Annotated in this window: 788 protein-coding genes, 11 tRNA genes, 1 other RNA gene, 16 pseudogenes and 3 riboswitches (2 of these 819 running past the window's edge); of the genes and pseudogenes, 464 read left to right on the plus strand and 352 right to left on the minus strand. The window is 67.1% G+C overall.

The window, feature by feature from the left end:
• Positions 1–103, minus strand: the beginning of a protein-coding gene (locus QE395_RS03210) for an alpha/beta hydrolase (protein ID WP_306987546.1). Its footprint begins 953 nt before the window's first position; only the first 103 of its 1,056 coding nucleotides appear in the window; it begins with the start codon at positions 101–103; its stop codon lies off the left edge, out of view.
• Positions 104–121: 18 nt separating this feature from the next.
• Entirely contained in the window at positions 122–421 is a 300-nt protein-coding gene (locus QE395_RS03215; RefSeq protein ID WP_306987547.1) for an SDR family oxidoreductase, read from the minus strand.
• 686 nt (positions 422–1,107) lie between these two features.
• Between QE395_RS03215 and QE395_RS03220 the strand changes: the two genes are divergently transcribed.
• From QE395_RS03220 to QE395_RS03240, 5 genes are all read left to right on the plus strand, one after another.
• The gene (locus QE395_RS03220) at positions 1,108–1,851 is read left to right on the plus strand and encodes a response regulator (RefSeq protein ID WP_095362925.1); all 744 of its coding nucleotides are present in this window, start codon (positions 1,108–1,110) and stop codon (positions 1,849–1,851) included.
• A complete protein-coding gene (locus QE395_RS03225) occupies positions 1,848–3,212 on the plus strand; it encodes a HAMP domain-containing sensor histidine kinase (protein WP_306987549.1) in 1,365 nt (454 codons plus the stop codon). Before QE395_RS03220 ends, QE395_RS03225 begins: the two co-directional genes overlap by 4 nt.
• 37 nt (positions 3,213–3,249) lie before the next feature.
• Positions 3,250–4,233: a glycoside hydrolase family 43 protein gene (locus tag QE395_RS03230; protein WP_249833089.1), complete on the plus strand. Its 984-nt coding sequence runs from the start codon at positions 3,250–3,252 to the stop codon at positions 4,231–4,233.
• An 80-nt stretch (positions 4,234–4,313) separates the two neighbouring features.
• A complete protein-coding gene (locus QE395_RS03235; protein ID WP_141236195.1) occupies positions 4,314–4,565 on the plus strand; it encodes a DUF2845 domain-containing protein in 252 nt (83 codons plus the stop codon).
• Between the two features lie 348 nt (positions 4,566–4,913).
• On the plus strand, positions 4,914–5,894 hold the full coding sequence (locus QE395_RS03240) for an AraC family transcriptional regulator (protein ID WP_306987550.1): 981 nt from the start codon (positions 4,914–4,916) through the stop codon (positions 5,892–5,894).
• A 16-nt stretch (positions 5,895–5,910) separates the two neighbouring features.
• Here the strand turns inward: QE395_RS03240 and QE395_RS03245 are convergent, their stop codons facing one another.
• From QE395_RS03245 to QE395_RS03255, 3 genes are all read right to left on the minus strand, one after another.
• On the minus strand, positions 5,911–8,706 hold the full coding sequence (locus QE395_RS03245; RefSeq protein WP_249833087.1) for a PAS domain-containing protein: 2,796 nt from the start codon (positions 8,704–8,706) through the stop codon (positions 5,911–5,913).
• A 107-nt stretch (positions 8,707–8,813) separates the two neighbouring features.
• Positions 8,814–9,764 carry a cation diffusion facilitator family transporter gene (locus QE395_RS03250; RefSeq protein ID WP_249833086.1) on the minus strand — a complete coding sequence of 317 codons (951 nt, stop codon included), beginning with the start codon at positions 9,762–9,764 and terminating at the stop codon, positions 8,814–8,816.
• 28 nt (positions 9,765–9,792) lie between these two features.
• The gene (locus QE395_RS03255) at positions 9,793–10,083 is read right to left on the minus strand and encodes a hypothetical protein (RefSeq protein WP_217538555.1); all 291 of its coding nucleotides are present in this window, start codon (positions 10,081–10,083) and stop codon (positions 9,793–9,795) included.
• A gap of 122 nt (positions 10,084–10,205) precedes the next feature.
• Here QE395_RS03255 and frmR point away from each other — a divergent pair, with 122 nt between their 5' ends.
• The 3 genes from frmR to fghA are packed head-to-tail and all read left to right on the plus strand — an operon-like array spanning position 10,206 to position 12,494.
• Complete coding sequence (gene frmR / locus QE395_RS03260; RefSeq protein ID WP_068853984.1) at positions 10,206–10,481, plus strand: formaldehyde-responsive transcriptional repressor FrmR; 276 nt, start codon at positions 10,206–10,208, stop codon at positions 10,479–10,481.
• A gap of 55 nt (positions 10,482–10,536) precedes the next feature.
• Positions 10,537–11,646, plus strand: coding sequence for an S-(hydroxymethyl)glutathione dehydrogenase/class III alcohol dehydrogenase (locus QE395_RS03265; RefSeq protein WP_306987552.1), 1,110 nt, complete (start codon positions 10,537–10,539; stop codon positions 11,644–11,646).
• A gap of 17 nt (positions 11,647–11,663) precedes the next feature.
• Positions 11,664–12,494 (plus strand): S-formylglutathione hydrolase, encoded by an 831-nt coding sequence (gene fghA / locus QE395_RS03270; protein WP_306987553.1) that lies wholly within the window; start codon positions 11,664–11,666, stop codon positions 12,492–12,494.
• Between the two features lie 3 nt (positions 12,495–12,497).
• Here fghA and QE395_RS03275 read toward each other — a convergent pair whose 3' ends face one another.
• The 8 genes from QE395_RS03275 to QE395_RS03310 all read right to left on the minus strand — a co-directional run bounded on the left by QE395_RS03275 (position 12,498) and on the right by QE395_RS03310 (position 20,077).
• Complete coding sequence (locus QE395_RS03275; RefSeq protein ID WP_068853981.1) at positions 12,498–13,358, minus strand: PA4780 family RIO1-like protein kinase; 861 nt, start codon at positions 13,356–13,358, stop codon at positions 12,498–12,500.
• 129 nt (positions 13,359–13,487) lie between these two features.
• Positions 13,488–14,168, minus strand: a complete 681-nt coding sequence (locus tag QE395_RS03280) for a M23 family metallopeptidase (RefSeq protein ID WP_306987554.1) — start codon at positions 14,166–14,168, stop codon at positions 13,488–13,490.
• A 6-nt stretch (positions 14,169–14,174) separates the two neighbouring features.
• A complete protein-coding gene (locus QE395_RS03285; RefSeq protein ID WP_306987555.1) occupies positions 14,175–15,140 on the minus strand; it encodes a L,D-transpeptidase family protein in 966 nt (321 codons plus the stop codon).
• A 121-nt stretch (positions 15,141–15,261) separates the two neighbouring features.
• Positions 15,262–15,597: a hypothetical protein gene (locus tag QE395_RS03290; RefSeq protein WP_093533574.1), complete on the minus strand. Its 336-nt coding sequence runs from the start codon at positions 15,595–15,597 to the stop codon at positions 15,262–15,264.
• A gap of 80 nt (positions 15,598–15,677) precedes the next feature.
• The gene (locus QE395_RS03295) at positions 15,678–16,622 is read right to left on the minus strand and encodes a DegV family protein (protein ID WP_306987557.1); all 945 of its coding nucleotides are present in this window, start codon (positions 16,620–16,622) and stop codon (positions 15,678–15,680) included.
• A gap of 83 nt (positions 16,623–16,705) precedes the next feature.
• Positions 16,706–17,341 carry a DsbA family protein gene (locus QE395_RS03300; RefSeq protein ID WP_306987559.1) on the minus strand — a complete coding sequence of 212 codons (636 nt, stop codon included), beginning with the start codon at positions 17,339–17,341 and terminating at the stop codon, positions 16,706–16,708.
• 58 nt (positions 17,342–17,399) lie between these two features.
• Positions 17,400–18,671, minus strand: a complete 1,272-nt coding sequence (locus QE395_RS03305; RefSeq protein WP_306987561.1) for an amidohydrolase family protein — start codon at positions 18,669–18,671, stop codon at positions 17,400–17,402.
• Positions 18,668–20,077, minus strand: a complete 1,410-nt coding sequence (locus QE395_RS03310; RefSeq protein WP_306987562.1) for an amidohydrolase — start codon at positions 20,075–20,077, stop codon at positions 18,668–18,670. The genes QE395_RS03305 and QE395_RS03310 overlap by 4 nt, the downstream gene beginning before the upstream one ends.
• 102 nt (positions 20,078–20,179) lie before the next feature.
• Between QE395_RS03310 and QE395_RS03315 the strand changes: the two are divergent.
• Positions 20,180–20,266 (plus strand): annotated as a pseudogene (locus tag QE395_RS03315) (AMP nucleosidase); the annotation flags it as partial.
• Positions 20,267–20,319: 53 nt separating this feature from the next.
• Positions 20,320–20,859 (plus strand): DUF924 family protein, encoded by a 540-nt coding sequence (locus QE395_RS03320; protein WP_095362913.1) that lies wholly within the window; start codon positions 20,320–20,322, stop codon positions 20,857–20,859.
• Between the two features lie 56 nt (positions 20,860–20,915).
• On the opposite strand, the gene grxD is transcribed toward QE395_RS03320, so the two are convergent.
• Positions 20,916–21,842 (minus strand): Grx4 family monothiol glutaredoxin, encoded by a 927-nt coding sequence (gene grxD, locus QE395_RS03325; protein WP_306987563.1) that lies wholly within the window; start codon positions 21,840–21,842, stop codon positions 20,916–20,918.
• Between the two features lie 57 nt (positions 21,843–21,899).
• On the opposite strand from grxD, the gene QE395_RS03330 reads away from it, so the two are divergent.
• Positions 21,900–22,751 (plus strand): polysaccharide deacetylase family protein, encoded by an 852-nt coding sequence (locus QE395_RS03330; RefSeq protein WP_306987565.1) that lies wholly within the window; start codon positions 21,900–21,902, stop codon positions 22,749–22,751.
• Here the strand turns inward: QE395_RS03330 and QE395_RS03335 are convergent.
• From QE395_RS03335 to QE395_RS03350, 4 genes are read right to left on the minus strand one after another with little or no spacing between them, the layout of a single operon-like run.
• Positions 22,654–23,013 carry a hypothetical protein gene (locus QE395_RS03335; protein ID WP_095362910.1) on the minus strand — a complete coding sequence of 120 codons (360 nt, stop codon included), beginning with the start codon at positions 23,011–23,013 and terminating at the stop codon, positions 22,654–22,656. The two genes, QE395_RS03330 and QE395_RS03335, sit on opposite strands and share 98 nt — an antisense overlap.
• Entirely contained in the window at positions 23,010–23,651 is a 642-nt protein-coding gene (locus tag QE395_RS03340; RefSeq protein WP_306987566.1) for a methyltransferase domain-containing protein, read from the minus strand. Before QE395_RS03340 ends, QE395_RS03335 begins: the two co-directional genes overlap by 4 nt.
• A gap of 56 nt (positions 23,652–23,707) precedes the next feature.
• Positions 23,708–24,331: an SGNH/GDSL hydrolase family protein gene (locus tag QE395_RS03345; RefSeq protein WP_306987568.1), complete on the minus strand. Its 624-nt coding sequence runs from the start codon at positions 24,329–24,331 to the stop codon at positions 23,708–23,710.
• A gap of 1 nt (position 24,332) precedes the next feature.
• Positions 24,333–25,607, minus strand: coding sequence for a pyridoxal phosphate-dependent aminotransferase (locus QE395_RS03350; RefSeq protein WP_068853968.1), 1,275 nt, complete (start codon positions 25,605–25,607; stop codon positions 24,333–24,335).
• 125 nt (positions 25,608–25,732) lie between these two features.
• On the opposite strand from QE395_RS03350, the gene rsgA reads away from it, so the two are divergent.
• The gene (rsgA, locus tag QE395_RS03355; protein ID WP_093533584.1) at positions 25,733–26,824 is read left to right on the plus strand and encodes a ribosome small subunit-dependent GTPase A; all 1,092 of its coding nucleotides are present in this window, start codon (positions 25,733–25,735) and stop codon (positions 26,822–26,824) included.
• A 20-nt stretch (positions 26,825–26,844) separates the two neighbouring features.
• On the opposite strand, the gene QE395_RS03360 is transcribed toward rsgA, so the two are convergent.
• Positions 26,845–27,327, minus strand: a complete 483-nt coding sequence (locus QE395_RS03360; RefSeq protein ID WP_306987571.1) for an RES domain-containing protein — start codon at positions 27,325–27,327, stop codon at positions 26,845–26,847.
• On the minus strand, positions 27,324–27,788 hold the full coding sequence (locus QE395_RS03365) for an antitoxin Xre/MbcA/ParS toxin-binding domain-containing protein (protein ID WP_176472588.1): 465 nt from the start codon (positions 27,786–27,788) through the stop codon (positions 27,324–27,326). Before QE395_RS03365 ends, QE395_RS03360 begins: the two co-directional genes overlap by 4 nt.
• 235 nt (positions 27,789–28,023) lie before the next feature.
• Between QE395_RS03365 and QE395_RS03370 the strand changes: the two genes are divergently transcribed.
• Together QE395_RS03370 and QE395_RS03375 are read left to right on the plus strand one after the other, a co-directional pair.
• Positions 28,024–29,265, plus strand: a complete 1,242-nt coding sequence (locus QE395_RS03370; protein WP_068853965.1) for a flavohemoglobin expression-modulating QEGLA motif protein — start codon at positions 28,024–28,026, stop codon at positions 29,263–29,265.
• A gap of 143 nt (positions 29,266–29,408) precedes the next feature.
• Entirely contained in the window at positions 29,409–31,703 is a 2,295-nt protein-coding gene (locus tag QE395_RS03375) for a TonB-dependent receptor (protein ID WP_306987574.1), read from the plus strand.
• A gap of 116 nt (positions 31,704–31,819) precedes the next feature.
• On the opposite strand, the gene phbB is transcribed toward QE395_RS03375, so the two are convergent.
• From phbB to QE395_RS03390, 3 genes are read right to left on the minus strand one after another with little or no spacing between them, the layout of a single operon-like run.
• Entirely contained in the window at positions 31,820–32,560 is a 741-nt protein-coding gene (gene phbB, locus QE395_RS03380; protein ID WP_068853963.1) for an acetoacetyl-CoA reductase, read from the minus strand.
• Between the two features lie 16 nt (positions 32,561–32,576).
• On the minus strand, positions 32,577–33,902 hold the full coding sequence (locus QE395_RS03385; RefSeq protein ID WP_068854779.1) for a CitMHS family transporter: 1,326 nt from the start codon (positions 33,900–33,902) through the stop codon (positions 32,577–32,579).
• A 27-nt stretch (positions 33,903–33,929) separates the two neighbouring features.
• Entirely contained in the window at positions 33,930–35,111 is a 1,182-nt protein-coding gene (locus QE395_RS03390; protein ID WP_306987575.1) for a porin, read from the minus strand.
• A gap of 215 nt (positions 35,112–35,326) precedes the next feature.
• Here QE395_RS03390 and QE395_RS03395 point away from each other — a divergent pair, with 215 nt between their 5' ends.
• The 6 genes from QE395_RS03395 (at position 35,327) to QE395_RS03420 (ending at position 41,527) form a co-directional block, all read left to right on the plus strand.
• Positions 35,327–36,016 carry a response regulator transcription factor gene (locus QE395_RS03395; RefSeq protein WP_068853962.1) on the plus strand — a complete coding sequence of 230 codons (690 nt, stop codon included), beginning with the start codon at positions 35,327–35,329 and terminating at the stop codon, positions 36,014–36,016.
• Positions 36,003–37,388: a sensor histidine kinase gene (locus QE395_RS03400; RefSeq protein WP_306987576.1), complete on the plus strand. Its 1,386-nt coding sequence runs from the start codon at positions 36,003–36,005 to the stop codon at positions 37,386–37,388. Before QE395_RS03395 ends, QE395_RS03400 begins: the two co-directional genes overlap by 14 nt.
• Positions 37,385–38,425, plus strand: a complete 1,041-nt coding sequence (locus tag QE395_RS03405) for an ABC transporter substrate-binding protein (protein ID WP_306987577.1) — start codon at positions 37,385–37,387, stop codon at positions 38,423–38,425. The genes QE395_RS03400 and QE395_RS03405 overlap by 4 nt, the downstream gene beginning before the upstream one ends.
• A 137-nt stretch (positions 38,426–38,562) precedes the next feature.
• Positions 38,563–39,216, plus strand: a complete 654-nt coding sequence (locus QE395_RS03410) for a response regulator transcription factor (RefSeq protein WP_093533592.1) — start codon at positions 38,563–38,565, stop codon at positions 39,214–39,216.
• Between the two features lie 741 nt (positions 39,217–39,957).
• On the plus strand, positions 39,958–40,755 hold the full coding sequence (locus QE395_RS03415; protein WP_141236194.1) for a hypothetical protein: 798 nt from the start codon (positions 39,958–39,960) through the stop codon (positions 40,753–40,755).
• 436 nt (positions 40,756–41,191) lie between these two features.
• A complete protein-coding gene (locus QE395_RS03420; protein ID WP_141236193.1) occupies positions 41,192–41,527 on the plus strand; it encodes a type I toxin-antitoxin system SymE family toxin in 336 nt (111 codons plus the stop codon).
• 301 nt (positions 41,528–41,828) lie between these two features.
• Here the strand turns inward: QE395_RS03420 and QE395_RS03425 are convergent, their stop codons facing one another.
• Entirely contained in the window at positions 41,829–44,477 is a 2,649-nt protein-coding gene (locus QE395_RS03425; RefSeq protein ID WP_306987578.1) for a PAS-domain containing protein, read from the minus strand.
• A gap of 56 nt (positions 44,478–44,533) precedes the next feature.
• A complete protein-coding gene (locus QE395_RS03430; protein ID WP_068853954.1) occupies positions 44,534–45,700 on the minus strand; it encodes a porin in 1,167 nt (388 codons plus the stop codon).
• 260 nt (positions 45,701–45,960) lie between these two features.
• Between QE395_RS03430 and QE395_RS03435 the strand changes: the two genes are divergently transcribed.
• A complete protein-coding gene (locus QE395_RS03435; protein WP_095363097.1) occupies positions 45,961–47,310 on the plus strand; it encodes a dicarboxylate/amino acid:cation symporter in 1,350 nt (449 codons plus the stop codon).
• Positions 47,311–47,563: 253 nt separating this feature from the next.
• On the plus strand, positions 47,564–49,852 hold the full coding sequence (locus tag QE395_RS03440; RefSeq protein WP_068853953.1) for an NADP-dependent malic enzyme: 2,289 nt from the start codon (positions 47,564–47,566) through the stop codon (positions 49,850–49,852).
• Positions 49,853–50,191: 339 nt separating this feature from the next.
• On the opposite strand, the gene QE395_RS03445 is transcribed toward QE395_RS03440, so the two are convergent.
• On the minus strand, positions 50,192–53,542 hold the full coding sequence (locus QE395_RS03445; protein ID WP_306987579.1) for a GH92 family glycosyl hydrolase: 3,351 nt from the start codon (positions 53,540–53,542) through the stop codon (positions 50,192–50,194).
• Between the two features lie 325 nt (positions 53,543–53,867).
• Here QE395_RS03445 and QE395_RS03450 point away from each other — a divergent pair, with 325 nt between their 5' ends.
• The 3 genes and pseudogenes from QE395_RS03450 (at position 53,868) to QE395_RS03460 (ending at position 56,498) form a co-directional block, all read left to right on the plus strand.
• Positions 53,868–54,065: a zinc-finger domain-containing protein gene (locus QE395_RS03450; protein WP_068853951.1), complete on the plus strand. Its 198-nt coding sequence runs from the start codon at positions 53,868–53,870 to the stop codon at positions 54,063–54,065.
• Between the two features lie 16 nt (positions 54,066–54,081).
• Complete coding sequence (locus tag QE395_RS03455) at positions 54,082–55,194, plus strand: glycosyltransferase (protein WP_095362897.1); 1,113 nt, start codon at positions 54,082–54,084, stop codon at positions 55,192–55,194.
• Positions 55,187–56,498, plus strand: a pseudogene (locus QE395_RS03460) (O-antigen ligase family protein). The gene QE395_RS03455 and the pseudogene QE395_RS03460 overlap by 8 nt, the downstream one beginning before the upstream one ends.
• Positions 56,499–56,508: 10 nt before the next feature.
• Here the strand turns inward: QE395_RS03460 and QE395_RS03465 are convergent.
• Positions 56,509–57,429, minus strand: a complete 921-nt coding sequence (locus QE395_RS03465; protein ID WP_306987580.1) for an LpxL/LpxP family Kdo(2)-lipid IV(A) lauroyl/palmitoleoyl acyltransferase — start codon at positions 57,427–57,429, stop codon at positions 56,509–56,511.
• A gap of 97 nt (positions 57,430–57,526) precedes the next feature.
• On the opposite strand from QE395_RS03465, the gene waaA reads away from it, so the two are divergent.
• The gene (waaA, locus tag QE395_RS03470; RefSeq protein ID WP_210131014.1) at positions 57,527–58,828 is read left to right on the plus strand and encodes a lipid IV(A) 3-deoxy-D-manno-octulosonic acid transferase; all 1,302 of its coding nucleotides are present in this window, start codon (positions 57,527–57,529) and stop codon (positions 58,826–58,828) included.
• Positions 58,829–58,877: 49 nt separating this feature from the next.
• On the opposite strand, the gene QE395_RS03475 is transcribed toward waaA, so the two are convergent.
• The 3 genes from QE395_RS03475 to QE395_RS03485 form a co-directional block, all read right to left on the minus strand.
• On the minus strand, positions 58,878–60,245 hold the full coding sequence (locus tag QE395_RS03475) for a TolC family outer membrane protein (RefSeq protein ID WP_068853947.1): 1,368 nt from the start codon (positions 60,243–60,245) through the stop codon (positions 58,878–58,880).
• Between the two features lie 16 nt (positions 60,246–60,261).
• Positions 60,262–60,912, minus strand: coding sequence for a protein-L-isoaspartate O-methyltransferase (locus tag QE395_RS03480; protein WP_093533828.1), 651 nt, complete (start codon positions 60,910–60,912; stop codon positions 60,262–60,264).
• Positions 60,913–61,049: 137 nt separating this feature from the next.
• The gene (locus QE395_RS03485) at positions 61,050–61,721 is read right to left on the minus strand and encodes a TetR/AcrR family transcriptional regulator (RefSeq protein WP_068853945.1); all 672 of its coding nucleotides are present in this window, start codon (positions 61,719–61,721) and stop codon (positions 61,050–61,052) included.
• A 123-nt stretch (positions 61,722–61,844) separates the two neighbouring features.
• Between QE395_RS03485 and QE395_RS03490 the strand changes: the two genes are divergently transcribed.
• Both QE395_RS03490 and QE395_RS03495 read left to right on the plus strand, forming a co-directional pair.
• A complete protein-coding gene (locus QE395_RS03490) occupies positions 61,845–62,975 on the plus strand; it encodes an efflux RND transporter periplasmic adaptor subunit (protein ID WP_095362895.1) in 1,131 nt (376 codons plus the stop codon).
• 4 nt (positions 62,976–62,979) lie between these two features.
• Positions 62,980–66,138, plus strand: coding sequence for an efflux RND transporter permease subunit (locus QE395_RS03495; protein WP_306987581.1), 3,159 nt, complete (start codon positions 62,980–62,982; stop codon positions 66,136–66,138).
• Positions 66,139–66,303: 165 nt separating this feature from the next.
• Here the strand turns inward: QE395_RS03495 and leuB are convergent, their stop codons facing one another.
• The 9 genes and pseudogenes from leuB to ilvC form a co-directional block, all read right to left on the minus strand.
• On the minus strand, positions 66,304–67,365 hold the full coding sequence (gene leuB, locus QE395_RS03500) for a 3-isopropylmalate dehydrogenase (RefSeq protein WP_306987582.1): 1,062 nt from the start codon (positions 67,363–67,365) through the stop codon (positions 66,304–66,306).
• On the minus strand, positions 67,355–67,933 hold the full coding sequence (gene leuD, locus QE395_RS03505; RefSeq protein WP_306987583.1) for a 3-isopropylmalate dehydratase small subunit: 579 nt from the start codon (positions 67,931–67,933) through the stop codon (positions 67,355–67,357). Before leuD ends, leuB begins: the two co-directional genes overlap by 11 nt.
• Positions 67,933–69,354, minus strand: coding sequence for a 3-isopropylmalate dehydratase large subunit (gene leuC, locus QE395_RS03510; protein ID WP_249833069.1), 1,422 nt, complete (start codon positions 69,352–69,354; stop codon positions 67,933–67,935). Before leuC ends, leuD begins: the two co-directional genes overlap by 1 nt.
• Before the next feature lie 48 nt (positions 69,355–69,402).
• Positions 69,403–70,185, minus strand: coding sequence for a class I SAM-dependent methyltransferase (locus QE395_RS03515; RefSeq protein ID WP_306987584.1), 783 nt, complete (start codon positions 70,183–70,185; stop codon positions 69,403–69,405).
• Positions 70,186–70,196: 11 nt separating this feature from the next.
• Complete coding sequence (locus QE395_RS03520; RefSeq protein WP_306987585.1) at positions 70,197–71,750, minus strand: 2-isopropylmalate synthase; 1,554 nt, start codon at positions 71,748–71,750, stop codon at positions 70,197–70,199.
• Positions 71,747–72,845 (minus strand): annotated as a pseudogene (locus QE395_RS03525) (threonine dehydratase). Before QE395_RS03525 ends, QE395_RS03520 begins: the two are co-directional and overlap by 4 nt.
• Positions 72,846–72,950: 105 nt before the next feature.
• Positions 72,951–73,211, minus strand: coding sequence for an ACT domain-containing protein (locus tag QE395_RS03530; protein ID WP_068853936.1), 261 nt, complete (start codon positions 73,209–73,211; stop codon positions 72,951–72,953).
• On the minus strand, positions 73,195–74,931 hold the full coding sequence (gene ilvG, locus QE395_RS03535) for an acetolactate synthase 2 catalytic subunit (RefSeq protein ID WP_068853935.1): 1,737 nt from the start codon (positions 74,929–74,931) through the stop codon (positions 73,195–73,197). Before ilvG ends, QE395_RS03530 begins: the two co-directional genes overlap by 17 nt.
• A gap of 38 nt (positions 74,932–74,969) precedes the next feature.
• Entirely contained in the window at positions 74,970–75,944 is a 975-nt protein-coding gene (gene ilvC / locus QE395_RS03540; RefSeq protein ID WP_210131007.1) for a ketol-acid reductoisomerase, read from the minus strand.
• Positions 75,945–76,438: 494 nt separating this feature from the next.
• Here ilvC and ggt point away from each other — a divergent pair, with 494 nt between their 5' ends.
• Positions 76,439–78,157 (plus strand): gamma-glutamyltransferase, encoded by a 1,719-nt coding sequence (gene ggt, locus QE395_RS03545; protein WP_249833065.1) that lies wholly within the window; start codon positions 76,439–76,441, stop codon positions 78,155–78,157.
• Positions 78,158–78,664: 507 nt separating this feature from the next.
• Here ggt and QE395_RS03550 read toward each other — a convergent pair.
• Positions 78,665–80,236: a BCCT family transporter gene (locus QE395_RS03550; RefSeq protein WP_210131005.1), complete on the minus strand. Its 1,572-nt coding sequence runs from the start codon at positions 80,234–80,236 to the stop codon at positions 78,665–78,667.
• Between the two features lie 68 nt (positions 80,237–80,304).
• A riboswitch (TPP riboswitch) is annotated at positions 80,305–80,406 on the plus strand.
• A 113-nt stretch (positions 80,407–80,519) separates the two neighbouring features.
• Here QE395_RS03550 and thiC point away from each other — a divergent pair.
• The 5 genes from thiC (at position 80,520) to QE395_RS03575 (ending at position 89,561) form a co-directional block, all read left to right on the plus strand.
• Positions 80,520–82,313: a phosphomethylpyrimidine synthase ThiC gene (gene thiC, locus QE395_RS03555; protein ID WP_306987586.1), complete on the plus strand. Its 1,794-nt coding sequence runs from the start codon at positions 80,520–80,522 to the stop codon at positions 82,311–82,313.
• Between the two features lie 35 nt (positions 82,314–82,348).
• Positions 82,349–83,026, plus strand: coding sequence for an ion channel (locus tag QE395_RS03560; RefSeq protein WP_068853930.1), 678 nt, complete (start codon positions 82,349–82,351; stop codon positions 83,024–83,026).
• A gap of 293 nt (positions 83,027–83,319) precedes the next feature.
• Complete coding sequence (locus tag QE395_RS03565) at positions 83,320–85,626, plus strand: winged helix-turn-helix domain-containing protein (protein WP_306987587.1); 2,307 nt, start codon at positions 83,320–83,322, stop codon at positions 85,624–85,626.
• A gap of 123 nt (positions 85,627–85,749) precedes the next feature.
• Positions 85,750–86,631, plus strand: coding sequence for a helix-turn-helix transcriptional regulator (locus QE395_RS03570; RefSeq protein ID WP_068853928.1), 882 nt, complete (start codon positions 85,750–85,752; stop codon positions 86,629–86,631).
• Between the two features lie 68 nt (positions 86,632–86,699).
• The gene (locus QE395_RS03575) at positions 86,700–89,561 is read left to right on the plus strand and encodes a TonB-dependent receptor (RefSeq protein ID WP_306987588.1); all 2,862 of its coding nucleotides are present in this window, start codon (positions 86,700–86,702) and stop codon (positions 89,559–89,561) included.
• Between the two features lie 150 nt (positions 89,562–89,711).
• Here QE395_RS03575 and QE395_RS03580 read toward each other — a convergent pair whose 3' ends face one another.
• Both QE395_RS03580 and ppa read right to left on the minus strand, forming a co-directional pair.
• On the minus strand, positions 89,712–90,833 hold the full coding sequence (locus tag QE395_RS03580; RefSeq protein WP_306987589.1) for an HDOD domain-containing protein: 1,122 nt from the start codon (positions 90,831–90,833) through the stop codon (positions 89,712–89,714).
• Positions 90,834–90,985: 152 nt separating this feature from the next.
• Positions 90,986–91,522 (minus strand): inorganic diphosphatase, encoded by a 537-nt coding sequence (gene ppa / locus QE395_RS03585; protein WP_068853925.1) that lies wholly within the window; start codon positions 91,520–91,522, stop codon positions 90,986–90,988.
• Positions 91,523–91,707: 185 nt separating this feature from the next.
• Between ppa and QE395_RS03590 the strand changes: the two genes are divergently transcribed.
• The 6 genes from QE395_RS03590 to QE395_RS03615 all read left to right on the plus strand — a co-directional run bounded on the left by QE395_RS03590 (position 91,708) and on the right by QE395_RS03615 (position 98,822).
• Positions 91,708–92,223, plus strand: coding sequence for a hypothetical protein (locus QE395_RS03590; protein ID WP_306987590.1), 516 nt, complete (start codon positions 91,708–91,710; stop codon positions 92,221–92,223).
• Between the two features lie 9 nt (positions 92,224–92,232).
• Positions 92,233–93,456 (plus strand): helix-turn-helix domain-containing protein, encoded by a 1,224-nt coding sequence (locus QE395_RS03595; RefSeq protein WP_306987591.1) that lies wholly within the window; start codon positions 92,233–92,235, stop codon positions 93,454–93,456.
• A gap of 44 nt (positions 93,457–93,500) precedes the next feature.
• A complete protein-coding gene (locus QE395_RS03600) occupies positions 93,501–94,169 on the plus strand; it encodes a glutamine cyclotransferase (protein ID WP_306987592.1) in 669 nt (222 codons plus the stop codon).
• Positions 94,170–94,223: 54 nt separating this feature from the next.
• Complete coding sequence (locus QE395_RS03605; RefSeq protein ID WP_095363568.1) at positions 94,224–94,724, plus strand: RNA polymerase sigma factor; 501 nt, start codon at positions 94,224–94,226, stop codon at positions 94,722–94,724.
• Between the two features lie 76 nt (positions 94,725–94,800).
• Complete coding sequence (locus QE395_RS03610) at positions 94,801–95,763, plus strand: FecR domain-containing protein (protein ID WP_095363569.1); 963 nt, start codon at positions 94,801–94,803, stop codon at positions 95,761–95,763.
• Between the two features lie 134 nt (positions 95,764–95,897).
• Complete coding sequence (locus QE395_RS03615) at positions 95,898–98,822, plus strand: TonB-dependent receptor (RefSeq protein ID WP_306987593.1); 2,925 nt, start codon at positions 95,898–95,900, stop codon at positions 98,820–98,822.
• Positions 98,823–98,862: 40 nt separating this feature from the next.
• Here the strand turns inward: QE395_RS03615 and QE395_RS03620 are convergent, their stop codons facing one another.
• The gene (locus tag QE395_RS03620; protein ID WP_068854771.1) at positions 98,863–99,108 is read right to left on the minus strand and encodes a DUF2789 domain-containing protein; all 246 of its coding nucleotides are present in this window, start codon (positions 99,106–99,108) and stop codon (positions 98,863–98,865) included.
• 182 nt (positions 99,109–99,290) lie between these two features.
• On the opposite strand from QE395_RS03620, the gene QE395_RS03625 reads away from it, so the two are divergent.
• Both QE395_RS03625 and QE395_RS03630 read left to right on the plus strand, forming a co-directional pair.
• A complete protein-coding gene (locus tag QE395_RS03625; RefSeq protein WP_093533625.1) occupies positions 99,291–99,878 on the plus strand; it encodes a biliverdin-producing heme oxygenase in 588 nt (195 codons plus the stop codon).
• A gap of 28 nt (positions 99,879–99,906) precedes the next feature.
• Positions 99,907–100,269, plus strand: coding sequence for a YbaN family protein (locus QE395_RS03630; protein WP_068853917.1), 363 nt, complete (start codon positions 99,907–99,909; stop codon positions 100,267–100,269).
• Between the two features lie 164 nt (positions 100,270–100,433).
• On the opposite strand, the gene QE395_RS03635 is transcribed toward QE395_RS03630, so the two are convergent.
• A complete protein-coding gene (locus QE395_RS03635) occupies positions 100,434–102,461 on the minus strand; it encodes a sodium-translocating pyrophosphatase (protein ID WP_095363571.1) in 2,028 nt (675 codons plus the stop codon).
• 351 nt (positions 102,462–102,812) lie between these two features.
• Between QE395_RS03635 and QE395_RS03640 the strand changes: the two genes are divergently transcribed.
• Positions 102,813–103,316 carry a hypothetical protein gene (locus tag QE395_RS03640; RefSeq protein WP_095363572.1) on the plus strand — a complete coding sequence of 168 codons (504 nt, stop codon included), beginning with the start codon at positions 102,813–102,815 and terminating at the stop codon, positions 103,314–103,316.
• 62 nt (positions 103,317–103,378) lie between these two features.
• On the opposite strand, the gene QE395_RS03645 is transcribed toward QE395_RS03640, so the two are convergent.
• Positions 103,379–104,635, minus strand: coding sequence for a 6-phosphofructokinase (locus QE395_RS03645; protein WP_249833055.1), 1,257 nt, complete (start codon positions 104,633–104,635; stop codon positions 103,379–103,381).
• Positions 104,636–104,774: 139 nt separating this feature from the next.
• Here QE395_RS03645 and QE395_RS03650 point away from each other — a divergent pair, with 139 nt between their 5' ends.
• From QE395_RS03650 to QE395_RS03660, 3 genes are all read left to right on the plus strand, one after another.
• Positions 104,775–105,338 carry an adenylate kinase gene (locus QE395_RS03650; protein ID WP_068853913.1) on the plus strand — a complete coding sequence of 188 codons (564 nt, stop codon included), beginning with the start codon at positions 104,775–104,777 and terminating at the stop codon, positions 105,336–105,338.
• Between the two features lie 369 nt (positions 105,339–105,707).
• Positions 105,708–107,072: a UDP-N-acetylmuramate:L-alanyl-gamma-D-glutamyl-meso-diaminopimelate ligase gene (mpl, locus tag QE395_RS03655; protein ID WP_093533630.1), complete on the plus strand. Its 1,365-nt coding sequence runs from the start codon at positions 105,708–105,710 to the stop codon at positions 107,070–107,072.
• 10 nt (positions 107,073–107,082) lie between these two features.
• Positions 107,083–107,694: an LON peptidase substrate-binding domain-containing protein gene (locus QE395_RS03660; protein WP_068853912.1), complete on the plus strand. Its 612-nt coding sequence runs from the start codon at positions 107,083–107,085 to the stop codon at positions 107,692–107,694.
• 53 nt (positions 107,695–107,747) lie between these two features.
• Here QE395_RS03660 and QE395_RS03665 read toward each other — a convergent pair whose 3' ends face one another.
• Positions 107,748–109,736 (minus strand): bifunctional DedA family/phosphatase PAP2 family protein, encoded by a 1,989-nt coding sequence (locus QE395_RS03665; RefSeq protein WP_093533631.1) that lies wholly within the window; start codon positions 109,734–109,736, stop codon positions 107,748–107,750.
• Between the two features lie 56 nt (positions 109,737–109,792).
• On the opposite strand from QE395_RS03665, the gene QE395_RS03670 reads away from it, so the two are divergent.
• Entirely contained in the window at positions 109,793–110,455 is a 663-nt protein-coding gene (locus tag QE395_RS03670; RefSeq protein ID WP_249833054.1) for a phosphotransferase, read from the plus strand.
• Between the two features lie 98 nt (positions 110,456–110,553).
• Here QE395_RS03670 and QE395_RS03675 read toward each other — a convergent pair whose 3' ends face one another.
• Positions 110,554–111,246: a hypothetical protein gene (locus QE395_RS03675; RefSeq protein ID WP_249833053.1), complete on the minus strand. Its 693-nt coding sequence runs from the start codon at positions 111,244–111,246 to the stop codon at positions 110,554–110,556.
• A gap of 86 nt (positions 111,247–111,332) precedes the next feature.
• Here QE395_RS03675 and QE395_RS03680 point away from each other — a divergent pair, with 86 nt between their 5' ends.
• On the plus strand, positions 111,333–112,175 hold the full coding sequence (locus QE395_RS03680) for an NAD(P)-dependent oxidoreductase (RefSeq protein WP_306987594.1): 843 nt from the start codon (positions 111,333–111,335) through the stop codon (positions 112,173–112,175).
• A 193-nt stretch (positions 112,176–112,368) separates the two neighbouring features.
• Here the strand turns inward: QE395_RS03680 and QE395_RS03685 are convergent, their stop codons facing one another.
• The 3 genes from QE395_RS03685 to QE395_RS03695 form a co-directional block, all read right to left on the minus strand.
• Positions 112,369–112,746: a hypothetical protein gene (locus tag QE395_RS03685; protein ID WP_306987595.1), complete on the minus strand. Its 378-nt coding sequence runs from the start codon at positions 112,744–112,746 to the stop codon at positions 112,369–112,371.
• Between the two features lie 490 nt (positions 112,747–113,236).
• The gene (locus QE395_RS03690) at positions 113,237–113,521 is read right to left on the minus strand and encodes a hypothetical protein (protein WP_306987596.1); all 285 of its coding nucleotides are present in this window, start codon (positions 113,519–113,521) and stop codon (positions 113,237–113,239) included.
• 328 nt (positions 113,522–113,849) lie between these two features.
• Positions 113,850–114,722 (minus strand): ion transporter, encoded by an 873-nt coding sequence (locus QE395_RS03695; RefSeq protein ID WP_306987597.1) that lies wholly within the window; start codon positions 114,720–114,722, stop codon positions 113,850–113,852.
• A gap of 74 nt (positions 114,723–114,796) precedes the next feature.
• On the opposite strand from QE395_RS03695, the gene QE395_RS03700 reads away from it, so the two are divergent.
• Complete coding sequence (locus QE395_RS03700) at positions 114,797–116,026, plus strand: acetylornithine transaminase (RefSeq protein ID WP_306987598.1); 1,230 nt, start codon at positions 114,797–114,799, stop codon at positions 116,024–116,026.
• A gap of 76 nt (positions 116,027–116,102) precedes the next feature.
• Here QE395_RS03700 and QE395_RS03705 read toward each other — a convergent pair whose 3' ends face one another.
• Positions 116,103–116,717, minus strand: coding sequence for an HAD-IA family hydrolase (locus QE395_RS03705; RefSeq protein ID WP_306987599.1), 615 nt, complete (start codon positions 116,715–116,717; stop codon positions 116,103–116,105).
• A gap of 143 nt (positions 116,718–116,860) precedes the next feature.
• Between QE395_RS03705 and azu the strand changes: the two genes are divergently transcribed.
• Positions 116,861–117,289, plus strand: a complete 429-nt coding sequence (azu, locus tag QE395_RS03710; RefSeq protein WP_184127218.1) for an azurin — start codon at positions 116,861–116,863, stop codon at positions 117,287–117,289.
• 25 nt (positions 117,290–117,314) lie between these two features.
• On the opposite strand, the gene hemL is transcribed toward azu, so the two are convergent.
• Both hemL and thiE read right to left on the minus strand, forming a co-directional pair.
• Positions 117,315–118,604 carry a glutamate-1-semialdehyde 2,1-aminomutase gene (gene hemL / locus QE395_RS03715; protein WP_306987600.1) on the minus strand — a complete coding sequence of 430 codons (1,290 nt, stop codon included), beginning with the start codon at positions 118,602–118,604 and terminating at the stop codon, positions 117,315–117,317.
• Complete coding sequence (gene thiE / locus QE395_RS03720; protein WP_306987601.1) at positions 118,601–119,248, minus strand: thiamine phosphate synthase; 648 nt, start codon at positions 119,246–119,248, stop codon at positions 118,601–118,603. Before thiE ends, hemL begins: the two co-directional genes overlap by 4 nt.
• A gap of 72 nt (positions 119,249–119,320) precedes the next feature.
• Between thiE and QE395_RS03725 the strand changes: the two genes are divergently transcribed.
• Positions 119,321–119,512: a rubredoxin gene (locus tag QE395_RS03725; protein ID WP_068853901.1), complete on the plus strand. Its 192-nt coding sequence runs from the start codon at positions 119,321–119,323 to the stop codon at positions 119,510–119,512.
• Positions 119,513–119,572: 60 nt separating this feature from the next.
• Here the strand turns inward: QE395_RS03725 and QE395_RS03730 are convergent, their stop codons facing one another.
• The 8 genes from QE395_RS03730 to QE395_RS03765 all read right to left on the minus strand — a co-directional run bounded on the left by QE395_RS03730 (position 119,573) and on the right by QE395_RS03765 (position 123,603).
• The gene (locus QE395_RS03730) at positions 119,573–120,418 is read right to left on the minus strand and encodes a SirB1 family protein (protein WP_068853900.1); all 846 of its coding nucleotides are present in this window, start codon (positions 120,416–120,418) and stop codon (positions 119,573–119,575) included.
• Positions 120,419–120,505: 87 nt separating this feature from the next.
• Positions 120,506–120,961 carry a DUF192 domain-containing protein gene (locus QE395_RS03735; protein ID WP_249833047.1) on the minus strand — a complete coding sequence of 152 codons (456 nt, stop codon included), beginning with the start codon at positions 120,959–120,961 and terminating at the stop codon, positions 120,506–120,508.
• Between the two features lie 47 nt (positions 120,962–121,008).
• Entirely contained in the window at positions 121,009–121,656 is a 648-nt protein-coding gene (rpiA, locus tag QE395_RS03740) for a ribose-5-phosphate isomerase RpiA (protein WP_093533643.1), read from the minus strand.
• Between the two features lie 25 nt (positions 121,657–121,681).
• Positions 121,682–122,158, minus strand: a complete 477-nt coding sequence (locus QE395_RS03745; RefSeq protein ID WP_306987602.1) for an EVE domain-containing protein — start codon at positions 122,156–122,158, stop codon at positions 121,682–121,684.
• Positions 122,159–122,166: 8 nt separating this feature from the next.
• A complete protein-coding gene (locus QE395_RS03750; protein ID WP_095363585.1) occupies positions 122,167–122,742 on the minus strand; it encodes a 5-formyltetrahydrofolate cyclo-ligase in 576 nt (191 codons plus the stop codon).
• A 70-nt stretch (positions 122,743–122,812) separates the two neighbouring features.
• Positions 122,813–122,997, minus strand: a non-coding RNA gene (gene ssrS, locus QE395_RS03755) — 6S RNA.
• 91 nt (positions 122,998–123,088) lie between these two features.
• Positions 123,089–123,385, minus strand: a complete 297-nt coding sequence (locus tag QE395_RS03760) for a cell division protein ZapA (RefSeq protein WP_068853895.1) — start codon at positions 123,383–123,385, stop codon at positions 123,089–123,091.
• Positions 123,382–123,603, minus strand: coding sequence for a TIGR02449 family protein (locus QE395_RS03765; RefSeq protein ID WP_068853894.1), 222 nt, complete (start codon positions 123,601–123,603; stop codon positions 123,382–123,384). The genes QE395_RS03760 and QE395_RS03765 overlap by 4 nt, the downstream gene beginning before the upstream one ends.
• Before the next feature lie 129 nt (positions 123,604–123,732).
• Between QE395_RS03765 and QE395_RS03770 the strand changes: the two genes are divergently transcribed.
• Both QE395_RS03770 and QE395_RS03775 read left to right on the plus strand, forming a co-directional pair.
• Positions 123,733–124,281, plus strand: a complete 549-nt coding sequence (locus tag QE395_RS03770; protein ID WP_068853893.1) for a UPF0149 family protein — start codon at positions 123,733–123,735, stop codon at positions 124,279–124,281.
• A gap of 7 nt (positions 124,282–124,288) precedes the next feature.
• On the plus strand, positions 124,289–125,617 hold the full coding sequence (locus QE395_RS03775; protein WP_306990406.1) for an aminopeptidase P N-terminal domain-containing protein: 1,329 nt from the start codon (positions 124,289–124,291) through the stop codon (positions 125,615–125,617).
• A gap of 661 nt (positions 125,618–126,278) precedes the next feature.
• Here QE395_RS03775 and pepQ read toward each other — a convergent pair.
• The 7 genes from pepQ to rph form a co-directional block, all read right to left on the minus strand.
• Positions 126,279–127,604 carry a Xaa-Pro dipeptidase gene (gene pepQ, locus QE395_RS03780; RefSeq protein ID WP_249833045.1) on the minus strand — a complete coding sequence of 442 codons (1,326 nt, stop codon included), beginning with the start codon at positions 127,602–127,604 and terminating at the stop codon, positions 126,279–126,281.
• Positions 127,605–127,686: 82 nt separating this feature from the next.
• A complete protein-coding gene (locus tag QE395_RS03785; protein WP_249833044.1) occupies positions 127,687–128,034 on the minus strand; it encodes a PilZ domain-containing protein in 348 nt (115 codons plus the stop codon).
• Positions 128,031–130,487: a DUF1631 domain-containing protein gene (locus tag QE395_RS03790; protein ID WP_306987603.1), complete on the minus strand. Its 2,457-nt coding sequence runs from the start codon at positions 130,485–130,487 to the stop codon at positions 128,031–128,033. The genes QE395_RS03785 and QE395_RS03790 overlap by 4 nt, the downstream gene beginning before the upstream one ends.
• An 82-nt stretch (positions 130,488–130,569) precedes the next feature.
• Positions 130,570–131,781, minus strand: a complete 1,212-nt coding sequence (gene hemW, locus QE395_RS03795; protein ID WP_306990408.1) for a radical SAM family heme chaperone HemW — start codon at positions 131,779–131,781, stop codon at positions 130,570–130,572.
• A gap of 58 nt (positions 131,782–131,839) precedes the next feature.
• The gene (gene rdgB, locus QE395_RS03800; protein WP_068853889.1) at positions 131,840–132,433 is read right to left on the minus strand and encodes an RdgB/HAM1 family non-canonical purine NTP pyrophosphatase; all 594 of its coding nucleotides are present in this window, start codon (positions 132,431–132,433) and stop codon (positions 131,840–131,842) included.
• A complete protein-coding gene (locus QE395_RS03805; RefSeq protein ID WP_068853888.1) occupies positions 132,430–132,819 on the minus strand; it encodes a VOC family protein in 390 nt (129 codons plus the stop codon). Before QE395_RS03805 ends, rdgB begins: the two co-directional genes overlap by 4 nt.
• Positions 132,816–133,544: a ribonuclease PH gene (gene rph / locus QE395_RS03810; protein WP_068853887.1), complete on the minus strand. Its 729-nt coding sequence runs from the start codon at positions 133,542–133,544 to the stop codon at positions 132,816–132,818. Before rph ends, QE395_RS03805 begins: the two co-directional genes overlap by 4 nt.
• A 120-nt stretch (positions 133,545–133,664) precedes the next feature.
• Here rph and QE395_RS03815 point away from each other — a divergent pair, with 120 nt between their 5' ends.
• The 14 genes and pseudogenes from QE395_RS03815 to QE395_RS03880 all read left to right on the plus strand — a co-directional run bounded on the left by QE395_RS03815 (position 133,665) and on the right by QE395_RS03880 (position 150,861).
• The gene (locus QE395_RS03815; RefSeq protein WP_306987604.1) at positions 133,665–134,525 is read left to right on the plus strand and encodes a YicC/YloC family endoribonuclease; all 861 of its coding nucleotides are present in this window, start codon (positions 133,665–133,667) and stop codon (positions 134,523–134,525) included.
• Positions 134,522–135,187, plus strand: a complete 666-nt coding sequence (gmk, locus tag QE395_RS03820; protein ID WP_093533650.1) for a guanylate kinase — start codon at positions 134,522–134,524, stop codon at positions 135,185–135,187. The genes QE395_RS03815 and gmk overlap by 4 nt, the downstream gene beginning before the upstream one ends.
• A 111-nt stretch (positions 135,188–135,298) precedes the next feature.
• The gene (gene rpoZ, locus QE395_RS03825) at positions 135,299–135,598 is read left to right on the plus strand and encodes a DNA-directed RNA polymerase subunit omega (protein ID WP_068853884.1); all 300 of its coding nucleotides are present in this window, start codon (positions 135,299–135,301) and stop codon (positions 135,596–135,598) included.
• Between the two features lie 154 nt (positions 135,599–135,752).
• A pseudogene (locus QE395_RS03830) lies at positions 135,753–137,913 on the plus strand (bifunctional (p)ppGpp synthetase/guanosine-3',5'-bis(diphosphate) 3'-pyrophosphohydrolase).
• A gap of 56 nt (positions 137,914–137,969) precedes the next feature.
• Positions 137,970–138,356: a RidA family protein gene (locus QE395_RS03835; RefSeq protein ID WP_068853882.1), complete on the plus strand. Its 387-nt coding sequence runs from the start codon at positions 137,970–137,972 to the stop codon at positions 138,354–138,356.
• A gap of 7 nt (positions 138,357–138,363) precedes the next feature.
• Positions 138,364–140,475: an ATP-dependent DNA helicase RecG gene (recG, locus tag QE395_RS03840; RefSeq protein ID WP_249833040.1), complete on the plus strand. Its 2,112-nt coding sequence runs from the start codon at positions 138,364–138,366 to the stop codon at positions 140,473–140,475.
• A gap of 193 nt (positions 140,476–140,668) precedes the next feature.
• A complete protein-coding gene (locus QE395_RS03845) occupies positions 140,669–141,607 on the plus strand; it encodes a nucleoside hydrolase (RefSeq protein ID WP_306987605.1) in 939 nt (312 codons plus the stop codon).
• 113 nt (positions 141,608–141,720) lie between these two features.
• On the plus strand, positions 141,721–141,987 hold the full coding sequence (locus tag QE395_RS03850) for a type B 50S ribosomal protein L31 (RefSeq protein WP_093533653.1): 267 nt from the start codon (positions 141,721–141,723) through the stop codon (positions 141,985–141,987).
• 324 nt (positions 141,988–142,311) lie between these two features.
• Positions 142,312–143,589 (plus strand): citrate synthase, encoded by a 1,278-nt coding sequence (locus tag QE395_RS03855; protein WP_068853878.1) that lies wholly within the window; start codon positions 142,312–142,314, stop codon positions 143,587–143,589.
• A 606-nt stretch (positions 143,590–144,195) separates the two neighbouring features.
• Positions 144,196–144,708 carry a CS1 type fimbrial major subunit gene (locus QE395_RS03860; protein ID WP_068853877.1) on the plus strand — a complete coding sequence of 171 codons (513 nt, stop codon included), beginning with the start codon at positions 144,196–144,198 and terminating at the stop codon, positions 144,706–144,708.
• A 51-nt stretch (positions 144,709–144,759) separates the two neighbouring features.
• Positions 144,760–147,360, plus strand: coding sequence for a CS1-pili formation C-terminal domain-containing protein (locus QE395_RS03865; RefSeq protein WP_306987606.1), 2,601 nt, complete (start codon positions 144,760–144,762; stop codon positions 147,358–147,360).
• The gene (locus QE395_RS03870; RefSeq protein ID WP_306987607.1) at positions 147,345–148,478 is read left to right on the plus strand and encodes a CfaE/CblD family pilus tip adhesin; all 1,134 of its coding nucleotides are present in this window, start codon (positions 147,345–147,347) and stop codon (positions 148,476–148,478) included. The genes QE395_RS03865 and QE395_RS03870 overlap by 16 nt, the downstream gene beginning before the upstream one ends.
• Positions 148,479–148,495: 17 nt before the next feature.
• Entirely contained in the window at positions 148,496–149,194 is a 699-nt protein-coding gene (locus tag QE395_RS03875; RefSeq protein WP_306987608.1) for a pilus assembly protein, read from the plus strand.
• 11 nt (positions 149,195–149,205) lie between these two features.
• Positions 149,206–150,861, plus strand: a complete 1,656-nt coding sequence (locus tag QE395_RS03880) for a YadA-like family protein (RefSeq protein ID WP_306987609.1) — start codon at positions 149,206–149,208, stop codon at positions 150,859–150,861.
• 18 nt (positions 150,862–150,879) lie between these two features.
• On the opposite strand, the gene QE395_RS03885 is transcribed toward QE395_RS03880, so the two are convergent.
• Both QE395_RS03885 and QE395_RS03890 read right to left on the minus strand, forming a co-directional pair.
• Positions 150,880–151,527 carry a hypothetical protein gene (locus QE395_RS03885; protein ID WP_068853874.1) on the minus strand — a complete coding sequence of 216 codons (648 nt, stop codon included), beginning with the start codon at positions 151,525–151,527 and terminating at the stop codon, positions 150,880–150,882.
• Positions 151,528–151,619: 92 nt separating this feature from the next.
• Entirely contained in the window at positions 151,620–154,040 is a 2,421-nt protein-coding gene (locus QE395_RS03890) for a penicillin-binding protein 1A (protein WP_095363596.1), read from the minus strand.
• Positions 154,041–154,264: 224 nt separating this feature from the next.
• Here QE395_RS03890 and QE395_RS03895 point away from each other — a divergent pair, with 224 nt between their 5' ends.
• The 15 genes from QE395_RS03895 (at position 154,265) to tkt (ending at position 170,745) form a co-directional block, all read left to right on the plus strand.
• Complete coding sequence (locus QE395_RS03895; RefSeq protein ID WP_038686523.1) at positions 154,265–155,323, plus strand: pilus assembly protein PilM; 1,059 nt, start codon at positions 154,265–154,267, stop codon at positions 155,321–155,323.
• On the plus strand, positions 155,323–156,162 hold the full coding sequence (locus QE395_RS03900; protein WP_068853872.1) for a PilN domain-containing protein: 840 nt from the start codon (positions 155,323–155,325) through the stop codon (positions 156,160–156,162). The genes QE395_RS03895 and QE395_RS03900 overlap by 1 nt, the downstream gene beginning before the upstream one ends.
• Positions 156,159–156,833: a type 4a pilus biogenesis protein PilO gene (locus QE395_RS03905; protein ID WP_068853871.1), complete on the plus strand. Its 675-nt coding sequence runs from the start codon at positions 156,159–156,161 to the stop codon at positions 156,831–156,833. The genes QE395_RS03900 and QE395_RS03905 overlap by 4 nt, the downstream gene beginning before the upstream one ends.
• A 35-nt stretch (positions 156,834–156,868) precedes the next feature.
• Positions 156,869–157,366: a pilus assembly protein PilP gene (locus QE395_RS03910; RefSeq protein ID WP_237334367.1), complete on the plus strand. Its 498-nt coding sequence runs from the start codon at positions 156,869–156,871 to the stop codon at positions 157,364–157,366.
• A 20-nt stretch (positions 157,367–157,386) separates the two neighbouring features.
• Positions 157,387–159,369 (plus strand): type IV pilus secretin PilQ family protein, encoded by a 1,983-nt coding sequence (locus tag QE395_RS03915; RefSeq protein WP_068853869.1) that lies wholly within the window; start codon positions 157,387–157,389, stop codon positions 159,367–159,369.
• A 127-nt stretch (positions 159,370–159,496) separates the two neighbouring features.
• Positions 159,497–159,766 carry a YkgJ family cysteine cluster protein gene (locus tag QE395_RS03920; protein WP_068853868.1) on the plus strand — a complete coding sequence of 90 codons (270 nt, stop codon included), beginning with the start codon at positions 159,497–159,499 and terminating at the stop codon, positions 159,764–159,766.
• A 110-nt stretch (positions 159,767–159,876) separates the two neighbouring features.
• Positions 159,877–160,890 (plus strand): MoxR family ATPase, encoded by a 1,014-nt coding sequence (locus QE395_RS03925; RefSeq protein WP_210131425.1) that lies wholly within the window; start codon positions 159,877–159,879, stop codon positions 160,888–160,890.
• Positions 160,891–160,897: 7 nt separating this feature from the next.
• Positions 160,898–161,824 (plus strand): DUF58 domain-containing protein, encoded by a 927-nt coding sequence (locus tag QE395_RS03930; RefSeq protein ID WP_306987610.1) that lies wholly within the window; start codon positions 160,898–160,900, stop codon positions 161,822–161,824.
• A complete protein-coding gene (locus tag QE395_RS03935; RefSeq protein WP_249833034.1) occupies positions 161,821–162,282 on the plus strand; it encodes a DUF4381 family protein in 462 nt (153 codons plus the stop codon). The genes QE395_RS03930 and QE395_RS03935 overlap by 4 nt, the downstream gene beginning before the upstream one ends.
• A complete protein-coding gene (locus QE395_RS03940) occupies positions 162,279–163,283 on the plus strand; it encodes a VWA domain-containing protein (protein ID WP_306987611.1) in 1,005 nt (334 codons plus the stop codon). The genes QE395_RS03935 and QE395_RS03940 overlap by 4 nt, the downstream gene beginning before the upstream one ends.
• Positions 163,280–165,001: a tetratricopeptide repeat protein gene (locus QE395_RS03945; protein ID WP_306987612.1), complete on the plus strand. Its 1,722-nt coding sequence runs from the start codon at positions 163,280–163,282 to the stop codon at positions 164,999–165,001. The genes QE395_RS03940 and QE395_RS03945 overlap by 4 nt, the downstream gene beginning before the upstream one ends.
• On the plus strand, positions 164,998–166,683 hold the full coding sequence (locus QE395_RS03950; protein WP_306987613.1) for a BatD family protein: 1,686 nt from the start codon (positions 164,998–165,000) through the stop codon (positions 166,681–166,683). Before QE395_RS03945 ends, QE395_RS03950 begins: the two co-directional genes overlap by 4 nt.
• 67 nt (positions 166,684–166,750) lie before the next feature.
• A complete protein-coding gene (locus tag QE395_RS03955; RefSeq protein ID WP_095363603.1) occupies positions 166,751–168,076 on the plus strand; it encodes a dicarboxylate/amino acid:cation symporter in 1,326 nt (441 codons plus the stop codon).
• Positions 168,077–168,159: 83 nt separating this feature from the next.
• Positions 168,160–168,579, plus strand: a complete 420-nt coding sequence (locus tag QE395_RS03960; RefSeq protein WP_306987614.1) for a hypothetical protein — start codon at positions 168,160–168,162, stop codon at positions 168,577–168,579.
• 156 nt (positions 168,580–168,735) lie between these two features.
• On the plus strand, positions 168,736–170,745 hold the full coding sequence (gene tkt, locus QE395_RS03965) for a transketolase (protein WP_306987615.1): 2,010 nt from the start codon (positions 168,736–168,738) through the stop codon (positions 170,743–170,745).
• A gap of 72 nt (positions 170,746–170,817) precedes the next feature.
• Here tkt and QE395_RS03970 read toward each other — a convergent pair whose 3' ends face one another.
• Positions 170,818–172,767, minus strand: a complete 1,950-nt coding sequence (locus QE395_RS03970; protein WP_306987616.1) for an acetyl-CoA hydrolase/transferase C-terminal domain-containing protein — start codon at positions 172,765–172,767, stop codon at positions 170,818–170,820.
• A 124-nt stretch (positions 172,768–172,891) separates the two neighbouring features.
• Between QE395_RS03970 and QE395_RS03975 the strand changes: the two genes are divergently transcribed.
• From QE395_RS03975 to QE395_RS03985, 3 genes are read left to right on the plus strand one after another with little or no spacing between them, the layout of a single operon-like run.
• Entirely contained in the window at positions 172,892–173,257 is a 366-nt protein-coding gene (locus QE395_RS03975; protein WP_095363665.1) for a BlaI/MecI/CopY family transcriptional regulator, read from the plus strand.
• On the plus strand, positions 173,250–174,488 hold the full coding sequence (locus tag QE395_RS03980) for a TonB family protein (RefSeq protein ID WP_306987617.1): 1,239 nt from the start codon (positions 173,250–173,252) through the stop codon (positions 174,486–174,488). Before QE395_RS03975 ends, QE395_RS03980 begins: the two co-directional genes overlap by 8 nt.
• Positions 174,489–174,496: 8 nt before the next feature.
• Positions 174,497–175,051 (plus strand): hypothetical protein, encoded by a 555-nt coding sequence (locus QE395_RS03985; RefSeq protein ID WP_306990411.1) that lies wholly within the window; start codon positions 174,497–174,499, stop codon positions 175,049–175,051.
• A 20-nt stretch (positions 175,052–175,071) separates the two neighbouring features.
• On the opposite strand, the gene QE395_RS03990 is transcribed toward QE395_RS03985, so the two are convergent.
• The 4 genes from QE395_RS03990 to QE395_RS04005 form a co-directional block, all read right to left on the minus strand.
• A complete protein-coding gene (locus tag QE395_RS03990) occupies positions 175,072–175,872 on the minus strand; it encodes an MBL fold metallo-hydrolase (protein WP_306987618.1) in 801 nt (266 codons plus the stop codon).
• A gap of 9 nt (positions 175,873–175,881) precedes the next feature.
• On the minus strand, positions 175,882–176,697 hold the full coding sequence (locus QE395_RS03995) for a S1/P1 nuclease (protein ID WP_249833026.1): 816 nt from the start codon (positions 176,695–176,697) through the stop codon (positions 175,882–175,884).
• A gap of 61 nt (positions 176,698–176,758) precedes the next feature.
• The gene (locus QE395_RS04000; RefSeq protein ID WP_306987619.1) at positions 176,759–178,549 is read right to left on the minus strand and encodes an ankyrin repeat domain-containing protein; all 1,791 of its coding nucleotides are present in this window, start codon (positions 178,547–178,549) and stop codon (positions 176,759–176,761) included.
• Between the two features lie 325 nt (positions 178,550–178,874).
• Entirely contained in the window at positions 178,875–179,501 is a 627-nt protein-coding gene (locus QE395_RS04005) for an OmpW family outer membrane protein (RefSeq protein WP_249833024.1), read from the minus strand.
• 200 nt (positions 179,502–179,701) lie between these two features.
• Here QE395_RS04005 and gap point away from each other — a divergent pair, with 200 nt between their 5' ends.
• From gap to QE395_RS04045, 8 genes are all read left to right on the plus strand, one after another.
• Entirely contained in the window at positions 179,702–180,706 is a 1,005-nt protein-coding gene (gene gap, locus QE395_RS04010) for a type I glyceraldehyde-3-phosphate dehydrogenase (protein ID WP_068854751.1), read from the plus strand.
• 394 nt (positions 180,707–181,100) lie between these two features.
• A complete protein-coding gene (locus QE395_RS04015; RefSeq protein WP_306987620.1) occupies positions 181,101–183,758 on the plus strand; it encodes a DUF2339 domain-containing protein in 2,658 nt (885 codons plus the stop codon).
• Positions 183,755–185,116, plus strand: a complete 1,362-nt coding sequence (locus QE395_RS04020; RefSeq protein WP_306987621.1) for a DUF3999 domain-containing protein — start codon at positions 183,755–183,757, stop codon at positions 185,114–185,116. Before QE395_RS04015 ends, QE395_RS04020 begins: the two co-directional genes overlap by 4 nt.
• 92 nt (positions 185,117–185,208) lie before the next feature.
• Positions 185,209–186,384, plus strand: a complete 1,176-nt coding sequence (locus tag QE395_RS04025; protein ID WP_306987622.1) for a phosphoglycerate kinase — start codon at positions 185,209–185,211, stop codon at positions 186,382–186,384.
• Positions 186,384–187,070, plus strand: coding sequence for an HAD hydrolase-like protein (locus QE395_RS04030; protein ID WP_306987623.1), 687 nt, complete (start codon positions 186,384–186,386; stop codon positions 187,068–187,070). The genes QE395_RS04025 and QE395_RS04030 overlap by 1 nt, the downstream gene beginning before the upstream one ends.
• Before the next feature lie 180 nt (positions 187,071–187,250).
• Positions 187,251–188,717: a pyruvate kinase gene (gene pyk, locus QE395_RS04035; RefSeq protein ID WP_068853848.1), complete on the plus strand. Its 1,467-nt coding sequence runs from the start codon at positions 187,251–187,253 to the stop codon at positions 188,715–188,717.
• A gap of 140 nt (positions 188,718–188,857) precedes the next feature.
• On the plus strand, positions 188,858–189,862 hold the full coding sequence (locus QE395_RS04040; protein WP_093533681.1) for a class I fructose-bisphosphate aldolase: 1,005 nt from the start codon (positions 188,858–188,860) through the stop codon (positions 189,860–189,862).
• 87 nt (positions 189,863–189,949) lie between these two features.
• Positions 189,950–191,368, plus strand: a complete 1,419-nt coding sequence (locus QE395_RS04045; protein ID WP_306987624.1) for a M1 family metallopeptidase — start codon at positions 189,950–189,952, stop codon at positions 191,366–191,368.
• Here the strand turns inward: QE395_RS04045 and QE395_RS04050 are convergent.
• Positions 191,262–191,858, minus strand: a complete 597-nt coding sequence (locus QE395_RS04050) for an O-acetyl-ADP-ribose deacetylase (RefSeq protein ID WP_210130956.1) — start codon at positions 191,856–191,858, stop codon at positions 191,262–191,264. The two genes, QE395_RS04045 and QE395_RS04050, sit on opposite strands and share 107 nt — an antisense overlap.
• Positions 191,859–192,088: 230 nt before the next feature.
• On the minus strand, positions 192,089–193,048 hold the full coding sequence (gene cysK / locus QE395_RS04055) for a cysteine synthase A (RefSeq protein WP_217538647.1): 960 nt from the start codon (positions 193,046–193,048) through the stop codon (positions 192,089–192,091).
• 170 nt (positions 193,049–193,218) lie between these two features.
• Here cysK and QE395_RS04060 point away from each other — a divergent pair, with 170 nt between their 5' ends.
• The 10 genes from QE395_RS04060 (at position 193,219) to QE395_RS04105 (ending at position 207,621) form a co-directional block, all read left to right on the plus strand.
• Positions 193,219–194,202, plus strand: a complete 984-nt coding sequence (locus tag QE395_RS04060) for a LysR family transcriptional regulator (RefSeq protein ID WP_068853844.1) — start codon at positions 193,219–193,221, stop codon at positions 194,200–194,202.
• A gap of 324 nt (positions 194,203–194,526) precedes the next feature.
• The gene (locus tag QE395_RS04065; RefSeq protein ID WP_343239322.1) at positions 194,527–194,931 is read left to right on the plus strand and encodes a DUF2946 domain-containing protein; all 405 of its coding nucleotides are present in this window, start codon (positions 194,527–194,529) and stop codon (positions 194,929–194,931) included.
• Positions 194,932–195,005: 74 nt separating this feature from the next.
• Entirely contained in the window at positions 195,006–197,066 is a 2,061-nt protein-coding gene (locus QE395_RS04070; RefSeq protein WP_306987626.1) for a TonB-dependent copper receptor, read from the plus strand.
• Positions 197,067–197,477: 411 nt separating this feature from the next.
• Positions 197,478–198,545, plus strand: coding sequence for an efflux RND transporter periplasmic adaptor subunit (locus tag QE395_RS04075; protein WP_217538650.1), 1,068 nt, complete (start codon positions 197,478–197,480; stop codon positions 198,543–198,545).
• Complete coding sequence (locus QE395_RS04080; RefSeq protein WP_249833019.1) at positions 198,542–201,667, plus strand: efflux RND transporter permease subunit; 3,126 nt, start codon at positions 198,542–198,544, stop codon at positions 201,665–201,667. Before QE395_RS04075 ends, QE395_RS04080 begins: the two co-directional genes overlap by 4 nt.
• Positions 201,660–202,193 (plus strand): GNAT family protein, encoded by a 534-nt coding sequence (locus tag QE395_RS04085; RefSeq protein WP_095363617.1) that lies wholly within the window; start codon positions 201,660–201,662, stop codon positions 202,191–202,193. The genes QE395_RS04080 and QE395_RS04085 overlap by 8 nt, the downstream gene beginning before the upstream one ends.
• A gap of 96 nt (positions 202,194–202,289) precedes the next feature.
• Positions 202,290–203,807 carry an alanine/glycine:cation symporter family protein gene (locus tag QE395_RS04090; RefSeq protein ID WP_068853840.1) on the plus strand — a complete coding sequence of 506 codons (1,518 nt, stop codon included), beginning with the start codon at positions 202,290–202,292 and terminating at the stop codon, positions 203,805–203,807.
• A 52-nt stretch (positions 203,808–203,859) separates the two neighbouring features.
• Entirely contained in the window at positions 203,860–204,633 is a 774-nt protein-coding gene (locus QE395_RS04095; RefSeq protein WP_306990413.1) for a TrmH family RNA methyltransferase, read from the plus strand.
• Between the two features lie 556 nt (positions 204,634–205,189).
• Positions 205,190–206,182, plus strand: coding sequence for a hypothetical protein (locus QE395_RS04100; protein ID WP_249833018.1), 993 nt, complete (start codon positions 205,190–205,192; stop codon positions 206,180–206,182).
• Positions 206,182–207,621: an alanine/glycine:cation symporter family protein gene (locus QE395_RS04105; protein ID WP_249833017.1), complete on the plus strand. Its 1,440-nt coding sequence runs from the start codon at positions 206,182–206,184 to the stop codon at positions 207,619–207,621. Before QE395_RS04100 ends, QE395_RS04105 begins: the two co-directional genes overlap by 1 nt.
• A gap of 48 nt (positions 207,622–207,669) precedes the next feature.
• On the opposite strand, the gene QE395_RS04110 is transcribed toward QE395_RS04105, so the two are convergent.
• The 4 genes from QE395_RS04110 to QE395_RS04125 all read right to left on the minus strand — a co-directional run bounded on the left by QE395_RS04110 (position 207,670) and on the right by QE395_RS04125 (position 210,768).
• Positions 207,670–209,091: a M28 family peptidase gene (locus QE395_RS04110; protein WP_068853836.1), complete on the minus strand. Its 1,422-nt coding sequence runs from the start codon at positions 209,089–209,091 to the stop codon at positions 207,670–207,672.
• Between the two features lie 143 nt (positions 209,092–209,234).
• Positions 209,235–209,639, minus strand: a complete 405-nt coding sequence (gene mscL / locus QE395_RS04115; protein ID WP_249833015.1) for a large-conductance mechanosensitive channel protein MscL — start codon at positions 209,637–209,639, stop codon at positions 209,235–209,237.
• 58 nt (positions 209,640–209,697) lie between these two features.
• Positions 209,698–210,405: a fumarylacetoacetate hydrolase family protein gene (locus QE395_RS04120; protein WP_068853834.1), complete on the minus strand. Its 708-nt coding sequence runs from the start codon at positions 210,403–210,405 to the stop codon at positions 209,698–209,700.
• 87 nt (positions 210,406–210,492) lie between these two features.
• Positions 210,493–210,768 (minus strand): hypothetical protein, encoded by a 276-nt coding sequence (locus tag QE395_RS04125; RefSeq protein WP_093533692.1) that lies wholly within the window; start codon positions 210,766–210,768, stop codon positions 210,493–210,495.
• A 177-nt stretch (positions 210,769–210,945) separates the two neighbouring features.
• On the opposite strand from QE395_RS04125, the gene QE395_RS04130 reads away from it, so the two are divergent.
• Positions 210,946–211,302, plus strand: a complete 357-nt coding sequence (locus tag QE395_RS04130) for a Rieske 2Fe-2S domain-containing protein (RefSeq protein WP_306987627.1) — start codon at positions 210,946–210,948, stop codon at positions 211,300–211,302.
• On the opposite strand, the gene QE395_RS04135 is transcribed toward QE395_RS04130, so the two are convergent.
• The 4 genes from QE395_RS04135 to thiS all read right to left on the minus strand — a co-directional run bounded on the left by QE395_RS04135 (position 211,286) and on the right by thiS (position 214,978).
• Positions 211,286–213,133: an SLC13 family permease gene (locus QE395_RS04135; protein WP_184126688.1), complete on the minus strand. Its 1,848-nt coding sequence runs from the start codon at positions 213,131–213,133 to the stop codon at positions 211,286–211,288. The two genes, QE395_RS04130 and QE395_RS04135, sit on opposite strands and share 17 nt — an antisense overlap.
• A 27-nt stretch (positions 213,134–213,160) precedes the next feature.
• A complete protein-coding gene (trmB, locus tag QE395_RS04140; protein WP_306987628.1) occupies positions 213,161–213,895 on the minus strand; it encodes a tRNA (guanosine(46)-N7)-methyltransferase TrmB in 735 nt (244 codons plus the stop codon).
• Positions 213,895–214,689 (minus strand): thiazole synthase, encoded by a 795-nt coding sequence (locus QE395_RS04145; RefSeq protein WP_068853829.1) that lies wholly within the window; start codon positions 214,687–214,689, stop codon positions 213,895–213,897. Before QE395_RS04145 ends, trmB begins: the two co-directional genes overlap by 1 nt.
• A gap of 79 nt (positions 214,690–214,768) precedes the next feature.
• Entirely contained in the window at positions 214,769–214,978 is a 210-nt protein-coding gene (gene thiS / locus QE395_RS04150; RefSeq protein ID WP_068853828.1) for a sulfur carrier protein ThiS, read from the minus strand.
• A gap of 203 nt (positions 214,979–215,181) precedes the next feature.
• Here thiS and QE395_RS04155 point away from each other — a divergent pair, with 203 nt between their 5' ends.
• The 3 genes from QE395_RS04155 (at position 215,182) to QE395_RS04165 (ending at position 218,300) form a co-directional block, all read left to right on the plus strand.
• The gene (locus tag QE395_RS04155) at positions 215,182–217,011 is read left to right on the plus strand and encodes an autotransporter domain-containing protein (protein WP_306987629.1); all 1,830 of its coding nucleotides are present in this window, start codon (positions 215,182–215,184) and stop codon (positions 217,009–217,011) included.
• A gap of 142 nt (positions 217,012–217,153) precedes the next feature.
• A tRNA-Gly gene (locus QE395_RS04160) sits at positions 217,154–217,227 on the plus strand.
• A 359-nt stretch (positions 217,228–217,586) separates the two neighbouring features.
• Positions 217,587–218,300, plus strand: coding sequence for a hypothetical protein (locus QE395_RS04165; protein ID WP_306987630.1), 714 nt, complete (start codon positions 217,587–217,589; stop codon positions 218,298–218,300).
• 94 nt (positions 218,301–218,394) lie between these two features.
• On the opposite strand, the gene QE395_RS04170 is transcribed toward QE395_RS04165, so the two are convergent.
• The 4 genes from QE395_RS04170 to QE395_RS04185 form a co-directional block, all read right to left on the minus strand.
• Positions 218,395–218,940, minus strand: coding sequence for a tyrosine-type recombinase/integrase (locus QE395_RS04170; protein ID WP_306987631.1), 546 nt, complete (start codon positions 218,938–218,940; stop codon positions 218,395–218,397).
• A gap of 806 nt (positions 218,941–219,746) precedes the next feature.
• Positions 219,747–220,232 (minus strand): Pycsar system effector family protein, encoded by a 486-nt coding sequence (locus QE395_RS04175; protein ID WP_306987632.1) that lies wholly within the window; start codon positions 220,230–220,232, stop codon positions 219,747–219,749.
• A 23-nt stretch (positions 220,233–220,255) separates the two neighbouring features.
• Positions 220,256–221,173, minus strand: a complete 918-nt coding sequence (locus QE395_RS04180) for a hypothetical protein (protein ID WP_306987633.1) — start codon at positions 221,171–221,173, stop codon at positions 220,256–220,258.
• A gap of 573 nt (positions 221,174–221,746) precedes the next feature.
• A complete protein-coding gene (locus tag QE395_RS04185) occupies positions 221,747–222,214 on the minus strand; it encodes a hypothetical protein (RefSeq protein ID WP_306987634.1) in 468 nt (155 codons plus the stop codon).
• Between the two features lie 464 nt (positions 222,215–222,678).
• On the opposite strand from QE395_RS04185, the gene QE395_RS04190 reads away from it, so the two are divergent.
• Both QE395_RS04190 and QE395_RS04195 read left to right on the plus strand, forming a co-directional pair.
• Positions 222,679–222,888, plus strand: a complete 210-nt coding sequence (locus QE395_RS04190) for a hypothetical protein (protein WP_306987635.1) — start codon at positions 222,679–222,681, stop codon at positions 222,886–222,888.
• A gap of 173 nt (positions 222,889–223,061) precedes the next feature.
• The gene (locus tag QE395_RS04195; RefSeq protein WP_184126692.1) at positions 223,062–223,421 is read left to right on the plus strand and encodes a nuclear transport factor 2 family protein; all 360 of its coding nucleotides are present in this window, start codon (positions 223,062–223,064) and stop codon (positions 223,419–223,421) included.
• A gap of 2 nt (positions 223,422–223,423) precedes the next feature.
• On the opposite strand, the gene QE395_RS04200 is transcribed toward QE395_RS04195, so the two are convergent.
• Positions 223,424–224,296: an NAD(P)H-hydrate dehydratase gene (locus QE395_RS04200; protein WP_306987636.1), complete on the minus strand. Its 873-nt coding sequence runs from the start codon at positions 224,294–224,296 to the stop codon at positions 223,424–223,426.
• Position 224,297: 1 nt separating this feature from the next.
• Positions 224,298–225,077 (minus strand): histidine phosphatase family protein, encoded by a 780-nt coding sequence (locus QE395_RS04205; protein ID WP_306987637.1) that lies wholly within the window; start codon positions 225,075–225,077, stop codon positions 224,298–224,300.
• Between the two features lie 218 nt (positions 225,078–225,295).
• Between QE395_RS04205 and rimK the strand changes: the two genes are divergently transcribed.
• The 4 genes from rimK (at position 225,296) to QE395_RS04225 (ending at position 228,916) form a co-directional block, all read left to right on the plus strand.
• Entirely contained in the window at positions 225,296–226,201 is a 906-nt protein-coding gene (gene rimK, locus QE395_RS04210) for a 30S ribosomal protein S6--L-glutamate ligase (RefSeq protein ID WP_095363629.1), read from the plus strand.
• A 232-nt stretch (positions 226,202–226,433) separates the two neighbouring features.
• Entirely contained in the window at positions 226,434–226,904 is a 471-nt protein-coding gene (locus tag QE395_RS04215; protein WP_095363630.1) for a hypothetical protein, read from the plus strand.
• Positions 226,905–226,911: 7 nt separating this feature from the next.
• A complete protein-coding gene (locus QE395_RS04220) occupies positions 226,912–227,589 on the plus strand; it encodes a response regulator transcription factor (protein WP_017356179.1) in 678 nt (225 codons plus the stop codon).
• Positions 227,552–228,916, plus strand: a complete 1,365-nt coding sequence (locus QE395_RS04225; RefSeq protein WP_093533703.1) for a HAMP domain-containing sensor histidine kinase — start codon at positions 227,552–227,554, stop codon at positions 228,914–228,916. The genes QE395_RS04220 and QE395_RS04225 overlap by 38 nt, the downstream gene beginning before the upstream one ends.
• Positions 228,917–228,935: 19 nt before the next feature.
• Here the strand turns inward: QE395_RS04225 and coaE are convergent, their stop codons facing one another.
• Genes coaE through QE395_RS04240 form a run of 3 tightly spaced genes read right to left on the minus strand, consistent with a single transcriptional unit; the run spans position 228,936 to position 231,678 of the window.
• Positions 228,936–229,544, minus strand: a complete 609-nt coding sequence (gene coaE / locus QE395_RS04230; RefSeq protein ID WP_306987638.1) for a dephospho-CoA kinase — start codon at positions 229,542–229,544, stop codon at positions 228,936–228,938.
• A gap of 7 nt (positions 229,545–229,551) precedes the next feature.
• Entirely contained in the window at positions 229,552–230,415 is an 864-nt protein-coding gene (locus QE395_RS04235; RefSeq protein WP_068853817.1) for an A24 family peptidase, read from the minus strand.
• Positions 230,416–230,421: 6 nt separating this feature from the next.
• On the minus strand, positions 230,422–231,678 hold the full coding sequence (locus tag QE395_RS04240; protein WP_306987639.1) for a type II secretion system F family protein: 1,257 nt from the start codon (positions 231,676–231,678) through the stop codon (positions 230,422–230,424).
• Between the two features lie 356 nt (positions 231,679–232,034).
• On the opposite strand from QE395_RS04240, the gene QE395_RS04245 reads away from it, so the two are divergent.
• The 7 genes from QE395_RS04245 to QE395_RS04275 all read left to right on the plus strand — a co-directional run bounded on the left by QE395_RS04245 (position 232,035) and on the right by QE395_RS04275 (position 244,763).
• Positions 232,035–232,445, plus strand: a complete 411-nt coding sequence (locus QE395_RS04245) for a pilin (protein WP_306987640.1) — start codon at positions 232,035–232,037, stop codon at positions 232,443–232,445.
• Positions 232,446–232,562: 117 nt separating this feature from the next.
• Positions 232,563–232,973, plus strand: coding sequence for a pilin (locus tag QE395_RS04250; protein WP_306987641.1), 411 nt, complete (start codon positions 232,563–232,565; stop codon positions 232,971–232,973).
• A 57-nt stretch (positions 232,974–233,030) separates the two neighbouring features.
• On the plus strand, positions 233,031–234,764 hold the full coding sequence (gene pilB, locus QE395_RS04255; RefSeq protein ID WP_306987642.1) for a type IV-A pilus assembly ATPase PilB: 1,734 nt from the start codon (positions 233,031–233,033) through the stop codon (positions 234,762–234,764).
• Between the two features lie 197 nt (positions 234,765–234,961).
• Positions 234,962–238,021 (plus strand): spermine synthase, encoded by a 3,060-nt coding sequence (locus tag QE395_RS04260; RefSeq protein WP_306987643.1) that lies wholly within the window; start codon positions 234,962–234,964, stop codon positions 238,019–238,021.
• Positions 238,022–238,454: 433 nt separating this feature from the next.
• Complete coding sequence (locus tag QE395_RS04265) at positions 238,455–238,898, plus strand: hypothetical protein (protein ID WP_306987644.1); 444 nt, start codon at positions 238,455–238,457, stop codon at positions 238,896–238,898.
• 398 nt (positions 238,899–239,296) lie between these two features.
• Positions 239,297–244,057, plus strand: coding sequence for an RHS repeat-associated core domain-containing protein (locus QE395_RS04270; protein WP_306987645.1), 4,761 nt, complete (start codon positions 239,297–239,299; stop codon positions 244,055–244,057).
• Between the two features lie 7 nt (positions 244,058–244,064).
• A complete protein-coding gene (locus QE395_RS04275) occupies positions 244,065–244,763 on the plus strand; it encodes a hypothetical protein (RefSeq protein WP_306987646.1) in 699 nt (232 codons plus the stop codon).
• A gap of 93 nt (positions 244,764–244,856) precedes the next feature.
• Here QE395_RS04275 and QE395_RS04280 read toward each other — a convergent pair whose 3' ends face one another.
• The 3 genes from QE395_RS04280 to QE395_RS04290 all read right to left on the minus strand — a co-directional run bounded on the left by QE395_RS04280 (position 244,857) and on the right by QE395_RS04290 (position 248,959).
• A complete protein-coding gene (locus tag QE395_RS04280; protein ID WP_306987647.1) occupies positions 244,857–245,405 on the minus strand; it encodes a SymE family type I addiction module toxin in 549 nt (182 codons plus the stop codon).
• A 490-nt stretch (positions 245,406–245,895) separates the two neighbouring features.
• Positions 245,896–247,281, minus strand: a complete 1,386-nt coding sequence (locus QE395_RS04285; RefSeq protein ID WP_068853796.1) for a sigma-54 dependent transcriptional regulator — start codon at positions 247,279–247,281, stop codon at positions 245,896–245,898.
• A gap of 64 nt (positions 247,282–247,345) precedes the next feature.
• A complete protein-coding gene (locus QE395_RS04290; RefSeq protein WP_184126716.1) occupies positions 247,346–248,959 on the minus strand; it encodes a HAMP domain-containing sensor histidine kinase in 1,614 nt (537 codons plus the stop codon).
• Positions 248,960–249,202: 243 nt separating this feature from the next.
• Between QE395_RS04290 and sucC the strand changes: the two genes are divergently transcribed.
• The 4 genes from sucC (at position 249,203) to QE395_RS04310 (ending at position 253,553) form a co-directional block, all read left to right on the plus strand.
• The gene (gene sucC / locus QE395_RS04295) at positions 249,203–250,372 is read left to right on the plus strand and encodes an ADP-forming succinate--CoA ligase subunit beta (RefSeq protein ID WP_068853794.1); all 1,170 of its coding nucleotides are present in this window, start codon (positions 249,203–249,205) and stop codon (positions 250,370–250,372) included.
• 21 nt (positions 250,373–250,393) lie between these two features.
• A complete protein-coding gene (sucD, locus tag QE395_RS04300; protein ID WP_093533719.1) occupies positions 250,394–251,269 on the plus strand; it encodes a succinate--CoA ligase subunit alpha in 876 nt (291 codons plus the stop codon).
• A gap of 137 nt (positions 251,270–251,406) precedes the next feature.
• Positions 251,407–253,041, plus strand: a complete 1,635-nt coding sequence (locus QE395_RS04305) for an NAD+ synthase (protein ID WP_306987648.1) — start codon at positions 251,407–251,409, stop codon at positions 253,039–253,041.
• A 65-nt stretch (positions 253,042–253,106) separates the two neighbouring features.
• A complete protein-coding gene (locus QE395_RS04310) occupies positions 253,107–253,553 on the plus strand; it encodes a hypothetical protein (RefSeq protein WP_306987649.1) in 447 nt (148 codons plus the stop codon).
• Between the two features lie 69 nt (positions 253,554–253,622).
• Here QE395_RS04310 and QE395_RS04315 read toward each other — a convergent pair whose 3' ends face one another.
• Positions 253,623–254,507, minus strand: a complete 885-nt coding sequence (locus QE395_RS04315; protein ID WP_095363644.1) for an outer membrane protein assembly factor BamD — start codon at positions 254,505–254,507, stop codon at positions 253,623–253,625.
• 116 nt (positions 254,508–254,623) lie between these two features.
• On the opposite strand from QE395_RS04315, the gene rluD reads away from it, so the two are divergent.
• From rluD to QE395_RS04330, 3 genes are read left to right on the plus strand one after another with little or no spacing between them, the layout of a single operon-like run.
• On the plus strand, positions 254,624–255,619 hold the full coding sequence (rluD, locus tag QE395_RS04320) for a 23S rRNA pseudouridine(1911/1915/1917) synthase RluD (RefSeq protein WP_068853790.1): 996 nt from the start codon (positions 254,624–254,626) through the stop codon (positions 255,617–255,619).
• A complete protein-coding gene (gene pgeF / locus QE395_RS04325) occupies positions 255,619–256,428 on the plus strand; it encodes a peptidoglycan editing factor PgeF (RefSeq protein ID WP_095363645.1) in 810 nt (269 codons plus the stop codon). Before rluD ends, pgeF begins: the two co-directional genes overlap by 1 nt.
• Positions 256,425–256,832, plus strand: a complete 408-nt coding sequence (locus tag QE395_RS04330) for a thiol-disulfide oxidoreductase DCC family protein (protein WP_306987650.1) — start codon at positions 256,425–256,427, stop codon at positions 256,830–256,832. The genes pgeF and QE395_RS04330 overlap by 4 nt, the downstream gene beginning before the upstream one ends.
• Positions 256,833–256,851: 19 nt before the next feature.
• Here QE395_RS04330 and QE395_RS04335 read toward each other — a convergent pair whose 3' ends face one another.
• The 5 genes from QE395_RS04335 to QE395_RS04355 form a co-directional block, all read right to left on the minus strand.
• Positions 256,852–258,120: an OmpA family protein gene (locus QE395_RS04335; protein WP_306987651.1), complete on the minus strand. Its 1,269-nt coding sequence runs from the start codon at positions 258,118–258,120 to the stop codon at positions 256,852–256,854.
• A gap of 297 nt (positions 258,121–258,417) precedes the next feature.
• Complete coding sequence (otsA, locus tag QE395_RS04340; RefSeq protein WP_095363647.1) at positions 258,418–259,785, minus strand: alpha,alpha-trehalose-phosphate synthase (UDP-forming); 1,368 nt, start codon at positions 259,783–259,785, stop codon at positions 258,418–258,420.
• Positions 259,782–261,563, minus strand: coding sequence for a glycoside hydrolase family 15 protein (locus QE395_RS04345; RefSeq protein ID WP_095363648.1), 1,782 nt, complete (start codon positions 261,561–261,563; stop codon positions 259,782–259,784). Before QE395_RS04345 ends, otsA begins: the two co-directional genes overlap by 4 nt.
• 22 nt (positions 261,564–261,585) lie before the next feature.
• Entirely contained in the window at positions 261,586–262,362 is a 777-nt protein-coding gene (gene otsB / locus QE395_RS04350; protein ID WP_095363649.1) for a trehalose-phosphatase, read from the minus strand.
• Positions 262,363–262,462: 100 nt separating this feature from the next.
• The gene (locus tag QE395_RS04355; RefSeq protein ID WP_095363650.1) at positions 262,463–264,910 is read right to left on the minus strand and encodes a TonB-dependent receptor; all 2,448 of its coding nucleotides are present in this window, start codon (positions 264,908–264,910) and stop codon (positions 262,463–262,465) included.
• Positions 264,911–265,174: 264 nt separating this feature from the next.
• On the opposite strand from QE395_RS04355, the gene QE395_RS04360 reads away from it, so the two are divergent.
• The 4 genes from QE395_RS04360 to QE395_RS04375 all read left to right on the plus strand — a co-directional run bounded on the left by QE395_RS04360 (position 265,175) and on the right by QE395_RS04375 (position 269,735).
• The gene (locus tag QE395_RS04360) at positions 265,175–265,654 is read left to right on the plus strand and encodes a DUF3574 domain-containing protein (protein WP_095363651.1); all 480 of its coding nucleotides are present in this window, start codon (positions 265,175–265,177) and stop codon (positions 265,652–265,654) included.
• Positions 265,655–265,709: 55 nt separating this feature from the next.
• Positions 265,710–266,165 (plus strand): hypothetical protein, encoded by a 456-nt coding sequence (locus QE395_RS04365; protein WP_141236240.1) that lies wholly within the window; start codon positions 265,710–265,712, stop codon positions 266,163–266,165.
• A 94-nt stretch (positions 266,166–266,259) separates the two neighbouring features.
• Entirely contained in the window at positions 266,260–267,981 is a 1,722-nt protein-coding gene (locus QE395_RS04370; RefSeq protein ID WP_210130913.1) for a thiamine pyrophosphate-dependent enzyme, read from the plus strand.
• A gap of 149 nt (positions 267,982–268,130) precedes the next feature.
• On the plus strand, positions 268,131–269,735 hold the full coding sequence (locus tag QE395_RS04375) for a hypothetical protein (RefSeq protein WP_249832982.1): 1,605 nt from the start codon (positions 268,131–268,133) through the stop codon (positions 269,733–269,735).
• A 93-nt stretch (positions 269,736–269,828) separates the two neighbouring features.
• On the opposite strand, the gene QE395_RS04380 is transcribed toward QE395_RS04375, so the two are convergent.
• On the minus strand, positions 269,829–270,539 hold the full coding sequence (locus QE395_RS04380) for a glutathione S-transferase (RefSeq protein ID WP_068853779.1): 711 nt from the start codon (positions 270,537–270,539) through the stop codon (positions 269,829–269,831).
• A 184-nt stretch (positions 270,540–270,723) separates the two neighbouring features.
• Between QE395_RS04380 and clpB the strand changes: the two genes are divergently transcribed.
• A complete protein-coding gene (gene clpB, locus QE395_RS04385) occupies positions 270,724–273,309 on the plus strand; it encodes an ATP-dependent chaperone ClpB (RefSeq protein WP_210130911.1) in 2,586 nt (861 codons plus the stop codon).
• Positions 273,310–273,366: 57 nt separating this feature from the next.
• Here the strand turns inward: clpB and QE395_RS04390 are convergent, their stop codons facing one another.
• Together QE395_RS04390 and QE395_RS04395 are read right to left on the minus strand one after the other, a co-directional pair.
• Entirely contained in the window at positions 273,367–273,981 is a 615-nt protein-coding gene (locus QE395_RS04390; protein WP_095363654.1) for a hypothetical protein, read from the minus strand.
• A 136-nt stretch (positions 273,982–274,117) separates the two neighbouring features.
• The gene (locus tag QE395_RS04395) at positions 274,118–276,604 is read right to left on the minus strand and encodes a M13 family metallopeptidase (protein ID WP_306987652.1); all 2,487 of its coding nucleotides are present in this window, start codon (positions 276,602–276,604) and stop codon (positions 274,118–274,120) included.
• Positions 276,605–276,815: 211 nt separating this feature from the next.
• Between QE395_RS04395 and QE395_RS04400 the strand changes: the two genes are divergently transcribed.
• Positions 276,816–278,117 (plus strand): aminotransferase class I/II-fold pyridoxal phosphate-dependent enzyme, encoded by a 1,302-nt coding sequence (locus tag QE395_RS04400; RefSeq protein WP_249832979.1) that lies wholly within the window; start codon positions 276,816–276,818, stop codon positions 278,115–278,117.
• Positions 278,118–278,163: 46 nt separating this feature from the next.
• Here QE395_RS04400 and QE395_RS04405 read toward each other — a convergent pair whose 3' ends face one another.
• Entirely contained in the window at positions 278,164–280,050 is a 1,887-nt protein-coding gene (locus QE395_RS04405) for a M28 family peptidase (protein ID WP_095363657.1), read from the minus strand.
• A gap of 279 nt (positions 280,051–280,329) precedes the next feature.
• Here QE395_RS04405 and QE395_RS04410 point away from each other — a divergent pair, with 279 nt between their 5' ends.
• Positions 280,330–281,214, plus strand: coding sequence for a GyrI-like domain-containing protein (locus QE395_RS04410; RefSeq protein WP_095363658.1), 885 nt, complete (start codon positions 280,330–280,332; stop codon positions 281,212–281,214).
• Here QE395_RS04410 and ybaL read toward each other — a convergent pair.
• Both ybaL and QE395_RS04420 read right to left on the minus strand, forming a co-directional pair.
• Positions 281,211–282,911: a YbaL family putative K(+) efflux transporter gene (ybaL, locus tag QE395_RS04415; RefSeq protein WP_068853771.1), complete on the minus strand. Its 1,701-nt coding sequence runs from the start codon at positions 282,909–282,911 to the stop codon at positions 281,211–281,213. The genes QE395_RS04410 and ybaL overlap by 4 nt on opposite strands.
• Before the next feature lie 96 nt (positions 282,912–283,007).
• Positions 283,008–285,401 (minus strand): TonB-dependent receptor, encoded by a 2,394-nt coding sequence (locus QE395_RS04420; protein ID WP_068853770.1) that lies wholly within the window; start codon positions 285,399–285,401, stop codon positions 283,008–283,010.
• Positions 285,402–285,733: 332 nt separating this feature from the next.
• Here QE395_RS04420 and QE395_RS04425 point away from each other — a divergent pair, with 332 nt between their 5' ends.
• Complete coding sequence (locus QE395_RS04425; protein WP_306987653.1) at positions 285,734–287,587, plus strand: ABC-F family ATP-binding cassette domain-containing protein; 1,854 nt, start codon at positions 285,734–285,736, stop codon at positions 287,585–287,587.
• Between the two features lie 102 nt (positions 287,588–287,689).
• Here the strand turns inward: QE395_RS04425 and QE395_RS04430 are convergent, their stop codons facing one another.
• A complete protein-coding gene (locus QE395_RS04430; protein ID WP_306987654.1) occupies positions 287,690–288,553 on the minus strand; it encodes a LysR family transcriptional regulator in 864 nt (287 codons plus the stop codon).
• A gap of 198 nt (positions 288,554–288,751) precedes the next feature.
• Between QE395_RS04430 and blaL2 the strand changes: the two genes are divergently transcribed.
• Positions 288,752–289,660 carry a L2 family extended-spectrum class A beta-lactamase gene (gene blaL2 / locus QE395_RS04435; protein ID WP_306987655.1) on the plus strand — a complete coding sequence of 303 codons (909 nt, stop codon included), beginning with the start codon at positions 288,752–288,754 and terminating at the stop codon, positions 289,658–289,660.
• Positions 289,661–289,671: 11 nt separating this feature from the next.
• Here blaL2 and QE395_RS04440 read toward each other — a convergent pair whose 3' ends face one another.
• The 3 genes from QE395_RS04440 to QE395_RS04450 are packed head-to-tail and all read right to left on the minus strand — an operon-like array spanning position 289,672 to position 293,250.
• Positions 289,672–289,902, minus strand: a complete 231-nt coding sequence (locus QE395_RS04440; RefSeq protein WP_306987656.1) for a trehalose-6-phosphate synthase — start codon at positions 289,900–289,902, stop codon at positions 289,672–289,674.
• The gene (ggpS, locus tag QE395_RS04445) at positions 289,886–291,982 is read right to left on the minus strand and encodes a glucosylglycerol-phosphate synthase (protein WP_306987657.1); all 2,097 of its coding nucleotides are present in this window, start codon (positions 291,980–291,982) and stop codon (positions 289,886–289,888) included. The genes QE395_RS04440 and ggpS overlap by 17 nt, the downstream gene beginning before the upstream one ends.
• The gene (locus QE395_RS04450) at positions 291,979–293,250 is read right to left on the minus strand and encodes an MFS transporter (RefSeq protein WP_068853766.1); all 1,272 of its coding nucleotides are present in this window, start codon (positions 293,248–293,250) and stop codon (positions 291,979–291,981) included. Before QE395_RS04450 ends, ggpS begins: the two co-directional genes overlap by 4 nt.
• A gap of 123 nt (positions 293,251–293,373) precedes the next feature.
• Here QE395_RS04450 and QE395_RS04455 point away from each other — a divergent pair, with 123 nt between their 5' ends.
• Positions 293,374–294,015 carry a hypothetical protein gene (locus QE395_RS04455; RefSeq protein ID WP_306987658.1) on the plus strand — a complete coding sequence of 214 codons (642 nt, stop codon included), beginning with the start codon at positions 293,374–293,376 and terminating at the stop codon, positions 294,013–294,015.
• Between the two features lie 42 nt (positions 294,016–294,057).
• Here QE395_RS04455 and QE395_RS04460 read toward each other — a convergent pair.
• A pseudogene (locus QE395_RS04460) lies at positions 294,058–294,675 on the minus strand (DUF3011 domain-containing protein); the annotation flags it as partial.
• A gap of 473 nt (positions 294,676–295,148) precedes the next feature.
• Between QE395_RS04460 and aspS the strand changes: the two are divergent.
• From aspS to QE395_RS04555, 19 genes and pseudogenes are all read left to right on the plus strand, one after another.
• Positions 295,149–296,900, plus strand: coding sequence for an aspartate--tRNA ligase (aspS, locus tag QE395_RS04465; protein ID WP_093533745.1), 1,752 nt, complete (start codon positions 295,149–295,151; stop codon positions 296,898–296,900).
• An 87-nt stretch (positions 296,901–296,987) separates the two neighbouring features.
• Positions 296,988–297,317 (plus strand): DNA primase, encoded by a 330-nt coding sequence (locus QE395_RS04470; protein ID WP_210130900.1) that lies wholly within the window; start codon positions 296,988–296,990, stop codon positions 297,315–297,317.
• 14 nt (positions 297,318–297,331) lie between these two features.
• Entirely contained in the window at positions 297,332–297,853 is a 522-nt protein-coding gene (locus tag QE395_RS04475) for a GNAT family N-acetyltransferase (protein WP_306987660.1), read from the plus strand.
• 95 nt (positions 297,854–297,948) lie between these two features.
• Positions 297,949–298,581, plus strand: coding sequence for an alpha/beta fold hydrolase (locus QE395_RS04480; RefSeq protein WP_210130898.1), 633 nt, complete (start codon positions 297,949–297,951; stop codon positions 298,579–298,581).
• A gap of 76 nt (positions 298,582–298,657) precedes the next feature.
• Entirely contained in the window at positions 298,658–299,389 is a 732-nt protein-coding gene (locus tag QE395_RS04485) for a YebC/PmpR family DNA-binding transcriptional regulator (RefSeq protein ID WP_068853759.1), read from the plus strand.
• Between the two features lie 77 nt (positions 299,390–299,466).
• Positions 299,467–299,988: a crossover junction endodeoxyribonuclease RuvC gene (ruvC, locus tag QE395_RS04490; RefSeq protein WP_068853758.1), complete on the plus strand. Its 522-nt coding sequence runs from the start codon at positions 299,467–299,469 to the stop codon at positions 299,986–299,988.
• A gap of 10 nt (positions 299,989–299,998) precedes the next feature.
• Positions 299,999–300,590 (plus strand): annotated as a pseudogene (ruvA, locus tag QE395_RS04495) (Holliday junction branch migration protein RuvA).
• A gap of 46 nt (positions 300,591–300,636) precedes the next feature.
• Positions 300,637–302,556, plus strand: coding sequence for a potassium transporter Kup (locus QE395_RS04500; protein WP_068853756.1), 1,920 nt, complete (start codon positions 300,637–300,639; stop codon positions 302,554–302,556).
• A gap of 45 nt (positions 302,557–302,601) precedes the next feature.
• Positions 302,602–303,642: a Holliday junction branch migration DNA helicase RuvB gene (gene ruvB, locus QE395_RS04505; RefSeq protein ID WP_306987663.1), complete on the plus strand. Its 1,041-nt coding sequence runs from the start codon at positions 302,602–302,604 to the stop codon at positions 303,640–303,642.
• Positions 303,632–304,063 carry a tol-pal system-associated acyl-CoA thioesterase gene (gene ybgC, locus QE395_RS04510; protein WP_306987666.1) on the plus strand — a complete coding sequence of 144 codons (432 nt, stop codon included), beginning with the start codon at positions 303,632–303,634 and terminating at the stop codon, positions 304,061–304,063. The genes ruvB and ybgC overlap by 11 nt, the downstream gene beginning before the upstream one ends.
• 10 nt (positions 304,064–304,073) lie before the next feature.
• A complete protein-coding gene (gene tolQ, locus QE395_RS04515) occupies positions 304,074–304,853 on the plus strand; it encodes a protein TolQ (RefSeq protein WP_068853753.1) in 780 nt (259 codons plus the stop codon).
• A 23-nt stretch (positions 304,854–304,876) separates the two neighbouring features.
• Positions 304,877–305,305, plus strand: a complete 429-nt coding sequence (gene tolR, locus QE395_RS04520) for a protein TolR (RefSeq protein ID WP_068853752.1) — start codon at positions 304,877–304,879, stop codon at positions 305,303–305,305.
• Positions 305,295–306,356 (plus strand): cell envelope integrity protein TolA, encoded by a 1,062-nt coding sequence (tolA, locus tag QE395_RS04525; RefSeq protein ID WP_095364363.1) that lies wholly within the window; start codon positions 305,295–305,297, stop codon positions 306,354–306,356. The genes tolR and tolA overlap by 11 nt, the downstream gene beginning before the upstream one ends.
• 154 nt (positions 306,357–306,510) lie before the next feature.
• Positions 306,511–307,833, plus strand: a complete 1,323-nt coding sequence (gene tolB / locus QE395_RS04530) for a Tol-Pal system beta propeller repeat protein TolB (RefSeq protein ID WP_068853750.1) — start codon at positions 306,511–306,513, stop codon at positions 307,831–307,833.
• A 65-nt stretch (positions 307,834–307,898) separates the two neighbouring features.
• On the plus strand, positions 307,899–308,414 hold the full coding sequence (gene pal, locus QE395_RS04535) for a peptidoglycan-associated lipoprotein Pal (RefSeq protein ID WP_068853749.1): 516 nt from the start codon (positions 307,899–307,901) through the stop codon (positions 308,412–308,414).
• Between the two features lie 3 nt (positions 308,415–308,417).
• Positions 308,418–309,236, plus strand: a complete 819-nt coding sequence (ybgF, locus tag QE395_RS04540) for a tol-pal system protein YbgF (RefSeq protein ID WP_095364362.1) — start codon at positions 308,418–308,420, stop codon at positions 309,234–309,236.
• A 116-nt stretch (positions 309,237–309,352) separates the two neighbouring features.
• Positions 309,353–310,051: a 7-carboxy-7-deazaguanine synthase QueE gene (gene queE, locus QE395_RS04545; protein WP_095364361.1), complete on the plus strand. Its 699-nt coding sequence runs from the start codon at positions 309,353–309,355 to the stop codon at positions 310,049–310,051.
• A gap of 75 nt (positions 310,052–310,126) precedes the next feature.
• Positions 310,127–310,792, plus strand: coding sequence for a 7-cyano-7-deazaguanine synthase QueC (gene queC / locus QE395_RS04550; protein WP_095364360.1), 666 nt, complete (start codon positions 310,127–310,129; stop codon positions 310,790–310,792).
• Between the two features lie 71 nt (positions 310,793–310,863).
• Positions 310,864–310,939: transfer RNA gene (locus tag QE395_RS04555), tRNA-Lys, on the plus strand.
• Positions 310,940–311,154: 215 nt separating this feature from the next.
• Here the strand turns inward: QE395_RS04555 and QE395_RS04560 are convergent.
• Together QE395_RS04560 and QE395_RS04565 are read right to left on the minus strand one after the other, a co-directional pair.
• Positions 311,155–311,727 (minus strand): hypothetical protein, encoded by a 573-nt coding sequence (locus QE395_RS04560; RefSeq protein WP_141236287.1) that lies wholly within the window; start codon positions 311,725–311,727, stop codon positions 311,155–311,157.
• A gap of 260 nt (positions 311,728–311,987) precedes the next feature.
• Entirely contained in the window at positions 311,988–313,079 is a 1,092-nt protein-coding gene (locus QE395_RS04565; RefSeq protein WP_176472694.1) for an acyltransferase, read from the minus strand.
• 512 nt (positions 313,080–313,591) lie between these two features.
• On the opposite strand from QE395_RS04565, the gene QE395_RS04570 reads away from it, so the two are divergent.
• Complete coding sequence (locus tag QE395_RS04570; protein WP_249832967.1) at positions 313,592–314,482, plus strand: NAD(P)-dependent oxidoreductase; 891 nt, start codon at positions 313,592–313,594, stop codon at positions 314,480–314,482.
• A gap of 73 nt (positions 314,483–314,555) precedes the next feature.
• Positions 314,556–315,236, plus strand: a complete 681-nt coding sequence (locus QE395_RS04575) for an MliC family protein (protein WP_249832966.1) — start codon at positions 314,556–314,558, stop codon at positions 315,234–315,236.
• 41 nt (positions 315,237–315,277) lie between these two features.
• On the opposite strand, the gene QE395_RS04580 is transcribed toward QE395_RS04575, so the two are convergent.
• Positions 315,278–315,940, minus strand: a complete 663-nt coding sequence (locus QE395_RS04580; protein WP_249832965.1) for a DUF3011 domain-containing protein — start codon at positions 315,938–315,940, stop codon at positions 315,278–315,280.
• Between the two features lie 106 nt (positions 315,941–316,046).
• Positions 316,047–316,448 carry a response regulator gene (locus QE395_RS04585; RefSeq protein ID WP_068853740.1) on the minus strand — a complete coding sequence of 134 codons (402 nt, stop codon included), beginning with the start codon at positions 316,446–316,448 and terminating at the stop codon, positions 316,047–316,049.
• Positions 316,449–316,610: 162 nt separating this feature from the next.
• On the opposite strand from QE395_RS04585, the gene QE395_RS04590 reads away from it, so the two are divergent.
• Positions 316,611–316,922 (plus strand): zf-TFIIB domain-containing protein, encoded by a 312-nt coding sequence (locus tag QE395_RS04590; RefSeq protein WP_093533758.1) that lies wholly within the window; start codon positions 316,611–316,613, stop codon positions 316,920–316,922.
• Positions 316,923–316,952: 30 nt separating this feature from the next.
• Here the strand turns inward: QE395_RS04590 and QE395_RS04595 are convergent, their stop codons facing one another.
• The 6 genes from QE395_RS04595 to QE395_RS04620 all read right to left on the minus strand — a co-directional run bounded on the left by QE395_RS04595 (position 316,953) and on the right by QE395_RS04620 (position 323,243).
• Complete coding sequence (locus QE395_RS04595) at positions 316,953–317,465, minus strand: GNAT family N-acetyltransferase (protein ID WP_306987677.1); 513 nt, start codon at positions 317,463–317,465, stop codon at positions 316,953–316,955.
• The gene (locus QE395_RS04600; protein ID WP_249832964.1) at positions 317,465–318,448 is read right to left on the minus strand and encodes a copper resistance protein B; all 984 of its coding nucleotides are present in this window, start codon (positions 318,446–318,448) and stop codon (positions 317,465–317,467) included. Before QE395_RS04600 ends, QE395_RS04595 begins: the two co-directional genes overlap by 1 nt.
• The gene (locus tag QE395_RS04605; RefSeq protein ID WP_095364352.1) at positions 318,445–320,220 is read right to left on the minus strand and encodes a copper resistance system multicopper oxidase; all 1,776 of its coding nucleotides are present in this window, start codon (positions 320,218–320,220) and stop codon (positions 318,445–318,447) included. Before QE395_RS04605 ends, QE395_RS04600 begins: the two co-directional genes overlap by 4 nt.
• A gap of 102 nt (positions 320,221–320,322) precedes the next feature.
• Positions 320,323–320,706 (minus strand): CopL family metal-binding regulatory protein, encoded by a 384-nt coding sequence (locus QE395_RS04610; protein WP_095364351.1) that lies wholly within the window; start codon positions 320,704–320,706, stop codon positions 320,323–320,325.
• 92 nt (positions 320,707–320,798) lie between these two features.
• Positions 320,799–322,601 (minus strand): DNA helicase RecQ, encoded by a 1,803-nt coding sequence (recQ, locus tag QE395_RS04615; RefSeq protein WP_095364350.1) that lies wholly within the window; start codon positions 322,599–322,601, stop codon positions 320,799–320,801.
• Positions 322,602–322,679: 78 nt separating this feature from the next.
• On the minus strand, positions 322,680–323,243 hold the full coding sequence (locus QE395_RS04620; protein ID WP_068853733.1) for a Dps family protein: 564 nt from the start codon (positions 323,241–323,243) through the stop codon (positions 322,680–322,682).
• An 89-nt stretch (positions 323,244–323,332) separates the two neighbouring features.
• On the opposite strand from QE395_RS04620, the gene hrpA reads away from it, so the two are divergent.
• On the plus strand, positions 323,333–327,433 hold the full coding sequence (gene hrpA, locus QE395_RS04625) for an ATP-dependent RNA helicase HrpA (protein WP_095364349.1): 4,101 nt from the start codon (positions 323,333–323,335) through the stop codon (positions 327,431–327,433).
• 40 nt (positions 327,434–327,473) lie between these two features.
• On the opposite strand, the gene QE395_RS04630 is transcribed toward hrpA, so the two are convergent.
• The gene (locus QE395_RS04630; protein WP_068853731.1) at positions 327,474–328,010 is read right to left on the minus strand and encodes a hypothetical protein; all 537 of its coding nucleotides are present in this window, start codon (positions 328,008–328,010) and stop codon (positions 327,474–327,476) included.
• Between the two features lie 96 nt (positions 328,011–328,106).
• On the opposite strand from QE395_RS04630, the gene QE395_RS04635 reads away from it, so the two are divergent.
• The 8 genes from QE395_RS04635 to tsaB all read left to right on the plus strand — a co-directional run bounded on the left by QE395_RS04635 (position 328,107) and on the right by tsaB (position 339,689).
• A complete protein-coding gene (locus QE395_RS04635; RefSeq protein WP_306987683.1) occupies positions 328,107–330,260 on the plus strand; it encodes a bifunctional (p)ppGpp synthetase/guanosine-3',5'-bis(diphosphate) 3'-pyrophosphohydrolase in 2,154 nt (717 codons plus the stop codon).
• Between the two features lie 29 nt (positions 330,261–330,289).
• A complete protein-coding gene (locus QE395_RS04640; protein ID WP_306987685.1) occupies positions 330,290–331,852 on the plus strand; it encodes a hypothetical protein in 1,563 nt (520 codons plus the stop codon).
• 52 nt (positions 331,853–331,904) lie between these two features.
• Positions 331,905–332,789 (plus strand): NAD-dependent epimerase/dehydratase family protein, encoded by an 885-nt coding sequence (locus QE395_RS04645; protein ID WP_306987687.1) that lies wholly within the window; start codon positions 331,905–331,907, stop codon positions 332,787–332,789.
• Complete coding sequence (locus QE395_RS04650; protein WP_306987689.1) at positions 332,789–333,823, plus strand: glycosyltransferase family 2 protein; 1,035 nt, start codon at positions 332,789–332,791, stop codon at positions 333,821–333,823. Before QE395_RS04645 ends, QE395_RS04650 begins: the two co-directional genes overlap by 1 nt.
• Positions 333,824–333,912: 89 nt before the next feature.
• Positions 333,913–336,351 (plus strand): penicillin-binding protein 1B, encoded by a 2,439-nt coding sequence (gene mrcB, locus QE395_RS04655; protein WP_306987691.1) that lies wholly within the window; start codon positions 333,913–333,915, stop codon positions 336,349–336,351.
• A gap of 23 nt (positions 336,352–336,374) precedes the next feature.
• Positions 336,375–336,905 (plus strand): hypothetical protein, encoded by a 531-nt coding sequence (locus tag QE395_RS04660; RefSeq protein WP_184126766.1) that lies wholly within the window; start codon positions 336,375–336,377, stop codon positions 336,903–336,905.
• 37 nt (positions 336,906–336,942) lie between these two features.
• A complete protein-coding gene (locus tag QE395_RS04665) occupies positions 336,943–338,979 on the plus strand; it encodes an ATP-dependent DNA helicase (RefSeq protein WP_095364373.1) in 2,037 nt (678 codons plus the stop codon).
• A gap of 5 nt (positions 338,980–338,984) precedes the next feature.
• Positions 338,985–339,689 carry a tRNA (adenosine(37)-N6)-threonylcarbamoyltransferase complex dimerization subunit type 1 TsaB gene (gene tsaB / locus QE395_RS04670; protein WP_210130877.1) on the plus strand — a complete coding sequence of 235 codons (705 nt, stop codon included), beginning with the start codon at positions 338,985–338,987 and terminating at the stop codon, positions 339,687–339,689.
• Positions 339,690–339,714: 25 nt separating this feature from the next.
• Here tsaB and QE395_RS04675 read toward each other — a convergent pair whose 3' ends face one another.
• On the minus strand, positions 339,715–340,602 hold the full coding sequence (locus QE395_RS04675) for an energy transducer TonB (RefSeq protein ID WP_095364343.1): 888 nt from the start codon (positions 340,600–340,602) through the stop codon (positions 339,715–339,717).
• Positions 340,599–341,549 (minus strand): glutathione synthase, encoded by a 951-nt coding sequence (gene gshB / locus QE395_RS04680; protein WP_068853722.1) that lies wholly within the window; start codon positions 341,547–341,549, stop codon positions 340,599–340,601. The genes QE395_RS04675 and gshB overlap by 4 nt, the downstream gene beginning before the upstream one ends.
• Positions 341,550–341,797: 248 nt before the next feature.
• Here gshB and pilG point away from each other — a divergent pair, with 248 nt between their 5' ends.
• The 7 genes from pilG (at position 341,798) to QE395_RS04715 (ending at position 353,584) form a co-directional block, all read left to right on the plus strand.
• Complete coding sequence (pilG, locus tag QE395_RS04685) at positions 341,798–342,199, plus strand: twitching motility response regulator PilG (RefSeq protein WP_068853721.1); 402 nt, start codon at positions 341,798–341,800, stop codon at positions 342,197–342,199.
• Between the two features lie 18 nt (positions 342,200–342,217).
• A complete protein-coding gene (locus QE395_RS04690) occupies positions 342,218–342,583 on the plus strand; it encodes a response regulator (RefSeq protein WP_068853720.1) in 366 nt (121 codons plus the stop codon).
• A complete protein-coding gene (locus QE395_RS04695; RefSeq protein WP_068853719.1) occupies positions 342,583–343,113 on the plus strand; it encodes a chemotaxis protein CheW in 531 nt (176 codons plus the stop codon). Before QE395_RS04690 ends, QE395_RS04695 begins: the two co-directional genes overlap by 1 nt.
• A gap of 43 nt (positions 343,114–343,156) precedes the next feature.
• Entirely contained in the window at positions 343,157–345,193 is a 2,037-nt protein-coding gene (locus tag QE395_RS04700) for a methyl-accepting chemotaxis protein (RefSeq protein WP_068853718.1), read from the plus strand.
• 94 nt (positions 345,194–345,287) lie between these two features.
• Positions 345,288–351,770: an Hpt domain-containing protein gene (locus QE395_RS04705; RefSeq protein ID WP_306987696.1), complete on the plus strand. Its 6,483-nt coding sequence runs from the start codon at positions 345,288–345,290 to the stop codon at positions 351,768–351,770.
• Positions 351,736–353,079, plus strand: coding sequence for a chemotaxis protein CheB (locus tag QE395_RS04710; RefSeq protein ID WP_306987698.1), 1,344 nt, complete (start codon positions 351,736–351,738; stop codon positions 353,077–353,079). Before QE395_RS04705 ends, QE395_RS04710 begins: the two co-directional genes overlap by 35 nt.
• A gap of 34 nt (positions 353,080–353,113) precedes the next feature.
• Positions 353,114–353,584 carry a chemotaxis protein CheW gene (locus QE395_RS04715; protein WP_068853715.1) on the plus strand — a complete coding sequence of 157 codons (471 nt, stop codon included), beginning with the start codon at positions 353,114–353,116 and terminating at the stop codon, positions 353,582–353,584.
• Between the two features lie 57 nt (positions 353,585–353,641).
• Here the strand turns inward: QE395_RS04715 and QE395_RS04720 are convergent, their stop codons facing one another.
• Together QE395_RS04720 and bioA are read right to left on the minus strand one after the other, a co-directional pair.
• Positions 353,642–354,376, minus strand: coding sequence for a 16S rRNA (uracil(1498)-N(3))-methyltransferase (locus tag QE395_RS04720; RefSeq protein WP_306987701.1), 735 nt, complete (start codon positions 354,374–354,376; stop codon positions 353,642–353,644).
• Positions 354,367–355,758, minus strand: coding sequence for an adenosylmethionine--8-amino-7-oxononanoate transaminase (gene bioA / locus QE395_RS04725; protein WP_306987703.1), 1,392 nt, complete (start codon positions 355,756–355,758; stop codon positions 354,367–354,369). Before bioA ends, QE395_RS04720 begins: the two co-directional genes overlap by 10 nt.
• A 62-nt stretch (positions 355,759–355,820) precedes the next feature.
• On the opposite strand from bioA, the gene nudE reads away from it, so the two are divergent.
• The 7 genes from nudE to QE395_RS04760 all read left to right on the plus strand — a co-directional run bounded on the left by nudE (position 355,821) and on the right by QE395_RS04760 (position 361,354).
• Entirely contained in the window at positions 355,821–356,369 is a 549-nt protein-coding gene (gene nudE, locus QE395_RS04730; protein ID WP_068853712.1) for an ADP compounds hydrolase NudE, read from the plus strand.
• Positions 356,366–357,169 (plus strand): 3'(2'),5'-bisphosphate nucleotidase CysQ, encoded by an 804-nt coding sequence (gene cysQ, locus QE395_RS04735; RefSeq protein WP_095364337.1) that lies wholly within the window; start codon positions 356,366–356,368, stop codon positions 357,167–357,169. Before nudE ends, cysQ begins: the two co-directional genes overlap by 4 nt.
• Positions 357,170–357,180: 11 nt before the next feature.
• Positions 357,181–357,993, plus strand: a complete 813-nt coding sequence (gene mazG / locus QE395_RS04740) for a nucleoside triphosphate pyrophosphohydrolase (protein WP_306987706.1) — start codon at positions 357,181–357,183, stop codon at positions 357,991–357,993.
• Positions 357,990–358,313 carry a YnfA family protein gene (locus QE395_RS04745; RefSeq protein ID WP_068853710.1) on the plus strand — a complete coding sequence of 108 codons (324 nt, stop codon included), beginning with the start codon at positions 357,990–357,992 and terminating at the stop codon, positions 358,311–358,313. The genes mazG and QE395_RS04745 overlap by 4 nt, the downstream gene beginning before the upstream one ends.
• A gap of 91 nt (positions 358,314–358,404) precedes the next feature.
• A complete protein-coding gene (gene gcvT, locus QE395_RS04750; RefSeq protein WP_068853709.1) occupies positions 358,405–359,517 on the plus strand; it encodes a glycine cleavage system aminomethyltransferase GcvT in 1,113 nt (370 codons plus the stop codon).
• Between the two features lie 61 nt (positions 359,518–359,578).
• A complete protein-coding gene (gcvH, locus tag QE395_RS04755) occupies positions 359,579–359,974 on the plus strand; it encodes a glycine cleavage system protein GcvH (protein ID WP_068853708.1) in 396 nt (131 codons plus the stop codon).
• An 840-nt stretch (positions 359,975–360,814) separates the two neighbouring features.
• On the plus strand, positions 360,815–361,354 hold the full coding sequence (locus tag QE395_RS04760) for a histone (protein ID WP_068853707.1): 540 nt from the start codon (positions 360,815–360,817) through the stop codon (positions 361,352–361,354).
• Positions 361,355–361,589: 235 nt separating this feature from the next.
• On the opposite strand, the gene QE395_RS04765 is transcribed toward QE395_RS04760, so the two are convergent.
• Together QE395_RS04765 and QE395_RS04770 are read right to left on the minus strand one after the other, a co-directional pair.
• A complete protein-coding gene (locus QE395_RS04765; protein WP_095364335.1) occupies positions 361,590–362,981 on the minus strand; it encodes a serine hydrolase domain-containing protein in 1,392 nt (463 codons plus the stop codon).
• A gap of 142 nt (positions 362,982–363,123) precedes the next feature.
• Complete coding sequence (locus QE395_RS04770) at positions 363,124–364,716, minus strand: choline dehydrogenase (protein ID WP_306987713.1); 1,593 nt, start codon at positions 364,714–364,716, stop codon at positions 363,124–363,126.
• Positions 364,717–364,860: 144 nt separating this feature from the next.
• Between QE395_RS04770 and QE395_RS04775 the strand changes: the two genes are divergently transcribed.
• On the plus strand, positions 364,861–366,198 hold the full coding sequence (locus QE395_RS04775; protein ID WP_249832957.1) for an MFS transporter: 1,338 nt from the start codon (positions 364,861–364,863) through the stop codon (positions 366,196–366,198).
• A 29-nt stretch (positions 366,199–366,227) separates the two neighbouring features.
• Entirely contained in the window at positions 366,228–366,584 is a 357-nt protein-coding gene (locus tag QE395_RS04780; RefSeq protein WP_210130873.1) for a DUF1304 domain-containing protein, read from the plus strand.
• A gap of 530 nt (positions 366,585–367,114) precedes the next feature.
• Here QE395_RS04780 and QE395_RS04785 read toward each other — a convergent pair.
• The 3 genes from QE395_RS04785 to QE395_RS04795 all read right to left on the minus strand — a co-directional run bounded on the left by QE395_RS04785 (position 367,115) and on the right by QE395_RS04795 (position 371,074).
• A complete protein-coding gene (locus tag QE395_RS04785) occupies positions 367,115–367,588 on the minus strand; it encodes a hotdog fold domain-containing protein (RefSeq protein WP_306987715.1) in 474 nt (157 codons plus the stop codon).
• An 88-nt stretch (positions 367,589–367,676) separates the two neighbouring features.
• On the minus strand, positions 367,677–370,157 hold the full coding sequence (locus QE395_RS04790; protein ID WP_095364331.1) for an acyl-CoA dehydrogenase: 2,481 nt from the start codon (positions 370,155–370,157) through the stop codon (positions 367,677–367,679).
• Positions 370,154–371,074 carry an alpha/beta hydrolase gene (locus tag QE395_RS04795; RefSeq protein ID WP_249832954.1) on the minus strand — a complete coding sequence of 307 codons (921 nt, stop codon included), beginning with the start codon at positions 371,072–371,074 and terminating at the stop codon, positions 370,154–370,156. Before QE395_RS04795 ends, QE395_RS04790 begins: the two co-directional genes overlap by 4 nt.
• Positions 371,075–371,250: 176 nt before the next feature.
• Between QE395_RS04795 and QE395_RS04800 the strand changes: the two genes are divergently transcribed.
• Positions 371,251–371,853 (plus strand): TetR/AcrR family transcriptional regulator, encoded by a 603-nt coding sequence (locus QE395_RS04800; RefSeq protein ID WP_068853700.1) that lies wholly within the window; start codon positions 371,251–371,253, stop codon positions 371,851–371,853.
• A gap of 116 nt (positions 371,854–371,969) precedes the next feature.
• Here QE395_RS04800 and QE395_RS04805 read toward each other — a convergent pair whose 3' ends face one another.
• The 3 genes from QE395_RS04805 to QE395_RS04815 all read right to left on the minus strand — a co-directional run bounded on the left by QE395_RS04805 (position 371,970) and on the right by QE395_RS04815 (position 376,966).
• Complete coding sequence (locus QE395_RS04805; protein WP_249832953.1) at positions 371,970–374,726, minus strand: TonB-dependent receptor; 2,757 nt, start codon at positions 374,724–374,726, stop codon at positions 371,970–371,972.
• A gap of 369 nt (positions 374,727–375,095) precedes the next feature.
• The gene (locus tag QE395_RS04810; RefSeq protein ID WP_179197306.1) at positions 375,096–375,920 is read right to left on the minus strand and encodes a hypothetical protein; all 825 of its coding nucleotides are present in this window, start codon (positions 375,918–375,920) and stop codon (positions 375,096–375,098) included.
• Positions 375,921–376,072: 152 nt separating this feature from the next.
• Positions 376,073–376,966: an Hsp33 family molecular chaperone HslO gene (locus tag QE395_RS04815; protein WP_093532826.1), complete on the minus strand. Its 894-nt coding sequence runs from the start codon at positions 376,964–376,966 to the stop codon at positions 376,073–376,075.
• Positions 376,967–377,049: 83 nt separating this feature from the next.
• Between QE395_RS04815 and mtgA the strand changes: the two genes are divergently transcribed.
• Genes mtgA through QE395_RS04830 form a run of 3 tightly spaced genes read left to right on the plus strand, consistent with a single transcriptional unit; the run spans position 377,050 to position 379,213 of the window.
• Positions 377,050–377,799 carry a monofunctional biosynthetic peptidoglycan transglycosylase gene (gene mtgA, locus QE395_RS04820; protein WP_068853696.1) on the plus strand — a complete coding sequence of 250 codons (750 nt, stop codon included), beginning with the start codon at positions 377,050–377,052 and terminating at the stop codon, positions 377,797–377,799.
• A 3-nt stretch (positions 377,800–377,802) separates the two neighbouring features.
• Positions 377,803–378,822 (plus strand): glycosyltransferase family 2 protein, encoded by a 1,020-nt coding sequence (locus QE395_RS04825; protein ID WP_249832952.1) that lies wholly within the window; start codon positions 377,803–377,805, stop codon positions 378,820–378,822.
• Positions 378,782–379,213 (plus strand): CBS domain-containing protein, encoded by a 432-nt coding sequence (locus QE395_RS04830; protein WP_184126788.1) that lies wholly within the window; start codon positions 378,782–378,784, stop codon positions 379,211–379,213. The genes QE395_RS04825 and QE395_RS04830 overlap by 41 nt, the downstream gene beginning before the upstream one ends.
• Before the next feature lie 125 nt (positions 379,214–379,338).
• Here the strand turns inward: QE395_RS04830 and QE395_RS04835 are convergent, their stop codons facing one another.
• Positions 379,339–381,231: an AsmA family protein gene (locus tag QE395_RS04835; RefSeq protein WP_249834383.1), complete on the minus strand. Its 1,893-nt coding sequence runs from the start codon at positions 381,229–381,231 to the stop codon at positions 379,339–379,341.
• A gap of 658 nt (positions 381,232–381,889) precedes the next feature.
• Between QE395_RS04835 and QE395_RS04840 the strand changes: the two genes are divergently transcribed.
• Entirely contained in the window at positions 381,890–382,804 is a 915-nt protein-coding gene (locus QE395_RS04840; RefSeq protein WP_306987722.1) for an IS110 family transposase, read from the plus strand.
• A 207-nt stretch (positions 382,805–383,011) separates the two neighbouring features.
• On the opposite strand, the gene QE395_RS04845 is transcribed toward QE395_RS04840, so the two are convergent.
• The 3 genes from QE395_RS04845 to QE395_RS04855 form a co-directional block, all read right to left on the minus strand.
• Positions 383,012–383,650, minus strand: a complete 639-nt coding sequence (locus tag QE395_RS04845) for a hemolysin III family protein (RefSeq protein WP_179197307.1) — start codon at positions 383,648–383,650, stop codon at positions 383,012–383,014.
• 57 nt (positions 383,651–383,707) lie between these two features.
• Positions 383,708–385,312 carry a peptide chain release factor 3 gene (locus tag QE395_RS04850; RefSeq protein WP_210130867.1) on the minus strand — a complete coding sequence of 535 codons (1,605 nt, stop codon included), beginning with the start codon at positions 385,310–385,312 and terminating at the stop codon, positions 383,708–383,710.
• A 75-nt stretch (positions 385,313–385,387) separates the two neighbouring features.
• The gene (locus QE395_RS04855) at positions 385,388–386,278 is read right to left on the minus strand and encodes a M23 family metallopeptidase (protein WP_249832950.1); all 891 of its coding nucleotides are present in this window, start codon (positions 386,276–386,278) and stop codon (positions 385,388–385,390) included.
• Positions 386,279–386,424: 146 nt separating this feature from the next.
• Positions 386,425–386,544: riboswitch (SAM riboswitch) on the plus strand.
• 78 nt (positions 386,545–386,622) lie between these two features.
• Between QE395_RS04855 and QE395_RS04860 the strand changes: the two genes are divergently transcribed.
• The 3 genes from QE395_RS04860 to QE395_RS04870 are packed head-to-tail and all read left to right on the plus strand — an operon-like array spanning position 386,623 to position 389,980.
• A complete protein-coding gene (locus QE395_RS04860; RefSeq protein ID WP_095364376.1) occupies positions 386,623–387,651 on the plus strand; it encodes a homoserine O-succinyltransferase in 1,029 nt (342 codons plus the stop codon).
• Positions 387,648–388,892: an O-succinylhomoserine (thiol)-lyase gene (locus tag QE395_RS04865; protein WP_306987726.1), complete on the plus strand. Its 1,245-nt coding sequence runs from the start codon at positions 387,648–387,650 to the stop codon at positions 388,890–388,892. Before QE395_RS04860 ends, QE395_RS04865 begins: the two co-directional genes overlap by 4 nt.
• On the plus strand, positions 388,889–389,980 hold the full coding sequence (locus QE395_RS04870; RefSeq protein ID WP_249832948.1) for a homoserine dehydrogenase: 1,092 nt from the start codon (positions 388,889–388,891) through the stop codon (positions 389,978–389,980). The genes QE395_RS04865 and QE395_RS04870 overlap by 4 nt, the downstream gene beginning before the upstream one ends.
• Here QE395_RS04870 and QE395_RS04875 read toward each other — a convergent pair.
• Both QE395_RS04875 and QE395_RS04880 read right to left on the minus strand, forming a co-directional pair.
• Entirely contained in the window at positions 389,943–390,938 is a 996-nt protein-coding gene (locus QE395_RS04875) for an alpha/beta hydrolase (RefSeq protein ID WP_249832947.1), read from the minus strand. The genes QE395_RS04870 and QE395_RS04875 overlap by 38 nt on opposite strands.
• 50 nt (positions 390,939–390,988) lie before the next feature.
• Complete coding sequence (locus tag QE395_RS04880) at positions 390,989–392,371, minus strand: L-serine ammonia-lyase (protein ID WP_068853685.1); 1,383 nt, start codon at positions 392,369–392,371, stop codon at positions 390,989–390,991.
• Between the two features lie 86 nt (positions 392,372–392,457).
• Between QE395_RS04880 and QE395_RS04885 the strand changes: the two genes are divergently transcribed.
• Entirely contained in the window at positions 392,458–392,685 is a 228-nt protein-coding gene (locus QE395_RS04885; protein ID WP_210131416.1) for a glutaredoxin family protein, read from the plus strand.
• Between the two features lie 33 nt (positions 392,686–392,718).
• Here QE395_RS04885 and QE395_RS04890 read toward each other — a convergent pair whose 3' ends face one another.
• Genes QE395_RS04890 through QE395_RS04900 form a run of 3 tightly spaced genes read right to left on the minus strand, consistent with a single transcriptional unit; the run spans position 392,719 to position 394,549 of the window.
• Entirely contained in the window at positions 392,719–393,291 is a 573-nt protein-coding gene (locus QE395_RS04890; protein WP_249832946.1) for a YceI family protein, read from the minus strand.
• Between the two features lie 2 nt (positions 393,292–393,293).
• On the minus strand, positions 393,294–393,866 hold the full coding sequence (locus QE395_RS04895; protein ID WP_095364380.1) for a cytochrome b: 573 nt from the start codon (positions 393,864–393,866) through the stop codon (positions 393,294–393,296).
• A complete protein-coding gene (locus QE395_RS04900; protein WP_249832945.1) occupies positions 393,863–394,549 on the minus strand; it encodes a YceI family protein in 687 nt (228 codons plus the stop codon). Before QE395_RS04900 ends, QE395_RS04895 begins: the two co-directional genes overlap by 4 nt.
• 154 nt (positions 394,550–394,703) lie before the next feature.
• Between QE395_RS04900 and QE395_RS04905 the strand changes: the two genes are divergently transcribed.
• The 4 genes from QE395_RS04905 to QE395_RS04920 all read left to right on the plus strand — a co-directional run bounded on the left by QE395_RS04905 (position 394,704) and on the right by QE395_RS04920 (position 408,735).
• Positions 394,704–398,282 (plus strand): hybrid sensor histidine kinase/response regulator, encoded by a 3,579-nt coding sequence (locus QE395_RS04905; protein WP_249832944.1) that lies wholly within the window; start codon positions 394,704–394,706, stop codon positions 398,280–398,282.
• Positions 398,283–398,461: 179 nt separating this feature from the next.
• Positions 398,462–401,929 carry an ATP-binding protein gene (locus QE395_RS04910; RefSeq protein WP_249832943.1) on the plus strand — a complete coding sequence of 1,156 codons (3,468 nt, stop codon included), beginning with the start codon at positions 398,462–398,464 and terminating at the stop codon, positions 401,927–401,929.
• The gene (locus QE395_RS04915) at positions 401,926–405,084 is read left to right on the plus strand and encodes a two-component regulator propeller domain-containing protein (RefSeq protein WP_306987731.1); all 3,159 of its coding nucleotides are present in this window, start codon (positions 401,926–401,928) and stop codon (positions 405,082–405,084) included. Before QE395_RS04910 ends, QE395_RS04915 begins: the two co-directional genes overlap by 4 nt.
• 153 nt (positions 405,085–405,237) lie before the next feature.
• The gene (locus QE395_RS04920) at positions 405,238–408,735 is read left to right on the plus strand and encodes a two-component regulator propeller domain-containing protein (protein WP_249834382.1); all 3,498 of its coding nucleotides are present in this window, start codon (positions 405,238–405,240) and stop codon (positions 408,733–408,735) included.
• Positions 408,736–408,802: 67 nt separating this feature from the next.
• Here QE395_RS04920 and mdtD read toward each other — a convergent pair whose 3' ends face one another.
• The 5 genes from mdtD to QE395_RS04945 all read right to left on the minus strand — a co-directional run bounded on the left by mdtD (position 408,803) and on the right by QE395_RS04945 (position 413,367).
• Complete coding sequence (mdtD, locus tag QE395_RS04925) at positions 408,803–410,206, minus strand: multidrug transporter subunit MdtD (RefSeq protein WP_093532867.1); 1,404 nt, start codon at positions 410,204–410,206, stop codon at positions 408,803–408,805.
• A gap of 60 nt (positions 410,207–410,266) precedes the next feature.
• The gene (gene hemE, locus QE395_RS04930; RefSeq protein WP_068853677.1) at positions 410,267–411,340 is read right to left on the minus strand and encodes a uroporphyrinogen decarboxylase; all 1,074 of its coding nucleotides are present in this window, start codon (positions 411,338–411,340) and stop codon (positions 410,267–410,269) included.
• 51 nt (positions 411,341–411,391) lie between these two features.
• A complete protein-coding gene (locus QE395_RS04935) occupies positions 411,392–411,643 on the minus strand; it encodes a WGR domain-containing protein (protein ID WP_093532844.1) in 252 nt (83 codons plus the stop codon).
• A 75-nt stretch (positions 411,644–411,718) separates the two neighbouring features.
• Positions 411,719–412,828 carry a 3-dehydroquinate synthase gene (gene aroB, locus QE395_RS04940; RefSeq protein WP_249832941.1) on the minus strand — a complete coding sequence of 370 codons (1,110 nt, stop codon included), beginning with the start codon at positions 412,826–412,828 and terminating at the stop codon, positions 411,719–411,721.
• Positions 412,825–413,367 (minus strand): shikimate kinase, encoded by a 543-nt coding sequence (locus QE395_RS04945; RefSeq protein ID WP_093532846.1) that lies wholly within the window; start codon positions 413,365–413,367, stop codon positions 412,825–412,827. The genes aroB and QE395_RS04945 overlap by 4 nt, the downstream gene beginning before the upstream one ends.
• A 95-nt stretch (positions 413,368–413,462) precedes the next feature.
• Here QE395_RS04945 and QE395_RS04950 point away from each other — a divergent pair, with 95 nt between their 5' ends.
• Positions 413,463–413,666 (plus strand): dodecin family protein, encoded by a 204-nt coding sequence (locus tag QE395_RS04950; protein ID WP_068853673.1) that lies wholly within the window; start codon positions 413,463–413,465, stop codon positions 413,664–413,666.
• Here the strand turns inward: QE395_RS04950 and QE395_RS04955 are convergent.
• Complete coding sequence (locus QE395_RS04955) at positions 413,659–414,480, minus strand: kinase (protein ID WP_210130857.1); 822 nt, start codon at positions 414,478–414,480, stop codon at positions 413,659–413,661. The genes QE395_RS04950 and QE395_RS04955 overlap by 8 nt on opposite strands.
• Before the next feature lie 42 nt (positions 414,481–414,522).
• Between QE395_RS04955 and pdxH the strand changes: the two genes are divergently transcribed.
• On the plus strand, positions 414,523–415,122 hold the full coding sequence (pdxH, locus tag QE395_RS04960) for a pyridoxamine 5'-phosphate oxidase (RefSeq protein WP_095364389.1): 600 nt from the start codon (positions 414,523–414,525) through the stop codon (positions 415,120–415,122).
• A 7-nt stretch (positions 415,123–415,129) separates the two neighbouring features.
• Here pdxH and QE395_RS04965 read toward each other — a convergent pair whose 3' ends face one another.
• The gene (locus tag QE395_RS04965) at positions 415,130–417,670 is read right to left on the minus strand and encodes a hypothetical protein (RefSeq protein WP_249832940.1); all 2,541 of its coding nucleotides are present in this window, start codon (positions 417,668–417,670) and stop codon (positions 415,130–415,132) included.
• 462 nt (positions 417,671–418,132) lie between these two features.
• On the minus strand, positions 418,133–419,737 hold the full coding sequence (gene prpR, locus QE395_RS04970; protein ID WP_306987736.1) for a propionate catabolism operon regulatory protein PrpR: 1,605 nt from the start codon (positions 419,735–419,737) through the stop codon (positions 418,133–418,135).
• A 148-nt stretch (positions 419,738–419,885) separates the two neighbouring features.
• Here prpR and prpB point away from each other — a divergent pair, with 148 nt between their 5' ends.
• From prpB to pbpC, 8 genes are all read left to right on the plus strand, one after another.
• Positions 419,886–420,785 carry a methylisocitrate lyase gene (gene prpB / locus QE395_RS04975; protein WP_306990420.1) on the plus strand — a complete coding sequence of 300 codons (900 nt, stop codon included), beginning with the start codon at positions 419,886–419,888 and terminating at the stop codon, positions 420,783–420,785.
• 28 nt (positions 420,786–420,813) lie between these two features.
• Positions 420,814–421,971: a 2-methylcitrate synthase gene (gene prpC, locus QE395_RS04980; protein ID WP_068853668.1), complete on the plus strand. Its 1,158-nt coding sequence runs from the start codon at positions 420,814–420,816 to the stop codon at positions 421,969–421,971.
• Positions 421,972–422,047: 76 nt separating this feature from the next.
• Positions 422,048–424,663, plus strand: a complete 2,616-nt coding sequence (acnD, locus tag QE395_RS04985; protein ID WP_306987738.1) for a Fe/S-dependent 2-methylisocitrate dehydratase AcnD — start codon at positions 422,048–422,050, stop codon at positions 424,661–424,663.
• A 104-nt stretch (positions 424,664–424,767) separates the two neighbouring features.
• The gene (locus tag QE395_RS04990; RefSeq protein WP_095364393.1) at positions 424,768–425,016 is read left to right on the plus strand and encodes a type II toxin-antitoxin system ParD family antitoxin; all 249 of its coding nucleotides are present in this window, start codon (positions 424,768–424,770) and stop codon (positions 425,014–425,016) included.
• Entirely contained in the window at positions 425,013–425,336 is a 324-nt protein-coding gene (locus tag QE395_RS04995) for a type II toxin-antitoxin system RelE/ParE family toxin (protein WP_095364394.1), read from the plus strand. Before QE395_RS04990 ends, QE395_RS04995 begins: the two co-directional genes overlap by 4 nt.
• Positions 425,333–426,523, plus strand: a complete 1,191-nt coding sequence (gene prpF / locus QE395_RS05000) for a 2-methylaconitate cis-trans isomerase PrpF (protein WP_249832936.1) — start codon at positions 425,333–425,335, stop codon at positions 426,521–426,523. The genes QE395_RS04995 and prpF overlap by 4 nt, the downstream gene beginning before the upstream one ends.
• 94 nt (positions 426,524–426,617) lie before the next feature.
• Positions 426,618–431,543, plus strand: coding sequence for an alpha-2-macroglobulin (locus QE395_RS05005; RefSeq protein ID WP_306987742.1), 4,926 nt, complete (start codon positions 426,618–426,620; stop codon positions 431,541–431,543).
• A 112-nt stretch (positions 431,544–431,655) separates the two neighbouring features.
• A complete protein-coding gene (pbpC, locus tag QE395_RS05010; protein WP_249834381.1) occupies positions 431,656–433,971 on the plus strand; it encodes a penicillin-binding protein 1C in 2,316 nt (771 codons plus the stop codon).
• Between the two features lie 3 nt (positions 433,972–433,974).
• Here the strand turns inward: pbpC and QE395_RS05015 are convergent, their stop codons facing one another.
• The 3 genes from QE395_RS05015 to QE395_RS05025 all read right to left on the minus strand — a co-directional run bounded on the left by QE395_RS05015 (position 433,975) and on the right by QE395_RS05025 (position 436,015).
• Positions 433,975–434,766, minus strand: a complete 792-nt coding sequence (locus QE395_RS05015) for a hypothetical protein (protein ID WP_249832934.1) — start codon at positions 434,764–434,766, stop codon at positions 433,975–433,977.
• A 130-nt stretch (positions 434,767–434,896) separates the two neighbouring features.
• Positions 434,897–435,499 (minus strand): ferritin-like domain-containing protein, encoded by a 603-nt coding sequence (locus tag QE395_RS05020; protein WP_095364399.1) that lies wholly within the window; start codon positions 435,497–435,499, stop codon positions 434,897–434,899.
• 33 nt (positions 435,500–435,532) lie between these two features.
• A complete protein-coding gene (locus QE395_RS05025; RefSeq protein WP_249832933.1) occupies positions 435,533–436,015 on the minus strand; it encodes a peroxiredoxin in 483 nt (160 codons plus the stop codon).
• Positions 436,016–436,237: 222 nt separating this feature from the next.
• Here QE395_RS05025 and QE395_RS05030 point away from each other — a divergent pair, with 222 nt between their 5' ends.
• On the plus strand, positions 436,238–437,137 hold the full coding sequence (locus QE395_RS05030) for a DnaJ C-terminal domain-containing protein (protein ID WP_095364400.1): 900 nt from the start codon (positions 436,238–436,240) through the stop codon (positions 437,135–437,137).
• 35 nt (positions 437,138–437,172) lie between these two features.
• On the opposite strand, the gene pilH is transcribed toward QE395_RS05030, so the two are convergent.
• Both pilH and QE395_RS05040 read right to left on the minus strand, forming a co-directional pair.
• A complete protein-coding gene (pilH, locus tag QE395_RS05035; protein WP_095364401.1) occupies positions 437,173–437,556 on the minus strand; it encodes a twitching motility response regulator PilH in 384 nt (127 codons plus the stop codon).
• A gap of 89 nt (positions 437,557–437,645) precedes the next feature.
• Positions 437,646–438,641: a YhdH/YhfP family quinone oxidoreductase gene (locus QE395_RS05040; protein ID WP_249832932.1), complete on the minus strand. Its 996-nt coding sequence runs from the start codon at positions 438,639–438,641 to the stop codon at positions 437,646–437,648.
• Positions 438,642–438,811: 170 nt separating this feature from the next.
• Here QE395_RS05040 and hflK point away from each other — a divergent pair, with 170 nt between their 5' ends.
• The 3 genes from hflK (at position 438,812) to QE395_RS05055 (ending at position 442,325) form a co-directional block, all read left to right on the plus strand.
• Positions 438,812–439,954, plus strand: coding sequence for an FtsH protease activity modulator HflK (hflK, locus tag QE395_RS05045; protein WP_093532861.1), 1,143 nt, complete (start codon positions 438,812–438,814; stop codon positions 439,952–439,954).
• Positions 439,951–440,814, plus strand: a complete 864-nt coding sequence (locus tag QE395_RS05050; protein ID WP_093532862.1) for a protease modulator HflC — start codon at positions 439,951–439,953, stop codon at positions 440,812–440,814. The genes hflK and QE395_RS05050 overlap by 4 nt, the downstream gene beginning before the upstream one ends.
• Before the next feature lie 218 nt (positions 440,815–441,032).
• Positions 441,033–442,325 carry an adenylosuccinate synthase gene (locus QE395_RS05055; protein WP_306987747.1) on the plus strand — a complete coding sequence of 431 codons (1,293 nt, stop codon included), beginning with the start codon at positions 441,033–441,035 and terminating at the stop codon, positions 442,323–442,325.
• A gap of 155 nt (positions 442,326–442,480) precedes the next feature.
• Here the strand turns inward: QE395_RS05055 and QE395_RS05060 are convergent, their stop codons facing one another.
• The 4 genes and pseudogenes from QE395_RS05060 to QE395_RS05075 form a co-directional block, all read right to left on the minus strand.
• Positions 442,481–442,846: a hypothetical protein gene (locus QE395_RS05060; RefSeq protein ID WP_306987749.1), complete on the minus strand. Its 366-nt coding sequence runs from the start codon at positions 442,844–442,846 to the stop codon at positions 442,481–442,483.
• A gap of 39 nt (positions 442,847–442,885) precedes the next feature.
• Positions 442,886–443,425, minus strand: a complete 540-nt coding sequence (locus QE395_RS05065; RefSeq protein WP_306987751.1) for a hypothetical protein — start codon at positions 443,423–443,425, stop codon at positions 442,886–442,888.
• Positions 443,426–443,692: 267 nt separating this feature from the next.
• A pseudogene (locus QE395_RS05070) lies at positions 443,693–443,845 on the minus strand (HupB); the annotation flags it as partial.
• 96 nt (positions 443,846–443,941) lie between these two features.
• Positions 443,942–446,026, minus strand: a complete 2,085-nt coding sequence (locus tag QE395_RS05075; RefSeq protein ID WP_306987753.1) for a catalase — start codon at positions 446,024–446,026, stop codon at positions 443,942–443,944.
• Between the two features lie 158 nt (positions 446,027–446,184).
• On the opposite strand from QE395_RS05075, the gene QE395_RS05080 reads away from it, so the two are divergent.
• Both QE395_RS05080 and QE395_RS05085 read left to right on the plus strand, forming a co-directional pair.
• Positions 446,185–446,895 (plus strand): AraC family transcriptional regulator, encoded by a 711-nt coding sequence (locus QE395_RS05080; protein ID WP_068853648.1) that lies wholly within the window; start codon positions 446,185–446,187, stop codon positions 446,893–446,895.
• Positions 446,896–446,974: 79 nt separating this feature from the next.
• A complete protein-coding gene (locus tag QE395_RS05085) occupies positions 446,975–448,375 on the plus strand; it encodes an amino acid permease (RefSeq protein ID WP_179197340.1) in 1,401 nt (466 codons plus the stop codon).
• Positions 448,376–448,544: 169 nt separating this feature from the next.
• Here the strand turns inward: QE395_RS05085 and QE395_RS05090 are convergent, their stop codons facing one another.
• From QE395_RS05090 to gcvP, 3 genes are all read right to left on the minus strand, one after another.
• Positions 448,545–448,835, minus strand: coding sequence for a hypothetical protein (locus QE395_RS05090; RefSeq protein ID WP_141236289.1), 291 nt, complete (start codon positions 448,833–448,835; stop codon positions 448,545–448,547).
• 104 nt (positions 448,836–448,939) lie between these two features.
• Positions 448,940–449,197, minus strand: a complete 258-nt coding sequence (locus tag QE395_RS05095) for a hypothetical protein (protein WP_095364408.1) — start codon at positions 449,195–449,197, stop codon at positions 448,940–448,942.
• 166 nt (positions 449,198–449,363) lie between these two features.
• On the minus strand, positions 449,364–452,243 hold the full coding sequence (gene gcvP, locus QE395_RS05100) for an aminomethyl-transferring glycine dehydrogenase (RefSeq protein ID WP_306987758.1): 2,880 nt from the start codon (positions 452,241–452,243) through the stop codon (positions 449,364–449,366).
• Between the two features lie 84 nt (positions 452,244–452,327).
• Positions 452,328–452,429: riboswitch (glycine riboswitch) on the minus strand.
• 294 nt (positions 452,430–452,723) lie between these two features.
• On the opposite strand from gcvP, the gene QE395_RS05105 reads away from it, so the two are divergent.
• On the plus strand, positions 452,724–453,947 hold the full coding sequence (locus QE395_RS05105; RefSeq protein WP_095364410.1) for a multidrug effflux MFS transporter: 1,224 nt from the start codon (positions 452,724–452,726) through the stop codon (positions 453,945–453,947).
• A gap of 50 nt (positions 453,948–453,997) precedes the next feature.
• A complete protein-coding gene (locus QE395_RS05110; RefSeq protein WP_095364411.1) occupies positions 453,998–454,384 on the plus strand; it encodes a hypothetical protein in 387 nt (128 codons plus the stop codon).
• A 47-nt stretch (positions 454,385–454,431) separates the two neighbouring features.
• Here QE395_RS05110 and QE395_RS05115 read toward each other — a convergent pair whose 3' ends face one another.
• The 4 genes from QE395_RS05115 to QE395_RS05130 all read right to left on the minus strand — a co-directional run bounded on the left by QE395_RS05115 (position 454,432) and on the right by QE395_RS05130 (position 460,695).
• Positions 454,432–456,405 (minus strand): M2 family metallopeptidase, encoded by a 1,974-nt coding sequence (locus QE395_RS05115; RefSeq protein WP_306987762.1) that lies wholly within the window; start codon positions 456,403–456,405, stop codon positions 454,432–454,434.
• Positions 456,406–456,481: 76 nt separating this feature from the next.
• Positions 456,482–458,134: a phosphoethanolamine--lipid A transferase gene (locus tag QE395_RS05120; protein WP_176472698.1), complete on the minus strand. Its 1,653-nt coding sequence runs from the start codon at positions 458,132–458,134 to the stop codon at positions 456,482–456,484.
• On the minus strand, positions 458,131–458,874 hold the full coding sequence (locus QE395_RS05125; RefSeq protein ID WP_095364413.1) for a phosphatase PAP2 family protein: 744 nt from the start codon (positions 458,872–458,874) through the stop codon (positions 458,131–458,133). The genes QE395_RS05120 and QE395_RS05125 overlap by 4 nt, the downstream gene beginning before the upstream one ends.
• Before the next feature lie 108 nt (positions 458,875–458,982).
• Positions 458,983–460,695 carry a glycosyltransferase family 39 protein gene (locus QE395_RS05130; RefSeq protein WP_255220529.1) on the minus strand — a complete coding sequence of 571 codons (1,713 nt, stop codon included), beginning with the start codon at positions 460,693–460,695 and terminating at the stop codon, positions 458,983–458,985.
• A 136-nt stretch (positions 460,696–460,831) separates the two neighbouring features.
• Between QE395_RS05130 and QE395_RS05135 the strand changes: the two genes are divergently transcribed.
• The 3 genes from QE395_RS05135 (at position 460,832) to QE395_RS05145 (ending at position 464,173) form a co-directional block, all read left to right on the plus strand.
• Complete coding sequence (locus tag QE395_RS05135) at positions 460,832–461,533, plus strand: response regulator transcription factor (protein ID WP_095364415.1); 702 nt, start codon at positions 460,832–460,834, stop codon at positions 461,531–461,533.
• The gene (locus QE395_RS05140) at positions 461,520–462,809 is read left to right on the plus strand and encodes a HAMP domain-containing sensor histidine kinase (RefSeq protein ID WP_306987764.1); all 1,290 of its coding nucleotides are present in this window, start codon (positions 461,520–461,522) and stop codon (positions 462,807–462,809) included. The genes QE395_RS05135 and QE395_RS05140 overlap by 14 nt, the downstream gene beginning before the upstream one ends.
• 113 nt (positions 462,810–462,922) lie before the next feature.
• A complete protein-coding gene (locus QE395_RS05145) occupies positions 462,923–464,173 on the plus strand; it encodes a DUF819 family protein (protein WP_306990424.1) in 1,251 nt (416 codons plus the stop codon).
• Between the two features lie 305 nt (positions 464,174–464,478).
• Here the strand turns inward: QE395_RS05145 and QE395_RS05150 are convergent, their stop codons facing one another.
• Positions 464,479–464,703 (minus strand): CstA-like transporter-associated (seleno)protein, encoded by a 225-nt coding sequence (locus tag QE395_RS05150; RefSeq protein WP_068853636.1) that lies wholly within the window; start codon positions 464,701–464,703, stop codon positions 464,479–464,481.
• Entirely contained in the window at positions 464,703–466,784 is a 2,082-nt protein-coding gene (locus tag QE395_RS05155) for a carbon starvation CstA family protein (protein ID WP_095364418.1), read from the minus strand. The genes QE395_RS05150 and QE395_RS05155 overlap by 1 nt, the downstream gene beginning before the upstream one ends.
• Before the next feature lie 203 nt (positions 466,785–466,987).
• Between QE395_RS05155 and QE395_RS05160 the strand changes: the two genes are divergently transcribed.
• The gene (locus QE395_RS05160) at positions 466,988–467,839 is read left to right on the plus strand and encodes a pirin family protein (RefSeq protein WP_095364419.1); all 852 of its coding nucleotides are present in this window, start codon (positions 466,988–466,990) and stop codon (positions 467,837–467,839) included.
• A gap of 71 nt (positions 467,840–467,910) precedes the next feature.
• Here QE395_RS05160 and QE395_RS05165 read toward each other — a convergent pair whose 3' ends face one another.
• The 4 genes from QE395_RS05165 to QE395_RS05180 all read right to left on the minus strand — a co-directional run bounded on the left by QE395_RS05165 (position 467,911) and on the right by QE395_RS05180 (position 472,877).
• Positions 467,911–468,372: a hypothetical protein gene (locus tag QE395_RS05165; protein WP_306987769.1), complete on the minus strand. Its 462-nt coding sequence runs from the start codon at positions 468,370–468,372 to the stop codon at positions 467,911–467,913.
• Positions 468,373–468,568: 196 nt separating this feature from the next.
• On the minus strand, positions 468,569–469,309 hold the full coding sequence (aqpZ, locus tag QE395_RS05170) for an aquaporin Z (protein WP_306987770.1): 741 nt from the start codon (positions 469,307–469,309) through the stop codon (positions 468,569–468,571).
• Between the two features lie 64 nt (positions 469,310–469,373).
• The gene (locus QE395_RS05175; protein WP_306987771.1) at positions 469,374–470,234 is read right to left on the minus strand and encodes a pirin family protein; all 861 of its coding nucleotides are present in this window, start codon (positions 470,232–470,234) and stop codon (positions 469,374–469,376) included.
• A gap of 579 nt (positions 470,235–470,813) precedes the next feature.
• Positions 470,814–472,877: a 3-hydroxyacyl-CoA dehydrogenase NAD-binding domain-containing protein gene (locus tag QE395_RS05180; RefSeq protein WP_095363551.1), complete on the minus strand. Its 2,064-nt coding sequence runs from the start codon at positions 472,875–472,877 to the stop codon at positions 470,814–470,816.
• Positions 472,878–473,113: 236 nt separating this feature from the next.
• Between QE395_RS05180 and rpoE the strand changes: the two genes are divergently transcribed.
• The 9 genes from rpoE (at position 473,114) to recO (ending at position 481,667) form a co-directional block, all read left to right on the plus strand.
• Positions 473,114–473,734, plus strand: coding sequence for an RNA polymerase sigma factor RpoE (gene rpoE / locus QE395_RS05185; protein ID WP_068853630.1), 621 nt, complete (start codon positions 473,114–473,116; stop codon positions 473,732–473,734).
• A gap of 8 nt (positions 473,735–473,742) precedes the next feature.
• Entirely contained in the window at positions 473,743–474,564 is an 822-nt protein-coding gene (locus QE395_RS05190) for a sigma-E factor negative regulatory protein (RefSeq protein ID WP_306987779.1), read from the plus strand.
• Between the two features lie 92 nt (positions 474,565–474,656).
• The gene (locus QE395_RS05195; RefSeq protein ID WP_306987781.1) at positions 474,657–476,180 is read left to right on the plus strand and encodes a DegQ family serine endoprotease; all 1,524 of its coding nucleotides are present in this window, start codon (positions 474,657–474,659) and stop codon (positions 476,178–476,180) included.
• A 146-nt stretch (positions 476,181–476,326) separates the two neighbouring features.
• Entirely contained in the window at positions 476,327–478,117 is a 1,791-nt protein-coding gene (gene lepA / locus QE395_RS05200; RefSeq protein ID WP_068853627.1) for a translation elongation factor 4, read from the plus strand.
• 24 nt (positions 478,118–478,141) lie between these two features.
• Positions 478,142–478,936: a signal peptidase I gene (lepB, locus tag QE395_RS05205; protein WP_095363548.1), complete on the plus strand. Its 795-nt coding sequence runs from the start codon at positions 478,142–478,144 to the stop codon at positions 478,934–478,936.
• Positions 478,937–478,964: 28 nt separating this feature from the next.
• Entirely contained in the window at positions 478,965–479,348 is a 384-nt protein-coding gene (locus QE395_RS05210) for a DUF4845 domain-containing protein (protein ID WP_068853625.1), read from the plus strand.
• The gene (gene rnc, locus QE395_RS05215; RefSeq protein ID WP_068853624.1) at positions 479,338–480,018 is read left to right on the plus strand and encodes a ribonuclease III; all 681 of its coding nucleotides are present in this window, start codon (positions 479,338–479,340) and stop codon (positions 480,016–480,018) included. The genes QE395_RS05210 and rnc overlap by 11 nt, the downstream gene beginning before the upstream one ends.
• Positions 480,015–480,911, plus strand: coding sequence for a GTPase Era (gene era, locus QE395_RS05220; protein ID WP_306987784.1), 897 nt, complete (start codon positions 480,015–480,017; stop codon positions 480,909–480,911). The genes rnc and era overlap by 4 nt, the downstream gene beginning before the upstream one ends.
• 33 nt (positions 480,912–480,944) lie before the next feature.
• On the plus strand, positions 480,945–481,667 hold the full coding sequence (gene recO, locus QE395_RS05225; RefSeq protein ID WP_095363547.1) for a DNA repair protein RecO: 723 nt from the start codon (positions 480,945–480,947) through the stop codon (positions 481,665–481,667).
• 3 nt (positions 481,668–481,670) lie between these two features.
• Here the strand turns inward: recO and QE395_RS05230 are convergent, their stop codons facing one another.
• Positions 481,671–482,399 carry a response regulator gene (locus QE395_RS05230; protein ID WP_095363546.1) on the minus strand — a complete coding sequence of 243 codons (729 nt, stop codon included), beginning with the start codon at positions 482,397–482,399 and terminating at the stop codon, positions 481,671–481,673.
• Positions 482,400–482,536: 137 nt separating this feature from the next.
• Here QE395_RS05230 and rlmD point away from each other — a divergent pair, with 137 nt between their 5' ends.
• The 8 genes from rlmD (at position 482,537) to QE395_RS05270 (ending at position 488,697) form a co-directional block, all read left to right on the plus strand.
• Positions 482,537–483,871, plus strand: a complete 1,335-nt coding sequence (rlmD, locus tag QE395_RS05235) for a 23S rRNA (uracil(1939)-C(5))-methyltransferase RlmD (protein ID WP_306987787.1) — start codon at positions 482,537–482,539, stop codon at positions 483,869–483,871.
• A gap of 1 nt (position 483,872) precedes the next feature.
• Entirely contained in the window at positions 483,873–484,361 is a 489-nt protein-coding gene (locus QE395_RS05240) for a CYTH domain-containing protein (protein ID WP_306987789.1), read from the plus strand.
• Positions 484,362–484,452: 91 nt separating this feature from the next.
• A complete protein-coding gene (gene nagZ, locus QE395_RS05245) occupies positions 484,453–485,460 on the plus strand; it encodes a beta-N-acetylhexosaminidase (RefSeq protein WP_184126427.1) in 1,008 nt (335 codons plus the stop codon).
• Complete coding sequence (locus QE395_RS05250; RefSeq protein ID WP_068853617.1) at positions 485,460–486,014, plus strand: hypoxanthine-guanine phosphoribosyltransferase; 555 nt, start codon at positions 485,460–485,462, stop codon at positions 486,012–486,014. Before nagZ ends, QE395_RS05250 begins: the two co-directional genes overlap by 1 nt.
• 9 nt (positions 486,015–486,023) lie before the next feature.
• Positions 486,024–486,770, plus strand: a complete 747-nt coding sequence (locus QE395_RS05255; protein ID WP_306987791.1) for an S-methyl-5'-thioinosine phosphorylase — start codon at positions 486,024–486,026, stop codon at positions 486,768–486,770.
• Between the two features lie 88 nt (positions 486,771–486,858).
• Positions 486,859–487,065, plus strand: a complete 207-nt coding sequence (locus tag QE395_RS05260; protein WP_068853615.1) for a cold-shock protein — start codon at positions 486,859–486,861, stop codon at positions 487,063–487,065.
• 66 nt (positions 487,066–487,131) lie between these two features.
• Positions 487,132–488,352, plus strand: a complete 1,221-nt coding sequence (locus tag QE395_RS05265; protein ID WP_306987795.1) for an NAD(P)/FAD-dependent oxidoreductase — start codon at positions 487,132–487,134, stop codon at positions 488,350–488,352.
• Positions 488,353–488,430: 78 nt separating this feature from the next.
• Entirely contained in the window at positions 488,431–488,697 is a 267-nt protein-coding gene (locus tag QE395_RS05270) for a hypothetical protein (protein ID WP_068853613.1), read from the plus strand.
• A gap of 25 nt (positions 488,698–488,722) precedes the next feature.
• Here the strand turns inward: QE395_RS05270 and pdeM are convergent, their stop codons facing one another.
• Genes pdeM through QE395_RS05290 form a run of 4 tightly spaced genes read right to left on the minus strand, consistent with a single transcriptional unit; the run spans position 488,723 to position 494,427 of the window.
• Entirely contained in the window at positions 488,723–489,367 is a 645-nt protein-coding gene (gene pdeM, locus QE395_RS05275; protein ID WP_306987797.1) for a ligase-associated DNA damage response endonuclease PdeM, read from the minus strand.
• Complete coding sequence (locus QE395_RS05280; protein ID WP_306990429.1) at positions 489,357–491,804, minus strand: ligase-associated DNA damage response DEXH box helicase; 2,448 nt, start codon at positions 491,802–491,804, stop codon at positions 489,357–489,359. Before QE395_RS05280 ends, pdeM begins: the two co-directional genes overlap by 11 nt.
• A 14-nt stretch (positions 491,805–491,818) precedes the next feature.
• The gene (locus QE395_RS05285) at positions 491,819–493,423 is read right to left on the minus strand and encodes an ATP-dependent DNA ligase (RefSeq protein ID WP_306987799.1); all 1,605 of its coding nucleotides are present in this window, start codon (positions 493,421–493,423) and stop codon (positions 491,819–491,821) included.
• Entirely contained in the window at positions 493,420–494,427 is a 1,008-nt protein-coding gene (locus QE395_RS05290) for a ligase-associated DNA damage response exonuclease (RefSeq protein WP_306987801.1), read from the minus strand. The genes QE395_RS05285 and QE395_RS05290 overlap by 4 nt, the downstream gene beginning before the upstream one ends.
• A 105-nt stretch (positions 494,428–494,532) precedes the next feature.
• Between QE395_RS05290 and QE395_RS05295 the strand changes: the two genes are divergently transcribed.
• A complete protein-coding gene (locus QE395_RS05295) occupies positions 494,533–496,164 on the plus strand; it encodes an acyl-CoA dehydrogenase family protein (RefSeq protein ID WP_306987804.1) in 1,632 nt (543 codons plus the stop codon).
• Between the two features lie 71 nt (positions 496,165–496,235).
• On the opposite strand, the gene QE395_RS05300 is transcribed toward QE395_RS05295, so the two are convergent.
• From QE395_RS05300 to QE395_RS05310, 3 genes are all read right to left on the minus strand, one after another.
• Positions 496,236–496,640 (minus strand): hypothetical protein, encoded by a 405-nt coding sequence (locus QE395_RS05300; protein WP_306987806.1) that lies wholly within the window; start codon positions 496,638–496,640, stop codon positions 496,236–496,238.
• A 114-nt stretch (positions 496,641–496,754) separates the two neighbouring features.
• On the minus strand, positions 496,755–497,096 hold the full coding sequence (locus QE395_RS05305; RefSeq protein WP_068853606.1) for a hypothetical protein: 342 nt from the start codon (positions 497,094–497,096) through the stop codon (positions 496,755–496,757).
• Between the two features lie 124 nt (positions 497,097–497,220).
• Positions 497,221–498,396, minus strand: coding sequence for an acetyl-CoA C-acyltransferase (locus tag QE395_RS05310; protein WP_095363535.1), 1,176 nt, complete (start codon positions 498,394–498,396; stop codon positions 497,221–497,223).
• A gap of 179 nt (positions 498,397–498,575) precedes the next feature.
• Here QE395_RS05310 and QE395_RS05315 point away from each other — a divergent pair, with 179 nt between their 5' ends.
• A complete protein-coding gene (locus tag QE395_RS05315) occupies positions 498,576–501,419 on the plus strand; it encodes an autotransporter serine protease (protein ID WP_306987808.1) in 2,844 nt (947 codons plus the stop codon).
• Between the two features lie 67 nt (positions 501,420–501,486).
• Here the strand turns inward: QE395_RS05315 and QE395_RS05320 are convergent, their stop codons facing one another.
• The gene (locus tag QE395_RS05320) at positions 501,487–502,584 is read right to left on the minus strand and encodes a Glu/Leu/Phe/Val dehydrogenase dimerization domain-containing protein (RefSeq protein ID WP_093533518.1); all 1,098 of its coding nucleotides are present in this window, start codon (positions 502,582–502,584) and stop codon (positions 501,487–501,489) included.
• A gap of 328 nt (positions 502,585–502,912) precedes the next feature.
• On the opposite strand from QE395_RS05320, the gene QE395_RS05325 reads away from it, so the two are divergent.
• Positions 502,913–503,971, plus strand: a complete 1,059-nt coding sequence (locus tag QE395_RS05325; RefSeq protein WP_306987811.1) for an HDOD domain-containing protein — start codon at positions 502,913–502,915, stop codon at positions 503,969–503,971.
• 23 nt (positions 503,972–503,994) lie between these two features.
• On the opposite strand, the gene QE395_RS05330 is transcribed toward QE395_RS05325, so the two are convergent.
• Together QE395_RS05330 and QE395_RS05335 are read right to left on the minus strand one after the other, a co-directional pair.
• Positions 503,995–505,617, minus strand: a complete 1,623-nt coding sequence (locus tag QE395_RS05330; protein WP_306987813.1) for a phospholipase D family protein — start codon at positions 505,615–505,617, stop codon at positions 503,995–503,997.
• Positions 505,584–506,294 (minus strand): rRNA pseudouridine synthase, encoded by a 711-nt coding sequence (locus QE395_RS05335; RefSeq protein WP_306987815.1) that lies wholly within the window; start codon positions 506,292–506,294, stop codon positions 505,584–505,586. Before QE395_RS05335 ends, QE395_RS05330 begins: the two co-directional genes overlap by 34 nt.
• A gap of 107 nt (positions 506,295–506,401) precedes the next feature.
• Here QE395_RS05335 and QE395_RS05340 point away from each other — a divergent pair, with 107 nt between their 5' ends.
• A complete protein-coding gene (locus tag QE395_RS05340) occupies positions 506,402–507,121 on the plus strand; it encodes an AzlC family ABC transporter permease (RefSeq protein WP_306987817.1) in 720 nt (239 codons plus the stop codon).
• Positions 507,118–507,429, plus strand: coding sequence for an AzlD domain-containing protein (locus QE395_RS05345; protein WP_068853601.1), 312 nt, complete (start codon positions 507,118–507,120; stop codon positions 507,427–507,429). The genes QE395_RS05340 and QE395_RS05345 overlap by 4 nt, the downstream gene beginning before the upstream one ends.
• A gap of 3 nt (positions 507,430–507,432) precedes the next feature.
• On the opposite strand, the gene QE395_RS05350 is transcribed toward QE395_RS05345, so the two are convergent.
• Positions 507,433–507,930, minus strand: coding sequence for a M48 family metallopeptidase (locus tag QE395_RS05350; RefSeq protein WP_093533469.1), 498 nt, complete (start codon positions 507,928–507,930; stop codon positions 507,433–507,435).
• Positions 507,931–507,977: 47 nt separating this feature from the next.
• Between QE395_RS05350 and QE395_RS05355 the strand changes: the two genes are divergently transcribed.
• Together QE395_RS05355 and QE395_RS05360 are read left to right on the plus strand one after the other, a co-directional pair.
• Positions 507,978–508,538, plus strand: a complete 561-nt coding sequence (locus tag QE395_RS05355) for a DUF2058 domain-containing protein (RefSeq protein ID WP_306987820.1) — start codon at positions 507,978–507,980, stop codon at positions 508,536–508,538.
• 109 nt (positions 508,539–508,647) lie between these two features.
• Positions 508,648–508,914, plus strand: a complete 267-nt coding sequence (locus QE395_RS05360) for a DksA/TraR family C4-type zinc finger protein (RefSeq protein ID WP_306987822.1) — start codon at positions 508,648–508,650, stop codon at positions 508,912–508,914.
• Between the two features lie 7 nt (positions 508,915–508,921).
• Here the strand turns inward: QE395_RS05360 and QE395_RS05365 are convergent, their stop codons facing one another.
• Positions 508,922–509,503, minus strand: coding sequence for a mechanosensitive ion channel family protein (locus tag QE395_RS05365; protein WP_068853597.1), 582 nt, complete (start codon positions 509,501–509,503; stop codon positions 508,922–508,924).
• A gap of 43 nt (positions 509,504–509,546) precedes the next feature.
• Positions 509,547–509,735 carry a hypothetical protein gene (locus QE395_RS05370; protein ID WP_157771752.1) on the minus strand — a complete coding sequence of 63 codons (189 nt, stop codon included), beginning with the start codon at positions 509,733–509,735 and terminating at the stop codon, positions 509,547–509,549.
• Between the two features lie 101 nt (positions 509,736–509,836).
• Here QE395_RS05370 and QE395_RS05375 point away from each other — a divergent pair.
• From QE395_RS05375 to QE395_RS05385, 3 genes and pseudogenes are all read left to right on the plus strand, one after another.
• Positions 509,837–510,419: pseudogene (locus QE395_RS05375) on the plus strand (sigma-70 family RNA polymerase sigma factor).
• Positions 510,416–510,916 (plus strand): hypothetical protein, encoded by a 501-nt coding sequence (locus QE395_RS05380; RefSeq protein WP_306987825.1) that lies wholly within the window; start codon positions 510,416–510,418, stop codon positions 510,914–510,916. The pseudogene QE395_RS05375 and the gene QE395_RS05380 overlap by 4 nt, the downstream one beginning before the upstream one ends.
• 11 nt (positions 510,917–510,927) lie before the next feature.
• The gene (locus QE395_RS05385) at positions 510,928–511,812 is read left to right on the plus strand and encodes a DUF4097 family beta strand repeat-containing protein (RefSeq protein ID WP_306987827.1); all 885 of its coding nucleotides are present in this window, start codon (positions 510,928–510,930) and stop codon (positions 511,810–511,812) included.
• Between the two features lie 46 nt (positions 511,813–511,858).
• Here QE395_RS05385 and QE395_RS05390 read toward each other — a convergent pair whose 3' ends face one another.
• The 3 genes from QE395_RS05390 to QE395_RS05400 form a co-directional block, all read right to left on the minus strand.
• Positions 511,859–512,038: a hypothetical protein gene (locus QE395_RS05390; protein ID WP_068853593.1), complete on the minus strand. Its 180-nt coding sequence runs from the start codon at positions 512,036–512,038 to the stop codon at positions 511,859–511,861.
• 11 nt (positions 512,039–512,049) lie between these two features.
• Positions 512,050–512,376, minus strand: coding sequence for a YkgJ family cysteine cluster protein (locus QE395_RS05395; RefSeq protein WP_068853592.1), 327 nt, complete (start codon positions 512,374–512,376; stop codon positions 512,050–512,052).
• A 255-nt stretch (positions 512,377–512,631) separates the two neighbouring features.
• Entirely contained in the window at positions 512,632–513,987 is a 1,356-nt protein-coding gene (locus tag QE395_RS05400) for an Hsp70 family protein (RefSeq protein ID WP_306987830.1), read from the minus strand.
• Between the two features lie 117 nt (positions 513,988–514,104).
• Between QE395_RS05400 and QE395_RS05405 the strand changes: the two genes are divergently transcribed.
• Positions 514,105–514,440: a zinc ribbon domain-containing protein YjdM gene (locus QE395_RS05405; RefSeq protein WP_068853590.1), complete on the plus strand. Its 336-nt coding sequence runs from the start codon at positions 514,105–514,107 to the stop codon at positions 514,438–514,440.
• Between the two features lie 45 nt (positions 514,441–514,485).
• On the opposite strand, the gene QE395_RS05410 is transcribed toward QE395_RS05405, so the two are convergent.
• Positions 514,486–515,622: a tetratricopeptide repeat protein gene (locus tag QE395_RS05410; RefSeq protein WP_249832898.1), complete on the minus strand. Its 1,137-nt coding sequence runs from the start codon at positions 515,620–515,622 to the stop codon at positions 514,486–514,488.
• Between the two features lie 139 nt (positions 515,623–515,761).
• Between QE395_RS05410 and QE395_RS05415 the strand changes: the two genes are divergently transcribed.
• The 5 genes from QE395_RS05415 (at position 515,762) to QE395_RS05435 (ending at position 520,138) form a co-directional block, all read left to right on the plus strand.
• Positions 515,762–516,364: a hypothetical protein gene (locus tag QE395_RS05415; protein WP_068853588.1), complete on the plus strand. Its 603-nt coding sequence runs from the start codon at positions 515,762–515,764 to the stop codon at positions 516,362–516,364.
• 45 nt (positions 516,365–516,409) lie between these two features.
• Positions 516,410–516,601, plus strand: a complete 192-nt coding sequence (locus QE395_RS05420; protein ID WP_095363528.1) for an oxidoreductase-like domain-containing protein — start codon at positions 516,410–516,412, stop codon at positions 516,599–516,601.
• 12 nt (positions 516,602–516,613) lie between these two features.
• Complete coding sequence (locus QE395_RS05425; protein WP_217537735.1) at positions 516,614–517,240, plus strand: DUF998 domain-containing protein; 627 nt, start codon at positions 516,614–516,616, stop codon at positions 517,238–517,240.
• 40 nt (positions 517,241–517,280) lie between these two features.
• Positions 517,281–518,633 (plus strand): AcvB/VirJ family lysyl-phosphatidylglycerol hydrolase, encoded by a 1,353-nt coding sequence (locus tag QE395_RS05430; protein WP_306987835.1) that lies wholly within the window; start codon positions 517,281–517,283, stop codon positions 518,631–518,633.
• Positions 518,634–518,800: 167 nt separating this feature from the next.
• On the plus strand, positions 518,801–520,138 hold the full coding sequence (locus QE395_RS05435) for a hypothetical protein (RefSeq protein WP_306987837.1): 1,338 nt from the start codon (positions 518,801–518,803) through the stop codon (positions 520,136–520,138).
• Positions 520,139–520,146: 8 nt separating this feature from the next.
• On the opposite strand, the gene mprF is transcribed toward QE395_RS05435, so the two are convergent.
• On the minus strand, positions 520,147–522,705 hold the full coding sequence (mprF, locus tag QE395_RS05440; RefSeq protein ID WP_306987839.1) for a bifunctional lysylphosphatidylglycerol flippase/synthetase MprF: 2,559 nt from the start codon (positions 522,703–522,705) through the stop codon (positions 520,147–520,149).
• A gap of 195 nt (positions 522,706–522,900) precedes the next feature.
• Between mprF and QE395_RS05445 the strand changes: the two genes are divergently transcribed.
• Positions 522,901–523,248 carry a RidA family protein gene (locus tag QE395_RS05445; RefSeq protein WP_068853582.1) on the plus strand — a complete coding sequence of 116 codons (348 nt, stop codon included), beginning with the start codon at positions 522,901–522,903 and terminating at the stop codon, positions 523,246–523,248.
• Here the strand turns inward: QE395_RS05445 and rnfB are convergent.
• The 5 genes from rnfB to QE395_RS05470 all read right to left on the minus strand — a co-directional run bounded on the left by rnfB (position 523,229) and on the right by QE395_RS05470 (position 527,447).
• A complete protein-coding gene (rnfB, locus tag QE395_RS05450; protein ID WP_306987841.1) occupies positions 523,229–523,657 on the minus strand; it encodes an Rnf electron transport complex subunit RnfB in 429 nt (142 codons plus the stop codon). The genes QE395_RS05445 and rnfB overlap by 20 nt on opposite strands.
• 25 nt (positions 523,658–523,682) lie before the next feature.
• Positions 523,683–524,273 (minus strand): HAD family hydrolase, encoded by a 591-nt coding sequence (locus QE395_RS05455; protein WP_306987843.1) that lies wholly within the window; start codon positions 524,271–524,273, stop codon positions 523,683–523,685.
• Between the two features lie 20 nt (positions 524,274–524,293).
• On the minus strand, positions 524,294–526,372 hold the full coding sequence (gene metG, locus QE395_RS05460; RefSeq protein ID WP_068853579.1) for a methionine--tRNA ligase: 2,079 nt from the start codon (positions 526,370–526,372) through the stop codon (positions 524,294–524,296).
• A gap of 123 nt (positions 526,373–526,495) precedes the next feature.
• Complete coding sequence (locus QE395_RS05465) at positions 526,496–526,945, minus strand: DUF2147 domain-containing protein (protein WP_068853578.1); 450 nt, start codon at positions 526,943–526,945, stop codon at positions 526,496–526,498.
• Between the two features lie 109 nt (positions 526,946–527,054).
• A complete protein-coding gene (locus tag QE395_RS05470; protein ID WP_306987847.1) occupies positions 527,055–527,447 on the minus strand; it encodes a VOC family protein in 393 nt (130 codons plus the stop codon).
• A 187-nt stretch (positions 527,448–527,634) separates the two neighbouring features.
• On the opposite strand from QE395_RS05470, the gene QE395_RS05475 reads away from it, so the two are divergent.
• The 9 genes and pseudogenes from QE395_RS05475 to QE395_RS05515 all read left to right on the plus strand — a co-directional run bounded on the left by QE395_RS05475 (position 527,635) and on the right by QE395_RS05515 (position 532,718).
• On the plus strand, positions 527,635–528,510 hold the full coding sequence (locus QE395_RS05475) for a helix-turn-helix domain-containing protein (protein WP_306987848.1): 876 nt from the start codon (positions 527,635–527,637) through the stop codon (positions 528,508–528,510).
• Positions 528,511–528,658: 148 nt separating this feature from the next.
• Positions 528,659–529,018, plus strand: a pseudogene (locus QE395_RS05480) (FHIPEP family type III secretion protein); the annotation flags it as partial.
• Between the two features lie 35 nt (positions 529,019–529,053).
• Complete coding sequence (locus QE395_RS05485; RefSeq protein ID WP_306987850.1) at positions 529,054–529,668, plus strand: PrgH/EprH family type III secretion apparatus protein; 615 nt, start codon at positions 529,054–529,056, stop codon at positions 529,666–529,668.
• Between the two features lie 22 nt (positions 529,669–529,690).
• Positions 529,691–530,017, plus strand: a complete 327-nt coding sequence (locus tag QE395_RS05490) for an EscF/YscF/HrpA family type III secretion system needle major subunit (RefSeq protein WP_083214191.1) — start codon at positions 529,691–529,693, stop codon at positions 530,015–530,017.
• A gap of 70 nt (positions 530,018–530,087) precedes the next feature.
• Positions 530,088–530,375, plus strand: a complete 288-nt coding sequence (sctI, locus tag QE395_RS05495) for a type III secretion system inner rod subunit SctI (protein WP_068853563.1) — start codon at positions 530,088–530,090, stop codon at positions 530,373–530,375.
• Positions 530,372–531,217: a type III secretion inner membrane ring lipoprotein SctJ gene (sctJ, locus tag QE395_RS05500; protein ID WP_093533433.1), complete on the plus strand. Its 846-nt coding sequence runs from the start codon at positions 530,372–530,374 to the stop codon at positions 531,215–531,217. Before sctI ends, sctJ begins: the two co-directional genes overlap by 4 nt.
• Before the next feature lie 4 nt (positions 531,218–531,221).
• Positions 531,222–531,761, plus strand: coding sequence for a hypothetical protein (locus QE395_RS05505; protein ID WP_093533432.1), 540 nt, complete (start codon positions 531,222–531,224; stop codon positions 531,759–531,761).
• The gene (locus QE395_RS05510; protein ID WP_306987857.1) at positions 531,745–532,431 is read left to right on the plus strand and encodes a hypothetical protein; all 687 of its coding nucleotides are present in this window, start codon (positions 531,745–531,747) and stop codon (positions 532,429–532,431) included. The genes QE395_RS05505 and QE395_RS05510 overlap by 17 nt, the downstream gene beginning before the upstream one ends.
• Positions 532,431–532,718, plus strand: a complete 288-nt coding sequence (locus QE395_RS05515) for a hypothetical protein (RefSeq protein ID WP_068853559.1) — start codon at positions 532,431–532,433, stop codon at positions 532,716–532,718. Before QE395_RS05510 ends, QE395_RS05515 begins: the two co-directional genes overlap by 1 nt.
• Positions 532,719–532,756: 38 nt before the next feature.
• Here QE395_RS05515 and QE395_RS05520 read toward each other — a convergent pair whose 3' ends face one another.
• The 8 genes and pseudogenes from QE395_RS05520 to trxA all read right to left on the minus strand — a co-directional run bounded on the left by QE395_RS05520 (position 532,757) and on the right by trxA (position 541,750).
• Positions 532,757–534,673: a DUF885 family protein gene (locus tag QE395_RS05520; RefSeq protein ID WP_306987860.1), complete on the minus strand. Its 1,917-nt coding sequence runs from the start codon at positions 534,671–534,673 to the stop codon at positions 532,757–532,759.
• A 142-nt stretch (positions 534,674–534,815) separates the two neighbouring features.
• Positions 534,816–535,494: pseudogene (locus tag QE395_RS05525) on the minus strand (DUF502 domain-containing protein).
• Between the two features lie 129 nt (positions 535,495–535,623).
• Positions 535,624–536,079 (minus strand): DUF4442 domain-containing protein, encoded by a 456-nt coding sequence (locus tag QE395_RS05530; protein ID WP_093533427.1) that lies wholly within the window; start codon positions 536,077–536,079, stop codon positions 535,624–535,626.
• Between the two features lie 284 nt (positions 536,080–536,363).
• On the minus strand, positions 536,364–537,215 hold the full coding sequence (locus QE395_RS05535) for a hypothetical protein (RefSeq protein WP_306987862.1): 852 nt from the start codon (positions 537,213–537,215) through the stop codon (positions 536,364–536,366).
• Positions 537,216–537,451: 236 nt separating this feature from the next.
• Complete coding sequence (locus QE395_RS05540) at positions 537,452–539,092, minus strand: CHASE2 domain-containing protein (protein WP_306987865.1); 1,641 nt, start codon at positions 539,090–539,092, stop codon at positions 537,452–537,454.
• Positions 539,089–540,405: a FecR domain-containing protein gene (locus QE395_RS05545; protein WP_306990431.1), complete on the minus strand. Its 1,317-nt coding sequence runs from the start codon at positions 540,403–540,405 to the stop codon at positions 539,089–539,091. Before QE395_RS05545 ends, QE395_RS05540 begins: the two co-directional genes overlap by 4 nt.
• A 157-nt stretch (positions 540,406–540,562) precedes the next feature.
• Positions 540,563–540,754 (minus strand): annotated as a pseudogene (locus QE395_RS05550) (LysM domain-containing protein); the annotation flags it as partial.
• Between the two features lie 138 nt (positions 540,755–540,892).
• Positions 540,893–541,750: a thioredoxin gene (trxA, locus tag QE395_RS05555; protein WP_093533424.1), complete on the minus strand. Its 858-nt coding sequence runs from the start codon at positions 541,748–541,750 to the stop codon at positions 540,893–540,895.
• A 120-nt stretch (positions 541,751–541,870) separates the two neighbouring features.
• On the opposite strand from trxA, the gene QE395_RS05560 reads away from it, so the two are divergent.
• The 8 genes from QE395_RS05560 to QE395_RS05595 all read left to right on the plus strand — a co-directional run bounded on the left by QE395_RS05560 (position 541,871) and on the right by QE395_RS05595 (position 548,941).
• Entirely contained in the window at positions 541,871–542,482 is a 612-nt protein-coding gene (locus tag QE395_RS05560; protein WP_210130789.1) for a DUF998 domain-containing protein, read from the plus strand.
• A 190-nt stretch (positions 542,483–542,672) separates the two neighbouring features.
• Positions 542,673–545,312 (plus strand): leucine--tRNA ligase, encoded by a 2,640-nt coding sequence (gene leuS / locus QE395_RS05565; protein WP_306987867.1) that lies wholly within the window; start codon positions 542,673–542,675, stop codon positions 545,310–545,312.
• A gap of 96 nt (positions 545,313–545,408) precedes the next feature.
• Positions 545,409–546,041, plus strand: coding sequence for an LPS assembly lipoprotein LptE (gene lptE, locus QE395_RS05570; protein ID WP_093533421.1), 633 nt, complete (start codon positions 545,409–545,411; stop codon positions 546,039–546,041).
• 28 nt (positions 546,042–546,069) lie between these two features.
• Positions 546,070–547,107 carry a DNA polymerase III subunit delta gene (gene holA, locus QE395_RS05575; RefSeq protein WP_093533420.1) on the plus strand — a complete coding sequence of 346 codons (1,038 nt, stop codon included), beginning with the start codon at positions 546,070–546,072 and terminating at the stop codon, positions 547,105–547,107.
• A 5-nt stretch (positions 547,108–547,112) separates the two neighbouring features.
• Positions 547,113–547,778, plus strand: coding sequence for a nicotinate-nucleotide adenylyltransferase (nadD, locus tag QE395_RS05580; protein WP_249832877.1), 666 nt, complete (start codon positions 547,113–547,115; stop codon positions 547,776–547,778).
• 97 nt (positions 547,779–547,875) lie between these two features.
• Positions 547,876–548,271 carry a ribosome silencing factor gene (rsfS, locus tag QE395_RS05585; RefSeq protein WP_068854726.1) on the plus strand — a complete coding sequence of 132 codons (396 nt, stop codon included), beginning with the start codon at positions 547,876–547,878 and terminating at the stop codon, positions 548,269–548,271.
• Between the two features lie 65 nt (positions 548,272–548,336).
• The gene (rlmH, locus tag QE395_RS05590) at positions 548,337–548,807 is read left to right on the plus strand and encodes a 23S rRNA (pseudouridine(1915)-N(3))-methyltransferase RlmH (protein WP_068853546.1); all 471 of its coding nucleotides are present in this window, start codon (positions 548,337–548,339) and stop codon (positions 548,805–548,807) included.
• A gap of 57 nt (positions 548,808–548,864) precedes the next feature.
• A tRNA-Asn gene (locus QE395_RS05595) sits at positions 548,865–548,941 on the plus strand.
• Positions 548,942–549,044: 103 nt separating this feature from the next.
• On the opposite strand, the gene QE395_RS05600 is transcribed toward QE395_RS05595, so the two are convergent.
• The 3 genes from QE395_RS05600 to QE395_RS05610 all read right to left on the minus strand — a co-directional run bounded on the left by QE395_RS05600 (position 549,045) and on the right by QE395_RS05610 (position 553,620).
• Positions 549,045–551,873, minus strand: coding sequence for a TonB-dependent receptor (locus QE395_RS05600; protein WP_306987871.1), 2,829 nt, complete (start codon positions 551,871–551,873; stop codon positions 549,045–549,047).
• A 183-nt stretch (positions 551,874–552,056) separates the two neighbouring features.
• Positions 552,057–552,713, minus strand: a complete 657-nt coding sequence (locus QE395_RS05605; protein ID WP_093533418.1) for an energy transducer TonB — start codon at positions 552,711–552,713, stop codon at positions 552,057–552,059.
• Between the two features lie 172 nt (positions 552,714–552,885).
• Positions 552,886–553,620, minus strand: coding sequence for an SIMPL domain-containing protein (locus QE395_RS05610; RefSeq protein ID WP_210130786.1), 735 nt, complete (start codon positions 553,618–553,620; stop codon positions 552,886–552,888).
• A gap of 130 nt (positions 553,621–553,750) precedes the next feature.
• Here QE395_RS05610 and QE395_RS05615 point away from each other — a divergent pair, with 130 nt between their 5' ends.
• The 4 genes from QE395_RS05615 to tldD all read left to right on the plus strand — a co-directional run bounded on the left by QE395_RS05615 (position 553,751) and on the right by tldD (position 561,213).
• A complete protein-coding gene (locus QE395_RS05615) occupies positions 553,751–554,332 on the plus strand; it encodes a Maf-like protein (protein WP_306987874.1) in 582 nt (193 codons plus the stop codon).
• A complete protein-coding gene (gene rng / locus QE395_RS05620; protein ID WP_068853541.1) occupies positions 554,325–555,812 on the plus strand; it encodes a ribonuclease G in 1,488 nt (495 codons plus the stop codon). Before QE395_RS05615 ends, rng begins: the two co-directional genes overlap by 8 nt.
• A gap of 45 nt (positions 555,813–555,857) precedes the next feature.
• Positions 555,858–559,697 carry a YhdP family protein gene (locus QE395_RS05625; protein ID WP_306987876.1) on the plus strand — a complete coding sequence of 1,280 codons (3,840 nt, stop codon included), beginning with the start codon at positions 555,858–555,860 and terminating at the stop codon, positions 559,695–559,697.
• 70 nt (positions 559,698–559,767) lie between these two features.
• Positions 559,768–561,213: a metalloprotease TldD gene (gene tldD / locus QE395_RS05630; RefSeq protein ID WP_184126485.1), complete on the plus strand. Its 1,446-nt coding sequence runs from the start codon at positions 559,768–559,770 to the stop codon at positions 561,211–561,213.
• Between the two features lie 31 nt (positions 561,214–561,244).
• Here the strand turns inward: tldD and yjgA are convergent, their stop codons facing one another.
• Positions 561,245–561,838, minus strand: a complete 594-nt coding sequence (yjgA, locus tag QE395_RS05635; protein WP_306987878.1) for a ribosome biogenesis factor YjgA — start codon at positions 561,836–561,838, stop codon at positions 561,245–561,247.
• A 68-nt stretch (positions 561,839–561,906) separates the two neighbouring features.
• Here yjgA and pmbA point away from each other — a divergent pair, with 68 nt between their 5' ends.
• Together pmbA and QE395_RS05645 are read left to right on the plus strand one after the other, a co-directional pair.
• Positions 561,907–563,274 (plus strand): metalloprotease PmbA, encoded by a 1,368-nt coding sequence (gene pmbA, locus QE395_RS05640; protein ID WP_306987880.1) that lies wholly within the window; start codon positions 561,907–561,909, stop codon positions 563,272–563,274.
• A gap of 75 nt (positions 563,275–563,349) precedes the next feature.
• Entirely contained in the window at positions 563,350–563,733 is a 384-nt protein-coding gene (locus QE395_RS05645) for a DUF4870 domain-containing protein (protein ID WP_217537137.1), read from the plus strand.
• A 308-nt stretch (positions 563,734–564,041) separates the two neighbouring features.
• Here the strand turns inward: QE395_RS05645 and QE395_RS05650 are convergent, their stop codons facing one another.
• From QE395_RS05650 to QE395_RS05670, 5 genes are all read right to left on the minus strand, one after another.
• Positions 564,042–564,920 (minus strand): farnesyl diphosphate synthase, encoded by an 879-nt coding sequence (locus tag QE395_RS05650; protein WP_306987883.1) that lies wholly within the window; start codon positions 564,918–564,920, stop codon positions 564,042–564,044.
• A complete protein-coding gene (locus QE395_RS05655) occupies positions 564,910–565,170 on the minus strand; it encodes an exodeoxyribonuclease VII small subunit (RefSeq protein ID WP_068853531.1) in 261 nt (86 codons plus the stop codon). The genes QE395_RS05650 and QE395_RS05655 overlap by 11 nt, the downstream gene beginning before the upstream one ends.
• A 36-nt stretch (positions 565,171–565,206) precedes the next feature.
• The gene (tilS, locus tag QE395_RS05660) at positions 565,207–566,493 is read right to left on the minus strand and encodes a tRNA lysidine(34) synthetase TilS (RefSeq protein WP_306987885.1); all 1,287 of its coding nucleotides are present in this window, start codon (positions 566,491–566,493) and stop codon (positions 565,207–565,209) included.
• A 66-nt stretch (positions 566,494–566,559) separates the two neighbouring features.
• Entirely contained in the window at positions 566,560–567,078 is a 519-nt protein-coding gene (locus tag QE395_RS05665; protein ID WP_306987887.1) for a WG repeat-containing protein, read from the minus strand.
• The gene (locus QE395_RS05670; protein ID WP_306987889.1) at positions 567,078–568,790 is read right to left on the minus strand and encodes an alkaline phosphatase; all 1,713 of its coding nucleotides are present in this window, start codon (positions 568,788–568,790) and stop codon (positions 567,078–567,080) included. Before QE395_RS05670 ends, QE395_RS05665 begins: the two co-directional genes overlap by 1 nt.
• A 150-nt stretch (positions 568,791–568,940) precedes the next feature.
• Here QE395_RS05670 and QE395_RS05675 point away from each other — a divergent pair, with 150 nt between their 5' ends.
• From QE395_RS05675 to QE395_RS05705, 7 genes are all read left to right on the plus strand, one after another.
• On the plus strand, positions 568,941–570,269 hold the full coding sequence (locus QE395_RS05675) for a dicarboxylate/amino acid:cation symporter (RefSeq protein WP_184126492.1): 1,329 nt from the start codon (positions 568,941–568,943) through the stop codon (positions 570,267–570,269).
• Between the two features lie 357 nt (positions 570,270–570,626).
• Positions 570,627–571,112 (plus strand): hypothetical protein, encoded by a 486-nt coding sequence (locus QE395_RS05680; protein ID WP_306990433.1) that lies wholly within the window; start codon positions 570,627–570,629, stop codon positions 571,110–571,112.
• On the plus strand, positions 571,109–571,747 hold the full coding sequence (locus tag QE395_RS05685; RefSeq protein ID WP_083214189.1) for a hypothetical protein: 639 nt from the start codon (positions 571,109–571,111) through the stop codon (positions 571,745–571,747). The genes QE395_RS05680 and QE395_RS05685 overlap by 4 nt, the downstream gene beginning before the upstream one ends.
• Before the next feature lie 42 nt (positions 571,748–571,789).
• The gene (locus tag QE395_RS05690; protein ID WP_306987892.1) at positions 571,790–573,337 is read left to right on the plus strand and encodes an adhesin; all 1,548 of its coding nucleotides are present in this window, start codon (positions 571,790–571,792) and stop codon (positions 573,335–573,337) included.
• Between the two features lie 137 nt (positions 573,338–573,474).
• Entirely contained in the window at positions 573,475–574,176 is a 702-nt protein-coding gene (locus tag QE395_RS05695) for a C39 family peptidase (RefSeq protein WP_093533407.1), read from the plus strand.
• An 8-nt stretch (positions 574,177–574,184) separates the two neighbouring features.
• Positions 574,185–574,967: a hypothetical protein gene (locus QE395_RS05700; protein WP_306987894.1), complete on the plus strand. Its 783-nt coding sequence runs from the start codon at positions 574,185–574,187 to the stop codon at positions 574,965–574,967.
• Positions 574,968–575,012: 45 nt separating this feature from the next.
• Entirely contained in the window at positions 575,013–576,323 is a 1,311-nt protein-coding gene (locus QE395_RS05705) for a transporter (protein WP_068853510.1), read from the plus strand.
• A 352-nt stretch (positions 576,324–576,675) separates the two neighbouring features.
• On the opposite strand, the pseudogene QE395_RS05710 reads toward QE395_RS05705, so the two are convergent.
• The 3 genes and pseudogenes from QE395_RS05710 to QE395_RS05720 form a co-directional block, all read right to left on the minus strand.
• Positions 576,676–578,014, minus strand: a pseudogene (locus tag QE395_RS05710) (sigma-54 dependent transcriptional regulator).
• A gap of 243 nt (positions 578,015–578,257) precedes the next feature.
• The gene (locus QE395_RS05715) at positions 578,258–579,037 is read right to left on the minus strand and encodes a C40 family peptidase (protein ID WP_306987897.1); all 780 of its coding nucleotides are present in this window, start codon (positions 579,035–579,037) and stop codon (positions 578,258–578,260) included.
• Positions 579,038–579,168: 131 nt separating this feature from the next.
• On the minus strand, positions 579,169–579,702 hold the full coding sequence (locus QE395_RS05720) for a C40 family peptidase (protein WP_093533403.1): 534 nt from the start codon (positions 579,700–579,702) through the stop codon (positions 579,169–579,171).
• Between the two features lie 116 nt (positions 579,703–579,818).
• On the opposite strand from QE395_RS05720, the gene QE395_RS05725 reads away from it, so the two are divergent.
• From QE395_RS05725 to QE395_RS05755, 7 genes are all read left to right on the plus strand, one after another.
• Entirely contained in the window at positions 579,819–580,298 is a 480-nt protein-coding gene (locus tag QE395_RS05725; protein ID WP_306987899.1) for a peptidylprolyl isomerase, read from the plus strand.
• A gap of 123 nt (positions 580,299–580,421) precedes the next feature.
• Positions 580,422–581,639 carry a DUF418 domain-containing protein gene (locus QE395_RS05730; protein WP_306987901.1) on the plus strand — a complete coding sequence of 406 codons (1,218 nt, stop codon included), beginning with the start codon at positions 580,422–580,424 and terminating at the stop codon, positions 581,637–581,639.
• A gap of 59 nt (positions 581,640–581,698) precedes the next feature.
• The gene (gorA, locus tag QE395_RS05735; RefSeq protein ID WP_306987903.1) at positions 581,699–583,054 is read left to right on the plus strand and encodes a glutathione-disulfide reductase; all 1,356 of its coding nucleotides are present in this window, start codon (positions 581,699–581,701) and stop codon (positions 583,052–583,054) included.
• Positions 583,055–583,127: 73 nt separating this feature from the next.
• Positions 583,128–584,039, plus strand: a complete 912-nt coding sequence (locus QE395_RS05740) for a DMT family transporter (protein ID WP_237334262.1) — start codon at positions 583,128–583,130, stop codon at positions 584,037–584,039.
• On the plus strand, positions 584,036–584,410 hold the full coding sequence (locus tag QE395_RS05745) for an MGMT family protein (RefSeq protein WP_249832870.1): 375 nt from the start codon (positions 584,036–584,038) through the stop codon (positions 584,408–584,410). The genes QE395_RS05740 and QE395_RS05745 overlap by 4 nt, the downstream gene beginning before the upstream one ends.
• A 36-nt stretch (positions 584,411–584,446) precedes the next feature.
• The gene (locus tag QE395_RS05750) at positions 584,447–585,118 is read left to right on the plus strand and encodes a rhomboid family intramembrane serine protease (RefSeq protein WP_068853500.1); all 672 of its coding nucleotides are present in this window, start codon (positions 584,447–584,449) and stop codon (positions 585,116–585,118) included.
• Positions 585,119–585,157: 39 nt separating this feature from the next.
• Complete coding sequence (locus QE395_RS05755) at positions 585,158–585,676, plus strand: DUF4166 domain-containing protein (protein WP_306987906.1); 519 nt, start codon at positions 585,158–585,160, stop codon at positions 585,674–585,676.
• Positions 585,677–585,796: 120 nt separating this feature from the next.
• Here the strand turns inward: QE395_RS05755 and QE395_RS05760 are convergent, their stop codons facing one another.
• Entirely contained in the window at positions 585,797–587,806 is a 2,010-nt protein-coding gene (locus QE395_RS05760; protein WP_306987908.1) for a M13 family metallopeptidase, read from the minus strand.
• Positions 587,807–587,974: 168 nt separating this feature from the next.
• Positions 587,975–590,089 carry a M13-type metalloendopeptidase gene (locus tag QE395_RS05765; RefSeq protein WP_208856151.1) on the minus strand — a complete coding sequence of 705 codons (2,115 nt, stop codon included), beginning with the start codon at positions 590,087–590,089 and terminating at the stop codon, positions 587,975–587,977.
• Between the two features lie 121 nt (positions 590,090–590,210).
• On the opposite strand from QE395_RS05765, the gene QE395_RS05770 reads away from it, so the two are divergent.
• Positions 590,211–591,806: an NAD(P)/FAD-dependent oxidoreductase gene (locus tag QE395_RS05770; RefSeq protein ID WP_306987910.1), complete on the plus strand. Its 1,596-nt coding sequence runs from the start codon at positions 590,211–590,213 to the stop codon at positions 591,804–591,806.
• A 73-nt stretch (positions 591,807–591,879) separates the two neighbouring features.
• Here QE395_RS05770 and QE395_RS05775 read toward each other — a convergent pair whose 3' ends face one another.
• Both QE395_RS05775 and QE395_RS05780 read right to left on the minus strand, forming a co-directional pair.
• On the minus strand, positions 591,880–593,910 hold the full coding sequence (locus tag QE395_RS05775) for a prolyl oligopeptidase family serine peptidase (protein WP_095363473.1): 2,031 nt from the start codon (positions 593,908–593,910) through the stop codon (positions 591,880–591,882).
• A 94-nt stretch (positions 593,911–594,004) separates the two neighbouring features.
• The gene (locus tag QE395_RS05780) at positions 594,005–596,980 is read right to left on the minus strand and encodes a TonB-dependent receptor (protein WP_306987912.1); all 2,976 of its coding nucleotides are present in this window, start codon (positions 596,978–596,980) and stop codon (positions 594,005–594,007) included.
• 512 nt (positions 596,981–597,492) lie between these two features.
• Between QE395_RS05780 and apbC the strand changes: the two genes are divergently transcribed.
• Together apbC and dcd are read left to right on the plus strand one after the other, a co-directional pair.
• A complete protein-coding gene (gene apbC / locus QE395_RS05785; protein ID WP_306990436.1) occupies positions 597,493–598,311 on the plus strand; it encodes an iron-sulfur cluster carrier protein ApbC in 819 nt (272 codons plus the stop codon).
• A 38-nt stretch (positions 598,312–598,349) separates the two neighbouring features.
• Positions 598,350–598,922: a dCTP deaminase gene (gene dcd / locus QE395_RS05790; protein WP_068853484.1), complete on the plus strand. Its 573-nt coding sequence runs from the start codon at positions 598,350–598,352 to the stop codon at positions 598,920–598,922.
• Positions 598,923–598,973: 51 nt separating this feature from the next.
• On the opposite strand, the gene QE395_RS05795 is transcribed toward dcd, so the two are convergent.
• From QE395_RS05795 to QE395_RS05805, 3 genes are read right to left on the minus strand one after another with little or no spacing between them, the layout of a single operon-like run.
• A complete protein-coding gene (locus QE395_RS05795) occupies positions 598,974–599,141 on the minus strand; it encodes a DUF5668 domain-containing protein (RefSeq protein WP_093533394.1) in 168 nt (55 codons plus the stop codon).
• A gap of 16 nt (positions 599,142–599,157) precedes the next feature.
• Complete coding sequence (locus tag QE395_RS05800; RefSeq protein WP_068853482.1) at positions 599,158–599,580, minus strand: HIT family protein; 423 nt, start codon at positions 599,578–599,580, stop codon at positions 599,158–599,160.
• Positions 599,577–600,248 carry a dienelactone hydrolase family protein gene (locus tag QE395_RS05805; RefSeq protein ID WP_306987915.1) on the minus strand — a complete coding sequence of 224 codons (672 nt, stop codon included), beginning with the start codon at positions 600,246–600,248 and terminating at the stop codon, positions 599,577–599,579. The genes QE395_RS05800 and QE395_RS05805 overlap by 4 nt, the downstream gene beginning before the upstream one ends.
• Positions 600,249–600,458: 210 nt before the next feature.
• On the opposite strand from QE395_RS05805, the gene rimO reads away from it, so the two are divergent.
• Together rimO and QE395_RS05815 are read left to right on the plus strand one after the other, a co-directional pair.
• Entirely contained in the window at positions 600,459–601,826 is a 1,368-nt protein-coding gene (gene rimO / locus QE395_RS05810; RefSeq protein WP_068853478.1) for a 30S ribosomal protein S12 methylthiotransferase RimO, read from the plus strand.
• Complete coding sequence (locus QE395_RS05815) at positions 601,823–602,650, plus strand: DUF3025 domain-containing protein (RefSeq protein WP_306987917.1); 828 nt, start codon at positions 601,823–601,825, stop codon at positions 602,648–602,650. Before rimO ends, QE395_RS05815 begins: the two co-directional genes overlap by 4 nt.
• Positions 602,651–602,845: 195 nt before the next feature.
• On the opposite strand, the gene greB is transcribed toward QE395_RS05815, so the two are convergent.
• Together greB and QE395_RS05825 are read right to left on the minus strand one after the other, a co-directional pair.
• Positions 602,846–603,352 carry a transcription elongation factor GreB gene (gene greB, locus QE395_RS05820; protein ID WP_068853474.1) on the minus strand — a complete coding sequence of 169 codons (507 nt, stop codon included), beginning with the start codon at positions 603,350–603,352 and terminating at the stop codon, positions 602,846–602,848.
• 3 nt (positions 603,353–603,355) lie between these two features.
• Entirely contained in the window at positions 603,356–604,861 is a 1,506-nt protein-coding gene (locus QE395_RS05825; protein ID WP_093533391.1) for a helicase HerA-like domain-containing protein, read from the minus strand.
• Positions 604,862–604,996: 135 nt separating this feature from the next.
• Between QE395_RS05825 and QE395_RS05830 the strand changes: the two genes are divergently transcribed.
• Together QE395_RS05830 and QE395_RS05835 are read left to right on the plus strand one after the other, a co-directional pair.
• Positions 604,997–606,607 carry a transglycosylase SLT domain-containing protein gene (locus QE395_RS05830; RefSeq protein WP_093533390.1) on the plus strand — a complete coding sequence of 537 codons (1,611 nt, stop codon included), beginning with the start codon at positions 604,997–604,999 and terminating at the stop codon, positions 606,605–606,607.
• A gap of 16 nt (positions 606,608–606,623) precedes the next feature.
• Positions 606,624–606,986 (plus strand): ribonuclease E inhibitor RraB, encoded by a 363-nt coding sequence (locus tag QE395_RS05835; protein ID WP_068853467.1) that lies wholly within the window; start codon positions 606,624–606,626, stop codon positions 606,984–606,986.
• 74 nt (positions 606,987–607,060) lie between these two features.
• Here QE395_RS05835 and asd read toward each other — a convergent pair whose 3' ends face one another.
• The gene (gene asd / locus QE395_RS05840) at positions 607,061–607,903 is read right to left on the minus strand and encodes an archaetidylserine decarboxylase (RefSeq protein WP_306987921.1); all 843 of its coding nucleotides are present in this window, start codon (positions 607,901–607,903) and stop codon (positions 607,061–607,063) included.
• Complete coding sequence (locus QE395_RS05845) at positions 607,900–608,550, minus strand: SCO family protein (protein ID WP_068853463.1); 651 nt, start codon at positions 608,548–608,550, stop codon at positions 607,900–607,902. Before QE395_RS05845 ends, asd begins: the two co-directional genes overlap by 4 nt.
• A 129-nt stretch (positions 608,551–608,679) precedes the next feature.
• On the opposite strand from QE395_RS05845, the gene prmB reads away from it, so the two are divergent.
• The 7 genes from prmB to QE395_RS05880 all read left to right on the plus strand — a co-directional run bounded on the left by prmB (position 608,680) and on the right by QE395_RS05880 (position 616,315).
• A complete protein-coding gene (prmB, locus tag QE395_RS05850; protein WP_306987923.1) occupies positions 608,680–609,609 on the plus strand; it encodes a 50S ribosomal protein L3 N(5)-glutamine methyltransferase in 930 nt (309 codons plus the stop codon).
• Positions 609,606–610,709: a chorismate synthase gene (aroC, locus tag QE395_RS05855; protein ID WP_068853459.1), complete on the plus strand. Its 1,104-nt coding sequence runs from the start codon at positions 609,606–609,608 to the stop codon at positions 610,707–610,709. Before prmB ends, aroC begins: the two co-directional genes overlap by 4 nt.
• On the plus strand, positions 610,702–611,727 hold the full coding sequence (locus QE395_RS05860) for a D-glycerate dehydrogenase (RefSeq protein ID WP_093533387.1): 1,026 nt from the start codon (positions 610,702–610,704) through the stop codon (positions 611,725–611,727). Before aroC ends, QE395_RS05860 begins: the two co-directional genes overlap by 8 nt.
• A 112-nt stretch (positions 611,728–611,839) precedes the next feature.
• Positions 611,840–612,865: an aspartate-semialdehyde dehydrogenase gene (locus QE395_RS05865; protein WP_282246609.1), complete on the plus strand. Its 1,026-nt coding sequence runs from the start codon at positions 611,840–611,842 to the stop codon at positions 612,863–612,865.
• Between the two features lie 78 nt (positions 612,866–612,943).
• On the plus strand, positions 612,944–614,845 hold the full coding sequence (locus QE395_RS05870; protein WP_306987928.1) for a FimV/HubP family polar landmark protein: 1,902 nt from the start codon (positions 612,944–612,946) through the stop codon (positions 614,843–614,845).
• Positions 614,846–614,888: 43 nt separating this feature from the next.
• Entirely contained in the window at positions 614,889–615,662 is a 774-nt protein-coding gene (gene truA, locus QE395_RS05875; protein WP_306987930.1) for a tRNA pseudouridine(38-40) synthase TruA, read from the plus strand.
• Positions 615,659–616,315, plus strand: a complete 657-nt coding sequence (locus QE395_RS05880; RefSeq protein ID WP_068853448.1) for a phosphoribosylanthranilate isomerase — start codon at positions 615,659–615,661, stop codon at positions 616,313–616,315. The genes truA and QE395_RS05880 overlap by 4 nt, the downstream gene beginning before the upstream one ends.
• Here QE395_RS05880 and QE395_RS05885 read toward each other — a convergent pair.
• The gene (locus tag QE395_RS05885) at positions 616,312–617,202 is read right to left on the minus strand and encodes a LysR family transcriptional regulator (protein ID WP_306987933.1); all 891 of its coding nucleotides are present in this window, start codon (positions 617,200–617,202) and stop codon (positions 616,312–616,314) included. The genes QE395_RS05880 and QE395_RS05885 overlap by 4 nt on opposite strands.
• A 95-nt stretch (positions 617,203–617,297) precedes the next feature.
• Here QE395_RS05885 and trpB point away from each other — a divergent pair, with 95 nt between their 5' ends.
• The 5 genes from trpB (at position 617,298) to glmM (ending at position 622,385) form a co-directional block, all read left to right on the plus strand.
• A complete protein-coding gene (gene trpB / locus QE395_RS05890; protein WP_306987935.1) occupies positions 617,298–618,524 on the plus strand; it encodes a tryptophan synthase subunit beta in 1,227 nt (408 codons plus the stop codon).
• Positions 618,521–619,201, plus strand: coding sequence for a hypothetical protein (locus QE395_RS05895; RefSeq protein ID WP_306987937.1), 681 nt, complete (start codon positions 618,521–618,523; stop codon positions 619,199–619,201). The genes trpB and QE395_RS05895 overlap by 4 nt, the downstream gene beginning before the upstream one ends.
• Before the next feature lies 1 nt (position 619,202).
• On the plus strand, positions 619,203–620,012 hold the full coding sequence (gene trpA / locus QE395_RS05900) for a tryptophan synthase subunit alpha (protein WP_306987938.1): 810 nt from the start codon (positions 619,203–619,205) through the stop codon (positions 620,010–620,012).
• Positions 620,013–620,151: 139 nt separating this feature from the next.
• Entirely contained in the window at positions 620,152–621,030 is an 879-nt protein-coding gene (gene accD, locus QE395_RS05905; protein ID WP_068853426.1) for an acetyl-CoA carboxylase, carboxyltransferase subunit beta, read from the plus strand.
• Positions 621,030–622,385: a phosphoglucosamine mutase gene (gene glmM, locus QE395_RS05910; RefSeq protein WP_306987940.1), complete on the plus strand. Its 1,356-nt coding sequence runs from the start codon at positions 621,030–621,032 to the stop codon at positions 622,383–622,385. The genes accD and glmM overlap by 1 nt, the downstream gene beginning before the upstream one ends.
• 32 nt (positions 622,386–622,417) lie before the next feature.
• Here glmM and QE395_RS05915 read toward each other — a convergent pair whose 3' ends face one another.
• The 3 genes from QE395_RS05915 to QE395_RS05925 are packed head-to-tail and all read right to left on the minus strand — an operon-like array spanning position 622,418 to position 626,308.
• Complete coding sequence (locus QE395_RS05915; RefSeq protein WP_306987942.1) at positions 622,418–623,272, minus strand: polysaccharide deacetylase family protein; 855 nt, start codon at positions 623,270–623,272, stop codon at positions 622,418–622,420.
• Positions 623,259–624,410, minus strand: a complete 1,152-nt coding sequence (locus QE395_RS05920; protein ID WP_306987944.1) for a glycosyltransferase family 4 protein — start codon at positions 624,408–624,410, stop codon at positions 623,259–623,261. The genes QE395_RS05915 and QE395_RS05920 overlap by 14 nt, the downstream gene beginning before the upstream one ends.
• 32 nt (positions 624,411–624,442) lie before the next feature.
• Positions 624,443–626,308: a sulfatase-like hydrolase/transferase gene (locus tag QE395_RS05925; RefSeq protein ID WP_306987946.1), complete on the minus strand. Its 1,866-nt coding sequence runs from the start codon at positions 626,306–626,308 to the stop codon at positions 624,443–624,445.
• Positions 626,309–626,508: 200 nt separating this feature from the next.
• On the opposite strand from QE395_RS05925, the gene QE395_RS05930 reads away from it, so the two are divergent.
• The 33 genes and pseudogenes from QE395_RS05930 to QE395_RS06090 all read left to right on the plus strand — a co-directional run bounded on the left by QE395_RS05930 (position 626,509) and on the right by QE395_RS06090 (position 660,973).
• The gene (locus QE395_RS05930) at positions 626,509–627,444 is read left to right on the plus strand and encodes a 2-oxoglutarate and iron-dependent oxygenase domain-containing protein (protein ID WP_068853418.1); all 936 of its coding nucleotides are present in this window, start codon (positions 626,509–626,511) and stop codon (positions 627,442–627,444) included.
• Between the two features lie 287 nt (positions 627,445–627,731).
• A complete protein-coding gene (tpiA, locus tag QE395_RS05935) occupies positions 627,732–628,487 on the plus strand; it encodes a triose-phosphate isomerase (RefSeq protein ID WP_306987948.1) in 756 nt (251 codons plus the stop codon).
• A 22-nt stretch (positions 628,488–628,509) separates the two neighbouring features.
• Positions 628,510–628,953 carry a preprotein translocase subunit SecG gene (gene secG, locus QE395_RS05940; protein ID WP_093532795.1) on the plus strand — a complete coding sequence of 148 codons (444 nt, stop codon included), beginning with the start codon at positions 628,510–628,512 and terminating at the stop codon, positions 628,951–628,953.
• 61 nt (positions 628,954–629,014) lie between these two features.
• Positions 629,015–629,099 (plus strand) — tRNA-Leu (locus tag QE395_RS05945).
• A gap of 112 nt (positions 629,100–629,211) precedes the next feature.
• Positions 629,212–629,568 (plus strand): NADH-quinone oxidoreductase subunit A, encoded by a 357-nt coding sequence (locus tag QE395_RS05950; RefSeq protein ID WP_026069699.1) that lies wholly within the window; start codon positions 629,212–629,214, stop codon positions 629,566–629,568.
• Positions 629,559–630,113, plus strand: coding sequence for an NADH-quinone oxidoreductase subunit B (locus tag QE395_RS05955; RefSeq protein ID WP_017354657.1), 555 nt, complete (start codon positions 629,559–629,561; stop codon positions 630,111–630,113). The genes QE395_RS05950 and QE395_RS05955 overlap by 10 nt, the downstream gene beginning before the upstream one ends.
• 32 nt (positions 630,114–630,145) lie before the next feature.
• The gene (locus QE395_RS05960) at positions 630,146–630,895 is read left to right on the plus strand and encodes an NADH-quinone oxidoreductase subunit C (protein ID WP_068853414.1); all 750 of its coding nucleotides are present in this window, start codon (positions 630,146–630,148) and stop codon (positions 630,893–630,895) included.
• The gene (locus QE395_RS05965) at positions 630,892–632,199 is read left to right on the plus strand and encodes an NADH-quinone oxidoreductase subunit D (RefSeq protein ID WP_068853412.1); all 1,308 of its coding nucleotides are present in this window, start codon (positions 630,892–630,894) and stop codon (positions 632,197–632,199) included. Before QE395_RS05960 ends, QE395_RS05965 begins: the two co-directional genes overlap by 4 nt.
• A 94-nt stretch (positions 632,200–632,293) precedes the next feature.
• On the plus strand, positions 632,294–632,821 hold the full coding sequence (gene nuoE / locus QE395_RS05970) for an NADH-quinone oxidoreductase subunit NuoE (RefSeq protein WP_070207226.1): 528 nt from the start codon (positions 632,294–632,296) through the stop codon (positions 632,819–632,821).
• A 3-nt stretch (positions 632,822–632,824) separates the two neighbouring features.
• On the plus strand, positions 632,825–634,165 hold the full coding sequence (gene nuoF / locus QE395_RS05975) for an NADH-quinone oxidoreductase subunit NuoF (RefSeq protein ID WP_093532774.1): 1,341 nt from the start codon (positions 632,825–632,827) through the stop codon (positions 634,163–634,165).
• Positions 634,162–636,405 carry an NADH-quinone oxidoreductase subunit NuoG gene (gene nuoG / locus QE395_RS05980; protein ID WP_306987958.1) on the plus strand — a complete coding sequence of 748 codons (2,244 nt, stop codon included), beginning with the start codon at positions 634,162–634,164 and terminating at the stop codon, positions 636,403–636,405. Before nuoF ends, nuoG begins: the two co-directional genes overlap by 4 nt.
• Positions 636,402–637,493 carry an NADH-quinone oxidoreductase subunit NuoH gene (nuoH, locus tag QE395_RS05985; RefSeq protein ID WP_306987961.1) on the plus strand — a complete coding sequence of 364 codons (1,092 nt, stop codon included), beginning with the start codon at positions 636,402–636,404 and terminating at the stop codon, positions 637,491–637,493. Before nuoG ends, nuoH begins: the two co-directional genes overlap by 4 nt.
• A 3-nt stretch (positions 637,494–637,496) precedes the next feature.
• Positions 637,497–637,985 (plus strand): NADH-quinone oxidoreductase subunit NuoI, encoded by a 489-nt coding sequence (nuoI, locus tag QE395_RS05990; RefSeq protein ID WP_068853404.1) that lies wholly within the window; start codon positions 637,497–637,499, stop codon positions 637,983–637,985.
• Between the two features lie 6 nt (positions 637,986–637,991).
• Positions 637,992–638,651: an NADH-quinone oxidoreductase subunit J gene (locus QE395_RS05995; RefSeq protein ID WP_176472628.1), complete on the plus strand. Its 660-nt coding sequence runs from the start codon at positions 637,992–637,994 to the stop codon at positions 638,649–638,651.
• Positions 638,648–638,953 carry an NADH-quinone oxidoreductase subunit NuoK gene (gene nuoK / locus QE395_RS06000; RefSeq protein WP_068853402.1) on the plus strand — a complete coding sequence of 102 codons (306 nt, stop codon included), beginning with the start codon at positions 638,648–638,650 and terminating at the stop codon, positions 638,951–638,953. The genes QE395_RS05995 and nuoK overlap by 4 nt, the downstream gene beginning before the upstream one ends.
• Positions 638,954–638,960: 7 nt before the next feature.
• Positions 638,961–641,177 carry an NADH-quinone oxidoreductase subunit L gene (nuoL, locus tag QE395_RS06005; protein ID WP_306987964.1) on the plus strand — a complete coding sequence of 739 codons (2,217 nt, stop codon included), beginning with the start codon at positions 638,961–638,963 and terminating at the stop codon, positions 641,175–641,177.
• A gap of 23 nt (positions 641,178–641,200) precedes the next feature.
• The gene (locus QE395_RS06010; RefSeq protein WP_068853397.1) at positions 641,201–642,709 is read left to right on the plus strand and encodes an NADH-quinone oxidoreductase subunit M; all 1,509 of its coding nucleotides are present in this window, start codon (positions 641,201–641,203) and stop codon (positions 642,707–642,709) included.
• Between the two features lie 15 nt (positions 642,710–642,724).
• A complete protein-coding gene (nuoN, locus tag QE395_RS06015) occupies positions 642,725–644,185 on the plus strand; it encodes an NADH-quinone oxidoreductase subunit NuoN (RefSeq protein ID WP_068854715.1) in 1,461 nt (486 codons plus the stop codon).
• 108 nt (positions 644,186–644,293) lie between these two features.
• Positions 644,294–644,370, plus strand: a tRNA-Met gene (locus QE395_RS06020).
• A gap of 213 nt (positions 644,371–644,583) precedes the next feature.
• Positions 644,584–645,381: an RHS repeat-associated core domain-containing protein gene (locus QE395_RS06025; protein WP_306987966.1), complete on the plus strand. Its 798-nt coding sequence runs from the start codon at positions 644,584–644,586 to the stop codon at positions 645,379–645,381.
• A complete protein-coding gene (locus QE395_RS06030; protein WP_306987969.1) occupies positions 645,378–646,244 on the plus strand; it encodes an RHS repeat-associated core domain-containing protein in 867 nt (288 codons plus the stop codon). Before QE395_RS06025 ends, QE395_RS06030 begins: the two co-directional genes overlap by 4 nt.
• A gap of 11 nt (positions 646,245–646,255) precedes the next feature.
• A complete protein-coding gene (locus QE395_RS06035; protein WP_306987971.1) occupies positions 646,256–647,131 on the plus strand; it encodes an RHS repeat-associated core domain-containing protein in 876 nt (291 codons plus the stop codon).
• Positions 647,132–647,242: 111 nt separating this feature from the next.
• A complete protein-coding gene (locus QE395_RS06040) occupies positions 647,243–648,127 on the plus strand; it encodes an RHS repeat-associated core domain-containing protein (RefSeq protein ID WP_306987972.1) in 885 nt (294 codons plus the stop codon).
• Positions 648,128–648,210: 83 nt separating this feature from the next.
• Positions 648,211–648,287, plus strand: a tRNA-Met gene (locus QE395_RS06045).
• A 431-nt stretch (positions 648,288–648,718) separates the two neighbouring features.
• Positions 648,719–649,309 (plus strand): ribosome maturation factor RimP, encoded by a 591-nt coding sequence (rimP, locus tag QE395_RS06050; RefSeq protein WP_176472586.1) that lies wholly within the window; start codon positions 648,719–648,721, stop codon positions 649,307–649,309.
• 7 nt (positions 649,310–649,316) lie between these two features.
• Positions 649,317–650,828 carry a transcription termination factor NusA gene (gene nusA / locus QE395_RS06055; RefSeq protein ID WP_068853387.1) on the plus strand — a complete coding sequence of 504 codons (1,512 nt, stop codon included), beginning with the start codon at positions 649,317–649,319 and terminating at the stop codon, positions 650,826–650,828.
• Positions 650,829–650,923: 95 nt separating this feature from the next.
• Positions 650,924–653,560 (plus strand): translation initiation factor IF-2, encoded by a 2,637-nt coding sequence (gene infB / locus QE395_RS06060; RefSeq protein WP_095362864.1) that lies wholly within the window; start codon positions 650,924–650,926, stop codon positions 653,558–653,560.
• Positions 653,561–653,621: 61 nt separating this feature from the next.
• The gene (gene rbfA / locus QE395_RS06065) at positions 653,622–654,029 is read left to right on the plus strand and encodes a 30S ribosome-binding factor RbfA (protein ID WP_068853383.1); all 408 of its coding nucleotides are present in this window, start codon (positions 653,622–653,624) and stop codon (positions 654,027–654,029) included.
• A 75-nt stretch (positions 654,030–654,104) separates the two neighbouring features.
• Positions 654,105–655,014, plus strand: a pseudogene (gene truB / locus QE395_RS06070) (tRNA pseudouridine(55) synthase TruB).
• Between the two features lie 162 nt (positions 655,015–655,176).
• Positions 655,177–655,437, plus strand: a complete 261-nt coding sequence (rpsO, locus tag QE395_RS06075; RefSeq protein ID WP_068853379.1) for a 30S ribosomal protein S15 — start codon at positions 655,177–655,179, stop codon at positions 655,435–655,437.
• A 150-nt stretch (positions 655,438–655,587) separates the two neighbouring features.
• On the plus strand, positions 655,588–657,696 hold the full coding sequence (pnp, locus tag QE395_RS06080) for a polyribonucleotide nucleotidyltransferase (RefSeq protein ID WP_068853377.1): 2,109 nt from the start codon (positions 655,588–655,590) through the stop codon (positions 657,694–657,696).
• Between the two features lie 210 nt (positions 657,697–657,906).
• Positions 657,907–659,079 carry a glycoside hydrolase family 18 protein gene (locus tag QE395_RS06085; RefSeq protein WP_306987975.1) on the plus strand — a complete coding sequence of 391 codons (1,173 nt, stop codon included), beginning with the start codon at positions 657,907–657,909 and terminating at the stop codon, positions 659,077–659,079.
• 262 nt (positions 659,080–659,341) lie between these two features.
• Entirely contained in the window at positions 659,342–660,973 is a 1,632-nt protein-coding gene (locus QE395_RS06090; protein ID WP_306987977.1) for a winged helix-turn-helix transcriptional regulator, read from the plus strand.
• On the opposite strand, the gene QE395_RS06095 is transcribed toward QE395_RS06090, so the two are convergent.
• The 4 genes from QE395_RS06095 to QE395_RS06110 all read right to left on the minus strand — a co-directional run bounded on the left by QE395_RS06095 (position 660,942) and on the right by QE395_RS06110 (position 664,293).
• A complete protein-coding gene (locus QE395_RS06095; protein ID WP_306987980.1) occupies positions 660,942–662,018 on the minus strand; it encodes a serine hydrolase in 1,077 nt (358 codons plus the stop codon). The two genes, QE395_RS06090 and QE395_RS06095, sit on opposite strands and share 32 nt — an antisense overlap.
• Before the next feature lie 133 nt (positions 662,019–662,151).
• Positions 662,152–663,720, minus strand: coding sequence for a PepSY-associated TM helix domain-containing protein (locus QE395_RS06100; RefSeq protein ID WP_306987982.1), 1,569 nt, complete (start codon positions 663,718–663,720; stop codon positions 662,152–662,154).
• Between the two features lie 10 nt (positions 663,721–663,730).
• Positions 663,731–663,994: a hypothetical protein gene (locus QE395_RS06105; protein WP_068853362.1), complete on the minus strand. Its 264-nt coding sequence runs from the start codon at positions 663,992–663,994 to the stop codon at positions 663,731–663,733.
• Positions 663,994–664,293: a hypothetical protein gene (locus QE395_RS06110; protein WP_068853359.1), complete on the minus strand. Its 300-nt coding sequence runs from the start codon at positions 664,291–664,293 to the stop codon at positions 663,994–663,996. Before QE395_RS06110 ends, QE395_RS06105 begins: the two co-directional genes overlap by 1 nt.
• A 421-nt stretch (positions 664,294–664,714) precedes the next feature.
• On the opposite strand from QE395_RS06110, the gene thrS reads away from it, so the two are divergent.
• The 10 genes from thrS (at position 664,715) to QE395_RS06160 (ending at position 673,000) form a co-directional block, all read left to right on the plus strand.
• Positions 664,715–666,619 carry a threonine--tRNA ligase gene (gene thrS / locus QE395_RS06115; protein WP_306987984.1) on the plus strand — a complete coding sequence of 635 codons (1,905 nt, stop codon included), beginning with the start codon at positions 664,715–664,717 and terminating at the stop codon, positions 666,617–666,619.
• Positions 666,620–666,666: 47 nt separating this feature from the next.
• Entirely contained in the window at positions 666,667–667,206 is a 540-nt protein-coding gene (infC, locus tag QE395_RS06120; RefSeq protein ID WP_026070650.1) for a translation initiation factor IF-3, read from the plus strand.
• A gap of 548 nt (positions 667,207–667,754) precedes the next feature.
• Complete coding sequence (gene rpmI / locus QE395_RS06125; protein WP_017355265.1) at positions 667,755–667,952, plus strand: 50S ribosomal protein L35; 198 nt, start codon at positions 667,755–667,757, stop codon at positions 667,950–667,952.
• Positions 667,953–667,962: 10 nt separating this feature from the next.
• Positions 667,963–668,322: a 50S ribosomal protein L20 gene (gene rplT / locus QE395_RS06130; protein ID WP_003484828.1), complete on the plus strand. Its 360-nt coding sequence runs from the start codon at positions 667,963–667,965 to the stop codon at positions 668,320–668,322.
• Between the two features lie 192 nt (positions 668,323–668,514).
• On the plus strand, positions 668,515–669,510 hold the full coding sequence (locus tag QE395_RS06135; RefSeq protein WP_068853355.1) for a phenylalanine--tRNA ligase subunit alpha: 996 nt from the start codon (positions 668,515–668,517) through the stop codon (positions 669,508–669,510).
• A gap of 58 nt (positions 669,511–669,568) precedes the next feature.
• Positions 669,569–671,947 (plus strand): phenylalanine--tRNA ligase subunit beta, encoded by a 2,379-nt coding sequence (pheT, locus tag QE395_RS06140; RefSeq protein ID WP_306987989.1) that lies wholly within the window; start codon positions 669,569–669,571, stop codon positions 671,945–671,947.
• Positions 671,948–671,973: 26 nt separating this feature from the next.
• Complete coding sequence (locus QE395_RS06145) at positions 671,974–672,273, plus strand: integration host factor subunit alpha (protein WP_005410432.1); 300 nt, start codon at positions 671,974–671,976, stop codon at positions 672,271–672,273.
• A complete protein-coding gene (locus QE395_RS06150) occupies positions 672,254–672,610 on the plus strand; it encodes a MerR family transcriptional regulator (protein ID WP_068853353.1) in 357 nt (118 codons plus the stop codon). Before QE395_RS06145 ends, QE395_RS06150 begins: the two co-directional genes overlap by 20 nt.
• 67 nt (positions 672,611–672,677) lie before the next feature.
• Positions 672,678–672,754: transfer RNA gene (locus QE395_RS06155), tRNA-Pro, on the plus strand.
• A gap of 87 nt (positions 672,755–672,841) precedes the next feature.
• Positions 672,842–673,000 carry a hypothetical protein gene (locus tag QE395_RS06160; protein WP_306987993.1) on the plus strand — a complete coding sequence of 53 codons (159 nt, stop codon included), beginning with the start codon at positions 672,842–672,844 and terminating at the stop codon, positions 672,998–673,000.
• Between the two features lie 1,365 nt (positions 673,001–674,365).
• On the opposite strand, the gene QE395_RS06165 is transcribed toward QE395_RS06160, so the two are convergent.
• Positions 674,366–674,839 (minus strand): hypothetical protein, encoded by a 474-nt coding sequence (locus QE395_RS06165; protein WP_306987995.1) that lies wholly within the window; start codon positions 674,837–674,839, stop codon positions 674,366–674,368.
• Positions 674,840–675,021: 182 nt separating this feature from the next.
• Here QE395_RS06165 and QE395_RS06170 point away from each other — a divergent pair, with 182 nt between their 5' ends.
• The 4 genes from QE395_RS06170 to QE395_RS06185 all read left to right on the plus strand — a co-directional run bounded on the left by QE395_RS06170 (position 675,022) and on the right by QE395_RS06185 (position 677,749).
• Positions 675,022–675,618 carry a GNAT family N-acetyltransferase gene (locus tag QE395_RS06170; protein WP_306987997.1) on the plus strand — a complete coding sequence of 199 codons (597 nt, stop codon included), beginning with the start codon at positions 675,022–675,024 and terminating at the stop codon, positions 675,616–675,618.
• Positions 675,619–675,744: 126 nt separating this feature from the next.
• Positions 675,745–676,749, plus strand: a complete 1,005-nt coding sequence (locus tag QE395_RS06175) for an HWE histidine kinase domain-containing protein (RefSeq protein WP_306990439.1) — start codon at positions 675,745–675,747, stop codon at positions 676,747–676,749.
• Complete coding sequence (locus tag QE395_RS06180) at positions 676,746–677,141, plus strand: response regulator (protein ID WP_306987999.1); 396 nt, start codon at positions 676,746–676,748, stop codon at positions 677,139–677,141. Before QE395_RS06175 ends, QE395_RS06180 begins: the two co-directional genes overlap by 4 nt.
• A gap of 434 nt (positions 677,142–677,575) precedes the next feature.
• Entirely contained in the window at positions 677,576–677,749 is a 174-nt protein-coding gene (locus QE395_RS06185) for a DUF1328 domain-containing protein (protein WP_068853344.1), read from the plus strand.
• 65 nt (positions 677,750–677,814) lie between these two features.
• Here QE395_RS06185 and QE395_RS06190 read toward each other — a convergent pair whose 3' ends face one another.
• From QE395_RS06190 to QE395_RS06210, 5 genes are all read right to left on the minus strand, one after another.
• Positions 677,815–678,585: a transporter gene (locus tag QE395_RS06190; RefSeq protein ID WP_306988002.1), complete on the minus strand. Its 771-nt coding sequence runs from the start codon at positions 678,583–678,585 to the stop codon at positions 677,815–677,817.
• Between the two features lie 74 nt (positions 678,586–678,659).
• Positions 678,660–679,142 carry a hypothetical protein gene (locus tag QE395_RS06195; RefSeq protein WP_306988004.1) on the minus strand — a complete coding sequence of 161 codons (483 nt, stop codon included), beginning with the start codon at positions 679,140–679,142 and terminating at the stop codon, positions 678,660–678,662.
• Between the two features lie 97 nt (positions 679,143–679,239).
• Entirely contained in the window at positions 679,240–679,662 is a 423-nt protein-coding gene (locus QE395_RS06200) for a hypothetical protein (protein WP_141236189.1), read from the minus strand.
• Positions 679,659–679,886 carry a hypothetical protein gene (locus QE395_RS06205; RefSeq protein ID WP_306988007.1) on the minus strand — a complete coding sequence of 76 codons (228 nt, stop codon included), beginning with the start codon at positions 679,884–679,886 and terminating at the stop codon, positions 679,659–679,661. The genes QE395_RS06200 and QE395_RS06205 overlap by 4 nt, the downstream gene beginning before the upstream one ends.
• 2 nt (positions 679,887–679,888) lie before the next feature.
• Positions 679,889–680,665, minus strand: a complete 777-nt coding sequence (locus QE395_RS06210) for a MipA/OmpV family protein (protein ID WP_306988009.1) — start codon at positions 680,663–680,665, stop codon at positions 679,889–679,891.
• Positions 680,666–680,782: 117 nt separating this feature from the next.
• On the opposite strand from QE395_RS06210, the gene QE395_RS06215 reads away from it, so the two are divergent.
• The 4 genes from QE395_RS06215 to QE395_RS06230 all read left to right on the plus strand — a co-directional run bounded on the left by QE395_RS06215 (position 680,783) and on the right by QE395_RS06230 (position 683,793).
• Positions 680,783–681,457, plus strand: a complete 675-nt coding sequence (locus tag QE395_RS06215) for a response regulator transcription factor (RefSeq protein ID WP_306988011.1) — start codon at positions 680,783–680,785, stop codon at positions 681,455–681,457.
• Positions 681,454–682,788 carry a HAMP domain-containing sensor histidine kinase gene (locus tag QE395_RS06220; protein ID WP_306988013.1) on the plus strand — a complete coding sequence of 445 codons (1,335 nt, stop codon included), beginning with the start codon at positions 681,454–681,456 and terminating at the stop codon, positions 682,786–682,788. The genes QE395_RS06215 and QE395_RS06220 overlap by 4 nt, the downstream gene beginning before the upstream one ends.
• A 111-nt stretch (positions 682,789–682,899) precedes the next feature.
• Positions 682,900–683,103, plus strand: a complete 204-nt coding sequence (locus tag QE395_RS06225) for a hypothetical protein (protein WP_068853328.1) — start codon at positions 682,900–682,902, stop codon at positions 683,101–683,103.
• A 144-nt stretch (positions 683,104–683,247) separates the two neighbouring features.
• Complete coding sequence (locus tag QE395_RS06230; protein ID WP_306988015.1) at positions 683,248–683,793, plus strand: DUF3011 domain-containing protein; 546 nt, start codon at positions 683,248–683,250, stop codon at positions 683,791–683,793.
• Positions 683,794–683,822: 29 nt separating this feature from the next.
• On the opposite strand, the gene dxs is transcribed toward QE395_RS06230, so the two are convergent.
• From dxs to QE395_RS06270, 8 genes are all read right to left on the minus strand, one after another.
• Positions 683,823–685,721, minus strand: coding sequence for a 1-deoxy-D-xylulose-5-phosphate synthase (gene dxs, locus QE395_RS06235; RefSeq protein ID WP_068853324.1), 1,899 nt, complete (start codon positions 685,719–685,721; stop codon positions 683,823–683,825).
• Between the two features lie 115 nt (positions 685,722–685,836).
• A complete protein-coding gene (locus tag QE395_RS06240; protein ID WP_068853322.1) occupies positions 685,837–686,496 on the minus strand; it encodes an HNH endonuclease in 660 nt (219 codons plus the stop codon).
• Between the two features lie 211 nt (positions 686,497–686,707).
• Positions 686,708–688,498 (minus strand): acyl-CoA dehydrogenase C-terminal domain-containing protein, encoded by a 1,791-nt coding sequence (locus QE395_RS06245; RefSeq protein ID WP_306988018.1) that lies wholly within the window; start codon positions 688,496–688,498, stop codon positions 686,708–686,710.
• Positions 688,499–688,546: 48 nt separating this feature from the next.
• Positions 688,547–689,032 (minus strand): LEA type 2 family protein, encoded by a 486-nt coding sequence (locus QE395_RS06250; RefSeq protein ID WP_306988020.1) that lies wholly within the window; start codon positions 689,030–689,032, stop codon positions 688,547–688,549.
• Between the two features lie 154 nt (positions 689,033–689,186).
• A complete protein-coding gene (locus QE395_RS06255; protein ID WP_068853316.1) occupies positions 689,187–689,726 on the minus strand; it encodes a lipocalin family protein in 540 nt (179 codons plus the stop codon).
• 77 nt (positions 689,727–689,803) lie between these two features.
• Entirely contained in the window at positions 689,804–690,271 is a 468-nt protein-coding gene (locus tag QE395_RS06260) for a hypothetical protein (RefSeq protein ID WP_143584577.1), read from the minus strand.
• Positions 690,272–690,381: 110 nt separating this feature from the next.
• Positions 690,382–690,457: transfer RNA gene (locus QE395_RS06265), tRNA-Phe, on the minus strand.
• Positions 690,458–690,619: 162 nt separating this feature from the next.
• Positions 690,620–691,795, minus strand: a complete 1,176-nt coding sequence (locus tag QE395_RS06270; protein ID WP_306988023.1) for a YbfB/YjiJ family MFS transporter — start codon at positions 691,793–691,795, stop codon at positions 690,620–690,622.
• A gap of 74 nt (positions 691,796–691,869) precedes the next feature.
• On the opposite strand from QE395_RS06270, the gene QE395_RS06275 reads away from it, so the two are divergent.
• A complete protein-coding gene (locus QE395_RS06275; protein ID WP_306988025.1) occupies positions 691,870–692,688 on the plus strand; it encodes a helix-turn-helix transcriptional regulator in 819 nt (272 codons plus the stop codon).
• 78 nt (positions 692,689–692,766) lie between these two features.
• Here the strand turns inward: QE395_RS06275 and QE395_RS06280 are convergent, their stop codons facing one another.
• Genes QE395_RS06280 through QE395_RS06290 form a run of 3 tightly spaced genes read right to left on the minus strand, consistent with a single transcriptional unit; the run spans position 692,767 to position 694,332 of the window.
• Positions 692,767–693,285 carry a DsbA family protein gene (locus tag QE395_RS06280; protein WP_306988027.1) on the minus strand — a complete coding sequence of 173 codons (519 nt, stop codon included), beginning with the start codon at positions 693,283–693,285 and terminating at the stop codon, positions 692,767–692,769.
• A complete protein-coding gene (locus QE395_RS06285) occupies positions 693,282–693,779 on the minus strand; it encodes a peroxiredoxin (protein WP_068853306.1) in 498 nt (165 codons plus the stop codon). The genes QE395_RS06280 and QE395_RS06285 overlap by 4 nt, the downstream gene beginning before the upstream one ends.
• Before the next feature lie 34 nt (positions 693,780–693,813).
• The gene (locus tag QE395_RS06290) at positions 693,814–694,332 is read right to left on the minus strand and encodes a DNA starvation/stationary phase protection protein (protein WP_068853304.1); all 519 of its coding nucleotides are present in this window, start codon (positions 694,330–694,332) and stop codon (positions 693,814–693,816) included.
• 242 nt (positions 694,333–694,574) lie between these two features.
• Between QE395_RS06290 and QE395_RS06295 the strand changes: the two genes are divergently transcribed.
• From QE395_RS06295 to QE395_RS06315, 5 genes are all read left to right on the plus strand, one after another.
• A complete protein-coding gene (locus QE395_RS06295; protein ID WP_306988031.1) occupies positions 694,575–696,032 on the plus strand; it encodes a PAS domain-containing sensor histidine kinase in 1,458 nt (485 codons plus the stop codon).
• Positions 696,032–696,661: a response regulator gene (locus tag QE395_RS06300; protein ID WP_306988033.1), complete on the plus strand. Its 630-nt coding sequence runs from the start codon at positions 696,032–696,034 to the stop codon at positions 696,659–696,661. The genes QE395_RS06295 and QE395_RS06300 overlap by 1 nt, the downstream gene beginning before the upstream one ends.
• A gap of 61 nt (positions 696,662–696,722) precedes the next feature.
• Positions 696,723–697,088 (plus strand): response regulator, encoded by a 366-nt coding sequence (locus tag QE395_RS06305; RefSeq protein ID WP_093536337.1) that lies wholly within the window; start codon positions 696,723–696,725, stop codon positions 697,086–697,088.
• Positions 697,089–697,157: 69 nt separating this feature from the next.
• Positions 697,158–697,319, plus strand: coding sequence for a hypothetical protein (locus tag QE395_RS06310; protein WP_167693303.1), 162 nt, complete (start codon positions 697,158–697,160; stop codon positions 697,317–697,319).
• Positions 697,320–697,358: 39 nt separating this feature from the next.
• Complete coding sequence (locus tag QE395_RS06315) at positions 697,359–698,495, plus strand: alpha/beta fold hydrolase (RefSeq protein ID WP_306988036.1); 1,137 nt, start codon at positions 697,359–697,361, stop codon at positions 698,493–698,495.
• Between the two features lie 107 nt (positions 698,496–698,602).
• On the opposite strand, the gene QE395_RS06320 is transcribed toward QE395_RS06315, so the two are convergent.
• Positions 698,603–698,678, minus strand: a tRNA-Ala gene (locus QE395_RS06320).
• A gap of 475 nt (positions 698,679–699,153) precedes the next feature.
• Between QE395_RS06320 and QE395_RS06325 the strand changes: the two are divergent.
• From QE395_RS06325 to QE395_RS06335, 3 genes and pseudogenes are all read left to right on the plus strand, one after another.
• Positions 699,154–700,023, plus strand: a pseudogene (locus QE395_RS06325) (Cache 3/Cache 2 fusion domain-containing protein); the annotation flags it as partial.
• Between the two features lie 114 nt (positions 700,024–700,137).
• Positions 700,138–701,647 (plus strand): annotated as a pseudogene (locus tag QE395_RS06330) (methyl-accepting chemotaxis protein); the annotation flags it as partial.
• A gap of 288 nt (positions 701,648–701,935) precedes the next feature.
• Positions 701,936–704,263 carry a TonB-dependent receptor gene (locus QE395_RS06335; protein ID WP_306988038.1) on the plus strand — a complete coding sequence of 776 codons (2,328 nt, stop codon included), beginning with the start codon at positions 701,936–701,938 and terminating at the stop codon, positions 704,261–704,263.
• A gap of 66 nt (positions 704,264–704,329) precedes the next feature.
• On the opposite strand, the gene rnd is transcribed toward QE395_RS06335, so the two are convergent.
• Positions 704,330–705,412 carry a ribonuclease D gene (gene rnd / locus QE395_RS06340; RefSeq protein WP_093536345.1) on the minus strand — a complete coding sequence of 361 codons (1,083 nt, stop codon included), beginning with the start codon at positions 705,410–705,412 and terminating at the stop codon, positions 704,330–704,332.
• A gap of 226 nt (positions 705,413–705,638) precedes the next feature.
• On the opposite strand from rnd, the gene QE395_RS06345 reads away from it, so the two are divergent.
• Together QE395_RS06345 and QE395_RS06350 are read left to right on the plus strand one after the other, a co-directional pair.
• Positions 705,639–707,363, plus strand: coding sequence for a formylglycine-generating enzyme family protein (locus QE395_RS06345; RefSeq protein ID WP_306990441.1), 1,725 nt, complete (start codon positions 705,639–705,641; stop codon positions 707,361–707,363).
• Between the two features lie 71 nt (positions 707,364–707,434).
• A complete protein-coding gene (locus QE395_RS06350) occupies positions 707,435–708,346 on the plus strand; it encodes a M48 family metallopeptidase (protein ID WP_068853288.1) in 912 nt (303 codons plus the stop codon).
• A 57-nt stretch (positions 708,347–708,403) separates the two neighbouring features.
• Here the strand turns inward: QE395_RS06350 and xseA are convergent, their stop codons facing one another.
• A complete protein-coding gene (gene xseA / locus QE395_RS06355) occupies positions 708,404–709,744 on the minus strand; it encodes an exodeoxyribonuclease VII large subunit (RefSeq protein WP_306988042.1) in 1,341 nt (446 codons plus the stop codon).
• A gap of 67 nt (positions 709,745–709,811) precedes the next feature.
• Positions 709,812–710,900, minus strand: a complete 1,089-nt coding sequence (gene queG / locus QE395_RS06360) for a tRNA epoxyqueuosine(34) reductase QueG (protein ID WP_306988045.1) — start codon at positions 710,898–710,900, stop codon at positions 709,812–709,814.
• A gap of 22 nt (positions 710,901–710,922) precedes the next feature.
• On the opposite strand from queG, the gene QE395_RS06365 reads away from it, so the two are divergent.
• From QE395_RS06365 to QE395_RS06390, 6 genes are all read left to right on the plus strand, one after another.
• The gene (locus QE395_RS06365) at positions 710,923–712,401 is read left to right on the plus strand and encodes an NAD(P)H-hydrate dehydratase (protein ID WP_306988047.1); all 1,479 of its coding nucleotides are present in this window, start codon (positions 710,923–710,925) and stop codon (positions 712,399–712,401) included.
• Positions 712,402–712,406: 5 nt separating this feature from the next.
• Positions 712,407–712,889: a tRNA (adenosine(37)-N6)-threonylcarbamoyltransferase complex ATPase subunit type 1 TsaE gene (tsaE, locus tag QE395_RS06370; RefSeq protein WP_306988049.1), complete on the plus strand. Its 483-nt coding sequence runs from the start codon at positions 712,407–712,409 to the stop codon at positions 712,887–712,889.
• A gap of 88 nt (positions 712,890–712,977) precedes the next feature.
• Positions 712,978–714,600 carry an N-acetylmuramoyl-L-alanine amidase gene (locus tag QE395_RS06375; protein WP_306990443.1) on the plus strand — a complete coding sequence of 541 codons (1,623 nt, stop codon included), beginning with the start codon at positions 712,978–712,980 and terminating at the stop codon, positions 714,598–714,600.
• Positions 714,601–715,050: 450 nt separating this feature from the next.
• Positions 715,051–716,907 carry a DNA mismatch repair endonuclease MutL gene (gene mutL, locus QE395_RS06380; protein ID WP_306988052.1) on the plus strand — a complete coding sequence of 619 codons (1,857 nt, stop codon included), beginning with the start codon at positions 715,051–715,053 and terminating at the stop codon, positions 716,905–716,907.
• An 11-nt stretch (positions 716,908–716,918) separates the two neighbouring features.
• On the plus strand, positions 716,919–717,854 hold the full coding sequence (locus QE395_RS06385) for a DUF1684 domain-containing protein (RefSeq protein ID WP_306988054.1): 936 nt from the start codon (positions 716,919–716,921) through the stop codon (positions 717,852–717,854).
• Positions 717,855–717,856: 2 nt separating this feature from the next.
• Complete coding sequence (locus QE395_RS06390) at positions 717,857–718,801, plus strand: TraB/GumN family protein (RefSeq protein WP_306988056.1); 945 nt, start codon at positions 717,857–717,859, stop codon at positions 718,799–718,801.
• 81 nt (positions 718,802–718,882) lie between these two features.
• Here QE395_RS06390 and phaR read toward each other — a convergent pair whose 3' ends face one another.
• From phaR to gluQRS, 3 genes are all read right to left on the minus strand, one after another.
• A complete protein-coding gene (gene phaR / locus QE395_RS06395; RefSeq protein WP_306988058.1) occupies positions 718,883–719,407 on the minus strand; it encodes a polyhydroxyalkanoate synthesis repressor PhaR in 525 nt (174 codons plus the stop codon).
• A 346-nt stretch (positions 719,408–719,753) separates the two neighbouring features.
• Entirely contained in the window at positions 719,754–720,494 is a 741-nt protein-coding gene (locus QE395_RS06400) for a beta-ketoacyl-ACP reductase (RefSeq protein WP_068853270.1), read from the minus strand.
• Positions 720,495–720,563: 69 nt separating this feature from the next.
• On the minus strand, positions 720,564–721,448 hold the full coding sequence (gluQRS, locus tag QE395_RS06405) for a tRNA glutamyl-Q(34) synthetase GluQRS (protein ID WP_306988060.1): 885 nt from the start codon (positions 721,446–721,448) through the stop codon (positions 720,564–720,566).
• Positions 721,449–721,540: 92 nt separating this feature from the next.
• Here gluQRS and htpX point away from each other — a divergent pair, with 92 nt between their 5' ends.
• Positions 721,541–722,413, plus strand: a complete 873-nt coding sequence (gene htpX, locus QE395_RS06410; protein WP_068853266.1) for a protease HtpX — start codon at positions 721,541–721,543, stop codon at positions 722,411–722,413.
• A 585-nt stretch (positions 722,414–722,998) separates the two neighbouring features.
• On the opposite strand, the gene QE395_RS06415 is transcribed toward htpX, so the two are convergent.
• The gene (locus tag QE395_RS06415; RefSeq protein ID WP_068853263.1) at positions 722,999–723,826 is read right to left on the minus strand and encodes an inositol monophosphatase family protein; all 828 of its coding nucleotides are present in this window, start codon (positions 723,824–723,826) and stop codon (positions 722,999–723,001) included.
• A 121-nt stretch (positions 723,827–723,947) separates the two neighbouring features.
• On the opposite strand from QE395_RS06415, the gene QE395_RS06420 reads away from it, so the two are divergent.
• Genes QE395_RS06420 through QE395_RS06430 form a run of 3 tightly spaced genes read left to right on the plus strand, consistent with a single transcriptional unit; the run spans position 723,948 to position 727,857 of the window.
• On the plus strand, positions 723,948–724,718 hold the full coding sequence (locus QE395_RS06420; protein WP_068854708.1) for an RNA methyltransferase: 771 nt from the start codon (positions 723,948–723,950) through the stop codon (positions 724,716–724,718).
• A gap of 56 nt (positions 724,719–724,774) precedes the next feature.
• A complete protein-coding gene (locus QE395_RS06425) occupies positions 724,775–725,734 on the plus strand; it encodes a phosphate/phosphite/phosphonate ABC transporter substrate-binding protein (protein ID WP_093532447.1) in 960 nt (319 codons plus the stop codon).
• Positions 725,731–727,857: an EAL domain-containing protein gene (locus tag QE395_RS06430; RefSeq protein ID WP_306988063.1), complete on the plus strand. Its 2,127-nt coding sequence runs from the start codon at positions 725,731–725,733 to the stop codon at positions 727,855–727,857. Before QE395_RS06425 ends, QE395_RS06430 begins: the two co-directional genes overlap by 4 nt.
• Before the next feature lie 273 nt (positions 727,858–728,130).
• On the opposite strand, the gene epmB is transcribed toward QE395_RS06430, so the two are convergent.
• Positions 728,131–729,135, minus strand: a complete 1,005-nt coding sequence (gene epmB, locus QE395_RS06435) for an EF-P beta-lysylation protein EpmB (protein WP_306988065.1) — start codon at positions 729,133–729,135, stop codon at positions 728,131–728,133.
• A gap of 93 nt (positions 729,136–729,228) precedes the next feature.
• On the opposite strand from epmB, the gene efp reads away from it, so the two are divergent.
• From efp to QE395_RS06460, 5 genes are all read left to right on the plus strand, one after another.
• Positions 729,229–729,798, plus strand: coding sequence for an elongation factor P (efp, locus tag QE395_RS06440; protein WP_306988067.1), 570 nt, complete (start codon positions 729,229–729,231; stop codon positions 729,796–729,798).
• Between the two features lie 174 nt (positions 729,799–729,972).
• Complete coding sequence (locus QE395_RS06445; RefSeq protein WP_068853249.1) at positions 729,973–731,316, plus strand: TRZ/ATZ family hydrolase; 1,344 nt, start codon at positions 729,973–729,975, stop codon at positions 731,314–731,316.
• A gap of 33 nt (positions 731,317–731,349) precedes the next feature.
• Positions 731,350–732,081 (plus strand): bifunctional 2-polyprenyl-6-hydroxyphenol methylase/3-demethylubiquinol 3-O-methyltransferase UbiG, encoded by a 732-nt coding sequence (gene ubiG / locus QE395_RS06450; protein ID WP_068853241.1) that lies wholly within the window; start codon positions 731,350–731,352, stop codon positions 732,079–732,081.
• Entirely contained in the window at positions 732,065–732,766 is a 702-nt protein-coding gene (locus QE395_RS06455; protein WP_306990445.1) for a phosphoglycolate phosphatase, read from the plus strand. The genes ubiG and QE395_RS06455 overlap by 17 nt, the downstream gene beginning before the upstream one ends.
• A gap of 54 nt (positions 732,767–732,820) precedes the next feature.
• Positions 732,821–733,528, plus strand: coding sequence for a squalene/phytoene synthase family protein (locus QE395_RS06460; RefSeq protein WP_306988070.1), 708 nt, complete (start codon positions 732,821–732,823; stop codon positions 733,526–733,528).
• A 172-nt stretch (positions 733,529–733,700) separates the two neighbouring features.
• Here QE395_RS06460 and QE395_RS06465 read toward each other — a convergent pair whose 3' ends face one another.
• The 3 genes from QE395_RS06465 to yidD are packed head-to-tail and all read right to left on the minus strand — an operon-like array spanning position 733,701 to position 736,148.
• The gene (locus QE395_RS06465) at positions 733,701–734,546 is read right to left on the minus strand and encodes a M23 family metallopeptidase (RefSeq protein WP_306988072.1); all 846 of its coding nucleotides are present in this window, start codon (positions 734,544–734,546) and stop codon (positions 733,701–733,703) included.
• Complete coding sequence (locus tag QE395_RS06470) at positions 734,546–735,892, minus strand: dihydroorotase (protein WP_093532455.1); 1,347 nt, start codon at positions 735,890–735,892, stop codon at positions 734,546–734,548. The genes QE395_RS06465 and QE395_RS06470 overlap by 1 nt, the downstream gene beginning before the upstream one ends.
• Before the next feature lies 1 nt (position 735,893).
• Positions 735,894–736,148: a membrane protein insertion efficiency factor YidD gene (gene yidD, locus QE395_RS06475; protein WP_184126588.1), complete on the minus strand. Its 255-nt coding sequence runs from the start codon at positions 736,146–736,148 to the stop codon at positions 735,894–735,896.
• Positions 736,149–736,419: 271 nt separating this feature from the next.
• Here yidD and dksA point away from each other — a divergent pair, with 271 nt between their 5' ends.
• Positions 736,420–737,655: an RNA polymerase-binding protein DksA gene (dksA, locus tag QE395_RS06480; RefSeq protein ID WP_306988075.1), complete on the plus strand. Its 1,236-nt coding sequence runs from the start codon at positions 736,420–736,422 to the stop codon at positions 737,653–737,655.
• A gap of 63 nt (positions 737,656–737,718) precedes the next feature.
• Here the strand turns inward: dksA and QE395_RS06485 are convergent, their stop codons facing one another.
• The 3 genes from QE395_RS06485 to cysS form a co-directional block, all read right to left on the minus strand.
• Positions 737,719–738,972, minus strand: a complete 1,254-nt coding sequence (locus QE395_RS06485; RefSeq protein ID WP_306988077.1) for an MFS transporter — start codon at positions 738,970–738,972, stop codon at positions 737,719–737,721.
• Positions 738,969–739,412, minus strand: a complete 444-nt coding sequence (locus QE395_RS06490) for a SufE family protein (protein WP_093532579.1) — start codon at positions 739,410–739,412, stop codon at positions 738,969–738,971. Before QE395_RS06490 ends, QE395_RS06485 begins: the two co-directional genes overlap by 4 nt.
• Before the next feature lie 73 nt (positions 739,413–739,485).
• Positions 739,486–740,856 carry a cysteine--tRNA ligase gene (gene cysS / locus QE395_RS06495; protein ID WP_306988079.1) on the minus strand — a complete coding sequence of 457 codons (1,371 nt, stop codon included), beginning with the start codon at positions 740,854–740,856 and terminating at the stop codon, positions 739,486–739,488.
• A 208-nt stretch (positions 740,857–741,064) separates the two neighbouring features.
• Here cysS and QE395_RS06500 point away from each other — a divergent pair, with 208 nt between their 5' ends.
• From QE395_RS06500 to QE395_RS06550, 11 genes are all read left to right on the plus strand, one after another.
• Positions 741,065–741,625: a hypothetical protein gene (locus QE395_RS06500; RefSeq protein ID WP_184126593.1), complete on the plus strand. Its 561-nt coding sequence runs from the start codon at positions 741,065–741,067 to the stop codon at positions 741,623–741,625.
• A gap of 278 nt (positions 741,626–741,903) precedes the next feature.
• Positions 741,904–742,914, plus strand: coding sequence for an N-acetylornithine carbamoyltransferase (locus tag QE395_RS06505; RefSeq protein ID WP_306988081.1), 1,011 nt, complete (start codon positions 741,904–741,906; stop codon positions 742,912–742,914).
• A gap of 53 nt (positions 742,915–742,967) precedes the next feature.
• A complete protein-coding gene (locus QE395_RS06510) occupies positions 742,968–744,161 on the plus strand; it encodes an argininosuccinate synthase (protein ID WP_093532460.1) in 1,194 nt (397 codons plus the stop codon).
• Between the two features lie 9 nt (positions 744,162–744,170).
• Entirely contained in the window at positions 744,171–745,259 is a 1,089-nt protein-coding gene (locus tag QE395_RS06515; protein ID WP_306988083.1) for an acetylornithine deacetylase, read from the plus strand.
• A 73-nt stretch (positions 745,260–745,332) separates the two neighbouring features.
• Positions 745,333–746,661, plus strand: a complete 1,329-nt coding sequence (locus QE395_RS06520; RefSeq protein WP_306988085.1) for an acetylglutamate kinase — start codon at positions 745,333–745,335, stop codon at positions 746,659–746,661.
• A 5-nt stretch (positions 746,662–746,666) separates the two neighbouring features.
• Positions 746,667–747,266, plus strand: a complete 600-nt coding sequence (locus tag QE395_RS06525) for a GNAT family protein (protein ID WP_306988087.1) — start codon at positions 746,667–746,669, stop codon at positions 747,264–747,266.
• Positions 747,263–748,222: an N-acetyl-gamma-glutamyl-phosphate reductase gene (gene argC / locus QE395_RS06530; protein ID WP_306988090.1), complete on the plus strand. Its 960-nt coding sequence runs from the start codon at positions 747,263–747,265 to the stop codon at positions 748,220–748,222. Before QE395_RS06525 ends, argC begins: the two co-directional genes overlap by 4 nt.
• A gap of 12 nt (positions 748,223–748,234) precedes the next feature.
• Positions 748,235–749,530, plus strand: coding sequence for an argininosuccinate lyase (argH, locus tag QE395_RS06535; protein ID WP_306988092.1), 1,296 nt, complete (start codon positions 748,235–748,237; stop codon positions 749,528–749,530).
• A 59-nt stretch (positions 749,531–749,589) separates the two neighbouring features.
• Positions 749,590–749,850, plus strand: coding sequence for a YciI family protein (locus QE395_RS06540; protein ID WP_068853199.1), 261 nt, complete (start codon positions 749,590–749,592; stop codon positions 749,848–749,850).
• A gap of 13 nt (positions 749,851–749,863) precedes the next feature.
• Positions 749,864–751,015: a glutamate 5-kinase gene (proB, locus tag QE395_RS06545; protein ID WP_306988095.1), complete on the plus strand. Its 1,152-nt coding sequence runs from the start codon at positions 749,864–749,866 to the stop codon at positions 751,013–751,015.
• 63 nt (positions 751,016–751,078) lie between these two features.
• Complete coding sequence (locus tag QE395_RS06550) at positions 751,079–752,326, plus strand: glutamate-5-semialdehyde dehydrogenase (protein WP_306988097.1); 1,248 nt, start codon at positions 751,079–751,081, stop codon at positions 752,324–752,326.
• Positions 752,327–752,363: 37 nt separating this feature from the next.
• Here the strand turns inward: QE395_RS06550 and QE395_RS06555 are convergent, their stop codons facing one another.
• The 11 genes from QE395_RS06555 to QE395_RS06605 all read right to left on the minus strand — a co-directional run bounded on the left by QE395_RS06555 (position 752,364) and on the right by QE395_RS06605 (position 764,531).
• Entirely contained in the window at positions 752,364–753,647 is a 1,284-nt protein-coding gene (locus QE395_RS06555) for an OmpA family protein (protein WP_306988099.1), read from the minus strand.
• 121 nt (positions 753,648–753,768) lie between these two features.
• Positions 753,769–754,248: a poly-beta-1,6-N-acetyl-D-glucosamine biosynthesis protein PgaD gene (gene pgaD, locus QE395_RS06560; protein ID WP_306988101.1), complete on the minus strand. Its 480-nt coding sequence runs from the start codon at positions 754,246–754,248 to the stop codon at positions 753,769–753,771.
• Positions 754,245–755,492: a poly-beta-1,6-N-acetyl-D-glucosamine synthase gene (pgaC, locus tag QE395_RS06565; protein ID WP_093532469.1), complete on the minus strand. Its 1,248-nt coding sequence runs from the start codon at positions 755,490–755,492 to the stop codon at positions 754,245–754,247. The genes pgaD and pgaC overlap by 4 nt, the downstream gene beginning before the upstream one ends.
• A gap of 7 nt (positions 755,493–755,499) precedes the next feature.
• On the minus strand, positions 755,500–757,389 hold the full coding sequence (gene pgaB / locus QE395_RS06570; RefSeq protein WP_306988104.1) for a poly-beta-1,6-N-acetyl-D-glucosamine N-deacetylase PgaB: 1,890 nt from the start codon (positions 757,387–757,389) through the stop codon (positions 755,500–755,502).
• A 10-nt stretch (positions 757,390–757,399) separates the two neighbouring features.
• Entirely contained in the window at positions 757,400–759,436 is a 2,037-nt protein-coding gene (gene pgaA, locus QE395_RS06575) for a poly-beta-1,6 N-acetyl-D-glucosamine export porin PgaA (RefSeq protein ID WP_306988106.1), read from the minus strand.
• A gap of 381 nt (positions 759,437–759,817) precedes the next feature.
• Positions 759,818–761,029 (minus strand): MFS transporter, encoded by a 1,212-nt coding sequence (locus QE395_RS06580; protein ID WP_306988108.1) that lies wholly within the window; start codon positions 761,027–761,029, stop codon positions 759,818–759,820.
• Between the two features lie 194 nt (positions 761,030–761,223).
• Positions 761,224–761,300, minus strand: a tRNA-Pro gene (locus QE395_RS06585).
• A gap of 139 nt (positions 761,301–761,439) precedes the next feature.
• Positions 761,440–761,516: transfer RNA gene (locus QE395_RS06590), tRNA-Pro, on the minus strand.
• 81 nt (positions 761,517–761,597) lie between these two features.
• Positions 761,598–761,711: a cytochrome bd-I oxidase subunit CydX gene (cydX, locus tag QE395_RS06595; protein ID WP_306988109.1), complete on the minus strand. Its 114-nt coding sequence runs from the start codon at positions 761,709–761,711 to the stop codon at positions 761,598–761,600.
• Between the two features lie 60 nt (positions 761,712–761,771).
• Entirely contained in the window at positions 761,772–762,926 is a 1,155-nt protein-coding gene (gene cydB, locus QE395_RS06600) for a cytochrome d ubiquinol oxidase subunit II (protein ID WP_068853172.1), read from the minus strand.
• A gap of 15 nt (positions 762,927–762,941) precedes the next feature.
• Positions 762,942–764,531, minus strand: a complete 1,590-nt coding sequence (locus QE395_RS06605; RefSeq protein ID WP_095362804.1) for a cytochrome ubiquinol oxidase subunit I — start codon at positions 764,529–764,531, stop codon at positions 762,942–762,944.
• 226 nt (positions 764,532–764,757) lie between these two features.
• Between QE395_RS06605 and cydD the strand changes: the two genes are divergently transcribed.
• The 3 genes from cydD to QE395_RS06620 all read left to right on the plus strand — a co-directional run bounded on the left by cydD (position 764,758) and on the right by QE395_RS06620 (position 769,100).
• Positions 764,758–766,485, plus strand: coding sequence for a thiol reductant ABC exporter subunit CydD (cydD, locus tag QE395_RS06610; RefSeq protein WP_306988112.1), 1,728 nt, complete (start codon positions 764,758–764,760; stop codon positions 766,483–766,485).
• Positions 766,482–768,152: a thiol reductant ABC exporter subunit CydC gene (gene cydC, locus QE395_RS06615; RefSeq protein ID WP_306988115.1), complete on the plus strand. Its 1,671-nt coding sequence runs from the start codon at positions 766,482–766,484 to the stop codon at positions 768,150–768,152. Before cydD ends, cydC begins: the two co-directional genes overlap by 4 nt.
• Positions 768,153–768,824: 672 nt before the next feature.
• Entirely contained in the window at positions 768,825–769,100 is a 276-nt protein-coding gene (locus QE395_RS06620; protein WP_306988117.1) for a hypothetical protein, read from the plus strand.
• A 414-nt stretch (positions 769,101–769,514) separates the two neighbouring features.
• On the opposite strand, the gene QE395_RS06625 is transcribed toward QE395_RS06620, so the two are convergent.
• Positions 769,515–769,793, minus strand: coding sequence for a hypothetical protein (locus QE395_RS06625; RefSeq protein ID WP_068853161.1), 279 nt, complete (start codon positions 769,791–769,793; stop codon positions 769,515–769,517).
• A gap of 262 nt (positions 769,794–770,055) precedes the next feature.
• A complete protein-coding gene (locus tag QE395_RS06630; RefSeq protein WP_095362800.1) occupies positions 770,056–770,694 on the minus strand; it encodes a DUF6766 family protein in 639 nt (212 codons plus the stop codon).
• A gap of 183 nt (positions 770,695–770,877) precedes the next feature.
• On the opposite strand from QE395_RS06630, the gene QE395_RS06635 reads away from it, so the two are divergent.
• From QE395_RS06635 to QE395_RS06645, 3 genes are all read left to right on the plus strand, one after another.
• Positions 770,878–771,666 (plus strand): OBAP family protein, encoded by a 789-nt coding sequence (locus QE395_RS06635; protein ID WP_306988120.1) that lies wholly within the window; start codon positions 770,878–770,880, stop codon positions 771,664–771,666.
• Between the two features lie 199 nt (positions 771,667–771,865).
• Complete coding sequence (locus QE395_RS06640) at positions 771,866–773,038, plus strand: BamA/TamA family outer membrane protein (RefSeq protein ID WP_306988122.1); 1,173 nt, start codon at positions 771,866–771,868, stop codon at positions 773,036–773,038.
• Between the two features lie 243 nt (positions 773,039–773,281).
• Positions 773,282–774,832: an arylsulfatase gene (locus QE395_RS06645; RefSeq protein ID WP_306988125.1), complete on the plus strand. Its 1,551-nt coding sequence runs from the start codon at positions 773,282–773,284 to the stop codon at positions 774,830–774,832.
• Positions 774,833–774,890: 58 nt separating this feature from the next.
• Here QE395_RS06645 and QE395_RS06650 read toward each other — a convergent pair whose 3' ends face one another.
• The 12 genes from QE395_RS06650 to ccmA form a co-directional block, all read right to left on the minus strand.
• Complete coding sequence (locus QE395_RS06650) at positions 774,891–775,286, minus strand: DUF1294 domain-containing protein (protein WP_306988127.1); 396 nt, start codon at positions 775,284–775,286, stop codon at positions 774,891–774,893.
• A gap of 3 nt (positions 775,287–775,289) precedes the next feature.
• Positions 775,290–776,402 carry a homoserine O-acetyltransferase gene (locus tag QE395_RS06655; protein WP_306988129.1) on the minus strand — a complete coding sequence of 371 codons (1,113 nt, stop codon included), beginning with the start codon at positions 776,400–776,402 and terminating at the stop codon, positions 775,290–775,292.
• 65 nt (positions 776,403–776,467) lie between these two features.
• The gene (locus QE395_RS06660) at positions 776,468–776,833 is read right to left on the minus strand and encodes a cytochrome c-type biogenesis protein cycH (RefSeq protein WP_306988131.1); all 366 of its coding nucleotides are present in this window, start codon (positions 776,831–776,833) and stop codon (positions 776,468–776,470) included.
• Positions 776,834–776,864: 31 nt separating this feature from the next.
• Positions 776,865–777,458: a hypothetical protein gene (locus tag QE395_RS06665; RefSeq protein WP_306988132.1), complete on the minus strand. Its 594-nt coding sequence runs from the start codon at positions 777,456–777,458 to the stop codon at positions 776,865–776,867.
• Positions 777,455–777,946, minus strand: coding sequence for a cytochrome c-type biogenesis protein (locus tag QE395_RS06670; protein WP_306988134.1), 492 nt, complete (start codon positions 777,944–777,946; stop codon positions 777,455–777,457). The genes QE395_RS06665 and QE395_RS06670 overlap by 4 nt, the downstream gene beginning before the upstream one ends.
• Positions 777,903–778,514 (minus strand): DsbE family thiol:disulfide interchange protein, encoded by a 612-nt coding sequence (locus tag QE395_RS06675; protein ID WP_095362793.1) that lies wholly within the window; start codon positions 778,512–778,514, stop codon positions 777,903–777,905. Before QE395_RS06675 ends, QE395_RS06670 begins: the two co-directional genes overlap by 44 nt.
• A gap of 4 nt (positions 778,515–778,518) precedes the next feature.
• Positions 778,519–780,438 carry a heme lyase CcmF/NrfE family subunit gene (locus tag QE395_RS06680; protein ID WP_306988137.1) on the minus strand — a complete coding sequence of 640 codons (1,920 nt, stop codon included), beginning with the start codon at positions 780,436–780,438 and terminating at the stop codon, positions 778,519–778,521.
• Positions 780,439–780,900: a cytochrome c maturation protein CcmE gene (ccmE, locus tag QE395_RS06685; protein ID WP_093532488.1), complete on the minus strand. Its 462-nt coding sequence runs from the start codon at positions 780,898–780,900 to the stop codon at positions 780,439–780,441. It abuts the gene before it with no gap.
• Complete coding sequence (gene ccmD / locus QE395_RS06690; protein ID WP_093532489.1) at positions 780,897–781,082, minus strand: heme exporter protein CcmD; 186 nt, start codon at positions 781,080–781,082, stop codon at positions 780,897–780,899. The genes ccmE and ccmD overlap by 4 nt, the downstream gene beginning before the upstream one ends.
• Positions 781,079–781,846: a heme ABC transporter permease CcmC gene (ccmC, locus tag QE395_RS06695; RefSeq protein WP_184126619.1), complete on the minus strand. Its 768-nt coding sequence runs from the start codon at positions 781,844–781,846 to the stop codon at positions 781,079–781,081. Before ccmC ends, ccmD begins: the two co-directional genes overlap by 4 nt.
• 54 nt (positions 781,847–781,900) lie before the next feature.
• Entirely contained in the window at positions 781,901–782,596 is a 696-nt protein-coding gene (ccmB, locus tag QE395_RS06700; RefSeq protein ID WP_217536241.1) for a heme exporter protein CcmB, read from the minus strand.
• The gene (gene ccmA, locus QE395_RS06705) at positions 782,593–783,279 is read right to left on the minus strand and encodes a heme ABC exporter ATP-binding protein CcmA (RefSeq protein WP_306988141.1); all 687 of its coding nucleotides are present in this window, start codon (positions 783,277–783,279) and stop codon (positions 782,593–782,595) included. The genes ccmB and ccmA overlap by 4 nt, the downstream gene beginning before the upstream one ends.
• A 302-nt stretch (positions 783,280–783,581) precedes the next feature.
• Here ccmA and QE395_RS06710 point away from each other — a divergent pair, with 302 nt between their 5' ends.
• From QE395_RS06710 to QE395_RS06720, 3 genes are all read left to right on the plus strand, one after another.
• A complete protein-coding gene (locus tag QE395_RS06710; RefSeq protein WP_095362789.1) occupies positions 783,582–784,730 on the plus strand; it encodes a pyridoxal phosphate-dependent aminotransferase in 1,149 nt (382 codons plus the stop codon).
• Positions 784,730–785,542, plus strand: coding sequence for an amidohydrolase (locus tag QE395_RS06715; RefSeq protein WP_210130643.1), 813 nt, complete (start codon positions 784,730–784,732; stop codon positions 785,540–785,542). Before QE395_RS06710 ends, QE395_RS06715 begins: the two co-directional genes overlap by 1 nt.
• A 141-nt stretch (positions 785,543–785,683) precedes the next feature.
• Positions 785,684–786,118: a hypothetical protein gene (locus QE395_RS06720; protein WP_095362787.1), complete on the plus strand. Its 435-nt coding sequence runs from the start codon at positions 785,684–785,686 to the stop codon at positions 786,116–786,118.
• An 88-nt stretch (positions 786,119–786,206) separates the two neighbouring features.
• On the opposite strand, the gene QE395_RS06725 is transcribed toward QE395_RS06720, so the two are convergent.
• From QE395_RS06725 to QE395_RS06735, 3 genes are read right to left on the minus strand one after another with little or no spacing between them, the layout of a single operon-like run.
• Entirely contained in the window at positions 786,207–787,979 is a 1,773-nt protein-coding gene (locus QE395_RS06725; protein ID WP_068853105.1) for a pseudouridine synthase, read from the minus strand.
• Positions 787,972–788,934 (minus strand): SMC-Scp complex subunit ScpB, encoded by a 963-nt coding sequence (gene scpB, locus QE395_RS06730; protein WP_306988145.1) that lies wholly within the window; start codon positions 788,932–788,934, stop codon positions 787,972–787,974. Before scpB ends, QE395_RS06725 begins: the two co-directional genes overlap by 8 nt.
• A gap of 15 nt (positions 788,935–788,949) precedes the next feature.
• Positions 788,950–789,855, minus strand: a complete 906-nt coding sequence (locus QE395_RS06735) for a ScpA family protein (protein ID WP_068853099.1) — start codon at positions 789,853–789,855, stop codon at positions 788,950–788,952.
• A 302-nt stretch (positions 789,856–790,157) separates the two neighbouring features.
• Here QE395_RS06735 and QE395_RS06740 point away from each other — a divergent pair, with 302 nt between their 5' ends.
• The 10 genes from QE395_RS06740 (at position 790,158) to QE395_RS06785 (ending at position 803,912) form a co-directional block, all read left to right on the plus strand.
• Positions 790,158–790,457, plus strand: a complete 300-nt coding sequence (locus tag QE395_RS06740) for a YciI family protein (RefSeq protein WP_068854705.1) — start codon at positions 790,158–790,160, stop codon at positions 790,455–790,457.
• A complete protein-coding gene (locus tag QE395_RS06745; protein WP_068853096.1) occupies positions 790,454–790,723 on the plus strand; it encodes a BolA family protein in 270 nt (89 codons plus the stop codon). The genes QE395_RS06740 and QE395_RS06745 overlap by 4 nt, the downstream gene beginning before the upstream one ends.
• A 148-nt stretch (positions 790,724–790,871) precedes the next feature.
• Positions 790,872–791,915: a LacI family DNA-binding transcriptional regulator gene (locus QE395_RS06750; protein ID WP_306988149.1), complete on the plus strand. Its 1,044-nt coding sequence runs from the start codon at positions 790,872–790,874 to the stop codon at positions 791,913–791,915.
• Between the two features lie 114 nt (positions 791,916–792,029).
• The gene (locus QE395_RS06755; protein WP_306988151.1) at positions 792,030–795,089 is read left to right on the plus strand and encodes a TonB-dependent receptor; all 3,060 of its coding nucleotides are present in this window, start codon (positions 792,030–792,032) and stop codon (positions 795,087–795,089) included.
• A gap of 154 nt (positions 795,090–795,243) precedes the next feature.
• Positions 795,244–796,857, plus strand: coding sequence for a glucoamylase family protein (locus tag QE395_RS06760; RefSeq protein WP_068853087.1), 1,614 nt, complete (start codon positions 795,244–795,246; stop codon positions 796,855–796,857).
• Positions 796,858–796,902: 45 nt separating this feature from the next.
• On the plus strand, positions 796,903–798,180 hold the full coding sequence (locus tag QE395_RS06765) for a sugar ABC transporter substrate-binding protein (protein ID WP_249834370.1): 1,278 nt from the start codon (positions 796,903–796,905) through the stop codon (positions 798,178–798,180).
• Positions 798,177–799,058: a sugar ABC transporter permease gene (locus QE395_RS06770; RefSeq protein WP_068853081.1), complete on the plus strand. Its 882-nt coding sequence runs from the start codon at positions 798,177–798,179 to the stop codon at positions 799,056–799,058. The genes QE395_RS06765 and QE395_RS06770 overlap by 4 nt, the downstream gene beginning before the upstream one ends.
• Positions 799,055–799,891 carry a carbohydrate ABC transporter permease gene (locus QE395_RS06775; protein WP_068853078.1) on the plus strand — a complete coding sequence of 279 codons (837 nt, stop codon included), beginning with the start codon at positions 799,055–799,057 and terminating at the stop codon, positions 799,889–799,891. The genes QE395_RS06770 and QE395_RS06775 overlap by 4 nt, the downstream gene beginning before the upstream one ends.
• A gap of 47 nt (positions 799,892–799,938) precedes the next feature.
• The gene (locus QE395_RS06780; RefSeq protein ID WP_306988157.1) at positions 799,939–803,073 is read left to right on the plus strand and encodes a discoidin domain-containing protein; all 3,135 of its coding nucleotides are present in this window, start codon (positions 799,939–799,941) and stop codon (positions 803,071–803,073) included.
• 23 nt (positions 803,074–803,096) lie between these two features.
• On the plus strand, positions 803,097–803,912 hold the full coding sequence (locus QE395_RS06785; RefSeq protein ID WP_306990447.1) for an endonuclease/exonuclease/phosphatase family protein: 816 nt from the start codon (positions 803,097–803,099) through the stop codon (positions 803,910–803,912).
• Positions 803,913–804,013: 101 nt separating this feature from the next.
• On the opposite strand, the gene rne is transcribed toward QE395_RS06785, so the two are convergent.
• Complete coding sequence (gene rne, locus QE395_RS06790; RefSeq protein ID WP_306988159.1) at positions 804,014–807,415, minus strand: ribonuclease E; 3,402 nt, start codon at positions 807,413–807,415, stop codon at positions 804,014–804,016.
• 404 nt (positions 807,416–807,819) lie between these two features.
• Between rne and QE395_RS06795 the strand changes: the two genes are divergently transcribed.
• A complete protein-coding gene (locus QE395_RS06795) occupies positions 807,820–808,797 on the plus strand; it encodes an RluA family pseudouridine synthase (protein WP_184126631.1) in 978 nt (325 codons plus the stop codon).
• Positions 808,798–809,316: 519 nt separating this feature from the next.
• On the opposite strand, the gene zupT is transcribed toward QE395_RS06795, so the two are convergent.
• The 3 genes from zupT to QE395_RS06810 are packed head-to-tail and all read right to left on the minus strand — an operon-like array spanning position 809,317 to position 810,909.
• Positions 809,317–810,126: a zinc transporter ZupT gene (gene zupT, locus QE395_RS06800; RefSeq protein ID WP_093532504.1), complete on the minus strand. Its 810-nt coding sequence runs from the start codon at positions 810,124–810,126 to the stop codon at positions 809,317–809,319.
• A 19-nt stretch (positions 810,127–810,145) separates the two neighbouring features.
• Complete coding sequence (locus QE395_RS06805) at positions 810,146–810,562, minus strand: energy transducer TonB (RefSeq protein WP_093532505.1); 417 nt, start codon at positions 810,560–810,562, stop codon at positions 810,146–810,148.
• Between the two features lie 5 nt (positions 810,563–810,567).
• Positions 810,568–810,909, minus strand: coding sequence for a 4a-hydroxytetrahydrobiopterin dehydratase (locus QE395_RS06810; protein WP_068854702.1), 342 nt, complete (start codon positions 810,907–810,909; stop codon positions 810,568–810,570).
• 91 nt (positions 810,910–811,000) lie between these two features.
• Here QE395_RS06810 and QE395_RS06815 point away from each other — a divergent pair, with 91 nt between their 5' ends.
• Entirely contained in the window at positions 811,001–811,600 is a 600-nt protein-coding gene (locus tag QE395_RS06815; RefSeq protein ID WP_068853063.1) for an NfuA family Fe-S biogenesis protein, read from the plus strand.
• Positions 811,601–811,609: 9 nt separating this feature from the next.
• A pseudogene (locus tag QE395_RS06820) lies at positions 811,610–813,380 on the plus strand (hypothetical protein).
• A 31-nt stretch (positions 813,381–813,411) separates the two neighbouring features.
• Here QE395_RS06820 and QE395_RS06825 read toward each other — a convergent pair.
• Complete coding sequence (locus QE395_RS06825; RefSeq protein WP_093532507.1) at positions 813,412–813,849, minus strand: barstar family protein; 438 nt, start codon at positions 813,847–813,849, stop codon at positions 813,412–813,414.
• Positions 813,846–814,325 carry a ribonuclease domain-containing protein gene (locus QE395_RS06830; RefSeq protein WP_095362779.1) on the minus strand — a complete coding sequence of 160 codons (480 nt, stop codon included), beginning with the start codon at positions 814,323–814,325 and terminating at the stop codon, positions 813,846–813,848. Before QE395_RS06830 ends, QE395_RS06825 begins: the two co-directional genes overlap by 4 nt.
• Before the next feature lie 151 nt (positions 814,326–814,476).
• Between QE395_RS06830 and QE395_RS06835 the strand changes: the two genes are divergently transcribed.
• The gene (locus tag QE395_RS06835) at positions 814,477–815,088 is read left to right on the plus strand and encodes a superoxide dismutase (RefSeq protein WP_068854701.1); all 612 of its coding nucleotides are present in this window, start codon (positions 814,477–814,479) and stop codon (positions 815,086–815,088) included.
• Between the two features lie 56 nt (positions 815,089–815,144).
• Here QE395_RS06835 and QE395_RS06840 read toward each other — a convergent pair whose 3' ends face one another.
• Positions 815,145–815,933 (minus strand): endonuclease/exonuclease/phosphatase family protein, encoded by a 789-nt coding sequence (locus tag QE395_RS06840; RefSeq protein WP_306988166.1) that lies wholly within the window; start codon positions 815,931–815,933, stop codon positions 815,145–815,147.
• A 221-nt stretch (positions 815,934–816,154) separates the two neighbouring features.
• On the opposite strand from QE395_RS06840, the gene QE395_RS06845 reads away from it, so the two are divergent.
• Positions 816,155–817,717: an oligopeptide:H+ symporter gene (locus tag QE395_RS06845; RefSeq protein ID WP_210130619.1), complete on the plus strand. Its 1,563-nt coding sequence runs from the start codon at positions 816,155–816,157 to the stop codon at positions 817,715–817,717.
• A gap of 8 nt (positions 817,718–817,725) precedes the next feature.
• Positions 817,726–818,349, plus strand: a complete 624-nt coding sequence (locus tag QE395_RS06850; RefSeq protein ID WP_095362777.1) for a rhomboid family intramembrane serine protease — start codon at positions 817,726–817,728, stop codon at positions 818,347–818,349.
• Between the two features lie 51 nt (positions 818,350–818,400).
• On the opposite strand, the gene QE395_RS06855 is transcribed toward QE395_RS06850, so the two are convergent.
• Positions 818,401–818,577, minus strand: a complete 177-nt coding sequence (locus QE395_RS06855) for a hypothetical protein (protein ID WP_167693302.1) — start codon at positions 818,575–818,577, stop codon at positions 818,401–818,403.
• 212 nt (positions 818,578–818,789) lie between these two features.
• On the opposite strand from QE395_RS06855, the gene QE395_RS06860 reads away from it, so the two are divergent.
• From QE395_RS06860 to cfa, 3 genes are read left to right on the plus strand one after another with little or no spacing between them, the layout of a single operon-like run.
• Positions 818,790–819,092 (plus strand): GNAT family N-acetyltransferase, encoded by a 303-nt coding sequence (locus QE395_RS06860; RefSeq protein WP_306988169.1) that lies wholly within the window; start codon positions 818,790–818,792, stop codon positions 819,090–819,092.
• 59 nt (positions 819,093–819,151) lie between these two features.
• On the plus strand, positions 819,152–820,012 hold the full coding sequence (locus tag QE395_RS06865; RefSeq protein ID WP_306988171.1) for a DUF3298 and DUF4163 domain-containing protein: 861 nt from the start codon (positions 819,152–819,154) through the stop codon (positions 820,010–820,012).
• 13 nt (positions 820,013–820,025) lie between these two features.
• Complete coding sequence (gene cfa / locus QE395_RS06870; protein WP_306988173.1) at positions 820,026–821,144, plus strand: cyclopropane fatty acyl phospholipid synthase; 1,119 nt, start codon at positions 820,026–820,028, stop codon at positions 821,142–821,144.
• Positions 821,145–821,284: 140 nt separating this feature from the next.
• On the opposite strand, the gene QE395_RS06875 is transcribed toward cfa, so the two are convergent.
• Complete coding sequence (locus tag QE395_RS06875; protein WP_306988175.1) at positions 821,285–823,450, minus strand: M3 family metallopeptidase; 2,166 nt, start codon at positions 823,448–823,450, stop codon at positions 821,285–821,287.
• A gap of 124 nt (positions 823,451–823,574) precedes the next feature.
• Here QE395_RS06875 and QE395_RS06880 point away from each other — a divergent pair, with 124 nt between their 5' ends.
• On the plus strand, positions 823,575–824,057 hold the full coding sequence (locus tag QE395_RS06880) for a glutathione peroxidase (protein WP_306988177.1): 483 nt from the start codon (positions 823,575–823,577) through the stop codon (positions 824,055–824,057).
• Between the two features lie 4 nt (positions 824,058–824,061).
• On the opposite strand, the gene QE395_RS06885 is transcribed toward QE395_RS06880, so the two are convergent.
• Positions 824,062–824,841, minus strand: a complete 780-nt coding sequence (locus tag QE395_RS06885; RefSeq protein ID WP_306988180.1) for a ferredoxin--NADP reductase — start codon at positions 824,839–824,841, stop codon at positions 824,062–824,064.
• A 71-nt stretch (positions 824,842–824,912) separates the two neighbouring features.
• Entirely contained in the window at positions 824,913–826,784 is a 1,872-nt protein-coding gene (locus QE395_RS06890) for an ABC transporter ATP-binding protein (protein WP_068853025.1), read from the minus strand.
• A gap of 189 nt (positions 826,785–826,973) precedes the next feature.
• Here QE395_RS06890 and QE395_RS06895 point away from each other — a divergent pair, with 189 nt between their 5' ends.
• Entirely contained in the window at positions 826,974–828,491 is a 1,518-nt protein-coding gene (locus QE395_RS06895; protein ID WP_068853024.1) for a fumarate hydratase, read from the plus strand.
• An 89-nt stretch (positions 828,492–828,580) separates the two neighbouring features.
• Positions 828,581–829,216: a glutathione S-transferase family protein gene (locus QE395_RS06900; protein WP_068853023.1), complete on the plus strand. Its 636-nt coding sequence runs from the start codon at positions 828,581–828,583 to the stop codon at positions 829,214–829,216.
• Between the two features lie 40 nt (positions 829,217–829,256).
• Here the strand turns inward: QE395_RS06900 and QE395_RS06905 are convergent, their stop codons facing one another.
• Complete coding sequence (locus tag QE395_RS06905) at positions 829,257–830,414, minus strand: phospholipase A (protein WP_093532517.1); 1,158 nt, start codon at positions 830,412–830,414, stop codon at positions 829,257–829,259.
• 140 nt (positions 830,415–830,554) lie between these two features.
• Positions 830,555–831,040, minus strand: coding sequence for a DUF456 domain-containing protein (locus tag QE395_RS06910; protein ID WP_095362769.1), 486 nt, complete (start codon positions 831,038–831,040; stop codon positions 830,555–830,557).
• A gap of 230 nt (positions 831,041–831,270) precedes the next feature.
• Here QE395_RS06910 and QE395_RS06915 point away from each other — a divergent pair, with 230 nt between their 5' ends.
• On the plus strand, positions 831,271–831,474 hold the full coding sequence (locus QE395_RS06915) for a cold-shock protein (protein ID WP_095362768.1): 204 nt from the start codon (positions 831,271–831,273) through the stop codon (positions 831,472–831,474).
• Between the two features lie 85 nt (positions 831,475–831,559).
• Here QE395_RS06915 and QE395_RS06920 read toward each other — a convergent pair whose 3' ends face one another.
• Both QE395_RS06920 and QE395_RS06925 read right to left on the minus strand, forming a co-directional pair.
• Complete coding sequence (locus tag QE395_RS06920; RefSeq protein WP_068853017.1) at positions 831,560–832,054, minus strand: glycine zipper 2TM domain-containing protein; 495 nt, start codon at positions 832,052–832,054, stop codon at positions 831,560–831,562.
• Between the two features lie 121 nt (positions 832,055–832,175).
• Positions 832,176–832,613 carry a cytochrome c gene (locus QE395_RS06925; RefSeq protein ID WP_210130604.1) on the minus strand — a complete coding sequence of 146 codons (438 nt, stop codon included), beginning with the start codon at positions 832,611–832,613 and terminating at the stop codon, positions 832,176–832,178.
• A 94-nt stretch (positions 832,614–832,707) separates the two neighbouring features.
• Between QE395_RS06925 and QE395_RS06930 the strand changes: the two genes are divergently transcribed.
• Complete coding sequence (locus QE395_RS06930; RefSeq protein WP_249832773.1) at positions 832,708–833,499, plus strand: tRNA threonylcarbamoyladenosine dehydratase; 792 nt, start codon at positions 832,708–832,710, stop codon at positions 833,497–833,499.
• 59 nt (positions 833,500–833,558) lie between these two features.
• On the opposite strand, the gene QE395_RS06935 is transcribed toward QE395_RS06930, so the two are convergent.
• Complete coding sequence (locus tag QE395_RS06935) at positions 833,559–834,323, minus strand: TatD family hydrolase (protein WP_095362766.1); 765 nt, start codon at positions 834,321–834,323, stop codon at positions 833,559–833,561.
• Complete coding sequence (locus QE395_RS06940) at positions 834,320–834,541, minus strand: DUF6116 family protein (RefSeq protein WP_068853007.1); 222 nt, start codon at positions 834,539–834,541, stop codon at positions 834,320–834,322. Before QE395_RS06940 ends, QE395_RS06935 begins: the two co-directional genes overlap by 4 nt.
• Before the next feature lie 161 nt (positions 834,542–834,702).
• Between QE395_RS06940 and QE395_RS06945 the strand changes: the two genes are divergently transcribed.
• The 7 genes from QE395_RS06945 to QE395_RS06975 all read left to right on the plus strand — a co-directional run bounded on the left by QE395_RS06945 (position 834,703) and on the right by QE395_RS06975 (position 843,176).
• Entirely contained in the window at positions 834,703–835,527 is an 825-nt protein-coding gene (locus tag QE395_RS06945; protein WP_095362765.1) for a glycine zipper 2TM domain-containing protein, read from the plus strand.
• 94 nt (positions 835,528–835,621) lie between these two features.
• Complete coding sequence (locus QE395_RS06950) at positions 835,622–836,155, plus strand: GNAT family N-acetyltransferase (RefSeq protein ID WP_095362764.1); 534 nt, start codon at positions 835,622–835,624, stop codon at positions 836,153–836,155.
• A 96-nt stretch (positions 836,156–836,251) separates the two neighbouring features.
• Positions 836,252–838,531 carry a thiamine pyrophosphate-dependent enzyme gene (locus tag QE395_RS06955; RefSeq protein WP_095362763.1) on the plus strand — a complete coding sequence of 760 codons (2,280 nt, stop codon included), beginning with the start codon at positions 836,252–836,254 and terminating at the stop codon, positions 838,529–838,531.
• Between the two features lie 3 nt (positions 838,532–838,534).
• Positions 838,535–840,478 (plus strand): asparagine synthase (glutamine-hydrolyzing), encoded by a 1,944-nt coding sequence (gene asnB / locus QE395_RS06960; protein WP_306988186.1) that lies wholly within the window; start codon positions 838,535–838,537, stop codon positions 840,476–840,478.
• A 147-nt stretch (positions 840,479–840,625) separates the two neighbouring features.
• On the plus strand, positions 840,626–841,186 hold the full coding sequence (locus QE395_RS06965; protein WP_093532523.1) for an NAD(P)H-dependent oxidoreductase: 561 nt from the start codon (positions 840,626–840,628) through the stop codon (positions 841,184–841,186).
• A gap of 242 nt (positions 841,187–841,428) precedes the next feature.
• On the plus strand, positions 841,429–842,853 hold the full coding sequence (locus tag QE395_RS06970; protein ID WP_068852994.1) for a replicative DNA helicase: 1,425 nt from the start codon (positions 841,429–841,431) through the stop codon (positions 842,851–842,853).
• Between the two features lie 104 nt (positions 842,854–842,957).
• The gene (locus QE395_RS06975) at positions 842,958–843,176 is read left to right on the plus strand and encodes a hypothetical protein (protein ID WP_249832772.1); all 219 of its coding nucleotides are present in this window, start codon (positions 842,958–842,960) and stop codon (positions 843,174–843,176) included.
• Positions 843,177–843,373: 197 nt separating this feature from the next.
• Here the strand turns inward: QE395_RS06975 and lpdA are convergent, their stop codons facing one another.
• The 7 genes from lpdA to QE395_RS07010 all read right to left on the minus strand — a co-directional run bounded on the left by lpdA (position 843,374) and on the right by QE395_RS07010 (position 854,054).
• Positions 843,374–844,810, minus strand: coding sequence for a dihydrolipoyl dehydrogenase (gene lpdA, locus QE395_RS06980; RefSeq protein ID WP_068852991.1), 1,437 nt, complete (start codon positions 844,808–844,810; stop codon positions 843,374–843,376).
• Positions 844,811–844,870: 60 nt separating this feature from the next.
• Complete coding sequence (gene sucB, locus QE395_RS06985; RefSeq protein ID WP_068852987.1) at positions 844,871–846,076, minus strand: dihydrolipoyllysine-residue succinyltransferase; 1,206 nt, start codon at positions 846,074–846,076, stop codon at positions 844,871–844,873.
• Between the two features lie 42 nt (positions 846,077–846,118).
• On the minus strand, positions 846,119–848,950 hold the full coding sequence (locus QE395_RS06990) for a 2-oxoglutarate dehydrogenase E1 component (RefSeq protein ID WP_068852984.1): 2,832 nt from the start codon (positions 848,948–848,950) through the stop codon (positions 846,119–846,121).
• 184 nt (positions 848,951–849,134) lie between these two features.
• On the minus strand, positions 849,135–849,659 hold the full coding sequence (locus QE395_RS06995; protein ID WP_249832770.1) for a hypothetical protein: 525 nt from the start codon (positions 849,657–849,659) through the stop codon (positions 849,135–849,137).
• 1 nt (position 849,660) lies between these two features.
• On the minus strand, positions 849,661–851,094 hold the full coding sequence (locus tag QE395_RS07000) for a cupin domain-containing protein (protein ID WP_249832769.1): 1,434 nt from the start codon (positions 851,092–851,094) through the stop codon (positions 849,661–849,663).
• A gap of 222 nt (positions 851,095–851,316) precedes the next feature.
• Positions 851,317–852,684 (minus strand): adenylosuccinate lyase, encoded by a 1,368-nt coding sequence (purB, locus tag QE395_RS07005; protein WP_249832768.1) that lies wholly within the window; start codon positions 852,682–852,684, stop codon positions 851,317–851,319.
• Between the two features lie 35 nt (positions 852,685–852,719).
• Positions 852,720–854,054: a hemolysin family protein gene (locus QE395_RS07010; protein WP_245356557.1), complete on the minus strand. Its 1,335-nt coding sequence runs from the start codon at positions 854,052–854,054 to the stop codon at positions 852,720–852,722.
• 182 nt (positions 854,055–854,236) lie between these two features.
• On the opposite strand from QE395_RS07010, the gene QE395_RS07015 reads away from it, so the two are divergent.
• A complete protein-coding gene (locus tag QE395_RS07015) occupies positions 854,237–855,649 on the plus strand; it encodes a class II fumarate hydratase (protein ID WP_306988193.1) in 1,413 nt (470 codons plus the stop codon).
• 524 nt (positions 855,650–856,173) lie between these two features.
• Here the strand turns inward: QE395_RS07015 and QE395_RS07020 are convergent.
• The 7 genes from QE395_RS07020 to QE395_RS07050 all read right to left on the minus strand — a co-directional run bounded on the left by QE395_RS07020 (position 856,174) and on the right by QE395_RS07050 (position 861,011).
• On the minus strand, positions 856,174–856,599 hold the full coding sequence (locus tag QE395_RS07020; RefSeq protein ID WP_093532526.1) for a hypothetical protein: 426 nt from the start codon (positions 856,597–856,599) through the stop codon (positions 856,174–856,176).
• 92 nt (positions 856,600–856,691) lie between these two features.
• On the minus strand, positions 856,692–857,279 hold the full coding sequence (locus QE395_RS07025; RefSeq protein WP_249832766.1) for a DUF2884 family protein: 588 nt from the start codon (positions 857,277–857,279) through the stop codon (positions 856,692–856,694).
• 12 nt (positions 857,280–857,291) lie between these two features.
• Positions 857,292–858,179, minus strand: coding sequence for a DUF4097 family beta strand repeat-containing protein (locus tag QE395_RS07030; RefSeq protein ID WP_249832765.1), 888 nt, complete (start codon positions 858,177–858,179; stop codon positions 857,292–857,294).
• Positions 858,180–858,203: 24 nt separating this feature from the next.
• Positions 858,204–859,235: a hypothetical protein gene (locus tag QE395_RS07035; protein ID WP_249832764.1), complete on the minus strand. Its 1,032-nt coding sequence runs from the start codon at positions 859,233–859,235 to the stop codon at positions 858,204–858,206.
• A complete protein-coding gene (locus QE395_RS07040) occupies positions 859,232–860,107 on the minus strand; it encodes an ABC transporter ATP-binding protein (protein ID WP_093532528.1) in 876 nt (291 codons plus the stop codon). Before QE395_RS07040 ends, QE395_RS07035 begins: the two co-directional genes overlap by 4 nt.
• Positions 860,104–860,466 (minus strand): GntR family transcriptional regulator, encoded by a 363-nt coding sequence (locus QE395_RS07045; protein ID WP_068852958.1) that lies wholly within the window; start codon positions 860,464–860,466, stop codon positions 860,104–860,106. The genes QE395_RS07040 and QE395_RS07045 overlap by 4 nt, the downstream gene beginning before the upstream one ends.
• A 2-nt stretch (positions 860,467–860,468) precedes the next feature.
• Positions 860,469–861,011: a hypothetical protein gene (locus QE395_RS07050; protein WP_249832763.1), complete on the minus strand. Its 543-nt coding sequence runs from the start codon at positions 861,009–861,011 to the stop codon at positions 860,469–860,471.
• Positions 861,012–861,097: 86 nt separating this feature from the next.
• Here QE395_RS07050 and QE395_RS07055 point away from each other — a divergent pair, with 86 nt between their 5' ends.
• The 5 genes from QE395_RS07055 (at position 861,098) to QE395_RS07075 (ending at position 865,011) form a co-directional block, all read left to right on the plus strand.
• A complete protein-coding gene (locus tag QE395_RS07055) occupies positions 861,098–861,619 on the plus strand; it encodes a glutathione peroxidase (RefSeq protein ID WP_095362877.1) in 522 nt (173 codons plus the stop codon).
• An 84-nt stretch (positions 861,620–861,703) separates the two neighbouring features.
• Positions 861,704–862,684: an FKBP-type peptidyl-prolyl cis-trans isomerase gene (locus tag QE395_RS07060; protein WP_095362750.1), complete on the plus strand. Its 981-nt coding sequence runs from the start codon at positions 861,704–861,706 to the stop codon at positions 862,682–862,684.
• Positions 862,685–862,708: 24 nt separating this feature from the next.
• The gene (locus QE395_RS07065; RefSeq protein WP_249832762.1) at positions 862,709–864,058 is read left to right on the plus strand and encodes a UDP-glucose/GDP-mannose dehydrogenase family protein; all 1,350 of its coding nucleotides are present in this window, start codon (positions 862,709–862,711) and stop codon (positions 864,056–864,058) included.
• The gene (locus QE395_RS07070; RefSeq protein ID WP_068852947.1) at positions 864,051–864,290 is read left to right on the plus strand and encodes a SlyX family protein; all 240 of its coding nucleotides are present in this window, start codon (positions 864,051–864,053) and stop codon (positions 864,288–864,290) included. The genes QE395_RS07065 and QE395_RS07070 overlap by 8 nt, the downstream gene beginning before the upstream one ends.
• 13 nt (positions 864,291–864,303) lie before the next feature.
• A complete protein-coding gene (locus QE395_RS07075) occupies positions 864,304–865,011 on the plus strand; it encodes a DUF2058 family protein (protein WP_210130588.1) in 708 nt (235 codons plus the stop codon).
• Between the two features lie 14 nt (positions 865,012–865,025).
• Here QE395_RS07075 and QE395_RS07080 read toward each other — a convergent pair whose 3' ends face one another.
• The 4 genes from QE395_RS07080 to QE395_RS07095 are packed head-to-tail and all read right to left on the minus strand — an operon-like array spanning position 865,026 to position 870,924.
• Entirely contained in the window at positions 865,026–866,213 is a 1,188-nt protein-coding gene (locus tag QE395_RS07080) for an MFS transporter (RefSeq protein ID WP_095362747.1), read from the minus strand.
• Entirely contained in the window at positions 866,210–868,897 is a 2,688-nt protein-coding gene (gene metH, locus QE395_RS07085; RefSeq protein WP_095362746.1) for a methionine synthase, read from the minus strand. The genes QE395_RS07080 and metH overlap by 4 nt, the downstream gene beginning before the upstream one ends.
• Positions 868,894–869,982: a homocysteine S-methyltransferase family protein gene (locus QE395_RS07090; protein WP_095362745.1), complete on the minus strand. Its 1,089-nt coding sequence runs from the start codon at positions 869,980–869,982 to the stop codon at positions 868,894–868,896. The genes metH and QE395_RS07090 overlap by 4 nt, the downstream gene beginning before the upstream one ends.
• Positions 869,983–869,994: 12 nt before the next feature.
• A complete protein-coding gene (locus tag QE395_RS07095; RefSeq protein ID WP_068852932.1) occupies positions 869,995–870,924 on the minus strand; it encodes a metalloregulator ArsR/SmtB family transcription factor in 930 nt (309 codons plus the stop codon).
• 146 nt (positions 870,925–871,070) lie between these two features.
• Between QE395_RS07095 and QE395_RS07100 the strand changes: the two genes are divergently transcribed.
• A complete protein-coding gene (locus tag QE395_RS07100) occupies positions 871,071–872,219 on the plus strand; it encodes an acyl-CoA dehydrogenase family protein (protein ID WP_095362744.1) in 1,149 nt (382 codons plus the stop codon).
• Positions 872,220–872,811: 592 nt separating this feature from the next.
• On the opposite strand, the gene QE395_RS07105 is transcribed toward QE395_RS07100, so the two are convergent.
• The 4 genes from QE395_RS07105 to QE395_RS07120 form a co-directional block, all read right to left on the minus strand.
• Positions 872,812–873,723, minus strand: a complete 912-nt coding sequence (locus QE395_RS07105; protein ID WP_095362743.1) for a hypothetical protein — start codon at positions 873,721–873,723, stop codon at positions 872,812–872,814.
• A 313-nt stretch (positions 873,724–874,036) separates the two neighbouring features.
• The gene (locus QE395_RS07110) at positions 874,037–877,207 is read right to left on the minus strand and encodes a multidrug efflux RND transporter permease subunit (RefSeq protein ID WP_068852926.1); all 3,171 of its coding nucleotides are present in this window, start codon (positions 877,205–877,207) and stop codon (positions 874,037–874,039) included.
• Positions 877,208–877,221: 14 nt separating this feature from the next.
• A complete protein-coding gene (locus tag QE395_RS07115) occupies positions 877,222–878,514 on the minus strand; it encodes an efflux RND transporter periplasmic adaptor subunit (RefSeq protein WP_249832757.1) in 1,293 nt (430 codons plus the stop codon).
• Complete coding sequence (locus QE395_RS07120) at positions 878,514–879,173, minus strand: TetR/AcrR family transcriptional regulator (RefSeq protein WP_068852919.1); 660 nt, start codon at positions 879,171–879,173, stop codon at positions 878,514–878,516. The genes QE395_RS07115 and QE395_RS07120 overlap by 1 nt, the downstream gene beginning before the upstream one ends.
• A gap of 171 nt (positions 879,174–879,344) precedes the next feature.
• Between QE395_RS07120 and QE395_RS07125 the strand changes: the two genes are divergently transcribed.
• From QE395_RS07125 to QE395_RS07135, 3 genes are all read left to right on the plus strand, one after another.
• Complete coding sequence (locus QE395_RS07125; protein ID WP_095362741.1) at positions 879,345–884,321, plus strand: NAD-glutamate dehydrogenase domain-containing protein; 4,977 nt, start codon at positions 879,345–879,347, stop codon at positions 884,319–884,321.
• A gap of 317 nt (positions 884,322–884,638) precedes the next feature.
• A complete protein-coding gene (locus tag QE395_RS07130) occupies positions 884,639–885,412 on the plus strand; it encodes an NAD kinase (protein ID WP_068852913.1) in 774 nt (257 codons plus the stop codon).
• Between the two features lie 16 nt (positions 885,413–885,428).
• Entirely contained in the window at positions 885,429–886,373 is a 945-nt protein-coding gene (locus QE395_RS07135) for a 5'-nucleotidase (protein ID WP_068852910.1), read from the plus strand.
• A 79-nt stretch (positions 886,374–886,452) separates the two neighbouring features.
• Here QE395_RS07135 and QE395_RS07140 read toward each other — a convergent pair whose 3' ends face one another.
• From QE395_RS07140 to asnS, 11 genes are all read right to left on the minus strand, one after another.
• Positions 886,453–886,992: a DUF2939 domain-containing protein gene (locus QE395_RS07140; protein WP_095362740.1), complete on the minus strand. Its 540-nt coding sequence runs from the start codon at positions 886,990–886,992 to the stop codon at positions 886,453–886,455.
• Positions 886,993–887,035: 43 nt separating this feature from the next.
• Positions 887,036–887,722, minus strand: coding sequence for a DUF2461 domain-containing protein (locus QE395_RS07145; RefSeq protein WP_095362739.1), 687 nt, complete (start codon positions 887,720–887,722; stop codon positions 887,036–887,038).
• Complete coding sequence (gene sbcB / locus QE395_RS07150; protein WP_095362738.1) at positions 887,719–889,158, minus strand: exodeoxyribonuclease I; 1,440 nt, start codon at positions 889,156–889,158, stop codon at positions 887,719–887,721. The genes QE395_RS07145 and sbcB overlap by 4 nt, the downstream gene beginning before the upstream one ends.
• A complete protein-coding gene (locus tag QE395_RS07155) occupies positions 889,158–890,525 on the minus strand; it encodes an NAD(P)/FAD-dependent oxidoreductase (protein WP_095362737.1) in 1,368 nt (455 codons plus the stop codon). The genes sbcB and QE395_RS07155 overlap by 1 nt, the downstream gene beginning before the upstream one ends.
• Before the next feature lie 32 nt (positions 890,526–890,557).
• The gene (kynU, locus tag QE395_RS07160; protein WP_093532543.1) at positions 890,558–891,835 is read right to left on the minus strand and encodes a kynureninase; all 1,278 of its coding nucleotides are present in this window, start codon (positions 891,833–891,835) and stop codon (positions 890,558–890,560) included.
• Between the two features lie 120 nt (positions 891,836–891,955).
• On the minus strand, positions 891,956–892,468 hold the full coding sequence (locus tag QE395_RS07165; RefSeq protein WP_093532544.1) for a 3-hydroxyanthranilate 3,4-dioxygenase: 513 nt from the start codon (positions 892,466–892,468) through the stop codon (positions 891,956–891,958).
• 24 nt (positions 892,469–892,492) lie between these two features.
• Positions 892,493–893,155, minus strand: a complete 663-nt coding sequence (can, locus tag QE395_RS07170; protein WP_068852892.1) for a carbonate dehydratase — start codon at positions 893,153–893,155, stop codon at positions 892,493–892,495.
• Positions 893,155–893,784, minus strand: a complete 630-nt coding sequence (locus QE395_RS07175) for an FMN-binding negative transcriptional regulator (RefSeq protein ID WP_249832751.1) — start codon at positions 893,782–893,784, stop codon at positions 893,155–893,157. Before QE395_RS07175 ends, can begins: the two co-directional genes overlap by 1 nt.
• 7 nt (positions 893,785–893,791) lie before the next feature.
• Positions 893,792–894,106, minus strand: coding sequence for a hypothetical protein (locus tag QE395_RS07180; RefSeq protein ID WP_068852887.1), 315 nt, complete (start codon positions 894,104–894,106; stop codon positions 893,792–893,794).
• Positions 894,103–894,408, minus strand: a complete 306-nt coding sequence (locus QE395_RS07185) for a hypothetical protein (RefSeq protein WP_093532547.1) — start codon at positions 894,406–894,408, stop codon at positions 894,103–894,105. The genes QE395_RS07180 and QE395_RS07185 overlap by 4 nt, the downstream gene beginning before the upstream one ends.
• A gap of 22 nt (positions 894,409–894,430) precedes the next feature.
• Positions 894,431–895,825, minus strand: a complete 1,395-nt coding sequence (gene asnS, locus QE395_RS07190; protein ID WP_093532548.1) for an asparagine--tRNA ligase — start codon at positions 895,823–895,825, stop codon at positions 894,431–894,433.
• Positions 895,826–895,954: 129 nt separating this feature from the next.
• On the opposite strand from asnS, the gene QE395_RS07195 reads away from it, so the two are divergent.
• The 6 genes from QE395_RS07195 (at position 895,955) to zipA (ending at position 902,211) form a co-directional block, all read left to right on the plus strand.
• Positions 895,955–896,293, plus strand: coding sequence for an iron-sulfur cluster assembly accessory protein (locus tag QE395_RS07195; protein WP_093532549.1), 339 nt, complete (start codon positions 895,955–895,957; stop codon positions 896,291–896,293).
• Positions 896,294–896,458: 165 nt separating this feature from the next.
• Entirely contained in the window at positions 896,459–896,896 is a 438-nt protein-coding gene (gene rpsF, locus QE395_RS07200) for a 30S ribosomal protein S6 (protein ID WP_093532550.1), read from the plus strand.
• 11 nt (positions 896,897–896,907) lie between these two features.
• Positions 896,908–897,138 carry a 30S ribosomal protein S18 gene (rpsR, locus tag QE395_RS07205; RefSeq protein WP_002804494.1) on the plus strand — a complete coding sequence of 77 codons (231 nt, stop codon included), beginning with the start codon at positions 896,908–896,910 and terminating at the stop codon, positions 897,136–897,138.
• 151 nt (positions 897,139–897,289) lie between these two features.
• Entirely contained in the window at positions 897,290–897,739 is a 450-nt protein-coding gene (rplI, locus tag QE395_RS07210; RefSeq protein ID WP_068852873.1) for a 50S ribosomal protein L9, read from the plus strand.
• 190 nt (positions 897,740–897,929) lie between these two features.
• On the plus strand, positions 897,930–901,433 hold the full coding sequence (gene smc, locus QE395_RS07215) for a chromosome segregation protein SMC (protein ID WP_306988211.1): 3,504 nt from the start codon (positions 897,930–897,932) through the stop codon (positions 901,431–901,433).
• A gap of 43 nt (positions 901,434–901,476) precedes the next feature.
• Positions 901,477–902,211, plus strand: coding sequence for a cell division protein ZipA (gene zipA, locus QE395_RS07220; protein ID WP_306988212.1), 735 nt, complete (start codon positions 901,477–901,479; stop codon positions 902,209–902,211).
• A gap of 3 nt (positions 902,212–902,214) precedes the next feature.
• On the opposite strand, the gene QE395_RS07225 is transcribed toward zipA, so the two are convergent.
• Positions 902,215–903,336: a pyridoxal phosphate-dependent aminotransferase gene (locus QE395_RS07225; RefSeq protein WP_306988214.1), complete on the minus strand. Its 1,122-nt coding sequence runs from the start codon at positions 903,334–903,336 to the stop codon at positions 902,215–902,217.
• Between the two features lie 163 nt (positions 903,337–903,499).
• Here QE395_RS07225 and ligA point away from each other — a divergent pair, with 163 nt between their 5' ends.
• The 8 genes from ligA to QE395_RS07265 all read left to right on the plus strand — a co-directional run bounded on the left by ligA (position 903,500) and on the right by QE395_RS07265 (position 915,791).
• Entirely contained in the window at positions 903,500–905,998 is a 2,499-nt protein-coding gene (gene ligA / locus QE395_RS07230) for an NAD-dependent DNA ligase LigA (RefSeq protein WP_306988216.1), read from the plus strand.
• 18 nt (positions 905,999–906,016) lie between these two features.
• Positions 906,017–906,502 carry a GNAT family N-acetyltransferase gene (locus QE395_RS07235; protein ID WP_068852860.1) on the plus strand — a complete coding sequence of 162 codons (486 nt, stop codon included), beginning with the start codon at positions 906,017–906,019 and terminating at the stop codon, positions 906,500–906,502.
• Positions 906,499–907,443, plus strand: coding sequence for an EF-P lysine aminoacylase EpmA (gene epmA / locus QE395_RS07240; protein WP_306988219.1), 945 nt, complete (start codon positions 906,499–906,501; stop codon positions 907,441–907,443). The genes QE395_RS07235 and epmA overlap by 4 nt, the downstream gene beginning before the upstream one ends.
• 156 nt (positions 907,444–907,599) lie before the next feature.
• A complete protein-coding gene (locus tag QE395_RS07245; RefSeq protein ID WP_306990449.1) occupies positions 907,600–908,298 on the plus strand; it encodes a DUF3011 domain-containing protein in 699 nt (232 codons plus the stop codon).
• 20 nt (positions 908,299–908,318) lie between these two features.
• Positions 908,319–909,380, plus strand: coding sequence for an S-methyl-5-thioribose-1-phosphate isomerase (gene mtnA / locus QE395_RS07250; RefSeq protein ID WP_306988221.1), 1,062 nt, complete (start codon positions 908,319–908,321; stop codon positions 909,378–909,380).
• A 289-nt stretch (positions 909,381–909,669) separates the two neighbouring features.
• Positions 909,670–912,384 (plus strand): DNA gyrase subunit A, encoded by a 2,715-nt coding sequence (gene gyrA, locus QE395_RS07255; RefSeq protein WP_249832745.1) that lies wholly within the window; start codon positions 909,670–909,672, stop codon positions 912,382–912,384.
• Positions 912,385–912,627: 243 nt separating this feature from the next.
• A complete protein-coding gene (locus QE395_RS07260) occupies positions 912,628–915,177 on the plus strand; it encodes a membrane-bound PQQ-dependent dehydrogenase, glucose/quinate/shikimate family (protein ID WP_306988224.1) in 2,550 nt (849 codons plus the stop codon).
• Between the two features lie 164 nt (positions 915,178–915,341).
• Positions 915,342–915,791, plus strand: a complete 450-nt coding sequence (locus QE395_RS07265) for a transposase (RefSeq protein ID WP_306988225.1) — start codon at positions 915,342–915,344, stop codon at positions 915,789–915,791.
• A gap of 205 nt (positions 915,792–915,996) precedes the next feature.
• Here QE395_RS07265 and QE395_RS07270 read toward each other — a convergent pair whose 3' ends face one another.
• Positions 915,997–916,386 (minus strand): DUF3037 domain-containing protein, encoded by a 390-nt coding sequence (locus QE395_RS07270; protein ID WP_095362726.1) that lies wholly within the window; start codon positions 916,384–916,386, stop codon positions 915,997–915,999.
• Positions 916,364–917,140, minus strand: coding sequence for a HipA family kinase (locus tag QE395_RS07275; protein ID WP_306988227.1), 777 nt, complete (start codon positions 917,138–917,140; stop codon positions 916,364–916,366). The genes QE395_RS07270 and QE395_RS07275 overlap by 23 nt, the downstream gene beginning before the upstream one ends.
• Positions 917,141–917,216: 76 nt before the next feature.
• On the opposite strand from QE395_RS07275, the gene QE395_RS07280 reads away from it, so the two are divergent.
• Together QE395_RS07280 and QE395_RS07285 are read left to right on the plus strand one after the other, a co-directional pair.
• Positions 917,217–917,534, plus strand: a complete 318-nt coding sequence (locus tag QE395_RS07280) for a DUF5076 domain-containing protein (protein WP_083214175.1) — start codon at positions 917,217–917,219, stop codon at positions 917,532–917,534.
• Between the two features lie 399 nt (positions 917,535–917,933).
• Positions 917,934–919,276, plus strand: partial view of a prolyl oligopeptidase family serine peptidase gene (locus QE395_RS07285; protein ID WP_249832741.1) — the 5' portion only. It continues 1,114 nt past the right edge of the window; the window shows 1,343 of its 2,457 coding nt (coding positions 1–1,343); it begins with the start codon at positions 917,934–917,936; its stop codon lies off the right edge, out of view.

The raw sequence follows: 919,276 nt of genomic DNA on the forward strand, positions 1-919,276 counted from the left end.
CGATGGCGGATGCAGAGGCCGCCAGGGCCATCGCCATGCCCAGCAGGGAGGCGCCGAACGACCGCGGCGAATGGGACAGCGGGAAAGAAGAAGGGGTGTGCATGGTGCTCTCCGTTGACGTTCAGATGGCCCAGCCGCCATCGATGGTCAGGCTGGAACCGGTCATGTAGGCCGCTTCATGGCTGGCAAGCCAGGCGGTGAGTCCTGCGACTTCATCGGGCTCGCCGACCCGGCCAAGCGGGTTGCGCTGCACCAGCTGGTCGACGAAATCGGCGGTGATGTCGGTGGCGATCGGTCCGGGCTGGATGTTGTTGATCGTGATCCGGCGCGGCGCCAGGTCCAGCGCCAGTTCGCGCACCAGCGTGGCCACGGCGGACTTGGTCATCGCATAGACGCTGCTGCCGACCGCACCGCTGCGCACGGCGGGTGTTGCTGCCGATGGTGATCAGGCGCCCGCCATCGTTCATGGCAGCGGCGGCGGCCTGCACGGCGAGGAACACGCCACGCACGTTCACGGCCAGCATCCGGTCCAGCAGGTCTGTGGGAAAGTCGGCCAGCGGGCTGCCCTGGTAGATGCCGGCATTGACCACCGCCACCTGCAGCGGGCCAAAGGTGTCCACTGCTTGTTTGACCGCTGACGCGATGGCCTGCGCATCGGCGCTGTCAGCCTGCAGGGCGATGGCCTGGCCGCCGTCGGCCTGGATCGAGGCGACCACCGCGGCGGCTTTCTCAGGCTGGGAGACGAAGGTCAGCGCCACGGGATGACCCTCACGGGCCAGCCGCCTGGCAATGGCGGCACCAATGCCACGGGAGCCGCCGAAGACCAGCGCGGTGTTGGAACGGGGGGAGACGGTGGCATTCATGCAGATGTCCTCGGGATAGGCGGCCAGCGGAGGAGCCGCCGGCGTTGGAGGCCATTCAACGCCTGCCCCGTATCCGGCAGGTGTCGGCGAACCCGGAGATTTGTCGCCTTTCCGCACCACGGCGGCGGTTGATACACAGTCATACAAATGGATGCCCCCGCCGGCCCGCAGCACCCCGCCGGCGGCGATACCATGCGTCCACGGGCCCGCAGCGGGCCGCCGATGGCCATCACGCGGAGCAGGCATGAGCACCCACACCGACCACATCCTGGTTGTCGATGACGACGCCGATATCCGCCAGCTGGTCGGCGACTACCTGCGCCGCAACGGCCTGCGCGTGAGCCAGGCGGCCGACGGGCGCGAGATGCGCGCCACGCTGGAGACCAGTGACGTGGACCTGATCGTGCTGGACGTGATGATGCCGGGCGAGGACGGGCTGTCGCTGTGCCGCAACCTGCGTGCCGGCAAGCACCGCGCCGTACCCGTGGTGATGCTGACTGCGCGCGATGATGAAACCGACCGCATCATCGGCCTGGAAATGGGCGCCGACGATTACGTGGTCAAGCCGTTCTCCTCGCGCGAACTGCTGGCGCGCATCAATGCGGTGATCCGGCGCACGCGCATGCTGCCGCCGAACCTGCAGGTGAGCGAGGCCGCACGGTTGATCCGCTTTGGCAGCTGGAGGCTGGATACCAGTGCGCGGCACCTGCTGGACGAGGCCGGCACGGTCTATCCGCTCAGTGGCGGCGAGTTCCGCCTGCTGCGCGTGTTCATCGACCATCCGCAGCGCGTGCTCAGCCGCGACCAGCTGCTCAACCTGACCCAGGGCCGCGACGCCGAACTGTTCGACCGCTCCATCGACCTGCTGGTCAGCCGCCTGCGCCAGCGCCTGGGCGATGGTGCGCGCGAACAGACCTTCATCAAGACCGTGCGCAGCGAAGGCTACGTGTTCAGTCAGCCGGTCGTGCTGCTCGACGAGGACGCATGAACGCCCCCGCGCATCGCCGTAGGTTCTCCTGGTTGCCGCGCACGCTGGGTACCCGTCTGTTGCTGATCCTGGCCGCTGGCATGCTGCTCGCGCACGGCCTGTCGTTCGCGCTGCTGTTCCACGAGCGCGCCACCGCTACCCGCGCGATGATGTTGAGCAACATGGAAGACGACGTGCCGCTCAGCGTGGCGCTGCTCGAGCATCTTTCACCGGCCGAACGCACGGCGTGGCTGCCGCAGCTGGAACGGCGCACCTACCGCTATCTGCTGCGCCCCGCACAGCCGGGCAGCGCGCTGGCCAGCGAGCGCGCGCGCCAGGTGGCCGGGCTGATCGATGATTCGCTGGCGCATCGCTACGCATTGCGGCCGCGCGCGGTCTCGGCCTCGCCGGAGCGCTACGAGGTGGAGCTGACCCTGGCCGATGGCCAGCCGTTGACCATCGAAGTCACCCCGTCGCTGCTGCCGATCGCGCGCTGGCTGCCGTGGGTGCTCGCCGCGCAGGTGCTGGTGTTGCTGGGCTGCGTGTGGCTGGCGGTGCGCCTGGCCACACGCCCGCTGGTACGGCTGGCCGAAGCCGCCGACCGCCTGGACGTGGCCGGGCAGGGCGATGCGATCAGCGAACAGGGACCGCAGGAAGTGGAGGCCGCGGCACGCGCGCTGAACGCGCTGCAATCGCGCGTGGCCGCCCACGTCAGCGAACGCATGCAGATACTGGCGGCGATCTCGCACGACCTGCAGACGCCGATCACCCGGCTGCGCCTGCGCATCGAATCGCTGGACGAGACGCCTGCGCAGGAGCGCCTGCTGGGCGACGTGACCCAGCTCAGCCAGCTGGTGCGCGAGGGCATCGATTACGCGCGCAGCGCAACTGTCAGCATGGGCACTCCCGTGCAGCTCGACCTGCCCGCGTTCCTCGACAGCGTGGTGGGCGACTACGAGGAGGTGGGCAAACCGGTGCGGCGCGTGGCCGGTGCGCAGGCCACGCTGCCGACCCATCCGCAGGTCCTGCGGCGGGTGGTGCAGAACCTGATCGACAACGCGCTGGCGTACGCCGGCAGCGCCGACGTGGGCCTGACCGTAGGCGCGCACGGCGAGGTGAGCATTGATGTGATGGACCGTGGGCCGGGCATTCCCGAGGCGTCGCTTGCGGCGGTGCTGCAGCCCTTCCATCGGCTGGAGCCTTCGCGCGGCCGCGCCAGTGGCGGCACCGGGCTGGGCCTGGCCATCGCCGACCAGCTGGCCCGCGCGCTGGGGGGGCGGTTGATCCTGGCCAATCGGGCGGGTGGCGGGCTGCGGGCAACCTTGGAGCTGCGCCGGGAAAATGCTGCACTGCGCACAAAGCCGGCGCTTGAATCGATCTAAACTGGCCCCTCGATGATCTGGCATGGGAGGGCAGGGCATGGGGTTCCGCAGCACGATGATGGTGGCCGCAGCACTGGCGGCAGCAGTTTCGTTTGGCGCGGTGGCCGCGCCGATGTCCGGCAACCCGATCCTGCCGGGCTGGTATGCCGATCCTGAGGCGGCGGTGTTCGGCAAGACCTATTGGATCTTCCCGACCAGCTCGCGACCGTATGCCGAGCAGACCGCGTTCGACGCGTTTTCCTCACCCGACCTGGTGCAGTGGACCCGGCATCCGGGTGTGCTGAAGATCGAGGCGGTGTCCTGGGCAAAAGAAGCACTGTGGGCCCCGTCGGTGGTGGAGAAGGACGGAAAGTACTATTTCTTCTTCTCCGCCAACGACATCAAGAACGACAGCGAAGTGGGCGGCATCGGCGTGGCCGTGGCCGACCGGCCGGAGGGCCCGTACCGCGACCTGCTGGGCAAGCCGCTGATCGGTTCGTTCCACAACGGAGCGCAGCCCATCGACCAGTTCGTGTTCAAGGACGACGACGGCACCTGGTACATGCTCTACGGTGGCTGGAAGCACGCCAACATCGTGCGGTTGAAGGACGATTTCACCGGCATCGTGCCGCTGTCCGACGGCACGCTGTACAAGGAGATCACCCCCGCGCCGGAATATGTCGAGGGCTCGCTGATGTTCAAGCGCGGCGGCCGCTATTACTACATGTGGTCAGAGGGCGGCTGGGGTGAGCCGGACTATTCGGTGGCCTACGCCATTGCCGACGCGCCCACCGGGCCGTTCAAGCGGATCGGCCGGATCCTGCAGCAGGACCCGGCTGTCGCCACCAGCGCTGGCCACCATTCGCTCATCCATGCGCCTGACGATGACAGCTGGTACATCGTCTACCACCGCCGCCCGCTGGGCCGGACCGGCCGCAATGAACGGGCCACCGCCATCGATCGCATGGAGTTCGATGCGCAGGGGCATATCCTGCCCGTGAAGATGACCCACGAAGGCGTGCCGGCGCATCCTTTGCCCTGACGCGGTTTATGGCAAAGTTGCGCCATGGCTTACCCGCCATGGCTACAAGGAGAGCAGGGATGATGAACAGGAGCGTATGGGTGCTGGCGCTGTGCCTGATGGCCGGCGCGGCGATGGCTGACAGTGTCCGGTTCGGCAACAATCTGGTGAATTCGGGCGACAACGCAGGCCGGGTCGTCCAGGTGGCCGGCAAGCCGGACCGGGTCATCCAGGAAGAAAGTGACCAGGGCGGAAACCTGGGCGAGCGCTGGGAGTATTACCAGTCGCGCAAGACCGTCCAGATTGTTTTCCGGGACGGCCGGGTCACTGCCATCCGGGAAATCTTCAACTGACCACGCCGGCGGCGGACCATTTGTCCGCCAATGCGTTGCGCACCCCCGTGATGTGCCATGCTTCCTCCTTCCAACAGGGAGCATGCCGTCATGGCCAAGGGTCTGGACAAGCAGAAAGAGCAGAAGAAGAAACCTGCCAAGACTGCGAAGGAAAAGAAGGCGGAAAAAAACGAGAAGAAGAACACGCGCGGTTTCGCACCGACCTGATCCCTTCCGTTCGCTTCACCGCTTTCACAACGTAGGGGCTCTACCCCCGGCAGTACAAATACCGGTCGTGCAACCGTGCAAGTTCGGTTTCGCGGCCGGCGTTGCCGACGCATCCTGTCCCACCGGAACCGGGTAACTCCGATGCCGTTGCTGAGCTTCACCGACTTCGAGGCCTACGCAGACGCGCTCGCCGGCGTGGACGGCCTGATGCGCGTGACCGGACCGGTGGGCCGTGCATGGACGCTGGACATCCTGGACGCCGGTGACGTCACCGCGATGCTCGGCGTGGACGGCGCCCCGGCGCTGTACAACGGGCTGAGCCAGCCCGGTCGATACGTGGTCCACATCTCGCTGCCCGGCAGCGATGCGTTCATGCAGGGGAGCGCGACGGCCGATGACCAGTTCGTCTGGTTCGCACCGGGTGTGGAGGTGCACGGCTTTACCCGCAGGCAATCACAGTTCCTCGCGCTGGACATGGACGCCGCTGCGGTGGTGCAGCGTGCGCGCGAAGTGGCCGGACTGTTCGACGACCATATCGATCGTACCTACGCGGTGAATGTCGGCCGTGCCGAGATGGCACCGATCATCACCCTGGTCACCCGCGCACTGGCGATCCACCGGCAGAGCCCCAGCGTGTTCGATGAGCCCAGTGTGCGCCGCTCGTTCAGTGGCCAGGTGATCCACGCACTGCTGCGCTGCATGGTGCTGGCCAATCCCGAAGCCGTGCGGCGCACGCGCGGTCGGCCGACCTTGCCGCGCAACGAGATCATCCGCCTCAGCCTGGACCACATCCACAAGAGCATCCGGGGGGAAGCGGTGATCGGTGACCTGGTGCTGAGCGCGGGCACCTCGCAGCGTTCGTTGAGCCGCGCGTTCGATGAAGTGTTCGGCATGGGGCCGCACCAGTACTTCATGCTGGAACGGCTGCACGTGATCCGCAAGGCGCTGCGCGAGGCAACCCCGGGCGACACCGTCACCTCGGTGTGCGCACGCTACGGGGTGTGGGACCAAGGGCGCTTTGCCGGCATGTACCACCGCACGTTCGGCCTGCATCCGTCGATGGAGCTGGCGGCGGCGCTGGAGTCATGGCGGGCCAATACAACCGCCAGGGACAAACGCTGAGGCGCCGCGCCGCGGCCTAGCGTGTCTCAGCCAGTACCGCGCGCACGCGCGACGCCAGGGTATCCACGTTGAACGGCTTGCCGATCAGCTGTACGCCCGGGGCGATCACCCCATCGCGCTCCAGCGCGTTGCGGCTGTAGCCAGTGGTGAACAGCACCTTGAGATCCGGTCGGCGACGCAGGGCCTCGTCGGCCAGCTCGCGTCCGTTGACCTCCGGCATCACCACATCGGTGAAAAGCAGCGCGATGTCCGCATGCTGGTCAAGCAACACCAGCGCCGCGGCCGCGCCATCGGCGGCCAGCACGTCATAGCCCAGTGCAGTGAGCGCTTCCACCGAGAACTGCCGCACGGTCGGCTCGTCTTCCACTACCAGGATCAGCTCGCGGCTGCCTGCGGGCATCCGAAGCCCGGCCGGTGCCGCAGGCGCCACCGGCGCCACCTCGGCCACCAGTCGGGGCAGGTAGAGTTTCACCGTGGTTCCCCGGCCGATTTCCGAGCACAGCTTCACGTGGCCGGCCGACTGTTTGACGAACCCATAGACCTGCGACAGCCCCAGCCCGGTGCCCTGACCGACCTGCTTGGTGGTGAAGAACGGATCGAAGGCCTTGGCCACCACCTCGGGTGACATGCCGCAGCCGTTATCGGCCACGGTGATGAGGATGTACTCGCCACGGGGCACCCCGGGGTGCTGCTCGGCGTTGCCGGCGTCGATCGTGCAGTTGGACGTCTCCACTGCCAGCCGCCCGCCACCGGGCATGGCGTCGCGCGCGTTGACCGCCAGGTTGAGGATGACGTTCTCCAGCTGGTTGGCGTCGGCGAAGGCCAGCCACAGGTCGGCGGCCAGCAGGGTTTCCAGCCGGATCGTGCCCCCGAGCGAGTGCACGAACAGGTCGGACATGCCCGACACCAGCCGGTTGGCATCCACCGGCACCGGCTGCAGCGGCTGCTGGCGGGAAAACGCGAGCAGGCGCTGGGTAAGCTGGGCGGCGCGGTTGGCGCCATCGATGGCCATGTCGATGTAACGGCTGACCAGCGGGTCGCTCTCGCCCAGGCGCAGCGACAGCAGGTCCAGCGGTCCGATCACGGACGCGAGCATGTTGTTGAAATCGTGCGCGATACCGCCGGTGAGCTGGCCTACCGCTTCCATCTTCTGGCTCTGCCGGAGCGCATCCTCGACCCGGGTGCGCTCGGCGACTTCCTCTGCCACCCGGATCTCAAGGTGCTCATTAAGTTCCTTCAGGCGGGCCTCGGCGGCTTTGCGCGCGGTGACCTCGATCGCCACGCCGACCACGCGCACGCAGCGGTCGCCCTCGAAGTGGCCACGGCCCTTCGCCGCGACCCAGCGCACCACGCCGTCCTCCTTGCCGATGGTGCGGTATTCCACATCGTAAAGCGCGCGTTGCGCAGGATCGGCGGCGGCCGCGAAGGCGGCGCTGGTGGCCTCGCGGTCGAGCGGATGCAGGCCGTTATAGAAATCGTCCAGGCGCACCGCAACATCGGGTGAGATGCCGAACATCGCCTTGGTGCGCGGCGGCCAGATCAGCACGTCGTGCACCAGGTCCACGTCCCAGAAGCCCATGTCACCGGCCTCGGTGGCGAAACGCAGCCGTTCCTCGCTTTCGGCCAGGGCGGCTTCGGCTGCCTTGCGCCCGGACAGGTCGAGCATCGCGCCGATCATGCGCACCGGCTCGCCCGCCGTGCCGCGCAGTACCGCGCCGCGGTCCAGCACGTCCGCGTAGCTGCCATCGTCGCGGCGGAAGCGGTACTCGCCGTACCAGATCGTGCCGCCGCCGTCGATCACGGTGTGGATGTCGGCATCAATGCGCGGGCGGTCGTCGGGATGGATGTGGTCGAGCCACCACTGCGCGTCGGTTTCCATCCGGTCGTGGCCGAACAGGTCGGCCAGCGCCTCGTTCCAGACAACCTGGCCATCGGCCATGCGCCAATCCCAGATCGCATCGTTGGTGGCGCGTGCCGCCAACCGGTAGCGCTCTTCGATCTCCCGGTGACGTGCTTCGGCGGCCTTGCGCTCGGTGATGTCCAGCGAGGTGCCGATCAGCCCCACCACGTTGCCGTCGGCATCGCGCAGGGGGGCCTTGGTCGAGAGCCAGTAGGCGCGACGGCCGTCGGGGAAGCTGATGTCCTCCTCCAGCTGCTGGGACTGGCCGGTGGCCATGATGCGTTCATCGGTGGCCATCACGGCAGCCGCCTGCACCGGGTCGTTGAGCAGTTCCGCATCGGTGCGCCCGACGTACTGCTCCGGCGGCAGCCCGATCAGCTCGGTCGTGCCGTGGTTGCCCATCAACAGCCGGCCTTGGCGGTCCTTGGCGTAGACCACGCCGGGGGCCGCGTCCAGGAAGGAGCGCAGCAACGTCTGCGCCTGGTCGCGCTCGGTCTCGATCAGGCGGCGTTCGTCGATATCGATCAGCACGCCCTGGAACCCGGTGGCGCGCCCCTGCGCATCCAGGTCGACCCGGCCGATGGCCTCGATCCATCGGTACTCGCCGTCGGCATTGCGCGCGCGGTACTGGTGCGCATAACGCCCGCCGCGCATGAGCGCATCGCTGATGGCCGCTGCCAGCTCCGCATGATCGTCAGGGTGTACCGCGGACAGCACCTGCTCCAGGCGCAGCTCGCGATGCGATGAGCCCGGCTCCAGCCCGAATGCGTGGGTCAGCGCGTCGTCCACGGTCAGCCGGTCGTGGGCGACGTCCCAGAACCAGGTGCCGACGATGGCGCCGGCGGCCAATGCCATCTTCACCCGCTCGCTGTCGCGCCCGCTGTGCTTGTCTGTGGGGTCGGTAACGTTCAAGGAAGTCTCGCGGGCGAAGGATGCAGACGCAGGCCGGGTAGATTATCCGATCGTGTGTGGAGGGCATGAAGGTGGCCGACGGCCGCAGGGGCGACCCGCTGAAGCCTTCATTCCGGATCGCCCAGCGCCGCGCGCCGCGCACGGAACACTTCCGGGGTCTGCGGCTTCACGAACAGTGCGACCAGTTCGGGGTACTCGTGCTTGACCGCCTGTTCGATGCGGGTGATGCACGCTTCGATCTGCGGGGTGGTGCGGTCGTCCTCGAATTCGGCACTCAGCATGGCCACGACCTGGTCCGGCCCCATCTGCATGGTGGTCACGCCGTTGGCCTTGCGCAGGTCGGCATCGGTGTTGGCCACCGCCATGATCCGTCGGGCCACGCTGGGGTGCGCCGGCTCACCGACCAGCAGGCCCTTGGTCTCGCGCGCCAGCAGGAAGGCGGTGAGTGCCAGTACGCCGGCGATGCACAGCGAGGCAACGCCGTCGAGGACAGGCATGTCCAGCCACTGCGCGGCGGCCAGGCCGATCGCCGCGAAGGCAAGGCCGAGCAGGGCGGCGCTGTCTTCGAGCAGCACGGTGAACGTGGACGGATCCTTGCTGCGCCGGAAGGCTTCGAAATAGCCCATCGCGCCCTTGGTGGCGCGGAATTCGCGCAGCGCCACCCACCACGAGCCACCTTCGAACAGGAACGAGATACCCAGCACCACGTAGCTCACCGTGTGGTTGGTGGCCGGTTCCGGGTTGCGGATGTGCTGGATCCCTTCGTACGCCGATACGCCCGCGCCGGCGGCGAACACCAGCAGCGCCACGATGAAGCTCCAGAAGTACAGCTCACGGCCATAGCCGAACGGGTGCACGGTGTCGGGCTTCTTGTCGGCGCGGTGCAGGCCGTACAGCAGCAGGAGTTCATTGGTGGTGTCGACCAGCGAGTGCACGCCCTCGCTGAGCATCGCCGAACTGCCGGAAAGCCCGGCGGCGACGAACTTGGCGATGGCGATGCACAGGTTGCCGACCAGCGCGGCGTAGACAACAAGACGGGAGCCGGACGGCTTGGCCATGGCGTGCCTTCCGAGTGCAGTGCGCTGCTTAGAAGCGGATGGTGACCATCGGCGCGCTGCGGCGCGTGGCGCTGTCGCGCAGCACCGGTGCCGGGGCGGTACTGGCATCGAGGCGTGCGTGGCTGATGGCCTGGTGCGAGCCGCACTGTTCGCAGCGGAACAGCGCGCCACCGGGCAGGTGGATCAGCTGGCTGGACCCGCATGAGGAGGTCGTACCGCAATTGCAGTCCACGGTCAGCGAGAGGATCCGCTCGACACTGCCGGACGCGGCGTAGTTGGCTTCGAAGGAGCGGACAACGAAGGAGGGGGCGTCGGGCATCGTCGGTCCGGCTGGGGGTGGGGTTGGAACGAGCATCCATGGACGGCCGTGATGGCCTCGTGCAGCACCCGGATTCGATCTGTGTATACTATCCCCCAGTATAGTTCTCTGGTCGCGTTTCCGTGCCGCATTCCCCGGAAGAAAAGAAGAAGGTCCTGGCCCGGGTGCGGCGCATCCGCGGCCAGTGCGATGCGCTGGACCGCGCGCTGGAAGCCGGCGCCGAGTGCGGGCCGGTGCTCCAGCAGATCGCCGCCATCCGTGGCGCCGTCAACGGGCTGATGTCCGAAGTGATGGAAGCCCACCTGCGCGAAGAATTCGGCCAGCCGGCGCAGTCCGATGCGCAGCGTGCCGAGCGCGTGCGCGACATGAGCGCGCTGATCCGTTCCTACCTGAAGTAGGCGCGCGTCCTGCCGCGCGCTGTCCCGTCCTGTCATCTGTCCTGGAGCCCTCCCCATGAAATCCCGTGCTGCCGTTGCCTTCGCCGCTGGCGAACCGCTCAAGATCGTCGAAATCGACGTCGCCCCGCCGCAGAAGGGCGAAGTGCTGGTGCGCATCACCCACACCGGGGTCTGCCACACCGATGCCTTCACCCTGTCCGGCGATGATCCGGAAGGCCTGTTCCCGGCCGTGCTCGGCCATGAAGGTGCCGGCATCGTGGTGGAAGTGGGCGAGGGCGTGACCAGCGTCAAGCCGGGCGACCACGTCATTCCGCTGTACACCGCAGAGTGCGGCGAATGCCTGTTCTGCAAGAGCGGTAAGACCAACCTGTGCGTGGCCGTGCGCGCCACCCAGGGCAAGGGCGTGATGCCCGATGGCACCACCCGCTTCTCCTACAACGGCCAGCCGATCTACCACTACATGGGCTGCTCGACCTTCAGCGAGTACACCGTGGTGGCCGAAGTCTCGCTGGCGAAGATCAATCCGGAGGCCAAACCCGAACACGTGTGCCTGCTGGGCTGTGGCGTCACCACCGGCATCGGCGCGGTGCACAACACCGCCAAGGTGCAGGAAGGCGATTCGGTGGCCGTGTTCGGGCTGGGCGGCATCGGCCTGGCAGTGATCCAGGGCGCACGCCAGGCCAAGGCCGGCCGCATCTTCGCCATCGATACCAACCCGTCCAAGTTCGAGCTGGCCAAGCAGTTCGGCGCCACCGACTGCATCAACCCCAAGGACTTCGACAAGCCGATCCAGCAGGTCATCGTCGAAATGACCACCTGGGGCGTGGACCACACCTTCGAATGCATCGGCAACGTCAACGTGATGCGCGCGGCGCTGGAATGCGCGCACCGTGGCTGGGGCCAGTCGGTGATCATCGGTGTGGCCGGCTCGGGCCAGGAAATTTCCACCCGCCCGTTCCAGCTGGTCACCGGCCGCTCGTGGAAGGGCACTGCCTTCGGTGGCGTCAAGGGCCGCAGCCAGCTGCCGGGCATGGTTGAAGATGCGATGAAGGGAGATATCGAACTGGCGCCGTTCGTCACCCACACCATGGGCCTGGAAGCGATCAACGAAGCCTTCGACCTGATGCATGAAGGCAAGTCGATCCGTTCGGTCGTCCACTACTGATCACGGCGGGAATGCCCATGGAACGCATCGAACACCGCGCCGCCTTCGGCGGTTGGCAGGACGTGTACCAGCACCGCTCGGCGGTGCTCAACTGCGAAATGAAGGTGGCCGTGTACCTGCCGCCGCAGGCGGCCACGCAGAAGCTGCCGGTGCTGTATTGGCTGAGCGGGCTGACCTGTACCGAGCAGAACTTCATCACCAAGGCCGGCGCGCAGCGGTACGCGGCGGAACATGGCGTGATCCTGGTCGCTCCCGATACCAGCCCGCGCGGCGATGATGTGGCCGATGCCGAGGGCTACGACCTGGGCAAGGGCGCGGGGTTCTACCTCAATGCCACCGAGCAGCCCTGGGCGGCGCACTACCGCATGCACGACTACATCGTCGACGAGCTGCCGGCGCTGATCGAGGCGCACCTGCCGGCCAGTGGCGCGCGCAGCATCAGCGGGCATTCGATGGGCGGCCACGGCGCGCTGGTGATCGCGCTGCGCAATCCGGGGCGCTACCGCAGCGTCTCGGCGTTCTCGCCGATCGTGGCCCCGACCCGGGTGCCGTGGGGGCAGAAGGCCTTCGGCGCGTACCTGGGCGAGGATCGCAGCGGCTGGGCGCAGTGGGATGCCAGCGAACTGGTGGCCACGGCCACCGAAAAGCTGCCGCTGCTGGTCGACCAGGGCGCAGGCGATGAGTTCCTGGACAGCCAGCTGCAGCCGCAGTGGCTGCAGGCTGCGTGCACCGCGGCAGGGCATCCGCTGCAACTGCGGATGCAGCCGGGGTATGACCACAGTTATTACTTCATCGGTACGTTCATCGGCGAGCACATCGCGTATCACGCCAAGGCGTTGTACGCCTGACGCTTACGCGTCTTCTTCTTCCGCCGCTTCGCGGCCCTGCTGGCGGATCAGCGCTTCTTCGCGCGCATCGTTGATGGCGTGGCGCACGCTGTCCAGGTCGATGGTGGATTCGTCGTGGACGAATTCACCAGTCAGGGGGCTGTCCGGCAGCAGGTCACCGGCCTCGAACAACGCCCACATCTCTTCGCCGTACCAGGTGTCCAGCAGCTCGGGGGCCGAACGCCCCAGGTAGGCGGTGAGGTTGTTGACGTCGCGCAGCAGCATGCTGCGCGCGGCGTTGTTGCCACCGGCGCTCACCACCTGCGGGAAGTCGATCACCACCGGGCCATCGGGGCCTACCAGCACGTTGTACGGCGACAGATCGCCGTGGATCAGGCCGCAGCACAGCATCAGGACCACCTGGCGCACCAGGATCCGGTGGAACTCACGGGCCTGGTCCGGCTCCAGTTCGACCTCGCCCAAGCGCGCGGCGGAGAAGCCTTCGGCATCGGTCACCAGCTCCATCACCAGCACGCCGTGGAAGTACCCATGCGGCTCGGGCACGCGCACGCCGGCATCGCGCAGCTGGTACAGCGCATCGACCTCGGTGTTCTTCCAGGCGGTTTCCTGCTGCTTGCGGCCGTACTTGCTGGCCTTGCCCACCGCGCGCGCCTCGCGGCTGCCCCGCACCTTGCGGCCTTCCTGGTACTGCACGCGCTGCTGGAAGCTGCGCTGGGCCATGTCCTTGTATACCTTGGCGCAGCGCACGTCGTCGCCGCTGCGTACGACGTACACGGCCGCTTCCTTGCCGCTCTTGAGCGGGCGCAGTACTTCGTCGATCACGCCGTCTTCGATCAGCGCCTGCAGGCTTTCGGGGGTCTTCACGTAATCTCGGTCAGGAGGGCGGCGCCAATGCGCCAACCGGCAAGGGAGGGCCGGCGATTCTCGCACCTTCGCGGCGGCCGGGCCAATTGCGCACCCCATCCCGGTTCAGCCAGGCCGGCCGGGCAGGGCTCAGGGCAGGGCCTGCTCACCGCGCAGCACCGGGTAGGGATTGAGCGACTCCCCCTTCCACCATTGCTTCTCCGGCCCCAGCCGGTGGATCTCGAAGTGCAGGTGGGGGGCGTCCGGGCTGGCGTTGCCGGTATGCCCGACATAGCCGATCACGTCGCCGCGCTTGACCGCCTGCTTCTCGGCCAGCCCGTCGGCGTAGCGCTGCAGGTGCGCGTAGTAGTAGCAGTAGGTGCCGCCCGGCTCGAACTGGTACACGGTCAGCCCGCCGCGTTCGCTGTCGAACAGCTTCTCGATGGTGCCGTCGGCCACCGCCAGCACCGGCGTGCCCTCGGCGGCCAGGATATCGATGGCATCGTGCACCCGGCCCTGGCTGCGCGCATCGGTAAAGGTGTCCTGCAGCTGCGCGGCCGCGATCCCCTGCACCGGCAACAGCAGCCCCGACGGGGCTGCGGCAGCGCCTGGCCCTGCCTGGCTGCCTTCGGCAGGTGCTGCAGGTGCAAGCGGATCCGCCCCGGGTGCGCCAGGCCCTGCCTGGCGGCTTTCAGCCACGGGCGCCGCTGCCACCGGCGCGGCCACCACCTGCGCCGCAGCCGCCCCCTCCGGCACATCATTCCCGGACGCCAGCAACCACCACCCGGCCACGCCAATCACCACACCCAGTGCCAGCAATCGCGTCAGCATCGTCGTTTACTCCTGCATCACCACGGGCACCGAGGCGTCCACCGCATCGGCCACCTGCAGCGCGTCCCAGTTGGTCATCCGCACGCAGCCGTGCGATTCGGTCTTGCCCACGTGGCCCGGTTCGGGGGTGCCATGCAGGCCGTAATGCGGTTTGGAAATATCGATCCAGACCGGCCCCACCGGATTGTTCGGGCCCGGCGGCAGGGTGGCCTTGCGGTCGCCGGCCTTGGCATCCCAGAACAGCTTGGGGTTGTAGTGGAACGGCGGATCGCGGGAGATGCCCAGGATCTTCCATTCGCCGATCGGCAGCGGGTCGTGCTGGCTGCCCGACGACACCGGGAACTGCGCGTACACCTTGCCCTGCGCGTCATACAGGCGCAGCGTCGAATCGGACTTGTCGATCACCAGCTTGGCCGCCTTCGGCAGCGCAGCCGGAGCGATGTTCGGCACCTGGATCGTGCTGCCGGCCTTGCCCAGGTCCACCCCCGGGTTGAGCGCCTGCAGCAGCTTGGGATCGGCATGGAAGCGCTCGCCGAGTGCCTCGCCTACCGAGGTGAAGCCCATTGCCTTGAGCTTGGCCTGCTCGGCAGGCTTCTTCGGAATCGGCTGGAAGGGGCCCGCCACGTCTTCGGCGGTGAGGGTGTAGCTGGCCAGGGGCGGCGTGCTGTCCGGCTGCAGCGCCTGCCAGGTGGCGTCGTCGAGCTCGCCGGTCACCTTCAGCCCGCGCGCCGCCTGGAAGCCGGCCACCGCGCGCTTCTGGTTGGAGCCCACCACGCCGTCGATCTGGCCCGGCGAAAAGTGCGCCCGGTCCAGCAGCACCTGCGCATGCAGGTCCGAGCGCGGGCCGGTGGCCACGCCGCCGTCTTCAGCGATGGGCGCGGGCAGGGTGGCCGGTGTCTGTGCCAGTGCCGGGGTTGCGGCGGCCAGGGCAAGGGCAAGCAGGGAAGCGGAAGCAGGCAGGCGCAGCGGCATCGAATACTCCAGGGCAGGTTCAACCCCACCATGCCGGAGCGCGCTGCACAGGCCCTGTGAAATGCCTGACGGGCAGCTGACCGGCAACGCGATGTGGTGGCGTCGCCGGTCGGGTCGGTTTTTACCGGACGTCGCGCAGTTCCCAGTGGTGGCCGGCGAGCAGGCGCAGCCGCTCCTTCAGCACATCGCTGTTGATGGTGGTGCTGACCACCAGGTTGATGCGCAGGTCCTTCTGCTCACCCGTCACGGTCGCATTCGGGTCGGTTGCACCCCACTGCGGCTCGACGGCATCGGGATCCGGCTGCTTGGCGCGCCAGCGGTCGAACAGGCCCGTGGTGCGCAGCGCGGCCTGCAGCTCCTCGGCGAAGCCGCCGGCGCTCTGCGAACGGAAAGAGAGATCGGCATCGTTGCCGTGTGCCTTGGAAGGGTCCGGCAGGCTGATGAAATACTGCGACATGGTGGTCTCCGTTGAATGCGCCAAGGCTGGCAGATGCGCGGTGGAATCGGTGTGCAGAAACCGGCCGCTCGTCCGCTGGCTCAGGCGCTGAAGGTGTGCGGTTCGTCGGCAAAACCAATCGTGACCGCGCCCTTGCCCACGTTGACCATGCCGGTCAGGCTCATCACCGATTCGTACACGTCCACCCCGTGCGCCCTGCAGGTCTCGCGCAGGCTGGCATAGCCCGGCAGCGCCTGCAGGTCGGCCAGTTCGCCGCCATAGCTCACGCACACCGTGGGCGTCATCAGGCCGCCCTTGACCCGCTGGCCGACGAAGTCGAACAGCTTCTGCACCGCGTTGTCGAAGCCCTTGATCTTGGCCACCGGGCCGGTGGTGCCGCGGTAGCCGTGCAGCACCGGTTTGATGTCCAGCGCGCTGCCCAGCGCCGCGCTGATCAGGCCCACGCTGCGGTCGCCCTTGTGGCGGGCGCGGGCGCGCATGTAATACAGGTCGCGGGTGACCATGTACCCGTGCACGTTCAAGGCCAGCTGCTCCAGCCGCTCGCGGATCTGCTGCACGCCGGCGCCGCTGTCGCGCAGGCGCACCGCTTCCACTGCAGTCACGCCCTGCGCGGCGAACAGGTTCTGGGTGTCCAGCACGCGCAGCGCGAACGGCGAGTTGTGGCCCGCTGCCTGGCGCACCGGCTTGTAGTCGTTGAGGATGGCGAAGCTGGCCTGCATCGCGTTGTCGTGGATCGGGCTGCGGGTCTTGGTGATCGTCATGCAGAACACATGGTCGTAATCGATCACCAGCTTGCCCAGGAACAGATCACGGATCTGCACCACGCTGAAGGGAATGGTTTCGGCCTCGGCGCCATGCTCGGCCACGTGGGCGTGCAGGAAACTCAGGGTGGCCTGTTCGTCGCGGTGGTCGGCCAGCACGGCCTCGCCAATCCGGACGGTGATGGGCAGCAGCACGATGTTGTGCTGCTGGATGAAGTCCTGCGGTAGATCACAGGCAGAGTCGACCACGATTCCGATGCGCATCCTGTTTGCCCCCTCCAGGCAGGGTGTCCGTTCGAAAGTGTGAAAGCTATCTCAAATCGCGTCCGGCTGCCTGACCACGCCGGTCAGCTTGGCCGGCTGCGCTCCACCGCCACCGGCAGCGTGTCGATCCGCTGCCATTCCGGCTGCTGCAGCAGACCGGGGTCGGCCAGCACCGCCGCCATCAGCGCGTGGCTTTCGTTGCCCCAGAACAGCTCGCCATCGATGGACAGGGTGGGGACCCCGAACACGCCCGCCGCGATAGCCGCCTCGGTGTTCTGGCGCAGCTGTTCCTTGACCGACGGCGCCGAGACGGCGGCCACGACGTCGCCCACGTCCAGCATTGCCGCCGGCAGGGCCAGGGCCTGTGGCGTATCGGCCGAGCGGCCGTCGCGCCAGATCCAGTTGAACAGGATGTCCACCGACGCCGGCGTGGCGTCCGCCGCCAGGCACAGGCGCAGGGCCGCCAGCGGGTTGAACGGGTGGCCGGGCGGGAAGCGCAGCGGCACGCCCTGCTGCTGCGCCTGCCACAGCACCTGGCGGTAGGTGAAGCGCCGCTTGGCCGGGATTTCGGCCGGGCCCAGGTTGCCCAGGTGGTGCAGCACCGCGCCCAGCGCGATCGGCACCGGGGTGATGCGCTCGAACTGCGGCAGCGTTTTCAGCTGCTGCCAGTGCAGGTAGGCGAACGGTGAGACGAAATCGAAGTACCAGCGCAGGGTCATGACGTTCCTTGGCGGTGCAGCCAGGCAGGGCCTGGCTCTACGGGTGGGTGAGCGGACCTTATCGCGAATACGCCCTGGGTTCGCGGGTGGCCGGGGCGGCGTAGCGGTCGCGCAGTTCGGTCTGGCGCGAGCGCATCTGCATGGCACGGCCCCCCAGCCAGACCTGCTCGGCGTAGTGGCCCACGTCCAGCGGGTCGCCTTCCCACAGCACCAGGTCGGCCAGCTTGCCCGGCTCGATGCTGCCCAGCGTGTCACCCACGCCCAGCACCTGCGCCGGTACCCGGGTCAGCCCGGCCAGGCCATCCTGCCAGGGCAGGCCGTTGGCCACGGCATTACCGGCCAGCTGCCGCATCTTGCGCGCGTTGTGCGAGGCATCGTCGCGCTGGGCGAAGCTGACCTGCACCCCGGCGGCGTGCAGCCGCGCGGCATTTTCCAGGGTCGCACCGAGCTGGTCGAAGCTGGTGGGCAGGTTGCCCAGCGCATCGACGAACACCGGCACCTTCGCCTGGGCCAACAGCGGCGCCACCCGCCACGCCTCGGCACCGCCGGCAATGGCGATGCTCACCTTCTCGCGCGCCGCCCAGCGCAGCAGCTGGCGGATGTCCGCCGCGCGGTCCACCTCCACCACCAGCCGCCCCTGGCCGGCCAGGTAGCGGGCCAGCGTGGCGCGGCCGGCGGGGGTGAGCAGGGCATGCGGCGAATCGACCGCTACCCGGTTGCGCGCTTCGCTCACCATCTGCTCCAGCAGCATCCACTGCGCCGCCCGCGAGCTGCCGGTGAGTTCGGCACCGGACGCGCCGAGCCGGATGAACAGCGCGCGCGGGCCGATCGGATCGGCACTGCCGTCCAGCCGCATCACCCCGCCCTGGCCGGCGATGAAGCTGCCACTGGTGTTGGCCCCCAGCGCGGTGAAGCCGATGCCGTCCAGCCGTGCCACCGGGATCAGTACCGAGGCCGGGTTGTAGGCCAGCGTCACGTCGAACTCGGGGCGCAGCGGCTGGTCTTCCAGCTTGAGGCCGCTGTCCACCGTGGTGGACTCACCGGACACTTCGTCGATGCCGATGTCGGTGATGCCGCCAAACAACGCCGGGGTGAGCGGGCGACCGTTGGCCTCCACCACGGTGGCGCCGGCCGGCGCGACCAGTCCGGTGCCCACGGCGCGGATCACGCCGCCCTGGACCAGCACATCGCCGTGCTCCAGGCTGCCGCGCGCGCTGGCGGTGTGTACGGTGGCATTGCGGATCAGCAGATCCTGCGCCCAGCTCGCCGGCGCGGCGCCAAGCAATGCCAGCACCAGCAGGCTGCGCTGCAGTACGCGGGTGCCGGTCATGGGCGTGCCTCCTGGCCGAGCATGAAGTCCGACAGTGGCTGCCGGCGCACGTCCTGGCGGTCGTAGACCTGGTGGCCGTCGATGTAGACCTTCTCGGCCAGCGCGTAGGAACTGAAGGGGCTGCCGTTCCACACCACCACATCGCCCATCTTGCCCACCTCCAGGCTGCCGGTCTGCTTCTCCACGCCCAGCGAGCGGGCGGCGTTGAAGGTCAGCCAACCGATGGCGCGCTCGGGCGCGATCTGCATGCCGGCGCGGCGCGCGTTGGCGATCACCTTGGCCGCCTCCTGGTTGAGCCGCTGGATGCCTTCGGGCGAATCCGAATGCACGATCGCGCAGCTGTTGGCCGGGCGGTCCACCAGCGCGATGTTTTCCTGGATGCCGTCGAAGGCTTCCATCTTGAAGCCCCACCAGTCGGCCCAGAGCGCACCGCAGACGCCTTCGGCCGCCAGCCGGTCGGCCAGCTTGTAGGCCTCCACGCCGTGGTGGAACGCGGCGATCTTGAAGCCGAACTCCTTGGACAGGTCCAGCATGGTGGCCATTTCATCGGCGCGGTAGCAGTGGATGTGCACGCGGATGTCGCCGTCGATGGCGCCGGCCAGCGTGTCCAGCTTCAGGTCGCGCTTGCCACCGGTATCGCCGGCGCTGTCGCCCTTGTCGCTGCCGCCGAACCAGCGCTTCTTCTTGACCTTCTTCGGGGCGTTCTTGGCCAGGTATTCGCTGGCGTCGATGAAGGCAGCGCGGTAGCCGGCCACGTTGCCCATGCGCGTACCCGGCGCAACACCTTTGCCGCCGCCATACACCCGCTTGGGGTTTTCGCCGCAGGCCATCTTCAGGCCCCACGGCGCGCCGGGGAACTTCATGGCCTGGTAGGTGGTGGCCGGGACGTTCTTCAAGGTCACCCCGCGCCCGCCGACCAGGTTGGCCGAGCCGGGCAGTACCTGCATCGAGGTCACCCCGCCGGCCAGCGCGGCGGCAAAGCCCGGGTCCTGCGGCCATACCGAATGCTCGGCCCACACGTTGGCGGTCACCGGTGCAGTCATTTCATTGCCATCCGCATGCGCGCCGACCCCGGGGCTGGGATACACGCCCAGGTGCGAATGCACGTCGATGATGCCGGGGGTGACCCACTTGCCGGTGCCATCGACCTGCACCGCGTTGGCCGGTGCCTCCAGCGCGCTGCCCAGCGCGGCGATGCGGCCATCGCGCAGCAGCAGGTCGGCCTGCTCCAGGCGCGCGCCGGTGCCGGTAAGCACGGTGGCGTTGCGGATCAGCACCGGGGCCGAGGTGATCGGCGCATAGGTGCTGGGGTAAGGGTCCTGGGTGAAGCGCGATGCTGCCGGCGCCGAAGGCGCAGCCAAGGTGAACAGCGCCAGGCCCAGCCCGGCGGTCAATCGTGTACGCATGTCATCCCCGATGCGGCGTGAAAGATCCCCCGCGACGCTAGCCGCTGGCCGGCGCGTTGCCAAGTGGCCAAGTGCATGCCCGGTCCGCAGCCCTCTTGCCAAGAAAACCATATCCAGATCGGTATCGAGGCGCTTAAGCTTATATGGCGCAACGGCAAGTCGGTCCGCCACCTGCGCGTTGACGAATGATGGTAATGGCATGGGTGGGCGCCGGGATGGCGCGCCGCCCGCAGGGGTAGTGAATGGACGTGGCGGCACAAGTAGTGGAATTCTGGCGCAACGCGGGACCGCAGCAGTGGTTCGCGCGCGATGACGCGTTCGATGCGCGTTTTCGCGAGGCATTCCTCGACGAACACTTCGCTGCCGCACGCCGTGCGCGCGAGCATTGGCTGGAAACGGCCGATGGCGCGCTGGCGCTGATGATCCTGCTCGACCAGTTTCCGCGCAACTGCTTCCGCGACACCGCCCATTCCTACGCCACCGACGGCCTGGCCCGCCACTACGCCATGCGCGCGGTGGAAGAAGGCCTGGACCTGCAGCTGGTGCCCAAGCTGCGCGCCTTCATCTACCTGCCGTTCGAGCATTCCGAAGACCCGCAGGACCAGGAACGTTCGGTCGCCATGTTCGACGTGCTGGGCGACAAGGAATACCTGCAGTATGCCGAACTGCACCGCGACATCATCCGCCGCTTCGGGCGCTTCCCGCACCGCAATGCGGTGCTGGGGCGGATGCCAACGCCGGAAGAACTGGACTACCTCGCCGAAGGCGGGTTCGCCGGCTGACAAAAAAAACGCCGGCAATGCCGGCGTTTTTTCATCCATCGCGGTTGAACCTGCGATCAGTACTTCGGCACGCTGTTGTCCACCGCATCCGACCAGGCATCGATGCCGCCGGTGATGTTGTAGACCTTGCTGAAGCCCTGGGCACGGAACTGCTCGGCCGCCTGCGCGCTGCGGCCACCGTGGTGGCACAGGAACGCCAGCGGGGTGTCCTTGGGCAACGCTTCCAGCTCGGCACGGTTGTTGCCGTCGAACGTCTTGAAGTCGCCGCCAATCGACGCAATCGCACGCTCATCGGCCGGGCGCACATCCACTACGGTCAGCGTACCGGCGCGGCGCTGGTCGTCAGCGTCACGAACGGCGAGTTCCTGCACGGCCTTCGGTGCGTTCGGGTTGTCGATGGCCAGGCCCTTGCCACGGATGTCATCCACCCAGTCGATGGTGATGCCCTCGGCGCGGCGCGCGCTGGCCAGGTCGAACTGCACGCGCAGGCCGTTGGATTCGGCGGCAATGGCGTTGTCGTCGTGCGGGGCCAGCTGGAAGTTCGGCTGGAAGCTGGCATCGATGCCCAGCTGCAGCGAGGCACCCGGTGCATCAGCCAGCGCACCGCGCAGCATTTCCACTGCGGCCGGGGTCACGGTGATGCGCGGCGGGGTACGGTCCGGCGCGGCCAGGCCCAGCACGCTGCTCAGCTCACCGCTGCTGGCCATCTGCAGGATGATGTCGCTGCCGCCGACCAGTTCGCTGTCGATGTACAGCTGCGGGATGGTCGGCCAGTCGCCGTAGGCCTTGATGCCTTCGCGGATTTCCGGGTCGGCCAGCACGTTGACGTGGGCAAACTCCACGCCCAGGTCCTGCAGCGCGCCCACGGCCTTGGCCGAGAACCCGCACTGCGGCATGGTCGGCTGGCCCTTCATGAACAGCACGACGCGGTTGGCGGTAAGAATGGATTCGATGCGCGAGCGCAGGGCGGGATCAAGGGACATGGTGGTCGGGTCCGGAGTTTCGAACCGTACATTCTACGCGGCATGGCATCATGGGGCATGACCGTACCGGAAACGTTGCATCGCATTCCCCGCCGCCCGTGGCGCTGGCTGCCCTGGCTGCTGCTGTCCCAGCTGGCGGTGGTGCTGGCCTGGTGGGCCTGGGGCTGGGCCATCGGGCTGCCGTTGATGGTGGCCTCGCACGCCCTGTTCCTGGTGCCGGTGTTCCTGCCCAACAGCCGCTTCTACGCCCCGGTGCTGAGCCACCTGCCGGCCCCGGCCGAACAGGTCTGGCTGACCATCGACGACGGCCCCTCGGAAGAAACCCCGGCGGTGCTTGACCTGCTGGACCGCTACCAGGCCAAGGCCACCTTCTTCATGGTCGGCGAGCGCGCCGCCGCCCGGCCGGAACGGGTGCGCCAGGTGCTGGCCCGGGGCCACGACCTGGGCAACCACAGCCACAGCCATCCGCAGACCCGCTTCTGGCGGCTCGGCCCGGCCGCCATGGCCGACGAGATCGCCCGCTGCCAGCAGGCGCTGACCGACATCGCCGGCACCCCGCCGCGCTGGTACCGCTCGGTGGTGGGCATGACCAACCCGTTCGTGGCCCCCGCGCTGAAACGCTGGGGCCTGACCCGGGTGGGCTGGAGCGCGCGCGGTTTCGACGGCGTGGACTGCCAGCCGCAGGCCGTGGTCGACCGCATCCTCGCCCAGCTGCGTCCGGGCGCGATCGTGCTGCTCCACGAAGGCGCCGCCCACGGCCATAACCTCGCGATCATCGAAGCGGTGTTGCAGGCCATCCAGGCCCGTGGCCTCAGTGCGGCGTTGCCTCTGCGTCCGCTGTCGGGTGCGCATCCACCCATTGCTGGTGGATCCAGCTCCCCAGCGACGCCTGCGCCCACAACAAGGTGATCGACAGGCCCAGCGCCAGCACCCCGGTGACCCGGCGGCGCTGGTGCTGCAGCGCGCTGCCGACACCCAGCAGCAGGCCCACCACCGTGACGCCCAGCGCCACGAACAGCATCGCCAGCACCGCCACCGGCACCTCGTGCATGCCCGCATAGCGGGGCAGGTGGGCCACATGCGCGGTTACCGCGAACAGCACCAGCGCCACCAGGCTCACCACCAGCGCGGCGATGCCCAGCGCGGAATGGCGGGGGCGCGACGTGTTCATGCCGGCTGACCGCGTTCGGCGGTGACCAGCCAGTTGTTGAACGGCGTATTGCCGTACAGCGGCGTCATCTCCAACTGCAGCCCGGCGGCCTCCAACGGTGTGCGCACACTGGCCGCATCGGGGTAGTGCCGGGGCCGCGTGCCCATCCAGCCGACCAGATGCGCCAGCATGTCGGTGATCCGCGTCGTGCGGTCGCGCCCGCTGTTGTCGGCCAGCGTGGTGCGGATCACCAGCCGCCCGCCGGGGGCGACCCGTGCCGCCGCTTCACGCAGCAGCACCGGCTGTGCGTCGGCCGGCAGGTACTGCAGCACGTCCAGCAGCGCCACGCTGCCGTGGTGGTCGGGTAGGGACGCGCTGGCATCCACGCAGTCGAAGCGCGCATCGTGCAGTGCCGCGCGCGCACCTGCCCGCTGTGCACGGGCAATCTTGTCCGCATCGATATCCACGCCATGGTAGGGCTGCGTGCGCTGGTTCTGTCGCAGTACATGGGCCAGCAGGCCCAGCCCGCAGCCGATGTCCAGCAGCGGCAGCGAACAGGGCGCGAGCGCGCCGAGCACGCCCGGGTACAGCGGGTCGCTGCCGAGCTTGCCCCGGCTGTAGTAGTAATCGCGGCGGTTGCCGAAGCGCTGCGCCGGCATGAAGGCATCGGCGATGCGGTGGGCCTGTTCCCTGGCCAGTGGTAACGCGTCCGTGCTCAGCGTGCTGCCTCATCATCCAGGTGGGCGCGAACGACCGGGAAGGCCCGGCGCGTCCACTCGGTATACATCGCCGCCGACGGGTGCAGGCCATCGTCGACCAGCATGTCAGGTTGCGCACCGCGTTCGCGGCTGATCGCGGTGATGTCCACGAACGCCACCGCGTGCTCGGCACAGATCGCCTGCGCCGCGGCATTGTAGGCATCCAGCTCGCGTGCGATCTGCACCGGATCGCGGTTGTTGTCGCGCGCATACGGGGTCACGCCCCAGTCCGGAATGGACAGCACGAACACCCGCCGGCGCTGCTTCCCGGCAAAGCCGAGCGCGCGCTGCAGCAGGGCGGTGAAGCGCGGGCGGTACTCCTCCACGCTGCGGCCGCGGTACTGGTCGTTGACCCCGATCAGCAGGCTCACCAGGCCGTACGGGCCCTCGGGCGCTGCGGCATCGATGCCCGCATCCAGCTCGTCGGTGGTCCAGCCGGTGGTGGCGATGATCTGCGGCTCGGCCACCACGTGGCCGGCTTCCTGCAACGCCGTCGCCAGCTGTACCGGCCAGCGTCCGGCCGGGGCCACGCCTTCACCGATGGTGTAGGAATCGCCCAGGGCCAGGTAGGACAGCGCCACCTCAGGCCACCGCGCTGCGCGGCTTGAGCGGCACCACCTTGGTGTTGGCCTCGGCGCGTCGCGCCAGCGCCCGGTCGATGCGTGCGAACACATCGCGCATCACCTCGGCCTCCGGCAGCAGCGTCACCCGGAAATGGTGGCGGTAGGGCACGTTGAAGCTCGAACCCGGCACCACCAGCACGCCTTCCTCGTTCATCAGTTCCAGCGCGAAATCGTGGTCGTCGAAGCTGCGTGCGGCCGCGCCCACCACCGCCGGGAACGCGTACAGCGCGCCGGCCGGGGCCACCAGCGACAGGTGCTCGCTGGCGTTGCAGGCCTCGATCACCGCACGGCGGGTTTCATACAGGCGGCCACCGGGGGCGCACAGCGCCGACACCGTGTCCGGGCCGTTCACCGCCGCATCGATGGCGTACTGGCCCGGCACGTTGGCGCACAGGCGCAGCGCGCTGAGCAGGTCCATCGCAGCGCGGAACTCGCCCAGCCGTTCGGCTGCACCAGACAGCATCGCCCAGCCCACGCGCCAGCCGCAGGCGCGGTGCACCTTGCTCAGGCCGCTGAAGGTGATGCAGGGGTGCTCGCCGGCCAGCGGGGCCACCGGCTGGAACCGCGCGTCGTCATACAGGATCTGGTCGTAGATCTCATCGACCATCAGCAGCAGGTTGTGCTTCGCGGCGATGGCCACGATGCGCTCCAGCAGCTCGCGCGAATAACTGGCGCCGCTGGGGTTGTTCGGATTGATCAGCACGATGGCGCGGGTGCGCGAGGACACCAGCGTCTCGATTTCCACCGGGTCCGGCTGGAAGCCGTTCTCCGGCGCGCAGCGGTAGTACACCGGGCGGCCGTCGTTGAGGATGGTGGCCGCCGACCACAGCGGGTAATCGGGCGAGGGCACCAGCACTTCGTCGCCCGGGTTGAGCAGGGCGCGCAGCGACAGGTCGATCAGCTCGCTCACCCCATTGCCGATGAACACCCGGTCCGGGTGCGCATCGGGTGCACCACGGCGGGCGTATGCGGCGGCAATCGCCTCGCGCGCTTCGGGCAGGCCCTGCTGGTGGGTGTACGGATCGGTGCGGCCCATGTCGTCGGCAATGGCACGCTGCAGGTGTTCCGGCGCGCGGAACCCGAAGTTGCCGGGGTTACCGATGTTCAGCTTGATCAGCTTGCGGCCCTGCGCCTCCAGCTCACGCGCTCGCCGCGCCAGTTCGCCCCGGATCTCGTAGCGGACTTCGGACAGGCGCTCGCGGGTGGCAAGCGGCTTCAGCGGGGGCGTGGACATGACTGGGCCGTGGTTCGGGCATGGAAATCGCATACTAGCGGAAATGCTGCGTTGCAGGGCAAGGGCTCCGGGGCAAATTCCCAGTATTGGCGGGCAGTTGCCGCCGATGCCTCTAGAATGGGCGCATGAGCGAACCGATCGACTACCGCGCCCTGCAGACCATGGGCTGGCCCTGGGCAGGCGCCCCCGAACTGCCTGCCTGGCAGGCCCTGTTCGAGCAGTTCCCCCAGGCCCGCCCGGGCCGGGTGGTGGAACAGCACCGTACCGGCTATGTGGTGGCCGATGCCCCGGGCGCGGCGATCAAGACAGAATCGCCCGCCGAATGGCAACGCCCGCGGTTCCCCAGCCACGAACGCGCGGCCGTGGGGGACTGGGTGCTGCTGGACGGCATCCTGATCGTGGCCCTGCTGCCCCGTCGCACCGCGATCAAGCGTGGCGCGGCCGGCGAGCACTACCACCAGCAGGTGATCGCGGCCAACATCGATACCGTGTTCATCGTCTGCGGGCTGGATGCGGACTTCAACCCGCGCCGGATCGAGCGCTACCTGATGCTGGTGGGCGGTGGCGGCGCGCAGCCGGTGGTGGTGCTGACCAAGGCCGACCAGACCGAATACAGCGAAGATGCACTGGCCGTGCTGGAAGAACTGGCCGCGCAGGACATCCCGCTGCTGGCCATCAACGGCCGCGACCCGGCCAGCGCCAGCGCACTGCTGCCGTGGCTCGGCGCCGGGCAGACCGTGGTGCTCGTCGGTTCGTCCGGTGCCGGCAAATCGACCCTGACCAACACGCTGCTCGGCTACGAGCTGATGAAGACCGCCGAAGTGCGGGGCAACGATTCCAAGGGTCGCCACACCACCACGCACCGCGCGCTGATTCCGATGCCGTCGGGCGCCTGCCTGATCGACACCCCCGGCATGCGTGAGCTCAAGCCCACCGGCGAAGAGGCGCTGGGCGAAGTAGGGTTCGCCGACGTGGAAGCGCTGGCCGCACAGTGCCGCTTCCGCGACTGCGCCCACCAGCGTGAGCCGGGGTGTGCGGTGCGCGCGGCGATCGACTCCGGTGAGCTGGATGAAGAGCGGCTGCTCAACTACTTCAAGCTGAAGGACGAAGTGGCGGCCGCGGCCGCCAAGCTGGCGGTGCGCCAGGCCCAGCAGGCACTGGAGCGCAAGCATGTGAGCAAGGGGGCGCAGTGGCGCCCGCCGGGCAAAAAGCGCTGAGGCGCATCTCCGCGCCTCGATTACCGGCCTCTGCTCCGGAACAGCAGGTTGTACTGAAGTCGGCGCGTGGCCCGCGCGGTCATGCGCTGGGCATCGGGATGCTGGGCATTGATGAGAACAATGGTCTCTTCCGGAGCAATCACCGACGGTAGTTCGATGATCGCGTGAGCGCCCTCGCTGTACCACGCAGATCCCGTGTTCACCGAGATCATGCCGTGTGGAATGGCGTCCCAACCTACCGGCAGCGTGGCAGCGGAAGTAACACGTCGCGCCGCCCAGACATCATCCGGTACGTCGATCTCGATGACGTACTTGTTCAGCGGCAGGCCGTTGTCATCGATGTGCGCGGCGGTCTCCAGGACCGCCATGGCGAGACTGGGGGCCGCATACACCACCTTCTCGCCAGGCCGGTTCCAGCGGCCCGGCGAAAAGGCGGCGCCGGTGCCGCTGATGTCGTCGGGCGCCCACGCAGGCCCTGTCGAGCCAATGCGGGCCAGCTTCATTGATAGGCGCCGCTCTGGATGGCCCCCAGCACCCGCATCACCGACGCACGGCCGGTGGGCGTATCCATCACGTCGGCCGGCGCCAGGCCACCCAGCGCAGGTTGCGGCCGCTGGATCCACTCGCCCACCCATTTTTCGACGTCGAAGCCACGCGCCTGTTCGTTGTCGCGTTCGGCCGCGAGCATGTCTTCCACGCGGTTGATCAATTCCATCAACCCCACGACAGACTGCCCGGTGGTGCCGGCGAACAGGGACTTGTCCCGCATCTTCTTGGTAAAGGTGGCTTTGGGAATGCGCACGAAGGTCTGGAATTCGGTACTGCTGTCGAATATCTCATCGATCAGGCCCTTCACCACCTGGTAGGGCACGCCTTCGCGTTCGATCTGCACGCGCTCGGCCAGTGGTGCGGTGCGCAGCAGGGCCCGGAACGAATCCAGCTTCACCGGCAGTTTGAATTTCACGGTTGTCGCATCGCGCACAACCTGCGCAGAACGGGGTTCTTTCAGGGGTCCGATGGCGTACGACTCAACCTTGGCCGACGCGGGGGCACGCTTGCTGGCGGCGGACATCGTCATCTCCTCTGGCTACCAATAGTCCAACTATAGGCCAAGAGTGCTCCATCCGCACCCAGCCGCCCATCCCCCTTTTGACCCTGCTAATGTCCGCTTCATGAGCATCGCTCCTCACCGCCCGCCGATGACCGTGGACCGGGACGTGGCCCACCACACCGAGCTGGACGCCCGGCTGGTGGAGGCCGTGGGGGGGCTGCGGCTGCTTGGCCTGACCAGCTGGCCGGCCGCCCTGCAGGCCCCATTCCTGGCCAGCGTGGCGCGTGGCCAGCCGGTGCTGCCGGTGCTGGACTACCCGAAGCTCGATTTCGCCCGCACCCGACGCGAACTGGCCGCGATCAGCGCCCAGTGCGATGTGGACCACCCCATCGGCCTGTACATCCGCCGCTCCGCCCACAGCTGGGACCTTGCCGCCGGCCTGCTCGAATCGCTTGGCACCGCTGCCGTGGACCGTTACTCGGTGGAGCTGTTCGGCTCGCCCGAACAGCCGCTGCCGGGCAACGGCCCCAGCACCCGCGAAGCGGCCCGCCACTTCATCCAGATCGCGCAGGAACTGGACCACGAGCTGCTTGCCCCGGAAGAACAGGTGCCGGTCTCGGCCACCGCATTGCAGCTGCAGCTGCAGAGCGACCTGGATGCGTTCTTTGAATCGCGCATCATCAGCGTGCAGCTGGATCCGGAGCTGATCTCCAAGGCCGCTGCCGGCCCCACCCGCATCCGCCTGCGTACCAGTGCGCGCTTCAGTGCCTACGACCGCGCGCAGCTGTTCCACCATGAAGCGCTGGTGCACTCGCTCACCGCGCTCAACGGCCGCGAACAGCCGCACCTGCCCAGCCTGGCCTTGTCCTCGCCCCGGGTAACCGCCACCCAGGAAGGCTTGGCCACGTTCGCCGAACAGATCACCGGCAGCATCGACATCGAGCGGCTCAAGCGCATCAGCCTGCGCACCGAAGCGATCGCGATGGCACGCGAAGGCGCGGATTTCATCCAGGTGTTCCGCTACTTCTGCGATGCCGGGCAGAACAACGAGGAAAGCTTCGCCTCAGCCCAGCGCGTGTTCCGCGGCGTGCCCGCCACCGGCGGCGCAGCCTTCACCAAGGACACCGTGTACCTGCGTGGGCTGGTGTCGGTGCATACCTTCTTCCGTCATATGCTGGCCGAAGACCGTCTGCAGAACTGCCGCTGGTTGTTTGCCGGCAAGATGTCACTGACCGACGCGGTGGATTTCGCGCCGCTGTTTGAAGAAGGCATCCTGCGCCCACCGCGCTGGTTGCCGCATTGGGTCAGCCGCGCCAACGGGCTGGCCGGCATGCTGGCGTTCTCGCTGTTCGCCAACCGCATTCGCATGGATCAGCTCGCGGCCGAGTAACCGCCGTTGCACCAACGCATTCCATGCACCCGGTCGCACTTTGCGACGCGCCTCGCCAGCCCGTAAGAATCCTTTCATGTTGCGTCCGCAAGATGGCCGCGCACCTGCACCACGCAGGCACCTCCATCATGTAACGGACCCTCATGCTCAACCGACCTCTGACGATCGCCGTGGCGATCGCGCTGTGCGCTGCCAATGCGCACGCCGCCGACGTGGACAGTTCCCTCGACGCCAGCGGCGCGTCCAGCGCCCGCACCCTGGACGCCGTATCGGTGATCGGCCAGGGCGAAACCCGCCAGGTGCAGCGCATCACGGCCGTGGACAAGCAGGTGCTGCCGCCCGGCACCAGCGCGCAGAAGATCCTCGACCGCCTGCCCGGCGTGTCGGTACAGTCCAACGACGCGTTCGGCGCCAACGAGGAATCGCAGACCATCAGCCTGCGCGGCTTCGACAAGAGCCGCCTGGGCTATACGCTCGATGGCATTCCGCTGGGCGACAACAGCTATGGCAACTACAACGGGTTGAGCATCGCGCGTGCGCTGATCGCAGAGAACCTGGCCGGCGCCGAACTGTCGCAGGGCGTCGGCTCGCTCGGTGTGGCCTCCACCAGCAACCTCGGTGGCACCATCCAGTACTTCTCACAAGATCCGTCCACGGAGTTCGGCGGGCGTGCCAGCGTCACCGTCGGCGACGACAACCAGCGGCGTGGCTTCCTGCGCGTGGATACTGGCGACCTCAACGGCTTCTCGGCGTATGTTTCCGGTGTGCACCAGGACGCGGACATGTGGGCCGAACCGAACCAGAACCAGACCACCCGGCAGTTCAACGCCAAGGCGGTGTGGAACGTGGGCGACCACCGCTTCGGCGCATTCGCCGCCACCTCGCGCGTGAGCCAGGCCAACTACGCCTATCTGTCCAAAAGCATGCTCGAGCGTGGCCTGGGCTGGGACTGGAACATCTACGCCCCGGATTGGGATCGCGCCCTGGCCGCGGCCTACTGCGCGCCGGCCACCTACAACGCGCAGCGCTGTGCCTTCAGCGGTGGTGTCAACAGCATCGACGACGCGTACTACCAGAGCCGCGCGCTGCGCGATGACAACCTGTATTCGCTGGATGCCGATCTGGCACTGGGCGACAGCGCACGCCTGAAGCTGCTGGCCTACCACCACGAGAACCGCGGCCAGGGCCACTGGTGGGCACCGGGGCAGGCGTCCAATCCAGGTACGCCGCAGGCGCTGCCGATCTCCATCCGCAGCACCAACTACACCATCAATCGGCAGGGCATCACCGCTGCGCTGAGCTGGCAACTGGGCCTGCACGAGCTGGAAGCCGGCCTGTGGTACGAGCGCAATGACCACAACGTGGAGCGCAACTTCTACTACATCACCGGGCCGTTCCTCGATGATGGGTACCTCAATTACCCGAACCGCCGCCTGTTCGACCAGGACTATGACATCCGCACCCGCCAGTTCTATGTGCAGGACCGCATGCGCTTCCTGGACGATCGCCTGACCGTGGATGTGGGCATCAAGAGTCCCAATACCCGCATGACCGCCGTGTCCAAGCCGGGTACCGAGGCCAGCTATGCCTCCGGTACGCTGACCGCCAAGGAATCGGTGCTGCCGCAGGCCGGTATCGGCTTCAAGCTCAGCCCCAGCAACGAGGTTTTTGCCTCGTACTCGGAAAACATCGCTGCGTTCGTCGGCGGTGGCAGTGGTGGCCCGCTGCAGGTGTCGCCGGAATCGTTCGCGGCCAGCGTGGACGATCTGGAGCCGGAGAAGTCGCGTTCGTTCGAAGCGGGCTTCCGTACCTTCGGCGAGAAGTACCAGGCCTCGATCGCGGCCTACCACGTGATGTTCGACAACCGCCTGCTGTCGCTCAATCCCTGCACCAGCATTGAAGTGGGCACGCGGCCGGAGTGCATCACCCGTTTCATCAACGTCGGCTCGGTGAAGAGCCAGGGCGCGGAGCTGACCTTCATCCTCAAGCCGGTGGATGGGCTGCAGTGGTACAACGCAGTGTCGTGGAACAAGAGCACCTACGAGGATGATTACACCTCGGGCGGCGCGGTGGTGCCGGTGGCCGGCAAGATCACCGTGGATACGCCGCAGCGGATGGCTTCCAGCGAGATCAGCTGGAACCGGGATGGCTTCTTTGCCAGCCTGCGTGCCAAGTACACCGGCAAGCGGTATTACACCTACACGAACGACCAGTCGGTGCCGGGCGTGACCACGTTCGATGCGGGCATGGGGTATTCGTTCGGGCCGGGCCTGGGCCTGCGCGACGTCAAGGTCTCGCTCAACGCAACCAACCTGACCAACAAGCGGTACGCCGGGCAGCTGAGCTCATTCGCCCCGACCGACCCGACCGGTACGCGCTACGCGATCCATGCGAGCGCGCCGCGGCAGTTGTTCATGACCGTAAGCGCGGAATTCTGACGGTGGGACGCCGCCCGACCAACGGTCGGGCGCTACCGTCCAGGGCGACATCGATCCGGGATGCAGGGTAGGTGCCGACCGTTGGTCGGCACATTGCCCGTCATCCCGGCACTGCATCAGAACATATGCAACCCGCCGTTCACGGCGTAATCGGCGCCGGTGACATACGCCGCATCATCCGACGCCAGCCACGCACACAAGCTCGCCACCTCTTCGGGCTTGCCCAGCCGGCGGATCGGCACCGACCCGGCCAAGCGGTCCAGCACATCCGGCGGAAAGCTGCTGATCGACTGGCTGGCAATGTAGCCCGGCGAAATGGTGTTGACCGTCACCCCGCGCGTGGCCACTTCATTGGCCAGCGCCCGGCTGAAACCGTGCATCGCCGCCTTGGCGGTGGCGAAGTTCACCTGGCCGATCTGGCCCTTGTGTGCGCTGACCGAGCCGATGTTGATGATCCGGCCCCAGCCGCGGCCGGCCATGCCGTCGATCACCTGCTTGGTGATGTTGAACAGCGCATGCAGGTTCGAGCCCATCACCGCGTTCCAGTCGTCCTGGGTCATCTGCCGGAACAGCACATCGCGGCTGCCGCCGGCGTTGTTGACCAGTACGTCGATCTCGCCCACTTCGGCCTTGACCTTGGTGAAGGCCGCCACCGTGGATTGCCAGTCCGCCGCATTGCCTTCAGAGGCGATGAAATCAAAGCCAAGCTCACGCTGTTCGCGCAGCCAGCCGGCCTTGCGCGGCGAATTGGGTGCACAGCCGGCCACCACCGTGTGCCCGGTGCGAGCCAGCTTCTGGCAGATGGCGGTGCCCACGCTGCCCATGCCGCTGGTGACGTATGCGATACGAAGGGTCATCTCGGAATCTCCCGGGTCAAGCGGCAAGGGGATACAGCGCGAACAGCAGGCTGCCGGCCATCAGCACCAGCGACACCATCACCGCCCACTTCAGGGTGAACTTCTGGTGGTCGGCAAATTCCACCTTGGCCAGGCCCACCAGCAGGTAGGTCGACGGCACCAGCGGGCTGAGCAGGTGCACCGGCTGGCCGGCCAGCGAGGCGCGTGCCATTTCGACCGGGGTGATGCCGTAGTTGCCGGCCGCCTCGGACAGGATCGGCAGCACGCCGAAGTAGAAAGCGTCGTTGGACATGAAGAACGTGAACGGCATCGAGGCCAGCGCGGTGATCACCGCCAGGTAAGGGCCCCAGGCATCGGGAATGATGGCCAGGAAGCTGTGCGACATCGCCTCCACCATGCCGGTGTTGTTGAGGATGCCGGTGAAGATGCCCGCCGCGAAGATCAGCGACACCACCGACAGCACGTTGCCGGCATGGTTCACCACGCGGCGGCGCTGCTCGGCCAGGTTCGGGTAGTTGATGACCAGCGCGATCGCAAAGCCGACCATGAACAGCACCGGCATCGGCAGCACGCCCATCACCAGCGCCGTCATCAGCGCCAGGGTCAGGCCCAGGTTCACCCACAGCAGCTTCGGCCGCTTGGTGTCTTCGGCATCTTCCACGGTAGGCAGCGCGCCGTCATCGGAAACGCTGGCATCCATCCAGCTGCCCCCCTTGGGCAGCGTCACCACGCCCAACCGGCGGCGCTCCTTCAGGCCCAGGTACCAGGCCAGCAGCAGCACGGAGATGCAGGCCAGCACCATCGCCGGGATCAGCGGAATGAACACATCGGCCGGGTCCACGTGCAGCGCCGTGGCTGCACGCGCGGTCGGCCCGCCCCACGGGGTGAGGTTCATCACGCCACCCGCCAGGATGGTTACGCAGGTCATGTTCAACGCGCTCATGCCCAGCCGCTGGTACAGCGGCAGCATCGCCGACACCGTGATCATGTACGTGGTCGAGCCATCGCCATCCAGCGAGATCAGCATCGCCAATGCGGCCGTGCCCAGCACGATCTTCATCGGGTCGCCCTTGACCAGGCGCAGGATGATCCGCACCAGCGGGTCGAACAGGCCGGCATCGATCATCACCCCGAAGTACAGGATGGCGAACATCAACATCACGCCGGTGGGCGCGATCTTCTTGATGCCATCCAGCATCATCTGGTCGATATCCGCACCGAAGCCGCCCATCAGCGCGAACACGATGGGAATGGTGATCAGGGCGACCAGGGGCGACAGTCGTTTGCTCATGATCAAGTACATGAACGTAATGACCATGCCAAAACCGAGGATGCTCAGCATCATCTGCGGGTTTCCTTGCAAGGGGGGTTAGAAATCGAACTGCAGGCGGCCGGTGACCGCGCGGGTGTGGTCCACGGTGGCCGCGGCGAGGTAATCGCGGTTGCGGCTGTCGATCAGGTTCAGCATGAAGCGCAGGTTCGGGCGCAGGTACCAGTTGCCGCCCAGGGTCCAGGCGTCGGTGCGCGCATCGATCAGGTCCGGCTGGCCGAAGAGGTGCTGCTCGCCACGCATCTGGTCGTACCGCAGCGCCAGCTCGAACGCACCGGCCTTGTGGCGGATGTCCTTGATGCGCGCGAAGCGCCCGGTCCTGCGGTCGTAGCCGCGCGATTCGCCGGTGACGAACCAGCTCAGCATCCCGTAGCCCGCCAGTACCATGCCGCGCTGGCTGCCGTCATCGAAGGTGGCGCCGCTGAACTCGCCCTGCCACGACAGCGGGCCGCGCACTTGTGCGTATTCCAGCGACCACTTGTTGACGTCCGTATCGCGCCCGGAAGAGAAGTCGATCAGGGTCAGCCGGCTGTTGTCGGACAGGTGCCCAGCCGGGCGCGGGCGGATGCGCAGCGCCGGCACGCCGTTGGCGCCCGGGGTGTCGTAGCGCTCATGCGCCAGCGACAGCCCCAGGTGCAGCACGTCGCCGGCAGTGGCGCCCGGTGCCCAGGTGGCGCGGCCGCCGGCTGCACGGCCCTTCACCTGCCACGCATCGATGCTCTCCAGGCTGTAGGCACTGGCCGCCCAGGTCATGTCGTTTCTGGCGGCCTGCCACGACGCGCCCAGCCGGTACAGCGGCGCCAGCGTGGTGCCCGCGTTGCCGCGCTCCAGGAAGCTGCCGTAGTTGGAGCCGGTGCGGTCATCCAGTGAGAAGAACTGCTTGAACTGGCCCACGCTGAGCTTGCCGCCGCTGAAATCACGGCTGACGTAGACATCCTTGGCTTCCACCTGGTCGCCGGAGAAGTCCGCTTCCAGCTTGTAGTCCACCACGAAGAACCTTCCGGACATGTCCAGCCAGGCACGGCGGATCTCGGTGTCGTCCTTGTTCGGGGTGCCGCGCGCATCGTTGTTGAAATCGGCGAAATCCAGGTGCAGGCGGCCGCCGAAGGTGGCGGTGACCGGTCGGTCCGCATCGACCTCATCGGCGGCCCAGAGCGGGGCGATGGGCAACAACAGGGCGCAGGCGGCCAGCCCGCGGCAACGCAGGACATTGAAGTGCATGAACCCTCCCAGGTACATGGCGGTGGGCGGGCAGGGCGTGTGGGCCATGCCAGCCCGCAGGTTGTCGGGACGCGTCCGCACGGGGGTGCCTGGCGATGGCGCAGCCTAGTGCGGGGAAGCTGTCATCCACCTGTCGGCGCCTGCTGCAGCGCAGCGCAACCCACGGCACACCCCGCTCGCGCTAGGATTCCCGCACCCCCGCCTGTTTCCGCCCGATGCGCATCCTGCTGGTAGAAGACAACCCGGACCTGGCCGACGCCATCGTCCGCCGCATGCGCCGCAGTGGCCACGCGGTGGATTGGCAGAACGACGGCCTGGCCGCCGCCAGCGTGCTGCGCTACCAGAGCTTCGACCTGGTGGTGCTGGATATCGGCCTGCCCAAGCTCGATGGCCTGCGCGTGCTGGCGGGCATGCGCGAGCGTGGCGATGCCACCCCGGTGCTGATGCTTACCGCGCGCGATGGCATCGAAGACCGCGTGCAGGCGCTGGACGTGGGCGCGGACGATTACCTCGGCAAGCCGTTCGACTTCCGCGAATTCGAAGCGCGCTGCCGCGTGCTGCTGCGGCGCACGCGCGGGCAGGCCAGCGAAGTGGTGCAGATTGGCGGCTTCCAGTTCGACAACGCCTCGCACCGGGTCAGCCTGGATGGCCAGCCGATTGAGTTGCCCAACCGCGAGTACCGCCTGCTGGAAATCCTGATGGGCCGGCTGGGCCACGTGGTCGGCAAGGACGAGATCGGCAACGGGCTGTTCGGCTTCGACGACGAAGCTGGCCCGAATGCCATCGAACTGTATGTGGGCCGCCTGCGGAAGAAGCTGGCCGATGCGCCGCTGCGCATCGTCACCGTGCGCGGCAGTGGTTACCTGCTCGAAGCCATCGACGGCACGCCCGATGCCGAAGGCTGAAACCCGCGCGCCCAGCTCGCTGCGGCGCACGCTCACCCTGTACCTGGGCGTGCTGCTGGCGGTGTTCGCCGTAGCGTTGCTGTTTGCCGCCCGCGATTACGGCCAGCGTGCCGCCAACCGCTCCTACGATCACCTGCTGGTGTCGTCAGCCCTGTCCATCATCGACTCGGTGGCGCTGGTGGATGCACAGTGGCAGGTGGATCTGCCGTATGCCTCGCTGGACCTCTTGTCGATGGCGCCGGATGACCGCGTGTTCTACCGCGTGTTCGACGGCCAGAACCGCACCGTGACCGGCTACGCCGATCTCCCTCTGCCGCCACGCACGCCTTCCGACGAACCGCAGTTGTTTGATGCCCAGTACAGTGGCGAAACCGTGCGCTTCGTGGTGGTGTCGCGGCGCGTTTCCTCGCCTTCGGCGCAGGCCGAAGTGCGGGTGCAGGTCGGCCAGACCCGCCGCGCGCGCGAAGCGGTAGCGCAGGACATCGTCAACCGCGCGTTGCTCGCCATTGGCGTGCTCTCATTGCTGTCGCTGGCGCTGGTTGCCTTCGGCGTGCACCGCGCCTTCCGCCCGCTGGTGAAGGTGGAGCGCGAACTGTCGCGGCGTGAGCCGTCCGACCTGAGCCCGCTGGATGCGCGCGTGCCGCGCGAGATGGACCAGATGGTGGCCGCGCTGAACCGCTTCATGGCGCGCCTGTCCAGCAGCAATGAAACCCTGCGCGCCTTCATGGCCGAGGCCGCCCACCAGATGCGCACCCCGCTGGCCGCCCTGCGTGCGCAGGCACAGCTGGCGCTGGACGACGACGACCCCGAAGACATGCGCCGCAGCCTGGCCGCCATCGACCGCAACGCTACCCACATGAGCCGCCTGCTCAACCAGCTGCTCAGCGATGCGAGCGTGATCCACCGCTCCAACCTGCAGCGCTTTGCCCCGGTGGACATGGTGGAAACCGTGCACCAGGCACTGCACGAAGCGCTGCCGCAGGCCTTGCCTGCACCACGCGTGCAGCTCGCCGTGGGCATGGCGTCTTCGCGCGTGCAGGGCGATGCGCTGCTGCTGCGCGAAGCAATCAAGAACCTCATCGACAACGCCCTCAAGTACGGCGGCGACGGCCCGTTGCAGGTCGCGCTCACCGAAGAGGGTACCTACTGCGTGGTCACCATCGCCGACCACGGCCCGGGCATTCCGCCGGGCGATGCCGAGCGCGTGTTCGAGCGCTTCGCGCGTGGCGAAGATGCCGCACCGGGCGGGGCAGGGCTGGGCCTGGCCATCGTCAAGCGCGTGGTGGACAGCCACGGCGGCCAGATCGACCTGAGCAACCGGCCCACCGGCGGGCTGGTGGCCACCATCCGTCTGCCGAGGCTGCACGCATGATGCGCACCGTGTTCCTGTTGTTGCTGCTGGCGGCAGGGCCGGCGTTCGCCGCACCTGGCGATGTGCAGCGCTTTGCGGCCAAGGGCACCGCCACGGCCGAGCTGCGCATCCACGGCTCCACCGACATCGAAGTGTTCGCCACCGTCATCACCGATTACCAGCGCCTGCACCCCGGCACCGAGATCGTCTACGAAGACGTCATCACCCAGGACATGTACGCCCAGTACCTGCGCCAGCGCCACAGCCCCACCGGCCCGGACATGCTGATCAGCAGCGGCATGGACCTGCAGGCCAAGCTGGTCAACGACGGCCACGCCTTGCCACACCGCTCGCCGCAGACCGACGCACTTCCCGCGTGGGCGCAATGGCGGCATGAAGCATTCGGCATCAGCTACGAACCGGTGGCGATGGTGTACAACACCCGCACCCTGCCAGCGGCCCGCGTCCCGAAAACGCGCCGCCAGTTGCTAGAACTGCTGCGCGCCCCGGATGCGCCGTTGGCCGGCAAGGTAGGCACCTATGACGTGGAACGCAGCAGCGTGGGCTACCTGCTGGCCACCCAGGACGGCCAGCGCGGCAGCATGGCCGGCGCGCTGCTCGGCGCACTGGGCGACAACCAGGTACAGCTCGAAGAGCGCACCGGCGTACTGCTGGACCGCGTAAGCAGCGGCCAGCTCTCGCTGGTCTACAACGTACTCGGCTCCTACGCCCAGGCCCGCATCGACGCCGGCGCTCCGCTGGGCATCGTCGAGCCCGAGGACTACACCCTCGTCGTCCTGCGCACCGCCGTCATCCCGCGCACGGCCCAGAACGCAGCAGAAGCCCGTCGCTTCCTCGACTACCTGCTATCCCCCCGCGGCCAGCAGGTGCTCTCCCGCGAAGCGCGCCTGATGTCGATCGTCCCCACCCAACGCGGCCGCGCCCCCGGCCGCAGCTACCGCCCGATCCTGCTGGGCCCGGGTCTGCTGGTCTACCTGGATGCCCTCAAGCGCCGCCAGTTCCTTGATGCCTGGAAGGGCAGCACCCAGCCGCGCTGAATCGACCCACGACGGGTGCACGGGTTGCGCTGCTTTCCGCGCGGACACGCATGGCGTGCCCCTACCGCTGGGTGGCAACCCCACCCATGCGTGTCCGCTCTTCGCGGGATCCAAAAATCCCCCCTACAATCCCCCCAATGAGCGAAACCACCATCCTCGTCGCCGACGACCACCCGCTGCTCCGCGCCGCCGTCGTCCACTCCCTGCGCCAGGCTCTTCCGGCCGTCCAGGTCATCGAGGTTGCAAGCGCCCAAGCCCTTGAGGCCGCCCTCAACCAGCACCCGGAAATCGAACTGGTCCTCTTGGACCTGACGATGCCCGGCGCCAGAGGCTTCTCCTCACTCCTGCACGTACGCGGCTCCCACCCGGACATCCCGGTGGTCATCGTCTCCTCCAACGACCACCCACGTGTCATCCGCCGCGCCCAGCAGTTCGGCGCCGCCGGCTTCATCCCCAAATCCGCCCCGGCCGAAACCATCGGCCAGGCCGTAGCAGCAGTACTCGACGGCGGCCTCTGGTTCCCGGCGATGGCAGCAGAGCGCAGCGAATCCGACGCATTGCTCGCAGCCCGCCTGGCCCAGCTGACCCCCCAGCAATTCCGCGTGCTCCTGTGCCTCGCCGATGGCCTGCTCAACAAGCAGATCGCCTACGAACTGGGGCTCGCTGAGAACACCGTAAAAGTCCACGTAACCGCCATCCTGAAAAAGCTCGAATGTGTCAGCCGCACCCAGGCAGCGGTACTGGTAAAGGCCCTCGAACCAGAAGGCGACGCAGGCGCAGACCTCACCTAGGACCGGGACGTGTGGCAACGCGGTGCAAACCGTGCGTTGGCCCCACCCGGTAGGGTCGCATCCCAATCGACCGCCGACGTTGTTCGGCAGCGCGATTTCGGCATGACCCGAACCGAAGGCGGCCTTTCTCTGGGAGCCTAACGCGCATCAACGGCACCAGCGCCGCTCCCGGTTCCAGCCGAGCCGATTGACGCGTCAGGCTAGTTCTACGTGCAACGTAGGGAGCGCCCGATGGTGAAGAGAGAGTTCTGTACGCAGAATGCCTGTGCGGATCGGTCGCCTCTCGTCTCGAAACCACCCAACTCAAACGCAAAAAACCCGCCAGCGGCGGGTTCCTGAAAAAAGACTGGCCCCGCGAGCGGGGCCAGTACGTACCTAGTGTCATCACCAGTAATGGTGGCTGGGAGAGGACGTGTTCCTAGGGCTGCAAGCGAAGGCTAGCAGAGCTTCCCGTTGAACAAAAGTGAACTGCAACATCGAATGGCGCCAGATGGAGCGGAACTTGGGACTTCAGGCGGGTCATAGGATTGATCTGCTCGTCGAGCGTCATGAAAATCCTCTGGATATTGTCGGGAACAATGCGGACCGAATCCTTTCCTGTAATCACGGAGCCTGGTAGCTGCTACATAAAGGGGGTTGGCCACGTCACGCCCTTGTATGCAACATTGTGATCGAAAGCTGAAGGCGGTACTCGCCTCGATTCATTAAAACGTGCGGCTCTTTCGTTCTAAGGCGCACGTCATGATCCCATCTCAGCCTTCTCAGTCGACGAACACCAGTGCTGCCGGAGCGCTGCGCTTGGCAGCAGCGTCGACAACTGCTGCCGACAGTGCGGGTTCGCACACTGCGGCGGGCATTGTCGCAGGGAGGATAGTCTCGGTAGAGAATGCTCCGCATTCGGCGACATCACTTGTTGCTGCCCCAGCGCAACAGGCGAAAGCGTTGCCCGACTCGCTGCCCTCCTCTGCTGCGCCTGGGTGTGGCGTAGGCGATCAAGCTCTCGCTGAGGGCTTCCAGCCAAAGCGAACGCTCTTCGATGTAATGAAACCGCTGATTGAGGACAACGAGAAGATCATTCTTGGACGAACGGTCAATGACTTTGCATTGGTGGGCGAGTCCATGCGCACCAACGTTTGCCAGGTGAGTCGCCGCGTAAATTCCTTTGAATTTACGCCTCTGCATCTCGTAATCATGAGGACGGTGGAGGATGTTGGATTCTGCTCGGACCGGGTAAAGGAACTGATTGAACTAGGCGCCGATGTGAATCTGATGTCAACCTACGACTGGAGTTCAATTGGTGGTCATAAGCGAATTCCACCTCTGAAATTGGCCGAAAAGCTGCTCGCTAAGCTCGAACGTGATGAGGACGCCGAGTCATGGGTGATCGACGACATGAAAGACGTGATCGAGCACTTGAAGAGGGCTGGTGCCACAACTGAGGGTGCCGCGCTAAGAACGTGTGACTCTGATGACGAAGGTAAATCCGACTGGGACTCTGAAGTGGATGAAGTTCCCGGACGGGATGGCTCGGACTGGTAGTTCCGATGCGCTTGGGTGGCCGTTGGTACGACCCGGACGACCATCCCTGCATCATTCGCCATCGGCTTACGGCTGATTCGTAAGTAGATTGCCGGAATGGTTGGCATCTTTCACCGGGGAGTTCGCTTGAAGGGGCATCGAGAGCAGCAACGTATCTGCATGCATATGGGGCTAATTGCGACGCGTAGTAGTGTGCGCCTATTGATACTCAAATATCATTCAAAACAAGCGATTTAACTTTGCGCGCTGCATGGTGCATGGTGTTGCCTCGGAGCTTGAAATCTCCTCGAGTACAACGATTGTGGACGTCCTATGTCGGGAGGGTGGCGAAATACAACACCCTCGCGGGAATACGTCATGCCGTGTGTACTCGAGCGGTTTCAACCTCCCGACTCCCTCGCCATTCCGGCGAGGGAGACTTCCTTGGAGGTGGCAAATGCGTCGTTCAAGTTCGAATCTGCATTCCAACGAACAGCCCCAAACCCGCATCGGCATGCATGTGCCGGAGAGTCTGCGTGTCGGGTCATTCTCACATCCTGGTGGTCATGCGCTCCCTGACGGTGGTCGCATTCCCTGCCTGGTACTGCGCGGCATGTGGATGGAGCGGTTTGAGCTACCGGTAGGCAGTCGCGTCATGGTTGAAGTGGAGCACAAGCGCATCACGCTGACGTTGGATGAGACGCCGATCCCGGTGCCGTATCGGTATCTGGACCATGCCCCGAAGAAGAGCCGACGGGTGGCCGATACGACAACCGAAAAGGCGTCGGAGTAACGGGATTGGTCCCGTATCGCGGGGTGCCCGGTAGGGGCGCATCCCGATCGACCGCCGACGCCGTTCGAACGTTCGGTAACGGCATGACCGTCGGCGAAGAAGCGCATTCCGTTCGGAGGTCATGCGTTCGTCGCACGTAGCAGCGTTACGTGCAGTCGACCGGGGTCCGACCCTACCGAAGCAGCCGGCGGATTCCGGTAGGGTCGCATCCCGATCGACCGCCGACCTCGTTCGAACGTTCGGTAATGGCATGACCATCAACGAAGAGCAGCATTTCGCGCCGGTTGAGTTGCACACCGGTTTACGCCCGGTGTCGCACCAGCAGCTGCGTCATCAGCGCCCGCAAGGCCGGCGGGCGAACCGGCTTGGACAGGAAGCCCCAGCCGTTCTCCGCCGCCTGCGCCTTCAACGCATCATCGCGTTCAGCAGTAACCAGAATCACCGGTGGCCGTGCCCGCCACAGCTCGCACAGCTGCTCGTACAGGTCCGGCCCATGCCACTGGCCCATGCGTACGTCCAGCAGCACCAACTGCGGCACGTTCAATGCAGAGGCAATCTCCAGCGCGGCATGCGGGCCATCGGCCAGCTCCACCCGGCAGCCCCAGCGTTCCAGCAGGGCGCGGGTAGCCGCACACACACGCGGGTCATCATCAATGCTCCACACCCGGCACTGCCGCAGTGGGCTGTCATCACCCGAATCCGCAGACACCGACGGGGCAGGGGCGGGCGCCGGTATCGCATCGGCGCTGCCCAGCGGCACGGTCACGGCGAACACGCTACCGCTGCCCAGTGTCGAGCGTAAGCTGATGCGGTGCCCCAGCAGCCGCCCGATGCGCTCCACAATCGCCAGGCCCAGCCCGGCCCCGCGCTCCTGATCCACGCCATCATCCAGCCGCCGGAATTCCTCGAAGATCTCGCCCTGCAGACTCTCCGGAATACCCGGGCCCTGGTCGTGCACTTCAATGCGCAACTGGTCGCCCACCCGACGGCAGCCAATCAGCACCCGACCACGTGGGGTATAGCGCAGTGCATTGGAGAGGAAATTCTGCAGGATGCGACGCAGCAGCGCCTCATCACTTACTACCACCGCGCGGGTATCCACCCAGTCCAGCTGCAGCCCACGCGCTTTGGCGGCAATGCCAAACTCACGCGCCAGTGTTTCCAGCAGCGGCGACAGCGCAAACGCACGCACATGGGTCTGCAGCGTGCCAGATTCCAGCCGCGAGATATCCAGCAGGCTGTTGAGGATGGCATCCTGCGCGGCCAGCGCCGCATCCACATGCTCGCTCAGCTCGCGGGCGTCGCCACTCAACTTGCCGCGCAGCACCGAGACGAACATGCGCGCTGCATTGAGCGGCTGCAGCAGGTCATGCACGGCCGAGGCCACGAAGCGGGTCTTGTAGCGGTTGGCGCGCTCGGCCTCACGCCGCGCCTCGTCCAGGTCGCGGGTACGCTCGGCCACCCGGTGTTCCAGCGCATCGGCCAGCGAGCGCAGCTCACGCGCGGTGTTCTTGTAGGCGGTGATATCGGCGTAGCTGGTGACGAAGCCGCCATCGGGCAGCGGGTTGCCACGAATCTCCAGCACCGTGCCGTCGTCCTTCTCGCTCTCGCGCATGTGCGGCCGGCCGCTGCGCAGGTGGTTCAGGCGACGCTCGATGGCCTCATCAATCGGTCCCGGGCCGAGCAGGCCACGGCGGGCGTTGTAGCGGAACGCCTCGGCAATGGGCACACCCACCCGGATCAGGTCCGGCGGGAACCGGAACAGTTCCAGGTAACGCGCATTCCACGCCACCAGCCGCTGCTCGCTGTCGATCACCACCACGCCCTGCGGCAGGTGCGCCAAGCTGCGGCTGAGCCCGCTGTCGGCCTGCTGGGCGGCCTGCAGCACGCCATCCTGCGCGGTGCGCAGCTCCTGTGCGTGCTGCTGCAGCACCGCCTCCAGTTCCAGCCGGCTGCGCTGCCGGTGCGAGGCCAGGCGCCGGCGCTGCTGGACGAACAGCGCGAGGAAACACAGCGCCAGCCAGATGCCGCCGGCCGCCAGTGCGGTACTGCGGCCCACGGCGGCGCTGGCGCCGGCATCGTGCAGCAGGTGCAGCTTCCACTGAGGGTCATCCAGCACATAGGTCTGCCACAGCATGGGGCGCGGCAGCGAGGGCTGCTCCAGCCGCACCATGCGCCCGCCATCGGCCAACACATCCAGCGTGCGCGCCTGCAGCGGTTGCAGTGAACGGTCGGCGTACTGGCGGGTGGCCAGCATCTCCTTGCGCTCGGCCGGGGAGAGCGGGCGCAGCAGGCGGTAGCGCCATGCATCGCCGTTGGCCAGGAACACCACGTCATGCGCATCGCTGGCCATCACGATGTCGGTGCTCTGCAGCCATTCCTGCTCCAGCGCCCGCAGCTCGATCTTGATGGCGATGACGCCCAGCACATCGCCCTCGTGGTCGAGGATCGCCTGCGACAGGAAGTAACCCGGCACCGCCGTCGTCATGCCGATACCGTAGAAGCGCCCGGTGCCCTTGGCCATGGCCTGCTGGAAGTAGGGCCGGTAGCTGTAGTCCTCACCCACATTCGTGGTGGGCTGGTCCCAGTTGCTGGCAGCCACCGCTACGCCATGGCGGTCGATCAGGGTCAGGGTGGAGGCGCGCGTGACGTTGTTGGCCTGCTGCAGTTTCAGGTTGAGCCGGTGACGCTCGGCGTCATCCAGCGGGCTGCTCACCGCCTGCAGCAGTTCCGGGTCCAGTGCCAGCAGCTGGGGCAGGGTGCGGAAGCGATCGATGCGCTGCTGAAGGGTCTGCGCGTACAGGTCCAACTGGCGGCGCACCTGGGTGCTTTCGGCCGCGAGGGCGCGCTGCTGGGCATAGCGGCCAGCAACCAGGCCAGCCAGGAGCGTACCGCCCACCATGACCAGCAGGGTCAACAGCAACGGGCGGTAGCGGGAGACGCGGTACATGGCGTCAGTTTACGGCGTGCCGGCGGGTGCGCGTTGCACGCACCCGCCGTTGAACATCAGAAGTGAACCTGCGCCCGAAGCTCGAAGATCTCCGGCTTGGTCCGCACGCCACGGCGGCTGGCATCGGCCCACACGTAGTTCGCCTGGAACTTGAAGTGGCTGGTCAGGTACCAGTTGGCACCCACGGTCCAGTCGTGCTGGCGGCCACCGAACACGTCGGCGTCGTCCAGATCGATGCGGCTGTAACGGGCCAACAGTTCCACCGCGCCGTAATCGTGCGCCGGCTTCACGTTGGCCACGGCGCCCGCGCTGTACGGACGCGATTCGCCGGTGACGATCCAGCTGCCCATCACGTACTGGCCATCACCGGTGTAATCCGGCTTGCCATCACGGGTGACGGTGGTGCGCAGCGCTTCGGCCTGCACCGAGAACGGGCCATGGATGTAGATGCCCTCCAGGCCGGTGCGGCGGATCTGGTCGGCGGTGACCAGCGAGCCCGAATCCACGAGGCGGATGTCGGTCAGGCCGGCTTCCGGGCGCGCGCGCAGGCGGGCGCTGGCATTGAAGTGCACATCGCGGCCGTCGCGGTAGCCGCGCGGGTTTTCCTGCGAATAGGCCAGGCCCAGGTGGATCACATCGCCCGGTGCCTTCACCGGGGTCCACACGCCGCGCACGGCCTGGGTGGTGCCGGGGTTGTCGCCCTGCAGGTCCTTGCCGCCATAGGCGCCCACCTGCATCAGGTACTGCGGGCGCTCCAGCACCCACTCGGCACCGGTGCGGCGGCCGGCGTAGAAGGCCTGCACGGGCAGGGCGGTTTCCACGAAGCTGCCGGCGCGCGAGGAGGTGTTGGAATCCAGGCCCACCGGGGTCTTCATGTAGCCGAAGCGGAAGCGGCCGATGTCCTTGCCGAACACGGCCTTGCTCTCGAAGCGGAAGAACACGTCCAGCCAGGTGTCGGCCTGGAAGTCGTAGTACACCATCGCGTCGTACACGCCCTTCTTCTTCAGGGTCGCGCCGAACTCCTTGCGGCGTACCGCATCGTCATCTTCGAACGCGTCGGCGCCGGAGAAATCGTTGAGGTCATAGGCGATGTTGGCAGTGGCGGCCAGTTCGGTGCCGTCGCTGAAGGACACCTTGGTCGGCCAGTTGTCCCAGTCCGCGGCGGACGCGGCGAGGGGGGCGGACAGGGCGGTGAGGGCGATAAACAGGGGGGTCAGGCGCATGGATATGGTCTGGCTTCTAAAAAGTGGGGCAGAACAACAACGGCCGCGAGCGGGAAAACTGTTGGGCCACAAGGCCCGGAACGACACGGCCACCCGCCGCCGTGGGGGCGCGGTGCCCGTGCAGTGTAGGCACTGGGCTTGGCTGAACAGGGGGGCTAGTACCAATAGGTTATCTGCGTGGCGATGCAGCGGGCGTAAAAAGACCACGCCCGATGCCGCCGCCTGCGGCCGGCATCCCCGTGACACTGCCGGAGTTTCCCATGCACGTTCCCACCGCTGCCCCGCTTGCAGCCAAGCCATTGCCGTTCTACCGCCAGCTGTATTTCCAGGTGGTGGTGGCGATCGTGCTGGGCGCCATCCTTGGCCATTACGAGCCGGCGTTCGCCGAATCGCTCAAGCCGCTGGGCGATGGCTTCATCAAGCTTGTGAAGATGATCATCGCGCCGGTGATCTTCCTGACCATCGTCACCGGCATCGCCGGCATGACCCACCTGCGCACCGTGGGCCGGGTGTTCGCCAAGTCGATGGCCTACTTCCTGTTCTTCTCCACCCTGGCGCTGATCGTGGGCATGGTGGTGGCGCACGTGGTGCAGCCCGGCGCCGGCATGAACATCAACCCGGCCGACCTGGACCAGACGGCGGTGCACAGCTACGTGGAAAAATCCCACGAGCTGACCCTCACCGGCTTCGTCATGGACATCATCCCGTCCACGCTGGTGAGCGCGTTCGTGGATGGCAACATCCTGCAGGTGCTGTTCGTGGCGGTGCTGTTCGGCATTTCGCTGGCCCTGGTGGGTGAGCGCGGCCGCCCGGTGCTGACCTTCCTGGAGGCGCTGACCGCCCCGGTGTTCCGCCTGGTGCACATCCTGATGAAGGCCGCGCCGATCGGTGCGTTTGGTGCCATCGCCTTCACCATCGGCAAGTACGGGGTCGGCTCGCTGATCAACCTGGCCTGGCTGGTGGGCTCGTTCTACCTCACCGCGTTCCTGTTCGTGGCAGTCATCCTGGGCGTGGTCTGCCGCCTGTGCGGGTTCTCGGTGTTCAAGCTGGCCCGCTACCTGAAGGCCGAACTGCTGCTGGTGCTGGGCACCTCGTCCTCGGAATCGGCGCTGCCGTCGCTGATGGAAAAGATGGAAAAGGCTGGCTGCAGCAAGTCGGTGGTGGGCCTGGTGGTCCCCACGGGCTACTCGTTCAACCTGGACGGCACCAACATCTACATGACCCTGGCCGCGCTGTTCATCGCCCAGGCCACCAACACCGAGCTGACCCTGGGCCACCAGATCGCGCTGCTGCTGGTGGCGATGCTCAGCTCCAAGGGCGCCGCCGGCGTGACCGGGGCGGGCTTCATCACCCTGGCGGCCACCCTGGCGGTGGTGCCGGAAGTGCCGGTGGCCGGCATGGCGCTGATCCTGGGCGTGGACCGCTTCATGAGCGAATGCCGCTCGCTGACCAACTTCATCGGCAATGCGGTGGCCACGGTGGTGGTGTCGCGCTGGGAAGGCGCGCTGGACCGCAACCGCCTGGCGCTGGCCCTGGATGGCCGCGAGGCCGAGCTGCCGCCGCTGGCCACCGACGACCTGCCGTCGCCGCTGACCGCCCCGGCGCGCTGAACACGCCCCTCCCCCTGATGTGTGTGCAGCAGGTCCGTGCCGTCCCCCCTTGGGCGGCACGGCCTGCTTTTTCATAGGGGTTTCCGGTGATGTAAGTTGTCATCGGAGCCCATCAGGCTGGCGTGGCATACGCCGGCGCACGGCCTGCCTGATGTGCGGTCGCAGCATGATCGCGACAGCGTAGCGACAGGTCCAACACCGCCAACGGGGGTATGATCCCCTGTTCCTCTCGCCCATTCATCTGCAGAAAGCGATGTCCAACGAAGATTTCAAACAGGCCGCCCTCGACTATCACCGCATGTCGCCGCCGGGCAAGATCAAGGTCACGGCGACCAAGCCGATGCTGACCCAGCGCGACCTGTCGTTGGCCTATTCGCCGGGCGTGGCCCACGCCTGCGAAGCCATCCTGGCCGACCCGCAGCAGGCCAGCGAGCTCACCGCCCGTGGCAACCTGGTGGCCGTGATCTCCAACGGCACCGCCGTGCTGGGCCTGGGCAACATCGGCCCGCTGGCCGGCAAGCCGGTGATGGAAGGCAAGGGCGTGCTGTTCCAGAAGTTTGCCGGTATCGATGTGTTCGACATCGAAATCAATGAAAACGATCCGGACAAGCTGGTCGACATCATCGCCTCGCTGGAGCCGACCTTCGGCGGCATCAACCTGGAAGACATCAAGGCGCCGGAGTGCTTCATCGTGGAGCGCAAGCTGCGCGAGCGGATGAACATCCCGGTGTTCCATGACGACCAGCACGGCACGGCGATCATCGTCGGCGCCGCGGTGCTCAATGCCATGGTCGTCACCGGCAAGAAGATCGAGGAAGTGAAGCTGGCCACCACCGGCATGGGCGCCGCCGGTGTGTCGTGCGTGAACATGCTGGTCTCGCTGGGCCTGAAGCCGGAAAACATCCTGGCGTTCGACCGCGAAGGTGTGATCCACACCGGCCGTGCCGACCTGGACCCGGAAAAGAAGCGCTATGCCCGTGATACGGACAAGCGCACGCTGGCCGAGATCGTCGATGGCGCCGATATCTTCCTGGGCCTGTCGGCGCCGGGCATCCTCACCGCGGACATGGTCAAGACCATGGCCAAGGACCCGGTGATCTTCGCGCTGGCCAACCCCACCCCGGAAATCATGCCGGAAGTGGCGCGCGCAGTGCGCCCGGATGCGCTGATCGGCACCGGCCGTTCGGACTACCCGAACCAGATCAACAACGTGCTCTGCTTCCCGTACCTGTTCCGCGGTGCGCTGGACGTGGGCGCCACGGCGATCAACGAAGAAATGAAGATCGCCTGCGTGCACGCGATCGCTGCGATGGCGCGCCGCGAAGCCAGCGATCTGGGTTCGGCCTATGGCGATGACACCCCGAGCTTCGGCCGCGACTACCTGATTCCGCGCCCGTTCGACCGCCGCCTGCTGGTGGAGCTGTCGGCCGCCGTGGCGCAGGCCGCGATGGATTCGGGCGTGGCCACCCGCCCGGTGGCCGATATGGGTGCCTACCGCGAGAAGCTGGCCCAGTTCGTCTACCGCACCAGCCTGATGATGAAGCCGGTGTACGACCGCGCGCGCGCCGATAAGCAGCGCGTGGTGTACGCCGAAGGCGAAGAAGAAGTGGTGCTGCGCGCGGTGCAGAACGTGGTCGACGAAGGCCTGGCCTTCCCGATCCTGATCGGCCGCCCGGACGTGATCGAATCGCGCATCGAGCGCATGGGCCTGCGCATGAAGGCCGGCGTTGATTTCGACGTCACCAATATCAACGACGACCCGCGCTTCAACGATTACTGGCAGTACTACCACAACCTCACCGGCCGTCGCGGCGTGACGGTGGCGGCGGCCAAGAACCTGATGCGCTCGCGTCCGACCTTGATCGCGGCGGTGATGGTGGCACGCGGCGAAGCCGATGCGCTGCTCACCGGCGTGGTGGGCCGCTTCCACAAGAAACTGGGCTACGTGCGTAGCGTCCTGCCGCTGGAATCGAAGGTCACCTCGACCTCGGCCATGACCGGTGTGATCAACCAGCAGGGCGTGTTCTTCTTCGTGGACACGCACGTGCAGGAAGACCCCACGGCCGAGCAGATCTGCGAAGCCACGCTGCAGGCGGCCTACCGCATGAAGCTGTTCGGGATCGAGCCGAAGGTGGCGCTGCTGTCGCACTCCAACTTCGGCAGCCACGATTCCAAGGACGCGCTGAAGATGCGCACCGTGCGCGAGCTGCTGCTCAAGCGCAACCCGCGTCTGAACGTGGACGGTGAAATGCAGGGCGATACCGCGTGGGATGAAGCGCTGCGCCAGAAGCTGCTGCCCGACAGCACGCTGAAGGGCCGCGCCAACCTGTTCGTGCTGCCCAACCTGGAAGCGGCCAACATCGCCTACAACCTGGTGCGCGTGTTCACCGACGGCGTGGCCATCGGCCCGATCCTGATGGGCGTGGCCAAGCCGGCACACATCCTGACCACCAGCGCCACCTCGCGCCGCGTGCTCAACATGACCGCCATTGCCGCGGTGGATGCGCAAATCCGCAAGCAGCTCGAGGCAGAAAAGGCCTGAGGGTTGGATACCTGGTAGCTACCGACTGTTAGTCGGTAGGCAAAAGAAAGGGATCGGTGCAGCGCACCGATCCCTTTTTCGTTTCAGGGGTCGGCAACATCGCCGCAGTCCCGCCGTCACCCGCCTGCAACCTGCCAAGGGCCAAATACCCCCACGCGGCCCGGCCGTGGCGGTGGTCCGCTGGACCCCGCCACCCTGGGCCCGACCACTTCCCCCCTCTGGAACGGCGCCATGCGCACTCGTCCTGCAAAGCGGTACTTCAAGCAGTTGTTCGCGTTGTATGCGGGTCTTGTAAGCGGCAGGTAGACCGAAAAGGGGGCGAATCGCGCCCCCTTTTCGTCACGGCGCGGCAGGCGCCAGCAGCTCCACTTCCGCCAGCTGCATCCGCCCCGGCCCTTCAATCCGCAACCGGTACTCGGCATAACGGCCCGGCTTGGCGATCCGGAACGGACGGGTCTGCTGCTGCCACTCGAACGTTTCACCGCTGCGCTGGTCCAGCGTGACCCAGCTGCCACCGGCCTTGCGCGCTTCCAGCATCCACTTGCCGCCACGGATCGGCGCATTGCCGCTGGTCAGGGTGTACATCGACGGCGTGCCGTCAGACACCCCGGTGAACACCACGCTGCCCTTGCCGCCGAACGGCACCACGGTGCCGGCATCATCATCGGTCAGCGCCGCCAGCACCTTCCCATCGTCCAGCTGCGCACGCGCGCCGCTGCCCAGCAGGTCATGCAGAATCGCCGGGCGTTCACCGCGCGCGGTCAACGAGCGCGGCGCATCGTCCGGCCCGGTGCCCCACCTGGACGGCGCCGGACCCATCTCGAAGTCCAGCGTGGCGCCCTTGGCGATCACCTCATGCGGCACCCAGGTCTTGGTCCACGGCTGGCCGTTGATCTTCAGCGACTGCACGTAGATGTTGCGGTCCGAGTTTTCCGGGGCATTCACGCTCAGCACCGCGCCGCCCTGCAGTTCCACCTTGGCATGCCTGAAGGCCGGCGAGCCGATCGCATATTCCGGCGAACCCATGCGCAGCGGGTACAGACCCAGCGAGGCCAGCACATACCACGCCGAGGTTTCGCCGTTGTCCTCATCGCCCGGGTAGCCCTGGCCGATCTCGCTGCCCACGTACAGCCGCGACAGGATCTCGCGGACGTGCTGCTGGGTCTTCCACGGCTGCCCGGCGTACAGGTACATCCACGGAATGTGGTGCGAGGGCTGGTTGCTGTGCGCGTACATGCCCATGCGCACATCGCGCGCTTCGGTCATTTCATGGATGGTGCCGCCGTAGGAACCGGAGAATTTCGGGTCGGCGGTTTCCGGGGTGCTGAAGAACGTATCCAGCTTCTCGGCCAGCTTTTCGCGGCCACCGTACAGGCCAGCCAGGCCTTCGCCATCGTGCGCGGCGGTGAAGGCGAACGTCCAGCCGTTGGATTCGGTGTAATCGTGGCCCCACACGCGCGCGTCGTAGTCCTTCGCAGCCACGCGCCAGCTGCCATCCTCCTTGCGGCCCTGGAAGAAGCCGGCGGCTGGGTCGAACACGGTGGCGTAGGTGCCGGCGCGGGCGCGGAAATACGCCGCTTCGGTGCTGTAGCGCTCGCGTGCGGCCGGGCTGCCGGCGGTTTTCGCCAGCGCGGTGGCCATGTTGGCGATGCCGAAATCGTTGAGCGCGCCTTCCATCGTCCACGACATGCCTTCGTGCACGTCGGCGCTGGCGTAGCCACGGAACGTGGATTTATCCATACCCTTGCGCCCGACGTGGCGGTCCGGCGGCACCACGGTGGCGTTCTTCAAGGCGGCCTGATAGGCCTCATCCGGATCGAAGCCCTTGATGCCCTTGAGGTAGGCATCGGCGAAGGCCACGTCCGAACTGGTGCCCACCATCAGGTCGGCATAGCCCGGCGAGGACCAGCGCGCCACCCAGCCACCGGCGCGGTACTGCTCCAGGAAGCCCTGCACCAGCTGCCCGGCATCGTCCGGGGTGAACAGCGCATAGGCCGGCCAGGTGGTGCGGAAGGTGTCCCAGAAGCCGTTGTTGACGTACACCTTGCCATCGCGGATCGGTGCGAAGCTGCGCACTGCGCTGCCATCGGTGTTGTCGTCGGCGGCGCTGGCCTGGCTGGCGTACCGCCAGTCCGGGGCGGCGGCGGTACCGGCATTCTCAAACCCGGAATTCGGGTACAGGTACAGGCGGTACAGGCTGGAATACAGCGTGGTCTTCTGGTCGTCGCTGGCCTGGCCGATGTCGAAGCGGGCCAGGCGCTGGTCCCAGGCGTCCTGTGCGCGGGCGGCGACGGTAGCGAGCGTGTCTTCAGCAGCCAGTTCCAGCGCCAGGTTGTGGCGGGCCTGCTCGACCGAGATCAGCGAGGTGGCGATGCGCATGGTCACCCGACGGTCGCTGCCCGGGTCGAACTTGATGTAGCCGGTGGGCCGGCCGCTGGCGATGGTGCCGCTGCTGCGCCACGGCCGGTCGAAGCTGGCCACCACGTACATGCGGGTAGCGCCGTTGGACAGGCCGCTGCGCGTATCGGTGTAGCCCGACAGCGTCTGCGTGGCCGCATCCAGGGTCAGCCCGCCACGCGCGTCGACATTGTCGAACAGCAGGTTGGCATCGCCGTCCTTGGGGAAATCAAACTGGAACAGCGCGGCGTGGTCGGTCGGCGCGATGGCGGCGGCAATGCCGTTGTCGAAGCGCACCGCATACCGGTAAGGGCGCGCGCTTTCGTTGTCGCGCGAGAACGACAACGCACGCTTGGCGCGGTCCGCTTCCGGCACGCCACGGGTGGCCGACGGCATCACCTGGAAGGTCTGGCGGTCGCCCATCCACGGGCTGGGCTGGTGGCTCAGGGCCAGTGCCTGCAGCTGCGGGCGGTTGGCCGCGTTGTTCTGCTCGTTCCAGCGATACAGCCAGTTCAGCGCGCCGGCATCGGTCACCGGGGTCCAGAAGTTGAACCCGTGCGGCACCGCCGTGGCGGGGAAGTTGTTGCCGCGCGAGAAGGTGCCGTTGGCCTGGGTGCCGCGGGTGGTGAGCACCCAGTCGGACGGGCGGGCCGGGGCGGTGCGCGGCTGGCTGTCCAGGCGTACATCGTCGATCCAGCCGGACACCGGCGCGTTGGCGGCGCTGCCCAGACCCAGTTCGATGGCGACCACGCGACGGCCACGCAGTGCTTCCACATCGCCCAGGCGCACCGACTTGTGCGCCCACTGCTGCGGGTAGAGGGTCTTGGAATCCCCCTGGGCCTTGGCACCGAGCGCAATGCCGTGCAGGTCGCGCGCGGCGGTGGCCGAGACCCGGCTGCCATCGTCCAGCACCAGGTCCAGCGAAACGTAGGTGGAGGCCACCGTGTCCTCGCCCACGATCTCCGGCAGCACCAGCCAGGACAGCGTGGTGTCGGCGTCGATGGTTACATCGGTGGTGAACAGCGTAGTGGTGGCGGTACCGCCGGCACTGGCGTAGTGCAGGGCACGCAGGCCGCTGTAGCCCACCCCGGGCTTGGCCGCATACGGCGCCTCCGGGCCCTTGCCGATTTTCACCTGCACGCCGCCCTTGCTGGCCTGCGGGGCGGGTTCGCCGGGCTCGAAGGAGGTCTGCAGGCCCTGCGCGAAGACGGGCAGGGCAACCGGCGCGCAGGCCAGGGCGAGGGCCAGCGGAAGCAGGGCGCGGCGGGCAGGGCGGGGGTGCGGCAGGGTCATGCAGGGATCTCCCGGGTGGGACAGGCGGCAGGCGGAGCCCGCATCGGCGACCTCGGCAGACAGCATCACGCCGGCCGCCTGGAAAGGCAGTCGAAGCGATGCAGGTCCGGCGGGGGACGGGCCATGCGATCGGGTGTTTGATCGGAACGCACCCGATCCTGCAACACCCGGAGCGGGCTTGGCAAGTGAAATTAGTTCGATCTAAACCCGGAAAAATCGCATATCGGCGTTTTGCCGGCGGCGTCCCGCACGGAACCGGCCGCGCCGCGCGTGTCGCCCCGGGTGCTAGAATCGAGCCCCTCGCAATTCCTTTCCGTGCCCCGCCATGAGCCATACCGCCACCGCGCCCGCCAATGCCGAAAAGCGTTACACCGTGCACCGCAGCGACCTGCCGCTGAGCTGCCCGACGCCGGAGATGGCGCTGTGGAACTCGCACCCGCGCGTGTACCTGCCGATCGAAGACGAGCCGAACTGCGAAGCCGCGTGCCCGTACTGCGGTTCGGTCTTCGTGCTGGCCGACTGAGCAGGCGGAACCGAACGTGCGCCGACTGACCGTGGTGCAGCTGCTGCCGGCGCTGCACTCCGGCGGGGTTGAGCGCTCGACGCTGGAAATTGCCGCCGCGCTGGTCGCGGCCGGGCACCGCGCCATCGTGGTCTCCGCCGGTGGCCGGCTGGTCGAGCCGCTGCTGGCCAGCGGCGCCGAACACCTCACCCTGGATATCGGCCGCAAATCGCTGTGGACGCTGCGCCACGTGCGCACGCTGCGCAACCTGCTGGCCGAAACCGGCGCGGACATCGTGCACGCGCGCTCGCGGCTGCCGGCCTGGCTGGGCTACTACGCCGTGCGCAACCTGCCGGCGGCCACCCGCCCGCACTGGGTGACCACCGTGCATGGCTTGAATTCGCCCAGCCGCTACAGCGCGGTGATGACCAGCGGCGAACGGGTCATCTGCGTGTCCAACTGCGTGCGCGAATTCGTGCTCCAGCATTACCCGAGCGTACCCCCGGAGCGGCTGCAGGTGATTCCGCGTGGCGTGGATACCGCGCAATTCCCGCGCGTGGGCCGCCAGGACCGGCGCCCGCGCCTGGCGGTGGCCGCGCAGCATCCAACGCTGGCTGGCGATGCGCCGCTGCTGTTGTTGCCGGGCCGTGGCACCCGCCTCAAGGGGCATCACCATGCGCTGGGGCTGCTGGCCGGGCTGCATGCGGCCGGGGTGCGGGCGCTGCTGTGGATGCCGGGCACCCGCGAGCCGGGGCGTGAGCGTTACGTGGCCGAGCTGGAGGCGCAGGCGCGCAGCCTGGGCATCGCCGATGCGGTGCTGATGACCGCGCCGACCTCGCGCATCGCCGAGGCCTACGCCGCCAGCGATCTGGTGCTGCAGCTGTCCGACAAGCCCGAGGCCTTTGGCCGCACCGTGGCCGAAGCGTTGTCGGTGGGCCGACCTGTACTGGGCTGGAACCAGGGCGGGGTGGGCGAGCTGCTGCAACACCTGCAGCCATCCGGCGCGGTACCCTTGGGCGACGCCGGGGCATTGCAGGCGCGCGCGCTGCAGTTGCTGGCGCAGCCGCCGTCGCTGCCCTCGCGTATTCCGTTCACCCTGCAGGCGATGCAACGTGACACGCTCCAGCTCTATACCTCCCTCGCTGGCTGAGCCGGTCAAGGCGCCCGGTTCGCCGGGCTTCCGCGCGGGCCGCTGGGCGCCGTGGTGGGTCATTGCATTCGTGGCACTGCTGCCGCTGCCCGGGGTTGCCGAAACCGTACTGGGCCTCGGCGCGATCTATGCCGCCGCGCGCATGGTCCAGCTGCGTCTGCAGGGCAAGCAACGCATGCTCAGCAGCCCGGCCTGGGCGCTGACCAGCATCCTGTTCCTGGGCTACTGGCTGCCGCAGGCGTTCTCCGCCTTCGATGCGATCGATCCGGGCGCGGCGTGGCGCAAGACCGCTGCCGGCCTGCGCTATCTGCCCTTCATGTGGCTGGTGGCGATCGCGGTGGCCACGCCGGAGCGACGCGCACTGACCCTCAAAGGCATTGCGCTGATTACCGGGGTCTGGACGCTGGACGGACTGGCGCAGGCCGTACTCGGGACCAGCCCGCTGTTCTGGTCGATGGACCAGTTGAAGTGGGCGATCAGTGGGCATGGCTTGTGTCCACCGGCGGAGATGGCTGCAGCCGATCGCCTGAGCGGCGTGCTGGGGCCGTGCAATCTCAAATTCGGCCAGGTGCTGGCGAGCCTGTCACCGTTCCTGCTGTTTGCTGCCGCCGCGCGCTTCGGCCGTTGGGGCTGGATGCTGGTGGCGGCTGCCGTGGGCGTGGTGCTGGTGCTGGCCGGTTCGCGCGCGGCGTGGCTGACCTATGCGCTGGTGCTGGTGTTTTCCGGCTGGGCGCCTGCTCGGCGCGCGCGGCCTGCTCGCGTGCCTGGCGGTGGGGCTGGTGGCGGCGGTGGCACTGGCCGCCGGCTCGCACCAGGTGCGCGATCGGTTGGAGCGTACCGCGATGGCGTGGGAAGGCGAGAGCGATGGCGTGAACCAGGCGTTGTCCGGGCGCGCGCAGATCTGGGCCGCGGCGGGCTGCATGATCGAGCAGCATCCGATCAACGGCGTAGGCGCACGGGGTTTCCGCGATGCCTACCCCGACTGCAATCCGCGCCCTGAAGAACAGGAAGTGTGGGGCGCCGGCCCGGCGTTGCATGCGCACCAGATCCTGCTGGAGATCCTGGCCGAAACCGGAGTGCTCGGGTTGCTGCTGTGGTTGGCGGCTGCGGCGCAGGCGTGGCGCGCGTGGCGCTTCGCACCGCTGCCGGCACGCGAGCGCGCCCGCCCGGCGATGCTCGCCCTGGCCGTCACCGTGTTCCCGTTCAACACCCACCTGGCGTTCTATTCCACCTTCTGGGGCGGCCTCACGCTACTGCTCGCCGCCCTCTACGCAGGCAGCCTGCTGGCCAGCGACGACCCGTGATCCGTACGCGTTATTTGTAGAAATCGCTGCGGCCGCCCGGCTGGCGCTTGAAGCGGCGGTGGATCCACAGGTACTGGTCAGGGGCCTCGCGCACCATCGCTTCGATGGCCTGGTTGACCCGTGCGGTATCGGCTTCCACATCTTCGCTGGGGAAGTTCTCCAGCGGCGCGCCGATCTTCAGGAAGTATTTCCCGCCTTCGCGGCGGTGGAAGTACGGAATCACCGCGCAACCGGTCATCCGCGCCAGCTGGTGGGTGGCGGTGATGGTCGAGGCGGTGTGCCCGAAGAACGGCACGAACACGGTGTCCTTGCCGCGCATGTCCTGGTCCGGCGCGTACCAGAGGAAGCCGCCCTTCTTCAGGTGACGCACGGTGGCGCGGATGTCCTCGTTGGCATACATCGCCTTGGCATAGCGCAGCCGGCCGAACTTCACCGCCCACTCGTACACCGGGTTGCGGTGCTTACGGTACATGCCCGACAGGTCGACGTGGTCGCACAGCAACCGCCCGCACATCTCCAGGGTCATGAAATGGCCCGATACCAGCAGCACGCCACGGCCTTCGGCCTGCATGCGGTGCAGGTGCTCCAGGCCTTCCACCTGCACCTTCGGGCGGATGCTGTCGATGCTGCCCCACCAGGCCCGGGCGAATTCGAAAATGCCCACGCCCAACGCGTCGAAGCTGTCACGCAGCAGGCGCTGGCGCCAGGCGTCGTCCTTTTCGGGGAAGCACAGCTTGAGATTCACCTCGGCCGCGCGCCGGCGGCTGCTGGCCACATGGTAGGCCACCGTGCCCACGCCCCGGCCGAGTGCGCGCTGCAGGCCCCAAGGCAGCCGGGCGACCACGAAGGCAGCCAGGATGAAGGCGAAGGTCGGCCAGTGGCGGGGATTGCGCAGGGACGGCCGGGTAGCGGTGGAAGCGTTATCTGACATGCCCCGATTCTAAGTCATGCGTCCCCGCAGGTGCGTCAGCGGGGGATCGGCCCGCTCCCGCATGTTTTTCCCGGTGCCGCTCCCGTATCCTCTGCGCATGCGTAAAAGTCCCGTCGAATGGATCCTGCGCGGCCTGTATTCGGTCGTGCTGTACCTGTTGCTGCCCATCACCGTGTACCACCTGGTCTGGCGCGGATTCCGGGTGCGCGAGTACTTCCAGCGCTGGGACGAGCGCTACGCTTCCTATCCCGATTCCACCGCGCAGCCGCGGGTCTGGCTGCATGCGGTCTCGGTGGGCGAGGTGAACGCGGCGGCGCCGCTGGTCAATGCGCTGCGCCAGCTGCGCCCGGACATCCGCTGGGTGATCACCACCATCACCCCGACCGGGTCGGAACGGGTGCGCTCGCTGTGGGGCGACGCGGTGGACCACGTGTACCTGCCCTACGACGTGCCGGGCAGCGTGGGCCGTTTCCTGGGCCACTTCAAACCCAGCCTGGCGCTGATCCTGGAAACCGAGCTGTGGCCGAACCTGCTGTTCGGCTGCCGCGACCGGGGCATTCCGGTGTACATCCTCAATGCCCGGCTGTCGGCGCGCTCGCTGCGCGGTTACCGCCTGCTGCGCCCGCTGATCGGGCGCACGCTGCGCACTGTCACCTGCGTGGCCGCGCAGTCGGCCGACGACGCCGAGCGCTTCATCGAACTGGGCGCGCTGCCAGAACAGGTCAAGCCGCTGGGCAACCTGAAGTTCGACATCGCCACGCCGAACGTGCGCGAGTTCAGCGCCGACTTCCATGCCGCCGTGCCCGGCACGCGCCCGGTATGGATCGCGGCCAGCACGCACGAAGGCGAGGAGCAGGCCACCATCGACCTGCACCGCCGCCTGCGCAGGGAAATCCCGAACCTGCTGCTGTTGTGGGCACCGCGCCATCCCGAGCGTTTTCCCCGCGTGGAAGCGCTGGCGCGCGAGCAGGGCTGGAAAGTCAGCACGCGCCGCCAGCAGCACTGGCCACAGGCCGACAGCGACGTGTTCGTGATCGATACGCTGGGCGAACTGATGGCGTTCTATGGCTGCGCGCAGGTGGCGTTCGTCGGTGGCAGCCTGCAGCCGATCGGCGGGCACAACCTGCTGGAGCCGGCGGCCATGGGCACCGCCACGGTGACCGGCCCGCACCTGCACAACTTCGCCGAGATCTCCCGGCGCATGCGCGAAGCGGGCGCAGTGTTGATTGCCGACGACGTGGCCGGCGTGGGCGATGCACTGCTGACGCTGCTGCGCGATCCCGAGGCGCGCGAGGACATGGCCAGCGCTGGCTGTGCGCTGGTCAGCAACGGACGTGGGGCGCTCAAGCGCACGGTGGAGCTGATTGCTCCGCAGCTTCCGCCGCCGGTGGACCCATGAAAAAAAGCCACCCTTGCAGGTGGCTTTTTCGTTTCCGGTTACGCCTGGGTTACTGGCCGTTGACCGTGGTGCTGGGGGTCGCGGCCTGCTGGGTCAGCAGACGGTTGATGTCCTGCAGGTCGGCGATGTCCAGCGTGCCGACGGCCTGGCCCAGCTGCAGGCGGTTCTGCAGGAAGGTGTAGCGGGCATTGGCGTACTCGAGCTGGGCCGAGAACAGGATGCGCTGGTTCTGGATCACGTCCAGCACGGTGCGGGTACCCACTTCCAGGCCGACCTGCGACGCGTCGTAGGCGCTCTGTGCCGAGACCACCGCCAGGCGGCGCGCTTCCACTTCGCTGATGCCGGCCACCAGGGTCTGGTAGGCGTTGCGGGTGTTGCGGTCCAGGGCGCGCTTCTGCTGCTCGTAGCCATCCTGGGCAATGTCACGCTGGGCCAGCGCCTGGCGCACGCCGGACTGGGTGGCGCCGCCGGAGAAGATCGGCACGCTCAGGGTCAGGCCGACGCTGTTGCTGCGCGCATCCGGGCTGAAGTTCGACCCGCTGCCGACCACGTCGCCCCAGCTGGCCTGGCGACCGACGCTGGCGCCGAGCGAGAGGGTGGGGAGGTGGCCCGCACGCGCCGCCGACACGCTGGCTTCCGCCGCGCTCACCTGCAGTTCCTGCGCCTTCAGCGCCGGGTTCTGGGCGACGGCCTCGTTGACCAGCTGGTCAACGGTGGCGTACTTGGCCGGCAGTTCCGGGCGGAAGTCGGCCGGCAGTGCACGCAGGTCGGTAACCGGCTGGCCGGTCAGTTCGGTCAGCGCCTGGTAGGCGTCGGCCAGGGTGTTCTGCGCGATGATCGTGTTGGCACGGGCCTGGTCGTACTGGGCGCGGGCTTCATGCACGTCGGTGATCGGGGCCAGGCCCACTTCCAGCCGCTTGTCGGCGAAGTCGAACTGCTTCTTGGCGGCCGCTTCGTTGGTCTGCGCCGCCGACAGCGATTCAATGCCCACCAGCACGTTGAAGTACGCCGCCGAGGTGCGCACGATCAGGTCGTCGTTGGCCGAATCCAGGTTGAAGTCGGCTGCCTTGCTGAGCTCGCGCTGCGCACGCAGGTTGGCGAACTGGCTGAAGTTGACCAGCGTCTGCGAACCACTGATACCGTAATTGCGGTTCTTGGTGGTGTACGAGGTCGAACTTACATCGTGGTTCGGGTTGGTGCGGTTGCGGGTGAGCGAGGCTTCGCCATTGATCTGCGGCAGCAGCGCGGCACGGGCCTGCACGGCGCCTTCCTTGTCGAACAGACGGGTCGATTCAGCCGCAGACAGCTGCGGATCGCCGTTGCGCGCCATTTCGTAGACCTGCAGCAGGTCGGCGGCAGAGGCGGTCATGGGCAGCAGGGCGGCGGCCAGCGCAATAGCGAGGGATCGGCGGATCATTGCGGCTTCCTTGGACTCAGAGGTGGAACTGGGGTGCCGGCGCGGCACCGCGCAGGTAATCGATATCGGTTTCAAACAGCGAATCGCTGATGCTGCCATCGGTCTTGACCAGCACCGCTTCCATTGCCGGCGAATGGCCACGGATCACGAACAGGCGGCCACCGGTACGCAGCCACTGGGTGAAGCGGGCGGGGATGGTCTCCACCGCGCCGGTGACGCAGATGGCATCGAAGCGGCGCTCGGTATCCCAGGTCAACGCGTCGGCGGTTTCAATGCGGACATTGGTGCCCAGGCCGGTTGCATCCAGGCGCGCACGCGCGGCCACGGCCAGTTCCGGGTCGATTTCCAGGCTCAGCACTTCGCGCGCCAAGGCGCCCATGCAGGCGCTGAGGTAGCCGCTGCCGGTGCCGATTTCCAGCACTTCGTCGCCCGGCTGCAGGTTCAGCGCCTGCAGGGTGCGGCCTTCGATGACCGGCTTCATCATCTTCTGGCCGTTACCAAGCGGCAGCTCGACATCGGTATAGGCGAGGGTACGGTTCGCATCGGCGACGAACGCCTCGCGCGGCAAACGTGCCAGTACGTCGAGCACACGGATGTCCAGCACGTCCCAGGGACGGATCTGCTGTTCAACCATCAGTTCGCGGGCGTGGGCGTAATCGATCGTCATGAGGTTCTTAATCCAGCGCAGTGGGCCGGCCATTTTACCGGTGCCGGGAGCCGGCGGCGCGCTGAGAGCATCGCTGCCGTCGCGCCGGGGTCGCAGTGCCGGAAGTCACCGCGACCTCCGGTCCATTCATGTTGTCATCACCGCCCGGGGCGGGTGGCGTAAGCCCTCAGGAAGAAGGTCACGCTGGCCTCGACATGGGCGTCGGCGTCGCACTCGGCCGGGGCCGTTCGCAGCCCGCACATCATATGCGTATGCAGCTCACCTTTGATGAGGGTGAAGAACTGCAGGGCGGCGGTCTGGAAGTCGGTGATCTCCAGTTCGCCACGCTCGGTGCGGGCCCGCAGGAATTCGGCCAGGGCATCGCTGGTGCGCTGCGGGCCGGCCACCCAGAACATCTCGCGGATACGGTCGTCGGTATCGGGGGCCATCATCACCCGCTGCACGGCCACGGCCGCCGGCGAGGTGATCATGGTGAAGAAGGCCCGGCCGATGCCCAGCAGCTGCTCGCGCAGCGCGCCATCGGCGTCGGTGACGAACAGCGCGTCCGGCAGCATCTCGACGCAGGTTGACTTCACAGCTTCGGTGAAAAGCGTCTCTTTGTCGCCGAAATGGCTGTAAACGGTCAGCTTGGACACGCCGGCCTGGGCCGCGATGCTGTCCATGCTGACGCCGCCATACCCTTGGTCCACGAACAATGCCTTGGCCGCATCAAGGATGGCCGCGCGCTTGCCCAGATCCTTGGGGCGGCCGGGCCCGGCTGCCTTGGCGGCAGGCTTGGACGGCACGGCGGAAGTGGTCGGATCGGTCATGCAAACAATACTAGACCAATCGGTTCGATATTTATACTATACCGACTGGTTCACTATTAGCCGTCATGGAATAGAGTGTCGCTTCCAGACGGTTTCCCCCGGTAATTCAAGGTCCAGGACCTCATGAACAACTTGCGATGGATGGGCGGTAGCCTGCTGGCGTTGATGCTGGCGGCGTGTGGCAAACAGGATGCCGAGCCGGCCGCACCGATCCCGGTGCTGGTGGTGCAGCCGGGCACGGTGAGCGGCCAGGAAGTGGCGGCCTACCCGGGCGAGGTGCATGCGCTGCAGGAAAGCCCGCTGTCGTTCCGGGTTGGGGGCAACCTGGTCAAGCGGCACGTCGATGCCGGCCAGCGCGTGCGCAAGGGCGACCTGCTGGCCGAACTGGATGCCGCCGATTTCGCCTCGCAGGCAAGCGCCTCGCAGGCGCAGCTGGCCGCGGCCGAAGCCGACCTGGTGCGCGCCCGCGATGACCAGAAGCGCTACGCCACGCTGGCCGAGCAGCAGCTGGTCAGCCAGTCCACCCTGGATGCACAGACCGCCGCGTTCAAGGCCGCGCAGGGGCAGGCCAATGCCGCCCGCGCCAACCTGGCGGTGGCACGCAACCAGACCGGCTACGCGCAGCTGCGTGCGCCGGCCGATGGCGTGATCGCCAGCCGCCAGGCCGAAGCCGGGCAGGTGGTCGGCGCCGGGCAGACGGTGTTCACCCTGGCCGCGGATGGCGGCCGCGAGGTACTGATCGCCCTGCCGGAAAGCAACATCCGCGATTACCAGGTTGGCCAGGACGTGCAGGTGGAACTGTGGAACAAGCCGGGCCAGATGCTGCCGGGCACGATCCGCGAGATCGCCCCGGCTGCCGATGCACAGGCGCGTACCTACGCCACCCGGGTCAGCCTGGCGCCGGAGGCGGCCGCAGAAGTGGAACTGGGCCAGAGCGCGCGCGTGTTCGCCGCCGCCGGCCGCACCGGCACATTGCAGCTGCCGCTGGGCGCGGTGCTGCGCGGCGCCGATGGCAAGGCCAGCGTGTGGGTGGTGAACCCGTCCAATGGCGCGATCAAGGCCACGCCGGTGACCGTGGGTGCCTATGGGCCCGACGCGGTGCCGGTGCTGTCCGGCGTTGCCGCGCAGGATTGGGTGGTGGCCGCCGGCGGGCACCTGCTGCGCGAAGGCCAGGCGGTCACCCCGGTGGACCGGCAGAACCGCCCGGTGCTGAAGCCGGCCGCCGTGCCCGCTGCCACGGCCAAGGGGCACTGAGCCCGTGCGCCGGTTCAATCTTTCCGAATGGGCGCTGGGCAACCGCGCGCTGGTGCTGTTTGCCATGCTCGCCTTCGCCATCATCGGCGCCTGGTCGTACAAACACCTGGGCCAGTCCGAGGATCCGCCGTTCACCTTCAAGGTGATGGTGGTGCGCACGATGTGGCCGGGCGCCACCGCCGAGCAGGTCTCGCGGCAGGTGACCGAGCCGATCGAAAAGGCGCTGCTCAATACCGGGCAGTACGAATTCATCCGCTCGTACTCGCGACCGGGCGAATCGCAGGTGATCTTCGCGGCCAAGGACAGCCTGCGTTCCAAGGCGATCCCGGAACTGTGGTACCAGGTGCGCAAGCGCGTGGGCGACATCAGGCCGACCCTGCCGCGCGAAATCGTCGGCCCGTTCTTCAACGATGAGTTCGGCGATACCTTCGGCAACATCTACGCACTGACCGGGCAGGGCTTCGACTACGCGGTGATGCGCGACTATGCCGACCGCATCCAGCTGGAACTGCAGCGGGTGCCGGACGTGGGCAAGATCGAGCTGGAGGGCCTGCAGGACGAGAAGGTCTGGATCGAACTGTCCAATACCAAGCTGGCCACGCTTGGCGTGTCGCTGCAGCAGGTGCAGCAGGCGCTGGCCGACCAGAATGCGATTGCCGCCACCAGCTTCTTTGAAACCCCTACCGACCGCGTGCAGCTGCGCGTCACCGGGCAGTTCCAGAGCGTGGACGATATCCGCCGCTTCCCGATCCAGGCAGGCGACCGCACCGTGCACCTGGGCGACATCGCCGAGGTCAAGCGCGGCTTTGCCGACCCGGCCTCGCCGAAGATGCGCTTCATGGGCGAAGACGCCATCGGCATCGCGGTGGCGATGAAGGATGGCGGCGACATCCTCAAGCTGGGCACCACCCTGGATGCCGAGTTCGAGCGCCTGCAGAAGACGCTGCCCGCCGGCATGCAGCTGCGCAAGGTCTCCGACCAGCCGCATGCAGTGGAAGAATCGGTGGGCGAGTTCGTGCAGGTGCTCACCGAAGCGGTGGTCATCGTGCTCCTGGTCAGCTTCTTCTCGCTGGGCCTGCGCACCGGCCTGGTGGTGGGCGTGACCATTCCGCTGGTGCTGGCGATGACGTTCTTCGTCATGCACTACTTCGACATCGGCCTGCACAAGATCTCGCTGGGCGCGCTGGTGCTGGCGCTGGGCCTGCTGGTGGACGATGCGATCATCGCGGTGGAGATGATGGCCACCAAGATGGAGCAGGGCTACGACCGCCTGCGCGCGGCCAGCTTTGCCTGGGAAAGCACTGCGTTCCCGATGTTGACCGGTACGCTGATCACCGCCGCCGGCTTCCTGCCGATTGCGACTGCTGCGTCCAGCACCGGTGAATACACCCGTTCGCTGTTCCAGGTGGTGACCATCGCGCTGGTGGTGTCGTGGATCGCCGCGGTGCTGTTCATTCCGTACCTGGGCGACAAGATGCTGCCGGACCTGTTCAATCCGCAGCCGCCCAAGCCGGGCAGCGTCGCCGCGCGCTGGCAGGCCCGCCGCGCGGCATGGGGCGACCGCTACCCCGCGTTGGCACGCTGGATCGTGCCCAAGCAGCACGCACACGACCACGACCCGTACCAGCGTCCGTTCTACACGCGCTTCCGGCGCTTCCTGGATACCTGCCTGCGCCATCGCTGGTGGGTGATCGGGGCCACCGCGGCGCTGTTCGTGTTCTCGCTGCTGATCTTCCGCTTCGTGCCGCAGCAGTTCTTCCCGGACTCGACCCGGCCGGAACTGATGGTGGACATCGAGCTGGCGGAAGGCGCCTCGCTGGAGGCGACCAAGGCGCAGGCGGCAAAGCTGGAAAAGCTGCTGCACGGCCGTGAGGGCATCAGCAACTACGTGGCCTATGTGGGGACCGGTTCGCCGCGTTTCTACCTGCCGCTGGACCAGCAGTTGCCCGCCACCAACTTCTCGCAGTTCGTGGTGCTGACCGAGAACGCCGACGCGCGCGAGGCCACCCGCGACTGGCTGATCAAGGAGGTCATCCCGCAGTTCACCGACGTGCAGATGCGCGTGACCCGCCTGGAGAACGGACCGCCGGTCGGCTACCCGGTGCAGATGCGCATCTCCGGCGAGCACATCGACCAGGTGCAGGCGATCGCGCGGCAGGTGCAGGCCAAGGTGCGCGAGAACCCGCACGTGATCAACGTCAACCTGGACTGGAGCGAGCCGAGCAAGGTGGTGCGGCTGGTGATCGACCAGGATCGTGCGCGCGCGCTGGGCGTGAGCAGCGCGCAGGTGAGCCAGTTGCTGGGCACCTCGCTGTCGGGCATGAGCGTGAGCACGTACCGCGAAGGCAACCGCCTGATCGAGATGCTGCTGCGCGGGCCGGAGAACGAGCGGGTTCGGCTGGACATGCTGGGCAGCCTGGCCATTCCGACCGCCAGTGGCACCTCGGTGACGCTGTCGCAGGTGGCGCGGCTGGAGTATGCGTTCGAAGACGGCATCATCTGGCACCGCAACCGGTTGCCGACGGTGACCGTGCGCGCCGACGTCGGCGACGCCACGCAGCCGCTGGACGTGGTGCAGCAGATCCTGCCGACGCTGGATGGCATCCGTGCCGAGCTGCCGTCGGGGTACCTGCTGGAGACCGGCGGCACGGTGGAAGATTCGGCGCGCGGACAGGATTCGATCAAGGCCGGCATGCCGCTGTTCCTGATCGTGGTGGCGACGTTGCTGATGCTGCAGCTGCGCAGTTTCTCGCGCGCCGCGATGGTGCTGGTGACCGCACCGCTGGGCATCATCGGGGCGACGTTGTTCCTGCTGCTGTTCCGCGCCCCGTTCGGCTTCGTCGCCCTGCTCGGCACGATCGCGCTGGCGGGCATGATCATGCGCAACTCGGTGATCCTGATCGACCAGATCCAGCAGGACATCGATGCCGGGCATGACCGCTGGCACGCGATCATCGACGCCACCGTGCGCCGCTTCCGCCCGATCGTGCTGACCGCGCTTGCCGCGGTGTTGGCGATGATCCCGCTGTCGCGCAGTGCGTTCTACGGCTCGATGGCGATCTCGATAATGGGCGGGTTGATTGTCGGCACCGTGCTGACGCTGGTGTTCCTGCCGGCGCTGTATGCGGCGTGGTTCCGGGTGAAGCCGGACGAGGCCCGGTAGGGCGTCCTCCGGCGCTGCCATGCCCCCGGGGCATGGCAGCCTTGTGTATCCCGAAGGGGATGCACAAGGGGTAGAGCGGACTGTCAGTCCGCTGCCGTTCGCGCGGTGTGTAGGTCTGCGCCGAAAGCAGCGGACTAACAGTCCGCTCTACCTCTGGGCCGCCGCTTATCCCAGACGCGCCAACACCGCGTCGGTGGCCTGCGTGGTGCTCACGGCCTGGCCCTTCGCGGCCAGGTCGGCGGTGAATACCCCATCGTCCAGCGCGGCATGTACGGCCGCTTCCACGGCGGCTGCTTCGGCTTCCAATCCCAGCGAATGGCGCAGCAGCATCGCGGCGCTGAAGATCGTGGCGTAGGGGTTGGCGATGCCCTTTCCGGCGATGTCCGGTGCCGAACCGTGGATCGGCTCGTAGATGCCCACCGCCCCCGGCTCGCCCAGCGACGCCGACGGCAGCAGCCCCAGCGAACCCGCCAGCATCGAAGCCTCATCGGTGAGGATGTCGCCGAACATGTTCTCGGTCACGATCACGTCGTACTCGCGCGGCTTGGCCAGCAGGTGCATGGCCATCGAATCCACCAGCTGGTGCTCCAGCGCGATCTCCGGGAATTCCGCTCGGCCGATCCGCGCCGCCACGTCACGCCACAGGCGCGAAGTTTCCAGCACGTTGGCCTTGTCCACCGAGGTGACCTTGCCACGGCGCTGCCGTGCCAACCGGAACGCACTGCGGATCACCCGCTCGATCTCGCCCACGCTGTAGCTGCACAGGTCACTGGCGGTGTCGGCCGTGCGCGTCTTCTCGCCGAAGTAGATGCCGCCGGTGAGCTCGCGCACCACCACGAAGTCCACGCCCTCCAGCAGCTCCGCTTTGATCGGGGAGGCGCCCAGCGCGGCCGGGTGGGTGCGCACCGGGCGCAGGTTGGCATACAGCCCCAGCGCCTTGCGGATGGCCAGCAGGCCCTGTTCCGGGCGCACTTTCGCGTTCGGGTCGGACCACTTCGGGCCGCCCACCGCGCCCAGCAGGATCGCGTCGGCCTGGCGGCAGGCCTCCAGCGTGGCCGCCGGCAGTGGCTCGCCGTGGCGGTCGATGGCGATGCCGCCGATATCGTGTTCGCTGAAATGGAAGGTGTGGGCAAAGCGTTCGGCCACCGCGCCCAGCACCGCAACCGCGGCCGCGGCGACTTCCGGACCGATGCCATCACCGGGCAATACGACAATCTCAGCGTGCATGTTCACTCTCGTAACGTTCAATGTCAGGGGTACGACCCAACAGATACCCCAGCTGGTCCACGCCTTCCAGCAGACAGGTCTGCGAGAAGCCGTCCAGCGGGAAGGAATACACCCGGCCATCGGGCGTGCGCAGCTCGCGCGCGGCGATGTCCACGGTCAACGCGTCGTCCGGGCGCTGCATCAGCGTCTGCACGTCGGCCTCGTCGAGCACGATCGGCAGCAGGCCGTTCTTCAGCGCATTGCCGCGGAAGATATCGGCGATTTCGCTGCTGACGATCGCGTGCAGGCCCAGGTCGGCCAATGCCCACGGCGCGTGCTCGCGCGAGGAGCCACAGCCGAAGTTGCGCCCGGCCAGCAGGATGCTGCGCCCGGCATTGTGCGGCTGGTTGAAGGCGAAACCCGGGTTCGGGCTGCCGTCGGCCTGCCAGCGCCAGTCGTTGAACGCGTGCTTGCCCAGCCCGGCACGTTCGGTGGTGGACAGGAACCGCGCCGGAATGATCTGGTCGGTGTCGATGTTGGTCTCGCGCAGCACCACGCTGGTCGAGGTCAGGGTGCGGAAGCCGCTCATCAGGCCACCTCCTGGCTGGCGTACAGTTCGCGCGGGTCGGCCACGTGGCCGTTCACCGCTGCCCAGGCGGCCGTCATCGGCGAGGCCAGCAGCGTGCGCGAGCCCGGGCCCTGGCGGCCTTCGAAGTTGCGGTTGCTGGTGCTCACTGCCAGCTGCCCCGGAGCGACCAGGTCGCCGTTCATGGCAATACACATCGAACAACCCGGCTCGCGCCATTCAGCACCGGCGGCGCGCACGATGGCATCGATGCCTTCGGCTTCGGCCTGGCGCTTGACGATCTCCGAACCCGGCACCACCAGCATGCGCACGCCATTGGCAACGCGCCGGCCCTGCAGCACCTGCGCCACTTCGCGCATGTCGCTCAGCCGGCCGTTGGTGCACGAGCCGACGAACACCACGTCCACCGGCGTACCGGCCAGGGTCTGCCCGGCGTGGAAGTGCATGTAATCCAGGCCCTTCTGGTCGGCCGCGTCGTTGGCGGCCGGGATCGGAGCGTCCACGGCGATCGCCGTACCCGGATGCGTTCCCCAGGTCAGGGTCGGGCGAATGTCGGCCGCGTCGATGTGGACTTCCACGTCGAAGCGCGCGCCGGCATCGCTGCGCAGCTGCTTCCACTGCGCCACGGCGATGTCGAACTCCGCGCCCTTGGGGCCGCGCGGCGTATTGGCTACCCAGTCGAAGGTGACCTGGTCCGGCGCGACCATGCCGGCGCGCGCGCCGGCTTCGATCGACATGTTGCACAGGGTCATGCGCTGCTCCATGTCCATCGCGGTGATCGCGCTGCCCCGGAACTCCAGCACATGGCCGGTGCCGCCGTTGACCCCGATCACGCCGATGATGTGCAGCACCACGTCCTTGGCGCCCACGCCCGGCGCCAGTGCGCCATCGACGGTGATCGCCATGGTCCTGGCCTTGCGCTGCAGCAGGCACTGGGTCGCCAGCACGTGGCCCACTTCGCTGGTGCCGATGCCGAACGCCAGCGCACCGAACGCGCCGTGGGTGGAGGTATGGCTGTCACCGCACACGATGGTCATGCCCGGCTGGGTGAAACCCTGCTCGGGTGCGATCACGTGCACGATGCCGCGGTTGGCCGACTGCAGGTCGAACAGCTCGATGCCGTGCTCGGCGCAGTTGCGCGCCAGCATCGCCACCTGGGCTTCCGAAGCGGCACTGGCGTACGGCAGCTTGCCGTCGGCACCGGCCGGCAGGGTCGGGGTGGAGTGATCCATGGTGGCCTTGGTCCGGTCCGGGCGGCGCGGCGACAGGCCGCGCTCGCGCAGTTCGGTGAAGGCCTGCGGCGAGGTCACTTCGTGGATCAGGTGCAGGTCGATGTACAGCACGGCGGGCGCGCTGTCCGATTCGGGCACGACCACGTGGGCGTCCCACAGTTTGTCGTACAGGGTGCGGGGAGCTGGGGTCATGGAATGGCCTTGCTGTGGTTCATGTGACGATAGGGCGGTTCGGGTCGGTCAGGAAGTGCGCAGCCGCGCCTCGAAGCGCAGCCGCACGTAATCGGCGGTCCATTGGCCGTGCGCGTCGCGCTGGGTCGGTGCCAGCAGCGCCACGGTGTCATCCAGCACGCGCTGGCGCTGGGCGGCATCCAACCCCACCAGGAACGGCGAGGCGAAGGTGCGCAGCCAGCCCTGCATGCCGGTGGGCAGCACGGTCGGGCGCGCCAGGCATTCGATATGGCGCACCTGGAAACCGTGCGCGCGCAGGCGCTCGGCGTACGCGTCCGCGCTGGGGAAGTACCACGGGAACGCCGGCACCGCATGGCCGTTGCTGCACAACGCGGCCTGCAGTGCGCTGGTGATGGTGGCCACGTTGCCCTGGCCGCCCATCTCGGCGACGAAGCGGCCACCGGGCCGCAGCGCACGGCGCACGCCGTCGATCACCTTGTCCGGTTCCCGCATCCAGTGCAGCGCCGCGTTGCTGAACACCGCATCGAAGCAGCGCTCGAAGGTCATCGCATGCGCGTCCATCAGCCGTGCATCGATCCCACGCGCACGCGCGCCACCGATCAGCTCCGGCGAACTGTCCACGCCGGTCACGTGCGCGCCGCTCAGTGCCAGATCGAAGCTCAGCACGCCATCGCCGCAGCCCAGGTCAAGGATCCGCTCGCCGCGCTGCGGGTCGAGCAGGCGCGCCACCGCACCGCCGAGCAGCGGCACGAAGCCGGCGTCGATGGCGTAGTCGTGCGCGTTCCAGTGCTGGGAAGCATCGGCGGTGTAAGGGCTGTCGAAGGCACTCATGCGTGGGTTCCTCAGGCGGCGGCAGTGGCCGCGGGGTGTTCGGCGGTGGCCTGGCGCTGGCGCAGCAGGCGGTTGGCCACGTCCAGCCAGGCCAGCGCCGAGGCTTCGATGATGTCGCGGCTGGTGCCGGTGCCTTCGTACTCCACGCCGTCGTGGCGCACGCTCAGGTTGGCTTCGCCGCGCGCGTCGGCGCCGATGCCCACGCTGTGCACGTGGTAACTGTCCAGCATCAGCTGCACGCCGGTGGCGGCCGACAGCGCGCCGAACAGCGCGTCCACCGGGCCATCGCCCTGCGCGGTTTCGGCCACGCGGTTGCCGTCCGGGTCGGACAGTTCGACCAGCGCGTTGGCGCGGCTGCCCACGTCGCTGATCGTCATCGAGGCCAGCCGGTAGCCGTTCTGGGTGGAGCTGCCCTGCATGAGTACCTGCAGGTCGGCGTCGGTGACCACGCGCTGCTGCTCGCACAGGGTCTTGAACTGCTCGAACACCAGCTTCAGCTCTTCTTCCTCCAGCCAGAAGCCCAGTGCACGCAGGCGCGCTTCAACCGCCGCGCGGCCACTGTGGCGGCCCAGCACCATCTGCGAATTCTCCCAGCCCACGTCTTCCGGGCGCATGATTTCGTAGGTGCCGCGGTGGCGCAGCATGCCGTGCTGGTGGATGCCCGATTCGTGCGCGAAGGCATTGGCGCCCACGATCGCCTTGTTGCGCTGGACCGGCATGCCGACCAGGCGCTGCAGCAGCTGCGAGGTGGACACGATGCGCGGGGTGTTGATGCGGGTGTCTTCCTCGTAGAAGGCGTTGCGTACCTTCAGCACCATGGCCAGCTCTTCCAGCGAGCAGTTGCCGGCGCGCTCGCCGATGCCGTTGATGGTGCACTCCACCTGGCGGGCGCCGCCTTCGATGGCCGCCAGCGAATTGGCCACGGCCAGGCCCAGGTCGTTGTGGCAGTGCGTGCTGAAGATGATGCGGTCGCTGTCGGGCACCCCGGCGATGACCCGCTGGAACATGCCGCGGATCTCTTCCGGGGTGGTGAAGCCCACGGTGTCGGGCAGGTTGATGGTGGTGGCGCCGGCAGCGACGGCCACGCGGGCCACTTCGATCAGGAAGTCTTCTTCGGTTCGGGTGGCATCCTCGGCCGAGAATTCCACATCGTCGATGTAGCTGCGCGCCAGGCTCACGTGCTTGTGCACCGATTCCAGTACCTGCTCGCGGCTCATGCGCAGCTTGTGCTCGCGGTGCAGCGGGCTGGTGGACAGGAACACATGCAGGCGCGCATTGGCGGCTGCGTCCAGGGCCCTGGCCGAGGTTTCGATGTCGGCGGCCAGGCAGCGCGACAGCACCGCCAGGGTCGGCCGGCGCACTTCGCGGCCGATCATCGCCATCGCGTCGCGGTCGGACTGCGAGCTGGCCGGGAAGCCGGTTTCGATGACGTCCACACCCAGCTCGTCGAGCGCGCGTGCCATCACCAGCTTCTGCTGCGGGCTCATGCTGCAGCCGGGCGATTGCTCGCCGTCACGCAGGGTGGTGTCGAAAATTCGAATTCGGGGGGAGTTGGGCGTATTCACCAGGAGGTCTCCTCGACGGCAAGGTCGGATGGCAAGGTAGGGGAAGGAAGGACGATGGAATTCGGGGGTGGCGCGAGCACGGTCGGTAGCGGTGGCCGTGTCCGCTCGCTGGCGCGGCGCCGCGGTTTGCGCGGCGGGCGCGGGCGGATGTCGGACAGCAGCTGGGCCAGCACCATGGCGTCGATGTTGCCGCCGGAGACCACCGCGCACTTGCGCTTGCCGGCCACGCGGCGGCCGGCGGCCAGCGCCAGCGCGCCGGCGCCTTCGGCGATGATGTGTTCTTCCAGCGCCAGCCGGACCAGGGTTTCGCGCAGCTCGGCTTCGCGCACGATCACCACGTCGTCCAGCAGCGCACTGCACAGGCGGCGGGTCAGGGTGCCGGGGATCTTCACTTTCACGCCGTCGGCCAGGGTGGCTACCGGTGCGATCTCGCGCGTGTCGCCGCGGATTGCGCGGGCCATCGAATCCACGCCCTCGACCTGCGCGCCGACGATCCGCACGCCCTGCGATTTCAGCGCCAGCGCGACGCCGGAGGCCAGCCCGCCACCGCCGATCGGCACGATCACCACGTCCGGCGCATGCGCGGCCAGTTCGATGCCCAGCGTGCCCTGGCCGGCGATCACGTCCGGATCGTCGAAGGCGGACAGGAAGCGGTAGCCGTGCTGGTCGGCCAGGGGCGCGCGCGAAGGCGTACGCCTCGTCGTAACTGCTGCCGTGCTGGCGCACGGTGGCGCCCCAGTGGGCAACGCCGGCGATCTTGGTCGCCGGGGCACCGTGCGGCATCACCGTGATGGCCGGGATATCCAGCCGGTAGGCCGCCCACGCCACGCCCTGGGCATGGTTGCCGGCCGAGGCGCAGATGACCGGGCGGTCATCACCGCGTTCGCGCCCGGCCAGCAGCGCGTTCAATGCGCCGCGCACCTTGTACGAGCCGGTGCGCTGCAGGTTTTCCAGTTTCAGCCAGGTGCCGAACCGCTCCGCATAATGCAGCGGCGTGGGCGGCAGGAACCGGCGCAGCCGCGCCTGCGCGGCCAGCACGTCGGCGACGCTTACGTCGCCTACCTCCGATTCCTGCGGGGCACGGCTAGGCGGCATGGCGGCTCCGCAGATCGCACGCGGGATGACGGACGCGGTCGTGCGTGGGCGACGGGCCTTGAAGAAGACCCCTCCGTACCGGCACCGGAACCACGGCGCGGGCGTTCATACGGTTACCCCAGTACCCGGCTCCAGCGCGCTGATCCGCACCGAAACACAGTCATAGATCTTTTCGATCTGGCGGCACAACGTCTCCGGCGGGCGGGTGCTGTCCACCACCAACTGCAGGTGCCAGCGACCATCGTCGGCCGCATTGGGCGCACCCACGATCGCGCGCGGCGCAAAGCCACGGCGTTCGGCCATGCCGATAACGCGCAGCAGCGCGCCTTCGGCGGGAACCAGCACCAGGTCAAGCCGGTATTGCATGGGGGAACTCCTGGGGCTGATGGGCGGGGTTGCTTTCCAGCATCGTGCTGTTGGCGTTGTTGGGCGGCACCAGCGGCCATACGTTGGCGCGCGCATCGATGGCCACATGCAGCAGCGCCGGGCCGGGTTCGGCCAGCAGCGCGGCCAGGCCGCCTTCGACGTCGTCGCGGTTCTCGATGCGGGTGGCCGGAATGCCGAACACCTTGGCCAGCGCGGCGAAGTCCGGGTTGTCGGACAGGTCGATCTCGCTGTAGCGCTCGGCGAAGAACAGCTCCTGCCACTGGCGGACCATGCCCAGCGAGCTGTTGTCCAGCAGCACGATCTTCACCGGCAGGCGGCAGCGGGCGATGGTCGCCAGCTCCTGCACGTTCATCATGAAGCTGCCGTCGCCGGAGACCAGCACCACGGTGCGGTCGGGGCAGGCGAACTGCGCGCCCATCGCCGCCGGCAGGCCGAAGCCCATGGTCCCCAGCGCACCGCTGGTCAGGTGGTTGCGCGGGTGGTTGAACCGACAATGCTGCGCCACCCACATCTGGTGCTGGCCGACATCGCAGGCAATGATCGCGTCGGCCGGCGCCACTTCGCTCAGGCGCTTCAGCAGCGCCGGTGCATAGATGTGCGCGCCCGGTGCGTCGTAGCGTGCGGCGAAGCGCTCGCGGTGCCCGGCGCAGCGCTTGCGCCACGACTCCTGCGATGCGGCGGCGCGCGGCAGGGCCGCAGTCAGTGCGCGCAGCGCGGTGCCGACGTTGCCCGGCACCGCCACATCGGCGGTACGCAGCTTGGAAATCTCATACGCGTCGGCATCGATATGGATGACGCGGGCGAACGGGGCGAACTCGTTCAACTTGCCGGTCGCGCGGTCGTCGAAGCGGGCGCCGACCACCACCAGCAGGTCGCTCTCCTGCACGGCCATGTTGGCCGCGCGGGTGCCGTGCATGCCCAGCATGCCCAGGTAATGCGGGTGCTGCGCCGGCAGCCCACCCAGACCGCGCAGGGTCAGCACGGTGGGAATGGCGGTGGCATCGACGAAGGCACGGAAGTCCTCCACCGCATCGCCCAGCGCGACACCGCCGCCGGCGTAGATCACCGGCTTTTCGGCGGCCTGGATCGCGGCGATGGCATCGGCCAGCGCGGCGTCGGCCGGGGCCACCGGCGGGTTGACCGTTTCCGGCACGTGCGCCGGCAGGTGGCTGGCGTCGGCGATCTGCACATCCTTGGGCAGGTCGATCAGCACCGGGCCGGGGCGGCCTTCGCGCGCAATGCGGAACGCCTCACGGACGATCCGCGGCAGGTCGTCGACCGAACGCACCAGCCAGCTGTGTTTGACGATCGGCAGGGTCAGCCCGAACACGTCCAGTTCCTGGAACGCGTCGGTACCCAGCAGCGGGGTGGCGACCTGGCCGGTGATGCAGACCATCGGCACCGAATCCAGCATCGCATCGGCGATGCCGGTGACCAGGTTGGAAGCGCCCGGACCGGAGGTGGCCACGCAGACGCCAACGCGGCCGCTGGCGCGGGCATAGCCGTTTGCCGCCAGCGCCGCGCCCTGTTCGTGGCGCACCAGGATGTGCTTCAGCCCTGAATCCACCAGGGCGTCGTAGAAGGGCATGATGGTGCCGCCCGGATAGCCGAACAGCGTATCGACGCCCTCGGCTTCCAGGGCCTGCGTCAACCAGCGTGCGCCGTTGCGGGGCGCGGTGCTGTGTGCGGAGGTGTTCATGCGGTGACCTTTGCGAAAGCGGTGGGGGAGCCGCGCGGTTACGCGGCTTGACTTTGCAACCAGACCATCTTGGCGCGCAGTTCCTTGCCTACCTTCTCGATCGGGTGTTCCAGGTCGGCCTGCTTGAACTTGTTGTAGTTCGGCAGGCCCGCTTCGTATTCGGCCACCCAGTTCTTGGTGAAGGTGCCGTCCTGGATGTCGGCCAGCACCGCCTTCATGCGCTCCTTGGTGCCGGCGTCGATCACCCGCGGGCCGCTCACGTAATCGCCGTACTGCGCGGTTTCGGAGATGAATTCCAGCATGCGGGTGATGCCGCCTTCGTAGAACAGGTCCACGATCAGCTTCAGTTCGTGCAGCACTTCGTAATAGGCGATTTCCGGCTGGTAGCCGGCTTCCACCAGCGTTTCGAACCCGGCCTGGACCAGTGCCGAGGCGCCGCCACACAACACGGCCTGTTCGCCGAACAGGTCGGTTTCGGTTTCTTCCTTGAAGGTGGTCTGGATCAGGTTGGCGCGTGCGCCGCCCAGGCCCGCGGCATAGGCCAGGGCGTACTCGGCGGCCTTGCCGCTGCGGTCCTGGTAGACCGCCCAGATGCACGGCACGCCGCGGCCGATTTCGTATTCGCGGCGGACCAGCGCGCCCGGGCCCTTGGGCGCAACCAGCACCACGTCCAGGTCTTCGCGCGGGGCGATCATGTTGAAGTGCACGTTCAGGCCGTGGGCGAACAGCAGCACCGCGCCCTGTTTCATGCTCGGGGCCAGCACGTCTTCGTAGAGTTTCTTCTGCACCATGTCCGGGGTCAGCACGGCGACCAGGTCCGCATCCTTGACCGCCTCGGCCGGTGCCTTGACGGTGAAACCGTCGGCCTGTGCCTTGACCTCGGTCGGGCCGCCCGGACGCAGGCCGATGACCACGTCGAAACCGGATTCACGCAGGTTCAATGCGTGGGCGCGGCCCTGGCTGCCGTAGCCGACAACAGCGATCTTGATCTGGGGCAGGTCGTTGGTGCTCATGGGGGAGGTCCTTTGGAGGAAGAAATCGGAGGGTTCTGAAACGAAAAAACCCGCACCAGGGTGGGTGCGGGTTTTGATGGATACCTGGCAGTTCTACTTACACGCCGGTCCGTCCCGCACCTGTTGGCTGGGTAATAAGTACGAGGACAAGAAGCGAACGGATGGAGGCCGCGCCGGGACCGGCGTGCTCGATGGATTCGCGAATGGGCGTGTGGCGCTGCAACATGTGATCGAGAAAACCACAGCGGTTTTGCCGCTGTCAACCGTGTTTGGACAATTTCCAACGGTTTCGGCTGTATCCAGCGCAAAGCCCCGCCGCATAAGGATGGTTGCGCGTGAAAGCGTTCCGGTGAACGTCAATTCAAGTTTTGAAGCCCGGTTTCTGCGCGGATCAGGCTGTCGTGGATGGCCCCGTGCATGACCATTGTCGGATGTGCGCAGCACGCCTCAACCGCCACCATCGAACGCTTTCCACCCCTCCAGGAAACTCCTCCGTGACCCGACCCCTTGTCCGTGCCGCCCTGGCTGCCGCGCTGCTGTGCGCCCTGCCGATGCTGTCTTCTGCCGCCGACCGGGTCACCGGGCACGGCTTTGCCACCCGCTCGGAAGTGATCGCCCCGCACGCGATGGCGGCCACCTCGCAGCCGCTGGCCACGCAGATCGCGCTGGATGTGATGAAGGGCGGTGGCTCGGCGGTGGATGCGGCGATCGCCGCCAATGCCGCGCTGGGGCTGATGGAGCCCACCGGAAACGGGGTGGGCGGGGACCTGTTCGCGATCGTGTGGGATCCGAAAACGCAGAAGCTGTACGGCTACAACGGCTCGGGCCGTTCGCCGAAGTCGCTGACCCTGGCCGAGTTCCAGCGCCGGGGGCTGAAGGACATCCCGGCCACGGGCCCACTGCCGGTGTCGGTGCCGGGCGCGGTGGATGGCTGGTTCGCGCTGCATGACCGCTTCGGCCGCAAGCCGATGGCCGACAACCTGGCGCCGGCGATCCGCTACGCACGCAAGGGCCACCCAGTGGCGGAGGTGATCGCCTACTACTGGGACCGGTCGGTGCCGAAGCTGTCGCAGTATCCGGGCTTCAAGGAGCAGTTCACGATCAATGGGCACGCGCCGCGCAAGGGTGAGGTGTGGAAGAACCCGAACCTGGCCAACACGCTGGAGCAGATCGCGCAGGGCGGCCGCGATGCGTTCTACAAGGGCGACATCGCGCGCACGATTGGCACCTACTTCAAGGCCAATGGCGGTTACCTGAGCTACGACGACATGGCCAGCCACCACGGCGAGTGGGTGGAGCCGGTGAGCAGCAACTACCGGGGGTATGACGTGTGGGAGCTGCCGCCGAACAGCCAGGGTATCGCGGCGCTGCAGATCCTGAACGTGCTGGAGGGGTACGACTTCTCGAAGATTCCGTTCGGCTCGCCGGAGCATGTGCACCTGTTCGTGGAAGCCAAAAAGCTGGCCTTCGCGGACCGTGCGCGCTTCTACACCGATCCGGCGTTCCAGCCGGCGCCGGTGGCCAAGCTGGTGTCGAAGGAATATGCGGCCGAGCGGCGCAAGCTGATTTCAATGGACAAGGCGCTTCGCGAGGTGCAGCCAGGCACGCCGAAGCAGCTGGAAGAGGGCGACACGATCTACATGACGGTGGCCGATGCGGACGGGATGATGGTGTCGCTGATCCAGTCCAACTACCGCGGGATGGGCAGCGGCATGGCGCCGCCGGGGCTGGGTTTCATCCTGCAGGATCGCGGCGAGATGTTCGTGCTGCGCAAGGACCACCCCAATGGCTATGCGCCGGGCAAGCGTCCGTTCCAGACCATCATTCCGGGCTTCGTGACCAAGGACGGCAAGCCGTGGATGAGTTTTGGCGTGATGGGCGGTGCGATGCAGCCGCAGGGGCACGCGCAGATCGTGATGAACCTGGTGGACTTCGGCATGAACCTGCAGGAAGCCGGTGATGCGCCGCGCATCCAGCATGAAGGCTCGACCGAACCGACCGGGCAGGCCACGGCGATGAGCGACGGTGGCGAGGTGAACCTGGAAACCGGCTATCCGTATGAAACGGTGCGCGCGTTGATGCGCAAGGGGCACCGCGTGACGTTCGCTGACGGTCCGTACGGTGGGTACCAGGCGATCATGCGCGACCCGGAAACCGGGGTGTATTACGGTGCTTCGGAAAGTCGCAAGGATGGGCAGGCAGCCGGATACTGAGCAGTCCGGTGGAGCCACGCGGTGCGTGGCTGCTTCATGCATCTTTGCGAACAGCCGGTGGCCATCGGTTGGTCTGAGCTGGGCCGGCGGGTGCGGGGGTACGGGGGGCGCCGTGAACCCATCCCTGGGGGCTCTTGCGAAACATCCATGTTTCGCAAAGCCCCCGTACCCCCGCCCCCGCCGACCCTCGACGGTGTGTTGGTGGCCATGGAAGATCAACGGCAGTGCCGATCATTTCCATGCGTTACCGGACGGTGGTGTGTTCCGTGGGTTCGTTCGGGAACCGAACCTACCAGCGCACCGCGTAGGGACACGCCATGCGTGTCTGATTTTCGTATCCGCAGGCGACCGTCTGTCGGGGGCGGCCGGCGGGTAGCCACCGGAGGGACTGTCAAAAACATGGATGTTTTTGCCAAGCCCCCATGGATGGGTTTACGGCGTGTCCCGGAGCGTGGCTACCCGACGGTCGCCCCCTGCCAGTAAGAACTGAAACGCTGCTCTTACGCGCTAAGTATCCGCCCGCGACGCCTCATCACGCGTCTCTTCCTGCGCGGCGATCTCTCGCTCGATCCAGGCATCCATCATCCGCCGCGCGCGTAATGCGCGGCGGCGCTGCAGGGCGTATTCCATGTCGAGGACGCGGTACAGCGACCACATGACGGCCAGCATCAGCAGTGCAAAGGGCAGGGCGGCGATGGTGATCATGCCCTGCAGCGCGTCCAGGCCGCCGGCCAGCAACAGCACGGCGGCGATCAGGGCAATCGCCACGCCCCAGGTGATCTTCCGCGACAGTGGCGGGTCGCCGGCTTCGTCGGTGGACATGCTGGCCAGTACCAGCACCGCTGAGTCTGCCGAGGTGACGAAGAAGATCATCAGCAGCACCAGTGCGATCACCGAGAGCACGGTGGGCAGCGGCAGGCTGTCGAACATGGTGAACAGCACGGTTTCGTAGCCGGTGCCCAGTGCCTGCACCAGGTCTACATGGCCGAAGATCTGCGACCACAGCGCGGTGCCGCCGAACACCGAGAACCACAGGAAGCCGAGCACGCTGGGTGCGATCACTACGCCGAGCACGAATTCGCGGATGCTGCGCCCGCGCGAGACGCGGGCGATGAACGAGCCCACGAACGGTGCCCAGGCAATCCACCACGCCCAGTAGAAGATCGTCCAGTCGGCCACCCAGGTGCTGCCCGAGAATGGCGACATGCGCAGGCTCATGGTCACCAGCTGGTTGAGGTAGGCGCCAATGGTGGTGGTGAAGGTATCGAAGATGAAGGCAGTGGGGCCCAGCACCAGGACCAGCGCCAGCAGTAACGCGGCCAGGCCGAGGTTGAAGTTGGAGAGCCACTTGATGCCACGGTGCACGCCGCTGGCGGTAGAGGCCATGTACAGCACGAAGGCGACGGCGATGATGGTCAGCTGCAGCGGCGCGCCGGCGTGCAGGCCGAACACGCGCTCCAGCCCGGCGGCGATCTGGATGGTGCCAAAGCCCAGCGTGGTGGCCACGCCGATCGCGGTGGCCACCACCGCCGCAACGTTGACCACGGTGCCGATCCACCCCCGGTGGTGCGCGCCGATCAGCGGCTGCAGCAGGTCGCTGATCAATCCACGGCCGTTGCGGTTGAACTGGAACCAGGCCATCGCCAGCCCGATCAATGCGTAGATCGCCCACGGGTGCAGGCCCCAGTGGAAGAACGCATAGCGCATCGAGGCGCGTGCCGCTTCCATGCTCTGCGGGGGCAGGCCTTCGGGTGGGGTGACGAAGTGTGAGACCGGTTCGGCCGCGCCCCAGAACACCAGGCCGATGCCCATGCCGGCGGCGAACAGCATCGACATCCAGCTGGCGTTGGAGAAATCCGGTTCGGCATCTTCACCGCCGATCCGCAGCGAACCCAGCCGCCCGAAAGCGAGATAGAGCAGGAACGAGAGCGTGATGAACACCACCAGCAGGTACAGCCAGCCGGCACTGCGGACGATGTGCACCAGCCCGCCGCGCACGATCTCGTTGAACGGGTCGGGTGCCACCCCAGCGGCCAGCACCAGCAGTACCACCAGGGCGATGGAGAGTCGAAATACCATGCGCGGCAGTCTAGCCAAGGCGGCATGACATGGCTGTTCACACTTCCGGTGCAGGTGTGGTCTAATCCGCCCCGAAGCGGGGGTACCGCGGCCATGTGGCCTCGGTTGAGACAGTCCCTTCGAACCTGATCCGGTTGATACCGGCGTAGGGAAGCTTCGCAACAGCCGATGCACCGCGCCGCCCAGCCCCCGCCTGGGATCCGCGCGCCGCGCGCCGGCCGTGCGCCGCCGCTTCGTCCCTCGCTGTGCGAACCCTCGCACCGACAACCCAGGACGATGCCCGATGAACGCACACCCTTCCGCCCTGCAGCAACAGGCCCAGCAGCTGTCCGAGTCGGTCACCCGACCCATTCCCGGCTCACGCAAGATCCACGTGCCCGGCTCGCGCTGCGACCTGCAGGTGCCGATGCGCGAGATTGCGCTGAGTGGCGACAACGCCCCGCTGACGGTGTACGACACCTCCGGCCCGTACACCGACCCCGAGGCCCGCATCGACCTGTCCACCGGCTTGCCCGCCTTGCGTGCCGGCTGGGTCGCCGAGCGTGGCGACACCGAACTGCTGGACCGGCCCAGCTCGGCGTTCGGGCGTTCGCGCGAAACCGATGCGCGGCTGGACGCGGTGCGCTTCCCGTCGCGGCTGCAACCGCGACGTGCCGTGGCCGGCGCCAACGTCACCCAGATGCACTATGCCCGTCGCGGCATCATCACTCCGGAAATGGAGTTCGTGGCGATCCGCGAGAACCAGCGCCTCGAGGCCATCCGTGACGAGGCGCTGCTGATGCAGCACCCCGGCCAGTCGTTTGGTGCCTCCATCCCCGCCTCTATCACGCCGGAGTTCGTGCGCGAGGAAATCGCGCGCGGGCGGGCGGTGCTGCCCAACAACATCAACCACCCCGAGAGCGAGCCGATGATCATCGGCCGCAACTTCCTGACCAAGATCAACGCCAACATCGGTAACAGCGCGGTGTCGTCGGGCATCGCCGAGGAGGTGGAGAAACTGGTGTGGGCGATCCGCTGGGGCGGTGACACCGTGATGGACCTGTCCACCGGCAAGCACATCCATGAAACCCGCGAATGGATCCTGCGCAACTCGCCGGTGGCGATCGGCACCGTGCCGATCTACCAGGCGCTGGAAAAGGTCGATGGCCGCGCCGAAGACCTGAGCTGGGAGATCTTCCGCGATACGCTCATCGAGCAGGCCGAGCAGGGCGTGGACTACTTCACCATCCATGCCGGCGTGCTGCTGCGCCACGTGCCGCTCACGGCGCGGCGGGTTACCGGCATCGTCTCGCGCGGCGGCTCGATCATGGCCAAGTGGTGCCTGGCCCATCAGCGCGAGAACTTCCTGTACACGCATTTCGAGGACATCTGCGAGATCATGAAGGCCTACGACGTGACCTTCTCGCTGGGTGATGGCCTGCGCCCCGGCTGCATCGCCGACGCCAACGATGCCGCGCAGTTCGGCGAACTGGAAGCGTTGGGCGAGCTGAGCAGGATTGCCTGGAAGCACGATGTGCAGACCATGATCGAAGGCCCCGGCCATGTGCCGATGCAGCTGATCAAGGAGAACATGGACAAGCAGCTGCGTGAGTGCGGCGAGGCGCCGTTCTACACGCTGGGGCCGCTCACCACCGACATCGCGCCCGGCTACGACCACATCACCAGCGCAATCGGCGCGGCGATGATCGGCTGGTACGGCACCGCCATGCTCTGTTACGTCACCCCCAAGGAGCACCTGGGCCTGCCCAACCGCCAGGACGTGCGCGACGGCATCATGGCTTACCGCATCGCGGCACACGCCGCCGACCTGGCCAAGGGCCACCCGGGTGCGCAGGTGCGCGACAACGCGCTGAGCAGGGCGCGCTTCGAGTTCCGCTGGGAAGACCAGTTCCACCTGGGCCTGGATCCGGAGAAGGCGCGCGAGTTCCATGACGAAACGTTGCCCAAGGACGCCCACAAGGAGGCCCATTTCTGCTCGATGTGCGGCCCGCACTTCTGTTCGATGAAGATCACCCAGGACGTGCGCGACTACGCGGCCGGGACGGCCGTCATGCCGCCCGGGCACGACAGCCGTTAAGCTTCGGCCATCGACACAGGGGCAGGGACACCACGATGGCCATAGCGCGCACCACCCGATGGCTGGCCATCGCCCGTCGGCACCCTTCGGCCTGGTTGCTGGGGGTGCAGCTGCTGGGCGTATTGCTGTACCCGGCCATGGACGAGTCCGGGGCCGGGCGCGCGCTGTTCGGCGCGTTCGGCATCGCAGTGCTTGGCCTGGCGTTGTGGGTGGTGCGGCGCAGCCCGCTGGGCATGTGGGTGGCGTTGCTGCTGGCCATTCCCTCGGTGGTGTTCTCCCTGTCCGGGGCGCTGCTGGGGCGGCCGGCGCTGGTCACCACCGCGCAGCTGCTGGAATGCCTGCTGTATTTCTATACGGCAGGCAGCCTGATCGCCTACATGCTGCAGGACCACAAGGTGACCCGCGACGAGCTGTTCGCCGCGGGCGCGACCTTCACGCTGCTGGCCTGGGCGTTCGCCTTTGCGTTCGCCGTCTGCCAGCAGTGGTTTCCGGGCAGCTTCGTGGCCACCAGCGAGAGCGAACTGCGCACCTGGATGGAGCTGCTTTATCTCAGCTTCAGTTTGTTGTCCGGCGTGGGCCTGAGCGACGTGGTGCCGGTGCATCCCCAAGCACGCGCGCTGGTGATGCTGGAACAGTTCGCAGGCGTGATGTACGTAGCGTTGGTGGTGTCGCGACTGGTCGGATTGACCATGATCCGCAATGCCCGAAACTGAATAGTCGATAAAAAATTACTGAATCAACGTTAAAAACTTGCTGAATCGCAGATAAAAAATTCGCGCCAAGCGGCGCGAATGTTGAAGCAATTTATGTGGATTCGTCGGCGAGAGAGGCCTGATGTCCTCTGCGCGCACAGGCGCAGTTAACCGGCATAGGCTAGTATTCGCGCGCTTCAGTGTCTTTGCCCTTTGCACTGATGACGTGTGCGGAATCTGGCGGTTCGTTCGATCTGTGGTTGATTCGATGAATGCTGCGTTCCTGTTGTTCAGTTGTATTACGTAGCGCCGGAATGATCAGCCTGGATAGTGAGACCCCCGCTGCCGACCGCCTGAGGATCGGCGATTGCACCATCACGCTGTCGTCGCGTGAGGTGGTGGTGGAGGGCGCGCGTCGTCCGCGCCGGCTCACGCCCAAGGCGCTGGGTGTGCTGAAGGTGCTCATGCGAGTGCCCGGTGCGGTGGTGACCCGCGAGGAACTGTTCGCCGAGGTCTGGCCGGATACGCTGCCCACCAACGATGTGCTGACCCAGGCCATCACCCAGCTGCGCAAGGCGTTCTCGCGCGACGACGACGCCGGCACCGCCTATATCGAAACCATCGCCAAGACGGGTTACCGGCTGCTGCAACCTGTGTCGGTCGTGGTCGAACCCGGCCCGGACGTCGATGCCGCGCCCAATGAAGACGAACGCGATGCGCTGGCGGCCGTGTTCGCTGCGGCAACCCCTGCGCCGCGCCCACGCAGCCGCTGGCGGCGCAACCGGCGCTATGTGTTCCTGGCCATCGGCCTGGGCATGTTCATCGCCCTGCTGGTGATGGCCGCACTGCTGCTGCAGCGACCGCCGCGCGGGCCTGAAGGCAGTGGCGTGCTGGAAGACGGCAGCCGCGTGGTCGGCAGCCCGCAGCGCCCGTATCGTTTGATTACCGCCACGGCCGGCTTCGAGACCTACCCGACTGTATCGCCGGATGGATCGCAGGTGGCTTACGAGGCCGACGATGCGACTGGCGACGGCAGTGCGATCAAGGTGCAGACCTCCGGCAACGCGCCCGCGCGGCTGCTGACCGATACGCCTGCGGGCCATTCCGACCGTTTCCCGAACTGGTCGCCGAACGGCCGCGATATCGCATTTGCGCGGTTCGGGCCGGCGGGCAGCTGCGAAGTGCTGATCGCCAGTGCGACCGGTGGTGCGATCCGCCACGTCACGCGCTGCGACGGCACCGAGCTGCTCAGCTTCGACTGGACGCCCAACGGGCGTGGCCTGGTATTCGGCTCGCTGTCCGGCCGCCATGCCCATCGCGGCATCCGCGTGCTGGACATCGCCAGCGGTGCCTGGACCCCGGTGGACTACCAGGTTGCGGACGACAGCTTCGACTACGCCCCGCGTTTCTCGCCGGACGGCCGCTGGATCGTGTTCGTGCGCAACCCGCAGATCGGCGACCTCTGGCGCCTCCCGGCCAGCGGCGGCGTGCCCGAACAGCTGACCAACGATTCGGCCGAAATCCGTGGCTGGGCATGGCGGGGCGACAGCCGGCACATCGTGTTCGGGCGCCGCGTGGACAGCGAGGCACGCCTGTACGAACTGGATACTGAAACGCGCACGCTGCGCGATGTGGGCCTGGACGACGCGCAGTCGCCGGCGTTGTCGCGCACCAACAACATGCTGGCCTTCGTGCACCGCAAGGCGCAGTTCGGCCTGTTCCGCGTGCCGGTGAAGGACGGCCGACCCGGCACGCCCGAACGCCTGTTCCCTTCCAACGGTCGCGATGGCCAGCCGATGCTGGCGCCCGATGGCCGGCAGCTGGTGTTTACCTCCGATCGTTCCGGCAACTACGGCTTGTGGTGGGCGGACCTGTCGCGCCCCGAATCGCTGCGGCCGGTGGAAGGCCTGCGTCCTGAAACCCGGCAATCCGCCGACTGGTCGCCTGACAGCACCCATCTGCTGGTATCGGGCCGTGATGCCCAGGCGCGGCCGGTGATCTACGAGGTTTCACCGCGCGACGAACAGATCGTGGCGCTGCCGGTGCCGGTGGCGCAGCCCCTGCAGGCCTTGTACGCCGGCGACAACGACCACGTGCTGGTCGTGGAGCGCGACGACGACGAGCGCATGCGCCTGTCGCTGTTTGACCGGCGTGCCACGCCGTGGAAACTGCTGGGCCACGTTGATGGGGTGTCCCAGGCGCGGCTGGATGCGGCCAACCAGCGCGTGCTGTTCACCCGGTTGGCGGCGGGCGGCCTGTGGTCGGCCGATCTGCGCCTGGATCCGGCCAGCATCCAGCAGGTCAGCGAGGATCGGCCTTCGCGCTGGCGCTACCGCACCTGGGCGGTGGCCCGCGATGGCAGCCTGGATTACCTGTCCAGCCGGGCGGATTGTTCCACCGTGTTCGCACGGATCAACAGCCCGTCGCAGGGGGCGGAGTACTGCCTGGACGCCGATCGACTGAGCGCCGGCAACGGCTTCAGCGCGCAGCCCGATGGCAGCGCGCTGTACCTGGCCCTGGCGGTCGCCGACGGCGCCGACATCGGGGTGATGACGCTGCCCGACCCCCCCCGCCCGGTGTTCTCGTCGGTGCCCAACCTGTTGTTCTGGAAAGGAAAGTAGTCTTCGTACTTCTTTCGTGGGGGCGTCGTGGCGAATTCGGATCAATCTCGTCGAAACGTCCTGACGCAGACCGCCTGACTTGGCAAAACGGTTGCCCCGTAACGGCAAACCCCGGTGTACGTCATGCGTCAGCTTTCCCTCGCCGATCGCGGCCAATCGCTCTCCCTGGACAAGATCGTCGACGACGGTCCGCTGCCCACCTGCCTGGGCGTGGCCCGGCTGGGCAGCCTGCAGACGGCTGGCACCACCTTCACCGTGTGGATGCAGCTGCGCGGCAGCGCGTGGGTCGAATCCAAGGAAGGCCGCTTCCGCCTGCGCCAGCGCGAGTGGATTGCGTTCGAGAAGGAATCCAAGCCGATGATCCAGGCCGGCCGCGATGGCCTGTGCATCGGCCTAAGCCTGGCCCCGGAAGCCCTGCGCGCGCTGGGCGAGCTGGCCGACTGCAGCTTGTACGCCGGCCGCGGCAGCATGAGCCGCAGTGAAGTGCGGGTGGCGCTGCGCCTGTGGCGCGATGCGCTGGCCAGTGGCCAGCCCGCGCAGGCCCTGCGCCCGGTGCTGCTGCACCTGGCCTCGATGCAGCGTGGCATGGCCACCGGCGTGCAGCGCTGTCCGGGCCGCTCGCGCATCCGCAAGCGCCAGGTGTTCGGCCGCATGCAGCGCGCGCGCCTGTACCTGGAAGGCAACAGCCACCGGGTGGTGCGCATCGGCGAACTGGCCGAGCTGACCAACTTCTCCAGCTGGTACCTGTCCAAGACGTTCCAGAGCCTTTACGAAGAGAGCCCGCAGTCGCTGTCGGCGCGCCTGCGCCTGGAGCGCGCCGCAGACCTGCTGCGCGACACCGACATGATGATCGGCGAAGTGGCCGCCGCCAGCGGCTTCGACAACTGCTGCAGCTTCGCGCGTGCGTTCCGCGCCCGTTATGGCCAGTCGGCATCGGGCTTCCGGCAGACCGGTGGATCGCTTTCGCCAAAGTCGGCAAAGAGTCCGGTGGCATCGCGCAAATAATTAACGGTAACGCAATCGTAACTTTCCGAGGCGGTTTAACACGCTACTAACGTACCTTGGAGAGATTGATGAATTTTCGTACTCCCGCAGTGCGGCTGGGCCTTCTGCCGGCCGGCATTGCGCTGGCGCTCGTGCCGAGCTTCGCTTCGGCACAGGAAGCAGCCTCCGGCACCACTGACCTGGATCGCATCTCGGTCACCGGCTCGCGTATTCGCGGTGCCAACATGGAGACCCAGCAGCCGATCCTGACGATGACCCGCGAATCCCTGGAAAAGCAGGGCTTCTCGAGCGTCGCCGACGTGCTGAACAACCTGACCTCGGCCGGTTCGCCGGCCATCTCGCGTTCGGATTCGCTGTCCTCGGGCGAAGACGTGGGCGGTGCCTATGTCGACATCCGCAACCTGGGCGCCCAGCGCACCCTGGTGCTGATGAACGGCAAGCGCCTCGGCGCCACCACCTCGGGCCTGCAGGACCTGAGCCAGATTCCGATGTCGGCCGTTGAGCGCATTGAAGTCCTGAAGGACGGCGCCTCCTCGATCTACGGTTCGGACGCCATTGCCGGCGTGGTCAACGTGATCACCCGCAAGAACGTCGACGGTGGTGAAGTCAAGGTCTACTTCGGTCAGTACGACAAGGGCGACGGCGACAACCAGCAGTACTCGATGACCCTCGGTGCGACCGGCGAGCGTGGCAGCCTGACCCTGTCGGCCGAATACGCCAAGCAGGATCCGGTGTGGGCCAAGGACCGCTGGTACAGCCGCGATGGCGGCAAGGGCCCGAACTCCACCACCGCTGACTGGAGCGCCGTCAGCCAGAATGGCAGCTGGTGCAACCCGACGCAGGTGGACTGCACCGATACCGACACGGCGGTGTGGAAGACCCTGAACCCGGGTGGCAACCCGAACAACCCGAACGACTACCACCAGATCACCGGTGCCGAGTACGCCAACTCCAACGAGCAGATGAGCCTGCTGACCGGCGTTGAGCGCAAGTCGCTGTACATCAACGGCACCTACGACTTCACCGACACCATCAGCCTGAACACCGATGTGCTCTACAACGAGCGCAACACGTTCCAGCAGATCGCCGGTTACCCGTACCAGTCGACCTCGTTCGAAACCCCGCTGTCGGCCGACAGCGCCTTCAACCCGACCGCCGTCAATGGCGTCGGCGGCCAGGACGTCGACTTCCGTCGCCGCCTGTGGGAAGTGCCGCGTACCACCGACAGCCAGCTGAAGACCCTGCGCTTCGCGCCGACCATCAGCGGCTACTTCGAGCTGGCCGGCAAGTCCTTCGATTGGGACGTCGGCGCGCTGTGGAACCGCAATGAGTCGATCAAGACCCAGCGCGGCGACATGAGCCTGATCGGTTCCCAGCAGGCGCTGGGTGCGTCCTTCATCAACGCGCAGGGCGTGGCACAGTGCGGTACCGCTGCCAACCCGATCGCGCTGGGTGACTGCCGTCCGTGGAACCCGCTGCTGCCGTACGGCGTTGCAGGCCAGGGTTCGCTGGCTGACCAGGACCTGCAGGACTTCCTGTTCCCGACCTACACCACCCGTGGTGTGACCAAGACCACCAGCTTCACCGCCAACCTGTCGGGTTCCATCGTGGCCCTGCCGGCCGGCGACCTCGGCTTCGCCGTGGGCGTGGAGCACCGCAAGGAAGAAGGCAGCTACGTGCCGGACGCCTTCGCACAGTCGGGCATGTCCACCGGCCTGGGCCAGAAGCCGACCCAGGGTGAGTACGATCTGAACGAGGTCTACCTCGAACTGAACGTGCCGATCCTGGCCGACATGGCGTTCGCCAAGGAACTGACCCTGAACGTTGCCAGCCGTTATTCGGACTACAGCAACTTCGGTGGCACCACCAACAGCAAGTTCGGTCTGACCTGGCGTCCGATGGACGAGCTGCTGGTCCGCGGCACCTACGCCGAGGGCTTCCGCGCTCCGACCATCGCCGATCTGTACGGCGGCCTGAGCTCCAGCTTCGAGCGTTACATCGATCCGTGCGGCACCACCGCACCGGGCAGCGTTGCCGGCAACGGCCCGTGCTCGGCGGCTGGCGTTCCGGCCAACTACGTGCAGCTGGGCCAGGCCGGTGAAGTGTGCGGCACCCTGCCGTGCCAGTCCGGTGACCAGTTCATCTCCGGTGCCAACCCGAACCTGTCGCCGGAAACCTCCAAGAGCAAGACCGTCGGTCTGGTCTGGAGCCCGCGTTGGGTGCAGGGCCTGGACGTCTCGCTGGATTGGTACCGTTACGAGATCAAGGACATGATCATCGCTGACAGCGTTGATCGCATCCTGCGTGACTGCTACGTGCTGGGCGATTCGTCGCGTTGCGACGGCATCGTGCGTGCGGCTGACGGCCACATCAGCGCGCTGACCTACGGCACCGCCAACCTCGGCTCCATGGAAACCGAAGGTTACGACCTGGGCGTCAAGTACCGTCTGCCGGAACTGGGCATTGGTCAGTTCAACATCGACTGGCAGACCAGCTACCTGGCCAAGTACGACGAGTCGGCACAGAACGCTGCGGGTGACAACATCATGATCGGCCGCGTGGCACAGGATGCCCTGTTCCGCGTGCGTTCGAACCTGGCCGTCAACTGGGCGCTTGGCGACTTCGGTGTGAACTACACCGCTCGCTACTACTCGGGCATGAACGAAGACTGCATCGCCATCGGCTGCACCGACCCGGATCGCATCGCCAATGGCGAAGCGGCTCCGCTGCGCAAGACCGGTTCCAACACCTTCCACGACCTGCAGGTCAGCTGGAAGGCACCGTGGGATGCCACCATCGCCCTGGGCGCGAACAACGTGTTCGACCACAAGGGTCCGCTGATGTACTCGGCACCGAACTCGAGCTTCGCCTACTACGGCGGTTTCGATATCGGCCGCTTCCTGTACATGAAGTACACCCAGAAGTTCTGATCCATCGAACCACTGGTGCAATAAAAGGAGGGCGGCCCGCAAGGGCCGCCCTCTTTCTTTGCCCGCAGGGCAAAGAAAAAAGCCGACCTTCAAAAGGTCGGCTTTGGGTAGCGCCGGCCGTTGGCCGGCCGTTGATCTACGCTTGAAGCATCAAGCGCCGGCCGTAGCCAACCCCATCAACCCATTGGCATGGTCCCGCCACTGCGGCAGCTTGGCCAGCACGCCCGCGCGCTGCAGGTAGTCCTCGTCCACCGGGTCGCCGTTGACCAGCGCCAGCGCCACGTGCACCGCACCGGTCACCCAGAAGCTGCGCGTGTTGGAACGCTGCGGCTGCAGGTGGAAGGCCACCGCCTCGATGATCGGCATCGGCAGGCCCCACAGCCCCAGCAGGTAGGCACCGGCTTCGCTGTGGCCCGGGCGCGGGTCGGCGTCGTCGGCCGGCTCACTGCGCTCGTTGCGCACGCCGGGCAGCAGCAGGCCGATATCGGCCAGCAGTGCGGCGGTCGCGCCCAGTTCGGCGCTGGAATCGGGCAGCAGCTTGGCGGCCAGCCGCGAAGCGAGCAGCGCACGCTGCTGCAGCGCGTTGCGTTCACCGCTGGACAGCGGCGAAGCCGAGAACACCTCGCTGGCCAGCACCAGGTCGCGCAGGGTCGACAGGCCCAGCCGGGTCACGGCGGTGCGCAGGTCGGAAATGGTGCGGCCGCTGTTGAAGAAAGCGGAGTTGGACAGCTGCAGCACCTTGGCCGCGATCGCCGGATCGGCCGACACCAGCTTGGAGACATCGGCCGTGTCGGTGTCGTCGTCATGCTCCAGCGCCTGGGTCAGGCTCAGGTACAGGTGCGGCGGCGAGGGCAGCTTCTCGATGCGGCCGATGGCGCTGCGCAGGCGCGCGCTGTCGAGCAGTTCGCGCAGCTCTTCCAGGCTGGTGAGCGCTTCAAGCAGCACTTCCGGTGCCAGCGGCAGCGGCAGGAAACGGTGGGCAACGCCGATCAGGCGTGCCGGCGGCGGGCGGTTGCCCTGGGCCGCGTCAACCAGCGCGATGCGGATCGTCTCCGGGCGCAGCGTCCGGATCTGGCCCAGCAGCGTGGTCGCGTTGAGATCGGGCAGGGAGGGGCAGGCGATCACCGCATCCACCGGCGTGGACGCCACCATGTTCATGGCCGTCTGGCCATCGGGTGCCCGCAACGGCTGCCACTCTTCCCCAAGATCGGCAATGAAATCCATCAGCTCAGCCGACAGGCTGGCTTCGTCCCCAACTAGCAGAATACGCACGACACAATCCCCTGGGTGACCACGGTGAACCCCACCGTGGACGGTGTAGAAGTCGCAATGTACCCAATCCGGCGCAAACAGTGATGCGCCGCATTGTAAAAACGTGATGCCCATCGCTCCGGCGACCAGCGCCGGAGCAGGGTCATTCAGCCTCAGCTGTTGCTGGACAGGTAGCGCTGGTGCGCTTCAACCAGGATCTGCTTGGCTTCGGCGGCGCCGCCCCAGCCATCCAGCTTGACCCACTTGCCCTTCTCCAGGTCCTTGTAGTGCTCGAAGAAGTGGCCGATGCGCTCCAGCCAGTGCTTGGAGACCTGCTCGATGTCTTCCACGTGCGCGTAGCCGCTGAACACCTTGGAGATCGGCACGGCCAGGATCTTTTCGTCGCCGCCGGCTTCGTCGCTCATCTTCAGCACGCCCACCGGACGGCAGCGCACCACCGAACCCGGAACCAGCGGCAGCGGCAGCACGACCAGCACGTCGGCCGGATCGCCGTCGCCGCACAGGGTGCTCGGCACGTAGCCGTAGTTGCAGGGGTAGCGCATCGGGGTGGAGAGGATGCGGTCGACGAAGATCGCGCCGGTTTCCTTGTCCACTTCGTACTTGACCGGCTCCGAGTCCTTCGGGATCTCGATGATGACGTTGATTTCTTCCGGCGGGTTCTTGCCGGGCGAGACGAGTTCCAGACCCATGGTGTGCTCCGAGAGGGGGGATGGCGCGATAAGACCTCCCATTTTATGCCTTTGCCGGCCAACGTGCAGGGTGGGGACTATCCGACCCGCCGCAGTGGCGATCGCCGACCGCCACCAGCGCACCCGGCTTATCCCGCCCGGGCGTGGGCAGGCGCACGGTGGAGGTCCCTTCACGGAGCACGCCCATGACCCTTCCACTGCCTTCCCGCCACCCCTGCAACGCCCTGGCCGCGTTGATCCTGCTGGCGCTGGCCGTTGCCGGCCCGGCCGCCGCCAGCCCGCCGCCCGCTGCGCCCCTGCACGTCGATCTGGTCGATTACCCTACGCCGCAGGCGAACTGGTCCGCCTTCCGCGACCTGCGCCATCGTCTTGAAGCCGGCTTCGACGATGTCTGCCCCGATACCTTCTGCGAAGGCGAGTACACCGATTACCAGCCGCTGAAACTGCGCTGCTCGGTCGAACGGGCCACGGGCAGGGTCAATGTCTGCGGCTGGGCCTTCGCTGCAAGCGAGCTGCGGGTGGACCCGGCGACCGGCGCCCTGCAGCGGCAGCAGCCCACCTGGCTGTGCCACTTCCCGACCGGCGGCGGCACCACCGTGGCGGCATTGCTGGCGGCACTGGACGGACCCCAGCCGCTGTTCCAGCGGCTGCCCGGTACGGGAAAAACCGTGTTCGAGGCACTGGGAGACTGCCTGCGCTAGCCTGCGCGCATGGACTCCCTGCTCGCCGCCGCCGCACGTGCCCTTGCCGCTGGCGACGTACTGACCGCACTGGGCCACGTGGCCCTGCGCGGCGACCCGCCGGCACTGGCGCTGCGCGGCGTGGCCATGGCTCAGCTGGGCGAGCTGCAGCGGGCCCGGGAGCTCCTGCGGCTGGCCCACCGCGGCTTTGGCGCCGATGAGGTGCTGGCCCGGGCGCGCTGTGTGGTGGCGGAGGCGGAAGTGGGGCTGGCGCTGCGGGATCTTGCCGATACCCCCGCGCCGCTGCTGGCCGCCGCCCATGCGTTGGAGGAGCGCGGCGATCCGCACAATGCGCTGCAGGCCTGGTTGATCCTGGCCCGCCGCTGGCTGTTGCTCGGGCGTCGGCAGGAGGCCGAATCGGCCTTGGCGAAGGTGCAGGGCAGGGCGCTGACGCCCGCCCTGGCCGCCATGGCCGGGCTGGCCGAAGCGGCCTTGGCGGCGCGCGCGTTGCGGGTGTCGCAGGCGACGGCGGCGCTGGAGGCGGCTGCGGCCGCCGCGCAGGCGTCGGGCATCGGCGCCCTGCACGCAGAGGTCGTGCAGGCCCGCCGCCATCTGGCCCAGCCGGCGGCACGCCGGGTGGCCCGGGAGGCCGCTGACCGCCTGCTGGATCTCCAGGCCGTGCAGGACCTGCTGGCCTCAACGGCCTGTGTGGTGGATGGCTGCCGGCGCGGCGTGTGGCTGGGAGGGCGCTGGCGGTCACTGGCGCGCCGGCCGCTGCTGTTTGCGCTGCTGCGTGCCGTCGGCCAGGCGTGGCCGGGGGATGTAGACCGCGACGTGTTGATTGCCGAGGTGTTCCGCACTCGTAATGGCGACGACAGCCACCGCGCGCGGCTCCGGGTGGAAATGGGGCGCGTCCGCGCTGCGGTGAAGGGACTGCTGTCGGTGGAAGCGACCGCCAACGGCTACCGGCTGGCAGCCGCGCCCGGCATCGCGGTGGTGGTGCTGGCGCCGCCGATCGAAGGCGAGCAGGGCGCCGTTGCCGCATTGCTGGCCGATGGGGCGGCCTGGTCCAGTTCGGCACTGGCCTTGGCGCTGGGCGCCAGCCAGCGCACGGTGCAGCGCGCGTTGGCGGCACTGGAAAGCACCGGCCAGGCACGCGCGACCGGGGGCGGGCGCACGCAGCGCTGGTGGGCCATGCCGCTGTCCGGATTCACGACGATCTTGTTACTCCCGGCAGCGCTGCCGGGCGACTAGGGTGGCTGCCAGGCACCCCTTCCGATGTGCCAGGAGATGCTGCAATGAACACTGGAACGCTGAACCCCGCCGCTGCCCCGCGCGTGCACGACGCCGAGGTGGCCCGCGAATATGGTCCCTTTGACGGCGCCGACTGCATCCACGGTGTCAGCTTCGATGGCCGCCATGTCTGGGCCGCCACCGGCCCGGCGCTGCTGGCCTTCGATCCGGACAGCGGCGCCCCGGTACGCACGCTGGCCGTGCCCTGCGATGCGGGCACCGCGTTCGACGGTACCCACCTCTACCAGATCGCCGAAGCGCGCATCGACAGGATCGACCCGCAGACCGGCAACGTGCTGGCCTCGATTCCCGCGCCTGGCGGCGGCACCGATTCGGGCATGGCCTGGGCCGAAGGCAGCCTGTGGGTGGGGCAATACCGCGAACGCCGCATCCACCAGGTGGATCCGGCCACGGGCGAGGTGCTGCGCACGATTGAATCGGACCGCTTCGTCACCGGCGTGACCTGGGTCGATGGCCAGCTCTGGCATGGCACCGACGACGGCGAACGCAGCGACATCCGACGCGTGGATGCCCAGAGCGGGCAGGTGCTGGAGCAGCTGCGCATGCCCGAGGGCATGCATGTCAGCGGTCTGGAGGCCGATGGCGCGGGCCTGTTCTACGCCGGCGGCGGGCGCAGCGGCAAGGTGCGGGCGGTGCGCCGGCCGCGCGCTTAACGTGACGCATTCTCATTTGAGGGGTAAGATGCCGCCGCACCGGGCCACCTCTGCATGTCCTCCAACGCATCCACCCTGACCGACCTGTTGATCCGCGAACGCCCGGCGCTGCTGCGTCGGGTGCAGCGGATACTGGGCAGCGACGGCAGCGCCGAAGACGTGATCCAGGCCATCTGGTTCAAGGCGCGCGGGGTGGATGCCGGGGTGACCATCGACAACCCGCGGGCCTATCTGTACCGTCTGGCCACCAACCTGGCCACCGACCAGGGCCGGGAACGCAGCCGCCAGACGCGGCTGTTGGCCGACCACTACCTGTGGGGGCCGGATGAAGTGCTGTCCACGGAAGAACAGGCCATGGCCCAGGACGAGCTGCAGCGCGTGCTCGCCGCCGCCGACCACCTTCCCGAACCGACCCGCACGATCTTCCGCCTCAACCGGTTGCAGGGGCTGACCCAGGCGGAAATTGCCCGGCGCCGTGGCGTGTCGGTCACGACCGTGGAAAACCATGTGCGCGCTGCGTTGCAGCGGCTGGCATGGGCGCGCAGCGGGCGGTGAGGCGCGGGGGCTTGGGGAAGTGCCGTTCCCACACGTCTTGATGGTATCGGCGCTGCCCTCCGCATCCTTGCCAGCCATGAGCCCGCACGACCTGCCTACCGACCCGACCGCGCCCACCTCGCCCGACCTGCTTGCCGAACAGGCACAGGCGTGGATCACGTGGCTGGCCTCCGGCGCCGTGGACGCGCCACGCATGCAGGCCTTCGAACACTGGCTCAGCCTGCCCGGGCACCGCCGCGCGTTCGAATACGAGCGCCAGCTGTGGCAGGCCGTGGCGCAGCCGCCGGCGGGGGCGAAGCGTCCGCATGTCCGCCGTCGTCGCGTTCCCCGCCTGGTGCTGGCCGCTGCCGCCGCGCTGGCGCTGGTGTGGGTGTCACCCGAAGCCTGGTTGCGCCTGCGTGCCGATTACCGCAGCAGCCACGACGTGGTCACGCTCGCCCTGCCCGATGGCAGCCGCGCGGTGCTCGATGCCGATTCGGCGATTGCCGTGGACTATGACGACCAGCGCCGCAGCATCCGCCTGCTGCGCGGGCGCGCCTGGTTCGAAGTTGCGCCCGGGCGCGCCCAGCCGTTCCAGGTGACCGCACAGGCCGGTGTGGTGGAGGACATCGCCACGGCGTTCGCGGTGGCCAGCACCCCGCAGGGAGTGGAAGCGGAAGTCTCGCAGGGCCAGGTCCGCGTCGCGGCCTCGCCCAACGGCGGCTGGACCTACCTGCTGGCTGGCCAGCGCGCCGGCTTTGCGCCTGGCGGCCGGGTGGTGCGCCATGACGACCTGGCCCCCGACCGCATTGCCGCATGGCGCGACGGCGAGCTGCTGCTCGATGCCAGCGGCGTGGCCGATGCGGTCGCGCAGATTGCGCGCTATCGCCAAGGCCCCACGTTCGTGCGCGGCGACCTGTCGTCGTTGCCCGCCGTCAACGCCGCACTGCGCGTGGACCAGCCCGAGCAGGCGCTGGATGCGCTGGCGATGTCGGCCGGGCTGCGCATCACCCGCCTGCCGATGGGCGTGGCGATCGTGAGCGCCACCCCCGCGCGCTGAATGCGCCTTGGGGAAGGGATCGCCCCGCACGTCTTACCCCCGAACGTACCCGCCGCCGCCACGTACGTCGCAGCGCCCGCACCCCGTGCGGGGAAGCCGTGCTTTCGCGGCATCGCCTCTCAACAGGTTTCAACATGCTTCCCATTTCCCGACCGGCGCCGATGCTGCGCCCGTCCCGCCTGTGCACCGCGTTGTTGGCCGCCGGCCTGGCCTCGGCCACCGCGTTGCCGGCACTGGCCCAGTCCGGCGACACCGCCCCACTGGCCGCCACCCGCCCGTTCGATATCCCCGCCCAACCGCTGGCCGATGCGCTGCGCAGTTACATGCGCCAGTCCGGTGTGCAGGTGGCCTACCCGGCCGCACTCGCCAACGGTGCCAGCTCCACCGCGGTATACGGCGCGCTGGATGCGCAGGCCGCACTGGCGCAGCTGCTGCAGGGCAGTGGCCTGGCACCGCGCGCGCTGGGGCCGGGCGCGGTCACCCTGGAACGCGCGCCGCGCGGCCAGGGCGAGGATGGCGTGATCCACACCGCGCCCCTGCGCGTGGCCGGTGACCAGGCCAGCGCCGAAGGCACCGCCGAGCGTGCGCTCGAGCAGTACCGCAGCAGCGGTTCGAGCGTGTATGTGCCACGGACCACCCTCGAGCGCTTCCGTGGCACCTCCACCGCCGACATCGTCAAGGGCGTGGTCGGCGTGACCGCCGGTGATCCGCGCACGGCCAACGCGTTGGACCTCAACATCCGTGGCATCCAGGGCCAGAGCCGCATCCCGGTGATCATCGACGGCGGGCAGTCCACCATGGACACCTACCGCGGCTATGCCGGCCAGTCGCAGCGCACCTACCTCGACCCGGATCTGATTTCCAGCCTCACCGTGACCAAGGGCCCCAGCCTGGGCGCCAATGCGTCGGGCGGCATCGGCGGCGTGGTGGAAATGGAAACGCTGAACATCGGCGACGTGCTGCGCGACGGCCAGGACGCCGGCCTGCGCGTGCGCAGCGGCATCTCCAACGGCAGCGCGCGTGACCTTCCCGCCTACAACGGCACCCCCGGTACCGACCGCAGCAGCCTCGGCGGGCAGTTCTTCAACATCGCCGGCGGCAAGCACTGGGAAAGCTTTGACCTGGTGGCGGCTTACGCCTGGCGCGATACCGGCAACTACTATTCGGGCAAGCATGGCTACGACGATTTCCCGCAGACCCGGCGCACCCTGGCACCGTTGAACCCGCCCAACACCGAAGTGTTCAACACCTCCTCCAAGTCCAACTCGGTGCTGCTCAAGGGCACCTGGCGGATCGATGACGTGCAGACGCTGGAGGCCGGCTACCGCCACTACAGCGGCCGCCAGGGTGAAATCATGGCCTCGCAGATCATCCGCGTGGACCGCGACCGCGTGCCGCAGTGGGAGCCGGGCAGCGTGGACCTGGATGCCTACAACCTGCGCTACCGCTTCAACCCGGGCAACGACATCGTCGACCTGAAGGCCAACCTCTGGTACACCCAGGCCGACAGCCTGATGTACAACGGCCTGACCGGCATCACCCCGTGGTACTTCGACCGCCGCACCGAATGGTATGACGGCCCGACCTTCAACACCGACCCCGGTTACAAGGATGCCTACCGCAACGACATGAGCCAGACGCGGTTCGGCCTGGACGTGTCCAACACCATGGTGATGACTACCGACAGCGCCGGTTTGTTCACCTTCGACTACGGGCTGTCCTTCAGCGATGAAGACGTGGGTCCCGGCGACAGCGCGCCGATCATGCACGATGACCTGGTCAACAACCGCTTCCTGCGCAATGCCACGCGCAGGGAATACAGCGCGGTGGCCTCGATGAAGTGGCAGCCGGGCGAGCGCTGGGACATCCTGGTGGGTGGCCGCTTCAACCGCGTCAGCATCCACGACCGCAACCGCCTGGCCACCCCGGAAACCGAGGAAGTGATCGGCCAGTACCGCTATACCCAGCTGCTCAACGGCAACCCGGCGCTGCCGGCGTGGCGCGCGCAGCGGATCGCCATGCTCAACTGGTACCCGGATGCGAACGGCCAGTTCACCGAGGCCTCGCTGCTGGCTTCGCCGTACAAGAAGGGCACGGTGGCCGACATCACCGGCTGGAATTTCCACGATGTCACCGCCACCGAAGACCTGGTCGTGCCCACCAGCTGGACCTGGTCGCAGCCGATCCGCCGTACCGACAACGCGTTCATGCCCACCGCCAGCGTCACCTGGCACGCCGATGAAGACACCCTGGTCTACCTCAAGTACGCCGAAGGCGTGAAGCTGCCCAGCCTGTTCGAAAGCACTCTGGGCCTGTTCACCGCGGCCAAGCCGGTGGGCGGCGAACTCAAGCCCGAGCGCGCGGGCACCTGGGAAGTGGGCGCCAGCACCGTGCGTCATGATCTGTTTGCCGAAGGCGACCAGGCCGCGTTCAAGCTGGCCTATTTCAACACCCGCATCGACGACCTGATCACGCGCGACTACCGCACGTTGTCGGCCGGCTATATCCGCAACATCGACCGCTTCAAGGTCTCCGGGCTGGAGTTCCAGTCCAGCTATGACGCCGGCAAGGTGTTCGCCGATCTGTCGGCGCATTACTACTTCGAAGCCAAGACCTGCGCCCCGGACATCGCCGCCGAGCGCCGCGCATACGGCGTGCAGCGAAAGAACGAAGAACTGGCCAAAACGCCGGACTGCGTCGACGGTGGGTTCGAGGGGTCCTACAGCAACACCCAGAATCCGCCGCGCTACACGGTCAACCTGACGCTGGGCTCACGGCTGCTGGACCAGCGGCTGAGCTTTGGCACCCGCGTGATCCACAACAGCGGTCCGATCAGCAAACTGGACAAGGAATGGAACGTGGGCCTGTCGGCGATCCAACAGCTGTACCAGCCGGCGACCATCGTGGACGTGTTCGCCAGCTGGCAGGCCAGCGAGCAGCTGGCGGTCGACTTCAACGTGGACAACCTGACCGACCGCTACTACCTCGACCCGCTCGCACTGGGCGTAATGCCGGCCCCGGGCCGGATCATGCGCCTGGCGGTCACCTGGCGGTATTGAGAAAACCCGCGAGCCGGGCTCTGCCCGGCTCGCGCGTACGCTAACGGGCGGTCGCATCCGCGTGCAGCGCCTCGTTCAACTCATCCACCACGATCGCCCAATCCGCATCTTCCTTCAGCTCTTCGCGCAGGAACTGACGCTGCGCATCGCTCCAGTAAGTGGCTTCGGCCAAGGTCACGTCGCCGGGCAGCTGGTGCGCCCGGATGAACGCCGCAATGGCCTCCGGGCTGGAGTCCAACCCCAACTGCTCGAACAGGTTGGTCATGCGCGATTCGGTGGTGTCCATCATGGCAATCCTTGTGGGCGGAAGAATGCTCCATTATCAACACCCCAAGGTGAGGATGGCATCGCCGGAATGGGGGGGGAGGGCAGCACCGGCAATCCGGGTTGGGGTAGTCTGCGCGACAGGCGTCTTATCCCTGTGCCGGACCTTGCCCGGCGCTGCCACCTTCTTTCTGCCAGAACGCCATGAACGCCACCGATACCCTTGAAGCGACCCGCAGCCAGCGCCTGAAGGCCGCCACCCGAGACAGCCACGGCGCGCTGGACAAGCGCATCATGGCCGGCGAGATCTTCGCCGACCGTGGGCGGTTCGCGCGCTTCCTGCGGGTCCAGTACCGCTTCCACCGCGATATCGATGGCCTGTACGCCAACGCCGCGCTGGATGCGCTGCTGCCCGACCTGGCCGAACGCCGGCGGCTGCCGCAGGTCACCCGTGACCTGCGCGATCTGGAACAGACCCTGCCGGCACCGGTGCCGCTGCGGCTGGACCCGGACCTGCCACTGGCTGCCGCACTGGGCTGGTTGTACGTGGCTGAAGGCTCCAACCTGGGCGGCACCATCCTGTACAAGATGGCCGCGCAGCTGGGCCTGGATGCCGACTTCGGCGCACGCCACCTGGCCGCGCATCCCGATGGTGCCGCACGCCACTGGCGCGAGTTCACCGCCGCGCTGGACAGCGTCGTACTCACCGAAGTCGAAGAGCAGCAGATGATAGATGCGGCCGATGCCGCGTTCCGCAGCGTGCACGATCACGTGGAGCTGGAATTCGCATGAGCAGGGGCGTGCGCGCCGTGTCGCGCTGATGCGCTGGCTCTGGTTCTGCCTGGGCTGGGTGATGGTGGCGCTGGGGGTGATCGGCGCGCTGTTGCCGGTGATGCCCACCACCATCTTCCTGATCCTGGCGGTGGGTTGCTTCGCGCGCAGCTCACCGCGCTTCGAGCGCAAACTGCTGGAGCATCCGCGCTACGGCCCGTCGCTGCGCGCCTGGCGCGAGCAGGGCGCGGTGAGTCGCAAGGGCAAGGCATTTGCCGCCGGCGGCATGGCATTCGGGTTTGCGATGTTCTGCTGGGGCGCGAGGCCGTCGTGGCCGTTGCTGCTTGGCGTCGGGCTGTTCTTCGCCGCAAGCGCGGCCTACGTGTTGTCGCGGCCGACGCCGTTGCCGTGATGGTGCGGGTCAGGCGACACCCCATGAGCGACCATGGATCGTAGTGACACGCCATGCGTGTCAAAGCCATGATCCTGTGCACGTAATCCGCCATGCGCGTAGCACGGAACGTCGAACGAAACCGATACCGCGACACCCTGTAAGGTGTCGCGGCACCATGACCGTTACAACAACGGCACCAGCAGCAGCGCCACGATGTTGATGATCTTGATCAACGGGTTGATCGCCGGGCCGGCGGTGTCCTTGTACGGATCGCCGACGGTATCGCCGGTCACTGCCGCCTTGTGCGCCTCGCTGCCCTTGCCGCCGAAGTGGCCGTCTTCGATGTACTTCTTGGCGTTGTCCCAGGCACCGCCGCCGGTGGTCATCGAGATCGCCACGAACAGGCCGGTCACGATGGTGCCGATCAACAGCCCGCCCAGCGCACGCGGCCCCAGCAGCAGGCCCACCACCACCGGCACCGCGACCGGCAACAGCGAAGGCACGATCATTTCGCGGATCGCCGAGCGGGTCAGCATGTCCACTGCGCGGTCGTACTGCGGCTTGCCGGTGCCTTCCATGATCCCGGGAATCTCGCGGAACTGCCGGCGCACTTCTTCCACCACCGCACCGGCGGCGCGGCCCACTGCTTCCATCGCCATCGCGCCGAACAGGTAGGGGATCAACCCGCCGATCAGCAGGCCGATGATCACCGTGTGGTCGGACAGGTCGAAGGCGAACACTTCACCCGGATGCGCGGCCTGCAGGTTGTGGGTGTAATCGGCGAACAGCACCAGCGCGGCCAATGCCGCCGAACCGATCGCATAGCCCTTGGTCACCGCCTTGGTGGTGTTTCCCACCGCATCGAGCGGATCGGTGATGTTGCGGATCTCCGGGGGCAGCTCGGCCATTTCGGCGATGCCGCCAGCGTTGTCGGTGATCGGCCCGTAGGCATCCAGCGCCACGATCATGCCGGCCATCGACAGCATTGCGGTGGCCGCGATGGCGATGCCGTACAGGCCGCCGTGCAGATGCGCCAGCCAGATCGCCAGGCATACCGCGATCACCGGCAGCGCGGTGGACTTCATCGACACGCCCAGGCCAGCGATGATGTTGGTGCCGTGCCCGGTGGTGGAGGCCTGTGCCACATGCTGCACCGGCTTGTACTGGGTGCCGGTGTAGTACTCGGTGATCCACACGATCAGCCCGGTCAGCACCAGCCCGATCAGCGCGCAGATGTACAGGTTCGTTGCCCCGTGGGCGTTGTCCGGCATCAGCTGCAGGGTGATCGGGTAGAAGGCGATGGCGGCCAGCACGCCCGACACGATCACGCCCTTGTACAGCGCGCCCATGATCGAGCCGCCCGGCTTCACCTTCACGAACATCGCGCCGATGATCGACGCGATGATCGACACCCCGCCCAGTACCAGCGGATACAGGATCGCGTTGCGGCCGGCTTCGGCGATCATCAGGCTGCCCAGCAGCATGGTGGCGATCACCGTCACCGCGTAGGTTTCGAACAGGTCGGCGGCCATGCCGGCGCAGTCGCCGACGTTGTCGCCCACGTTGTCGGCAATCACCGCCGGGTTGCGCGGGTCATCCTCGGGAATGCCGGCTTCGACCTTGCCGACCAGGTCCGCGCCCACGTCGGCACCCTTGGTGAAGATGCCGCCGCCCAGCCGGGCGAAGATCGAAATCAGCGAGGAGCCGAATGCCAATCCAACCAGCGCGTGCAGCGCTGCGGCAGTGTCCAGCCCCATCCGCAGCAGCAGCGCGTAATACCCGGCCACGCCGAGCAGGCCCAGCCCGACCACCAGCATGCCGGTGATCGCACCGCCACGGAATGCCACATCCATGGCGGCACTGAGGCCATTGCGTGCCGCTTCGGCGGTGCGTACGTTGGCCCGCACCGACACGTTCATGCCGATGTAACCGGCCGCACCGGACAGCACCGCACCGATCGCGAACCCGATCGCGGTGTACCAGCTGAGGAAGATGCCGACCAGCACGAACAGCACCGCGCCGGCGATGCCGATGGTCAGGTATTGGCGGTTGAGGTAGGCGCGCGCGCCTTCCTGGATGGCGGCGGCGATTTCCTGCATCCGGGCATTGCCCGCCGGTTGCCGGAGGATCCAGCGTGCCGACACGATGCCGTAGAGAATCGCGAGAATGGCGCAGAACAGCGCCAGAGAAAGCCCATAACGTTCCAGCATGTCCCCTCCCGGGTGATGGATGGCATCCAGTTGACGGACGAACCTCACCACGCGGGGCACAACGGGCTGCAACGATGGACCAACCCGTTCAGACCGTACCCGGTCATCAAGCGTGTGGCTTTGTTCAGCAATCCCTGGTGCCCCCGAGTATGCAGTGAAATCATCGCCCCTGCCCAGCGATTGCGCCGAACAGCCCAACGAAGCCCTGATCCAAGGCGCACGAGGCTGTAGCGCCGACCGTTGGTCGGCTCCGCGGTTGGCGCAATCCCATCAGCCCCGCGTGCGCCCCCCTTGCCACACCGTTCATCCCTCCCAAGCCACCCTCACTCCACCCCAACGGAGGCTTCCCGCATGTCCCCCCGCCACCTCATCCTGCTGGCCCTGCTTCCTGCCCTGGCGGCTACTGCCGCCGAAACCCCCGAACGCCAGCGCCCGGTCGGCGCAGCACAGGCAGTGAACGTCACCCACACCCTGCGCCAGATCCCCGAAGCCTGTGCCCGCCTGGAAGGCACCTTCACCGGCGACGCAGCGCAGCCCTACCGGTTCGTGGTCGCCCGCACCAGCGAGCAGTGCCAGCCACGCGCAAAGTTCGTCGACTTCGACAAAGCGCAGCCCAGCGAAGCCAAAGGCTGGAAGCTCAACGACGTGATCCGCGTGCCCAGCGCGGCCTGTCCCACCCAGCAGGCAGTAGTGAGGGTCTGGCGCCTGCCGATGGAACAGAAGCTGCAGCTCGATGGCCAGGGCCAGTCGCGCATCTACCTGGAAGACGCCAAGAAGCAGGCCGCTGCCGGCCAGATCGCGGAGATTCCGATGTTCGCGGCGAAGATGACCGTGGAAGGCAAGGCCTGCCCGTAATGCGCGCAACAAAAAGCCCGTAGAGCCGCGCACTGCGTGGCTCCACAGTGTCCGCAGGCCCGTTACGCCTCAAATGCCGGCAGCTTCTTCTTCACCGCCACATTCTTGAGGGTCACGTACTTCGGCAGTCCATCGGTGCCGTAGGGCAGCGGTGCCTCGCCCTTGATCAGCGGCGACAGGTACGCGCGGGCCTTGTCGGTTATCCCGAAGCCATCGCGGCGGATGAAGCCGGCCGGCATCTTCTTCTCGTGGTTGGCCACCTTGTGCAGCGGCGCCGGCTCGATCTTCCAGCGGTAGGGGGCGTCGCTGCTGCGCACGATCACCGGCATCACCGCGTTCTGGCCCTTCAGCGCGTACTGCACCGCCGCCTTGCCCACCGCCTGCGCCTGTTCCCAGTCGGTCTTCGAGGCAATGTGCCGGGCCGAGCGCTGCAGGTAGTCGGGCAGGGTCCAGTGCACCTTGTAGCCCAGCGTGTCCTTGACCCGCGCGGCCAACTGCGAAGCAACCCCGCCCAACTGGGTGTGCCCGAACGAATCCTTGCCGCCGCCGGCATCTGCCACGAACCGGCCATCGGCGGTCTGGATGCCTTCGGAGGCCACCACCACGCAGTGGCCCACGCGTTCCACCACCTGCTTCACCTTGGCCAGGAACGCGGCTTCGTCGTAGGCGCGCTCGGGCAGCAGGATGATATGCGGGGCTTCGTCCGGTCCGTTTCCGGCCAGCCCGGCCGCAGCCGCCAGCCAGCCCGCATGCCGGCCCATGGCCTCGTACACGAACACCTTGGTGGAGGTTTCGGCCATGGCCGCCACGTCCAGCGCCGCCTCGCGCACCGACACAGCGGTGTACTTGGCCGCCGAACCGAAGCCCGGGCAGGTGTCGGTCACCGCCAGGTCGTTGTCGATGGTCTTGGGCACGCCGATGCAGGTGAGGTCGTAATCGAAGGCCTTGGCCAGCTGCGAGACCTTCCAGGCGGTATCGGCCGAATCGTTGCCGCCGTTGTAGAGGAACCAGCGCACGTCGTGGGCGCGCAGCACCGCCAGCAGGCGCTCGTAGCGGGCCCGGTCGGCCTCCAGCGATTTGAGCTTGTAGCGGCAGGAGCCGAAGGCGCCGCCGGGGGTATGGGCCAGCGCCGCAATCGCCGCGGCCGACTCCTTCGAGGTGTCGATCAGCTCCTCGCGCAGCGCGCCCAGGATGCCGTTGCGCGCGGCCAAGACCTTGATTCCCTTGGCCCTGGCGGTGCTGATCACCGCCGAGGCGGTGGCATTGATGACGGCGGTAACGCCGCCTGACTGGGCGTACAGCAGGGTACCTTTGGACATGGTGGGACCTTTGTCGGGGGGAAGGACATTGCAGGGACATTACCGGTATGAGGTAAAGTGCGCGTATTGCGGTGCAGCGTGATTGTGGGCAATCCCGGGCGCGCGCCCTTCCGTTTTTTACCAAGTTGGAGTCAGGTTGATGCGATTGGTTCTGTTGGGACCGCCCGGTTCGGGCAAGGGGACGCAGGCGACGCGCCTGAAGGAACACCTGAACATTGCGCACATTTCCACCGGTGACCTGCTGCGCGCCGAAGTGGCTGCCGGCACCGAGCTGGGCAAGCAGGCCAAGGCCGTGATGGACGCCGGCAACCTGGTGTCCGATGACATCCTGCTGGGCATGCTGGAATCGCGCCTGGGCCAGGCAGACGTGGCCAATGGCTTCATCCTGGACGGTTACCCGCGCAACGTGGCCCAGGCCAACGCGCTGGACGCCGTGCTGGCCAAGATCGGCCAGCCGCTGGATGCGGTGGTGCAGCTGGATGTGCCGAGCGAACTGCTGGTCGAGCGCATTGCCGGCCGCGCCCAGGAACAGGGCCGCGCCGATGACAATCCCGAATCGGTGCGCAAGCGCCTGCAGGTCTACACCGACCAGACCGCGCCGGTGGTGGATTTCTATGCGGGCCGCGGCACCCTGGCGCGCGTTGATGGCGTTGGCGAGCTTGCCGACGTGGAAGCGCGCATCCAGGCAGCGCTCAAGCGCTGACAACCTACACGCGCACGCCCGGTCCTATCGGAACCGGGCGTGCGGTGTAGAGCGCCAGCGATCGGGCCTGCTCAGGGCCCCACACCATGAGCCCCCCCTGGGGACGGCCTCTTGGGGAGTAGGACCATCGGGGGTAGTGCGGCTGGCGCGCTGAATTGTGTACGTGTTCACAGTACACCGCTATCGGGAATTCCCTGACAGCACGCGTAAAGCCGCGCGCTGTCGTCCCACAGTCTGCTCTGCAAACAGCGGGCCCCATTGTCTGCTTCCATACCCTGGCCGCTGCGCGGCCGCCCCCTGACTCAGGGGGCTACCCCCCAGATGCTTTGCGTCTCCCCTTCAGAGTGGGCTTTGGGCGACAATCGGGTGATGAGCACGATCCACATTCTTGGAATTGCCGGCACCTTCATGGGCGGCGTGGCCGCCCTGGCGCGGGAACTGGGCCATACGGTCCGTGGCAGCGACCAGGCGATCTATCCGCCGATGTCCACCCAGCTGGAACAGCTGGGCATCGCCCTGGACCCGGGCTATCGCGCCGACAGCGTGGCCCGCGATTGCGATGAAGTCGTGGTCGGCAACGCGTTGTCGCGTGGCAACCCGGCCGTGGAAGCGGTGCTGGATGCCGGGCAGCGCTACATCTCCGGCGCGCAGTGGCTGTCCGAACAGGTGCTGCCGGGCCGCGACACGCTGGCCGTGGCCGGTACCCATGGCAAGACCACCACCACCACCATCCTGACCTGGCTGCTGCAGGCCGCCGGCCGTGAGCCGGGCTTCCTGATCGGCGGCGTGGCCGAGGATTTCGGTGTGTCCGCACGGGTGGGGCAGGGCCGCGAGTTCGTGGTGGAGGCCGATGAGTACGACACCGCATTCTTCGACAAGCGCAGCAAGTTCGTGCACTACCGCCCGCTGGTGGCCATCCTCAACAACCTCGAATACGACCACGCCGACATCTTCCCGGACGTGGCCGCGATCCAGCGCCAGTTCCACCACCTGGTGCGCACCGTGCCCGCGCGCGGACGGCTGATCGTCAACGGCGAAGACACCTACCTGGCCGAAGTGCTGGCGATGGGCTGCTGGACGCCGGTGGAACGCTTCGGTTTCGATCCCGGGTTGGAATGGCATGCCGAACTGGTCAATGCCGACGGCAGCGCCTTCATCGTGCACCACCGTGGCGTGGCGCTGGGCGAAGTGCGCTGGTCGCTGCTGGGCCGCCACAACGTGCTCAACGGCCTGGCCGCGTTGGCGGCCGCGCACGCGGTAGGCGTTGCGCCGGCCAGCGTGATCCCGGCATTGGCGCAGTTCCGCAGCGTCAAGCGGCGCATGGAAGTGATCGGCGTGGCCGACGACATCACGGTCTACGACGATTTCGCCCATCATCCCACCGCCATCCGCACCACGCTGGAAGGCCTGCGCGCCAAGATCGGCCAGCGCCGCATCGTGGTCGCAATGGAGCCGCGCAGCAACTCGATGCGGCTGGGCGCACACGCCGATGCGCTGGCACCTTCGCTGGCGCTGGCCGACGCGGTGGTGTTCCTGCACCGGCCGGAACTGGCCTGGGATGCGGCCAGCGTGATCGCCGCCGTGCGCGGCGACGCGCACGCCGTGCCCGATACCGACGCACTGCTGGCACGACTCGGTGACACCGTGCAGCCGGGCGACCACGTGGTGTTCATGTCCAATGGCGGCTTCGACGGCGCGCCGCGCCGCTTCCTGGCCCAGCTGCAGGCGCGGTGATCGGTTGGCCATGACCGATTCCGTTGCCACGCTGCCGCTGTTCCCGCTGCACGCGGTCCTGCTGCCCGGCGCCACGCTGGGCCTGCGCGTGTTCGAGCGCCGCTACCTGGACATGCTGCGCGAGTGCAGCCGCAACAACACCCACTTCGGGGTCTGCCTGATCCTGGACGGTGATGAAGTCGGGGCCCCGGCCACCCCGGCCGCGCACGGGGTGGAAGCGCGCATCGACGATTTCGACATGGGCGACGACGGCGTGCTGGTGCTGCGCCTGCGCGGCCATCGCCGGTTCCATGTACGCCAGGTGCGGGTGCGCGACAACGGCCTGATCATGGCCGAGGTGGAATGGAGCACGCCCGACCACGACGACGAACTGCGCCCGGAACATGCGCTGCTGTCCACCGTGCTGGGCCACATCATCGAACAGGCCGGCACCGCGTTCGCGCCCGCGCATCCGGCGCTGCTGGACCAGGCCGCCTGGGTCGGCTGGCGGCTGGCCGAACTGCTGCCGCTGGAGGAATCGCAGCGCTTGCAGCTGCTGCAGCACGACGACCCGCACGAGCGTCTTGACGCACTGCTGCGCTGGATGCCGGCCAACTCAACGCCGATCGACGAGAACTGGTAACCCGAACCGGGTGACCCCGGCCGGTAGATCACGACCGTTGGTCGTGATCGCCCTCAATACGTCCGCACCCGCAACACCGGCATGCCGGTTTCAGGATGCGTTCCGACCTCCTGCGGCAACCCTTCCAGCGCCTCGCGCACCGCCTTCAGCGACGGATCGATGCCGCGCATCGGCCGCCACATCCCGATCAGGTGGAAGTGCTGGTAGTGCAGCGTCTGCGCGCTGCCCAGCCAAAGCGGCTGGTCGCCCGGCTGCAGCTGGGTAGCGGCCGGCCACAGGCGCAGCGCGAAGATCTCGTTGGGCGCATTGCCCGGGCGCAGCAGCAGCAGCGATTCGACCTGCGTATCCAGCGTGGCCGGCAGCACCGGCACTTCGTCCGGGGTGGCCGATTTGTCCAGCATCAGCAGCGCCTGTTCCCAACCGGCCTGCGGCTGCACGCGCCAGCCCTGGCTTTCCAGGCGCTCGCGCAGCGGCGCCAGCGGCCCGGCCACCTGCACGTCCAGCGGCCAGCGCTGGTCATCATCGAATTCATTGCGGCGCGAAGGCTGGGCGCGCCACTGGCTGCCCCACCAGTCCTGCGCGGCCACATTGGCCGGCGCCGGCTGGGCCGGCTCGAAACGCTCCAGCTTCGCCTCGGTATTGCGCGGCGCATACCACAGCGCGGCCACCGCGAAAGTGCCGTAGAACAGCCACGACACCGGCTTGACCCAGAACGAGCGGTTGAAGCGGCGGCGGTAGGCAATGCCCAGCACCAGCAGCCAGAAGATGCCGAACAGCATCCCGCCGACCACGTCGCTCAGCCAGTGCGCGCCCAGGTACAGCCGCGAGAAGCCGATCAGGCTGACGATGATGCCCGACAGCAGGTACGGCCACACACGGGTGCGGCCGGGCAGCTCGCGCGCGATCAGTACCGCAAAGAAACCGAAGGTGATGGTGGCCATGGTCACCGACACCGACGGGAAGCCGAAGCCGCTGCTCGCCCCCGGCGGACGCACCACGGTCACCGTGGCGCCCAGCAGCTTGGTCAGCGCCAGCCCGAAGGCCAGTGCGGCCAGCCAGTGCGCGGCCGCCATCCAGCGCCGGCGCCAGATCAGGTAGCCCATCGTGACTGCCGTGGCAGGAAGCAGCACCGGCCAGGCACCCAGCGAGGCCAGCGCCGCCATCGGGTAATCAGCCAGCGGATTGCGCAGCGCCAGCATCGCCTGGTGCACGGCCAGGTCCAGGCTGAGCGGTTCGCCGTGGGCCACCACCGCCATCAGCAAGGCGAACCAGCACCAGCCCAGCAACAGCAGCATCAATGCCAGCATTGCCAGCGGGACCGATTCACGGCGCTGCGGATCGAACACCGACACCGAGTAGCGACCCAGGGTGGGGTGGCGCTGCGACCAGCGCAGCAGGCCGGCCAGCCAGCTGTCCATGCGCGCGGCCGACCAGCGGTAGCCGTACAGCACGATCGCCCAGACCACGCCCATCACCACGCCGACCAATGCCAGCACCATCACCAGCCGCCCGGCCACGGCGGCCACTGCGTCGTAGGCCTCGCCCAGCACCCAGCCCGGTGCCAGGAACAGCACCGCCCAGGACAGGCTGGCGATGCCGCTGGCCTGCACATAACGCATGGCCGGCATGTTCATCATGCCGGCGATGGCCGGCACGAACGGACGGATCGCGCCTACGTAGCGCGCCACCAGGATGCTCTTGAAGGCATTGCGGCGGAACATCGTCTCGCCACGGTCGAGCAGCTGCGGATAGCGGCTGAAGGGCCAGAAGCCGCGCAGCCGGTCACCCCAGCGCCGGCCGATCCAATAGCTGATGCCATCGCCGGCGAACGCGCCCAGCGCCGCGCACGCCACGGCGTACGGTCCGGAGATCTGGCCCAGGCCGATGAACACGCCCACGGCGAACAGCAGCGGCAGCGCGGGCACGATGGCGCCAAGCACGATGACGGCATCGCAGAAGGCGATGAGGAAGATGACCGCACCGGCAAGCACGGGGTGAGCTGAGATCCACGCAAGCGTGGCATCGATCCATGACGAGTCCATCGGGGGATTATAGAGGGGCCAAAGTGACTGACTCCCGGCCAGCTAGAATGGCCGGCATGAATCGCCCGCTCCCGCCTGCCGCACACGCCCTCAAGGCCGACAGTTTTGGCCGCATCCTGCTGATGGAGGAGGGCGGCACGCGCTTCGTCCGCCGCGACCTGCTCGCCACCCCGTGGTGGCTGCGGCTGCCGGCGTGGTGGCTGGCCCGGCGTGAAGCCCGCGCGCTGGCGCATCTGGATGGCATGCCCGACACCCCGGCGCTGCTGGCCTGGAACGGCCGCTGGCTGGACCGCAGCTTCATGGCCGGTGACGCGATGTACCAGCGCCCACCGCGTGGCGACGTAGCCTACTTCCGCGCCGCGCGCCGGTTGCTGCAGAAGGTGCACCGCCACGGCATCGCCCACAACGACCTGGCCAAGGAAGCGAACTGGCTGGTGCGCGAAGACGGCAGCCCGGCACTGATCGACTTCCAGCTCGCCGTGATCGGCAACCCGCGCTCGCGCTGGATGCGCCTGCTGGCCCGCGAAGACCTGCGCCACCTGCTCAAGCACAAGCGCATGTACTGCCGCGAGTCACTGACCCCGGTGGAAAAGCGCGTGCTCAAGCGCCACTCGTGGGTACGCGATCTGTGGTTCCGCACCGGCAAGCCGGTGTACCGGTTCGTGACCCGGAAGATTCTGCACTGGGAAGACAACGAAGGGCAGGGGCCGAAGCCATGACCTGGCGCGGCAGGTACCGAAGACGGTCCACGTAGCACTCGCGCGGCTGTGGGGGGAATTCTTCGATTCCCTCTACGGACTGTGATGCACCGACATGCTCACGGTGCCACCGGCACCAGCTGCTGCGAGATGAAATTGCGCTTGGCGTCGAAGTCATAGCCCATCTGCACGCTTCCCAGGTCGGGGCAGGCATGGCAATCGCGCAGTGGCGTGCGGTACAGCAGGCGAACGCCGCCGCCGTCCAGCGGGCCGGTGCCCGCAGCCTGCGCCGGGGCGAACGGTGTCGCCTGCGGATCGGTGGCCAGCAGCGCCTGTACGGCCGGGTCGGCACGCAGCGTGTCGTCCAGCTGCACGTTGTCCACGTCAATGCGCTTGCCGCTGGCATCGATCAGCCGGGTGCCTTCGTTGGTGTTGGCGCGGAACGGGTAGTTGACGGTCGCCACGCCGATGCCATCCTGGTCATGCCAGGCGACCACATGGGCCAGCTCGCCGGCGCTGCTCAGCTGCTCGGCGGCGGTGACGGCATCGTCACTTGCACCACCGGCCAGCATCGCCTTCATCAAGCACTCGCGGGTGGCCGCGGCTTCGCCTTGGCGGCAGGCATTGAGGTCGCCACTCCAGACCACCGCGTTGCTCCAGCGCAGGGTGCCGTTGGCGGGTGATTGGGCGGTGGGGATGCTGGCGGTGCCAGCAGGTGCTGCATCGGGCGCGGAGGCGCCGGGCTCGCGTTGGCAGGCGGTGGCGACCAGGACCACGCCGAGGGCAATGAACAAACAGCGGGAACGGCGCATGGTGAATACCTCGCAGCAGTAACCGGGGCAGTAACTATCGTCAAGGGGCGGTTAATTGCGCGTGGGCGCGGCATACTTGGCCGATCATGAGACCGCAGGAGTTGATCGACGTGGCCAGTCTGCAAGGGAAAACCCTATTCATCACCGGCGCCTCGCGCGGTATCGGCCTGGCAATTGCGTTGCGCGCTGCGCGCGATGGCGCCAACGTGGCGATCGCCGCCAAGTCTGCGGTCCCCAATCCGAAACTCCCGGGCACCATTCATAGCGCCGCCGAAGCGGTCACCGCTGCGGGCGGGCAGGGCCTGGCACTGAAGTCCGACATCCGCGAACAAGACCAGGTGCGCGCGGCGGTGGCCGCCACCGTGGATACCTTTGGTGGCATCGACATCCTGGTCAACAACGCCAGCGCGATCTGGCTGCGCGGCACGCTGGATACGCCGATGAAGCGGTTCGACCTGATGCAGCAGGTCAATTCGCGCGGCAGTTTCCTGTGCGCGCAGGCCTGCCTGCCGCACCTGCTGCAGGCGCCCAACCCGCACATCCTCACCCTGGCGCCGCCGCCGAGCCTGGACCCAAAGTGGTGGGCCCCGCATACCGGTTACACGCTGGCCAAGATGGGCATGAGCTTCGTCACCCTGGGCCTGGCGGCAGAGTTCGGGCCGCAGGGCGTGGCCGTCAACGCGCTGTGGCCGCGCACGGTGATCGCCACTGACGCAATCAACATGATTCCCGGCGTGGACGTGGGCGGCTGCCGCACACCGGAGATCCTGGCCGACGCCGCGCACGCGGTCCTGACCCGCGAGGCGGCAGGTTTCAGCGGCCAGTTCCTGCTGGATGACGAGGTACTGGCCGAAGCCGGTATCACGGACTTGACCGGCTATGCCGTAGATCCGACGCGCCCGCTGATGCCCGATCTGTTCCTGGACTGATCGCGCGTCACGGCGTGCTCCGCTTTGGCTGTCGCCGTCGTCCTGCGCACGTAAAATGCGTGGTGTCACCCCGCGCCCCATGACGGAGGGGCGTCACTTGGATGAGCACGTCTTCACGCGCCCGGGAAAATCCGCGTCGGCTGAGGCATGATTCTGCTGCGTGGCAACCGCGCGCAGCGCGGCGCGATGCCGATCACAAACTGTTGACGAACGCCGTATCCAATTCCCTGCGATGTTCAGCCACATTCTCGAGAACACGAAGATTGTTCTCGGCAGCGATCAGCCCGTTCATCGCCCGCTCTTTGGCCACAGTCGCCACGTGCAGCATCTCATCGCGCGATTCACCAGGTGGGACGGCTTCAAGCACATCACGCTCCCATTGATTTGTGCGGTCGAGCGCGGCCCGCGCGTCCATCACCATGGTCCGCGCCTCAATCACGGCCGAATTGTTCACCGCGATCGGCGCAGCCGCAGAGGGAGCCAAGGCGACCGAGCTCGATTCGACACGCGAACTGGCCAGGGTGCTCGACGAGTACAGGGGCGGCTGGGTGGAAAGATGGGCAGCTTGCATGACTTCGGCGGGTACGTGTCAACGGGCACATAGTGTCCGCTGGAGAGTGGCGACAGCCTTCCAGATTCCGATCATTTTGAATCAAGTCGTGTCGCGCGCCGGCGCAAGGCATGTGGAGATTTTGCTTTCGCACATTCTTTCGGCACACCTCGGTATTTGTAGTGCCACGCCATGCGTGGCAACCGCACGCAGCGCGGCAAAGCGTCCGCAGGCGCAGGATTCAAGTTGCCAACGCGCGTCCGCCGCCTACACATGACGCAGTCGCCTGCCCGACGTCATGACCCCAATACGAAGAGAAGTCACGCAGGGCGAGGCTTTACAGCAGCCAATGCGCGCCTGGGCGATGCTTGCTTGACGCGTCAGCGCGCTCAGCTAAGCAAGACGTGTTTAGATGCGCACGCGCGGTGGTGGAACGACCTGTGTTGAAAACAGATAGCGCGTCAAGAACGCCGAAATCAGTTCACCGCAACAGCCGACATCGCATCGCGTATCAGTCCCGCCTTCTGCTATGGACAATGCCATGAACAAAACTGATGCCGTCAACCGATTTCAGGAAGTCCGGGGAGGCAATGCCCTTCTGGGCCAGATAGTTTCCGAAATGTTTCACCGAAATCTCCTCCTCCCGCGTCAGCCGCCTGTCAGCGCGCGTATCGCAGAACCGTGGGCCGTCGTCCTGGATGAAGACGAAATGTTCGCACCACGAGCGAGGGGTGGATGCCGGCTTGGCTGATGGTGTCGAGAGGTAGTCGAGAAAGGTGGACGACACGTTCTTCAAGTTGATCTGAACGTTCGACCGTCGCGTGTGCGCGTCTCCCAACGTCGCCTGCAATGGTATGGCAAGGGTGCGTGGGCGGGACGCTGGATGGGCAGGGGGATTCTGCGTCGGGAACATAAGGGCGCGCGCGTGAGGATTGACACCGGATTCTCCTCACCCGTACGAGGGAGACCTTCCATATTTCAATCATCCCTCGGCACGTCACCTCGATCCTTCCTCGCGTGTACCCATCAGTAGCGCCGGTCGCTGCCCGGCGATCGCGCGCAGCGAGGAGGACGCCCGTCAGACAAGGTTGTACGGCAACGACAAGGCCACGCAGGGCGTGGCTCTACGTGTTCATCGGCTCCGGCAACCGCTCACCACACTGCCGGCAATGCTTCGCATCCGGCTCATGCCCTTCCAGTCCGCATGCCGGGCACCCGCGCGCATCGCGCTTGGACGCCCGTTCGGCATCGCGCATGGTATTGGCCAGCTCCGCGGTGTAGATGCCGGTGGGCACGGCGATGATGCTGTAGCCGATCAGGATCAGCACCGAGGTCACGAAGCGGCCCAGTACCGTCTGCGGCACGATGTCGCCAAAGCCCACCGTGGCCATCGTCACCACCGCCCAGTACATCGCACTGGGAATGCTGGCGAAGCCATGGTTCGGCCCCTCGATCACGTACATCAGGGTGCCGGCGATGATCGTGATGGTGATCACCGTGAACAGGAACAACAGGATCTTGCGCCGGCTGCGCCACAGCGACTCCATCAGCACGCCGCTTTCTTCGATGTAGCGGGTCAGCTTGAGGATGCGGAACACGCGCAGGATGCGCAGCGCACGCACCACCAGCAGGCTCTGCGCACCGGGAATGAACAGCGACAGGTAGGTAGGCAGGATCGAGGCCAGGTCGATGATGCCCCAGATGCTGAAGGCGTAGCGCAGCGGCCGCTTCACCACCACCAGCCGCAGCAGGTATTCGGCGGTGAACAGGATCGTGAACCCCCACTCGACCACGTACAGCCAGCTGGCGTGCTCGATGTGGAAACGCTGCACGCTGTCGAACATCACCACCAGCACGCTGGCGATGATGGCGTAGACCAGCAGCAGGTCGAAATTGCGCGACGGCCGGGTGTCGTGGCGGTAGATGATGTCGAACCAGGTCCGGCGCCAGCCGGAGTCGGTGGCGGGGTTCAGCTGGGGGGCGCGCAGGGGGTGCATGGGCCGCATTGTGCCCCAGCCGGTGGAGGGGGAGAATGGACCCCCTTCCCGGACCCCTCGGACCCCTGACCGCCATGACCGCTGCTGCCCCCGATCCGCTCCTGTCCCTGTCGCATTACTACCTGCCGGTGTACAAGCCGCGCCAGGTGGTGCTCGAACGCGGCCAGGGCGCCCGCGTCTGGGACAACCAGGGCCGTGAGTTCATCGACCTGGCCGCCGGCATTGCCGTGTGCGGCCTGGGCCACAACGATCCGGACCTGAAGGCCGCGCTGATCGAGCAGGCCGGCAAGCTGTGGCACACCAGCAACGTGTTCTACAGCGAACCGCCGCTGCGCCTGGCCGAGGAGCTGGTCACCGCCTCGCGCTTCGCCGAGCGCGTGTTCCTGTGCAATTCCGGCGCCGAAGCCAACGAAGTGGCGATCAAACTGGTGCGCAAGTGGGCCTCCTCGCAGGGCCGTCCGGCGCACCAGCGCGTCATCGTGACCTTCCGCGGCAGCTTCCATGGCCGCACCCTGGCCGCGGTGACCGCTACCGCACAGCCGAAGTACCAGGAAGGCTACGAGCCGCTGCCCGGTGGCTTCCGCTATGTGGACTTCAACGATGAAGTGCAGCTGGAAACGGCGATGGCCGCCGGCGACGTCGCTGCGGTGATGCTGGAGCCGATCCAGGGCGAAGGCGGGGTGATGCCGGCCAAGCCGGGCTTCATGAAGCGCATCCGCGAGCTGTGCGACCAGCACAACGCGCTGATGGTGCTTGATGAGATCCAGGTCGGCATGGGCCGCACCGGTACCCTGTTCGCGCACTGGCAGGACGAGATCAAGCCGGACATCGTGACCCTGGCCAAGGCGCTGGGTGGCGGTTTCCCGATCGGCGCGATGCTGGCGGGGCCGAAGGTGGCCGAGACCATGCAATTCGGTGCGCACGGCACCACTTTCGGCGGCAACCCGCTGGCGGCGGCGGTGGCGCGCGTGGCGCTGCGTAAATTGTCGTCGCCGGAGATCGCACGCAACGTGAGCCGTCAGTCGCAGGCGCTGCGCGATGGGCTGGGGAAGATCAATGACGAGTTCAAGGTGTTCAGCCAGGTGCGCGGCCGCGGCCTGATGCTGGGCGCGGTGCTGGACAAGGATTTCGCCGGGCAGGCCGGGGCGATCCTGGACCATGCTGCCGAGCATGGGTTGCTGACGCTGCAGGCGGGGCCGGATGTGCTGCGGTTCGTGCCGGCGTTGAACATCAGCGATGAAGAGATTGCCGAAGGTCTGAAGCGGTTGCGGGCTGCGGTGCAGTCGTTCGTCGCGTCGCGTTGAGGAGGGGCCGCTGACTGATGGTAGCCGACTAAGAGCAGCCGACTAACAGTCGGCTCTACACGTCGGCTGCCCTGCATCAGGCGTTGATGCCGAACCGGTGCATCAGCTTGCCGAAACTACGGCTGTCGTTCGCGGTATCGGCTTGCAGCCCGGCCAGGCGGGCGCCGCGGACGTTGACGAACAGATCGTCGACGAACAGGGTGCGGGTGGGACGTGCGTCGAGCCGTTCCACCGCTTTCAGGAACACCGCCGGGTCGGGTTTGCGCCCGCCCAGTTCGCCACTGCACAGGATGCGCCCTTCCAGCATCGGCGCCAGCGTAGGCAGGATGCGTGGAATGGTGTGCGCCATCAGTGCGCCGTTGTTGGTGAGGATGGCGATCGGCATCGCCTGCGCGATGCGCTGCACGCGCTCGACCACGCCGGTCTGCGGCGGCGAGGCGGCAATGCGCGCGTCCTGCCATTGGGCGAGGCTGATGGTCACGCCGAGTGCATCGCCCAGTTGCTGCAGGTAGCGCGCGCTGTCCAGCCCCAGATCGAACTGCTGTTCCAGTCCGCTGTCGAACAGTGCCGCGTGCACCTGTGCGGGCGTGCATCCGCAGGACTCGGCCAGGTGGCGCACGCGCAGGTGCCGCGCGTAGTTGACCAGCACGCCATCGAAATCCAGCAGCAGGCAGTCCAGGGCAACCGGCATGTTCCACTCATGTAAGAAGGGACAGCCGACGTTACCGCACTGTCGGGGTCCGCTGCGACATCCCGTCGCACCACGCCCTTGGTGGAGCTGCCTAGAATTGCAGTGACTGAAGGATGGAGAACGCCGTGAAACTGTTTGTCCCCATGATCCTGGCAGGGTTGGCGTTGGCGCCCGTCGCGCAGGCGCGCGTGTGTGCGGTCAGCATCGACAGCACCGACCAGATGAGCTTCAGCAGCAAGGAGATCAAGGTGGCCGGCGATTGCAGCCAGGTGAAGCTGACCCTGCGCCACACCGGCAAGCTGGCGGCTACGGCGATGGGGCACAACTGGGTGCTGACCAAGGCGGCGGACTACCAGCCCGTGGCGATGGCCGGCATGCGGATGACGCTGGCCGACAGCTACCTGCCGAAGCAGGATCCGCGTGTGCTGGCACATACGGCGGTGATCGGCGGCGGGCAGAGCACCAGCGTGACCTTCCCTACCGCAGCATTGCGCAAGGGCGGCGACTACACGTTCTTCTGCTCGTTCCCCGGGCATTTTGCGATGATGAAAGGCAGGTTTGTGTTCGGCTGATGCCGAACACAAACCTCCGGGCTGCTCAGCCCTTGGCGACCTTGAACGCCTCGCGCGCGGCGTCAATCGTTGCGTCGATGATGCTGTCATCGTGCGCGCTGGACAGGAAGCCGGCCTCATACGCCGACGGGGCCAGGAACACCCCGCGCTCGAGCATCGCGTGGAAGAAGCGGTTGAACGCGGCGGTATCGCAGGCCGTGGCCTGGGCGTAGGTTTCCACCTTCTGGTCGGTGAAGAACAGCCCGAACATCGCGCCCACCTGGTTGGTGGTGACCGCGACGCCCGCTTCCGCCGCCGCAGCTTCCAGCCCGGCGCACAGGCGCGCGCTGGCCGCCGACAGGCGGTCGTGGAAGCCCGGTTCCTGCACCAGTTCCAGCATCGCCAGGCCCGCGGCCATGGCCACCGGATTGCCGCTCAGCGTGCCGGCCTGGTAGATCGGGCCGGCCGGGGCGATCTGCGACATCAGCTCGCGGCGGCCGCCGTAGGCACCCACCGGCATGCCGCCGCCGATGATCTTGCCGAAGGTGGTCAGGTCCGGGGTGATGCCGTAATGCGCCTGCGCGCCGCCCAGCGCCACGCGGAAGCCGGTCATCACTTCATCGAAGATCAGCACCGTGCCGTACTGCGTGCACAGCGCGCGCAGGTGCTGCAGGTAGCCGTCGCGCGGCGGAATGCAGTTGGCGTTGCCTACGACCGGTTCGATGATCAGGCCGGCGATGTCCGCGCCCTGCTCGGCGAACAGCGCGGTGGCCGCCTCGAAATCGTTGTAGGGCAGGGTCAGGGTGAGTTCGCTCAGGCCGGCCGGCACGCCCGGCGAGGTCGGCACGCCCAGGGTCAGCATGCCGCTGCCGGCCTTGACCAGGAACGAGTCGCCGTGGCCGTGGTAGCAGCCTTCGAACTTCACGATGCGGCTGCGGCCAGTAGCGCCGCGCGCCAGCCGGATCGCCGACAGGGTGGCTTCGGTACCCGAATTGACCATGCGCACCATCTCGCACGACGGCACCAGCCGGGTCAGCGTTTCAGCCATGGTCACTTCGGCCGCGCACGGCGCGCCGAACGACAGGCCGTTGTTGATCGCGTGCTTGACCGCCTGGCGCACCGCGCTGTGGTTGTGGCCGACGATCATCGGGCCCCACGAGCCCACGTAGTCGATGTAACGGTTGCCGTCGACGTCGTACAGGTACGGGCCGTCGGCGCGCTCGACGAAGAACGGCTCGCCGCCCACCGACTTGAACGCGCGCACCGGCGAATTGACGCCGCCCGGAAGCAGTTCCTGGGCGCGGGTGAACAGGGCGTGGGACTGGTCGTGCTTCATGCGGAAGGGTCCTGGAAACAAGCAAGGTAAGCGTGCAGGGTGGCCACCGGGTCGTTGGCGGCGAAGACGCTGCTGACCACGGCCACCAGATCGGCGCCGGCGGCGATGATCGGGGCCACATTGTCCGGCGTCAGCCCCCCGATCGCCACCCGCGGCACCCCGAGTGCCGCGCTTTGCCGCAGCAGGTCCGGGTGCGCGCGGCTGCTGGTGACCTTGGTGGTGGTCGGGAAGAAGGCGCCAAAGGCCACGTAGCTGGCCCCGGCGGCCAGCGCCCGCTCGGCGTTGGCCAGCTGGTCGTAGCAGGAGGCGCCGATGATGGCGGCTGGGCCGAGCAGGGCGCGCGCGGCGCCGATGTCGCCATCGGTGCCGCCCAGGTGCACGCCGGCCGCGCCGACCTCCAGGGCCAGGGCCGGGTCATCGTTGATGATCAGCGGCACGCCGCGCGCGGCGCACAGGTCCTGCAGGGCCTGTGCCTGCTCGCGGCGCAGCGCGTCGCTGGCGGTCTTGTTGCGGTACTGCAGCCAGGTGGGGCCGGCCGCCAGCAGCGGCGCCACGCGGGCCAGCAGGCGGGCGGTATCGGCGTCGTCGGGGGTGATCAGGTACACGCCGCGCGCGGGCGCGGCCGGGGAAGCAGGGAGCGTCATCGATGGCTACCGGTAGAACGGCGGGAGTGGGACAATGGCCTATGACCGTACTGCCCAACGCCTGATTATCCGATGACCGACGCCACCGCCACCACCTTCCGCACCTGGATGTGCGTTGTCTGCGGCTTCATCTACAGGGAAGTCGATGGCCTGCCCGAAGAGGGCATCGCCCCGGGCACCGCGTGGGAAGACGTGCCCGACACCTGGACCTGCCCCGATTGCGGCGTGACCAAGGACGATTTCGAGATGGTCGAGATCGATTGACCGGTAGCGTTAGCGGGTAGAGCCGACTGACAGTCGGCTCTACCGCCGGGCGTCCCAGGTTCAATGCAGCCGCGGTACCCGGCCACCCATCTCCACCAGTTTCTCGCGAACCCACTGCGCATCATTGGCCTGGCCGTTGCGCTGCAGGTACAGCGCCAGGTCCTGGCGCGCGCCGGCCTGGTAATCCAGCTGCAGGTAGGCCAGGCCGCGGTCACGCAGGGCATCGTCCTGTTCCGGGGCGAGCTTCAGCAGGCGGTCGGCACTGCGCGCGGCGCGGTCCCACTCGCTGCGCTCCACATATACGCCGTGCAGGTTGCGCAGCATCCGCATCAGGATCGCCCGCGCCGGGGCCGCATCCAGGATCTGCGCCAGCACGCTGTCATCGGGCACTTCGCCGCCCAGGTGCGAGCGCGCGCGTTCGCGCAGCTCCTCCACGTCCAGCGGCCGCCCGCCGTTGAACGGGTCCATGACCAGCATGCCGTCGTCCACCGGCAGCCGCACGAGGAAATGGCCGGGGAAGGACACGCCGTCCAGCGGAATGCCCAACCGCCGCGCCACTTCCATCTGCACCATGGCCAGGGAAATCGGGTTGCCCAGCCGGCGTTCGAATACCTGGTTGAGGTAGCTGTTACGGGGGTCGTAATACTCGCCATGGTCGCCGCCATAGCCGAGTTCATCGAACAGGTGGCGATTGACCGCCGCGATCTTGAGCGGCCAATGCTCGATTGTGTCCACCTCGGTGCGCAGGTGGTCGGCGTGGCTCTGCACCAGCGCGTCATAGACCTGCGGGTCCAGGTCGGGGTATTCGTCGCGGGCGATCAGCAGCGCCGTGGGCAACAGCGGCAGCGCCTCGTCGTCCAGTTCGGCCAGGGAGTCCCACGCCGGCAATGTCATTGGCGCCTGCATGGACACAGACTGGCGACAAACCCGGCCCGATTCAAGCGGGATCGCGTGAAAACTCCGGGACTGGCGGGGCGTGCCCGCCAGCCCGGTTCAGGGCTTGTCGGCGATACCCGGGCCGAAGGTCAGCACCGCGCCATCCTGCAGGCCCAGCTTCTCGGCCTGGCCGGCGTTGAGTTCCAGCACGTAGCGGGCCGGGCCGCTGCTGGGATAGGGCGGGCAGCGGTCGCCGGCCGAACACGGCGGCACATCGCGCTGCTGGCTCACCAGGCGGCGCTGATCATCGAAATACAGGATGTCCAGCGCGATCTTGGTGTTCTTCATCCAGTACGCCTGCAGCTCCTGGCGGTCGTGCACGAACAGCATGCCGTGGTCGGCGGGCATCTCGTCGCGGAACATCAGGCCGCGCGTGCGGCTTTCATCGTTGGTGGCCAGTTCCACCTGGTAGCGGGCCCCGCCCAGTTCCACCCAATGGCTGGCACCGGCGCTGGCACAGCCGGACAACGTGAGCAGCATCAGCAGCGGCAGCAGCAGGCGCATGAAGGGCATGGGCGATCCTCGCAGAAGAGCCGGCACGGGCGTGCCGACGGTGGATATCAGAACACCATCGGCGGTTCACCGCCAACAATCACCACATCGGCCGGGCGGCGCGCGAACAGGCCCACGGCGACCACGCCGGGCAGCTGGTTGAGCTCGCGCTCCAGCGCCACCGGGTCGGTGATCTGCAGGTGGTGGATGTCCAGGATCTGGTTGCCATTGTCGGTCACCACGCCTTCGCGCCAGGCCGGCTGGCCGCCGGTCATGTCCATGATGCGGCGGGCGATCAGGCTGCGCGCCATCGGGATCACCTCCACCGGCAGCGGGAATCTGCCCAGCACCGGCACCTGCTTGCTCGGGTCGATGATGCACACGAAGCGCTCGCTGGCCTCGGCGATGATCTTCTCGCGGGTCAGCGCGGCGCCACCGCCCTTGATCAGGCACTTGTTGCCGTCGCACTCGTCGGCGCCGTCCACGTACAGCGACAGGCCGCCGGTGTGGTTGAGTTCCAGCACCTCGATGCCGTGCTGCTTCAGGCGCGCGGTGCTCTGCTCGGAGCTGGATACGGTGCCCTTGATGCGGTGCTGGATGCGGGCCAGGCCGTCGATGAAGTAGGCAACGGTGGAGCCGGTGCCGACCCCGACGATCATGCCGTCTTCGACGTATTCGAGGGCTTTTTCTGCGGCGAGGCGTTTGGCTTCGGACATGGCGGGAAACTCGTGAAGGAAAAGGTCAGTGTTTTTCGAGCGACAGCAGCAGCTTCCACTGCGCGGCGGTCACCGGCAGGATCGACAGGCGGTTGCCGCGCGCGATCAGGGGGAACCCTTCGCCCAGCGCGTCGGCATGCAGCTTGATCTCGTCCAGCGAAATGGTGTTGCGCAGCTTGCGCTCGAAGGCCACGTCCACCAGCAGCCAGCGTGGCGTTTCGCGGGTGGCCTTGGGATCGTAATAGTCCGATTTCGGATCGAACTGGGTGTCGTCCGGATACGCCTCGGTGGCGACCGTGGCGATTCCCACGATGCCGGGCACCTTGGTGTTGGAGTGGTAGAACAGGATGCCGTCGCCGACCTTCATGCCATCGCGCATGAAGTTGCGCGCTTGGTAGTTGCGCACGCCGTTCCAGGGTTCCTTGCCCACGCGCTTGAGGTCATCGATGGAAAAGGCGTCCGGTTCGGACTTCATCAGCCAGTAGCGCTTGCGTGCGGTCATGCGTCGTTCTATCGGGGAAGGTACGTGGTGGTGTCGGTACAGATCGCATCCACGCCGACGTCCCACGGCTGCACGGGCAGGTCATCGACCTGCTGCACCGAAAAACCGACGCCGGCCAGCCACGGCGGGGCCGGGCGCTGGTTGCGGAATGCGAAGCTGCGATCATACCAGCCGCCTCCCATGCCCAGCCGCCGGCATTGCGCGTCGAAGCCCACCAGCGGGGCTACCACCAGCGTCATCTGGTCCGGCGCGAGGGTGTCGCCTACGGCGATGTCGGGTTCTGGAATGCCGAAGCGGTTGCTGGTCAGCGGCTGGCCCGGGCGCCACGGCGCGAAGCGCAGCGTGTCGCCGGCCAGCACGGGCAGGCAGTAGGTGGCGGTGTCGGGCAGACGCATCTGCCAGCGGTGCAGCGCGATTTCGCCATCCAGTGCCCAGTACCCGGCCACGAAGCCGTGGGTGGGCGCGAAGGGCAATGCAAGCAGGGCATCGGCTAGCAGTTCGGCGGCGGCCAGGCGCTGCGCGGCGGGAATGTCTCGGCGGCGTTGGCGCAGCTGCTGGCGCAGTGCGGAGCGCGGGTCGGTCATGCCTGGGTCCGTTGAGGCCGGATAAAACAAGAGCGACGTTCCAGTGGAACGTCGCTCTTGCAGGAATACTGCATTCTCCGCGGTGACGATGCGTGCGAAACGACCTTGAACCCGGGGTTCAAGTGGGTACGCTGGGCCTCCATTGGGCTTCCCGCTACAAGGCGGACCTGCACTCCCGGCGACGTCGCGCACCCGTGGTCGTAATTAAGGGACAAGGCGAATGTTTGCACACGCCGTCGTTCACAGCAGAGAACGCATGGCCATTATAGCCAACCGGACCGGATCGGATACCCCGTTCGTCGGTCCAATTACGTGCCAATTCAGAACAATGAAAAACGCGTGCAGTTCAGCCCGCGTCGAGGGCCCGGTCCAACCGCCTGTTCAGATCCGCCAGCGTCTGCTGCAGGGCCACGCCTTGGCGCGCATGGTCGTCGCGCAGCTGCTGCAGTTCATGCGCCAGGTTCAGCGCGGCCAGCACCGCGACGCGGTCCACGGCGGCCATGCGGTTGCTGCCGCGGATCTCGCGCATCTTGGCGTCCAGCAGCCGCGCGGCGGCGGTGAGGCTTTCGCGCTCTTCGGCGCCCACGCCCACGGTGTATTCGCGGTCCAGGATGCGGACACTGACCGGTTCGGTCTGGCTCATGTGTGCTGCTCCAGGCTTTTGAGCCGGGTGATCATCGCTTCCACCCGCGAGCGCGCCTGCTCGTTCTTGGCCAGCAGCTGCGAGCGCTCGTTGACCAGCTGTTCCTGCTGGTGGCGCAGGCTGCGGTTTTCCTCGGCCAGGCGCTGGTTGCGGTCCAGCAACGCCTCCACCCGGGCGGCAAAGGCCTGCAATTGGGCGATGGCATCGGCGGGTTCCATGTCCGGCACGATAGGCAAGCGGGGTGGAGCCGGTCAAGCTAATAATGACAAGGGGCGGATTGATACACTGTGACGCTGCCAACCCAGGGTTGCCGGCGGCGCCGCCGACCCATCAGATCGAGCCCCAAGATGACCGAACTTCCGAGTGTCAACGACGTAAACCAGGCCAGCCAGGCGGCCGGCCTGGGCGCTACTGCCGCGGAGCTCCACGGAGGCCTGTGCGGCTGGCTGGCGGCCGGCGGCGCGCCGGTGCCCGAGTGGCCGGCCCGTGTGCTGGCCGACGACAACCTGCCCACCCCGACCGCAGGCGATGCGCTGGACCGGCTGCTGGGTGCCAGCGTGGCGCAGCTGGAGGACCGGGATTTCGCCTTCGAGCTGCTGCTCAGCGACAGCGATGACACCGCCGCGCAGGCCGATGCGCTGTTCACCTGGGCGCGTGCGTTCCTGGGCGGCTTCGGCCTGGGTGCGGGCCAGCAGCGTCCCACCCTGTCCGAAGAAGGCGAAGAGGCGCTCAACGACCTGGCCAAGCTGGCCCAGGCCTCGAGCGAGGATTTTGAAAGCGGCAACGATGACGACGAGGACGCGCTCGCCGAAATCGAAGAGTTCATCCGCGTGGCGGTGCTGATCCTGCACGGTGACTGCGTGATGGCCGTGCGCCACCGGCAGCGCCTGAACTGAGATGGATATCCGCGAGTTGACCGGCATCACCGCGGCCGAATACGCGGGGCGCCGCCAGGCGCTGATGGAAATGGCGGGCGATGACGCCATCCTGGTGCTGCCGGCCGCGTCGGAGCGGGTGCGCAGCTTGGATACGCACTATCCGTTCCGGCAGGATTCGGACTTCTGGTACCTGAGCGGCTTCCCGGAGCCGGATGCGGTGCTGGTGCTGATTCCTGGCCGCCGCCACGGCGAAGTCATCCTGTTCTGCCGCGAGCGCGACGCCGACCGCGAAGCGTGGGATGGCGCACGCGCCGGACAGGAAGGCGCGGTGGCGCAGTACGGCATGGACGATGCGTACCCGATCGACGATCTGGACGACATCCTGCCGGGCCTGCTGGAAGGGCGCTCGCGCGTGTATTACCACTTCGGGCGCGACGCCGAGTTCGACCTGAAGCTGATCGGCTGGGTCAACCGGGTGCGTTCGCAGGTGCGGCATGGCGCGCAGCCGCCGCATGAATTCCTGGAACTGGGCCACCTGCTGCACGAGCAGCGGTTGTTCAAGTCGAGCGCGGAGATCGCCTTGATGCAGCGCGCGGCCGACATCACGGTGCAGGCGCACCGGGTGGCGATGCGCGCGGCGCGGCCGGGCATCCACGAGTACGAGCTGCAGGCGGACCTGGAGCGCGAGTTCCGAGCCAACGATGCGTGGTCGGCCTACGGCAGCATCGTGGGTACCGGCGCCAACGGTTGCATCCTGCATTACCGCGCCAACAACGCGCGCAGCCGCGATGGTGAGCTGGTGCTGATCGATGCGGGTGCCGAGTACCGCGGCTACGCCAGCGACATCACGCGCACGTTCCCCGTAAATGGTCGCTTCACGGCCGAACAGCGCGCGCTGCACGATCTGGTCGGTGCGGCGCAGGCGGCAGCACTCGCGCAGGCCAAGCCGGGCGTGCCCTACGAGGCGGGCCACCTGGCGGCGGTACAGACGCTCACAGAAGGCCTGCTGCGGCTGGGCCTGCTCACCGGCACGCTGGAAGGAAACATCGCCGACGGCCATTACCAGCGTTTCTATCGCCACAAGACCGGGCACTGGCTGGGCCTGGACGTGCACGACGTGGGCGACTACCGCCTGGCCGGCGATTCGCGGCTGCTGGAGCCGGGCATGGTGTTCACCATCGAGCCGGGCCTGTACATCAGCGCCGACGACCGCAGCGTGGAAGCGCGCTGGCGCGGCATCGGCATCCGTACCGAGGATGACGTGGTGATCACCGACAGCGGGCATCACGTGCTGACGGCTGGTCTGGCGCGAAGTGCTGATGAGATCGAGCAGGAAATGAACGCTGCTGGCTGATTCGAGTCCAAGGCAAGAGCAGCGTTTCGGTTGCTACGTGCTGGGGAGGCCGACGGGCAGCCCCTTACGGGACACGCCGTAAACCGCCCTCCGGGCCCCGGCCCAGCCGCCAGCGGCTGTGCGTTCAGTCGCACGCGAGGCAGTGCCTCGCAAGCAGTGCGCCTTCACCCATGTGGGCTTGGCAAAAACATCCATGTTTTTGACAGTCCCTACAGGGGCTGCCCGCCGGCCTCCCCCAACAGATGGCAGCGTGCGGATGGCAAGAGCAGGCACGCATGGCGTGCCCCTACGCGGCGGGTGCGCGAATGGGGTTGAGGCCGGTTATGCGGCGGGTACGCGAATGGAGCTGGGGGCGGTAGCGTCGGTTCCCAAACGACGGCACGGAACACCACCTCGTCCGTTGACGCATGAAAACGATCGGCACTGCCGTTGATCTTCCCGTGGCCCCCCAACACACCGTCGAGGGTCGGCGGGGGCGGGTTTGCGGGACTGTAGAAAACATGGATGTTTTCTACAAGCCCCCATGGATGGGTTCACGGCGTGTCCCGCAAACCCGCACCCGCCGGCCCAGCTCAGGCCACGCGATGCGCACCGGCTGTTCGCCAAAATGCATGAAGCAGCCGGGCAACAGCCCGGCTGCATGGGCAAGCGTCGATCAACGTTACGCCTTGGCAAACTCCGGCCGGGTCAGGTTGTCCGCATCGCCGTCGGTGCACAGCACTTCATCTTCAACGCGGATGCCACCGTATGGCCGGAAGAAATCCACGCGATCCCAGTCGATGCTGTCGCCCTGGCCGCGCTGCTTCACTTCGTCCAGCAGCATGTCGATGAAGTACACGCCCGGTTCGATGGTGACCACCATGCCCGGTTCCAATGCGCGGGTCAGGCGCAGGTACGGGTGCCCTTCCGGGCGCTCGACGCGGCCGCCGCGGTCGCTTGCGGCGAAGCCGGCCACGTCGTGGACCTGCAGGCCGATCAGGTGGCCCAGGCCGTGCGGGAAGAAGGCCGCGCTGACGCCGGTGGCCAGCGCCGCTTCCGGCGAGACCTTCAGCACCCCGAAGTCCTTCAGGATGCCCATCAGCGACAGATGCGCATCGATGTGCAGCTGCTTGTAATCCACGCCCGCACGCACGCCGGCACCCATTTTCTGCTGGGCCGCATCGACCGCATCGATCAGCGCCTGGAACTCGTCGTGGCCGGCGGCCGCATACGTGCGCGTGATATCGCTGGCGTAGCCGTACGCGCTGGCGCCGGCGTCGATCAGGAAGCTGCGCAGCGGCTGCGGCGCGCTGCGGCCCAGGTCGGTGTAATGCAACACCGCAGCGTGTTCGTTCAGCCCGATGATGTTGCCGTAGGGCAGCTCGTTCGCATCCTGGCCGACCGCGCGGCAGTAAGCCATGTGAATCTCGAACTCGCTGGCACCGGCGCGGAACGCCGCCTCGGCCGCGCGGTGGCCGCGCACGCCCAGCTGCTGGGCCTGGCGCATCAGCGCGATTTCATACGCCGTCTTGTACGCCCGGTGCCAGTCCAGGTAGTGGAGCACCGGCTCGGGGTTGTTCGGGGTGAACGCGCCCAGCGCGCTCTGCGGCTCGCCCAGGATCGCGCAGCGCGCCGCATCGCGTGGCAGCAGCGCCAGCGCCTCGTCCGGCGTGCGGATGATCTCGATGTCGAAGTGTTCCACCCACCAGCCGTTGGGCGCATCGGGCACCACGTGCCAGTAATCGAACGGCTGGTGGAAGATCACCTTCGGGCGCTGGCCCGGGGTGTACACCACCCAGCTGTTGGGCACCTTGGTCAGCGGCAGCCAGGCCTTGAAGTTCGGGTTCACCGCGTACGGGTAATCGCGGTCATCGAAGGCCTGGTAGTGCAGCGTGCCGCTGGGAATCACCAGGTGGTCGAAGCCGCCGCGCGCCAGCGCCTCGTCGGCGCGTTGGCACAGCACGCGGACATGATGGGAATACAGGGCGGCGAGGTCGGGCTGGTTCATCGCGGAAGCTCACAGGGCAGTGCGGAATGCAGCCCCTGATTCTGCCGCAATCAGCCCGTGCGCGCTGTGCCGGAACCGGCACTCACACCGCCGAAGATTCCTCGGCGATCCAGGCGCGCAGCTGGTCGCGGTGCTCGCGGCTCAGCGTGAGGAAGCGGAAGCCCGCCCAGGATTGGCCCGGCGCATTGCTCTGTTCGATCCAAAGCAGGTGCGCCCCCACGTCCACCTGCACCGGTTGGCCGCTCGGCCCCTGGATGGCGAAGCGGAACTGGTAGTTGCCGTCCGGCGTCAATGGCACCGAACAGATCATCAGCATGCCGGTTTCGGACACATTGCCCAGCCGGCCGATCACCGCCTCGGCCATCGTGTCGGTCACCGGCACCTGCTCGGCCACCTGTCGGCGGGGCGCGCGGCGGGTGTCGTCGTTCATTCGTCAGTCTCTGCAGTGGCCGGGGTGCCCGCCAGCGAGCGCAGGGTGCGCAGCGTGGCCTGCCAGGCGCGGTCGATCAGGCGGCTCTTGCCCTCGCTGACCAGGCGCGCCTGCCCGTGCACCATCAGCCGGGCCAGGCTGTCCAGCGAATGCTCGGCCACCTTCTGCCCGCGCGGATTGACGAACAGCGCGTTGTCGGTGATCAGGCTGTACCAGGACAGCCGCTGGCGGCGCATGTCGCCCTGCTGGTTGGTGGTGAATTCGAACCAGGTGCCAAACGGCAGCGTGCGCAGCTGGCGGTAACAGTCTTCCTCGGCGGGGCTGCGCGCCAGCGGCGCCTCGCGCCGGGCTTCGGTGCCTTCGGCCTGCTCCCCCAACCGGGTGCGCGCACGGATGCGCGCGGTCAGTTCGGTGCGTGAGCTGCTGTCGTCTTCACCGCCCGGGGTGGACAGCCGGCGCGCGATCGCCGCCGCTTCGTCCTGGTGATAGCCGACCTGCAGCAGTGCCGCTTCGACCTGCTCGCCGAGCTGGGTATCACTCCCGGCGCTGCCGGGTGGTTGGCAGGTGACCTCGGCGATGCGTGCGGTTTCCTGCTCGCGCGCCTGCCATTGCTCGGAGCCTTCGCCGCTGCGCAGCAGGGTCAGGGTCAACACGTCCGACCAGGCCTGCTTCAGCAGCGATTGCACGAACCGCGGCGGCGCGGTCTGCGCGCACAGCTGTTCGATGCTGGCGCCGGCCTGCTGCTTGGCCGATTCCAGCCGTTCCTTGCCGCGCGCCGCTTCCACGTGGCGGCGCTCGGCCAGCTCGGCCTTGTGCGCCAGGGCCCGGAAGTGCTGCTGGATCTCGTCGTTGGCCGCTTCGAAGACCGCCGCATCACCCTCGTAGTCGGTGACCACCTTGTCGACGGCGCGGTCCAGCTTCTGCACCAGCTGCGGGTCGACATCCTCCTCGCCCAGCCAGTTGGCGCCGGCTTCGGCCACCGCGTTGAGCAGCTCGCGGGCCGGGTGCTGGTCGCGCACGAAGAAGGCCGGGTCGGACAGTGCCGCGCGCGCCACCGGTACCTGCAGGCGGGTGAGCAGGTCCACGGCGGCCGCGTCGGGGCGGACCTCGCGGTGGATCTGCCCGTACAGCATGTCCAGCAGGTCGAAGGTGTCGGTGTCCTTGACCGTCAGCGCGGCCAGCGGGCCGTGGTCGGCGCGCATCTGGGCGAGCAGGGCGTTGTGCAGGTCGGCCATGGTGCGGCGCACGCCGGCCGACTGCGCCTGCAGCTTGGCCAATGTAGCGTGCAGGTTGCCGCTGGAGATCGCGACCGGTTCCGGACGCTCACCTGCCCCCGAGACTTCCGCATGGGGCGACGCCCCGGTCGCGGCTTGTGCTCCCTCCACGCCACCGGTGTCAGGGCCGGCGGCGGTACCGGGCTGGCCCGGCGTCACTGGAGTGCCGTGGCCGAGACCCGCCGGGCCCTGGGTATGCCGGGCGGCGTCCAGCAGGTGGTGCAGGGCCGACAACGCCGGGGCGTTCATGTCGACCGGGGCGGCATCCGCTGGCGCTTCAGCGGCAGCGGCCGGCGCCGATGGCGCCATCTGGCCGATCACCTCGCTGGTCATCGCCGCCCAGCTGCCGCTGCTGGCAGAACCGCTCCAGCCGGTGAGCGGGCGTCCGCCCGCCCCGCCGGGTTCGCGCGGGGGCGCCGCGCCGGTCCCGCGCTCGGGGCCGGTGACGATCCGCCGCGTGGTGGCCGAGCGCGCCAGGTACGGGGTGTAGACCAGCCCTGGCAGCACGCCCTCATGGGTCAGCAGCACGTTGGCGCGTTCCAGCAGCTCGCCCAGGCGTTCCAGCAGCTGGCGGTCGAACACGCGGAACAGCGCCAGCTGGGTTTCCAGGCCCAGCGCGAATTCCTCGCCCAGCTCACGGGTGATCCGGCACAGCACGTAGGGCCCGAACGGCAGGTCCTCGGCGTCGAACGCCGGGCCGGCGGCGAGCACGCCGAAACGCTGCCCGAGCAGCTGCAGCGCACTGGCCGAGCGCTGCGCCTCGCGCCGGGTGATGTCGGCCAGCACGATGTCGCGGTCGATATCGGTGTCGGTGACCAGGGTCAGCGTGGTGGCCGCCACCGGCGCGGTGGGGGCCGGCACGTGCCGTACCCGCGGTTCGCGCAGGTTGGCCAGTGACGTGGCCAGCGCGTCCAGGAAGCGCGGCGCGAACTGCGCGTTTACCTCGTGCAGGCGCCGGGCCTGGGCGTAGATGTCGGCCTGGATCTGGCTGTTGCGGGCGCGTTCGGCGTCGCGGAACAGCTCGCGCTCCAGCTCCACGATGGTCAGCTTGAGCGGGGTGCTCAGGGTCTGCACGGCCAGCGCGTGCAGCGCCGCCAGCAGGCGGCGCACGCGCGGCGGCGCATTGACGCCGGCGAACCGGGTCGGATCGGATGACGATGAAGGTGCGGACGCAGACATCCGTTGTAGGTTCCGGCTCCCCTGAGAGCACAGAATCTAACGTTTTCCCGGGGTCCCCGCCAGAAGGGATCTCCCGACATCCTCAGCCCAGGAACAACTCCACCACGTCGTTGGTGAAGCGCCGGCCCAGCTCGGTCGGCTGCACATGGTCGCCCTGCACCGTCATCCAGCCATTGGCAAGGGCGGTCTGCAGCGGCGCGGCGATGCTTGCCCGGTCCAGCCCGGTGCGCGACTCGAAGTCCTTGAACCGGAAGCCCTCGTGCAGCCGCAGCAGGTTGAGCATGTACTCGAACGGCAAGCGGTCGGCGCCGATCACCTCGTCGCCGCCGATCGACGCGGCCGTGCCGGCAGTGTCCATGAACGTCTGCGGGTGCTTGTGCTTCCAGCGGCGCAGCACGTGCTGCTCGGCGCCGGAGCTGATCTTGCCGTGGGCGCCGGCACCGATGCCCAGGTAATCGCCGAAGCGCCAGTAGTTCAGGTTGTGCTGGCTCTGCCGCCCGGGGCGCGCGTAGGCGCTTACTTCGTACTGGGCATAGCCGGCCTCGGCCAGCAGGCGTTGGCAGTGTTCCTGCATGTCCCAGGCCGAATCATCGTCGGGAATGCCCTGCGGCGGCCGTGCGAAGAACACGGTGTTCGTCTCCAGGGTGAGCTGGTAGTGCGACAGGTGGGTGGGCTGCAGCGCGAACGCACGTTCCAGGTCGTGCTCGGCCTGGGCCAGGGTCTGCTGCGGCAGCGCGTACATCAGGTCGATGTTGAAGTTGTCGTAGCCGGCATCCTGGGCCAGCTTCACCGCGCGCTCGGCTTCACCGCTGTCATGGATGCGGCCCAGCCGCTGCAGCGCCTCATCGTTGAAGGTCTGGATGCCGAAGCTGATCCGGTTCACCCCGGCCGCGCGGTAGCGGTCGAAGCGCCCGTGCTCGGCCGTGCCCGGGTTGGTTTCCAGGGTCACCTCCAGGTTCGGGGCGAAGCGCAGCCGTGCCGAGGCTGCCTGCAGGAAGCGGTCGATCGCCTCCGGCGGGAACAGGCTGGGCGTGCCGCCGCCGAAGAACACGCTGTTCACCACCCGGCCCCAGACCAGCGGCAGGTCCTGGTCGAGGTCGCGGATCAGCGCGTCGATGTAGGACTCGAGCGGCAGTTCGCCCTTGGCCTGGTGCGAGTTGAAATCGCAATACGGGCACTTGCGCACGCACCACGGCAGGTGCACGTACAGCGACAGCGGCGGCGGCACCAGCGACACCGCGTGGTCGTGGTCGCAGCGTTCGCCCGGAAGGTGGTGGCAATCGGTGTCGGACATCGTGCTCATCGGTAGCGCCGGCCGTTGGCCGGCCCTCGGGAAATCATCAACAATCGATTCAGATCAACGCCGACAGCTTCTGCTTCAACACCTGAAGCGCCTTGCCGCGGTGGCTCATCGCGTTCTTTACATCCGGTGCCATTTCCGCAGCGGTCTGGCCCAGCACCGTGTCCAGGAACAGCGGGTTGTAGCCGAAGCCGTGGCTGCCGCGCAGTTCGTCCAGGATCTCGCCTTCCCAGCTGCCTTCGCAGATCAGCGGCTGCGGGTCGTTGGCGTGGCGCAGCAGCACGATCACCGCGTAGAAGCGCGCGGTGCGGCGCTCGGCCGGTACATCGCGCATGGCGTCCAGCAGCTTGGCGTTGTTGGCCGCGTCATCGGTCGGGCTGCCGGCATAACGCGCGCTGTACAGACCGGGCGCGCCGTCCAGCGCATCCACGATCAGGCCCGAATCGTCGGCCAGCGCCGGCAGGCCGGTGCTGGCGCAGGCATGGCGGGCCTTGATCAATGCGTTCTCGACGAAGGTCAGGCCGGTTTCCGGCACATCGCTCACGCCCAGCGCGCCCTGCGCCACGATTTCCAGCGGCAGGCCGGCCAGCATGGCCTGCAGTTCCTTCAGCTTGCCGGCGTTGCCGCTGGCCAGTACCAGTTTCATTGCTTGGGCTCCAGCAGGTCCCACGTGTTGCCGTACAGGTCGCGGAACACCGCAACCGTGGCGTAGGGCTCCTCGCGCGGGGCTTCGAGGAATTCCACGCCGCGCGCGGTCATCGCGGCATGGTCGCGGTAAAAATCGTCGGTGTTGAGGAAGAAACCGACCCGGCCACCGGTCTGGTTGCCGACGCGGCTCTGCTGCTCTTCATTGCTGGCGCGTGCCAGCAGCAGCGCCGCCGCGCTGCCGTCGGTAGGACCGACCACCACCCAACGCTTGCTGCCCTGGTCGATGTCATCGATCAGATGGAAGCCGAGCTTGCCCGTGTACCAGGCGATCGCCTCGTCGTAATCGGCCACCACCAGGGTGACCAGGGCGAGGCGCCGGCTCACGGCTGCGCCAGTGCGGCCTGCTGGGCCGCGAACAGGTCGGTGATGCCCTTTTCGGCCAGCGCCAGCAGCGCGTCCAGCTCATCGCGGCGGAACGCGTGGCCTTCGGCGGTGCCCTGCAGCTCGATGAAGCCGCCGCCATCGTTCATCACCACGTTCATGTCGGTGTCGCAGTCGCTGTCTTCGGCGTAGTCCAGGTCCAGCACCGGGGTGCCGCGGTAGATGCCGACCGACACCGCAGCCACGGCGCCGAAGATCGGGTTGCGCTTGATGTCGCCGCGCTTGATCAGGAAGTTCACCGCATCCACCAGCGCCACGTAGGCACCGGTGATGGCGGCGGTGCGGGTGCCGCCATCGGCCTGCAGCACGTCGCAGTCCAGGGTGATGGTGCGTTCGCCCAGTGCGCTCCGATCAATGCAGGCGCGCAGGGTGCGGCCGATCAGGCGCTGGATTTCCAGGGTGCGGCCGCCTTGCTTGCCGCGCGCCGCTTCGCGGTCGTTGCGGGTGTGGGTGGAGCGCGGCAGCATGCCGTATTCGGCCGTGACCCAGCCTTCGCCCTTGCCGCGCAGGAACCCCGGCACGCGGTTTTCCACGCTGGCGGTGCACAGCACGCGGGTTTCACCGAAGCTGACCAGCACCGAGCCTTCGGCATGGCGGGTGAAGGCGCGTTCGATGCGCACTTCGCGCAACTGCTCGGCCTGGCGGCCGCTGGGACGGGGATCGGACATGGATGGCTTCCGGTAAGACGAGGGATGCGGGACCGCGCCCGGACCGGGGACCGGCAGGCGAGGAGGCTCCAAAGGAACCGCTAGGGTACCATTTGCACTTTGAGAGCACCGGAAACCCGCATGATTCGAAGCATGACCGCCTATGCCGGCGGCGAGCGCGCCACACCCTGGGGCACGCTGGCCTGTGAGCTGCGCTCGGTCAACCACCGGTTCCTCGAGGTGGGCGTGCGCCTGCCCGAGGAGCTGCGTGCGCTTGAGCCGCAACTGCGGGAGCGTGTCGCCAACCGCTGCAGCCGCGGCAAGATCGACCTGGTCATGCGCCTGCGCGCGCCGGAGGTCACCGGGGCATTGGTGGTCAACGACGCGCTGCTGGCCCAGCTCGGCGAGCTGGCCAGCCGGCTGGCGCCGGGCTTCCCCAGCCTGCAGGTGAGCTTCACCGAGCTGCTGCAGGTGCCAGGCGTGATGCAGGGCGAGGCCGTCGATGCCGCCGCGCTGCAGGCCGAGGCCCTGGCCCTGCTGGAAGAAAGCCTGGACGGTTTCGTCGCCGCGCGTGAGCGCGAGGGCGATAAGCTGGCCACGGCGATCCAGGAGCGCGTCGATGGCGTAGAGCGCATCGCCGCCGAGGTCACCACCCTGATTCCGCTGATCCGCGATGGCCAGCGCGCCAAGCTGTCGGCCCGGCTGGCCGACCTGCCGCACCCGGTCGATCCCGGCCGCGCCGAGCAGGAACTGGTGCTGTGGCTGCAGAAGCTCGACGTGGACGAGGAGCTGGACCGCCTGCGCAGCCACATCGTGGAGATCCGCCGCGTGCTCAAGCAGCGCGAGCCGGTCGGCCGCCGCCTGGACTTCCTGCTGCAGGAGTTCAACCGCGAAGCCAACACGCTGGGCTCCAAGTCGGTGGACAGCCGCACCTCCAATGCCGCCGTCGAGCTGAAGGTGCTGATCGACCAGATCCGCGAACAGGTGCAGAACATCGAATGAGCAGCCAGCCCCTCCAGAGCCCGGAACCGGCCCGCGGCACGCTGTACATCGTGGCCGCCCCGTCCGGGGCCGGTAAAAGCAGCATCGTCAACGCCACCCTGGCGCGCGACCCGCAGATCGCCCTGTCGATCTCGTTCACCTCCCGTGCGATGCGCCCGGGCGAAGTGAACGGCGAGCACTATCACTTTGTCAGTGCGCCCGAATTCGAGCGGATGATCGCCGCCGGCGACTTCTTCGAACACGCCTGGGTGCATGGGGACTGGAAGGGCACCGCCCGCCAGTCGGTCGAGCCGCAGTTGTCGGCCGGCCAGGACGTGCTGCTGGAGATCGACTGGCAGGGCGCCCAGCAGGTCCGCCAGCTGGTCCCCGGCACGGTCACGGTGTTCATCCTGCCGCCGTCGAAACAGGCCCTGCAGGACCGCATGCGCAAGCGTGGGCAGGACAGCGAGGCGGTGATCGCCCAGCGCCTGGCCGCCGCCCGCGAGGAAATGCTGCATTTCAACGACTTCGACTACGTCATCGTCAACGAAGTGTTCGAGACCGCCGTGGACGAGCTGTGCGCCATCTTCACCGCCAGCCGCCTGCGCCGGGAGTCCCAGAAGGTCCGCCACGCGGGCCTGATCCAGGCCCTGCTGACCCAGGACGCAACGGCAACTGACTGATTCACAAGGGGCGGGTAGCCGGTCGGCTTGATTTTGTCCAGCCCTGGCCGGTACAATCCGTCCCCTTTCCCTCATTCGATGAGCAGCCCCTGCCGGCTGCCGGGAGCCCGCATGGCCCGCATCACCGTAGAAGATTGCCTGGAAGTCGTCGATAACCGTTTCGAGCTGGTCATGATGGCGTCCAAGCGCGCCCGTCAGCTGGCCAACGGTGTCCAGGCCACCCTGGACAACAGCGAAACCGAAGACAAGCCGACCGTGCTGGCGCTGCGCGAAATTGCCGCCCGCAAGATCGACAACGCCCTGATCGACGAAGTCGAGAAGGCCGAGCGCGAGCGTGCCGAGCGTGAAGCACTGGAATGGGCCGCTGCCGAAGTCGTCGCCGACGAAGACATGTCCAAGAACGACGACTGATCCCATCCGATCATCCGTTGTTGCAACAGACAGCCCGCCATGTGCGGGCTGTCTGCTTTTGAGCGGCAGGTCACCCCGTTGGTGGTGACGCATTTGACGATTGCCCGTACGCAATAGTTTGCCGTTATCCCGTCGCTGGAATAGTCTTCCAGCCATGAACCCAGGCCCCTCTGCCAAGGTCGCCACGTCTCCCGGCGCGGCCGTACCCGACTATGTCCTCCAGCTTGAACGCGCAGCCCATTACCTGCCGCCCGAGCAGTTGCCGCTGCTGCGTCGCGCCTGGGAGGTAGGGGCCTCCGCGCATGCCGGGCAGACCCGCAAATCGGGGCGAGCCGTACATCACCCATCCGGTGGCGGTGGCGCAGGTACTGGCCGAGCTGGGCCTGGACGTGGAAGCGCTGATCGCCGCGATCCTGCACGACACCATCGAAGACACCCCGCTGACCCGCGAAGAACTGGCCGCCGAATTCGGCGAAGCCGTGGCCGAGCTGGTCGATGGGGTGACCAAGCTGGACAAGCTGAAGTTCCGCGACCGCCAGGAAGCGGCCGCCGAAAGCTTCCGCAAGATGCTGCTGGCGATGTCGCGCGACCTGCGCGTGATCATGATCAAGCTGGCGGACCGCCTGCACAACATGCGCACGCTGGGCGCGCAGAGCACCGAGGCGCGTGGCCGCATCGCGCGCGAGACCCTGGAGATCTACGCCCCGATCGCGCAGCGGCTGGGCATGAGCCTGGTCAAGAGCGAGCTGCAGAACCTGGGCTTCAAGGCGCTGTACCCGTGGCGCCACGCGATCCTGGAAAAGCACATCCGCAGCCAGCCGGTGGTGCGCCGCGAGGCAATGGCGCAGGTGGAAGTGCAGCTGTCGCAGCGGCTGGCCAAGGAAGGGCTGGAACACCGCCTGGTCAGCCGGATCAAGACCCCGTGGAGCATCTACAACAAGATGCGCGACGAGAACAAATCCTTCGACCAGGTCATGGACGTGTTCGGCTTCCGCCTGGTCGTGCGCAGCGTGCCCAACTGTTACCACGCGCTGGGCTCGGTGCATGCCACCTTCAAGCCGCTGGATGGGCGCTTCCGCGATTTCATCGCCATTCCCAAGGCCAACGGCTACCAGTCGCTGCACACGGTGCTGTTCGGCCCGTACGGCTCGCCGATCGAAGTGCAGATCCGCACCGAGGAAATGGACCTGATCGCCGAGCGCGGCGTGGCCGCGCACTGGACCTACAAGTTCGGTGGGGACACTCCCAACAGCGCGCAGAGCCGTGCGCACGCCTGGATCGTGGAACTGATCGATTCGCAGCGCGCCGCCGGTTCGTCGCTCGAATTCCTCGACAACGTCAAGGTCGACCTGTTCCCGGACGAGGTCTACCTGTTCACGCCCAAGGGCAAGATCCTGGCCCTGCCGCGCAACTCCACCGCGCTGGACTTTGCCTATGCGGTGCACACCGACGTGGGCAACATGGCGGTGGCCTCGCGCGTGGACAAGAAACTGGTGCCGCTGCGCACCAAGCTGGTCAGTGGGCAGACCGTGGAAGTCATTACTGCGCGCTCGGCCACGCCCAAGCCGCAGTGGCTCGAATTCGTGGTCAGCTCCAAGGCGCGCACCGCGATCCGCCACCAGCTCAAGCAGCTCGAACACGAAGATGCCGTGCAGCTGGGCCACCGCATGCTGGACCGCGCGCTGGAGGCGATGGACAGCTCGCTCGAACGGCTGCCCAAGGGGCGCCTGGATGCGTTCCTTGCCGAACACCGCTACCCGCGCCTGGAGGCCCTGCTGGCCGAAGTGGCGCTGGGCAACTGGATGCCCAACCAGGCCGCGCAGGCACTGATGGCCTACGCCGAACTGCGCGGCGGCGCGCATTCCAAGCACTCGCAGGAAAAGATCCTGATCAACGGCAGCGAACGCGGCGTGGTCAGCTTCGCCAACTGCTGCCAGCCGATTCCCGGCGACGAGATCATGGGCTACCACACCGCCGGCAAGGGCATCGTGGTGCACCGCCTGGACTGCCCGAACCTGGCCGAGCTGCGCAAGTCGCCCGAGCGCTGGGTGCCGATCGGCTGGGACACCACCGTCTCCGGCGATTACGACACTGCGCTGGTGGTGGAAGTGGAGAACGGCACCGGCGTGCTGGCCCAGCTGGCCGCGGCGATCGCGCAGAGCCATTCCAACATCGAGCGTGTGGACTACCTGGACCGCGACTTCAACGCCGCCGTGCTGGCCTTCAACATCCAGGTCCGCGACCGCAACCACCTGGCCGAAGTCATGCGCCGGCTGCGGCGCTTGTCGGTCGTCCAGTCGGTGCGCAGGCAATAGGCAATGATCGAAACCGATACAATGGACCACCATTGTTCGACATAACGAGGCACCCCATGTCCCGCCAGATCATCAACACCGAAAACGCACCGGCCGCCATCGGTCCGTATTCGCAGGCCGTGCGTGCCGGCAACACCGTGTACTTCTCCGGCCAGATTCCGCTGGACCCGGCCACCGGCGACATCGTCGGTGCCGGTGATGTCGAAGCGCAGGCCCGCCGCGCCTTCGACAACCTCAAGGCCGTGGCCGAAGCCGCTGGCGGCTCGCTGGACAAGGTGGTCCGCCTGGGCCTGTACCTGACCGACCTGGCCGAATTCGCCAAGGTCAACGCGGTCATGCAGGACTACTTCCAGGCGCCGTTCCCGGCCCGCTCCACCATCGAAGTGTCCGGCCTGCCCAAGGGCGCCAACTTCGAGGTTGATGCGGTGATGGTCATCGACTGACCGCCACGTGGCACGCAGACCGGCGGTCACCCCGGCGCTGGCGCCGTCCGGCGAAGCTTCGCTGGCGGTGCTTGCCGGCGTGGGTCCGGCCGTGGCCGCCAAGCTGGCGGCGCGCGGCCTGGCCTCGCTGCAGGACCTGTGGCTGCACCTGCCGCTGCGGTATGAAGACCGCACCGCACTGACCCGCATCCAGGACCTGCGCAACGGCGTGCCGGCGCAGGTGGAAGTCCGCGTGGTCGCGGTGGACCGCGGCATGCGCTTCCGCCCGACCCTGAAAGTAGCAGTGGAAGACGAAGGGCAGGGCACCCTGGTGCTGCGCTTCTTCCACTTCCGCCAGCAGCAGGTGGCCCAGTTCTCGGTGGGCACCCGCCTGCGCTGCTTCGGCACGCCCAAGCCGGGCCAGCTGGGGCTGGAAATCGTCCACCCGAGCTACCAGGTGCTCGGCCGTACCGATGACCCGGCGCTGGGCGACAGCCTGGACCCGGTCTATCCCACTGTGGAAGGCATCGGCCCGGCCACGCTGCGCCGCCTGATCGGCCAGGCGCTGGACCGCCTGCCCGAAGAATCCAGCCTGGAACTGCTGCCGCCGGGCTGGCTCGATGGCCTGGCGCTGCCCTCGCTGCGCAGTGCCTTGCTGACCGTGCACCGCCCGCCACCCGACGCCAACCTGGCCGCGCTCGCCGCGGGCACGCATCCCGCACAGCGCAGGCTGGCGCTGGAAGAGCTGCTGGCCCACCACCTGAGCCTGCGCCGCCAACGCATTGCCCTGCAGGCGCACCATGCGCCCCCGCTGGCCGGTCCGGGAAAGCTGGCCAAGGCCCTGCTCAAGCAGCTGCCCTTTGCCCTGACCGCCGCGCAGAAACGCGTGTTCACCCAGATCCGCGAGGACCTGGCCCAGCCGCGCCCGATGCTGCGGCTGGTGCAGGGCGATGTCGGCTCGGGCAAGACCGTGGTGGCCGCGCTGGCGGCGATGCTGGCGGTGGAGCAGGGCAAGCAGGTCGCGCTGGCTGCCCCCACCGAACTGCTGGCCGAACAGCACCTCACCAACCTGCGCGGCTGGCTGGAACCGCTGGGCGTGCAGGTCGCCTGGCTGGCCGGCAAGGTCATCGGCAAGGCGCGCGCGAAGGTGCTCGAACAGGTCGCCAACGGGCAGGCCCAGGTGGTGGTGGGCACCCATGCGCTGATGCAGGAATCGGTGGTCTTCCATGACCTGGCGCTGGCCATCGTCGACGAGCAGCACCGGTTCGGCGTGCACCAGCGGCTTGCGCTGCGCGACAAGGGACCGGGCGGGCACAGCGTGCCGCACCAGCTGGTGATGACCGCCACGCCGATTCCGCGCACGCTGGCAATGTCCGAATACGCCGACCTGGACGTGTCGGCGATCGACGAACTACCGCCCGGGCGCACCCCGGTGCAGACCGTGGCATTGAACAATGATCGCCGCCCCGAACTGATCGAGCGCATCGCGCTGGCCTGCCGCGAAGGCCGCCAGGTGTACTGGGTGTGCACCCTGATCGAAGAAAACGACGAGCTGGATGCCACCCCCGCGCAGGCCACGTTCGAATCGCTGCAGGCGTTGCTGCCGGGCGTGCGGGTGGGGCTGGTGCATGGCCGGCTGAAGGCCAGCGAGAAGCTGGCCACCATGGTCGCGTTCAAGGCCGGGCAGATCGACCTGCTGGTGGCCACCACGGTGATCGAAGTCGGCGTGGACGTGCCCAATGCCTCGTTGATGGTGATCGAGAACGCCGAACGCCTTGGCCTGGCCCAGTTGCACCAGCTGCGCGGACGGGTCGGGCGTGGTTCGGCGGTGTCGCGCTGCGTGCTGCTGTACCAGGCGCGGCTGTCGGCGATGGCACGCGAGCGCCTGGAAACCATGCGGCAGACCAACGATGGCTTCGTGATCGCCGAAAAGGACCTGGAACTGCGCGGTCCGGGTGAGCTGCTGGGTACCCGCCAGACCGGCCTGGCCGGCTTCCGCATGGCCGACCTGGCCCGCGACGCGGATCTGCTGCCGGGCGTGCACGCGCTGGCCGAGCGGTTGATGGTGGAGGCGCCGACGGTGGCCGATAGGGTGGTCGAGCGGTGGATTGGCAACGCGGTGAGATACGCGTCGGCATAGTCGGCATGGTCTGGGCCGGCCAACGGCCGGCGCTACCGATCGAATGATCCCGACGGTCGATTGATCCAGATCCCAATGGGCCCGTAACAATTCGTAGCGCCGGCCGTTGGCCGGCCCAAGTGGCCCCGACCCGCGCCTTGTATTTGTCATCCCGGGGTGCGAAAGTCCCTTGCCGCTTACCAAGACGGCACGCATGACCAAGAAGATTCCGCTGTTGATCGACACCGATCCGGGTGTCGATGACGCCCTGGCCCTGTTGATGGCCTTTGCCGACGAACGCCATGACGTGGTCGGCCTCACCATTGCCGCCGGCAATGTCGGCCTGGACCACACGGTCCGCAATGCGCTGAAACTGTGTGAAGTGGCCGGGCGTGAAGACGTGCCGGTGTTCGCCGGTACCCCCGAACCGCTGGTGCACCCGTCGGTGGATGCGGCCCACGTTCATGGCGCCGACGGCTTCGGCGACGTCAACCTGCCGGCCGCCCAGCGCCCGGCCGAAGCCGAACACGCCGCGCTGGCCATCCTGCGCCTGTCCCATGAGTACGCCGGCGAGCTGTTCCTGGTCGCCCTCGGCCCGCTGACCAACCTGGCCCTGGCGCTCAAGCTCGACCCGACCCTGCCGCAGCGCGTGAAGCGTTTCCTGGTCATGGGCGGGGCGGTCACCTGCCACGGCAACATCACCCCGGCGGCCGAGTTCAACATCGCCTTCGATCCCGAAGCGGCGCACGTGGTGTTCACCGGCTTCCCGCACATCGAAGTGGCCGACTGGGAAGCCACCGTCGCCCACGGCCTGCTGCACAAGGATGTCGAGCAGTGGCTGGCCTTCGACAGCGACAAGGCACGCTTCTACGAGCTGATTTCGCGCCAGACCCGCCTGTGGTCCGAAGACAGCCGCGGCGAGCGCTGGTTCGCCGCCGACGCCCTGGCCATGGCCTGGGCGCTGCAGCCGGAAGGCGCGCTGCGGGTCGAATCGCGCCCGCTGAACATCGAACTGGCCGGGACCCACAGCCGGGGTGCTACCATTGTCGACTGGAACCGCCAGACGGGGCAGCCGGACAACACCCAGCTGCTGATGGCCTACGACCAGGGGCGCTTTGAAGCCCAGGTCCGGAGTGCGCTCGGCGTCGCCTGACGCCGCAGTGGCGGTATCTTCACGCGGAACATGGCCATGGGTTGCCCTAGGGGGCGGCCCCGGCTATAATGCCGCTCTTGCGTTTCCCTGACCTTATTTACGGTGTGTGCCCCATGAAGGACGATATCCATCCGAACTACCGTGACGTCGTGTTTCAGGACGTTACCTCCGATTTCAAGATCCTGACCCGTTCCACCATGGCGACGAAAGAAACCGTGAAGTGGGAAGACGGCAACGAGTACCCGCTCGTCAAGATCGAAATCTCCTCTGCTTCGCACCCGTTCTACACGGGCAAGCACAAGGTGATCGACACCAGCGGCCGTATCGACAAGTTCCAGAAGCGTTTCGGCAAGCCGGCTGCGGCTGCTGCTGCCGAATAAGCGTTTCGAAGCTGCTGCACGCAAACAACGGTCGCCTCGGCGGCCGTTGTTTTTTTATGCCTGCGGCAAAGCCTGCTGGCGGATGAACGACGGTTCATAAATTCCCCCGCCGCGCGGAACGCAGTGTCCATTCCAGCCCGCCTGGCGCTTGCCGGTGCTTGTGCGGCAAGGGCGAGCGGGGTGTGCGTCTACGACTTCCGTCCTAGGGCGTGGCAAATGTTGCTGTGCGATAATGACGTGATCCACAGCACAGGCTGTGGACTTACTTTCACGTGCCTGCCCCACGCGCTTGGGTGGGCGCCTTCCCCTTGAGGAGCGCACACAGTGTCCGATCTTGATCAGGTCACGCTGAATGCCGGCGACAAGTCGGTTGTTCTGCCTGTCATCAAACCCACGCTCGGCAACGATTGCGTCGATATTTCGAAGCTGACCAAGGAAACCGGTCTCTTCACCTACGACTCCGGCTTCACCGCCACCGCCAGCTGCAAGTCCGCCATCACCTACATCGACGGTGACAAGGGCGTGCTGCTGTATCGCGGCTACCCCATCGAGCAGCTGTCGGAAAAGTCCAGCTACGTCGAAGTGGCTTACCTGCTGATCAACGGCGAGCGTCCGAGCGCCGAGCAGCTGAAGGCCTTCACCGATGAGCTGGCTGCCGAAGCCAACGTCGATGCCTCGATCAATGCCCTGATCGCCAGCTTCGACAAGGATGCCCACCCGATGGCCATCCTGACCGCTGCCATCGCGCAGCTGTCGGCGAAGTACCACGCCTCGCTGGACCTGTCCGACGCCGAACAGCGCCGCCAGTCCGCCGTGCGCCTGATCGCCAAGGTGCCGACCCTGTCGGCGCTGATCTACCGCCACGGCAAGGGCCTGCCGGCCAACACGCCGGACACCTCGCTGGATTACGTCAGCCGCTTCCTGAAGCAGACCTTCGAGTCGGCCGATGGCCAGTACGAGCTGAACCCGGACGTGGTCAAGGCGCTGGACCTGCTCTTCATCCTGCATGCCGACCACGAGCAGAACGCCTCCACCTCGACGGTGCGCCTGGTCGGTTCGACCGGTGCCAACCCGTATGCGTCGGTCGCCGCTGGCGTCACCGCGCTGTGGGGTCCGGCCCACGGCGGTGCCAACGAAGCCGTGCTGAAGATGCTGGAAGAAATCGGTTCGGCGGACAACGTCGAATCGGCCGTGCTCAAGGCCAAGGACAAGACCTCGGGCTTCCGGCTGATGGGCTTTGGCCACCGCGTGTACAAGAACTTCGACCCGCGCGCGAAGGTCATCGGCGAGATGACTGGCAAGGTGCTCAAGCAGCTGGGCGTGCAGGATCCGCTGCTCGACGTTGCCGTGAAGCTGGAACAGGCGGCGCTGCAGGACGACTACTTCGTCGCCCGCAAGCTGTACCCGAACGTCGATTTCTACAGCGGCATCATCTACAAGGCGCTGCAGATCCCGACCGAAATGTTCACCGTCATGTTCGCCCTGGGCCGCACCTCCGGCTGGGTCGCGCACTGGCTCGAACAGCAGGTCGACCCGGAAATGAAGATCGGCCGCCCGCGCCAGGTCTACACCGGCAGCGACGTGCGTGACTACCAGGGCTGATCAGCTCCCGTAGTGCGTGAAAAGACGCCTCCGCAAGGGGGCGTTTTTTTTTGGGTTCAACAGCGTTCAAGCAGGAGCTTTCAAGCAACAGCCGTCGTGTGCAGGATGCTGCGCGCAGGGCCGGCGGTGGTGGGGGTACGGGGGGCGCCGTGAATCCATCCCTGGAGGCTCTTGCGAAACATCCATGTTTCGCAAAGCCCCCGTACCCCCACCACCGCCGACCCTCTGACAGTCGGCCGGTGACCACGGGAAAAGCAAAAATCACGTCGCCGGCCCTGCACGCAGCATCGTGCAAACGACGGCTTTGGCTTTAGCTCTGACTTTAGCTTTGCGCCTTTCGCTTTCAGCTTCCGGCAACACCACGCCGTGCCGCGGCGAGCATAAAGCAGCAACGCGCAACATGCGCACGCGCGCGGGTCGGAATGCTTGCGTTGCTTCCGGTTCGCGCGCGCTGTCGCAGAACGCGCGCGTGCGTGGCGGGTTTCAGAATGGTTGCGTGGGGAGACGTCGCGCACAGAACTAACGTGATCGTGTCGCCGACACTGCACAGCGCAGCGTGGGTGATCGCCTCGAACGAGGCGTTTTTCAATCATGGGAGAGAACCACATGTACCGCACCCTGAAGCAGGCCGCGTTGGGCCTGGCGATCTTTACCGCCGCACTGTCCGCCCACGCCGTTGAAGCGCACATCACCGTCTGGGCGAACGTCGACCCGACCCTGTCGCTGCTCCGGGCCGATGGCAGCGCGCTTCCCGCTGACGTCGAGATGCCGTACCGCGCCGGGCAGGGACTGAGCAGCTGGAGCGAACGCGTGCGCGTGTTCTCCAACGACACCAGCCTGGATGTCGATGTGCGCCTGGCCGAACCGGCCGTGCTGATGCCCAAGGTGACCGCCGCCGGCGCAGTCGACATCCCGCTCTCGGTTACCCTCAACGGCCGCGAGCTTGGCCTGGCCCCGATCGCGTTCACCGCCGACCAGCTGTTCCAGGGCGCCATTCCCGGTGCCTCCATCGAAATGCCGCTGACCGTGGCCCAGGCCGCGCCCGGCCCCATCACCGCCGCCGGCCTCTACGACGGCCCGGTCAGCCTGGTCCTGGTGCAGAAGGCCAGCAGCCTCTAAGCCATTGCGCGGACGCCGGCCCTGCGGGGCCGGCGTTCCTGCGCCCCTGCCATGCGCATTCCTGCTCCCGCCCTTGTCCGGCTGGCGGTGGCGCTCGTCCTGGTGCTGGCCTGCGTGGCCGTCCAGGCGGGCCCGGTGCCGGCCGGTTTCGAAGATCTTGTCAGTGGCCAGCGCGAGCGCGTGGAAGTGCGCGCGTTCGGCCGTTCCGCCGGCCTCTGGCCGGCCTGGGTGACGCTGGAGCACGTCCAGCTGGAACAGCCCGCGCAGGTGTTGGCCGCGCTGGGCATGACCACCTCCGCGCAGCAGGCGCTGCTGCCGGCGCTGTCCCTGCCGCTGCCGCGCAACAGCCACCTGGCCTGCGTCCATGGCCAGCCACAGCCGGGCTGCGGCTGGCGCCCCCCGTCCGAGGATCCGACCCACATGCATGCCATCTTTGACGAAGGCAACGGCGCGCTGCTGCTGTTTCCCGCATTGCGCTGGCTGCCCCGCGCATCGCCCGGTGCCGACGGGCTGCATGCGCCCAGCGAGCACGCCGAAAATGCATTGCTGCACCAGCAGACGCTCGCGCTCAGTGGCAGTGGCAGTCAGTACGCCCTCAACGCGCATGGCAGCGCCACGCTGGGCGTCCTGCGCGCCGGCCATGTCGGCGGCAACTGGAACTACGCGCGCCACGCCTGGCCCGGCCAGCGCGCCCGTACGCACTTCCAGTTCGACGATCTGTACTACCGGCATGACCTGGCCAGGCGCCACTACCTGCAGGTCGGGCGCATGGACCGGCGCAACCTTGCCAGCACCCAGGGCGGACAGTTCGGCTTCGGCATGTTGCCGCTCGACCGCTTCGACGGCGTCCGCGCCGGTACCACCCAGGCCTACGTCGATGCCGGCGCCGATATCGGCGCCGCGCCCCTGACCGTGCTGCTGTCGCGGCAGGCGCGCGTGGATGCCTACGACGGCGAGCGACTGCTGCAGACGTTCTACCTGCCCGCTGGCGTCACCGACCTCGATACCCGCCGGTTTCCACCGGGCAGCTATGACGTGACCCTGCGCATCCACGAAGACGGGCGCCTGCTGCGGACCGAGACACTGCCGTTTGCCCGCACCCAGGACTGGGGCGAACCGGGCGTGCAATGGTTTGTGCAGGGCGGGCGAAGCCGCGCGCGCGATGTCCGCTTGGACGCCGGCAACAGCGTCCTGCAGGCCGGCCTGCGCATGCCACTTGCCCGCCAGCTTGGCCTGAGCCTGGGCGTGGCACGCGTTGCCGAGGCCAGCCACGCCGAGCTGCGTACCGGAGTCCGCCATCGCCTGGGCAGGCACGACCTGCACGCCGAAGTCGGCGCCCTGGTCGGCAGCGACGGCAGGCGTGGCAGCCAGCAACAGCTCAGTGTGCGCAACACCGTTTCCTGGAACCTGTACCGGCAGCGCCTGCGCGGCAGCCGTTGTCGCGTGGACTGCGCTGATTCCCTCACCGCATCGCTGACCGTTCCGTTGTCCGGCGGCAGTCTTTACCTGGGACACAGCCGCAGGCGCACGCTGGTACCCGGCCGCTGGCCCGGTGGCAGCGCCCGCAGCCTGCAGGCCGCCTACGGTCTTACCCGGCAGTGGCGCAGCGTCAGCATCGGCACCCGTCTGGGCGCATGGCGTCAGACCGGGAGTATCTCCGACCAGGGCCTGCAGCTCTCGGTCACGCTCTCGCGGTTGCAGCACGCCGCAGGCGCCAGCCAGCTGCGCCGCATCGGCGTCGAAGCACGGCGCACGCAGTCCGGTGATGCCGGTCAGCGCCTGCTGCTCGCGCAGTCCTGGCGCCGCGAACTGGACGCGACCGCGCGCGAGGTGGCCACCGAGGTCAGCGTGCAGGACGCCGCCGACGTCGATGCGCTGCTGGCGCTGCGCACCGCCACGCCGCTTGGCCAGACCAGTGCCGTGCTGTCGCACCACCGGCAGGCGCATGCCAGTGAGACCGGGTACAGCCTCAGCCATGGATCGGCGCTGGCGCTGTCGCCGCGCGGCCTGTTCTGGGGCGGCGCGCCCGGTGCCGACGCGGGCGTCGCCGTCAGCGTCGATGATGCCGCTGCCAGCGGGTTCGACGGCGCGGCCGCCGAGGTGAAAGCCGGGGCCAGCCGCCGCCAGGTGCTGCGCTCCGGTCAACGCCGCCTGCTGCCGCTGAGCGGCTATCAGCGCCATCAGGTGGAGGTCCAGGATGCGCACGGGCACGCACACGATGCCAGCGTGCGGGTGACCCATCCCGGCCCTGCCCAGCAGCCCTTCCTGTTGCCAGGCAGGCTGATCGCATTGCCGGTGGGCGTGGAAGTCACCTTCACCTATATCGGCAGCGCCGTGGACAAGGCCGGTGCCGCGCTGGCCGGTGCGCGTATCCTCAATGCGGCGGTTCCCCGGCTCGGGGCCGACGGCGGGTTCATCGCCGAATTCCCGCAGCGCGAAGCGGTCCTGTACCTGCTGCAGGCAGGTCGCCTGCTGCACTGCCCGCTGCAGGTGCGCGAGCAGCGCAGCGTGGTGCTGTTGGTAGGGCAGGTGGCGTGCACGCCTTTGGCACGCGACGCGCTGCCCGCCCGCATCGCCCTCCAGCCGCGTGTGCAGCAGTTGCTGGAGGATGCAGCGCCGATCGCGCAGGAGGGCCAATGGAGCGGACCCTGATGCGCGTCGTCATGCTCGTACCGGCCTTGTGGGTCGCCCAACCCGCGGCGGCGCAGCGCCCCCCGGTCACCACGCCGGCCGCAGGCACCACCGTGACCACGCTGACCCACGCGTTCGACCGTGCCGCGCCGCAGCCCCTGCCGTTATGGGCGCCACGCACCGTGCTGGGGTTCGACGAGGTGATGCACGGCCATGGCCGCCTGCATGTCACCTGCACCGATGACCCCGCGCGCGGGCGCTGCCCGCGCAGCGACACCGGCGAAGGACCGACCGGGCGCCAGTCGATCCTGCTGGAATTCCACGAACCGCGCAGCGGCCAGCGCCGCGACATCGGGGTCAGCGGATGGATGGAACGGGTCGAGTGGGAGCGCAGTTGCAGTGATGACTACTGGGACAAATCCGAGTACCCGTTGTGGACATCGGCAACCCGGGAGTGTCACATCGCTCCGGCCGGCACCGCCGCGACGTTGCAGGTGGCGGCAACGGACATCGGCGCGCTGGTGGCCGGGCGCTGGCGGGCCGAGCTGCACCTGGACGTGCGCGGTGGCGTGGGCGGCGCGGTACTCGGCCGGCACGTATTCGTGCTGGAGGTCACGGTGACCGATACCGAGCGGGCGGCCATCCACCTGCCCGAGCACGGCGGCTCGGCCGCGCCGATGGACCTGCAGTTGCAGTTGCGGGCCGTACCGCCGCCGGCCAGCGTCGGCGGCGAGGCCGTGCTGGACATGTGCCTGTACGACGGGCTGGGTTCCCACAGCGGCCAGCTGGTGCTGGTGGCGCGCGATCGCGGCCCAGACGTGCCGGGGCGGCCACGCGATGCATTTTCGGTGTGGCACCACGCGGGCGGCCGCGCGCCGCACGAGCGCATCGATTACCGCCTGCAACTGCTGTATGCGGGCACCACGATCGACCTGCACCGGGAGGCGCACACGGTGCTGACCGGCATCCACAGCGCCCCACTGCGGCCGGTACTGCTGCCCGGCATGGACCAGCCCGTGCACTGCGTGCCGACCCCGCTCAGCTTCATCACGCCCCGGGTGCCAGCGGCCGAAAAGCGCGACGGACGCTACCAGGGCGATCTCACGATTGAAATGCGCCTGCCCACCCGACGCCCCTGACGCCGACCGAGACTTCCATGCGCCTGCATCGCCTTTCCCTGCTGCTGTTGCTGCTTCCCGCCCTGCCGGTGTCGGCCAGCCTGGACGTGCACCCCATGCGTGTCCATGTCGACGCGGGCAGCACCACCAGCATCCGCGTGCAGGCGCAGTCGCCCCGCACCCAGTACGTCAGGGCCACGGTCAAGCGCGTGGTTGCCCCCGCCACCGAAGACGAAAGCGAAGTGGATGAGCCGACCGGCGACGCCGCGGCGATCGCCGTGACGCCGGGCATGTTCGCGCTCGCCGGCGGCGGCAGCCGGCTGGTGCGGGTGATCGCCCTGGCCCCGGTCAAGGAAGAAACCGCGTTCCGGGTGTACTTCGAAGGGGTGCGCGGAGATGACCCGGAGGCGCACCCCGATGCCCTGGAGACGCCCGCTGCCACCCTCGGCGTCAGCCTGGTATGGGGCGTGCTGGTCAACGTCCTGCCTGCCGATGGACGGGTGGCGATGCAGGTTGCCGGGGGCCGCCTGCATAACCACGGCACGCTCCGGCTGGGCATCCGCCGGGTCGAGCACTGCGTTGCGGCCGCCTGCATCACCCACGACATCGAACGCAGCGTCTACCCGGGCGCCACGCTGGCGTTGCCCTTCGAGCCGGTGCCCGGCGCGCGGCTGCGCGTGGATTACCGGCTCAGCCGCGACGGCTACCGCGAACACCAGCAGATCCTGCTGCCTTGAGAGGAAACACCATGCATGTTCTCTACCGATCCTTGTTGTTGATGGTGCCTGGCACCGCGTTTGCGACCGCGTTTCCGCCGCCGGGCGAGGCGGATCCGGCACCTCGCGAAGACAGCACGTCCGAGGCGACGCACAGCGTGGCCTTCGCCAGCGGGCTCGGCGTCGGCGTGGGCGTGGGCGTGGCCGGCGTGTTCGGCCGCGACCAGGTCCGCGACCGCCTGGTGTACTGCGAAGCGCCCGCGGTGCCGCCGGCGGAGGTTCCGATCGCACCGCCGGGGTGGGCCGATGCGCTGTGGCAGGTCAATCACAACCATGAGCGGATCGCGCGCAACCGGCTGGACATCGACCTGCTGCGCGACGGCGTGCAAGGCGTCAGCGCCGACCTCAGCGATGTGGTGCGTTTCGACAAGGACGCCATCGTGCACCTGCGCGGCTCGCGCCTGGTGGCGCTGGGCGCCGGTGAGGTCAGCGCCAGCAGCGCACACGCGGTCAACGGCGCGCAGCTGTTTGCCGCCGAAGCGCGGGTGGCTGCACTGGAATATGTACAACGCTATTTCAAGGTCGGATCGGACGAACTGAGCCTGCCCGCGCATGCCGGGTTCCTGGCCACCGCGATGGGCGCCGATGCCCGCGCCGTTGCCAGCGGCTCCACCGCGTACGGCAGCTACGCCACGGCATTGGGCAACAACTCGGTGGCGCTGGGCCGTGCAGCGATCGTCCTGGAAGGGGCCGCAGATGGTTTCGCGCTCGGCACGCGTTCGCGCGTGTTGGCCGAGAACGGCATGGCGCTCGGCGGCTCCACCCAGGTGTGGGCCGACGCCCATGACAGCGTGGCGTTGGGCTTTGGCTCGATCGTGCAGCGCCCCTGGGAGGTCTCGGTGGGCGGGCAGGGCCTGCGCCGACGCATCACCAACGTCCTGCCGGGCATCGCCGCCGATGACGTGGTGTCTCTGCGGCAGCTGTCGGACATGGCCAGCGTGCTCGGCACCAGCATCAACGCCGAAGGCGGCGTGCGCGGCATGCGTTTCGCGGTGCAGGGCAAGTGGCACGGCACCGTGGCCGGGGCGCTGGATGCGCTGGATTACGCGGTAAGCGCGGCACACCGGGCGCTGGACGACATGGGCGAGCAGGTCGGCGCGCTCGCGGCGCAGGACGGAGCCCGTCCGCCCTCCAGCGTGGCCGACGCCGCCGAGTCGATCACGGCGTCGGCGGACACGACCCACGCCGCAGGCCCGCAGGCCGCTGCCACCGGGACCGCCGTCGCGGCCGACGCGCGTGCGGTCGAGCCGGCCGCTGCGACACCGCCGCCGGCAGCGCAACTGTCGCCGGTCGACACCCGCGCCGTGGACGACGCGGTGCAGCGCGCCAACGCGTACACCGACCAGGCCCTGGCCGGCATCGACCGCCGCTTCGACCGCCTCGACCAGCGCATGAACCGCATGGCGGCGATGAGCAGTGCGCAGGCCGCCATGGCCATGAACACTGCGGGCCTGCCCACCTGGAACCGGCTGGGCGCGGGCGTCGGCCATGCCGACGGCGAATCGGCCCTGGCGGTGGGTTACCAGCGCGTACTGGACCGTCGCGCCACCACCAGCGTCAGTCTCAGTGGCGCCTTCAGCCAGGGCGGCGAAAGCAGCGTGGCGATGGGCGTGGGCATCGGCTGGTAGACCCTGCGCGGCGCGTGCTCAGGGGCCGTCCAGATAGCCCCTGATCTCGTCCTCGGCCAGCAGGCTGCGCAGCTGCGCGGCCGAGGCCCGCCGCATCGGCTTCTCGTCGATGCTCGACAGCGGCGGCTGGCGCAGCGCGTCGTAGGGCAGCACCGCCACGTCGAAGGTCAGCCCTTCGGCGGAGAACACCCACACCGGCACGTCCATCGTGCGTTCGCGGTCCAGGCGCAGGCGGCGCATTCGCGACTCGGCCGGGATGCGGTGTTCTTCCAGGAACCGCTGCACGGCATCGGCGTCGTCGCTGTGCAGCTGCAGCTGCACTGGGCTGTTGGCGTCGGCGGTGCCGTCCAGCACCGGTCCGCACAGGCGTGGTGCGAAGCCGTGCAGGAATTCCAGCGCACGCAGGCCGGCTTCGCGGCGTTGTCGCAGCTGCGTGCCATGCCCGGGGCCGGCGAACAGGCGCTGGTACTCGCGCAGGGCGTCTTCGATCTCGGTATTGCGCGGCAGCGAGGCATCATCGTGGATGCCCAGCCGCCCGGCGGCTTTCAGCTTGGCCTGGTGGTAATCGCGGATTCCGCCTTCGGCCATCAACCGCGCCGCCTCGTGGGCAAGCCGGTGGCGGCGTTCGCGGGTCTGGCTCTCGGCATGCTGACGGGCCCGATGCATGAGCGGCTCCCCCTGTTACGACCTGCCACCGAATGTACACCGATCATGTGACATCGATGTGGTGCCGGCCATCGGCCGGCACCCTTGTCCCATCAAAAAATATCGAACGCCGCGTCGTCGGCCTGCGGGGTCTGGGTATTGAAGTCGTACTCGGCCAGCTTCTCCATGTCCTCGACCTTGACCCACTCGGTAGCGCCGTTGAGCGTCGCCTGGACCATCCCGGTCGGCGGCTCGTTCTGCGCGATCGGCGTGTCCTTCAGCGCCACCCGCATGTAGTCGATCCAGATCGGCAGCGCGGCGCGGCCGCCGTACTCGCGGTAGCCCAGCGAACGGAAATCGTCGCGGCCCACCCATACGGTGGTGGCGTACGGGCCGCCGAAGCCGGAGAACCACGCATCGCGATGGTCATTGGTGGAGCCGGTCTTGCCGCCCACGTCCTCGCGACCGAGCACCTTGGCGGCCGTGCCGGTGCCGCGCTGGACCACGTCGCGCATCATCGAGACCAGCTGGTAGGCGGTGCGCGCATCGATCGCTCGCGGCGCGGTGCGCGCATTCGGGTCTACCGGCGCGGCCGGCTCCGCCGCCTGCTGCGGCTTGGCCGGGCCGGCCGGCGCAGGTGCGGCAGCGGCACCGAAGTTGAAACCGTCCACTACCTGGCTCACCGGCGCCCCGCCACTGGTGCCCACGCATTCGCGGCAGGCCCGGGCCGGGTTTTCCTTGAACACCAGGTTGCCGTCGCGGTCGCTGACCTGGTCGATCAGCCAGGTGTCCACGCGCGAGCCGCCGTTGGCGAACACGGCATAGCCGCGCGCCACCGACAGCGGGGTCAGCGAAGCGGTACCCAGCGACATCGACAGGTTCGGCGGCAGCTCGGCTTCGGCAAAGCCGAATTCGCTGATGTACTTGCGCGCGTACTCCACGCCCATGCCATCAAGCAGGCGCACCGACACCAGGTTGCGCGACTGCACCAGCGCTTCGCGCAGGCGCATCGGGCCACGGAAGCCGCCGCCGTCGTTCTGCGGCTGCCAGGTCTTGCCGCGGCGGTCGCGGAACACCACCGGCGCATCGAGCACGATCGAGGCCGGGTTGAAGCCCTTGTCGAAGGCGGCGGCGTAGATGAACGGCTTGAAGCTCGAACCCGGCTGGCGACGCGCCTGGGTGGCGCGGTTGAACTTGTTGCCGGAGAAGCTGAAACCGCCCACCAGGGCCTTCAGCGCACCGGTTTGAGCATCCAGCGATACCAGCGCGGACTGGCCGCGCGGGATCTGGTCCAGCAACCACTCGCCTTCCTTCTCGCCGGCGCGCACGCGGACGATGTCACCGCGCTGGACCAGCTTGGCCGGGCTCTTGCCGGTCCACTTGGCGGCCGAGGCGGGCAGCACCACCTCGGTGCGGTTGGCCAGCACCACCGTGGCGCTGCCATCGGCGCCGGTGCCGGCCACGATGGCCGGCAACAGCCCGGACTGGCCATTGATACCGCGCAGGTGCGCGGCCAGTGCGGCCGCATCATCGCCCGCGCCCAGCGCCACCTGCTGCTCCACCCCGTGCCAGCCGTGGCGGTGGTCGTAGGCCAGCAGGCCGTCGCGCACGGCCAGGTTGGCGGCGGTCTGCATCTCGGCATTGATGGTGGTGGTGACGTGGTAGCCCTTGTTGAGCACGTCGCCGCCGAAGCGGGCGATCATCTCCTGGCGGACCAGTTCGGCCACGTAGGGGGCCTCGACCTGCAGCGGGGGCTCATGCGCGCTGGCGTGCATCGGCACGGCCTTGGCTGCGTCGGCCTCGGCCTGGCTGATGAAGCCCAGGTTGGCCATGCGCTGCAGCACGTAATAGTCGCGGCGTTCGCGGGCGCGCTCGGGGTTGCTGATCGGGTTGCCGCTGGAGGGGAACTTGGGGATGCCGGCCAGCGAGGCCATCTCGTCCAGGCTCAGCTCGCCCAGCTTCTTGCCGTAGTAGAACTCGGCCGCCGCGGCCACGCCGTAGGCGCGGTTGCCGAAGAAGCTCTTGTTGAGATACAGCTCGAAGATCTCGTCCTTGCTCAGTTCCTGCTCGATCTTGCGCGCCAGCAGGATCTCGGCCAGCTTGCGGGTGTAGCTGTACTCGGAGCTGAGGAAGAACTGGCGGGCCACCTGCTGGGTGATGGTCGACCCACCCGGGACCCGCTTGTCGTTGGTGGTGGCCAGCAGCCAGACCGCGCGGCCGATGCCCTTGTAGTCCACGCCCCCGTGTTCATAGAAGCGGGCGTCCTCGGTGGCCAGGAAGGCCTGCTTCAGGCGCTCGGGGACCTCCTTCATGGTGATCGGGGTGCGCCGGGACTCGCCGAACACCGCCATGAGCTTGCCGTCGGCCGCATAGACGTACATGGGCTCCTGCATCTCGATGTCGCGCAGGGTCTGGACGTCGGGAAGACGGGAGGAAATGGCGTAGTACAGGCCCCCGGCGACCGCGGCGCCGATCAGTGCCAGGACCAGGAAGGCGACCAGCAACCAGCGCAGCCAGCGGCGAAGGCGAGTCATCAGTGTCAGATTCCGATTGCGAATTTCGTGGCCGCAGAGTATAGATTACGCAAGGGAACGGCTGGGGTTGTTCCCGGGGAGAGCATTCGGTCACCGTCAGGGGACGGGCGAAACGTGTCGTAAGTACACGTTTTGCACGTTGATGGTTGCGAATTGCAAAAAAAACGTTATTAATGCGCGGGCGCAAGTTTTGCGTCCAAGTGCCCGTCGGCAGGGGAGAAACCGTGGGGCTTATCCCAAAAAGCCAGTCGCCGCTTATTGGCGTCGACATCAGCTCGACTGCAGTAAAGCTCTTGCAGCTTTCCCGCAGTGGCAATCGTTTCCGCGTGGAACATTACGCTGTGGAACCACTACCGCCGAATGCGGTGGTGGAAAAGAACATCGTGGAAGTGGAGGCCGTGGGTGAGGCCATCCGCCGCGCGGTGAACCGTTCAGGCACCAAGGCCCGGCATGCCGCCGCCGCCGTGGCCGGCTCTGCGGTCATCACCAAGCTCATCCCGATGCCCGCTGACCTGGACGAGAACGACATGGAAGCCCAGGTCGAGCTCGAAGCGGTCAACTACATCCCGTATCCGATCGAGGAAGTGAACCTCGATTTCGAGGTGCTGGGGGCGATTCCCAACAACCCGGAAATGGTCCAGGTGCTGTTGGCGGCGTCGCGGTCGGAGAACGTGGAGCTGCGCCAATCGGCGCTGGAGCTCGGTGGCCTGACTGCCCGGGTGATGGACGTGGAGGCCTTCGCGGTCGAAAACGCCTTCGCGCTGGTGGCCAGTGAACTGCCGATCGCCAGCGATGGCGTGGTCGCGCTGGTCGACATCGGTGCCACCATGACCACCCTGAACGTGCTTCGTGGCGGGCGCAGCCTGTACAGCCGCGAACAGGTGTTCGGTGGCAAGCAGCTGACCGACGAGGTCATGCGCCGCTATGGCCTGACCTACGAGGAAGCCGGCCTGGCCAAGCGCCAGGGTGGGTTGCCGGAAAGCTACGAGATGGAAGTGCTCGAGCCGTTCAAGGAAGCCACGGTCCAGCAGATCAGCCGCCTGCTGCAGTTCTTCTATGCTGGCAGTGAGTTCAACCGGGTCGACCACATCGTGCTGGCCGGCGGTTGCGCGGCGCTGGCCGGTCTGCCGGAGATGGTGGAGGAACAGCTGGGCGTGGCCACCGTGGTGGCCAATCCGCTGGCGCAGATGACGCTGGGTCCGAAGGTGCAGGCGCATGCCCTGGCCCAGGACGCCCCGGCGCTGATGATTGCCACCGGTCTGGCGCTGAGGAGCTTCGACTGATGGCAAGAATCAATCTATTGCCCTGGCGCGCCGAGCGGCGCAAGCAACGCCAGCGCGAGTTCATGACCATGCTCGGCTTTGCGGCTATCGCAGGCGTGGTGCTGTCGGCGCTGATCTGGTTCTACTACGACCGCCAGCTCAGTGGCCAGGAGGACCGCAACGCGTTCCTCACGGCCGAGATCGCACGGGTCAAGGAGCAGAACAAGGAAATCGACCGCCTGGATCGCCAGAAGGACCGCCTGCTGGCGCGCAAGAAGGTGATCGAACAGCTGCAGGCCAAGCGCTCGCAGATGGTGCACCTGTTCGACGCGCTGGTCCGGACCATCCCTGACGGGCTGGTGCTGACCGCGCTGAAGCAGGAAGGCGACATCCTGACGCTGGAAGGGCGCACCCAGTCCAACGCCCGGGTCAGCGCCTACATGCGCAACCTGGAAAGCTCGGGCTGGATGACCAAGCCGGAACTGTCGGTGATCGAAGCCAGGAAGCCGGAAGAAGAGAAGGACAAGCCGATCGGCCCTGTCTCGGACATTTCCGCGCTGCCGTACGTGTTCGTGGTCAAGGTGACGCTGCCCGCGCAGAGCGAAGCGGTCGACGGCATCGCGCCGGATGGCACCGTGGAGGCACCGGGCACCGATCCGAATGCCGCGCCCGCCGCTGCCCCCGCCGTGGCCCCGCTTGCGCCGGCGCCGGCAGGAACTGGCGCACCGGCACCTGCGCCGGGCACTGCTCCGGCACCGGCCGCTGACCCGGCTGCGCCGGCGCCTTCGGGCAGCCGTATCGTTCCCGCCCCGGCAACGCAACCGGCGGCGTCCAGCACGCCGCAGAAGGGGGCCGCATGAGCCAGAAGAAAGTCAACCTGAAGGATCTGGACTTCAACAACATCGGCAGCTGGCCGCAGCAGGCGAAGATCGTCTTCTGCGCCCTGTTGACCGTGCTGATCGTCGTGCTTTCGTGGTTCCTGCTGATCAGTGGCAAGAGCGACGAACTGGCATCGCTGGAGCAGACCGAAGTCTCGCTGCGCGCCGATTTCGAGAAAGAGCAGGGCCGCGCGGTCAACTTGGAGCCGCTCAAGCAGCAGCTGGCCCAGATGGAGCAGGTGCTGCAGCAGATGCTGCGCCAGCTGCCCAGCAAGACCGAAATGCCGGACCTGATCATCGACATCTCGCAGACCGCGCTGTCCAGCGGCCTGGTCAACGAGCTGTTCCAGCCCGGTGAGGAAGTGCCCAAGGAGTTCTACGCCGAAAAGCCGATCGCCCTGCGCATGGTGGGCAGCTACCACCAGTTCGGTGCGTTCGTCAGCGGCGTGGCTTCGCTGCCGCGCGTGGTCATCCTGACCATGCACGACATCAACCTCAAGCCCAAGGACCCCAAGACCGGCATCACCGCGCGCAGCGGCGCGCTGGAACTGTCGGGCACGGTCAAGACCTACCGTTACCTGGACGACGTGGAAATGGAAGCGCAGGAGAAAGCGGCCGCACAGGCAGCAGGCCCGAACGGAGGCAAGCCATGAACCTGGCCAGCACCGCACGGGTATGTGGCCTGCTGATGCTGGTCCTGTTGGCGGGCTGCGCACGCAGCATCTCCAGCACGCCCGGTGACGCGCCCAACCTGGAAAAGTGGGTCGCCGACGTGCGCGCCCGCCCGGCACCGCCGCTCGAACCGCTGCCTGTCATGCAGCAGTTCGAGACCTTCGAGTACTCCGCGCAGGGGATGCGTGATCCGTTCACCGACGCCTGGGCCAACCCCCAGGCCGGCGGCTCGGGCCTGCGCCCGGATCCGAACCGCCGCAAGGAGCCGCTGGAAGCCTTCCCGCTGGACTCCCTGGACATGGTCGGTTCGATCGGCAAGGGCAGCGCACTGGTCGCGCTGGTGATGGCGCCGGACAAGGTCACCTATCGGGTGCGTCCGGCCGTCTACATGGGGCAGAGCGACGGCCGCGTGACCGGGGTCTTCGAAGACCGGATCGAACTGATTGAACTGGTGCCGGATGGCGCGGGCGGCTGGCTGGAACGGCCTGCATCGCTTGCGCTTGAAGATCAATGAATGATTATGGGGATAGCACGATGACCTTTTCCAACGCCATGCTGCAGCGTCCCGACCGGCGCCCGAAGCTGATCCACCTGTGCGCGCTGGGAGTCGCGCTCATGGTGGCCAATGGCACCCTGATGGCGGCCACGCCGGCCGCTGCAGCCACGACCCAGGGGGTCGGCCCCGCGCCGGCCGCCGCACCGGCCTCGCTGGCGGTGTCCAAGATCGATTTCAAGCGCGGTGAAGACGGCAGCGGCCGGCTGATCCTGCAGTTCGATGGAAAGGGCGCCAACCCGGACCTGCGCAGCCAGGGCAACAGCGTCGTGATCGACGTGGGCAACGCGACCCTGCCGGCGAACCTGCAGAAGTCGATCAATGTGGTCGACTTCGCCACGCCGGTGCAGCGCATCGATCCCAAGCCGTATGGCGGTGGCACCCAGCTGGTGCTGGACACCAACACGGCCTTCGAGTCGCTGGCCTACCAGACCGGCAACGAGTACGTGGTCGAGATCAGCGCCCGCAAGAGCGCCCCGGCCACCGGTGCGATCAACGCCACCACGGTGACCCAGGCGGCCACCGCGGTCGCGCAGCGTGGCTACAGCGGCAAGCCGGTGACCTTCAACTTCCAGGACGTGCCGGTGCGCACCGTGCTGCAGTTGATCGCCGAGGAGTCGAACCTGAACATCGTGGCCTCCGACACCGTCGAAGGCAACGTCACCCTGCGCCTGGTCAACGTGCCGTGGGACCAGGCACTGGACATCGTGCTGCGGGCCAAGGGCCTGGACAAGCGTCGTGACGGTGGCGTGGTGTGGGTGGCCCCGCAGCCGGAGCTGGCCAAGTTCGAGCAGGAGAAGGAAGACGCCCGCATTGCGATCGAGAACCGCCAGGACCTGATCACCGATTACGTCCAGATCAACTACCACAACGCCGCGCAGATCTTCAAAGCGCTGACCGAGGCCAAGGGTATCGGCGGCAGCGGTGGTGGTGGTGGCAGCGGTGGCGGTTCCGGCGGCAGCTCGCAGGAAGACAGCGGGTTCCTGTCCTCGCGTGGCCGCCTGGTGGCCGACGAGCGCACCAACACGCTGATGATCAGCGACATCCCGAAGAAGGTCGCGCGCATGCGCGAGCTGATCAACGTGATCGACCGCCCGGTCGACCAGGTGCTGATCGAGAGCCGCATCGTGATCGCCACCGATACCTTCGCGCGTGAACTGGGTGCCAAGTTCGGCATCACCGGCAGCCGCGACAACGTGTACTTCAGTGGCAACACCAGCACCAACCACGAAAACGTCACCAGCGACGGCGAGAACGCGACCGAGTACCAGGAAGCGCTCAACGAGTGGGCTGCCGGCGGCGGTACCGGTCCGATCCCGGTGCGTCCGCCCCGCACCATCAACACCGGTGGCCTGAACTGGAACCTGCCGGTGGCCGCGGCCAGCAACCCGGGTTCGCTGGCACTGTCGATCCTCAACGCTGGCTACCTGCTGGACGTGGAGCTGTCGGCCATGCAGCAGGAATCGCGCGGTGAAGTGATCTCGAACCCGCGCGTGGTCACCACCAACCAGCGCGAAGCGGTGATCAAGCAGGGTAAGGAAATCGGTTATGTCACCATCACCGGCGGCACTGCCGGCCAGGCGGCCACGCCCAACGTGCAGTTCAAGGAAGTGCTGCTCGAACTGAAGGTCACCCCGACCATCACCAACGACAACCGCGTGTTCCTGAACATGGCGGTCAAGAAGGATGAAGTCGAAAGCTACATCGTGCTGGAAGGCTACGGCCAGGTTCCCTCGATCAACCGCCGCGAAGTCAACACCGCCGTGCTGGTCGATGATGGCCAGACCGTGGTGATCGGCGGCGTGTACGAGTTCACCGACCGCAACAGCGTCAACAAGGTGCCGTTCCTGGGCGACGTGCCCTTCCTGGGCAACCTGTTCAAGAAGCGCAGCCGTAACAAGGACAAGGCCGAACTGCTGGTCTTCGTCACCCCGAAGGTGCTGCGCGTGGCCAAGACCAACTGAGCCGCTGATCCAGCACACGGTTGGTAAGCAAGGATCCGGTGCCCGCGAGGGCGCCGGATCTTTTTTTGGCTGTTCGTCCATAGGGAGTGGTTCAGGGCAGGGCAAGGCCGCCGCGCTATCCTGCCCCATGGCCCAGGCACACTGCTCCGGTTGCACCGCGCAATGCTGCCGGCTTACTGCCGTGCTGGCGCCGTCGGAGTGCGTCCCCTCGAACCTGACCACCGAGATTGCCGATGGCGTGCTGGCCATGGCCAAAAGCGCGGACGGCTGGTGCGTGGCGCTCGACCGGGAATCCATGTCCTGCGGCATCTATGCCGAACGGCCCATGGTCTGCAGGCGCTTTGAAATGGCCGGCCCCTATTGCAGCGCCATCTTCGACGGTGCAGGACGGGCGTAGCCGCGTTCAGGCAATCTTGATCCCGCTGCGCGGCCAGCCCTGCCATCATGTGCGCGGAACCTTACGCCTGTTGCGTGGGTCAGATGGACGCCATGAACCTGCCACCCCCCATGCCCGCAATCGACCCCACGCCCTTCGTTGACACCCCCGAACACGACCGCCTGCATGCCGGCTTCCGTGCATTGCGCGACTCGCTCGCGGCCGAGATCGTCGGCCAGGACGCGCTGGTCGAGCGCCTGCTGACCGCACTGCTGGCCGATGGCCACCTGCTGGTGGAAGGCGCCCCCGGGCTGGCCAAGACCACCGCCATCCGCGCACTGGCTGCGCGCCTGGAGGCCGACTTCTCGCGGGTGCAGTTCACCCCGGACTTGCTGCCCGCCGACCTGACCGGCACCGAGATCTGGCGGACGCAGGAAGGCCGCTTCGAATTCGTGCCCGGCCCGATCTTCCACCCCATCCTGCTGGCCGACGAGATCAACCGGGCCCCGGCCAAGGTGCAGTCGGCGCTGCTGGAGGCCATGGGCGAGCGCCAGGTCACCGTGGGCCGGCATACCTATGCGCTGCCGGCGTTGTTCCTGGTGATGGCCACCCAGAACCCGATCGAGCAGGAGGGCACCTTCCCGTTGCCCGAAGCCCAGCTGGACCGGTTCCTGATGCATGTGCGGATCGGCTATCCCGATTCCAACGCCGAAGCCGAGATCCTGCGCCTGGCCCGTGAGCGCGCGCGTGATGCGCTCGGCACCGCGCCGGCGGCCCCGGCGCGCATGCCGCTGGACGACGTGTTCGCCGCCCGTCGCGCGGTGCTGTCGCTGCACATGGCACCCGCCTTGGAGCGTTACCTGATTGAACTGGTGCTGGCCACCCGCGACCCGGGTCGCTATGACCCGGCACTGGCAAAGCGCATCGCCTGGGGCGCCAGCCCGCGCGGTTCGATCGCGCTGGAGCGCTGCGCGCGCGCTCGCGCCTGGCTGGCCGGCCGCGACTTCGTGACCCCCGAGGACGTGCGCAGCGTTGCTCCTGACGTGCTGCGCCACCGCGTGCTGCCCAGCTATGAAGCCACCGCCGAAGGCTGGGATGGCGAGCGGCTGGTGGCCGAGCTGCTGGCCCGCATTCCGGTGCCTTGAGATTCGCATGACCGCCCTGGATGACACTGCTGCCGATGCGCTGGCGGGCAACGGCGTGCAGCCGACCCTGGCCGAACTGGTCGCATTGCGTCGCAGCGCGCACCGGCTGGCACCGGCGCGACGCGGGCGGCTGGCGCATGCCGGCCAGGCGCCCTCGCCGATGCGCGGGCGCGGCATGGAGTACGCAGAATCACGCGAATACGTCGCCGGCGATGACGCGCGGCACATCGACTGGCGGGTGACCGCGCGCACCGGTCGCGCGCATACCAAGCTGTTCCAGGCCGAACGCGAGCGCCAGACATTGCTGGTGGTCGATACCGACCCGGTGCTCTACTTCGGCACCCGGGTGCGCTTCAAGTCGGTACAGGCTGCGCGGGTCGGCGCCGTGGCGGCGTGGTTGGCACAGCGCCAGGGCGACCGCCTGTCGGCACTGCGTGGCAGCCGCAGCGAAGCACCGATCCCACCGGCCGGCGGTACCCGCGGCGTGCTCCGCGTACTCGATGCACTGACCCGCTGGTACGCCGCGCCCCCGCCCGACGACGCCGGCCTCGACCACGCACTGCAGCAGGCCGCGCGCGTGCTGCGCCCCGGCGCGCGCGTGGTGGTGCTGGCCGATCCGGCCCGCGCGGCGGCCATCGACGTTCCGCGCTGGACCGCGCTGGCCATGCACCATGAAGTGCAGCTGATGCTGCTGGCCGATCCGCTGGAGCTGGCGCCGCCGGATGGCGTGCTGCCGTTCCTGTCGCAGGGCCGGCAGGTGGTGCTGGACCTGCACGATCGTGCCGTGCGCGACCACTGGCATGCCCGCTTCGTCGAACCGCTGGAAGCGCTGCAGCGCAGCCTCGGCGCCCGCCGCATCCAGGTGCACGTGGTCAGTACTGACGATGCCAGCGACTGCTGGCTGGGCCCGCTGCCGTCGGCGGTGGTTGCATGAGCGCGGCCACCTCGCTGCCGCTGCGCGACGTGCACCTGCCGCCCATCCCGTCCTGGTGGCCGCTGCCGTTGGGCTGGTGGCTGGTGCTGGCGGCGCTGGCGCTGGTCGTGCTGTTGGCCTGGGCGTGGCGCGCGCATCGACGGCGCCAGCGGCGGCGCTGGCTGCGGCTCTTCGACACGACGGTCGATGCTGCGCAGCACGGCACTGCCCAGGTAGCCGCAATGGCCGAACTGCTGCGCCGCGCCGCGCGCCGCCGCCAACCGGGCGCGGAACTGCTGCAGGGCCAGGCCTGGCTGGAATTCCTCGATGCCCCCGGCAGCCGCGCCTTCTCCGACGGCGATGGACGCCTGCTGCTGGACGGGGGCTACCGTCGCAGCCTCGACGCTGCCGACGTGCAGCGCGTGCGCGACCTCGCGCGCGCACGCTTCCTTGAGCTGATCAGCAGGCGCGGCCGATGATCCCGGGCCTGTCTTCCGTGCTGCCTTGGCTGGATGCGCTGGCCTGGCCGTGGGCGTTGTTGGCGCTGCCACTGCCGTGGCTGATGCGCTGGTGGCCACGCCGCAACGCAGCGGCGCCCGCGCTGCGCGTGCCATATGCCGCCGGTGCGCTGGCCGAACTCGGCCAGGCCAGTGGCGTGGCCGGCTGGCGGATCGGGCGCCTGCTGCTGTGGCTGGCCTGGGCCTGCCTGTGCGTGGCCATGGCCCGGCCACAGCAACTCGGCGAACCGGTCACCCCGCCGCAGCAGGGCCGGCAGATGATGCTCGCCGTAGACGTCTCCGGCAGCATGAGCGAACCGGACATGATGCTGGGTAACCAGGTCGTGCAGCGTCTGTCCGCGGCCAAAGCAGTGCTGGCCGATTTCCTCGACCGCCGTGCCGGCGACCGGGTCGGGCTGCTGATCTTCGGCGAGCGTGCCTACACACTGACCCCGATCACCGCCGACCTCACCACCGTGCGCAACCAGCTCACGGACAGCGAAGTCGGCCTGGCCGGCCGCGACACCGCCATCGGCGATGCCATCGCACTGGCGGTCAAGCGCCTGCGCGAACAGCCCGAAGGCCAACGCGTGCTGATCCTGCTGACCGACGGCGTCAGCAACGCCGGCGTGCTGCAGCCGTTGCGCGCGGCCGAACTGGCCCAGGCCGAAGGCGTGCGCGTGTATCCGGTGGCCTTCGGCGGCGACGGTGGCATGAGCCTGTTCGGCGTGCAGATCGCCGCCGGCGACGACCCGGTGGACGAGGCTACGCTGCGCCGCATTGCCGAGCTCACCGGCGGCCGTGCGTTCCGCGCGCGCAACACCGACGAACTGGCCGGCATCTATGCCGAGCTGGACCGGCTGGAGCCGATCACCGCCGCAGGCGCGGCGGTACGCCCCTATATCGAACGCTATGCGTGGCCGCTTGCACTGGCCATGCTGCTGGGTGGGCTGGGCTGGCTGCTGCCGAGGCGCTGGGCATGAATACCCTCTTGAACCACGTGCATCTGGCGCGCCCGGAACTGCTCTGGGCGCTGGCCGCACTGCCGCTGATCGCGCTGCTCTGGACCTGGCGCCGCCGGCGCAGCAGCGTCTGGCGGCAGAACGTGGATGCGCACCTGCTGCCGCACCTGCTGGTGGCCGGCGGGCGCCGCGCCTGGAGCGGGCTGGCGCTGCTGTTGCTGGGCTGGACACTGGCCGTGGTGGCCCTGGCCGGACCGGGTTGGCGACAACTGCCGCAGCCGCTGTGGCAGGCACCGGCGCCGCTGGTGGTGGCGCTGGACCTTTCATCGCGCACCACCGCCACCGACCTGCCGCCGTCGCGCCTGCTGCAGGCGCGGGCCAAGCTGGCCACGCTGCTGCGCGAGCGCAGCGGCGGGGAAGTGGCGTTGCTGGCCTACGCCGACGATGCCTTCACCGTTGCCCCGTTGACCGGCGACGCCGCCAACGTGGCGCTGTACCTGGATGCGCTGGCCCCGGACGTGATGCCACGCGACGGCCAACGCGCCGACCGTGCGATTGAAGCGGCGGTGCTGTTGCTGCAGCAGTCCGGCGCCAAGGGCGGCGATATCCTGCTGCTGACCGACCGTGCCGATGACGCCGCACGTGCTGCCGCCGCTGCCGCCAAGGCGCAGAACATCCACGTCTCGGTACTCGGACTCGGCACTGCGGCCGGTGCGGCCTACCGCAGCGGCGATGGCCAGATCGCGCGCGCGCAGCTGGAGCCGGACACGCTGCGCGCGGTGGCCGATGCCGGCGGTGGTCGCTACGCGCCGGTGGCTGACGACGAAGGTGATCTGAAGGCGCTGGGCGTGCTGACCCCGCGCGCCAGCGCAGGCGAGCAGCAACGCCGCGAAGGCGAAGGCCTGGCCTGGCGCGACGAAGGCTTCTGGCTGCTGCCGCCGTTGATGCTGCTTTCGCTGTGGGCCTTCCGTCGCCGTGGCGTGGCGGCCGTGGCCTTGGTCTGCGTGATGCTGCCGCTGGCCATGCCCGCGCCCGCGCAGGCCGCCGAACGCAACTGGTGGCAGCGCGCCGACCAGCGCGACCAGCAGCGCGTGGCCGAGGGGGTGGACGCTTACCGGCGCGGCGATTTCCAGGCAGCACAGCAGCAGTTCGAGGGCGTGAACGACGCCGAGGCCCGCTACAACCTCGGCAACGCGCTGGCCCGGCAGGGGCAGTACGACGCGGCGATTGCCGCCTACGACCAGGCGCTGGCACAACGCCCGGGCATGCCCGATGCGGTGGCCAACCGTGCCGCCGTGGACGCCGCCCGCAAGCGCAAGCCGCCACCGGGTGCCGGGCAGCAACCGCAGCAGCAACAGCAGAAGCAGAATCAGTCGCAGCAGTCCCAGCAGCAACAACAGCAACAGAAACAGGACCCCGCCCCGAAAGGCGAGCAGGGCCAGCCCCAGCCGGGGCAGGGCACGCCGCCGCAGGACCCGCAGGCGGGCAAGCCCGATCCGGCCGAACAGGCACGGGCCGATGCGGCCCAGCGCGAGCGCATGCGCCAGGCGTTGGAAAAGCAACAGGCCGACGCTGGCAAGACCCCGGCGCAGCGCCGCGAGGCGAACGAGACGCCGCAGCAGCGCGAGCAGCGCCAGGCGGTCGAAGCGTGGATGCGGCGGGTGCCCGATGAACCGGGCAACCTGCTGCGGCAGAAATTCCAACTGGAAAGCGAACGCAGGAAACGGGACGGACAATGAGCGCAGCATCCCCCACGCAACGTTGGTGGCGCGCCTGCGCTTGGCTGCTGCTGGGCGTGAGCAGCCTGGCCCAGGCCCAGCCCCGCGCGTGGCTGGATCGCGATGCGATCAGCGACACCGACACGGTCACGCTCAATATCGAGACCGATGCCGGCGCACCGGATTACGCGCCGTTGCAGGCCGATTTCGAGCTCAGCGGCCAGACCAGCAGCCGCCAGGTGCAGTGGAGCCAGGGCGCGATGCAGTCGCGCTCGTTGTACGGCGTAGCGCTCAGCCCCCGGCGCAGTGGCGTGCTGACCATTCCCGCGCTCCAGGTGGGCGCGGCGCGGACCGCGCCATTGCAGTTGACCGTGGCTGCCAGTGCCGCCGCCACGCCCGCCGTGCCCGGCAACGCCACTGCCTTTGTCGAAATGGAGGTCGATGACGCCAGCCCCTACGTGCAGCAGAGCGTGGGCGTGGTGGTGCGCCTGTACTACGCTTCGCAACTGCTGTCGGGCGAACTGGGCGTGGATGCGCCCGAAGGCGCCTCGATGCAGCGCGTCGGCGAGGATCGCAGCCTGGTCCGCGAGATCAACGGGCGGCGCTACAACCTGGTCGAGCGCCGCTACCTGCTCATTCCCGAGCGCAGCGGGCCGCTGGTGCTGCCCGGCGCGCGTTTCAACGGCCGCAGCGCTGGCGGCTTCTTCGATGACCTGTTCGGCGGCGATGGCCGGCTGCGCGCCAACGCGCCCGACCGCACCCTGCAGGTGCAGGCACAACCCGACGCCGCACCGCAGCCGTGGTTGCCACTGCACGACCTGCGCCTGCGCTACACCGCCGCGCCCACCCGCGCCCGCGCCGGCGAGGCGGTCACGGTGGTGGTGGAGGCGGTGGCCGACGGCGCCACCCGCGCGCAGTTCCCCGAGCTGCCGCCGCTGGATGCCGGCCCAGGCGCGCAGGTGTTCGCCGAGCCGCCGCAGTACGACGAAACCTTCAACGGCAGCACCCCGCGCCTGACCCTGACCCGCCGTTATTCGGTGGTGCCACGCCAGCCTGGCACCCTGGTGATTCCCGGCCCGCGCATGGCCTGGTGGGATGTGCGTGGCCGCCAGGCGCGCACCGCCACGCTGCCCGACCTCAGCCTGGCCGTGGCCGCCGGCGCCCCGGGGACGGCGCCGCCGCCGACCGCGCTGGATACCACCTCGGCCTTGCCCGGTACCCCCGCCACGCCGTCCGACGCCGTCACCGTGGCGGCCGCGGCCAGCCGCCCCTGGGGCTGGATCGCGGCAGCGGCCGGCTTTGCGGCGCTGTGGCTGCTGACCCTGGCGTGGGCGTGGCGGCGCCGGCGCGTGGCAGCGCCCGGCGCATCCCACGCGGCGGTGGGGCCGGCTGCCTCCGCACAGGTCCCGTCGCGCGGCGAGCTGCGCCGCGCCCTGGACCACGAAGGGCTGGACGAGATCGTCGCACTGCTGGGCAGAATGGGCGGCGTACACGGCCTGGATGCCGTGCTGGCGCGGCTGGCCGACCCGGCCCAACGGCAGGCCCTGAGCGACATGCAGGCCGCGCGCTGGAGCCGCGACGGCGGCGATGCAACCCAGGCGCGACAGGCGCTGCGCCGCGCCTTCCATGACGGACCGCACTGGCAGCCGCCGCAGGCCGCAGAAAATACTGGGCTGGCGCCGCTCTATCCTTCGGGACGCTGAGCGGCCCCCGGGCCGGGTTGGCCGGCTTTGCTAAGCTCTTTCTCTAATTTTCAAGGAACACCGCTCCATGACTGAGGCCGCAACGACCCGGCAGAAGCTGCCATTGCATTGGAAAATGGGCATTGGCTTCGGGCTTGGCCTGCTGCTGGGGCTGATCGTGCACGCCGTCGGGCCGGGCATTCCCTGGCTGCCCGATGCCGCCCGCGCGGTGATGACCTACCTGACCACGCCGCTGTCGGGCCTGTTCCTCAACCTGATCTTCATGCTGATCGTGCCGCTGATCTTCTCGGCGCTGGTGATGGGCGTGTCGGAGATGGGCGACATCCGCTCGCTCGGCCGGATCGGCTGGAAGACCCTGGCCTACACCGTGCTGCTGTCGGGCATCGCGGTTGGCCTGGGCCTGGTGCTGGTGAACGTGCTCAAGCCGGGCGTGGGCGTGGACCCGGCCATGGCCCAGCAGCTGCTGCACGAGAACGTCGAGCGCAGCCGCGAGATCGTGGCCAACATCGGCGAGCAGCCCAAGGGCATGGACATGCTGCTGTCGATCGTGCCCAGCAACGTGCTGGCCGCCGCCTCCAGCAACGGCGCGATCCTGTCGCTGATGTTCTTCGCGCTGATGTTCGGCATCGGCATGGTGCTGTCGCCGGATGAGAAGACCGCGCCGCTGCGCAAGGTCATCGAAGGCGTGTTCGAAGTCTCGATGACCCTGATCAACCTGGTCATCCGCCTGGCGCCATACGCGGTGGCCTGCTTCATGTTCAACCTGGCCGCGATCTTCGGCTTCGACCTGCTGATCCGCCTGGGCGCCTACGTGGGCGTGGTGGTGCTGGCGCTGGCACTGCACATGGTGGTGACCTACGGTGCGGCGGTGTGGCTGTCGGGGCGTTCGCCGCTGGCGTTCTTCCGCGATACCCAGGAGGCCACGGTGATGGCGTTCTCCACCGCCTCCAGCAATGCCACCCTGCCGACCGCGCTGCGCGTGGCCGACCAGATGGGGCTGCCGCAGAAGGTATCGCGCTTCGTGCTGACCGTGGGCGCCACCGCCAACCAGAACGGCACCGCGCTGTTCGAGGGCGTGACGGTGATCTTCCTGGCGCAGTTCTTCGGCGTGGACCTGAGCATCACCCAGCAGCTGATGGTGATGGTGGTCTGCATCCTGGGTGGCATCGGCACCGCCGGCGTGCCGTCCGGCTCGCTGCCGGTGGTGGCGATGATCTGCGCCATGGTCGGCGTCGACCCGATGGGCATCGGCCTGATCCTGGGCGTGAACCACTTCCTGGACATGTGCCGCACCGCGCTCAACGTCACCGGCGATCTGGCCCTGACCACCCTGGTAGCCAAGGGCGAAAGTGATGAAAGTCACATTCCCGGGCCTGTCGCGCCGCGCGATTGAATGCGAGGTTGATGCCATGGATACTGGCCCGGCGCATGGAAGGCGCCGGGTCGGCGTCGTGCGGGGAAAGGAGAATCACATTCATGAAGAAGTATCTGATGGTGGCCGTGCTCGGCCTGCTGGCGTTCGATGCCAGCGCGAAGTCGGAATGCCCGAACTACAAGCAGGAAGGCAGTTATTTCGCGGGCCGCAAGTTCACCAACTGGGATGTTGTTCCGGTGTCTGCGGACGTGGCGTACAAGCGCATCAAGGTGGAAGGCGTGAGCTCGGGCTTGACCCTGAAGTCGGAAGACAAGGAAGCAGGGCTGCTGATGTTCGAGCAGAACGCCAGCGGCTCCAACGGCCAGGTCACCCTACCGTGGAACGTGGTGATCACCCCGCAGGGAGCGACGTCCTCCAAGGTCATGGTCACCAAGCTGACCCCGGGTGGCTACGCTACCGGTGAGAAGTTCCAGCGTGAATCGACCTGTGCGGTGATCAATTCGGCCACCGGCGAGGCCTGATCCACGACGTCCAGGCTGAAACGCCCCGCCCAGCGGGGCGTTTTCGTTGGTGTACCGCAGCCGTCTTCACACACACGGGCAGCCTGACCCGCCCGGTGGACTGTGGGACAATGAGTGGCCCGCAGCCAGCGGGAGCCTCCCGACCCCGACAGAACCATGACGCAGCCCACCCGCCGCCAGTTGGCCAACGCCATCCGCTTCCTTGCCGCTGATGCGGTCGAAACCGCCAAGTCCGGGCATCCCGGCATGCCGATGGGCATGGCAGATATCGCGGAAGTCCTCTGGAACGACTATCTCCGTCACAACCCGAACAATCCGAAGTGGTTCAACCGCGACCGCTTCGTGCTGTCCAACGGCCACGGCTCGATGCTGCAGTACGCGTTGCTGCACCTGAGCGGCTACGACCTGCCGATCGAACAGCTCAAGCAGTTCCGCCAGCTCGGCAGCAAGACCGCCGGCCACCCCGAACACCATGAAACCCCCGGGGTGGAAACCACCACCGGTCCGCTCGGCCAGGGCCTGGCCAACGCGGTCGGTTTCGCGCTGGCCGAAAAGCTGCTGGCCCAGCGCTACAACCGCCCCGAGCACGAGATCGTCGACCACCGCACCTGGGTGTTCCTGGGCGACGGCTGCCTGATGGAAGGCATTTCCCACGAAGCGGCCTCGCTGGCCGGTACCTGGGGCCTGGGCAAGCTGGTCTGCTTCTGGGACGACAACCACATCTCCATCGACGGCAACACCGCCGGCTGGTTCACCGACAACACCCCCGAGCGTTTCGAAGCCTATGGCTGGAACGTGGTGCGCGGCGTCGATGGCCACGACCCGGAAAACATCAAGGCCGCAATCGACAGCGCGCTGTCGCAGTCCGACAAGCCGACCCTGATCTGCTGCCGCACCACCATTGGTTTCGGTTCGCCGGGCAAGGCCGGCAAGGAATCCAGCCACGGCGCACCGCTGGGCAAGGATGAGCTGGAAGCCACCCGCAAGCAGCTGGGCTGGAACTACGGCCCGTTCGAGATCCCTGAAGAGATCTACGCCGGCTGGCGTGCCGGTGGTACCGGCACCGTGCGCCAGGCCGAGTGGGACCAGCAGTTCGACAAGTACGCCGCGCAGTTCCCGGCCGAAGCCGAAGAACTGACCCGCCGTTCGCAGGGCGAGCTGCCGGCCGATTTCGTCGCCAAGGCCGATGCCTACATCGCCCAGGTCCAGGCCGAAGGCCAGACCATCGCCTCGCGCAAGGCCTCGCAGCTGGCCATTGAAGCCTTCGCGCCGCTGCTGCCGGAGCTGGTGGGTGGTTCGGCTGATCTGGCGCACTCCAACCTGACCCTGTGGAAGGCCAGCAAGTCGGTCGCCACTGACGACCCAAATGCCAACTACGTGTACTACGGCGTGCGCGAGTTCGGCATGACCGCCATTGCAAATGGCCTGGCCCTGCATGGCGGCTTCATTCCGTTCGATGCCACCTTCCTGGTGTTCAGCGACTACGCCCGCAACGGCGTGCGCATGAGCGCGCTGATCCCGGCCCATGCCATCCACGTGTACACCCACGACTCGATTGGTCTCGGCGAAGACGGCCCGACCCACCAGCCGGTGGAGCACCTGGCCTCGCTGCGCTACATCCCGAACAACGATGTGTGGCGCCCGTGCGATGCGGTCGAATCGGCGGTCAGCTGGAAGGCGGCAATCACCCGCCAGGACGGCCCGAGCTGCCTGGTGTTCAGCCGCCAGAACCTGCCGCACCAGCCGCGCAGCACCGACCAGGTGGCACAGATCGCCCGGGGCGGTTACGTGCTGGCCGATGCCGAAGGCGGCGTACCCGACGTGATCCTGATCGGTACCGGTTCGGAAGTGGGCCTGGCCGTGGCCGCCAAGGCCGAGCTCGACGCCGCCGGGATCAAGACCCGCGTGGTCTCGATGCCGTCCACCGATGTGTTCGAGCGCCAGGATGCGGCCTACCGTGAATCGGTGCTGCCCAACGCGGTGCGCAACCGCGTGGCGGTCGAAGCCGGCGTCACCGGTTTCTGGCGCCAGTACGTGGGCCTGGACGGTGCGGTGATCGGTATCGACACCTTCGGCGCATCGGCCCCGGCTGAAGCGCTGTACAAGCACTTCGGCATCACCACCGATGCGGTGGTGGCTGCTGCGAAGGCGCAGCTGGCCGGGTAAGGGCAAGCAACCGACGTAGTCCAGACGGCGCTTCCCGGAACGGAAGCGCCGTTTTCATTTGTCCGCGTTGCGTTACGCGGTGCGCGCCAAGCCCAACCGCACCAGACGCGCTTCAACTTGCTCGCCGAACGTCTTCGGCGCATCCAATCCCATCCGCTGCAGGTACACCACGTCGCCATCGCCGGCTGGCTGGGTAAACGCGGCCAGCACCGTGCGCAGCTTCGTGCCCCGCGTCTGCGTGTTCTGCTTCAGCCAGCCCAGCGCCTTCACCAGGTGCTGCTCCACTTCGGTGAAATCGCTGCCCAGCGGGTAATCGGGCAGGGCGCCGGACTGCCGGAACGGCGCCAGCGATGCACTCACCGCGGCGGCCGTATTGCGTCGTGCCCAATGCTCCGGCGCGACAAAATCATTCGCCAGCTTCTTCGAGGCCTTCGCCGTCTGCAGCAGGTTGGCCTGGAAATCCGCATCGGTGATCGCCGCCATGCCGGTCACACAGTCCTCGTCGGTGAGGTTGCGCAGGTCGGCGATGCCATATTCGTTGATGTAGATATCGCGCAGGTGGCGCGGAATCGTGGTGTGCCCGTAGTTCCAGCGCACGTTCGACTGCAGCGTGCCCTTGTCCTCGCGGATCGCGCGGAACATCAGGGCGCTGCGTGCTTCGGGCAGCGCGTGCGCCATCGCCACGAAGTTGTACTGGCCGCCCACGCCGGAGACCACGCGCCCGTCTTCCAGCGCATCGGACACCGCCGCACCCAGCGCGGTGGCCATCATGCAGGAGTTGAAGAAACGCGCATGTCTGCGCTGCAGCCGTTCCAGCGCTTCGTTGCCGCCATACAGCTGGTTGATCTCGCTGATCCGGCGCATGCCGATCGCGCGGGATTCCGCTTCCGGCAGGTCGCGCAGCCACTGGTAGAACTCCGGCGAGCCCAGGTAGAACGCGCCATGCAGGTATTCGCCTTCGGCGTCCAGCGTGGCGTGGTCGATGGTCAGCGTGCTGCCGCTTTCAATCCGCTCCATCAGCGCCAGGTCATCGTGCACCTTGCGTCGAATCACGCCAGTCTGCACCAGCCGGCGGAAGCCTTCGTTGAGCATCTCACTGCAGCCGTACAGACCCACCTCGAACGGCTCCAGGCCGCCGCATTCGAGCACCGTCGGGTGGCTGGCCAACGTCGGGTCCAGCGCGTGCAGGATCTGCCGGTAGCGGGCGTTGTCGGTGTGGCGCAGCACCAGCGCGTGGCTGATCGCATCGGCCAGCGTGCCGATGCCGATCTGCAGCGTGCCACCATCGCGGACCAGTGCGCTGGCATACAGCCCGATGGCGTAGTCCGCATCGCTGACCGGCTGGCGCGGCAGACCGAACAGCGCCGGATACGGCGCCGGCGGCGTGATCACCAGGTCGAAGAAGGACACATCCACCGTGGCCGAGCCGCCCAGGTAGGGCAGCTGCGGATCGATCTCGGCAATCAGCAGCGGGCGCGGCAGGCCGCGCGCCAGCATGGCGTCGATCGTGTCCTGGGTGATGTCGTTGTTGCAGGACAGCGACAGGCGCCGGTCGTCGGGCCGCATCGCCACTTTCTGCACGATCGCGTGCGGCGCGCGCTGCGCCACCGCATCGGCGGCATGGGTGTAGTTGAGGCTGGTGTAACCGCGCTGGGCCTGCGATGAACCGAGCAGCGCGCCGGACTGCATGTAGAACTCCTCCACCTGCACATGGTCGGGCAGGCGGTCGCGCACCATCGCATCGGCGTAGGCCAGGCGCGGGAAATCCTCGCCGAAATGACGCGCCGCGAACGGTGCCATGAAGCGCGCCTCCAGCCCGCCGCCGGCCTTGGGCGGGTTCAACGACAGCGCCGTATAGATCTGCAGCGGGCGCGATGGGTCGTTCTCGATCCGCGCATACAGCGCGTTGAGCAGCCGGTGCGGCTTGCCCAGTGCCAGCGGTGCGCCGATGCGCAGCGGCCCGTCAACACGCTGCAACAGCCAATCGGTGGCAGCGTCCAGGTCGGTGAGATGCTCGGTCATTCGGCGTTCCTGCAAAGTCTTGAAAAGCATTACAGCACTTCCGGCTTGAACGGACCGCGACGCAGGGGCTTGACATGGCCAAGGATTACGCGCGTAATCGATCCGTCGATTACGGATGTAAATGATGAGCCAGATCAGCGAAGCCGAAGCCGTTGTCATGGAAGTGCTCTGGAACCGGCACCCGCAGGGGGCCGACGAGGTGGTGGCGGCGCTGGCCGACCGCGACTGGGCAGAGCCCACCATCAAGACCCTGCTCAACCGCCTGCTTACCAAGGGCGCGATCAGCGCCAGCCGTGATGGCCGCCGCTATCTGTACTCGCCGGTGCTGCTGCGCCAGGCCTGGGTGGCCGAACAGAGCAGCGGCCTGCTGGACAAGCTGTTCGCCGGCCGGGTCGCGCCGTTGGTGGCCCATTTCAGCGAACGCGGCGAGTTGAGCGCGCAGGACATCGCCGAACTGAAGAAGCTGATCCAGGAGCTGGACCATGACTGAGCTGCTGCAGGGAGTGCTGCTGGCAAGCATGTGGGTGTCGATCGCCGTGGTGCTGCTGGCCGCGCTGCGCCCGCTGCTGCGCCGGCTGGGCGGCGCACCGCTGGTGTACCGGAGCTGGTGGCTGCTGCCGCTGGTGCTGCTGGCACCGCTGTTGCCACTGCCCGGCGTGCCACTCGTCGAGGCCACGCCGGTGCACGCGCTGGGGGCTGCGCTGCGTGCGCCGGAGCTGCCCGCCGACGCGGTGCTGTGGCCGGCTATGCTGGTCGCGCTGTGGGCGGCCGGCGCACTGCTGGCCGGCATCCGCCAGTGGCGTGGCCAGCGCCGTTTCGAGCGTGGCATGGGCGCGCTTCACCCGCGAAGCGATGGCAGCTGGCAGGCCAGCGCCGATCCCGGCCTGCCGGCCCTGGTGGGCCTGTGGTCACCGCGCGTGGTGGTCGGCCCGGATTTCGACCTGCGCTTCAGCGCGGCCGAACGCGCGCTGATCCTGCAGCATGAATGCCAGCATCGCCGGCACGGCGATCACTGGGCCAATGCCGCGCTGGCGCTGCTGCGCTGCCTGTTCTGGTTCCATCCGTTGTTGCCGTGGGCCTCGCGCCGCTTCCTGCGCGACCAGGAGCTGGCCTGCGACGCACGCACGGTCGACCCGTATCCGGCCTCGCGCCGGCTGTACGCCAACGCGCTGCTGAAGGCGCAGTTGGTCCACCCGGTTGCGCCCATGGCCTGCCACTGGCGTAGCCAACCGATGTTGAAGGAGCGAATTGCCATGATGAAGGAACACAAGCGCAGCGCGTTGCCGTGGGTGACCGGCCAGGTACTGGTGGTGGGGCTGTGCATGGGGCTGGGCGCGGTCGCCTGGGCCAGCCAGGCCGGCAGCGGCGGCAGCCCGGCGATCAGTGCCGAACCGTTCCAGTTCGCGCAGGAAGATGCGGCCAAGGCAGGGCTGGAGCGCCCGGTGACGATCGACAGGATGCCGCCGCCGAGCTATCCCGCCAGCGCGTTCGAAAACAACCAGAGCGGCGAAGTGGTGCTGCGGGTGGAGGTGGACGCACAGGGCAGGGTCAGCGATGTGCGCGTGCTCAGTGCCACCAACCCGGGCGTGTTCGACGCCGCGTCGATCGCTGCAGCCCGGCAGTGGACGTACCGTCCGGCGATGAAGGACGGCAAAGCGGTGGCGGCCGCGGTCCGCATTCCAGTGAACTTCGCCATGACTGAAACGGTGACCGGCCAGTGAGGTGGCAGCTGCCTGCGGCGGTTGCGCTCGTGGTGGGGGTGGCTGGCTGCGCCGGCCACGACCGCCTCACCACGGTGGATTCACGGGCCGAAACGGTCGGCCACCAGCGGCTGCGGGCTGACGCGACGGGAGGGCCGGGGCAGGTGGAGGCTTACACGCTCAAACCCAGCGAGGGCTACCGGATGCCGCAACTGTATGCGGCGCCGGACCCGGTGCTGGGGGACCGCGATCCGCGCCGGGAGTTGCCGCCCACCACGGTCTGCCTGCAGGTGGTGGTGAGCGCCGACGGCGCGGTGGAACGCAGCGTGCCGGTGAGTGATCGCAGTGAGTGCATTGCCGGCGCTGCAACCGAAAACCGGGTGCTGGTGGAAGCGGCACAGGAAGCGGTCGCGATGTGGCGCTACTCGCCTGCGGCGGTCTGCCACTTCGCGGCAGGCCGCCGCGCGCCGGCCGACCGCAGCGACTGTCGCGATGCCGAGCGGGTGGAGCCGGTGGCGGTGAGCCTGTTCTACGCTTTCACGTTCGAGATCGTGCACGGCCAGCACACGGTGAAGACGCGGTAAAACCACGCGCTGCGCGGTTTTTACGCCCCGCCCTGGATGTTCGCCTTTACCGACGGGTGCATCAACTTCGGCTCGGCAAGCGTGGCGTCGCGCGCTTGCCGGGTCGCTACGAACGCCGCCTCGCTCACCCCGTCATGCAGGTGGATGTTATGTGCGCGCTGCTCGCCGATGGTGGTTTCATTGGCGACCTCGCGCCCGCCCGGGCCGTAGTCGTGGCAGATGAACACCCGGGTGGCATCGGGCAGGGCAAGCAGGCGTTGGATCGAGCGGTACAGCACGGCGGCGTCGCCCCCGGGAAAATCACAGCGTGCCGTCCCGCCATCGGGCATGAACAGCGAATCGCCGGTGAACAGGGCATCACCGATCCGGTAGGCCACGCTGTCGCTGGTATGTCCGGGAACGGCAATGACCTCCGCTGCGATGCCACCCACGGCAAAGCGCTCGCCATCGGCGAACAGATGGTCGAACTGTGAGCCGTCGGTGGGCACGTCCAACCCGTAGCGCGGTGCGAAGGTGCGCTGCACCTCGACAATGCCGTCGCCCATCGCCAGCGTCGCCTGCGGCCACTGCTGCTTCAGCCAGCGCCCAGCGCTGACATGGTCGGCATGCGCATGCGTTTCCAGCAGCCAGCGCACCTCCAGCGCGTGTTCGCGCACATGCGCCAGCAGCGGCTGCAGCGCACCGGACCCGACCGCGTCGGTGTCCGGGTCGTAGTCCAGCACCGGGTCGATCACCGCCGCCTGCCGGGTGGCCGGGTCGTGCACCACGTAACTGAAGGTGTTGCTGTCCGGGTGGAAGAAACTGGCGACGTGCGGTGACATGGTGAAACCTCAGCGTTTACCCAACGTGTCGTTGAGCAGCACCGCCAGGCGTTCCCCGGCCAGGCGCAGTTCGGCTTCGGCGACCGGCAGGTACGTGGCGGTGTACTCGGGCGCCAGCGTACGCTTGGCCGGGTAAACGCCAGGTGCAATGGCGATGCGGCAGCTGGCCTCGGCCCACTGCACCGCATCGGTGCCGATCGCCGAGCGCTTGCCCACCTTGGGCGCCTTCAGCGCGGCCAAGCGCTGGGTATAGGCGTCATCGTCCAGCTTGAGCGTGTTCAGCATGCCGCTGTCCCAGAGCGAATGCAGGTTGGTGCCGCGCCCGTTGAACTGCACCTGGAAGTCATTGCCGCCCTTGTCATGGCCGTAACCGGCATGCATGGGCTGGTGGATGTCGCCGACGAAATGCACGACGAACTTGAGTGCCTGCGCGCGTTCGGCATCGGGGCGGCTGCGATCGCCCAGGATGGCGGTCTGGGTCTTCAACGCTTCCACCACGCAGTTGCCATTGCGGCAGTTGCGCTCGACCTCGTAGTGGCAATCATCCTCGCCAATGTTCACGTAATGCCAGCCGGCCGAACGCTTGCCAAGGCCGGGATCTTTGGCGCGCAGTTCATCGGCCCACGGCGCAATGGAGGCCAGGGTGGCGCCCGGCTCGGTGGCCAGCAGCCGTGCCACTTCGGCGCGGGTCTGCGGAGACAGCTTGGCCTCGGCCACGCGGGCCACCAGGCGGTGGCCCTGCGCGCCCCAGGCAAGGGCGTCGGTGGAAACCAGGACAAGCGCTGCTACCAGCGCAGAGGAGCACAACAGGGATGAAATCTTCATCCGCCCATTCTACCGGCGCCACCTGCACCGGACATGTTCTGGATCTGGCTGTCCGCGCCTCCTACAACGCGCGTGCGGGCGGGAAGGCAAGTGACGGAGCCAGTACCCTCCGCGAATGCCGCGCCGTGCGCCCGGTCGACGGCGATGGATCATTGGCAGCGTCAGCGACCTGCGCCGGACCGACCGGCAGGGCCGCGGTGATCTGCGGCAACGGCTGGGACTGCCGTTGCGGTTGCAGCCAGCCGCGCAGGAGCCGCAGCAGCGGCGCAAACTTTTCCCTTTCGTAGGGTGAGAAGACAGCGACCGCGGCGGACAGATGGTCGGTCGCAGCGGCCACCCACGCCGGATCGGGCCCCGCCGACAGCAGTGCTGCGACCGTTTCCAGGTGCGCCTCACGCATGGCCAGCGCCAACGGGCTGCGCTCGGGGCTGGGCCCTTCGTGCAGCCGTACGGAACCTGCCGGCGCATGCCGCAGCAACAGCCACACCATCGCAGCGTGACCGCGGGCTGCAGCCAGTTGCAGTAGATCGTTGTTTGCCGGGTCCAGCCTCAGTCCACTCTCCAGCAGGTACGTGGCCAGATCGACGCGATCCCAATGCACCGCCGTGGCCAATACCGAATGGAAGTCCACCGCCTGCACCGCCGTGCCCATGTCGGCGGCGAGCGTGACCTGCGCCTTCCAGTGCGCATGCAGGCGGAGGAACATGTCGGTCTGCCCATTGACGACCAGCCACTTGAAATCGGTTGTCTTCACGCTGGCGCCGGCCTCGATCAGCAGTTCCGCGCAGCGCTCATGGGAATGCCTGAGTGCCAGGCCCAACGCGGTGTCGCCGTAGTGCGGGGAGATCCGATCCAGGTCGATCTTGCCGGCAGCGGCGTCCAGCAGCGCCTTCAGTCGTTCCGGCTTGTTGGCCATGACAGCCAGATGCACCGCGCCATAGGCGCCTGCGTTCGGGTTGCCGTCGTGGGTGTTGCCCATCACCAGCTTCTTGATGACCGCAACACTGGACGGTTTGAACAGGTAGTCGCGGGCCGATGTCCGCGTGTCTACATGGCAGCGCATTTCCAGCGCCGTATACGGGGCTGGCCGGGGAGTGGCGGCGATCTCCATCCGCTGTTCCGCATTTCGTTTGAGTCCGCTGCTGAAGGCTTCCACATGACTGGAACACCACACCCCGAGCGTGTTGACCAAGGTACTCAATGCGGTGTCGCCGCTCGTACGATGGCCAGGAAGTTCAAAGCTGGGCAGGGCGTAGGCGGTCACCGCCCGCCCCGGGCCAGCGCCCGTGTTGGCCGGCGCAAGCGCGGTGTCGTGCGGGCGCACGAGGCCGCTGGGAGGTGCGGCCATGGCGCGCGCCAGCGTATTGCGCAGGCCCGAGAAGGCACTTGCCGTAGTGCCGCGTGCACGGGCATCCGGCGTGGCGGCAACGGCAGCAGGCGGTATCGCAACAGCGGCTGCTTCCGGCAGCTCCGACCGGACCTGATCGGTCTGGCCGGCCAGGGCCTGCTCTATCCTCTCGATCTGGCTGCGGCACTGGGCGCGCGCCAGTGCGTCGTGCAGCGTCGCGTGCTCCTGCTTCAACAGGGTCAGCGCGCAGCGCATGCCGTCTATTTCGGACCCGGACAGTTGCTCCAGCTCCCCGATCTGCGTGGCGTCGGTGACCTGTTCGATCTGGATGCTGCGATTGGGGAGCGGCACGCCCCGCGTCCGCGTCGGCGCTGGGGGATTGCAGACATCACGGATCTGGCGCATGGCAGGGGACATCTGTCTGCCGAGCTGGGCCAGGCCGACGGCCAGGCCGGACAGGGTGGGACGCGCACGCACGGCGGTGTGGGTGGAGATTCGATCCATAGTGATTCCAGGAAGACCAAGCGAAATGGAGGAAACGCCGATGGGAGGCGGCGTCGCATGGTCCCGGCACGGATGTAGATCAGCGATGAATCGTTGCAGCTTCCGTCAACGCGCAGGGATGCTGCACGTGACGGAACAGGCGTGGGTCTCGGATCGGGACCCGTGCGGGTGGGCGACGCCGATGCCGTGATTGATGCTGTTTATCGAAATGATCGTTCTCATTGAAGCGACGATGAACGATGGCGGCGCGAGGCGCTAAGAAAATCCCCGGCCAAGGCCGGGGAAATGCGTTGCTGCGAGGTTGGGAGCGGCGCTGACCGGTGGGTCAGAACTTGAACACGTAAGACACGCCGTAGGCCAGCGGGTCGATCTTGACGGTGCCCAGCTTGGTGCCATCCAGCTTGACGTCGCTGTCGATGTCGATCCAGCGCACGTCGACGCGCAGGGCGCCCTTGTCGGCGATGGCGAAGTCGACGCCGGCGTGCGCGGCCAGGCCCCACGAGTCTTCCAGCTTGAGGCTGCTGCCGGCCAGGGCGCCGCCGGTTTCTTCGCTGAAGAAGGTGGTGTAGTTCAGGCCGGCGCCGAGGAACGGGGACACCTTGCCCTTGCCGTTGAAGTGGTACTGCAGGGACACCACCGGCGGCAGGTGCTTGGTGCTGCCAACGCGGCCCAGGCCGTCGATGTTGATGTCGTGCTTGAACGGCAGGGCGGCCAGAAGCTCGATGCCCAGGTTGTCGGCGATGAAGTACTCGCCGGTGATGGTGGGCTTGATGTCACTGTCTACGTCGACCTTGAGGCCGCCGGCCAGGGTGCCGTTGTTGGACTTGGGGGCCACCTGGTGCACGCCGGCGGCCAGGGTCCAGTCGCCCTTGGACTGGGCCATGGCGGGGCTGGCGGCCAGGGCGAGGGCGGCGGCGAGGCTGGCGGGCAGGAGGAGGGAGGGGGTGCGCATGGTGCGTTCTCGTGGCGGGGTGGAATGGGGCCAGTTTTCCCGTCCGGGCCTTGGCGCGCCTTGATCCGGATCAATCCACGATTTTTACGGGTGTAACCGCTTCCCATCACGATGCCGGGGGCCGGGGTGGGTCGGGCTTTGATAGAATGGCGGCCCTTTCCATCGGCGCCGCTCTGTCGCGGCTGCAGGAGCTTGTGAACATGGCAATCAAGGTTGGCATCAACGGTTTCGGTCGCATCGGGCGCAACGTGCTGCGTTCGGCGGTGCTGAATTTCGGTAATGACATCGAAATCGTGGCCATCAACGATCTGCTGGAGCCGGATTACCTGGCGTACATGCTGAAGTACGACTCGGTGCATGGCCGCTTCAAGGCAGACGTGGAAGTGTCGGGCAGCGACCTGCTGGTCAATGGCAAGAAGATCCGCCTGACCCAGGAACGCGATCCCGCCAACCTGAAGTGGGACGAGGTCGGCGTGGACGTGGTGATCGAGTCCACCGGCCTGTTCCTGACCAAGGAAACGGCGCAGAAGCACATCGATGCGGGCGCGAAGAAGGTGATCCTGTCGGCACCGTCGAAGGACGATACGCCGATGTTCGTGTTCGGTGTGAACGACAAGACCTATGCGGGCGAGGCAATCATCTCCAACGCATCGTGCACCACCAACTGCCTGGCGCCGCTGGCCAAGGTGATCAACGACAAGTGGGGCATCAAGCGTGGCCTGATGACGACGGTGCACGCGGCGACGGCCACCCAGAAGACCGTGGACGGCCCGTCGAACAAGGACTGGCGTGGTGGCCGCGGCATCCTGGAAAACATCATTCCGTCGTCGACGGGTGCGGCCAAGGCCGTGGGCGTGGTCATTCCGGAACTGAACAAGAAGCTCACCGGCATGAGCTTCCGCGTGCCGACGTCGGACGTGTCGGTGGTCGACCTGACGGTGGAGCTGGAGAAGGAAGCCACGTACGCCGAGATCTGCGCGGAAGTGAAGGCGCAGAGCGAAGGCGCGCTGAAGGGCATCCTGGGCTACACCGAAGACAAGGTCGTGGCGACCGATTTCCGCGGTGAAACCCACACGTCGGTGTTCGATGCCGACGCCGGCATCGCCCTGGACAGCACGTTCGTGAAGCTGGTGTCCTGGTACGACAACGAGTGGGGCTATTCGAACAAGTGCCTGGAAATGGCCAAGGTCGTCGCCGCGAAGTAATCGCTGCGTACGGATCTGAAAGAACGGCGGACTTCGGTTCGCCGTTTTTTTTTGGTCGGTACTCGTTGATGGCGCGTGTCGCCGGCCTTCGTCCGGCTGCTGATGATTCTGGGCGAACAGCCTTCGTTTGCCAGATCCTTGGAGGGGGCCGCCGGGTGCGGGGGTACGGGACACGCCGTGAACCCATCCATGGGGGCTTGGCAAAAACATCCATGTTTTTGACAGTCCCGTACCCCCGCACCCGGCGACCCCTGGCCGGTGGGTCGGTGGCCACGGGAAAGCGGTAGGTACCCCTCTGAGCGGTCTTCCCCCCGATTCAGTTAGCATGATCCCGCTGCCGCTGGCGCCATGCTTGTCTTGATGGGCCGCGGCGTTCCCTTGAGGATGACGCGGAATGGAAGCTTTGATTGTCCTGGCGGTACTGGTGCTGTTGGCCGTGCCGGTGTTGCTGATCGTGGCGTTGGTGATGATTTCCGGGCTGCGCCGAAGGGTGGCTGCCTTGGAGCAGGCACGTAGCGACAGTGCCCATCCGGCGGCCCAGCCGGCGGTGAGTGCTGTATGGGAAGAGCGCCCGTATGCGCCGGCCCCCGTTCCCGCGCCCGCGCCTGCGCCAGAGGTGCCACTGGCCGTCGCTGAGCCGGTGCCCGAGCCGTTCGCGGCGGCTGCGCGGGTTGCGCCGCCGCCGCTGCCCTCCGCTGCTGTCTCCGAACCCGAACCCTTCGTGCCGCCGCCGCCGCGTGGGCCGGACCTGGGCGAGCGGATCGTGGGGACGATCAAGCGCTGGTTCACCGAGGGCAACGTGCCGGTCAAGATCGGCATGCTGGTGCTGCTGGCGGGTGTGGCGGCGCTGCTGAAGTATGCGAGCGACCAGGGTTGGCTCAATGCGCCGATCGAGCTGCGGCTGGCGGCGATTGCGGCCGGGGCGCTGGCGGGGCTGGTGTTCGGCTGGGTGCAGCGCGAGCGTCGGCGGATGTTTGCGCTGGCGTTGCAGGGCGGTGCGATTGGCATCCTGCTGCTGACGATCTTCGCGGCGTTCAAGCGCTATGACCTGATCGATCCGGGTATCGCGTTCGCGCTGAGCATCGTGCTGATTGCGGGCATGGGGGTGCTGGCGGTGGTGCAGAACTCTCGCACGCTGGCAGTACTGGGTATCCTGGCCGGGTTCATGGCGCCCATCTGGCTGTCCACCGGCAGCGGCAATCATGTGGCGCTGTTCTCGTATTACGCGGTGCTCAATGCGGCCATCCTCGCCATTGCGTGGTGGCGGCCGTGGCGCGCGCTCAACCTGCTGGGTTTTGCCTTTACGTTTGGCATCGGTACCACGTGGGGGGTGCTGCAGTACAACGCGGACAAGTTCGGCAGTACCGAGCCGTTCCTGCTGCTGTTCTTTGCGTTCTACCTGGTCATTCCCATCCTGTACGCGCGCCGCCAGCCGGCGGAGAAGCGCGATCTGGTGGATGGCAGCCTGGTGTTTGGCACGCCGCTGATCGCGTTCTCGCTGCAGGCGGGCATGCTGCATGACGACCGGCTGCTGCTGGCGCTGTGCGCGCTGGGGGTGGCGGCGTTGTACGCGGGCCTCGCGTGGGCGCTGATCCGGCGGCCGCGCTATGCGGCGCTGGGGCAGTCGCATGCGGTGCTGGCGGTGGGCTTTGCCACGCTGGCGGTGCCGTTGGCGTTGTCTGCACGTGCCACGGCCAGTGTGTTCGCGCTGGAAGGCGCGGCGCTGGTGTGGCTGGGCCTGCGCCAGCAGCGCCTGCTGCCGCAGATCGCCGGCGCGCTGCTGCAGCTGGGTGCTGCGTTCGGCTTCGTGGTGGGGGCCGATTACTGGTTCAACGACGCCACGGCCATCGCCAACCCGACCTTCATGAGCGGGTTGCTGCTGGCGCTGGCCGGGTTTGCGTCGGCCTTCAGCTATCGCCGTGCCGGCCGCGACGCGCCGGCCATCGTGTACTACCTGTGGGGCCTGCTGTGGTGGCTGGGTGGCGCCAGCCATGAGATCACCCGGTTCGTTGCGTTCGACAGCCGCCCGGATGCGTTGCTGGCCGTGGTGGCCGTCACCGCATGGATCGCGGCGGAGGTGCACCGGCGCATGCCGGCGCGCGCGCTGGTGTTGACCACGCTGGCGATGCTGCTGTGCGCGTTCCCGCTGGCGCTGTGGCAGGTGGACATCCACCGCCAGCCCTTCGCCGGATATGGCGCGCTGGCTTGGACGGTGTTCGCGGTGCTTGGGGTGCGCAGCCTGTGGTGCCTGCGCGGCGGCCAGGACCGTGCGGCGGTGGCGGCGCAGTTCATCTGGTGGCTGCTGTGGCCGACGGTGCTGTCGCTGGCTGCATCGTGGCTGGCCGACCGCTTCGAGCTGGCCCAGGGCTGGGCGCTGGCGGCGACGCTGCTGCCGTGGCTGGCAGTGGTGTTCATCGCGCTGCAGCGCTGGCGCTGGTTGACGGTGCCGTTGGGCGAGCGCTTCAACGTGGCGCGCCCTGCGTTGCAGTGCACGCTGTTTGCGGTGCTGGGGCTGGCGTGGATCGGCTTCCTGTTTGCCCCGGGCGCGGCGTGGCCGCTGCCGTGGGTGCCCGTGTTCAACCCGCTGGAGCTGGCGCAGCTGGCCGTGCTGGCGTTGCTGGCGCGGTGGCTGTGGCGCGGCGATGCGCCCGCAGCGCTGCAGGCGCGCCGCGTGCCGCTGCTGGCGCTGGCCGGCTTCGTTGCGCTGACCAGCATCACCCTGCACGCCGTGCACCATTGGGGCGGGGTGTCGTGGGACGGGCGGCTGTGGTCGTCCACGCTGGCACAGACCAGTTTGACGGTGGTGTGGAGTGTGCTCGGCGTGATCAGCTGGGTGTGGGGTTCGCGCCGCGGGCAGCGCGCCCTGTGGCTGGTGGGTGCGGTGCTGATGGGCGTGGTGCTGGCCAAGCTGGTGCTGATCGACCGGCAGCACCTGGGCAACCTGCTTGGTATTTCTTCCTTCATCGCCTACGGCCTGCTGTGCACGGTCGTGGGTTATCTGGCGCCGGCGCCGCCGCGGGCGCCGGACCCCATCGTGGAGCCGCAGCCGTGACCCTTCTTCATCGTGTGATCGCCATCGTGTCGCTCGCCGTGGCCACGCCCGCGCTGGCGGCCGATGCGCGCCAGGACTTCCGCGAGCAGTGGCCGCTGCAGTTGTCCGCCGCGCAGGCCGGTGCCTACCGGCTGATGCTGGGCGAGGCGCAGTACCGCAGCGCGGTGTCGCCCCAGTTGGCCGATGTGCAGGTGTTCAATGCGCAGGGCCAGGCCCTGCCGTCGGCGCTGTTCTCGGCCGACCAACCGCTGGCGCAGGCGGCCGAATGGCAGGCGCTGCCCTGGTTCCCGCTGCCGGCGCAGGGCGGTAGCGGCGGCGACGATCTGCAACTGCTGACCGAACGCAACACCGATGGCAGCGTGCGCCGCGTGGAAGCCCGGCTCGGCCGCAGCGTGGGCAACGCATCGCCGGGTGGCTGGCTGGTCGACGCCAGCGCGCTGCGCACCGGCGTGCAGGCCCTGCGCCTGGATTGGGAGGCGCCGCAGGCGCTGCAGGTGCGCGTGCGCGTGGACGCCAGCGACGACCTGCGCGACTGGCAGCGCGTGGCCGATGACGTGCCGCTGGTGGATCTGCAGCACGAGGGCCGACGGCTGCAGCAGCGCCGTATCGAGATCGGCCGCGAAGCGAAGTATTTCCGCATCGTGCCCACCGGCGGCGATGCGCTGCCGGCGCTGTCGGTGGTGCAGGCCGAACGCGTGGCCACGGCGCAGGCCATCGCGTGGCAGTGGCGCGCGCTGGGCGGTGCCACAGGCAAACCGAGGGAGTTCGAATACACCCTCGATGGCCGCTTCCCGATCGCGCAGGTGGACATCGCCACGCCGGACAACAGCGTGGTGCAGTGGACCCTGCTCAGCCGCGACGATGGCAACCAGCCCTGGCAGGTCCGCGCAGGGCCGTGGGTGGCCTACCAGCTGCAGGACGCCGACGCGCGCCGCCAGTCGCAGACCCAGTCGCTGGCCGTGCCCACGCGGGACCGCTTCTGGAAGCTCACCGCCGCGCAGGGCACGGCGGCGATGCCGGCGCCCACCTTGAAGCTGGGCTACCAGCCTGAGGCGCTGGTGTTCCTGAGCCAGGGCGAGCCGCCCTACAGCGTGGCCGCCGGCAGCGTGCGCGCGGCGCGTACCGATGCCCCGGTGGGCACGGTCATCGCACGCCTGCGCGAGCAGCAGGGCGCGCAGTGGCAACCGGCGCTGGCCACGGTGCAGGGCGCCGCGCAGCCGCTCGGCGGCGACGCGGCCGTGCAGCCGGTACGCGACTGGAAGCGCTGGCTGCTGTGGGGCCTGCTGGTGCTGGGCGTGCTCATCGTCGGCGGGTTCGCGGCCAGCCTGCTGCGACAGGCTGGCCGCGCCAGGGAGTGATGACCAACGGTCGTCACCTACCGGGATCGTTACAATGGGCGTCTGCGCCGTGCGCGGCGCCCTTTCCTTTTCCGCCAAAGAGTTGCTGCCCCATGTCCATCGTTCGCATGACCGACCTCGACCTTTCCGGCAAGCGCGTGCTGATCCGCCAGGACCTGAACGTGCCGATCGAAAACGGCCGCATCACCTCCGAGCAGCGCATCACCGCATCGTTGCCGACGTTGAAGCTGGCACTGGAAAAGGGCGCGGCGGTGATGGTGACCTCGCACCTGGGCCGCCCGCAGGAAGGCGTCTGGAGCGAAGCCGAATCGCTGGCCCCGGTGGCGCTGCGCCTGTCGCAGCTGCTGGGCGTGAACGTGCCGCTGGTGCGCGATTGGGTCGACGGCGTGGACGTGGCCCCGGGTTCGATCGTGCTGCTGGAAAACTGCCGCATGAACGTGGGCGAGGGCAAGGATGACGAAGCGCTGTCGCGCAAGTACGCCGCGCTGTGCGATGTGTTCGTGATGGACGCCTTCGGCACCGCGCACCGCGCCCAGGCCTCGACCCACGGCGTGATCCGCTTCGCCCCGGTCGCCGCCGGTGGCCCGCTGCTGATGGCCGAGCTGGACGCACTGGCCAAGGCACTGCTGGCTCCGGCCCAGCCGCTGCTGGCGATCGTGGCCGGCAGCAAGGTCAGCACCAAGCTGGAGCTGCTGGCCAACCTGGTCGGCAAGGTCGACCAGCTGATCGTGGGGGGCGGCATCGCCAACACCTTCATCGCCGCCGCCGGCTATCCGGTGGGCAAGTCGCTGTACGAGCCGGACCTGCTGGACACCGCGAAGAAGATCGTGGCCGATGCCAAGGCGCGTGGCGCCGATATTCCGCTGCCGACCGACGTGGTGGTGGCCAAGCAGTTCCTCCCGGATGCCGAAGCCACCGTCAAGGCGGTGGCTGACGTGGCCGAAGACGACCTGATCCTGGATATCGGCCCGCAGACCGCCCAGCACTACGCCGGGTTGATCGCCAAGGCCGGCACCGTGGTCTGGAACGGCCCGGTCGGCGTGTTCGAATTCGAATCCTTCAGCCACGGCACCCAGGCGCTGGCCCAGGCCATCGCCACCTCGCCGGCGTTCTCCATCGCCGGTGGCGGCGACACCCTGGCTGCGGTCGACAAGTACGACATCGCCGACCAGGTCAGCTACATCTCCACCGGCGGTGGCGCCTTCCTCGAGTTCCTCGAAGGCAAGACCCTGCCGGCAGTGGCCGCGCTCGAAGCCCGGGGCAACTGATGGCAATGGCATCGGGGGTGGCGCCGACTGGGCGCCACTTCGATGAACGCCGGGACACGCTGTTCTTTGACCTCGACGGCACCCTGAGCGACTCTGCGGTGGGCATCACCCAATGCGTGGCGCATGCGCTCACGGAAATGGGGCACCCGGTGCCGCCGCAGGAGGAGCTGCGGCGCTGGATCGGCCCGTCCCTGCGCACCAGCTTCGCGCCGCTGTTCGAGGATCCGGCCCAGGTGGAGCAGGCGGTGACGTATTACCGGGAACGCTTCGACGTGGTCGGCTGGCGCGAGCACGAGGTCTACCCGCGCATCGGCCAGGTCGTCCAGGCGCTGCACGCACGCGGCCACCGGCTGGCGATCGTCACCGCCAAGAACGAGCCGCATGCGCGGCGCATCGTCGAGCACCTGCCGTTTGGCGCGTGCTTCGAGGATGTCATCGGCGCCACCCCGGACGGCAGCCGCAGCGAAAAGCCCCAGCTGGTGGCCGAAGCGCTGCGGCGGCTGATGCTGCCGGCGTCGGAGTGCTGGATGATCGGTGACCGGCGCATGGATATCGAAGGCGCGCGCCACCACGGCATGCGCAACATCGGCGTGCTGTGGGGCTTTGGCGGTGCCGAAGAACTGCAGGCCGCCGGCGCGCTACACCTGGCGGCGACGCCGGATGCGCTGCTGTCGCTGATCGATTGAGCCACGCGGCGGCGCTCCGTACGCCGCCGCATGTCGTGACCCGGTCTGGTCCTGTCCTGAGCGGTCCGGATGGACTGTCTGCAGGACATCGGCGAAACCCAGACGTGACAATGCTGTAAACGTATTCATGGGACGTGAAGGGTGTGCTAATTTCAATCCTTTCCCGGGAGCCCTTTAACCATGATTGAGCGTCAGCGCCGTACGAAGATCCTTGCCACCCTCGGACCGGCAACCGACCCGCCGGGCGTGCTGGAGGATCTGTTCCGCGCCGGCGTGAACGTGGTCCGCCTCAACTTCAGCCACGGTGACCCGTCCGGCCAGGCCAAGCGCGCCGCCGACGTGCGCGCCGCCGCGCAGCGCGTGGGCGTGGAAGTGGGCATCCTGGCCGACCTGCCGGGCCCGAAGATCCGCATCGAGCGTTTCACCGAAGGCAAGATCCACCTCAAGGCGGGCGACCGCTTCGACCTGGTCGCCTCGGCCAATGCGCCGGCCGGCGACACCACCCAGGTCGGCGTGAGCTACCTGGGCCTACCGCAGGACGTGGTGGCCGGTGACGTGCTGCTGCTCGACGACGGCCTGATGCAGCTGCAGGTGGTTGAAGTGCAGGGCGAGCGCATCGTCAACACCGTGCTCAACGATGGCGTGCTGTCCGACCGCAAGGGCCTGAACAAGCAGGGCGGTGGCCTTTCGCTGGGCGCGCTGACCGAACGCGACAAGGAGCTGATCGGCATCGTGGCCAAGATCGGCGTGGATTTCATCGCCGTGTCCTTCTGCCGCAACGCGCAGGACATGAACGATGCCCGCGCCATCGCCGAATCGCACGGCTGCTACGCCGCGCTGGTCTCCAAGATCGAGCGCACCGAAGCCATCGAGAACCTCGAAGAAATCGTCGACGCCAGCGATGTGGTGATGGTGGCGCGCGGTGACCTGGGCGTGGAAATCGGCGATGCCGAACTGCCGGGCCTGCAGAAGAAGATCATCAAGGCCTCGCTGGCCCAGAACAAGGTGGTGATCACCGCCACCCAGATGCTGCAGTCGATGGTCGAAAGCCCGATCCCGACCCGCGCCGAAGTGCTGGACGTGGCCAACTCGGTCATCGACGGTACCGATGCGGTGATGCTGTCGGCCGAAACCGCCGCCGGCGCCTACCCGGTGAAAGCCGTGGAAGCCATGGCGCGCATCTGCCTGGGTGCCGAACGCCAGTTCCAGACCGAAACCGATTTCGGCGCCTCGCCGCGCAACCTGGAACGTGCCGACCAGGCCATCGCCATGGCTACCATGTTCCTGTCCCAGCACGTGGGCGTGCGCGCGATCGTGGCGATGACCGAATCCGGTGGCACCGCCCGTTACCTGTCGCGCTTCCGCGCCTCGGCCCCGGTGTTCGCGGTGACCCGCCACGACGGTGCCCGCCGCCAGATGGCGCTGATGCGCGATGTGTTCCCGATCAACTTCGACAGCCGCGGCTTCACCCCGCGCGAAGCCGCACGCGGCAGCATCCGCCTGCTGGTGGAAGCCAACCAGCTGCAGGCCGGCGACCGCGTGGTGTTCACCAGCGGCGAGCACATGGAAACCCATGGCGCCACCAACACCCTGCGCCTGCTGGAAGTAGGTGAAGACGGCCGCGCCAGCGGCTTGGGCGACCTGTAAGGAACGCCGGACGCTGGGTCGCACGCCGACCCAGCGGTCCACCCGTTCACATTGAAAGCGCTTCCATCCCCCATGAACGGCCAGTTCACGGGAGGGGACCGCTATAATCGTGTTTTTCCCGCACCCGCCACAGGAAATACATGAGCATCGAACAGCTGGCCGAAACCGCCCAGGCCATGGTCGCCCCGGGCAAGGGCATCATCGCCATCGACGAATCCACCGGTACCATCGCCAAGCGCTTCGCCAGCGTGGGCATCGAGAACACCGAAGAGAACCGTCGTGCCTACCGCGAGCTGCTGCTGACCACGCCGAAGCTCAACGAGCATATTTCCGGCGCGATCCTGTACGACGAAACCATCCGCCAGTCCACCAAGGACGGCGTGCCGTTCGCCAAGTACATGGCCGACAACGGCATGATCCCGGGCATCAAGGTCGACAAGGGCGCCCACCCGCTGGCCGGCTGCCCGGGCGAGCTGGTCACCGAAGGCCTCGACGGCCTGCGTGAGCGCCTGCAGGAGTACTACAAGCTGGGTGCGCGTTTCGCCAAGTGGCGTGCGGTGATCAACATCGGCGAAAGCATTCCGTCGGGTACCTGCATCGAGTCCAACGCCCATGCGCTGGCCCGTTACGCCGCGCTGTGCCAGGAATGCGGCCTGGTGCCGATGGTCGAGCCGGAAGTGATCATGGACGGCGACCACGACATCGAAACCTGCTACGAAGTCACCGAAGCCACCCTGCGTTCGCTGTTCGACGCGCTGTACCAGCAGAACGTGCTGCTGGAAGGCACCATCCTGAAGGCCTCGATGGTCATCTCCGGCAAGGGCTGCGAAGAGCAGGCCGACGTCGAGGAAGTGGCTGAATCGACCGTCATGTGCCTCAAGAGCACCGTGCCGGCGATCCTGCCGGGCGTGGTGTTCCTGTCCGGCGGCCAGGGTGACGAGCAGTCCACCGCGCACCTCAACGCCATGAACCAGATGGGCAACCTGCCGTGGCCGCTGAGCTTCTCCTACGGCCGCGCCATGCAGCAGGCCGCGCTGAAGCTGTGGGCCAAGGACACCAAGGCCAACGTCGCCAAGGCACAGCAGACCGTGTACGACCGCGCCAAGGAAAACGGCCAGGCTGCACTGGGCAAGTGGAACGGCTGATCCCGCCGACCGCATGAAATGGAAAAAACGCCGGCGCCATGCCGGCGTTTTTTTATCGGCACCCCAACGGCTCTACAAGGAGTTTTCATGCGAGCAGGATGGACCTGGCTGTTGCTGTTGTTCCCCACCACCGCGGTCCATGCCGCGGCGCGGGACTTTGATGTACTGCACTACGACCTCGCCCTTGTGCCGGACATCGCGCGCAGGCAGGTGACCGGGCAGCAGACCGTGCAGCTGCGCTCGGAACGCCCCGGGCTGTCCGAAATCCAGCTCGACAGCGGCGAGCTCAAGATCAACTCGGTCGGCATGAGCGGGCGGCCGCTGCGCTTCGAACAGCAGCAGGCAACCGTCACCATCTTTTTTGACGCACCGCTCAAACGCGACGAACAGGCGGTGCTGCAGATCACCTACACCGGCACGCCGGCGTACGGCCTCGAATTCGCCCCCGGGCGCAGCGAGGTCTACACCATCTTCTCCACCAGCCAGTGGATGCCCTCGGTGGATGCACCCGATGAGCGCGCCACGCTGTCGCTGTCGGTGACGTTGCCCAACGATCTGCTTGCCACCGGCAGCGGTCGCACGCTGCCCGCACGTACGCTCGCCGACGGCCGCATCGAACACCGCTGGCGGCTGGATACGCCGATGCCCGGCTACGTGTATGGGTTTGCCGCAGGCCGCTACCAGCAGGCGCGCGCACGACAGGGCGACACCGCGCTGCGCTTCCTGTCCGCCGAACGCTCGCCCGGGCAGCTGCAGGCGATCTTCGCGCGCACCGGTGACATGCTCGATTTCTTTGCCGCGCGTGCAGGCCTGCCTTATCGCGGCGACTACGAACAGGCGCTGGTGGCCGACACCATCGGCCAGGAAATGGCCGGGCTGTCGCTGATGTCGGAGGCGTACGGGCAGGAAGTGCTGGACGACCCGGACCACGTCGCCCTGATCGCCCACGAAGCCGCCCACCAGTGGTGGGGCAACCGGGTGACGTGCATCGGCTGGGAGCACTTCTGGCTCAACGAAGGTTTCGCCAATTTCATGACCGCCGCCTACCTGCAGCAGGCGCAGGGCGAAGCGGCGTACCAGGCGCAGGTGCAGCGCTGGCGCACGCGGGTGGAGGCGCTGCGTGCCAAGGGCGCCGACCACGCGCTGGTGTATGGGAGCTGGAAGGCGCCTACCGGTGATGACCGCGCCGTGGTGTACCAGAAGGGGGCTTACGTACTGCACCTGCTGCGCCAGGCGTTGGGTGAAGAAGCGTTCTGGCGTGGCATCCGCGAGTACACGCGCGCACATGATGGAAAGAGCGTGGAGACCGCGGATTTCCAGCAGGCGATGGAGCACGCAGCGGGGCGTTCGCTGCAGCCGTTCTTCAACGAATGGGTGTATGCGCCAACGCCCGTCCGGCCTACGGTGCTGCGGCTGGAAGCTCCATTCCAGCAGCCATCGGCGGCAGCGGCCCCGCCACCTCCACCGGTTGCCCCAGCGCCGCCAGCGCCTGCTGGTACACCTTGAAGGTCGCGGCGTTATAGGCCACCAGGATGATTCGCTGCGGTTCGCGGTGCGAACGCTGCCACGTCAATGTCTCGGTGGCCGCGATATGCGCGGCCTGGTGCAGCGGGTAGCCGAACACGCCGCAACTGATCGCCGGGAACGCGATCGACGTCAGGCCCAGTTTCTCGGCCAGCTGCAGCGATTTCCAGTAGCAGTTGGCCAACAGCGCCGGCTCATCGCGCAGGCCGTCCTGCCACACCGGGCCCACCGTGTGCAGCACGTGCTTCGCCGGCAGGTTGTAGCCGGCCGTGGCGCGCACTTCACCGGTCGGACAGCGCATGCCCGGGCGGATCTCCGGCAACGCCGCACACTCGGCCAGCAGCTGCGGGCCGGCCGCGCGATGGATCGCCCCATCCACGCCACCCCCGCCAAGCAGGGACTCGTTGGCCGCATTGACGATCGCATCCACCGCCAGGGTCGTGATGTCGCCCTGCCACACTTCGATCTTCATGCGTGCCGCTCCTTCTATACCGGGTCCATACAACGGGATGACTGCCGCCTCACACGCTAGCGGCCAAGGCATCTAGGCTGCGTCATCGTCGTCTCAGGCAGTGCGACCCGGCAGGCACCGCCCAACACCCCTACCTTGCGGCGGGCTGGCTTCACGGCAGATGAAGGTCGCGTTGGAAACGAAAACGCCCACCGCAGCGGTGGGCGTCACGTTCAGCCAAGGCAGTCGGTTCAGGGGGTGCCGGCCAGCCACTCGTCGTCGGAGCCTTCGTTGATGTCGGCAAACAGCGGCGTGGAGAAGTAGCGCTCGCCGGTATCGGGCAGCATCGCCAGCAGCACGCTGCCGGGCGCCGCCTTGGCCGCCACATCCAGCGCGCTGGCCACTGTGGCACCGGCCGAGATGCCGACGAAGATGCCTTCCTCGGCCGCCAGCCGGCGCGACGTTTCAATGGCGCGGGCGTCGTCGATGCTCAGCAGTTCGTCGTAGACCTCGCGGTTGAGCACGTCCGGCACGAAATCCGGGGTCCAGCCCTGGATCTTGTGCGGCTTCCACTCTGCGCCGCCCAGCAGCGCCGCGCCTTCCGGTTCGGTGGCGATGATGCGCGTTTCCGGGCGGGCCACCTTCAGCACCTCGCCCACCCCCGTGAGGGTGCCGCCCGTGCCCCAGCCGGTCACGAAGTAATCCAGCCGCGTGCCGGCGAAGTCGCGCAGGATCTCGGCCGCCGTGGTGTTGCGGTGGTAGGCCGGGTTGGCCGGGTTGGTGAACTGGCTGGCCAGGAACCAGCCGTGTTCCTCGGCCAGCTCGCGGGCGCGCTTGACCATGCCCGAGCCGCGTTCGGCGGCCGGGGTCAGGATCACCTTGGCGCCATAGGCGCGCATCAGCTTGCGGCGCTCGATCGAGAAGGTCTCCACCATCGTGGCCACGAACTTGTAGCCGCGCGCGGCGGCCACCATGGCCAGCGCCACGCCGGTGTTGCCGGAGGTGGCCTCCACGATGGTGTCGCCGGGCTTGAGCACCCCGCGGGCTTCGGCGTCCAGGATGATCGCAAGCGCCAGGCGGTCTTTCACCGACCCGCCGGGATTGAACGATTCCACCTTCGCGTACAGGGTGACGTGGTCGGGGGCAATGCGGTTCAGGCGCACCACCGGGGTATTGCCGATGGTGTCCAGGATCGAGTTGTACAGGGCCATGGGAAAGCTCCACGGATAGAGGGATGACGGGTTCCGCCAGACCGTAGCGCCGGCATATGAGCGCGCGAAATGACCTGATTACCTTCATAAACAACATTTGGTTATAAGCTGGTGACGGCAACTGCCTTACAGTCGGCTTGACCCCCTTCCTTCCTGCTGCGCGCACGCCCATGACGCTGACCCAACTCCGTTACCTGGTCGCCATCGCCGACGCCGAGCTCAACATCACGCTGGCGGCCTCCCGGGTGCATGCCACCCAGCCCGGGCTGTCCAAGCAGCTCAAGCAGCTGGAAGATGAACTGGGCTTCCTGCTGTTCGTGCGCAAGGGCCGCAGCCTGGAAGCGGTGACCCCCGCCGGCGTGGAAGTGATCGGCCGCGCCCGCGCGGTGCTGTCCGAAGCCAACAACATCCGCACCTACGCGGCCAACCAGCGCCGCGAGAGCCAGGGCCAGCTGATCCTGACCACCACCCACACCCAGGCACGGTTCGTGCTGCCGCCGGCGGTGGCGCGCATCAAGCAGGCCTACCCGCAGGTCAGCGTGCACCTGCAGCAGGCCGCCGAAAGCGACGCGCTGGATCTACTCAGCCAGGGCGATGCGGATATCGCCATCATCAGCACCGCCGGTGCCGAACCCACCGCCGGCATCGCCATTCCGCTGTACCGCTGGCGCCGGCTGGTGCTGGTACCGCGCGGCCATCCGCTCGACCGCCCCGGTGCCGCCCCGGACCTGCAGGCGCTGTCGACCCAGCCGCTGATCAGCTACGAATCCTCCACCCGCGGCAGCTCCTCGCTGCAGCGCGCCTTCGCTGCCTCCGGGCTGACCCCGGACATCGCGCTGACCGCGCTGGATGCGGACCTGATCAAGACCTACGTGCGCACCGGCCTGGGCGTGGGCCTGCTGGCCGAAATGGCGGTCAATGCCGGCGATGAAGACCTGCGCTCGTGGCCGGCGCCGGCGCCGATCGACGAATGCATCGCCTGGGCGGTGCTGCCGCGCGACCGCGTGCTGCGCGACTACGCGCTGGAACTGGTGCACGTGCTGGCTCCGCAGATCGACACCCGCGACCTGCGCCGGGTCATCGACGGCAACCAGGAGGCCGATTGGCCGTTGCCGCCGACGTGGGAATCGTTGACGCAGACCATTACGGTCTAGGGGCTTCGGTTTCGGTTGGGTTGAACGCCGGTGGGAAGGTGGCCGCCGCCGTTGTGTCGGCTACGGGTGCTTGGGCCGCGCTGCGCGCGGTGTCCGGCCAACGGCCGGGGCTACGAATTCATACGGGCCCAAAAGGATCGGGATCAATCAACCAACGGCGCCGCATACCCTCGGTAGCGCCGGCCGTTGGCCGGCCCTCTGCGACGGTTGGTCGCACGGAAGGCCGGGGCCCACGCGGACCGAGGGCGCTACCATGGCGGCGTGAACCGCCGTCGCCGCCCGTTTGCCGCCCTGTTGCAGCTCGCCTTTCTGGCGACGCTGCTGATGGCGTTGGCGCCACTGGTCAGCCGCTGGCAGCAGGCGCAGGGCCCGTCGGTGATGCTGATGCCCGGTGGCATGGCGCACGTGATGCCGCCGCATGAAATGAACCTGCAGGCGATGCCGGCGCATGACATGGCGATGCACCACATGTCCATGCACGACATGTCAGGGCATGCCGCCGCAGTGGCCGACACTGACCCCGCTGCCCCCATCGACCCGCATGCCGGCCATGGCGAGGCCTGCGAATACTGCATGATGGCCTCGCGCCTGATGCCGTGGCTGGCAGTGCTGATCGTCCTGCTGCCGGCGCTGCCAGTCATCGCGCCACCGGTGCTGCGCACCGTCGCCGCGCCGCGCAGCCTGCGCTGGCCTGCCCACGCCGCGCGTGGCCCCCCGCTTCACGCCTGAAACCGCCCTTTCATTTTCCTGCTGCGCGACGCCGTGATGGCGCCGCGCGCCTGTGCGTTTTCCGGAGTTCCAGCATGAAGCTTTCCTCCCGCAGCGCGGGCGCGATGACGCGCCTGTCTGTTTCCCTGTCGCTTGCCCTGGCTGCGCTGCCGCTGCAGGCCGCCGAGCGCGACGACGCGCGCACGCTCGACACCCTGGTGGTCACCGCCAGTGCGCCCTCGTCGCCGCTGCACTGGGTCACCGACCCGCGACTGCCGCGCCAGCCGGTGCCGGCCAGCGACGGTGCCGATTACCTCAAGACCGTGCCCGGCTTCGCCGCCATCCGCAACGGCGGCACCAATGGCGACCCGGTGCTGCGCGGCATGTTCGGCTCGCGCCTGAACATCGTCAGCAACGAAGGCAACCTGATCGGTGCCTGCCCCTCGCGCATGGACAACCCGCTGTCCTACATCGCCCCGGAAACCTTCGACCGGCTGACCATCATCAAGGGCCCGCAGAGCGTGCGCTGGGGCGCCGGCGCTTCAGCGGGCACAGTGCGGTTCGAACGCGATACCCCGCGTTTCGACGACCCGGGCATCGACCTGGACGCCAGCGCACTGGTCGGCTCGCGCAACCGCAACGACCAGGTGCTGGACCTCACCGCCGGTGCCTCGCAGGGCTACGTGCGCGTCAATGGCAACCGCTCCGAAGCCGATGACTACAAGGACGGCAATGGCGAGGTGGTGCCGTCCAGGTGGCGCAAGTGGAACAGCGATGTCGCCGTCGGCTGGACCCCGGATGCCGACACCGTGCTGGAGCTCTCCGCCGGCACCGGCGATGCCATCGCGCGCTACGCCGGGCGTGGCATGGATGGCGCCGCGTTCAAGCGCACCAGCTACGCCGCCCGCTTCGAGCGCGACAACCTGCCCGGCGCGTGGGACAAACTGCAGGCCAACGTCTACTACAACGACGCCGACCACGTCATGGACAACTACACCCTGCGCGAGCCGAACCCGGCCAGCAGCATGCCGATGCCCATGGCCTCGAATGTCGATCGCCGCACCACCGGCGGGCGCATCGCCTCCGAATGGCGCTGGCAGGACATCGCCATCGTCGCCGGCGTGGACGCGCTCGACAGCCGCCACCGCAGCCGCAACGGCATGGGCCGCAACACCTACCGGCTCACGCCATGGTCGACCGACGCACGCCAGAAGAACCAGGGCGTGTTCACCGAGATCACCCTGGGCGAAGGCACCGCGCAACGTTGGGTCAGCGGGCTGCGCATCGATCGCGCCGAGGTCACCGACGAGCGCGCCACCACCGGCATGATGGCGATGCCGAACCCAACCGCTGGCCAGCGCCGCCGCGAAGACCTGGGCAGTGGTTTCCTGCGTTTCGAGCGGGACATCAGCAGCGCGCTGACCACCTACGCCGGTATCGGCCACAGCGAACGCATGCCCGATTACTGGGAGCTGTTCTCGCCTGACATGGGGCCGGCCGGCAGCATCAACGCTTTCAGCGCGGTGCAGCCGGAGAAAACCACCCAGCTCGACATCGGCCTGCAGTACCGGGATGAGCGGGTCAACGCATGGGTCTCGGCGTATGCCGGGCGCCTCCAGGACTACATCCTGTTCACCTACCGCGACGGCGGCATGATGGGCAGCACCACCCAGGCCACCAACATCAATGCGCGTATTGCCGGTGCCGAAGCGGGCGCCGAGGTCGCGCTCGGGCAGGGCTGGAAACTCGGCGGCACGCTGGCCTACGCATGGGGCGAAAACCGCACCGATGGCGGCGCACTGCCGCAGATGCCGCCGCTGGAAGCACGCCTGAGCGCAGGCTGGGAAGGCGCGCGCTGGAGTGCGGGTGCACTCGCCCGCGCAGTGACCCGCCAGCACCGCGTGGCGCCGGGGCAGGGCAACGTGGTCGCGCGTGACCTGGGCCCAAGTGCAGGCTTCGCCACGCTCGCGCTCAACGCCGGCTACCGCATCAGCGACGCCCTGCAGCTCAGCGCAGGCGTGGACAACCTGTTCGACCGCGCCTACAGCGAGCACCTCAACCTCGCCGGCAGCGCCGATTTCGGCTTCCCCGCCGATCCGGTGCGCATCAACGAACCCGGCCGCACGGTCTGGATGAAGGTGAACTACCGGTACTGAGGCAACGATCAAGCGCGTTGGTCGGCGCTTCCGCACGATGGTGTGCACTTCAACGGCCGCATGCATGAAACCGTCGGGAGGTGGGCGGGTACCCCCATCCGGGACTGTCAAAAACATGGATGTTTTTGCCAAGCCCCCATGGATGGGTTCACGGCGTGTCCCGGATGGGGGTACCCGCCCGCCTCGGCGCGGATGAATTGAAACGCCGGCTCTTCGCGATCAACCAAGCTCCGGGCGCGACGCAATCCGACATGCGCTGACACACGCCGTTACATGCCCCGAAGGCCCCAGCACGAAAGGGGTTGCGCGTGTCACCGGGTGATGTGAAGGTGACGGTAAACGCTTGGCACATATGCCTGACGCGGGCGGTGGCTACACTTGCCGGTCGTGGAACATCAAGGGCTGTACTTCATGTCGGGACGCATCACCGCACGCATCATTGCCGGCCTCGGCCTGGCCATCCTGGCCGGGTGTGGCAGCAAGGACCAAGCCGCCCGCCGGCAGGCCGAAGTCGTGCCGGTGACTACCCAGGTCGTGCAGACCTCCGCCTGGAGCGACACCCTGCAGGCACTGGGCACCGCCAAGGCCCGCGAGTCGGTGACCATCACCGCCAAAGTCAGCGAAATCATCGACACCGTGCACTTCGACAGCGGCCAGCAGGTCTCCGCCGGCACCCCCCTGGTGACCCTGCGCGGCCAGGCCCAGGAAGCCGCCCTGCTGCAGGCCCAGGCCACCTTTGCCGAAGCCGACCAGCTGTACAAGCGCCAGCGTGAACTGGCGGCCCAGCAGCTCGTCGCCAGTGCCACCCTCGACACCCAGCGCGCCATCCGCGATGCCGCCGAAGCCCGCGTGCGCGAAATGCAGTCCGACATCGGCGACCGCCGCGTGCGTGCACCGTTTGCCGGCGTGCTCGGCATCCGCCAGGTCAGCGAAGGGTCGCTCGTCACCCCCACCACCGTCATCGCCACCCTCGACGACATCGAACGCATGCACGTCGATTTCCAGGTGCCCGAAGCCGAACTGGCCTCGCTGGCCAAGGGCGACAAGGTCAGCGCCACCAGCGTGGCCTACCCGGGCCGCACCTTCGAAGGCGACGTGGCCACCATCGATACCCGCGTCGATCCCGGTACCCGCGCCGTCACCGTGCGCGCCGACTTCATCAACGCCGACCACGCCCTGCGCCCGGGCATGCTGCTCGACGTGCGCATGTTCCGTCCCGAACGCCAGGCGTTGGTCATTCCCGAAATCGCCGTGGTCCAGGTCGGCCGCGATTCGTTCGTCTTCCGCGTCAAACCCGACCACGTGGTCGAGCGCGTCGACGTGGTCAGCGGCGCGCGCCGCTCCGGCGTCGTTGAAATCCGTGAAGGGCTCAAGGCAGGCGACCGCATCGTCGTCGACGGCACCGGCAAGCTGCGTCCCGGCCTGAAGGTCAACGACACCGCCGCGCCGGCCGCAGCGCCCGTGGGCAGCGCCGGATGAAACTCTCCAACATCTCCATCCAGCGGCCGGTGTTTGCCGTGGTGATGAGCCTGCTGCTGGTCGTGCTGGGCATCATGTCGTTCACCCGCCTGACCCTGCGCGAGCTGCCCGCGATCGACCCGCCGATCGTTTCGGTCTCCGTCGATTACACCGGTGCCTCGGCGGCCGTCATCGAAAGCCGCATCACCCAGGTGCTGGAAGACGCCCTGGCCGGCATCGAAGGCATCGACACCATCAACGCGCGCAGCTCCAACGGCCGCGCCCAGGTCAGCATCGAATTCACCTCCAACCGTGATATCGAAGCGGCCGCCAACGACGTGCGCGACGCCGTCAGCCGCGTCGCCGACCGCATGCCCGAAGAGGCGCGCCCGCCGGAAATCGCCAAAGTCGAGAGCGACGCCGACCCGATCATCTGGTTCAACATGACCTCTTCCAGCATGAACACGCTGGAGCTGAGCGACTACGCCGACCGCTACGTGGTCGACCGCTTCTCCAGCCTCGATGGCGTGGCCCAGGTCCGCATCGGCGGCCGCCAGCGCTATGCCATGCGCATCTGGCTCGACCGCGACCAGCTCGCCGCGCGCGGCCTGACCGTGGGGGACGTGGAAACCGCGCTGCGCAACGAAAACGTCGAACTGCCCGCCGGCCGCATCGAATCGGCCGACCGCGATTTCACCCTGCGCGTGGAGCGCAACTACGTAAAGCCCGAAGACTTCGCCACCATCCCGCTCGGCAAGGGCGCTGATGGCTACGTGGTGCGCATGGGCGACGTCGCAAAGATCGAACTGGCCTCGTCCGAACGCCGCGCCTACTACCGCAGCAACGGCGAGCCCGGCATCGGCCTGGGCATCGTCAAGACCTCCACCGCCAACTCGCTGGACGTGGCCCGCACCGCCCGCGCCGAAGCCGAGCGCGTCGGCCAGACCCTGCCCGAAGGCACCCACATCTTCGTGGCCTTCGACAACACCACCTTCATCGAAGCCGCCGTCGACCGCGTGTACGCCACGCTGGTGGAAGCCATGCTGCTGGTGCTGGCGGTGATCTGGCTGTTCCTCGGCAGTTTCCGCGCCGCGTTGATTCCTGCAGTGACCGTGCCGGTGTGCCTGGTGGCCGCCTTCATCGCCCTGTATGCGTTCGGCTTCTCGATCAACCTGCTGACCCTGCTCGCACTGGTGCTGTGTATCGGCCTGGTGGTGGACGATGCCATCGTCGTGGTCGAAAACGTGCAGCGCCGCATCGACCTGGGCGAGCCACCGCTGGTGGCGTCCAAGCGTGGTACCGCGCAGGTGGCGTTCGCGGTCATCGCCACCACCGCCGTGCTGGTTGCCGTGTTCCTGCCGGTCGGTTTCCTTGAAGGCAACACCGGCCGCCTGTTCCGCGAACTGGCCGTGGCCCTGGCCGCCGCCGTGGCGCTGTCGGCGTTCGTGTCGCTGACGCTCACCCCGATGATGGCCTCCAAGCTGCTCAAGCCGCACACCGGCCAGCCGCCCAAGGGCCTGCACGGTTTCATCAACCGCAACCTCGACCGCGTCTCGGCATCCTACGGACGCGTGCTGGATGCCCACGTCGGCAAGATCTGGATCTACGGCGTGGTGATGCTGCTGTCGCTCGCCGCCAGCGCGCTGCTGTTGAAGGTGCTGCCGTCCGAACTCGCCCCGGCCGAAGACCGCGGTTCGTTCCAGATCATGATCGACGGCCCGGAAGGCGCCGGCTACGACTACACCGTGGGCCAGGTGCAGGAAGTGGAAAAGGTCGTGGCCGGGTACGTCGGCGCGGACAAGCCCATCGTGCGCGCCAACCCGCGCGTGCCCGGCGGCTTCGGGGCCAGCGAGGAAATGCACACCGGCCGCATCAGCGTGTTCCTGCAGCCGTGGCGCGAACGTTCCACCGCCACCCCCGACGTGGCCGCCGAACTGCAGAAGGACCTCGACGGCATCCGCGGCGTGCGCGTGCGCACCCAGGTCGGCGGCGGCCTGGTCCGCAGCCAGGGCCAGCCGTTCCAGATCGTGCTTGGCGGCCCCGAATACGCTGAAATCGCGCAGTGGCGCGACCGCATGCTCGAACGCATGGCCGACAACCCCGGCCTGGTCGGCCCGGATTCGGATTACAAGGAAACCCGCCCGCAGATGCGCGTGAACATCGACCGCCAGCGCGCGGCCGACCTGGGCGTCTCGGTCACCGCCATTGGGTCGGCGCTGGAAACCATGATGGGCTCGCGCCGCGTCACCACCTTCGTCGACAACGGCGAAGAGTACGACGTGCTGGTCCAGGCCGGCCGCGAAGGCCGCGCCTCGCCCGACGACCTGGCCGCCATCCGCGTGCGCGCCACCAATGGCGAACTGGTGCCGCTGTCCAACCTGGTCACGCTCAGCGAAGTGGCCGAAGCGGGCAACCTCAACCGTTTCAACCGCCTGCGCGCGATCACCATCACCGCCGGCCTGGCCCCGGGCTACCCGCTCGGCGAGGCCATCGCCTGGGCCCAGCAGACCGCACGCGAAGAACTGCCGCAGCACGCGCAGATCGACTGGAAGGGCGAATCGCGCGAATACCAGAATGCCGGCAGCGCGGTGCTGCTCACCTTCGCCATGGCGCTGCTGGTGGTGTACCTGGTGCTGGCCGCGCAGTTCGAAAGCTTCATCCACCCGCTGGTGATCATGCTCACCGTGCCGCTGGGCGTGCTCGGCGCGCTGCTGGGCCTGTACGTGAGCGGCGGCACCATCAACCTGTTCAGCCAGATCGGCATCGTGATGCTGGTCGGCCTGGCGGCGAAGAACGGCATCCTGATCGTCGAATTCGCCAACCAGCTGCGCGACGAAGGGCGTGACGTGCACCGCGCCATCGTCGAATCGGCCATGGTGCGCCTGCGTCCGATCCTGATGACCTCCATCGCCACCGTGGTCGGTGCCATCCCGCTGGTCGTCGCCGGTGGCCCGGGTTCGGCCAGCCGCGGAACGATCGGCATCGTGGTGATCTTCGGCGTCACCGTCTCCACCTTCCTCTCGCTGTTCGTGGTCCCGGCGTTCTATTCGCTGCTGGCCCCGTACACGCGCTCGCCGGAAGCCGTGGCCCGCGAGCTGGAAAAGCAGGAAGCCGACACCCCGTCGGTCGGTGGCCATGCCTGACCGGCCGCTGCGGCTGGAAGGCCCCGGATTCGTGCTGCGCCCCTGGCGCAGCGACGATCTGGAGGCGCTGCTGCGGCATGCCAACGACGAGGCGGTCTCGCGCGGGCTGCGCGACCGCTTCCCGTTCCCGTACACCCGGGAAGACGGCGAGGCCTTCCTCGGCGGCCGGATCCTGGCCCCGGAGACGCTCAACCTGGCCATCGAGATCGACGGCGCCGCCTGCGGCAGCATCGGCGCCCAACCGGGCGTGGCCGAACGTGGGCACACCGCTGAGCTGGGCTACTGGCTGGGTCGCGCATACTGGGGGCAGGGCTGGATGACCCGCGTTGTAGGCCTGTTCGCCCCCTGGGTGATGGACGAGCTGCGCCTGTTCAGGCTGCAGGCCGAAGTGCTGGATTTCAACGAAGGATCGGCCCGCGTGCTGCTCGGCAACGGGTTCCAGGAAGAAGGAACGGCCCGCTGCGCCGTGTTCAAGCGCGGCCGGCTGCACGACCTGCGGCGGTTTGCCAGGGTCCGCACCCCGTAAATCGGCCCTATCGGGCTGGCGCTCGATGATGGAGAATCGACCGGTCCCTTCCAGCCGACGGGACGTCCTTCATTTTCCGCCGACTGGAGAGAGCGCGTGGAAGCAGTAGTCGAATTCATCAATGGCATCATCTGGAGCAAGGCACTGATCTTCCTGTGCCTGGCGGCCGGCCTGTTCTTCAGCGTGCGCACCCGCTTCATGCAGCTGCGTGGCTTCTTCGAAATGTGCCGGCTCACCGTGCAGGGCGAAAAGTCCGACGCCGGCGTGTCCTCGTTCCAGGCCCTGGCCATGTCCATGGCCGGCCGCATGGGCATCGGCAACATCGCCGGCGTGGCTACCGCCATCGCCTTCGGCGGCCCCGGTGCGATCTTCTGGATGTGGGTGATGGGCTTCCTCGGGGCGTCCACCTCGTATGTCGAGTGCACCCTGGCGCAGATCTACAAGACCAAGGATGCCGACGGCCGCTACCGGGGTGGCCCGGCGTACTACATCGAAAAGGCCATGGGCCTGAAGTGGTACGCGATGGCCTTCGCCATGGCCACGATCGTTGCTGCCGGTTTCCTGATGCCGGGCGTGCAGGCCAATGCGATCGCCGACAGCATCATCAACTCCTGCCGTGGCGGCGCCCTGTGCGGACCGCTGGATGGCCAGTTCATGGGCATGGAATCGGTGCAGGCGTTCAAGCTCGGCATCGGCATCGTGGTCGCCCTGCTGCTGGGCGTGGTGATCTTCGGCGGCGTCAAGCGCATCGCCAACTTCGCCGAAGTGGTGGTGCCGTTCATGGCCGCCGGCTTCATCCTGATGGCCATCGTCATCATGATCCTCAACTATGAGCGCGTGCCGGACATGTTCCGTACCGTGTTCAGCAGCGCCTTCGGCGCCCACGCCGCGTTCGGCGCGATGATGGGCCTGGCGGTGGAGTGGGGCGTCAAGCGCGGCATCTACGCCAACGAAGCGGGCCAAGGTACCGGCCCGCACGCGGCCGCGGCCTCGGAGGTCTCGCACCCGGCCAAGCAGGGCTACGTGCAGGCCTTCGCCATCTACTTCGACACCATGATGGTGTGCACCGCCACCGCCTTCCTGATCCTGGCGGCCGGCACCTACAACGTGTACTCGCCCACGCCGGGCGCCGAGCCGGTGTTCGCCGGCCTGGCCGGTGTGGCCGAAGGCGCGGGCTACGCACAGGCTGCGGTGGAAACCGTGCTGCCGGGCTGGGGCTCGGGCTTCGTGGCCATCGCGATCTTCTTCTTCGCCTTCACCACCATCATGGCCTATTACTACATGGCCGAAACCAACCTCAGCTACCTCAACCACAACCGCAAGCGCCCGCTCACCGTGCTGGCGCTGCGCCTGGGCATCATCGGCATGGTGGTGTTCGGCGCCTTCCACAACGCCAAGATGGCGTGGGCGCTGGGCGACATCGGCGTGGGCCTGATGGCGTGGTTGAACATCGTCGCGATCCTGATCGTGCAGAAGCCGGCCCTGATCGCCCTGCGCGATTACGAGCGCCAGAAGAAGCTCGGCCTGGATCCGACCTTCGACCCCGATGCCCTGGGCATCAAGAACGCCGATTTCTGGCGTCACCGCAAGCTGGAGCAGTCCCGTAGTGAATGATCCCTGGAAAAACGCCCGTCGCCCGTCCTCGCGACCGCCGCGGGCCACCCCGCTGCCGCCGCGCGAAGGCGGCACCCCGCCACCGCCGGGGCGCGGCAACGACGAGCTGCGCCTGTACGGCTGGAATGCCGTGCAGGCGCTGTTCGAGCGCCGCCCGCAGGCGCTGCGCAAGCTGTACCTGGCCGAGGCGCTGATCCCGCGGCTGCAGCCGCTGCTGAAGTGGTGCGTGGCCAACCGCGTCGGCTATCGCGTGGTGGAAGAGGGTGACCTCAACAAGCTCGCCGCCACCACCCACCACGAAGGCGTGGTGGCGGACGTGCTGCGCGCCCCGATGCTGGAACTGGGCGAGTGGCTGGCCGGCCTGCCGGCCGACAAGCCGGCGCTGGCGCTGTGGCTGGATGGCGTGGGCAACCCGCACAACTTCGGCGCCATCCTGCGTTCGGCGGCGCACTTCGGCGTGTCCGGGCTGCTGCTGCCGCCCGATTCCACGCTGGCATTGTCCGGTGCGGCGGCGCGTGTTGCTGAAGGCGGCGCCGAAGCGGTGCCGCTGGTGCGCCTGCCGGCAGTGCCGCAGGCAATGGAAGCACTGCGTACCGGCGGCTTCGGCCTCGCCGCCACGCTGGTGGAAGGCGGCGCGGACCTGTTCAAGGCCACCTTGCCGGCGCGGCTGGTGTATGTGATGGGCGCCGAAGGCGAGGGCATGGACCGTGCGTTGGCACAGACCTGCGACCTGCAGGTATCCATTCCCGGCAGTGGTGCGGTGGAAAGCCTCAACGTGGCATCGGCCACCGCCGTGTTGCTGTCGCACTGGTATGCACAGCGGTAACTTCGGGTAACGCTTGCGCGCTGCCCTGCGTGATGTGATCGACTTCTCCAAAGGAGTCGTGCCTACGGTGGATTCGGATTTTTCGCATGGTGCGCTGCGTTCTTGCTGCGTCACAGTGCAACGCGGCGCCGTACTGTGTAGGTGAGGAGAGACACCCACCCAGTGCGGCGCCGTTGTCCGGATCACGGTCTGTTCCGTGGCGCTCACCGCGTGGGGTGTGACGAATCCCGGTAGCCCGGCCGCTTGGCCGGGCTTTTTTTATGCGTTTTCGCGGTGCGCGGGGGCGGAGTGCGACATTCCGGGCCCGCGCAAGGGGTCTTGCGACGTGTACGCGCAGTGACGCTTCGGGCCGCGCGTGATGGAAATCCGGAAGCGCGTTTCCTGCTGGGCATCCGCTGAAAAACGCCGTTGGCGTGATAGGCATTTTCGTGCGTGCGCCCGCGCACAGAACGCAAGATTCGCGTGATTTACCGATTTTTCCGAGATGACTTCCTGTGCAGATTGCCGGTGCGGCGGATTGGCCTGCCGCATCACTCTGTCACCAAGGAGGCATTCCATGACATTCGATGCGCTGCGTTCCCTGCGCCCGATTTCCTTCGCCCTGATCGCCGGCCTGCTGCCCGCTGCCGCCCAGGCTGCCGAGCACTCGCTGGACGGCGTCAATTTCATGGGGCCGCTGATCACCCCCAATCCGGCCGGCATGCCCAAAGGCAATCTCTTCATCGAGCCGTACCTGGTCCGCATCGACAGCGACCGCTACTTCGATGGCGACGGCCGCCGGCATGACAGCGACGGCCGCAGCGCCGCCTGGCTGACCGTGGTGCCGATCGCCTACGGCCTGGGTCAGCGCGTGACCGCGCAGGTCAACCTCAGCGCCTCGCGCGCCGAGACCGGCAGCGAGCGCAGCCGCGGCTTCCGCGCCGGCGATACCACCGCCATGGTGCAGTACCTGCTGCAGGCGCCGAACGAAGACGGCACCCGCCCGGCCATTTCGGTATCGCTGAGCCAGCGCTACGCCACCGGCAGCTATGACCGCATCGATGGCAACCCGCTCAATGCCCAAGGCGACGGCGTGCAGCGCACCACCTTCGGGCTGGGCATGCAGCAGGTGGTGTGGCTGCCCAACGGTCGCCCGCTGCGCTGGCGTGGCCAGCTCAGCGCCAGCCCGGCACCGGCGCGCGTGGCGATCAACGACCACAGCGTGTACGGCACCCCGGATGGCTTCCGCGGCAACATCGCGCCGGGTTCGCTGATCGGCCTTTCCGCGGCCGGTGAGTACAGCTTCGACTCGAAGTGGGTGGGCGTATTCGAGTTCGCCATCAGCCGCCAGAGCGACCGTCACCTGAGCGGCTACGCGCCCGCTGCCGACGGCACCATGCTGCGCATCGATGAACGTCGCCCCGGCAGCCGCAACGTCACCCTCGCACCGGCGGTGCAGTATCACTTCAGTCCCAGCGTCGGGCTGATTGCCGGTGTGGAGTTCACGGTCGCGGGCCGCAATACCGGCAGCTACATCAACCCGCAGGTCGCCTTGGGCATGTTCTTCTGATGGGCCTCGATGAGATCGTCGCCCGCCTGCTGGGCATCGTCTGGAGTCCGGCGCTGGTCGGGCTGTGCCTGCTGGTGGGCCTGTACTTCAGCGTGCGCACCCGCTTCATCCAGCTGCGCGGGCTGCCGGAGATGCTCAAGCTGATGTTCCAGGGGCGCAGTTCGGCGGCGGGTGTGTCCTCGTTCCAGGCATTGAGCCTGTCGCTGTCCAGCCGCGTTGGCGTGGGCAACATCGCCGGCGTGGCGATGGCCATTGCCTACGGCGGGCCGGGTGCGATTTTCTGGATGTGGATCGTCGCCTTCCTCGGTGCCTCCAGCGCCTTCGTCGAATCCACCCTGGCGCAGATCTACAAGCAGCGCGACAGCAACGGCATGTACCGGGGTGGCCCGGCGTACTACATCGAAAAGGGCCTGGGCAAGCGCTGGTACGCGGTGCTGTTCGCGCTCAGCACGGTGATCGGCTGCGGGCTGCTGCTGCCCGGTACGCAGTCCAACGCGATGGTCAGCGCGCTGGACGAGGCATGGGGCGCGCCGGGCTGGGTTACCGCGGCCGGCATCGGCACGGTGGTCGCGATGGTGATCTTCGGCGGCGTGCGGCGCATCGCACAGGTGGCCCAGGTCATCGTGCCGTTCATGGCGCTGGGCTATCTGGTGGTGGCGGCCGTGGTGATGGCCCTGAACCTGGATGCGGTGCCGGAGATGTTCAGCATCATCCTGCGCAGTGCATTCGGCCAGGACGCCGCGTTCGGCGCCATGATCGGCACGGCCATCCAGTGGGGCGTGCGCCGTGGCGTGATGTCCAACGAAGCCGGCATGGGCAGCGGTGCGCATCCCGCTGCCGCAGCGGAAGTCTCGCACCCGGTGAAGCAGGGGCTGGTACAGGCCTGTTCGGTGTACATCGACACCATGGTGGTGTGCAGCGCCACCGCCTTCCTGATCCTGTCGGCCGGCACCTACAACGTGCATGACCCGGCCGCACCGGCGCAGTGGATCGTGGCCAACGTACCGGGGCTGGAAGCGGGGCCGCGGTTCGTGCAGCAGGCGGTGGAATCGGCGTTGCCGGGCTTCGGGCGTTCGTTCATCGCCCTGGCGATCCTGCCGTTCGCCTTCACCACCATCCTGGCGCTGTACTACACGGCCGAAACCAACGTGGTGTACCTGCTGCGCAACCGCACCTCGCCGTGGGTGATGGCGTTGTTCCGGCTGGGCTTCCTGGGCGCCATGCTGTATTCGGCGTTGAACAGCGCCACGGTCGCGTGGTCGCTGGGCGATATCGGCGTGGGCCTGATGACCTGGCTCAACATCATCGCGCTGCTGCTGCTGCAGAAACCGGCCTTGGCCGCACTGCGCGATTACGAAGCCTCACGCGGTGCCGGAAGGGACCCGGTGTACCGCCCCGACAACATCACGCTACCGGCCAGCACGGTGTGGTTGCGGTAACCCGAAACGGAAACCGGCGGCAGACACCGCCGGTTTCCACAGCATCGCTTATTCGTTCGGCGGGGTGGTCGCCTTGGCTTCACTGCCGAAATTGCCATCGGCTTCGGCCGCCAGGTAGGCGAACACCGTGTACGCCGCCACGTTCTGCGCCAGCGCCGCCGGTTCGATCTTGTCGAGCGTGTCGTCGGCGGTGTGGTGCAGGTTGAAGTAGTCGGTTCCGTCCTGCGCCAGCCACGCCCATGCGCCGCCCTTGGCGGCAAGCGGGCCGATATCGGGGCCCGGGCCACCCTTGTCCGGGGCGTATTCGATGCCCAGCGGCTTGAGCACGTCGGCAATCTGGGCGGTCGCCTCGCGCGAGCCTTCCGGGTTCGGCGAACCGGTGTTGAACGCATAGATGCGGCCGGCACCGAAGTCGCTCTCGGCGGCCAGCTGGTGCAGCACGATGTCTTTGGCATGCGCTTCGGCGTAGGCCTTGCCGCCGTACAGACCCTGTTCCTCGTTGGCGAAAGCGACCACGCGGATGCTGCGCTTGGGCGCCTGCTTGAGCTGGCCGATCAGGTGGCCGGCGGCCATGGTCAGCGCTACGCCGGCGCCATCGTCGATCGCGCCGGTGCCCAGGTCCCAGGAATCGAGGTGGCCACCAATGACCACCACTTCCTTGGGCAGGCTGCGCCCGGTGATCTCACCGATCACGTTGTACGAGGTGGCGGTGCCATCCCAGCCGCAATCCAGGCTGAGCTTGAGCTTCGTCGGTCCCAGCGCGACCAGCCGCGCCAGCTGGTTGGCATCGGGCACCGACAGCGCCGCCGACGGCACCGGGGTCAGGCCGTCGTCGAAGCGGGTGATGCCGGTATGCGGCACGCGGTGCGAATCGGTACCGGCCGAACGCATCACAAAGCCCACCGCACCCTTGCGGATCGCCTCGGACGGGCCTTTGCTGCGCACCGCGCCGCCCTTGCCGTAGTCGCGGCCATCGCGGTAGGCGGTCATCTGGTAATCCACGAAGGCGATCTTGCCCTTGAGCGAGCCTTCCGGCGCGGCCTGCAGCGCGGCCAGGTCAGCGAAGCGCACCACCTCGGCCTCGACCGTACCGCCCGGGCTGCCGCCCAGCGCGGTGATGCTCAGCGGCTGTGCATGCTTGCCCACCACCTGCGCGTGTTCACTGCGGCGTTCCCACTTGGGGAAGGTCACCGGCTCTTTCCACACCTTGTCAAAGCCCAGTGCCTTGAACTTGGCTTCGGCCCAGGCCACCGCGCGGGCGTCGGCCTCGCTGCCGGCAATGCGCGGGCCGATCTCGGTCGTCAGCGATTCGACCACCTTCCAGCCGGTGTCGTCCTTCAGGGCCTGCTCGCGCAGTTCAGCAGCGGTAGCCAGCGATTTCGGCGGCAGGGTGGTGGTGCCCGTCGCCGCGAACGCCGGGGCGGCCAGCAGGGCGAGGGAAGATGCGATGGCAAGGACGCGGCGACGCATGGGACGGACTCCGGGGGAACAGGGCGGAAGCCCCCGAGCTTAGCAGCCTGCCCGCGCCGCACATGGGCGGGAGGTCATGGTTGGGCGGATGCTGTTTTCCACCGGCGGGCAGGGCGACGACCAACGGTCGTCGCCTACGCCCTTTACTGCTTCAAATTGTCCCGGATCTCCCGCAGCAGCAGGATCTCTTCTTTCGGCGCAGCCGGTGCCGCTTCCTTCTTGCGCGCCAGGCGATTGATCACCTTGACCACCATGAAGATCGCGAACGCTACGATCAGGAACTGCACCAGCGTATTGAGGAAATCGCCGTAGCCGATCACCACGGCAGGAATCTCCGTGCCATCGGCGGCCACGCGTGCCGGCGCCAGGGTCCACGCCAGCTCCGAGAAATCCACCCGGCCGATCAGCCAGCCCAGCGGCGGCATGATGATCTTGTCCACCAGCGCGGTGACGATCTTGCCGAACGCAGCACCGATGACCACACCGACCGCCAGGTCGATGACGTTGCCACGCATGGCGAATTCCTTGAACTCAGTCAGCATTCCCATCGGGTTCTCCTGTAGCGGGGATAGCAAAGGTCGCCGCAGCGTAACGCGGCGCGTGTCGTCATCCGGCGATGACGCCGTGCCGTTCGGCCACGTTTTCCAGGCGGGCGCTGAAACGATCGCCCGGCTTCAGTGCGGCCACGCCGGCCGGCGTACCCATGAACACCAGGTCGCCCGCGCGCAGTGCCCACAGCTTGGACAGCTCGTGCAGGATCTCCGGCACGTTCCAGATCATCTGGTCCAGCAGTGACTGCTGGCGCACTTCGCCGTTGATTTCCAGCGACAGGTTGAGCGCGGCAAGATCGCCCACTTCACCGGCCGGCACCAGTTCGCTGACCGGCGCGGAATGATCGAAACCCTTGGCCGAATCCCACGGGTGGCCCTTGGCCTTGGCCGCCGCCTGCAGGTCGCGGCGGGTCAGGTCCAGGCCTACGCCGTAGCCGAACACCAGCGCCTCGGCCTGGTCGAGCGGCAGCTCGCCGGCAGGCGCGTCACGGCCGATCGCCACCACCAGCTCCACTTCGTGGTGCAGATCCTGGGTGGAAGGCGGGTAGGGGATCACATCGTCATGGCCAACCACGATCGCATCGGCCGGCTTGCTGAAGAACATCGGCCGGCCGCGGTCATCGGCGGCGGGCACGGCAGCGCCCATTTCCTTGGCGTGGTCGGCGAAATTGCGGCCGACACAGTAGATGCGGCGCACTGGAAACGTACCGCCACCGGCGACCGGAATGCGGGGTTGTTCAGGGGCCGGGATTACATCAGACATGCGCGCGTCCTGTGGGAAGGGGTCGCACGAGTGTATTCCGCCACATCGGAAAACGTGTAGTGCCGACTGTTAGTCGGCAAACCGGGCTCAACGCGACAGCGGCAACGCCTGCTTGCGCACCACGCGGTACTCGCCTTCCACCACCTGCGGATCGGCCGCACGCGCGGCCTGCTTCCGCGAAGCCAGCAGCTTCCATGCCACGCCGGCGATGATCATCGCCGCGCCCACGAACACACCCACGAACACCAGGGCGGCCAGGATCGCCAGACCCAACAGGCCCACCGCAACGCGCACCAACGGATGGCGCGGCTTGCGCGGCGCAAACAGGGAGCGGAACTGGTTGAACTGGAAGCGGTTGTACATGGCGGTTCTTTGGCTGAAGTCAGCGAGATGTCAGTATCCCGGCAGTCTTTTGTCATTGAGTGAAAAACTCGTTAAACGAAGCCTACGTTTATTTGAAATCAATGACTTGTGTTCATCGCAGAGCCAGCCAGATGAGGGCGTGAGACAATCGCGTACCGTGCCCTGGATCCTGTTTCCATGTCTGTTTCCGATGCCTCCGCCACTGCCCTGATCGCCCTGGAACGTATTGCCGACGGGGGATTTGCCGAGGTGGAGGGGTGCATCGACGGCGACCACGAGTCGCTGGTGCTGTATCGCGAGGGCGACGATGTGCGCGGCTGGCTCAACATCTGCCCCCACGCCGGGCGCCGGCTGGATTGGGCGCCGGGCCAGTTCCTCAAGAGCAAGGCCGGCGACCTGGTCTGCGCCGCGCACGGTGCATCGTTCTCGCTGGTGGATGGCAGCTGCGTGGCCGGCCCCTGCAAGGGCGACCGGTTGCGCGCCGTGCCGCTGCACGTGCGCGATGGCCAGGTGTTCCTCAGAACATCAGGTTGATCATCGCCACCACCACGATGGTGTAGATCAACGACAACGGCGCGCCCACCCGCCACAACTCGCGCGGGGTGTAGTTGGCCGGTCCGGTGATCATCGAAATCACCGGGTTTGAAGCGGTCATCAGATTGTTGGACGCCGACAGCGCCACGATCAGCGCGAACGCGGTCGGGCTGCCACCGGCCGCCAGCGCCAGGTTCACCGCAATGGGCACCATCACGATGGTCGCGCCTACATGGCTGATCACCAGCGAAAACACCGTGGTCAGAAGCGCCAACGCGATTTCCAGCACCCACACCGGAATGCCGGTAGGCAGGCGGTCGATGGTGTGCCCGGCCACCCAGGCCGCCGCGCCGCTGCTGTCCATCGCCCAGCCGAGCGGAATCAGCCCGGCCATCATGAACACCGTTTTCCAGTTGATCGAGGCATACGCCTCGTCCATGCGCAGCACGCCGGTGAGCAGCATGCCGGCCACGCCGGTCATCAGGGTCAATGCCACCGGCAGCTTCGACGTCAGCGCGATCAGGATCGTGATGGCGAAGATCGACATGGCGATCTTGAACTTGTGCGGGCGCTGTTCGCCCTTCGGGTAATCGGTCACCACCACGAAGTCACGGCTCTTGGCGGCCTGGGCCAGGTCGGTCCAGATGCTGTGGAACACCAGCATGTCGCCGGCGCGCAGCGGCACGTTGCGCACGTCCTCGCGGATCACCTGCTTGTCGCGGTTGATCGCCAGCAGGCTGATGCCGCGCTGCTTGCGCAGGCGCAGGTCCGAGGCGCTCTTGCCGATCACCTCGGAGGTAGGCGGAATCACCGCCTCGGAAATACCCGCGCGGCTGGGGTTGAAAAGGTCGCCCAGGTGCTTCAGGCGCGAAGACATGCGCAGAAACTGGTTCTGGGCGAAATCGCCTACCTGCTGGCGGCTGCCCATGACGCCCAGCACGCTGCCCACCCAGATCCGCATTTCCGCCGGCGGTGCCAGCCGGGTGTCGTTGCCGGTCTTGAGCGCCAGCATCAACGGCGCATCGTGCAGGTTCTCGGCCTCGCCCAGGGTCATGCCCACCAGCGGGCTTTCGGCGCTGACCACCAGCTCGAACACATCGCCCTCGATCCCGTAGGTCTTGGCGAAGTAGCTTTCCGTGCGGGCCGGGGTGACGCCATCGTTGGCCAGGGTTTCTTCTTCCACCAGCTTGCGGTCGCCGAAGTAGCGGAAGTACAGCAGCGACGCGGCCAGCAGCGCCAGGCCGATCGGCAGCGGCGCGAACATGCGCAGCGGTTCGATCGTGGCAAGGCCCGAAGGAAGATTGTTGTTGGCCGAGGCCAGCAGATCGTTGAGCAGGATCAGCGGTGAATTGCCGACCATGGTCAGCGCGCCGCCCATCACGATCGCCGCGGCAATCGGCAGCAGCAGGCGCTGCAGGGTCAGCCCGGTGCGCGCCACCAGCCGCGAGGCCACCGGCAGGTACAGTGCCATCACCGATGGGTTCTGCATGAACGACGAATTCAACCCGGCAATGGCCGTGGTCATCATCAGCAAGCGGGTTTCAACGCCATGTCCGCGCCGCAGCAGCCACGCCGCCAGCCTGTTCAGCGCCCCGGTGCGGTCCAGGCCGGCACCGAGGATGGTGGTGGCGATGATGCTCATCACCGCGTTACCCGAGAAACCGCCGAAGATTTCCTCCGGCGCGATCAGGCCAGTCACGCCCAGCACCACCAGCACCACCAGCGCCACCACGTCGGCGCGGATGCGCTCGAACAGGAACATCGCCATCGTGAAGCCGACCAGCCCCAGGACGAGCTTCATGTCGGTGGTCAGCGTCAGCGTGGTGTCCATGGGGTAACGCGGTTCCTTGGATAGGGATCAGGTACGGTCGTACAACAGGTCCCACACCCCGTGACCCAGCTTCTGGCCGCGGGTTTCGAAGTGCGTCTGCGGCCGCCACTCCGGCCGCTCCACCTGCCCGCGCGGACCGGCGCGGTTGACCAGCCCCGGGGTGGCGTCCAGCACCTCCCACATCTGCTCGGCATAGTCTTCCCAGTCGGTGGCGCAGTGCAGCCGCCCACCCACGCGCAGCTTGCGCACCAGCAGCTCGGCGAACGCCGGCTGGATCAGGCGGCGCTTGTTGTGGCGCTTCTTGTGCCACGGGTCCGGGAAATAGATGCGCACTTCATCCAGCGCGCCATCGGCGATTTCCTTTTCCAGCACCTCCACTGCATCGTGGTGGTACAGGCGCACGTGGTCGGCGTTGTCGTCGGCCAGTGCGTTGAGCAGGCGGCCCACGCCGGGGGCGTGCACCTCCAGCCCGATGTAATCGCGGCTCGGATCCTGCTGCGCGGCAAAGCGCAGCGCGGCGCCGTTGCCGAACCCGATCTCAAGCACCTTGCGCGCATCGCGGCCGAAGGTGGCATCCAGGTCGCGCGGCTCGCCGGCGAAGTCCAGGCCAAAGCGCGGCCAGCGGTCGTCGAACGCGCGCTGCTGGGCGGGGGTGAAGCGGCCCTGGCGCAGCACGAAGCTGCGCACCTCGCGGCGGCCTTCGGTGACGGTGAAGGGTTTGGGCGGCGCCTTGGCGCCCGCGCTGTCGAAGGGATTGGTCATCAGCCGATCAACCCGTCCACCGGCGAAGACGCGCTCGCGTAGCGCTTGCGCGGAATGCGCCCGGCCAGGAACGCCTCGCGCCCGGCTTCAACCGCCTTGCGCATCGCGCTGGCCATCAGCACCGGGTTTCGTGCGCCGGCGATGGCGGTGTTCATCAGCACGCCGTCGCAGCCGAGCTCCATCGCAATGGCCGCATCCGACGCAGTGCCCACGCCGGCATCCACGATGATCGGCACCTTGGCGCTTTCGATGATTTCCAGCAGGTTGTACCTGTTCTGGATGCCCAGCCCCGAGCCGATCGGTGCGGCCAGCGGCATCACCGCCACGCAGCCGATCTCTTCCAGCCGCTTGGCCAGGATCGGGTCATCGGAGGTGTAGACCATCACCTCGAAGCCGTCCTTGACCAGCGTTTCGGCGGCCTTGAGGGTCTGCACCACGTCCGGGTACAGCGTCTTCTGGTCGCCCAGCACTTCCAGCTTGGTCAGGTTGTGGCCATCGAGCAGTTCGCGCGCCAGCCGGCAGGTACGCACCGCGTCTTCGGCGGTGTAGCAGCCGGCGGTGTTGGGCAGGATGGTGTAGCGGTCCGGCGGCAGCACGTCCAGCAGGTTCGGTTCGCCCGGGTTCTGCCCGATGTTCGTGCGGCGGATCGCCACGGTGACAATCTGGGCCCCGGCCGCCTCGGTGGCGATGCGGGTTTCGTCCAGGTCCTTGAACTTGCCGGTCCCGGTCAGCAGCCGGGAAGCGTAGGTCTTGCCGGCGATCACCAGCGAATCGGGGGAAGAATGAGCAGTCATAAGCGAATTATCACACAGCCCACTGCCGCACAGACCCGGTAGCGCCGGCCGTTGGCCGGCCCACGCGGACCGTGGATCGTCACCCGCCGCCCAACGCGTGCACGATCTCGACCACGTCGCCGTCCTCGAGCACGTGGGTCGCGTGCAGGCTGCGGGTAACGATTTCGGCATTCACCTCCACCGCTACCCGGCGCTCGGTGAGGTGTTCGGCCTGAAGCAGGTCCAGCACGGTGGCACTTTGCGGAAGCTGGCGGGGTTCGCCGTTGAGCGTGATGTTGACGAAGTTCATGGCGCGATTGTCCCCCAAAGTCGTCACTTCTGCGTACCCTTGCGCCCCCACCGATGCCCGTCCCGGCGCTTGGTGTCTGACGTCTGCGTGCCCCTGGCCCCGGCCATGCCGCAGCGCAGCGTGATGTCGCCGGGGTGCAGTGGAACCATGGCACCGTGCGCCGCCGTACGTCGGCCGTCATCACCCAAAAAGGAGTTTTTTCCATGCTGCTCAGCAAGCGTCCCCTGCGTTCCCTGATGGCCGTGGCCATCGCCCTGGCCGCCGTGCCGGCGATGGCGCAGTCGCCCTATTCGAAGACCATCTTCATCGGCGACAGCCTGACCGACCAGGGCTACTTCCGCCCGCTGCTGCCGGCCTCCGTGCAGCCGGTCACCGGCCAGTTCACCACCAACCCGGGTTGGGTATGGGCGCAGTACGTGGCCGACTACTACGGCACCAACGCCACTGCGCACGGCAACGGCCAGAATGGCGACAACTACGCCATCGGCGGCGCCCGCGTCGGCGTGGACAGCACCCAGACCCTGGCCCCGGGCACCCCGGCCATTCCGGTCTACTCGCTCAAGACCCAGACCGCGCAGTACCTGGCCGCGAACGGCGGCAAGGCCGACGCCAACGCCCTGTACACCGTGTGGGGCGGCGCCAACGACCTGTTCGCCATCCAGGCCGGCGCACCGCTGCAGGCCACCCTCGGCGCGGCCGTGACCGACCAGGTCGGCATCGTGGGTACCCTCAAGGGCGCCGGCGCGCAGTACATCGTCGTGCCGACCCTGCCCGACATCGGCCTGACCCCGGCCGCACGCGCCGGCGGCGCGGTGGGCATGGCGCAGGGCACCGCGCTGGCCAAGGCCTACAACGATGCGCTGTTCGGTGGCCTGAAGGCTGCCGGCCTGCAGGTCATCCCGGTGGATACCTTCCACATCCTGCAGGAAATCGTCGCCAGCCCGGCCACCTACGGCTTCATCAACGTCACCAGCCCGGCCTGCACCACCGCCTCGTCGCTGACCTGCAACCCGACCGCCTACGCCAACCCGAACGCGGCCAACAACTACGTGTTCGCCGACGGCGTGCACCCCACCACCGCCACCCACCAGATGCTGGGTGAGTACACCCTGTCGATCCTGGAAGCCCCGCGCAACCAGCAGATCCTGACCCACTCGGCGCAGACCGTGGGCCGTGCGCGCGCCGACCAGGTCAGCGGGCACCTCGACGGCCGTCCGGCCGATGGCCTGAGCTGGTGGGGTGGCCTGCGCGGCGACATGCAGCGCTACGACCACGCTGACCTGTACGACGGCCTGGCCCCGGCCGGTCTGTTTGGTATCGACTGGGCCCACGACGGCATGGTCGTCGGCGGCTTCGCCGGCTATGGCCGCATGGATGCCGACTTCGGCAACAGCAAGGGTGATTTCACCCAGTCCGACACTACCCTGGGCCTGTTCGCGGGTTGGTACGGCGAGAAGACCTGGGTCACCGGCCAGATCAGCTACAGCTGGCTGGACTATGACGTGACCCGCCGCGTGCAGCTGGGCCCGGCCGAGCGCACCCACACCGGTTCGCCGGAAGGCAGCAACCTCACCGCCGCGCTGAACGCCGGTTACGAATTCGGCACCGAAGGTGGCTTCCGCCACGGCCCGGTGGCTGCGGTGATCTGGCAGCAGGTCAAGCTGGATGGCTACGTGGAATCCAACCCGAGCGCCACCGCGCTGGGCTACGGCAACCAGGACACCGACTCCACCGTGGGCCGCGTGGGCTGGCAGGCCCGCTTCGACGGCGGCAGCGTCAAGCCGTACGTGCAGGTCACCTACGACCACGAGTTCGAAGACGGCAAGCAGGCCAGCGCCTGGCTGCAGACCATGCCGGACGTGGGCATGTACAAGGTGCCGGGCCTGGAGTTCGACAAGAACTACGCCACCGCCGTGCTGGGTGCGCGCATGAGCATGTTCGGCCTGAACAGCAATGTCGGCATGAGCACCACTGCGGCACAGAAGCGGGCACGCGACATCAGCCTGTTCGCCACGGTCAGCGGCAGCTTCTAAGCCGGAAGCCGGCGGTGCACGGTCAATTCGCCGTGCACCCACCCGGTAGGGCACGACCGTTGGTCGTGCCGAAAGCAACGGGCGGCCGCAAACCGCCCGTTGCCTTTTAACCCCCCGGGCAACTAAACTTCCCCTGCACCAAGCGGGTGTAGCTCAATGGTAGAGCTGTAGCTTCCCAAGCTACTGACGAGGGTTCGATTCCCTTCACCCGCTCCATGTCTCCCAAGCGTTTGGGTGTCTTCGCCCGCTCCGCAATCTAAAACCTGCTCCGCAATTCATCGCGTTGAAGTCAAGTTCGAGCCGCCCTGCCATCACGCAGCTCGGCGTAGTCGTCACCCTCCATTGGCCTCGACGTACCTGCGCCTTACGAACGTCTTGGTCGGTAGCGGCCGTTTCCGTTTGGCCTCTCCGCGTGTTGCGAGGACCAAACGGCGGTTCGGCTTAGGCCTCCTGACGTTTACCGCTAAGCCGCAACCAGAGGTTACCTCGAGCGTCGCGCGGCGGCTTCGGGAGTGGCTCGCGTCCGCTGTCGGGTTTAGCATGGCGACTATCGGATATCCGCAGGGGAGGCGGTAATGACTGAAGCTGATATTTTCTTGCCCGCATCGATGCGTCAAACAGCCTTTTTGGAATTGGTAGGAGATGCGGTCAGCTTTTATAGGTCAGCTCGCGATTCAGAGTCGGCTGAGCAGTCGCTGCGCTGTGCGCGTCAGTCGATCTTGCTATCTACCCTCACAATAGAATGCGCTGCGAACAATCTTTTGTGGGCCAGTAAAGTCACTGCAGCTTTGCGGGAGGACCTGGAAAGGCTCTCGCCTCTTTCGAAAATTGACGTTTGTCTTCAGTTTCTGGGTAAGCGGCTGGACAGGAGTCGCGTCGAGGTGAAATGGGTGAAGGAGCTGATCTCTGCCCGCAACGACTATGTCCATCCGAAAGTGATCACCATGGAAGCGGAGATCGGAATGCCTAAAGATGGCGGCGCAGAGTGGCTAATGCCCCTTAAGATGGCCTCCCACTTTCGCAAGGAGCTGAACATCCCGAGGCAATCCCAATTTTGGGGCGCTGAAGCCTCGAAGCGGGTGCTCTATTGCATCACGCAGTTTTATTCCTACTTGATCGACGATGTTATCGAAATGGATCCCCGCGATCTTCAAAGTACTTTCTCCTCGTTTTTGCACTTCGACAACAAGCCTGTCGTCGCTGTAACCGGAGCTGCGGGAGCCGTGTTGGACGTCCCCGACGAGGGCTTGGACTACGCCATCTACCGTCGGATGATGGGCCGCTTCTAATGGCCAGAAGGGTTCTCTCACAACAAATTTGTGTCTCGACTCGACGGTTCTGCTATCGCGTTGGAGTTGCCTTCGAACCCCTCTTTTTCATCACTTAGATTTCCGTCGTCGTGACCGACGAATGCCCAAGTTGTGCCTGCGCTTGGCAAATGTCCTGCGCAGAATCGGTCTCATCCGTGCCGGCTTTGGCCCGCAAATCGCGGAACTGGAAGTCAGCACTGGCCACGCCCGCCGCCTTCCTGGCCTTGTCAAAGCGGTAGCGCAGCGCGGCGCGCCCAAGCGCGAGCCCGCTCTTGTCTACGATCAGGCGCGTGCTGTAGGGCTTCCCCCGGCCATTGGGCAACTTCGCCTGCATCCGCGCAGCGATACGCTCCAACAGCGCCGCCAACTCCCCGGTCACTTCCATCGTCACCTCTTTCTCAGTCTTGGATTGCCGAATCACCAGCCCGCGCGCTGTGATACTTCGAACGTCCATAGGCCACACGTCGCCGACTCGCTGGCCGGTCATATAGGAAAAAAGGTTCCTTGGAGTACTGCCGGCCACGATCTGCGACCTGCTGTTGAGGACGGACATCACCACCCACCCGGTGACGGGTGAGGAAAGCGAGGAGCAGGGCTGGAAGTTGATGGCGATGATCAAGGCGGTGAGGGATGCGGTCTACGACGGGACCCAAAACGCAACCCCCACCCACTCACCCGTCCAGATCTGACAAGTTCGTGGAAAGCGCGGTGAGCAATGTGAGCACTCTACCTACACTTCCAGCCAGGTTGCCGAGCGATAGTGAACTATCCCGGTGTCGTTATAGGGCCCATGCCAAGCCGCTCCTCCGTCCATCTGAGTTCTTAATCCAACGGGCAAGCTCTCGACGACGGCTCTGGACGCTCGCACGGGATAGTCGTGGTCCAAGCCTGCGAAACTGTTGAGCTTGGCAGCGTAGTTTGCCGCTGTTCCAACCCAGATCAAATCCGAGTCGCCACGTACGCCTGCTTTGCAAACCATCACTTCCCCCGTATCGATGCCAACTGTGAATTTCAAAGGCTCATGAGCAGTCCGGTAAATTCGTTCGAAAGTGGGGTTGACAATAGTGGCCATAGCCCGCGTCAAGCGGAATGCCGTATTGACAGCGTGCTCTTCCTTGCTCGCGCCCAAGTAAACACCCAGAACTCTATCGCCGTCATAGGCCTCAATTACTCCGCCCTCAATTGTTATTAATCGTGATGCGCAGTGCAAAAATGCCTTGTAGTACTCTGCAGCGCGAGTTGCGGAGAGCCGCGATACAAGACCGGTGGAGTCGCTAAGATCCGCGTATAGGAGGCAAGCTGACAACGTCTTGCCGCTATTTGCATGCGGTAGCGCTTGCAGCTCCGGAACCACGCGCCCTTGTGCCACGTTCCATGGTGATGATGCTATGTCATTGACCCTCGTTTGAAGGTCGCTTCTTAACGTCATGTTGCCCTCGAAAAAGTAGCGACTCCCCCGACCCAGACCGATAATGCGACCGTACCCCAGACGATCGAGATTCTCGCGAACTTGTGTTTGCTGCGGGCGATCAGCGCGTTAATGTGGATTTGGCTAAGTAGGTCATCCTTGATTTGATCAGTATTGGCGGCCTTTCCACGGTCCCTGTACTGATCGAACTCAAGTGCAGCGATTTCACCAAAGAAAATCAGCGATGACCTCTTGGCGGAGTCCCGAGGGAAGAATACGGCCATTGCAAACCCAAAGGCGGGTAGCATGGCTGCCCCTGCAATCAAGAATAGGATCTTCGATTGGGGCGGGGAGCTCGCCGAGTCTAGTAGAGTTGCGGCTATGGCGGCGAGCGCCATGTATGCGCCGATCAGGCCCCCAGCCTTTACGTCCGCTGCGCCTATCCAGTGCAGCTGCCGTTCCAACACCCATCTCAAATGCGCGAGCTTGATTTCCTCTTCCATGAGAACTCCAGTTTAAAGCTGAGCTATTGCTTGCGCGGCGCGGGTAGGGCTTCTCGCTTCACAGCACCGAGCAGCAACTCAGCGCCTGATGCGAGAAATGTACCGCTTCGAACCTTCCCTTGTATGTACTTTGGGAATGAAGACGGCAAATAGTTCTCGTAAAGCCAAACTCGGAAAACGCCGAGTGCATCGACCGGATAGATCCAGGCTTCCACGGGATTGACAGCTGCCTGCGGAAACCATTCAGGGAAGAAGTGCGGGTGCTTCTGCCTCGGGCCAAAGTTGCCGTCCCCTCCGGTAGCTACCCAATGCTTCGACCACGCAATGCCAACGCTGAGGTCCGGAACGGTGTGCTCATCGATCGGGCACGACGCTTGAATCATGTGAACCACGACGTCCGCGATCTCGCGAAAGACCGAGAAGAATCCGATCGGCACTTGATCATTGAGCAAAATACGCTCGTGGTAGTTTTTCCAGGGCGCTGGAATAGCATTCGAAGGATCGTAGCCGCAGCGATTGTAGATGAACGTTCGAATCGACGAACGGGCGAGCAACCGGTAGTTGCGGATTGCATCCCCGCTGTCGCTTTGCTCCGCCTCAAACGCGTAGTACTCCAGGATCGCCATGCACACGGAATCAGGGTAAGCGTGGGTCTCGACCCCCTTTGATCGGGTCCGGAGATAGAGCGAATCACCCATGTATCCTTGATTGGCGAGAAGCGCCGAGATCTTCCTGCCGCGGGGTTTATGCCGTTCTTCTTGCCAGTTGTTCGCCATTCGAATCAGCACGGAGTTGTCGATTCCGCACATCACTGCCAAGCCTCGAGCGGTCAGATAGGGCGTGCCATCACTGAGCACACCCATTTGAATGCCGTCAATCTCGACTTCTTTAACAGGCAGCAATTCCATCTGCTGGGGGCGCTGTTCAACTGGTAGGTTCACAGGCTTAACTCCTTGAAATTGTTGGGGTCGAGGTGCTGCTCCAAGCGCATTCGGCAAGTTGACGCGACCCGCGAGCCTTGATCATCGCCGTCACGCTGCCTGCGCGTCAAATTCGTGTGAAAATGTGTAATCTCAGCAGCTGGGACAGGGAGTCGTACTATGTTGACTTGCTCCCACCTGACTTCCGCTACATTCCGTAGGCGCTGCCCACAGGACGGCCCGAATGCCCTGTTGCTCGACAACACCGAGGTGCTGAGGCTACCCAGCTGGTGTACGACGGCACTTGGTGGGTCAGCCTGAACAACCAGCGAGATTGGAAGGCACGATTAAAGAAGGACTGCTCCGGCTATAAGAAGGGATTGAAGGGTGCCGAGCTATGGGCCGAACGACATGAAGACTGCCTGCGCGCCGAAATTGACCGGCTGCGGGTAGCGCGTTCCGCTCCTAAGGGGTTACCCCAAACTGACCCTGCGGCCCAGCTAACGCTCTGATTTTTGAGGACCGAAGGTGACCGTGGATGATCGGCTTATTCGTTGTTTTTGTTGAACTTCCGCGACCTTGACATGTTAGGGGTCAATAACCAAGTGGAGGGCCGACTGGGAAGCCCTGTGCCTGGGCGAAGAGTAGCCCAGGCCCCTCGAGCCGGTAGTCCACACCGCCGTAGGCGTAGTGCCGGTCTCCGGCCCAGCCCATCTTGACCAGTTCCTCCATCGCGTGCCGAACATCTGACCTCGGCGTGCCCGGGGGCAATCGTGCAACGATCATATCGGGGGTGACCCACTCGTCATCGTAGTAGCGGAGCGCCCGGATGCAATCAATCTGGAGCGAGGACGGCTCGAGGGGTGGTGGTGCGAGGACGGGCCTTTTGGGCTTCGGGACCGGCGGAGCTTCGACCCGCTTCGGCTTGGCAGAAGTCAGCGCCGCCCAGCCCTTGTTCAGCAGAACGCCTATGGTCACGCCGGCCAAGAACGCCCACAAGAACTCCCAAGGGTGCTGTGCAATCAGTGGCCAGTTCCTCTGGAGGGTATCCAAGTCAGGCATTGCCGTATCCATACGTGGTCGCGAGGCGATTCTGGCACATCCCCCAAACGGCAATTGTTTTGCGCTCCGCAATCGAAATAAGGCCAGTGAATCTGTCGGCAATGTCAGCCCTACGTTGGTGCGATTGCGGAGCGAAATGTGGAGCTAAGGTGTTGAATCGAGTGAAAAACTATGGAGCTTCCCAGCTACTGACGAGGGTTCGATTCCCTTCACCCGCTCCATCGGTTGCTTCGCAACCCGATGAAGCGTGGCGGCAGGCCACCAGATCCCCGCGCCTGTCGGCGCGGCCCCTTGACTCAAGGGGCCTATCACTTCGATCTGTTTTCCTGACGCGTTGTTTTGGCATCGCTATCTTCAGTTGTTCCGGCTGCGACCCTTCGGTCGGCGGCATCTTCTGTCGGATTTACCTCTCGATCGCCTGGTGGTAGTCGGCCACCATGTGGGCCATGGTCTGGAGAGGCGTGATGACTGTAAAAACACGTTTTGGCGCCTTCATTCGGGGCTATTGCTCTGTGATCGAGCTGCAGCCCACGTCGTCGCGCAAAGCGGCCAGAGACGCGATCATCGATACGCAGGCAGGCAATCTGTATGACGTCTGGTCGCAGGTGGGCGACCTGCTCAGGGAGGCGCAATGTGAGTCCTCACGGCAGAAGAAGAGAGACGGGGCACCGTAGGGTCGGATCCCGATCGAACGCCGACCCTGTCGACCAGCACGACAGCCGCATGACCTCTACCGCAGCCGCTGCTCTCGCCCTGACACTGCGATATCAATCTTCTTGCACTGCATTAACCCGGTTGCGGTGACCATCCACCCGTCGGCGTCCTGCGCCATCGGTGGAGCATTCCCATGCCTGGTACCAACAAGTCCATCCTGCTGCAGGCCAACGAGGCCATCGTTGCGGGCGACCATGAAGGATTCCTTTCCCATTGCACGGACGACATCCGCTGGACGACGGTGGGCGAGGGCACGCTGGAAGGCAAAGAGGCGGTTCGGCAATGGATGAAGGGCGCCTACGCCACTCCACCGCAGTTCAAGGTTGATCGCCTCATTGCCGAGGACGACACGGTGGTAGCGCTCGGCACCATCATGGCCAACGGCGAAGATGGCCAGCCAACGGAGTTCACCTACAGCGACGTGTGGCGCTTTCGGGACCGGAAGATGGCCGAACTGCGCGCGTTTGTCGTTCCGACAGGGAAGTCGCGGTAGCCCTAACTGTCTGCGCAGTTGAAGCGTTGCAGGATTCCCGGAACCTGCAGGGAAATCTCCCGGGCGAGGAAGCCCAATGGGCCGACCGACCCGGCAAGCAGGCGACCGGCCTCGCCATGCGTCCACACGCCCCACAACGCAGCCTCCATCGGCGTTGCACCACGGGCGGCGAAGCCCGTGATCAGCCCGGCAAGTGCATCACCGGAACCGGAGGTGCCGAGGCCGGGACCACCGCCCTCGTGAATCCACGCCTCTCCATCAGGCCCGACGATCAACGTGCGCGGTCCCTTGAGCACCACCACGCTGGAGGTGTCACTCGCCATCTTGATGGCATGCTCCAGCGGGCTGCGCTCCACGTCTTCTTTGCGCCCGCCACACATGAACGCCATCTCGCCTGCGTGAGGGGTCAGGATGAACGGCGCGCCCGCACCGGCACACACGCCGCCGTTGAGCGCACCCGCGTCAAGAACCACAGTCGCCTTCATCTGATGCAGCCGCGCCGTAAACCGGGTCAGGAACGGGGTGGCTCGCATGCCCGGCCCGACGAGGACGGCGTCGCACTGCTCCAGGGCGGCCCGTAGGGCAGGACTCCCGGGCGCGATCTCGCCGGTGGCGTCCTCGGGCAGTCCGATCACCAGCGCTTCGGGAACCGCCACCCCCAGGGCCATGGCACAGGAACGCACCGTCGCGATCTGCAGCTTGCCCGCCCCCGCGCGCAGCGCCGCCTCCGCAGCCAGCAGCGCCGCGCCGGGAACCTGCACGGAACCGCCCACGACGCACAGTCGCCCGCGGTCCTCTTTGCTGGTACCCGGCGCCGGCAGGGGCATCGCCTGCAGCGCGGCCGGGGTCAGGTCACGAACCACAGGCCGGTCCATCTCAGCGCGCTCCGGCCGGCGTATCCGGCGCGCCGGTGCGGCCCTGCTGCGCCAGCTCGGCAGGAACGAAGTTGGTGGTCACCAGTTCCAGCGCATCACCGGCGTCAGATGCCCGGTATTCGGTCACCCCGCAGTTGGGCACATCGCCCTCGCGGTCGATATCGAGAATCGCGCGCTCATCCAGTCCTTCCAGCAGGTACCGCATGCAGTTCACGATCACCTGATGGCCCACGACCATGACGTTGGCACCCACATGGCTGCGCTGCAGGTCGCCAATCACGCCACGCAGGCGCAGGATGACGTCGCACCAGCTCTCGCCACCGGGCGGCCGGAAATAGAACTTCCCGACCAGCTTGCGCTGCTCGGCCAACTCGGGGAACGTCGCGCGGATGCCGCTGGAGGTGTATCGGTCCAGCACCCCGAATTCTTTTTCGCGCAGTCTCTCATCCACGATCAACGCGCTGCTGGGATGCCCAAGCACTGCCGCAACGGCCTCAGCGGTCTGGCGTGCCCGAACATAGGGCGACACCAGCACGACGTTCGGGCGATCTGCTTCGGGCATCTTCGCAACCCAGTCCGCCAACGCGGCCGACTGACGTTCCCCCAGCGCAGAGAGGGGCACATCGGCATCGCGGTGCTCCAGTTCGATCAGCGTGATGCCTTCGGCTTCGGCGTGGTCACGCGCCACGTTGCCTGCACTCTGCCCGTGGCGAACCACCCAGATCCGGTCCGGCCATCGGGCCGTGACGCCCTCCATCGCGCTTTTCTGGTCCACCTGCATCTCCCGGCTGCCTGCGCGATCGCATCGCGTCGTTCCAACACACGCTAGAGGGCCACTTGTTAGCCATGCGCGTAGCATCGTGAAGACCGGCTACACGTGCCCGACACGTGCTCCGACCTGCCGCCTCTGCGGCAGTGCCTCGGCGTCGCGATGCCGTCATCTGCACGCGCCCGCTGCACGCTATGCTTCGCGCTTTCCCCCACCCTGCACATGCCGCGATGAAACTGGCCATCCTTTCCCGCAACAGCAAGCTTTACTCGACGCGGCGGCTGGTGGACGCGGCGCGTTCGCGCGGGCATACCGTGCGGGTGCTCGACCCGTTGCGCTGTTACATGCGCATTGCCGCAGACGGTTTCACCATGCATTACAAGGGCCGGCCCATCACCGGGGTGGATGCGGTGATTCCGCGCATCGGTGCCTCGGTGACCCGCTACGGCACCGCCGTGCTGCGCCAGTTCGAAATGATGGGGGCGGTCACCCCCAACCCGTCCGATGCCATCCTGCGTGCCCGCGACAAGCTGCGCGCGCACCAGATCCTGGCGTCCAAGGGCATCGACATGCCGGTCACGGTGTTTGGCGACAATCCCGATGACACCGTGGACCTGCTCTCGATGCTGGGCCCGCCGCCGCACGTGGTGAAGCTCAATGAAGGCACCCAGGGCCGCGGAGTGATCCTGACCGAAAAGGCCAGCGCCTCGCGCGGCATCGTCGAGGCCCTGCGCGGGCTGTACGCCAATTTCCTGATGCAGGAGTTCATCGGCGAGGCCCAGGGCGCCGACCTGCGCTGCCTGGTGGTGGGCGACCACGTGGTCGCTGCCATGCAGCGCCAGGCTCCCGAAGGCGACTTCCGCTCCAACCTGCATGCCGGGGGCAGCGCCCGCGTGGCCAAGGCCACCCGGGCCGAGCAGCAGGTGGCGGTGCGCTCGGCCCGGGCGTTGGGGCTGGGGGTGGCCGGGGTAGACCTGATCCGCTCCAGCCGGGGCCCGCTGGTGCTGGAGGTCAACTCCACTCCCGGCCTGGAAGGGATCGAGGGGATCAGCCAGGACGACTTGGCCGGGCGCATCATCGAACACGTAGCTGGGCAGGTGGCTGCTGCGAAAAAGCCAGCAAAATCAAAGGCATGAATTTTTATTGAAGCCGCCTGGCCGGTTTTAACACCGGTTTAATCGCCCCCGGCGTAGGCTTCAACGAACCGCAGCTCTGCCCTCCTCAGCAGATAACGGTAATCGGGAATGACTTCAGGCCCAGGCGGGATCCGTCTGGGCCTTTTTCTTCCCCTGCCATCGCTCACTTGCTGAGGTGAAGGCGAGGGGGCTACATTCGGCTTTCCGTTCAGTTGACTAAGGATTGGTTGAAATGAAGCGAGTGATTCTGGCCGCCGGGACCGCGGCCCTCCTGCTGGCGCTGGGTACCGCGCAGGCAGCCCCCAACGAAGAGGTTTTTGCGCGAAACAAGCCGCTGGCCGAGCAGATCCAGCGGATCGAAGTAGAAATGGGGGATGGCAAAACCTATTCCGAACTGCGCCTGGAAGACCGCAGCCGTGTCCGCGAAGCCTTGAGCCGTATGCATGGCGTGCTCGATCAGTACCCGGATCAGGCCACCCTTCCCGAACCCTCCAAGATCGCCCTGTTCAACGACCAACAAATTGTGAACACGATTTTGACGAAGGCGCGCGAAGATAGCCGCCAGGTCTGCGTGCGCGAAAAGACCACCGGGTCCCACCGCGCCACTACCCAGTGCATGACGGTTGCCCAGCGTCAGCGCGCCAAGGACGACGCGCAGAAGAACCTGACCAACGCACAGCGCACGGGTCAATCCATTTTCTAGAGGTCACATGCGAATTCTTGTAATTGAAGACAACAGCGACATCGCCGCCAACTTGGGCGACTACCTCGAAGACCGCGGCCACACCGTGGACTTCGCCGCCGACGGCGTGACCGGCCTGCACCTGGCGGTCGTGCACGAGTTCGACGCGATCGTGCTGGATCTCAATCTGCCGGGCATGGATGGGATCGAGGTCTGCCGCAAGCTTCGCAATGAAGCGCGCAAGCAGACCCCGGTGCTCATGCTGACCGCACGGGATTCGCTGGACAACAAGCTGGCCGGGTTCGACTCCGGTGCTGACGACTACCTGATCAAGCCGTTTGCGCTGCAGGAAGTGGAAGTGCGTCTGAACGCCCTGTCGCGCCGCGGCAAGGGCGTGCAGACCCGGGTGCTGGAAACCGGCGACCTGGAATACAACCTCGATACCCTCGAGGTTCGCCGCCAGGGCAAGCTGCTGCAGCTCAACCCCACCGCGCTGAAAATCCTGCAGGCGTTGATGGAAGCGGCCCCGGCCGTGGTGACCCGCCAGGAGCTGGAAACCCGCGTGTGGGGCGAAGAGCTGCCCGATTCGGATTCGCTGCGCGTGCACATCCACGGCCTGCGCGCCGTGGTGGACAAGCCGTTCGAGGTGCCGTTGATCCAGACCCGCCATGGCATCGGATACCGCATCGCCGCCCCGGAAGCCTGATCCGGTGACAGGCAGGGGGGAGCGCCGCCGGGGCCCGTACCGGCGCCGGCTGCGCAGCCGCATCATTGTCTCATTCGTGCTGTTGGGCTTCTGCCTGACAGCACTGTTTGCCTTCGCCACCAACCTGGCCCGCGCGCGCGTGGAGAACCAGCTGGTCGAAGATGTGATGAACCGCAACATCAACGAGTATGCGCGCCGCTACTTCGCTGATCCTTCGCGCAACCCCGACCTTCCCGTGCAGCAGATGCGCGCGCGCATCGTGGGGCCGGACAAGTTCGAAGCGCTGCGCCAGGAAGAGCCGGACTGGTACGAATTCCGCGATGGCATCCACGGCCTGAGCGGCGTGGACGAGCGGGGCAACCCCTTCTCCTACAAGCTGGCGGTACGCAAGACCCCCGACGCCTGGTTCTTCCTTGCCTACGACATGACCGAAAGCCTGCGCGGCGCAGAGCAATTGAACCGCGCGCTGTTCTTCTCGGTGCTGGTGTTCAGTGCGTTGTCGCTGGTGCTGGGCTGGTGGTCCGCCTCGAAGGTGATGAAGCCGGTATCCGACCTGGCCGCGCGCCTGCGCGCCTACCGGGGCGGTACCAGTGACCCCACGCCGTTGGCGCCACGTTTCCCCGACGACGAAGTGGGGCAGCTGGCGCAGGCACTGGATGACTATTCGGCCCGGCTCACCGAAGTGGTGCAGCGCGACCGCGAATTCAACGCCGACGTCAGCCACGAGCTGCGCACCCCGCTGGCCGTAATCCGGGGTGCCACCGAGCTGCTGCTGACCCGGCCGGACCTGGACCCCAAGGTGCTGCAGCGCCTGCAGCGCATCCAGCGTGCCGAACAGCAATGCACCGACCTGATTGGCGCGCTGCTGCTGCTATCGCGCAACGAGCGCGGGCAGGGCAGCAGCAACGTGGCGCGGGTGGCCGAACAGCTGCTCGATTCGCACCGCGCCCAGCTCGGCGGCAAGCCGCTGGAGCTGGTGCTGGAAGGCGACCGCGAACTGGTCATCGATGCCCCGGAATCGGCGCTGTCGGTGGCACTGGGCAACCTGATCGGCAACGCCGTGAAGTACTCGCAGGAAGGCTCGGTGCGGGTGCTGGTCACCGGCAACCGGGTTGAAGTGATCGACAGCGGCCCGGGCCTCAGCGCCGAAGACGCGGCCAAGCTGTTCCAGCGCGGCTATAGAGGCACCCACGCCGGCCACTCGCAGGGCGGCGGTATCGGCTTGTCGATCGTGAGCCGCCTGTGCGATCTGTATGGCTGGCAGGTCAATGTGCGGCCAGGCGAAACCCGGGGCGTGGTGGCCACGCTGACGTTCGCTCCGGCGTAGCGACACTCATGGCGTGTATCTACGCGGCAAATCGCCTGTACACGGCGTCCAAACGCTCCACTTCCGCCTGCAGATGGTCCGGGTGCCCATCATTGACCACCACGTCATCCGCCAGCGCCAGCCGCTCCTCCCGGCTGGCCTGCGCGGCAATCATCCGGTCGGCCAGATCGGCCGTGGTGCCATCGCGCTGCATCAGCCGCGCATGCTGTACCGCCACCGGCGCATCCACCACCAGAATCCGGTCCAGCCACGGGTACTGCTGGCGGCCGCCGGCTTCGGCCAGCAGCGGGATGGCCGCAATCGCATAGGGGCTCCCAGCCTGCTCACAGGTCTGCCGCAGCAGTTCCCGAATGGCAGGGTGGGTAATGGCTTCCAGCGCCTGCCGCTCCTGTGCGGAGCTGAAGATCCGCTCGCGCAACGCAGCGCGGTCAAGCTGGCCATCGGCCAGCAGGATTCCGGAACCAAAGTGCGCCACGATCCGGGCCAAGCCGTCGCTTCCAGCCGCCACCACGGCACGGGCGGCCACGTCGGCATCTGCGATAGTGATGCCCAGCGCCTCGAAGCGCCGGGTTACCTCGGTCTTGCCGGCGGCCACGCCGCCAGTCAATCCAATCACGAACTGGCTCATCGCTGCCTCAGCGCAGGCCGGACACCCGCAAATACGCGTTGATCAACGGCTCGCCCCACATGAACACGATCCAGCCCGCCAGGGCCAGGTAGGGCCCGAACGGAATCGGCGTGGCCCGGTCGCGGCCGCGCGAGTACAGCCAGATCGAACCGATGATCGCCCCAAGCACCGACGAGAGCAGGATGATCGGCAGGATGCCCTTCAACCCACACCAGGCGCCCAGCGCGGCCAGCAGCTTGAAATCGCCGTGACCAATGCCTTCCTTGCCGGTGATCTGCTTGAACAGCCACCACACCGACCACAACAGCAGGTAGCCGGCTATCGCGCCCAGCAGGGCAGGCTTGGCCGGCATGTACAGGTTGTCGATGCTGCCTATCAGCCCCAGCCACATCAGCGGCAGGGTGAGCTGGTCCGGCAACAACTGGGTGCGCAGGTCAATGCCGGACAAGGCCACCAGGAAGCAGCTCAGCACGATGGCGCCGAAGCCCTGCCAGCCAAAGCCGAACTGCCAGACGCTCGCTACCACCAGCAAGCCTGTCAACAGCTCGACCAGCGGGTACTGGATGGAGATCGGCGCGTGGCAGTGGCGGCACTTGCCGCCCAGGACCAACCAGCTGAACAGCGGGATGTTCTCGTACCAGGACAGCTTGTGCTTGCAGTGCGGGCAGTGCGACGGCTCGACCACGATCCCGGGCGGGGGTGGCTCGTAGATGTCCGGAAGCTCGAGCACCTCGCGGGCGTCGCGCTTCCACTGCCACTCCAGCCGCTTGGGCAGGCGCAGGATCACCACATTGAGGAAGCTGCCAATCAGCAACCCCAGTGCGGCCGCGGCCGGATAGCCGAGGCCGGGATGCTGGTCGAGAAATGCCATGTGCCGTTAGACCACCGAAGCCAGTTTGAAGATGGGCAGGTACATGCCGATGACCATGCCGCCGACAATGGTACCAATGAATACCATGATCATCGGCTCCAGCAGGCTGCTCAGGGCGTCCACGGCATTGTTCACTTCCTGCTCGTAGTACTCGGCCACCTTGAACAGCATGGCATCCAGCGCGCCGGCCTCTTCGCCGATGGCGGTCATCTGGATGACCATGTGCGGGAACAGGTTGATCTGCTTCATCGCCATATTGACGGGATAGCCGACCGAGACGTCATCCCGCATCCGCAGAACACCTTCCTCGTACACCTTGTTACCAGTAGCGCCGGCCACGATACCCAGGGCTTCAACCAACGGTACGCCGGCCCGGAAGGTCACCGCCGTCGTGCGGGCGAACCGGGCAATGGAGCTGTTGTGCATGATCTGGCCGATCACCGGCACCTTCAGGATCGTACGGTCCATGGCGTGTTGCATGGAGGGAGAACGCTTGTAGGCAAAAATGAAGCCACCGATAGCGCCACCTGCAACAAGCAGCATGAGCCACCACCAAGCCACCATGAACCGGGACAGATTGACGATCATCTGGGTGAAGGCGGGCAGTTCCGCGCCGAAGCTCTTGAACACGTCTTCGAACTGCGGAACCACCCAGACGAGCAGAATGCCGCTGACCAGGATGGCTACCGCCATCACCATTGCAGGGTAGAACAGGGCCTTCTTGATCTTGCCCTTAAGGGTCTCGATGTTTTCCTTATAGGTAGCTACCGTATCCAGCACCGTTTCCAAGACACCCGCGCCTTCACCAGCCTTGACCAGATTGCGGTAAAGCTCGTCGAACTGGACTGGGTGCTTGCTGACCGCCTCGTACAAGGACGAGCCGCCCTCGATGTCGGCGCGGACGCTGTCCACCATCTTTTTCATGCGCGGGTTCTTGTGCCCGCTGCCAATGATTTCCAGCGCCGAGACGATAGGCACACCCGACTTCATCATGGTCGCCATCTGGCGGCTGAAGAAGGCAATGTCCTTGGCGCTGATAGTCTTGCCGGCCGCTCCGAAAAGCGGTTTGGGCTTGGGCTTGACCACGTTGGGCGTAATGCCCTGGCGGCGCAGCTCGGCCCTGAGCAGGTTGGCGCTCTTGGAGGGCTGCTCGCCCTTCATCTTTATGCCCCGCTTGTCGGTCCCCTCCCAGACAAACGGCTGCAACTCCATGGTGCTACGCGCCACGGGCTCTTTCTTGACGGCACTACGGCTCACAGACATACAGGCTCCCCAGCCGCGCCATCCCCAGGCGGGCTTCTGCGCCGAATGGTAGCTGGTTCCGGGCCGTCATGGCATCCCTCCCGGGCGGCAATCCGTGACCGGAGTCTGAGACCGGCACCGTCAGAAGGTGACGCAACGCGTCACAATGCCGTTTGGGTCGCAAAATACCGTGAGGGGGGTTCCAATCCTGAAGATTGCTGCCATCATTGCGCCGGGGAATGCTGGGGAGCATTGCTGAGAAGTTGGCACGCAACCTGCTTTCAACCACCCGCACGGGCGATCGCCTTGCTCAGCCGGCCCGCCGGCCAGGCCCGACCCAGTGTTCACTTTTCAAACCACCTCTAGGGGATGTACTCATGAAGAAGCAGCAGGGCTTTACCCTCATCGAACTGATGATCGTCGTCGCGATCATCGCGATCCTGGCCGCCATCGCTATCCCGGCTTACCAGGACTACGTGGTCCGCTCGCAGGCTGCCTCGGCTCTGGCCGAAATCACTCCGGGCAAGGTTGGCTTCGAGCAGGCGATTAACGAAGGCAAGACCCCGTCGCTGACCGCCACCGATGCCGGCTTCATCGGCATCACCGACAAGACCTCGTACTGCGAAGTCTCCAGCGACAAGGCCACCACCATCGTCTGCAAGGCCAAGGGCGGCAACGCAACCAAGTTCAACGACAAGACCATCACCTGGACCCGCGACGCTGCGGCTGGTACCTGGGCTTGCACCTCGACCTTGGATGCCAAGTACAAGCCGGGCAAGTGCGGCTAATAGCCCGCTGACCGCTTGATTGGAAAGGCCCCTGTGAAAGCAGGGGCCTTTTTTTTGTGGCTTGAACGGGTTGGCACGAAACCTGCTCGCTTTCCGGCCAAAGAGGGGAGCATCGAAATGCAGAAGATCAAAGGCTTTACGCTCATCGAGCTGATGATCGTGGTGGCCATCATCGCTGTGCTGGCAGCCATTGCCATTCCGGCATACCAGAACTACGTGGCCAAGACCCAGGTCACCGCCGCCCTGGCCGAGATCGCGCCAGGCAAGGTGGGCGTGGAATCGGCGCTGGCCACCGGCAACGCCCCGCTGGTCACTGCCACCTATGTAGGTCTTGTCAATCCCAGTAGCCACTGCTCGACCATACTGGCATCGCTGGCGGCGGACGGCACGGCGGAGATCAGCTGCGTGGTGGTAGGCAACCCACAGGTGCTAGGAACCAGCCTGACCTTGAACCGCGACCCCGATGGGCAATGGCACTGTGCTGCGCCGGCGATTGACGAGCGACACCGACCGCGCAACTGCAATTGAACGCCCGCTGTCTGGGTTAAGCTGTAGTCCCCCGGAGCAATCAGCCGTGACGCCCCTATGAATGCAGTAGTGTCCGCAAACCTCGTCGGCATCACCGGCATCGCCCGTCGCCTGGTTCAGGATGGTGCGCTGGAAGAGGCCGCCGCACGCGATGCGATGGCCAAGGCCGCTGCCGCCAAGCAGCCGCTGCCGCAATACTTCGCCGAGAAGAAACTGGTCACCGCAGCGCAGCTGGCCGCTGCGAACGCGCTGGAATTCGGCATGCCGCTGCTGGACGTTTCGGTGTTCGACGGTGCCCAGAGCGCGATCAGCGTCGTCAGCGAGGAGCTTCTTCGCAAGCACCACGTCCTGCCGCTGTTCAAGCGAGGTGGCAGGCTGTTCGTGGGTACCAGTGACCCCACCCACTCCCTGGATGAGATCAAGTTCCACACCAACCTGGTGGTCGAGCCGATCTTGGTTGACGAAGACCAGATTCGTCGGACGCTGGAACAATGGCAGTCCAAGCATGACGCACTGGGCGGGTCCTTGGGCGGAGGCGACGACGACGGCATGGGTGACCTGGACGTATCTGCCGGAGACGACGAGGGTGGCGGCAACGCCGAGTCCGGTCACGATGCAAAGGGCGACGACACCCCGGTGGTGAAGTTCGTCAACAAGGTGCTCGTCGATGCCATCCGCAAGGGCGCATCCGACATCCACTTCGAGCCCTACGAAGATGATTACCGCGTGCGGTTCCGCATCGACGGGCTGCTCAAGAACGTAGCCAAGGCGCCGGTCAAGCTGAACCAGCGCATCGCTGCACGACTGAAGGTCATGTCGCAGCTGGATATCGCCGAAAAGCGCGTCCCGCAGGATGGGCGCATCAAGCTCAACCTGTCCAAATCCAAGCAGATCGACTTCCGTGTCAGCACCCTGCCGACCCTGTTCGGCGAGAAGGTCGTGCTGCGTATCCTGGATGGTAGCGCGGCAAAACTGGGTATCGACAAGCTCGGCTACGAGCCTGAGCAACAGAAGCTGTTCCTGGATGCCATCCACAAGCCTTATGGCATGGTGCTGGTCACCGGCCCGACCGGCTCGGGCAAAACGGTGTCGCTGTATACCGCGCTGGGCATCCTCAACGACGAAACCCGCAATATCTCCACTGCCGAGGATCCGGTCGAAATCCGACTGCCTGGCGTGAACCAGGTGCAGCAGAACGTGAAGCGCGGCATGACCTTCGCCGCCGCGCTCCGCTCGTTCCTGCGACAGGATCCGGATATCATCATGGTGGGCGAAATCCGCGATCTGGAAACGGCTGAAATTGCCGTCAAGGCAGCGCAGACAGGCCACATGGTGCTTTCCACTCTGCACACCAACGACGGCCCGCAGACCATCGCACGCCTGATGAACATGGGCATCGCGCCATTCAACATCACCAGTTCGGTCACGCTGGTGATTGCCCAGCGCCTGGCACGTCGATTGTGCAGCAACTGCAAGCGGCCGGTAGATCTGCCGCCGAATGCACTGCTGGCCGAAGGCTTCACCCAGGCACAGCTGGATGCCGGCATCACTTTGTATGAGCCGGTCGGTTGTGATGAGTGCACCGAGGGCTATAAGGGGCGCACGGGCATCTACCAAGTCATGCCGATGAGTGAGGAGATTTCGGTCATCGTGCTGGCCGGTGGCAACGCCATCCAGATTGCCGAGGCCGCGCAGCGGGCCGGCATCAACGATCTGCGGCAGTCCGCGCTGGTCAAGGCCGCCGCCGGCACTACCAGCCTCGCCGAGATCAATCGCGTCACCAAGGACTAAGGTCCCAGTCGCACGCCGCAGTAGCCGGGTGCGTCGCGGTCGGCGATCAGCTGGTACCATCCAGAAGCAACATCGCCCGGCGGGGAGCCGGGTTCAACACTTCAATTGCCACCCGGTACCGCCAATGCGGCGCCGTGCTTGGCTACAGACATGATGACAGGCCATTTGGCCTGGCAAGACGCAACGGGGATACACGCATGGCGTTGGTGAAGAGCAGGGCAGGTACGTGGCTGTTGTGGATATTCGTGCTGTCCGGATTCTCGGGCCTTATCTACCAGTCGATCTGGACGCAGTATCTGGGGCTCTTCCTCGGGCATTCTTCCTACGCGCAGTCGCTGGTCCTGATCCTGTTCATGGGCGGGATGGCGATCGGCGCATGGCTGGTGAGCCGCTGGAGCAGTCGGGTCCGGCGACCATTGCTTGCTTACGCCATCATCGAGGTGGTCATCGGTCTGCTCGGGCTCAGCTTCGACGGGATTTATCAAGGCCTTACGGGGTGGGCGTACGATCAGTTGCTGCCCATGCTGCCAGCCAGCCAGCTTCAGCACGCTCGCTGGGTACTGGCTGCCGCAATGGTATTGCCGCAGTGTATTTTGCTGGGCGCCACCTTCCCCCTGATGAGCGCAGGCTACATCCGTTTACGGGAGCACGCGGAAGGTCGCGTCCTCGCCGGCCTCTATTTCTCTAATAGCCTCGGTGCGGCTATTGGTGCGCTTGCGTCCACCTATGTGATGTTGCCTGCCATCGGGATGCCGGGCACCGTCTTCTCTGCCGGCCTGATCAACATTCTGGTTGCGGTGATGGTGTACCCACTCAGTAAGCGGGACGTTTCTTTGCCGGCATCTGGCCGCGCGGCGTCCGAGCCTCAAGGCGAATTCACTGAATCCATTGCTCCATCGTCGGGGAGGGCAACTTCGCCGCCCCTGCTGATCCTGGCCGTGGCCGGCCTCACCGGTGCCGCCTCGTTCGTGTACGAGATCACTTGGATCCGAATGTTGTCGCTGGCCTTGGGTACGACCATCCACTCCTTCGAACTGATGCTGGCGGCGTTCATTCTCGGAATCGCCATGGGTGGCCTGTGGCTGAAGAATCGAGCCGATAGCCTGTTGTCCCCGCTGGTGACCGCGGGCTGGATTCAAGTGTGGATGGGTATTGCGGCCTTGGGCTCGATGTTCGTCTACGCCAGCGCCTTCGAATGGGTCGGCTGGCTAATGAAGGTCATCACGCATACTGCCGAAGGCTATGGCCTGTTCAATCTGGCCAGCGCTGGCATTGCATTGCTCGTCATGTTCCCGGCAGCATTCTTTGCAGGCATGACGCTTCCGCTGCTTACCTTGGCATTGCTACGGCAAGGTCATGGCGAAAAGTCAATCGGCCAGGCATACGCATACAACACGATTGGCGCAATTGTCGGCGTCCTGGCGGCTGTTCACGTGTTGATGCCGTTGCTGGGGTTGAAGTTCGCGCTGCTCAGTGCTGCCATGGTGGATATTGCGCTTGGCTTGGTGTTGCTTGCGAAATTTGCACGGTCGGAGACCGCTTCGCGCGCGCCGGTAGTGTTTCCTGCTGCCGCCATTTCTGCGCTTGCCGTGGTTGCGTCAGCTTGGCTGGTGACCTTTGATCCGCTGGTCCTCAACTCGTCGGTGTATCGTCATGGTACGACCGTGCTGGGCGGCGGTACCCGGACAATGTTCGTCAAGGACGGTAAGACGGCAACTGTGGCCGCCTTTGAAACGGGTGAGAAGGGTCAAGAAGTTCGCATGATCTCGACCAACGGCAAGGTTGATGCCGGCATGGCGGCATCCTTGGGTCAGGCGGCCACCGCCGACGAGTCCACAATGCTGCTTCTTGCGGCAGTTCCTCTGTCCATGCGAGATCACTATGACCGTATTGGTGTGATCGGATTTGGATCGGGGCTGACTACGCACACCTTGATGGGGCACGCCAAGGTTGGAAGCGTCGATACTGTTGAGATCGAACCTGCGATGGTCGAAGGGGCGCGTGCGTTTGGCTCTCGCGTATCCCGTGCGTACACTGACCCCCGTTCCAACGTAATCATCGATGACGCAAAGGCTTACTTCGCGTCAGTCCCCCAAAAGTATGACTTGATCATTTCAGAGCCGTCCAACCCCTGGGTGGGTGGAACCGCATCGCTGTTTGGTACCGAGTTCTACCAGTACATTCCCAAGCAGCTGAATGAGGATGGGCTGTTTGTCCAGTGGCTGCAGCTTTACGAGATATCCCCTGATCTGGTCAACTCCGTCCTGTCGGCAATGCTTGCCAATTTCAAGGATGTGAAAGCCTATATCGCCAATGAGAACGATCTCATTCTGGTTGCCTCTCCGCATGGTGAGGTCCCCGAACTTGGCGGTTCCATTTTCGAGCAACCGCTACTCGCTGCTGAGCTCTCTCGCATTGGTGTAACTGACCTTGCCGCCTTGCAGAGCACGCAGGTCATGAATCGAACGGGTCTGCAGGGATATCTGACGCTTTATCCGTACAGGCTCAACTCGGACATGTATCCGATCCTTAAGCTGCAGGCACCACAAGCGCGCTTCGAACGGGCCCAGGTTACCGATTTTGCCGCCCTTGGAGCCGCGCCTTGGCCTGTAAGTCGCTGGCTTGGCGGGGCTTCACCGCGATCTGGACCCCTGCCAGAGGGGATCGCTCGATTGGGGTTGGTATCGTCACGCCAGACCGAGGCAGCTCACGAGGTCTTTGCGACGTTGGTTGAAGGTAGTAAGGCGCCAACAAAGAGCATGTCCGATCTTGATGACCTGCAGGTTGATGCCCTTCGTGGTTTTGCATCGACCTGTGACCTTGACAGCCGACCGCAACGCAGTGCCACCCTGATTTTCTCTTTGGCGGCGGAGACCACTGCCCATCTTGATCCAGCGCGGCTCGAGCGCTTGTGGGGCAAGCCTGAATGGCTGCGTTGTTCCGTTGAAGACGAGACGGTAAGGGCGGCGCTGGATTTCGTGGCCGCCGTATCGGAAGGGCGCAATGTCGATGTCATTCGAACGGGGCTCTCGCTGTTCGACGGTCCCCATGGCAAGAATCTCGTGCGAGATCCTGTCTCCGGCCCCTACATCATGGGTTCAATGCAGTACGCGGCGCTGGCAGAAGGTGATTCGACTACCGCAAAGCAGTTGTTGCAGCGCTACTGGCTGAACCTCGATAGCAAGGCGCAGGCAAATTCTTCGCTGAGGCTACTCGCTTGGTTGGCAATGCGACCGGCGGAAACGCGGGTGCAATAACCTCTTGATGGCGCCCCGCGATGCGGGGCGCCTTTTTTTGACAATGCGTCTGGTTGCCATGGTCTGAGCACTAGCGCACAGTTGCATCGCAACGGGATGCCTCTGCTCGCCGCAGCGATCGCAAATTCCAAGACCATCAAATGCCGCCAGTCGGGCCAAGGTCGCCTCCCGCAATTGAAACTGATCGGGTCGCAGTGTCCTGGTAAAGATTGGGAATGGAAGGGCAACGGTCCGCCGGGAAGCTCGAAGGGGAACTGGGTCAATCCAAATACGGGCGGTAAGCTCCACCCAGACTTTGGGCATCCACCGCCCAAAGGGCCTCACTGGGGCTACACAGACGGGAACGGTGAAAAGTGGGACTACTTCCCTGATGGAAGGCGTTGGCAGCCAGGTGACATAAAATGGAAGTGACATGTAGACGGGGTGGAAATTGATGATTTTCTCAGATGAGTGGTATCGGTCCGAATGGAGGCGGCTCGGATTTCACTATCAACTGGATGAGGTCTCGAGGCGGTGGAACATCAATGGTTCCGCCAAAGGGTTGCACTCGTTTGTAGCCGCTATACGTGAGTATGCCGCTGATTCTGAGAATGACTGGTTCTCCTGCCACCGCAACCTGGGGCCACATGAGTACTTGGAAATTGGCACTTGGAGTTCAGCGATCATCGACGATCACTGGATTGCCGGTCCCTTGTCCGAACTGCTCGGTCTCGCGACCTTCATTGAGAAGTGGATTGGCGCATCGAAGGTTGGTGATTGTGTTTCTGTCCGGCCATTTTTTAGCCCGGATTCTCGTTATGACGTCTGGCTGAGGTTGGCGCCAGATGACTTCGATCCTTCATCTTTGGATACATCATTAGCGACGCCATCCAGCTGATTGTGAAAGGTTCCGTGTCGTCCCCCAATCTTCCATGGAGGCGGTCGATGGGAACGAGCAACGGCATGGGGCGCGGGTCCACCGCACTGGTCGGTGCTTTTGTTCCAGCCACAGCCATTGCGAGTACGCGGCGTGGGCCTTCTGATCATCGGTGTAATGACGGCGAGGGGGCGTGACATAGGGAACTTCCAAGTGCGAGTAAACTGTCGTTTCTTGGCGCCCGCTTGAGCTGGGCAGGTTCAAACCTACGCAATTCAGTACCAACGGGTCAGGGTGATTGCCTTCCGCAGTGACGAGGCAGTCTGAGACTCTCCGCACAATTTTCAACCGGTGCATTGGCGACAATGCTTCTCAGACCATCCTCAGGCCTTGAAGGCTGGCGGACAATTGTTACCCACATGGAGGTGGTTGTGCTCATAAGATTGGTTCTGCCTACCACACAAGCAGACCACGATAGGCGTGATTCGGGTGGCCTGCGCAAAACACTCCGCGACAGACTGCGGCTAATCCTTGTGGTGTTTCTCGCGATAGCATCAGTGACGGGTGCCGGCGTCGTGCGAGCGCAGGAAAAGGACCCTCGATTCTGCTATCAGGGATCCTGCTATCCCACCCTACACCAGGCTGAAGCGGAGCTTCGGGCGAACGCGGGTCCGTATGGGAGCCTATGGATAAAGGGCAAGACCCAGCACTATATGGATTCGGTCTCAGGTCCCGTACTCAGGATCGAGTACAAGGTCAACGACCACGAGCCTAGCGTGATGTATCCGCCGGGTTACATCGTTGGCAGCATGCAGGCCAGCGATGGAATATGCAGCCCGGCAGCAGATCCGCATGAACCTCAAAAGTGTGCTGATGAAGCGGAGGGTGTAGCGGGGGCGATGGCAAGGTACCGCTCGTTATGGCCAAGTTGTACGTTCGTAGAGCAAGGGTATGACGGCCATCATGCGGACCCTTATGCGACGGTGCGCAACTTTTATGGCTATGGGATGATCGGATTCAAGAGCACTTTGGGTGCTGCGGAGCGCAACTTCCGTTACACCATTCAGTGCCCAGGATGGGATGCCCCCGACTCTCGGATGCACCATATCGTAAAGATGCAGTCTTTCGACTGTCCCTTAGGCTTTAAGCCGAAGTATGCAGACAACCCGGCCTACCACTCTTGGGGGAGCGGCTTGCAGTGGCCCATGCTTTGCGAGCCAACGATGCCGCCCCAGGAAATCATGCAGTGGAAAACTACGCAGACTTGCTCCGCAGCGACCACAAAGAATCCCTGTTTCCCGGCAACCGGTGATAAGGCGAGGTCAGAGATCGACTTCAATTTTGCAGGCCGCGACTTCACGCGTCACTATCACTCGCTGAATCAGCTTCAGGTTTATCCCGAGCTTGGGGCTGGTTGGTCACACAATTACGCCGACTTCATGATGTCTACGAGGCGGGTTCGTATAGATGAAACGGGCTACCTTCAGTCCTATTCGTATGCCGGCCGAGGGAATCAGGCGTATGGTGAGCTGGTTCAAGTCGGCGCGACGGGTGGAGCAGAGCTTATAAAGGCCGATGGAAGCGTCCGCTCATACCTCCCGGATGGGCGGCTCGGAGCGGTCACCACAGGGGATCCGGAGACCAGCGTCACCATTGCATACGATCAGATGTCTCGGATCCAAGGCATCAAAGACGGTACGGGGCGCGAGCTTACGTTTGAGTACGAAGGTGGACACCTGTCTTCCATCGCGCTCCCGGATGGCTCAACCGCAGAGTACACCTACGACGGCCACGGAAATCTGACGAAGGTCACTCGGCCTGACGGATCAACCAGGACATACGTTTACGGCGAAGCCGGGTACGCGCCTTTGTCGTTCCCACATCTCATGACCGGCATCATCGAGGGGGGCACGCGCTACGCGACTTTCTTATATGGGCCAGATGGCAAGGTAGTAGGTAGTTATCTGGTCGCAGGGGGGCAGCCGGTTGATGCCGGGACGATCACTTACAACGCAGACCGGACCGTAACTACGACCAACGAGCTGGGTGAGGTGAGCAGCCTTGAGATCGGTGGAAGTGAGTTCCGCGCAATTACAAGGACGGTGGATTCAAGGGGCGCGAGCTCACAGATCGTAGACGGCTTCGGGCGGCGCAGCTCGCAGTTGGATGCAGCCGGGAATCGCACAAATTGGTCATACGTAGATTCCAGTGGCGAGGTGTCACAGGTCGTCATCCGTACTGAAGAAGCCATCGGCCGCACCACCCGCTCCACCCGTGATGCAAACAACCGCGTCGTGGAGGAGCGCGTGAGTCAGAAGGTCACCGGCGGCGAACAGCTCATCTCCCTGCATCGCCAGGCATACGACACCCAGGGCCACGTACTGTTTTCTTGCCAATACGACGCCAACCTACCAACCGACTATGTCTGCGGCTCCTCGGTCACGGCGCCCATCAACGTGCGTCAGTCGCAGAACACCTATTGCACCGAAGCAGACGCAGCTGCCAACCCCGTACTCTGCCCATTGCCCGGCTTGCAGCTCACGGCTGTCAACCCAGCCGGCGCCATCACCCGCTTCGATTACCATGCCGCCAATGACTCCGGCTGCGATGCCAACGGTGAGTGCCGCTTCCGCAAGGGCGACCTGCGCGCGGAGATTGATCCGCTCGGCCGCCGCACCGAGTACCTGGAGTACGACGCCTTCGGTCGCGCCGTGCAGGTCCGTGGCATTGACGGTGTGGTGGTGGAGCAGCTGTTCGACCACAACGCCCGAGTCCTTGCCGAAACGATCAAGGGCGACGTGCCAGCCAATGATCGAATCCGGCTCTACGAGTACAACTCCACCGGCAAGCTGACCCGCGTTACCCAGCCCGACGGTGTCTGGACCCGGATGCATTACGACACCGCCGACCGCCTCACCAGCGTGGAAGACGCGGCAGGCAACCGCATCAACTACGTGCTGGATGGAGCGGGCAACCGGGTGCGCGAGGAAGTACGCGACAGCAGTGGCGTGCTGCGGCGTGTGCTGGACCGCCTGTTCGACACCGCCAGCCGTATGACCCGGGTAACCGGGGCATCCGGCCATGCTGCCCAGCTGCGTTACGACGCCGTGGGCAATCTGCTGGAGACAGAAAATCCAGTCGGTACGATATCCAGGAGCACGTACGATGGCGTGGGGCGGCCGACCAGGCAGATCGATGACCTGGGCGGCATCAACGCCGAGATGCGTTATGAGTACGCGGCGAACGGTCAGGTTGAGCGGGTGGTCGATCCCAAGGGCTTGGCGACCACCTACGCCTACGATGGCTTCGGCCAGCTTGTCACCCAGACCAGCCCCGATACCGGCATCACCCAGTTCACCTACGACCGCCTCGGCAATACGCTGACTCGTACAGATGCCCGTGGAGTCACGGCGCAATACGAGTATGACGCCATAGGCCGCACCACGGCCGTGCGCTTCGCCGACCCCGCTGCCGATATCCAGTATGTCTACGACCAGCCATCAAGCCAATGCCCGGCCGGTGAGCGTGCGGGCATAGGCCGCCTTTCCAGCATGATCGATCCCAGCGGCCGTACCGACTACTGCTACAGCCCGGTCGGGGATCTGGTACGTCGCGTACAGGTGGTTGAAGGGCAGGCGTTGGTGCTGCACTATGCCTACGCACCGTCGGGGCGTCTTCAGTCGATGACGTATCCAGACGGCAGTCTCGTGGACTACGGCTACGACACCCTCGGCCACGTCAACAGCGTGGGGGTCACCCCGGCAGGCGGCACCCGTGAGGTGCTGCTGCAGGGCGTGCAGATGCTGCCCTTCGGGCCGGAGCAATCCTGGACATTCGGCAACGGCCGCCGCCTGGATCGCAGCTATGACGAGGACTACCGACCGCTGACCATCAGCGACGACCGCGACGGGTTGAACGTGGCCTTCGGATTCGATGGCGCCGGCAACATCGCGTCGTTGACTGACGGCGGACCGCAGGGGCAGGGCGCGACTCTGGACTACGACGCGATGGGGCGACTGACGGCATTCAAGGACGCGCAGTCGGGCGTTGCCATCGAGGAGTACAGCTACGATGCGACTGGTAATCGCCTGTCGTTCGGAAACTCAGCAGGAACGCAGACATACGCATACCCGGCGGATAGCCATCGATTGGCATCAGTGGATGGCGTCCCCCGCGCGTATGATGCGGTGGGGAATACGCTAGCCATAGGCGGTGAGTGGCAGTACGTGTATGACCTCGCCGGCCGGCTCGGCTCCGCATCCCGTGCCGGCTCTGCTCAAGTCCTCTATCGTCACAATGGCGCGGGGCAGCGGATTCTGCAGCGTTCTGGCGCTGTGAAGAAGCTGCATCTGCATGGTGAGGGTGGGGAGTGGCTTGGCTCATACGACGCCAGTGGCCTGCCCGACCAGCAGATAGTCTGGCTGAACTCAAAGCCAGTGGGCTTGATCCAGTCGGGAACGGTCCTGTACATCGAAGCCGACCACCTGGGTTCGCCACGGGCGGTGATCGATCCTGAGCGTAACGCGGCGGTTTGGCGATGGAGCCTGCTGGGTGAAGCATTTGGCCAGGGACCGGTGTCGGAAGATCCCGACCAGGACGGGGTTTCCCAGTCGCTTGATCTTCGTTTTCCGGGGCAGCGGCATGACGGTGCGAGTGGTCTCAGCTACAACTACTATCGGGACTATGATCCAGCGGCAGGTCGATACGCGCAGAGCGATCCCCTTGGTCATCTGGTCGGGCCGGCGACGTACGGATACGGTTCGGCGAACCCGTTGCTGCGCTCAGATATCTATGGGCTGGCTGATAGAGAGCTGGGTGACCACGTAAGCGGCCAGACTATTGATTGCGGGAGGGGTTGCACAATCAGGGTGGACTTCCGCCTAGACATCAAAACAGGCCAGCGCGTCCGTCATCTGCACTGGAAATGCAAGAGCGGCGAACAGGGGGTTTGCGGTGAGAATGGAGATGAATCCCATGATGGCAGATGGGAAGATGCTCCACGCCATATCAAGGAATGTGCGATAAGAAACGGATTTGCCGGTGCTCCTTCCTCCGCTCCGGAGCGCCAGTCGGGGCCTCAGTTCAACGGGTTAGATCAAACGCCGGGGTCTAAGTCGGCGACAGTCGGCGGCACCATGATCGTTATTGGCGCTTTTATACTTTGGCTGATAGGAGGATAGTGTCGGTATGTTGAGCCATCTTTCTCAATTGGTTGCCGTTGAGCTTCACGACGCCGTTGTTGGTGATGTCGTGCTCTCAATCGAGGATCGATCCGTCGAGGTTTCAGTAAAGCTTCCGGATTCCGGCGAGAGCCAAGGCGAATTGCATCGCTCGTGCCTGTTCAAGGAGGTCGGAAACTGCTTAGTGAGGCTCGACTTCAGCGCCCTGGCAGAGGAAAGCTGGGCGGGCAATGTCCAGAATTGCCGTCTCGATGTCGATGCCGGAGTGGCGAGATTCTACTTAGCCGGCGGGCTAATCGAATGTTCTTCTCGCTCATTAGCGCTAGGCGACAAAGGGGCGTTGGCGAGCCTCAACGTAGGCGAGGGTTGTGCCGCCCTCCCTGATTCTCTAACTGGACTAGGTGAGCTCGACTTCGATGAGTCGCAGCTTCTGAAGATGACCATGTCGCCAGGCAGTTGCTCGTGCCACGTTATTGTCATGGTCAGGGGCCGCTCGAAAGCCGCCCCGAGGGTGCAGGCAAGGATTACTTTTCATGATGTCAGTTCCTGTCTTGCTACGGTCGCTATGAGTAGCCTGTCTAGCCAAGACGAGTGCGGCAATATTCAATCATGTCAGGTTGATTCAAACCGGGGGATCGTACGACTGTACTTGAGAGATGGATTTATAGAGGTGGTAGCCAAGTCAGTAGCGCTGACTCACCGCTGAGTAGCGGCATAGTCCAATCATCCTTCGGCATCATCGTGCGCAATTACTGGCAAGGATAGCCACGCAGGGCGTGGGTCTACGGCTGGGCGCCGGTTAGCGGATTGAGCCGTGCTTAAGTTGTAGGTCCAGCCACAAGCCCTGCGAAGTTCGACAGAACGGCCCAAGACGTTGGGCCAGATCGATGTCCACGTCCTGGTCGCCGGCGAGAAAGCACTCAGCGAAGTCCTGCGATACGCCGATGGCGTGGGCGAAGTCCAGGGTGGAAGCGCCCATCGGGGCGAGGATGAGTTCGCGCACCAGCCAGCCGGGGTGCTCGACGATGATTCGGCTGTCCGGGGTGGTGCGGCCCAGCTTGGCGACGTGTTTCTCGAAGGCCGTGGAGGTGCTTCGCCGCGCTTCTTCGGGGTACTCGATCAGGCTCACGATCAGTTGGCCCTGGGTTGCTTCGATGCTCACGCTTGCGCCGACTTTGAAGCCGGCGCTCTCAAGCCAACGGCCGTGTATCGATAGGCATGGGACTGTGCCGCCGTTGAAGGTGTCCATCCAGGCGTAGGTGTGTGCGCGCACGGTGTAGTGGCGCGGTCGGTCGGCCGTGGGCAGCAGCAGTTCGGGGAAGAGGGGGGTATTGCGTGGCGAGCGCATGGGGAGCCTCCGAGGGGAAAATCTCCCTTGCCATTGCGGCAAGGGAGCCGGGAGGTTCGAAACCGCATGCGTGCGAGCGGCGTGGCGTATTTCCCCCGTTGAGGGGTCTTGTATTAGCCACCCTCCCGGCATGGGACGTCCATAATTTTGCACACATCAGGAGTTTCGAAGCTCCGTCCCCACCATGCGCCGTGGTGGGGTCGGTAGCCAATCGATTCTGTCTGTTGGTTTTGCCGGGTTTGATAGGCGATGCCAACAGGTTGTCGCTAGCGACCCGGGTGGGGGCGGTAGTGCGACGGCGGTGCGGTTTTGTTGGGGCGTTGGCGACAGGGAGTCTGGCGTTACGTGGGACACGCATGGCGTGTTGCTACGCGGGTTCGTGTCTGTCGCGACACGCCGTGCGTGTCCAGCGGGATGTCTGGTGGACCTGTCCCTTGAGCGGTTGGGTTGGTCGGTGCGTCTCAGCCACGCAGGGCGTGGCTCTACGGGTTCAATCCATTCCCAGCTTTTTCAGCTTGTACCGCAACGCGCGGAACGTGATGCCCAACTGCGCGGCAGTCCGGGTCTTGTTCCAGCGGTTCTCTTCCAGTGCCTTCTGAATCGCGGTGCGTTCCATCTGCTCGATATAAGAAGGCAGGGCACCGCTCCCCGCCGGCAGATCCACCACCGCTTCTTCATGCGCTGCCACGGGAGCTCCACCATGCCGCGGCACACCCTGCTGCGGCAACCGAAGATCGCTCGCCCCGATGGTGTCACCCTCGGCCAGCGCCAATGCACGCTCCAGAATGTTTTCCAGCTCGCGCACGTTGCCCGGGAAGTGATACGTGCCCATCGCTTCCAGCGCCGACGGCGCCAGCAGCGGAGTGGGCCGCCCATGCGTACGGGCCAACCGGGCCAGGATCGAAGCCGCAAGCTGCGGCAGATCACTACGGCGCTCGCGCAGCGGCGGCACGCGTAGTTCGATCACATTGATGCGGTAATACAGGTCGTGGCGGAACCGCCCATCTTCCACCAGGTCGCCAAGGTCCTTGTGGGTGGCAGAAAGAATGCGCACATCCACCGGCACTTCGGTGGCCGCGCCCACCGGGCGGATCGACTTTTCCTGGATCGCGCGCAGCAGCTTCACCTGCATCTGCAGCGGCAGTTCGGCCACTTCATCCAGGAACAGAGTGCCGCCATGGGCGGCCTGGAACAGGCCCGGCTTGTCGGCATGGGCGCCGCTGAAGCTGCCCTTCTTGTGCCCGAAGAATTCGCTTTCCATCAGTTCCGATGGAATGGCGCCGCAGTTCACCGGTACGAACGGGCCGGCCGCACGTGCGCTCTGGCCGTGGATGGTGCGGGCCACCAGTTCCTTGCCCACGCCCGATTCGCCCAGGATGTACACCGGCGCCTGGCTGCGGGCGACCTTGGTGATGGTGGCGCGCAGGCCATCCATCGCCGCCGATTCGCCCAGCAGGCGTGCGGTGGTGTCGCTGGTCAGCGGCGGCGGGGCGGGGCGTTCGGTGTTGTTGAGTTCCAGCGCATGCTTGACCAGCCCGCGCAGCACCGAGATGTCCACCGGCTTGCTGACGAAATCGAACGCGCCGGCCTTCAACGCTTCCACCGCCAGGTCCATGCTGCCGAACGCGGTGATCATCGCCACCGGGGTGCGCGGGTAGTGCTGGGCGATTTCAGTGACCAGCTCGATGCCGTTGCCGTCGGGCAGGCGCATGTCGGTGATGCACAGGTCGTAGGGGTTGCTGGCCAGCAGCTCGCGCGCTTCGGCGAGGTTGGCCGCGGTGCTGATACGCAGGCCCATGCGGCCCAGGGTCAGTACCAGCAGTTCGCGGATGTCGCGTTCGTCGTCGACGACGAGGGCGCTGCGGTTTTCGTTCATATGGGGGAAAGATAGCCGAGTGCGGTTGAAAACGACAAACTATTGACGCCTGCAGGGTAGCGCGTCATTGCGGCCGCATGGTGTGCGGCCCGGGGAGTACCAACCGGAAGCAGGCACCGCCGGCGGGCACCGAGACATACTCCAGGCTGGCCTGGTTGCCCTTGCACAGCTCACGGGCGATATACAGGCCCAGTCCGGTGCCGTGCTCGGAGGTGGTGTAGAACGGGCGGAACAGCTGGCTGGCCACCGATTCGGGAATGCCGGGGCCCCGGTCCATCACGTCGATCACCGCATTGCGGTCCTGGCGCGCCACACGCAGGCGTACGCGGGCCGGGTCCTGGCCGGTGCGGCCGTACTTCAAGGCGTTGTGCACCAGCACGGTGAGGATCTGGTGCAGGTGGCGCGGGTCGACCAGCCCATGCACGGAAGACTCGCTGATGATCGGCTCGATGCTGTCGGTTTCCAGCGTGAGGCTCTGCTTGTACTCCAGCACGAAGCGGCGCACGAAGGCGGCCAGGTCCAGGTTTTCCGGGTTGGCCCGCTCGCGCCGGGCCAGCCCCAGCACGCTTTCCACGATGCCGTTGGTGCGCTGGCACTGCTGGTGGATGATCTGCAGCAGGCGGCGGTCGGTATCGCCAATGGCAGTGGATTCCTCCAGCAGCTGGGCGGCGTAGTTGATGGCTGCCAGCGGGTTGCGGATCTCATGGGCCAGGCTGGCGGAGAACCGGCCCATGGCCGAGAGCGTGAGCGATTCGGCGCGGCGCGAGACCACGGTGGAATCGTCCAGGAACACCAGGGTCAGGTCGCTGCCGGCCAGCAGGCGGGCAAAGCGCGGCTGCACTTCAGGCTGGTCGGGCGACAGCTGCAGTGGGGTCTCTTCGTTGGTCCAGCCATTTCGCCAGCGCTGCAGGCGGCGGCTCAGGTCGGGCGCGGCGCTGCCCAGTTCCAGCAGGCCGCTGCCGCTGTTGCCGTCGTTGTCGCCGATCAGGGTGGCGGCGGCCTCATTGGCCAGGGTGATGCGGTTGGCACCATCGACCACCAGCACGCCGGTGCGCATGCGGCGGATGATCAGTTCGTTGATCTCGAACAGGTTGGCGACTTCGGCGCCGCGCTGGTTGGCCAACTGCTGGTTGCGGCGGGCGCGGTTGCCCACCTGGTAGCTGACGAAGGCCAGGGCCAGGAAGCTGGTGATGAACATGGCCAGTTCGGCCAGGGTGCGGTTGGGCTCGCCGTTCTCGAGCAGGTTCCAGACGTATTCGCCGGCGGTGGCGGCGCTGGCGGTGAGGGCCAGGCTCAGGCCCAGCGACAGCGGCAGCAGGGTGGCCGCAGCGGCGATGTTGAACAGCAGGGCCATGGAAAGGCCGGCGCTGGCACCGGGCAGCGCGTGGGCCAGCAGCACGGTGGCGACGATGTCGATGAGCACGCTGCCCACCACGATCGGGCGCAGCCAGCGGTCGTTGCGGCCGGCCACCAGGATCAGCAGCGACAGCGCCAGGTAGCTGCCGCTGACCACGGCGGCTAGCTGCGGGTGGGTGGATTCGCCCACCATCGCGCTCAATGGGCTGAACAGCAGGGCGGCGATGACCGCTGCGATCAGGACCCGGTAGAGGGCGAAAAAGTACAGCTCCCGCTTCGGCATGGACTCGATGCGGTCGATCAATGAAGCACTGGGTGACACGCCGGAACTCCCCTTCTGGCTGGGCCCAGTATAGGCATAGGTTTGGGCCCCGAGCCGCGCATTTTGACCATTCCCGACCCACCCCCGGGGGGGCGGCCCGGGCGCAACTGCCTGAATGAAGGTGGAAATCTCCCCCTCTTCACGCCCGGGGCCCGGTTTCTTTGCGCCGCGCCGCCGGGTCGTCCACAATAGTGGGCCCGCCGCGGTCCGTGCGTGCGGTCGTTCCTATTCCCACGGTGACGCATGAATTTCCACGAATACCAGTCAAAACAGCTGCTTGCCGAGTACGGCATTCCCGTCCCGGCCGGCAAGGTCGCGGCAACCCCCGATGAAGCCGTCGCAGCTGCCAACTCCCTGGGCCAGGGCCCCTGGATGGTGAAGGCGCAGATCCATGCGGGCGGTCGCGGCAAGGCTGGCGGCGTCAAGTTCTGCAAGACCACCGATGACGTCAAGGCCGCTGCGGCCAAGATGCTCGGCACCAAGATGGCCACCTACCAGACCGCTGGCGTTGAACTGCCGGTCAACCTGGTGCTGGTGACCACCGCCGGTGAGATCGTCAAGGAGCTGTACCTGTCGGTGCTGGTTGACCGTGGCACCAAGACCATCACCTACATCGCTTCTTCGGAAGGCGGCGTGGAGATCGAGCAGGTGGCTGCTGAAACCCCGGAGCTGATCCACTCGCTCAACGTTGATTTCGTTGAAGGCGTGCAGGGTTACCACGGCCGCGATTTCGGCTTCAAGCTCGGCCTGACCGCCAAGCAGGCCGGCCAGTTCGCCAGCATCATGGTGAACCTGTACAAGCTGTTCAACGAAAAGGACCTGGCGCTGGTTGAAATCAACCCGCTGGCCATCCTGGACGACGGCAACCTGTACGCGCTGGATGGCAAGTTCGACAGCGACGACAACGCCGCGTTCCGTCAGAAGGCCCTGGTCGCCATGCGCGACAAGACCCAGGAAGACGAAACCGAAGTGACCGCTTCGGAGCTGGACATCAACTACGTCACCATGGACGGCAACATCGGCTGCATGGTCAACGGCGCCGGCCTGGCCATGGCCACCATGGACGTCATCAAGCTCAACGGCGGCGAGCCGGCGAACTTCCTGGACGTGGGCGGCGGTGCGAACAAGCAGCGCGTCATTGAAGCGTTCAAGCTGATCCTGTCTTCGGACAAGGTCGAAGGCATCTTCGTCAACATCTTCGGCGGCATCGTCCGCTGCGACATGATTGCCGAAGGCATCATCGCCGCTGTGAAGGAAGTGGGCGTCAAGGTTCCGGTCGTGGTGCGCCTGGAAGGCACCAACGTGGAAGAAGGCAAGCAGCTGCTGCGTGACAGCGGCATGGCCATCATCCCGGCCGACAACATCAACGACGGTGCCAAGAAGGTCGTTGAAGCTGTCAAGAACGCCGCCTGATCCGACACCGAAGGAATAACAATGTCTGTTTTGATCAATAAGAACACCAAGGTGATCGTGCAGGGCTTCACCGGCCAGCAGGGTACCTTCCACGCCACTCAGATGATCGAGTACGGCACCCAGGTTGTTGGCGGCGTGACCCCGGGCAAGGGCGGCACGACCCACATCGACCTGCCGGTCTTCAACACCGTTGCCGACGCCGTGCAGGCCACTGGCGCCAACGCTTCGGTCATCTACGTGCCGCCGCCGTACGCGGCTGACGCGATCCTGGAAGCTGCGGCTGCCGGCATCAAGGTCATCGTGTGCATCACCGAAGGCATTCCGGTGCTGGACATGCTGCGCGTGAAGAACGTGCTGACCCGTTCGCATCCGGACACCGTGCTGATCGGGCCGAACTGCCCCGGCGTGATCACCCCGGGCGAGTGCAAGATCGGCATCATGCCGGGCCACATCCACAAGCCGGGCAAGATCGGCATCGTGTCGCGTTCGGGCACCCTGACCTATGAAGCGGTCAAGCAGACCACGGAAGTGGGCCTGGGCCAGTCGACCTGCATCGGTATCGGTGGCGACCCGATCAACGGCCTGAACTTCGTTGACTGCCTCAAGCTGTTCAACGAAGACCCGCAGACCGAAGGCATCATCATGGTCGGCGAAATCGGCGGCGACGCCGAGGAAGCTGGTGCGGAGTACATCAAGAACCACGTGAAGAAGCCGGTCGTCGGCTTCATCGCGGGCGCTTCGGCTCCGGCCGGCAAGCGCATGGGCCACGCCGGTGCGATCGCATCGGGCGGCAAGGGCACCGCTGAAGGCAAGTTCGCCGCCATGGAAGCTGCCGGTGTGGTCACCGTCCGCTCGCCGGGCGACCTGGGCGCCGCCATCGCCAAGCTGGTGAAATAAGCGCGCCAGCCAAGGATGCGTAGTGCCGACTGTTAGTCGGCAAAAGAAAAGCCGCCCCAAGGGGCGGCTTTTCTGCTTTTGCAGTCCGCCGAACCACCAGCGCTACAATGGGGCATCGCAACCACAGGCTTCACCCCATGACGTCGATCCGCATCGCGATGGCCCAGTTCGATTTTCCGGTGGGCGCGGTCGCGCAGAACACCGACAACATCATCGCGATGATCGCCGAGGCGCGCGATGAGTTCGGCGCCGAGCTGGTGGTGTTCCCGGAGCTGGCCATCAGCGGCTACCCGCCCGAAGACCTGCTGCTGCGCCCGCGCTTCCTGTACGACTGCCAGCAGGCACTTGCCCGCATCGCCGAAAGCACCCAGGGCATCACCGCCGTGGTCGGCTGGCCCGAGGCCACCGGCGCAGTGGTCTACAACGCGGCCAGCGTGCTGCGCGACGGCGAGGTGCTGCACACCTACCGCAAGCGCGAACTGCCCAACTACGCGGTGTTCGACGAACGCCGTTACTTCGATATCGACCCCGATGGCGGCAGCTGCGTGTTCGAGCTGAAGGGCGTACCCGTGGGCGTGCTGGTCTGCGAAGACCTGTGGTTCCCCGAACCGCTGGCCGATACCGTGCGCAGCGGTGCCGAGCTGGTGGTGATCCCCAATGCATCCCCATACGAACGCGGCAAGCACGCCCAGCGCGACGCGCTGCTGGCCGAGCGCACCCGCGAAACCGGCGCGGCCCTGCTGTACGTCAACATGGTCGGCGGGCAGGACGCGCTGACCTTCGATGGCGCATCGGTCGTGGCCGATGGCGATGGCACCGTGCACCCGGCCGCAGCAGCCTTCACCGACCAGTGGCTGGTGGTGGACTACGACGCCGAAAGCCGCCGCTTCCTGCCGCGCGAGTGGATGGACGACGGCGACGAAAGCATGGATGCGCTGGCCTGGCGCGCGGTGACCCGCGGCATCCGCGACTACTGCGGCAAGAACGGGTTCAAGAAGGTGTGGCTGGGGCTGTCCGGCGGCATCGATTCGGCGCTGGTGCTGGCGATGGCGGTGGACGCGCTCGGCGCGGACAACGTCACCGCGGTACGGCTGCCCTCGCGCTATACCGCCGACATGTCCAACGACCTGGCCGCAGAGCAGTGCCGCGCGCTGGGCGTGAAGCTGGAAGCGGTGTCGATCGAGCCGGTGTTCGAAGGCCTGATGATCGCGCTCGGCCCGATGTTCGAGGGCCAGCCGGCGGATGTGACCGAGGAGAACCTGCAGTCGCGCGCGCGTGGCGTGATCCTGATGGCGCTGTCGAACAAGTTCGGCGGCCTGCTGCTCACCACCGGCAACAAAAGCGAATACGCGGTCGGCTACGCCACCATCTACGGCGACATGTGCGGCGGCTATGCGCCGCTGAAGGACCTGTACAAGACCGAGGTATTCGGCCTGTCCAAGTGGCGCAACACCGTGGGCGGCGCGCCGGTGATCCCGCCGGCGGTGATCGCCCGGCCGCCGTCGGCCGAACTTCGTGCCAACCAGACCGACCAGGATTCGCTGCCGGCCTACGACGTGCTGGACGGCATCCTGTACCGCTACGTGGACCAGGAGCAGTCGCGCGAGGAGATCGTCGCGGCCGGTTACGCCGCCGACGTGGTGGACCGCGTGCTGCGGCTGGTGCGCACCAGCGAGTGGAAGCGCCACCAGGCCGCCCCGGGCCCGAAGGTGTCGCGCCGCGCGTTCGGCCGCGAACGCCGCTACCCGATCAGCAACGGCTACAAGGGCTGAGCGAAACCCGGAAGCGCGGGCAGGGCGGGCGGGTGATGCTGGGCGATTCCCCCAGGAGCTGCCCCATGATCTGTTTACCCCCCTGCACGCGTCCGGCCGATGTCCCACGTAACGTGGTGACGACGGCATTCGCCGCACGGCCGGAGCCGTGCCAGGTCCGTAACCATCCGCCGCTGCAGGCACCGGCCGTCGTGCGGCCCGTGGACTACGACATGGGTGCCTGCCTCAGGCAGGCACCGGCCGGTACTACGCACATCACCTCGCTCTTCAACCGGCGCCAGGAAAGCCTGCCCGTTGAACAGCGCGGGCGATTCCAAGTGATGCCCACGCAGCTTCCTTCGCTGCAGGCGGGCCCGCGTTCGATACTGAAGCCCTCGCTCCCTGCGCGCGACTACCACGGCGCATCCTCCGCGCCGTCAATACCCCGGGTGACGCTCAGTGCCTGGTCCACGGAGAAGGATTGCCATGGCCGGATAACCCCGGTGCCGACCCGCGGCGTAGCTGGGCTCTAACCGCCCAACCCCGAAAACAAAAAAGGGTCCCGCAAGGGACCCTTTTTCTGTTTCAGCGCCGCGCTGGTATCAGCGGCGATTCATCGTTGCGTTGCGCTGGCCGGTGCTGGCGGACTTCTCGCCGGCGAACGGGTTCAGCTTGCGCACCATCCACGGATACTTCGGCCAGTTGCCCTGCAGCCACGGGTGCTCGGGCTGGTTCAGCTCCAGCACGCGGCGGGCGTCGTCGGCCAGGGTCTTGTTGCCCAGGTGGGTGTAGGCCTCGCCCAGGGCGGCCACGGCGTCGTACTGGAACGCGCTCTGCGGGTAGGTATCCAGCAGGTAGTTGGCGCGACCAGCGGCGGAGACGTAGGCCTCGCGGCGCAGGTAGTAAAGCGCGTTGTCCAGCTCATGCTGGGCGAACACGTCGCGCAGCTCCAGCATGCGGCTGCGTGCATCGGCAGCGTAGCGGCTGTTGGGGTAACGCTCGACCACGATGTTGAAGTCGGCGTAGGCCTGGCGCGGGGTGGACAGGTCGCGGCGGCTCGGGTCCAGCGACCACACGCGGCGCAGGAACACCGTGTTGCGGTTGCTGTTGGCCAGGCCACGCAGGTAGTACATGTAGGCGATGTTGCGGTGGGTGGGGTAGGTGCGGATGAAGCGGTCGATGCTCGACACCGCGTCATCGTGCTTGCCGGCCTTGTACTGGGCGTAGGCGGTTTCGATCATCGCCTGCTCGGTGTACGGGCCGTACGGGTACTGGGCGATCAGGCGGCGGAAGGTGGCTTCGGCGCCACTCCAGTTGCCCTTCTGCATCAGGCCGTGGCTCTTGTCGTAGATCGTTTCGACAGGCTGGCCTTCTTCCGGGTTGTCACCCTTGGCGCCACGGTGGCAGCCGGTGGAAACGAGGGCCAGGACCAGCATCAGGGCCGCGGTGCGGACGGGCGCGGACAGCAGGGAAGAGCGTCGGATCATGGGGTCAGGGCGGGACGCGGCTGGAATACGAAGGGTCGATGATAGCCTAGTGGCCTGTCCTGCGACTGAAACTGGTCGCCGGGACCCCCAATTTGTCTTCCTGCGGTGTGCTCCCCATGTCCGATAACGCTTCTGAAACCGAATCCACCCGTCAGGCCGTCGTGCCCGATACCGCCGCCGGGCGGCGCTTTGACGCCGTGCTGGCCGACCTGTTCCCCGAATTCTCCCGCTCCAAGCTGAGCGAGTGGATCAAGTCCGGGGACGTGCTGCTGGACGGCGAACCCGTGCGCGGGCGCGACCCGGTCCGCGGCGGCGAGGTGGCCAGCCTGCATGTCGTGCTCGACACCCAGACCCACGCCGAGCCCGAGGACATCCCGCTGGACATCCTGTACGAGGATGAACACGTTTATGTGATCAACAAGCCGGTCGGCCTGGTGGTCCACCCCGGTGCGGGCAACCCCACCGGCACCCTGGTCAACGCGCTGCTGTTCCGCGACCCGGGCCTGTCGGTGCTGCCGCGCGCGGGCATCGTGCACCGCCTGGACAAGGACACCAGCGGGGTGATGGTGGTGGCCCGCACCATCCAGGCGCAGACCGCGCTGGTGGAGCAGCTGGCCGCGCGCAACGTGCACCGCCAGTACCTGGCGGTGGTGGTGGGCGCGCTGGTCTCCGGCGGTACCGCCGATGCGCCGATCGACCGCCACCCGCGCGACCGCATCCGCATGGCGGTGCGCGAGGACGGCAAGGACGCGGTGACCCATTACCGCCTGCGTGAGCGCTTCCGCGCCCACACCGCGCTGGAGTGCCGCCTGGAAACCGGGCGTACCCACCAGATCCGCGTGCACATGGCGCACCTCAAGCACGCCATCGTGGGCGATTCGCTGTACGGCGGCGCGCTGAAGCTGCCCAAGGGCGCCACCGACGAGCTGGTCGCGCAGCTGCGCGGCTTCAAGCGCCAGGCGCTGCATGCTGAAACGCTGGAGTTCGCCCACCCGATCACCGGTGAGCCGATCCGCAACAGCGCGCCGCTGCCGGCCGACATGGTGGCGCTGCTGGACGCGCTGCGTGAAGACACCAAGCGTTTCACCGAGCTGGAACGCGGTCGCCGCTGATGGCTGCGCCCGTGGCCCCTGATTCGCCGCACGCCGCGCTGCTGCCGGTGCTGGCCGCCGACTGGGCGGCCGCGCCCGGGGTGCATGCGCTGACCACCCTGCGCCACGGCGCAGGCGGCTCGAAGGCGCCATTCGACCAGTTCAACATGGGCAACCGCACCGCCGCCGACGGCGACGACCCGGACCAGGTGGCGCGCAACCGCGCGCTGCTGCAGGCCGGGCTGGGCCTGCCCTCGGCACCCCACTGGCTGCGCCAGGTGCATGGCACGGGGGTGCTGCGGTTTGATGCGCCACCCGTGGAGGGCGGCATTGACGCCGAACCCACCGCCGATGCGGCGGTGACCTCGGTGCCGGGGGTGGTGCTGGCGATCCTGACCGCCGACTGCCTGCCGGTGGTGCTGGCCGCGCGCGATGGCCGCGAGATCGGGGCCGCCCATGCCGGTTGGCGTGGCTTGGCCGACGGCATGCTGGAAGCCACGGTGGCGGCGATGCGTACGCCGCCGGGCGGGTTGCAGGCGTGGCTGGGGCCGGCGGCCGGGCCGGCCGAGTACGAGATCGGGGCGGACGTGTTCGCGGCGTTCGTGGACCTGGATGCGGGGGCGGCGGAGGCCTTCGTGGCCACCCGCCCGGGGCATTGGAAGGTGGATCTGTACGCGCTGGCGCGGCGGCGGCTGGTGGCGGCCGGGGTGGACCCGGGCGAAATCAGTGGTGGGCAGCTGAGCACGATTGCCGAGCCGGGGCGGTTCTATTCGCATCGGCGGGATCGACGGACGGGGCGGATGGCGACGTTGGCGTGGATGGTGCCGTGAGCCCCGATGCCGGGGCGGTGATCGTGTTTGATGGCGTTTGCGCGCTTTGCAGCCGCTGGGTGCGGTTCCTGCTGCGGTTTGATCAGCGGGGGCGCTACCGTTTCGCGGCGATGCAGGGGGCGCATGGGCGCGCGTTGTTGCAGCAGCACGGGCTGGATCCGGATGATCCGTTGTCGTTCCTGCTGGTGGAGCACGGGCGGGCATGGAGCGATACCGATGCCATCGTGCGGGTGCTGGCCGGGTTGGGCGGGGCGTGGAAGGTCGCACACGTGCTGAGGATGGTGCCGCGTGGGTGGCGCGATCGTGCGTATCGCGCGCTGGCACGCAACCGGTACCGGTGGTTCGGCCGGCATGAGCAGTGTTTCCTGCCCACACCAGCGCAGGCGGCGCGCTTTCTCGATTGAAGGCGCGCGGACGCGCACGTCACCGAAGAACGCTGTATTCAATCCGACGATTGCGATCCCGCCCGCTCTCCAACCGGTTGTCGGCCACCGGATGTTCTTCGCCATACCCGCGCGGCTCCAACACACTGGCCGGTACCCCCAGCGCCTGCAGTTCCGCCACCACCACATCCGCGCGTTGCTGGCTCAGCTGCAGGTTGGTTTCGGCAGCCCCCAGGCTGTCGGTATGCCCGCCCACTTCGAGGCGCACACCGGGCCCGGCGGCCAGGATCGCCTGCGCACTGGCCCGCAGCATGTCGCGCCCATCGGCCCGCAGCACCGGCGACTTGTGCTCGAACCCGACCTTGCCCTGGTTCAACGCCGCCACCAGCGCGTGCGGTTCGGGCTGGGCCGGCAGCTGCGCCAGCGCGATCCGGCCCGCGTCCCACAGCCCGCTCACCTGCAGGTGGCCAAACGCGCGGCGCAGGGTATTGGACACCGCGATCCGGTCACCTTCCGGCAGCCGGGTCATGTCCACGTGCAGTGCATCGCCGGTAAACGACAGCGAAAGCCCGGGATGGCGCAGCACCGGGGCCAATGTCACCAGCCGGTCCAGCCAGCGCGGGGCCTGTGCCTGTGGGTCGCGCAGGATGTCGCCGGTGACCCCGCCCTGGCCGTACTGGGCCACCAGCGCGCTCCATACCCGGCGGCGGTCGGCCTCGCCTGGCAGGCGGCCGCGTACGTCGATCACGCCGCCGCTGTTCACCAGCGACAGCCGGGGCGGGTGCTGCTGTTCGGCATAGGTCGGCGCTGCACCGGTACTCACCCGGGTCTTCTGGTGGATCCAGCCGGTCAGGCACAGCAGCACGCCGGCTACCATCACCCACAGCAGCCCTCGCGCAGCGGTGCCCCGTACCAGGCGCAGGGTAGGGCTTCGCGGCACCGCCTGCTTCACGGGATGGGGCGCCTGCGCGCTGCGGGCTTCCTGCTCCAGGACATCCAGCAGGCCCGGCAGCAGGTCGGAGGCCACCACCGCGAACATGCCGGTGGGGAAGGCGGCCCGCCGCGCCAGCACGGCCAGCTCTTCGCGGCCGATCACGCATTCCAGCTGGCTGGCCAGCAACCGCGAGGGCCGTTCATCACCGGGAAAACGGCTGCCCAGGCCCACGGCATCGAAACGACGGCGCAGGCCATGGATGCCGCCCGGCAGGCCGCGGATGTAATCGACCAGCACGTCCACCAGATTGCGCGCGCGGTGGCCAAGGCCCATGTGCAGGGCGGTGTCTTCGATGAAGCGATCCAGCAGTGACATCAATCCGATTCCCGGTTCCAGCCCCTGCGGCATGCACGGGCGTTGCGGGAGTCAATGTCGGAACGGCCTGTCAACGAAAAATGAAAGTTGCGCGGGTCGCAGGTTGCGAATCGGTCGTAGTTTCCGACGATTTAGGAGGCCTATCTAAATGGCACGCTTCGCTTATCGGGATTTCCACGGCGGGGGGTGCAGAAAGCGACACACTCCTAAAACGAGCGCATCACAGCGGATGATGCGCATGGCGGGTGCGAGTTCAGGCCAGAAGCGACAGATTTCTGGCCCGACAGCATGTCGTAATCAGCCGTTTTCCAGTGCCTCCAGATAGCTCTGGCGCCAGTGGTTGATGTCATGGGTGCGCAGGTGATCCATCATCGCCTGCCAGCGCTCCACGCGTTTGCGCAGCGGCATGGTGGCGGCGGTGGCGATGGCATCGGCCACGCCATCCAGGTCGTGCGGATTCACCAGCAACGCCTGCTTCATTTCGTCGGCCGCGCCGGCCAGCAGCGACAGCACCAGCACACCGGGGTTTTCCGGGTCCTGCGAGGCCACGTACTCCTTGGCCACCAGGTTCATGCCATCGCGCAGCGGAGTGACCAGGCCGACGGCGGCGGCGCGGTAGAAGCCGGTGAGGGTGGCATGCGCGAAGTTCTGGTTCACGTAGCGCAGCGGGGTCCAGTCCGGTTCGGCAAAGCCGCCGTTGATGTGGCCGGCGATCTGTTCCAGCTGGCTGCGCAGCTGCCGGTACTCGGTGACATCGCCGCGCGACACCGGGGCGATCTGCAGGTAGGTGAGGCTGCCACGCTGGTCAGGGTGGCGTTGCAGGTAGCGCTCGAAACCCTGGAAGCGTTCGGGCAGGCCCTTGGAGTAGTCCAGCCGGTCCACGCCGATCGCCAGCTGGCGGTCGCGCAGGCTGTTGCGCAGGTCGCGCACGGCCGGCTTGTTGGCACCGGCCTTGGCCTGGCGTTCGATGTGCGCGGTATCGATGCCGATCGGGAACGCGGCGGCGCGGAAACGGCGCCCGCCGGGGGCTTCCAGCAGGCCATCGGGCAGCACCTTGCCGCCGGCGAACAGGCGCACGTAGGACTGGAAGCGATCGGCGTCGCGCTGGGTCTGGAAGCCGACCAGGTCGTACGCGTACAGGCTGGAGAACAGCCGCAGGTGGTCGGGCATGGCCTGCAGCAGGTCGGCCGAGGGCATCGGCACGTGCAGGAAGAAGCCGATGCGGCAGCCGATGCCGCGTTCGCGCAGCAGCGAGGCCAGCGGGATCAGGTGGTAATCATGGATCCACACGATGTCGTCTTCGCGCAGCAGCGGCGCCAGCTTTTCGGCGAACAGCGCGTTGACCCGGCGGTAGGTTTCGCGGGTGGCGCGGTCATAGTCCACCAGGTCCAGCCGGAAGTGCAGCAGCGGCCACAGGGTGCGGTTGGCGAAGCCGTTGTAGTAGCCGTCGACGTCGCGCTTGTTCAGGTCCATGGTGACGTAGCGGATGTCACCCTCGGTCTGCTCGTGCAGCTCCCCGCTGTCATCGCGCACGGATTTGCCGCTCCAGCCGAACCACAGCCCACCGCGTTCCTTCAGCGCGGCCAGCAGTCCCACCGCAAGCCCACCCGGGGCGGCCACGCCGGGCGCGGCCACGCGGTTGGACACCACGACAAGGCGGCTCATGAGGCCTCCTGCCAGCTGCGCGACAGCCGCATGGCGGCGGTGACCAGACCCACGTGCGAATAGGTCTGCGGGAAGTTGCCCCAGGCCTCGCCATTGTCGAAGGCCAGGTCTTCGGAGAGCAGGCCCAGGTGGTTGCGGCGCTCGAGCAGCATTTCGAACATCTCGCGCGCTTCGTCCAGGCGGCCGATGGCGGCCAATGCGTCGATGTACCAGAACGTACAGATGGTGAAGCTGGTTTCCGGCTCGCCGAAATCATCCGGCGCCACGTAGCGGTACAGCGCGTTGCCGTGCTTGAGGTCACGGCCGATGGCCTCGACGGTGGCGACGAAACGCGCATCATCGGCGGCGATGAAGCCGATGTCGGCCAGCAGCAGCAGCGAGGCATCCAGGCGGTGGCCGCCATAGGTGTCGGTGAAGTGGCCCAGCTCGTCGCTCCAGGACTCGCGCAGGATGCGCGCGTGGATGGTGTTGGCGCGGTCGCGCCAGTACTCGGCACGGTGGTCCAGCTTCAGGCGCACGGCGATCTTGCACAGGCGGTCGCAGGCGGCCCAGCACATCGCGCTGGTGTAGGTATGCACTTCGGTGCGGCCGCGGAATTCCCACAGGCCGGCGTCGGGCACGTCGTGCAGGGCGAAGGCCTGTTCGCCCAGCGGTTCCAGCCGCGCGAAGGTGTGGGCGTCGCCGGGGTCCTGCAGGCGGCGGTCGAAGAACAGCTGGGTGGACGCCAGCACCACGCTGCCGTACACATCGTGCTGGCGCTGCACCCAGGCCAGGTTGCCGCGCCGCACCGGGCCCATGCCACGGTAGCCATCGAGGGAGGCCACTTCGCTTTCTTCCAGCTTGGCCTCGAAGCCGATGCCGTACAGCGGCTGCAGGCTGCCATCGCCGGTGGCGAGATTGAAGATGTAGCCCAGGAACTGTTCCATGGTGCGGGTGGCACCGAGGCGGTTGAGCGCGCGCACCACGAAGGCGGCATCGCGCAGCCAGCAGTAGCGGTAATCCCAGTTGCGGATGCTGCCCGGCGCCTCGGGAATGGAGGTGGTCATGGCGGCGATGATGGCACCACTGTCTTCGTACTGGCACAGCTTGAGGGTGATCGCACTGCGGATCACCGCGTCCTGCCATTCAAGCGGAATGGACAGGTAGCGCACCCATTCGCGCCAGTAATCGCGCGTGCGCTGGAAGGATTCCTGCACATAGCCGCTGAGCGAACGGTTCAGCGATTCGTCCACGCCCAGCACCAGGTGCACCGGGTGGCTGAGCACGAACGGCAGCTCATCGCGCACGAAGCGCAGCGGTACGTCGGTGGTCAGGCGCAGCACGTGGTCGGGCAGCACCCAGCGGATGTGGTTGCTGCCCCAGGTGGCCTCGGGCACGCGCGCGCCCCAGTCCGCCAGCGGCCGGGCGCGCACGATGATGCGCGGGTTGCCGCCCAGCGGGCGCACCTGGCGGATCAGGCTGACCGGCCGGTAGAAACGATCGTTCTGGCGCCAGCGCGGGGCGAAGTCGATGATTTCCAGCGAGCCGCCGTGCTTGTCGTGCAGTACGGTGCGCAGGATGGCGGTGTTGGTCAGGTAGCTCTGTTCGCTGCTGACCATGTCTTCCAGTTCGATGGCGAAATCGCCACCGACCTGCTGGTTGGGCTGCAGCAGTGCGCAGAAGGTGGGGTCGCCGTCGAAGGTGGGCAGGCAGCTCCACACGACGCGGGCGTGGCGGTCGATCAACGCGCCGAAGCTGCCGTTGCCGACCACGCCAAGGTCCAGGTTGGAATCATTCATGGGGTGGGGGTCTCTGGGTGCATCAGTCAGCGTTCTTCTGGAGCCAGTCGTGTACGTCGCGCACACGCGGCAGGGCGAAGACAGCGGCACTGGGCTCGCGTTCGCCCACCAGCACGCTCCAGCCATGCAGGGTGTTGGCGGCATCGAAGCCGTATTCGTCGGTCAGGTCGTCGCCCAGGAACACGGGAATGCGGCCGCGGAAGGGCAGTTGCTGCATGAGCTGGCGAATCGCGCGGCCCTTGTCGCTGCCTTCGGGAATGAATTCCACCACGTGGTCGCCAGGCTGCAGCCGGTACCCGGTGTGGCCGCCAATGTGGCGTTCGGCGAACGCACGCACCTCGTTGGCGGCATGCGGCGCGCCACGCCAATGCAGGGCCAGGCTGCGGCCCTTGTCTTCGACCAGCACACCGGGATGGCCATGCGCGAACCGCATGGCCTGCTGGTGCACGGCGTGCAGCCATTCGCTGGTGTCGCTGTCAGTGGCGCTGCCGGAGCGGCCGTCAACGGCGTGGGTGTCACCGCCCATACCACGCACCTGGTGGCCGTGCAGGCCAGCGGCGGGCAGGTGCAGTGGCGCGAACAGGCGGTCCAGCTGGGCCAGCGGTCGCCCGCTGATCAGGGCAACCGCACCGGCGAGCCGGTCGCTGATGCGGCCGATGGCCTCGCGCACCTCGGGCAGCAGGGTGACGGCCTCGGGGTCGTCGGCAAATTCAATGAGCGTGCCATCCACGTCCAGGAACAGCGCGCACGCATTGTCCAGCAGTGGTGGCGGCGGACGGAGGGGGTAGTCGTTGGCCATGCTGCCAACATGCCACCGGAAGCGTGATCGTCCAGTAGACGATCACGCTTCCATTCAAACGCGCCCGGTAGCGCCAGGCCCTGCCTGGCGGTACCAATGATCAGAACGTGTAACGAACGCGCCCGTAATAATAGGCACCATTGCTGCCAATCGGCGACAGCACGTCATACGGCAGGTTGCCGAAGTAATAGATGTCCTCGTTGGACAGATCCGAATAATTGTCGGTCAGGTTCTGCCCACCCAGCGCCACGCTCCACTGCGGCGTGATCCGGTACTCCACCTCGGCATCCAGCTGCCACTCGGCGCCATAGGTCTGCCGCGGCACATACCCATCGCCGAAGTTGAACACCCGGGTCACGCTGCCGTAACGACTCAGGCGGCTGCTCAGCGTCCAGCGATCATTTGCCCAGGTCGCCGCCAGCTGCGCCCGCGTGCGCGGCGTGGCATCGGTCAGGGTGTTGGTCTCTTCCAGGCCGAACAGCACGTAGTCCGGGTCCAGCGCCAACAGGCTCGCCGGCGTGGCCAGCACGTTCTTCAACGTGGTCTTGTTGTAGGCGTAGGTGCCGGTCAGCACCAGTTGCCCATCGCCCAGCCCTTGCCGCCAGTTGGTCACCAGCTCGGCGCCGCGCGTGCGGGTATCAGCGGCGTTGACGAAGAAATTGGCGCTCTGCAGTCCGGCCACGCCGAACTGCTGCTGCACATAATCGGTGAGCGCATCGCCGGTGATGCTCTCCGACAGCGCGATGCGGTCATCGATATCGATCTGGTAGAAGTCCAGCGACAGGTCGAAGTGGTCGCCGATGCGGCTGGTGAAGCCCAGGCTGGTGTTGACCGACTTTTCCGGCTTCAGGTCGGTAGCGCCCAGGCCGCGCGCGATCGGGTTGTTCACCGACAGCGTGCGGCCCTGCACGAGCTGGCCGGCGGCGTTGTAACCGGTGGAGGTGGATTCATAGCCGATCTGCGCCAGCGACGGCGCGCGGAAGTTGTTGGAGATCGCGCCACGCAGTGCGAACGCCGGGGTGAACTCATAGCGCAGGCCCAGCTTGCCGGTGAGCTCGCCGCCGTAATCGTCGCTGTGCTCGTAGCGTGCGGCCAGGTCGCTGGAGAAGTGTTCGCCGAATTGGCTGGACAGGCTGGCATACGCACTGGTCACGTCGCGGCGGAGCGAGGTGGCGTCCTGCGGGGTCAGCCCACCACCGGCCTGCGAGCCAGTCGGGCGGTCGGTGTAGGGGCCGGCGGCGTAGCTGGCGGGGTCACCGGGGCGGGTCTGGAAGTGGTCGCGGCGCGCTTCCAGGCCCAGGCCGAGGCTGTGGGTGTTTTCGCCCTGGGTGAACACCCGGCCGAGGTCGAAATTGCCCACGGTCAGTTCATTGCGGTAATCGCCAGTCTTGAACCGGGTCGGGCTGCCCGGGCCCAGCGAGGCATTGAGCGAGTTGCGCAGGCGGTAGGTGAAGTCGTTGAAGCCGTAATCCAGGCTGGCGTCGTAGTTCCACTCGCCCCACTGGCCCTTGGCTCCGGCCACGGCCTGCACGTCGCGGTTCTCGCCTTCGGAAATTGGGCGGTAACCGTTGGGGTACAGCTCGGTCCAGTTGGCGTCGCTGTCGGGGTAACGGAAGTAGTTGGCGCCTTCGCTGTCGCGCTGGTTGAAGGTGCTGAAGAAGTAGAACTTCGAGGTTTCACCGAATGGCAGTTCGGTGTTGATCCAGGCGTTGAGGTCCTTGGTCTTGCCATCGCCGAGCACGTAGTTGCGCTGGCCCTGCAGGGCCAGGTTCGCATCGGTCTGGTCCCACGGCGGAATCTGGTCGAAGCCGGCGCGGTTGGTGCCTTCGCGGTTCTTCAGCTCCAGGCCCACGCGCAGGAAGCCGCCGTCTTCGCCCAGCGCGGTGCCGACCTTGGCACTGGCGAAGCTGGTCTGGCCATCGGTGAGCGTGCGGTCGATCGGCTTGAGGTCGGTGTGGTTGGCACCGAAGCTGGCTTCGATGGCGCCGCCTTCCGGGGCGTCATCCAGGATCACGTTGATCACGCCGGCCACCGCATCCGAGCCGTAGAGCGCACCGGCGCCGTCGCGCAGCACTTCGATGCGCTTGATGGCGCTGACCGGGATGGAGTTGAAGTCCACCGGGGTGGTGCCCTTGCCGATCTTGCTGTCGGTGTTCACCAGCGCGCTGGTGTGGCGGCGCTTGCCGTTCACCAGCACCAGCACCTGGTCGGGCGACAGCCCGCGCAGCTGGGCGGCGCGCACGTGGTCGGCACCGCCGGAGTTGGACTGGCGCGGGAAGTTGAACGAAGGCAGCAGCGCCTGCAGCGCGCTGCCCAGCTCGCCATTGACCACGCCGGCGCGGCGGATGTCCTCGGCGGTGAGCACATCCACCGGCGAGGTCGATTCGAGCACGGTGCGGTCGATGGCGCGGGTGCCGGTGACGATCACCGTGTCCAGCGTGGTGGCGGAGGCGGGCGCGTCCTGCGCATGGAGGTCCTGGGCCAGCAGGGGAGAGGACAGGACCAGGGCAATGGCGAGGCCAAGGCGCGACGCGGACGGACGGGACATGCGGGCTCCAGCAGCAAAACGAGGGGGAGGGTGGTGCCGGGCGCTGCCCGGCTGGTCTCAGACGAAACTATTGTTCCATCCGGATGAAGCGATATATTATCTTGGCGTGAACCCTACCTGTGATGCAAGTCCCAGTACCGACGGTTATCAGCTCATAACCGGACGTGATCTGCGCAGATCACGGAATCCGTCACCCTGTCCACCGCGTAGCGACACGCCATGCGTGTCCACGGAACCCCCGCAGCACCCGGAGCCCCCTGCACCATGAAGCTTTCCCCCCTCCTGCTGGCCGCCTTCCTCGCCCTCGGCGGCTGCGCCACCACCACAACCTCCTCCCCGCGCGCCCCCGAATCGGCCACCGCCACCCTCCAGGGCGATGCCGCCCGTCCGGATGCGGCGACCAACTGGGTGCGCAGCGAGCTGTACTTCGGCGTGGGCGAGGAAAGCGGTGCCTCTGATCGCGAGCAGACCGATGCGATCAGCGAGGCGCAGTGGCGCGACTTCCTGGACAAGCAGGTCACCCCGCGCTTCCCGGATGGCCTGACCGTGTTCGATGCCTACGGCCAGTGGCTGTTCCGCGGCGCCAAGGAGCCCAATCGCCTGCGCACCAAGGTGCTGGTGGTGCTGCACGAAAACACCCCGCAGCGGCGCGCGGATATCGAGGCGATCCGCCTGGCATGGAAGCAGGCGACGAAGCACCAGTCGGTGCTGTGGTCACAGCAGGCGGTGGAAGTGTCGTTTTGATCGCAGCAGTTGAAGTCGTTTTGCGACGCCTGGAGCGATGTTTTTCTGGAAGCACATGCAATGGGCATGGCGAAAAATGGGGAACCATCGATTCCAGGGAGTTGCCGTGCATTCCGTAGGTTCCAGTTCCTCGCAGGCGTCGGTCGCGCGGCAAGCGGTCGCGTCGCAGACCAACGACAAGCAGCAGGCAACGATCGGCACGCAGACGCTGTCCGTCGCTGAAATCAGCAACCGCCCGGCGGAAGCCGCAGCCGCTGCTCCGACGTGTCCTGCCCCCCAGGACCCTGTCGGTGTGGCACTGGAACGGTCTTCTCCGCGGGCTTTCCGCACTTTCATGGAACTGATGGTGTCTGAGGGGTACATGCCAAGGGAGATCCAGGCGGAGGTTTACATGCAATCCGGCACCCCTCAGCAGGTAGGCATGCTGCTTGCCCAGATTCGACGCAATTCCGACGCGTTGGACGCCTTCCCCCGGCTGCTCGCCCAGGCAAAGGCAGCCGAACGGGAATAACACCAACGTATGACCCGGGTACGCGCTGATTCGCACGCCGGTGTCACCTTCGCAGGTCTAGGCTGGTATTTCCCCCGAACGTGGAAGTGCCACCATGAGCAAGCGCGTTGCCGAAATCGTCGTCGATACCCTGCAGGCCGCCGGTGTGCGGCACTGTTACGGCATCGTCGGCGACACCCTCAACCACGTCACCGACGCGATCCATCGCAGTGACATCGACTGGGTGCACGTGCGCCATGAAGAAGCCGCGGCGTTCGCGGCAGGGGCCGATTCGCTGATCAGCGGGCGCCTGGCGGCCTGCGCTGGCTCGTGTGGCCCCGGTGGGCTGCATTTCATCAACGGCATCTTCGAGGCCAACCGCAACCGCACGCCGCTGGTGCTGATCGCCAGCCAGGTGGTCACCACCGAGCTGGGCATGGAGTTCCCGCAGGAAGTCGACTTCAAGGCGGTGTACGCCAGCTGCAGCGTGTTCTGCGAGCAGGTGTACACCCCGGCGCAGGCGCGGCGGATGGCGACCTTGGCCTGCCAGGCGGCGATCAGCCGGCGCGGCGTGGCGGTGCTGATCCTGCCGGCCGACATTGCTGAAGCCGAGGTCAAGGACGATCAGCCGTTTTCCGTACACTACACCCAGCCAGTGCTGCGCCCCAACGACGACGAACTGCAGCGCATCGCGGCGCTGATCGGCGCGGGCAAGCGCATCGGCATTTATGCCGGTGCCGGCTGCGAGCACGCGCACGATCAACTTGTCGCGCTGGCCGCGCACCTCAAGGCGCCGATCGCGCACACTTCGCGGGCCAAGGATTTCGTGGAGCATGACAACCCGTACAACATGGGCATGACCGGTATTTTCGGCATTGAGTCGGGCTACCACACGCTGATGGCGTGCGACACGCTGCTGCTGCTCGGTGCGGATTTCGCCTGGGGCCAGTACTATCCGGACAAGGCGACGTTGATCCAGGTCGACCGCGATGGCAGCCACCTGGGCCGGCGCCACCCGGTGCAGCTGGGCGTGGTGGGCGACATCGGCCCGACCCTGGAGGCGCTGCTGCCGCTGCTGCCGGAACGCGAGGACCGCAGCTTTCTGGACGAGTGCATCGGCCACCGCGAGAAGGCGCTGGAGACCCGCGCGAAGGAGGAGCACCCGGGCGAGGGCGAGCTGATCCATCCGCAGCATCTCACCGCGCTGCTCGACCGGCATGGCGATGACGATGCGCTGTTTACCGCCGACTGCGGTTCGCCGATGGTGTGGATCCTGCGCCATATCCGCACCAATGGTCGCCGCCGCACGCTGACCAGCCTGCTGCACGGCACGATGGCCAATGCCCTGCCGCAGGCGCTGGGCCTGCAGAAGGCGTTCCCGGGCCGGCAGGTGATCGCGATGTGCGGCGATGGCGGCATCGCGATGCTTCTCGGCGAGCTGCTCACCGCCGTGCAGGAGAACCTGCCGATCAAGGTGGTGGTCTACAACAACAGCTCGCTGAACTTCGTGGAGCTGGAGCAGAAGGTGCAGGGCCTGCTGGACAACTACACCGATCTGAAAAACCCCGACTTCGGCCGCCTGGCCGAGGTGATCGGCTTCTACGGTCGCACCGTGACCCGCAGCGAAGACCTGGAGCAGGCGGTGCAGGACGTGCTGGCCCACCCCGGCCCGGCGCTGCTGGACGTGCATACCAGCCCCACCGAGCTGGTGATGCCGCCGCAGGTGGAGGCCAAGCAGGTGGCCGGCACCGCCCTGTATGCGGCCAAGGCGCTGCTGCACGGGCGGGTGGGGGACGTGCGGGACCTGTTGGCGAACAATTTCCTCAACAAGCCGTAGGGCGTCACGACCAACGGTCGTGACCTGCCGCGCCGGTAGGTACCGACCGTTGGTCGGTACGGGGCGTGCCCCGGTGTTCCACGCATGCGTCTGTCGCCGGGCGCAATGAACGCCTACCATCGGGTACCCCCCACCCCGTGCCCCCTCGCATGCCTGCATCCGCTCCTGTCTCCGGTCGCCCCCGCTGGTTCGTCGCCGGCGATCTCAACGGCTTTTTCGGCCTGGTGGTCGACAACCTGTCGATCCTGGGCTTCATCGCGATGGCGCTGGTCGGCATCTTCCAGTTCCCCGCCGACGTGGTGTTCGGGCGAATGTTCCCCGGCACCGCCTTGGGCGTGCTGGTCGGCAACGTGCTCTACACCTGGATGGCACGGCGGCTGGCCGCGCGCACCGGGCGCGATGACGTCACCGCGATGCCGCTCGGCCTGGATGCGCCGACCAGCATCGGCATGGCGCTGCTGGTGCTGGGCCCGGCGTTCCTGGCCTTCAAGGCGCAGGGGCTGGCTCCGCACGATGCGGCCATTGCCACCTGGCAGCTGGGCATGGCCTCGCTGGTGATCATGGGCGTGCTCAAGACCGTGCTGTCCTTCTTCGGCGAGGCGGTAACCCGCGCGCTGCCACGCGCTTCGCTGCTGGGCTCCATCGCCGGCATCGCGATCGTGCTGATGGGCTTCCTGCCGCTGCTGGAAACCCTGCGCTCGCCGGTGGTCGGCTTCGTCACGCTGGGCCTGCTGCTGTACGTGCTGGTGGCCAAGCGCAAGCTGCCGATCCGCGCGCCGGGCGTGCTGGTGGCGTTCGTGTTCGGCACGGTGCTGTATTACGGGCTCGGCCTGGCCGGGCTGGGTGCACCGGGCTTCAAGGTGCCCGAGTGGACCCCGCTGCAGATGGTGCTGCCGTGGCCGACGCTGGGCTTCATCGATGGCCTGCCCACGGCGATCACCTACCTGCCGCTGCTGCTGCCGTTCGGCCTGCTGATGGTGGTGGGCGGCATCAACGTCTCCGAAAGCGCACGCGCGGCCGGGGATGACTACCGCACCCGCGACATCCTGCTGGTGGAGGCGGTGGCCACGCTGGTGGCCGGCCTGTGCGGTGGCGTGGCGCAGACTACGCCGTACATCGGCCAGCCGGCGTACAAGCACATGGGCGCGCGCAGCGGCTACACGCTGCTGACCGGGCTGTTCGTGGGCATCGGCGGCATGCTGGGGGTGATTTCCGGGCTGGTGCAGTGGCTGCCGCTGGCGGTGCTGGCGCCGATCATCGTGTACGTGGCCATCGACATCACCACCCAGGCGTTCCAGGCAACGCCGCGCGAGCATGCCGGTGCGATGGTGCTGGGGTTCCTTCCTTCGGTGGCCTACCTGCTGGCGATCAAGGCGCCGGGCTGGATCCCGCCCGAACAGCTGGCGGCGATGACCACCACGCTCGATGGGCATGGGCTGCCGGAGCTGGCGGTGATCTTCACCTTGGGCAATGGCTTCATCATCACCTCGATGCTGTGGATTGCCGCGGTGGTGGCGATGATCGACGGCAGGCTGCTGCGCTCTTCCGGGATCCTGCTGGTGGCTGCGGCGCTTACCCTGTTCGGGCTGATCCACTCGGTCGATCCGCGCGGTGGGATCTACCTGCCGTGGACACTGGAAGGCTTGCCGGAGCAGATCATGTGGCAGTTCGCGGGCGCGTATGTGGCGCTGGCGGTGCTGTTGGCCCTATTGTCGGTTATTCCGGTGCCCGCACGGGAAAAGGACGCGGCGTAGACCGCCTGGGCCGACCAACGGTCGGCGCTACCGGGACAGGCCACTGTCCGAGGCGCTCGGTAGCGCCGACCGTTGGTCGGCCCAAGGGATGCGTCACGCGTCCGCGTCCAATTCGGGGTAGTGGCGAAAGATCCCGTTGGTGTTGAACGCCAACCGGCGTTCCGAGGCCAGGTATGCGGCGATGTTCGGTCGCCGTTCCACCCGGTCCTTCAGTGCATGCAGCAGCGGCAGCGACGGCCGCAGTGCCTGCATGCGGCGCGGGAACATGTAGTCCAGCCCGCTCAGCAGCTGGAACAGCGACAGGTCCACGTACGAGTGCTCGCGCAGCGGGTGCAGGCCGCCATTGGCCTCCAGCACGCTTTCAAACCAGCCCAGAAACTTCGGCAACCGCTCGTCCCGCATCGACGCGGCGCGCGCCTTGGCTTCCTTCTTCTGGTCTTCGTAGTACTTCGAGGCCGCAATGGGATGGTGGGTGTCGTGGACCTCCGCGACCAGGTCGGCGATGGTCAGCTGCAGCTGCAATGCCTGCACCCGGCGTGAGGCGGCTTCGGGTACCAGCCCCAGCTCCGGCCCCAGATGATCGAGGATCGTGCCCACCTGCGCGATCACCTGTCGGCCGCTGACCAAGAACGGCGGCGCGAACGGGCGCAACCCCTCGGCCTTGCCGTCCAGGAACGGCTGCATCACCTCGTCGCCGTGCACCCGCGCCATGTCCGTATAGGAGGCGCCAGCATCTTCCAGCGCCAGCCGGATGAACTCGCCCCGGCCCTGGATGCCGGTCCAGTAGTACAGCTCGTAATGCATGCGCACGCTCCGCGACAGGAGCGCCCAGCGTCCCGCCTGGACTGCCAAGCAGGCGTGATGGGGATGTCGCTGCCACGTCGTCCGGGGCCTGAATGCGTTCTCATCCCCCTTGAAACACGCCTGCATAACCGCATCTGTCAGATAGTGCTGGCTCGGCCAGCGGCAACATATCGAGGACACCCCCATGCGGATGGACAAGCTCACCTCGCGTTTCCAGCAGGCGCTGGCGGACGCACAGTCGCTGGCCGTGGGCCGCGACCACAACATCATCGAACCGGTACACGTGCTCACCGCGCTGCTCGACCAGCAGGGTGGCAGCACGCGCCCGCTGCTGGCCCAGGCCGGGGTCAACGTGCCGGTGCTGCGCGAGCGGTTGACCGAGGCGCTGGACGCCCTGCCGAAGGTCTCCGGGCAGGAAGGCAACCTGTCGATCGGCAATGACCTGAACCGGCTGCTCAACAAGACCGACAAACTGGCCCAGGAGCATGGCGATGCGTTCATCGCCAGCGAGTGGTTCGTGCTGGCCGCGCTCGACGATGGCGGCACGCTGGGCATGGCGCTGCGCGCTGCCGGTGCCGACAAAAACAAGATCGACGCGGCCATCGACAAGATTCGTGGCGGCGAAAGCGTGCAGTCGGAAAATGCCGAAGAACAGCGCCAGGCGCTGGAGAAGTACACCATCGACCTGACCGCGCGTGCCGAGAGCGGCAAGCTGGACCCGGTGATCGGGCGCGACGAGGAAATCCGCCGCACCATCCAGGTCCTGCAGCGCCGCACCAAGAACAACCCGGTGCTGATCGGCGAACCGGGCGTGGGCAAGACCGCCATCGTGGAAGGGCTGGCCCAGCGCATCATCAACGACGAAGTGCCCGAGGGCCTGCGCGGCAAGCGCGTGCTGTCGCTGGACATGGGCGCGCTGATCGCCGGTGCCAAATTCCGCGGCGAATTCGAAGAGCGCCTGAAGGCGGTGCTCAACGACCTGGCCAAGAGCGAAGGCCAGATCATCCTGTTCATCGACGAACTGCACACCATGGTCGGCGCGGGCAAGGCCGATGGCGCGATGGACGCGGGCAACATGCTCAAGCCCGCGCTGGCGCGCGGCGAGCTGCACTGCGTGGGCGCCACCACCCTGGATGAGTACCGCAAGTACATCGAGAAGGATGCCGCGCTGGAGCGCCGCTTCCAGAAGGTGTTCGTGGGCGAGCCCAGCGTGGAAGACACCATCGCGATCCTGCGCGGGCTGAAGGAAAAGTACGCGGTGCACCACGGGGTGGAGATCACCGACCCGGCGATCGTGGCTGCGGCCACGCTGTCGCACCGCTACATCGCCGACCGCCAGCTGCCGGACAAGGCCATCGACCTGATGGACGAGGCGGCCTCGCGCATCCGCATGGAGATCGACTCCAAGCCGGAAGAACTGGACCGCCTGGAACGGCGCCTGATCCAGCTCAAAATCCAGCGCGAGATGCTGAAGAAGGAGAAGGACGACGCCTCGCGCCAGCGTCTGGCCGACCTGGAAACCGAGATCGATGCGCTGGAGCGCGAGTTCTCCGACCTGGACGAGATCTGGAAGTCGGAGAAGGCCGCGCTGCAGGGCACCACGAAGATCAAGGAGCAGATCGAGCAGGTCAAGCTGGAACTGGAAGCGGCGCAGCGGCGCCAAGACTTCGGCCGCATGAGCGAACTGCAGTACGGCCAGCTGCCGCAGCTGGAAAAGCAGCTGCACGCGGCGCAGGAAGCGGAAAACACCGAGTTCAAGCTGGTCCAGGACCGGGTCACCGCCGAGGAGATCGCCGAGGTGGTCTCGCGCTGGACCGGCATTCCGGTCAACCGCATGCTGGAAGGCGAGCGCGACAAGCTGCTGCGCATGGAAGATGTGCTGCATGAGCGGGTAGTGGGCCAGGAAGAGGCGATCAAGGTCGTCTCCGATGCGGTGCGCCGTTCGCGTGCCGGCCTGTCCGACCCGAACCGGCCGAGCGGTTCGTTCCTGTTCCTGGGCCCGACCGGCGTGGGCAAGACCGAGCTGTGCAAGTCGCTGGCCGAGTTCCTGTTCGACAGCAGCGACGCCATGATCCGCATCGACATGAGCGAGTTCATGGAAAAGCACAGCGTGGCGCGCCTGATCGGTGCGCCCCCGGGTTATGTGGGCTACGAAGAAGGCGGTTACCTCACCGAGGCCGTGCGTCGCCGCCCGTACTCGTTGATCCTGCTCGACGAAGTAGAGAAGGCGCACACCGATGTGTTCAACATCCTGCTGCAGGTGCTGGACGATGGCCGCCTCACCGATGGCCAGGGTCGCACCGTGGACTTCCGCAATACCGTCATCGTCATGACGTCCAACCTGGGCTCGCACCAGATCCAGGACATGTCCAGCGATGACAGCCCGGAGGCCTACACGCAGATGAAGGCGGCGGTGATGGGCGTGGTGCAGGCGCACTTCCGCCCGGAGTTCATCAACCGTCTGGACGACATCGTGGTGTTCCACCCGCTGGACAAGGTGCAGATCAAGCAGATCGCCCGCATCCAGATGCAGGGCCTGGAGAAGCGTTTGGCCGAACGTGGCCTGCGCATCGAGGTCAGCGATGCGGCGTTCGAGCTGCTGGGCAACGTCGGCTTCGATCCGATCTACGGTGCCCGCCCGCTCAAGCGCGCGATCCAGGCGCAGCTGGAGAACCCGCTGGCGCAGAAGATCCTGTCCGGCGAGTTCGTTGGCGGCGATGTGATCCAGGTGGATGCGGCCGAAGGCCGCCTGGCGTTTGCCAAGGGCTGAGCGGTCCCGCGACGATGAAGCAAGGCCCCGGTCAAGCCGGGGCCTTCTTTTTGCGCGTCAGCGTGGAACGAACTTGACGGGGCCGCGGTAGTCCGGCCAGGCAGTGGAGGTGTTGTCGCGCAGGGTGACTGCTTTGCGCTTTGGTATCGTGCCGTCGACGGCGTCAGCGCTGGGCGCGGATACGCCGGCAAACAGGGTGGGAATGAACACCGCCGGGTTGAGGGCATCTTCATCCATGATTACCGGTGCCACCTGCAGGGTGGTGGTCTTGCCGGCTTCGACGGTGAAGGAGGCCACGTTGCGGTTCACGAAGGTCGCCCGGTCCAGCAGCCGCTGTTCGCTGTAGCTGCGGCGGGGTTCCCGGCTCACGGCGGTGATCCGGTAGGTGCCCACCGGCAGCTGCAACGCGTGCCGGTACCCGTAGCGGGTGGTAAAGCCGTAGTCGAAGTCGAGGTACCGGGTATCGACGACGGTGAGCACCAGTTCGTTGCCCTTGATGCCCCAGTCCACGCCGCCGGTGCGGATCAGTTCCTGCAGCTCCTTGCTGAGCGGTACTTCCGATTGCAGCTTGTCCACTTCCATGACCAGCGTGCCGGTGGCCGACTGGGCCAGGCACGCGAAGCTGCCCGACAGCAGCGCAGCCGCCAGCAGTGTGCGTAAGGCAAAGCGCATGTTCCGTCCCTTGGTGACAATCGCAGGGACCCCGCCCCTGCTGCGACGTCGCCGGAAGCTTCCCGGGCGACCGTCGCGGAGTATGCACGGTCAGCTGGCGGTTTGAAATGTGAGTTGCGGTCCCCGCTTCAGACGATCAGAGGTACACCACCCGTTCCGCATCGGTGCGGGTCATCGGTGTTCCCGGCGTGCAGTTGAAGGCCTGGGCATAGGCCGGCAGATTGGCCGGGCCCACGTTGGCGCGCGGGGCGCCGAAGGCGTGGACGTCGGTTTCCGCGTCCTGCCGCAACCGCTGGGCGGCGTGCAGGCGGCGGTGGGTAACGGCCCCGCCCACGAAGAAGTCCCGCACGATGCCCAGCCTGTCGGGCACCGGATCGGTCTGGTTGTCCGTGACATGCAGCAGCGCGTCCAGGGCAATGGACAGTCCGCCCAGATCGGCCATGTTCTCGCTGGCTGTCAGCTGTCCGTTGATCGCCACGCCGTCGACCTGCTGCTGGTCGAACTGTGCCGCCAGGCGCGCTGACAGCGCGGCGTAGCGCTGGTGGTCGGCGTCGCTCCACCACCCCTGCAGGCCGCCGTCGATGCCGAACTGGCTGGATTCGGCGGAGAATGCATGCGACAGCTCATGCCCGATCACCACCCCGATCGCACCGTAGTTGAACGCGGGACCGGCGCCGATGTCGAAGTAGGGCGGCTGCAGCAGCGCCGCCGAGAGGGCGATGTAGGGTTCTTCCTCCAGCATGTCGTAGTAACCGTCGACGGTCTGCGCGGTCATCCGCCAGGTTGAAGGGTCCACCGGCGCGCCCAGTCGCGCCAGTTCCCTGCGCTGTACGAAAGCGGTTGCCCGGCGCAGGTTGCGCAGGTAGCCGCAGGATTCGGTGTGCAGTCCGGACCAGTCGGGCCAGCGCTCGGGGTGGCCGATGCGGGTACGAAGCCGGTCCGCCTTGCGCAGGGCCGTGGCGCGGGTATCGGGGTCCATCCAGGGCACGACCTGCAGGCGGCGTTTCAATGCAGCGGTGATCTGCTCGACCAGCGCATTGACGGCCTCGCGCGTTTCAGCGGGAAATGCCACCGGCACATACAGCTCGCTGATCGCTTCGCCCGCCACCCGCTCGATCGCGGCCAGCACCTGCTTCCAGCGCGGTGGCATCGCATCCTGGCCCTGCAGCGTGCGCGCGTGGAAGGCGTGGTGGGCACGCACGAAGTCATCGCCCAGGAACGGGCTGGCCGAATCCAGCGTATGGAAGCGCAGGTAGGCGCGCCAGGTGGCCGGATCCTCCGTCGTCAGGGCCGCAGCGACCTCCTGGTGGAATCCCGGCGTGGGCAGCGAGAACCGGTCAGGAGGGGCCACGCCCAGCGACTGGAACAGCGCGCTCCAGCGGAACCCGGGCGTCAGCGCGTCGGCCTCTGCCAGGCTGACCGGATGGTAGTAATGGGTGAGGTTGGCGTTCAACTCCTCCCATGGCGTGGACGCATTGGCGAACCGGCGTTCCAGCGCCAATACCGCATCGGCCTGGCGTTCGGCGTCGGCCGGTGCGTCGCCGGCCAGGCGCAGCACATGGGCAACATGCGCGCGGTAGCCCAGCGCGGCTTCGACGTGGTCGTCCGTGAGGTAGTAGCTGCGGTCCGGCATCCCGAGGCCGCCCTGGAAGGCGTAGGCGATCTGCGTATCGCGCGCGTCCATGTCGCGGTCCACCCCAAAGCCGAACACCGGGTTGATTCCGGCGGCGGTGAGGGCGTGCAGATGGGCCTCGATCTGGGCGGGTGACTGAAGCCCGTCGATCGCGGCGAGTTCATCGCGCAAGGGGGAGATGCCTTCGGCATTGATCCGGTGCTGGTTCATGCCGGTCGTCCAGAGATCGGCGACGATTCTTTCGGCAGGCGTAGGCAGCTCAAGCCGTGCCGCCTGCTCGGCCAACCGCCGCTGCAGGGCCAGGGAACGGTCCTGCAACATGGTCGGTACGTCCCAGCGCGACTGGTCGTCCGGCCGGGTTGCGGTGGCGTGCCAACGCGCATTGACATGGTCGTACAGCGAGTCGCACGGCGAGTGGGCAGGATCGAGGTCGGCGGGGGTGAACCGCATCGGCGCGGGCAGGCCATCGGCAGTCTCCGGCGTCTGAACCTGCGAGTCGGCGGCAGGGAGACCTGCGAAGCGTGTATTGCACTCGTCCCGGGCTGCGCGGTGGCCAGCCTGGTAGCCCAACCACCCGCCGACGAGCGCACCGCCCAGCGCGGTCACGGCGGCACCGGCGAGGAGTTGCGGACACTGGCGGGGTCGGGACAGGCAGCCTGCAGCGGCCGCTGAAGCAATCCCGTTCAATGGTTCCTGCGCCGGCACGGCCAGGTACGCCTCGCCCCGCGTCGCGCCCGCACCAGGCAGCAGCGCCGGCCGTACCGGCGGGGTCGAATCCGCGCGCGCCGCACCCGACGCGGACGCCGGTACGATCAGGCTGGAGAGCGCGGCGAGGGTGAGTACGCCGGCGTTGCCCACGCGCAGCAGCGGTGGATGGGCGGAACCAAACCGCTGGTGCCGGGCGTGATCCTGCGCGGGCTGTTGGCCGCGTAGCGACCGATCGAATTCGCCCACGCTGCGGCGGTGTTGTTGTACGGCATCGGCACGCATGGCGTGACCTCCACTATCAGTCGTGCGGGTGCCTGCCCTCGCAGGCGGAGCGCGATCATGACCACGGGCGCGCAGAACGCACATAGGATTGGTACGAAACGCACCCTGCACATCACCACAGGGACGGTGCTCATGAGCAACCGGCATGACAGGGCGCGGTGGGGCTCGGCTATGGTGCGTTTTCGCACGCACCGTGCGCGGAGACCTCACGATGTCGGAACCGGACACCTCGCTGCCGCCGTGGAAAGCGGAAACCATCGCCGTGCATGGCGGGTATCGCCCGGACCCGACCACGCGCGCGGTGGCGGTGCCGATCTACCAGACCGTGGCCTACGCATTCGACGATACCCAGCACGCGGCGGACCTGTTCGACCTCAAGGTGCCAGGCAACATCTACACGCGCATCATGAACCCGACCACCGACGTGCTGGAGCAGCGCCTGGCGGCGCTGGAAGGCGGCATCGGCGCACTGGCGCTGGCGTCGGGGCAGGCGGCCATCACCTACGCGATCCAGACCATCGCCGAGGCGGGGGACAACATCGTGGCGTCCAGCGCGTTGTATGGCGGCACCTACAACCTGTTCGCGCACACCCTGCCGCAGTTCGGCATCCAGACCCGGTTCGCCGATTACCGCGATCCGGATGGGTTCGCCGGCCTCATCGATGACCGCACCAAGGCGGTGTTCGTCGAATCCATCGGCAACCCGCGCGGCAACATCACCGACATCCAGGCGGTGGCCGACATCGCGCACGCGCACGGGGTGCCGCTGATCGTCGACAACACGGTGGCCACCCCGTACCTGCAGCGCTCGTTCGATTTCGGCGCGGACATCGTGGTGCACTCGCTGACCAAGTACCTGGGCGGGCACGGCACCAGCGTCGGCGGGGCTATCGTGGATTCGGGCCGGTTCCCGTGGGCCGAACACAAGCAGCGCTTCCGCCGCCTCAACGAGCCGGACGTGAGCTACCACGGCGTGGTCTATACCGAGGCGCTGGGTCCTGCGGCCTACATCGGGCGTGCCCGGGTGGTGCCGCTGCGCAATACCGGCGCGGCACTGTCGCCGTTCAATGCCTTCCTGATCCTGCAGGGCATCGAAACGCTGGCGCTGCGGCTGGACCGGATCAATGCCAACGCGCTGGCCATTGCCGGTTTCCTGCGCGACCACGCCAAGGTGGCGTGGGTGAACTACGCAGCGCTGCCCGACCACCCCGAACATGCGCTGGTGCAGCGCTACCTGCGCGGGCATGGCTCGGGCGTGCTGACCTTCGGCCTGCCGGGCGGCCGCGCGGCGGGTGCGCGCTTCCTGGATGCCCTGCAGCTGTTTACCCGGTTGGTGAACCTGGGCGATGCCAAGTCGCTGGCCACCCATCCGGCGTCGACTACGCACCGCCAGCTGGATGCGGCGGAACTGGAACGCGCCGGGGTGAGCGAAGACACCGTGCGGCTGTCGATCGGCATCGAACACGTGGACGACCTGCTGGCCGATCTGGAGCAGGCGCTGGCCAAGGCGTGAGGCGGGACCACCCCGGCCGGTGCGGGCCGGCCGGGGTGGGTTTTTATCAGGGCGCCGGCGCGTGCAGCCACGCGTCAAGGGCGTTCTCGATCACGGCGAGCGCGGCCATGGCGCGACGCGGGTCGACCTGGTCGAGCTGGTCATGGCGGTTGTGGATGTTGGCCATCGCGCGTGACAGCGGCAACGCCTTGTAGGTGTGCATGGCGTGTTCCATGGCGTCCATCCGCGTTTCCATCGCCTGCGTCTCATCCGGTCCCAGGGTGCCATTGAGGTAGTGCTCGAACCGGCTCCAGTCCACCTCCGCATTGGCCAGCCACAACCGCGTACGCGCCTGCTGCATGTCGCGTTCAAGCGTGATGTCGGCCGCATCGGCCAGGTTCATTCCCAGCGCCGGCACGCCGTCGCGCTGGAAGGGAATATGGTCGGACTGCATTACCCAGCCCGCGCTGTCATGCACGGTCAGCCCGACCTCGCCGGCAGCGGCTTCGAGCAGCCCACGCAGCTGCGCTTCGGCGGCGGTGACCGGAGCCGGAGGTGGCTGCAGCGCACGCGAATCGCCGTCCATGTAGAGGTGGTGGCGGTCCGAGCCGGACAACGTCATGCCGTCGCCGCGCCCGGTCATGTCGAGGTTGAGCGCCACATCGGGGCAGCTGGCCTGCGCCAGGCAGTGTTCGACGAAGGCTTTGGCGCCGAGCATGCCGTGCTCTTCCAGATCCGACACCAGCAGCTGGACGCGAACGCCGTCGGGCAGCGTTGCCGCGCCCAGCTTCCGCGCCAGCGCCAGCAGCGTGGCCAATCCTGTGCCGTTGTCGCTGGCACCGCTGGAGCCTTCGCGCGCGCCGGTCATGTCGCCATGGGCGAGCACCATCAACGTGCGTCGTGGGGTGCCGGCACCGGAAAATTCCAGCATCAGATTGCAGCCGTTATAGGTCTGGTCGAAGCCGAAGGAGTCGCGGGTGCTACCGGAGAACGGCAGCTGGTGGAGGGTGTGTCCGTCGCGCCGGAGCAGCGCACGAAGCGTGTCGAAACGCGCGATGTTGGCGGCCACCTCGCGCTGTGCACCGGTCATGCCCGGCTGCTGTGCATCCAGTGTGGCCTGTGCGATCTGCTCCAGATCCAGCTGGAAACACGCCTGCGCCGGGCTCACCACGCTGCCCAGCAGGTCCGCCGCCCAATCCACCCACGACAGCATGGGCGCCAGTGCGGCCGCGTCGGCACCGGCGGGCCAGCCGCCGTGCGTGTGCGTTTCAGCATGGCGGGCCACGCCCAGCGTCACCATGATCTGCCGACGGGTGGCTTCAGGGAGTTCCTGCAGCAGCGACCGGATGGCCGGGGCGGTGCAGGCCGCCGCATCGGTGCCGCAGTCGCGGACGATCTGCAGCAGCTGCATGCGCTGCTCGTCCGGCAGCAGCGCATACAGCGACTGCGGCAGGGACGCGGACGACTCGCGCGACGCTTCCGAGCCGGCCGCCGGCGCACTGAAACGCCCAAATGCGTACCCGAGTGCGCCGCCTCCGAGCGTGCTGGCCGTCAGCGCGCCGAAGGTCAGCAGGCTGGCGGCCAGCGTCTGCGGACAGTGCCGGGGGGACGCGATGCAGCCGAGGGTGGCGCCATTGGCGATATGTTCGAGTGCGACCACGGGCGCCGTCGGTGCATCGCCGAGCATCGGCACGGCCTGGTGGTCGATGCCCCCCTGCGCCCTGGCGCCCGGCAATGGCATCGGGTCGCCCGCCGGCGCCCTCACGCCGCGCGGCGGCATGCGACCGATGGCCATCGCCGAGGATAGGGCCAGTGCGGCAACCAGCCATTGCTGGCCGTTTCGTACCGTCAGCGGGCCCGTCCGGCCTGGCAGCGCCTGCACGCCGCGAGGCTGCGCGATCCTGTTGTTGAACTCGCCCTGGGCGCGGCGGACCAACGAAATATCGAGCGGCATAACAACCTCCTCGTTGAGGGAGCGCCGTGGCCGCTGCGGTGCAGGTGGCGGGGCGCCGGTGCGATGCACAGTGCACGCGCGCGCCGGACTTGCCCATGGGAGTAGTTGCGTTTGTCAGAACCGCACCGGCTTCCGCAACGCGGTGCTCAGTACAGACCGGATCGCCATCACACTGGATGGCGGCGAACCGCTACGATCCGCCCTCAGGTGCGCAAGATCCGACACGCGCTGCGGCGCGCGGCGGGTCACGCTGCAGTCCTGTCCCGCAAGGAGCCCGCCATGAGCCGCCTCGTCCAGGTCCATCAACGCCACGGTATCGACCGCGTCATCGCCCACCTGCAGGCCTGCCTGCGCGCGGGCGATCCTCTGCCCGAACTGGAGGGACTGGCGGCGATAGCGCACCAGTCGCCCTATCACTTCCATCGGCTGTACCGCGCGCTGACCGGCGAAACCCCTGGGCGCACCGTGCTGCGCCTGCGCTTGGCGCAGGCCCTGCACCTGCTGGGCAAGCCTGGCAGCCGGGTGACCGACGTGGCCCTGCAGTCGGGCTACGAGAGCCCACAGGCGCTGGCACGCATCTGCAGGCAGATGCTGGGTGCGACGCCCAGCGCGCTGCGCGATGATCCACAGCTGCGCGGGCAGTGCCAGCAGCGCCTGGTGCTGCCGGCCGCGGACAATGCGCCGGCCGAGCCTGCCCTGCAGGTACGGGTGCTCACCCTGGAACCGTTCGACGTGGTGGCGCTGCGCACCCGCGGTGCGTTCGACGATCTGGACCAGGCATTCGGCCGTGTGTTCGCCTGGGCAGCGGGCGCAGGGCTGGCCGACCAGCTTCAGCAATTGATCGGAATCGCCCTCAACGATCATCGCGACGTGCCGGCGCGGGCCTGCGAATTCGACTGCGCGATGGGCTTCGGTACGAATGTGGCGGCACCGCCGCCGATGCGGGTGCTGCGGCTGGGCGGCGGCGACCATGCGGTGCTGCGCCACGTGGGCAGCTACGCCGGTCTTGAAGCCGCCACCGACGCGCTGCTGAGGCAGTGGCTGCCCGACAGCGGGCGCGTGCTGCGCGACGCGCCGTTGTACTACCACTATCTGGACGACCCTGAGGACGTCCCCGAGGCGATCCTGCGCGCCGATATCTGCGTGCCGCTGGCGGCCCGTTAAACCACCGGAATGGTGTGCTTGCCGATGTTGCGGTAAGGCGGGGTGGCCATGACCATTTCGGCCAGCGAGTACGCCAGTTCGCGTTCGGCCATCACCGTGCCGTCGGCGCCGTGTTCGAGCAGGTGCTTGACCTCGGCGTCGCTGTGCGCGCGCGCCAGCAGGGTCAGGCCCGGGTTGAGCGCGCGCAGCTTGGCCAGGGTTTCGCCCGCCTCCAGCGGCTGCGGAATGGCCAGCACCGCGATCTTGGCGCGTTCGGGGTGGGCTTCGGCCAGCACGCGGTCGGAGGCGGCACTGCCACGGATCGCCGGCAGCCCGGCGGCGTGTGCTTCGGCCACATGCTCCTTGTTGTCATCGATCACCAGCACCGGCACGCCGCGGTCACGCAGCACCTGCGCCAGCGCGCTGCCGACCCGGCCGTAGCCGATCACGATGGCGTGGTCGTGCAGGTCCAGCGAGGGGCCAGGCGGCAATTCGGTTTCCACGGCGGCGGCGGGGGTCTCCTGGTGCTTCACCAGCCAGCGGTCGAGCAGGCCGAACACCAGCGGGTTGAGCATGATCGAGATCAGCGCGCCGGCCAGCACCAGTGCCTGGCCGGTGGGCGGCAGGATCTTCAGGCTCACGCCCAGGCCGGCGATGATGAAGGCGAACTCGCCGATCTGCGCCAGGCTGGCCGAAATGGTCAGCGCGGTGCCGTTGGGGTGGCCGAACGCACGCACGATGAAAAACGCGGCAGCGGACTTGCCGAACATGATGATGGCGGCGGTGGCCAGCACCTGCCACGGGTGTTCGACCAGGATGGCCGGGTTGAACAGCATGCCCACCGAGACGAAGAACAGCACCGCGAAGGCATCGCGCAGCGGCAGTGAATCGTTGGCGGCCTTGTGGCTGAGCTCGGATTCGTTGAGCAGCATGCCGGCGAAGAACGCGCCCAGCGCGAACGACACGCCGAACAGCATGGCCGAGCCGAACGCCACGCCCAGTGCGATGGCCAGCACCGCAAGGGTGAACAGTTCGCGCGAGCCGGTACCGGCGATGCGCTCCAGGATCCACGGAATGACCCGCCGGCCGACCACCAGCATCACCGCCACGAACAGGCCCAGCTGCACGAAGGTCCAGCCGATGCTGGCCAGCACGCTGCCGACGGTGTGGGTTTCATTGGCGGCATCCGGGCCGAACACGCCGGCCAGCACCGGCATCATCACCAGGGCCAGCACGCAGGCCAGGTCTTCGACGATCAGCCAGCCGACCGCGATCTTGCCGCGCTGGGTTTCCAGCAGGCGGCGTTCTTCCATTGCGCGCAGCAGCACCACGGTACTGGCGGTGGCCAACGCGAAGCCGAACACCACGCCGTGGATCACCGGCCAGCCCATCAGCCAGGCAAGGCCCCAGCCCAGCAGGGTGGCGACCAGGATCTGGCCGACCGCGCCGGGAATGGCGATCGCCTTGACCGCCATCAGGTCTTTCAATGAGAAGTGCAGGCCGACACCGAACATCAGCAGCATCACGCCGATTTCGGCCAGCTGGTTGGCCAGCGCCTGGTCGGCGACGAAGCCGGGAGTGAACGGTCCTACGCAGATGCCCGCAACCAGGTAACCGACCAGCGGAGACAAACGCAGCTTGTTGGCCAGCGCACCCAAAATGAAGGCGAGCCCAAGGCCAACGGCGACGATGTTGATCAGGTCGGTGTCATGGTGCATCGGGGCTCGCAACTTGGGGGATGCCCCGATTTTCACCGATGCGGCCCGATCCGGCAAACCGCGCTGCGGTCTGCCGGATCCAATGTCACCCGCCGCTTACCACTTGTAGGTCACGCGGCCGTACACATAGGCGCCATTGAAGCCGTACGGCGAGTAGTTGCTGTACGGGAGCATGCCCCAGGTGGAGTTCTGCAGGTCCACGGTGCGGTCGGGGTACTCGTCCAGCAGGTTGTCCGCACCCAGGGTCAGGGTCCAGTTCTCGCTGGGCTTGTAGGCCACCGAGGCATCGAGCACCCACGAGGCATCGTAGGTCTGGTCGCGGGTCGGGGTGGCCGAATTGCGCACGGTGAACGAGCCGTAGCGGGTGGCGGCCAGGTTCAGGTCCCAGTGGTCCGAACGCCAGGTGCCGCTCAGGATGGTCTTGTCACGCGGGTAGCTGTCTTCGATGCGGCCCACTTCATCGCGGCCGATCAGCGACTGGGTCAGGCCCAGCGAGCCGAACACGGCCGGGGAAGCGATGAACTTCTTCACCTCGGTGTCGTTGTAGCTGTAGGCCGCGGTCAGTTCCAGCGAGCTGGCACTGAACGGGATGGTGTAGCTGGACACGGCGTCCACGCCGCGGGTGCGGGTATCCACGCCGTTGGTGAAGTAGGAGAAAGCGGTGACCTGCGGCAGGCCCAGGTCGGCCAGCAGCGCATTGGTGGCAGCGTTGGTGGTGATGTTGGTGGACAGGATGATGCGGTCGTCGATGTCGATCTGGTACGCATCCACGGTCAGGTAGAGGCGGTCGATCGGCTGCAGCACCAGGCCCACGCTGTAGGAGGTGGAGCTTTCGGCCTTCAGCGGGCTGGCGCCCAGCGCCTGCGCGGCAGTGCTGGTGGTGGGGAAGGTGCCGCGTTCGACGAACACGCCGTTGACGATGGTGCTGGTTACCGCCTGGTAGCTCTGCTGGGCCAGCGAGGGCGCGCGGAAGCCGGACGAGGCGGTGGCACGCAGCGCGACCTTGTCGGTGAAGGCGTAGCGGGCCGACAGCTTGCCGGAGAACTTGTCGCCGAAGTCCGAGTAATCCTCATAGCGGCCGGTGACGCCGGCCGAGAACTTGTCGGTCAGGTCCGCTTCCAGGCCGGCGTAGACGGCGTAGTTGTCGCGGTCGGCATCGACGGCATTGAGCGGGGTGAAACCGCCGAAGCCCTGCGCACCGGTGCCGAAGTAGGAATTGGGCTCGCCCGCGCTCTGTTCCCACTTCTCACGGCGGTACTCACCGCCGAAGGACAGCGTGACCGGGTAGGCCAGGCCCCAGTCCAGCTGCTTGGTGATGTCCACGTTGCCGATGTCCTGGGTGTATTCCAGCGCGCCGGCGTAGAACGAACGCGGGCTGTCCACGCCCAACGCGTAGTTGATGCTGTTGCGGGTGTGGAAGTCGATCTTGTTGGTGCCGTGGTTGTAGCTCACGTCCCAGGTCCAGCCGCTTTCGGTGTCGCCCTTCACGCCGGCCACCAGCGAACGGTCCTTCGAGTACTGGTTGATTTCCGGCACGAAGCCGTCCGGGTAGGTCTGCGCCAGCAGCGCGCCCTGGCCGCTGTTGGTGCGCGAGCGGTAGAACGCGAACGAGGTGATGTCGCGGTTGCTGGCCAGTGCGGTGGCGTAGGCCGAGACGTGGTCGCTGAACTGGAAGCTGGCATTGGCCGAGGCGGCGGTGGCATCCACCTGCGGGTCGCCGACCACGAAGGTGGTCTGGCCCACGCTGGGGAAGTTGCCGGTGTTGGGCGTGGTGCCCTGGTAGGGTCCGGCGCGGTTGCTTTCGTCCTGCTGGGTGATCTGGCCGGCCACGTGCACGCTGCCGCGGCCGTCGGCGAAGCCGATGCCGGTGTCGCCGGAGAGCTGGTACTTGTTGCCGTCGCCGGCTGAGTACTGGCCGGCATCCAGGGCCAGGCTGCCGCCCGCGCTGGAGCCCTTGAGCACGATGTTGATCACGCCGGCGATGGCGTCCGAGCCGTACTGCGCCGAGGCGCCGTCGCGCAGCACTTCGACGCGCTCGATGGAGGCGATCGGAATGGCGTTGATGTCCACCGCCGACGAGCCGCGGCCGATGCTGCCGTTGACGTTGATCTGGGCCGAGGTGTGGCGGCGCTTGCCGTTGACCAGCACCAGTACCTGGTCCGGGGACAGGCCGCGCAGCTGCGCCGGGCGGATGCCACTGGTGCCATCGGTCAGCGCCGGGCGCGGGAAGTTCAGCGAGGGCAGGGCGCGCGCCAGCGCGGTGGCCAGTTCGGTGGTGCCGGTGGACTGCAGCGCCTCGGGGGTGATGATGTCGATCGGCGACTGCGACTCGGCCACGGTGCGGTCGGCGACGCGGGTACCGGTCACGATGACCGTGTCCAGGGTGTTGGCGGTGGCGCGGGCAGGGGCGTCCTGGGCGGCGACACTGAAGGCGGAGGCCCCGAGGGCGACGGCGACAGCGGCGGCAAGCGTACGGGTCTTGCGGTTCATCACGATGTGGCTCCGGTTGGGACGAGGCGGCACCGGGCGACATCACGACTGCGGGAAAGCGGGTCAGCGAGGGCGGGTGTTGCGGTGCGCAATTAACGGATTAACGGTATTTTTATTGGCTGTCAAATTGAAAAAACGTTGCAAAAGCAACGGTTTAGCAAGATTCGGTCAATCAGGCGGGGAGGGTCCCGGGGAAAGCGCTGGCAGGTTCGTGGGAGAGAGACGAGGCCTGCCGCGCATCCCGGGGCGCGTCAAGTATTCGTTAACGCTAGAATTGCGTCGCAGGAAAGGTGCTCACCAGCATATTCCATTCCGTTATATGGACCCCCCAGATGATTTCCCTTCGTAACTTCGCCTTGCGCCGCGGCGAGCGGCTGCTGTTGTCCAATGTCGACCTGACCCTGCATGCGGGCTACCGCGTGGGCGTGGTCGGCCGCAACGGAGCCGGCAAGTCCAGCCTGTTCGCGGCCGTGCAGGGCGAGCTGGAGGCCGACAAGGGCGATGTGGACCTGCCCGGCAAGATCCGCATCGCCAGCGTGGCCCAGGAAACCCCGGCGCTGCAGGACCCGGCGCTGCAGTTCGTGCTGGAAGGCGACACCGAAGTGGCGGCCGTGCTGCGCGAGGAAGCCGAGGCGACCGCGCGCGAGGACTGGGAGGCGGTGGCCAATGCGCACCAGAAGATGGCCGAGATCGGTGCGTACGATGCCGAATCCCGTGCGGGCAAGCTGCTGCATGGCCTGGGCTTCCCGTCCGACACCCATTCACGGCCGGTGGCGACGTTCTCCGGCGGCTGGCGCGCGCGACTGAACCTGGCGCGCGCGCTGATGATGCCCAGCGACCTGCTGCTGCTCGACGAACCGACCAACCACCTCGACCTGGACGCGGTGTTCTGGCTGGAACAATGGCTGCTCAAGTACCCGGGCACGCTGCTGCTGATCTCGCATGACCGCGAGTTCCTCGACAACGTGGCCACCCATACCCTGCACCTGCATGGCGGCGGCGCCAAGCTGTACCCGGGCGGCTACACCGACTTCGAGCGCCAGCGCGCCGAACAGCTGCGCCAGCAGCAGATCGCGCACGAGAAGGAACAGGCCGAACGCGCCCACCTGCAGAGCTTCATCGACCGGTTCAAGGCGCTGGCCAGCAAGGCAACGCAGGCACAGAGCCGCATGAAGCGCCTGGCCAAACTGACCGGCACCGAAGCGGTGCGTGCCGAGCGCGAGTTCCGCATCGAGTTCGCGCCGCCGGCCAAGCTGCCGTTCTCGCTGATCCGCCTCAACGATGTGGAGGCCGGTTACAGCCCGGGCGCGGTGATCCTGCACAACGTGGGCTTCGGCCTGGAGGCGGGGCAGCGCATCGGCCTGCTGGGTCCCAACGGCGCCGGCAAGACCACGCTGGTGCGGACCCTGGTCGGTGAGCTGGACCCGGTGGCCGGCGATCGCTCGGCGCACCCGGACCTGCGCATCGGCTACTTCGCGCAGCACACGGTCGAGTCGCTGCATGAAGGCCAGTCGCCGATGGACCACTTCCGGGACATCTCCCCGGATGGCAGCAACCAGTCCTTCCGCGATTTCCTCGGCAAGTGGAACTTCGCCGGCGACCGTGCGTTCGAGCCGGTGGATGGTTTCTCCGGTGGTGAGCGCGCGCGCCTGGCGCTGGCGATGATTGCCTGGCAGCAGCCGAACGTGCTGCTGCTCGACGAACCGACCAACCACCTTGACCTGGAAATGCGCGAAGCACTGGCCGAAGCGCTGGCGACCTTCGAAGGGGCGATCGTGATGGTCTCGCACGACCGCCACCTGATCGGCCTGGTCTGCGACACCTTCTGGCGCGTGGCCGACGGTGTGGTGGAGCCGTTCGACGGCGACCTGGACGAGTACGCGGCGTGGCTGCGTTCGCGCCCGGCCGCGCAGGGCACCAAACAGAAGATGGCCGCTGCCGCGCCGGAGCCGGTGCCTCCGACCCCGCCGTTGCCGCCGAAGAAGACCGTCAACCCGGTCAAGCTGGCCAGCGCCGAAGCCAAGGTCAACGAGCTGGAAGCCCGCTTGGCCGAGCTGGACCGCCAGCTGGCCGACCCGGTCAACTACGCCGACGCCACCCGCATGGCGGTGCTCGGCCGCGACCGCGAAACCACCGCGCAGCAGCTGGAAAAAGCCGAAGCCGCGTGGATGGAATTGATGGCCTGAAGGCCCGTGCCGACCATTGGTCGGCACAAACCTGCCCGCGTAGCGACACGCCATGCGTGTCCACGGAATGCCCGAACGAAATCCGGACACGCATGGCGTGTCCTACGCCTGCGCTTCCAACCAGGTCCTGAAACGCTTCCCCGCCTCGCTCTCCGCCCGCGAACGCAACCGCGTCAGCCAGTAACTCCCCAGCTTCAGCGTCTGCGCGAACGGCTGCACCAACCGTCCCTGCGCGAGGTCCTGTTCGAACATTCTCAATGGCAGCAGCGCCACGCCGGCCCCGGCGGCGGCCGCACTGGCCAGCGTCAACGACGAATCAAACACCGGCCCGCGTGCTTCCAACTCGGACACGCCAGCAGCCTGCAGCCACTGCGGCCACTCATCGCTGCGGTAGGAGCGCAGCAGTGCCACGCTGGCCAGGTCGCGCGGTTGCCGCAGCGTCCGCGCCAGTGCCGGCGCGCACACAGGTGCAAAAGGCGCCGCCAGCACCGGGGTGCACACCTGGCCCTGCCAGTCGCCATCGCCGAAGCGGATCGCCAGGTCCAGCCCTTCGCCGGCCAGGTCGATGCGGTTGTTGTGGGTCTGCAGGCGCAGCTCGATATCCGGGTGCCGCGCGTTGAAATCGGCCAGCCGCGGCAGCAGCCAACCGGTGGCGAACGTGCCCACTACGCCGACCCCGAGCACTTCGCGGAAATGCCCGCCGACGAAACGGTCCAGGCTGACCGCAATACGGTCGAAGGCCTCGTTGAGCACCGGGTAGAGGCGAGCCCCTTCGTCGGTCAGCGCCACCCCTCGCGGCAGCCGGTGGAACAACACCGCTCCCAGCCGCTCCTCCAACCCCCGGATCTGATGGCTCAACGCGGCTTGGCTCACGCACAGCTCCAGCGCGGCCCGGGTGAAGTTCTGATGGCGCGCGGCGGCCTCGAAGGCACGCAACGCGTTGAGCGGGAGCTGGGGACGAAGCATGGGCGAGTCGTGAGGAATCTTGATGGGTAATGGTAACGCCGGCACGGTCCGCGCCACCACGGGCGGCCCGCCATGCGGGATCACCCTTCCGTTGCCGCAATGCCATGAATCCTGCTCATGCCTCCCGTTGGGAATACTCGCTGGTGGCATGTGGCCCGAAATGCTTCCATGGCCACTTCCCAGCCCCGGAGATACCCAATGCTCGCCCGCCGCCAGTTCCTCCAGATGACCGGTGCCGCCGCAGCTTCCGCCTTGGCCGCTACCGTGTTGGCCAAGACCCCGCCGACCGCGCTGGCCGGTGACAAGCCGCAGGCAGCCGATTTCGCCGCCCTGGAAAAAGCCAGTGGCGGGCGTCTGGGCGTGACCCTGCTCGACACGGCCAGCGGCCGCCGCATCGGCCATCGCCAGGACGAGCGCTTCCCGATGTGCAGCACCTTCAAGTTCGCGCTATCGGCGGCGGTGCTGCATCTGGCCGACCAGGGCACGCTGTCGCTGGACCGGCGGCTGCCGGTGCGCCAGCAGGACATGCTCTCGCACGCACCGGTGACCAAGCGCCACGTGGGCAAGGACCTGACGGTGCGCGACCTGTGCCGCGCGACCATGGTCACCAGCGACAACCCGGCGGCGAACCTGCTGTTGGGGGTGGTCGGTGGACCGGCCGGGGTGACTGCGTTCCTGCGCGCCAATGGCGATGCGGTGACCCGCAACGATCGCCTGGAGCCAGACATGAACCGGTTCGCGCCCGATGATCCGCGCGATACCACCAGCCCCGCCGCGATGGCCGCCAGCCTGCAGCGGTTCGTGCTGGGGGAGGTGCTCACGCCAGCCTCGCGGCTGCAGCTGGCCGACTGGCTGATCGACAACGAAACCGGTGACACGCGGCTGCGTGCCGGGCTGTCGCCGGCGTGGCGGGTGGGCGACAAGACCGGCAGCAATGGCGAGGACACCACCAACGACATCGCCATCCTGTGGCCACTGGCCGGCGGCGCCCCGTGGGTGCTGACCAGCTACCTGCAGGGTGCCACGGTGGATGATGCCGGGCGCAACGACACGCTGCGCCAGGTTGCGGTGATCGCCGAGAAAATGATCAGCGCGCACGCGCGCTGATCACTGCGGCGTCAGGCGGTGCCGGTTTCCTTGACCGCACCAAGGAACTCGCGCCCCCAGCGGTCCACGTCGTAATACTCCACGCTGCCGAACAACTGGCGCATGCGCCCGCCTGCCTCCTCTTCCGGCATCGACAGCGCCTGCAGCAGCCCGGCGGTCAGATCGGCCGGGTCGTGCGGGTTGGTCAGTACCGCGCCCTTCAACTCGGCCGCCGCGCCAGCGAATTCACTCAGCACCAGCACGCCATTGCTGCCTTCGATACCATGGGGTGGCCACGAATTCCTTGGCCACCAGGTTCAGGCCATCGCGCAGCGGGGTGATCCACATCACCTGCGCGGCCGCGTAATGCGCCACCACTTCTTCAAACGGCAATGCCTGTGCGAAGAAGCGCACGGGGGTCCAGTCCAGCCGCGAGAAGCGCCCGTTGATACGGCCCACCGCTTGTTCGATCTGGTTCTGCAGCGTGCGGTACACGGTCATCTCGCGCGCGGCCGGCACGCACACCATCAGCAGGGTGACCTTGCCCTGGCGGTCCGGATGCTGCTCCAGCAAGCGTTCGAACGCTTCCAGCTTGGCCAGCGTACCCTTGGTGTAATCCAGCCGCTCCACCGACAGCACCAGCTTGCGCGCACCGATCTCACGGCGCAGCTTGAAGATGTCGTTGCGCACGCTGGGCCGGGCCAGCACATCGTGGATGCGGCGCAGATCCGTGCCGACCGGGTGCGCACCCAGTGCCACCTCACGGTCTCCGACCCGGATGCGCGTGGTCATGGTATCCAGCCCCACCGCGCAGCCGTAGGTCAGGAAGCGTGGCGCGCAGCTTTCCCAGGACAACCGCTCCGCCGGCATCGCACCGCGCACGACATCCACGAAGTTCTCCACCTGGCGCGGGATGTGGAAGCCGATGTAATCGCAGCTGAGCAGGCTGCCGATGATCTCGCGGCGCCACGGCACCACGTTGAACACATCAGCCGACGGGAAGTAGGTGTGGTGGAAGAAGGCGATCTTCAGGTCCGGGCGCAGCTCGCGCAGGGTGGCCGGCACCATCCACAGGTTGTAGTCATGGATCCACACGGTGGCGCCATGTGCGGCTTCGGCGGCGGTGGCTTCGGCGAAGCGCCGGTTGACCTTCAGGAACACCTGCCAGTCATCCTCGCGAAAGCGCGCGCGTTCCCAGAACACATGCAGCATCGGCCAGAACGCTTCCTTGGAGAAGCGCTTGTAGAAGATGTCCACTTCCTGCCGGGTCAGTGGCACGCGCGCGGCCGTAAGCGTCGGGTAGCGTTCGGCGTCCACCGCCATATGGGTCTGGAACGGGCCGCGCTTGGGGTCGTCGATGCCCCAGGCCACCCATGAACCGGTCTGGCCGCCCTGGAAGAAGCTCAGCAGCGAGGGAATGATGCCGTTGGGCGAGCGCGGTGGGCGCTGCACCAGCACGCCGTCTTCCATCACTTCGTCGAAGGGCATGCGGTGGTAGAGCATCACCAGGTCGGCGCCTTCGGCGCGCGTGGCCGCTGGCGGTTTCAGCCACGCATCATCGGCCGGCAGCAGGGCGAAGTGCTCGATCGCCTCCAGGATGCCGCCGCAGCCCGGTGCCTGCGCATGGTAGGTGTGCGCCAGACCGGTGGTCGCGGCGGTGAGCGCCGGTTCGGAATCGCCCACGCATACGCCGCGGAAGCCGGCGGTGTACATCGAGAGGTCGTTGAGGGTATCGCCAGCCACCAGGATGCGGTCACGCGGCAGGTCCAGCAGGCGCGCGAGCGCAGCCAGGGTGCGGCCCTTGTCGGTGTCCGGCGGCAGGATGTCCAGGTAGCGGTCGGCCGAATACAGCACATCGCAGCCCAGTGCCTGCGCGGCCGCCTGGATCTGCGCGCGCAGCGGCGCCAGCGTGTCCCGGTCGCAGAAGTAGGAGCAGCGCCGTTCCTGCGGAACATCCTGGCGCTGCAGCGCGGTGAATGGCCGCATCGCGGCGGCCACCACCTGTTCGCCGGGCCAGTGCGCGTCGATCATCGACTGCAGGGGCTGCAGCGGCTGCAGGGTGTGGCCATCGACCACGGTTGCGCCGACATCGCAGACAACATAATCGGGGCGCGGAATGGCGGGATCGGAGAGCAGCGGCATCACCGCTTCCAGGCCGCGGCCGGTGATGAAGATCAGGCGGATACCGGGGTGCTGGTCGACCAGCCGGTACAGACGGTGGCGCGCGGCGGCATCGCCGGCGAGAAAGGTGCCATCCAGGTCGGTGGCGAGAATCAGTTGCTGGGCCGGGGGAGCCGCCGGCGTGCGGGATGAGGTGGACGGGGTGGGTGTCAAAACAGTCAATGCACTTCCTTATCGGTGTCGTTGGGTGAGGGAGAAGGGGTGTCCGGCGGCGGAGCGACGTCCGTTTCCGGCATCAATTCCAATGCCGCCGGCGTGGTGCGCAGCATCAGCCGGAACACCACCGGGTGCGTGCGCAGCCGGTCGAAGCTGAGCAGGCGCGCGGTGGTGAACAAGGCCAGCACGCCGAGTACCACGGCGAAATACAGGGGCAGGGCGGCCGGGCCGAACTGCTGCATGGCCGCCCCGGCCAGCGCCGGGCCGAGCGCCGCGCCCACGCCGTGCACCAGCAGCAGGCTGGAGCAGCCCGACAGCAGGTCCTGGCGTGGCAGGTAATCGAGCATGTGCGCCACCGCGAAGGGATACAGCGCGAACGCCAGGCCGCCATAGAAGAAGAACAGCCCGAACAACAGCCAGGTCTGCTGTTGGATCATCGGCATCGCGGCCACCAGGGCGATGCCTGCGGCGGCCAGGCACAGCGCCACCAGCCCGACGCGCCGGTCATGGCCGTCGCTGATGTGCCCCAGCGGCCACTGCAGCAGCGCGCCGCCGGCAATGGCGGTGAGCATGAAGCGGGCCACGCCGTCATTGTCGAGGCCCACCTCGCCGGCATACACCGGGAGCAGGCCCCAGAACGCGCCCATCGCCAGGCCCGACAGCCCGGCGGCGACCGTGGCCACCGGCGCCATCGCATACAGGCGCGACAGCGTCAGGCGCGGCACCGACGGCACCTCCGGTGGGGTGAGCCGGGTGGCGGTGATCGGCAGCACTGCGGCGCAGACCAGCATCGCGATCAGCATGAACATCGACATGGCCGGCGCATTGCTGACCATCAGCAGGATCTGGCCCAGCGCCAGCGCGGAAAGATTCACCACCATGTATAGCGAGAACGCACGGCTGCGCTGGCGCGGGTCGGGTTCGGCGTTGAGCCAGCTTTCGATCACCGTGTACAGGCCCACCAGCGCGATGCCGGTGATGATGCGCAGCAGCCCCCACAGCCAGGCGTTGAGCCACAGCGGATGCAGCAGCACCGCGATGGCGGCGAGGGCGGCAAAGAAGGCGAACGCACGGATATGCCCGATACGGCCGATCAGCGACGGGGCGAAGAAGGTGCCCATGAAGAAGCCGGCGAAATAACCGGACATCACCAGGCCCAACGTACCGGCACCAAAGCCGGCTTCACCGCCGCTTACCGCCAGCAAGGTGCCCAGAAGCCCGCTGCCGGTCAACAGCAGCGCTACTCCCGTCAGCAGGGCGGTCAGCCGCAACACGCGTGCGACCTTCGTGGGGAAGGCGAACCGGTCACGACAACGACCCTAACACAGGCATGATTAATCCTTTGTCGCGGATGGCGCGGATTTGCGCATTGCGCCCACGCGGGCTACGGTGTCCACATGACTGTGTACAAGTTCCTGCCGCTCGCGGCTGCGTCGTTGCTCGCCGCGTGTGGTGGCCAGCGTGACAGCGTGGCCCACGATGTTGCGATGGCCCCGGCCGACGCGTTTCTCGCTGCTGTGGCCGCGCATTGCGGCAAGGCGTTTGAAGGCCATATCGCCGTCAACGAGCCGAAGGGCACCGGGCCTGACCCGTTCGACGGCAAGCGCCTGGTGATGCATGTGCGCGGCTGCGATGACGCCTCGCATACGCTGCGCATTCCCTTCCATGTGGGTGACGATCATTCGCGCACCTGGGTGCTGGGTCGTACCGATACCGGCCTGCGCCTCAAGCACGATCACCGCCATGCAGATGGCAGTCCGGACGCGGTCACGATGTACGGTGGCGACAGTGCGCCGCCCGGCACCGCGCAGCGCCAGTCGTTCCCGGTGGATGCCGATTCGGTGGCGATGTTCCGCAAGGCCGGCATGGAGGCGTCGGTGACCAATACATGGGCGATGGAAATCGAGCCGGACAAGACGTTCGTGTACGAGCTCACCCGTCCGGGTGGCCGCCGGTTCCAGGTGGTGTTCGACCTCGCGCACCCCGTCGCGTTGCCGCCCGCGCCCTGGGGCGCGGACACCGAACCGACCAACAAGTAACCGCGCCGGTAGGGCCCGACCGTTGGTCGGGCCGCGTTCCCGTCAACGTGCGCCGAACCTCGCCCGGCAGCCGTTGCTGACCCACACCATGCTCGGCCGGTAGCCCCAGCTGCGGTTCTCGACACAGCTGCTGCCAGAGAGCTGCTCCAGCAGCACCGGCCGGCCCTGGCGTGAATCCCACGCGCAGGTCTGCTGGCGGTTGCCGTTGCTGCTGCAGGTCACGCTGTAGTTGCTGCCGCCTCCGCCGCCGCCCCAGTTGCCGCGCGATTCGGCGAATTCGCCGCGGCAGCCGCGGGTGACCCAGATCGTGTTGCCGCGCATGCCCCAGGTCTGGTTCTGCACGCAGGCCGAGCCGGAGATCTGCCGGACCAGCGCGGCATTGCGCCACGGGGTAGGGCAGCTGCGCTCACGGTTGTCGTTGCTTTCGCAGCGGATGGTGGTGCCGGGGCCGCCGGTACCCGGCCCCCAGCCGCCCCCACGGCCTTCGACGAATTCGGCCCGGCAGCCGCCGCTGACCCAGACCTGGCCATTGCGGGAGCCCCAGTTGTTGCCTTCCACGCAGCGGGTGCCGGATATCTGCCGGGACAGGCGCGCGCTGCGCCAGCCGGTGGTGCAGACCCGCTGGCGGTTGTCGTTGCTTTCGCAGCGGACCACCCCATTGTTGCCGCCGCCGCCGGGGTTCCAGCCGCCGCCGGAGCCGCCCAGCGAGGTGGCGATGTCCTGCTTGATCCGGGAAAAGCCCCAGGACGAGCGGTTCACCTGGTCCAGGTAGAAGCGCATCTGGTCGTCGGGGATGCGTCGCCCCCCGGACTGTTCGGCGTATTCCTGGGCAATGACCCGCTGCTGGTCCTGGACCGACAGGGTGCGGAGGTTCTCCGGGGCGTAGGCCCGGGCATTGACCTGGGCCTGGGCCTGCAGCGACGGGGCGCCGCAGGCCAGCAGGGCGGTGAAACAAGCGACAGCGAGGCGGTTCATGGCAAATCCCCTTGCGCATGGTGGTGCGCGGACTATAGGTACGGGCCGTATTAAGCCCGCGTGACCGTCCGGATTTGCCCGATCGGGTCGCCGGCCGCAGAATAACGGGCTGACCGGTGCCGCCTGGCGCCGGCAATCTCCTGCGGAGCTTTACCCCCATGCGTACCCACTTCTGTGGCCTGGTCGACGAGACCCTGATTGGCCAGACTGTCACCCTCGCCGGCTGGACCGACGTTGCCCGCAACCTGGGCGGCGTGTGCTTCATCGATCTTCGCGATCATGAGGGCATCGTGCAGGTGACGGTGGAGCCTGAGAACGCGGACGTGTTCAAGGTCGCCGCCAGCCTCGGCTACGAGGACGTGCTGCAGGTGGAAGGCGTGGTGCGCAGGCGCCATGCGGTGAACGACAAGATCCGTACCGGCCAGGTCGAGATCGTCGCCACCCGCATCACCGTGCTCAACAAGGCCGAGCCGCTGCCGTTCCACGCCCACGAGAACCCGGGCGAAGAAACCCGCCTGAAGTACCGTTACCTGGACCTGCGCCGCCCGGAAATGCAGCGCATGCAGCGCACCCGCATCAAGCTGGTGCAGGCGCTGCGCCGCCACCTCGATGGCGACGGCTTCCAGGACATCGAAACCCCGATCCTGACCAAGGCCACCCCGGAAGGCGCACGCGACTTCCTGGTGCCGGCGCGCATGCACCCGGGCGAGTTCTACGCCCTGCCGCAGTCGCCGCAGCTGTTCAAGCAGATCCTGATGGTGGCCGGCTTCGACCGCTACTATCAGATCGCGCGCTGCTTCCGCGACGAAGCCCTGCGCGCCGACCGCCAGCTGGAGTTCACCCAGTTGGACATGGAATTCGCCTTCGTGCGCGAGCGCGACGTGCAGGACTACGTCGAAGGCATGATCCGCGCGATCTTCAAGGAAGTGGTTGACGTGGAGCTGGCTGCCAGCTTCCCGCGCATGACCTGGGCCGAGGCGATGCGTCGCTATGGCTCGGACAAGCCGGACCTCCGCATCGCGCTGGAGCTGGTGGACGTGGCCGAGCTGGTCAAGGCCAGCGAATTCCCGGTGTTCACCGCCGCCGCCAATGATGCCGATGGCCGCGTCGCCGCGCTGCGCATCCCGGGCGGTGCCAGCCTGTCGCGCAAGCAGATCGATGAGTACGCCGCGCACGCCGCCAAGTACGGCGCCAAAGGCCTGGCCTACATCAAGATCGCCGAGAACGGCGAAGTCAGCTCGCCCATCGCCAAGTTCTTCAGCGAAGAGGCCTTCGCCGCGCTGGTCGCCCACGTCGGCGCCGGTAACGGCGACATCGTCTTCTTCGGCGCCGGCGGCTACAACAAGGTGTCCGACTTCATGGGCGCGCTGCGCCTGAAGGCCGGCAAGGACTTCAACCTGGTCGCCGACGGCTGGGCGCCGCTGTGGGTCACCGACTTCCCGATGTTCGAGTACGACGACGAAGCCCAGCGCTACGTCGCCCTGCATCACCCCTTCACCGCCCCGGCGGTGGATGACATCGCCGACCTGCGCGCCAATGCGAAGACGGCCGTGTCGCGCGGCTACGACATGGTGCTCAACGGCAACGAGATCGGCGGCGGTTCGATCCGTATCCACCGCTCGGACATGCAGAGCACGGTGTTCGAGCTGCTGGGCATCGGTGCGGAAGAGGCTGAGGCGAAGTTCGGCTTCCTGCTTGATGCGCTGCGTTTCGGCGCGCCGCCGCACGGTGGCATCGCCTTCGGCATCGACCGCATCGCCGCGCTGATGGCCGGCACCGAATCGATCCGCGACGTGATCCCGTTCCCGAAGACCACCGGCGCGCAGTGCCTGATGACCGGCGCCCCGTCGCCGATCCCGGACGAGCAGCTGGCCGAAGTGCACATCCAGGTCCGCCCGCGGAAAAACTGATTCCGCGATCGTCCGATCGCACCCTCCCGGTAGCGCCGGCCGTTGGCCGGCCCCCCTCACCGTCACATCGCTCAGGAGATCCAGGTAATGACCGAGTTCGCGTTCGTATTGGAATGGGAAAAGCTGGGCAATGAAGGCACCGATGCCAACCTGGTGACCGAACGCGCCCGCGTGTTCGGCGGCTGGCTCGTGCGCGTGGGCACCAACCCGGCCGCGATGGCGCTGACCTTCGTCGCCGATGGTGAAGGCCGCTGGGACGGTGAGGACTTCGGCGTCGAGGATTACGAGGACGACGAAGAAGACGAAGACGAAGAGTACGAAGAGGGCGAGGAAGAGGACGAAGAGGAAGACGAGTACGAGGACGAGGAAGACGAGGACGGCGAAGAGGAAGACGTCGCCAAGGGAACGCAGGCCTGAGGCCTGCCCTGTCCATGTACACCATCCGCCGCGCCGGCCCCGAGGACGCACCGACCCTGTCGGTGCTGGCCACCCGTACCTTCGTGGAAACCTTCGGCCACCTGTACCCGGCCCAGGACCTGCAGGACTTCCTGGACGAGGCCTACGCCGAAGACCGCCAGCGCGTGATCCTGTCCCACCCCGATTACGCGGTGTGGCTGCTCGAGCTGGATGGCGTGGCGGTCGGCCATGCCGCCGCCGGCCCCTGTGGCCTGCCGCATCCGGACGTGCAACCGGGTGACGGCGAGCTCAAGCGGCTGTACCTGATCAAGGAACAGCAGAGCTGCGGTTGGGGCAGCCGCCTGCTGGAAACCGCGCTGACCTGGCTGGAGCGCAACGGCCCGCGCACCCTGTGGCTGGGGGTGTGGTCGGAGAACTTCGGCGCCCAGCGTTTCTACGCCCGCTATGGGTTCAGCAAGATGGGCACCTATGAATTCCCGGTCGGCCAGGTGCGCGACCTGGAATTCATCCTGCGCCGCCCGCCGCAGGCGGCCTGAATGGCGGCGGGTTTCACTCGCCGTTCCTTCGTCCATTTGTCTAATGGCACCGTTTGCTACCTCTGGAACGGTTTCGCACCGGCTACGCTGAGCACATGACTCCCCCCGTTTTACTGCTGCACGGCATCTGGAATGCCCGCGCCTGGGTTGGCCCGTTGGCCTGGCGCCTGCGCGCGCGCGGCTTCAGCGTGGATACCTTCGGCTACGCCAGCGTGTTCGGTGGCCCCGACGTGGCTGTGCCGCAGCTGTTGAAGCGGCTGCAGGACAGCGGCCCGGTAGCGCTGGTCGGGCACAGCCTGGGGGGACTGGTGGCGCTGGAGGCCCTGCGCCGCCAGCCGGACCTGCCGGTGTCGCGGGTGGTCTGCCTGGGCTCGCCGCTGCGCGGCAGCGGCACTGCCCGTTCGCTGGCCGAGCATGGCTGGTCGCTGGCACTGGGCCGCAGCAGCGAACTGCTGCTCGATGGCCTGCCGGCCTGGGAGGGCAGGGCGCAGGTCGGCTTGATCGCCGGTTCCGTGCCGCATGGGCTGGGCAGCCTGCTGGGTGCCTGTGGCGACGCCTCCGACGGCACTGTTGCGCTGGACGAGACCCGCCTACCGGGCCTGGCCGACCACTGCGTGGTGGCCGCCAGCCACAGCGGGCTGGTGTTTTCCCTGGACGCCGCCCGCCAGACCGCCGCGTTCCTGCGCGATGGCTGCTTCCGCCCGGACCGGGCCGCGCACGCCGCCTGAGCCCCGGCTAACACGGTGAGGGCGGCCGATCAGGTAGAATCCGCGCCCTGTTCCTGACGCAAGCACGGAAACACCCATGGGTAGAGGCCCTTCCATCGAAAACCGCAAAAACGCGTCTGACGCGAAGCGCGGCAAGATTTTCACCAAGATCATCCGTGAGATCGGCGTAGCCGCGCGCGGCGGTGGAGGCGACCCCAACAACAACCCGCGCCTGCGGGTGGCCATGGACAAGGGCCTGGCCTCGAACATGTCCAAGGACGTGATCGAACGGGCCATCAAGAAGGCCACCGGCGAGCTGGAAGGCGTTGAATACGAAGAGATCCGCTACGAGGGCTATGCCCCCGGTGGCGTCGCTGTGATCGTGGACTGCCTGACCGATAACCGCGTGCGCACCGTGGCCGATGTCCGCCACGCGTTCAGCAAGTGCGGCGGCAACATGGGCACCGAAGGCTCGGTGTCCTTCATGTTCAAGCGCATGGGCGTGCTGCACTTCGCCGGCGGCGCCAACGAGGACGCGGTGACCGAGGCGGCCATCGAGGCCGGCGCCGATGACATCGTGGTGTACCCGGAAGACGGCGCCATCGACGTGCTGACCGCGGCAGACATGTACCACGCGGTCAAGGATGCGCTGGAGGCCGGTGGGCTGAAGCCGGACCACGCCGAGCTGACCTTCCGCGCCGACAACGACATCAAGGTCGAGGGCGACACCGCCCTGCAGGTCAAGAAGCTGCTGGACATGCTGGAAGACTTGGACGATGTGCAGGACGTGTTCTCCAACGCCGACCTCGGCGCGGACGCCTACGCCTGACGTCCATGCCCCCGTCTCGCCAAGTGCGACGTCGGGGGCGGACAATGCGGACCATGATGACTCCCGACGTTCCACGCATGATCCGCATCCTCGGCATCGACCCCGGTTCGCAACGCACCGGGGTGGGCATCATTGATGTGGACCCCACCGGCAAGGTGCTGCACGTGCACCACCTGCCGCTGGTGCTGCTGGGCGCCGACGACTTCCCCAACCGCATGAAGCTGCTGGTGCTGGGGCTCAACGCGCTGGTGGAGGAATACCGCCCGCACGAAGTGGCCATCGAGAAGGTGTTCATGGCGCGCAACCCGGATTCGGCCCTGAAGCTGGGCCAGGCGCGCGGCGCGGCGATCTCGGCGGTGGTCATGCGCGACCTGCCGGTGCACGAATATGCGGCCAGCGAGATCAAGCTGGCGGTGGTGGGCCGGGGCGGGGCGGAGAAGCAACAGGTCCAACACATGGTCGGGCTTATGCTCAACCTGAAAACCAGGCTGCAGGCCGACGCCGCCGATGCGTTGGCCGTGGCCATCACCCACGCCCACGTAAGGGCAACCGCGCAGCGCCTGGGCGTCAACACCCGCCAGGCCTGGGGACGGAAATGAGGACATCTGCATGATTGGTCGTCTGCGTGGGATCGTGGCGTACAAGGCGCCGCCGTGGCTGCTGATCGACGTCAACGGCGTCGGCTACGAGCTGGAGGCGCCGATGAGCACCTTCTACGACCTGCCCGAACTGGGCCGCGAGGTCACCCTGTTCACCCACTACGCGCAGAAGGAAGACAGCGTCTCGCTGTATGGCTTCCTGCGCGAGGGCGAGCGCCGGTTGTTCCGCGATGTGCAGAAGGTCAGCGGCATTGGCGCCAAGATCGCGCTGGCGGTGCTGTCCGGGGTGAGCGTGGATGAGTTCGCGAAGATGGTGCAGGCCGGTGACATCACCGCGCTGACCCGCATTCCGGGCATCGGCAAGAAGACCGCCGAGCGCATGGTGCTGGAGCTGCGCGACCGCGCGGCCAATTTTGGCGGCGGCGGCGCGCCCATTGCGCGGCGCAGCGCCGGCCACCGACCCGGTCTCCGAAGCCACCGTGGCCCTGCAGCAGCTGGGCTACAAGCCGACCGAGGCCGCGCGCATGGCGCGCGATGCCAACGCCGAGGGCGATGATGTCGCCACCGTGATCCGCAAGGCCCTGCAGGCCGCGCTGCGCTGAGCGCGCCGGCCTTTTTCCCTACCGACTGACGCCCTCCCGGAGTCCCATGTCCACCTCTTCCACCCAGCACGACAGCGGCCAGCACGGGCACGGCCATGCGCCGGCCGCCAGCGGCCTGGCCCTGATCGTCGGCGCCATCGGCGTGGTGTTCGGCGACATTGGTACCAGCCCGCTGTATACCCTGAAGGAAGCGTTCTCGCCGCATTACGGCCTCAACAGCGACCACGACACCGTGCTGGGCGTGCTCTCGCTCGCGTTCTGGGCGCTGAACATCGTGGTGACGCTGAAGTACGTCACCATCATCATGCGCGCCGACAACGACGGCGAGGGCGGCATCATGGCGTTGATGGCGCTGACCCAGCGCACCCTGCGCCACGGGTCGCGCTCGGCCTACGTGGTGGGCATCCTGGGCATCTTCGGCGCCTCGCTGTTCTTCGGCGACGGGGTGATCACCCCCGCCATTTCCGTGCTGGGCGCGGTGGAGGGCCTGGAAGTGGCCGCCCCCGGCCTGCATGCCTTCATCGTACCGATCACCGTGGTGGTGCTGTTGGCGGTGTTTGCCGTGCAGCGCTTCGGCACCGAGAAGATCGGCAAGCTGTTCGGGCCGATCACCTCGATCTGGTTCATTTCGCTCGCCGCGATCGGCATCTGGAACATCGTGGATTCGCCCGAAGTGCTCAAGGCCTTCAACCCGATGTGGGCGCTGCGCTTCTTCATGGAGCACGGCTGGCACGGCATCTTCATCCTTGGTGCGGTGGTGCTGGCGGTGACCGGTGGCGAGGCGCTGTATGCGGACATGGGCCACTTCGGGGCCAAGCCGATCCGCCACGCCTGGTACTTCTTCGTGCTGCCGTGCCTGGTGCTGAACTACCTGGGGCAGGGCGCGCTGGTGCTCAACAACCCCGAAGCGGTGAAGAACCCGTTCTTCGAGGCGGTGCCGGAGTGGGCGCTGTACCCGATGATCATCCTGGCCACCATGGCCGCGGTGATCGCCTCGCAGTCGGTCATCACCGGCGCGTTCTCGGTCTCGCGCCAGGCCATGCAGCTGGGCTACATCCCGCGCATGCGCATCACCCATACCTCGCACGACACCATCGGCCAGATCTACATCCCCGGCATCAACTGGGGCATCGCGGTGATGGTCATCGGGCTGGTGCTGGCCTTCCGCAGTTCCTCCAACCTGGCGGTGGCCTACGGCATCTCGGTGTCGGCGACCATGCTCATCGATACCCTGCTGCTGGCGCTGGTGGCCCGCGCGCTGTGGCCGACCTCGCGTTACTGGATCATCCCGCTGTGCGTGGTGTTCTTCATCATCGACCTGGGCTTTGTGATCGCCAACGGTGCCAAGCTGCTGCAGGGCGCCTGGTTCCCGGTGGTGCTGGGCATCGTGCTGTTCACCATGATGCGCACCTGGCGGCGTGGCCGCGAGCTGCTGCGCGATGAGATCCGCAAGGACGGCATCCGGCTGGATACCTTCCTGCCCGGGCTGATGCTGGCCCCGCCGGTACGGGTGCCGGGCACGGCGGTGTTCCTCACCGCCGACCCCTCGGTGGCCCCGCACGCGCTGATGCACAATCTCAAGCACAACAAGGTGCTGCACGAGCGCAACGTGTTCCTGCACGTGGAAACCCTGCCCATTCCGTATGCGATGGAAGGCAAGCGCCTGAAGATCGAATCGGTGGGCGATGAGTTCTACCGCGTGTTCGTGCGCTTCGGGTTCATGGAAACCCCGGACGTGCCGCTGGCGCTGATGCGCTCATGCGACCACGGCGGGATCTACTTCGACCCGATGGACACCACCTTCTTCGCCAGCCGCGAGACCATCGTGGCCACCGCCAACCGCGGCATGCCGATCTGGCGCGACAAGCTGTTCGCGCTGATGCACCGGAACGCGGCGCCGGCGACCGGGTTCTTCCGGATTCCGGGTAATCGCCTGGTCGAGCTCGGTGCCCAGGTGGAAATCTAAGGGGACGCCCGTTGGTCGTCACCCGTTTTGCCGCATAATCGCGGGATGACCGACGACCGCATCATCGGCGCCGGTGCCACCCGCGAGGATGACACCACCGACGCCAGCATCCGCCCCAAGCGCATGGCCGATTACCTTGGCCAGGCGCCCGTGCGCGAGCAGCTGTCGATCTACATCGAAGCGGCCAAGGCCCGCGGCGATGCGCTGGACCATGTGCTGATCTTCGGGCCGCCGGGCCTGGGCAAGACCACCTTGAGCCACGTCATCGCCAACGAGCTGGGCGTGGCGCTGCGGGTGACCTCCGGGCCGGTGATCGAAAAAGCCGGCGACCTGGCCGCGCTGCTCACCAACCTGCAGCCGCACGACGTGCTGTTCATCGATGAAATCCACCGCCTGTCGCCGGTGGTGGAAGAAGTGCTGTACCCGGCGATGGAAGATTTCCAGATCGACATCATGATCGGCGAGGGCCCTGCGGCCCGCTCGATCAAGATCGACCTGCCGCCGTTCACCCTGATCGGCGCCACCACCCGGGCCGGCCTGCTGACCGCGCCGCTGCGCGACCGCTTCGGCATCGTGCACCGGCTGGAGTTCTACACCCCCGAAGAGCTGACCAGGATCGTCCGGCGCTCGGCGGCCATCCTCGGCATCGACTGCACCGCCGATGGCGCGGCGGAAATCGCGCGGCGTTCGCGCGGCACCCCGCGTATCGCCAACCGGCTGCTGCGCCGGGTGCGCGACTACGCCCAGGTCAAGGCCGCCGGCCATATCGACCAGGAAGTGGCGCAGGCCGCCATGCAGATGCTGAAGGTGGACCCGGAAGGCTTCGACGACCTCGACCGGCGCATGCTGCGCACGCTGATCGATTACTTCGACGGCGGCCCGGTAGGCGTGGAATCAATGGCCGCGGCCCTGTCCGAAGAGCGCGGCACCCTGGAAGATGTGGTCGAACCCTACCTGATCCAGCAGGGCTTCCTGGTGCGCACCGCGCGCGGCCGCATGGCTACCCAGAAGGCCTACCGCCACCTGGGCCTGAAGCCGAAGAATCCCACGGCAGACCTGTTCGCGGAGGTGCCGGATGTCGGTTGACCTGCGGTTCAGTTGGCCGACACGCATATATTGGGAAGATACCGACGCTGGCGGGGTGGTCTACCACGCCCGCTACGTGGCCTTCATGGAACGGGCGCGTACCGAATGGATGCGGGCCTTGGGCTACGGCCAGGAACGCACCCGCACCGAGCATGGCCTGGTGTTCGCGGTCCGGTCGATGACCATGGAGTTCCTCAAGCCGGCGCGGCTGGACGACGCGCTGGCGGTGACCGCCACGCTGGTGCAGTGCAAGCGCGCCAGCATGGTGTTCGACCAGGCGGTGTGTCGCGGCGATGAAACGCTGCTGACCGCGCAGGTGAAAATCGCGGCACTGGACGCTGCCACATTCAAGCCGCGCGGCATGGACGATGTTCTCCACGCCACGCTGAAACCCCACGTAATTCAAATAGCCGCATATTGAGGAACAACGGATGATCGGAATGCTCCTGGCCCTGCAGGCCACGGTGGTCGAAGCGCTGCCGCAGGAAGTCACCAGCGCCGCGTCGCAGACCGTCGCCCAAGCCGCGCACGGCGGTGGCATCAATTACCTGGACCTGATGATCAAGGCCAGCCTGCCGGTGAAGATCATCGTGCTGCTGCTGCTGGCCGGTTCGTTCATCAGCTGGGTGATCATCTTCCGCAAGGCGCGCGTGTTCAACGCCGCCAACCGCGAAGCCGATGAGTTCGAAAGCCGCTTCTGGTCCGGTGCCGACCTGGGCAAGCTGTACAGCGCTGCCACCGACCGCAACCGCAAGGTGGGCGGCCTGGAGGCGATCTTCGAGGCCGGTTTCCGCGAATTCACCCGCCTGCGCGACAAGCGCCGGCTCGATGGCCGCGCCCAGCTCGAAGGCGCCCAGCGCGCCATGCGCACCACCTTCACCCGTGAAGTGGACCAGATGGAGCGCAGCCTGGAGCTGCTGGCCAACATCGGTTCCACCGCCCCCTACGTGGGCCTGGTCGGCACCGTGTTCGGCATCATGGTGACCATGCACGACATGATCAACAGCGGTGAGCAGGCCGGTATCGCGTCGGTTGCGCCGGGTATTTCCGAAGCCCTGTTCGCCACTGCCATCGGCCTGTTCGTGGCCATCCCGGCGGTGTGGGCCTACAACCGCTTCACCACCCGCGTCGAGCGCCTGTCGGTCCGCTTCGAGACCTTCGCCGAAGAGTTCAGCTCGATCCTGCAGCGCCAGTCCGCGGGCGACGAGTAAGCGCCCAGCACAAGGATCACGCCATGACCGCTGCCATCGGCCGCCGCAAGCGCCGCAAGCTCAAATCCGAAATCAACGTCGTGCCGTACATCGACGTCATGCTGGTGCTGTTGATCATCTTCATGGTCACCGCGCCGCTGCTCACCCTGAGCTTTGAAGTGGACCTGCCCAGTTCGCAGGCCAAGGCGCTGGAGAGCAAGCAGGACCCGGTGATCGTCTCGGTGCGCCTGGACGGCCAGCTCAGCCTGAAGCTGCCGGAAGCCAAGGAGCCGGCGCCGATGGACGCCGGCCAGCTGCAGGCACAGCTCGGCGCGCTCGCCGCACAGGACAAGAACCTGCGCGTGATCGTGGCCGCCGACAAGGCCGTGGCCTATGAAAAGGTGGTCGCGGCGATGGACGTGATCAAGCGCGCCAACGTGGAAAAGGTGGGCCTGGCGACCGATGCACGCTGAAGCCCTGCCACCGCAGCGCCAGCCGGAAGGCGAGTGGGGCCTGCCGATCGCCCTGGCGATCCTGGTCCACGTGCTGCTCGCGCTGGTGTTCATCGCCGCCTGGCTGTGGTCACCCCAGCGCAGCACCGAAGCGGCCGCCGGCGACCCGGCCATTGAAGCCAGCCTGCAGCTGTCGGCCTCGGAAGCCGCTGCGGCACGCCAGGCGCTGCGCGCCTCGGAAAAACTGCCTGACCTGCCCGAGCCGGTGGCCGAGCCGATCCCGGTGGAAGAAGACACCGTGCCGCCGCCGCAGCCGCTGCCCGAGCCGCGCCCGCAGGACGCGCCCACCCCGCAGCAGCAAAACGCCCAGGAACGCATCGCCCAGCCCGACACGGTCGACCAGGCCGCGGTCAACGCGATGTCGATCTCGGCCGAGAAGGCCAAGCAGGAGCAGGAAGCCAAGCGCCGCCAGGAGCAGATCGACCTCACCGAGCGCAAGCGCGTGGAAGAGGCCGAGCAGAAACTGCGCCTGGCCAAGCAGCAGGAAGAGGCCGCGCAGAAGAAGAAGCTGGCCGAGCAGGAGCAGAAGGCCAACGACGTCAAGGCAGAAGCCGAGCGCCAGAAGAAGATCGCCGAGATCCGCAGCCGCCGCGAGGCCGCCGAGAAGGAAGCGAAGCTCGCCGAGCAGAAGCTGCGCCAGCTGGCTGCCGCGCGTGCCGCCGCAGGGCAGTCCACCGCCGGTTCCAGCGGCGCCGCCCAGCCGGCCGCCGGCGGCGGCGGTACCAGCGACGACCTGCGTGCCAAATACGCGGCAGCGATCCAGCAGAAGGTGCTGGCGGCGTGGACCCGCCCGGACAACGTGCCGTTCGGCCAGCGCTGCAAGATCGTGATCGTGCAGCTGCCCGGCGGCAACGTGAACTCGGCCAAGGTCAGCCCGGATTGCCCGTTCGACGAGGCCGGCCGCCGTTCGATCGAAGCCGCCGTGCTCAACGCCCAGCCGCTGCCGTACCGCGGCTTCGAAGAGGTGTTCTCGCGCCAGCTCAACTTCACCTTTACCGCCCAGGACAACTGATCCCGGGCGGGCAAGCGGTGCCCGGTTTCGTTAATGACACGTGATTTTTCGTGGCATGACCACTCGGATTTCACACCCGGTTGGTTCATGATTGCGAAACCGTTCACCGCACTGCTGTTATCCCTCGTTCTGGTTTTCCCCCTATAGAGCGCCCATGAAGAAGATGCCTCGCTGGTTTGCCGTGTTCGCGGCTTTGTTGTTCCTGCCACTTGCCGCCGCTGCGCAGCAGAGGGGCCTGGACATCGACATCATCGGCGGCAACGCCTCCGCGCTGCCCATCACCGTGGTGCCCATGCCCTACCAGGGCTCGGCCGCCGCCCCGCAGACCGACGTGGCGCAGGTGGTTCGCGCCGACCTGGAGCGTTCGGGCCAGTTCCGCACCCTCCCCGAAGCGCAGATCGTCGAAAAGCCCACCCGTGGCGGCGAGATCCAGTTCGCCACCTGGCGCGCGCTGAAGCAGAACTACATCGTGGTCGGCCGGGTCATGGACGCCGGTGCCGGCGCCTACCGCGTCGAATACGAGCTGTATGACGTGCCCAAGGGCGAGCGCCTGCTGGGCCTGGCGATGACCGCCCGCGGCAATGCCATGCGCGACGTCGCCCACCAGATGGCCGACGCCATCTACGAAAAGATCACCGGTGTGCGCGGCGCCTTCTGGACCCGCATCGCCTATGTCACCGCCAGCGGCAAGGGCGATGCCATGCGCTACGCGCTGATGGTGGCCGATTCGGACGGCTTCAACCCGCAGACCATCGTGCGCTCGGCCGAACCGCTGCTGTCGCCCTCGTGGAGCCCGGATGGCAACCGCCTGGCGTACGTCAGCTTCGAGCGCGGCAATTCGGCGATCTACATCCAGAACATCGCCACCGGCGCCCGTGAGCTGGTCACCAGCTTCCGCGGCATCAACAGCGCCCCGTCGTTCTCCCCGGACGGCCGCCGCCTGGCCCTGTCGCTGTCGCGCAGCGGCAACCCGGAAATCTACGTGATGGACCTGGGCAGCAAGCAGCTCACCCAGCTCACCAACCACTTCGCCATCGACACCGAGCCGACCTGGAGCGCAGACGGTTCCAGCGTCTACTTCACCTCCGACCGTGGCGGCCGCCCGCAGATCTACCAGGTCTCCTCCAGTGGTGGCAGCGCCTCGCGCGTGACCTTCCAGGGCAACTACAACGCCACCCCGAGCATGTCCTATGACGGCAAGAAGCTGGTCGTGGCGCAGGGCAGCGGCAATACCTACAAGATCGCGATGATGGACAGCAGCCTGGGCTCGCCGCGCTGGAGCACGCTGTCGCCGGGTTCGCTTGACGAGTCCCCCACGTTTGCGCCCAACGCAAGCATGGTGCTGTATGCCGCCCGCGAGGGTGGTCGTGGAGTGTTGTATGCCGTGTCGGCTGATGCGCGCGTGCGCCAGCGGCTGGTACTGGCCGACGGTGATGTCCGCGAACCTTCTTGGTCGCCATACCGTACAAAGCGCTAACAGAGTGTTAAGATCCGCACGTATTCATCCCTACATCCGGCTTTAGGAGCCTCAAAGGTAACTACATGAACAAGACCACCCGCGTTTTGCTTGTCTCCCTGCTGTCCGTGGCCGCTCTGGCCGGTTGCTCCAAGAAGGTCAAGGAACAGCCTGCTGCTCCGGTCGACACCGGCAGCACCTCGCAGCCGACCGGCCCGTCGACCTCCGGCCTGTACGGCCCGGGCGACCTGGACACCGACGCCTGCCTGCGCCAGCGCGTTGTGTTCTTCGACCTGGACCAGGATGCAATCAAGCCGGAATTCCAGGCCCAGATGGCTTGCCACGCCAAGTACCTGCGTGACCGTCCGTCGGCCCGCATGACCCTGCAGGGTCACACCGACGAGCGCGGTTCGCGCGCCTACAACCAGGCCCTGGGTGAGCGTCGTGCCAACGCCGTGTCCTCGGCGCTGCAGGCCAACGGTGGTTCGGCCAGCCAGATCACCGTCGTGTCCTACGGTGAAGAGCGTCCGACCTGCACCGAGTCGAACGAAGGTTGCTGGTCGCAGAACCGTCGCGTCGAAATCGTCTACACCGCGCAGTAATCCATGCGCATCGGCATCAAAACCCTGATGCTGGTCGTTGCGGCAGCCCTCGTGGCTGCCGCACCGGCGCAGGCCCAGCGGCAGAGCCTGGCCGACCGCGTTGGCGCGCTCGAGCAGCAGGCCTACAACAACAGCTCCAACCAGGACCTGTTGAACCAGGTCAACCAGCTTCGGCAGCAGATCCAGCAGCTGCAGAGCACGGTTGAGCAGCTCCAGAACGAAAACGCCCAGCTCAAGCAGACCTCGCAGGACCAGTACCTGGACCTGGACGGGCGTCTGAACCGTATTGAAGGTGGCTCGGCCCCGATCCTTCCGGCCGCTCCGGCCGCGAATGCACCGGCCGTTGCCCCCAAGCCCGCCGCACCGGCAGTGGCCGCCACCGAGCGGCCGCCCTCCGTGCACGGCGACGCGGGCAGCCTTGCCGCCAGTGGCGATGAGCGTACCGCGTACAACGTAGCCTTTGATTCGCTCAAGGCCGGCAAGTACGACGACTCGGCCCAGCTGTTCCTGAGCTTCCTCGAGCTCTATCCCAATGGCGTCTACACCCCCAACGCGCTGTACTGGCTGGGTGAAAGCTACTACGCCACCCGCAATTTCCCGCTCGCCGAGTCGCAGTTCCGCGACCTCATCGCGCGTTACCCGACCCACGACAAGGCCTCTGGTGGCCTGTTGAAGATCGGCCTTTCCCAGTACGGCGAAGGCAGGATCGATGAAGCCCAGGCCACCCTGGAGCAGGTCGTCAACACCTATCCCGGCTCGGACGCCGCGCGCACCGCGCAGGACCGTCTGCAGGCCATCCGCCTCGGCCAGCAGATCCGCTGAGGCCCCGACCGGCCAAGGCCGGTATAATCAAAGGTTGGCCCGACTGTTTCGGGCACCGTAGAGCCAGGCCCTGCCTGGCTGCTCTCGTTTCCGTAACCGCACACCAGACGCCCACGATGACCACCCCCCTGTCCGCCGCCGCCGCGCTCCCCAGCGAGATCGTGCAGTCGCCCCTGCCACGGCTGAAGATCACCGAGATCTTCACCTCCCTGCAGGGCGAAGCCGATACCGCCGGCTGGCCGACCGTGTTCGTGCGCCTGACCGGCTGCCCGCTGCGCTGCACCTACTGCGACACCGCCTACGCCTTCCACGGCGGCACCTGGTGGGACATCGACGAGATCGTGCGCGAAGTGCTGGCCCAGGGCGTCCACCACGTGTGCGTGACCGGTGGCGAGCCGCTGGCGCAGAAGCGCTGCCTGGTGCTGCTTGAAAAGCTCTGCGAGGCCGGCCTGGACGTCTCTCTGGAAACCTCCGGCGCGCTGGATGTGGGCGGCGTGGACCCGCGGGTGTCGCGCGTGGTCGACCTCAAGACCCCCGGTTCGGGCGAAATGGCACGCAACCGCTTGGAGAACCTGCCGCTGCTGACCCGCCGCGACCAGATCAAGTTCGTGCTGTGCAGCCGCGAGGACTACGACTGGGCGCGGGGCATGGTCCGCGAGCACCGCTTGAACGAGCGCTCGATGGTGCTGTTCTCGCCCAGCAAGGGCCAGGTCAGCCCGCGCGAGCTGGCCGACTGGATCGTGGAAGATCGCCTGCCGGTCCGCTTCCAGATGCAGCTGCACAAGATTCTGTGGGACGACGAACCGGGCCGCTGAGCCCGTTCGTTGCCCCTTGATATACCGGCGCGGGACAGCGTGCTGGCTTTCCCGCAACCCACCGGAAACACCCTCATGAAGAATGCAGTTGTCCTCCTGTCCGGCGGCATGGATTCCGCCGCCGTCGTCGCCATGGCCCGCGAGCAGGGCTTTGCCGTGCATGCGCTGAGCGTGCGCTACGGCCAGCGCCACACCTCCGAACTGGACGCCGCCGCGGCCGTGGCCAAGGCGCTGGGCGCGGTCGCGCACAAGACCGTCAACGTGGACCTGCGCAGCATCGGCGGCTCAGCGCTGACCGACGACATCGACGTGCCCGAAGCGGGCGGCGAGGGCATTCCGGTCACCTACGTGCCGGCACGCAACACCATCATGCTCTCGGTCGCGCTGGGCTGGGCTGAAGTGCTGGGCGCCAACGACATCTTCTGCGGCGTCAACGCCGTGGATTACTCCGGCTACCCGGACTGCCGCCCCGAGTTCATCAGCGCCTTCCAGACCTTGGCCAACCTGGCCACCAAGGCCGGCGTGGAAGGGGCGGGCATCCAGGTACACGCGCCGCTGCAGTTCCTGAGCAAGGCAGACATCGTGCGTGAAGGCGTGCGCCTGGGCGTGGATTTCGGTCTTACGGTGTCCTGCTACAACGCCGACGACAGCGGCGCCGCCTGCGGCCACTGCGACGCCTGCCGCCTGCGCGCACAGGGCTTCGCCGACGCCGGCGTGGCCGACCCGACCCGCTACGCCTGATCGCCGGGCTACGCCTGCGCCGCAAGATGGGTTAGAATGCGCACCCCCGGCGCGAAGTCGGGGCATGCAATGGGCCGTTAGCTCAGTCGGTAGAGCAGAAGACTTTTAATCTTTTGGTCGATGGTTCGAATCCATCACGGCCCACCAATTGCATCAACGACTTAGGCGCCCGATGGGCGCCTTTTTTGTGACTGTAGTCCTGAGGAGGCGGCGTGATGTTCTCATTTGGTCAACTCCAGATCAGACACCTCTCGACAGTGCAGGTTGGCGAGGACTAGAGGCGGGACATGGGACACAGTCCCGCCCTGCATCAACCGGCTTGAGATGGATATTCAGCCGGCTGTGGTTTCGCCAGTCCGTCTCTACAGGAACACGTAGCCAATGAGAAAGTCCAAGGAACCGGTCGGGACATTTTCACAATTCGGATAGAACGTGTCGAAGTGGCGCAGCTTCCTGTCAAATACGTACTTGCATCGATAGATGGGCTTCGTATCAGGAAGCGGGACATCGCTGATGTACCCGATCATGCCGAAGGTGGTGAGGAACTGCCCTTCGCAGTTCGGATCCGGTGACGTGAAGTACGCCTCGGTGTACCCCCAGAGCGCGCAGGCGTAGAGGGGTTTTGAGTTGGAGAAGGGCGCGCCTGAAATGAAACCCAGAGAGCCTTCGGCTCGCCAGCCAAACTGGTCCCAGTTGTCCGGGAAAAAGTGAAGCGTCGCATGTCGCTCCGCCCTGCCGTTGTAAAGCCTGGTGATCTCCCTCAGGCTTGCCCCGTCAGGCAGGGAAAGGGTGCCTGCCATAATTCCCGCAGCGGGCACGTGTAGACCCTGGTTGTTGGGAGCCTGGAGATCATCTCCTTGACTGGCCGATGCGGTCGTAGATGTGATGCCGACACCGGCGAGCAGAGTTGCGAGGGCCAAAAAGGACCTTGTCATGAATCATCCTGTTGGTTTGCGGGATCCGTTCCCGCGCCAGAATCGTAGGTAGTCGATTTCGTGCTCCGAATGACCGGGTTCGCAGATTCGTCTCGGACGCCATCAAATAAGTCGCCGATGTACAAAAACGGAAGCCGGCGCACGGTGCGGAAGTGAGCTTAAACACTGTTTGGGGTGAAGCACCAGAAGCGAAATAATGCTGGTCGCGACATCTTGCGCAAGGTCATCGAACATTCTCCGGAAGCGATGCGGTCCAGGCATCAGCGGAATGTTCCAGCAGCCTTCCATCGATAGCGAAGATCGAGAAGTGGTCGCTCAATTCGTTTGTGGATCAGGTTGCCGGAGAGGCACGCAACGAAGACGGTGAAGAGCAGGAAAAAACCATGATTGAGCCAATGCGCCGAAGGTAGGAAGTGGCCCCACATTCGACCGATGGCGGATATAACGAAGATGTGGGACAGGTACAGGGAATAGGAGGCATCTCCCAGCTCGATGAGCAGTCGGTTCGGGCGGTGGCCAGACGTCTCGAGCAATGCCGATCCAGCGATCAGCAATGCACTTCCCAGGCCTAGATGGATCACGCGCCGCAATGGGGCGTTGAACTCGGAATCCGATGGGGGTAACAGCGCAGCCGCCAACAACAACACGCCGAGACCGGTAATGAACAATAGAGATCCGAATCGAGGCGGAATGCGGCGCCAGTGCAGCCCCGTCAGTACACCTGCCAGGAACTCAAACGTCAGAGGGCTGAAGACGACCGATGCCGTTGGCGCTCCTTCATCAAATCCCTGCCAATAGCCGAATCCGACGAGACTTCCCCATGCCATGGCGAAGAGGCTGAGTCGTTGCCGGGTTCCATAGGCGAGCGCCAGCGCAAGCGAGAAGACCAGGTAGAAGTAGGCTTCATGAACAAGCGTCCACCCCACCGCCAGCACCGGCAGCTGTTGGTGTGGGATCAAGAGATACGAAGCAGCGATGCTCTGGTCGGCGTAGGAGCTGTTCACCATGGCGGGGGCGACCGACATCAGCAACACCACCAGTGTGGTGAACATCCAGTACAGGGGGACTACGCGCCACGCCCGCTGCGTCAGGAAGTCGCGCGCCGCGCTTGGTCCGGACCCTTTGCCCCGGGAGATGCTGGCCATCACGAATCCGGAGAGCACGAAGAAGAGATCGACGCCCGCGTCGGCGTTTCGGCCCAGCCAGTCGAGCAGCGCATGACCTTCCAGGTAGCGGAGTTCCACGAAGCGAAGATGAAAGATGAGTACTGCCACCGCGGCGATGGCACGCAACGCCTGCAGCGATTCGAAGCGCTCGCCCGCAAGGGTGACAGTTTGGCTCTTTGACTTCACGTGCGTGCCTGAGCCGGTAATGAGACGCAGGCGGCGGGGCGGGCCGGTTCTGACCGGAAGCAGTTCAAAAGCATGTTCCCTGGTATCGCGTCAGCACATCGCTAGGACGCGATTTTCCGCAGTCGATTCGGACGCTGGGAACAGACCCTGACGCTTCCGACGTGGCCACGCGCTCGAAGAGCGACGGAGAGCACGATATCGAACGTCAGTGGACGCATCTGGGAGTTATCCAGTTTTATTTGCTGCGTGAATGCCGCCCTTGATTCGAATGTCGCTTCCCTGAATGGCGAGGCTTGAGCGGCCGGGTAAGTAGCAGCGCGCAGTACGACAACGCCGGCCGGATTTTCTACACTGGTGTGAACTTCCGGTTCTGACGCTGGGGCAGGTGTGATGATGGGGTCTGCCGCCGAAGGCGCTTGGGCTGGTTGCGGCATGAATCCAGCCACGCAGGGCGTGGCTCTACTACACTTGTTGCATCCCGGTAGCTCCCGGGCGCTGACATGTGCTCTCCAGTGAAGATTCTCCTGACAGGAAGTTCAGGCCGGGTAGGTCGCGCCATCTTTGGCGCCCTGGCCGCCCGCCACGAGGTGGTGGGCATTGACCGGAGCCCCTTTGCGACCACGCGTCACGTGGCCGATTTCACCGATACCCGGATGCTGGCCAAAGCCCTGCAAGGCGTGGATGCGGTCATCCATGCCGCTGCGTTGCACGCGCCGCATGTGGGCCTTTTCAGCGACAGCGAATTCCAGCGCATCAACGTGGAAGGCACCCGCACGCTGGCGATGCTGGCGCGCGAGGCGGGCGTGCGGCGGCTGGTGTTCACCAGCACCACCGCGCTGTACGGGCACGCCATCGTGCCGGGGCGTTGCACCTGGGTGGATGAGCAGACCACGCCCCAGCCCCGCACCGTTTACCACCGCTCCAAGCTGGCCGCCGAACAGTGGCTGGAAGAGGCCGCTGGCCCCGACCTTGATGTGCGCGTGATCCGGATGTCGCGCTGCTTCCCGGAGCCGCCGGAACGCATGATGCTGTACCGGTTGCATCGCGGCATCGATGTGCGAGACGTGGCGGACGCCCATGTGGCTGCGCTGACCAACGACGGCCCGGCGTTCCAGCGTTACCTGGTCAGTGGCTGGACGCCGTTCCAGCGGGAGGATTGCGAGGCGCTGGTGACGCACCCGCGTGACGTTCTGGCCCAGCGGTGCCCGCAATGGCTGGCCGAGTACGACCGTCGCGGCTGGTCACTGCCGGTGGTGGATCGCATCCACGACGCGCACGCCGCCAGTGTCGGCTTGCAATGGCGCAGCTGGCGCGGGCCTGAAACGATCCTGGAGCAGTTGGCGGTGGGCAGTATCGAAGTCCTGCCCGATACCGCCCGCGTCGATGACTGCACCATTGAATAGCGTACTTACACGCCGCCTGAGCGCGGCATGGCGCAGACTAGGTAGATTGAGCAGCAGGCGCTGTGGAGGTGCCATGAACCGTTTTGTCCTGATCGGCCTGGGCGCACTGGCGCTGGCGGCCTGCAAACCCACGCCGACCGATACGACGGCTGCCCCCACCGCGCCTGCTACGAGCGAGGCCGCGGCCGAATCGCCGAAGCCGGCACCAGTGCCAGCCGCGCTGCCGGCGGCGGGCTCCGAGGGCCCGTCGTTCGATTGCGCCAAGGCCGGCTCGGATGCGGAGAAGACCGTATGCGGTGACGCACGGTTGTCCGCATTGGATCGGGAGCTGGCCGGGCTGTACAAGGCGGCGCAGACCGGTCCGGGCGAGCTTGACGTGGCCGCTGAACAGCGCGGCTGGATCAAGGGCCGCGATGCCTGCTGGCAGGCGGTGGACGCCAACCGCTGCCTGCTTGAGTCGTACCAGACCCGCATCGTCGAGCTCCGGCTGGCCGCGGCCACTGGGCCGGGACCGGCCGCGACGCAGTATCAATGCGATGACGCCAGCAAGCCGCTCTCGGTGGTGTTCTACAACGAGCTTGACCCGCAGGTTGCCGTCATTCGGTTGGGCCGTGACCAGGCCATCGCGTTTGCGGCACCGTCAGCCAGTGGCAGCCGTTACACCCGCGAGGGCGTGGAGTTCTGGGAACACCAGGGCGAGGCCACGCTGGAGTTCTACGGCACGCGCCTGAGTTGCAAGGCGGCGGGCAGGTAAAGTGAAGTGGGTGCCGGCACAGGCCGGCACCAACACACCGCTCAGCGTACGCGGCGGTAGCGCACTTCGTTCTGACGATCGCCCACTTCGGTGGTGACGAAGCCATCGCGGCTCTGGTTGATGTCGAACACGCTGCTGCCCACGTTGAGCTGGCCGCCATTGACCCAGCCCGACAGGTTCTGTCCGCTGGCCTGTGCCGACATCCGGCCATCGGCTTCGATGCGCATGCGGATGTCGGTGTTGTACATCGGGTTGTAGCCCTCGAACTCGCCCACCATCCACTGCGGCACGTACGAGGTATGACGCGCGCCCTGGTAGTTGTCGTCGTTGTAGCGCTCGTCCTGCTTGTTCGCGTTGTGCACCAGCGCGCCCAGGATTGCCGCACCGACCAGCACGCCGGCCGCCACCTTCGCATCATGGTTGTCGTCGTCGCGGTCATGGTGGCGATCATCGCCGCGCACCCGGAACGAGGCGCGGCAGCCGTCGTCTACCCACACATTGCGGCGGTCATAATCCCAGCTGCGCCCCTGGCGGCAATCTGCGCCGGACAACTTGCGGTCCAGCGTGACATAGCCGGCGTAGGGCAAAGGACAGGACTGGTAGCGGTTATCGCGGCTTTCGCAGGTGACAAAGTCATCCGCGCGCACGTCGGTCAGCGTGGCCAGCAGCAGCAGGGGCGTGCCAAGCAGCAATCGGGTCTGCATGATCAGGATTCCGGCAAGGGAGGTTCACTTGCCGAACGATGCGCAGGGCTTGATGAAATCCTGATGAAAGCAGGGCGCGGCCAGCGCGCCCTGTCGGCTTCCGGGCTCAGGCCGCCCGATCCACATCCTGGTCGCCGAAGCAGGCGCGGATCGCATCCAGCAGCTCGCTCATCGAATAAGGCTTGGGCAGGAAATGAATGCCCGGCGCCAGTTGCGGGGTGACCCGGTCCGGCTGCAGGCCGGAGGTGACCAGTACCGGCAGGCTGGGCTGGTGCTGGCGGATGCGGTGGGCAGCTTCAATGCCGCTCAGCCCGCCGAGGCAGACGTCGGTGAATACGAGGTCGAAGCGCTCGCCGGCCTGCAGCAGGCCCAAGGCGGCTTCGGCCGAGCTGACGGCGGCCACGTCGCAGGCCTGGCTTTCCAGCGCCATGCGGCTCAGTTCACGGGTGTCTTCGGTGTCTTCGATCAACAGCACGCGCGGTGCAACATGGCGCTTGGACAACAGCATGACGCGGGTTCCCCTGCAGGGTTTGGGTGGAAAGGCGCGGCAGTATGGGCAGCAGAAGGTGAGGGGATCGTGCAAAAACCTTCAGCCGAACGTTGTTCTGTTGTGCGCGGGTCAGGTAGGCCACGGTACAGTCGAGATCTGACCCCGAATGGAGCCAAATCGATGCAATGCCCCGTATGTACGACCCAAGCGCTGGTGATGTCCGAGCGCCAGGGCATCGAAATCGATTACTGCCCGCAATGCCGGGGCGTGTGGCTGGACCGTGGTGAGCTGGACAAGATCATCGAGCGCTCGGCCGGTGCCGCCGCGCCCGCCCCGGTGCGTGCCGCCGCGCCGCCTCCGCCGCCGCAGCAGGTCCACCCGCAGGTGCAGCACCGCGACACGCGCCACCTTGGCCAGCAGCACTATGGCGATGGCCAGGGCTACCGCAAGAAGAAGAAGGAAAGCTTCCTGTCCGACCTGTTCGATTTCTGATCGCCCACGCGGTCCGCGCGCCGGTCCTGCTCAGGGCCGGCGCAGGATGAATTCCAGGTCGCGGCTGTCGCCTACCGGGAATTCGTAGCTGCCTACCTGCACACAGCCGTAGCGCGCGTAGAAGCGCTGCGCGCCGAAGTTCTCCGACCACACGCCCACCCACAGCGTGCGGCGCCGGGGCTGGTCCAGCCAGTCCAGCAACGCGTCCATCAGCCGTGCGCCGTGGCCGCCGCCTTGGTGGCTGGCGTGCACGTACAGCCGCTTCAGTTCGATATCACCTTCCGTCGCCAGTGCATGGGCCAGGCTGTTCGGCCCGGCCGCGAGGTAGCCGATGGCCTGCTCGCCATCGAACAGCAGCAATGCGGCGCTGAGCGGATCTTCCAGCTCACGACGCTGGGGTGCAGGTGAGTAGTGCGCGTCGAGGAAGTCGCGCAGGTCCTGCGGCGGATACGAGTCGCCGAAGGTCTCTGTGTAGGTGGCCATGGCCAATGCAGAGAGCAGCTCTGCATCGGCAGGCGTTGCACGGCGGATCTGCAGTGCCATCAGAACCAGACCCGCACCCCGGCCACCCAGCGGGTGTCACGGGTGTGCTCGCCGGCGGCCTGGTGGTAATCGGCCGTGTCACCGAACAGGCGCTCGTGGCTGACACCGATGTACGGGGCGAAGCGGCGGCTGAACTCGTAGCGCAGGCGCAACCCGGCCTCGGCCTTGTTCAGGCCCGCACCCATGCCGTGCTCGGGCTCGTCCCTGGCGGCGAGCGTGGCCTCCACCAGTGGCTGCAGGATCAGCCGGTTGGTGAGCAGCAGCTCGTACTCGACCTCCACCGTGGCAGCCAGCTGTCCGCCTTCGCCGACATACGCCGTCGCCGAGGTTTCGAACTTGTACGGGGCCAGGCCCTGGATGCCGAACGCGGCCCAGGTGCGCGAGTCCGCCGGCCGGAAGTCCTGCTTCACGCCCACCAGCACGTCCCACCACGGTGACACGCTGCGCCCGTACAGCACTTCGAGATCGGACGACTCCGTGCGCCCGCCGCTGCGTTCGCCTTCGCTGCGTACCCATAGGCGGTTGATGTTGCCGCCGACCCAGCCGCCGGCTTCCCAGGCCTGGCCGGTGCCGTGCTGGCCATCCCAGTGTTCCAGCCGATTGATCAGCAGCAGGCTGTGCACATTCGGTGCGTGCTCCATCGCATCATGGTTGATGGGTGGGAAGGCGGCCGCTCGGTCGGCGTCGGTGACTTCGGGAATGGGTTCGCGCGGAGCAACCGGCGCGGTGCCATGGCCCATCGCGGCGTGATCCATCGTCGAGTGATCCATCTGCGGGTGGTCGACGCCGCCGTGATCCATGGTCGATTGGTCCATCGCTGAATGATCCATATTCGAGTGGTCCATCTTCGAGTGGTCCATCTTCGAATGGTCGGCCGCGGCCGGTGCAGCCGCGGGTGCTGCATCGGTGTGTGCGTGCGCATGCGACTGCGCCCACGCCGGCCCGGCGATGGCGCTTAGAAGGGCAACGGTGAGCATCTTCATTCTTCGATCCTCACTTCGCGCATCATCCCAGCTTCCATGTGGTACAGCAGGTGGCAGTGGTAGGCCCAGCGGCCCAGCGCGTCGGCGCGCACGCGGTAGCTGCGGCGGGTGCCGGGCGGCATGTCGATGGTGTGCTTGCGCACCTGGAATTCGCCGTCGGCGTTTTCCAGGTCGCTCCACACCCCGTGCAGGTGGATGGGGTGCTGCATCATGGTGTCGTTGACCAGCACGATGCGCATGCGCTCGCCGTAGTTCAGGCGCAGCGGTTCGGCGCTGGCAAACGGAATGCCATCGAACGACCAGCTGAATTTTTCCATGTGGCCGGTGAGGTGAAGTTCGACCTCGCGCGACGGCTCGCGCCCATCGGGATCCTCGAACAGACTACGCATCGCGCCATAGGTGAGCACCTGGCGGCCGTTGTCGCGCAGGCCGATGCCCGGGTCGTCGAGCTTGGGCTCGGTGGCCGCGCCCTGCATGTCGACCAGCGGGTTGCCGTTCTCGCTCGGCGCGTGGCGCGGTGCCTTACCGGCGCTGCCATGGCCGGCGTGGCCCATATTGGCGCCGCAGCCGCCTTCCATGCCTTTCATGTCGTGGCCCATGCCACCCATGTCATGCCCCATGTCGCTCATGGTCAGCAGCGGGCGTGGGTCGCGCGCTGGGATCGGTGCCTGCAGCCCGTGGCGCACGGCCAGGGTGCCGGCGGCGTAGCCGGTACGGCCCATGTCCTGGCAGAAGATGGTGAACGCATCCTGCCCAGTGGGCTCGACGATCACATCGAAGGTTTCCGCCGGTGCGATGCGGAATTCATCGATGCTCACCGGGTGGATGTACTGCCCGTCGGCGGCGACCACGGTCATCTTCAGGCCGGGAATGCGCACGTCGAAGTAGGTCATCGAACCGCCGTTGATGAAGCGCAGCAGCACCTTTTCGCCGCTGCGGAACAGCCCGGTCCAGTTGCCGGCCGGGGCGGTGCCGTTGAGCAGGTAGGTGTAGGTGTGGGCATTGATGTCGGAGATGTCGGTGGGGGTCATCCGCATCCTTCCCCACATGCCGCGGTCGGCGGTGGCCGCGCTCCAGCCATCGCGGCGCACGTCGCGCAGGAAATCGGGCAGCGTGCGCTTATAGTAGTTGTCGTGCTCGGCGAGCTTCTTCATGCGCCGGAACAGCGCGCCGGGGTCCATGTCGGTCCAGTCCGACAGCAGGATCACGTGCTCGCGGTCGAACCGGTAAGGGGCCGGCTGCAGCGGGTCGATGATAAGCGCGCCGTACAGGCCGGCCTGTTCCTGGAACATGGAATGGCTGTGGTACCAGTAAGTGCCGGACTGCTTGAGGGTGAACCGGTACTGGTAGGCCTCGCCCGGGGCGATGCCGTTGAAGCTCAGGCCGGGCACGCCGTCCATGTTGGCCGGCAGCAGGATGCCGTGCCAGTGGATGGAGGTGGGGTGCCCCTGCAGGGCGTTGGCCACGCGCACGTTGACGGTGTCGCCTTCGCGCCAGCGCAGGATCGGTGCGGGCAGGCTGCCGTTGACGGTGATCGCCGGGCGGGTGCGGCCGGTGAAGTTGGCCAGTGATTCGCCGATGCTCAGCTGGAACTGCTGGCCGCTGAGCACCTGCGGGGCGGTAGCCACGCGGGGGGCGGCGTTGGCCAGGGCGCGCGCGGGCACGGCGCCTGCCAGGCCGGCAACCACGCCGCCGGCAGCCAGGCCCTGCACGAACAGGCGTCGCGACGGTACGGGCGGGGCGCCCGCGCCGGGGGAAGAGGGGTGTGACATTGCAACTCCGAATCGGATCCGAGGGGCACGCGCAGGTGCCAGCAGGACGCGCGTGCGTCAGCACGGCATCGCGTTACGCAGGCGTTCGTGGCGAACGCGCGCTCAGGCGATGGGAGGGCGGGTGATACGGTCCAGCGGCGGGCTGGGCAGGGACGGGTGGGCAACCTGCAGCAGCACCGGCGACGGCGGCGGGGGTACCGGAATCCAGGCGACCTGCACGGTCAGGCTGGGCTGCTGGGCGCAGTTGCGCAGGCAGTCCTTGATCCGGCAGTGCTCGCTGTCGTCCGGTGCCTGGGCCGGCGGTTCGGCCGGGGCACCGTGCAGGGCGGCATGCTCCTGGCCATGGCAGGGCGGCGCGGGTGCGTCTTCGGCAGCGGCGGGCGTGGCCATCGCCAGCACCATGGGGCCGGCCATGGCCGCGTTCAGCCCGTTGAGCAACAGGCTGAGCATCAATACCACTCGCAGGAGCAGGCCACCGGCGGACATGGGCGCCACCTTACCGCCAAAGCGCGCACCACGCACCTGTGCCTGAACGGCAGGTTCAACGTTGGACGTGGGTCTGGCTGGGCGCGCGCGCATCAGCCTTCTTCGCGGACAATCTCGACCAGCCGCTCGCCGTAGCGGGACAGCTTGGTGCCACCGATGCCGCCCACGCGGCCCAGCGCATCGATGCTGGTGGGGCGCTGTTCGGCGATGTTGCGCAGGGTGCTGTCGTGGAAGATCACGAAGGCCGGCACGTTCTGCTCGCGCGCCAGCTCGGCACGCAGGCCGCGCAGGGCGTTGAACAGGGCCAGGTCCTGCGGCAGCACCGACAGGCCGGTGCGCTGGCCGCCGCGCTCGCGTTCGCGGGTCCTGGGGCTTTCGCGGCGCATCATCACCTTGCGCTCGCCCTTGAGCACCTGGCGGCTGCCGTCGGTCAGGCGCAGGCCGCCGTAGGCGTCGCTGTCCACTTCCAGCAGGCCGGCGGCCACCAGCTGGCGGAACACGCTGCGCCAGGTGCGGGCATCAAGATCCTTGCCGATGCCGTAGGTGCTCAGTTCGGTATGGCCGAACTGGCGGATCTTGTCGTTCTCGCCGCCGCGCAGGATGTCGATCAGGTGGCCCACGCCAAAGCGCTGGCCACTGCGGTACACGCAGCTCAGCGCCTTCTGCGCGGCCACGCTGGCATCCCAGGCATCGGGTGGTTGCAGGCAGTTGTCGCAGTTGCCGCACGGCTGCGGATAGGTTTCGCCGAACCCGGCCAGCAGCACCTGGCGGCGGCACTGCATGGATTCGCAGTAGCCCAGCAGGTGGTCGAGCTTGGAGCGTTCCAGCGCCTTGCGCTCTTCGCCCGCCTCGGACTGCTCGATCATCTGCTTGAGCAGTACCACGTCGCCCAGGCCATAGCAGAGCCAGGCTTCGGCCGGTTCGCCATCGCGGCCGGCGCGGCCGGTTTCCTGGTAGTAGCCTTCCATCGACTTGGGCAGGTCGGTATGCGCCACGAAGCGCACGTCGGGCTTGTCGATGCCCATGCCGAAGGCGATGGTGGCGCACATCACGATGCCGTCTTCGCGCAGGAAGCGGCGCTGGTTGGCCGCGCGCACCTCGGCCGGCAGGCCGGCGTGGTAGGGCAGGGCATTCATGCCCTCCTTGCACAGGAACTCGGCGGTTTCCTCGACCTTGCGCCGCGACATGCAGTAGACGATGCCCGCTTCATCGCGGTGGCCGCGCAGGAAATCCAGCAGCTGGCGCTTGGCGTTGTCCTTCTGTACCACGGTGTAGCGGATGTTGGGCCGGTCGAAGGAGCTGACGAAGTGCTGGGCATTGGTCAGGTCCAGCCGCTCGGCGATCTCGCGCTGGGTCGGCGGGTCGGCGGTGGCGGTCAGCGCGATGCGCGGCACGTCCGGCCAGCGCTCGTGCAGAACGGTGAGCTGGCGGTATTCAGGCCGGAAATCGTGGCCCCACTGCGAGACGCAATGGGCTTCGTCGATGGCGAACAGGGCAATGCGGCTGCGCGCCAGCAGGGACAGGAAACGGCCGGTGAGCAGCCGCTCGGGCGCGACGTACAGCAGTTCCAGCTCGCCGGCGGCCAGCTCGCGCTCTACCCGGGCGGCGGTTTCGCCATCCAGGGTCGAATTCAGGTATTCGGCGCGCACGCCCAGCTGGCGCAAGGCTTCCACCTGGTCCTGCATCAGCGCGATCAGCGGCGAGATGACGATGCCGGTGCCCTCGCGCAGCAGGGAAGGCACCTGGTAGCACAGCGACTTGCCGCCGCCGGTGGGCATCAGCACAAGCGCGTCATTACCGGCCGCGACATGCTCGACGATCGCCTGCTGCGGACCGCGGAAATCGTCGTAACCAAAGATGCGGTGCAGCAGTTCGTGCGCGGGGCGGGAAGACATCGCCCTAGTTTACCGGTTCCGGGGAGCGTTCCCCGTCCGGAATTCCCCCGATGGAGCATCGGGGGAACGGGGCCGGCGTTACTGCAGGAGCGAGCGGAGCATCCAGGCGTACTTCTCGTGGGTCTGCAGGCGCTGGGTCATCAGGTCTTCGGTCGGGGCGTCGTCGGCGTCGTCGGCCACGTCCAGCACCTTGCGGGCGGTCCGGCACACGGCCTCGTTGGCGGCGACCAACTGGCGTACCATCTCACGCCAGTCCGCGCTGTCGGTCAGGCCCGGTTCCTCGGCGATCGAGGTCAGGGCGGCGAACTCGCGGTAGGAGCCCGGCGCGTTGAAGCCCAGGGCGCGGATGCGTTCAGCCACGTCGTCCAGGGCCGCCCACTGTTCGGTGTACTGGGTCTCGAACATCAGGTGCAGCGAGTTGAACATCGAGCCCGTCACGTTCCAATGGAAGTTGTGGGTCTTCAGGTAGAGCGTGAACGCGTCTGCCTGGAAGGCCGACAGGCCCTCGGCAATCTTCTTGCGATCCGCTTCCTTGATCCCGATATCAATGTTCGGGGCCGAGGGCGCCGCTGCTGCCAGCTTCAGTTTGGCGCCCTGGGGCTTGGCGGCCTTGGGTTTGGCCGGGGTCTTGGTCTTCGCCATGGGGGAAATCCTCGTGTTGGATGGGATGGCCTTCACAATAAGTCAGACTAACCTTCAGTTGTACTCATAAGTTCTAAACGATCCGATTGATGACCGCTATCAAACAACCCGATGCTTCGTCCCTGTCTTCGCAGCAGGCCGCCATTGACGGGGCCATGAGCCGTGATCGCGGTCGTCTGCTCGGCATGCTCTCGCGCTGGCGGGCCAAACCGGCCGATGCCGGCGTGGCGGCGGCATTCCAGCAGGCCCTGCACGCGTCGGTGCAGCGGCGCCAGGCGCGGGCGCTCAACCAGCCGTCGATCAGTCTGGACGACAGCCTGCCGATCGCGCGTGAAGCCGAGCGCATCACGGCGCTGATCCGCGAACACCAGGTCGTGGTCATCGCGGGTGAAACCGGGTCGGGCAAGACCACCCAGCTGCCCAAGCTGTGCCTGGCCGCCGGGCGCGGCGTGGCCGGCATGATCGGCTGCACCCAGCCGCGACGGATTGCCGCACGTGCGGTGGCCACCCGCGTGGCGCAGGAGCTGCACTCCGAGCTGGGCACTACGGTCGGCTACCAGGTGCGCTTCACCGACCGGGTCGGCGACGATACCCGCATCAAGTTCATGACCGACGGCATCCTGCTGGCCGAAATCAGCAGCGACCGCTGGCTGTCGCAGTACGACACGATCATCGTCGACGAGGCGCACGAACGCAGCCTCAACATCGATTTCCTGCTCGGCTACCTCAAGCAGCTGCTGCGCAAGCGCCCGGACCTCAAGCTGATCGTCACCTCGGCGACGATCGATACCTCGCGCTTCGCCCAGCACTTCGACGATGCGCCGGTGATCAGCGTGGAAGGCCGCACGTTCCCGGTGGAAGTACGCTACCGCCCGCTGGAAGGCGAGGGCGGTGGCGATGAGGACGGCGGCCGCGATGGCGAACGCACCGTCAACGATGCGGTGGTGGCGGCGGTGGATGAGATCACCCGGCTCGACCCGCGCGGTGACATCCTGCTGTTCTTCCCCGGTGAACGCGAAATCCGCGACGCGCACCAGGCGCTGGAACGGCGTAAATACCGCGAAACCGAAGTGCTGCCGCTGTACGCGCGGCTGTCGGTGAAGGACCAGGACGCGGTGTTCAACCCGGGCAGCAAACGCCGCATCGTGCTGGCCACCAACGTGGCCGAAACCTCGCTCACGGTGCCGCGCATCCGCTACGTGATCGATCCGGGCCTGGCCCGGGTCAAGCGCTACAGCCCGCGCCAGAAGCTGGACCGGCTGCATATCGAGGCGGTTTCGCAGGCCAGCGCCAACCAGCGCAAGGGCCGTTGCGGTCGCGTCTCCGCAGGCATCTGCTATCGGCTTTACTCGGAAGCGGATTTCCAGTCGCGCGCCGAGTTCACCGATCCGGAAATCCGCCGCTCCAGCCTGTCCGGGGTGATCCTGCGCATGCTGCAGCTGGGCCTGGGCCGGATCGAGGATTTCCCGTTCCTGGAAGCCCCCGACGAGCGCGCCATTGCCGATGGCTGGCAGCAGCTCGGCGAGTTGGGCGCGATCGACAACGACCGCCGGCTCACCCCGATCGGCCGCCAGATGGCGCGCCTGCCGGTGGATGTGAAGCTGGCCCGCATGCTGGTCGCCGCGCAGGCGCAGGGCTGCCTGCGCCCGATGCTGGTCATTGCCTCGTTCCTGGGCATCCAGGATCCGCGCGAACGCCCACCCGAAGCGCGTGCCGCGGCTGACAACGCACACGCGCTGTTTGCCGATGGGCGCTCTGAATTCGTCGGCGTGCTGCGCCTGTGGGAAGGCTATCGCCAGGCCCACGAAGATCTTACCCAATCCAAGCTGCGCGGTTGGTGCGATCGCCATTTCCTCGGCTTCCTGCGCATGCGCGAATGGCGCGAGCTGCACCGCCAGCTGCGCGTGCTTTGCGAAGAGCTGGGCTGGAGCGAGGAGCCGGTGGACAATGCGATGGCGCCGTTGCTGGCCGGTTCGTCGGCCCCTGCGCCCGTTCGCGATGATGCCGGGAGGGCCAAGGCCACCCGTGGCCAGCAGCATCGTGCCGCCCGTCTGGCCCGCGAGGGCAAGGTCGAACCGCCAGCTGCCACGGTTGTGCCCGCCGCCCCCGCAGCGGCCGTAGAGGCCCGCAATGCCTTCAGCGAGCGCGTGCGTGCCGCGGCCTACCAGACCCTGCACCGTGCACTGATCGCCGGCCTGCCGACCCAGATCGGCCATCGCAGCGACAAGGGCGATTTTCTGGCCCCGCGCCAGCGCCGCTTCCTGCCCTTCCCCGGCTCGGTGATGGCCAAGCGGCCGCCGCCATGGCTGCTGGCCGCCACCCTGCTGGATACGCAGAAGGTATGGGGCCTGACCAATGCGGCGATCGAACCGGACTGGGTGATCGCCGAACTGCCGCACCTGCTGCTGCGCAAGCACTTTGATCCGCACTGGTCGCGTGCGCAGGGCCAAGTTCTGGCCTCGGAGCAGATCAGCCTGTTCGGGCTGGTGCTGGCACCGAAGAAGCCGGTGCACTACGGCCGCATCGCCCCGGGCGAGGCGCACGACATCTTCGTGCGCCAGGCGCTGGTCACCGGCGAGATCAACACCCGCGCCAGTGTCATCGCCGACAACCTCAAGGTGCTGGAGCAGGCGCGCGAAGAAGAAGCCAAGCTGCGCCGCGCCGGCATCGTGGCCGATGAAGGCTGGCAGGCGCGCTGGTACCTGGACCGGATTCCGGCCGAGATCCATTCGGCCACCGGTCTGGATACCTGGTGGAAGGCGCTGGCCCCGGAGAAGAAGCGCGCGCTGGCGTGGACGCTGGCCGACCTGCTGCCGGGCGAGGGCAGCGATGCCGAGCGCTACCCGACCTACCTGCCGCTGGGCGATGCGCGGCTGGCGCTGCACTACCGCTTCGAACCGGGAAGCGACGAAGACGGCGTCAGCCTGGATGTGCCGTTGCACCTGCTCAACGCGTTGGATCCGGCACGTCTGTCGTGGCTGGCGCCGGGATTCGTGGCCGACAAGGCCTCCGCGCTGATCCGCAGCCTGCCCAAGGCCATGCGCCGCAACTACGTGCCGGCGCCGGACTTCGGGCGCGCCTTCGCCGAGGCGTTCCCCGCGCCGAGCGCCGACGACCTGCGTGGCGAACTGGCCCGGTTCCTGTCGCGCGCGACAGGCGCGCAGGTGGCGGCCATCGATTTCGATGAAAGCGCGCTCGACCCGCACCTGCGCATGAACCTGCGCCTGCACGATGCGCAGGGCAGGTTGCTGGCCGCCTCGCGCGACCTGGAGGCGCTGCGCGCCCGCTTCGGCGCGCAGGCCGGCGATGCATTCGCCGCACGCGCTGGCCGTGCGTTGGCAGCCGAAGGACTGCGTGATTTCCCGGTGGCGCCGATTCCGCTGCAGGTACCCGGTGAAGCCGGCGTGCCGGCGTATCCGGCGCTGGTGGATGCCGGTGAATCCGCCTCACTGCGCATTTTCGCCGACCGCAACGAAGCATTGGAGCAGCATCCGCGTGGCGTACGCCGGCTGATGGATATCGCGCTGGCCGACAAGGCCAAGCAGGCCCGCAAGCAGCTGCCGGTGCCGCCCAAGACCGGCCTGCTGTATGCCTCGATCGAATCGCAGGAACGCCTGCGCGGTGACCTGGTGGATGCGGCGCTGAATGCCGTGCTGGCCGACGGCCTGGGCGAGATCCGCGACCCGGCGGCCTTTGCCAAGCGGCGCGATGCCGCCGGCCGCGACCTGTTCGGCGAGGCGATGGCGCGGCTGAAGCTGGCGGAAAACATCCTGGCGCACGTGGCCGAACTCAAGCCGCTGCTGGAAGCACCGCTGATGGGCTGGGCGCGCGGCAACCTGGATGACCTGGAACAGCAGCTGGCGGCGCTGGTCCATCCCGGGTTCCTGCGTGAGACGCCTGCTGAAGCACTGGCGCAGTATCCGCGCTACCTGCGCGCGATGATCCTGCGCAGCGAACGGGCCAAGCGCGATCCGCCGCGTGACCAGGCGCGGATGCTGGAACTGCGGCCGTTCCTGGATGCCCTGGAAGAGGCGCAGGCGCGCGGCCTGCGCGACCGCACGCAGTGGCAGGCGCTGCGCTGGGACCTGGAAGAATTGCGGGTGTCGCTGTTCGCGCAGGAACTGGGGGCCAAGACCGGCATTTCGGCCAAGAAACTGGCCCAGCGGGTGGCGGCGCTGCGCCAGGCGTGAACGGGCATGTCCCGCGCGGCAACCGCGCGGGACATGCGGGTCACTTGATTCGCTGGACCTTGGCGCGGGTGTTGGTGCCCTTGACCTGCAGGTACCAGGCGCCCATCACGCCCGGCGCAATCGACACTTCAGGATCGGTGCGGCGCACACCCGAGAGCGTGGTGTCGTCGGTCTGCTCCCATTCCTGGTTGTTGGCCAGCACGTAACGGCGCCCCTTGCCGAAGCCACGGAACTCGCCCTGCAGCGTGCTCACGATCGGCTCCTTGCTGCCGAAGTCGAAGAAGCCGCGGTTCTTCACGATCACTTCCTGGCGGCCTTCCTCGCGTGCTTCTTCGCGCACCTGTTCGCGCACCTGCTCACGCACGTCAGCGCTGACCGCGGCCACCTTGCCCTGCAGCCAGCCGTTGAGGGCGGCCAGTTCGGCGGGGCTCAACTTGTCCAGGCCAGCTGCCTTGAATTCGGCCGGGGACATCTGCTGCTGCAGGTCGCCTTCGACCACGCGCTGGGCGAGGGCGGGCCCGGCCATGGCCAGCAGGACGGCCGCAGCGGCCAACACTCTAAGACGGGAAAAACGCATGGCAGCTCTCCAGGAATGCACGATGGAACCGGTTCTGATTGTCCGGCAACGATACCAGCGCTAGTGTAGGGCTCTCTATCTTGTCTGCATGATGCTGTGAACCGCGCTTCTGTCCCCGGCCTGGATGGCTTGTTGAACCGACCCTCGGCGGCTTCGCTGTCCCCCGCAGTGCGCGAGGCGCTGCTGAAGCGCTGGCAGGCCAACGATGCCGACCACGCCCAGTCTGCCCCCTGGCCGGTGCTGGCCGATACCCTGGATGCGCTGGCCCTGCTGTCGGCCGACGACAGCGCCCTGCTGGCGGCCCTGTTGTTCGACCTGCCGTGGCTGCGTGCCGGGCTGGACGCACTTCCGCTGGGCAGCCACAAAACGGCCGTGTTCGGCCTGCTCGAGGGCCTGGACGCGGCCGACCAGGTCTGGGCGCTGCACGCCGGGCGCGATGCCGGGCGCAACAGCGAAGGCCTGCGCCGCCTGCTGCTGTCGATCATCCAGGACCTGCGGGTGGTGCCGATCCTGCTGGCCCGGCAGCTTGCGCGGATGCGCGCGGCCGATCGCCTGCCCGAGGAAGAGCGCCGCGCGCTGGCCCAACTGACCCGCGATATCCATGCGCCGCTGGCCAATCGGCTCGGCATCTGGCAGCTGAAGTGGGAACTGGAAGATCTGGCGTTCCGGCACCTGGAGCCGGAGACTTACCGCCGCATTGCACGTGAAGTGGACGAAACACGGCTGGCGCGCGAACGCTATGTCGAGTCGGTCAAGAAGGTGCTGTCGCGCGAGCTGCTGGCGCAGGGCATCGAGGCCGAGGTCAGCGGGCGCCCGAAGCACATCTACAGCATCTGGCGGAAGATGCAGAAAAAGCGGCTCGCCTACGAGCAGCTCTACGACATCCGCGCGGTGCGGGTGATGGTCAAGGACGTGGCGGCCTGCTACGCCGCGCTGGGCGTGGTGCACTCGCTGTGGGCACCGGTGCCGAGCGAGTTCGATGACTACATCGCCCGGCCCAAGGCCAATGACTATCGCTCCCTGCACACCGCCGTGGTGGGGCCGGAAGGGCGCACCATCGAAGTACAGATCCGCAGCCACGACATGCACGCCCAGGCCGAGCTCGGCGTGGCCGCACACTGGCGCTACAAGGAAGGCAGCAAGGGCGCGGAAAAGGCGTTCGACCGCAAGATCACCTGGATGCGCCAGCTGCTGGAGCAGTCGCAGGAAGGTCATGGCGGGGAGCTGGCGGGTGCGCTGGACGCCGAGCTGACCGAGGACCGGGTCTATGCGCTGAGTCCGAAGGACGAGGTGATGGACCTGCCGCAGGGCGCCACGCCGCTGGATTTCGCGTACCACGTGCACACCATGGTCGGCCACCGCTGCCGTGGTGCGAAGGTCAATGGGCGCATCGTGCCGCTCACCTACCGCCTGCGCAGTGGAGACCGGGTCGAAATCCTCACCGGCAAGGAAGCCGACCCGCGCCGGGACTGGCTGCTGGCCTCCAACGGTTACCTCGCAAGCAACCGCTCGCGCGAGAAGGTGCGCGGCTGGTTCCACAAGCTGGACCGGGCGCGCAACGTGCAGGCCGGGCGCGACCTGCTCGACCGCGAACTGAAGCGGCTCGGGCTGGCGCAGGCGGACCTGGCCGTGGCGGCGAAGAAGTTCCATGCCGACAGCGTCGATGACCTGTACATCCAGGTGGCGCTGGGCGACACCGGCCCGCACCAGGTCAGCCGGGCACTGCTCGAAGCCGAACGTGCCGCCACGCAGCCGGCGGTGCCCGCGTTGCCACGGCCCACCGCGCGCCGCGACAGCCTGGGCAAGTCCAAGTTCACCGTACAGGGCGTGGGCAACCTCCTGGTGCAGCTGGCGCGCTGCTGCCAGCCGGTGGCCGGCGAGCCCATCGTCGGTTACCTGACCCGTACCCGCGGGGTCACCGTGCACCGCACCGACTGTGCCGCATTGGCGCGGCTGTCCGCCGCCAGCCCGCAGCGCATCCTGCCGGTCGAATGGGGCCAGGCAGGCGGAGGCTACGAGGTTGACGTGGTGGTCGACGCGGTGGATCGCCGCTGGCTGCTCAAGGACATCACCAACCTGATCGCGCAGGAGGATGCGTACGTGCTGGACATCCACAGCGACAACGTCCGCAACAGCGGCCGTGCGCACCTGCGCCTGCGCCTGAAAGTGAGCGATTACGGCCAGCTTTCGACACTGTTGGGGAAGCTGGATGCCTTGCCCGGCGTCAGCGACGCGCGGCGTCTGGGCTGACCTCACGTGACTCACGCTACGCTCACGGAATGAGCCGCCATCCCGACCATGAGGACGCCGCGCATGCCGCCCTGCGCCGCGTGCGCCGCGAAGGCCGCTGGTGGTGGGTGCAGGCCTGGCAGTCGCGGCGCATCTGGCGCTGGGCGCTGCTGGTGGCGGTGGTGGTGTTCGTACTGCTGGTCGCGTTCGGGCGCCCCTTGGCCAACTGGTTCTGGAATGAGCCGCAGGTGGAGCAGCTGCTGGACAGGGGCGACCGTGCGCTGGCCGCGGGCCGCCTGAGCGCAGCCGATGGCAGCGGCGCGCGTGAGTGGTACCAGGCGGCGCTGGCGCTGGACAGCGATCGTCCGCAGGCCCGCGCCGGCCTGGCGCGTACGGGCCAGGCCGCGCTGGCGCAGGCCGCTGCCGCCCTCGATGCCGGCGATGCGGCAACCGCGCAACGCGCGCTGGCCCTGGCCCGCGAACTGCAGGTGCCGCAGCGCGATGCCGATGCCGTGGCGCGCCGGCTGCGCGACCACCAGCAGGAGGGGGCCGGTATCGGCGCGCTGTTGGGCCGGGCAGAAGCGGCGTTGCAGGCGCAACGCCTGGATGGCACCGATGACAGCGCCCTGCCGCTGTTCCAGATGGTACTGGCGCGCGCGCCCAACCACCTGCGCGCACTGGAAGGGCGCGAGGATGCGCTTTCAGACCTGCTGCAGCAGGCACGCGACGCGGCGGCGCGGGGAGATGTGGCCGCAGCGGCGGAACAGGTGCGCAGAGCGCGCGGCTTCGACCCCGGTCATGTCGATCTTCCGGCCAGCGAAGCGGCGCTGAACGCTGCGCTTGAAGCCCGCTTGAACGAAGCACAGCGGTTGCTGCGCAGGCAGCGCTGGCAGGCGGCAGGCGAGGCGTTCCAGAGTGTGCTGGCGACGCGGCCGGACGATACCGCAGCGCAGCAGGGACAGCAGCGGGCGATCGAGGCGCTGCTGGCCTCGGCCGCCCGCTTGGCGGCGGACTTCCGCTTTGATCTGGCGGGGCAGGCGCTGGCGTCGGCAGAGGCATTGGGAGCCAATGGACGCCAACTGGACACCGCCCGCCAGGCCATCACCCAAGCCCGCCAGGCCGAACGCGCCCTGACCTCGCCCCCTGCGCCGAATGCCCGAGGCAAACGGGAGGTGGTTGCGTTGCTGCGGCGCTTTGATGAAGCCCAGGCCCGCGGCGATTTCCTCTCGCCTCCTGGGCGAAGCGCTTACGATGCATTGCGCGAAGCGCAGGCCATGGCACCGCGGGACCCGCGCGTGCGCGCTGCCACGCAACGCCTGATCCCCGATACGGGCGCCTGTTTCGAGGACCATCTGCGCGGCAACCGGGTACAGGCCGCCAGCGCCTGCCTGGAAGCGTGGCAGACCCTGTCGCCCGGCGATGCGGCGCTGACCCCGGCACGCCAGCGGCTGGCACAGCGCTGGCTGGCGATCGGCAGTGAACGGCTGGGCCAGGGAGATGTCGAATTCGCGACGCTGGCGCTGCAGATGGCGTCACGCTGGGGCGCAGGCTCCAGCGCCGCCGAGTTCCAGTCACTGCAGGCGCGGCTACGGGACATCGGCGCCCAGCGCTGAGAGCCGCCAACGGGCTCGGCTATAGTATTGGTCCTTCATTCCTGGGGCCGGCATGACCGTCCTTGTCTCCGGGGCGACCAGTCAGATCGGCCGCTTCCTGATTGCCCGCCTTGCACTGACCGGCGTACCGGTGGTGGCCATCAGCCGACGGCCGCAACCGCCGCAGGCGGGCGTGCAATGGCGGACCGGTGACCTGAAGACCGTGCTGGCCGCAGACCTGAACGAGCGCTGGCGTGCCATCGTCAGTTTCAGTCCGATGGACGCCTGGGCGGACTGGCTGGCAGCGCAGGCGGTGGCGCCCGCACCGCGGATCATCGCCACCAGTTCAATGAGCGTGGTGACCAAGCAGGGCTCGGCGCAGAGCGACGAACAGCAGGTGGTGGCCCGACTTCAGTACGGCGAGGACGAACTGGCCCGGCAGGCGGCACGGCTGGGCATGGCGTACACCCTGTTCCGGCCGACCTTGATCTACGGCGCGGGAGTGGACCGCAGCCTGTCGCCGATCGTCGCGCGCGCGCGCCGTCTGCGCCTGTTCCCAATCCCCATGGCCAACGGCATGCGCCAACCCGTGCATGCCGACGATATCGCCCAGGCCGTGCTGGCTGCGCTGGAGAGCGACGCGGTGGACGGCAAGGTGCTGGAGATCGGCGGTGGCGAGCGGCTGGACTACATGCAGATGTTCCGCCGGGTGCATGCCAGCCTGGGCGGCGGCGCGCTGCCCCTGTACCTTCCATTGTCGGCGTTGCGCCTGCTTGCCGCCTTGCTGCCGCGGGCGCGCGGTCCGGTATCCCGGCTGCAGCAGGACCTGATCGCCGACAACCGTGCGCTGGTGTCATTGCTGGGGGTCCACCCAAGGGCGTTCCAGCCGGACGCCAGTACGTGGACGCCGATGACGCCGGAGCAGGCCCGGGCCCGGCTCGGCGGTGGCGCACGCTGATGTCGATCGTGCCCCCCCGCATCGGTGTGGCGTTGTGCACCTACAACGGCGCGCGTTACCTGCAGGCGCAGCTGGACAGCGTGCTGGCCCAGAGCATGCCGGTGGATGAAGTGGTGATTGGCGATGATGGCTCTTCCGATGCAACGCTGAGCATCGTGGCGTCATTCGCCACGCGCGCGCGGTCCATGGGAATCGGAGTCACCGTTGTCCAGCATCAGCGCAACCTCGGCTACGTACTGAATTTTTCCGACGCCATGCAGCGCTGTCGGGCAGACATCATCTTCCTCTGCGACCAGGACGACGTATGGCACCCCGACCGGGTGGAGGCGGCGGTGCGCCGGTTCCACGCAGACCCGGCGCTGCTGCTCCTGCACAGTGACGCCCGGCTGGTGGATGGCCATGGCGACGCGCTGGGCGGCACCCTGCTGGAGGTGCTCCGCGTCCATCCGGCCGAGATCGACCTGGAGCGCTCCGGCCAAGCCTTGGATGCGATTCTGCTGCGCAACTTCGTCACCGGTGCCACCTGTGCGCTGCGCCGTTCGCTGCTGGCGCAAGGGCTGCCCATCGCCGCGCGCTGGAGCCACGATGAGTGGTTGGCGGTGATTGCTTCACTGCAGGGTGGCCTGGACCTGCTGCCGCGTCCGACCATCGATTATCGCCAGCACGGCAGCAATCAGATCGGGGCGTCCCGGCGTTCGTTCCTGCAACGGCTGCGCGGGCTGGATCTGCTGGATGCGGTGGCACGGCGGCGCACGGCCGAACGCCTGCAGGCCCTGCAGGCTGTGTTGGACCAGCGCGATGTGAACATCGCGCCGCCGCGCGTGCAGGGCCTGGCGGCGATCGCCTGGCGTATGGCATGGTCGCGCGTGCAGCTTTACCGCAGGCCGGATGTCGGCTGGGCCTGGATCGGTCACGACGCGCCCCGTCTGCTGGCCCGCCTGGCAAACGTCTGCCTGGCCGGCGGCGGCTGGCAGGGCGTAGCAGCCGCCTGCACGGGAGCATGGGCGGGATGGCGGCTGCGCGGCCTGGCCTGATTTGAACTGGGGTGAAACGAGGACGCGGCGGTCAGCTGCGGCTGCGGTGCCTGCGTTAGACTCGACAGATTCAACTCTGCCCGATTCCCGTGCCCCCACGCTACGATTCCGACGACAACGACGCGTTCGAGGACGACACCGACAGCCGCTGGCCGCTGTGGCGCCGTCGCCTGATCACCTGGGGCATGGCCGCCGTGGCGCTGGCGCTGGGTTTCCTCATTCCCTATACGGTGTACCTGAACACCCAGGTCACCCAGCGCTTCGGCGAACTGCGCTGGCAGATTCCCACCCGCGTCTACGCACGGCCGCTGGCATTGGCGCCGGGCGTGGCCATGGATGCGCAGACGCTCAAGACCGAGCTGGCGGCATCGGCCTACCGTGATGACGGCACCGGCAAGGCGCCGGCCACCTTCAGCCAGGACGGCGGCCGCTTCGTGGTGTCCAGCCGCGGTTACAACGACGTCGACGGCAAGGTCGCGCCGCGTAGGATCGAGCTGAGTCTGTCCGGTGGCCAGGTCGCCTCGCTGCGCGACGCAGACAGCCGCAAGGCGCTCAAGGCCGCGCGGCTGGACCCGGCGCGTATCGCCACCCTGTACGGCCAGAAGCAGGAAGAGCGCCGCCTGGTCCGGCTCGAAGACACCCCCGAGCTGCTGGTCACCGGCCTGCAGGCGGTGGAGGACAAGGATTTCAACCGTCACCATGGCATCGACCTGAGCGGCATCGCGCGCGCGGTCTGGGTGACCGTGCGCTCCGGCGGCCAGAGCCGCCAGGGCGCTTCCACGCTGACCCAGCAGCTGGCCCGCAGCGGCCTGCTCGGGATCGGCAAGGAACAGACCGTCACCCGCAAGTTCAACGAGGTGCTGTACGCGCTGATCATAGAGGCGCGCTACGACAAGCGCACCATCCTGGAGGCCTACCTCAACCAGGTGTACCTGGGCCAGCGCGGCAGCCAGGCGATCCACGGCATGTCCTCCGGCGCCGAATTCTGGTTCGGTCGTGACCTGTCCTCGCTCAACACCGAACACATCGCGCTGCTGATCGGGCTGGTCAAGGGGCCGTCCTACTACGACCCGCGCCGCAACCCCGAGCGCGCGCTGGACCGGCGCAACTTCGTGCTCGGCAAGCTGCACGAGAACGGCCTGATCGACGACACCGAGCTGCAGCGTGCGCTGAAAGCGCCGCTGGGCGTGCCGAAGAACCCCGGCCTGATCGCCGCCAACCGGTTCCCGGCCTATGTCGACCTGGTGCGCCGCCAGCTGGGCCATGACTACCCCGAAGCCGTGCTGCAGGGCGCTGGCCTGAGCGTGATGACCGGCATGGCGCCCTCGGCCCAGGCCTATGCCGAAGGTGCGGTGACCAAAACGCTGAAGTCGCTGGAAAACAAGCGCCGCCCCGAACTGCAGGCCGGCCTGGTGCTGACCGACGTGCACAACGGCGACGTGCTGGCCGTGGTCGGCAGTCGCGATGTGTCCGAGCCGGGCTTCAACCGCGCCATCGAAGCGCAGCGGCAGGTCGGCTCACTGCTCAAGCCGTTCGTGTACCTGCTGGCGCTGGCCCAGCCGGACAAGTATTCGCTGGCCACCTTCGTCGATGATTCGCCGGTGACCGTGCAGCTCAGCCGCGGCAAGCGCTGGACCCCGGGCAATGCAGACAACCGCAGCCACGGTACCGTGCGCCTGGTCGACGCGCTGGCCAATTCCTACAACCAGGCCACCGTGCGGGTGGGCATGCAGGTGGGGCCGGAGCGGGTCACCCAGCTGATCCACGTGCTGGCCGGGTTGAAGGCCGAGAGCAATCCGTCGGTGATCCTGGGCGCGACCGACCAGAGCCCCTATGCGATGGCGCAGCTTTACCAGTTCCTGGCGTCCGGTGGCGAGATCCAGCCGCTGCACGCCGTGCGCGGCGTGCTCGATCCGCAGGGCAAGCTGCTCAAGCGCTATGACAAGACCCCGGCGCCGGCCCAGGAAGGCGACTCCATCGCCGCCAACCTGATCAGCATCGGCCTGCAGCAGGTGGTGTCCAGCGGCACCGCCGCGCGCCTCAACGCCGATGGCCTGTCGCGCCTGCAGGCGGCCGGCAAGACCGGTACCTCCAACGATGGTCGTGACAGCTGGTATGCCGGCTACACCGGCGACCACCTGGCGGTGGTCTGGATGGGCAACGACCAGAACGAGCAGACCGGCCTGTTCGGCGCCACCGGCGCCATGCGGGTCTGGTCGGGCATCTTCAGCCGCCTGCCGAGCGCGCCGTTGAAGGTCAGCAACAAGGGGCTGGACTGGCAGCCGGTGGAAGCCGGCGGCACCGCCGCCACCGACGAGTCCTGCCCGGGCGCGCGCCGCTTCCCGTTCGTGGTCGGCTACGCGCCGGCCTACACTGCCTGCGTGGCCCCCACCGCATTGCCGGAAGGCGAAGGCGGCGAGGGTGGCGAAGGCGGTGGCTGGCGCAGCTGGTTCGGCCTGGACAAGAAGCCCGAACCGGCCGCCGAGCCGGCGCAGGCCGCTCCCGCGGCCACTCCCCCCGCTCGATGAAGCGCAACGCAAGGCAGCTCCGCATGACGACTTCCCGCACCGTGATCCGTACCGCTTCCGTGCTCGCGCTCGGCCTGGCGTTGGCCGCCTGCGTGTCCACCGCGCCGCCGGTGAAGCCGCCGGTCGACACCACCACGCCGGCACAGCGCATGGCGGCCGTGGATGCCAGCGCCGGCAAGGACGACAAGGAGCTGGATGTGCAGCCGCTGCGCGATGCCGGCATCGAGGACCTGCGCGTGGTGGCCAAGGCCAAGCGCCAGGCCAACGACCTGGCCGGTGCGGCAGAAGCGCTGGACCAGGCGCTGCTGATCAACGAAGGTGATCCGTCGATCGTGCAGGAACGCGCGGAGATCGCGCTGCTGCAGGGCGACTGGGCCCGCGCCGAAACGCTGGCCCGCAAGGCGGTGGAGCTTGGCTCAAAGACCGGCCCGTTGTGCCGCCGCCACTGGGCGACCATCGAACAGGCGCGCCTGGCGCGCGGCGAGAAGGAAAACGCGGCATCGGCGCACGCCCAGCTGGAAGGCTGCACGGTGCCGGGCATCAAGCGCTATTGAAACGGTGCCGGCCAGCGGCCGGCACTACAATGACGGCATGTCCCGCCTTGCCCACGCCAGCAGTGAAGCCCTCAACGAGGGCGGCACGCTCGCCAGCCAACTTGATGCCTTCGTCGCCCGTCCGGCGCAGCTGCGCCTGACCACGGCCATCGCCGAAGCCTTCGACCAGCGCGAGGTGCTGCTGGCCGAGGCCGGCACCGGCACCGGCAAGACCTTCGCCTACCTGGTGCCGGCGCTGCTGTCGGGCCTGAAGACCATCATTTCCACCGGTACCCGCGCGCTGCAGGACCAGCTGTATCACCGCGACCTGCCGCGCGTGCGTGCCGCGCTCGGGGTGGGGCACAGCAGCGCGCTGCTCAAGGGGCGGTCCAATTACCTGTGCCGGTACCGGCTGCAGCAGGCGCGCGGTGAGCCGCGCTTCACCTCGCCGCAGGAAGTGGCGCAGTTCCAGCGCATCCTGGCCTGGTCGGGGCGGACGAAATTCGGCGACATGGCCGAACTGGAAGCGCTACCTGACGATTCGCCGCTGTACCCGATGGTCACCTCCACGGTGGACAACTGCCTGGGTACGGAGTGCCCGTTCTGGGATGACTGCTTCGTAGTGCAGGCGCGCCAGCGTGCACAGGCGGCCGACGTGGTGGTGGTCAACCACCACCTGCTGCTGGCCGACCTGGCGCTCAAACAGGAGGGCTTCGGCGAAATCCTGCCGGGCGCGCAGGCGTTCGTGATCGACGAAGCGCATCAGTTGCCGGAGCTGGCCGCCAATTTCTTCGGCGAAGGATTCGGCATGCGGCCGTGGCAGGAGCTGGCGCGCGACTGCCTGGCCGAGAGCCGCAGCGTGGCCGGTGCGCAGGCCGCGCTGCACGCGCATGCCGACGCGCTGGAGCAGACCCTGCGCGAGCTGCGCACGGCGATGGACGGCCTGCCCGCGCGCGGTACCCAGTGGCGCGCCCTGGCGGTGCCGCAGGTGCGCGATGGCTTCGATGCCGCGATGAGTGCGCTGGTCGGGCTGCGCGATGTACTGGATGGCGTGCGCGCGTCGTCGCCCGGCCTGGATGCCTGCCACGCGCGGGCGATGGAGGCGGTGTCGCGGTTGTCCCGTTGGTTGGGCGATGACGCGCCGCTGCTGGACTTCGATACCGAGCCGGAGCAGGTTCCAGCACCGGCCGAGGTGCTCTGGTATGAGCTCACCCCGCGTGGCTTCCGCTGCCAGCGCACGCCGATGGATGTGTCCGGGCCGCTGCGCGAGCACCGCCAGCGTTCGATGGCGGCGTGGATATTCACCTCGGCCACGCTGACGGTGGACGGCAGGTTCGAGCACATCGCCCAGCGGCTGGGCCTGGACGACCCGATCACGTTGCTGCAGCCCAGTCCGTTCGACTGGGCCCGGCAGGCGCTGTGCTATCTGCCGACCGACCTGCCGGATCCGGCCGCGCGTGGCTTTGGTACCGCGCTGATCCGCGCGCTGACCCCGGTGCTGGAGGCATCGGGCGGGCGCGCATTCCTGTTGTTTGCCTCGCATCGCGCATTGCGCGAAGCCGCCGAAGCGCTGCGCGACGCGCCGTGGCCGTTGTTCGTGCAGGGTGAGGCGCCGCGCGCCACGCTGCTGCAGCGCTTCCGCGAATCGGGCAACGGCGTGCTGCTGGGCTCGGCCAGCTTCCGCGAGGGCGTGGACGTGGTGGGCGATGCGTTGAGCGTGGTGGTGATCGACAAGCTGCCGTTCGCCGCCCCTGATGACCCGGTGTTCGAGGCACGGCTGGATGCAATCCGACGCGATGGCGGCAATCCGTTCCGCGACGAGCAGCTGCCGCAGGCGGTGATCGCGCTCAAGCAGGGCGTGGGGCGGCTGATCCGCAGCGAGACCGACCGGGGCGTGCTGGTGCTGTGCGACCCGCGCCTGGTCAGCCGCAGCTACGGCCGCACCTTCCTGGATTCGCTGCCGCCGTTCCGGCGCACCCGTTCGCTGGGCGATGTGCAGACCTTCTTTGCGCCACAATGGCCTGCCACTGCTGCCGACACCGGGACTGCCAGTCCCGCCGCGGTTGCCGATGCCTTTCCTACTTCCCTGTTCTGATCCCCATGAAACTGCTCGCCTTTGAAACCGCCACCGAAGCCTGCTCCGTTGCCCTGTACGTGGATGGGCAGGTGCGTGAGCGCTTCGAGATCGCCCCGCGCCGCCATGCCGAACTGAGCCTGCCCTGGGCCGAGGAACTGCTGGCCGAGGCCGGGCTGGCGCGCTCGCAGCTGGATGCGATTGCCCTGGGGCGGGGGCCCGGCGCGTTCACCGGCGTGCGGCTGGCGATTGCCATCGCACAAGGCATCGCGCTGGCGCTGGATCGCCCGTTGATCCCGGTCTCCACCCTGCAGGTGCTGGCGCTGCGCGCGCCGGCTGAAGCCACCCACGTGCTGAGCAGCATCGATGCGCGCATGGGCGAGGTCTATGCGGCGCGCCACGTGTGCGTGGATGGCCAGTGGCAGCTGCAGGGCGAGGAAGTGGTGTGTGCGCCGGAGGCCGTGGAACTGCCCGATGGCAGCCGCTGGTTCGGCGTCGGCACCGGCTTCGGCGCGGCCGAGGGCGTGCTGGCCACGCGGCTTGCCGATCAGCTGGACGGTGTCGACGCGCAGGCATTGCCGCGTGCCTCCGACCTGCTGGCGCTGGCGGTACCGATGTTCGAGCGCGGCGAGGCGATGGCCCCGGAGCTGGTTGAACCGGCTTACCTGCGCAACAACGTCGCCTTGACCCTGGTCGAACAGCAGGCCGCGCGGGCGGCAAAGCAGCGCTGATCAATCAGAGCGCCCGGAGCCGGCGTTACCGGTCGTCGCGCAGCTCGCCGCCGGGCAGGAACACCCAGGTCCGGGTGACCTGCAGGATATCCACGCCGTCATCGGTCTTGGGCAGCGGCGGGAACGGCTGGGCCAGGCGGATTACCCGCAGCGCGGTTTCATCCAGCAGCGGCGTGCCGCTGCTGCGCAGGATCCGGCTGCTTTCCACGCTGCCATCGCGGCGCACGCCCACGGTGATCACCACCTGGCCGCCCAGCCGGCGCTGGCGCGCCTCATCGGGGTAGTTGAGGTTGCCCACGCGTTCGGCGCGGTCCACCCACGCGCGCAGGTAATTGGCGTAGGCGTATTCGCGGGTGCTGGCCGACACGAACTTGCGGTTCGGGCGCTTGGCGTACTGCGCCGAACGCAGGTGCACCTCGGCGGCCAGTCGGGCCATTTCGGCATCGCGCTGTTCGCGCGCGGTCATCGCCGCGTCCGGCTGCGGATTCTCCGGCAGTGGCTGTGGCTGCGCCTCGGCGATCGGGTCGGGGCTGTTGCGGCTGGCCACCACCCGCGCCTGCGGCGGTGGCGGGCGCGCGGCATCCTGGCGCTGCTGCGGCACCGGCGACAGCCCCGCCTGCGGCTGCGGCACGATCCCGGTCTGGTTGTCACGCGGGCGCTGCGCCTTGTCGTGGTCGCCGCCGCCCTGCTGGTTGGCCTGGGCCAGGAAGTCGGCCTGCCTGGGGGTCAGCGGGGTCTGGGTCTGGCTGAAGATCACGTCCAGGGTCGGCACCAGCGCGGCGTTGTCGCTGACCGCGAAGCCCACCCCCAGGATCAGCAGCGCATGCACCAGCGCCGACAGCGCCAGGGTCGCGCCCAGGCGCTGCGATTCGCGGGCCTGCAGGGGCACCATCGGGGCGACCGCCGTACTCATTGCGCCAGGCTGGCCTCGATCGCGTCGAACAGGGTGCCGGCGATGTTCAGCCCGAACTGCGCATCCAGTTCGCGCACACAGGTGGGGCTGGTGACGTTGACCTCGGTGAGGTAATCACCGATCACGTCCAACCCCACGAAGCGCATGCCACGGCGCTTCATTTCCGGCCCAACCTGGGCGGCGATCCAGCGGTCGCGCTCGCTCAGCGGGCGGCCTTCGCCGCGACCACCGGCGGCCAGGTTGCCGCGGAACTCGTCGCCCTGCGGAATCCGCGCCAGGCAATAGTCCACCGGCTCTCCGTCGACCAGCAGGATGCGCTTGTCGCCGGCGGTGATGTCGGGGATGAATTTCTGCGCCAGGGTCAGCCTGCGCTCGCCATCGGTCAGCGTTTCCAGGATCACGTTGAGGTTGGGATCACCGGTGCCGCTGCGGAAGATCGAGCGCCCGCCCATGCCGTCCAGCGGCTTGAGCACGGCCTGGCCATGTTCCAGCACGAACGCCTTCAGGTCGGCGTGGCGGCGGCTGACCAGGGTCGGTGGGCAGCACTGCGGGAAGAGCAGGGCGGCCAGCTTCTCGTTGTAGTCGCGCAGGCCCTGCGGGTCGTTCACCACCATCGCGCCCGCTTGCTGGGCCACGCCCAGCACCTGGGTGTCGTAGATGAATTCGGCATCCACCGGCGGATCCTTGCGCATCAGCACCACCTGGCCGGGGCCGAAGGTGGTCTGGCTGAATTCGCCCAGCGTGAACCAGTCATGCTTGTCGTCGCGCACCTGCAGCGGCGCGGTACGGGCCATCGCCACCCCGTCGCGCAGCGCCAGCCCGCCGGGGCTGACGTAGTGCAGGGCATGGCCACGGCGCTGGGCTTCCAGCAGCATGGCGAAGGTGGTGTCCTTGGCGATCTTGATATGGGCGATGGCATCCATCACCACGATGACGTTCAACGGCATGGTCGCAACCTGGCGGGCAGGCGCTGATGGTAGCGGCAATGCGCCCGTATTGCCTGCCCGGAGCGGCGGAACGCAGCGTCCGGCGGTCTTCACGCTTTGCGCAGTTCCGGGCCGGGCCGGTTCGCGGGGGGCGCTCCCGGCTTGGCTTGGGAAGCACACCCTTGATGACGGCCGCGTGGTGGGATATAGATACGCTTTCGCAGCGGCGCCGGACCAAAGCAGAAGCGTCGCGCGCTCGGGGAAAGGTAATGACTGAAAACATGGCTGCGGGTGGGGAACTCGCAGGGCTCAGGGTAATGGTCATCGATGATTCGAAGACCATCCGCAGAACGGCCGAAACGCTGCTCAAGCGTGAAGGCTGCGAAGTAGTGACCGCGACCGATGGTTTCGAGGCGTTGGCGAAGATCGCCGACACACAGCCGCAGATCATCTTCGTGGACATCATGATGCCCCGTCTCGACGGGTATCAGACCTGCGCGCTGATCAAGAACAACCAGCTGTTCAAGGCCACGCCAGTGATCATGCTGTCGTCCAAGGACGGTCTGTTCGACAAGGCGCGCGGTCGCATCGTGGGCTCGGAGCAGTACCTGACCAAGCCTTTCACGCGTGAAGAACTGCTGGGTGCCATCCGCACATACGTAAACGCCTGACCAGGGGGGAAAGGCACAATGGCTCGAATCGTTCTGATCGAGGACTCACCGACCGACCGGGCGGTGTTCATCCAATGGTTGACCAAGGCCGGGCACGAAGTGCTCGAGGCCGGCAACGCCGAGGACGGGATCAAGCTCGTCCAGGAACACCAGCCGCAGCTCGTGCTGATGGACGTGGTGCTGCCGGGCATGAGCGGCTTCCAGGCGACCCGCGCGCTGAACCGCGATGAGAAGACCAAGGCCATCCCGGTGATCATCGTGAGTACCAAGGCGATGGAAACCGACAAGGCCTGGGGGCTGCGCCAGGGCGCGGCTGCCTATGTGGTCAAGCCACCGCGCGAAGAAGACCTGATCGCGCAGATCAATGAACTGCTGGTGTCCTGATGCGTTCTCCCTTCGACATCCTTGAAGCCTACGAACGGCGCAGCCTGGCCCATGCGGTGCAGCTGCCCGAGCGGCAGTTCGCCCAGGACCTGTGGCGCGGCGTCGGCTACCGGGTCGGCAAGCGCCACCTGGTCTCGGACTTCCGCGAGGTGGTCGAAATCGTGCCGATGCCGCCGATCACCCCGGTGCCTGGCGCGCAGCCGTGGCTGCTGGGCGTGGGCAACCTGCGTGGCAACCTGTTCCCGGTGGTCGACCTGAAGTACTTCATGGAAGGCGAGCGCACCGTGCAGCAGGAAGGCCAGCGGGTGCTGATCATGCGGCAGGCCGGCGGCGACGTTGCCCTGACCATCGATGAACTGTTCGGCCAGCGCAGCTTCCAGCTGGACCAGGACATCGAGAGCGGCGACCTGGCCAGCGGCCGTTACGCCCATTTCATCGACCGCGCGTTCCATGGCGACGGCCACGACTGGGGCGTGTTCTCGCTCTCGCTGTTGTCGCGTACCCCCGAATTCAGGCAGGCCGCGGCGTGAACGCTGCTGCCTGCCTCACTGCATTGAAGATCGAGGTTGAACGATGAGTACTTCTTCGGAAACCGCCAAGGCCGGCAAGCTGGGCACGGTAGGAACCAATTTCTGGCTGGGCCTGCTGGCCCTGTCGATGATCGTGTTCGGCGTCAACACCGGCGTGGCCACCTGGCAGGGCAGTCGCCTGGCCGGTGCCAGTACCGGCGCGGCCGATCTCCAGGTGCTGTCCCAGCAGCTGGCCAACCAGGGCCGTGAAGCGGTCTCGGGCAACGCCCAGGCGTTCACCGCCTTCAAGGACACCAAGGCCCGCATCGAAAGTACCGTGAGCAGCCTGCAGGGCCGCTACGGCAGCGAAGCCAACGTGTCCGGTCCGCTCAACCAGCTGACCCAGACCTGGGAGCCGCTCGGCAAGAGCGCCGCCCAGCTGGTGGCCAGCGAACCGGCGGTGCTGGCCCTGGCCGGCAACGCCAACAACTTCGTCAACGGCGTGCCTGCCCTGCAGGCCCAGCTGAACGAAGTGGTGCGCGCCATGTCGGCCAGCGGCGCCCCGGCGTCGCAGGTCTACAACGCCCTGCAGCAGGTCGTGGTGGTGGGCTCGATGGCCCGCCGGGTGACCGAAATGCGCGCCGGTGGCGGCAACGCCGCCGCCGCGGGCGACGCGCTGGCCCGCGACTCGGTGGTGTTCACCCAGGTGCTGGACGCGCTGCGCAACGGCAACGAAGAACTGGGCATCGCCCCGGTCCGCAATGCCGCCGCGCTGGCCGCGCTGGAGCAGTCGCAGAAGCAGTGGGACACCATGAAGCAGGACGCCGACGCGATCCTGGCCAGCTCGCGCCAGCTGTTCTCGGCGCAGTCCTCGGCCGCGGCGCTGACCGGCGGTTCGACCAAGATGCTCGATGACAGCAAGAAGCTGTTCGAGGCGTTCTCCTCGTTCGGTTCGGTGCGTGATACCCGCCTGTTCCCGAACTTCTGGCTGGGCGTGATCTCCGGCGCACTGTCGCTGATCGCCATCATCGGCTTCGTCAGCAGCACCGTGCGCAGCCGTTCGCGCGAACAGGAACTGCGTTACCAGACCCAGGTGGAATTCAACAGCCGCAACCAGCAGGCCATCATGCGGCTGCTGGACGAAATCAGCTCGCTGGGTGAGGGCGACCTGACCGTAAAGGCCTCGGTGACCGAGGACATGACCGGCGCCATCGCAGACGCAATCAACTACGCCGTGGACGAACTGCGCCACCTGGTGACCACCATCAACGACACGTCGGCCAAGGTCGCCGTGTCCACCCAGGAAACCCAGGCCACGGCCATGCAGCTGGCCGAAGCGGCGGGCCACCAGGCCAACCAGATCACCTCGGCATCGGACCGCATTGGCGAAATCGCGTCGAGTATTGAACAGGTGTCGCGCAACTCCGCCGAGTCGGCCGACGTGGCACAGCGCTCGGTGGTCATCGCCGCCGAAGGCGCCGGCGTGGTGCGTGAAACGATCCAGGGCATGGACCAGATCCGCGACCAGATCCAGGAAACCTCCAAGCGCATCAAGCGCCTGGGCGAGTCCTCGCAGGAAATCGGCTCGATCGTGGAACTGATCAACGACATTTCCGAGCAGACCAACATCCTGGCGTTGAACGCCGCGGTGCAGGCGGCCTCGGCCGGTGAAGCCGGCCGTGGTTTCGCCGTGGTGGCCGACGAAGTGCAGCGCCTGGCAGAACGCACCTCCGGTGCGACCCGCCGAATCGAGAACCTGGTCCAGGCCATTCAGGCCGATACCAACGAAGCGGTCAGCTCGATGGAGCAGACCACCGCCGAAGTGGTGTCCGGTGCACGCCTGGCCGAGGATGCCGGTACTGCACTGACCGAAATCGAACGCGTGTCCAACGCGCTCAACAACCTCATCAAGAACATCTCGATCGCCGCCCAGCAGCAGTCGTCGGCCGCGTCGGACATCACCCGCACCATGGGCGTGATCCGTCAGATTACCGGCCAGACCTCGCAGGGCGCGGGACAGACCGCCGAGTCGATCGGTCATTTGGCACAGCTGGCGGCCGACCTGCGCCGCTCGGTTGCCGACTTCAAGCTGCCGGCGTGAGCCGCGGGCAGGGCGGAGAGGGAAGGAATCAGCAGATGATGCATCGCGATAAAGCACAGCACGACATGCGCGCCCACCTGCCGGGAGACCTGGCATGAGCACGCTGCGCGATGCCATGAGCCACGCCGCCCTGGGCTGGGTGAAGCCGGAGCTGGACGAGACCCTGCGCCAGGTGCGCAACGAGCTCGAGTACTACGCCGAAGACCCTGCCGATGGCAGCCGCATGCGTTTCTGCGCCGGCTACCTGCACCAGGTGCAGGGCACCCTGCGCATGGTCGAGCTGTATGCCCCGGCGATGGTGGCCGAGGAGATGGAACAGCTGGCCAATGCCATCGGCGCCGGGGAAGTCCCCGACCGCGACGAAGCCTGCGCCACCCTGATGCGCGGCAGCGTGCTGCTGCCCGATTACCTGGAGCGCCTGCAGAACGGTCACCGCGACATCCCGATCGTGCTGCTGCCGCTGCTGAATGACATCCGCCTGGCGCGCGCCGCGCCGGTGATCAATGAAAGCGTGCTGTTCGCGTTCGCACCGGACAGTGCCAGCGCCACCGAGGCCGAACTGGACCACGCACGTGGCAGCCTGAGCGGACGCAACCGCGAGCTGCTCGACACCGTGGGCAATGCGGTCAAGGAAGAGCTGCTGCGCATCAAGGACGCACTGGACCTGCACCTGCGTACCGGCGGCGAGCCGGCCCAGCTGCAGACCCAGGTCAACGAACTGGGTGCGGTCGCCGACACCCTGGGCATGATGGGCCTGGGCGTGGCCCGCGGCGTGGTCGTGCAGCAGCGCGATGCGCTGCGTGGCGTGGTCGACGGGCAGCAGCAGATCGATGAGACCCTGCTGCTGGATATCGCCGGTGCGCTGCTGTACGTGGATGCCTCGCTGGACGACCAGGTCGCCCACCTCGGCGCCGGCGGCAGTGGTGAAGACGATCCGAGCGCGGCCGAAGGCCGACGTACCGTTGAAGTGCTTGCCCATGAGGCGATCGCCAACTTCTCGGCCGCGCGCGAGCATTTCGTCGCGTTCATCGAAACCAACTGGAACCACGAGCAGCTGCACGAAGTGCCTCGCCTGCTGGGCGAGGTCGCCGGCGCGCTGCGCATGCTCGACCTGTCCACGCCGGCCGATTACCTGCAGGGCGTGCGCCAGTACATCGCGGTCGAGCTGATCGGCCGCCAGCGCGTACCCAGCGGCCGCCAGCTGGACACCCTGGCCGACGCCATGGCCAGCCTGGAGTATTACCTCGAAGCCCTGCGCGAACGCCGCCAGGGTCGCGACGACATTCTCGACATTACCCGCACCAGCCTGGAAACGCTGCGTTACTGGCCACTGCCGGACGAAAATGCCGCCCCGGTCGATGCCAGCGCCGAAGCGCTGCCGGTTGCCCCGGAACACGTGGAGCTGACCGGATGGGATGCCCCCGTGCTGGCCCCGGTGGAAACGGCGGTCACGCCGGCCGCCCCGGCACCGGGCGACGTTCCTTCGCCGCCGCTGCCGGACTTCACCTTCGAGCCGCTGCCTGAAGTCGCTGCCGCCGCGCCCGTCGCGCCGGCCAGCAAGCCGGCGCCGACGCTGGTGTTCGAAGCGTCGACCGCCCCGGTCGCTGCGGACGCGCCGCAGTGGACGCTGCACAGCGAACCGGCGCGTACCGATGACGCTCCCACCTTCGCCCACTTCGATCCGGTGCTGGCGGAAGAGGCCAGCGTCGGCACGTCGTGGCAGGCCGCACCGGCAACCGACATCGCACCGATCGCCCTGGATGGCGTGGACGCGACGCCGTCCGACACCGCAGCACCGATCGCCACCGGGTTCGACCCGGTCGCCGCCGAACACGATGCACTGGAACTGAGCGACGAGCCGATCGAATTCACCTTCGACGAGCCGCTGCACAATGCCGGCGACGTGCTCTCGCTGCAGATCGACGATGCGCCGGCCACCGACTCCAGCGAGCTGGATGTACAGGCGCTGCCGGCGTTCCTGCAGGAGCAGGCCGAGCCGGTTGAAGACGAACCGGTTGAAGCGGTCGCTGTACCGGCCGAAGACCTGATCGATGCCCGCCAGGACGAGGCTCGCGAAGACGAAGCTGCCATCGAAGCAACGGGCGTGGGCTCCGTCGCTGGCGTGCAGGAAGCCGTGATCAGCAAGATCGAGCTGGACGACGAATCCGCGCGCTTCCTTGCCGAGCTGGATGCCGCCGCCGCGCAGTTCTCCACCGCGCCGGCTGTCGAGGCGCCTGCCGTGGTCGACGCGCCGGTTGCCGCTGACGAGCCGGGCACCATCGACGCCGGCTTCGAGGACGATGGCGAGAACATCGACCAGGATATCCGCGACGTCTTCATCGAAGAGTTCGACGAGGAACTGGTCAACCTGGGCAACCTGCTGCCGGTGTGGCGCATGGCCCCGGACAACATGGACCGCCTGCGTCCGATCCGCCGCGTGTTCCACACCCTGAAGGGCAGTGGCCGCCTGGTTGGCGCGCGCACCCTGGGCGAGTTCAGCTGGAAGATCGAAGGCATGCTCAACCGCGTGCTGGACGGCAGCCGCCCGGCATCGCCGGCGGTGGTGGCAATGGTCACCCAAGCCTATGAAGTGCTGCCGCAGCTCAACGCTGCGCTGCGCGATGGCAGCCGCGTGAGCGCGGACCTCCAGGCCATGCAGGGTATCGCCGACCGCGTTGCCGCGGGCGAGGAAACCTTCCATGTGCCGCTGCAGCGGCCGACTCCGGCCGCCGCGCCGGTGGAGCCGACCGACGTGGTCGTGGCCGACGTCGCGCAGGAAGCCGCCGAAATCGAGGCCGTCGAGGCGGTCGAGGAAACCGGCGGAACCCCGGCCAACATCGACGAGGTGCTGCGCGAAATCCTGGAGGCCGAAGTCGAGGCCCACCACGCCACGCTGCAGGCCTGGCTGGAAGAAGCACAGGCGGCGCCGCAACCGGTCACCGATACCCTGTTGCGCGCGGTGCACACCATGAATGGTGCGTTCGCGATGACCGACGTGCCGGAAATCACCGCTGTCACCGGTAACGCCGAGAGCTTCATCAAGCGCTCCTTGGCGGCCGATGCGGTGCCGGGCACCGAAGGCGTCGAGGCACTGGCCGCTGCCGCCGTTGCGATCCGTACCACGATGGTCGCGCTGCAGGCCGAAGCCCCGCGCATTCCGTCGCAGGCTGCGCTGGCCGAACGCCTGCAGGCGCTGGCCGAAACGCTTCCCGAAGCACGTTGGCCGGCACTGGTTGCCGACGATGGCATGGACCTGGACGGTGATGACGCCGACGAACTGGATGCCGTCGCCGATGCATCCCAGGCCGCGCACGATGTCACCGCGCATGAGCTGGCCGCGTTCTCCGCACAGTTCGATGAGCGCAATGGCTACGCCGTTGCCGACGACAGCACCGACACCGGGCTGCAGCAGGCCATCGTCGAGGCCGACGCGCTGTCGCTGGTCGACGCCGGCGAAACGGCGGACGATGCCCTGGTGGTCGATGAGCTGACGGGCAGCGACGATCTTTCGGCCTACTTCAACGCCGAGCTGGTGACCCCGTTCGACGCGCCGTCCAGCGCGCCGGTCGATACCACGCCGGAAACCGTGGACGCCCCCATCGTCGAGCACGGCCTGGAAACCGTGGAGCTGACGGGTGCGGACGATCTGTCGCGCTTCTACGAGCACACCCTGCCGGACACGGTGGAGGTTGCGGACGCAGCTGCCGCGGAACCGTCGCAGCCGCTCGACATCGTCGCCGAAGAGATCGTGGCCGAAGAGATCCAGGCCGAAGAGATCCAGGCCATCGAACTGGAGGCCGTGGAAGTCGAGGCGCTGCACGACGCGATCGAATCGGAGGCCGACGCACCGGTCACCGCCGATGACAGCGCCGGGTACAGCCTGGATGCCATCGAAGAAAACGAAGACGCTGCGGTGCTGGAAGACGTCATCCCGTCGACCCCCGCGTTCGGCGAATCGGTTGAACTGCAGCAGGCGCTGGACGATGGCCTGACCATCGTCGACGGTCCCGATGCGGAAGCGACTGTCGAAGACGCACCGGTGCTGGGCCTGGATGCCCGCCACGAAGCACTGGACGAGCGCGATGCGTTCGCCGAGGCCGAAGCAGGCCTGTCCGATGCCGAAGCATCGTCGCCGTCGGCACCGCTGTTCGAACTGGAAGACGCCCCGCTGTCCGCCGCCGTTGCGGCGGACGAAGCGGCCGCCGAAGAAGAGGAACTCGACGACTCCGGTTCGCTGGACTTCAGCGTGCTGGACCGCGAGCTGGTCGACATCTTCGTCGAGGAAGGCAAGGACCTGCTCGACCATTGCGATGGCCTGATCAGTGAACTGCGCGCCGCGCCCCAGGACCGCGAAGCGATCGCCGGGCTGCAGCGTGATCTGCACACCCTCAAGGGTGGCGCACGCATGGCCGGCATCAACGCCATCGGCGACCTGGGCCACGGCATCGAATCGCTGCTGGAGGCGGTCGCCGCCAACCGTACCGATATCGACCGAAGCGACGTCCACCTGCTGGAGCGTGGCTTCGACCGCCTGCACCAGATGCTGACCCGCACCGGTCGCCACCGCGACGTGGCCATGCCGGACGACCTGATCGCCGCGTTCGAAGCGCGCACGCTCGGCCGCGTCGAAGCAGAAGACGCGCCCGCCGCGCCTGCTGCCGCGGTCGAGGTCCCGGCGGTGGTCGATACGGCGGTTGCGTCGGCACCGTTGTCCGCACCGGTGCCGCTGGAAGCGTCCACTGACGAAGACACCCTGGCGCGTCCCCAGCAGGAGCAGGTGCGCGTGCGCGCCGACCTGCTGGACCGCCTGGTCAACCACGCCGGTGAAGTGGCGATCTACCGTTCGCGCCTGGAACAGCAGCTGGGTGCCTTCCGCGGTGCCATGGGCGAACTGGACCGCACCAATGCGCGCCTGCGCGACCAGCTGCGTCGCCTGGACCTGGAAACCGAAGCCCAGATCGTGGCCCGTTACCAGCGCGAGCAGGAACAGGTCGACCACAAGTTCGACCCGCTGGAACTGGACCGCTTCTCCACGCTGCAGCAGCTCAGCCGTGCGCTGAACGAATCCGCAGCCGACCTTGGCGGCCTGCAGGGCGTGCTGGACGATCTGTCGCGCCAGTACGACGTCCTGCTGCAGCAGCAGTCGCGGGTCAGCTCGGAACTGCAGGATGGCCTGATGCGCGCGCGCATGGTGCCGTTCGACGGCCTGGTGCCGCGCCTGCGCCGCGTGGTCCGCCAGGCCGGCCAGGACACCGGCAAGCAGGTCCACGTCACCCTGGACGGTACCCACGGCGAACTGGACCGCAACGTGCTCGACCGCATGGTCGCGCCGCTGGAACACATGCTGCGCAACTCCGTGGCCCATGGCCTGGAGACCCCGGAGCAGCGTCGCGCCGCCGGCAAGCCGGAGGAGGGCGAGATCGCCATCCGCCTGCGCCGCGAAGGCTCGGAAATCGTGCTGGAAGTGGCCGATGACGGCGCTGGGCTGAACCGCGAGGCGATCCGTCGCCGCGCCGAACAGCGCGGCCTGGTCGAGGCCGACGCCGTGCTCGGCGATGCCGAGCTGGACGCGATGATCTTCTCGCCCGGGTTCAGTACCGCCGACCAGGTCAGCCAGCTGGCAGGCCGCGGCGTGGGCATGGACGTGGTGCACAACGAAGTGCGCCAGCTCGGCGGCTCGGTGGACATCCACTCGGTGCCGGGCAAGGGCGTCACCTTCACCCTGCGCCTGCCGCAGACCCTGGCGGTCACCCAGGCGGTGTTCGTGCAGATCGGCGAGACCACCTTCGCGGTGCCGGTCGCCTCGGTCAGCGGTATCGGCCGGATCTCGCGCGAGCGCTTCGAATCGGCCAACGGTGGTTACCACTACGGCGGCGAAGAATTCGCGCTGCACGACCTGGGTACGCTGGTCGGCCAGGGCCAGGCCCGTGCCGAAGGGCAGGACCAGGTGCCGCTGCTGCTGGTGCGCGCCGGTGAACTACGTGCGGCGGTGGCGATCGACCAGGTGCTGGGCAACCGCGAAATCGTGGTCAAGCCGGTCGGCCTGCAGATCGCCTCGGTACCGGGCATCTACGGTGCCACCATCACCGGCGATGGCCGCGTGGTGGTGATCCTGGACGTCGCCCCGCTGGTGCGCCGTTACCAGGCCAACCCGCTCAAGCCGATCGCACCGGCCGCGCAGGCAACCGACCGCCAGGCCCCGTTGGTGATGGTGGTCGACGACTCGCTGACCATGCGCAAGGTCACCGGCCGCATCCTGGAGCGCCACAACTTCGAAGTGGCCGTCGCCCGCGACGGTATCGAAGCGCTGGAGCGCCTGGAAGAGCGGGTACCCGACCTGATGCTGCTGGACATTGAAATGCCGCGCATGGATGGCTATGAACTGGCCACCGCCATGCGCGCCGATCCACGCTACAAGGGCGTGCCGATCGTGATGATCACCTCGCGCAGCGGCGACAAGCACCGTCAACGCGCCTTTGAAATCGGTGTCCAGCGTTACCTGGGCAAGCCGTACCAGGAGCTGGACCTGATGCGAAACGTGTATGACCTGCTGGGGATCGCCCGTGCCCGTGAATGACCTGAACCCGCTGCCGTCGGTGGCATTGCTGGCACGGGTCGGCCCGGCGCGTGAGCGCCTGCGCGAAGCGCTGGCCCAAGCCGGTGCGACCGTGGTGCTGGAAGAGGATCCCAACAGCGTGGATCTGGAAACCCTGGGCGGCGCAGACGCCGGCGCGGTGCTGATCGCGCTGGAACCGGCCATCGAGGATGCGCTTGAACGCCTCGACCCGGTGCTGGCCTCGCCGTCGCTGACGGTCATCTTCGACGAAGCCGAACTGGCTGCGCGCCGGGAAGGCTGGGAAGCCCAGCGCTGGGCGCGCCACCTGGTGGCCAAGCTGCACGGGCACCAGGACGTGCTGCCGCCGGGCGCCGAGCAGGAAGGCCTGCTGCAGCCCGAGCCCGGCCTGCCGCAGACACCAGCCGAACTGCATGCCGACGCGCCGCTGGAATTCCATGTGCGCGAAGCCTTCGACGCCGCCGGCGACGTGCCGCCTGACGGCCTGTACCAGGCGCCGGAAGGCTACAGCGAGCCGATCTCGCTGGAGGAAGCACTGGCCGCCATGCAGGCGCCGGTCGCCGCACCGTCGGCCAGCGTGCCGCCGCCGGTCCCGGCCTCGGCCCCGCCTGTCCCGCGCGCGCCGCTGGGCGACCACAGCAGCTGGTCGCTGGTGGATGAAGACAGCGCGGTACCCGTTGCCGCGCCAGCTGCGCCGGTCAGCGCGCCAATCGAACCCAATGCGTTCGACATCGACCGCCTGTCGCTGGTCGAGCTGGAAGCTGACGCCGACCCCAGCGGCGCCGCACCCGGCGCCGTGCTGGTGCTGGCCGGCATCGGTGGCCCCGACGCGCTGCGCCGCCTGCTGGCCGCGCTGCCGGCCGGGCTGGCGGTGCCGATCCTGGTCTACATGCGCCTGGACGGGGGCCGTTACGGCAACCTGGTCAAGCAGATGGCCCGTGTGTCGGCGTTGCCGGTGGTGCTGGCCGAATCCGACCAGCCGGTGCTGGCCGGCAATGCCTACATCCTGCCCGATGACGTGGGCGTGGCCGCGCACAACCGCGGCCTGCATTTCACCGCTGACGCCAAGGGCATCCAGGTGGCCGCGTTGCCGCCGGCGCACAGCGCCGTGGTGATGCTCAGCGGCAGTGACGTGGCGCTGCTGGACGACGTGCTGTCGCTGGCCGTGGCCGGCGGCTGGGTCGCGGGCCAGACCGGTGAAGGCTGTTACGACCCGATCGCCGCCAACGCGGTGGTTGCCGCCGGCATGGCCGCCGGTGATCCGCCGCAGCTGGCCGCCGCCATCGCCGAACGCTGGGGCGTGAGCGAGTAATCGCCACGCCGTATCACTTTCAGGAAGCAGACGCATGAGCTACGCCAGCAACGACGAAATCCGTGGGGTACTGATCCAGGCCGGGAGCGAGCGCGTGCTGCTGCCCAATGCGACGGTGGCCGAAATGATGTCCAAGGTGCCGGTCACCCCGGTGGACAACGCGCCCGCGTGGCTGATCGGCGAAATCCGCTGGCAGGGCTGGGACGTGCCGCTGATGTCGTTCGCGCGCCTGTCCGGCCAGGGCGAGGACGCGGTGGTGAGCAACAACAAGGTAGTGGTGCTCAAAGCGCTGGGTGGCAACCCCAATCGCCCGTACCTTGCGCTGCTGACCCATACCTTCCCGCAGCTGATCGCGGTGCCGCGCGACGGCCTGCTGGCCGACGCCTCCGAAGAAACCCTGCCGAAAGGCGTGCACATGCGCGTGCTGCTGGGCGAACAGAGCGCGTTGCTGCCCGATCTTGACGCGCTGGAAGCGGCCCTGGATGAGGCGCTTCCGGTGAATTGACCCGGGATTCGACACCCGGAAATGCGGTAGCTCACGACCGTTGGTCGTGACGACGCGTCAGCCCAGATCTCCCAACCGCGCCTGCAAGGCCGCGATCGCGGCCAGCCCGGCGGTTTCGGTGCGCAGGATCCGCGGCCCCAGCTGCAATCCCTGGAACCCGGCTGCCGCCAGCGCCTGCCGATCGCGCGGCGACCAGCCGCCCTCCGGCCCGATCGCAATCACCACCCCACCGGGCGCGGCCTCCAGCGTCGACAAGCGGTGCTCGCCCAGCGGGTCCAGCGTCAGCTTGAGCGCTTCGGCAGGCATTCCCTTGGCCGCCTCCTGCACGCCCAGCGGCGCGGCTACCTCCGGCACCCGGGCGCGCCCGGACTGCCCACAGGCCGACACCACCACGCTGCGCCAGTGCGCCAGGCGCTTTTCCGCCCGCGCCGCGTCCAGCTTGACTTCGGTGCGCTCGGCATTGACCGGCACGATCGCCTGCACCCCCAGTTCGGTGGCCTTCTGCAGGATCAGGTCCATCTTCTCGCCGCGCGCGATGCCCTGCAGCAGGGTGATCGACAGCGTGGATTCGTTGTCCAGCGCCTGCGCGGCCTCGATCCGCACGCGGGCGTCGCGCTTGCCCGATTCCACCAGCGTGGCGCTGTAGTCGTGGCCATCGCCATTGAACAGCACGCAGCCTTCGCCCTCGCGCAGACGCATCACACGGACAAGATGATTGGCCACCTCTTCGGGCAGCGACAGGGTCTGGCCCACGGCCAGCGGAGCATCCACATAAGAACGGGTCACGCGCATGCAACAGCTTCCTCGATCGCAGCCAAGGTGGTCTGGGCCAGCAGGTCCAGGTGTTCGTCCTCCACGCAGTAGGGAGGCATCCAGTACAGCACGTTGCCCAGCGGGCGCAGCACCACGCCGCGCCGCAACGCGGCGTTGTAGGCATGCAGTCCCACCCGCGCGGCGGCGGGGAAGGGCGTGCGCTTGTCGCCGTTGCGGGTCAGCTCGAACGCGACCACCATGCCGGCCTGGCGCACATCGGCCACATGGGCGTGGTCGGTGAAGGGCGCGGCCAGGGTGCGCATGACCTCGGCGGTGCTGCGGTTGCGCGCGATCACATCCTCGCTGGCGAAGATGTCCAGCGTGGCCAGCGCGGCCGCGCAGGCCAGCGGGTTGCCCGTGTAGCTGTGCGAATGCAGGAAGGCACGCTCGCGGCTGTCGTCCAGGAACGCGTCGTACAGTGCCTGGGTAGCCAGCACCGCCGCCAGCGGCAGGAAGCCGCCGGTCAGGCCCTTGGACAGGCACAGCAGGTCGGGCATCACCCCGGCCTGTTCGCAGGCGAACAGGGTGCCGGTGCGGCCAAAGCCGGTGGCGATCTCATCGGCGATCAGGAACGCGCCATTGGCATCGCACAGTTCGCGCGCCCGCTTCAGATAGACCGGGTCGTGCATGCGCATGCCGCCAGCACACTGCAGGCGCGGCTCCAGGATCACCGCGCAGATCTCGCCCGGGTGCTGGTCGAACAGGTCGGCGAGGCGATCAGCCGCCTCATGGGCGCGCTCAGCAGCGCTCTGCCCGGGTTCGGCCAGGTAGGCGTCCGGCGAGGGCGCGAACAGTGCCTCGGTCAGCAGCGGCGCGTACACGCGGCGGTACAACGGAATATCCCCGACCGACAGCGCGCCCAGGGTTTCACCGTGGTAGCCGTTCTCCAGCGCTACGAAGCGGGTCCGGTGCTCCTCACCGCGGTTGCGGAAGTAATGGAACGCCATCTTCAACGCGACCTCGACCCCGGCCGAGCCGTTGTCGGCGTAGAACACCTTGGACAACGGCGCGCGCCCGGCCTGGCGCGGTGCGATCGCCAGCAACCGTTCGGCCAGTTCCACCGCCGGTTCGTGGCTGAAGCCGGCGAGCATCACCTGCTCCAGCTGGGTGGCCTGGCGGGCGAGGGCCGCGCCGATGCGCGGCTCGGCATGGCCGAACAGGTTGGTCCACCAGCTGCTCACCGCATCCAGGTAGCGGTGGCCGTCGTGATCGACCAGCCACGGGCCTTCACCGCGCGCAATCGGCACCAGCGGCAAGGTGTCCGGGTGCTCACGCATCTGCGTGCACGGGTGCCACAGCACGGCCAGGTCGCGTTGCCGCCACCGGTCGGCCAACGTAAGGGGGGCTGGGTCTGCTAGCATTTCGAGCTCATGGCCACGTTTTCACCTGCCTGCATTCTATCGATCTCAAAGAGCCAGTTCGCATGACCCGTCCGCTGCCCACCATCCACCAGATCACGGACGAGGAAAGCGGCCCGTTCCAGCGGCAGCACCTGGACCTGGAGTTCTCCAACGGCGAACGCCGCCGCTTCGAGCGCCTGGTCAGCCGTGGCCACGGTGCGGTGGTGGTGGTGCCGATGCTGGATGACCAGACCGTGCTGCTGGTGCGTGAATACGCGGCCGGCGTGCACCGCTACGAACTGGGGCTGGTGAAGGGCCGCATCGATGCCGGCGAAACCCCCGAACAGGCCGCCGACCGCGAGCTGAAGGAAGAAGCCGGTTACGGCGCGCGCCGCCTGGACGTGCTGCGCGCCATGACCCTGGCCCCGACCTACATGAGCCACCTGTCGCACCTGGTGGTGGCCCGCGACCTCTACCCCGAGCGCTTGGTTGGCGATGAGCCCGAAGAGCTGGAAGTGGTGCCGTGGAAAATCGCCGAGCTCGACCGGCTGATGCTGCGCGAGGACTTTTCCGAAGGGCGTTCGCTGGCGGCGTTGTTCATTGCCCGCCAGTGGCTGGAACGCGGGGAATGATCAAACTCACCACCGATCTGCGCGAAACGGTGATTGCCATTGCCCAGGACGCCGCCGCCGCCATCATGGCGGTGTATGCCACGCCGTTCGACGTGGAGATAAAGTCCGACCGCAGCCCGGTCACCGCCGCCGACCTGGCTGCCAACCAAGTGATCCTGCGCGGGCTGGGCCAGCTGACCCCGGACCTGCCGATCCTGTCCGAGGAATCGGCGCAGGTGCCGTGGGAGGTGCGCCGGCATTGGGGCGCCTACTGGCTGGTGGACCCGCTCGATGGCACCCGTGAGTTCGTGAAGCGCAACGACGAATTCAGCGTCAACATCGCCCTGATCTACCAGGGCGCGCCGGCGTTCGGCGTGGTGCTGGCGCCGGTCAGCGGGGTGGCCTGGCACGCCATGCGCGGCGAGCTGGCCTATCGCCGTGACGGCATGCATGACTCGGTGCTGCGCACCCGCACCCCGGCGATGCCGCCGCTGCAGGTGGCCGCCAGCCGCTCGCACCGCAGCCCGGAAACCCAGGCACTGCTGGATCGCATGGGGGAGATCGAGGTCGTCGCACAGGGCTCGTCGCTGAAATTCTGCCGGCTGGCGGAAGGTACGCTCGATGTGTACCCGCGGCTGGGCCCGACCGCCGAGTGGGATACCGCCGCCGGCCAGTGCGTGCTGCATGCCGCAGGCGGCGCGGTGCTGTCGGCCGCCACCGGCAAACCATTCCGCTACAACCGCCGCGAAACGCTGTTGAACGGCGATTTCATCGCGCTGGGCGACACCCGCCTGCCGTGGCGTACCTGGATTCCCGCCTGACCGGAGCACCGATGTCCGCACCCGCCGAACTGGAACGCCTGCTGGGCATCATGGCGCGCCTGCGCGATCCGCTGCGGGGTTGCCCGTGGGACCTGCAGCAGGATTTCGCCAGCATTGCCCCGTACACCATCGAAGAAGCCTACGAGGTCGCCGACGCGATCGACCGTGGCGACCTGGACGACCTCTGCGACGAACTGGGCGACCTGCTGCTGCAGGTGGTGTTCCATGCGCAGATGGCCAGCGAGCAGGGCGCGTTCGGCTTTGCCGATGTCGCCCGCGCGATCAGCGACAAGATGCAGCGCCGCCACCCGCACGTGTTCGCGCAGGTGCAGGTCGATGGGGCTGAAGACGTCAACAGCAACTGGGAATCGATCAAGCGCGCCGAGCGCGCCGCCAAGGGCGACGCCGACACGTCCGCGCTGGCCGGCATCTCGCGCGGGCTGCCCGAGTGGCAGCGGGCGGTGAAGCTGCAGGCGCGTGCGGCGCGGGTGGGCTTCGACTGGCCGGGCCCGGCGCCGGTGCTGGACAAGGTGCGTGAGGAACTGGACGAGGTAGCGGCGGAATTCGCGCGCGGTCCGGTACAGGACAACCAGGCGCGGCTGGAAGAAGAGCTGGGCGACCTGCTGTTCGTCTGCGCCAACCTGGCGCGGCACGCCAAGGTCGACGTCGGTGCCGCGCTGCGCCACGCCAACCACAAGTTCGAACGGCGCTTCCGCGCCATGGAAGCGCAGGCGGCGGCTGCGGGCGCATCGATGGCCGGGTTGGACCTGGAGGCGCAGGAGCGCCTGTGGGAACAGGCCAAGGCCGCCGAAGCCAAGCCGTGAAAACCTTGCTGCTGTTCGTGCTGACCGCCGTGGCCGAGATTGTCGGCTGCTACCTGCCGTGGTTGTGGCTGCGCCGCGATGGCAGCGCCTGGCTGCTGCTGCCGGCCGCCGCCAGCCTGGCCCTGTTCGCCTGGCTGCTGACCCTGCACCCGGCCGCCAGCGGGCGCGTCTACGCTGCGTACGGCGGGGTATACATCGGCACCGCGCTGGCGTGGCTGTGGGTGGTGGATGGCATCCGCCCCGGCCGCTGGGACCTGCTGGGCGTGGCGCTGTGCCTGGCCGGCATGGCGGTGATCATGTTCGCACCGCGCGCGGGCTAGGCGGGGCTGACCGTGGCGCACCGCCGCAGGCGTTGACGGAGCGGTTCTGGGATAATGACGACCTGCATTTTTCATCCCCCGGATTGTGGTCATGACCCAGAAGACGCTACTCAACGATACCCACCGCGCGCTCGGCGCCAAGATGGTCGATTTCGGCGGTTGGGACATGCCCATCCACTATGGTTCGCAGCTGGACGAGCACCACCTGGTCCGCGCCGATGCGGGCATGTTCGATGTGAGCCACATGACCGTGGTCGACCTGCGCGGCGCGCAGGTGCGCCCGTTCCTGCGCCGCCTGCTGGCCAACTCGGTGGACAAACTGAAGGTACCGGGCAAGGCACTGTACTCGTGCATGCTCAATGCGCAGGGCGGGGTGATCGACGACCTGATCGTCTATTACCTGGCCGACGACTTCTTCCGCATGGTGGTCAACGCCTCCACCCGTGAGAAGGACCTGGCCTGGATCCGCGAGCAGGCCGCCGCCTTCGATGTGCAGGTGACCGAGCGCGAAGACCTGGCGATCATCGCCGTGCAGGGGCCGACCGCACGCGAGCGCGTCACCGGCCTGGTGGCCGAGGCCGACCGCGCCGCGCTGCAGAAGCTGGGCCGCTTCGCCGCCGTGGACGTCACCGCTGCCAGCGGCGCACCGTTGTTCGTTGCCCGCACCGGTTACACCGGTGAGGATGGCTTCGAAATCCTGGTGGCCCAGGACCAGGTCATCGCCTTCTGGAATGCACTGGCGGCCGCCGGCGTGCGCCCGGCCGGCCTCGGCGCGCGTGACACGCTGCGCCTGGAAGCGGGCATGAACCTGTATGGCCAGGACATGGACGAAGCGATCAGCCCGCTGGAAGCGGCACTGGCCTGGACGGTGGCGCTGGACGAAGGCCGCGACTTCATCGGCCGCGACGTGCTGGAGGCGCAGAAGGCCGCCGGCGACGCGCGCCAGATGATCGGCCTGGTGATGGACGAGAAGGGCGTGCTGCGCCATGGCCAGGCGGTGACCACCGCCGGCGGCACCGGCGAGATCCTGTCGGGTACGTTCTCGCCGACGCTGGGCAAGGGCATCGCCTTCGCCCGCGTGCCGGGTGGCGAGCTCGGCCAGGTGCACGTGGACATCCGCGGCCGGCAGGTGCCGGTGCGCGTGGTGAAGTTCCCGTTCGTGCGCGAAGGCCAGGCACAGCCCGGCGTGCTGGGCGAAAGCTGAGCACCGGTTGTTTTACACTACCCCCGTTTTTTGACCCCCTGAAATTCTTCGGAGCAGTCCCATGAGCGAGATCCCCGGCGACCTCAAATTCCTCAAGTCCCACGAATGGGCGCGCGTTGAAGGCAACGGCCGCGTCACCATCGGCATTTCCGACCACGCCCAAGGCCTGCTTGGCGACCTGGTCTACGTCGAGCTGCCCGAAGTTGGCGCCGAAGCAAAATCGGGCGAGGCGATCGCGGTGGTCGAGTCGGTCAAGGCGGCTTCCGACGTGTACAGCCCGGTCTCCGGCACGGTGGTCGAGGTCAATTCGGCGCTGGCCGACAAGCCGGAAACCATCAACGAAGACGCCTACGGCGACGGCTGGCTCTGCGTGATCGAGCTGTCCAACAAGGAGGAGGTCAACGACCTGCTGGACCCGGACGACTACGCCGAACTGCTCGAGGAAGAGGACAACTGATCCTCGCCTGCCTGGAAAGACGGCCGCCCTGTGCGGCCGTTTTTTTTTTGCCTGCGCGCGCCATCGTCCGGTTGCCGACGTCCATTGCGTTATCCGTGCGTGACGGATGGCGACGCCGTCGATGGTCGCATCGACGTGCATCGACCCCCATCGCGCGGGTCATGGATGCGCGCAACCGGCACGAACCTGACGTCCACCACCGCCCAAAAGTTTGCGCAGTTCTGCAAAACCGGACGCAAAAAGCGTTCGCGGATGTGAAAAGTTTTTGCCCCTGTTTTGTTCCCGTGCGGGAAGCCGTTGCGATGCCGTCAGCGCAATCGCCGGTTGCGGGCTGCAGCGCGGGTGCATCTGCAGTGCAGTTTGCGAAAGTGCTTCTTTTAAGTGTTTTTCTTTCTACGCATCGCCGCTCGGATGGATGCGTGCACGCAAACAACGACCGTCGAAGGGGTGTCGCCGAGCGCTTGCGGAGGGTCCAGGCGAGGTGCGCCGGAGGGCATCCATGTGAAATTTTTTCGCGGGGGTTGTTGACAGTGAAAAAAAGCGTGATTAGGTTTCGCCCAGCAGACCTTGCCTGCCAAACGAGTGAGCCGAATCGACATCCAGTCGCGAAGCACAACCAGAACATCCGCCGCGCGTCCCAAGACGGTGGAGTCGGCTTCGCTACCTCCGGTGAAATGCAAGGGCACCCCGCATTCGATACCTGCCTGGCATCCTGTGGCAGGTATCTCCGTATCCGTCACGACGCGCTCGACGCGACGGCGGTCCCCGCACGGCAGTAACGGCGGGTTTGCTTTACCTGGGCGTTTCAACTCCATAGATCACTGACGAGGAGCCAATCCCATGGCAACCAAGAAAGCTGCGAAGAAAAAGCCGGCCGCCAAGAAGGCCGTGAAGAAGGTCGCCAAGAAGGCGGCTGCCAAGAAGGCCGTGAAGAAGGTAGCCAAGAAGGCGGCTGCCAAGAAGACGGTAAAGAAGGCAGCCAAGAAGGCGACTGCCCGCAAGGCAGTGAAGAAGACGGCAAAGAAGGCGGTCCGCAAGGTCGCCAAGAAGGCCGCCGCCAAGAAGACCGCAAAGAAGGCAGTGAAGAAGACCGCCAAGAAGGCCGTCCGCAAGGTAGCCAAGAAAGCGGCTGCCAAGAAGACCGCCAAGAAGGCCGTCCGCAAGGTAGCCAAGAAGGCGGCTGCCAAGAAGACTGCCAAGAAGGCCGTCCGCAAGGTCGCCAAGAAAGCCACCGCCAAGAAGGCCACCGCGCGCAAGCCGGCCGCCAAGAAGGCGTCGGCCAAGAAGGCAGTGAAGAAGGTCGCCAAGCGCAAGCCGGCGGTCCGCAAGAAGAAGGCTGCACCGGTCGCCCTGCCGGCAACCCCGGCACCGCTGATCTGATCCATTCCCGATAGCCGTACCTGAAACCCCTTCCCGGCGCCCAGCGGGAGGGGTTTTTTTTTGCTGCGCAAAAAAAATCCCCCTCCCGCGAGGGATCAACGAACGTTGATCCCGACGGTAGCGCCGACTGTCAGTCGGCCCAGGCGGTATCGGGAGCCGGCCAGCGGCCGGCACTACAAAAAAAAGGGCGACCCGTAGGCCGCCCTGTACCGGATGCGATACACCTCGCTGACGCTTACCGCGGCGACGCCACCGCCCGGTCCGACGACACGCCCTTGCGCTTGGCCGGCGTGCTGTCTTCGGTCATCAGGTTGTCGCTGCCGAAGTCGGTGTCCACGTCCAGCCAGCGCTGCGCAGGAAGCCCCATGGCCGCGTCGAGCACGGTCGGCAGCAGGCCGCTGGGCAGGCTGCTTTCGCCGTTCCACATGATGGCGATGCCCAGGTCGCGTTCGGGCACCAGCGCCACCAGGCCGCGATACCCCTGCACGGCACCGGCATGGAAGATCACTTCATGCCCGGCGTAATCGAAGTTGCGCCAGCCCAGCGCGTAGCCGGCCGAGTGCAGGCGCTCGCGACGCCAGCCCGAGCGCATCTCGCCCGGGGTGTTGATCAGGGTCGAGTGCAGCGTGGCCAACAGCGGCGCCGGCAGCACGTCGGGGCGGTGCCCGGTGTGGGCCAGCAGCCACTGCGCCATGTCGCTGGCACTGGCATTGACGCCTGCAGCGGGAGCGAGGCGGTAGTAGGTCGGCTTCGGGCTCAGCGACACCCAGCCGTTGCGGCTGCGCACGTGCGGGCGCGCCCAGCGCGAGCTGGCCTGGATGCCCGCCAGGCCCAGGCTGGCATCGTCCATGCCCAGCGGCTTGAACAGGCGGCGTTCCACCGATTGCTCGTAGAAGCTGCCCGAGGCGGCGTACACCACATCGCCGATCAGGCTGAAGGCCACGTTCTGGTACGCATAGCAGTCGCCCGGCTGGCACTTGAGCGAAGTCGAGGCCAGCTTGTGGGTGAGCGTGTAGTACTCGGCGTTGGCTTCCACGTCGCGGTCGTAGGCGTTGTAAGGCAGGCCGACACGGTGGCTGAGCAGATCGGCCACGGTGAGGCGCTCGGTCGCCTCGGGGGTGCTGAGCTGGAAGCCGGGCACGTAGTCGGTGACCTTGCTGTCCCAGCGCAGCGTGCCGTCGTTGACCAGCAGGCCGGCCATGGTGCCGGCGAACGCCTTGGACAGCGATGCAAGCCGGAACACGGTGTGCGCATCGACCATCTGCGGGTTGTTGACGTCGGTGACGCCATAGCCGCGCGCGCTGAGCACGCGGCCGCCCTGCACGATGGCCACGGCCATGCCCGGTACGCGCTCGCCATAGGTGAGCTGCTGGGCCATCGACTCAATGTTGGCCACGTTGAACCCGGCGGCCGGCGGCAGCACCTTCGGATTGGTCGTGGTGGCCCGGTACGCCGCAGGCTGGGTGTGCGGAATGGCGGAGGCGGCGCTGTTCTCGATGTTGACGGGGAACGCGGCCGGTGTCGCACTGGGTGTCTGTGCGGTGGACGACATGGCGATGGGCATGAGCATGCCCAGCAACCCGGTTGCCGCCGAACGGATCGGTCGGCGCCTGCTGTTCTCTTTCATCGTTTGGGGCCCGTGCGCAACTGCTGGCACCGATTCTAGCGCTGCTTTTCGTGATTGCACAAACGAAGCGAAGATGAATGCGTATCGCATTGAAAAGGCCCGGTTTTTGCATCGAATGGGAGGGTCGTCGTCCACCCCCTGTTCAGGTGGCGGGGACCTGGGCTCCCAGCCAGCGCGCGGCGCGTTCGGCGATCATCATCGTGGGCGCGTTGGTGTTGCCGCTGACCAGGCTGGGCATGACCGACGCGTCCACCACGCGCAGGCCCTGCACGCCTCGCACGCGCAGCTGCGGATCGACCACGGCGTCGGCATGCTGGCCTATCGCGCAGGTACCCACCGGGTGATAGATGGTCTCGGCCTTGGCGCGGATGAAGGCTTCCAGGGCAGCATCGTCCAGGTCGTCGCGGGTCGGGAAGATCGGCGCACCGCGCCAGCGGTCAAACGCCGGCTGGGCCAGGATCTGCTGCGACATGCGCACGCAGGCCTTCATCATGGCCAGGTCGTGCCCCTCCGGATCACCCAGGTAGTTGGCCTCGATCCGCGGCGCGGAGGCGGGGTCGGCATCGCGCAGCAGGATCCGACCCCGGCTGCGCGGGTGCAGCGCGCAGGCATGCAGGGTGTAACCGTCGCCGGGCAGGCGGTGGCGCCCATGGTCGTCCAGCATGGCCGGCACGAAGTGGAACTGCACGTCTGCACCGTCGCCCTGCGCCAGCGGCGAGCGGGCGAAGCCGCCGGCCTCGGCTATGTTGCTGGTGCCGGCGCCACGGCGTCCGCGCAGGAAGTAGTCGAAGGCGATGCGCGCCTGGTTGCTGCGGTCGTAGCTGACGCCTGGCTGGGTGTGCACCAGCGTGCAGATATCCAGGTGGTCCTGCAGGTTGCCGCCCACCCCGGGAAGGTCGACCCGGGTACTGATGCCGTGCGCGCGCAGCTGCCGGTGCGGGCCGATGCCGGAGAGCATCAGCAGGTGCGGGGAGTGGATCGCGCCGGCGCTGAGGATGACCTCGGCGGCGGCGTGCGCATGACGGTGCGCACCCCGGTGGCGGAAGTACACGCCGTTGGCGGTGTCGCCCTGGAAGCTCAGGGCCCGGGCACGGGCACCAGTGAGCACGGTGAGGTTGCGCCGGCCGCGCGCGGGGCGCAGGTAGGCGGTGGCGCTGGAGCAGCGCACGCCGTCGCGCTGGGTAACCTGGTACAGGCCCACGCCGAGCTGGTGCGCGCCGTTGAAGTCGTCGTTGCGTGCGTGCCCGGCCTGCACGGCGGCGTCCAGGAAGGCGTCGGAGAGCGGGTTGTGGTGGCGCAGGTCGGACACCGACAGCAGCCCGGCATCGCCGTGCCAGGGACCCGCGCCGCGGCTGTTGGCCTCGCCGTGCAGGAACCAGGGCAGCACGTGCGACCAGTCCCAGCCGGTGGCGCCGGCGGCGGCCCAGCCGTCGTAGTCGGCCGCCACGCCACGCACGTAGCACATGGCGTTGATGGCGCTGGAGCCACCCAGCACCTTGCCGCGCGGCCACCACAGCCGCCGGCCATCGAGTGCCGGCTCCGGTTCGGTGTAGAGGTTCCAGTTGATGCGGCGGTTGTTGACCAGCCGCGCCAATCCGGCCGGCATGTGGATGAACGGGTTGCGGTCGCGCGGGCCGGCTTCAAGCAGCAGCACGCGGCAGTGCGGGTCGGCGCTGAGCCGGTTGGCCAGCACGCAGCCGGCCGAGCCGGCGCCGACGATGATGTAGTCGTACATGTCCGTTCCCCAACGGTGATGGCACGAGCATAAGCCAGTCGCCCCCTAGCGATGTTGCGGTGCATCGTTTACCGTGCGCGCTTTGCTGCCCGGAATCGCCACGATGCTGCCGCTGCCACGCCGCCTGTGCGGGACCTGCGCGCCATGAATGCCCCGGACCCGAGCGCGCCCGCGCAGCCCGGCCTGCGCGCAGCGCTGCGCCAGTCGCCGCCGCTGTTCTGGGCCTGCGTGTATTTCTTCTGCCTGCTCAGCGGCTATTACGTGCTGCGCCCGGTGCGCGAGGCGATGGCGGCGTCGGCCGACCTGCAGACGGTGTTCCCGCCGGCGCTGATCGCGTGGTTCGATGGCCATGGCATCGCGCTGCAGGACTTCGTGCTGCAGGTACTGTTCACCTGCGTGTTCGTGATCATGGTGGTGCTGCAGCCACTGTACGGGGCGCTGGTCAGCCGCTACCCGCGCCGGGTGTTCCTGCCGGCGGTGTACGGGTTCTTCATCGTGACGCTGCTGGGCTTCTATGTGCTGTTCGACAGCGGGGTGCCGGGGCGGGGCATGCTGTTCTTCTTCTGGACGACGGTGTTCAATCTGTTCGCGGTGGCGGTGTTCTGGAGCTTCATGGCCGATGTGTTCTCGAACGTGCAGGCGCGGGCGTTCTACGGCTACATCGGGGCGGCCGGTACGATCGGCGCGTTCCTGGGCCCGACGCTGACCTCGACGCTGGTGCAGCGGGTGGGCATCGCCAACCTGATGCTGGTCTCGGCCGGCTTCCTCAGCGTGTGCCTGTTCTGCATCTGGCGGCTGCGGTTGTGGGCGGTTGCACGCGAGCAGGAGCTGCAGCTGGCCTCGGGCGAGGCGCCGATGGGCGGCGGGGTGCTGGACGGCTTGAAGCTGATCGCGCGCGAGCCGCTGCTGCGCTGGCTGGCAGTGATGGTGGTGTTCGGGGTGGGCATCGGCACGCTGCTGTACAACGAGCAGGCCTCGATCGTGCGCCGGCTGTACACGGACCCGGCGGTGAGCACGGCGTTCTATTCGCGGGTGGACCTGGCGATCAACGCGCTGACGCTGATCCTGCAGCTGGGGCTGACGCGCTGGCTGCTGTCGCGCTTCGGCATCGCGCCGGCGCTGCTGATCCCGGGGTTTGCGATCATCATCGGCTTCTCGGTGCTGGCCGCCTCGCCGCTGCCGATGCTGGTGGCGGTGGTGCAGGTGATGACGCGGGCCAGCGAGTTTTCGCTGGCCAAGCCGGCCCGCGAGACGATCTTCACCCGGGTGGACCGGCAGTGGCGCTACAAGGCGGGCGCGGCCATCGACACGGTGGTGTACCGCGGTGGCGACCTGACCTTCGCATGGGTGCACAAGGGGCTGTCGCTGTTCGGCTCGCATGCGGTGTTCGCCGGCGGGCTGGTGGTGGCGGGCATCATGACGGCGGCGGCGTTCGGGCTGCTGCGCGAAGAAAAGAAGCTGCCGGTCGAGCGGCCGGAGTAAGCTGTTTCCAATTCGTTCGAGGTTTGCGCATGTACTGGACCGCACTGATCCTGACCCTGGTGGTCGCGCTGTTGCACGTGTACTTCCTGGTCCTGGAAATGTTCCTGTGGACGCGCCCGCTGGGCCTGAAGACGTTCCGCAACACGCCGGAGAAGGCGGAGCTCACCCGCGTCTTGGCGGCCAACCAGGGCCTCTACAACGGCTTCCTGGCCGCAGGCCTGTTCTGGGGCCTGTTCGACCACCTGCCGATGCTGGTGAACTTCATGCTGGGCTGCGTGATTGTTGCCGGGTGCTATGGCGCTTACAGCGTCAACAAGCGGATCTTTTTCATCCAGGCCCTGCCTGCGATCCTGGCGGTGATTGCCTGGCAGTTCGTGCCGGCCTGACTCGCCCCTGCGGTAGGTACCGACCGTTGGTCGGTGCGATGTTCGCGTAGAGCCAACAGCCGAGGCCTGCGAACGTGCTCGCGCTGGGCCGGCGGGTGTGGGTTTGCGGGACACGCCGCAAGTACGTCCATGTAGGCTCGTTCGCGCCATCCATGGCGCTCTACGGTCCCGCAAACCCACCCCCGCCGACCCTCGACAGTGGATTGGTGGCCAAGGAATATCAACGGCAACGGCGTTCTCCGCTCATTTTTCATGCGTTACCGGGGGGGCATCGTGGGCGGTCGTTTGGGAACCGACCTGCGCAGGAGGGCACCGCCTCGTAGGGACACGCCGTGCGTGTCTGGTTTTTCCATCCGCACACGACCCACCATCGGGGGCGGCCGGCGGGTTGCCCCCGGAGGGACGCTAGAAAACATGGATGTTTTCTAGCAGCCTACAAGGACGTACTTGCGGCGTGTCCCGGAGCGGGGCTGCCCGACGGCCGCCCCTGCTCGTAAGAACTGAAACGCTGCTCTTCGCGAGATACAGAATCAACCGCGCTTGACCGGCGACACCCACATATCGATCCGCGCTTCGAACACCATCGTTCCGGCGGTATCACGCACCTGCACGTTCACCGGCAGCGCATAGCCCGCTTCGGCACTGACAATCGCCTGCGCAGGCGTGGCGACTGCATGCTGGGTGCCGGTTGCCTTGGCGAGATACTTCACCTCCATGCCCTTGGGGATCCAGCGCATGCCTTTGGGCAGCGAGGCATCCACCATCAGCCCGGCGGTGAGCTCGGCCAGGTTGCACAGCGCGATGGCGTGGACGGTGCCGATGTGGTTGGTGACGCGGCGCCGATGCGCGATGTGGCCTTCGCAGCGGCCCGATTCGAGCATGGTGATGCGCGGGGCGATGCTGGCGAAATAGGGCGCCTTGAAGCAGACCGCGCGCGAGAACAGCCATTGGCCGGCGGGCCAGCGCTGCATGCGGCGGTAGAGGGTCAAGAGGGGGGCGGACATCAGCAGGTCTCCCGGAAAGCGGCTGCGAGGAAGGCAATGAAAAACGGCGGACCGAAGTCCGCCGTTTTGGGGTGTATCGAGGCTGGCGTTATGCCGCTTCCTGCGACTGCGCGTCCTTGCGTTCGCGGTCGTAGTAGCTGGCCGAACGCAGTTCGTGCGGCTCGAAGTCGTCCACCGTAATGGTGTCCATGGTCAGCGTGCGCAGCTCTTCCAGCAGCGTGCGCTCGTCCTGGGTGATCACCCCTTCGGACACCGCTTCGTCGAGCTGTGCGTTGAAGTCCAGTGCTTCGATGCCCTTGGTCTTGAGCGCCTTGATGAACTTGCGCTCCACCGGCTCGGCCATGATCGCCTTGGACAGGTAGCTGTTGATGCGGCCACCCGGGTTGTTCTCGCACGGGGTCAGGAACACGCCACTGGCCAGACGGTCGCGCGCTTCGTTGGGCGCCATCAGCAGCGCGGCCACGCGGTGGCCCAGGCGGTCGCCCGGGGCTTCGGCGCGGCGGCCGAACGGGAAGATCAGCAGCCACATCAGCCAGCCGATCGGGCGGATCGGGAAGTTGCGCAGCGCCGCCGAGAGCGATTCCTCGATCTTGTGCACGCTGTCATGGAACGCCCAGGCCAGCAGCGGCTGGTCAGCCACCGGCGCGCCTTCGTCGTGGTAGCGCTTGAGCATGGCGCTGGTCATGTACACGTGGCTCAGCACGTCGCCCAGGCGGCCCGACAGCGATTCCTTGAACTTCAGCTTGCCGCCGAGGGTCATCATCGAGATGTCGGCCATCAGCGCCAGGTTGGCCGAGTAGCGGTCAAGCTTGCGGAAGTAGCGGCGGGTGTAGGCATCGCCCGGGGCGGCGCCGAAACGCGCGCCGGTCAGGCCCAGCCAGAACGAACGCACCGCGTTGGAGATGCCGAAGCGGATGTGCCCGAACAGGCTGCGGTCGAAGGACTGCAGGCCGGCCTTGGTGTCCGGATCCTGCGCCGCCTTCATTTCCTGCAGCACCCACGGGTGGCAGAGGATCGCACCCTGGCCGAAGATCAGCAGGCTGCGGGTCATGATGTTGGCGCCTTCCACCGTGATCGCGATCGGCGCGGCCTGCCAGCTGCGGCCGGCGAAATTGCGCGGCCCCAGGATGATGCCCTTGCCGCCGATCACGTCCATCACGTCCGAGATCACTTCACGGCTCATGGTGGTGCAGTGGTACTTGGCGATGGCCGACGGCACCGACGGCACGTCGCCGCGATCGACCGCCGCAGCGGTGGCCTGGCACAGCGCGCTGATCGCATAGGCCTTGCCGCCGATGCGGGCCAGCGCCTCTTCCACGCCTTCGAAGCGGCCGACCGACAGGCCGAACTGCTTGCGGATGCGCGCATAGGCACCGGTGACCACTGCACCGGCCTTGGCACCGCCACTGGCGGTGGAGGGCAGGGTGATCGAGCGGCCCACGGCCAGGCACTCGTTGAGCATGTTCCAGCCCTTGCCGGCCTTCTCGGCACCGCCGATCAGCTGGGTGAGCGGAATGAAGACGTCCTTGCCGCGGATCGGACCGTTCTGGAAGGTCGAGTTCAACGGGAAGTGGCGGCGGCCGATCTCGACGCCGGCGGTGTCGCGCGGCAGCAGGCCCAGGGTGATGCCGATGTCGCGGGTCGGGCCGATCAGGCCGTCCGGGTCGTACATGCGGAACGCCATGCCGATCAGCGTCGCGACCGGGGCCAGGGTGATGTAGCGCTTGTCGAAGGTGAGCTTGACGCCGAGCACCTGCTCGCCGTTCCACTCGCCCTTGCAGACAATGCCATAATCGGGAATCGAGGTCGCGTCCGAACCGGCGAACGGACCGGTCAGGCCGAAGCACGGCACTTCACGGCCGTCGGCCAGGCGCGGCAGGTACTGGTCCTTCTGTTCCTGGGTGCCGTAATGCACCAGCAGTTCGCCCGGGCCCAGCGAATTGGGCACGCCGACGGTGGAGCTGACCACGCTCGACACCGACGCCAGCTTCTGGATCACCTTGTGGTGGGCCAGCGCGCTGAAGCCCAGGCCGCCGTATTCCTTCGGGATGATCATGCCGAAGAACTTGTTCTTCTTGATGAACGCCCACAGCTCCGGCGGCAGGTCGGCGTAGACGTGGGTGATCTCCCAGTCGTTGACCATCGCGCACAGTTCTTCCACCGGGCCGTCCAGGAAGGCCTGTTCTTCGGCGGTGAGCTGCGGCTTGGGGTAGTTGAGCAGCTTGTTCCAGTCCGGGTCGCCGGTGAACAGCTCACCTTCGAAACCGACCGAACCGGTTTCCAGCGCGATGCGCTCGGTCTGCGACAGCGGCGGCAGCACCTTGCGGAACACCTTCATCATCGGCGCGGTCAGCAGCGGCTTGCGGATGAACGGCAGCAGCAGCGGCACGGCGATGACGGCGACGATCGCCGCAGCCACGATCGTGGCGGTCTGGTTGACATAGGGGACGAACCAGCAGGCCGCCAGCAGCACCAGGCTGACGAGCGTCCAGGTGATCAGCCGCATCCGGTGGTAGGCGACGATGGCGCCTGCCAGCAGGATGGCAAGGAAGGGAACGACAATGCTCATGAGCGTGCTCCGGTGACGTGCTCGGTTGTGGCGGACTGTGCCACGGCGGAGGCCGAGGGCAACACGTCCAGATAGTCCAACACAGTAGCGGTAAAGGCGTTGTTGTCGTCGCCGGCGACCATATGCGTGGCCTCCGGCAGCTGCACGTGGCGCGCGTGCGGCACCAACGCCAGGAATTCGGCCACCGTTTGCGGGGTGACCAACGTGCTGCGCCCGCCGCTGACCAGCAGCACCGGGCATTTCACCTGGCGCGCTGCCTCTGCAAGCGCGTCCTGGTGCTGTTCGCTGTCGCGCGCCAGTTCGGCGACCAGCCGCGGGTCCCAATGCCAGCGCCAGCGGCCGTGGCCATCTTCGCGCAGCAGGGCGCGCAGCGACTCCTCCGACTTGCGCGGGCGGTGCGGCAGATAGGCCGAGATCACATCGGCGGCCTGTTCCAGTGAAGCGAATCCTTCCGGATGCGCGGTCATGAACATCAGGATCTTTTCGACCCCGGCGGTGTCCCAGCGCGGGGTGATGTCCACCAGAACCATCGCCGAGAACAGGCCCGGCCAGCGCGCTTCGGCGAGCAGGCCGAACAGACCGCCCATCGACGCGGCCACCAGGATCGGCGGCTGCGGCTGTTCGCCGGCCAGCACGATCAGGTCATCGGCAAACTGTTCGCCGTGATAGGCGAGGGTGGCAGGGTTCCAGTTCGAGTCGCCATGGCCGCGTGCATCGTAGGCGAGCGTCTGGTAGCCGGCGGCGGCCAGCGACTGCGCGGTGGCAGTCCAGGCGTGCCGGGTCTGGCCGAAACCATGGGCGAACAGCACGGTGCCGCGGCGCCCTGGGGCCGAGCGGGTTGCCGCCAGCACGGTGTCGTGCGCGGCGGTGAGGCGCTCGTCGGTGGAGGCGGATGGGCGGGAGGCGGGAGTTACCATACTTGCTAGTATGGACCTGGCTTCTGGCATGTCAATACTCTCTAGTATGGTTGGCATCCCAAGCAGCCACGCAGGGCGTGCCTCTACGCGGTGCGGCCCGACAGCGCAGGGGGTTTCCGGCCGCGGTTTCGGGCAATTCCACACAAACCGACCCCGGCGTATGGTTAAATCAGCGCATGAATGAACCTGAAGCTTCCGCCGGCGAGCCCCGAGCCGGCCGCAACAGCCGCCTGAGCGCGGAAGACTGGGCGCAGGCCGCCTTGGATCTCATCGCTGAACAGGGTGTCGGCGCGGTCGCGGTGGAGCCGCTGGCCAGGCGCCTGGGAGTGACCAAGGGCAGCTTCTACTGGCATTTCCCTTCGCGCGATGCGCTGCTGCAGGCTGCATTGGAGCGCTGGGAGCTGTTCGAACAGGAGCAGGTGTTCGGCAGCCTGGAAGACGTGCCGGATCCGCGTGCGCGCCTGCGCCAGCTGTTCCAGGTGGTGGCGCACGAGGTGCAGCCGCACATCATCTACAGCGAACTGCTCAAGGCACTGGACCACCCGATGGTGCGCCCGGTGATCGACCGCGTGTCGCACCGTCGCCTGGAGTATCTGGTGGCTTCGTTCCGCCAGGCCGGGTTGAGCCGTACCGATGCGCAGCATCGTGCGCGTCTGGCGTACGCGGCGTACGTGGGCTTCCTGCAGTTGTCGCTGCAGCTGCAGCAGCCCAAGCCCGCGCGCGAGGATTTCGAAGCGTATGTGGAGCATGTGATCGAGACGCTGATCCCGATCGGTTGAGCGCACTGCGCAGGTAAGGAAAAGGCCGCGAAATGCGGCCTTTTTTCATGGATGGCACAAAAAACAACGGCCCCTTTCGGGGCCGTTGCTGCATCAGGTACCGATCAGTGGATCGATCAGAACTTCTGCTTGTACTGCATGTAGTAGTAGCGGCCCGGCAGGTCGTACTGCGGGTCGAACATGTTGTACGACACCGAGTAGGACACCGGCGGCTGCTTGTCCCACACGTTGTTCAGACCCAGCATGACGGTGCCGTTCCACGGGGTGTTGTAGCGGAACTGGACGTCGTGGTAGGTGGTCGCACCGATGTGGTTCTTCTGGCCGTCCGGATCCGAGCAGTAACCGCGGGTAGCGGCGCCCAGCAGGCAGTCTTCGGTCATGCCGGACTTGTAGCGCAGGCCGTAGTTGACGCCGAAGTCGCTGAAGGACCAGTCGACGTACAGGTTGGAACGGATGCGCCAGTACGGATCCTGGTTCAGGTAGTCACCCTGGCGGCCGTCGACTGCGGAGTCGGCGGTGGCCTTGGTTTCCCACTTGCTCAGGTAGGTGCTGTCCCAGCTGACCGTGAACTGGCCGAACGAGGTTTCCGGCAGACGGTACGCCACGCCCAGGTCCCAGCCTTCCACGTTGTACGAGGACAGGTTGAGCAGCGGCATGTCGACGTTGACGATCGCGTAGTTCTCGTCGGCTGCGCCGTAGTTCGGGTCACGCGTGATCAGCGGGCAGTACTGGGCCTGCTCCTGCGGCGTACCGCCGTAGCAGCGGCTCATGATGTCGTCGATCGACGGACGGGTGATCGAGTCTTCGATTTCGATCTGCCACCAGTCCAGCGTGACGTTCAGGCCGGTCACGAAGCTCGGGCTCCACACCAGGCCCAGCGTCTTGCTGGTCGAGGTTTCCGGCTTCAGGTTCGGGTTGGACTGCCAGGTGAACGGTTCGACAGTCTGCAGCGGACCCGGCTCGCCGTCGGTGTTCGGCTGGACCAGGCCAGCCGGCACGCCCTGGGCCTGGCACTGGGCCAGCACGCCACCGGTCGGGTTGTTGGCCGCGGCGCAGGGATCAGCGTAGGTTTCGAACGAATCGGTGTCGCCGCGGTACAGATCGTTGATGCTCGGCGCGCGGAAGCCTTCCGAGTAGTTACCGCGGATCATCAGGTCGTCGATCGGCTTCCAGCGGAACCCGAACTTGTTGTTGGTGGTGTTGCCGAAGTTGCTGTACTTCGAGTAGCGGGTCGCCACGCTGAAGTCGAGCAGCTGGGCACCCGGCAGGTCAGCCAGCACCGGGATCGACAGTTCGAGGTAGAACTCGTCCAGGTCGTAGCCACCCTTGGTCGGGCTGGCGCCGTTACCGGTGCTCAGGCCGGCCGCGATGAAGGCATCCGGATCGAACTGGCCGGTTTCCTTGCGGTACTCGTAACCGGCTGCGAAGGCCAGGTCACCGGCCGGCAGCGGAACGATCGTGCCGGAGATGTTGGCGTAGTAGCCCTTGGAGACCTGCGAGGCCGAGTCATGCGCGGTGAACGAGGTGTAGTCCAGCGCAGCCTGCGAGATCGAGCCTTCCGGACCCAGCGGGTTGATCGGCGAGCAGCCCGGGATGATCGCGCCACCGGCACCGAAGCAGACGGCCTGGCCGGTCACCGGGTCGATACCCGACGGGCCGTAGGCCGCGTCCAGGTTCTGCACGTTGAACAGGCCGTAGGTCAGGTCGTTCTGGTCGGTCTTGTCGTAACGGTAGCCGACGTCCCAGTCGAAGGTACGGTCAGCCACTTCGAAGAAGCCTTCGAAGCCACCGTAGAAGTGCCAGTTCTTGACGTTCTGGTTGAACGAACGGCCGCCGGTTTCATTGAAACGACGGTTCACGCCGGTCAGGTCGACGCCGTACGGGTTGTACATGCTGTCGGCGCTGAGGGTCATGCCGGTCACCGGCATGGCGGCCAGCAGCTGCTCGGACTTACGCTCGTTGTACATCGCTTCCGTACGGAAGGTGATGTTGTCGGTCACGTTGTACGAGCCCGAGGCGAACAGCGAGGTGCGCTCGTTCGGGGTCAGCAGGTAGTTGTCCGGGGCGGTGTTGTAGCCGTGCACGTTGGACACGAACGGGGTCTGCACGCCGTTGATGTCGACGTAGCGACGGCCGTTGAACAGGTACGAACCCGGGATGCCGGTGCCGCTCTGGCCGCTGAAGAACGGGGGGCCACCGGCGGAGATCTTGCGATCACCGGCCATGACTTCGCGTTCGTTGACGTAGGAGGCGCCGATCATCACCGACGCGCGGTCGGTGGTGGTGCCCAGCACGAAGTCGGCGGCTTCACGCTCGCCGTCGCCCGCGCTGTACTGGCCCTTGTAGAAGTTCGCTTCTGCGCCGTCGAAGTCCTTCTTGGTGACGATGTTCACCACGCCGGCGATGGCGTCGGAACCGTAGATCGTCGAGGCGCCGTCCTTCAGCACGTCGATGCGCTCGACCATGGCCACCGGAATGGTGTTCAGGTCGACGCTGCCGTCCAGGCCGGTGGTCCAGCGGCGGCCGTTGACCAGCACCAGGGTACGCTGGCTGCCGAGGTTGCGCAGGCTGATGCCCGACGAACCGTCGCCACCGTTGTTGAAGGTGCGGTTCAGTGCGGCGCCGTTGGCGGCGACGCGCTGCAGGACGTCGGCGATCGAGGTGACGCCCTGCTTGTCGATGTCCGCGCGGCTCAGGCTCAGCACCGGCTGCGAGGTCTCGATGTCGGTGCTCTTGATGCGCGAACCGGTGACCGAGATGCGGTCCAGGTTGGTCGTATTGGCGGCTTCCTGCGCCTGCGCGGTGGCGGTGCCGGCCGCGACGACCAGTGCAACGACCACTGCATCACGCAGCTTGTTGGACTTAAAGTTCATTGCTCTCTCTCTCCAAGGGAATCTTGGGTATTCACTGGGGTGTTTGCCTCAGGCGGTGCCAATAGAGAGCACCAAAGACCACAAGGCTGACTCGATAGTAACTGCCGCTTCGAAAGAATTAAAGTAGCGTTAATGAAGTCTGTGATCTGTGTGAAATTCGGCAAAGTCCTTGTGGATCAAGGCGCTTAAGAGGGTTGCAAGCGTCAAATGGCTCATTTGTTAACAAATTGTTAGCAAAATAGTTGCAGTTGTTTTGTCACGCTCTGTATCAGGTTGGCGTGTTCAGTGACCTCAACCGGGGCGCTGGAACGACAAAGGCGCGCCAATGGCGCGCCTTTTCTGGTCTTCCCGGGTCATCGAAACCTGGACTCAGAGGTCCTGCTCGTACCGCACGTAGGGCACGGTGCCCTCATCGGTGCTCTCGTTGCGTGGGGCGAACGGGTTCTTGCCGCGGGTGATCACGTTCTCGGCACCCACGGTGAGCTGGCCGCTCCACGGGGTACGCCAGGTCAGGCCTACGCCCAGGCCTTCCCACTTGCCGGGCTGGCCGGGCACGTCGACCACGCGGCCGATGATGTTGCCGCTGAAGTTGCCGTAACCGGCACCCAGGGTGAGGCTCTTGCTGTCCCAGCGGTCCACCAGGGCCGGGGACACGTCGGACAACGGCACCAGGCGCGCCTTGGCGTAGGTGCCGCCAATGGAGACGAAGCCTTCGCGGCCGATGTTCTTCTGGCCGAACACGGTCAGGTCGTTCTGCTCGGCGCGCAGCGCCGGCGATTTGTTCGGGCCGGCCAGCCAGGCGGGCAGGGTGTCCTTGCCGGTGCCGGCGGTGATGCCGACGCGACCGCCGGGGCGGTTGAACGCGGCGGTGCCGGTGACGCGGCGGCTCAGCGCGTTGTCGTCCTCGTCACCCAGGCTGGCCAGCATGCAGTGGCTGGCCAGCCCGCTGATGCTGGTGCCGCGGCTGCTGTTGCAGAGCAGGCCAAGCGAATCGCCCGAGGACAGCCCGAAAGCGGCATCCAGCGAACTGCGCCCGAAGTGCCAGCGGGCGCCGGCAGCCTGTTCCCCGGTGGGTTCCAGGTAAAGCAGGGCTTCGACCTTGCCGCTGCCCTTGTTCCAGACCGGAATCACCGTGCTGTCCTGGCGGGCCTTGGACTGCGCATAGGCGCCCGGGATCGCGGCGAGGGCGATCATCAGGGCCAGCGGTAGACGCAAAAGGGCGCGCATGGGAATTCTCAGACAGCGGTGATGAGCACAAGTTCCCGCCGAAGCGGGACACTGATCCTAGGGCGTTTATGAATTCTTAACAAGTCTTGGTTCTCCCCAGAACAAAACTCGCGCGGCGATTACTGAAGCCGTTCAGGTGCCGGTGAGGAAACAACGGCGTCGCGGAACAGTATGTCGAATTCCGTCAACGGAAAGTGATACTCCCGTCCGCAGAATTCGCAACGGATGTCCACGGATCCCGTGGGTTCGGCGGCCGCCCGGGCCTCAACTTCGCCCAGCGACTGCAGCATGCCCTCCACCCGTTCGCGCGAGCAGGAGCAGGCAAAGCGCAGCGGGCGCTCACCCAGCAGCTCGGGTGCCTGTTCATGGAACAACCGGTGCAGCAGCTCATTGCCGGCCACGTCCAGCAGTTCCTGCTTGCCCAGCGTCTCGAACAACGCACTGGCCCGGGACCAGCCGTCGGTATCGCCCTCGTCGCCGGGTAGCTTCTGCAGCAGCAGGCCGGCGGCCCGGTCGCCATCGGCGGCCAGCAGCAGGCGCGTGGGAAGCTGTTCGGACTGGCGGAAGTAGTCTTCGAAGGCCTCGTCCAGTCCGGATGCGCCCAGGCCGACCAGGCTCTGGTAGCGCTGTGGCTCGCGCGGGTCCAGCCCGGGGTTTTCAATGGTGATGGCCAGCAGCGCGTCCTCGCCCAGCGCGGTCAGGTCGCGCGGGGCATCGCCTTCGCCGGACAGCTGGACGATGCCGCGCAGGGTGCCGGCGGCGGTGCATTCGGCAAACAGCGTGCGCATGGCGGTGTTGCTGCGCAGCTGGATCGACAGCCGGCCGTCCACCTTGGTGTGGCCGGTGAACAGCGCCGAGGCCACGGTGGCTTCACCCAGCAGCTCGGCCGCGGCCGGCGGGTAGGTGCCGTGGGAGAGGATCTGCTGCCAGCTGGCGTCAAGGTGCACGTGCACGCCGCGCACGCCGGCATCGGGAAGCAGGAAACGGATGAGGGAATCGGTCTGGGCGGTCATCGGGTCGGTGGCTGCGCTTAAGTAATGAGGGCGTGTTGCCGGATAATGCGCCGACAACCGTGCAAGCAGAGGATGCACCACTAATGGGGGCAGAGCGCAGCAACCACAAGGCCGAACCGGGCCTGGAACCGACCCGCCGGCGCCGCTGGCGCTGGAAACACCTGCTGTGGCTTCCGGTGCTGTTCGTGGCCGGCAGCGTGCTGCAGGTGGCCGTGCTGCGCTTCATCGACCCGCCGCTGTCGACGGTGATGCTGTGGCGCTATGGCGAGGCGCTGGGCCAGGGCGACTGGAGCTACCGGCTGCATTACCAGTGGCGCGACCTCGACCAGATGGCCCCGAGCCTGCCCATCTCGCTGGTAGCGGCCGAAGACCAGCGCTTTCCCGAACACAATGGCTTCGACCTGCAGGCCATTGAAAAGGCGCGCGACCACAATGCCCGCGGCGGGCGCCTGCGCGGCGCCAGCACCATCAGCCAGCAGGTCGCCAAGAACCTGTTCCTCTGGCAGGGCCGCAGCTGGATCCGCAAGGGGCTGGAGGTCTGGTACACGCTGCTGATCGAAACGCTGTGGCCGAAGTGGCGGATCCTGGAGATGTACGCCAACATCGCCGAGTTCGGTGATGGCATCTACGGTGCGCAGGCGGCATCCAGGCAGTTCTGGAACAAGGATGCGGCGCGGCTGTCGCCGGCCGAAAGCGCAAAACTGGCGGCCGTGTTGCCGGCTCCGCGCCGGTACAACGCCGCGCGCCCCGGCCCCTACGTGCAGCGACGCGCCGCCTGGATCCAGCGACAGGCGCGGCAGCTCGGCGGCGGCGCCTACCTGAAGGATGAGTGAGCCATGACGATTGAACGCCTCACCCTGGTCATCGCGGCCCACAACGAAGCGCTGGCGCTGCCCCTGTTGCAGCCACGGCTGCGCGCGGTCCTGGATGGACTGGAGGGCGTCGAGGGCCGGATCGTGTACGTCGACGATGGCAGCACCGATGCAACCTGGCAGGTCATGCAGGAACTGGCGTCAGCCGACAGCTGCGTGGGCGTGCTGCGCCTGTCGCGCAACTTCGGCAAGGAGGCGGCACTGACGGCCGGACTGGACTTCGTGGACACCGGCGCGGTGATGATCCTCGATGCCGATGGACAGGACCCGCCCGAGCTTATTCCGGAGTTCGTGGCGCTGTGGCGGCAGGGCTATGACAACGTGTACGGCACCCGCCAGGTGCGCGACGGCGAAAGCTGGCTCAAGCGCAGTACGGCGTCGGCGTTCTACCGGGTGATCGGGCGGCTGTCGAGGATCCCGATTCCGGCCGATACCGGCGATTTCCGCCTGCTCTCACCGCGCGCGCTGCAGGCGCTGGGCCAGCTGCGTGAACGCCACCGGTTCATGAAAGGGTTGTTCGGCTGGGTCGGCTTCCGGCGCGTTGCGTTGCCGTATCACCGGCATGCGCGGATGGTGGGCGACAGCAAGTTCGGGTTGTGGAAGCTGTGGAACTTCGCACTCGAAGGCATCACCAGTTTTTCCACGGTACCGCTGCGGGCGGCGACCTACCTGGGAATGGCCACGGCAGGCGTGGCATTCCTGTTTGGCGGATGGGTGGTGCTGAAGGCGGCGCTGTACGGCGACCGGGTAGCCGGCTACCCCACGATGATGGCGGTGATCCTGTTCCTCGGCGGGGTGCAGCTGATCGCGCTGGGCCTGATCGGGGAGTACCTGGGCCGGCTGTACGAGGAGTCCAAGCAGCGGCCGTTGTACGTGGTTGACACCTGGCATGCACCGTTCGTGGCAGACTCGGGCGTGCATCACATCGGTGGAGAGCAGCGAGATGACCACGGTACGACAGCTGTTGGAAGGCAAGTCCCCTGAGGTGTTCGCGGTAGGTCCGGAATCGGCGGTGATCGACGCGATCCGGTTGATGGCCGACAAGGGCATCGGCGCGGTTTTGGTGATGGACGGCCGCAGCCTGGTCGGCATCCTGTCCGAACGCGATTACGCACGCAAGATCGTGCTGCATGACCGCTCCTCGAGGTCGACGAAGGTCAGCGACATCATGACCGCCAAGGTGGTGACGGTGGCGCCGTCCGAGCAGGTGGAGCACTGCCTGCAACTGGTCACCGACTACCGCATCCGCCACTTGCCGGTGGTGGACAGCGGCAGCGTGATCGGCGTGATCTCCATCGGAGACCTGGTGAAATCGGTGATCGACGAACAGGCCCAGAAGCTGGACCAGCTGCAGCAGTACATCGTCGCAGGCTGAGCTGCCTGCAGGTATTTTCAAGCGAAGAGCAGCGTTTCAGTTCTTCCGTGCTGGGGCGGCCGACGGGCAGCCCCGATGTTTGGTCGTGCGCGGAAACGAGGAGCAGCCACGCAGGGCGTGGCTATTTACTTCGCGTACCGGCCGCCACAATTCGAATCTTCACCGGGCCCGGTTTCAATCGTGGCCAGCAGCGCGGCAGGCGGGGCAATGCTGCCCAGCGTGAGCGCGATGGCACCACGCAGCCCGAGCGCCTTGAAGTCCGGCCGGAACGACGGATCCTTGAACGTGCCGCCGATGCGCAGGGGCGAACGCAGTGCCAGGATGCTGATGTCCTTCGGACGGGGGCGCAGCAGCAGGTCGAGCTTTTCCTGCTTCAGGTCCACCGTGCCTTCTCCAAGGATCAGCGTATCGGTGGTATCAAACGCCAGCTGCTGCGAGGTCATCAGGCCCTGCTTCACGCCGAAATCGCCCCACGCGCAGCGCAGCGGAATCTGCTTGTCGCCGGTGAACAGGAACTTCAGCGATTCGGCTACATCCAGGCCGGCCAGTTCCATGATCAGGTTGCCGACATGGCCGCGACCGATGCCCACCGCAACGGCGCCATCGGAGCTTCCCAGCATGGATGCGATCGAGTTGCCGTTGCCGGTAAGGTTGATCTCACCACTGATGCCACCGGAGGCCTGCTCGGCCAGCTTCGCGTCGGGGAACAGCCCGCCCAGCTGCACCTTGCGGATGCTGGCCTTGAGCTGGGTGGCAATGGTCGGCTTGCGTGCATCCATGCGGATGGTGCTGCGGATGTCGCCGCCGGCGACGCCGAAGTTGAGCGGCTCCAGGCGCAGCAGGCCGTCGTCCAGCTTCAGGTGTGCATCCATGTCGTCCAGCGGCAGCGCGGGGGAGTTGATGCGCTGCGCCTTCCAGTGCACATCGGCATCCATCGCGCGGAGCTTGCTGAGGTCGTAGGGCGTATCCGGGAGCACGCGTGCCTTCACTGCGAGTGCTGCAGCCTTGGCCTTCTGTTCGGCATTGGCCGATTCGCCGGCCCCGGTCTTGGGCGGGGCGCCGACGAAGCCGGCAAGGTCATCGAAGTCCAGGCGCTTGGAAACAAGTTCCGCCTTGAGGAAGGGGCGGTCGCCACTGACGTCGATCTGCGCGGTACCGCCCAGGTCGCTGTCGCCGGCGACACCGGTGAAGTTCTCGTACCGCCAGACATCGTTGTTGCGCTTGAGGCGGCCTTTCAGGCGATACGGCGGGGTGGAGGGGATGGCCAGGCCGATCAGTGGATACAGGTCTTCCATGTCCTGGCCGCTCAGCGCGAAATCAAGATCGAAGGTGCGCAGGGCGAACGGGTTGGTCAGGGTGCCGCTGGCAATGGCATGGGTACTGCCGGCACGGCCATCCAGATGGATGCGGAACGGATGCTCGCTGTTGGTCAGTTCCAACGGCGATTCGGTGTTGCCCGCCAAGGTGAACGGATTGCCCTGCCAGCGGCCCTTGCCGCTGACCAGCAGCGGCGGTGCGCTGTCGGCATTGCGTGGTTTGCCGCTGGTGATGGCGACCAGGATGTCGGTCTTTCCAGCGGCATCAAGGAACTTCAAGCGGCCATCGTCGACCAGCAGGCGTTGCAGCACGGGCGGCTCGCCATCGCTGGGGCCAAGAAAATCCCAGTTGCCGGGCTGGTCCTTGCCGGGGGCGGTTTCCAGCAGCAGGTCGGGGCGGGTGAGGCGGATTTCCGGAATGCGGATATCGCCACGCAGCAGGGGCCAGGCGCGCAGGTCGATCTCGGCGCGGTCGGCGCTGGCCATCCGTGGGGTCTTGGACCATTCGGCATTGGCGAATGTCAGGCCATCGGCGCGCACGGTAAGGGTGCGCCCGAGATCGACATCCAGATTGCCGCCAATATGGAATTCGCGGCCGGTCTTGGCCTGCATGGCGCGCTCAACGGGGCCTTTGAACCAGTTCCAGTCCCACAGCGCGATCACCAGCAGGATCAGCGCGAACAGGAAAACCAGCACCGCCAGCCAGCGCTGCCTGCGCTTGCCCGGTCGGCGAAAACGCCAGCGTGAGCGGGAGGATGGCGCAACGGGCGTAGGAGCGGGAACGGTATTCACCCGCCCATCCTTGCCCGTTCATCGTGCAGGCAACGCGAAGCATTGGTAAGGATCGCGTCAGTGTGGCGCAAAAGCCGAAGCCAAGGCTGGAGCGCTTGCTATTCATTGATACGTGCTGGGCGGGCGGGGGTAGCCCATGCCGGGACACGCCGTAAACCCATCCATGGGGGCTCGTTCGCGCCATCCATGGCGCTCTACGGTCCCGGCATGGGCTACCCCCGCCCGCCCCCAAGCAGTTTCTCAGCGGTGGGAAGAGCAAGGGCCTGCTCTTGATCTCCGTTGCCTGCCGACCAGACGTCGAAGGGGCGGTGTGGGTGGGTTGACGGGACCGTAGAGCGCCATGGATGGCGCGAACGAGCCTTATCTGTTCGGAATCTGGCAGCGTAGGCGTCGAGAGCCGGCGTGGGCCGCCGTAAGAGCCTGGATCTCGACGATCGCCATGTAGCTTGGCGCCCACGCCGGAATCTCCCTTGATCCGCCCGAACAGTTGCTGGAGCTGACACTCGCAGTGATAAGACTGGGCAAGCGGGGGAGCTCTCGACCCTTCCAGACTATACGGAGTTGGGCGATGAACGGGATCGGGATTGATGTGAGCAAGCGTCAGCTTGATGTTGGTACGACGGACGGGGAAATTCTGCAGGTCAGAAACACCGCCGCTGGCTTTGCTGAATTGGAGGCCTGGCTGAAAGAACACCCGGCGGACCAGATCGTGCTGGAGGCTACCGGTGGCTATGAGCAGCGCGTGCTGGATTTATTGCACAACGCCGGTCGTCCGGTGGTCCGCGCCAATGCCCTGCGGGCCCGCAGGCTTGCCCAAGGTATGGGCCACGTGGCCAAGACCGACCGCCTGGATGCCTACGCATTGGCGAAGATGGCCGTGCTGATGAAACTGCCCGCCTACCAGCCGCTGGAGCCTTGGCAGCAAAGAATGCGGGAATTCGTTCGGGCTCGCCGGCAGGCGATGCAGGCGCTGACCGTCGCGCGACAGCAGCAGGAAATGGTCGGTGATCGTGAATTGCGCCGGCTACTGCAGGCCAACATTACACGCTTGCAGACGCTGGTCGCACGCTTGGGAAAGCAGATCGGCGAACAGGTTGAACAGCAGCCTCAACTGGCCGTAATGAAGTCGATGAAGGGCGTCGGTCCTGCGTTACAGGCGGTACTGGCCAGCCATCTGCCCGAGCTGGGCAGAATCAGCGGCAAGGCCATCGCCAGCCTGGTCGGCGTGGCACCGATGTCCCACGACAGCGGCACGATGCGCGGAAAACGAAGTATCCACGGTGGTAGAGCCGAGATCCGCCAAGTGCTCTACATGGCCGCCATGTCGGCCATGCGGCATGAGCCTCGGCTGCGGGATTTCTACCGGTCGCTGCGGGCCCGCGGCAAGGAAGGCAAGGTGGCCATCGTGGCGGTGATGCGGAAGATGCTGGTAATCCTCAACGCCCGCGTGCGTGACGCTGAAAGCGGACCGATCCCCGCCTGAAGCTAGCCAACAGGGGGACATCCACAGGCTGCCGGCCAGCGGCCGGCACCACCATGCCCGTCTGCCGGAGGGGCCGCCGGCCCCTTCAGCAACACAGTTGCTACAAGGACGTACTTGCGGCGTGTCCCGGCGACCCACCCACACCGCCCCTAAACAGCAAGCAAACGGCAACCTGCTGTTGCTGTTGCTGTTGCGGTTGCCGTTGCTTCAAAGAATCTGTGCAGTAACCGCAACGAAGTGACAGACACTTCCGCCGATCACGAACAGGTGCCAGATCGCGTGGGAGTAGGGGATGGATTCGCGGTGGTAGAAATAGGTGCCCAGCGTGTAGGACAGGCCACCGGCGAACAGCCAGCCCAGGGTCCAGCCGTCGATGGAAGACCACATCGGCTTGATTGCCACCAGCACCATCCAGCCCATGGCAATGTAGATGATGGTGGAGAGCAGCTTGAAGCGGCCGGTGAAGAACAGCTTGAAGATCACCCCCGCCAGTGCCAGCGCCCAGATCGCGGTGAACATGCCCCAGCCCCACGGGCCGCGAAGGCCGATCAGGGTGAATGGAGTATAGGTGCCGGCGATCAGCAGGTAGATCGCGCAGTGGTCGAATACTTTCAGTCGGCCCTTGGCGATCGGGTGCTGGATGGCGTGGTAGAGCGTCGAGGCTGTGTAGAGCAGCAGCAGTGCCACGCCGAACACGATGGCGCTGGCCAGCTGCCAGGCGTCGCCGTAGATCGCGGCCAGGGTGATCAATACCGCGCTGCCGGCGAGCGCGGCGACCGCGCCCAGCCCGTGGGTCAGGGCGCTGGCGATTTCTTCACGTACGGAAGCAACAGAGGTCATGGCGATGATCGTCGCGCGGGGAGGGGGAGCCCGCTCCCCCCTATCATCGCCGGTTTCGCCAGGTCAGGCGACCGACACGCTGTGCGCGGCTTCGCGGGTTGCCGCGAAGCGCACGTCCGGCGCGCGTTCCTGCGCCAGCTGCAGGTTGACCCGGGTCGGCGCCAGGTAGACCAGCTGGCCCGCCGCGTCGATGCTGAGGTTGCCCGCATTCTTCTCGCGGAACTCTTCCAGCTTCTTCGCATCGTTGCAGGTCACCCAGCGCGCCGTGGTCACGCTAACAGGCTCGAAGGTCGCTTCCACGCCGTACTCGTCCTTCAGCCGGTAGGCGGCCACGTCGAACTGCAGCACGCCAACCGCGCCCAGGATCAGGTCGTTGCTCATCAGAGGGCGGAAGAACTGGGTGGCGCCTTCTTCGGACAGCTGCGCGAGGCCCTTCTGCAGCTGCTTGAGCTTGAGCGGATCGCGCAGGCGCGCGCGGCGGAACAGTTCCGGCGCGAAGTTCGGGATGCCGGTGAAGCTCACAGCTTCGCCTTCGGTGAACGTGTCGCCGATGGAGATGGTGCCGTGGTTGTGGATGCCGATGACATCGCCCGGCCATGCTTCAGCGGCGATTTCGCGGTCGCTGGCCATGAAGGTCAGCGCGTTGGCCAGCTTCATTTCCTTGCCCGTGCGCACGTGGAAGGTCTTCATCCCCGCCACGAAGCGCCCCGAACAGACCCGCATGAACGCCACGCGGTCACGGTGCTGCGGGTCCATGTTGGCCTGGATCTTGAACACGAAGCCGGTCAGCTTGTTTTCCTGTGGGGCGATCACCCGACCGGTGGTGGCGCGTGCCTGCGGCGACGGCGCGTGCTCGACGAAGAAGTCCAGCAGCGGCTGCACGCCGAAGTTGTTCACGCCCGAACCGAAGAACACCGGCGTCTGCCTGCCGGCCAGGTAGGCGTCAAGATCGAACGCGTGGCTGGCGCCCTGCACCAGTTCCAGCTCGTCGCGCAGCTCGGCCAGCATGCCCGCGCCGATCTTTTCGGCCAGGCCCGGTGAATCGATCGACGGGAAAATGGTCGAATCCTGCCGGGTGAAGTTGCGGCCCTGTTCGTACAGGTGCACTTCGCCGCTGATCAGGTGGACCACGCCCTTCAGGCGCTGGCCCATGCCGATCGGCCAGGTCACCGGCGCGCACTGGATGCCCAGCACGCTTTCCACCTCGTCCAGCAGGTCGATCGGCTCCTTGCCCTCGCGGTCGAGCTTGTTGATGAAGGTCATGATCGGGGTGTCGCGCAGGCGGCACACCTCCATCAGCTTGATCGTGCGCTCTTCCACGCCCTTGGCCACGTCGATCACCATCAGCGCCGAGTCCACCGCGGTAAGCACGCGATAGGTATCCTCGCCGAAGTCGGCGTGGCCGGGGGTGTCGAGCAGGTTGACGATCTTGCCTTCGTACGGGAACTGCATCACCGATGAGGTGACCGAGATGCCGCGCTCCTTTTCCAGCGCCATCCAGTCCGAGGTGGCATGGCGCGCGGCCTTGCGGCCCTTGACCGAGCCGGCCATCTGGATCGCACCGCCGAACAGCAGCAGCTTCTCGGTCAGCGTGGTCTTGCCGGCGTCAGGGTGGGAGATGATGGCGAAGGTGCGGCGGCGCGCAGCTTCGGTAGCGACTTCGGACATGGCGTGACGCGCCCGCCCGGGGCGCTTCTCATGGAGATAAGCCCGCCAGTATACCGGGCCGCCCAGCCCGGCGGGTCAGTGGCTGGCCGCGTCGCCGCCGTCAGCCGCTTCACGCGCGAAGTGCAGCTCGCCCTGGGGGGCCACGATGCGTACCGGAATCGAGCGCAGCTGCATGCCGGCATTGGCCTGGACCACGAAATGCAGGTGTGGGGCGGTGCTGTAGCCGGTGTTGCCGGACACACCGATGCGCTGGCCGGCCTCGACCCGCTGGCCGCTGCGCACCAGTACCCCGTTTTCGCGCAGGTGGGCGTACACGGCCATGCTGCCGTCTTCATGCAGGACCCGGATGAAGTTGGCGCGGTCGCGGTCGCGCGCGGGATCCCGCCCGTTGCCGCTGAAATTGCCCTGCACCTGCATCACCTTGCCCGCGCGGGCAGCAAGTACCGGGGTGCCTTCGGGCAGCGCGAAGTCCACCGCATCGCGGTTTTCAGCATCGTTGTGGCTGAAACGCCCCTGCGGCGCCTGGCTGACCTGGAACCGGCGCGCATCGAAGGGCAGCTGGTAGGCCACGTCCTGCGGCCGCGCAGCCGGGTCGCCGGGAACCGCGTCCAGCAGCAGGTTCAGGCGTTCGGTATCCGGTGGCAGCTGCAGTCGCGCCACCACCACGCTCGCCGAGCCGGGGAGCACGGTTTGAAGGGGCAGCCCGGGCAGCAGCGCGGCACCCGCGTCCTGGCGCAGGGCGATCTGCACCGGGCCGGTGAGGTGGTTGTCGACCCGCGCCTGCCAGTACGCGGCGCCCCCTTCGAGCTTCACCGAGGCCAGCGTGCCGCTCCGCGCGCCCTGCGGCGCCTGGTCGGCCGGGCGCACCAATCCCCAGCCGCCGCGCCAGTCCGCTCCACCGTTGGATTCAGCGGCCGGTGCCATCAACGGGCACGCCAGCAGTGTGAGCAGCAGGATCCGGCGCATCAGCGAGCTTCCAGTAAGGGTGCGCGGACTCTACGCAACCGCGTTCGTTCAGGAAAGAGGGGCGGCTGCGGGCTGATGAGAAAAAACTATATCGCTTCATCCAGATGGAAGGATTGACATGCCCGGAATGTGCTGGCATCGTGGCTCCACCATCGAGACCGGCAGAGGGACAGGCCCTTTGAAGCCGGGGCAGCCCGCAGGCGCGAAAGCGACCTGCGTAGGTGCCAAATCCTGCGGGGACCGTGGTGTCTTCCGAAAGATGGTTCGAACCGTGCACCGTGCGTGCGCTTCGAACGCGAGCTCCGCGAAAGCTCGATGGCCGTTTTCCTCTTCGGGATATCGCCATGAGTTTCGCCACCGCCGCCATTGCTTCGGACTCCTTCGCCCCCTTGAGCGTTCCGGTTGATGCCGGGCGCAGCGCCGTTCGCGGCGAGATCGCCGCGATCCTGTCGATGCGCCACGGGGGGGCACGCCCGGTGCGGCTGCGCTACGAACTGGTGGGCCGTGAACAGGCGCCCGTGGTGGTGCTGGCCGGTGGCATTTCCGCACACCGGCATGTGGCCGCCAATGCCGAGTTCCCCGAGAAGGGCTGGGCAGAGGGCCTGGTGGCACCCGGTCGCGCGCTGGATCCGGCCTCGCGCCGCATCCTGGCCTTCGATTTCATCGGTGCCGACGGCGCACTGGACCTGCCGATCGACACCGCCGACCAGGCCGATGCGCTCGCCCTGCTGCTCGATCACCTCGGCATTACCCAGCTGCAGTGCTTCGTGGGCTACTCCTACGGTGCGCTGGTGGGCCAGCAGTTCGCAGTGCGCCACCCGCAGCGGTTGGCCAAGCTGGTCGCGGTCAGCGGCGCGCATCGCCCGCATCCCTACGCCGCCGCCTGGCGCGCGCTGCAGCGCCGCGCGGTTGCGCTGGGCCAGTTGCAGTGCGGCGAAAGCCACGGCCTGGCGCTGGCCCGGCAGTTCGCCATGCTCAGCTACCGCACCCCGGAAGAATTTGGCGAGCGCTTCGATGCACCGCCGGAAGTGGTCAACGGGCGTGTCCGCGTGGCGGCCGAAGATTACCTGGATGCCGCCGGCGCGCAGTACGTCGCGCGCACCCCGGTGGAGGCCTACCTGCGCCTGTCCGAATCGATCGACCTGCACCGCATCGATCCCGCCGCGATCAGCGTACCCACCGTCGTGGTGGCCGTAGAAGGCGACCGCCTGGTGCCGCTGGCCGACCTGGTCGGCCTGGTTGAAGGGCTGGGCCCGCGCGGCAGCCTGCGCGTGCTGCGCTCGCCCTATGGCCATGACGCCTTCCTCAAAGAAACCGATCGCATCGACGCGATCCTCGCCACCGCATTCCGTACCCCGGGAGAAAACGCATGAGCCAGTCCGCCGGTTCCGAGCCGACCTGTAGCCGAGTCACCGCCGCCGTGCGCGCCGGTATCGATCGCGATACCGCGCACGGGGCGGTGACCCCGCCGATCGTGCTGTCGTCGAACTTCAGCTTCGATGGCTTCGGCAACAAGCGCCAGTACGACTACACCCGCAGCGGCAACCCCACCCGTGACCTGCTCGGTGAGGCGCTGGCCGAACTCGAAGGCGGTGCTGGCGGGGTGATCACTTCCACCGGCATGGGCGCGATCAACCTGGTGCTCAATGCGCTGCTGGAACCGGGCGATATCCTGGTGGTGCCACACGACGCATACGGCGGCAGCTGGCGCCTGTTCAACGCGCTGGCGAAAAAGGGCCACTTCCAGCTGGTCACAGCCGACCTGACCGACCCGCGTTCGCTGGCCGACGCGCTGGCGCAGTCGCCCACGCTGGTGTTGATCGAGACTCCGTCCAACCCGCTGCTGCGCATCACCGACCTGCGCTTCGTCATCGATGCCGCGCACCGCGCCGGTGCGAAGGTGGTGGTCGACAACACCTTCCTGTCGCCGGCGCTGCAGCAGCCGATCGCCTTCGGTGCCGATGTGGTGCTGCATTCGACCACCAAGTACATCAACGGCCACAGCGATGTGGTCGGTGGCGCCGTGGTCGCGCGCGATCCGGCGCTGCACGAGCAGCTGGTGTGGTGGGCCAACGCGCTGGGCCTGACCGGTTCGCCGTTCGATGCCTTCCTGACCCTGCGCGGCCTGCGGACGCTTGGTGCGCGGCTGCGCGTGCACCAGGAAAACACCGCCGACATCGTGAAGCTGCTGGCCGCCAGCGATGCGGTGGCCAACGTCTACTACCCCGGCCTGGAATCTCATCCCGGCCACGCGATTGCCGCGCGCCAGCAGAGCGGGTTCGGCGCGATGCTGTCTTTCGAACTGGCCTCGTGCCCCGGCGATGACCCGCACGCGGCGGTGCGTGCGTTCGTGGATGGCCTGCGCTGCTTCACCCTGGCCGAATCGCTGGGTGGGGTGGAGAGCCTGGTCGCGCACCCGGCCACCATGACCCACGCGGCGATGACCGCAGAGGCCCGCGCCCATGCGGGGATCAGTGAAGGCCTGCTGCGCCTGTCGGTGGGTATCGAAGCGGCTGAAGACCTGGTCGCGGACCTGCAGGCCGGCCTGGAGCGGGCCCAGGCGGTGATCGACCGCCAGGCGCAGCTGGCCCAGCGCAGGCTGGTGGACGCATGAGTGCGGTACTGCCTTTCGCGCGACCGGCGCCACGTCGCTTGGCGTTGCTGGGCACGGGCACCGTTGGAACCGCGTTCGTGCAGCGCTACCAGGCGCTCGAGGCACGAGGCGTCGAGTTGCCCCAGTTCTCGTGGCTGGCCAACTCGCGCACGGCACGCGCCTGCGAACAGCAGCCGGCACAGGCCCTGGAGCGCGCCAACGATGCCGCGCGCACGGCGCCAGCGCTGCAACCCTGGGCCGAAGCCGAAGGTCTGCAACGCGGTGACGTGGTGGTGGACGCCACCGCCAGCGATGATGTGGCCAACTGGCATGAGCAGTGGCTGGCGCGCGGCGTGCACGTGGTGACCGCCAACAAGCTGGGGCAGGGCGCACAGCTGGCGCGTGCACAGGCCATCGCCGGCAGCGGGCTGGACGGTGGTGCGCGTTACGGCGACAGCGCCACGGTTGGCGCAGGGCTGCCGCTGTTGAGCAGCCTGCGCGGGCTGGTGGCCGGCGGCGACCGCATCCACCGGGTGGAAGGCGTGCTGTCGGGGTCGTTGGCGTGGCTGTTCCATCACTACGACGGTCAGCGCCCCTTCTCGGCGTGGGTGCGCGAGGCGGCGGGCGCGGGGTACACCGAGCCGGACCCGCGCGTGGACCTGTCCGGTGAGGACGTGCGCCGCAAACTCCTGATCCTTGCCCGCGCCAGCGGCATCGCGCTGCGCGCCGAACAGGTGGCCGTGAACTCGCTGGTGCCCGATGCACTGGCGGTGCTGCCGACCACCCAGGCGATCGAACAGCTGGCCCTGCTGGACGCGCCGCTGCAGCGGCACTGGGAGCAGGCACGCGCGCAGGGCGGTTGCCTGCGCTTCATCGGCGGCTTCGACCATGACGGCGCCACGGTCGGGCTGCGGATCGTGCCGCTGGACCATCCGCTGGCCGGCGGTGCGCAGACCGACAACCGCGTGGCGATCCACAGCGACCGCTACAACGCGCAGCCGTTGTTGATCCAGGGGCCGGGTGCGGGGGCCGGGATCACCGCCGCCGCCTTGTTGGACGACGTGTTGTCGATCACTCGCCCTTCAACGCCTTCAACAACGCCGCGTTGAACCGCGACGGGTCCTGCACCTGCGGCGAATGTCCCAGGTCGTCGAAGCTCACCAGCGTCGCGCCGGGGATCGCGGCGGCGGCAGCCTTGCCCAGGGCAGGGTAGTCGCCCAGCGCAGCTTTCAATGCAGGCGGGGCCAGGTCACGCCCGATCGCGGTGCGGTCCTTCTGGCCGATGAAGAGCGTGGTCGGCACGCGGATGTTGGCCAGCTCATGCACGACCGGCTGGTTGAACACCATGTCCGAGGTCAGCGCCTGGCTCCAGGCCACGGCCTGCTTGCCGGGGCCGGCATACATTCCGGCCTGCATGCGTGCCCAGTGTTCGAACTCCGGCGTCCACTGGCCGCTGTAGTAGACGTCAAGCTGGTACTTCTTGATGCTGTCGAAACTGGTGTTCAGTTCGTTGGCATACCACGCATCCACACTGCGCCAGGGCACGCCCTTGGCCTTCCAGTCTTCCAGCCCGATCGGATTGACCAGTGCCAGCTGGCGCAGCTGCTGCGGATACATCAGCGCGAACCGCGCGGCCAGCATGCCGCCCATCGAATGGCCGACCAGGTCGACTTTGGTGGTGTCCAGTTTGAGATGCGCCAACAGCGCCTGCGTGTTTGCTGCCAGCTGGCCGAAGGAGTACTGGTAGCGCAGTGGCTTGCTCGATTTGCAGAAGCCGATCTGGTCCGGCGCAATTACCCGGTAGCCGGCGCTGCTCAACGCGGTGATGGCATCACGCCAGGTGCCCGCGCAGAAATTCTTGCCGTGCAACAGCACCACCGTGCCGACCTGGCGGCCGGCAGGCGCCACGTCCAGGTAGGCCATTTCCAGCGGCTGGCGCTGCGAATCGAAGCTGAAGGTCTTGATCGGCCAACCGTAGTCGAAGGCCTGCAGGCGCGCGTCGTAGGTGTCGGCGGCGAACGAGGTCAGGGGCAGGCAGGCAAGCAGGGCGGCGGCCAGGATGCGCATGGCGGTCTCCAGTGGGGGAACCCCGAGGATAACCGCCCACGCGTCTCCGATCAGCACTCGATGACGTTGACCGCGAGCCCGCCGCGGCTGGTTTCCTTGTATTTGTCCTGCATGTCGCGGCCGGTATCGCGCATGGTCTTGATCACCTTGTCCAGCGACACCTTGTGCTTGCCGTCGCCGCGCATGGCCATGCGCGAGGCGTTGATCGCCTTCACCGCGCCCATCGCATTGCGCTCGATGCAGGGAATCTGCACCAGCCCGCCGATCGGGTCGCAGGTCAGGCCCAGGTTGTGTTCCATGCCGATTTCGGCGGCGTTCTCGATCTGGCTGGGATTGCCACCCAGCGCGGCGACCAGGCCGCCGGCGGCCATCGAGCAGGCCACGCCCACTTCGCCCTGGCAGCCGACTTCGGCACCGGAAATCGAGGCGTTTTCCTTGTACAGGATGCCGATCGCGGCCGAGGTGAGCAGGAAATCGAACACGCGCTGTTCGTTGGCACCGGGGCAGAAGCGGTCGAAGTAATGCAGCACCGCCGGCAGCACGCCGGCCGCACCATTGGTCGGCGCGGTGACGACGCGGCCACCAGCCGCGTTCTCTTCGTTGACCGCCAGCGCGTACAGGTTGACCCAGTCCAGCGTGGTGAGCGGGTCGCGCATGGCCGCTTCCGGCTTGGATGAAAGCTCGCGGTACAGCGCCGGGGCGCGGCGCGACACATGCAGGCCACCGGGCAGGGTGCCTTCCTGGCGGATGCCCCGGGCGCAGCATTGCTGCATCGCGTCCCAGATCTCGCGCAGCTGGTCGCGGATCTCGTCTTCGCTGCGCCAGCACTTCTCGTTCTCGAACATCAGCTGGGCAATGCTCAGCCCACTACGTGCGGTCTGCGCCAGCAGCTCGTCGCCGCTCTTGAACGGATAGGGCAGCGGGGTTTCATCGGGCACGATGCGGTCATCGGCCGCGTCGTCCTGGTTGACCACGAAGCCACCGCCCACCGAGTAGTAATCGCGCGTGGCGATCACCTGGTCCTGCGCGTCGTACGCGGTGAAGCGCATGCCATTGGTGTGGTAGGGCAGCTTCTGGCGCTTGTTCAGGCCCAGGTCGCGCTTCTCGTCGAAGGCGATCTCATGGGTGCCCATCAACCGGATGCGCTTGCTGCTGCGGATCCGCTCGAGCGTGCCGGGAATGATGTCCGGATCGATCAGGTTCGGTCGCTGGCCTTCCAGGCCCAGCAGCACGGCCTTGTCAGTGCCATGGCCGCGGCCGGTCAACGCCAGCGAGCCATACACGTCGGCGCGGATGCGCACCACGTCCTGCAGGCAGCCCGGGTCCAGCAGCCAGCGGTGCACGAAGCGTTCGGCGGCCTTCATCGGTCCTACGGTGTGCGAGGAGCTCGGGCCAATGCCGATCTTGAAAACGTCGAACGTGCTGACAGCCATGATTGCCAAACTGCGGGTATCGGATGGAGCACTATTCTATGCTGTCCGGGCCCGCCACCCTGGCTGCAACGCAACATATCGACCTTATGTTCATCCTGTACCAGCGCGACGACTGCCACCTCTGCGACCTGGCCCTTGCGGTCCTGGCCCAGGCCCGGGTCCCCGGGCTCGACAGTGTGTTCATCGATGATGACGCGGCCCTGGAGGCCCGCTATGGCAGCCGGGTGCCGGTGCTGTGCGATGGGCAGGGGCGTGAGCTGGACTGGCCCTTTGATGCGTCCACCCTGTCGGCGTGGATGAGCGGGCAGCGGTAGCGCCGGCCGTTGGCCGGCGCCACGGGAGGGGGGTTACTTCGCCTGCAGCTTGACCACGGTGCTGATCGCGGTGTCGTCCGGGATGTTCCTGGTGTCCTTCCAGTCGTCACCGCCGCCCACGCCGAAGTCCAGGCGCTTGACCGTAGCCTTGCCGGTCAGCACCGGGTTGGGACCGGGCTTCCATTCGAAGGTGAAGGTGACCGGCTTGCTCACCCCGCGCAGTTCCAGCGTGCCATTGGCCACGTACTTGTCGCCGCTCTTGGTGAAGCCTTTGGCGGTGTATCGGGCTGTGGCGAACTTGGCCACATTGAAGAATTCCGCACCCTGCAGTGTCGAATCGCGGTCGCTGTTGCCCGACGTTGCGCCGGCCAGTGGAATGGTCACGTCCAGCGTGCCGGCGGCGGGGTCGACCGGATCGAAGCTGACCTTGGTCGAGAAGCCGGGGAAACTTCCGGTGAACACTTCACCGTCATATTTGGTGGCAAAAACCAACGTGGAGCCGTTGTTGGCGGCCTGCACGTAGTCGGCGGCCAGCACCGGGGCGGTGGCCATCAGGCCGGCCAGCGCGGCAGCCACGGCGGCGGGGGAGGTGAGCTTGATGTTCATCGTCAGTCCTTCTGGGGGGAGGCGAGCCAGCCCTGCGGCAGCATGCGCGCAAGCGTGGCATCGCGTTGGAAAAGGTGGTGGTACAAGGCAGCGCCGGCATGGGCGACCACCACGGCGATCAGCACCCAGAAGCCCCACTCATGGATGGCATGGGAGATGTCGCGCGCGCCCGGGTTGGGCGCGACCAGCTTGGGCACGTCGACCAGCCCGAACCAGCGGAACGGCCGCAGGCCACTGGCCGAATCGTAGACCCAGCCCGACAACGGCAGCGCGAACATCAGCACGTACAGCAGCCAGTGGGTGGCCGAGGCGATGCGTTCCTGCCAGGTCGGGGTGCCGGGTACCGGTTCGGGCGCGCCGGCATACAGGCGCCAGCCCAGGCGCAGCGCCACCAGGGCCAGCACGGTGATGCCCAGCGATTTGTGTGCGGTGTAGACCCAGAAGTACTTCGGGGTGCGTGGCAGTTCGCCCATGGTCAGGCCGACGATGCCGAGCACGAGGATGAGCAGGGCGATCAGCCAGTGCAGTCCCTGGCTGACACTGCCCCAGCGGTCATGGGTGTTTCGGGTCGTCATGGCGAGCGCTTCCGGGCTGGCGAAGTAGAGGGAGTGTCGGAGTCGTCGATCGGTTCCGGAGTTCCCGGCGCGTCGACGGACGGTGTGTCCTGCGGATCGGTGGCATTGCGGTCGCGAAGGGCTTCGGCTTCGATGCGCAGCTGGACCTGGTCGCCGATCATCGACGGCCACGCATCCACCCCGAACGCGCTTCGGCTCAGGGTGGCGGTGGCTGAAAACCCAGCGGTACGGCGGAATGGCGGCATCGGGTGGCGCTTGACCGCGTTGAGCGTGACGTCAAGCGCGACCTCGTGGCTGACCCCGCGCAGGGTCAGTTCACCGATCACCCGCGCATGGGTGGCATCGACCGGTTCGACGCGGGTGGAAACGAACCGGGCCTCGGGATGGCGCTCGGCATCGAGCAGGTTGCGCGCCAGCGCGGCCTTGTTCCATTTGTCATCGCCAAGATCCAGGCGTTGCAGCGGCACGCTGACCGTGAGCGTGGCGCTGCTCCAGTTGTCGGGATCGAAGGCAAGCACGCCTTCGCTGCCCGAGACGGTGCCCAGTGCCTGCGAGAAACCGGCGTGCTCCACCGCGAACAGCACCCGTGTATGCACCGGGTCGAGGCGGTAGGTATCGGGCGCGGCGCTCACCGCCCAGGGGGCGGTACACAACAGCAGGGCAAGGGTCAGGCGCTTGGTCACAGCCGGCTCCGTTCAGGGCTGGGCCGATCATACGCGCTGGTCCGTGATGCCTGGCAGCACCATGGCTGCAACAGATCGTGGTGCGCCCAGCGGCGCGCGACCGGGGCGTTGTGCAGCGCACTGTGTGACAATCCCGGGCAACAGGGAGAACTCGATGGCGTTGAGCGCGCGCGGTTGGCGGGCAGGCATCGTGCTGCTGGCACTGGCGTTGTATGCGGTGCCGTCGGCGTTGTGGGCCGCAGGGACATCGGCAGAGACACCGCGCATGCGCCGCCTCGGCGCCGCCGAAGGCATGCCCTCGCGCATGGTGCTTGCCCTGGCGCAGGACCGGCAGGGCTACATCTGGGCCGCCACCGATGATGGCCTGGCCCGCATCGACGGCGTTGGCCTGCGGGTCTGGCGCAATGAACCCGACGATCCCGGCTCGCTGCCGGGCAACGAGATCGAGACGCTGCTGGTCGATCCGCTGGATCGGGTCTGGGTGGGAAGCAACGGCGTTGGCCTGAGCATGCTCGGGCCTGGCCGCGAACGCTTCGAGCGGTTCCCGGACATCGACCAGCATTGCGAGGGGCAGTTCTGGTCGCTGGCGTATGCGGGCAAGGCCTTGTGGATCGGCACCAACCGCCATGGCATCTGCCGGCGGGAAGAGGACGGGACGCTGGTCCGCTACCAGGCCAACGCGGCCGATCCGACAGCGCTTCCCGACGACACCATCTACAGCCTGCTGTCCGATCCTGCAGGCCATGTCTGGGTGGGTACCGGCAGTGGCGTGGCGCGCTGGGACGGCCGCGGCTTCACCCGGATCGCCCCGGCGGTGCTGGGCGGCAAAAGCGTGTTCCGGTTGACCCGCGACCCCGATGGCACGGTGTGGGCCGGTACCGAGGGTGGGCTGTTCCGGATCAGTCCCGATGGCGACGCGCGCCCGGCACCGTGGAAGGTGGGCGCCGATGTGCGTGCCGCCTCGGTGCTGCATGATCGCAATGGCGGCTACTGGCTGGGCACGGCCGACGGCCTGTATCGCGGCGATGATGCCCAGCTGCGCCTGCTGGCCGGCGATGGCGGCAGCGGATTCCTGACCGAACGCAGCGGCGTGCTGGACATGCTGCAGGACCACGAGGGGGGACTGTGGGTGGCCATGTTGACCCAGGGTCTGGCCTACCTCCCTCCGGACTGGAAGCGTTTCTCCACCTGGTACCAGCTCGATGGAAAACCCCTGGACAGTGCGTACCTGCTCGGGGCAGCTGCGGCAGGCAACGACTATTACGTCGCCGGGGCGCATGGGGTGTACCGGCTGGATGCGGGCGGAAGCCTGCACCAGATAGCCACTGAGAAGCAGATCGGCGTGGGAGCGGTCAGGTCGGTGTTGCCGCGCGCCGATGGTGCGCTCTGGCTCGGTCGGGCCGGAAGGCTGGGGCTGTTCCAGCCAAAGACCGGACAGCTGCGCGAGTGGAAGATCGGAGGCGGCGCGGATGTGCGCCAACGCATTGAGCTGATCCGCGAAGCGCCCAACGGTGATCTGTGGATGTCGATCACCAACTACGGCGTGCAGCGCCGCGACGCGCAGGGCAAGCTGCTCGACGACATCCGCATCGGTGACGGCCGCGGCCTGGTCGATGTGCCGGTGGAGCAGATGCTGTTCGATCCGCGCGGCGGGCTGTGGATCATGGGCGACATGGGCGAGATGGGGCTGCTGCGGTGGCAGAAGGACCGCTTTGAACGCGTGCCCGGCATTGCGCCCGGCAACCTCTTCGACATGGCCTGGGTCAGTGCCGATGAGGTCTGGATGGCGCGCAGTGGCGCACTCGAGCGCTACCGGTGGGACGGGCTCAGCATGACGCTCCGCGAGCGGGTTGGTGCCGCGCAGGGAATGCCGCCGGTGTCGATGGGCGGCATCGCGCTTGGCCGTAACGGCCAGGTCTGGGCCACCACCACGCGTGGCCTGGTGTGCTGGCATTCACGCGAACGTCGGCTGCGGCTGTACGGCGAGAAGGACGGGTTGCCGGATCGGGAATTCAGCGGACGCCCACCCGTGGCCGGTGCCGACGGCCGGGTGCTGGCCGTCACCGCGACCGGGTTGGTGGGTTTCGACCCGGATGCAGCAGACACGCCGCTGCCGCCTTCGCAACTGGTCATCGACAACATCCAGGTACGCCGCGACGATGCCGAAGGCCAGCAGTCGCTGCCGGTCAACGCGCCGCTGGTGCTGGGCCCGGGCGATCGCGATCTGATCATCTCGGCGCGCCTGCTGTCCTATGCCAGCCCGATGGGCAACCGCTACCGCTATCGCGTGTCCGGCTATGACCAGAACTGGGTGATGCAGAACGCCGATGGCGAACGCCTGTTGTCGCGGTTGCCGCCAGGCCAGTACGCCATCGACGTGCAGGCCGCCACCCCGCATGGGGAATGGACACCGTCACGCACGATCACCGTGCAGGTACAGCCACCGTGGTGGCGCAGCAGCTGGGCCGTGCTGGGCTACGTGCTGCTGTGGCTGCTGCTGGTGGCCGCCGTGGCGGCGTTTGCCCGCGCCCGTCTGCGCCGCCGCCAGCAATGGCATCTGACCGTGCACAAGCAGCAGATCGCCGAACAGGCGTCGCAGGCAAAGAGCCGGTTCCTTGCCACGCTCGGCCATGAGGTGCGTACCCCCATGACCGGCGTGCTGGGCATGAGCGAACTGCTGCTGGCCACGCCACTGGACGAGCTGCAGCGCGGCTACGCCGCGTCCATCCAGCACGCCGGTACCCATCTGCTGCGGCTGGTCAATGACGCGCTGGATCTGGCCCGGATCGAAGCGGGGCGGCTGGAACTGGACATCCGGCCGTTTGACCTGATGTCGATGCTGGCCCAGGTCGAAACGCTCATGGAACCGATGGCACATCATCGCGGGCTGGCCTTCGAGCGCAGCTTCAACCTGCCCGGCCCGGTGCAGGTCAGTGGCGACGAGATGCGCGTGCGCCAGATCCTGATGAACCTGCTGGGCAATGCGATCAAGTTCACTGAACACGGCCATGTCGGTCTGGGCATCGAGCTGGTGCCGGGCGGGAGCGGTATCGAGCTGGAGGTCACCGACACCGGGCCAGGCATCAACCAGGACCAGCAGCAGCGCCTGTTCCACCGTTTCGAACAGGCGGACGGCCCGCGGACGGCGTCCCGCTATGGCGGCAGTGGCCTGGGCCTGGCGATCTGCCAGGAACTGGCCGTGGCCATGGGCGGACGCATCGCCATCGACTCCGCGCCCGGACAGGGTGCCCGCTTCACCGTGCACCTGCCGCTGCCGTGGACCGTGCGCCAGCGGCCCGCTGCGGATGCGCCGCTGCATGGCGCGCCGATTGCCCTGCCACCGTTGCGGATCCTGCTGGTGGAAGATGATGCCACCGTAGCTGATGTCATTGCCGGCCTGCTGCAGGCCCGCGGACACACGGTGGTGCATGCCCTGCACGGCTTGGCGGCGTTGTCGGAAGTGGCTGCCGGACGTTTCGACATCGGCCTGCTTGACCTGGACCTGCCCGCGCTGGATGGCATCGCCATCGCCGGGCAGCTGCGCGCCATGGGCTACGCGCTGCCGCTGATCGCGGTGACGGCGCGCTCGGATGCCTATGCCGAACAGCAGGTCCTGGCGGCCGGGTTCGATGGCTTCCTGCGCAAGCCGGTGACCGGCGACCTGCTGGTGGCCGCGATCGCGCAGGCGTGTGCCACCCGCCGCAGCCCGCCCGGGATGGTGACCTCTCCATAGGCTGCGTATCAGAAATCGGCAAATTCAATTCAAAAATTGATTCACTGCTTTGTGACGTCTTTACGGGAACGCGGATGCGCGCTGGCCACGATGGCCCTACCGTGGCCGCAATGAGAACGATGATGGCGCGGTAGACGGTGACGCCTCCGCGAGAGGCCCTGCGCGGGCAGCCCGTAGCCTTGCTCCTGGCCCTGCTGCTGATGTGGCCGGCAGCAGCCCACGCGGGTGTCGCACATGTGCCATCGCCGCGCCTGCTTGGCATGGCCGACGGCCTGCACGACCCCAACGTTCGCGAAATCGCTGAAGACGCTTCCGGCTACCTGTGGCTGGCGGGCAGCGACGGCCTGATGCGTTTCGACGGCCAGCGGTACCGGCTGTGGCGCCTCGAGGATGGCGTGCCGGATGTGGACCTGCGCACGTTACACGTGGATGCCCTCGACCGGCTCTGGGTGGGTACGGCCAGTGCCGGGCTGGTCATGATGGGCGCTGATCGCGGTGGGTTCCAGCGGCTGCCGGCATCGGCCCCGTCAGCGCTGCGCCAAGGGCTGCTGCGCCAAGTGAACAGCAGCGGTGACGGCCGGATCTGGGCCATTGGAAGCGACCATCGGCTCTATTGGCGGGCACCACGCGAACCGCAGTGGATGTTGCAGCCGTTGCCGCCGGCGGGTGGCCCGGTCATGGCGCTCGCGCGCGACAGCGCCGGTGCGTTGTGGGTGGCCCAGGCCGCATCGCTTTGGCGATGGGATGGCGCACGGCTGGCCCGGATGGCGTTGCCGGACGAATCCGCAATGCCGATACAGTCGCTCTGGGCCGATCCACGCGGGGGGATTGAAGTCACCTCGGCGTATGGCACCTGGGCAACGGGTGGCGCAGCAGGTGCCCACTTTCGGCCGCTCGGGGCACGCAGCGTGCTGCGCAGTGCGGACGGCGTGCTCTGGCAGCAACAGGGCGCGGCGCTGCTGCGGCAGGAAGCCGGCGCCGCGCTGCCGTGGACGCTGCAACCCGCGCCGGGCACCGCGCCGGGGCCGGTGGTGATCCGCCAGGCGCTGGAAGACCGCAACGGTGACCTGTGGTGGGTGAGTGAGCAGCACGGCGTATGGTGGTTGTCGGCCCGCTGGCGGCAGTTCACGGCCTTGCCGGCCACTGCCGACAGTGGGTCGGGAACCGGCAGTCACTACGTACTGGGCCTGGCCGCATCGGGAATGCACCATGCGTGGGTTGCGGGCAGTCGCGGACACCTGCAGCGCCTTGACCTGCGTACCGGACGCGGCCGTGACGTGCTCCGGTTTCCACACGCCGGCGTCAGCGCGCTCCCGGTGGGCGTGGCCGAAGATGCCCAGGGACGGGTCTGGGTCGCCAGTGCCGACCGGTTGCTGCGCCATGACCCGCAGCGGCGCAGCCAGCGCGACTGGGGGCTGGGATTGGGCACGGACCAAGGGCCCATCCACCTGCAGATATGCGCGAACGGCGATGTCTGGCTCGCGCACCCCGGAGCGATCCAACGGTGGTCGACGGACGGCAAGCGGCTGCACAGTGCGGCACCGCAGCAGGTGGGGCTGAGGCAGGACGTCCTGCTACGGCAGCTGTTGTGCACGCGTGATGGCGAGGTATGGGCCACCGATCCGCAAGGCGTGATGCGCTGGTCTGTTGCACGCGAGCGCTTCGAGCCGGTCCCGGGCGATGGCGACGGGACCGTGTCGGCCATCGCCGAAGCCGACGATGGCACGTTGTGGGTCAGCCGCCTGGGCTCCCTGGAGCAGTACCGTCTGGCGCAGGGACGGTTGCATCGAGTACGCCGCATTGGCGCCGCCGAGGGCTACCCGCAAGTGCGTGCCAACGCACTGGTGGTGGGCGCCGATGGCGTGGCATGGGCCGGGGCCGCGCGCGGCGTGCTGCGGGTGGATCCGCACGCGGGTGAGGTGGGGGTGCTGGACACCGCACAGGGCCTTCCCGTGCAGGAGGTGCTTCCGCAGCGGCTGCTTCGGTTGGGCTCGGGCGCGTTGGTGGCAGGCGTGCGCGAAGGCGGACTGCTGGCGTTCGACCCGCGCGCGCTTCGCGCCCCGGCAACGGTGCCGGTCCTGGTGCTCGATGCAATGAGCCGTCGTCGGCATGGACGGGTGATCCAGATGCCGATCGCCGCACCGCCGGTGATCCTGGGCACCGGGGACCGCCACGTGCGGGTCGCGGTGAACCTGCTCGGCCGTGGCGATCCTGATCGCATCCAGTACCACTTCCGCCTGCTGGGACACGACCCGGCATGGGTCGACACCGGCCCCGTGGCGCAGCGCCTTTTCACCCGCCTGCCGGCCGGTGAGCACTCCCTGCTGGTGAAGGCGCGGCATGCCGGGGGGCCGTGGTCGGCGGTGCGTCAGCTGCCGTTGCGCGTGGTGCCCCGGTGGTGGGAAACAACAACCGGTCGTATCGCCCTGGCTGCCGCGATCTGCGCAGCGCTGATGGGGGGAGCGCGGCTGTACTACCGCCGGCAGCGGCGACGCGCGCAGCGGCGCCAGGCGCGTGCGCACCGCCTGCGGGCGGAGCAGGATTCGATGCAGCGCACCCGCTTTCTGGCCGAACTGGGCCGCCGGGTGCGTGCGCCCTTGACGCCGGTACTCGGCTGGAGCGAGCTGCTGCTGCAGTCGCCGTTGTCGGGCGTGCAGCGCGAGCAGGTCGGCAGCCTGCAGCAGGCGGGGCACCACCTCCTGCAGTTGATGGACGATGCGCTGGACCTGGCCGGTATCGAATCAGGCCGCCTGCGGCTGCACCCAGCGCCCTTCGTGCTGGTGGAGGTCATGCGTGAGCTGCATGCGCTGCTGCTGCCGGTGGCGCGGCGCAAGGCACTGCTGCTGCAGTGGACCAGCACGTTGCCAGCGGGTGCCTGCTTCCACGGCGACGTGCAGCGCCTGCGCCAGATTCTGCTGAACCTGCTGGGCAACGCCCTCAAGTTCACCGCGCATGGGCAGGTCAGCCTGAGCGCACGCACCGGGCCGGAGGATCGCGGGTTGGTGCTGTGTGTGTCCGACACCGGTCCGGGGATGAGCCAGGCGCAGGTGCGGGGGCTGTTCCAGCGCTTCAGCCAGGTCGAAACGTCAGACACCGCCGCCCACCCCGGCGGCAGCGGGCTGGGACTGGCCATCAGCCGGGACCTGGCACATGCCATGGGCGGGCGCCTGGACGTCGACAGCCAGCGCGGGCGTGGCACCCAGTTCCAGTTGACACTGCCGTGGCCGGCGCTTGCACCCGCCGCCGCGCCCGCCGCGCCGCGCCGCGCCGCATCCGCTTCCGTGCCATCGCGCCCCTTGCGTGTGATGGTGCTGCTGCCGGCGACCGAACCGGACGCTGTCGAGGTGGTGTGTGCGCTGCTGCGTTCCCAGGGCCACCGGGTGGTGGCGGTCGAGAATGCAGACGCGTGGGTACGCGACGTCGATCCCGGGCCCTGGGATCTCATCGCGGCTGATCCGGACATGCTGGTGGCTGGCGGGCGGCTGAGTGCACGCCTGCCCTGGTTGTGGCCGGGGGTGCGGCGCGTGGCGCTCACGCCACGCGCCGATGCCTGCGCCGAGCGCGATGCACGCGCGGGCGGGTTCGATGGTTTCCTGCGCCTGCCGGTGACCGGGGCGCGGTTGGCTGCCGCCGTGGCGGGCGCATGATCGGCCCCCTGCAGGGCCTGCTGCTGGCGCTGCTGCTGCTTGCGTCATCGGTACGCGCGGCGCCCCCCATGGCGCTGCGCTTCACCACCGCCGACGGGTTGCCGTCCAACGCGGTGCACCAGGTGGTGGAAGACCGCGACGGTTACCTGTGGTTCGCCACCGATGATGGCCTGGCCCGCTTCGATGGCCAGCGCTTCCGGATCTGGCGGATGGAGCAGGGGCTGGCCGACAACCAATTGCTGTCGATGGCGACGGATGCGCAGGACCGGTTGTGGATCGGGACGGGGCAGGGCCACCTCATGCGCATGTCGGCCGACCGCAGCCACATCGAGCGCTTCGACAGCGCGCGTTTTCCGGCCCTGGCGGGCGTGGCGATCGGTGTCGTGCTGCCAACGCCGGAGGGCGTGGTGTGGTTCGGTACGCGCGACGCGGGTCTATTCCGGCTGGACCCGGGCCACCGGCTGCGTCAATACCTGCCCACCGTGAACGCGGACGGCCTGCCGGACCGTCGCGTCGACCACCTGGCGTTGGCGGCCGACGGCACGCTCTGGGTGGGAACACCGCGCGGCCTGGCCCGCTGGAGGAACGGTCGCTTCCTGCCGCCGCCCACGATGCTGGCCACTGCGCCGGTCAGCGCGCTGCTGGTGGATGCCGGGCAGCGGCTGTGGGTAGCCGGCGCGGCAGGCCCGTGGCGCGCCTCGGACGAGGGGCGGCTGGAACCGGTGGATGCACCGGCGGGAACGCGCGCGCTGGGCGCGTCGCGCAGCGGCGGACCGTGGCTGGGCGAGGACGCCCGGGTGTGGAAGAGCGGAGGCACTCAGCGGCCCGGGGTGGGCATCGCACCATTGGGCAGCGCCGATGTGCCCCGGTTCCGCACGGCCCTGGAAGATCGCCACGGCAGCCTCTGGTTGCTGGGGCGGCATATGGGGGTGTGGCGGCTGCCCCCGCACTGGCAACATTTCATGTCGCTCGACGCGGCGCCGCAGGAAATGCCGGCGATGAGCGGGGTGCGCCTCGATCCTGACGCGCCGCCGCTGGGGCTCGCCTGCGCAGATGGCAGCCGCTGGCGTCTGGACGGCAAGGGGGTCCAGCGCCAGCTGCCTGGCGGCACCGGCACCCGGCAGTGGCGCTGGGGTGCGACCGACCAGGCGCCTCCGCCCGGTCCGCTGGCCCTGCATTGCGATACAGGCAACGGCATCTGGTGGGGAGGCCGGCATGGCCTGACGCGGTGGGCTGACGGCCGCTTCCATCCCGTTGCCGGTGTCGAGGGCGAGGTCAGCGCGCTGCACCTGGCCGAGGACGGCGCGTTGTGGGTGGCCAGTGCGGGTACGGTGCGGCGCTATCTCATCCAGGACGGCGTGGCCCGGCCCGGCGTGCAGATTGATGCACGCCAGGGACTGCCGTCGCTGCGGTTGGCGTCGCTGGCCAGCGACGCACAGGGCGCGTTGTGGGCCAGCAGCGCGCGTGGCCTGCTGCGTCTTCGCCCCCGCGAGGGCCAGGTGCGGCTGTACACGCGAAGCGATGGGGTGCCCGATGCCGTGTTCAATGCACAACTGCAGGCCGATGGATCGACCATGCTGGCCGTGGATGCACACGGCCGCAGGGTGCGGTTCGACCCGGTGGGCCTGGCCGCGTGCAGGGGCGAGCCGGCGCTGGTGGTGGAGCGTGTGCAACTGCACCGCGGTGGCCTGCTGCAGGTGTTGCCTTCCAAGGCGGTGCTCCACCTGCAGCCGGACGATCGGGATATCCAGGTCAGCGTCCGCTTGCTCGGCGCTGGGATGCACGCGCGCCAGCAGTACCGCTTCCGGCTGTGCGGCCTGGACCGGGAATGGATCCGGGTGGGCCGCAGCGGGACCCGCGGCTTCCCGCGACTGCCACCCGGCGAGCACCGACTGGAGTTCCAGGCACGGCTGCCCGACGGCAGCTGGTCGTCAACCCGGTCATTGCTGCTGCAGGTGGAGCGCAGCGGCTGGCACCACCCGGCGCTGGTGGGCGCCCGGATATCGGCGTGCGCGCTGCTGCTCGGCGGCGGGGCATGGGCGGCGGTACGCCGTGTCGCGCGCGGGCGGCGGGCGCAGGTTTCCGCACAGGGCCTGTCGCTGGCGCTGCGCTCGGCGCAGGCCAAATCGCACTACCTGGCCAACCTCGGCCATGAGGTGCGCACACCGCTCACGGGGATCCTGGGCATGGCCGAACTGCTGCTGTCATCGCCCCTGCATGCGGCCCAGCGGCAGCCGTTGGAACGGATCCTGCGGAGCGGGCACGCGCTGCTGGAGCGGGTCAACCACGCATTGGACGAGGCCCGCCTGGAGGCCGGATGTACGCCCCTGCAGGCGGCCGACTTCGAGGTGGGCGCCGTTCACCGGCAATGGTTGGCACGCCAGCTGCTGCCATCCTGCCGGCGTGGCACCGCGCTGGCCTTGTGCCTGCAGGTGGCGGGCGACGCACGCGCGCACGGCGATGCGCTGCGACTGGGGCAACTGCTCGATGCGGTCACGCGCGTGCTGGGCCGGCACACCGGCGCGGGGCACGTGGTGCTGGAGGTCGCCTGGCGACCCGGGCGCGAGGGGCTGCTGTGGCGGTTCACCGCCGGCGGGCGCGCTGCGTACCCGCCGGGCCGCGGCGCCGGGAGCGCCGCGCCGACGCCGTCCGTCGCGTCCCTGCGCCTCGCGTTGGCCACTGCCGAACGCCTGGCCGGCGCTCTCGGCGGCACCCTGCACGTGCATGCGACGGCCGGCAGGCAATGGCACGTGCAGGTGGTGGGGATCCCCATGCCGGCGGTTGCGCCGCTGCACCGTGGCCGGGTGCTGCTGGTGGACGAGGACGACCACGCCGCCCTTGCAGGCAGTGCACTGCTGACCGCGCAGGGCTGGGAGCCGGTGCATGCGGCGCACGCGCTGGCAGGGTTGACCGAACTGGCGGCGGGCCGGTTCGACCTGGTGCTGGTGGATCTGGACCTGTCCGGCATCGATGGATTGACCCTGATCGGCCTGCTGCCCGGGCGTAACGTGTCCGCTCCGGTGCTGGCGATGAGCCGGCAGCCCTCCGCCGGCCTGACCGGGCGGGTGCGGGCTGCCGGTGGCGCGGGGCTCCTGCCCAAGCCGGTCACGGCCGCGTCGCTGCGCCGCGCACTGCAGCAGGCGGGCGTGGCCTGATGGTTCGTTCCCATCCGGCGAACCGTTTACCATCCATCCCATGACTTGGGCTTTCTGCGACAAGTCCGACCCTATCTGCACGTCATCGGTTGATCCCGACCCGCTCCAGGAGATTGCTTGGTGTTGCCTACGCGTTGGCTGCTCCTGTTCGGGATGCTGTGCATGTGGCCGTGGCTGGTGGCAGCGCAGCCGGTTCCGCCAACGCCGCGCCAGCTGACCGTGTTCGATGGTCTGCCGTCCAATACCGTCAACCGCATGGCCGAAGACGGGTACGGCTACCTGTGGTTGGCCACCAACGATGGCCTGGCCCGGTTCGACGGCCGCAATTACCGGGTCTGGCGCGCCGAGGATGGTCTTCGCGACAACATGGTGTGGAGCGTGCACGTGGATGCGCGCAACCAGTTGTGGGTCGGTACCGAGAATGCCGGGCTGGCGATGATGTCGGCCGACCGCCGCGAACTTCGCTTCTTCGACCGTGCCAGCAACCCGGTGATCGGCAGCAATACGATCTGGAGCCTGGCCTCCACCGGTGACGGGGCGCTGTGGTTCGGCACCTACGAAGGCGGCCTGCACCGGCTCGACCGCAATGGCGTGATCACCCGCTTCATGCCGGAACCCGGCAACCGGCGCAGCCTGCCGGCCGCGTCGGTCACGCATATGGCCACCACCCGTGACGGCAGCCTGTGGGTCGGTACCAAGGCGGGGCTGGCGCGCTGGACCGGGCGCGACTTCGAGCGGGTGCCCGCGTCGAAGCTGCCCACGCCCCTGGTCAATGGGCTGACCGCCGAGCTGGATGGCAGCCTGTGGATCAGTACCAATGCCGGTACGGTGGTTCGCCGGGCAGACGGCAGCTTCGCCCCGGCGCCCTGGAAGGTGGATGCCGGCGACCAGGTACTGGGCATGATGCTGCGCGACGAGCAGGGCGGCTATTGGCTCGACACCCGGTCGGGTCTCGGGCGTGCCTACCAGGGCCGCTTCCAGCAGGTGCCCCTGTACAGCGCGGTGGCCCGTGGCCAGGTGCGGCCCAACTGGACCGGCGCGTACGAAGACCGCGAAGGCGGGATCTGGCTGGCCAGTACCAACAGTGGCCTGTGGCACCTGCTGCCGCGCTGGTGGCAGTTCTCGGTGCTGTCGCGACTGGAGGATGACCCGGCCTCGCTTCGCAACGGCTACGTGCTGGGCATGGCCGCATCGGCCAATGGCGGTGTGTGGGCCGTGGGCACCCATGGCGCACTGGACCGCTTCGATCCGGTCACCGGCAAGGTGGACCAGCACCGGACCTGGGTGGATGGCCCCCAGTGGCTGTTGTCGGTGCTGGAAGACCCGCGTGGCCATGTCTGGATCGGATCGCACGAAGCGCTCCTGCGCTACGACCCGGGTACCGGCTCCCTGCAACGGTGGGGCAGCGATGCCGGAGCCGATGCCGCCATGGAAGGCGACGTGGACGCGCTGGCGCTCTGCGACGGTGGCGGGGTCTGGAGCGCTGCGTCCGGCGGGCTGCAGCAGCGCGACCTGGACGGCGGCGTGCGTCAGCGGATCGCGGCCGGCACGGGCGGGTTCGCGCCCGGACAGCTGGTCCTGGATCTCATGTGCGGTCCGCAGGACCATCTCTGGGTGGCCACCAACCAGGGCCTGCTGCAGTGGGTGCCGGCGCGTGCGCGGTTCGAGGCGGTGCCCGGCGCGGCAGCTGTCGCCAGTCATGCCCTGGCGTCAGCCGACGACGGCTCCATGTGGGTATCGGAAGAAGGCCGCCTGATCCGCTACCGCTGGAACGGGAAGCGGCTCGATCGCGAGGCCCAGGTCGGGCCGGAAGAAGGCTTCCCGCAGCTGTCGGCGACGGGATTGGTGGTGGACGCCCAGGACATCGTGTGGGCCGCCAGCTCGCGTGGCCTGATCCGCGTCGATCCCAACCAGGGCAGCGTGCGCCAGTACGGCGTGCGCGATGGGCTGCCCAGCCAGGAGTTCCGCCGCGGCACGCTGGTGCGCACGGCCAGCAACCACATCGTCGGCGGCACGCCGGCCGGGGTGGTGCTGTTCGATCCGGACCAGGTGCGCCCGGCGACCCGGCGCGCACCGCTGGTGATTGAACGTGTCGAGGTGCGCCGTGGCGAGCGGGTGCTGGACCTGACCCACCTGGCGCCGCTGGAAATCGCCGACGCCGACCGCGACCTTCGCATCGTGGCGCGGCTGTTGTCCTTCGCCGACTCATCGTCAAACAGCTATCGCTACCGCCTGGCCGGCTACGATCCGGATTGGGTGGAAGTGGGGCCGGGCGGCGAACGCGTGTTCTCGCGACTGCCGCCCGGGCGCTATCGACTGGAGGTGCAGGCGCGCTCGGCCGACCTGGTCTGGTCGCGGGTGCAGGTGCTGGAGTTCCGCGTGATGCCGCCCTGGTGGCGCAGCGTATCGGGGCTGCTGGTGATGGCCTCGATCGCCTTGCTGCTCATGAGCCTGTTCGCCTGGTTGTACCGGCGACGCGTGCAACGCCGCCACGCTTACCAGCTGGCCCTGCACAAGCAGGAACTGGCCGAACAGGCATCGGCCGCCAAGACGCGCTTCCTGGCCAACCTGGGTCATGAAGTGCGCACGCCGATGACTGGTGTGCTGGGCATGAGCGAGCTGCTGCTGGGCTCGCCGTTGAACCCGCAGCAGCGCAGCTACACCGAATCGATCCGGCATGCCGGCGAGCACCTGCTGCACCTGGTGAACGACGCGCTGGACCTGGCGCGGATCGAATCGGGGCGGCTGCAGTTGCAGGCGCAGCCGTTCGCGCTGCAGGGTGTCATTGACGATGCATGCACCCTGATGGCGGCGCTGGCCGAGCAGAAGGGGCTGCGCTTCGTGGTGGACAACGAACTGGCCACTGGCCTGTGCAGCGTGGGTGATGCGGTGCGCGTCCGGCAGATCCTGCTCAACCTGCTGGGCAACGCGGTGAAGTTCACCAGCAACGGCGAAGTGCGGTTGAAGGTGCGCGCGCTGGCGCCGTCGCGCGGGCTTTACTTCGAAGTCTCCGACACCGGACCCGGCATCAGCAGCGACCAGCAGCAGCGTCTGTTCCGGCGCTTCGAGCAGGCCGACGGTGCGCGCACCGCTGCGCAATACGGTGGCAGCGGGCTGGGCCTGGCGATCTGCCGCGAGCTGGCGCTGGCCATGCAGGGCCAGATCGGGGTGGAAAGCCAGCTGGGCGTGGGCACGCGCTTCAGCGTGACCCTGCCGCTGCCGCTGCAGATGGCCGACGCCACGGTCGGGAGTGCCGGTGTTGCCGAGGGGCACCCCCTGCCGCCACTGCGCCTGCTGCTGGTCGAGGACGACGACACCGTGGCCAGCGTGATCATCGGCCTGCTGAGCGCGCGCGGGCACGTGGTGGTGCACGCCGCGCACGCGTTGGCAGCGCTGCGCGAAGTGAGCGACGCGCCGTTCGACGTGGTGCTGCTGGATCTTGACCTGCCCGGCCTGGGCGGCATGGAACTGGCCGGGCACCTGCGCAACCAGGGTTATGCGATGCCGTTGCTGGCGGTGACGGCGCGGACCGACCCGGGCATCGAACAGCGGGTGCGCGAGGCGGGCTTCCAGGGCTTCCTGCGCAAGCCGGTGACCGGCGACCTGCTGGAGCAGGCGATCGCTCGGGTGGTGGTGGAGGGGCGTGGGTAACAGCAATGGCCGGTGTTGCCGGCCATAAAATGTCATCGGACCAACGGTCCGCTGCTACCGAGGTCGCCTATTCTGCGACCTCTTCCACATCCCGGGGAGAGGGGCGGGCGTCGGGCAGCTGCCAGAAGATGACGGTGGAGGTGAGCGTGATCGCGCCCACGCACACGAACGTGGCGTGCAGTGCAGCGGTGGCGCCGTGCAGGGTGTCCAGGTGCTCGAACGCGGCCAGCAGGCTGCCCGCGGCCGCGGCGCCGAAGCCGGTGGCCAGCATCATCACCATCGACAGCAGGCTGTTGCCCGAGCTGGCGAAATCACGGTCCAGGTCACGCAGGGTCACGGTGTTCATCACGGTGAACTGCAACGAATTGACCGCGCCGAACACCGCCAGCTGCACCACGCGCAGCCACATCGGCTGGCCGGGCACCATGAAGATGAAACTGGCCATGGCCAATCCGACCAGCACGGTGTTGACCATCAGCACCCGGCGATAGCCGAAACGTTCCACCAGTTTGACCGCGTAGCGCTTGGACAGCATGCCGGCGGCCGCTACGGGAATCATCAACAGCCCGGCGTTCATCGGGCTCATGCCCATGCCCACCTGCAGCAGCAGGGGGATCAGCAACGGCATGGCGCTGCTGCCGATCCGCGAAAACAGGTTGCCGAGGATACCGATGCGGTAGCTGGGCACGTGGAACAGCGCCAGCGAAAACAGCGGCGCGGTGGAGTTGGCCGCATGCAGCCAGTAGCCGACCAGCGCAGCCAGCCCGGCCACGGTCATCAACATCACCAGCGCGTGCGGGGTGGCCATGCCGGAGATGCCATCCAGCGCCAGCGACAGCACCACCATGCCGAACGCCAGCATCAGGTAGCCGGCGATATCGAAGCGGGTACGGTGTTCGGCGTAGTGGTCGGGCATGATCTTCAGCGCGGCCACGTAGCCGATCACGCCGATGGGCAGGTTGATCAGGAACACCCAGTGCCAGGACGCCACTTCCACCAGCCAGCCGCCCAGGGTGGGGCCGATCAGGGGCCCCACCAGCGCAGGGATGGCGATGAAACTCATGGCGCGCAGGAACTGTTCGCGGGACACCGAGCGCATCACCGCCAGGCGCCCGACCGGCAGCAGCATGGCGCCGCCCACGCCCTGCAGCACGCGGGCGGCAACCAGCTGGTGCAGGGTCTGCGCCAGCGCGCAGGCGAGCGAACCGAGGGTGAACAGGATGATCGCCGCCAGGAACGTGCGGCGGGTACCGAAGCGGTCGGCGATCCAGCCGGAGGCGGGAATGAAGGTAGCCACCGCCAGCGCGTAGCTGAACACCACCGACTGCATCTGCAGCGGGCTTTCACCCAGGCTGCGGGCCATGGCGGGCAGGGCGGTGTTGACGATGGTCGAATCCAGCATCTGCATGAAGATCGCCAGCGACACCAGCCACAACAGGGGCCGGAACGAGGCGTAGCTGGGGGTCGTCATCGTGTGCACCTTCATCAACGAGGTGCACATGATCGCACGGGGGGTGTGTATGCCGGGCCGTCAGCGCGCGCTCAACCGGTGCACCGCCTCGACAAGTACCTGCACGTGTTCGGGATTCATGTCCGGCGACATGCCGTGGCCAAGATTGAACACGTGGCCCTCGCGGGAACCGCCATTGCCGCGCGCATAGCTGTCCAGCACCTGCCCGGCGGCACGTTCGATCGCCTCCGGGTTGCCGTACAACGTGGCCGGATCCAGATTGCCCTGCAGCGCCACGCGGCCGCCGGTGCGCGCTGCCGCGTCGGCCAGGTCCAGCGTCCAGTCCACGCCCAGCGCATCGGCGCCGGTGTCGGCCAGGTCGGCCAGGTGCAGGCCGGTACCCTTGCCGAACAGGATCAGCGGGGTGCGCTGGTCACCGTCGCCGCGCTCCAGTTCACGCGCGATGCGGGTCAGGTAGCGCAGTGAGAACTCGCGGTACATGGACGGGCTGAGCACGCCGCCCCAGGTATCGAACACCTGCAGCACCTGCGCGCCGGCCGCGCGCTGGGCAGCCAGGTAGGCAACCACCGCATCGGTCACCACCGACAGCAGCTGGTGCAGTGCGGCCGGCTCGTTCAGTGCCATCGCCTTGATGCGTGCGAAATCCTTGCTGCCGCCGCCTTCGACCATGTAGCAGGCCAGCGTCCACGGGCTGCCGGAGAAACCGATCAGCGGCACGCGGCCGTCCAGCTCACGGCGGATCACGCGCACCGCATCCATCACGTAGCGCAGATCGGTTTCCATGTCCGGCACCGCCAGCCTGGCGATGGCGGCAGTATCGCGGACCGGGTGGCGGAACTTCGGGCCCTCGCCTTCGACGAAGTACAGCTCCAGGCCCATCGCATCGGGAATGGTCAGGATGTCCGAGAACAGGATCGCCGCGTCCAGGTCGAACCGGCGCAGCGGCTGCAGGGTGACTTCGCAGGCGATTTCCGGGTTCTTGGCCATGGCCAGGAAGCTGCCGGCCTTGGCGCGGGTGGCGCGGTATTCGGGCAGGTAGCGGCCAGCCTGGCGCATCAGCCAGACGGGGGTGCAGTCCACCGGTTCGCGGCGCAGGGCGCGCAGCAGGCGATCGTGGCGGGAGGGGCTGGTCACGGGTTGCTTCCTTGGAATCGGGTGGCGCAGGGCCAGGGGGAGGCGGGCCGCTCAGCGCGGCGGCACACCGCTGGTATAGGTGATCTGGTAACCGCGCTTGAGCTCGGTATCGCGCGCCTTTTCAAACGCGGCTTCTGCCTCGGCCTGTTCCGCGAAGAACTGGCGGTGCAGCTTGGCGTGCCTGCCGACCTGGCCCGACTCGCGCAGCAGCTCCCAGCCGCCGAACAGGTCCGGTTGCAGGGTGAGCTGGAGGTAGCCGGTCGGATCGGTGCCGTTGACAGGTTGCTGCAGGAAGATGCGCATGGCCGCGATTGTAGCCGCGAACCGGCAACACGGCCGTCACCGGCCCGCGGGGCGGGCGCGACAGACGGTCGCGGCTCAGCCGGTGGCCAGCACGCGCAGCACGTCGGCCTCGTCCACGTCGGCCACTACCTCGGCGCGGCCGATGCCCCGCCACAGCACCAGGCGCAGGCGCCCGGCCACGTTCTTCTTGTCCAGCCGCATGCGCGCCAGCAGTGCCTCGGGCGCCAGGCCGGCCGGAATGGCAACCGGAAGCTCGTAACGCAGCAGCAGCTCGCGCAGGCGGGTGGTGTCGTCGTCGTGGCTCATGCCCAGCTGGGCCGACAGCCGCGCAGCCAGCACCATGCCCACCGCCACCGCTTCGCCATGGTTGAGGTTGTCGTTGCCTGGCGCGCCGTAGCCCTGCTCGGTCTCGATTGCATGGCCAAAGGTGTGGCCCAGGTTCAGCAGCGCGCGCTCGCCGCGCTCGAGCGGATCGCGCGCGACGACCTCAGCCTTGTGTTCGCAGCTGCGCGCGATGGCCTGGGCCAGCGCCGCATCGTCGCCGGCCAGCAGCGCGGCATGTTCGGCCTGCAGCCACTGGAAGAACAGCGGGTCGCGGATCGCGCCGTACTTGATCACCTCGGCCAGGCCGGCGCGCAGTTCACGCGCCGGCAGGGTACGCAGCGCGGATGTATCGGCGATCACCGCGCGCGGCGGGTGGAAGGCGCCCACCAGGTTCTTGCCTTCGGGAATATCCACTGCGGTCTTGCCGCCGACCGACGAGTCGACCATCGCCAGCAGCGAGGTCGGCAGCTGCACGCAGTCCACCCCGCGCATCCAGCAGGCTGCGGCAAACCCGCCCAGGTCGCCGGCCACGCCGCCGCCCAGGGCCATCACGCACGCATCGCGGGTGGCGCCCAGCGATGCCAACGCGGTGATCGCCGCGCCGAAGTTGGCCATCGTCTTGGAGGCTTCGCCAGCCGGCAGCACCAGTTCGCCGATCAGCAGCTCGGCGCGTGCGTCCAGCAGTGCCTGCTTGACCCCGGCCAGGTACAGCGGGGCGACGGACGAATCGCTGAGCAGCAGCACGTGGCGGCCGCGCACGTGGCGCGCCAGCAGTTCGCCCTGGCCAAGCAGGCCCGGGCCGATATGGATGGTGTAGGGGGTATCGCCGCCAACGGCGACGGTGCGGGGGGAGGCGGTCATGCGGAAGGTTCCAGTCGCTGCCATTGCGAGGCCAGGCGCAGCACCAGCTGCGCGGTTGCCTCGCTGGGCGTGTACAGATCGGTATCGAGGGTAAGGTCGGCCAGGCCCTGGTACAGCGGGTCGCGCAGGCTCGCCATCTCGTGCAGCACCTGCTCGCGGTCGGGCCGCTGCAGCAGGGGGCGGCCGCGGTCGCGCGCCAGCCGCTCCAGCTGGGCCGGCACGCTCACCCGCAGGTAGACCACGAAGCCGCGCCGTGCGATCGCCTCGCGGTTGCCGGCATCGAGAACGGCGCCACCGCCGGTGGAGATCAGCTGCCCCTTCCCGGCCAGCAGCTGCTGCAGCACCTGGCGTTCGTGCTGGCGGAAGCCGGCCTCGCCCGAGTGCTCGAAGATGGTCGGAATACTGGCCCCGGCCGCGTCGACGATGGCCTGGTCGGCATCGACGAATTCCAGCGTGAAGCGCTCGGCCAAGCGGCGGCCGATGCAGGTCTTGCCGGCGCCCATCGGGCCAATCAGGATCAGGTTCGGAGCGGGATTCATTACCCGGAATGCTAACACCTCCGTGTCGCCGCCTTTACGTCCCGGACCCCATGGTGGGCGGTGCGGAATGTCCCGCGCGCAGCCGGAGTACGCCCATGTCAGTGGCCAAAATCATCGAGATCAATGCCTCCTCGCCCACCAGCGTCGAAGACGCAGTCCGCAGCGGCCTCAAGAAAGTGTCCGAAACGGTCAAGGGCATCCAGGGGGCGTGGATCAACGAGACCAAGGTGGTCACCGACGGCCAGGGCAACATCACCGAGTGGAGGGTCAACCTGCGCGTGACCTTCCTGGTCAGCTGACGATCCGGCGCTGTTCATCCAGCACCACCACGCGGTCGGCCAGCGCCGGCAGCGTGCGCAGCGCCTGCCGGCTGACCCGCTCGTAGTACTGCACGAACCGCTCCAGCTGGGCGCGGCTCATGCTGCTGCGCTCGGGCTGGGCGGCCTGCAGGTTCTGCTCCTGCTGCCAGCGCCAGCGCGGCACCACCGCGAAATCCGGCGGCTGCAGGAACCACAGCCGGTCACAGCGCTGCCACAACGCCGGATACTGTCCGGCAAGGGCCTGGTTGCACCAGCGGCGCCAGCGGCCATCGGCGTCGGCCTCACGTTCGAGCGCATTGAGCGGGGTGTCCAGTTCGCTATCGGCCTGCGCCGGCGTGCCCAGGAACCAGCCCTCGAACACCAGCAGGTCCAGTGGTTCGTGACACTGCGGCCATTGCGCCGCCGGCACGCGTTCGTCGGCAAGTTTGTCAAAGCGCGGCAGCGCCACCGGCTGTCGCGCGGTGATCGCCTCCAGCGTGGCATGGGCAAGCGGCAGGTCATGCGTGCCGGGTGGCCCACGGGTCAGCAGCAGCGGGTGCACCTGGCGCGCCAGGCGTTGGCGTTGGGCACGGGTGAGGTAGAAGTCATCGATGGACAATGCCGCCGCGCGCAGCCCGCGTTGCTGGGCCAGGCCCACCACTTGGGCGGCCAGCGTCGATTTGCCGCTGCCCTGCAGGCCGCTGATGGCCAATACTGGCACCGTGGCCGTCACGGCCAACGCATCATCCAGCGCCTGCGCGACCAGTGCATCGGGGAAACCCTTGTTCCGGGGAATGTACGCAGCAACGGGCATGCGGTGACAATAAACCCAAACCGAGCCGCAAAGAAGCCGACCATGACCGATCTCTACGCTGAAGCCCTGTCCACCTTCGCCGCGTTGTACGACGAAGCCAAAGGCAGCGCTGAAATCGAACCCAACGCAATGACCGTGGCCACCGCCACCGCCACCGGCGTCCCCTCGGCGCGAACGGTACTGCTGAAAGCCTTCGATGACCGCGGTTTCGTGTTCTACACGCATCTGGACAGCCACAAGGGCCGCGAGCTGCAGGCCAACCCGCACGCCGCGCTGCTGTTCCTGTGGCGCAGCCTGCGCGAGGCCGGCATCCAGGTGCGCATCGAAGGCACCGTGGAACAGGTCAGCAACGAAGAAGCCGACGCGTACTTTGCCTCGCGTCCGCGCCTGAGCCAGATCGGCGCGTGGGCGTCGCTGCAGTCACGCACGCTGGCCTCGCGCGAGGAATTCGATACGCGCGTGGCCACTGCCGAAGCCAGCTTCGCCGGCCGCGATGTTCCGCGGCCGGACGGCTGGAGCGGGCTGCGGGTGGTGCCGCGCCGGATCGAGTTCTGGTACGGCGCGCAGTTCCGCCTGCACGAGCGCTGGTGCTACGAGATCGATGCCAACGGGCAGTGGTGCAAGCGCCTGCTGTACCCGTAAGCGCTGCTCAACCGACCACCGGCAGGGTCAATGCGCCGATCAGTGACGACATCGCCTTCTGCCGGGTGGTGATGGCCCCGACCGCTTCGAACAGCGCATACAGCTGGGCGCGCCGGGTTTCGGCATCGGCTGCCTGCGTGAAGGCATCCAGCGTGCTGGTATCCGCGTTTTCGCGGCGGGTGGTGGCACCGCCCATGGTGGACGTGGGCTCACGCTGAAGCCAGTAGCGCGCTTCGAGCGCGGGCACCGAGCGGGGGTCGGTGAGCGCTTCGGCCAACCGGTCCAGGTCGGCGCCATGCGAGTCCAGCAACGCCGCCCACGTTTCGGGACGTGGCTGGGTAGCCGAGCTCAGCGACAGGTACCGCATCAGCGCGCTGGTCAGCGTGCCTTCGCCCAGGCGGTCGTAGCGGGTAAACCGGCTGGCGCGGCTGTGCTGCACCGACAGGGTGGGCGACAGCCCCGGCAGCACGGGGACCGGCACGGTCAGATCCACCGTCTGCGCGGTGCCCGTGGCCACGCGCACCGCGTGCAGGTGATTGCCGCGCGCGGAGGCGGGGAAATCCGGGTCGGTCTGGTACGACGGCCGGAAGAATCGCACCATGCACTGGGCGGTGGCGTTGACCCCGAGTTCGGCCGACAGCGGGGTAGTGAGCGCTTCAGCCTCGCGCAATGGCAGCGCGCCCCAGTCCGGCAGCTGTCGTTCGACTTCGCGCAGGATCGTGCCAAGCGCGGGTGCGAGATGCGCTTCGAAGGTCAGTTCCAGGTAATCGCCCGCACGCAACGGATCCGGATCCTGTCGGACGTGGCGTGCAAATTTCACCCCTCCGGTGGCCGTGAGCAGGGGCAGCGTCGCCGAGAGCGACAGGCTGCCACTGAGTGTGTCGATTTTCTGGATCTGCTCACGGAACGCATGGGTTGCCCGATAGACCCATGCGCGGTCGTGCGGCATGGGGGTATCGTGGATGCGCCGCGCTTGGGCCTGCACGCTGCGCTGCAGGCGGGTCCAATCCGCATGCGCTGCCGCTGCGCGGGTGTCGGGTGCCGGCACCGCCTGCAGCCAGGCGAGCGTGTCGAGCAGGGCGATCATCACCGGTTCGGGCGCTGCGGTGCTGCCGCCCCAGTCGCGTGCCAGTGACGCCAGCGGCGCGCGTGCCTGCGCCGGCGCACGCAACGACAGGTCGGCCAGCGCCTGCAGGTGATCGTACGCAACGCCGAGATGTGCCACGGCCTTCTGTCGTCTTTCAAGGGTATCCGGGGCGCGCGGCGACGCCATGATCTCCTGGACGATCTGCAGCGCGTGCGAACGGGGCTGGTTGCCCACCAGATGCGCTACGCGCGCTTCCAGAACGGTGCGGATGCCGGGATCTTTGCTGGCAGGCAGGCCGTCTTCGCCGAGCTCGGTCAGCCGGGTCGGCAGCGCCGCCCGCAGTACCGTGCGATTGGCCGCAGCGGTGGCGCCGAGCTGGCCCAGCCCATAGCCGGCACTGGCGGCCAGCGCGCCGCCATGGGTGGTCATGCCGGCGGTGATCAACAGGCCGCGCTTGCCGAATGCCAGTGGCTGCGCCACGGCCTGCTTGCCGAGCAGGACCGGCAGCGTCGACTGCAAGGCCATTGCGCGGCTGGTGCGCTCGTCGTAGCGGTCGCGACGTGGCTCGGTCACGCGCTTGAACGCGCGCTGCAGGACGTTGCCGCCCAACCGGCGGGCGACCGATGCATGCGCCAGGCGCAGCACGCGGGTGCGCATCGACATGGAGATGTCCGCATCGCCTTCGGTCGAGTAGCCGCTCAGTCTGCCTTCCACGCCTACCCCGGGTGCGACGGTGGCCTGGGCGCCGGCTTCAGCACTTACCGTCGCGCTGCGGATGGTGGCGACCGTCAGGTCGTCGAAGGTGGCCACGCTGGATTCCTGGCGTGCACCGGCCGCCGCGCCGGCATGCACGCCGCTGGGCAACCCTAAGCGCACGCCCAGCATGCCGCCGGTGCCGGCGCTGCGCTGCGAACCCGGCAGCGCGTTGATGCGTTCGCGCTCGGTGTGGCGTGCGATCTGCTCGTGCAGCATCGCCTCGGCGCGTGCTGCGCGGGTCAGGTCGTACAGCGCCGCTCGCAGTGCCTTCTGCCGTTCGGGGACATGGCGGCCGTTGGGCAGGCGCTTGATCGCACGCAGCAGCGCGCTGCTCTGCTTGCGGGCCAACGGCTCGCGTGGGTCCAGGTCCAGCACCTCCAGTGCGTTGGCAAAATCCGCAGGCGCTTCGGCGCGGCACTGCGCCAGCAGGGCATGGATCTGGCCGCTGAGCACGACCAGTGCATGCTCGGTGGGCCCGGGTGCGCTGGGTGCATCCTCCCGCTCCTGGTCGGTGTTGGACGCTGAAGCGGGCATCCGCGATACGCGGGCGGGTGCGGGCTGCGGCCGGGTCGCGTGGTTGCTGATACCGGTCAGCGGGATGGCCCGGGTCGGGCCCGCCGCGGCATCGCGCGGCCTGCGCAGGGCCAGCGCGGTGGCGCGGGTGACGAGGGTGGAAAGGGGCCTGGCGTGAGTTGCTGGGAACATGCGGTGTCCTCGGTGGTGGGCGGATCCTCGCTCTGGAACCTAGCCGTGCGGCGGGCCGTTGGACATTGCAGTATTCGCAGACAGTTCACCGGGGGTTTCCGTTGATGAACCTCCTGCGCGGGCCATCGAAACTTTCTTCCTCTTGACGTCATCGATGGCGTGTATCGGTCCTCGTGCATCGGAACCGGGCGGCAAGGCCTGGTATGGCGGGAAATCCGGGCTTCAAACCGCCCGATGCGCCCTGCGCGGTGATGTCGCGGCCGGACGCATGCGACCACCCTCCATGTCCCGCGCTGTCAGTTCCTGCCCATGCAGCAGACGAAATGATGAACATGTCGCACAACCGGAAATCCGAATTTGGCTTTAGGAGTTTCCCTAATGCGTTGTCGGTTGAAGCCTGCTTTGCGTATCAGGGATGTCGTGGCAGGCGCTGGATGCGCGAAACGCGATGAGCGGCGTTGGTCAAACGGGGTGCCGCAGCCAACGCCACAGCGTCGTGCGCGATACGCCCAGCTGTGCGGCCAGTTGCTCCCGGTTGCCCTGATGTTCGACCAGCCACTGTTGCAGGGTTGCTGGCGAGGGGCGTGCGGGCGCAGGGCCGGCATGCAACGCGGCGCTGTCGGGCACGACAGCGCCGCCCGAAGCCGGCAGAAGTTCGGGCAGCCAAGACTGCAGCTGTGCCAGGCTCAATGCACCCTGGTCGATCCGCCAGTGGATGCGCAGGCGGTCAACCAGGTTGCGCAGTTCACGCACGTTGCCCGGCCAGGCATACCCGCACAGGCGCTCGGTGGCGGCCGCATCCAGCGGCGACGGGCGCTGGCCCAACTGCCGGAAGAAGTGCTCCAGCAGCATCGGCACGTCCTGCGGGCGCTCGCGCAGGGTAGGGAGTGCAATCCGCAGCGCGGCCAGGCGGTAGTAGAGGTCGCGCCGGAAGCGCTGCGCGTCCACCAGCGATTCCAGCGTCTGCAGGGTGGCCGCCACCACGCGCACATCCACCGGGGTGGGTTCAGTCGCACCGACCCGCAGCACTTCGCGCTCTTCCAGGACCCGCAACAGACGCGTCTGCAGCGGCAACGGCAGCTCGCCGATTTCGTCCAGGAACAACGTGCCGCCATCGGCAGCTTCTACCAGGCCGACCCGTCCACCACGCCGCGCGCCAGTGAAGGCGCCTTCGGTGTAGCCGAACAGTTCCGCTTCCAGCAGCGACTCACTGATTGCCCCGCAGTTGAGCGCCACGAAGCGGCCTCTGCGGCCACTGGCGGCGTGCAGCTGCCGGGCGACCAGTTCCTTGCCGGTGCCGGTGGCGCCGGTAACCAGCACGGTGCTGTCGTGCGGGGCATACAAGGCAATGCGCTCGCGCACCTGCTGCATCGAAGGGCTTTCGCCGAGCAGGCGCTGATCGGTGGGGCGCGAGCGGGCAGGGGCACGCCGGCGCGGTGCGGCCACGCCGGAGCGGGCCAGGGTCTGGGTCAGTTCCAGCGCGTGTTCGAAGGCCTGGCGCACCGAATCGGCCGAGTACAGCAGCACGCCGGGCAGGCCCACGCGTTCGGCGTGGTCGATGGCCATGCCGGTGCCGACGATCACCTCGATGCCGTTGGCACGCATGTCGGCGATGCAGTCGCGCGCATCTTCGCGGGTGACGAAGCGGCGGTGTTCGATATCCAGCCCGAAGCTGTGCTGGAAGCTGCCGAAACTGGGCACGTCGGTGGCGTGGGTAACCAGCCCGATCCTGGATGCGATCCGCCGCGCCCGGGCGAGTGCTTCCATCAGGTCGAAGCCGTTGGCCTGGATCGGTACCAGTGGTACCTCCAGGCGGCTGCGCAGGTAGGCGGCGTTGGAGCCGCCTGCAATGACCACATCGCAATGCTCGCGACGCAGGCGCTGGCCGATCACGTCCACCGCCTCTTCAAAGCCGAGGTTGATGGGGACGATCCGCGCGCGGCGGTCGAACTCCGGGATGACGTCGCCGAGCAGGCCGGTCAGGCGCGACACGCTCACCGTCCAGATCACCGGCAGGGCGCCGGGATCCAGATCGGGCAGGCGGGGGCGGGGCAGGCGGATGGACATCGTCGGGTACCGTGTTTCAGTTCCATCCATGTTACATCCGTTTCAATGTTTCAAAGTGAAACAAGCCGGGGCGACGGCCAAGCCAGTGGAATCAATCACTTGCGAGTTGGCACGCGCCTTGCGCCTGTTACCCGACAACCACGATGGAATGTTGCCCATGAGCACCCCTGTTTCCTCCGCCGGCGCCCGTTTCCGCGCCGCGCTGGCCGCCGAATCGCCGCTGCAGGTGATCGGGGCGATCAACGCCAACCACGCCCTGCTGGCGCAGCGCGCCGGCTACCGTGCCATCTACCTGTCGGGTGGCGGCGTCGCGGCCGGCTCGCTGGGCCTGCCCGACCTGGGCATCAACACCCTGGAAGATGTGCTGATCGACGTGCGCCGCATCACCGACGTGTGCGACCTGCCGCTGATGGTCGACATCGACACCGGCTTTGGCCCGAGCGCGTTCAACATCGCGCGCACGGTCAAATCGCTGATCAAGGCCGGCGCAGCCGCCTGCCATATCGAAGACCAGGTCGGCGCCAAGCGCTGCGGGCATCGGCCGGGCAAGGAGATCGTCACCCAGGGCGAGATGGTGGACCGGGTCAAGGCGGCCGCCGATGCGAAGACCGATCCGGATTTCTTCCTGATCGCGCGCACCGACGCCATCCAGGTGGACGGCGTGGATGCCGCGATCGAGCGCGCCATCGCCTGCGTGGAGGCCGGTGCCGACGGCATCTTCGCCGAGGCCGCCTACGACCTGGCCACCTACCGCCGCTTCGTGGACGTAGTGAAGGTGCCGGTACTGGCCAACATCACCGAATTCGGCAAGACCCCGCTGTTCAGCCGCGATGAACTGGCCTCGGCCGGCGTGGCCATCCAGCTGTTCCCGCTGTCGGCGTTCCGTGCGGCCAACAAGGCTGCCGAGAACGTGTATGAGACCATTCGCCGCGACGGCCACCAGAAGAACGTGGTGGACAGCATGCAGACGCGCGAGGAACTGTACGACCGTATCGGCTACCACGCCTTCGAGCAGCAGCTCGATGCGCTGTTCGCCGCCAAGAAGTAACGTCGCACCATTGTTTTCTGGAGGGATCATGAGCGAAGCAACCACCGCCCCCGGCTTCAAGCCGAAGAAGTCCGTCGCCCTGTCGGGCACCGCCGCCGGCAACACTGCCCTGTGCACCGTCGGCCGCAGCGGCAACGACCTGCATTACCGCGGCTATGACATCCTGGACCTGGCCAACACCAGCGAGTTCGAGGAAATCGCCCACCTGTTGGTGCACGGCAAGCTGCCCACCCGCGCCGAGCTGGTCGCCTACAAGGCCAAGCTGAAGTCGCTGCGCGGCATCCCGGCCGCGGTCAAGGCCGCGCTGGAAGAACTGCCGCCGTCGGCGCACCCGATGGACGTGATGCGCACCGGCGTTTCCGTGCTGGGCTGCGTGTCGCCGGAAAAAGACGACCACAACCACCCCGGTGCCCGCGACATCGCCGACAAGCTGATGGCCTGCCTGGGCTCGATGCTGCTGTACTGGTACCACTGGAGCCACAACGGCCGCGCGATCGACGTGGAAACCGACGACGATTCCATCGGTGGCCACTTCCTGCACCTGCTGCACGGCGAGAAGCCGCAGGATTCGTGGGTGAAGGCGATGCACACGTCGCTGATCCTGTACGCCGAGCACGAGTTCAACGCCTCGACGTTCACCTGCCGCGTCATCGCCGGTACCGGCAGCGACATGTACAGCTGCATCACCGGCGGCATCGGCGCGCTGCGCGGGCCGAAGCACGGCGGTGCCAATGAAGTGGCGTTCGAAGTGCAGAAGCGCTATGACTCCCCGGACGAAGCCGAGGCCGACATCAAGGCCCGCGTCGAGCGCAAGGAAGTGGTGATCGGCTTCGGCCATCCGGTCTACACCGTCAGTGATCCGCGCAACAACGTGATCAAGGACGTGGCCCGCGAGCTCTCGAGCGAGCAGCAGAACCTGAAGATGTACGACATCGCCGAGCGCCTGGAATCGGTGATGTGGGACATCAAGAAGATGTTCCCCAACCTGGACTGGTTCAGCGCCGTCAGCTACCACATGATGGGCGTGCCTACCGCGATGTTCACCCCGTTGTTCGTGATCGCCCGCACCTCCGGCTGGAGCGCGCACGTGATCGAACAGCGCATCGACGGCAAGATCATCCGCCCCAGCGCCAACTACACCGGCCCGGAAGACCAGGCCTTCGTGCCGATCGACCAGCGCCGCTGAACGAAGGGCCGGCCTACGGGCCGGCCTTTCCGCATTTTCCGCACGGCCCGCCAAACAGAAGCAGCTACCGCCAGCCATGAACACTGATTACCGCAAGACCCTACCCGGCACCGCGCTGGACTATTTCGATACCCGCGCGGCGGTCGATGCGATCGCCCCGGGCGCCTATGCCACGCTGCCGTACACCTCGCGCGTGCTGGCCGAAAACCTGGTGCGCCGCTGCGACCCGGCCACCCTGGAGGCCTCGCTGCGGCAGCTGATCGAGCGCCGCCAGGACCTGGATTTCCCGTGGTACCCGGCCCGCGTGGTGTGCCATGACATCCTCGGCCAGACCGCGCTGGTCGACCTGGCCGGCCTGCGCGATGCCATTGCCGACGCCGGTGGCGACCCGGCCCAGATCAACCCGGTGGTACCCACCCAGCTGATCGTGGATCACTCGCTGGCGGTGGAATACCCAGGCTTCGACAAGGCCGCGTTCGAGAAGAACCGCGCCGTTGAAGACCGCCGCAACGAAGACCGCTTCCACTTCATCAACTGGACCAAGAAGGCGTTCAAGAACGTCGATGTGATTCCGCCAGGCAACGGGATCATGCACCAGATCAACCTGGAGAAGATGTCGCCGGTGATCCAGGTGCGCGATGGCGTGGCCTTCCCCGATACCTGCGTGGGCACCGACAGCCACACCCCGCACGTGGACGCGCTGGGCGTGATCGCCATCGGCGTCGGCGGCCTGGAAGCGGAGAACGTCATGCTCGGCCGCGCCTCGTGGATGCGTCTGCCGGACATCATTGGTGTCGAGCTGACCGGTCGCCCGCAGCCGGGCATCACCTGTACCGACCTGGTGCTGGCGCTGACCGAGTTCCTGCGCAAGGAGCGCGTGGTGGGGGCGTGGATCGAGTTTTACGGTGAAGGCGCCACCGCGCTGACCATCGGCGACCGCGCCACCATTTCCAACATGACCCCGGAGTTCGGCGCCACTGCCGCGATGTTCTCGATTGACCAGCAGACCTTGGACTACCTGCGCCTGACCGGCCGCGAAGAGACCCAGGTGCAGCTGGTGGAAACCTACGCCAAGGTGACCGGCCTGTGGTCGGACGACCTGGGCCAGGTGCGCTACGAGCGCGTGCTGCAGTTCGACCTGTCCAGTGTGGTGCGCAACATGGCTGGCCCGTCCAACCCGCACAAGCGGGTGGCCACCAGCGAACTGGCCGCGCGCGGCATCGCCGACGAAGCCAAGCTGGCCTCCGGGAAGCTCGAGCAGGAGCAGGGGCTGATGCCTGACGGCGCGGTGATCATCGCGGCCATTACCAGCTGTACCAACACCAGCAACCCGCGCAACGTGATTGCCGCCGCGTTGCTGGCGCGCAACGCCAACCGTGCCGGTCTGAGCCGCAAGCCGTGGGTGAAGAGCTCGCTGGCACCCGGTTCCAAGGCCGTCCAGCTGTACCTGGAAGAGGCCGGCCTGATCGGCGACCTCGAACAGATGGGCTTCGGCATCGTCGGGTTTGCCTGCACCACCTGCAACGGCATGAGCGGTGCGCTGGATCCGAAGATCCAGCAGGAAGTGATCGACCGCGACCTGTACGCCACCGCCGTGCTGTCGGGCAACCGCAACTTCGACGGGCGCATCCATCCGTATGCCAAGCAGGCCTTCCTGGCCTCGCCGCCGCTGGTGGTGGCCTACGCCATTGCCGGCACGGTGCGCTTCGACATCGAGAAGGACGCGCTGGGCTTCCGCGCCGATGGCAGCGCGATCACCCTCAAGGACCTGTGGCCGAGCGATGCCGAGATCGACGCGGTGGTGGCTGCCAGCGTCAAGCCGGAACAGTTCCGCCAGGTCTATGAGCCGATGTTCACCTTCAAGGTCGAACACGGTGCGCCGATCAGCCCGCTGTACGACTGGCGCCCGCAGAGCACCTACATCCGCCGCCCGCCGTACTGGGAGGGTGCGTTGGCCGGCGAGCGCGGGCTGACCGGCATGCGTGCGCTGGCGGTGCTGGGCGACAACATCACCACCGACCACCTGTCGCCGTCCAATGCGATCCTGGCCAGCAGCGCCGCCGGTGAGTACCTGGCGAAGATGGGCCTGCCCGAGGAGGACTTCAATTCCTACGCGACCCACCGCGGCGACCACCTCACCGCGCAGCGTGCCACCTTCGCCAACCCGAAGCTGATCAATGAAATGGCCGTGGTCGATGGCCAGGTCAAGCAGGGTTCGCTGGCGCGCATCGAGCCGGAAGGCAAGGTCACCCGCATGTGGGAGGCGATCGAAACCTATATGGAGCGCAAGCAACCGTTGATCATCATTGCCGGTGCCGATTACGGCCAGGGCAGCTCGCGCGACTGGGCCGCCAAGGGCGTGCGCCTGGCCGGCGTGGAAGCCATCGCCGCCGAGGGTTTCGAACGCATCCATCGCACCAACCTGATCGGCATGGGCGTACTCCCGCTGGAGTTCAAGCCGGGCGTGAACCGCCTGTCGCTGGGGATCGACGGTACCGAAACCTTCGACGTGGTCGGTGAGCGCGTGCCGCGCGCCGAGCTGACCCTGGTGATCAACCGCCGTGACGGGGAACAGCTGCGGGTGCCGGTCACCTGCCGCCTGGACACTGCAGAAGAAGTCTCGATCTACGAAGCGGGCGGGGTGTTGCAGCGATTTGCGCAGGACTTCCTGGAATCCTCGCAGGTGGCGTGAAATCCTGTGGTTTCTACTGAATCTGAAGGATGAATGGGGGTGCGCTTGCAGCCATGTGGCTGTAGGCGCACCATCTATGGCAAGAATTGCCATAGGAGGCCCCCATGGCCACGATGAACATCTCGCTCAGTGACCCGCTCAAGCAGTTTGTCGACGAAGAAGTCAGTGAAGGCGGCTACTCCAGTACCTCCGATTACGTGCGTGACCTGATCCGCCAGCGTCAGCGGAGCAAATCGGAAGACCTGCTCCGCAAGTTGGTTGCAGAGGGCCTTGCCTCAGGAACCGCAGAGCCGCTGGAAGCCGATCATTTCAATCGCATGCGTGAGCGGGCCAAGGAGCGCAGCGGGAAATGAAGCCCTCCCGTTGGTATCCACGCGCGCTCCAGGACGCCGACGAGGCGGCCCAGTGGTTCGCCGGCGCAGGCGGAACGGCGCTGGAACTGGCTTTCATCGATGCACTTCAGGCAGCCGTTGAACTGTTGGAGCGGCACCCGGAAGCAGGCTCAACCCGACACGATGGTGTCCTGGATCTTCCTGAAGGATCGCTGCGCTTCCTTCCCATTCGTCGTTTTGATGACTACCTCATCTACTACATAGCGTTGGCCGACCACATCCGTGTCGTCAGGATCTGGAATGCACGTCGCGGCCTTGATGCCCTATTGGATACGCAATGACCTATCTTCCCCAACTCCGCATTCCCGCCACCTACATGCGCGGTGGCACCAGCAAGGGTGTGTTCTTCCGCCAGCAGGACCTGCCGTTTGCCGCGCAGAAGCCAGGTCCGGCGCGTGATGCGCTGCTGATGCGCGTGATCGGTTCGCCCGATCCCTATGGCAAGCACACCGACGGCATGGGCGGGGCGACCTCCAGCACCAGCAAGTGCGTGATCATCTCGGCGCCATCGGTGCCCGACCATGACGTGGATTACCTCTACGGGCAGGTCTCGATCGACACCGCGTTCGTGGACTGGAGCGGCAACTGCGGCAACCTCAGCACCGCCGTGGGACCGTTCGCGATCAGCAACGGTTTCATCGATCCGACCCGTGTTCCACGCAACGGTATCTGCACGGTGCGGATCTGGCAGGCCAACATCGGCAAGACCATCCTGGCCCACGTGCCGGTGGTGGACGGGCAGGTGCAGGAGATCGGCGACTTCGAACTGGACGGGGTGACCTTCCCGGCCGCTGAGATCGCGCTGGAGTTCCTCGATCCGTCCGACGACGGCGAAGGCGAGGGCGGTTCTATGTTTCCCACCGGCAACCTGGTCGACACGCTGGACGTGCCCGGCGTGGGCAGCTTCCAGGTGACGATGATCAGCGCTGGCATTCCCACGATCTTCCTCAACGCGGCGGACCTGGGCTACACCGGTACCGAGCTGCAGCCGGCGATCAACGAGGACAAGGCCGCGCTGGCCCGGTTCGAGGCGATCCGCGCCCACGGCGCAGTGCGCATGGGCCTGATCGACAGCATCGACCAGGCTGCCACCCGCCAGCACACGCCCAAGGTTGCGTTCGTCGCCCCGGCGCAGGACTACGTGTCCTCCAGTGGCAGGCAGATCGCGGCGGGCGACATCGACCTGCATGCCCGCGCGCTGTCGATGGGCAAGCTGCACCACGCCATGATGGGTACCGCGGCGGTGGCCATCGGCACGGCTGCCTCCATTCCGGGCACGCTGGTGAACTTGGCGGCCGGCGGCGGCGAGCGCGGCGCGGTCACCTTCGGGCATCCATCGGGAACCCTGCGTGTGGGCGCGGAGGCGGCGCAGGTCGATGGCCAGTGGACCGTGACCAAAGCGATCATGAGTCGCAGCGCACGGGTGCTGATGGAAGGCGCGGTAAGGGTCCCGGCCGGGACCGTCTGACCGCCCGGTACGCACCACCTGGGACACGCCATGCGTGTCCAGGCAGCCCGTAACGCCCGGGTGCATAATGAAGCCCTTGTTCAAGGAGCGACATATGGCAACGGTCGGGCGGTGGGGCTGGAAGGGAATCCTGGGGATGGCGCTGGTCGCCGGCCTGGCACTGGGGATCGGCGGCTGCAAGCGCAACGACAGCGGCCAGCTGCCGACGCCGTCGGGCGCGCCGATTGCCGCCAAGGCCGAAGCCGTAAGCGAATTCACCCTGGTACGCGCCTTCCCCGACCAGAAGAGTGATGGTCTGTCGCTGGCCCTCGAGTTCTCGCGGCCGCTGGTCGGCACCCAGGACTTCGACACACTGGTCCGCTTCGGCGAAAAGGTCGGCACCGAGGACAGCAGCTGGACCCTGTCCGACGACGGCAAGACCCTGCGCTACCCGTTCGTCGAGGCGGCCAAGGAGTACACCCTGATCGTCTCGCCGGACCTGCTGGCCGCCGACGGCAGCCGGATCGGCAAGGAACTGCGCCAGAAGGTCTTCAGCGGTGAGCTCAAGCCGGTGGCCGGCTTCGCCTCGCAGGGCAGCGTGCTGCCGGCGCGCGAAAGCCGCGGCCTGCCGGTGGTGTCGGTCAACGTGAAGGAAGTGGACGTGGAGTTCCTGCGCGTGCGCGACAAGGAACTGTCCAGCTTCTTCAGCCAGTACCAGCGCGGCGGCCGCCGTGGCAGCTGGGAGCTGGACAGCGAATACGGCGACAAGACCCCGATGTCGCAGCTGGCCGAGCCGGTCTACGTCAACCGCTTCGTGCTGGGCGGCAAGCAGAACGAGCGCGTGCTGACCTACCTCCCCACCCAGGACATCAAGGAACTGCAGGAGCCGGGCCTGTACTTCGCGGTGATGAAGCGCAGCGGCTCGTTCGACAGCGAGTTCGACACCGCCTTCTTCACCGTCAGCGACATCGGCCTGCACACCCGCGCCTACAAGGACACCCTGTTCGTGCACACCGCCTCGCTGCAGAGCGGCGCGGCGCTGAAGAAGATCGACCTGCGCATCATCGACGCGAAGGGCGAGGTGGTGCTCAAGGGCAGTACCGACGGCAACGGCAACGCGCTGCTCAACTACACCCTGGATGCGGGCCATGTGCTGATTGCCAGCAGCGGTGCGGATACCTCGATGCTGCCGTTCAACCAGCCGGCGCTGGACCTGAGCGAGTTTGCCGTGGCCGGCCGCGACAACGCGTGGTTCGACGTGTTCGCCTGGTCCGGTCGCGACCTGTACCGCCCCGGCGAAACCGTGCGCATTTCCGCGCTGCTGCGCGACAACGACGGTAAGCCGGTCAGCGGCCCTGGCAAGGGCGGGCAGCCGGTGTTCCTGCGCCTGAAGCAGCCTGACGGCAAGACCTTCCGCGAAACCCGCCTGCAACCGGGCGAGCAGGGCTACCTGAGCTTCGAACAGACCATCCCGGTGGAAGCGCCGACCGGGCGCTGGCAGGTGGAGTTCCGCACCAACCCGGCCAGCAAGGAGGCGATCCAGGGCATGACCCTGCGCATCGAGGAGTTCCTGCCCGAGCGCATGAAGCTGGACCTGGACAGCCCGCAGAAGACCCTCAAACCGGGCGAGCCGCTCAAGCTGCAGGCCGATGCGGCCTACCTGTACGGTGCGCCGGCCGATGGCAACCGCTTCACCGCGCGCCTGGCGGTGGCGGCCGAGCAGTCGCCGGTGGACTCGCTGCCGGGCTACTTCTTCGGCGACCCGACCCTGGAGCTGCCGCGCGAGGCGCGCGATGTGATCGATACCGAGTTCCCCGCCGACGGCACGCTGCGCCAGGACGTGGAGCTGCCGGCCGAGGTCAAGGCCAGCGCGCCGGTGGCGGTGGTGCTGTCGGGCAGCGTGTATGAAACCGGCGGGCGCACGGTCAGCCGCACCCTGAAGCGGGTGCTGTGGCCGGCCCCGGTGCTGGTCGGCGTGCGCCCGCTGTTCAACCCCGATGACGGCGCCGATGCGAACAGCAACGCGCGCTTTGAAGTCCTGCGCGTGGATGCGGCCGGCAAGCCACAGCCCGGCAAGGGCCTGAAGGTCACCCTGGTGCGCGAGCTGCGTGATTACCACTGGACCTTCAACGACAACCGTTGGGATTACGACTTCAGCCGCCGCTTCGAAAACAAGGAAAGCCGCACCCTGGACGCCGGCAGCGCGGCGGTGGGCGTGGACTTCCCGGTGGAATGGGGCGAGTACCGCCTGGATGTGTTCGACCCGGCCACCGGGCTGACCAGCCGTTACCCGTTCCACGCCGGCTGGAGCTGGAACGACGAAAACCGCGGCCTGGATGCACGCCCGGACAAGATCAAGCTGGGCCTGGACAAGACCGGCTACAAGGCCGGCGACAAGGTCCGCGTCACCGTCACCCCGCCGCACGCCGGCAAGGGCTTGCTGATGGTTGAAAGCGACAAGATGCTGTACGTGCAGGAGATCGACGCCAAGCCGGGCAGCACCTTCGACATTCCGGTCACCGCCGAGTGGGAGCGCCACGATGTCTACATCACCGCGCTGGTGTTCCGCGGTGGCAGTGCGCCGAGCAAGATCACCCCGGCCCGCGCGGTCGGCGTGGTGCACGTGCCGATGGACCGCAAGGCACGCCAGATCGCGGTCGGCCTGTCCGCCCCCAAGCAGATGCGGCCGGAGCAGACCCTGCCGGTGACGGTGAGCGCGCCGCAGCTGGCGGGCAAGCTGGCGCATGTCACGGTCTCGGCGGTGGACGTGGGCATCCTCAACATCACCCGCTTCCCGGTGCCCGATGCGGCCGGCCACTTCTTCGCCCAGCGTCGCCTTGGCGTGGATGCTTACGACATCTACAGCCGGGTGATCGAAAGCTTCGATGGCAGCAGCGGCAAACTGAAGTTCGGTGGTGACATGGCCCTGGCCGCGTTGCCGCAGGCCAAGCGCCCCACCGCGCGCGTGCAGACCGTGGACCTGTTCTCCGGCCCGGTGAAACTGGATGCCAAGGGCATTGCCCGGATCGCCTTGAAGGTGCCGGATTTCAACGGCACCCTGCGCGTCTCCGCGCTGGTCTACGCCGATGACCAGTACGGCAAGCGCGACGTGGAAACCGTGGTGCGTGCGCCGATCCTGGCTGAAGCCAGCATGCCGCGCGTGCTGGCCCCGGGCGACCGCAGCACGGTCACCCTGGATGTGCAGAACTTCACCGGCAAACCGGGCGAGTTCAACGTGCAGGTCGATGGGATCGGCCCGCTGACCCTCGGCGAGCCCAGCCGGGCGCTCAAGCTCAATGCCGATGCCAAGAGCACGCTCAGCTTCCCGCTGGTGGCGCGCGAGGGCTACACGGTGGCCAAGGTGCGGGTGCGGGTGGAAGGCAACGGCTTCAAGGTCGACCGCCGTTATGACCTGCCGGTACGCGCGGCGTGGCCGCAGGTGCTGCGCGCGCAGACCCGCACGCTGGACCCGCTGGCCGACGTGGAGCTGGGCGCCGGCCTGGCCGATGGCCTGATGAGCGATTCGGTCACCGCGCGCATGCTGGTCAGCGCGCTGCCGCCGATTCCCTTCGCCAGTGCGCTCGACGGTGCGCTGAAGTATCCGTATGGCTGCGCCGAGCAGACCACCAGCAAGGGCTACGCCGCACTGATGCTGGATGAAGCCACCTCGGCCATGCTCGGTGCCGATGGGCTGGATGCCAGGACCCGCCGCGAACGCATGGAAGGCGCGTTCGGCCGCCTGGCGTCGATGCAGGTAGCCAACGGCAACTTCTCGATGTGGGGCGACGACGGCTACGTCAACCCGTGGCTGACCCCGTACATCGCCGAGTTCCTGCTCGACGCCAAGGACGCCGGCTTCGCCGTGCCCGACGGTGTGCTGCAGAAGGCGCTCAACCGGCTCAGCGAGGACCTGCTGTCCGGCGGCAACCAGTTCTACGGCGAGGACCGCCGCGAGAACCTGAAATTCGCCAACCAGGCGTATTCGGGCTACGTGCTGGCGCGGGTCAACCGGGCCCCGCTGGGTACCCTGCGCGCGCTGTACGACAACGAACGCAGCAAGTCGCTGACCGGGCTGTCGCTGGTCCACCTGGGCATCGCGCTGTCGCTGCAGGGCGACCACAAGCGGGGTGACGCAGCCATTGCGGCCGGTTTCGCCAAGCCCAGCAGCGATCGCCCGCAGTACTTCGGCGATTACGGCAGCGCGGTGCGCGACGATGCGTTGATGATCGCGCTGCTGCACGAGCGCAAGCTGTCCAAGCCCGCCTACGACGCACGCGCGGTGGAACTGGGCCGCGCGCTGGATGCCCGCCGCAACAACGGCTGGATGTGGCTGAGTACGCAGGAACAGGTGGCCATCGCCCGCCTGGGCAAGGCGCTGGCGGCCAACCAGACCAGGCAGGTATCCGGCGAGCTGGCCGTCGGGGGCGAAGTGGAAGCGATTGCCGCGCGCCGCATGTTCGGCCGCAGTTTCGACTACGCCTCACTGGCCAAGGGCGTGCGGTTCAGCCCCAAGGGCGAGCCGCCGATGTTCGCCAGCCTGGAAGTGGCGGGCATTCCGCGCACCGCGCCGGAACCGGACAGCCGCACCCTCGGCGTGGAACGCAGCTGGTTCACCACCGACGGCAAGCCGTGGACCCCGCGTGCGCTGAAGGAAGGCGAAGCACTGATCGTGCGGGTCAGCGTGACCCCGAACGTGGACATGCCCGACGCGCTGCTGACCGACCTGCTGCCGGCCGGGCTGGAGATCGAGAACTTCAACCTGGGCGATGCCAAGCAGTGGGCCGACGTGGTGGTCGATGGACTGCGCGTTGAAGACCGTGGCGAGGCGGCGACGCTGCGCCATGAGGAGTTCCGCGACGACCGCTACGTGGCCGCGCTCAAGCTCTCGCGCGGCAGCACCGCCAAGGTGTTCTACCTGGTGCGTGCGGTCACCCCCGGCACCTACACGGTGCCACCGCCGCTGGTCGAGGACATGTACCGGCCCGACCTGCGCGGGGTGGGGCGCAGCAACCCGACCACGCTGACGGTGGTCCAGCCGTGACCAAGGGCGGGCCCCGGCCGACGCCGGGGCCCGCGATGCCGGCCGTACTGCAATGACGACCCTTCGCTCCCGACTGCACTGGAACCGCTGGCGTCCCTGGCTGTGGCCGGTGATGCGCTGGGGCACGGCCGCGCTGCTGGCTCTGCTGCTGGTGCTGGACCTGGCGTTCCCGCCGCCGTTGCCCCGGCAGCGCGATACCAGCACGCTGGTGGTGGCCGGCGACGGCACGCCGCTGCGCGCGTTTGCCGACACCGATGGCGTGTGGCGCTATCCGGCCTCGGCCAGCAGCGTGTCGCCGCTGTACCTGCAGGCCCTGCTGAACTACGAAGACCGTTGGTTCTGGCGCCACCCCGGGGTCAACCCCTGGGCGCTGCTGCGCGCCGGCAAGCAGTGGCTGCTGGAACGGCGGATCGTGTCCGGTGGCTCCACCCTCACCATGCAGGTGGCCCGCATCCTCGACCCGCACACGCGCACCCCGTGGGGAAAGGCCAAGCAACTGCTGCGCGCGGTGCAGCTGGAACTGCACCTGGACAAGGCGCAGATCCTGGCGTTGTACCTCGAGCGCGCACCCTACGGCGGCACCATCGAAGGCGTGGAAGCGGCCAGCTGGGCGTATCTGGGCAAGCCGGCAGCGCAGCTGTCGCATGCCGAAGCCGCGCTGCTGGCGGTGTTGCCGCAGTCGCCCAGCCGGCTGCGCCCGGACCGCCACCCGGAGGCGGCACAGGCTGCGCGCGACAAGGTGCTTGAGCGCATGGTGGCGCTCGGGGTATGGACACGCGAGGAAGTGGACGACGCCCGTATCGAAGCGGTGGTGACCCGCGCGCTGCAGCCGCCGCTGCATGCGGCGCTGCTGGCACAGCGCCTGCATGCCGCGCAGCCGCGCGCCGCGCGCATCCAGAGCACGCTGGACAGCGGGCTGCAGCGCACCCTGGAAGAGCGCGTGGCGTCGTATTTCTCGCAGCTGCCCGAACGCACCTCGGCGGCCCTGCTGGTGGTGGACAACCGCACGCTGGAGGCGCGTGCCTACGTCGGGTCGGTGGCGTTCGGTGACAAACAGCGGCTGGGTCACGTGGACATGGTCCAGGCCTGGCGTTCGCCTGGCTCCACGCTCAAGCCGTTCCTGTATGGCATGGCCATCGACGACGGCCTGATCCATTCCGAAAGCCTGATGGTCGATGCGCCGCAGAGTTTTGCCGGGTATCGCCCCGGCAACTTCGATGCAGCGTTCAATGGCCCGGTGAGCGCCGCTACCGCGTTGCGGTTGTCGCTCAACGTACCGGCGGTGGACCTGCTGGACCGGGTCGGCTCGGCGCGTTTCGCCGCACGCCTGTCGCATGCCGGCATCACCCTGCGCTTCCCGCACGGCAGCGCGCCGAACCTGTCGCTGATCCTGGGCGGCACCGGTGCGCGGCTGGAGGATCTGGTTGGCACGTTTGCCGCGTTCAACCGCAACGGCATCGCCGGCCGCGTGCGCTACACGCCCGGTGATGCAGTGATCGAACGGCGGCTGATGTCACCGGGCGCCGCATGGATCACCCGCGAAGTACTTGAATCCAACCCGCGCCCGGGCTATGGCGCCGGTACGTTCGACGTAACCGGGCGCCCGCGCGTGGCCTGGAAAACCGGCACCAGCTACGGCTATCGCGATGCCTGGGCGATCGGCACCACCCGCCACTACACCGTGGGCGTATGGGTGGGGCGACCGGACGGCACGCCGTTGCCGGGCCAGTACGGCGCGGTGACCGCATTGCCGCTGATGTTCGAAGTGGTGGACAGCCTGCCACGCCAGCGCGGTGACGCCGCCGCCGCGCCACTGCCCGCCAACGTCACCCAGGCCGAGGTGTGCTGGCCGACCGGCGAACGCGCCGAGGCCACGCCGCCGGCACTGTGCCAGCGACGCCTGCAGGCCTACCTGCTCGATGATGTGGTGCCGCCCACCTTCGCAGAACGCGATGCGCGGCTGTGGCAGGCGGGGCGGCAGGCATTCAACGTGGATGCCCGCACCGGCCTGCGGCTGTCACCGGAATGCAGCGAACCGCACCCGGCCGAACGCCGTGAAATCGCACGGTGGCCGGCGTTGGTGTCGCCGTGGTTGCCACTGGCCCAGCGCCAGGCCGCGCAGCTGCCGGCGCTGTCGCCGGATTGCCGCGATGATGGCCGCAGCAGTGCAGGCAGCCTGCATATCGAGGGTCTCAACGACCGCGCAACGCTCGCACGCGCGCCAAATGCCGAACACGGCGTGCGCCTGCAGCTGCGTGCGCTGGGCAGTGAGCACGCGGTGGACTGGCTGCTGGATGACCGCTGGATTGCGCGCAGCGAAGGCGCGCGCAGCTTCCAGCGGGATTTCGACGAAGCCGGCGAGCACACCCTCACCGCTCTCGCCGCCGATGGTGCCTGGACCCAGGTGCGGTTCCGGATCCTTAGGTAACCGTCATTCCCGGGGGTAGACGGCCAATACCGAACAGCCGGGGCGGGCGAAGCGTGGGGTATGGGCGCGTTGATCGCCTCCCTCACCATCGTTGACCAGGCCATTGTCGGCCATGACGATGCGGTCGCCCGGGTTGCCGCAGATCAACCCGTTCTGGAAACCGGACTGGAAGTCCACGGCGGTGGCGCCCTCCAGGATGCTGCAGCTGCTGCCCAGCTCCAGGTGGTAGTAGCGATGACCGCCGTTCTTCTTCGGATTGGTTTCCACCACCACGCCCTTGGGATCTTCGCTCCAGCCGCGCACGTTGCGGGTGGCGAAGCAGAACTCGGGAGAACCCTGGAAGGCCTGGGCCCGGTTGCTGCGCGCTGATCTGGCAGTCACATTGACTGTCGGCAGGTTCGCCGCGTACTGACGGCTGCTTTCGCGGGCGGCTTCGGCGAAGCTGCGGTTGTCCATCAGCCCGACCGCCGCCACCGCGCAGGTGCGGCCGTCGACCACCAGACGCTCACCGGGACTGCCACACGCCCAGCCATCGGGTGCGTCCAGCCGGACTTGTTCGGCCTCGTTGACACCGGGGCAGGCATCGGTGAACTCCAGCCGGTACGCCTGGCCATTGGCGCCCAGCACGGCGATGGCCGCAGGGCTGGCCTGCTCGACCTGGCGCACACCGCGTGCATCCAGGCAGTGCGGTGAAGGTGGCGAGCGCTCGCCCGCCGCGGGGGCAGGCTGCGCGAAGGCCCCGGCGGAAGCGAGCAGGGCAACTAGAAGCGGGACGGCGCGGCGGGCAATGGTCACGATGCATTCCTTGCAAGGAGGACGTCGCCGACCTTACCACCCCGCCATGACAAGTGCTGCGCCGGCACATTGCACGGTACCGATCATAAGTCCGCAGGTGGTAGGTACCGACCGTTGGTCGGTACCGCGCTCACTCGCCGATCCAGCCCTCCAGCAGATCGGCGAACTCATCGGCGTGCTCTTCTTCCTGGGCCAGGATCTCTTCAAGGATCCGCTTGGTGGTGGTGTCCTTGTCGCCAACGAAGTTGATCATTTCCCGATAGCTGTCGATGGCGATGCGTTCGGCGATCAGGTTCTCGCGGACCATGTCGCGAAGGTCCTTGCCTTCCTTGTACTCGGCATGGGAGCGTCGGGTCAGCGTGTCGGGGTTGAGGTCGGGTTCGCCGCCCAGCTGCACGATGCGCTCGGCCAGCTTGCCGGCATGCGCCTGCTCCTGCTGTGCGTGCTCGAGGAATTCGCCCTTGACCGCATCGGCCAGCATGCCCTTGGCCATGAAGTAGTGGCGGTAGTAGCGCAGCACGCACACGTATTCGGTGGCAAGCGCATCGTTGAGCAGCTTGATCACCGCTTCGCGGTCGGCGGTGTAGCTGTCGGTGATGGCGCCATCTTCGATGTCCTTGCGGGCCTTGGCGCGCAGGGTGGCCGTGTCGCTGATGCCCGGCGGACGGCTGGCGGGCTGCGGCGTGCTTTCGTTGGAGGAGGGGTTCGGGTGCTGCTTGGCTGGCTTTGACATGGCTGGCCGGGTTCCTTTGTTGCGGGAGGGGGATCAGCTGGGGAGGTGCTCCAGCACGTACTGCGCCGAAGAGACCTCGAACCTGCCGGGTTCTTCGATGAAGATTTCGCGGACCACGCCGTCTTCGACATACAGCGCGAAGCGGCGCGAACGCATGCCCATGCCTGAGCTGCTGGCATCCAGTTCCAGTCCGAGCGCGCGGGTGAAGTCGCCGTTGCCGTCCGACAGCAGCTGCAGCCCATCGGGGACCTGCTGGCTTTCGCCCCAGGCCTTCATCACGAACGGGTCGTTGACCGCCATGCAGAACACGTCGATGCCGCGGTGGCGGAACGCGGCGAAGTGCTCCACGAAGCCGGGCAGGTGCTGGGCCGAGCAGGTCGGGGTGAAGGCGCCGGGCACGCCGAACAGCACCGCCTTGCGGCCGTCGAACAGGGCATGGGTATCCAGTGTCTCCATGCCCTGGCGGATGCGCTTGAGGGTGACTTCGGGAATGCGGTCGCCAACGTGGATGGTCATGGGAGCTCCTGGTTCATGGGCAAGCGTAGTGAGGGGCGTGGGAGGGCGGCGTCAAAACGTTGAAAGCCGCCTGTTCATTCCCATATCGAGCATGAGCGGGACTCGTGCGTACCGCATGGCGCAGGATCATCCGCCCGATCACGGCAGCCGGGCTGCCAGCCGCTAGAATTGCGCTGACGGGGCCCGCCGGCGCGGGCGGCCGAACTTATTCGAGGTGTATGGATGGAATTCAAGGATTACTACGCCACCCTGGGCGTGGAACCCAGCGCGGGCGATGCGGAAATCAAGACCGCCTACCGCCGGCTGGCGCGCAAGTACCACCCGGACGTGAGCAAGGAAACCGGCGCGGAAGAGAAGTTCAAGGCGGTCAACGAGGCCTATGAAGCGCTGCGCGACCCGCAGAAGCGCGCGGCCTACGACCAGCTCAAGGCGCAGGGCTACCGCCCGGGCGAGGAGTTCCATGCACCGCCGAACTATGGCGGAGCGCAGGGCTTCGACTTCGAGGAGGTGTTCGGCGGCGGCGCCGGTGGCGGTGGCTTCAGCGACTTCTTCGAAAGCCTGTTCGCCCGCCAGCGCGGCGGCGGCGGGGCTGGCCGCGCCAGTGGCTTTGGCGGCGCCGGCGCCGGCCCGCAGGCGGTCCGCGACACCCGCGCCAAGCTGTCGGTGCCGCTGGAAGCGGCCTACGGCGGTGACAGCCTGCGCATCACCGTCAACGGCAAGCAGCTGGACGTGCGCGTGCCCAAGGGCATCCGTCCGGGCCAGGTGATCCGGCTGACCGGGCAGGGCACCAACGGCGGCAACCTGCTGCTGGAAGTGGAATACGCCGCGCATCCGCAGTTCGAGGTCGACGGCCGCAACATCCTGTACACGCTGGATGTCACCCCGTGGCAGGCCGCGCTGGGCACGTCGATCAGCGTCCCCACGCTGGGCGGTGCCGTGGAGCTGAAGGTGCCGGCCGGCTCGGATGCCGGGCGCAAGCTGCGCCTGCGTGGCCGCGGCCTGCCGGGCAATCCGGACGGCGATCAGATCGTGGAAATCGAGATCATCGCCCCGGCGCCGACCGATGAGGCGCAGAAGAAGGCCTACAAGGCGTTGGCCAAGGCGTTCGGCGAAAAGATCTAGCCGGCGTACCGACCGTTGGTCGGTACGCACTCACATCATGCCGAAGGCGGCTGCTGCCCGCTGAAGACCCGTTCCAGCACTTCGGACAGCTCGTCTTCGGAGAACGGCTTGGTGATGTAGGCCTTGGCACCCTGGCGCATGCCCCACATGCGGTCGGTGTCCTGGTCCTTGGTGGTTACCAGGATCACTGGGATGTGCTTGGTGGTGGGTTCGCGCGCCAACGTGCGGGTGGCCTGGAACCCATTGAGGTTGGGCATCACCACATCCATCAGGACCAGGTCGGGCAGCTCGGCCTTGGCCACTTCCACCCCGTCGGCGCCATCCACGGCGGTCAACGTCTCGTGACCCAGCTTCTCGACGATGCGTTTGATTGCGACCTGCTGCAACTGTGAATCGTCGACGATCAGAATGCGTGCCATGTTGTTCCCCAAGTGATGCCCGCAGTGTAGGGCCGCGCCCGTGTCAGAGAGAAGCGTCCGCCGCGCCGTCCGTCGCCCAGCTGCAACGCTCAGTCGATCCGCACCACGGTGCGGCCCAGCGCGCCGCCGGCCAGCATCCGCTCGAACGCGGCCGGCAATGCCTCCAGGGCGATCTCGCCGGTGCAGATCGCGTCCAGGTGGCGCGGCTTCCAGTCGCCGCCCAGTCGCTCCCAGACCTGCTCGCGCAGCGCACGCGGGGCCGAAGACGACGACACGCCCAGCAGCGACACGCCGCGGATGATGAAGGGCATCACCGTCATGTCCAGCGCCGGGCTGGCGGCCAGGCCCGCGCTGACCACGCTGCCGTAGGGCACGGTCTGGGCCAGCAGGCCGGCCAGCATCGGCCCGCCGGCATTGTCCAGGCCACCCCCGAAGCGGGCGGACGCCATCGGCTTGTCCGTGGCCAGGCTGTCGCGCGGCAGCACCTCGCGCGCGCCCAGCCCCCGCAGGTAATCGGCCTGGTCGGCCTTGCCGCTGATCGCGTGCACCTCGAACCCGGCCCGGCTGAAGATATCCACCGCCAGCGAACCGACCCCGCCGGTCGCACCGGTCACCGCCAGCGGGCCGTGGGCCGGGGTGAGCCGGTTGTCGAGCATCCGCAGCAGGGCCAGCGCCGCGGTGAAACCGGCGGTGCCGATCACCATTGCTTCGCGCGCGCCCAGGCCGGCGGGGCGTGCGATGACCGCGCTGGACGCCAGCCGGACATACTGGCTGTAACCGCCATCGCGGGTCTCGCTGAGCCCGCAACCGGTGGCCAGCACCGCATCGCCCTCGCGCCAGGCCGGGTCGGCCGAGGCCACCACCGTGCCGGCCACGTCGATCCCGCCCACCAGCGGGAAGCGGCGCAGGATGCGCCCCTTGCCGGCGCCGGCCAGGGCATCCTTGTAGTTCACCGACGACCATTCGGCGCGCACCACCACCTCGCCCGGGTTGAGCTGGGCCAGGCCGATCGGCTCCAGGCCGCTGTGGTGGCCCTGCTCGTCCTGGTGGATGCGGAAAGCGGTGAACCGCTCGGGGATCGCCATGGGGGTGGCCCTGCAGAATGGGGGGCTCCACCTTACCGTGATGAATCGCGACCTGCGCCGGGTTGCCCCTTCCAATCCTGTCGGTCAGCCCCATCTAGTAGAATCGGACAGGATTGAACGGTTGACGGTGCGGGACTGGCCCGCAGGCAACCTTTACTGATGGAGCGTGCATGGCCTGGAATACACCCGGCGGCAACAAGGGCGGACAGGGTTCCGACGAGAATCGACGAGGGCCGTTTGGCCCGCGCGGTGGCGGCGGTGGTGGTGGTTGGGGCGGGTTGCCCGGACCGCTCAAGGACCTGTTCGATGGCGGCATCCTGCGTTGGGTGGCGGTGGCGGTGGTCCTGCTGCTGTTGTTCTCCAGCTTCCAGCTGATCGGCGAACAGCAACGCGGCGTGGTGCTGCGCTTCGGCCAGTTCTCGCGCATCCTGCAGCCCGGCCCGAACTTCAAGCTGCCCTGGCCGATCGAGTCGGTGACCAAGGTCAACGCGACCCAGATCAAAACCTTCAGCAGCGAAGTGCCGGTGCTGACCCGCGACGAGAACATCGTGCGCGTGTCGCTCAACGTGCAGTACCGCATCGACGATCCGCGCCTGTACCTGTTCGGCTCGGTTTCGGCCGACCAGGTGCTGGAGCAGTCCGCGCAGAGCGCGGTGCGCGAGCAGGTCGGCCGTGCCGACCTCAACGCCGTCCTCAACAACCGTGGCCCGTTGGCCGTGGTCGCGCAGGAACGCCTGCAGGCCGCGCTCAAGGCCTACCGTACCGGCCTGGTCGTGACCGGCCTGACCCTGCCCGATGCCCGTCCGCCGGAAGAGGTCAAGCCGGCCTTCGACGAGGTCAACGGTGCCCAGCAGGTCAAGGAACGCCTGATCAACGAAGCCCAGGCCTACGCGGCCAAGGTCGTGCCGGAAGCCCGTGGCCAGGCCTCGCGCGCCCGCACCACCGCCGAAGGCTTCAAGCAGGCCGTGGTGGCCCGCGCGCAGGGTGACGCCGAGCGCTTCAGCCTGCTGCAGGCCCAGTACAAGGACGCCCCGGAAGTCACCCGCAAGCGCCTGTGGCTGGAAACCGTCGAAAAGGTGCTGGCCGAGAACCGCAAGGTCATCGGCGGCGATGGCCGCCAGCTGATTTACGTGCCCATGCCCGACAACCGTGCCGGCGCTGCCGCCGGCACCAGCGGCACCCCGCTGGTGACCCCGGAAGTGATGATGCCGTCGCTGCCGGCCAGCACTCCGGTTGACGGCGTGCGCAACGCCGAGCGCCCGACCACGCGCCCGACCACCCGACCGACCGGTAGCGAAGGAGCCATCCGATGAAGAGTCCGCTTTGGATTGGCCTGGCCGTTGCTGTCCTGCTGGGTCTGCTGGGTTCGGTGTTCGTGGTCCGTGAGGACCAGACCGCCATGGTGCTGAACCTGGGCAAGGTGGTCCGTGCCGACATCAAGCCGGGCCTGCACTTCAAGCTGCCGCTGGTGGAAACGGTGCGCGTGTTCGACCGCCGCTTCCAGGTGCTGGCCACCGCCCCGGCGCGTTACTTCACCGCAGAGCAGAAGGACGTCAGCGTCGACTTCTTCGCCATTGGCTACATCTCCGACGTGCGCGCCTACTACCGCGCCACCGGCGGCGATGCCAGCGTGGCCGATGCCCGCCTGGCGCCGATCATCACCGACTCGCTGCGCAACCAGATCAACTCGCGTTCGTTGCAGCAGCTGGTGTCCGGCGATCGCAGCGAACTGATTGCCGGCCAGCTGACCGGCATCAACGAGGCGGTCAAGGGCCTGGGCATGCAGATCATCGACCTGCGCATCAAGCAGATCGACCTGCCTACCGACAGCCAGGTGATCAACGACGTCTACGAGCGCATGCGCGCCCAGCGCAAGCAGGAAGCGGCCAAGCTGCGGGCAGAGGGTGAAGAGCAGTCGCTCACCATCCGTGCCCAGGCCGACCGCGAAAGCACCGTGATCGTGGCCGAGGCCGAGCGCGACGCCCAGCGCCTGCGTGGTGCCGGCGACGCCGAAGCGGCCCGGATCTACGGCCAGGCCGGCTCGGCCGATCCGTCGTTCTTCTCGTTCTACCGCAGCCTGGAGGCCTACCGGAACTCCATGACCGACGGCAACGGGGTGATCGTGCTGGACAAGAACGACCCGTTCCTGCAGTACATGAAGAACGACCGCTGACCGTCGGTTGAATCCGCCCCCATTCGGGGTGGCGGTCGACCCCGGAAACCCGGATAATGCACAAAAGCCGGACGGGCCTCCCCGTTCGGCTTTTTCCGTGTCTGGGCCTGCCTTCGCCGACCGCTCCCCGATTGGAGCCGTCACTTCCGCGCCGGCCGGCCCTGCTACGGTTTACCCGTCCGCGGCCCCGATGGCCGCAACAATTCGAGGAGCCCGTCATGGGTCAGTCTGTCGTAGTGCTTGGTGCCCAGTGGGGCGATGAAGGCAAGGGCAAGATCGTCGATCTGCTCACCGAGGAAATCGGTGCCGTAGTGCGTTTCCAGGGCGGCCACAATGCCGGCCACACCCTTGTCATCAATGGCAAGAAGACCGTGCTGCACCTGATCCCGTCGGGCATCCTGCGTGAAGACGCGCTGTGCCTGATCGGCAACGGCGTGGTGATCTCGCCGGCTGCGCTGCAGAAGGAAATCGCCGAGCTGGAAACCTCCGGCGTGGAAGTGCGTTCGCGCCTGAAGATCTCCCCGGCCGCGCCGCTGATCATGCCGTACCACATCGCCCTGGACCAGGCGCGCGAACGCGCCGCCGGCGGCAAGGCGATCGGCACCACCGGCCGTGGCATCGGCCCGGCCTATGAAGACAAGGTAGCGCGTCGCGGCATCCGCATCGCCGACCTGCATTACCCGGCCCAGCTCGAAGAGCTCCTGCGCACCGCGCTGGATTACCACAACTTCGTGCTGACCAATTACCTCAAGACCGATGCGGTCGACTTCCAGAAGACCTACGACGAAGCACTGGCCTTCGGAGAGTACGTCCAGCCGATGAAGTCCGACGTGGCCGGCATCCTGCACGACCTGCGCAAGCAGGGTAAGCGCGTGCTGTTCGAAGGCGCGCAGGGCGCGCTGCTGGACATCGACCACGGCACCTACCCGTACGTCACCAGCTCCAACACCACCGTGGGCGGTGCGCTGGCCGGTGCCGGCGTCGGCGCCGATGCGATCGACTACGTGCTGGGCATCGCCAAGGCGTATGCCACCCGCGTCGGCGGCGGTCCGTTCCCGACCGAGCTGGACGACGAGATCGGCCAGGGCATCCGTGATCGCGGTGCCGAATACGGCGCCTCGACCGGCCGTCCGCGTCGTTGCGGCTGGATGGACATCGTCGCGCTCAAGCGCGCCGTGGCCATCAACGGCATCAGCGGCCTGTGCATCACCAAGCTGGACGTGCTGGACGGCATGGAAAAGCTGAAGGTCTGCATTGCCTACGAATACCGTGGCAAGCGCACCGAATACGCGCCGCTGGACGCGCAGGGCTGGGAAGAGTGCACCCCGGTGTACCTGGAATTCCCGGGCTGGAACGAGAACACCCACGGCATCACCGAGTGGGACAAGCTGCCGGTGGCCGCCCGTGCGTACCTGCGTGCCCTGGAAGAGCTGGCCGGCTGCCCGATCAGCATCGTCTCCACCGGCCCGGACCGCGACCACACCATGGTCCTGCAGGACCCGTTCGCCTAATTCAGATGCCGGGCCACGCCAGACATCATCCGGCGTAGTGCAAGGCCCTGTCTGGCAACCAGAAGCCCCGCGAAAGCGGGGCTTCTGCGTTTTCCATGGCGCGCTTGATACAACTGGAGAGGGCCGGGTAAATCACTCAGCTCCGAGCCTTCCGCTTAGGCCGCGTTGGCCAGTCGCGGAAGCAGGAACCAGGCAACCAGCAGTGACATGCAGCAGTACAGGCTGAGGAAGTAGTTGACCGACGCCAGTGCGGCCAGCGCGAAGGGCCGGTTGGACACCTGGGTCGGCAGCCGCCATATTCCCATGGCAACAAGTGCCGATACGGCTGCGGCAGCGAACAGCAGGGCAGGGGCATGAGGCAGCCACCGCGCATTCAGTGCAGCCACCGCGGGAATGCGCGGGCCATAACTGGCCAGATGTTCTACGGGGAATACCTGGATCAGCTGGGCGATGTAAGCCCCCGTTCCCAGCACCGCAATCAGGCTGGTCACGTACAGGAACATTCCAAGGATGCGCGTCATGCGATGTGCCCCAGCATCAGTGATGAGCCTCGGCCGGATTCAGTTGATGTCGAAGGACGACTGCAGTGGAAGGCTGACGTTGCGCACGGTGTCACGCACGGTGATCGCCACGGTCCATGTGCCATGCGGATCGCCTGCTTCAGCGGTGAACTTCATCCCCACCGAAGACAGATAGACACTGTTGGGATCGGTATCGAGCTGGGTAACGAAGCAGGGCAGGTCGTGCTCGTCGCCGCTCAGGCTGCCGTCGGGGCGGGTGATCCGAAGGTCGCAGCGCACCTGCGCCACGCCGGCGGCGTCCAGCTTCGGATTGGTCAGGAAGGACAGGATGTAGAGCGAGCCACCTTCCTTGACCTCGGTAGCCAGTTCGAAGCGCGGCACCCCGTTGACCGGGTTCTCCCACTTCTGTTGCCACTCCGGGTCTGCGGTAACCACCATCGACGCCGAGAAGCCTTCGCTGGATTTCGCCGAAGACGTATCAGGCAGGGCGTTTCCCTGGCCATCGTGGAGGGCCGTCTGCGCCAGTGCGGACAGCGGCATCAGCAGGGCCAACAAGACCAGCGTGCGTGCAGATTTCATGTAAGTGGTTCCCCTGTCCGCATCCTGCGGTGATGAGCGAGTATCGCCCATCCACCGCGCAGGCCGTCAAGGCGGTGCCGCGCCGATCCCTGCATCGGGTCATGGCGGCTGCTTACCCAAGCGCGGTGGTGGCCCGCCGGCGTACGCGTGGCGATGCGGAAACCTGTTTCGATCTCAGGTCCATGCGTCAATGCGTGTGGCACCTGTACGGCGGTTGTTTGGGAACCAACCCTACCGGGGTGCCTTGGAGGCCTTCTTCGCCGGCCGTTTCCTGCCGCCGCCATCCTGCTTGTTCACGGTCGCCCAGGCGATGCGTTCGGCAGCTTCGTCGCTGCGGCCCTCGGCTTTTTCGCTTGCCTCGATGTGCTCGGCCTGGCGCTTCTGCTTGTCGGTGTAACTGGATTTGTCTCCGCGGGGCATGGGAATCGTCCTCTCTTCAGGGAGCAGCGGGCCAACGGTCCGCTCTACACGTTGCCCGGCAGGAGCGGATCCACTGTCCGCTCCTGCCGGGACGGGTCAGGCGAGGGTGCGCACCTTGGGTTCGCGCGCCCACTGGCGGGTGGCGGCGGCGGCGATGAAGCCCTTGGCGTCTTCGGCTTCCACCACGCCATTGTCTTTGCCAACGCGCGCCGTCTTGAGCAGCTGCTGGGCGCCCTCATCGGCGGCGATGGCCTTCAGGTGGGCCCAGGCGTCCGCGGCGAAATCGATCGCGGCCGATTCCTTGCTCAGGCGCTTGGCGGCGTCGGCGCTCAGTACGATCGCCACTGCGTCGAACACCACCGAGGGCGTGCCGGCCAGCTGGCCATCCGCAGGCTGCAGTCTGCCGTCGCTCAGCTTGCCGCCGCCGACCTTGGGCGCGACCAGCTTCACCTTCGCGCCGGCTTTCTCGGCTGCTTTGCGCAGGTTTGCGATCAACCCCGCGTCGGAGCCCTCGTCGAACAGGATGCCGATGCAGCGGCCCTTGAGCAGGTCCTTGGTGCGGCCGATGATGCGCACTTCCGGCGCCTTGGGCAGGTCCTTGGCCGGAGTGGCGGTAGGGGCCGGGGCGGGCAGGGCGGGCATCGCCAGGCCGTCGGCAACGCGTCTGGCCAACGACTCGTCGATATTGCGCAGGTGGCTCACCGTGCGCTCGCGCACGGGCACCGTTTCTACCTTGGACAATTCAAACACCAGCGCCGAGGCCAGGTGCGCCTGCTCCGGCGCCTCCAGGCTGCGGAAGAACATGCGCGCCTGGCTGTAGTGGTCGGCGAAGCTGGCAGCACGAACGCGCCCCTTGCGACCATCATCGGCCGGCGTGGCATGGCTGGGGAAGCCATCAGCGGTCTCGCGCGGGCTGTCGCCCTGCAGCGAGCTGGGGTCATATGCTACCCGGCCCTTGGGGATGTTCATCTGCATATGGCCGTCGCGTTGATGGTTGGCGAACGGGCACTTGGGTGCGTTGACTGGAATCTGGTGGAAGTTCGGCCCACCCAGGCGGCTGAGCTGGGTGTCCAGGTACGAGAACAGCCGTCCCTGCAGCAGCGGGTCGTTGCTGAAATCGATGCCGGGCGGCACGTTGGCCGGGCAGTAGGCGACCTGCTCGGTTTCGGCGAAGAAGTTGTCCGGCCAGCGGTCCAGCACCATCCGGCCGATCACGGTCAGCGGCACCAGCGATTCGGGAATGATCTTGGTCGAATCCAGGTGGTCGAACGGGAACGCCTCGGCTTCTTCTTCGGTGAACAGCTGCACCGCCAGCTCCCATTCGGGGAAGTCACCGGCAGTGATCGCCTCGAACAGGTCGCGGCGGTGGAAATCGTTGTCCGCCCCCTGCAGCTTCACCGCCTCGTCCCACACGGTAGACTGCACCCCAAGCTTGGGCCGCCAGTGGAACTTCACGAAGGTGGATTCGCCGGCATCGTTCAACAGCCGGAAGCTGTGGATGCCGAAGCCTTCGATGGTGCGAAGCGAACGCGGAATGGTGCGGTCGCTCATCGCCCACATGATCATGTGCATCGATTCGGGCATCAGCGAAACGAAGTCCCAGAACGTGTCATGGGCGCTGGCGGCCTGCGGGAACGCGCGGTCCGGTTCCATCTTGACCGCGTGGATCAGGTCGGGGAACTTGATCGCGTCCTGGATGAAGAACACCGGGATGTTGTTGCCCACCAGGTCCCAGTTACCCTCGGGCGTGTAGAACTTCACCGCGAAGCCGCGCACATCGCGCGGGGTGTCCACGGAACCGGCACCACCGGCGACGGTGGAGAAACGGGTGAACACGGGCGTGCGGACGCCTACTTCGGTGAGCACGCGCGCACGGGTGAATTCCTCCAGCGAACGGGTAAGTTCGAAATAGCCGTGCGCAGCGCTGCCGCGCGCGTGCACGATGCGCTCGGGAATGCGCTCATGGTCGAAGTGGGTGATCTTTTCGCGCAGGATGAAGTCTTCCAGCAACGTCGGCCCGCGCGGGGTATCGCGCAGCGAGTTCTGGTTGTCCGCCACCGGGATGCCCTGGTTGGTGGTCAGTGCCGGATGGCCACCGCCGGCCTGCTGGTGAAGTTCGTCGCCTTCGCCACGGCGATCGGCGGGCGGGGCGGATTTGGTGCGGGGCTTGCTGGTGGCCATCAGGCGACTCCGGGCTGGCAGGGGGGATGCAACGCCTCACAGTGGCGGGCGGGGCGTTAATCGCCGGTCGGAGAACCCGGTCGCGCATGCACCTGCGCTTCACGCCGGCAACCAGGCAGGTATCCTTGGTGGCGTGTCCATCCTCCTGCCGCCCCCGCATGCGCGTTGAACCTGCCGACATCGAAGCCCTGTTCGATGCGATTCCCGATGTGCTGTTCTTCATGAAGGACCGCGACGGGCGCTACACGCACATCAACCAGACCATGCTGCGCCGCCTGGGGCTGAAGTCGCGCAAGGAAGTCATCGGGCGCACCGCTGCCGAGATCTACCCCACGGGGCTGGGCGCGGACTACGCCACCCAGGATGCGCAGGTGCTGGCCGGCAAAGTGATCGAGAACCTGATGGAGCTGCACCTGTTCGCCAACCGCGAGCCGGGCTGGTGCCTGACCTGCAAGCGGCCGCTGCTGGTGGACGGGCAGATCCGCGGGCTGATCGGCATCTCCCGCGACCTGGGGCAGAAAGACAGCCTGGGCACGCAGTATGAGCAGCTGCGGCTGGCGCTGGCGCACCTGAACGCGCATTACGCCGAGAACGTGCGCATGCAGACCCTGCTGGATATCACCGGGTTTTCGCTGTCCAAGCTGGAGCGCACCTTCCGCAGGGTGTTCCAGATGACCCCGCAGCAGGTACTGACCCGGCTGCGCATCCAGATGGCCGTGCATCTGCTGCATGGCAGCGACACCATCGCCAGCATCGGCCAGGCCTGCGGGTTTACCGACCAGAGCGCGTTCACCCGCAAGTTCAAGGCCGAGGTCGGGGTGTCGCCGCGGGCCTATCGCGCCCAGATCGCGGAGCGCGCAGAGCCCTGACTTCAGGGGCAGGGGCGCTGCCCCTATCCCGTCCGCCGGCCGGACAAGGTATGGTGTCGCACCTGTTGCCCGCCAATCGATTCCGATGCCCGCATCCCAGACTCCGGCCTCCGCCGCCGCACCCGCCGACACCCGCCTCGGGAGCTCGCTCAAACCCCGCCAGCTGATCATGATGGGCCTGGGCAGCGCCATCGGCGCCGGCCTGTTCCTGGGCTCCGGGGTGGGCGTGCAGGCCGCCGGTCCGGCGGTGCTGCTGTCCTACCTGGTGGCCGGTGCGCTGGTGATCATCGTGATGAACGCACTGGGCGAGATGGCTGCGGCCAAACCGACCAGTGGCGCGTTCTCGGTGTATGCCGCCGACGCCATGGGCGCCACCGCCGGTGCCACGGTGGGGTGGCTGTGGTGGGTGCAGCTGGTGATCGTGATCGCCGCCGAAGCGGTCGGTGCGGCGGGCCTGCTGGCCACGGTGTGGCCGGTGATCCCGGTACCGATGGCGGCGCTGGCATTCATGCTGTTCTTCACCGCGATCAACCTGCTGGGGGTGAAGAACTTCGGTGAATTCGAGTTCTGGTTCGCCATCCTCAAGGTGGCCGCCATCATCGGGTTCATCCTGATCGGCGTGGCGCTGCTGATGGGCTGGCTGCCGGACGTGGTGTCGCCGGGCCTGAGCAACTTCACCCAGCACGGCGGTTTCGCCCCCAACGGGCTGGCCGGGATCGGTGCCGCGCTGCTGGTGGTGGTGTTCGCCTTCGGCGGTACCGAAATCGTGGCAGTGGCCGCGGCCGAAACCGAAGACCCCGAGCGCAGCATTGCCCGTGCCATCCGCACAGTGGCCTGGCGCATCCTGGTGTTCTACATCGGCTCGCTGAGCGTGATCATCGCCGTGGTGCCGTGGACCAGCGAAGCGCTGAAGTCGCCGTTCGCCGCCGTGCTGCAGGTGGCCAACATTCCGGGGGCGGCCACGGCCATCACCCTGATCGCGGTGATCGCACTGTTGTCGGCGCTCAACGCCAACCTGTATGGCGCCTCGCGCATGATGTATTCGCTGGCGCGCCGCCGCGAAGCCCCGGCGGTGCTGGGATGGACCGACCCGCGCCACGTGCCGATCATCGCGGTGCTGGCCAGCGTGCTGTTCGGCTTCGCTGCCACGGTGATGGAGCTGGTGTTCCCGGACAAGGTGCTGCCGGTGCTGCTGAACATCGTGGGCTCTACCTGTCTGCTGGTGTGGACGATTTCCCTGCTGTCGCAGCTGATCCTGCGCCACCGCGCCAACCGCGACGGCACCCGCCTGCCGTTCCGCATGGCCGGCTACCCGTACCTGACCGTGCTGGGCCTGTGCGTGCTGGCACTGATCTTCGGCCTGCTGCTGTCCGAAGCGCACACCCGCGTGCAGTTCCTGTCGATGGCCGCGCTGACCGCGGTGATCGCGATCACCAGCGAAGTCACCCGCCGCGTGCGCCGCAACCGCTCCTCGGAATAATCGTAGAGACACGCCACGCGTGTCCTGCGTGATCGAGGCGACCCGTGACGGCGGTCGCGCGCGACACCGGCCAGGCAGAACCCATAACAATGACGGCCCGCATCTGCGGGCCGTTCACACTATTGCCACGCCGCTCAACGGTCAGCGTCAAGGCGTAGGACTGTCGCCGTCAGTAGCGATTGTCCAGATGCCTGTTGGCAGAGCGAGCATAAAGTGCCGGGTCTACGTCGCGCTCGCACTTCTGCGATCCGTTGGTGGTCTGGTCGCTTCTTGGCAGGGTCGTGTTGGAAATCGTGGCCGGGTTTGGTCTTGCCGACGCCGGCGCCGGTCCGTGCGGTCGTTCAATGCGGAACACCTGCGGCGGAATGATCCTGCCGACGGAGTGGGAAGAAAGTTCTTTCGGAATCATCATTGCTCCAAGCCTCAGTCCAGCTGGGTGGGCAAGGGTGACCGCGATCATGCGATGCAGCTTTCAAAATGCCATCGCAGGACATGAAAGAACGGCCCGCTTGCGCGGGCGGTCGTCATTACCGCCTGGGCCGGCCAATGGCCGGCACTACCGGGTCATGACTTCGCCGGGGGCGCCTCTTCGGTCATTTTCAGCGCTACAGCGTACTCTTTCACGTTCGGATATTTTTGCGCCAGGGTGCACCATGGCATGTCGGCTTCGGATGTATAGGTGCGGTACAGCGGCGCCGCCGCGAATGCCATGGCCGCCGCTACGTTGTTCACGTGGGTGATCGGCGCCTGCTCGCTGGCTTGGCTCGCTTGGCTTCGCATGGGCGCGGAGCTTGGGGTGCTGGTATCGAGTTTTGGGATCATGCGGAACGGGTCCAGTGCGAGAGGACCTGTACGCTACGAACCGTCCAGCGCCCGCGCTTCCATGTTTCATGCATGTGGGTTCGTTCCAGGCAGCGCTGGCCCAACTCGGGCCAAGCAAAAACGGCCCGCTTTCGCGGGCCGTCTTCGTTTCATGCAGGCAGGAGGATCAGACCTCCACGCCCTCGTCTTCCTTGTAGGCGTCGACCGGGATGCAGGCACACATCACGTTCTTGTCGCCGTAGACGTTGTCCACTCGTGCCACCGGCGGCCAGTACTTCTGCTGGCGCAGGCTGGCCAGCGGGAAGGCGGCCAGTTCGCGCGGGTAGGCGTGCGACCACTCGCTGGCCGACACCGCCGTGGCGGTGTGCGGGGCGTGCTTGAGCGGGTTGTCCTCGCGGTCCAGGCGGCCGTCTTCGATCGCGGCGATTTCCTCGCGGATCTGGATCATCGCGTTGATGAAGCGGTCCAGCTCGTGCAGCGATTCGCTTTCGGTCGGCTCCACCATCAGCGTGCCCGCGACCGGGAAGCTCAGGGTCGGGGCGTGGAAGCCGAAGTCGATCAGGCGCTTGGCCACGTCTTCAGCCCCCACGCCGGAGGTCTTCTCCAGCGGCCGCACGTCCAGGATGCACTCGTGCGCCACCAGCCCATTGCGGCCGGTGTACAGCGTCTTGAAGTGCGGGGCCAGGCGCTTGGCGATGTAGTTGGCGTTGAGCAGCGCCACCTGGGTGGCCTTGCGCAGGCCTTCGGTACCCATCAGCGTGATGTACATCCAGCTGATCGGCAGGATCGAGGCGCTGCCGAAGCTGGCCGCGCTGACCATGCCCACCGGGCCGTTATCGCCGAGCTTGCCCGGCAGGAACGGGGCAAGGTGCGACTTGACCGCGCACGGGCCCACGCCCGGGCCGCCGCCGCCGTGCGGAATGCAGAAGGTCTTGTGCAGGTTCAGGTGGGACACGTCCGAGCCCCACTTGCCCGGCTTGGCCACGCCGACCAGGGCGTTCATGTTGGCGCCATCGGTGTACACCTGGCCGCCATGCTTGTGGATGATCTCGCAGATCTCGACCACTTCTTCCTCGAACACGCCATGCGTGGAGGGGTAGGTCATCATGATCGCGGCCAGGCGGTCGCTGTACTTTTCGGCGTTGATGCGGATGTCTTCCACATCCACGTTGCCATTGCCGTCGGTCTTGGTCACCACCACCTTCATGCCGCACATCTGCGCGGAGGCCGGGTTGGTGCCGTGCGCCGAATCGGGAATCAGGCAGACGTCGCGATGGCCTTCGCCGCGCGAGCGGTGGTAGGCGCGGATTGCCAGCAGGCCGGCATATTCGCCCTGCGCGCCGGAGTTCGGCTGCAGGCTCACCGCGTCATAGCCGGTGCACTCGACCAGCATCGCTTCCAGCCCGTCGATCAGTTCCTTGTAACCAAGGGCCTGGTCGGCCGGGGCCAGCGGGTGGATGTTGGCGAACTCCGGCCAGGTCACCGGGATCATCTCGGCGGTGGCATTGAGCTTCATGGTGCAGCTGCCCAGCGGGATCATGGTGCGATCCATCGCCAGGTCCTTGTCGGCCAGCGAGCGCAGGTAGCGCAGCAGCTCGTGTTCGCTGTGGTGGGTGTTGAACACCGGGTGGGTCAGGAACGCGCTGGTGCGCACCAGGCCGGCCGGCAGGGCGTCGGCGGTGGCCGCGTCCAGTGCTTCCACATCCACGCTGGCACCGAACAGCTGGCCCAGCGCGACGATGTCGGCGCGGGTGGTGGTTTCGTCCAGGCTGATGCCGACCGCTTCACTGTCGATCGCTCGCAGGTTGATGCGGGCGGCGGCGGCCTTGGCATGGATCGCGGTCGCGTCGATGTCCTTGACGTGCAGGGTGTCGAAGAACTGCTCGCCGACGTTGATGCCGGCCGTGCGCAGCGCGGCAGCCAGGATCGCGGCCAGGCGGTGGGTGCGGCGGGCGATGCGGGTCAGGCCCTCCGGACCGTGGTACACGGCATACATCGAGGCCATCACCGCCAGCAGCACCTGCGCGGTGCAGATGTTGGAGGTGGCCTTCTCGCGGCGGATGTGCTGCTCGCGGGTCTGCAGGGTGAGGCGGTAGGCGGCATTGCCCTGCGCATCGACCGACACGCCGATCAGGCGGCCCGGCATCGAACGCTTGTAGGCATCACGGCAGGCCATGAAGGCCGCGTGCGGGCCGCCGAAGCCGAACGGCACGCCGAAGCGCTGCGAGTTGCCCACCACGATGTCCGCGCCCCATTCGCCGGGGGCGGCGATCAGGGTCAGCGCCAACAGGTCGGTGGCCACGGCCACCAGGCCACCACGGGCATGCACGGCATCGGCCAGCGCCTTGTAGTCGCCGATGTGGCCGAAGGTATCCGGGTACTGCAGCAGCACGCCGTAGGCTTCGGCTTCCATGGCTTCGGCCGGGGTGCCCACGCGCAGCACGATGCCCATCGGCTCGGCGCGGGTGCGCAGCAGTTCCAGCGTCTGCGGGTGCACGGCGTCGTGCACGAAGAAGGTGTCGGACTTGGACTTGGCCGAACGCTTGGCCAGGGTCATCGCTTCGGCCGCGGCGGTGGCTTCATCCAGCAGCGAGGCGTTGGCGATCTCCATGCCGGTCAGGTCAGCGCACAGGGTCTGGAAGTTGATCAGCGCTTCCATGCGGCCCTGCGAGATCTCGGCCTGGTACGGGGTGTAGGCGGTGTACCACGCCGGGTTTTCCAGCACGTTGCGCAGGATGACGTTCGGGGTGAGGGTGCCGTAGTACCCCTGGCCGATGAAGGTGCGGAACACCTGGTTCCTGTCGGCGATGGCGCGGATCTTGGCCAGTGCTTCGACTTCGGTCAGCGAGCTGGGCAGCGCCAGTGCGGCCGGCGACTTGATGCCCGACGGCACGATGGCGTCGGTCAGTGCGTCCAGCGAGGCGTGGCCGACCACGTCGAGCATCTGCGCGATTTCGGCATCGTTGGGGCCGATGTGGCGTTCAACGAACGCGTGGTGGTGTTCAAGCTCGCGCAGGGTAGGGGTGTTCTGGGACATGGCTGGCATCCAAAAGAGTGGGCACGCACGTTCGGAAGCGCGGACGGGGCGTGTCATGGGCGACAACGATCCACCGGACCCTGCGGTCTTCCTGGGTGCCCCTCTGTCCTTTTGCCTGAGAGTTTAAAAGCGCGCGGCTGCGTGCTTCGTGCCCCTTCGGCGCCGGCACTGGCCGGTCTCTCCAGAGTTTTGGTGCGGGTGGTATCGGGCCTGAGCGATTACGGGCGTTGCGCCTTCGGCAGCGGGCGCCTCAATACAAAGCGCCGCTTCTCCCACCATGTAGCCCGGCAATTATAGCCCAGCGGCCCGGCCGGCAACGCCCGTCCGGCACATGAACAGGGGGCGCCGACCGCGTCATAACCGGGCGCCGGGCATGGTGCCAGGCAGGCGGACGGCCTATCATGGCTGAATCCTCGTATTCATCAGGCGCCACCGCAGCCTGCGGCCGGCGCCTTCCGTGCGTTCGCACGGCCGCTGACGGAAGACCCGATGACACCCGCTCCGCCCTCCAACCGCCGCCTGGCCCTGCTGCTTGCCGGCCTGGCCATGTTCGGCCCGTTCTCGATCGACACCATCTTCCCGGCGTTCCTGCTGCTGGGCGAGCGCATGCAGGTCGACCAGGTGGCGGTGCAGCAGACCGTGAGCGTATACCTGCTGTTCTACGGCCTGATGAGCCTGGCGCACGGCCCGCTGTCGGACGCGTTCGGCCGCCGCCGGGTGATCCTGGGCGGGCTGGTGCTGTTCATCGCCGCCTCGATCGGCTGCGCGCTGTCGCGCGACCTGACCACGCTGCTGGTGTTCCGCGCGCTGCAGGGCGTCACCGCCGGCGTCGGCGTCATCGTCGGCCGCGCGGTGATCCGCGACCTCTACCATGGCGCCGACGCGCAGCGGCTGATGAGCCAGGTCTCGATGATCTTCGGCATCGCCCCGGCGATCGCTCCGATCATCGGCGGCTGGATCCTGCTCGGCGGCGGCGACTGGCCGCTGATCTTCTGGTTCCTGGTGGTGTTCGCGCTGGTGTTGCTTGCCGCCACCGGCAAGTGGCTGCCGGAGACCCACCCGGTGGAAGCCCGCACCCCGCTGTCCACCCGCGCGCTGCTGCGCAGCTACCTGCAGATGGGCACCAACCCGCGCCTGCTGCGCCTGGCGGCAGCCGGCGCGTTCAATTTCTCCGGTATTTTCCTGTACATCGCCTCGGCACCGGTGTTCGTGATGCAGCACCTGCAGCTGGGCGAGGGCGGTTTTGCCTGGCTGTTCATTCCCACCATCGGCGGCATGACTACGGGCTCGTTCCTGTCCGGGCGCATGGCCGGGCGGATGACCGCCGCCCGTCAGGTCGGGATCGGCTTCAGCCTGTGCGCGGTATCGGCGCTGGTCAACCTGGCCTATGTGCTGTCGGTGGGCCAGATCGCCCTGCCGTGGGCGGTGCTGCCGATCTTCATTGGTGGCGTGGGCATGGCGCTGATTTTCCCGATCCTGGCGCTTGCCGTGCTGGATATGTACCCGCACCAGCGCGGTCTTGCCTCGTCGATGCAGATGTTCCTGCAGCTGATGATCAACACCGTGGTGGCCGGGGTGGTGTCGCCGATGCTCAGCCACACCCCGCTGCACCTGGCGCTGGGCTATGCCGGCTTCTTCGCCATCGGCGCCAGCTTCTGGTTCTGGGAGCGCCGCTGCGAACGCCGCCGCGAGGCTGCGGCGGCCCTGGCCTGAGCCCCCGTGCGGTATTCTTTCACCATTGTTGCGGTACGGAAGTCCCCCTGATGTCGACCACCTCCAAACTGCGTCGTGACCTGCGCCGGCGCCGCGAAATCGAAGAAGCCAACCGCGAAAAGGCCCATGCCTCGCCGGTCGAGCCGCATGCTGAGCTGCGCGACCAGCAACGCACGCTGCTGGCCGGGGTGGTGCGTCGCGACGGCGAATGGGTGCTGGGCATGGATGGCCGTATCGCCGGGCAGACCCCCAGCGCCGCCCGCGTGCTGGCGCTGATCATGCAGGCCGCCGAACTGCACGAGCGCCAGGGCACCCCGGTGCGCCTGGTCTATTCGGATGCGCTGAAAGACGCCGCGCACGCCGAAGCCAAGGGCGAGGGCAAGGATTTCGAGCAGTTCAAGACCGAGTTGGCCGCGTCGTTGAAACCCAAATCCTGACAACCGACCGCGCAGAAAAAAACCGGCCAATGGCCGGTTTTTTTTGTTTACGGGGCCTTCGGCGCTGCCGCCGCCGGCGGCTGCCACCCGCACATCTGGCCCTGGTTCTGCTGCTTCAGCCACTCATTGACCGGGGTGAAGTACTCGATCATCGGGCCGGCATCGAGCTTGTCGCCGCCGCTGATTTCCTTCAGCGTGGCCTGCCACGGCTGGCTGGCACCCTTGCTCAGCATCGCCCAGAACTTCTGGCCGGCTTCCTTGTTGCCGTAGAAGCTGCACTGGTGCAGTGGGCCCTTGTAGCCGGCCGCGTCGCACAGGCCCTTGTAGAACTGGAACTGCAGGATGCGCGCCAGGAAGTAGCGCGTGTACGGGGTATTGCCCGGCACGTGGTACTTGGCGCCCGGATCGAAGAACTCCTCGCCGCGCGCCGAGGCCGGGGCCACGCCCTGGTACTTGGCCTTCAGGTCCCACCACGCCTTGTTGTACTGGTCCGGGGTGATCGAGCCATCGAACACGCCCCAGCGCCAGCGGTCGATCATCAGGCCGAACGGCAGGAACGACACGCCGCTCAGGGCCATGCGCATCTGCGCGTTGATGGTGGCCTCGCGGCTTTCCTGCGGCTTGTCGACCAGGCCGATCGAGTTCAGGTACTGCGGGGTCATCGCCAGCACGATGGTGTCGCCGATCGCTTCGTGGAAGCCATCGTTGGCACCGCCCTGGAACAGCGGCGGCAGCGGGTTGTAGGCCAGGTCGTAATAGATGTGGCCCAGCTCGTGGTAGATGGTGGTGAAGTTTTCCTCGGTCGGCTTGATGCACATCTTGGTGCGCACGTCGCCTTCCATGTTCATGTCCCACGCGCTGGCGTGGCAGACCACGTCACGGTCCAGCGGCTTGATGAACTGGGTCTTGTCCCAATACGACTTCGGCAGCGCCGGCATGCCCAGCGACACGTAGAAGTCCTGCGCGCGTTCGGTCATCTGCTTGGCGGTACGCAGTTCGGCCTCACGCTGCGCCTTGTAGAGCGCTTCCACGTTCGCGTTGCTGCCGCCGGCCTTGGCCAGCGCACCGCTCAGGTTGGCCTGGTACTGCTTTTCCAGCGCGGCGGTGATGTCCAGGCTGCCTGCGCCCGGGTAGGGCTCAAGCTGGTCCCACAGGTTGGACCAGTCCTGCTGCCACATGTTGCCCAGCAGGTGCGCGGCGATCAGGCCGCCTTCGGTTTCGGCCTTGTCCTTGCCGTAGGTGCCGTCCAGCTTGGTACGGGCGTAGCAGTGCAGCTGCTCGTACATCGGCTTGACCTGTTCCCACAGGCGGTCGGTTTCCGGGCCGATCTGCTCGGGCGGCATGTCGTAGCCGCTGCGCCACATCTGCCCGGCATCGGCGAAGCCCATTTCCTTGGCGCCTTCGTTGACCAGGCCGACGAAGCGCTGGTAATCGGCGCGCATCGGCTTGGTGGTGCCGTGCCAGCCCTGCCAGGCGTCAAGCTGCTTGTCGTAGTCGCGGCTGCTGGCCAGCACTTCTTCCAGGTCGCCCAGCTGGCGGCAGGTGGCCGGGTTGGCCTCGTCGGTGCAGTACTTGCCCGAGCCGTACGCGCCTTCCATGCGGCTGGCGATGCGGGTCAGCTCGCCCAGCTTGGCCGGGTCGCGCGGGGCCGGCATGGCGGTCATCAGCTTGAGCAGGTGGATCTGGCGCTTGGTGTCCTCGCTCATCGGCTGGCCGTCGTACTTGCCGGCCTGGGCGATCCAGCCATTGAGGATGGTCAGCCAACGTTCGTTGGCCTTGGCCGCCACGCGCTCGGAATCGTCATTGATATAGGTCGAGGACAGCCACTGGGCCGAGGTCATTTCCGGGTACAGGGCCTTGTACTCGGCGTTGACGCGGGCGATGAACTGGTCCGCGGTCTCGGTCGGCGCGGCGGTGCCTGCGGCCGGTGCGGTGGTGGGGGACGATTCCTTCTGGCAGGCCGCCAGCGTCAGTGCGGCAGCACCGACAGCCAGGGCCAGCAGGAGCGGGCGGTGGTTCACGGGGACATCCTTGGGTGGTGACAGACCGGCGAAGGCTAGTGGGGCCGCCGCCGCACCGCAAGGGCCACAGGTCCCGTCAGCGCCCGCAGCCGGCGAACAGGTCGCGGTCGCGCTCGTACAGCGCGGTCTTCACCTGCATCAGGCCCAGTACCGACGGGAACACGTTGTCATGGTCCGTGTACTGGCTGGCGCGCCGCCGCACGCAGGCCAGGTCCAGCCCGCGGCTGGCGGCGAAGCCGGGCGAGAACCACATCGTCATCGGCACCCGGGTCTGTTCCTGCGGGGCGATCGCGTACGGCACCCCGTGCAGGTACAGGCCCTTCTCGCCGAGCGATTCGCCATGGTCGGACAGGTAGATCATCGCCGTGTCGTAATCCTGCATGCCCTGCAGCGTGCCGATGGTGTGGGCCAGCAGCTGGTCGGTGTACAGCAGCGCGTTGTCGTAGCTGTTGGTGATTTCCTCGCGGCTGCACTTGCCCAGGTCCGGGGTGTCGCAGGTCGGGGTGAAGTGGCGGAAGCGGGTGGGGTAGCGCTCGAAGTAGCTCGGGCCGTGGTTGCCCAGCTGGTGCAGCACCACCACCCGGTCGCCCGGCGTTGCACGGACCTGCTCGGCGAGGTTGTCGATCAGGATCTCGTCCATGCAACGGCCGTTGGCGCACAGGGTGGGATGCGTTGCATCGTCCAGTGCCTGCATCGGCAGCCCTTCGCACACGCCCTTGCAGCCGGACTGGTTGTCGCGCCACAGTGTGCCGATGCCGGCGTGGTCGAGCACGTGCAGCAGCGACTGGTGCGCGCGGATCTTCTTCTCATCGTAATCGTGGCGGCCATAGGGCGAGAACAGGCAGGGCAGCGACACTTCCGTGCTGGTACCGCACGAATGCATGTCCGGGAAGTTGATCGCGCTGGTCTGCGCCAGCTGCGGCGTGGTCTGCCGGGCGTAACCGTTCAAGCCCCAGTTCTGCGCACGCGCGGTTTCGCCCATGACGATCACCAGCAGCCGCGGCTTGCTGTCGGCCGCGCGCGGGGTGGCCTTGGCATCCAGCCCGATCGGCAGCTTCGGTGCGCGCTGGATCGGGTTGTCGCCGCGCAGCGCCTTGGGCAGGCCCAGCAGGTAGTTGCCCGGCGTGGCCAGGTAGCGCACCTCGCGCTGGTTGCGCATCAGCGCCGACATTTCCTGGAACGACAGCAGCGAACCGCCCAGTGCGGTGGCGGCCGACAGCAGCAGGAAGCCGCCACGCCACAGCAGTGCCTTGCCCCAGCTGCGGCGCAGCAGCTGCACGCGCCACAGTACGACCATCGGCAGCGCCGCGAGCAGCACCAGCGGGGCGATCAGGCTGGGAGTGATCAGTTCGCGGCTTTCCTTGTGGTCGGTCGCCAGCACGTTGCGCAGCATGTCCGCATCCAGGTAGATGTGGTAACTGCCCATGTAATGGGCGGCCATCGCCGTGCCCAGCAGCAGCACGCCGATCATCACCTTTGCGTTCCAGCGCCACACCAGCAGGCCCATCAGCAGGCTGTGCGCGCCGACCAGCAGCAACAGCAGCGAAAGGCCGAAGCGCAGGCTGCCCGGATGGGTGGCCATCGCGCTGTGCCAGAACAGGCCGTTGCAGGCCAGCGCGAAGAACATGCTGGTGAGCGCGATGAGGGTTTCGGTGGACCAGGTCGGGCGCCAGTGGCGCAGGGCTGACAGCGAGGTAAGGCGCGGCATGTGCGATGCGAGGGTGTTCATGCGCGGACTCCGCGGGCGGTGATGCGGCGTACCAGCAGGAACAACAGCAGCGACACCGTCCAGCAGGTCGCCAGCGTCCACAGGTCATGCGAAAGGAAATGCGCGCCGCGCAGCTGCTGCGCGGCGCCGAACACGCCGCCGGCGACCAGCCCCACGGCAAGGCCGCGCCATCGCCATGCCGGGCGCACCAGCAGCGCGAAGAAGTACAGGCTCACCCAGGCAAACCCGGCGCTGGAATGCCCGGCCGGGAAGCACACCCCGCGCGGCATGCCGTGCGGGCGGGTGGCGAACAGGCCCACGTACTCGCGCAGGCCGCCGTAGCGCGCCAGGTCCCACGGGCAATCAATGTTGGTGAGCGACTTCAGCAGCGACACCACGCCGGTGCCCAGCGCGACGGCCATTACCAGGTATAGCAGCGGCCAGCGCCATGCGGCCGCGCGTTCGTGGCGCCAGGCGTGGAAGCACAGCACGATGGCCAGCAGCGTTGCCGCTGCGCTCAGCCACTTGCCACCCTTGTGGATCAGCTGGCTGGTGGCCCATGCGTTCTGCAGGAGCCAGTGATGGCCTTCCATGCGGAACAGCTGGTCCGCAAGCCACTGGTCGCCCCCGCCCACCATCAGCACGGCACTGGTGGCCAGCACGGCCAGCAGCGGCCAAGCGAGATGGCGGCGCAGGAAACCGGACACCTGCGCGGGCGCATCGGAAGCAAGCGGGACAAGGGCAGGGGAAGCGGGAAGCATCAGGCAGGGCCGGCGGGGAAACCGGCGCCATGGTCGTCAGCGGCGTGTCGGAGATCGGTCGGAGCGATGTTCCCCGCGCGTTAATCGGCCGCGCCGTGCATCTGCGATTCAGTCACCATCGTCCACGCCGGCGGCTGCATCCTTGGACAGTTCCGCGTGGCAGGCTGCATTCCATGCCGTGCCGGGTACCAGCCACCAGCGGTTGCGGTTGGCACTGCCGATCATCACCGCCTGCGCGCGATCCACGCACGGACTGATCGCCTGCTCCAGCACCAGCAGCCAGCGGTTGTGCGGCGCCTGCGCCATCCACGGGCCAGCGTCATGCCACTGTTCGTCCCAGGGGCGCTTGAACCCGAAGTCGGTCACCGGCCGGTCGGCCTGCAGCAGGTTCTGCTCGCGCCAGGCCAGCGCGCCCAGCTCGGCCGACGGGCCGATCCGCTCGCCGACCTGCTGCATCAATGCCGACGAAGAACTGTACGGACCCAAGGTGGGCATCAGGCCCCAGCCGTGCAGGTTCCACAGCAGCACCGCAGTCAGCACGGCAAGCATGCCGGCACGCCGCTGGCGCAGCCATGCGGCCAGCAGCAGCACCACGATGCCGAAGCCGAGCAGCCACCCCCCGAGTACCGGCAGCAGGGTTTCCGGCATGCCGCGCCTGGCCAGCTGCGCATGCGCCCAAGCACCGTCGCCCAGCAGCTGCGCGCCGATCCCCAGCGCCGCCGCGCCCAGCACCAGCACGTAGGCCAGCAGCAGCCAGCGTGGACCGGGCCGGCGCAGCAGGCCGGGCAGCAGCGGCGCGGCGGCCACGCACAGCGCCGGCAGCATCGGGAAGATATAGACCTCGCGCTTGCCGGGGCTGGCAGTGAAGAACAGCAGCACCAGCAGCGCCCAACCGAGCAGCAACCAGTAGCGGCTGTCGCCACGGCGCAGGCGCCGCCACCAGCCCGGCAGCAGCGCGGGCAGCAGCAGGCTGCCGGGCAGCCACAGCGTGGCGATCACCTGCAGGTAATACCAGGCCGGCTGCACGTGGTGCCAGGCACTGGCATAGCGGGTGCCAGTCTGCTTGAACAGCAGTTCGCGCGCATAGCCCTGCAGCTCCGGCGAGGGGTCATTGAGCAGCGCGATCCCAAGTGGGCCCAGCCATACGGCGGTGCCGAGCAGGAATGCCGGTATCAGCCACAGCAGTGAACGCGCGCGGGGCAGGGCAGCGCCAGGCCGCGGCTGGCCTTTCCAGCGCCACAGCGCCCACGGCAGCAGCACCAGCAGCGGCAGGAAGCCCACGCCCTTGGTGACCGTGCCGAGACCCGCGGCGAACCCGGCCACCCACAGCAATCGCGTGTTCGGCCGTTCCAGCAGGTGGCGCAGCAGCGCCCACAACGACAGGGTGGTAAGCGCGACCAGCACCATGTCGATCTGCGCACGCTTGGCCATCAGCCCGAACTGCAGGCAGCTGGCCAGCGCCAGCAGCGCCCACCAGGCGATGCGCCGGTTCCACAGGCGCCGCGCCAGATCCCAGCTCAGCCACAACGTGGCCAGCGCGGCCAGCAGCGAGGGCAGCAGGAAGGCCAGGTTCCAGTTCCCGATGACCTGGTAGGTCGCCGCCTGGATCCACATGAACACCGGCGGCTTTTCGGCGTACAGTTCGCTGCCCCGGTGGGGCAGCAGCCACTGGCCGGTCTCGACCATGGCCCGGGCGGCCAGCACGAAACGGGGCTCATCCGGCGGGGTAGGGGCGCGCAGTCCGATTCCCGCCGCAAGGGCCAGCAACAGGGCAAGGCAGGTGAGCAGTTGCCACCGTTGGCGAGTCAGTAGTGTCGGCAAGGGGGCATGGCTTTCCCGGAAGAGCAGGCACTTTCGCCGAAGCAATGTAAGAAAAGCGTCGAATCGGGGTAATTGCGACTGGATTCCGACATTCCCGGGGCTACCATGGCGGCCATCACCCCCGAGTTCTCGACGCATGCGGCTCCTGGTCATCGAAGACAACCGTCAACTGGTCGCCAACCTGTTCGAGTATTTCGAAGCGCGTGGCCATGTCCTCGACGTCGCCCCCGATGGCGTCACCGGCCTGCACCTGGCCGCCACCCAGAACTACGACGCGCTGATCCTGGACTGGATGCTGCCGCGCATGGAGGGCCCTGACGTGCTGCGCCGCCTGCGTGTCGAGCACGGCTCCGAAGTGCCGGTGATCATGCTCACCGCGCGCGACGAACTGCCCGACAAGATCGCCGGCTTCCGCGCCGGCGCCGACGACTACCTGACCAAGCCGTTCGCCCTGCCGGAACTGGAAGTCCGGCTGGAAGCGCTGCGCGTGCGCGCGCAGGGGCGCAACCCGCGCAAGGTGCTGGAAGTAGCCGATCTCACCCTGGACCTGGCCACGCTGGAGGCACAGCGCGACGGCCAGGCCCTGCACCTGTACCCGGCCTGCCGCAAGCTGCTTGAAGTGCTGATGCGCGCCAGCCCGGCGGCGGTCACCCGCCAGCAGCTGGAGTTCGCGCTGTGGGGCGATGAGCTGCCCGATGGCGACCTGCTGCGTTCCCACATCTACGAACTGCGCCGCAGCGTGGACGGCCCGTTCCAGCGCAAGCTCATCCATACCCTGCCGCGCGTGGGGTACCGCCTGGGTGCACCGGCCACCGAAGGCCACGATGAAACTGCGTAAACCCGCGCCGCTGCACCGGCGGCTGGTCTGGTGGCTGCTGGGCTACCTCGCGTTGATCTCGCTGGCGGTATTCAGCGTGGGTAACTACGTGCACGAACACGCCGAGCATTCGGCGTGGCGCGCGCTGCTGAACTCCGAACTGGACAGCATCGTCAGCCACATCGAACACGAACCGCACTACCGCTGGCAGGACTCGGACACGCTGCGGCTGTTCACCGTCGATGACAGTCCCGAGGTTCCGCCGATCCTGCGCACCCTGCATCCGGGCCTGCACGACGGCGTGGAAATCGCCGGCCGCGCCAGCGCGGTGATGGTGCGCGACACCGCCGGGCAGGGGCGGCTTGCACTGGTGCTGGACATCAACGACTTCCACGACCTGGAAGAATTCGCCACCCGCTGGGTGATGCTGGCCAGCGTGGTGATGATCGTAGTGACGGTGGTGATGGCCTCGTTCGGCGTCAGCCGCCTGGTGAGCCCGCTGCGCTCACTGGCCCGGCATATCGACGGTCTCAAGCCCGGCGTGCCCGGCCAGCGCGTCGAAGTCGACCCGCGCGGCAGCTCCGAGCTGTACGTCATCGCCGCCGCGCTCAACGACTACCTGGCCCGCAACGAACAGTTCGTGGAACGCGAACGGGTGTTCATCAGCACCGCCAGCCACGAACTGCGCACCCCCATCGCGGTGATCACCGGCGCCGCCGAACTGGCGCTGGAGCAGGCCGCGCTGCCCGACCGTGCGCGCCAGCAGATGCAGCGCGTGCACCGTACCGCCCAGGGCGTGGAGCAGCTGATCCAGCTGCTGCTGGTGCTCGCGCGCGAACCGGCGCGGCTGGCCGCGTTGAAGGAACGCATCCCGCTGGACCAGCTGGTGCCGGACATCATTGAAGACCACCGCCACCTGATGGGCGACAAGGACCTGCAGATCGCCGTGCAGGGCCTGGCCAACGTGGACATCATCGCGCCCCTGGGCGTGGTCCAGGCCGCGATCGGCAACCTGCTGCGCAACGCCATCGAAAACAGTGGCCGCGGCACCATCACCATCAACGTATCCGACCGTGCCGTGGTCACCCTGCAGGACCCTGGCGAAGGCATGAGCCCCGAAGAAATCGCCGCGGTTTACGCACGCATGGCCCGCGGTGACCGCAACGGACAGAGCGGCATCGGCCTCGAACTGATCGCCCGCCTGTGCGAACACCTCGGCTGGGCACTCACCATCGAACAGAGCGAACCGCGCGGTACCCGCGTCATCCTCGATCTGAGCGCATCGCTGCCGGCGTAGGCGTGGCAGTACGCGGCAGCGCAACGTGGCACGCGGTGAAGACAGTGTTAAGCTCAAAAGGGCGTCGCATCATGCGGCGCTTTTTTTTGCCCTTTCGATCGACAGAGGATCGCATGCCGACCGAACCCAGTATTGCCCTCATCACCAACGATATCGTTGGCCTTGGCCTGATCGCTGCCACCCTGGCCCTGATTTTCTGGGCCGCCAGCGGCCCGACCCCCCTGCTGAAGAAAATCTTCGCCTGGGTGCCCGCCCTGCTGCTGTGCTACTTCATCCCGGCCATCTACAACACCGCTGGCCTGATCGACGGCCACGACACCGCCCTCTACAACCCCATCGCCCGCGACGTGCTGCTGCCCGCCGCCCTGGTGCTGCTCACCCTTTCCATCGACCTCAAGGGCATCCTCAAGCTCGGCCCCAAGCTGCTCATCGTGTTCTGCGCCGGCACCTTCGGCATCATGCTCGGCGCCGTGGTGTCGTTCCAGCTGATGTCCTGGATCCACCCCGAGACCGTCGCCGGCGATACCTGGGCCGGCATGGCCGCACTGGCCGGCAGCTGGATCGGTGGCGGCGCCAACATGGTCGCCATGCGCGAAGTATTCGGCACCGACGCCACCACCTTCGGCCAGTTCGCCGTCGTCGACGTCGCCTGCGCCAGCCTGTGGATGGCCGTCCTCCTGTTCCTGGCCAACCGCGCCACCCAGATCGACACCCGCAACGGCGCCGACACCCGCGCCATCGACGAAATGAAAGCGCGCATCAGCGCCTACGAGGCCCAGAACGCCCGCATTCCCAGCCTCACCGACCTCATGCTGATCGTCGGCGTCGCCCTCGGCGGCGTCGGCCTGGCCCATGCCATCGCCGCCCCCCTGAGCGCCTGGTTCAAAGCCCACATCAGCTGGGCCAGCCAGTTCAGCCTCGACAGCGCCTTCGTCTGGGTCGTCCTGCTCTCCACGCTGCTCGGCCTCGGCCTGAGCTTCACCCGCGCACGCAGGCTCGAATCGGCCGGCGCATCCCGCCTGGGCACCGTGTTCCTGTACTTCCTGATTGCCTGCATCGGCATGCAGATGAACCTGCTGTCACTGCTGGATCGCCCATGGCTGTTCCTGCTCGGCGTGATCTGGATGCTGACCCACATCCTCGTGCTGTGGATAGTCGCCAAGCTGGTCAAGGCGCCGCTGTTCTTCTTCGGCATCGGCTCGATGGGCAACATCGGCGCAGCGGCATCGGCGCCGGTGGTGGCAGCGGCATTCCATCCCAGCCTGGCGCCAGTGGGGGTGCTCCTCGGAACAGTCGGATACGCCACGGGAACCGGTCTGGCATACGTAACCGGCTTGATCCTCAAATGGATGGCCGGAGCATAACGACGCCATCAGCATCGGGAAGGCCGGCCAACGGCCGGCGCTACCGCTTTTCCGCTCCGTCATCAGGGAACTGTGGATGGCGGGGCGGCGGTGGGGGTGCGGGACTGTAGAAAACATGGATGTTTTCTACAAGCCCCCAGGGATGGGTACACGGCGTGTCCCGCACCCCCACCGCCGTCCCGCCAAAGCCGACGGAAATGCAGAGCCAAAAGAAAAGGCGGCGCAGGTGCGCCGCCTTTTCGTTTCTAGAAGCCGTCTCGACCAACGGTCGAGACCTACCGTTCAACAGCGCGATAGCGCCAATGTCAGCAGCAGCGACCCCCATTGCGGCCGCCGTAACGCGCTTCCTGGCGCTCGCGGAAGAACGTCTTGTAGTCCATCGGCGTGCGGTCCGGATGCTTCTCCAGCACGTGCCGCACGTAGTTGTCGTAATCGGGAATCCCGCAGCACAGACGTGCCGTCTGCACCAGGCGCCGCCAGATGCGGCGGTGCGCCTGGTACTGCCCGACCGGAACCAGACCCGTGCTCATCACAGGTCCGCCATCTGGTGAGGCTGCAGCGCCACGTATTCCGTCTCACGGTCCGTGCGCTGCGGCGTACGGCGTGCCACCACGATCGTCTTGATCGCATAGGCCAGGATCGAGAACACCACGAACAGGAACAGCACCGTCAGACCCGTGTTCACGTACGCGTTCACCACGATCTGCTGCATCTGCCCCACCGTCTTGGCCGGCGCCGTGATCGTCCCGCTCGCAATCGCATCCTGGAACTTGTGCGCCTGCGCCAGGAAGCCCTGCGCCGGATTGCTGTCGAAGATCTTGATCAGCCCCGCATACGTCGTGCAGATCAGCAGCCATACCGCCGGCACCGCCGTCACCCACGCATAGCGGTCACGCTTCATCTTGAACAGCACCACCGTACCCAGCATCAGCGCGATACCCGCCAGCATCTGGTTCGAGATGCCGAACAGCGGCCACAACGTCTGGATGCCACCGAACGGATCCACCACGCCCGTGTACAGCAGGTAGCCCCACAGCGCCACGCAGCCCGCCGTCGCGATGATGTTCGCCGTCCACGACTCGGTCTTCTTCAGCGCCGGGATGAAGTTGCCCAGCAGGTCCTGCAGCATGAATCGGCCCGCACGCGTACCCGCATCCACCGCCGTCAGGATGAACAGTGCCTCGAACAGGATCGCGAAGTGGTACCAGAACGCCATCATCGCGTTGCTGCCACTCGGGATCGCCTGGTGCAGGATCTGCGCGATACCCACCGCCAGCGTCGGCGCGCCACCCGCACGGTGCAGGATCGTCGGCTCGCCAATCGCCGCCGCCGTCGCCTCCAGCTGCTCCGGCGTGATCGTGAAGCCCCACGTCGTGGTGATGTAGTGTGCCGCCGAGACCGCATCGGCACCGATCACCGCCGCCGGGCTGTTCATCGCGAAGTAGATGCCCGGATCGATGATCGATGCCGCCACCAGCGCCATCACCGCCACGAAAGATTCCATCAGCATGCCGCCGTAACCGATGTAGCGCATGTGGCGCTCATTGGCCAGCAGCTTCGGCGTCGTGCCCGACGCGATCAGCGCATGGAAGCCCGACACCGCACCGCACGCAATGGTGATGAACAGGAACGGGAACATCCCGCCCTTCCACACCGGACCATCGCCGCTGGCCGCGAACTGCGTCAGCGCCGGCATCTTCAGCTCCGGCATCACGATCAGGATGCCGATGGCCAGCGCCACGATCGTGCCGATCTTCAGGAACGTCGACAGGTAATCGCGCGGGGCCAGCAGCAGCCACACCGGCAGCACCGAAGCCACGAAGCCGTAACCGATCAGCATCCAGGTGATCTGGATCCCGGTGAAGGTGAAGGCCGGGCCCCAGACCGGGTCCGCCGCCACCTTGCCGCCGTACCAGATCGCCAGCAGCAGCAGGATCAACCCCACCACCGAAATCTCGCCGATCTTGCCCGGGCGGATGTAGCGCATGTAGATGCCCATCAGGATCGCGATGGGCATCGTCGCAATCACCGTGAACATGCCCCACGGGCTTTCCGCCAGTGCCTTCACCACGACCATCGCCAGCACCGCCAGGATGATGATCATGATCAGGAATGCGCCGAACAACGCGATGGTGCCAGGCACCTGGCCCATTTCCTCGCGCACCAGGTCACCCAGTGAACGCCCGTTGCGGCGGCTGGAAATGAACAGGATCATGAAGTCCTGCACCGCGCCGGCCAGCACCACGCCCACCACCAGCCACAGCAGGCCGGGCAGGTAGCCCATCTGCGCCGCCAGCACCGGGCCCACCAGTGGCCCCGCGCCGGCGATGGCCGCGAAGTGGTGGCCGAACAGCACGTGCTTGTTGGTGGGCACGTAATCCAGGCCATCGTTGTTGATCACCGCGGGCGTGGCCCGGGTGGGATCGAGCTGCATCACCTTGTCGGCAATGAACAGGCTGTAGAAGCGATAGGCAATGAGATAGATGGAGACTGCGGCGACCACGATCCACAGCGCGTTGATGTGTTCGCCCCGCCGCAATGCGACGGTGCCAAGACAGAATGCGCCGAGCAGCGCGAGCGCCGCCCAACCCAGCTTGGAAAAACCTTTCATGAGATTGCGTCTCCCTGAAGAACTCCGTAAGGGTCCGCCCTGGCAGTGACCGGGTCAATGCGCCTGCGGAGGCTTGCCGCTAGTACTTTGGTCGTACACGGGTACAGAACACCACGCTTGGAACAATCGGTTGCGGGCATGACGGTTGGCGCCTCCGGGGGCTGCGCCCATCTTGTATCCATCTTCCTTTCGCCGGAGTCAACATGAGCAGCCCAACCCCGGTGCGCGTGCAGCGCACCATCCGTGGCATGGCCACCTCCGACGGGGCCGGCGTGCGCCTGACCCGGGTCATCGGTGGCCCCTCGCTGCCGGACCTTGACCCGTTCCTGCTGCTGGATGAATTCGGCACCGACCGCGCCGAGGACTACATCGCCGGCTTCCCCAGCCACCCGCATCGCGGCTTCGAGACCGTGACCTACATGCTCGACGGGCGCATGCGGCACAAGGACAACCACGGCAACGAAGGCCTGCTCACCCCGGGCAGCGTGCAGTGGATGACCGCCGGCCGCGGCCTGGTGCATTCCGAAATGCCCGAGCAGGAATCGGGGCAGATGCGCGGCTTCCAGTTGTGGGTGAACCTGCCGGCGCGCGACAAGATGACCGATCCCAAGTACCAGGAGTTCGCGCCGGACCGCATCCCGCTGGCCCAGCCGGCGCCGGGCGTGCAGGTCAAGGTGATCGCCGGGCAGGTGGGCGACACGGTCGGCCCGATCGTGCAGCCGGCCACCGATCCGCTGTACCTGGATGTGCAGCTGGACGCAGGCACGGCCTGGGACTACGTGCTGCCGGAAGGGCATAACGCGTTCGCCTATGTGTTCGAAGGCGGGCTGACGATTGGAGACGGCGATGACGCGCGTCCGGTCGACCGGCAGGAAATGGCGGTGCTCGGTGGCGGCGAACTGCTGCAGCTGCGCGCGGGCACCGGTGGAGCGCGATTGATCCTGGTCGCCGGGCGGCCGTTGCGTGAGCCGGTGATGCGCCATGGCCCGTTTGTGATGAACACCCGGCAGGAACTGATGCAGGCCTTCGTGGATTTCCAGGAAGGCCGCTTCTGAAACAAGGCAGCGCCGGCCGTTGGCCGGCGCTGGCCACCCGCGTGCCGGCCAACGGCCGGCGCTACCGGGTGTCACCGCTCGGCGGCGACCGCCGACGGATTGAGGTTCATGCCCTGCGACAACGCCTGCAGCGCGCGCAGTTCGCTGGCGTCGCTGGGATACAGCGAAATCTGCGCGTAGCGGTTCTTGTCGAACTTGACCACGGTCATGCGGTGGGTGGCATACCCCGGCGGCTGCTGTCCGCCCAGGTCAGGCTGGTACCAGTACAGCGACTCACCGGCGAAGTTGCCCTTTTCCTGGCGCAGCGGGCGGGGCAGCGGAATATCCGGGTCGCGCCCGGTGAGCATCATGGTCATGACCTCGCGCCCGTCTGCCGCAGTGGCCTTGCAGAGCACGTACGTGGCCGCAGACTGTTCCTGCCATTGCAGGCCGCTGGATTCGGGCAGTGCCGGGCATTTGGCGGCCGATTGCGCCGTGGCGATGCCGGCCGTCAGTGAAAGGCCAAGGAATATCAAGGCGTGCAGGATCTTCATGCGTTCCCCCCAAGTGTGCAAGTAGCCGTGCCGTCCCCTGCGGGCGCTTCCGGTGGCCAAGCGTTTCCTGGCCGATGTGCTGCGCATGCCCCATGCGCGTACCGGAAGGACCCGTCAGGTGACGGTCTGGTGATTTCGACCTTAACGGAATGTGACCGGTTCTTCAAATAACCGTTTCAAATGTTTCTGAACGCGGTTAGCGGTCGCCGTCGATGGGAACGTCGCTGGCGCCGATCCACTTGTAGGCGATCCCGCCGATCAGCCCGCCCAGCAGCGGGGCCAGCCAGAACAGCCACAGCTGGCCAAGCGCGCCGCTGCCGGCGAACACCGCCACGGCAGTGGAGCGGGCCGGGTTCACGGAGGTGTTGGTGACCGGGATGCTGATCAGGTGGATCAGGGTCAGGGCCAGGCCGATGGCGATCGGGGCGAAGCCCGCCGGGGCGCGGCCGTGGGTGGCGCCCATGATGACGACCAGGAACAGGGCGGTGAGCACCACTTCGCACAGGAAGGCGGCGGCGACGCTGTAGCCACCGGGCGAGAGTGCGCCGTATCCGTTGCTGGCGAAGGCACCTGCCTGGCTGCCGTCGATCTGGAAGCCGGGTGCGCCGGAGGCGACCTGCAGCAGGATGAAGCCGGCCAGCAGGCCGCCCAGCACCTGGGCGACGATGTAGGGCAGCAGGTCGCGCGCCGGGAAGCGCCCGCCGACCCACAGGCCGACGCTGACAGCGGGGTTGAAGTGGGCGCCGGAGATGTGGCCGAACGCGTAGGCGCCGGTCAGGACGGTGAGGCCGAAGGCCAGTGCGACGCCGAGGAAGCCGATGCCCAGCGGGTTGCCCTCACCGCAGAATTTCGCTGCGAGGACGGCGCTGCCACAGCCGCCGAGAACCAGCCAGAAGGTGCCGAGGAATTCGGCGGCCAGACGCTTGCCCATGCTCATTGAAGATCTCCACGGATGCCCAGGGGGAATCACGTCGGAAATCGGATGATGCAACGCGCGCGCATTACGCCGGCAGTGGAATGAACTCCTTGTCGTCGCCGGGAATGTTGCCGAAAGCCCCCGATTCCCAATCGTGCTTGGCCTGCTCGATGCGTTCCTTGGAACTGGAGACGAAGTTCCACCAGAGGTGGCGCGGTCCGTCCAGCGGTTCACCACCGAGCAGCATGGCCTTCAACGGGGTCTTGGCGCGCAACCGGCCACGGGCGCCGGCTTCGGGAATGATGAGATGCTGGGCGGGCAGATCGACGCCGTCGAGCTGGGCCTCGCCTTCCAGGATGTAGAGCGCGCGTTCGACGTGGCCGGTATCGAGGTCGAGTTCGGCACCGGGGTCGAGGTCGATGGCGACGTTGAGGGTGTCGGCAAAGACTTTCACGGGGGATTCTTCGCCGTAGGCGCGACCGGCGATGACGCGCAGCCAGGCGCCGTTGCGGCGCTGCTCGGGCAGGGTGGCGGCGGCGTGGTGGTAGAAGGCGGGCGCGGTTTCTTCATGCGCCTTCGGCAGTGCGACCCAGGTCTGCATGCCGTGGATGGGGTGGTCGTGTTCGCGCTCGACCGGCGGGGTGCGTTCGGAGTGGGCGATGCCGCGGCCGGCGGTCATCCAGTTGACGTCGCCGGGGCGGATCACCTGGTCGGAGCCGAGGGTATCGCGGTGGCCGATGGCGCCGGACCAGAGGAAGGTGACGGTGGCCAGGCCGATGTGCGGGTGCGGGCGGACGTCGATGCCGGCACCGGCGCCCATGACGGCGGGACCCATCTGGTCGACGAACACGAACGGGCCGACGCTGCGCGCCTGGATGCTGGGCACGGCGCGGCGGACTTCAAGGCCGCCGATGTCATGGACGCGCGGGGCGATGATGGTCGTCATGCGGGCTTTCTCGCTGGCGGGGGACAGGTTGGAAGGATGGCACGCGCGCAGGGCGGTTTCATGGCCCGTTCGGGTAACAGGTTGTTCCAGCCAACCGCAGGTCGCCCGCGTTACATGTTGGTGGGTTGACCTGGATCCGAATGGGCCCGTGGTGGGTTGATCCCGATCCCAATGGGCCCGTATGAATTCGTAGCCCCGGCCGTTGGCCGGACACCGCGCGCAGCGCGGCCCAGGTTTCCGAACACCGTGGTTCATCGCCCGCGACCATCCACCCGACGTTTGGACCATACCGAAATCGTGTTTCAGGCGTTCATGACCCGGGACGGACGGCTTCGGAACGTTTAAACGCCGGGTGGATGGTGGCGATCGTTGCGCAACCGCCTTTGGATGCTTGGGCCGCGCTGCGCGCGGTGTCCGGCCAACGGCCGGGGCTACGAATTGTTACGTAACGTCCGCAGATCGGGATCAACCAACCAGAGGCCAGTGACCGTTATCGGCCCATTGGGATCGGGATCAACCAACCAACGGCAAACAAAAACGCCACCGGGCGGTGGCGTTTCTGTTTTGGTCAATCAACCGTCAGATCACCGGCTCACGCAACACCGCCGCGTCCCAACCCGGGCGCGGGGCAAAACGGTCGCCGTGGCGCTGCTGCAGTACCTTCAGGCGCTCTACCAGCGCATCGGCGCCGGTGGCGCGGATGTACTGGATCGGGCCGCCGCGGAACGGGGCGAAGCCGGTGCCGAAGATGACACCGGCATCGAGCAGGTCGGCGTCAGCCACCACGCCGTCGTGCAGGCAGGCGACCGCTTCGTTGAGCAGCGGCAGGATCAGGCGGTCCTCCAGGTCCTCCGGCGCCTGGTAATTGGCCGGAACGTCCGGCTTCTGGGCGCGGCCGTTTTCCCACTTGTAGATGCCCTGGCCGTCCTTCTTGCCGCGCTTGCCCGGTTCGACGGTCTGCAGGGCAGCGGGGATCTGGAGGCCCAGGAACGGGGCCAGTTCCTTGCCGACGCCGGCGGCGACGTCCAGACCGACGGTGTCGAGCAGTTCGATCGGGCCCATGGGCATGCCGAACTTGACGGCGGCCTTGTCGATGACCGGCCCGGGCACGCCTTCGGCGTAGGCGGTGGCCGCTTCGAGCATGTAGGGGAACAGGACGCGGTTGACCAGGAAGCCGGGGGTGCCGGCGACGGGCACGGGGAACTTGCCGAGGGCCTTGCAGAACGAGGCCAGGCGGCGTTCGGTTTCCGGGGCCATGCCGTCGTGGTGGATGATTTCCACCAGCGGCATCTGGGCGACGGGATTGAAGTAGTGCAGGCCGGCGAACTGGGCCGGGCGCTGGATGTGGTCGCGCAGTTCCACCAGCGGGATGGAGGAGGTGTTGGTGGTCAGCAGGGCGTCGGCCTTCATCTTCGGCTCAAGCGTCTGGTACAGGCCACGCTTGGCTTCGGCATCTTCGATGATGGCTTCGATCACCAGGTCGGCCACGGCAACGCCGTCACCGGCGAGGTCGGCCTTGAGGCGGGCGGCGACGGCGGGGCGCTTGCTCTCGTCGCGCACCTTCTTGGCGAACAGGGCCTGGGCGCGTTCGATGGCCGGGTCGATGAAGCGCTGTTCGCGGTCCTGCAGGGTGACCTCGAAGCCCTTGTAGGCAGACCACGCGGCGATGTCGCCGCCCATCACGCCGGCGCCGACCACGTGCACGTGGCGGATGCCGTGGTCCTTTCCGCCCAGTGCCTTGAGGCGCTCGGTCAGGAAGAAGATGCGGATCAGGTTGCGCGCGGTCGGGGTGCCGGCCAGCTTGACCACGGCGCGGCGTTCGGCGTCCAGGCGGGCCTGGATGCCGCTGCCGCCGGTGCGTGCCCAGGTGTTGATCAGCGCATACGGGGCGGGGTAGTGGTCTTTCCTGGCCTTGCGCGCGACCTGCTTGGCCATCTGCGGGGCGAGCAGCCTGCGCGCCAGCCAGGTGTTGGTGGCCCAGGCGGTCAGGCGTTGTTTGAACGGGCGGGTGGTGCCGGACAGGCCCAGTGCGACAGCGGTGTCGAGCAGCACCGCCGGGGCGACGACCTTGTCGACCAGGCCGATGTTGCGGGCAGCCGATGCCGACAGGTTGCGGCCGGTCAGCATCATGTCCATGGCGGCGGGGGCGCCGACCAGCTGCGGCAGGCGCGCGCTGCCACCCCAACCGGGGAAGATGCCGAGCTGGGTTTCGGGCAGGCCGATCCGGGTGGAGGGATCGTTGGAGGCCACGCGGTAGCGGCAGGCCAGCGCCAGCTCGGTGCCGCCGCCCAGGCAGTGGCCATGGATGGCGGCCACGGTCGGGCAGGGCAGCTCGGACAGCTTCTGGTAGGTGGTCTGGCCACGGCGGATGGCATCGTTGACGGTGCCGCGGCGATCGAACTCCTGGAATTCCTTCAGGTCCGCACCGGCGATGAAGCCGGCCGGCTTGATCGACTGCACCACCACCGCCTTGGGCGGGTCCAGCGCCAGGCGTTCGACCAGGTCGCCCAGTTCCAGCAGCACGTCCTGCGACATCGCATTGACGCTGCTGTCGTGGCGGTCGAGGCTGAGCACCACGACACCATCGTCACGGATCTCGGGGTGCCAATGTGAGAAGCGGAGCCCATCGAAGCCTGAGAGCATGGAGGCGTTCCATCCGGTTGTGTATGGAGAAGGGGGCTATGATCCAGAGGTTGTTTCCTCCCCGTCAAATCCCTATAGCTGGGGGGAGGAGCACCCGGTTCATGGCGGTGGTCTGGAACCTTAACGGAACGGTGGTTAAAAGCTGGTACGGCGCGCGGTGATCGGCGCTGAACTTTTCCCGGGATTGGCAGTCTCATTGCCCGACGTCGGTTGGGCTGACAGGAGTGCGGCCCCCCATGGCCGAGGTTGAAACACCACAGGAGCTGGACCTGGAGCTGGTCCGGCGCGTGCAGCGCGGCGAAAGTGCGGCGTTCGATGTGCTGGTGCGCAAGTACCAGCATCGGATCGTCGCCTTGATCGGGCGCTACATCGCCGACTGGAGTGAATGTCAGGACGTTGCCCAGGATACGTTCGTCCGCGCTTACCGCGCGATCGGCAGTTTCCGCGGCGATGCCCAGTTCTATACCTGGTTGCACCGGATCGCCGTGAATACTGCCAAAAACCATCTAGCCGCCCACAACCGCCGCCCGCCCACCGATGACATCGAAATCGGGGACGCCGAACAGTTCGACAGCGGCACCCGCCTGCGCGATACCGACACGCCCGAACGCGAGTTGATGCGCCAGGAGCTGGAGCAGACGGTGATGAAGGCGGTGTCGGCGTTGCCGGAAGAGTTGAGATCGGCCATCACCCTGCGCGAGGTTGAGGGCCTGAGTTACGAAGAAATCGCGCAGAAGATGGGGTGCCCGATCGGCACCGTGCGGTCGCGGATTTTCCGTGCCCGCGAGGCGATCGACACTGAACTTCGGCCGCTGCTGGATGTCGGCAGCGCCACCCGCGAGAAGAGCCGCGTATGAGCCACCAGATGCCTGACAAATTCGATGCCCACCACCGCCAGCAGCTTTCTGCACTGGTGGATGGAGAGCTGCCGCTGGAAGAGGCGCGGTTCCTGCTGCGCCGCCTGGAACACGATGAAGACCTGTCCCGCTGCCAGGAACGCTGGCAGCTGCTGGGCGATGTGCTGCGCGGGCAGGCCTGTGCGCCGGCGCCGCAGGGCTTTGCCGACCGGATCCAGGCCGCTGTTGCGGCCGAGCCGGTCACGGTGGTCGCCGCAACGCCGGCCCCGCGCCAGCGCCGCGGCGGTCTGCTGCGCTGGGGTGGCGGTGCCGCGCTGGCCGCCTCGGTGGCCGCCATCGCGCTGTTCATGAGCCGCGAGCAGTTGCCCGGGCAGGCCCCGCTGGAGCAGCCGACCACGATCATCGCCAGCCAGGCGCAGCTGCCGCCGGCACCGCCGCGCGCGCCGCTCAATGCCACCGTGGTGGCCGATGCCGCCCTGGCCGTGGCCGCCGTGCCGGCCGCAGCCGTCAATGCCCGCCGTAACAGTGCCACCCGCACCCAGCAGGCCGCCGCGCGCAGCGTGGCCGGCCGCAGCGCCGAACCGGTGCGTGCGGTGGCCAGCCAGCCTGCGCCGGCCCCGTCGGTGCCAGCCACCGATGCCCCGACCCTGCCGTTCGGGGAGGTCGGCAACCTGCAGGCCAGGCCGTGGCCGCGCTCGACGGTGGGCAGCAGCGGGGCGCTCAATGCCAGCTTCTCCACGCAGGAGCCCCAGGCGGCGTTCTATCCGTTCGAGCCGCGCCTGCAGGATGACGCGTCCGGCGCGCCGCCGGTGCGTCGCCAGCGCGACTGACGTTTGCCTCCATTCCCGACATACAGGTGCTGCACGCTACCTGCAGCGCCACCCCTTCCCCTGAACATCCCTGACCCGGAGGCTCGAGTCTGATGACCGCCCGTATCCGCACGCACGCCATGGCCCTGCTGGCCATCACCCTTCCGCTGGTGGCCTGTGCCCAGTCGCCCAGCCCGACCGCTCCTGCCGGGCAGGTGGCCGCCGCCCCGCGTGCGCCGGCCGCGCCGCTGGTCAGTGGCCTGCCGGACTTCACCAACCTGGTGGAGCAGGTCGGTCCGGGCGTGGTCAACATTGAAACCACCATCGTGCGCAGCAACCGCCAGGCGCGCGGCGCCGGTCCCGGTCCGGGCGATGACGAGATGCCGGAGTTCTTCCGCCGCTTCTTCGGCCCGGACTTCCAGATGCCGGGCCAGCCCGGTGGCGATGATGAAGGTCCCAGCATCCGCGGCCGCGGCATGGGCTCGGGCTTCATCATCTCGCCCGACGGCTACGTGCTGACCAACCACCATGTGGTGGCCGACGCCGGCGAAGTGAAGGTCAAGCTGGGCGACCGCCGCGAATTCACCGCCAAGGTGATCGGCAGCGACCAGCAGTACGACGTGGCCCTGCTCAAGATTGATGCGAAGAACCTGCCGACCGTGCGCGTGGGCGATTCCAATACGCTCAAGCCCGGCCAGTGGGTGGTCGCGATCGGCTCGCCGTTCGGCTTGGACCACTCGGTCACCGCCGGCGTGGTCAGTGCGGTCGGGCGCAGCACCGGCGGCCAGGACCAGCGCTACGTGCCGTTCATCCAGACCGACGTGGCGATCAACCAGGGCAACTCGGGTGGCCCGCTGCTCAATACCCGTGGTGAAGTGGTCGGCATCAACTCGCAGATCTTCTCCGCTTCGGGCGGCTACATGGGCATCAGCTTCGCGATCCCGATCGACCTGGCCATGGGTGCGGTCGACCAGATCAAGAAGAACGGGCGCGTGAGCCGTGGCCAGTTGGGCGCGATCGTGGGCGCCATCACCGGTGACGTCGCGCAGGGCTTCAACCTGCCCGACAGCCGTGGCGCGCTGGTCAACGAACTGGTTCCGGGCAGTGCCGCGGCCAGGTCCGGGCTGGAAGTCGGCGATGTGATCCGCTCGGTCAACGGCACCCCGATCAACACCTTCAGCGATCTGCCGCCGCTGATCGGCGCCCAGGCGCCGGGCAGCAAGGTCCGCCTGGGCGTGCTGCGCGAAGGGAAGGAGCGTGAGATCACCGCGACCCTGACCGAGCTGGCCGAGGATGCCGCCCGCGGCACCGCCGGTCCGGCTGCCGCCGACGCGGCGCCGCAGGTGGGTGCCAACGCCCTGCTGGGCCTGGACGTGGCCGACCTGACCGCTCCGCAGCGCCAGCAGCTGGGGCTGGACGCGGGCGAAGGGGTGCGCATCACCAACGTCAAGGGCCAGGCTGCCCGCGATGCCCGGTTGTCGCCGGGCATGGTGATCCTGCAGGTCGGGCGCACCCCGGTCGGCAGCGTGGCTGCGCTGAACAAGGCGCTGGGCGGCTACAAGAAGGGCGACGTGGTGATGCTGCTGGTGCGCGCGGGCGGCAACAGCGCGTTCGTGGCGGTCAAAACCGGGCAGTAAACCCCGTCCCTGCTGCGTTTCCGGGCCCGCTTCGGCGGGCCCGGTCGTATTTGGCGCCCCGGCACGCGGGGAGGGGTCGGCCATGCGATAATGTGCCGTTATCCTGACGACGCGCCGCGCCGCCGCCACCTATGTCCTCTGATTCGATGCGGAACATCCGCAACTTCTCCATCATCGCCCACGTCGACCACGGCAAGTCCACGCTGGCCGACCGCATCATCCAGCTTTGCGGCGGCCTCCAGGCCCGCGAGATGGAGGCGCAGGTGCTCGACTCCAATCCGATCGAGCGCGAGCGTGGCATCACCATCAAGGCCCAGTCGGTATCGCTGCCGTACGTGGCCAAAGATGGCCAGACCTACCACCTGAATTTCATCGACACCCCGGGGCACGTCGACTTCTCCTATGAAGTCAGCCGCTCGCTGGCGGCCTGCGAAGGCGCGCTGCTGGTGGTGGATGCGGCCCAGGGCGTGGAAGCGCAGTCGGTCGCCAACTGCTACACCGCCGTGGAGCAGGGCCTGGAAGTGGTGCCGGTGATCAACAAGATCGACCTGCCCACCGCCGACATCGAGCGCGCCAAGGCCGAAATCGAAGCCGTGATCGGCATCGATGCCAGCGATGCGGTGCCGGTCAGTGCCAAGACCGGCCTGAACGTGGTGGACGTGCTGGAAGCCATCGTGCATCGCATCCCGGCCCCGCAGCCGCGCGATACCGACAAGCTGCAGGCGCTGATCATCGATTCCTGGTTCGACAACTACCTGGGCGTGGTCTCGCTGGTGCGCGTGATGCAGGGCCAGATCAAGGCCGGTGACAAGCTGCAGGTGATGTCCACCGGCCGCAACCACCAGGTCGACAATGTCGGCGTGTTCACCCCCAAGCGCAAGGTGCTGCCGGCCCTGCGCGCGGGCGAGGTGGGCTGGGTCACGGCCAGCATCAAGGACGTGCATGGTGCCCCGGTGGGCGACACCCTGACCCTGGCCGCCGACCCGGCGCCGTCGGCATTGCCCGGCTTCCAGGAAATGCAGCCGCGCGTGTTCGCCGGCCTGTTCCCGGTCGATGCCGAAGACTACCCGGACCTGCGCGAAGCGCTGGACAAGCTGCGCCTGAACGATGCGGCGCTGCGCTTCGAGCCGGAAAGCTCCGAAGCGATGGGCTTCGGCTTCCGCTGCGGCTTTCTGGGCATGCTGCACATGGAAATCGTGCAGGAGCGGCTGGAGCGCGAGTACAACCTCGACCTGATCAGCACCGCGCCGACCGTCATCTATGAAGTCCTGAAGACCGACGGCACGATCATCAACATGGACAACCCGGCCAAGCTGCCGCCGGTGAACATGGTGAGCGAGATCCGCGAGCCGATCATCCGTGCCAACGTGCTTACCCCCGAGGAGTACATCGGCAACATCATCAAGCTGTGCGAGGAAAAGCGCGGCAGCCAGATCGGCATCAACTACCTGGGCAGCCAGGTGCAGATCAGCTATGAGCTGCCGATGGCCGAGGTGGTGCTGGACTTCTTCGACAAGCTCAAGTCGGTCAGCCGCGGCTACGCCTCGCTGGATTACCAGTTCGTGCGGTTCGACGCCGGTCCGTTCGTCCGCGTGGACGTGCTGATCAACGGCGACAAGGTCGATGCGCTGTCGCTGATCGTGCACCGCAGCCATGCCGACCGGCGCGGCCGCGAGCTGTGCGAAAAGATGAAGGAGCTGATCCCGCGGCAGATGTTCGACGTGGCGATCCAGGCCGCCGTCGGCTCGCAGATCATCTCCCGCACCACGGTCAAGGCCATGCGCAAGAACGTGCTGGCCAAGTGCTATGGTGGCGACGTTTCGCGCAAGAAGAAGCTGCTGGAGAAGCAGAAGGAAGGCAAGAAGCGCATGAAGCAGGTCGGCCGCGTGGAGATTCCGCAGGAAGCCTTCCTCGCCGTGCTGCAGATGGACAAGTAAGGCTCCCGTTCCCAAGGACACTGCATGAAACTGTTTGAAATCCTGCTGGTCGTACTGACGCTGGCCTCGGGCCTGATCCTGCTGGCCGACAAGCTGTACTTCGCCAAGCGCCGCGCGGCGCGGGCCGGCCTGCTGGACAGCGAGCCGGTACTGGTGGATTACTCCCGGGCGTTCTTCCCGGTGCTGGCCATCGTGCTGGTGGTGCGCAGCTTCATTGCAGAGCCTTACAAAATCCCGTCCAGTTCGATGATGCCGAACCTGCTGATCGGCGATTTCATCCTGGTCAACAAGTTCGCCTATGGCCTGCGCCTGCCGCTGAACAACGCCAAGGTCGTCCCGATCGGCGAGCCGGCGCGCGGTGACGTGGTGGTGTTCCACTTCCCGGGCCATTCGGACAACGACCCGAACAAGGGCGAGAACTTCATCAAGCGCGTGATCGGCGTCCCGGGCGATGAAATCGCCTTCCAGGGCGATGGGGTCATCCTCAACGGCACCCCGCTCAAGTACGACAGCAAGGGGTTGTATGCTGGGCACCGTGGCCAGGGGGAGGGCGCCTCGTTGCTGGTGGAGCACCTGCCGGGCCGCACCCATACCGTGCTGGAGACCGATTATCCGCGTGGCGAAGGCCAGTGGACCGTGCCGCCGGGCAAGTACCTGGTCATGGGCGACAACCGCGACAACAGCGATGACGGCCGTTTCTGGGGTCTGCTGCCGGAGGAGAACCTCCGCGGCAAGGCCTTCCTGATCTGGCTCAACTGCTCGGGCTGGTTCTGCAAGGATGGTTTCGAACCGTCCCGCATCGGCACCGGCATCAACTGATTCCAACCGCGTATCTGGGGAGAACGCAATGAAGACGATGAAGACGCAGCGTGGCATGACCCTGACCTCGTTCCTGGTCGTGCTGTGCATCGTGGGGTTCGGCCTGTACATCGGCATGAAACTGTTCCCGATGTACTCCGAGTTCTACGCGGTGAAGACCGCGCTCAAGGGCGTGGCCAAGGAACCGGGCGTGGCCAACATGGAACCGGGCAAGGTGCAGGAAATGTTCTTCCGCCGGCTGGACATCAGCTATTCGGAGAGCGTCAAGCCGGCCAACGTCAAGTTCGAACGCGTCAGTGGCGGTTGGAACATGAAGGTCAACTACGAAGTGCGTCGCCCGCTGGTGGGCAACCTCGACGTGGTTGGGAAATTTGATGCACACCAGGAATTGACCCTCAGCGGTGCCGACTAAAACCTATCAACGTGGTGACCAGATCGGTCACGCCTTCCAGGATCCGGGCCTGCTCCAGCAGGCCCTGACGCATCGCAGTGCCGGCACGCCGAACAACGAGCGGCTGGAATTCCTCGGCGACAGCATCGTCAACATGATGGTGGCCCAAGCGCTCTACCAGCGCTGGCCGAAGGCGGACGAGGGCGCCTTGACCCGGGCGCGGGCCGAGCTGGTGCGCGAAGGCGCGCTGGCGGTCATTGCCCGCACCCTGCATCTGGGCGAGCGGCTCACGCTCGGGCCGGGCGAGATGAAATCCGGCGGCCACCGGCGGGACTCGATCCTGGCCGACGCGCTGGAGGCCGTGGTGGCCGCCATCTACCTGGACGCAGGCTTTGCCGCTTGCCAGGCAGTGGTCCTGCCCTGGTTTGGCCCCTCCATGGAGGCGCTGCCGGCTACCGGCAAGCCTGAAAAAGACCCCAAGACCCGGCTCCAGGAATGGCTGCAGGGCCGACAGAAGGCATTGCCGCTGTACGAATTGGTGTCAGAATCAGGCGACGATCACGCCAAGACCTTCCGGGTACGCTGCGGCGTAGCCGATCCTGCTGTCAGCACCGAAGGCGAAGGTGCCTCGCGACGGCTGGCCGAACAACAGGCGGCAGCTGCCGCCCTCGAGCAACTGGATTCCAAGTGAGCGAAGCAACCCCCCATCATTGCGGCAGCGTGGCCGTCATCGGCCGCCCCAACGTCGGCAAGTCGACCCTGACCAATGCCCTGGTGGGCGCCAAGGTCAGCATCGTCTCCAACCGTCCGCAGACCACCCGCCACCGGTTGCTGGGCATTGCCAGCTATCCGGAAGGCCAGCTGGTGCTGGTCGACACCCCCGGCCTGCACCGCGTGCAGAAGCGCGCCATGAACCGGGTGATGAACCGCGCCGCGCGCGGCTCGCTCGAGGGCGTGGATGCCGGCATGCTGGTGATCGAGGCTGGCCGCTGGGACGAAGAAGACACCCTGGCGTTCAACGTGCTCAGCGACGCGGGCATTCCGGTGGTGCTGGTGGTGAACAAGGTCGATCGACTGAAGGACAAGGCGGCCCTGCTGCCGTTCCTGCAGCAGGTCACCGAAGGCCGTACGTTCGCGTCCGTGCACCCCATCTCCGCGCAGAAACGCAACGGCCTGGAAGCGCTGGTGCGCGACCTCCTGAAGCTGCTGCCCGAAGCCCCGGCGATGTTCGGCGAAGATGAAATCACCGACCGCAGCCAGCGCTTCCTGGCCGGCGAACTGGTTCGTGAGCAGTTGATGCGCCAGCTCGGTGAAGAGCTGCCGTACGCCACCACGGTGGAAATCGAGCGCTTCGTCGAAGACGGCAACCTGCTGCGCATCGGTGCGGTGATCTGGGTCGAACGCGAAGGCCAGAAGGCCATCGTGATCGGCAAGGGTGGCAGCCGCCTGAAGGACATCGGCGCCAAGTCGCGCATGCAGATGGAGCGCCTGTTCGACGCCAAGGTCTTCCTGGAAACCTGGGTGCGCGTGCGCGAAGGCTGGTCGGACGACGAAGCTGCGCTGAAGGCCTTCGGCTACGAGTAAACCCGGCAGGGTTGCCGCTCACCGCCCCCGGCCATGCGCATCGACGACGAACCGGCCTTCGTGCTGCATGCCCGCCCCTGGCGGGAGACCAGCCTGCTGGTCGAGGTCCTGACCGAGCAGCACGGCCGGATCGGACTGCTGGCGCGCGGCGTGAGCAGCCCGCGCAGCCAGGCGCTGCGCGCCGCCCTCCAGCCTCTGCAATGGATCCGCCTGGCCGCCGTGCAGCGCGGCGAGCTGGCCCAGCTGCGTGGGGCCGAGGCCCTGGATGCCGCGCCGCGGCTGAGCGGCGATGCCATGCTGGCCGGCTTCTATGTCAATGAACTGGTGATGCGGCTGGCGCCCCGCCAGGACCCGCTGCCCGACCTCTACGACCACTACGGGCAGGTGCGCCAGCGGCTCGCAGCCGCCGAGCCATTGGCCTGGACCCTGCGGCGGTTCGAGCGCGACCTGCTGGAGGCACTGGGGTTTGGCTTCGACCTGACCCATGGCAGCGATGGCGAGCCGGTCGACCCGGCCGCGCGTTATGAGCTGGACCCGCTGGAAGGGCCGCGACGGTTGCTCAGCGAGCGCGGGGTGGATCCGCGGCGGGGGACGGCGACCGGGAGTGCGTTGCTGGCGTTGGCTGGCGACGTCCTGCCCGGCGCGGAGGATCTGGCCAGCCTGCGGCGAGGCATGCGTGCGGTGCTGCTGCACCACCTGGGTGGGCGCGGGCTGAAATCGTGGGAAATGCTGGAGGATCTGGCGCGGCGGCGGTGACCTTCAATGCAACAGGGACTCCACGGCCGCCTTGAACTGGGTGTGGGCGCCGTTGGATTCGGGGGCCTGGTGCAGCTGGCGTACCGCGCGTGCGAGGCGCGCGGCGCCGACGAAGCCGCAGCTGGCCTGCAGCCGGTGCAGCTGGCCCTTCAAGGTGCCCACATCATGTTGCTGTACCGCCTGGGCCACCGCGTCGCGGACCCCGGGCAGCTCCGCCAGGAACAGTTCGCGCAGGGCGATCAGGTGATGGCGCTGCCCATTCAGGGCCGCCAGCGCGGTGATTTCGTCCCAGTCCTCGCGTTCCAGCTCACTGCCGCCAACGGCGACGGCCCGGGCGGCGCTGCCGGGGCTGTTGACCAGCGCACGGCGCACGGCCTGCAGCAGCTGCTCACGGCTCAACGGTTTGACCAGGGTTTCGCTGAACCCGTCATCGCGCAGACGGGCATGGATGCTGGTGTCGCCATCGGCCGTGTGGGCCAGGGCGGGCGTGTCCGGACGCGTCAGCCGCAAGGCGCTCAGCAGCTGGCTGCCATTGCCGTCGGGCAGGTTCACATCGATCAGCCACAGATCGTGCTCGCCGTTGCGGCCCCGTTCCAGGGCAGTGACCAGCGAATCGGCGGTTTCCACCTGCGCGGGCAGGGTTTCCAGCGCGGCCCGGAAAAAGCCGCGACTGATGGTGTCGTCCTCGACGAGCAGGAGTCGGGGCATGGGAGCCCTCGGGGTCATCTGCATTGGGGCTGCCTCCATGTCAGCTATGCCCATATTAAACACGATATGGCGTCCTGCAAGCCTCCCGATGGGGTCATCCGGCAGCTCGCGGTGCGTATCTGCGACAATACGCACCCTTTTTGCCCGCAGCCTGTTGCCACGTGGCCCGATCCCGTTCCCGCCTCGACAAGACGCCGTTCCAGACCGACATTCTCGACCTCAGCCATGATGGCCGGGGCGTCGCCCGCCGTGAAGGCGAGGGCGGCAAGGTCACCTTCATCTCCGGCGCCCTGCCGGGCGAAGTGGTGCGCGCCGAGCCCACCGCCCGCAACCGCCATTTCGACGAGGCGCGGACCGTGGAGGTGCTTCAGCCCTCGCCGCAGCGGGTCACCCCGCGCTGCCCGCACTTCGGCGTCTGTGCCGGTTGCGTGCTGCAGCACCTGGAAGAAGGTCAGCAGATCGTGGCCAAGCAGCGCGTTCTGCTCGACAACCTGACCCGGATCGGCCATGTCAGCCCGGGCACCGTGCTGCCGCCGCTGGTCGGCGAAAGCTGGGGCTACCGCCGCAAGGGGCGCTTCTCCGTGCGCCGGGTGGAGAAGAAGGACAAGACCCTGGTCGGCTTCCGTGAACAGGACCCGCGCTTCGTGGCGGACCTGAGCCTGTGCCTGACCGTGATCCCGGAAATCGGCCTGAAGGTGGCGGCACTGTCGGCGTTCATCGAGTCCCTTGATGGCAAGCGCGACATCCCGCAGGTGGAGTTCATTGCCGGCGACGATGCGATCGTGCTGACCATCCGCCACATGCTGCCGCTCAGCGATGCGGACAAGGCGGCCTGGGCCGCGTTCGGGGCTGAGCACGGGTTTGCGATCTTCCTGCAGCCCGGCGGTGTTGAATCCGTGCACCCGCTGCTGCCTGCCGAGGTGCCGCTGTCGTTCCGGCTGGCGCCGTGGAACGTGGAGCTGGCGTTCCGCCCGCTGGATTTCATCCAGGTCAACGCCAAGCTCAATGAAAAGATGATCGCGCTGGCGCTCGAGCTGCTCGACGCCGGCCCGGACGAGCGCGTGCTCGATCTGTTCTGTGGCCTGGGCAACTTCACCCTGCCGCTGGCGCGCACCGTGCGCGAAGTGGTGGGCGTGGAAGGCGAAGCCGGGCTGGTGGCGCGGGCCAGGGAAAACGCCGCGCGCAACGGCCTGGACAACGCGCAGTTCTTCGCCGCCGACCTGACCCAGGACCAGCGCCAGACCCCGTGGATGCGCCAGGGCTTCGACAAGCTGCTGCTGGACCCGCCACGCTCGGGCGCGATCGAAGTCCTGCAGCAGTTGCCGCTCAAGCAGTTCAAGCGCATCGTCTACGTCAGCTGCCACCCCGGCTCGCTGGCGCGCGACGCCGGCTACCTGGTCAACGAGCAGGGCTTCACCCTGGTGTCGGCCGGTGCGATGGACATGTTCCCGCACACCGCGCACGTGGAAAGCATCGCCGTCTTCGAGAAGCGTTGAGATGGGCATCGAGATCGAGCGCAAGTTCCTGGTCACCGGCGATGACTGGCGCGCCGCCGCGCACGCGGTCATTCCGATGGCACAGGGCTACATCAACGACACCGCCTCGATCGACAGCGGCGCCCAGAAGGCCTCGGTGCGGGTGCGCATCCAGGGCGATGAGGCATTTCTCAACATGAAATCGCGCGAGATCGGGCACACCCGCCAGGAATTCGATTACCCGATCCCGGTGGAGGACGCCCGCGCGCTGCTGGCGCTGTGCGTGGGCGGCCTGATCGACAAGCGCCGGCACCTGGTCCACCACGCCGGGCTGCTGTGGGAAGTGGACGAGTTCCTGGGCGACAACGCCGGGCTGGTGGTGGCCGAGGTCGAACTGGACCAGGCCGACCAGGCCATCGACCTGCCGTCCTGGGTCGGGGAGGAAGTGACCGACCAGGTCCGGTACTACAACCTCGCCCTGGCCGCGAACCCCTACCGCCGCTGGCCCTGAATACGCCCGCCGCGCCCGTGGCCTCGGGGACACGCCTTCTGCGACAATGCGGCAGTGCGCCATCACGGCGCCCCGCTTTGGAGATCGACCCATGCTCGTGATCGGCGTTGCCGGGACCGAACTTACCGCCCAGGAACGCGATTGGCTGCAGCACGACGCCGTGTCCGGCGTCATCCTGTTCAAGCGCAATTTCGCCTCGCGCCAGCAGATCGCCGAGCTGTCGGCCGCGATCCGCGCCGCCGCGCCGCGCCCGCTGCTGATCTGCGTGGACCAGGAAGGCGGCCGCGTGCAGCGCTTCCGCGAAGGGTTCAGCGCGCTGCCGCCGCTGCAGGGCTTCGACTCCCTGTACGCACAGGATCCCGAGGCAGCCCTGGCCCTTGCCGAACAGCACGCCTGGCTGATGGCCAGCGAAGTGCGCGCCAGCGGCGTGGACCTCAGCTTCGCCCCGGTGGTCGACCTGGGCCGCGGCAACCGCGCCATCGGCGACCGTGCCTTCAGTGCCGACCCGGAGGTCGTTGCCGCCTTCACCCGCGCCTACGTGCGCGGCATGCACAGCGTCGGCATGGCCGCCACCCTCAAGCATTTCCCCGGCCACGGCAGCGTGCTGGAAGACACCCACGTGGCGGCGGCCAGCGATCCGCGTGACCTCGACGCGCTGCGGGCGCTGGACCTGGTGCCGTTCGTCGCCGGCATCGATGCCGGCGCCGACGCGGTGATGATGGCCCATGTGGTCTACCCGCAGGTCGCACCGGAACCGGCCGGTTACTCGTCGCGTTGGATCCAGCAGATCCTGCGCGGGGAAATGGGCTTCCGCGGCGTGGTGTTCTCCGACGACATCGGCATGGCCGCCTCGTTCTCCGCCGGGGGCGTCCAGGCGCGCGTGCATGCGCACCTGGATGCCGGCTGCGACGTGGTGCTGGTCTGCCACCCGGAACTGGTCGACGAGGCGCTGCGCGCGGTCGACGGCCGCCCCCTCAATACTGCTGCGCTGCTCGGCCTGATCGGCCGGGGCGCGCTTGGCTGGGACGGCCTGCTGGCCGATGCCCGCCATGGCACCTCCCAATCCCGTTTGCTCGACACCCTTGGAAGAATCGTCTGATGCCCAACCTCACCATTTCCCAGGCCCTGGCCCAGGCCGACCTGCTGGTCGACCGCCCCACCATCGATGCGGCCATCGCGGCCATCGCCGATGCCATCGCGGCGGATTACAAGGGCGAGGTCCCGCTGTTCCTGTCGATCATGCACGGCGCGCTGCCGTTCGCCGGCCAGCTGGCGCTGGAGCTGGGCGCGCGCGGCCAGGACCTGCAGTTCGATTACCTGCACGCCACCCGCTACCGCGGTGAAACCACCGGCGGCGAGCTGGTCTGGAAGCACAAGCCGGCCACCTCGCTGTTCGGCCGCCGCGTGCTGCTGGTCGACGATATCCTGGACGAAGGCTTCACCCTGCAGGGCGTGCGCACCTGGTGCCTGGAGCAGGGCGCCACCGATGTGCGCATCGCCGCGATGACGGTGAAGAAGCACGACCGCGCGCTGCCCGACGTCAAGGCGGACTACGCCGGTGTCGAACTGCCGGACCGTTACGTGTTCGGCTTCGGCATGGACGTCAACGAAGCGCTGCGTGGCGTGCCGGCCATCTACGCGATGAAGGAATAAGCAGCGCCCATGGACCCTATTGCCCTGGCCGTCATCGGCGGCACCGGTGTGTACAAGCTGGCCCAGCTCGATGACGTGAACAGCCACGTGGTCGAAACCCGTTACGGCACGCCGTCCGGCCCGATCCGGGTCGGCACGCTGCTCGGCCAGCGCGTGGCGTTCCTGGCCCGGCATGGCGAAGGTCATTCGCTGCCGCCGCACAAGATCAATTACCGCGCGAATCTTGCTGCATTGCAGCAGATCGGTGCCACCAGCGTGCTCGCGCTCAACACCGTCGGCGGCATCACCGAGCAGTTCGGTCCGCGCGTGCTGGCCTGCCCGGACCAGCTGATCGATTACACCTGGGGCCGCATCTCCACGCTCAGCGAAGAGCCGGGCACCGAGGTGCTGCATGTGGACTTTGGCCACCCGTACACGCCGATGCTGCGCAGCAAGGTGCTGGCGGCGGCCAAGGTCACCGGGGTGCGCCTGCAGGACGGCGGCTGCTACGGCGCCACGCAGGGGCCGCGGCTGGAGACCAATGCGGAAATCGCGCGCATGCGCCGTGATGGCTGCGACCTGGTCGGCATGACCGGCATGCCCGAAGCCGGCCTCGCCCGCGAGCTGGGCCTGGACTACGCCTGCCTGGCGATCGTGGCCAACTGGGCGGCCGGCTGTGGCGATGGCGACGAGATCACGATGGCCGAAGTACTGGCCAATGTTGACGCGGCTTCGGCCGGATTGCCGGAACTGATTGGCGAATTGGCACGCGGATGATTGTCATTGCATGACAAGCTTTGCATACTCCGCCAGTGCGCTGGTTGAGCGTACACCACCCATTCATTGAAGAAGGTCTCGCATTACCATGCCGAACGGTACCGTCAAGTGGTTCAACGACGCCAAGGGATTTGGCTTTATCTCGCCGGATGACGGCAGCGCTGATGTCTTCGCGCACTTCTCCGCGATCAACTCCAAGGGCTTCCGCAGCCTGCAGGAAGGCCAGAAGGTCACTTATGAAGTGAGCCAGGGTCCGAAGGGCGCCCAGGCCTCGAACATCGCGCCGGCGGAGTAACTCCACCGCAGCGCAAGGAAAACCCCGCTTCGGCGGGGTTTTTTTTGATGCCGGACAGGACGTCAGATGAAAAAACGTACGATTGCCATCGTTGGCTACGGAACGGCGGGCCAAGCGCTCTCGATTCTCCTTTCACGCGACCATCACGATGTGCACGTGTTCGAGCGCGCGCCCAAGCCCGGTCCGGTAGGCGCGGGGTTCCTGCTGCAGCCGAGCGGTCTGGACGTGCTGTGGCAGATGGACCTGCTGCCAGAGGTGCTGCGGCACGGCGCGCCGGTGCGCCGGCTGTACGGTGAAACGCCGTGCGGGCGCGCGGTGATGGACATGCGCTATGCGGCGCTGCATGCGCACCTGCACGGCATCGGCATGCAGCGCGGCGCGCTGTTCTCGCTGCTGGCCCAGACCTGGGAGCACCCGGGCAACCTGCAGGCCGACACCGCCATCGTCGATGTGGATACCGAAAATGGCCGCGTGCGCGACGCGCGCGGGCACTGGCACGGCCCGTATGACCTGGTGATCGCCGCCGATGGGTCGGCCTCGTCGCTGCGCACGCTGGTGCAGGGCACGCGGCTTGACCGCGAATACCCGTGGGGTGCGCTGTGGTGCCTGTTGCCGCGCGGCGACTGGCCGCACCACGACGAGCTGCGGCAGCGCTACGTGGCGGCGCGCAAGATGATCGGGCTGTTGCCGGTCGGCACCCGCCCCGATGATGCGCAGCCGCGCCTGAGCTTCTTCTGGAGCCTGCCGCGCGCGCAGTTCGAGCAGTGGGAACGGGATGGCATGCAGCGCTGGCTGGAGGAGATCGCCGCGCTGTGGCCGCAGGCCCACCTGCGGCTGCAGGACGTGCGTGACGGCGCGCAGCTGGCGCGTGCCGGCTACCGCGATGCGGTGATGACGCGCTGGCACCGCGACCGCCTGGTGCTGGCCGGGGATTCGGCGCATGCGATGAGCCCGCAGCTGGGGCAGGGCGTGAACATGGCGCTGATGGACGCGATGGCGCTGCGCGATGCGCTGCGCGCGCACGATGCGGCCGATGCCGCGCTGCAGGCCTACCAGGCGCAGCGCAGTGCACACGTGGGCATCTACCAGTTCTGGAGCCGGTGGCTGACCCCGGTGTTCCAGTCCGAGCGCGACCTGCTCGCGCACGCACGCGATGTGCTGTTCCAGCCGATGGGTCGGTTGCCGGGTGGTCGCGGCCACATGCTGCGCGTGCTCAGCGGCACCCAGCGCGGCTGGTGGGGCACGCTGGGATTGTCGCCGGGTTTCGTCGAGGCGATGAGCACATGAATGGCGGCCGTTGACGGCAGGGTCACTTGCCTTGTGGCACAAGAATACTGTTGTGTTGTTGCCCCCAAGGAGAAAGACATGCTGTTTCCGGCCGACGTTCTCGATTCTGAAATCCGCAAACTGCGCGGGTTGCTGCAGATGCTCCACGAGGATCAGCCGGATGTGATGGAAGATGTGTTCGACTTCCATGTCACCAGTCTGATCACCCATGCCGCCCCCGAACACCACGCCCGCATCCGCGCCGCAGCGCGTTCCATGCTGGCCGAGGTGCAGCGCTGTCCCGTGCGGCGCAATCCCGATGCCCCGCAGATCCTGTTGATGGAAGCGCTGCCTTCGGCAGCTTGAGCCGCCGCACCCGCGCCTGCCGGCGTCAACGTGCCGGCAGCGCGATCGCGTCGTCGTCGACGCACGCGACCAGCTGCTCGCCGGCGGCCACGACCGGTGCGATGCCGGCGGTAAAGCGCGAGTAAGCCGGCAGCACGGTCAAGCGCTCGCGCAGCCAGAAGGCCGGCCAGCGGCGTTGCATGCCTGGCAGGCGGGCGAGTGGATGCAGGTGGCCACACAGCACATGCAGGCTCGGATGCGGTTGTGGATCATGGCGCAGCAGGAACGGCCCCTCCTGGACACGTTCGCCAAGCAGGGTGATGCCCAGGTCGGCCTTGGGCAGCACGCGGTCATGGTTGCCGGCCACTGCGCCGATCTCCAGCCGCGGATGCTGCTCCCGCCAAGCCTGCCATTGCCGGTACCATGCGGCCCGATGCGCGGGGCCATGCAGTACGTCGCCCAGGATCCATACCGTGCGGACGGGGCGGTCGGCCATCAGTGTCGACAGCCGCGACAGATCGTCACCGGTGCCGCCGCTGGGCAACCCGATGCCCGCGCGCCGGAACAGATCGGCCTTGCCAAGGTGGAGGTCGGCAATCAGCAGCGCTTCGCGCGCCGGCCAGTACAGTGCGCGCGCGCCAAGCAGGCGTACCTGCTCGCCCGCGATATCGGTCACGACCTCAGTCGGCATGGCGTTTCTCCAGTTGGCCTACGGCGCGCAGCACGCGCGTCTTCCAGTCTTCATTGCTGAGCTGCCCGCGCAGGCGCTCGGCCCACAGCGGGAAGGACAAGGGCGCCAGCGTTGCCGGGTGCTGCACGCACAACGTGCGGCCCTGGCAGCGGCGCAGCGTTTCGGCCAGGCAGGTCAGGTCGAGCTGCTCATGCAGTACCTCACGTTCGGCCAGGCCGAGCAGGATGTGCCCGGGATCATGCTGGCGCAGCACGTCATACAGCAGGCCGGCGGACGCCTGCAGCTGGCGCAGGCTGCGTGGCGTGCGGCCTGGCAATGCGGGAATCAACAGCCCGGACACGCGCGCGATATCGCGGAACTGGCGGCGTGCCAGTTCGCCCAGGTTGAGGCTGTCGCGCAGGTCCTCGAACAGACCGTCCGGCTGCAGCAATGTCGACACCTGCGCCGCATCCACCTCCACCGCGCGCGCCGGTGCCAGCACGAAGCCGTAATCGTTGGCGGCGTAGCCGAAGGTATTGGCCTGCAGGCGCGTCCAGCGCATCGCCATCAGCGCCGCCAGCCCCTCGTTGACCTGGCGCCCGGCGAACGGATACACGAACACGAACTGTCCTTCGCGGCGGCGCACGCTTTCCACCAGCAGCAGTGACGGGCCGGGCAGGGCGGATACGCGTGCCTGCAGGCGCAGCAGCGGTGCAAGCCAGTGCATTTCCGGGCTGTCGGGCGCGGCCGCGAGCACGCTTTCCATCTCGTGGCCCAGCGCCTCCGACAGCGGCAGGCGGCCCCCCTGCCAGCGCGGCACCACGCCATCGCCGCCACGCGCCATCTTGACGTAAGCGGTGAGGTTCTCCAGCCGTACCAGCTCCAGCAGCCGGCCGGCGAACTGGAAGCGGTCGCCGGGGCGCAGGCGACCGACGAACTGTTCTTCCACGCTGCCGAGCCGGCCGCCGCGCAGGAACTGCACCATGACGCTGCCATCGCTGGTGATGGTGCCGATCGACAGCCGGTGGCGCAGTGCCACCCGGCGGTCGTTCACGCGGTAGATGCCATCGTCGTCGCGCACCACCTTGTGGAAGTCCGGGTACTGCGCAAGCGCCTGGCCGCCCTGCACGATGAAGTCCAGGACGCCCTGCCACTGCGCCACCTCCAGCGACGCGAACGCGTGCGTGCGCCGGACCTGGGCCAGCAGCTGGTCGGCGCGGAAGCCGCCGCCCAGCGCGCAGCTTACGCAGTGCTGGGCCAGCACATCCAGCGACAACCGCAGCGGGCGCCGCGCTTCGATCACGCCAGCGGCCAGTGCACGCCGCGCGGCGGCGTATTCCACCAGCTCCAGCGCGTGCGACGGCACGCAGACAATGTGGCCCGATTCCCCCGGGCGATGCCGCGCGCGCCCGGCGCGCTGCACCAGCCGCGCGATGCCTTTCGGGCTGCCGATCTGCAGGACCTGGTCGACGGCCGGGAAATCCACCCCCAGGTCGAGGCTGGAGGTGGCCACCACGCAGCGCAGTGCGCCGTCGCGCAGGCCCTGCTCGACGATGCGGCGCTGCACCGGGTCCAGCGAGCCGTGGTGCAGGCCCAGCGTGGCCGGGTCTTCGGGCCACACCGCCGACAGCGCCTGGTGCCACAGTTCGGCCTGCGCGCGGGTGTTGGTGAACAGCAGGCTGGTGCCGACCGCGAACAGCTTCTGCTGCACCCGCTGCAGCTGCGACAGGCCGAGGTGGCCCGCCCATGGAAAGCGCTCGCCATGCGCGGGCAACAGCGTTTCCACCTTCACCGGGCGTGGCCGCGCCCCCGACACCAGCGGCGCGTCGGGAACATCGGGCAGCAATACCTCGCGCGCTTCGTCCAGGTTGCCGAGCGTGGCCGACAGGCCCCACACCTGCAGCGCCGGCAGCGCATCACGCAGGCGACGCAGATTCAACTGCAGCAGCACGCCGCGCTTGTTGCCCAGCAGCTCATGCCACTCATCCACCACCACGCAGCGCAGCCGGCGCATGCGCTCCTGCGTATCGGGGTAGCTCAGCAGCAGCGCCAGCGATTCGGGCGTGGTCACCAGTACATCCACCCGGCCTTCGCGGGCGAGGCGTTTGTCGCGCGCGCTGGCATCGCCGGTGCGCAGCCCCACCTGCCAGTCCAGCCCAAGCGCCGCCAGCGGTTCACGCAGCGCGCGTGCGGTATCGCTGGCCAGCGCGCGCAGCGGGGTGATCCACAGCACCTGCAGCGCCGGCACGGTCTTGCCAGCGCGCGTACCCGGTGCGCGCGGCAGCGGATCGACCAGCGCCTGCAGCAGCGGCCCGCCGAACATCGCCAGCGTCTTGCCGCTGCCGGTAGGCGTGTGCAGCAGCCCGGATTCGCCGGCCAGGTAGTGCCGCCACATCGTTTTCTGGAACGCCAGCGGCGACCAGCCACGGCTGGCGAACCACGCGGCCAGCCGCGCCATCGCGTCGCGTCGCGTCACCGCGCCAGCGCCTGCAGCTGGGCCAGCGTGTCGGCTTCGCCGGCCGGCTTGTCGTGGCGCCAGCGCAGGATGCGCGGGAAGCGCACTGCGATGCCCGACTTGTGCCGGCTGCTGCGGTTGACCGCTTCAAAGCCGAGTTCGAACACCTGCTCGCCACGGACGCTGCGCACCGGCCCGAAGCGTTCGATCGTGTTGGCCCGGATCCAGCGGTCCAGGGCCAGGATTTCCTTGTCGTCCAGCCCCGAATACGCCTTGGCCACCGGCACCAGCCGCTCGCCGTCCCACACCCCGAAGGTGTAGTCGGTGTACAGCGTGCTGCGCCGGCCATGTCCCGCCTGCGCGTAGATCATCACCGCATCGATGGTCAGCGGTTCTATCTTCCACTTCCACCAGTCGCCACGGCGGCGCCCGCCCTGGTAGACCGACGTGCTGCGCTTGAGCATCAGCCCTTCCACGCCGCGTTCGCGCGCCAATGCCCGCTTAGCGGCGGCGTCCTGCCAGTCCGTGGCATCAAGCGTGGGCGACAGCACCATGCGCGTATCGCCGAGCGTGGCAAGCAATCCGGCGAGCAGGGTGCGCCGTTCGGCCAGAGGCTGCTGGCGCAGGTCGTTACCATCCAGTTCGAGCAGGTCGTAGGCAAGCACGCGCACCGGCGTATCGCGCAATGTCTTCGGTCCGGGTCTGCGCCGTTGGATCCGGGTCTGCAGGGCGGTGAAAGGCAGCGGCTGTGCATCGTCATCGCGCCAGGCGAGAAGCTCGCCATCGATCACGGTGCCATCCGGCAACGCCATCGCGGCCGCTTCGATTTCCGGAAAGCGCCCATCCAGCCGCTCTTCGCCGCGCGACCACAGGGCGACTTCGCCTTTGCGACGCAGCACCTGCAGGCGGATCCCATCCCACTTCCATTCCAGCGTCCACTCGCCGATCGGGCCCAGGCTGTCGGCCTCGGCTTCCAATGGCGAGGCCAGGAAGAACGGATACGGCTGCTGGCGGTCTTCCGGCCGTTCTTCAGCGCTGAGGAGGTTGGCGAGCAGCCCCGGCGAGGGCACCCACTCGCCCAGCATGCGCTGCGCGATGCGGGCGATGTCGATCCCCGACAGTTCCGCCAGCGCCTGCTGGACCAGCCGCTGGGAGACGCCGACGCGCAACGCCCCGGTCAGCAGCTTGTTGAATACCAGCCGTTCGGCGGCAGGCAGGTGCCTCCAGCCTGCCTCCACCGCAACACGACGTACCGGTTCCGGCTGGTTCGCCACCGCCAGCAGGTGGCCTTCGATCCAGTCGGCAAGGGGGCGGTCCTGCGCGCCTTCCGCAGGATCATCCAACAGCAGGGTCAGGGTTTCGGCCAGGTCGCCGACCTGGTCGTAGCTGTCGGCCACCAGCCACGCGGGCAGGCCCGATGCCTCGGCGATCCACGCGCGCAGCTCGCCGCTGGCCGCGATCTTCCGGCGTGCGCCACCGACCTTGCCGCCGCTGAGCAGGTACAGCGCCCACGCTGCGTCATGCGGGCGCGCGTCGCGGAAGTAAGCCACCAGCGCGGCGCGTTTGTCCGACGTGGCGGTGCTGCGGTCCAGGCGCTGATACAGCGCGGCAAATGCCTTCATTCCTCGCTCCCGAAATCGGTGCGGAAGGCTTCGGCGGCAACACCACGTTCGCGCAGGAACGGAATCAGCGCGTCGGTGTTGCCGTGGGTGGCGATCACCCGGCGCGCACCGGTCTGTTCAATGGTCTGCAGCAACGCCGGCCAGTCGGCATGGTCGGACACCACGAAGCCACGGTCGTAATTGCGTCGGCGCCGGTTGCCGCGCAGCCGCATCCAACCGGAGGCGAAGCCCAGTTGGTGCTTGCCGAAGCGGCGCAGCCAGGTGGTGCCCGCGGCAGAAGGCGGCGCCAGGATCAACTTGCCGGCCGCGTCGGGTTCGCGGCCCTGCTCGGCCACCGTGTGGGTTTCCAACATGGCGATGCCGGCCTCGCGATACACCGCCACCCCATTGGCGATGGCGCCGTGCAGCCAGGCCGGTTGATCATCCAGCGGCAGCAGTTCGGCCAGCACCCGCTGCGCCTTGCCCAGCGCGTAACACAGCAGGATCGCCGCTTCGCCGCGCTGTTCGCACTCGCGCCGCCAGGCCACGATCTCGGCGGCGACCTCGCGCGTGTCCTGCCAGCGGTAGATCGGCAATGCGAACGTCGCCTCGGTGATGAACACATCGCAGGGCACCACCTCGAACGGTGCGCAGGTGGGGTCCGGTTGGCGCTTGTAGTCGCCCGACGCCACCCACACCTGCTGGCCGTCATCGATGCGCACCTGCGCCGACCCCAGTACATGCCCGGCCGAATGCAGCGACACCTGCACGCCGCCCAACGTGAAGCGTTCACCGTAGTCATGTGCTTCCAGGGCCACATCACCCAGCCGCCAGCGCAGGATCGGCACGCTGCCGGTACTGCAGTAGTAGCGGCCCATGCCGCTGCGCGCATGGTCGCCGTGGCCGTGGGTGATGACCGCGCGCGGCACCGGTCGCCACGGGTCGATATGGAAATCGCCTGCTGGGCAGTACAGGCCCTCGGGGCGCAGTACTACCAGGTCGCTGTTTGCCGCGTGCGTCGTCATGCCTGCACTGTGCCGACGGGTTCGTGCACGAGGTGAGAATCCGCCTGAACAGCAGCCCGCATGCGGATGCGGCAGAATCATCGGGTCCGCCAGGAGGCCCGCACGATGACGTCCGTATTGCCTGTATTCGAGACCCATGAAGTGGCCAACCAGCCGCCCCCGTTCGGCGGCCGCAACCTGTGGGCCGACGACGTGGCATTGAGCGAGGCAGTGCGTCGCGAGGGTGGTGCCGCGTTCATCGATACGCTGCAGGCCTACGGCGCCATTGCGGGCGACACCCTCTACCGGCTCGGTTTCGACGCCAACCGCGACCGCCCGCGGCTGCGCACGCACGACCCGCAGGGGCACCGCATCGACACCGTGGAGTTCCATCCGGCCTACCACCAGCTGATGGAGCTGGCCAAGCGCCACGGGGTGGCGGGACTGTCGTGGCACGAGGGCGGCCCCGGCGCGCACGTCGCCCGCGCCGCACTGAGTTTCCTGCACCACCAGGCCGATGCCGGTACCAGTTGCCCGCTGACCATGACCCACGCCGCGGTGGCGGTGCTGCGCCAGGACCCGTTGCTGGCCGAGTGGGCTGAAAAAGCCGCCGCACCGGTCTACGATCCGCGCGACGTGCCGATGGCCGACAAGGCCGGCATCACCCTGGGCATGGGCATGACCGAGAAGCAGGGCGGCTCGGACGTGCGCAGCAACACCACCCGCGCCGAACTTCGCGACGATGGCAGCTACGCGCTGGTGGGGCACAAGTGGTTCTTCTCCGCACCGATGTCCGATGCGTTCCTGGTGCTGGCGCAGGCGGCGGGAGGACTGACCTGCTTCCTGATGCCACGCCGGCTGGCCGATGGCAACCGCAACGCGTTCCGCCTGATGCGGCTGAAGGAAAAGCTGGGCGACTGGTCCAATGCCTCCAGCGAGATCGAGCTGTGCGGCGCGTGGGCGCGCCGGGTCGGCGCCGAAGGGCGGGGCGTGGCAACCATCATCGGCATGGTGATGATGACCCGGCTGGACTGCATGCTGGGCGCGGCGGCGGAAATGCGCATGGCCCTGGCGCAGGCGCTGCACCATACCCGTCACCGCAGCAGCTTCGGACGCCGCCTGTGCGACCACCCGCTGATGGCCAACGTGCTGGCCGACCTGGCCATCGAATCCGAAGCGGCCACCACCTTCGCCATGCGCGTGGCACGCGCGGTGGACCAGGCGCCGCAGGATGCGCAGGAGGCCGCGTTCGCGCGCATTGCAACGGCCGTGGGCAAGTACTGGGTGTGCAAGCGCGCGGCGGTGTTCGTCAACGAAGCGCAGGAATGCCTGGGTGGCGCGGGCTACGTGGAGGAGTCGATCCTGCCGCGGCTGTACCGGCAGGCACCGCTGAATTCAATCTGGGAAGGCAGCGGCAACATCCAGTGCCTGGATGTGCTGCGTGCGTTGGCGCGCGAGCCGCAGGTGCTGCCGGTGCTGGATGCGGAGCTGGACGCGGTGGCCGGGCGCGATGCGGACTATGACCGCGCGTTGGCGTCGCTGCGGGAGCTGTTGGCCGCTACGCCATCGGAAGCGCAGGCGCGGGTGGTGACCGAACGGCTGGCCCTGTTGCTGCAGGCCGCCGTGCTGCTGCGTGCGGGCAGCCCGATGGCCCCCGCGTTCGTGCGCTCGCGGTTGGGCGGGGCGCATGGAGCGGCATTCGGGACGCTGCCCAATGGGGTGGATGTCGGCGCGGTGATGGCGCGCGCGTTGCCTTGAACGATTGCCAGGCAGGGCCTGGCGCTACCGCTGGAGGTCACGCCGGCCGGTGGCCGGCGTGACATGTCGCATCAGCGTTTGGCGGCGTCTGCGTTCTGCTTGGCGTCTTCGGCCACGTCACGCGCCTTGTCGGCCACCTTCTCGGCGGCATCGGCGGTCGCCTCGCTGGCATGTGCCGCCGCATCGCGCGCGGCAACCTTGGCATCGGCAGCGGCCGCTGCACTGGCGTCGGCGGCACGGTCCAAGGCCGGCTGTACATCGGCCGCGGCGCGTTCGGAGGCGGCAGCCGCTTCATCGGCGGCATTGCGGGTGGATGCCGCAGCCTTGTCCACGGCGGCACGGGCCGCTTCGCCGGTGCTGTCGGCCGCCTGGGCGGCATCGGCACGCGCCTGTTCGGCTTCCGGGCCCTTGCAGGCCACCAGGGCCAGCAGCAGGGAGGCGGCCATCAGCGGGGTGGTGATCGAACGAATCTTCATGGCGTTCTCCGTCAGGTTTCAGGGACGCTGATCCTATTCACCCTGCCGTGAAGCCAAAGAAAAAGCCGCTGGCGAACCAGCGGCTTTTTCAGACTTGCTTGAAGAAAGAAGTTATTACTTCTTGGCTTCTTCAGCAGCGTCCTTGGCCTGCTCGGCGGTGGCTTCACCGGCCTTGGCAGCGTCGGCAGCAGCGTCGGCAGCAGCGTCGGTGGCAGCAGCGCCAGCCTGGGCAGCGGCATCAGCCGAAGCGTCAGCAGCGGTGGTGGCGGTGTCGGCGGCAGCCTGGGCAGCGTCGGCGGTCTGGGCGCCAGCAGCAGCGGCCTGGTCGGCAGCGACCTGGGCGTCGGCAGCAGCTTCGTTGGCCGAAGCGGCGGCGTCAGCAGCCTGCTCCTGCTTCGAGCAGGCGGTCAGAGCCAGGCCCAGGGCCATTGCGATCAGCAGCTTGTTGATGCTCATTTGTGTGAATCCTCGTCGTTAGATTAGGCAACGCGCTATTGCGCGCCCGGCAACATGATGACAAGCCACGTTGGGCTGTCAAGCGATCCCGCATTCAGTTTTGCGAAACGGGTGTTAAAACCAATCAAATCAATTCGATGGCGATGGCGGTTGCTTCCCCGCCACCAATGCACAGTGTAGCAATTCCGCGCTTTGCATCACGCTTGCGCAAGGCATTGACCAACGTCACCACCAGCCGGGCACCCGAGGCACCAATCGGGTGGCCCAGTGCGCAGGCGCCGCCGTTGACGTTGACCTTCGCCGGGTCGATGCCCAGTTCGCGGATGGGCGCCATGGCCACCACGGCGAACGCCTCGTTGATCTCGAACAGGTCCACCTGGTCCAGGCTCCAGCCGGCCTTTTCAAGCACTTTGTGGATGGCGCCGATCGGCGCGGTGGTGAACCACTCCGGCTCCTGCGAGTGGGTGGCGTGGGCCACGATCCGGGCCAGCGGCTGCACGCCGCGGGCGGCCGCATCGTCTTCGGACAGCAGTACGACGGCGGCAGCGCCGTCGGAAATGCTGGACGAGCTGGCGGCGGTCACCGTGCCGTCTTTCTTGAACGCCGGGCGCAGGGTCGGGATCTTGGCGATATCCGAACGGCCGGGCTGTTCGTCCTGGCTGTACTCCACCTCGCCCTTGCGACCCGCGACCTTCACGGCCACGATTTCATCATCGAACGCACCGGCAGCCTGCGCGGCCTGCGCGCGGCGCACCGATTCGATCGCATACGCGTCCTGTTCCTCGCGGCTGAACTGGAACTTGTCCACCGCGCATTCGGCGAATTCGCCCATGGCCTTGCCGTCGTACGCATTGACCAGGCCGTCGTGGGCCATGTGGTCGACCGCCTGGAAGTTGCCGAAGCGGTTGCCGGTGCGCGAATTGGGCAGCAGGTGCGGCGCGTTGGACATCGATTCCATGCCGCCGGCGACCACGATGCTGGCCGAGCCGGCCTTGATCAGGTCGTGGCCCAGCATGATGGCCTTCATGCCCGACCCGCAGACCTTGTTCAGGGTGGTTGCGCCGGTGGCGTAGGGGATCCCTGCGGCCACGGCGGCCTGGCGGGCCGGGGCCTGGCCCAGGTTGGCCGGCAGCACGCAGCCCATGATCACTTCGGAGACCTCCGCCGCCGGCACGCCGGACTGTTCCAGGGCGGCGGCGATGGCAGTGGCGCCCAGGGTGGGGGTGGGCACGCCGTTGAACTGGCCGAGGAAGGAACCGATGGCGGTCCGCTTGGCAGCGGCGATGACAATGTTGGGCATGGCAATCTCGTTATTGCGTGAGCGATTTACGAAAAGGGAACGCAGGGCATGGTATAGCGGCGCGTTTCCCGGCAGACTGCGTGGGGGTGGCCCAGTATAGAGGGTCAGCATTTACCACCGGTGTCGGCCGGACAGGCGGGACGCCACGCGTGGTTTCAATTACGTTTTGGGGAGCAGGGATGAATCAGGTAGTTTTCAGCAGGAACGTGCTGGCCGGCGCGCTGGCCGTGGCCTTGAGCGCGTGCGGTGGCGGCAGCGGCAACAGCAAGGGGGACCTGCCGGTAGCGCCGGTCGTGCCGCCGGTCACGCCACCGGTCGTGGTGGTGCCGCCGGTGACTCCGCCGCCGGTCAAGCCGACCCAGCCGGCCATCGACGCGCACCTTGCCATCATCAACGGCAAGGACCAGGACTGGAGTGGCGAGGGGATCCGGATCGGCGTGGTCGATTCCGGAGTAAACCGGGCCCATCCGACCCTGGCGGGCCGGGTGGTGGCCAGCCACAGCTATGTCGATCCGACCAAGAACAACCTGGCGGTGGACGATGTGGTCGGCCATGGTACGACCGTGGCATCGCTGGCCGCTGGCGCCGCATTCGGCGACTGGCCTGGCGGGGTGGCCACCAGGGCGCAGATCGTGTCGGCGCGCATCATCGCCGACAAGGCGCCGGTCGATGACGGCACCGGCAACGGCAACCAGGTGGATGGTGCGCTGGGGCTGGCCAGCGTGCACCAGGATCTGATCGCCGACGGCGTGAAGATCATGAACAACTCCTGGGGCGGGCTGTACTGGACCAACCCGGCTGCGACCGCTGCAATTGCGGCCGAGTACCGCCCCTTCATCACCACCAACAACGGCTTGGTGGTGTTTGCCACCGGCAACGAAAGCAAGGCGGACCCGTCCAACATGGCGGCACTGCCGAGCCAGGCCGGTCCCAACGGTACCCGCCCGGCCGCGGACCTGGAGCGTGGCTGGCTGGCAGTCACCGCGGTCAATTCCAACCAGCCCGACACCCTGGCGTCCTACGCCAACGCCTGTGGCGTGGCGGCCAATTACTGCCTGGCCGCGCCGGGCGAAGCGGTGTTTGTCGACCCCGCAAGCACCACGGGCAGTACCCCCAGCTACCTCTGGGGCGGCGGTACCTCCTACGCGGCACCGCTGGTCTCGGGTACGGCGGCGCTCGTCTGGCAGAGGTACCCGTACTTCAGCAATGACCAGGTGCGGCAGACCCTGCTCGGCACCGCCACCGACCTCGGCGCGGCCGGCGTGGACAGCGTGTTCGGGTACGGCCTGCTCAACGTGGGCAAGGCGGTCAACGGCCCTGGCCGCTTCGACTGGGGCACCATGGTGGTCGACCTGCCGGGTTCGTCCAACTTCAGCACCTGGAGCAACAACATCGGCGGTGCCGGCGGACTGGACAAGTCCGGCGCGGGAACGCTGATCCTCGGCGGCAAGAACACTTACACCGGCGGCACCATCGTCCGCTCGGGCGCGCTCTCGCTGGCCGACGGCGCGTCGCTGGGTTCCGACGTCCAGGTCCTGCAGGCCGGCGGCCTGCAGTTCCGCGCCGGTACCACGGGGGTTACCGGCAACGTGGTCAACCGCGGCACGCTGTACCTGTTCGAGGCCGGCGTTACCGCCGTGATCCAGGGCAACTACACCCATGAGGCGACCGGCGTGTTCTCGACCGCGCTGGGTGCGCAGGCGTTGAAGGTGACCGGCACCGCCCAGCTCAACGGCGGCACCGTACGGATCGACCGCGCGGTGGAAGGCTATGTCCCGCAGACGGGTGTCCGGCAGGAGCTGATTACCGCCGCCCAGGGCCTGACCGGCACGTTCGATCGCTACACCGCGCTCGGCAACGTCGTGCTGCTGGATGCGACGTTCACCTATGACCACTACTCGGCCGGGTTGAACATCAACCGCGTGAGCGTCTCCGGCGCTGCCGCGTCGGCCGGATTGGGTGCCATTTCGGCCGCCTCGGCCCTGCGCGTGGAACAGGCGTTCGACCTGCTCGATACCGGCACCGGTCCGGGCACGCCGGGCTTTGCCGATGCGGCCGGCGAGCTGCAGCGGGTGCAGGGCGCGGCCGGCCTGGAGGCCAGCCTGGAAAGCCTGTCGGGCAAGGCGCACAGCCTGGCCAACGGCATGACCTTCGACAACCTCGACATGAATCGCCGCGCATTGTCGACGCGCTTCGATGCCGTGTCCGCCGCACCGCGCCTGCGCGGCGCCTGGCAGAGCGCGTTGGGCGAAGCCGGGCAGGGCAGCTTCGCCGGCAGCGGCTTCCAGACCCAGGGCTGGATGATGGGCCAGGACATGGCGCTGGGCAGCAACGGCGTCATGGGCTTTGCCTTTGGCGAAACCCGCAGCAACAGCAGCCGCGAGTGGGGCGGCGACAGCGGTCGTGACCGCCAGTCGCAGGCCCAGCTGTACGCCGGCTGGAACAGCGGGGCGGCCTACACCCTGGCGCAGCTCGGTGCCGGCCAGTTCACCCGCGAGATCGACCGGCAGCTGTTGCTGGGTGCAGGGCAGTACGGGGTCAATGCCCGTTACGGCGGCAATTTCAGCACCGCCAGCGTGGAATCGGGCTACCGCTTCGGCGGCGCCGGGGCATCGTTGACCCCGTACCTCGGCGCGGATTACGCGCGCCTGGACAGCGACAGCTTCAGCGAAGACGGCGGCTTCGGTTTTGGCCTGCGTGCGGACAGCCGCGCGTCGAGCCGCAGCCAGGCGCTGGCCGGCCTGCGAGCGGAAACGCGCCTGCGTGGCTGGTCGCTGCGCGGTTATGCCGAATGGCAGCAGACCCTGTCCAGCGATGGCCTGGCATTCGATGCCAGCTTCGTGGGCGTGGATGCCTGGGCGCCGGTGGCCGGCCTGCAGCCGGCGCGTTCCGGCGGCCTGTTCGGCCTGTCGGTGCAGTCCTGGCTGACGCGCAACTCGCAGCTCTCGTTCGGCTACGACCAGCGCTTCGACCCGCGGGGCGACCTCAGCCAGGTCGCGCTGCGGTACTCCGCCGCGTTCTGATCCCGGCGCGACAGGCACAAAAAAGGGCGCGAGTTGATCGCGCCCTTTTTTCATCTGCCCGTTGGGATCAGCCGCCGCGCAGCGTGCCCAGTCGCGGGCGCGCACGACCCAACGGCATCTTCAGCTTGCCGATCGACTGGATGCGGGTTTCGGCGATGCGGTCGGCGGCGCGCTGCGGCGCAATGCCTTCCTGCTGGGACAGCGCGAAGATGCGGCCCAGGTTGTGGTAGATGCTGCGGATCAGGCGCATCGCGCGTTCGCGGTTGTAGCCGTCGATTTCCAGCGACACATTCATCACCCCGCCCGCATTCACCGCATAGTCCGGGGCGTACAGGATGCCGCGGGCATGCAGCTCATCGCCGATCTCGGGCGTGGAGAGCTGGTTGTTGGCGGTGCCGCAGACGATTCTGCACTTCAGGCGCGGCAGGGTCTGCGCATTGATCGCCCCTTCCAGCGCGCACGGCGCGAACACATCGGCGTTGACGTCGTAGATGTCATCGGGCTTGACCGCCTCGGCGCCGTACTCGGTCACCGCGCGCTCCACCAGCGCAGGGTCCAGATCGGTGACGAACAGCTTGGCGCCGCGATCCCGCAGCAGCTTCACCAGTTCCATGCCGATATGGCCCAGGCCCTGCACCGCGATGCTGACCTTGCCCACTTCCTCGTGGCCGAGCTTGTGCTGCATGGCCGCCATCAGCGCCTGCAGCGCGCCGTAGGCGGTGAACGGGGCCGGGTCGCCCGAGCCGCCGTGGACCTGGTGCACGCCGGTGACGTACTCGCTCTCCAGGTAGATGTTTTCCATGTCGTTGACGTCGGTACCGACGTCCTCGGCGGTGATGTAGCGCCCGCCCAGCGAATCCACGTAGCGGCCGAACGCGCGGAACAGCACCTCGGTCTTGTCCTTGCGCGGGTCGCCGATGATCACCGCCTTGCCACCCCCGACATTCAAGCCCGCCAGCGCGTTCTTGTAGGTCATGGTGCGGCTGAGCCGCAGCGCGTCGGCCAGCGCGTCGTCCGTGCTGGCGTAGGGGCGCATGCGCACACCGCCCAGCGCCGGACCCAGCGTGGTGTTGTGGATGGCGATGATGGCCCTCAGACCGGCATCGCGGCTGTGGCAGAACACCACCTGTTCATGGCCGGACGTTTCGAGGGTTTCAAATAACATGGCGACTCCGATGCTGCGAACGACGGCAAACGCCGGCGAACGCACCAGCAAAAGGTGGGTGTAAAACAAAAAAAGCGACGTCGTCGGTTGGTCGGGACGGGTCGCGCGGCGCCATTCTAGTGCATTCCGCCGGACGGTGTTGTCAGGGCCGGGTGACCATCGCCCGCTAAAGTTGCCCCGTTCCGGGCCGATGCCGTGGCAACGGTGCGCAGTACCGGCAAGCCAGGACGGAACACGTGGGTGCAGTGGCGACAATTCGGGTGCGGTGCCGCACCGGCAGGGGCGCGGCCCGATGATGGCGATCGTGGCGGGGGCCGGCGTGTTGCTCGTGGCATTTCTGGGGTGGGGCTGGTATCGCCGCCCGGCGGAGGCGGGACCGGCGCCGGGTAGTACCGGCGGCCGGGCCCGTACGCAGCCGCAGCCGCCGACCCCGACTCAGCCCTGCACTGGCGATGCGGACGAGGTGCTGCAGGCCGGCCTGCACGCACTGGCGTTGCAGCCGGGCAGCGGCAGCGCGCCGGCCACCGTCGCGCAGGACGCGGCCCTGCTGGCGGCGGTCGCGGCAGCGCTGGAGGCGCAGGACTGGTCGGCCCGGCACCTGCCGCGGCGGCCGCAGCTGCTGCCGCAGCTGATCCAGACCGTGAACGACAGCGACGCCTCGGCGCGCAGCATGGCCTCGATCATCGGCCAGGATGCGGTGCTGACCGGCAACCTGCTGCGCATCGCCAACAGCCCGGTCTACCGGCTGCAGGCCAAGCCGGTGGACAGCCTGCAGCGTGCGGTCACGCTGGTGGGTACCGAGGGCATCCGCCAGATCATCAGCGCGGTGCTGGTGCAACCGGTGATGCAACTGCACAGCGACGCCTTTCCGCAGTTCGGAACCGTGGTCTGGGAGCACGCGCTGCTGGCCTCGCGGGCCGCAGCCGATCACGCCCGCCTGGTGACCCATGAAGACGGTTTCGCCGCGCAGTGGATGGGGCTGACCCAGGGCCTTGGCGCGGCCCTGGTGATGCGACACCTGCTGGACGTTGCCCGTGAACAGGCCGTGCTGCCGTCACCGCAGCTGGCCAGCACCCTGCTGGATGCCTGGACCCTGCCGGTGGCCAGCCGCATCGCGGCGGCCTGGGAACTGCCGCCCTCGGTGCACCAGGCGCTGCTGCGCGACGCCGATGCGACAGGCGGTGGGCTGGCGGCCAGCCTGCACTTCGCGCGTGCCGGGGCATCGGCCAGCCTGCTGTGCCGGCATGGCCGGATCAGCCAGGCCCAGGCGCTGGCGCTGCTGGAGCAGCTGCATGACACCCCGGCGCATGCATTGCAGTGGATCTGGCGCCGCCTGCATGGTCGCGCGGTGGAGACGCTGGAGGCGGACGAGTCGGCCGATGCGTAGCGCCACGCCCTGCGTGGCTGCTCCTAAAGTTGGGACTCCAAGGGCAACCAGCTGATGACGCGGGCGCTGGCGCGCTGCCAGAACGAGGTGTCCGGCTCTCGATCCAGCAATTGTGGCGGCTGTTCGGCCCGATCCAGCCAACGCACCTGGTCATCGGCACCCAGCGTCACCCAATAGCTCTGCTTCGGATCGGCCAGGCGCAGGTACTCGGCGCGCAACTGCGCGGCCAGTTCCCGATCATCAAACAGCACCCCCATCTCCGTGTTGAGGTAGGCAGAACGCGGGTCCAGGTTGAACGAGCCGACGAAGCCACGCTGGTCATCGATCATGAAGGCCTTGGTATGCAGGCTGGCGCCGCTGCTGCCGAACAGGCCGCCGCTGCCGCCACCCGCGCCGCGCGATCGCAGTTCGTACAGGTGCACCCCATCGCGCAGCAGCGGTGCGCGGTAATGCATGTAGCCGCTGTGCACGGCCGCCACGTCATTGGCGGCCAGTGAGTTGGTGACCACGCCCACGTAGGCGCCGCGCTGCACCATCGCGGCCATCCCGCGCGTGCCTTCCCCGCCCGGCACGAAGTAGGGCGAGATCAACAGCGCTTTGTGGCGGGTGGCCTCAAGTTCGCGCACCAGCCGGGTGACCAGCCAGTTGGCGGGGTCGTCGCGGCGGTGCTTCATCGCCGGATCGGACACGATTTCCACGCCCGGCGACCAGTGCAGGTCTACCGCATCGGTGTAGAACGAACGCGCTGCCGGCGAACGCTCGACGCGCTCAAGATAGGGTCTGGCGGCCGCCAGCTTGGCCTCATGTGCCGATTCAAGCATCAGCAGGCGCAGCTGGGCCGGGGTGTGGAAGGCGAGGGCGGCCACGGGTACCGCCGCGTCGCTGTTCCAGTACGCATCGAAGATCGTATTGGCCTGCTGCACCGCCTTGCCGGCCACGATCAGGTCCAGGTCGCGGAAGTTCACATCGCTGCGCGCGCTGAAGTATTCCTCGCCGATGTTGCGTCCGCCGACGATGGCGACCCGGCCATCGGCGATCCACTGTTTGTTGTGCATGCGGTGGTTGACGCTGAAGAAGCGCTGCACCATCTCCACCAGCCGCCACAGTCCATCTCGGTTGCGGAAGGGGTTGTAGAGGCGGATCTCGATGTTGGGGTGCTCATCGAGCGCCATCATCAACGCATCCTTGTCCTGCGCGTTCATGTCATCCAGCAGCAGGCGCACGCGCACGCCACGTTCGGCGGCCTGGTACAACTCCTGCGCCATCAGGTGGCCGATCAGGTCGTCCTTCCAGATGTAGTACTGCAGGTCCAGGCTGCGCGCGGCATGGCGGGTGATCACCGCGCGCGCGGCGTACGCGTCCAGCCCTTCGGACAGGAACGCCACGCCGGACTGGTCCGGGTGCTCGGCCTGCAGGCGCACCACCTCGCGATCGATCGCGCTCTGTGCCGGCTGCAGCGGCAGCACGCTGCTGCGCGGTCCCATCGCCTTGGGCGTGAGGTGGTCGCCCAGCAGCAGCCCGCTGAGCACCAGCAGGATCACGATCGCCAGCAGGATGCCCGCGCCGCGCAGCACGCGGCGCCACAGTGGCTTCTGCGGGTTGCGTGCGCGGATCAGAAGCGTTCGTCCGGCGCCAGGTAGCGCCACTGGCCCGGGGCCAGCTTGCCCATCGCCACCCGGCCGATGCGCAGGCGACGCACGCTGATGACCTCCAGCCCGACCTGCCGGCACATGTCGCGCAGCTGGCCGGGGGCCACCGGCTTGATCGCAAAGCGCAGCCGGGTTTCGTTCTGCCAGCTGACCTTGCACGGCGGCAACGGCCAGTTGCGGAAGCTCAGGCCGTGCGCAAGCCGCTTCATGCCGTAGGGCACCAGCTCGCCGCTGACCTCGACCAGGTATTCCTGCTCCAGCGTCGCGCCGCGGTCCTTCAGATGCGACACCACGCGGCCGTCCTGGCTGACCACCACCAGGCCGCTGTCTTCATCGGCCAGCGGCATCACCAGCTGCAGCGCGTGGAAGTGCCGCTGCAGCAGGGCCACGCCGGTGGCGTCCAGTTCGCTGCGGGTCCCAGGCGTGACCATTGCGCACAGTTCATCAGCGCGCATCCCGGCTGGTTTGTGCAGCAGCATGCTGACCGTCTCGGCGCGGGTCGCCTCGGCGTTCTCGCGCAGCACCACCACCTCATCGGTGACCATCGCCTGCGGTTGTTCGACCACCACACCGTTGACGGTCACCCAGCCCCCCTCGATGAAGCGCTGGGCGTCGCCCCGGGAGCAGCCGATCAGGCGGGTCAGGTGTTTGTCGAGTCGGATCGGATCGGTCATCAGGCAGGCAGCACAAAGCGGGACGCGGGCGGGGAGTGTACTGGCTCGGGGCCGGGGCTGCGCGTGACAGGGCTGCGGCCCCGCCCCGCTGCTGGCATGATCCGATGATGAACTGGCGTGCGTCCCCTGCCGTGAAAGTCGGCCTTTCCATTGCCGTGGCTACCGGCCTGTATGGCATTTCCTTTGGTGCGCTGGCGGTGGCGGCCGGGCTGAGCCCGTGGCAGGCGCAGGCGCTGAGCCTGTTGATGTTCACCGGCGGCTCGCAGTTTGCGTTCATCGGCGTGATCGCGGGCGGCGGTGCCGGCTCCGCCGCGTTCACCGCCGCCACGCTGCTCGGCGTGCGCAACGCGGTATACGGCATGCAGATGAAGCGGATGCTCGGGCTGCGCGGCTGGCGGCGCGGGGTGGGTGCGCAGATCACCATCGACGAATCGGCCGCCACCGCGTCCAGCCAGACCATGCCGCTGGAGCAGCGGCGCGGGTTCTGGACCGCCGGCGTCGGCGTGTTCCTGCTCTGGAACCTGTTCACCGCCGTCGGCGCCATCGCCGGCGACGCGCTGGGCGATCCGCGCCGGTGGGGCCTGGACGGTGCCGCAGTGGCGGCGTTCCTGGCGTTGCTGTGGCCCCGGCTTCGCCAACGTGATGCGGTGGCCATCGCCATCGTGGCCGCGCTGGTCACGGTGCTGGCGTTGCCGTGGGTGCCACCGGGCATTCCGATCCTGCTGGCGGCCACGGTGGCGGCAGCGTGGGGCGCATTCGTGCCCGGTCCACGCGATGAAGGGCTGGAGCCGGACATTGAGCCGCGTTCGTCCGGGGAGCACGTATGAGCCTGTGGGCATGGTTGCTGCTGGGCTGCGTGGCGGCCTATGCGATCAAGCTGGCCGGGTGGCTGGTGCCGGCGCGCTGGCTGGAGTCACCGCGCATGACCCGGGTGGCCGGCACGCTCACGATCGGCCTGCTGGCGTCGCTGACCGCCATGAATGCGGTGGCTGCCGGTGCGTCGGTGGCGCTGGATGCCCGCCTGGCCGCGCTGGCCGTGGCGGCGGTGGCGTTGCTGCTGCGCCTGCCATTCCTGGCGGTGGTGGTGCTGGGTGCGGCGGCGGCCGCCGCGCTGCGCTGGGCCGGTATCGGCTGAGCGTCAGCCGCTGGCGCGCTCCAGGTGGGTCAGGTACAGGCGCAGGTCGAACTCCAGCTGGTGGTAGTCCGCTTCCATGTGGGTGCACAGCTGGTAGAACGCCTTGTTGTGGTCCGATTCCTTCAGGTGCGCCAGTTCGTGGACCACGATCATCTTCAGGAACGGGGCAGGTGCCTCGCGGAACACGCTGGCAATGCGGATCTCGCGGCTGGCCTTGAGCCGGCTGCCCTGCACCCGCGACACGGTGGTATGGGTGCCCAGTGCGTGCTTGAGCACCTGCAGGCGGCTGTCGTAGATCACCTTGGACAACGGCACCGACTGGCGAAGGTAGCGCTCCTTCAGTGCCTGGGTGTAGTCATACAGCTGACGGTCGTTGCGCACCGTGTGCAGCTCGGCATAGCGGCGCTCCAGCCAGGGGCCCAGCCGATCGGCCGCGATCAGCTCGCGCACCTGCTGCTGCAGGGCGTCGGGGTAGCCGGCAAGGTACTTCAGGGCGGTCATGCCGCTATGATGACGCCTGGAATCCCGCACCAACAGATGCAAAGGCAATGGCGAAGGCAAATCCCCTGCAGGAACAGCTGCTCAAGGCCGGGCTGGTCAAGAAATCCCAGGTGTCCCAGGCCGCACGCGAGCAGGTGAAGGCCCGCCACGGCAAGGCCCCGTTGGCGCCCACCGACAGCCAGCGCGAGGCCGAGCGCCTGCGGGCGGAAAAAGCCGAGCGCGACCGCGCGCTGGAAGCCGAGCGCAAGGAAAAGAACCGCCTGCAGGAGCTGCAGGCCCAGGTGCGCCAGATCATCGAAAGCAACCGGGTCAAGCGCGAAGGCGAAAGCGAGTACCGCTTCAACGACGGCACCCTGATCCGCACGATGCTGGTCAACGAGATGCTGCGCCGCCAGCTGGCCACGGGCACCCTGGTGATCGTGCGGCTGGGTGAGAGCTTTGAGCTGGTGCCGCGTGCGGCCGCCGACAAGATCCGTGAACGCGATCCGGCCGTGATCGTGCTCGACAACGGCAAGGATCGCGCCGCGTCCGCCGAGCCCAGCACCGGCAATGCCGAGGACGATGCCTACTACGCGCAGTTCCAGGTGCCCGACGACCTGATCTGGTGATGCCGGGCTGAACGGTTCACTGGAAGCGGGGGATGTTCAGCCGGCCGTAAACCGACGTCGCCCGGCCGGATCTATGCTGGCGCTCCGGCAACGGTATGGGAGATGCGGCATGGCCACAGGGTGGGCAGGCGACGGCGCCGTCCAGGACCAGATCGACGCGACCGTGGATGACGCGATCCAGCGCGCCCGCGCGCAGCTGCGCCACGGTCCCGGGCTGACCCATTGCGAGGAATGCGAAGCGCCCATCCCCGAAGCGCGGCGCCGTGCCGTGCCCGGCGTGCGCCTGTGCGTGCGCTGCCAGGAGGCCGAGGATGCCGCGCAGCACGATGCAGGCATGTACAACCGCCGGGGCAGCAAGGACAGTCAGCTGCGCTGACGCCGGATCACCCGTCGCCCTGGATGCCGCCCGGCGCCTGCGACGGATCACGCCAGCGGCGCACCGTGCGCTGGAAGAACATGTTGTTGGGAATCTGCAGCACCGTGCCTTCGTGGCCGCCGCTGTTTTCCTGCAGGGTGGTGTAGATCAGGTTGACGTCGATAACGCGGCCCTTCAGTCCGGGCTTCTCGCCGTTCTCCAGCACCTCGATGTAGTCGTGCAGCCGGAACGGGCGGGTGGTGAAGATCAACAGGGTGCAGAAGATGTTGGAGAGCACGCTCCACGCGGCAAAGAATGCCACCGCGCCCACTGCGGCAAAGCCGGTGAACGCGGTCCACAGCACGCTGGCCTGCACGCCGATGATCTGCAGCACCACCAGCAGCACGGTGAAATACACCACGAACGTGAACACCCGGCGCGCGCCCATCACCATCTCCGGTGGCAGCGTGTAGTGCTCGCCCACGCGGCGCAGCAGCCGGCGCGCGATCAGCCGCAGCAGCCACGCCACCAGCAGGGTCAGCAGGATCTTCAGGGCAGGCGCCCCGTACTGCAGCCACTCATGGGTCCAGGCGGGCAGGTGGTCTTTCATGGAAACCGGGGGTCGACGTGGGAGCGTCAGTTTACCCCGCGCGCTAGAGCCGGGCCGTGTCCGGCTGCGCCAGCACACCGACCAGCGTTGAAACGCACAGCGGCGCATGGTCCTGGTACTGCACGCACAGGTCCGGTTGCGGCGGCAGTGCCACCCGCAGCGTCACCGGGCTTCCCGGCAGGGTGCACGCGCTGGCCAGCGACAGCAGAAGGGCAAGGCAACTGGGGGACATGGGCGACTCCTGGGACCACGCCCGGCGTGGTGACAGGAGATTGGATGCCGCGGGTGCCGGAAAGGTTTAAACCTTTTCGATCGACCCCGCATCCAAGGGATATGCTCGATACGACCATGCCCGCCCTCCGCGCTGCCAACGACGCCGATTCCCCCGACGAGTGGGCGTGGGTGCGGGCGGCGGTGGCCGGCGACACCGCCGCCTACGAGCGCATCTACCATCGGCACGCGCCGCGCCTGTATGCGGTGTTGTGGCGGCTGTGCGGCGGTCATGCCGCGCGCGCCGAGGATGCCCTCCAGGAAGCGTTCCTGCAGGCCTGGCGCGCACTGCCGGGGTTCCGCTTCGACAGCAGCCTGGGTACCTGGCTGCACCGGCTGGGGGTAAACGCGGCACTGATGGAGATTCGCGCCAATGCCCCGCGACGCGGGCGACAGCGGCGAAGAAGGCTGGGACCTGCTGGCGGCAGTGCCGGCAGTGGATCGCTGCGCGGGGACCAGCCTGGACCTGGAGCGCGCGCTGGAGACCCTGCCGCCGCGCGCCCGGGCGGTGCTGGTACTGCACGACATCGAAGGATGGAAACACCAGGAGATTGCCGACCAGCTGCAGATGGCGGTGGGCAGTTCCAAGGCACAGTTGCACCGCGCGCGCGGCCTGTTGCGCGCGCGTCTGGGAGAACCGGCATGAACGACAACGACGACCTCGATTCCGATCTGCAGTCGCGCCTGCGCGCGCTGCCCGCCGAACGATTGCCGCCGGCGGATGCCTGGCAGCGCATCGCTGCGCAGCTTCCGCCGCGCGTGGCTGCGCTGCCAGTCTCTGCGCCGGCACCGCGTGCGCGCCGTTGGTCGCTGCGCGTCGGCCTGGGCCTGGCCGCCGCGCTGGCGGTGCTGGTGGTGGTACCCACCTCCACGCCGCCCACGCCGCGCCCATCGCCCCTGCAACGGCAGGCCGACGTGATCGCCGCCGAGTACCAGCAGGCGATGGCCACGCTGCCAGCGGCCCCGATCGGCGCGGACTGGCAGCCGGCGCTGCACGAACTGGATACCAGTGCCGTGTACATCCGCGCGGCCATCGCCGAAAACCCGCGCTCGGGTTACCTGCTTACCCAGCTGCAGCGCACCTACGCGCTGCGCCTTGAACTTACCCAGCAGGCCGTCAGCGCCGCTGGCCTGCCATCCTGAAGGAGAGTCCCATGCGAAACACCGTGCGTTTCACCGCAGCCCTGGCCGTGCTGCTGCCCCTGGCCGCGCAGGCCGCCACCCGCGTCGACGAGCGCCATCCGCTGGCCGCGGGTGGGCGCGTGGAAGTGAGCAACATCGCCGGCAAGGTCACCGTGCGGGGCTGGGACCGCAATGAAGTGGCGTTGACCGGCAGCATGGCCGATGGCCTGCGCCTGCAGCAGGACAAGAGCACCAACCGGGTGCGCTGGGAAGTGATCTACCCGCGCAACGGCAACAATGGTGGCGCCACGCTGGAGCTGCGGGTGCCGCGCTCGGTGGAACTGCAGCTGGGCACGGTAAGCGCCGACATCGACGTGGCCGAGGTCGACCTGCGCCGCCTGCAGGCCAATGCGGTAAGTGGCGATGTCTCGGCCGCCGGGCGCACGGCCGAAGCCAACCTGAGTACCGTCAGCGGCGATATCCGCGCGCAGGTGCAGAGCCAGCGCATGGCACTGCGTGCGGTCAGCGGTTCGATCCAGGCCGGCGGCGGCATGGGCGGTGAGGTCTCGGCGGAAACGGTATCGGGCAGCATCCGCCTGGACACGGCGCAGGTGCAGCGCCTGGCCGCCGAAGCGGTCTCCGGCAACCTCACCGTGGCAGCGTCCGGCCTGGCGCCGGGTGGCAAGGTGACGTTGCAGACGGTGAGTGGGTCGATCGCCCTGCGTCTGCCGGCCAAGGTCTCGGCGCAGCTGGCCGTGAAGACCTTCAGCGGCGACATCCAGTCCGATGCCGGCCAGGTGGAACGGCCGCGGTACGGCCCGGGTCGCAGCCTGGACACGCGCCTGGGCGGCGGTGATGGCGATATTTCGATCAATGCCCATTCGGGCAACGTGCGGGTCTCGCTGGGCGGCCGCTGAGTGCGGCCCCCGCACCGGCCTGGGGCCGGTGCGGACGGCAGCGGCGTCAGCCGGCCTTTTTCAGCGCCAGGGTGTTGCCCAGTACTTCGATCTTGCCGCCGCTCTTGCGGAACGCAGCCAGATCGGCAGCGATGCTGGCGCTGCTCAGTGCGGTGTTGGAACCCTGCTTGCGGTCAACGCGAACGGTGTTGCCTGCCTTGGGGGAGGTCTTTGGCGAACGGGCCATGGATGCTCCTGTCATGGGTGTAGCGTGGAAAAAATCGTCGACGCATCGTGCTGTTGTCGACGGTAGTCCTGCCGCACGAGGCGGCAGTCATCGCCGCCCATCGCAAACTGGCGGCAGATCGCGGGACGCTGCGAATAAATGGTGCAGCGCAGGTGATAGGGGTCGATCGCGGCGCACCAACCTTCGTCGTTGCGCGCCATCACGGTGCGGCCCGCTTCGTCGGTATCCAGCAGGTAGCCGGGTACCGCGTCGTCAGGCATGACGGTGACCGACAGCCGGCAACAGACTGCGTCGCAGCGGCGGCAGTCGATGGGATCGGCCTTGGCGATTTCGCCCAATCGAATCTCTCTTGGCGGCTCGGGGGTGCTGCATGCTGGGAACGAGCCGGATCACAGCGATAGACGATCCCAGCGCCGCGGACGGATCCGGACGGCGGCGGTATCGGCGAGGATGGTGGCCTCTTCGAGGCTGGGTACGACATGCGCATTGCGCATCGAAGCCGAAAGATGATAGCGCTTTCGGCGTAACGTTTTGTTAATGCGAGGGTTCCACGGCCGGAAACCCTTGTCCCACGGGACTTCGCGGCCGCAGGCTCAGCCTGCGGCGGCCCACGCCAGGCCGTGCACCACGCCGAACGAGGGGTTGCCGCGCACCAGCGTCGAGCCGGGGAAGGCAGCGGCCACCGCCGTCTGCAGATAGCCCGCGCGTGACATGCCGCCGGTCAGGAAGATCGCCGCCGGGTCGTGCCCGATATCGGCGCGGACCTGTTCCAGCAACCCGGTCAGTTCGCCCAGGTAGCTGCCGGCTGCCGCTTCCAGCCGGGACGGGTCGACATCCACCCCCAGGCCGCGTTCGATGAAGTCCAACGCACTGGTGTGCTCTGGCGCGCTGCTCAGGGCGATCTTGCAGCGCTCCACCTCGCGGTACAGGCGTGCGGTGTTGCCGGTGTCCTGCAGCGCCTGCAGGCGCGCGCCCCACGGCGCCTCGGCCTCGCGGTAGTTGTGCTGGCGGAAATCGCGCTGGCGGGTCATGTCCTGCACCATCGCGGCCTCCACGTAGTGGTGCGCCGGCACGCGGCTGTGGCCGCGGCCGAACAGCGGCATGTAGGCGCCGAGGCTCAGGGCCAGGTCGATATCGGTGCCGCCGCGCGCGATACCCCACGCGCGATGGATCTTCGGGGCCTGTACGCCGCCCACCCGCGCATGCGCCACATCGGTGGTGCCGCCGCCGATGTCGACCACCACCGCGTCATGTTCCTCCGCGCTTTCGGCGTGGTAATGCATTGCTGCGGCAGCCGGTTCCTCAAGGAAATCGACGCTGTCGAAACCCGCGGCGATCGCGGCGGTGTGCAGGATGTCCAGCGCCTGGTCGTTGCCGGCCGCGCCGATCGAGCTGCGGAACTGCACCGGGCGGCCCAGCGTGGCGGTGCGCACCGGCGCGTCGAGCTGGCGCGACGCGGTCAGCCGGATGTGCTCCAGGATGTGCGTGGCGATGCCGGTGATGGTCTGGCGCGCGCGCGGGTGCAGGTTGTAGCCCAGCATCGATTTCGGGCTCTGCACCAGGTTGCCTTCGTTCTCCTCGAAGTAGGCTTCCAGCGCCTCGTCCCCGTACACCGCGTTCTGCAGCAGCTTGGTCGAGCTCAGCGGCGCGCGCATCTGCTCTTCCATCCACTGCCGGCGCACCACGCGCAGGGCCTCGCGGCGCAGCGCATCCGGCGCGCGTTCCTGGCCGGCGGCGCGGGCGTCGCGCGCGGCCGCGTCGATCAACCGGGCCAGTTCGTGCTCCAGCGCCGGGGTCAGTTCGAAGTCGTTGGGATCGCGCATTACCTCGGGGAAGTACACCGTGGTGCGGAACTGTTCGGCCTCGCCAAACCGGATCGGCACGACCCGGCCGTCCACCACGGCGGCGGCGGCGGAGTTGCTGGTGCCAAAGTCGATGCCGATTTTCATGCGGGGCCGGGCCGGAGGTCAGGGGGCGCGCACTGTGCGGCAAGCGGGCCGCTGGTGCAAGGCCTGCCCGGGCCGGGCGGTTACAATGGGGGTTGTTCCGAACCTGAAGGCTTCATCATGTCCGCCGCACCCGCCTGCCCGCAATGCACCCTGGAAAACACCTATGCCGATGGCGCGCTGTGGATCTGCGCCGACTGCGGCCATGAGTGGGCGGCCGGCGATGAAGGCGGCCAGGGCCTGGTCGTGCGTGACAGCAACGGCAACACGCTGGCCAGCGGCGACACCGTCACCGTGATCAAGGACCTGAAGGTCAAGGGCTCGTCGATCCCGCTCAAGCAGGGCACCGTGATCCGCAACATCCGCCTGGTCGAAGACGATGCCGAGCACATCGAAGGCAACTCGGACAAGATCAAGGGCCTGGTCCTGAAGACCTGTTTTTTGAAAAAGGCGTAGGTAACGACCGTTGGTCGTTACGGATCAGCGGCGGCACGCCGCCATTCAATTGCTGGCCGTGCGTTCCCGCCATTTCTGCAGGCTGTCCAGCTTGGCCTGGTAGGTCGCCCGCAGCACGTCGGCATCTTCGCCGGCCAGGTCGCGGGCGCGCAGCATTTCAAGCGAGGCGCGGCGGGTGTTGCCGGCCAGGAAGTAGGCGCGTGCCAGCCCGAAATGGAACTGGTGCGCACTGCTGTACAGGCGCACCGCCTGCTGGTAGTACGCGATGGCCTGCGCATAGTCGTGGCGCTGTTCGGCTTCGTTGCCGAACCGGAACTGCGCGAAGGGATCGCTTTTCTGCACCTGTTCCAGCCGCTTGGCCAGCACGTCAGCGCGGCGCGCATCGCCCAGCCTGCGATACAAGGCGCTGGCATTGGTCAGCGCCGCCGCATGCCGCGGTTGCAGCTGCAGGGCCTGCTCGTAATCCTTCCGGGCCTGGTCCAGGCGGCCTTCGCGGGTATCAAGCACGCCCAGGTTGTTCCAGCCGGCAGGGAAGGCCGGTGCCATCGCCAGCGCGGCGTCCAGGTACACGCGCGCCTGCGCGGTGTCTCCCTCGGCCATGTGTTCGGCGCCGCGGTTGTTGTAGAAGTGCGCCAGGGCCCGTTGCTCGGTGATCGGGCGCGGCCCGTAGCGGTCATAAAGCACGTTGCGGTCCAGGTCGACCACGGCGGTGCGACCGTTGAGGTTGAGCCCCACGTTGACGTGGCCCACGTTGTAGATCACGCCCTGGTCCTGGTGCCAGGTGACCACCTGCGCCACCTCCTGTACCCGGGCATCGATGCCCGCCGCGCGCGCCAGGGTGACGAACATCAGGGTGAAGGACAGGCAGTTGGCGCGGTGCGTCTTCCACGTTTCGGCCAGGGTGTGGGTCGCGTACGGGTCGTACTCCAGGTGCATCGCGTCTTCGTCGAAGATCAGGTGCACCAAGCGCACCAGCCGTTGTTCGCGCGAACTGACCGGGGCGATCACCCGTTCCTGCAGCAACGCGCGAAGATCCGGCGGAATGGCCAGGATCTGCTGGGGAGAGGGAATGGGTTCGACCGCCGGGGCCTGCGTGGCAGCGGTATCCGCAGGCGCGGCCAGCAGCGGCGTCGGTGCGGCGGCCAACAGGGCCAACAGGGCAAGGGATTTCCAGCCGTTCATCGCGGTCACCTCGCGGGCATGACGAAGCCTTCGTTTCTGCAGTCTAGGCCGACGCCCGGCAGCTGGCGCACCGCTTGTCGGCCTGTTGCACCAGCCACCGCCCTTGCCATCCGCCGCGGGACCGGCCAATGATGCCGCCATGACCTTCTCCCCGCTTTCATTGCCGGCGGCCATGCAGGCCGACCTGGAAGCCGCCTACGCCACGCCCCCGCGGGCCTATCACGGCTACCCCCACGTGCGCGCGGTGCTGCTGCACTGCCAGGCGGTGGCGGAGGGCCCTGGCTGGGCGCACCCGCGCGAAGTGCAGCTGGCCGCGCTGTACCACGATGCGATCTACGAAGCCGGGCGCAACGACAACGAAACCCGCTCAGCCGCGCTGGCACGTGCGCAGGTGGAGCGCTGGCTGCCGGGCGCCGGCGTGGATGTGGCCCGGATCGAACAGCTGATCCTGCTGACCGCGCGCCATGGCACCCTGGGCGCCGCCGACGTTGACCCCGAAGCGGCCTTGTTCCTGGACTGCGACATGGCCATCCTGGGCGCGCCGCCCGACGTGTTCGATGCCTACGACCGTGGCATCGCCGAGGAGTACGCCGGGCATGTGCCGGGCTTCCTGTTCCGGCTAAACCGGCGGCGGTTCCTCAAGCACCTGCTGCGCAGCCCGCGCATCTTCCTGAGCGACTTCTTCCACCAGCGCCTGGATGCGCCGGCGCGGGCCAACCTGCGTCGGCGACTCGGGCACTGACAGCGGTCGATTACACTGCACCGGTTGAAATCCGTCGCTCACGCCATGCCCGTTCCCCTCCCATCCGCCACGCCCGATCCAGATCCGCGCCCGCAAGCGCCGGAAGAACCCGGCCCCAACGAGTGCTGCGGCAGCGGCTGCCCGCTGTGCGTGCTGGACCTGTACAGCGATGAGCTGCAGCGCTATCGCGCCGCCCTCGCGGCCTGGCGGCTGCGCCATCCCGATGCCGCGCCCTGAGCACTGCCTGCGATGAAGCTTCCTGCCCACGCCCATGTGGCCGGCCTGGCGCTGCTGGCGCTGGCCGGGTTCGTGCTGACCGCCTTGTGGACCCAATGGGCACGCCACGACCTTGACTGGGTGCAGGCCACGTTGAGCCTGTACCTGCATGGCCCGTGGGGCCTTGCGCTGCGGACCGCCTACTGCGTACTGGCCGTAGCGATCATGCTGCTGGCCTGGTCGCTGCACGCCGCCAGCCGCTCGCCGCGGCGCAGCGCGGCGGCGCCGCTGCTGTTCTGCGTAGCGGGACTGGGGCTGATGGGCGTGGCCATCGGCGACAGCTGGCTGCCCGGGCAGGCGCCGCTGCTGGCCCCGTTGGTCCATGGCCTGGCGGCCAACACCGCGTTCCTGTGCGTGAGCGTGGCGATGCTGCTGCAGAGCTGGTACCTGCGTGCCGACCCGCAGTGGGCGCGCTGGGCCAGCGCCGCGTGGTGGTGGGCCTGGCTGTGTTTCGCGCTGCTGTGGCTGCACGTGCTGTGGCGGGGCCCACCGCGCGGTGCCGGGCAGAAGCTGGTGATCGCCGCAGTGGTGCTGTGGTTGTTCGTGGCCGCGCTGCAGCTGTGGCGGCAGGCGCGACGTGAAGAGGCTGCACGAAAATAAAAAGGCGTATCGTGGGGCGACTTTTCCGGGATGCGTGACGATGCGGCGAGCCAGTGTGGGCAGGGGACTGGGAGTGGTGCTGGGCCTGGTGTCGATGATGGGGGCCGCAGCGGCCCCGGCGGCGCCGCAGCAGGTCAGCCACGGGCGCTTCAACGACGTCCCGATCCACGCGCCGGAAGGCCACCCGCAACGCGTGGTGGTCTGGTTCGATGGTGGCAGCGAACCCCAGCGCACGCGCGAGCGCATCGAAGCCCTGCGCGCGCAGGGCGCCCTGGTGGCCCAGGTCGATGTGGCCCGGCTGCGCACCGGTCTGGCCCACGAAGGGGGCGGCAACTGCAGCTTTGGCGCAGGCGACGTGGAGAATTTTTCGCGCTGGTTCCAGGCGTACCTGCACGTGCCCGGTTACCACCTGCCGCTGATCGGCGGCGATGGCAGCGGCGCCGAGCTGGCCTATGCAGTGGCGGCGCAGGCCGATACGCAGGTCTTCGCCGGCTTGATCACCACCGGGTTCTGCCCCGACCAGGCGCGCGAGCGCGCGGTGTGCGGCGCCGGTGTCAGCCATGGCCGCCTGCAGCCGGCGGAGCTGGCGTTTCCCTGGTTGAACGCCGCCGGTGACCGCAAGTGCACGGCAGGTGACGCCACAGCGTTCGTGCACAAGGTGGCAATGGGGCGGCAGTTCCAACGCACCGCGCGGGGCGATGACCTGCCCGGACTGCTGGCAGCCGCCAATGTGATCGGGGCGCAGAAGGGTGTCAGCCTGGCGCCGCCGCCGGATGGCCTCAACGGCTTGCCGGTGGTGGAAGTACCCGCGCAGAAAGGCGGCGACACCCTGGCCATCTTCGTTTCCGGCGACGGCGGCTGGGCGGGGCTGGACAAGGATGTGGCCGCCGCGCTCAGCGAAAACGGCATTTCGGTGGTCGGCCTGGATTCGCTGCGCTATTTCTGGACGGCGCGCACGCCGGAAGGGTTCGCCCGCGACCTGGAACGCATCGCACGCCATTACGGCAGCCAGTGGCAGCGCAAGCGGCTGCTGCTGGTGGGCTTCTCGCAGGGCGCCGATGTCCTGCCGGCCGCCATCAACCAGCTCGACCCGGCCACGCGCGGGTCGATCGCATTGATCGGCCTGATGTCGGTAGGGCGCAAGGCGGATTACGAATTCCATGTCAGCAACTGGCTGGGCGGCGGCGCGGATGGCCTGCCCATTGCCCCGGAGATCGCCCGGTTGCCGGCGGACCGGACCGTGTGCCTGTACGGCGAGGACGATGGCGATGCACTGTGCCCGGAGCTGCCGAAGGGCGGCGCCACGGTGATTGCGCTGCCGGGCGACCACCATTTCAAGGGCGACTACGACCGCTTGGCGAAGACGCTGCTTGAGCACCTGCCGGCGCGTTGATGGAATCATGGAAGCCGCGTCATCTCCGTTGCGTACACCATCCACGCGGATCTTCCTGCGTGGGGTGTTGAGTGTTTCCAGTTTCATCCGTTGCGCCGACGCGCCAGTCTCCGCCTGTCGAGGTGTCCGATGAGCGGCCTTCGGTGGGACGCCTGCAGGCGCCCGCGATGATCTCCAATGCACCCATCGAGCGGCGCTTGTACGCGCTGATGGCCGATGACCGCTCCGCGGCCCGGGCGGGGGATGGGTCTTCCGCGCAGAAGATGGCCGACGCCCTGTCGCTCTGGCGCTCGGGCGACCGTAATGCCTCCACCCGCGAGCAGTTCTGCGCAGGCTTGAAGGAAACGCTGGAGCGGTTGGTCAGGGACAATGACGTCGACCTGCGCAAGGCAATCCTGCAGCATCGTTTTCCCAAGGTGAAGGACTATCGCCTGCTTGTCGCTTCCCCGGAATGCGAGGCCGCGCTGCAGGCCGCGAAGAAGTTGAGGAACCTCGCGCATCCTGCGCGCATTGAGCGCGAACCGGATCCAGCCAGAAAGGCACACCTGGAAGCGCTCGCCGCCGCCGTGGACGATGCCCGGGCAGGCACGGGCGAGTGGGCCAGCGTGACGGCAGGCGCCTGCGCGCTGGGCGAAAAAATCGCGGCCGACTTCGCGCCGCATGCGGACGTGCTGGCCGAAAAGCAGGAACTGGAACGGGAGGCCAGCGTGATCGAGTATCTGGCGCAGCGGGCAACGCATCAGTCCCGGAGCGGAGGCGGCGCGCGCGGGCGGGACGTGGAAGATCGGGTCGGCACCGCACTGACACAGCTCTGCAACGCAATGAACGAGGCGACCGCTTCCAGTGAGGATCCGGGCTATCGCATCGTCCGTGGTGCCAACGTCCCGCCTGCGCTGCGCCCGGCGGAGAGCAGGCACGTCAAGGGAGAGCTCGATTTCCTGCTGATGCACGGCAACGACGTGGTGCTGGTGGGTGAAACCAAGGCCGGTGGCGCGACCGCGATCGGCGCGGATTGCCTGAAGCTGCGCAATGCGGTGGTGGAAATGGCCGCCCGCGCGCAGCAGGACAGGGCCTACGCGTTTACCCTGGGCGGCGACAAGCGTTCGGTGGACGTCGGCGGAAAGGGCAAACTGCAGGTCAGCGGGGAGTCGCTCAAGCGGCTGGCGGCAGCGCCAGGGGATGCGCCGGACGTCCAGCCCACCTGGCCTGCCAGCGCGCGTTACTTCCTGCCCGACGCGGTTGCCGGCATCCCGCTGTCGCAGCGTGCAGTGGCCTACCTCACCTGGCGCCCTGCGAGCCTGGATTACGCGCGGGCCTTGTTCGACGGCGCGCAACCGGCCGTCGAGGGGCTCGAGTCCGTGTGGCGCGAGCTGGGCGAAGACCCCAAGCTCGCGTGGATATGGGAGGAGCGTGCCTTGGCCGAGCAGGCGCTGAACGCCGTGCACGGCAGCGAGAGCATTGCCGGCTTCACTGCGGCGTTCGCGCAGATGAAGCCCGGGTCCTGACTGCCGCGTTACGTCTTCCGCGGCGCCAGTGAGATCAACCGTGTCGCATCCAGCAGCGCCGCTGGCAGGTGCATGCCGCCCGGCGCCGCCAGATAACGTGCGCGCCACTGCGGCGCGAACTTGGATTTGAAGCGGCGCAGCCCGCTGAAGCCGTAGAAGCGCTCGCCGTGCCGTGCGACCACGTTGGCAAAGCGGTTCCAGCGGCCGGCCAGGCGGTGCTGGGCCAGGCCCGACAGCGGCGCCATGCCCAGCGAGAAACGGTGGAAGCCCTGCGCGCGCCCCCACAGGAACAGCTCGATGAACAGGAAATCCATCGTGCCTTTCGGTGCATCGTCGACGTGCCGCATCAGGTCCACCGACAGCTCGTGCCCGGCCGGTGCCTGCCACAGGTTGGCGAAGGCGACGATGCGGCCCTCGGCCTCGACCACGGCCACCGGGAAGCGCACCAGGTAGTCCAGATCGAAACTGCCCAGCGAAAACCCTTTCTCATCGCCGGCCTTGTCGTCCAGCCACTGCTGCGATACCTCGGCCAGTGCGGGAATCAACGCGGCAACCTCGTCGGGCGGTGCAACGCGGAAGCTGAGGCCGCTGCGCTTGCCCCGGTTCCAGGCCTGGCGCAGGTCGGCGCGTTCGCGTCCCTCCAGCCCGAAGTCCTGCAGCGGCACCATCGCTTCCTCGCCCAGTTTCACCAGGGTCAGCCCCAGGTCGAGGTAGGTCTGCCAGTACGCTTCGCCCACCTGGTAGAACACCGGGCGCAGGCCGAGGCGATCCGCCTCCTCGCGGAAGCGCCAGATCAAGGCGCGTGCGACGTCCGGGGGCCCGACCGGATCGCCCATCGCGATCAGCGAACCGCCGTAGCGCTGCATCATCACGAAGCCGCGCCCGGCATCGTCGCGCAGTACGGCCTTGTCGGCGGTGAGCACCAGGCAGGCCTGGGTGTCCTGCGCCGCCTGCAGGATCGGCGCCAGCGCGTCGAGCGTGGCCGGGTCGGCCGCCGGCAGGGGCGTGCGGGTGCTGTGCAGCAGCCGCGCCAGGCCGAAGATGGCCAACGCGATTGCCACCACCAGCAGTGCGCGCAACGCACGCGGTGCGTTGCCCTGCGCGGCGAATTGCCACCACAGCTCGTTCTGGTATTCGACATGGCTGTAGACGAAGAACAGCAGCCAGATCACCGCCACCAGCACCAGACCCAGGTTGCGGATCCACGGCCACGACCACGCTTCGTCGAGCAGCGCGCCCTGCCGGTAGAACTCGCGACGCGACGCCCACAGCGCCATCGCCACTAGCACCGAGGCCAGCGCGATCAGCACCTGCCCGCCGCGCAGCCAGATCGGCAGCGGCGCGATCACGCAGATCGCCAATGCCAGCATCCAGGCCGCATGGCTGCGCCGCTGCAGGCCCTGGCCGATCAGCAGCAGCACCACGCCGGCCAGGCTGCCGAGCAGGTGCGAGGTTTCCAGGATCGGCAGCGAAGCGTGCAGCAGGTGCCGGCGCGGGGTGGGCAGGGTGCCGTCGATCACCAGCGCTGCGCCCACGCTGAACACCGCCAGCGCGATGATCTGCGGCAGCCAGGGCCGAAGCGCGGTCCAGCCCGCGCGGGTGGCGCCGGCACCCACGCGCAGTGGGCGGCGAAGCGCCGGCGCCACGGCCAGCACGGTGGTCAGCAGCAACGGCAGCACGTAGTAGGTGACCCGGTAGATCAGGGCCGCTGCAAGCACCGCCGCAGGCGCCACCTGCGGCAGCAGTTTGAGCAGGCTCCACTCGAACACGCCCAACCCGGCCGGCACGCTGGAAATCAGTCCGGCCAGCACGGCCACCAGATACAGGCCGACAAACCCGGGCAGCCCGGTCGGGGTATCCATCGGCAGCAGCACGTAGAACGCCGCGCTGGCCAGCACCAGCTCCACCACGCTGAGCGCGGTCACGCCCAGCATCGTGCGGCGATCGGGCAGCCACAGCGCGTGGCCGCGGATCTGGAAGCTGCGGCCCTCGCGCCCGACCAGCAGCACCGTGCCCACGTAGGCGAGCAGGCCTGCCGCGCCGAGCACGCGTACGGCCTGCGCCGACACGGGCAGTGCGAGTGCGGCGGCGCCCGGTTCCAGCAGGAAGGCCAGCGCCAACAGCAGCCAGGCGCCGAACACGAAGCCCAGCGTGCTCATCAGTACTACCTGGCCGATCTCGGCCAGGCTCAGCCCGGCGCCGCCATAGCCGCGCAGGCGCACCGCACCGCCGGTGAGCGCCGCAAAACCCAGCGTCTGCCCCAGGGTGTGGGCAAGGAAGGCGGTAATGCCCACCCGCGCTGGATGCAGGCGCTTGCCGCTGCGACGCAGGCCGATCGCATCGAACCCGATCAGGCAGGCGTAGCTGGCCAGGCCCAGGATGACCGTCAGTGCGATCTGGCCCGCGCCCAGCTGGTGGAAGGCCTCACGGATGGCGCGATAGCCGTGGTCGTCGAATTCGTTGGCCAGGCCACGCAGGGCCAGCGCCAGGATGCCCAGGCTGAAGACGACGGTCGCCGCGCGGCGCCAGCCGACGCGGGACGAGGGGGCAGGTGCAGGATCGGTCATCGGTACAGCGTGCTCCGGGGCAGGCGATGAAGAGGTCAAAGCACGCCAGCGTGCCTCGCCGGCGCATCGTGCGCTTCCGCCGGGGACTTGCCAAGCCGGGTGGCTGTGCGCGCTGTGGCCGCTTGGATCGGCCGCAACGACAGCGTGACCCCGCTTCGGCGACAATGCCTGCACCATCACAGAGGAGCCATCGCCATGTTGGAACGTTTCGACGTCGGTCCGCGCATGTCCGAGATGACCGTGCACAACAAGGTTGCCTATCTGTCCGGGCAGATCCCCGAAGACACCAGCCAGGACATCACTGGCCAGACCCGCCAGGTGCTGGCCGAGATCGACAAGCTGCTGGCGCTGGTGGCCAGCGACAAGCAGCACGTGCTGCGCGCGGAGGTCTACCTGGCCGACATCGGCGATTTTGCCGGCATGAACGCGGCGTGGGACGAATGGGTAGTGGCGGGCATGACCCCGGCGCGTGCGACGGTGGAAGCCAAGCTGGCCGACCCGAGCTGGAAAGTGGAGATCGTGATTACGGCCGCGTTGCCGTAAGCACCAGTTCAATGCAGTCCACCGGACACGGTGGAATGCACAATTCGCAACCGGTACACAGATCGGCGATGACGGCGTGCATGTACTTGGCGCCGCCCACGATCGCATCCACCGGGCACGCCTGGATGCACTTGGTGCAGCCGATGCAGTCGGCCTCGATCACCCGCGCGACCTGCGCGGGCTTGTGCTCGCCCCGGCTGTGGTCGAACGGCAGCGCCGGCACTTCCAGCACGTGTGCCAGCGCGCGCGCGCCTTCGTCACCCCCAGGCGGGCAATGGTCCACGCTCGCCTCACCGCGCGCCATCGCTTCGGCGTAGGGGCGGCAGCCGTCGTAGCCGCACTGCCCGCATTGGGTCTGCGGCAACAGGCGGTCAAGGCGTTCGACCAGGGGCAGGGAAGACGATGTCATGCGTGGCGTCGGCTGCGCGGGAGCTTCATTTCAGGGGTTTTCCGCGGTACCAGCGTTCCTGCGCCAATGCGAGCATCGGCCGGTCTTCGCGGCTGTCGCCGTACGCATGGATGCGCGCGTAGCGCGACAGGTCATAGCGCGCACGGATGCGGTCGGCCTTTTGCGGCGCGCAGTCGCCCTCGGCATAGCGCCCGGTCAAGCGGCCGTCCTGGCTTTCCAGCCGGTTGCAGATCAGGTCCAGCCCCAGCGCCTCGCACCACGGGCGCAGGTACAGGTCCAGCGAACCGGACACGATCACCACCGTATGCCGCTGCTGCAGGTGCCAGCGGATCTGCTCCAGCATCTGCGGGCGCACCACCTCGGGCAGCACCTCGCGGGAGAACCCGGCCGCCAGGGTGGCGATATCGTCGGCGTGGCGGTCGCGCAGGGTCAACCGGGTTACGCGCGCACGGATGCGCTCGGCGGAAATCAACTTCAACCGATAGGCCAACAGCCACGGACCCACCTTCCACCACGCCTGGGCCAGCTGCTCGGGCGTGGCCACCCGGCGCAGGAAACGCGCGTACGTATCGCAGTCGGTGACGGTGTGATCGAAGTCGACAAGGGCCAATTCCATCTACGCCCTCCCGGCAGGCATCAGCGAACCGGCATGCCCGGCAGCGCGGTGCTGTCGGCATCGAGCAGCGCCAGCGCGCCACCGTCGAAGCCGGCCGACAGGATCATGCCTTCGCTCACGCCGAAGCGCATCTTGCGCGGGGCCAGGTTGGCGATGAACACCACGCTGCGGCCGACCAGCGCTTCGGGTTCGCCATAGCTGGCACGGATACCGGAGAAGATCTGGCGCTTGCCCAGCTCGCCGGCATCCAGTTCGAAGCGCAGCAGCTTGTCCGAGCCTTCGACGAACTCGCAGGCCAGCACCTTGCCGATGCGCAGGTCCAGCTTGGCGAAATCGTCGATACCGATATACGCCGGGCCTTCCGCCGCCGCAGCGGGAGCGGCGGCAGGCGCGGCCGCAGGCGCCGCCGGCTTGGCGGGCTTGGCCGGGGCCGCAGGTGCGGGGGCGGCGAGGGTGTCTTTGGAAGCGTCGGTCATGGCGTCAATCATTTTCGGGTCGATACGGGTGAACAGCGGGCTGTACACGGCGATGGTGTGGGCCAGCAGCGGCGAGGCGATGTCGGTCCAGCGCAGCACCGGGGCGGCCAGGAATGTTTCGGCCTGCGCGGCAGTGGCCGGCAGCACCGGCTTGAGCGCGGTGACCAGCACGCGGAACAGGTTCAGGCCCTGGGTGCACACCGACTGCAGTTGCGCGTCGGCGCCCTCCTGCTTGGCGATCACCCACGGCTTCTGTTCATCGATGTAGCGGTTGGCCTCGTCGGCCAGTGCCATGGTCAGGCGCAGCGCGGCAGCCGGATCATTGCGCTCGTACGCCTCGCGCACCGGCGCCAGCGCGGCCACGAAGCGGTCGTACTGCGCGGCATCGGGCAGCGCGTCGGCCAGGCGGCCGTCGAAGCGCTTGCTGATGAAGCCGGCGCAGCGGCTGGCCAGGTTGACGAACTTGCCGACCAGATCGGCGTTGACCCGCGCGATGAAGTCGCCCAGGTTCAGGTCGAGATCGTCCACGCCACCCGACGACTTGGCCGCGAAGTAATAACGCAGTGCTTCCGGCTCCAGCCCGGCATCCAGGAAGGTGCGGGCCATGACGAACGTACCGCGCGACTTGGACATCTTCGCGCCATCCACGGTGAGGTAGCCGTTGACGTGCAGGCGGGTCGGCGCGCGGTGGCCGGTGCCGTGCAGCACCGCCGGCCAGAACAGGCCGTGGAAATTCACGATGTCCTTGCCGATGAAGTGGTGCAGTTCGGTACTGGTGCCGGCGCGCAGGTGCGCGTCGAAATCCTCGCCGTTCTTCGCGCACAGGGCCTGGAAGCTGGACAGGTAGCCGATCGGCGCATCCAGCCACACGTAGAAGTACTTGCCCGGGTGGCCCGGGATCTGGAAGCCGAAATAGGGCGCATCGCGGGAAATGTCCCAGGCGCGCAGGCCGCCTTCGGCATTGAGCCACTCACCCAGCTTGGCCTTCACACCCGGCAGGGCAACATCGCCTGCCAGCCATTCGCGCAGGAAGCTCTCGAACCGACCGACCTCGAAGAAGAAGTGCTCCGAATCGCGGATTTCCGGCGTGGCGCCGGAAATGACCGAGCGCGGGTCCTTCAGGTCGGTAGGGGCGTAGGTGGCGCCGCATACTTCGCAGTTGTCGCCGTACTGGTCAGGCGTGCCGCAGTTGGGGCAGATGCCCTTGATGTAGCGGTCGGGCAGGAACATGCCCTTGGCCGGGTCGTAGAACTGGGCCACGGAACGGCGCGTGATGTGGCCCTCCGCCTCGAGCTTGAGGTAGAACGCCTCGGTCAGGGCCTTGTTGCCGGCCGAGTTGGTCGAGTCGTAGTGATCGAACGCGACCCCGAACGCGGCAAAGTCACGCTCGTGGCTGGCCTGGATGTTGGCGATGAACGCTTCCGGGGTCACCCCGGCCTTTTCGGCCGCCAGCATGATCGGGGTGCCGTGGGTGTCGTCGGCGCATACGAACCAGGTCTTGCCGCCGCTCATTCGCCGCGCGCGCACCCAGATATCAGCCTGGATGTAGCCAACCAGATGGCCCAGGTGCAGCGGGCCGTTGGCGTAGGGCAGTGCGGTGGTGACAAGAGCGGTGCGGGTCATGATCTGCGCGGGTGCGGGGGGAACGCGGGATTATCGCATGCTCCCCGGAAAGACGAAGGGCCGGCGCGGTCATCCCGCGCCAGCCCCATGTCGTTGATCTGCCAGCGCTTTACGCGGCGGGATTTATTCGCGTACCCAGGTCTGGGCGCGGCAGATGAACGCCACGCAGCCGGACATGTCCAGCTTCTTGCCACCCGGCTGCAGCTCCAGCTTGGACTTGTAGGTCTTGCCGTTGGCCGGATCCAGAACCGTACCGCCGGACCACTTGGTGGTGGTGCCCTTGTCCTGCGTCAGGTTCCACAGGATGGTCATGCCCTTTACCGGCTTGCCCTTGTTGGCGCCGCTGCAATCGTCACAGACCGGGTTCGGGCCCTTGTCCGAGTGCAGCACTTCCACCACCTTCCCGCTCAACGTTCCATTGGTGGCCTGGGTGATCTCCACGATGGACTTCACCTTGCCGGTCTTGTCATCGATGGTCTTCCAGCGGCCTACCGCGCCGTCGGCCGCCGATGCCGACATCGCGGCCATCACCAGCGGCAATGCCAGCAGCAGGGTCTTGAAGGTCTTGCGCATGTTCCCCTCCCAGGGATGTACGTGAATGCCGGCGCGGGGCCGGGACAGCTGGACTGTATACCCATTCGCTCTGGTACGGAACGCATCCCGGCGGTCAGCCACAACGCATTCAGGTGGTTTCGTACAGCTCCAGCGGCAGCCCGTCGGGGTCGGCGAAGAAGGTGAAGCGCTGGCCGGTGTATTCGTCGACCCGGATCGGCTCGCACGCCACGCCGGCGGCGGCCAGCCGCTCGATCATCGGTTCCAGTGCCGCCACCCTGAAAGCCAGGTGGCGCAGGCCCTGCGCCTCCGGGCGACTGGGCCGCGGCGGCGGCGACGGGAAGGAGAACAGCTCGAGCTGGCCACCGTCAGGCAGGGCCAGGTCCAGCTTCCACGAATCACGCGCGGCGCGGTGGTGTTCGGCCTTGACCGTCAGGCCGAGCACGCGGACGTAGAAGTCGCGCGAACGGTCGTAATCGGCACAGATCAGAGCGACATGGTGGATGCCGAGCAGCGGTGTCATGGGATCGATTCCTGGTGGCGCATCCGCGCAACCGTCTGGGTGGGGTCGTTACAAATACCGCAACTCGCGCCGGCTTTCTAACTTCTTGTAGAGCCTTGCCCCCCGGCCGTCTCCAACATGCAGCCCTCATCGAGAGGGGCCGCAGACCGCGTCCCGCCTCGGCAAATGCCTGAACGGGAGTGGTCGGATGCACGTCATCGTCAATGCAGGGCAGGACCCCATCGACCTCACCGTCGCTGGGCAGGTCGTTCAGCTTGCGCCCGGTGACCGCCTGCTGTTGGCCGGCGTGCCGCTGCCGCGCAACAGCGTGCTGAACGCCGTCGCGCTGGCCGGCAGTGGCATGGCACGGGCGCTGGCCCACTTCGACCATGCCAGCAACGTGCTGCGCCCGGCCGGTGAGCCGCAGCCAGTGTGCTGGGTGGCGCAGGCCGCGCTGGAAGACCCCGATGTGGCGGCTGCCTGGCTGATTGACCAGCTCGCCCGCGGTGCCGGCCAGCCCGACGACGGCCAGGCCGCCCAGCTGCTGCGCCACCTGGCGCGCAGCGAAAGCTACGGCCTGATGCGTTTCCTGCTGGACGAAGGCGGCGAAAACTCCGTGGCCGCCCTGGCCCAGCGCTATGGCCTGTCTTCGGCGCAGTTCCACCGGCGCTGCCGGCAGGTACTGGGCCGCCCGCTCAAGCGCGAGCTGCGCATCCAGCGCGCCGCGCGCGCGCTGCTGGCCTATCCCGGCCGCGCGCGCTCGTTCACCTACCTCGCCGCCGATCACGGCTACGCGTCGCTGTCGCACTTCTGCACCGACGTGAAATCGCTGATCGGTTGTCCACCACCGCCGAAGCGGTGGTCGGCGGGTTGCTGGATGTGGTGCGCGGCCTGCAGGACTGGGCCGGGCTGTTTGCCGGCCCCCTGGCTGATGCGCGAGTGGCGCTGTCGGCGCCCGAACGTGCGCGCCTGGTGCAGGCGCTGCGGCGCGCGCTGGGCGGTCTGCCTGATGCGGTATGGAGCGATGACCTCGCGCGTGAACGCGCGGCGCAGTCCCTGGAGAGGGTGGTGGTGGAAAGCATGAAACGCGAACGCTGGAGCGCCGGCCACGCAGGTGGGGTGGCCGTATGAACACGGTGACCCACAACCCCGCAGGCGGCTGGGGCCAGCGTGCGCGCGGCATCCTGCGCCCGGAGCTGGCGCTGGTGGTGCTGATGGCCGTGATCGTGGCCATGCTGATCATCCCGCTGCCGACGATCCTGGTCGACCTGCTGATCGGCCTGAACATGGCCGTGGCCATCGTGATTTTCCTGAGTTCGTTCTACGTCGAGCGCATCCTCAACTTCTCCACGTTCCCCTCGGTACTGCTGTTCACCACGCTGATGCGGCTGGCACTGTCGGTCAGCACCAGCCGGCTGATCCTGCTCGACGCCGATGCCGGCCACATCATCAGTGCCTTCGGCGACTTCGTGGTGGGCGACAACCTGGTGGTGGGTGCGGTGATCTTCGCCATCATCACCCTGGTCCAGTTCATCGTGATCACCAAGGGTTCCGAGCGTATCGGTGAAGTGGTGGCGCGCTTCTCGCTCGACGGCATGCCCGGCAATCCCCCTACACCTACACCGTGGTGCATGACGCCGACGGGCGCCTGTATGCCTTCAGCGACAGTGCCGAGGCCGTGGCCTGGGGCCAGCGTGCCAGCCAGCGGGCAGGGCGGCTGCAGGACCAGTACCGCGAGCGCCACGTGGAGGCCGCGCGCATCGGTGCCGTGCTCGACAGTGCCAGCGTGCCTTACGCGGTAATCCGCCTGCGCACCCCGCATCGCCCGGAAGTGGTGATCACCGCACTTGGCTTGAACGATGCCGAGCGCCAGCGCCAGGTGCAGGCCCTGCTCATACCGCAGATGCCGTACGCGGCCAGCATCGATGTGCGCCTGGTAGGCGATGGCCAGCTGGTGGCCATCGCGCGTGACGAGCTGCGCGCGCGTGGCATTACCACCCGCGCCGGCAGCCATGCCGGCCGGGCCAGTATTTCCAACGACGTGTTCCTCGATGACGCATCGCTGCACGCCATGGCGCAGTACCGCGACGACTTCGTGCAGCAGTGGGGCGAGCGCCGCGTGCGCATCAGCATCCGTTTGTGGGACGACCTGCTCAAGGGGCGTTCCTACCAGTATTCCCAGGACCAGCTGCTCTCGGTGGGCGAAGGTCGCTGGGATTTTTCTACGGCAGGTAGCCGTTGACCTTTCTTCCGGAGTAACTGTAATGACTACACCAACCGTTGGTACCAAGCCCGTTCCGGGCGACGATTTCGATGGCGATGTCCAGGGCCCGAAGTGGGGCTGGTTGGGCGACCACAGCGACCGATTTGACGCGGGGGTAACGTCCCTGAAGAAGGCGCTGGACGATGCGTTCAAGAAGATTGCCGGCGACGGCATTCCTGGCGGCGACGAGGGTGACCCGACCAATCCGGCGCACCTTGCCGACTATCAGACCGCCCTGTCGGCCTACACCACCTACCGCACCCTGCAGTCGAACTCGGCCAAGAGCCTGTCGGACATGCAGAAGCAGAACGCCCGCAACCTAGGTTGATGACCTCCTGTGCCGGCAGCGTGCTGCCGGTACCAGGACCCTATGCGGATGTTCCGCAGGAGATGCACCCGTGCAAGTGACACAGATCGCTACCGAGATCGACGTGGTGGGCGGCGCTGAAGGCGCCGCCGTACCGCTCTCGGATCGCATGAGCCAGGCGTTGGCCAACGGCTACGTCAGCGCCGGCAATGATCTGGCCTCGATCCAGGCCGCCAGCAACAATCCCACCACCGCATCGAGCCCGGCTGCGCTGCACGAGCTGCAGCTCAACCTGGCCGATTACACCAAGCGCATGATCGTCGCCGCCGGCTTGGCCAACCACGCCAACAAGACGGTGGAGACGCTGCTCAAGTCATGAACATGCCGCCTTTTGCGGTGGCCGTGCGCCGCCTGAGCCGGTGGCGCGTGGTGCTGCCCCTGCTTGCACTGGTGGTGCTGGTTGGCTGCGCGCGCAAGCCACTGCTGGAAAACCTGGACGAGCGCCAGGCCAATGAAGTGATTGCCGTGCTGCTCCGCCACAACATCGATGCCGAAAAGCTCAACCTGGGCAAGGGCGGCTACCAGGTTCAGGTGGGTCCGCGCGATCTGCCCGAAGCCATTGAGCTGATGCAACGCAACGACCTGCCATCGGCGCCGCGCAGCCAGGTGTCGGCGGCGTTCCCGGCCGATTCTCTTGTCAGTACGCCGCTCGGTGAGCGTGCGCGGCTGATTTCGGCGGTGGAACAGCGTCTGGAAGAGTCACTGCAGCTGATCGATGGCGTGCAGTCCAGTCGCGTGCACCTGAACTACGATGCCAACCTGGGCACCGAAGGTCGACGTGCCGAACGCCGGCGCATGCACGTGGCCGCCGTAGTGGCACATGAGCCCGGTGTCGATGCGGAAGTGCTGTTGCAGACCGTGAAGCGCTTCCTGCGCAACACCTTTGATGGCGTGGAGTACGACAACGTCTCGGTCATCCTTACCGAGGTCGAGGGGCCGCGGACGCTCGCCGTGACGTCCGGCAACGAACGCAGCCTGCCGCTGGCCTGGATGCTGCTCTGCGGTGGCCTGGCCCTGCTGTTGCTGCTGGGCGGGTGGGTGCTGGTGCGTCTGGTGCCGGCGGTAGGCAACCGCCTGCGCACGGCATGGCAGCGGGTCAGCGCACGTGGCACCGGCACTGGCACTGGCGCAACCGGCTGGAGGCGCTGGCGTGGCGCATGATGCCATGCACATCGCTTATGCCCCGGCTGCGTACTACCGGCCGTGGCGGGCGGTGTATGCCGGCGCCTCCCTGGATCAGCAGCGCTGGCTCAACACCACGCTGATCCGCCAGCGTCGCCTGCCCATGCCGGCAACGCTGGCGGCTCCCGCGGATGTGCTGACGCGGCGGTTGATGGGGCTGTGGCCCCAGCTGCCGGAGGTAGCCACGCTCATGGCGGCCGCGCGGCTGCGTGACTGGCTGGCGTCGCAGCGCGGCTGTTCGGCATTGCCGACCACGGTGCAGGCGTTCATGCGGGCCGATCATGCGAGGCAACCGGGGGGCTGCGTGCAGGCGCCCGTACCGGCGGATCTCTCCAGGGTGCTGCTGGTCTGGGGCGGCGTCGAGCTGCAGCCGTTGGCACCGCTGCTGCCCGCCTGGCTCTCCGCGCGGCTCTCCCTTCCTTTTGCGCCGATGGCGGGCGACACCCTACGCCCGCTGCCGCGTGAACGTATCGATCTGGACCTTTTCTGGACGGCGGTGACCTATGTTGAAAAGCTTTCCTGAGCACGTGCTGGCGCATGCGCAGGGCGGAGTGATCGCGCCCAGTGCGCTGGGCCAGGCCGCACGGGCCGACCAGCTCGAATCCGCCGCGCGGCGCCGCGCCTCCGCTGTGTTGGGGGCATTGCCCGAGCAGGTGGACGCCTCCATCGCACAGGCGCGCGTTGATGGATTCGGCCAGGGCTACGCCGACGCCATTGCCGAGGCGGTGCCATTGCTCGCGGCCGCGCTGGGCGACGTACAGGCCACGCGTCAAGCGGTACTCGGCCAGGTGCGTGAGGTGATCTCCGCAAGTCTTGCCGCCGAAGGCGTGGACGCGGCCTTGGTGGTGCGTCGCTGCGAGCAGTTGCTGGGTACGGCCGAGGCGGGTCTGGTGCTGTACGTGCCCGAGCTGATGCCTGCACTGGGCGAAACCGTGTTGGCGCAGCTGGCGACGAAGGCCGACGCTCCGCCTGTGCAGGTAATGGCTTGCCGGTCGGCGTTGCCGATGCTCAAAGCCGGTCCTTTGTTGTTTGAACTGGACCCGGTAGGCGCCATGGCCGCCGCCGTGGAAGCCAGCGTGGATGCCAATGCACTGGAAGCGGCCGCGCGCCAGCGCGCCGGTGCCTATGTGAGCGGGATCGACGCCCGCCTCAAGCGGTTGCCCTTACCCCTGACCCCGATTGGAGTAGATTGATGATGCTTGAAAAACTGGGGGCGATGGCGCCCCTCAACACCGCTACGGTGGAGGGCCAGAAGCAGACGCTGATGCAGCGCATGCAGGCCGCGGTGGACGATCCGTCCATCAACCCACCCGAGCCTGGCATCAACCCGCCGGAGCCCGGTCACGACATCAAGCCGATCGCGCCGGACATGGCGGAGGTGACCCGGGAAATGGCCGCGAAGTTCTTCCGCGACGAGTTCATGCGGCTGATGATCTTCGGCGATGAGGACATGCTCGGCGCCAAGCCCGACGACGTGTGATCTGCAGTGCGGGCCGCAAGTGCGGCCCGCACTTCGTTTCAACGCGACGGCGGTGCCTCGCTGGTGGCCGGCGCGGCCAGCCAGCGCTCTATCTTCGCTTCCAGGATATCCAGCGGCATCGAGCCATCGCGCAGCACCTCGGCATGGAACCGGCGCGGGTTGAACGCCGCACCCTGCGACGCCTTGGCCTTGTCGCGCAGTTCCATCATCTTCAGCTCGCCCAGGCCATTGGCCAAAGTCTGGCCGGGCAGGGCCATGAAGCGCTCCACCTCGGCGGTGGCATCTTCCACCGGCATGTCGGCGGTCTTGACCAGATAGTCCACCGCCTGCTTCTTGCTCCATCCCTGCGCGTGCACGCCGGTATCGGCCACCATGCGCGCACTGCGGGTCAACGCACCCTGCAGGTAGGCAATCTTTGCGTAGGGATCCTGATAGACGCCCAGTTCCTCGCCCAGCGATTCGGCATACATGCCCCAGCCCTCGACGAATGCAACATCGCCGCCGAGGCGACGGAAGCGCGGCAGCTTGTCCAGTTCCTGTTGCAGCCCCAGCTGCACGTGGTGGCCGGGAATGCCTTCGTGCAGGAACTGCGCCGGCGCCGACCAGGTGCGGCGGCTGGGCAGGGCATTGGTGTTCACGTAGAGCACGGCCGGGCGCATGCCGTCGGGCAGCGACGGCTGGTAACTTACGGCGGCGGCGCTGGCAGCGCGGTCGGCTTCCACCGGGCGGATTTCCAGCGGTGCCTTGGGCAGCGTATCCAGCAACGAAGGCAGGCGCGCGCCCACCTGCTGCTGAAGGTGCTTGTAGCGCATCAACAGCGCATCGGGCGTGGCGTACTGGAAGTTCTTGTCGGTGCGCATGCTGCGCAGCAGCTTCTGCTGCGAGCCACGGATGCGGTTTTCCTTCATCACCGCCGCAATCTGCTCCTGCAGGCTGGCCACGCGCTGCTCGCCCAGCGCGTGGATCTGCTGCGGGGTGAGCGTGCTGGCGGTGCTCTGCACGATGTTCTGGGTGTACCACGCCATGCCATTGGGCAGCGCGGACAGCCCATCGGTTTTCCGGGTGGCCGGCAGGTATTCGGTGGCGATGAAGCCTCGCAGGGCGCGGTAGGCCGGCATCAGCCGGAACTCGATCATGCGCTTGTAGTCGGCGGTGATGCGCGCCTTGTCTGCTTCAGGGAAATCGTCGGGCATGTTGCGCACCGGCGCCCAGAAGATGCTCTCTTCGGCGGTGGGCTTGATCACCGCATCCAGCTGCGGCAGCACCTTTTCCATCAGGTCGCGCGGCTGCACCACGCCGGCACGCATGCCCTCGCGCATGTTGGCGATGGCCTGGTCGAACAGCGGCGGAATGCCCAGCGAGCGCTTGGACCAGGTGTCGTAGTCCTGCACGGTGTTGAACGGCTGCGCGCCCGAGCCGGAACCCAGGATCGCCATGATGCTGCCGAGGTTGTAGTACTGGCTCACCGGCAGCATCCAGCCCGGGTACTTCTCGGCAGCCAGCGACATGCGCGCATCGCGCACGAAGATCTGGTAGCTCAGCAGGTCCTGGCCGGTGAGGCCGTCCGGGCCGATCTTCTCGACCTTGCCCAGCCATTGTTCGGTGAAGTCATGCGACTGCTGGCGGTAGGCGGCCGAGAGGATGTTCGGCAGTTGGTCGTTGTGGCGGGCATCGCCCTGGAAGGTGGCCTGCAGCGGGTTGAGCCGCATCGAGGCGTCCCAGTACTCGTCGTAGATGCGCTCGAGCTGGGCGGCCTTGGTCTGCTGGCGCACCAGCGGTTGCCGCGCGGGCGCGGCGGCGGGGCGGGCGCGGGGTTTGGCCTTGGGCTTGGCCTGGCGCGTCTGTGCGGCGGCGGGCCGGTTGGCCTTCTTCTTGGCGGCTTCGGCCGGGGCAGCGGCAGTGAAGACCAGCAGTGAGGCAATCACGAGCGCCAGGGCACGGGCGGGGTGGGGCATCGAATGCTTCCGTAAATCCTGTACAGACCCGGGAGCTTGCCTGATTCAGCCGGACACAACCACCTCAGCGCCCCGCCCATACAGCGTAGAGACACGCCATGCGTGTTCCACGCAGCGCGGGCCGATGCCCAAAAACCCCTATTCAGCGCTCCCCAGCCCGCGTAAACGGCACGGTTTCAGGCGCCACAGCCCCACCGGAGATGATGAAGCTCATCGCCTGGTCCACCGTCCAGTCGGTCGGGGTCAACAGCTCCCACCGGCACGATTTCCAGATACCCGGAAGTCGGGTTGGGGGTGGTCGGCACATACACGGCCGCCAGCTCGCGGCCGGTGCCCTGTTCACGGATCACCCGCGTCACCAGGCCCACCGCCTTCATGTCGCGGTGCGGGAAGTCGATCAGCACCACGCGCTGGGTGGTACCCGGCTCGGTCTGCAGCATGTCCAGCAGTTTCTTGGCGCTTTCATAGATGATGCTGGCCAGTGGAATGCGCTTGATCACCGCACCGAACCAGCGCAGCAGGCGCTGGCCGATCACGCGCCGGCTGAGCACGCCCACGCTCAGGATCACCAGCAGCGTAGCGAGCAGCCCAAACACGTTCTGCATCCACTCGACCTTGACCCAGCCCAGGTAATGCGGGAACGAGGCGGCGATCTGCGCCGACAGCGGCACCACCACCGGGCTGCTGATGCCCGACAGCAGCACGAATACGAATTTGATCACCACCCAGGTCAACCAGATCGGCAGCAGCGTGAGCAGGCCGGTCAGGAACAGGCGCTGCAGGGAAGGGCGCGGAACGAGATGGGGGGCTTCGGTTGACATCGGCGCATTGTAGCGGGGCGCGGGCCCGGTTTACGCGGCCAGCCACCACAGAATGCGTCCTGTCTGGAAATGCTGTGTTGACCGCAGTGAAATGGACCGGATCACGATTGCCGCTCGACCGGCTGCACGTCAAACGCGCGCCTGTGGCTTCAACCGGATGTACACCTGCTTGCGCACCCGCGCCACGACTTCACCCTGCGCATCGACAATGTCATTGCTGAACCAGTGCAGATACTTCTCACCACTGGCGGTAGCTGCCCGCAATTGATCCAGCAGCGTCTCATCCAGCCGGAACTCGGCGGTTACCGTCCCACGGCCAGGCTTGAGGAACTCGATCTCACCCGCCCGATCCCACACGTAGTAATCGCGACCCAGGTTCTGCATGACAGTGAGCATCCAGAACGGATCGGTCATCGCAAACAGGCTGCCACCAAAGTGCGTCCCCACATAGTTCTTGTTCCACGGCCGCATCCGCAGCTCCACCCGGACAAACCGGTAGTCGGGCGTGACCTGCGAAACATGGATGCCGGCAAACAGAAACGGCGGCCACAGATTGAGTCCATGGCGGAACAGGCTGGCTTTCATAGCGCGGGCAAGGGGCAGGGGAGGTACGGAAAGCTTACCATCCGCAACCGTATGGTGCGCAATCCGCTTTCCCGCCCTGCCTCCCGGCCGGCCAATCGGCCACTCCGCCAAACGGCCGAATGGCCGAGTGGCCGGGTAGCCGAGTGGCCGAAATGGCGGAATGGCGGAATGGCCGAGCCGCCGGTAGCGGTCGCATCCCGATCGACCGCCGACCAAGGTGATTACCCGGATGAGGCATGACCGACGACGAAGCGCGAGCTGCTTTTAGGAGCTGAGACCTTCAGTCAATTGATGTAGCACTGAATGTCATCCGCTGCTCGTTCGCATGTAAACCGAACGGTTTGGTAAATGGGCAACTGGCCATGGACAGGAATTTTCGCCCATGTTGCCCGCTCGATGAACGCTTCGGTCCAGGGGCTGTCCCCAGCTCGGTAGTCAAAGATGGTGTCGCCCTCTGACGGTGCGAAGTCCAGCCTCCTTTCCTGAATCGGATTAAGCGAGTAGCCCTGGGGAAGAGAACTGTGGAGATAGCTCCAACGACGAGCATCATGATCGAAGTAGTAGTACGAGTAGCTGCTTTCGTTACCTCTGAAGTTCATAGAAGCTACGATTGGGCGATCACCGTTCACCGCGTAGTGGAACTTGAGGAGTCTTCCCCCACTCTTGGACGTGTCGAGGAACGAGAGTTCGCTGTGCTCGGAGAGGTAGCGACGGACCGACTCTCTGGCCTGTGTGTGATGCGGGTTGAGGGCTGTGAGGTCTTGGCCCCAAAGGTGACGATACCTCCTCCCATGCTCAGTATTGGGGGCGAAAAGGGCGACGTCACTGATGAAATGCCGCATCTCCCCATCGCGGGGATCGTAAAGAGACATCATTCCCAGGAACTGCGTCTGCAGCCAGCCCTCCGCCACGAAAGACTCCGCCTTGAGCGCGCCGTCCCGTAGATCAACGTCGTACCCCACAATCGTCAGCTTCTGCGCGTCATACACATAGTGCCTACCAACCCCCTGCGCCAGCGCCACATCCTCCATCTCATCCGGCGTGCAGTAGTAGCACTTGTATGCAATCGGATCTTCGTCGTTGGCGACCGCCTGCATCGGCATCGCCGCCAGCAACAACCACAGCACCTTTTTCATGGTCCAGCTCCTTGCCAACCCGCACACGCGGGGTAGGCGAAGTGGAGCAGCTGGCGTGATGGCGCGGTATAGGAATTCAACGAACGCGCGTGTCGTGAAATCACTTCGGCAACGCAGTGCCGGAATGAGTGTGACGAAGTGCATGCTTGAATGGCTGATCGCGTCTGGAACGGTAGAGCCACGCCCTGCGTGGTTGTGCGGTGCCGGAACGTAGAGCAGCCACGCAGGGCGTGGCTCTACGCGCTATTGTCGGTTTCCATGTCGCCGGTGGCGTAGCCGTCGCGACCTGCGGCCTTGGCGCGGTACAGCGCTGCGTCGGCGCCTTCGAAGTAGTGGCGCGGCTCGCTGCTGGCATCGGGGGTGTGGGTGTACAGCCCCACGCTGAGGGTGATCTGCGCGTGCGGCTGCGGTCCGGGCGACAGATGCATGCCGCGTACCGCGGCGATCAGGTCTTCGACGACCTGGACCGCGCCTTCCGACGTCGTATCGGGCAACACCAGCGCGAACTCGTCGCCACCAAAGCGCGCGGCCATGTCGCGAGGGCGCCGCGCATGCGCACGGATCTCGTTGGCGATCCGGCGCAGCACCGCATCGCCGGCATGATGCCCATGCAGGTCGTTGTGCTGTTTGAAGTGGTCCACGTCGATCAGAACAAGGGTCAGCGGACGACCACTGCGGCGGCCGGCATCATGTTCCTGTTGCAGGGTCTGTTCGAAACGCACGCGGTTGCCCAGCCCTGTCAGGCCATCGCTGTTGGCCTGCCGGCGCCACGCGCCGATCCGCCATAGTACCCACGCGCAGATCACCGCCAGCATGCAGGTCAGCGCTGCAGCGGGCGCGAACCACAGGTCGCCGGCGCGCAGCAGCACGAAGCTGGACAGCAGCGCCAGCGGCAGGGCCAGCAGGGCACTGGCGACGGCACGCGGCAGGGTCAGGCCCAGCGCGCACAGCGCCACCAGCAGCCCGCTCAAGGCTGCCTGCCACGAGGGCGCCAGTACGCCGATCACATTGCCGGAAAGCAGCATCGACGCCACGTTGGCCTGGTATTCGGTGCCGCTCATCCAGCGCTCGCGGGTGGTCGGGGTGAGCAGGCGCGGGGCGATGCCGCTGGCGGTCATGCCCACCAGCACCAAGCGGTCGTGCAGTACTTCCGGCGCGACATCGCCGTTCAACACATCCGCATACGACACCTGCGGGAAGCGATCCGGCGGGCCGGCGAAGCGCACGCGCACGTAGTGGTTGCGGTGCCATTGGTAGGGCGCGTCATGCCGTGGGCGGGTATCGATCAGCCCGGGAAGGGGGCCACGCGTGTTGGCCAACGCCAGGCCCAGCGCAGGCCAATGCGGCGAGCCGATGCCCGCCGTGAGGTACAGCCCGCGGGTAACGCCGTCGGCCTCCACTTCAACGTCGCTGTGGCCCAGCATTGACGCATTGGCGGCGATCAACGGAATCGGCAGCAGTTCCTCGGCCATGCGCGGCCCGCTCGACGGCGCGGCCAGCACCGGCAGCACCACATGCCCATTGCGGCGGATCGCCGCAGCCAGTTCGGCATCCTGTGCACTGTCCTGGCGATCCGGTTCGGACAGCAGCAGGTCCAGCACCACGCGCTGGCTGCCGGCTGCGGTCAGGCGGTCCAGCAGCCGCGCATGGGTCGAACGCGGCCACGGCCACTGCCCAAGCTGCTGCAGGCTGCTGTCGTCGATGGCCACCACCAGCAGGCGCGGATCGGGCGTGTAGTCCCAAGACCCGACGTAGGTGTCGTAGATCGCTTCATCCTGCTTCCAGAACCACTGCCCGTGGCTGGCGGCCGCCGCCAGCACGCCCACCAGCACCGCGAGCACGATGCGCCGGGGCCAGGAGAGCGTGAGCGGCCTCACAGCAGCAGGAGCAGCAGCAGCGCGCCGGCACCGGCGCCATAGCAGGTACGACAGGGCAGCGCGACCTGCTGCGCAGGCGAGAACGGGCCGCCGTAGCCGTCGTCATCGATCGTCTGCACGCGCACGTGCAGGGTGCCGTGCCATGGCCGCTTGAGCGTGACCTCGGGTTGGTCCACCTGCTGGTCGAGCAGCGGCTGGGCGAAGTCGCCACGCTTGTCCAACTGCACGCGGTAGCGCTGGCCGGGCTCGCCTGCCTGCCAGCGCAGGGTGAGTTGGCCCCTGGCTGCCTGCGGCGGCTGCAGGCCGGGGTCCACCGGCGCGTCACTGATGCCCAGCGCCACGGGCTGGCCGAAGCGGCCGCGGTGTCCGTTGCCGTCGCGCGAGGCCACGCGCCAGAAATAGTCGCCGGGGGGCAGGTCTTCGGCAGCACGCACGCGGGTGCCGCGTCCTTCCTGCTCCAGTACCGGCTGCAGGAACTGCGGCTCGGTGGCAACCTGCAGCACGGTGCTGGCGGCGCCTTGCACCTGGCTCCACTCGAAGCGCGGGCGCGGGCTGGTGATCGTTTCGCCATTGACCGGGCGCACCGTGAGCGGCGGCGCCGGCTGGTCGCGCACTTCGAAATCGGCCTGCGCATCCAGGCCTTCCACACCATCGGCACTGACCGCACGCACCAGCAGCCGCAGCAGGCCGGGGGGAAGGTCGGGCACGGTCATGGTGGTGTCGGCGGTGTCCCTGGCGAACACGAGGATCTCCGGCTGATCGGCGCGCACTACTTCTACCCGGTACTGGGTGGCCTGCGCTACTGTTTCCCACGCAATTTGGGCCGGTAGTGGGTCCAGGCGCAGTCCAGTGCGGGCCAGAACAGGGGCGGGCAGCAGCGCTTCGGGCATGTCGGGACGGGCGTCCAGCGCCCGGTTGCGGGTGGCTTGGCCGCGGGCAACCCGTCGCTCGCCGCGCTGGTTGCCGACCTGCACGCGGCCTTCCAGTACCTCGGTGGCGGCCACGCCGCCCTGACCGCCGGCACTGACCCGGAACTGCGTGCCGCGCACGCTGCTGGTCGCGGTCGGGGCATCGATGATGTAGCGCGAGGCCGGGCCCTTGGCGGGGGTGACCCGGTTGCTGCTGCGGCCCTGCTCCAGGCGCAGGCGGGTGTCGACCATGCCGGTGTGGCCGTAACGGCTGAGCTGGTCCAGGCGCAGGTGCGAGTGCTCGCGCAGCTGCAGGCGCGAGTCGTCGGCGAAGGCGAGGGTCACGCTGGCATCTGCCCCGGTGATCAGGTGCGTGCCGATGCCCAGCCGTTCGCCCTCCACCACAGGGCGCAATGCACCACTGTCGCCCCAGCCGGGCGTGCACCCCGCCGCGCACGGCCAGCACCCGGGCGGGCGCAGGCTGCACGCGCAGCCACGCGATGGGAAACCGGAGCGGGGTGCCGGGGGGCAGCCGGTAAGGGTCAGCGACGCGGTTGTGCGCCTGCAGGCGTGCCCAGGGCACATCCGGCTTGAGGTAACGCCCGCCCAGGTCCCACAGGGTGTCGCCGGGGCGGACCCGGTAGGTCCAGTCCTGGGCCAGCACGGGGCAGGCGGACAGCAGCAGCGCCAGCAGCGTCAGCAGGCGGATCGAAGGGGCGCGCAGGCGCGGGAAGCGGGTCGAACTCACGGTCATCTGTGCCCCTGGAGGCGGGGCCGAGCCGTAGGGCCCCCATGGCCAGACCGCATCCCCCGAATGGATCGCGGTCGAAAACTAGACCGCGATCACATTATTGACCGCTGCCGGTGCAGGGATTCTGAACGGCGGACGCGCTCAGAACAGCAGCGCGGCCATCGAACGGCGGTAGCGACCGACCAGCGCGGCGTCGTCGATGACCTTGAAGGCATCGATCAGCAGTCTGCGCGGCAGGTTGTCACTGTAGCTGCCGTCTTTCCGCAACATGGCCAGGAACTGCTCCAGCGCGGCTTCGTCTTCACCGCCCAGCAGCTGCTGCACGCCGCGCAGGTGGCGGGCCTGCAGGTCGCCGCCATCGGCCGCGATGCGCGCGTCCAGCTGCTCCGGTGCCGGGGCGTCCTGCAGGGCCTTGGCGAAATCCAGGCGGGCGCGGGCGCGTACGGCGCGGTCGTCGGTGGACAGGTTGGCCGGCAGGGCATCGATCAATGCGCTGGCTTCGGTGGTGGCGCCGGTCTGCAGCAGGGCCAGGGCCAGGTCGAGCTTGAGCTCCTCCTTGTCCGGCTCGGCGGCGATGCCGGCGCGCAGCACGTCCACGCGGGCCTGCGGGTCCAGGGGTGCGGGCTCATCAGCCGCAGCTTCCGGAGCTTCGGCGGGGCTGATGCCGTGCTGGGTGAGGAACTCGCGCAGCTGGCCTTCGGGGATCGCACCGGGGAAGCCATCCACCAGCTGGCCGCCCTTGACCAGGAACACGGTGGGCACCGAGCGGATCTGGAAGGCGGCGGCAATCTGCTGCTCCTTGTCCACATCCACCTTGGCCAGCTCGAAAGCGCCGTTGTACTCGCCGGCCAGCTTTTCCAGCATCGGGCCCAGGGTCTTGCAGGGCTCGCACCAGGTGGCCCAGAAATCGACCAGTACCGGGGTCTGCAGCGACTTCTGCAGCACCTGTGCTTCGAAGGTTTCGGTGGTGGCGTCAAAGACGTGGGGCAGTTCGCTCATGGTCGGAAGATCAACGATAAAGATGTACGCAGTGTATGGTGCCGGCGATATCGAGAAGCAACCCCAATCGGTCGGGGTTGCCGTATAGGCGATGGCGCCACGCTGGCGGAGAATGGCCGCATGAAGACACTGCAACGTTTCGATCCACTGCTGGGCGCCCTGGCTGCGGTGCTGTTCCTGGCCTCGGTGCTGGGCTTTGGCGCGCTACTGCCGGGCTACCTGCCATTGGGGCACCCGGTGGCGCTGCTGGGTGCGACCGGGGTGCCGCATGCGGTGGCCTTCGACCTGCTTGGCTTCGTGTTGCCCGGGCTGCTGGCGGCGGTGGTGGCCGTGCGCCTGCTGGCGCGGGTGCCGGTCACCGCGCCGTGGACGATGCGGGTGGGCGGGCAGATGCTGGTGCTGTCCGGGCTGGCCTTCGCCGCGATGGGCGTGCTGCCGTTGGATCCCACCGACATCCAGAGCCCGGCCAGCCAGTTCCACGCCAGCGCGTGGATGGTCTGGGTGCTGGCGTTCGTGCCGGGCGCACTGATGGCGGGCTTCGGGGCGCGTCGCCTGCCGGGCTGGGGGCGGCTGGCGGCACTGCACGTGTCTGCGGGACTGGCCGTACTGGTGGGTGCCTTCGTGCTGCAGGCGGTCATTCCGGCGCCGGTCGCGCAGCGCGTAGCCTTCGTTGCCTGGGCGGTGTGGCTTGCGGCGGCGCTGCCAGTGGCCAGCAAGGTCCGCCACGACTGAACTGGCGGATTCGGCCGCAATCCACGCGGGTGCGCGCGCGGGATGACCGTTGTAGATAATCCGGAAATGGGTAATTCCTTGATTTATCAACGGGATGCCATTCCAGTCCCGTATCCGTAGCGTCGATGATTGGAGCCCTTTGCCGCACTGCGGTACGCTGTGCCGCTTTGCCGCCGCAACTGTGTTTTCCATGACCAGCGTCGAACCCAACGTATACGATCCGCAGCAGGTTGAATCCGCCGCCCAGAAGTTCTGGGACGCCACGCGCGCCTTCGAGGTGAGCGAGGCCTCGGACAAGCCGAAGTACTACTGCCTTTCGATGCTGCCGTACCCGTCGGGCGCGCTGCACATGGGCCATGTGCGCAACTACACCATTGGCGATGTGATCAGCCGCTACAAGCGGATGACCGGGCACAACGTGCTGCAGCCGATGGGTTGGGATGCCTTCGGCCTGCCGGCGGAGAACGCGGCGATCAAGAACAAGACCGCGCCGGCCAAGTGGACCTACGCCAACATCGAACACATGCGTGGGCAGTTCAAGTCGATGGGCTACGCGATCGACTGGTCGCGCGAGTTCGCCACCTGCACACCCGAATACTACGTGCACGAACAGCGCATGTTCACCCGGCTGATGCGCAAGGGCCTGGCCTACCGGCGCAACGCGGTGGTGAACTGGGACCCGGTCGACCAGACCGTGCTGGCCAACGAGCAGGTCATTGACGGCCGTGGCTGGCGCTCCGGCGCGCTGGTGGAGAAGCGCGAGATTCCGCAGTGGTTCCTGCGCATCACCGATTACGCCCAGGAACTGCTGGACGGCCTGGATGAACTGCCGGGGTGGCCGGAGTCGGTCAAGACCATGCAGCGCAACTGGATCGGCCGCTCCGAAGGGCTGGAGATCCAGTTCGACGTGCGCGATGCCGACGGCAGCGCGCTGGATTCGGTGCGCGTGTTCACCACTCGCCCGGACACGGTGATGGGCGTGACCTTCGTGTCGATCGCAGGCGAGCATCCGCTGGCCCTGCATGCGGCGAAGTCGAACCCGGCGCTGGCCGCGCTGCTGGCCGAGATGAAGCAGGGCGGCGTGTCCGAGGCTGAGCTGGAAACCCAGGAAAAGCGCGGCATGGACACCGGCCTGCGCGCGGTGCACCCGGTCACCGGCGCCCAGGTGCCGGTGTGGGTGGCCAACTTCGTGCTGATGGGCTACGGCACCGGCGCGGTCATGGCCGTTCCCGGGCACGACCAGCGCGACTTCGAATTCGCCAACAAGTACGACCTGCCGATCCGCCAGGTCATCGCGCTGAAGTCGCCGCGCAAGGACGAAACCGCCTACGACCCGCGCAACTGGCAGGACTGGTACGGCGACAAGACCCGCGAGACCGAGCTGGTCAATTCCGACGAATTCGATGGCCTGGATTTCCAGGGCGCCTTCGAGGCGCTGGCTGAACGCTTCGAGCGCAAGGCCCAGGGCCAGCGCCGGGTGAACTACCGCCTGCGCGACTGGGGCGTGAGCCGCCAGCGTTACTGGGGTTGCCCGATTCCGGTGATCTACTGCCCCAAGTGCGGCGCGTTGCCGGTGCCGGAAGAACAGCTGCCGGTGGTACTGCCGGAAGACGTCAACTTCGTCGGCACCGGTTCGCCGATCAAGGCCGATCCGGAATGGCGCAAGACCACCTGCCCCGATTGCGGTGGCGCTGCCGAGCGCGAGACCGATACCTTCGATACCTTCATGGAATCTAGCTGGTATTACGCCCGCTACACCTCCCCGGGTGCCCGTGACGCGGTGGACAAGCGCGGCAACTACTGGCTGCCGGTGGACCAGTACATCGGTGGCATCGAACACGCGATCCTGCACCTGATGTACTTCCGTTTCTTCCACAAGCTGCTGCGCGATGCGCGCATGGTGGACAGCAACGAGCCGGCGCAGAACCTGCTGTGCCAGGGCATGGTCATCGCCGATACCTACTTCCGCCAGAACCCGGACGGGTCCAAGGACTGGATCAACCCGGCCGACGTGGACGTGCGGCGCGACGAGCGTGGCCGCGTCACCGGCGCGGTGCTGATCGCCGATGGCCAGCCGGTGGAAATCGGCGGCACCGAGAAGATGTCCAAGTCCAAGAACAATGGCGTGGACCCGCAGGCCATGGTGAGCCGCTACGGCGCCGACACCGTGCGCCTGTTCTCGATGTTCGCCGCACCGCCGGAACAGTCTCTGGAGTGGAACGAGGCGGGCGTGGACGGCATGGCGCGCTTTCTGCGCCGGCTGTGGACGCAGGTGCAGAAGCATGCGGACGAGGGGATTGCCCCGGCGCTGGACCTGGCGGCGCTGACCGCCGAACAGAAGGCGCTGCGCCGCAAGACCCACGAAACCATCGGCAAGGTCGGCGACGACTACGGCCGCCGCCACAGCTTCAACACCGCCATCGCCGCGGTGATGGAGCTGATGAACGCGCTGGCCAGGTTCGATGACGGCTCCGACCAGGGCCGTGCGGTCCGCCAGGAAGCGCTGCAGGCCACCGTGCTGCTGCTCAACCCGATCACCCCGCATGCCAGCCATGCGTTGTGGCAGCTGCTGGGCCATGGCGAAACGCTGCTGGAAGACCAGCCGTTCCCACAGGCCGATGCCGGCGCGCTGGTGCGTGATGCGGTGACCCTGGCCGTGCAGGTCAATGGCAAGCTGCGTGGCACCATCGAGGTGGCTGCCGACGCCGCGCGCGACCAGATCGAGGCACTGGGCCTGGCCGAGCCGAATGCGGCGAAGTTCCTGGACGGGCTGACCGTGCGCAAGATCATCATCGTGCCGGGCAAGATCGTGAACATCGTGGCGGGGTAAGCCCGGCTCTACGTGCTTCGTTCACGCAGGGTCGGGCATCGTATCGGCATCCATTTTTCTGTTGCCGGCTTCGCCCGGCTCCTCCAGACTGTGAACATGACCCGATTCCTGCTTGCCCTTGTTCTTACCGCTACCCTCGCCGGCTGTGGCTTCCACCTGCGCAACAAGCTGATGCTGCCGGCCGATACGGCGGCGGTGAAGGTGGTCTCCACGGCGCCCTACAGCGAACTGGCCAAGCTGCTCCGGCGTGGCCTGCAGGCATCGGGCGCGACGCTTGCCGACGCCGACAGCAAGGAACCGGCCGCGCAGCTGCAGGTGTTGTCCGAGCGTTGGGGCGACCTGCCCATCGCGATCGATGCCCAGGGCCGCGCACAGGAGTTCAGCCTCCGCTACGCGGTGATCTTCGTGTTCCGTCGCGAAGACGGCAGCGACCTGGTCCCGCAGCAGGTCATCGAGCTGTCGCGCGACTACGTCTCGCCGCCGACCGATTCCACCGGTACCACCACCGAACGCGAGATCCTGGCCGACGAGCTGCGCCGTGAGATGTCGGCGTCGATCATGCGCCGCATTGACAGTGTTGTGCGTGCCGAGCTGGAGCGCGGGCGGCTCAACCCGCCGGCCAAGCCGACCGCCGATCCGGCAGCGGCGCCTGCCGGCGTGCCGTCGACCACGCCGTCGACCACGCCTCCGGCCGCAGTGCCGGCCGTCAAGCCGCCGCAGGGCGGCTGACCGGCCCGCCTGGCGGACCGGCCGCACGATGGAACTGCGCCCCGAACAGCTTGCCAGCCAGCCGGCCAGCCAGGCTCTGGCGCCGGTGTACCTGATTGCCGGGCCGGAAACGCTGCGCGTGCTGGAAGCGGCCGATGCAGTGCGTGCGCGGGCCCGCGCCGACGGCATCAGCGAACGCGAAGTGTTCGATGCCGACGGCCGCGATTTCGACTGGAACCAGCTCGACGCCACCTTCAATGCCCCCAGCCTGTTCAGTGCGCGCCGGCTGGTGGAGCTGCGCCTGCCGACCGGCAAGCCGGGCAAGGAGGGTGGGGAGGTCATCAGCCAGTTCTGCGCCAACCCGGCGCCGGACGTGATCCTGCTGATCACCTGCAACGAATGGAGCAAGGCGCACCAGGGCAAGTGGGCCGAGGCGGTGAGCCGCGTCGGCGTGCTGTCGGTGGCCTGGGCGATCAAGCCGCACGAGCTGCCGGACTGGATCGAACGCCGCCTGCGCCAGCAGGGCCTGCGCGCGGACCCGGCCGCCGTGCAGCGGCTGGCCGAGCGGGTGGAGGGCAACCTGCTGGCGGCCGCGCAGGAAATCGACAAGCTGGCGCTGCTGGCCAGTGGCCAGACCCTGGATGTGGACACCATGGAATCGCTGGTGGCCGACGCCGCCCGCTACGACGTGTTCCGCCTGCTGGAAGCCACGTTCTCCGGGCAACCGGCGGCGGTGCTGCGCATGCTGGCCGGGCTGCGCGGCGAAGGCGAGGCGGTGGCCGCGCTGATGCCGATGGTGATCCGCGAGATGCTGTCCACCGCCGCGCTGGCCAGGGTGCAGGCGCGCGGTGGCAACCTGGCGGCCGAAATGAAGAGCCGCGGCATCTGGGAATCGCGCCAGGCGCCGTTCAAACGCGCGCTGCAGCGGCACCCGGAAGCCAAACGCTGGGAGCGCTTCGTCGCTGAGGCCGGGCTGGTGGACCGCATGGCCAAGGGGCGCGCCGACGGCGATGCCTGGCTGGGCCTGGAGCGGCTGCTGGTGGCCGTGGCCGAAGCGCGCGCGGTACGCCTGCTCGCGCGCGCCTGAGCCCCGTGGGCCTGCGCATCCATTACGGTGGAACCTTCGACCCCGTGCACCTGGGGCACCTGGCCATCGCGCGGGCGGCGCGCGACCAGTTGCAGGTCGCGGTGCGCCTGCTGCCGGCGGCCGATCCGCCGCACCGGCAGGCCCCCGGTGCGAATGCCGCCCAGCGGGCGGAGATGCTGGCGCTGGCGATCGGCGATGAGCCGGGACTGCTGCTGGACCGGCGCGAGCTGGAACGCGCCCAGCGCCAGCCGGCGACCCCTTCCTACACCGTCGACACGCTGCGCGAACTGCGTGCCGAGTTGGGCCCGCGCCAGCCCATCGCCTGGCTGGTAGGCGCCGACAGCCTGCTGGGCCTGCCCAGCTGGCACCAGTGGGAGGACCTGTTCGAGCTGGCGCACTTCATCGTGGCCGACCGCCCGGGAAGCTCGCTGGAGCAGGCCCTGCCGGCCCCGCTGCAGCAGGCGCTGGAGGGGCGTTGGGCAGACACCGACAAGGCGCTGTTCAGCGCCCCCGCAGGGCGCGTGTTGCGCCTGCACGCCCCGCTGCGCAACGAATCCGCCACGGCCGTGCGGGAGCGGATCGCCGCCGACGGGGACTGGCGCGGGCTCCTGCCACCGCCGGTCGCCGATTACATCGCCCGCCATGGCCTGTACGGGGTCCCTACGCCGTGAACACGTTCAGCTCCTCCGCCCCGTATAATCGGCCCCACATTTATCGAGTCTCCCTGCTTTGAGCGACCAAGCCCAGCCCCAGACCATCAAGGTCACCATGCCGAACCCGGCACCGTCCACCCAGCAGCTGCTGGAGTGCGTGCGCCAGGCCACCGAAGAACTGAAGGCCAGGGACGTGGTCGAGATCGACGTGATCGGCAAGTCCAGCGTCACCGATTTCATGGTGATCGCCTCGGGCACCTCCAGCCGCCACGTCAAGTCGATTGCCGACGAAGTGGTCAAGTTCGCCAAGAACCTCGGCATGATGCCGCTGGGCGTGGAAGGCGAGCGCGAAGCCGAGTGGGTGCTGGTTGACCTGGGCGACGTGCTGGTGCATGTGATGCTGCCGCGCGTGCGCGAGTTCTACGCGCTGGAGCGCCTGTGGACGGTGGGCGACCAGCCGCCGAGCCTGCTCGACGAGGGCGACGAAGAAGACGACTACGCTGCGCGCTGAGCGTTGCGCACGTGGTGACGACAACGGCGCCGGGTGGCGCCGTTGTCATTTGAAGGAGCATGACGATGAAAGCCAGGCTGATCGCCACCGGTGAACGCGCGCCCAGCTGGGTGGCGCAGGGTTTTGCCGAGTACCAGAAGCGGCTCTCGCACTGGTTGCCGTTCGAGCTGGTGGAAATCGAGCCGGGCCTGCGTGGCAAGGGACGCGATGCGCGTCGCGCCACCGAGGACGAAGGCAAGCGGGTGATCGCCGCGCTGCCCAAGAACGCGTATGTGGTGGCGCTGGATGTACCGGGGAAGCAACTCAGCTCCGAGCAGCTGGCGCAGCGCCTGGAGCACTGGCGCGGGCAGGGCAGGGACCTGGCGTTCCTGATTGGCGGCCCGGAAGGGCATTCGCCGGAGGTATCGGCGCTGGCCGACGAGAAGTGGTCGATCGGCCCGCTCACCCTGCCGCACATGCTGGTGCGGCTGGTGGTGGCCGAACAGCTGTATCGCGCAGCGGCGATGCTGGCCAACCATCCGTATCACCGCGCGTGAAGAAATTCCGCGCAGACGGGTTACAAGCTGCGAAAAACTGGTTACAATTTGCACCCCGCCCGAATAGCTCAGCCGGTTAGAGCACTTGACTGTTAATCAGGGGGTCGTTGGTTCGAGTCCAACTTCGGGCGCCAAGTTTTAACAGCCTCGCAGCGATGCGAGGCTTTTTTTTGCCTGTGACCAATGAACGAAGAAGCCCGGGCAATGCCCGGGCTTTTCGTTTCACACCAGCATGGGTCAGTTGAAGGTGTACTTCGCACCCACCGTGAAGTAACGGCCGATCGCGCCACTGAAGTGCAGCGGGTTGTAGTTCACCCCGCCGTAGGTGGTCGGGTCGAGCGGGGCGGTGCGGTCGAACACGTTCTGCACCGAGGCGTTCAGTTCGAACGCGTCGGTGATGTTGTAGCGACCGGACAGGTCGAATGTGGTGAACGAGGAGATCTTCTCCACCGGCGTGCCATCGGCATAGAACGCGAGGTAATCGCCACCGCGGCGGTCCTTGTTCTCCAGGCTGCTGATGTAGTTGACCACGCCGCTGACGCTCCACGCATCCTGCTTCCAGGTGGTGCCGAAGTTGATGCGGTCTTCGGGCGTGCCGATGCAGTTGGTCACGTCGCAGTTGCCGTGCGTGCCCACGTAATCGACCGTGTTGTCACCTTCAGTACGTTCGAACTTCAGCACGTGGCTCCACTGCAGGTCCATCTCCAGCTGGCCCGGGCCGACGTCGAAGGTCTGGCGGATATCGGTATCGATACCGCGCACCCGCGACGAGTTGGCGTTCACGTAGGCGGTATTCACCGCCAGGATGGTGCCGGTGCCGGGAATGCCGTTGATCAGGTCGGTGTCGCGCAGCACGCTGCCCGCTGCGATCGCGTCGGCGGTGCTGCCCTGCGCGATCTCATTGGTGCGCTTGATTTCCCATGCATCCACCGTCAATGACGTGGTCGAGGTCGGCTGCAGCACGATGCCGAACGAGTAGCTCTTGGACTCTTCCGGTTTCAGGTCCGGGTTCGGGCTGGTGATGATGGCCACCGGGCGCGCGCCGCAGTTGGTGGTCACATCCGCCGGCGGGCTGGCCGCGCAACGCACGGGATCACGTGCCGTGGAGAACGCCGCCAGGCCGCCATCGCCGTTCTCGGCAGGATTCGGCGCGCGGAAGCCTTCCGCGTAGGTGGCACGCAGTGCCACCCAGTCCACCGGGGTCCACTTCACGCCAAACTTCGGGGTGGCCTTGCCTTCGCCGCTTTCATATTTGTCGTAACGCACGGCACCCGACAACTCCAGCTGCTCCAGCACCGGCGCGGACAGTTCCACGTAGCCGGCGTACACGTTCTGGGTGCCGTCATAGGCCGAGTAGCCCAGGCCGATGATGTCGCCCACGTCGGTATAGGTCTGCGGGGTCAGGCTGTTGCTGGTCTTGCGCCATTCGGTACCGATCGCCAGGCCGAGCGGGCCGCCCTTGAGGTCCATCAGGCTGCGCGAAACGGTGAAGTCGAACATGTCCAGGCTGGATTTGGCGTTGGCCTGGATCTGCGGCGAAATATAGTCGTACAGCGCCTGCGAGTTCTGCCCGGCGTTGTCGCCGATGCGCCAGGTCCCACCCGCGCAGGCCGGGTCGCCCAGCGCGCATTGCACGGCGCTGTAGCGAAGGAAGCCGTCACGCTTGTTGACCAGGTTGGTGCTCGAATGCAGGTAGGCCGTGTCGTAGCCCCACTCGCCCCAGTTGCCCTTGGTGCCGACCAGGAAGCGGGTGAACTCATTGGTGTTGGTGGTCACGCGCGGGCCGACGTCCCAGGCCGAATAGCGCAGGCGCGAGGCCTGGCCCGGGATCGGGTTGTCGGGATGGGTCGGCCCAAGGACGACCGCACCCGGACCGCTGCTGGCGTTGACCGGGCCGCCGGGATAGCCCCAGCTGCCGGACACGCCGGACGGGGTGTTGCTGAAGACCGTTTCCTTCTTGGAGTACCCGATCTCGGTGTAGATCTCGCCGCCTTCGCCGTATGCAAAGCTGGCGCGGCCGAATACGTTGACGTATTCCTCCTTCGGGCTCAGGTCGCGGAACTGCTGGGCTGCATCGTACAGACAGCCGTCTTCGGCGATCGAGGCATCGGTCTGGCCCGGGATGTTGGTCACGGACTGGCAGCCCGGCAGCGGTACCAGGAAGGCCGGGTTGTCGGCATCCACGTTGCGGTCGTCGAACACCGAACCGTTCGGGCCGGCGCCGCCGCTGGTGGCGCCGTTAAGGAATGCGCCGCTGAGGAACTGCGCGTCGGAGGCGGCGATGCCCCAGCGGCGCAGGTCACCGGTACCGATCCACTTGCGGTCCTTGCGGTCGCTGATCTTGATCGCATCGGTCTTGCCGACGTCCAGGCTGAAGAAGGCGTTCCAGCCGTCTTCGGCGAGGTCACCGGTACCGGCGGTCAAGGTGGCCTTCTTTGCGTCGCCATCGCTGTCGCCGGACAGACCGTACGAACCGCGCAGGATCACGCCATCGAAATCGCTGCGCAGGATGATGTTGACCACGCCGGCGATGGCGTCGGAGCCGTAGATCGCCGATGCGCCATCCTTGAGCACTTCCACGCGCTCGACCGCGTCCAGCGGGATGGTGCTCAGGTCGGTGAAGACCTTCTGGCCGTCATCGGCCAGGCCGTAGGTGGCCATGCGGCGGCCGTTCAACAGCACCAGCGTGGAGCCGGCACCCAGGCCGCGCAGCGAGATGCCCGCGCCGCCGCCGGCAAAGCCGTTGCCGAAGGTCTTGGGAATGGAGCCGGCGCCGTCGGAGGTGAGCGTCTGCAGGTACTCGGCCACGGTGGTCTTGCCGCTGCGGTCGATGTCCTGGCGCGTCACTACCTGCACGGGCGAGGGGGTTTCAGTGTTGGTGCGGGGAATATTCGACCCGGTGACCGTGATGCGGTCCAGGTTGGTGGCCTGGTCCTGGGCCAGGGCCGAGGAGGAGGCGAAGGCGCCGGCCAGCAGCAGCACGCCGCCAGCAAGGGCCGAAGAAATGGAGTGGGCAAGCGGATTGCGACGGTTGCCGCTGTAGCGTTGTTGGATCGGGTGTTTCACAGCTTCTCTCCTGACTGGACAACCTGGGGTCTGGGCTGGGGCGCCGTCAACGGATTGACGCGTCGGCGCCAATCTAGGTTTCCAACAGGTGACGTAAACGTGAAAAATTGCTTAATTCGCGCAATTGGTGCCGGCGGTCAAAGAAGTGCGGGGCCCCGGGTTCGGGACCCCGCATCCCTGACGTTACTGCGGCAGCGAGAAGCTCACCGGGACCAGGCCCACGGCCGGCACGGCCTGCCCGTTGACCTGGGCCGGCACGAAGCGCCAGTTGCGCAGCACCTGCTGCCGCGCAGCATGGTCCAGCGCCCGCGAACCACTGCTGCGTTCGATGGAGACGGAGGTCGGCTTGCCGTCGGCGTCGACCTGCACCCGCAGGGTGACCGTCCCCTGCTCCCCGGCCCGGATGGCGGCGATCGGGTAGCTCGGCGGCGGTGCGGTGCGGTACTGCAGCTGCGCGCCGTCACCGGAAGCCGCCGGCGCCGGCTCGACCGGCGCCAGGGTCGGCGTCTGTACGTCGCTGGCCGGCAGAGGCGGCACGGCCAGTACGTCGTCCGCGCTGGCGGTGGGCAGCGGCAGCGGGGCCACGCGCGGGGTCGTGGTCGGCGCACGCACCGGCACCGGTTCCTGTGGGGGGATCGGCAGCGGCGGCTCCGGTTGCGGCACCGGTGGGGTGATCAGGTTCACCACCGTCCGCTCGCGGGGCAGCGGGGCAGCCACGTAGGCGGCGGGAATCAGCAGCAGCATCAGGGCGAGCAGGTGCAGGGCCAGCGCGGTGCTCCAGCCAAGCACGCGCGGGACGTCGATTTGCAGCGGGACCACCGGGGGATGCGTACGGACCATGCGCCACTCCTTGCCAGATGTGCGTGCGGGAACATCAACGTGCAGGGGCCGGGGCCCCGCAATGACAGCAATACCCGAGGCCGGCACGGGCCGGAAGTCAGGGGGCGCCAGGATGTTTGGCTGACAGTCAGGAATGCGCCGGCCAACGGCCGGCGCTACCGCCAGGCGCGGCTTACCGCCCCAGGTCGAACACCACGTCCAGGTTGACCGACACCGTCGATTCGCCCGGCGACACCGGAGTGGAAACATCGGCGGCCATCGGCGCGGCTGCGGCGCGCATCATCACCGGCCGGAAGTTGCCGCCGCCGCTTTCGGAGATGCTGACGATTCGACGCACGCGCAGGCCCATCGACTTGGCGTAGGTCTCGGCACGGGCCTGGGCCTTTTTCAGTGCGGCCAGGCGGGCTTCGTCATAGACCGGTTCGGGCTGGTCGATCTCGAACTGCGGGCCGTTGATCTGGTTGGCGCCCTGTGCGGCCAGCGCGTCGAGTACCTTGCCCAGCTTGGCGATGTCGCGCACCTTCAGGCTGACAGTATTGCTGGCCTGGTAGCCGGTGATCTTCGGCGCTTCATTTTCGGCGTAGCGGTACTGCGGGCTGAGGTTGACCCCGCTGGTCTGCACGTCGCGCTCGGCGATGCCGGCGGCCTTGATCGCGGCCAGCACCTTGACCATCTGTTCGGCGTTCTGGCGCATGGCCGTGTTGCCATCGGTGGCCTGGGTGACCACGCCGGCCGACAGCGTGGCCACGTCGGGCACGCGGCGGGCTTCGGCGTTGGCCGAGATGTTGAGCAGGGTGCTGTCGGCGGGGACGGCGATGGCGGGTGGGGTCTGGGCGTGGGCGGTCATCGAGGTTCCCAGGGCAAGGGACAGGGCAAGCAGCAGCGGGGACAGGGTCGGGCGGCGCATATGCATCTCCATGTGAAGGCGTTGAGGTTGGTGTCGGAGCGATGAACGTCTGGTGAGGTTTATCGGGGTTGATGACGATTCGGAGGCGTTGCTCGCGATTCAGACAGGGCCCGCAGGTTATGCTTCCGCGATGCTTTATCTCGCCTCTCGTTCGCCCCGACGAACCCAACTGCTGGCGCGCCTGGACCGACCGTTCCGCGCGCTGGACCTGGATGTGCCCGAAGTACGGGCCGCCGGGGAAACCGCCGAGGACTACGTGCAGCGCGTGGCCATCGACAAGGCCCGTGCCGGCTTGGCGCAGGTGGCCCACGACCCCGACGCGCTGGTGCTCGGCGCGGACACCGAAGTGGTGCTGGACGGCGAGGTGTTCGGCAAGCCGGTCGATGCCGCCGATGCCGCCGCCATGCTGCGCCGCTTGGCCGGCCGCACCCACCAGGTGATGACCGCGGCGGCGCTGGTCGCCGCCGGCGCCGAGCAGGCGGTGATGGTCGTGTCGGAGGTGAGTTTCATCGCGCTGGACGAGGCGGCCATTGCCGCCTACGTGGCCAGCGGCGAGCCGATGGGCAAGGCCGGGGCCTACGCCATCCAGGGCGGGGCCGAGCGTTACATCCGCCACCTGGCGGGAAGCTATTCGGGTGTCATGGGCTTGCCCCTGCAACAGACCGAGCAGTTGCTGCAGGCATTTGAATCGAAGGGAGTCGCCGGTGTCTGAAGAAATCCTGGTCAACGTCACCCCACGCGAGACCCGCGTGGCCGTCATCGAAAACGGCATGCTGCAGGAGCTGCACATCGAACGTGGCTGGCGCCGCGGGGTGGTGGGCAACATTTACAAGGGCAAGGTGCAGCGGGTGATGCCCGGCATGCAGGCGGCCTTCGTCGAGGTCGGGCTGGAGCGCGCCGCGTTCCTGCACGCCAACGACGTGGTACGGCCGGCCCCGGTGGCCAGCCCCGATACCGAGGGCACCACGCTGCCGCCGCCGTCGTCGGTGCCGATCGTGGAGCTGCTGCGCGACGGCCAGGACATCGTGGTGCAGGTGGTCAAGGACCCGATCGGCACCAAGGGCGCGCGCCTGACCACCCAGATCAGCATTCCCTCGCGTTACATGGTGCTGCTGCCGCAGTCCAAAGTGGTCGGGGTATCGGCGCGGATCGAGGACGAGGCCGAGCGTGCCCGGCTCAAGACGCTGGTCACCGAGCTGTCGGCCCAGCACGGCGGTTACGGCTACATCGTGCGCACCAACGCCGAAGGCCAGCCGGCCGAGGCGATTGCCGAAGACATCGCCTACCTGTCACGGGTCTGGAACGTGGTCGAGCGCCGTGGCCGCGAGGCGGCCCCGTGCAGCGTGATCTATGAAGACCTGAGCCTGCCGCTGCGTTCGGTGCGCGACCTGATCCGGAAGGACGTGGACAAGGTGAAGGTGGACTCCAAGGAGACCTTCACCCAGCTGCAGGCCTTCGTGGCCAAGTACATGCCGGTGCTGGCCGAGAAGCTGGAGCTGTACAGCGGCGACCGCCCGATCTTCGACATGTTCGGGGTGGAGGATGAGATCGGCCGCGCGCTGGACAAGCAGGTGCCGCTCAAATCCGGCGGCTACCTGGTGATCGACCAGACCGAGGCGATGACCACCATCGACGTCAACACCGGCTCGTTCCTGGGCCAGCGCAACCTGGAGGAAACGGTGTTCCGCACCAACCTCGAGGCCGCGCAGTCGGTGGCGCGCCAGCTGCGCCTGCGCAACCTCGGCGGGATCATCATCATCGACTTCATCGACATGGATGACGCCGAGCACCGCCGCCAGGTGCTGCGCACGCTGGAGAAGGCGCTGGCGCGCGACCATGCCAAGACCACGGTGTATGAGTTCTCGCCGCTGGGGCTGGTGGAAATGACCCGCAAGCGCACCGTGGAAAGCCTGGAGCGCCAGCTGTCCGAGCCGTGCCCGGAATGCAGCGGGCGCGGGTCGATCAAGACCGCGGAAACGGTCACCTACGAAATCTTCCGTGAGATCACCCGGGCCGTGCGCCAGTTCGATGCCGCGCGCCTGCTGGTGATCGCCTCGTCCAAGGTCGTGGCGCGGATCACCGATGAGGAATCCTCGGCGGTGGCCGAACTGGAGGAATTCCTCGGCAAGTCGATCCGCTTCCAGGCCGACGAGCAGTACCTGCAGGAGCAGTTCGATGTCGTGCTGCTGTGACCTGAGCCGGCCCGCGCAGTGGTGCGCCGGCGCCTGCGGGACCCGATGAGCGCGCCGCTGCGCCTGCGACTGCGAAGGATTCGCCGCCATGCTGTCTATGCCATGGCGATCGTACTGGTCTGTGTGGCGGTGCTGGTGGGCAGCCTCAGCCAGGTGCTGCCGCTGGCCGAACGGCACCCGGACAAGGTGGCCGGGTGGTTGAGTGCGCGTGCCGGCCAGCCGGTGCGTTTCGACCAGCTGCAGACGCGCTGGACCCGGCGCGGCCCGGTGCTGGCGTTGAAGGGCCTGCGCATCGGTGAAGGCGAGGGACTGCGCATCGGCGAGGCTGAAGTGCAGGTCTCGATGTATTCGGGGCTGCTGCCCGGCCGTTCGCTGACCGAGCTGCGCCTGCGCGGCCTGGCGCTGGTGCTGCAGCGTGCGCCCGATGGCCGCTGGTCGGTGCAGGGGCTGCCGCAACCCAAGGCCGGCGGCGATCCGCTGGATACGCTGCGCCGGCTGGGCGAACTGCAGGTCATCGGCGGCCGGCTGCGGGTGGATGCGCCGTCGTTGAACGTACAGACCGAACTGCCGCGCATCGACCTGCGGCTGCGGGTGAACGGGCCGCGGCTGGCGGTGGGCGCGCGCGCGTGGGCCGATCTCAAGGGCGCCCCGCTGACGGCCGTGGTGGATTTCGACCGTGCCCACGGCAACGGGCAGGCCTGGCTGGCCGCCGACCCGGCCGACTTCCGTGCGTGGTCGTCGCTGCTGCAGTTCGGCGGCGTGGCCCTGCAGCAGGGTACCGGCACGTTGAATGCCTGGGTGGACCTGCGCGACCGCCGCCCGGTGATGATCACCACCGATGCCGACCTGGCGGGCGTACAGCTGCGCGGTGCGCGCCTGGCCGATGGCGGGCGCCCGCAACTGAAGCTCGATACCTTGCAGCTGCGCGCGCGCTGGCGTTGGGTGCAGGGCGGCTGGCGTGCCGATGCACCGCGCCTGCGGATCGGCCTGGAAGGACGCACCGAAACGCTGGATGGGCTGTTGGTGGCCGGCGGCCAGCACATGGCGCTGGCCGGCGACAACATCGATGCCACCGCGCTGCTGCGCGGGCTGGCGTTGACCGATCGGATCGATGCCGGGCTGCGCAGTTGGCTGCACGACGCGGCGCCGAAGGTGCGCATGAGCCGCGTGCGGTTCGCCGGCGAGCGCGACGGGCCGCTGGGTTTTGAAGGCGAGCTGGAAGAGATCCAGTTCGCCGCCGCCGGCCACGCACCCGGCCTGGGTGGGGTGGGCGGCCATTTCGAGGGCGATGCCAACGGCTTCCGGCTCGACCTTCAGCCGACCCGGGTGATGCATTTCGACTGGCCCACCGGGTTCGGCGTGCGCCATGACGTGCGCCTGGCCGGCAGCATGGTGGGTTGGCGCGATGAAGGCGGCGGCTGGCGCATCGGCACCCCGGCGCTGCGCGTGCAGGGCACCGATTACGCCGCCGACGTGCGCGGCACGATGTGGTTCCAGGGCAATGGCACGCGCCCATGGATGCAGCTGGCGGCCAAGCTGGACGACGTGCCGATGACCGCGGCCAAGCGCTTCTGGATCCATTCCAAGATGAGCAAAGCGGCCACCGACTGGCTGGATGCGGCGCTGGTGGGGGGCCATATCCGCGGGGGTATCGGCCTGGTGACCGGCGACCTGGAAGACTGGCCGTTCAAGGACCACAACGGTCGGTTCGAGGCGACCGGCCGCATCGACAACGGCAACATCCGCTTCCAGCGTGACTGGCCGACGATGGACAAGGTCGAAGGCGATATCGCCTTCATCGGCCCGGGCTTCGAGCTGCACGGCCGTGGCGACCTGGCCGGCGTGGCGGTGGACCACTTCGATGCGGGCATCGCCGATTTCGGCGCCTCCCAGCTGTACGTCAAGGCGGCCAGCCGCAGCGACGCCGGCGCGCTGCTGGCGATGCTCAAGCAGAGCCCGCTGCACAGGACCTATGCCGATTCGCTGGACAACCTGGCGGCCAAGGGCCCGGCGGCGGTGACCTTCGACCTGCTGCAGCCGCTGCACCACGCCGAGGGCGGCGGGCACCTGCAGGGCACGGTGGATCTGGACGGCGCCACGCTGTCGGACAAACGCTTCGACCTGACCTTCGAGGCGATGCGCGGCCAGGCCAGGTACAGTCAGGACGGATTCGGAGCCGAGGCACTGGCCGTGCGCCACCTGGGCCAGGACGGTCAGCTCAGCCTGCGCGCCGGCGGTTATGCGCGTGACCCGCAGCATGCGTTCGAAGCCGAGCTGGCCGCCCGGATGGATGCCGGCCAGCTGCTCGACCGCGCGCCCGAGCTGGCCTGGCTCAAGCCTTACATCGAGGGGACGTCGCGCTGGACGATCGGGGTGACGCTGCCCAAGCTGGCGCCGGGCGGCAAGACCGCGCCGCCGACCCTGCTCACCCTCCACTCGGACCTGGTCGGCACCCGGCTGGACCTGCCGGCACCGCTGGACAAGCCAGCCGAGGTGCCCTTGGCCACCGCCGTGAAGGCGCAGCTGCCGATGGGCGCCGGGCGCGTGGATGTCGCCTTCGGCGAACGCCTGGCCTTGGCCGCGCGGACCCACGACAACAAGACCGGCGTGCAGGTCACGCTGGGCAGCGCCACCGTTGACCGCGACCCGCCTGCCAGTGGGCTGGTGGTCAACGGCCGCAGCGGCTCGCTGGATGCCCTGGACTGGATCGCGCTGGCGCGTTCGCCGGGCGGGACGCCCGGTGCGGACCCGATGCCGCTGCGCCAGGTGGATGTGCAGGTCGGGCAGCTGCTGCTGGCCGGCGGCGTGTTCGCGCAGACGCGCCTGCAGCTGCGTCCGAATCCCACCGGCGTGGACGTGCGCCTGGACGGCCCGTCGCTGTCGGGCGACCTGAGCGTGCCCAATGCCGACGGCGCGGCCATCGTCGGCAAGCTGGACCGGGTGCACTGGCAGTCGCTGCCCACCCCCGTGAAAGCCCCGCCCGATGGCGCGCCGATCATCCTGCCGGCCGACGCCAGCTTGCCGGCGCGGGTGCAAGCCAGCGCCAACGACACCAACCCGGCAAAGATTCCGCCGCTGTCGCTGGACATCAACGACCTTCAGTTCGGCAAGGCGCGGCTGGGCCAGGCCGTGCTGCGCACGCGTCCGTTCGGCAATGGGCTGAGCGTGGACCAGCTGCAGTTCCGTGCGCCCAAGCAGGTGATCGACATCCAGGGCCGCTGGCTGGGCATGGGTGAGGCGGCGCGTACCCAGTTCCAGGTCAAGGTCGACAGTGAGGACCTGGGCGGGCTGATGCAGAACCTGGACTACGGCGGCCAGCTGCGCGGCGGGCAGGGCCAGATCAGCCTGGATGCCGGCTGGCAGGGCGGTCCATCGGACTTCCAGCTGGGCGCATTGCAGGGCCAGATGCAGGTGCACGCACGCAACGGCCAGCTGCTGGAGCTCGAGCCGGGCGCCGGCCGCGTGCTCGGCCTGCTCAGCGTGACCCAGCTGCCGCGCCGGTTGATGTTCGATTTCCGCGATTTCTTCTCCAAGGGCTTCGCCTTCAACCAGGTGGAGGGCACGCTGGCGTTCGCCGATGGCATGGCCACCACCGACAAGGTGCTGATCGAAGGCCCGGCCGCCAACATCAGCATCCGCGGCCGCACCGACCTGCGCCGCCAGCAGTTCGACCAGACCATCGACGTCAATCCGCGCGCCGGCAACCTGCTTACCGTGGTCGGCGCCGTCGCCGGCGGTCCCGTCGGCGCGGCGGTGGGCGCGGCCGCCAATGCGGTGCTGTCCAAGCCGCTGGGCGAGATCGGTGCCAAGACCTACCGCGTGACCGGCCCCTGGGCCGAACCCAAGGTCGAAGTGATCGACCGCGACGACGCGCCGCCACGTTGATCCCGGCCGTTACCCCCACAATGTCCCGCGCACGGCTTGCGATATCGGCCCGCGCCCACAGATCAAGACCATGACCGACAACGCACTCACCCTTGCCCAAGACCGCCTGCTGCTGCCCGCCGGGCTGGATGCCGGTGGCCTGGAACGCACCTTTGGCACCCTGCTGGGGCCGGGTATCGATTTTGGCGATCTGTACTTCCAGCACGCCCGCCGCGAAAGCTGGAGCGTGGAAGATGGCATCGTGAAAGACGGCGCCCATTCCATCGAGCAGGGCGTGGGCGTGCGCGCCATTGCCGGCGAGAAAACCGGCTTCGCCTATTCCGACGACATCCATGGCGATGCGCTGCTGGGCGCGGCGCGCTCGGCGCGCGCGATCTCTCGCGAGGGCGGGGCGCAGCCGGCGCGGTCGCTGGTGCGCGGCAATGCACGCGCGCTGTATCCCGCACTGGACCCGATCGATGGCATGGGCAACGAAGCGAAGGTGGAGGTGCTCAAGCGCCTGGACCGTTTCCTGCGTGCGGCCGACCCGCGCGTGCAGCAGGTGATGGTGAGCCTGTCCGGTGGCGTGGATACCATCCTGATCGCGCGCAGCGACGGCGTGCTGGCCGGCGACATCCGCCCGCTGGTGCGGCTGAACGTGCAGGTGATCGTGGAGCAGCACGGTCGCCGTGAATCGGGCTATTCCGGCGGTGGCGGGCGCTACAGCTACGAAGAACTGTTCGCTGACGGGCGCCCGGAAGCCTTCGCCCGCGAAGCGCTGCGCCAGGCGCTGGTCAACCTGGACGCCATTCCGGCCCCGGCCGGGGTGATGACCGTGGTGCTCGGCCCGGGCTGGCCCGGCGTGCTGCTGCACGAGGCGGTCGGCCATGGCCTGGAAGGTGATTTCAACCGCAAGGGCACCAGCGTGTACGCCGGCCGTATTGGCGAGCGCGTGGCTGCGCCGGGCGTGACCATCGTTGACGACGGCACCCTGGACGGTCGCCGCGGCTCGCTCAACATCGACGACGAGGGCCACCCGACCCAGTGCACCACGCTGATCGAGGACGGCATCCTGGTCGGCTACATGCAGGATTCGCTCAATGCACGCCTGATGGGCGTGGCCCCGACCGGCAACGGCCGCCGCGAATCGTTCGCGCACATGACCATGCCGCGCATGACCAACACCTACATGCGTGCCGGCCAGCATGACCCGGAAGAAATGATCCGTTCGGTCAAGCGTGGCCTGTACGCGGTGAACTTCGGCGGCGGCCAGGTCGACATCACCAGCGGCAAGTACGTGTTCTCGGCCACCGAGGCCTACCTGATCGAAGATGGCAAGGTCACCGCGCCGGTGAAGGGCGCGACCCTGATCGGCAATGGTCCGGAAACCATGCAGAAGGTGCGCATGATCGGCAACGACCTGGCCCTGGACGAAGGCGTGGGCGTGTGCGGCAAGGATGGCCAGAGCGTGCCGGTGGGCGTGGGCCAGCCGTCGCTGCTGATTGATGGCATCACCGTGGGCGGCACCCAGGCCTGATCGCCGGATGCGCCCGTCCTGCCAGCCCGGCTCAGTCTTCGGCGCTGTCGGCGTCGCCGATGTCGTCGTCGTCGGTGTCGGCCGCCGCTGCTTCCAGGCCCAGCGCGGCCGGCAGCAGCAGGGTGCGCAGCACCTGGTAGATTTCACGGAAGGCACGCGGCGGCTTGTTCCTGGCGCGCTCGGCCTGCGCATTGCGCACCAGCGTGCGCAGCTGCTGGCGGTCGGCCTGCGGGTACTCGGCCAGCAGCGCGCTCAGCGCGGTGTCGCCGTCCTTGAGCAGGCGCTCGCGCCAATCCTCGGCGCGGTGCAGCGCGGCCACTTCGCGGCGCGAGGTATCGCTGTTGGCGTCCAGCGCATCGCGGATCGCGTCCAGGGTGGCATCGTCCTCGCGGCGCATGTGCTTGGCCAGGAACGCCAGCTGGCGCTTGTGGGCAATATGGGCGGTGATCCGCTTGGCCTCGGCGATGTGCGGCAGCAGGTCTTCCGGCACCGGCACGCGGGCCAGCTGGGCCGGGGTCAGCGACACCAGCTTCTCGCCCAGGGCCAGCACGTCCAGCGCGTCGCGCCGGTTCTGGCTGCGGCTGATATCAAGGAATTCACCGGTTTCTTCGTCGCGTCCGCGCATCGTCTTCTTTCCACATCCAGAACTGTGCCCGGCGTTGCGCCAGGCACTCACCCGTACAGGATAAAGCATTGAACGTGATCTCCCCTGAAGCCCATGCCGCCGACGACAGCCTGCCGAGGCTGGAACAGCTGGCCGACATCTCCCAGCAGCTGCTGGCCCGGGCCCGGGCGCTGGGCGCCACCCAGGCCGAAGTCAGCTGCAGCGAGGAGCGCGGGCTGGATGTGAACGTGCGCCTGGGCGAGGTCGAAACGGTGGAATCCACCCGCGATCGTGGAATCGCGGTCACGGTCTACTTCGGCCAGCGCAAGGGCAGCGCCAGCACCGCCGACCTGCAGCCGGCCAGCCTGGAATCGACGGTGGCCCAGGCCTGCGCAATCGCCCGGCATACCGAGGACGACGAGGCCGCCGGCTTGGCCGACCCGGAACTGATGGCGCGCGAGTTCCCGGACCTGGACAGCTGGCACCCGTGGGCGCTGCAGGCCGACCAAGCGGTGGATCTGGCGCTGGCCTGCGAAGCGGCCGGGCGCGAGGCCGACCCGCGGATCAGCAACTCCGACGGCGCATCGGCGTCGACCGCCACCAGCCTGTCGGTCTATGCGAACTCGCACGGGTTCATCGGCCGTGACCGCAGCAGCCATCATTCGGTGGGCTGTGCGCTGATCGCAGGGCAGGGTGACGGCATGCAGCGCGACGGCTGGTACAGCAGCGCGCTGGCCCGCGAAGACCTGGAAGATGCGGCGTCGATCGGTCGCCGCGCCGCCGAGCGCACCCTGGCCCGGCTCAACCCGCGTTCGATGGCCACCGCGCAGATGCCGGTGCTGTATTCGCCGGAAGTGGCGCGGTCGCTGATCGGCCACCTGCTGGGTGCGGTGTCCGGCGGGGCGCTGTACCGCCGTGCCAGCTTCCTGCTCGACAGCGTGGGCACGCAGCTGTTCCCGGACTGGTTCGCGATTGAGGAGCGGCCGCTGCTGCGCCGTGGCCTGCGTTCGACCGCGTTCGATGGGGATGGCGTGGCCACCCGCGACTCGTCGCTGATCGAAGGCGGGGTGCTGCAGCGCTATGTGCTGGGCAGCTATTCGGCGCGCAAGCTGGGCCTGGTGACCACGGGCAACGCCGGCGGTGTGCATAACCTGCGGGTGCATTCCAACGCGGGCGATCTGGCCTCGCTGGCACGCCAGATGGGCAACGGGCTGCTGGTGACCGAGTTGATGGGGCAGGGCGTCAACGGCGTCACCGGCGATTACTCGCGCGGGGCCGGCGGCTTCCGGGTGGAAAATGGCGAAATCCAGTACCCGGTCGACGGGATCACCATCGCGGGCAACCTCAAGGAGATGTTCGCGGCGATCGAGGCGGTGGGCAGCGACATCGACCGCCGCTCGCACGTACACGTTGGCTCGATCCTGGTCGGGCGGATGACCGTTGCCGGTAACGATTGACGTATCCTGTGCCAGCTGCCTCGGCAGGCGGGGAGCCTGCCACGCACCACCCATACACTGGACAAGGAGTTTCACGTGAGCGAATTCGACAACATCACCGCCCCGCCGCCGCCGCCGACCAGCGCCGGCCCGGTTCCCAGCGACCAGCGCACCATGGCGCTTGCCGCGCACCTGCTGGGCATCTTCACTTGGTTCATCGGCCCGTTGATCATCTGGCTGATCAGCAAGGACGACGCCAGCAAGGGTTTCGTCACCGACCAGGCCAAGGAAGCGCTGAACTTCCAGATCACCATCACCCTGGCAATGATCATCTGCTTCATCCTGATGATCGTGATCATCGGCGGCCTGCTGGCGCCGCTGGTGGGCATCCTCAACATCGTGTTCTGCATCATTGCGGCGGTGAAGGCGAACAACGGCGAGGCTTACCGTTATCCGTTCACCCTGCGCCTGATCAAATAATTCCTGTTTTCCGGGAATGCAGAAACGCCCGGCATTGCCGGGCGTTTTTTGTTTGGAGCAAGAGCGAAAGCAAAAGCAGTCGCCTGCCCCCGACAGTGGATCGGTTGTTCAGGCAAAAGCGGTTCAATTGCATTTGATCGCCTGTGCGCACCAACCAACCGTCAGAGGGCCGGCGGGGGTGGGTTTGCGGGGGCTTTGCGAAACATGGATGTTTCGCAAGAGCCTCCACGGATGGATTCACGGCGCCCCCCGCAAACCCACACCCGCCGGCCCTGCGCAGAGACGTCCGCAGACCAAGGCTTTGGACGTTAGTGGTTGCGCTCGACCGCCAACCGCCCCAGCGCACGCAACGCATCAGCGCGTTCGTCATACCCGGAAAGACTGTCGTGCATGCGCTCACTCAGCGCGGCCAACTCCGCCTTCGCACCGTCCATTCCCAACAACGCCGGGAACGTGGACTTGGCCTGCGCCTGGTCCTTGCCCGCCGTCTTGCCGAGCTGTTCGGAACTGGCTTCCACGTCCAGGATGTCATCGCGCACCTGGAAGGCCAGGCCGAGGGCGTTGGCGAAATCGTCCAGCTGCAGCAGGTCCGCGTGCGGTGCATCGCCACACAGCGCGCCCATGCGGACCGCCGCGCGGATCAGCGCGCCGGTCTTCAATGCATGCATGTGCTGCAGGTCGGCCAGCGGCTGCGCGTGGCCCGTTGCATCGATATCCAACGCCTGGCCGCCGCACATGCCGGCCGCACCCGAGGCGTGGGTCAACGCCTGCAGGCAGTGCACCCGCAGCAGTGCCGGCAACGCCGCATCGGCCAGCAGCCCGAACGCGCGCGTCTGCAGCGCATCGCCGGCCAGGATCGCCGTGGCCTCGTCGAAGGCGATGTGCGTGGTCGGGCGACCGCGACGCAGGGCGTCGTCGTCCATCGCCGGCAGATCGTCGTGCACCAGCGAATAGGCGTGGATCAGCTCCACCGCCATCGCCGGTGCGTCCAGCGCATGTTCGTCGGCACCGAAGATCTGCCCGCTGGCGTACACCAGCAGTGGGCGCATGCGTTTGCCGCCACCGAGCACTGCATAGCGCATCGCCTGGTGCAGGCGCTTGGGCGCCTGTTCCGGCGAGGGCAGGCTGGCGTCGAGCTGGCTTTCAATGCGGTCGCGCCAACGCGCGAACGTGGACTCAACCGTCATGGCTGGGCGGGTCGAACGGCTCGGCGGTTTCCGGGCGGGCCGGGTCGCTGAGCAGGCGAACGCGCAGTTCTGCCTGCTCCAGCGCCTGCTGACACTGGCGGTACAGGCCCACGCCGCGCTCGTAGGCGCTCAGCGACTGCTCCAGGCTCATGTCGCCGGTTTCCATCTTCTCCACCAGCTGCTCCAGTTCTTCCAGCGAATGCTCGAAGTGGGCGACCGGGGAGGCGTCAGTGGGGGATTTCTTGGCCATGCGGCAAGTGTGAAGCGCCAGCCCCAAGGGGTCAATTCACGCCGCGCCCGGCGTCCAGCGCAATCGGGCGTGCTGTTCATCCAGCCACTGCTGCAACGGTGCCGCGATCACCTGGTCGCCGGCCGCAACCAGCACCTGGTCCGCATACAGCAGCGGCACCTGGCGGCGCTGCCACGGAGGCAACCCGCTCTGTTGCAGCAGATCCTTCAGCGCGTGCGAATGACTGCGCCCGCGCAGCTGGATGCGCTCGCCGCCCCGGCGTGCGCTGACCTGCACCGGTTCATCCAACCTCTGGGCGCCGATCAGTGCCAGTTCGCCACCATCGGGGAGTGCCAGTGGGCTGGCGCCATCCCAATGCACGCTCCAGTCCAGCGGCAGTGCCAAGGCCATCGGCAGCAGGTACAGGTGGCCGCGCCAGCGGCGGATGCGCACGCCCTGCCAGGCGAACTGCGCATCGGCATCCTGGGCAGCGGGCAGCAGTTCGCGTTCGATGGCCTGGACGCCTGCGGCCGGCAACGGCGGTTGTCCCGCGCTGCGCACCCACTGCCGCAGCAGCCGCGCGCGGCGCTCGCGCGGCTGCCGTTGCAGCTTGGCGCAGTCGAGCACGCCGGGCGACACCGTGCAGCGCCGCAACGCGTCGTGGTCGGAGGCATCGAGCAGGCGCTGCGCCTGCGCGCTCAATTCGGCACTGCGTGCGAACGCCGCATCGGCCTGCGGCCAGCGTTGCTGCAGTAGCGGCAGCACGTGCAGGCGGAGGAAGTTGCGGTCGGCCACGTCGCTGGCGTTGCTGGGGTCTTCGATCCACTCCAGCCCGTGCGCCGCGGCATGCGCCCGCAGGTCGCTGCGCGGGATCTGCAGCAGCGGGCGCCAGATCGATCCGGCGCCGAACGGCGCATGCGCCCGGATCGCCGCCAGGCCATCCACCCCGGAGCCGCGCAGGGCCCGCAGCAGGAACGTTTCGGCCTGGTCATCGCGGTGGTGCGCCAGTGCGAGGTGTTCGCCTTCCCGCAGGACGCGGGCGAACGCTTCGCGGCGGACGTGGCGTGCCGCGGCTTCCAGGCCCGCACCGCTGTCGCGCGGCACCGCCACGCGGATCACCTGCAGCGGAATCGACCAGGCCGCGCAGATCGCCTCGCAGTGCGCCGCCCAACGATCTGCATCGGCCTGCAGGCCGTGGTGCACGTGCACCGCATGCAGGCCGGCGGCGCGCTGCGCGGGTGACTGGGCCAGCCAGTGCAGCAGCACCGTCGAATCCAGTCCACCACTGAAACCCACCAATACGGGTGCGGGCAGGTCGGGGGCAGGGGGCAGCGCAGTAGGCATCGAATGGGACATGTCAGGCAGAGGGCCAGTATCGGCCTTGGCAGCACGCGCCGCCATCACGCAGGCTCATCGGCCGGTGGGATCGGCCACGCGGCGACCCTGGCGGTCGATGTGGAACCACTCGCCGCCTTCCATCGGGGTGTGGCCATCGCCATCGGGCGTGCTGCGCCGGCAGCCGTTGCATACCTGGGCAATGCCATCGGAAAACGGCCAGCCGAAATCGTAGGTGCCCGGTACCGCCTGCGCCAGCGCGGCATCGAAGTAGGCGATGCGCTCGCCCACCCGGCCGCGCAGCAGGCCTTCCTCGACGTAATCCGGGCCGTTGTCCCAGGTGATCACCGCTTGGGTGCGCCCTTGGCGGCTGACGTAGTGGAAGCTGTCCCCGGCGTACACCGCAGCCAGTCCCAGGTTGTCGTAATCGAGCCGGGCACGTGCCGCCGCGTCGAGCGACAGCCGGCCCTGCTCCAGGTGGCAGCCGGCCAGCGGCTGCAACCCGTCTTCCTCGGTCAGCCGCTGGCAGGCCGGCGGCGCGGCGAGGTTCACCGCCGGGGCCAGCAATGCCAGCAGCACGCCGGCCCGGCGCATCAGTTGCCCGCGTCCTTGCGCTCGAACGCGGTCGGCGTCGGCAGTTCCACCGGCACGCCCTTGGCGTCGCAGGTGCCGGCATCGCACAGGCGCTGGCGCAGGCGCGGGGTGGCCTGCACGATCATGTGGTAGATCGCGTTCTGTTCCATGGTGCCTCGCACCGCCTTGCTGCCGGGGCCACGGGCCCAGATGCCGACATCTTCGCCGCCGTGGCTTTCGCTCTTCATCGGCACCAGCGCTTCCTGCATGTAATCGGGGTGCTCGGTATCCACGTGGGTCAGGTCCGGGCGGCCCTTGGCCGGGTCGAAGCTGCTCGGGTTGTGCGGGTAGGCCTTGGGGCCCGCCGGCTGCTGGTTGGTGGCGCCGGTGAAGCCGGGGCCATTGGCGTAGCTGAGGGTGGTGTAGGGCAGGCCGAGGCCGTCGCGGGCCAGGTCGAGCGCGCCGGCGCCGTCTTCGCCGCCCTTGTCCTTGACCTTGCCGAGGATCGGGTTGCCACGCGCCGGGTAGCCCACGAAGTTGAGCGTGTGCGAGTGGTCGGCGGTGACGATGATCAGCGTGTCCTGGTCGGAGGTGGCCTCCGCCGCCGCACGTACCGCGTCGGACAGCGCCACCGTATCGCTGAGCGCACGGTAGGCGTTGCCGCTGTGGTTGGCGTGGTCGATGCGCGCGCCTTCCACCATCAGCACGTAGCCTTCCTGGTGGCGCGACAGGTTGGCGATGGCCGCCTTGGTCAGTTCGGCCAGGCTGGGCTCGCCGGACGGGTCGTCCTTGCGCTCGATCTCATAGCGCATGTGGTCCGGCTCGAACAGGCCCAGGATCGCCGGCGCGTTGGCGGCGGCCTGCAGCTGCTGCGCGTTCCAGACATAGGCGCCCTGCGGGTGCGCCTGCTTCCATTCGCCGACGAGGCTGCGCCCGTCCAGGCGCAGGCCCACCTTGTCGTCGTACTCCGGGTCGGTTTCTTCCACGTTGGTGAACTGGGCACGACCGCCGCCCAGTGCCACCAGCGGGCCTCGCCCGTAACGCGAGGTGTCCAGCAGCTGCTGGGCGATGTCCTTGCAGCCGGCCGCCTTGGCCGCCTCCGGCAGGTCCGCGTCGTTTTCCCAGTTGCGCTCGGGGGAATGGGCGTAGGTCGCGGCCGGGGTGGCGTGGGTGAGGCGCGCGGTGGTCACCACGCCGGTGGCCATGCCGGCGCTGTCGGCCAGCTGCAGCCAGGTCAGCAGGCCCTTGCCCAGGCTGTCGGCGCAGTCGCTGCGGCTGCCGGCGCTGACCCCGATGGCGCCCATGTGGGTCTTCACGCCGGTGGTGATGGCGGTCATGGTGCCGGCCGAATCCGGGGTCTGCGAATCGGTGTTGTAGGTCTTGCTGAACGCGGTGGCCGGGAAGCGCTCCCAGGAAAGCAGGTTCTCTTCGCCCGGGTTGCCGTTGCGCTGGCCCTCGAAGATGCGTGCGGCGGCCACGGTGGTCAGGCTCATGCCATCGCCCAGGAACAGGATCACGTTCTTCGCGCGGCCGTCCATGGCGCCACTGCCGGCGGCACGGGCGGCGCCGCTGCGGTACCACCACTGCGGGGTTTCACCGGCCGGGTGGGCCACTGCCGGTACATCGACCTGAACGGCGCCGGCATTGGCGCGGGAAGCGGGGGCGGAGGCGGCGCAGGCGCCAAGCAGCAGGGTGGTGGCGAGGGCCGCCACAAGAGGCGTGAAACGGGACATGGACGCGCGTATCTCAATGGTGAAACGGGCGTTCATTATGCAGAACGCCGCAAGGCACGCCGATGACACGCTGATTTGTTTCTGTGCGCCTCGTCCGCAGGGGCGCGTTGGGCTAAGGTGAGGGGCTGTCACCCTCTCCCTGGAATGCTCATGACGCTGGTGTCTGCCTGGCTGCGGATCCCGTTCTGGCAGCGCGTACTTGGCGGCTTCGTGCTCGGCGCGCTGGCCGGCTGGCTGCTTGGCCCCGCCGCCGAAACCTGGTTCGGCCCGCTGGGCGACCTGTACGTCACGCTGATCAAAATGATCGCGGTGCCGCTGGTGTTCTTCGCGGTGATCAACGCCATTTCCTCCCTGCACGGGCAGAAATCGGTGGCCGCGCTGGGCGGGCGCACCTTCCTGTGGTTCATCATCACCGCCGCGCTGGCAGTGGGCATCGGCCTGGCCGTGGGCACCCTGATGCAGCCGGGTACCGGCAACCTCAGCCTGAGCATGGACCACGGCTACACGCCGCGCGAAGTGCCCAGCGTGGTCAAGGTGGTCATGGACGTGGTGCCATCCAACGTGTTCTACGCGCTCACCGGCATCGGCACCAAGGTCAACGCGGCCGGCGAGACGGTGCTGGCGGCCGGGCGCGGTTCGATCCTGCCGGTGATCTTCTTCGCCGGCCTGCTCGGCTTTGCCATGGTCAAGCTGGGCGACAAGGTCGCCGAGGCGCGCAAGCTGACCGGGCAGATGAGCGACATCATGATCCAGGTCACCCGCTTCGTGCTGGAGATGACCCCACTGGGCACCTTCGGCCTGATCGCCGGGCTGGTGGGCAGCTACGGCTTCGAAAAACTGTTGCCGCTGGGCAGCTTCGTGCTGGCGCTGTACGTGGCCTGCGCGCTGCATATCGTGCTGGTGTACGGCAGCCTGCTGCTGGTGCACGGCCTGAACCCGCTCAAGTTCTTCCGCGGTGCCGCGCCGGGCATGCAGGTGGCGTTCGTCAGCTCGTCCAGCTTCGCGGCGATGCCGGCGGCAATGCGTTCGATCACCCACAACCTTGGCGTGAACAAGGACTACGCGTCCTTCGCCGTGCCACTGGGCGCCAGCATCAAGATGGACGGTTGCGGCGCGATCTATCCGGCGCTGTGCGCGGTCTTCATCGCGCAGTATACCGGCGTGCCGCTCACCCCCGAGCAGTATGTGGTGGTGCTGATCGCTTCGGTGCTGGGCAGCTTCGGTACTGCCGGCGTACCCGGTACGGCGGTGGTGATGGCCACGGTGGTGCTGAGCGCAGCCAACCTGCCGCTGGAAACCATCGGCTACCTGTACGCGATCGACCGGATCCTGGACATGATGCGCACCATGACCAATGTCACCGGCCAGATGCTGGTGCCGGTGCTGGTGGCCAAGGAAACCGGGCTGCTCGACCGCGAGGTCTACGACAACCCGTCCACCAACCTGGGCGTGGACGAGGGCGAAGAGCGCACCTCTTAGCACGATCGGTCAGGTCGTCATGCAGCGGGCCGGCGATTGCCGGCCCGTCTGCGTTTGATGACTGCGCACTGTGACATCTGTATCCGGCGGTGTAACAACGCTGATACACCCACATGTGAAGTGAGCGTTATCCGCCTTCCTGACGCCCGCACGTGCGTGTTCAGGACGCGTGAACGCCACGCAGGTGTAACACCTGCGTTGCAGTGACAGCGGTCGCTGCCGGCAACATGCCCGCAAACAGGACCTTTCGGACTTGGCACGATTGCTGCTCCATCCCTCCGCATGTATCGGGAGGTCGCAATGGACAGCGTTCGCGTACGGAGCAAGGCAACGGCGGTGACGTGGCTGCTGCTGGTGATGGTGCTGGCACCGGCAGCGGTGCAGGCCTCAGGCGCACGGCAGGGCGTGAAGCAGCAACCGGGTGAAATCGTGCTGCTGCGGGATGTATCCGCGCGGCCGGCGTATCGGCCCGCTCCCCCGGGCGTGGCCTTGATCGCCGATCCCTCGCCCAAGCGCGAAGTCGCTGGCGCACTGGGCACCTCGGCCGGCATGGACGAACTGAGCGACGACGATTACGCCTCGCTGGGCTCCAACACCGGCGTCTCTGCGGGGCACCCGCAGACCACCGTGGAGCGCGTCACCACCAGTACCATCAACAGCACCCTGGGCAAGGCCACCAGCAGCGGTGTGCTGTCGGGCAGCTCGCTCGGCCGCAGCATCGGCGGGCCGATGGGCGCGGTGGGCAACGCCACCCGCGGTATCGGTGACCAGGTGCGCGGTGCGCTGGCGCAGTTCCCGCTCGGCCAGCCGGCCGGTGCGCCCGCAGGTGGGCCCGGCAAATGAAGCGCGCAACCGTGCTGCTCTCGCTGGGGCTTTCGCTGGTGCTGCCACTGCCGCTGTACGCGCAGCAGGCAGACGACTACGCCGGCATGCTGGGCTACCTCAACAACACCCGCCTGGAGGGCCGCGCGCTGAGCGGCGCCGACGGCGCCATGGTGGTCAACATGGCCGCCGGCGACCTCAACCTGCAGGCCAACCTGCTGGGTATCGCCAGCGGCGAAAACGCACAGGTCAACATCGATGCACGCCAACGCCTCGCCGGCAACCGCGTGCGTGCCGATGGCGCGCTGGATGCCAGCGCCAGCATCGGCGGCCAGGCACTGAACGGCGCCAGCGGCGTCGCCATGATCAACCAGGCCAGCGGTATCGGCAACGCGACGCTCAACGTCGTCACGGCCACGCTGGCGCAACAGGGCATACGCGAGACGAACGACGAGGCCTTGGCCGCGTCGGGGGCACTCGCGTCAGCAGGGGGGCAGGGCACCGCACGTCGCGGTGGTTCCGCCGGAACCCGCAGTGTCGCCGTGGAGGACACCGCACTGCAGGGATTCGACGGCGTTCTGCAACTCAATCAAATCGCGGGTACCGGCAACACCACCGCCAACCAGTTGGGCATTTCGGTGCAGTCCACCCCGTGAGCAGTTCCATCCACCCGATTGACCGTGAAGAGAGAGGGCACCATGAACACCATGAACAAGACGGTACTTGCGCTGGCCATCGCAGTTGCGGCTACCGCATCTGCCTCCGCACAGGACAACCAGAACGCCAGCGCGTTCATCAACCACATCCACAACGTGTGGGAAACCCGCACCAACACCAACACGAACACCAACACGAACACGAACCTCAATACCGACGTTGATACCAACATCAACACCGATATCGACACCGATGTCGACACCGACATCACCACCAGCATCGATACCGATATCGATACCAACATCGATACCAACATCCGCAATGACTGGGATTCGCGCACCCGCGTACGCAACAACAGCACCACCAACACCAGCTCCGACACCAGCACCAGGACCACGACCAAGAGCTACAGCGACACCAGCGACGTGAACCACACGCGCAATGTCTCGGTCAACGAAAACGTGCAGAAGAACAGCAACATCCAGGCCGACGAGCGCAAGGAAAAGAACAACCACGGCGTGGACGTGAACCTGGAATCGGACCTGCAGGTGGGTGCGGACGTGCAGTTCCGCGGCCGTCCGACCGTCTCGGGTGACCTGGAAGTGGACTCGGCCGCGATTGCCATCATCGACAACCGCCAGTCGATCACCGACAACGAAGGCGACAACCAGCTGCTCGAGAACAATTCCTCGATCAGCGAAAACGTGGCGCAGGACGCGTCGGGCAACCTCGGCTTCAACACCGCCGCCGGTGACAACAATGCCCAGGACAACGCCGCATCGCTGTCCGCCGCCGATGCTTCGTTCACCTTCGGCATGTCCGATGCGCAGGTGTACGTGAACCAGTACGGCGCCGGCAACACCACCACCAACGAAGGCGTGGTCAACAACTCCAGCCTCAGCGGCAACGCCTTCCGCGGCGCCACCGGCAACATCGGCGTGAACAGCGCCGCCGGCAACAACAACGAGCAGAAGAACGCCTTGGCTGCGTCGGTGTCCACCGCCCGCATGGCCACCGCGAGCATCAGCTCGAACCAGGTGTCCACCGGCAACAGCGTGTCCAACGAGGGCTACGTGAAGGCCATGCGTGACACCACCCAGGTCACCCTGCGTGGCAACGTCCGGGGCGGTACTGCAGCCATCGGCGTGGGTGGTTACGCCGGTCGCGGCAATGCCTACCAGAAGGAAAACTTCTACCCGGATACCTGGAGCGGCTCGTCGCATACCGGTGGCAACCAGACCGGGCACATCGACCTGGATGCTGACGCCCAGGGCGCCACCGACAACCCGTACAACGAAGGTGCAGGCGGTCTCGCCTTCGACACCGACGAGCGCGGCGTTCTGGCGTACGGTGAAGTGGGCTATGCCGATCTGCAGGCCAGCCTGAGCGGTACCGTGGCCACCACCCGCTGGGTCGTGGAACGTGCCGAAAACAACGCTTCGCTGTCGGGTGACTCGTTCCGCGGCGCCAGCGGCAACATCGGCGTGAACGTCGCAGCCGGCACCGGCAACCTGCAGGCCAACAGCCTGGCCCTGGCCGTGGCCCAGCCGTCCACTGGCGGCAACCCGGGCGGCGGTGGCGGCGAGTAACGCTGTCCGTTTTCGCAGGCAACACGCGTTGAGCGCAACAAACCCGGCCATCCGCCAATGGCCGGGTTCCCCGGGAGCCCCTGTTCCATCCTCCCCCTTTGGGGCAGGGGCTCCTTCCTTCTTCCGGAGCCATGCCGATGTGGTCGACCCGAGCCCTGTGCTGCGCGTTGTCGCTGTTGATCCTGCCGGTGGGCGCCTCGCGCGCCGGTGATGTGTCCTTCAGCGGCGTGCTGCCCAATGGCGCGGTGTACTCCCAGCGCGTGGAGAGCATGCAGGAACGGCGCTTCCGCAACGTGGTGCGCCAACACACCGATTACAGCTGCGGCGCGGCCGCTTTGGCCACGATCCTGCGTTATGCCTACCACCTGGACGCGGACGAAGGCACTGTGATCGAAGGAATGATGGGGGTCTCGGACCCTGAACTGGTCCACCAGCGTGGCTTCTCGCTGCTGGACATCAAGCGTTACGTGGAATCGATGGGCATGCGTGGGCGCGGCTACCGCGTCAACGAAGAGCGCCTGCGCTCGCTGCGCGTGCCCGGGTTGGTGTTGATGGATGTGCGTGGATTCCGCCACTTCGTGGTCCTCAAGCAGGTCCGCGGTGACGTGGTGGACGTAGCGGACCCGATCCTGGGCAACCGCAGCATCCCCGTCAACGAATTTCTCGAATCATGGCCGTCGCGCGCCGTGTTCGTCGTGATCGGTACCGATTTCGACCGCAACACCGTGTTGCTGCAGCCCGGCGAACAGCCCAGTGCGCGTTCGCTGTATGCACGGCAGGGCCCGATCACCGACGCGGAACTGGTGGATTTCGGTTTCACCCATGCCGATCTGTTCTAGGAGGCACCATGAACATCGCAAACTGGACGCACAGTGCATTGCTCGTCGCGCTGCTCGGGGTCGCCCCGGTACACGCCGCCGATGCACCCAAGGCGCAGGAGCAGGGACGCCCCGGCAAGGGATTGAGCGAGATCCCCGACCCGGAACTGAAACTGATGCGCGGCCGCTACACCGTCAACGGCAATGCCGTGGCCTGGTTCGGCGTGACCATGATTTCCCAATGGCAGGCCGGCAACCAGTCCGCGCAGAGCGCACTGACCCTGGGCATGGATTTCAGCCATGGCGGCAACACGCCCAAGGTGAGCTTCACGCCCAGCGTCACCGTCACCGCGGCCGATGCGCCGCTGCCGGAGACCCCGGGGCGCAGCGTGGATTCGAGTGGCCTGCAGAACGTGGCCGGGCTTACCCAGAGCATCCAGGTGGCCGGTGACAACAACGTGGCCAGCAACGCCACCCAGTTGAACGTGCGCGAAGGCACCGCACCCACCACCACCGAACAGAGCGCCCCGCAGGCCAGCGCGAAGCAGGGCGGCGTGAGCGCCGTGGCCCAGCAGGACGGCAACAGCGCCCGCGTGCAGCTGCAGATCCAGGGCGTGGGGCAGGTGCAGCAATGGATCCGCAACGGCAGCGTCGGCCAGAGCATCGCCGTGGCCAGCGATGGCCAATCGGCCAGCAACCGCATGCAGATCGACCTGGTGCGGCAGACCCTGGCCAACAGCGCGTCGCTGAACCAGAACGTGGCCCAGGCGATGAACCTGGTACGCGGCGTAGGCATGGGGCCCGGCCAGTAACACCGGCCGGGTGGGGGGAACGACACCAGAACACAGGGCAAGGAAATGCACACCTCGATATGCACGACACCGCTGGCGCTGGCGGCGCTGGCACTGACCGCGTCAGCTGCGGCAAACGCCCAGGACGCACCGGCCACCCCGGCAGACGAAGCAGACGTAAAAGCGCTCATCCAGCAGCTGGAAACGCTCAAAGCCAATTACGCCCAGGAAGTGCGCCGGCTGCGCGAACTGGACATGCAGGTGCAGGCCATGCAGGCCCGCCTGAGCGGCAAGACCGCACCGCTGGCCGGCGCCGCCCCGCCCGAACCGCTGCCCTCGAGCACCCCCGCCGCACCGCCGACCGGCGATGGCTACGCCAGCACCGCCGCCGAAGCGCAGCAGGCCAAAGAGGCCTCGCGCCGGAGTGTCGACGACGTCAAACAACAGACCTCGACCCTGTTCACCCGCCGCTTCACGCTGGAAAACAGCCTCAGCTACGCACGCTACGACCGCAAGCAGCTGACCCTCAACGGCTTCCTCGCCCTCGACGCGATCTTCCTCGGCAACATCGCCATCGAAAACGTCGAGTCCGACACCCTCACCTACAACCTCGCCGCACGCTGGGGCCTCACCCCGCGCCTGGCCCTGAACCTGGACGTGCCGTACCTGGCCCGCAAGACCGTCTTCCAGAAGGGCGGCGCCGGCGGCTCGGCGGCGGCCATCGCCCAGGAAGAAACCACCGGCAACGGCATCGGCGACATCAGCCTCAGTGCCAACTACAAACTGTTCTCCGAAAAAGGCCGCTGGCCCGAAACCGTGTTGACCGTCGGCGCCACCGCCCCCACCGGCCGCGAACCCTACGGCCTGAGCTGGAAAGTGCTCGAGCGCGACGACGACGACTTCATCCGCTTCGCCGTGCCCGAACAGCAACCCACCGGCAACGGCGTCTGGCAGGCCAACGTCGGCCTGTCGGCGGTCAAGACCGCCGACCCGGCCATCCTGTTCGCCAACATCGGCTACATCCACTCGTTCGAAAACAGCTTCGACGACCTCGACGCCAACCCCGATACCGTCAACCCCGGTGACGTCAAACTCGGCGGCTCGTACTACTTCGGTGCCGGCGTCGCGTTCGCCTTCAACGAACGCACCAGCCTCAGCATCTCCTTCAGCGACAAGCTCAGCGCCCGCGCCTCCACCCGCTTCAAGGGCGGCCAGTGGGTCAAGATCGTCGGCAGCGACGCCAACGCGGCCACGCTCAACCTGGGCATCACCTACGCACTCAACCAGAACACCACGATCGTGAGCCTGCTGGGCATCGGCCTGACGCCGGATTCGCCGGACTTCACCCTGGCATTCAAGGTGCCGTACATCCTGTAGCGCGCGTATCGACCAACGGTCGATACCTACCGCAGCCGGCAATGCAGAGGGCCGGCAATGCGGAGGGCCGACCAACGGCCGGCGTCAGCGAAGCCCCAGCTTTTCCCATGGCCACCGACCCGATGTCGAAGGGTCGGCGGGGGCGGGTTTGCGGGACCGTAGAGCGCCATGGATGGCGCGAACGAGCTTACATGGGTGAAGGCGCACTGCTTGCGAGGCACTGCCTCGCGTGCGACTGAACGCACAGCCGCTGGCGGCTGGGCCGGGCCGCGGAGCGGGACTTGCGGCGTGTCCCGCAAACCCGCACCCGCCGGCCCAAAGCCCGTACGTTCGCAAACCAAGGCGTTTGACGTTAGCGCAACTCAGGCAGAGCGAGTTGATGCTTGCGGCAGAGGCGATACACGGTAACGCGGGAAACCTGCATGGTGCGGGCGCAGGCAGTGATGTTGAACGCGTTATCGCGCAGGGCCTGCAACAAGGCATCGCGCTCGGCCGCCTGGCGCGCATCGTGCAGCAGCCGCTGCGGCATCTCCACCTGCGGTGGCAGCAGCTCCAGATCGGCCACATTGATCAGCTCGGCCTCGCTCACGATCGCCGCCCCGCTGCACCCGGTTCAACAGCTCGCGCACATTGCCCGGCCAGTTGAACCGCAGCAGCGCCTGCGCCGCCTCCGTCGTGAACCCGCGCGCGCGCGTCACGTGCCGGCGGCGGAAACTGGCCAGGAAATGCTCCGCCAGCAGCAGGATGTCGCTGCCACGGTCACGCAGCGCCGGCATCGGCAAGCGCAGCACATTGAGCCGGTAGAACAGATCGCGGCGGAACTGCCCGCGCTCCACCGCCTGCTCCAGATCGATGTGCGTTGCCGCCACCACCCGTACATCCACCGCCAGCGGATGATTGCTGCCCACCCGCTCGATCGTGCCTTCCTGCAGCACCCGCAACAGGTTCGTCTGCGCATCCAGCGGCAGGTCGCCGATCTCGTCAAGGAACACCGTGCCCCCGCTGGCCGTCTCGAACAGGCCCAGCCGACGCGTCGCCGCACCGGTGAACGCCCCGCGCTCATGCCCGAACAGTTCCGACTGCACCAGCGCCGCCGGAATCGCCCCGCAGTTCACCGCCAGGAATGGCCGCGCATGGCGCGGTGACAGCGCATGCAGTGCCTGCGCCGCCAGCTCCTTGCCCGTGCCCGTTTCGCCCGTGACCAGCACCGGCAGTTCCACCGGCGCGAACTTGCGCAACGCCGCCCGTGCCACCTGCAGCACCGCACTGTTCCCGACCAGCGCCTGCGCACCGGCCGGCGAACGCGTCTCGTCACCGTCCGCCAGGTGCTGCAGCCGCTGTACCAGGCTGGAGAGATCAAACGGCGCCGTGAACGTCTCCACACACCCCGCCAGCAGCGACTGCAGCGGCGGCGTCGTGGGGTAGGGTCCGGGCGGCAGGATCGCCAGCACGCGCATGTGCCGGTGCTGCTCCAGCAGCGCCTGCAGGTGCTCCACGTTGCCGGGGGCCGCCCCGCGCAGGTCCAGCAGCCCGACCACCAGGTCGCTGCCGCGCATGCCGATGGCCACGCATGCATCGCTGGCCACCCCGCGCACCTGCCACCCTTCCGCTGCCAATGCGGCGCGCTCGGCCGCGTGTGGTTGCCCAAACCAGATCACACACCGGGCCGGAAATTCAGGGACTGCCGCCATGCGTCACCTTTACTGGAAAGATCCCGGGCGGTGTCTACTGGTCGGCGTGACCCCGGCGAGCCGCCCCACGCCGGAGTCAACAACCCCTGCCGAAGCCGGCCTGGGCTGGTCGCACGCACTTGGAATTGCTCGAACGACAGTAGGGACAACGCCGGTTGCCCCCGTTACCGGCCACCGGCGCCCATAACGAAAAAGGCCGCTGCACGGGGCAGCGGCCTTCAAATGGTGGGGGGGCCGGCCGGCTCAGAGCTCGACGCGGCGGGCCTGCATGAACTTGCCGCTCCAGTAACCCGAGACCAGGCTGTCCACGCGGACGTCCTTGCCGGTGCTGGGGGCGTGCAGGAAGCGGCCCTCGCCCACGTAGATGCCCACGTGGTCGACCCGGCCCCTGCGGCCGAAGAACACCAGGTCACCGGCCGCCAGCGCGTTGCGGTCGTTGATCAGCTCGGCTTCGCCGTCATGGGCCATTTCACGCGAAACGCGCGGCAGGTCGATGCCGAGCGCGGTCTTGAACACGTAGCCGACCAGGCCGCTGCAGTCGAAACCGCTGTCCGGCGAGGTGCCGCCCCAACGGTACGGGGTGCCCAGCAGCGTCATCGCACGGCGCAGCAGCGACTGCACCTTGCCATTGTCGGCGGCCCCGCCGACCACGACGCCATTGGCGCCGGAGCTGGCATCGTAGTTGGCCAGCAGGCGGCTCAGGTCGCCGGCGAACATCGCCGAGCGGTCCATGAGCGGAATGGTGTCGTTGGCCGCCAGGTGCGGAAGCAGGGCGGCGAGGGTGGCACTGGCAGCGGCATCGGCCTTGCTGCGGGCCGGCGCGTCAGCCTTGGGCTTGGCGGCGGCGGGGATCTCGGTGGCGGCTACGGTGGCAACCGGAGCAGCATCGACGGCGGTCGTCGGTGCCGTCTGCGCCCAGGCCGGAAGGCTGGCCAGGCAGAGGGCGAAAGCGATAAGAGCGGGGCGGGCAGTGCGCCGGAAAGTGGCGGTCTGGCCTTGGCACGTCAGGTCGGCTGTCGTCACGCGGCGGTCACTGAATAAAAACGATGGGTGATGATGCCGTGTAAGACGTGTGATTTGGTACAAATTTCGTTAAAGTTTCGTTTATATGAACGTGATGGAGGTCACATTTTTAGACCTTTGCCCTGTTCATTTCAGTGAAGGACACGTTTCGCGCCTGTGTAGTGCTGCTTCCAATAGGTGCCGCCGAGCGAATCCAGCCGGACCGTTCCGCCAGTGCTCGGGGCATGCACGAACCGCCCTTCGCCCACGTAGATGCCGACGTGGAAGACGTTGCCGCGGTCGCCGAAGAACACCAGATCGCCCGGTGCCAGCCGCTGCGGATCGATCTTCGGTCCCTGCACCGCCGCCAGGTCGCGAGAAGTCCGCGGCAGCTTCAGGTCCAGCATTTCCCGGTACACATAGGCCACCAGCCCGCTGCAGTCAAAGCCCGACTCGGGGGTGTTGCCGCCGTAGCGGTAGGGCGTGCCGACCAGCCCGATGGCGCGCATCAGCACCGCATTGGCCGCCTGCGGGTCATTGGGCACCACCGTCGGCCAGACCTGGGTGGAGGCGGCCGGCGCACTCGGGCGGGTGGCCTTGCCACCGCCGCAGGCGGCCAGCAGGGCCAGGGCAAGCACGGCGGCAACCCGGGCAACAGAGCGGTTCAAGCGCGGAACTGGCGTCATGTGCGTGATGTCCGGATAATGCGCGGCCTCAGAAGGCCGTCATGATGGCGGCGTACTTGGCGGGCGACAACCCGTCCCACCCGTCTGCCCTGGCAGCCTCAGCACAAGAGTTCCGCATGAAGATCGAAAAAGACCGCGTCGTCCGCTTCCATTACACCGTCGCCGAGCAGGGCCAGGAGCCGATCGAGAGCTCCAGGGACCGTGACCCGCTGGCGATCCTGATCGGCCACGGCAACATCATCCCGGGCCTGGAAGCCGCCATGCTCGACAAGGAAGCCGGCGCCTCCTTCGAGGTCGATGTGAAGGCCGCCGACGCCTATGGCGAGCGCAAGGAAGGCCTGAGCCAGCGCGTGCCGAAGAAGCACTTCGGTGAAACCCGCCTGGTGAAGGGTCAGCAGGTCGTGCTGCAGACCAACTTCGGCCCGCGCGCCGTGACCGTTGAAAAGGTCGGCATGAGCGTGGTCGACGTGGACCTCAACCACCCGATGGCCGGCAAGGACCTGCACTTCTCGGTCGAGATCGTCGACGTGCGTGAAGCTGCTGCCGAAGAACTCGAGCACGGCCACGTGCACGGCGACGGCGGCCTCCAGCACTGAGTGCAGGCCACCGCCTGAGGCAACGGCCCGCTTCGGCGGGCCGTTGCGTATCTGCAGCCCCGAAATGCCGGGCGGCCTGCGTGCTGCGGCGGCATACTGTCCGCCCTGCCAAGCGAGTCGCCCGTGAAGCCTGTTTCCCCCACGCTGCAGCCGGTGGCTGACGGCGACCGCATCGAAGTCATCGACATCCTGCGCGGGGTCGCGCTGCTGGGCATCCTGTTGATGAACATGGAAGCGCTGAGCGGCCCGCTGGACCTGGCCTTCACCGGCATCGACCCGCACTGGCAGGGGCTGGACTATTGGGTTGATGCCGCCGTCTACGTGCTGGTGCAGGGCAAGTTCTTCACCCTGTTCTCGCTGCTGTTCGGCGCCGGCTTTGCGATCATGGCGCAACGTGCCGAAGCGGCGCGCCGCGACTTCACGACCTTCTACCTGCGCCGCAGCGGCGGGCTGCTGCTGATCGGCCTGTGCCATGCGTTGCTGGTGTGGTCCGGCGACATCCTGGTGATCTACGCGCTGGTGTCGTTGCCGCTGCTGGCCACGCGCGAAGCGCCGCAACGCTGGTTGCCTGCGATGGGCGTGGCCACCTACCTGTGTGCGGCGGCGATGATGCTGCTGCTGGGCGCGATGCTGGGCCTGGTCGGACAGGTCGAAGGCGATGGCGGCGCCCTCGGCTCGGCCATGGCGCAGGGCCAGCAGACCGTGGAACTGCAGCGCCAGGCGTATGGCCATGGCAGCTTCGGCCAGGCGGTGGCGCAGCGGGCCAGCGATGTGGGCACGGCCCTGTCCGGGGCGCTGATCATCGGCCCGGAAGTGCTGGGCATGTTCCTGCTCGGCAGCTGGTTCGCACGCAGTGGCGCGCTGGCCGACCCGGCGCGGTTCGAGCGCCTCTACCGTTGGTTGCGGCGCGGCGCGCTGCCGGTTGGCCTGCTGTTGATGCTCATCAGCGCGAGCTGGGTGCCGTACCTGGCGCCCGGCACGTTCACCCCCACCACCGGCGCAGCGTATGCGCTGTCGTCGGTGGCCAGCCTGTTGATGTGCCTGGGCTACCTGGCCTGGATCGTGCACTGGCGGCACCGCCTGCGCGTGCTGGCGCCGATGGGGCGGATGGCGCTGACCCAATACATCCTGCAGTCACTGGTCTGCACCTGGCTGTTCTACGGCTACGGGCTGGGTGCGTTTGAAACGATGCCGCGTGCCTGGCAGGTTCCGTTCGCGTTGGCGCTGTTCGCATTGCAGGTGCTGCTCAGCCATGCGTGGCTGCGCCATTTCCGGTTCGGGCCGCTGGAGTGGATCTGGCGCGCGATGACCTACGGGCGTTGGCCAGCGTTGCGCCGATGAAACGATTCGGGCCGCGTCGTCACGTTTGAATCGCGACGTGGCGTGGCATGCTGTCGCCCATGACAACGCATTACGACTACGATCTGATCGTGCTGGGCGGCGGCTCCGGTGGCCTGGCCGCCGCCTTCCGCGCAGCGCAGCACGGCAAGCGGGTGGCGATGCTGGAACCCGGTGAACTGGGCGGTACCTGCGTCAACGTCGGCTGCGTGCCGAAGAAGGCGATGTGGCTGGCGGCCGACCTTTCCGGGCGGATCGGCCTGGCCGCGGCGATGGGATTCGATGTGCCGGCACGACCGGCACTGGACTGGAAGGAACTGGTGGTGCATCGCCAGGCCTACATCGCCAACATCCATGCCAGTTACCTCAAGCGCCTGAACGACAGCAACGTGGTGCGCGTGCCGCGCAAGGGCAGGCTGCTGGATGCGCACACGGTGGAATGCAGCGATGGCATCCGCATCAGCGGGGAACACGTGCTGCTCGCCACCGGTGCCCACCCGCAGCGCCCGGACATTCCCGGCGCCGAACTGGGGTCGGTGTCGGACGACTTCTTCAACCTCTGCGGCGCCCCCGGGCGCGTGGCGATCGTCGGTGGCGGTTACATCGCCGTGGAACTGGCCGGCCTGCTGCAGGCACTGGGCAGCCGCGTGACGTTGCTGGTACGCGGCGAACGCCTGCTGGAGCGCTTTGACGCCGAGCTGACCGCACAGTTGGCCGAGAACCTGCGCCACCAGGGCGTGCAGCTGCACTTCAATTACCGGCTGCGCGAACTGCGGCGCGAGGGCGATGATCTCATTGCCTACGGCCACGATGGCCCGGCCGAACCGCGCTTCGACCAGGTGTTCTTCGCGACCGGCCGGCGTGGCAACAGTGCCGGGTTGGGACTGGAGGCACTGGGCATCGTGGTCGGTGACAAGGGCGAGGTCGAGGTTGACGACTGGCAGACCACGGCGGTGCCCAGCGTTCACGCCGTGGGCGATATCGCGGGCAAGGTGGGCCTGACCCCGGTGGCCATCGCCGCCGCCCGCAAGCTGATGGACCGCCTGTTCGGCGGACAGCCGCAGGCGAAGATGGATTACCAGAACATCGCCAGCGTGGTGTTCTCGCACCCGGCACTGGGCGCGGTGGGCTTGAGCGAAGAAGAGGCACGCGCTCGTCACGGTGACGTCCGCATCTACCGCACCAATTTCCGACCGATGCTGCAGGCGCTGGCCGACGGCACCCAGCGCAGCCTGTTCAAACTGGTCTGCGTGGGCGAAGAGGAGCGGGTGGTAGGCGTACACCTGCTCGGCGAATCGGCCGACGAGATCCTGCAGGGTTTCGCGGTCGCGGTGAAAATGGGCGTCACCAAGGCCCAGCTCGATGACACCGTCGCCATCCATCCGACATCGTCGGAAGAGGTGGTGTTGATGCGCTGAGGCGTATCAACACCCCCTTGGGTAGCTGCCGACCGTTGGTCGGTAGACAGCCGCTGATGCGACAATGCGTGGGATGTCGCACGCGCTTCCCACCTCGTCCCCACGCCTTGCCACCTCCGGCATCCTGCTCGCCGCCGTCGGCGCGGTAGCCGCCTCCGGCAAGGCCGTGATCGTCAAACTGGCCTATCGCCACGGCGTGGACGCTACCACGCTGCTGGCATTGCGCATGCTGATGGCGTTCCCGCTGTTCGCATTGCTCGCAGTGTGGTCGGCCCGCCGCGCCACCGCCTTGTCCTGGGCCGACCGGGGGCGGGTGGTGTGGCTGGGCTTCACCGGCTACTACCTTTCCAGCCTGCTCGACTTCCAGGGATTGCAGTACATCAGCGTGACCCTTGAACGGCTGATCCTGTACCTCAATCCCACCCTGGTGCTGCTGATCAGCCTGGTGCTGCTGAAAAAGAAGCCCGGGCGCTGGCAGGTGGCCGCGCTGGTACTCAGCTATCTCGGCGTGCTGCTGGCCTTCGGCCACGACCTGCAGCTGGAAGGCGGGCGCATCGTGCTGGGCAGTGCGCTGGTGTTCGCCAGCGCGCTCAGCTACGCGCTGTACCTGTTCGGCAGCGGCCAGGTGGTGGCGCGGATCGGCGCGATCCGGCTCACCGCCTATGCCAGCTGCGTGGCCTGCGTGCTGTGCGTGCTGCACTTCGCGGTCCTGCACCCGCTGCCGGTGCTGTTCCAGCAGCCGGTGCCGGTGTACTGGCTGTCGCTGGTCAACGCGACGGTCTGCACGGTGCTGCCGGTGCTGGCGATCATGCTGGCGGTGAAGCGGATCGGCTCGTCGCTGGCCGCGCAGGTGGGTATGCTCGGGCCGGTATCCACCATCGTGATGAGTCTATGGCTGCTCGACGAACCCATGGGCCCCTGGCAGATCCTGGGGACGGCGCTGGTGCTGGTCGGCGTGCTGCTGGTCAGCCGCGTGCGCGCGTGAAGAAATCCGCGTCGCCGGCCGACGACGCGGTGGACGCTGCCGCGCAGGCGCGCGAGCGCATCCTGGCGGTGATCCGTGCCATTCCGCGCGGGCAGGTGATGGGCTATGGCCAGGTGGCCGCCAAGGCCGGGCTGCCGGGCCGGGCACGGTTGACTGCACGGGTGCTGGGCATGAACGACGATCCGGACCTGCCCTGGCACCGGGTGCTGCGCTCGGACGGGCGCATCGCGATGCCGGAAGGCTCGCGTGGCTGGCGCGAGCAGAACCAGCGGCTGCGCGCCGAAGGGGTGGTGATGGAGCGCGGGCGGGTCAAGCACATGCCGCGTGGCAGCGGCGATGACCTGGACGCGGCGGTGTGGGGACCGGGCTAGCCCGTTATGATGGGCGCGGTTCCAAAGGATGCCCCCATGTTCCCGCGACTGCCCACCGTCACCAAGGCACTGTTGATCGCCAACATCGTGCTGTTCCTGCTGCAGCAGCCGTTCCTGCTCGGCAACGGCACGTTCGAGCCGTTCATGCTGCAACCGCTGCGCGGTGGCTTCGACCCGTTCTCGCCGGGTGGCAATTTCCAGCCGTGGCAGCTGCTGACCTATGGATTCCTGCACGGCAGCTTCGGGCACCTGTTCTTCAACATGCTGGCGCTCTTCATGTTCGGTGCGCCGCTGGAGCAGACCTGGGGCGAGAAGCGCTTCCTGACCTACTACCTGGTGTGCGTGGCCGGTGCCGGCCTGTGCCAGCTGGCCGTGGGCGCGATGATCGCCGACCCGGCCACCGTGCTGGGCGCATCCGGCGGCGTGTTCGGCCTGTTGCTGGCCTACGGCATGCTGTTCCCCAACCAGCGCGTGATGCTGCTGTTCCCGCCCATCCCGATGAAGGCGCGCACCTTCGTCATCGTGTTCGGCGTGATGGAACTGGTGCTCGGCGCCACCGGTTGGCAACCGGGCGTGGCCCACTTCGCCCACCTGGGCGGCATGTTGTTCGGCTGGCTGCTGATCCGCTACTGGCGGGGGCAGCCGCCATTCAACCGGCGCCCGCCGGGTGGCCCGAAGCGGCCCAACCACCTGCGCAGCGTGAAGTAACTGCGCGACGTTCGCGCCGCCGCCAGCCTGTATCGGCAGGTGTTGGGCAGTGCCTACGATGCGCTGCCTGCGCAGGTGCAGGCGCTGCACGACATGTCCGGGCAGCACCGCTGGAGCGGTACGGCGCAGGTGCGTCGTGGCACCGGGCTGGTGTCACGCCTGGTGGCGGCGGTGATCGGTTTTCCGGAAGCGGGCGCCGATGTACCGGTCACCGTGACCTTCATGCCGGAGCAGGGCATCGAGCGCTGGACGCGTGACTTTGGCGGTCGCCGGTTCACCTCGTGGCAACGGCGCGGGACAGGGCGCAACGATGCGCTGCTGGTGGAGCGCTTCGGGGTGATCGAGGTCGCGTTGGCGCTGGTGGTGGAAGGCGAGCGGTTGCTGCTGGTGCCGCGGCGGTGGTCCTGCCTGGGCGTGCCGCTGCCGAAGGCGCTGCTGCCCAGGGGCAACACGTTCGAAACCGAAGTGGACGGCCGGTTCGTGTTCAACGTGGAGATCGCCGCACCCGGGGTGGGGTTGATCGTGAATTACCGGGGCTGTCTGCAGCCCAGCGCGTAGAGCCACGCTCTGCGTGGCTTTGCGGCGCGCGCGAGACGTGCAGCCACGCACGGGGTGGCTCTACGTGCATGAAAAAGGGCGCCCCTGGGGGCGCCCTCATTCAATCCATCAACGTTTCGCTCAGCGCCAGATCCTGATCTGGTCGCTGTCCACGCGCTGCATCGGCTGTCCCGGCTTGCAGCTGAAGGTGGCACCGAAGGCGGGCAGGTTGGACAGCGGCACGTTGGTGCGCCACTTGCCCGGGGCCAGCGTGTCCGCGGTCAGCCGCTGCGCGGCTTCGCCCGGCGAGAGCTGCTGCGGCCACAGGCTGGCCCAGGCGCGGAAGAAGCCCTGCTGCGCGGCCGGCTTGGCGGCAGGTTCGGCCGACTGGTAGGCCGCCCATGCCAGTTCCACGCCGGCCAGATCGGCCAGGTTCTCTTCGCGGGTCAGTTCGCCATTGACCTTGGCCCCCTTCACGCCGGGGAAGTCCAGGCTGCTGTACTGCGCAGCCACGCGGTTGCCCAGCAGGTTCCAGGCGGTCTTGTCGGCCGGGGTCCACCAGCTGCGCAGTTCGCCCTTGGAATCGACCAGGGCACCCTTGGCATCGATCGCACGGTTCAGTTCGTGGGCAACCAGCGCGCCGAAGCTGCCGTACTTGTCGGCGTTGTCGGCCTTGGCATTGAACACCGGGCCCTGCAGCACGGCGGCGGTGACGATCAGGCGGTTCTGCGCGATGTCGTAGGCCAATGCCGGCTGCTGCGGCAACACATCCCAGCGGCGGTCGGCGTTGCCTTTGCCGATGCGCTTCATTTCTTCGCGATGGCGCCAGGTGGAGGCGATCAGCATGTTGCCGCCGAAGCTGCCACGGCCCATCGGCTGCACGCTGTAATCGAGGTCGCGCAGCGGCGTGCCGATCTCGATCTTCAAGGCGGCCAGCTTGGCCTGCGCTTCGGTCTTGGCTTCCGGGCTCAGCCAGCTGCTGGCCTTCACCGCCTCGATCTGGGTTTCGCGGATCTTGTCGACGATCACCGCTGCCTGGCGGCGGTCATCGGCGGCGAGGTAACGTGCGGCATATTCACGGCCGACCATCGGGCCGGCGGCCACGTTCATCGCATCCAGCACCTGCTCCCAGCGGGCCGGGGCGATGGTTTCGCCACGGATCACGCGGCCGCGGAATTCAAACTCCGCATCGCGGTAGGCCTTGGACAGGTAGGGGGCCATGGCATCGCCCACGCGCCAGCGCAGATAGGCCTTCCACTGGTCCGGCTTGATCCGGGTGACCATGCCGTCGAGCGCCTTGAACAGCTCCGGGTCGGACAACGAGACCAGGTCGTCGTTGACGCCCTGCGCCTTCAGGAACGCATCCAGCTGCAGGTTGCGGAAGCGGCTGTTGAGTTCCTTGGTGGAAATCGGCGCGTAGTTGTTGAACGGGTTGTTGATGCCGGCCAGCGACTGCGCATTGCGCGCCAGCTCGGTTTCCAGCGCGATCACCGCCTGCGATTCGGCCTCCAGCTTGTCGGCCGGGGTGCCGGTCAGGGCCAGGATCTGCTTCACGTACGCACGGTAACGGCCCATCAGCGCCACGGTATCGGCGTCGGTGCGGGTGTAGAAGGCCGGGTCGGGCAGGCCCATGCCGCCCTGCATGAAGTAGCCGATGTGGCGATCCAGCGCCTTCAGGTCCACGTCCGGGGCGAAGTTGAAGGCCACCGGGATGCCGACCTGATGCAGCGCGGCAATCGAGGCCGGCACATCCTTGGCCTTCTTGATGGCGTTGATGCGGGTCAGCAGCGGCGCGATCGGGGCCGAGCCGTCGGCTTCCACGGCCGCTTCATCCAGGCCGCTGGCCCAGAAGTCGCCCAGCAGCTTCTGCACGTTGCCCTGCGGTGCCTTCATCGCGCCATCCAGCAGCTCGCGCTGCTGCACGCGGGTACGCTCGGCGAGCTGGCCAATGGCGGTGGTGGCACCGGTCTGCGGCACCGGGTTGGCCTTCAGCCAGCCGGCATTGGTGGCGTCATGGAAGTCGCTGCACTGCGCGCTCACGGCGGGCGCACGGCTGGCGGCCTTCTTCTTCGGGGCGGCGGAGGCGTCGGTGACGACCAGGGTGGCCAGGCCCAGGCCTAGGGCGATGGCAAGCGGACGAAGGTTGGGCATGCGAAACAAATCCAGGAGGATTGAAGACCGCGGAACTATAGCAAGCCCGCATGAAAACGCGGCATTCACCGACGCCGACGGTAGCCCCGGCCGTTGGCCGGCAACCGGGCAAACAAAAAGGCCCGGGAAAATCCCGGGCCTTTCTGCTTCACGCCACCGCGTGAACGATTACCAGATCACCACCTGCTTGTCGCCGGCGCGCACCATCGGCGTACCCGGCTTGCACTCGAACGCGGCCGCGAAGGTCGGCAGGTTCGACGGCGCGCCCATGGCACGGAACGCAGCCGGAGCGTGCGGGTCGGTGGCCAGGCGGACCTTGGCGTTCTCCGGGGTGTACTTGGTGCGCCACACGGTGGCCCAGTTGAAGAAGAAGCGCTGGTCGCGGCTGAAGCCGTCCACCTTCGGGTCTTCCTTGCCGGCGCTGGCCTTCTGCAGGGCGTCGTAGGCAGTGGCCAGGCCGCCCAGGTCGGCGATGTTCTCGCCCAGGGTCAGCTTGCCGTTGACCGCCTGGTCGCCGACCTTGTAGCCGTCGAACTGGTTCACCAGCTTGCCGGTCAGCCCGCTGAAGTTCTTGGTGTCCGCATCGGTCCACCAGTTCTCGAAGTTGCCGGTCGGCCCGAAGCGGCTGCCCTGGTCGTCGTAGCCGTGGGTCATTTCGTGGCCGATCACCGCACCGATGCCGCCGTAGTTCAGCGCGTCGTCGGCCTTCGGGTCGAAGAACGGCGGCTGCAGGATGGCGGCCGGGAACACGATCTCGTTCTGCAGCGGGTTGTAGTAGGCGTTGACCGTCTGCGGGGTCATGCCCCACTCGGTCTTGTCCACCGGCTTGCCGATCTTGCCCAGCGCGAACTTGTAGTTGAATTCGTTGGCCGCGCGCACGTTGCCGAAGTAGCTGTCACGGCCGGTGCTCAGGCCGCTCCAGTCGCGCCACTTGTCCGGGTAGCCGATCTTCGGGGTGAAGGTTTCCCACTTGGCGATCGCCTTGGCCTTGGTCTCATCGCTCATCCAGGTCAGGCCCTGGATGCGCTCCTTGAGCGCGGCGGCCAGGTTCTTGACCAGCTCTTCCATCTTGGCCTTCGACTCGGGCGAGAAGGCGACCTTGACGTACAGCTGGCCGAAGGCTTCACCGGCATCGTTTTCGATGGTGCCCAGCACGCGCTTCCAGCGCGGCTTCATTTCCTTCTGCCCGTTGAGGGTCTTGCCGTAGAACTCGTAGTTTTCCTGGGCGAAGGTGTCAGCCAGGAACGGCGACGCCGAATCCACGGTGTGGAAGCGCAGGTACGAACGCCACACCGACGGGTCGGTGTCGCCCAGCGCCTTGCTGACTTCCTGGTGGAAGCTGGGGATGGCCAGCGAGAACTTCTCCGGCGCGGCAATGCCCTGCGCTTCGAAGAACCGGCTCCAGCTGAAGTTCGGGGTCAGCTTGTCGGCGTCGGCCACGGTGACCGGGTTGTAGTACAGCGAGACATCGCGCGAGAGCTGCTCGCTGGACTTGGAGGCCTTGGCCAGGCGGGTTTCGAACTTGACCACGTCCGCGGCCTGCTTGGCGGCGTCGGCAGCGGCAACGCCGGACAGTTCCAGCACCTTGGCCACGTGCGCCTGGTAGGCCTTGAGCTTGTCGGCGTTCTTGGCGTCGGTGTAGTACGTCGTGTCCGGCAGACCCAGGCCGCCCTGGCTGGCGTAGGCCATGTTCATGCTGGAGTTCTTGAAGTCCGCTTCCGGACCGAACCCGAACAGCACGTTTTCGCCCTTGGCGGCGGTGGTGCGCAGGTAGTTGGCGATGGCGTCCTTGTCCTGCAGGCCGTCGATGGCCGCCAGGTCAGCCTTGATCGGCTCGATGCCCTGCGCGTTGATCTTGGCTTCGTCCATGCCGGTGGCCCAGAAGTCGCCGACGATCTTTTCGATGCCGGTCGGGTTCTTCACCGCTGCGACCTGTTCGGCCAACTGGTGCTGCACGGCGACCGAGCGCTCGTCCAGGATGGTGAAGGCGCCCCAGCTGGTGCGGTCGCCCGGGATTTCATTGGCGGCCAGCCACTTGCTGTTCACGTAATCGCCGAACGCGGTGCAGGCGTCCAGGCTCTTGTCCAGGTCGGACGGGTGGAAGGCGTTGTAGGCCGGCAGCTTGGCTTCGTCGAGCTTGAACTCGGTGGCGGCCGGGGCGGCGGCGGTCGGGGTGGCGGTGGAGGCCGCGCTGTCCGTAGCCGGGGTTTCGTTCTTGCCGCAGCCGACCAGCGCGGCCGAAACGGCCAGGGTCAGCAGGACAATCTTGGGAGTACGAGAGATCACTAGTATGGCCTCCGGGCCGAAGAATCTTTCAGGAAGGCCCCCTGATGGGGGCCGTGGGCCAGACGATACGCCGCTGGCCCGGCCTGCAAGGGTGTCGAAGGTCATGTATACAGCCAGCATGGACACTTCAACGACGCGTGCTTGGGATGCAGTCATCATCGGCGGCGGGCACAACGGCCTGGTCTGCGCGGCTTACCTGGCCCGGGCCGGGCAGCGGGTGCTGGTGCTGGAACGGCGGTCGGTGGTAGGCGGGGCGGCGGTCACCGAGGAGTTCCATCCCGGTTTCCGCAATTCGGTGGCTTCCTATACGGTGTCGCTGCTGCAGCCGCGCATCATCCAGGCGTTGGCGCTGGCCGAGCACGGGCTGCGGGTGGTGCCGCGGCGGATCAACAACTTCCTGCCGCTGGACGGGGATTACCTGTTGGCCGGTGCCGGGCTGACCCGTTCGGAGGTGGCGCGCTTTTCCGCACGTGATGCGGAGCGCCTGCTGGCCTTCGAGCAGCGCCTGGAGGCATTCGCCGATGTGCTGCGCGATCTTGCGCTGCAGGCGCCGCCCAACGTGGGGGAAGGCCATTGGCTGACCCAGCTGCCGGCGCTGTGGCAGGCCGGCCAGCTCGGCAGGCGGCTGCATGGGCTGGCGCCGGCGTTGCGCCAGGAACTGCTGGACCTGTTCACCATCTCGGCCTCGGAATACCTGGACCGCTGGTTCGAAAGCGAGCCGATCAAGGCGCTGTTCGGGTTCGACGGCATCGTGGGCAACTACGCCAGCCCGGAGGCGCCCGGCTCGGCCTACGTGCTGCTGCACCACGCCTTTGGCGAGAGCAACGGAGTGAAGGGCGCCTGGGGCCACGCCATCGGCGGCATGGGCGCCATCACCCAGGCGATGGCGCGCTCGGCCATCGCCGCCGGGGCGAACATCCGTACCGACAGCGGCGTGCGCAGGGTCGTCGTCGAGCAGGGGCGCGCGGTAGGGGTGGAAACGCTGCAGGGCGATGTCATCCGCGCCCGCAGGGTGGTGGCCAACGTCAATCCCAAGCTGTTGTACGAACAGCTGCTGGCGCCTGGGGAGGTGCCACTGGCCACGCGCGAGCGCATGGCCAACTGGCGCTGCGGTTCAGGCACGTTCCGCATGAACGTCGCGCTGTCCGGCCTGCCCTCGTTCTCCGTGCTGCCCGGGGCAGGGGACCACCTCACGGCGGGCATCATCATGGCGCCCACGCTGGCTTACATGGACCGCGCCTACCGCGATGCGCGCCAGCACGGCTGGTCACGTGAACCGATCGTGGAAATGCTGATCCCGAGTACGCTGGACGATTCGCTGGCGCCGCCCGGCCAGCACGTGGCCAGCCTGTTCTGCCAGCACGTGGCCCCGGTGCTTTCCGGCGGGCGCAGCTGGGATGACCACCGCGACGAAGTGGCCGACCTGATGATCGCAACGGTCGAGAAGCACGCGCCGGGATTCGGCGCACTGGTGCTGGGCCGGCAGGCGCTCAGTCCGCTGGACCTGGAGCGTACCTTCGGGCTGATCGGCGGCGACATCTTCCATGGCGCGCTCAGCCTCAACCAGCTGTTCAGCGCCCGGCCGATGCTGGGCCAGGCCGACTACCGCGGTGCCCTGCCGGGCCTGTACCTGTGCGGTTCGGGGACGCATCCGGGTGGCGGCGTCACCGGCGCGCCGGGACACAACGCGGCACAGGCCATTCTTCGCGAATAAAAAGAGGCCACCCGAAGGTGGCCGATAATCATCGGGAGCACCCGACCGTGGGTCGGGTGCCCCTCAGCGGCGATTACAACCCGCCGCCACCACACCCCTTGCCCAGGTAATCATCGATCAGCCGCAGCTGGTCGCCCATGATCGCGCGCGTCCAGGCCGGGCCATGCGCGTAATCGGCGATTTCGTGGTACTCCACCGGCTGGCCGGAACTCTTCGCCTTGGCCACGAACCATTCGGACTGTTCGATCGGCACGGTGCGGTCGCGGTCGCCGTGGTAGACCATCAGCGGGATCTTCATCTCGCCGGCCTTGTCCAGCGGGTTCAGACCGTCCACCGTCTTGGCCTGGGCTTGGCGGAAGAACGGGTTGGTGTAGAACCGCGACCAGATCTTCTTGATGTCCGACACGCCGGCACCGGCAATGGCGCACTTGTACAGCCCGTTGGGCCGCACCGATGCGGCGAATGCCGAATAGCCGCCGTAGGAGAAGCCGAACATGGCGATGTGGCCGGGCTGGGCGATCTTCTGGTCGATCATCCACTTGGCGCCATCATCCTTGTCGTCCTGCATCTTCTGGCCCCACTCGGCATCGCCGGCCATCCACAGCTTGCGGCTCCAGTCGGCCGAACCGCGGAACTGCGGGCGCAGCACCGCCATGCAGCGCGATGCCATCAGCGGCACCCACATGGAACCGTCGAAGTCCATGCCATCGCGCGCCCACGGACCGCCGTGCGGGTGCACAACGGCCTTCCACGGACCGGCACCGCACAGTTCGGTGTTCGGGGTGGTCAGGAAGGCGGGAATGTCCAGCCCGTCGCGCGCCTTGTAATAGACCAGCTTGGTCGTGCCCAGCGCGGCCGGGTCGATCTGCGGGTAGGACTTGGCCAGCTCGGTCAGCTGCCCGTTGTTGAACAGGTAGTAGGTGGGCGGGTCGGACGGGCCGGACACCACCACCAGGAACGTCTTGAGGTTGGCACTGTAGTCCAGCAGGCGGATCGACCTGCCGCCATCGAGCTGGGTGGTGGCGCGCTGGCCGGTGCTGGGATCGACCAGGGTGACCTCGCTTGCCTGGATGCCCAGGGCCTGGCGCAGGCCCTGTTCCAGCGCCTTGAAGGTCGGATCGGTCCACTGGATCTCGTTCTCGCGCGGGCCGCTGTAGCCGACGCCGAGCAGTGCGCCGAACGGCACGCCGTCCACGTTCTTGTAGCGGTTCAGCACCACGGTGCCGGCATTGAAGAACTTGTGCTCGAACAGCACTTCCTTCTGCTTGCGCGCGGCGATGTCGTATTCGTAGATGACCGTCTTGTCGCGGCCCACGTTGCTCTGGATGAACGCGATGTTCGGGTCATCGGCAAAGCCGACCACCTGGTTGATGTCGCGATCCTTCACGTGCGAACGGAAGTGTTCTTCCCAGGAACCGGTAGCGGGGTTGCGGAATTCAGTGGCGATATACGCACCGGTGCCATCCACGTCCTGGCGCAGGCGCGCGCGCAGTTCGCTGTTGAGATCGGTGACATAGCCGGCCACGCGCTCTTCGGTTTTCTGGATGCGCTGGGAAGTGAAGCTGCGCAGGTTGACCTTGTACACGTCACCGGAATTGCTGCCCGAACCGTTCACCACCAGGATGTGGTCCGGGTCGTTGGGCAGGGTATCGAGCACGGTGGAGTTGGACAGGGCCTGCTCCAGTTCTTCGTTGCGGCTGGTGGCGCGGGCCGGGCTGATCGGCTCCTTCCACTGCTTGCCTTCGATGTCGGTGATGAAGAACTTGCTGATGAAGGTCTTGTTGACCCGGTCGGTACGCAGGTCGTAAGGCTGCCACAGGGTGACCGCCAGCAGGCCGTTCTTGATGAAGCTCACGCTCTGGAACTTCATGCGGCCGGCACCGATGACGGTGGGCGCCTTGTCCAGGGCGTTGGTTTCCCAGACCACGATGACGCGCTCTTCGCCGTTGGCGCGCAGGCCGGCGATGTGCTTTCCATCGGGCGAGAGCGACAGGCTGGAAATGGCCGGGAAGGCGGCCATCTGCTCGATGGTCGGTGCCACCGGCTTGGCGTGCAGGAGCGAGGAAGCACTGGCCAGGGCGGCCAGCAGAAGAATCCGTTTCATTGATGACCTCTGTTCGTGGAGCGGGCCGACCACCGGTTTACCAGGGCCGGAAACGAGACCGCCGCCCCGAAGGGCGGCGGCTCGCGAAGCGGGATCAGAACGAGTAGGTGACGTTTGCGAAGTACTGGCGGCCCCAGTAGTCGAAGCCGCTGTACAGCAACGCATTGCCGACGGTGCTGTACACACCCTGGGAAATGGTCGGCGGTTCCTTGTCCGCCAGGTTGCGCACGCCGACGGTGGCCGACCACTTGTCCGCTTCGTACTGCACCGAGAACGACTGCAGGAAGTAGTTCGGGGTGTAGATCTTGTACGGCGAGGTGTCCGGCTCGAACAGACCCGGGTTGCGCTCCTCGTAGTACGCGTAGCTGTCCATCTTGTCGATCCAGTCCAGGCCGTAGCGGACCTGCCATTCCTTCCACTTGTAGGCCATGTCGAAGGTGGCGGTGTTCGCCGGGGTGCCCAGCATGCCCGCGTAGTTCACCAGCGGATCGTCCTGGAAGATCTTGCTGGACTGTTCGATGTAGTGGGTGAACTGGGTGGTGGTGCGGAACTCGCCCGGCCCGATGTCACGGACATAACGCAGGGTCAGGTCCACGCCGCGCACCTTGTCGGTGGAGACGTTGATGAAGCCGTTGGTGACCGTCAGTGCGTTGTTCAGCGGGTTGCGGTCGACCAGGCGGCACAGGCCGTTGCCGGCAAGGAAGTCGGCGGTGGCGCTGCCGTAGCATGCGTTCAGGATGCCGGCGCCGCCGGCGGCCTGCACGCCGTTCTCGACCTTGATGTCGAAGTAGTCGGCGGCGAAGGACAGGTCACCGAAACCGCTGCCGAACTCCGGCTGGATCACCACGCCGAGGGTCTTGGCAGTGGAGGTTTCCGCCTTCAGGCCGGTTTCCGCGCCACCCTGGGTGATCACGGTCACGCCCTGGGTTGCGATGTAGTCGGCCGGCAGGCCTTCTGCGGCGCAGTTCTGGTAACGGATCGACGACGGATCGCGGTCGCTGTACTCGTTGCAGGGATCGGAGGTGCTGCCCAGGAAGCCGGTGGTGCCGCCCAGGAACTGTTCGTACAGCGCCGGGGCGCGGTAGGACGTGCCGTAGGACGCGCGGAACGACAGCCACTTCACCGGGGTCCACAGGCCGCCGATCTTGTAGGTCTCATCCGAACCGTACGACTCGTAGTCGGTGTAGCGGCCGGACAGGTTGAGCGTCAGCTCTTCGGCAGCGGTGACGCCCGACAGCAGCGGGAATTCCAGTTCGCCGTAGACTTCCGTGACCGAGTCGCTGCCGCGGGTCGGCGCCGCCGAGGTCAGGTTGAACAGGTCGCCGTCGATGGAGTACTGCGACGGGCTGTCGTCGATCTTGGCTTTGCGGTATTCGGCACCGAACGCGCCGCGGACCGTGCCGTGCGGCATGTCGAACAGCGGGCCGTTGACGTTGAAGTTGACCGTGTCTTCCTTGTACATGGTGTTGCCGGTGACCGGCACGAACACCCAGTTCTTCCAGTCCGCCGGCAGGTTGCCGCCGATGGTGTTGGAGTTCAGCGCCGGTGCGGCGATACAGCCGTTCGACGGGTCGACGCAGGAATAGCCGCCGGCACCGTTGGAGACCACGTTCAGGCTCTGCGCCAGGCGGCTGGTCAGGAAGCTCTGGAAGGTGTAGTCGGCGTCATTGTCCGAGTGCATGACATTGAAGTCGTACTTCCAGTCTGCCGTCAGGTTGCCCCGCAGGCCGGCGTTGAAGCGGTAGTAGTCGACGTTCTGCTTGTTCTGGTCGTTGCCGAAGCCGATGAACGCACGCACGCCCATGTTGGCGCCATTGGTCAGGTTGGTCGCCGGGCCGGCCACGCTGTCGCGCAGGTTGGCCGGGATCAGCGGGCTGCCCACTGCATAGTCCAGCGACAGCTGGCGGTAACCGGTCTGGGTCGACTTGCGCTTGTTGCCCAGGAACTCGTAGTACAGCTCGGCGTCACCCAGCACGCCGGTGTCGAAGCCGCCCTGCAGGAACAGGGTGTGGGTCTTGGCCGGCGAGATCAGCGACTGGTTCAGCATCGCGTCGTCGAAGGTATCGCGGGTATAGGTGTCCACGCCTTCATAACCGACCAGGCCGGTGGTGACGGCCGCGTTCGGACGCCAGCGGTTGAAGCGCGTGCCGGCACCACCCGGGGCGGCAACGCCGGTGCGGGTGTTGGTGCCGATCGTGTTGATGGTCACGCCGCCCGCATCGAGGGTGTAGCACTTGGACTTGCCGGTCAGCGGGTCGATGAAGTCGCCGCTGCCCCAGTAGTCGCCCACGTCGATGTCGCGGTACTTGTCGGTGGCGCAACGGGTCCAGTCGCGGTCGCGCAGGCTCAGGTCGTTACGGGTGTAATACTCGTACGAACCGGAGAAGTGCGAGCGCTCGCCGGTGGTGCCGAACATGATCGAGTAACGGCGCTGGTCACCGCCGCCACCGTCGGTGGCGTTGTGCTGCCCTTCAAAGGAGACGCCGTCGACCTTGGTCTTGGTGACGATGTTGATCACGCCGGCCACGGCGTCGGAGCCGTAGATCGACGAGGCACCGTCCTTCAGGATTTCGATGCGGTCCACGATCGCGTTCGGCAGCACGTTCAGGTCGGCCGAGCCGACCGCGCCACGCGAACCGGCCGGCGCCACGCGGCGGCCATTGAGCAGGATCAGGGTGCGGGTCGGGCCAAGGCCGCGCAGGCCGAGCGTGTTGGCACCGGGGCCGCCGTCGGTGACGTAGCCGCCGTACGCATTGTTGATCTGCGAGCTGCCCGTGGTCACCGCAGTGCTCTGCAGGACGTCGGTGGTGGAGTTGAAGCCGGCAAGCACCGACTCCTGGCGGGTGACGACCTGGACCGGCGACACCGAGTTGAACGTATCGCGGCCAATGCGCGAACCGGTCACGGTCACGGTGTCGAAGTTCGTGGTGGCCTTGGCCTTCTCGGCGGCGACCTCTTCGGCCGTCTTGGTCGAAGTGGTGTCCTGCGCGAATGCCGGCGCGGCCGCGAACACCATCGCGGTGGCCAGGGCGAAGCTCAGCGGATTCCGGCTGAGCGACTTGCGATTCATCATGTGTGGATCCCCTTGGAACGATCGATTGCGTCAAACACCGGTGACATGGACCAGCAGGCGTCTCCGTGTGCCCTCGGATCAGGTCTTGGCAGTGGCTGCCCCCCTGTTCACCAGCTTCACGAGCTGATGATTCGAGGTTAACACGGCCTTAACGCGACCTGTCAACTGTTCATCAAGAGGTCATAAAGACAAGATAGGCAAAGCGGTGCTTTCGTTCTCATCTGTGTTGCAAGATATTGAAAAGTAATAAGTTAATAATGGTTTGTGATGAAACCATTGCCTCCCTGCCGTGATGGATGCACGGTTCATTTTTTGGCCGCACCGCACCACGGAATCCGTTCCTGACGTGCCAATGTCGCGAAAATCGTTTTCTGGACAGCGCAAGGACAGGGCAGGACAGCGGCCTGGCAGCGCAGGGTCGCCCTGTATAGTGGCGGGCTGTCCCGTTCGGCTTTTCCGGAGTTCCCGCAGTGAGTGCCAGCCCGTCTCGACGTCCCCATGCCAGCCAGGTGCAGAAGGGCCTGACCCTTCATCCGCGCGTCCGCAACGTGATCGCGGTCGGGTCAGGCAAGGGCGGGGTGGGCAAATCCACCACGGCGGTGAACCTGGCCGTGGCGCTGGCCCGCCTGGGCGCGCGGGTCGGGCTGTTGGATGCCGACATCTACGGCCCCAGCGTGCCGATGATGCTGGGCCTGAGCGGCCGCCCCGAAAGCCCGGACAACAAGTCGATCGAGCCGCTGCGCGCGTTCGGCGTGGAGACCATGTCGATCGGCTACCTGATCGAGGACGAGACGCCGATGATCTGGCGCGGTCCGATGGCGACCTCGGCCATGACCCAGTTCTTCAACGACACCCTCTGGGATGACCTGGACTACCTGCTGATCGACCTGCCGCCGGGTACCGGCGACATCCAGCTGACCCTGACCCAGAAGATTCCGCTGGCCGGCGCGGTCATCGTCACCACCCCGCAGGACATCGCCACGCTGGATGCGAAGAAAGCGCTGAAGATGTTCGAAAAGGTCGAGGTGCCGGTGCTGGGGATCGTCGAGAACATGTCCGTGCACACCTGCAGCAACTGCGGCCACATCGAACACCTGTTCGGCGATGGCGGCGGCGAACGCATGGCCGCGCAGTACGGCGTGCCCCTGCTGGGCTCGCTGCCGCTGGATATCGGCATCCGCGAGCAGGGCGATGCAGGCACCCCGATCACCGCCGCCGCGCCGGAGTCGCCGGCCGCGCAGGCTTACCTGCGCGCCGCCGAGCGGCTGGTAGAGGAAGTGGCCAAGCGACCGCGCGCCAGCATTCCGATCCTGTCGTCGCTGCTCTGATCGCCTAGAATCGCCCATTCCCGCACCCAGGATTCCCCATGAGCATCAAGAGTGACCGTTGGATCCGCCGCATGTCCGAACAGCACGGCATGATCGAGCCGTTCGAAGCCGGCCAGGTCAAGCAGGCCAACGGCCAGCGCATCGTCAGCTACGGCACTTCCAGCTATGGCTACGACGTGCGCTGCTCGCGCGAGTTCAAGGTGTTCACCAACATCAACTCCACCATCGTCGACCCCAAGCACTTCGACCCGGGCAGCTTCGTGGACATCGTGGGCGACGAGTGCATCATCCCGCCCAACAGCTTCGCGCTGGCGCGCACCGTGGAGTACTTCCGCATTCCGCGCGACACCCTGGTGGTGTGCCTCGGCAAGAGCACCTACGCGCGCTGCGGGATCATCGTCAACGTGACCCCGCTGGAGCCGGAGTGGGAAGGCCACGTGACCCTGGAATTCAGCAACACCACGCCGCTGCCGGCGCGCATCTACGCCAACGAAGGCGTCGCCCAGATGCTGTTCTTCCAGGCCGACAGCGACGACATCTGCGAGACCTCTTACAAGGATCGCGGCGGCAAGTACCAGGGCCAGACCGGCGTGACCCTGCCGCGCACCTGACCGGCAGGGCAAATAAAAAAGCGCGGATCTCTCCGCGCTTTTTTTTTGGGGTTATTTCCCGCGTCCGAACAACAACCCGATCCCCACTGCCACCAGGATCACCGGCCACCAGGTAAGGATCAGGCGACCCAGGTTCATGTTGGTCCAGCCCAGGTTGCTGGCCAGCAGGAACAGGCCGACGAGGATCAGGACGATGGCGGCGACAAGGTTGGAGCGCATCAGGGGCAGGGTCCGCTTAGGGCTGGGGCGAATATCCTAGCCGTTCCTTCCACATCGCGACACGCTCCTGCAGCACGGCCGCGTCGAACGGATGGGCCTGGCCATGCCCCCACACCGGCGCCGGCCACGCCGGATCGCCCACATGTCGGCCGACCACGTGGAAGTGCAGCTGCGGCACGATGTTGCCCAGCGTGGCGAAGTTGATCTTCTCGACCCCGTCGGTGCCCTTCAGCGCCCGGCAGCATCGGTTCAATTCCGTACGCAGCTGGTCCTGCTGGTTGCCGTCGAGCTCCAGCCATTCGGTGATGCCGGTCACGCGCGGCACCAGCACCAGCCACGGGAACCGTTCGTCGTTCATCAACCGCACTTGCGACAACGGGCCTTGGTCCACCAGCACACTGTTGGCGGCCAGGCGTGAATCCAGTTCAAAATCGCTCATCCAAGATGCTCCGAGAAGAAGTCCAGGGTGCGTGTCAGCGCCAGCTCGGCGCTGTCCGGATCATACGCATGTCCGACGCTGCGGTTAAAGGCGTGGTCGGCCGGATAGACGAAGGTGGCCATCTTGGGCAGCTTCTCGCGGTGGGCCTGGATGGCCTCGGGCGGAATGCTCTTGTCCTGCGCGCCGAAGTGGAACATGACCGGGGCCTTGGGCGTCTCATCCAGGAACTGCACGTTGCGCGCGCCGTAGTAGCTGACCGACGGCAGGCCCAGGCGCAGGGCCGAGAGCAGGGCGATGCTGCCGCCCCAGCAGTAGCCCACGGTGCCGACCTTGCCGGCCGGCGCCAGCCGCGAGGCGGCCGCGCGGACCACTTCCAGCGCCTTCTCCACGCCCAGTGCATTGACGTGTTCCAACCCCTGCTTCACCCCGTCCGGGTCATAGGGCAGGGCATCCGGGTCGGAATCCGCCCCGTCGACCAGGTCGAAGAAGGAGGGGGCCAGCACCGCGTAGCCCTTCGCAGCGAAGCCCTCGGCCACGTCGCGGATGTGCGCGTTGGTGCCGAAGATCTCCTGGATGACCACCAGGCCCCCGCGCGGCTTGCCCTCCGGCGTGGCCTGCCAGGCCCGGACCGGACCGTGATGCGTATCAAGCGTGACCCACTCACCCATTGCCAGACTCCTGTTGGTTCAGGCGTTCATTATCGGCGTGCTGCAGGTTAGCGGGGTGTCGCGGGCATGCCGGGATTGGCGGTTGGCGTTGCCGGAGCCGCCGATGCATTCAGGGCTGGGGCCACAACGCCGGTATACTTGCCGCCGTTTCCGGCCCCAGGTCCCCGCGCCATTCCGGCGTGGGCCCAGGCCCCCAGAGTCCCGCGATCCATGTCCCAGCTGAACCCCAAAGTCGGCTTCGTCAGCCTTGGCTGCCCGAAGGCCCTCGTCGATTCCGAGCGCATCCTCACCCAGCTGCGGGCCGAGGGCTACGACATCGTTCCTTCCTACGATTCGGCCGACGTGGTGGTGGTCAACACCTGCGGCTTCATCGATTCGGCGGTGACCGAGTCGCTGGACGCCATCGGCGAGGCGATGAACGCCAACGGCAAGGTGATCGTCACCGGCTGCCTGGGCAAGCGCCCGGAAGAGATCCGCAAGGCGTATCCGGACGTGCTGGCGGTGTCCGGCCCGCAGGACTACACCAGCGTGATGGAGGCGGTGCACGCCGCGCTGCCGCCCAAGCATGACCCGTTCGTGGACCTGGTCCCGGACTACGGCATCAAGCTGACCCCCCGCCACTACGCCTACCTGAAGATTTCCGAAGGCTGCAACCACCATTGCAGCTTCTGCATCATTCCCTCGATGCGCGGCAAGCTGGTCTCGCGCCCGGTCGATGAGGTGCTGCGTGAAGCCGAGCGGCTGGTGCGTGGCGGCGTGAAGGAACTGCTGGTGGTGTCGCAGGACACCTCGGCCTATGGCGTGGACGTCAAGTACGCCGAGCGCATGTGGCGCGACAAGGCCTACCAGACCCGCATGAAGTCGCTGTGCGAAGGCTTGTCCGAGCTCGATGCCTGGACCCGCATGCATTACGTGTACCCGTACCCGCACGTGGATGACGTGGTCCCGCTGATGGCCGAGAACCGGATCCTGCCTTACCTGGACATTCCGTTCCAGCACGCCAGCCCGCGCATCCTCAAGCTGATGAAGCGCCCGGGTGCGGTCGACAAGACCCTGGAGCGCGTGCAGCGCTGGCGCCAGCTGTGCCCGGACATCACCGTGCGCTCGACCTTCATCGTCGGCTTCCCGGGCGAGACCGAAGCCGAGTTTGAAGAACTGCTGTCATTCCTGGATGAGGCACAGCTGGATCGCGTGGGCGCGTTCGCGTATTCGCCGGTCACCGGCGCCACCGCCAACGACCTGCCCGGCGCGGTGCCCGAAGAAGTGAAGCAGGAGCGCCTGGCGCGCTTCATGGCCCGCCAGGCCGACATTTCCGCTGCGCGCCTGGAAGCCAAGATCGGCACGGTGCAGCAGTGCCTGGTCGATGCGATCGAAGACGGCATCGCGGTGGCCCGTTCCAAGGCCGATGCGCCGGAGATCGACGGCCTGGTGCATATCCAGAACGCCGATGAAGCCAGGCTGCGCGTGGGCCAGTTCGTGGACGTGGAAATCACCGAGAGCGACGACCACGACCTCTACGGCGACGCGTTGATCGACGAGAGTGCGGCAAAAAAACTGCTCGACCTCAAGGTGCTGTGACCGACGCGGCCGCCCCCGGGGCGGTCGGCCGCCGGCGTTTCATCGCGCCGGCGCGCGCCGACGTGGATCGGGCTAGCTTCGCCCATCCGCTGTTCGCCGCGTTCGCGGATTACCAGGGCCTGCTGGTGGCCGCCGACTGGCCAACCATTTCCGCGTTGAACCGGCAGCTCGCTTTATCGGGAAAGCAGCTGGTGGAGCAGGACGACGAAATGCTGGCCGACGGCCTGCACTACGAGCAGCGCATTGCACGCGGCCGGATCGCCACGCGCCCGTGCAACTGGCATGACCTGTTCAATGCACTGGTGTGGGCGCGCTACCCGGCAGTGAAGATCGCGCTCAATGCGCGCCAATGCCAGGACATCGGGCGCCACCCGCCCGGCCAGCGCACCCGCGCGCAGGCCGCGCTGACCCAGTTCGACGAAACCGGCGTGATCGTGCGGGTGCGCGATGCGTCGTTGCTGCACGCCTGGGATCACCACGACTGGCAGGCGCTGTTCGTCGACGGCGCGGCGCAGTGGCGTAGCGGCGACATCGCCGTGTCTGCCGTGTTCGGCCATGCGTTGATGGAACAGGCGCTGCTGCCTTCGCGATTGCTGGTGGGTAAATGTGTGGTGGTGCAGGGCGATGATGATGCGCTGGTGGTGCAGCAGGTAGCGCAGGCGATCGCGCGTGCCGACGTGCTCAATGACCCGCTGGAGCTGCGTCCGCTCCCGTTGATGGGGATCCCCGGTTGGCATGCCGATCAGGACCACGCGTTCTATCAGCGGATCGAGTATTTCCGGCCAGCCCGAGCGGGCAGGGTGTACCCCTTAACCGTCCGGTAGCGCACTGGAAGCAACCTCAAACGCGCTCTTCGCCGACGTTCATGCCACCATCGAACGCGGCATGTTCCACGGCAGTCGATCGGGATGCGACCCTACCAGCCGTGCATGCACTGGTAGGGTTGGTTCCCAAACAACCGCCCGTAACGGTTCAACGCCCGGTAACGCATTGCAACCAACGTCGTAACCGCCTTCGTATCATCCACCCGGATACTCCACCGCCAGGATCGCAAACCCGGTCCGCCCGCTCGGCAGTTCCACCTCGAACTCATCATCCACGCGCTTCTTCAATAACGCACGCGCCAACGGCGAATCGATGCTGATCCACCCGGCACCCGCATCGGTCTCGTCCGGGCCCACGATGCGATACCGGCTGACATCGCCGCTGTCCACGTTCTCCAGCTCCACCCACGCGCCAAAAAACACCGCCTGCGGGTCGGTCGGCACGGTATCCACCACCCGCAGCGACTCCAGCCGTTTGGTCAGGTAACGCACGCGCCGGTCAATCTCGCCCAGCTGCTTCTTGCGGTAGGTGTACTCGGCATTCTCTGAGCGGTCGCCCTCCGCCGCGGCCGCGGCCAATGCTTTGACCACCTCCGGCCGGCGCACGCGCCACAGCTCGTCCAGCTCGCTCTTCAACCGCTGGTGGCCCTGTGCGGTGATCAGGGCCGTGCTCTTTTCCGCAGGGGGACGCCAACGCGACATCGGTCAGCGCTTGCCCCCGAAAATGCCGCCCAGGATGCCGCGCACGATCTGGTTGCCCAGCTTGGTGCCCATGGTGCGGGTGGTCTGCTTGGCCATCGTTTCGATCATGCCCTGGCGGCGCTTGGTGCCGAAGATCGCATCCTTGATCGATTGGCCGAAGCCGCCTTCCTGCTGCTCATCCTGCTCACGGGTACGCGCCTTGGGCGCGTCGGGCTGTTCCACCACCTTGGCCGCGCGCTGGGCCAGCAGCTCCGCTGCCGATTCGCGGTTCACTGCGGTGTCGTAGCGGCTGCCGACCGGGCTGCCGGCGCGTACCTGCGCACGCTCGGCCTCGGTGATCGCGCCCATCCGGCAGCGCGGCGGGGCGATCCGGGTCTGCTGCACGGGGGAGGGGATGCCTTTGTCCTGCAGCGTGGACACCAGCGCCTCGCCGGTACCCAGCTGGGAAAGGGCCGCCACCACGTCCAGCTTCGGGTTCGGCACGAAGGTTTCGGCGGCGATCTTCACCGCCTTCTGGTCGCGCGGGGTGAACGCCCGCAGCGCGTGCTGCACGCGGTTGCCCAGCTGGCCCAGGATGTTGGCCGGCACGTCGTCGGGGAACTGCGAGCAGAAATACACGCCCACGCCCTTGGAGCGGATCAGCCGCACCACCTGCTCGATGCGCTGCACCAGCGCGGCCGGCGCGTCGTCGAACAGCAGGTGCGCCTCGTCGAAGATGAAGACCAGCTTGGGCTTGTCCAGGTCGCCCACCTCCGGCAGCGTCTCGAACAGCTCCGACAGCAGCCACAGCAGGAAGGTCGAGTACAGGCGCGGCTTGAGCACCAGCTGGTCGGCGGCCAGGATGCCGATCACGCCGCGGCCGTCGTGATTGACCCGCATCAGGTCGGCCAGCTCCAGCGCCGGCTCGCCAAAGAAGGATTCACCGCCGTCCTGCGACAGCCGCAGCAGCGAACGCTGGATCGCCGCCACCGTCTGCGCGCTGACCAGGCCATATTCGGTGGAGATGTCCTTGCGCTCGTCGGCCACCAGGCCGAGCAGGGCGCGCAGGTCGTCCAGGTCGAGCAGCAACAGGCCACGGTCGTCGGCCAGTTTGAACACGATGTCCAGCACCCCCGACTGGGTGTCGTTGAGCTCCAGGATGCGCGCCAGCAGGGTCGGGCCCATTTCGCTCACCGTAGTGCGCACCGGGTGGCCCAGCTTGCCGTACAGGTCCCAGAAGATCGTCGGGCTGCCGGCCGGCGCGTAGTCGGCCACGCCGATGTCCTTCGCGCGCTGCAGCAGCGCCTCGGTGCCGGTGCCGGGCACGGCCAGGCCGGAGACATCGCCCTTCACGTCGGCCAGGAACACCGGCACGCCGATGCGCGAAAAGCCTTCGGCCAGGGTCATCAGGGTGACGGTCTTGCCCGTACCCGTTGCCCCGGCCACCAGGCCATGGCGGTTGCCCAGTTTCGGTTGCAGGGTGACGGGGACATCGTCGGTAATGCCTTTGCCGAGGAGGATCGGATCCATGGTCAACTCGCTCTGTGGACGGGCTATGTGAATGGGCAGGATTCTAAACGTCGGCGGGTATCGGCCACCTGACCGGGTTGCCCCGATGCGAGTGGCACGGCTACTCTGCCCTGTCTTTTGCCCACAGTGCCAAAAATGCCCGTTCCTGTCCTGCTTGCCCGTGGTTGGCCGTTGTTGGCGCTCGCTTCCCTGCTGTCGTTCGTCCCCGAGGCCCATGCCCAGCGGGTCTCCGCCCGTGACAAGGTCAAGGTCGAGGCCCTGGAGCAGCGCATGGCCGCGGCCGAAAAGCGCTATGCCGATGCGCTGGTGCTGGTCAACAACGCCGACCCCAAGGGCAAGAACGAAGGCGATGCCGCGCTGGAGGACATGGAAGATGTCATCAGCGCCTGCATTGCGCAGAAGGGCTGCCAGGTCAGCAACCTACTGGTGACCTACAAGCGCCTGCTGAAGAACAATGCAGACGCGCGCGATGGTGACGACAGCGATGCGATCCCGGTCGATGGCGGCCTGCTGGAGGCTGACCCGGACCATGTGGGCCCGCTGACCGCCGATGTGCCCGAAGCGGCGCGTGCGGCCGCGCTGCTCAACGACAAGCGCCATGCCTTCGACAGCATGGTCGAATACAACCCGGCCGTGCAGGCCGGCATCCGCCGCTGGCTGACCGACATGCGCCCGGCGTTGATGAACTCCTACGAGAATTACCAGAGCCTGCGCGCGGTGATGTGGCCGGAGTGGGAAAAGCGCGGCCTGCCCGAGGCGCTGCTGTTCGGGATCATGGCCAAGGAGTCCAACGGTCGCGTGCACGCCTCCTCCCGCGCCGGCGCCGCCGGGCTGATGCAGTTCATGCCGGCCACCGGCCGCCGCTTCGGGCTGGGTCCGGACGGCACCGGCTTCGACACCCGCTTCGACGCGCGCAGCGCCGCCGAAGCCAGTGCCAATTACCTCAACGAGCGCATGCGCGAGCTCAACAACAACGTGGAGCTGTCGCTGGCCGGCTACAACGGTGGCGAAGGCCGTGCCGGGCGGGTGTATCGCCAGAACGTGGGGCAGAGCTTCTGGGTGGACAGCGTCTACAACCAGTTCCCGGCCGAAACCAAGGACTACGTGCCGATGGTGATCGCCGCCGCGTGGATCTACCTGCACCCGCAGCAGTACGGCGTGGACTTCCCCAAGGTCAGTGCGCAGCCGGCCACCATCCGCCTGGCCAAGTCCACCACCATCTATGAGCTGACCATCTGCCTGGGCAGCACTGGCACCCGCGACGGCTACATGCGCGCGCTGCGCAACCTCAACCCGCGCTATGAAGCCGACGGCTGGATCCCGGCCGGCACGCTGATCAACGCCACCACCCGCATTGCCGGGCTGTACAACCGCTACTGCGTCAGCGGCCCGCGCGCGGACCTGGCGCGCACGCTGATCACCGCCGATCTCAATGCGGCCATCGTCCGTCCGACCGTGGCCAGCTACACCGGCAACGTGGCGGTGGGCAGCGTGGTGCCGGTGGCCGGCCTGCAGGCCAGCACCCCGGTGGCCACCGCCCCGGCTGCGCCGGTGGCAGTACCGGCGCCCAAGCCGAAGGCCAAGCCGGTGCGCAGCCACAAGGTGGGCAAGGGTGAGACCCTGGGCCGGATCGCCGACAAGTTCGATTGCGATGTGCGTGAGCTGGCCAAGGCCAATGGGCTCAAGGCGCCCGCGTATGCGTTGCGCCAAGGCCAGTCGATCAAGCTGCAGGGCTGCGGTAAATAACTTCCGGGGAACACTGATGGATATCACCGCAATCAACGAGATGTTCGCCAACATCCGTGAAAACACCGACTGGGACCTCAACGGAAACCTGGTGTGGGGTTACTTCTTCGTCAACACCACGCCGGAGCCGCTGCACGGGCTGGCCAGGGTGCTGGAAGGGGAGGGCTACACCGTGGTCGAGGTGTTCGAGCCGGAGCTGGAAGAAGGCGAAGCGGAGTACCACGTGCTGCACGTGGAGCGGGTGGAAACCCACAGCGAAGCGTCGCTGGACAAGCGCAACCACGAGCTGCAGGCGCTGGCCGAAGCCAACGGGGTCGAGGATTACGACGGGATGGATGTGGGGCCCGTCGAGTTCGCGCACGATCCGGGTAATGCTTGAAAAAAAACGCCCCGTGGAAACGGGGCGTTTTTCATTGCGCCTGGGGTGTAGAGCCGCGCCCTGCGCGGCTGCCCTCAACGAAGGGTAGCCAATGCCTGGCCCAGCTGCACGGCATGTTCTGCATCGAGGTGCGGGGCGAAATCCGCCACGCCCGGCGGCAGCAGCACGATCACCGTCGAGCCGTAATTGAAGCGCGCCATCTCGGCAAACCGTTCCAGGGTGATGCCCTTGCCGCGGTAATCCTTGCGGGTGATGGAATCGCCATAGGCCGGAATCTCTTCGCCACCCCACACCGTCTCCACGCCCGACACCAGCAGCGCGCCCACCATCACCTGCACCATCGGGCCGAAGTCGGTGTCGAAATGGCAGACCAGCCGCTCGTTGCGGGCGAACAGCCCCGGGACCTTGTTGACCGCCGCCGGGCCCACGCTGAACAGGCGGCCGGGCACGTGCACGGTTTCGCGCAGGGTGCCGGTCCACGGCATGTGCACGCGGTGGTAGTCCTTCGGCGACAGGTAGACGGTGGCGAACAGGCCATGGTGGAACACCTCGGCGTCGGCTGCATCGCCCAGCAGCTCGGCGGCGGTGAACGACTGGCCCTTGGCCTGGAAGATGCGGCCGTCCTCAATGGCGCCCAGCTGGCTGATCCGGCCGTCGGCCGGCATCACCAGGGTGCGGGCGCCGGCGTCGGGCACGCGGGCGCCGGGCTTCAGGGCGCGGGTGAAGAACTGGTTGAAGGTCGGATAGCTGCGCGGGTCGGGATTGGCCGCCTCGGCCAGGTTCACCCCGAACTTTTCGGTCACCGTGTCGATCAGCCAGCGCGAGATCCGCGGGTTGCTGGAATACGCCAGGCGCCGCGCCATCGACGACAGCAGGCGGTGGGGCAGGACGTAGCTCAGCGTGGTGGTCAGGCTCATGGGGCGGATTTCTCGGTCAACAGGTTCAGGTCGCGGGCAATGGCCTGCGGGTTGAAAGGGGGGCGGATCAGGCCGGCCAGCCTGCCGTCCGGGTCCAACACGGCCAGACTGGCCGAATGTTCCAGGGTGTAGTCCTGCGGATTCTCTTCAAAGCCCTTGCCCGGCACCTTCTGGAACACGAAGCCCAGCGCAGTGGCAAAGCGCTCCAGTGAAGGCACGTCGGCGGTGGCCGCCAGGGTGTCCTTGTGGAAGGCATGCACGTATTCGCCCAGGCGTGCCGGGGTGTCGCGCTCGGGGTCCACCGAGACGAACACCAGGCGCGGGCGCAGGCTCTCGGGCAGGGTTTCCCACTGTTTCTGGGCCTGGGCCAGGTCGGCCAGGGTGGTCGGGCAGATGTCGGGGCAGGACAGGAAGCCCAGGAACACGAGGGTCCAGTGGCCCTTGAGCTCGCCGGGAATCAGCCGGGTGCCGTCGGACTGGCCCAGGTTGAAGTCCGGCAGCGGGCGCGGCTGCGGGTAGAAGGTGATCGACTCGGTGGCCGGGCGGTTGCCGGCCGGTTTGGGCGCGAACACCTTCTGGGCGACGACCAGGCCCAGCCCGGCGGCCAGCGCGATGAGCAGGATGATGCCGACATTGCGATTGAACATGAAAGGCCCGTACCCGAAGGGGCCTCCATGATAGGGGATGGGGGGCGGCGGTTTCCGTTTCCGCTGCAACGGATGCCGTGCTGCGCCGCAGCGCCTATAATCTGGGGCCACTTTGTCTGTTGCCCTGCCATGACCGCCGAAACGGCCGCCGAACTCCATACGATCATCGACCTGATCCGCTACGGCACCAGCCGTTTCAACGCCGCCGGGCTGACCTTCGGGCACAGCTACGACAACGCCCTGGACGAAGCCACCCAGCTGGTCCTGCACGCGCTGCACCTGCCGCACGACCTGGGCCCGGCCTATGGCGCCGCCCGCGTGCTCGCATCGGAGAAGGCCGACGTGCTGGCGCTGTTCGAGCGCCGCATCAGCGAGCGCCTGCCGGCCGCCTACCTGACCGGTGAAGCCTGGTTCGCCGGCCTGAGCTTCAAGAGCGACCGCCGTGCCCTGGTGCCGCGCTCGCCGATCGCCGAGCTGATCGAAACCGGCTTCGAGCCGTGGCTGGCCGGCCGCGACGTACACCGCGCGCTGGACCTGTGCACCGGTTCGGGCTGCATCGCCATCGCCATGGGTCACTACTACCCGAACTGGGAAGTTGACGGCGTGGACCTCAGCGATGAGGCCCTGTCGCTGGCTGAAGAGAACAAGGAACGCCTGCAGGCGCACAACGTCACCCTGCTCAAGTCGGACCTGTTCAACGGCCTCACCGGCCGCCACTACGACCTGATCGTGACCAACCCGCCGTACGTCACCAACGACGAAACCGACGCGCTGCCGAAGGAGTACTCGTACGAGCCCGAAATGGGCCTGCGTGCCGGCGACGACGGCCTGGACCTGGTGCTGAAGATCCTGCGCGACGCGCCGCTGCACCTGAGCGAAGACGGCCTGCTGATCTGCGAAGTGGGCGAATCCGAACAGCACCTGGTCAAGCTGCTGCCGGAAGTCGATTTTGCGTGGGTTGAATTCAAGGTCGGCCAGATGGGCATCTTCGCGGTCGAGTGCCGCGAGCTGATCGCCCACAGCGCCCGCATGACCGAACTGGCAGCGCAGCGGCCGTGAGTTCCAATACCTTCGGCAAGCTGCTTTCGGTCACCACCTTCGGCGAATCGCACGGTCCGGCGATCGGCTGCGTGATCGACGGCTGCCCGCCGGGGCTGGAGATCAGTGCCGACGAATTCGCCCACGACCTGCAGCGCCGCGCCACCGGCAAGAGCCGGCACACCTCGGCGCGGCGCGAGGCCGATGAGGTCGAGATCCTCTCGGGCGTGTACGAGGGCCGCACCACCGGTACGCCCATTGCGCTGCTGATCCGCAACACCGACCAGCGCAGCAAGGATTACAGCAACATCGCCCAGCAGTTCCGCCCGGGTCATGCCGACTACAGCTACTGGCAGAAGTACGGCATCCGCGACCCGCGCGGTGGCGGCCGCTCGTCCGCGCGCGAAACCACCATGCGCGTGGCCGCCGGCGTGATTGCGAAGAAGTGGCTGCTGCAGCGCTTCGGGGTGACCGTGCGCGGTTACCTGTCGCAGCTGGGCGAGATCACCCCGACCGGCCATGACTGGTCGGCGGTGGAAGACAACCCGTTCTTCTGGCCGGTGGCCGAACAGGTCCCCGCGCTGGAAAGCTACATGGACGCGCTGCGCAAGTCCGGCGATTCGGTCGGCGCGCGGGTCAACGTGGTGGCCGATGGCGTGCCGCCGGGCTGGGGCGAGCCGATCTACGGCAAGCTCGATGGCGAACTCGCCTCGGCGCTGATGAGCATCAACGCGGTCAAGGGCGTGGAGATCGGCGATGGTTTTGCCAGCGCCGCCCAGAAGGGCACCGAACACCGTGACCTGATCACCCCCGAAGGCTTCGCCAGCAACCATGCCGGCGGCATCCTCGGCGGCATTTCCACCGGCCAGCAGGTCACCGCCTCGATCGTGCTCAAGCCCACCTCCAGCCTGCGCCTGCCCGGCGCCACGGTGGATGCCAGCGGTGCGGCCGTCGATGTGATCACCACCGGCCGCCATGATCCGTGCGTCGGCATCCGCGCCACGCCCATCGCCGAGGCGATGGTGGCGCTGGTGCTGATGGACCAGGCGCTGCGCCACCGCGCCCAGTGCGGTGACGTGGGCGAGATCGCGCCACGCATTCCCGGCTCCATCGATGGCTGAGACGCGCCCCCGGGTCTGGGTCAGCCAACCGCTGTTCGATGACGTCATCGAACAGCTCGGGCAGCATGTCGAGCTCGCGATGACCCACGAGGTCACCCGCTACACGCCCGCGATGCTGGCCGACCAGCTGGCCCAGGTCGATGGCGCGCTGATCACCCTCAACGAACGCATCGGCCCGGCCGAGATCGCCAACGCGCCGCAGCTGCGCGCGATCGCCAACGTCGGCGTGGGGTACAACAACCTGGATGTAAGCGCGCTCAGCGCGGCCGGCATCCTGGCCAGCAACACCCCGGATGTGCTGACCGAAACCACCGCCGACCTCGGGTTCGCGCTGCTGATGGCCACCGCGCGGCGCATCACCGAATCCGAACGCTGGCTGCGCGACGGCCAGTGGGGCCAGTGGTCGTTCCAGACCATGCTCGGGGCCGATATCCATGGCAGCACACTGGGCATCCTGGGCATGGGCCGGATCGGGCAGGGCATTGCCCGCCGCGGCGCGCTCGGTTTCGGCATGCGCGTGCTGTACCACAACCGCTCGCGCCTGCCCGAGGCCACCGAAGCCGAGGTAGGCGCGCAGTATGTCGAGCTGGACACGCTGCTGGCGCAGGCCGACCACCTGGTGCTGGTGCTGCCGTACAGCCCGTCCTCGCACCACATCATCGACGCCGCCGCACTGGCGAAGATGAAGCCCAGCGCCACCCTGGTGAACATCGCCCGTGGCGGCATCGTCGACGAACTGGCCCTGGCCGATGCGCTGGCCCACGGCCGGCTGGCCGCCGCCGGGCTGGACGTCTTCGAAGGCGAACCGACAGTGCGCCCCGAATTGCTGGCCCTGCACAACATCGTGCTTACCCCGCATATCGGCAGCGCCAGCCAGGCCACGCGCCGGGCGATGGTGCAGCTGGCCGTGGAAAACCTGCTGGCCGCGCTCGGCCTGGGCGCGAACGCCGGCAACCCGCCGAGCGCGATCAACGCCGACGCCGTGGCCGCCAAAAAAATCGACGACGCAAAACGATAGGGAATCTCCGCGCCTGTTGCGCGAGGTTCCCCGAGCCCAATCCGCGTTCCCGAATATTCCGGTAGGTACCGGCCGTTGGCCGGTACTCCCCATCACGGTTGAAGAGGTTCCCATGAGCAATCAAGATCGTCGCTTCCACGTCGCAGTCGTCGGTGCCACCGGCGCCGTCGGCGAAACCATGCTGGCCATCCTGGCCGAACGCAACTTCCCGATCGCCACCCTGAGCCTGCTCGCTTCCTCGCGTTCGGCCGGTGGCGAAATCGAATTCGACGGGAAGAAGATCAAGGTCCAGGACCTGGCCACGTTCGACCCGAACGGCGTGGATATCGCGCTGTTCTCCGCAGGTGGCAGCGTCTCCAAGGAGTTCGGCCCCAAGTTCGCCGCCGCCGGTGCGGTGGTGATCGACAACTCCTCGGCCTTCCGTTACGACGATGACGTGCCGCTGGTGGTGTCCGAAGTGAACCCCGAGGCGCTGAAGAACCGCCCGCGCGGCATCATCGCCAACCCGAACTGCTCGACCATGCAGATGCTGGTCGCGCTGGCCCCGCTGCACCGCCAGTACGGTATCCAGCGCATCAACGTGGCCACCTACCAGTCGGTCTCCGGCGGTGGTCGCTCGGCGCTGGAAGAACTGGGCAAGCAGACCGGCCAGCTGCTCAGCTTCCAGGAGATCGACCCGCAGCGCTTCCCGGTGCAGATCGCCTTCAACCTGATCCCGCACATCGACGACTTCCAGGACAACGGCTTCACCAAGGAAGAGATGAAGCTGGTCTGGGAAACCCGCAAGATCCTCGGCGATGACAGCATCCTGGTGAACCCCACCGCGGTGCGCGTGCCGGTGTTCTACGGCCACTCCGAAGCGGTCACCATCGAAACCCGCGACAAGGTGACGCCGGATGCAGCACGCGAGCTGCTGTCGCGTTCGCCCGGCGTGGAAGTGGTCGACAAGCACGAAGCCGGCGGTTACCCGACCCCGGTCACCCACGCATCGGGCACCGATGCAGTGTATGTGGGCCGCATCCGTGAAGACCTGTCGCACCCGCGCGGCCTGAACCTGTGGATCGTGTCGGACAACATCCGCAAGGGTGCCGCGCTCAATGCGGTGCAGCTGGCCGAGCTGGTGGCAGCCGAAGGCTGAGATGGAGGTGCCACGCAGGGCGTGGTACCTGCTACGTCCTTCGTGGCTGTATTGGTCGGGAATCGCTATATTGCCCGCATGAAGAACCGGGTTCCGGGCGCATCGCGCCCGCTCAAGTATGTCTCGACCCTGCTGCTGGCCCTGGCCAGCAGCTCCGCCATGGCCCTCGGGCTCGGCGACATCCGGGTGCTGTCCAAGCCCGGGCAACCCCTGCTGGCGGAGATCCCGGTCATTTCGGCCGATCCGGCCGAACTCGAGAACCTGCGCGTTGCGCTGGCCTCGCCGGTGACCTTTGCGCGCGTCGGGCTGGAACGCCCGACCGGGCTGGTGAGCGAGCTGCAGTTCGAACTGACCCGCGATGCCAACGGCCGTGCCGTGGTGCGGGTGAGCTCGCAGGCGCCGGTGACCACGCCGTCGCTCAACTTCCTGATTGAAGCCGACTGGGGGCAGGGCCGCCTGGTCCGCGAGTACTCGGCGCTGGTCGACGCGCCGGACAGTGCGTTGGCCGTGGCCGAACCGGAGATCGTCGCGCCGGCCGGTGCGATGTCCAACGCCATCGTGCGCGAGCCCGAACCTGCACCAGTGCAGCCGCCGGTAGCGCAGGCCGAGCCCACGCCGTCGCGCACCGCGCCTGTTCCCGCACGGGCCGCCGCCCCATCGCGCTCCGCTCCGTCCGCGGCGCCAGCGGCCACCGCCGCCGACGGCAGCATCACCGTGCAGCGCGGCCAGACCCTGTCGCAGATCGCCGGCAGCGTGGCCCGCGAGCAGGGCATCAGCCGCGACCAGGCAATGATTGCGCTGTTGCGTGCCAATCCGGAGGCCTTCATCCGTGGCAACGTGAACCTGCTCAAGCAGGGCGCGGTGCTGCGCAGCGCCGGGACCGACGCTCCGGTCGATGCCGCCCAGGCGGCCGCCATGGTGCGCGAGCACGCGGCGCAATGGCGCCAGTCGCGCTCGGCTATTCCGCAGCCGGTCGCCAGTGGCGTTGCCGCCGCGCCGGCCGCCACGGCGGCGCCTGCACCTGCGGCCACCGCAGCCGCCGCAGGTGGACGCCTGGAGATCGCCCCCGCGGTCGCCGCTACCGATGACAACGCAGGTACAACCACCGGCACGGCTGCCGGCAGCGAGGGTGACATGCTGGGCAACGAACAACTGCGGCAGGCCAAGGAAGACGTGGCAACCCGCGATGCCGAGATCCAGGAGCTGCGCAACCGCGTGGCCGAACTGGAGAAGCTCAAGCAGCAGCAGGCCTCGCTGATTGCCATGAAAGACACGGACCTGGCCGCCGCGCAGCAGCGTCTGGGCGAAGCCCCGGCCACGCGCGAAGCGGGCAGTGGCGGCTGGGCCTGGCTGGGGCTGGCGGTGCTGCTGTTGATCGTGGCCGGTTGGGCCGTGGCCCGTCGGCGCAAGCCGTCGCCGCTGCCGCCGCTGCGCCGCGAGGGACTGGATGCAGCCAGCCTGGCCGCTGCCGTTCCCGCCGCCGATTACGTGGACGAACTGGCGGCCCAGCAGGACGTGGCCGCTGATGAGCCCGACCTGCGCGATGCGCCGGCTTACGTGCTGGCCGAGCCGGATGTGCTCGACGCGGGGCGACGCGAGCCGGTGTTCACCCTGGAGCCGCAGCCGGGCCGCCCGGTGCAGGACGCCGAGGAGACGGTTGCCCCCCCGGTGGTGCCGGCCGCACCGGTTGCCGCCGAAGACGTCGTTCCGCCGCATGCGCTCGAAGCGGCGGCGCAGCCGTCCTATCGTGGCGTGTTTGAATTCCCCGAGGACGCTGCTGTGGCGGCCGAAGCACCCGTGCCGGTCCAGCACGACCCGGCCCCGCTCGGTGCACCCGGTCGCGACCGCCTTGAGCTGGCCATCGCCTACCTCGACCTGGGCGATGCGGAAACCGCCCGCATCCTGCTGATGGAGGTTGCCCAGGCGGGCGACCCGCACAGCCAGCAGCAGGCGCACGAGCTGCTGTCGCGGCTCGGATGAGCCGCGTCGGCCGCCCTCCCGCATTTGAAGTGAAGTCCTGAACATGCGTTACGCATTGGGCGTGGAATACGACGGCAGCGAGTTCAAGGGCTGGCAGCAGCTCGGTGAGAGCGGCTGCCCCAGCGTGCAGGCCAGCCTGCAGGACGCCCTTTCATCGGTGGCCGCTGCGCCGATCCAGGTGGTCTGTGCCGGGCGCACCGATGCCGGCGTGCACGGCGAATGCCAGGTGGTGCACTTCGAGACCGATGTGGCGCGTGACCCGCGCGGCTGGACCCTGGGCACCACCACCCGGCTGCCACGCTCGATCGCGGTGCGCTGGTGCGTACCGGTGGCCGATGACTTCCACGCGCGCTTCTCTGCCCGCGCCCGGCGGTACCGCTACCGGCTGCTCAACCGGCAGATCCGTCCGGCACTGCACCGGCAGACCCTGAGCTGGGAGCGCCGGCCGCTCGATGCCGCGGTGATGCACCAGGCCGGGCAGGCCCTGCTCGGCGAGAACGACTTCAGTGCCTTCCGCAGCGCCCAGTGCGAGGCGCTGCACGCCCGCCGCGAGCTGCAGGCGATCAGCGTGACCCGCCAGGGCGAGATCGTGGAGGTCTGCGTTCAGGCCAATGCATTCCTTCATCACATGGTGCGCAATATCGTCGGTTCATTGATCCTGATTGGCTGTGGGGAAAAGCCGGTGTCGTGGATGGCCGAGCTGCTGGCTGGCCAGGACCGCACCGTGGCCGGCCCGACCGCACCGCCGCAGGGCCTTGTATTCGTTGGCCCGTTGTACCCCGACAACTGGCACCTGCCCGCCGAGGTCACCCTATGAGCCGCTCTTTCTACCGCACCCGCATCAAGTTCTGCGGCATGACCCGCGCCGGCGACGTGCGCCTGGCCGGCGAACTGGGCGTGGATGCGGTCGGCTTCATCTTCGCCCGGGAAAGCAAGCGCCGCGTGGCCCCAGCCGAAGCCCGCGCCATGCGCCAGGCGATCGCGCCGATGGTCGACGTGGTCGCGCTGTTCCGCGACAACACCAAGGAAGAAGTGCGTGAAGTGCTGCGCACCGTGCGGCCGACCCTGCTGCAGTTCCACGGCGACGAAGACGAATCGTTCTGCCGCAGCTTCAACATGCCGTACCTGAAGGCGGTGGCGATGGGTGGGCGTGAAGAGGTCAACGCCCGCCAGCTGCAGCTGCGCTACCCCAGCGCGGCCGGCTTCCTGTTCGACAGCCACGCCCCGGGCGGCGGTGGCGGCACCGGCGTGGCCTTCGACTGGACCCGCCTGCCGACCGGCCTGCACCGCCCGTTCCTGCTGGCCGGCGGCATCACCCCGGACAACGTGTTCGACGCCATCGTGGCCACCCTGCCGTGGGGCGTGGACGTCTCCAGCGGTATTGAAAGTGAGCCGGGCATCAAGGACGGCTACAAGATGCGCAAATTCGTCGAAGAAGTCCGCCGCGCGGACTGTCACGAGGCGGATTAACGCCGCAGCTTTTCGGCGAGCCATTCCGCCAACGATTCCACCCGCGCGTCCTGCGCACCGTCTGGCGTGGCCAGCACCCAGAAGCCACCGGTTGCGGCAAAACCCCACGGCGCCAGCAGGCGCCCGGCCGCCAGCTCATCGGCTACCAGGGGCTCCGGCGCGATCGCCACGCCGAGTCCTGCCACCGCCGCCTCCAGCAGGTAGTACAGGTGCTCGAACCCGGTGCCCAGCTGCAGCTGCGCCGGATCCAGCTGATGCGACAATGCCCAGTCCGGCCACGCCTGCGGGCGCGAGGTGGTGTGCAGCAGCGGCTCGCGCAACAGTGCCTGCGGTGGCTGCTGGCGCAGGCGCACCGCAGCCGGATGCTGCGGGCTGACCACCACGCCGACCCGTTCCGGGGCCAGTTCGCGCACCTGCCAGCCACGCGGCCACGGCGGCTGCGCCAGCAGCAGCACCGCATCCAGCGCCTGCTGCTGTTCGGTGAAGCTGCCGTCCTGCGCCGACCAGTGCAGCGGCACCTGCGGCAGGTCGGCCTGCAACGCGGGCAGGCGTGGAATCATCCAACGCGCCAGGATGCTGCCGCTGCAGCCCAGGACCAGCGCCTCGGGCCGCTGCCGGCGCTGCAGGGTGTCCACCGCCTCGCGGATCTGGGTGAACGCCCCGGCGCAGGCAACCTGCAGCGCCTGGCCGGCGGCGGTCAGGCGCAGGCCGCGGCCGGCGCGTTCGAACAGCGCCAGCCCCAGGTGCTCCTCGAGTAGCCGCAGCTGGCGGCTGATCGCCCCGTGGGTCACATGCAGCGCTTCTGCGGCGCGTGCCACGCCGCCCAGCCGGGCGGTGGCCTCGAAGCTGCGCAGCGCGTTGAGGGGCGGCAACGGCGTCTGGCTCATGTGAGTTTTCCTGACGGGTCTATGCAGATAATATCGATATTCCGGTCACCACATGTGCGCTAAATTGTCAGCCTGTCTCCAACGGCTGTCGCGTCATGTCCGTATCGCCCGTCCCCCCCATCACCGATTTCCACGCCTATCCCGACGCCAACGGCCACTTCGGCCGCTATGGCGGCAGTTTCGTTGCCGAAACGCTGATCGGGCCACTGCAGGAGCTGGCGGCGGCCTATGACGAAGCGCGCCGTGACCCCGCCTTCATCGCCGCCTACGACAAGGACCTCACCCATTACGTGGGCCGGCCCAGCCCGATCTACCACGCCGAGCGGCTCAGCCGGCAGGTCGGCGGCGCGCAGATCCTGCTCAAGCGCGAAGACCTGAACCACACCGGCGCGCACAAGATCAACAATACCATCGGCCAGGCCCTGCTGGCCGCGCGGATGGGCAAGAAGCGCATCATCGCCGAGACCGGTGCCGGCCAGCACGGCGTGGCCAGCGCCACCGTGGCCGCACGGCTGGGCCTGGAATGCGTGGTGTACATGGGCGCCACCGACATCGAGCGGCAGAAGATCAACGTCTACCGCATGAAGCTGCTGGGCGCGACGGTGGTGCCGGTCACGTCGGGCTCGGCCACGCTCAAGGATGCGCTCAACGAAGCCATGCGCGACTGGGTCACCAACGTGCGCGATACCTTCTACATCATCGGCACCGTCGCCGGCCCAGACCCATACCCGCGCATGGTGCGCGACTTCAACGCCATCGTCGGCCGCGAAGCACGCGCACAGATGCTCACCGACTACGGCCGCCTGCCCGATGCGATCACTGCCTGCGTCGGCGGCGGCAGCAATGCCATCGGCCTGTTCCATGCCTTCCTCAACGATCGCGACGTGCGCATCGTCGGCGCCGAAGCGGCCGGCGACGGCATCGAGACCGGGCGCCACGCGGCCTCCATCGCGGCAGGCCGCCCGGGCGTGCTGCATGGCAACCGCACCTATGTGATCTGCGACGACGACGGCCAGATCATTGAAACCCACTCGGTCTCGGCCGGGCTGGATTACCCCGGCGTGGGCCCGGAACACGCGTTCCTGGCCGACACCGGTCGCGCCGAATACGTGGGCATCACCGACGATGAAGCGCTGGCTGCTTTCCACCAGCTGGCGCACAGCGAAGGCATCCTGGCAGCGCTTGAATCCAGCCACGCGGTGGCCCAGGCGATCAAGATCGCGCGCACGCTGCCCAGCGGCAAGCTGGTGCTGTGCAACCTGTCCGGCCGTGGTGACAAGGACGTGCACACCATTGCCGCGCGCGAGGGCCTGGTTCTGTGAATCCAGTGCTGCGCCAGGGAAGTGCGCTGCTGATCGTGGTCGGTCTGGCCGGTTGCAGGCCGCCCGAGCCGCCGGTGCTGGCCCCTGCGGCGACGCCCGCGGCCATTGCGCCGGCCCGGCTGCCGGCGAGCAATGATGATGTGGCAGATCGCCCGTTCGAGGATGCACCGCAGGACGCACCGCCTGCGGACCAGACCGATGCGCCGGCCGTGGTCTCGGTCGCGCTGGATCATGCCGGCGACGTGCTGATCGGCCAGCGTTTCAGCGAAGTCGAAGCTGACGGCGCATGGCATTCGGCCGGCCTGAGCGAAGGCGATGGTGCACGCGCCTGTGAGTACTACGAGCGCGGCAGCCTGCCCGAAGGGGTGTCGATGATGGTCGATGACGGCCACGTGCAGCGCTTCGACCTCGACACCATCGACGGTTCCTACGAGGCGATTGTCCAGCCGGGGCCGTTCGGCCTGCGCCTGGGCATGTCGCTGGACGACGCGCTCAAACGCCTGCCCCCCGGCGGCACCCGCACACCGCATGCCTACGACCCGGACGTGGGTGAGTACCTGACCTGGCAGGACCCCGGTTCGGATCTGGCGATCCGGCTGGAGATCTTCGGCGGGGTGATATCGAAGCTGTACTGGGGCGCCAGTGGCGCCGTTGAATTGAAAGAAGGATGTGCCTGAGATGCCTGTTGCCCGTATCGACGCCTGTTTCGCCCGCCTGCGTGCCAGTCGCCGCAAGGCGCTGATTCCGTTCATCACCGCCGGCGATCCGGGCCTGGACGCGACCGTGCCGGTGATGCATGCGCTGGCCGCTGCCGGTGCGGACGTGATCGAACTCGGGGTGCCGTTCTCCGACCCGATGGCCGATGGCCCGACCATCCAGCGCAGCTCCGAACGCGCGCTGGCGCGCGGCGCTGGCCTGCGTTACGTGCTGGACACGGTGCAGGCGTTCCGGCGTGACGACACCACCACCCCGGTGGTGCTGATGGGGTATCTGAACCCGGTGGAGATCCACGGCACGGCGCGCTTTGCCGAGGCGGCGATCGCGGCGGGCGTGGATGGTGTGCTGCTGGTGGACCTGCCGCCGGAAGAGGCGGCCGAAACCCTGGAGATCTTCACCGCTGCCGGCCTGGCGCTGATCCTGCTGGCGTCGCCGACCACGGCGGACGCCAGGTTGGATCTGCTTTCGTCGATGGCCAGGGGTTACCTCTATTACGTAAGCTTTGCCGGTGTCACCGGTGCGTCGGAACGGCTCGACAGCAGCGCTGCCGGCACCCGCCTGCGTGACCTGCGCAGCCGCTCGACCGTGCCGGTGGTGGCCGGATTCGGCATCAAGGACGCACAGAGCGCCGCCGCCATGGCAGTAGAGGCCGATGGCGTGGTGGTCGGCAGCGCGCTGGTGGCGGCCTTGGCCGAGACGGTCGATGCCACCGGCGCTGCCCAGGTGGCGCGAACCTTCCTGCAGCCGCTGCGCGCCGCGCTGGACGCCTGAGAAGGCCGCAACGTACGGCCCAGCATGGTTTTCACGCCGGGATAACCCCGCCGGCAGGGGGTCCCGGCCGTGGAACGGGTGAGCTAGACTGTCCGCCTTTGCGGCCCTCGGGCCGCCCTGAACGGAAGTGTCATCCCGCATGAGTTGGCTCAGCAAGTTGATGCCGTCGGGCATCCGCACCGACAACGTCCCCAGCAAGAAGCGCAGCGTCCCCGAGGGCCTGTGGGAGAAGTGCAGCAGCTGCGGCAGCGCGCTTTACGGTCCTGAGCTGGAAGAGAACCTGGAAGTCTGCCCCAAGTGTGGCCACCACATGGCCATCCGCGCGCGGGCGCGCCTGGCGTCGTTGTTCGACGCTGACAGCACCACTGAAATCGCCGCGCGCCTGGGGCCGACCGACCTGCTCAAGTTCAAGGACCAGAAAAAGTACAGCGAGCGCATCAAGGCCTCGCAGAAGAACACCGGCGAATACGATGCGCTGATCGCCATGCAGGGTCTGCTCAAGGGGCGGCCGCTGGTGGCCTCGGCCTTCGATTTCGCCTTCATGGGCGGCTCGATGGGCTCGGTGGTCGGCGAGCGCTTCTCGCTGGCCGCGGAAAAGGCGCTGGAAATCGGCGCGCCCTACGTGTGCTTCTCCGCCAGTGGCGGTGCGCGCATGCAGGAAGGCCTGTTCTCGCTGATGCAGATGGCCAAGACCTCGGCGGCGCTCGGTCGCCTGCGCGCGGCGGGGCTGCCGTACATTTCGGTGCTGACCCATCCCACCACCGGTGGCGTGTCGGCGTCGTTCGCGATGCTGGGCGACATCAACATCGCCGAGCCGCAGGCGCTGATCGGCTTCGCCGGTCCGCGCGTGATCGAGCAGACGGTGCGCGAGAAGCTGCCGGAAGGTTTCCAGCGCTCGGAGTTCCTGCTTGAGCACGGCGCCATCGACCAGATCTGCGACCGCCGCGAGATGCGTGACCGCCTGTCCGACCTGCTGGCCATGCTGGGCCGCCAGCCCGCCCCGGACGCTGCTGCCTGATGGGCGCGCGCAAGTATTTCGGCACCGACGGCATCCGCGGTCGGGTCGGGCAGGGCGTCATCTCGGCGGACTTCGTGCTGCGCCTGGGCAATGCGCTGGGCCGCGTGCTGACCGAGCGTAACGGTCACCGGCCGGTGGTGGTGATCGGCAAGGACACGCGCATTTCGGGCTACATGTTCGAAGCGGCGCTGGAGGCCGGGCTGGTTGCGGCCGGGGCCGACGTGCAGCTGCTCGGGCCGATGCCGACCCCGGCGGTCGCGTTCCTGACCCGTACGCTGGGCGCAGACGCCGGGATCGTGATCAGTGCCTCGCACAACCCGCATTACGACAACGGCATCAAGTTCTTCTCCGCCGATGGCGAGAAGCTCGACGATGCAACGGAGCTGGCGCTGGAAGCGGCGCTGGATACCGATTTCACCACGGCCGATTCGGATCGGCTGGGCAAGGCCGCGCGCGGTCGTGATGCAGTGGGCCGCTACATCGAGTTCTGCAAGGCCAGCGTGCCGCGCGGTTTTGACCTGCGCGGGTTGAAGATCGTGCTGGACTGCGCGCACGGCGCCACGTACCACATCGCGCCTCTGCTGTTCCGGGAGCTGGGTGCGGAAGTGGTGGCCATCGGTGCCGAGCCGAACGGGGTCAACATCAACGATGGCGTCGGTTCGATGCACATCGACAACCTGGCGGCCAAGGTGCGTGAGGTGGGGGCAGACCTGGGCATCGCGTTCGATGGTGACGGTGACCGCGTATTGATGGCCGATGACCAGGGAAACCCGGTCGACGGTGATGACCTGCTGTATGTGCTGGCCCCGTCGTGGCAGCGCAGCGGTCGCCTGCGCGGTCCGGTGGTGGGCACGCTGATGACGAACTTCGGGCTGGAGCAGGCGCTGGAGCGCCTGGGCCTGCCGTTCCAGCGCAGCAATGTAGGCGACCGCTACGTGCACCAGGCGCTGGTGGAAGGTGGCGGGGTGCTCGGTGGTGAAGCGTCGGGGCACCTGTTGTGCCTGGATCGCGCCACCACGGGCGATGCGATCGTCAGTGCGCTGCAGGTGCTGGAAGTGCTGCGTCGCGAAGGCAAGAGCCTGCGCGAATCGCTGGTCGGGCTGACCCGGGTACCGCAGAAGACGGTCAACGTGCGCCTGGCGGGTGTCTCTGCAAAGGTGATCGTGCAGTCCGAAGGCGTGCAGTCGGCACTGGCCGCTGCGCAACTGGCGGTCAAGGGCCGCGGCCGCGCGTTCCTGCGCCCCTCCGGCACCGAGCCGGTGGTGCGCGTCACGGTTGAAGCAGATACCGCCGAGCTGATGCAGGCCACGCTGGACAGCCTGTCCGGCGCGGTGAAAGCAGCAGCCGCAGCGTAATGAAAAACCCGGCTTCGGCCGGGTTTTTTGCGCTACGGTCCCGGCACCATCTTCTTCTGCTTCGCCTTGAACCGGTTGAACACCGGCGCGATCAATGGGTGGTAACTCCACGCGATGCGCTTGCGCAGCCAGCTGGCGGGGCGGTTGCGGATGGCGAAACGGTAGATGTGTTCCGGATCGCCGCCGACCACGTTGCGGCCGAACGGGTGGGTGGTGTGCAGGTAGCGGAAGCCCTGCGCGCGTGCGATGGGCAGGTAGTCCTCGTCGAAATCGCCGTAGGGCCAGCACAGCGTGTCGGACACTTCGCCGAGCTGTTCCTGCAGCACGCTGCGCGCCATTTCCAGGTCGCGGGTGATGCCTTCGCGCTTCTGCTCGCGGCTGATGTCCTGCTTCATCCAGCGCGTGTGGGTGTGGGTGTGGCAGTGCACTTCGAAGGTGCCGGCGTCGATCATGGCGCGCGCTTCGCTCCAGCGCATCATCACGTCGTCGTGGCGGTTCTCGCGCAGGATCGCCGCCTCACAGCCGCGGTGGTCGGGCGTGGCGGGCAGTGCCGCACCGGGCTGGCCGGCGTGCGGCCGTACCGGGCCTTCGCCCATCCAGCCGGTGACCACGAACACCACGGCGTGCATGCCGTACTTCTGCAGGATGGGGTGGGCGTACACCCAGTTGTCCAGGTAACCGTCATCGAAGGTGATCACGATGGACTTCCGTGGGACGGGCTTGCCGGCCAGGAAGCCGGCGTACTGCTCGAGCGTGAGCGAGGTCCAGCCGTTGCCGGCCAGCCAGGCGATCTGGCTTTCAAAATTCTCCGGCGACACCGTGATCATGCCCGGCGAGGGCGACACGTGGTGGTGCATCAGCACCGGCACGGTTCTAGCGTTGGCCATGGCCCAGTTCCTTCAACCACTGGTGGTAGTAGTGTTCGGTGGCTTCAGTGTGCCCGGTCGGGGTGAAGCGGTGCGCGCTGCGCATCCAGTCCCACCCGGCCTGGCCCATCTGCCGGCGGCGCTCCGGCTGCTCGACCAGGGTCTGCAGCGCGCGGGTGAGCGCGGCCCGGTCGCCGAGCGGGGCGAGCAGGGCATTGCTGCCTTCCACCAGCATCTCCGGCACGCCGCCGACGCGGGTGGCCACGATCGGCACGCCGACGTAGGCGGCCTCGAGGAACACCGTGCCGGCCGCCTCCTTGTGGGTGGCCAGGGCAAAGATGTCGAAGCCGGTCATCAACCGGCAGGCGCCGTGGCGGTAGCCGAGCAGGTGGACCTGCGCGGCGATGCCGAGCGCTTCGCGCAGCGCCTTGAGTTGATCCAGCACGGGCTGGCCGTCGCCCACGATCACCAGCTGCAGGTTCGGCTGCTGGCGGCACAGCGGGGCCATGGCGCGCAGCAGGTCGGCATGGCCCTTGGCTTCGCGCAGCACCGCGACGCAGCCGACGACGATCTGGTCATCGGTGAAGCCGAGTTCGCGGCGAACCTCGGCACGGGTTTCCTGCAGGCACTGCCAGGCATCATCACTGTGCGCCTGCGACCACTGCGGCGGCACGGCGATGGGCGGAACGATGCCGATGTGGCCGTCGGCCACGCCGCGGTGGACCAGCAGCTGCTTCACGAAGCTGCTCACGGTCAGCACCCGGTGCGGCAGGCCGGTGTAGGTGAGCAGGGAGTTGACCGGGCTCATCAGGTGCCGTGAGCGCACCACCAGCGGCGCGCCGGCCAGGCGCGCACCGGCGGCGGCAATGAGTGCGTCGCGGCGGCTGGTGGTGCTGACCACGTCATAGGTGTGCCGGCGCACCAGCCGTTTCACCGACCAGATGCCGCGCAGCAACCGCAGCAGCCCACCCATCTTCAGCGCATGCACGGTGAAGCCCGCTTCGCGCGCCACTTCGCCCAGGCGTGCACCGGGCTGGCACAGCAGCGACACGTCGTGGCCGCGCTCGCGCATGGCCAGCATGTGCCGGTAGATGTAGATCTCCTGGCCGCCAAATCCCTTGGCGGCTTCCGTGTGCAGGATTTTAAGGGGCTTGTTCATCATGAACGTTCCAGGGGTCTGGATAATCAACGTCATTGCTTGCGGAAGTGGGTCAACGCGTTCCAGGCAGTGCGCACTGCCGCCGGGTCCGGCGGCTGGTCGTGCAGGGGCAGGTAGTGGGCGTCCAGGGTGGTGGCGTTGCCGAACTTGTCGAATACGTAGGTGCGGTCGCCTTCACGGATGCCGCGCTGCGACCAGCTTTCCACCAGCAGGGGCCGCGCAGGGCGGGTGGCGTCGAACAGGTCCTGGCCGGTGCTGAAATCGGCCAGCGCGTTCTCGCAGCCCAGCCCGTGACGCATCAGGGTCGGCACCCAGTCTTCGTGGCTGCTGGCGGCGTCGTGCCGTGCCGGGTCACGCCCGGGCCAGTGCAGCACGAACGGCACCTGCATCTGGTAGTCAGAGAAGTTGCCGTTGTGGCCCCAGTAGTTCAGGCCCAGGTCGTTGAATTCTTCGGCGTGGTCGCCGGTGACCAGCACGATGGTGTTGTCGGCCTGGCCACTCTCGCGAAGGGTCGCCAGCAGCTGGCCGATCAAGGCATCGGTGTAATGCACGGCGGTGCGATAGCGGTTGCGCTCGGGCGTGGCGTCGTGCTCGTCGTCGAAGGCAAGGAAGTTCACGTCCGTGGCCATCGGCGTGGCCAGCGCAGGGTAGGCCTCCGGCAGGTGGTACGGCGCGTGGGTGCTGTCCAGGAACACCATGCCGAACCAGTGGCCGCCGCCGGGCTGGCGGATGTCCGCACCGAGCGCATCGACGATGTGCTGGTCACGCGCGGCGACCGCCAACGACGACGGCGCGGTATGCAGCTGGTCGCGTACCTGGGCGAACACGGTGCGGTCGAATTCGGGGCTGTACAGCGGTGCACTGCCGTACAGGTGCAGGTCGTAGCCCTGTTGCTGCAGCACCTCGAACAGGATCGAGCCGCGCTGTTCGCTGAGCATGCTGGACCAGTAGCCGCCGGGCAGGCCGTAGAGCAGGCCGAACAGGCCATAACGGGTGGCATTGCCGCTGCTGTAGTGGCGGTCGAACACCTCCGCTTGCTGCGCCAGCGCCCAGGTGTTGGGCATGGTGGTGGCATCCAGCGCGTCATGCCGCAGCGATTCGAGCACCACCACCAGCACATTGGGTCGGGTGTGGCTCTGGCAGCGCAGCGGCTGCAGCGGGTACTGCAACTGGCTGTGGCGCGGATCGGGCAGGTTGGCCTGCGGCAGGCTGCGTACGCCAAGGCGGTGCATGTGGCGCTTGGCGGTGATCGGCTGCGCCCACGGGAGGTAGGCCCACTGGCCGGTCACGGCACGCTCGCCCAGGGCGTCGTAATAGGCCGTGGCGATCTGGCCGGTAGCCATCAGCGCCAGTCCGGCAGCCCAGGCCAACAGCACCGGGCGGCGCCGGGCGCGGTCGGGCACCAGTTTCCAGCAGGCCCAGGCCAGCAGGACTTCGGCGGTGGCCACGGCCGCCAGCACGCCCAGCGACTGCAGCCAGCTCTGCCAGGACAGGGCCACCTGGTCCTGCAGCGCGCCCCCGAACACCATGTTCATCACCATGGCATTGAGGTGGAAGCGGTACAGCGCGAAGACCTTTGCATCCACCAGCAGCAGGCACAGCCACAGGCCCTGCAGCAGCACGGCGCTGACCACCAGCGGCCGCGGCGAGCGCGGCCACAGCCCCACGGCCAGTGGCAGCAGCGACACCAGGCTGCCGAAGGCAAGGAAATGACCCGGAAGGGCGAGGGCCAGATAGCCCAGCCCCAATGCGCCACCTGGGTTGTCCTGCAGGGGCGTGTTGCCCAAGGCGATGGCAATGGCCACGCAGGCGTTGATGGCGGTGAACAGGCTCAGCCAGCCCAGTCGCGTCCAGCGCGTGGGTGCGGGCGAAGGGGAGGCGGGGCGCGATACGTCCATGCAGGGTCGGTCAGATAGGGTGAATCGGAAGACGTGGCGGCGGCGTCCTGTGCCGCCCGGCCGCGTCGACGCGGTGGGCGGGCGCATTGTATCGGTTTGTATCAACCTATCGGCGGCGTCGATTGTCCGATCTGGCACAATGTTCAGCCGGGCCACAGGCGTGGCCCCGCATACCCACCACGAACAAGCCAGGAATCGCTGTGAGCCAGATCCCCACCCTCGACATCACCCGTTTCGACAGTGACCGCGATGCCTTCGTCGCCGAGCTGGGGGCGGCCTACCGTGAATGGGGTTTCGCGGGCATCCGCAACCACGGCATCCCGCAGGCGGACATCGACGCGGCCTACGACGTATTCAAAGCCTTCTTCGCGCTGCCGGAAGCCACCAAGCTGCAGTACCACCTGCCGGGCACCGGCGGTGCGCGTGGCTACACGCCGTTCGGGGTGGAAACGGCGAAGGGCTCCAAGCACTTCGACCTGAAGGAGTTCTGGCATATCGGCCGTGAGATCCCGGACGACTCGAAGTACCGTGACGTGATGGCCCCCAACCTGTGGCCGACCGAGGTCCCGGGCTTCAAGGAGAAGGGCTACGGCCTGTACCAGGAACTGGACAAGCTGGGCTCGCGCGTGCTGTCGGCCCTGGCGCTGCATATCGGCCTGCCGATCGATTTCTTCGCGGACAAGACCAACAACGGCAATTCGATCCTGCGCCCGATCCACTACCCGCCGATCACCGCCGACGACATCCCGAACGTGCGCGCGGGCGCGCATGGCGACATCAACTTCATCACGCTGCTGGTGGGCGCCAGCGCGGCCGGCCTGGAAGTGCAGTCGCACGAGGGCAAGTGGGTGCCGTTCACCTCGGACGCGGACACCATCGTGGTCAACATCGGCGACATGCTGCAGCGCCTGACCAACCACGTGTACCCGTCCACGATCCACCGCGTGGTCAACCCCCCGGGCGAACAGGCGCGCCAGCCGCGTTACTCGGTGCCGTTCTTCCTGCACCCCAACCCGGACTTCCTGATCGACGTGCTGCCGACCTGCATCACCCCGGAAAACCCGAGCCGCTACCCGGAGCCGATCACCGCGCATGGCTTCCTCGAAGAGCGGCTGCGTGAGATCAAGCTGAAATAAGAACAAGGCCACCGAAGGGTGGCCTTGTTCATTTCAGCGTAGCCCCGGCCGTTGGACGGACGCTCTTGGATCCGGGTCCATCAATCCGTGATGGTCCGGCCAACGGCCGGGGCTACGACCTGGTGCGGGCGTATCGGGATCGGGATCAATCAACCATGGGCCCATCGCGGATCCGGTGGGCTGGTCCGACCTGTATCCAATATCCATTTGAAATGTAAGCGTTTTCGGGAAACGCGCATTCGTTACATCCGGTATCATTGCCGGCTGATACCCCAAAGGAGCCCCCCATGCGCCGCAAGATCGTCGCCGGTAACTGGAAGCTGCACGGCAGCCGTCAATTCGCGACCGAGCTGGTCAGCGATATCGTCGCCAGCCTGCCGAAGGGTGGGGTAGAGGTCGTCATCCTGCCGCCGCTTCCGTACCTGGGTGAGCTGGTCGAGGCCTTCGAGGGCCGTGCCGTCGCTTTTGGCTCACAGGACGTCAGCTCCAACGAAAAGGGCGCCTACACCGGCGAAGTCTGCGCCGCCATGCTGGCCGACGTCGGTGCCCGCTATGGGCTGGTCGGCCATTCCGAGCGTCGCCAGTACCACAATGAGAGCAGCGAGCTGGTGGCCCGCAAGTTCGCCGCCGCCCTGCATGCCGGCCTGGTGCCGGTGCTGTGCGTGGGCGAAACCCTGGACCAGCGTGAGGCTGGCCAGACCGAAGACGTCATCGCCAGCCAGCTGGCGCCCGTGCTGGAGCTGGTCGGCCCGGCCGGCTTCCAGCATGCCGTGGTGGCCTACGAGCCGGTCTGGGCCATTGGCACCGGCCGCACCGCTACCAAGGAGCAGGCCCAGCAGGTCCACGCGTTCATCCGTGGCGAAGTGGCCAAGCTCGATGCTAGAATTGCCGATTCGTTGCCCATCCTGTACGGCGGCAGCGTGAAGCCCGACAACGCAGCGGAACTGTTCGCGCAGCCCGATGTCGATGGTGGGCTGGTGGGCGGCGCCTCGCTGGTGGCCGCGGATTTCCTGGCCATCGCCCATGCGGCGGCCGCTATTTGACATGCCCGAGGGCGGATTCGAAATGCTGATGTTGATCCTCAATGTGGTCTACGTGCTGGTCGCGGTGTCCATGATCGCGCTCATCCTGATGCAGCGTGGTTCCGGCGCGGCCGCAGGCTCGGGTTTCGGTGCCGGCGCTTCGGGCACGGTGTTCGGCGCGCGCGGCGCGTCCAACTTCCTGTCCAAGTCGACCAAGTGGCTGGCCGTGGTGTTCTTCGGCATCAGCCTGTTCATGGCCTGGTACGCCAGCCATGGCGCGCGCCCGGCGGTCCAGCAGGACCTCGGCGTGATGTCTGCCCCGGTGGCGCCTGCCGCGCCGGCGGTTCCCGCTGGCGAGATGCCGGCCGTGCCGAAGGCCCCGGAAGCCGCTGCCCAGCAGCCGGTTCCGCAGGCTACTGTGCCGGCTCAGGCGGAAACGCCGAAATCGGGTGAAGAAAAGCCTTCGGAAGGCTCCCAGACTCCCTGAAGACGGTTACAATATGCGGCGCGTTGGGGGATTCGATTGGAACTCCCGGCGCGATACGTAAGCCCAGGTGGCGGAATTGGTAGACGCACTACCTTGAGGTGGTAGCGACTTAGGTCGTAGGGGTTCGAGTCCCCTCTTGGGCACCATTTTGTTTGTAAGCGGATACGTCTGGCGCGCAAAGCGCCAGTAGCGTTTTCCGTCCACTCCCCCATGCCAAGACGCCTGCAGGCGTGGCGGCAGAGGCAAGAGAGAATCGCTGTGCTGGCCGAATATTTGCCGTCTCTGCTGTTTCTGATTGTTGCCACCGGTATCGGCGTTGCGCTGATGCTGGTCGGCCGGTTCCTCGGTCCCCGGCGTCCCGATCTGAAAAAGCTCTCGCCGTACGAATGCGGCTTCGAGGCTTTCGAGGACGCGCGCATGAAGTTCGATGTGCGCTACTACCTGATCGCCATCCAGTTCATCGTATTTGACTTGGAAATCATCTTCATCGTGCCGTGGACCCAGGTCTTCATGGAGCTGGGCGCACGTTCGCTGGTCACGATGGGCCTGTTCGTGGGCATGCTTTTCCTCGGTTTCATTTACGTCTGGAAGAAGGGAGCGCTGGAATGGGAGTAATTCAGACTCTCGATGGCCTGATGAACAACCCGGTCCCGGAAGGGCGGGTCGATGACATCCTTCGCCCCGAAGGCGACAACCCGCTGCTCGAGAAGGGCTATGTGACCACCAGCGTCGACGCGCTGTTGAACTGGGCACGTACCGGCTCGATGTGGCCCATGACCTTCGGTCTGGCCTGCTGCGCGGTTGAAATGATGCATGCCGGTGCCGCGCGCCTGGACCTTGACCGCTACGGCGTGGTGTTCCGCCCGTCGCCGCGCCAGTCCGACGTGATGATCGTGGCCGGTACCCTGGTCAACAAGATGGCCCCGGCCCTGCGCAAGGTCTACGACCAGATGCCGGACCCGAAGTGGGTCATCTCCATGGGCAGCTGCGCCAACGGTGGCGGCTACTACCACTACTCGTATGCAGTGGTGCGTGGTTGCGACCGCGTGGTGCCGGTGGACGTGTACGTCCCCGGTTGTCCGCCTACCGCCGAAGCGCTGGTGTACGGGATCCTGCAGCTGCAGAAGAAGATCTGGCGTACGCAGACCATCGCCCGCTGACATTCCTCCTGACAAGAGCACGCCAAGCCCCCATGGCAGAGCAAGCATCCTTCATCGACCGACTTTCCGCACGTTTCGCTGGTGCGCAGGTCTTCGTGGTCGAACCCCGCGGCGAAGTGACGCTGGAAGTGCCCGCCGCTGACTGGCATGCCACCGCTCTGGCGCTGCGCGACGAATTCGGTTTCGAGCAGGCCGTTGACCTGTGCGGCCTGGATTACCTCGGCTACGGCAGCGACGAGTGGGACACCTCCGATGTCTCCTCGCAGGGCTTCAGCCGTGGCGTCGAGGGCAAGTCCGTCGGCCGTTTCGCCTGGGGCGAGTTCCCCACCCGCGAAACCAGCGATGGCGCCCAGCCGCAGCCGGTGCCGCTGCAGCGCTACGCCGTGGTCGCCCAGCTGCGTTCCTACCAGCACAACCTCACCATGCGCATCCGCTGCTTTGCGCCGAACGAGGAACTGCCGGTGGTCGCCTCGCTGACCAGCGTGTGGCCGGGCCTGAACTGGTTCGAGCGCGAAGCGTTCGACCTGTTCGGCGTGATCTTCGAAGGCCACCCGGACCTGCGCCGCATCCTGACCGACTACGGCTTCGTGGGGCATCCGTTCCGCAAGGACTTCCCGCTGATCGGCAACGTCGAAGTCCGCTACGACGAAGAAAAGAAGCGCGTTGTCTATGAGCCGGTCACCTCGGTCGAGCCGCGTGTCGGCGTGCCGCGCGTGATCCGTGACGACGCCCGTTTCCAGACCGCTGCCGGCGAAAGCGCGCAGACGGAGGCAAGCAAGTGAGCCAGATCCACCAAGCCCACCAGGCGTTTGCGAGCAACCCGGCCGAACTGCGCCAGGAAATCCGCAACTACACCATGAACTTCGGTCCCCAGCATCCGGCCGCGCACGGTGTGCTGCGCCTGATCCTGGAAATGGACGGCGAAACCATCATGCGCGCCGACCCGCACGTCGGCCTGCTGCACCGTGGTACCGAAAAGCTGGCCGAATCCAAGCCGTTCAACCAGTCCATCGGTTACATGGACCGCCTGGATTACGTGTCCATGATGTGCAACGAGCACGCCTACGTGCGCGCCATCGAAACCCTGATGGGAATCGAAGCGCCCGAGCGTGCCCAGTACATCCGCACCATGTTCGATGAGATCACCCGCATCCTGAACCACCTGATGTGGCTGGGTTCCAACGCGCTCGACCTGGGCGCGATGGCGGTGATGCTGTACGCCTTCCGCGAACGCGAAGAGCTGATGGACTGCTACGAAGCGGTCAGCGGCGCGCGCATGCACGCGGCGTACTACCGTCCGGGCGGCGTCTACCGCGACCTGCCGGACCAGATGCCCAAGTACAAGGAATCGCGCTGGCACAAGGGCAAGGCCCTGAAGAACCTCAACGCCTCGCGCGAAGGTTCGCTGCTGGACTTCCTGGAAAACTTCACGGTCGAGTTCCCCGGCCGCGTCGACGAATACGAAACCCTGCTCACCGACAACCGTATCTGGAAGCAGCGTACGGTCGGCATCGGCGTGGTCAGCCCGGAACTGGCGCATGCCTGGGGCATGACCGGCGTGATGCTGCGTGGCTCGGGCGTGGCCTGGGACCTGCGCAAGAAGCAGCCGTACGCCAAGTACGATGCCGTGGATTTCGACATCCCGCTGGGCAAGGAAGGCGACTGCTACGACCGCTACCTGGTCCGCGTGGCCGAGATGCGCGAATCCAACCGCATCATCAAGCAGTGCGTGCAGTGGCTGCGTGCCAACCCCGGCCCGGTCATGGTCAAGAACTTCAAGGTCGCCCCGCCCAGCCGCGAGGACATGAAGGACGACATGGAAGCGCTGATCCATCACTTCAAGCTGTTCAGTGAAGGCTACTGCGTCCCGGCCGGCGAAACCTACGCCGCGGTCGAAGCGCCCAAGGGCGAATTCGGCTGCTACCTGATGTCCGATGGCGCCAACAAGCCGTTCCGCGTGCACCTGCGCGCGCCGGGCTTCGCCCATCTGTCCTCGATCGACTCGGTCGTGCGCGGTCACATGCTCGCCGACGTGGTGGCCATGATCGGCACCTACGACCTGGTGTTCGGCGAGGTGGACCGGTAATGGCCACCGCATGCACGATGCCTGACACCCGCCGGCTGCTGCCGGCGCTGCAGGTTCTGGTTTTTAACGATTTGGTATTCGCTGAGGTCGGCCGATGAAGGCGACGGGTAATTTCGAGGCGGCGCGCGACGTCGACCCGATGGTGGTGTTGAGCGACAAGACGCGCGCGCACATCGATCACTGGCTGTCCAAGTTCCCGCCGGACCGCAAGCGTTCGGCGGTGCTGCAGGGGCTGCACGCCGCCCAGGAACAGAACGCCGGTTGGTTGACCGACGAGCTGATCGCCGGCGTGGCCAAGTACCTGGACCTGCCGCCGGTGTGGGCCTACGAAGTGGCCAGTTTCTACTCGATGTTCGAGCTGGAAAAGGTCGGCCGCCACAACGTTGCCTTCTGCACCAACATCAGCTGCTGGTTGAACGGCGCCGAAGACCTGGTCGCGCATGCCGAGAAGAAGCTCGGCTGCAAGACCGGCCAGTCCACCGCCGATGGCCGCATCTACCTCAAGCGTGAAGAAGAATGCCTGGCCGGTTGCGCCGGTGCGCCGATGATGGTCATCAACGGCCATTACCACGAGCGCCTGACCGTCGAGAAAGTCGACGAGCTGCTGGACGGGTTGGAGTAAGACATGGCACATCATCACGCACCCCAGGGTCCGGTCGGTCCCGCACCGCTGCCGCACCAGGTGGTCTACACCACCTTGCACTACGACACCCCGTGGTCGTACGAGAACTACCTCAAGACCGGTGGTTATGCCGCCCTGCGCAAGATCCTCGAAGAGAAGATCTCGCCGGAGCAGGTCATCGAGATGGTCAAGCAGTCGAACCTGCGCGGCCGCGGTGGCGCCGGCTTCCCGACCGGCCTGAAGTGGTCCTTCATGCCCAAGGGCACCATGCAGAAGTACATCCTGTGCAACTCGGACGAATCCGAGCCGGGTACCTGCAAGGACCGCGACATCCTGCGCTACAACCCGCATTCGGTGGTGGAAGGCATGGCGATCGCCTGCTACGCCACCGGCAGCACCGTGGGCTACAACTACCTGCGCGGTGAGTTCCACCACGAGCCGTTCGAGAACTTCGAGCAGGCCCTGGCCGACGCGTATGCGAACGGCTGGCTGGGCAAGGACATCCTCGGCAGCGGCGTGGACATCGACATCTATGGCGCGCTCGGCGCCGGCGCCTACATCTGCGGCGAAGAAACCGCGCTGATGGAGTCGCTGGAAGGCAAGAAGGGCCAGCCGCGCTACAAGCCGCCGTTCCCGGCCAACTTCGGCCTGTACGGCAAGCCGTCGACGATCAACAACACCGAGACCTATGCCTCGGTGCCGGCGATCATCCGCAACGGCCCGGAGTGGTTCCAGGGCCTGAGCCTGACCAAGAACGGCGGCCCGAAGATCTTCTCGGTCTCCGGTTGCGTGCAAAAGGGCGGCAACTTCGAAGTGCCGCTGGGCACCACCTTCGACGAGCTGCTGGAAATGGCCGGCGGCCTCAAGCCGGGCCGCACCCTCAAGGGCGCGGTGCCGGGCGGCGTCTCGATGCCGGTGCTGAAGGCCGAAGAGCTCAAGGGCCTGCAGATGGACTACGACACCCTGCGTGCCCTGGGCACCGGCCTGGGTTCGGGTGCCATCGTGGTGCTCGACGACAGCGTCTGCTGCGTCAAGTTCGCCTGCCGCATCAGCCAGTTCTTCCACAAGGAATCCTGTGGCCAGTGCACCCCGTGCCGTGAAGGCACCGGCTGGATGCACCGCGTGCTCGAGCGCATCGTCGCCGGCAAGGCCACCATGGAAGACCTGCACCAGTTGAAGGCAGTGGCCGGCCAGATCGAAGGCCACACCATCTGCGCGTTCGGTGAAGCGGCGGCATGGCCCATCCAGGGCTTCCTGCGCCAGTTCTGGGACGAATTCGAGTACTACATCGTCAACGGTCATTCGATGGTTGACGGCAAGAAGGTGGAGGCAGCCGCCGCATGAGCGCGCAACCCAACAATCCTGGTGGCACCCCGGCGATCGTGCCGGAAGGGCATGTGACCGTCGAGATCGACGGCCAGTCCCTGGTCGTGCCCAAGGGCTCGATGATCATCCAGGCCGCCGACAAGGCGGGCATTTCGATCCCGCGCTTCTGCTACCACGAGAAGCTGCCGATCGCGGCCAACTGCCGCATGTGCCTGGTCGACGTTGAAAAGTCGCCCAAGCCTGCGCCGGCCTGCGCCACCCCGGTGATGGATGGCATGAAGGTCGCCACCCGCAGCGAGAAGGCCTTGAAGTTCCAGCGTTCGGTGATGGAGTTCCTGCTCATCAACCACCCGCTGGACTGCCCGATCTGCGACCAGGGCGGCGAGTGCGAGCTGCAGGACGTCTCGCTCGGCTACGGCCGTTCGGTGAGCCGCTTCAATGAGCGCAAGCGCGTGGTGCCCGACGAGGACATCGGTCCGCTGGTCGCCACCGAAATGACCCGCTGCATCCAGTGCACCCGCTGCGTCCGCTTCACCGCCGACGTTGCCGGTACCTACGAACTGGGTGGCATGTACCGCGGTGAAAACCTGCAGATCGGCACCTACGACGGCAAGCCGCTGACCACCGAGCTGTCCGGCAACGTCGTCGACGTCTGCCCGGTCGGCGCGCTGACCAACAAGGTGTTCCAGTTCCGCGCCCGTCCGTGGGAACTGACGGCGCGCGAGTCGCTGGGTTACCACGACGCGATGGGCTCGAACCTGTTCCTGCACGTGCGCCGCGGCGAAGTGCTGCGTTCGGTGCCGCGCGACAACGAACTGGTCAACGAATGCTGGCTGTCCGACCGCGACCGTTATTCGCACCAGGGCCTGTACAGCGCCGACCGCGCCGTCAAGCCGCTGCGCAAGGTCAACGGCGAATGGCAGGAAGTGAGCTGGGCTGAAGGCCTGGCCGCTGCCCGCGAGATCCTGTCGGCCAACAAGGGCGACGACCTCGGCGTGCTGGTGCACCCGTCGGCCTCGAACGAGGAGGGCGCCCTGCTGGCCCGTCTCGCCAGCGGCCTGGGCACCGGCAACATCGACCACCGCATCAACAACCGCGACTTCTCCGACGCCGCCACTGCCGAGATCTTCGGCCTGTCGCTGGCCGAGATCGAAGGCGCCGACAGCATTGTCGTGCTCGGCAGCAACATCCGCCACGAGCTGCCGCTGCTGCACGCCCGCCTGCGCAAGGCGCAGACCACGCGCAACGCGAAGATCCACGCGATCAACCCGGTCGATTTCGATTTCGCCTTCAAGCTGGCCGGCAAGCAGATCGTGGCCCCGTCGAAGTTCGTCCAGGCCCTGGGCAACGCCGAGCTGCGCCAGGCCGTGACCGGCACTGCCGTGCTGATCGTCGGTGGCATCGCCGAAAACCACCCGCAGGCCGCCGCGATCCGCGCTGCCGCGCGTGATTTCGCCGCCGCCACCGGTGCCAAGCTGTGCCGCATTCCGCAGGGCGCCAATGCCGTGGGCCTGTCCCGCGCCGGCGTGCTGCCGGCCGGCAGGGACGTCAACGCCATGCTGGCCCAGCCGCGCAAGGCCTATGCCCTGTACGGCATCGAGCCGGGTTTGGATTTCGCCGATACCGCCGCCGCCCGCAAGGCGCTGGCCGGTGCCCAGGTGGTGGCTTTCAGCCAGTTCGCCTGCGCCTCGACCCGCGATGTGGCCGATGTGATCCTGCCGATTGGCGCGCTGCCGGAAATCGACGCCACCCTGACCAACCTCGATGGTCGCGAGCAGTCGGCCCGTGCCGGCGGCAAGCTGCCGGGCGAGGCCCGTGAAGGCTGGCGGGTGCTGCGCGCACTGGGCGGCGAACTGGCCCTGGCCGGTTTCGAGTTCACCGACCTGGCCGGCCTGCGTGCCAGCCTGGCTCCGGTCAGCGTCACCGTGTCCACCTCGGCGGCAACGCCGGTGACCGGCGACGGCCTGGAAGTGGCGTCCACCGCTGCGATCTACCGCACCGATGCGGTGGTCCGCCGCGCCCAGGCGCTGCAGTCGCACCCGCTCAACGCCGCGCCGCGCATCGTGCTCAATGCCGATGACGCCGCCCGCCTGCAGCTGGTCGAAGGGCAGATGGCCAAGGTCGGCACCGATGCCGGTCGCGCCACGCTGCCGGTGGTGGTCGACGCCCGCGTCGCCGCGGGCTCGGTCTGGATTGAATCGGGCCACGGTGCAACCGCACCGCTGGGTGCCGCACGCGTAACGGTGGTGGCTGCATGAACGAATTGCTGTTGAACGCGGTCGACCCGCTCCACCAATGGCTCCTGGGCCTGGGTGAAATCGGCGCGCTGCTGTGGATCGTGCTGAAGATCCTGGTGATCGCCATGCCGGTGATCATCGCGGTGGCGTTCTTCGTGGTCTGGGAACGCAAGCTGATCGGCTGGATGCACGTCCGCCACGGCCCGATGTACGTGGGCATGGGCATCTTCCAGGCCTTCGCCGACGTCTTCAAGCTGCTGTTCAAGGAGATCATCCAGCCGGCGAGCTCGCACAAGGCGATGTTCGTGCTGGCGCCGCTGATCACTCTAGCACCGGCCTTCGCGGCCTGGTCGGTGGTGCCGTTCGATGCACAGGTGGTGCTGTCCAACGCCAACGCCGGCCTGCTGTACCTGCTGGCGATGACCTCGCTGGGCGTGTACGGCATCATCCTGGCCGGTTGGGCGTCCAACTCCAAGTACGCGTTCCTGGGTGCCATGCGCGCCTCGGCGCAGATGATCAGTTACGAAATCGCCATGGGCTTTGCCCTGGTCGGCGTGATGATCGCCGCCGGCAGCCTGAACCTGAGCAACATCGTGATGGCGCAGGCCGGTAACTCCGGCTTCTTCGACTGGTTCCTGATTCCGCTGTTCCCGCTGTTCATCGTGTACTGGGTGTCCGGCGTTGCCGAAACCAACCGCGCGCCGTTCGACGTGGTGGAAGGTGAATCGGAAATCGTCGCCGGCCACATGGTCGAGTACTCCGGCGGTGCGTTCGCGCTGTTCTTCCTGGCCGAATACGCCAACATGATCCTGATCAGCTTCCTGATCTCGATCTTCTTCCTCGGCGGTTGGCTGAGCCCGTTGCAGGGCTGGATCACGGCGGACATCTCGCCGTGGATCGACTGGATCTGGAAGGGCGGTGCCCCGTGGCTGCTGTTGAAGGTGTTCTTCTTCGCCAGCGCCTACATCTGGTTCCGTGCCAGCTTCCCGCGTTTCCGTTATGACCAGATCATGCGTCTGGGCTGGAAGGTCTTCATCCCGCTCACCATCGCGTGGATTGCGGTAACGGCTGTGATGGTGTTCTACGGCGTGATCCAGAAGGGCGTCTAAGTGATGAATCGAATTACCCATTACTTCAAAAGCCTGCTCCTGCTCGAGCTGCTCGGCGGTCTGTGGCTGACCCTGAAGTACACGTTCAAGCCCAAGTACACGCTGATGTACCCGATGGAGAAGTTCCCACAGTCGCCGCGTTTCCGTGGCCTGCATGCGCTGCGCCGCTACCCCAACGGGGAAGAGCGCTGCATCGCCTGCAAGCTGTGCGAAGCGGTGTGCCCGGCGCTGGCCATCACCATCGATTCGGCCAAGCGCGAAGACGGCACCCGCCGTACCACCCGCTACGACATCGATCTGTTCAAGTGCATCTTCTGCGGCTTCTGTGAAGAAAGCTGCCCGGTGGACTCGATCGTCGAGACCCATATTCTCGAGTACCACTTCGAGAACCGTGGCGAAAACATCGTTACCAAGCCGCAGCTGCTGGCCATCGGTGATCGGCTTGAAGCCGAAATCGCCGAGCGTCGTGCCGCCGATGCCGCTTTCCGCTGAGGTTGAATGATGGATTGGGTAAATATCTTCTTCTGGGTCTTCTCCATCGTGGCGGGCATTTCCGCTGCGGCGGTGATCAGCGTGCGCAATCCGGTCTACGCCGTGCTGTGCCTGATCCTGACCTTCTTCTCCGTGGCCTGCATCTGGATCCTGGTCGGGGCTGAATTCCTCGGCGTGGCACTGGTCCTGGTCTACGTCGGCGCGGTGATGGTGCTGTTCCTGTTCGTGGTGATGATGCTCGACATCGACGCCTCCAACCTGCGCGAAGGCTGGGTCCGTTACCTGCCGCTCGGGCTGGTGGTCGCGGTCACCATGCTGGTGCAGATGCTGATCCTGATCGGCGTGAAGGGCAGGGCGGTCAACCCGCTGCCGGCCGACAACGCCGCTGCGCTGGCCGCCGACAGCTCCAACATCACCTGGCTGGCACGCAGCCTGTTCACCGAATACCTGCTGCCGTTCGAGTTCGCCGCCGTCATCCTGACCGTGGCCGTGGTCGCCGCCGTGATGCTGACCCTGCGTCGCCGCACCGGCCTGAAGACCCAGAACCCGACCGAGCAGACCATGGTCAAGGGCCGCGACCGCCTGCGCGTGGTCAAGATGGCGTCGGAAACCCCGGTGGTCCACACCAACACCAAGCCGTCCAGCAACGAGGAGGCTGCCCCGTGATCACCCTCGGTCATATCCTGGCACTCGGCGCGCTGCTGTTCTGCATCAGCCTTGCCGGCATCTTCCTCAACCGCAAGAACATCATCGTGCTGTTGATGTCCATCGAACTGATGCTGCTGTCGGTGAACATCAACTTCGTCGGGTTCTCGCGCGAAATGGGTGACACGGCCGGGCAGCTGTTCGTGTTCTTCATCCTCACCGTGGCCGCGGCCGAGGCCGCGATCGGCCTCGCGATCCTGGTAACCCTGTTCCGTACCCGCCGCACCATCAATGTCGGCGAAGTCGATTCGCTGAAGGGCTGATCCGTAGATGGAAATTACTCTCTCCAAGAGTCTGTTGATCGCAGTGGTGCTTGCACCGCTGGTCGGCAGCATCATCGCTGGCCTGTTCGGTCGTCAGGTAGGGCGCATCGGCGCGCAGACCGTCACCATCCTGGGTGTCGCGGTCAGCTGCGTGCTGTCCAGCTACGTTTTCTACCAGCTGCTGTGGGGTGGCGCGCAGCCGTTCAACCAGAACGTCTACACCTTCTTCGAGGTCGGCCAGTATTCGGCGCATGTCGGTTTCATGATCGACAAGCTGACCGCGATGATGATGGTCGTGGTCACCTTCGTGTCCTTCCTGGTCCACGTGTACACCATCGGGTACATGCAGGATGACCCGGGTTACCAGCGCTTCTTCAGCTACATCTCGCTGTTCACCTTCTCGATGCTCACCCTGGTGATGAGCAACAACTTCCTGCAGCTGTTCTTCGGCTGGGAAGCAGTGGGCCTGGTGTCGTACCTGCTGATCGGCTTCTGGTTCAAGCGCCCGACCGCGATCTTCGCCAACATGAAGGCGTTCCTGGTCAACCGCGTGGGTGATTTCGGCTTCATCCTGGGTATCGCCGGCGTGCTGTGGGTGTTCGGTTCGCTGGACTACGCCACCGTGTTCGCCAATGCCTCGGACATGCTGGTCAACAGCCAGTACTCGCACATCCAGGTGTGGTCCGGTGCGATCAGCCTGTTTGGCAGCACCATCCAGATCACCGAGGCACCGGTCATCTGGGCGACCGCCACCATCATCTGCATCTGCCTGTTCATCGGCGCCATGGGCAAGTCGGCCCAGGTTCCGCTGCACGTGTGGCTGCCGGACTCGATGGAAGGCCCGACTCCGATCTCGGCGCTGATCCACGCCGCGACGATGGTCACCGCGGGCATCTTCATGGTCACCCGCATGTCGCCGCTGTTCGAGCTGTCGCAGACCGCGCTCAACTTCGTGCTGTTCATCGGTGCCACCACCGCGTTCTTCACCGGCCTGATCGGCATCGTGCAGAACGACATCAAGCGCGTCGTCGCGTACTCCACGCTGTCCCAGCTGGGTTACATGACCGTGGCGCTGGGCGTGTCGGCCTATTCGGCGGCCGTGTTCCACCTGATGACCCACGCCTTCTTCAAGGCGCTGCTGTTCCTCGGCGCGGGCTCGGTGATCATCGCCATGCACCACGAGCAGGACATGCGCAAGATGGGCGGCCTGCGCAAGTACATGCCGATCACCTTCATCACCATGTGGATCGGTACCCTGGCCCTGGTCGGTACGCCGTTCTTCTCCGGCTTCTACTCCAAGGACACCATCATCGAGGCGGCCAAGCATCACGCCGAGTTCTCGTCGAGCTGGGTGGCGACCTATGGCTACTGGGCCGTGCTGGGTGGCGTGATCGTCACCAGCTTCTACAGCTTCCGCCTGCTGTTCCTGACCTTCCATGGCAAGGAGCGCTTCCGCGACGCGCATGATGACCACGCGCATGGCCATGCCCATGACGATCACCATGCCGCTGATGCGCATGCAGATGCCCATCATGCCGACGCCCACCACGGTGACGCGCACCATGACGACCACGGCCATGGCCACGGTCCGCATGAGCCGCACGAAACCCCGTGGGTGGTGACGCTGCCGCTGATCCTGCTGGCGATTCCGTCCATCTTCATCGGTTTCTTCAGCATCGGTCCGATGCTGTACGGCACCGACTGGGCCGGTCACCATGCCGAGCACGGCATCCCGGGCCAGGTGCATTCCTTCTTCACCGGCGTGGTCGATTTCTACGACCCGGCGCGCAACACCATTGGCGCCCTGGCTGAAGAATTCCACGGTCCGATCGGCTTCGTTGGCCATGCCATGAAGGGCCCGGCCGTGTGGCTGACCCTGGCAGGCTTCCTGCTGGCGGTCCTGTTCTATCTGTGGAAGCCGGAACTGGCAACCCGCGCGCGCAAGACCTTTGCGCCGCTGGTGTCGGTGCTGGAGAACAAGTACGGGTTCGACAAGCTCTGGATCGGCGGTTTCGCCGGTGGCGGCATCAAGCTGGGCAAGGTTTCGCGCGCGATCGACACGAACATCGTCGATGGTGTGGTGGTCAACGGTTCGGCACGCCTGATCGATCTGGCGGCCAACCTGCTGCGTCGCACCCAATCCGGTTTCCTCTATCACTACGCCTTCGCGATGATCATCGGCCTGATTGCCCTCCTGGGCGTCCTGATGCATTACCTGCGTTGATGACCTGTACGGAATAAGAAGACGTGTCGAACTGGCCTCTACTCAGTGTTCTCATCTGGCTGCCGATCCTCGGCGGTGCCTTGATCCTCGCCATCCGTGATGCGCAGACCGCCCGTTGGGCGTCGCTGGGCGTGGCGGTGCTGACCTTCGTGATCAGCCTGTCGCTGCTCAGCGGCTACGACGTGGCCAACGACGCACTGCAGTTCGTCGAGACCCGCGCCTGGATCCCGGCCTACGACATCGGCTACAACCTGGGCGTGGATGGCATCGCCATCGCGCTGATCCTGCTGACCACCCTGGTCTCGGTGCTGGCGCTGATCGGTGCCTGGAGCGCCATCGACAAGCGGGTCAACCAGTACGTGGCCGCCTTCCTGATCCTGGAAGGCGTCACCGTGGGCATCTTCGCTGCGACCGACGCGATGCTGTTCTACGTGTTCTTCGAAGCGATGCTGATCCCGATGTTCCTCATCATCGGTGTCTGGGGCGGCCCGCGCCGCATCTACGCCGCGCTGAAGTTCTTCCTGTACACCTTCCTCGGCTCGGTGCTGATGCTGGTGGCGCTGATCTACCTGTACCTGAAGGGCGGCAGCTTCCAGCTGGCCGACCTGTACCAGCTCCAGCTGTCGGCCCAGGAGCAGACCTGGATCTTCTTCGCGTTCCTGATCGCCTTCGCGGTCAAGGTGCCGATGTTCCCGGTCCACACCTGGCTGCCGGACGCCCACGTGGAAGCGCCGACCGCCGGTTCGGTGATCCTGGCCGCCATCGCCCTGAAGATCGGTGGCTACGGCTTCCTGCGCTTCAACCTGCCGATCGTGCCGGATGCTTCGCAGGAATGGGCATGGCTGGTCATCGCGCTGTCGCTGATCGCAGTGATCTACGTCGGCCTGGTCGCCCTGGTCCAGGACGACATGAAGAAGCTGATCGCCTATTCGTCGATCGCGCACATGGGCTTTGTCACCCTGGGCACCTTCATCGCCCTGTGGCTGGTGCGTGATGCCGGCAACGCCGATGCAGCCCGCCTGGGCCTGCAGGGTGCGATGGTGCAGATGGTCTCGCACGGCTTCGTGTCCGGCGCGATGTTCTCCTGCGTGGGCGTGCTGTACGACCGCATGCACAGCCGCCGCATCGCCGATTACGGCGGCGTGGTCAACGTGATGCCGTGGTTCGCCACCTTCGCGATGCTGTTCTTCATGGCCAATGCCGGCCTGCCGGGCACCAGCGGTTTCGTGGGCGAGTTCATGATCATCATGGCCAGCTTCCAGCGTAATCCGTGGCTGGCCCTGGCCGCCGCAACCACGCTGGTCATCACCGCTGCCTACACGCTGTGGCTGTACAAGCGCGTGTTCTTCGGTGAAGTGGCCAATGCGCATGTGGCCGAACTGAAGGACATCAACGGCCGTGAGTGGCTGGTGTTGGGTGTGTTCGCCGTGGGTACGCTGGCGCTGGGTCTGTATCCCAAGCCGCTGACCGACCTGATGGAACCCTCGATCGCGAAGCTGGCGATGCAGATCGCATCCAGCAAGTTGCTGTAATTCCAGGATTTGATGATGACCACCTCGCCGCTGTTGCCACTGACCGCCGCTGACCTGCCGCCGCTCGCTCCGGAGCTGGTGCTGATCGGCAGCGCGTTCACCCTGTTGATCCTCGATCTGTTCATCAGCAAGCAGAACAAGATCTGGACCCACCTGTTCTCGGTCGCTGCACTGGCGGTCGTGCTGTTCATGCTCGCCACCGGCGTGGGCGGGCAGGGCGAGGTCTTCCACGGCATGTTCGTCCGCGATACCGCAGCCGACGTCATGAAGGCCGTGATCGTGCTCTGCAGCGGCCTGACCCTGGTCTATGGCTGGAGCTACCTGCGCGAACGCGATCTGTTCCAGGGCGAAATCCCGGTACTGATCCTGTTCGCCACCTCCGGCATGATGATCCTGGTCTCGGCCGGCAGCCTGCTGATGGTGTACCTGGGCCTGGAACTGCTGGCGCTGTGCTCCTATGCGCTGGTCGCCAGCAACCGTGACAACGGCCTGGCCACCGAAGCGGCGATGAAGTACATCGTGCTGGGTTCGCTGGCCTCTGGCCTGCTGTTGTACGGCATGTCTCTGGTGTACGGCGCCACCGGCTCGCTGCACCTGGATGCCATCAACGCTGCCATCCCGAACTCCGACGAGAAGATGCTGCTGCTGACCGGCGCGGTGTTCATGATCGCCGGCGTGGCCTTCAAGCTGGGTGCGGCGCCGTTCCACATGTGGCTGCCCGACGTGTACCAGGGTGCCCCGGCACCGGTCGCGCTGTTCATCAGCTCGGCCCCGAAGCTGGCCGCGTTCGGCATGGCCTACCGCCTGCTGGAAGTGGGCGTGGGCCCGCTGTCGGACGAATGGAAGTACCTGATTGGTGGCCTGGCCGCGCTGTCGCTGGTGGTCGGCAACCTGATGGCGATCGCGCAGAGCAACCTCAAGCGCATGCTGGCGTACTCGACCGTGTCGCACATCGGCTTCCTGCTGCTCGGCATCGCCGGTGGCGGCGAGCGGGGCTACGCCGCCGCGCTGTTCTACGCGCTGAGCTACGCGATCATGTCCACTGCCGGTTTCGGCGCGATCATCGCGCTGTCGCGCAACGGCTTCGAAGCCGAGAAGATCGATGACCTGAAGGGCCTGAACGCCCGCAACCCGTGGATGGCGGGCCTGGTCCTGTGCATCATGGCGTCCATGGCCGGCATTCCGCCGTTCCTGGGCTTCTGGACCAAGCTGGCGGTGCTGGGCGCGGCCATCAACGGCGGCATGCTGTGGCTGGCCATCCTGGGTGTCATCTGTGCGGTGATCGGTTGCTTCTACTACCTGCGCGTCATCAAGGTCATGTACTTCGATGAGCCGGTGGGCGAGCCGCTGCCGGCCAACAATGACCGCGTGCTGGGCGTGGTGCTGGGCGTGAATGCCCTGGCGCTGCTGGCGCTCGGCCTGGCCTGGAACCCGATCATGGTGTGGTGCCAGCAGGCTTTTGCGCATCTCGCCTGAAAAACGATACAAAGCTGCGCAATTAGTGTAATATTCGTTTCCTGAGTTGTTGATGCAGCGGTTTCGCCAGAACATCGTTGCGGTACGGATCAACTCAACCACTTCTGCTGCGGGGTGGAGCAGTCTGGCAGCTCGTCGGGCTCATAACCCGAAGGTCGCAGGTTCAAATCCTGCCCCCGCTACCAAATAGCCCCGGTGCATGCCGGCGGCAGTGGACAAAAAAGCGATCCCGGCAACGGGGTCGCTTTTTTGTTGGGTGGTGCAGGGCAGGGGCGGCGGGGCAGAGCCCCGCTCTACACGCCCTTTTAATTGCGGTGGGCGTATTTCGTGGGCTTGTCGGGGGACACACGCATAAGTCGGCTCACAGGCCAGGGGTGACCGTGTCCTCATCGTCTTCCATGCTTGGCTATAACGGGGTTTTGCATGAGGCGCCCGGGTCCTGGCAGATCCTCGGCAATGGGTACCGCGTGTACAACCCGGTGCTGATGCGGTTTCACAGTCCCGACGACATGAGCCCATTCGGAAAGGGTGGCCTCAACGCCTACGGCTATTGCCAGCTCGATCCGATCAACCAGGTGGACCCCAGTGGCCATTGGTCGCTCAACGTGTTCGCCGCCAATCTTCTTGGCTTCAGGTTGAGGACACCGCTGGTCGCCCTGGTCGTCGCCGCAACAGCGGGGGCGCTTTCCGCTGTCGGCCTTGCAGCGGCGTCAAAGAACGATACCCAGCGGGTACTGACGATTGCCGCAGCGGTCATGTTCGCCGGAATGAGCCTCAAGCTGGGTCATCACGCCTGGGTCAAGCGCAAGCCTGCTGCGGCGACCCCGGTCGGCGCGCCGGCGGCCACACCCGTGCCCACACCACTCACGGCGTCGGCGCCCCCCATCACACCGCCGACCCCGACGGCACCGGCCGTGCCCAGCCCGCACTCGACACCTCTGCGGTTGGGTTCGCCTACCCCGTCCCGCCGTTCGTCGTCGTCGCCGTATTCGCCGCCGAAGGGTGCGACCCATCGTGCTCAGCCGCAGGTTCGGGGGGCGAACCGTGCGGACCTGCCGGTACCCCGGCCCTCCTTCTCGCCGACGGGTTTACGTCAACCGCGCACCCTGCCCGCCGCTTCCCCCAGGGTGCGCTCGGCGAGCATCAGGTCAGGGGCGGCGAGGTGGGAAGAAGCGACCACGCCACATTGGGTATGACCGCATCGCGTGCCCCTTCCTGTGCCGGCGGCGGCCAGCAGGGCCTCGCAGCCAAGCGGGAGGAGCGGACCGGTCCGGGCTACAACGGCCAGTTGCACGAGCCGGGCCGTTGCTGGCAGTTTCTGGGCAATGGTTACCGCGTCTACAACCCGCGGCTGGGGCGCTTCCATAGTCCCGACGACAGCAGCCCCTTCGGCCGTGGTGGGCTGAACGCCTATGCCTATTGCGCTGGCGATCCGATCAACCATGCCGATCCCACTGGCCACTTCCTGATGCCGATCGCGACGTTACTCGGAGGTGGCGCGGTGGCGTTGTTCGGCGCGGCCGGTGCAGTCGCCATCACCGGCGACAGCAAAAGTGCAAAGTTCCTGGCCGTGCTGGGAGGCGCCTTTGCTGTCGCGGCGCTGGCGGCGCTCGGCGCTCGCGCCTTCGTCCGCAGGCAATCGAGCTCGCGCCTGGGAGAGGTGCGCATCCACCGCGGAAAGAACAAGGACTGGCTCGACGTCCATGGAAGTTCCAACGGGTCCCTGGTCGGCAACACGCCCATGGACGGGACCGAAATGACCGCGTATCTCAGGTCGAAGGGGCTGGGCGACAAACCGCTGATCTATCTGTCGTGCAACTCGGGAACCGGGCCGGCGCCGCAGGCGCAGGTGGTGGCCGATGGCCTGGGGCAGCCGGTCATCGGCTTCGTGGGCCCGGTCGCAGGCAATGCGTTCACCCACAGGCCCATGGGCGTGTACCACGCCAGGGTGTTCCATCCCCAGACCGGACTTGCACGGGTCAACACGGCCATCCGCAATACCGCGCTGAACCGGAGAACCCGGGCGGGCGTGATGCAGCGCATGTCGGGCTTGCGGTGAGGCATGCGGCAATGTCGCTGGGCTTTCACGGTGAACTGCATGGCGCCGGTACGCAGTGGCAGATCCTGGGTAACGGGTATCGCATGTACAGTCCCGTTTTGAGGCGGTTCCATCGCCCGGACAGTCTGAGTCCGTTTGCAGAAGGGGGCCTCAATGCCTATGCCGCGTTCGGCGGCGATCCCATCAACCTGGCCGACCCCAGCGGTCATTTCGCACAGCTCGTGGTCGGCGCAGCCGTGTTGGCGGGCGCTGGGGCTCTGGTGGGCTCGGCCGCGGCCGGGACGAAGGGGAAGGGCACCACGGCGGGTATCCTGGCCGCCGTTGCGCTGGGCGTGGGCGTGGCGGCAGGAGGAATGCACATGCTGCGGGCGTCCTCGCGCGTGACCGCAGTCGGCGTGCCCCCAGCCACGCCACCGGTGCCAACCGTGCAGCCCGGCCGGACCGTGCGCATCGGCGAGTTGCGCTTTGCCTCGGGAGCGCGCGGCGATGAACTGGTCGCCCATGGGCTTCCCTTCGCCACCGGCTCCACGGGTGCGGTGAGCGGGCACGCGCTGGGCCGGCAGGTGAGCACGGCGGTGGGCCCAGGCTATCGCTTCAAACCGATCAACATGCTGTCCTGCTACTCCGCCGTCGGCGGACGCTATGCGTCGCAGGCGCAGCGGTTGGCCAACAAACTCAACGTTCCGGTCAGGGGATACAGGGGGCGCACCCATGGAATGCAGGCGCGGAACTCCAATGCAGGTCCCGACGACCACATATCCACCGTGTTCCGGCCGCAGACCGGCGTCGCCAGGAAGGTCACCTCGGTGCTCAACACCGCGCTGCACCCGGTCGGTCGGGGCATGCGTGTGGTTGTCCGTGCGGCGCAGGCAGTGCGGTCTCGCTGAGGCTGCAATGGGCCGGGGAGAGGTCATCACCACGTTTTAATTCTGCCGGACCAATGATCGGCGCGTCGGGGGACACAATCCTGGTGCGGACCGCGCGCCGAAGGGGGTTCCATGCCGTCACTTGCCAGCACCGCGCCACGCGCCAGCCGCCACGAGGACAGCCGCGGCTGGCTGGGTTACAACGGCCAGCTGCACGAGCCGGGCGCAGCCTGGCAGTTCCTGGGCAATGGTTATCGCATCTACAACCCGGTGCTGATGCGCTTTCACAGCCCTGACAGCCTGAGCCCTTTTGGAAAGGGCGGCATCAATCCTTACTCCTACGTGATCGGTGATCCGGTCAACAACGCGGATCCCAGTGGTCACATGCTGCTTCCCATTGCAGGGTTGCTGGCGGCGGGAACGATAGCGATGGTGGGAACGGCGATAGTCGCTGGCCTGAAGGGGCAGAAGCCAAGTGCGATGCTTCTCGGCGTGCTTGCCGGGGCTCTCGCCATCGGCACCGCAGGAACGCTGGGCATGCATGCCATGCGCAGTGCACGCTTGGCGCGCGCCTCACGCGTGCAGGTCCCTTACAAGACGCTTGGCCCGGGTGAAGTGATGGTCTGGAGAGGCCCCAAGTTCGATACCGTGCGCATCCATGGTGATCCGGCTACGTCGGAGTGGGGAGGCAGAATCCTTAACGGTGTGGAGCTGGCGCACACGGTGAAAGCCGCAGGGACTGGACGTTTGCGACAGAAGGACATTCACTTGCAGTCCTGCTACGGCGCCGTTGGGGGAAAGGCCTCTCAAGGGCAGGTGCTGGCCGATACGCTGGGCGTCGAAGTGACTGCCCATCTGGGCAGGGTCAACAGCAAGCCTGGAAGCAGGATGTTGACCACAGCGAGCGACACAGTGCTGTTCAAGCCTCAGACGGGCGCCGCCAAGAGGGCCTCAGCCATCCGGAACCGGCGAATGAACCAAGAAGTCGCGGATTGGTACCGGCAGTACAATCAGTGACATTGGCTGAACTGCGCCATCCCGTCGTGTTCGTGTCGACCAGTTGCATTGCGGATAACTATTCATTACAATTCCGCTTCTGCTGCGGGGTGGAGCAGTCTGGCAGCTCGTCGGGCTCATAACCCGAAGGTCGCAGGTTCAAATCCTGCCCCCGCTACCACAGAAAATCTGCAGTGCAGATGCAGTAGACGAAAAGGCGATCCTGGCAACGGGGTCGCTTTTTTCGTTGGGACGGGCAGAGGCATCAACGAAGCTGAATGCAGGGGCGGATCCGGCCATCTGGCGCCCGCGCCCGTTGCACCAGCGCGGTGCAACCGCTATCATCCACGGCTTAGCGGACTACCTGACTGGACCCATTCCCTGGAATGCGGACCGTCCCGCGACCGGCTTCCGGGCCGTGCGACTTCCCCTCAGGTAGTCGTGACCCCCCGGAAGGCTGGGCTCGCAGCTTCACGCACCGCGCGTGATCTGCAACCGGAATCCAGCATGACCGGAGTCGTACCGGACAAGGGGCCCAGCGGGCCCTTTGTTGTTTCCGGGCCCCAGGCCGTGCGCCGGGGCAGCACCTCTTTCAACGAACCAAGGCAGACTGTGAGCGACAAGGCAACCGAAATCGCGAATCTGCTCGCCCCCACCGTTCAGTCGCTGGGTCTCGAGCTGCTGGGTGTGGAGTACCTGACCGCCCCGGGCGGCGCAACGCTGCGCCTCTATATCGACGTGCCGCTGGCAGAACAGCCCGAGCGTGTCGTCAACATCGACGACTGCGAACGCGTGAGCCGCGAAGTGTCGGCCCAGCTGGACGTGGAAGACCCGATCACTGCCAACTACACGCTGGAAGTGTCCTCGCCCGGCGTGGATCGTCCGCTGTTCACCTTCGACCATTTCGAACGTGCGGTGGGCGAGTCGGCCAAGGTCACCCTGAAGCTGCCGCAGGACGGCCGTCGTCGCCTGCAGGGCGAAATCCTCGGCGTCGATGCCGAGCAGAAGACCGTCACCTTCAAGGTCGACAATTCCCCGTTTACCGCCGACGTCGAGAATATCGAGAAGGCACGCATCATGCCGGACTGGGCCGCCCTCGGCCTGGCTCCGACCAAACCGACTGGCCCGGCACCCAAGCAGGGTGGCAAGGCGAACAAGAAACCATCCAACGAGCCGGCGGCCAAGAAGCCGCGCGCGGAGTGAGCCAACAATGAGCAAGGAACTTTTGCTGGTAGTGGATGCGGTCGCCAATGAAAAGGGCGTTCCGCGTGAAGTGATCTTCGATGCGATCGAAGCAGCACTGGCGTCGGCCGCGAAGAAGCGCTATCCCGATGAGGAAGTGCTGGCGCGCGTGTCGATCGACCACAAGGACGGCACCTACGAAACCTTCCGCCGCTGGGAAGTGGTGGCCGATGACGTGGTGATGGAATCGCCCGACCGCCAGGTTCGTCTGATGGATGCCATCGACGAAGCCGAAGGCGTGGAAGTGGGCGATTACATCGAAGAGCAGATCGAAAACCCGGACTTCGGCCGCATCGCGGCGCAGGCCGCCAAGCAGGTGATCGTCCAGCGCGTGCGCGAAGCCGAACGCCAGCAGGTGGTCGATGCGTGGAAGGACCGCGTGGGCGAGCTGGTCACCGGCGTGGTCAAGCGCGCCGAGCGCGGCAACATCTACGTAGACCTGGGCGGCAACGCCGAGGCCTTCATCCCGAAGGACAAGGGCATTCCGCGCGACGTGCTGCGCGCTGGCGACCGCGTGCGCGGTTACCTGGCCGAAGTCCGTTCGGAACCGCGTGGCCCGCAGCTGTTCATCAGCCGCGCCGCCCCGGAATTCATGATCGAGCTGTTCAAGCTCGAAGTGCCGGAAGTGGGCCAGGGCCTGGTCGAGATCAAGGCCTGTGCCCGCGATCCGGGCGACCGCGCCAAGATCGCCGTGCTGGCTCACGATGCGCGTACCGATCCGATCGGTGCCTGCATCGGCATGCGCGGTTCGCGTGTGCAGGCGGTGTCCAACGAGCTCAATGGCGAGCGCGTGGATATCGTGCTGTGGAACGACAACCCCGCCAACTTCGTCATCAATGCGATGGCGCCGGCGGAAGTGCAGTCCATCATCGTTGATGAAGACAAGCACTCCATGGACCTGGCCGTCGCTGAAGAGCGCCTGGCCCAGGCGATCGGCAAGGGCGGCCAGAACGTGCGCCTGGCCAGCCGCCTGACCGGTTGGCAGCTCAATGTTATGACCCAGGACCAGGTGACCGCCAAGTCCGAGGCAGAGCAGGGCGTTGCCCGCCAGCTGTTCATGGACAAGCTGGAAGTGGATGAAGAAATCGCCGCCATCCTGGTGACCGAAGGCTTCAACACCGTGGAAGAAATCGCCTACGTCCCGGTCGGCGAACTGCTGGCCGTGGAAGGCTTCGACGAAGACATCGTCGAAGAGCTGCGTGCCCGTGCCCGCGATGCGCTGCTCAACGAAGCGCTTGCGGTGGAAGAGGGTCTGGAAGATGGTTCGCCGTCCGAAGACCTGCTCGCCCTGGAAGGCATGGACGAGGCAACCGCCTACGCCCTGGCCGGCCACGGTGTGCGTACGAGTGAGGACCTGTCGGACCTGGCCGCCGATGAGATCCTCGAGTTCGGTATCGAGGACATGGACCAGGAGCGCGCCGCCGCCCTGATCCTTGCCGCCCGAGCCGAGGAGATCGCCCGCCTGGAGCGCGGCGAATGAGCCAGCGATGAACAGTGCCCTGACCCGATCAGGGCTTAGACTCCGCGCTGCCTTCGCCCGTTTCGGAGGAGCGCCAACCAGATCATAGGATCCGAATGTCGCAGCAAACCACCATCCGCAAGCTTGCCGAACTGGTCAATACGCCGGTCGAAAAACTGCTTGAACAGCTTGCCGAAGCCGGCATGAAGTTCAGCGGTCCCGACCAGGTCGTGACCAGCACCGAGAAGGTGAAGCTCCTGGGCTTCCTTCGTCGTTCGCATGGCAAGACCGAGCAGCCCGTCGAAAGTGCCGACGAAGCTGCAAAGAAGATCACCCTCAACCGTCGCAAGTTGCAGGAAGTGACCGTCAGCGCCGGCCGCAGCAAGACCACCGTCAATGTTGAAGTGCGCCAGAAGCGTACCTACACCAAGGACGCCAGTGGCAAGGCGATGACGCCGGATGAGGAGCGCGCCGACATCCTGCGCAAGCTGGAGGAATCCCGCCAGCGCAATCTGGACGAGCAGCGTGCACTGGCCGAGAAGGACCGTGCGCGCGATGAGGAAATCGCACGCAAGCGCCAGGAAGAGATCGACGCCAAGGAACGCGCCGAAGCCGAGCGCAAGGCTGCCGAAGCCGCTGCGGAAGCGGCGAAGAACGCCCCGCCGGCACCGGTAGCGGCGCCGCGCCCGGCCGCCAGCGAAGCGCCGGCCCGTGCCGCGCGTCCGTCTGCGCCGGCACCGGCACGTCCGGCCGCACGTGCGGACGACCGCAACTCGAACAACAACAACCGCCCGGGCGCCAAGCGCGACGACGATGGTGGCAACCGCTTTGCCGGTCAGCTGCACCTGTCGGCCGCTGATCGCGCGCGCCGTGGCAACAACAGCAACTCGCGTGGCCGCCCGACCGGTCGCACCCAGCACGGCGGCCGCCGTGACAGCAACCAGTCGCGCAGTGGCGGTGGTGCCCATGGTTTCGAACGTCCGGTCGCACCGATCGTGCGTGACGTCACCATTGGCGACACCATCACCGTGGCCGACCTGGCCCAGAAGCTGGCCGTGAAGGGCGGCGATGTGGTCAAGGCGCTGTTCAAGATGGGCGTGATGGCCACCATCACGCAGACCATCGACCACGACACCGCCGCGCTGGTGACCGAAGAACTCGGCCACAACGTGATCCGTGCCAACACCAACGACGCCGAAGACGCGCTGCTGGCGTTGAACGAAGGCGAGCAGGGCGAAGCCGTTGCGCGTCCGCCGGTGGTCACCATCATGGGCCACGTCGACCACGGCAAGACCTCGCTGCTGGATTACATCCGCCGCACCAAGGTGGCCACCGGCGAAGCCGGCGGCATCACCCAGCACATCGGTGCGTACCACGTTGAAACGCCCAAGGGCGTCATCAGCTTCCTGGATACCCCGGGCCACGCCGCGTTTACCTCGATGCGTGCCCGCGGTGCCAAGCTGACCGACATCGTGGTGCTGGTGGTGGCTGCTGACGACGGCGTCATGCCGCAGACCAAGGAAGCGATCCAGCACGCCCGCTCGGCGGGTGTGCCGCTGATCGTGGCGATCAACAAGATGGACAAGTCCGGCGCGGACCCGATGCGGGTCAAGAACGAACTGCTCACCGAGCAGGTCGTGGCCGAAGACTTCGGTGGCGACACCCAGATGGTGGAGATCTCGGCCAAGGCTGGCATGGGCATCGACGAACTGCTGGACGCCATCTCGATCCAGGCCGAACTGCTGGAACTGAAGGCCGTGGCCGATGGCCGCGCCAGCGGCGTGGTCATCGAGTCCTCGCTGGACAAGGGCCGTGGCCCGATCGCCACCGTGCTGGTGCAGCAGGGTTCGCTGAAGAAGGGCGACTACCTGGTCTGCGGCATCCAGTACGGCCGCGTGCGCGCACTGTTCGATGAGACCGGCAAGCAGCCCGACCAGGCTGGCCCGTCCATCCCGGTGCAGGTGCTGGGTCTGTCCGGCGTGCCGGATGCGGGCGATGACTTCGTGGTGGTCGAGGACGAGCGCCTGGCCAAGGACGTCGCGCAGCAGCGCGAAACCAAGCGCCGTGAATCGCGCCTGGTGCAGTCGGCCGGCAGCCGCATGGAAGACATCATGGCAACCCTGGGCAAGGGCGATGGCCAGCAGGTGCTGAACCTGGTGATCAAGGCCGACGTGCAGGGTTCGGTGCAGGCGCTGAGCCAGGCACTGGTCGCGCTGTCCAACGACGACATCCGCATCAACGTGATCCACTCCGGCGTGGGTGGCATCACCGAATCCGACGCCAACTCGGCCGTGGCTTCCAAGGCCACTGTCATCGGCTTCAACGTGCGTGCGGATGCTTCGGCCCGTCGCATCATTGAATCCAACGGCGTGGACCTGCGTTACTTCTCGATCATCTATGACGTGATCGATCAGGTGAAGCAGGTGGCATCCGGCCTCCTCGGCGTGGAAATCCGCGAAGAGATCATCGGTATCGCCCAGGTCCGCGACGTGTTCCGCAGCTCCAAGTTCGGTGCCGTGGCCGGCTGTATGGTCATCGAAGGTACGGTCAAGCGCAGCAAGCCGATCCGCGTCCTGCGCGACAGCGTGGTGGTGTTCGAAGGCGAGCTGGAATCGCTGCGTCGCTTCAAGGAGAACGTCGACGAAGTCCGCAACGGTACCGAATGCGGTATCGGCGTGAAGGCTTACAACGATGTGAAGCCGGGCGACCAGATCGAGTGCTTCGAGCGTATCGAAGTGCCGCGCACCCTGTAATGTAAAAGAGGGCCCGACCAGACGGTCGGGCCCTACCAATTCGAATACTGAAGAGTTCCCTGTGCCGAAAACCTTCCATCGAACCGACCGTGTTTCCGCCCAGATCCGCCGTGAGCTGGGTACGCTCGTGCATAACCTCGTGCGTGTACACGGCTTGCCCTCGGTGAGCGTTTCCGACGTCGAAGTCACCCGTGACATGGCCCATGCCAAGATCTTCGTCACCGCTTTGATGCCGGAACGTTCGGCCGAAGCGATGAAGGGGCTCAAGGAGCTGGCCTGGGAGCTGCGCATGGACCTGGCCAAGGCCATGAAGCTGCGCCACGTGCCGGAGCTGCACTTCCACTACGACGATTCGGTCGACCGTGGCGAGCACATCGACAACCTCCTGCGCGACCTGCCCGACACGCTCGCGGCCGAAAAGAGCCGCAACGCCAAAGACGGCGACGACGGCGAAGACAAACCCGAATAAACCAACAGCCCGCAAGGGCTGTTGTCCTGTATGGCCCGCCCTGCGTGCCTGCACGACCAATCCCGGCGAAACACCATGACCCGAATCACCTTCCGTCGCCTGGACGGCATCCTCCTGCTCGACAAGCCCACCGGCATGAGCTCCAACGCCGCGCTGCAGGTGGCCCGCCGCCTGTTCCGTGCCGAGAAGGGCGGCCACACCGGCAGCCTGGACCCGCTGGCCACCGGTCTGTTGCCGCTGTGCTTCGGTGAAGCCACCAAGATCGCCGGCCTGCTGCTGGGCGCGGCCAAGGCCTATGACGCCGACATCGTGCTGGGCCAGACCACCGATACCGACGATGCCGACGGCAGCGTGCTGCTGGAGCGCGCGGTACCGTCGATCAGCCGCGACCACGCTTGAAGTGGCCCTGGCCCCCCTGAAGGGCCGGATACGTCAGCGCGCCCCGATTTTCTCGGCGCTCAAGCAGGGGGGTGAACCGCTGTACCTGAAGGCCCGCCGGGGCGAGACCATCGACGCGCCCGAACGCGATGTGGAGGTCCATGGCATCGAGGTCCTGGACCAGGAGCCGACCCGGCTGTCGCTGCGCGTGACCTGCGGTTCAGGCACCTACATCCGCAGCCTGGCCCGCGACCTGGGCGAAGCGCTGGGCTGTGGTGCGCACATTGCCGGCCTGCGCCGGCTCTGGGTGGACCCGTTCCGCGACGCCCCCATGGTCAGCCTGGACACCCTGCGCGCCTTGGCGGAGCAGGGCGATGAGGCTGCCATGGAGGCACTGCTGCTGCCGTTGGCGGCCGGCTTGGCCGACTATCCTCGGGTCGATCTGGATGCTGAACAGGCGCCGCGCTTCTGCGTGGGCCAGCGCCTGCGCGATCCGGCCTGGCCGCCCGGTACCGTGGCCGTGTATGGCCCGGAGGACCGGATCCAGGGGCTTGGCGAGGTCGACCCGACCGGCCGGCTGTCCCCCCAGCGCCGCTTCAACCTCTGACCCGGACCCACCCGGCGCTTGTCCCGGGAGGCCGCGACCGTTACAATTTCGCGGCCTTTTCAGGCTTTCCCGCGTCTGCGGGTTCATCCTTTCGTTAACGGCGAGTCGCGCGGTACGCCAATGGGGCGTTTCTGCGGGCCACGCATCCAAGAGAAAACAGATATGTCGATCGACACCCAGAAGGTCATTGAAGACAACAAGCGCAGCTCGGCCGATACCGGCTCCCCGGAAGTCCAGGTTGCCCTGCTCACCGCCCGCATCGAACTGCTGACCGGCCACTTCAAGACCCACAAGAAGGATCACCACAGCCGTCGCGGTCTGCTGCAGATGGTCAACCGCCGCCGCAGCCTGCTGGACTACCTGAAGAAGAAAGACGCCGTTCGTTACAAGGCCCTGATCGAAAAGCTCGGCCTGCGTCGCTAAGCAAGAATCCCGACCGCGGCGCAGGAATGCGCCGCGGTTTTGTTTTGGTAGTACCGCATCAAACGCCAGGACCGGACTTCCGGTCACCCGTCGGCGGCAAGGGTCGCCCGCGGTCCATTCGAAGACAGCATTTCCCCAAGGACATCCCCCGTGGCAAAAATCACCAAAACCTTCCAGTACGGCAAGCACACCGTCACGCTTGAAACCGGCGAAATCGCCCGTCAGGCCGGTGGCGCCGTCATCGTCAAGTTCGACGACACCGTGCTGCTGGTCTCCGCCGTGGCTGCCAAGAGCGCGCGTGAGGGCCAGGACTTCTTCCCGCTGACCTGTGATTACCAGGAGAAGTTCTACGCCGGTGGCCGTATCCCGGGTGGCTTCTTCAAGCGCGAAGGCCGTGCGACCGAAAAGGAAACGCTGATCTCGCGCCTGATCGATCGTCCGATCCGTCCGCTGTTCCCGGAAGACTACAAGAACGAAGTGCAGATCATCGCCACGGTCATGTCGCTGAACCCGGACATCGACGGCGACATCGCCGCGCTGATCGGCGCCTCGGCTGCGCTGTCGCTGGCCGGTACCCCGTTCAAGGGTCCGATCGCCGCTGCCAAGGTGGGTTACAAGAACGGTGAGTACATCCTCAACCCGACCGTGACCGAACTGAAGGATTCGGAGCTGGAACTGGTTGTGGCCGGTACCGCCAACGCCGTGCTGATGGTTGAATCCGAAGCCGCGCTGCTTTCCGAAGACGTGATGCTGGGCGCCGTGACCTTCGGTCACCGCGAAATGCAGAAGGTCATCAACGCCATCAACGAGCTGACCGTGGAAGCCGGCACCAAGCCGTCGACCTGGGTCGCCCCGGCCAAGAACGACGTGCTGATCAGCGCCCTGCAGGAAGCCATCGGCCCGCGCCTGGGCGAAGCCTTCCAGGTGCGCGACAAGCTGCAGCGCCGTGACGCCATCTCGGCGATCAAGAAGGACGTGGTCGAGTCGCTGGCAGGCCGCGTGGCCGCTGAAGGCTGGAACCCGGCCGAGCTGTCGAAGGAATTCGGCGAGCTGGAATACAGCACCATGCGCAACTCGGTGCTCGACACCAAGGTCCGCATCGACGGTCGCGCGCTGGACACCGTCCGCCCGATCGCCGTCAAGACCGGCATCCTGCCGCGCGTGCACGGCTCCTCGCTGTTCACCCGTGGTGAGACCCAGGCCATCGTGACCATCACGCTGGGTACCGCCCGCGACGGCCAGGTGATCGACGCCGTGTCCGGTGAGTACAAGGACAACTTCCTGTTCCATTACAACTTCCCCCCGTACTCGGTGGGTGAGACCGGCCGCATGATGGGCCCGAAGCGTCGCGAAATCGGCCACGGCCGCCTCGCCAAGCGCGGCGTGCTGGCAGTGATGCCGTCGCTGGAAGCCTTCCCGTACACCATCCGCGTCGTCTCGGAAATCACCGAGTCGAACGGTTCCTCGTCGATGGCCTCGGTCTGCGGTTCCTCGCTGGCCCTGATGGACGCCGGCGTGCCGGTGAAGTCGCCGGTTGCCGGTATCGCCATGGGCCTGGTCAAGGAAGGCGAGCGCTTCGTCGTCCTGTCCGACATCCTGGGTGACGAAGATCACCTGGGCGACATGGACTTCAAGGTCGCCGGTACCGCTGAGGGCATCTCCGCCCTGCAGATGGACATCAAGATCGAAGGCATCACCGAAGAAATCATGAAGCAGGCACTGCAGCAGGCCAAGGCCGGCCGTCTGCACATCCTGGGTGAAATGGCCCATGGCCTGACCGCTCCGCGCCAGGAGCTGTCGGACTACGCGCCGCGCCTGCTGACCATCAAGATCCACCCGGACAAGATCCGCGAAGTGATCGGCAAGGGTGGTTCCACCATCCAGGCCATCACCAAGGAAACCGGCACCCAGATCGACATCCAGGACGACGGCACCATCGTCATCGCTTCGGTCAATGCCATCGCTGCGCAGGCTGCCAAGGCCCGCATCGAGCAGATCACCTCGGACGTCGAGCCGGGCCGCATCTACGAAGGCAAGGTCGCCAAGATCATGGACTTCGGTGCGTTCGTCACCATCCTGCCGGGCAAGGACGGCCTGGTCCACGTCTCGCAGATCTCCAGCGAGCGCGTCGAGAAGGTCGGCGACAAGCTGAAGGAAGGCGACGTGGTCAAGGTCAAGGTGCTGGAAGTCGACAAGCAGGGCCGCATCCGCCTGTCGATGAAGGCCGTCGAGGAAGGCGAAGGCGCCTCGGCCGAGTAATCGACCGCAACACCAAGGTAGGTGACGACCGTTGGTCGTCACCCCCTGAAAGAAAAACGGGCCTTCGGGCCCGTTTTTTTTGCCTGTCGCAAGTCATTACGTCTCCCATTCGTGGCATCAGAAGGTGTCCGCCGGACAGATTCGCAGGACATCCGGCCATGACGGCCTGCGCCTTGTTAACGTTGGCCCATTCCTTTCCACGGAGTCGCCATGTACCGCCTGTCTGCTTCCCTGCTGGCTACCGCCCTCGCGGTCGCGCTTCCGCTCGCGAGCCTTGCCGCACCGGCCTCGAACGCGGTGATCGGGGCCTACTATCCGGGCGGTTCGGCCGAGCGCTATCCAGTGGCGTCCATTCCGGCCGATACGCTGACCCATCTGTTCTATGCGTTCGCGCGCATCGACGACGGCAAGTGCGTGGTGGACGACGGCGCGGCCGCGCACTTCAAGGCGCTGGCCGCGCTCAAGCGCGAACACCGGCAGCTGCACACCATGATCTCCATCGGTGGCTGGAACGCCGGCGGCTTCTCCGATGCCGCGCTGACGGCACAGAGCCGCGAACGTTTCGTGCGTTCGTGCGTGGCGATGTTCTTCGAGCAGCATCGCGGCAGTTTCGACGGTGTGGATATCGATTGGGAATTCCCGGTCTCCGGCGGCCCACTCGAGATCACTGATCGCCCGCAGGATCGCCGCAACATGACTTTGCTGGTGCAGGAATTCCGCCGCCAGCTTGATGCGCTGGATGGCGGCAAGGGTCCACATCGGCTGCTGACAGCCGCACTGCCGGTCGGCCGCGTGCAGACCGACGGTCCTTACGACCCGGCGCTCAGTTACGAGTTGAAGGAACTGGGCCAGGCGCTCGATTTCATCAACCTGATGAGCTACGACATGGGCACCGGCTTTTCCAAGGTGTCCACCTTCAACGCGCCGCTGCAGGAAGTGCCGCAGGACCCGCTCGCACCGGAGCAGCGCCGCTGGAACAGCGTGGAAGGCGCCGTGCAGTACTACCGCCAGCATGGCGTGCCCAACGACAAGCTGGTGCTGGGCGTGCCGTTCTACGGGCGCGGCTTCAAGGTCACCACCGAATCTGCCGATGGCCTGTACCAGTCCTACAGCGCTCCGTTCGATGCCGGCGACTGGCGCCGCATCAAGCAGGAATTCCTCGACAAGCCCGGCTGGCAGCGGCACTGGCACCCGGTGGCGCAGACACCATGGTTGTACAACGCCGCCGACAAGGTGTTCATCAGCTACGAAGACCCGGACTCGATTCGCCTGCGCGCGGACTACGCCAGGGACCAGAAGCTGCGCGGCGTGTTCACCTGGGAACTGACCGGCGATGACGACCAGGCCAGCCTGTTGAAGGCCATGGCTGCACCGTTCAAGTGAAGCCGGCTACACGCTGAAAGCATGCCGATGGGGGATAGCAGGTAGGGTCGGTTCCCAAACGACTGCCGATAGCGGAGATTGCTCGATTGACGCATGACCTTCAAACGGAGTCGCGCGTTTCCGGATTTCTCCGTTCGTTGGTCATTCGTCGCCCCTGCCGATCATCCCTATCGGCGGTCGTTCGGGAACCGACCCTACCGCTGGATTGCTCCCCGGTGATCGGGTGTAACGTCCGGGCCGAGCCTGCACTATGCTTGCCGGCATGACGAGCGTTCAGCTGCTGGACCTGCACATCGACCGCGCCTCGCAGCTGGTGCGGCGCGGTGGTGGGGTGCTGCCGGTCAGCGGCCTCAGCTGGCGCCTGCTGGACTGCCTGCTGGAGCACGGCACCGATGTGGTCGACTTCGACACGCTGGCACGGGAGGTCTGGGCGCCGGCGGTGGTGGTGGGTGAAGATGCGATCAGCCAGCGGGTGAAGCTGCTGCGGCAGGCATTGGGCGATGACAGCCGCCAGCCGCGCTATGTGCGCTCGGTACGCGGCCGGGGCTACCAGTTATGCGCGCCGCCCCAGGCGTGCGCACCGATGGCGCCACCAGCGCCGGTAGAGCCATCCGCGGCGGCAGCCGCAACTGCGGCGGCGCCGGAGGGGCTGCAACGGAGGCTGCACGCGCGGTGGGCTTGGCTGGCGGCGGGCGTGGCTGCTGCCGGCGGCATCATCGCCGTCATCGTCCAGCGGCCGGACAACGCGGCGCACTCACCCGCAGACCCGGTGCTGCAACGCGCCGCGTATTACGCCGGCATCGGCCAGGCCAGCAACAATGACCGTGCGATCACCCTGTACCGCCAGGCGTTGCAGATCGACCCGGATTCCAGCGCCGCACGGCGTGGCCTGGCGCGAGCATTGGCCGCCGATGCCTGCCTGTTCAACGGCAGGCCGGGGAACGCGCAGGAGGCACTGCAGCTGGCCGGGCAGGTGTTGCAGGCGGCCCCTGACGACGCAGCCGCACATGCGCTGCGCGGGTACGCGCATGATTGCCTTGGCGCGATGCCGCAGGCGATTGCCGATTACGAGCAGGCGCTGCTGCGCGATCCCGACGATGAGCGCACCCGCGCCTCGCTGGCCTACCTGCAGCAGGAGCAGGGCCACCTGGCGCAGGCGCTCAAGGCCAACCTCAGCCTGCGCGCGCCGGAGCGGATCCGCTTCCGCGACGTGCAGGTCGCCCGCGAGCTGGAACTGCTTGGCTTCACCGACGCCGCCGCACGCCGCCATGCGCGCAACTTCCAGCTGTACCCGGACAATGTCTTCAGCAACATTGCGTGGCCGCGTGCGCTGATGAACATGGGCGAGCAGGACAAGGCACGCCAAGCGCTGGATCAGGCGCTCGCGCGCGGCACCCCGCATCCACAGCTGCTGCGCCTGCACGGCGAACTGCTGTTGATGGGTGGCGACCGGCAAGGTGCGGCAGAGGCCTTCGAGCAGGCACGCCTGCTGCGCCCGCTGCAGTCGCTTGGAAAGACCCTGGGCGGCCTGCAGCAGGGGAGTGGCACGCCGTCCCCGGAATGGATTGCCGCGCGCCTGCGCGAGGTGACCGCGCAGGCTGACGACGGCTGGTCGGACGCGGCCGTGGAACGGGCCCTGCTGCACCAGGCGCAGGGTGATGCAGGCGCGGCCATCGCCGACCTGCACCGCGCGGTGGATGCAGGCTTCCGCGACGCCGCGTGGCTGCGCGTCACCCCGCTGTTCGCCCCGCTGCGGCAGGCGCCCGGATGGGAGCGCCTGCTGGCCCGGATCGAGGTGGACGTGGCCGCGCAGCGTGCGCAGGTACTGGCAGCGTCCTGGCGCCCCGATGACCTGAAGGGCCTCAGCGCAACGCCGGCAGCAGGAACCCGGTAAGCACGCGGCGCGACTGGGGATGGGCGTAGCTGCGGTTGTAGGCCTTGCTGGTCACCACCGCGACCAGCTTCTTCTCCGGCATCACGAACACATAGTTGCCGCCGTTGCCCGACATCGCCCATACCGTCGTTTCCTTCCCGTCCACCGGCAGCTTCAGGCCCCACCACTGGTAGCCGTAGTCGCTGCCGTCGTCGGTCTGCGCCTGCGGGCGGATCATTGCCGCGATGTAGTCGGCAGGCACCAGCTGTCTGCCCTGCCAGCGTCCCCCGGCCAGCACCAGCTCGCCCAGCCGGGCCAGATCACGGGTGCGGTAGCGGGTGCCGCCGCCGCCCATGCCGATGCCTTCGGGGGAACGGTTCCAGTGACTGCGGGTAATGCCCAGCGGGCGTTCGAGCGCCTGCGCGGCGTAGTCGGCCAGCGGCAGCGTCGTGGCCCGTTCCAGCACCGCGCCCAGTACGAACGAATCGGCGGTGCAGTAGGCATGCGCGCGGCCGTGCGGGCTGTCCTCGGGCCGGCTCATCCAGGGCGCGAAACCCTTGACCGGCAGCGCCAGCGCGAAGTCCAGCCAGCGCTCGGTGACGTACATGCGCTCTTCGTTGCCGGCGGAAAATTGATTCTGGTCATCGCATTCCCACAGGCTGCTCATGGTGAGCAGGTCTTCCAGCGTGGTGCCGCGCAGGCGGGGGTCGACCGGGTGCTGCGCGGTGAACTCCGGGAAGTAGTCGTAGACACGCGCCTGCACGCCCGGCAGGTGCCCGTCGCCGATGGCTGCCCCCACCAGCAGCGAGGTCACGCTTTTGCTGGCCGAGCGTACGTCGTTGAGCGTTTCGGCATCGGCGCCGTTGAAATAATGTTCGTAGGCCACCGTGCCATCGACCAGCAACAACACGCTGGTGACCTGTTTGATCTCGTCGCTGGCAACGGCCGCCTCCAGTGCGGCGAGCGGGGCAGGGTCGAGGCGCGGCGAGGCGGCCTGAGCCGCGATGGGCAGGCAAGCGGTGATGGACAGGACCAGTGCGGCGAAACGACGGGCGGGGTGGGGCATGGTGGCGCTCCTCGGAAGTGAGGTGCCACTACGCCAGCACCGCGTCTGAAGTGCTGGAAGAACGCCTGAAGAATTCTGAAAGCGGCACCCGGCCTGCATCTGGCGATGCAAAGCGGGCCACGCGCTTTGTCCGTTACGCCCGCGTGTGCGCCCACACGCTGTTGGGGTCGCCGTTTACCGCCCGGCGCTGCGTTGCGCGCGCCATGGCGGCAAAGCCCAGCGCCATCGCCATCGCCACGCCGTCCACCCAGAACAGCGGCCAGTAGCCGCGCGCGGCGCTGGTCCACAGCCACAACCCGCTCATCGCACCGTGCACCACCGGGATCAGCGCGGTCACCGCCGCCGCAGCCCACAGCAGCTCCACCGCCGCCCTGGACGGCGCGCGCAGCGCCGCCCACAGGGCGCAGCCGCCCCAGACCAGGAAGCAGGTCCAGCGCATGCCCGCATCCGCATGCGCCGGGGCCAGGTGCTCCAGCAGCTGCACGCTCACGAACGCCGCCGACACCGCCACGCACAGCCCGATGCACACGCCTGCCGTGGCCCGCGCCATGTTCACCTGCGCGCGTCCCTGGGTGGCCTGGCGGCGCTTGCGGCGCGACTCGATCCACAGCAGGTTGCCCGAATAGAACAGGAACGCCCCGCCCAGGCCGAGCACGAAGTACAGCCACGGCACCAGCCCGTTGCCGAATTCGCCGAAGTGCAGCGCATAGGCCGCCGCCAACGTGGCGTGGTTGGCATCGCGATGCCCCGGCAGCTGGGTGTGCAGCACATCGCCGGTATTGGCATCCATCGCCACCGCGCCCAGCGGGCCCAGCGACACGCCGCCATCGCCGGTGATTTCGATCACGGCGTTGCGGTCACCGGCATTGGCCAGCTTCAGGTAGGCCGGTTCGAACACCGCCTGGCCCTTGTCATTGGCCACCGCGATCGCCCGCGCATGCAGCATCGCCAGGCTGCCGGCACGCACCGGTTCGTTGGCGGGCGCGCGGATCGGCGCGGTATCGGTTGCCCCCGGCAGCGCAGCCAGCAGCTTGCCGTCGTAGATCAGCGGGTTCAGCGCGGCCATCTGCAGGAACATCAGGCACAGCAGCGCACCGGTGACCGCGAACAGCAGGTGGAAGGGCAGGCTGAGCACGCCGATCACGTTGTGCGCGTCCTGCCACATCTGCTTGAAGTTGCGGCCCGGACGCAGCGCGAACAGGTCGCCCACCAGCTTGGGCAGGTGGATCACCAGCCCGGACAGCAGCGCCAACCCGTACAGCAGGCTGACCACGCCCATCAGGTAGATGCCGGCCACCGGCAGGCCCAGCGTGTAGTGCAGTTCGTTGACCAGCTCGGCCAGGCCGGCCTGTGGCGGGGTGGGGCTGCCATCCACGTGGTCGGCCCAGGCAAACAGCCAGGTGCCCTTGGCATCCTGCCAGTACGCGATGGACTGTGGCGTTTCCGCGCCGGGGAAGGTCATGCCCACGTGCTTTCGCGCATCGGGGTGTTTGGCCAGCACGCCATCAAGCAGCCGCTGTGCATCGTCCAGGGTCTGCGCTGGCTGGTCCATGCCCTGCGGCGACTGCCACAGCGGCAGATCGTGGTGGAACACAGTGATGGCGCCGGCATAGAACGCCACGAACAGCGCAAAGCCGGCCACCAGGCCAACCCAGGTGTGCACGGTGGTGAAGGTGCGCAGGGTGAGCGAACTGAATTTCATCGAATAGGCCTCACTGCACCCAATGGAAGTGGCGCAGCAGCCACAGCAAGCCGAAGCCGAACGCGGCGCTGGCACTCAGCCACCCCCACGCGCGCGGTCCGGTGCGGAATGCGAAGGCCCACAGCGCGGCCAGCATCCACAATGGAATGAAGGCGATCATGCCGGGCACGATCACCGACTGCCACGGACCCGGCGGCAGCCAGGTGATCAACCCGGTGACGGCCGCAGCCACGAAGAAGCCCGCCAGCAGGCCGGCCAGTGCACGTGCCCACATCAGCGCCGCGCCTCCGCATCCGGCCGCGTCCAGGCAGCAACATAGGGCAACACCATCGCCGTGAGCATCCAGCCGCCGAGGGTCACGCAGAAGCCGGTGGCAAAGCCCAGCTGGCCCATCCACAGCCACAGCGAGGTGGCTGCCGCCACCAGCCCGAGCTGGCGGCCCAGCCGCCCCGCGCGGCGTAGGCGGGGCCAGCGGCAGTGCGGGGAGGCAGCATAGAAGGCCAGCGCCGAAAAGGCCGAGGCGGCGCCGGCCAGCGCGCAATACAGCAGGGCCAGGGCATCGGCGCTCAGCATGGGCGCGCCGCGCGGGGCAGGGGCGTGCGGGCCGAAGGGGCGGCGCAGGGCATGGAAATCCTTGGAAACGAAGACGGGCCGGGCGGTGCGGCAACCTGCGCATGGTAATCATTGCCGTTTTCAATCGCCACAGCGGCCTGTTCAGTAGCGCAGGGCCCGGGCGGGCGGACGGCAGCGTTGGGCTTCCCCGGCCGTTTGGTTTAAGATCGAGGCATCCACCTCGAGGCAACAAGGTGACCCGCGCCCAGCGCCGGTCCAGCGTGCGACATGAGCACTACCACCGCCCAGCGCTGAACGTCATGACGGCCCCTTGCCCAGGCGCCTTCATGGCGCTTTTCTTTTATCCGGCCGCGCGCCCCGGACACCCTCGACCCCGTTTCCCTGGCCTGCGCCGCAGGCCCACCAGCACAAAGCCCCAGCCATGATTGCGATCACGCTTCCCGACGGCAGCCGCCGTGAGTTCGAAAACCCCGTCAGTGTCATGGACGTCGCCCAGTCGATCGGCGCCGGCCTGGCCAAGGCCACCATCGCCGGTTCGGTGGACGGCAGGCTGGTTGATGCCAGTGACGTCATCGACCACGACGCGAGCCTGCGCATCATCACCGCCAAGGACGAGGAAGGCGTGGAGATCATCCGCCACTCGGCCGCGCACCTGGTTGGCCATGCGGTCAAGCAGCTGTACCCGGACGCCAAGATGGTGATCGGCCCGGTGATCGCCGAAGGCTTCTATTACGACATCCACTCCGAGCGCCCGTTCACCCCGGACGACATGGCCGCCATCGAAAAGCGCATGGGCGAGCTGATCGCGCAGGACTACGACGTGGTCAAGAAGATGACCCCGCGCGCGGAAGTGATCGAAATCTTCAAGGCCCGTGGCGAGGACTACAAGCTGCGCCTGATCGAAGACATGTCGCCGGACATCCAGGCCATGGGCATGTACTACCACCAGGAATACGTGGACATGTGCCGCGGCCCGCACGTGCCCAATACGCGCTTCCTGAAGGCCTTCAAGCTGACCCGCATTTCCGGCGCCTATTGGCGTGGCGATGCGCAGAACGAGCAGCTGCAGCGCATCTACGGCACCGCCTGGGCCGACAAGAAGCAGCTCGAGGCCTACATCAAGCGCATCGAAGAAGCCGAAATGCGCGACCACCGCCGCATCGGCAAGCAGCAGGACCTGTTCCACCTGCAGGAAGAGGCCCCGGGCCTGGTGTTCTGGCACCCCAAGGGCTGGGCCCTGTGGCAGGTGGTGGAACAGTACATGCGCAAGGTCTACCAGAAGAGCGGCTACGGCGAAGTGCGCTGCCCGCAGATCCTGGACGTGAGCCTGTGGAAGAAGTCCGGCCATTGGGACAACTACCAGGACAACATGTTCTTCACCGAATCGGAGAAGCGCACCTACGCCGTCAAGCCGATGAACTGCCCGGGCCACGTGCAGGTGTTCAACCAGGGCCTGCACAGCTACCGCGACCTGCCGATCCGCTACGGTGAGTTCGGCTCGTGCCACCGCAACGAGCCCTCCGGCGCGCTGCACGGCATCCTGCGCGTGCGTGGTTTCACCCAGGACGACGGCCACGTGTTCTGCACCGAATCGCAGATCGAAGCGGAAGTGACCGCGTTCCACCAGCAGGCGCTGGCGGTGTACCAGCACTTCGGCTTCGAAGAGATCCAGATCAAGATCGCCCTGCGCCCCGAATCGCGCCTGGGCGACGATGCCACCTGGGACAAGGCCGAAGCCGCGCTGCGTTCGGCGCTGTCCAGCTGTGGCGTGGAATGGCAGGAGCTGCCGGGTGAGGGCGCCTTCTACGGCCCGAAGATCGAATACCACCTCAAGGACGCCATCGGCCGGACGTGGCAGCTGGGCACCATGCAGGTCGACTTCATGATGCCCGGCCGCCTCGGCGCCGAGTACGTGGACGAAAACAGCCAGAAGAAGCACCCGGTCATGCTGCACCGGGCCATCGTGGGCTCGATGGAGCGCTTCATCGGCATCCTGATCGAGCACCACGCCGGCCAGTTCCCGGCCTGGCTGGCCCCGACCCAGGCGGTGGTGGCCAATATCACCGACGCCCAGGCTGAATACGTGAAGGAAGTAACGAAAACCCTTGCAGATCAAGGCTTCCGGGTAACGTCGGATTTGCGCAATGAGAAGATCGGTTATAAGATTCGCGAGCATACGCTGCAGCGGGTCCCGTACCTGCTGGTGGTGGGCGACCGTGAGAAGGAAAATGGCGCCGTAGCCGTGCGTACGCGCTCGGGCGAGGATCTGGGCAGCATGTCCGTCCAGGCGTTCGTCGAGCGGTTGCAGGCAGAACAGTCTGTGTAAGAAAGTCCCGGCCCTGCGGATGATCCGCGAGGGCCGGTTTGATTCCTCTGGGAGATTGCAATATCAGTACCCCTGACAACAAACAGAACCGCAAGAATCAGGAAATCCGGGTGCCGCGCGTACGCGTGATCGGCAGTGACGGTGAAATGATTGGCGTGTTGACGCGTGACGAAGCGCTGTCGATGGCCGAAGACGAAGGTCTGGACCTGGTCGAGATTCAGCCGCAGGCTGATCCGCCGGTGTGCAAGATCATGGACTTCGGCAAGTTCAAGTTCGAAGCGCAGAAGAAGGCCAACGAGGCCAAGAAGAAGACCAAGCAGGTCGAGATCAAGGAAGTGAAGTTCCGCCCCGTCACCGATGAAGGTGACTACCAGATCAAGCTGCGCAAAATGCGCGGTTTCCTGGAAGAGGGTGACAAGATCAAGGTGAACATCCGCTTCCGTGGTCGTGAAATGAGCCATCAGGAACTGGGTCGCGAAATGGCCAACCGGATCGAAGCCGATCTGGGCGAGGACATCGTGATCGAGTCCCGCCCGCGCCTGGAAGGCCGGCAGATGGTCATGATGATCGCGCCGAAGAAGAAGTAATCGCGCTCTGGCGCGACGCGCGCCACGTCGAACGTGGCCGCGCGGAACCCCTGGTTCGTCGGCACCTGGGCAGGCGGCGGGGTGGCGACGGAGGTACGACCGGGTACGACCGGGTACGACGGGGTACGACGGGGTAGAGCCGACTGTTAGTCGGCTGCTTTTCCGCCATGCCGCCAAGGGCAGCCGACTAACAGTCGGCTCTACCCAGCCGGCGACACCCAGCCGGCGACACCCAGCCGTCGACACCCAGCCGTCGACACCCAGTCGCTGTGACGGCAATGCCGTCCGTTTCGTTCAGGTTCCGGGCCCAAGACCCGGCAAACCCCGCCTGATCAACAGCTTGCACCCGTTCCCCAACCCATGCATAATGGGCGACCCCGTTTTTTCGCGGGGCTGCTGTTTTGAACGGTTTCACGCTTTTCAACGGCAACAGGACCGGCCTGGTTCCCAACGGGGATCCCGGGCTTACAAGCAGGCAAGGGCACGGACGGAAAGTGTGGCAATGCCACCGCCCTGGTCAGTGACAAAACATCATCAAGGACATTGCAATGCCCAAGATCAAGACCAACCGGGCGGCGGCCAAGCGTTTCCGCAAGACCGCCTCCGGTAAGTTCAAGGCTGGCCACGCCAACCGTAGCCACATCCTCACGAAGAAGTCGACCAAGCGGAAGCGCAATCTGCGTCAGACGAACCATGTTCGTGCAGAAGACGCAGGCCGTTTGAACCGTATGCTTCCCTACCTCTGAGGACTGACCCATGGCACGAGTAAAGCGTGGCGTACAGGCGCGTCGCCGCCACAAGAAAATTCTGACCCTGGCCAAGGGCTACTACAACGCCCGCCGCAAGGTGTTCCGCGTTGCCAAGCAGGCCGTCATCAAGGCCCAGCAGTACGCCTACATCGGTCGTAAGCAGAAGAAGCGTAATTTCCGTTCGCTGTGGATCACCCGCATCAACGCGGCTGCCCGCATCAATGGTCTGAGCTACAGCCGTTTCATGAACGGCCTGCTCAAGGCGGGTATCACCCTGGACCGTAAGGTCCTGGCCGATATCGCCGTGCACGACGCAGCTGGTTTTGCAGCACTGGCCGAAAAGGCCAAGGGCGCGCTGGCGGCATAAGTCCTCTCCCCGCCGTTGCCGTGCAAACGCAACGGCTGCGGGTAAGGCAATGCATGGGGAAGGGCGCAAGTCCTTCCCCATTCTTTTTTGTGGCGGCGGCAGCCCAACCGGGTGCCGTCCCGACAGCGGTGGCGACGGGGGTCGGCCCGGCGCGCATCGCGAAGGCATACCGACGCGAGGTCCAGGCTATCCATGAGTGACATCCAATCCCTGACCACCCAGGCGCTGGCCGACGTGGCCGCCGCCCAGAGCCCCGATGCGCTGGAAGCCCTGCGCGTGGCGCTGCTCGGCAAGAGCGGCAGCATCACCGCGCAGCTCAAGCAGCTGGGTGCACTGCCGGCCGACGAGCGCAAGGCCGCCGGCGAAGCCATCAACCAGGCCCGTGACGCGCTGACCCGCGCGCTGGGCGAACGCAAGGCCGTGCTGGAGAACGCCGCGCTCGACGCGCGCCTGGCCGCCGAAGCGATCGACATCACCCTGCCGGGGCGCCGCGCCGAACGCGGTGGCCTGCATCCGGTGACCCGTACCCTGGAGCGCATCACCGAAATCTTCGGCCGCCTCGGCTACGAGCTCTCCGAAGGCCCGGAAATCGAAGACGACTGGCACAACTTCGAAGCCCTGAATTTCCCGCCGCACCACCCGGCGCGTGCCATGCACGACACCTTCTACTTCGGCGATGGCCGCCTGCTGCGCACGCATACCTCCGGTGTGCAGGTGCGCTACATGGGCGACCACGCGCCGCCGCTGCGCATGATCGCGGCCGGCAAGGTGTACCGCAGCGACAGCGACCAGACCCATTCGCCGATGTTCCACCAGGTGGAAGGCCTGCTGGTGGACGAGCATTCGACCTTCGCCGACCTCAAGGGCACCCTGTCTGAGTTCGTGCGTGCGTTCTTCGAACGCGATTTCGAGATGCGTTTCCGCCCCAGCTACTTCCCGTTCGTCGAACCGGGCGCGGAAGTGGATATCGCCTGGCAGCAGCCCGACGGCAGCACCCGCTGGCTGGAAGTGCTCGGCTGCGGCATGGTCCACCCGAACGTGCTGCGCAACGTGGGCATCGACCCGGAGCGCTACACCGGCTTCGCCTTCGGCCTGGGCGTGGAGCGCTTTGCCATGCTGCGTTACGGCGTGAACGACCTGCGCGCGTTCTTCGAGAACGACGTGCGGTTCCTCAAGCAATTCGCGTAACGCCGAACGACATTCATCACGGCCCAGGCGCATGCGCCGGGCCCACCAGGGTGACACCATGAAATTCTCTGAAAACTGGCTGCGCAGCCACGTTCCCACCACCGCCTCGCGCGACGAGCTGAGCGCGGTACTGACCGCCATCGGCCTGGAAGTTGAAGAGGTCACCGACCTCGGCGCCAGCCTGGACCACGTGGTGGTGGCGCGCATCGTCACCGCCGAGCGCCACCCCGAAGCCGACCGCCTGCAGATCTGCCAGGTCGATGCCGGGCAGGGCGAGCAGCTGCAGATCGTGTGCGGCGCGCCCAACGCGCGCCCGGGTCTGGTTGCGCCGCTGGCGATGATCGGCGCGAAAATCGGCGACTTCAACATCAAGGCGGCCAAGCTGCGCGGCGTGGATTCCAACGGCATGCTGTGCTCGGCCAAGGAACTGGGCCTGGACAGCGACGCCTCGGGCCTGTTCGAGCTGCCCGATGACGCCCCGGTGGGCCAGTCGCTGGTGGAGTACCTGGGCCTGCCCGACGCCAGCATCGAGATCAAGCTCACCCCCAACCGCGCCGACTGCTTCAGCGTGCGCGGCATCGCCTTCGACGTGGCCGCCGCGTGCGCCAGTGAAGTGGTGCCGTTCAATGCCGCGCCGATCGCCGCCGTGGGCACCCGCGAACTGACCATCGCCCTGGACGCCGGCGCCGAAGCGCCGCGTTACCTGGGCCGTGTGATCGAAGGCGTGAACCCGCGCGCCGCCACCCCGCTGTGGATGGCCGAGCGCCTGCGCCGCAGCGGCGTGCGCCCGGTGTCGCTGCTGGTCGACATCACTCAGTACGTGATGCTGGAACTGGGCCAGCCGATGCACGCCTACGACCTGGGCACCCTGCAGGGCAGCATCGCCGTGCGCCGTTCGCGCACCGGTGAAACCCTGAAGCTGCTGGATGGCCGCGACGCCGCGCTGGATGACGGCTTCTTGGTGATCACCGACGCCGACCGCCCGGTGGGCTTGGCCGGCATCATGGGCGGCCATGACACCCGCGTCACCGACGACACCACCGCCGTGTTCCTGGAGGCCGCGCACTTCGCGCCGGCCGCCATCATGGGCCGTGGCCGCAAGCTGGGCCTGCACACCGACGCCGGCCACCGCTTCGAGCGTGGCGTGGACCCGGCGCTGCCGCGCACCGCCATTGAATACGCCACCCGCCTGGTGCTGGACCTGGCCGGCGGCACCCCGGCCCCGGTGACCGAAGCCGTGCGCGAAAGCGACCTGCCGGCCACCGCGACCATCGGCCTGCGCCGTGCGCGCATCGCCCGCGTGCTGGGCATCCAGATTGCCGATGCCGACGTGGAGCGCATCCTGCGCGCGCTGGGCATGGACGTGGCCGCTGCCGCCGATGGCTGGCAGGTCACCGCGCCCAGCCGCCGCTTCGACATCGCCATCGAAGAAGACCTCATTGAAGAGCTGGCCCGCATCCACGGCTACGAGCGCATTCCCACCACCCTACCGGGCGGTGCCGCGCGGATCGCCATGCCCAGCGAAACCCGCCTGGACGACCTGAGCACGCGCCGCCAGCTGGTGGCCCGCGACCTGCAGGAAACCATCAACTACGCCTTCGTCGACGCCGGCCTGCTGGCCCAGTGGCAGCTGCAGGACAACGTGGTTGCCCTGGCCAACCCGCTGTCGGCCGAGCTGGCGGTGATGCGCCCGGCGCTGCTGCCGGGCCTGGTGGCCACCTTGGGCCGCAATGCCGCGCGCCAGCAGGGCACGGTGCGCCTGTTCGAGCTGGGGCGCGTGTTCCACCCGCAGGCCGGGCAGGGCGCCGCCCCGCTGGAAACCCAGCGCGTGGCCGTGGCCGTGTGTGGCGATGCCACCCCGCAGCAGTGGGGCCTGGCCACCCGCAAGGTGGATTTCCATGACCTCAAGGGCGACCTGGAATCGCTGGCCGCCGCTTCCGGCGCCGCACTCAGCTTCGTGCCCTCCACCCGCCCGTACGGCCACCCGGCGCGCTCGGCCGAGGTGCTGCGCGATGGCGCCAGCATCGGCTGGATCGGCCAGATCCACCCGCGCCTGGCCAAGGCCATGGACATCGACGTGGACGTGTTCGGCCTGGAGCTGGACCTGGCCCCGCTGGCCGCCCGCAGCCTGCCGCGCGCCACCGAGCTGTCCCGTTTCCCCTCAGTGCGCCGCGACCTTGCCTTCCTGGTGCCCGAAGCGGCCGCCTGGACCGACCTGGAAGCCACCCTGCGCCGGGCCGTGGGCCCGCTGCTGCGCCAGGTGACCCTGTTCGACCGCTACGTCGGCCAGGGGGTCGAGCCGGGCTTCAAGAGTCTCGCTATGGGCTTGATTTTGCAGGACAAGTCGCGCACTCTGACGGACCGCGACGTGGATGCGGTGGTCACCGAGGCGGTGGCCGCAATGGAGCGTGAACACCACGCCCGGATCCGCGGTTGAGCGGGCAGCATGGGGGGTAGCAGGCAATGGCATTGACCAAGGCTGAGATGGCCGAAAAGCTGTTCGACGAAGTGGGTCTGAACAAGCGCGAAGCCAAGGAATTTGTCGACGCGTTCTTCGATGTACTGCGTGAAGCGTTGGAACAGGGACGTCAGGTGAAGCTTTCCGGCTTCGGCAACTTCGACCTGCGGCGCAAGAACCAGCGCCCCGGCCGCAACCCGAAGACCGGCGAGGAAATTCCGATTTCCGCCCGTACGGTGGTCACCTTCCGTCCGGGCCAGAAGCTCAAGGAAAGGGTAGAGGCATATGCTGGATCCGGGCAGTAACCGCGAACTTCCGCCGATACCGGCCAAGCGCTACTTCACCATTGGTGAAGTCAGCGAGCTGTGCGATGTAAAGCCGCACGTGCTGCGCTACTGGGAAACCGAATTTCCCAGCCTGGAACCGGCCAAGCGCCGTGGCAACCGCCGCTACTACCAGCGCCACGACGTGCTGATGGTGCGCCAGATCCGCGGCCTGCTGTACGAACAAGGCTACACCATCGGCGGTGCCCGCCTGCGCCTGGAAGGTGCCGGCGCGCGCGACGAATCGGCGCTGAGCAACCAGATCATCAAGCAGACGCGGATGGAGCTGGAAGAAGTGCTCCAGCTGCTGCGTCGCTGAACCATTTTTCGATCAAACCGGTTATACTCGTCGGCCCGCTGAGAGGCGGGGACAACACCAGCAACATCGGGGCGTAGCGCAGCCTGGTAGCGCATCTGCCTGGGGGGCAGAGGGTCGTCGGTTCAAATCCGGCCGTCCCGACCATTGTTGGTGACACGATCAAGGGTTCGCACTTCTGGTGCGGACCCTTTTTTGTTTTGGCGGTGTTGCATTGTGCGGGAGAACACCAAGTTGACGATTGAACGTTCGCGGCCCCAGGAGGGCGAACGCGTCATCGAGATCTGCCGCAGTGCCGTCGACGCGACGCATGGTTACCTGGCTCCTGAGGACCGCCTCGCCACCGACGAGATGTTCGTTGACGGCGATATCGAGCGGGCTGGCAATCTATAGTTGGATTTAGATGCGCTTTCAGCTCTGGTCAACGTTCAGAAGCTGTTAGAAAATCAATTTCTATTACATTTCTTGGGCGATGGAATTCCATGAAGAATGACCCTCTTACGATCATTCCGAAGGAGTGCCCCGATGACGCTATCAGGCACGCACCCGTTGGCCGAAAGAAGCAGGGAAGTATGGCCGTGCGGGCAGAGGATATCGCCGAAGCACTGGCCAAAGCGCCTAGCCGCGGGTTCAGCATGAAAAGTGCGCTCGACGCTTTTAGCGACATCCGGCCCAGTCGGAACTGAACTCCACAGAGTGACCCTACGGAACGGGTTTCTCGCGCCAGATCGCAAGCGCTTTTGGCGCCCACGCGTCCCGACGACGCTGGCCAGGATTGCTCATCGCAACTTAATGCACGTGTTAATGAACATTAGCGTTGGGTCACACATTCGATGCGCCTGCGTTGCGCGCCACCCTGATTTGAGGTAGAGTTCCTGACGTTGGTGATGGGCAAAGAGCCGGCGGTGATTGCTTGGTCGATGTTTAAGGCTACATCCGCAGAGGGCCCGGCTACTAAACGACAAGTAGCATTGCAATGATTGCCCAGCTTGGCTGGGATGCTCCGACCCCCCTCCGTGGTGACACGAGAGGCCTGCTAAGGAGATAGCTGCGTCATTGCCGTCCAACACGAAACAAGGCCCCTCACGGGGCCTTTTTCGTTCGTTGCGGACTGACGCGCCCGATTTGAATTCCTTTGCCATCGCGGCAGTAGCCTCCTGACACAACGGAGTAGTGGCTCTCCTGTCGGCTGATGTGTTCAAGGATCACATTGCCTACCCTGAATCTCACTGTCTCCAAGCGCGGTTCCATCTGGTAGAACACCGTGACTGGTCCCGCCAGGCACTCCGCAACGTGCTTTCGCACCGCAAGGAGTGCGACATCGTGGTCCCCGATGTGGTGAAAGTGCGCTTTCCACAGGTGTTCAAATCCGAAACCACGATTAGGGCCACGGTGCGCGCCGTACTTCAGGTAGACGGGGCCAGCCGGGAAACGCGGCCCTCGGTGAACCAACATTTCTGGAAGAATCCCGAACACTTCCGAACCGTTGGTAGGGTGTTGGAGTCTTACTTCCTTGTGCCATACCGGATGCTTCACTACAGCTCCATGATTGCCGCACTCGCAACCCGACAATGCGTTCCGGGTGCTTCCTGATCGGATGACCGGAGCCTAGCTAAGCTAGCTAGGCCTAGTCGTGACCGCATAGGCAATTGGACAGATCAGCACGCTGACGCTAGAAGAAGCGACGATGATTGTCGTTTCTCATGCGTACGATGGAGTCATACATGCGCTGGCGTGCCGGGCATCGCGTCGAATGCGCTAGTGGCTGATTGGCGAGTCGTTCTCTTTCATCGGAGAAGGAGCAAGTGGTTCTTCGTCGATGTCGACGATGGCGATCAGTGCGAGGAGATTCTTGATCGGCATGTCCTCAAGCGTGCCAGGGCAGCGTTCTAGCACATCGATCAGCTCGAGCAGTTCGATGATTCGCAGATCGTAGATGCGAAACAGCTTGCGTATGACGCGAAACAAGTCGTGTCGAGAGGGGTCGTGCTGGCCGATCATGCGTTTGACGAAGTTACCCGCATCAGGGGAGCTTCCGCAGCGGGTCTCCGCGAGGGCCTGCATGATCTCGCCGATGGTCAGCGAATCGAGCGGTCGCGCGGTGGCAGCCAGGCGCTTCTCGAGGTCGACCCATGCCGAACTGTTCCATTCCAGCGAGTCGGAAATATCACCGAAGTAGTGAGCGAGGTGGACGGCGACGCGGGTCGGGGCTGCGAGGGAGTCATTGGACATTGCGGAATTCCTCAGTAGAAGTGAGATCCACCGCCCTGCGGAATGCCGATGGGCGCTGGTGCGCCTTTGGCTTCGGAACGCCAATTCCGGCCGCCGGATGTGCGGCGACGGACGGATGCTGCGTGTGATCAGGCAGGCCGTCAATGGCTGGGGCGACGAACTGTGCGGTAGGAACCCATTCCTTGATCAAACTGTGTCTCAGGACGCGCTTGGTTTGTGCGCCGGGTGCATTCTGTGTGGGCGCGCTGCGCTGGCTGCGTCGCGCCAGCTACCATCCAGATGTCAGTTTCAAACCGATTTTCATGGAGGACACCCCAATGGCAGTGCGACGACTAAGGGCCACAGATCTGGAGCAGGCCAGTGCGGTGTGCATGGCGTCCTTCATGGAGGCGGTGGCGCCGTCGCTGTCTCCGCTGGGGATTGAGACCTTTACCGGCATCGTGTCGATGAACGGGTTCGCCGACCGCATGTCCGATGACAACGACATGTTTGTCTTCGAGACCGCCGGGCGGGTTGTCGGGGTGGCCGAGCTGATGGGCGGCCAGCACGTGGCGACGCTGTTCGTGGCGCCGGGGTGGCAGGGGCAGGGGGTTGGGCGGGCGCTGATGACGGCGCTGCTGGAGTGCGCGCGGGGCGAGGTCGTTACGGTGCGGGCCTCGTTGAGCTCGGTGCCGGCTTATGAGCGGTTTGGGTTCCGGATTGCGGGGGAGGTGGGGGAGTATCTGGGGCTGGTGTATCAGCCGATGGAATGTGTGATTGCTGAGGGGCTAGCGGACTAACAGTCCGCTCTACCAGTCCGCTCTACCGGGCGCGTCTGCCGCCTTCGCTCACAAAGCGCTAACGTGATCCCACTTTCACGCGGCCGCCCCTATGCTTCCCCTAAATGAACAGGGCTTTCTCCCGTGCTGCAGGAACAGCAAGACAACAGCGCCAAATGGCGGATCTACGAAGCCCTTCTGCAGGCAACCCCGGATCTGTCCTACGTCTTTGACCTGGAGCACCGCTTCATCTACGCCAACAAGGCGCTGCTGAACATGTGGGGCATGACCTGGGATGAGGCGATGGGCAAGACCTGCCTGGAGATCGGCTACGAGCCCTGGCATGCGGCGATGCACGATGCGGAAATCGATCGGGTGATCGCCACCAAGCAGCCCATCCGCGGTGATGTGCCGTTTCCGCACGCCACCGAGGGCGTGCGCATCTATGACTACATCTTTACCCCGGTGATTGGTCCCGATGGCGAAGTGGAGGCCATTGCCGGCAGTACCCGCGATGTGACCGAGCGCAAGCGCCACGAGCAGCACCTGCAACTGCTTATCAACGAGCTCAACCACCGGGTGAAGAACTCGCTGGCCATGGTGCAGTCCATCACCCGCCAGACCTTCCGCAACGCGCAGAACATCATCGACGCGGGCGAGAAGATCGAAGAGCGCCTGCTGGCCCTGGCCGGAGCGCACGATGTGCTGACCCGGGAAAACTGGCACAGCGCCGATATCCACGATCTGGTCCAGGCCACGGCCGACCTGCACGGCGAAGGTGGGCAGCGCTTCGATATCCAGGGCGAACCCGTTCGGCTCGATCCCCGCCGTGCCCTGGCGCTGGCCATGGCGCTGCATGAGCTGGGCACCAACGCGGTCAAGCACGGTGCGCTGTCCGGGCCCGATGGCCGTGTGCGGGTGGAGTGGGGGCAGCGTCAGGTCGATGGGGAGGACGTGATCGAACTGGAGTGGCAGGAGCGCGATGGCCCCCCGGTGCAGCCGCCGGCGCAGCGCGGGTTCGGCTCGCGGTTGCTCGAGCGCGGCCTCAAGCATGATCTGGGCGGCGATGTGGAGCTCACGTTCGAGCCCGAAGGCCTGCGTTATCGGGTATCGATACCGCACGGCGATGACGCGGTCCAGGTGCACCTGTGAGCCCGCGCGTCCTGGTAGTCGAAGACGAATCGCTCATCGCGATGCTTGTCGAGGACGGGCTGGAGACGCTGGGCTACGAAGTGGTGGGCCCGGTGGGCACCGTCGATGCGGCGCTGCGGATCGTGGAACAGACGCCCTTTGACTTGGCGCTGCTGGACATCAATCTGGGCGGGAAGCAGTCGTTCCCGATCGCCGAAGCGCTTGAAGCGCGGGGCATTCCGTACGTGTTCCTGACCGGCTATGACAGACACAGCCTTCCGCTGCCATTTCAGCATCGCTTCGGGTTGCAGAAGCCGTTCCGGATGAACGCGCTGCGGGATGCGTTGGAAGAGTTGCGCGGAATCAAGCGCGGCGCCAAGGAGCCTGCCCATCGCCCTACACTGGGCCAGTGATACCGGCGCGCGGCGAAATCAGCCGACGGCGCGGATTACTTCTTCAATCAACACTACGTAGCAGGCTACGAAGTAGACCTTGAGCAGGGCGGGATGCTGCTTGGAGACGAATGCGCGCATGGCATTGGATGACGTAGTGGGACGTCAGCATTGTGACCAGCCGGTGAAATTGAGGCAACGGTCACACATTCAGTGCAGTGATGAGAGCCTGCGTGAGCGAGCTTAAAAATCAACAACTTGCGCGGGGGTGGTCCGAAAAGACCTCTACCGTTCGTCGGAAAATTCCTACAAGTGCAGCTGAATACGTAGCGGACGTCTTCACATGCGAGGTAGCGATTTCACGCCGTTCACGCGCCCCATTCACTGTTGCGGCACGCGCCAATCGCTAGCGTGGAGTCCTGTCAGTCAACCCGCATTCCGGGCAAAGGAACAACATGATCAAGTGGGCCATCATCTTCGCCATCATCGGCCTCATCGCCGGCGCACTCGGCTTCGCCGGCATCGGCGGCGCCGCCATTGGCGTGGCCAAGTTCCTGTTCTGGGCAGGCATCATCATCGCCGTCATCCTGTTCCTGCTGGGCATGACGGTCGCCAAGAAAGTGACCTGACCCCAAGGTCGTAACGTGTAACACCGCCGAAGAAGCCTGCGCAGTGATGCGCAGGCTTTTTTGGTTCACTCGAAATAGAACGAAACGCCCAGCCCCGCCTGTAGATCCGGGCTGTTGCTGTCCAGACCGAGGTCGAACGACGCGTCCAGCTGCACGCGTCGGGCCGCCATCCACGTCACGCCTGCACCGGCCACCGAGGTCGAGGATTCGCCGTGGATGTGTGTGAAACCGGCCTCGATGTAGGTGCTCACGGTGTCGCTTACGGCCAGGCTGAGGCTGGGCGACCAGGTGAACTCGTCTTCGCCCGCGCCGCGCGTGGCATTGGCATACAGCGCGCCGCTCCACTGGTCGTTGAAGGTGTATTCGTAGCTGGCGCCGAGGTTGTACTGGGTGCCGCCTTCGCTGAAGTCGCGTGAGCCGGTATCGAAGCTGGTGCTGGCCAGCAGTGCGACAGCATGGGTGTCCGAATCGAGGGGAAGAGCGAACTTCAGCGCCAGGCCGCTGTCGCCTGCGCCACGCGTCGTGGTGGAGGGCGCATTGCGCGGGGCTTCGCGCAGGCGATTCCAGGGGCTGCCGAACGCCTGCAGTTCCAGGTTGGCGCCCAGGCCTGCGCGCAGCAGCAGGTCGGTGCCGTATTGCGTGGTGCGCGTGCCGTCGTCATCGCGGTCGCGTTCGTAGCTGGGCAGCCCCAGTTCCAGTGCGGCGCCGCCGCGCGGCAGCACCGAGGCGGAGAAACCCAACCCCGGGCGGTCGAACGCCGGTGTTTCCGCATCGTCCTGCTGCGCCCACGCGGGCGCGGCCAGCGCCAGCAACATCACCGCCATCACACCACGCATCGCCACACCTGCTGTCGGGAAACAGCTGCAGCCTAGCGGGGCGCCGGCAACGCGCCGTGAGGATGTCGCGGCGGTCAGTCGGTAGCGCGGCCGTCATCCTGGCCTGCGTCTTTCTCACGGCGAGCATCGTCATCGCTGTCATCCAGGCCTTGCCGCATGTGGCGCTGGCCGGGCAGGTCCGCCGACAGGACGCGTGAGGGTTCGGCGACCAATGGGCTGCGGCTCTGTGCATGCACGCGCGGCAGGAGCGTGCGCGGATCGGGCAGCACCCAGAAACCATTGCTCAGTTCCGGCCGGCGTGCCACCTCGTGGTCCAACGGCGGGGTGGTCTCTTCCTCTTCCGGATCAAACCACTGCGGGTCCTGTCGCCTGCCGCCTTCTTCATGCTCATGGTCGTGCGCGCTGTCGTGGTCGTCCGCGGACGAGGGCGTCATCGCATCCAACGCGTCGGCGGCGTCCTGCCAGCCCGGCGCATCGGCGCAGACCGCCTCGGCGAGCGGGGTGGGCGATTCAATGCGCGGTGGGAACGGCGGTGGGGTATCGGAAGGAACTCGCATGGGCAGTGCGTCCGCTGCGCTGGAAGGGAAACCGGACAGTGATCCCGCCCACGCCGGTTTTCAACGCAACAAGTCGCAAACTGCCCCACCGTGCGGACTACGCCGGGCGGGTCAGCGCCAGCAGGCCTTCCAGCAACCTGGCGGCACGCGGCTGCCCGTCATCGTCGATCGGGCATGCCATGGACTGCAGCCAGAAGCCGTGCGCGGCGCGGCGCGCGGCCGTGAGGCGGTGGTCGTCGCCTTCGCCGGGGTGGCGCAGCAACTGCTCCTGGATCCACCGCTTCAGGGCCTGGGCGATTTCCGGATCCGGCCGTCCGCGCGGCACGCCGGCACCCGGTTCGGGCGGCAGCAGGCACGCACGGAAAATGGCGGTGACATAGGCGCGGGAAAAGCGTCCATGGCGATCCGGATCCTGTTCGATCAGCGCCTGTACGGCCTGGTCGAACGAGACCAGCGCGGCAACCAGCGCCGGTGCATCTGCAGGGTCTTCAGTGCTCAGCATCGGGAAAGGTCGGCTCATGTGGGTGCCTGCGGTAGTTGCGGCGGCGTGGTGCCCGCCTGCGCGAGCACCCCATGCAGCAGTTCAATCACCCGTTCGCCCTGGCCGTTGCAGGCCAGTTCGAAGGTGGTGTGGCCGCCCAGGGCGGCCAGTGGGGCATGCAGGATCCATTGCAGTACCTGGTTGCGGTCCGGCTCGATCTGCAGTGCTACGTTGGCGACACGGCGTACGATGCCTTCGCGCATGGTCAGAATCCGTAAGTGAGCGCCAGCAGCGCGGTATCCATGTGGTCGCCCCGGGTCATCGGGCTGTCCTTCACCGCGCTGGAAAGCAGGGTGCGGCGCAGCGATGCGGTGGCGGTCCAGTGCGCGCCCAGCGGCATCAGCGCGGTGACATCCATGTACGGCGCCACGCCGCTGCCGGCCCTGTAACGGGCCAGGCCGCTGCGCTGCGCTTCCTCGGCACTGATGCCGAAGTAGTAATCGTTGAGCGCGCTGCTGGCATAGTTCACGCCCACGCCGGGAATCAGCACGACCTTGCCGGTTGGAATCGGGTAGGCGTACTTGGCATCGGCCGCCACGCCGCCGCCGTGGCCGCTCACTTCGGCCAGCACGTTGCCCTGCAGCACGCCCCACGGTGCGGTATGGCGCACGGCGGCACCGGCCATCGCCGAGAGGTTGCGGTTGTCGAGCTGGCGCAGCTGCAGGTCGTCGGTGTCCTTGCGCTTGAAGCGCATCACGTGCGGCTGGGCCAGCAGCGAGACCTCGGTTTTCTCGTTGTCGAAAAGCGTGTAGCCGATGCTGCCGCCGCGGAAATGGAACTTCCTGCCTTCGTAATTGATGACCGGTGCGGGCAGCACGTCGGTGTCATAGCCGGCGTAGGGAGATTTCTGCGCGACCACGGCCAATCCCAGGCTGCTGCGGGGTCTTTCGCCGGGGGCGGCCTGGGCCAGCACACTGCCGCTGGCCAGCAGGCCCAGCAGGGTGATGCCTGCCGTTGCTGCCTTCCGTGAACCGATCTGCATGGGTACTGCTCCTGGGGGGACGATCAAACCCCCATGATGTCCCCCGGACATTGTGGGAACGTTGCGCCGGCGAGCGCGGTACCATCGGCGCCCATCACCCCTGTTGCCCGTATTGCCATGCGCATCCTGCTGCTCGAAGACGACCCCGAACTGGCAGGCGCCATCCAGGCCAGCCTGGGCCGGCATGGCATGGTTGTGGACCTGGTGGTGTCGATGGCGCAGGCCGCCGAAGCGCTCAAATCGGGCGTACACCAAGTGCTGCTGCTGGACCGGCAGCTGCCCGATGGCGATGGCGCCGATTTCGTGCGGGTGGCACGCAGCCACATTCCCAACCTGCCGGTGATCATGCTCACCGCGCGCGATTCGGTGGCCGACCGCGTGGTCGGGCTGGACGTGGGCGCCGACGATTACCTGACCAAACCGTTCGCAGTGGAAGAGCTGCTGGCGCGGATCCGCGCGATTTCGCGGCGGCCGGCGCAGATCACCCTGCCGGTGCTGGCGCTGGGGCGGCTGCAGTTTGATTTCGTGGCACGCCAGGCCAGCGTGGCCGGTGCGCTGCTGGCACTGCCGCGCCGCCAGCTGCTGGTGCTGGAAGCACTGGCGCTGCGCCAGGGCCGCACGGTGGCACGCGCGGCGCTGCAGGAAGCGGTGTACGGCTTCGATGATGAGATCCAGTCCAACGCGCTCGATGCACACGTTTCCAAGCTGCGCCGCGCGCTGGCCGATGCCGATGCGCACGTGGAAATCCACGTGATGCGCGGCATTGGCTACCTGCTCAAGGAAACGGCATGAAATTCCTCAAACCCGGCTCGCTGTCCTTCAGCCTGGCCTGGAAGATCTGCCTGATCCAGATGACCATGGTGGCGGTGGGCCTGACCGGCATGGTGTTGATGTACGGCGACCGCGGCGCGGCGTATATCGACTGGAAAACCAGCCAATCGGTGGCCGAGGCGATCCATGTGGAAGGCGATGCGCTGCGCGTGGATTGGGATGCGGTCAACGAGGCGGTACCTGACCGCCCGGCCACCTTCTGGTTTGCCGCTGCCGATGAGCAGGGCCGGACGTTGGAGCAGGGCACCGTACCGGCCGCGTTCCGCCCACTCGTGCAGCAGCTGCAGCACGTGGAGCCCACCGATGTGCGAACGCGCACGCACGGGGTGGAGCTGGCGATGCGGGTGTGGGTGACCGAGCCCGATGGCGGCCGCATCCACGTGATGCTGGGCGGCATTCCGCATCGCGGCCTGTGGCGGCAGATGCTGGTGGTGATCGGCTACCTGGGCGGCTGGATCACCCTGCCGCTGATCGTGATCACGCTGGTGGTGGCGCCGTGGGCAATTCATCGCTCGCTGCGCGGGGTGAACCGGGTGGCGGCGCAGGCCGCGGCGATCCAGATCACCGAACGCGGGCGCGGCCTGGATACCCACGCCGTACCGCGCGAGATCGTGCCGCTGGTGGATGCATTCAATGCAGCCGTGCGGCGCATTGGCGAGAGCTACGATGCGCAGGATCGCTTCCTGGTGGGCGCGGCGCATGAGCTGCGCATGCCCATTGCGATCCTGGCCACGCGCATTGCCGACCTGCCGCCGGGGCAGGTGCGTTCGCGCCTGCAGCGCGACCTTGGCCGGCTGAGCAACATCGCCGAACAGCTGCTGGACCTGCAGCGGCTGGATCACCACCGCAGCCAGCACCAGCGCATCGACCTGACCGCGTTGACCGGCGAGGTCGCCGCCGATGTGGCGCCACTTCTGATCGATGCCGGCTACGAATTCGCGGTGGAGGCACCGGAGGCGCCGGTGTGGGTGCTGGGCGATCCCGATGCGCTGCACCGGGTGATCAGCGGGCTGCTGCAGAACGCCATCGCCCACGGCGGCGGCCGTGGCCTGGTGGTGGTGGAGCTGCAGGCGGGCGGGGTGCTGTCGGTGAGTGATGAGGGCGATGGCGTGCCCGAGCAGGCCCGGCAATCGATCTTCGAACCGTTCCACCGGCTGCGCCCCAGTGGCAGCGGCAGCGGGCTGGGGCTGTACCTGGCGCGCGAGATCATGCTGCGCCACGGCGGCAGCATCGTGGCCGAAGAGGCGGCCAGCGGCGGTGCACGGTTTGTGATGACCTTGCCGGTGGTATAGGGAAAGTGCGGTGCCGGGTATAGGGCGGATACCAATATCAGACTAATCCGATAGTTCGGTATCGGCTTCACCCGTATGGTGCGGGTCAGGGATAACCCCCCGGAGTGCACCATGAACATTACCGTGAAGCACGCTGACCACCGCTGGTGCGTTCTTGACCCCAGCCGCAATGAAGCCGCCGCCTTCGCCGAAGGCGCGGTGGCCTTCGATTTCGCCGACAACCTGGCCCGCGAGCAACACGCGGAAACCGGGCGCAGCGTTGGCGTGCGGGTGGAAGTGGAAGACGCGTTTGTCGATGTGGTCCGCTACGGCTGAGCCCGCCGGAACCGGTCAGCTGCGCGTTGGCTAGTTGAATCGACCCTGAAATGAGCGACCTTCGGCCTATAGGCGCAGGGCCTCGCTTGCCTGATCCTGTGCCTATTCACAAAACGGATCGAGGCAGGCATGAGGAACAACTCTATGGCGAACGGAACGCACAGGTGGGTGTGGGCGCTGCTGCCGGCGCTGCTGGCTGCAGGCGCTGCTGCCCAAGCGCAGCAGTACGACCGTTACCGTGACGAGGGCTACAACGATGGCCCGGTGCGCTGCGAATCGATCAAGGGCCGCACCCAGCAGTGCCCGATTGATGGCCGCGCGCGGCTGGTGCGCCAGCTGTCGGGAACCCAGTGCATCGAGGGCGACAACTGGGGCCAGGCACGCAACGGCGTGTGGGTCACCCGGGGTTGCCGCGCGGAGTTCGTGGCCGAAGGCCGGCGGCCCTCGCATGGCAATGGCAACGGCTGGGGCAACAACGGCGGTGGCTGGGGCAATGGTGGGCGAGGGCAGGTGATCAGCTGCGATTCCAACGACAACCGCATGCGCCGTTGCAACGTCAGCATCCGCCGCGAGGCCCGGCTGATCCGCCAGACCTCACGCAGTGCCTGCGTGGAAGGCCGCACCTGGGGCTGGAACCGCGATGGCGTCTGGGTCAACGGAGGTTGCCGCGCGGAATTCGAAATCCGGTAAGGGCGTAACGCCCCCCGCGGCATTTGGGGTCAGGCGCTCAGCGCCTGGCTGCCAAGATTCGGCCAACGCTTCAACACGGCGGCACGGATACCCGCGGCATCAATTCCCGCTTCGGCCAGCAGGTCTTCGCGGCTGGCATGGTGCTGGAAGCTGTCCGGCAGGCCCAGGTGCAGGAACGGGCGCAGCACGTCTTCTGCATTGAGCAGCTCGGCCACGCCGGACCCGGCGCCACCGGCCACCACGTTGTCTTCGATGGTCACGAAGCCCTGATGGGTCTTGGCCAGCTCCAGCAGCAGCGCACGGTCCAGCGGCTTGATGAAGCGCATGTTGACCACGCTCAGGCCCAGCTCGCGGCCCACCGCTTCGGCGGCCGGCACGGTGCTGCCAAATGCCAGCAGCGCGATGCGGCTGCCCTGCACGCGCAGGTCGGCCTTGCCGATCTCCAGCGTGGACAGGTCGTTGCCGGCGTCCACGCCGGTGCCGCTGCCACGCGGGTAGCGCACGGCGGCCGGGCCGTCGTACTGCAGGCCGGTGCTGAGCATCTGCCGGCATTCGGCTTCGTCGGCCGGGGCCATCACCACCATGTGCGGCACGCAGCGCAGGAAGCTCAGGTCCAGGTTGCCCGCATGGGTGGCGCCGTCCGGGCCGACCACGCCGGCGCGGTCGATGGCGAACAGCACATCCAGCTTCTGTACGGCCACGTCATGCACCAGCTGGTCGTAGGCGCGCTGCAGGAAGGTGGAGTAGATCGCCACCACCGGCTTGGCGCCCTGCGTGGCCATGCCGGCGGCCAGCGTGACCGCGTGCTGCTCGGCAATGGCCACGTCGTGGTAGCGCTCCGGGTATTCCTTGCTGAAACGCACCAGGCCAGAGCCTTCGCGCATGGCCGGGGTGATGCCCAGCAGGCGCGGTTCGGCGGCGGCGGCATCGCACAGCCAGTCGCTGAACACATCGGTGTAGGTGGGCTTCTTGGCGCCGCCCTTGGCGATCAGGCCCTTGTCCGGGTCGAACGGGCCCACCGCGTGGTAACCGATCTGGTCGCCCTCGGCGCGCTCGTAGCCCTTGCCCTTGGTGGTCATCACGTGCAGCAGCTTCAGGCCCTTCAGGCCCTTGAGCGTCTTCAGCGTGGCCACCAGCGCAGGCACGTCGTGGCCATCGATGGGGCCGGTGTAATGGAAGCCCATTTCCTCGAAGAAGGTGGACGGCACGAACATGCCCTTCCAGTGTTCTTCCCAGCGCTTGACGAAGCGCGCCGACGGGGATTTCTTCTTGTCGCCCAGGATCCGCTTGCCGCCTTCGCGCAGTGCATTGAGCGTGCGGCTGCCGGTGGCCCGGCCGAGCATCTTGGTCAGCCCGCCCACGGCTTCGGAGATCGACATGTTGTTGTCGTTGAGGATCACCAGCAGGTTCGGTTCCTGCTCCATGCCACCGGCATGGTTGAGTGCCTCATAGGCCATGCCGGCGGTCATCGCGCCATCGCCGATCACTGCCACCACCTTGCGGTCGTCGCCCTCGAGCTGGCGCGCGATGGCCATGCCCAGCGCGGCCGAGATGGAGGTGGAGGAATGGCCGACCCCGAAGGTGTCGTACTCGCTTTCCTCGCGCTTGGGGAACGGCGCCACGCCATCCTTCTGCTTGACGGTGTGGATCTCGTCGCGGCGGCCGGTCAGGATCTTGTGCGGGTAGGTCTGGTGGCCCACGTCCCACACCAGCTGGTCGACCGGGGTCTGGTACAGGTAGTGCAGGGCCACGGTGAGTTCGATCACGCCCAGGCCGGCGCCGAAATGGCCGCCACTCTTGCCTACCGATTCGATCAGGTAGGCACGCAGTTCATCCGCGATGGCGGGCAGTTCGGATTCTTCGAACCTGCGCAGGTCATCCGGGTTCTGGATGCGCGACAGGCGGGGATAGCGTGCGGAATCGATCATTTTTATCGCGCTTCTTCTCAAGCGCCTATTTTCGCCCCCAAACCGGGGTGGGGCAAGCAAACCGCTCTACCAGTGAGCAAATGGTGAGGGTGCCCTGCGACAACGTGTCGCAGGTTCAGGCGGCGAGCTTGGAACGTTTGGGCAGCTGCGCCTTCAGGAACGCCATCTGGTCGGCCAGGATGTTGCGGTTGGAGAGGATCATGTGTTCGATCCAGCTGGGCCGGTAAGGCACGGCCAGCAAGGGCATGCCGGCCTGCTGCGGGGTGCGGTCGCTCTTGCGCGAGTTGCAGTGGAAGCAGGCGCTGACCACGTTTTCCCATACGTCCAGGCCGCCCTTGGACAGGGGCATGACGTGGTCGCGGGTCAGCTGCGGGCGGTGGAACTGTTGGCCGCAGTACAGGCACAGGTGCGCATCGCGCGCGAACAGCGCCTGGTTGGACAGGTTCGGGGTGGGATCGATGGCACGCGAACGGGCGTGGCCGCGCGCAGCGATGATCGGGTGCAGGTCAACCCCGCTCTGCAGCCCGGTCAGGCGGTTGATGCCACCGTGGATGTGCAGGCAGGGATCGCCCAGGGTCCAGGCAACGGCATCGCGCGAGTAGAGGCAGGCGGCGTCCTGCCAGTTGATCCAGTCCAGTACGCGGCCATGGGCGTCCAAGGACAATAACCGGACGCTGCCGGGCCGATGCAGGGAAACGATCGGCGATACCTCGGCGACCGGGGCGGACGAGGCTCCGGTATCGATCAGACCTAAGCTTGTAGTGTCTGTCTCCATCGGGAAAACAGCTTATACCGGATTGGTTACGGTTTGGGTATAGGCGCGGGCGCCTACACCCAAACCGTAACCAATCCGGAACCCGGGGCATACCTCCTATACCCCGCGCCTGTCGGCGCGCCCCCTTTAACAAAAGGGGGCTCCTGGTCTGTGGGATGCAGCGCCGGCCGCGCGTGATGCGGTAGGTATTGACCGTTGGTCGGTACGGCTCTTAGTCGCCGAAACGGGCGTCTTCCATGGCCATGAGCGATTCCGCGCCGGCCTGGATTGCTGCGGCATGGCTGAGCGTGCGCGGCAGCATGCGGGCGAAGTAGAAGCGGGCGGTTTCGCGCTTGGCCTGCTTGAAGGCCTCGCTCTGCGAGGATGCATCAGCGGCGGCCACGCTGCGGGCCCACCAGTACGCCAGCACCACGTAGCCGGAATAGAACAGGTAATCGAAGCTGGCCGCGCCCAGTTCGTCCGGGTTGGTGGCCGCGCGCTGCAGCGTCGCCATGGTCAACTGGCCCCATTCCTGGGCCTTGGCGCGCAGCGGGGCGATGAATTCGGCCAGCGCTTCTTTGCCTTCGTTGGCCTTGGCGAAGGCCTCGATCTCGGCCAGCATCAGCTTCAGCCCGGCGCCCTGGCTGGCGGCGGTCTTGCGGCCGATCAGGTCCAGCGCCTGGATGCCGGTGGTGCCTTCATACAGCGTGGTGATGCGTGCATCGCGGGCCAGCTGCTCCATGCCGTGCTCGTGGATGTAGCCGTGGCCACCGAAGCACTGCAGGGCGTTGTAGGTGTTCTCGATGCCCCATTCGGTCTGGCACGCCTTGGAGATCGGGGTGAGGAAGCTCACCAGGGTCTCGGCGCGCTCGCGTTCGCCGGCATCGTCGGCGTGGTGGGCCACGTCGATCAGGGTCGCCGCGTGCAGCGCGAGCAGGCGGCTGCCTTCGACCAGCGACTTGATCGAGAGCAGCATGCGGCGCACGTCCGGGTGGACCAGGATCGGGTCGGCCGGCTTGTCCGGGTTCTTCGGGCCGCTCAGCGAACGCGACTGCAGGCGTTCACGCGCGTACTTCAGTGCGTTCTGGTAGGCGCGCTCGGACAGGCCGATGCCCTGCAGGCCTACGCCCAGGCGCGCGGTGTTCATCATGGTAAACATCGCCTGCAGGCCCTTGTGCGGCTGGCCGACCAGATAGCCTTCGGCGGCGTCGAAGTTCATCACACAGGTGACCGAGCCCTTGATGCCCATCTTGTGTTCGATCGAGCCGCAGCGCAGCGCGTTGCGCTCGCCGACGTTGCCGTCACGGTCGACCTTGAACTTCGGGGTGACGAACAGCGAAATGCCCTTCGCACCGGCCGGCGCGTCGGGCAGCTTGGCCAGCACCAGGTGCACGATGTTGTCGGTCAGGTCGTGCTCGCCGGCGGTGATGAAGATCTTGGTGCCGGTGATGGAATAGCTGCCATCGGCATTGGGTTCGGCCTTGGTCTTGAGCAGGCCCAGGTCGGTGCCGCAATGCGGTTCGGTCAGGCACATGGTGCCGGTCCAGCGGCCTTCGATCAGCGGCTTGAGAAACGCATCCTGCTGCCAGGCTTCGCCGTGCTGCTTGAGCGCTTCAATGGCGCCGTGCGAGAGCAGCGGGAAGTTGCCCCACGCCAGGTTGGCGGCGTTGATCATTTCGTTGAGCGGCACGCCCAGCGTGTGCGGCAGGCCCTGGCCGCCCAGCTCGGGGGCCGCGGTGAGGCCGGTCCAGCCGCCATCGACGAACTGCGCGTAAGCCTGCTTGAAGCCGGGCGGGGTGGTTACTTCGCCGCTGGCCTGGTCGAGCACGCAGCCGATTTCATCGCCCACGCTGTTGAGCGGCGCCAGCACGCTGGTGCTGAAGCGGCCGGCTTCCTCCAGCACCGCATCGACCACGTCGGTGGTGGCATCGGCGAAACCCAGGCGGGCAAACAGCGGCTCCACCTTCAACACGTCATGCAGGGCGAAGCGGATATCGGAAAGCGGGGCGGTGTAGCTGCTCATCGTCAGGTCTCGATCAGATGCGGGATTCAGGTGGAAGCGGTGGTGGGGTCAGCGCAGCACGCCGGGCAGGCCGGGGGCCTGGTTGAGGGTGCTGCGGCTGTCGATCTCGAAGCTGCGCTGCTTCTTTTCCTGCGGGGTGGCGGCCACGGTGCCCTTGAGCGAATAGCCCAGGGTGCGGTTGCCGGCCAGGGCGTCGGCCACCACGATGCGCGCGGCCGAGGAGGGCTGCAGTTCCACGTTGACGACATCGGCCGAGACGCCGCCGATGGAGATGGCCGGGCGTGCGCTCACCTTGCCGGCATCCTGGTCACCCACCTGCATCTGCAGCTCCACGCTGTCGAAGGTCATGGGCATGGAGCTGAAGTTCTGCAGGCGCAGGGCCAGGGTCCAGTTGCCGTTGGCGCCCACGGTCAGCTGCTGCACGCTGGCAGCCGGCGGCGAGACGCGCTTGACGTTGGTGTTGCATGCGGTCAGCGCAACGGCGGTGCCGGCCAGCAGGGCAACGGTAAGAACGGTACGGAGGCGGTGGAACATGGGCGCAAATCCTCGTGCAGGTGCCGCGTAGTTAAGAGCATACTACGGCGTATGGTGGTTGTGCGGGTATGGCGGGGCCGGTAGGTATCGACCGTTGGTCGATACGCATCCTAAGACAAGCGAAGGTGCATTCAGGTTTCAGGCGCGCCGGCGATCAATCCACCGGGGCCATCACCTTCAGGGGCGCAAGGTCATAGCCCATCGCCTCGGCCCGGGCCTTGAGGCTGGCGAACAGTGCCTTGTCCATCGTAGGCGAGCGCGACAGGATCCACAGGTACTTGCGGTCCGGGTCGCCCACCACCGCCCACTGGTAATCCGGGTCCAGCGCGATCACCCAGTAGTCAGCCCATACCAGCGGCACCCAGGCCAGCCAGTCCGGCACGAAGCGCACCTGCAGCTGGCCCGGTTCGCCCTCCACCGGCCGCGCCACGCCCTCGGCTGCGATGCGCTCGCCATCGCCGGTGCGGCAGGCGTTGTGCACGCTGATGCGGCCATCGGCGCGCAGCGCGTAGGTAGCGGTGATGTCGCCCACGCATTTCTTCTGGAACGACACCGGCAGGTGCGCGATTTCATGCCACTGGCCCGCGTAGCGGCCCATGTCCAACGCAGGCACTGAACGCACCGGTTCCACCGCGTGGGTGGTGACGGAGGTCAACAACAGTGCAGCAGCAAACAGGGCAGGGCGAAGGCGCATGGGTGTCTCCCGGCAGGAGGCCCGAGCTTAGGGGGGAGAACGTTGGCGGGTGTAAAGGTTTTGTCAGCCGGTGCTGATCAGGGTGCGAAACGAACGTGGCGCGGGTCGCTTACCTGGAGCTGGGTCTGGAAGTAGTACTTGCCGGAGGGCTTGCCGTCGTGGGTGAACGCGATGGTCGTGCGGCGGGCCGTGCCCTGTACCAGCAGGCGACGATTGACCAGGTATTCCAGCGGCATGCCCAGCTGCTTCTGCAGTGCTTCGCGTTGCGCGGCATCCAGCGACACGTTCAGTGAGAGCTGATGGCGGTAGTCGCGTTCGCTGTTGAGGTAGATGCGGTCTTCGGTGACGTCGGTGTTCTTGACGGTGAGCACGAAGGTGCCACTGATGCCGCGCTGCGGATCTTCGTTGGCGGCGAACACGGCTTCGGCGGGAGTGATCCAGCCTGGCGTCACCGTCGGCATCGGCGCGTTGGGGGCGGTCATCGCCGTCTGGTGCGCACAACCAACGCTGAGCAGCAGGAACGGCAGAAGCAAAGCAACACGCATGGGACATCCTTGTTCAATGACGGTGTCCGCATTGTGCATGTGCCTGCCTGCAATGCCACTACAGCAATGCAAAAAAAAAGACCTGCATTTCTGCAGGCCTTTTAGATTTGTGGTGGCCGAGGACGGAATCGAACCGCCGACACGGGGATTTTCAATCCCCTGCTCTACCAACTGAGCTACTCGGCCACTTCATCGCTGCGTTGCCGCTGGCGAGGACGCGAATAATACGGAGGTCTACGGGGTTCGGCAAGCGTTTCGACAAAAAAATTTCACATTCGTTGCTGCGGCCTTGGTATGGCGCGTTAAATGCTTGATCGCAGGTGTGCGCCGCGCATGAATTGGTGTTCATCAGCGCGCGTCATCGGGCATGACGGCCAGCAGGACGATGCCCAATCCCATGAAGACGGCTGCGAGCAGCAGCGAGGCCTGGTAGGAACCACTGCTGCGCGCCAAGGTGCCGGCCAGCGCCGGCGCCAGGATCTGCGCTACCCCATAGCTGAGGGTGAGGTTGGCCATGGCCTTGGCCGGGTTGTGCGGGTAGTGGCGGCCGACCACGGTGAGGGTGAGGCTGACGATGCCGGCGAAGGTGAGCCCGAACAGCAGCGCGCTGCCGAATCCGGCGGCCAGGCCGCTGTCCAGCAGCGGCAGCACGAACGAGGCGGCCTGCAGGGCGAAGGCGAGCATCAGTGCGCGGATCAGGCCGATGCGCGCGGCGATGCGGTCCCAGGCGAACGTGGACGGCACCGCCGCCAGTCCCACCAGCACCCACACCGCGCTGCCGTGGCCACGGAAGGCGGGGGTATGTTCGAGGATGGCCACGATGAAGGTGGCGCTGACCACGAAGCCGACGCCGGCGCAGAAGTAGGCCGCCACCAGCAGCTGGCGCCAGCGCCGGCTGGGTGGGGGCGGCGCTTGTGCGGCCTGTGCGGCGGAGGTCGGAGTGGGGGCCGGCATCCAGCACCAGGCGGGAACCAGGAAGAGCAGGCCAAGCAGGCCCAGCCAGCGCCATTGCGCGCTGGAGTCGGCGTGCCCGGCAAGCAGGCCGGTGGCCAGCCCGGAGACCACGATGCCCAGGCCCAGCCCGGCGAAGTGCAGGCCCAGGCGCGGGCGTTGCCGGTTGGCCAGCAGCCAGTTCAGCACCAGCCCGGAGGCCAGCAGCAGGCCGGCGGTGCTGGACAGACCCGCCACGAAGCGCAGCAGGCTCCACAGCCAGGGCTGCGTAGTGGTCCCCATCAGCGTTGTGGCGGCAACCGCGAGCACCAGCCCAACCCGGTAGAAGCGGAATTTCTGCTGCATGTCGCCCACGCGCGCCGCCAGCAGGGTGCCGAGCAGGTAGCCCAGGTAGTTGAAGGTGGCCAGCCAGCCGCCCTGCGCCGCGCTGAGGCCGGCATCCACCCGCATCAAGGGCAGCAACGGGGTGTAGGCGAAGCGGGCCAGCCCGACGGTGAGCACCAGCGCGCAGATGCCGGCGGCGATGACCTGCCAGGGTTTGCGTGCAGTGGAGGGGGCGAGGGAAGTGGACATGCGTGGAACCGGAAAGGGACGCGTCCATGGTCGATCAGGTGCGTGGCGGCTGTCTTTCGATAGAATGTCGGATCATGTCGATCAGCCGCCACGAAGGCTTGTCCGCCGCCGGCCCCTGGAAGGAAGTCCCGGTCCCGCCGCTGCGCGCGCTGCCTTGGCCGGTGATGGCGCGCAGCCAGGAGCTGGCCGCCGGCGAGCGTTTCCCGCCGCATGCGCATGACTGGAACCAGGTGGTGTTCGCCACCCACGGTGTGCTGCAGGTGACAGCGCGCAATGCGCGGCATGTGATCACCCCGCAGCAGGCGCTGTGGGTGCCCACCGGCATGGTCCATTACACCGGTGCTTTGAGTGCGGCTGCGTTCCGCAACCTGTACGTGGCCGATGATCCGGCGCTGGGCATGCCCGACCGGTGCGCGGTGCTGGATGTGTCGCCACTGCTGCGCGAGTTGATCGTGGAACTGGGGCAGGTGCGTCCGGATGACGATGTGGGTTACTACGCGCATCTGAGCGCGCTGGTCATCACCCAGCTGCGCCGCCAGCGCCAGCATGTGCGCCACCTGCCGTGGCCGCAGGATGCGCGGCTGCAGCGCTGGTGCCAGGCACTGCACGACCAGCCCGGTGATGCGCGCGGGGTGGACGAGTGGGCACAGGTGCTGGGCGCGTCGCCGCGCACGCTGGCGCGGCATTTCGAGCGCGAGACCGGCATGAGCCTGCGCACGTGGCGCACGCGGCTGCGCCTGCTGCGCGCGATCGAGTGGCTGGCGCAGGGGCGTTCGCCGACGGCGATCGCGCATGAGCTGGGCTATGCCTCGGCATCCGCGTTCAACTACATGTTCCGCGTCGAGACGGGCATGAGCCCATTGCAATGGCGAAGGGCACGACAACCGGGCTGAGCGCAGCGGTCGGTCCCCGGCAGGTGCCGGCGCGCCCGGGGTGGGGGAGGGGAGACCCCGGCGCGCCGGCGGAACGGATCAAGCGCGTTCGGTCAATACGTCAACCAGGCTGTCCACATCGCGGGCGCCGTCGTAGCGCACCCCATTGATGAAAAGGCACGGGGTGCCGTTGACGCCGCTGCGCACGCCGCCCATGAAGTCGCGTTCGATGCGGTCATCGAATGCGCCGTTGTCCGCGGCCTGCAGCAACGCGGGGTCCACTCCAAGCTGCTTGGCGTAGGCCTGCAGGTCGTGCGCGCTCAATGCATCCTGGCGCTGGTAGAGCAGGTCATGCGCTTCCCAGAACAACCCCGCGTCAGCGGCCGCTTCGGCAAAACGCGCAGCCGGCAGCGCGTTCGGGTGGATTTCGGAAATGGGGAAGTTGCGGAACACAAAGCGCATCCGGTCGCCCAATGCCTGCTGCACCGCTTTGAGCACGGGATACGCCTCGCCGCAGTACGGGCATTGGTAGTCGCCGTACTCGACCAGGGTGATGGGCGCATCGGCCGGACCCTGGCTGTGGTCCTGCGCGCTGACGGGAATCGACAGACCTTTCATGACGCTGCTCCTGCGGTGGAGGGAAGTTGCGCCAGCGCTTCCAGGATGCCGTCGGCGCCGGGATTGATACCCAAAGGGGAGATGTAGCTCCAGCGCACGATGCCCTCGGCATCGATCACGAACAGCGCGCGTTCGCAGACGCCGTCCTGTTCGCGGTACACGCCGTAGCGGCGGGCTACCTCGCCTTTTGGCTCGAAATCGGCCAGCAAGGGGAAGTGCAGGTGGCGTTGCTCGGCGAACGCGGCGTGGCACCACACCCCATCCACGGAGATGCCCACCAGCTGCGCGCCGCTGCGGTGGAACTCGGGCAGCAGCTGGTTGTACAGCGCCAGCTGGTCGCCGCAGACCGGGCTCCAGTCGGCGGGGTAGAACGCCAGGATCACCGGGTGGCCGCGCAGCTCGTCCAGGCTGACGCGCTGGTCCGGGGTGGCGGGCAACTGGAACGCGGGCGCGGGCGCGCCAATGGGCAACGAAACGCGGGGTGCAGCGGACATGACAGCCTCCTGCTGGAACGAAACGGCGCGTGGATCAGCGGATGGGGCGGGTGCTTTCGAACAGGAACCAGCTGCGGCGCTCGGCCTCGTCGATCCAGTTCTCGATCAGGCTGGTGGTGGCCACGTCGTTGTGGGTGGTGCACACCCCATGGGTGGCCCGCAGGAAGCGGGTGAGCTGGCGGTTGTCGTCGGCCAGCTCGGCCAGCATGTCCTCGGGGGTCACGTAGTCCGCGTCGTTGTCGAGCAGGCGCTGGATGCGGTGGATCTGCCCGATCGAGCGCAGCGTGGTGCCGCCGACCTTGCGCGCCCGTTCGGCGATGGCATCGGTGGTGGCGAAGATCTGCTCGCCCTGCTCATCCAGCATCAGGTGGTAGTCGCGGAAGTGCGGGCCGGACAGGTGCCAGTGGAAGTTCTTGGTCTTCAGGTACAGCGCGAACACATCGGCCAGCAGCACCGTCAGGGCGCCGGCGATGTCCTTGCCGGCCTGCAGGCTGAGGTCGGACGGCGTGCGCAGCGGGGCGGTCTGGCGGGACGGGGCGACAACATCGTGCATGGCGGCTCTCCGGTAGCGGGGGAAGGCGGCCCGGGCCGCAGGTGCTGCGGGGGAGCCGATGGATCCAGACTAGGCAGCGGGGGCCGGCGGGAACATTGCGCCATCGTTTCCCCGGCTCATACCTTGGTTTGGGCCACCTGCCGGCGCATCCCTCTTTGGGGGGATCTGCCGCCCCCGGGTGCGGGGGATACTGGGCTCACCCCCGCGCAGGTGACTGCGCCCCGCCAGGAGGCCAGACCGTGGTGCCCAGCTCGACTTCCACGCGCCCGCGCGCCGCCGCGGCGTCCACGTTGCGCGGCCGCACCGTGTTCCGCGCCGCTGCCGCGCTGCTCACGCTGGGGATCTTCCTGGTCGATGTGCTCACCACGCTGGAAGGTGCGGTAGCAGTGCTGTACGTGGTGGCGGTGCTGCTGGTGGCGCGCACCGGGCGCCGCGCCGACATCGTCATCACTGCCGTGGCCGGCATCGGGTTGACCCTCATCGCCTACCTGGATTCGCACGGGGTGAACCATGTCGGCGCGCAGACCTTCCGCGCGCTGGTCAGCCTCGCGGCGATCGTCATCACCGCGCTGCTGGCACTGCAGTACCAGGGCGCGATGCAGCGCCTGCGCGGGCAGGCAACGCTGCTGGATCTGTCGCACGACATGATCTTCGTGCGTGACCGCAGCGGGGTGATCACGTTCTGGAACCGCACGGCCGCGCAGGTGTACGGTTGGTCGGCCGAGGACGCCATCGGCCGCGTGGCCGATGTCCTGCTGTCCACCCGCTACCCGCAGGCACGCGAGGCAGTGGAAGCCACCCTGCTGCAACTGGGCAGCTGGGAAGGCACGCTGGAGCAGCGCACCCGCGACGGCGCCTGGCGCGTGCTGGAAAGCCGCTGGGTGATCCAGCGCGATGGCCTGGGACGCGCAACCGGCGTGATGGAAACCCACACCGACGTCACCGAGCGCCGCCGGGCCGAGGATGCCGCGCTGCGCGCGCAGGCCGAACTGGCGCACGCCACGCGCGTGGCCACGCTCGGTGAGCTGACGGCTTCACTGGCGCACGAGGTCAACCAGCCGCTGATGGCGGTGGTGACCAACGGCGAGGCCGGGCTGCGCTGGCTGCACCGCGACCCGCCGGACCTGCACGAAGTGGAGGCCGCCATCACCCGCACGGTGAGGGAAGCGCGCCGTGCCAGTGAGATCGTCAAGCGCGTCCGCGCGTTCCTGGCCAAACGCAGCACGCCGCGCGAGCCGCTCGATGCCTCCCTGCTGATCGAAGACGCGGTGCGGCTGGTGCAGCACGAACTCAACCGTGAGGCAGTGCAGCTGCACGTGGCAGTGACCGCCGACCTTCCCGCCGTGCACGGTGATGCGGTGCAGCTTCAGCAGGTGCTGGTGAACCTGCTGATCAACGCCAGCCAGGCCATGGCCGGGCAGGCCAACGCGCGGCAGCTGGTGGTGGGGGCGCAGCCCGGCGCGCCCGGCGAAGTGGCCATCAGCATTGCCGACAGCGGCCCGGGCATCGACAGCGCGCACCTGGACACCCTGTTCCAACCGTTCTTCACCACCAAGCCGGACGGCATGGGCATGGGCCTGGCGATCTGCCGGTCCACCGCCGAAGCCCATGGCGGGCGGCTGTCGGTGGAGAGCGTACCCGGCCATGGCGCCACCTTCCGGCTGGTGCTGGCCACCCATCCCCCAGGAGCACGCGCCTGATGAGCCTACCCACACCGCCGCTGGTCGTGGTGGTCGATGACGATGCCGCCGTGCGCGACGCGCTGGACAGCCTGCTGCGTTCGGTGGGGCTGCAGACCCGCATGCTGGGCGCGCCTTCGGAGCTGCTGCAGGCGGTGCTGCCGGACGTGCCTGGCTGCATCGTGCTGGACGTGCGCCTGCCGGGCATCAGCGGGTTGGATCTGCAGGGCCAGTTGGCCGCGCAGGGCATCCACCTGCCCATCGTGTTCATGACCGGGCACGGCGACATTCCCATGACCGTGCGCGCGATGAAGGCCGGGGCGGTGGATTTCCTGGCCAAGCCGTTCCGCGACCAGGACATGCTGGATGCGGTCAGCGCCGCGATCGAGCGCGACACCCGCCGCCGCCAGGACATGGCCGCGCGCGGTTCGCTGGAAACGCGCTACGCCACCCTGACCCCGCGCGAGCGCGAGGTAATGGCGCACGTAGTGGCCGGGTTGATGAACAAGCAGGTGGCCGGCGTGCTGCACCTGAGCGAGATCACCGTGAAAATCCATCGCGGCAACGTGATGCGCAAGATGGGCGTGCGCTCGCTGGCCGACCTGGTACGGCACGCAGAGGCACTGGGCGTGGGCACCGGCACCGCCTGAACCGGCCGGCACAAACCTGTGTATGGTTCCGGCGCGCGGCCGGATCGGGCATAAAGACCCCATGAAGCCGAGTTACCGCATTGCGATCGTCGATGACGACGACGGGGTCCGCCAGTCGTTGTCCAGCCTGGTGCGCTCGCTGGGCCACGAAGCGCGCACCTATGCCTCGGCGGCGGCGTTCCTGGCCGACGAAGGCGACGCACCCGACTGCCTGCTCACCGACATGCAGATGCCGCAGATGAGTGGCGACCAGCTGCAGGCCGAACTGCTGGCGCGCGGGTGCGCGTTTCCAATGATCTTCATGACCGCGTTTCCCACCGATGCGCTGCGCGCGCGGGTGATGGAGCGGGGCGGTCGCGCGTTCCTGGTCAAGCCGGTGGACGGCGAGGCGATGCTGCGCTGTATCGAGGAGGCGATCACCTCGTGACCACTGCATCACGCGACCGCCGCTAGGGTGCAGGCATGCCCAAGGGGGCAGGCCACCACGAGCACGCACATGAACACCGAAAAGCAGCCCGGCAAGCAGCAGGGCGTTGACGAAGCCAAGCAGGACCGGAAGCAGGAAGATGCGGCCAAGGCCCGCCCGGGCCAGACCGATGAGAGCGTCCGTCAGTCCGAAAGCCGGCGCCCGCCGATCAAGGACAATCCGGACGCATGACACAATCGGCGTTCCGCTCCTGCAAAGGTGTCTGCGCCGATGAAATGTTGGGTTGCCGGATTGTTCTGGCTTGCTGTAACAGGGTTCAGCGTCCCGGCGCAGGCGGCTGAGCCGCCGGGCCCCGCGCCCCACGACCGCGCCGAGGCAGTGAAGGTCATTGCCGACCTGCGCAAGGTCGTGGCTGACAACGGCATCGAGCGGCTGCAGAAGGTCCGCATCGGCGGCATCGACCAGTGGGTCTCCATCCGCGGCAACGACCGCCGCAACCCGGTGCTGCTGATGCTGCACGGCGGGCCCGGTTGGGTGGCCATGCCTACCAGCTGGTATTTCCAGCGTGGTTGGGAGGAGTACTTCACGGTCGTGCAGTGGGACCAGCGCGGTGCAGGCAAGACCTACGCGGCCAATGACCCTGCGGTGGTCGCTCCGACCATGACCCGCGAACGGATGATCGCCGACAGCGAGGAAATGGTGGCCTGGCTGCGCAGGGAGTTCGGCAAGGAGCGGATCTTCGTGCTGGGCCAATCGTGGGGAAGCTACCTGGGTCTGGAGCTGGCCCAGCGCCGGCCCGAGTGGTTGCATGCCTACATCGGCATCGGGCAGATCTCCAATGCGCCGGAAAGCGAGCGTCGTGGTTTTGCGTGGACCCTCCAGCAGGCACGGACCGATGGCAACGCCGAAGCGGTGGCCGAGCTGGAAGCATTGGCGCCCTACGCACAGGGAAACCAACCCGTGCCGCTTGAGAAGCTGTTCAAGCAGCGGAAGTGGCTCAACCACTATGGCGGGATGGTGCACAACCGCAGGGGCGGCGATGCCGAGGCTGCCGCAATCAGGCTTTCGCCGGAGTACACCGACCATGACGTGGCCGAGGTGTGGAAGGGCAACGACTTTTCGATGCAGCACCTGCTCAGCGAGGTGCTGACCCTGGATATGACCACGGTTCGGGAACTGAAGGTTCCGGTGTTCCTGTTCGAAGGCCGACACGACCACAACGTCTCGTCCGAGCTCGCGGCGGAGTGGCTCCAGGGCGTAAAGGCGCCGGCCAAGCAGCTGGTCTGGTTCGAGCAGTCCGCGCACGAAGTAATGATCGAAGAACCGGGCAAGACCCTGCTCACCCTCGTACAGCAGGTACGCCCCATCGCAGAGCGCGCGGGTGACGGCCCCGCTGAGGTGCCTTGATGGTAGAGCCACGCCCTGCGTGGCTGCGCGGAGACCCACAAACGAAAAAGCCACCCGATGGGTGGCTTTTTCGTTTGGCAGCCATCCAGAGGACGGCGGCAGGAATGTGGTGGAGCCAAGGAGGATCGAACTCCTGACCTCGTCATTGCGAACGACGCGCTCTCCCAGCTGAGCTATGGCCCCGGTGTACTGCAACACGGCTTGGGAACCGCGATGCGATCAAGTGTAGCGCTGCGCACCCCGGGCTGCCAAGGCCCAGCACTGCATCTGCGAACCTGCATTACTCAACCCAGTGCAGCCGGCCGCGATCTGCGCAACCCCGGCGCCTTGTTCAAGGAAGGCGGTTTCCGGCCTAAGGCCCGGCAGGGGAGTGCCGTTGGCGGCAGCACCCCACTGAACTTGAGGAAATTGACCCCTTATCTGAACGAATGTCCGGCTTTGTGAAGATGCGCTCGGGAGACATCGCTTTGAAATCAATCGCTTAGGCAAAACGAAAGCTCCAATGTTTCTGTCTTTTTTTACGTAAAGAGGACCACTTCGGTGCCGATAAGAACTGTGACGTATCTCTCAATCCAACCCCCACCTTCGAGTACCGACGATGACGACCCGTGCCGCCACCGTTTTCTCTACCTCCATCGGCGCGCGCCTGGCGCTGCTGATGGGCCTGATCACCACCGTCGCCTTCGTGGCGCTGGCGGTGCTGATCTACCGCCAGGCCGCAACCAGCTACCAGCAGCGTGTTGAAGCTGGCCTGCAGTCATCCACCGAGTTGATGCGCGACTCGGTGGAACTGTACGACCGCAGCCTGAGCGACAGCACCCAGCGCATGGCCGGGATCTTCCGCGGCATGCTGCCCGCCGGCGATGTCAGCGTTGACGCGGCCAAGACCGTGACCGTGGGCGAACGGCAGACCCCGACCCTGCAGTTCGGCACCGAGGTGCTCAACCTGCAGGAGGCCACGGTGGACCGCTTTGCCGAAGCCACAGGCGGCGGCGTGGCCACGGTGTTCGTGCGCGATGGCGACGATTTCGTGCGCGTGTCCACCTCTGTGCGCAACGCCGAAGGCGCACGGGCCATGGGCACGGTGCTTGACCACGCCAGCCCGGCCTATGCCAAGGTCATCGCAGGTGAGGGGTACACCGGTCCGGTGCGGCTGTTCGGGGTGGATTACATGACCCACTACATGCCGATCAAGGATGCCGCCGGTGAGGTTGCCGCGATCGCCTTCGTAGGCCAGAACTACACCGAAGGCCTGGCGGCGCTGAAGGCGCGCCTGCGTGAATCCAAGTTGGGCAAGGAAGGTCACTTCCTGGCAGTCAACACGAAGGCCGGCGACCAGTTCGGTACGGTGATGGCGTCGTTCGCCGGCGAAGGCGAGCTGCTGTCCTCGCTGGTGGACCCGGCCGACCAGGCCACGCTGGAGGCACTGCTGGCCGGCAAGGCCAGCCAGGCAACGCTGCACCTGCGTACCGCCAAGGACGCCGCGCCGCAGACCTATTTCGTCAGCGCCCAGGCCTACGGCCCGTGGCAGTGGACGGTACTCGGCCTGGAACCGACCTCGGTGCTGCAGGCCGTGCTGCACAAGTTGATGCTGCAGATCGGCGTGGTGTCGGGCTTGGGCCTGCTCGCGGTGATCGTGGCGCTCATCGTCGTGGTACGTCGTGTCATCAGCGCCCCCCTGGCGCAGGCCGGGCAGGTCGCGCGCGACGTCGCGGCGGGCCGCCTGGACCAGCGCATCGTGGTGCACAGCCAGGATGAGGTGGGCCGCCTGATGGGCGCGCTGCAGCAGATGCAGGCCAAGCTGCGCGAGATCATCCAGGCGCAGAACGAAATGAGCCAGCGGCATGCCGAAGGGGCGATCAGCCACCGCATCGATGCCAGCCGCTTCGAGGGCGAGTTCGGCACCATGGTGACCGGGACCAATGAACTGGTCGCCGCGCATATCGGGGTCAAGATGCGCATGGTGGACCTGGTGCGCCGCTACGCCGATGGCGACCTGTCCCAGTCGATGGAGCAGCTGCCGGGCGAAAAGGCGCGCATCACCGAGGCGGTGAATGGCGTGCGCGACCGCCTGCAGGCGATCAATGGCGAGATCAAGCACCTGGTCGCGGCCGCCGCCGCTGGCGACTTCAGCGTGCGCGGCAATGCCGAGGCCTACCAGCACGACTTCCGCGTGATGGTCGAAGGGCTCAATACCCTGATGGTCACGGCCGACCGCAACCTCAGCGCGCTGTCCGGGCTGCTGCGTGCGCTGGCCGAAGGCGACCTGCGCGGCCGTATCGAGGGTCAGTTCCAAGGCGTGTTCGCGACCATGCGCGACGATGCCAATGCGACCGTGGCACAGCTGACCCGCATCGTTGGTGGGATCCAGCAGGCGGCCGTGTCGGTCGCCACGGCGTCGGCGGAGATCGCCGCCGGCAACGACGACCTGTCCAAGCGCACCGAGCAGCAGGCCGCGAGCCTGGAAGAATCGGCCGCGTCGCTGGAAGAGCTGACCGCTGCCGTGAAGCAGAACGCCGACCACGCACGTCGCGCCGACCGCCTCGCGGCGGAGGCGGCCGAGGTGGCGGTGCAGGGCGGCAACGCGGTGGCGCAGGTGGTGGAGACCATGGGCGGCATCGAAGCGTCGTCGCGCCGCATCGCCGACATCACCACCGTCATTGATGGCATCGCGTTCCAGACCAACATCCTGGCGCTCAACGCCGCGGTGGAAGCGGCGCGCGCGGGCGAGGAAGGCCGAGGGTTTGCCGTGGTGGCCTCGGAAGTGCGCGCGCTGGCGCAGCGCTCGGCCAGTGCGGCCAAGGAGATCAAGGCGCTGATCGACGCGTCGGCGACCCAGGTGGCCGACGGCAGCGCATTGGCCAGCGAGGCGGGGCAGACCCTGCAGCGCGTGGTGGCATCGGTTGGGGAGCTGGGCGGGCTGATCGGAAGAGATCGCCAACGCCAGCCAGGAACAGGCGGCAGGGATCGAGCAGGTCAACCAGAGCATCGTGCAGATGGATGGTGTGACCCAGCAGAACGCTGCCCTCGTCGAGGAGGCTTCGGCCGCTGCGCGTGCATTGAACGCGCAGTCGTCCGAGCTGCAGCAATCGGTCGGGCAGTTCCGCCTGGCCGACGCGCAGCCCGCGCGCAGGGAGCGCGTTGCGGCCTGATCGGGTGCGGTGGCGTCTGCGATGGGGAGTCGCAGACGCCACCGCCGGATCAAATGGAACAGGTATGGCCGGGTCTGCAACGGATCCGGCATAATCCGCCGCACGAACTCCGGCGGCTCAGCCAGCACACCAGGGTAGGGAACGGAAGGCCGTCCCCCGCAGCGCCCTGAAACTCCTTTGCAACACGAACGCAATACCTTGCCGCATCGCCGCGCAAACGGCGGTGCCGTGGGTGTTCATCCGCGCGCCGCGTGCGCCACCTCGATCCGCAACACCTGAGACCCCTGAATGTCCGCCCATCGCATCACCTCCGCTTCGGCCGCAACCGCTTCCTCCCGCACCGCCCGGCAGCCGCGCCCCCACGCGCTGGCGCTGGCCTGCATTTCGCTGCTCGGCCTGAGCGGCGCCGCCCTGGCGCAGGACGCCAGCCCGACCTCGCTGGACGCCATCACCGTCACCGCCGACCACCGCGAGCGCAACCTGCAGGAAGTGCCGGTCTCGGTCGGCGTGGTCCAGGGCGAGCGCCTGCGCGACTACACCGCCGGCGGCGATGACACCCTGCTGGCCCTGAGTGGCCGGGTGCCGAGCTTCTACGCCGAGACCACCACCGGCCGCATCTTCCCGCGCTTCTACATCCGCGGCCTGGGCAACATCGACTTCTACCTGGGTGCGTCGCAGCCGGTGTCGATCATCCAGGATGACGTGGTGCTGGAGCACGTGGTGCTGAAGTCCAACCCGGTGTATGACGTGGACCAGATCGAAGTGCTGCGTGGCCCGCAGGGCACGTTGTTCGGCCGCAACACCACCGCCGGCATCGTCAAGTTCGACAGCATCAAGCCCAGCCAGGAGTACAGCGGCCGGGTGCAGGCCAGCTACGGCAGCTACGGCAGCGTGTCGGTGGACGGCGGCTTCGGCGGCCCGATCAACGACATCGCCTCGTTCCGCGTGTCGGCGCTGTACCAGCACCGCGACGACTACGTGGACAACACCTACACCGGCCCCAGCGCCGATGGCACGGTGTCCCCGAAGAAGAACGCCATGGGCGGCTTCGACGACCGCAACGTGCGTGCCCAGCTGCTGCTGCAGCCCAGCGATGCGTTCTCGCTGCTGGCCTCGGCGCACGCCCGCGACTACGAAGGCACCTCGACCCTGTTCCTGCGCAACGCGATCACCAAGGGCTCCAACACCACCGATGTGCCGCGCGACCAGGTGGCCTACGACGAAGCCGACAACAACCCGCAGGCGTACAAGACCTACGGCGGCTCGGTCAAGGCCGTGTACGACTTCGGCAACATTTCGCTGACCTCGATCACCGCCTACGAGACCACCTCCGGCTACAGCCGCGGTGACACCGACGGTGGCGCGGCGGCCAACTTCCCGGTCAACGGGGTGCCCAACGGGTATGGCCAGTCGATGGGGCAGATCCGCGACCTGGACCAGTGGACCCAGGAAGTGCGCCTGGCCAATGCCGATGACAACCGCCTGAAGTGGCAGGTGGGCGCGTTCTACTTCGATGGCCGCGACACCACCGATTTCTACCAGCGCGCCTGGTTCCTGCAGGGCGCTGCGCGTAACCCGAACAACTGGGTGCGCCTGCGCAACACCAATACCTCGTGGGCCGGCTTCGGCCAGGTCAGCTATGACGTGACCGACAAGTTCACCCTGACCGCCGGCCTGCGCCAGACCCGCGACGAGAAGCGTACCCGGCTGCTGAAGACCGCTGATACGGCCGCCGGCGTGGTCACCTACCGTGGCCGTACCGACGTGGAAATGGCTGACACCACCCCGAGCTGGGACGTGAGCGCGATGTACGCGTTCAACCCGCAGCTGAGCGTGTACGCCAAGGTGGCGCGTGGCTTCCGCGGCCCGACCATCCAAGGCCGTTCGGCGGTGTTCAACGCGGACTTCACCACCGCCGATTCGGAAACCATCCTGTCCTGGGAAGCGGGCGTGAAGAGCAGCCTGTGGGACAACCGCCTGCGCATGAACGCCACCGCGTTCACCTACGTGGTCAACGACATCCAGCTCAACGGCAACGATTCCAACGGCAACGGCGTGCTGTTCAATGCCGACAAGGCCAAGGCCTACGGCCTGGAAGCGGACATGGAGCTGCGCCCGATCCCGAACCTGAGCCTGAGCGCCGGCGTGAGCCTGCTGCACAGCGAAATCCAGGATGACCGCGTGTATGCGCAGGTCTGCGCGCTGAACGGCGCGGTGGTGTGCACCGTGAATGACCCGACCATCAAGGTGGGCGCCAACACGTTCGCCCAGATAAACGGCAACCCGCTGCCGAACGCGCCGAAGTACAACCTGAACTTCGCTGCGCGCTACGACTTCCCGGTCAACGACAGCGATGTGTTCTTCGTGTCCACCGACTGGAACAAGCAGGGCTATACCAGCTTCGTGCTGTATGACTCGGCCGAGTTCAACTCCAAGGGCAGCTTCGAAGGTGGCCTGAAGCTGGGTTACTCGGGCAACTACGGGGCATGGGAAGCGGCGCTGTTCGCGCGCAATATCACCAACGAGAAGAACCTCAAGGGCGTGATCGAGAACTACATGGCGGCGGTGTACAACGAACCGCGCGTTGTAGGCGTTTCGTTGAACCTCAACTGGTAAGCGGTTGAAACAAAGGCCCCGCGCAAGCGGGGCCTTTTCGTTGCGGTCCTGCGTGGCTGCGCGGTATCAACCTGCGGCGGGCAACAAGGGCGCCAGCACCGGCTCCAGCACCGCCTGCCGCCATCCCGCCAGGGCCTGCGGCCACGTGCGGCTTTCCAGATAACTTTCCAGGTGCTTGCGCGAAGCCAGTACGCCATCGGGCAGGCCGAGCTCAGCGGTACGTGCGCTCACCGCGTCCTGCAGCCGCTTCAACGCCTGCTTGTTGGCATCGTTGGCCGGCAGCGCCAGCGGCGCCTCGGCCTCATCGTGCAGCGGCGTTTCCAGCGCTTCCCAGACCTGGGCGGCCAGCTTGCGCGGGGCTTTGGGGAAGCCTTCCATCAGCTTGCCCAGTGCGCCGGCATCGGCCGGCGGCGTGCGTGCCAGCAGCGCGGCCAGTTCGTTGTCCAGGATCCAGCTGCGCGGCTTGTCGCTTGCCCGTGCCTGCACGTCACGCCAGCGCAGCAGGCGCAACAGACGGCGCTGTGCGGGCGCATCCATGAACTGCGCCGAGCGCATCGCCACGTGCGGCCAGCGCTCTTCGTCCTGCTCGACACTGGCCAGCAGGCGTTCGGCATCGTCCTGCAGCCACTGGCGGCGGTCCAGCTCGCCCAGCTTCGCATCCACCGCATCGTGGATCGCGAACAGGTACTCCACGTCGTCGGCGGCGTACTCCAGCTGCGAATCCGTCAGCGGGCGGCGCATCCAGTCCGAGCGGGTCTCGCCCTTGGCCAGGGTCACCCCGGTGATGGCGGTGACCAGCTTCTGGTAGCCCATCCCGCCGCCGATGCCGGCCAGCGACGCGCCGATCTGGGTGTCGAACAGCGGCCGCGGCAGCACGCCGCAGGCCACCTTGAAGGTGACCAGGTCTTCGCTGGCGCTGTGCATGACCTTCAGGATCGACGTATCGGCCAGCCACGGCGCCAGCGCCTCGGTCATGCCCGGAATCAACGGGTCGATGATCAGGATTTCATCGCCGACCGCCATCTGCACCAGCGCCAGCTGCGGCCAGTAGGTGCGTTCACGGATGAATTCGGTGTCCAGCCCGATGCGGGTGGGGCGCTGGCGGTAGCGCTCGTCCAGTTCCGCCGGGGTTTTGATCCAATAGGCCACGTAGGGATTCCATCTACTGCAGGTTTGCTCAGGTGAGGGAGAATAGCCTAACGTCGAGGCCGTCCCGCCGAAGGAACCCGAATTGCGTACTCCAGGCCCTGTCCCGCTGTTGCTGGCCGCGCTGCTGCTGGCCACGACCGCGTGCTCGCCCGACGCGCCGCCACCACGCCCCGCGGCGGCGCGCGCGCCCGAGCCGGCCAAACGGGTCGAGCCTTTACCGGGGCAGGTGACCATTGGCGGCGAGGATGAAGCGGAGACCGAACAGCGCTGGCAGCCGCCGGCGGTGGTCATTGCCGACGACGGCGTGGCACAGGCGCGTCGCGACGCGGCCAAGGCCTTCGACGAGGGGCGGTTGTACGCCGCCGCCGCCGATGCCATTCCGATCTGGCTGGCGTTGCGCCAGCGCGACGCCAACGACCGCCAGGCCCAGGCCGGACTCACCCGTGCCCGCCAGCAGCTGCTGAAGGACGCCGCGGAGCTGTTGCAGCGGCCGCTGCAGCAGCGCGAGGCACTGGCCGAGGCCGGCGAGATCGCGTTGGTGCTGCTGGCCCTGGCCCCGGATGACCCCAAGGTGCGCCAGTTGCAGTCGCGCGTGGAGCTGGCCCAGCGGGTGGTGGCGTACAACCGCGCCGGCGAGGAGGACCTGCGCGCCGACCGCATTGGTGAAGACGGCGACGGTGCCATTCCCAACTTCCGCGAGGCGCTGGCGCTGCAGCCGGACGAGCCGCGGGCCCGGCAGGGCCTGGCCGCCGCCGAGAGCGCGCTGATCCGCCGCGCCGAAGCCGCTGCCCGCAGCGCCGATTTCGCTGCCGCCGGCACCTGGCTGGCCGAAGCGGCAAAGGTGCGCGATTCGGCACCCACCATTGCCGATGCGTTCGAACGGATCGAGGCAATCCGCGCCGCCACGCTGGTGCGCCTGCGCGACGACGGCCTGCGCGACCTGACCAGCCCGCAGGGGCTCAAGGCAGCGCGGCAGAAGCTGGAAGACGCGCTGCGCATCGCGATGCCCGGCGACCCGGTGGTGGGCCAGCTGCGCGAACGCATCGAACTGGCCACCCACTACGGCAGTTTCCGCCCGCGCCAGGTGTTCAGCGATGCGCTGCGCGATGGCGGGCGTGGGCCGCAGATGATCGTGGTGCCGCATGGCGGCTTCCAGATGGGCGCCGGGGAAGCGGAACCGGGCGCAAGCGATGCGGAAAAGCCCTCGCACTACGTGCGCTTCGACCGCGGCTTCGCCATGGCGATCACCGAAGTGACCGTGGCCGATTACCGCCGCTACGTGCAGGCCAGCAACGCCCGGCCGCGCGCCACCCGGCGTGGCCATTCGATCATCTACGACGAACGCAGCGGCAACTTCACCCGCAGCAGCGGGGTGGACTGGCGCTCGGGCTACGACGGCACCCCGGCGATCGCCAACTCGCCGGTGATGCACGTGAGCGTGCGTGATGCCGAGCACTACGCGATGTGGCTGTCCGAACAGACCGGGCGTTCCTACCGGCTGCCCAGCGAGGCCGAATTCGAGTACGCGCTGCGTGCCGGCACCAGTGGCCGCTACCCGTGGGGCAACGAGGGCACGCCGCCGCCGCTGTCGGGCAACTTCACCGGCGGCGAAGACGTATCGCCCTCCGGCCGGCGCTGGTTCAACGCCTTCGTCGGCTATGGCGATGGCTGGTGGGGCCCGGCCCCGGTGGGCACCTTCGAACCCAATGCCTGGGGCCTGCACGACATGGCCGGCAACCTCAGCGAATGGGTGGCCGACTGCTGGCACGCCAGCTACCGCCGGGCTCCGGCCGATGGCGTGGCCTGGTTCAACCCGGGCTGCCGGCAGCGGGTGATCCGTGGCGGCAACTGGGCCAATGCCCCCGAACAGACCCGCGCGGCCTGGCGGCAATCACAGGATTCGGACACGACCAGCGCCAGGATCGGGTTCCGCCTGGTTCGAGGTATCTGATACGTCGGCTTGGCGCTAGGATTGCCCCCAATGCCGGCACGGCGTGCCGGCCCCCATCAGGAACCAGGACGATGAGCAGCAATCCCTATGGCGGTCAGCAGCAACGAGCACGCCGCCCCGGGCTGTTCGGCAACATCCGCTGGTGGGTGCTGCTGGCGTTCGCCGGCTATGCCGCCTTCTACTGGTTCTCCAACCGCAGCGTGGACCCGTACACCGGCGAAAACGTGCTGATCGACAGTTCGCTCGATGCCGACCAGGAAAAGGCGCTTGGTCTGCAGGCCTACCAGCAGATCCTGGCCGAGGAGCGCCCGCTGGATCCCAACGCGCAGATATCGCGCGACGTGCGCGCGATCGCCGAACGGCTGATCCGCAAGGTGGACGTGGTGGAAACCGCGCTGGCCGAAGAGCACGGCCTGAAGCCGGCGCACTTCTCGCGCGACTTCGAATGGGAAGTCAACGTGATCCAGTCCGACCAGGCCAATGCGTTCTGCCTGCCGGGCGGCAAGATGGCGGTCTACACCGGGCTGGTGCCGGTGGCACAGACCCAGGATGCGATGGCAGTGGTGATGGGCCATGAAATCGCCCACGCACTGCTCCGCCATGGCGCCCAGCGCATGGCCCAGCAGAAGCTCACCCAGATCGGCCAGATGGCCGGTGCCGCCAGCGGCATGGATCCGCAGCAGCAACAGATGGTGATGTCGGCGATGGGCTACGGCTACCTGCTGCCGTACGCGCGCAGCCACGAAACCCAGGCCGATGAAGTGGGCCTGATGCTGGCGGCGGCGGCGTGCTTCGACCCGCGCGAAGCGGTGCCGCTGTGGGAGCGCATGGGCCAGGCCAGCGGCGGCCAGGCGCCGCCGGAATTCTCGTCCACGCATCCCAACCCGGGCACCCGCATCCAGAACCTGCAGGCGCTGATGCCCAAGGCCATGGAATACCGCCAACGCTACTGCGAATCTGCAGGCGCCCCGGCGACGCAATAACGGGGGCGAAACGCGTGTGCGACCTGCTCGGACACGCATGGCGTGTGCCTACAAGGCTTACCCGCGGGTGTCTTTGACCACCACATCGATTACCCCGTCCTGCACCTGGGCCTTCAACGTATCGCCGGGCGAAACATCCAACGGCGACCGCACCAGGCGCCCGTCCTGCTCACGGGTCAGGATGGCGTAGCCGCGCGCGACCGTGGCCAACGGGCTCACCGCTTCCATCGAACGCGCCAACGCGCGCAGGCGCAACGCATCGCGCTGCAGCTGCCGCGCCATCGCCGCCTCCGCGCGTGGCTGCACCCGCAGCAGGCGCTGTTTCAGTGCATCCAGCTCGCGTTGCGGGTGGCCATTGCGCAGCACCACCGCCGCATGCCGCAGCCGCGCCAGGCGGCGCTCATGCTGCTGCTGCCACGCGCCGGCCAGGCGCCGGGCCAGATCCTGCTGGCGACGCTGCAGCAGCTGCAACCGGTTCTGCGGGCTCTGTGCGTTCAGCCGCAGCAGGGCGCGGTCGGCACGCTGCATGGCCTGGCCCAACCCATGCCGCTGCAGCTGCACCAGCCGCGCGGCGAACCGGCGCAGGCGCAGTTGCAGGTCGCGCTGGTCCGGTACCAGCAGTTCGGCGGCCACCGACGGCGTGGGCGCGCGCAGGTCGGCGGCAAAATCGGCCAGGCTGAAGTCGGTTTCGTGGCCCACCGCCGACACCACCGGGGTATGGCTCGCCGCGATGGCACGCGCCAGTTGTTCGTCGTTGAAGGCCCACAGGTCTTCCATCGAGCCGCCGCCGCGGGTGAGCAGGATCACATCGTAACGGCCGCTGTTGTCGGCGCTGCGCAGCAGCGCGGTGATCTGCGCAGCGGCACTGTCACCCTGCACCAGGCTGGGCAGCAGGTCCACTTCCAGCAACGGGAAGCGGCGCTCCAGCACGCTGAGCACATCGCGCACGGCTGCGCCGGTGGGCGAGGTGATCACCGCCAGCCGGCGCACATGGGCGGGCAGGGCACGCTTGCGTTCGGCGGCGAACAGGCCTTCAGCTTCCAGCCGCGCCTTGAGCTGTTCGTAGGCGCGACGCAGTGCGCCTTCGCCGGCTTCTTCCATGTGGTCGAGCACCATCTGGTACTCGCCGCGCGCCTCGTACAGGGTCAGCCGACCACGCGCGAGCACGCGCATGCCTTCGCGCGGCACGAATTTCAGCCACTGGCTCTTGGGCTTGAACAGCGCCGCGCGGATCTGCGCGCGCGCGTCCTTCAACGTGAAGTACATATGGCCCGAGGCCGGGCGGGTTACGCTGCCCAGCTCGGCTTCCACCCACACCATCGGGAACGTGCCTTCCAGCAGGTCGCGGGCCAGGATGTTGAGCTGGCTGGGCGTGAGGATCTGCGCGCTACGGTCCATGGACGGTCAAACAGTACGAACGGGTGCCCATGGTCGCATGCCGGGGCGAGCTGCGTGTGTGCGGCGCTCAGCCGCCGTTGTCGAGCCGGGCGTGCTGCTGCAGTGCCCACTGCACGTGTTCGCGTACCAGCGCAGAGTCATGGCCGGCGCGCGCGTGCAGCGCGGCCAGCGTGTCCGGGTGGCCTGGCGCATTGCCCAGCGCCACCGCGATGTTGCGCAGCCAGCGCTCATGCCCGCTGCGGCGGATCGGGCTGCCTTCGGTGCGGCGCAGGAATTCGTCTTCCTCCCACGCGAACAGCTCGGCCAGCGTGGCGGTATCGAGCGCGTTGCGGGCGCGGAAATCCGGTTCGTCGGTGCGCCGCGCGAACTTGTTCCAGGGGCACACCAGCTGGCAGTCGTCACAGCCGTAGATGCGGTTGCCCATCAGCGGGCGCATGTCTTCGGGAATGGCGCCATCGTGTTCGATGGTGAGGTAGGAAATGCAGCGCCGCGCATCCAGCCGCTGCGGGCCGATGATGGCCTGGGTGGGGCAGACATCGATGCAGCGGGTGCAGGTGCCGCAGTGCGCGCTGGCCGCCGCATCCACCGGCAACGGCAGGTCGATGTAGATCTCGCCCAGGAAAAACCACGAGCCGCCCTGGCGGTCGATCAGGCAGGTGTGCTTGCCGATCCAGCCCAGCCCGGCGTTGCGTGCCAGCGCACGCTCCAGCACCGGCGCCGAATCGACGAACACCCGGTACCCGAACGTGCCGATCTCCGCGGCCAGCGCATCGGCGAATTTCTGCAGGCGGTTGCGCATGAGCTTGTGGTAATCGCGGCCCAACGCATAGCGGGCCACGTAGGCGCGGTTGCCGTCATGCAGGGTGTTCCAGGCCTCGGTGTCGTCCTTGTGGCCGTAATCCATGCCCACTGAAATCACCCGCACGGTGCCGGGCAGCAGTTCGGCCGGGCGCGCGCGCAGCGTGCCGTGGCGCGCCATCCAGTCCATCGTGCCGTACAGGCCCTGGCCCAGCCAGTCGGCCAGGTGCGCTTCGTCGTCGGCCAGGTCGATGCCGGACACGCCGCAGCGCTGGAAGCCATGCTGCCGCGCAAGCGCGCGCACCCGTTCGGCGGCACGGGCCAGGTCGAGCGGGGCGGGCAGGGGAACAGCGGACATGCGGCAAGTATAGAATCCCGGCATGCACGAACTCGATGAACTGTTCGATGTCGCCGCCGCGCGCCGTCTCGATGCCCAGGCCAGCGCGCTGCTGGGCGATGGCGGCGCGGGGCTGATGGAGCAGGCCGGCACGGCCGCCTGGCAGTGCCTGCTGGAGCGCTGGCCGCAGGCGCAGCGGCTGTGCGTGGCGGCCGGTGCAGGCAACAACGGCGGCGACGGCTACGTGCTGGCGCGGCTGGCCCGGCAGGCCGGGCGCCAGGTGCAGGTGCTGCGGCTGGCCGACGCCGGCGCGCGGACGGCGCTGGCTGAACGGGCCCGCGCGGCGTATCTGGCGGTGGGCGGGCAGGAAACCGTCTTCGCCGGGGAATTGCCTGCCGCTGACCTGCTGGTCGATGCGCTGTTCGGCATCGGCCTGAACCGCGCGCCGAACGGCGATGCGGCGCGCCTGATCGTGGCGATCATCGACAGCGGGCTGCCCGTGCTTTCGCTGGATGTGCCCAGTGGCGTGGACGCGCGTACCGGCGCGGTGCCCGGTGTTGCGGTGCGCGCCACGATCACCCTGCAGTTCATCGTCCGTCACCAGGGCCTGTACACCGCAGATGCGCTGGAATACATCGGTGGCCGCCGGCTGGCACCGCTGTCGCTGCCCGACGGTTCGCAGCGGGGCATCGCGCCGGCAGCGTGCCTGTGGCTGCCTTCCCGGCTGTCCACGCAGCTGGCGCCGCGCCGTGCCAACACGCACAAAGGCGAATCCGGCCATGTGCTGTGCGTGGGCGGCAACGCCGGCAGTGGGGGCGCGGTGATGCTGGCCGCAGAATCGGCGCTGCGCGCCGGTGCCGGGCTGGTCAGCGTGGCCACCCAGGCACAGCACATCGCGCCGCTGCTGGCGCGCCTGCCCGAAGCCATGGCCCACCCGGTGCAGGAGGCGCAGGACCTGCAGGCGCTGCTGCCGCGCGCGAAAGTGATCGCGATCGGCCCCGGGCAGGGCCAGGACGACTGGGCCCACGAGCTGTGGCGGCAGGTGCTGGCCAGCGGCAAGCCGCTGGTGATCGATGCCGATGCGTTGAACCTGCTGGCGGCCACGCCACGGACGCTGCACGACGCGATCCTCACCCCGCACCCGGGCGAGGCGGCGCGGCTGCTGGGTACCGACACCGCTCAGGTACAGGCCGACCGTTTCGCCGCCGCTGCGGCACTGGCCGCGCGTTTCAATGCCGTGGTGGTGCTCAAAGGCGCCGGCACGATCGTGGCCGCACCGCATCAACGCCCACGGGTGATCGCCGCCGGCAACCCGGGCATGGCGGTGGGTGGCATGGGCGACCTGCTCACCGGCATCATTGCCGCACTGCGCGCGCAGGGGCTGGACGCGTTCGACGCGGCCAGCAGCGGTGCGCTGCTGCACAGCCTGGCCGGCGATGACGCGGCCAGCGAAGGCCAGCGTGGCCTGCTCCCCACCGACCTGCTGGTGCCGCTGCGCCGGCGGGTGAACCCGGAACCGTGACGCCCATGATTGAGTTCTTCCTGGCACAACCGCAGGACACCGACCTGCTCGGCCAATGGCTGGCGGCCACACGCCCCCCGCACGCGGTGGTTGAGTTGAGAGGTGACCTGGGTGCCGGCAAGTCCACCTTGGCCCGGGCGCTGCTGCGCGCGCTGGGCGTGCAGGGCAACGTCCGCAGCCCCACCTACACGCTGGTCGAGCGCTATCCGCTGAGCGACGGTCATGAAGCGTGGCACCTGGACCTGTACCGGATCGGGCAGGCTGAAGAACTGGATTTCCTCGGCCTGGACGAGGGCAGTGCCTCGCTGTGGCTGGTGGAATGGCCCGAGCGCGGGGCCGGCGCACTGCCGCCCACCGACCTGATCGTGGCGCTGGAGATCGAGGGCCAGGGCCGTCGCGTGCGGCTGGGCGCGGCCAGTGCGGCAGGACATGAATGGCTGGAACGGCTCCCGCAAGGGGGCGACTTGCAGGCCCTTTCTGTCGGCTGACAGTAGGAAACACCCCCAGGTTACGGATTATTAAGGGAAAAGGTGTTGCTTTTCATTCAGCGCAGTGATTGAATCCGTACCCATGCCAATGGGGAAGCCACTCACTGCCATCTGCGCCGCCGTCGGACTCTGTCTGGCGAGCGCGATGTCGTGGGCGGGCGAAGTCCGCCAGGTGGCCCTGGAGACCGGTTCGACCGGCACCCGCGCCGAGATCGCGCTGTCCGGCAGCGGCGGCTACAAGACCCTTACCCTGGCCGGCCCGAACCGGTTGGTGGTCGATTTCCCCGATTCCAGCGCGGTGCGCAACCTCAAGCTGCCTGCGCCCAAGGGCGTGGTCACGGCGGTACGCACCGGGCAGCCCGTGCCCGGCACGTTCCGGGTGGTGTTCGACCTGGCCGAATCGGTGGCGCCGTTCAAGCCGCAGCTGGTCAAGCAGGGCGAGGATTCGCGGCTGGTGATCGAGTGGCCGGGCGATGCGCCGGCCAGCGTGGCCCGCGCGCCCGTGCCCGCTGCCCCGGCGCCGGTTACTGCAGCGAACAGCACGGTGCCAGGCACCGTGCCTGCGCCTGCACCGATGGCGACGCAGACCAGCACCACGCCCGTTCCTGCAACCACCCAGACCCTGCCGCCGACGCCGGCCGAAGCGGCGCAGGCGCGCAATGATGCCGCCCGCGCCACGGCGCTGTTGACCGCGTCGGTGCGGCAACAGGCCAGCGTCAGCGCCGCCACGCCGGTGCCGACCCCGGCCGCGCCCACCGCAACCACGGTCAACGTGGCAGCGGCCGGCACCGCCAACGCGGCCAGCAATTCCGCGTCGCCCGCGGCCATCCTGGCCGGCCAGCCGACGGCGGCCAACGTACCGACCCCGGTGCCGGCCACCGTGGTGCCGGCGCAGCCGCCGCGCCCGGTGATGCCCAGCGATGCGTCGCGGGTCAAGATGCAGTCGGGCATGCGCCCGCTGGTGGTGGCGATCGATCCCGGCCACGGCGGCCAGGATCCGGGCGCGGTGGGGCCGACCGGCAAGCGCGAAAAAGACATCACGCTGGCGGTGGCGCGCGAGCTGGCGCGCCAGGTCAATGCGACGCCGGGCCTGAAGGCGTTCCTGACCCGCGATACCGACGTTTTCATTCCGCTGCCGATGCGCGCGCAGAAGGCACGTTCGGCAAAGGCCGACATCTTCATCTCGATCCACGCCGATGCTGCGGAAAACCGCGCGGCGACGGGTTCGTCGGTATACGTGCTGTCGACCAAGGGTGCGTCGTCGCAGCGTGCGCGCTGGCTGGCGGACAAGGAAAATGCGGCCGATCTGGTCGGTGGCGTGCGCCTGCAGCAGACCGAGGGCACGCTGGCCAATGTGCTGCTGGACCTGGCCCAGAGCGGTTACATGAAGGCCTCCGAAGACGCGGCCGGGCATGTGCTGGGCGGGCTGAAGCGGATCGGCAAGAACCACAAGCCGGCGATTGAACGGGCCAACTTCGCGGTGCTGCGCACCTCGGACATGCCGGCGATGCTGGTGGAAACGGCCTTCATCTCGAACCCGGACGAAGAGCGCCGCCTGATGGACCCGGCCTACCAGCGCCAGATCGCTGGTGCGGTGTTGGATGGCGTGCATACGTTCTTCAGCCGCCAGCCGCCACCGGGTACGCTGTACGCGGCCCGCGCCCAAGCCGAGATAGACGCCGCCAGTACGGTCGCTGGCGGCAGCAAATAAAAACCCGCTTCGGCGGGTTTTCTTGTGGCGTCTGCCCGGCCCCAACGTACCCACTGGGGCCCATGGTCGATTGATCCGGGTATCCGGACGTTACGTAACGGTTCGTAGCCCCGGCCGTTGGCCGGACACCGCGCGCAGCGCGGCCCAAGCGTCCGGAGCTCGACCTGCTCTCGATGGCGGCCATGCATCCGGGTGTAAACCCGAAACGAAACCGCCTATCAGGCGTCATGAACGCCTGACGGGCGTCTTCGGAACGCGTAAACGCCGGGGGGAAGGCCGCAACCGATGAATCGTCGGCTCCGGACGCTTGGGCCGCGCTGCGCGCGGTGTCCGGCCAACGGCCGGGGCTACGAATTTTTACGGGCCCATGGGGATCGGGCTCAATCGACCATGGGCCCATTGGCCAATCGATATCGGAATCCATCCCCACGATCCGGATATCATTCCCGCATGACCATCCGCCAGCTTCCCGAAATCCTCATCAACCAGATCGCCGCGGGCGAAGTCGTTGAACGCCCGGCGTCGGTGGTCAAGGAACTGGTGGAAAACGCGCTCGATGCCGGTGCCACGCGCGTGGATATCGACCTGGAAGAGGGTGGGGTGCGGTTGATCCGCATCCGTGACGACGGCGGTGGCATCGCGCCAGAAGAACTGCCGCTGGCGGTGTCGCGGCATGCCACCAGCAAGATCGCCAGTCTGGATGACCTGGAAGCGGTGGCCACGCTGGGCTTCCGTGGCGAGGCGCTGCCGTCGATCGCGTCGGTGAGCCGCTTTACCCTGGCCTCGCGCCGGCGCGGTGACGAGCATGGCTCGGCGCTGCAGATCGAAGGCGGCAAGCTGGGCGAAGTCACCCCGCGCGCGCATGCACCGGGCACCACGGTGGAAGTGCGCGAGCTGTTCTACAACGTGCCGGCTCGCCGCAAATTCCTGCGCGCCGAGCGGACCGAACTGGGCCATATCGAAGAATGGCTGCGTTCGCTGGCGCTGGCGCGGCCGGACGTGGAGCTGCGCGTGTCGCACAACGGCAAGCCGTCGCGGCGCTACAAGCCGGGGGATCTGTATTCCGATGCGCGGCTGGGCGAAACGCTGGGCGAAGACTTCGCCACCCAGGCCATGCGCGTGGACCACAGCGGTGCCGGCCTGCGCCTGCATGGCTGGATCGCGCAGCCGCATTATTCGCGCGCCAGCACCGACCAGCAGTACCTGTACGTCAACGGTCGTTCGGTGCGCGACCGCAGCGTGGCCCATGCGGTGAAGATGGCCTACGGCGATGTGCTGTTCCATGGCCGCCAGCCCGCGTACGTGCTGTTCCTGGAGCTGGACCCGACCCGGGTGGATGTCAACGTGCACCCGGCCAAACACGAGGTGCGTTTCCGTGATTCCCGCCTGATCCATGACTTCGTCTACCGCACGTTGAAGGAAGCGCTGGCTGAGACCCGTGCGGGCATGACCGCGACGGGTGCGGGCAGCGAGGGCGTCGCCGAGGCTGCCGCGCCTGCCTATGCCAGTGCGGCGGCCGGCACGGGGTACGCTTTGGCGGGCGGTGGCGGTGGCGGCATGGGCAACACGGCCTGGCGCCCGCAGCAGTCGCCGCTGGGCCTGCGCGTGGCCGATGCCCCGTCGGCCTACGCCGCGCTGTACGCGCGCCCGGCCGGCAGCGATGCCTCGCTGCCGCCGATGCCCAGCGAGCAGGGCCTGCCGGTCACCGCGGCCGACAGTGGCGTGCCGCCGCTGGGCTATGCAGTGGCGCAGTTGCACGGCATCTACATCCTGGCCGAGAACGCCGAAGGCCTGATCGTGGTGGACATGCATGCCGCCCACGAGCGGATCGGCTATGAGCGGCTGAAGACCGCGCACGATGCCACCGGCCTGCATGCGCAGCCGCTGCTGGTGCCGATCACCCTGGCAGTGGGCGAGCGCGATGCCGATACCGCCGAGCGCGAAGCCGATACGCTGACCGCGCTGGGGTTCGAGATCACCCGGTCCGGTCCCGGTTCGCTGCATGTGCGCAGCATTCCCGCGCTGCTGGCCAACGCCGAGCCGGAAGGGCTGCTGCGCGATGTGCTCACCGACCTGCGCGAGCACGGCCAGAGCCGGCGCATCGCCAGTGCGCGCGACGAACTGTTGTCGACCATGGCCTGCCACGGTGCGGTGCGCGCCAACCGGCGGCTGACCCTGCCGGAAATGAACGCGCTGCTGCGCGACATGGAAATTACCGAGCGGTCCGGCCAATGCAACCACGGCCGGCCCACCTGGGCCCGTTTTTCACTGGCGGAAATCGACCGCTGGTTCCTGCGCGGACGTTGAAGGGGAGCACGATGCGTACTTGGGGATGGGGACTTGGCGCGGCAGTGCTGGCGCTGGGCCTGGCAGGGTGTGGCGATAAAGAAGCCGCGCCGGCGCCGGCGGCGGTGGATCCGGCATTCGCCGCCGAACAGCAGCAATGGCGACAGCAGCGCTACACCGAGCTGCACGCGCCCGATGGCTGGACCAGCCTGGTCGGCCTGCATTGGCTGGAGCACAAGGCGCACTACATCGGCAGCGGCCCCGGCAGCGGCATCCGCCTGGCCGTGGGCCCGGCCAAGCTGGGCATGGTGGCGCACCGTGGCGACATACTCACCTTCACCCCGGAGCGCGGCACGGCACTGACCGTGGACGGCAAGCCGCTCACCGGGCAGATCCGTTTCCAGAGCGACCGCGATCCGGCGCCTACGCTTATCGGCTTCGATGATGGCAAGGGCCAGCTCAGCCTGATCCACCGTGGCGAGCGCTATGCGCTGCGGGTCAAGCATGCCGACGCCTATTCGCGCACCGGCTTCACTGGCCTGAACTACTGGACGGGTGGTCCGGACTGGCGCATCAGCGCGCGGTTTGTTCCGCACCCGGCCGGCAAGACCCTGCCGATCGTGGACATCACCGGCCTCACCACCGAGATGCCGAATTCGGGTGCGCTGGAATTCGAGCGCGATGGAAAGACCTGGCGGCTGGAAGCGCTGGGTGAGCCGGGGCGCGAGCTGTTCGTGATCTTCGGCGACCGCACCAGCGGCCATGGCAGTTACCCGGCTGGCCGCTACCTGGACCTGCCCGCACCCGATGCGAGCGGCAAGGTGGTGATTGATTTCAACCACGCCTACAACCCGCCGTGTGCGTTCACGCCGTTCGCCACGTGCCCACTGACCCCGCCGGAAAACCGCCTGGACCTGAAGGTCGAAGCCGGTGAGCAGGCCTACCACGCACCCCAGGGAGGGGTTTGAGCATGACGATGCTGAAGCGACTGGCGGCCCCGCTGCTGCTGGCTACCAGCCTGCTGCTGGGCAGCGCAGCCACGATGGCCGCCGCCCCGGCGGCAAAATCCACCGCGCCGGTGCCGCTGCTGTGGAAAGTGACCGGCCCGGGCGACAGCCGGGTGTATCTGCTGGGCTCGTTCCATCTGCTGCGTGCCGACGATTACCCGCTGGCGGCCGACGTGGACCAGGCCTTCGCGGCGTCCAAGCGCGTGGTGTTCGAACTCTCGCCGCAGGACATGCAGTCGCCGGACCTGACCCGCAAGATGCTGCAGGCGGCGATGCGCACCGATGGCAGCGAACTCAGGCGTGACCTGGACGACGCCACCTGGACCAAGCTGCAGGCCTACGCGCGCGACAACAACCTGCCGCTGGCACAGCTGCAGGGCATGAAGCCCTGGTTCGTCGGGCTGACCATCACGCTGTCGCAGTTCGCCAAGATGGGCCTGGACCCGGCGCTGGGGCTGGACCGGCATTTCATGACGCGCGCCGCCGATGCGGGCAAGCCGACCAGCGGCCTGGAAGACATCGATACGCAGGTGGCGGTGCTCTCCGGCATGTCCGCGCAGGAGCAGCAGCAGATGGTGGCCGAGGCGCTGGACCAGGCCAGCGAGGCCGATGCGATGGGTCGCAAGCTGCACGATGCCTGGCGCCGTGGCGACGACAAGCTGCTGTGGACCTCGATGGCCGCGGAAATGCGCGGCGAGTACCCGCAGCTGTACAAGCGCATCAATACCGACCGCAACAATGCGTGGGTACCCAAGCTGGAGCAGCAGCTCAAGGCCGGGCAGGGCGGCACGCTGGTGGTGGTGGGCTCGCTGCACCTGCTGGGCGACGATGGCGTCGTCGAAAAGCTGCGCGCCAAGGGCTACCAGGTGGAGCGGATCTGCACCGGCTGCGCCAAACCCAAGCGCTGATTTCCAGGGGCGCAAATGAAAAAGGCGCGGCCGTGAGGCTGCGCCTTTTTTCATGCGGCCCCGCGCTGCCGGGCGAAGCAGTCAACGGCGGGTCTTGCCGGCCGTGGGGGATTCGGGCTTGCCGGTGCCCGTACCGGTGCCGGTCTGGGTACCCGGCGGACGCGGGCCGAAGCCGCCGCCCATGTTGCGCTGGAAGTCCTGCCAAAGCTCCAGGTTGCGTTCGGTGAGCTGGTTCATCATCGCCCACGGGGTCTGGCCGAGCAGGTTGCCCATCTGCTGACGGAACTGCTGCTGCTGGTCCAGGAAGACCTGCATGCTGCGCTCCAGGTAGTTGCCCATGAAGCCCTGCAGCGAATCGCCATAGAACCGGATCAGCTGGCTGAGCAGCTGGGTGGAGAGCATGGGCTCACCGTCCTGTTCCTGGTCGGCGATGATCTGCAGCAACACTGAACGGGTCAGGTCGTCGCCGCTCTTGGCGTCGCGGACTTCGAAGTCCTCGCCGTCCAGGATGAGCTGGCGCACGTCCTCGATGGTGATGTAACTGGAAATCTCGGTGTCGTAGAGACGGCGGTTGGGATACTTCTTGATGATGCGGTTCGCAGCCATGAAGCAATCACTCGTCAGCGTAAGGGCGAAGCATGGCGCAGCGCAGCACAGGTTGCAACCGCCTTTGGTCACTTGTGGCGCTTGGTCATGCTGCGCAGCAAAGACTGCAACATAAATGAGGTTGCGCAACCGGCGCTGCGCTGGGCCCTGCTTCGCAGCCCACGTTTTGCTGCGCAAAACGTGGGCCCCGGCGGCATGCCTCCTATTCCCCGCGCCTTCGGCGCGCCCCCTTTAACAAAAGGGGGCTCCTCCTGCGGTGGGTGGGCGGGTGAAGTGCAGCATTTTTTTGGCGCTATGCCGGTAGCGCCGGCCGTGGGAACCTGTGGTGGGGGCAACGGTGTAACCGTTACCAGCCCATGTGGTGGCCGCCGTTGATGTCGAGGTTGGAGCCGGTGATCCAGGCGGCTTCTTCGGCGACCAGGAAGGCGACGGCGTACGCGATTTCCTCGGGCTTGCCGAGGCGGCCGGTGGGGATGTCGGCGATGATCTTGGCGCGTACCTCGTCGGGCACGGCCATCACCATGTCGGTGGCGACGTAGCCGGGCGAGATGGTGTTGACGGTGATGCCGAAGCCGGCATTCTCGCGCGCCAGCGAGATGGTGAAGCCGTGCATGCCGGCCTTGGCGGCGGCGTAGTTGGCCTGGCCATACTGGCCCTTCAGGCCGTTGATCGAGCTGATCTGGATCACCCGGCCCCAGCCGCGGCGGCGCATGCCTTCAATGACCGGGCGGGTCACGTTGAACACCGAATTGAGGTTGGTGTTGATCACGTCGTGCCACTGGTCGGCGCGCATGCGGTGGAAGGTGGTGTCGCGGGTGATGCCGGCGTTGTTGACCAGGATCTCGACCGGGCCCAGTGCGGCTTCCACCGCGTGCACCATCTGTTCGGCGGTATCCGGATCGGAGACGTCGCCAGGGAAGATCGCGACGTCGCAGCCGCGCGCCAGCATCTTTTCGCGCCAGGCCAAGGCCTTGGCCTCGTCACGGTAGTTGGTGGCAACCCGATGGCCCTGGTCGGCCAGACGTTGGCAGATGGCGGAACCGATACCGCCGGTACCACCGGTGACCAGTGCGACGCGAGATGTCATGAGCAGCTACTCCGGGGCCAACAGGGGGGGGACAGCGATTCTGCAACATCGCGGCGGAAAATGGGCGGCTCAGCAGGCGTCGGCGTCAAGGCGGATGTCACCCGGTGGCAATCGCGCCGGGTCGAAGCCGGCAATGGCCCGTTCGAGGAGCTCGGCAACGCAGCGGCAGCTCTGCAGGCGTGCGGCATCCTGGCCAAGCTGCGCCCAGGCCTGCTGCAGGGCGGGCAGGGGATGATCGGCATCGACCGGGCGCGCGGCGGCGGATTTGGACAGTTTGAGCCCGTCCGGCTCCAGCAGCAGCGGCAGGTGCAGGTAGCGCGGGGTGGGCAGCCCCAGTGCCTGCTGCAGCAGGATCTGGCGCGGCGTGGAATCGAGAAGGTCAGCGCCGCGTACCACGTCGGTGATGGCCTGGTCACCGTCGTCGACCACCACGGCCAACTGGTAGGCCCAGTAGCCGTCCGCCCGGCGCAGCACGAAGTCGCCGACCATGGCATGCACGTCCTGGCGGATCCGGCCGCGCAGGCCGTCGTCGAACGCGACCACGCTGCCCGGCGGCACGCGCAGGCGGATGGCCGGTCGGGCGCGTTCAGTACGTGCCACGCAGTAATGATGAATACCCTGCTGCTCGGCCAGTTCGGTACGGCTGCAGTGGCAGGCAAAGGCCTTGTCCTCGGCCAGCAGGCGGTCCAGCGCGGCCTGGTAGAGGGCGTCGCGCTGGCTCTGGTGGACGATGGCGTCGTCGCTGCCCAGGCCGAAGGCGGCCAAGGCCGCCAATTGCTGGTCGATGGCGCCAGGCACGGTGCGGGGCGGGTCGACGTCTTCGACCCGGACCAGCCACTGGCCACTGGCGTGCCGGGCCAGCAGCCAGCTGCCGAAGGCGGCGAGCAGCGAGCCGGCGTGGAGGGGGCCGGTGGGCGAGGGGGCGAAGCGCCCGCGGTAGGCAGTCATGGACATGAACTATGAATCGTCGGTCAGGTTGCGACTTGAATTCAACATGAAGTCCCCGCAGATTTGCAGCAACACCCACCTGAAAGCGTCCTTTTCCCATGTTCAGTCGTATTGCCCTGTTCCTCGCGACCAACTTCGCCGTGTTGATCCTGGCAGGCTTCGTAATGCGCCTGGCCGGTATCGATCCGGCAAGCATGAGCGGCCTGCTGGTGGTTGCGGCCATTTTCGGCTTCGGCGGATCGCTGATCTCGCTGCTGCTGTCGAAGTGGATGGCCAAGCGTTCCACCGGCGCGGTGGTGATCACCGAGCCGCGCAACCAGACCGAGCGCTGGCTGCTGGCCACCGTGGAGCGCCAGGCGCGCGAAGCCGGTATCGGCATGCCGGAAGTGGCGGTCTATGACGGGCCGGAAATCAACGCGTTCGCGACCGGTGCCAACCGCAACAACGCGCTGGTGGCGGTCTCCACGGGCCTGCTGCAGAACATGAGCGAGGACGAGGCCGAGGCGGTACTGGGCCATGAAATCGCGCACGTGGCCAACGGTGACATGATCACCATGGCGCTGCTGCAGGGCGTGCTCAACACGTTCGTGATCGTGCTGGCGCGCGTGGTCGGCGGCATCATCGACAGTGCGCTGTCGGGCAACCGCGAAGGCGGCGGCCGCGGCTTTGCCTACTTCATCATCGTGTTCGTACTGGAAATGGTGTTCGGCCTGTTCGCGACCATGATCGCCATGTGGTTCTCGCGCCATCGCGAGTTCCGCGCCGACGCGGGCGGTGCGCACCTGGCCGGCCGCCAGAAGATGATCGCCGCACTGGAGCGCCTGAAGCTCAATCACGGCCAGAGCACCCTGCCGACCCAGATCGCCGCGTTCGGCATCGCCGGCGCCACTGCCAAGAAGCTGTTCCTCAGCCACCCGCCGCTGGAAGAGCGTATTGCCGCGCTGAAGGCCGCCAGCAACACCGTGGCCTGATGCGGTCCTGGAAGTTTGCTGCGAACGCCCGGCCTTTGGTCGGGCGTTTTCTTTTGCGGCATTGGTCGGTGCCCAATGCAAAAAGCCTTCGCCTGTCGGGCTTTCCGCGCTGGGGGACTAGCGTTTTCATTCTCTGCGCGCGGGGGAGCGGGGTGGAGGGGGTAGCGGGGCACGCGTGAACCCATCCATGGGGCTTATCGCAGCATCCATGCTGCTCAAAGCCCCGCTACCCCCTCCACCCCGCTCCCCCAGACGGTTGTGCATCGGCGGACAGGAAGTCAAAGGCAGGTGGCACAGGATCGATCGAGCCACAGCTCCCCGAACGAATCGGGTTCGCGCGCGTTCCGCTTTTGATCTTGTATCCGGTCGTCGCAGAGAACTGAGGGGGCGAGGGCGGGGATGCCCTGGCCGGACTTTGAGCAGCATGGATGCTGCGATAAGCCCCATGGATGGGTTCACGCGTGTCCGGCCAGGGCATCCCCGTCCTCGCCCCGCGCGGGAACAACGGAACAGCCAACGCTCTACGCGCGGAGGAAAAAAAACGGCGCCCGAAGGCGCCGTCGCGTGAATCTCACATCAATCCGATCAGAACTTCGCGTCGAACTCAGCAGCGTAGCCGGTGTTGACCAGCACCTTCTGCAGGATGTCGGTGTTCTTCACGTTGCCGGCCACGATCTGCTGGGTTTCCGGGCCACGGCTGTCCATGCGGCCCGGGGTGGCGCCCTTGAAGTCGCAGACGCGGCCGCCGGCCTCGCGGACCAGCAGTACGCCGGCGGCGATGTCCCAGGCTTTCACGCCCGCTTCGAAGTAGGCGTCGGCGCGGCCGCAGGCCACGTAGGCCAGGTCCAGCGCGGCCGAACCGGTGCGGCGCACGTCTTCGGCGTGGACCAGCAGCGCGTCCACCGCCTTCAGCTGGGCGCTGGTGCGATTGCGCTCGCGCGGGGCGAAGCCGGTGTGGATCATCGCGCCCGCCAGGTCCTTGCGGTCGGCCACGCGGATGCGGCGGTCGTTCAGCACCGCACCGGCGCCACGGCTGGCGGTGAACAGCTCATTGCGGAGCGGATCGAAGATCACCGCGTCGATCGGCTCGCCGTTTTCGACCAGCGCAATGGAGACGCAGTAGTGCGGGAAGCCGCGGAGGTAGTTGCTGGTGCCGTCGAGCGGGTCGATGACCCACATGTAGCGGTTGACGGCCTGCACGCCGCCTTCCTCGCCCATGATCCCGTACTCGGGATAGGCGCGCTTGAGTTCCTTGACGATCACCTTTTCCGCATCCGCATCGACTTCACTGGCATAGTCCATGCGCCCCTTCTGCACGACGTTCAACGCCTCCAGCTTGTTGATGTTGCGCAACAGCACGTTGCCGGCGAGGCGGGCGGCCTTGACCATGACGGTGACGGCGGGTTTCTGCATGGCGAAAAGCTCCCGGAAAGGCAGAGTAGGGGGTACTGGCGGGGGAAAAGAGCGGTCCCGGCGCAGAGGCCGGTCACACAGTTTACCATTTGTGACTGTCCTGCTCGCGTTTGGCCTGTTCATGTCCACTGAATCCGCTCCCTCCCGCATCCGTTTCGTCCTCGTGGGCACCCAGCACCCCGGCAACATGGGCGCCGCCGCGCGTGCCATGAAGACCATGGGACTGGGCCGGCTGGTGCTGGTCGCCCCCGAAAAGCCGCTGGATGAGGAAGCCTTCCGCCGCTCGGCCGGCGCCGAGGACGTGCTGGGCGACGCCCCGGTCGTGGCCACCCTGGCCGAAGCCGTGGCCGACTGCCGGCTGGTGCTCGGCTGCACCGCCCGCGCCCGCCGCGTCCAGCTGGAAGAACTGCTGCCCGGCGTGGCCGCCCAGCGCGCCTTGGCCAAGGCGGCCGAGGTTGATGGCGAGGTCGCCTTCGTATTCGGTCGCGAGCGTACCGGCCTGACCAATGAAGAACTGCAGCTGTGCCACCTGGCCGTGCACATTCCTTCCAACCCGGAGTTCAGCTCGCTGAACCTCGCCGCCGCCGTGCAGGTGCTGGCCTACGAGCTGCGCATGGCCAGCCTGGGTGGGGTGGAAGCGGCCGCGCCGGCCGATCCTGAACATCGTGAACAGCCGGCCAGCCACGCCCAGGTCGAAGGCCTGTTCGGCCAGCTCGGCCAGACCCTGGACGAGATCGACTTCCACAAGGGCCGCGCCCCGGATTCGGCCATGCGCAAACTGCGCCGGCTGTTCCTGCGCACCGAACTGAGCGAACAGGAAGTGCGGCTGCTGCGCGGCATTCTGGCCGACGCCCAGCGGATGGCACGTCTGGCCAACGCTAAACCGGAATGACCTGACGCACGTCTCACTTTTTCGGGTAGGCTGTCTCGATTCCTTGGGGGGAGCGGATGGGATTGCCGGTACTGCGATGGCTGTTGCAGGGAGGGTTGCTGTGTCTGGCCAGCGTCTTGACGGCTGGCACCGCAGCGGCCGCCCCTGATGACACCCGTCCGGGCCACCCCGAACCGGACCACGTCCTGGTGCTGGGCCGGATCAGCGACAACCCCAAGTCACACTATGCGCAACTGCAACCCCTGCTCGACTATGTTGTTCCGCGCATGCGCGATGTCGGCATCACCGAAGGCCGCATCCTGATGGCGCCCGATGCGCAGCAGATGGCCAGCTACCTGCGCCGGGGCCGGGTCGACTGGGTCACCGAAACCTCTGGTACCGCCGTCAACCTGGGCCTGCGCAGTGGCGCCCAGCCGCTGCTGCTGACCGAACGCAGCGGCGTGCGCGATTACCAGACCGTGTTCTTCGTGCGCCGCGACAGCCCGATCACCTCGCTGGCCGACCTCAAGGGCCACACCCTGGCCCTACAGAACGTGGCCTCCACCAGCGCCTACCTGGTGCCGGTGATGACCCTGTTGCAGAACGGCCTCACCCCGGAGATCCTGTTGTCCGCGCGCGACGCGGCCGCGCCCGATACGGTGGGCTATGTGTTCGCGCGGTCGGAGGCCAACATCGCCACCTTCGTGCACAAGGGCATGGTCGATGCCGGCGCGGTCAGCAGTGTGGACTGGGCCGATCCGCACCGGATTCCGGCCGCGTTCCGCCGCGACTTCCGTGCCATCCATCGCACCGAGCCGTACCCGCGTGCGGTGGAAGTGGTGCGGGCGGGGCTGGACCCGAAAGTGCGTGACAGGTTGCAGCAGGTACTGCTGGATGCCGCCTCGGATCCGCAGGCGCAGGATGCGCTCGAGAAGTTTTTTGGTACGTCCGGGTTCCATCGGGTCGATGCGCAGATGCAGCACCGTTTGGATGAATTGAAACAGGGTCTTACACGCGTGCGGATGGAAGTGGAATGAGGCCGTTGGGTTCCGGAATGCAGTCCCGTTTCGTGTTGGCGATGGGCGGGGCGATGGTGGTGGTGGTGGCGATCGTGGCCGTGGTGCTGGGGCGCCAGGCGGCGATGCAGGAGGAGGTCAAGCACCTCAGCGGCAGCGTCATCCACGAATTGTTCGACCGCAGCGTGCGCAGCCGGGGCGAGGCCCTGGCGCGCGAGCTGTCCGACGCGCTGGCCAACCCGCTGTACTACAACGACCTGGCCCAGGTAGGTGCGCTGGTGCGCAATACCTCGCGGCAGCAGGTAGTGCGCTACGTGCTGGTGTTCGACGAGGACGGCAAGCTGATCCACGACGGTTCGACCGAAGTGATTGATTTCGGCCGCCCGATGGAAGATCCGCTGGCCGCCGGGGCAGTGGGCGCGCGCAAGCTGGTGGTGCAGCAATCGCCCAAGGTGCTCGACAACGCGATGCCGATCATGATCGGCAACCAGCGCATCGGCGGGGTCCGCGTCGGCATGGCGCTGGATGACGTGCAGGCCATGGAGCAGCGGGCCAACCTGACCCTGGGCGAGCGCCTGCAGCAGGTGGGCAAGCGCCACCTGGGCTGGCTGCTGCTGATGCTGGGCCTGCTGCTGGCCATCGGCGCGGTGGTCATCGTGTATGTGCAGCGCACCCTGGTCGGCCCGATCCGCGGGTTGGCCGCCGCCGCGCGCCAGATCGAGGCGGGTGACTATCGACCGCAGCTGAGCAACAGCAACCGCCAAGACGAAGTGGGCGAGCTGGTGCGTGCCTTCGGCCGGATGAGCGAGGCCATTGCGCGGCACGACCGCGAAGTGCGCCACATGGCCTATACCGATGCCCTGACCGGGCTGACCAACCGGCTGGCGTTCCGCGAGGCGCTGGACCACCGGCTGATGGCCGCCCGCGCGTCCAACCACCGCTTGGGCCTGTTGTTCGCCGACATGGACGACTTCAAGCGCGTCAACGACACCCTCGGCCACGAGGCCGGCGATGAAGCGCTGCTGCAGTTCGCCCAGCGCATCAGTGCAGCCGTGGCCCAGGCCGGCGGCGACGAAGCGCTGCTGGCCCGCTTTGGCGGCGACGAGTTCGTGATCCTGATCGGCGATGGCGACGTGGCGGCGAGCGCGCGCCAGCTGGCTGAACTGCTGGTCCGCGAACTGAGCAAGCCGCTGGTGGTGCAGGGCCGCGAGCTGTTCCTCGGCACCTCCATCGGCGTGACCCTGTTCCCCGACGATGCCGCCGATGCGACCACCCTGCTCAAGAATGGCGACATCGCCATGTACCAGGCCAAGGTCGCCGGCAAGAACTGCTACCGCTATTACAGCCGGGCCATGGACCATGCGGTGGAACGCCGCGTGCACATGGAGCAGGAGCTGCGCGGCGCCTGGGAGCGCGGCGAGCTGCGCCTGGTCTACCAGCCCATCTTCCGTACCCGCGACCGCCGCATGGTCGGGGTCGAAGTGCTGCTGCGCTGGCAGCACCCCACCCTGGGCACCATTCCGCCCTCGGTGTTCATCGAAGTGGCCGAACAGAGCGGCCTGATCGAAGTGATCGGCCCGAAGGTGCTGCGCGCGGCCTGCATGGAAGCGGTGCAGTGGCCGCATTCGTCCGATGGCGAAGGCATGTTCGTCTCGGTCAACGTATCCCCGCGCCAGCTGCGCGGCGGCGAGCTGCCCCAACTGGTGGCCGACTGCCTGCGTGACACCGGCCTGCCGGCCTCGCGCCTGCATCTGGAGCTGACCGAAACGGCGGTGATCGGCGATGAGATGCTGGCCGCGGCGCTGCTGGACAAGCTGCACCGCACCGGCGTGAAGGTCTGGCTGGATGATTTCGGCACCGGCTTCTCGGGGCTGAGCCACCTGCGCCAGGTGCCGGTGGACGGGGTCAAGATCGACAAGAGCTTCGTCGCCGACATGCAGCGCGACCCGGACGACCTGGCCCTGACCACGGCGATCATCGCCATGGCCCACGCGCTTGGCATCACCGTGGTGGCCGAGGGCATCGAACAGGAAGTGCAGTTCGACCTGCTGAGCCAGCGCGGTTGCGATCTGGCGCAGGGCTATTGGCTGAGCGTGCCGATCACGGCCACCGATGTCGTGGAAATGATCGAATCGGGCAGATAAAAAGGCGCCGGAAATGTTCCGGGCCCCTGGTTGATTGATCCCGATCCCAATGGGCCCGTAACAATTCGTAGCCCCGGCCGTTGGCCGGCTGCTTTTCGTTCGGGCGTCATGAACGCCTGACGCGCGGCTTCGGAACGCCCACACGCCGGGGTGTTGGCCGCAACCGTTGCGAGACCGCCTCCGGACGCTTGGGCCGCGCTGCGCGCGGTGTCCGGCCAACGGCCGGGGCTACGAATTGTTACGTAACGTGCAGAGGTCCGGATACGTCAGGCGTCACACCGGCCGTTTGCTCGAATCGCCGGAAATTTCCCGCACCAGCTTCGGCACCAGGTACCCGGACAACCGCGCCGTCAGCTGCGCGTGCAGCGATTTGGCCGTTGCATCGTCCACCTCGAAATGCGCCACGCCCTGTACCCGGTCCACTTGGTACAGGTAATACGGCAGCACGCCTGCAGCAAAACTGCGCTCGCTCAGGTCCTGCAGCGCCTGCAGCGAATCGTTCACCCCGCGCAGCAGCACGGCCTGGTTGAGCAGGGTGGCGCCGGCGCCGCGCAGGCGCGCCATGGCCGCATCCACCGATGCATCGAATTCATTCGCGTGGTTGGCGTGGATCACGAACGCCACCGGCCAGGGCAGGGCGGCGATCCACTGCACCAGCTCCTCATCCACCCGCTCGGGCAGCACCACCGGCAGGCGGCTGTGGATGCGCAGGCGGCGCAGGTGCGGAATCTGCTTCAGCGCCTGGGTCAGCTCCACCAGCTTGTGGGTGGCCAGCGACAACGGGTCGCCGCCGGACAGGATCACCTCGTCGATGCCCGGGTCCTGCGCAATGGCGTCCACGGCCTCGCGCCAGCCCTCGCGGGCCGCGTTCTCGGTGCCGTAATCGAAATGCCGGCGGAAGCAGTAACGGCAGTTGATCGCGCAGCTGCCGGTGGTCACCAGCAGGGCACGGCCCTGGTACTTCTGGATCACCCCGGTGGCCTTGCGGGCGAGGCCATCGCCGACCGCATCCAGGGTGAAGCCCGGCGCGTGCTGCAGCTCGTCGGTCACCGGCAGTACCTGGCGCAGCAGCGGGTCGTGGCGGTCGCCCCGGCGCATGCGCGCGATGAAGCCCTGCGGCACCCGCAGCGCGAACTGCCCGGCCGCCTCGGCCGATACCGGCAGCGCGTCCGGATCCAGCCCCAGCTGTTCCAGCAGGGTCCGCGGGTCGCGGACCGCCTCGCGCCACAGCTGCTGCCAGCGGACGGGGGTGGGCAGGGGCGTGGCGGAGAGCTGCATGGAATGGGGGCCTGCGGTTATCATAGGGAAAGCCTTTCCATTCTATCCGGCTCGCCGCGCCTGCGCGGCGTTTGCCCATTCAGGAGTTTCAGCATGGCCACTGTTGGCATGAACGACGTCAAGAACGGGATGAAGATCCTGGTCAACAATGAACCGGCGGTCATCACCGAGACCGAGTACGTCAAGCCGGGCAAGGGCCAGGCCTTCACCCGCATCAAATATCGCTTCATCCGCTCCGGTCGTGTGGTCGAAATGACCATGAAGGCCACCGATGATGTGGAAAAGGCCGACGTTGTCGACACCAACATGGATTACATGTACAGCGACGGCGAGTACTGGCATTTCATGGACCCGGAAACCTTCGAACAGGTCCAGGCCGACAAGGCCGGCATCGGCGATGCGAAGAACTGGCTGAAGGGCGAAGAGTCCTGCATCGTGACCCTGTTCAATGGCTCGCCGATCTTCGTGCAGCCGCCGAACTTCGTTGAACTGAAGATCACCGAAACCGATCCGGGCGTCCGTGGCGACACCTCGGGTGGTGGCGGCAAGCCGGCCACCCTGGAAACCGGCGCCGTGGTCCGCGTGCCGCTGTTCGTCAACCAGGATGAAATCATCAAGGTCGACACCCGCTCGGGCGAGTACTCCGCGCGCGCCGGCAAGTAATTCGACAACGTCGAATTACGGTAGAGCCGACGTAGAGCCGACTGTCAGTCGGCTGCTTCAGGCGGGGTCTGAACGCGCGTCGCGAACGGCAGCCGACTGACAGTCGGCTCTACCCCACCCGCACATCGCGGTGATCCCGCAGCGTCGGATCACCGCTCCCCAAAGCGAGACCGCATGACCGACACCACCCGCATTCCCGAACCCTGTGACCTGTTGATCGAAGCCGGTTACGTGGTCCCGATCGAACCGCATGCGGTGGTGCTGGAAGACCATGCCGTGGCCGTGCGCGGCAGCGAAATCGTGGCGATCCTGCCGCGCGCAGAAGCGCGCGCGCGCTTCAGTGCCCGCCAGGTGGTCTCGCGTCCCGATGCAGCGCTGATGCCCGGCCTGGTCAATGCCCACACGCACAACCCGATGACGCTGCTGCGCGGAGTGGCCGACGACCTGCCGCTGATGGTGTGGCTGCAGCAGCACATCTGGCCGGTGGAAGCGGCGGTGATCGGCCCGGAATTCGTCGCCGATGGCACCACCCTGGCCATCGCTGAAATGCTGCGCGGTGGCACCACCTGCGCCAACGAAAACTACTTCTTCGCCGACGTCCAGGCGGCGGTCTACAAGCAGCACGGCTTCCGTGCGCTGGTCGGCGCGGTGATCATCGATTTTCCTACCGCCTGGGCCAAGACCGACGACGAGTACTTCGCCAAGGCCGGCGAGCTGCACGACCAGTGGCGCAACGACCCGCTGATCGGCACTTCGTTCGCCCCGCACGCGCCGTACACCGTCAACGACGCCAACTTCGAACGCGTGCGCATGCTGTCCGACCAGCTGGACATGCAGGTGCACCTGCACACGCATGAAACCGCCCAGGAAATCAGCGATTCGATCAAGCTGCACGGCCAGCGCCCGCTGGCGCGGCTGGACCGCCTGGGGCTGGTCAACGACCGCCTGATCGCGGTGCACATGACCCAGCTGACCGAAGCGGAAATCCACCTCTGCGCCGAACGCGGCGTGAGCGTGGTGCATTGCCCCGAATCCAACCTCAAGCTGGCCTCCGGGTTCTGCCCGGCCTGCGCCCTGCAGCGCGCCGGGGTCAACCTGGCGATCGGCACCGATGGCTGCGCCAGCAACAATGACCTGGACATGTTCAGCGAAAACCGCACCGCGGCGATCCTGGCCAAGGCCGTGGCCAACGATGCCACTGCGCTGGACGCGGCCACCACGCTGCGTGCGGCCACCCTGGGCGGCGCACGCGCGCTGGGCTTCGGCGACCGCATCGGCTCGATCGAAGTGGGCAAGCAGGCCGACCTGGTCTGCGTGGACCTGTCGGCGCTGGAAACCCAGCCGCTGCACCACGTGCTTTCGCAGCTGGTGTATGCCGCCGGCCGCCACCAGGTCAGCGATGTCTGGATTGCCGGGCAGCCCAAGCTGGTCCAGCGCGAGCTGGTCGGCATGGACACCGCTGCCATCGTCGCCAACGCCCGCCAGTGGCGCGAGCGCATTCGTCACGCTCGTCATTGATATGCACGCGCCTGAGGCGCGAAAAGGACAGCCATGAACGCCCCCCACGCTTCCACCAATTTCGACCAGGCCGAGCTGGACAAGTTCGCCGCGCTCGCCAACCGCTGGTGGGACGCTGACGGTCCGCAGAAGCCGTTGCACGCGCTGAACCCGGTGCGCCTGAAGTACGTTGCAGACCGGGTCACGCTGCGCGGTGCGCGCGTGCTCGACATCGGCTGCGGCGGCGGCCTGCTCAGCGAAGCGCTGGCCCAGGCCGGCGCCGACGTGACCGCCATCGACCTGGCCCCGGAGCTGGTCAAGGTCGCCCGCCTGCACGGGCTGGAGTCGGGCGTCACGGTGGACTACCGCGTGCAGGCCGCCGAAGACCTCGCCGCCGAACAGCCGGGCAGCTTCGACGTGGTCACCTGCATGGAAATGCTGGAACACGTGCCGGACCCCGGCGCGATCATCGCCGCCTGCCATCGCCTGCTCAAGCCGGGCGGCCAGCTGTTCCTGTCGACCGTCAACCGCACCCCGGCTGCGTTCGCCGTGGCCATCGTCGGGGCCGAATACATCGCGCGCCTGCTGCCCAAGGGCACGCACCATTACCAGGATTTCATCAAGCCGGCCGAGCTGGGCAAGTGGCTGCGCGAAGCGGATTTCAATCTGCGCGATGTCAGCGGCATGGCCTACGAGCCGTGGCGCAACCGCGCGCGGTTGAGCTCGCGCACCGACATCAACTACCTGGCCCACGCGGTCAAGCCCGACGCTGACGGCCGTGGCTGAGTCCGGTTTTCCGCGGGCGGTGCTGTTCGACCTGGACGGCACGCTGCTCGACAGTGCGCCGGACATGCTGGCCACCGCCAACGCGCTGCTGGCCGCACGCGGACGCGCCCCGATCACGCTGGAGGCGTTGCGCCCGGTGGTGTCCAAGGGATCGCGAGCGATGGTGGCCGTGGCGTTTCCGGAACTGGGGCAGGACGCACGTGATGCGCTGGTGCCGGAGTTCCTCGATCGCTACGAAGCGCTGATCGGCCAGCACGCGGTGCTGTTCGATGGCGTGGCCGGCATGCTCGACGCGCTGGAGGCCGCAGGCTGTGGCTGGGGCATCGTCACCAATAAGCCCGAATACCTGGCGCGGCTGATCCTGCCGCAGCTGGGCTGGGAAACCCGCTGCGCGGTGCTGATCGGCGGCGACACCCTGGCCCAGCGCAAGCCGCACCCGCTGCCGCTGCTGGCCGCCGCCGAGCGGATGGGCATCGACCCGGGCACCTGCATCTACGTCGGCGATGACGAGCGCGACATCGTCGCCGCCAACGCCGCCGGCATGGCCTCGGTCGCCGCCCTGTGGGGCTACCGCCTGGACGCCGACGACCCGCTGGCCTGGGGCGCGGAGGCCATGATTGAACAGCCGGCCGCACTTCAGCAGGCGGCCGCTTGGCCCGCCGCCCGAATCAACGCCGGCAACTGACAGACCCGGTAGGTACCGACCGTTGGTCGGTACGCTCTACTTCAGGAAATCCGAATGACCACCTCCACCGCCCTCGACAGCTTCCTCGACAAATGGCGGACCCGCTGGCCGGAATGGCAGGTGGCCGAACCGTTCATCGCCGAATCCCAGCGCACCCTGGTGGTGGCGTGGTTCGCGCTGCTGCAGGAATTCGACGACATCCTCAACATCGCCGGCGACCCGATGCCGGCGGACGCCAAGCTGGCGTGGTGGGGCGAGGAGCTGCGCAGCTGGGCCGCGCAGCGTTCGCGCCATCCGCTGGGCCGCGTGCTGGAACCCGTGCGCGCACCGTGGGGTGAACTGGCGGCGGCCTTGCCGGACCTGATCGAAGCACGCGCCGTTCCCGTGGACCCGGCGCAGGCGCAGCGCGCCCTGCAGGCCTACGGCGCCGCCGTAGCCGCAGTGGAAGCGGTGATGTTCGCTACCCCGGCGCGCGGCGACGTGGCCACCCCGGTGGTGCTGCAGACCCTGGCGCAGCGCCTGCACGAAGCGGGTGTGGCAGCCGTGCCACGTTCGCTGCTGGCGCAGGCGGATGGCGATGCCACGCAGCGCTGGGCCCAGCAGCTGGTGCGGCAGTGGCCGGCCCGCGTGGCGGGCCCGCGCCCACGCCGCCTGTATGCCTCACTCGCGCGCGCGCGCCAGCAGGCGTGGTCGCAGGGCCGCGAGCTCAAGGCCACCCCGGTGCGCACGCTGCTGCGCACCTGGTGGGCCGCGCGCGGGTGACGTGCCGTCGGTAGAGTTGGTTCCCAAACGACTGCCGACCATGATGATCGGCGCTGGGACGCATGACCTGTGCCGGAGAGGCGCCTTCGTTTCAGGTCATGCGTTACCGGATGTTGCTTCGTCTCGCATCATCAGGTCACCGGCCATCAGCCGGTCACTCCCGCATTTCAGGTTACTTCCCGCGTTCCAGCACCAGCAGCGGGTCGATCCGCGTATCGAACCAGTTCATGCCCCAATGCAGGTGCGGACCGGTCGCACGGCCGGTCGCGCCGACTGCGGCAATCACCTGGCCCTGCTCGACGCGGTCGCCGACCTTGACGTCGATCCGCGACAGGTGCAGGAAGTTCGAGCTGATCCCGAACCCGTGATCGAGCAGCAACGTGCCGCCGGTGAGGTACAGATCCGGTCCGGCAAACGTCACCACGCCAGCGGCCGGCGCCTTCACCGGGGTGCCGGTCGGCACCGCGATATCCATTCCCGAATGCCCGGAACCGGGCTGCCCGTTGTACACCCGCGCATTGCCGAAGCGGCCGCTGATGCGGCCCTGCACCGGCCAGATGAAGGCCTGCGCGAAATCGGCGCGGTTGTCATCGCGCGCCCGCGCTGCGGTCACCTGCGCCTGCTCGCGCTTGATCCGCTCGGCAATCGCCGGCGGCGGGTTCACGGTCTTGGGCGGCACGCCGTTGACGCGCTCCACCGGCCAGTCACGCGGGGTCACCGCGATGCTCACCGTTTCGCTGCCGCCATCGGGGCGCTGCACCTGGACCTGCAGCGGGCCTTTCTCATCGCGCCCGATCCCGAACACCACGCTGCCGTAACCGCTCACCCGCAGCGTGCGGCCGGCGTACTGCACCACGCTGCCGGCCGGCACCTTGCCGATCACCATCGCACCCTGCGACGCGCTGGCCGGGAACACCACGCGCGCGTCGGCCTGGGCCTGGGCGGGCGAGGGTAGCAGGCCGATCACGGCCACCGGGGCCAGGGCCAGCAGGCCCAGGCCCAACACGGTTGCCCGCATCAGCGGTCGTAGCTCATGCGCTGGCCATTCGGCGCGCCCACCAGCTGGGTGCCATCCCAGGCCAGCTGGCCGTTGACCCAGGTCGAGGCCACGCGCGAACGGAAGGTCATGCCCTCAAACGGCGACCACGCGCACTTGGACAGCACGTCTTCGCGCTTCACGGTGAACGGCACGTCTTCCACCAGCACCAGGTCGGCCCAGTAGCCTTCGCGCAGGTAGCCGCGCTGGCTCACATCGAACAGCTGTGCCGGCGCGTGCGCGAACTTCTGCACCACCTGGGTGATCTCCAGCTTGCCTTCGTGCACCAGCTCCAGCGCAGCCACCAGCGCGTACTGCACCAGCGGCAGGCCGGACGGCGCCTGCGCGTAAGGCTTCTGCTTTTCTTCCCAGGTATGCGGGGCGTGGTCGGTGGCCAGTACGTCGATCACGTTGTCGGCCACGGCCTGCGTCAGCGCCTCGCGGTCGCTCACTTCCTTGATCGCCGGGTTGCACTTGATCAGGTTGCCCAACCGCGCGTAATCGGTGCGGTCAAAGCGCAGGAAGTGGATGCAGGTTTCGGCGGTGATCTGCTTGCGGCTGCCATCGGCACGGATCAGCGGGCCCTTCTCGAACAGCTTCAGCTCATCGGCGGTGGAAATGTGCAGCACGTGCAGGCGGGTGCCGTGCTTCTTCGCCAGCGCCACCGCCAACTCCGACGACTTCAGGCAGGCCTCGCGCGAGCGGATGTCCGGGTGCTGTTCCGCGCTCAGCGCATCCCCGTACTTTTCGGCGTATTCCTTCGCCTTGGCGTCGATCATCGGGGTGTCTTCGCAGTGCGTGATGATCGGCGTGGGGGCGTACTTGAAGATCGCGTCCAGCGTTTCCGGGTTGTCCACCAGCATGTTGCCGGTGGAGGCGCCCATGAACACCTTGATGCCGGGCGAGGTCTTGGGATCCACCAGTTTGATGTCGGCCAGGTTGTCGTTGCTGGCGCCCATGTAGAAGCCGTAGTTGGCGCGTGCGCGACCGGCGGCACTGTCGTACTTGGCCTGCAGGGCCGCCGCGTTGAGCGTCGGCGGATTGGTGTTGGGCATGTCCATGAAGCTGGTCAGGCCACCGGCCACCGCGGCCGCCGATTCGGTGGCGATGTCGCCCTTGTGGGTCAAGCCGGGTTCGCGGAAGTGCACCTGGTCGTCGATCATCCCGGGCAGCAGCCAGCGGCCGGCGGCATCGACCACCGTATCGCCGTCCTGCGGCTGCAGGCCGGTGCCGATCTGCGCGATGCGGCCGTTGTCGATGCGCAGGTCGCCGTCGAAGATGCGGCCTTCGTTGACCATGCGGGCGTTGACGATGAGCGTGGAGGGCATTTCAGTGTTTTCCTGTGCAGCGGCAATCGGCGTGGCCGGTGCGCGGCGGCACCTCGTCCACGCCACCGGGATGGAAGGGGTGGCAGCGCCCCAGCCGGCGCGCGGCCAGCCAGCTGCCACGCGCAGGGCCATGCGTGGCGATGGCTTGCATGGCGTATTCAGAACAGCTCGGCATGAACCGGCAGCGCGGCCCAAGCAGGGGGCTGATGAAGCGCTTGTAGAAGCGCAACAGGGCAATGAGCAGGTGGGAGATCACCCCCCAATCTTAGAGCAGTTGGCATGAAGGCCGCATTTGTCGCAGGATGGGGTGTTGGACCCGTCCGCGCTGGTGCGCGGCGGGGCCGCCCCGGCGCCATCGCCGGGTCAGGTTCCGAACTGCGCAGGTCGTTCCGCCCCGGCGGGGGAACGGCCACACACCGCTGTGTTCTCCAACTGAACGGAGTAGGCGGAGTGGTTGCTGCTGCTGGTCGGGTAGGCTATAAAGGCCCGCTTTCCCGGGCCCCGGGGAAACCAAGGAAGAGCGTTTCGTGGCTGCTAAAAAAACTGCAAAGAAGGCCGTCCAGGCCGCCAAGAAAACCGCCAAGCCTGTTGCTAAGAAGTTGGCGGCCAAGACCGTTGCCAAGAAACCGGCCGCAAAGCCGGCGGGCAAGCCTGCATCCAAACAACCGGCGGCCAGGACGGCACCCGTGAAAAAAGCGGCGGCCAAGAAAGCCCCCGCCAAGAAGGTGGTCGCCAAGGCGCCGGTGAAAGCGCCGGTGAAGAAGGTGGCAACCAAGCCGCTGGCCAAGAAGGCCGTGGCCAAGAAGCCCGTCGCCAAAGCTGCACAGCAGCCGAAGGCTGCCCAGGCACCGGTGAAGAGAGCCGCGCCCGCCAGCAAGCCCGTGGGCAAGAAATCCGTAACGCCGGCGGCCAAGACCGCGCCGGCGAAAAAAGCGGTTGCCAAGCCTGCACCGGCCAAGCCGGCAAAGGCCGCCAAGCCGGCAACCAAGCCGGCAGCAACCAAGCCGGCTGCCAAGCCGGTTGCAGCACCCGTAGTGAAGTCCGCACCGAAGCCGGCACCGCCGGCACCGGCCAAGTCTGTCCCGGCCAAGGCCGCGGCCAAGCCTGCTCCAGCTCCGGCGCCCGCGCCGAAGCCGGTGGCGGCAGCCCCCGCGCCAAAAGCCCCGCAAAACAAGAATCCCGTGCCCGTTTCGAAATCGCCTGCAAAAACTCCCGTGAAATCCGAATCCGCCCCCAAGCCCGTGTCGCGTCCGGTTGGCAAGGTCGCCGTTGCCGTGGCAGCGCGTTCGTCCGCCCCGGCCCCGCGCACCAAGGTCAAGGTGGTCGAGTACAAGACTGACGAAGCCACCGGTCGTCCGATCCTGCCCGACGGCTACAAGCCGAGCGCGGAAGAGGAGTACATGAGCCCGCTGCAGCTGGAGTATTTCCGCCAGCGCCTGCAGCACTGGCGCAATGAACTGGTCGAGGAATCCAAGCAGACCATCGCCAACCTGCAGGAAGAAGTGCGTGACATCGGCGACGAAGCCGAGCGCGCCACCCGCGAGACCGAGAACTCGCTGGAACTGCGTACCCGCGACCGCTACCGCAAGCTGATCGGCAAGATCAACAGCACGCTCAAGCGTCTGGAAGACGGTGACTACGGTTTCTGCGTCGACACCGGCGAAGAAATCGGCCTGGACCGCCTCGAAGCGCGCCTGACCGCCGAACGCACCATCGATGCCCAGGAGCGTTGGGAGCACCTGCAGAAGCAGCAGGGCGACTGATCGCAGGTCGTGGATCCAATCAAAAAATCCGGCCAAGGCCGGGTTTTTTGTTGCCGTTTGCGGTTACTGCAGATCGCGCAGATTCAACCGGCGCAGGGTCGGGTTCTTCCAGGCGGTGATCCCGGCGACGCTCAACACCGCGAACCCGCCCAGCACCACTGCCGGGACCAGGCCCAGCAGCTTGGCCATCGTGCCCGCGTAGAACGCGCCCAGCTCGTTGGACGAGCTGATGAAAATGCCGTTGATCGATGACACCCGCCCGCGCATTTCTTCCGGCGTGGCCAGCTGCAGGATGGTCGAACGGATCACCACCGACACCCCGTCGAACGCCCCGTAGAACAGCAGGATCACCGCCGACAGCCAGAAGCTGTGCGACAGCCCGAAGCCGATCACGCACAACCCGAACCCGGCCACCGCGAACAGCAGCACCCGGCCCGCATGGCGCTGCAGCGGCCGGCGCGCCAGCCACAGGCCCACGCATACCGAGCCCAGTGCCGGTGCCGCGCGCAGGATGCCCAGCCCTTCCGGCCCGTGGTGCAGGATCTCGTGCAGGAACGCCGGCAGCATCGCCACCACCCCGCCCAGCAGCACCGAAAACATGTCCAGCGCCATCGCGCCGACCATGATCCGGTTGCCCAGCACGAAGCGGCCGCCTTCGGCGATGCTCTTGAAGATCGGCGCCGCCGGCCCGGTGTGCACCGGCTCGGATACCCGCAGCATGGCCAGGCAGCCCAGCGCGCCCAGCGCCGCCGCCACCGCCACCCCGTAGGACAGGCTCTTGCCGCCCCAGGCCACCAGTCCGCCGCCCAGCGCCGGGCCCACCACCATGCCCGCCTGGAACACCACCGAACCCAGCCCCGCGCCACGCGCGAACTGGTGGCGTTCCAGCACACGCGCGAACAGCGCGTTGTAGATAGGCGACAGGAACGCCCGCACCATGCCGGTCATCGCCACGGCCGCGTAGATCGGCCACACCCCGTGGAACGGCAGCCAGCCCTCGGCCACTGCCGTCAGCACCACCGCCGTCAGCACCAGCCCGCTGCACGCCACCATGCCCAGCCGGCGGCGCGGCAGGTGGTCCACCAGGTAGCCGGCGAACGGCGCCACGCAGAAGAACGGCAGCACCTCGGCCAGCCCGACCAGTCCCAGCGAGAATGGGTTGCGGGTGACTTCGTAGATATGCCAGCCCACCGTGACCGCCACGATCTGGTAGGACAGCATCGCCAGGATGCGGTACGCCAGCAGCAGCGAAAAACCCGGCCGCGTGAGCAGGCCCAGCGCGCTCTCGGCGGCTTCGGAAGGGGTCGGCGAACTCACGGCGCCGACTGCGCCTGCGCGGTCTCACGGATGAAGGCCAGCATCGCCGCCACCCCGTTGCTGCGGGTCGGCGACAGGTGCCGCGACAGCCCGATGTCCTGGATGTAGGTCGGCTCGGTGGCCAGGATCTCGGCCGCCGAACGCCCCGAATACACCCGCAGCGCCAGGTAGATCAGGCCCGAGACGATCGCCGAATCACTGATCGCATGGAAGCGCAGCGTATCGGCGTTGCCCTCCGGCACGATCCACACCATCGACTGGCAGCCCAGCAGGCGGTGTTCCTCGGTTTTCCATGCGTCCGGGAACACCGGCAGCTTGCGGCCCAGGTCGATCAGGTACTGGTAACGCTCGGACCAGTCGCCGAAGAACGCGAATTCCTCGGCAATGGCGGCCTGCGCGTCGGCAGCGGTGGGTTCAATCGGGAACGGGGAATCGATCACAGCCATCTCTACAGTTGTTACGGAACGTCGGGCCAACCCGACGGTAGCGCCCGACCGTTGGTCGGGCGGCCTTTCAACGCTTGCGTGACCAGCGCACGCCCTGCGCGGTGTCTTCCAGCACGATGCCCGCTGCGGCCAGCTGGTCACGGATCGCATCGGAGCGTGCGAAATCGCGGGCCTGCTTGGCCGCCGCGCGCTCGTCGATCAGTGCCTGGATGCGCGCGTCATCATCGGCGTCGCCGCCGCTGGTGCCGAACCACGCAGCCGGGTCCTGCTGCAGCAGCCCCAGCGCCTGCCCTGCGCCCAGCAGGGCCGATTTCCAGCCCGCCTTGTCGGCCGGTTCGGCGCGGCGCGCTTCCGCGCCCAGCCGGGCCAGCTCGGCCAGCGCCTGCGGAGTGTTCAGGTCATCGTCCAGCGCCGCCTCGATTTCGGCCGGGATGGCCGGGGTCGCGGCCACGTCGGCCAGGTCGCGCAGGGTGCCGTACAGGCGGTCCAGGGTACGCACCGACTGCTCGATCAGCGCATCGGACCAGTCGAGCGGCTGCCGGTAATGGGCCGACAACAGGGCCAGCCGCAGCGCCTCCGGGGCGTGCTGGCGGACCAGGTCGTGGACCCGCTCGATGTTGCCGATCGACTTGCTCATCTTGGCACCGCCGAAATTGAGCATGCCGTTGTGCAGCCAGAACCGGGCGAAGGTCTGCCCGCCGTGGGCGCACTCGCTCTGCGCGATCTCGTTTTCGTGGTGCGGGAACTGCAGGTCCACGCCACCGGCATGGATGTCGATGGTCGGGCCCAGGTGCGCGGCGGCCATCGCCGAGCACTCGATGTGCCAGCCCGGGCGGCCCCGGCCCCAGGGTGATTCCCAGCCCGGCAGGTCGTCGCTGGAGGGCTTCCACAGCACGAAGTCGCCCGGGTCGCGCTTGTACGGGGCCACGTCCACCCGGGCGCCGGCCAGCATCTCGTCCGGGTCGCGGCGCGAGAGCTTGCCGTAGTCGGCGTAGGAGGGCACCGAGAACAGCACGTGGCCGTCGGCCGCGTAGGCGTGGCCGGCCGCGATCAGCTGCTCGATCATGGTGATGATGTGCGGGATGTGCGCGGTGGCTTCCGGCTCGATGTCCGGCGGCACCACGCCCAGCGCGGCCATGTCTTCACGGTAGGCAGCGGCGAAGCGGTCGGTGATGGCCGAAATCGGCACCCCCTGCTCGCGCGCGGCCGTGTTGATCTTGTCGTCCACGTCGGTGATGTTGCGGGCGTAGCGCAGCCCGCCGAAGCGGCGCCGCAGCAGGTCGGCCAGCACCCCGAACACCACCGGGCCCCGGGCGTTGCCGATATGGACGTAGTTGTAGACCGTGGGGCCGCACACATACAGGGTCGGACAGGTCGGATCGAGCGGGGTGAACGGTTCGAGCTGGCGTGTCAGGTTGTTGTGCAGGCGCAGGGTCATGGGGGCGTAGGGCCGGGCGGAGTAGGGGCAAGCCCTCGATTTTAGATCACAACGGCCCCCAGCGCCGGCCCCGGGGCGCCGCCCGTTGCCCCCTGATTTCGCAAACGACACGGTTCGGTATGGGCAGAAGCGTCGCGGAAGGGTAATGTTCAGCCCCTTGTGCCACGCACTGCCTACACTATCCGCCTTGTCCTCTTTCCTGTTGCCAATGAAATCCGCTTCGTTGCTGACGCTGACCTGCCTGCTGGGGAGCGCCGCTTTCATGGCGTGCGCCCAGGACGCCGAAGTCCGTAACCGGGTGGTGATCGTGGAGAACGTGAAGTTCGACTACGCGCAGGTGCTCAACGTGGAGCCGGTGTTCCAGACCCTGCGGGCCACCCGCACCGAGGAACATTGCGAACCGGTATCCACCCGGACCCTGGCCCCGGTGAACGTCACCGGCGAAGAGCCGCAGGAAGAGAAGGGCCGGTTCGGCCGTTTCATGGATTCGGTCCGCTCCATCTTCAAGCGTGAAGACGGCAGCACCGAAGACATGGCCCCCGTCGTGGAAGCCCCGGCCGCCAACAACGGCCCGCTGCTGACCCGCGATTGCCGCATCATCCCGGTCGGCCGCGAGTTCCGCCGGCCCATCGCCTATGACGTGGATTACGTCTACAAGGGCACCAAGTACCGCTCGCGCCTGCCCGAAGACCCGGGCAACCGGCTCAAGATCCGCGTCTCCATCACCCCGTGGGTGGGAGCGGAGCAGGGCAGCGCGGCAAATCCCTGAACCGTCGGTTCAGGCCTTGCGCCGTGCCCGATCACATGCAAAGATGGGCGGCCATGAAACTCACCGACTTCCAGCACGACACCAGCGCCGCCCGTATGGCTACGGGCATGACGTCGCGTGCCCGCCGACCGGAACCCCACATTTTCGCTGGGTAACCGGAGCTTCGTGCTGTCTGTTCGGAAAACCCAGCCCCCGCGCTGGGTTTTTTCGTTTCTACGATCTGAAAAGTTGCATTTGTACCCTTTCTTCCATTGAAACCCGCCTCAAAGGATCGATCGATGTCCCTGAAGCACTTCCTGAACACCCAGGATTGGAGCCGTACCGAGCTGGATGCCCTGCTGACCCAAGCCGCGTTGTTCAAGCGCAACAAGCTGGGCGACGAGCTCAAGGGCAAATCGATTGCCCTGGTGTTCTTCAACCCGTCCATGCGCACCCGCACCAGCTTCGAACTGGGCGCCTTCCAGCTGGGTGGGCACGCGATCGTGCTGCAGCCGGGCAAGGATGCATGGCCGATCGAGTTCAACCTCGGCACGGTGATGGACGGCGACACCGAAGAGCACATCGCCGAAGTGGCCAAGGTGCTGGGCCGCTACGTCGACCTGATCGGCGTGCGCGCGTTCCCGAAGTTCATCGACTGGGCGCAGGACCGTGAGGACATCGTGCTCAAGGCGTTCGCAAAGTACTCGCCGGTGCCGGTGATCAACATGGAAACCATCACCCACCCGTGCCAGGAACTGGCCCACGTGATGGCGCTGCAGGAACACTTCGGCACCCAGGACCTGCGCGGCAAGAAGTACGTGCTGACCTGGACCTACCACCCCAAGCCGCTCAACACCGCCGTGGCCAACTCGGCATTGACCATCGCCACCCGCATGGGCATGGACGTGACCCTGCTGTGCCCGACCGCCGATTACATCCTCGATGACCGCTACATGGGCTGGGCCGAGCAGAACGTGGCCGAGAACGGCGGTTCGCTGAAGATCAGCCACGACATCGCCAGCGCCTACAGTGGCGCCGACGTGGTGTACGCCAAGAGCTGGGGCGCGCTGCCGTTCTTCGGCAACTGGGAACCGGAAAAGCCCATCCGCGACCAGTACAAGCACTTCATCGTCGACGAAGCCAAGATGGCCATGACCAACAAGGGCGTGTTCAGCCATTGCCTGCCGCTGCGCCGCAACGTCAAGGCCACCGACGGCGTGATGGATTCGGCGCAGTGCATCGCCATCAACGAAGCGGAAAACCGCCTGCACGTGCAGAAGGCCATCATGTCGGCGCTGGCCGGCCGGTAATCGCGCGTTTCACCCAATTTTTCCTATAAACCCCCACTTCGGACCCGACCCCCATGAGCAAGAAAGACATCGTCCTGGCCTTCTCCGGCGGACTCGACACCAGCTTCTGCGTGCCCTACCTGCAGGAGCGCGGCTACAACGTGCACACCGTGTTCGCCGACACCGGCGGCGTGGATGACGAAGAGCGTGATTTCATCGAAAAGCGTGCCGCCGAACTGGGCGTGACCAGCCACGTCACCGTCGACGGTGGCCCGGCCATCTGGAAGGGGTTCGTCAAGCCGTTCGTGTGGGCCGGCGAAGGCTACCAGGGCCAGTACCCGCTGCTGGTGTCGGACCGCTACCTGATCGTCGATGCCGCGCTCAAGCGCGCCGCCGAACTGGGCACCAACATCATCGCCCACGGCTGCACCGGCATGGGCAACGACCAGGTCCGCTTCGACCTGGCCGTGAAGGCACTGGGCGATTACCAGATCGTCGCGCCGATCCGTGAAATCCAGAAGGAACACACCCAGACCCGCGCCTACGAGCAGAAGTACCTGGAAGAACGCGGCTTCGGCGTGCGCGCCAAGCAGCAGGCCTACACCATCAACGAAAACCTGCTCGGCCTGACCATGTCCGGCGGCGAGATCGACCGTTGGGAAGCCCCGGGCGAAGGTGCCCGCGGCTGGTGCGCACCGCGCAGCGAATGGCCGGCAGAAGCGCTGACCGTGACCCTGAAGTTCGTCGAAGGCGAAGCCGTTGAACTCAACGGCAAGGCGCTGCCGGGCGAGCAGATCCTGGCCCAGCTCAACAAGCTGTTCGCGCCGTACGGCGTGGGCCGTGGCGTGTACACCGGCGACACCGTGATCGGCCTGAAGGGCCGCATCGTGTTCGAAGCCCCGGGCCTGGTCTCGCTGCTGGCCGCGCACCGCGCGCTGGAAGATGCCGTGCTGACCAAGCAGCAGAACCGCTTCAAGCCGGACGTGGCGCGCAAGTGGGTGGAGCTGGTGTACGAAGGCTTCTACCACGACCCGCTCAAGACCGACATCGAAGCGTTCCTGAAGTCCTCGCAGGCCAAGGTCAACGGCGAAGTGGTGCTGGAAACCCGTGGCGGCCGCGTCGATGCGGTAGCGGTGAAGTCGCCGCACCTGCTCAACACCAAGGGCGCCACCTACGCGCAGTCGGCTGATTGGGGCGTGGAGGAAGCCGAAGGCTTCATCAAGCTGTTCGGCATGAGCAGCACCCTGTACGCGCAAGTCAACCGCTGAGGCCCGGGCATGTTGGAACAGACGCTCCATCACCTGCAGGCGCTGGTGTCTTTTGACACCCGCAACCCGCCGCGTGCGATCACCACCGGTGGCATCTTCGATTACCTGCGCGCGAACCTGCCCGGGTTCAACGTGGAGGTGATCGACCATGGCGACGGCGCGGTCAGCCTGTATGCGGTGCGCGGTACGCCGCGCTATCTGTTCAACGTGCACCTGGACACCGTGCCCGATTCCCCGCATTGGAGCGCCGACCCGCACGTGATGCGGCGCGCCGATGACCGGGTGATCGGGCTCGGCGTGTGCGACATCAAGGGCGCGGCTGCCGCACTGGTGGCCGCGGCCAATGCCAGCGATGGCGATGCCGCGTTCCTGTTCTCCAGCGATGAAGAAGCCAACGATCCGCGCTGCATCGCCGCGTTCCTGGCCCGTGGCATTCCGTATAAAGCGGTGCTGGTGGCCGAACCGACCATGAGCGAAGCGGTGCTGGCGCACCGGGGCATCAGCTCGGTGCTGATGCAGTTCGCCGGCCGCGCCGGGCATGCCTCGGGCAAGCAGGATGCAGCCGCCAGCGCGTTGCACCAGGCCATGCGCTGGGGAAACCGCGCGCTGGACCATGTGGACTCGCTGGCGCATGCCCGTTTCGGCGGGCTGACCGGGTTGCGCTTCAACATCGGGCGCGTGGAAGGCGGCATCAAGGCCAACATGATCGCCCCGGCCGCCGAACTGCGCTTCGGCTTCCGCCCGCTGCCGTCGATGGACATCGACGCGCTGCTGGCCACCTTCGCCGGTTTTGCCGAACCGGAAGCGGCGCTGTTCACCGAAACCTTCCGCGGTCCCAGCCTGCCGGCCGGCGACATCGCCGAAGCGGAGAACCGCCGCCTGGCCGCGCGTGACGTGGCCGATGCGCTGGACCTGCCGATCGGCAACGCCGTGGACTTCTGGACCGAAGCCTCGCTGTTCTCGGCCGGTGGCTACACCACTCTGGTGTACGGCCCGGGCGACATCGCCCAGGCCCACACCGCCGACGAGTTCGTGACGCTGGAGCAGCTGCAGCGTTACACCGACGCCGTGCACCGCATCATCAGCGCCGGCGCCTGACCGAATGACGCCGTCGTGGCCCCCCACTGACGGATCTCCCACCGCGGCCACGGCCGCCCGTGACGATACTGAAATGCCTTCTTCCCTCCAGCCCCACCGCCAGACCCGCCAGACCATCGTGCGCCTGCTTTCCAGCATGGCCAGCGCGAAGGAGATCAGCCAGTACCTCAAGCGCTTTTCGCAGGTGGATGCCAAGCGCTTCGCCGTGGTCAAGGTCGGCGGCGCCGTGCTGCGCGATGACCTCGACGCGCTGACCTCTTCGCTGTCGTTCCTGCAGGAAGTCGGGCTCACCCCGATCGTGCTGCACGGTGCCGGCCCGCAGCTGGACGCGGAACTGTCGGCGGCCGGCATCGTCAAGCAGACCGTCAACGGCCTGCGCGTGACCTCGCCCGAAGGCCTGGCCATCGTGCGCCGCGTGTTCCAGGCGTCGAACCTGCAGCTGGTGGAAGCACTGCAGCAGAACGGTGCACGTGCCACCTCGATCACCGGTGGCGTGTTCGAAGCCGAATACCTGGACCAGGACACCTACGGCCTGGTCGGTGAAGTGAAGAAGGTCAACCTGGCCCCGATCGAAGCCAGCCTGCGCGCCGGTTCCATTCCGGTGATCACCAGCCTGGGCGAAACCCGCTGCGGCCAGATCCTCAACGTCAACGCCGATTTCGCCGCCAACGAACTGGTGCAGGAACTGCAGCCGTACAAGATCATCTTCCTCACCGGCACCGGCGGCCTGCTCGATGAAGAGGGCAGGGTGATCGACTCGATCAACCTGTCCACCGAGTACGACCAGCTGATGCAGCAGCCGTGGATCCACGGCGGCATGCGGGTCAAGATCGAACAGATCAAGGACCTGCTGGACCGGCTGCCGCTGGAGTCGTCGGTGTCGATCACCCGGCCGGCCGACCTGGCCAAGGAACTGTTCACCCACAAGGGCTCGGGCACGCTGGTGCGCAAGGGCGAGAAGGTGCTGCGCGCCACCGCCTGGAGCGAACTGGACCTGCCGCGCCTGAAGGGCCTGATCGAATCCAGCTTCGGCCGCACCCTGGTGCCCGATTATTTCTACAAGACCCGCCTGCTGCGCGCCTATGTCAGCGAGAACTACCGCGCTGCGGTGATCCTCACCGACGAAGCCGAAGGCGTGTACCTGGACAAGTTCGCCGTGCTCGATGACGCGCAGGGCGAAGGCCTGGGCCGTGCGGTATGGAACGTGATGCTGGAGGAAACCCCGCAGCTGTTCTGGCGCTCGCGCCACGGCAACCCGATCAATCATTTCTACTACGCCGAATCCGATGGCTGCTACAAGCAGGACCACTGGAAGGTGTTCTGGTTCGGTGCCGACGGCTTCGACCGCATCCGCACCTACGTGGACCATTGCGCCAAGCGCACCCCGAGCCTGGAGGGCTGACCCCGATGAATCATGCCGACTGGACCAAGGTCCCCACGCTGGACGGCCGGCATGCACGGCTGGAACCGCTGCAGATGGCGCATATCGACGGCCTGCGCGGTGCGCTGGGCGACGGTTCGCTTTCCGCGCTGTGGTACGCGCACGTGCCCAGCGCCAAGACCATGACCGCCTACGTGCAGGCCGCCCTGCAGGAGCAGGCCGCCGGCAAGGTGCTGCCGTTCGCCGTGCTCGACGCCGACGGCAACGTAGTGGGCAGCACCCGCTACTACGCGCTGGAAGAAGAGGTGCCGCGCCTGAGCATCGGCTACACCTGGTACGGCCCGCATGCGCAGCGCACCGGGGTGAACACCGAAGCCAAGCTGATGCTGCTCACCCATGCCTTCGAGCGGTTGAAGTGCATCAGCGTGGCCTTTGAAACCAGCTCGCGCAACGCCGCCTCGCGCGCGGCCATCGCCCGCCTGGGGGCCACCCAGGAAGGCGTGCTGCGCAACCACAAGCGCCACCCCGATGGCAGCCCGCGCGACACGGTTGTCTTCTCCATCATCGATTCGGAATGGCAGGACGTGAAGCGCACCCTGCAGGACCGCCTGGACGCACACGCATGAGTACTTCCAACAGAACGTTCACCATCGGCATCGTCGGTGCCCGCGGCCATACCGGCGCCGAGCTGGTCAAGCTGATCGCCGCGCACCCGCAGCTGGCGCTTGGCTTCGTGTCCTCGCGCGAGCTGGCCGGGCAGCGCGTGGCCGATACCTATCCCGAAGTTGCCGGCGAGCTGGCGTTCGAAAATCTCGATGCCGACGCCGTGGCCGCCAAAGGCGTGGACGCGGTGATCCTGGCGCTGCCCAACAACCTGTCGGCCCCGTTCGTGGCCGCGCTGGATGCCGCGCGCCCGGAGACGGTGATCGTGGATCTGTCTGCCGACCACCGTTTCGAAGGCAGCTGGTACTACGGCCTGCCCGAACTGACCCGGGGCGATTACACCGGCCAGAAGCACATCAGCAACCCGGGCTGCTACGCCACCGCCATGCAGCTGGCGATCAGCCCGCTGCTGGACCAGCTGGCCGGGCCGCCGCAGTGCTTCGGCGTGTCTGGTTACTCCGGCGCCGGCACCAGCCCGTCGGACAAGAACAACCCCGAACTGCTGCGCGACAACCTGATGCCGTACGCGCTCACCAACCACGTGCACGAGCGCGAAGTCACCGCGCACCTGCGCGTGCCGGTGGAGTTCATGCCGCACGTGGCCACGCATTTCCGTGGCATCACCATGACCGTGAACCTGTGGCTGCAGCAGCCGGTGACCCGCGATCAGGTCGTGGAGACCTACCGCCGCTTCTACGCCGATGAGCCGCTGATCGAGATCCTCGACGAAGCACCGTGGGTGAGCCGCATCGCCGGCCGCCATGGCGTGCAGATCGGCGGCTTCGACGTGGCCCCGGGCGGCAAGCGCGTGGTGGTCGTAGCGACCCTGGACAACCTGCTCAAGGGCGCGGCCACCCAGGCCATGCAGAACCTCAACCTGGCCCTGGGCCTGGATGAACTGACCTCGATTCCGCATTGATTGGAGCAAGACATGGCAGACCTTCTCTGGCAGAAGCCCGGCGTAGCGGTGGATGCGAAAATCCAGACCTTCCTCGCCGGCGATGACGTCATCCTCGACCGCGAGTTCTTCCTGTACGACGTGCAGGCCAGCAAGGCGCACGCGCAGGGCCTGGAGAACATCGGCATCCTCACCGCCACCGAGCGCAGCGATCTGCAGCGCGAGCTGGACGTGCTGGCCGACGATTTCCGCAGCGGCGCGTTCGTGCTCGATGAGCGCTTCGAGGATTGCCACTCGGCGATCGAAGCGCGCCTGACCGAACGCCTGGGCGATGCCGGCCGCAAGATCCACACCGGCCGCAGCCGCAACGACCAGATCCTGGTCGCCACCCGGCTGTGGCTGAAGGACAAGCTGCTGCAGGTGTCCGCGCTGAGCCGCGAAGTGGCCAAGGTCGCGCTGGACCGCGCCGAAGCCGAGAAATACCTGCCGGTGCCGGGCTACACCCACATCCAGCGCGCCGTGGTGTCCTCGGCAGGCATGTGGTGGGCCGGCTGGGCCGAAGCCTTCATCGACAACGCGGTGCGCGCGCACGACACCTTCGCGCTGGTCGATGCCAATCCGCTGGGCACGGCGGCCGGTTACGGCGTGAACCTGCCGCTGGACCGCGCCCACACCACCCAGGCACTGGGCTTTGCGCGCATGCAGATCTCGCCGATCTACGCGCAGCTGTCGCGCGGCAAGTTCGAGCTGGCCGCACTGGAAGCGCTCGGCGGTGCCACCCTGGACCTGCGTCGCCTGGCGTGGGACCTGTCGCTGTTCACCAGCGGTGAGTACGGCTTCGTCGCGCTGCCGGCGCAGTACACCACCGGCAGCTCGATCATGCCCAACAAGCGCAACCCGGACGTGATCGAACTGATGCGCGCCACCCACGCCAGCGTGGCTGCGGCGCGTACCGAGATCGAGCAGCTGCTGTCGCTGCCGTCCGGCTACCACCGCGACCTGCAGGGCAGCAAGGGCGCCATCTTCCACGGCTTCGGTCGTGGCCTGGCCGCGCTGGAACTGCTGCCGGCGCTGCTGGCCAACCTGGAATGGCGCGAAGACAAGCTGCGCGTTGCCATCGATTCGGGCATGTACGCCACCGACGTGGCCGTGGAAGCGGCCGTGGCCGGCGTCCCGTTCCGCGAGGCCTACAAGGCAGCAGCGGCGGCATCCGACACTGCCGGGCAGGGGCGTACCCCCGAAGGCAGCTTGGCCGCGCGCGTCTCGCCCGGCGCGGCTGCGGACCTGCGGCTCGACGAACTGCGCGCCCGCTGGGCGGCACTGGCGTAACGCAGAACGGCGGCCACTGGCCGCCGTTCCTGTATTGGCATGAATCCACGGAGTTCCGCATGAAGATCTGCTACCTCGTACTCGTTACCCGCACGCCTGAGTTCCGTGATGAAGCGGGTGCCGAACACGCACGTTTTCTCGATGAGGTGCGTGCCCGCGACCAGCTGCTCATCACCGGCGGCTTCACCGACAAGACCGGCGGCGCCTACGTGCTGCACAACGTGGCCGACCGCGCCGCCGCGCAGGCCATCGTCGATGCCGATCCCCTGATGACGCTCGGCAGCGCCACCGCCACCGTCCACGAATGGTCCACCCGCTGAGGCAGCCCCCGCGATGACCCCCACGCCCGTGCAGTCCCCGTTCCCCGAACAGCTGCTTCCCGGCTGGAAGCGCGCCGTGCTCAAGGTCGGCAGCAGCCTGTTGGCTGCCGATGGGGGTGGCCTGTCGCCCCGGCATGCACTGGGCCTGGCGCAGTTCGTCTCGGCGCACGTGCTGGCAGGGCGCGAAGTAGTGATCGTGTCCTCCGGCGCGGTGGCTGCGGGCCGGGCGATCGTGCCGCGCGCAATCGAGGCCGGCGCAGCGATGGCCGCGCGCCAGGCACTGGCCGCGCTCGGCCAGGCGCAGCTGATCGGGCTGTGGCAGCGCTTCTTCGAGCGCCCGGTGGCGCAGGTGCTGCTCACCCACGACGACCTGCGCAACCGCCGCCGCTACCTCAATGCCCGCGCCACGCTCAACGAGCTGCTGCGGCTGGGTGCGCTGCCGGTAGTGAACGAGAACGACACCGTGTCGGTGGACGAGCTCAAGCTGGGCGACAACGACAACCTGGCCGCCACCGTGGCCGCGTTGATCGACGCCGACATCCTGTTCATCGCCACCGACATCGACGGCCTGTACAGCGCCGACCCGCGCCGCGATCCGCAGGCGCGGCCGATCCACGACGTGCCGGAGCTGAGCCTGGAGGTGCTGGCCATGGCCGGCGGCGCCGGCAGCGGCGCGGGTACCGGCGGCATGCACACCAAGCTGGAAGCGGCGGCCAAGGCCGGCCGCGTCGGCATCGATACCTGCCTGTTCAACGGCCGCGATGGCGATGTGGTGCGCGCGCTGGCGCAGGGCCGGTTGTTCGGCACCCGCATCCATGCCGGGCAGACCCGTGAAGCCGCGCGCAAGTATTGGCTGCGGCATGCGCCGCTGGAGGCCGGTGCAATCATCGTGGATCAAGGTGCCGCTGCAGCATTGCGCGACAAGGGCGCCTCGCTGCTGCCGGGCGGGGTGACTGCTGCCGAAGGCGATTTCCGCCGCGGCGACATGGTGCAGGTGCGGCTGCGTACCGACAGCGGTGAAATGACGTTGGCGCGTGGGGTCAGCCAGTATTCGGCCAGCGACATCCGCCGCGTGGCCGGGCGGCATTCGCGCGACATTGAAAGCGTGTTGGGCTACAACTACGGTGGCAATGTGATCCACCGGGATGATCTGGTGCTGGTCTAAGCGAGCGTCGGCCCCGAAGCATTCTTGAAACGCGCCAAAACACCCTTCGTGATGAGAGATCCCATGGACATCCGTGATCAAGCCCTCCAATGCCGCGACGCCGCCCAGGTACTGGCGCAGCTTTCGTCCGAGGCCAAGGCGGCGCTGCTGGATGCCATGGCAGACGCGCTGGACAGCGACGCGGCCACCATCCTGGCCGCCAACGCGCTGGACCTCGCCGCCGCCGAAGCCAAAGGCACCGGCAGCGCGATGCTCGACCGCCTCGCCCTCAATCCGGCGCGCCTGTCCGGCATCAGCGCTGCCCTCCGCGAAGTGGCCGCGCTACCCGACCCGGTCGGCAGCATCACCCGCGACGATGTTCGCCCCAACGGCATCCGCGTGCAGAAGGTGCGCGTGCCGCTCGGCGTGATCGCGATGATCTACGAAGCGCGCCCGAACGTCACCGCCGACGCCGCAGCGCTGTGCATCAAGGCCGGCAACGGCGTGATCCTGCGCGGCGGCTCCGAAGCCATCCATTCCAACACCGCCATCGCCGCCTCGCTCAAGCGCGCCCTGCGCGCGGCCGGCGTGCCCGATGCGGCGCTGACCCTGGTCGAAGACCTGCGTCGCGAGACCATGCTCACCCTGCTGCAGCTCAACGACCTGATCGACCTGGCCATACCGCGCGGCGGGGAAGGGCTCATCCGCTTCGTTGCCGAACATGCGCGCGTGCCGGTGATCAAGCACTACAAGGGCGTGTGCCACCTGTACGTGGACCGTGCCGCCGACCCGGCCAAGGCGCTGGCGCTGCTGGTGGATGGTAAATGCAGCCGCCCTTCGGCCTGCAATTCCCTCGAAACCCTGCTCGTCCACGCCGAGGTCGCCGCGACGTTCCTGCCGCAGGCTGAAGCCGCCTTGCGCGAACGCGGGGTGGAGGTGCGCGCGGACGCGCGTGCCCGGCAGTGGCTGCCGCAGGCCACGCCGGCCACCGAGGACGATTTCGCGGCCGAATACCTCGACCTGATCATCGCGGTGCGCGTCGTTGATGACCTCGAACAGGCGTTGTCCCACATCCAGCAGTACAGCTCCGACCACACCGAAGTCATCGTCACCGAAGACGCGGCCGCCGCCCAGCGTTTCATCAGCGCACTGCGCGCCGCCGTGGTGATGGTCAACGCCTCGTCCCGCTTCTCCGATGGCGGCGAACTCGGCCTGGGCGCGGAAATCGGCATCTCCACCACGCGCCTGCACGCCTACGGCCCGATGGGCTTGGAAGCGCTCACCGTGGAACGCTTCGTGGTCCAGGGCAACGGCCAGACCCGCGCGCCATGACCGGCGCGCGGGTGCGTCAGGTAACGATGGTGGGTCGTTACAACGCCTTGTAGGCAATCCGCCGGTTCGCCGCGCGCCCTGCCTCGGTGGTGTTGTCGCCCACCGGGCGGTTCGCGCCGAAACCGCGTGCGAGCAACCGGTCCGCAGGTACGCCACGGGCAGTCAAGGCTGCCGCTACGGCCTTCGCACGCTGCTCGCTGAGCGTCTGGTTGGTCTCTGCATCGCCCTTGTTGTCGGTGTGTCCTTCCACTTCAACGCGGGCCCCTGCCGGCGCCGCCTGGATCGCTTTTGCCGCACCGTCCAGGATCGAATCACTGCTGCGGGTAATCACCGCCGACCCGGTTTCGAAGGTGATCGTGGTCTGGTTCAACGCCTGGGTCAGGTCGTCACTGCTGAAGCCTGGCGGTAGCGCACCCAATGCGGCAGCGCCTCTGTCGAACAGGCCCTCCACCTCCAGATTGCCCAGCTCCTTCTGGAACAGCTGGCTGACCGCCGTGCGTTCGGCCTCGGGCAGCCTGGACGTATCCAGTTTGAGCGAGTCACCGTTCAACCCGAACTGCAGCCCGTTCTGTTTCAGGCTGGGGATCAGATCGGCCAACCGGCCCAGCCAGCTGGCTTGCTTGACGCTGGTATCTACCTGGATGTTGGAGCTGACATTGCTCTGTCCAAAGGCGCCCGCAAAGGCCCCCAGCAGCTTCGCCTTGTCGGCCACCGACCCCAATGTGCCGTTCAACGTCACCTTGCCGTCGGTGTTCTGGAACGACAGGGTGGGGTGGGTGGACACGGCCGCGACGTTGGCGGCCGGCGCGGTAACCCCTGGCGCCTTGGCCACGTTGCGGGATTGCCACCCACACCAAGCCAATGCCAGCAGAGCCAGCAGCGGCAGCAGCCAGCGCCACAGGCGGAAGGGGGAGGATTTCTTTCCCTTCGTGCTCAACAGACCGGTGAACGCGGCTGGAAGCGAGGTCGGCATCACCCCGCCGGCGGTCACCGCCCGGACGATCGCCGGCAGGGCGGTTGCCAGCAGCGCGGGGGCCACGGCGGGCGTTACCCCGGCCTTGCTGGCGATGTCCTCGATGCTCTGCCCGCCCAGCGCGCTGCGGATCTGCCCGGCATCGACAGCGCGCATGTTGGGTTGGCCTGAGAACCAGGACTTGAAGACATCGCCAAGTCCGGCGGCGGAGAATCTGTCGGCCAGGCCGGCGAGTCCGCCGGGCTGTTTGAAGATGTACTCGATGACGACGCCGATGAATTTCTGGGCGTTCGGTCCAAGGCCGGTGGCCCGGGCCACTTGAGTGACCAAAGTCTCGATAGACGACATGATGTATCCCCTCACAATGAAGTGCGGGATGTCTCCGAGGCGGAGCGTACGCCTGGGCTGGGTCAGGGATGTGAAGGGTTCTACACATCCAGGGCAGCCACGCAGGGCGTGGCGCTACCCGTCATCTCATCTGGATGTTCTGGTTGGTCAGGCCGATCGGCCTGGCGTGGTCATCCATGTGCAGGGTCACCGCTTTGCCGTTGGCCAGCTGCGCGGCCAACGCGGGGCTGGCGCCCAGGTTGTGCGCGATCTCTTCCAGCGACACATCCGCGCGCGCGTTGCGCCGGTCCTTGCCGGCGAAACGCATGCGGTTGTATTCCGCCCAGGCGATCAGCAGCACCGAACAGCACACCAACATCACCGGCAGCGCGATGACGATGAACGGGTCCACGCTCTGCTTGTACTCGTACAGCTGCAGCCACGCCAGCTGCCCACCGAGCAGCCAGGAAATCGCGGTGATCAGCGGCGCCCAGAGGTAGAAATAGAAGCCCCAGAACGCGATGGTGACAAACCCCCACGCGGTGCGCTGCAGCCGTGGCTGCTGGCGTGTCTTGCGGATCAGGCGGGAGTCGTAGCGGCGGGTCGGCTTGGAAGCGTTCATCGTATACCCCGGTCAGGACTGACCCAGATCGCGCGCTTGCCACGCCGCTTCAACAGCGTCTTGGGCAGTGCCACCAGGGTCGTGAACAGACTGATGAGCCAGTACGCCATCGGGTACCAGATCACCCAGAAGTAATTACGTCCAATATGCGTTTCGTAACGGCGGTCGATGATCAGGCTGCTCGCGAACTGCAGCAGGCACACCAGCGCCAGGATCACGCCGTGCCATTGCGGCAGCAGCGTGGCGATGTACAGGTCCTGCGGCAGCGGGATGAACTTGCCCAGCGCCCACAGCACGATGATCGCCAGCATCGTGTACGCCCACAGCACGCTGAACATGTATTCCAGCAGCACCCCCCACATGCGCCGCTTGCGCCAGTCGAACAGCGAACGGCCATGCCGCAGCAGCACTTCCACGCCGCCCTGGGCCCAGCGCAGGCGCTGCCGCCACAGCCCCTTGAGCGTTTCCGGCATCAGGATGAAGCACAGCGCGTTCGGCTCGTAGCGGATGTCCCAATGATCGATCTGCAGCCGCCAGCTGATGTCGATGTCCTCGGTGATCATGTCATCGGCCCAGTAGCCGATGCGGTGCAGCGCGGTGCGTCGGAACCCGGCAATCACCCCGGAAATGGTGAAGATGCGCCCGTACACGCGCTGCGCACGCTTGATCATGCCGATAATCGAGGAGAACTCGGCCACCTGCAGCCGCCCCAGCAGGGTGGAGCGGTTGCGGATGCGCGGGTTGCCGGTCACCGCGCCGACGCGCGGTCCGGAGGTCAGGTGCCAGACCATCCAGTGGGTGGCGTGCTCTTCCAGCATCGCATCGCCATCAATACACACCAGGTATTCCGAACGCGCCGCCAGCGCGCCCATGCGCAGTGCATTGGCCTTGCCCAGGTTGCGGTCCAGGTGCACCACGCGCAGGCGCGGGTGTTCGGCGGCCATCGCATCCAGGCGGGCCCCGGTATCGTCGCGGCTGCCATCGTTGATGGCGATCACCTCGAAATCCGGGTACTTCTGCGCCAGCGCCGCGCCCAGCGTATCGGCCAGGTTGTCGGCCTCGTTGTGGCAGGGGATCAGGATCGACGCGAACGGGTAGCTGTCCATCGGCGGCGGATCGTCGCGCAGCCGCGCCTTCCGCTCGCGGCGGAAGAAGTAATACAACCCCCCGGACATCCAGAAGAACGCCATCACCATCGGGTAGAAGAAGGCGAACTGGAACAGCAGGTAGAGGAGCGGATGCATGGCGGCCTCACTTTTCCTCGTACGGGAAGGTGCGTGCCGACATGGCCGCGCGCGCATCGTAGGTGGACGGCTTCCCCGCAATGAAGTCGTCCGGGTACCAGGCGAAATGACGCACGCCCTGCGCCTGCAGGCGCCGGATCTGGGCGCGCAGCACCGTGCCGGAAATCGGCTTCTGCGTGCGCCAGTCCACCGTCTGCAGCTCGAACATCGTCTGTGACAGCTGCGGGTCGTGCTCACGCACCGCCTGCACCAGCCGGTCCAGCCATTTCTGCGGGTCGCGGCTGCCTTCCATCCACGGCATCGCCATCAGCGCGGTGTGGTCGTAGGCCTTGTTGAACAGGTCCAGGCGCTGGGCGAACCAGCTCGCGCTCTGCGGCTGCAGCACCGGCTGCGCGTACAGGTTGCGCACCGTGGCCAGCTTCGGCCGCCAGCGCTGCGCGGCGTTGCGCAGCTCCAGGGTGAAATCGATCAACGCCTGGGTGCGCGCGCCATCGTCGCCTTCCTGCGGCAGGCTGGCCAGTTCGGTGTCGCGCAGGTAGGCATCGTCGTGGAACAGCAGGCCCTCGAAGTACGAGTTGATCGCCAGGTCTTCGTAGATGTCGTCGATGATGTGACGCACCCGGGGGTTGGTGAAGTCCAGGCGGAAGATGCCGTCGCTTTCCGGACTCTCGATCGCCAGCGCCTTGCGGATCGCCGGGTCCTTGAGCTCATAGCCCAGCACCGGCAGCCACGCGTACACCTTCACCCCGGCGCGGGTCTTGAGCTGCCAGGCCACGCGGTTGAACAGGTCCGCGCGCATCGGCAGGTGCCGGTTGGGGAAGTACAGCGCATCGGCCGAGCCGTTGCCGTCCGGGTCGGCGAAGGCCTGCAGGAACACGTGGGTCGGGCCGATCTTCTTGACCCGTTCGAGCAGCGCGTCCAGGTTCTTCGCCTGCTGGGCCGGGTTGGTGTCGTACACCGCGTCCAGGTCGATCTGCAGGGCGCGCATGCCGTCGCGTTCGACGTCGCGGCGCAGCTCATAGGCCAGCTGGGTCACCGGCGGGTTGCCGGTCACCAGCAGGCGGGCCAGGCCGTGCAGGTCGCGCGTGACCGGCGTGCTACGGCCTTCCAGGTCGAAGGACACCGGCATGCCCAGGTCTTCGGCGATCTTGTTGCTCAGCGCGTTGTATGCCGCGTACGGCCACACGATCGCCTTCGGGCTCACGCCTACGTTGTCCTGGATGCGCTTCACGCTCAGGCCCAGGTCGGCACGCAGCCGTGCCTGGTACTCGGCTTCGGTTTCGTAGCGCTGCGTGGCCGGGTTGTAGGTGCGGGTGATCACCGCCGGCGTCGAATTGCCCTGCGGGTTGGACTGCACGCCGTGGTGCAGGTTGTCGGTGTGGCTGGCCAGTTCAACCAGGCCGCTGCGCTGCATCTCGCGCAGCTGTTCCCAGGTGAGGAAGTCGTCGCGGGTGAACGGGCGGTAGCCGTAATCGATCTGGCGACCGGCCGGCATGTCCACGTAATCGGTGATCACCGCCACCAGCGCCGGATAGTTGTAGGCGCGCAGCAGCGGGAACACCTTGCTGTACACGCTGCGCAGGCCGTCATCGAAGGTCAGCAGCACCGGCTTCGGGGGCAGCGGCGTGCCACCCTGCGAGGCGGTGATCAGTTGCGACAGCGACACCGGGTGGTAGCCGTGCGCCGACAGCCAGTCCAGGTGCGCGGCGAAGTTCTGCGTGCTCACCGAGTACGCGTCCGGGTCCCCCTTGGTGGCCACGTCGTCGCGGATGTCGTGGTAGCTGAGCACCAGCAGCCCGTTGTCGGCCGAATCCAGTACCGGCGGGGCGGCGTGCGCACTGCTGCACACGCCCAGCACGGCCAGCAGCAGCCAGGAGGTAAAGCGCTTCAAGTCCATGTGTCGCATCTCATTGTCCCCAGCGCAGGCCGGCATCAAGGCCGATGTGTCGTTCACGGTTGCCGTCGTAGACCGGCCGCGACCAGCTGATCCCGTATTCGAAGATCCGCCCATCGGCCAGCTGCCACTCGTGGCGATACTCGGCCGACGGCACCAGCGCACTGCCAAAACCCTGCTGCCAGTAATTGCCCAGCGACACCGTCAGGCGGTGGCGGAAATGCCGCTCGTAGTGGCGCCACAACTGCTGGTCCACGCGCAGGCCGATTTCCGCCGAACGGTCTTCGGACGGATTGAAGTAGGGCACGTCGTCGCGGCTGCCGCGGCTGGCATACAGGCTGCCCAGGCCATCCAGCAACAGGGTGGGGCGGGTGAGCAGGCGCTGTTCGATGCTGGTGCTGAGCGTGTCGCGGCGGTTGCCGTCGTCGTAGCGGAACTGGCTGGCGCCCGCGCTCCAGTGGGTGAGCTCGTTGCGGCGGTAATCCACCGCCAGTGCCACGCTGTCGGCGGTGATGCCGGAAATGCGCGCCTGCAGCGAGGCATCGGCGGCGTTGCGCGCGGCTGTCACCCCGGCGTGCCAGCGGTCGTTGAACTGCCAGCCGAAGCCGCCGCTCAGGCCGGTTTCGCCGATGTCATCGTTGGCGCGGTTGACGAACACTTCGGCATCGGCCTGGCCGAACCGGTAACGCGTGCCCAGCCCCACCCACAGCGGGCGGATGGTCTGGTCCTGGAAATCCACGCTGCGGCGGTCGGCGAACGTCACCACGCGCCAGCGGTCGTCGATCACCGGCGACTGCAGTTCCACGCCGTAACGCGCATCGTCGTTGCCCAGCGGCGAGGTGCCACCGCCGCCTTCGCTGCGGCCGCCTTCGGCGTACGCATGCAGCTGCCAACCGCGGTGGGCCTTCCAGCTGCGGTCCATGCGCTGCACCGAGGACTGGTTCGGGTAGCGTTCCAGCAGGGAATCGTGGATCGGCCGCGCCAGGTCATCGCGCTGCAGCTGCACGTAGGCGTCGTACTGGCCCAGGCGCGCCGAGACGTCGCGCGGGTCCAGCGTATTGGCCATGCTGTAGCGCTCCAGCGCCCGCCGCGGCCAGCCGCGCATCATGTAGACGTTGCCCAGCGACGACTGGGTGCCGCCGTTGGCCGGGGCCAGTTCCACCATTTTTTCCAGATCGTGCTGGGCGGTGGCCAGGTCACCGCTATAGGCGCGGATCATCGACAGGTTGAGATCGGCCTCATAACGCGGCCAGTTGGCGTAGGGCGCGCGTGCGCCTTTGGCCCAGCGCCACGCCGGCTCCTGCGCCTGCCACTGGGTGAGCACGTTGATCGCGGTATCGGCGCGCTCGCTTTCCAGGTGCGCATAGGCCAGTTCCGAATGCACTTCGGAGCGGCCCGGGTCGGCCTTGAGCGCCGCTTCCAGGACCGGGATGGCTTCGTCGGGGTGCTGGCTGGCCATCAGCGAATCGCCTACGGCCGCCATCAGGTAGTTCGGCACCTCATGGCCTTCGGCGAGCAGGGCGCGGTATTCGTCGCGCAGCTGCTCGTGGCGGCCCAGCCGGTTGAGCAGGATCAGCCGGTCATAGCGGATGCGCAGCGGTGCGGTCTGCACGGTGAGGCCGTCGCGCTGCAGGTAGCGCTCCATCTGCGCGAGCGCGTCTTCGGCTTCGTCCAGGCGGGTGTCTTCGCTGGCGCCATAAGCCAGGCTCCAGCCGACCCGCTTGGCCAGGTAGTTGGCTTCGAAGCGCTGTTTCTGCGCCTCGTCGAACAGGTCGGGGCGCGCCTGGTACAGCTGCCACGCACGGTGCGCATTGCCGATGTCGGACAGGGTGAGCACCTGCAGGCGATACAGCAGGTCATCGTTGGGCGCATCCGCCCGGGCGCGCTCGATCGCGCCCAGCGCGTCAAGCCAGCGCGCCTGGTCACGGTAGGTGCTGATTTCCGCCAGGTGATCTTCCCGCGAGGTGGCCGCCGAAGCAGGCAGAGCGGTCAGACAGAGTGTGGCGCATACCAAACCGACGCAGAGCGCCAGCGGCCGATGCTTGTACATGGAACCCCCGGGAGCATCCCTTCAGAGAATCTACTTGTGCGTGGAAATGTGACGCACATCACATGCCAATCGTGCACGACTTCGTCGATGTAGACAAATTGTTAAGGCGCAACACGGCCTCCGCAGCTGTGAAAACAGGCGTGATGGGGACTGCAAGTTGTTGAAAAGCAAGACCATCCGGCCGCCGCCACGGCGCTGTTCCCGGGGTCTGTACACCCTGAAACCGTTCATCGGCCCCGGGGCCATGACACCCCGGGGTTGCTGCCATGCCTGCTGACCCGCAACGCAGGTCAGTTTCCGACACGCTACGTCACTAGGTGCGCACAATCCGTGATGCATTCACCGAAACAGGGCGACACGCCCTGCGGGTCCGCGCGGACGTCACCACACGTCTTCCAGCTTCTGCGGCTTGCACGCCACCCACGACGCACACAGCAACACCACCGCGCACACCAGCAGGAACCCGAACGGCAGGTACCATGCGCCGCTGATGGCATGCAGCCAGCCGAACAGGAACGGGCCCAGGCAGCTGAAGGCATAGCCCACGCCCTGCATGAAGCCGGACAACGCCGCCGAACCGGCCGGCGTGCGGGTGCGCAGGTTGATCAGGGTCAGCGCCAGCGGGAAGGTCGAGGGGCCGATGCCCAGCAGCACCGCCCACAGCCACGGCGCCTTCATCGGCGCGAACAGCAGCCCGGCGAACGCGATCAGGAACGCGCTGAACCCGACAATCACCAGCGGGAAGGGATTGCGCAACCGCACCGCCAACGCCGGCATGGTCAGCGACGGCACCAGGCCCAGGGCCGCAAAGATGGCCACCATGATCCCGCCGAACGCCGGCGTCGCCCCGGCTTCCACCACGATGCGCGGCAGCCAGGTGAACATCGAATAGGTCATCAGCGAGGTCATGCCGAACATCAGCGCCATGCCCCAGGCCAGCGGCGTGCGCCAGACCTTGCCGTGCGGCTGCGCGGCCGGGTCGGCGGCGGTATCCAGCGGGTCCGGGTGCGGGCGGCGGCGGGCCAGCGCGATCCAGGGCAGCGCAGCGGCCACCGCGAAGATCGCCCAGATGCCCAGCGACACCCGCCAGCCGGCCTGTTCGGCCAGCGGTACCGCCATCAGCGCCGGCACCATCGTGCCCAGCTGCAGCACCGTTATATAGAGCGTGCTCACCGTGCCCACGCGGTTGGCGAAGTAGCGCTTCACCAGCGGCGGTACCACCACGTTGCCGATGCCCATGCCGGCCAGCGCCACCACCGAGCCGAACAGCAGGCTGCCCACGCCGCCGGCCATCGAGCGCAGCAGCAGGCCCACCGCCGCCAGCACCATCGCCAACAGGGCGGTGCGCTCCAGCCCGATGCGGCGGGCCACCATCGGCGTGGTCACCCCGAACAGCGCGAACGAGGCCGTGGGCAGCATGCCCAGCACGCCGGTCATGGTGGTGCCGAACCCGAAGGTCTGGCCCAGCTGGTCCAGCAGCGGGGTGATCGAGGTCACCGCCGTACGCAGGTTCAGCGCGGCCAGCAGGATGGCGGAAAACGCCAGCACGCGTCCGCGCAGCAGGGACGTGGAATGGGGGTCGGCAGGGGTCATGGCAGGAATCTCTTGCAGGTGGCGCGGCACGTGGGGGTGCAGCGGAGTGCGGGCGCTCGGCGCAGGCCGTGAAGGACAAACGCTGCCGCATTGTACGCGCGGTAGCGCCACGCCCTGCGTGGCTGCTTGCGGGCGACAGATACAAAAAAGCCCGGAGGACATATGTCTTCCAGGCTTCAATGTGACCACTTGTATGGTCGGGGAGACAGGATTCGAACCTGCGACCTCTACGTCCCGAACGTAGCGCTCTACCAGACTGAGCTACACCCCGTAAGGAGCCGCCTATTGTATCGATCCCGCCCTTCGGCGGCAAGGGGGACCGTTTGTTCACCTTCGGATGCCGTGTTGCCACGACCTTGACAAAAAAGCCTGGAAAACCGTGTTTCCAGGCTTCAATGCGACCACCGGAGTGGTCGGGGAGACAGGATTCGAACCTGCGACCTCTACGTCCCGAACGTAGCGCTCTACCAGACTGAGCTACACCCCGAAGGAGCCGACAAGGATACGGTGTGAAGGGATTATCGGCAACCTTTTTTTACCGCGAAGAGCAGCCGACTGACAGTCGGCTCTACCGGGCGTCGCGGTCGGTGGTGCCGACCTCGCGCGCTTCGAACCACATGCCGTTGAGGATGGCGGCGGCCGAGGCCAGGCCGGTGCCGAGGATCCAGGCGAAATACCACATGGCAAAACCTCCAATGTCACTTCGGTAGGTGCCGACCGTGGGTCGGCACGGTGGGCAATATCAATACGCGTTCGGGTTGTCGGCCATGTCTTCGGCCGTGGTCTTGCCCTTCATCACCCGGTAGACCCAGCTGGTGTAGGCAATGATGATCGGCAGGAAGATCACCGTGGCCACCAGCATGATGAACAGCGTGAGCTGGCTGGACGAGGCATCCCACACCGTCAGGCTGCCGCTGGGCTGGCTGGACGAGGGCAGCAGGAACGGGAAGATCGCAAAGCCCACGGTGAGGATGATGCCGGCAATCGACGCGCCCGAGGCCAGGAACGCGGCCATGCCGCGGCGGGCCCGCAGCAGCACCGCGCTGGCCAGTGCACCGGCCAAGCCCAGCAGCGGGAACACCAAGGTCAGCGGCATGCTGCTGTAGTTGCGCAGCCAGCCACCGGCCGCCGTGCCCACCGCAGCGGTCTTCAACAGCGGGTTGGTCGGGCCGTCGGTGACCACCTGCGAGGTGATCTCGTAGCCCGGCAGGCCGAAGGCCACCCAGGCACCGCCCGCAGCGAACAGCACGAAGCTGAGCAGCGCGGCAATGCTGCCGTAACGCGCCGAACGCTCGGCCACCGGGCCGTCGGTCTTCAGCACCAGCATGGCCGCACCATGCGACACCATCATCGCCACGCCGACCAGCCCGGCCAGCAGTGCGAACGGGGTGAGCAGGCCGAAGAACGAACCGGTGTAGAAGATGCGCATGCTGTCATCGAAGTGGTACGGCACGCCCAGCAGCACATTGCCCACCGCCACGCTGGCAATCAGCGCCGGCAGCAGCCCACCCACGAACAGCACCCAGTCCCACGTGTCGCGCCAGCGCTTGCTCGGCATCTTGCTGCGGTACTTGAAGCCCACCGGGCGCAGGATCAGCCCGAACAGCATCGCGAAGATCGCAAGATAGAAGCCGGAGAAGCTCACCGCATACAGTGGCGGCCACGCGGCGAAGATCGCACCGCCACCGAGCACCAGCCATACCTGGTTGCCTTCCCATACCGGGCCCACGGTATTGATCACCGTGCGCCGTTCTTCATCGGTTTTGGCCACGAACGGGAGCAGGGTGCCCACGCCCAGGTCGAAGCCGTCCATCACCGCCCAGCCCACCAGCAGGATGCCCAGCAGCAGCCACCAGATCACGCGCAGCGTGGTGTAATCAAGTCCAAGAATGTCCATCTGGAATCTCCTGCCTTATGCCTGGCCGGGGGCCGGCGTGGCGGCATGGTGGGGAAGCGGCGTGCGTGAAGGCTGCAGCGACGGAAGAATGTCGGCCGGCCCGGTGCGGATCGTCTTGAGCATCAGCTTCACCTCGATGATCAGCAGCACCGTATAGGTCAGCGTGAACACCGCCAGCGTGGTCAGGATTTCATGCAGGGCCAGACCGGACGCGGCGTAGAAGGTCGGCAGCACGCCGTCCACCGCCCACGGCTGGCGGCCGTATTCGGCCACGAACCAGCCACACTCGATCGCAATCCACGGCGCCGGAATCGACCACACCGCCAACCGCAGGAACCAGCGCTTCTCATGGAAGGTGTTGCGGCAGGAGAAGTAGAAGGCCACCGCGAAGAACGCGATCAGGTAGAAGCCCAGCCCGGCCATGATGCGGAAGGTCCAGAACAACGGCGCCACGCGCGGCACGGTGTCCATCGCCGCCTTGGAAATCTCCTCCGGCGTAGCATTGAGGATGTCATCGCGGTAACGCTTCAGCAGCAGCCCATGGCCCAGGTCCTGCCAGTGGCGGTCGAACATCTCGCGCGCTTCGACGTCATTCTTGTCCTTGCGCACGCGCTCCAGCGCACCGTACGCCAGCTGGCCGCCCTTGATGCGGTGCTCGGCACGTTCCACCAGTTCCAGGATGCCCGGGATGGGCTGGTTGAACGAACGCGTGGCGATCAGGCCCATCAGGTACGGAATCTTGATGGCGAAATCGTTCTGCTGGGTCGTCTGGTTGGGAATGCCGAAGGCGGTGAAATCGGCCGGGGCACGCTCGGTTTCCCACATCGCCTCGATCGCGGCCAGCTTCATCTTCTGGTGTTCGCTGGCGGCATAGCCGCTTTCGTCACCCAGCACCACCACCGACAGCGACGACAGCAGGCCGAACGCCGCAGCCACCGCGAACGAACGGCGCGCCATGTCCTTGTGCTTGTCGCGCAGCAGGTAGAACGCGCTGATGCCCATCACGAAGATCGCGCCGGTCACGTAGCCTGCGCTGACCGTATGCACGAACTTGGCCTGGGCCACCGGGTTGAACAGCACCGCGGCGAAATCCACCACTTCCATACGCATCGTGTCCGGGTTGAACACCGCGCCGGTGGGGTTCTGCATCCAGCCGTTGGCGATCAGGATCCACACCGCCGACAGGTTGGTGCCCAGCGCCATGAACCAGGTCACCGCCAGGTGCTTGACCGGGGTCAGCCGCTTCCAGCCGAAGAAGAACAGGCCCACCAGCGTGGCTTCCAGGAAGAACGCCATCAGCCCTTCAATGGCCAGCGGCGCACCGAAGATATCGCCCACGTAGTGGCTGTAGTACGACCAGTTCATGCCGAACTGGAACTCCATCACCAGGCCGGTGGCCACGCCGATGGCGAAGTTGATGCCGAACAGCGTGCCCCAGAACAGGGTCATCTGGCGCCAGACCTGCTTGCGGGTCATGACGTACACGCTTTCCATGATGGCCACCAGGAACGAGAGGCCAAGCGTGAGGGGAACAAAGAGGAAGTGGTACATCGCGGTCAAAGCGAACTGCAGCCGCGACAGTTCTACGACTGTCGAATCGATCATGGCCTGGCTACCTCGTGGGGTTTTGCCGTTTCAGGTGGCGGGAAGGGGGGTCTACGGAGTGAATTCTGTGACCAGCAACTTCTATTAGCCTTGATTCAGATCAATGTACGAACGGGCAGGGAGGGGGATCGTAGGCATCCGACCTGCGACCGCGCGCCGCACCGGGAGGGTAGGCCGGCGCCCCTTACAATGGTCGGTACCTCCCTGTGGCCGCCAGTGATCCGCTTTGAGCATACCCCCCGACGCGTCCGCCATCGAGACCACCGCCCTGCGCCGGCAGCGCCTGCACTGGCTGAATGGGCTGGCCGCCAGCGCCCGCAGCCGCCAGCGCCTGGCCGCGCTATGCATATGTGTGTCCGGCGCACTGCTGATCGGGCAAGCCGCGGCCATTGCCTGGCTGATCCAGGCGGTGCTGGTCGAGCACCGTCCCGTGGCCGCCGCCACCCCGGTGCTGCTGGGCCTGCTGGCGGTATTGGCGGTGCGGGCCCTGCTGGGAAGCACCACCCAGGCCGCCGCTGGCGATGTGGCCGATGCCGCCCGGCTGACCCTGCGCGAGCGGGTGTACCGGCGCCTGTTGGGGTTGGGGCCGCTGTGGCTGCGCCAGCAACGTACCGGCGAGCTCGGCGAACTGATGCTGGCCCATGCCGACGCGGTGGAGAGCTACTACGCCGGTTACCAGCCGGTGCGGATCGAAGTGGTGGTCGTGCCGCTGATCATCCTGCTGGCCGTGGCCTGGGTGGACTGGGTGGTGGCGCTGATCCTGCTGTTCACCGCGCCGCTGGTGCCGTTCTTCATGATGCTGGTGGGCTGGGGCGCGGAAGCCGCCGGCCGTGCCCAGCTCGGTGAGCTGGCGCGCATGAGCGGCCACTTCGCCGACCGCATCAAGGGCCTGGGCCTGCTGCGCCTGTACGGCCGTGGCGAGGCCGAACTGGAAGGCGTGGCCGCCGCCGCCGAAGGCGTGCGCGAGCGCACCCTGAAAGTGCTGCGCATCGCGTTCCTGTCCTCCACCGTGCTGGAGTTCTTCGCCTCGGTCAGCGTGGCAATGGTCGCGCTGTACCTGGGCCTGAGCTATCTCGGCCTGATGTCCCTGCATGCCGCCGTGCCCACCCTGGGCGCCGGCATGTTCTGCCTTCTGCTGGCCCCGGAATTCTACGCACCGCTGCGGCGGCTGGCCGCGCATTACCACGATCGCGCCAACGCACTGGCCGCCGCTGCGGAAGTGGAGCGCCTGCTGGGCGAGCTGCCGGCCGCTGCGGCCGTCGAAGACGCGGCGCCAGCCGCACGCGCGCCGGAGCTGCTGGAACAGCATGCACCGCCAGTGGTGGTGCGCAACCTGGTGCTGCGCCCGCTGGGCGCCTCGCACGATGTGGTGCAGCAGCTGTCCTTCCAGATCGAGGCGGGCCAGCGTCTGGCCTTGGTAGGTCCCAGCGGCAGCGGCAAGAGCACGCTGCTGGAAGCGCTGGCCGGCTGGTTGCCGCCACGCGAGGGCAGCATCGTGCTGCGCCCGGGGCTGGAGGTCGGTTACGCCGGGCAGCGCCCGTACCTGTTCCACGGCAGCATCGCCGACAACCTGCGCCTGGCCGACCCCGGCGTGAGCGACGCGCGCCTGCACGCAGTAGCCGAAGCCGCGCAGGTGATGCGCTTCGCGGCGCACCTGCCCGATGGCCTGGACACCGTGATTGGCGAACGAGGCTTCGGCCTGTCCGGTGGCGAAGCACGGCGCATCGGCCTGGCGCGGCTGCTGCTGCGCGACCCGCAGCTGTTGCTGCTGGATGAACCCACCGCCTTCCTCGATCCGGATACCGAAGCTGCGCTGCTGCAGACCTTGGCCGCGTTCGCCCGCGACCGCGCCGTGGTCATCGCCACCCACAGCGACACCGCCATGCGCTGGGCCGACACGCGGCTGGTGTTGACCGCCACTGGCCGCGCGCAGACCACGGGGGAGCCGGCATGAGCCTGCACCGCGACGATTCGCTGAAGCAGGTGTTCACCCGCCATCGCGGCCGCCTGCTGCTCACCGTGCTGCTGCTGTGGACCACCATGCTGGCCGGCACCGCGCTGCTCGGGCTGTCCGGTGGCTTCCTTACCGCCGCCGCCCTGGCCGGTGCAGCCGGACTGGGCAGCGGGTTCAATTTCTTCTCGCCCTCGGCCGGCATCCGCGGCCTGACCATGGCGCGCATCGTCTCGCGCTATTTCGAAAAACTGGTCGGGCACGACGTCACCCTGCGCATCGCCCGCGACCTGCGCGTGTGGTTCTTCCGCCGCGCGCTGCCGCTGGCTCCGGCGCGGCTGGCCGGTATACGTACGGGCGAGTTGCTTACACGGCTGATGTCGGACATCGGCGAAGTGGATGGCCTGCTGGTGCGCGCCATCGGCCCACTGCTGGCGTTGGGCGGTGTTTCGCTGGTGGCCGTGTTCTCCGCCGGCCTGATCTACCCGCCGGCCGCGTTGTTGCTGGCCGTGCTGGCGCTGGCCATCGGCGTGGGCGTGCCGTGGCTCACCGTGCGCGGCGCCGGCGGGCAGGAGCGCGACCGCGCGCTGCACCGTGCACAGCTGCGCACGCAGGCGTTCGAAGGACTGGAAGGCGCGTCCGACCTCACCGCACTGCACGCGCGCGAAGACTGGAACCTGCGCGTGCTGGTCGCGGCCAAGCAGCTGCGCTCGCGCGACCGCCGGCGCCGCTGGCGGCTGGTGGGCGGCAACGCGCTGCACGGCCTGTGCGCCGCAGTCGGCCTGGTCGGCATGCTGTGGGTGGCGCTGCGCGGATTCGAGCGCGGCGCGATTGATGCGGCATTGGCAGCCGCGTTGGTGTTTCTCACCGTGGCGCTGATCGAGCTTTGGGCCGGCATCGGCTTGGCCTGGCAGTCGTGGTTGTCCGGGCGCGTGGCAGCGGCACGCCTGGAAAGCATCGTGGACCAGCCGCCGGGGGTGCAGGATGCAACGGCACCGGTAGCACTGCCTGCCCAGGCAGCCACGCTGCAGCTGGAACAGGTGGCGTTCCGCTGGCCGGGGCAGGCGAGGGCGCTTCTGGAGGGCGTGCAGCTCAACGTGGCACCGGGCGATCGCATTGCCATTCGCGGTGACAGCGGCAGTGGCAAGACCACTTTGTCCGCGCTGCTGCTGCGCCTGTGGGACCCCGACGAAGGACGCGTGCTGTACGGCGGGCAGGACATCCGCAACGTCGCGCAGGACGCGTGGCACAAACAGATCGCGTGGTTGCCGCAAAGCGCACCGGTGTTCGCCGGCAGCATTGCCGACAACCTGCGGCTGGGCGATGCGCAGGCCACTGATGAGCGCTTGTGGCAGGTGCTTGCCGACGTGCGGCTGCAGACCTGGGCTGCGCAGATCGGCGGGCTCAATGCTTGGGTGGGCGAGAACGGCGCAACGATGTCGGCCGGGCAGGCGCGCCGCTTGGCGCTGGCGCGCGCACTGCTGCGCGGCTCACCCATCCTGCTGTTGGATGAGCCAACGGAAGGGCTGGATGTGGATACCGCGCATGCCCTGCTGCATGACATGGTGGCTGCGCTGCACGGCAGAAGCCTGGTGATGATCACCCACGACGAGCTCCCCGAGGGCATCGTGCATCGGAGCTACCACCTGCGCGAAGGCAGGCTGTCGTAACGCCAGCGCCGAGATGGTCGGCAATTGATGCATGGACGCCAAACCCAACCGCCTTTGCTCCAGACGTCATGCCCCATCGCGCGGTGACCCGCCATCGGCGGTCGATAGGGATGCGACCCTACCGCACCCGTCCGGCCGACGAATTGGTAGGGTCGGTCGCAAGACGACCGCCGATAACAACGATCGGCCCATTAACGCATGGACACCAGATCAACCGCGCACTCCATGCCAGATGTGACATCCCATTCCGGCGCCAACATCCCCACGACGCCACCCATTGCTCAACGCGCAACGTGATGCGGTTCCATCCGGAACGCGACGTGCCGCAAGCAAATGGCGGCGATCAGGCGGATCACGGCGTCACGGTAGACAGACTCACTCGAAACACGCCGAACTCAAGAAAGAAACAATTGGCGGTAAGCTCCCCTCCAACGCATGGTGTGTGCTCGGAGCCTGAGAAACTCCACTGTAACCAGTTGAAGATTGATGTCATGCGTCGGGTGGGTGGCGAAATACAACACCCTCGTGGAAATACGTCGCGCCGAAGGTTACAGCGGTTCTCAGCCTCCCGACTCCCTCGCCATCCGGCGAGGGAGATCCTATTGGAGGTCCACCATGCACAGTTCCCGGCCTGACACCCCGTCTTCCGAACTCCCCAGGCGCAAGCTTCACGTGAGCCAGCCCGCCCGCGTCCGCGTCGAGGCCCTGTACCACCCCGGCGGCAACGACGAGTACGATGACATCCCCATCCCCTGCGTAAAACTGCGTGGCCTCTGGATGCGCAGGGCAGGGTTGGACGTAGGCGCCCGCCTGAAGCTGGAACTTATTCCCGGCGGAATACAGCTCACTGTAGAGCCCGAACCTGACCCGGCCATTCCCAAAGTCCGCCAGATGGGCCGCCTGCAGAAAGCCCGCCTCGAGAGACAAGGCCAGCAACCCAACCCGTAGTACCGGGCCCTGCTTTGCAAAGATCTGTCCACCAATCCGACGTACGCACCACACCGTCGCCCACCCCAGCTAAGCTGGGGTGGTCACCAGGACCGGGCCACCCCGTGCGCAACTTCGCATGACCGCGTACGTGATGCCGAATTCGACTCGGCCAAGCTGAACTACTATGAACAACGCTCGCAGCAGCTGCTGGGCAGGCTGCCCCCCTCCCTCGAGAGCGCGCTTGAGGACCCGGCAATTCAGCACGCTGATGGCTACAAAGGCGGCTCCGGGATGAGCTGGATCCAGCGCTCGGCGATGGGAGAGACGATGGCGAAATAGTTCTAAGCTGGGAACCCGTCGTGCCGGCGTGGGTGTTGGCCGCGGCCGGGCGTGGTCGACTCGCCTGCCAGCTGTGCAATTGCTGGCTTGCGGTCAGATGTCCGCCGAGAGCTTCCCCTGCCAAGCGTCGAACTGCTCACGAAGCAGTCCAAACACATTAGCGACACTCTTTGCGGGTGCCTGCTGCTCGAACCCCAGGTCGCCGAATTGCGTTAAACGATATGCAGAAATGGCCTGGTATACATCTCGAACCGCCCGTTGATCAGGGTGTGTTGCTATCAACGCGTCTAGAACAGCATCCTGCGCGATTTCCGCTGCTAGCCGTTCCATCAGGTTTTGTTCGAGAACTGCCAGCCTCGATTCGATGTCCATTTGTTCCCCCGGTAGATGGTAGGTTGCCTCGGCGTGTCAATCCTATGGCAGGAACCTCTTTGGACCCAAGTTGTATATGCGATTCGCATGCGCAAGGTCTGGCAGAGTCTCAGCTCGTGCGAACTGCCGGGACTCGTCGTTTGGAGCGTCTTTCGGGCTGGGCAACTGGTCCACGTTCACCCCTCCCCAGGAGTTCTCCACCGTAAGGCCCATTGTAACGATCCGGCAAACGACGGTTCGCGTGAGTGGGCTGGCCGGGGGTTCAGTCCCCCGTCTGGCTGTGCGGCGCAGCCAAGGGTTTGGACTGGGGCGAATCTTTCTGGCGCAGGAAGATCGTCAGCACTACCAGCGCGAGGACCGCGAGAAACTCGCTCTGCCAGTTCTGAAAGGATTCAAACCAGAAGCCGCTGCTCCACAGGTGCCCCCAGCAGGTAGGGGCGGGCAGGCCCCGGGCGACCTGCTCATCCACCGCTGCGCGCCAGCTCCCGGCCAGATGCAGGAAGAAGCTCCCGACGAAAAGGATGGAAAAGACGATGGCCAGCGAGTGACCGTAGAGGAGCTTCCAGATACCGCCTTTCCGGACTGCCCAGGGGGGCGGGCCGGGCAGGATGCGTTCCTCCTCCTCCTCCCCCTTCAGCGGGCGCGATTCCGCAGAGCCCTTTTGCCGCAGTCTGACCGTAATCAGCACGTACATGCCCATCTGCAGGAACTCGCTTTCCCAGTTCTCGAAGGTGGCACTTACGAAATGGCCGCTGTGCAGGTAGGCCCACAGGTCCAAGCCGGCGCGGTGGGCCTCGTGCAGTTCCTGGTTATGGCTGAGGAAGCCTGTCCACACCTGGCCCACAAGGAAGCAGGCAAGCAACAGGAACAGCACAATCGAGAGACCGTTTCTCCTCCACATGACTACACAGCCTCAAATCATCCGTATCGACGTTAGTCCTGCGTGTGGGGTGGGGAGGTGAAGGAACAGCGGGTTGCGCCCCTGGTGGAACTCCTCCGCGCTTTTATCCAGGTATCACGCTGCCATGCTCCCGACGTTACATCCGACGGGACACGATGCAGGGGCTTCCCCGGAGGGCCTCCCATGCGTCGATCCATCATTTGCGGTGCCATCTCGCTTGCCTTGGCCGGATGTGGAGGCGGCAACACCGAATCCAACGTCCAGGCGCCTGGCGCGGAAGAAACCGCCAAGACCAAGGTGCTCGAAACGGGTGCCGCGGTGTTGCAGGATCGGCCGCCGATCGAGGCAATCAACGCATATCTGGATGGCTTCCATTTCTACAATGGCCAGATGAAGGTGCAGATGGAGGCGCACCACTACTGCTCCATCCTCAATGAGGATGTCATCCAGTGCACGATCTACGACGGCAACGTCAAAGACGCCAAGCTGATGGGGGTGGAGTACATCATCAGCGCCAAGCTGTTTGCCGCCTTGCCCGATCAGGAAAAGGCGCTATGGCACAGCCACGTGCACGAAGTGAAATCGGGGCAGTTGGTTGCGCCCGGTATTCCGGAGGTGGCCGAGCATGCGTTGATGGAGAAGCTCATACATACCTACGGAAAAACCTGGCACACCTGGCATACCGATCTGGACAAGGATCTGCCGCGTGGCATGCCGCAGCTGATGATGGGATTCACGGCGGATGGGCAGGCGGACCGTCAGATGGTCGCTGCACGAGACGACCGGCTGGGCGTGAGCAGTCAGGACAAGCGCGAGCGTCGCGCTGATATCGTTGCACCGCCGGTAGATGGCGGCGCGGATGCCTGGCAGAAGGGGCGGGTCATCCAGATCGAGGATCCGGCCGGTGGGCATGGGCACGCGCCCCCGGATGCGGACAAGAACGCGACGTCCGGGAACGGGCCGGGAGGCTGAAAGGCGCCCGGGAGGGCGGTGCATCAGCCATCTACCGTGTTGCCGCCGAGGCTGCGGATTCTCCACATGATTCGGTAGTTGTACTTAGGCCTGCTACGTAGAACGGCCGTGGCTGGAGGGTGGTCGGGTCTGTCAGTGTTGTCCGGGAACGGGATGAAGCGTCCGGGAGCACGATATGCGTGGATGGAAGGCAGGTTCGGTGGCCGCAGTGCTCCTTCATTGCGTGGTGGGTGCGCCCGCACTGGCGCAGCAGGCAGTGCCGGATACCACGGCGCCGGCCCCGGCCGTGTCCCGCCACGCCATGTTCAAGGACCCGCAGGACGGCCATTTCGACATGTCGCGCTGGCTGCTCGACCGCAAGGGATTCCTGCCGGTGCCGGTGATCATCAGCGACCCGGCCGTGGGCTACGGCGGCGGCGTGGCCCTGGCGTTCTTCCACCGGCCGGAGGGCGCAGCGCTGGAACGTACCGCTGCCGATGGGCGCAAGCAGATGATCCCGCCAAATATCCACGGCGTAGCCGGGATGAAGACCGAGAACGGCAGCACCGCCTACGGCGCCGGCGCGATGCTGCACTTCAAGGACGACCGCTGGCGCTACACCGGCGGGGTTGCCAAATCCTCGTTCAACCTGGACTTCTACACGCCGGGCAACGTGCTGCCGGAAGTGGGCATCGGCTACAGCTCCGACGGCTACATGGCGTTCCAGAAGATTGCCCGGCGCCTGGGCGACCAGTCGCTGTTCCTGGGCCTGCAATGGGTCTACATGGACCTGGACATCGGCTTCGACGTCGATTCGGACCGGCAGTACTTCAAGCCACACGAGCTGAACCGGAAAACCTCCGGCCTTGGGCTGTCGCTGCAGTACGACCAGCGCGACAATTCGTTCACCCCCAACAGCGGTTGGCTGGGCATGCTGGAGGGCAATTTCTACGACAATGCCATCGGCAGCGACAACGACTTCCAGAGCTACCGCGCGCATGCGTTCGGCTACCTTCCGCTGGCCGACAAGCGCCTGGTCCTGGGGGGAAGGGTGGACGTGCGCTGGGTGGGCGGCGACGTGCCGTTCTACCGGCTGCCGTACATCGACCTGCGCGGCATCGGCTCGGCAAGGTACCAGGACACGCGCGCCGCCACGGTGGAAACCGAACTGCGCTGGAACCTCACCCAGCGCTGGGCGGCCATTGGCTTCGTGGGGGCGGGACGCACCTGGGGCGAGCACGGCAGCTTCTCCGGTGCCACCAGCCAGGTGGCCAAGGGCGTCGGCGGCCGTTACCTGATCGCGCGCCAACTAGGCCTCTACGTAGGCCTGGACTACGCCTTCGGCCCGGAAGACGACACTGTCTACGTGCAGGTAGGCAGCGCGTGGCGTTGAAGGCGTACGGACCAACGGTCCGTACCTACCGGTGGCGATAAGCCATGCGTATCCACGCCCCGTACCAACCGTGGGCCGGCACACGGCCCCGGTAGGTACCGACCGTTGGTCGGTACACGGCATCCGCAGCCGACAAACCGACGGGACAGAATTACTTAGCCAACATAAGTAGAAACACGGTGGTCGCCCCCCAGCCGCGCAGGGATCATCCAATGACCCGCCACAGTGCTCCCGGAGAACCCGATGGCCACCGCCACCAAGAAGAAAAAGCCCAACATCCTGGTCATCTGGGGCGATGACATCGGCATCTCCAACCTGAGCTGCTACTCGCACGGGCTGATGGGCTACCAGACCCCGAACATCGACCGTATCGCCCGCGAAGGCATCATGTTCACCGATTCCTATGGCGAACAATCGTGCACGGCCGGGCGTTCCTCGTTCATCACCGGGCAGAGCGTGCTGCGCACCGGCCTGTCGAAGGTAGGCATTCCGGGTGCGCCGATCGGCATGAACGAGAAGATCGTCACCATCGCCGCATTGCTGAAGAACGAGGGCTACACCACCGGGCAATTCGGCAAGAACCACCTGGGCGACCTGAACCACATGCTGCCGACCAACCACGGCTTCGATGAGTTCTACGGCAACCTGTACCACCTCAACGCCGAAGAAGAGCCGGAGATGTACGACTACTTCCCGGAAGAAGAGTTCGGTGACTTCATCGCCACGGTCAAGCCGCGCGGGGTGATCCATAGTTTTGCCACCGACAAGGACGACACTACCGAGCAGCCGCGCTGGGGCAAGGTGGGCAAGCAGAAGATCGAAGACACCGGCCCCCTTGACCGCAAGCGCATGCTGACTTGCGACGACGACTTCGCCGAACGCGCCAAGGGCTTCATCAAGAAGGCGACCGACGACGACACCCCGTTCTTCGCCTGGGTGAACTTCACCCACATGCACCTCTACACCCATACCAAGCCGGAAAGCCTGGGCCAGGCCGGTCGCTGGCAGTCGCCGTACCACGACACCATGATCGACCATGACAAGAACGTGGGCTCGCTTCTGGACTACCTGGATGAGCTGGGCATCGCCGACGACACGCTGGTGGTCTACTCCACCGACAACGGCCCGCACCGCAATTCGTGGCCGGACGGCGGCATGACTCCGTTCCGCAGCGAGAAGGACACCAACTGGGAGGGCGCGTTCCGCATTCCGCTGGTGGCGCGCTATCCGGGCAAGATCAAGCCGGGAACGGTTTCCACCGAGATCGTGCAGCACCATGACTGGCTACCGACCTTCCTGGAACTGGCCGGAAACAAGACAGTGGTGGACGACCTCAAGAAAGGGGTCAAGGCGATCGGACGGACGTATAAAAACCATATCGACGGCGTCAGCCTATTGCCCTACCTGACCGGCAAGGCGAAGGAATCGCCGCGCAAGCTGTTCGTCTACATTTCTGACGACGGCGACACGCTGGGCATCCGCTACGACAACTGGAAGATCACCTTCATGGAGCAGCGCTGCAAGGGCACGATGGCGCTGTGGGGCGAACCGTTCACCCCCATGCGCATCCCCAAGATCTACAACCTGCGCACCGACCCGTACGAGTTCGCCGATGTCACCTCGAATACCTACTGGGACTGGTACATCAACCACGTCTACATCGTGTACGGAGCCATCGCGTTGCTGACCAAGTTCAACGAGACCTTCAAGGATTTCCCCAAGATCCAGAAGCCCAACACCTTCACCGCCGACCAGGCAGTCGAAAAACTGAACGACGCCGTCGCCGGAAAGTAACCAGCCCGCCGTCGGAAGCCCTCCCGGTAGCGCCGACCGTTGGTCGGCCCCGACCATGTCACCCGGCGATGGACAACCCACCGCCGGCAATCCACGCCATTGCCACGAAATTGACCACCACGGCGACCCAGAAGGTGGTCTGGAACGATGCCTTGCGGTTCTTGTGGCGCAGGACAGCCTGCGCCAGCAATCCTCCAGGCCACCCTCCGAGCAGTGCCATCGCCTGCAGTGTGCTCTCGGGCGTGCGCCGCCGATCATGCTGGGCGGCGCTCTTGTCGTGCCAGTAAAACAGGAAGGTGAGGGCGCTCAGGCCCAGATACGCCACCACAATCCACAGTGGGCAGTAGCCCGCAAAGCTGGCAGCGGCCACGCCCGCCAGGAACAGCAGTGCGATGGTGCGCCGGGGCAGCCTGTCGGGCCCGCCGTTGCGCTTGGCCGTGCCCTGTTGCCGCATGGCTCAGAGCGCATCCAGGAACGTGCGCAACGCCGGCCCGAACCGCTCGAAATCCACCAAAAACGCATCGTGCCCCTGCGGCGAGTCCAGCCCGATGAACTGCGCATCGGCACCGCCCGCGCGCAGGCCGTCGGCGATCTGCTGCTGTTGCTGCACCGGGAACAGGATGTCGGTGTTGGCGCCGATGGCCAGGGCCTTGTCCACCTTGATGCTGGCCAGGCCGGCCATGACATCGCCGTCGGCGTATTCGGCCAGGTCGAACCAGTCCATCGAGCGGCTCAGGTAGAGATAGCAGTTCGGGTCGAAGAAGCGCACGAAGCGGCGCGCGTGGCCTTCGAGGTAGCTCTCGACCTGGAACTCCAGGCCAAACGGATCGTCATCGGCCTGGTCCGAATCCAGACGCACGCGGCCGAAGCGGCCATCCCACTCGAGCGCGGAGCGGTAGGTGATCACGCCCAGCTTGCGCGCCATGCGCATGCCCGATTCCGGGTAGTGCTGGTCGGTGTACTGGCCGCCGTTCCACTGCGGGTCGAGGCGTATCGCTTCGCGCTGCAGCGAGCGGATGGCGATGGAGAACGGCAACGCCTGCGCACTGCCGGAAATATTGATGTGGCTGCGCGCGATGCCCGGGTGCAGGAGCAGCACCGCAAGCGCGGTCATGCCGCCCATGGAGTTGCCGATCACACATGCCAGCCGGGAAATGCCCAGCGCCTTCACCACGTCCACGGCGGCGCGGGCGCCATCTTCGATGGACAGTTCCGGGAAGTTGAGCCGGTACAGCTCACCGGTGGCGGGGTTGATAGTGGCCGGGCCCGTTGAGCCCTTGCAGCTGCCGAGCGAGTTCACGCACACCACGAACCAGCGGTCGGTATCAATCGCCTTGCCCGGGCCAAGCATGCCTTCCCACCAGCCGGCCGCAAGGTTGCCGTCGTTGGCGGCGGCATGCGCGTCGGGCGACAGGCCGGTGACGATCAGCACGGCATTGCTGGCATCGGCGTTGAGCGTGCCCCAGGTCTCGTAGGCCACATGCGCGCCTGGCAGCTGCCCACCGCGTTTGAACGCGAAGGGCGAGGGCAGGGCGTGGTAGCGGGTGCCGGGCGGGATGAATTCAGTCATGGGGCCATTCTAACCGGGCAGGTCAACGGCGCCGTGTCACGGCTGGGACGCTTCGTACCGGCGCTCTACAGGACCAAGCTGATCGTGCCCTTGTGCGGCAATGTGACCCGCACCGCCTCCGAATCCACATCGCCTTCCTGCCGGCTGGCGGTGCCCGAGGCCGAAAGGCGCGCGAATACTTCCACGTCCTTCAGCGAGGACAGCTTCACCGTCGGCATGGGGCTGTCGGCGTCGTCCAGGCGGATCTTCAACGGCAGGGCCGTTGCCGGATGCTTCTCCACTGCCACCGGCATCGGCGGCCCACCCGGCACTCGTGCGATGACGAATACCTGCGTGCCGGCGGGCAAGGCCTTGCCCGCAGACGCCGGATCCAGCGTGACCTCGATATCCAGCCCCACCGATGGCGCAGCGGCGTCAGCCGGCGCCGGCATGCCCGCCTTCTCCCGCGCAATCGCAATCTGCTCACGCAGCGCTGCGGCCGCGGCCGGTTCCAGGCGGGGCAGCAGTGCTTCCCACGTAGCGGGCCGCTTCCGCATCCTGCCCACGCTGGCGCTGGGCAATGCCGATCAGCCAGCCGGCACGCTCGCTGGCCGGGTCCAGTTGTTGTGCATGCTTCAGCCACTGCAGCGCGGTGTCATCGAACTGTTTGCCCGCATCTCCCTGTGCACGCGCCTGCGCCGCTTCCACCAGCAGTGGCGCTTCATCGGGAGCGAGCGTAACGGCGCGTGCAAACGCCTGATTCGCTTTTTCGGTATTGCCCAGCGCCAACTCGGAACGGCCCAGCAATGCCCAGCCATCGGCGCGCTGCGGTTCGCGTTCCAGCGCCTGCTCCAGCTCGCGCACCCCCTGCTGCAGCGTGGCCGGGCCCTCCTCAGCGACGACATCCACGGCCTTCGGCGTGCCCACCAGCAGGTACAGCGCTACGCCGGCCACGCCGATGGCAATCACCGCCGCCACGAACGGTGCGCGCTTCCCGCTGCTGCGCAGCGGCCACAGCACCACCATCGCCACCACGGCGGCAAACAGCCCGGCAATTACCTGCATCCATTCGCTCACCAGCGCTCCTCGCTTTCGCCCATGGGCTGCACCTGGCGGCTGCGCCGGCGTACCACCCACACCAGTACCCCGGCACCGCCGAGCACCAGCACCAGCGGGCCGAACCAGAGCAGGCTGTTGCGCGTGTCCATGGCGGGGCGGTACAGCACGAATTCGCCGTAGCGCTCCACCAGGAACTGCTTGATCTGCGCATCGCTGTTGCCCTGTTGCATCAGCGTGAGCACTTCGCGACGCAGGTCATGGGCGATCTGTGCGTTGGAATCGGCCAGCGACTGGTTCTGGCACTGCACGCAGCGCAGTTCGGCGGCCAGCGCATGGAAACGCGCCTCTTCTTCCGCGCTGCGGTACTGCAGCGGGGTCGGGTCGGATACGGCCTGTGCCTGCACCGCCAGCGGCAGCAGCAGCGCGGCGGCCAACCCCACGGCGTGCAGCACGCCGCGCAGCTTACGGCGAGGCGGGCAGGGCACGTTGCGGTTGTGCATTGGCACGCTCCAGCTTTTCCAGCTCGGGCAACAGCTTGGTATCGATCACGCGCTGGGTGAGGGCGCCGCTGTACTTCCAGCGCACCACGCCGCTGGCGTCGACCAGGAAGGTTTCCGGCGCGGCGGTTACGCCCCAGTCGATCGCAGTGCGGCCTTCGATGTCGCTCAGTACCAGCACGAATGGGTTGCCCAGCTGTTCCAGCCAGCGCAGCGCATCGGCCGGTTCGTCCTTCCAGTTGTAGCCGATCACGCGCACGCGCTTGGTTTCGGCAAACCGGGTCAGGATCGGGTGTTCCTCGCGGCAGGCCGCGCACCAGCTACCCCACACATTGAGCACGTACGGAGCGCCGCGCAGCTGGTTGCTGCTGACCTTGATGGTGGGGTCGTGCAGTACCGGCAGCTCGAATGCCGGGGCCGGCTTGCCGATCAGCGCCGAGGGCAGGATGTCGCGGTCGGGCGCGCCGGATTTCATCACCCCGTACACCATCAACCCGAGCAGCCCGAAGAAGAACAGCACCCCGATGACGATGGCGACCGGAGGCAGCGGGCGGGAGGCGGGGCGGGGATCGGACACGGTACTACTCCTGGAAACGACGGAAGCGGCGGTCGGCGGCGGTGACGAAGCCGCCCAGCGCCATCAGCAATGCGCCCAGCCAGACCCAGCGAACGAAGGGTTTGATGTGCACGCGCATGGCCCATGCATTGTTGCCCAGCGGCTCGCCCAGCGCCACGTACACATCGCCGCGCACGCGCGCATGGATGCCGGCTTCGGTCATCATCTGCCCGCCGCTGGCGTAGGCGCGTTTTTCAGGGTGCAGCAGGGCCAATTCACGCCCGCCCTGCAGCACGCGCACATGGCCGCGATCGGACACGTAGTTGGGGCCCTGCTGGTGGTCCACGCCTTCAAAGCGCAGGGTGTAGCCGCTTACCTCCAGGTCATGCCCGGGGCTGAGCGCCACTTCGCGCTGTACGTTCAGCGCTTCCACCAGCAACGCGCCAATCAGGAATACCGCCACGCCGGTATGGGCCAGCAGCATGCCGACCATTTCGGCGTTGAATCGGCCGTTGCCACGCAGGCGGGTCCAGATGAAACGTGCGGTGCCCAAGGCAACCCACGCCGCTGCGGCCACGCCCGCGGCGGCCTTGAGCTTGCCCTGCGGGGCCATGAACCAGGCGAGCACGCCCAGCAGCAGGGCCAACCCTGCCCACGGTGCCAGCAGCGCCAGCCGCTTCGAGGCCTGGTCGCGCTGCCAGTTCACCAGCGGCCCGAACGGCAGCAGCGCCACCAGCGGCGCCATCAGCACGATGAACAGGGTGCCGAAGTAAGGCGGGCCCACCGAGACCTTGCCCAGTCCCAGCGCATCGGCCAGCAACGGATACAGGGTGCCCAGCAGCACCATGGCGCAGGCGCCGGCCAGCAGCAGGTTGTTGGCCAGCAGCAGGGTCTCGCGCGAGGTGGGCATGAAGCCACGGCGCGGATCATCGCTGCCCAGTGCGCCGGCACGCAGCGCATACAGCAGCAGCGCCGCACCGATCACCAAGGCCAGGAACACCAGGATGAAGGCGCCACGCGAAGGATCGGCGGCGAAGGAATGCACGCTGGTGAGCACGCCCGAGCGCACCAGGAACGCGCCCAGCAGCGACAGCGCGAAGGCGGCGATGGCCAACAGCAGTGTCCAGCTGGCGAAGCTGCCGCGTTTTTCAGTAACGGCCTGCGAATGGATCAGCGCGGCGCCGGCCAGCCACGGCATGAAGCTGGCATTTTCCACCGGGTCCCAGAACCACCAGCCGCCCCAGCCCAGTTCGTAGTACGCCCACCAGCTGCCGAGCGCGATACCCAGGGTAAGAAAGCCCCAGGCCACGTTGGTCCACGGTCGGGTCCAACGCAGCCAGCGCGCATCCACGTGGCCGTCCAGCAGCGCGGCGATGGCAAACGCAAACGGCACCGCGAAGCCCACGTAGCCGATGTACAACATCGGCGGGTGGATGATCAGCCCCGGGTCCTGCAGCAGCGGGTTGAGGTCGCGGCCTTCCAGCGGTGCCGGCAGCAGCCGCGCGAACGGATTGGAGGTGAAGAACAGGAAGGCGATGAAGCCCAGGCTGATGATGCCCATCACGCCCAGCACGCGGGCGCGCACGGTGTCCGGCAGGCGCTTGGACCACAGCGCCACCGCGCCGCCCCACAGTGCCAGTACCAGCACCCACATCAACAAGGAACCTTCGTGCGCGCCCCACACCGCCGAATAGCGGTAGGCCAGCGGCAGCAGGGTATTGGAGTTTTCGGCCACGTAGCGCACCGAGAAGTCCTGCTGCACGAAGGCGATGGTCAGCACGGCGAACGCGCCGGCCACCAGCGCCAGCTGTGCGAAGGCGGCCGGCACGGCCACGGCCATCCACGCACCGCGCCCGCGCTGCGCGCCCCACAGCGGCAGCACCGCCTGCAGCAGGGCGGCCAGCAGCGCACAGACCAGCAGCACCTGCCCCAGCTCAGGCAGCACTCAGCGTGTCTCCACGGCCGGCACCGGCACGTCGTGCTTGGTGTGGGCCGCGCCCATCTTGTCGGCTACTTCCTTGGGAATGTAGTTCTCGTCGTGCTTGGCCAGCACCTCATCGGCCACGAACACGCCGTTCTTCAGGGTGCCCAGCGCGACCACGGCCGAATCTTCGCGGAACATGTCCGGCAGAATCCGCGAGGTGGTCACCGGCAGCGTGGCATCGCCATCGGTCACCACGAAGTGGGCCTCCAGCGAGCCTTCGGCGCGCTGGAACGAGCCTTTCACCACCATGCCGCCCAGGCGAAAATTGGATTGGGTGCCCTGTTCGCCGCGCAGCACCTCGGACGGGGTGTACAGATAGGCGATGTTGCGCTGGAGCGCGAAGGCCACCAGGGTGGTGGCCAGGCCCGAGGCGAGCAACAGCAGCAGCACCCAGACCAGGCGGCGGCGTTGAACCGGCGTCATCGGCTCAGCTCCGTGGCCAGCGGCGTGCCCGGCGTGCGCTGGTCGCGCGCGGCCTGGCGCTGCTGGCGCTGAAGGGCCTGGCGACGCGCGCTGCGCAGGCGCAGCCAGGAACCCAGCGCGTCGGCCGCCAGCACCAGCACGAACACCGCGTACGCGGCGGCAATGAACCCGACATGCGTCATCGTTGCAGCTCCCCGGCAGGCTCGGTGCCCAGGCGTTGCGCCACCCACGCCTTGCCGGCTTCGCGGCTGAGGTTGTCGGCACGCGCCTTTGCCAGCAGCGAGCCGACGAACCACAGCTTGGTGGCGACCACCATCCACCACAGTGGCGCGATCAGCTCCGGACGCACGGCGTTGTCGCCAAACACATTCACCGACTGGCGCTGGTGCAGGCCACCCCACCAGTCGACCGAGTAACGGATGATCGGCAGCAGGCCCACGCCGACGATGGCCAGCAGGCCGGCGGCCCGCGCGGCACTGCGGCGGTCTTCAATGGCGTGGTACAGGCCGATGACGCCCAGGTACAGGAACAGCAGGATCAGTTCGCTGGTCATGCGCGGGTCCCAATCCCACCACGTGCCCCAGGTGCCTTTGCCCCAGATGCTGCCGGTGAGCAGGGTGATGAGGGTGAAGCCGGCGCCCATCGGCGCGCAGGCCATGGCCAGGATTTCGCAGATCTTGATCCGCCAGACCAGCGCGATGGCCGAATACAGCGCCATCAAGGCGAACACGAACAGGCTCATCCACGCGCTGGGCACGTGGATGTAGATGATGCGGAAGGCGTCGCCTTGGGTCTGCTCGGCCGGCACCACGAAGATGCCCTGCCAGATGCCGATCAGCAGCACCGGCAGGGCCGCGATGGTGAACACACGCGACCAGCGCGACGCGAAGCGGTCGAAGGTGGGGGGCGAACCGAGTTGGTGGAACCAGCGGACAAGGCTATTCATGCAGCGATGGCTATCCAGCTAGGGAAAAACAAACCAACAAAAACGGATGCGACGTCAACTCAATGAAATCCTGATGGCGGCCGCAGTCGCCAGCGGCGCCAACACCAGCGCCACCACCAACCCGGCACCCAGCAGCAGCAACGCCCCCACCGGATCCTGACCACGCGCGGCGGCCGCCACACTGCCTGCACCAAACACCAGCACCGGCACAAACAGCGGCAACGCCAGCAACGCCACGAGAATACCAGAGCGACGGATGCTCACTGTCAGCGCTGCCACCACCCCGCCGATCAGGCTGAGCAGCGGCGTGCCGAGCAGCAACGATGCCAGCAATATCGGCAGTTGGTCATGTGGCAGATGCAGCATTTCAGCCAGCAGCGGTGCCACCACGATCATCGGCAGGGCGGTGGTGGCCCAGTGCACCAGCACCCGCACCAGCACCAGCCAGGCCAGCGGCACCGGCGCCAGCAGCCACTGTTCCAGCGAGCCATCCTCGGCGTCGCTGCGGAACAGGCTGTCGAGCGACAGCTGTCCGGCCAGCAGCACGGCCAGCCACAGCACCGCAGCGGCCACCTGTGCCATCAGCGGCGGGTCGCGGCCCAGCGCCAGCGCGAACAGCACCACCACCAGCAGCGCGAACAGCAGCGGCTGCAGCGCATCGCCGCGGCGGCGCCACAGCAGGCGCAGGTCGCGCCCGGCCAGGGCGCGTGCGGTCTGCCACAGGCCGGGTTCGGTGCCAGGTGCGATCATGCGCGCACCTCCGGCAGTACCGGGCTCTGCCCGGCAACCGCCATGCCGGCACCCCCCAGATGCACCAGCCGGGTCCGCACCGGCGGCGCGGCATACGCGCCGTGCGTGGTGACCAGGGCCGCCCCGCCGCTGCGCAGGTGCGCGGAAATCATCCGGTTCACCAGGTTGATGCCGTCCAGGTCCAGGTTCGCGTACGGCTCGTCCAGCAGCCACAGCGGCGCCGGCGACAGCCAGATGCGGGCCAGCGCCAGCCGCCGCTTCTGCCCGGCCGACAGTTGCCGCACCAAGGTGTTCTCAAAGCCAGCCAGGCCCACGATGGCCAGCGCGTTGCCCGGCATCTGCCGCGCGCGCCGGCCGTGCAGGCCGCACAGGAAATTCAGGTTCTCCAGCGTGTCCAGGTCCGGCTTGAGGCCGGGCAGGTGGCTCAGGTACGCCACGAACTGTGCCCGCTCGCGGTGCCCGGCCGGGCGCCCATCGATCTGGATCGTCCCGCTGCCCGGGCGCAGCAGCCCGGCCAGCACCCGCAGCAGGGTGGTCTTGCCGGCGCCGTTGTCGCCCTGCACCAGCAGTGCCTCACCCGCATCGACCTGGAGGTCGAGCGGCCCGAACACCGGTTCATCGTTGCGACTGAAGGCCAGGCCATGCGCGGCCAGCAACGGAGGGGTATTCGAAGAATTCAGCATCGGCGCAGTGTACCGGCGGATCGATCCCGAACCCAATGGGCCCGTAACCGTGACCGGTGGTTGGTTGATCCCGATCCCAGTGGGCCCGTAACGGTTCGTAGCCCCGGCCGTTGGCCGGGAAACCGCGCGCAGCGCGGTGCAATCGTCCGAAGGCGCCACCATGCGGTTCCGACAATCCCTCCGGCGCTTAGACGATCCGAAGCCGCCCATCCGGCCTTCATGACCCCGAACGAAGAGCAGCCGGCCAACGGCCGGCGCTACCGATCCTTTACACTGACCTGTCCCTGCTCAAGCGCCTGCCGATGAACCCCCAGACCAAGCTGCCCAAGGTGGGCACCACCATTTTCACCGTGATGTCCCAGCTGGCTGCCGAGCACGGCGCGGTCAACCTGGGGCAGGGGTTCCCGGATTTTTCCGCCCCGCAGCGCCTGATCGATGAAACCGTCAAGGCCATGCACGGCGGCCTGAACCAGTACCCGCCGATGACCGGCGTAGCCCCGCTGCGCCAGGCCATCGCCAAGAAGTCGCTGGACCTGTATGGCGCCCAGATCGACCCCGATACCGAAATCACCGTCACCAGCGGCGCCACCGAGGCGATCTTCAACGCCATCCACGCCGTGGTCCGCCCCGGCGAGGAAGTGATCGTGCTGGACCCGGCGTACGACTGCTACGAGCCGGCCATCGACCTGGCCGGCGCCCGCGCGGTGCACGTGCCGCTGGACCCGCAGACCTTCGCGGTCGACTGGGACCGTGTGCGTGCCGCCATCACCCCGCGCACCCGCCTGCTGATGGTGAACACCCCGCACAACCCGTCCGGCGCCATGCTCACCGCCGATGACATGCAGGCCCTGGCCGACGTGCTGCGTGGCACCGGCATCTACCTGATTTCCGACGAGGTCTACGAACACATCATCTACGACGGCCGCCGCCACGAATCGGCGCTGCGCTACCCGGAACTGCGCGAACGCGCCTTCGTCATTTCCAGCTTCGGCAAGACCTACCACTGCACCGGCTGGAAGATCGGCTATGCGGTGGCGCCGCCGGCGATGAGCGCCGAATTCCGCAAGGTGCACCAGTACAACACCTTCACCAGCTTCGGTCCGGCCCAGTACGGTTTCGCCGCGATGATCCGCGACGAGCCGGAACACCACCTGGAACTGGGCGCGTTCTACCAGGCCAAGCGCGATGCGTTCCGCGAGCAGCTGCTCACCACGCGCCTGAAGCCGCTGCCGGTGCCGGGCGGGTACTTCCAGCTGGTGGACTATTCGGCCATCAGCGACCTGCCGGACCACGAGTTCGTGAAGTGGCTGACCATCGAAAAGGGCGTGGCCGCCATTCCGCTGTCGCCGTTCTACGAAACGGCGCCGGAAGGCCAGCGCCTGGTGCGGCTGTGCTTTGCCAAGAACGACGCCACGCTCAGCGCGGCGATCGAACGCCTGCAGGTGCTGTGATGGGCGCCGCCAACCGCCCCGATCTGCGCATCAGCCTGGTCCAGGGCGATACCCGCTGGCACGACCCCGAGGGCAACCGCGAGTACTACGGCGCGCTGCTGGCGCCGCTGGCCGGGCAGACCGATCTGGTGATCCTGCCGGAAACGTTCACCAGCGGTTTTTCCAATGACGCGATCTTCCGTGCCGAAAGCATGGACGGCCCCACCGTGGCCTGGATCCGCGAGCAGGCGGCGCGGCTGGGCGCGGCAGTGACCGGCAGCGTTCAGCTGCGGGTGGGCGAGGGCGTGTACAACCGGCTGCTGTGGGCCACGCCGGACGGTGGGCTGGAGTACTACGACAAGCGCCATCTGTTCCGCTACGGCAACGAGCACCTGCGCTATGCCGCCGGAAATGAACGGCTGAGCGTGGAATGGAAGGGCTGGCGGATCAATCCGCAGGTCTGCTACGACCTGCGTTTCCCGGTGTTCTGCCGCAACCGCTACAACGTGGAGCGTGCCGACGACCTGGATTTCGACCTGCAGATCTTCGTGGCCAACTGGCCGTCGGCGCGTGCGTATCCCTGGCGCACCCTGCTGCGCGCGCGTGCGATTGAAAACCTGTGCTACGTCGCCGCAGTCAACCGCGTGGGCGTTGACGGCAACGACCTGCATTACGCCGGCGACAGCGCGGTGATCGATTTCCTCGGGCAGCCGCAGGTGGAGATCCGCGAGCGTGAGCAGGTGGTTACCACCACCATTTCCGCCGCAGCGCTCGCCGCGCACCGTGCCCGCTTCCCGGCCATGCTGGACGCAGACACCTTTACTCTGGGCTGACCCACACATCGATCGGCATTGCGGCGGCCGTTGGCGGGCGGTAGGTGAATGGCGATTGCATGCCGTGGAAGTGCCTCATGCCGGCGCGACGCCGGCACTGCTAGATTCGGCTCCGTTCCCACTCCGCACGAGCGCACCGCTATGAAGAAGCTTTCCCTGGCCCTGTTCGCCTTCGCCAGCATGGCCGCGGTTCCGGCCGCGCAGGCCGCCGGCAACATCGACTGCGAACTGCATTACTCCCTGGCCGGTTGGTCGGTGATCTACAAGACCGCCTCGGGCACGGGCACGATCACCTGCGACAATGGTGCGCGCATTCCGGTCAAGATCAGCGTCAAGGGCGGCGGCCTGACCGTAGGCAAGTCCAAGATCACCGATGGCAAGGGCAGGTTCTCAGGCGCCTATTCGGTCAACGACCTGATCGGGTCCTACGCCGCCGTCGAAGCCCACGCCGGCGCAGACAAATCCAGCAGCGCGCAGGTCGTCACCAAGGGCGACGTATCGCTCGCCCTGGCAGGCACCGGCAAGGGCTGGGACCTCGGCGTAGCCGGCAGCCGCTTCACCATCGAACGCCGCTGACCCATCCGAAGCGAGCCCGACGCATCCAGGTCCACAACTGCGACCTCAAAAAAAACCCGGTCATTGACCGGGTTTTTTTTTTCATGCATCAGCCGCCGCGCGGGCCGCCGCCACGGTGACCACCGCCACCGGGACCGCGGCTGCCACCCGGGCGTGCGCCGCCGGGACGACCGCCGGGACCACCCGGGCCGCGCGCACCGGGGCCACCCGGGCCACGGTTGCCACCCGGGCCGCCGGGACCACGTGCGCCGGGACCGCCCGGACCACGGTTGCCACCGGGGCCACCAGGACCGCGGTTGCCGCCTGGACGGCCGGCGGGGCGGGGCGTGCCGTACGGGCTGGCGCCCGGATTGGCATGATCGGACGGGAAGCTCGGGGCATTGCCCGGGTGACCGTACGGGTGGCGCTGTGCGCCCTGGCCGCTGCGGTTGCCCGCGCCGGCACCGGCACCGGCCGGACGGCCCTGGCCGCCGTAGCCGCCACGGTTTTCACCGCGACCTTCGCCACCAAAGCCGCCGCTGCTGCGCTCACCGTAGGCGCCACGGCCCTGGCCGCCTGCGCCGCCCGGACCCTTCGGCTTGCCGTACGGACGGCCCTGGCCACCGGCGCCTGCGCCGGCACCCGGACCACGTGCGCCCGGGCCACGGGCTGCGCCCGGACCGGCGTTACGGTGGTTGCTCGGGCCGGTGCTCACGCCATCGGGCACGTACCAGCTGCGGAACGCGGCCGGGTTGCCTTCGGGCAGGGCGCGGTTGCCCTTGTCCGGGCGCTGCTTGAACGGGCGCTGCGACTGCTTGGCCGCCGCTTCGCCGGTGACCGTCAGGCCACCCTTGAAGCCGCCGCCCTTGCCGCCGCGACCGCGGCCGCGGTCTTCGCGCACATTGTCGAAACGACGCAGTTCGCGGCCTTCGTCGGCCTGGTTGTGGCCGTTGACGTAGGCATTGCCACGGCCACCTTCGCGCGACACGCGCACGGTGGTCTTGGCGGCGCGGCGCTGGCCGATCACCGGCTGCAGGGTCAGCGCCGAGGGCGCGCCTTCTTCCAGCTTCAGTTCGGCGCGCAGCGCTTCAACCTGCTTGGCCGGCAGTTCGACCGACTGGCCACGCAGCAGTTCGCGCGGCAGCGAGACCTTGCCGTAGCGGGTGCGCTTGAGGCGGCTCACCTGGCAGCCCTGCGACTCCCACAGGCGGCGCACTTCGCGGTTGCGGCCTTCCTTGACGACCACGCGGAACCAGTCGTGCGAATCGGTGCCGCCGATGCGTTCGATCTCGTCGAACTTGGCCGGGCCGTCTTCCAGCGCCACGCCACGGGAGAGGCGGTCGACGATGCTGTCGGGCACCTTCTCTTCACCTTCCGGGGCACGCACGCGCACGACGTATTCGCGCTCGACCTCGTAGGAGGGGTGCATCATCGCGTTGGCCAGCTCACCGTCGGTGGTTGCCAGCAGCAGGCCGGTGGTGTTGATGTCCAGGCGGCCGATCGCGATCCAGCGCGCGCCCTTCAGGGCCGGCAGCGCTTCGAACACCGTCGGGCGGCCTTCGGGATCTTCGCGGGTGGTTACTTCGCCTTCGGGCTTGTTGTAGGCCAGCACGCGCGAGGTTTCGGTCAGCGCGGTGGCGACAAAGCCACGGCCGTCCAGTTCAACCTTGTCGCCGCTCTTGATCGACTGGCCGGTCTGGGCGACTTCGCCGTTGACCTTGACCAGACCATCGGCGATGCGCTGTTCCAGCGCGCGGCGCGAGCCGAGGCCGGCCTGGGCCAGCACCTTGTGCAGGCGCTCTTCGAGCTTGGGCTGTTCGGTTTCGTTTTCGCGCTTGAGCGAAAGCTTGTTCAACGACAGCTTGCGGGGGGTGTCACTCATTTACTTGGCTCCGGCCGGCGACGGTTTCGTCGGCCTCTGGTTCGGGATCGGCTTCGTCAACAGCCACGGTCGTCTTCGCGACGGCGTTGTTTTCGGTTTCGTTCTGGTGCGCCGCGCGGGGTCCCGGCGCGGTATCGGGCTCGCCATCGCTGGCGGTTGTATCCGCGTCGTCGTCGGGGAGCGACGGCGATGCATGGGATGGGGTATCGCTATTGTCTGACTCGGCGTCCTGTTCCGCCAGTCGCGCGGCCATCAGGGCGGCGCGGGCAGCGGAGCGGGCAGTGGCCGGGTCCTGTTCGGGTTCCGGCTCGGATTCCGGTTCCGGGATGGTTTCCGGTTGCGGTTCGGCGTCCGGATCCGCCACGCCGGCGGCAATCCGGCCGGCCAGTTGGCCGTCGTTGTCCAGCGGCAGCTGCGGTTCCAGTTCGCCCAGGTCGCGCAGCTCGGACAGCGGCGGCAGCTCGTCCAGGCGCTTGAGCCCGAAGTAATCCAGGAAGCCCTTGGTGGTGCCGAACAGCGCCGGCTTGCCGGGCACGTCGCGGTGGCCGATCACGCGGATCCATTCGCGTTCTTCCAGGGCCTGGATGATGTTGCTGCTGACCGCCACGCCACGGACCTGTTCGATCTCGCCGCGGGTGATCGGCTGGCGGTAGGCAATCAGCGCCAGGGTTTCCAGGGTGGCGCGGGTGTAGCGGGTCTTGCGTTCGGTCCACAGCCGGGTAATGAAGCCGTGGACCTCGTTGGTGACCTGGAAGCGGAAGCCGGAGGCCACCTCGACCAGCTCCACGCCGCGGTCGGCGCAGCCTTCGCGCAGCAGTTCCAGCGCGCGTTCGATGCTGCCCGGCGGCGCCGGCTCTTCTTCCGGGAACAGGCCCTGCAGCTGGGCCAGGGTCAGCGGCTGGCTGGAAGCCAGCAGCGCCCCTTCGACAATACGGTTGATCAGCGGTTGATCCATGCGTGGGTCGGGTGCTCAGTCAGGGTCGTTGGCGGCGTCGTTGTCGTCGAACTCGCTGTTGAACTGCAGCGGTTCGTTGGTGTTGCCGGCGGCCAGGGACTTGACGTAGATCGGCGCCAGCGGAGCTTCCTGGACGATGTCCAGCAGCTGTTCCTTGGCCAGTTCCAGCAGGGCCAGGAAGGTGACCAGCACCCCCAGCTTGCCTTCTTCGGCAGTGAACAGCGTTTCAAAGCGGTAGAACCTGCCGTCTTCCAGACGGCCGAGCACATCGCCCATGCGCTGGCGGACACTCAGGGCCTCGCGCTTGATCGCATGGCCGGTGAACAGCTCGGCGCGCTTGAGCACGTCGTGCAGCGCCATCAGCATTTCCTTCAGGTCCACCGGCGGCGGCAGCTTGATCGCCGCGCGGTCGGGCACGAAGGCATGGGCCAGGCTGGTGTCGCGGTCCTGGCGGGGCAGGGCGTCGATGTCCTCGGCAGCCTGCTTGAAACGTTCGTACTCCTGCAGCCGGCGCACCAGCTCCGCACGCGGGTCGGCTTCCTCGCCTTCCACGCTGGGCGGCCGCGGCAGCAGCATCCGCGACTTCACTTCGGCCAGGATCGCCGCCATCACCAGGTATTCGGCCGCCAGTTCGAAGCGCAGCTCCTGCATGACGTTGATGTATTCGACGTACTGGCGGGTGATCTCGGCCACCGGAATATCCAGGATATCCAGGTTCTGCCGGCGGATCAGGTACAGCAGCAGGTCCAATGGACCTTCGAAGGCATCCAGGATGACTTCCAGCGCATCCGGCGGGATGTACAGGTCCTGCGGAATCTGCAGGACCGGTTGCCCATGCACCACGGCCAGCGGCATTTCCTGCTGCTGAGGGGCGGTCGGCCGGATTTGCGGGTTCGCGTCGAGCGCGAGTTCAGAGGTCATCAAGATTGACGTCGGTATTGCAACGGACCAGTTTGCTGCGCCTGGCGCAACCGGAACACCCGGGCGGCAGGATCGCTAGCCATGACATTTCAAACAGCAGCAGGACGCGCTGCTCAAATGCAGCGACAGAACTACGGGAGGTCGTCTACGTGTGCTGGTGTGGGGCAGTGGGGCCCTGTAGCCACAGGGTTGCTGCGTCCAGCCACGTGCAATGTGGTCAAGAGTACGGCTTCACAACGGCAGTGTCCAGCGAGGCGGGCTAGAATCGCGGCGTTTGTTTAGCTGAACCCCAGGAGTTGCCCGTGTGGTATGTGATTGAAGGCTATGACGGCACCGATGTGCTGGCCGCCCGCCTGTCGGCCCGGCCGGCCCATCTGGCCCGTCTGCAGGCCCTGTGCGACGAGGGGCGGCTGCTGCTGGCCGGCCCGTGCCCGGCCATCGACAGTGAAGACCCGGGCCCGGCCGGCTTCAGCGGCAGCGTGGTGATCGCCGCGTTCGATTCGCTCACCGAAGCCCAGGACTGGGCGGCGGCCGATCCCTATGTGGAGGCCGGGGTGTATGTGCGCACCGAGGTCCGCCCGTTCCGCAAGGTGTTGCCATGAGCCGGGTGGAGATGATCCGGGCGGCCCTGCAGGCCGCCTTCGATCCGGAGCTGCTGGAGGTGGAGGACGACAGCCACCGCCACGCCGGGCATGAGGGCGCGCGCGATGGGCGCGGGCACTTCAATGTCCACGTGGTCAGCGCGGCCTTCGAAGGCAAGCTGCCGCTTGCGCGCCATCGCGCGGTCTACAACGCCTTGGGCACCCTGATGGAGACCGATATCCACGCGTTGTCCATTCGTGCCGAAGCGCCGTCAAAAAAGGGCTGAAACCCTTGTCCTGCCTTGTCCCGGTGAGTCCCGGGGCGACCTCTCCAAGACACCCCGAGGTTACCGCCGTGCGACATTTGCCTAACGTAGTGTTTACATCCGGGATTGAAAACGCTTACATTCCGCGCCAAGCCCAGATCTCTAAGCCGTGGAGGGCGGCGAAGTGAACAAGGCAGCTATAACAATCAAAGATGTAGCCCGCGAAGCCCGCGTCTCTGTGGCGACGGTATCGCGTGCGCTCAATGGCCATGAAAACGTCGCCGAACCGGTGCGCAAGCTGGTGCTGGAGGTGGCGGCGCGCCTGCGCTATACCCCGCACGCAGCGGCCCGCAGCCTGAGCAGCCGGCGCACCAACACCATTGGCGTGGTGCTGCCGGACCTGTATGGCGAATTCTTCTCCGAGCTGATGCGCGGCATCGACAACGTGGCCCGCGCGCGCCGCCAGCATCTGCTGGTGTCCAGCTACCACGGCGACCAGGAGCAGCAGGGCGCGGCCCTGCGGGCCATGCGCGGCCGGGTCGACGGGCTGCTGGTGCTGTCCCCGTATGCGGAAAGCCCCGGCTTCCTGACCGACAACCTGCCCCAGGCGCTGCCCACGGTGCTGATCAACACGTACCTGCCCGAGCAGGATCACCCGGTGCTGAGCATCGATGACCATGCCGGTGCGATGGCGATGACCGCGCACCTGCTCGAGGCCGGCCACCGCCGCATCGCGTTCATCGGCGGCCCCGAGCTGAACTTCGATGCGCGCGAACGCCTGCGGGGGTTCCGCGATGCGCTGGCCGCGTTCGGTAGTGCCGCCGAGGGCATCGAGCTGCCCGGCGACTTCGATGAAGCCTCCGGCCACCGCGCCGGGCAGGAGCTGCTGGCCGCCGGTGCATTGCCCGATGCGGTATTCGCAGCCAACGACATGATGGCGCTCGGTTGCCTGTACGCGTTCGCGCAGGCCGGCGTGCGCGTGCCGGCCGACGTGGCATTGGCAGGCTTCGATGACATCCCCCTGGCGCGTTTCGTTCACCCGTCGTTGACGACGATGCAGGTGAGTATCGCCGAGCTTGGCGATAAGGCGGCGACGCGTCTGTTGCAGTTGATGGATGGCAACAACACGGAAACGGCCGGTGACAAGCAGACACTTGTACCGCGCCTGATCGTGCGTGATTCAAGCGTTCCGCCGAAAGGCGGAACGCAGTAGGTCGCGACCGTTGGTCGTGACTCGTTGGGCCGCTGAACGCTGTATCGGTATTTCACGCAATCCAAAAAAAAGACAGGCGGCCGCAACGACGGCTTCCACCACCCGGAGATTTACATGACGTATTCCAATCACCGCACCCGCATGCCGGCCCGCCGCCTGCTGTCGAGCGCACTGGTCAGCTGCCTGTTGCTGGGCGCCGCACCTTCCCTGATGGCCCAGTCGGCCACCTCTTCGCTGCGTGGCCAGGTCGCCCAGGCCGAGGCCGGTACCGAAGTCACCGCCACCAACGTGGCCAGCGGCAGCGTGCGCCGCGCCACCACCCGTGCCGATGGCACCTATTCGCTGATGGGCCTGGACCCGGGCACCTATGACGTGGTGGCCAACGGCCAGACCCAGAAGGTCACCGTGACCGTGGCCTCGACCGCGACGCTGAACTTCAGCGGCGCCCCGGCCAATGGCAGCACCGCCAACGCGACCAACCTCGACACCGTCAACGTGGTCGCCCCGACCCTGCTGCAGGAAGTGCGTACGTCCGAAGTGGGCAAGACGGTCAGCCTGCAGCAGATCCAGACCACCCCGCAGGTGTCGCGCAACTTCCTGGAATTCGCCGACGCGGTGCCGGGCATGATCTTCACCCGTGATGCGAAGGGCAACACCTCGCTGCGCGGCGGTGCCACCAATGCCGACGGCACCAACGTCTACATCGACGGCGTGGGCCAGAAGAGCTACGTCAAGGGCGGCGGCGTGGCCGGCCAGTCCGGCAGCGCCGGCAACCCGTTCCCGCAGCTGGCCATCGGCGAATACAAGGTCATCAGCGGCAACTACAAGGCCGAATACGGCCAGGTGTCCAGCGCGGCAGTGACCGCCGCGACCAAGTCCGGTACCAATGAATTCAAGGGTGAGGCGTTCTACCGCTACACCGACGAAGACATGCGCGCCAAGACCCCGGCCGAGCGCCAGGAAGGCAAGACCAAGGAAGTCTCTGCCGAGAAGGAATACGGATTCGCCCTGGGCGGCCCGATCGTGCAGGACAAGGCCCACTTCTTCGTGACCTACGAAGCCAAGCGCTTCGACCTGCCGGTGACCATCGCCCCGGAAGGCTCGGTGACCAACCGCGTCGGCCTGCTGCCGGCCGATGCCGCCGCCCAGCTCGGCCCGGCCAGCCAGCCGTTCCAGCAGGACCTGATCTTCGCCAAGATCGACGTGGAGCCGACCGACAACGACCGCATCGAGCTGACCTTCCAGGACCGCGACGAAACCCAGCAGCAGTTCAGTGGGCAGACCGCGCCGTCGCACGGCAAGGAAACCGAGAACACCGACCGTCGCTACGCGCTGCGCTGGAACCACAGCGGTGAGCGGTTCTACAACGAACTGATGCTCACCCACGAAGATTCGTTCAACAACCCGGTGCCGCTGACCATCGCCAACGGTTACGTGTACACCGCACCGGATGGCACCGACGACCGCACCCTGGTGCAGATCGGCGGCGCCTCGGCGCTGGATTCGCAGGTGAAGGGCCAGAAGGGCTGGTCGATCGAAGACAACCTGACCCTGGACGGCATCGAATGGGCCGGCGACCACACCATCAAGATGGGCGCCAAGTACAAGGAAATCGACCTGTACGCGTCCGACGCGCAGGAGATCAACCCGCAGTTCACCTATACCCTGGGCGATCCGGACTTCCCGTCCGATATCCCGTACAAGGCGCAGTTCGTCAAGCCGGTGACCGGTGTGTCGGGCGTGACCGGTGAAGTGCGTTCCAAGGTGAAGCAGATCGGTCTGTTCATCCAGGACGACTGGCAGGTCAACGACCACCTGCAGTTGAACCTCGGCCTGCGTTGGGATTACGAAAAGAACCCGACCTACCTGGACTTCGTGACCCCGCCGGAAGTGGTGGCGGCACTCAACAGCCAGGATCCGCGTGCAGCCGCCGGCCAGACCTATGCGCAGTCGATGGCGCTGGGCGGGCTGAACATCAACGATTACATCAGCAACGGCCACAACCGCAAGGCATTCAAGAATGCCTGGCAGCCGCGCCTGGGCTTCTCGTATGACCTCAACGCCGACGAGCAGCACGTGATCCACGGTGGTGCCGGCCGTTCCTACGACCGCGACCTGTTCGACTACCTGCAGCTGGAAACCACCAAGCTGGCGCTGCCGCAGCCGACCATCTACTTCCGCAACCCGGCCACCGGCGCCTGCCTCAACGGCCAGGCCGCGTGCTACGACTGGGATCCGAACCTGCTCAACGGCATCCAGAACCTGCAGGCCCTGGTGGGTTCCACCAGCAATGCCGGGCTGGAAGTGGACATGCTCAACAACAACCTGAAGGCGCCGTACGCCGACCAGTTCAGCCTGGGCATGTCCAACCAGGTGGGCGACTGGCTGACCGACGCCACCGTTGCCCGTACGCTGACCTACGACGGCTTCGCCTTCACCCTGGGCAACCGTTATCCGACCGGCCAGTTCTTCGATGACCCGCGCCTGTGCGGCGGCACCGAGCCGGGCCTGAGCCAGGCCTGGAGCTGCAACATCCCGGGCTTCGGCAGCCTGATCATCGGCCAGCAGGGCATCAAGACCCGTGCCACCCAGGTGCTGCTGTCGGCACAGAAGCCGTTCACCAAGGAAAGCGGCTGGGGCACCTCGATCGCCTACACCTGGACCACCGCGCGCCACAACCGCGACATCAACGAGCATTACGCCTTTGACCGCGGCCTGATCACCGATTACCCGACCATCCGTTCCAACGGTGCACCGCGCCATCGCATCGTGCTGACCGGTTCGTATGCCGGCTTCTGGGACATCACCTTCGGTGGCAAGATCACCCTGGCGACCCCGACCGCGGTGAACGACTGGTACCCGGTGGCACAGTCCAGCGGCTTCGACCTGCCGACCCCCGGCGCCGCGGTGCCGGACGGCAACGGTCGCTTCCTGGTCGGTGGCAAGATCTGGGGCTACCGTTCGGTCGACCTGCAGGCCACGAAGACGTTCAAGATGCCGGGCGACACCGAGCTGTACGCGCGTATCGACATCATCAACGTGTTCAACTTCGACAACTTCTCCAACTACAACTACACCAAGTCCAACGGCAAGCTGCTGGCCAGCTACAACGAGACCGGCGATATCGTCGGTACGCCGCGCCAGGTGAAGGCAGAAGTGGGCTTCCGCTTCTGAGGTAAATGAAGGCCGGTTCCCCTGCCGCAGGGACACGCGATGCGTGTCCTCGCGGTTCGGGGGAACCGGTTTTTAAAGGTTGTAAGCTGTAAACGATTTCACTCCAAGGCCCGCTATGCTGGCCTGGATTTCCAGATTCCGGAGGGTTGGCACGATGAAGGTACCCCGCGTATTGGCACTGGCAGTACTGGCGGCAGCCGTGGTCGGCTGCAAGCCGCAGGCGCAGGAAACGCCAGCCAAACCCAAGCCGCCGGTCATCCTCGTAGAGGCCGACGTTCCCCCGCGCCCGATGAAACCAGAACTGCCCCCGCTGTTCGACGATATCGAACGCCGCACGTTCCAGTTCTTCTGGGACACCACCAATGAAATCAACGGGCTCAGCCCGGACCGGTATCCGTCGCGCCCGTTCGCCAGCATCGCTTCGGTGGGCTACGCGCTGACCGCGTACCCGATCGGCGTGGAAAACGGCTGGGTCAGCCGTACCCAGGCGGTGGACCGCACGCTGACCACGCTGAAGTTCTTCCGCGACATGCCGATGGGCCCACAGCGCACCGGCAAGGGCGGCTACAAGGGTTTCTACTACCACTTCCTGGACATGCAGCAGGGCCACCGCTATGACAGCTGGGTGGAACTGTCGAGCGTGGACACCGCATTGCTGATGATGGGCGTGCTGTTCGCCCAGTCGTACTACACCGGCGACGATTCGCGCGAAAAGGAAATCCGCGCCATCGCCGATACGCTGTACAAACGCGTGGATTGGCCGTGGCTGCAGCAGCGCGCCCCGCTGATCTCGATGGGCTGGTTCCCCGAAAGTGGCTTCATCGACCACGACTGGATGGGATACAACGAGGCGATGATGGTCTACATCCTCGCGCTGGGTTCGCCCACCCACCCGGTGAGCCCGGATGCGTGGACGGTGTGGACGCGCACCTACGACAACGACTGGGGCGTGTTCCAGGGCCAGGAATACCTGTCCTTCGGCCCGCTGTTCGGCCACCAGTACACCCACGTCTGGATCGACTTCCGCGACATCCAGGACGCGTACATGCGCGAGCGCGGCAGCACCTACTTCCTCAACAGCCGCTCGGCCGCGCTGGCCCAGCGCGAGTACGCCATCGCCAACCCGGCGCAGTGGAAGGAATACGGCGAAAACGTGTGGGGTTTGACCGCCAGCGACGGCCCGCAGAACACCACGCAGGAATTCCGCGGCGAGCAGCGCCAGTTCCGCCACTATTCCTCGCGCGGCGCCGGCCTGCGCGAGAACTTCGACGACGGCACCATCGCCCCGACGGCGGCGATCGCCTCGGTGGTGTTCGCGCCGGAGGAAGTGATCCCGGCCACGCTGGAAATGCACAAGCGCTACGGCGATTACCTGTATTCCAGCTACGGCTTCCTGGATTCGTTCAACCCCAGCTTCAATTTCGACATTCCGCTCAAGACCGGGCGCATCGTGCCCGACCGTGGCTGGGTGGCCAGTGATTACATCGGCATCGACCAGGGCCCGATCCTGACCATGATCGCCAACTACCGCAACGATTTCGTGTGGGACACGATGAAGAACAACCCGCACATCCGTCGCGGGCTGGAGCGCGCCGGTTTCACCGGCGGCTGGCTCACCCCGGAGGGCGAAGACCAGCCGATGGCGCTGGAGAAAGACGAGAAGGCCGCGTCGGCCCGCTCGATGGGCATCGCCGAATCCCGCGCGGCCGCCGCGCAGGAACAGAAGAACAATTCCAATTCGAACCGCAACCAGCCCCAGGGGAAGTAAGCAGTGCCATTGTCGTCGCGCCCCAAGCTGTGGGTGAGTGTTCTGCTGCTGGTTGCCGGCAGCCTGTTGTTGAGTGCCTGCCGGAAGGAACCGGAAGGGGTGACCGTGCGTTTCTGGGCCATGGGCCGCGAAGCGGAAGTGGTCAGCGAACTGATCCGCGAATTCGAAGCCGACAATCCCGGCATCCACGTCGATGTGCAGAACATCCCGTGGACGGCCGCGCATGAGAAGCTGCTCACCGCCTTCGCCGCCGACGGCCTGCCGGACGTGTGCCAGCTGGGCAACACCTGGATTCCCGAGTTCGCCGAACTCAACACGCTGACCCCGTTGGCGCCGTTCGTGGCGCAATCCAAGGTGGTCGACCCGGCCGATTACTTCCAGGGCATCTGGGATACCAACGTCATCAACGGCGAGCTGGTCGGGGTGCCGTGGTACGTCGATACGCGCCTGCTGTACTACCGCAAGGACCTGCTGGCCAAGGCCGGCTTCGACCACCCGCCGCGCACCTGGGACGAGTGGAACACCATGATGGCGGCGATCAAGAAGATGCAGGGTCCGGACCGCTACGCGGTGCTGATGCCGATCAACGAGTTCGAGCAGCAGCTGTCCTTCGCCCTGCAGCAGCCCGACCCGCTGCTGCGCGACCACGACACCCGCGGCAACTTCCGCAGCCCCGGCTTCCGCCGCACGCTGGCGTTCTACGAGAACATGTTCGCCCAGGGCTGGGCCCCGCGCATGTCCGAAACCCAGATCTCCAACGTGTGGGATGAGTTCTTCAAGGGCTTCAACGTGTTCTACCTGTCCGGCCCCTGGAACATCCGCGAGTTCAAGAAGCTGCAGCCGAAAGAACTGGAGGGCAAGTGGGGCACCGCCGCACTGCCGGGCCCGGATGGCCCCGGCGCCGGCATCGCCGGCGGCACCAGCCTGGTGATCTTCCGCGGCTCGCAGCAGAAGGAAGCGTCGTGGAAGCTGATCGAGTTCCTGTCGCGCCCGGACATCCAGCAGCGCTTCCATTCCATCATCGGCGACCTGCCGCCACGGCGCAGCACCTGGGAACACCCCTCGCTGGCCAACGACCCGCTGGCGCAGCCGTTCCGCGACCAGCTCGAACGGGTACGGCCGACCCCGAAGGTACTGGAGTGGGAACGTATCGTGCAGGAAATGCGCATCGTCACCGAACAGGTGGTACGCGGTGGGCTGGATCAGGATGTAGCCGTGAATCGATTGGATGACCGCGTGGACAAGGTACTGGCCAAGCGCCGCTGGATGCATGAGCAGCGTACCCAGGCCGAACAGGACGCCGCGCCGGAGGTCCTGCCATGAAGCAGCGTTCGCTTGCCGGCTGGATCTTCGCCGGCCCCTCGCTGCTGGTGATCGGGGTGTTCTTCGGCCTGCCGGTGTTCTCGGCGCTGGCGCTGAGCATCACCGACTTCGACCTGTACGCGCTCGCCGATGGCGGCAACCTGCGCTTCGTGGGCCTGGGCAACTACATCGACCTGCTGCAGACCCCGATGTTCTGGAAGTCGCTGTGGAACACCACGTACTTCGTGGTGGTCGGCGTGCCGATGTCCATCGGCGTTTCGCTCGGCGCGGCGATGCTGCTCAACGCCCCGGCCGCGCGCTTCAAGGCGCTGTTCCGCACCGCGCTGTTCGCCCCGGTGGTGACCACGCTGGTGGCGGTGGCGGTGATCTGGCGCTACCTGTTCCATACCAGCTACGGGCTGGTGAACTACGGCCTTGGCCATCTGGGGATCAGCCCGATCGACTGGCTGGGCGATCCGAACTGGGCCATGCCCACCATCATGCTGTTCGCGGTGTGGAAGAACTTCGGCTACAACATGGTGATCTTCCTGGCCGGCCTGCAGGCGATCCCGCATGACCTGTACGAGGCCGCGCGGATCGATGGCGCCTCGCGCTGGAAACAGTTCCTGCACATCACCCTGCCGATGCTCGGCCCGGTGCTGCTGGTGGTGGGCGTGATCACCGTGTCCGGCTACTTCCAGCTGTTCGCCGAACCCTACGTGATGACCCGCGGCGACCCGCTGCAGAGCACCGTGAGCGTGCTGTACTTCATGTTCGAGGAAGGCTTCAAGTGGTGGAACCTGGGCCGTGCGTCGGCCGTGGCGTTCCTGCTGTTCCTGATCATCCTGGCGGTAACCAGCCTGATGCTGCGTTTCGGCCGCAAGAGGCAGTTGGTATGAGTCGTGAGATTGGCCAGTCGCGCTGGCATGCGTGGTGGGTGAACGGCGGGTTGCTGGTGCTGGCCGCGGTCAGCCTGGCGCCGCTGCTGTGGATGCTGTCGGTGTCGTTCATGCCGACCGGCGAAGCGGCGCATTTCCCGCCGCCGCTGCTGCCTTCGTCGGTGACCACCAACAACTACCACGAGCTGTTCGCCCGCACCGGCATGGCCAACAACTTCGTCAACAGCCTGTTCGTCTCGCTGGCGATCACGCTGGGCTCGCTGCTGCTCAACACCATGGCCGGCTATGCGTTCGCCAAGCTGCGCTTCGTCGGCCGCGAGCGGATCTTCCAGGTGCTGCTTGCCGCGCTGGTGATCCCGGCGCAGGTGGCCATGCTGCCGCTGTTCCTGCTGATGAAGCAGCTGGGCCTGGTCAACAGCTTCGGCGGGGTGATCGTGCCGGCGCTGGCCAGCGTGTTCGGCATCTTCCTGGTGCGCCAGTACGCGCGGTCGATTCCCGATGAGCTGCTGGAGGCGGCGCGTATCGACGGGGCAGGGGAGCTGCGCATCTTCTTCCAGATCGTGCTGCCGATGCTCAAGCCGGTGCTGGTGACCCTGTCGATCTTCACCTTCATGGGCGCCTGGAACGATTTCATGTGGCCGCTGATCGTGTTGACCGACCAGGAGCACTACACTTTGCCGGTTGCCCTGGCCACGTTGTCGCGCGAACACATCATGGACGTTGAAATGATGATGGCCGGCGCGGTGGTCACGGTGGTTCCGGTGCTGGCACTGTTCCTGGTGCTGCAGCGCTACTACATCCAAGGTCTGCTGCTGGGGAGTGTGAAAGGGTGAAGCGTGCCGTCGTCGCGGGGGTTCTGGGTCTGGGTCTGGTGTGGTCGATGGCGGCACCTGCCGCGCCCCCGGCAGTGCCGCCGGCGCCCAAGGTCCTGGACAGCTTCGACGACATGTCGCCCTGGAAGCTGGTGGTGTCCGACCAGGTCAGCGGCTCGCTGCGCAGCGTGGCCGGCGCCAACGGCGGCCGCGCGCTGTGCGTGGACTACGACTTCCACGAGGTCTCCGGCTACGTGGCGATCCGCCGCGAACTGCCCATCACCTGGCCGGACAACTACCAGGTCGGCTTCCAGCTGCGCGGGGATTCGCCCGGCAATGACCTGCAGTTCAAGCTGATCGATGCCAGCGGCGACAACGTGTGGTGGGTCAACCGCCCTGGCTACGCCTTCCCCAAGACCTGGACGCCGGTGCAGTACCGCCAGCGCCAGATCGAGAAGGCCTGGGGCCCGGACCCGGACAAGACCCTGCGTAAAAGCGCGGCAGTAGAGTTCACCATCTACAGCAAGGTCGGCGGGCGCGGCACGGTCTGCTTCGACCGGCTCACCCTGCAGGCGCTGCCGCCGGCCGATACCTCGGCGCTGGCGCCGTCGGTGATCGCCGATACCGCCACCGCGCTGCAGAGCCGTATTGCCGATGGCAAGTCGGACACGGTGTGGATCAGCGGTGGCGTGCCCGACCAGACCATCAGCCTGGACCTGCACAACGTGCGCGAGTTCGGCGGTGCGGTGATCCAGTGGGTGCCCGGCCTGGAAGCTACCCGCTACGTGGTGCGTGCCTCGGCCGATGGCCGGGACTGGCGCACCCTGCGCGAGATCACCGCCGGCGGTGGCGGCGAGCGCGACTGGCTGGCACTGCCCGATACCGAGGCGCGCTACCTGCGCTTCGACCTGCAGCACGGCAGCAGCTGGCGGTACGGCATCCGCGATATCGCGATCAAGCCGCTGGATTTCGCTGCTACGCCGAACGAGTTCGTTGAATCGGTCGGCGCCGACCTGACCCGTGGCTTCGTGCCGCGCGGCTTCAGCGGTGAACAGCCGTACTGGACCCTGCTCGGGCTGGACGGCGGCCGCGAACAGGCGCTGATCGGCGAAGACGGTGCATTGGAAGTGGCCAAGGCCAGCTTCAGCGTGGAGCCGTTCGTGGTGGTCGACAAGAAGGTGCTGAGCTGGGCCGATGTGGAGGCAAGGCAGTCGCTTCAGGACGATTACCTGCCCATTGCCAGCGTCGACTGGGCCCACCCCAAGGCCGCCTTGAAGGTGACCGGCTTCGTGCAGGGCAGCCCGGACAAGGCGCAGCTGGTAGGCCGCTACACGCTGCACAACCCGGACAAGGTGGCGCACGACTACACCCTGGCCCTGGCCGTGCGGCCGTGGCAGGTGAATCCGCCGCGGCAGTTCCTCAACACCGTGGGCGGCGTGAGCCGGATCGACACGCTGGATTTCGAACCGGGCCAGGTCGAGGTCAACGGCAAGCCGCGTGTGTACCCGGTGCAGGCGCCGGACGCCGCTTTCGCCAGCCCGTTCGACGGCAAGCTGGAGGTTACCCACCTGGCCACTGGCAATCTGCCCACCGCCACCGAAGTGCGCGATTCCACCGGGCTGGCTTCGGGCGCGCTGCTGTACCGCTGGCGGCTGGAGCCGGGGCAGAGCAGGGAGGTGGCCATCGTGCTGCCGCAGACCGGCGCGTGGACCACTCCGAAGGACTTCGACGCCAACAAGGCCCAGCAGCAGGTGGCCTCGATGTGGCGCACCAAGCTGGACCAGGTGGCGCTGCAGGTGCCAGCGGCGGGCAAGCCGCTGGCCGATACGCTGCGCACCGCACTGGCGCACATGCTGATCTCCCGGATCGGGCCGAGCCTGCAGCCGGGCACGCGCTCGTACTCGCGCAGCTGGATCCGCGATGGCGCGATGATTTCCGAAGGCCTGCTGCGCATGGGCCGCAGCGATGCGGTGCGTGAGTACGTGAACTGGTACGCGCCGTACCAGTTCGACAACGGCAAGGTGCCGTGCTGCGTCGACCCGCGCGGCGCCGACCCGGTGCCGGAAAACGACAGCCACGGCGAACTGATCTTCAACATCGCCGAGTACTGGCGCTACACCGGTGACAGCACCTTCCTGGAACTGATGTGGCCGCACGTGCAGGGCGCCTACCAGTACATGGAACAGCTGCGCCTGAGCGAACGCACCGAGGAAAACCGCGCGCGCAACCCGGCCTTCTTCGGGATGATGCCGGTGTCGATCAGCCACGAAGGCTATTCGGCCAAGCCCATGCATTCGTACTGGGACAACTTCTGGGCGCTGCGCGGTTACAAGGATGCGGCGATCATCGCCTCCACCCTGGGCAAGATGGAGGCGATGCAGATCGCCGAGTCGCGCGACCAGTTCCGTGACGACCTGCAGGCCTCGCTGCTGGCGGCCACGGCCCTGCACAAGATCGATTTCCTGCCCGGTTCGGCCGAGCTCGGCGATTTCGACGCGACCTCCACCACCATCGCGCTGGCCCCGGGCGGCGAACAGGGCCGCCTGCCGCAGCCGTACCTGGACAACACCTTCGAGCGCTACTGGAAGCAGTTCGAGGAACGCCGCGACGGCAAGCGCGAATGGAAGGACTACACCCCCTACGAGTGGCGCAACGTGGCCGCATTCGTGCGCCTGGGCTGGCGCGACCGCGCCTGGCAGGCCACCGAGTTCTTCTTCAAGGACCGCGCGCCGCAAGCCTGGAACCAGTGGGCCGAAGTGGTCTCGCACACGCCGCGCAAGCCGTTCTTCGTCGGCGACCTGCCGCATGCGTGGGTGGCGTCGGACTTCGTGCGCTCGGCGCTGGACATGTTCGCCTACAACCGCGACGTGGACGACAGCCTGGTGCTCGCCGCCGGCGTGCCCAGCCGCTGGCTGGACGGCGCCGGGGTCGGGGTGAAGGGGCTGCGCACGCCGAATGGACAACTGAGCTACACACTGGCCCGCAGCGACAGGCAGCTCACGCTGCAGGTCGCGTCCGGGCTGCTGGTGCCGCAGGGCGGGGTGATCCTGCCGTGGCCGTTCAGTGGCGATCCAGGGGATACCACCATCAACGGCGAGCCGGCGCAGTGGCTCAACGGCGAGCTGCGCATCACCCAGGTGCCGGCCAAGGTGGAAGTGCAGATCCCGGCCTCGGTGCGGCGCGCCGAACGCAAGGCACCGTGACCGCGGTGGTCGCCCGCCCCGGCATGCTTGGCGTGCTGCTGGCCGTTGCGCTGGCGGCATTGCCGGCGCGCGCGGCCGAGCCGGTGGAGCAGGGCATGAGCCTGGTGACCTTCAACCTGCACCACGATCGGGAAGACTGGCCGCAGCGGCGCAAGGTGATCCTGCGCGAGCTGCAGGCGCTGCAGCCCGATGCGATCGCGCTGCAGGAGGTGATCCAGAAGCCGCATGTGCGCAACCAGGCCGCCTGGCTGGCGCGCAGGCTCGGCTATGACTATCAGTTCGTGTCCACCGATCCGCCGGGGCGATTGAAGCGCTACGGCAATGCGCTGCTGACCCGGCGCCCGGTGCTGGCGCGCGGTGAACGATTGCTGGCGCCGCTGACCGACTACCGCACCGTGGCGCACCTGCGTATCGATGTGGAGGGGCAGCCAGTGAATGTCTATGCCACCCATCTCAACGAACGTTCGGATGAGCGCGGCAGCCGCATCCGTGCCGAGCAGGTGGCCGACCTGTTGACGTTCATCGCGACCACGTCGGGCGATGCGCCGGTGGTGATCGCGGGGGATTTCAATGCGCTGGTGGATGCGAGTGATCTGAGTGCGCTGCGCCAGCGCTATGGCGACAGCTATGGCAGCGTGCACGTGAACAACGAACTGGCACAGATCAGTACGTTGAACCGGCATTACTACGATGCGCCCTCGCGCATCGACCACATCTTTTTCCAGCAGGACAAGCTGCTGGCCCGCGAAGCGCGGCTGCTGTTCGACCAGCCCTACGCCGAAGGGCGCTGGGCGTCGGACCATTACGGGGTGTGGACCCGCCTGCAGTTCGCACCGTGAGGCAGGCAGCCACGCAGGGCGTGGCGCCACGTGATCCGGATCCAGAAAAAGACAGCGGCCCGAAGGCCGCTGTCTTTTTTTACCTTGCCGCTGGAACCGGATCAGGCCTTGTCGGTCTTTTCCGGGTCCTGCTTGTCGGCATCGTCGGCCTTGGCGACATCGGTCGGGATGTCTTCGCGGGCTTCGGCGTGCGCGGCCTGGGCGGCGGCGTCGGTCGGTGCGGCGTCGCTGGCGGCGCTGCCGAACAGCTGGCCGTTCTGCACCGCCGGTGCAACTGCGGCCGATTCCGCCCGTGCCACCGGTGCCGGGGCAGCCGGCGCGGCCGGAACGGCGTCCACTGCATCCAGCATGCTGGTCTGCACCGGACGACCGACTTCGGTCGGGCCCTTGTGCTCTACAACCGGCGCGCTGGTGCTGGCTTCGGCGGCCTTCGGGGTCTCGACGGCGACGGGTGCGGTCGGGGCCGGGGTCACGACGGGCGTTTCAATCGGCTTCGGCGCTTCGGTCACGACCGGGGCTTCGACTGCCTTCGGCGCTTCGGTCACGACTGGAGCTTCGACAGCCTTCGGCGCTTCAGTCACAGCCGGGGCTTCAACAGCCTTCGGCGCTTCGGTCACGACCGGGGCGACCGGGGCTTCAACCGCCTTAGGCGCTTCCGCCACCACCGGCTTCTCAGCCTCCGGCGCCTTGGCGACCGGTGCCGAGGCCGGCATCGGCGATTCCACGAACGGCACGCGGTCGGTGTAGGACGGGGTGCGCTCTGCCACCGGCTCGGCCTTCGGGGCCGGGGCGGCCTCGCTGTGACCGGCGGTCACCACCGGGCTGCTGACCACGGCCAGCGGCGCGGCGGCGGCCACGGCAGCCACCGGGGCCGGGCGCGGGGCCTGCACCGGCGCGGCCGGAGCAGCGGGAGCAGCGCCGTCGTCATCGAAGTCGAACTCCGGGTTCGATCCGGTGCTGCGGGCGGCGGGGCGGGCGGCCTGGGCGGTGGTGTCACCGTCCTGGTCGCCGTCCTGCTCGTCACCGTCGGCGTCGTCATCCAGACCACCGTCATCGTTCAGGCCATCGCTGCCTGCAGCCTGCTCGCCATTGCCACGACGACGACGGCGGCCACCGCGACGGCCACGACGACGGCGCGAGGCGCCCTCGCCACTGGCATCGTCGCCCGTGCCCGGCGCTTCGCCGTGCTCGTTGGCTTCGCCATCCACCGCAACGGCGGTCACCTGGTTCTCATCGGCCGGTGCGTTGTTCGACACCGGGGCCGCGGTCGGCGCCGTGGTCGCCGGGATCGCGGCATCGGCCACGGTCACCGCGGCCGCAACCAGCGCGGCATCGGCAGCGGTCACGCCGGTCTGCACCGGCTTGGCGGCATCGGCCTGCGGCTGACGCGCGGGCTTGTCGCCCTCGTTCTGCTGGCGCGGCGGCTTCTGCTTCTGGTTCAGCTTCGGCTGCTGCTGCTCATTGCGCGGGGCCTTGGGCTGCTGCTGCTCGTTGCGCGGCTTGCCCTGCTGGGCCTGGCCGGCGGCCGGTGCGGACGCCTGTGCGGCCACGTCCTGGCGGCGGTCATCGCGGCGCTCGCCCTTGCCGGCGCGTTCGCCACGGTCGTCGCGACGGTCCTTGCCACGGGCCTGGCCCTGCTGGCCCTGACCCTGGCCACGTTCGCCACGCTCATCGCGGCGGCCGTTGCGGTCCTTGCCATTGCGGTCCTTGTTGCGGCCGTTGCGGTTGCCGTCCTGGGCCGGGCGAGCGTTGGTCTGCGGGGCGGCGGCCGGAGCCGGTTCGCCGCCAAAGATGCGCTTGAGCCAGCCGACCACGCCGGTGGCGGCCGGCGCAGCGACCGGGGCCGGGGCGACCGGGGCCGGGGCAGCAGCCACCGGTTCGGCAACCTCGCGGACCGGCGCCGGGGAGCTGTGCTTGACGTTGGTGACCGCCGGGGCAACCGGGATGTTCAGCTGCGCCTTGGTCAGGGCATGCACCGGCAGCTTGCGCGGGGTGCCACGCTGGTAGCTCGGCTTGCCGCTTTCTTCGCCCAGCTCGTTTTCACGCAGGCGGGTCACTTCGTAATGCGGCGTGTGCAGCTGCTCGTCGGCCACGATCACGATCGGCGCGTCATGGCGCTGTTCGATCTCGCGCAGGGCGCTGCGCTTTTCGTTGAGCAGGTAGTTGGCGATCTCCACCGGGGCCTGGACCAGCACCTGCCCGGTGTTTTCCTTCATCGCATGCTCTTCGGCGACGCGGATGATCGACAGCGACAGCGATTCCACCGAGCGCATGCGGCCATGGCCGTCGCAACGCGGGCAGACGATCTGGCTGGATTCGCCCAGGCTCGGGCGCAGGCGCTGGCGGCTCATTTCCATCAGGCCGAAGCGCGAAATGCGGCCCAGCTGCACGCGCGCACGGTCATACTTGAGCGCGTTCTGCAGGCGGTTCTCGACTTCACGCTGGTGCTTGTTGGAGGACATGTCGATGAAGTCGATCACCACCAGGCCGCCCAGGTCGCGCAGGCGCAGCTGGCGGGCCACTTCCTCGGCCGCTTCCAGGTTGGTCTGGAACGCGGTGTCCTCGATGTCACTGCCCTTGGTGGCGCGCGAGGAGTTCACGTCGATGGCGGTCAGCGCTTCGGTCTGGTCGACCACGATCGAGCCGCCCGAGGGCAGGCGCACGTTGCGTTCATAGGCGCCTTCGATCTGCGATTCGATCTGGAAGCGGTTGAACAGCGGAATGTCGTCGGTGTAGTGCTTGAGCTTGCGCAGGGTCTGCGGCATCACCTGCTGCATGAATTCGCGGGCGGTGTCGTACAGCTCCTGGGTATCGACCAGGATCTCGCCCACGTCGGCGCGCAGGTAGTCGCGCAGGGCGCGCACGATCAGGCGCGATTCCTGGTAGATCAGGAACGGGGCCGGCTTGGTCAGCGCCGCTTCGGCGATCGACTTCCAGACCTGCAGCAGGTAGTCCAGGTCCCACTGCAGCTCTTCGGCATCGCGGCCGACGCCGGCGGTGCGGATGATCACGCCCATGTCGTCGGGGATGTTCAGCTTGTCCAGCGCTTCCTTCAGCGCGGCGCGGTCTTCGCCCTCGATGCGACGCGACACGCCACCGGCGGTGGGCGAGTTCGGCATCAGCACCATGTAGCGGCCGGCCAGGGAGATGAACGTGGTCAGGGCGGCGCCCTTGTTGCCACGCTCTTCCTTGTCGACCTGGACCACCACTTCCTGGCCTTCACGCAGCAGTTCGCGGATGCCGGCCTTGTTGTGGTCGACCCCGGCCTGGAAGTAATCGCGGGAGATTTCCTTCAGCGGCAGGAAGCCGTGGCGTTCGCCACCGTATTCCACGAAGGCCGCTTCCAGCGACGGCTCAAGGCGCGTGATGCGGCCCTTGTAGATGTTCGACTTCTTCTGTTCCTTGGACGGCTGTTCGATGTCGATGTCGTACAGCGTCTGGCCATCCACGATGGCTACCCGCAGCTCTTCAGCCTGCGTGGCGTTGATCAGCATTCGCTTCATATTGCGTTCCTCGCGCGCTGCTACCGCGCGGAACGCCATGGGGTTTCGCTTCTGGTCACGCTTGCACGCCCATCGCGCATGCGCGGGGAGGGCGGCTTGGGTTTCCAGCGCTACAACACCACGGCAGGCCGCGGGAGCGCTTCATTTTGTTTTGGTTTGGGTGTTGCGGGCCGGAGGCAGCTTTCAGCCAGGCTGGAGCGCCACAGGGACATTTTTTCAGCGCAGACGCGTGTCAGGCATCCGGCGATGGCCGGGACTGCCGGTGAGCCGCTAACATGGCCGCCCCGGGGGCGGTGGCTGCGCACTGTGCCGGAATCGAGGGAAGTCGGGCTTCTGGCCCAGAGCAACTTCCAACGAAATCAATCCCTTATCTCGCCCGCCGAGTGTAACAGAATAAAAGGCCAATGACTGATACCGTGCCGTCCCCCAAACCCGCTGAAGGCAAGACCAGCGTCCGTCTCCTGACTGTCCCGGCCGACCGTGCCGGGCAACGCCTGGACAACTTCCTGCTCGGCCAGCTGAAGGGTGCGCCACGCAGTCTGGTCTACAAACTCGTGCGCAGCGGCCAGGTCCGTGTGAACGGCGGCCGCGCCAAGGCCGAACGCAAGCTGGTGGAGGGCGACGAAGTGCGCGTGCCACCGGTCCGTCTCACCGAAGAGGGAGACAAGGCCGGCCCGCCGGCAGCGTTCATGAAGCGGCTGGAAGACGCCATCGTCTACGAAGACGAGCGCCTGCTGGCCCTGAACAAGCCCTCCGGCGTGGCCAGCCACGGCGGCAGCGGGATCAGTTTCGGCGCCATCGAGACCCTGCGCGCCCTTCGCCCCGGCAAGACCCTGGAGCTGGTGCACCGGCTGGACCGGGACACCTCGGGCCTGCTGATCGTGGCCAAGAAGCGCTCGGCGCTGAGCGAGCTGCAGGCGCTGCTGCGGGAAGACCACGGCGCCGGCATCCGCAAGCGCTACCTGACCCTGCTGGTGGGGCGCATGCCCGACGGCACCATGACCGTGGACGCCCCGCTGCACGTGGGCCTGCGCCAGGGCGGCGAGCGCCACGTCCAGGTCAACGCGATCGGCAAGGAATCGATCAGCCACTTCAGCGTGCTGGAGCGCAAGGGCGGCCATTCGTTCTGCGAAGTCCGCATCGAAACCGGCCGTACCCACCAGATCCGCGTGCACGCCCAGCACCTCGGGCACCCGGTGGCCGGTGACGACAAATACGGCGATCCGGACGTCAACAAGCGGCTTCGTGACCAGATCGGCCTGAAACGCCTGTTCCTGCACGCCGCCTCGTTGGAGTTCTCGCTGGACGCCGGCAAGACCCCTTACCTGCTCAATGCGCCATTGGCCGAGGAGCTGACCGAGGCATTGAACCGGTTGGGGTGAAGCTGTCGGTTGATTGATCCGGGCCCGGATGGGCCCGGAAAAAAGTCGTCGACCGTTGGTTGATTGATCCCGATCCCAATGGGCCAATATGAATTCGTAGCCCCGGCCGTTGGCCGGACACCGCGCGCAGCGCGGCCCAAGCGTCCGGAGACGGTGACCCGACGATTGCCGCCACCACCCGGCGTTTAGAAGTTCCGAAGCCGCCCGTCAGGCGTTCATGATCCCGGAACGAAGAGCAGCCGGCCAACGGCCGGCGCTACCGCTTCGGATCGTCTAAACGCCGGACGGAGTATCGGGAGGCCGCATTCGGCCACCTCCTGAGACTTGGGCCGCGCTGCGCGCGGTGTCCGGCCAACGGCCGGGGCTACGAACCGCTACGTAACGTCCACAGATCGGGATCAACCAACCAGAGGCCCCGTAACCGTCGCAGACCCATCGGGATTGGAATCAAATCAACCCGCATCCGGTAGCGCCGGCCGTTGGCCGGCCCACGTAATCTGCGTCACGCCCGCACGCACATCACCACTTGAACAACACCAGGCTGATGGCCAGGCTGGCCATGCCGGCCACCAGCCCGTACACCGTTTCATGGCCCTTGGCGTATCGCTTGGCCGCTGGCAGCAGCTCATCCAGGGCCAGGAACACCATCACCCCGGAAATCAGCCCGAACACCCAGCCGAACGTGGCGTGGTTGAGCACCCCGGACAACAGCACGTACCCGATCGCTGCGCCAATCGGCTCGGCCAGGCCCGACAGCAGGCTGGCGCCGAACGCATAGAACTTGTTCTGGGTGGCGAAATACACCGGCACCGCGATCGCGATGCCCTCGGGGATGTTGTGGATCGCAATGGCAAACGCCAGCGGCATGCCCACCGAGGGGCTTTCCAGCGTCGCGAAGAACGTGGCCAGGCCTTCCGGGAAGTTGTGCGCGGTGATCGCCACCGCCGTCAGCAGGCCCACCCGCTTGATGTAGGCCTTGTTGTTCTCGCGGAACATCGGGTCCTGCTTGTCCAGGCTTTCGTGCGGGTTCGGAATCAGGTGATCGATCAGCACGATCAGCAGCACCCCGCACAGGAACGCCGCCGTGGCGTAGGCATAGCCCACGCGCGCGTCATACGCCTGGGTGAACGAATCGATCGCCTTGGTCAGGATCTCGGTCAGCGACACGAACACCATCGCGCCGCCGGCGAAGGCCAGGCCAAAGGCCAGCAGGCGGGGATTGGGGCGGCGCGAGAACAACACCATCAGGCTGCCCAGGCCGGTGGCCAGCCCGGCAGCCAGGGTCACCAGCAGGGCGACCCATACGTTTTCACTCGAGATTTCCGGCATGCGCCACAGCGTCCTTTGATCAGCCGCCGCGACGCAGGCGCTCTTCCACCGCGAAGCACTCATCGGGTTTGGGCTGCGGCGGGTTGAAGCTCACCGGCACCTGGATGGTGGTGGGCACCGCCTGGCCGGCGCGGGTGGCCGCCTTGAACTGCCAGCCTTCCACCGCCTTCTGCGCCTGCTCATCAAGCTGCGCGTTGCCGCTGCCGCTCACCAGCTGTACCTGGCCGGGCTTGCCGTCGGTCCCCACCACCACCTTCAGCGTGGTGGTGCCGCCGATGGCCTGGCAGGCCAGCTCGATCGGGTACACCGGCGGCGGGGTCTTCACCGCAGCCACCTCGGTAGGCGCCGCCACCGGTGCGGCCGGCTCCGACGACCCGCCACACCCGGCAAGGGTCAGCACCGCTGCAGTCACCGCCACGCGTATCTGGATGTTCATCAAAATCACTCCGTCAGGCCCGAAGCCTTGGCTGCACAGATGAAGTCGTTCTCGCTCAACCCGCCCACGTCGTGGGTGGAAAAGCGCACCACGGCGCGGTCGTAATGCACCCCCAGGTCCGGGTGGTGGTCCTCGGCGTGGGCCACCCAGGCCAGGGCGTTCACGAACGCCATGGTCTTGTAGTAGTCGGCGAAGCGGAAGGTCCGGGTCAGGGCCTGCCCCTGTTCGGCCAGCTCCCAGCCGGGAACCTGCGGCAGCAGCTCGGCTATGCGGGCTTCGCCCAGCTTGTGGTCGCTGCCCTTGCGCGGTACGCAACGGGCCTGCGCCAGCGGAATCAGGTCGGCCATGAAATCCTCCACCTCGTGTATGCCTGAACAATGCGCCGGACAGTGTATAAACCGAATGAGCGCATAACATGTAAGCCGCTAGAATAGCCGCATGATCCAGATCTCCGACACTGCCCAGACCTATTTCCGCAAGCTCATCGAGCGCGAAGCCGTGCCCGGCATGGGCGTGCGCCTCAGCGCCGTGGATGCCGGCACCCCGCGTGCCGATGCCCGGCTGGAGTTCGCCGAACCGGCCGACCTGCTCGGCGACGAGTGGGCGGTGGACTGCGACGGCTTCACCCTCTACGTGGCGTCCGACAGCGTGGGCTGGATGGACGGCGCCGACATCGACATCGTCACCAATGCCACCGGCGGCCAGCAGCTCACCATCAAGGCCCCGAAGATCAAGGGCGAAGCCCCGGCTGATTCGGCCTCGCTGGTCGAACGCGTGCGCTGGGTGGTGGAAAACGAAGTCAACCCGCAGCTGGCCTCGCACGGCGGCAAGGTCGCGGTGCAGGAAGTGTCTGCCGATGGCGTGGTGCTGCTGCGCTTCGGCGGCGGCTGCCAGGGCTGCGGCATGGCCGACGTCACCCTCAAGCAGGGCATCGAGAAAACCCTGATGGGCCGCGTGCCCGGCATCACCGCCGTACGTGACGCGACCGACCACGACAGCGGTCACGCGCCGTATATTCCGCGCGGCACGGCTGCCTGACCGGCCTGCGTGACACTGCGCCGGGCTGACGACATCCTCGACTGGCTGCTTTCCCGCCAGCCGGACAAACGCATCGTTGAAAAAACCACAGGCCTGCCCTACGGGTGGGGCCTGTGGCTGCGCGCGCTGACGCCGCTGCCGCGTCCGTTCCGCTCGACCGAAGTCATTGCCGAACTGATCCAGCGGCCGTTGCCGGGCTCCCCCGGCCGGCTGCCGGCGCTGGGCTTCGTGCAGTCACTGCGACGGCTGCTCTGGCAGACCTGGGACCCGGCCCCGCGCGACCAGCGCTGGATGCGCTGGACCTCGGCGGTCATCAGCGTGCTGCCTGCACGTCATGTTCGCGCTGCTGCTGTTGTGGGTGGCGCTGATCCGCCCGCCGGTGCAGCCGGAGCAGGGCGGTGATGGCGGCCGCATCCAGGTGGAATTCCTGGGCAGCGGAACACCCCAGGAAAGTGGTGGCGGCGAGCCGGCGGCTGCAGGCAGCGCGGCCGCCGCCGCTGCGAGCGCCCAGGCTGAAGCTGCCGCCGCCGCGCAGCCCCGACCGGCGAGTCCGACCGCAGCCACCGCGCCGCAGCCGCCGGCATCGGCGCCGGCGCCGACCGCCAGTACCGAACCCGCGCCGACACCGCCAGCCCCTGCGCCCACCGCTGTCGAACAGCCGATCCAGGCCACCGACGTGGCCGAAGCCACCACCGATTTCGTGGTGCCGCCCACCAGCGTGCCGCGCACCGAAGTGCGGGTGATTCCGCGCGACGCGCCCGAGCCGCAGGTTCGCGAACGCACCGTGGAGGTGGCGGAGGCACCGACACCGCCTTCGATCACCCCGTCCGTGCGCCCGGTGGAAACGCAGGTGCGCCCGCGCGACGTGGCGGTGCGCGAACGCGAGGTCACCGTGGTAACCGCGCCCACCGCACCGGTGCCCGTGCCGGGCCCGCGGGTGGAGGTCACTGTGCCGCAGCGTGATCTGCAGGTGCGCGAACGTGAAGTGACCCCGGCGCCGTCGGTGTCGGTCACGGTCGCGCCGGTGCCGCAGCGCGAGATCACCGTGCCCGGGCGCAGTCCGGAAGTGGCGGTGCGTGAGCGTGCGGTGCCGAATGCCGCGCCGCGCCCGGCACCGGCCGCAGCGACCCCATCGCCGGCAGCGTCCGCACCTTCGCCCACGTCAGGCGCGAGTACGGCCAGCCAGGCCAGCCCGAGCCGCAGCTCCGCCTCCAGTGCCGCGCCGGCCCGTGCGCCGGCCGCGCGCCCGTCGCCCACGCCGGGCAACTGGGCCACGCCCGCACGGGGCGATGACTGGGGCGCGGCCGACCGTAACCGGGCCGGCGAGCGCAGTGGCGCGCAGGCCAACCAGGGCGCCGGGCGTACCGGCGAGGGTCTGTTCAACGCCGACGGCAGCGTGCGCGTGCCGGGGCAGGCGGGCAGCGGCGACAGTGAGCGCGGCGCCCCCGGTGGCGAGAACGATGGCTGGAGCCGCGAACGCATCGCCCAGTCCGGGACGTGGCTCAAGCGCCCGCCGTACGACTACACGCCGACCTCGTTCGACAAGTACTGGGCGCCGAACGAATCGCTGCTGGCCGAATGGGTGCGCAAGGGCATCAAGGCCGTGGAGATTCCGATTCCGGGCACCAGCTCGAAGATTTCCTGCGTGGTCTCGATCCTGCAGTTCGGCGGCGGCTGCGGCCTGTCCGACCCCAACATGCAGGACCAGCCGGCGGTGGCCCGTCCGCCGCCGGACATTCCGTTCAAGAAGGAACTACAGGACGACAACGGCAGCCGTTGACGACGAGGCCGAGAAAGGTCGCAACGCGGAATTACCCCTCCGGATGCTCGTTTCCTGCGTCCTCCAGCGCGACGAATGCCCAGAACGGCACGTCGTGTTCGAGCCACGTCTTGCTGGCGTCCTCCAGCACATCCAGGAACGTGTTGAAGTCCTTCTCCGCGTTTCCCTGCAACTCGTCCGCATCACTGAAGAACAAAGCGTAGCCGTTGGCCTTCATCCACGACAGGTCGCGCAGGCAGTCCAACAGCGCGTCCCAGTTGCCGCCAAAGCTCCGGGGAAAATCCAGTTGCGCGGCAACGCGTGCCAGCAGCGTGCGCTTGTCATTGCACCCCTGCAGATCAATCGTGTTTACGCGCAGCGCGGCATCGCGCATCGCCGCCGACAAAGGCGCTATGTCCTCGTTGGCGACCCGGTAGACGCCCGCATTGTTGATGTCGTCCAGACCCAGTTCGAATCCATCGTGGTTCATTGCCAGCTCCCGGCAGGTGGGACCTCGAAACTGCGGAAGGTTTCGTAATGGTCGTCGGTGTAGAACCAACCGGTCGGCGGAGTGCCGCCGGTCACGATGCGGCGTGCGCCGCGGTTGCCGGCACCCGGCGTGTCCACCGTGTACTCGCGGTAATAACCGCGCGGACGATCCGGCAGGCGCTGTTCCCGGTTGCTGAAAACGCCGCCGTCCTGGCGGTGCGGGTAGGGACCGCCGCGCTGGATCAGGAGGATGGTCTGGCGCGCTTCTGCAGGCAGGAAGGCAGGCAACGCGTCGTGGGCGCGCTGCGCGGTGGCGCCGGGATTGGCCGGGGCGTTGTCGATCGGCGCAGCATCGGCGCCTGGCTGGGTCAGCGACGGCGCGAATTGCGGCGCGGGCGCGCGCTGGGCTTCCTTGATGGCGAAAAGACCGCCCACCAGCAGGACAATGGCAACGAGCAGCAGTAGAGGTTTGCGCATGTGAACATCGAGTGTGCGGGGGACGGGGTTAATGTAGCGTAGCCAAACGAAGTTTCCTTTACGTGGGGGTTGGTAAGCTTGGCGGCCATCCCCATCATCGACTTCGCAACGCCCGGTCTTCGCCGGGCGAGTGAGCTACCAGGAGAACCACATGGCCTACACCCTCCCCAAGCTGTCCTACGCCTACGACGCGCTTGAGCCGCACATTGATGCGGCCACGATGGAAATCCACCACACCAAGCACCACCAGACCTACATCAACAACGTCAACGCGGCACTGGAAGGCACCGAATACGCCGACCTGCCGGTTGAGGAGCTGGTCAAGAAGCTCAAGTCGCTGCCGGAAAACCTGCAAGGCCCGGTGCGCAACAACGGTGGCGGGCACGCCAACCACACCCTGTTCTGGACCGTGATGGCGCCCGACGCCGGCGGTACCCCGACTGGCGACGTCGGCAAGGCAATCGACGCCCAGCTGGGCGGTTTCGAGAAGTTCAAGGAAGCCTTCACCAAGGCGGCGCTGACCCGTTTCGGCAGCGGCTGGGCGTGGCTGAGTGTGACCCCGGACAAGAAGCTGGTAGTGGAAAGCACCGGCAACCAGGACAGCCCGTTGATGGAAGGCAACACGCCGATCCTGGGCCTGGACGTGTGGGAACACGCGTACTACCTGAAGTACCAGAACCGTCGCCCGGAATACATCGGCGCGTTCTTCAACGTCGTCGACTGGAAGGAAGTCGAGCGTCGTTACCAGGAAGCCATCGCCTGATTCCAGCGTTGAACTGGATACCGGAAAGGCCAGGCAGAAATGCCTGGCCTTTTCGTTTACCGGGCCTGGGCTTCGCCCTGGAGCCTCAGGGTGGCAATGATGCCCAGGCGCAGGGCGCCGATATCGGTGCCTTCCAGTGCGGGCAGTTTCAGCGGTTGCAGGCCTTGCCCGGCGAAGTGGCTTACCTGGAACAGTACATCCAGCCCATGGCCACCCGCGATCCCGGCTGCCGACGGCGGGTCGACGCGCTCGCCGGGATTCTTGCGCGCCGGCTGGAAGCCGGGCGAGCTGCGCACCAGTTCATCGGTGTCAGCCGAGAAGTCGCCTGCAATCAACGATGGCAGGCCATCCGAGGTAGCGCCGATCCAGGTCATCAGGTCGCTGGTCTGGTGCTTTCGCACCAGCGCTTCGTCCGGGTCCGGGCGCAGCCGCGCGACATAGATGTTGACCTGCTCGTCCTGCAGGTTCACCCGCAGCATGCCCGCCGCACTGAACCGGCCCGGCGGATGGAGCAGGGTGACCCCGTCTTCGGCCACCGGCAGCCGGCTGAGCATGGCACTGCCGTGGCGCAGCGGCTGGCTGGGCGGGTCGGCGGTGACGAAGTCGCAGCTGTAGCGCAGGCGGGTGGCCAGCCAGCAGGCGGGGTTGCCGCCCTTGGTCTGCAACACCCGCTGCACGGCGATCACGTCCGGCTGAAGGCCTTCCAGCACCTGCAGCAGCTGGTCGCGGCGCTGCTCCCATTGGGTCTCGTCGGCCGCCGGCAGTTCCAGCGTGGCGATCCTGAGCAGGCGTGGCGGCGCCTCGCTCTGCCGGGCAGCGGCCGGGAGCGCGGGAGTGGTCAACAACAGGAGCAGGAACCAGCCGTGCCAGCGTCCTGCGACAACCGTGGGGAGGAGGCGCATAACGATAAGTTTACGCTTGGTCCGTCGACGTGCCGTGACTTCCGTCAACGGATTTCAGATGCCTGCCATTGCGCGGCGGCGTTGTCACGTTCGGCCGCAACGTGCGCCGCCGTGGCCCTTCCGGTAACCTTGCGCCCTTTGAACCCGCAGGACAGCCCCATAGAATGAGCACGACCGCAGCCGCCAGCGCTGGCAAAGGAAGCATGCCGCGCCAGATTCCGTACATCATCGGCAATGAGGCCTGCGAGCGGTTCAGCTTTTATGGGATGCGCAACATCCTGGTGCAGTTCCTGATCACCTCGCTGCTGCTGCAGGAGATCACGGCCGATGGCCGGGCCGGCGAGGCCAAGGACATCATGCACAGCTTCATGATCGGCGTGTACTTCTTCCCGCTGCTGGGCGGCTGGCTGGCCGACAAGTTCTTCGGCAAGTACCACACCATCCTCTGGTTCAGCCTGATCTATTGCGCCGGCCACGCGTGCCTGGCGCTGTTCGAGAACAGCCGCGAGGGCTTCTTCCTGGGCCTGGGCCTGATCGCGCTGGGTGCCGGCGGCATCAAGCCGCTCGTGGCCTCGTTCATGGGCGACCAGTTCGACCAGAGCAACAAGCACCTGGCGAAGATCGTCTTCGACGCGTTCTACTGGATCATCAATTTCGGTTCGCTGTTCGCCTCGCTGCTGATCCCGCTGGCGCTGAAGAACCTAGGCCCGCAGTGGGCGTTCGGCATTCCCGGCATCCTGATGTTCGTGGCCACCTTCGTGTTCTGGCTGGGTCGCAAGCGTTACGTGCTGGTGCCGCTGCCGCCCAAGGACCCGCATTCGTTCGGCAACGTGGTGCGCACCGCGCTGACCGCGCAGGTGCCGGGCAAGGGCCGTCCGGGTCTTACCCTGGCCATCCTGGGCGCGGTGCTGGCGGTGGCCTCGATGGGTCTGGTCGGGAGCCTGGGCATCGTGATCTGCCTGTGCATCGCGCTGGTGCTGGTCCTGGCTGGCGTGGGCGGCGGCACCTGGATGCAGCTCGACCGCGCCCGCGCGGTGCACCCGGCCGAGGCCGTGGAGGGCGTGCGTTCGGTACTGCGCGTGCTGGTGATCTTCGCGCTGACCACGCCGTTCTTCTCGCTGTTCGACCAGAAGGCGTCCACCTGGGTGTTGCAGGGCCAGCAGATGGCCATGCCGTCGTGGTTCACCGCCTCGCAGATGCAGGCGCTGAACCCGCTGCTGGTGATGATCCTGATTCCATTCAACAACCTGGTGCTGTATCCGGCGCTGCGCCGGTTCGGCTTCGAACCCACCGCGCTGCGCCGCATGACCGCCGGCATCGCCTTCAGCGGCCTGGCCTGGATCGTGGTCGGCGGCATCCAGGTGATGATGGATGGCGGCAACGTCATGTCCATCTTCTGGCAGATGCTGCCGTATGCGCTGCTTACCTTCGGTGAGGTGCTCGTCTCGGCCACCGGCCTGGAGTTCGCCTACAGCCAGGCGCCGCAGGCGATGAAGGGCGTGGTGATGAGCTTCTGGAACCTCACCACCACCATCGGCAACCTGTGGGTGCTGCTATCCAACGCGGCGGTGCGCAACGACACGGTGACCCACCAGATCGCCAGTACCGGACTCAGCGAGGCCGCGTTCCTGATGTTCTTCTTCGCCGGCTTCGCGTTCGTGGCAGCGTTGGCCTTCGGTTGGTATGCCAAGCGCTATCGTATGGTCGACAACTACCGCGCTGCCTGAGTACCGCCATGACCCCCGTGAACCTGCTGCTGATCGCCATCACCGTTCTGGTCTCCTGGATGGCGTTCAAGAACCGCGCGCTGGCCGACCGCCTTATCCTGTGGCCGCCGGCGGTGGACCGCAAGCGCCAGTACGACCGCCTGGTGACCTACGGGTTCATCCACGCGGACCTGGCGCACCTGGCGTTCAACATGATCACGCTGTTCTTCTTCGGCGGCCAGATCGAGTCGGTGATGGTCAACCTCACCGGCAGCTACCTTACGTACCCGGCGTTCTACCTGGGCGCGCTGGTGGTGTCGATCCTGCCCAGCTACCTGAAGAACCAGAAGAACCCGAACTACATGAGCCTGGGCGCGTCGGGCGCGGTGTCGGCGGTGCTGTTCGCCTTCATCCTGATCAGCCCGTGGAGCATCATCTTCGTGTTCTTCATCCCGGCGCCGGCGATCATCTATGCCGCGTTCTACGTCGGCTACAGCATCTGGATGGACCGCAAGGGCGGTGACCGCATCAACCACAGCGCGCACCTGGCCGGTGCCGCGTTCGGCGTGATCTTCATGCTGGCGATGCGCCCGGCGATCTTCGACCACTTCCTGCGCGAGTTGAGCAACCCGCGCTTCAGCCTGGGCGGCTAGACGCCGCCCGGCACGGGCGCACCCGCCGGCGGCGGGTACGCCCCTTCAATCTCACGCAGCGAAACGCTGGTCGGTACCGTAAGTGCTGAGCAGGCGGGTGTAGACCTCGTGGTCGATCAGATCGAACTCCGAGCCTTGGGTCTGGCCATTCAGGGCCAGCTGGAACAGGCCTTCCAGCAGCGAGCTGTCGGCGTCGCCGGGCTGGGTGAAGTCGGGTGCATGGTCCATGTGACACTCCTTGGGACACGGATGGGGCAGACAGGTGTCGCAAAACGCGTGCCAGCTTTTGCGGCCTGTCCGAAACCGATATCGGCTTGAATCGGGCGGACTTTAGGACCTTATGTGACCAAATGCGTCGCCTGTTGCCCCTGTTCAGGCTTCACGCGATCATGGCGCTACGCTGCGCACTATCGCGACAGTCGCCGCAGGAGACACCGCCCATGGCTTCGGTCACCCCGCCCGGATTGGCGTACGAGGTGGAGCACGATCTGGTCCGCCACCGGTTCCAGGCCCGGATCCAGGGATATCTGGCGCTGCTGGATTACCAGATCAAGCGGAAGCGGATGGTCATCACCCATACCGAGGTTCCCGAGGCCATTGCCGGCCGCGGCATCGCCGGGGAACTGACCAAGGTCGCCCTGCGCTACGCGCGCGACAACAAGTACAAGGTGGTGCCGGCGTGTGCCTACGCCGAGCAGTTCTTCCAACGGCACACCGAGTACGACGACCTGCTGGCGGAATAGACACAGGCCTTTTTCACGGACGAAGGATCATCATGCTGGGTTTCAACAAGGGGATTGCAATGAACATCGCAGGAAACCGCCGCGCGCTGCGTACCGGCGCGCTGGCGTTGGCCGTGGGGCTGGTGCTGCTGGCCGGCTGCAAGCGCGAGGCGGATCCCGCTGTCGCACCGGCAACCGACACCACCACCGCACAGCCGGACACCACCGCGCCGCAGGCCGCCGTCGAAGCGCCGCTGGAGCTGCGTGACGTCATTGAAAACACCCCGCAGGCGGTGGTGGGCATCAGCTACCCGCAGGACGTGAACCGCTTCCCCGGGCTGGCCAAGGCGCTGTCGGAGTACGCCACGGCGGCGCGCGCTGAGCTGCAGCAGGCCGTGGACGGCCTGGGCAACGACAAGCCGACCATGCCCTACGAGCTGTCGCTGAGTTTCGAAAGGGTGCTGGAGACCCCGCAGCTGGTGGTGATCAGCGCCGACGGCAGCCGTTATACCGGCGGTGCCCATGGCGAACCGCTGGTGGCGCGTTTCGTGTGGCTGCCGGAAACGCAGACCATGCTCACCGCCGACAAGCTGATTGCCGATACCAAGGGCTGGGGCGTGGTCAGCGACTACATCGCCGACCAGCTCAAGGAGCGCGTGGCGACCCGGCTGAGCAGTGAAGACATGGACCCGGGCCAGCTGCAGGAATCGCTGCGCAGCGCCAGCCGCATGATTGCCGACGGCACCGGGGCCAGCGCCGAGAATTTCAGCCAGTTCCAGCCGATGACCGATCCCAACGGACTGATCACCGCCGTGCGTTTCGTGTTCCCGCCGTACCAGGTGGGGCCGTATTCGGATGGGACCCAGACCGTGGACGTGCCCGCCGCCGTGCTGGCACCGCACGTGGCCCCGGCCTACGCCGGGCTGTTCGCCAAGGGCTAGAAGGGGGCCGACCGTGGACGTGGGGCTGCAACGACGGGTCATCGAGTTGCTGCATGAGGCGGACGTCACCGTTGACGGTGACCGTCCGCACGACATCCATGTACACGACCCGCACTTCTACGCGCGCGTGATCGCGCACGGGTCGCTCGGCCTGGGCGAAAGCTACATGGACGGGCAGTGGGACGCGGAATCGCTGGACGGGTTCCTGCTGCACCTGATGCAGGCGCACCTGGACGAACGCGTGCACGGCTGGCGCGAACTGGGTGACGCGCTCAGGGCGCGGCTGTTCAACCTGCAGTCCGGCGGCGGCAACCTCGAGGTGGGCCGTCGCCATTATGATCTGGGCAACGATCTTTACGGCGCGATGCTGGGCAAGCGGCTGGTCTACAGTTGTGGGTACTGGGCGGGCGCGGACGATCTGGACACCGCGCAGGAAGCCAAGCTCGACCTGATCTGCCGAAAGCTACGGCTGCGCCCGGGCCAACGCGTGCTCGACATCGGCTGCGGCTGGGGCGAGGCCCTGAAGTTCGCCGCCGAACGCTACGGCGTCTCCGGCGTGGGCATCACCATTTCGCAGGAGCAGGCCGAGTACGCACGTGAGCTGTGCGCCGGGCTGCCGATCGAGATCCGTCTGCAGGACTACCACGATGTCGACGAAACCTTTGACGCGATCCTGTCGGTAGGCATGTTCGAACACGTCGGCGACAAGAACTACCGCAGCTATTTCGAGATGGCGCGGCGTTGCCTGGCAGCGGACGGGTTGTTCCTGCTGCACAGCATCGGCAGCAATCTCTCGCGCCACCGCACCGACCCGTGGATCGCGCGCTACATCTTCCCCAACTCGATGCTGCCGTCGGCGGCGCAGATCACTACCGCCTGTGAAGGCCTGTTCGTGCTGGAGGACTGGCACAGTTTCGGCGCCGACTACGACCGCACGCTGCAGGCCTGGCGCAGCAACGTGGAGGCGGCCTGGTCACGGCTGGACCCGCAACGCTACGACGAACGCTTCAAGCGCATGTGGCGGTTCTACCTGGCCGGCTCGATGGCCAGCTTCCGCTGCCGGCACGCCCAGTTGTGGCAGCTGGTGCTGTCGCCGAACGGCGTGCCGGGCGGGTATGTCGCACCGAGGTGATCACACGCGAACGGTGTGGCATGGCCAAGGACATGCATGGCATGTCGCTACGTAGGGGCACGCCATGCGTGTCCGCGATGAACCTGACGCAGAAAAAAAACCGCCCGGCATGTGCCGGGCGGTTCTGACTTACAGGCGCGTTACTTCTTTTCCGGAACCAGCCCACGCTTTTCCAGTAGCGGCTCGATCTGCGGTTCGTGGCCGGCGAAATCGCGGAACAGCTGCATCGCATCCACGCTGCCGCCCTTGGACAACAGGGTTTCGCGGAAATGGTCGCCGTTCTTGCGGCTCAGGCCGCCGTTGTCGCGGAACCACTTCTGGGTGTTGGCGTCCAGCACTTCCGACCAGATGTAGGCGTAGTAGCCGGCCGAGTAGCCGCCCATGATGTGGCTGAAGTACGGGGTCTTGTAGCGCGGCGGCACCGGCGCGTAGTAGATGCCGTCCTTCTCCAGCGCGGCGCGCTCGAAGGCCATCACGTCCTTGGCGGCCGGCACCTGGTCCGGGCCGATCTGGTGCCAGCGCTGGTCCAGCATGGCCGCACCCAGGTACTCGGTGGTGGCAAAGCCCTGGTTGAACTTGGCTGCGGCGATCACCTTGTCCAGCAGCGCCTGCGGCATCGCGGTGCCGTTCTGGTAGTGCTTGGCGTAGTTCTTCAGGATGAGCGGGTTGTCCGACCACATCTCGTTGACCTGCGAGGGGAACTCGACGAAGTCACGCGGCACCGAGGTGCCCGAGAAGTAGGGGTACTTCACGTTCGAGAACATGCCGTGCAGGGCGTGGCCGAATTCGTGGAAGGTGGTGGTCACTTCATCCCAGGTCAGCAGGGTCGGCTGGCCGGCCGGCGGCTTGGGAATGTTGAGGTGGTTGGCCACCACCGGCTTGAAGCCGGTCAGCTTGGACTGCGAGACATAGGAGTTCATCCACGCACCGCCACGCTTGGACGCGCGTGCGTACGGGTCGAAGATGAAGATCGCAAGCTGGCTGCCATCGGCGTCGAACACGTCGTAGACGGTCACGTCGTCGTGGTAGACCGGCAGGTCGGTGCGCTGCTTGAAGGTCAGGCCGTATTCCTGGTTGGCGGCGAAGAACACGCCGTTTTCCAGCACGTTCTTCAGCTCGAAGTACGGCTTGAGCTGGGATTCGTCGAAGTTATACTTGGCCTGGCGCACCTTCTCGCTGTAGTAGGCCCAGTCCCATGCCTCGAGCTGGAAGCTCTTCTTGCCGGCGGCCTTCTGTTCCTTGTCGATCATCGCCTGCAGGTCGGCCGCTTCGCGCTTGGCATTGGCGACCGCAGCCGGGGCGAGCTGGCCGAGCATGGCGTTGACCGCTTCGGGGGTCTTGGCGGTCTGGTTGGTCAGGTTGTAGGCAGCGAAGTTCTCAAAGCCCATCAGCTTGGCCTTGTCGGCGCGCAGCTGCATGATGCGCGCGACCAACGCGGTGTTGTCGAACTCGCCACCGCGGCTGCCACGGGTGACCGAGGCATCGTAGATCTTCTTGCGCAGGTCGCGGTTGGCCAGGTTGGTCAGCGGCGGCTGGCCGGTGGTGTTGAGCAGGGCGATGACGTACTTGCCGTCCAGCTTGCGGGCCTTGGCCGCTTCGGAGGCGGCAGCGATCTGTTCGGCCGACAGGCCGTCCAGCTGCTTGACGTCGTCGACGATCACGGCCGAGGCGTTCACTTCGTTCTGCACGTTCTGGCTGAACTTGGTGCCCAGGTTGGCCAGCTCGGCGTTCATTTCCTTGAGCTTGGTCTTGTCGGCGTCATTGAGCTTGGCGCCGGCGCGCACGTAGCTCTCGTAGTACTTCTCGACCAGGCGCACGCCTTCGGCGTCCAGGCCGAGCTGGTTGCGGGTGTCATACAGGGCCTGGATGCGGGCGAACAGCTTGCCGTTCAGCGCGATCGCATCGCTGTGCGCGGCGAACTTTGCCGAGTAGTCGGCCTGCAGCTTCTTGCGCGCATCGTTGGTATCGGCGCCGACCAGGCTGAAGAACACGGTGGTCGCACGGTCGAGGGTGTCACCGCTCTTTTCCAGGGCGATGAGGGTGTTGTCGAAGGTCGGCTTGGCCTTGTTGTTGGCGATGGCTTCCACTTCCTTCAGCTGCTGGGCCATGCCGGCATCGAAGGCGGGGGCGAAGTCGCTGTCCTTGATCTTGTCGAACTGCGGGTAGTGCAGCGGCAGGGTGCTGTCGGCGAAGAACGGGTTGGCCTGCTGGGCAGCGCTGGCCGCAGGCGCGGCGGCAACGGCGGAATAGGCGGGCAGGGCAAGGCCGAGGGTCACGGCGACGGCAAGGGCAAGGCGGGTGGTCAAGGGGTAATCTCCGGTCAGACAAGTGCCCGAGGTTAACCCGGGGTGAGGGGTGGGGGCTTGTGTCGAAAGGCATGTGCGGTGGTCGTATCGATACAATGGCCACACCCCTCCCTGGAGCACGACCATGACCACCGCCTTCGATTTCTCGTTCGTGGACCTGGACGGCCGGAAGCAGGACCTTGACCAGTACCGTGGCAAGGCGCTGCTGCTGGTAAACGTAGCCAGCAAATGCGGCTTCACGCCCCAGTACAAGGGCCTGGAGGAGGTGTGGCGTGAATATCGCGACCAGGGCCTGGTGGTGATCGGGTTTCCGTGCGACCAGTTCGGCCACCAGGAACCCGGCAACGCGGACGAGATCCGCAGTTTCTGCTCGCTGACCTATGAGGTGGACTTTCCGCTCTCGGAGAAGATCGAGGTCAACGGGGATGGCGCGCACCCGCTGTGGAAATGGCTCAAGGCCGAGAAGTCCGGCCTGCTGGGCATCGACGCGATCAAATGGAACTTCAGCAAGTTCCTGGTCGGCCGTGATGGCAAGGTGCTCGAACGCTACGCCCCCACGGACAAACCGGAAAACCTGCGCGGCGATATCGAAGCCGCGCTGGAGTAGTCATTTACTTTTCGACGAACGCGCGCTCGAAGACGTAGTGGCCGGGCGTACCGATCCGCGGCGAAGTCTGGAAGCCACGGGCGTCCAGCACGCTGCGCAGGTCGGCCAGCATCTGCGGGCTGCCGCAGATCATGGCGCGGTCGTTTTCCGGGCTCAGTTCGGGCAGGCCCAGGGTGCGCTGCATCTCGCCGCTTTCCATCAGCGAGGTCAGCCGGCCCTGGTTCGGGAACGGTTCGCGGGTCACCGCCGGGTAGTAGAGCAGCTTGTCGCCGATCAGCTCGCCCAGGAACTCATGCTCGCGCAGTTCCTTCTCGAACAGCTCGCGGTAGGCCAGGTCCTTTTCGTAGCGCACGCCGTGGGTCAGGATCACCTTGTCGAAGCGCTCGTAGGTTTCCGGGTCCTTGATCACCGACAGCCAAGGCGCCAGGCCGGTGCCGGTGCCCAGCAGGTACAGGTGCTTGCCCGGGTGCAGGTCGCTGATCAGCAGGGTGCCGGTGGGCTTTTTGCCAACCAGCACCTTGTCGCCCGGCTTGATGTGCTGCAGGCGCGAGGTCAGCGGGCCGTCCTGGACCTTGATGCTGAAGAATTCCAGGTTCTCTTCCCAGTTCGCGCTGGCGATGGAGTACGCACGCAGCAGCGGCCGCGCTTCGGTTTCCAGGCCGATCATCACGAACTGGCCGTTCTCGAAGCGGAAACCGCTGTCGCGGGTCGTGGTGAAGCTGAAGTAGGCGTCGGTCCAGTGACGGACCTCAAGCACCGTTTCGGCGCCGAAAGCGGAAGACATGGGGAGGGGGTCTGATCTGTGTTGTCCCGCCCAGTTTATCTCAAATGAGATAAATTCTCATTGAACCCCGTTCAGCGATATCCCGCAGCCTGCAGTTCGAACAGCTCGGCGTAGCGGCCTCCCTGCGCCATCAGCTGGGCGTGGGTGCCACTGGCCTCGATCCGCCCACCGGCCAGCACCAGGATCCGGTCGGCCATGCGCACCGAGGAGAACCGGTGCGAGATCAGCACCGCGGTGCGGTTGTCGGACAGCTCCTTGAAGCGCTGGAACACCTCGAATTCGGCGCGCGCATCCAGCGCGGCAGTGGGTTCGTCCAGGATCATCACCTGCGCATCGCGCATGTAGGCGCGGGCGATGGCGATCTTCTGCCACTGGCCGCCGGACAGGTCCACGCCCTGCTTGAAGCGGCGCCCGATCAGCTGCTCGTAGCCCTGCGGCAGCCCGGCGATCACATCTTCGGCCATGCCACGGCGCGCGGCGTCGCGGATGCGCGCATCGTCGGTCATCGCTTCGACCAGGCCCACCCCGATGTTCTCGCCGGCACTGAGGTTGTAGCGCACGAAATCCTGGAAGATCACCCCCATGTTGGCGCGCAGGTCGTCCAGGTCGTAGTCGCGCAAGTCGCGGCCGTCGAGCAGGATGCGGCCTTCGTCCGGGTCGTACAGCCGCGCCAGCAGCTTCACCAGCGTGGTCTTGCCGGCGCCGTTCTCGCCGACCAGGGCCAGCACTTCGCCCGCCCGCAGCTCGAAATCCAGATGGCGAACCGCCCAGCTTTCCGCGTCGGGATACTGGAAGCCCACGTTCTCGAACACGAAGCCCTGGGTGATCGGCTGCGGCACCGGCACCGCGTCCGGGCGCGAATGGATTTCCGGCTGGATCTGGAAGAACGAGAACAGGTCGTCCAGGTACAGCGCCTGGCTGGCCACCTGCGAGAAGCCGATCAGCAGGCCTTCCAGCAGCTGGCGCAGGCGCAGGAAGCTGCCGGCCAGGAAGGTCAGGTCGCCGATGGAGAAGTCGCCGCGCACCGTGCGCCAGGCGATGTAGGCATAGGCGGTGTAGTAGCCGAGCGTACCCAGGGCGGCCAGCAGGGTGCCCCAGAACGCGCGTTTGCGTGCCAGCGCGCGGTTGGCGCGGAAGAACTTGTCGGCCAGGAACCGGTAGCGGTCGATCAGGAAGCGGTGGAGGTTGAAGATCTTCACCTCCTTGGCGGTTTCCACGCTGGCACCTATCTGGCGCAGGTAATCCAGCTGGCGGCGCTCGGGGGTCCACTGGAAGTTGAGGCTGTAGCCGGCCGCGTTGAAGTGCGATTCGCCGATGAACGCCGGCACCAGTGCCACGCCCAGCAGCAGGATCAACCACGGCGCGTAGACCAGCAGGCCCACCGCCAGGCTGGCCACGGTGATGGCGTCCTGGACCTGGCCGAACAGCTGGCTCATCAGGTTCATCCGGCCCATGGTCTGGCGCCGGGCGCGGTCCAGCTTGTCCTGCAGGTCCGGGTCCTCGAAGTCCTCCAGGTCCAGTTCTGCCGCGTGTTCCATCAGGCGCACGCTGGTGACGTTGGTGAACAGCTCCGAGAGCAGGGTGTCGGCGTAGCTGACGATGCGGCCGAGCAGGTCCGAGGCGATGGCCAGGCCGAATTCCAGCGCCAGCAGGCCCAGCAGGGGATTGAGCAGGCCGCTGTACAGCGCTTCATCGAACGGCGGGAAGCCGGCCTCGTGCCGGCTCAGCAGCAGCGCCGCATCGATGATGAGCTTGCCCACGTACAGCATCGCCACCGGCAGCAGCGCACGGATGACGCGCAGCCCCAGGCTGGCGCTGGCCAGTGCCGGGCTGGTCTGCCAGACCTGGCGCAGGAACGGGGGCAGGTTGCGCATCGCCTGGAAGCGTTCGCGCAGGCTGGGATTCTTCGGGCCGGAAGCGCCGGCGGCGGGGGAGGCGGGCATGGCCCCATTGTGCCTGCCATCGCTGTGAAGCCCGGTTGTTTACCAAGGGGCGTCATCCTGTAAGTCCGGCCGGGAATGCCTGCTGTGACAGGGCCCGGCGCAGTTGTCGGGAGTGATTCCCACCACCGCCGGGCCGGGGCGCTAAAATGGTGGGCTTACCCCCGCCATCCCCGAGCAAGCGAGCATTACGTGACATCGATCAAGCAGGAAGACCTCATTCAGTCCATCGCCGACGCGCTGCAGTACATCTCGTACTACCACCCGGTCGACTACATCAAGAGCCTCACCGCCGCCTACGAGCGCGAGGAGTCGCCGGCCGCGAAGGAAGCGATGGCCCAGATCCTGATCAATTCCCGCATGTGCGCCGAAGGCCATCGGCCGATCTGCCAGGACACCGGCATCGTCACCGTGTTCCTGGAAGTGGGCATGAACGTGCGCTGGGACGACGCCACCATGAGCCTGGAAGACATGGCCAATGAAGGCGTGCGTCGCGCGTACAACCACCCGGACAACAAGCTGCGCGCCTCGGTGCTGGCCGATCCGGCCGGCAAGCGCGTCAATACGAAGGACAACACCCCGGGCGTGGTCAACATGAAGATCGTGCCGGGCGACACCGTGGACGTGATCGTGGCGGCCAAGGGCGGCGGCTCCGAAGCCAAGAGCAAGTTCGCCATGCTCAACCCGTCCGACTCCATCGTCGACTGGGTGCTCAAGACCGTGCCGACCATGGGCGCCGGCTGGTGCCCGCCAGGCATGCTCGGCATCGGCATCGGTGGCACTGCTGAAAAGGCGATGCTGCTGGCCAAGGAATCGCTGATGGAGCCGATCGACATCAACGAACTCAAGGCCCGTGGCGCCTCCAACCGCGCCGAAGAACTGCGCCTGGAGCTGTACGACAAGGTCAACGCGCTGGGCATCGGCGCACAGGGCCTGGGCGGCCTGACCACGGTGCTGGACATCAAGGTCAAGGACTTCCCGACCCACGCGGCCAACCTGCCGGTGGCGATGATCCCCAACTGCGCCGCCACCCGCCACGCCCACTTCACCCTGGACGGCAGCGGCCCGGTGATGCTGGACCCGCCGTCGCTGGAAGACTGGCCGCAGATCACCTACGACGCCTCCAAGGGCACCCGCGTCGACCTGGATACCATCACCCCGGAAGACGTGGCCAGCTGGAAGCCGGGCCAGACCCTGCTGCTCAACGGCAAGCTGCTCACCGGCCGCGATGCCGCGCACAAGCGCATGGTGGACATGCTCAACAAGGGCGAGCCGCTGCCGGTCGACCTCAAGGGCCGCTTCATCTATTACGTGGGCCCGGTCGATCCGGTGCGCGAGGAAGTGGTGGGCCCGGCCGGCCCGACCACCGCCACCCGCATGGACAAGTTCACCCGCCAGGTGCTGGAACAGACCGGCCTGCTGGGCATGGTCGGCAAGGCCGAGCGCGGCCCGGCCGCGATCGAGGCGATCCGTGACAACAAGTCGGCTTACCTGATGGCGGTGGGCGGTTCTGCCTACCTGGTGTCCAAGGCGATCAAGGCGGCCAAGGTGGTCGGCTTTGCCGACCTGGGCATGGAAGCGATCTACGAATTCACCGTGCAGGACATGCCGGTGACCGTGGCGGTGGATTCCACGGGTGAATCGGTGCACATCACCGGCCCGCGCGAATGGCAGGCGAAGATCGGCAGGATCCCGGTGGTCGTGGCCTGATGCTTCTTGAACAACGGCGCTTCTGGGCGCCGTTGTTCGTTCTACCGGCGCGCGCATAATCAGGGCCTTCCCAACCGCAGGTCCCGCGCATGGCCACCACGTTGTACGGATCCTCCAGCACCGCCTCGCTGGTAGTGCACTGGCTGCTGATCGAACTGGGCATCGAGCACAAACTGGTGCTGCTCGATTTCGATACCCGCGAGCAGAAATCGGCCGATTACCTTGCCCTCAACCCGGCCGGTCGCGTGCCCACGCTGGTGATCGGCAGCCAGGTCCTGACCGAAGCGGCGGCGATCGCCCTGCACCTGGCCGACCTGCACCCGCAGGCGGGGCTGCTGCCGGCGCCGGGCACGCCCGAGCGTGCACAGGCCTACCGCTGGATGTTCTGGTGCGCCAACACCCTGCAGCCGGCGTATCGCGCGTGGTTCTATGCCGATGAAGTGGCCGGTGCGGACAACGTGGACGCGGTACGCGAGGGCGCGCGCCAGCAGCTGGAAGCGGGGTGGGCACGGTTCGCCGAGCACCTGCAGCAGGCGGGGCCGTACGTGCTGGGCGAACGCATCAGCGTGGTCGATTTCATGCTGGTGATGCTGATGCGCTGGTCACGCAACATGCCGCGCCCCAGCGATACCTGGCCGGAACTGAAGGCCTACGCAGAGCGCATCAAAGCGCGCCCGGCGTTCGCCGAAGCCTACCGCCGCGAAGGCATCACCGACTGGCGGTGATACCGCGTAGCGCCGCGCCCTGCGTGGCTGCGGCGCAGCGTCAGTACCACTCCAGCAACGACACACCCAGGCCGATGTAGGTCGCCTTGTGGTTGTAATCGATCATGCTTTCGCCGTACCCATCGAAGATCTGCACATGCCCGCGCAGCAGGTTGCTGATCGGGAAGCCGTAATCCAGCTGCAGCGCCCCGTGCGAACGGTCGCCGCCGCGCAGTGAATGCCGTGCCATCAGCGAAACTTCGTGGCCGTTGCGGTTCCAGGTCAGGGTCGCGTCGCCGCGGCCCATGTAATCCTCGATGTCCGGATTGTTGTCGTCTTCGCGGTCTTCGGGCAGGCGGTACCACGGGCGCAGCACCAGCGCCCAGTTTTCGCGGTCCAGGCCGATGTTGGCGATGACCCGGTTCCAGCTGCGCGACAGCGGGTCGGCGCGGCCGTTGGACATGTGGGTGAGGCTGAGCCCGCTCATGCGCCCGCGCCAGCCGCCGATGGAATAGCCGTTGCGGAAGACCATCATGATCTCCGGCTCGTAATTGGTTTCGCGGAACGGGCGCGAGTTGTCGGCGTTGTAGGCCTGCCAGCGCGAGCTCTGGGTATACCCGGCCCAGATGTCGCCGTTGTCGCCGAACACGTTCTCCCAGACCTTGGTCTTGAAGCTCAGCTGGAACTTCAGCTCGTTGCTGTCCAGCTGCTGCGGCGTGGTCACCGTGTTGTCCGGATTGGGCGAGTGCGGCATCTGGTTCTTGTCGCTGGTCCAGAACGCGGGCAGCAGGTACACCGGCTTGTAGGCGCGCAGCTGGAACGCCCCCAGCTTGGAGTCCTGCGCCAGTTCCCAGCGGCTGTCCAGCAACGAACCCTTGCCGGCATTGGCCAGCGCGGAATCATGGCCATCGTTCTTGAACACCTCGCCCAGCCGCTGCTTGACCCGTTCGGTGGCCGGGGCCTCGGGCGTACGCGCCGCCTGGCGCTCTTCGCGACGCTCCTGCTTGGCGGCGGTGGCAGCGGCATCGGCCGCCTGGGTGGTTTCCAGCGTGGGCCGGAACAGCTTGTCGTAGCAGGCCAGGCGGGCCACGTCGGTGCCCACCAGCGCGCAGGCTTCAGGCGATGCCGGCGTCGGCGCGGCTTCCTGGGCGGCCAGCGGCAGGCTGGCGCTGGCCAGCGCCAAGGCAGAGAACAGGGCCGAACGTGGGCGGTGGGTCATGGAGGCGGGCCGATGAATGGAGGGGAGCGCGGACAGTGTGGCGGCTGCCCGACGTTCCCGCCAGCGCAACGCGACGCACTGACGGTATCAGCGCGTTTATGCCGGTGTCCCCCGTGCGCGCAACGTGAAGCTGGCCGGGCTCAGAAGAACCAGGCGAACGCGAAGATGCCCAGCATCGCGATCACCAGCGCCAGCTTGAGCGCGAACCCCAGCAGGATGCCCAGCCAGGTAGCCAACCCCACCTTGGTGGACCGGCCGAGTTCGCGCGTATGCCAGTACTCGCCGAACAATGCGCCGGCCAGTGGTCCGGCGAACAGGCCGATCGGCATGAAGAACAAGCCGACGATGCTGCCGATGAACGTACCCCACAGCGCCTTGCGGCTGGCCCCGACCCGCTTGGCGCCCACTACCGTGGCCAACACGTCCACGGCGAAGGAGGCCAGCGTCAGCAGCCCGAGCACGGTCAGCGGTACCCAGCCCACATGCACGAAGCCGTCGCCCCAGGCCGCGACCAGCAGGCCGGCGAAGACCAGCGGGATCCCGGGCAGGGCGGGCAGGATGATGCCGGCGATGCCCACCAGGACCAGCACCACGGCGATCAGGTAAAAGATGAATGAAGGGTCCATGCTGTCCAGTATGGTCGTCTATTTGGGGTTGACATATGTGAAATAAGCCAGTTGCTTTTTCATTTTGCCCGGGTTAAGTTGCAGACGCTGAGCTTGGCAAGGTCACCGTGGATCGTGGCCTGATGATGGTAGATCTTCCGATCCGCTCCATCGATGCACCTCGCTTCCCCCTTGCTTGTCAGCCGCCCACAAGGCGTAACCAACTACAGGTCAGTCAGGGAGTAAGGAAGATGGTAGAGAAGGGCACCGTCAAGTGGTTCAATGACGCGAAGGGTTTCGGTTTCATCAGCCGTGAAAGCGGTGAGGACGTGTTCGTACACTTCCGTGCAATCGATTCCCAAGGCTTCAAGAGTCTGAAGGAAGGCCAAGCGGTCGAGTTTGAAGTGACCCAGGGCCAGAAGGGACTGCAGGCCGACAAGGTGCGCCCGCTCTAAGCGCGCACTGCTCCGGTCTGATCGGAACATGGAAAGGGCCCGCGCAAGCGGGCCCTTTGCTTTCACGCTGCAGCGGTGTAGTGGGTCAGCGCAGGACCACGCGACCGTTGACCACGCGTACGTAGGTGTTCTCGCGGATCCCGCCGAGGTCACGCTGGTTGACCACTACGGTGCGGCCGTCGTCCATGCGCACGGTGATGTCGAAGGTATCGCTGGTCACGTTCTTCTGGATCTGGTTGCCGGCAAGCGCACCGCCCACCGCGCCCGCAGCGGCGGCGATGTTCTGGTTGCCCTTGCTGCCGCCGGTGTGGTCGGAGATCTCATGGCCGGCCACGGCGCCGACCAGGCCGCCCAGGATCGCGCCGGTGGCGCTCGGTGCCGTTCGGCCGGAGGCCACCTGGTTGATGCGGGTCACGATGCCGCAATCGGCGCAGCGGTTGGTGTTGTAGTTGCCGCTGTTGTTATAGCCGTTGTTGTAGCCGTTGTTGTTGTAGCCGCCGCCGTAGCCAGGCGAGGTGGTGGCACAGCCGGCCAGCGCGACGGTAGCGACGGCGGCGGCAGCAATGAGTTGGATCTTCATGGTGGTTCTCCTGGCCAGAAGGGGTGGTCGTGAATGCGTCTGGGGCGCATGGCGCAGATCCTGTCCTGTCCCGCGTGAACAGGGTGCCAATCCGGCCACCGCTTCGTGGCTGCCAGATGAATCAGCGGAAATCCTGGTGGCAGGCCTTGCAGTCGGTCTGGATTTTCTCGACCAGCTGGCCCATGGCCACGCAATCGGTCGGCGGCGCGGCCAGCGCGGTGTTGAGCGTGGCGCGCAGGCCGCTGGCGTGCTGCTGGAACTGCGCGCTGTCCTTCAGGTCGGGGAACGCAAGGTCCAGGTCGTTGGACAGCGAGCGCAGCGTCTGCAGGCGCGGCACGCTGTCGGCCAGGCTGCAGCGGTTCTGCGCCTGCGCATCGCGCAACAGCGCCACCTGGCGCTCCATCACGTGCATCAGGCTGCCGGGGAACGGGTCCTGGCGGGCCTGGATCGCGCGGGACACCATCACGGTGGCGACCAGGCCGATCACCAGCCCCAGGCCTGCGACAAACAGATAGCGGTAAGCGGCGGACGGGCGGCGGGTGGGGACGGGGGAATTCATGCGGGTGGCTTCCTTGTGGGTGGCTCGCAGCATCCTACCGCTGGCCGCATCACGAACGTACGTGGCGGGCGCTGGGCCGTCTAAAATGGGCGGCATGAACGACGTATTGCGCGAACGCTTTGCCGGCATCGACCGGTTGTATGGGGTGGGCACCGTGGACCAGCTGTCGCAGCGCCGGGTGGCGGTGGTCGGCATGGGCGGGGTGGGCTCGTGGGTGGTGGAAGCGCTGGCGCGCACGGCGGTGGGGCACCTGACCCTGATCGACGCCGACGACATCTGCGTGTCCAACACCAACCGCCAGCTGCCAGCACTGGCCGGGCAGTACGGGCGCAACAAGGCCGAGGCGATGGCCGAGCGCTGCGTGGCGATCAACCCGGACATCAGCGTTGATGCGGTTGCCTCGTTCCTGACCGTGTCGAACATGGTCGAGCTGCTCGACTGCGACTTCGACCTGGTCATCGACGCCTGCGACAGCTTCCGGGTCAAGGTGGAAACCATTGCCTGGTGCCGCCGCCGCAAGCTGCCCATCCTCACCGTGGGCGCGGCCGGTGGCCGTACCGACCCGACCCTGGTGCGTATCCGTGACGTCTCGCGCACCGAGCACGACGCCATGCTGGCCCTGATCCGCAAGAAGCTGCGCAGCGATTTCAACTTCCCGAAGAACGCCTCGCGCTACTTCGGCGTACCGGCGGTGTACTCGCTGGAAAACGTGAAGTACCCGCAGGCCGATGGCAGCGTGTGCGGGGTACGCCCACAGCTGGGTGCCGATGCCGCGTTGAAGCTCGACTGCGGCGCCGGGCTGGGCGCAGCCACGCATATCACCGGCGCGTTCGCGTTCGCGGCAGTGGGCAAGGCGTTGGAGATGCTGCTGAAGAAGAAGTCGTAGAGCCACGCCCCGCGTGGCTGCTTTTCGCCGGACACCGCGCGGCCACGCAGGGCGTGGCTCTACGGGAGGGCGAACAGCCGGCGTGCGTTGGCGGAAGTCTGGTCGGCAATTGCCTCCACCGTTTCGCCGCGCAACTTCGCCACGGTTTCGGCAATCACCGTCAGCCGCGCCGGCTCATTGCGCTCGCCGCGGATGCCGGCGTCCGGCTGGTCCGGCGCATCGGTTTCCAGCAGCAGCTGCTCCAGCGGCAGCTGTGCCACCAGTCGCTGCAGGCGCTGGGCACGGTCATAGGTCAGCGGACCGCCCAGGCCGACCAGGAAACCGAGTTTGTGCAGCTGCGCGGCCTGTTCCGGGCTGCCCGGGAAGCTGTGGATCACGCCACGTAATCCGCCGACCTGTTTGATTGCCGCGATCACCGCATCCACCGCGCGCCGGGCATGTACGATCACCGGCAGGTCGAACTCGCGCGCGATCCGCAACTGCCCGTCGAAGTAAAACTGCTGCTGTTCGGCATCCAGGCCTTCCACGAAGAAATCCAGTCCGCATTCGCCCACCGCACACGGCTGCTCGCGGGCGATCCACTCGCGCAGCTGGTCCAGGTGCTCCGGGCGATGCTGATCCAGGAACATGGGGTGCAGCCCATACGCCGGATACAGCCCGTCGGCCAGCTGGCAGGTCTCACGCAGCTTGGGCCAGCTGGCGGCGGTCACCGCGGGCACCACCTGTGTTCGAACACCTGCCGCCTGCGCGCGCGCGATCACTTGGGCGCGGTCGTGGTCGAATTCGTCCGCGTCCAGATGGCAGTGGCTGTCGATCAGGCTCACGCGTCGCGCCGGTCCAGGCGCGGCGGCAGGGTGTCGCTGCGGCGCTTCCAGTTTGCCAGCAGCAGCGTGCCCAGCCCGAACAGGATTTCATCCACGAACGGAATCGGGTCTGGAATGAACAGCGTTACCGCGAACAGCGCCGCGGTGATCTTGAACAGTGTGGGGTAACGCAGTCCGCGTGCCCATTTCATGACAGGTAGCAGCAGGGGACCGGGCATCGCACTCTCCTCGACAAGTGGTGTAAACGCTATCACGAGCCCTGCGACGACAGAACCTGAATGGGGAGGCGGGTCGTAAGCGTCATGTGGAGATACCGTTCAGGGTTCGCATGCTGGAATCCGCATCAAGAACGTTGCGGATCGCCCGCAGGGAGTCGGATATGAAAAGCACAACTACTACTGTCCTGGTCGCTGCAGGCGCCCTGCTGGTCGGGGGCATCGCCACCGCCGCCTTCATGAAAAGCGGTAGCTCCACCGACCCGGTTACCGCCGCACAGACCCGCCCGAACCTGGACACCACGCCGCTGGCCGACGATGGTGCGCGCACCGACGAACTCGCCGTGGACAAGGCCGGCCGGCTGGAATACGCCGACGTGGTCAAGGTCGATCCGCTGACCCAGAAGGAAAAGGCCTACGCCACCGTGATCGGCACCGAACCGGTGCGTGAGACCTCCACCACCCAGACCCCGCACGAGGTCTGCAACGATGTGGTGGTGCAGGAACGCCTGCCCGAGCGCGACGGCAATGTCGGCGGCACCGTGGCCGGCGCCGTCATCGGCGGCCTGCTGGGCAACCAGGTGGGCGGCGGCAATGGCCGCAAGGCCGCCACCGCAGCCGGCGCCGTTGCTGGCGGCGTGATCGGCAACCAGGTGGACAAGCGCCATGTCGGTGGCCGCGTGGTCAACCGCACCGAGCGCCAGTGCCACACCGAAACGGCCACCTCCGAATCGACCAAGGTCACCGGCTACAACGTGACCTACCGCAATGAAGACGGCACCACCGGCACCATGCGCATGGCCAGCAAGCCGGGCAACCGCATCGCCATGGGCACCACCAGCAACGTCACCGGCTACAACGTGACCTACCGCTACGACGGCGTTGAAAAGACCGTCAAGATGGCCAACAAGCCCAGCAGCGACCGTCTGCCGGTCGTGGACGGCCAGCTGGTCACCCAGACCGCCGCGCTGGATACCGCCCGTCAGTAATCGGTGCGCTGTGCAGCAGGTACGAAGAGGCCGGCATCTTGCCGGCCTCTTTCGTTCTGCGAAGATGGCACCCGGCTTACCAACGGGGTACCCCATGAGCATTTTCGATCTGCGCCTGGAAACCGACCGGCTGATCCTGCGCCCGCCACGCGCGGAGGACTTCGACGCCTTCCTGCAGTTCTGCACCGATCCGCAGGTGATGCAGCACCTCGGCGGCGTGCAGGCGCCGTCCCAGGCCTGGCGCAGTTTCAGCTGCCTGGTGGGCAGTTGGCACCTGTATGGCTTCTCGATGTTCTCGGTGATCGAGAAGAGCAGCGGCGACTGGGTGGGGCGCATGGGGCCGTGGCAACCGCTGGACTGGCCTGGGACCGAAGTCGGCTGGAGCATCCGCCACGCCAGCTGGGGAAGGGGCTACGCACCGGAGGCGGCGGTGGCGGCCATCGACTGGGCGTTCGACACGCTCGGCTGGGACGAGGTGATCCACACCATCGATGCGGCCAACGAGAACTCCAAGGTCGTCGCGCGCAAGCTCGGCAGCACGCTGCTGCGCATGGGCGAGCTGCCGCCGCCGCACGATGGCAAGCCGATCGAGATCTGGGGACAGTCGCGCCACCAGTGGCGTGTCTAACGGGGACGGAGGAGGTTAAGTCCACTTAACCACCTCCGTCCCCTTTTTGGGCGATGCTCGGTGCGGTCGTCCGTTCGGCTCAGCTGGAGGGTGTGCATGGTTGCCGTGGTTCCCGATCCGATTCCCGCGCGCATGAAGGGCCTGAACCGGGCCGAGGTCTGCGACGCCAACTTCATTGAGTTCGTGCAGCGCTGGGACGGACAGGCAGCACCCCGGCCCGGCGGCGACGCGCCGATCCTGCCGGGCAGCACGCTGGATGCGCAGGGCTTCGATGCGCTGTTCGAGTCGCAGCTGGTCAGCCGCCACCTGGACCTGATGGCGCGCGTGCTGCGCGTGCAGAACAAGGTTTTCTACACCATCGGTTCGTCTGGCCACGAGGGCAATGCGCTGGTGGCGCGGCTGGCCCGGCACACCGATCCGGCGTTCCTGCACTACCGCTCCGGCGCGTTCATGGCCGAGCGCTTCCGCCAGCTGCCGGGCATGGACCCGGTGATGGACGCGGCGCTGTCCTTCGCTGCCAGCCGCGACGATCCGGCCAGCGGCGGGCGCCACAAGGTCTGGGGCAGCAAACCGCTGTGGGTGCTGCCGCAGACCTCCACCATTGCCTCGCACCTGCCCAAGGCGTTGGGCACCGCGCTGGCCATTGAAACCGCGCGCCGCGTCGGCCATGGCCTGCCGATTCCCGACGACAGCGTAGTGATCTGTTCCTTCGGCGATGCCTCGGCCAACCATGCCACCGCGCAGACCGCGTTCAACACCGCCGCCTGGGCCGCTTACCAGCGCCTGCCGGCACCGGTGCTGTTCGTGTGCGAGGACAATGGCATCGGCATTTCGGTGAAAACGCCGGATGGGTGGATTGCCGACAGCTTCAGTCACCGGCCCGGCCTGGACTACTTCTTCGCCGATGGCCTGGACCTGGCCAGCGGCCACGCGCAGGTGCAACGCGCGCTGGAGCATTGCCGCCGCACCCGTCGCCCGACGTTCCTGCACCTGCGCACCACGCGGTTGATGGGCCACGCGGGGACGGATTTCGAGATCGAGTGGCGGCCGCTGCCGGAGCTGTGCGCGGCAGAGGCGGCCGATCCACTGCTGCGCTCGGCGCAGATCGCGTTGGAGTCCGGTTGGATGACGCCCGCCCAGGTGCTGGCGCGTTATGAGGCGATGCGCGCGCGCTGCTTCGCTGCCGCCGACGTGGCCGACCAGCGGCCCAAGCTGGGCGAGCTGGCCGAGATCATGGCGCCGCTGGCGCCATACTCCCCCGCTGCCGTGCATGCCGAAGCCCGCCGCGTGCCGGCGGCGGAGGCGCGCGAAGCGGTGTTCGGCAGCGCGGCGCAGTTGCCGGAACGGCAGCCACCGCGGCACCTGGCGATCCAGATCAACCAGGCCCTGCACGACCTGCTGTGCAAGTACCCCTCGTCACTGCTGTTCGGCGAGGACGTCGCGCAGAAGGGCGGGGTGTACACGGTCAGCAAGGGGCTGCTGAAAGCCTTCGGCCCGCGCCGGGTGTTCAACACGCTGCTGGATGAAACCATGATCCTGGGCATGGCCCAGGGCCTGGCCAACCTTGGCATGCTGCCGATCCCGGAAATCCAGTACCTGGCCTACCTGCACAACGCCGCCGACCAGCTGCGCGGCGAGGCCTGTTCGCTGCAGTTCTTTTCCAACGACCAGTACCGCAACCCGATGCTGGTGCGTATTGCCGGGCTGGGCTACCAGAAAGGCTTCGGCGGCCACTTCCACAACGACAACTCGATCGCCGCGCTGCGCGACATCCCCGGGCTGGTGGTGGGCTGCCCCTCGCGCGGCGATGACGCGGCGATGATGCTGCGCACGCTGGCGGCGCTGGCCCATGTGGATGGGCGGGTGGCGGTGTTCCTGGAGCCGATTGCGCTGTACATGACCAAGGACCTGCACGTACCCGGTGATGGCCAGTGGCTGTTCCCATACCCCGCGCCGGACCAGGCGCTGGTGCTGGGCGAGGGGCGGGTATACGCAGCCGAGGCCAACGACCTGGTGATCTTCACCTACGGTAACGGGGTGCCGATGAGCCTGCGCGCGGCGCGCACCATTGAAGCCGAACTGGGCTGGCAGGTGCGGGTGGTCGACCTGCGCTGGCTGGTGCCGCTCAACGCCGGCTTCATTGCCGGGCAGGCTGCCGATGCCCAGCGGGTGCTGGTGGTGGACGAGGGCCGGCACAGCGCAGGGGTGGGCGAGGGGGTGATCACCGCGCTGGTCGAGGCCGGCTTCGGCCACCTGCCGCTGCAGCGGGTGTGCGGGGCCGATACCTACACACCGCTCGCGGGGGCAGCAATGTGCGTGCTTCCAAGCGACAATGCGGTAACAAGCGCCGCGCGGGTGTTGGCGCAGGACCATTGACGCATGTGTGGACTGGCAGGAATGTTGCTGGCCGCCCCGGTACGGGAGCAGGCCGCGTTGGAACAGCAGGCGCGCCGCATGGGCGATGCGCTGCTGCACCGTGGTCCCGATGACAGCGGGGTGTGGGCCGACGCGGCCAGCGGCATCGCGCTGGCGCACCGCCGGCTGAGCATCCTGGACCTGTCGCCGCTGGGCCACCAGCCGATGGCGTCCGACGATGGCCGCTATGTGCTGGCCTACAACGGCGAAGTCTACAACTTCGCCGCGCTGCGGCTGGAGCTGGAGGCGCGCGGCCACGCCTTCCGTGGGCATTCCGACACCGAAGTGCTGCTGGCCGCGTTCGTGGCCTGGGGCCTGGACGAGACCCTGCAGCGTGCCAACGGCATGTTCGCCATCGCCCTGTGGGACCGCGCCGAGCAGTGCCTGTGGCTGGCCCGCGACCGGGTCGGCAAAAAGCCGCTGTACTACGGCTGGGCCGGCGATACGCTGGTGTTCGGCTCGGAACTGAAGGCGCTGTGGCAGCACCCCGCGTTCGACAACGATATCGACCGCGACGCGCTGACCCTGCTGATGCGGTTGGACTACATTCCGGCCCCGCACTGCATTCACGAACGCTGTTTCAAGCTGATGCCGGGCCGGGCGCTGCGCCTGGATGCCGCCGCGGTGGCCGCCGGTGCGGCCGCGCACCGCCCCGACCAGCAGCAGCTGCCGTTCTGGAATGCGCGGGAGCGCATGCAGCAGGCGCTGGCCTCGCCGTTCGTGGGCAGCGACGAGGAGGCCGAGAACCAGCTCGATGCCCTGCTGCGCGATGCGGTCGGGCTGCGCATGGTAGCCGACGTGCCGGTGGGCGTGTTCCTCTCTGGCGGTACCGATTCGTCGGTGGTGGCGGCACTGATGCAGTCGCAGTCGTCCACGCCGATCCACAGTTTCAGCATCGGGTTCCAGGGCTCCGACCACGATGAGGCGCCGCTGGCCAAGGCCCTGGCCACCCACCTGGGCACCGACCACACCGAGCTGTATGTCAGCGGCGCCGATGCGCTGGCGGTGGTGCCGGCGCTGCCGGCGATGTTCGACGAGCCCTTCGCCGATGCCTCGCAGGTGCCGACCGCGCTGGTGGCACGGCTGGCGCGCAGCGCGGTGACCGTGGCGCTGTCCGGCGACGGCGGCGATGAGCTGTTCTTCGGCTACAGCCGCTACCAGCGCGCGCTGCGCAACTGGACGCTGCTGGGCCGGGTGCCGGCGCCGCTGCGGCGCTGGATGGCCGCCCATTCGCAGACCCAGGGCGAGGCCTCGCGCACCGGCGGCCTGGCTGCGCTGCTGGCCGAAACCGGGGCGCGCGGCATCGGCGATGTGTACCGCAACCGCATTTCGCGCTGGCGCGACCCGGTGTCCGCGGTGATCGGCGCGCGCGGCGCGGGCAGCTTCTATGACCTGGCCGACCCGCTGCACGGCGCCGGCTCGCCGGCCGACGCGATGATGCTGGCCGATTTCAGTACGTACCTGCCTGATGACCTGCTGTGCAAGGTGGACCGCACCAGCATGGCGGTCAGCCTGGAGGCGCGGGCGCCGCTGCTGGACTGGCGCGTGGCCGAGTTCGCCTGGTCGCTGCCGCTGTCGATGAAGCAGCGCGATGGGGTGAGCAAGTACATGCTGAAGCGGGTGCTGGGCCGTTACGTGCCGCAGGACATGGTGCACCGGCCCAAGCGCGGGTTTGGTGCGCCGGTCAGCGCATGGTTGAAGGGCGACCTGCGCGACTGGGCCGATGAACTGCTGGATCCGGTGCGGTTGCAGGCCGAAGGGGTGTTCCATGTGGATGCCATTGTTCCCCTGTGGAAGCAGTTCCAGCAGGGCGAGCGCAAATGGCATACCCATCTGTGGAACGTGCTGATGTTCCAGGCCTGGCAGGCGCATTGGAAAGAGGCGAGGGCGGCGGTTCCGCGCGCGTGACCGGCACCGCGCCGGACACGCATGGCGTGTCCCTACGCCCGGGGATGGCAGCGTAGCGACACGCCATGCGTGTCCCATGGACGCCTTCACCGTGCGCAACACCTGTCATGCCTACGCTGGTCGTTCCCCCCCGAACGGAGCTCCTTCATGGCAACCCCCACCATCGCCGTGCTGGTCGGCAGCCTGCGCACCGGCTCGCACAACCAGGCCCTGGCCCATGCGCTGGAGAAGCTGGCCGCCGGAAAGGCCAGTTTCGAGTACGTGCAGATCGGCGACCTGCCGCTGTACAACCAGGACTTCGACAAGGATTACCCGGCCGAAGGCCTTCGCCTGAAGGAGCAGATCAAGAAGGCCGATGCGGTGCTGTTCGTCACCCCCGAATACAACCGTTCGGTGCCCGGGGTGCTCAAGAACGCCATCGACATCGGCTCGCGGCCGTACGGCCACAGCGCCTTCGCCGGCAAGCCGGCGGCCGTCATCGGCGCCTCCATCGGCGCCATCGGCACCGCGCTGGCCCAGCAGCACCTGCGCAACATCCTGGCCTACCTGGACATGCCGGTGCTGGGCCAGCCCGAAGCGTTCATTCATTTCAAGGAAGGGCTGATCGACGGGCAGGGAACCATCAGCAACGAGGGCACCCGCGACTTCCTGCAGGGCTTCGTGGACAAGTTCCTGGCGTGGATCGCCACCCACGGCGGTCAGCATTGAACCCGGTGGTTCTGCGATAATGCGCGGCAACGCGCACGACCCACGGTCGTGCGCTACCCGACAGGGTCGGCATCCGGCCGGTCACGCGGACCTGCAACCGGTAGGGCACGACCGTTGTTCGTGCCGTCTGCGCCCGGTACGCAAGGCTATCCACCGCTTATCCACAGGGTTGTGCATGGCTGTGGCGGCCGCTCCGTGCCTACCATGTCCCTCGCTCCACTCTGCAGGAAGAACACCCCCTCATGTCCGCCCGCTCCGGCTTCCGTTCCGACCGCAAAGACCGCGGTGACCGCTTTGATCGCGACGAGATGCGCATCGACGCGCTGCGCGTGCCTCCGCATTCGATCGAGGCCGAACAGGCGGTGCTGGGCGGCTTGATGCTGGCCCCGGAAAGCTACGACCGGATCAACGACCAGCTGACCGAAACCGACTTCTACCGGCGCGACCACCAGACCATCTACCGGGCGATCCGCGAGCTGTCCGAGCGCGACCGCCCGTTCGATGCGGTGACCCTGGGCGAGTGGTTCGAATCGCAGGGCAAGATGGAACTGGTCGGCGATGGCGCCTACCTGATCGAACTGGCCAGCACCACCCCGTCGGCGGCCAACATCTCGGCCTATGCCGAGATCGTGCGCGACAAGGCGGTGCTGCGGCAGCTGATCCAGGTCGGCACCGACATCGTCAACGATGGTTTCCAGCCGGAAGGCCGCGAGAGCAGCGAACTGCTGTCGGCCGCGGAAAAATCGGTGTTCGCCATCGCCGAGCAGGGCGCGCGTGGCCGCACCGATTTCGTGGCGATGCCCGGCGCGCTGAAGGACGCCTTCGAAGAGCTGCGCAACCGCTTCGAGAACGGCGGCAACATCACCGGCCTGCCCACCGGCTACGCCGACTTCGACGCGATGACCGCCGGCCTGCAGCCGACCGACCTGATCATCCTGGCCGCGCGACCGGCCATGGGCAAGACCACCTTCGCGCTGAACATCGCCGAGTACGCCGCCATCAAGTCCAAGAAGGGCGTGGCGGTGTTCTCGATGGAAATGTCGGCGTCGCAGCTGGCCATGCGCCTGATTTCCTCCAACGGCCGCATCAACGCCCAGCGCCTGCGTACCGGCCAGCTGGAAGACGAGGACTGGAGCCGGGTCACCGGCGCCATCCGCATGCTGAAGGAAACCAAGATCTTCATCGACGACACGCCGGGCGTGTCGCCGGAGATCCTGCGCTCCAAGTGCCGCCGCCTCAAGCGCGAGCATGACCTGGGGTTGATCGTGATCGACTACCTGCAGCTGATGAGCGTGCCGGGCAACAGCGAAAACCGCGCCACCGAAATCTCGGAAATCTCGCGTTCGCTCAAGGGCCTGGCCAAGGAACTGAACGTGCCGGTGATCGCACTGTCCCAGCTCAACCGCTCGCTGGAAACCCGAACCGACAAACGCCCGGTGATGGCCGACCTTCGCGAATCCGGCGCAATCGAGCAGGACGCGGACATGATCGTGTTCATCTACCGCGACGATTACTACAACAAGGAAAATTCCCCGGACAAGGGGCTGGCCGAGATCATCATCGGCAAGCACAGAGGCGGCCCGACCGGCTCGTGCAAGCTCAAGTTCTTCGGCGAGTACACCCGGTTCGACAACCTCTCGCACGATTCGGTGGGGTCTTTCGAATAAGGTTTCGTCGGCGGATCCGGGGTTTCGTCGCAAACCGGTTGAACCCGGCCGGGCAGGGCGGCAACGTGGTCCTGCCGCGGCAAGGTGCCGCCCTGGAGACCGTCATGAAGACCCTGTTCGCGCTCGGCGTGTGGTGCCTGCTGTTCGTCCTGTACTGGCCGCTGGCGATCCTGGCCCTGCTGGCCTGGCCGTTCGTGTGGCTGCTGAGCCTGCCGTTCCGCCTGGTCGGCATCACCTTCTCGGCGCTGTTCGCGTTCCTGGGTGCACTGCTCATGCTGCCCGCACGCCTGCTGGGTGGCGGCCGCATGGCGACAGCACGGTAGAGCCGACTGTCAGTCGGCCATAGCACGGTAGAGCCGACTGTCAGTCGGCTATCGCGCGCAGCGCGGTGTTCCGGGATCGCGCCTACGGCAGCCGACTGACAGTCGGCTCTACGCGGGGCAATGCGTCGAGTGGACGGCGTACGCCCACAAAAAACCCCGCCGAGGCGGGGTTTTTCGTTGCATCACCACGGGGCCGGTCAGTTGGCCTTGTGGATCGCGCGCTTGCTCACGGCCATGGCGGCGTCGTGGACGACTTCCGACAGGGACGGGTGGGCGTGGCAGATGCGGGCCAGGTCGTCGGCCGAACCACTGAACTCCATGGTCAGCACGCCTTCGTGGACCAGCTCGGACACGTTCGCGCCGACCAGGTGCATGCCCAGGATGCGGTCGGTCTCGGCGTGGGCCAGGACCTTGACGAAGCCAGCCGGCTCGATCATCGCCACGGCGCGGCCGTTGGCGGCGAACGGGAAGCTGCCGGCCTTGTACGGAATGCCTTCGGCCTTCAGCTGCTCTTCGGTCTTGCCTACCCAGGCCAGTTCCGGCTCGGTGTAGATGACCCACGGAATGGTGTCCATGTTGACGTGGCCCGGCAGGCCCGCGATCAGCTCGGCTACCGCGATGCCTTCCTCGAAGCCCTTGTGCGCCAGCATCGGGCCGCGCACGCAGTCGCCGACCGCCCACACGCCATCAACGCCGGTGTGGCAATGGTCGTCCACTTCGATCTGGCCACGCTCGTTGACCTTCACGCCGGTACCTTCGGCCAGCAGGCCCTTGGTCGCGGCGCGGCGGCCGACGGCCACCAGCAGCTTGTCCACCACCAGGCTCTTTTCGCCTTCGGCGTCGGTGTAGGTCAGGGCGACTTCCTTCTTCTTGCCCTTGCCGGTCACTTCGGCCTTGGATACCTTGGCACCCAGACGGATGTCCAGGCCCTGCTTCTTGAATTCCTTGGCGGCAACCTTGCCCACTTCGGCATCGGCAGCGGCCAGGAAGGTCGGCAGCGCTTCCAGGATGGTCACTTCGGCGCCGAGGCGCTTCCACACGCTGCCCAGTTCCAGGCCGATCACACCGGCGCCGATCACGGCCAGGCGCGCCGGGACTTCGGTGAAGTCCAGGCCGCCGACGTTGTCGACGATGGTCTCGCCGTCGAACTTGGCGAACGGCAGTTCGATCGAATCCGAACCGGCGGCGATGATCACGTTGGTGCCCTTGAGCTCGACGACTTCGCCGTCGTGCTGGGTGACCTTGACCACGTTGCCCGGCTGCAGTTCACCGAAACCGTAGTAGGCGGTGACCTTGTTGGCCTTGAACAGCATGGCGATGCCGCCGGTGAACTGCTTGACGATCTTGTCCTTGCGGCCAACCATCGCCTCGACGTCCATCTTGGCGTCCTTGAAGCTGATGCCGTGGTCGCCAAAGATGTGGCCCATGTTCCAGAACTGGCGCGAGGAGTCCAGCAGCGCCTTGGACGGGATGCAGCCCACGCGCAGGCAGGTACCGCCCAGCGCCGGCTTGCCATCCTTGCCGAGGGCAGCGTCGATGCAGGCGGTCTTCAGACCCAGCTGCGCGGCGCGGATGGCGGCGTGGTAGCCGGCCGGACCGGCACCGATGACGACAACGTCGAATTGTTCAGCCATTGAAAATTCCTTGATGCTTTACCAGAACCCCTCCGCGCAGGCGCGGAGGGGCGGGAGGTCTTACAGGCCGAACAGCATGCGGCCCGGGTTTTCCAGCTGGTTCTTGATGTCCACCAGGAACTGCACCGAATCCTTGCCGTCGATGATGCGGTGGTCGTAGGACATCGCCAGGTACATCATCGGCGCGATCACGACCTGGCCGTTCTGGGCGATCGGACGCTCCTTGATGGCGTGCATGCCCAGGATGGCGCTCTGCGGCGGGTTGATGATCGGAGTGGACAGCAGCGAACCGAAGGTGCCGCCGTTGGTCACGGTGAAGGTGCCGCCCTGCAGTTCTTCCAGGCTCAGCTTGCCGTCACGGGCCTTCTTGGCGTAGTCGGCAATGGTCTTTTCGATGTCGGCGAACGACATGCGCTCGACGTTGCGCAGCACCGGCGTGACCAGGCCCTTCTCGGTCGAGACCGCGATGGAGATGTCCGAGTAGCCGTGGTAGATGATGTCGTCGCCGTCGATCGAGGCGTTGACCAGCGGGAAGCGCTGCAGCGCGTTGGCGGCGGCCTTCACGAAGAAGCTCATGAAGCCCAGCTTGATGCCGTGCGCCTTGACGAACTCGTCCTGCAGGTCCTTGCGCGCGGCCGACACCTTGGACAGGTCGACTTCGTTGAAGGTGGTCAGCATGGCGGTGGAGTTCTTGGACTCCATCAGGCGTTCGGCGATGCGCTTGCGGATGCGGGTCATCGGCACGCGTTCTTCCGGACGTGCGCCACCGGCCTTGCCGGCGCCGCCGTTGCGGGCGAAGTTGACGATGTCTTCCTTGGTCACCGCGCCGCGACGGCCGGTGCCGTCCACATCGGCCGGGTTCACACCTTCGGTGATGGCGCTGAAGCGCGCGCCCGGGGGCAGGGCATCGGCAGCGGACTTCGACGCCGGGGCCGGCGCGGCAGCAGCGGCCGGAGCAGCGGCAGCGGCCGGCGCAGCAGCGGCCGGCTTGGCTTCAGCAGCAGCCGGAGCCGGGGCAGCAGCCACGGCACCTTCCTCGATGACCGCCACGACCTGGCTCGAGGTCACGGTGGCACCCACCTCGAACTTGATTTCCTTCAGCACGCCATCAACCGGCGACGGCACTTCCAGCACGACCTTGTCGGTTTCCAGGTCGAGCAGGTTTTCGTCACGCTTGACGGCGTCGCCGACCTTCTTGTGCCAGGTGGCGATGGTGCCGTCGGCGACGGATTCGGGCAGTACCGGGGCTTTGACTTCGGTGGCCATGCGGGGGCTTCCTGGTTTGTCTTTTCTGGAATGAGGGGAAAGTTATTCAGCGACCGCGTCGTTGAACGGGTTGACCAAGGCATCGGCGACCAGCTTCTGCTGTTCGATGATGTGGTCGGCCATGTGACCGGCAGCCGGGGAGGCCGAGCGGGCGCGACCGGCGTAGTGCAGGCTCTGGCCATCGGCCAGGCAGAACTGCAGGTGGTGGCGGATCTGGTACCACGCGCCCTGGTTCTGCGGTTCTTCCTGCGTCCACACCACGTCGGTGGCCTTGCCGTACTTCTTCAGTTCGGCCGCCAGCAGCGCGCGCGGGAACGGGTACAGCTGTTCCACGCGGATGATGGCAACGTCGTCCTGGCCGCGCTTGGTCTGGTCTTCCAGCAGGTCGTAGTAGACCTTGCCCGAACACAGCACCACGCGCTTGACCTTCTTGGCTTCTGCGTTGGCATCGCCGATCAGGTGCTGGAACTCGCCGTTGGCCAGCTCGTCCAGGGTCGACACGGCCAGCTTGTGGCGCAGCAGCGACTTGGGCGACATCACCACCAGCGGCTTGCGGGTGGTCAGGTGCATCTGGCGGCGCAACATGTGGAACGCCTGCGCCGGGGTCGACGGCACCACCACCAGCATGTTTTCCAGCGCGCACAGCTGCAGGAAGCGCTCCAGGCGCGCCGAGCTGTGTTCCGGGCCTTGCCCTTCATAACCGTGCGGCAGCAGCAGGGTCAGGCCGGTGATACGGCCCCACTTGGCTTCGCCGGCAGCGATGAACTGGTCGATCACCACCTGGGCGCCGTTGGCGAAATCGCCGAACTGGCCTTCCCAGATGCACAGGGTGTTGGGATCGGTGGTCGAGAACCCGTACTCGTAGGCCATCACCGCTTCTTCGCTGAGCAGCGAATCGATGATGCTGGCCTTCTCCGGCGAATCCACCAGCTGCCGCAGCGGCAGGTAGTAGTTGTCGGTCTTCTGGTCGTGCAGGATCGCGTGGCGGTGGGTGAACGTACCGCGGCCCACGTCCTGGCCGACCAGGCGCAGTGCATGGCCTTCGTCGAGCAGGGTGGCGTAGGCCAGGTTCTCGGCAAAGCCCCAGTCGCCCGGGATCTCGCCGGCGGCCATCTTGCGGCGGTCGTCGTACACCTTGGCCACGCGCGAGTGCAGTTCCACTTCGGCCGGCACGGTGTTGATCAGGTCGGCCAGCTGCTTCAGCTTCGCCGGGTCCACCTTGGTGGAGACCGGGTCGGACAGCTTGCCTTCCAGCAGCTTGGGCCAATCCACGAACAGCGCGCTGCTCGGCGGGGTCTTTTCGACCTTGGCCAGTTCGGTGGTGACTTCACCGGCGTCCAGCTTCTCGCGGTAGGCATCGACCATCGCCTTGCCGGCACCGGCGGCGATCACGCCGGCCTGTTCCAGCTGCGCGGCGTACAGCTCGCGGGTGGTCTGGTGCTTACGGATGACCTGGTACATCAGCGGCTGGGTGATCGCCGGTTCGTCGGCCTCGTTGTGGCCCCAACGGCGGTAGCACATCAGGTCGATGACCACGTCCTTGGCGAACTTCTGGCGGAACTCGAAGGCCAGCCTGGCGGCGAACACCACCGCTTCCGGATCGTCACCGTTCACGTGCAGCACCGGGGCTGCGATCATCTTGGCCACGTCGGTGGCGTAACGGGTCGAGCGGGTGTCTTCCGGGTTCGACGTGGTGAAGCCAACCTGGTTGTTCACCACGATGTGCACGGTGCCACCGACGGCAAAGCCGCGGGCCTGCGACATCTGGAACAGTTCCATCACCACGCCCTGGCCGGAGAAGGCCGCGTCGCCGTGGATCAGGATCGGCATGACCTGCTTGCGGGCGGTGTCCTTGCGGCGCTCCTGGCGCGAACGCACGGAACCGGCCACGACCGGGTCGGCGATTTCCAGGTGCGACGGGTTGAACGCCAGCGCCAGGTGGACCGGGCCACCGTCGGTGGCCACGTCGGCCGAGAAGCCCATGTGGTACTTCACGTCGCCGGCCGAGGCGTGCTCGTCGTGCTCGAACTTGCCTTCGAACTCGTCGAACAGCTTGCGCGGGTTCTTGCCCAGGGTGTTGACCAGCACGTTGAGGCGGCCACGGTGGGCCATGCCGATCACCACGTCCTTGACGCCATCCTTGCCGGCGTCACGGATGATGGTGTCCATCATCGGGATCAGCGAATCGCCGCCTTCCAGCGAGAAGCGCTTCTGGCCGACGTATTTGGTGTGCAGGTAGCGTTCCAGGCCTTCGGCAGCGGTCAGGCGCTCCAGCGTGCGGCGCTGGGTGTCAGCGTCCAGGCTGTAGTTGCCACCGGCCAGTTCCAGGCGCTGGTAGATCCACTGGCGCTGCTCGACCTCGGAGATGTGCATGAATTCCGCACCGATCGAGCCGGTGTAGGTCTTCTTCAGGCGCTCCAGCAGGTCGCGCAGCTTCATGCGCGGCTGGCCACCGACACCGCCGGTGCTGAACTCGGCGTTGAGGTCACCCTCGGACAGGCTGTGGAACGGCAGGCCAAGGTCCGGCGAGTTGACGGCCTGGGCCAGGCCCAGCGGGTCCAGGCGGGCGTCCAGGTGGCCGCGCGACCGGTACGCCGTGATCAGGCGACCGACATTGCGCTCGCGTTCGTCGCTGGCACCGGAGTTGCCGCCGCCCTTGACGGCGTTTTTGGCGGCGTCGGCGATATGGGCGATGACGGCCGAATGCGGAATGTCACCGGCTTCGCGGCCCTTGAAGCCGTCGAAGTAGGTCTTCCATTTGGGATCGACACTGTCCGGAGAAACGAGGTACTGCTCGTACAGATCCTCGATATAGGAGGCGTTGCCGCCGGCGAGCTGCGAAGACTGCGCAAACTGCTTCAGTAGATTGTCCACGATGGAGGGTCGGATTCGCTTGTGGGGTAAGGCTTCGATGATCCGGCAGGGAAAATGAATAGCCCTGCACGGGCGGTATCTAACGGTCCAAATTGTACCCCCATCGAGACAGGAAGGGGCACCGGAACGGCCTGTGGCGGGGCCGTGGTGTCATTCCCAGACAGGTTCAGGACCCGGAACGGGACTAGAAGCCGAGCGCGCGCAGCTCGCTGCAATCGCGCGAACGTTCCCATACGCGCTGCAAACCGTCCTGCAACGGCCGCGAACGTGCGGGCATGGCGAGCCCGGCTTCACCGTCGTAACGGAGCCCACTCAGACGAAAGTAGTAGTCGCCGGCATCGTTGAGCAGGCAGGCGGAGGCGAGGGCGCGGTCGATCGGGTCGGTCACCTGGCGCACCCGGAACACGGTGGGCAGGCGCTGGACCAGGCCCAGCAGGGGCGAGCCGGCCTGGGCGATGGCGGCCGCGTCGTGGACGATCAGCCGGACCTGCTTGTCGTGGCGGGCGGTGGCGAAGCGGCGCAGGGCGTCCAGCACCGGCGGTGCATCGAGCAGGCCGGGGTCGAGCACGCGGCTGTGCAGCCACAGCTGGCGGCGGGCGCGCTCGACCACGGCGGTGGTGATGGCCACCGCCTCGTCGGCATTGTCGATGGCGACCGCGCCGCCCGGCAGGCGGCGCAGGTGCGGGTCGGCGCTGCCGGGCCCGCTCATGTCAGGAGCCGGCGCCGCCGTCGGGGGTGCCGACGGCCTGGTCGTCGTCGCTGTCGTCGGTGTCGTCGAAATCGACGATCACTTCGACGCCATCGTCGTGGATGGTCACTTCGTGCACGTTGGCTTCGACGTCTTCATCCTCGAGGACCTCGACGGTTTCGGTGGCGTCGATGATTTCGTATTCGCCCACCGCGTCCTCTTCGTACTCGTCTTCGTCGTCGAACGCGTCGCCGTCGAGCAGCTGGTAATAGCCACCGGCCACCAGCGCGTGCAGGGCGTCGCGGCCCTTGGCCGAGAGCTTCTGGTACAGGGCACCACCGATCTGTTCGGCGGCGGCCAGGGCCTGGGCATCCTTCACCGGCAGGGCGAATTCGAGGCCGCTGCAGTACAGGCTGGCACCCCGCTTGGCCCGGCGCCAGGCCAGGCGTGCCCAGGGGTGGCGGCCGAGCTCGATGCCTTCGGCCAGGGCGGCTTCGATGTCTTCGCGCGGGAGCGGTTCGCCGGAGGCGACCACGTCACCGGCGGCGCGGTAGGTGGTGATGAAGCGGCCGAACCAGTCGCCGAGGCGGTCGGGGTCGTTCATGCGGATGGCGTTGAGGGCCTGGACCACGCGGCCCATGGCCACGGCGTCGATTTCGTTGGGGTCTTCGGGCACCTTCAGGTCCGGGTCCTGGTAACGGATGGCCTCGTCGGCATCCATGATCAGGGTGTCCAGGTAGTCGCTGATGAGCTCGGCGGAGGCGGGCGCGCGCATGCCGAAGGAGAAGGTCAGGCAGGGGTCTTCGGCCACGCCGTTATGGGGGACGTTGGGCGGCAGGTACAGCATGTCGCCGGGCTCGAGCACCCAGTCGTGGGTGGGCTTGAAGCGGCGCAGCAGCTTGAGTTCGACGTCGTTGCGGAACTCCAGCGGGGGGCGCTTGCCCTTGGTGGATTCGCTGGCGTCGATCTGCCAGCGGCGGTGGCCATGGGCCTGCAGCAGGAACACGTCGTACTGGTCGACGTGGGCGCCGACCGAGCCGCCGGTGGCGGCGAAGCTGACCATCACATCGTCCATGCGCCAGCGCGGCAGGAAGTCGAAGTGGCTGATCAGGGCGCGGACATCGGGGTCCCATTTGTCTACGTCCTGGACCAGCAGGGTCCAGTCGTGGTCGGGCATGCCGGGGAATTCTTCTTCCTGGAACGGGCCGGTGCGCACGGACCAGCCGTCGGTGGCGCGGTCGTGGCTGATCAGGCGGGCGAGGGCGGTTTCCTCGCAGGCCAGGCCGGCCAGGTCTTCGGGCTGGAGCGGGGTTTCAAAGTCGGGGAAGGCGCCGCGGATCAGCAGCGGGCGCTTCTGCCAGTAGTCGCGCAGGAACGTCGCGGCGGGCATGCCCAGCGGCAGGCCGGGGCGGGCCTGGACTTCGATGACGGGGGTTTTGGTCTTGCGGACGGCCATGGGGGAATCCTTGAAGCGTGTAGACGGAATGCGATTGGCGCAGCAGACGAAGCGCGCGCTCGTCCCGCCATTGTCCGCTGGTTGAACGGGATCTGCACCTGCGTCGCACTGTCGCGCGTGCCCCGGTAGCGCCGACCGTTGGTCGGCCCACGCGGCGCCAAACGAAAACGGGGCACCGGATATTCCGGCGCCCCGTCCGGGGTCAGTGCCTGATCAACGCGATCAGATCGCCTTGGCCAGATCGGCGGCCAGGCCGATATACCCACCCGGGGTCAGCTCGCGCAGGCCCTGCTTGGCGTCTTCCGGCAGGTCCAGCGACTCCACGAACGCCTTCATCGATTCGGCGGTGATGCCCTGGCCACGGGTCAGGGCCTTGAGCTGTTCGTAGGGGTTGGGCAGGCCATGGCGGCGCATCACCGTCTGCACGGCTTCGGCCAGCACTTCCCACGCCGCGTCCAGGTCGGCGTTGAGGCGTTCGGGGTTCACGGTCAGCTTGCCCAGGCCCTTGGCCAGCGAGTCCAGTGCGACTTGGCTGTGGCCGAAGGCGGTGCCCACCGCGCGCAGCACGGTGGAGTCGGTGAGGTCGCGCTGCCAGCGGCTGATCGGCAGTTTGGCGCTGAAATGCTCGAACAGGGCGTTGGCGATGCCGAAGTTGCCTTCGGCGTTTTCGAAGTCGATCGGGTTGACCTTGTGCGGCATGGTCGACGAGCCGACTTCGCCTTCCTTGAGCTTCTGCTTGAAGTAGCCCAGCGAGATGTAGCCCCAGATGTCGCGGGCCAGGTCGATCAGGATGATGTTGGCGCGGCGGGCGGCGTCGCCGATTTCGGCGATGTTGTCGTGCGGCTCGATCTGGGTGGTGTAGGGGTTGAACACCAGGCCCAGGCTTTCGACGAAGCGCTTGGCGAAGGCCGGCCAGTCCACGTCGGGGTAGGCGATGGCGTGGGCGTTGTAGTTGCCTACCGCGCCATTGATCTTGCCGGTCAGCTCGACCGCAGCGATCTGGCGGCGCTGGCGCTCCAGGCGGGCGACCACGTTGGCCACTTCCTTGCCCAGGGTGGTGGGCGAGGCGGTCTGGCCGTGGGTGCGCGACAGCATCGGCTGTTCGGCCTGGGCATGGGCCAGGGCGCGCAGGCGGGCGGCGATGTCGTCCAGCGACGGCAGCAGCACGGTGCGGCGGGCTTCTTCCAGCATCAGGCCGTAGCTGAGGTTGTTGATGTCTTCGCTGGTGCAGGCGAAATGCACGAACTCCAGGGCCGGGGCCAGCTCGGCGTCGTCCTTGAGCTGTTCCTTGATGAAGTACTCCACGGCCTTGACGTCGTGGTTGGTGGTGCGCTCGATTTCCTTCACCCGGGCGGCGTGGGCCGGGGCGAACCCGTCGGCCAGGGCGCGCAGGCGCGCGACGGCAGCGGCCGGAAACGGTGCCAGCTCGGCGATGCCCGGTTCGTTGGCCAGGGCCAGCAGCCACTCCACTTCGACCTTCACGCGGGCCTTGATCAGGCCATATTCGGAGAAGATCGGGCGCAGGGCGTCGACCTTGCCGGCATAGCGGCCATCAAGCGGGGACAGGGCGAGCAGGGCGAATTCGGACATGGCGGGCGCAGGCGATGACGGCGGGGGCCGTCATTCTACGCTGCCCCGGGGTCCTCGTCGGCCTCTTCGGGCGCCAGCCGTACGGTGACGGCCTGGATGCGGTGGCCGGCCATGCGCTTGACGGTGAACAGCTGGCCGTCGATGCGCACTTCCTCGCCTTCTTCGGGCAGGCGCTGCAGTTGGTGCACGATCAGCCCGCCGACCGAATTGAGGTGCTCGGGCGCGGCCAGGTCGCGGCCCAGCAGGCGTTCCAGGCGGAAGATGGAGGTGGAGCCGGCTACCAGCAGGGTGCCGTCGGCGCCCCGGGTGGGGGCATCCTTGACCACGTGCGGGTGCTCGTCCTCGATATCGCCGACCACCACTTCCAGCAGGTCTTCCAGGGTGAAGTAGCCCAGGATGCGGCCGTGTTCCTCGACGCACAGGGCCATGTGCGTCGTGCCGGTGCGGAAGCGCTCAAGCACGGCGGTGACCGGGGTTTCCAGCGCGATCAGGTTGGCCGGGCGCAGCAGGGCGCGCAGGTCGTCGGTGGGCTGGCCGCGGGCGATCTCCACCAGCAGGTCCTTCATGTGCAGGATGCCCAGCACTTCCTCGCCATCGCTGTCGAACCACGGGTAGCGGCTGTAGCGGCTTTCGGCGAACTCGGCCATCACCCCGGCCAGGTCCATGCCCTGGCGGAACACGCGCATGTGCTCGCGCGGGCGCATCAGGTCGCCGGCCACCAGTTCGGGCAACTCCAGCGCGTGGCTCATCAGGGTCAGGTCCTGGTCCGGTGCGCCGGCGCCGGGCTGCTGGCGGGCGACGATGAGCTTGAGCTCTTCGCGGGAGTAGCGGTGCGAGGTGTGCTCGACATCGCCCCAGCCGGCCAGCCGCAGCAGCGCGTTGGCGCTGTGGTTGAGCAGCCAGATGGCCGGGAACATGGCCCAGTAGAACAGGTACAGCGGCGCGGCGGTCCACAGCGACATGGCTTCGGGACGGCGGATGGCCATGGACTTCGGCGCCAGTTCGCCCAGCACGATGTGCAGGAACGAGATCAGGCTGAAGGCGATGATGAAGGCGGTCAGGCGTGCACCTTCCGGGCCCATGCCGAGGGCATCGAACAGCGGCTGCAGCAGGTGCGCGAACGCGGGCTCACCGACCCAGCCCAGGCCCAGCGAGGACAGGGTGATGCCGAGCTGGCAGGCCGAGAGGTAGGCATCCAGGTGCGAATGCACGTTGAGCAGGAGGCGGCCGCGCCAGCCGTGCCTGGCAGCCAGGCCGACGGCCTGGGTGTGGCGCAGTTTGACCAGGGCGAACTCGGCGGCCACGAAGAAGCCGTTGAGCACTACGAGGAACAGGGCCAGCAACAGGAGCAGCAGGTTGCCGACGATCATGGGTCGCCCATGGAAAGAGGTGATGCCTGAATGAACACGAATTCCGAGTCTAGCCGATGCCAGCTGCCGTTGGGATTCATTCCCGCTTGGGAGTATCGTGACCGCAGCCGCCAGCCAGGGAATGAAGGCCCGTTGCCAGCCGCCGTTCCCTTTCCCAACTGAAAGAATCGCGGAGTGATGCAATGAGCAAGGGTTTCAGGACCGAGCACGACAGCATGGGCGAACTGCAGGTGCCTGCAGATGCGCTGTGGGGCGCGCAGACACAGCGCGCGGTGGACAACTTCCCGGTCTCGGGCCAACGCATGCCGCGCGGTTTCATCCGCGCGCTGGGCCTGGTGAAGGGCGCCGCAGCGGCGGTCAACGCCGAGCTGGGCCACCTGCCGAAGAACATCGGCAAGGCCATTGAAAGCGCGGCCGACGAAGTGGCCGAGGGCCGCCACGATGCGCACTTCCCGATCGACATCTACCAGACCGGGTCGGGCACGTCGTCGAACATGAATGCCAACGAGGTCATCGCCACGCTGGCCAACCGCGCGGGCAAGGCGGGCAAGACCACGGTGCATCCGAACGACCACGTCAACCAGGGCCAGAGCTCGAACGATGTGATCCCGACGGCGTTGCGGGTATCGGCGCTGCTGGGCGTACAGGAGCAGCTGCTGCCGGCGCTGGCGCACCTGCGCAAGACCATCGACAAGCGTGGCCGCGCGCTGCGCAAGGTGGTCAAGACCGGTCGCACGCACCTGATGGATGCGATGCCGCTGACCTTTGAACAGGAATTCGGTGCCTGGTCGGCGCAGTTGTCGTCGGCGCAGGAGCGCCTGGAAGACAGCCTGAAGCGGCTGCGCCGGCTGCCGCTGGGTGGCACGGCGATCGGCACGGGCATCAATGCGGACCCGCGCTTCGGCGAGCGGGTGGCCAAGCGCCTGAAGCAGCAGACCGGGGTGCGCTTTGACAGCGCGGAAAACAAGTTCGAGGGCCTGGCCGCGCAGGACGATGCGGTCGAGCTGTCGGGCCAGCTCAATGCGCTGGCGGTGGCATTGATCAAGATTGCCAACGACCTGCGCTGGATGAATGCCGGTCCGCTGGCGGGCCTGGGCGAGATCGAGCTGCCGGCGCTGCAGCCGGGCAGTTCGATCATGCCGGGCAAGGTCAATCCGGTGATTCCGGAGGCGACGGTGATGGTGTGCGCGCAGGTGATCGGGCACCACACGGCGATCACGGTGGCGGGGCAGACGGGCAACTTCCAGTTGAACGTGACGCTGCCGCTGATCGCGGCCAACCTGCTGGATGGCATCGGCCTGCTCTCCAACATCTCGCGGCTGCTGGCCGACACGGCCATCGCCGGGCTGAAAGTGCGCGAAGACCGCGTACGCGAGGCGCTGGGCCGCAACCCGATCCTGGTGACGGCGCTGAACCCGATCATCGGGTACGAAAAAGCAGCCGCCATCGCCAAGCGTGCCTACAAGGAGCAGCGGCCGGTCTTGGACGTGGCCAAGGAAGACAGCGGTCTGTCCGAAGCCGAACTGCGCCGGTTGCTGGATCCGGCGGCGCTGACGGCTGGCGGCATTCATGCCGGTGGTGGTGGCGGCGGTTAAGCGCTAACAGCCAACAGCCAACAGCCAAGAGCAGCGTTTCCATCTCTGCGAGCGGGGCGGCCGTCGGGCAGCCCCCTACGGGACACGCCGTAAACCCGTCCATTGGGGCTTGGCAAAAACATCCATGTTTTTGACAGTCCCTACGGGGGCTGCCCGCCGGCCGCCCCAGACAGGTGGTCGCTGGCGGATGGGAGAAGCAGCCACGCATGGCGTGGCTCTACGCGGTTGCGCTGATTTCGCGGGGGGCGGGGTAGGGTCGGTTCCCAAACGACCGCACGGAACGCCACCACGTTCGATGACGCATGAAAACAATCGGCGTTGCCGTTGCCGTTGCCGTTGATCTCCGTTGCGCACCAGCCACCTGTCTGAGGGTCGGCGGGTGCGGGGGTACGGGGGCTTTGCGAAACATGGATGTTTCGCAAGAGCCCCCATGGATGGGTTCACGGCGCCCCCCGTACCCCCGCACCCGCCGGCCCTGCGCGCAGAATCCCGCAGACCAAGGCTCTGGCGTTTGACTTACGCGCTTACCGCCGATCCGCCATCAGGTTGTCGAACGTCTCGGTGTAATCCTTGAACTGCGGAACACGCGTGACCAGGTCCGGCGGGATCGGCTGCATGCCCGGCGGCACCTGGATCTTCACCGCGCGTTTGTCCGGGTCGTACGGGGCATCGGTGAGCGTGTTCTGGCGCAACACCTGAAGCTGGCCGAACATCTGCTGCAGCAGCGCGTGCTGGCTGTCGTCGAGCGGAATTTCGATCTCGTCGATCTTCATGTGGCCGTTGGGCAGCACGATGATGTTCGGCGCCGGCGCGCGGCGCACGGTGACCATGCCGTCGCTGACGGTGATCTTCGGCTTGCTGCGCTCGACGCGGTGGTTGCGGTATTCCTGGTCGCAGCCGGTGGCGGCAAGGCAGAACAGGGCCAACAGCAGGAGGTACAGCTTCTTCATGGCCGGCAGTGCATAAAAAAGGGGAGGGCTAGTGTAGCCCTCCCCCCGTGTAGCGGGCCTGCCTGCGACCGGATGTCGCAGGTGGCGACGGCTCAGTTATGGCAGTCGTCGACGTCGCTCTGGTCCATGGTGGCGTAAGGCTTGAAGGCCGGCAGCGCCGCCGCCAGCGCCTGCTGCTTGGCCATCATCGTCGGCAGCAGCTCGCACAGCTGCTTGGCGCTGGCTTCGATCTTGGCCGCTTCGGCGTTCACCTTCTCCTCGATGCCCTGCGTGTCGCCGGAGAACACCCCGCGCAGGGCTTCGCCAGCGGCCTTCACGCCCAGGCTGGCACCGGCCACGCCGATGTCCATGCCTGCGCCCGCCAGCTTTTCCACCTGCTTGCGGTAGTCCATCAGCAGCGCCCGCTGCTGGGCATCGATGGTGACCGCCTTGCCGTTGATCAGCAGGTCGCCCTGCGGGGTGATTTCGGCCTTGTCGTTTTGGTCGTTGGAAATCTTGATGTTGCCCTGGGCGATTTCCACCCGCGCCTTGTCCGTGGCGTCCTTGACCTTCTTGCCGATCGAATCGGCATCCACCACCGGCTTGCCGGTGGCCGGGTCGGTCTTGTTTGAATCCGTGTTGCTGCAGGCCGCCAACGGCAGGCACAGCAGCAGGGTGGGCAGCAGCAGTCGCATGTTCATGGTGGGGTCCCCTTATTTGCCGCGCGGCAGCTGCAGCTTGCCGCGCACGTCGCTGTGGTTGATGTCGCCGCTGCCGCTGTTGGCCACCGTCAGGTCGCCGCCCACATCGCGGACCGTCACGTCGCCCGAGCCGTGCCGCTCGACCTTGACGCTGCCGCCCACCGCGCGGGCTTCGAAATCGCCCGAACCGATGTTGCCCAGGCTGACGTTGCCCTTGACCTGGCGCAGGTCCACGTCGCCCGAACCGACCGTCTTGATATCGACATTGCCGGCGACCCCGTCCAGGGTGAGGTCGCCCGAGCCGATCGTGCCGACCGTGGCGTTGCCGCGCAGGTTGCGGGCGGTGAAATCGCCCGAGCCGATCGACAGCAGGTTCAGTGCACCGGCGCCGTCGAGCTCCACATCGCCCGAGCCGATCGCCGCCGTCACCAGCCCCTTGATGTCGCGCAGCTTGATGTCGCCCGAGCCGACATCGGCGCTGAGCGAATGCGCCCCGGTCACGCTGGCATCGCCCGAGCCGACCTTCATCTGCACCAGCACGTTGTCCGGGATGGTGCCGCGCAGGTCCAGGTAGGCGTAGTTGCTGCCGCCGGTGTTCCAGTTCAGGCCCTGGTTTTCGCGCTGCAGCTGAACCACCAGCTTGTCGCCAACCTTTTTCTGGGTCACGGTCAGCTGGCTCAACCAGTCCGCATTGGAGGCGCAGGCGCGGCCACTGAGCTGGGCTGCGCCCGGGCCGGCCTGCAGCACCAGGTCGTGCTGGTTCACCTCGAATACCACGGCTTTCGCGCCGGCGACGTCGAGCTTGAGGTCACGCGGGGCGTTGAACCGGCACTGCGGTTCATCGGCCAGTGCGGTCAGCGGCAGCAACAGCAGGGAAGCGACGACGAGCTTGCGGATCATGGGCGGGTCCTCGAAGGGGCGGGATCAGATTTCGCCAGCGCGGCGGCGCAGGCGGATGGCGACGATGATGAACACGACACCGAAGGCGGCGCCGATCCACAGCTCGGGCAGTGCCAGCGCGGCCAGCTGGCTGGCCGGGGACAGGGCGGCCGCCACGTTGTCGCTGTCGCGCATCACCGACTGCAGCTGGTCGGTGCGGTAGAACAGGTCGCTGCCCGGCAGCGTGCCCAGCAGCAGGCGGCCGACGATGTGCTGCCAGAACCAGCCGCTGGTCATGTTGAACAGATTCATGACGTGGGTGGTGCTGACGATGATGCCGGCAAACAGCGGCAGCATGACGGCCCACAGGAACGGCTTGGACTTGGCCCACGCCGACCACATCAGCAGCCAGCCCACGGTCGGCAGGGCCCACAGCAGGTACACCGGCAGCCAGGACAGGTGGCTGGCCACGAACGCCAGCGGGCTGGCCGGGCCCCAGATCAAGGTGAGCGGGTTGCCGCCATGGGCCAGCACCACCACCGAGAGGATCGCCATGAAGCCGAACATGGTCAGCACCGACGCGATCACCGCGATCACCGGGGCCACCAGCAGCGCGCTCAGCGCCTTGGACAGCACGGTCTGCGTGTCCGACAGCGGCAGCGACTTCCAGAACAGGATGCTGCGGTCGCGGCGGTCGTCGTACAGGGCACCCAGGCAGTAGAAGAACACCACGAAGGCCAGCACCACGAACGGCCACAGCGAGCTCAGTACCAGGGTGGCGTCCAGGGTGTTGCCCAGGTCGGCCATGGCCTTGGCATCCATGTGGGCGGTCAACAGCTTCAGATCCAGGCCGTTGACGTTGATGTTGGTGTTGTCGATGTGCAGGTCACCGCTCTCGGCCGCACGGCGCAGGCCCCACAGGCCGAGCAGGATGCCGATCAGGCTCATCACCAGCGAAATGCCGCCGGCGATCAGCGGTGCCCACAGAAAACCGCCGCGGTTTTCCCAGTACTCGCGCTTGAGCAGCCACTTGAAGGTGCTGGCCTTGCTGATGGGGTGGAAGTGGACGGTGTTCATGCGTAGGTTCCCTTCATGATGGCCACGAACAGATCCGCCAGCCCCGGGCTGCGGATTTCGCCAAGCGGCGTGAGCTGGGCGCGCGGCACCCCGTCGAACAGCAGCACGGTCTTGCCGAACGGCAGGCTGCGCTCGTCGATCGGCTTCAGCGCACGCGCCGCTTCCAGCGTTTCGGCCGACACCAGCACTTCGGTGTAGCGCTCGCCGACGTCTTCCATGTCGGTGGTGAGCACGATGCGGCCGTCGCGGATGAACATCACGTCGGTGAGGATGTGTTCGATCTCTTCCACCTGGTGGGTGGTCACGATGATCGTCTTCTGCTCGTCGAAATAGTCTTCCAGCAGGCGCTGGTAGAACTCCTTGCGGTACAGGATGTCCAGGCCCAGGGTGGGCTCGTCCAGCACCAGCACCTTGGCGTCGATGGCCATCACCAGCGCCAGGTGCAGCTGCACGATCATGCCCTTGGACAGTTCACGTACGCGCTGGCGCGGCTGCAGCTTGGTGGAGGCCAGGAAGCGTTCGCAGCGGGCACGATCGAAGCGCGGGTGGACCCCGGCGACGAAATCGATCGCCTCGCGCACCTTCATCCAGCGCGGCAGCACCGCCACGTCGGCGATGAAGCACACATCATTCATCAGCGCGTTGCGCTGCACGGTCGGGTCCAGGCCCAGCACGCTCAGCTCGCCCTCGACCTGGGTCAGGCCCAGCAGCGCCTTGAGCAGGGTGGTCTTGCCCGCGCCGTTGGGGCCGATCAGGCCGGTGATCCGGCCCGGGGCGATGGTGAAGCTGGTGTTGTCCAGCGCGAGCGTGGATTTGTAGGCCTTGCGCAGGCCACGAGCGGAAATGACGACATCACTAGCAACGGCATTCATGAGGATTTCCCCTGGGGCAGCAATTCGTCGAGGCGCAGGCCCAGGCGCTGGATGCGCTCCAGGACCAGCGGCCATTCTTCATTGAGGAACCGGTCGCGCTCGCTGCTGCGCAGCTGCGTGGCCGCTTCTTCGGTCATGAACATGCCCAGGCCGCGGCGCTTCTCGACCAGGCCTTCATCGGCCAGTTCCTGGTAGGCGCGCGAAACGGTGATGGGATTGAGCTGGTACTCGGCGGCCACCTGTCGAACCGAAGGCAGCGCGTCGCCGGGCTTGATGATGCTGTCGAGCATCATGGCAATCACGCGTTCTTTCAGCTGACGGTAGATCGGAGCACCATCGCTCCATTGGATATCGCTCATGGTCAGCTCCGTGGGTTCAGCGACTGTGCGAATGAGAAGTAAGGCATGGACAGGGAGCTGTGCAGCCGGCGGGGAGGCGTGGGGGCGCCGTCGGCGTTCCCTGCCTGGATGACGCCTGCGTCCTGCGGGCTTTCAAACGCACCGGTGGCGGTCTCGCTGCCACGGTCACCGGCAGGGATGCTGAACCAGCCCAGCAACAGCAGCGCGGAGGCGGCTGTCAGGGCTTTGGCGGAGTGGTGGCGCATGCGGTTCATGGGCTTCCCCTGCATCAGGTGACTGGTGTTGTATGCAACTATAACACCGGCACAGCCAAGTGCAATACCCGACACACCCCAACTGATGGCAGGGGCATGACGATGGCGGCGCGATCGCGTTAACGCATTGATTATCAAGCGATTGATGGTGCCGCGGTGCGCCGGGATCAGTCTGCGGGTATTCAGCCGCGTGACGACCATGTGCGTCAACCGCGCACTGAAACCCCCGGTGATATAGTCCGCCTTCCCCTGCAGGACAGGGTTTTCCAGCCTCTTTACCGGAGTTTCCAATGCCCCAGTCCCACCGCGCGACTTCCCCGTTCCACGCCACCCGGGCGCGCGCCCGCCGCTGGGGCAGTGGGCTGCTGCTGGTCGGGATGCTGGGCGCCGGGTCCGCCCAGGCCGCCGATCTGCTTGACCTCAACTACCGGCCGCTGGCCGGCAAGACCGAGGTGAACCTGGAAAAGCAGTACGGCGGCAAGGTGCTGCTGGTGGTCAATACCGCCAGCAAATGCGGCTTCACCCCGCAGTACGAGGCGCTGGAAGGGCTGCAGACCCGATACGCCGCGCGCGGCTTCTCGGTGCTGGGCTTCCCGTCCAATGATTTCAAGGGCCAGGAGCCGGGCAGCGAGAAGGAGATCCAGGAGTTCTGCACGCTTACCTATGGCGTGAAGTTCCCGATGTTCCAGAAAGTGCAGGTCACCGGCACCGACGCCACGCCGCTGTACCAGCGCCTGACCGCCGCCACCGGCGTTGCGCCCGGCTGGAACTTCCACAAATACCTGCTGTCGCGCGATGGTCGGGTGGTGGCGCAGTTCTCCAGCAAGGTCAAGCCCGACGACAAGCAACTGGTGGCGGCAATCGAACGTGAGCTGTCCGTTGCGCCTGCAAAGCGCTGACATCCTCGACATCTCGCACGTGCGTGCGACAATGATCGCTTTCGCGCCGACGTCGGCGTCCAGTCACTTCCAGGAAAGCAGCAAATGAAGATGGGAATGCGCGGCGCTGCGGCGTCGGTTCTGATTCTGGCGATGGGTGCCACCGGTACCGTGATGTCGCAACAACCGGCCGCAGGCGCGGCCGCCAAGGAGACTTCTGCTTTGACCTCCCAGCGTGAAAAAGTCGGCTACGCCATTGGTATGGACGTGGCCAAGTCCTTCGAGCCCATTGCCGACCAGATCGACATCGCGGCCCTGCGTCGTGCGGTGAGCAATGCCTTCGAAGGCAAGCAGCCGCTGATCACCCAGGAAGAAGCCCAGAAGACCGACCAGTCGCTGCGCATGGCCATGGCCGTCAAGGCTGGCCAGCCGGTTCCGGGCATGGCCCCGGGCACCCCCGCGCCGAAGGTGGATCGTGAGAAGGTAGGCCTGATGCTCGGCAGCTATGCCGTGGGCCCGTCGCTGGCGCCGCTGAAGGACCAGGTCGACCTGGACGCGCTGTTCGACGCCGTGCAGACCGCGTTTGCCAAGGGCACCCCGAAGATGACCGCCGAACAGGCCCAGGCCACGATGGAAGGCTTCATGGCCGCCCAGCAGGCGGAAATGCAGGCCAAGGCCGCCGCACAGGGCGAGACCAACCGCCGCGCCGGCAATGACTTCATGGCCAAGAACAAGACCGTGCCGGGCGTGGTCACCACCGCGTCGGGCCTGCAGTACCAGGTGATCCGTCCCGGTTCGGGCGAGCGCCCGCTCCCCACCAGCAAGGTCAAGGTGCATTACGAAGGCAAGCTGCTCGACGGCACCGTCTTCGACAGCAGCATCCAGCGTGGCCAGCCGATCGAGTTCGGCCTTGACCAGGTGGTCAAGGGCTGGTCGGAAGGCGTGCAGCTGATGCCGGTCGGCGCCAAGTACCGCTTCTGGATCCCGGGGGAGCTGGCCTATGGCGAGCAGGGCACCCCGGGCGGTCCGATCGGTCCGAACGCGACGCTGACCTTCGACGTCGAACTGCTGGGCATTGCTCCGTAAAACGGAACTGGAGTCAACACGGACATGCGCGTCTCAATCTTCGGTACCGGCTACGTCGGTCTGGTCACGGGTACCTGCCTGGCCGATGTCGGCCACCAGGTGGTCTGCGTCGATATCGACCAGGCCAAGGTGGATGGCCTCAACCGCGGCGTCATCCCGATCTATGAGCCGGGCCTGGAGCCGATGGTCAAGGCCAACCATGCCGCGTTGCGGCTGGCCTTCACCACCGACGCCGAGGCGGCGATCGCGCATGGCCAGGTGATCTTCATTGCCGTGGGCACGCCACCGGACGAGGACGGCAGCGCCGACCTGCAGTACGTGCTGGCCGTGGCCCGCACCATCGGCCGGCACATGCGTGTGCCCACCGTGGTGGTGAACAAGTCGACCGTGCCGGTAGGCACGGCCGACAAGGTCCGTGCCGCCATCGCCCAGGCGCTGGCCGAGCGTGGCGAGGAGATCGCCTTCGACGTGGTCTCCAACCCCGAATTCCTCAAGGAAGGCGACGCCGTGGCCGACTGCATGCGGCCGGACCGCATCGTGATCGGCGCGGCCAATGCCGAGTCGGTGGCGCTGATGCGCCGCCTGTACGCACCGTTCAACCGCAACCACGACCGCGTGGTGGAGATGGACGTGCGCTCGGCCGAGCTGACCAAGTACGCCGCCAACGCCATGCTGGCGACCAAGATTTCGTTCATGAACGAAATCGCCAATATCGCCGAGAAAGTCGGTGCCGATATCGAACAGGTCCGCCAGGGCATCGGCTCGGACCCGCGCATCGGCTGGCACTTCATCTACCCGGGCGCCGGTTACGGCGGCTCGTGTTTCCCCAAGGACGTGCAGGCGCTGGCCCGCACCGCGCAGCAGTACGGGCATGAGCCCAAGCTGCTCAATGCGGTGGAAGCGGTCAACGATGCGCAGAAGGGGCACCTGTTCCAGCTGATCCAGCGCCACTATGATCGTGGCGAGGATGAGGGCGTGCGCGGCCGCACCTTCGCGGTGTGGGGCCTGGCCTTCAAGCCGAACACCGATGACATGCGCGAAGCCTCCAGCCGCCGCCTGCTGGCACAGCTGTGGGAGGGCGGTGCCACCGTCCGCGCGTACGACCCGGAAGCCACCGACGAGGCCCGCCGCATCTTCGGCGAGCGCGACGACCTGGTGTTCTGCGACAGCGCCAATGACGCGCTGGATGGCGCCGATGCGCTGGTGGTGGTTACCGAATGGAAGCAGTTCCGCAGCCCGGATTTCGCCCACCTGCGTGACACGCTGAAAGACGCCGTCGTGTTCGACGGTCGCAACCTGTACGACCCGCAGGAGATCGAAGCCGCGGGCCTGGCCTATTACGGCATTGGCCGGGGACGTTCGCTGCATGCATGATTCCACTCCCACCGCGCGTGAGCAGGCGCTGGAAGCGCGCCTGGTCGAGCTTGAAATGCGGGTGTCCTTCCAGGAACAGGCCTTGGCCGAGCTGAGCGAAGCCCTGGCCGATGCCCGCATCGAGGGCAGCCGCAACGCGGACCTGACCCGCCTGCTGCTGGAGGACCTGGGCAAGGTCCGCAACGCGCTGTATTCCGATTCGGGCGAAGAACCGCCGCCCCCGCACTACTGATCGATCCAACGTCATGAGCGATACCCTCCGCGACCAGCTGCTGGGCCTTGGCTTCAAAGCCGCGCCCAAGCCCGAACGCAAGCCCGACGCCCGCCGCGATGGCCGGCCCTCCAACGCGCCGCAGGGTGCCCGACCGCAGGCCAAGGCCGGTGAGGGCGCCCGTGGGCCGCGCGATGGCCAGCGCCCGCCGCGCGAGGGCGATGCCCGTCGTGGTCCCCAAGGCAAGGGCCGTCCCGGCGGCAACGCACGTCCCGGCCAGGGCCAGAACCCCGGCCAGGGCAAGCCGCGCTCGCGCGAGGACATCGACCTGGCCAAGGCCTACGCGATCCGCGCGCAGAAGGAAAAAGACGACCGGATCGAAGCCGAGCGGCTGAAGCAGGAAGAGGCGCGCGTGCGCCGCGAAGCCAAGGTCAAGCTCGACGAGCTGCTCAAGGACAAGGCGCTCAACGATGAAGCGGCCGACATCGCGCGGCACTTCCCGTATGGCGGCAAGATCAAGCGGATCTATGTCACCGCCGAGCAGCTGCGCCAGCTCAACGCCGGCGAACTGGGCGTGCTGCAGAGCACCGGCCGCTACCTGCTGGTGACCGCAGCGGTGCTGGACGAAGCCGAAGCGATCTTCGCCCCGGCCGTGGCACTGCGCGTGGACCCCAACGCCCCGGCCGAAGACGACCCGTACGCCGATCCGGCCTACCAGGTGCCCGACGACCTGGTCTGGTAAAACGGGTACGAAGCCTATCGCCGGTCTGTCGTGTTCCCTCGCCGCAACAGCGGCAGGCTGATCGCGAAGAAGCACAGGAGTGCACCGGCGAATGCAAACCCCGCGCCGGCCAGGAACGCGGTGCGGCCCTGGTCGATGTTCCACAGCTGGCCGGCGATCAACGCGCCGAGCACGCCGCCGACGCCTGACGAGAAGCCATACAGCAGCCCCTGGCCGTGCCCGTTGAGCCGGCCCGGGAAGTAGGTCGCCAGCATCTGCATGGCCGCCGCGAAGAAGGCCGCAAATCCCAGCGCATGCGCGGTCTGCGCCACCAGCATCACCCCCAGGTGGTCCGGGAACAGTGCGGTGACGGTCCAGCGCAGGGTGGAGCTGACCAGGGCGATCAGCAGCATCCAGCTGGCGTCATAGCGGCGGAAGAAGCGGCCGATGGTGAAGAACACGCCGACCTCGAACACCACGCCGATCGTCCACAGCAGCCCCAGCGTGGAGGTCGCATAGCCGTGGTGATCCATGTAGACCGAAAAGAACGTGTAGTACGGCCCGAACGACAGCTGCTCCATGAACGCGGCCAGGAAGAACGCCAGCACCTGCGGTTTGCGCACGATCTGCCAGAAGCCGCTGGCATCGCCATCCGCGCGATGGAAATCGCGCGCGTAGTAGTTGGCAAACGCCGAGCCCACCAGCAACGCGAACAGCGGCAACATCAGCCACGGCAGCAGGTACGCCTTCCCAGCTCCGCCGCTGCCTTCGATCAGCCAGCCAAAGCCCATCACCACCGCGATGAAGCCCAGCGAGCCCCACACCCGGATCAGCCCGTAGCGGTGGCTGTCGTTGCCCAGGTGGGTGAGGGTGATCGATTCGAACTGCGGCATCACCGCGTTGTAGAAGAAGCAGAACACCACCATGGCCGGGTACATCCACGGCAGTGGCAGCGGCAGCAGGAACGCGCAGAAGGTGAGCAGGGTCAGCACGCTGCCCACGCGCAGCCAGCGGATCGGGTGCCGCGAGGCGGCGGCAATCGAGGTCCACGTCGTGGGTGCCACGATGCGGGTGGCGTACCAGATCCCCATCATCACGCTGATCGCGGTCACGCTCATCCCGCGCGCGGTCAGGAACAGCGACCAGTACGGGGTGAATGCGCCGAGCGCCGCGTAGTAGAACAGGTAGTAGCTGGAGAGGCGGGCGACCGGAACCGCGTTCATTCCGGATCGTAATCCAGGTTGGAGGCCAGCCAGCGTTCGACCTGCGCGCGCTCCACGCCCTTGCGTTTGGCGTAATCGCTGACCTGCTCGCGGGTGACCCGGCCGACCACGAAATACTGGCTCTGCGGGTGGCTGAAGTAATAGCCGGACACCGCCGCGGTGGGCAGCATCGCAAAGCTCTCGGTCAGCTGCATGTCCGCGTTGTTTTCCGCATCGAGCAGGCGGAACAGCGTGGCTTTCTCGCTGTGCTCGGGGCAGGCGGGGTAGCCCGGCGCCGGGCGGATGCCGCTGTACTGCTCGGCAATCAACGCATCGTTGTCCAGTGCCTCGTCCGGCTGGTAGCCCCAGTAATCGGTGCGCACATGCTGGTGCAGGCGCTCGGCCAGGGCTTCGGCCAGGCGGTCGGCCAGCGCCTTGAGCAGGATCGCGTTGTAGTCGTCATGGTCGGCCTCGAAGCGGGCCACGTGCGGGTCGATCCCGATCCCGGCGGTGACCGCGAACGCGCCGATCCAGTCCTGGCGGCCGCTGTCGGCCGGCGCGATGAAATCGGCCAGGCAGAAGTCCGGGCGCTCCACCGGCTTGTCCACCTGCTGGCGCAGGAAGTGCAGTACGGCCGGGCCCTGCCCGGTGCTCAGGTGCACATCGTCGCCCACGCTGTTGGCCGGCCACAGCCCGAACACCGCCTTGGCGGTCAGCCAACGCTCGTCGACGATGCGCTTGAGCATCGCGCGCGCATCGCGGTACAGCTCGCTGGCCTGGGTGCCCACGATCTCGTCGGTGAGGATGGCCGGGTACTTGCCGGCCAGTTCCCAGGCCTGGAAGAACGGGGTCCAGTCGATCACCCCGACCAGGTCGGCCAGCGGGTAGTCATCCAGCACGTGCAGGCCCGGCTTGCGCGGGGCCGGCGGCTGGTACTGCGCCCAGTTGCCGTCGAAACGCTGCGCGCGGGCCTTGGCCAGGGTCACCAGGCGTTTGGCATCGCCGCGGTTGCGGTGGCGCTGGCGGATGTCGGCGTAGTCGGCCTCGTTGGCGGCCACGAAGGCCTCGCGCAGTTCGCTGGAGATCAGCGACTGGGCCACGCCCACCGCCCGCGAGGCATCCTTCACCCACACCGTGGGCGCCTTGTAATGCGGGTCGATCTTCAGCGCGGTGTGCGCGCGCGACGTGGTGGCGCCGCCGATCATCAAGGGCAGGGTGAAGCCCTGCCGTTCCATCTCGCGGGCCACGTGGCTCATTTCTTCCAGCGACGGGGTGATCAACCCGGACAGGCCGATGATGTCGGCGTTCTCGGCGCGGGCCGCGTCCAGGATCTTCTGCGCCGGCACCATCACGCCGAGGTCGATCACCTCGAAGTTGTTGCACGCGAGCACCACGCCGACGATGTTCTTGCCGATGTCATGCACATCACCCTTCACCGTGGCCATGATGATCTTGCCGTTGCTCTTGGCGGTATCGCCGCTGCGTGCCTTCTCGGCTTCGATGAAGGGCAGCAGGTAGGCCACCGCCTTCTTCATCACGCGCGCGGACTTGACCACCTGCGGCAGGAACATCTTGCCGGCGCCGAACAGGTCGCCGACCACGTTCATGCCGTCCATCAACGGGCCTTCGATCACGTCCAGCGGGCGGCTGGAACGGATCCGCGCTTCCTCGGTATCGGCTTCGACCCAGGCATCCAGGCCGTGCACCAGCGCATGCGCCAGGCGCGCGTCGATCGGCTTTTCGCGCCAGGCCAGGTCTTCGCCCTTGATCTCGCCCTTCCTGCCCTTGTAGCGCTCGGCGATCTCGAGCAGGCGCTCGGTGCCATCCGGACGGCGGTTGAGGATCACGTCCTCCACGCGCTCGCGCAGTTCGGCATCCAGGTCGTCGTAGATCGGCATTGCGCCGGCGTTGACGATGCCCATGTCCATGCCCGCCGCGATGGCGTGGTACAGGAACACCGCGTGGATGGCCTGGCGCACCGTTTCGTTGCCACGGAACGAGAACGACACGTTGGACACGCCACCGGACACATGGCAGTGCGGCAGTGTGCGCTTGATGATGCGGGTGGCTTCGATGAAGTCCACCGCGTAGTTGTCGTGCTCTTCGATGCCGGTGGCCACGGCGAAGATGTTCGGGTCGAAGATGATGTCCTGCGGCGGGAAGCCGACCTGGTCGACCAGGATCCGGTAGGCACGGGTGCAGATTTCCACCTTGCGCGCGCAGGTATCGGCCTGGCCCTGCTCGTCGAAGGCCATCACCACCGCGGCCGCACCGTAGCGCAGCACCTTGCGCGCGTGCTCGATGAACTGCGCTTCGCCTTCCTTGAGCGAGATCGAATTGACCACGCTCTTGCCCTGCAGGCACTTCAGCCCGGCTTCGATCACGCTCCACTTGGACGAATCGACCATCACCGGGATGCGCGCGATATCCGGCTCGGACATGATCAGGTTGAGATAGCGGGTCATCGCTTTCTCGGAATCGATCAGGCCCTCGTCCATGTTGACATCCAGGATCTGCGCGCCGCTGGCGACCTGCTGGCGGGCCACTTCCACCGCTTCTTCGTAGCGTTCTTCCTTGACCAGCTTGCGGAACTGCGCGCTGCCGGTGACGTTGGTGCGCTCGCCGATGTTGACGAACAACAGGTCCGGGGTGATGACCAGCGGTTCCAGCCCGGACAGCCGGGTGTTGCGGGTAGGGGCGTTCATGCCGCCTGCTCCTGCGCGCCGGGCAGTGCGCGCGGCCGCAGGCCGGCCACGGCCTGGGCGATGGCACGGATGTGGTCGGGGGTGGAGCCGCAGCAGCCACCCACCAGGTTGAGCAGGCCGTCCTCGGCGAAACCGCGCAGGGTGGCGGCCATTTCGTCCGGGGTCTCGTCGTACTCACCGAAGGCGTTGGGCAGCCCGGCGTTGGGATGGGCGCTGACGTAACAGTCGGCCACCTGGCCCAGGGTTTCCACGTGCGGTCGCATCGCGTCGGCGCCGAGCGCGCAGTTCAGGCCGATCGACAGAGGGCGAGCGTGGGCGAGCGACGCATGGAAGGCATCGGCGGTCTGGCCCGAGAGGGTGCGCCCGGAGGCATCGGTGATGGTGCCGGAGATCATGATCGGCAGGCGCGCGCCGCGCGCATCGAAGGCTTCTTCGATGGCGAACAGCGCGGCCTTGGCATTGAGCGTGTCGAAGATGGTTTCCACCATCAGGGTGTCGGCGCCGCCGTCGATCAGGCCGTCGATGGCCTCGCGGTAGGTCTCGCGCAGCGCATCGAAGCTGGTGTTGCGGAAACCGGGATCGTTCACGTCGGGGCTGATCGAGGCGGTGCGGCTGGTCGGCCCCAGCACACCGATGACGAAACGCGGTTTATCCGGGGTGTTGGCCTCGACCGCATCGCAGCAGGCGCGCGCGACGGCAGCGCCGGCCTTGTTCAACTCGTACACCAGGTGTTCCAGGTGGTAATCGGCCTGGCTTACCGAGGTGGCATTGAACGTGTTGGTTTCGACCAGGTCAGCACCGGCTTTCAGGTAGGCGGTGTGGATGCCGGCAATGACCTCGGGGCGGGTCAGCAGCAGCAGGTCGTTGTTGCCCTTGAGGTCGTGGCCTTCCGGCGTGCCGTGGTCGCAGCCGGCGCCGTGCTGGTGGTCGAAGCCACCGGCGAAGCGTTCCCCGCGGTAATCGCCTTCCTCCAGCCCGTGCCGCTGGATCATGGTGCCCATCGCACCGTCGATGATCAGGATGCGCTGGGCCAGCGCGTCTTCAAGGGCGCGGACACGATCGGGGTGCAGCCAGGGCAGGGACATCGCGTGGAAACCTCAGGGCTTGCTGGCAATCAGCGAAATGACTTCAAAATGCGGCGGACGCTTTTCGCGGGTCACCGTTTCCAGGCTGGAGACCACCAGGCCGGCCTTCTCGGCGAACTTACGCAGTTCCTTGTCCGAGAAACCCAGGTTGACGTGGCCATAGGCCTCGACGGCGGCCTTGTGCTCGTGGCGGGCCAGGCTGCAGAGCAGCAGGCGGCCACCGGAGCGCAGCACGCGCGCGCCTTCGGCCACGGCCTGGGCCGGCTTGGCGGCGTAGGTCAGTGCATGCATCAGCACCACCAGGTCGAAGCTGCGGTCCTTGAAGGGCAGGGCATGCATGTCGCCCTCGCGCACTTCCACGTTGGCCAGGCGGCGCAGGCGTTCGCTGGCGGCGGCCACGACGCGGGCGCTGGTGTCGATGCAGACGTAGCGCTTGGCATGCGGGGCCACCAGTTCCGCCAGCACGCCATCGCCGGAGGCGATATCGAGCACGTCCCCGGTTTCCAGCAGCGGCAGCGCCGTGCGCGCCAGCGCTTCCCAGGTGCGGCCGGGCGAGTAATGGCGTTCCATGTCGCCGGCCACGCTGTCGGCCCAGTTCTGATCGGCGGCGCGGCTGGCCAGCACGCTGGCCACGCGTTCAGCATCCTGGCGCAGCAGCGGGTCGTCGCTGCCGGTGCTCAGGGCGTGCCACAATGCGCGTTGGGCCGGGTCCAGCGCGGCATCGTCGAAGCGGTAGTACGCCGACACGCCTGCGCGCCGGTCGCGCACCAGGCCGGCTTCCTTGAGGCGGGCCAGGTGGGTCGACACCCGCGGCTGGGCCAGGGTGGTGATGGCCGACAGCTCGGCCACGGTGAGTTCTTCCTGCTCCAGCAGCGCCAGCAGGCGCACGCGGGTGGCGTCGGCGAACACCTTCAGCCGGACCGACCAGTCCTCGAGATCCATAAATATCTACCTATCGCGATATAGAGATATTTTCGTCCTTTGGCGCCTTCGCGGTCAAGTCAGCCCGGATTGGGTGGCCCCCGGTACAATCGCCGCACCTGGACGCGCCCGGCGCGGCCATATCGACATGTTCCTGGGAGGGTTTCGTGGATTTCAGTTTCACCGAAGAGCAGCTGATGCTGCAGGACGTTGCGCGCCGCATCGCGCAGGAAAAGATCGCGCCGAGCGCCGAGCACCATGACCGTACCGGCGAGTTCCCGCTGGACAACATCCGCCTGCTGGGCGAAAACGGCCTGATGGGCATCGAAGTGCCGGCCGAGTACGGCGGCGCGGGCATGGACCCGATTGCCTACGTGCTGGCGATGGTGGAGGTTGCCGCCGGCGACGCCGCGCATTCGACCATCATGTCGGTCAACAACTCGCTGTTCTGCAACGGCATCCTGACCCACGGCAGCGAGGCCCAGAAGCAGAAGTACGTGCGCGCCATCGCCGAGGGCGAGGCCATCGGCGCGTTCGCGCTGACCGAGCCGCAGTCGGGTTCGGACGCCACGGCCATGCGTTGCCGCGCGGTCAGGCAGGCCGACGGCACCTATGTGATCAACGGCAAGAAGAGCTGGATCACCTCCGGTCCGGTGGCCAAGTACATCGTGCTGTTTGCCATGACCGACCCGGAGCAGGGTGCGCGTGGCATCACTGCGTTCATGATCGACACCGACAAGGTCGGCTTCCACCGCGGCAAGACCGAGCCGAAGCTCGGCATCCGCGCCTCGGCCACCTGCGAGATCGAGTTCCAGGATTACGTGGCGGCGGCTGAAGACGTGGTGGGCAAGGAAGGCGAGGGCTTCAAGATCGCGATGGGCGTGCTGGACGCCGGCCGCATCGGCATCGCGTCACAGGCGATCGGCATCGCACGTGCGGCCTATGAGGCCACGATCGAATACGTGAAGGACCGCAAGGCCTTCGGCGCGGCGATCGGTACGTTCCAGATGACCCAGGCCAAGATCGCCGACATGAAGTGCAAGCTGGATGCAGCGCTGCTGCTGACCCTGCGCGCGGCATGGGTGAAGGGCCAGGGCAAGCGTTTCAGCAACGAAGCGGCCATCGCCAAGCTGACCGCTTCGGAAGCGGCGATGTGGATCACCCACCAGGCCGTGCAGATCCACGGCGGCATGGGTTACTCCAAGGAAATGCCGCTGGAGCGTTACTTCCGTGATGCCAAGATCACCGAGATTTACGAAGGCACCTCGGAAATCCAGCGCCTGGTCATCGCCCGCAACGAAACCGGCCTGCGCTGAGGCGGCTTCTCGCTGTACAGACCAAAGCATCGGGGCCCTATTGGGGCCCCGATTGCTTTTGGGGTGTCTGATTGCATGGTGTACCTGGGTACCGGGCTGCGCCCGGTAGCTTCATGCATCTGGGCGAACAGCCGTTGGCCACCGGTTTGCCGGAGTTGGCGAGCCGGTGCGGGTTTGCGGGGGGCGCCGTGAATCCGTCCCTGGAGGCTCTTGCGAAACATCCATGTTTCGCAAAGCCCCCGCAAACCCGCCCCGGCTCGCCTTTGAAAGTAGGCAGGAGGCCAAGGAAAAAGCACAGGGCAACGAGCCACGCCGGTAGGGTTGGTTCCCAAACAACCGCCGTGAAAATTTCCACGTTCGATAACGCATTGAACTGATCGAAGCAGGTGCAGGCATCGCCGGCACACCGGCTTTTCCCGTAGCAAGGATAGACCGCGCGCCTCACTCCGTTCCATGTCCATGCGCCACGGCGCCGATCTTTGCAATCGGTAGTCGTTCGGGAATCGACCCCACTCCTGCCTCATCCTCAGGAGCCACATCGGACCACAGGAGCCACATCGGACCACGCAGCACGCGTACGTCTCTTCCAGCGCTATCGCGGCACTTCGCATTCCAATGTCCGGCCGTTCCATCGGCAGATGATGGTTACCGGCAGGGTGCGATCCGCAACGTGTACGGGAACGCCAGAGACGTAGGCGGCATTGAGCCAATTGTTCAGCGTCTGCTCGTCGCTGAAAGTATACGCGCCCGCGAAATCGGGTCCCGTTTCAGGATCCGACGCGGCCCGATCGGGGATGGGGTTGCCCTCGGCATCCCTGCTGTGACCGTTCTGATACTTGGCCAGATCCACTGCATCCGTAGAAATCACCAGTCGTGTAGTGGACCCGTCCCGCCACGTGATCACATACGTAACGCTTTCAACGCCGGTCAGCCGGCTTCCCACGCTCATGATGATGGAGGTCATCGTGGGAGCCAAAGCGTTCCATACGGGATAGCGGGTGTCAGCCCCGCAGAATGCGGTGCCGATTCCCGCCTCTAGCCCCTTTCGGTGATCGGTCGAGATCACGACGTCGGAGGCCGTCAACGATTTGAAGGTATCTGGAAACGTGATTCCATTGGTATTACTCGGATCATCGGGATGTACCGGAACAATGACGCTGCGCCCGCGCGCTTGCGGCGGCAACTGCTCGGCCGATTCCCGGGCGGCTTCCATCAGGCGAAGCAGGCGGTGGAAGGAGTTGCTGATATCGTCGGGTACGGGTACGGGCAGCGCCCGGTAGCGCTTCAACTCGCGGTCGTACTCGACATCGTAGGCAAGCAGCTTCTTGCCGGACACATCAACGACGACAGTCAAGCCGACGCCCGAAGCGATGGCGGCCTGCCGGGGATCCGCGCAGTTCTCGCAGTTGATGACACCGGCTGCACGGGCAGCGGGTGCGGCAAACATTCCAGAGGCGATAGATGCGATGAGAAGAATCGCGTAGGTTTTGACTGACAAAGACATGGACCACTCCTTCGGTTGATGGAGTGTTGTTGTTACGCCCGATGAAGTCATAACGTTGCGCGACGCGTAGCAAATGCCGAATCTGGTGTCACACGCGACAACGCAAGGCGTTTGTAAGCCAGTGGCGCGTAGGAATTACGTCAACGGCTTTTCCCGTGGCACCGACCCGCCTAGCCAGAGATCGTCTCAGCCAGGCGCTGTTCGCACAAATGCATCAGCAGCCGGGCGACGCCCGGCAACACAGCAAGCGTGCAACCGCAAAAAAAAGGCCCCGGATCGCTCCGGGGCCTTTCGCGTTTCATTCAAACAAAGATCAACGATCCGGACGATGCGCTGCGGTGGCTTCGCCCTGGCGTTCCAGGAACTCCTTGGACGGTTCGTCCAGCTTGTCGCCCAGCATGCGGCGGACCACCACGAAGAACACCGGGATCATCAGCAGGCCCAGGAAGGTGGCGAATACCATGCCGCCGATCACGCCCGTACCGATGGCGTGACGCGCGTTGGCGCCGGCACCGGTGGAGATCGCCATCGGGATCACGCCCATGATGAACGCGAACGAGGTCATCAGGATCGGCCGGAAGCGCAGGCGCGAGGCTTCGATGGTCGCCTCGCGCAGGTTCTTGCCTGCTGCGCGCTGCTCCACCGCGAACTCCACGATCAGGATCGCGTTCTTCGCCGCCAGGCCGATCACCGTGATCAGGCCGATCTTGAAGTACAGATCGTTGGGCAGGCCACGGGCGAGCGAGAACGACAGCGCACCCAGGACGCCCAGCGGTACCACCAGCAGCACCGCCACCGGGATCGACCAGCTTTCATACAGCGCCGCAAGGCACAGGAACACCACCACGATCGACAGCACCAGCAGCAGCGTGGCCGCATTGCCCGCCAGGATTTCCTGGTAGGACATGCCCGACCAGTCATAGCCGAAGCCTGCCGGCAGGTCGTCCTGCACGATCCGCTCCATTGCCTGCATCGCTTCGCCCGAGCTCTTGCCCGGTGCCTGCGAACCGACGATGTTGATCGCCGAATAGCCGTTGTAGCGGCTCAGCGACGGCGGGGCGGACACCCATTCGGACTTCACCACCGTGCTCAGCGGAATCATCGCCGGCGTACCGTCGGCGTTGGTCTGCAGCGAACTGGGCGTGTAGAAGCTGTTCAACGACTCCGCACCGGTGCGGAACGGACCATCGGCCTGCATGGTCACGCGCTTGATTCGGCCCTGGTAGAAGAAGTCGTTCACGTATACCGGCGCCAGCATCAGCTGGATGGTGCTGTACACGTCCGACACCGACAGGCCCATCGTCTGCGCCTGCACGCGGTCCACGTGCAGCTGCAGCTGCGGCGCGTTTTCCAGCCCGTTCGGGCGCACGCCGGTGAGCAGTTCCTTCTCCTCGGCCGCCTTGCCCAGCAGGATGTTGCGCGCCTGCGTGAGCTGTTCGAAGCCGGCACCGCCGCGGTCCTGCAGCCACATGTCGAAGCCGCCGAACTGGCCCAGGCCCTGCACCGTGGGCAGGTTGACCACGAAGATCTGCGCCTCCTTGATGCCGTAGAACGCGCCGTTCATGTTCTGGATGAACTCGGGCACCGTGATGTCACGGTCCGCCCACGGCTTGAGCCGGATGAAGCCCATGCCCACGTTTTCGCCCGAGCCGACGAAGCTGAAACCGGCCACCTGCAGCATGCCTTCGAAGCCATCCTGCTTTTCCAGGATGCCGCGCATCTGCGCGAAGGTCGCATTGGTCTGCGCCTTGGTCGAGCCCGGCGGCAGCTGCACGATCGCCAGCGCATAGCCCTGGTCTTCTTCCGGCAGGAAGCTGCCCGGCATGCGGGTGAACAGGAAGCCGCACAGCACGGTGAGCACCACGAACAGGATCATCCAGCGCGGCGCATGCTTCACCGCCGAGGTGATGTGGCCCACGTAGGTGCCACTGACCTTGTCGTAATACTTGTTGAAGGTGCGGTAGACCACGTTCGGTTCGCCGTGCGTGGCCTTCAGGAAGGTCGCGCACAGCGCCGGGGTGAAGCCCAGCGCCAGGAACGCCGAGAACGCCATCGCGATGGCGATGGTCAGCGCGAACTGCTTGTAGATCTCACCGGCGGCACCGCCCTGCAGCGCCGACGGAATGAACACCGCCGCCAGCACCACGGTGATGGCCACCACCGCGCCGGTGATCTGGGTCATGGCCTTCTGGGTGGCGGCCTTCGGCGGCAGCTTCTCCTCGGTCATGATGCGTTCGACGTTCTCGATGACCACGATGGCGTCATCGACCACGATGCCGATCGCCAGCACCATCGCAAACAGGGTCAGCTGGTTGATGGTGAAGCCGATGATGCTCATGCCCAGGAAGGTGCCCAGCAGGGCGACCGGGATGACCAGCGTGGGGATCAGGGTGGCGCGGAAGTTCTGCAGGAAGATCAGCATCACCAGGAAGACCAGCACGATCGCCTCGATCAGGGTCTTGACCACTTCCTCGATCGAGATCTTCACGAACGTGGTGCTGTCGTACGGCGAGAACCAGGTGACCCCGGTCGGGAAGGTGGATTCCAGTTCATCCATCTTCGCGGTGACCGCGTTGGCCACGTTCAGGGCGTTGGCGCCCGGCAGCAGCTGAATCGCGAAGGCGCCGGTCGGCTTGCCGTTGTACTGGGTATCGAAGCCGTAGTTGTTGGCACCGAAGGCGATGCGCGCCACGTCCTTGAGCAGCACTCGCGAACCGTCCGCGTTGGCCCGCAGGATGATGTTCTCGAACTGGTCAGGCGAGCTGAAGCGGCCCTCCGCCGATACCGTGGCGGTGAAATAGTGGCCTGCCGGCGACGGATCGGCGCCCAGCGAACCGGCCGCGAACTGCACGTTCTGGGCCTTGATCGCCGCCAGCACCTGGGTGGCCGAGAGGTTGTAGCCCTGCATGCGTTCCGGGTTCAGCCAGATGTTCATGGCGTATTCGGAACCGAACTGCTGGGTGCTGCCCACGCCGGGAATGCGCGAGATCTGGTCGAGCACGCGCGAACCCACGATGTCGTTAAGCGCATCGCGGGTGATCGCTTCGCTGTCCGACTGCAGCGCCACCACCATCAGGAAGCCGGCGTTGGCCTTGGCCACCACCACGCCCTGCTGGGTCACTTCGGTGGGCAGGCGCGGCGTGGCCAGCGACACCTTGTTCTGCACCTGCACCTGGGCGATGTCCGCGTCGGTACCGGTTTCGAAGGTCAGGGTGATGGTCGCGCGGCCGTTGGAGGCCGACGAGGAGCTGAAGTACAGCAGGTGATCGATACCGGTCAGCTGCTGCTCGATCACCTGGGTGACCGACTTTTCGGTGGTGTCGGCGCTGGCGCCGGGGTAGGTGGCGCTCACCGTCACCTGGGGCGGTGCGATGCTCGGGTAGGACTCCACGCCCAGACCCAGGATCGAGATCACGCCCGCAAGCGAGATCAGGATCGCGACCACCCAGGCGAATACCGGGTGTTCAATGAAAAATTTAGGCATGACGGAAGGTCCCGTTATTGCTTGGTCGGTTCGGCAGCCGGAGCGCCATCGGAGGGCTTGGCGGCCGGATCAGCGGCGGCATCGGCCGGCGCGGTGCCCGCGGCAGCGGGGGCGCCCGCAGCCGGTGCGGCACCCGCTGCCGGTGCAGCACCCGCAGGCGCTGCGCCAGGTCCGTTGGCGGCGGTCGGGGTCCAAGGCTTGGCCGAGGCCGGCGAGCCTTCCTTGACCTTCTGCACGCCAGCCACGATCACCTGGTCGCCCGGTTCGATGCCGCTGCTGACCAGCCAGTTGCTGCCCTGCTGGCCTTCGGTGACCACGTTCTTGCGCACCACCTTGCCATCCTTGCCGACCACCATCACGAAGCCGCCGGTGGTGTCGCGCTGCAGGGCCTGCAGCGGGACGAGGAACGCATTTTTGCGCTCACCCAGTACGGCCTGGAAGCTGACGAAGGCGCCCGGCAGCAGGATCTGCTGCGGGTTGGGCAGTACCGCGCGCAGGGTCACCGCGCCGGTGGACGGGTCGACCACGGCCGAGGAGTAATCCAGCGTGCCCGGCTGGTCGTACATCGTGCCGTCGGACAGCTTCACCTGCACGGTCGACTTGCCATCGCCGCTCAGCGACACCGCGCCGGCGGCCTGCGCACGGCGCAGCTGGGTCAGCTCGTCGGAGCTCATCGAGAAGTTGACGAACAGCGGGTCCAGCTGGTCCACGGTGGTCAGCAGGGTAATGTCGCTCTGGCCGACCAGCGCGCCTTCGGTGACCTGCTGCTTGCCGGCGCGGCCGGCGATGGGCGAGGTGACCTGGGCGTAGCCGAGGTTGATCTTCGCATTGGCCAGCGAGGCCTGCGCCTGCTGCACGGCGGCGGCGGCGGTGCGCTCGGTGGCTTCGGCGGCGTCCAGGTCGGACTTGGAGACGAACTGCTTGGGGGCCAGCGAGCGGGCGCGCGCGGCGGCGGCCTTGGCATTGGCATAGGTAGCCTGGGCCGACGCGAGCTCAGCCTGCGATGCATTCAATGCGGCCTGCAGCGGCGCCGGGTCGATCAGGAACAGCACCTGCCCCTGTTTGACGTCCTGGCCTTCCTGGTAGACGCGCTTGAGCAGCACGCCCGGCACGCGGGCGCGCACGTCGGCGCTGCGGTACGGCGACAGGCGGCCCACCAGCTCACGCTGCAGCGGCAGCGTATCGGCCTTGGCTTCGATCACGCCCACTTCCGGCGGCGGGGGCGTCTGTTGTTCCGGCTTCTTGCAGGCGGTCAACGCAACGGCGACAGCGCACGTCAGGGCGAGGGTGCGGAGTGGGGCGATCATCAGGAGAAACTCCGGTGTTGGTTTGAATGCGGTAAGCGGATCGCCTCGGGCGCAGCGAACGCGCGCAGGAAACTGTCCACGGAAAATTCGGCCCACCGGCGCCGCTGTGACGCGTCGGCACGATGGGGGGTGTGAAAGCGCTGCTTCTCGAAATCCTGTCCCGCGATCATGCTCAATAGCAGTTCAGCCATGAAGTGCGGGTCGTCATGGCGCAGAAGCGACTCCTGGATGCGATGTTGGATCCATTCAGCAAGGTGAAAAGTCAACGCCTCCGCCCCATCCCGATACAAGGAACGTGCCTCATCGGGAAAACGGGCCGCCTCTCCGGCGATCAGCCGGCGGGTCTGGACCACGTGCGGCTCATTGAAGTGGTCCAGGTAGTCGAAGGCGAACTGCAGCAGGCAGCCGCGCAGGTCATCGCCTTCCAGTGCCCGAAGCCCGGCCGTGGCCCGGCACAGGTGCCGCTGCAGCACCCGGCGCAGCAGTTCCTGCTTGCTGCCGTAGCGGCTGTAGAGGGTCTGCTTGGAACATCCGGCCTGCTGGGCCACCGACTCCATGCTCAGCTGCATGCCCTGGGTGGCCATCAGATCGCGCACGGCATCGAACACGCGATGATCGCGCGCGTCCAGCAAGGCGGCGGCAGGGGCGGGGGAGTTCACGCGGTGGACTATACCGTCCAGTTCAGAATTGGAGAAGCGTTGTGTTTGGTACTGGCATGCGATGTAAACGCCACCCAACTGAAAAACCTTATTCCGTCCTGCAGCAAGGCCTTTTCATGCGGTAGGGCTACAATTTCATCTTTCCAACTGGGCAACACGCACCGCTCTGCCATGAAACCGCAAAAAACAGCAGCCAAGACCGTGAAAAAAACGACCAAACCAGCCGATACGCAGACTGTTTCACCAGTGGGCTTCTCGCTGGAACCGGTGTACACGGCCTTGCGCAAGCGTTACCCGGCGGCCGGGCAGGCCGAGGCAGTGGCGTTCGCCGCAGACTTCTACAAGCGCATGGAAGCGGACGAGTTCCCGCACCACACCGCTGAAGAATGGGCCGCACTGGCCGGCGACACCCTCGAATTCGCCCGCGTGCGCAAGGCCGGCAAGGCCAACGTGCGCGTGTTCAACCCGACCCTGAAGGCCAACGGCTGGGAATCTGCCCACACCGTGCTGCAGATCGTCAACGACGACATGCCGTTCCTGGTCGACACCGTGACCATGACCCTGGCCGAACATGGCGTGGGCGTGCACGTGCTGGGCCACCCGGTGATCCGTTTCACCCGCGACAAGGCCGGCAAGCTGTCGACCGTGGGCGAAGGCACCGCCGAATCGGTGATGCTGCTGGAAATCGACCGCCAGCCGGCCGACGCCATGGCCGATGTCGAACAGGCCATCGTCAAGGCGCTGGATGAAGTGCGCGCTATCGTCGGCGACTGGGAGGCCATGCGCAACAAGGCGCTGGCCCTGGCCGACGACCTCGGCACCCGCCAGCTGCCGGTCGACGACGCCTCGCGCGCCGAAGCCCAGGCGTTCCTGCGCTGGGCCGCCGAAAACCACTTCACCTTCTTCGGTTACCGCGAATACCGCGTGGAGAAGCAGGGTAAGGAAGACGTGCTGGCGCCGTTGAACGACACCGGCCTGGGCCTGATGCGCGGCAAGGACAAGTCCGCTGCACGCCCGGTCAAGACCTTGGCCGCACAGGGCCTCAACGCCACCACCGGGTTGAAGGACGCGCTGATCCTGACCAAGACCAATGCGCGTTCGCGCGTGCACCGCGCCGGCTACATGGATTACATCGGCGTGTTGGAATTCGACGCCAAGGGCAAGATCATCGGCGAGCAGCGCTTCCTGGGCCTGTTCACCTCCAGCGCCTACAACCGCCGCCCGTGGGAAATCCCGCTGGTGCGCCAGCGCCACGAATACGTGATGAGCAAGTCGGGCCTGGCTCCGGCCAGCCACAGCGGCAAGGCACTGCGCCACATCCTGGAAACCCTGCCGCGCGAAGAGCTGTTCCAGTCCAGCGAGGAAGAGCTGTACCGCACCGCCATCGGCGTGCTGGGCCTGCAGGAGCGCGTGCGCAGCCGCCTGTTCCTGCGCCGTGACAAGTACAGCCGCTTCATCTCCGCGCTGGTGTACCTGCCGCGCGAGCGTTTCAACACCGACGTGCGCCTGCGCATCGAGGCGATGCTCAAGGACGCGCTGCAGGGCGAATACGTGGACAGCTCGGTGGTGCTGGGCGAATCGCCGCTGGCCCAGGTGCACCTGATCGTACGCCCGAAGGCTGGCCAGACCCTGGAAGTGGATACCAGCGCACTGGAACAGAAGCTGGCCCAGGTGCTGCGCAACTGGCAGGACGACCTGCGAGAAGCGCTGGTGGCCCGCCATGGTGAAAGCGAAGGCCTGCGCATTGCCGCCCGCATCGGCAAGGCACTGCCGGCCGGTTACATCGAAGACTCCAGCACCGAAATCGCGGCCAACGACGTCAGCCAGCTCGACGCGCTGACCGGCCCGGACGACCTGCGCCTGAGCCTGCAGGCCGTGCACCGCGAAGAAGGCGATGGCCTGCGCCTGAAGCTGTACCGCCAGCTGGATGACATTCCGCTGTCGGACGCGCTGCCGATGATGGAAAACATGGGCCTGCGCGTGATCGCCGAGCGCCCGTACCGCCTGAGCGTGGACAACGCGCCGGTGTACGTGCAGGACTTCGAAGTGGAATCGCTGGCCGGCGCGATCGACGCTGCTGCCGCCGATGCCGCCTTCGGTGAAACCTTTGCCCGCGTCTGGCACGGCGATGCCGAGAACGACGGCTTCAACCGCCTGGTGCTGGCCGCTGGCCTGCATTGGCGTCAGGTTGCGATGCTGCGCGGTTACTGCAAGTACCTGCTGCAGACCGGCGTGCCGTTCTCGCAGGCCTACGTCGAAGCCACCTTCACCCGTTACCCGCTGCTGGCCCGCCTGCTGGTGGAGCTGTTCGAAGCCCGCTTCGACCCGGCCACCGGGCATGAGGACAAGGTCGCCATCGCCGACGGCCAGGCCGACCTGCGCGCGCACCTGACCGTGCTGGCCGGTGGCGACGAAGGCACCCTGAAGGTCATCAAGACCGTGGTCGATGCCCGCAAGGGCGACCGCAAGGCGCAGATGGACGCCGCGCGCGACGCGCTGGTCAAGCTGATGGACCGCGTGTCCAGCCTCGACGAAGACCGCATCCTGCGCAGCTTCATGGGCGTGATCGACGCCACCCTGCGTACCAGCTACTACCAGACCGATGCACAGGGCCGCCCGGGCCACGTGATCAGCTTCAAGTTCGATTCGGCGCTGGTGCCGGACCTGCCCAAGCCGCGCCCGTATCGCGAAATCTTCGTGTACGGCCCGCGCGTGGAAGGTACCCACCTGCGCTTCGGCGCGGTTGCCCGTGGCGGCCTGCGCTGGTCGGACCGTCGCGAAGACTTCCGCACCGAAGTGCTGGGCCTGGTCAAGGCGCAGATGGTCAAGAACACGGTGATCGTGCCTGTCGGTGCCAAGGGCGGCTTCTTCGCCAAGACCCCGCCGGCCAGCGGTGACCGCGACGCGGTGTTCGCCAACGGCGTGGCCTGCTACAAGCTGTTCATCCAGGGCCTGCTGGACATCACCGACAACATCGTCAACAACAAGATCGTGCCGCCGGTGGACGTGGTCCGCCACGACATGGACGACCCGTACCTGGTGGTGGCTGCCGACAAGGGCACCGCGACCTTCTCCGACATCGCCAACGGGCTGGCCATCGACCACGGCTTCTGGATGGGCGATGCGTTCGCTTCCGGTGGTTCGGTCGGTTACGACCACAAGGGCATGGGCATCACCGCGCGTGGCGCGTGGGAGTCGGTCAAGCGCCACTTCCGTGCGCTGGGCCGTGACAGCCAGACCCAGGACTTCACCACCGTGGGTGTCGGCGACATGTCCGGCGACGTGTTCGGCAACGGCATGCTGCTGTCGCGCCACATCCGCCTGCTCGCCGCGTTCGACCACCGCCACATTTTCCTGGATCCGAACCCGGACGCGGCGACCTCGTTCGTCGAGCGGGAGCGCATGTTCACCGTGCCGCGTTCCAGCTGGGCCGACTACGATGCGAAGCTGATCAGCAAGGGCGGCGGTATTTACCCGCGCACGCTGAAGTCGATCGAGATCACCCCGCAGGTGCGTGAGGCGCTGGGCCTGGACGACAACGTCAAGGCGCTGTCGCCCAACGACCTGATGAGCGCCATCCTCAAGGCGCCGGTGGACCTGCTGTGGAACGGCGGCATCGGCACCTACGTCAAGGCCGCGACCGAGCAGCACAGCGACGTCGGCGACCGCGCCAACAACGCGCTGCGCGTCAACGGTGGCGAGCTGCGCTGCAAGGTGGTGGGCGAGGGCGGCAACCTGGGCATGACCCAGCTGGGCCGCATCGAAGCTGCCCAGGCTGGCGTGCTGCTCAACACCGACTTCATCGACAACTCGGCCGGCGTGGATACCTCCGACCACGAAGTCAACATCAAGATCCTGCTCAACGATGTGGTGCGGGCCAAGAAGCTGACCGTGGACGCACGCAACAAGCTGCTGGCGTCGATGACCAACGAAGTGGCCGACCTGGTGCTCAATGACAACTACCGCCAGAACCAGGCCCTGAGCCTGATGGAGCGGATGGCGGTCAAGCGCCTGGGTTCCAAGCAGCACTTCATCCGCACGCTGGAAAAGCAGGGCCTGCTGGATCGCCAGATCGAGTTCCTGCCGACCGATGCCGAGCTCTCCGCACGCAAGGCGCGTGGCCAGGGCCTGACCCGCCCGGAGCTGTCGGTGCTGCTGTCGTATTCCAAGCTGGTGGCGTTCCAGCAGCTGCTGGAATCGGACATCCCGGAAGACCCGTACCTGTCCAAGGAACTGCTGCGTTACTTCCCGACGCCGCTGCAGAAGAAGTACGCCGATGCGATGGAGCGTCACCGCCTGAAGCGCGAGATCATCGCCACGGCCGTGACCAACCAGACCATCAACCGCATGGGCGCCACGTTCCTGATGCGCATGCAGGAAGACACCGGCCGCACCATCGCCGAGGTCGCCAAGGCCTACACCATCAGCCGCGAAACGCTGGATGCACGTGCCCTGTGGGCGCAGATCGATGCGCTCGACGGTACCCTGCCGGAGTCGGTGCAGATCGATGCGCTGGAAGTGATCTGGAAGCTGCAGCGTTCGTTCGTGCGCTGGCTGCTGTTCCGCCCCGGCGCGATGCCGGGCATCACCGAGGCGGTGAACCGCTACCAGGCCGCGTTCAACGACATCCGCGAAGCCTCCGGCGTGCTGCCCGATTCGCAGCGCCCGGCCTACGAGGCCAGCGTGCAGGAGTGGAAGGAGAAGGGCCTGCCGCCGGCTCTGGCGCAGCAGCTGTCCGAGCTGCAGTTCCTGGAACCGGCGTTCGACATCATCGAACTGGCGCGTACCCGCAAGCTCAAGCCGGTGGACGTGTCCAAGGTCCACTTCCGCCTGGGCGACGCGCTGCAGCTGCCGTGGCTGTTCGAGCAGATCGACGCGCTGGAGGTCAATGGCCGCTGGCACGCCGTGGCCCGTGGCGTGCTGCGCGACGAGCTGGCCGCCCATCACCGCAACCTGGCCGCCCAGGTGCTGTCGATGAAGGGTGGCAGTGCCGAAGCCAAGGTCGCGGCCTGGATCGGCCGTGACGACAGCAGCCTGCGCTTCACCCTGTCGATGCTGCAGGAGCTGGCCGAGCAGAAGACGCTCGACTACCCGACGGTCTCGGTGGCGGTACAGCGCCTGGGCCAGCTGGCAGCGCACGGCGCGTAACCTGCGCTGATGCGTGAAAGCAAAAGGCCCCGCCATTGGCGGGGCCTTTTTGTTGGCGCTTCGATCCGGTTTGAACGTCGGGACGTTTGTTGCGGGCTTGGGTATCCGGGTTCGGAGGCTTGGGCCGCGCTGCGCGCGGTGTCCGGCCAACGGCCGGGGCTACGAATTGCTGAGGGCCCATGGGGATCTGGATAAATCCACGTGGGCTCCGGACGCGTTTCGGTAGCGCCGGCCGTTGGCCGGCCCTGGGAACGCCGAAGGCGGCCGATCACCTGCACGAACCGGTATGCTTCGCGGGTATCTCCGGTGGATCTTTTATGACCGACACCCCCCGCATCGCGTTCCTTGCCAGCAACACCGAGGCGGCCCAGTCGGCCCGCGCGGCCGCGGTGGCACGCTATGGCGACCACGCGCCGGACGCTGCCGAGGTGCTGTGTCCCCTGGGCGGCGACGGTTTCATGCTGCAGACCCTGCACCGGCATGGGCATCTTGGCCTGCCGGTGTTCGGCATGAAGCTGGGCACCGTGGGCTTCCTGATGAACCAGTACAGGGCCGAGGACGACATCCAGGCGCGCATCGCCCGTGCCGAGCCGGCCAACCTGCGCCCGCTGGAAATGCTGGCGCTGACCGAATCGGGCACCACCACCGGCTCGCTGGCCTATAACGACGTGTCGCTGCTGCGCCAGACCCGCCAGGCCGCGCACATCGGGGTCGACCTCAATGGCCAGGAGCGGGTGGCCGAGCTGATCGGCGATGGGGTGCTGGTGGCGACCCCGGCCGGCAGCACCGCCTACAATTACTCCGCACACGGCCCGATCCTGCCGCTGGGCTCGCACACCATCGCACTGACCCCGCTGGCGCCGTACCGGCCGCGGCGCTGGCGCGGCGCGATCCTGAAGGCCGATACCGAAGTGCGCTTCCGCGTACTGGACCCGTACAAGCGCCCCGTCAGCGTGACCGCCGATTCGCACGAGACCCGCGACGTGGTCGAAGTGACCATCCGCGAGTCGCGCGAGCGCCGGGTGACCCTGCTGTTCGATCCGGAACACAACCTGGAAGACCGGATCCTCAGCGAACAGTTCATGTTTTGAAGGATTTTTGACCGCCATGGGCGACAACACCCCCCGTTTGCTGACCGTTGCCGTGACCTCGCGCGCGCTGTTCGACCTGGAAGAGGGCCACGCGCTGTTCGAGGCCGAAGGCGTGGACGCCTATGCCGAGTACCAGCGCAAGCACGAGGACGACGTGCTGCGCCCCGGCGTGGCGTTCCCGGTGGTGCGTAAGCTGCTGGCGCTCAACCAGGGCCAGTCGCCGGAATCGCCGCGGGTCGAGGTCATCCTGCTGTCGCGCAATTCAGCCGATACCGGTCTTCGCATCTTCAATTCCATCCAGCATTACGACCTGGGCATCATCCGCGCCACCTTCACCGCCGGCGAGCCGACCTGGCCGTACGTGAAGCCGTTCGGGACCGATCTGTTCCTGTCGGCCAACCCGGAATCGGTGCGGCGTGCGCTGCGGCATGGCATCGCCGCGGCCACGATCCTGCCCAAGCCGCACGGCGAGACCCTCGCCGCGGCCGAACCGGTCGACATGAGCCAGCCGCTGGGCCAGCTGCGCATTGCCTTCGATGGTGACGCGGTGATCTTCGGCGATGAAAGCGAGCGCATCTCGCGCGAGCAGGGCGTGGAAGCGTTTGGCCGGCACGAGCGCGAAAACGCCCGCGAGCCGCTCAGTGGCGGTCCGTTCCGCAACTTCCTGTCGGCGCTGCACACCCTGCAGGCCGTGTTCCCGTCGGGCGAGGATGCGCCGATCCGTACCGCGCTGGTCACCGCGCGTTCGGCCCCGGCCCATGAGCGGGTGATCCGCACGTTGCGCGAATGGGGCGTGCGCCTGGACGAAGCGCTGTTCCTGGGCGGCCGCCACAAGGGTCCGTTCCTGGAAGCGTTCGGCGCGGACATCTTCTTCGACGATTCGCAGCACAACATCGACAGCGCCCGCCAGCACCTCAGCGTGGCCGCCGGCCATGTACCGCACGGCGTGGCCAACGATTGACGGCGGTCACGACCAACGGTCGTGACCTACCGGTCGGGCGGATACATGGGTAGGTCACGACCGTTGGTCGTGACACCGACTAATCGAGCGGCAGCTCGATATTGACCAATTTCCAGCGCAACCCCTGCCGCTGCAGCACGAACACCACCGGCGCGCCCTGCGCCGTATGGGTGGTGGCGGTGAATCGTGACGTGGACTCGAACCGGTGCGTCGCGGCCTCAAGCGGCCGCGCCGCCCGTGGCGCCGCGTAGGCGTCATTGCTCTCCAGGTCATTGCTGGCCCGCTTCCACAGCGTATGGCCTTCCATCAACGCCCCGATCCCGGTCGGCGTGACCATCGCATCCACCGCCGTGCCGCTGAGCTTCTGCCCGGCGGTCAGCAGCAGCGCGCCGACCAGGTTGGACTGCACGTCCGGCCCGGCGCGGCGCACCACGTAATCATCCAGCTGCGCGCGCAGGTTGGCGCGCAGCATCGGGAAGTCCACGTAGCGGTCCAGCTGGGAGGTATCGCGCTGCTCGATCGCCCCGGCCAGCCCGCGCAGGGTCAAATAGGGCCCGCTGACCAGCCAGCCTGCCAGCAGCACCACGACAAGCCCCAGCAGAAGAAGCAGCTTTTTCATGCCGCCAGCTTGCCGCAGCCCACGTCAAGGCGGGGTAGAGTGCTCAAAACTCCAGATCCAGCGCCGCGCACAGATAATCAACAAACGGCCCCAACGCCACCAGATCCTTCGCCAGCGTCTGCCGCAGCTTCGGCCCGGTCATGGTCGCATCATCCAGCGAGCGCCAGAACACCCAGTTGCGATGCTTCAGGTCGTCGATGAATTCGAAATCCGGCTCGAACCCACGCGGCGCCCGCACCAGCTTCTCGCTTTCCTCGAAATCGAACTTCTTCCGCAGCGCCGGCGCATGCGCCGCCGCCTTCCACGCGCCGGGATTGTCCACGATGAAATGGCGCACCTTGCGCTGGGTGGCCGGCTCGGGATGCCACAGGCCAGCGCCAACGAAGCACCCGCCCGGTTGCAGGTGGATGTAGAACGACGGCGCCGGTACCTGCTTGCGCCGCTCATGGAACAGCCGCGCGCCCTGCCAGGTCTTGTACGGCGACTTGTCGTTGGAGAAGCGCGCATCACGGTAGATGCGGAACAGCGAGCCGCCCACGCCGCGCGGGTCGGCGCGGAAGTGCCCGCTCACCGCCGCCAGGTCCGGCTGCAGGTCGCTGATCAGCTGCAGGAACGGCTGGCGCACGTGCTCCTCGTACTTCGGCTTGTGCGCGTTGAACCAGGTCTTGTCGTTGTTGCGCGCCAGCCCGCGCAGGAAGGTGAAGCTGGCGGGAGTGAAATAGGTGCTCACAGGCTCTGCTCCAGATCGGTGCCCCAGTCGCGCAGGTGCTGCAACAGGGCAAGTTTGGCCGGGTCGGCGGCATGCTCCAGCGCCAGCGTGTCCAGCTGCGCGCGGAAGTCGGGCAGGGTCTGCTCGCCCAGCCCGGCATCGCCGAGCAGGCGCTGCCGCCGGTAGTCGTTCCAGCGCCCGCGTTCGCCGGCATCCAGCGTCTGCGGGTGGTTGCGCGCGCGGTAGCGGAACAGCAGCTCCGGCATGCGCGGGTCTTTCAGCCGCTCGGCGAAACCGGCCAGCTCGGCCGGCGGGCTGGTGCGCAGGCGGGACATCAGCGCCTTGTCGCCGTCGGCCAGGAAGCCGTCGTACAGCGATGCATCCACATCGCTGACCGTGGCCACGCGCTCGCCGCCGTACACCTGCCGTACCTTCTCGACCAGCGCCGGGCCAGCCTCGCGCACGCGCGCGGCATTGGCCTCCACCGTGGCGACGTCGATGCCCAGCCGGGCATGGTCGGACGGGCGCAGGTGGTTCCAGGCCACCAGCGCGGGCACCTTGTTCAAGTGCACTTCCTTGAGCGGTACGCGCTGTTCGCCCTCGGCCAGGTCGGCGGCGCGCGTGTACAGGCGCGCGGCCAGCGTTTCGGCCGGCAGGGCCAGCAACCCATCGATGTCGCCTTCCAGGTCCAGCGCGATGACCCGGTTGTTGATGTACGGGTGGCGCGCGATCGGCATCACCGGCGCGGCGCACATGCGCTGGGCCGGGTAGCGCATGGAGATGTGCAGCACCGGCTGCATCGCGTCCACGTCAAGCAGGCTGCCGACGAAGCGCTTGTCGCGCAGCTTCAGGGCGTAATCCCACAGCCGGGGTTGGGCCTGCTTGAAAAGACGCGCCATGCCGATGGTGGCGTGCACGTCGGACAGTGCCTCGTGCGCGTCGCCCTGGCGCACGTCGTTGGCCAGCGCCAGGTGCTCAAGCTTGAACGAGGTCGCGCCATCCTCGCGCTGCGGCCAGGCGATGCCGTCCGGCCGCAGCGCGTGCACCAGCCGCAGCATGTCCAGCAGGTCCCAGCGCGAGTTGCCGTTGCGCCACTCGCGTTCGTAGGGATCGAAAAAATTGCGGAACAGGCCGTGGCGCACGAACTCGTCGTCGAAGCGCAGCGTGTTGTAGCCCAGCGTGCAGGTGCCCGGGCGCGCCATCAGGTCGTTGATCCGCGAAAACGCCTCGGCTTCGCTGACCCCTTCGGTCAGCGCATGCTGCGGGGTGATGCCGGTGATCAGCGTGGCAATCGGCGAGGGCAGCAGGTCGTCGGCCGGCTTCACGTAGAAGCTCACTGGCGCGTCGATCATGTTCAGGTCGGCGTCGGTGCGGATCGCGGCGAACTGCGCCACGCGGGTGCGGCGCGGGTCCTGGCCGAAGGTTTCCAGGTCGTAGAACAGGAAGCTGTCGGCCATCAGTGCGCGCCCTCCAGCACGGTCAGCTGTTGGTGCACCGCGCGTTCCAGCGCGGCCCAGTCGATGTGCTCCAGGCTGTCGTGGCCGGCGGTGGCCGTTTCCAGGATGCGCCGCTGCAGCTCGGTGCGTTCCAGCGCCACCGCGTACGGCGTGTGCAGGAAGGTCACCATGGTGTAGTGCGGCACGAAGCGGGTGGGCCAGCGCGCCTGCAACTGCTGCTCCAGCTCGCGCTGCAGCAGGAAGGCCGGGTCGGCCACGCGGTCGCGCATTTCCAGGTAGTTTTCCAGCGCCATCTGCTGGATCGCTTCGGCGTTGGGCTTGCGCTCGGCCTCGAAGGCGGCGAAGGCCTGGGCCAGCGAATCCTGCTCCAGCAGGTTGCGGGCCAGCGCCACGCAGTCCTCGAACGCGCAGTTCATGCCTTGGCCGTGGAACGGCACCATGGCGTGGGCAGCATCGCCGAGCAGCACCGCACGGCCCTGCAGGTGCCACTGGCGCAGGTGCAGGGTGCCGAGCAGGCCGGGCGGGTGTTCTTCCCAATCGCGGCGCAGGTTTGGAATCAGCGCCAGCGCATCGGGAAAATCGCGCGCGAACAACGCCTCGGCTTCGGCGCCGCTGTTGGTGGTGGCGAAGCTGGGGTTGCCTTCGTTGGGCAGGAACAGGGTGACGGTGAAGGTGCCTTCGTCATTGGGCAGCGCGATGCACATGTAGTTGCCGCGCGGCCAGATGTGCAGGGCATTGGCCTCGATCCGGAAGCCGCCGTCGTCGGTGGGCGGGATTTCCAGCTCCTTGTAGGAGTGGTCGAGGAACTCGATGCGCTCGTCCAGCGGGTGCTTGCGGTTCATGGCCGCGCGCAGCGCCGAGCCGGCGCCGTCGGCGCCGATCAGCGTATCGAAGCGGATGTCGTGCGGATGGTCGGTGCGGTCATCGATGAAGCGCGCATAGCCGGCATCGAAATCCACGGTGTGCAGGCGGCGGTGGAAGTGCACTTGCGCCCCCGCATCTTCGGCCAGCTGCAGCAGGGTGGTGTTGAGGTCCTTGCGGTGGATGGACCAGATCACTTCACTGTCGTCGCGGCCATAGCGCTGCAGCTGCGGCGCGCCCTGGCGCGGGTGCACCATGCGGCCGCGCATCATCACCGCCTTGGCCATCACCGCGTCTTCGACCCCGGCCTGGCGCAGCGCGTTGCGGCCGCGTTCGGCCAGGGCCAGGTTGATCGAGCGGCCGGACTCGTAATCGGCGATGCGCGGATCGCCGCGGCGTTCGTACAGGGTGATCCGCCAGCCCTGGCGGGACAGCAGGATGGCCAGCAGGGAGCCGGCCAAGCCTGCGCCGATGATGCTCAGGGAGCGATGGGGGGTAGCGATCAAGGCGGTTCCGCGCAGGGGTGGGGGAGGGCGGCTTACAGGCCGGCCCAGGATTCCACTTCCTCGACGAAGTGGTGCAGGTCAAGGTAGCGGTTGTACAACGGGGTGGGCGAGATGCGGATCACATCGGGTTCGCGCCAGTCGCCAAGCACGCCCACGGTCTGCAGGTATTCGAACAGGTTGCGGCCGCGCTCGCGGCCGGCCACCACGCGCAGCGACAGCTGGCAGCCACGGCGTTCCGGCTCGCTGGGGGTAAGCACTTCAAGCACGCCGGGCAGGCGCGCGCGGACCAGCGCATCAAGCAGGCCGGTGAGCTGGAGCGACTTGTCGCGAAGGGCCTGGATACCGCCGGCCTTGTCGATCACGTCAAGCGCGGCCCGCAGCGGGGCCAGGCCCAGCACCGGCGGGTTGCTCAGCTGCCAGCCTTCGGCGCCCACCGCCGGCACGAACTGCGGGGCCATCTTGAAGCGGGTGGCTTCCTCATGCCCCCACCAGCCGGCGAAGCGCGGCAGGCTGGTGTCGCGGTGGTGGCGTTCGTGCACGAAGCAGCCCGCCACGGCACCGGGGCCGCTGTTGAGGTACTTGTAATGGCACCACACGGCGAAGTCCGGCGCGATGTCGTGCAGCTGCAGCGGCACGTTGCCGACCGAGTGGGCCAGGTCGAAGCCGACCCGGGCGCCCTGCAGGCGGGCCATGCGGGTGATCGCATCCAGGTCGAATACCTGCCCGCTGCGGTACTGGACCCCGGGCCACAGCACCAGCGCCAGGCGCGGCCCGTGTTCGGTGATGGCGCGTTCGATGGCCTGCAGCGAGATCGTGCCGTTGGGCTCATCCGGCTGGACTTCGACCAGGTCGGTGGCCGGGTCGAAGCCGTGGAAGCGGAGCTGCGATTCCACCGCGTGGCGGTCGGTCGGGAAGGCGCCCGCCTCCATCAGGATCACCGGGCGTTCGGCGCTGGGCCGGTAAAAGCTGACCATCATCAGGTGCAGGTTCACGCTCAGCGTGTTCATGGCGACCACTTCGCTGGGCAGGGCGCCCACTACCTCCGCCAGCTGCCGATTGACCAGGCGGTGGTAGCCCAGCCACTGGGTGTCACCGGTGAAGTGGCCTTCCACGGCGAGCGCGCCCCATTTGTCCATGACCTCCTGTACCGCCGCCTTGGCCCCGCGCGGCTGCAGGCCCAGCGAATTACCGACGAAATAGGTCTGGTCGCGGTGGTTGTGCTGGGGGAAGACGAATTCAGCGCGCAGCGCACGCAGCGGGTCGGCGGCGTCCAGGGCGGTGGCATGGGTGCGGCTGAGGAGCTCGGACATTGGACGATAGATGTTGTCTGTGAAAACACAGTTTATCTATCTGTTTGCCCTATGGGATGAATCCGACATAGGGGCCGAAAACGGCGTGGCATGGCGCCAGATAGCCGGTTTCGGTCCAAATCAGGTCGCCGGCAACGGATCCACATGCCCACACGCGTCGCACGTGCGCAGGTCCAGGGATGCCTGGTATTCGGCAAACACCTTCGGCAGGTCGGTCTCGATGTTCTCGAGGGTGAAAAACACCTCGTACAGCTTGTGGTTGCAGCGCTCGCAGAACCACATCACGCCGTCGCGCTCGTGCGCCAGCCGCTTGCGCTCGACCACCAGGCCGACGCCGCCGGGCGGGCGGCGTGGCGAATGCGGCACCTTGCCCGGCAGCAGGAAGATCTCGCCGGCGCGGATCGGGATGTCGCGCACCGCGCCGTCTTCCTGCACCTTCAGCAGCATCTCGCCTTCCAGCTGGTAGAACCACTCCGGGCCTTCGTCGTAATGGAAGTCGGTGCGGCTGTTCGGCCCGCCCACCACCATGATGATGAAGTCGCCGTTCTCGATCATCTTGTTGCCCACCGGCGGCTTGAGCAGGTGGCGGTTCTCTTCGATCCAGCCCAGCAGGTTGATCGGGGGCGCAAGCATGGCGATGGGTTCCTGCAGGAAGGGTCAGTCGCGCCGGCCGTGGCGCGGAACGTAGGAGAGCGCCTTTTCGTAGGCCGGCTGCAGTTCCTCGGGACTGCCCACGTCGATGCCCATCTCGCGCACCCGGCCGTCCTTCAGGCTGTAGACCCAGCCGTGCACCATCAGCTTCTGGCCACGCGCCCAGGCGTCCTGCACGATGGTCGAGCGGCAGGCATTGACCACCTGCTCGATCACGTTCAGTTCGCACAGCCGGGCGTGCTTCAGTTCCGGCTCTTCGATCGCATCCATGATGGCGGCATGCTTCTGTGCCACATCGCCCACATGGCGCAGCCAGTTGTCGGCCAGGCCCACGCGGGTATTGTTGAGGCTGGCATGCACGCCGCCGCAGCCGTAATGGCCCACGATCAGGATGTGCTTCACCTTCAGCTGGTCCACCGCGTACTGGATCACGCTCAGGCAGTTCAGGTCGGTGTGCACCACCACGTTGGCCACGTTGCGGTGCACGAACACCTCGCCCGGTGCCATGCCGATGATCTGGTTGGCCGGCACGCGCGAATCGGAACAGCCGATCCACAGGTATTCCGGGTGCTGCTGCTTGGCCAGCTGGTGGAAGAACTCGGGGTCTTCCTTCTCGATCCGGTCGGCCCAGTCGCGGTTGTTCTGCAGCAGCTTGTGGATGTCTTTCATCAGTGCGGTACCTCAAGTTTCCAGCGCATCCACTGCGCCAGCTCATGCGAAGGAGGGGAATCGAGGGCCGACAGCGCGTCGATCACGCCGTGCTGGTTGGCCTGGGGATGGTTCTGGCTCAGTTTGAGCTTGATCTGCACCTGCTGGGCGCGGAAGCGGAAGCCGATGATGCCGGCCAGCATGCGCCGCTGACGCGGCTCGATCGGCAGCAGGTCCCAGTCGCCGCCGACCTGCGCCTCGTACCTGGCGCTGAGCCGGTCCAGCATGTCGATCAGGGCGTCCGGATCGGTCACCGGTTCCAGCGTGCCGCGCAGTTCAGCGGCCGCGTAGTTCCAGGTCGGTACGCGGGCCTGGGCCTCCTTGTCCGGGTACCAGCCCGGCGACACGTAGCCGTGCGGGCCGTGCACCAGTATCAGCGCGGGACCGGCGTGGCCGGCCTGCGGGTTGGGCCGGGCCCAGTGGCCTTCGATCAGGATGTCATCGCCGTCGCGCCTGTACACCACCGGCAACAGGGTTACCTGCGGCAGGCCGCCGCTGCCGGTGGTGACCACGGTGACGAACGCATCGCGTTCCAGCAGGCGGTCCAGCCAGGCCAGGTCGGTCTCAACGAAGTCGGCCGGGATGAACATGGTCGGCTCAGGCGCGCGCGCCGAGGCTGACCACCATGTGGCCGCGCAGCGCGTCGTCGCTGTCGGCCTGGGGCGGGCTCACTTCGTGCAGACTGAAGCCGCGGATCAGCGCGTCTTCCTCGTCCAGGCCATCAAACGCCACGAACTCGGCGTCGAACAGCTGCGAACGGGCAGTGTCCTCGCTGTCGTAGCTGAGGGTATTGCCGTCGCTGTCGAGCACTTCGGCGGTGCCGCCCGGGCGGACCCGCAGGCGCGCCCAGATCAGGGTGTTGCCCAGGCTGGCGAGGAACCACTGGTCGTGGTGGGCGGTGATGTCAGTCATGTCAGTACCATCGAAAGCAGCCAGAGCAGGGCGGCCATGCCCAGTCCGGCCAGCAGGGTGAGCAGCGACAGCCAGGCCGGCGTGGCCAGCCCCGAGAGCGAACGGTCGGGGGTGTCGCGGTAATCGCGGCCGAGCAGCCAGCGCAGCGCGTCCGGGCGCAGGAAGGCACCACTGCCGAAGCGGTCGGCCAGGGCAGGGTGGCGGTCGCGGATATGCACCAGCGTCAGCGGCCAGAAGATCACGAAGGCACTGAACCCGGCGATCGCCACGCCGACGAAACACAGCGCGAAGAACAGGGTCATGGGCGTGCCTCCGTGGGAAGAATCAGAACTCGGCGCTGCCCGGTGCGCGCGGGTAGGGGATCGCATCGCGGATGTTGCCCAGCCCGCACACGTACACCACCAGGCGCTCGAAGCCCAGCCCGAAACCGGCGTGCGGCACCGAGCCGTAGCGGCGGAAATCGCGGTACCAGCCATAGTGGGCCGGGTCCAGGCCGAACTGGGCCATGCGCGCGTCCAGCACGTCCAAGCGCTCTTCGCGCTGGCTGCCGCCGATGATCTCGCCGATGCCCGGGGCCAGCACGTCCATCGCGGCCACGGTCTTGCCGTCGTCGTTCAGGCGCATGTAGAAGGCCTTGATGTGCTCGGGGTAGTTGGTCACCACCACCGGACGGCCGATGTGTTCCTCGGTCAGCCAGCGCTCGTGCTCGGTCTGCAGGTCCAGGCCCCATTCGACCGGGAAGTCGAACTTCCTGCCGGAATTCTGCAGCAGCTTCACCGCTTCGCTGTAGTCGATCTGCTCGAACGGCGCATTGATGAAGTCTTCCAGCTTCTTGACCGCGTTCTTGTCCACGCGCTCGGCGAGGAAGGCCAGGTCGTCGCCGCGCTCGTCGAGCACCGCGCGGAACAGGTACTTCAGGAACTGCTCGGCCAGGCGCGCGTCTTCGGCCAGGTCGGCGAAGGCGATTTCCGGCTCGATCATCCAGAACTCCGCCAGGTGGCGGGTGGTGTTGGAATTCTCGGCGCGGAAGGTCGGCCCGAAGGTGTACACCTTGCTCAGCGCCAGGCAGTAGGCCTCGACATTGAGCTGGCCGGACACGGTCAGGAAGGTTTCCTTGCCGAAGAAGTCGCGGCTGAAATCGACCTCGCCCTGCGCGGTGCGCGGCAGGTTCACCATGTCCAGCGTGGAGACGCGGAACATCTGCCCGGCGCCTTCGGCGTCGGAGGTAGTGATGATCGGGGTGCTGATCCAGTTGAACCCGTTCTGGTGGAAGAACCGGTGCACGGCCTGGGCCAGGCAGTTGCGGATGCGGGTGACTGCGCCGAACAGATTGGTGCGCGGGCGCAGGTGGGCCACTTCGCGCAGGAACTCGGCGCTCATCGGCTTGGGCTGGATCGGGTAGGTCAGCGGGTCTTCGACCAGGCCGACGATCTCGATGTCGCTGGCCTGGATCTCGAACGACTGGCCCTTGCCCTGGGATTTGACCAGGGTGCCGCGGGCGATGACCGAGCAGCCCGGGGTCAGCGCCTTCACCGCGTCGAAGTTGCCCAGGGTGTCATTGGCCACCACCTGGATGGGGGCGAAGCAGGAGCCATCGGTGACATTGACGAAGGCAAGCGCCGCAGACCCGCGCACCGTACGCACCCAGCCCCGTACTGTTGCCTCGCCGCCTTCCGGGATCTTCCCGGCAAGCGCATGTTCAACGCTGACCACCGTCATGACTTGAATCCTCTGTTGATCGACTCGATCTCTGAACGAGGAGTTTAACGGTTGCAGCGTTCTGCTTGCGAGGCATTTCTGACTGGGCCGTGGACCTATAATGTGTCCCATCTGCTGGAGTCGTCCGTCATGGCTGTCACCCTTACCCCCGTTGCCTTCAACCGCGTCCAGAAGTTCGTTGCCCAGAGCGAGGGTGCCCTGGGGCTGCGTTTCGGCGTTACCCGTACTGGTTGCTCGGGCTGGGGCCACATCACCGACCTGGCGCGCGATGAGCGCCCCGGCGACACCGTGTTCGAGCAGGAGGGGGTGCGGATCTACGTGGACGCCGACAGCCTGGCCCTGGTCGATGGCACCGAAATCGACTTCGGCAAGCAGGGGCTGAGCGAAACCTTCACGTTCAGGAACCCGAATGCTACCGCCGAGTGCGGCTGCGGCGAGAGCTTCACCACCGAGGCCGACAAGGCCTGAATCCGGCCCTGATGCCCCCGCGGCGCCCCCTGGCTTGCCCGGAACCGCTTCTGCTGCGATAATGCGCGGCTTCCTGCCTGATTCCTGGCAGGACCCTTGCTCCACCGCGTTCACCTGCGGGGGGCTGTCCGGCCCGAAAGGGCCACATCCGAAAGGTAAATACACATGAGTCGTCATTACGAAGTCGTGTTCATGGTCCACCCGGACCAGAGCGAGCAGGTCCCGGCCATGATCGAGCGCTACAAGGCGCTGGTCGAAGCGGGCAACGGCACCATCCACCGTCTGGAAGACTGGGGCCGTCGTCAGCTGGCCTACCCGATCCAGAACCTGGTGAAGGCCCACTACGTCATGCTCAACATCGAAGTTGACCAGGCCGTGCTGAACGAACTGACCGAAAGCTTCCGCTTCAACGACGCCGTGCTGCGCAACCTGGTCATCGTGCGCCCGGGCGCCGACACCGAGCAGTCGCTGATCATGAAGAGCAAGGACGAGAAGGGCGACAAGCCCGAGCGTGGTGAGCGTCGTCGTCGTGATGACGAAGAAGGCGAAACCACCCCCGCCGCTGACAACGATGCCGGCGACGACGCCGCTTCGGCCGCTTAAGGAGCACTGACATGTCCAAGTTCTTCCGTCGCCGCAAGTTCTGCAAGTTCACGGCCGAAGGTGTCAAGGAGATCGATTACAAGGATCTCAACACCCTGCGCCAGTACCTCACCGAGAACGGCAAGATCGTGCCGAGCCGCGTGACCGGTACCAAGTCGAAGTACCAGCGCCAGCTGGCAACGGCCGTCAAGCGCGCCCGTTTCCTGGCCCTGATTCCGTACACCGACAACCACGACGTCTGATGAAGGCCGGCGACCCCGGTCGCCGCTTTCGTAGTCCCCACCGCCCGCGCCGTTTGGCAGCGGGCGGTGCCGGGTCTACCGTTCGGATATTCGGACAGCCAAACGCTGCGGGGCCCGCCTCGCTAACGAATACATATATTGGAGCTGCACCATGAAGCTGATTCTCATCCAGAAGGTCACCAACCTCGGCGGCCTGGGCGACCAGGTTGAAGTGAAGCCGGGCTACGGCCGCAACTTCCTCGTCCCGACCGGCAAGGCCGTTCCGGCCACCGCCGCCAACGTGGCCGAGTTCGAGGCCAAGCGCGCCGAGTACCAGGCCAAGGCCGATTCGATCCTGGCCGACGCCGAAGCCCGCAAGGCTGCGCTGGAAGGCAAGAGCGTCACCGTTGCCGCCAATGCATCGACCGAAGGCAAGCTGTTCGGTTCGGTCGGCCCGCGTGACATCGCCGAAGCCTTCACCAAGGCCGGCCTGCCGCTGGAAAAGAGCGAAGTCATCCTGGGCGAAGGCGCCTTCCGCAACGTGGGCGAGTACGAGGTGGTCATCCACCTGCACGCCGACGTCGAAACCACCGTCAAGGTGGTGGTGGAAGCCGAAGCCTGATCCCTGCCGCAAGGCTGGAATCGCTGAAACGGGCGCCCGCGAGGGTGCCCGTTTTTGTTTCCGGGCGACTAAACCCGGTAGCGCCGACCGTTGGTCGGCCTCGGAAACTGCCCGCTCGCCCCTAACCGCCCGCAAAACACCCGCGCCGTTATACTCGGCCCATCGCGACTGTCCTAAAGCCAACCACGCCATGCGTCTGTCCACGATCAAGTTGTCCGGCTTCAAGTCCTTCGTAGACCCGACCACCCTGCATCTGCCCACCAACATGACCGGCGTGGTCGGGCCCAATGGTTGTGGCAAGTCCAACATCATCGATGCGGTGCGCTGGGTCATGGGCGAGAGCTCGGCCAGCCGCCTGCGTGGCGATTCGCTCACCGACGTGATCTTCTCCGGCTCGTCCGCGCGCAAGCCCGTGTCGCAGGCGACCGTCGAACTGATCTTCGACAATACCGACCACACCATCAGCGGCGAGTACGCCTCGTTCAACGAAATCTCGGTCAAGCGCACCGTCAGCCGCGACGGCAGCAGCAACTATTACCTCAACGGCACCAAGTGCCGCCGCCGCGACATCACCGACCTGTTCCTCGGCACCGGCCTGGGCCCGCGCAGTTACTCCATCATCGAACAGGGCATGATCAGCCAGATCATCGAAGCCCGGCCCGAAGACCTGCGCGTTTACCTGGAAGAAGCCGCCGGCATCTCCAAGTACAAGGAGCGCCGCAAGGAAACCGAGACCCGCATCCGCCACACCCGCGAGAACCTCGACCGACTGGGCGATCTGCGCGAGGAAATCGGCAAGCAGCTCGAACACCTCAAGCGCCAGGCCCGCCAGGCCGAGCAGTACCAGGGCCTGCAGGAAGAGCGGCGGGTCAAGGATGCCGAGTGGAAGGCACTCGAGTTCCGCAACCTCGATACCCGCCTCAGCGGCCTGCGTGAAGCGCTGTCCCAGGAAGAAACCCGCCTGCAGCAGTTCATCGCCGAACAGCGCGACGCGGAAGCCCGCATCGAAACCAGCCGCGTGCGCCGCGAAGAAGCCGCCGATGCCCTGAGCACCGCCCAGGCCGAGGTCTACCAGGTGGGCAGCACCCTGGCCCGGCTGGAACAGCAGATCCAGCACCAGCGCGAAATGTCCCAGCGCCTGCACAAGGCCCGCGACGAAACCCAGCAGGCGCTGGCCGAACTGGGCCAGCACATCAGCGGCGACGAAGCCCGGCTGATGGTTTTGCGCGAAGCGGTGGAGCTGGCCGAGCCGCAGCTCGAACAGCTGCAGGAAGAAAACGAGATCAAGCAGGAAGCCCTGCGCGACGCCGAGGCCAGACTGGCCGACTGGCAGGCGCGCTGGGAAGCACATACCCGCACGACCTCCGAAGCCTCGCGCGCCGGTGAAGTAGAGCGCACCCGCGTCGACTACCTTGACCGCCAGGTGCTCGAAGCCGATCGTCGCCGCGAAGCCCTCACTGGCGAGCGCACCGGGCTGGACCTGGACGCGCTGGCCGAAGTGTTCGAAGCGCTGCAGCTGCAGCACGAAACCCAGAAAGCCTCGCTGGACGGGCTCACCGAGCAGGTGGAAGCCCGCAAGGAAGCCGTGGCCGGCCTGCAGGAGCGCCAGCGCACCGGGCAGACCGAGCTCGCCGAGATCCGCAAGCAGGCCCAGGCCGCGCGTGGCCGGCTGTCCTCGCTGGAAACCCTGCAGCAGGCTGCGCTCGGGCAGGAGCAGGGCGCCGCGGTGGCGTGGCTCAAGCAGCACGGGCTGGATTCGGGCGCGCGCGTCGGCGAACGCCTCACGGTGGAGAGCGGCTGGGAAAACGCCGTGGAAAGCGCGCTGGGCCAGCTGATCGAAGGCGTGCTGGTCGATGCACCGGAGCAGCTGGTGGGCGCACTGGCCGAGCTGGGTGACGGGCGCATCGCGCTTGTCTCCGCCGACCAGAGCCCGCTGCAGGTCGCCACGACCTCGCTGGCGGCCAAGGTGGAGGGCCCCACCGCGATCCGCCGCCTGCTGGCCCGCCTGCATGCCGCCGAGGACCTGGAACAGGCGCGTGCGCTGCAGGCCTCGCTGGGCGAGGGCGATTCGGTGATCACCCGGGGCGGCGAACGCCTGGGCGAAGGCTGGGTGCGCGTGTCGCGCTCGGGCGCGGCCAAGCAGGGCGCGCTGCTGCGCGAACGCGAGATCGTCAGCCTGCGCGAACAGATCGATACCCTGCAGGAACGCGAAGCCGAGCTGGAGAACCGGCTGGCCGGGTTCCGTGACCAGCTGCTGGCCGGCGAACAGCAGCGCGAAGACGCCCAGCGCCAGCTCTACGTTGCCCACCGCAGCGTGTCCGAACTGGGTGGCCAGCTGCAGAGCCAGCAGGGCAAGGTCGAAGCCGCCCGCAACCGCATCGACCGCATCGAAGGCGAGCTCTCGCAGCTGCTGGAGACGTTGGACGCCAGCCGCGAACAGGTGCGCGAAGCCCGTGCGCGCCTGGATGAAGCGGTCAACAGCATGGGCGACCTGGAATCGGTCCGCCATGCGCTGGAAAGCGAGCGCCGCCAGCTCGGCGAAGCCCGCGACCGCGCCCGCGAAGCCGCGCGCAGCGTGCGCGAGAGTGCGCATTCGCTGGCCCTGACCCTCGAATCGCAGCGCACCCAGGTGGCCTCGCTGAGCCAGGCGCTGGAGCGCATGAGCACCCAGCGTGGCCAGCTTGACTCGCGCCTGGGCGAACTGCATTCCCAGCTCGACGACGGCGATTCGCCGGTGCTGACCCTGGAAGCCGAACACCAGAACGCCCTCGGCGAGCGCGTGCGTGCCGACCGCGTGCTGGGCGAAGCGCGCACGCTGCTGGAAGGCATCGACGCCGAACTGCGCACCTTCGAACAGACCCGCCACCAGCGCGACGAACAGGCCCTGGCCCAGCGCGAGCGCATTTCCCAGCGCAAGCTCGACCAGCAGGCACTGGTGCTCAGCGCGGAACAGCTCACCGCCTCGGTCGAGAAGGCCGGGTTCGTGCTGCAGGATGTGATCAACACCCTGCCCGAAGATGCCCGCATCAGCGACTGGGAACAGACCGTGCACCAGATCGATGGCCGCATGCGCCGGCTCGAGCCGGTCAACCTGGCCGCCATCCAGGAGTACGGCGAGGCCTCGCAGCGTTCGGAGTACCTGGATGCGCAGAACACCGACCTGACCACCGCGCTGGAAACCCTGGAAGACGCCATCCGCAAGATCGACCGCGAGACCCGCGGCCGCTTCAAGGACACCTTCGACCGCGTCAACGCCGGGGTCCAGCAGCTGTATCCGCGCCTGTTTGGTGGCGGCCACGCGTACCTGGAACTGACCGGTGAAGACCTTCTCGACACGGGTGTGACCATCATGGCGCGCCCGCCTGGCAAGCGGGTGTCCAGCATCTCGCTGCTGTCCGGCGGGGAGAAGGCGATGACCGCGGTGGCGCTGGTGTTTGCGATCTTCCAGCTCAACCCGGCGCCGTTCTGCCTGCTGGACGAAGTGGACGCGCCATTGGATGAAGCCAACGTGGGCCGCCTGGCCAACATGGTCAAGGAAATGAGCGAGAAGGTGCAGTTCCTCTTCGTGAGCCACAACAAGGCCACGATGGAGGCAGCGCACCAGCTCTCGGGCGTGACCATGCGCGAGCCGGGCGTCAGCCGCCTGGTCAGCGTGGACCTGGAAGAGGCGGCACGATTGGCGGGCGCGGCCTGACGTGCCATGCTTACCTGAACGTATTTAGCCGGAGACCCCTCGAATGTCCGACATGGCAATGCTCCGCATCGGCATCCTGGCCGCCGGCCTGCTGCTGATTGCTGCGATCTTCCTGTTTGGCCGGCCGCGTAAAAAATCGCAGGGCCGCCGCGTGGAAGGTGCCGACGGTGCTGCAGGCCAGCGCCGTGAACCGCTGCTGGGCGAACAGGAAGCGGGCGCCGCCGGCGCCGGCTTCACTGATGAGAACGGCGTGACCCAGGCCGAACTGGGCCTGCCCGAGGTGGATGTCAGCCCCGCCAGCGACCTGGGCAAGCGCGCCAGCCAGGATTTCGACAAGATCGTGTCCTTGTTCGTGGCCGCCCGCGCCGGCGAGATGCTGCGTGGCGAAGACATCGTGGTGGCCGCCGAAAAGACCGGCCTGGTGTTCGGCCACATGAACGTGTTCCACCGGCTGGTGGAAGGCCACCCCGAGCGCGGCCCGATCTTCTCCATGGCCAGCATCATGAAGCCGGGCAGTTTCGACATGGCCACCATCCGCGAGATGGAAACCCCGGCCATTGCCTTCTTCCTGACCCTGCCGGCGCCGATGACCGCACTGGATGCCTGGGAAAAGATGCTGCCGACGGTGGAGCGCATGGCCGAGCTGCTCGATGCGGTCGTGCTTGACGACAGCAAGGCCAGCCTCGGCCGCCAGCGCATCGCGCACATCCGTGACGAGCTGCGTGCCTACGACCGGCAGCACCAGGCGCCGCCACTGACCAAAGCCCCGCGCTGGTAACCGTCACCCTTTCAATCCAACTACCGCTGCGAATGCGTCGCGGAACGCGGCCATCTCCGCTTCGGTGCCCACGCTCACGCGGACGACCTGCGGCCAGATCGGCCAGCTGCGGCCGATCACCACGCCACGTTCGGCCATCGCCCTGGTGAATGCCGCGCCATCGCGCTGCACATCGACCATGAAGCAGTTGGCCTCCGTCGGCAGGCAGCGGAAGCCGCGCTTCTGCAGCCATTCCACGGTGGCCTGCCGCACCCGCGTGTTCTGCTCGCGACGCTGTTCCACCAGCCCAGGCTCACGCAGGCTCGCCAGCCCCGCCGCCAACGCCGTCACCGGCAGCGGGTTGTCGCCCAGGCTGGCCAGTTCGCGCAACCGGTCCGGATGGGCGGCGGCCACGCCCAGGCGCAACCCGGCCATTCCGTACAGCTTGGAGAAGGTGCGCAGCACGATCACGTCATCGCGCTGCATCACCTGCGCGATCACCGAGCGCTGCGCGCTGAACTGCAGGTAGGCCTCGTCCACCAGCAGGCGCGTCTGCGCCGGCTTGTTCGCCAGCAGCCAGGCAATGTCGTCGGCGGGCGTGATCGAGCCGGTGGGATTGTTGGGATTGCACAGGTACAGCAATCCGGCGTTGACCTGCCTGGCCGCATCCACCATCGCCCGCACGTCGTGCGCACCATCGGCCCGCAGTGGCACCTTCACCACCGTGGCACCGCGCGCGGCCGCCAGGTCCCCCAGGCTCTCGAAGGTCGGGTCGGCCACCACCAGCCCGGCGCTGGGCGAGGTCCAGACCACGGCGGCACGGTTCAACGGTTCGCTGGAGCCGGGAAACAGCCGCACACGTTCCGCGGCCAGGCCTTCCTGCTGCGCGAACGCATCGCGCAGCTCGCCCGCCAGGGCGAACAGGTAGCGCCCGCTGTCGGCCACGATCGTGCGCGCGGCGGCCTGCGCGGCAGGCGACGGACCGTACGGACTTTCATTGAAGTTGAGCAGCACCGGGCCGGTACCCGCGGCGCGGGCGGGCAGGGCGGCATTGGAAACCGCAGGACCCAGGCCGATACCGGACAGGGCCAGGCCGGTACTGGCCAGCTGCAGGAAGGAACGGCGGGACGTGACGGTCGATGACATGGCGGGAACACCCAAGGCGGGACAATTCCGGCACGCTAGCGCCACGCGGCGGGGCCGGCAAGCCACTTCGGCGGTAGTGCGTCGGAATCCGACGCGCACCGCGCGGGTGGTCGTTGTTCACGGCAGCGCCTAGAATTCACAGCCCTACCAGGATGCCTGTCGCATGAGTCCCAGCCCCGCCCAACGTGCCGAGGTCCTGCGCCGCCAGATCGACGAGGCCGGCAAGGCTTACTACGACCGCGATGAGCAGCTGATCCCCGACGCCGAGTACGACCGCCTGGTGCGTGAACTCGAAGCGCTGGAACAGGCCCACCCGGAGCTGGTGAATGCCGATTCGCCCACGCAGCGGGTCGGTGGCAAGGCGGCCTCGCGCTTTGCCGAGGTGCGCCACGCCGTGCCGATGCTGTCGCTGGGCAACGCCTTCAGCGATGAGGAAGTGCAGGATTTCGTGCGCCGCATCAGTGAGCGCCTGCGCCGCGACACCGTGCGCTTCTCGGCCGAACCCAAGCTCGATGGCCTGGCCATCAGCCTGCGCTACGAAAGCGGCCGCTTCGTGCAGGGCGCCACCCGTGGCGACGGCACCATGGGCGAGGACGTCAGCGCCAACCTGCGCCAGATCAAGGTGATTCCGCACACGCTGCAGGGCAGTGGCTGGCCGCAGGTGCTGGAAGTGCGCGGCGAGGTGTACATGGCCCGCGCCGATTTCGAGGCCTACAACGCCGATGCGCGCCTGCACGAAGGCAAGGTGCTGGCCAACCCGCGCAACGCCGCCGCCGGTTCGCTGCGCCAGCTCGATCCAAAGATGAGCGCGCGGCGCAAGCTGAGCTTCTATGCCTACGGCATCGGCGAAGTGCGGGGCGGTGAACTGCCGCCGACCCATTCGGCCACGCTGGCCCAGCTCAACGAGTGGGGTTTCCCGGTCAGCGAACTGTGCCAGGTAGTGGAGGGCGGCGAGGGCCTGCTGGCCTATTACCGTGACATCGGCGAACGCCGCGACGGCCTGGCCTTCGATATCGACGGCGTGGTCTACAAGCTTGACGACCGTGCCGGGCAGGAACAGATGGGCTTTGTGTCGCGCGCTCCGCGCTGGGCCATCGCGCACAAGTTCCCGGCGCAGGAGCAGACCACCACGGTGGAGGCGATCGAAATCCAGATCGGCCGTACCGGCGCGGCCACCCCGGTGGCGCGCCTGCACCCGGTTGCCGTGGCCGGGGTGATCGTATCCAACGCCACCCTGCACAACGCCGACCAGATCGAGCGGCTGGACGTGCGCGTGGGAGATACGGTGATCGTACGCCGCGCCGGCGATGTCATTCCCGAAGTGGTCAGCGTCATCGCCGACCGCCGCCCGGCGGGCACCTCGCCGTGGCGCATGCCGACCGAGTGCCCGGTATGTGGCTCGGAGATCGTGCGCGAGGAGGGCGCTGCTGCCTGGCGCTGCTCGGGCGAGCTGAGCTGCCCGGCGCAGCGCAAGGAAGCCATCGCGCACTTCGCCTCGCGCCGCGCGATGGATATCGACGGGCTGGGTGATCGTTTCATCGATCTACTGGTCGAAACCGAGGTGATCAGATCACCGGCCGACCTGTACACGCTCACCATCGACGATTTCCTGCTGGTCAAGTTTGTTCTGGACAGCGAGCGCGAGAGCATTGACAGCGACCTTCGCGCGATCATCGCTACCGATGCTAATGAACGGACGCGAGATCTGTTCGGCAAAGAGTCCGACGTGAAGTCTGCTTTCGACCCGGTGAATCTCGCTGGCGACGCTTGGCGGGCATACGTCTTTGGTCTACTCCGGCAGTCCGGAGCGACATTCGATTGGCCGAAGAAGCATGCCAGGAAGTGGGCAGAGAATCTTCGAGACGCGATCAATGCGAGCCGGACCCCAACGCTGGAGCGTTTGATCTTTGCGCTTGGTATCCAGCATGTGGGCGAAAGCACGGCCAAGGCGCTGGCCACCTGGTTCGGTGACCTGGAACTCATCCGCCACCTGCCGTGGCCGCTGTTCAAGCGCGTGCCGGACATCGGCGGTGAAGTGGCGCGCTCGCTCGGCCACTTCTTCGAGCAGCCGGGCAACCAGGAGGCCATCGACGCGTTGCTGCAGGTCGGGCAGGTGCGCATCAGCGACGCCCATCCGCCCAGCGCCAAGCTTCGCGACGGGCTGGACTTCGCGCAGCTGCTGGTCGAGGCCGAAATCCCCGGGATCACCCGCCTGCGCGCGGAGAAACTGGTCGCCATGCTGCCCGATGCCGCCAGCGTGCTGGATGCCGAACCGGTGCAGCTGGTCGCCGCCGGCCTGCCCAATGAAGTGGCGCTGGGCGTGGCCGACTGGCTCGACCACGATGGGCATGGGCCGATGCTGCTCAAGGCCGATGAATACCGGCGCACCCTGCTGGAGCGCGCCCCTGAGGCCACCAGCCAAAGCGAAGGACCGCTCGAGGGCCAGACCGTGGTGTTGACCGGCACGCTCGCCCAGATGAGCCGCGACGAAGCCAAGGAACGCCTGGAAGCGCTGGGCGCCAAAGTCGCCGGCAGCGTCTCGAAAAAGACCTCGTTCGTCGTCGCCGGCACCGAGGCAGGCTCCAAACTCACCAGGGCCACCGAACTGGGCATCGATGTCTGGGACGAAGACCGCCTGGTCGCGTTCCTGGCGGCCCACTGAAAACGGATTGAATCCTTCATGCAGACGTCCCCCCTCGACTTCCGCCTCGCCACCGTCGCCGACACCGAACTGGTGGTCGGCTTGATGCGCGAGTTCTATGCCGAAGACCAGCTGGACTTCGACGAAGCGCGCGTGCGCCGCGCCCTGGCCGCACTGCTGGAAGACCCGCGCAACGGTGAAGTGCTGCTGTGGCTGTCCGAAACCGGTGAGGTCGTTGGCCACGCCGCGCTGGCCATGGGCTTCAGCCTGGAGCAGGGCGGTCATTTCGCGCTGCTCGACGAGCTGTACCTCAGCCATGCCGCACGCGGCCGTGGCCGCGGCAAGCAGGCGCTGGCCATCCTGGAACAGCGCGCCAACGCGCGCGGGGTGGAGCGCATGCGGCTGGAGGTGAACCACCACAACGAGCTGGCGCGCCGGTTGTACCTGGCCACCGGCTATGTCGATGACACCCGCAGCCTGCTCACCCTGCAGCTGGCCAGCCGCCTGCGGGACGCGCGCGCGTGATCGCCACGCTGCGCCAGCGTGCGGCGTTGAACGCGCTGATCCGCGCCTTCTTTGCCGAACGCGACGTGCTTGAAGTGGAAACGCCGATCCTCTCGGCGGCCGGCAACACCGAACCCAACATCGACAGTTTCCACACGCGTTTCAGTGGCCACGTCGATGCGGGCAGCGCCCAGCGTTGGCTGCGCACCTCGCCGGAGTACCCGCTCAAGCGGCTGCTCGCCGCGGGCGTGGGCGACTGCTACGAGCTGGGCCGGGTATTCCGCAACGGCGAAGCGGGGGGACGCCACAATCCCGAGTTCACCATGCTCGAGTGGTACCGGGTGGGCTGGGATCATCGCCGCCTGATCGACGAAACCGTGGCACTGGTGCGCGCGGCACTGGCGCTGGTCGGACGCGACGCGACACTGCAGGTGCTCGACTATCGCAGTCTGTACCAGTCGCACGTGGGGCTGGATCCGTTCGAGGCCAGCCTTGAGCAGCTGCAGGCACCGCTGGCCGAGGTTCGCATCGATGCTGACGGGCTGACCCGCGACGACTGGCTGGACCTGCTGATGACCCACTGCATCCAGCCGCATTTCGGTGATGACCAGATGACGGTGGTGCATGACTGGCCGGCCAGCCAGGCCGCATTGGCGCGGGTGCGGCCGGGCACGCCGCCGCTGGCCGAACGTTTCGAGCTGTACCTGGGCGCGGTCGAGCTGGCCAACGGCTACCACGAGCTCAACGATGCCGACGAACAACGCGCCCGCTTCGTGCGCGACCACGCGGTGCGGCAGGCACGCGGCAGCGTGCTGCCGCCGCTGGACGAGCGACTGCTTGACGCACTGCCCGGGCTGCCGGATTGCGCAGGCGTGGCGGTAGGCGTGGACCGCCTGTTGATGGCGATGAACCGTACCGGCCGGATTGCCGATGTGCTGGCATTCGATTTCGCCCACGCCTGAACGTAGTGAAGTCTCCATGAAAGTGTCTTGCGCGGGTTGCGTGATGATGCTCTGATCACACCCGATGTCGGATGGTGGCGACGTAATCGTTCAGTGGCGGCGTGTATGGAGTTGATGAAACGGGTGGAAGCTGCTGCACCAACGCCGTCCGCCCTGATGTGGCGCCTGCCGGCGTTGGGGCTGGTGCTGTTCGCCTCCTGCCTGCCGCTGTCGGCGTGGGCCGAAACCGGCTATGCCGGGCAGGTAGTGCGCTGCCAGTCGCGCGACATGGAATGGGTGCATTGCGACATGCCGGTCGCCAACGGCGTCGACCTCGTCCGCCAACTGTCCGACAACAGTTGCGTGCGCGGCTCGGAATGGGGCACTGATCGCACCGGGGTGTGGGTCACGCTCGGCTGCCGGGCCGAATTCCGCAGCCGTGGCGCTCCAGGTGCCACCGGTGGCGAACGCAAGGTGCGCCGGGTGCTGCGCTGCGAATCCAATGGCCGCCCGCAGAGCTGCCCGGTGATCCTGCAGGGCGCGCCGGTGCGGCTGCTGCGCCAGTTGTCGGCGATGCCGTGTCGGGAAGGGCACAGCTGGGGCGTCAAGCGCAACGAGGTGTGGGTCACCCGGGGCTGCCAAGGGGACTTCGAGGTGGGCGCGGCCGACGGCAGTGGTTTCCTCGATGTACCGCGCCCGCTGGTCTGCGAATCCAAGTCGCGCCAGCGCCGGTTCTGCGGGGCGGGTATCAGCAAGAGCGCCACGCTGGTCAAGCAGCTGTCCGGCAGCCCCTGCGAGGAAGGCCGCGACTGGGGCTGGGATGCCCGCGGGGTGTGGGTGGACAACGGCTGCCGCGCCGAATTCCATGTGAATTGAGCGCCCGTTACAATGACGGGATGAACGCATCCCCCGACATCGATTACGCCCGCTACGACCACATCCGTCCGATCCTGTGGACCGGTGATTCCCTGCAGCTGCTCGACCAGCGCAAGCTGCCGTTCGTGGTGGAGCATGTGGAATGCCGTGACAGCGACGCGGTGGCCGAGGCCATCCATGCGCTGACCGTTCGCGGCGCGCCGGCCATCGGCATCGCCGCGGCCTGGGGCGTGGTGCTGGCCGCACAGCAGGTGCAGGCCGATGATGGTGCGCACGCGCTGGCCAAGCTGGAACCGGCGCTGCAACGCCTGAACGCGTCACGCCCGACCGCCGTCAACCTGGCCTGGGCGCTGGCACGCATGCGCCGCGCCGTGGCGCCCGCCGGTGCCGACTGGGCGCAGGTGCTGGCCCGCGAAGCGCAGGCCATCGCCGACGAAGACCTGGCCGCCAACCGCCACATGGGCGCGCTGGGCGCCGGCCTGATCGATGCCGGCAGCGGCGTGCTGACCCACTGCAACACCGGCTCGCTGGCCACGGCCGGCTTCGGGACCGCACTGGGCGTGATCCGCGCGGGCATGGCCCAGCACCGCATCGGCCGGGTGTTCGCCGGCGAGACCCGGCCGTGGCTGCAGGGCGCGCGCCTGACCGTGTGGGAGCTGCAGCAGGACGGCATCGACGCCACCCTGATCGCCGATTCGGCCGCTTCGCACCTGATGAAGACCGGGGCAGTGCAGTGGGTGATCGTCGGCGCCGACCGGATCTGTGCCAACGGCGACACCGCCAACAAGATCGGCACCTACCAGCTGGCCATCGCCGCCCGCCACCACGGGGTGAAGTTCATGGTGGTGGCGCCGTCGTCCACGGTGGACATGGACACCGCCAACGGCGACCAGATCGAGATCGAGCAGCGCGACCCGGGCGAGCTGTACGGCGTGGGCGGTACCCGCACCGTGGCCGAAGGCATTGCCGCCTGGAATCCGGTGTTCGACGTCACCCCGGGCGAGCTGATCGACGCCATCGTGACCGAGAAGGGCGTGATCCTGAATCCCACCGTGGCCAACATGCAGGCTGCGTTCGGTTGACCGTGGGCCGGCCAACGGCCGGCGCTACCGGGATGACGTGGCCGTGGGGTTGCGGTAGCGCCGACCGTTGGTCGGCCTTGGCGGTGCCGATCGGCCCTCACATCGGCGGTCTTGCGCAATTGTCCCGAAGCCGCACCTAAGTCCCTGATTCCTGCAGGTAAAAACGCCGTAAATGGCGGCGGAAAGGGCCCCGTTGTGGTAGACTCCGTCAGTTAATCGAGATTCCGACGCCGCCGCCCCGCAAGGGCCGGCGCGACGGACTGGACCGCTACCAGACAACGGAACCCGAATGGCAGAAAACGCCAAGGAAATCATCCAGGTCAACCTGGAAGACGAGATGCGCAAGAGCTACCTCGATTACGCCATGAGCGTGATCGTGGGGCGCGCCCTCCCGGATGCGCGCGATGGCCTCAAGCCGGTGCATCGCCGCGTGCTGTACGCGATGAACGAGCTGAACGCGCACAGCAACAAGCCTTACTACAAGTCGGCGCGTATCGTCGGTGACGTCATCGGCAAGTACCACCCGCATGGCGACCAGTCGGTGTACGACACCCTGGTGCGCATGGCGCAGCCGTTCTCGCTGCGCTACATGCTGGTGGACGGCCAGGGTAACTTCGGTTCGGTCGACGGCGACTCCGCCGCGGCGATGCGTTACACCGAAGCGCGCATGTCGCGGCTCACCCATGAGCTGATGGCCGACATCGACAAGGAAACCGTCGATTTCCAGCCCAACTACGACGAAAAGGAACTGGAGCCGACGGTCATGCCGACCCGGTTCCCGAACCTGCTGGTCAACGGTTCGGCCGGTATCGCGGTGGGCATGGCGACCAACATCCCGCCGCACAACCTGACCGAGGCGATCAACGCCTGCATCGCGCTGATCGAGAACCCCGAGATCGACGTTGACGGCCTGATGGAGTACATCCCGGGCCCGGATTTCCCCACCGCCGGCATCATCAACGGTACCGCCGGCATCGTCGCCGGTTACCGCACCGGTCGTGGCCGGGTACGCATCCGCGCCAAGGCCGATATCGAAGTGGCCGACAACGGCCGCGAATCGATCATCGTCACCGAGATCCCGTACCAGGTGAACAAGGCCCGGTTGATCGAAAAGATCGCCGAGCTGGTCAAGGAAAAGAAGCTCGAAGGCATCAGCGAGCTGCGCGATGAGTCCGACAAGGACGGCATGCGCATCTACATCGAAATCAAGCGCGGCGAGTCGGCGGAAGTTGTGTTGAACAACCTCTACCAGCAGACCCAGATGGAATCGGTGTTCGGCATCAACATGGTGGCGCTGGTCGATGGCCGCCCGCAGTTGATGAACCTCAAGCAGATGCTCGAGGCCTTCGTGCGCCACCGCCGCGAAGTGGTCACCCGCCGCACCGTGTTCGAGCTGCGCAAGGCGCGCGCCCGTGCCCACGTGCTGGAAGGCCTGACCGTTGCGCTGGCCAACATCGACGAGATGATCGAACTGATCAAGACCTCGCCCAATCCCAACGAAGCCCGCGAGCGCATGCTCGCGCGCCTGTGGGAACCGGGCCTGGTCGGTTCGATGCTGGGTGCGGCCGGTGCGGAAACCTCGCGTCCGGAAGACCTGCCGAAGGGCGTGGGCCTGATCGAGGGTGGCTACCAGCTGACCGAGATCCAGGCCACCCAGATCCTGGAAATGCGCCTGCACCGCCTGACCGGGCTGGAGCAGGACCGCCTGACCGAAGAGTACAAGCAGCTGCTGGAAACCATCGCCGGGTTGATCCACATCCTGGAAGATCCGGACCGCCTGCTGCAGGTCATCCGCGAAGAGCTGGTCAACGTGCGCACCGAGTTCGGCGACGAACGCCGCACCGAGATCCGCCACAGCGAAGAAGACCTGGACATCCTGGACCTGATCGCGCCGGAAGACGTGGTGGTCACCGTGTCGCACGCCGGCTACGTCAAGCGCCAGCCGGTCAGTGCCTACCGTGCCCAGCGTCGCGGTGGCCGTGGTCGCAGCGCGGCGTCGACCAAGGAAGAGGATTTCATCGAACAGCTGTGGCTGGTCAACACCCATGACACCCTGCTGACCTTCACCAGCTCGGGCAAGGTGTTCTGGCTGCCGGTACACCAGCTGCCCGAAGCCGGTTCGAATGCGCGTGGGCGCCCGATCATCAACTGGATTCCGCTGGAATCCGGTGAGCGGGTGCAGGCCGTGCTGCCGGTACGCGAGTACGCCGAAGGCCAGTTCGTGTTCTTCGCCACCCGCAACGGCACCGTCAAGAAGACCCCGCTCAGCGAGTTCGCGTTCCGCCTGGCGCGCGGCAAGATCGCGATCAACCTCGACGAGGGTGACGCGCTGGTCGGCGTCGGCTTGACCGATGGCGACCGCGACATCCTGCTGTTCGCCTCCAACGGCAAGACCGTGCGCTTCGGCGAGGACCGGGTCCGCTCGATGGGCCGTACCGCCACCGGCGTGCGCGGCATCAAGATGGCCAAGGGCGAGGAAGTGGTCAGCCTGATCGTGGCCGAACGTGCCGGCGGCAGCGAGGACGAGAGCGAAGACGACGTGCAGGTGGAAGAGACCACGGTCGAGAACGGCGATGCCGTGATCGAAGGTGGCGACGACGACAGCATGCTGTACATCCTGACCGCCACCGAGAACGGCTACGGCAAGCGCACCCCGCTGCCGGATTACCCGCGCAAGGGCCGCGGTACCCAGGGCGTGATCGGCATCCAGACCACCGAGCGCAACGGCAAGCTGGTCAGCGCGGTGCTGATGGGCTCGCGCGACGAGGTCCTGCTGATCTCCGACGGTGGCACCCTGGTGCGTACCCGCGGCTCGGAAATCTCGCGCGTGGGCCGCAACACCCAGGGCGTGACCCTGATCCGCCTGTCCAAGGACGAGAAGCTGCAGGCGGTGGAGCGGATGGATGCGTCCATCGACGATGTCGAGGACGAGGTCGATACGGCGGCAACGCCGGTCGACACCGCCCCGGCACCGGTCGCAGGCGACGAAAACCCGCAGGGTTGATCCACCCGCAACGCACTACGGAGAACGCCGGCCAACGCCGGCGTTCTTCGTTTCCGGCACCTGGAGCCCGCCGGCGCGCTCAATGTCCGGTAGCGCCGGCCGTTGGCCGGCCCAGGCCGCCCATCCGAAAGCCCGAAGAAAATCCCACCCCATTCACACCCGAACAGGCATAAGCTTCAAAAAAACCGGCCAGCAGGGGAGGCCGGCAGCATCCAGGGTTCCGCCGTACCGGGGAGAACACCGATGTCCGCTGTGCCGACCTCAGAGCCGCCCGTGGTGCTGCCGCCGCGCCACCCCCTGATCACCGTGCTCGCGCTGGTCCTGCTGCTCCTCGGACTTGTACTGGGCGGCCTGGGCGCTTGGCTCGCGCAACTGGGCGGGTCCTGGTACTACGTCCTGGCCGGGGCAGGACTGCTTGCCGCAGGCGTGCTGCTGTGGGGTAATCGCCGCGCCGGCGCATGGGCCTACCTCCTGGTGTTCGTCGGTACGCTGCTGTGGACATGGTGGGAATCGGGCAGTGACTACTGGCGTTGGGTGCCGCGCCTGGGCGTGATCACCGCGCTGGGCTTCCTGCTCGCGCTGCTGCTGCCGACCCTGCGCACGCCGGTGCCGCGGCGCATCTCCCGCACCCTGGCCGGGGCGCTGGGCCTGGTGTTCGCGGTGGCATTCACCCTGGCCTTCGTCCCGCACGGCGCGGTGGCCGGTGCGCAGGCATTCCCGGTCGATGCCGCCGGTACCGGACTCGCCCCGACCCGCGAGGCCAGCCCGCAACCGGCCGACCAGCCCGCCCCGGGCGACTGGACCGCCTGGGGCCGCAGCAACGCGGGCACGCGCTATTCACCGCTGCAGCAGATCACGCCGGCCAACGTCGGCGACCTTGAGCTGGCCTGGCAGTTCCGCACCGGCGACCTGCCGAAGAAGCGCTGGGGCGCTGAGACCACCCCGCTCAAGGTGGGCGACAGCCTGTACCTGTGCACCGCGCGCAACCAGCTCATCGCGCTGGACGCGGCCACCGGCAAGGAGCGCTGGCGCTTCAATCCCAAGGTGAAAGACGCATCCATTCCCTACACGGCCGCATGTCGCGGGGTGGCCTACTACGAAGTGCCCGGCGTGCCGCAGGTGGATCCGGTGCTGGCCGACGTCGCCGCCGACCTGGCGCTGCCCGAACCCCCACCCAGCATGGGCAACCGGCCGCTCGCCGCGGGCAACCGCGCGCTGTGCGCGGCGAGCATCATCGAGGGTACGCTGGATGGGCGCCTGATCGCCGTCGACGCCGCCACCGGCCGTCCGTGCCCGGGCTTCGGCAACAATGGTCAGGTCGACATCACCCTGGGCATGGGCGAGGTGCCACCGGGCTATGTATCCATTACCTCGCCGCCGGCGATCGTGCGCGGGGTGATCGTCACCGGCCACCAGGTGCTGGACGGACAGCGCCGCGATGCCCCGTCCGGGGTCATCCAGGCCTACGACGCACAGACCGGCAAGCTGCGTTGGGCGTGGGACATGGATGCACCCGACCGCAGTGGGCTGCCACCGCAGGGCCAGACGTATACGCGCGGCACCCCCAACATGTGGACCACTGCGACCGGCGATGAGCAGCTGGGACTGGTGTACCTGCCGATGGGCAATTCGGCGGGCGATTACTGGAGCGGTTCGCGCACTGAAAACCAGAACCGCTATGCGACCTCGCTGGTGGCGCTGGACGTGGCCACCGGCAAACCGGTGTGGAACTTCCAGGCCGTGCGCAAGGATGTCTGGGATTACGACCTCGGCTCACAGGCCACGCTGATCGATTACCCGACCGCCGCCGGCAAGGTGCCGGCGATCCTGCTGCCGACCAAACAGGGCGACCTGTACGTGCTGGACCGCCGCACCGGCGCGCTGCTGACGCCGGCGGAAGAGCGCGCGGTGCCCCGCGGCGGAGTTGAGCCCGAACAACGCGCGCCGACCCAGCGTTTTTCGCTGTACCACACGCTGCGCAAGCCCGACCTGACCGAGCGCGACATGTGGGGCATCACGCCGATTGACCAGCTGGTCTGCCGCATCCAGTTCCGCAAGGCCAGTTACCAGGGCTTCTACACGCCGCCCACTGCAGACCGCCATTCCATCGAATACCCGGGTTACAACGGCGGTTCGGACTGGGGCAGCGTCGCGGTGGATCCGCGCCACGGCGTGATCGTGGCCAACTACAACGACATGCCCAACTACAACCGGCTGGTGCCGCGCGCCGAAGCGGACCGCAAGGGCTGGGTGCCACGCGAGCAGGTGCGTGCCGACCGCGGCGGCGCCGAAGGGGCAGGGGACCCGCAGACCGGCACCCCGTATGCCATCGACGTCAACGCCGGCTGGCGCCTGCCGTTCACCAGACTGCTGTGCAAGCAGCCGCCTTATGGGGGCATCCGTGCCATCGACCTGCGCACGGGCCAGCTGCTCTGGGACCGCCCGTTCGGCAGCGCGCGCGGCAACGGCCCGTTCGGCATCCGCTCCGGCCTGCCGATCGAGATCGGTACCCCGAACAACGGCGGCGCGGCGCTCACCGCCGGCGGCCTGATCTTCATCGCCGCCGCCACCGACGACCTGCTACGCGCCATCGACCTGAAGACCGGCAAGGAACTGTGGCACGCCAAGCTCCCCGCCGGTGGCCAGGCCAACCCCATGGTCTACGAATACGACGGCCGCCAGTACGTGGTGATCATGGCCGGCGGCCACCATTTCATGGAAACCCCGGCCGGCGATTACGTGATGGCATACGCGCTGCCGAAGGCGAGCAAGAACGGTCAGAGCCCGCGGTAGAGCCGACTGTTAGTCGGCTGCTTTTGCCCCCGCGGTAGAGCCGACTGTTAGTCGGCCGCCCGACCCGGGCTAGGGTAGAGCCGACTGTCAGTCGGCTGCTCCACCGCGAAAGAACGAGAACAACCCCGATGCCACTGCCAACAAGCGCAAGGCATTCTGAGCGCATGAGCAGCCCAAAACTCCACTATGGCCGCTGGTCCCACATCGGCAACGTCTACGCGCTCACCATGGTCTGCCAGCATCGGCAACGCAGCTTCGACGACGAGCGCTGTGTTCAGATCGTGAGCCGAACCCTTCGCGCGATGGACGAAGAAGGCTTCACCGCCTCACTGGCATGGGTCATCATGCCTGACCACGTCCACTGGCTGGCGCAATTGCGGACCCACGCGCTGGGCTATTGCGTGCAGCGCTTCAAGGCGCGCAGCAGCTACCTGATGAATCGATGTCGGAAGTGTAGCGGCGCCGTCTGGCAGCCGGGCTACTACGACCATGCGATCCGGAGCGACGAGTCACTGCGCGAACAGGCGATGTACATTCTTGCCAATCCAGTACGTGCGAAGCTTGCGGAACGGATAGGCGACTATCCACACGCATGGTGCAGATGGGAGCTGTAGAGGCAAGGAACAAAGCCGACGGTAGAGCCGACGGTAGAGCCGACTGTTAGTCGGCTGCTCTTCGCGAAACAAAAAAACACCCGACCAGCAAATCAACCCCCAAAAGCAAAAGCAGCCGACTAACAGTCGGCTCTACCGCAGGGGCAGAAACAGCCGACCAACAGTCGCCCCCAACCCACGATGGATCCGGCGCCGCACGCGACCATCACACCACCCGCACCATCCTGCGCATCAGATGCTCCACCACGCCTTGCGGATCCGCTGTCCGCCCCACGTGCGTGCTCGACATCTGCACCACCGAACTGCGCTTGGCGGTGAGGAAATGGAACCGCGCACGCGCCGGCAGCTGCGCGATGGGCCCCGCAGTAGCATCCCCCCGGCAGATCGCCACGATCGCATCCAGCCAGGGCTGCAGCGCCTCCAGGTCCAGCGACGGCGCGAACGCCTGCATCCGCACCGGGTCAATCTCAATCGCCGCCTGAAGATGCTTCGCCCCCGGGCAGGATACGATCACCCCGACGTTGATGAACTCTTCGCGTTCCACCCGCGGTACCACGCGGATCACCGCATAGTCATACGTGTGCAGCGTGGGCACGGACGGCCTCCTCTACAAAAGCGGCACGTGCCTGCAGCCGGCACTTCAGATAATCGATGTACGCCTGGCGGTAGGCCGCCGGGCTGTCGAAAGCGGGTTCGTCCACCAGCCAGCTGTCCGGCACCAGCGCGACGATGCGTTCAATCTCCGCATCCGGCAGCCGCGCCGCCAGCTCACCATCCACCTCGGGGATCTTCGTGGCGAACGACAGCAGCACATGGTCGCGGATCAGCAGGAACGGCTTCACGCAGGCATCGCCCGCCGTGGCCCAATCGTGGTGGAAGTACATCGCTGCACCGTGGTCGATCAGGTACAGCTTGCGGTGCCACACCATCAGGTTCGGGTTGCGTGCGGTGCGGTCGACATTGCTGGTGAAGGCGTCGAACCACACGATGCGCGAGGCGAGGTCGGCATCCACCGGCATCGCCGCCACGTCGTAGTTGATCGCGCCGGGCAGGTAATCGCTGCCCAGGTTCAACCCTTCGCTGGCGCGGATCAGGTCCTGGATCTCCGGGTCCGGCTCGGTGCGCGCGAACTCGCGGTCAAGCTCGACGAACACGATTTCCGGAATCGGCAGGCCGAGCGTGCGTGCCAGCTCGCCGGCAACCAGCTCGGCAATCAGCGCCTTCGGGCCCTGGCCGGCACCGCGGAACTTCAGCACGACCATGCCGTCGTCGTCGGTCTCGACCACAGCCGGCAGGGAGCCGCCCTCGCGGAGCGGTGTGATGTAACGGAGCGCGTGGACGGTACGCAAGGGACATCCATTGACGGAGTGAGCAGCGCCATCTTACCGTGGCGCCGCCCCCTCCCGCATGCAAGGACGACACCTGATGTACACCGACGAACTGCGCATCCCTGATGGCGTCCTGAGCGATCCAGAGGCCTTCGAGATCATGCGCCTGTGGGCCGCCCACGAAGAGCTCCACGTGACCCTCAATTCCGATCTCAGTGGCGGCGCCGCCGATTTCGGCGAGTTGCTCTCGGACCTGTTCGAGCATGCCGCGCGGATGTTCGCCGAGCGCGATGGGCAATCCGTCGAGCACTGCCGCGAGGTGATGCTGCGCGACTTCATGGAGCGCATCGGCGCACCCAAGGACAGCATCGAAGGCGCAATCATCGACCGCGGCGAGCGCACGCCAGCGCATTGATCCTGGGACCCGGCACACGGCAGCCCCCAAGGGCGACGCCCCCGTAGCCCGGGCCGTGCCCAGCCCCGCAACCCAGCCAGGAGCGCCGACATGCGCAACAACCAAGGCCTGGCGCGCACGAATTCCTGCCGTCGCCACCTCCCGCATCTGGTTCAGTTCGCACAGCAACCGGAACTTCGCCATCGAGCTGCCGCCCCGGTTGCTCGGCCGAATGGCAGCGTTGGGCATTTCGCTTGTACACGACGTCTACCAGGGCGCCTGATTGACGGCCACCGAAGTGCAAGGCCGGCAATGCATCCAGTGCTTTCGGCCCATTCCGGCGCGATGACCCGGTGCTAGATTCGTGGGTATGCCGGCGACATGTGCGCCGCCGGGACCCACACCTTCAAGGGGATCTGGATGCTCATCCGTCGTACCTGCCTTGCCACCGCCATTGCCGTGGCCGCGCTCAGCCTTGCCGCACCGGCATTCGCCGATTACGCCAAACCGCCGGAGCAGCTGCTCAAGGTGCTCAAGGCGCCGCCACCGCCGCAGCCCAGCCTGGACCCGAGCGGGCAGCGGCTGCTGCTGACCACCCTGCAGACCTATCCGTCGATCGAGCGCGTTGCCCAGCCGTATCTCAAGCTGGCGGGCGTGCGGCTGGAACCGAAGAACCGCAGCCGCCACGATACCCAGGGCGGCTACGGCATTCCGGCCTGCGTCGCGGACTTCTCGCTGGTGGATGTCGGCACGGCCCGCACCACCAAGGTCGCGTTGCCGCAGGGCTGTGCCGGCGTGGCGCAGTGGTCGGCCGATGGCAGCCACTTCGCGTTCCAGAACGCAGTAGACACCTCGGTGCAGCTTTGGGTAGGTGATGCACAGACCGGCCAGGTCAAGCAGATCCCGGGCGTGCAGCTCAATCCCATTTTCGGTTACACCGTGCAGTGGCTGGGCGGTGGCCAGCAGCTGCTGGTCAAGACCGTGCCGGCCAATCAGGGCCCGGCCCCGAGCAGTGGCAACGGCCCCGGTGGCCCGGACGTGCAGGAATCGCTGGGCAGCAGCGGCGAGAGCAGCACCTACGAAGCCCGCGACACCCTGACCAGCGCGCATGACGAAGCGTTGTTCGCCTACTACGGTGCCTCGCAGCTGGCCGTGGTGGACGCCAGCGCAGGCAGCGTGCGCGCCATCGGCGCGCCGGCGCTGTACAACGAGGTCAATGCCGCCCCCGATGGCGTGCATGTGCTCACCGAAACGCTCAAGGCGCCGTTCTCGCACGCGGTGACCTACCAGCGTTTCGCCAATGACGTTGCGGTGCTCGACCTGGGCACGGGCCGCAACACACCCATCGCCAGCCTGCCGCTGGCCGACCGCGTGCCGGTGCACGGCGTGCCCGAAGGCCCGCGCGATTTCGACTGGCGCTCCACCGATCCGGCCACGCTGGTCTATGCCGAAGCGCTGGACAAGGGCGACTGGAAAGTGACCGTGCCGCACCGCGACCGCGTGCTGGCGCTGAAGGCACCGTTCTCCGCCAAACCGCAGGAAATCGCGCGGACCGCGCAGCGCTTCGAAGGCATTGCCTGGAGCGCGGACCCGGCGGTGTCGTTCCTGTTCGAAAACGATGAGAACCGTCATTGGCGGCAGACCCGCATCGTCGATGTCGACCAGCCCAGGCAGGAAGGCCGGCTGCTCTGGGACCTGTCCAGCGACGAGCTCTACGCCGACCCGGGCAACCTGGTGTTCAAGCGCCTGCCCAACGGCGCGCC

Origin of the sequence: Stenotrophomonas sp. SORGH_AS_0282 (assembly GCF_030818125.1) — a bacterium.
Classification (GTDB): Bacteria; Pseudomonadota; Gammaproteobacteria; order Xanthomonadales; family Xanthomonadaceae; genus Stenotrophomonas; species Stenotrophomonas rhizophila_A.

What these genes read in the sequence shown, in the direction of transcription:
- QE395_RS04110 (WP_068853836.1), bottom strand. Translation starts at nt 209,091, where the DNA reads ATGCGTCGCCGCGTCCTTGCCATCGCATCTTCCCTCGCCCTGCTGGCC.
- QE395_RS06385 (WP_306988054.1), top strand. Translation starts at nt 716,919, where the DNA reads ATGCGTACTTGGGGATGGGGACTTGGCGCGGCAGTGCTGGCGCTGGGC.
- QE395_RS06105 (WP_068853362.1), bottom strand. Translation starts at nt 663,994, where the DNA reads ATGTGGGCACGTGCACTGGCCGGCCTGCTGGCGGGCTTCTTCGTGGCT.
- dcd (WP_068853484.1), top strand. Translation starts at nt 598,350, where the DNA reads ATGAGCATCAAGAGTGACCGTTGGATCCGCCGCATGTCCGAACAGCAC.
- QE395_RS05925 (WP_306987946.1), bottom strand. Translation starts at nt 626,308, where the DNA reads ATGGACGTATCGCGCCCCGCCTCCCCTTCGCCCGCACCCACGCGCTGG.
- QE395_RS05125 (WP_095364413.1), bottom strand. Translation starts at nt 458,874, where the DNA reads ATGCTTCCCGCTTCCCCTGCCCTTGTCCCGCTTGCTTCCGATGCGCCC.
- QE395_RS03735 (WP_249833047.1), bottom strand. Translation starts at nt 120,961, where the DNA reads ATGCCCTTCATGCGCCTGCTGCTGCCGCTGCTGATGCTGCTCACGTTG.
- QE395_RS05705 (WP_068853510.1), top strand. Translation starts at nt 575,013, where the DNA reads ATGCACACCTCGATATGCACGACACCGCTGGCGCTGGCGGCGCTGGCA.
- sctJ (WP_093533433.1), top strand. Translation starts at nt 530,372, where the DNA reads ATGAACATGCCGCCTTTTGCGGTGGCCGTGCGCCGCCTGAGCCGGTGG.
- QE395_RS04080 (WP_249833019.1), top strand. Translation starts at nt 198,542, where the DNA reads ATGAAACTCTCCAACATCTCCATCCAGCGGCCGGTGTTTGCCGTGGTG.
- QE395_RS04905 (WP_249832944.1), top strand. Translation starts at nt 394,704, where the DNA reads ATGGCGTTGAGCGCGCGCGGTTGGCGGGCAGGCATCGTGCTGCTGGCA.
- QE395_RS03590 (WP_306987590.1), top strand. Translation starts at nt 91,708, where the DNA reads ATGACCCTTCCACTGCCTTCCCGCCACCCCTGCAACGCCCTGGCCGCG.
- QE395_RS04310 (WP_306987649.1), top strand. Translation starts at nt 253,107, where the DNA reads ATGATCTGTTTACCCCCCTGCACGCGTCCGGCCGATGTCCCACGTAAC.
- recQ (WP_095364350.1), bottom strand. Translation starts at nt 322,601, where the DNA reads ATGTCTTCCCGCCCCGCGCACGAACTGCTGCACCGCATCTTTGGTTAC.
- QE395_RS06880 (WP_306988177.1), top strand. Translation starts at nt 823,575, where the DNA reads ATGACCACCGCCTTCGATTTCTCGTTCGTGGACCTGGACGGCCGGAAG.
- QE395_RS05075 (WP_306987753.1), bottom strand. Translation starts at nt 446,026, where the DNA reads ATGGCCACCAGCAAGCCCCGCACCAAATCCGCCCCGCCCGCCGATCGC.
- QE395_RS06905 (WP_093532517.1), bottom strand. Translation starts at nt 830,414, where the DNA reads ATGACCCACCGCCCACGTTCGGCCCTGTTCTCTGCCTTGGCGCTGGCC.
- QE395_RS05355 (WP_306987820.1), top strand. Translation starts at nt 507,978, where the DNA reads ATGGCGAAGGCAAATCCCCTGCAGGAACAGCTGCTCAAGGCCGGGCTG.
- QE395_RS05455 (WP_306987843.1), bottom strand. Translation starts at nt 524,273, where the DNA reads ATGGAATTGGCCCTTGTCGACTTCGATCACACCGTCACCGACTGCGAT.
- QE395_RS06835 (WP_068854701.1), top strand. Translation starts at nt 814,477, where the DNA reads ATGGCCTACACCCTCCCCAAGCTGTCCTACGCCTACGACGCGCTTGAG.
- QE395_RS03370 (WP_068853965.1), top strand. Translation starts at nt 28,024, where the DNA reads ATGACCGTGGACCGGGACGTGGCCCACCACACCGAGCTGGACGCCCGG.
- QE395_RS03980 (WP_306987617.1), top strand. Translation starts at nt 173,250, where the DNA reads ATGACTGAGCTGCTGCAGGGAGTGCTGCTGGCAAGCATGTGGGTGTCG.
- QE395_RS03300 (WP_306987559.1), bottom strand. Translation starts at nt 17,341, where the DNA reads ATGACCCTGCGCTGGTACTTCGATTTCGTCTCACCGTTCGCCTACCTG.
- queE (WP_095364361.1), top strand. Translation starts at nt 309,353, where the DNA reads ATGACCACCCCCCTGTCCGCCGCCGCCGCGCTCCCCAGCGAGATCGTG.
- rimO (WP_068853478.1), top strand. Translation starts at nt 600,459, where the DNA reads ATGTCCCAGCTGAACCCCAAAGTCGGCTTCGTCAGCCTTGGCTGCCCG.
- QE395_RS03560 (WP_068853930.1), top strand. Translation starts at nt 82,349, where the DNA reads ATGGCCATAGCGCGCACCACCCGATGGCTGGCCATCGCCCGTCGGCAC.
- ccmA (WP_306988141.1), bottom strand. Translation starts at nt 783,279, where the DNA reads ATGCTGAATTCTTCGAATACCCCTCCGTTGCTGGCCGCGCATGGCCTG.
- QE395_RS06555 (WP_306988099.1), bottom strand. Translation starts at nt 753,647, where the DNA reads ATGTCGTCTATCGAGACTTTGGTCACTCAAGTGGCCCGGGCCACCGGC.
- sucC (WP_068853794.1), top strand. Translation starts at nt 249,203, where the DNA reads ATGAATTTCCACGAATACCAGTCAAAACAGCTGCTTGCCGAGTACGGC.
- QE395_RS05180 (WP_095363551.1), bottom strand. Translation starts at nt 472,877, where the DNA reads ATGCTCTCAGGCTTCGATGGGCTCCGCTTCTCACATTGGCACCCCGAG.
- QE395_RS04305 (WP_306987648.1), top strand. Translation starts at nt 251,407, where the DNA reads ATGACGTCGATCCGCATCGCGATGGCCCAGTTCGATTTTCCGGTGGGC.
- QE395_RS03765 (WP_068853894.1), bottom strand. Translation starts at nt 123,603, where the DNA reads ATGGAACCCGCCGATGCCATCGCCCAATTGCAGGCCTTTGCCGCCCGG.
- QE395_RS04580 (WP_249832965.1), bottom strand. Translation starts at nt 315,940, where the DNA reads ATGCAGACCCGATTGCTGCTTGGCACGCCCCTGCTGCTGCTGGCCACG.
- QE395_RS05795 (WP_093533394.1), bottom strand. Translation starts at nt 599,141, where the DNA reads ATGCGCTCCAACCTTGTCGCCGCCATCGTCCTGATCCTCGTCGGCCTG.
- QE395_RS06785 (WP_306990447.1), top strand. Translation starts at nt 803,097, where the DNA reads ATGCTTGGCGTGCTGCTGGCCGTTGCGCTGGCGGCATTGCCGGCGCGC.
- mscL (WP_249833015.1), bottom strand. Translation starts at nt 209,639, where the DNA reads ATGGGAATGCTGACTGAGTTCAAGGAATTCGCCATGCGTGGCAACGTC.
- QE395_RS04045 (WP_306987624.1), top strand. Translation starts at nt 189,950, where the DNA reads ATGCGAGCAGGATGGACCTGGCTGTTGCTGTTGTTCCCCACCACCGCG.
- QE395_RS04120 (WP_068853834.1), bottom strand. Translation starts at nt 210,405, where the DNA reads ATGTCTGATGTAATCCCGGCCCCTGAACAACCCCGCATTCCGGTCGCC.
- QE395_RS05915 (WP_306987942.1), bottom strand. Translation starts at nt 623,272, where the DNA reads ATGGCCAACGCTAGAACCGTGCCGGTGCTGATGCACCACCACGTGTCG.
- ccmD (WP_093532489.1), bottom strand. Translation starts at nt 781,082, where the DNA reads ATGACGCATGTCGGGTTCATTGCCGCCGCGTACGCGGTGTTCGTGCTG.
- QE395_RS03490 (WP_095362895.1), top strand. Translation starts at nt 61,845, where the DNA reads ATGAACAACTTGCGATGGATGGGCGGTAGCCTGCTGGCGTTGATGCTG.
- QE395_RS03335 (WP_095362910.1), bottom strand. Translation starts at nt 23,013, where the DNA reads ATGAACACGTCGCGCCCCCGCCATTCCGCGCTGGGCATCGCCGCGCTG.
- mtnA (WP_306988221.1), top strand. Translation starts at nt 908,319, where the DNA reads ATGAACGCATCCCCCGACATCGATTACGCCCGCTACGACCACATCCGT.
- cysS (WP_306988079.1), bottom strand. Translation starts at nt 740,856, where the DNA reads ATGACCCTGCGCCTGCACAACAACCTGACACGCCAGCTCGAACCGTTC.
- nuoN (WP_068854715.1), top strand. Translation starts at nt 642,725, where the DNA reads ATGACCACCTCGCCGCTGTTGCCACTGACCGCCGCTGACCTGCCGCCG.
- QE395_RS05270 (WP_068853613.1), top strand. Translation starts at nt 488,431, where the DNA reads ATGCTGTTTCCGGCCGACGTTCTCGATTCTGAAATCCGCAAACTGCGC.
- QE395_RS07165 (WP_093532544.1), bottom strand. Translation starts at nt 892,468, where the DNA reads ATGCTTGCGCCCCCGATCAACCTGCTGGGCTGGATCGAAGAGAACCGC.
- QE395_RS03515 (WP_306987584.1), bottom strand. Translation starts at nt 70,185, where the DNA reads ATGAGTGCCTTCGACAGCCCTTACACCGCCGATGCTTCCCAGCACTGG.
- QE395_RS03930 (WP_306987610.1), top strand. Translation starts at nt 160,898, where the DNA reads ATGACCGCCCTGGATGACACTGCTGCCGATGCGCTGGCGGGCAACGGC.
- mprF (WP_306987839.1), bottom strand. Translation starts at nt 522,705, where the DNA reads ATGACCGATCCTGCACCTGCCCCCTCGTCCCGCGTCGGCTGGCGCCGC.
- nuoG (WP_306987958.1), top strand. Translation starts at nt 634,162, where the DNA reads ATGAGCGCGCAACCCAACAATCCTGGTGGCACCCCGGCGATCGTGCCG.
- QE395_RS04785 (WP_306987715.1), bottom strand. Translation starts at nt 367,588, where the DNA reads ATGTCCGCCCCCCTCTTGACCCTCTACCGCCGCATGCAGCGCTGGCCC.
- queC (WP_095364360.1), top strand. Translation starts at nt 310,127, where the DNA reads ATGAAGAATGCAGTTGTCCTCCTGTCCGGCGGCATGGATTCCGCCGCC.
- QE395_RS05140 (WP_306987764.1), top strand. Translation starts at nt 461,520, where the DNA reads ATGAAACTGCGTAAACCCGCGCCGCTGCACCGGCGGCTGGTCTGGTGG.
- pgaA (WP_306988106.1), bottom strand. Translation starts at nt 759,436, where the DNA reads ATGTACAAGCATCGGCCGCTGGCGCTCTGCGTCGGTTTGGTATGCGCC.
- QE395_RS04360 (WP_095363651.1), top strand. Translation starts at nt 265,175, where the DNA reads ATGAAGCTTTCCCCCCTCCTGCTGGCCGCCTTCCTCGCCCTCGGCGGC.
- QE395_RS04585 (WP_068853740.1), bottom strand. Translation starts at nt 316,448, where the DNA reads ATGCTGTTGTCCAAGCGCCATGTTGCACCGCGCGTGCTGTTGATCGAA.
- QE395_RS03955 (WP_095363603.1), top strand. Translation starts at nt 166,751, where the DNA reads ATGACTGAGGCCGCAACGACCCGGCAGAAGCTGCCATTGCATTGGAAA.
- QE395_RS03975 (WP_095363665.1), top strand. Translation starts at nt 172,892, where the DNA reads ATGAGCCAGATCAGCGAAGCCGAAGCCGTTGTCATGGAAGTGCTCTGG.
- QE395_RS05025 (WP_249832933.1), bottom strand. Translation starts at nt 436,015, where the DNA reads ATGACCATCCACGTTGGCGACCGCATTCCCGAAGTCACCCTCAAGCGC.
- ruvB (WP_306987663.1), top strand. Translation starts at nt 302,602, where the DNA reads ATGACCGACGACCGCATCATCGGCGCCGGTGCCACCCGCGAGGATGAC.
- QE395_RS07070 (WP_068852947.1), top strand. Translation starts at nt 864,051, where the DNA reads ATGCATGATTCCACTCCCACCGCGCGTGAGCAGGCGCTGGAAGCGCGC.
- QE395_RS04105 (WP_249833017.1), top strand. Translation starts at nt 206,182, where the DNA reads ATGGGCCTCGATGAGATCGTCGCCCGCCTGCTGGGCATCGTCTGGAGT.
- QE395_RS04200 (WP_306987636.1), bottom strand. Translation starts at nt 224,296, where the DNA reads ATGGACCGGCCTGTGGTTCGTGACCTGACCCCGGCCGCGCTGCAGGCG.
- QE395_RS04470 (WP_210130900.1), top strand. Translation starts at nt 296,988, where the DNA reads ATGACCGAGTTCGCGTTCGTATTGGAATGGGAAAAGCTGGGCAATGAA.
- QE395_RS04605 (WP_095364352.1), bottom strand. Translation starts at nt 320,220, where the DNA reads ATGTCACACCCCTCTTCCCCCGGCGCGGGCGCCCCGCCCGTACCGTCG.
- QE395_RS07185 (WP_093532547.1), bottom strand. Translation starts at nt 894,408, where the DNA reads ATGACCCTGTTCTTCGCGCTGTGTTTCGTCGGCGTGGCGATCGCCGGG.
- QE395_RS03760 (WP_068853895.1), bottom strand. Translation starts at nt 123,385, where the DNA reads ATGAGCCAGACCGAACCGGTCAGTGTCCGCATCCTGGACCGCGAATAC.
- QE395_RS03640 (WP_095363572.1), top strand. Translation starts at nt 102,813, where the DNA reads ATGTCCCCCCGCCACCTCATCCTGCTGGCCCTGCTTCCTGCCCTGGCG.
- QE395_RS03595 (WP_306987591.1), top strand. Translation starts at nt 92,233, where the DNA reads ATGGACTCCCTGCTCGCCGCCGCCGCACGTGCCCTTGCCGCTGGCGAC.
- rpsO (WP_068853379.1), top strand. Translation starts at nt 655,177, where the DNA reads ATGTCGATCGACACCCAGAAGGTCATTGAAGACAACAAGCGCAGCTCG.
- QE395_RS06315 (WP_306988036.1), top strand. Translation starts at nt 697,359, where the DNA reads ATGAAATGTTGGGTTGCCGGATTGTTCTGGCTTGCTGTAACAGGGTTC.
- QE395_RS03995 (WP_249833026.1), bottom strand. Translation starts at nt 176,697, where the DNA reads ATGAAGATTTCATCCCTGTTGTGCTCCTCTGCGCTGGTAGCAGCGCTT.
- QE395_RS06095 (WP_306987980.1), bottom strand. Translation starts at nt 662,018, where the DNA reads ATGCCCCACCCCGCCCGTCGTTTCGCCGCACTGGTCCTGTCCATCACC.
- zupT (WP_093532504.1), bottom strand. Translation starts at nt 810,126, where the DNA reads ATGCCGGAAATCTCGAGTGAAAACGTATGGGTCGCCCTGCTGGTGACC.
- smc (WP_306988211.1), top strand. Translation starts at nt 897,930, where the DNA reads ATGCGTCTGTCCACGATCAAGTTGTCCGGCTTCAAGTCCTTCGTAGAC.
- pepQ (WP_249833045.1), bottom strand. Translation starts at nt 127,604, where the DNA reads ATGAACCAGCCCGACCTCGCCGCCCTGTATTCCCATCATGTCCGCGTG.
- otsA (WP_095363647.1), bottom strand. Translation starts at nt 259,785, where the DNA reads ATGAGCCGCCTTGTCGTGGTGTCCAACCGCGTGGCCGCGCCCGGCGTG.
- argH (WP_306988092.1), top strand. Translation starts at nt 748,235, where the DNA reads ATGGCAGACCTTCTCTGGCAGAAGCCCGGCGTAGCGGTGGATGCGAAA.
- QE395_RS03900 (WP_068853872.1), top strand. Translation starts at nt 155,323, where the DNA reads ATGGCAAGAATCAATCTATTGCCCTGGCGCGCCGAGCGGCGCAAGCAA.
- greB (WP_068853474.1), bottom strand. Translation starts at nt 603,352, where the DNA reads ATGTCGCGTTGGCGTCCCCCTGCGGAAAAGAGCACGGCCCTGATCACC.
- QE395_RS04935 (WP_093532844.1), bottom strand. Translation starts at nt 411,643, where the DNA reads ATGCGCATCTTCCTGCAGCAACCTGTCAACGGCACCGATCCGACCGGC.
- mtgA (WP_068853696.1), top strand. Translation starts at nt 377,050, where the DNA reads ATGGGGGCAGAGCGCAGCAACCACAAGGCCGAACCGGGCCTGGAACCG.
- QE395_RS04920 (WP_249834382.1), top strand. Translation starts at nt 405,238, where the DNA reads ATGCTGTGCATGTGGCCGTGGCTGGTGGCAGCGCAGCCGGTTCCGCCA.
- rpiA (WP_093533643.1), bottom strand. Translation starts at nt 121,656, where the DNA reads ATGTCCGAAGCCAAACGCCTCGCCGCAGAAAAAGCCCTCGAATACGTC.
- QE395_RS05090 (WP_141236289.1), bottom strand. Translation starts at nt 448,835, where the DNA reads ATGATCGCGGTCACCCTTGCCCACCCAGCTGGACTGAGGCTTGGAGCA.
- QE395_RS06505 (WP_306988081.1), top strand. Translation starts at nt 741,904, where the DNA reads ATGTCCCTGAAGCACTTCCTGAACACCCAGGATTGGAGCCGTACCGAG.
- QE395_RS04225 (WP_093533703.1), top strand. Translation starts at nt 227,552, where the DNA reads ATGGCATCGGATACCGCATCGCCGCCCCGGAAGCCTGATCCGGTGACA.
- QE395_RS05160 (WP_095364419.1), top strand. Translation starts at nt 466,988, where the DNA reads ATGAGCAGCCCAACCCCGGTGCGCGTGCAGCGCACCATCCGTGGCATG.
- QE395_RS06430 (WP_306988063.1), top strand. Translation starts at nt 725,731, where the DNA reads ATGAGGCCGTTGGGTTCCGGAATGCAGTCCCGTTTCGTGTTGGCGATG.
- QE395_RS05150 (WP_068853636.1), bottom strand. Translation starts at nt 464,703, where the DNA reads ATGAGCACGGGTCTGGTTCCGGTCGGGCAGTACCAGGCGCACCGCCGC.
- QE395_RS04480 (WP_210130898.1), top strand. Translation starts at nt 297,949, where the DNA reads ATGACTCCCCCCGTTTTACTGCTGCACGGCATCTGGAATGCCCGCGCC.
- QE395_RS03605 (WP_095363568.1), top strand. Translation starts at nt 94,224, where the DNA reads ATGTCCTCCAACGCATCCACCCTGACCGACCTGTTGATCCGCGAACGC.
- QE395_RS06580 (WP_306988108.1), bottom strand. Translation starts at nt 761,029, where the DNA reads ATGACCCCTGCCGACCCCCATTCCACGTCCCTGCTGCGCGGACGCGTG.
- aqpZ (WP_306987770.1), bottom strand. Translation starts at nt 469,309, where the DNA reads ATGAGCATGGGCAAGCGTCTGGCCGCCGAATTCCTCGGCACCTTCTGG.
- QE395_RS03835 (WP_068853882.1), top strand. Translation starts at nt 137,970, where the DNA reads ATGTCCCGCCAGATCATCAACACCGAAAACGCACCGGCCGCCATCGGT.
- gcvH (WP_068853708.1), top strand. Translation starts at nt 359,579, where the DNA reads ATGAGCGAGATCCCCGGCGACCTCAAATTCCTCAAGTCCCACGAATGG.
- QE395_RS04795 (WP_249832954.1), bottom strand. Translation starts at nt 371,074, where the DNA reads ATGGTAACTCCCGCCTCCCGCCCATCCGCCTCCACCGACGAGCGCCTC.
- QE395_RS04500 (WP_068853756.1), top strand. Translation starts at nt 300,637, where the DNA reads ATGTCCACCTCTTCCACCCAGCACGACAGCGGCCAGCACGGGCACGGC.
- QE395_RS04365 (WP_141236240.1), top strand. Translation starts at nt 265,710, where the DNA reads ATGCAATGGGCATGGCGAAAAATGGGGAACCATCGATTCCAGGGAGTT.
- QE395_RS06925 (WP_210130604.1), bottom strand. Translation starts at nt 832,613, where the DNA reads ATGAATTCCCCCGTCCCCACCCGCCGCCCGTCCGCCGCTTACCGCTAT.
- htpX (WP_068853266.1), top strand. Translation starts at nt 721,541, where the DNA reads ATGTTCAGTCGTATTGCCCTGTTCCTCGCGACCAACTTCGCCGTGTTG.
- QE395_RS05315 (WP_306987808.1), top strand. Translation starts at nt 498,576, where the DNA reads ATGAATCAGGTAGTTTTCAGCAGGAACGTGCTGGCCGGCGCGCTGGCC.
- QE395_RS07065 (WP_249832762.1), top strand. Translation starts at nt 862,709, where the DNA reads ATGCGCGTCTCAATCTTCGGTACCGGCTACGTCGGTCTGGTCACGGGT.
- QE395_RS04640 (WP_306987685.1), top strand. Translation starts at nt 330,290, where the DNA reads ATGAGCCGCCATCCCGACCATGAGGACGCCGCGCATGCCGCCCTGCGC.
- QE395_RS06205 (WP_306988007.1), bottom strand. Translation starts at nt 679,886, where the DNA reads ATGCGCGAAGGCATCGTACGCCGTGTCGCCAACGTAGCACTGCAGATC.
- dxs (WP_068853324.1), bottom strand. Translation starts at nt 685,721, where the DNA reads ATGATCGATTCCGCACGCTATCCCCGCCTGTCGCGCATCCAGAACCCG.
- QE395_RS04395 (WP_306987652.1), bottom strand. Translation starts at nt 276,604, where the DNA reads ATGCGTGCCGATGCCGTACAACAACACCGCCGCAGCGTGGGCGAATTC.
- QE395_RS04650 (WP_306987689.1), top strand. Translation starts at nt 332,789, where the DNA reads ATGTCGATCGTGCCCCCCCGCATCGGTGTGGCGTTGTGCACCTACAAC.
- QE395_RS06085 (WP_306987975.1), top strand. Translation starts at nt 657,907, where the DNA reads ATGTACCGCCTGTCTGCTTCCCTGCTGGCTACCGCCCTCGCGGTCGCG.
- QE395_RS03435 (WP_095363097.1), top strand. Translation starts at nt 45,961, where the DNA reads ATGCACGTTCCCACCGCTGCCCCGCTTGCAGCCAAGCCATTGCCGTTC.
- QE395_RS05040 (WP_249832932.1), bottom strand. Translation starts at nt 438,641, where the DNA reads ATGGCGATCCCCGAGCGGTTCACCGCTTTCCGCATCCACCAGGACGAG.
- QE395_RS04830 (WP_184126788.1), top strand. Translation starts at nt 378,782, where the DNA reads ATGACCACGGTACGACAGCTGTTGGAAGGCAAGTCCCCTGAGGTGTTC.
- QE395_RS07035 (WP_249832764.1), bottom strand. Translation starts at nt 859,235, where the DNA reads ATGAACACCGTCCACTTCCACCCCATCAGCAAGGCCAGCACCTTCAAG.
- QE395_RS06200 (WP_141236189.1), bottom strand. Translation starts at nt 679,662, where the DNA reads ATGAGCCGACCTTTCCCGATGCTGAGCACTGAAGACCCTGCAGATGCA.
- QE395_RS07245 (WP_306990449.1), top strand. Translation starts at nt 907,600, where the DNA reads ATGTGGCGCCTGCCGGCGTTGGGGCTGGTGCTGTTCGCCTCCTGCCTG.
- QE395_RS04995 (WP_095364394.1), top strand. Translation starts at nt 425,013, where the DNA reads ATGAAGCCCTCCCGTTGGTATCCACGCGCGCTCCAGGACGCCGACGAG.
- QE395_RS07060 (WP_095362750.1), top strand. Translation starts at nt 861,704, where the DNA reads ATGAAGATGGGAATGCGCGGCGCTGCGGCGTCGGTTCTGATTCTGGCG.
- QE395_RS05885 (WP_306987933.1), bottom strand. Translation starts at nt 617,202, where the DNA reads ATGAGCCAGACGCCGTTGCCGCCCCTCAACGCGCTGCGCAGCTTCGAG.
- QE395_RS03635 (WP_095363571.1), bottom strand. Translation starts at nt 102,461, where the DNA reads ATGCTGGAACGTTATGGGCTTTCTCTGGCGCTGTTCTGCGCCATTCTC.
- QE395_RS04380 (WP_068853779.1), bottom strand. Translation starts at nt 270,539, where the DNA reads ATGCATTACGAGCTGTACTACTGGACCGGCATCCAGGGCCGGGGCGAG.
- QE395_RS03485 (WP_068853945.1), bottom strand. Translation starts at nt 61,721, where the DNA reads ATGACCGATCCGACCACTTCCGCCGTGCCGTCCAAGCCTGCCGCCAAG.
- nuoF (WP_093532774.1), top strand. Translation starts at nt 632,825, where the DNA reads ATGGCACATCATCACGCACCCCAGGGTCCGGTCGGTCCCGCACCGCTG.
- QE395_RS03925 (WP_210131425.1), top strand. Translation starts at nt 159,877, where the DNA reads ATGCCCGCAATCGACCCCACGCCCTTCGTTGACACCCCCGAACACGAC.
- QE395_RS06645 (WP_306988125.1), top strand. Translation starts at nt 773,282, where the DNA reads ATGGCCACCGCCACCAAGAAGAAAAAGCCCAACATCCTGGTCATCTGG.
- QE395_RS06415 (WP_068853263.1), bottom strand. Translation starts at nt 723,826, where the DNA reads ATGCAGAAACCCGCCGTCACCGTCATGGTCAAGGCCGCCCGCCTCGCC.
- QE395_RS05995 (WP_176472628.1), top strand. Translation starts at nt 637,992, where the DNA reads ATGATGGATTGGGTAAATATCTTCTTCTGGGTCTTCTCCATCGTGGCG.
- thiC (WP_306987586.1), top strand. Translation starts at nt 80,520, where the DNA reads ATGAACGCACACCCTTCCGCCCTGCAGCAACAGGCCCAGCAGCTGTCC.
- gcvP (WP_306987758.1), bottom strand. Translation starts at nt 452,243, where the DNA reads ATGCCAGCCATGTCCCAGAACACCCCTACCCTGCGCGAGCTTGAACAC.
- QE395_RS04420 (WP_068853770.1), bottom strand. Translation starts at nt 285,401, where the DNA reads ATGAACCGCAAGACCCGTACGCTTGCCGCCGCTGTCGCCGTCGCCCTC.
- QE395_RS06770 (WP_068853081.1), top strand. Translation starts at nt 798,177, where the DNA reads ATGAAGCAGCGTTCGCTTGCCGGCTGGATCTTCGCCGGCCCCTCGCTG.
- hemW (WP_306990408.1), bottom strand. Translation starts at nt 131,781, where the DNA reads ATGTCCGACACCGATTGCCACCACCTTCCGGGCGAACGCTGCGACCAC.
- phaR (WP_306988058.1), bottom strand. Translation starts at nt 719,407, where the DNA reads ATGGCTGCGAACCGCATCATCAAGAAGTATCCCAACCGCCGTCTCTAC.
- rph (WP_068853887.1), bottom strand. Translation starts at nt 133,544, where the DNA reads ATGTCCGATCCCCGTCCCAGCGGCCGCCAGGCCGAGCAGTTGCGCGAA.
- nuoE (WP_070207226.1), top strand. Translation starts at nt 632,294, where the DNA reads ATGAAGGCGACGGGTAATTTCGAGGCGGCGCGCGACGTCGACCCGATG.
- epmB (WP_306988065.1), bottom strand. Translation starts at nt 729,135, where the DNA reads ATGCAGCTCTCCGCCACGCCCCTGCCCACCCCCGTCCGCTGGCAGCAG.
- QE395_RS06280 (WP_306988027.1), bottom strand. Translation starts at nt 693,285, where the DNA reads ATGAAAGGTCTGTCGATTCCCGTCAGCGCGCAGGACCACAGCCAGGGT.
- QE395_RS06525 (WP_306988087.1), top strand. Translation starts at nt 746,667, where the DNA reads ATGAATCATGCCGACTGGACCAAGGTCCCCACGCTGGACGGCCGGCAT.
- QE395_RS06400 (WP_068853270.1), bottom strand. Translation starts at nt 720,494, where the DNA reads ATGACATCTCGCGTCGCACTGGTCACCGGTGGTACCGGCGGTATCGGT.
- QE395_RS07025 (WP_249832766.1), bottom strand. Translation starts at nt 857,279, where the DNA reads ATGAACATGCGACTGCTGCTGCCCACCCTGCTGCTGTGCCTGCCGTTG.
- QE395_RS06290 (WP_068853304.1), bottom strand. Translation starts at nt 694,332, where the DNA reads ATGCACGATGTTGTCGCCCCGTCCCGCCAGACCGCCCCGCTGCGCACG.
- QE395_RS03870 (WP_306987607.1), top strand. Translation starts at nt 147,345, where the DNA reads ATGGAGCGGACCCTGATGCGCGTCGTCATGCTCGTACCGGCCTTGTGG.
- QE395_RS03915 (WP_068853869.1), top strand. Translation starts at nt 157,387, where the DNA reads ATGACCTTTTCCAACGCCATGCTGCAGCGTCCCGACCGGCGCCCGAAG.
- QE395_RS05005 (WP_306987742.1), top strand. Translation starts at nt 426,618, where the DNA reads ATGGCAACGGTCGGGCGGTGGGGCTGGAAGGGAATCCTGGGGATGGCG.
- QE395_RS03675 (WP_249833053.1), bottom strand. Translation starts at nt 111,246, where the DNA reads ATGCGCCGTTCCCGCTGTTTGTTCATTGCCCTCGGCGTGGTCCTGGTC.
- nudE (WP_068853712.1), top strand. Translation starts at nt 355,821, where the DNA reads ATGACCCGTCCGCTGCCCACCATCCACCAGATCACGGACGAGGAAAGC.
- pbpC (WP_249834381.1), top strand. Translation starts at nt 431,656, where the DNA reads ATGCGCTGGGGCACGGCCGCGCTGCTGGCTCTGCTGCTGGTGCTGGAC.
- rplT (WP_003484828.1), top strand. Translation starts at nt 667,963, where the DNA reads ATGGCACGAGTAAAGCGTGGCGTACAGGCGCGTCGCCGCCACAAGAAA.
- QE395_RS03225 (WP_306987549.1), top strand. Translation starts at nt 1,848, where the DNA reads ATGAACGCCCCCGCGCATCGCCGTAGGTTCTCCTGGTTGCCGCGCACG.
- QE395_RS06215 (WP_306988011.1), top strand. Translation starts at nt 680,783, where the DNA reads ATGCGCATCCTGCTGCTCGAAGACGACCCCGAACTGGCAGGCGCCATC.
- QE395_RS03615 (WP_306987593.1), top strand. Translation starts at nt 95,898, where the DNA reads ATGCTTCCCATTTCCCGACCGGCGCCGATGCTGCGCCCGTCCCGCCTG.
- prpF (WP_249832936.1), top strand. Translation starts at nt 425,333, where the DNA reads ATGACCTATCTTCCCCAACTCCGCATTCCCGCCACCTACATGCGCGGT.
- QE395_RS04810 (WP_179197306.1), bottom strand. Translation starts at nt 375,920, where the DNA reads ATGATCGCCCTCGCCGCGATCCCGGGCGCCTATGCGCAGTCCAAGGCC.
- QE395_RS04355 (WP_095363650.1), bottom strand. Translation starts at nt 264,910, where the DNA reads ATGTCCCGTCCGTCCGCGTCGCGCCTTGGCCTCGCCATTGCCCTGGTC.
- QE395_RS05195 (WP_306987781.1), top strand. Translation starts at nt 474,657, where the DNA reads ATGACCGCCCGTATCCGCACGCACGCCATGGCCCTGCTGGCCATCACC.
- QE395_RS05880 (WP_068853448.1), top strand. Translation starts at nt 615,659, where the DNA reads ATGAGCCGCTCTTTCTACCGCACCCGCATCAAGTTCTGCGGCATGACC.
- QE395_RS04590 (WP_093533758.1), top strand. Translation starts at nt 316,611, where the DNA reads ATGCAATGCCCCGTATGTACGACCCAAGCGCTGGTGATGTCCGAGCGC.
- QE395_RS07135 (WP_068852910.1), top strand. Translation starts at nt 885,429, where the DNA reads ATGGGCGACAACACCCCCCGTTTGCTGACCGTTGCCGTGACCTCGCGC.
- QE395_RS06150 (WP_068853353.1), top strand. Translation starts at nt 672,254, where the DNA reads ATGCTGGATCCGGGCAGTAACCGCGAACTTCCGCCGATACCGGCCAAG.
- QE395_RS04065 (WP_343239322.1), top strand. Translation starts at nt 194,527, where the DNA reads ATGGCGTTGGCGCCACTGGTCAGCCGCTGGCAGCAGGCGCAGGGCCCG.
- rlmH (WP_068853546.1), top strand. Translation starts at nt 548,337, where the DNA reads ATGAAAGCCAGGCTGATCGCCACCGGTGAACGCGCGCCCAGCTGGGTG.
- QE395_RS07235 (WP_068852860.1), top strand. Translation starts at nt 906,017, where the DNA reads ATGCAGACGTCCCCCCTCGACTTCCGCCTCGCCACCGTCGCCGACACC.
- QE395_RS03600 (WP_306987592.1), top strand. Translation starts at nt 93,501, where the DNA reads ATGAACACTGGAACGCTGAACCCCGCCGCTGCCCCGCGCGTGCACGAC.
- QE395_RS04040 (WP_093533681.1), top strand. Translation starts at nt 188,858, where the DNA reads ATGAGCATCGAACAGCTGGCCGAAACCGCCCAGGCCATGGTCGCCCCG.
- QE395_RS03650 (WP_068853913.1), top strand. Translation starts at nt 104,775, where the DNA reads ATGCGATTGGTTCTGTTGGGACCGCCCGGTTCGGGCAAGGGGACGCAG.
- ccmB (WP_217536241.1), bottom strand. Translation starts at nt 782,596, where the DNA reads ATGATCGCACCTGGCACCGAACCCGGCCTGTGGCAGACCGCACGCGCC.
- ybgC (WP_306987666.1), top strand. Translation starts at nt 303,632, where the DNA reads ATGTCGGTTGACCTGCGGTTCAGTTGGCCGACACGCATATATTGGGAA.
- QE395_RS04855 (WP_249832950.1), bottom strand. Translation starts at nt 386,278, where the DNA reads ATGCGCCGGATCCTGCTGCTCACACTGCTGGCGTGCCCGTTGATGGCA.
- QE395_RS04390 (WP_095363654.1), bottom strand. Translation starts at nt 273,981, where the DNA reads ATGCGCTTTGCCTTACGCACACTGCTGGCGGCTGCGCTGCTGTCGGGC.
- QE395_RS06025 (WP_306987966.1), top strand. Translation starts at nt 644,584, where the DNA reads ATGCTTGGCTATAACGGGGTTTTGCATGAGGCGCCCGGGTCCTGGCAG.
- QE395_RS06995 (WP_249832770.1), bottom strand. Translation starts at nt 849,659, where the DNA reads ATGAGCGGGCCCGGCAGCGCCGACCCGCACCTGCGCCGCCTGCCGGGC.
- QE395_RS03665 (WP_093533631.1), bottom strand. Translation starts at nt 109,736, where the DNA reads ATGGACTCGTCATGGATCGATGCCACGCTTGCGTGGATCTCAGCTCAC.
- QE395_RS07130 (WP_068852913.1), top strand. Translation starts at nt 884,639, where the DNA reads ATGACCGACACCCCCCGCATCGCGTTCCTTGCCAGCAACACCGAGGCG.
- QE395_RS06305 (WP_093536337.1), top strand. Translation starts at nt 696,723, where the DNA reads ATGAAGCCGAGTTACCGCATTGCGATCGTCGATGACGACGACGGGGTC.
- QE395_RS06520 (WP_306988085.1), top strand. Translation starts at nt 745,333, where the DNA reads ATGCCTTCTTCCCTCCAGCCCCACCGCCAGACCCGCCAGACCATCGTG.
- QE395_RS05960 (WP_068853414.1), top strand. Translation starts at nt 630,146, where the DNA reads ATGGCAGAGCAAGCATCCTTCATCGACCGACTTTCCGCACGTTTCGCT.
- QE395_RS06035 (WP_306987971.1), top strand. Translation starts at nt 646,256, where the DNA reads ATGTCGCTGGGCTTTCACGGTGAACTGCATGGCGCCGGTACGCAGTGG.
- QE395_RS04215 (WP_095363630.1), top strand. Translation starts at nt 226,434, where the DNA reads ATGAAGCGAGTGATTCTGGCCGCCGGGACCGCGGCCCTCCTGCTGGCG.
- QE395_RS03250 (WP_249833086.1), bottom strand. Translation starts at nt 9,764, where the DNA reads ATGGCCAAGCCGTCCGGCTCCCGTCTTGTTGTCTACGCCGCGCTGGTC.
- QE395_RS06815 (WP_068853063.1), top strand. Translation starts at nt 811,001, where the DNA reads ATGATCCAGATCTCCGACACTGCCCAGACCTATTTCCGCAAGCTCATC.
- QE395_RS05680 (WP_306990433.1), top strand. Translation starts at nt 570,627, where the DNA reads ATGGTGCTGGCACCGGCAGCGGTGCAGGCCTCAGGCGCACGGCAGGGC.
- QE395_RS05560 (WP_210130789.1), top strand. Translation starts at nt 541,871, where the DNA reads ATGAAGACACTGCAACGTTTCGATCCACTGCTGGGCGCCCTGGCTGCG.
- rpsF (WP_093532550.1), top strand. Translation starts at nt 896,459, where the DNA reads ATGAGTCGTCATTACGAAGTCGTGTTCATGGTCCACCCGGACCAGAGC.
- mpl (WP_093533630.1), top strand. Translation starts at nt 105,708, where the DNA reads ATGAGCACGATCCACATTCTTGGAATTGCCGGCACCTTCATGGGCGGC.
- gyrA (WP_249832745.1), top strand. Translation starts at nt 909,670, where the DNA reads ATGGCAGAAAACGCCAAGGAAATCATCCAGGTCAACCTGGAAGACGAG.
- clpB (WP_210130911.1), top strand. Translation starts at nt 270,724, where the DNA reads ATGCGGATGGACAAGCTCACCTCGCGTTTCCAGCAGGCGCTGGCGGAC.
- QE395_RS03790 (WP_306987603.1), bottom strand. Translation starts at nt 130,487, where the DNA reads ATGTCTGCGTCCGCACCTTCATCGTCATCCGATCCGACCCGGTTCGCC.
- tpiA (WP_306987948.1), top strand. Translation starts at nt 627,732, where the DNA reads ATGCGCCGCAAGATCGTCGCCGGTAACTGGAAGCTGCACGGCAGCCGT.
- QE395_RS03220 (WP_095362925.1), top strand. Translation starts at nt 1,108, where the DNA reads ATGAGCACCCACACCGACCACATCCTGGTTGTCGATGACGACGCCGAT.
- ilvG (WP_068853935.1), bottom strand. Translation starts at nt 74,931, where the DNA reads ATGAACACCTCCGCACACAGCACCGCGCCCCGCAACGGCGCACGCTGG.
- QE395_RS03570 (WP_068853928.1), top strand. Translation starts at nt 85,750, where the DNA reads ATGCGTCAGCTTTCCCTCGCCGATCGCGGCCAATCGCTCTCCCTGGAC.
- QE395_RS05650 (WP_306987883.1), bottom strand. Translation starts at nt 564,920, where the DNA reads ATGACGGTTGAGTCCACGTTCGCGCGTTGGCGCGACCGCATTGAAAGC.
- QE395_RS06375 (WP_306990443.1), top strand. Translation starts at nt 712,978, where the DNA reads ATGGGGAAGCCACTCACTGCCATCTGCGCCGCCGTCGGACTCTGTCTG.
- QE395_RS06930 (WP_249832773.1), top strand. Translation starts at nt 832,708, where the DNA reads ATGAACGACGTATTGCGCGAACGCTTTGCCGGCATCGACCGGTTGTAT.
- QE395_RS03960 (WP_306987614.1), top strand. Translation starts at nt 168,160, where the DNA reads ATGAAGAAGTATCTGATGGTGGCCGTGCTCGGCCTGCTGGCGTTCGAT.
- QE395_RS06515 (WP_306988083.1), top strand. Translation starts at nt 744,171, where the DNA reads ATGTTGGAACAGACGCTCCATCACCTGCAGGCGCTGGTGTCTTTTGAC.
- QE395_RS04190 (WP_306987635.1), top strand. Translation starts at nt 222,679, where the DNA reads ATGACTGTAAAAACACGTTTTGGCGCCTTCATTCGGGGCTATTGCTCT.
- QE395_RS04690 (WP_068853720.1), top strand. Translation starts at nt 342,218, where the DNA reads ATGGCTCGAATCGTTCTGATCGAGGACTCACCGACCGACCGGGCGGTG.
- tsaE (WP_306988049.1), top strand. Translation starts at nt 712,407, where the DNA reads ATGATTGAGTTCTTCCTGGCACAACCGCAGGACACCGACCTGCTCGGC.
- QE395_RS05770 (WP_306987910.1), top strand. Translation starts at nt 590,211, where the DNA reads ATGGACACTTCAACGACGCGTGCTTGGGATGCAGTCATCATCGGCGGC.
- QE395_RS05405 (WP_068853590.1), top strand. Translation starts at nt 514,105, where the DNA reads ATGTCCGCCGCACCCGCCTGCCCGCAATGCACCCTGGAAAACACCTAT.
- QE395_RS03680 (WP_306987594.1), top strand. Translation starts at nt 111,333, where the DNA reads ATGAGACCGCAGGAGTTGATCGACGTGGCCAGTCTGCAAGGGAAAACC.
- QE395_RS04030 (WP_306987623.1), top strand. Translation starts at nt 186,384, where the DNA reads ATGGCAATGGCATCGGGGGTGGCGCCGACTGGGCGCCACTTCGATGAA.
- queG (WP_306988045.1), bottom strand. Translation starts at nt 710,900, where the DNA reads ATGTCCGCTGTTCCCCTGCCCGCCCCGCTCGACCTGGCCCGTGCCGCC.
- QE395_RS03285 (WP_306987555.1), bottom strand. Translation starts at nt 15,140, where the DNA reads ATGCCGCTGCGCCTGCCTGCTTCCGCTTCCCTGCTTGCCCTTGCCCTG.
- QE395_RS04235 (WP_068853817.1), bottom strand. Translation starts at nt 230,415, where the DNA reads ATGGCATTTCTCGACCAGCATCCCGGCCTCGGCTATCCGGCCGCGGCC.
- QE395_RS03875 (WP_306987608.1), top strand. Translation starts at nt 148,496, where the DNA reads ATGCGCCTGCATCGCCTTTCCCTGCTGCTGTTGCTGCTTCCCGCCCTG.
- QE395_RS04025 (WP_306987622.1), top strand. Translation starts at nt 185,209, where the DNA reads ATGTCCATCGTTCGCATGACCGACCTCGACCTTTCCGGCAAGCGCGTG.
- otsB (WP_095363649.1), bottom strand. Translation starts at nt 262,362, where the DNA reads ATGGCCAACGACTACCCCCTCCGTCCGCCGCCACCACTGCTGGACAAT.
- QE395_RS04335 (WP_306987651.1), bottom strand. Translation starts at nt 258,120, where the DNA reads ATGTCACTGCTGGATCGCTTCATCGAAGACACCGCCCTGCACATGGGC.
- QE395_RS05670 (WP_306987889.1), bottom strand. Translation starts at nt 568,790, where the DNA reads ATGTCCCGTTTCACGCCTCTTGTGGCGGCCCTCGCCACCACCCTGCTG.
- QE395_RS04880 (WP_068853685.1), bottom strand. Translation starts at nt 392,371, where the DNA reads ATGGCTGTCAGCACGTTCGACGTTTTCAAGATCGGCATTGGCCCGAGC.
- QE395_RS05475 (WP_306987848.1), top strand. Translation starts at nt 527,635, where the DNA reads ATGCACGTCATCGTCAATGCAGGGCAGGACCCCATCGACCTCACCGTC.
- QE395_RS06825 (WP_093532507.1), bottom strand. Translation starts at nt 813,849, where the DNA reads ATGAACCACGATGGATTCGAACTGGGTCTGGACGACATCAACAATGCG.
- QE395_RS03290 (WP_093533574.1), bottom strand. Translation starts at nt 15,597, where the DNA reads ATGTCGCAGTATTTCATCAGCCTGCCGGACCCTTCCAAGGCACACGGC.
- QE395_RS07180 (WP_068852887.1), bottom strand. Translation starts at nt 894,106, where the DNA reads ATGACTGACATCACCGCCCACCACGACCAGTGGTTCCTCGCCAGCCTG.
- prpC (WP_068853668.1), top strand. Translation starts at nt 420,814, where the DNA reads ATGAGCGAAGCAACCACCGCCCCCGGCTTCAAGCCGAAGAAGTCCGTC.
- QE395_RS04800 (WP_068853700.1), top strand. Translation starts at nt 371,251, where the DNA reads ATGAATGAACCTGAAGCTTCCGCCGGCGAGCCCCGAGCCGGCCGCAAC.
- QE395_RS06165 (WP_306987995.1), bottom strand. Translation starts at nt 674,839, where the DNA reads ATGTCCAATGACTCCCTCGCAGCCCCGACCCGCGTCGCCGTCCACCTC.
- QE395_RS05470 (WP_306987847.1), bottom strand. Translation starts at nt 527,447, where the DNA reads ATGACACCGCTGCTCGGCATCCACCATGTCGCTCTGATCTGTGCCGAT.
- QE395_RS05020 (WP_095364399.1), bottom strand. Translation starts at nt 435,499, where the DNA reads ATGTCAAAGCCAGCCAAGCAGCACCCGAACCCCTCCTCCAACGAAAGC.
- QE395_RS05080 (WP_068853648.1), top strand. Translation starts at nt 446,185, where the DNA reads ATGCGCGTTGAACCTGCCGACATCGAAGCCCTGTTCGATGCGATTCCC.
- QE395_RS06900 (WP_068853023.1), top strand. Translation starts at nt 828,581, where the DNA reads ATGGCCACCACGTTGTACGGATCCTCCAGCACCGCCTCGCTGGTAGTG.
- QE395_RS03850 (WP_093533653.1), top strand. Translation starts at nt 141,721, where the DNA reads ATGAAGGACGATATCCATCCGAACTACCGTGACGTCGTGTTTCAGGAC.
- QE395_RS03530 (WP_068853936.1), bottom strand. Translation starts at nt 73,211, where the DNA reads ATGCAATACCGGCTTGACCTGGTGCTGGTTCCCGCCGAAGGCGCGCTG.
- QE395_RS06470 (WP_093532455.1), bottom strand. Translation starts at nt 735,892, where the DNA reads ATGCCCTCCACGCTCATCGTCAACGCCCGCATGGTCAACGAAGGCCGC.
- QE395_RS04575 (WP_249832966.1), top strand. Translation starts at nt 314,556, where the DNA reads ATGAACCGTTTTGTCCTGATCGGCCTGGGCGCACTGGCGCTGGCGGCC.
- thrS (WP_306987984.1), top strand. Translation starts at nt 664,715, where the DNA reads ATGATTGCGATCACGCTTCCCGACGGCAGCCGCCGTGAGTTCGAAAAC.
- proB (WP_306988095.1), top strand. Translation starts at nt 749,864, where the DNA reads ATGACCCCCACGCCCGTGCAGTCCCCGTTCCCCGAACAGCTGCTTCCC.
- QE395_RS04780 (WP_210130873.1), top strand. Translation starts at nt 366,228, where the DNA reads ATGTACTGGACCGCACTGATCCTGACCCTGGTGGTCGCGCTGTTGCAC.
- QE395_RS06720 (WP_095362787.1), top strand. Translation starts at nt 785,684, where the DNA reads ATGAAGAAGCTTTCCCTGGCCCTGTTCGCCTTCGCCAGCATGGCCGCG.
- QE395_RS05380 (WP_306987825.1), top strand. Translation starts at nt 510,416, where the DNA reads ATGAACGACAACGACGACCTCGATTCCGATCTGCAGTCGCGCCTGCGC.
- waaA (WP_210131014.1), top strand. Translation starts at nt 57,527, where the DNA reads ATGCGTAAAAGTCCCGTCGAATGGATCCTGCGCGGCCTGTATTCGGTC.
- sucB (WP_068852987.1), bottom strand. Translation starts at nt 846,076, where the DNA reads ATGGCCACCGAAGTCAAAGCCCCGGTACTGCCCGAATCCGTCGCCGAC.
- QE395_RS06950 (WP_095362764.1), top strand. Translation starts at nt 835,622, where the DNA reads ATGAGCATTTTCGATCTGCGCCTGGAAACCGACCGGCTGATCCTGCGC.
- ligA (WP_306988216.1), top strand. Translation starts at nt 903,500, where the DNA reads ATGAGTCCCAGCCCCGCCCAACGTGCCGAGGTCCTGCGCCGCCAGATC.
- rdgB (WP_068853889.1), bottom strand. Translation starts at nt 132,433, where the DNA reads ATGAAACTGGTACTGGCCAGCGGCAACGCCGGCAAGCTGAAGGAACTG.
- hemL (WP_306987600.1), bottom strand. Translation starts at nt 118,604, where the DNA reads ATGAAGCACGACCAGTCCCACGCCCTGTTCACCCGCGCCCAGGAACTG.
- QE395_RS05400 (WP_306987830.1), bottom strand. Translation starts at nt 513,987, where the DNA reads ATGAAAATCGGCATCGACTTTGGCACCAGCAACTCCGCCGCCGCCGCC.
- QE395_RS03330 (WP_306987565.1), top strand. Translation starts at nt 21,900, where the DNA reads ATGACCGTACCGGAAACGTTGCATCGCATTCCCCGCCGCCCGTGGCGC.
- QE395_RS05490 (WP_083214191.1), top strand. Translation starts at nt 529,691, where the DNA reads ATGACTACACCAACCGTTGGTACCAAGCCCGTTCCGGGCGACGATTTC.
- QE395_RS06780 (WP_306988157.1), top strand. Translation starts at nt 799,939, where the DNA reads ATGGCGGCACCTGCCGCGCCCCCGGCAGTGCCGCCGGCGCCCAAGGTC.
- QE395_RS06625 (WP_068853161.1), bottom strand. Translation starts at nt 769,793, where the DNA reads ATGGACATCGAATCGAGGCTGGCAGTTCTCGAACAAAACCTGATGGAA.
- QE395_RS05135 (WP_095364415.1), top strand. Translation starts at nt 460,832, where the DNA reads ATGCGGCTCCTGGTCATCGAAGACAACCGTCAACTGGTCGCCAACCTG.
- leuD (WP_306987583.1), bottom strand. Translation starts at nt 67,933, where the DNA reads ATGAGCGGCTTCCGCACCCTGACCTCGACCAGCGTGGTGCTGCGCGAG.
- sbcB (WP_095362738.1), bottom strand. Translation starts at nt 889,158, where the DNA reads ATGGCCGACAGCTTCCTGTTCTACGACCTGGAAACCTTCGGCCAGGAC.
- QE395_RS05420 (WP_095363528.1), top strand. Translation starts at nt 516,410, where the DNA reads ATGCCCGTTCCCCTCCCATCCGCCACGCCCGATCCAGATCCGCGCCCG.
- mdtD (WP_093532867.1), bottom strand. Translation starts at nt 410,206, where the DNA reads ATGACGACCCCCAGCTACGCCTCGTTCCGGCCCCTGTTGTGGCTGGTG.
- QE395_RS04595 (WP_306987677.1), bottom strand. Translation starts at nt 317,465, where the DNA reads ATGGCACTGCAGATCCGCCGTGCAACGCCTGCCGATGCAGAGCTGCTC.
- QE395_RS03645 (WP_249833055.1), bottom strand. Translation starts at nt 104,635, where the DNA reads ATGTCCAAAGGTACCCTGCTGTACGCCCAGTCAGGCGGCGTTACCGCC.
- ppa (WP_068853925.1), bottom strand. Translation starts at nt 91,522, where the DNA reads ATGGGTCTGGAACTCGTCTCGCCCGGCAAGAACCCGCCGGAAGAAATC.
- QE395_RS04700 (WP_068853718.1), top strand. Translation starts at nt 343,157, where the DNA reads ATGAGTACTTCTTCGGAAACCGCCAAGGCCGGCAAGCTGGGCACGGTA.
- QE395_RS06850 (WP_095362777.1), top strand. Translation starts at nt 817,726, where the DNA reads ATGACCCCCGTGAACCTGCTGCTGATCGCCATCACCGTTCTGGTCTCC.
- QE395_RS03480 (WP_093533828.1), bottom strand. Translation starts at nt 60,912, where the DNA reads ATGACGATCGATTACGCCCACGCCCGCGAACTGATGGTTGAACAGCAG.
- QE395_RS03880 (WP_306987609.1), top strand. Translation starts at nt 149,206, where the DNA reads ATGCATGTTCTCTACCGATCCTTGTTGTTGATGGTGCCTGGCACCGCG.
- QE395_RS05095 (WP_095364408.1), bottom strand. Translation starts at nt 449,197, where the DNA reads ATGATCCCAAAACTCGATACCAGCACCCCAAGCTCCGCGCCCATGCGA.
- cydX (WP_306988109.1), bottom strand. Translation starts at nt 761,711, where the DNA reads ATGTGGTATTTCGCCTGGATCCTCGGCACCGGCCTGGCCTCGGCCGCC.
- lpdA (WP_068852991.1), bottom strand. Translation starts at nt 844,810, where the DNA reads ATGGCTGAACAATTCGACGTTGTCGTCATCGGTGCCGGTCCGGCCGGC.
- QE395_RS03970 (WP_306987616.1), bottom strand. Translation starts at nt 172,767, where the DNA reads ATGACCGAGCATCTCACCGACCTGGACGCTGCCACCGATTGGCTGTTG.
- QE395_RS06710 (WP_095362789.1), top strand. Translation starts at nt 783,582, where the DNA reads ATGAACCCCCAGACCAAGCTGCCCAAGGTGGGCACCACCATTTTCACC.
- QE395_RS05775 (WP_095363473.1), bottom strand. Translation starts at nt 593,910, where the DNA reads ATGAAACGGATTCTTCTGCTGGCCGCCCTGGCCAGTGCTTCCTCGCTC.
- QE395_RS06940 (WP_068853007.1), bottom strand. Translation starts at nt 834,541, where the DNA reads ATGCCCGGTCCCCTGCTGCTACCTGTCATGAAATGGGCACGCGGACTG.
- QE395_RS06465 (WP_306988072.1), bottom strand. Translation starts at nt 734,546, where the DNA reads ATGCGGGCAACCGTGTTGGGCCTGGGCCTGCTGGCCCTGGCCCCGGTG.
- QE395_RS05800 (WP_068853482.1), bottom strand. Translation starts at nt 599,580, where the DNA reads ATGAGCGATTTTGAACTGGATTCACGCCTGGCCGCCAACAGTGTGCTG.
- QE395_RS05505 (WP_093533432.1), top strand. Translation starts at nt 531,222, where the DNA reads ATGCACATCGCTTATGCCCCGGCTGCGTACTACCGGCCGTGGCGGGCG.
- QE395_RS05445 (WP_068853582.1), top strand. Translation starts at nt 522,901, where the DNA reads ATGTTGGAACGTTTCGACGTCGGTCCGCGCATGTCCGAGATGACCGTG.
- QE395_RS04315 (WP_095363644.1), bottom strand. Translation starts at nt 254,507, where the DNA reads ATGATCCGACGCTCTTCCCTGCTGTCCGCGCCCGTCCGCACCGCGGCC.
- QE395_RS04245 (WP_306987640.1), top strand. Translation starts at nt 232,035, where the DNA reads ATGAAGAAGCAGCAGGGCTTTACCCTCATCGAACTGATGATCGTCGTC.
- QE395_RS04370 (WP_210130913.1), top strand. Translation starts at nt 266,260, where the DNA reads ATGAGCAAGCGCGTTGCCGAAATCGTCGTCGATACCCTGCAGGCCGCC.
- QE395_RS03240 (WP_306987550.1), top strand. Translation starts at nt 4,914, where the DNA reads ATGCCGTTGCTGAGCTTCACCGACTTCGAGGCCTACGCAGACGCGCTC.
- QE395_RS06245 (WP_306988018.1), bottom strand. Translation starts at nt 688,498, where the DNA reads ATGAGCAGCTACACCGCCCCGCTTTCCGATATCCGCTTCGCCCTGCAT.
- QE395_RS06910 (WP_095362769.1), bottom strand. Translation starts at nt 831,040, where the DNA reads ATGGACCCTTCATTCATCTTTTACCTGATCGCCGTGGTGCTGGTCCTG.
- pilH (WP_095364401.1), bottom strand. Translation starts at nt 437,556, where the DNA reads ATGGCACGCATTCTGATCGTCGACGATTCACAGTTGCAGCAGGTCGCA.
- QE395_RS05430 (WP_306987835.1), top strand. Translation starts at nt 517,281, where the DNA reads ATGCGGCGAGCCAGTGTGGGCAGGGGACTGGGAGTGGTGCTGGGCCTG.
- QE395_RS05065 (WP_306987751.1), bottom strand. Translation starts at nt 443,425, where the DNA reads ATGAAATCTGCACGCACGCTGGTCTTGTTGGCCCTGCTGATGCCGCTG.
- QE395_RS05385 (WP_306987827.1), top strand. Translation starts at nt 510,928, where the DNA reads ATGCGAAACACCGTGCGTTTCACCGCAGCCCTGGCCGTGCTGCTGCCC.
- QE395_RS05515 (WP_068853559.1), top strand. Translation starts at nt 532,431, where the DNA reads ATGATGCTTGAAAAACTGGGGGCGATGGCGCCCCTCAACACCGCTACG.
- asd (WP_306987921.1), bottom strand. Translation starts at nt 607,903, where the DNA reads ATGAGCCTGACCACCACGCTGAGCTACGTCCTGCCCCACCGCCTGCTG.
- tolB (WP_068853750.1), top strand. Translation starts at nt 306,511, where the DNA reads ATGAAGAAGATGCCTCGCTGGTTTGCCGTGTTCGCGGCTTTGTTGTTC.
- QE395_RS04710 (WP_306987698.1), top strand. Translation starts at nt 351,736, where the DNA reads ATGACCTGCTGGGGATCGCCCGTGCCCGTGAATGACCTGAACCCGCTG.
- QE395_RS04775 (WP_249832957.1), top strand. Translation starts at nt 364,861, where the DNA reads ATGAATGCCCCGGACCCGAGCGCGCCCGCGCAGCCCGGCCTGCGCGCA.
- gap (WP_068854751.1), top strand. Translation starts at nt 179,702, where the DNA reads ATGGCAATCAAGGTTGGCATCAACGGTTTCGGTCGCATCGGGCGCAAC.
- QE395_RS05535 (WP_306987862.1), bottom strand. Translation starts at nt 537,215, where the DNA reads ATGAAAAAGGTGCTGTGGTTGTTGCTGGCGGCGATGCCGATGCAGGCG.
- QE395_RS03550 (WP_210131005.1), bottom strand. Translation starts at nt 80,236, where the DNA reads ATGGTATTTCGACTCTCCATCGCCCTGGTGGTACTGCTGGTGCTGGCC.
- QE395_RS03265 (WP_306987552.1), top strand. Translation starts at nt 10,537, where the DNA reads ATGAAATCCCGTGCTGCCGTTGCCTTCGCCGCTGGCGAACCGCTCAAG.
- gorA (WP_306987903.1), top strand. Translation starts at nt 581,699, where the DNA reads ATGACAACGCATTACGACTACGATCTGATCGTGCTGGGCGGCGGCTCC.
- QE395_RS04220 (WP_017356179.1), top strand. Translation starts at nt 226,912, where the DNA reads ATGCGAATTCTTGTAATTGAAGACAACAGCGACATCGCCGCCAACTTG.
- argC (WP_306988090.1), top strand. Translation starts at nt 747,263, where the DNA reads ATGAGTACTTCCAACAGAACGTTCACCATCGGCATCGTCGGTGCCCGC.
- ybgF (WP_095364362.1), top strand. Translation starts at nt 308,418, where the DNA reads ATGCGCATCGGCATCAAAACCCTGATGCTGGTCGTTGCGGCAGCCCTC.
- QE395_RS04950 (WP_068853673.1), top strand. Translation starts at nt 413,463, where the DNA reads ATGTCAGTGGCCAAAATCATCGAGATCAATGCCTCCTCGCCCACCAGC.
- QE395_RS04860 (WP_095364376.1), top strand. Translation starts at nt 386,623, where the DNA reads ATGAGTTTCGCCACCGCCGCCATTGCTTCGGACTCCTTCGCCCCCTTG.
- QE395_RS03845 (WP_306987605.1), top strand. Translation starts at nt 140,669, where the DNA reads ATGACCAAGAAGATTCCGCTGTTGATCGACACCGATCCGGGTGTCGAT.
- QE395_RS03425 (WP_306987578.1), bottom strand. Translation starts at nt 44,477, where the DNA reads ATGTACCGCGTCTCCCGCTACCGCCCGTTGCTGTTGACCCTGCTGGTC.
- mazG (WP_306987706.1), top strand. Translation starts at nt 357,181, where the DNA reads ATGTCCGCACCCGCCGAACTGGAACGCCTGCTGGGCATCATGGCGCGC.
- QE395_RS04425 (WP_306987653.1), top strand. Translation starts at nt 285,734, where the DNA reads ATGATTTCCCTTCGTAACTTCGCCTTGCGCCGCGGCGAGCGGCTGCTG.
- QE395_RS04630 (WP_068853731.1), bottom strand. Translation starts at nt 328,010, where the DNA reads ATGCGTTTTTCCCGTCTTAGAGTGTTGGCCGCTGCGGCCGTCCTGCTG.
- QE395_RS05145 (WP_306990424.1), top strand. Translation starts at nt 462,923, where the DNA reads ATGCCGACCGAACCCAGTATTGCCCTCATCACCAACGATATCGTTGGC.
- cydC (WP_306988115.1), top strand. Translation starts at nt 766,482, where the DNA reads ATGAGCCTGCACCGCGACGATTCGCTGAAGCAGGTGTTCACCCGCCAT.
- QE395_RS04165 (WP_306987630.1), top strand. Translation starts at nt 217,587, where the DNA reads ATGACTGAAGCTGATATTTTCTTGCCCGCATCGATGCGTCAAACAGCC.
- QE395_RS05520 (WP_306987860.1), bottom strand. Translation starts at nt 534,673, where the DNA reads ATGCCCCACCCCGCCCGTGCCCTGGCGCTCGTGATTGCCTCACTGCTG.
- QE395_RS03445 (WP_306987579.1), bottom strand. Translation starts at nt 53,542, where the DNA reads ATGACCCTGCCGCACCCCCGCCCTGCCCGCCGCGCCCTGCTTCCGCTG.
- QE395_RS06755 (WP_306988151.1), top strand. Translation starts at nt 792,030, where the DNA reads ATGACGTATTCCAATCACCGCACCCGCATGCCGGCCCGCCGCCTGCTG.
- rpoZ (WP_068853884.1), top strand. Translation starts at nt 135,299, where the DNA reads ATGGCCCGCATCACCGTAGAAGATTGCCTGGAAGTCGTCGATAACCGT.
- trpA (WP_306987938.1), top strand. Translation starts at nt 619,203, where the DNA reads ATGCCTGTTGCCCGTATCGACGCCTGTTTCGCCCGCCTGCGTGCCAGT.
- QE395_RS03310 (WP_306987562.1), bottom strand. Translation starts at nt 20,077, where the DNA reads ATGCGTACACGATTGACCGCCGGGCTGGGCCTGGCGCTGTTCACCTTG.
- QE395_RS07045 (WP_068852958.1), bottom strand. Translation starts at nt 860,466, where the DNA reads ATGAGCGATATCCAATGGAGCGATGGTGCTCCGATCTACCGTCAGCTG.
- rluD (WP_068853790.1), top strand. Translation starts at nt 254,624, where the DNA reads ATGTCCGATAACGCTTCTGAAACCGAATCCACCCGTCAGGCCGTCGTG.
- QE395_RS03785 (WP_249833044.1), bottom strand. Translation starts at nt 128,034, where the DNA reads ATGAACGACGACACCCGCCGCGCGCCCCGCCGACAGGTGGCCGAGCAG.
- gmk (WP_093533650.1), top strand. Translation starts at nt 134,522, where the DNA reads ATGAGCAGCCAGCCCCTCCAGAGCCCGGAACCGGCCCGCGGCACGCTG.
- QE395_RS04240 (WP_306987639.1), bottom strand. Translation starts at nt 231,678, where the DNA reads ATGTCTGTGAGCCGTAGTGCCGTCAAGAAAGAGCCCGTGGCGCGTAGC.
- aspS (WP_093533745.1), top strand. Translation starts at nt 295,149, where the DNA reads ATGCGTACCCACTTCTGTGGCCTGGTCGACGAGACCCTGATTGGCCAG.
- holA (WP_093533420.1), top strand. Translation starts at nt 546,070, where the DNA reads ATGGAACTGCGCCCCGAACAGCTTGCCAGCCAGCCGGCCAGCCAGGCT.
- metH (WP_095362746.1), bottom strand. Translation starts at nt 868,897, where the DNA reads ATGAACGCCCCTACCCGCAACACCCGGCTGTCCGGGCTGGAACCGCTG.
- QE395_RS04965 (WP_249832940.1), bottom strand. Translation starts at nt 417,670, where the DNA reads ATGTTCCCAGCAACTCACGCCAGGCCCCTTTCCACCCTCGTCACCCGC.
- QE395_RS05105 (WP_095364410.1), top strand. Translation starts at nt 452,724, where the DNA reads ATGACACCCGCTCCGCCCTCCAACCGCCGCCTGGCCCTGCTGCTTGCC.
- QE395_RS03410 (WP_093533592.1), top strand. Translation starts at nt 38,563, where the DNA reads ATGAGCGAAACCACCATCCTCGTCGCCGACGACCACCCGCTGCTCCGC.
- QE395_RS05725 (WP_306987899.1), top strand. Translation starts at nt 579,819, where the DNA reads ATGAAGATCGAAAAAGACCGCGTCGTCCGCTTCCATTACACCGTCGCC.
- QE395_RS05030 (WP_095364400.1), top strand. Translation starts at nt 436,238, where the DNA reads ATGGAATTCAAGGATTACTACGCCACCCTGGGCGTGGAACCCAGCGCG.
- QE395_RS03420 (WP_141236193.1), top strand. Translation starts at nt 41,192, where the DNA reads ATGCGTCGTTCAAGTTCGAATCTGCATTCCAACGAACAGCCCCAAACC.
- QE395_RS07265 (WP_306988225.1), top strand. Translation starts at nt 915,342, where the DNA reads ATGAGCAGCCCAAAACTCCACTATGGCCGCTGGTCCCACATCGGCAAC.
- QE395_RS03255 (WP_217538555.1), bottom strand. Translation starts at nt 10,083, where the DNA reads ATGCCCGACGCCCCCTCCTTCGTTGTCCGCTCCTTCGAAGCCAACTAC.
- QE395_RS05675 (WP_184126492.1), top strand. Translation starts at nt 568,941, where the DNA reads ATGACGCTGGTGTCTGCCTGGCTGCGGATCCCGTTCTGGCAGCGCGTA.
- efp (WP_306988067.1), top strand. Translation starts at nt 729,229, where the DNA reads ATGGCCACTGTTGGCATGAACGACGTCAAGAACGGGATGAAGATCCTG.
- QE395_RS06915 (WP_095362768.1), top strand. Translation starts at nt 831,271, where the DNA reads ATGGTAGAGAAGGGCACCGTCAAGTGGTTCAATGACGCGAAGGGTTTC.
- trpB (WP_306987935.1), top strand. Translation starts at nt 617,298, where the DNA reads ATGTCCGTATCGCCCGTCCCCCCCATCACCGATTTCCACGCCTATCCC.
- QE395_RS04205 (WP_306987637.1), bottom strand. Translation starts at nt 225,077, where the DNA reads ATGCAGGTGGACCAGAAAAGCGCGATGGAGGGCGTCACGGCCCGATGG.
- QE395_RS04895 (WP_095364380.1), bottom strand. Translation starts at nt 393,866, where the DNA reads ATGACGACCCGAAACACCCATGACCGCTGGGGCAGTGTCAGCCAGGGA.
- QE395_RS04560 (WP_141236287.1), bottom strand. Translation starts at nt 311,727, where the DNA reads ATGACAAGGTCCTTTTTGGCCCTCGCAACTCTGCTCGCCGGTGTCGGC.
- QE395_RS06090 (WP_306987977.1), top strand. Translation starts at nt 659,342, where the DNA reads ATGACGAGCGTTCAGCTGCTGGACCTGCACATCGACCGCGCCTCGCAG.
- QE395_RS04155 (WP_306987629.1), top strand. Translation starts at nt 215,182, where the DNA reads ATGCTGCTCAGCAAGCGTCCCCTGCGTTCCCTGATGGCCGTGGCCATC.
- QE395_RS05250 (WP_068853617.1), top strand. Translation starts at nt 485,460, where the DNA reads ATGCCCAACCTCACCATTTCCCAGGCCCTGGCCCAGGCCGACCTGCTG.
- QE395_RS05350 (WP_093533469.1), bottom strand. Translation starts at nt 507,930, where the DNA reads ATGACCGCCCTGAAGTACCTTGCCGGCTACCCCGACGCCCTGCAGCAG.
- QE395_RS05615 (WP_306987874.1), top strand. Translation starts at nt 553,751, where the DNA reads ATGCTTTATCTCGCCTCTCGTTCGCCCCGACGAACCCAACTGCTGGCG.
- QE395_RS06335 (WP_306988038.1), top strand. Translation starts at nt 701,936, where the DNA reads ATGTCCGCCCATCGCATCACCTCCGCTTCGGCCGCAACCGCTTCCTCC.
- grxD (WP_306987563.1), bottom strand. Translation starts at nt 21,842, where the DNA reads ATGTCCCTTGATCCCGCCCTGCGCTCGCGCATCGAATCCATTCTTACC.
- QE395_RS04875 (WP_249832947.1), bottom strand. Translation starts at nt 390,938, where the DNA reads ATGCGCATCCTGGCCGCCGCCCTGCTTGCCTGCCTGCCCCTGACCTCG.
- QE395_RS03865 (WP_306987606.1), top strand. Translation starts at nt 144,760, where the DNA reads ATGCGCATTCCTGCTCCCGCCCTTGTCCGGCTGGCGGTGGCGCTCGTC.
- QE395_RS03910 (WP_237334367.1), top strand. Translation starts at nt 156,869, where the DNA reads ATGCTGGTCCTGTTGGCGGGCTGCGCACGCAGCATCTCCAGCACGCCC.
- QE395_RS06810 (WP_068854702.1), bottom strand. Translation starts at nt 810,909, where the DNA reads ATGGCCGACCTGATTCCGCTGGCGCAGGCCCGTTGCGTACCGCGCAAG.
- QE395_RS05175 (WP_306987771.1), bottom strand. Translation starts at nt 470,234, where the DNA reads ATGACGACCATCATCGCCCCGCGCGTCCATGACATCGGCGGCCTTGAA.
- QE395_RS05155 (WP_095364418.1), bottom strand. Translation starts at nt 466,784, where the DNA reads ATGAAAGGTTTTTCCAAGCTGGGTTGGGCGGCGCTCGCGCTGCTCGGC.
- nuoI (WP_068853404.1), top strand. Translation starts at nt 637,497, where the DNA reads ATGAATCGAATTACCCATTACTTCAAAAGCCTGCTCCTGCTCGAGCTG.
- QE395_RS06350 (WP_068853288.1), top strand. Translation starts at nt 707,435, where the DNA reads ATGAGCAGCAATCCCTATGGCGGTCAGCAGCAACGAGCACGCCGCCCC.
- QE395_RS04185 (WP_306987634.1), bottom strand. Translation starts at nt 222,214, where the DNA reads ATGCCTGACTTGGATACCCTCCAGAGGAACTGGCCACTGATTGCACAG.
- QE395_RS06725 (WP_068853105.1), bottom strand. Translation starts at nt 787,979, where the DNA reads ATGAGTGACACCCCCCGCAAGCTGTCGTTGAACAAGCTTTCGCTCAAG.
- QE395_RS05835 (WP_068853467.1), top strand. Translation starts at nt 606,624, where the DNA reads ATGGATATCACCGCAATCAACGAGATGTTCGCCAACATCCGTGAAAAC.
- QE395_RS06735 (WP_068853099.1), bottom strand. Translation starts at nt 789,855, where the DNA reads ATGACCTCTGAACTCGCGCTCGACGCGAACCCGCAAATCCGGCCGACC.
- QE395_RS04990 (WP_095364393.1), top strand. Translation starts at nt 424,768, where the DNA reads ATGGCCACGATGAACATCTCGCTCAGTGACCCGCTCAAGCAGTTTGTC.
- QE395_RS06425 (WP_093532447.1), top strand. Translation starts at nt 724,775, where the DNA reads ATGGGATTGCCGGTACTGCGATGGCTGTTGCAGGGAGGGTTGCTGTGT.
- glmM (WP_306987940.1), top strand. Translation starts at nt 621,030, where the DNA reads ATGGGCGCGCGCAAGTATTTCGGCACCGACGGCATCCGCGGTCGGGTC.
- tolA (WP_095364363.1), top strand. Translation starts at nt 305,295, where the DNA reads ATGCACGCTGAAGCCCTGCCACCGCAGCGCCAGCCGGAAGGCGAGTGG.
- leuS (WP_306987867.1), top strand. Translation starts at nt 542,673, where the DNA reads ATGACCAGCGTCGAACCCAACGTATACGATCCGCAGCAGGTTGAATCC.
- nagZ (WP_184126427.1), top strand. Translation starts at nt 484,453, where the DNA reads ATGCTCGTGATCGGCGTTGCCGGGACCGAACTTACCGCCCAGGAACGC.
- rne (WP_306988159.1), bottom strand. Translation starts at nt 807,415, where the DNA reads ATGAAGCGAATGCTGATCAACGCCACGCAGGCTGAAGAGCTGCGGGTA.
- blaL2 (WP_306987655.1), top strand. Translation starts at nt 288,752, where the DNA reads ATGCTCGCCCGCCGCCAGTTCCTCCAGATGACCGGTGCCGCCGCAGCT.
- QE395_RS06795 (WP_184126631.1), top strand. Translation starts at nt 807,820, where the DNA reads ATGACTGATACCGTGCCGTCCCCCAAACCCGCTGAAGGCAAGACCAGC.
- QE395_RS07125 (WP_095362741.1), top strand. Translation starts at nt 879,345, where the DNA reads ATGAAACCGCAAAAAACAGCAGCCAAGACCGTGAAAAAAACGACCAAA.
- QE395_RS03360 (WP_306987571.1), bottom strand. Translation starts at nt 27,327, where the DNA reads ATGAAGCTGGCCCGCATTGGCTCGACAGGGCCTGCGTGGGCGCCCGAC.
- QE395_RS06230 (WP_306988015.1), top strand. Translation starts at nt 683,248, where the DNA reads ATGGCGAACGGAACGCACAGGTGGGTGTGGGCGCTGCTGCCGGCGCTG.
- ubiG (WP_068853241.1), top strand. Translation starts at nt 731,350, where the DNA reads ATGAACGCCCCCCACGCTTCCACCAATTTCGACCAGGCCGAGCTGGAC.
- QE395_RS05740 (WP_237334262.1), top strand. Translation starts at nt 583,128, where the DNA reads ATGTCGCACGCGCTTCCCACCTCGTCCCCACGCCTTGCCACCTCCGGC.
- nusA (WP_068853387.1), top strand. Translation starts at nt 649,317, where the DNA reads ATGAGCAAGGAACTTTTGCTGGTAGTGGATGCGGTCGCCAATGAAAAG.
- QE395_RS04890 (WP_249832946.1), bottom strand. Translation starts at nt 393,291, where the DNA reads ATGAACATCAAGCTCACCTCCCCCGCCGCCGTGGCTGCCGCGCTGGCC.
- QE395_RS05955 (WP_017354657.1), top strand. Translation starts at nt 629,559, where the DNA reads ATGGGAGTAATTCAGACTCTCGATGGCCTGATGAACAACCCGGTCCCG.
- QE395_RS03745 (WP_306987602.1), bottom strand. Translation starts at nt 122,158, where the DNA reads ATGACCGCACGCAAGCGCTACTGGCTGATGAAGTCCGAACCGGACGCC.
- QE395_RS06715 (WP_210130643.1), top strand. Translation starts at nt 784,730, where the DNA reads ATGGGCGCCGCCAACCGCCCCGATCTGCGCATCAGCCTGGTCCAGGGC.
- QE395_RS06040 (WP_306987972.1), top strand. Translation starts at nt 647,243, where the DNA reads ATGCCGTCACTTGCCAGCACCGCGCCACGCGCCAGCCGCCACGAGGAC.
- QE395_RS04955 (WP_210130857.1), bottom strand. Translation starts at nt 414,480, where the DNA reads ATGCCCGTTGCTGCGTACATTCCCCGGAACAAGGGTTTCCCCGATGCA.
- thiE (WP_306987601.1), bottom strand. Translation starts at nt 119,248, where the DNA reads ATGACGCTCCCTGCTTCCCCGGCCGCGCCCGCGCGCGGCGTGTACCTG.
- QE395_RS06510 (WP_093532460.1), top strand. Translation starts at nt 742,968, where the DNA reads ATGAGCAAGAAAGACATCGTCCTGGCCTTCTCCGGCGGACTCGACACC.
- QE395_RS05210 (WP_068853625.1), top strand. Translation starts at nt 478,965, where the DNA reads ATGAAGACGATGAAGACGCAGCGTGGCATGACCCTGACCTCGTTCCTG.
- bioA (WP_306987703.1), bottom strand. Translation starts at nt 355,758, where the DNA reads ATGCTAGCAGACCCAGCCCCCCTTACGTTGGCCGACCGGTGGCGGCAA.
- QE395_RS04345 (WP_095363648.1), bottom strand. Translation starts at nt 261,563, where the DNA reads ATGAATGATTCCAACCTGGACCTTGGCGTGGTCGGCAACGGCAGCTTC.
- rsfS (WP_068854726.1), top strand. Translation starts at nt 547,876, where the DNA reads ATGCCGAACCCGGCACCGTCCACCCAGCAGCTGCTGGAGTGCGTGCGC.
- QE395_RS05655 (WP_068853531.1), bottom strand. Translation starts at nt 565,170, where the DNA reads ATGGCCAAGAAATCCCCCACTGACGCCTCCCCGGTCGCCCACTTCGAG.
- QE395_RS06255 (WP_068853316.1), bottom strand. Translation starts at nt 689,726, where the DNA reads ATGCGCCTTCGCCCTGCCCTGTTTGCTGCTGCACTGTTGTTGACCTCC.
- QE395_RS05610 (WP_210130786.1), bottom strand. Translation starts at nt 553,620, where the DNA reads ATGCGCCGCCCGACCCTGTCCCCGCTGCTGCTTGCCCTGTCCCTTGCC.
- trxA (WP_093533424.1), bottom strand. Translation starts at nt 541,750, where the DNA reads ATGAGCGAACTGCCCCACGTCTTTGACGCCACCACCGAAACCTTCGAA.
- rpsR (WP_002804494.1), top strand. Translation starts at nt 896,908, where the DNA reads ATGTCCAAGTTCTTCCGTCGCCGCAAGTTCTGCAAGTTCACGGCCGAA.
- QE395_RS05265 (WP_306987795.1), top strand. Translation starts at nt 487,132, where the DNA reads ATGAAAAAACGTACGATTGCCATCGTTGGCTACGGAACGGCGGGCCAA.
- can (WP_068852892.1), bottom strand. Translation starts at nt 893,155, where the DNA reads ATGAAAGACATCCACAAGCTGCTGCAGAACAACCGCGACTGGGCCGAC.
- QE395_RS06445 (WP_068853249.1), top strand. Translation starts at nt 729,973, where the DNA reads ATGACCGACACCACCCGCATTCCCGAACCCTGTGACCTGTTGATCGAA.
- QE395_RS07095 (WP_068852932.1), bottom strand. Translation starts at nt 870,924, where the DNA reads ATGGATCTCGAGGACTGGTCGGTCCGGCTGAAGGTGTTCGCCGACGCC.
- QE395_RS03450 (WP_068853951.1), top strand. Translation starts at nt 53,868, where the DNA reads ATGAGCCATACCGCCACCGCGCCCGCCAATGCCGAAAAGCGTTACACC.
- QE395_RS03350 (WP_068853968.1), bottom strand. Translation starts at nt 25,607, where the DNA reads ATGTCCACGCCCCCGCTGAAGCCGCTTGCCACCCGCGAGCGCCTGTCC.
- QE395_RS05290 (WP_306987801.1), bottom strand. Translation starts at nt 494,427, where the DNA reads ATGACGACGCACGCGGCAAACAGCGACCTGGTAGTACTGCGCCCCGAG.
- QE395_RS05120 (WP_176472698.1), bottom strand. Translation starts at nt 458,134, where the DNA reads ATGAACACCCTCGCATCGCACATGCCGCGCCTTACCTCGCTGTCAGCC.
- acnD (WP_306987738.1), top strand. Translation starts at nt 422,048, where the DNA reads ATGAACACTGATTACCGCAAGACCCTACCCGGCACCGCGCTGGACTAT.
- QE395_RS05415 (WP_068853588.1), top strand. Translation starts at nt 515,762, where the DNA reads ATGACCTTCTCCCCGCTTTCATTGCCGGCGGCCATGCAGGCCGACCTG.
- QE395_RS04885 (WP_210131416.1), top strand. Translation starts at nt 392,458, where the DNA reads ATGTTCATCCTGTACCAGCGCGACGACTGCCACCTCTGCGACCTGGCC.
- QE395_RS07090 (WP_095362745.1), bottom strand. Translation starts at nt 869,982, where the DNA reads ATGTCCCTGCCCTGGCTGCACCCCGATCGTGTCCGCGCCCTTGAAGAC.
- QE395_RS07280 (WP_083214175.1), top strand. Translation starts at nt 917,217, where the DNA reads ATGTACACCGACGAACTGCGCATCCCTGATGGCGTCCTGAGCGATCCA.
- QE395_RS04195 (WP_184126692.1), top strand. Translation starts at nt 223,062, where the DNA reads ATGCCTGGTACCAACAAGTCCATCCTGCTGCAGGCCAACGAGGCCATC.
- lptE (WP_093533421.1), top strand. Translation starts at nt 545,409, where the DNA reads ATGACCCGATTCCTGCTTGCCCTTGTTCTTACCGCTACCCTCGCCGGC.
- QE395_RS03770 (WP_068853893.1), top strand. Translation starts at nt 123,733, where the DNA reads ATGACCGAACTTCCGAGTGTCAACGACGTAAACCAGGCCAGCCAGGCG.
- tolR (WP_068853752.1), top strand. Translation starts at nt 304,877, where the DNA reads ATGACCGCTGCCATCGGCCGCCGCAAGCGCCGCAAGCTCAAATCCGAA.
- prpR (WP_306987736.1), bottom strand. Translation starts at nt 419,737, where the DNA reads ATGTCCATCCGCCTGCCCCGCCCCCGCCTGCCCGATCTGGATCCCGGC.
- QE395_RS07015 (WP_306988193.1), top strand. Translation starts at nt 854,237, where the DNA reads ATGAGCAAGGGTTTCAGGACCGAGCACGACAGCATGGGCGAACTGCAG.
- QE395_RS05750 (WP_068853500.1), top strand. Translation starts at nt 584,447, where the DNA reads ATGTTCCCGCGACTGCCCACCGTCACCAAGGCACTGTTGATCGCCAAC.
- QE395_RS03950 (WP_306987613.1), top strand. Translation starts at nt 164,998, where the DNA reads ATGAGCGCAGCATCCCCCACGCAACGTTGGTGGCGCGCCTGCGCTTGG.
- QE395_RS06655 (WP_306988129.1), bottom strand. Translation starts at nt 776,402, where the DNA reads ATGACTGAATTCATCCCGCCCGGCACCCGCTACCACGCCCTGCCCTCG.
- tkt (WP_306987615.1), top strand. Translation starts at nt 168,736, where the DNA reads ATGACGCAGCCCACCCGCCGCCAGTTGGCCAACGCCATCCGCTTCCTT.
- QE395_RS03730 (WP_068853900.1), bottom strand. Translation starts at nt 120,418, where the DNA reads ATGCAGGCGCCAATGACATTGCCGGCGTGGGACTCCCTGGCCGAACTG.
- QE395_RS06185 (WP_068853344.1), top strand. Translation starts at nt 677,576, where the DNA reads ATGATCAAGTGGGCCATCATCTTCGCCATCATCGGCCTCATCGCCGGC.
- QE395_RS04620 (WP_068853733.1), bottom strand. Translation starts at nt 323,243, where the DNA reads ATGGCGAAGACCAAGACCCCGGCCAAACCCAAGGCCGCCAAGCCCCAG.
- pilG (WP_068853721.1), top strand. Translation starts at nt 341,798, where the DNA reads ATGACTGAAAACATGGCTGCGGGTGGGGAACTCGCAGGGCTCAGGGTA.
- QE395_RS04050 (WP_210130956.1), bottom strand. Translation starts at nt 191,858, where the DNA reads ATGAAGATCGAAGTGTGGCAGGGCGACATCACGACCCTGGCGGTGGAT.
- QE395_RS07000 (WP_249832769.1), bottom strand. Translation starts at nt 851,094, where the DNA reads ATGGCCGTCCGCAAGACCAAAACCCCCGTCATCGAAGTCCAGGCCCGC.
- QE395_RS06865 (WP_306988171.1), top strand. Translation starts at nt 819,152, where the DNA reads ATGAACATCGCAGGAAACCGCCGCGCGCTGCGTACCGGCGCGCTGGCG.
- QE395_RS04285 (WP_068853796.1), bottom strand. Translation starts at nt 247,281, where the DNA reads ATGAACGAAAACCGCAGCGCCCTCGTCGTCGACGACGAACGCGACATC.
- QE395_RS04405 (WP_095363657.1), bottom strand. Translation starts at nt 280,050, where the DNA reads ATGCCGCTCGATATTTCGTTGGTCCGCCGCGCCCAGGGCGAGTTCAAC.
- QE395_RS04815 (WP_093532826.1), bottom strand. Translation starts at nt 376,966, where the DNA reads ATGACCGCCCAGACCGATTCCCTCATCCGTTTCCTGCTTCCCGATGCC.
- QE395_RS03990 (WP_306987618.1), bottom strand. Translation starts at nt 175,872, where the DNA reads ATGTCACCGCACGTCGCCAGTTTCTTCCACCCGGACAGCAACACCTTC.
- infB (WP_095362864.1), top strand. Translation starts at nt 650,924, where the DNA reads ATGTCGCAGCAAACCACCATCCGCAAGCTTGCCGAACTGGTCAATACG.
- hflK (WP_093532861.1), top strand. Translation starts at nt 438,812, where the DNA reads ATGGCCTGGAATACACCCGGCGGCAACAAGGGCGGACAGGGTTCCGAC.
- cydB (WP_068853172.1), bottom strand. Translation starts at nt 762,926, where the DNA reads ATGGACATTCTTGGACTTGATTACACCACGCTGCGCGTGATCTGGTGG.
- QE395_RS03340 (WP_306987566.1), bottom strand. Translation starts at nt 23,651, where the DNA reads ATGCCGGCGCAGCGCTTCGGCAACCGCCGCGATTACTACTACAGCCGG.
- QE395_RS05805 (WP_306987915.1), bottom strand. Translation starts at nt 600,248, where the DNA reads ATGGGTGAGTGGGTCACGCTTGATACGCATCACGGTCCGGTCCGGGCC.
- fghA (WP_306987553.1), top strand. Translation starts at nt 11,664, where the DNA reads ATGGAACGCATCGAACACCGCGCCGCCTTCGGCGGTTGGCAGGACGTG.
- QE395_RS05870 (WP_306987928.1), top strand. Translation starts at nt 612,944, where the DNA reads ATGAAGAACCGGGTTCCGGGCGCATCGCGCCCGCTCAAGTATGTCTCG.
- QE395_RS07105 (WP_095362743.1), bottom strand. Translation starts at nt 873,723, where the DNA reads ATGTCTTTGTCAGTCAAAACCTACGCGATTCTTCTCATCGCATCTATC.
- QE395_RS03230 (WP_249833089.1), top strand. Translation starts at nt 3,250, where the DNA reads ATGGGGTTCCGCAGCACGATGATGGTGGCCGCAGCACTGGCGGCAGCA.
- QE395_RS04665 (WP_095364373.1), top strand. Translation starts at nt 336,943, where the DNA reads ATGTCCCGCCTTGCCCACGCCAGCAGTGAAGCCCTCAACGAGGGCGGC.
- QE395_RS04250 (WP_306987641.1), top strand. Translation starts at nt 232,563, where the DNA reads ATGCAGAAGATCAAAGGCTTTACGCTCATCGAGCTGATGATCGTGGTG.
- QE395_RS06760 (WP_068853087.1), top strand. Translation starts at nt 795,244, where the DNA reads ATGAAGGTACCCCGCGTATTGGCACTGGCAGTACTGGCGGCAGCCGTG.
- QE395_RS05390 (WP_068853593.1), bottom strand. Translation starts at nt 512,038, where the DNA reads ATGGCCCGTTCGCCAAAGACCTCCCCCAAGGCAGGCAACACCGTTCGC.
- QE395_RS05465 (WP_068853578.1), bottom strand. Translation starts at nt 526,945, where the DNA reads ATGCGCAAGACCTTCAAGACCCTGCTGCTGGCATTGCCGCTGGTGATG.
- QE395_RS06220 (WP_306988013.1), top strand. Translation starts at nt 681,454, where the DNA reads ATGAAATTCCTCAAACCCGGCTCGCTGTCCTTCAGCCTGGCCTGGAAG.
- QE395_RS06635 (WP_306988120.1), top strand. Translation starts at nt 770,878, where the DNA reads ATGCGTCGATCCATCATTTGCGGTGCCATCTCGCTTGCCTTGGCCGGA.
- QE395_RS07175 (WP_249832751.1), bottom strand. Translation starts at nt 893,784, where the DNA reads ATGTTCATCCCGGCCGACTTCGTTGAGACCGACCTGGCCTGGCTGGAC.
- QE395_RS05110 (WP_095364411.1), top strand. Translation starts at nt 453,998, where the DNA reads ATGTCGACCACCTCCAAACTGCGTCGTGACCTGCGCCGGCGCCGCGAA.
- QE395_RS07040 (WP_093532528.1), bottom strand. Translation starts at nt 860,107, where the DNA reads ATGAATGCCGTTGCTAGTGATGTCGTCATTTCCGCTCGTGGCCTGCGC.
- QE395_RS05300 (WP_306987806.1), bottom strand. Translation starts at nt 496,640, where the DNA reads ATGAAGATTCGTTCGATCACCACCCCGCTGATGGCCGCCTCCCTGCTG.
- QE395_RS04645 (WP_306987687.1), top strand. Translation starts at nt 331,905, where the DNA reads ATGACCGTCCTTGTCTCCGGGGCGACCAGTCAGATCGGCCGCTTCCTG.
- QE395_RS05665 (WP_306987887.1), bottom strand. Translation starts at nt 567,078, where the DNA reads ATGCGCCGGGCCGGCGTGCTGCTGGCATTGCTGGCCCCGGCGGTGAAC.
- QE395_RS03685 (WP_306987595.1), bottom strand. Translation starts at nt 112,746, where the DNA reads ATGCAAGCTGCCCATCTTTCCACCCAGCCGCCCCTGTACTCGTCGAGC.
- QE395_RS06650 (WP_306988127.1), bottom strand. Translation starts at nt 775,286, where the DNA reads ATGCGGCAACAGGGCACGGCCAAGCGCAACGGCGGGCCCGACAGGCTG.
- prmB (WP_306987923.1), top strand. Translation starts at nt 608,680, where the DNA reads ATGACCGCCGAAACGGCCGCCGAACTCCATACGATCATCGACCTGATC.
- QE395_RS07225 (WP_306988214.1), bottom strand. Translation starts at nt 903,336, where the DNA reads ATGTCATCGACCGTCACGTCCCGCCGTTCCTTCCTGCAGCTGGCCAGT.
- nuoL (WP_306987964.1), top strand. Translation starts at nt 638,961, where the DNA reads ATGGAAATTACTCTCTCCAAGAGTCTGTTGATCGCAGTGGTGCTTGCA.
- ybaL (WP_068853771.1), bottom strand. Translation starts at nt 282,911, where the DNA reads ATGCACCATGACACCGACCTGATCAACATCGTCGCCGTTGGCCTTGGG.
- QE395_RS03620 (WP_068854771.1), bottom strand. Translation starts at nt 99,108, where the DNA reads ATGGACACCACCGAATCGCGCATGACCAACCTGTTCGAGCAGTTGGGG.
- QE395_RS04475 (WP_306987660.1), top strand. Translation starts at nt 297,332, where the DNA reads ATGTACACCATCCGCCGCGCCGGCCCCGAGGACGCACCGACCCTGTCG.
- QE395_RS06270 (WP_306988023.1), bottom strand. Translation starts at nt 691,795, where the DNA reads ATGTCCACTTCCCTCGCCCCCTCCACTGCACGCAAACCCTGGCAGGTC.
- QE395_RS03625 (WP_093533625.1), top strand. Translation starts at nt 99,291, where the DNA reads ATGAACGCCACCGATACCCTTGAAGCGACCCGCAGCCAGCGCCTGAAG.
- QE395_RS03940 (WP_306987611.1), top strand. Translation starts at nt 162,279, where the DNA reads ATGATCCCGGGCCTGTCTTCCGTGCTGCCTTGGCTGGATGCGCTGGCC.
- ilvC (WP_210131007.1), bottom strand. Translation starts at nt 75,944, where the DNA reads ATGAGCACCAACGACCTGCCCCAGATCAAGATCGCTGTTGTCGGCTAC.
- QE395_RS04135 (WP_184126688.1), bottom strand. Translation starts at nt 213,133, where the DNA reads ATGGACACCACGCTGACGCTGACCACCGACATGAAGCTCGTCCTGGGG.
- nuoH (WP_306987961.1), top strand. Translation starts at nt 636,402, where the DNA reads ATGAACGAATTGCTGTTGAACGCGGTCGACCCGCTCCACCAATGGCTC.
- QE395_RS03395 (WP_068853962.1), top strand. Translation starts at nt 35,327, where the DNA reads ATGCGCATCCTGCTGGTAGAAGACAACCCGGACCTGGCCGACGCCATC.
- QE395_RS07030 (WP_249832765.1), bottom strand. Translation starts at nt 858,179, where the DNA reads ATGATCCGCAAGCTCGTCGTCGCTTCCCTGCTGTTGCTGCCGCTGACC.
- QE395_RS06300 (WP_306988033.1), top strand. Translation starts at nt 696,032, where the DNA reads ATGAGCCTACCCACACCGCCGCTGGTCGTGGTGGTCGATGACGATGCC.
- QE395_RS06240 (WP_068853322.1), bottom strand. Translation starts at nt 686,496, where the DNA reads ATGGAGACAGACACTACAAGCTTAGGTCTGATCGATACCGGAGCCTCG.
- QE395_RS05360 (WP_306987822.1), top strand. Translation starts at nt 508,648, where the DNA reads ATGGCCACAGGGTGGGCAGGCGACGGCGCCGTCCAGGACCAGATCGAC.
- QE395_RS04485 (WP_068853759.1), top strand. Translation starts at nt 298,658, where the DNA reads ATGGGTAGAGGCCCTTCCATCGAAAACCGCAAAAACGCGTCTGACGCG.
- QE395_RS05055 (WP_306987747.1), top strand. Translation starts at nt 441,033, where the DNA reads ATGGGTCAGTCTGTCGTAGTGCTTGGTGCCCAGTGGGGCGATGAAGGC.
- rnfB (WP_306987841.1), bottom strand. Translation starts at nt 523,657, where the DNA reads ATGACATCGTCTTCCCTGCCCCTGGTCGAACGCCTTGACCGCCTGTTG.
- QE395_RS05845 (WP_068853463.1), bottom strand. Translation starts at nt 608,550, where the DNA reads ATGTTCAATCGCAATGTCGGCATCATCCTGCTCATCGCGCTGGCCGCC.
- leuB (WP_306987582.1), bottom strand. Translation starts at nt 67,365, where the DNA reads ATGCACGCTGAGATTGTCGTATTGCCCGGTGATGGCATCGGTCCGGAA.
- QE395_RS06745 (WP_068853096.1), top strand. Translation starts at nt 790,454, where the DNA reads ATGAGCCGGGTGGAGATGATCCGGGCGGCCCTGCAGGCCGCCTTCGAT.
- QE395_RS05230 (WP_095363546.1), bottom strand. Translation starts at nt 482,399, where the DNA reads ATGCAGATGACCCCGAGGGCTCCCATGCCCCGACTCCTGCTCGTCGAG.
- QE395_RS03475 (WP_068853947.1), bottom strand. Translation starts at nt 60,245, where the DNA reads ATGATCCGCCGATCCCTCGCTATTGCGCTGGCCGCCGCCCTGCTGCCC.
- QE395_RS03945 (WP_306987612.1), top strand. Translation starts at nt 163,280, where the DNA reads ATGAATACCCTCTTGAACCACGTGCATCTGGCGCGCCCGGAACTGCTC.
- QE395_RS06195 (WP_306988004.1), bottom strand. Translation starts at nt 679,142, where the DNA reads ATGCGAGTTCCTTCCGATACCCCACCGCCGTTCCCACCGCGCATTGAA.
- QE395_RS06890 (WP_068853025.1), bottom strand. Translation starts at nt 826,784, where the DNA reads ATGCCCGCCTCCCCCGCCGCCGGCGCTTCCGGCCCGAAGAATCCCAGC.
- QE395_RS04260 (WP_306987643.1), top strand. Translation starts at nt 234,962, where the DNA reads ATGGCGTTGGTGAAGAGCAGGGCAGGTACGTGGCTGTTGTGGATATTC.
- QE395_RS06805 (WP_093532505.1), bottom strand. Translation starts at nt 810,562, where the DNA reads ATGAACATCCAGATACGCGTGGCGGTGACTGCAGCGGTGCTGACCCTT.
- QE395_RS05365 (WP_068853597.1), bottom strand. Translation starts at nt 509,503, where the DNA reads ATGAAAGACCACCTGCCCGCCTGGACCCATGAGTGGCTGCAGTACGGG.
- QE395_RS05255 (WP_306987791.1), top strand. Translation starts at nt 486,024, where the DNA reads ATGGACCCTATTGCCCTGGCCGTCATCGGCGGCACCGGTGTGTACAAG.
- recO (WP_095363547.1), top strand. Translation starts at nt 480,945, where the DNA reads ATGCGCATCGACGACGAACCGGCCTTCGTGCTGCATGCCCGCCCCTGG.
- QE395_RS04075 (WP_217538650.1), top strand. Translation starts at nt 197,478, where the DNA reads ATGTCGGGACGCATCACCGCACGCATCATTGCCGGCCTCGGCCTGGCC.
- QE395_RS03280 (WP_306987554.1), bottom strand. Translation starts at nt 14,168, where the DNA reads ATGCTGACGCGATTGCTGGCACTGGGTGTGGTGATTGGCGTGGCCGGG.
- QE395_RS04400 (WP_249832979.1), top strand. Translation starts at nt 276,816, where the DNA reads ATGTCGGAACCGGACACCTCGCTGCCGCCGTGGAAAGCGGAAACCATC.
- QE395_RS03695 (WP_306987597.1), bottom strand. Translation starts at nt 114,722, where the DNA reads ATGCACCCCCTGCGCGCCCCCCAGCTGAACCCCGCCACCGACTCCGGC.
- QE395_RS06955 (WP_095362763.1), top strand. Translation starts at nt 836,252, where the DNA reads ATGGTTGCCGTGGTTCCCGATCCGATTCCCGCGCGCATGAAGGGCCTG.
- QE395_RS06775 (WP_068853078.1), top strand. Translation starts at nt 799,055, where the DNA reads ATGAGTCGTGAGATTGGCCAGTCGCGCTGGCATGCGTGGTGGGTGAAC.
- QE395_RS03705 (WP_306987599.1), bottom strand. Translation starts at nt 116,717, where the DNA reads ATGCCGGTTGCCCTGGACTGCCTGCTGCTGGATTTCGATGGCGTGCTG.
- QE395_RS06285 (WP_068853306.1), bottom strand. Translation starts at nt 693,779, where the DNA reads ATGTCCGCTGCACCCCGCGTTTCGTTGCCCATTGGCGCGCCCGCGCCC.
- QE395_RS06365 (WP_306988047.1), top strand. Translation starts at nt 710,923, where the DNA reads ATGCACGAACTCGATGAACTGTTCGATGTCGCCGCCGCGCGCCGTCTC.
- pgaB (WP_306988104.1), bottom strand. Translation starts at nt 757,389, where the DNA reads ATGGACTTGAAGCGCTTTACCTCCTGGCTGCTGCTGGCCGTGCTGGGC.
- QE395_RS03700 (WP_306987598.1), top strand. Translation starts at nt 114,797, where the DNA reads ATGACCGCTGCTGCCCCCGATCCGCTCCTGTCCCTGTCGCATTACTAC.
- pdxH (WP_095364389.1), top strand. Translation starts at nt 414,523, where the DNA reads ATGACCGATCTCTACGCTGAAGCCCTGTCCACCTTCGCCGCGTTGTAC.
- QE395_RS04610 (WP_095364351.1), bottom strand. Translation starts at nt 320,706, where the DNA reads ATGTCCGCCGGTGGCCTGCTCCTGCGAGTGGTATTGATGCTCAGCCTG.
- QE395_RS05530 (WP_093533427.1), bottom strand. Translation starts at nt 536,079, where the DNA reads ATGAAAGCCAGCCTGTTCCGCCATGGACTCAATCTGTGGCCGCCGTTT.
- QE395_RS05690 (WP_306987892.1), top strand. Translation starts at nt 571,790, where the DNA reads ATGAACACCATGAACAAGACGGTACTTGCGCTGGCCATCGCAGTTGCG.
- QE395_RS04430 (WP_306987654.1), bottom strand. Translation starts at nt 288,553, where the DNA reads ATGCTTCGTCCCCAGCTCCCGCTCAACGCGTTGCGTGCCTTCGAGGCC.
- QE395_RS04675 (WP_095364343.1), bottom strand. Translation starts at nt 340,602, where the DNA reads ATGAGTACGGCGGTCGCCCCGATGGTGCCCCTGCAGGCCCGCGAATCG.
- QE395_RS04015 (WP_306987620.1), top strand. Translation starts at nt 181,101, where the DNA reads ATGGAAGCTTTGATTGTCCTGGCGGTACTGGTGCTGTTGGCCGTGCCG.
- QE395_RS06225 (WP_068853328.1), top strand. Translation starts at nt 682,900, where the DNA reads ATGAACATTACCGTGAAGCACGCTGACCACCGCTGGTGCGTTCTTGAC.
- QE395_RS03575 (WP_306987588.1), top strand. Translation starts at nt 86,700, where the DNA reads ATGAATTTTCGTACTCCCGCAGTGCGGCTGGGCCTTCTGCCGGCCGGC.
- coaE (WP_306987638.1), bottom strand. Translation starts at nt 229,544, where the DNA reads ATGAGCCAGTTCGTGATTGGATTGACTGGCGGCGTGGCCGCCGGCAAG.
- QE395_RS05685 (WP_083214189.1), top strand. Translation starts at nt 571,109, where the DNA reads ATGAAGCGCGCAACCGTGCTGCTCTCGCTGGGGCTTTCGCTGGTGCTG.
- QE395_RS05920 (WP_306987944.1), bottom strand. Translation starts at nt 624,410, where the DNA reads ATGAACAAGCCCCTTAAAATCCTGCACACGGAAGCCGCCAAGGGATTT.
- QE395_RS03430 (WP_068853954.1), bottom strand. Translation starts at nt 45,700, where the DNA reads ATGCGCCTGACCCCCCTGTTTATCGCCCTCACCGCCCTGTCCGCCCCC.
- QE395_RS03885 (WP_068853874.1), bottom strand. Translation starts at nt 151,527, where the DNA reads ATGCATCGGGCCCGTCAGCATGCCGAGAGCCAGACCCGCGAACGCCGC.
- yjgA (WP_306987878.1), bottom strand. Translation starts at nt 561,838, where the DNA reads ATGCGCGGACGCGACGAAGAAACCGGTGAATTCCTTGATATCAGCCGC.
- QE395_RS04825 (WP_249832952.1), top strand. Translation starts at nt 377,803, where the DNA reads ATGACGATTGAACGCCTCACCCTGGTCATCGCGGCCCACAACGAAGCG.
- QE395_RS07140 (WP_095362740.1), bottom strand. Translation starts at nt 886,992, where the DNA reads ATGAAAAAGCTGCTTCTTCTGCTGGGGCTTGTCGTGGTGCTGCTGGCA.
- hrpA (WP_095364349.1), top strand. Translation starts at nt 323,333, where the DNA reads ATGACCGCTATCAAACAACCCGATGCTTCGTCCCTGTCTTCGCAGCAG.
- QE395_RS04790 (WP_095364331.1), bottom strand. Translation starts at nt 370,157, where the DNA reads ATGAGCATTGTCGTTCCCTTCCTTGCCATCCTGCTGGCAGGCGCCATC.
- rpoE (WP_068853630.1), top strand. Translation starts at nt 473,114, where the DNA reads ATGGCCGAGGTTGAAACACCACAGGAGCTGGACCTGGAGCTGGTCCGG.
- pheT (WP_306987989.1), top strand. Translation starts at nt 669,569, where the DNA reads ATGAAATTCTCTGAAAACTGGCTGCGCAGCCACGTTCCCACCACCGCC.
- QE395_RS06975 (WP_249832772.1), top strand. Translation starts at nt 842,958, where the DNA reads ATGAAGACCCTGTTCGCGCTCGGCGTGTGGTGCCTGCTGTTCGTCCTG.
- tolQ (WP_068853753.1), top strand. Translation starts at nt 304,074, where the DNA reads ATGATCGGAATGCTCCTGGCCCTGCAGGCCACGGTGGTCGAAGCGCTG.
- QE395_RS07260 (WP_306988224.1), top strand. Translation starts at nt 912,628, where the DNA reads ATGTCCGCTGTGCCGACCTCAGAGCCGCCCGTGGTGCTGCCGCCGCGC.
- QE395_RS05240 (WP_306987789.1), top strand. Translation starts at nt 483,873, where the DNA reads ATGGGCATCGAGATCGAGCGCAAGTTCCTGGTCACCGGCGATGACTGG.
- QE395_RS05335 (WP_306987815.1), bottom strand. Translation starts at nt 506,294, where the DNA reads ATGACCGATCCGATCCGACTCGACAAACACCTGACCCGCCTGATCGGC.
- QE395_RS06605 (WP_095362804.1), bottom strand. Translation starts at nt 764,531, where the DNA reads ATGATCGATTCGACAGTCGTAGAACTGTCGCGGCTGCAGTTCGCTTTG.
- QE395_RS04765 (WP_095364335.1), bottom strand. Translation starts at nt 362,981, where the DNA reads ATGAAAGAGAACAGCAGGCGCCGACCGATCCGTTCGGCGGCAACCGGG.
- QE395_RS04760 (WP_068853707.1), top strand. Translation starts at nt 360,815, where the DNA reads ATGGCAACCAAGAAAGCTGCGAAGAAAAAGCCGGCCGCCAAGAAGGCC.
- QE395_RS06250 (WP_306988020.1), bottom strand. Translation starts at nt 689,032, where the DNA reads ATGTTCCACCGCCTCCGTACCGTTCTTACCGTTGCCCTGCTGGCCGGC.
- QE395_RS05295 (WP_306987804.1), top strand. Translation starts at nt 494,533, where the DNA reads ATGACGTCCGTATTGCCTGTATTCGAGACCCATGAAGTGGCCAACCAG.
- QE395_RS06830 (WP_095362779.1), bottom strand. Translation starts at nt 814,325, where the DNA reads ATGCGCAAACCTCTACTGCTGCTCGTTGCCATTGTCCTGCTGGTGGGC.
- QE395_RS06190 (WP_306988002.1), bottom strand. Translation starts at nt 678,585, where the DNA reads ATGCGTGGTGTGATGGCGGTGATGTTGCTGGCGCTGGCCGCGCCCGCG.
- QE395_RS06860 (WP_306988169.1), top strand. Translation starts at nt 818,790, where the DNA reads ATGGCTTCGGTCACCCCGCCCGGATTGGCGTACGAGGTGGAGCACGAT.
- QE395_RS03465 (WP_306987580.1), bottom strand. Translation starts at nt 57,429, where the DNA reads ATGTCAGATAACGCTTCCACCGCTACCCGGCCGTCCCTGCGCAATCCC.
- QE395_RS06660 (WP_306988131.1), bottom strand. Translation starts at nt 776,833, where the DNA reads ATGCCGGCGCCGGCTGACGCCGCTGCGCCATCGGTGGGGCTGGATATC.
- QE395_RS03660 (WP_068853912.1), top strand. Translation starts at nt 107,083, where the DNA reads ATGACCGATTCCGTTGCCACGCTGCCGCTGTTCCCGCTGCACGCGGTC.
- QE395_RS07110 (WP_068852926.1), bottom strand. Translation starts at nt 877,207, where the DNA reads ATGCCTAAATTTTTCATTGAACACCCGGTATTCGCCTGGGTGGTCGCG.
- QE395_RS05310 (WP_095363535.1), bottom strand. Translation starts at nt 498,396, where the DNA reads ATGCCCAACATTGTCATCGCCGCTGCCAAGCGGACCGCCATCGGTTCC.
- QE395_RS04265 (WP_306987644.1), top strand. Translation starts at nt 238,455, where the DNA reads ATGATTTTCTCAGATGAGTGGTATCGGTCCGAATGGAGGCGGCTCGGA.
- QE395_RS04130 (WP_306987627.1), top strand. Translation starts at nt 210,946, where the DNA reads ATGTCTGTTTCCGATGCCTCCGCCACTGCCCTGATCGCCCTGGAACGT.
- QE395_RS06970 (WP_068852994.1), top strand. Translation starts at nt 841,429, where the DNA reads ATGTCCGCCCGCTCCGGCTTCCGTTCCGACCGCAAAGACCGCGGTGAC.
- gshB (WP_068853722.1), bottom strand. Translation starts at nt 341,549, where the DNA reads ATGCCGTTGAACGTCATCGTGGTGATGGATGCCATCGCCCATATCAAG.
- QE395_RS05320 (WP_093533518.1), bottom strand. Translation starts at nt 502,584, where the DNA reads ATGTTATTTGAAACCCTCGAAACGTCCGGCCATGAACAGGTGGTGTTC.
- QE395_RS03815 (WP_306987604.1), top strand. Translation starts at nt 133,665, where the DNA reads ATGATTCGAAGCATGACCGCCTATGCCGGCGGCGAGCGCGCCACACCC.
- QE395_RS03630 (WP_068853917.1), top strand. Translation starts at nt 99,907, where the DNA reads ATGCGCTGGCTCTGGTTCTGCCTGGGCTGGGTGATGGTGGCGCTGGGG.
- aroB (WP_249832941.1), bottom strand. Translation starts at nt 412,828, where the DNA reads ATGACCGCCTCCCCCCGCACCGTCGCCGTTGGCGGCGATACCCCCTAC.
- QE395_RS06500 (WP_184126593.1), top strand. Translation starts at nt 741,065, where the DNA reads ATGAAATCCGCTTCGTTGCTGACGCTGACCTGCCTGCTGGGGAGCGCC.
- QE395_RS03385 (WP_068854779.1), bottom strand. Translation starts at nt 33,902, where the DNA reads ATGCTGAGCATCCTCGGTTTTGGCATGGTCATTACGTTCATGTACTTG.
- QE395_RS03905 (WP_068853871.1), top strand. Translation starts at nt 156,159, where the DNA reads ATGAGCCAGAAGAAAGTCAACCTGAAGGATCTGGACTTCAACAACATC.
- QE395_RS06885 (WP_306988180.1), bottom strand. Translation starts at nt 824,841, where the DNA reads ATGTCTTCCGCTTTCGGCGCCGAAACGGTGCTTGAGGTCCGTCACTGG.
- QE395_RS07075 (WP_210130588.1), top strand. Translation starts at nt 864,304, where the DNA reads ATGAGCGATACCCTCCGCGACCAGCTGCTGGGCCTTGGCTTCAAAGCC.
- sucD (WP_093533719.1), top strand. Translation starts at nt 250,394, where the DNA reads ATGTCTGTTTTGATCAATAAGAACACCAAGGTGATCGTGCAGGGCTTC.
- QE395_RS03750 (WP_095363585.1), bottom strand. Translation starts at nt 122,742, where the DNA reads ATGACCGACCCGCGCTCCGCACTGCGCCAGCAGCTGCGCCAACGCCGC.
- QE395_RS07010 (WP_245356557.1), bottom strand. Translation starts at nt 854,054, where the DNA reads ATGATCGTCGGCAACCTGCTGCTCCTGTTGCTGGCCCTGTTCCTCGTA.
- QE395_RS04275 (WP_306987646.1), top strand. Translation starts at nt 244,065, where the DNA reads ATGTTGAGCCATCTTTCTCAATTGGTTGCCGTTGAGCTTCACGACGCC.
- QE395_RS04085 (WP_095363617.1), top strand. Translation starts at nt 201,660, where the DNA reads ATGCCTGACCGGCCGCTGCGGCTGGAAGGCCCCGGATTCGTGCTGCGC.
- QE395_RS03725 (WP_068853901.1), top strand. Translation starts at nt 119,321, where the DNA reads ATGACCGACGCCACCGCCACCACCTTCCGCACCTGGATGTGCGTTGTC.
- rsgA (WP_093533584.1), top strand. Translation starts at nt 25,733, where the DNA reads ATGAGCGAACCGATCGACTACCGCGCCCTGCAGACCATGGGCTGGCCC.
- purB (WP_249832768.1), bottom strand. Translation starts at nt 852,684, where the DNA reads ATGTCCGAATTCGCCCTGCTCGCCCTGTCCCCGCTTGATGGCCGCTAT.
- QE395_RS04280 (WP_306987647.1), bottom strand. Translation starts at nt 245,405, where the DNA reads ATGCGCTCGCCACGCAATACCCCCCTCTTCCCCGAACTGCTGCTGCCC.
- pgeF (WP_095363645.1), top strand. Translation starts at nt 255,619, where the DNA reads ATGGCTGCGCCCGTGGCCCCTGATTCGCCGCACGCCGCGCTGCTGCCG.
- QE395_RS04720 (WP_306987701.1), bottom strand. Translation starts at nt 354,376, where the DNA reads ATGCGCGTGACCCGTTCTTATGTGGATGCTCCGCTGGCCGTGGGCCAG.
- QE395_RS04840 (WP_306987722.1), top strand. Translation starts at nt 381,890, where the DNA reads ATGAACGGGATCGGGATTGATGTGAGCAAGCGTCAGCTTGATGTTGGT.
- QE395_RS04915 (WP_306987731.1), top strand. Translation starts at nt 401,926, where the DNA reads ATGATCGGCCCCCTGCAGGGCCTGCTGCTGGCGCTGCTGCTGCTTGCG.
- QE395_RS03920 (WP_068853868.1), top strand. Translation starts at nt 159,497, where the DNA reads ATGGCCCAGGCACACTGCTCCGGTTGCACCGCGCAATGCTGCCGGCTT.
- QE395_RS07080 (WP_095362747.1), bottom strand. Translation starts at nt 866,213, where the DNA reads ATGAACGCGGTTCCGGTCGCCCGCCTCTCCAGCTACTACCTGTTCTAC.
- QE395_RS04660 (WP_184126766.1), top strand. Translation starts at nt 336,375, where the DNA reads ATGACGACTTCCCGCACCGTGATCCGTACCGCTTCCGTGCTCGCGCTC.
- QE395_RS05700 (WP_306987894.1), top strand. Translation starts at nt 574,185, where the DNA reads ATGAACATCGCAAACTGGACGCACAGTGCATTGCTCGTCGCGCTGCTC.
- mutL (WP_306988052.1), top strand. Translation starts at nt 715,051, where the DNA reads ATGACCATCCGCCAGCTTCCCGAAATCCTCATCAACCAGATCGCCGCG.
- QE395_RS04715 (WP_068853715.1), top strand. Translation starts at nt 353,114, where the DNA reads ATGAGCTACGCCAGCAACGACGAAATCCGTGGGGTACTGATCCAGGCC.
- leuC (WP_249833069.1), bottom strand. Translation starts at nt 69,354, where the DNA reads ATGACCCCAGCTCCCCGCACCCTGTACGACAAACTGTGGGACGCCCAC.
- QE395_RS05060 (WP_306987749.1), bottom strand. Translation starts at nt 442,846, where the DNA reads ATGACGCGCATCCTTGGAATGTTCCTGTACGTGACCAGCCTGATTGCG.
- QE395_RS06540 (WP_068853199.1), top strand. Translation starts at nt 749,590, where the DNA reads ATGAAGATCTGCTACCTCGTACTCGTTACCCGCACGCCTGAGTTCCGT.
- QE395_RS05280 (WP_306990429.1), bottom strand. Translation starts at nt 491,804, where the DNA reads ATGGCGCGGCTGGCCGCGTGGTTCGCCAGCCGTGGCTGGTCGCCGCTG.
- QE395_RS06275 (WP_306988025.1), top strand. Translation starts at nt 691,870, where the DNA reads ATGTCGATCAGCCGCCACGAAGGCTTGTCCGCCGCCGGCCCCTGGAAG.
- QE395_RS05410 (WP_249832898.1), bottom strand. Translation starts at nt 515,622, where the DNA reads ATGAACGGCTGGAAATCCCTTGCCCTGTTGGCCCTGTTGGCCGCCGCA.
- scpB (WP_306988145.1), bottom strand. Translation starts at nt 788,934, where the DNA reads ATGGATCAACCGCTGATCAACCGTATTGTCGAAGGGGCGCTGCTGGCT.
- pilB (WP_306987642.1), top strand. Translation starts at nt 233,031, where the DNA reads ATGAATGCAGTAGTGTCCGCAAACCTCGTCGGCATCACCGGCATCGCC.
- QE395_RS05865 (WP_282246609.1), top strand. Translation starts at nt 611,840, where the DNA reads ATGAGCAATCAAGATCGTCGCTTCCACGTCGCAGTCGTCGGTGCCACC.
- QE395_RS05305 (WP_068853606.1), bottom strand. Translation starts at nt 497,096, where the DNA reads ATGAGCATCAACAAGCTGCTGATCGCAATGGCCCTGGGCCTGGCTCTG.
- cysK (WP_217538647.1), bottom strand. Translation starts at nt 193,048, where the DNA reads ATGGCCCTGTACAACTCGATCCTGGACACCATCGGCAATACCCCGGTG.
- rplI (WP_068852873.1), top strand. Translation starts at nt 897,290, where the DNA reads ATGAAGCTGATTCTCATCCAGAAGGTCACCAACCTCGGCGGCCTGGGC.
- QE395_RS03860 (WP_068853877.1), top strand. Translation starts at nt 144,196, where the DNA reads ATGTACCGCACCCTGAAGCAGGCCGCGTTGGGCCTGGCGATCTTTACC.
- QE395_RS04695 (WP_068853719.1), top strand. Translation starts at nt 342,583, where the DNA reads ATGCGTTCTCCCTTCGACATCCTTGAAGCCTACGAACGGCGCAGCCTG.
- QE395_RS03610 (WP_095363569.1), top strand. Translation starts at nt 94,801, where the DNA reads ATGAGCCCGCACGACCTGCCTACCGACCCGACCGCGCCCACCTCGCCC.
- accD (WP_068853426.1), top strand. Translation starts at nt 620,152, where the DNA reads ATGAGTTGGCTCAGCAAGTTGATGCCGTCGGGCATCCGCACCGACAAC.
- QE395_RS04455 (WP_306987658.1), top strand. Translation starts at nt 293,374, where the DNA reads ATGACTGTGTACAAGTTCCTGCCGCTCGCGGCTGCGTCGTTGCTCGCC.
- QE395_RS07115 (WP_249832757.1), bottom strand. Translation starts at nt 878,514, where the DNA reads ATGATCGCCCCACTCCGCACCCTCGCCCTGACGTGCGCTGTCGCCGTT.
- pgaC (WP_093532469.1), bottom strand. Translation starts at nt 755,492, where the DNA reads ATGCATCCGCTCCTCTACCTGCTGTTCCAGTTCGCCTTCTTCTACCCG.
- QE395_RS06145 (WP_005410432.1), top strand. Translation starts at nt 671,974, where the DNA reads ATGGCATTGACCAAGGCTGAGATGGCCGAAAAGCTGTTCGACGAAGTG.
- QE395_RS04070 (WP_306987626.1), top strand. Translation starts at nt 195,006, where the DNA reads ATGAAGCTTTCCTCCCGCAGCGCGGGCGCGATGACGCGCCTGTCTGTT.
- lepA (WP_068853627.1), top strand. Translation starts at nt 476,327, where the DNA reads ATGCGGAACATCCGCAACTTCTCCATCATCGCCCACGTCGACCACGGC.
- QE395_RS05695 (WP_093533407.1), top strand. Translation starts at nt 573,475, where the DNA reads ATGTGGTCGACCCGAGCCCTGTGCTGCGCGTTGTCGCTGTTGATCCTG.
- QE395_RS06210 (WP_306988009.1), bottom strand. Translation starts at nt 680,665, where the DNA reads ATGCAGATCGGTTCACGGAAGGCAGCAACGGCAGGCATCACCCTGCTG.
- tilS (WP_306987885.1), bottom strand. Translation starts at nt 566,493, where the DNA reads ATGCCTACTGCGCTGCCCCCTGCCCCCGACCTGCCCGCACCCGTATTG.
- QE395_RS04770 (WP_306987713.1), bottom strand. Translation starts at nt 364,716, where the DNA reads ATGTACGACTACATCATCGTCGGCGCCGGCTCGGCCGGCTGCGTGCTG.
- QE395_RS06550 (WP_306988097.1), top strand. Translation starts at nt 751,079, where the DNA reads ATGGACATCCGTGATCAAGCCCTCCAATGCCGCGACGCCGCCCAGGTA.
- QE395_RS03405 (WP_306987577.1), top strand. Translation starts at nt 37,385, where the DNA reads ATGATGCGCACCGTGTTCCTGTTGTTGCTGCTGGCGGCAGGGCCGGCG.
- QE395_RS04005 (WP_249833024.1), bottom strand. Translation starts at nt 179,501, where the DNA reads ATGCGCACCCCCTCCCTCCTCCTGCCCGCCAGCCTCGCCGCCGCCCTC.
- QE395_RS05625 (WP_306987876.1), top strand. Translation starts at nt 555,858, where the DNA reads ATGAGCGCGCCGCTGCGCCTGCGACTGCGAAGGATTCGCCGCCATGCT.
- QE395_RS06630 (WP_095362800.1), bottom strand. Translation starts at nt 770,694, where the DNA reads ATGTGGAGGAGAAACGGTCTCTCGATTGTGCTGTTCCTGTTGCTTGCC.
- QE395_RS03935 (WP_249833034.1), top strand. Translation starts at nt 161,821, where the DNA reads ATGAGCGCGGCCACCTCGCTGCCGCTGCGCGACGTGCACCTGCCGCCC.
- pgaD (WP_306988101.1), bottom strand. Translation starts at nt 754,248, where the DNA reads ATGAACGCTTCCAAGCCGACCCGCCGCTACGACTCCCGCCTGATCCGC.
- QE395_RS05720 (WP_093533403.1), bottom strand. Translation starts at nt 579,702, where the DNA reads ATGACGCCAGTTCCGCGCTTGAACCGCTCTGTTGCCCGGGTTGCCGCC.
- QE395_RS06920 (WP_068853017.1), bottom strand. Translation starts at nt 832,054, where the DNA reads ATGAAGATCCAACTCATTGCTGCCGCCGCCGTCGCTACCGTCGCGCTG.
- asnB (WP_306988186.1), top strand. Translation starts at nt 838,535, where the DNA reads ATGTGTGGACTGGCAGGAATGTTGCTGGCCGCCCCGGTACGGGAGCAG.
- azu (WP_184127218.1), top strand. Translation starts at nt 116,861, where the DNA reads ATGATCCTGGCAGGGTTGGCGTTGGCGCCCGTCGCGCAGGCGCGCGTG.
- QE395_RS04410 (WP_095363658.1), top strand. Translation starts at nt 280,330, where the DNA reads ATGAGCCGCCTCGTCCAGGTCCATCAACGCCACGGTATCGACCGCGTC.
- QE395_RS04865 (WP_306987726.1), top strand. Translation starts at nt 387,648, where the DNA reads ATGAGCCAGTCCGCCGGTTCCGAGCCGACCTGTAGCCGAGTCACCGCC.
- QE395_RS04145 (WP_068853829.1), bottom strand. Translation starts at nt 214,689, where the DNA reads ATGACTGCTCATTCTTCCCCCGATTCGCTGGTGATCGCCGGCAAGACC.
- QE395_RS04870 (WP_249832948.1), top strand. Translation starts at nt 388,889, where the DNA reads ATGAGTGCGGTACTGCCTTTCGCGCGACCGGCGCCACGTCGCTTGGCG.
- lepB (WP_095363548.1), top strand. Translation starts at nt 478,142, where the DNA reads ATGAAACTGTTTGAAATCCTGCTGGTCGTACTGACGCTGGCCTCGGGC.
- QE395_RS06135 (WP_068853355.1), top strand. Translation starts at nt 668,515, where the DNA reads ATGAGTGACATCCAATCCCTGACCACCCAGGCGCTGGCCGACGTGGCC.
- QE395_RS06945 (WP_095362765.1), top strand. Translation starts at nt 834,703, where the DNA reads ATGAAAAGCACAACTACTACTGTCCTGGTCGCTGCAGGCGCCCTGCTG.
- QE395_RS06965 (WP_093532523.1), top strand. Translation starts at nt 840,626, where the DNA reads ATGGCAACCCCCACCATCGCCGTGCTGGTCGGCAGCCTGCGCACCGGC.
- thiS (WP_068853828.1), bottom strand. Translation starts at nt 214,978, where the DNA reads ATGAACTTCGTCAACATCACGCTCAACGGCGAACCCCGCCAGCTTCCG.
- QE395_RS06460 (WP_306988070.1), top strand. Translation starts at nt 732,821, where the DNA reads ATGACCACCTCCACCGCCCTCGACAGCTTCCTCGACAAATGGCGGACC.
- metG (WP_068853579.1), bottom strand. Translation starts at nt 526,372, where the DNA reads ATGACCCGCACCGCTCTTGTCACCACCGCACTGCCCTACGCCAACGGC.
- QE395_RS05260 (WP_068853615.1), top strand. Translation starts at nt 486,859, where the DNA reads ATGCCGAACGGTACCGTCAAGTGGTTCAACGACGCCAAGGGATTTGGC.
- QE395_RS05425 (WP_217537735.1), top strand. Translation starts at nt 516,614, where the DNA reads ATGAAGCTTCCTGCCCACGCCCATGTGGCCGGCCTGGCGCTGCTGGCG.
- QE395_RS05860 (WP_093533387.1), top strand. Translation starts at nt 610,702, where the DNA reads ATGGCTGAGACGCGCCCCCGGGTCTGGGTCAGCCAACCGCTGTTCGAT.
- ccmE (WP_093532488.1), bottom strand. Translation starts at nt 780,900, where the DNA reads ATGACGCCGGTTCAACGCCGCCGCCTGGTCTGGGTGCTGCTGCTGTTG.
- QE395_RS04270 (WP_306987645.1), top strand. Translation starts at nt 239,297, where the DNA reads ATGGAGGTGGTTGTGCTCATAAGATTGGTTCTGCCTACCACACAAGCA.
- QE395_RS03375 (WP_306987574.1), top strand. Translation starts at nt 29,409, where the DNA reads ATGCTCAACCGACCTCTGACGATCGCCGTGGCGATCGCGCTGTGCGCT.
- QE395_RS03305 (WP_306987561.1), bottom strand. Translation starts at nt 18,671, where the DNA reads ATGACCGGCACCCGCGTACTGCAGCGCAGCCTGCTGGTGCTGGCATTG.
- xseA (WP_306988042.1), bottom strand. Translation starts at nt 709,744, where the DNA reads ATGGACCGTAGCGCGCAGATCCTCACGCCCAGCCAGCTCAACATCCTG.
- QE395_RS05340 (WP_306987817.1), top strand. Translation starts at nt 506,402, where the DNA reads ATGAACTGGCGTGCGTCCCCTGCCGTGAAAGTCGGCCTTTCCATTGCC.
- QE395_RS07020 (WP_093532526.1), bottom strand. Translation starts at nt 856,599, where the DNA reads ATGAAGAAGCTGTACCTCCTGCTGTTGGCCCTGTTCTGCCTTGCCGCC.
- QE395_RS03890 (WP_095363596.1), bottom strand. Translation starts at nt 154,040, where the DNA reads ATGACTCGCCTTCGCCGCTGGCTGCGCTGGTTGCTGGTCGCCTTCCTG.
- QE395_RS05050 (WP_093532862.1), top strand. Translation starts at nt 439,951, where the DNA reads ATGAAGAGTCCGCTTTGGATTGGCCTGGCCGTTGCTGTCCTGCTGGGT.
- QE395_RS05760 (WP_306987908.1), bottom strand. Translation starts at nt 587,806, where the DNA reads ATGCCCAACCTTCGTCCGCTTGCCATCGCCCTAGGCCTGGGCCTGGCC.
- QE395_RS04060 (WP_068853844.1), top strand. Translation starts at nt 193,219, where the DNA reads ATGACGCTGACCCAACTCCGTTACCTGGTCGCCATCGCCGACGCCGAG.
- QE395_RS06030 (WP_306987969.1), top strand. Translation starts at nt 645,378, where the DNA reads ATGACCGCATCGCGTGCCCCTTCCTGTGCCGGCGGCGGCCAGCAGGGC.
- QE395_RS03320 (WP_095362913.1), top strand. Translation starts at nt 20,320, where the DNA reads ATGGACGTGGCGGCACAAGTAGTGGAATTCTGGCGCAACGCGGGACCG.
- ruvC (WP_068853758.1), top strand. Translation starts at nt 299,467, where the DNA reads ATGATCCGCATCCTCGGCATCGACCCCGGTTCGCAACGCACCGGGGTG.
- QE395_RS03565 (WP_306987587.1), top strand. Translation starts at nt 83,320, where the DNA reads ATGATCAGCCTGGATAGTGAGACCCCCGCTGCCGACCGCCTGAGGATC.
- zipA (WP_306988212.1), top strand. Translation starts at nt 901,477, where the DNA reads ATGTCCGACATGGCAATGCTCCGCATCGGCATCCTGGCCGCCGGCCTG.
- QE395_RS05825 (WP_093533391.1), bottom strand. Translation starts at nt 604,861, where the DNA reads ATGGATCCGATCCTCCTCGGCAAAGGCATTACCGACGATGTCCCCGTC.
- QE395_RS04600 (WP_249832964.1), bottom strand. Translation starts at nt 318,448, where the DNA reads ATGAAGATGCTCACCGTTGCCCTTCTAAGCGCCATCGCCGGGCCGGCG.
- QE395_RS06260 (WP_143584577.1), bottom strand. Translation starts at nt 690,271, where the DNA reads ATGCGTGTTGCTTTGCTTCTGCCGTTCCTGCTGCTCAGCGTTGGTTGT.
- QE395_RS04805 (WP_249832953.1), bottom strand. Translation starts at nt 374,726, where the DNA reads ATGAACTTTAAGTCCAACAAGCTGCGTGATGCAGTGGTCGTTGCACTG.
- QE395_RS04850 (WP_210130867.1), bottom strand. Translation starts at nt 385,312, where the DNA reads ATGTCCGAAGTCGCTACCGAAGCTGCGCGCCGCCGCACCTTCGCCATC.
- pal (WP_068853749.1), top strand. Translation starts at nt 307,899, where the DNA reads ATGAACAAGACCACCCGCGTTTTGCTTGTCTCCCTGCTGTCCGTGGCC.
- rpmI (WP_017355265.1), top strand. Translation starts at nt 667,755, where the DNA reads ATGCCCAAGATCAAGACCAACCGGGCGGCGGCCAAGCGTTTCCGCAAG.
- QE395_RS04175 (WP_306987632.1), bottom strand. Translation starts at nt 220,232, where the DNA reads ATGGAAGAGGAAATCAAGCTCGCGCATTTGAGATGGGTGTTGGAACGG.
- QE395_RS04000 (WP_306987619.1), bottom strand. Translation starts at nt 178,549, where the DNA reads ATGGATCGAATCTCCACCCACACCGCCGTGCGTGCGCGTCCCACCCTG.
- QE395_RS06390 (WP_306988056.1), top strand. Translation starts at nt 717,857, where the DNA reads ATGACGATGCTGAAGCGACTGGCGGCCCCGCTGCTGCTGGCTACCAGC.
- phbB (WP_068853963.1), bottom strand. Translation starts at nt 32,560, where the DNA reads ATGACCCTTCGTATCGCATACGTCACCAGCGGCATGGGCAGCGTGGGC.
- QE395_RS06420 (WP_068854708.1), top strand. Translation starts at nt 723,948, where the DNA reads ATGTCCACTGAATCCGCTCCCTCCCGCATCCGTTTCGTCCTCGTGGGC.
- secG (WP_093532795.1), top strand. Translation starts at nt 628,510, where the DNA reads ATGCTGATGTTGATCCTCAATGTGGTCTACGTGCTGGTCGCGGTGTCC.
- QE395_RS05830 (WP_093533390.1), top strand. Translation starts at nt 604,997, where the DNA reads ATGCCCGTTCCTGTCCTGCTTGCCCGTGGTTGGCCGTTGTTGGCGCTC.
- QE395_RS06845 (WP_210130619.1), top strand. Translation starts at nt 816,155, where the DNA reads ATGAGCACGACCGCAGCCGCCAGCGCTGGCAAAGGAAGCATGCCGCGC.
- QE395_RS03400 (WP_306987576.1), top strand. Translation starts at nt 36,003, where the DNA reads ATGCCGAAGGCTGAAACCCGCGCGCCCAGCTCGCTGCGGCGCACGCTC.
- rimK (WP_095363629.1), top strand. Translation starts at nt 225,296, where the DNA reads ATGAAACTGGCCATCCTTTCCCGCAACAGCAAGCTTTACTCGACGCGG.
- QE395_RS04125 (WP_093533692.1), bottom strand. Translation starts at nt 210,768, where the DNA reads ATGTACAACCGCTTCCAGTTCAACCAGTTCCGCTCCCTGTTTGCGCCG.
- QE395_RS05605 (WP_093533418.1), bottom strand. Translation starts at nt 552,713, where the DNA reads ATGGTCCGTACGCATCCCCCGGTGGTCCCGCTGCAAATCGACGTCCCG.
- QE395_RS05780 (WP_306987912.1), bottom strand. Translation starts at nt 596,980, where the DNA reads ATGAATCGCAAGTCGCTCAGCCGGAATCCGCTGAGCTTCGCCCTGGCC.
- QE395_RS06100 (WP_306987982.1), bottom strand. Translation starts at nt 663,720, where the DNA reads ATGAAATTCAGTTCGCTCACCCTGCGCACCTTCACCACCGTGCACACC.
- cysQ (WP_095364337.1), top strand. Translation starts at nt 356,366, where the DNA reads ATGATCAAACTCACCACCGATCTGCGCGAAACGGTGATTGCCATTGCC.
- QE395_RS05435 (WP_306987837.1), top strand. Translation starts at nt 518,801, where the DNA reads ATGATCTCCAATGCACCCATCGAGCGGCGCTTGTACGCGCTGATGGCC.
- QE395_RS06110 (WP_068853359.1), bottom strand. Translation starts at nt 664,293, where the DNA reads ATGCTGAGCGCCGATGCCCTGGCCCTGCTGTATTGCGCGCTGGCCGGC.
- tldD (WP_184126485.1), top strand. Translation starts at nt 559,768, where the DNA reads ATGACCGACAACGCACTCACCCTTGCCCAAGACCGCCTGCTGCTGCCC.
- kynU (WP_093532543.1), bottom strand. Translation starts at nt 891,835, where the DNA reads ATGTCCGAGCTCCTCAGCCGCACCCATGCCACCGCCCTGGACGCCGCC.
- gcvT (WP_068853709.1), top strand. Translation starts at nt 358,405, where the DNA reads ATGACCCAGAAGACGCTACTCAACGATACCCACCGCGCGCTCGGCGCC.
- QE395_RS05370 (WP_157771752.1), bottom strand. Translation starts at nt 509,735, where the DNA reads ATGTCCCCCAGTTGCCTTGCCCTTCTGCTGTCGCTGGCCAGCGCGTGC.
- QE395_RS03415 (WP_141236194.1), top strand. Translation starts at nt 39,958, where the DNA reads ATGATCCCATCTCAGCCTTCTCAGTCGACGAACACCAGTGCTGCCGGA.
- QE395_RS03670 (WP_249833054.1), top strand. Translation starts at nt 109,793, where the DNA reads ATGAATCGCCCGCTCCCGCCTGCCGCACACGCCCTCAAGGCCGACAGT.
- QE395_RS06310 (WP_167693303.1), top strand. Translation starts at nt 697,158, where the DNA reads ATGAACACCGAAAAGCAGCCCGGCAAGCAGCAGGGCGTTGACGAAGCC.
- QE395_RS04705 (WP_306987696.1), top strand. Translation starts at nt 345,288, where the DNA reads ATGAGCACGCTGCGCGATGCCATGAGCCACGCCGCCCTGGGCTGGGTG.
- QE395_RS05285 (WP_306987799.1), bottom strand. Translation starts at nt 493,423, where the DNA reads ATGAAGGCATTTGCCGCGCTGTATCAGCGCCTGGACCGCAGCACCGCC.
- QE395_RS03390 (WP_306987575.1), bottom strand. Translation starts at nt 35,111, where the DNA reads ATGCACTTCAATGTCCTGCGTTGCCGCGGGCTGGCCGCCTGCGCCCTG.
- tsaB (WP_210130877.1), top strand. Translation starts at nt 338,985, where the DNA reads ATGAAACTGCTCGCCTTTGAAACCGCCACCGAAGCCTGCTCCGTTGCC.
- prpB (WP_306990420.1), top strand. Translation starts at nt 419,886, where the DNA reads ATGTTGCCCATGAGCACCCCTGTTTCCTCCGCCGGCGCCCGTTTCCGC.
- gluQRS (WP_306988060.1), bottom strand. Translation starts at nt 721,448, where the DNA reads ATGTCCATGACTGCCTACCGCGGGCGCTTCGCCCCCTCGCCCACCGGC.
- QE395_RS04100 (WP_249833018.1), top strand. Translation starts at nt 205,190, where the DNA reads ATGACATTCGATGCGCTGCGTTCCCTGCGCCCGATTTCCTTCGCCCTG.
- QE395_RS04375 (WP_249832982.1), top strand. Translation starts at nt 268,131, where the DNA reads ATGCCTGCATCCGCTCCTGTCTCCGGTCGCCCCCGCTGGTTCGTCGCC.
- trmB (WP_306987628.1), bottom strand. Translation starts at nt 213,895, where the DNA reads ATGACCAATCCCTTCGACAGCGCGGGCGCCAAGGCGCCGCCCAAACCC.
- QE395_RS03440 (WP_068853953.1), top strand. Translation starts at nt 47,564, where the DNA reads ATGTCCAACGAAGATTTCAAACAGGCCGCCCTCGACTATCACCGCATG.
- QE395_RS07055 (WP_095362877.1), top strand. Translation starts at nt 861,098, where the DNA reads ATGCTGGGCGCCGGGTCCGCCCAGGCCGCCGATCTGCTTGACCTCAAC.
- QE395_RS07195 (WP_093532549.1), top strand. Translation starts at nt 895,955, where the DNA reads ATGGCTGTCACCCTTACCCCCGTTGCCTTCAACCGCGTCCAGAAGTTC.
- QE395_RS05345 (WP_068853601.1), top strand. Translation starts at nt 507,118, where the DNA reads ATGAGCCTGTGGGCATGGTTGCTGCTGGGCTGCGTGGCGGCCTATGCG.
- QE395_RS05165 (WP_306987769.1), bottom strand. Translation starts at nt 468,372, where the DNA reads ATGAAGATCCTGCACGCCTTGATATTCCTTGGCCTTTCACTGACGGCC.
- QE395_RS05190 (WP_306987779.1), top strand. Translation starts at nt 473,743, where the DNA reads ATGCCTGACAAATTCGATGCCCACCACCGCCAGCAGCTTTCTGCACTG.
- QE395_RS03295 (WP_306987557.1), bottom strand. Translation starts at nt 16,622, where the DNA reads ATGCGCATCGGAATCGTGGTCGACTCTGCCTGTGATCTACCGCAGGAC.
- asnS (WP_093532548.1), bottom strand. Translation starts at nt 895,825, where the DNA reads ATGACGGTGGTCAGCGTTGAACATGCGCTTGCCGGGAAGATCCCGGAA.
- QE395_RS04945 (WP_093532846.1), bottom strand. Translation starts at nt 413,367, where the DNA reads ATGAATCCCGCTCCGAACCTGATCCTGATTGGCCCGATGGGCGCCGGC.
- pyk (WP_068853848.1), top strand. Translation starts at nt 187,251, where the DNA reads ATGATTGAGCGTCAGCGCCGTACGAAGATCCTTGCCACCCTCGGACCG.
- truA (WP_306987930.1), top strand. Translation starts at nt 614,889, where the DNA reads ATGCGTTACGCATTGGGCGTGGAATACGACGGCAGCGAGTTCAAGGGC.
- ccmC (WP_184126619.1), bottom strand. Translation starts at nt 781,846, where the DNA reads ATGAATAGCCTTGTCCGCTGGTTCCACCAACTCGGTTCGCCCCCCACC.
- QE395_RS06855 (WP_167693302.1), bottom strand. Translation starts at nt 818,577, where the DNA reads ATGGACCATGCACCCGACTTCACCCAGCCCGGCGACGCCGACAGCTCG.
- pdeM (WP_306987797.1), bottom strand. Translation starts at nt 489,367, where the DNA reads ATGCCGACTGAGGTCGTGACCGATATCGCGGGCGAGCAGGTACGCCTG.